807 protein-coding genes, 8 tRNA genes, 3 rRNA genes, 15 pseudogenes and 3 riboswitches (2 of these 836 only partly in view) are annotated in these 914401 nt (G+C 72.0%); of the genes and pseudogenes, 348 read left to right on the top strand and 485 right to left on the bottom strand.

Annotated elements, in window-relative coordinates:
• From OG440_RS33885 to OG440_RS33875, 3 genes are all read right to left on the bottom strand, one after another.
• On the bottom strand, positions 1-86 hold the 5' portion of the coding sequence (locus OG440_RS33885) for a MarR family winged helix-turn-helix transcriptional regulator (protein WP_406010563.1). The gene continues 421 nt to the left of window position 1, outside the view; 86 of the gene's 507 nt are visible here — the first part of the coding sequence; its start codon is at positions 84-86; its stop codon lies beyond the left edge, outside the window.
• 134 nt (positions 87-220) lie between these two features.
• On the bottom strand, positions 221-1888 hold the full coding sequence (locus OG440_RS33880; RefSeq protein ID WP_406010562.1) for a cellulase family glycosylhydrolase: 1668 nt from the start codon (positions 1886-1888) through the stop codon (positions 221-223).
• A gap of 469 nt (positions 1889-2357) precedes the next feature.
• Positions 2358-3110 (bottom strand): GntR family transcriptional regulator, encoded by a 753-nt coding sequence (locus OG440_RS33875; protein ID WP_406010561.1) that lies wholly within the window; start codon positions 3108-3110, stop codon positions 2358-2360.
• Positions 3111-3642: 532 nt separating this feature from the next.
• Between OG440_RS33875 and OG440_RS33870 the strand changes: the two genes are divergently transcribed.
• A complete protein-coding gene (locus tag OG440_RS33870; RefSeq protein ID WP_406010560.1) occupies positions 3643-4302 on the top strand; it encodes a YceI family protein in 660 nt (219 codons plus the stop codon).
• 219 nt (positions 4303-4521) lie between these two features.
• On the opposite strand, the gene OG440_RS33865 is transcribed toward OG440_RS33870, so the two are convergent.
• On the bottom strand, positions 4522-5082 hold the full coding sequence (locus OG440_RS33865) for a TetR/AcrR family transcriptional regulator (RefSeq protein ID WP_406010559.1): 561 nt from the start codon (positions 5080-5082) through the stop codon (positions 4522-4524).
• A gap of 124 nt (positions 5083-5206) precedes the next feature.
• Here OG440_RS33865 and OG440_RS33860 point away from each other — a divergent pair, with 124 nt between their 5' ends.
• Positions 5207-5893: an SDR family oxidoreductase gene (locus OG440_RS33860; protein WP_406010558.1), complete on the top strand. Its 687-nt coding sequence runs from the start codon at positions 5207-5209 to the stop codon at positions 5891-5893.
• 114 nt (positions 5894-6007) lie between these two features.
• On the opposite strand, the gene OG440_RS33855 is transcribed toward OG440_RS33860, so the two are convergent.
• The gene (locus OG440_RS33855; protein ID WP_406010557.1) at positions 6008-6508 is read right to left on the bottom strand and encodes a PaaI family thioesterase; all 501 of its coding nucleotides are present in this window, start codon (positions 6506-6508) and stop codon (positions 6008-6010) included.
• Between the two features lie 91 nt (positions 6509-6599).
• Here OG440_RS33855 and OG440_RS33850 point away from each other — a divergent pair, with 91 nt between their 5' ends.
• Positions 6600-7067: a winged helix-turn-helix transcriptional regulator gene (locus tag OG440_RS33850; RefSeq protein WP_406010556.1), complete on the top strand. Its 468-nt coding sequence runs from the start codon at positions 6600-6602 to the stop codon at positions 7065-7067.
• 190 nt (positions 7068-7257) lie between these two features.
• Here OG440_RS33850 and OG440_RS33845 read toward each other — a convergent pair whose 3' ends face one another.
• From OG440_RS33845 to OG440_RS33815, 7 genes are all read right to left on the bottom strand, one after another.
• On the bottom strand, positions 7258-7977 hold the full coding sequence (locus tag OG440_RS33845; protein WP_406010555.1) for a DinB family protein: 720 nt from the start codon (positions 7975-7977) through the stop codon (positions 7258-7260).
• Between the two features lie 262 nt (positions 7978-8239).
• Positions 8240-9037: a carbohydrate kinase family protein gene (locus tag OG440_RS33840; protein WP_406010554.1), complete on the bottom strand. Its 798-nt coding sequence runs from the start codon at positions 9035-9037 to the stop codon at positions 8240-8242.
• A 4-nt stretch (positions 9038-9041) separates the two neighbouring features.
• Entirely contained in the window at positions 9042-9623 is a 582-nt protein-coding gene (locus OG440_RS33835) for a DUF84 family protein (RefSeq protein WP_406010553.1), read from the bottom strand.
• The gene (locus OG440_RS33830; RefSeq protein ID WP_406010552.1) at positions 9613-10269 is read right to left on the bottom strand and encodes a class I SAM-dependent methyltransferase; all 657 of its coding nucleotides are present in this window, start codon (positions 10267-10269) and stop codon (positions 9613-9615) included. Before OG440_RS33830 ends, OG440_RS33835 begins: the two co-directional genes overlap by 11 nt.
• Positions 10262-10879 (bottom strand): uracil phosphoribosyltransferase, encoded by a 618-nt coding sequence (locus tag OG440_RS33825; RefSeq protein WP_406010551.1) that lies wholly within the window; start codon positions 10877-10879, stop codon positions 10262-10264. The genes OG440_RS33830 and OG440_RS33825 overlap by 8 nt, the downstream gene beginning before the upstream one ends.
• A gap of 2 nt (positions 10880-10881) precedes the next feature.
• Positions 10882-12264, bottom strand: coding sequence for a prenyltransferase/squalene oxidase repeat-containing protein (locus tag OG440_RS33820; protein ID WP_406010550.1), 1383 nt, complete (start codon positions 12262-12264; stop codon positions 10882-10884).
• Positions 12261-12983, bottom strand: coding sequence for a hypothetical protein (locus OG440_RS33815; protein ID WP_406010549.1), 723 nt, complete (start codon positions 12981-12983; stop codon positions 12261-12263). The genes OG440_RS33820 and OG440_RS33815 overlap by 4 nt, the downstream gene beginning before the upstream one ends.
• Positions 12984-13220: 237 nt before the next feature.
• Between OG440_RS33815 and OG440_RS33810 the strand changes: the two genes are divergently transcribed.
• A complete protein-coding gene (locus OG440_RS33810) occupies positions 13221-13346 on the top strand; it encodes a hypothetical protein (RefSeq protein WP_406010548.1) in 126 nt (41 codons plus the stop codon).
• Positions 13347-13749: 403 nt separating this feature from the next.
• On the opposite strand, the gene OG440_RS33805 is transcribed toward OG440_RS33810, so the two are convergent.
• Positions 13750-14535, bottom strand: coding sequence for a response regulator (locus OG440_RS33805; RefSeq protein ID WP_406010547.1), 786 nt, complete (start codon positions 14533-14535; stop codon positions 13750-13752).
• Between the two features lie 109 nt (positions 14536-14644).
• Between OG440_RS33805 and OG440_RS33800 the strand changes: the two genes are divergently transcribed.
• Both OG440_RS33800 and OG440_RS33795 read left to right on the top strand, forming a co-directional pair.
• Positions 14645-16252, top strand: coding sequence for a CHASE3 domain-containing protein (locus OG440_RS33800; RefSeq protein ID WP_406010546.1), 1608 nt, complete (start codon positions 14645-14647; stop codon positions 16250-16252).
• Complete coding sequence (locus OG440_RS33795) at positions 16249-17472, top strand: PP2C family protein-serine/threonine phosphatase (RefSeq protein ID WP_406010545.1); 1224 nt, start codon at positions 16249-16251, stop codon at positions 17470-17472. The genes OG440_RS33800 and OG440_RS33795 overlap by 4 nt, the downstream gene beginning before the upstream one ends.
• On the opposite strand, the gene OG440_RS33790 is transcribed toward OG440_RS33795, so the two are convergent.
• From OG440_RS33790 to OG440_RS33775, 4 genes are all read right to left on the bottom strand, one after another.
• Complete coding sequence (locus tag OG440_RS33790; RefSeq protein ID WP_406010544.1) at positions 17454-18056, bottom strand: dihydrofolate reductase family protein; 603 nt, start codon at positions 18054-18056, stop codon at positions 17454-17456. The two genes, OG440_RS33795 and OG440_RS33790, sit on opposite strands and share 19 nt — an antisense overlap.
• A complete protein-coding gene (locus OG440_RS33785) occupies positions 18053-18958 on the bottom strand; it encodes a metalloregulator ArsR/SmtB family transcription factor (protein WP_406010543.1) in 906 nt (301 codons plus the stop codon). The genes OG440_RS33790 and OG440_RS33785 overlap by 4 nt, the downstream gene beginning before the upstream one ends.
• A gap of 125 nt (positions 18959-19083) precedes the next feature.
• On the bottom strand, positions 19084-19800 hold the full coding sequence (locus OG440_RS33780; RefSeq protein ID WP_406010542.1) for a 2-phosphosulfolactate phosphatase: 717 nt from the start codon (positions 19798-19800) through the stop codon (positions 19084-19086).
• 142 nt (positions 19801-19942) lie between these two features.
• A complete protein-coding gene (locus OG440_RS33775; RefSeq protein ID WP_406010541.1) occupies positions 19943-20416 on the bottom strand; it encodes a MarR family winged helix-turn-helix transcriptional regulator in 474 nt (157 codons plus the stop codon).
• A 256-nt stretch (positions 20417-20672) separates the two neighbouring features.
• Here OG440_RS33775 and OG440_RS33770 point away from each other — a divergent pair, with 256 nt between their 5' ends.
• Positions 20673-21317, top strand: coding sequence for an MBL fold metallo-hydrolase (locus OG440_RS33770; protein ID WP_406010540.1), 645 nt, complete (start codon positions 20673-20675; stop codon positions 21315-21317).
• Between the two features lie 418 nt (positions 21318-21735).
• Positions 21736-23187 carry an MFS transporter gene (locus OG440_RS33765; protein ID WP_406010539.1) on the top strand — a complete coding sequence of 484 codons (1452 nt, stop codon included), beginning with the start codon at positions 21736-21738 and terminating at the stop codon, positions 23185-23187.
• Positions 23188-23256: 69 nt separating this feature from the next.
• Here OG440_RS33765 and OG440_RS33760 read toward each other — a convergent pair whose 3' ends face one another.
• The 4 genes from OG440_RS33760 to lnt (OG440_RS33745) form a co-directional block, all read right to left on the bottom strand.
• Complete coding sequence (locus OG440_RS33760; protein WP_406010538.1) at positions 23257-25191, bottom strand: helix-turn-helix domain-containing protein; 1935 nt, start codon at positions 25189-25191, stop codon at positions 23257-23259.
• Between the two features lie 85 nt (positions 25192-25276).
• Positions 25277-26080 (bottom strand): 3-hydroxybutyrate dehydrogenase, encoded by an 804-nt coding sequence (locus tag OG440_RS33755; RefSeq protein WP_406010537.1) that lies wholly within the window; start codon positions 26078-26080, stop codon positions 25277-25279.
• Between the two features lie 54 nt (positions 26081-26134).
• On the bottom strand, positions 26135-26614 hold the full coding sequence (locus OG440_RS33750) for an NUDIX hydrolase (protein WP_406010536.1): 480 nt from the start codon (positions 26612-26614) through the stop codon (positions 26135-26137).
• 26 nt (positions 26615-26640) lie between these two features.
• A complete protein-coding gene (gene lnt, locus OG440_RS33745; RefSeq protein ID WP_406010535.1) occupies positions 26641-28251 on the bottom strand; it encodes an apolipoprotein N-acyltransferase in 1611 nt (536 codons plus the stop codon).
• Positions 28252-28517: 266 nt separating this feature from the next.
• On the opposite strand from lnt (OG440_RS33745), the gene OG440_RS33740 reads away from it, so the two are divergent.
• A complete protein-coding gene (locus OG440_RS33740) occupies positions 28518-29537 on the top strand; it encodes an O-antigen ligase family protein (protein ID WP_406010534.1) in 1020 nt (339 codons plus the stop codon).
• Positions 29538-29562: 25 nt separating this feature from the next.
• Here the strand turns inward: OG440_RS33740 and OG440_RS33735 are convergent, their stop codons facing one another.
• Together OG440_RS33735 and OG440_RS33730 are read right to left on the bottom strand one after the other, a co-directional pair.
• Positions 29563-30138, bottom strand: coding sequence for a hypothetical protein (locus OG440_RS33735; RefSeq protein ID WP_406010533.1), 576 nt, complete (start codon positions 30136-30138; stop codon positions 29563-29565).
• Between the two features lie 105 nt (positions 30139-30243).
• Positions 30244-31029 (bottom strand): glutamate racemase, encoded by a 786-nt coding sequence (locus OG440_RS33730; RefSeq protein WP_406010532.1) that lies wholly within the window; start codon positions 31027-31029, stop codon positions 30244-30246.
• Positions 31030-31068: 39 nt separating this feature from the next.
• On the opposite strand from OG440_RS33730, the gene OG440_RS33725 reads away from it, so the two are divergent.
• Positions 31069-32262, top strand: a complete 1194-nt coding sequence (locus tag OG440_RS33725; protein ID WP_406011533.1) for a glycosyltransferase — start codon at positions 31069-31071, stop codon at positions 32260-32262.
• 49 nt (positions 32263-32311) lie between these two features.
• Here the strand turns inward: OG440_RS33725 and OG440_RS33720 are convergent, their stop codons facing one another.
• A complete protein-coding gene (locus OG440_RS33720; RefSeq protein WP_406010531.1) occupies positions 32312-33628 on the bottom strand; it encodes a TerD family protein in 1317 nt (438 codons plus the stop codon).
• Between the two features lie 280 nt (positions 33629-33908).
• Here OG440_RS33720 and OG440_RS33715 point away from each other — a divergent pair, with 280 nt between their 5' ends.
• The 4 genes from OG440_RS33715 (at position 33909) to OG440_RS33700 (ending at position 38539) form a co-directional block, all read left to right on the top strand.
• Entirely contained in the window at positions 33909-34334 is a 426-nt protein-coding gene (locus tag OG440_RS33715) for a DUF6643 family protein (protein ID WP_406010530.1), read from the top strand.
• 39 nt (positions 34335-34373) lie between these two features.
• On the top strand, positions 34374-35195 hold the full coding sequence (locus OG440_RS33710) for an MOSC domain-containing protein (protein ID WP_406010529.1): 822 nt from the start codon (positions 34374-34376) through the stop codon (positions 35193-35195).
• A gap of 183 nt (positions 35196-35378) precedes the next feature.
• Positions 35379-35984, top strand: coding sequence for a hypothetical protein (locus OG440_RS33705; RefSeq protein ID WP_406010528.1), 606 nt, complete (start codon positions 35379-35381; stop codon positions 35982-35984).
• A gap of 107 nt (positions 35985-36091) precedes the next feature.
• On the top strand, positions 36092-38539 hold the full coding sequence (locus tag OG440_RS33700; protein WP_406010527.1) for a right-handed parallel beta-helix repeat-containing protein: 2448 nt from the start codon (positions 36092-36094) through the stop codon (positions 38537-38539).
• A 5-nt stretch (positions 38540-38544) separates the two neighbouring features.
• Here the strand turns inward: OG440_RS33700 and OG440_RS33695 are convergent, their stop codons facing one another.
• Positions 38545-40914, bottom strand: coding sequence for a hypothetical protein (locus tag OG440_RS33695; RefSeq protein ID WP_406010526.1), 2370 nt, complete (start codon positions 40912-40914; stop codon positions 38545-38547).
• A 281-nt stretch (positions 40915-41195) separates the two neighbouring features.
• Here OG440_RS33695 and OG440_RS33690 point away from each other — a divergent pair, with 281 nt between their 5' ends.
• Positions 41196-42026 (top strand): DeoR/GlpR family DNA-binding transcription regulator, encoded by an 831-nt coding sequence (locus tag OG440_RS33690; RefSeq protein WP_406010525.1) that lies wholly within the window; start codon positions 41196-41198, stop codon positions 42024-42026.
• Positions 42027-42081: 55 nt separating this feature from the next.
• Positions 42082-42552 (top strand): SRPBCC family protein, encoded by a 471-nt coding sequence (locus tag OG440_RS33685; protein ID WP_406010524.1) that lies wholly within the window; start codon positions 42082-42084, stop codon positions 42550-42552.
• A 49-nt stretch (positions 42553-42601) separates the two neighbouring features.
• Here OG440_RS33685 and OG440_RS33680 read toward each other — a convergent pair whose 3' ends face one another.
• Complete coding sequence (locus tag OG440_RS33680; RefSeq protein ID WP_406010523.1) at positions 42602-43726, bottom strand: PLP-dependent cysteine synthase family protein; 1125 nt, start codon at positions 43724-43726, stop codon at positions 42602-42604.
• 397 nt (positions 43727-44123) lie between these two features.
• Here OG440_RS33680 and OG440_RS33675 point away from each other — a divergent pair, with 397 nt between their 5' ends.
• A complete protein-coding gene (locus OG440_RS33675; RefSeq protein ID WP_406010522.1) occupies positions 44124-44447 on the top strand; it encodes a hypothetical protein in 324 nt (107 codons plus the stop codon).
• Between the two features lie 217 nt (positions 44448-44664).
• Positions 44665-45201, top strand: a complete 537-nt coding sequence (locus OG440_RS33670) for an ATP-binding protein (RefSeq protein ID WP_406010521.1) — start codon at positions 44665-44667, stop codon at positions 45199-45201.
• Positions 45202-45285: 84 nt separating this feature from the next.
• Here the strand turns inward: OG440_RS33670 and OG440_RS33665 are convergent, their stop codons facing one another.
• From OG440_RS33665 to OG440_RS33655, 3 genes are read right to left on the bottom strand one after another with little or no spacing between them, the layout of a single operon-like run.
• Complete coding sequence (locus tag OG440_RS33665) at positions 45286-47847, bottom strand: ABC transporter permease (protein ID WP_406010520.1); 2562 nt, start codon at positions 47845-47847, stop codon at positions 45286-45288.
• Entirely contained in the window at positions 47844-48602 is a 759-nt protein-coding gene (locus OG440_RS33660) for an ABC transporter ATP-binding protein (protein ID WP_406010519.1), read from the bottom strand. The genes OG440_RS33665 and OG440_RS33660 overlap by 4 nt, the downstream gene beginning before the upstream one ends.
• A complete protein-coding gene (locus tag OG440_RS33655) occupies positions 48599-48892 on the bottom strand; it encodes an SHOCT domain-containing protein (RefSeq protein ID WP_406010518.1) in 294 nt (97 codons plus the stop codon). The genes OG440_RS33660 and OG440_RS33655 overlap by 4 nt, the downstream gene beginning before the upstream one ends.
• Before the next feature lie 213 nt (positions 48893-49105).
• Here OG440_RS33655 and OG440_RS33650 point away from each other — a divergent pair, with 213 nt between their 5' ends.
• The 3 genes from OG440_RS33650 to OG440_RS33640 are packed head-to-tail and all read left to right on the top strand — an operon-like array spanning position 49106 to position 51197.
• Complete coding sequence (locus tag OG440_RS33650) at positions 49106-49699, top strand: TetR/AcrR family transcriptional regulator (RefSeq protein ID WP_406010517.1); 594 nt, start codon at positions 49106-49108, stop codon at positions 49697-49699.
• Positions 49700-49707: 8 nt separating this feature from the next.
• Positions 49708-50292, top strand: coding sequence for a DUF4865 family protein (locus OG440_RS33645; RefSeq protein ID WP_406010516.1), 585 nt, complete (start codon positions 49708-49710; stop codon positions 50290-50292).
• The gene (locus tag OG440_RS33640; protein ID WP_406010515.1) at positions 50289-51197 is read left to right on the top strand and encodes a phosphotriesterase; all 909 of its coding nucleotides are present in this window, start codon (positions 50289-50291) and stop codon (positions 51195-51197) included. The genes OG440_RS33645 and OG440_RS33640 overlap by 4 nt, the downstream gene beginning before the upstream one ends.
• 45 nt (positions 51198-51242) lie before the next feature.
• Here OG440_RS33640 and OG440_RS33635 read toward each other — a convergent pair whose 3' ends face one another.
• Positions 51243-51665, bottom strand: coding sequence for a PPOX class F420-dependent oxidoreductase (locus tag OG440_RS33635; RefSeq protein WP_406010514.1), 423 nt, complete (start codon positions 51663-51665; stop codon positions 51243-51245).
• A 37-nt stretch (positions 51666-51702) separates the two neighbouring features.
• Positions 51703-52587: an NAD(P)-dependent oxidoreductase gene (locus OG440_RS33630; RefSeq protein ID WP_406010513.1), complete on the bottom strand. Its 885-nt coding sequence runs from the start codon at positions 52585-52587 to the stop codon at positions 51703-51705.
• A 212-nt stretch (positions 52588-52799) separates the two neighbouring features.
• Here OG440_RS33630 and OG440_RS33625 point away from each other — a divergent pair, with 212 nt between their 5' ends.
• The 3 genes from OG440_RS33625 to OG440_RS33615 all read left to right on the top strand — a co-directional run bounded on the left by OG440_RS33625 (position 52800) and on the right by OG440_RS33615 (position 54840).
• A complete protein-coding gene (locus OG440_RS33625; protein ID WP_406010512.1) occupies positions 52800-53336 on the top strand; it encodes a hypothetical protein in 537 nt (178 codons plus the stop codon).
• Between the two features lie 56 nt (positions 53337-53392).
• On the top strand, positions 53393-53977 hold the full coding sequence (locus OG440_RS33620) for a TetR/AcrR family transcriptional regulator (RefSeq protein WP_406010511.1): 585 nt from the start codon (positions 53393-53395) through the stop codon (positions 53975-53977).
• 95 nt (positions 53978-54072) lie between these two features.
• On the top strand, positions 54073-54840 hold the full coding sequence (locus OG440_RS33615; protein WP_406010510.1) for an SDR family NAD(P)-dependent oxidoreductase: 768 nt from the start codon (positions 54073-54075) through the stop codon (positions 54838-54840).
• A gap of 120 nt (positions 54841-54960) precedes the next feature.
• On the opposite strand, the gene OG440_RS33610 is transcribed toward OG440_RS33615, so the two are convergent.
• Together OG440_RS33610 and OG440_RS33605 are read right to left on the bottom strand one after the other, a co-directional pair.
• The gene (locus OG440_RS33610; RefSeq protein ID WP_406010509.1) at positions 54961-56205 is read right to left on the bottom strand and encodes an ROK family protein; all 1245 of its coding nucleotides are present in this window, start codon (positions 56203-56205) and stop codon (positions 54961-54963) included.
• Positions 56206-56232: 27 nt separating this feature from the next.
• A complete protein-coding gene (locus OG440_RS33605) occupies positions 56233-56895 on the bottom strand; it encodes an alpha-ketoglutarate-dependent dioxygenase AlkB family protein (protein ID WP_406010508.1) in 663 nt (220 codons plus the stop codon).
• Between the two features lie 78 nt (positions 56896-56973).
• On the opposite strand from OG440_RS33605, the gene OG440_RS33600 reads away from it, so the two are divergent.
• The gene (locus OG440_RS33600; protein WP_406011532.1) at positions 56974-58113 is read left to right on the top strand and encodes a methyltransferase; all 1140 of its coding nucleotides are present in this window, start codon (positions 56974-56976) and stop codon (positions 58111-58113) included.
• Here the strand turns inward: OG440_RS33600 and OG440_RS33595 are convergent.
• Both OG440_RS33595 and OG440_RS33590 read right to left on the bottom strand, forming a co-directional pair.
• Positions 58100-58942 carry a ketose-bisphosphate aldolase gene (locus OG440_RS33595; protein ID WP_406010507.1) on the bottom strand — a complete coding sequence of 281 codons (843 nt, stop codon included), beginning with the start codon at positions 58940-58942 and terminating at the stop codon, positions 58100-58102. The two genes, OG440_RS33600 and OG440_RS33595, sit on opposite strands and share 14 nt — an antisense overlap.
• A gap of 27 nt (positions 58943-58969) precedes the next feature.
• A complete protein-coding gene (locus OG440_RS33590; RefSeq protein WP_406010506.1) occupies positions 58970-59851 on the bottom strand; it encodes an SIS domain-containing protein in 882 nt (293 codons plus the stop codon).
• A gap of 94 nt (positions 59852-59945) precedes the next feature.
• Between OG440_RS33590 and OG440_RS33585 the strand changes: the two genes are divergently transcribed.
• On the top strand, positions 59946-60725 hold the full coding sequence (locus tag OG440_RS33585; RefSeq protein ID WP_406010505.1) for a DeoR/GlpR family DNA-binding transcription regulator: 780 nt from the start codon (positions 59946-59948) through the stop codon (positions 60723-60725).
• 242 nt (positions 60726-60967) lie between these two features.
• Here the strand turns inward: OG440_RS33585 and htpG are convergent, their stop codons facing one another.
• The 3 genes from htpG to OG440_RS33570 form a co-directional block, all read right to left on the bottom strand.
• The gene (htpG, locus tag OG440_RS33580) at positions 60968-62911 is read right to left on the bottom strand and encodes a molecular chaperone HtpG (RefSeq protein ID WP_406010504.1); all 1944 of its coding nucleotides are present in this window, start codon (positions 62909-62911) and stop codon (positions 60968-60970) included.
• 123 nt (positions 62912-63034) lie between these two features.
• The gene (locus OG440_RS33575) at positions 63035-63652 is read right to left on the bottom strand and encodes a hypothetical protein (protein ID WP_406010503.1); all 618 of its coding nucleotides are present in this window, start codon (positions 63650-63652) and stop codon (positions 63035-63037) included.
• A 36-nt stretch (positions 63653-63688) separates the two neighbouring features.
• The gene (locus tag OG440_RS33570) at positions 63689-64465 is read right to left on the bottom strand and encodes a class I SAM-dependent methyltransferase (protein WP_406010502.1); all 777 of its coding nucleotides are present in this window, start codon (positions 64463-64465) and stop codon (positions 63689-63691) included.
• A 257-nt stretch (positions 64466-64722) separates the two neighbouring features.
• Here OG440_RS33570 and OG440_RS33565 point away from each other — a divergent pair, with 257 nt between their 5' ends.
• The 4 genes from OG440_RS33565 to OG440_RS33550 all read left to right on the top strand — a co-directional run bounded on the left by OG440_RS33565 (position 64723) and on the right by OG440_RS33550 (position 69101).
• Positions 64723-66126: a sensor histidine kinase gene (locus OG440_RS33565; RefSeq protein ID WP_406010501.1), complete on the top strand. Its 1404-nt coding sequence runs from the start codon at positions 64723-64725 to the stop codon at positions 66124-66126.
• Complete coding sequence (locus OG440_RS33560) at positions 66123-66770, top strand: response regulator (protein ID WP_406010500.1); 648 nt, start codon at positions 66123-66125, stop codon at positions 66768-66770. Before OG440_RS33565 ends, OG440_RS33560 begins: the two co-directional genes overlap by 4 nt.
• A 247-nt stretch (positions 66771-67017) precedes the next feature.
• The gene (locus tag OG440_RS33555; protein WP_406010499.1) at positions 67018-68304 is read left to right on the top strand and encodes an MFS transporter; all 1287 of its coding nucleotides are present in this window, start codon (positions 67018-67020) and stop codon (positions 68302-68304) included.
• A 50-nt stretch (positions 68305-68354) separates the two neighbouring features.
• Positions 68355-69101: a maleylpyruvate isomerase family mycothiol-dependent enzyme gene (locus OG440_RS33550; protein WP_406010498.1), complete on the top strand. Its 747-nt coding sequence runs from the start codon at positions 68355-68357 to the stop codon at positions 69099-69101.
• A gap of 13 nt (positions 69102-69114) precedes the next feature.
• Here the strand turns inward: OG440_RS33550 and OG440_RS33545 are convergent, their stop codons facing one another.
• The gene (locus OG440_RS33545; protein ID WP_406010497.1) at positions 69115-69519 is read right to left on the bottom strand and encodes a MarR family winged helix-turn-helix transcriptional regulator; all 405 of its coding nucleotides are present in this window, start codon (positions 69517-69519) and stop codon (positions 69115-69117) included.
• 86 nt (positions 69520-69605) lie between these two features.
• Between OG440_RS33545 and OG440_RS33540 the strand changes: the two genes are divergently transcribed.
• Together OG440_RS33540 and OG440_RS33535 are read left to right on the top strand one after the other, a co-directional pair.
• Positions 69606-71096 (top strand): MFS transporter, encoded by a 1491-nt coding sequence (locus OG440_RS33540; protein ID WP_406010496.1) that lies wholly within the window; start codon positions 69606-69608, stop codon positions 71094-71096.
• A gap of 98 nt (positions 71097-71194) precedes the next feature.
• On the top strand, positions 71195-71479 hold the full coding sequence (locus OG440_RS33535) for a DUF6332 family protein (RefSeq protein WP_406010495.1): 285 nt from the start codon (positions 71195-71197) through the stop codon (positions 71477-71479).
• Here OG440_RS33535 and OG440_RS33530 read toward each other — a convergent pair.
• From OG440_RS33530 to OG440_RS33520, 3 genes are all read right to left on the bottom strand, one after another.
• A complete protein-coding gene (locus OG440_RS33530) occupies positions 71440-72105 on the bottom strand; it encodes a response regulator (RefSeq protein ID WP_406011531.1) in 666 nt (221 codons plus the stop codon). The genes OG440_RS33535 and OG440_RS33530 overlap by 40 nt on opposite strands.
• A gap of 239 nt (positions 72106-72344) precedes the next feature.
• The gene (locus tag OG440_RS33525) at positions 72345-73610 is read right to left on the bottom strand and encodes a histidine kinase (RefSeq protein ID WP_406010494.1); all 1266 of its coding nucleotides are present in this window, start codon (positions 73608-73610) and stop codon (positions 72345-72347) included.
• Between the two features lie 158 nt (positions 73611-73768).
• A complete protein-coding gene (locus OG440_RS33520) occupies positions 73769-74470 on the bottom strand; it encodes a TetR/AcrR family transcriptional regulator (protein ID WP_406010493.1) in 702 nt (233 codons plus the stop codon).
• A gap of 164 nt (positions 74471-74634) precedes the next feature.
• On the opposite strand from OG440_RS33520, the gene OG440_RS33515 reads away from it, so the two are divergent.
• Complete coding sequence (locus OG440_RS33515) at positions 74635-75090, top strand: nitroreductase family deazaflavin-dependent oxidoreductase (RefSeq protein ID WP_406011530.1); 456 nt, start codon at positions 74635-74637, stop codon at positions 75088-75090.
• 15 nt (positions 75091-75105) lie between these two features.
• Here OG440_RS33515 and OG440_RS33510 read toward each other — a convergent pair whose 3' ends face one another.
• Positions 75106-76377: a geranylgeranyl reductase family protein gene (locus OG440_RS33510; RefSeq protein ID WP_406010492.1), complete on the bottom strand. Its 1272-nt coding sequence runs from the start codon at positions 76375-76377 to the stop codon at positions 75106-75108.
• Between the two features lie 193 nt (positions 76378-76570).
• Here OG440_RS33510 and OG440_RS33505 point away from each other — a divergent pair, with 193 nt between their 5' ends.
• From OG440_RS33505 to OG440_RS33495, 3 genes and pseudogenes are all read left to right on the top strand, one after another.
• The gene (locus tag OG440_RS33505; protein ID WP_406010491.1) at positions 76571-77926 is read left to right on the top strand and encodes a dipeptidase; all 1356 of its coding nucleotides are present in this window, start codon (positions 76571-76573) and stop codon (positions 77924-77926) included.
• A 132-nt stretch (positions 77927-78058) separates the two neighbouring features.
• Positions 78059-78745 carry a transposase gene (locus OG440_RS33500; protein ID WP_406010490.1) on the top strand — a complete coding sequence of 229 codons (687 nt, stop codon included), beginning with the start codon at positions 78059-78061 and terminating at the stop codon, positions 78743-78745.
• A 164-nt stretch (positions 78746-78909) separates the two neighbouring features.
• Positions 78910-79683: pseudogene (locus OG440_RS33495) on the top strand (MBL fold metallo-hydrolase).
• 6 nt (positions 79684-79689) lie between these two features.
• On the opposite strand, the gene OG440_RS33490 reads toward OG440_RS33495, so the two are convergent.
• The 3 genes from OG440_RS33490 to OG440_RS33480 all read right to left on the bottom strand — a co-directional run bounded on the left by OG440_RS33490 (position 79690) and on the right by OG440_RS33480 (position 82180).
• A complete protein-coding gene (locus OG440_RS33490) occupies positions 79690-80733 on the bottom strand; it encodes an NUDIX domain-containing protein (RefSeq protein WP_406010489.1) in 1044 nt (347 codons plus the stop codon).
• 151 nt (positions 80734-80884) lie between these two features.
• Positions 80885-81079 carry a hypothetical protein gene (locus tag OG440_RS33485; RefSeq protein WP_406010488.1) on the bottom strand — a complete coding sequence of 65 codons (195 nt, stop codon included), beginning with the start codon at positions 81077-81079 and terminating at the stop codon, positions 80885-80887.
• 144 nt (positions 81080-81223) lie between these two features.
• A complete protein-coding gene (locus OG440_RS33480) occupies positions 81224-82180 on the bottom strand; it encodes an ROK family protein (RefSeq protein WP_406010487.1) in 957 nt (318 codons plus the stop codon).
• A 233-nt stretch (positions 82181-82413) separates the two neighbouring features.
• On the opposite strand from OG440_RS33480, the gene OG440_RS33475 reads away from it, so the two are divergent.
• The 3 genes from OG440_RS33475 to OG440_RS33465 all read left to right on the top strand — a co-directional run bounded on the left by OG440_RS33475 (position 82414) and on the right by OG440_RS33465 (position 84680).
• Complete coding sequence (locus OG440_RS33475) at positions 82414-83451, top strand: LacI family DNA-binding transcriptional regulator (RefSeq protein ID WP_406010486.1); 1038 nt, start codon at positions 82414-82416, stop codon at positions 83449-83451.
• Positions 83452-83466: 15 nt separating this feature from the next.
• On the top strand, positions 83467-84204 hold the full coding sequence (locus OG440_RS33470; RefSeq protein ID WP_406010485.1) for a hypothetical protein: 738 nt from the start codon (positions 83467-83469) through the stop codon (positions 84202-84204).
• An 86-nt stretch (positions 84205-84290) separates the two neighbouring features.
• Positions 84291-84680, top strand: a complete 390-nt coding sequence (locus tag OG440_RS33465; protein ID WP_406010484.1) for a VOC family protein — start codon at positions 84291-84293, stop codon at positions 84678-84680.
• Positions 84681-84884: 204 nt separating this feature from the next.
• Here OG440_RS33465 and OG440_RS33460 read toward each other — a convergent pair whose 3' ends face one another.
• Positions 84885-86189 carry a DUF6986 family protein gene (locus OG440_RS33460; protein WP_406010483.1) on the bottom strand — a complete coding sequence of 435 codons (1305 nt, stop codon included), beginning with the start codon at positions 86187-86189 and terminating at the stop codon, positions 84885-84887.
• Positions 86190-86372: 183 nt separating this feature from the next.
• Between OG440_RS33460 and OG440_RS33455 the strand changes: the two genes are divergently transcribed.
• Positions 86373-87296 (top strand): endonuclease/exonuclease/phosphatase family protein, encoded by a 924-nt coding sequence (locus OG440_RS33455; protein ID WP_406010482.1) that lies wholly within the window; start codon positions 86373-86375, stop codon positions 87294-87296.
• Between the two features lie 64 nt (positions 87297-87360).
• Here the strand turns inward: OG440_RS33455 and OG440_RS33450 are convergent, their stop codons facing one another.
• The 4 genes from OG440_RS33450 to OG440_RS33435 form a co-directional block, all read right to left on the bottom strand.
• Positions 87361-88323: an electron transfer flavoprotein subunit alpha/FixB family protein gene (locus tag OG440_RS33450; protein WP_406010481.1), complete on the bottom strand. Its 963-nt coding sequence runs from the start codon at positions 88321-88323 to the stop codon at positions 87361-87363.
• A gap of 50 nt (positions 88324-88373) precedes the next feature.
• Complete coding sequence (locus tag OG440_RS33445; protein ID WP_028806184.1) at positions 88374-89162, bottom strand: electron transfer flavoprotein subunit beta/FixA family protein; 789 nt, start codon at positions 89160-89162, stop codon at positions 88374-88376.
• Between the two features lie 217 nt (positions 89163-89379).
• Positions 89380-89889, bottom strand: a complete 510-nt coding sequence (locus tag OG440_RS33440; RefSeq protein WP_406010480.1) for a flavin reductase family protein — start codon at positions 89887-89889, stop codon at positions 89380-89382.
• Positions 89890-90097: 208 nt separating this feature from the next.
• Positions 90098-90511 carry a thioredoxin family protein gene (locus tag OG440_RS33435; RefSeq protein WP_406010479.1) on the bottom strand — a complete coding sequence of 138 codons (414 nt, stop codon included), beginning with the start codon at positions 90509-90511 and terminating at the stop codon, positions 90098-90100.
• A 75-nt stretch (positions 90512-90586) separates the two neighbouring features.
• On the opposite strand from OG440_RS33435, the gene OG440_RS33430 reads away from it, so the two are divergent.
• Together OG440_RS33430 and OG440_RS33425 are read left to right on the top strand one after the other, a co-directional pair.
• The gene (locus OG440_RS33430) at positions 90587-91003 is read left to right on the top strand and encodes a DUF4395 domain-containing protein (RefSeq protein WP_406010478.1); all 417 of its coding nucleotides are present in this window, start codon (positions 90587-90589) and stop codon (positions 91001-91003) included.
• Between the two features lie 189 nt (positions 91004-91192).
• Positions 91193-91921 carry a lysophospholipid acyltransferase family protein gene (locus tag OG440_RS33425; RefSeq protein ID WP_406010477.1) on the top strand — a complete coding sequence of 243 codons (729 nt, stop codon included), beginning with the start codon at positions 91193-91195 and terminating at the stop codon, positions 91919-91921.
• A 171-nt stretch (positions 91922-92092) separates the two neighbouring features.
• On the opposite strand, the gene OG440_RS33420 is transcribed toward OG440_RS33425, so the two are convergent.
• The 4 genes from OG440_RS33420 to OG440_RS33405 form a co-directional block, all read right to left on the bottom strand.
• Positions 92093-92686 carry a transglutaminase domain-containing protein gene (locus OG440_RS33420; protein ID WP_406010476.1) on the bottom strand — a complete coding sequence of 198 codons (594 nt, stop codon included), beginning with the start codon at positions 92684-92686 and terminating at the stop codon, positions 92093-92095.
• 90 nt (positions 92687-92776) lie between these two features.
• Complete coding sequence (locus OG440_RS33415) at positions 92777-93847, bottom strand: threonine aldolase family protein (protein WP_406010475.1); 1071 nt, start codon at positions 93845-93847, stop codon at positions 92777-92779.
• Positions 93844-94590 (bottom strand): SDR family NAD(P)-dependent oxidoreductase, encoded by a 747-nt coding sequence (locus tag OG440_RS33410; protein ID WP_406011529.1) that lies wholly within the window; start codon positions 94588-94590, stop codon positions 93844-93846. Before OG440_RS33410 ends, OG440_RS33415 begins: the two co-directional genes overlap by 4 nt.
• 44 nt (positions 94591-94634) lie before the next feature.
• A complete protein-coding gene (locus OG440_RS33405) occupies positions 94635-96032 on the bottom strand; it encodes a DUF6421 family protein (RefSeq protein WP_406010474.1) in 1398 nt (465 codons plus the stop codon).
• A gap of 285 nt (positions 96033-96317) precedes the next feature.
• Here OG440_RS33405 and OG440_RS33400 point away from each other — a divergent pair, with 285 nt between their 5' ends.
• On the top strand, positions 96318-97001 hold the full coding sequence (locus OG440_RS33400) for a glycerophosphodiester phosphodiesterase (protein WP_406010473.1): 684 nt from the start codon (positions 96318-96320) through the stop codon (positions 96999-97001).
• A gap of 74 nt (positions 97002-97075) precedes the next feature.
• Here OG440_RS33400 and OG440_RS33395 read toward each other — a convergent pair whose 3' ends face one another.
• Positions 97076-97615: a GNAT family N-acetyltransferase gene (locus OG440_RS33395; protein ID WP_406011528.1), complete on the bottom strand. Its 540-nt coding sequence runs from the start codon at positions 97613-97615 to the stop codon at positions 97076-97078.
• A 74-nt stretch (positions 97616-97689) separates the two neighbouring features.
• Between OG440_RS33395 and OG440_RS33390 the strand changes: the two genes are divergently transcribed.
• Positions 97690-98082, top strand: a complete 393-nt coding sequence (locus OG440_RS33390) for a VOC family protein (protein WP_406010472.1) — start codon at positions 97690-97692, stop codon at positions 98080-98082.
• 126 nt (positions 98083-98208) lie between these two features.
• Positions 98209-98973, top strand: a complete 765-nt coding sequence (locus OG440_RS33385; RefSeq protein WP_406010471.1) for a VOC family protein — start codon at positions 98209-98211, stop codon at positions 98971-98973.
• 42 nt (positions 98974-99015) lie between these two features.
• Here OG440_RS33385 and OG440_RS33380 read toward each other — a convergent pair whose 3' ends face one another.
• Entirely contained in the window at positions 99016-99576 is a 561-nt protein-coding gene (locus OG440_RS33380; protein WP_406011527.1) for a MarR family winged helix-turn-helix transcriptional regulator, read from the bottom strand.
• A gap of 290 nt (positions 99577-99866) precedes the next feature.
• Complete coding sequence (locus OG440_RS33375) at positions 99867-101480, bottom strand: FUSC family protein (protein WP_406010470.1); 1614 nt, start codon at positions 101478-101480, stop codon at positions 99867-99869.
• Between the two features lie 285 nt (positions 101481-101765).
• Between OG440_RS33375 and OG440_RS33370 the strand changes: the two genes are divergently transcribed.
• From OG440_RS33370 to OG440_RS33350, 5 genes are all read left to right on the top strand, one after another.
• The gene (locus tag OG440_RS33370) at positions 101766-102308 is read left to right on the top strand and encodes a DUF5134 domain-containing protein (RefSeq protein ID WP_406010469.1); all 543 of its coding nucleotides are present in this window, start codon (positions 101766-101768) and stop codon (positions 102306-102308) included.
• Between the two features lie 81 nt (positions 102309-102389).
• The gene (locus tag OG440_RS33365; protein ID WP_406010468.1) at positions 102390-103325 is read left to right on the top strand and encodes a M56 family metallopeptidase; all 936 of its coding nucleotides are present in this window, start codon (positions 102390-102392) and stop codon (positions 103323-103325) included.
• Positions 103326-103639: 314 nt separating this feature from the next.
• A complete protein-coding gene (locus tag OG440_RS33360) occupies positions 103640-104311 on the top strand; it encodes a phosphatase PAP2 family protein (protein ID WP_406010467.1) in 672 nt (223 codons plus the stop codon).
• A gap of 154 nt (positions 104312-104465) precedes the next feature.
• Positions 104466-105155: an HAD family hydrolase gene (locus tag OG440_RS33355; RefSeq protein ID WP_406011526.1), complete on the top strand. Its 690-nt coding sequence runs from the start codon at positions 104466-104468 to the stop codon at positions 105153-105155.
• Between the two features lie 192 nt (positions 105156-105347).
• Positions 105348-106031: a TetR/AcrR family transcriptional regulator gene (locus tag OG440_RS33350; RefSeq protein WP_406010466.1), complete on the top strand. Its 684-nt coding sequence runs from the start codon at positions 105348-105350 to the stop codon at positions 106029-106031.
• Here the strand turns inward: OG440_RS33350 and OG440_RS33345 are convergent.
• The gene (locus OG440_RS33345) at positions 106019-107521 is read right to left on the bottom strand and encodes an LVIVD repeat-containing protein (protein WP_406010465.1); all 1503 of its coding nucleotides are present in this window, start codon (positions 107519-107521) and stop codon (positions 106019-106021) included. The two genes, OG440_RS33350 and OG440_RS33345, sit on opposite strands and share 13 nt — an antisense overlap.
• 191 nt (positions 107522-107712) lie before the next feature.
• On the opposite strand from OG440_RS33345, the gene OG440_RS33340 reads away from it, so the two are divergent.
• Positions 107713-108351, top strand: coding sequence for a DUF305 domain-containing protein (locus OG440_RS33340; protein WP_406010464.1), 639 nt, complete (start codon positions 107713-107715; stop codon positions 108349-108351).
• A 74-nt stretch (positions 108352-108425) separates the two neighbouring features.
• Here OG440_RS33340 and OG440_RS33335 read toward each other — a convergent pair whose 3' ends face one another.
• Positions 108426-109064 carry a DUF6214 family protein gene (locus OG440_RS33335; RefSeq protein WP_406011525.1) on the bottom strand — a complete coding sequence of 213 codons (639 nt, stop codon included), beginning with the start codon at positions 109062-109064 and terminating at the stop codon, positions 108426-108428.
• Positions 109065-109269: 205 nt separating this feature from the next.
• Between OG440_RS33335 and OG440_RS33330 the strand changes: the two genes are divergently transcribed.
• The 4 genes from OG440_RS33330 (at position 109270) to OG440_RS33315 (ending at position 113647) form a co-directional block, all read left to right on the top strand.
• Positions 109270-110646: an FAD-dependent oxidoreductase gene (locus tag OG440_RS33330; protein ID WP_406011524.1), complete on the top strand. Its 1377-nt coding sequence runs from the start codon at positions 109270-109272 to the stop codon at positions 110644-110646.
• 151 nt (positions 110647-110797) lie between these two features.
• The gene (locus OG440_RS33325; protein WP_406010463.1) at positions 110798-112204 is read left to right on the top strand and encodes a nucleobase:cation symporter-2 family protein; all 1407 of its coding nucleotides are present in this window, start codon (positions 110798-110800) and stop codon (positions 112202-112204) included.
• A 141-nt stretch (positions 112205-112345) separates the two neighbouring features.
• Positions 112346-112771 (top strand): hypothetical protein, encoded by a 426-nt coding sequence (locus OG440_RS33320; RefSeq protein WP_406010462.1) that lies wholly within the window; start codon positions 112346-112348, stop codon positions 112769-112771.
• A gap of 72 nt (positions 112772-112843) precedes the next feature.
• Positions 112844-113647, top strand: coding sequence for an SDR family oxidoreductase (locus OG440_RS33315; protein ID WP_406010461.1), 804 nt, complete (start codon positions 112844-112846; stop codon positions 113645-113647).
• A 169-nt stretch (positions 113648-113816) separates the two neighbouring features.
• Here the strand turns inward: OG440_RS33315 and OG440_RS33310 are convergent, their stop codons facing one another.
• Entirely contained in the window at positions 113817-114716 is a 900-nt protein-coding gene (locus tag OG440_RS33310; protein WP_406010460.1) for an AAA family ATPase, read from the bottom strand.
• Between the two features lie 240 nt (positions 114717-114956).
• Complete coding sequence (locus tag OG440_RS33305; RefSeq protein ID WP_406010459.1) at positions 114957-116258, bottom strand: PHB depolymerase family esterase; 1302 nt, start codon at positions 116256-116258, stop codon at positions 114957-114959.
• Between the two features lie 573 nt (positions 116259-116831).
• Here OG440_RS33305 and OG440_RS33300 point away from each other — a divergent pair.
• Positions 116832-117635: a pectate lyase gene (locus OG440_RS33300; RefSeq protein ID WP_406010458.1), complete on the top strand. Its 804-nt coding sequence runs from the start codon at positions 116832-116834 to the stop codon at positions 117633-117635.
• A gap of 76 nt (positions 117636-117711) precedes the next feature.
• Here the strand turns inward: OG440_RS33300 and OG440_RS33295 are convergent, their stop codons facing one another.
• Complete coding sequence (locus tag OG440_RS33295) at positions 117712-118464, bottom strand: PaaX family transcriptional regulator C-terminal domain-containing protein (protein ID WP_406010457.1); 753 nt, start codon at positions 118462-118464, stop codon at positions 117712-117714.
• A 72-nt stretch (positions 118465-118536) separates the two neighbouring features.
• Here OG440_RS33295 and OG440_RS33290 point away from each other — a divergent pair, with 72 nt between their 5' ends.
• Entirely contained in the window at positions 118537-120228 is a 1692-nt protein-coding gene (locus OG440_RS33290) for an acyl-CoA dehydrogenase family protein (protein ID WP_406010456.1), read from the top strand.
• Positions 120229-120323: 95 nt separating this feature from the next.
• Here the strand turns inward: OG440_RS33290 and OG440_RS33285 are convergent, their stop codons facing one another.
• Positions 120324-120905 (bottom strand): hypothetical protein, encoded by a 582-nt coding sequence (locus OG440_RS33285; protein WP_406010455.1) that lies wholly within the window; start codon positions 120903-120905, stop codon positions 120324-120326.
• Between the two features lie 213 nt (positions 120906-121118).
• Here OG440_RS33285 and OG440_RS33280 point away from each other — a divergent pair, with 213 nt between their 5' ends.
• The 4 genes from OG440_RS33280 (at position 121119) to OG440_RS33265 (ending at position 125187) form a co-directional block, all read left to right on the top strand.
• On the top strand, positions 121119-122270 hold the full coding sequence (locus OG440_RS33280) for a WD40/YVTN/BNR-like repeat-containing protein (protein WP_406010454.1): 1152 nt from the start codon (positions 121119-121121) through the stop codon (positions 122268-122270).
• Between the two features lie 81 nt (positions 122271-122351).
• Positions 122352-123029 (top strand): uracil-DNA glycosylase, encoded by a 678-nt coding sequence (locus tag OG440_RS33275; RefSeq protein WP_406010453.1) that lies wholly within the window; start codon positions 122352-122354, stop codon positions 123027-123029.
• Positions 123030-123103: 74 nt separating this feature from the next.
• Positions 123104-124075, top strand: a complete 972-nt coding sequence (locus OG440_RS33270) for an N-acetylglucosamine kinase (protein WP_406011523.1) — start codon at positions 123104-123106, stop codon at positions 124073-124075.
• 188 nt (positions 124076-124263) lie between these two features.
• The gene (locus tag OG440_RS33265; protein ID WP_406010452.1) at positions 124264-125187 is read left to right on the top strand and encodes a sirohydrochlorin chelatase; all 924 of its coding nucleotides are present in this window, start codon (positions 124264-124266) and stop codon (positions 125185-125187) included.
• A 120-nt stretch (positions 125188-125307) separates the two neighbouring features.
• Here OG440_RS33265 and OG440_RS33260 read toward each other — a convergent pair whose 3' ends face one another.
• Both OG440_RS33260 and OG440_RS33255 read right to left on the bottom strand, forming a co-directional pair.
• Positions 125308-126348: a lactonase family protein gene (locus tag OG440_RS33260; protein ID WP_406010451.1), complete on the bottom strand. Its 1041-nt coding sequence runs from the start codon at positions 126346-126348 to the stop codon at positions 125308-125310.
• A 222-nt stretch (positions 126349-126570) separates the two neighbouring features.
• On the bottom strand, positions 126571-128082 hold the full coding sequence (locus OG440_RS33255) for an FUSC family protein (RefSeq protein ID WP_406010450.1): 1512 nt from the start codon (positions 128080-128082) through the stop codon (positions 126571-126573).
• Between the two features lie 254 nt (positions 128083-128336).
• On the opposite strand from OG440_RS33255, the gene OG440_RS33250 reads away from it, so the two are divergent.
• A complete protein-coding gene (locus tag OG440_RS33250; protein ID WP_406010449.1) occupies positions 128337-128813 on the top strand; it encodes an Lrp/AsnC family transcriptional regulator in 477 nt (158 codons plus the stop codon).
• A 138-nt stretch (positions 128814-128951) separates the two neighbouring features.
• A complete protein-coding gene (locus OG440_RS33245; protein WP_406010448.1) occupies positions 128952-131738 on the top strand; it encodes a beta-L-arabinofuranosidase domain-containing protein in 2787 nt (928 codons plus the stop codon).
• 51 nt (positions 131739-131789) lie between these two features.
• Here OG440_RS33245 and OG440_RS33240 read toward each other — a convergent pair whose 3' ends face one another.
• On the bottom strand, positions 131790-132578 hold the full coding sequence (locus OG440_RS33240; protein ID WP_406010447.1) for a LysR family substrate-binding domain-containing protein: 789 nt from the start codon (positions 132576-132578) through the stop codon (positions 131790-131792).
• Between the two features lie 58 nt (positions 132579-132636).
• On the opposite strand from OG440_RS33240, the gene OG440_RS33235 reads away from it, so the two are divergent.
• From OG440_RS33235 to OG440_RS33200, 8 genes are all read left to right on the top strand, one after another.
• Positions 132637-133023 (top strand): DUF5997 family protein, encoded by a 387-nt coding sequence (locus OG440_RS33235; protein ID WP_406010446.1) that lies wholly within the window; start codon positions 132637-132639, stop codon positions 133021-133023.
• Positions 133024-133110: 87 nt separating this feature from the next.
• On the top strand, positions 133111-133500 hold the full coding sequence (locus OG440_RS33230) for a cold-shock protein (RefSeq protein ID WP_028806173.1): 390 nt from the start codon (positions 133111-133113) through the stop codon (positions 133498-133500).
• Positions 133501-133679: 179 nt separating this feature from the next.
• Positions 133680-134534, top strand: a complete 855-nt coding sequence (locus tag OG440_RS33225) for a DUF4132 domain-containing protein (protein ID WP_406010445.1) — start codon at positions 133680-133682, stop codon at positions 134532-134534.
• Positions 134531-139531: a hypothetical protein gene (locus OG440_RS33220; protein ID WP_406010444.1), complete on the top strand. Its 5001-nt coding sequence runs from the start codon at positions 134531-134533 to the stop codon at positions 139529-139531. The genes OG440_RS33225 and OG440_RS33220 overlap by 4 nt, the downstream gene beginning before the upstream one ends.
• The gene (locus OG440_RS33215; RefSeq protein ID WP_406010443.1) at positions 139528-140793 is read left to right on the top strand and encodes an AAA family ATPase; all 1266 of its coding nucleotides are present in this window, start codon (positions 139528-139530) and stop codon (positions 140791-140793) included. The genes OG440_RS33220 and OG440_RS33215 overlap by 4 nt, the downstream gene beginning before the upstream one ends.
• Before the next feature lie 5 nt (positions 140794-140798).
• Positions 140799-144596, top strand: a complete 3798-nt coding sequence (locus tag OG440_RS33210) for a DUF5682 family protein (protein ID WP_406010442.1) — start codon at positions 140799-140801, stop codon at positions 144594-144596.
• The gene (locus OG440_RS33205) at positions 144593-146407 is read left to right on the top strand and encodes a hypothetical protein (protein WP_406010441.1); all 1815 of its coding nucleotides are present in this window, start codon (positions 144593-144595) and stop codon (positions 146405-146407) included. Before OG440_RS33210 ends, OG440_RS33205 begins: the two co-directional genes overlap by 4 nt.
• 87 nt (positions 146408-146494) lie before the next feature.
• Positions 146495-147049, top strand: coding sequence for a DinB family protein (locus OG440_RS33200; protein ID WP_406010440.1), 555 nt, complete (start codon positions 146495-146497; stop codon positions 147047-147049).
• A 21-nt stretch (positions 147050-147070) separates the two neighbouring features.
• On the opposite strand, the gene OG440_RS33195 is transcribed toward OG440_RS33200, so the two are convergent.
• On the bottom strand, positions 147071-147241 hold the full coding sequence (locus OG440_RS33195; RefSeq protein ID WP_406010439.1) for a hypothetical protein: 171 nt from the start codon (positions 147239-147241) through the stop codon (positions 147071-147073).
• 115 nt (positions 147242-147356) lie between these two features.
• Between OG440_RS33195 and OG440_RS33190 the strand changes: the two genes are divergently transcribed.
• Positions 147357-149864: a cellulosome protein gene (locus OG440_RS33190; protein WP_406010438.1), complete on the top strand. Its 2508-nt coding sequence runs from the start codon at positions 147357-147359 to the stop codon at positions 149862-149864.
• A 24-nt stretch (positions 149865-149888) separates the two neighbouring features.
• Here OG440_RS33190 and OG440_RS33185 read toward each other — a convergent pair whose 3' ends face one another.
• Positions 149889-151289, bottom strand: coding sequence for a cytochrome P450 (locus OG440_RS33185; protein ID WP_406010437.1), 1401 nt, complete (start codon positions 151287-151289; stop codon positions 149889-149891).
• A gap of 461 nt (positions 151290-151750) precedes the next feature.
• Between OG440_RS33185 and OG440_RS33180 the strand changes: the two genes are divergently transcribed.
• The 6 genes from OG440_RS33180 to OG440_RS33155 all read left to right on the top strand — a co-directional run bounded on the left by OG440_RS33180 (position 151751) and on the right by OG440_RS33155 (position 162327).
• Positions 151751-153253, top strand: a complete 1503-nt coding sequence (locus tag OG440_RS33180; RefSeq protein ID WP_406011522.1) for an acyl-CoA carboxylase subunit beta — start codon at positions 151751-151753, stop codon at positions 153251-153253.
• Between the two features lie 80 nt (positions 153254-153333).
• Positions 153334-155100, top strand: coding sequence for a fatty acyl-AMP ligase (locus OG440_RS33175; RefSeq protein ID WP_406010436.1), 1767 nt, complete (start codon positions 153334-153336; stop codon positions 155098-155100).
• Positions 155097-159239, top strand: a complete 4143-nt coding sequence (locus OG440_RS33170; protein ID WP_406010435.1) for a beta-ketoacyl synthase N-terminal-like domain-containing protein — start codon at positions 155097-155099, stop codon at positions 159237-159239. Before OG440_RS33175 ends, OG440_RS33170 begins: the two co-directional genes overlap by 4 nt.
• A 9-nt stretch (positions 159240-159248) precedes the next feature.
• Positions 159249-160193 (top strand): alpha/beta hydrolase, encoded by a 945-nt coding sequence (locus OG440_RS33165; RefSeq protein ID WP_406010434.1) that lies wholly within the window; start codon positions 159249-159251, stop codon positions 160191-160193.
• Between the two features lie 122 nt (positions 160194-160315).
• Entirely contained in the window at positions 160316-161524 is a 1209-nt protein-coding gene (locus tag OG440_RS33160; protein ID WP_406010433.1) for a PucR family transcriptional regulator, read from the top strand.
• Positions 161525-161685: 161 nt separating this feature from the next.
• Positions 161686-162327 carry a cutinase family protein gene (locus OG440_RS33155; RefSeq protein ID WP_406010432.1) on the top strand — a complete coding sequence of 214 codons (642 nt, stop codon included), beginning with the start codon at positions 161686-161688 and terminating at the stop codon, positions 162325-162327.
• A 127-nt stretch (positions 162328-162454) separates the two neighbouring features.
• On the opposite strand, the gene OG440_RS33150 is transcribed toward OG440_RS33155, so the two are convergent.
• From OG440_RS33150 to OG440_RS33135, 4 genes are all read right to left on the bottom strand, one after another.
• Positions 162455-164176 carry a hypothetical protein gene (locus OG440_RS33150; RefSeq protein WP_406010431.1) on the bottom strand — a complete coding sequence of 574 codons (1722 nt, stop codon included), beginning with the start codon at positions 164174-164176 and terminating at the stop codon, positions 162455-162457.
• 116 nt (positions 164177-164292) lie between these two features.
• Entirely contained in the window at positions 164293-164733 is a 441-nt protein-coding gene (locus OG440_RS33145; protein ID WP_406010430.1) for an OsmC family protein, read from the bottom strand.
• Positions 164734-164913: 180 nt separating this feature from the next.
• Positions 164914-166329, bottom strand: a complete 1416-nt coding sequence (locus tag OG440_RS33140; protein ID WP_406010429.1) for a DEAD/DEAH box helicase — start codon at positions 166327-166329, stop codon at positions 164914-164916.
• A gap of 191 nt (positions 166330-166520) precedes the next feature.
• A complete protein-coding gene (locus OG440_RS33135; protein WP_020125862.1) occupies positions 166521-166724 on the bottom strand; it encodes a cold-shock protein in 204 nt (67 codons plus the stop codon).
• A 453-nt stretch (positions 166725-167177) separates the two neighbouring features.
• On the opposite strand from OG440_RS33135, the gene OG440_RS33130 reads away from it, so the two are divergent.
• The 4 genes from OG440_RS33130 (at position 167178) to OG440_RS33115 (ending at position 170414) form a co-directional block, all read left to right on the top strand.
• Positions 167178-167921 carry a class I SAM-dependent DNA methyltransferase gene (locus tag OG440_RS33130; protein WP_406010428.1) on the top strand — a complete coding sequence of 248 codons (744 nt, stop codon included), beginning with the start codon at positions 167178-167180 and terminating at the stop codon, positions 167919-167921.
• A 157-nt stretch (positions 167922-168078) separates the two neighbouring features.
• Positions 168079-168294: a DUF4177 domain-containing protein gene (locus OG440_RS33125; RefSeq protein ID WP_406010427.1), complete on the top strand. Its 216-nt coding sequence runs from the start codon at positions 168079-168081 to the stop codon at positions 168292-168294.
• Between the two features lie 178 nt (positions 168295-168472).
• Positions 168473-169996 carry an APC family permease gene (locus OG440_RS33120; protein WP_406010426.1) on the top strand — a complete coding sequence of 508 codons (1524 nt, stop codon included), beginning with the start codon at positions 168473-168475 and terminating at the stop codon, positions 169994-169996.
• A gap of 1 nt (position 169997) precedes the next feature.
• Positions 169998-170414: a universal stress protein gene (locus tag OG440_RS33115; RefSeq protein ID WP_406010425.1), complete on the top strand. Its 417-nt coding sequence runs from the start codon at positions 169998-170000 to the stop codon at positions 170412-170414.
• 541 nt (positions 170415-170955) lie between these two features.
• Here the strand turns inward: OG440_RS33115 and OG440_RS33110 are convergent.
• From OG440_RS33110 to OG440_RS33100, 3 genes are all read right to left on the bottom strand, one after another.
• A complete protein-coding gene (locus OG440_RS33110; protein WP_406010424.1) occupies positions 170956-171906 on the bottom strand; it encodes an alpha/beta hydrolase in 951 nt (316 codons plus the stop codon).
• Between the two features lie 178 nt (positions 171907-172084).
• Positions 172085-172843: a DUF2182 domain-containing protein gene (locus tag OG440_RS33105; protein WP_406010423.1), complete on the bottom strand. Its 759-nt coding sequence runs from the start codon at positions 172841-172843 to the stop codon at positions 172085-172087.
• Entirely contained in the window at positions 172840-173454 is a 615-nt protein-coding gene (locus OG440_RS33100) for a DUF1326 domain-containing protein (protein WP_406010422.1), read from the bottom strand. The genes OG440_RS33105 and OG440_RS33100 overlap by 4 nt, the downstream gene beginning before the upstream one ends.
• 108 nt (positions 173455-173562) lie before the next feature.
• On the opposite strand from OG440_RS33100, the gene OG440_RS33095 reads away from it, so the two are divergent.
• Positions 173563-173745 (top strand): hypothetical protein, encoded by a 183-nt coding sequence (locus OG440_RS33095; RefSeq protein WP_406010421.1) that lies wholly within the window; start codon positions 173563-173565, stop codon positions 173743-173745.
• Positions 173746-173879: 134 nt separating this feature from the next.
• On the opposite strand, the gene OG440_RS33090 is transcribed toward OG440_RS33095, so the two are convergent.
• Entirely contained in the window at positions 173880-174302 is a 423-nt protein-coding gene (locus OG440_RS33090; RefSeq protein WP_406010420.1) for a YjbQ family protein, read from the bottom strand.
• Positions 174303-174391: 89 nt separating this feature from the next.
• Between OG440_RS33090 and OG440_RS33085 the strand changes: the two genes are divergently transcribed.
• Positions 174392-175468 carry an NAD(P)-binding domain-containing protein gene (locus tag OG440_RS33085; RefSeq protein ID WP_406010419.1) on the top strand — a complete coding sequence of 359 codons (1077 nt, stop codon included), beginning with the start codon at positions 174392-174394 and terminating at the stop codon, positions 175466-175468.
• A 12-nt stretch (positions 175469-175480) separates the two neighbouring features.
• On the opposite strand, the gene mltG (OG440_RS33080) is transcribed toward OG440_RS33085, so the two are convergent.
• Both mltG (OG440_RS33080) and OG440_RS33075 read right to left on the bottom strand, forming a co-directional pair.
• Entirely contained in the window at positions 175481-176380 is a 900-nt protein-coding gene (mltG, locus tag OG440_RS33080; RefSeq protein ID WP_406010418.1) for an endolytic transglycosylase MltG, read from the bottom strand.
• A 53-nt stretch (positions 176381-176433) separates the two neighbouring features.
• On the bottom strand, positions 176434-178236 hold the full coding sequence (locus OG440_RS33075) for an ABC transporter ATP-binding protein (protein ID WP_406010417.1): 1803 nt from the start codon (positions 178234-178236) through the stop codon (positions 176434-176436).
• Positions 178237-178330: 94 nt separating this feature from the next.
• Here OG440_RS33075 and OG440_RS33070 point away from each other — a divergent pair, with 94 nt between their 5' ends.
• Positions 178331-178840, top strand: a complete 510-nt coding sequence (locus OG440_RS33070) for a MarR family winged helix-turn-helix transcriptional regulator (RefSeq protein ID WP_406010416.1) — start codon at positions 178331-178333, stop codon at positions 178838-178840.
• A gap of 140 nt (positions 178841-178980) precedes the next feature.
• Here the strand turns inward: OG440_RS33070 and OG440_RS33065 are convergent, their stop codons facing one another.
• Positions 178981-180765: a peptide-N4-asparagine amidase gene (locus OG440_RS33065; protein ID WP_406010415.1), complete on the bottom strand. Its 1785-nt coding sequence runs from the start codon at positions 180763-180765 to the stop codon at positions 178981-178983.
• Positions 180766-181145: 380 nt separating this feature from the next.
• Positions 181146-181889, bottom strand: coding sequence for a hypothetical protein (locus tag OG440_RS33060; RefSeq protein ID WP_406010414.1), 744 nt, complete (start codon positions 181887-181889; stop codon positions 181146-181148).
• Between the two features lie 281 nt (positions 181890-182170).
• Here OG440_RS33060 and OG440_RS33055 point away from each other — a divergent pair, with 281 nt between their 5' ends.
• From OG440_RS33055 to OG440_RS33040, 4 genes are all read left to right on the top strand, one after another.
• Positions 182171-184072, top strand: coding sequence for an ABC transporter transmembrane domain-containing protein (locus tag OG440_RS33055; RefSeq protein WP_406010413.1), 1902 nt, complete (start codon positions 182171-182173; stop codon positions 184070-184072).
• A complete protein-coding gene (locus OG440_RS33050; RefSeq protein WP_406010412.1) occupies positions 184069-185913 on the top strand; it encodes an ABC transporter ATP-binding protein in 1845 nt (614 codons plus the stop codon). Before OG440_RS33055 ends, OG440_RS33050 begins: the two co-directional genes overlap by 4 nt.
• A 465-nt stretch (positions 185914-186378) precedes the next feature.
• A complete protein-coding gene (locus OG440_RS33045; RefSeq protein WP_406010411.1) occupies positions 186379-186849 on the top strand; it encodes a DUF5709 domain-containing protein in 471 nt (156 codons plus the stop codon).
• 108 nt (positions 186850-186957) lie between these two features.
• The gene (locus tag OG440_RS33040) at positions 186958-187215 is read left to right on the top strand and encodes a type B 50S ribosomal protein L31 (RefSeq protein ID WP_171395721.1); all 258 of its coding nucleotides are present in this window, start codon (positions 186958-186960) and stop codon (positions 187213-187215) included.
• Between the two features lie 113 nt (positions 187216-187328).
• Here OG440_RS33040 and OG440_RS33035 read toward each other — a convergent pair whose 3' ends face one another.
• Positions 187329-188123 (bottom strand): metal-dependent hydrolase, encoded by a 795-nt coding sequence (locus OG440_RS33035; protein ID WP_406010410.1) that lies wholly within the window; start codon positions 188121-188123, stop codon positions 187329-187331.
• Between the two features lie 145 nt (positions 188124-188268).
• Between OG440_RS33035 and OG440_RS33030 the strand changes: the two genes are divergently transcribed.
• A complete protein-coding gene (locus OG440_RS33030; protein ID WP_406010409.1) occupies positions 188269-190782 on the top strand; it encodes a DEAD/DEAH box helicase in 2514 nt (837 codons plus the stop codon).
• A 31-nt stretch (positions 190783-190813) separates the two neighbouring features.
• A complete protein-coding gene (locus OG440_RS33025) occupies positions 190814-191680 on the top strand; it encodes an acyl-CoA thioesterase (protein WP_406010408.1) in 867 nt (288 codons plus the stop codon).
• 46 nt (positions 191681-191726) lie between these two features.
• On the opposite strand, the gene OG440_RS33020 is transcribed toward OG440_RS33025, so the two are convergent.
• Both OG440_RS33020 and OG440_RS33015 read right to left on the bottom strand, forming a co-directional pair.
• Positions 191727-192662 carry a DUF6397 family protein gene (locus OG440_RS33020; protein ID WP_406010407.1) on the bottom strand — a complete coding sequence of 312 codons (936 nt, stop codon included), beginning with the start codon at positions 192660-192662 and terminating at the stop codon, positions 191727-191729.
• 138 nt (positions 192663-192800) lie between these two features.
• Positions 192801-193214: a roadblock/LC7 domain-containing protein gene (locus tag OG440_RS33015; RefSeq protein ID WP_406010406.1), complete on the bottom strand. Its 414-nt coding sequence runs from the start codon at positions 193212-193214 to the stop codon at positions 192801-192803.
• A 105-nt stretch (positions 193215-193319) separates the two neighbouring features.
• On the opposite strand from OG440_RS33015, the gene OG440_RS33010 reads away from it, so the two are divergent.
• Entirely contained in the window at positions 193320-193748 is a 429-nt protein-coding gene (locus tag OG440_RS33010) for a PPOX class F420-dependent oxidoreductase (protein ID WP_406010405.1), read from the top strand.
• 20 nt (positions 193749-193768) lie between these two features.
• Here OG440_RS33010 and OG440_RS33005 read toward each other — a convergent pair whose 3' ends face one another.
• The 5 genes from OG440_RS33005 to OG440_RS32985 all read right to left on the bottom strand — a co-directional run bounded on the left by OG440_RS33005 (position 193769) and on the right by OG440_RS32985 (position 198944).
• Positions 193769-194374, bottom strand: coding sequence for a GTP-binding protein (locus tag OG440_RS33005; protein WP_406010404.1), 606 nt, complete (start codon positions 194372-194374; stop codon positions 193769-193771).
• A 265-nt stretch (positions 194375-194639) separates the two neighbouring features.
• The gene (locus OG440_RS33000) at positions 194640-195050 is read right to left on the bottom strand and encodes a DUF742 domain-containing protein (protein ID WP_406010403.1); all 411 of its coding nucleotides are present in this window, start codon (positions 195048-195050) and stop codon (positions 194640-194642) included.
• Between the two features lie 22 nt (positions 195051-195072).
• Positions 195073-195510, bottom strand: coding sequence for a roadblock/LC7 domain-containing protein (locus tag OG440_RS32995; RefSeq protein WP_406010402.1), 438 nt, complete (start codon positions 195508-195510; stop codon positions 195073-195075).
• A complete protein-coding gene (locus tag OG440_RS32990; protein ID WP_406010401.1) occupies positions 195507-198107 on the bottom strand; it encodes a nitrate- and nitrite sensing domain-containing protein in 2601 nt (866 codons plus the stop codon). Before OG440_RS32990 ends, OG440_RS32995 begins: the two co-directional genes overlap by 4 nt.
• A gap of 42 nt (positions 198108-198149) precedes the next feature.
• Positions 198150-198944 carry an MHYT domain-containing protein gene (locus tag OG440_RS32985; RefSeq protein WP_406010400.1) on the bottom strand — a complete coding sequence of 265 codons (795 nt, stop codon included), beginning with the start codon at positions 198942-198944 and terminating at the stop codon, positions 198150-198152.
• 152 nt (positions 198945-199096) lie between these two features.
• On the opposite strand from OG440_RS32985, the gene OG440_RS32980 reads away from it, so the two are divergent.
• The gene (locus OG440_RS32980) at positions 199097-199696 is read left to right on the top strand and encodes a class I SAM-dependent methyltransferase (protein WP_406010399.1); all 600 of its coding nucleotides are present in this window, start codon (positions 199097-199099) and stop codon (positions 199694-199696) included.
• Positions 199697-199700: 4 nt separating this feature from the next.
• Here OG440_RS32980 and OG440_RS32975 read toward each other — a convergent pair whose 3' ends face one another.
• The gene (locus OG440_RS32975; protein ID WP_406011521.1) at positions 199701-200459 is read right to left on the bottom strand and encodes an alpha/beta fold hydrolase; all 759 of its coding nucleotides are present in this window, start codon (positions 200457-200459) and stop codon (positions 199701-199703) included.
• 163 nt (positions 200460-200622) lie between these two features.
• Here OG440_RS32975 and OG440_RS32970 point away from each other — a divergent pair, with 163 nt between their 5' ends.
• A complete protein-coding gene (locus tag OG440_RS32970; protein WP_406010398.1) occupies positions 200623-201147 on the top strand; it encodes a PadR family transcriptional regulator in 525 nt (174 codons plus the stop codon).
• On the opposite strand, the gene OG440_RS32965 is transcribed toward OG440_RS32970, so the two are convergent.
• A complete protein-coding gene (locus OG440_RS32965) occupies positions 201133-202029 on the bottom strand; it encodes an oxygenase MpaB family protein (protein ID WP_406010397.1) in 897 nt (298 codons plus the stop codon). The genes OG440_RS32970 and OG440_RS32965 overlap by 15 nt on opposite strands.
• Before the next feature lie 98 nt (positions 202030-202127).
• Between OG440_RS32965 and OG440_RS32960 the strand changes: the two genes are divergently transcribed.
• Together OG440_RS32960 and OG440_RS32955 are read left to right on the top strand one after the other, a co-directional pair.
• Positions 202128-202454: a hypothetical protein gene (locus tag OG440_RS32960; protein ID WP_406010396.1), complete on the top strand. Its 327-nt coding sequence runs from the start codon at positions 202128-202130 to the stop codon at positions 202452-202454.
• A 139-nt stretch (positions 202455-202593) separates the two neighbouring features.
• Positions 202594-203523, top strand: a complete 930-nt coding sequence (locus OG440_RS32955) for a hypothetical protein (RefSeq protein ID WP_406010395.1) — start codon at positions 202594-202596, stop codon at positions 203521-203523.
• Between the two features lie 53 nt (positions 203524-203576).
• Here OG440_RS32955 and OG440_RS32950 read toward each other — a convergent pair whose 3' ends face one another.
• Positions 203577-203759 carry a hypothetical protein gene (locus OG440_RS32950; RefSeq protein WP_406010394.1) on the bottom strand — a complete coding sequence of 61 codons (183 nt, stop codon included), beginning with the start codon at positions 203757-203759 and terminating at the stop codon, positions 203577-203579.
• A gap of 316 nt (positions 203760-204075) precedes the next feature.
• Here OG440_RS32950 and OG440_RS32945 point away from each other — a divergent pair, with 316 nt between their 5' ends.
• From OG440_RS32945 to OG440_RS32935, 3 genes are all read left to right on the top strand, one after another.
• The gene (locus OG440_RS32945) at positions 204076-206907 is read left to right on the top strand and encodes a DEAD/DEAH box helicase (protein WP_406010393.1); all 2832 of its coding nucleotides are present in this window, start codon (positions 204076-204078) and stop codon (positions 206905-206907) included.
• Positions 206904-208205 carry an SWF or SNF family helicase gene (locus tag OG440_RS32940; RefSeq protein ID WP_406010392.1) on the top strand — a complete coding sequence of 434 codons (1302 nt, stop codon included), beginning with the start codon at positions 206904-206906 and terminating at the stop codon, positions 208203-208205. Before OG440_RS32945 ends, OG440_RS32940 begins: the two co-directional genes overlap by 4 nt.
• A gap of 148 nt (positions 208206-208353) precedes the next feature.
• Positions 208354-209697 carry an esterase-like activity of phytase family protein gene (locus OG440_RS32935; RefSeq protein ID WP_406010391.1) on the top strand — a complete coding sequence of 448 codons (1344 nt, stop codon included), beginning with the start codon at positions 208354-208356 and terminating at the stop codon, positions 209695-209697.
• 12 nt (positions 209698-209709) lie between these two features.
• Here OG440_RS32935 and OG440_RS32930 read toward each other — a convergent pair whose 3' ends face one another.
• A complete protein-coding gene (locus OG440_RS32930) occupies positions 209710-210183 on the bottom strand; it encodes a hypothetical protein (RefSeq protein WP_406010390.1) in 474 nt (157 codons plus the stop codon).
• Between the two features lie 200 nt (positions 210184-210383).
• Entirely contained in the window at positions 210384-211550 is a 1167-nt protein-coding gene (gene xylA / locus OG440_RS32925; RefSeq protein WP_406010389.1) for a xylose isomerase, read from the bottom strand.
• Between the two features lie 129 nt (positions 211551-211679).
• Between xylA and xylB the strand changes: the two genes are divergently transcribed.
• The 5 genes from xylB (at position 211680) to OG440_RS32900 (ending at position 218672) form a co-directional block, all read left to right on the top strand.
• Positions 211680-213125, top strand: a complete 1446-nt coding sequence (xylB, locus tag OG440_RS32920; protein ID WP_406010388.1) for a xylulokinase — start codon at positions 211680-211682, stop codon at positions 213123-213125.
• Positions 213126-213147: 22 nt separating this feature from the next.
• Positions 213148-214356 carry an ROK family protein gene (locus OG440_RS32915; protein WP_406010387.1) on the top strand — a complete coding sequence of 403 codons (1209 nt, stop codon included), beginning with the start codon at positions 213148-213150 and terminating at the stop codon, positions 214354-214356.
• Positions 214357-214820: 464 nt separating this feature from the next.
• A complete protein-coding gene (locus OG440_RS32910; RefSeq protein WP_406010386.1) occupies positions 214821-215420 on the top strand; it encodes an N-acetylmuramoyl-L-alanine amidase in 600 nt (199 codons plus the stop codon).
• A 140-nt stretch (positions 215421-215560) separates the two neighbouring features.
• The gene (locus OG440_RS32905) at positions 215561-216829 is read left to right on the top strand and encodes a GAF domain-containing protein (protein WP_406010385.1); all 1269 of its coding nucleotides are present in this window, start codon (positions 215561-215563) and stop codon (positions 216827-216829) included.
• 319 nt (positions 216830-217148) lie between these two features.
• Complete coding sequence (locus OG440_RS32900; protein ID WP_406010384.1) at positions 217149-218672, top strand: aldehyde dehydrogenase family protein; 1524 nt, start codon at positions 217149-217151, stop codon at positions 218670-218672.
• 107 nt (positions 218673-218779) lie between these two features.
• On the opposite strand, the pseudogene OG440_RS32895 reads toward OG440_RS32900, so the two are convergent.
• The 7 genes and pseudogenes from OG440_RS32895 to OG440_RS32865 form a co-directional block, all read right to left on the bottom strand.
• Positions 218780-219281 (bottom strand): annotated as a pseudogene (locus OG440_RS32895) (universal stress protein).
• 456 nt (positions 219282-219737) lie between these two features.
• Positions 219738-220088: an ArsR/SmtB family transcription factor gene (locus tag OG440_RS32890; RefSeq protein ID WP_406010383.1), complete on the bottom strand. Its 351-nt coding sequence runs from the start codon at positions 220086-220088 to the stop codon at positions 219738-219740.
• Positions 220089-220641: 553 nt separating this feature from the next.
• Positions 220642-221043, bottom strand: coding sequence for an STAS domain-containing protein (locus OG440_RS32885; RefSeq protein WP_406010382.1), 402 nt, complete (start codon positions 221041-221043; stop codon positions 220642-220644).
• 37 nt (positions 221044-221080) lie between these two features.
• Positions 221081-221506, bottom strand: a complete 426-nt coding sequence (locus tag OG440_RS32880; protein ID WP_406010381.1) for an ATP-binding protein — start codon at positions 221504-221506, stop codon at positions 221081-221083.
• Positions 221506-221697, bottom strand: coding sequence for a hypothetical protein (locus OG440_RS32875; protein WP_406010380.1), 192 nt, complete (start codon positions 221695-221697; stop codon positions 221506-221508). The genes OG440_RS32880 and OG440_RS32875 overlap by 1 nt, the downstream gene beginning before the upstream one ends.
• The gene (locus OG440_RS32870; protein ID WP_406010379.1) at positions 221694-223415 is read right to left on the bottom strand and encodes a SulP family inorganic anion transporter; all 1722 of its coding nucleotides are present in this window, start codon (positions 223413-223415) and stop codon (positions 221694-221696) included. The genes OG440_RS32875 and OG440_RS32870 overlap by 4 nt, the downstream gene beginning before the upstream one ends.
• Positions 223412-223753 carry an ArsR/SmtB family transcription factor gene (locus OG440_RS32865; RefSeq protein ID WP_406010378.1) on the bottom strand — a complete coding sequence of 114 codons (342 nt, stop codon included), beginning with the start codon at positions 223751-223753 and terminating at the stop codon, positions 223412-223414. The genes OG440_RS32870 and OG440_RS32865 overlap by 4 nt, the downstream gene beginning before the upstream one ends.
• Positions 223754-223898: 145 nt before the next feature.
• On the opposite strand from OG440_RS32865, the pseudogene OG440_RS32860 reads away from it, so the two are divergent.
• Positions 223899-224177: pseudogene (locus tag OG440_RS32860) on the top strand (GAF domain-containing protein); the annotation flags it as partial.
• Here the strand turns inward: OG440_RS32860 and narI (OG440_RS32855) are convergent.
• From narI (OG440_RS32855) to OG440_RS32845, 3 genes and pseudogenes are all read right to left on the bottom strand, one after another.
• Positions 224178-224594, bottom strand: a pseudogene (gene narI, locus OG440_RS32855) (respiratory nitrate reductase subunit gamma); the annotation flags it as partial.
• Positions 224595-224771: 177 nt separating this feature from the next.
• On the bottom strand, positions 224772-225248 hold the full coding sequence (locus OG440_RS32850) for a hemerythrin domain-containing protein (protein WP_406010377.1): 477 nt from the start codon (positions 225246-225248) through the stop codon (positions 224772-224774).
• A gap of 94 nt (positions 225249-225342) precedes the next feature.
• Positions 225343-226626, bottom strand: coding sequence for a nitrate/nitrite transporter (locus tag OG440_RS32845; RefSeq protein WP_406010376.1), 1284 nt, complete (start codon positions 226624-226626; stop codon positions 225343-225345).
• Between the two features lie 322 nt (positions 226627-226948).
• Between OG440_RS32845 and OG440_RS32840 the strand changes: the two genes are divergently transcribed.
• Complete coding sequence (locus OG440_RS32840; protein ID WP_406010375.1) at positions 226949-227371, top strand: pyridoxamine 5'-phosphate oxidase family protein; 423 nt, start codon at positions 226949-226951, stop codon at positions 227369-227371.
• A 113-nt stretch (positions 227372-227484) separates the two neighbouring features.
• Here OG440_RS32840 and OG440_RS32835 read toward each other — a convergent pair whose 3' ends face one another.
• The 3 genes from OG440_RS32835 to OG440_RS32825 form a co-directional block, all read right to left on the bottom strand.
• Positions 227485-228429: a radical SAM protein gene (locus OG440_RS32835; RefSeq protein WP_406010374.1), complete on the bottom strand. Its 945-nt coding sequence runs from the start codon at positions 228427-228429 to the stop codon at positions 227485-227487.
• Between the two features lie 399 nt (positions 228430-228828).
• Positions 228829-229332, bottom strand: coding sequence for a hypothetical protein (locus OG440_RS32830; protein ID WP_406010373.1), 504 nt, complete (start codon positions 229330-229332; stop codon positions 228829-228831).
• Positions 229333-229408: 76 nt separating this feature from the next.
• Positions 229409-229654 carry a DUF2249 domain-containing protein gene (locus OG440_RS32825; protein WP_406010372.1) on the bottom strand — a complete coding sequence of 82 codons (246 nt, stop codon included), beginning with the start codon at positions 229652-229654 and terminating at the stop codon, positions 229409-229411.
• Between the two features lie 204 nt (positions 229655-229858).
• On the opposite strand from OG440_RS32825, the pseudogene OG440_RS32820 reads away from it, so the two are divergent.
• The 5 genes and pseudogenes from OG440_RS32820 to OG440_RS32800 all read left to right on the top strand — a co-directional run bounded on the left by OG440_RS32820 (position 229859) and on the right by OG440_RS32800 (position 237515).
• A pseudogene (locus OG440_RS32820) lies at positions 229859-233561 on the top strand (nitrate reductase subunit alpha).
• 1 nt (position 233562) lies between these two features.
• A complete protein-coding gene (gene narH, locus OG440_RS32815) occupies positions 233563-235089 on the top strand; it encodes a nitrate reductase subunit beta (RefSeq protein ID WP_406010371.1) in 1527 nt (508 codons plus the stop codon).
• Entirely contained in the window at positions 235086-235877 is a 792-nt protein-coding gene (narJ, locus tag OG440_RS32810) for a nitrate reductase molybdenum cofactor assembly chaperone (RefSeq protein WP_406010370.1), read from the top strand. Before narH ends, narJ begins: the two co-directional genes overlap by 4 nt.
• Positions 235874-236656, top strand: coding sequence for a respiratory nitrate reductase subunit gamma (gene narI / locus OG440_RS32805; RefSeq protein WP_406010369.1), 783 nt, complete (start codon positions 235874-235876; stop codon positions 236654-236656). Before narJ ends, narI (OG440_RS32805) begins: the two co-directional genes overlap by 4 nt.
• Positions 236657-236771: 115 nt before the next feature.
• On the top strand, positions 236772-237515 hold the full coding sequence (locus OG440_RS32800) for an SCO6745 family protein (RefSeq protein WP_406010368.1): 744 nt from the start codon (positions 236772-236774) through the stop codon (positions 237513-237515).
• A gap of 217 nt (positions 237516-237732) precedes the next feature.
• Here the strand turns inward: OG440_RS32800 and OG440_RS32795 are convergent, their stop codons facing one another.
• On the bottom strand, positions 237733-238761 hold the full coding sequence (locus tag OG440_RS32795) for a S66 peptidase family protein (protein WP_406010367.1): 1029 nt from the start codon (positions 238759-238761) through the stop codon (positions 237733-237735).
• A 464-nt stretch (positions 238762-239225) separates the two neighbouring features.
• On the opposite strand from OG440_RS32795, the gene OG440_RS32790 reads away from it, so the two are divergent.
• The 3 genes from OG440_RS32790 to OG440_RS32780 all read left to right on the top strand — a co-directional run bounded on the left by OG440_RS32790 (position 239226) and on the right by OG440_RS32780 (position 240636).
• Entirely contained in the window at positions 239226-239504 is a 279-nt protein-coding gene (locus OG440_RS32790) for a hypothetical protein (RefSeq protein WP_406010366.1), read from the top strand.
• A gap of 199 nt (positions 239505-239703) precedes the next feature.
• Positions 239704-240111, top strand: coding sequence for an NUDIX domain-containing protein (locus tag OG440_RS32785; protein WP_406010365.1), 408 nt, complete (start codon positions 239704-239706; stop codon positions 240109-240111).
• Positions 240112-240258: 147 nt separating this feature from the next.
• A complete protein-coding gene (locus OG440_RS32780; RefSeq protein ID WP_406010364.1) occupies positions 240259-240636 on the top strand; it encodes a hypothetical protein in 378 nt (125 codons plus the stop codon).
• A 63-nt stretch (positions 240637-240699) separates the two neighbouring features.
• Here OG440_RS32780 and OG440_RS32775 read toward each other — a convergent pair whose 3' ends face one another.
• The 7 genes from OG440_RS32775 to OG440_RS32745 all read right to left on the bottom strand — a co-directional run bounded on the left by OG440_RS32775 (position 240700) and on the right by OG440_RS32745 (position 249386).
• A complete protein-coding gene (locus OG440_RS32775; protein ID WP_406010363.1) occupies positions 240700-242760 on the bottom strand; it encodes a restriction endonuclease in 2061 nt (686 codons plus the stop codon).
• Between the two features lie 418 nt (positions 242761-243178).
• Positions 243179-244150, bottom strand: coding sequence for a fumarylacetoacetate hydrolase family protein (locus tag OG440_RS32770; protein WP_406010362.1), 972 nt, complete (start codon positions 244148-244150; stop codon positions 243179-243181).
• 159 nt (positions 244151-244309) lie between these two features.
• A complete protein-coding gene (locus tag OG440_RS32765; protein WP_406010361.1) occupies positions 244310-245242 on the bottom strand; it encodes a VOC family protein in 933 nt (310 codons plus the stop codon).
• Complete coding sequence (locus OG440_RS32760) at positions 245239-246255, bottom strand: amidohydrolase family protein (protein WP_406010360.1); 1017 nt, start codon at positions 246253-246255, stop codon at positions 245239-245241. The genes OG440_RS32765 and OG440_RS32760 overlap by 4 nt, the downstream gene beginning before the upstream one ends.
• Positions 246252-247382: an FAD-dependent oxidoreductase gene (locus OG440_RS32755; RefSeq protein WP_406010359.1), complete on the bottom strand. Its 1131-nt coding sequence runs from the start codon at positions 247380-247382 to the stop codon at positions 246252-246254. The genes OG440_RS32760 and OG440_RS32755 overlap by 4 nt, the downstream gene beginning before the upstream one ends.
• 22 nt (positions 247383-247404) lie before the next feature.
• On the bottom strand, positions 247405-248367 hold the full coding sequence (locus OG440_RS32750) for a cyclase family protein (RefSeq protein ID WP_406010358.1): 963 nt from the start codon (positions 248365-248367) through the stop codon (positions 247405-247407).
• Complete coding sequence (locus OG440_RS32745) at positions 248364-249386, bottom strand: fumarylacetoacetate hydrolase family protein (RefSeq protein ID WP_406010357.1); 1023 nt, start codon at positions 249384-249386, stop codon at positions 248364-248366. Before OG440_RS32745 ends, OG440_RS32750 begins: the two co-directional genes overlap by 4 nt.
• Positions 249387-249513: 127 nt before the next feature.
• Here OG440_RS32745 and OG440_RS32740 point away from each other — a divergent pair, with 127 nt between their 5' ends.
• Positions 249514-250452 carry a LysR family transcriptional regulator gene (locus OG440_RS32740; RefSeq protein ID WP_406010356.1) on the top strand — a complete coding sequence of 313 codons (939 nt, stop codon included), beginning with the start codon at positions 249514-249516 and terminating at the stop codon, positions 250450-250452.
• A 430-nt stretch (positions 250453-250882) separates the two neighbouring features.
• Positions 250883-252151: an MFS transporter gene (locus OG440_RS32735; RefSeq protein WP_406010355.1), complete on the top strand. Its 1269-nt coding sequence runs from the start codon at positions 250883-250885 to the stop codon at positions 252149-252151.
• Positions 252152-252235: 84 nt separating this feature from the next.
• Here the strand turns inward: OG440_RS32735 and OG440_RS32730 are convergent, their stop codons facing one another.
• Entirely contained in the window at positions 252236-252712 is a 477-nt protein-coding gene (locus tag OG440_RS32730; protein ID WP_406010354.1) for an RrF2 family transcriptional regulator, read from the bottom strand.
• Positions 252713-252893: 181 nt separating this feature from the next.
• On the opposite strand from OG440_RS32730, the gene OG440_RS32725 reads away from it, so the two are divergent.
• Positions 252894-253625, top strand: coding sequence for an SDR family oxidoreductase (locus tag OG440_RS32725; protein WP_406010353.1), 732 nt, complete (start codon positions 252894-252896; stop codon positions 253623-253625).
• 117 nt (positions 253626-253742) lie between these two features.
• Here the strand turns inward: OG440_RS32725 and OG440_RS32720 are convergent, their stop codons facing one another.
• Complete coding sequence (locus tag OG440_RS32720) at positions 253743-256205, bottom strand: SpoIIE family protein phosphatase (RefSeq protein WP_406010352.1); 2463 nt, start codon at positions 256203-256205, stop codon at positions 253743-253745.
• A 137-nt stretch (positions 256206-256342) separates the two neighbouring features.
• Here OG440_RS32720 and OG440_RS32715 point away from each other — a divergent pair, with 137 nt between their 5' ends.
• Positions 256343-258409: a SpoIIE family protein phosphatase gene (locus OG440_RS32715; protein WP_406010351.1), complete on the top strand. Its 2067-nt coding sequence runs from the start codon at positions 256343-256345 to the stop codon at positions 258407-258409.
• Here the strand turns inward: OG440_RS32715 and OG440_RS32710 are convergent.
• Together OG440_RS32710 and OG440_RS32705 are read right to left on the bottom strand one after the other, a co-directional pair.
• Positions 258390-259010, bottom strand: coding sequence for a TetR/AcrR family transcriptional regulator (locus tag OG440_RS32710; RefSeq protein WP_406010350.1), 621 nt, complete (start codon positions 259008-259010; stop codon positions 258390-258392). The two genes, OG440_RS32715 and OG440_RS32710, sit on opposite strands and share 20 nt — an antisense overlap.
• 23 nt (positions 259011-259033) lie before the next feature.
• Complete coding sequence (locus OG440_RS32705; RefSeq protein ID WP_406010349.1) at positions 259034-261088, bottom strand: discoidin domain-containing protein; 2055 nt, start codon at positions 261086-261088, stop codon at positions 259034-259036.
• Positions 261089-261407: 319 nt separating this feature from the next.
• Here OG440_RS32705 and OG440_RS32700 point away from each other — a divergent pair, with 319 nt between their 5' ends.
• Positions 261408-263399, top strand: coding sequence for a flavin monoamine oxidase family protein (locus tag OG440_RS32700; RefSeq protein ID WP_406010348.1), 1992 nt, complete (start codon positions 261408-261410; stop codon positions 263397-263399).
• 127 nt (positions 263400-263526) lie between these two features.
• Positions 263527-264468 (top strand): TIGR01777 family oxidoreductase, encoded by a 942-nt coding sequence (locus OG440_RS32695; protein ID WP_406010347.1) that lies wholly within the window; start codon positions 263527-263529, stop codon positions 264466-264468.
• A gap of 55 nt (positions 264469-264523) precedes the next feature.
• Here OG440_RS32695 and OG440_RS32690 read toward each other — a convergent pair whose 3' ends face one another.
• The 5 genes from OG440_RS32690 to OG440_RS32670 form a co-directional block, all read right to left on the bottom strand.
• Entirely contained in the window at positions 264524-265237 is a 714-nt protein-coding gene (locus tag OG440_RS32690) for an alpha/beta fold hydrolase (protein WP_406010346.1), read from the bottom strand.
• Positions 265238-265257: 20 nt separating this feature from the next.
• The gene (locus tag OG440_RS32685; protein ID WP_406010345.1) at positions 265258-266226 is read right to left on the bottom strand and encodes an alpha/beta hydrolase; all 969 of its coding nucleotides are present in this window, start codon (positions 266224-266226) and stop codon (positions 265258-265260) included.
• A 252-nt stretch (positions 266227-266478) separates the two neighbouring features.
• Complete coding sequence (locus OG440_RS32680) at positions 266479-267492, bottom strand: helix-turn-helix domain-containing protein (RefSeq protein WP_406010344.1); 1014 nt, start codon at positions 267490-267492, stop codon at positions 266479-266481.
• A 93-nt stretch (positions 267493-267585) separates the two neighbouring features.
• Positions 267586-269718: a BTAD domain-containing putative transcriptional regulator gene (locus OG440_RS32675; RefSeq protein ID WP_406010343.1), complete on the bottom strand. Its 2133-nt coding sequence runs from the start codon at positions 269716-269718 to the stop codon at positions 267586-267588.
• A 57-nt stretch (positions 269719-269775) separates the two neighbouring features.
• Positions 269776-272685 carry an AfsR/SARP family transcriptional regulator gene (locus OG440_RS32670; RefSeq protein WP_406010342.1) on the bottom strand — a complete coding sequence of 970 codons (2910 nt, stop codon included), beginning with the start codon at positions 272683-272685 and terminating at the stop codon, positions 269776-269778.
• Positions 272686-272976: 291 nt separating this feature from the next.
• Here OG440_RS32670 and OG440_RS32665 point away from each other — a divergent pair, with 291 nt between their 5' ends.
• Positions 272977-273837, top strand: coding sequence for an alpha/beta fold hydrolase (locus OG440_RS32665; RefSeq protein ID WP_406010341.1), 861 nt, complete (start codon positions 272977-272979; stop codon positions 273835-273837).
• Between the two features lie 120 nt (positions 273838-273957).
• On the opposite strand, the gene OG440_RS32660 is transcribed toward OG440_RS32665, so the two are convergent.
• On the bottom strand, positions 273958-274233 hold the full coding sequence (locus tag OG440_RS32660) for a DUF6355 family natural product biosynthesis protein (protein ID WP_406011520.1): 276 nt from the start codon (positions 274231-274233) through the stop codon (positions 273958-273960).
• A 356-nt stretch (positions 274234-274589) separates the two neighbouring features.
• On the opposite strand from OG440_RS32660, the gene OG440_RS32655 reads away from it, so the two are divergent.
• The 4 genes from OG440_RS32655 (at position 274590) to OG440_RS32640 (ending at position 279406) form a co-directional block, all read left to right on the top strand.
• Complete coding sequence (locus OG440_RS32655; RefSeq protein ID WP_406010340.1) at positions 274590-275189, top strand: hypothetical protein; 600 nt, start codon at positions 274590-274592, stop codon at positions 275187-275189.
• 211 nt (positions 275190-275400) lie between these two features.
• Positions 275401-276984, top strand: coding sequence for a hypothetical protein (locus tag OG440_RS32650; protein ID WP_406010339.1), 1584 nt, complete (start codon positions 275401-275403; stop codon positions 276982-276984).
• A gap of 145 nt (positions 276985-277129) precedes the next feature.
• On the top strand, positions 277130-278503 hold the full coding sequence (gene dacB / locus OG440_RS32645; protein WP_406010338.1) for a D-alanyl-D-alanine carboxypeptidase/D-alanyl-D-alanine-endopeptidase: 1374 nt from the start codon (positions 277130-277132) through the stop codon (positions 278501-278503).
• 204 nt (positions 278504-278707) lie between these two features.
• On the top strand, positions 278708-279406 hold the full coding sequence (locus OG440_RS32640) for a LuxR C-terminal-related transcriptional regulator (RefSeq protein WP_406010337.1): 699 nt from the start codon (positions 278708-278710) through the stop codon (positions 279404-279406).
• A gap of 79 nt (positions 279407-279485) precedes the next feature.
• Here the strand turns inward: OG440_RS32640 and OG440_RS32635 are convergent, their stop codons facing one another.
• Positions 279486-280466: a hypothetical protein gene (locus OG440_RS32635; protein ID WP_406010336.1), complete on the bottom strand. Its 981-nt coding sequence runs from the start codon at positions 280464-280466 to the stop codon at positions 279486-279488.
• A 248-nt stretch (positions 280467-280714) separates the two neighbouring features.
• Here OG440_RS32635 and OG440_RS32630 point away from each other — a divergent pair, with 248 nt between their 5' ends.
• Positions 280715-281005: a zinc-ribbon domain-containing protein gene (locus tag OG440_RS32630; RefSeq protein WP_406010335.1), complete on the top strand. Its 291-nt coding sequence runs from the start codon at positions 280715-280717 to the stop codon at positions 281003-281005.
• A gap of 15 nt (positions 281006-281020) precedes the next feature.
• Here the strand turns inward: OG440_RS32630 and OG440_RS32625 are convergent, their stop codons facing one another.
• A complete protein-coding gene (locus tag OG440_RS32625; RefSeq protein ID WP_406010334.1) occupies positions 281021-282100 on the bottom strand; it encodes a substrate-binding domain-containing protein in 1080 nt (359 codons plus the stop codon).
• Positions 282097-284457, bottom strand: coding sequence for a SpoIIE family protein phosphatase (locus OG440_RS32620; protein ID WP_406010333.1), 2361 nt, complete (start codon positions 284455-284457; stop codon positions 282097-282099). The genes OG440_RS32625 and OG440_RS32620 overlap by 4 nt, the downstream gene beginning before the upstream one ends.
• A gap of 121 nt (positions 284458-284578) precedes the next feature.
• Between OG440_RS32620 and OG440_RS32615 the strand changes: the two genes are divergently transcribed.
• Both OG440_RS32615 and OG440_RS32610 read left to right on the top strand, forming a co-directional pair.
• A complete protein-coding gene (locus tag OG440_RS32615) occupies positions 284579-285667 on the top strand; it encodes a substrate-binding domain-containing protein (RefSeq protein WP_406010332.1) in 1089 nt (362 codons plus the stop codon).
• A gap of 193 nt (positions 285668-285860) precedes the next feature.
• A complete protein-coding gene (locus OG440_RS32610) occupies positions 285861-287072 on the top strand; it encodes a sugar ABC transporter permease (protein WP_406010331.1) in 1212 nt (403 codons plus the stop codon).
• A gap of 46 nt (positions 287073-287118) precedes the next feature.
• Here the strand turns inward: OG440_RS32610 and OG440_RS32605 are convergent, their stop codons facing one another.
• Complete coding sequence (locus OG440_RS32605; RefSeq protein ID WP_406010330.1) at positions 287119-288252, bottom strand: FAD-dependent oxidoreductase; 1134 nt, start codon at positions 288250-288252, stop codon at positions 287119-287121.
• 171 nt (positions 288253-288423) lie between these two features.
• Here OG440_RS32605 and OG440_RS32600 point away from each other — a divergent pair.
• From OG440_RS32600 to OG440_RS32585, 4 genes and pseudogenes are all read left to right on the top strand, one after another.
• Positions 288424-288695 (top strand): annotated as a pseudogene (locus OG440_RS32600) (hypothetical protein); the annotation flags it as partial.
• Positions 288696-288852: 157 nt separating this feature from the next.
• Positions 288853-291051 (top strand): nitrate- and nitrite sensing domain-containing protein, encoded by a 2199-nt coding sequence (locus tag OG440_RS32595; RefSeq protein ID WP_406010329.1) that lies wholly within the window; start codon positions 288853-288855, stop codon positions 291049-291051.
• A gap of 106 nt (positions 291052-291157) precedes the next feature.
• Complete coding sequence (locus OG440_RS32590) at positions 291158-292294, top strand: nitrous oxide reductase family maturation protein NosD (RefSeq protein WP_406010328.1); 1137 nt, start codon at positions 291158-291160, stop codon at positions 292292-292294.
• Positions 292295-292359: 65 nt separating this feature from the next.
• On the top strand, positions 292360-293385 hold the full coding sequence (locus OG440_RS32585) for a methyltransferase (protein ID WP_406010327.1): 1026 nt from the start codon (positions 292360-292362) through the stop codon (positions 293383-293385).
• Positions 293386-293468: 83 nt separating this feature from the next.
• Here the strand turns inward: OG440_RS32585 and OG440_RS32580 are convergent, their stop codons facing one another.
• From OG440_RS32580 to OG440_RS32525, 12 genes are all read right to left on the bottom strand, one after another.
• Entirely contained in the window at positions 293469-293801 is a 333-nt protein-coding gene (locus tag OG440_RS32580) for a TcmI family type II polyketide cyclase (RefSeq protein WP_406010326.1), read from the bottom strand.
• A 20-nt stretch (positions 293802-293821) separates the two neighbouring features.
• Positions 293822-294301 (bottom strand): SRPBCC family protein, encoded by a 480-nt coding sequence (locus OG440_RS32575; protein WP_057605529.1) that lies wholly within the window; start codon positions 294299-294301, stop codon positions 293822-293824.
• A gap of 1 nt (position 294302) precedes the next feature.
• A complete protein-coding gene (locus OG440_RS32570; protein WP_406010325.1) occupies positions 294303-294557 on the bottom strand; it encodes an acyl carrier protein in 255 nt (84 codons plus the stop codon).
• A gap of 35 nt (positions 294558-294592) precedes the next feature.
• Complete coding sequence (locus tag OG440_RS32565; RefSeq protein WP_406010324.1) at positions 294593-295843, bottom strand: beta-ketoacyl synthase N-terminal-like domain-containing protein; 1251 nt, start codon at positions 295841-295843, stop codon at positions 294593-294595.
• The gene (locus OG440_RS32560) at positions 295840-297108 is read right to left on the bottom strand and encodes a beta-ketoacyl-[acyl-carrier-protein] synthase family protein (protein WP_406010323.1); all 1269 of its coding nucleotides are present in this window, start codon (positions 297106-297108) and stop codon (positions 295840-295842) included. Before OG440_RS32560 ends, OG440_RS32565 begins: the two co-directional genes overlap by 4 nt.
• Positions 297105-297524, bottom strand: a complete 420-nt coding sequence (locus OG440_RS32555) for a cupin domain-containing protein (protein WP_406011519.1) — start codon at positions 297522-297524, stop codon at positions 297105-297107. The genes OG440_RS32560 and OG440_RS32555 overlap by 4 nt, the downstream gene beginning before the upstream one ends.
• A gap of 97 nt (positions 297525-297621) precedes the next feature.
• A complete protein-coding gene (locus OG440_RS32550; protein ID WP_406010322.1) occupies positions 297622-298773 on the bottom strand; it encodes a SchA/CurD-like domain-containing protein in 1152 nt (383 codons plus the stop codon).
• Between the two features lie 137 nt (positions 298774-298910).
• Positions 298911-299657, bottom strand: coding sequence for a class F sortase (locus tag OG440_RS32545; RefSeq protein ID WP_406010321.1), 747 nt, complete (start codon positions 299655-299657; stop codon positions 298911-298913).
• A 116-nt stretch (positions 299658-299773) separates the two neighbouring features.
• Complete coding sequence (locus OG440_RS32540; RefSeq protein ID WP_406010320.1) at positions 299774-300337, bottom strand: hypothetical protein; 564 nt, start codon at positions 300335-300337, stop codon at positions 299774-299776.
• Positions 300338-300471: 134 nt separating this feature from the next.
• Positions 300472-302190, bottom strand: coding sequence for an FAD-dependent oxidoreductase (locus OG440_RS32535; protein ID WP_406010319.1), 1719 nt, complete (start codon positions 302188-302190; stop codon positions 300472-300474).
• Between the two features lie 157 nt (positions 302191-302347).
• Positions 302348-303277: an anti-sigma factor RsbA family regulatory protein gene (locus OG440_RS32530; protein ID WP_406010318.1), complete on the bottom strand. Its 930-nt coding sequence runs from the start codon at positions 303275-303277 to the stop codon at positions 302348-302350.
• Positions 303277-303630 carry an STAS domain-containing protein gene (locus OG440_RS32525; protein ID WP_406010317.1) on the bottom strand — a complete coding sequence of 118 codons (354 nt, stop codon included), beginning with the start codon at positions 303628-303630 and terminating at the stop codon, positions 303277-303279. The genes OG440_RS32530 and OG440_RS32525 overlap by 1 nt, the downstream gene beginning before the upstream one ends.
• 185 nt (positions 303631-303815) lie before the next feature.
• Here OG440_RS32525 and OG440_RS32520 point away from each other — a divergent pair, with 185 nt between their 5' ends.
• On the top strand, positions 303816-304514 hold the full coding sequence (locus OG440_RS32520) for a DUF6629 family protein (RefSeq protein ID WP_406010316.1): 699 nt from the start codon (positions 303816-303818) through the stop codon (positions 304512-304514).
• Here the strand turns inward: OG440_RS32520 and OG440_RS32515 are convergent.
• A complete protein-coding gene (locus tag OG440_RS32515; RefSeq protein WP_406010315.1) occupies positions 304480-306210 on the bottom strand; it encodes a VanW family protein in 1731 nt (576 codons plus the stop codon). The genes OG440_RS32520 and OG440_RS32515 overlap by 35 nt on opposite strands.
• Positions 306211-306525: 315 nt before the next feature.
• Positions 306526-306969 carry a hypothetical protein gene (locus OG440_RS32510; RefSeq protein WP_406010314.1) on the bottom strand — a complete coding sequence of 148 codons (444 nt, stop codon included), beginning with the start codon at positions 306967-306969 and terminating at the stop codon, positions 306526-306528.
• 180 nt (positions 306970-307149) lie between these two features.
• Between OG440_RS32510 and OG440_RS32505 the strand changes: the two genes are divergently transcribed.
• The gene (locus OG440_RS32505; protein ID WP_406010313.1) at positions 307150-307635 is read left to right on the top strand and encodes a cation:proton antiporter regulatory subunit; all 486 of its coding nucleotides are present in this window, start codon (positions 307150-307152) and stop codon (positions 307633-307635) included.
• Positions 307636-307686: 51 nt separating this feature from the next.
• Here OG440_RS32505 and OG440_RS32500 read toward each other — a convergent pair whose 3' ends face one another.
• From OG440_RS32500 to OG440_RS32485, 4 genes are all read right to left on the bottom strand, one after another.
• Entirely contained in the window at positions 307687-308763 is a 1077-nt protein-coding gene (locus OG440_RS32500; RefSeq protein ID WP_406010312.1) for a PucR family transcriptional regulator, read from the bottom strand.
• A gap of 106 nt (positions 308764-308869) precedes the next feature.
• On the bottom strand, positions 308870-310090 hold the full coding sequence (locus OG440_RS32495) for a cation:proton antiporter (protein ID WP_406010311.1): 1221 nt from the start codon (positions 310088-310090) through the stop codon (positions 308870-308872).
• Between the two features lie 539 nt (positions 310091-310629).
• Positions 310630-310833 (bottom strand): hypothetical protein, encoded by a 204-nt coding sequence (locus tag OG440_RS32490; protein ID WP_406010310.1) that lies wholly within the window; start codon positions 310831-310833, stop codon positions 310630-310632.
• Positions 310830-311693, bottom strand: a complete 864-nt coding sequence (locus tag OG440_RS32485; RefSeq protein WP_406011518.1) for a pirin family protein — start codon at positions 311691-311693, stop codon at positions 310830-310832. The genes OG440_RS32490 and OG440_RS32485 overlap by 4 nt, the downstream gene beginning before the upstream one ends.
• Before the next feature lie 111 nt (positions 311694-311804).
• Here OG440_RS32485 and OG440_RS32480 point away from each other — a divergent pair, with 111 nt between their 5' ends.
• The 4 genes from OG440_RS32480 (at position 311805) to OG440_RS32465 (ending at position 315355) form a co-directional block, all read left to right on the top strand.
• The gene (locus OG440_RS32480; protein ID WP_406010309.1) at positions 311805-312254 is read left to right on the top strand and encodes a carboxymuconolactone decarboxylase family protein; all 450 of its coding nucleotides are present in this window, start codon (positions 311805-311807) and stop codon (positions 312252-312254) included.
• 146 nt (positions 312255-312400) lie between these two features.
• A complete protein-coding gene (locus OG440_RS32475) occupies positions 312401-313603 on the top strand; it encodes an NUDIX domain-containing protein (protein WP_406010308.1) in 1203 nt (400 codons plus the stop codon).
• 54 nt (positions 313604-313657) lie between these two features.
• Positions 313658-313972: a GNAT family N-acetyltransferase gene (locus tag OG440_RS32470; protein ID WP_406010307.1), complete on the top strand. Its 315-nt coding sequence runs from the start codon at positions 313658-313660 to the stop codon at positions 313970-313972.
• A 153-nt stretch (positions 313973-314125) separates the two neighbouring features.
• On the top strand, positions 314126-315355 hold the full coding sequence (locus OG440_RS32465) for a phosphodiester glycosidase family protein (RefSeq protein ID WP_406010306.1): 1230 nt from the start codon (positions 314126-314128) through the stop codon (positions 315353-315355).
• A 190-nt stretch (positions 315356-315545) separates the two neighbouring features.
• On the opposite strand, the gene OG440_RS32460 is transcribed toward OG440_RS32465, so the two are convergent.
• The 3 genes from OG440_RS32460 to OG440_RS32450 all read right to left on the bottom strand — a co-directional run bounded on the left by OG440_RS32460 (position 315546) and on the right by OG440_RS32450 (position 320034).
• Positions 315546-316205: a hypothetical protein gene (locus tag OG440_RS32460; RefSeq protein WP_406010305.1), complete on the bottom strand. Its 660-nt coding sequence runs from the start codon at positions 316203-316205 to the stop codon at positions 315546-315548.
• Positions 316206-316446: 241 nt separating this feature from the next.
• Entirely contained in the window at positions 316447-319362 is a 2916-nt protein-coding gene (locus OG440_RS32455; RefSeq protein ID WP_406010304.1) for a helix-turn-helix transcriptional regulator, read from the bottom strand.
• Positions 319363-319650: 288 nt separating this feature from the next.
• On the bottom strand, positions 319651-320034 hold the full coding sequence (locus tag OG440_RS32450) for a hypothetical protein (RefSeq protein WP_406010303.1): 384 nt from the start codon (positions 320032-320034) through the stop codon (positions 319651-319653).
• A 177-nt stretch (positions 320035-320211) separates the two neighbouring features.
• On the opposite strand from OG440_RS32450, the gene OG440_RS32445 reads away from it, so the two are divergent.
• The gene (locus tag OG440_RS32445) at positions 320212-321045 is read left to right on the top strand and encodes a PIG-L family deacetylase (RefSeq protein WP_406010302.1); all 834 of its coding nucleotides are present in this window, start codon (positions 320212-320214) and stop codon (positions 321043-321045) included.
• Between the two features lie 52 nt (positions 321046-321097).
• Here OG440_RS32445 and OG440_RS32440 read toward each other — a convergent pair whose 3' ends face one another.
• Positions 321098-321283, bottom strand: coding sequence for a hypothetical protein (locus OG440_RS32440; protein ID WP_406010301.1), 186 nt, complete (start codon positions 321281-321283; stop codon positions 321098-321100).
• Between the two features lie 212 nt (positions 321284-321495).
• Between OG440_RS32440 and OG440_RS32435 the strand changes: the two genes are divergently transcribed.
• From OG440_RS32435 to OG440_RS32410, 6 genes and pseudogenes are all read left to right on the top strand, one after another.
• Positions 321496-322959: a serine/threonine-protein kinase gene (locus OG440_RS32435; RefSeq protein ID WP_406010300.1), complete on the top strand. Its 1464-nt coding sequence runs from the start codon at positions 321496-321498 to the stop codon at positions 322957-322959.
• A gap of 138 nt (positions 322960-323097) precedes the next feature.
• On the top strand, positions 323098-323703 hold the full coding sequence (locus OG440_RS32430; protein ID WP_406010299.1) for a dihydrofolate reductase family protein: 606 nt from the start codon (positions 323098-323100) through the stop codon (positions 323701-323703).
• Positions 323704-323861: 158 nt separating this feature from the next.
• On the top strand, positions 323862-324083 hold the full coding sequence (locus tag OG440_RS32425) for a hypothetical protein (RefSeq protein WP_406010298.1): 222 nt from the start codon (positions 323862-323864) through the stop codon (positions 324081-324083).
• 287 nt (positions 324084-324370) lie between these two features.
• Complete coding sequence (locus OG440_RS32420; RefSeq protein WP_406010297.1) at positions 324371-326044, top strand: cation acetate symporter; 1674 nt, start codon at positions 324371-324373, stop codon at positions 326042-326044.
• Positions 326045-326109: 65 nt separating this feature from the next.
• On the top strand, positions 326110-328167 hold the full coding sequence (locus tag OG440_RS32415; RefSeq protein WP_406010296.1) for a WD40 repeat domain-containing protein: 2058 nt from the start codon (positions 326110-326112) through the stop codon (positions 328165-328167).
• Positions 328168-328473: 306 nt separating this feature from the next.
• Positions 328474-329219: pseudogene (locus tag OG440_RS32410) on the top strand (dienelactone hydrolase family protein).
• A 140-nt stretch (positions 329220-329359) separates the two neighbouring features.
• Here OG440_RS32410 and OG440_RS32405 read toward each other — a convergent pair.
• From OG440_RS32405 to OG440_RS32380, 6 genes are all read right to left on the bottom strand, one after another.
• Entirely contained in the window at positions 329360-329554 is a 195-nt protein-coding gene (locus OG440_RS32405) for a hypothetical protein (protein WP_406010295.1), read from the bottom strand.
• Between the two features lie 116 nt (positions 329555-329670).
• Entirely contained in the window at positions 329671-330531 is an 861-nt protein-coding gene (locus tag OG440_RS32400) for a phosphatidylinositol-specific phospholipase C/glycerophosphodiester phosphodiesterase family protein (protein ID WP_406010294.1), read from the bottom strand.
• Positions 330532-330703: 172 nt separating this feature from the next.
• Positions 330704-331786 carry an acyl-CoA dehydrogenase family protein gene (locus OG440_RS32395; protein WP_406010293.1) on the bottom strand — a complete coding sequence of 361 codons (1083 nt, stop codon included), beginning with the start codon at positions 331784-331786 and terminating at the stop codon, positions 330704-330706.
• Positions 331783-332964 carry an acyl-CoA dehydrogenase family protein gene (locus OG440_RS32390; protein WP_406010292.1) on the bottom strand — a complete coding sequence of 394 codons (1182 nt, stop codon included), beginning with the start codon at positions 332962-332964 and terminating at the stop codon, positions 331783-331785. Before OG440_RS32390 ends, OG440_RS32395 begins: the two co-directional genes overlap by 4 nt.
• Positions 332961-333932 (bottom strand): NADPH:quinone oxidoreductase family protein, encoded by a 972-nt coding sequence (locus tag OG440_RS32385; RefSeq protein ID WP_406010291.1) that lies wholly within the window; start codon positions 333930-333932, stop codon positions 332961-332963. The genes OG440_RS32390 and OG440_RS32385 overlap by 4 nt, the downstream gene beginning before the upstream one ends.
• A gap of 112 nt (positions 333933-334044) precedes the next feature.
• Positions 334045-334617 carry a helix-turn-helix domain-containing protein gene (locus tag OG440_RS32380; protein WP_406010290.1) on the bottom strand — a complete coding sequence of 191 codons (573 nt, stop codon included), beginning with the start codon at positions 334615-334617 and terminating at the stop codon, positions 334045-334047.
• A 70-nt stretch (positions 334618-334687) separates the two neighbouring features.
• Between OG440_RS32380 and OG440_RS32375 the strand changes: the two genes are divergently transcribed.
• The 5 genes from OG440_RS32375 to OG440_RS32355 all read left to right on the top strand — a co-directional run bounded on the left by OG440_RS32375 (position 334688) and on the right by OG440_RS32355 (position 339529).
• A complete protein-coding gene (locus OG440_RS32375) occupies positions 334688-335653 on the top strand; it encodes an NAD(P)/FAD-dependent oxidoreductase (protein WP_406010289.1) in 966 nt (321 codons plus the stop codon).
• A 143-nt stretch (positions 335654-335796) separates the two neighbouring features.
• The gene (locus OG440_RS32370) at positions 335797-337335 is read left to right on the top strand and encodes an ATP-dependent DNA ligase (protein WP_406010288.1); all 1539 of its coding nucleotides are present in this window, start codon (positions 335797-335799) and stop codon (positions 337333-337335) included.
• Positions 337332-337805 (top strand): NUDIX domain-containing protein, encoded by a 474-nt coding sequence (locus tag OG440_RS32365; RefSeq protein WP_406010287.1) that lies wholly within the window; start codon positions 337332-337334, stop codon positions 337803-337805. Before OG440_RS32370 ends, OG440_RS32365 begins: the two co-directional genes overlap by 4 nt.
• Positions 337806-337881: 76 nt before the next feature.
• Complete coding sequence (locus OG440_RS32360) at positions 337882-339267, top strand: NADP-dependent succinic semialdehyde dehydrogenase (protein ID WP_406010286.1); 1386 nt, start codon at positions 337882-337884, stop codon at positions 339265-339267.
• 25 nt (positions 339268-339292) lie between these two features.
• A complete protein-coding gene (locus tag OG440_RS32355) occupies positions 339293-339529 on the top strand; it encodes a DUF6213 family protein (protein ID WP_406010285.1) in 237 nt (78 codons plus the stop codon).
• An 86-nt stretch (positions 339530-339615) separates the two neighbouring features.
• Here OG440_RS32355 and OG440_RS32350 read toward each other — a convergent pair whose 3' ends face one another.
• Complete coding sequence (locus tag OG440_RS32350) at positions 339616-340842, bottom strand: acyl-CoA dehydrogenase family protein (protein ID WP_406010284.1); 1227 nt, start codon at positions 340840-340842, stop codon at positions 339616-339618.
• 178 nt (positions 340843-341020) lie between these two features.
• Here OG440_RS32350 and OG440_RS32345 point away from each other — a divergent pair, with 178 nt between their 5' ends.
• The gene (locus tag OG440_RS32345) at positions 341021-341662 is read left to right on the top strand and encodes a TetR family transcriptional regulator (RefSeq protein WP_020131608.1); all 642 of its coding nucleotides are present in this window, start codon (positions 341021-341023) and stop codon (positions 341660-341662) included.
• Positions 341663-341758: 96 nt separating this feature from the next.
• Here OG440_RS32345 and def read toward each other — a convergent pair whose 3' ends face one another.
• Positions 341759-342313 (bottom strand): peptide deformylase, encoded by a 555-nt coding sequence (def, locus tag OG440_RS32340; RefSeq protein WP_406010283.1) that lies wholly within the window; start codon positions 342311-342313, stop codon positions 341759-341761.
• A 158-nt stretch (positions 342314-342471) separates the two neighbouring features.
• On the opposite strand from def, the gene OG440_RS32335 reads away from it, so the two are divergent.
• From OG440_RS32335 to OG440_RS32310, 6 genes are all read left to right on the top strand, one after another.
• Positions 342472-343710: a MurT ligase domain-containing protein gene (locus tag OG440_RS32335; RefSeq protein ID WP_351754785.1), complete on the top strand. Its 1239-nt coding sequence runs from the start codon at positions 342472-342474 to the stop codon at positions 343708-343710.
• A gap of 17 nt (positions 343711-343727) precedes the next feature.
• On the top strand, positions 343728-344456 hold the full coding sequence (locus OG440_RS32330; RefSeq protein ID WP_406010282.1) for a type 1 glutamine amidotransferase: 729 nt from the start codon (positions 343728-343730) through the stop codon (positions 344454-344456).
• 240 nt (positions 344457-344696) lie between these two features.
• The gene (locus OG440_RS32325; RefSeq protein ID WP_406010281.1) at positions 344697-345722 is read left to right on the top strand and encodes a 6-phosphofructokinase; all 1026 of its coding nucleotides are present in this window, start codon (positions 344697-344699) and stop codon (positions 345720-345722) included.
• A 176-nt stretch (positions 345723-345898) separates the two neighbouring features.
• A complete protein-coding gene (locus tag OG440_RS32320; protein ID WP_406010280.1) occupies positions 345899-346558 on the top strand; it encodes an MSMEG_1061 family FMN-dependent PPOX-type flavoprotein in 660 nt (219 codons plus the stop codon).
• A 232-nt stretch (positions 346559-346790) separates the two neighbouring features.
• A complete protein-coding gene (locus OG440_RS32315) occupies positions 346791-347741 on the top strand; it encodes a cytochrome c oxidase assembly protein (protein ID WP_406010279.1) in 951 nt (316 codons plus the stop codon).
• A 60-nt stretch (positions 347742-347801) separates the two neighbouring features.
• Complete coding sequence (locus OG440_RS32310; protein ID WP_406010278.1) at positions 347802-347984, top strand: hypothetical protein; 183 nt, start codon at positions 347802-347804, stop codon at positions 347982-347984.
• Here OG440_RS32310 and OG440_RS32305 read toward each other — a convergent pair.
• The 4 genes from OG440_RS32305 to OG440_RS32290 are packed head-to-tail and all read right to left on the bottom strand — an operon-like array spanning position 347953 to position 352029.
• Positions 347953-349176 (bottom strand): sensor histidine kinase, encoded by a 1224-nt coding sequence (locus tag OG440_RS32305; protein ID WP_406010277.1) that lies wholly within the window; start codon positions 349174-349176, stop codon positions 347953-347955. The two genes, OG440_RS32310 and OG440_RS32305, sit on opposite strands and share 32 nt — an antisense overlap.
• Positions 349173-350903, bottom strand: a complete 1731-nt coding sequence (locus OG440_RS32300; protein WP_406010276.1) for a cation acetate symporter — start codon at positions 350901-350903, stop codon at positions 349173-349175. The genes OG440_RS32305 and OG440_RS32300 overlap by 4 nt, the downstream gene beginning before the upstream one ends.
• Positions 350900-351268, bottom strand: a complete 369-nt coding sequence (locus tag OG440_RS32295) for a hypothetical protein (protein WP_406011517.1) — start codon at positions 351266-351268, stop codon at positions 350900-350902. Before OG440_RS32295 ends, OG440_RS32300 begins: the two co-directional genes overlap by 4 nt.
• Positions 351265-352029: a LytR/AlgR family response regulator transcription factor gene (locus OG440_RS32290; protein WP_406010275.1), complete on the bottom strand. Its 765-nt coding sequence runs from the start codon at positions 352027-352029 to the stop codon at positions 351265-351267. Before OG440_RS32290 ends, OG440_RS32295 begins: the two co-directional genes overlap by 4 nt.
• Before the next feature lie 78 nt (positions 352030-352107).
• Here OG440_RS32290 and OG440_RS32285 point away from each other — a divergent pair, with 78 nt between their 5' ends.
• From OG440_RS32285 to OG440_RS32265, 5 genes are all read left to right on the top strand, one after another.
• A complete protein-coding gene (locus OG440_RS32285) occupies positions 352108-352593 on the top strand; it encodes an Lrp/AsnC family transcriptional regulator (RefSeq protein ID WP_406010274.1) in 486 nt (161 codons plus the stop codon).
• A 162-nt stretch (positions 352594-352755) separates the two neighbouring features.
• On the top strand, positions 352756-353568 hold the full coding sequence (ddaH, locus tag OG440_RS32280; RefSeq protein WP_406010273.1) for a dimethylargininase: 813 nt from the start codon (positions 352756-352758) through the stop codon (positions 353566-353568).
• Positions 353565-354794, top strand: coding sequence for an ornithine--oxo-acid transaminase (gene rocD, locus OG440_RS32275; RefSeq protein WP_406010272.1), 1230 nt, complete (start codon positions 353565-353567; stop codon positions 354792-354794). The genes ddaH and rocD overlap by 4 nt, the downstream gene beginning before the upstream one ends.
• Positions 354795-354940: 146 nt before the next feature.
• On the top strand, positions 354941-357406 hold the full coding sequence (locus OG440_RS32270; RefSeq protein ID WP_406010271.1) for a SpoIIE family protein phosphatase: 2466 nt from the start codon (positions 354941-354943) through the stop codon (positions 357404-357406).
• A gap of 78 nt (positions 357407-357484) precedes the next feature.
• Positions 357485-358753, top strand: a complete 1269-nt coding sequence (locus OG440_RS32265) for a PP2C family protein-serine/threonine phosphatase (protein ID WP_406010270.1) — start codon at positions 357485-357487, stop codon at positions 358751-358753.
• Positions 358754-358766: 13 nt separating this feature from the next.
• On the opposite strand, the gene OG440_RS32260 is transcribed toward OG440_RS32265, so the two are convergent.
• The 3 genes from OG440_RS32260 to OG440_RS32250 all read right to left on the bottom strand — a co-directional run bounded on the left by OG440_RS32260 (position 358767) and on the right by OG440_RS32250 (position 370326).
• Positions 358767-359207: a hypothetical protein gene (locus tag OG440_RS32260; RefSeq protein ID WP_406010269.1), complete on the bottom strand. Its 441-nt coding sequence runs from the start codon at positions 359205-359207 to the stop codon at positions 358767-358769.
• A 106-nt stretch (positions 359208-359313) separates the two neighbouring features.
• A complete protein-coding gene (locus OG440_RS32255; protein ID WP_406010268.1) occupies positions 359314-365751 on the bottom strand; it encodes an RHS repeat-associated core domain-containing protein in 6438 nt (2145 codons plus the stop codon).
• A 156-nt stretch (positions 365752-365907) separates the two neighbouring features.
• A complete protein-coding gene (locus tag OG440_RS32250; protein WP_406010267.1) occupies positions 365908-370326 on the bottom strand; it encodes a LamG-like jellyroll fold domain-containing protein in 4419 nt (1472 codons plus the stop codon).
• Between the two features lie 310 nt (positions 370327-370636).
• Here OG440_RS32250 and OG440_RS32245 point away from each other — a divergent pair, with 310 nt between their 5' ends.
• Entirely contained in the window at positions 370637-371374 is a 738-nt protein-coding gene (locus OG440_RS32245) for a lysophospholipid acyltransferase family protein (protein WP_406010266.1), read from the top strand.
• Positions 371375-371499: 125 nt separating this feature from the next.
• On the opposite strand, the gene OG440_RS32240 is transcribed toward OG440_RS32245, so the two are convergent.
• From OG440_RS32240 to OG440_RS32205, 8 genes are all read right to left on the bottom strand, one after another.
• Positions 371500-373032 (bottom strand): alpha/beta hydrolase, encoded by a 1533-nt coding sequence (locus OG440_RS32240; protein WP_406011516.1) that lies wholly within the window; start codon positions 373030-373032, stop codon positions 371500-371502.
• 186 nt (positions 373033-373218) lie between these two features.
• Entirely contained in the window at positions 373219-373977 is a 759-nt protein-coding gene (locus OG440_RS32235; protein ID WP_406010265.1) for an urease accessory protein UreD, read from the bottom strand.
• A gap of 1 nt (position 373978) precedes the next feature.
• Complete coding sequence (ureG, locus tag OG440_RS32230; RefSeq protein WP_406010264.1) at positions 373979-374656, bottom strand: urease accessory protein UreG; 678 nt, start codon at positions 374654-374656, stop codon at positions 373979-373981.
• A gap of 179 nt (positions 374657-374835) precedes the next feature.
• Positions 374836-375510 carry an urease accessory protein UreF gene (locus OG440_RS32225; protein WP_406010263.1) on the bottom strand — a complete coding sequence of 225 codons (675 nt, stop codon included), beginning with the start codon at positions 375508-375510 and terminating at the stop codon, positions 374836-374838.
• A 32-nt stretch (positions 375511-375542) separates the two neighbouring features.
• On the bottom strand, positions 375543-377264 hold the full coding sequence (locus OG440_RS32220) for an urease subunit alpha (RefSeq protein ID WP_406010262.1): 1722 nt from the start codon (positions 377262-377264) through the stop codon (positions 375543-375545).
• The gene (locus OG440_RS32215) at positions 377257-377568 is read right to left on the bottom strand and encodes an urease subunit beta (RefSeq protein ID WP_406010261.1); all 312 of its coding nucleotides are present in this window, start codon (positions 377566-377568) and stop codon (positions 377257-377259) included. Before OG440_RS32215 ends, OG440_RS32220 begins: the two co-directional genes overlap by 8 nt.
• Positions 377569-377578: 10 nt before the next feature.
• Complete coding sequence (locus OG440_RS32210; RefSeq protein WP_406010260.1) at positions 377579-377881, bottom strand: urease subunit gamma; 303 nt, start codon at positions 377879-377881, stop codon at positions 377579-377581.
• Positions 377882-378012: 131 nt separating this feature from the next.
• Positions 378013-378642: a TetR/AcrR family transcriptional regulator gene (locus tag OG440_RS32205; RefSeq protein ID WP_406010259.1), complete on the bottom strand. Its 630-nt coding sequence runs from the start codon at positions 378640-378642 to the stop codon at positions 378013-378015.
• A 226-nt stretch (positions 378643-378868) separates the two neighbouring features.
• Between OG440_RS32205 and OG440_RS32200 the strand changes: the two genes are divergently transcribed.
• Positions 378869-379858: an ABC transporter permease gene (locus OG440_RS32200; RefSeq protein WP_406010258.1), complete on the top strand. Its 990-nt coding sequence runs from the start codon at positions 378869-378871 to the stop codon at positions 379856-379858.
• 190 nt (positions 379859-380048) lie between these two features.
• Here OG440_RS32200 and OG440_RS32195 read toward each other — a convergent pair whose 3' ends face one another.
• Positions 380049-380327 (bottom strand): type II toxin-antitoxin system Phd/YefM family antitoxin, encoded by a 279-nt coding sequence (locus OG440_RS32195; protein WP_020131637.1) that lies wholly within the window; start codon positions 380325-380327, stop codon positions 380049-380051.
• A gap of 74 nt (positions 380328-380401) precedes the next feature.
• Between OG440_RS32195 and OG440_RS32190 the strand changes: the two genes are divergently transcribed.
• The 3 genes from OG440_RS32190 to OG440_RS32180 all read left to right on the top strand — a co-directional run bounded on the left by OG440_RS32190 (position 380402) and on the right by OG440_RS32180 (position 382380).
• Positions 380402-381037, top strand: a complete 636-nt coding sequence (locus tag OG440_RS32190) for an ATP-dependent Clp protease proteolytic subunit (protein ID WP_406010257.1) — start codon at positions 380402-380404, stop codon at positions 381035-381037.
• 7 nt (positions 381038-381044) lie between these two features.
• Positions 381045-381350, top strand: coding sequence for a hypothetical protein (locus tag OG440_RS32185; RefSeq protein WP_406010256.1), 306 nt, complete (start codon positions 381045-381047; stop codon positions 381348-381350).
• A gap of 341 nt (positions 381351-381691) precedes the next feature.
• Positions 381692-381903, top strand: a riboswitch (cyclic di-AMP (ydaO/yuaA leader).
• A 3-nt stretch (positions 381904-381906) separates the two neighbouring features.
• Positions 381907-382380, top strand: a complete 474-nt coding sequence (locus tag OG440_RS32180; protein ID WP_406010255.1) for a C40 family peptidase — start codon at positions 381907-381909, stop codon at positions 382378-382380.
• A gap of 151 nt (positions 382381-382531) precedes the next feature.
• On the opposite strand, the gene OG440_RS32175 is transcribed toward OG440_RS32180, so the two are convergent.
• Entirely contained in the window at positions 382532-383014 is a 483-nt protein-coding gene (locus tag OG440_RS32175) for an ATP-binding protein (RefSeq protein WP_406010254.1), read from the bottom strand.
• Positions 383015-383227: 213 nt separating this feature from the next.
• Here OG440_RS32175 and OG440_RS32170 point away from each other — a divergent pair, with 213 nt between their 5' ends.
• Together OG440_RS32170 and OG440_RS32165 are read left to right on the top strand one after the other, a co-directional pair.
• The gene (locus tag OG440_RS32170; RefSeq protein WP_406010253.1) at positions 383228-384088 is read left to right on the top strand and encodes a helix-turn-helix domain-containing protein; all 861 of its coding nucleotides are present in this window, start codon (positions 383228-383230) and stop codon (positions 384086-384088) included.
• Between the two features lie 9 nt (positions 384089-384097).
• The gene (locus tag OG440_RS32165) at positions 384098-384340 is read left to right on the top strand and encodes a DUF397 domain-containing protein (protein ID WP_406010252.1); all 243 of its coding nucleotides are present in this window, start codon (positions 384098-384100) and stop codon (positions 384338-384340) included.
• Positions 384341-384386: 46 nt separating this feature from the next.
• On the opposite strand, the gene OG440_RS32160 is transcribed toward OG440_RS32165, so the two are convergent.
• Entirely contained in the window at positions 384387-385514 is a 1128-nt protein-coding gene (locus OG440_RS32160; protein WP_406010251.1) for an 8-amino-7-oxononanoate synthase, read from the bottom strand.
• Positions 385515-385661: 147 nt separating this feature from the next.
• On the opposite strand from OG440_RS32160, the gene bioB reads away from it, so the two are divergent.
• The 3 genes from bioB to bioD are packed head-to-tail and all read left to right on the top strand — an operon-like array spanning position 385662 to position 388898.
• On the top strand, positions 385662-386882 hold the full coding sequence (gene bioB / locus OG440_RS32155) for a biotin synthase BioB (protein WP_406010250.1): 1221 nt from the start codon (positions 385662-385664) through the stop codon (positions 386880-386882).
• Positions 386875-388173, top strand: a complete 1299-nt coding sequence (locus OG440_RS32150; RefSeq protein ID WP_406010249.1) for an adenosylmethionine--8-amino-7-oxononanoate transaminase — start codon at positions 386875-386877, stop codon at positions 388171-388173. The genes bioB and OG440_RS32150 overlap by 8 nt, the downstream gene beginning before the upstream one ends.
• 2 nt (positions 388174-388175) lie before the next feature.
• Entirely contained in the window at positions 388176-388898 is a 723-nt protein-coding gene (gene bioD, locus OG440_RS32145; RefSeq protein ID WP_406011515.1) for a dethiobiotin synthase, read from the top strand.
• Here the strand turns inward: bioD and OG440_RS32140 are convergent.
• Complete coding sequence (locus tag OG440_RS32140) at positions 388895-391120, bottom strand: LuxR C-terminal-related transcriptional regulator (RefSeq protein WP_406010248.1); 2226 nt, start codon at positions 391118-391120, stop codon at positions 388895-388897. The two genes, bioD and OG440_RS32140, sit on opposite strands and share 4 nt — an antisense overlap.
• 210 nt (positions 391121-391330) lie before the next feature.
• Here OG440_RS32140 and OG440_RS32135 point away from each other — a divergent pair, with 210 nt between their 5' ends.
• Together OG440_RS32135 and OG440_RS32130 are read left to right on the top strand one after the other, a co-directional pair.
• Entirely contained in the window at positions 391331-392017 is a 687-nt protein-coding gene (locus OG440_RS32135; RefSeq protein ID WP_406010247.1) for an esterase/lipase family protein, read from the top strand.
• Between the two features lie 131 nt (positions 392018-392148).
• Positions 392149-392823 carry a class I SAM-dependent methyltransferase gene (locus tag OG440_RS32130; protein WP_406010246.1) on the top strand — a complete coding sequence of 225 codons (675 nt, stop codon included), beginning with the start codon at positions 392149-392151 and terminating at the stop codon, positions 392821-392823.
• Here the strand turns inward: OG440_RS32130 and OG440_RS32125 are convergent.
• Positions 392818-393192, bottom strand: a complete 375-nt coding sequence (locus OG440_RS32125) for a fic family toxin-antitoxin system, toxin component (protein ID WP_267023653.1) — start codon at positions 393190-393192, stop codon at positions 392818-392820. The two genes, OG440_RS32130 and OG440_RS32125, sit on opposite strands and share 6 nt — an antisense overlap.
• Before the next feature lie 4 nt (positions 393193-393196).
• Entirely contained in the window at positions 393197-393439 is a 243-nt protein-coding gene (locus OG440_RS32120; protein ID WP_406010245.1) for a toxin-antitoxin system HicB family antitoxin, read from the bottom strand.
• A 149-nt stretch (positions 393440-393588) separates the two neighbouring features.
• On the opposite strand from OG440_RS32120, the gene OG440_RS32115 reads away from it, so the two are divergent.
• The 8 genes from OG440_RS32115 (at position 393589) to mug (ending at position 403222) form a co-directional block, all read left to right on the top strand.
• Complete coding sequence (locus tag OG440_RS32115) at positions 393589-394470, top strand: ABC transporter ATP-binding protein (protein ID WP_406010244.1); 882 nt, start codon at positions 393589-393591, stop codon at positions 394468-394470.
• A gap of 4 nt (positions 394471-394474) precedes the next feature.
• Positions 394475-397045 carry an ABC transporter permease gene (locus OG440_RS32110; RefSeq protein WP_406010243.1) on the top strand — a complete coding sequence of 857 codons (2571 nt, stop codon included), beginning with the start codon at positions 394475-394477 and terminating at the stop codon, positions 397043-397045.
• Between the two features lie 162 nt (positions 397046-397207).
• A complete protein-coding gene (locus OG440_RS32105; RefSeq protein WP_406010242.1) occupies positions 397208-397633 on the top strand; it encodes a GNAT family N-acetyltransferase in 426 nt (141 codons plus the stop codon).
• Between the two features lie 194 nt (positions 397634-397827).
• Positions 397828-399168, top strand: a complete 1341-nt coding sequence (locus OG440_RS32100) for a hemolysin family protein (protein ID WP_406010241.1) — start codon at positions 397828-397830, stop codon at positions 399166-399168.
• Entirely contained in the window at positions 399165-400196 is a 1032-nt protein-coding gene (locus OG440_RS32095) for a hemolysin family protein (RefSeq protein ID WP_406010240.1), read from the top strand. The genes OG440_RS32100 and OG440_RS32095 overlap by 4 nt, the downstream gene beginning before the upstream one ends.
• A gap of 94 nt (positions 400197-400290) precedes the next feature.
• Positions 400291-401070 carry an SGNH/GDSL hydrolase family protein gene (locus OG440_RS32090; protein WP_406010239.1) on the top strand — a complete coding sequence of 260 codons (780 nt, stop codon included), beginning with the start codon at positions 400291-400293 and terminating at the stop codon, positions 401068-401070.
• Between the two features lie 167 nt (positions 401071-401237).
• Positions 401238-402680, top strand: a complete 1443-nt coding sequence (purB, locus tag OG440_RS32085) for an adenylosuccinate lyase (protein ID WP_406010238.1) — start codon at positions 401238-401240, stop codon at positions 402678-402680.
• Positions 402677-403222, top strand: coding sequence for a G/U mismatch-specific DNA glycosylase (gene mug / locus OG440_RS32080; protein ID WP_406011514.1), 546 nt, complete (start codon positions 402677-402679; stop codon positions 403220-403222). Before purB ends, mug begins: the two co-directional genes overlap by 4 nt.
• A 16-nt stretch (positions 403223-403238) precedes the next feature.
• Here mug and OG440_RS32075 read toward each other — a convergent pair whose 3' ends face one another.
• Genes OG440_RS32075 through OG440_RS32065 form a run of 3 tightly spaced genes read right to left on the bottom strand, consistent with a single transcriptional unit; the run spans position 403239 to position 405349 of the window.
• A complete protein-coding gene (locus OG440_RS32075; RefSeq protein ID WP_406010237.1) occupies positions 403239-403619 on the bottom strand; it encodes a hypothetical protein in 381 nt (126 codons plus the stop codon).
• A gap of 57 nt (positions 403620-403676) precedes the next feature.
• Positions 403677-404426: an ABC transporter permease gene (locus tag OG440_RS32070; RefSeq protein ID WP_406010236.1), complete on the bottom strand. Its 750-nt coding sequence runs from the start codon at positions 404424-404426 to the stop codon at positions 403677-403679.
• Between the two features lie 2 nt (positions 404427-404428).
• The gene (locus OG440_RS32065; RefSeq protein WP_406010235.1) at positions 404429-405349 is read right to left on the bottom strand and encodes an ABC transporter ATP-binding protein; all 921 of its coding nucleotides are present in this window, start codon (positions 405347-405349) and stop codon (positions 404429-404431) included.
• A gap of 108 nt (positions 405350-405457) precedes the next feature.
• On the opposite strand from OG440_RS32065, the pseudogene OG440_RS32060 reads away from it, so the two are divergent.
• The 3 genes and pseudogenes from OG440_RS32060 to OG440_RS32050 all read left to right on the top strand — a co-directional run bounded on the left by OG440_RS32060 (position 405458) and on the right by OG440_RS32050 (position 408554).
• A pseudogene (locus OG440_RS32060) lies at positions 405458-406610 on the top strand (sensor histidine kinase).
• 14 nt (positions 406611-406624) lie between these two features.
• A complete protein-coding gene (locus tag OG440_RS32055) occupies positions 406625-407287 on the top strand; it encodes a response regulator (protein WP_406010234.1) in 663 nt (220 codons plus the stop codon).
• A 109-nt stretch (positions 407288-407396) separates the two neighbouring features.
• Entirely contained in the window at positions 407397-408554 is a 1158-nt protein-coding gene (locus tag OG440_RS32050; protein ID WP_406010233.1) for an ROK family transcriptional regulator, read from the top strand.
• A 151-nt stretch (positions 408555-408705) separates the two neighbouring features.
• Here OG440_RS32050 and OG440_RS32045 read toward each other — a convergent pair whose 3' ends face one another.
• Entirely contained in the window at positions 408706-409467 is a 762-nt protein-coding gene (locus tag OG440_RS32045; RefSeq protein ID WP_406010232.1) for a GntR family transcriptional regulator, read from the bottom strand.
• 343 nt (positions 409468-409810) lie between these two features.
• On the opposite strand from OG440_RS32045, the gene OG440_RS32040 reads away from it, so the two are divergent.
• Entirely contained in the window at positions 409811-410641 is an 831-nt protein-coding gene (locus OG440_RS32040) for an alpha/beta fold hydrolase (protein ID WP_406010231.1), read from the top strand.
• 45 nt (positions 410642-410686) lie between these two features.
• Here OG440_RS32040 and OG440_RS32035 read toward each other — a convergent pair.
• Positions 410687-411523, bottom strand: a pseudogene (locus OG440_RS32035) (DMT family transporter); the annotation flags it as partial.
• Positions 411524-411570: 47 nt separating this feature from the next.
• On the opposite strand from OG440_RS32035, the gene OG440_RS32030 reads away from it, so the two are divergent.
• The 3 genes from OG440_RS32030 to OG440_RS32020 all read left to right on the top strand — a co-directional run bounded on the left by OG440_RS32030 (position 411571) and on the right by OG440_RS32020 (position 416950).
• Positions 411571-413007, top strand: a complete 1437-nt coding sequence (locus OG440_RS32030) for a PLP-dependent aminotransferase family protein (RefSeq protein WP_406010230.1) — start codon at positions 411571-411573, stop codon at positions 413005-413007.
• Positions 413008-413754: 747 nt separating this feature from the next.
• The gene (locus tag OG440_RS32025) at positions 413755-415341 is read left to right on the top strand and encodes an alkaline phosphatase D family protein (RefSeq protein ID WP_406010229.1); all 1587 of its coding nucleotides are present in this window, start codon (positions 413755-413757) and stop codon (positions 415339-415341) included.
• A gap of 196 nt (positions 415342-415537) precedes the next feature.
• Positions 415538-416950 carry a GNAT family N-acetyltransferase gene (locus OG440_RS32020; protein WP_406010228.1) on the top strand — a complete coding sequence of 471 codons (1413 nt, stop codon included), beginning with the start codon at positions 415538-415540 and terminating at the stop codon, positions 416948-416950.
• A gap of 240 nt (positions 416951-417190) precedes the next feature.
• Here OG440_RS32020 and OG440_RS32015 read toward each other — a convergent pair whose 3' ends face one another.
• A complete protein-coding gene (locus OG440_RS32015; protein ID WP_406010227.1) occupies positions 417191-418411 on the bottom strand; it encodes a trans-sulfuration enzyme family protein in 1221 nt (406 codons plus the stop codon).
• A 60-nt stretch (positions 418412-418471) separates the two neighbouring features.
• Between OG440_RS32015 and OG440_RS32010 the strand changes: the two genes are divergently transcribed.
• Together OG440_RS32010 and OG440_RS32005 are read left to right on the top strand one after the other, a co-directional pair.
• Complete coding sequence (locus OG440_RS32010; protein ID WP_406010226.1) at positions 418472-418963, top strand: Lrp/AsnC family transcriptional regulator; 492 nt, start codon at positions 418472-418474, stop codon at positions 418961-418963.
• A gap of 33 nt (positions 418964-418996) precedes the next feature.
• The gene (locus OG440_RS32005) at positions 418997-420688 is read left to right on the top strand and encodes a DUF885 domain-containing protein (protein ID WP_406010225.1); all 1692 of its coding nucleotides are present in this window, start codon (positions 418997-418999) and stop codon (positions 420686-420688) included.
• 76 nt (positions 420689-420764) lie between these two features.
• On the opposite strand, the gene OG440_RS32000 is transcribed toward OG440_RS32005, so the two are convergent.
• Positions 420765-421295, bottom strand: coding sequence for a rhodanese-like domain-containing protein (locus OG440_RS32000; RefSeq protein ID WP_406011513.1), 531 nt, complete (start codon positions 421293-421295; stop codon positions 420765-420767).
• Between the two features lie 149 nt (positions 421296-421444).
• Here OG440_RS32000 and OG440_RS31995 point away from each other — a divergent pair, with 149 nt between their 5' ends.
• Positions 421445-421891, top strand: a complete 447-nt coding sequence (locus OG440_RS31995) for an Lrp/AsnC family transcriptional regulator (RefSeq protein ID WP_406010224.1) — start codon at positions 421445-421447, stop codon at positions 421889-421891.
• Here OG440_RS31995 and OG440_RS31990 read toward each other — a convergent pair.
• From OG440_RS31990 to OG440_RS31970, 5 genes are all read right to left on the bottom strand, one after another.
• Positions 421852-424875, bottom strand: a complete 3024-nt coding sequence (locus OG440_RS31990) for an AAA family ATPase (RefSeq protein WP_406010223.1) — start codon at positions 424873-424875, stop codon at positions 421852-421854. The genes OG440_RS31995 and OG440_RS31990 overlap by 40 nt on opposite strands.
• Positions 424872-426035, bottom strand: a complete 1164-nt coding sequence (locus OG440_RS31985) for an exonuclease SbcCD subunit D (protein WP_406010222.1) — start codon at positions 426033-426035, stop codon at positions 424872-424874. The genes OG440_RS31990 and OG440_RS31985 overlap by 4 nt, the downstream gene beginning before the upstream one ends.
• A 149-nt stretch (positions 426036-426184) precedes the next feature.
• On the bottom strand, positions 426185-426811 hold the full coding sequence (locus OG440_RS31980; RefSeq protein ID WP_406010221.1) for a YigZ family protein: 627 nt from the start codon (positions 426809-426811) through the stop codon (positions 426185-426187).
• Positions 426812-426895: 84 nt separating this feature from the next.
• Positions 426896-427483: a SixA phosphatase family protein gene (locus OG440_RS31975; protein WP_406010220.1), complete on the bottom strand. Its 588-nt coding sequence runs from the start codon at positions 427481-427483 to the stop codon at positions 426896-426898.
• Positions 427480-428238 carry a hypothetical protein gene (locus OG440_RS31970; protein ID WP_406010219.1) on the bottom strand — a complete coding sequence of 253 codons (759 nt, stop codon included), beginning with the start codon at positions 428236-428238 and terminating at the stop codon, positions 427480-427482. Before OG440_RS31970 ends, OG440_RS31975 begins: the two co-directional genes overlap by 4 nt.
• A 112-nt stretch (positions 428239-428350) precedes the next feature.
• Here OG440_RS31970 and OG440_RS31965 point away from each other — a divergent pair, with 112 nt between their 5' ends.
• Both OG440_RS31965 and OG440_RS31960 read left to right on the top strand, forming a co-directional pair.
• Complete coding sequence (locus OG440_RS31965) at positions 428351-428758, top strand: CoA-binding protein (protein ID WP_406010218.1); 408 nt, start codon at positions 428351-428353, stop codon at positions 428756-428758.
• A 49-nt stretch (positions 428759-428807) separates the two neighbouring features.
• A complete protein-coding gene (locus OG440_RS31960; protein WP_406010217.1) occupies positions 428808-430016 on the top strand; it encodes a 4-hydroxybenzoate 3-monooxygenase in 1209 nt (402 codons plus the stop codon).
• A 1-nt stretch (position 430017) separates the two neighbouring features.
• Here OG440_RS31960 and OG440_RS31955 read toward each other — a convergent pair whose 3' ends face one another.
• Positions 430018-430377, bottom strand: coding sequence for an ArsR/SmtB family transcription factor (locus OG440_RS31955; protein WP_406010216.1), 360 nt, complete (start codon positions 430375-430377; stop codon positions 430018-430020).
• Between the two features lie 61 nt (positions 430378-430438).
• Here OG440_RS31955 and OG440_RS31950 point away from each other — a divergent pair, with 61 nt between their 5' ends.
• Entirely contained in the window at positions 430439-431566 is a 1128-nt protein-coding gene (locus OG440_RS31950) for a cation diffusion facilitator family transporter (RefSeq protein ID WP_406010215.1), read from the top strand.
• A 2-nt stretch (positions 431567-431568) separates the two neighbouring features.
• On the opposite strand, the gene OG440_RS31945 is transcribed toward OG440_RS31950, so the two are convergent.
• Entirely contained in the window at positions 431569-432126 is a 558-nt protein-coding gene (locus OG440_RS31945) for a YbaK/EbsC family protein (RefSeq protein WP_406010214.1), read from the bottom strand.
• A gap of 46 nt (positions 432127-432172) precedes the next feature.
• Entirely contained in the window at positions 432173-432745 is a 573-nt protein-coding gene (locus tag OG440_RS31940) for a helix-turn-helix domain-containing protein (RefSeq protein ID WP_406010213.1), read from the bottom strand.
• A gap of 106 nt (positions 432746-432851) precedes the next feature.
• Between OG440_RS31940 and OG440_RS31935 the strand changes: the two genes are divergently transcribed.
• Positions 432852-433709, top strand: a complete 858-nt coding sequence (locus tag OG440_RS31935; RefSeq protein WP_406010212.1) for an EamA family transporter — start codon at positions 432852-432854, stop codon at positions 433707-433709.
• A gap of 4 nt (positions 433710-433713) precedes the next feature.
• Here the strand turns inward: OG440_RS31935 and OG440_RS31930 are convergent, their stop codons facing one another.
• On the bottom strand, positions 433714-434505 hold the full coding sequence (locus tag OG440_RS31930) for an acyltransferase (protein ID WP_406010211.1): 792 nt from the start codon (positions 434503-434505) through the stop codon (positions 433714-433716).
• A gap of 76 nt (positions 434506-434581) precedes the next feature.
• Here OG440_RS31930 and OG440_RS31925 point away from each other — a divergent pair, with 76 nt between their 5' ends.
• A complete protein-coding gene (locus OG440_RS31925) occupies positions 434582-435109 on the top strand; it encodes a gamma carbonic anhydrase family protein (RefSeq protein ID WP_406010210.1) in 528 nt (175 codons plus the stop codon).
• A gap of 10 nt (positions 435110-435119) precedes the next feature.
• Here the strand turns inward: OG440_RS31925 and OG440_RS31920 are convergent, their stop codons facing one another.
• Positions 435120-435779 carry a DedA family protein gene (locus OG440_RS31920; protein ID WP_406010209.1) on the bottom strand — a complete coding sequence of 220 codons (660 nt, stop codon included), beginning with the start codon at positions 435777-435779 and terminating at the stop codon, positions 435120-435122.
• Positions 435780-435985: 206 nt separating this feature from the next.
• Here OG440_RS31920 and OG440_RS31915 point away from each other — a divergent pair, with 206 nt between their 5' ends.
• Entirely contained in the window at positions 435986-436399 is a 414-nt protein-coding gene (locus tag OG440_RS31915) for a hypothetical protein (RefSeq protein WP_406010208.1), read from the top strand.
• A 113-nt stretch (positions 436400-436512) separates the two neighbouring features.
• On the opposite strand, the gene OG440_RS31910 is transcribed toward OG440_RS31915, so the two are convergent.
• Positions 436513-438423 (bottom strand): RICIN domain-containing protein, encoded by a 1911-nt coding sequence (locus tag OG440_RS31910; RefSeq protein ID WP_406010207.1) that lies wholly within the window; start codon positions 438421-438423, stop codon positions 436513-436515.
• 398 nt (positions 438424-438821) lie between these two features.
• Between OG440_RS31910 and galU the strand changes: the two genes are divergently transcribed.
• A complete protein-coding gene (gene galU / locus OG440_RS31905) occupies positions 438822-439760 on the top strand; it encodes a UTP--glucose-1-phosphate uridylyltransferase GalU (RefSeq protein WP_406010206.1) in 939 nt (312 codons plus the stop codon).
• A 90-nt stretch (positions 439761-439850) separates the two neighbouring features.
• Here the strand turns inward: galU and OG440_RS31900 are convergent, their stop codons facing one another.
• Entirely contained in the window at positions 439851-440288 is a 438-nt protein-coding gene (locus tag OG440_RS31900; protein WP_406011512.1) for a DUF4442 domain-containing protein, read from the bottom strand.
• A 366-nt stretch (positions 440289-440654) separates the two neighbouring features.
• On the opposite strand from OG440_RS31900, the gene OG440_RS31895 reads away from it, so the two are divergent.
• Complete coding sequence (locus OG440_RS31895) at positions 440655-441707, top strand: hypothetical protein (protein WP_406010205.1); 1053 nt, start codon at positions 440655-440657, stop codon at positions 441705-441707.
• Positions 441708-441825: 118 nt separating this feature from the next.
• Here OG440_RS31895 and OG440_RS31890 read toward each other — a convergent pair whose 3' ends face one another.
• The 3 genes from OG440_RS31890 to OG440_RS31880 form a co-directional block, all read right to left on the bottom strand.
• Entirely contained in the window at positions 441826-442617 is a 792-nt protein-coding gene (locus OG440_RS31890) for a spermidine synthase (protein ID WP_406011511.1), read from the bottom strand.
• Positions 442618-442743: 126 nt separating this feature from the next.
• A complete protein-coding gene (gene tuf / locus OG440_RS31885) occupies positions 442744-443913 on the bottom strand; it encodes an elongation factor Tu (protein ID WP_406010204.1) in 1170 nt (389 codons plus the stop codon).
• A 286-nt stretch (positions 443914-444199) separates the two neighbouring features.
• Positions 444200-444928, bottom strand: coding sequence for a DNA alkylation repair protein (locus OG440_RS31880; RefSeq protein WP_406010203.1), 729 nt, complete (start codon positions 444926-444928; stop codon positions 444200-444202).
• 49 nt (positions 444929-444977) lie between these two features.
• On the opposite strand from OG440_RS31880, the gene OG440_RS31875 reads away from it, so the two are divergent.
• On the top strand, positions 444978-445787 hold the full coding sequence (locus OG440_RS31875; protein ID WP_406010202.1) for a TVP38/TMEM64 family protein: 810 nt from the start codon (positions 444978-444980) through the stop codon (positions 445785-445787).
• 58 nt (positions 445788-445845) lie between these two features.
• Here the strand turns inward: OG440_RS31875 and OG440_RS31870 are convergent, their stop codons facing one another.
• Positions 445846-447015: a thiolase family protein gene (locus OG440_RS31870; RefSeq protein ID WP_406010201.1), complete on the bottom strand. Its 1170-nt coding sequence runs from the start codon at positions 447013-447015 to the stop codon at positions 445846-445848.
• A 136-nt stretch (positions 447016-447151) separates the two neighbouring features.
• Between OG440_RS31870 and OG440_RS31865 the strand changes: the two genes are divergently transcribed.
• Positions 447152-447622 carry a winged helix-turn-helix transcriptional regulator gene (locus OG440_RS31865; protein ID WP_406010200.1) on the top strand — a complete coding sequence of 157 codons (471 nt, stop codon included), beginning with the start codon at positions 447152-447154 and terminating at the stop codon, positions 447620-447622.
• Positions 447623-447761: 139 nt separating this feature from the next.
• On the opposite strand, the gene OG440_RS31860 is transcribed toward OG440_RS31865, so the two are convergent.
• From OG440_RS31860 to OG440_RS31845, 4 genes are all read right to left on the bottom strand, one after another.
• A complete protein-coding gene (locus OG440_RS31860; protein ID WP_406010199.1) occupies positions 447762-448505 on the bottom strand; it encodes a hypothetical protein in 744 nt (247 codons plus the stop codon).
• 87 nt (positions 448506-448592) lie between these two features.
• Entirely contained in the window at positions 448593-449309 is a 717-nt protein-coding gene (locus OG440_RS31855) for a cupin domain-containing protein (protein ID WP_406010198.1), read from the bottom strand.
• Positions 449303-450232, bottom strand: a complete 930-nt coding sequence (locus tag OG440_RS31850) for a PmoA family protein (RefSeq protein WP_406010197.1) — start codon at positions 450230-450232, stop codon at positions 449303-449305. The genes OG440_RS31855 and OG440_RS31850 overlap by 7 nt, the downstream gene beginning before the upstream one ends.
• Positions 450229-451404, bottom strand: coding sequence for a Gfo/Idh/MocA family protein (locus OG440_RS31845; protein ID WP_406010196.1), 1176 nt, complete (start codon positions 451402-451404; stop codon positions 450229-450231). Before OG440_RS31845 ends, OG440_RS31850 begins: the two co-directional genes overlap by 4 nt.
• Before the next feature lie 437 nt (positions 451405-451841).
• Between OG440_RS31845 and OG440_RS31840 the strand changes: the two genes are divergently transcribed.
• From OG440_RS31840 to lnt (OG440_RS31815), 6 genes are all read left to right on the top strand, one after another.
• Entirely contained in the window at positions 451842-452717 is an 876-nt protein-coding gene (locus OG440_RS31840; protein ID WP_406010195.1) for an undecaprenyl-diphosphate phosphatase, read from the top strand.
• Between the two features lie 170 nt (positions 452718-452887).
• Complete coding sequence (locus tag OG440_RS31835) at positions 452888-453067, top strand: hypothetical protein (RefSeq protein WP_406010194.1); 180 nt, start codon at positions 452888-452890, stop codon at positions 453065-453067.
• 214 nt (positions 453068-453281) lie between these two features.
• Positions 453282-454274, top strand: a complete 993-nt coding sequence (locus OG440_RS31830; protein WP_406010193.1) for a YhjD/YihY/BrkB family envelope integrity protein — start codon at positions 453282-453284, stop codon at positions 454272-454274.
• A 138-nt stretch (positions 454275-454412) separates the two neighbouring features.
• Positions 454413-454946, top strand: a complete 534-nt coding sequence (locus OG440_RS31825) for a GNAT family N-acetyltransferase (protein WP_406010192.1) — start codon at positions 454413-454415, stop codon at positions 454944-454946.
• Between the two features lie 81 nt (positions 454947-455027).
• Positions 455028-455495 carry a nuclear transport factor 2 family protein gene (locus OG440_RS31820; RefSeq protein WP_406010191.1) on the top strand — a complete coding sequence of 156 codons (468 nt, stop codon included), beginning with the start codon at positions 455028-455030 and terminating at the stop codon, positions 455493-455495.
• 163 nt (positions 455496-455658) lie between these two features.
• Positions 455659-457233: an apolipoprotein N-acyltransferase gene (gene lnt / locus OG440_RS31815; RefSeq protein WP_406010190.1), complete on the top strand. Its 1575-nt coding sequence runs from the start codon at positions 455659-455661 to the stop codon at positions 457231-457233.
• Here lnt (OG440_RS31815) and OG440_RS31810 read toward each other — a convergent pair.
• Positions 457151-458062: a Gfo/Idh/MocA family protein gene (locus OG440_RS31810; protein WP_406010189.1), complete on the bottom strand. Its 912-nt coding sequence runs from the start codon at positions 458060-458062 to the stop codon at positions 457151-457153. The genes lnt (OG440_RS31815) and OG440_RS31810 overlap by 83 nt on opposite strands.
• Before the next feature lie 236 nt (positions 458063-458298).
• On the opposite strand from OG440_RS31810, the gene OG440_RS31805 reads away from it, so the two are divergent.
• Positions 458299-458784, top strand: coding sequence for a hypothetical protein (locus tag OG440_RS31805; RefSeq protein ID WP_406010188.1), 486 nt, complete (start codon positions 458299-458301; stop codon positions 458782-458784).
• A gap of 73 nt (positions 458785-458857) precedes the next feature.
• Here OG440_RS31805 and OG440_RS31800 read toward each other — a convergent pair whose 3' ends face one another.
• From OG440_RS31800 to OG440_RS31770, 7 genes are all read right to left on the bottom strand, one after another.
• The gene (locus OG440_RS31800) at positions 458858-459361 is read right to left on the bottom strand and encodes a hypothetical protein (protein ID WP_406010187.1); all 504 of its coding nucleotides are present in this window, start codon (positions 459359-459361) and stop codon (positions 458858-458860) included.
• 146 nt (positions 459362-459507) lie between these two features.
• Entirely contained in the window at positions 459508-460200 is a 693-nt protein-coding gene (gene ung, locus OG440_RS31795) for a uracil-DNA glycosylase (RefSeq protein WP_406010186.1), read from the bottom strand.
• 171 nt (positions 460201-460371) lie between these two features.
• The gene (locus tag OG440_RS31790) at positions 460372-461952 is read right to left on the bottom strand and encodes an ABC transporter substrate-binding protein (protein ID WP_406010185.1); all 1581 of its coding nucleotides are present in this window, start codon (positions 461950-461952) and stop codon (positions 460372-460374) included.
• A 206-nt stretch (positions 461953-462158) separates the two neighbouring features.
• Positions 462159-462920: an SDR family oxidoreductase gene (locus OG440_RS31785; RefSeq protein WP_406010184.1), complete on the bottom strand. Its 762-nt coding sequence runs from the start codon at positions 462918-462920 to the stop codon at positions 462159-462161.
• Positions 462921-462954: 34 nt separating this feature from the next.
• On the bottom strand, positions 462955-463716 hold the full coding sequence (gene fabG, locus OG440_RS31780) for a 3-oxoacyl-ACP reductase FabG (RefSeq protein ID WP_406010183.1): 762 nt from the start codon (positions 463714-463716) through the stop codon (positions 462955-462957).
• A 132-nt stretch (positions 463717-463848) separates the two neighbouring features.
• Positions 463849-464265 (bottom strand): DUF3037 domain-containing protein, encoded by a 417-nt coding sequence (locus tag OG440_RS31775; RefSeq protein WP_406010182.1) that lies wholly within the window; start codon positions 464263-464265, stop codon positions 463849-463851.
• The gene (locus OG440_RS31770; RefSeq protein WP_406010181.1) at positions 464262-465017 is read right to left on the bottom strand and encodes a HipA family kinase; all 756 of its coding nucleotides are present in this window, start codon (positions 465015-465017) and stop codon (positions 464262-464264) included. The genes OG440_RS31775 and OG440_RS31770 overlap by 4 nt, the downstream gene beginning before the upstream one ends.
• Before the next feature lie 190 nt (positions 465018-465207).
• Here OG440_RS31770 and OG440_RS31765 point away from each other — a divergent pair, with 190 nt between their 5' ends.
• Complete coding sequence (locus OG440_RS31765; RefSeq protein ID WP_406010180.1) at positions 465208-465690, top strand: Rieske (2Fe-2S) protein; 483 nt, start codon at positions 465208-465210, stop codon at positions 465688-465690.
• Here OG440_RS31765 and OG440_RS31760 read toward each other — a convergent pair.
• Positions 465677-466324, bottom strand: a complete 648-nt coding sequence (locus tag OG440_RS31760; RefSeq protein WP_406010179.1) for a cysteine hydrolase — start codon at positions 466322-466324, stop codon at positions 465677-465679. The genes OG440_RS31765 and OG440_RS31760 overlap by 14 nt on opposite strands.
• A 133-nt stretch (positions 466325-466457) precedes the next feature.
• On the opposite strand from OG440_RS31760, the gene OG440_RS31755 reads away from it, so the two are divergent.
• Positions 466458-466925, top strand: a complete 468-nt coding sequence (locus OG440_RS31755) for a pyridoxamine 5'-phosphate oxidase family protein (RefSeq protein ID WP_406010178.1) — start codon at positions 466458-466460, stop codon at positions 466923-466925.
• A 6-nt stretch (positions 466926-466931) separates the two neighbouring features.
• On the opposite strand, the gene OG440_RS31750 is transcribed toward OG440_RS31755, so the two are convergent.
• Positions 466932-467834 carry a LysR family transcriptional regulator gene (locus OG440_RS31750; protein WP_406010177.1) on the bottom strand — a complete coding sequence of 301 codons (903 nt, stop codon included), beginning with the start codon at positions 467832-467834 and terminating at the stop codon, positions 466932-466934.
• 74 nt (positions 467835-467908) lie between these two features.
• Here OG440_RS31750 and OG440_RS31745 point away from each other — a divergent pair, with 74 nt between their 5' ends.
• The gene (locus OG440_RS31745; protein WP_406010176.1) at positions 467909-468841 is read left to right on the top strand and encodes a DMT family transporter; all 933 of its coding nucleotides are present in this window, start codon (positions 467909-467911) and stop codon (positions 468839-468841) included.
• A 31-nt stretch (positions 468842-468872) separates the two neighbouring features.
• Here OG440_RS31745 and OG440_RS31740 read toward each other — a convergent pair whose 3' ends face one another.
• Positions 468873-470204, bottom strand: a complete 1332-nt coding sequence (locus tag OG440_RS31740; RefSeq protein ID WP_406010175.1) for an aminotransferase class I/II-fold pyridoxal phosphate-dependent enzyme — start codon at positions 470202-470204, stop codon at positions 468873-468875.
• A gap of 35 nt (positions 470205-470239) precedes the next feature.
• Between OG440_RS31740 and OG440_RS31735 the strand changes: the two genes are divergently transcribed.
• Together OG440_RS31735 and OG440_RS31730 are read left to right on the top strand one after the other, a co-directional pair.
• On the top strand, positions 470240-470923 hold the full coding sequence (locus OG440_RS31735) for a pyridoxamine 5'-phosphate oxidase family protein (RefSeq protein WP_406010174.1): 684 nt from the start codon (positions 470240-470242) through the stop codon (positions 470921-470923).
• Positions 470923-471555, top strand: a complete 633-nt coding sequence (locus OG440_RS31730) for an FMN-binding negative transcriptional regulator (RefSeq protein ID WP_406010173.1) — start codon at positions 470923-470925, stop codon at positions 471553-471555. The genes OG440_RS31735 and OG440_RS31730 overlap by 1 nt, the downstream gene beginning before the upstream one ends.
• 60 nt (positions 471556-471615) lie before the next feature.
• Here the strand turns inward: OG440_RS31730 and OG440_RS31725 are convergent, their stop codons facing one another.
• Together OG440_RS31725 and OG440_RS31720 are read right to left on the bottom strand one after the other, a co-directional pair.
• The gene (locus tag OG440_RS31725) at positions 471616-472614 is read right to left on the bottom strand and encodes an EamA family transporter (RefSeq protein ID WP_406010172.1); all 999 of its coding nucleotides are present in this window, start codon (positions 472612-472614) and stop codon (positions 471616-471618) included.
• A 198-nt stretch (positions 472615-472812) separates the two neighbouring features.
• Positions 472813-473322, bottom strand: a complete 510-nt coding sequence (locus OG440_RS31720) for a Clp protease N-terminal domain-containing protein (RefSeq protein WP_406011510.1) — start codon at positions 473320-473322, stop codon at positions 472813-472815.
• A 341-nt stretch (positions 473323-473663) separates the two neighbouring features.
• Between OG440_RS31720 and OG440_RS31715 the strand changes: the two genes are divergently transcribed.
• On the top strand, positions 473664-474092 hold the full coding sequence (locus OG440_RS31715) for an SRPBCC family protein (RefSeq protein WP_406010171.1): 429 nt from the start codon (positions 473664-473666) through the stop codon (positions 474090-474092).
• A 75-nt stretch (positions 474093-474167) separates the two neighbouring features.
• Here the strand turns inward: OG440_RS31715 and OG440_RS31710 are convergent, their stop codons facing one another.
• Positions 474168-474809 carry a PadR family transcriptional regulator gene (locus OG440_RS31710; protein ID WP_406010170.1) on the bottom strand — a complete coding sequence of 214 codons (642 nt, stop codon included), beginning with the start codon at positions 474807-474809 and terminating at the stop codon, positions 474168-474170.
• Between the two features lie 119 nt (positions 474810-474928).
• Here OG440_RS31710 and OG440_RS31705 point away from each other — a divergent pair, with 119 nt between their 5' ends.
• Positions 474929-475738, top strand: coding sequence for an SDR family NAD(P)-dependent oxidoreductase (locus tag OG440_RS31705; RefSeq protein WP_406010169.1), 810 nt, complete (start codon positions 474929-474931; stop codon positions 475736-475738).
• Positions 475739-475825: 87 nt separating this feature from the next.
• Here OG440_RS31705 and OG440_RS31700 read toward each other — a convergent pair whose 3' ends face one another.
• The 6 genes from OG440_RS31700 to OG440_RS31675 all read right to left on the bottom strand — a co-directional run bounded on the left by OG440_RS31700 (position 475826) and on the right by OG440_RS31675 (position 481572).
• Entirely contained in the window at positions 475826-476665 is an 840-nt protein-coding gene (locus tag OG440_RS31700; protein WP_406010168.1) for a class II glutamine amidotransferase, read from the bottom strand.
• Between the two features lie 45 nt (positions 476666-476710).
• Positions 476711-477145 (bottom strand): hypothetical protein, encoded by a 435-nt coding sequence (locus tag OG440_RS31695; protein WP_406010167.1) that lies wholly within the window; start codon positions 477143-477145, stop codon positions 476711-476713.
• A 64-nt stretch (positions 477146-477209) separates the two neighbouring features.
• Complete coding sequence (locus OG440_RS31690; protein ID WP_406010166.1) at positions 477210-477641, bottom strand: SHOCT domain-containing protein; 432 nt, start codon at positions 477639-477641, stop codon at positions 477210-477212.
• Positions 477642-477751: 110 nt separating this feature from the next.
• On the bottom strand, positions 477752-478429 hold the full coding sequence (locus tag OG440_RS31685; protein ID WP_406010165.1) for an HdeD family acid-resistance protein: 678 nt from the start codon (positions 478427-478429) through the stop codon (positions 477752-477754).
• A 69-nt stretch (positions 478430-478498) separates the two neighbouring features.
• A complete protein-coding gene (locus OG440_RS31680) occupies positions 478499-478696 on the bottom strand; it encodes a hypothetical protein (protein WP_406010164.1) in 198 nt (65 codons plus the stop codon).
• Between the two features lie 125 nt (positions 478697-478821).
• The gene (locus tag OG440_RS31675) at positions 478822-481572 is read right to left on the bottom strand and encodes a LuxR C-terminal-related transcriptional regulator (RefSeq protein WP_406010163.1); all 2751 of its coding nucleotides are present in this window, start codon (positions 481570-481572) and stop codon (positions 478822-478824) included.
• 576 nt (positions 481573-482148) lie between these two features.
• Here OG440_RS31675 and OG440_RS31670 point away from each other — a divergent pair.
• Positions 482149-482958 carry a PhzF family phenazine biosynthesis protein gene (locus OG440_RS31670; protein WP_406010162.1) on the top strand — a complete coding sequence of 270 codons (810 nt, stop codon included), beginning with the start codon at positions 482149-482151 and terminating at the stop codon, positions 482956-482958.
• Between the two features lie 30 nt (positions 482959-482988).
• On the opposite strand, the gene OG440_RS31665 is transcribed toward OG440_RS31670, so the two are convergent.
• Both OG440_RS31665 and OG440_RS31660 read right to left on the bottom strand, forming a co-directional pair.
• Complete coding sequence (locus OG440_RS31665) at positions 482989-483789, bottom strand: CPBP family intramembrane glutamic endopeptidase (protein ID WP_406010161.1); 801 nt, start codon at positions 483787-483789, stop codon at positions 482989-482991.
• Between the two features lie 323 nt (positions 483790-484112).
• The gene (locus tag OG440_RS31660; protein WP_406010160.1) at positions 484113-485630 is read right to left on the bottom strand and encodes a glutamate--cysteine ligase; all 1518 of its coding nucleotides are present in this window, start codon (positions 485628-485630) and stop codon (positions 484113-484115) included.
• A gap of 572 nt (positions 485631-486202) precedes the next feature.
• Here OG440_RS31660 and OG440_RS31655 point away from each other — a divergent pair.
• From OG440_RS31655 to OG440_RS31645, 3 genes are all read left to right on the top strand, one after another.
• Positions 486203-486793, top strand: a complete 591-nt coding sequence (locus OG440_RS31655; protein ID WP_406010159.1) for a hypothetical protein — start codon at positions 486203-486205, stop codon at positions 486791-486793.
• Between the two features lie 348 nt (positions 486794-487141).
• Positions 487142-487330 (top strand): DUF5999 family protein, encoded by a 189-nt coding sequence (locus tag OG440_RS31650; protein WP_406010158.1) that lies wholly within the window; start codon positions 487142-487144, stop codon positions 487328-487330.
• Positions 487331-487553: 223 nt separating this feature from the next.
• Positions 487554-488594, top strand: coding sequence for a LacI family DNA-binding transcriptional regulator (locus OG440_RS31645; RefSeq protein ID WP_406010157.1), 1041 nt, complete (start codon positions 487554-487556; stop codon positions 488592-488594).
• On the opposite strand, the gene OG440_RS31640 is transcribed toward OG440_RS31645, so the two are convergent.
• From OG440_RS31640 to OG440_RS31625, 4 genes are read right to left on the bottom strand one after another with little or no spacing between them, the layout of a single operon-like run.
• On the bottom strand, positions 488587-489648 hold the full coding sequence (locus OG440_RS31640) for an endo-1,4-beta-xylanase (protein WP_406010156.1): 1062 nt from the start codon (positions 489646-489648) through the stop codon (positions 488587-488589). The genes OG440_RS31645 and OG440_RS31640 overlap by 8 nt on opposite strands.
• 50 nt (positions 489649-489698) lie before the next feature.
• Positions 489699-490550: a carbohydrate ABC transporter permease gene (locus OG440_RS31635; RefSeq protein ID WP_406010155.1), complete on the bottom strand. Its 852-nt coding sequence runs from the start codon at positions 490548-490550 to the stop codon at positions 489699-489701.
• On the bottom strand, positions 490547-491545 hold the full coding sequence (locus tag OG440_RS31630; RefSeq protein WP_406010154.1) for a carbohydrate ABC transporter permease: 999 nt from the start codon (positions 491543-491545) through the stop codon (positions 490547-490549). The genes OG440_RS31635 and OG440_RS31630 overlap by 4 nt, the downstream gene beginning before the upstream one ends.
• A 6-nt stretch (positions 491546-491551) precedes the next feature.
• A complete protein-coding gene (locus tag OG440_RS31625; protein ID WP_406010153.1) occupies positions 491552-492844 on the bottom strand; it encodes an extracellular solute-binding protein in 1293 nt (430 codons plus the stop codon).
• A gap of 396 nt (positions 492845-493240) precedes the next feature.
• On the opposite strand from OG440_RS31625, the gene OG440_RS31620 reads away from it, so the two are divergent.
• Both OG440_RS31620 and OG440_RS31615 read left to right on the top strand, forming a co-directional pair.
• A complete protein-coding gene (locus tag OG440_RS31620) occupies positions 493241-495199 on the top strand; it encodes an amino acid transporter (RefSeq protein ID WP_406010152.1) in 1959 nt (652 codons plus the stop codon).
• A 102-nt stretch (positions 495200-495301) separates the two neighbouring features.
• A complete protein-coding gene (locus OG440_RS31615; RefSeq protein WP_406010151.1) occupies positions 495302-495721 on the top strand; it encodes a molybdopterin-binding protein in 420 nt (139 codons plus the stop codon).
• 105 nt (positions 495722-495826) lie between these two features.
• Here the strand turns inward: OG440_RS31615 and gcvP are convergent, their stop codons facing one another.
• A complete protein-coding gene (gene gcvP, locus OG440_RS31610; RefSeq protein WP_406010150.1) occupies positions 495827-498712 on the bottom strand; it encodes an aminomethyl-transferring glycine dehydrogenase in 2886 nt (961 codons plus the stop codon).
• 183 nt (positions 498713-498895) lie between these two features.
• A riboswitch (glycine riboswitch) is annotated at positions 498896-498990 on the bottom strand.
• Between the two features lie 112 nt (positions 498991-499102).
• Here gcvP and OG440_RS31605 point away from each other — a divergent pair.
• On the top strand, positions 499103-499474 hold the full coding sequence (locus OG440_RS31605) for a PRC-barrel domain-containing protein (protein ID WP_406010149.1): 372 nt from the start codon (positions 499103-499105) through the stop codon (positions 499472-499474).
• 5 nt (positions 499475-499479) lie between these two features.
• Here the strand turns inward: OG440_RS31605 and OG440_RS31600 are convergent, their stop codons facing one another.
• The 15 genes from OG440_RS31600 to OG440_RS31530 all read right to left on the bottom strand — a co-directional run bounded on the left by OG440_RS31600 (position 499480) and on the right by OG440_RS31530 (position 515434).
• Positions 499480-499641: a hypothetical protein gene (locus tag OG440_RS31600; protein WP_406010148.1), complete on the bottom strand. Its 162-nt coding sequence runs from the start codon at positions 499639-499641 to the stop codon at positions 499480-499482.
• Positions 499638-499940, bottom strand: coding sequence for a nucleotidyltransferase domain-containing protein (locus OG440_RS31595; RefSeq protein WP_406010147.1), 303 nt, complete (start codon positions 499938-499940; stop codon positions 499638-499640). The genes OG440_RS31600 and OG440_RS31595 overlap by 4 nt, the downstream gene beginning before the upstream one ends.
• Positions 499941-500041: 101 nt before the next feature.
• Positions 500042-501457, bottom strand: coding sequence for a DNA polymerase IV (locus OG440_RS31590; protein ID WP_406010146.1), 1416 nt, complete (start codon positions 501455-501457; stop codon positions 500042-500044).
• Between the two features lie 70 nt (positions 501458-501527).
• Positions 501528-502211 (bottom strand): MerR family transcriptional regulator, encoded by a 684-nt coding sequence (locus tag OG440_RS31585; protein WP_406010145.1) that lies wholly within the window; start codon positions 502209-502211, stop codon positions 501528-501530.
• Between the two features lie 245 nt (positions 502212-502456).
• Entirely contained in the window at positions 502457-502930 is a 474-nt protein-coding gene (locus OG440_RS31580; RefSeq protein WP_004934251.1) for a bifunctional nuclease family protein, read from the bottom strand.
• A gap of 84 nt (positions 502931-503014) precedes the next feature.
• Positions 503015-503752 carry a MerR family transcriptional regulator gene (locus tag OG440_RS31575; protein ID WP_406010144.1) on the bottom strand — a complete coding sequence of 246 codons (738 nt, stop codon included), beginning with the start codon at positions 503750-503752 and terminating at the stop codon, positions 503015-503017.
• Between the two features lie 44 nt (positions 503753-503796).
• The gene (locus OG440_RS31570; protein WP_406011509.1) at positions 503797-504681 is read right to left on the bottom strand and encodes an FHA domain-containing protein; all 885 of its coding nucleotides are present in this window, start codon (positions 504679-504681) and stop codon (positions 503797-503799) included.
• Positions 504682-504763: 82 nt separating this feature from the next.
• Entirely contained in the window at positions 504764-505597 is an 834-nt protein-coding gene (locus tag OG440_RS31565; protein ID WP_406010143.1) for a DUF881 domain-containing protein, read from the bottom strand.
• A 5-nt stretch (positions 505598-505602) separates the two neighbouring features.
• Positions 505603-505935, bottom strand: coding sequence for a small basic family protein (locus OG440_RS31560; RefSeq protein WP_020133151.1), 333 nt, complete (start codon positions 505933-505935; stop codon positions 505603-505605).
• Positions 505932-506768 carry a DUF881 domain-containing protein gene (locus OG440_RS31555; RefSeq protein WP_406011508.1) on the bottom strand — a complete coding sequence of 279 codons (837 nt, stop codon included), beginning with the start codon at positions 506766-506768 and terminating at the stop codon, positions 505932-505934. Before OG440_RS31555 ends, OG440_RS31560 begins: the two co-directional genes overlap by 4 nt.
• Positions 506769-506934: 166 nt before the next feature.
• Positions 506935-509430: a sugar phosphate nucleotidyltransferase gene (locus OG440_RS31550; protein WP_406010142.1), complete on the bottom strand. Its 2496-nt coding sequence runs from the start codon at positions 509428-509430 to the stop codon at positions 506935-506937.
• Between the two features lie 114 nt (positions 509431-509544).
• On the bottom strand, positions 509545-510153 hold the full coding sequence (locus tag OG440_RS31545) for a CDP-alcohol phosphatidyltransferase family protein (RefSeq protein ID WP_406010141.1): 609 nt from the start codon (positions 510151-510153) through the stop codon (positions 509545-509547).
• 109 nt (positions 510154-510262) lie between these two features.
• Positions 510263-510379 (bottom strand): 5S ribosomal RNA (rrf, locus tag OG440_RS31540).
• A 91-nt stretch (positions 510380-510470) separates the two neighbouring features.
• Positions 510471-513593, bottom strand: a 23S ribosomal RNA gene (locus OG440_RS31535).
• A 315-nt stretch (positions 513594-513908) separates the two neighbouring features.
• Positions 513909-515434, bottom strand: a 16S ribosomal RNA gene (locus tag OG440_RS31530).
• Together the 16S, 23S and 5S rRNA genes form the textbook arrangement of a ribosomal RNA operon.
• Positions 515435-516006: 572 nt before the next feature.
• Here OG440_RS31530 and OG440_RS31525 point away from each other — a divergent pair.
• Both OG440_RS31525 and ptsP read left to right on the top strand, forming a co-directional pair.
• A complete protein-coding gene (locus OG440_RS31525; protein WP_062646593.1) occupies positions 516007-516456 on the top strand; it encodes a PTS glucose transporter subunit IIA in 450 nt (149 codons plus the stop codon).
• Positions 516457-516536: 80 nt separating this feature from the next.
• Positions 516537-518207 (top strand): phosphoenolpyruvate--protein phosphotransferase, encoded by a 1671-nt coding sequence (gene ptsP, locus OG440_RS31520; RefSeq protein ID WP_406010140.1) that lies wholly within the window; start codon positions 516537-516539, stop codon positions 518205-518207.
• A gap of 94 nt (positions 518208-518301) precedes the next feature.
• Here the strand turns inward: ptsP and OG440_RS31515 are convergent, their stop codons facing one another.
• Entirely contained in the window at positions 518302-519195 is an 894-nt protein-coding gene (locus tag OG440_RS31515) for a hypothetical protein (protein WP_406010139.1), read from the bottom strand.
• 181 nt (positions 519196-519376) lie between these two features.
• Entirely contained in the window at positions 519377-521344 is a 1968-nt protein-coding gene (locus tag OG440_RS31510; protein ID WP_406010138.1) for an acetoacetate--CoA ligase, read from the bottom strand.
• A gap of 215 nt (positions 521345-521559) precedes the next feature.
• Here OG440_RS31510 and OG440_RS31505 point away from each other — a divergent pair, with 215 nt between their 5' ends.
• On the top strand, positions 521560-523926 hold the full coding sequence (locus OG440_RS31505) for a glycoside hydrolase family 31 protein (protein ID WP_406010137.1): 2367 nt from the start codon (positions 521560-521562) through the stop codon (positions 523924-523926).
• Between the two features lie 2 nt (positions 523927-523928).
• On the opposite strand, the gene OG440_RS31500 is transcribed toward OG440_RS31505, so the two are convergent.
• Both OG440_RS31500 and OG440_RS31495 read right to left on the bottom strand, forming a co-directional pair.
• Positions 523929-524465: an NUDIX domain-containing protein gene (locus OG440_RS31500; protein ID WP_406010136.1), complete on the bottom strand. Its 537-nt coding sequence runs from the start codon at positions 524463-524465 to the stop codon at positions 523929-523931.
• Between the two features lie 47 nt (positions 524466-524512).
• Positions 524513-525322, bottom strand: coding sequence for a M15 family metallopeptidase (locus tag OG440_RS31495; protein WP_406010135.1), 810 nt, complete (start codon positions 525320-525322; stop codon positions 524513-524515).
• A 97-nt stretch (positions 525323-525419) separates the two neighbouring features.
• On the opposite strand from OG440_RS31495, the gene OG440_RS31490 reads away from it, so the two are divergent.
• The 5 genes from OG440_RS31490 (at position 525420) to glpK (OG440_RS31470) (ending at position 531334) form a co-directional block, all read left to right on the top strand.
• Positions 525420-525842, top strand: coding sequence for a Zn-ribbon domain-containing OB-fold protein (locus OG440_RS31490; RefSeq protein ID WP_406011507.1), 423 nt, complete (start codon positions 525420-525422; stop codon positions 525840-525842).
• The gene (locus OG440_RS31485; protein WP_406010134.1) at positions 525842-527032 is read left to right on the top strand and encodes a lipid-transfer protein; all 1191 of its coding nucleotides are present in this window, start codon (positions 525842-525844) and stop codon (positions 527030-527032) included. Before OG440_RS31490 ends, OG440_RS31485 begins: the two co-directional genes overlap by 1 nt.
• Before the next feature lie 144 nt (positions 527033-527176).
• On the top strand, positions 527177-528850 hold the full coding sequence (locus tag OG440_RS31480) for an EAL domain-containing protein (protein ID WP_406010133.1): 1674 nt from the start codon (positions 527177-527179) through the stop codon (positions 528848-528850).
• 778 nt (positions 528851-529628) lie between these two features.
• Positions 529629-529811 (top strand): hypothetical protein, encoded by a 183-nt coding sequence (locus OG440_RS31475; RefSeq protein WP_406010132.1) that lies wholly within the window; start codon positions 529629-529631, stop codon positions 529809-529811.
• A gap of 2 nt (positions 529812-529813) precedes the next feature.
• Positions 529814-531334, top strand: coding sequence for a glycerol kinase GlpK (gene glpK, locus OG440_RS31470; protein ID WP_406010131.1), 1521 nt, complete (start codon positions 529814-529816; stop codon positions 531332-531334).
• Between the two features lie 103 nt (positions 531335-531437).
• Here glpK (OG440_RS31470) and OG440_RS31465 read toward each other — a convergent pair whose 3' ends face one another.
• The 4 genes from OG440_RS31465 to OG440_RS31450 all read right to left on the bottom strand — a co-directional run bounded on the left by OG440_RS31465 (position 531438) and on the right by OG440_RS31450 (position 535830).
• The gene (locus OG440_RS31465; protein ID WP_406010130.1) at positions 531438-532043 is read right to left on the bottom strand and encodes a GTP-binding protein; all 606 of its coding nucleotides are present in this window, start codon (positions 532041-532043) and stop codon (positions 531438-531440) included.
• Between the two features lie 83 nt (positions 532044-532126).
• Positions 532127-532522, bottom strand: coding sequence for a DUF742 domain-containing protein (locus tag OG440_RS31460; protein ID WP_406010129.1), 396 nt, complete (start codon positions 532520-532522; stop codon positions 532127-532129).
• 9 nt (positions 532523-532531) lie between these two features.
• A complete protein-coding gene (locus tag OG440_RS31455; RefSeq protein WP_406010128.1) occupies positions 532532-532966 on the bottom strand; it encodes a roadblock/LC7 domain-containing protein in 435 nt (144 codons plus the stop codon).
• A complete protein-coding gene (locus OG440_RS31450; RefSeq protein ID WP_406011506.1) occupies positions 532963-535830 on the bottom strand; it encodes a nitrate- and nitrite sensing domain-containing protein in 2868 nt (955 codons plus the stop codon). The genes OG440_RS31455 and OG440_RS31450 overlap by 4 nt, the downstream gene beginning before the upstream one ends.
• A gap of 420 nt (positions 535831-536250) precedes the next feature.
• Here OG440_RS31450 and OG440_RS31445 point away from each other — a divergent pair, with 420 nt between their 5' ends.
• Entirely contained in the window at positions 536251-536865 is a 615-nt protein-coding gene (locus OG440_RS31445; RefSeq protein WP_406010127.1) for a hypothetical protein, read from the top strand.
• A gap of 179 nt (positions 536866-537044) precedes the next feature.
• A pseudogene (locus OG440_RS31440) lies at positions 537045-537692 on the top strand (amino acid permease); the annotation flags it as partial.
• On the opposite strand, the gene OG440_RS31435 reads toward OG440_RS31440, so the two are convergent.
• From OG440_RS31435 to OG440_RS31420, 4 genes are all read right to left on the bottom strand, one after another.
• Positions 537693-542324 carry a hypothetical protein gene (locus tag OG440_RS31435; protein WP_406010126.1) on the bottom strand — a complete coding sequence of 1544 codons (4632 nt, stop codon included), beginning with the start codon at positions 542322-542324 and terminating at the stop codon, positions 537693-537695.
• A 67-nt stretch (positions 542325-542391) separates the two neighbouring features.
• Positions 542392-543270: a hypothetical protein gene (locus OG440_RS31430; RefSeq protein ID WP_406010125.1), complete on the bottom strand. Its 879-nt coding sequence runs from the start codon at positions 543268-543270 to the stop codon at positions 542392-542394.
• A gap of 64 nt (positions 543271-543334) precedes the next feature.
• Positions 543335-544864 (bottom strand): hypothetical protein, encoded by a 1530-nt coding sequence (locus OG440_RS31425; protein ID WP_406010124.1) that lies wholly within the window; start codon positions 544862-544864, stop codon positions 543335-543337.
• A gap of 161 nt (positions 544865-545025) precedes the next feature.
• Positions 545026-545727 (bottom strand): GntR family transcriptional regulator, encoded by a 702-nt coding sequence (locus OG440_RS31420; RefSeq protein WP_406010123.1) that lies wholly within the window; start codon positions 545725-545727, stop codon positions 545026-545028.
• A gap of 171 nt (positions 545728-545898) precedes the next feature.
• Between OG440_RS31420 and OG440_RS31415 the strand changes: the two genes are divergently transcribed.
• The 5 genes and pseudogenes from OG440_RS31415 to OG440_RS31395 all read left to right on the top strand — a co-directional run bounded on the left by OG440_RS31415 (position 545899) and on the right by OG440_RS31395 (position 550334).
• Positions 545899-547200, top strand: a complete 1302-nt coding sequence (locus tag OG440_RS31415) for an MFS transporter (protein ID WP_406010122.1) — start codon at positions 545899-545901, stop codon at positions 547198-547200.
• Between the two features lie 8 nt (positions 547201-547208).
• Positions 547209-548052 (top strand): annotated as a pseudogene (locus tag OG440_RS31410) (putative hydro-lyase).
• 19 nt (positions 548053-548071) lie between these two features.
• On the top strand, positions 548072-548839 hold the full coding sequence (locus tag OG440_RS31405) for a LamB/YcsF family protein (protein WP_406010121.1): 768 nt from the start codon (positions 548072-548074) through the stop codon (positions 548837-548839).
• Between the two features lie 2 nt (positions 548840-548841).
• Positions 548842-549468, top strand: coding sequence for an allophanate hydrolase subunit 1 (locus tag OG440_RS31400; protein ID WP_406011505.1), 627 nt, complete (start codon positions 548842-548844; stop codon positions 549466-549468).
• A complete protein-coding gene (locus OG440_RS31395) occupies positions 549465-550334 on the top strand; it encodes a biotin-dependent carboxyltransferase family protein (protein WP_406010120.1) in 870 nt (289 codons plus the stop codon). The genes OG440_RS31400 and OG440_RS31395 overlap by 4 nt, the downstream gene beginning before the upstream one ends.
• Positions 550335-550519: 185 nt before the next feature.
• On the opposite strand, the pseudogene OG440_RS31390 reads toward OG440_RS31395, so the two are convergent.
• The 5 genes and pseudogenes from OG440_RS31390 to OG440_RS31370 all read right to left on the bottom strand — a co-directional run.
• A pseudogene (locus OG440_RS31390) lies at positions 550520-550628 on the bottom strand (SGNH/GDSL hydrolase family protein); the annotation flags it as partial.
• A pseudogene (locus OG440_RS31385) lies at positions 550625-551886 on the bottom strand (glycosyltransferase). The pseudogenes OG440_RS31385 and OG440_RS31390, both read right to left, overlap by 4 nt.
• 23 nt (positions 551887-551909) lie before the next feature.
• On the bottom strand, positions 551910-553034 hold the full coding sequence (locus OG440_RS31380; RefSeq protein WP_406010119.1) for a glycosyltransferase family 4 protein: 1125 nt from the start codon (positions 553032-553034) through the stop codon (positions 551910-551912).
• Positions 553035-553250: 216 nt separating this feature from the next.
• A complete protein-coding gene (locus OG440_RS31375; RefSeq protein WP_406010118.1) occupies positions 553251-554672 on the bottom strand; it encodes a HEAT repeat domain-containing protein in 1422 nt (473 codons plus the stop codon).
• Positions 554673-554996: 324 nt separating this feature from the next.
• On the bottom strand, positions 554997-555389 hold the full coding sequence (locus tag OG440_RS31370; RefSeq protein WP_406010117.1) for an ankyrin repeat domain-containing protein: 393 nt from the start codon (positions 555387-555389) through the stop codon (positions 554997-554999).
• A gap of 262 nt (positions 555390-555651) precedes the next feature.
• Between OG440_RS31370 and OG440_RS31365 the strand changes: the two genes are divergently transcribed.
• The gene (locus OG440_RS31365; RefSeq protein WP_406010116.1) at positions 555652-555846 is read left to right on the top strand and encodes a hypothetical protein; all 195 of its coding nucleotides are present in this window, start codon (positions 555652-555654) and stop codon (positions 555844-555846) included.
• Positions 555847-555887: 41 nt separating this feature from the next.
• Complete coding sequence (locus tag OG440_RS31360; protein ID WP_406010115.1) at positions 555888-557582, top strand: hypothetical protein; 1695 nt, start codon at positions 555888-555890, stop codon at positions 557580-557582.
• Between the two features lie 22 nt (positions 557583-557604).
• Here the strand turns inward: OG440_RS31360 and OG440_RS31355 are convergent, their stop codons facing one another.
• A complete protein-coding gene (locus tag OG440_RS31355; RefSeq protein ID WP_406010114.1) occupies positions 557605-559101 on the bottom strand; it encodes a PLP-dependent aminotransferase family protein in 1497 nt (498 codons plus the stop codon).
• Between the two features lie 99 nt (positions 559102-559200).
• Between OG440_RS31355 and OG440_RS31350 the strand changes: the two genes are divergently transcribed.
• The 4 genes from OG440_RS31350 (at position 559201) to OG440_RS31335 (ending at position 562742) form a co-directional block, all read left to right on the top strand.
• Complete coding sequence (locus OG440_RS31350; protein WP_406010113.1) at positions 559201-559887, top strand: YitT family protein; 687 nt, start codon at positions 559201-559203, stop codon at positions 559885-559887.
• Positions 559884-560651, top strand: coding sequence for a glycerophosphodiester phosphodiesterase (locus OG440_RS31345; RefSeq protein ID WP_406010112.1), 768 nt, complete (start codon positions 559884-559886; stop codon positions 560649-560651). The genes OG440_RS31350 and OG440_RS31345 overlap by 4 nt, the downstream gene beginning before the upstream one ends.
• Positions 560652-560703: 52 nt before the next feature.
• Positions 560704-562089 (top strand): MFS transporter, encoded by a 1386-nt coding sequence (locus OG440_RS31340; RefSeq protein ID WP_406011504.1) that lies wholly within the window; start codon positions 560704-560706, stop codon positions 562087-562089.
• A 278-nt stretch (positions 562090-562367) separates the two neighbouring features.
• A complete protein-coding gene (locus OG440_RS31335) occupies positions 562368-562742 on the top strand; it encodes an RNA polymerase-binding protein RbpA (RefSeq protein ID WP_020128921.1) in 375 nt (124 codons plus the stop codon).
• A 278-nt stretch (positions 562743-563020) separates the two neighbouring features.
• Here OG440_RS31335 and fxsA read toward each other — a convergent pair whose 3' ends face one another.
• The 4 genes from fxsA to OG440_RS31315 form a co-directional block, all read right to left on the bottom strand.
• Positions 563021-563548: an FxsA family membrane protein gene (gene fxsA / locus OG440_RS31330; protein WP_406010111.1), complete on the bottom strand. Its 528-nt coding sequence runs from the start codon at positions 563546-563548 to the stop codon at positions 563021-563023.
• A 46-nt stretch (positions 563549-563594) separates the two neighbouring features.
• Positions 563595-564431, bottom strand: coding sequence for a polyprenol monophosphomannose synthase (locus OG440_RS31325; RefSeq protein WP_406010110.1), 837 nt, complete (start codon positions 564429-564431; stop codon positions 563595-563597).
• A 585-nt stretch (positions 564432-565016) separates the two neighbouring features.
• Complete coding sequence (locus tag OG440_RS31320) at positions 565017-566633, bottom strand: amidohydrolase (RefSeq protein ID WP_406010109.1); 1617 nt, start codon at positions 566631-566633, stop codon at positions 565017-565019.
• A 67-nt stretch (positions 566634-566700) separates the two neighbouring features.
• Positions 566701-567141, bottom strand: a complete 441-nt coding sequence (locus OG440_RS31315) for an Lrp/AsnC family transcriptional regulator (RefSeq protein ID WP_406010108.1) — start codon at positions 567139-567141, stop codon at positions 566701-566703.
• A 276-nt stretch (positions 567142-567417) separates the two neighbouring features.
• On the opposite strand from OG440_RS31315, the gene OG440_RS31310 reads away from it, so the two are divergent.
• Positions 567418-567882 (top strand): hypothetical protein, encoded by a 465-nt coding sequence (locus OG440_RS31310; RefSeq protein ID WP_406010107.1) that lies wholly within the window; start codon positions 567418-567420, stop codon positions 567880-567882.
• 571 nt (positions 567883-568453) lie between these two features.
• Here OG440_RS31310 and OG440_RS31305 read toward each other — a convergent pair.
• Positions 568454-569629, bottom strand: coding sequence for an acyl-CoA dehydrogenase family protein (locus OG440_RS31305; protein WP_406010106.1), 1176 nt, complete (start codon positions 569627-569629; stop codon positions 568454-568456).
• 287 nt (positions 569630-569916) lie between these two features.
• Between OG440_RS31305 and OG440_RS31300 the strand changes: the two genes are divergently transcribed.
• Positions 569917-571170, top strand: coding sequence for a glycoside hydrolase family 18 protein (locus OG440_RS31300; RefSeq protein ID WP_406010105.1), 1254 nt, complete (start codon positions 569917-569919; stop codon positions 571168-571170).
• A 112-nt stretch (positions 571171-571282) separates the two neighbouring features.
• Here OG440_RS31300 and OG440_RS31295 read toward each other — a convergent pair whose 3' ends face one another.
• The 3 genes from OG440_RS31295 to OG440_RS31285 all read right to left on the bottom strand — a co-directional run bounded on the left by OG440_RS31295 (position 571283) and on the right by OG440_RS31285 (position 573620).
• Positions 571283-571942 carry a TetR/AcrR family transcriptional regulator gene (locus tag OG440_RS31295; protein ID WP_406010104.1) on the bottom strand — a complete coding sequence of 220 codons (660 nt, stop codon included), beginning with the start codon at positions 571940-571942 and terminating at the stop codon, positions 571283-571285.
• Positions 571943-572016: 74 nt separating this feature from the next.
• Entirely contained in the window at positions 572017-572157 is a 141-nt protein-coding gene (locus OG440_RS31290; RefSeq protein ID WP_406010103.1) for an SCO1431 family membrane protein, read from the bottom strand.
• Positions 572158-572249: 92 nt separating this feature from the next.
• Entirely contained in the window at positions 572250-573620 is a 1371-nt protein-coding gene (locus OG440_RS31285; protein ID WP_406010102.1) for a peptidase C39 family protein, read from the bottom strand.
• A 214-nt stretch (positions 573621-573834) separates the two neighbouring features.
• On the opposite strand from OG440_RS31285, the gene OG440_RS31280 reads away from it, so the two are divergent.
• On the top strand, positions 573835-574455 hold the full coding sequence (locus tag OG440_RS31280; RefSeq protein WP_406011503.1) for a uridine kinase: 621 nt from the start codon (positions 573835-573837) through the stop codon (positions 574453-574455).
• Between the two features lie 439 nt (positions 574456-574894).
• Positions 574895-576757, top strand: a complete 1863-nt coding sequence (locus OG440_RS31275; protein WP_406010101.1) for an AAA family ATPase — start codon at positions 574895-574897, stop codon at positions 576755-576757.
• A gap of 47 nt (positions 576758-576804) precedes the next feature.
• Here the strand turns inward: OG440_RS31275 and OG440_RS31270 are convergent, their stop codons facing one another.
• The 9 genes from OG440_RS31270 to OG440_RS31230 all read right to left on the bottom strand — a co-directional run bounded on the left by OG440_RS31270 (position 576805) and on the right by OG440_RS31230 (position 584226).
• On the bottom strand, positions 576805-577929 hold the full coding sequence (locus OG440_RS31270; protein ID WP_406010100.1) for a hemolysin family protein: 1125 nt from the start codon (positions 577927-577929) through the stop codon (positions 576805-576807).
• Positions 577926-579251, bottom strand: coding sequence for a hemolysin family protein (locus tag OG440_RS31265; RefSeq protein ID WP_406010099.1), 1326 nt, complete (start codon positions 579249-579251; stop codon positions 577926-577928). The genes OG440_RS31270 and OG440_RS31265 overlap by 4 nt, the downstream gene beginning before the upstream one ends.
• A 206-nt stretch (positions 579252-579457) precedes the next feature.
• Positions 579458-579925, bottom strand: coding sequence for a PH domain-containing protein (locus OG440_RS31260; protein WP_406010098.1), 468 nt, complete (start codon positions 579923-579925; stop codon positions 579458-579460).
• 14 nt (positions 579926-579939) lie between these two features.
• A complete protein-coding gene (gene hisG, locus OG440_RS31255; protein ID WP_406010097.1) occupies positions 579940-580788 on the bottom strand; it encodes an ATP phosphoribosyltransferase in 849 nt (282 codons plus the stop codon).
• A gap of 66 nt (positions 580789-580854) precedes the next feature.
• Positions 580855-581127, bottom strand: coding sequence for a phosphoribosyl-ATP diphosphatase (locus tag OG440_RS31250; protein WP_054239553.1), 273 nt, complete (start codon positions 581125-581127; stop codon positions 580855-580857).
• A gap of 33 nt (positions 581128-581160) precedes the next feature.
• Entirely contained in the window at positions 581161-581646 is a 486-nt protein-coding gene (ribH, locus tag OG440_RS31245; RefSeq protein WP_406010096.1) for a 6,7-dimethyl-8-ribityllumazine synthase, read from the bottom strand.
• Between the two features lie 50 nt (positions 581647-581696).
• On the bottom strand, positions 581697-582986 hold the full coding sequence (locus tag OG440_RS31240; protein WP_406010095.1) for a bifunctional 3,4-dihydroxy-2-butanone-4-phosphate synthase/GTP cyclohydrolase II: 1290 nt from the start codon (positions 582984-582986) through the stop codon (positions 581697-581699).
• Positions 582983-583624, bottom strand: a complete 642-nt coding sequence (gene pnuC, locus OG440_RS31235) for a nicotinamide riboside transporter PnuC (protein WP_406010094.1) — start codon at positions 583622-583624, stop codon at positions 582983-582985. The genes OG440_RS31240 and pnuC overlap by 4 nt, the downstream gene beginning before the upstream one ends.
• Positions 583621-584226, bottom strand: a complete 606-nt coding sequence (locus tag OG440_RS31230) for a riboflavin synthase (protein WP_406010093.1) — start codon at positions 584224-584226, stop codon at positions 583621-583623. The genes pnuC and OG440_RS31230 overlap by 4 nt, the downstream gene beginning before the upstream one ends.
• Before the next feature lie 146 nt (positions 584227-584372).
• Positions 584373-584503, bottom strand: a riboswitch (FMN riboswitch).
• Between the two features lie 378 nt (positions 584504-584881).
• On the opposite strand from OG440_RS31230, the gene OG440_RS31225 reads away from it, so the two are divergent.
• Positions 584882-585625, top strand: a complete 744-nt coding sequence (locus OG440_RS31225; RefSeq protein ID WP_406010092.1) for an SDR family oxidoreductase — start codon at positions 584882-584884, stop codon at positions 585623-585625.
• Here OG440_RS31225 and OG440_RS31220 read toward each other — a convergent pair.
• A complete protein-coding gene (locus tag OG440_RS31220) occupies positions 585622-586878 on the bottom strand; it encodes an ROK family transcriptional regulator (RefSeq protein ID WP_406010091.1) in 1257 nt (418 codons plus the stop codon). The genes OG440_RS31225 and OG440_RS31220 overlap by 4 nt on opposite strands.
• Before the next feature lie 135 nt (positions 586879-587013).
• Here OG440_RS31220 and OG440_RS31215 point away from each other — a divergent pair, with 135 nt between their 5' ends.
• Complete coding sequence (locus OG440_RS31215; protein ID WP_406010090.1) at positions 587014-588234, top strand: MFS transporter; 1221 nt, start codon at positions 587014-587016, stop codon at positions 588232-588234.
• Here OG440_RS31215 and OG440_RS31210 read toward each other — a convergent pair.
• Positions 588194-588652 carry an acyl-CoA thioesterase gene (locus tag OG440_RS31210; RefSeq protein WP_406010089.1) on the bottom strand — a complete coding sequence of 153 codons (459 nt, stop codon included), beginning with the start codon at positions 588650-588652 and terminating at the stop codon, positions 588194-588196. The genes OG440_RS31215 and OG440_RS31210 overlap by 41 nt on opposite strands.
• A 143-nt stretch (positions 588653-588795) precedes the next feature.
• On the opposite strand from OG440_RS31210, the gene OG440_RS31205 reads away from it, so the two are divergent.
• The gene (locus OG440_RS31205) at positions 588796-590175 is read left to right on the top strand and encodes a uracil-xanthine permease family protein (RefSeq protein WP_406010088.1); all 1380 of its coding nucleotides are present in this window, start codon (positions 588796-588798) and stop codon (positions 590173-590175) included.
• Here the strand turns inward: OG440_RS31205 and OG440_RS31200 are convergent.
• Positions 590154-591272, bottom strand: a complete 1119-nt coding sequence (locus tag OG440_RS31200; RefSeq protein ID WP_406011502.1) for a glycoside hydrolase family 6 protein — start codon at positions 591270-591272, stop codon at positions 590154-590156. The two genes, OG440_RS31205 and OG440_RS31200, sit on opposite strands and share 22 nt — an antisense overlap.
• A gap of 142 nt (positions 591273-591414) precedes the next feature.
• Here OG440_RS31200 and OG440_RS31195 point away from each other — a divergent pair, with 142 nt between their 5' ends.
• Positions 591415-592134 carry a DUF5995 family protein gene (locus OG440_RS31195; RefSeq protein WP_406010087.1) on the top strand — a complete coding sequence of 240 codons (720 nt, stop codon included), beginning with the start codon at positions 591415-591417 and terminating at the stop codon, positions 592132-592134.
• 84 nt (positions 592135-592218) lie between these two features.
• Here OG440_RS31195 and OG440_RS31190 read toward each other — a convergent pair whose 3' ends face one another.
• The 3 genes from OG440_RS31190 to OG440_RS31180 form a co-directional block, all read right to left on the bottom strand.
• The gene (locus OG440_RS31190) at positions 592219-593931 is read right to left on the bottom strand and encodes a flavin monoamine oxidase family protein (protein WP_406010086.1); all 1713 of its coding nucleotides are present in this window, start codon (positions 593929-593931) and stop codon (positions 592219-592221) included.
• 75 nt (positions 593932-594006) lie between these two features.
• Positions 594007-594795: a carbon-nitrogen hydrolase family protein gene (locus tag OG440_RS31185; protein WP_406010085.1), complete on the bottom strand. Its 789-nt coding sequence runs from the start codon at positions 594793-594795 to the stop codon at positions 594007-594009.
• Between the two features lie 278 nt (positions 594796-595073).
• Positions 595074-596285 carry an MFS transporter gene (locus OG440_RS31180; RefSeq protein WP_406011501.1) on the bottom strand — a complete coding sequence of 404 codons (1212 nt, stop codon included), beginning with the start codon at positions 596283-596285 and terminating at the stop codon, positions 595074-595076.
• A 165-nt stretch (positions 596286-596450) separates the two neighbouring features.
• Here OG440_RS31180 and OG440_RS31175 point away from each other — a divergent pair, with 165 nt between their 5' ends.
• Positions 596451-596939 carry a hypothetical protein gene (locus OG440_RS31175; protein ID WP_406010084.1) on the top strand — a complete coding sequence of 163 codons (489 nt, stop codon included), beginning with the start codon at positions 596451-596453 and terminating at the stop codon, positions 596937-596939.
• Here OG440_RS31175 and OG440_RS31170 read toward each other — a convergent pair whose 3' ends face one another.
• The 6 genes from OG440_RS31170 to rpe form a co-directional block, all read right to left on the bottom strand.
• Positions 596940-597392 carry an Lrp/AsnC family transcriptional regulator gene (locus OG440_RS31170; RefSeq protein WP_020128883.1) on the bottom strand — a complete coding sequence of 151 codons (453 nt, stop codon included), beginning with the start codon at positions 597390-597392 and terminating at the stop codon, positions 596940-596942. It abuts the gene before it with no gap.
• A 10-nt stretch (positions 597393-597402) separates the two neighbouring features.
• Entirely contained in the window at positions 597403-598878 is a 1476-nt protein-coding gene (locus tag OG440_RS31165) for an amino acid permease (protein WP_406010083.1), read from the bottom strand.
• A gap of 354 nt (positions 598879-599232) precedes the next feature.
• Entirely contained in the window at positions 599233-600672 is a 1440-nt protein-coding gene (locus OG440_RS31160) for a GuaB1 family IMP dehydrogenase-related protein (protein WP_406011500.1), read from the bottom strand.
• Positions 600673-600803: 131 nt separating this feature from the next.
• Positions 600804-601109 (bottom strand): barstar family protein, encoded by a 306-nt coding sequence (locus OG440_RS31155; RefSeq protein WP_406010082.1) that lies wholly within the window; start codon positions 601107-601109, stop codon positions 600804-600806.
• 296 nt (positions 601110-601405) lie between these two features.
• Positions 601406-602449 (bottom strand): sugar-binding transcriptional regulator, encoded by a 1044-nt coding sequence (locus OG440_RS31150; protein ID WP_406010081.1) that lies wholly within the window; start codon positions 602447-602449, stop codon positions 601406-601408.
• Positions 602450-602539: 90 nt separating this feature from the next.
• Positions 602540-603226, bottom strand: coding sequence for a ribulose-phosphate 3-epimerase (rpe, locus tag OG440_RS31145; RefSeq protein WP_406010080.1), 687 nt, complete (start codon positions 603224-603226; stop codon positions 602540-602542).
• Positions 603227-603383: 157 nt separating this feature from the next.
• On the opposite strand from rpe, the gene OG440_RS31140 reads away from it, so the two are divergent.
• Together OG440_RS31140 and argG are read left to right on the top strand one after the other, a co-directional pair.
• Positions 603384-605528, top strand: coding sequence for an MMPL family transporter (locus OG440_RS31140; protein WP_406010079.1), 2145 nt, complete (start codon positions 603384-603386; stop codon positions 605526-605528).
• Between the two features lie 112 nt (positions 605529-605640).
• On the top strand, positions 605641-607095 hold the full coding sequence (argG, locus tag OG440_RS31135; RefSeq protein ID WP_406010078.1) for an argininosuccinate synthase: 1455 nt from the start codon (positions 605641-605643) through the stop codon (positions 607093-607095).
• An 86-nt stretch (positions 607096-607181) separates the two neighbouring features.
• Here the strand turns inward: argG and OG440_RS31130 are convergent, their stop codons facing one another.
• Both OG440_RS31130 and fmt read right to left on the bottom strand, forming a co-directional pair.
• A complete protein-coding gene (locus OG440_RS31130) occupies positions 607182-608609 on the bottom strand; it encodes an RsmB/NOP family class I SAM-dependent RNA methyltransferase (RefSeq protein ID WP_406010077.1) in 1428 nt (475 codons plus the stop codon).
• Between the two features lie 334 nt (positions 608610-608943).
• Positions 608944-609876, bottom strand: a complete 933-nt coding sequence (gene fmt / locus OG440_RS31125) for a methionyl-tRNA formyltransferase (protein ID WP_406010076.1) — start codon at positions 609874-609876, stop codon at positions 608944-608946.
• Positions 609877-610098: 222 nt separating this feature from the next.
• On the opposite strand from fmt, the gene OG440_RS31120 reads away from it, so the two are divergent.
• Entirely contained in the window at positions 610099-610725 is a 627-nt protein-coding gene (locus tag OG440_RS31120; RefSeq protein ID WP_406010075.1) for a hypothetical protein, read from the top strand.
• 226 nt (positions 610726-610951) lie between these two features.
• Here the strand turns inward: OG440_RS31120 and OG440_RS31115 are convergent, their stop codons facing one another.
• The 14 genes from OG440_RS31115 to pyrR all read right to left on the bottom strand — a co-directional run bounded on the left by OG440_RS31115 (position 610952) and on the right by pyrR (position 627747).
• Entirely contained in the window at positions 610952-613105 is a 2154-nt protein-coding gene (locus OG440_RS31115) for a primosomal protein N' (protein WP_406010074.1), read from the bottom strand.
• Between the two features lie 291 nt (positions 613106-613396).
• Positions 613397-614605, bottom strand: coding sequence for a methionine adenosyltransferase (gene metK, locus OG440_RS31110; protein WP_406010073.1), 1209 nt, complete (start codon positions 614603-614605; stop codon positions 613397-613399).
• Positions 614606-614846: 241 nt separating this feature from the next.
• Positions 614847-616049 carry a bifunctional phosphopantothenoylcysteine decarboxylase/phosphopantothenate--cysteine ligase CoaBC gene (gene coaBC / locus OG440_RS31105; RefSeq protein WP_406010072.1) on the bottom strand — a complete coding sequence of 401 codons (1203 nt, stop codon included), beginning with the start codon at positions 616047-616049 and terminating at the stop codon, positions 614847-614849.
• 121 nt (positions 616050-616170) lie between these two features.
• A complete protein-coding gene (rpoZ, locus tag OG440_RS31100; RefSeq protein ID WP_003988945.1) occupies positions 616171-616443 on the bottom strand; it encodes a DNA-directed RNA polymerase subunit omega in 273 nt (90 codons plus the stop codon).
• 52 nt (positions 616444-616495) lie between these two features.
• The gene (gmk, locus tag OG440_RS31095) at positions 616496-617089 is read right to left on the bottom strand and encodes a guanylate kinase (protein ID WP_406010071.1); all 594 of its coding nucleotides are present in this window, start codon (positions 617087-617089) and stop codon (positions 616496-616498) included.
• 60 nt (positions 617090-617149) lie between these two features.
• Positions 617150-617473 carry an integration host factor gene (locus OG440_RS31090; RefSeq protein WP_003977346.1) on the bottom strand — a complete coding sequence of 108 codons (324 nt, stop codon included), beginning with the start codon at positions 617471-617473 and terminating at the stop codon, positions 617150-617152.
• Positions 617474-617752: 279 nt separating this feature from the next.
• Positions 617753-618595, bottom strand: a complete 843-nt coding sequence (gene pyrF, locus OG440_RS31085) for an orotidine-5'-phosphate decarboxylase (protein ID WP_406010070.1) — start codon at positions 618593-618595, stop codon at positions 617753-617755.
• Positions 618592-619698 carry a quinone-dependent dihydroorotate dehydrogenase gene (locus OG440_RS31080; protein WP_406010069.1) on the bottom strand — a complete coding sequence of 369 codons (1107 nt, stop codon included), beginning with the start codon at positions 619696-619698 and terminating at the stop codon, positions 618592-618594. The genes pyrF and OG440_RS31080 overlap by 4 nt, the downstream gene beginning before the upstream one ends.
• A gap of 78 nt (positions 619699-619776) precedes the next feature.
• A complete protein-coding gene (gene carB / locus OG440_RS31075) occupies positions 619777-623085 on the bottom strand; it encodes a carbamoyl-phosphate synthase large subunit (RefSeq protein ID WP_406010068.1) in 3309 nt (1102 codons plus the stop codon).
• Entirely contained in the window at positions 623078-624220 is a 1143-nt protein-coding gene (gene carA, locus OG440_RS31070) for a glutamine-hydrolyzing carbamoyl-phosphate synthase small subunit (RefSeq protein ID WP_406010067.1), read from the bottom strand. The genes carB and carA overlap by 8 nt, the downstream gene beginning before the upstream one ends.
• The gene (locus tag OG440_RS31065) at positions 624217-624798 is read right to left on the bottom strand and encodes a hypothetical protein (RefSeq protein ID WP_406010066.1); all 582 of its coding nucleotides are present in this window, start codon (positions 624796-624798) and stop codon (positions 624217-624219) included. The genes carA and OG440_RS31065 overlap by 4 nt, the downstream gene beginning before the upstream one ends.
• Positions 624795-626081, bottom strand: coding sequence for a dihydroorotase (locus tag OG440_RS31060; protein WP_406010065.1), 1287 nt, complete (start codon positions 626079-626081; stop codon positions 624795-624797). Before OG440_RS31060 ends, OG440_RS31065 begins: the two co-directional genes overlap by 4 nt.
• 5 nt (positions 626082-626086) lie before the next feature.
• Complete coding sequence (locus tag OG440_RS31055; RefSeq protein WP_020128860.1) at positions 626087-627067, bottom strand: aspartate carbamoyltransferase catalytic subunit; 981 nt, start codon at positions 627065-627067, stop codon at positions 626087-626089.
• Positions 627068-627162: 95 nt separating this feature from the next.
• Positions 627163-627747, bottom strand: a complete 585-nt coding sequence (gene pyrR, locus OG440_RS31050; RefSeq protein ID WP_406010064.1) for a bifunctional pyr operon transcriptional regulator/uracil phosphoribosyltransferase PyrR — start codon at positions 627745-627747, stop codon at positions 627163-627165.
• Positions 627748-627987: 240 nt separating this feature from the next.
• Here pyrR and bldD point away from each other — a divergent pair, with 240 nt between their 5' ends.
• Complete coding sequence (gene bldD, locus OG440_RS31045; RefSeq protein WP_020128858.1) at positions 627988-628488, top strand: transcriptional regulator BldD; 501 nt, start codon at positions 627988-627990, stop codon at positions 628486-628488.
• Positions 628489-628685: 197 nt separating this feature from the next.
• Here the strand turns inward: bldD and nusB are convergent, their stop codons facing one another.
• The 18 genes from nusB to OG440_RS30955 form a co-directional block, all read right to left on the bottom strand.
• Positions 628686-629120: a transcription antitermination factor NusB gene (nusB, locus tag OG440_RS31040; protein ID WP_351768131.1), complete on the bottom strand. Its 435-nt coding sequence runs from the start codon at positions 629118-629120 to the stop codon at positions 628686-628688.
• A gap of 2 nt (positions 629121-629122) precedes the next feature.
• Positions 629123-629689: an elongation factor P gene (efp, locus tag OG440_RS31035; protein WP_020128856.1), complete on the bottom strand. Its 567-nt coding sequence runs from the start codon at positions 629687-629689 to the stop codon at positions 629123-629125.
• 51 nt (positions 629690-629740) lie between these two features.
• Complete coding sequence (locus OG440_RS31030) at positions 629741-630847, bottom strand: aminopeptidase P family protein (protein ID WP_406010063.1); 1107 nt, start codon at positions 630845-630847, stop codon at positions 629741-629743.
• Between the two features lie 91 nt (positions 630848-630938).
• Positions 630939-631760 carry a Pro-rich N-terminal domain-containing protein gene (locus tag OG440_RS31025; RefSeq protein ID WP_406010062.1) on the bottom strand — a complete coding sequence of 274 codons (822 nt, stop codon included), beginning with the start codon at positions 631758-631760 and terminating at the stop codon, positions 630939-630941.
• 190 nt (positions 631761-631950) lie between these two features.
• Positions 631951-633045, bottom strand: a complete 1095-nt coding sequence (gene aroB / locus OG440_RS31020; RefSeq protein WP_406010061.1) for a 3-dehydroquinate synthase — start codon at positions 633043-633045, stop codon at positions 631951-631953.
• Positions 633042-633557 (bottom strand): shikimate kinase, encoded by a 516-nt coding sequence (locus tag OG440_RS31015; RefSeq protein ID WP_406010060.1) that lies wholly within the window; start codon positions 633555-633557, stop codon positions 633042-633044. Before OG440_RS31015 ends, aroB begins: the two co-directional genes overlap by 4 nt.
• Positions 633554-634738 carry a chorismate synthase gene (gene aroC, locus OG440_RS31010; RefSeq protein ID WP_406010059.1) on the bottom strand — a complete coding sequence of 395 codons (1185 nt, stop codon included), beginning with the start codon at positions 634736-634738 and terminating at the stop codon, positions 633554-633556. Before aroC ends, OG440_RS31015 begins: the two co-directional genes overlap by 4 nt.
• 175 nt (positions 634739-634913) lie before the next feature.
• Entirely contained in the window at positions 634914-635771 is an 858-nt protein-coding gene (locus OG440_RS31005; RefSeq protein WP_406010058.1) for a shikimate dehydrogenase, read from the bottom strand.
• On the bottom strand, positions 635752-637515 hold the full coding sequence (gene mltG / locus OG440_RS31000) for an endolytic transglycosylase MltG (protein WP_406010057.1): 1764 nt from the start codon (positions 637513-637515) through the stop codon (positions 635752-635754). Before mltG (OG440_RS31000) ends, OG440_RS31005 begins: the two co-directional genes overlap by 20 nt.
• A 123-nt stretch (positions 637516-637638) precedes the next feature.
• Complete coding sequence (gene ruvX, locus OG440_RS30995; protein WP_093775835.1) at positions 637639-638103, bottom strand: Holliday junction resolvase RuvX; 465 nt, start codon at positions 638101-638103, stop codon at positions 637639-637641.
• Positions 638104-638111: 8 nt separating this feature from the next.
• Positions 638112-640784: an alanine--tRNA ligase gene (gene alaS, locus OG440_RS30990; protein WP_406010056.1), complete on the bottom strand. Its 2673-nt coding sequence runs from the start codon at positions 640782-640784 to the stop codon at positions 638112-638114.
• Positions 640784-641140 (bottom strand): hypothetical protein, encoded by a 357-nt coding sequence (locus tag OG440_RS30985; RefSeq protein ID WP_406010055.1) that lies wholly within the window; start codon positions 641138-641140, stop codon positions 640784-640786. Before OG440_RS30985 ends, alaS begins: the two co-directional genes overlap by 1 nt.
• 8 nt (positions 641141-641148) lie before the next feature.
• The gene (locus tag OG440_RS30980) at positions 641149-641589 is read right to left on the bottom strand and encodes a DUF948 domain-containing protein (RefSeq protein ID WP_062646681.1); all 441 of its coding nucleotides are present in this window, start codon (positions 641587-641589) and stop codon (positions 641149-641151) included.
• Between the two features lie 183 nt (positions 641590-641772).
• Positions 641773-642387: a 30S ribosomal protein S4 gene (rpsD, locus tag OG440_RS30975; protein ID WP_093775827.1), complete on the bottom strand. Its 615-nt coding sequence runs from the start codon at positions 642385-642387 to the stop codon at positions 641773-641775.
• A gap of 298 nt (positions 642388-642685) precedes the next feature.
• A complete protein-coding gene (locus OG440_RS30970; RefSeq protein WP_406010054.1) occupies positions 642686-644041 on the bottom strand; it encodes a replication-associated recombination protein A in 1356 nt (451 codons plus the stop codon).
• A 59-nt stretch (positions 644042-644100) separates the two neighbouring features.
• Positions 644101-644763 (bottom strand): vitamin K epoxide reductase family protein, encoded by a 663-nt coding sequence (locus OG440_RS30965; RefSeq protein WP_406010053.1) that lies wholly within the window; start codon positions 644761-644763, stop codon positions 644101-644103.
• 307 nt (positions 644764-645070) lie between these two features.
• Positions 645071-646333: a histidine--tRNA ligase gene (gene hisS / locus OG440_RS30960; protein ID WP_406010052.1), complete on the bottom strand. Its 1263-nt coding sequence runs from the start codon at positions 646331-646333 to the stop codon at positions 645071-645073.
• Between the two features lie 13 nt (positions 646334-646346).
• Complete coding sequence (locus OG440_RS30955) at positions 646347-647063, bottom strand: MBL fold metallo-hydrolase (RefSeq protein ID WP_406010051.1); 717 nt, start codon at positions 647061-647063, stop codon at positions 646347-646349.
• A gap of 180 nt (positions 647064-647243) precedes the next feature.
• Between OG440_RS30955 and OG440_RS30950 the strand changes: the two genes are divergently transcribed.
• Both OG440_RS30950 and OG440_RS30945 read left to right on the top strand, forming a co-directional pair.
• Positions 647244-648059: a peptidylprolyl isomerase gene (locus OG440_RS30950; protein WP_406010050.1), complete on the top strand. Its 816-nt coding sequence runs from the start codon at positions 647244-647246 to the stop codon at positions 648057-648059.
• Between the two features lie 157 nt (positions 648060-648216).
• Complete coding sequence (locus tag OG440_RS30945) at positions 648217-649446, top strand: DUF349 domain-containing protein (RefSeq protein ID WP_406010049.1); 1230 nt, start codon at positions 648217-648219, stop codon at positions 649444-649446.
• A gap of 81 nt (positions 649447-649527) precedes the next feature.
• Here OG440_RS30945 and OG440_RS30940 read toward each other — a convergent pair whose 3' ends face one another.
• The 15 genes from OG440_RS30940 to pgsA form a co-directional block, all read right to left on the bottom strand.
• Positions 649528-652050, bottom strand: coding sequence for a RelA/SpoT family protein (locus OG440_RS30940; RefSeq protein WP_406010048.1), 2523 nt, complete (start codon positions 652048-652050; stop codon positions 649528-649530).
• Positions 652051-652231: 181 nt separating this feature from the next.
• Positions 652232-652780: an adenine phosphoribosyltransferase gene (locus tag OG440_RS30935; RefSeq protein ID WP_406010047.1), complete on the bottom strand. Its 549-nt coding sequence runs from the start codon at positions 652778-652780 to the stop codon at positions 652232-652234.
• Positions 652777-653889, bottom strand: coding sequence for a protein translocase subunit SecF (gene secF, locus OG440_RS30930; RefSeq protein ID WP_406010046.1), 1113 nt, complete (start codon positions 653887-653889; stop codon positions 652777-652779). The genes OG440_RS30935 and secF overlap by 4 nt, the downstream gene beginning before the upstream one ends.
• Positions 653890-653892: 3 nt before the next feature.
• Entirely contained in the window at positions 653893-655677 is a 1785-nt protein-coding gene (gene secD / locus OG440_RS30925; protein ID WP_406010045.1) for a protein translocase subunit SecD, read from the bottom strand.
• Positions 655678-655811: 134 nt separating this feature from the next.
• Positions 655812-656339: a preprotein translocase subunit YajC gene (gene yajC, locus OG440_RS30920; protein ID WP_406010044.1), complete on the bottom strand. Its 528-nt coding sequence runs from the start codon at positions 656337-656339 to the stop codon at positions 655812-655814.
• 175 nt (positions 656340-656514) lie between these two features.
• Positions 656515-657573 carry a Holliday junction branch migration DNA helicase RuvB gene (gene ruvB, locus OG440_RS30915; protein ID WP_406010043.1) on the bottom strand — a complete coding sequence of 353 codons (1059 nt, stop codon included), beginning with the start codon at positions 657571-657573 and terminating at the stop codon, positions 656515-656517.
• Between the two features lie 9 nt (positions 657574-657582).
• Positions 657583-658188: a Holliday junction branch migration protein RuvA gene (ruvA, locus tag OG440_RS30910; RefSeq protein WP_406010042.1), complete on the bottom strand. Its 606-nt coding sequence runs from the start codon at positions 658186-658188 to the stop codon at positions 657583-657585.
• Entirely contained in the window at positions 658185-658733 is a 549-nt protein-coding gene (gene ruvC / locus OG440_RS30905; RefSeq protein WP_406010041.1) for a crossover junction endodeoxyribonuclease RuvC, read from the bottom strand. Before ruvC ends, ruvA begins: the two co-directional genes overlap by 4 nt.
• Positions 658734-658881: 148 nt before the next feature.
• A complete protein-coding gene (locus tag OG440_RS30900) occupies positions 658882-659634 on the bottom strand; it encodes a YebC/PmpR family DNA-binding transcriptional regulator (protein WP_028806682.1) in 753 nt (250 codons plus the stop codon).
• A gap of 77 nt (positions 659635-659711) precedes the next feature.
• Positions 659712-660320: a pyridoxal 5'-phosphate synthase glutaminase subunit PdxT gene (gene pdxT, locus OG440_RS30895; protein WP_406010040.1), complete on the bottom strand. Its 609-nt coding sequence runs from the start codon at positions 660318-660320 to the stop codon at positions 659712-659714.
• A 7-nt stretch (positions 660321-660327) separates the two neighbouring features.
• Positions 660328-661239, bottom strand: coding sequence for a pyridoxal 5'-phosphate synthase lyase subunit PdxS (gene pdxS, locus OG440_RS30890; protein WP_020128827.1), 912 nt, complete (start codon positions 661237-661239; stop codon positions 660328-660330).
• Positions 661240-661378: 139 nt separating this feature from the next.
• On the bottom strand, positions 661379-661930 hold the full coding sequence (locus OG440_RS30885) for a hypothetical protein (RefSeq protein WP_406010039.1): 552 nt from the start codon (positions 661928-661930) through the stop codon (positions 661379-661381).
• 32 nt (positions 661931-661962) lie between these two features.
• Positions 661963-663132: a glycosyltransferase family 4 protein gene (locus OG440_RS30880; RefSeq protein ID WP_406010038.1), complete on the bottom strand. Its 1170-nt coding sequence runs from the start codon at positions 663130-663132 to the stop codon at positions 661963-661965.
• On the bottom strand, positions 663129-664046 hold the full coding sequence (locus tag OG440_RS30875) for a phosphatidylinositol mannoside acyltransferase (protein ID WP_406010037.1): 918 nt from the start codon (positions 664044-664046) through the stop codon (positions 663129-663131). The genes OG440_RS30880 and OG440_RS30875 overlap by 4 nt, the downstream gene beginning before the upstream one ends.
• Positions 664043-664840 (bottom strand): phosphatidylinositol phosphate synthase, encoded by a 798-nt coding sequence (gene pgsA / locus OG440_RS30870; RefSeq protein WP_406011499.1) that lies wholly within the window; start codon positions 664838-664840, stop codon positions 664043-664045. Before pgsA ends, OG440_RS30875 begins: the two co-directional genes overlap by 4 nt.
• Positions 664841-665059: 219 nt before the next feature.
• On the opposite strand from pgsA, the gene OG440_RS30865 reads away from it, so the two are divergent.
• Both OG440_RS30865 and OG440_RS30860 read left to right on the top strand, forming a co-directional pair.
• Positions 665060-667255, top strand: a complete 2196-nt coding sequence (locus tag OG440_RS30865; protein WP_406010036.1) for an elongation factor G-like protein EF-G2 — start codon at positions 665060-665062, stop codon at positions 667253-667255.
• Between the two features lie 198 nt (positions 667256-667453).
• On the top strand, positions 667454-669115 hold the full coding sequence (locus OG440_RS30860; RefSeq protein ID WP_406010035.1) for a hypothetical protein: 1662 nt from the start codon (positions 667454-667456) through the stop codon (positions 669113-669115).
• 175 nt (positions 669116-669290) lie between these two features.
• On the opposite strand, the gene OG440_RS30855 is transcribed toward OG440_RS30860, so the two are convergent.
• A complete protein-coding gene (locus OG440_RS30855) occupies positions 669291-669854 on the bottom strand; it encodes an HIT family protein (RefSeq protein ID WP_406010034.1) in 564 nt (187 codons plus the stop codon).
• Positions 669855-669921: 67 nt separating this feature from the next.
• Between OG440_RS30855 and OG440_RS30850 the strand changes: the two genes are divergently transcribed.
• Positions 669922-670635 (top strand): potassium channel family protein, encoded by a 714-nt coding sequence (locus OG440_RS30850; RefSeq protein WP_406010033.1) that lies wholly within the window; start codon positions 669922-669924, stop codon positions 670633-670635.
• Between the two features lie 28 nt (positions 670636-670663).
• Here OG440_RS30850 and thrS read toward each other — a convergent pair whose 3' ends face one another.
• From thrS to OG440_RS30835, 3 genes are all read right to left on the bottom strand, one after another.
• Positions 670664-672640: a threonine--tRNA ligase gene (gene thrS, locus OG440_RS30845; RefSeq protein WP_406010032.1), complete on the bottom strand. Its 1977-nt coding sequence runs from the start codon at positions 672638-672640 to the stop codon at positions 670664-670666.
• A gap of 90 nt (positions 672641-672730) precedes the next feature.
• Positions 672731-673966, bottom strand: a complete 1236-nt coding sequence (locus tag OG440_RS30840; protein WP_406010031.1) for a hypothetical protein — start codon at positions 673964-673966, stop codon at positions 672731-672733.
• Positions 673963-674529, bottom strand: coding sequence for a DUF4365 domain-containing protein (locus OG440_RS30835; RefSeq protein ID WP_057606934.1), 567 nt, complete (start codon positions 674527-674529; stop codon positions 673963-673965). Before OG440_RS30835 ends, OG440_RS30840 begins: the two co-directional genes overlap by 4 nt.
• Before the next feature lie 168 nt (positions 674530-674697).
• Between OG440_RS30835 and OG440_RS30830 the strand changes: the two genes are divergently transcribed.
• A complete protein-coding gene (locus tag OG440_RS30830) occupies positions 674698-675423 on the top strand; it encodes a 3'-5' exonuclease (RefSeq protein ID WP_406010030.1) in 726 nt (241 codons plus the stop codon).
• 58 nt (positions 675424-675481) lie between these two features.
• Here OG440_RS30830 and OG440_RS30825 read toward each other — a convergent pair.
• Both OG440_RS30825 and OG440_RS30820 read right to left on the bottom strand, forming a co-directional pair.
• Positions 675482-675553: transfer RNA gene (locus OG440_RS30825), tRNA-Val, on the bottom strand.
• A 39-nt stretch (positions 675554-675592) separates the two neighbouring features.
• Complete coding sequence (locus OG440_RS30820) at positions 675593-676039, bottom strand: SRPBCC family protein (RefSeq protein ID WP_406010029.1); 447 nt, start codon at positions 676037-676039, stop codon at positions 675593-675595.
• A gap of 99 nt (positions 676040-676138) precedes the next feature.
• On the opposite strand from OG440_RS30820, the gene OG440_RS30815 reads away from it, so the two are divergent.
• Positions 676139-678562, top strand: coding sequence for an SCO7613 C-terminal domain-containing membrane protein (locus OG440_RS30815; protein ID WP_406010028.1), 2424 nt, complete (start codon positions 676139-676141; stop codon positions 678560-678562).
• A gap of 7 nt (positions 678563-678569) precedes the next feature.
• Here the strand turns inward: OG440_RS30815 and OG440_RS30810 are convergent, their stop codons facing one another.
• The 7 genes from OG440_RS30810 to OG440_RS30780 all read right to left on the bottom strand — a co-directional run bounded on the left by OG440_RS30810 (position 678570) and on the right by OG440_RS30780 (position 687134).
• Positions 678570-681305, bottom strand: coding sequence for a Tat pathway signal sequence domain protein (locus OG440_RS30810; RefSeq protein WP_406010027.1), 2736 nt, complete (start codon positions 681303-681305; stop codon positions 678570-678572).
• Between the two features lie 102 nt (positions 681306-681407).
• Positions 681408-682007, bottom strand: a complete 600-nt coding sequence (locus OG440_RS30805) for a hypothetical protein (protein ID WP_406010026.1) — start codon at positions 682005-682007, stop codon at positions 681408-681410.
• 10 nt (positions 682008-682017) lie between these two features.
• The gene (locus OG440_RS30800; RefSeq protein WP_406010025.1) at positions 682018-682893 is read right to left on the bottom strand and encodes a carbohydrate ABC transporter permease; all 876 of its coding nucleotides are present in this window, start codon (positions 682891-682893) and stop codon (positions 682018-682020) included.
• Complete coding sequence (locus tag OG440_RS30795) at positions 682890-683846, bottom strand: carbohydrate ABC transporter permease (protein WP_406010024.1); 957 nt, start codon at positions 683844-683846, stop codon at positions 682890-682892. Before OG440_RS30795 ends, OG440_RS30800 begins: the two co-directional genes overlap by 4 nt.
• Before the next feature lie 14 nt (positions 683847-683860).
• Positions 683861-685150: an ABC transporter substrate-binding protein gene (locus OG440_RS30790; RefSeq protein ID WP_406010023.1), complete on the bottom strand. Its 1290-nt coding sequence runs from the start codon at positions 685148-685150 to the stop codon at positions 683861-683863.
• Between the two features lie 1372 nt (positions 685151-686522).
• A tRNA-Val gene (locus OG440_RS30785) sits at positions 686523-686594 on the bottom strand.
• Between the two features lie 78 nt (positions 686595-686672).
• Positions 686673-687134, bottom strand: coding sequence for a TIGR02611 family protein (locus OG440_RS30780; RefSeq protein WP_406010022.1), 462 nt, complete (start codon positions 687132-687134; stop codon positions 686673-686675).
• Positions 687135-687325: 191 nt separating this feature from the next.
• On the opposite strand from OG440_RS30780, the gene OG440_RS30775 reads away from it, so the two are divergent.
• The gene (locus OG440_RS30775; protein WP_004002642.1) at positions 687326-687739 is read left to right on the top strand and encodes an SsgA family sporulation/cell division regulator; all 414 of its coding nucleotides are present in this window, start codon (positions 687326-687328) and stop codon (positions 687737-687739) included.
• 275 nt (positions 687740-688014) lie between these two features.
• Complete coding sequence (locus OG440_RS30770; protein WP_406010021.1) at positions 688015-688575, top strand: CGNR zinc finger domain-containing protein; 561 nt, start codon at positions 688015-688017, stop codon at positions 688573-688575.
• Positions 688576-688710: 135 nt separating this feature from the next.
• On the opposite strand, the gene OG440_RS30765 is transcribed toward OG440_RS30770, so the two are convergent.
• Together OG440_RS30765 and OG440_RS30760 are read right to left on the bottom strand one after the other, a co-directional pair.
• The gene (locus tag OG440_RS30765) at positions 688711-688863 is read right to left on the bottom strand and encodes a hypothetical protein (RefSeq protein ID WP_406010020.1); all 153 of its coding nucleotides are present in this window, start codon (positions 688861-688863) and stop codon (positions 688711-688713) included.
• Positions 688864-689042: 179 nt separating this feature from the next.
• A complete protein-coding gene (locus OG440_RS30760; protein WP_406010019.1) occupies positions 689043-689510 on the bottom strand; it encodes a hypothetical protein in 468 nt (155 codons plus the stop codon).
• Between the two features lie 261 nt (positions 689511-689771).
• Here OG440_RS30760 and OG440_RS30755 point away from each other — a divergent pair, with 261 nt between their 5' ends.
• Complete coding sequence (locus OG440_RS30755; RefSeq protein ID WP_406010018.1) at positions 689772-690326, top strand: DsbA family protein; 555 nt, start codon at positions 689772-689774, stop codon at positions 690324-690326.
• A 22-nt stretch (positions 690327-690348) separates the two neighbouring features.
• Here OG440_RS30755 and OG440_RS30750 read toward each other — a convergent pair whose 3' ends face one another.
• From OG440_RS30750 to OG440_RS30740, 3 genes are all read right to left on the bottom strand, one after another.
• A complete protein-coding gene (locus OG440_RS30750) occupies positions 690349-691182 on the bottom strand; it encodes a GNAT family N-acetyltransferase (protein WP_406010017.1) in 834 nt (277 codons plus the stop codon).
• A 75-nt stretch (positions 691183-691257) separates the two neighbouring features.
• Positions 691258-692079 carry an aminotransferase class IV gene (locus tag OG440_RS30745; protein ID WP_406010016.1) on the bottom strand — a complete coding sequence of 274 codons (822 nt, stop codon included), beginning with the start codon at positions 692077-692079 and terminating at the stop codon, positions 691258-691260.
• Positions 692076-693128 carry a chorismate-binding protein gene (locus OG440_RS30740; protein ID WP_406010015.1) on the bottom strand — a complete coding sequence of 351 codons (1053 nt, stop codon included), beginning with the start codon at positions 693126-693128 and terminating at the stop codon, positions 692076-692078. The genes OG440_RS30745 and OG440_RS30740 overlap by 4 nt, the downstream gene beginning before the upstream one ends.
• 188 nt (positions 693129-693316) lie before the next feature.
• Between OG440_RS30740 and OG440_RS30735 the strand changes: the two genes are divergently transcribed.
• The 5 genes from OG440_RS30735 (at position 693317) to OG440_RS30715 (ending at position 693779) form a co-directional block, all read left to right on the top strand.
• Positions 693317-693389: transfer RNA gene (locus OG440_RS30735), tRNA-Gly, on the top strand.
• 39 nt (positions 693390-693428) lie between these two features.
• Positions 693429-693502, top strand: a tRNA-Cys gene (locus OG440_RS30730).
• A gap of 1 nt (position 693503) precedes the next feature.
• A tRNA-Val gene (locus OG440_RS30725) sits at positions 693504-693575 on the top strand.
• Positions 693576-693601: 26 nt separating this feature from the next.
• Positions 693602-693673: transfer RNA gene (locus OG440_RS30720), tRNA-Val, on the top strand.
• Positions 693674-693707: 34 nt separating this feature from the next.
• Positions 693708-693779 (top strand) — tRNA-Val (locus tag OG440_RS30715).
• Between the two features lie 55 nt (positions 693780-693834).
• Here OG440_RS30715 and OG440_RS30710 read toward each other — a convergent pair.
• The 3 genes from OG440_RS30710 to OG440_RS30700 all read right to left on the bottom strand — a co-directional run bounded on the left by OG440_RS30710 (position 693835) and on the right by OG440_RS30700 (position 695590).
• On the bottom strand, positions 693835-694134 hold the full coding sequence (locus tag OG440_RS30710) for a zf-TFIIB domain-containing protein (protein WP_406010014.1): 300 nt from the start codon (positions 694132-694134) through the stop codon (positions 693835-693837).
• Positions 694135-694216: 82 nt separating this feature from the next.
• Complete coding sequence (locus tag OG440_RS30705) at positions 694217-695152, bottom strand: phosphotransferase family protein (protein WP_406010013.1); 936 nt, start codon at positions 695150-695152, stop codon at positions 694217-694219.
• Positions 695153-695395: 243 nt separating this feature from the next.
• Positions 695396-695590 carry a hypothetical protein gene (locus tag OG440_RS30700; RefSeq protein ID WP_406010012.1) on the bottom strand — a complete coding sequence of 65 codons (195 nt, stop codon included), beginning with the start codon at positions 695588-695590 and terminating at the stop codon, positions 695396-695398.
• A 612-nt stretch (positions 695591-696202) separates the two neighbouring features.
• Here OG440_RS30700 and OG440_RS30695 point away from each other — a divergent pair.
• On the top strand, positions 696203-697564 hold the full coding sequence (locus OG440_RS30695; RefSeq protein WP_406011498.1) for a serine/threonine-protein kinase: 1362 nt from the start codon (positions 696203-696205) through the stop codon (positions 697562-697564).
• 33 nt (positions 697565-697597) lie between these two features.
• On the opposite strand, the gene OG440_RS30690 is transcribed toward OG440_RS30695, so the two are convergent.
• The 3 genes from OG440_RS30690 to OG440_RS30680 form a co-directional block, all read right to left on the bottom strand.
• Positions 697598-698350 carry an anti-sigma factor domain-containing protein gene (locus OG440_RS30690; RefSeq protein WP_406010011.1) on the bottom strand — a complete coding sequence of 251 codons (753 nt, stop codon included), beginning with the start codon at positions 698348-698350 and terminating at the stop codon, positions 697598-697600.
• Entirely contained in the window at positions 698347-698913 is a 567-nt protein-coding gene (gene sigK, locus OG440_RS30685) for an ECF RNA polymerase sigma factor SigK (RefSeq protein WP_406010010.1), read from the bottom strand. Before sigK ends, OG440_RS30690 begins: the two co-directional genes overlap by 4 nt.
• A gap of 94 nt (positions 698914-699007) precedes the next feature.
• The gene (locus OG440_RS30680) at positions 699008-699448 is read right to left on the bottom strand and encodes an ATP-binding protein (RefSeq protein ID WP_406010009.1); all 441 of its coding nucleotides are present in this window, start codon (positions 699446-699448) and stop codon (positions 699008-699010) included.
• 416 nt (positions 699449-699864) lie between these two features.
• Between OG440_RS30680 and OG440_RS30675 the strand changes: the two genes are divergently transcribed.
• A complete protein-coding gene (locus OG440_RS30675; protein WP_406010008.1) occupies positions 699865-700206 on the top strand; it encodes a hypothetical protein in 342 nt (113 codons plus the stop codon).
• 90 nt (positions 700207-700296) lie between these two features.
• Here OG440_RS30675 and OG440_RS30670 read toward each other — a convergent pair whose 3' ends face one another.
• From OG440_RS30670 to OG440_RS30635, 8 genes are all read right to left on the bottom strand, one after another.
• A complete protein-coding gene (locus OG440_RS30670) occupies positions 700297-701163 on the bottom strand; it encodes a TrmH family RNA methyltransferase (protein WP_406010007.1) in 867 nt (288 codons plus the stop codon).
• 63 nt (positions 701164-701226) lie between these two features.
• Positions 701227-702459, bottom strand: coding sequence for a uroporphyrinogen-III C-methyltransferase (gene cobA, locus OG440_RS30665; RefSeq protein ID WP_406010006.1), 1233 nt, complete (start codon positions 702457-702459; stop codon positions 701227-701229).
• Between the two features lie 149 nt (positions 702460-702608).
• Positions 702609-706934: a nicotinate-nucleotide--dimethylbenzimidazole phosphoribosyltransferase gene (cobT, locus tag OG440_RS30660; RefSeq protein WP_406010005.1), complete on the bottom strand. Its 4326-nt coding sequence runs from the start codon at positions 706932-706934 to the stop codon at positions 702609-702611.
• Positions 706935-707381: 447 nt separating this feature from the next.
• The gene (cbiE, locus tag OG440_RS30655) at positions 707382-708605 is read right to left on the bottom strand and encodes a precorrin-6y C5,15-methyltransferase (decarboxylating) subunit CbiE (RefSeq protein WP_406010004.1); all 1224 of its coding nucleotides are present in this window, start codon (positions 708603-708605) and stop codon (positions 707382-707384) included.
• Positions 708606-708702: 97 nt separating this feature from the next.
• The gene (locus OG440_RS30650) at positions 708703-709341 is read right to left on the bottom strand and encodes a GNAT family N-acetyltransferase (protein ID WP_406010003.1); all 639 of its coding nucleotides are present in this window, start codon (positions 709339-709341) and stop codon (positions 708703-708705) included.
• 169 nt (positions 709342-709510) lie between these two features.
• Positions 709511-710338: a MetQ/NlpA family ABC transporter substrate-binding protein gene (locus OG440_RS30645; protein WP_406010002.1), complete on the bottom strand. Its 828-nt coding sequence runs from the start codon at positions 710336-710338 to the stop codon at positions 709511-709513.
• A gap of 76 nt (positions 710339-710414) precedes the next feature.
• Entirely contained in the window at positions 710415-711149 is a 735-nt protein-coding gene (locus OG440_RS30640; protein WP_406010001.1) for a methionine ABC transporter permease, read from the bottom strand.
• Positions 711146-712189, bottom strand: coding sequence for a methionine ABC transporter ATP-binding protein (locus tag OG440_RS30635; RefSeq protein WP_406010000.1), 1044 nt, complete (start codon positions 712187-712189; stop codon positions 711146-711148). The genes OG440_RS30640 and OG440_RS30635 overlap by 4 nt, the downstream gene beginning before the upstream one ends.
• Before the next feature lie 613 nt (positions 712190-712802).
• On the opposite strand from OG440_RS30635, the gene OG440_RS30630 reads away from it, so the two are divergent.
• Together OG440_RS30630 and OG440_RS30625 are read left to right on the top strand one after the other, a co-directional pair.
• Positions 712803-713162: a hypothetical protein gene (locus OG440_RS30630; protein ID WP_406009999.1), complete on the top strand. Its 360-nt coding sequence runs from the start codon at positions 712803-712805 to the stop codon at positions 713160-713162.
• A 1-nt stretch (position 713163) separates the two neighbouring features.
• Entirely contained in the window at positions 713164-713580 is a 417-nt protein-coding gene (locus OG440_RS30625) for a hypothetical protein (protein WP_406009998.1), read from the top strand.
• Here OG440_RS30625 and OG440_RS30620 read toward each other — a convergent pair.
• The 3 genes from OG440_RS30620 to OG440_RS30610 form a co-directional block, all read right to left on the bottom strand.
• Positions 713570-714067, bottom strand: coding sequence for a GNAT family N-acetyltransferase (locus tag OG440_RS30620; RefSeq protein WP_406009997.1), 498 nt, complete (start codon positions 714065-714067; stop codon positions 713570-713572). The two genes, OG440_RS30625 and OG440_RS30620, sit on opposite strands and share 11 nt — an antisense overlap.
• Positions 714068-714112: 45 nt before the next feature.
• Positions 714113-714619: a sigma-70 family RNA polymerase sigma factor gene (locus OG440_RS30615; RefSeq protein ID WP_406009996.1), complete on the bottom strand. Its 507-nt coding sequence runs from the start codon at positions 714617-714619 to the stop codon at positions 714113-714115.
• A 67-nt stretch (positions 714620-714686) separates the two neighbouring features.
• Positions 714687-715877 carry a glycerophosphodiester phosphodiesterase gene (locus tag OG440_RS30610; RefSeq protein WP_406009995.1) on the bottom strand — a complete coding sequence of 397 codons (1191 nt, stop codon included), beginning with the start codon at positions 715875-715877 and terminating at the stop codon, positions 714687-714689.
• A gap of 312 nt (positions 715878-716189) precedes the next feature.
• Here OG440_RS30610 and OG440_RS30605 point away from each other — a divergent pair, with 312 nt between their 5' ends.
• Positions 716190-716861 carry a 1-acyl-sn-glycerol-3-phosphate acyltransferase gene (locus OG440_RS30605; RefSeq protein ID WP_054239454.1) on the top strand — a complete coding sequence of 224 codons (672 nt, stop codon included), beginning with the start codon at positions 716190-716192 and terminating at the stop codon, positions 716859-716861.
• Positions 716862-717241: 380 nt separating this feature from the next.
• Here the strand turns inward: OG440_RS30605 and OG440_RS30600 are convergent, their stop codons facing one another.
• From OG440_RS30600 to argH, 4 genes are all read right to left on the bottom strand, one after another.
• The gene (locus OG440_RS30600; RefSeq protein ID WP_406009994.1) at positions 717242-718768 is read right to left on the bottom strand and encodes an MFS transporter; all 1527 of its coding nucleotides are present in this window, start codon (positions 718766-718768) and stop codon (positions 717242-717244) included.
• 66 nt (positions 718769-718834) lie between these two features.
• Positions 718835-719386, bottom strand: a complete 552-nt coding sequence (locus OG440_RS30595; protein ID WP_406009993.1) for a TetR/AcrR family transcriptional regulator — start codon at positions 719384-719386, stop codon at positions 718835-718837.
• Between the two features lie 87 nt (positions 719387-719473).
• Positions 719474-720445, bottom strand: coding sequence for an aldo/keto reductase (locus OG440_RS30590; RefSeq protein ID WP_406009992.1), 972 nt, complete (start codon positions 720443-720445; stop codon positions 719474-719476).
• 219 nt (positions 720446-720664) lie between these two features.
• On the bottom strand, positions 720665-722098 hold the full coding sequence (gene argH, locus OG440_RS30585; protein WP_406009991.1) for an argininosuccinate lyase: 1434 nt from the start codon (positions 722096-722098) through the stop codon (positions 720665-720667).
• A 210-nt stretch (positions 722099-722308) separates the two neighbouring features.
• Here argH and OG440_RS30580 point away from each other — a divergent pair, with 210 nt between their 5' ends.
• The 4 genes from OG440_RS30580 (at position 722309) to OG440_RS30565 (ending at position 726538) form a co-directional block, all read left to right on the top strand.
• The gene (locus OG440_RS30580) at positions 722309-723169 is read left to right on the top strand and encodes a hypothetical protein (RefSeq protein WP_406009990.1); all 861 of its coding nucleotides are present in this window, start codon (positions 722309-722311) and stop codon (positions 723167-723169) included.
• Between the two features lie 121 nt (positions 723170-723290).
• A complete protein-coding gene (locus OG440_RS30575; protein WP_406009989.1) occupies positions 723291-723872 on the top strand; it encodes a pyridoxamine 5'-phosphate oxidase family protein in 582 nt (193 codons plus the stop codon).
• A 141-nt stretch (positions 723873-724013) separates the two neighbouring features.
• The gene (locus tag OG440_RS30570) at positions 724014-725714 is read left to right on the top strand and encodes a peroxidase family protein (protein WP_406009988.1); all 1701 of its coding nucleotides are present in this window, start codon (positions 724014-724016) and stop codon (positions 725712-725714) included.
• A gap of 83 nt (positions 725715-725797) precedes the next feature.
• A complete protein-coding gene (locus OG440_RS30565) occupies positions 725798-726538 on the top strand; it encodes a L,D-transpeptidase (protein WP_406009987.1) in 741 nt (246 codons plus the stop codon).
• Here OG440_RS30565 and OG440_RS30560 read toward each other — a convergent pair.
• Both OG440_RS30560 and OG440_RS30555 read right to left on the bottom strand, forming a co-directional pair.
• A complete protein-coding gene (locus OG440_RS30560) occupies positions 726492-727970 on the bottom strand; it encodes a sensor histidine kinase (protein ID WP_406009986.1) in 1479 nt (492 codons plus the stop codon). The two genes, OG440_RS30565 and OG440_RS30560, sit on opposite strands and share 47 nt — an antisense overlap.
• Positions 727967-728707, bottom strand: a complete 741-nt coding sequence (locus OG440_RS30555; protein WP_406009985.1) for a response regulator transcription factor — start codon at positions 728705-728707, stop codon at positions 727967-727969. Before OG440_RS30555 ends, OG440_RS30560 begins: the two co-directional genes overlap by 4 nt.
• A 163-nt stretch (positions 728708-728870) precedes the next feature.
• Between OG440_RS30555 and OG440_RS30550 the strand changes: the two genes are divergently transcribed.
• From OG440_RS30550 to OG440_RS30530, 5 genes are all read left to right on the top strand, one after another.
• Positions 728871-730223: a ferric reductase-like transmembrane domain-containing protein gene (locus OG440_RS30550; protein WP_406009984.1), complete on the top strand. Its 1353-nt coding sequence runs from the start codon at positions 728871-728873 to the stop codon at positions 730221-730223.
• A 10-nt stretch (positions 730224-730233) separates the two neighbouring features.
• Entirely contained in the window at positions 730234-730728 is a 495-nt protein-coding gene (locus OG440_RS30545; RefSeq protein WP_406009983.1) for an FMN-binding protein, read from the top strand.
• A 77-nt stretch (positions 730729-730805) separates the two neighbouring features.
• Entirely contained in the window at positions 730806-732188 is a 1383-nt protein-coding gene (locus OG440_RS30540; RefSeq protein ID WP_406009982.1) for a ferric reductase-like transmembrane domain-containing protein, read from the top strand.
• Between the two features lie 55 nt (positions 732189-732243).
• On the top strand, positions 732244-733335 hold the full coding sequence (locus OG440_RS30535; RefSeq protein WP_406009981.1) for an FMN-binding protein: 1092 nt from the start codon (positions 732244-732246) through the stop codon (positions 733333-733335).
• Positions 733336-733339: 4 nt separating this feature from the next.
• Entirely contained in the window at positions 733340-734128 is a 789-nt protein-coding gene (locus OG440_RS30530) for an FAD:protein FMN transferase (protein ID WP_406011497.1), read from the top strand.
• 466 nt (positions 734129-734594) lie between these two features.
• Here OG440_RS30530 and OG440_RS30525 read toward each other — a convergent pair whose 3' ends face one another.
• The 5 genes from OG440_RS30525 to argC are packed head-to-tail and all read right to left on the bottom strand — an operon-like array spanning position 734595 to position 739469.
• The gene (locus OG440_RS30525; protein ID WP_406009980.1) at positions 734595-735140 is read right to left on the bottom strand and encodes an arginine repressor; all 546 of its coding nucleotides are present in this window, start codon (positions 735138-735140) and stop codon (positions 734595-734597) included.
• Positions 735141-735170: 30 nt separating this feature from the next.
• The gene (locus OG440_RS30520) at positions 735171-736358 is read right to left on the bottom strand and encodes an acetylornithine transaminase (RefSeq protein ID WP_406009979.1); all 1188 of its coding nucleotides are present in this window, start codon (positions 736356-736358) and stop codon (positions 735171-735173) included.
• Complete coding sequence (gene argB, locus OG440_RS30515; RefSeq protein ID WP_406009978.1) at positions 736355-737296, bottom strand: acetylglutamate kinase; 942 nt, start codon at positions 737294-737296, stop codon at positions 736355-736357. The genes OG440_RS30520 and argB overlap by 4 nt, the downstream gene beginning before the upstream one ends.
• The gene (gene argJ, locus OG440_RS30510; protein WP_406009977.1) at positions 737293-738444 is read right to left on the bottom strand and encodes a bifunctional glutamate N-acetyltransferase/amino-acid acetyltransferase ArgJ; all 1152 of its coding nucleotides are present in this window, start codon (positions 738442-738444) and stop codon (positions 737293-737295) included. The genes argB and argJ overlap by 4 nt, the downstream gene beginning before the upstream one ends.
• Positions 738441-739469, bottom strand: coding sequence for an N-acetyl-gamma-glutamyl-phosphate reductase (gene argC / locus OG440_RS30505; RefSeq protein WP_406009976.1), 1029 nt, complete (start codon positions 739467-739469; stop codon positions 738441-738443). The genes argJ and argC overlap by 4 nt, the downstream gene beginning before the upstream one ends.
• A gap of 126 nt (positions 739470-739595) precedes the next feature.
• On the opposite strand from argC, the gene OG440_RS30500 reads away from it, so the two are divergent.
• A complete protein-coding gene (locus OG440_RS30500) occupies positions 739596-740267 on the top strand; it encodes a hypothetical protein (protein ID WP_406009975.1) in 672 nt (223 codons plus the stop codon).
• An 81-nt stretch (positions 740268-740348) separates the two neighbouring features.
• Here the strand turns inward: OG440_RS30500 and OG440_RS30495 are convergent, their stop codons facing one another.
• A complete protein-coding gene (locus OG440_RS30495; protein WP_406009974.1) occupies positions 740349-742838 on the bottom strand; it encodes an alpha-L-arabinofuranosidase C-terminal domain-containing protein in 2490 nt (829 codons plus the stop codon).
• A 158-nt stretch (positions 742839-742996) separates the two neighbouring features.
• Between OG440_RS30495 and OG440_RS30490 the strand changes: the two genes are divergently transcribed.
• On the top strand, positions 742997-743455 hold the full coding sequence (locus tag OG440_RS30490) for a DUF6314 family protein (RefSeq protein WP_406009973.1): 459 nt from the start codon (positions 742997-742999) through the stop codon (positions 743453-743455).
• Here OG440_RS30490 and OG440_RS30485 read toward each other — a convergent pair.
• The 3 genes from OG440_RS30485 to OG440_RS30475 all read right to left on the bottom strand — a co-directional run bounded on the left by OG440_RS30485 (position 743437) and on the right by OG440_RS30475 (position 746140).
• On the bottom strand, positions 743437-744030 hold the full coding sequence (locus OG440_RS30485) for a histidine phosphatase family protein (protein WP_406009972.1): 594 nt from the start codon (positions 744028-744030) through the stop codon (positions 743437-743439). The genes OG440_RS30490 and OG440_RS30485 overlap by 19 nt on opposite strands.
• A gap of 157 nt (positions 744031-744187) precedes the next feature.
• Positions 744188-744640 carry a GNAT family N-acetyltransferase gene (locus tag OG440_RS30480; protein ID WP_406011496.1) on the bottom strand — a complete coding sequence of 151 codons (453 nt, stop codon included), beginning with the start codon at positions 744638-744640 and terminating at the stop codon, positions 744188-744190.
• A gap of 45 nt (positions 744641-744685) precedes the next feature.
• Positions 744686-746140, bottom strand: coding sequence for a PLP-dependent aminotransferase family protein (locus OG440_RS30475; RefSeq protein ID WP_406009971.1), 1455 nt, complete (start codon positions 746138-746140; stop codon positions 744686-744688).
• Here OG440_RS30475 and OG440_RS30470 point away from each other — a divergent pair.
• Together OG440_RS30470 and OG440_RS30465 are read left to right on the top strand one after the other, a co-directional pair.
• Entirely contained in the window at positions 746139-747161 is a 1023-nt protein-coding gene (locus tag OG440_RS30470; protein WP_406009970.1) for a DMT family transporter, read from the top strand. The genes OG440_RS30475 and OG440_RS30470 overlap by 2 nt on opposite strands.
• A 48-nt stretch (positions 747162-747209) precedes the next feature.
• Positions 747210-747410 carry a DUF1918 domain-containing protein gene (locus tag OG440_RS30465; protein WP_406009969.1) on the top strand — a complete coding sequence of 67 codons (201 nt, stop codon included), beginning with the start codon at positions 747210-747212 and terminating at the stop codon, positions 747408-747410.
• A 10-nt stretch (positions 747411-747420) separates the two neighbouring features.
• On the opposite strand, the gene OG440_RS30460 is transcribed toward OG440_RS30465, so the two are convergent.
• Positions 747421-748641, bottom strand: coding sequence for a glycoside hydrolase family 10 protein (locus OG440_RS30460; protein WP_406009968.1), 1221 nt, complete (start codon positions 748639-748641; stop codon positions 747421-747423).
• A 182-nt stretch (positions 748642-748823) separates the two neighbouring features.
• On the opposite strand from OG440_RS30460, the gene OG440_RS30455 reads away from it, so the two are divergent.
• Positions 748824-749696 carry a 3-hydroxybutyryl-CoA dehydrogenase gene (locus tag OG440_RS30455; RefSeq protein WP_267020825.1) on the top strand — a complete coding sequence of 291 codons (873 nt, stop codon included), beginning with the start codon at positions 748824-748826 and terminating at the stop codon, positions 749694-749696.
• 151 nt (positions 749697-749847) lie between these two features.
• Here OG440_RS30455 and OG440_RS30450 read toward each other — a convergent pair whose 3' ends face one another.
• The 9 genes from OG440_RS30450 to infC all read right to left on the bottom strand — a co-directional run bounded on the left by OG440_RS30450 (position 749848) and on the right by infC (position 759719).
• Entirely contained in the window at positions 749848-750384 is a 537-nt protein-coding gene (locus tag OG440_RS30450) for an NUDIX hydrolase (protein WP_406009967.1), read from the bottom strand.
• An 87-nt stretch (positions 750385-750471) separates the two neighbouring features.
• Positions 750472-751812, bottom strand: a complete 1341-nt coding sequence (locus OG440_RS30445) for a transcriptional regulator (RefSeq protein ID WP_406009966.1) — start codon at positions 751810-751812, stop codon at positions 750472-750474.
• Positions 751813-752208: 396 nt separating this feature from the next.
• Complete coding sequence (pheT, locus tag OG440_RS30440) at positions 752209-754731, bottom strand: phenylalanine--tRNA ligase subunit beta (RefSeq protein WP_406009965.1); 2523 nt, start codon at positions 754729-754731, stop codon at positions 752209-752211.
• Positions 754731-755852: a phenylalanine--tRNA ligase subunit alpha gene (pheS, locus tag OG440_RS30435; RefSeq protein WP_028807257.1), complete on the bottom strand. Its 1122-nt coding sequence runs from the start codon at positions 755850-755852 to the stop codon at positions 754731-754733. The genes pheT and pheS overlap by 1 nt, the downstream gene beginning before the upstream one ends.
• A 150-nt stretch (positions 755853-756002) precedes the next feature.
• Positions 756003-757142, bottom strand: coding sequence for an ATP-binding protein (locus tag OG440_RS30430; RefSeq protein WP_406009964.1), 1140 nt, complete (start codon positions 757140-757142; stop codon positions 756003-756005).
• Between the two features lie 53 nt (positions 757143-757195).
• Positions 757196-758056 (bottom strand): TrmH family RNA methyltransferase, encoded by an 861-nt coding sequence (locus OG440_RS30425; RefSeq protein ID WP_406009963.1) that lies wholly within the window; start codon positions 758054-758056, stop codon positions 757196-757198.
• Between the two features lie 184 nt (positions 758057-758240).
• Positions 758241-758624, bottom strand: a complete 384-nt coding sequence (gene rplT, locus OG440_RS30420) for a 50S ribosomal protein L20 (protein WP_020132316.1) — start codon at positions 758622-758624, stop codon at positions 758241-758243.
• 101 nt (positions 758625-758725) lie between these two features.
• Positions 758726-758920 (bottom strand): 50S ribosomal protein L35, encoded by a 195-nt coding sequence (gene rpmI / locus OG440_RS30415; protein WP_003977225.1) that lies wholly within the window; start codon positions 758918-758920, stop codon positions 758726-758728.
• Between the two features lie 106 nt (positions 758921-759026).
• Complete coding sequence (gene infC, locus OG440_RS30410) at positions 759027-759719, bottom strand: translation initiation factor IF-3 (RefSeq protein WP_406011495.1); 693 nt, start codon at positions 759717-759719, stop codon at positions 759027-759029.
• A 394-nt stretch (positions 759720-760113) separates the two neighbouring features.
• Between infC and OG440_RS30405 the strand changes: the two genes are divergently transcribed.
• Complete coding sequence (locus OG440_RS30405; RefSeq protein WP_406009962.1) at positions 760114-760491, top strand: DUF1844 domain-containing protein; 378 nt, start codon at positions 760114-760116, stop codon at positions 760489-760491.
• Between the two features lie 33 nt (positions 760492-760524).
• Here the strand turns inward: OG440_RS30405 and OG440_RS30400 are convergent, their stop codons facing one another.
• Positions 760525-761256 (bottom strand): SseB family protein, encoded by a 732-nt coding sequence (locus OG440_RS30400; RefSeq protein ID WP_406009961.1) that lies wholly within the window; start codon positions 761254-761256, stop codon positions 760525-760527.
• A 151-nt stretch (positions 761257-761407) separates the two neighbouring features.
• Between OG440_RS30400 and OG440_RS30395 the strand changes: the two genes are divergently transcribed.
• On the top strand, positions 761408-762409 hold the full coding sequence (locus OG440_RS30395) for a serine hydrolase (RefSeq protein ID WP_406009960.1): 1002 nt from the start codon (positions 761408-761410) through the stop codon (positions 762407-762409).
• Positions 762410-762458: 49 nt separating this feature from the next.
• On the opposite strand, the gene mycP is transcribed toward OG440_RS30395, so the two are convergent.
• Entirely contained in the window at positions 762459-763685 is a 1227-nt protein-coding gene (gene mycP / locus OG440_RS30390; protein ID WP_406009959.1) for a type VII secretion-associated serine protease mycosin, read from the bottom strand.
• Positions 763682-765757: a hypothetical protein gene (locus tag OG440_RS30385; protein WP_406009958.1), complete on the bottom strand. Its 2076-nt coding sequence runs from the start codon at positions 765755-765757 to the stop codon at positions 763682-763684. Before OG440_RS30385 ends, mycP begins: the two co-directional genes overlap by 4 nt.
• Positions 765758-766038: 281 nt before the next feature.
• On the opposite strand from OG440_RS30385, the gene OG440_RS30380 reads away from it, so the two are divergent.
• The gene (locus tag OG440_RS30380) at positions 766039-767241 is read left to right on the top strand and encodes an amino acid deaminase/aldolase (protein ID WP_406009957.1); all 1203 of its coding nucleotides are present in this window, start codon (positions 766039-766041) and stop codon (positions 767239-767241) included.
• A 19-nt stretch (positions 767242-767260) separates the two neighbouring features.
• Here the strand turns inward: OG440_RS30380 and OG440_RS30375 are convergent, their stop codons facing one another.
• From OG440_RS30375 to OG440_RS30365, 3 genes are all read right to left on the bottom strand, one after another.
• Positions 767261-768052 (bottom strand): 3-oxoacyl-ACP reductase, encoded by a 792-nt coding sequence (locus OG440_RS30375; protein WP_406009956.1) that lies wholly within the window; start codon positions 768050-768052, stop codon positions 767261-767263.
• Entirely contained in the window at positions 768049-769434 is a 1386-nt protein-coding gene (locus OG440_RS30370; protein ID WP_406009955.1) for an aldehyde dehydrogenase family protein, read from the bottom strand. Before OG440_RS30370 ends, OG440_RS30375 begins: the two co-directional genes overlap by 4 nt.
• Positions 769435-769532: 98 nt before the next feature.
• Positions 769533-770897 (bottom strand): glutamine synthetase family protein, encoded by a 1365-nt coding sequence (locus OG440_RS30365; RefSeq protein ID WP_406009954.1) that lies wholly within the window; start codon positions 770895-770897, stop codon positions 769533-769535.
• Positions 770898-771001: 104 nt separating this feature from the next.
• Here OG440_RS30365 and OG440_RS30360 point away from each other — a divergent pair, with 104 nt between their 5' ends.
• Together OG440_RS30360 and OG440_RS30355 are read left to right on the top strand one after the other, a co-directional pair.
• Positions 771002-771736 (top strand): FadR/GntR family transcriptional regulator, encoded by a 735-nt coding sequence (locus OG440_RS30360; protein WP_406009953.1) that lies wholly within the window; start codon positions 771002-771004, stop codon positions 771734-771736.
• A 58-nt stretch (positions 771737-771794) separates the two neighbouring features.
• Positions 771795-772568, top strand: a complete 774-nt coding sequence (locus tag OG440_RS30355; protein ID WP_406009952.1) for a gamma-glutamyl-gamma-aminobutyrate hydrolase family protein — start codon at positions 771795-771797, stop codon at positions 772566-772568.
• Positions 772569-772735: 167 nt separating this feature from the next.
• Here the strand turns inward: OG440_RS30355 and OG440_RS30350 are convergent, their stop codons facing one another.
• On the bottom strand, positions 772736-773665 hold the full coding sequence (locus OG440_RS30350; protein ID WP_406009951.1) for a LysR family transcriptional regulator: 930 nt from the start codon (positions 773663-773665) through the stop codon (positions 772736-772738).
• 70 nt (positions 773666-773735) lie between these two features.
• Between OG440_RS30350 and OG440_RS30345 the strand changes: the two genes are divergently transcribed.
• Positions 773736-774902, top strand: a complete 1167-nt coding sequence (locus OG440_RS30345; RefSeq protein ID WP_406009950.1) for a TDT family transporter — start codon at positions 773736-773738, stop codon at positions 774900-774902.
• On the opposite strand, the gene OG440_RS30340 is transcribed toward OG440_RS30345, so the two are convergent.
• The 4 genes from OG440_RS30340 to OG440_RS30325 all read right to left on the bottom strand — a co-directional run bounded on the left by OG440_RS30340 (position 774814) and on the right by OG440_RS30325 (position 779479).
• Positions 774814-775533: a helical backbone metal receptor gene (locus tag OG440_RS30340; RefSeq protein ID WP_406009949.1), complete on the bottom strand. Its 720-nt coding sequence runs from the start codon at positions 775531-775533 to the stop codon at positions 774814-774816. The two genes, OG440_RS30345 and OG440_RS30340, sit on opposite strands and share 89 nt — an antisense overlap.
• Positions 775533-776117: a helix-turn-helix domain-containing protein gene (locus OG440_RS30335; protein ID WP_406009948.1), complete on the bottom strand. Its 585-nt coding sequence runs from the start codon at positions 776115-776117 to the stop codon at positions 775533-775535. The genes OG440_RS30340 and OG440_RS30335 overlap by 1 nt, the downstream gene beginning before the upstream one ends.
• Positions 776118-776586: 469 nt before the next feature.
• Positions 776587-778401: an ABC transporter permease/substrate binding protein gene (locus OG440_RS30330; RefSeq protein ID WP_406009947.1), complete on the bottom strand. Its 1815-nt coding sequence runs from the start codon at positions 778399-778401 to the stop codon at positions 776587-776589.
• Complete coding sequence (locus OG440_RS30325; RefSeq protein WP_406009946.1) at positions 778394-779479, bottom strand: glycine betaine/L-proline ABC transporter ATP-binding protein; 1086 nt, start codon at positions 779477-779479, stop codon at positions 778394-778396. Before OG440_RS30325 ends, OG440_RS30330 begins: the two co-directional genes overlap by 8 nt.
• Positions 779480-779686: 207 nt before the next feature.
• Here OG440_RS30325 and OG440_RS30320 point away from each other — a divergent pair, with 207 nt between their 5' ends.
• Positions 779687-780625, top strand: coding sequence for a 5'-3' exonuclease H3TH domain-containing protein (locus tag OG440_RS30320; protein WP_406011494.1), 939 nt, complete (start codon positions 779687-779689; stop codon positions 780623-780625).
• Positions 780626-780787: 162 nt separating this feature from the next.
• On the top strand, positions 780788-781633 hold the full coding sequence (locus tag OG440_RS30315; protein WP_406009945.1) for a siderophore-interacting protein: 846 nt from the start codon (positions 780788-780790) through the stop codon (positions 781631-781633).
• Positions 781634-781705: 72 nt separating this feature from the next.
• Here OG440_RS30315 and OG440_RS30310 read toward each other — a convergent pair whose 3' ends face one another.
• The 3 genes from OG440_RS30310 to OG440_RS30300 all read right to left on the bottom strand — a co-directional run bounded on the left by OG440_RS30310 (position 781706) and on the right by OG440_RS30300 (position 784250).
• Positions 781706-782494, bottom strand: coding sequence for an ABC transporter permease (locus OG440_RS30310; protein WP_406009944.1), 789 nt, complete (start codon positions 782492-782494; stop codon positions 781706-781708).
• On the bottom strand, positions 782491-783510 hold the full coding sequence (locus tag OG440_RS30305; RefSeq protein ID WP_406009943.1) for an ATP-binding cassette domain-containing protein: 1020 nt from the start codon (positions 783508-783510) through the stop codon (positions 782491-782493). The genes OG440_RS30310 and OG440_RS30305 overlap by 4 nt, the downstream gene beginning before the upstream one ends.
• Before the next feature lie 164 nt (positions 783511-783674).
• Entirely contained in the window at positions 783675-784250 is a 576-nt protein-coding gene (locus OG440_RS30300) for a PadR family transcriptional regulator (protein WP_406011493.1), read from the bottom strand.
• Between the two features lie 292 nt (positions 784251-784542).
• Between OG440_RS30300 and OG440_RS30295 the strand changes: the two genes are divergently transcribed.
• Positions 784543-786102: an amino acid permease gene (locus OG440_RS30295; RefSeq protein ID WP_406009942.1), complete on the top strand. Its 1560-nt coding sequence runs from the start codon at positions 784543-784545 to the stop codon at positions 786100-786102.
• 89 nt (positions 786103-786191) lie between these two features.
• On the opposite strand, the pseudogene OG440_RS30290 reads toward OG440_RS30295, so the two are convergent.
• Positions 786192-786767, bottom strand: a pseudogene (locus OG440_RS30290) (GNAT family N-acetyltransferase); the annotation flags it as partial.
• Between the two features lie 65 nt (positions 786768-786832).
• Here OG440_RS30290 and OG440_RS30285 point away from each other — a divergent pair.
• On the top strand, positions 786833-787804 hold the full coding sequence (locus tag OG440_RS30285) for a pseudouridine synthase (protein ID WP_406009941.1): 972 nt from the start codon (positions 786833-786835) through the stop codon (positions 787802-787804).
• Here the strand turns inward: OG440_RS30285 and OG440_RS30280 are convergent.
• The 6 genes from OG440_RS30280 to OG440_RS30255 form a co-directional block, all read right to left on the bottom strand.
• Positions 787798-789318, bottom strand: a complete 1521-nt coding sequence (locus OG440_RS30280; protein ID WP_406009940.1) for a cytochrome P450 — start codon at positions 789316-789318, stop codon at positions 787798-787800. The genes OG440_RS30285 and OG440_RS30280 overlap by 7 nt on opposite strands.
• A gap of 59 nt (positions 789319-789377) precedes the next feature.
• Positions 789378-789998, bottom strand: coding sequence for a GTP-binding protein (locus OG440_RS30275; protein ID WP_406009939.1), 621 nt, complete (start codon positions 789996-789998; stop codon positions 789378-789380).
• Entirely contained in the window at positions 789979-790416 is a 438-nt protein-coding gene (locus tag OG440_RS30270) for a DUF742 domain-containing protein (protein ID WP_406009938.1), read from the bottom strand. Before OG440_RS30270 ends, OG440_RS30275 begins: the two co-directional genes overlap by 20 nt.
• Positions 790413-790820 (bottom strand): roadblock/LC7 domain-containing protein, encoded by a 408-nt coding sequence (locus OG440_RS30265; RefSeq protein ID WP_062646899.1) that lies wholly within the window; start codon positions 790818-790820, stop codon positions 790413-790415. The genes OG440_RS30270 and OG440_RS30265 overlap by 4 nt, the downstream gene beginning before the upstream one ends.
• Positions 790817-792445, bottom strand: a complete 1629-nt coding sequence (locus OG440_RS30260) for a sensor histidine kinase (protein ID WP_406009937.1) — start codon at positions 792443-792445, stop codon at positions 790817-790819. Before OG440_RS30260 ends, OG440_RS30265 begins: the two co-directional genes overlap by 4 nt.
• A 279-nt stretch (positions 792446-792724) precedes the next feature.
• Positions 792725-793351, bottom strand: coding sequence for a TetR/AcrR family transcriptional regulator (locus OG440_RS30255; RefSeq protein ID WP_406009936.1), 627 nt, complete (start codon positions 793349-793351; stop codon positions 792725-792727).
• Positions 793352-793535: 184 nt separating this feature from the next.
• Here OG440_RS30255 and OG440_RS30250 point away from each other — a divergent pair, with 184 nt between their 5' ends.
• From OG440_RS30250 to atzF, 4 genes are read left to right on the top strand one after another with little or no spacing between them, the layout of a single operon-like run.
• Entirely contained in the window at positions 793536-794363 is an 828-nt protein-coding gene (locus OG440_RS30250) for an urea amidolyase associated protein UAAP1 (RefSeq protein ID WP_406009935.1), read from the top strand.
• Positions 794360-794968, top strand: a complete 609-nt coding sequence (locus tag OG440_RS30245; protein ID WP_406009934.1) for an urea amidolyase associated protein UAAP2 — start codon at positions 794360-794362, stop codon at positions 794966-794968. The genes OG440_RS30250 and OG440_RS30245 overlap by 4 nt, the downstream gene beginning before the upstream one ends.
• Positions 794965-798477, top strand: coding sequence for a 5-oxoprolinase/urea amidolyase family protein (locus OG440_RS30240; RefSeq protein WP_406009933.1), 3513 nt, complete (start codon positions 794965-794967; stop codon positions 798475-798477). The genes OG440_RS30245 and OG440_RS30240 overlap by 4 nt, the downstream gene beginning before the upstream one ends.
• 36 nt (positions 798478-798513) lie before the next feature.
• The gene (gene atzF, locus OG440_RS30235) at positions 798514-800169 is read left to right on the top strand and encodes an allophanate hydrolase (RefSeq protein WP_406009932.1); all 1656 of its coding nucleotides are present in this window, start codon (positions 798514-798516) and stop codon (positions 800167-800169) included.
• A gap of 90 nt (positions 800170-800259) precedes the next feature.
• Here the strand turns inward: atzF and OG440_RS30230 are convergent, their stop codons facing one another.
• The 12 genes from OG440_RS30230 to OG440_RS30175 form a co-directional block, all read right to left on the bottom strand.
• Positions 800260-803115, bottom strand: coding sequence for a DEAD/DEAH box helicase (locus OG440_RS30230; RefSeq protein WP_406009931.1), 2856 nt, complete (start codon positions 803113-803115; stop codon positions 800260-800262).
• A gap of 62 nt (positions 803116-803177) precedes the next feature.
• The gene (locus OG440_RS30225; protein WP_406009930.1) at positions 803178-804068 is read right to left on the bottom strand and encodes a diacylglycerol kinase; all 891 of its coding nucleotides are present in this window, start codon (positions 804066-804068) and stop codon (positions 803178-803180) included.
• 31 nt (positions 804069-804099) lie between these two features.
• Positions 804100-805059: a twin-arginine translocase subunit TatC gene (gene tatC / locus OG440_RS30220; protein WP_406009929.1), complete on the bottom strand. Its 960-nt coding sequence runs from the start codon at positions 805057-805059 to the stop codon at positions 804100-804102.
• A 47-nt stretch (positions 805060-805106) separates the two neighbouring features.
• Positions 805107-805394: a Sec-independent protein translocase subunit TatA gene (gene tatA, locus OG440_RS30215; RefSeq protein WP_057607030.1), complete on the bottom strand. Its 288-nt coding sequence runs from the start codon at positions 805392-805394 to the stop codon at positions 805107-805109.
• A 283-nt stretch (positions 805395-805677) separates the two neighbouring features.
• Positions 805678-805872 (bottom strand): hypothetical protein, encoded by a 195-nt coding sequence (locus tag OG440_RS30210; protein WP_406009928.1) that lies wholly within the window; start codon positions 805870-805872, stop codon positions 805678-805680.
• Positions 805873-805892: 20 nt separating this feature from the next.
• Entirely contained in the window at positions 805893-806183 is a 291-nt protein-coding gene (locus OG440_RS30205) for a hypothetical protein (RefSeq protein ID WP_406009927.1), read from the bottom strand.
• Positions 806180-807259 (bottom strand): helix-turn-helix transcriptional regulator, encoded by a 1080-nt coding sequence (locus tag OG440_RS30200; RefSeq protein ID WP_406009926.1) that lies wholly within the window; start codon positions 807257-807259, stop codon positions 806180-806182. The genes OG440_RS30205 and OG440_RS30200 overlap by 4 nt, the downstream gene beginning before the upstream one ends.
• Positions 807260-807277: 18 nt before the next feature.
• On the bottom strand, positions 807278-808255 hold the full coding sequence (locus OG440_RS30195; protein ID WP_406009925.1) for a helix-turn-helix transcriptional regulator: 978 nt from the start codon (positions 808253-808255) through the stop codon (positions 807278-807280).
• A gap of 130 nt (positions 808256-808385) precedes the next feature.
• Positions 808386-808757, bottom strand: a complete 372-nt coding sequence (locus OG440_RS30190) for an FKBP-type peptidyl-prolyl cis-trans isomerase (RefSeq protein WP_351762493.1) — start codon at positions 808755-808757, stop codon at positions 808386-808388.
• 62 nt (positions 808758-808819) lie between these two features.
• On the bottom strand, positions 808820-809815 hold the full coding sequence (locus OG440_RS30185; protein WP_406009924.1) for an FKBP-type peptidyl-prolyl cis-trans isomerase: 996 nt from the start codon (positions 809813-809815) through the stop codon (positions 808820-808822).
• 135 nt (positions 809816-809950) lie between these two features.
• On the bottom strand, positions 809951-811312 hold the full coding sequence (pafA, locus tag OG440_RS30180) for a Pup--protein ligase (RefSeq protein WP_057607036.1): 1362 nt from the start codon (positions 811310-811312) through the stop codon (positions 809951-809953).
• Positions 811313-811321: 9 nt separating this feature from the next.
• Positions 811322-812581 carry an MFS transporter gene (locus tag OG440_RS30175; RefSeq protein ID WP_406009923.1) on the bottom strand — a complete coding sequence of 420 codons (1260 nt, stop codon included), beginning with the start codon at positions 812579-812581 and terminating at the stop codon, positions 811322-811324.
• A gap of 120 nt (positions 812582-812701) precedes the next feature.
• On the opposite strand from OG440_RS30175, the gene OG440_RS30170 reads away from it, so the two are divergent.
• A complete protein-coding gene (locus tag OG440_RS30170; protein ID WP_406009922.1) occupies positions 812702-813718 on the top strand; it encodes a LacI family DNA-binding transcriptional regulator in 1017 nt (338 codons plus the stop codon).
• A 63-nt stretch (positions 813719-813781) separates the two neighbouring features.
• On the opposite strand, the gene prcA is transcribed toward OG440_RS30170, so the two are convergent.
• The 6 genes and pseudogenes from prcA to arc all read right to left on the bottom strand — a co-directional run bounded on the left by prcA (position 813782) and on the right by arc (position 819623).
• Positions 813782-814519, bottom strand: a complete 738-nt coding sequence (gene prcA, locus OG440_RS30165; protein WP_406009921.1) for a proteasome subunit alpha — start codon at positions 814517-814519, stop codon at positions 813782-813784.
• A 61-nt stretch (positions 814520-814580) separates the two neighbouring features.
• Positions 814581-815426 (bottom strand): proteasome subunit beta, encoded by an 846-nt coding sequence (gene prcB / locus OG440_RS30160; protein WP_406009920.1) that lies wholly within the window; start codon positions 815424-815426, stop codon positions 814581-814583.
• Positions 815378-815557 (bottom strand): annotated as a pseudogene (locus OG440_RS30155) (endonuclease domain-containing protein); the annotation flags it as partial. The pseudogene OG440_RS30155 and the gene prcB, both read right to left, overlap by 49 nt.
• A gap of 146 nt (positions 815558-815703) precedes the next feature.
• The gene (locus OG440_RS30150) at positions 815704-815922 is read right to left on the bottom strand and encodes a ubiquitin-like protein Pup (RefSeq protein ID WP_020128324.1); all 219 of its coding nucleotides are present in this window, start codon (positions 815920-815922) and stop codon (positions 815704-815706) included.
• Between the two features lie 188 nt (positions 815923-816110).
• Entirely contained in the window at positions 816111-817622 is a 1512-nt protein-coding gene (gene dop / locus OG440_RS30145) for a depupylase/deamidase Dop (protein ID WP_406009919.1), read from the bottom strand.
• Between the two features lie 234 nt (positions 817623-817856).
• Positions 817857-819623, bottom strand: coding sequence for a proteasome ATPase (arc, locus tag OG440_RS30140; RefSeq protein WP_307162362.1), 1767 nt, complete (start codon positions 819621-819623; stop codon positions 817857-817859).
• A 243-nt stretch (positions 819624-819866) separates the two neighbouring features.
• On the opposite strand from arc, the gene OG440_RS30135 reads away from it, so the two are divergent.
• Positions 819867-820172: a ferredoxin gene (locus OG440_RS30135; RefSeq protein WP_406009918.1), complete on the top strand. Its 306-nt coding sequence runs from the start codon at positions 819867-819869 to the stop codon at positions 820170-820172.
• A 57-nt stretch (positions 820173-820229) separates the two neighbouring features.
• Here OG440_RS30135 and OG440_RS30130 read toward each other — a convergent pair whose 3' ends face one another.
• From OG440_RS30130 to OG440_RS30120, 3 genes are all read right to left on the bottom strand, one after another.
• Positions 820230-820808, bottom strand: coding sequence for a hypothetical protein (locus OG440_RS30130; RefSeq protein WP_406009917.1), 579 nt, complete (start codon positions 820806-820808; stop codon positions 820230-820232).
• A 330-nt stretch (positions 820809-821138) separates the two neighbouring features.
• Positions 821139-822041, bottom strand: coding sequence for a tRNA (adenine-N1)-methyltransferase (locus tag OG440_RS30125; protein WP_046261810.1), 903 nt, complete (start codon positions 822039-822041; stop codon positions 821139-821141).
• A 52-nt stretch (positions 822042-822093) separates the two neighbouring features.
• A complete protein-coding gene (locus OG440_RS30120) occupies positions 822094-823791 on the bottom strand; it encodes a site-2 protease family protein (protein ID WP_406009916.1) in 1698 nt (565 codons plus the stop codon).
• Positions 823792-823976: 185 nt separating this feature from the next.
• On the opposite strand from OG440_RS30120, the gene OG440_RS30115 reads away from it, so the two are divergent.
• Together OG440_RS30115 and OG440_RS30110 are read left to right on the top strand one after the other, a co-directional pair.
• Positions 823977-825029, top strand: a complete 1053-nt coding sequence (locus tag OG440_RS30115; RefSeq protein WP_406009915.1) for a RecB family exonuclease — start codon at positions 823977-823979, stop codon at positions 825027-825029.
• A gap of 14 nt (positions 825030-825043) precedes the next feature.
• Positions 825044-825715, top strand: a complete 672-nt coding sequence (locus tag OG440_RS30110; RefSeq protein WP_020128315.1) for a response regulator transcription factor — start codon at positions 825044-825046, stop codon at positions 825713-825715.
• A gap of 134 nt (positions 825716-825849) precedes the next feature.
• Here the strand turns inward: OG440_RS30110 and OG440_RS30105 are convergent, their stop codons facing one another.
• The 4 genes from OG440_RS30105 to metH all read right to left on the bottom strand — a co-directional run bounded on the left by OG440_RS30105 (position 825850) and on the right by metH (position 833913).
• Positions 825850-827433, bottom strand: coding sequence for an ABC transporter substrate-binding protein (locus tag OG440_RS30105; protein ID WP_406009914.1), 1584 nt, complete (start codon positions 827431-827433; stop codon positions 825850-825852).
• Positions 827434-827497: 64 nt separating this feature from the next.
• Positions 827498-829105, bottom strand: coding sequence for an ABC transporter substrate-binding protein (locus tag OG440_RS30100; RefSeq protein WP_406009913.1), 1608 nt, complete (start codon positions 829103-829105; stop codon positions 827498-827500).
• 478 nt (positions 829106-829583) lie between these two features.
• Positions 829584-830282 carry an HAD family hydrolase gene (locus tag OG440_RS30095; RefSeq protein ID WP_406009912.1) on the bottom strand — a complete coding sequence of 233 codons (699 nt, stop codon included), beginning with the start codon at positions 830280-830282 and terminating at the stop codon, positions 829584-829586.
• A gap of 112 nt (positions 830283-830394) precedes the next feature.
• On the bottom strand, positions 830395-833913 hold the full coding sequence (metH, locus tag OG440_RS30090) for a methionine synthase (RefSeq protein WP_406009911.1): 3519 nt from the start codon (positions 833911-833913) through the stop codon (positions 830395-830397).
• Positions 833914-834297: 384 nt separating this feature from the next.
• Here metH and OG440_RS30085 point away from each other — a divergent pair, with 384 nt between their 5' ends.
• From OG440_RS30085 to OG440_RS30050, 8 genes are all read left to right on the top strand, one after another.
• Positions 834298-835062 (top strand): IclR family transcriptional regulator, encoded by a 765-nt coding sequence (locus OG440_RS30085; protein ID WP_406009910.1) that lies wholly within the window; start codon positions 834298-834300, stop codon positions 835060-835062.
• 388 nt (positions 835063-835450) lie between these two features.
• Positions 835451-836245: an MIP/aquaporin family protein gene (locus OG440_RS30080; protein WP_406009909.1), complete on the top strand. Its 795-nt coding sequence runs from the start codon at positions 835451-835453 to the stop codon at positions 836243-836245.
• A 67-nt stretch (positions 836246-836312) separates the two neighbouring features.
• Entirely contained in the window at positions 836313-837851 is a 1539-nt protein-coding gene (glpK, locus tag OG440_RS30075) for a glycerol kinase GlpK (protein WP_406009908.1), read from the top strand.
• A 9-nt stretch (positions 837852-837860) separates the two neighbouring features.
• On the top strand, positions 837861-839477 hold the full coding sequence (locus OG440_RS30070; protein ID WP_406009907.1) for an FAD-dependent oxidoreductase: 1617 nt from the start codon (positions 837861-837863) through the stop codon (positions 839475-839477).
• Between the two features lie 384 nt (positions 839478-839861).
• Entirely contained in the window at positions 839862-840632 is a 771-nt protein-coding gene (locus tag OG440_RS30065; protein ID WP_406009906.1) for a nucleoside phosphorylase, read from the top strand.
• Positions 840629-841924 carry an amidohydrolase gene (locus OG440_RS30060; RefSeq protein ID WP_406009905.1) on the top strand — a complete coding sequence of 432 codons (1296 nt, stop codon included), beginning with the start codon at positions 840629-840631 and terminating at the stop codon, positions 841922-841924. Before OG440_RS30065 ends, OG440_RS30060 begins: the two co-directional genes overlap by 4 nt.
• A 138-nt stretch (positions 841925-842062) precedes the next feature.
• Positions 842063-842734: a FadR/GntR family transcriptional regulator gene (locus tag OG440_RS30055; RefSeq protein ID WP_020128291.1), complete on the top strand. Its 672-nt coding sequence runs from the start codon at positions 842063-842065 to the stop codon at positions 842732-842734.
• Positions 842735-842925: 191 nt separating this feature from the next.
• The gene (locus OG440_RS30050; RefSeq protein ID WP_406009904.1) at positions 842926-843861 is read left to right on the top strand and encodes a PAC2 family protein; all 936 of its coding nucleotides are present in this window, start codon (positions 842926-842928) and stop codon (positions 843859-843861) included.
• Between the two features lie 91 nt (positions 843862-843952).
• Here OG440_RS30050 and mshC read toward each other — a convergent pair whose 3' ends face one another.
• From mshC to OG440_RS30030, 4 genes are all read right to left on the bottom strand, one after another.
• Positions 843953-845182 carry a cysteine--1-D-myo-inosityl 2-amino-2-deoxy-alpha-D-glucopyranoside ligase gene (gene mshC / locus OG440_RS30045; RefSeq protein ID WP_406009903.1) on the bottom strand — a complete coding sequence of 410 codons (1230 nt, stop codon included), beginning with the start codon at positions 845180-845182 and terminating at the stop codon, positions 843953-843955.
• A gap of 191 nt (positions 845183-845373) precedes the next feature.
• Positions 845374-846207, bottom strand: a complete 834-nt coding sequence (locus OG440_RS30040; RefSeq protein ID WP_406009902.1) for an SCO1664 family protein — start codon at positions 846205-846207, stop codon at positions 845374-845376.
• Positions 846171-846761 carry a DUF3090 domain-containing protein gene (locus tag OG440_RS30035; RefSeq protein WP_062646997.1) on the bottom strand — a complete coding sequence of 197 codons (591 nt, stop codon included), beginning with the start codon at positions 846759-846761 and terminating at the stop codon, positions 846171-846173. Before OG440_RS30035 ends, OG440_RS30040 begins: the two co-directional genes overlap by 37 nt.
• A gap of 111 nt (positions 846762-846872) precedes the next feature.
• Positions 846873-847559: a histidine phosphatase family protein gene (locus OG440_RS30030; protein WP_406009901.1), complete on the bottom strand. Its 687-nt coding sequence runs from the start codon at positions 847557-847559 to the stop codon at positions 846873-846875.
• 62 nt (positions 847560-847621) lie between these two features.
• On the opposite strand from OG440_RS30030, the gene corA reads away from it, so the two are divergent.
• Positions 847622-848617, top strand: a complete 996-nt coding sequence (gene corA / locus OG440_RS30025) for a magnesium/cobalt transporter CorA (protein ID WP_406009900.1) — start codon at positions 847622-847624, stop codon at positions 848615-848617.
• Between the two features lie 62 nt (positions 848618-848679).
• Here corA and OG440_RS30020 read toward each other — a convergent pair whose 3' ends face one another.
• Complete coding sequence (locus OG440_RS30020; protein ID WP_406009899.1) at positions 848680-849468, bottom strand: ferritin-like domain-containing protein; 789 nt, start codon at positions 849466-849468, stop codon at positions 848680-848682.
• A gap of 382 nt (positions 849469-849850) precedes the next feature.
• On the bottom strand, positions 849851-850906 hold the full coding sequence (locus OG440_RS30015) for an LLM class F420-dependent oxidoreductase (protein ID WP_406009898.1): 1056 nt from the start codon (positions 850904-850906) through the stop codon (positions 849851-849853).
• Positions 850907-851104: 198 nt separating this feature from the next.
• Between OG440_RS30015 and OG440_RS30010 the strand changes: the two genes are divergently transcribed.
• Positions 851105-852091, top strand: coding sequence for an aldo/keto reductase (locus OG440_RS30010; RefSeq protein ID WP_406009897.1), 987 nt, complete (start codon positions 851105-851107; stop codon positions 852089-852091).
• Positions 852088-854397 (top strand): helix-hairpin-helix domain-containing protein, encoded by a 2310-nt coding sequence (locus OG440_RS30005; protein ID WP_406009896.1) that lies wholly within the window; start codon positions 852088-852090, stop codon positions 854395-854397. The genes OG440_RS30010 and OG440_RS30005 overlap by 4 nt, the downstream gene beginning before the upstream one ends.
• 92 nt (positions 854398-854489) lie before the next feature.
• Here the strand turns inward: OG440_RS30005 and OG440_RS30000 are convergent, their stop codons facing one another.
• Entirely contained in the window at positions 854490-855173 is a 684-nt protein-coding gene (locus OG440_RS30000; RefSeq protein WP_406009895.1) for a hypothetical protein, read from the bottom strand.
• A gap of 47 nt (positions 855174-855220) precedes the next feature.
• Between OG440_RS30000 and OG440_RS29995 the strand changes: the two genes are divergently transcribed.
• Positions 855221-855409, top strand: a complete 189-nt coding sequence (locus tag OG440_RS29995; RefSeq protein ID WP_005485166.1) for a DUF5703 family protein — start codon at positions 855221-855223, stop codon at positions 855407-855409.
• A 69-nt stretch (positions 855410-855478) separates the two neighbouring features.
• On the opposite strand, the gene OG440_RS29990 is transcribed toward OG440_RS29995, so the two are convergent.
• From OG440_RS29990 to OG440_RS29980, 3 genes are all read right to left on the bottom strand, one after another.
• Positions 855479-856369: a chaplin gene (locus OG440_RS29990; RefSeq protein ID WP_406009894.1), complete on the bottom strand. Its 891-nt coding sequence runs from the start codon at positions 856367-856369 to the stop codon at positions 855479-855481.
• Between the two features lie 188 nt (positions 856370-856557).
• A complete protein-coding gene (gene chpH / locus OG440_RS29985) occupies positions 856558-856791 on the bottom strand; it encodes a chaplin ChpH (RefSeq protein WP_406009893.1) in 234 nt (77 codons plus the stop codon).
• Between the two features lie 176 nt (positions 856792-856967).
• Positions 856968-858296, bottom strand: a complete 1329-nt coding sequence (locus tag OG440_RS29980; protein WP_406009892.1) for a M20/M25/M40 family metallo-hydrolase — start codon at positions 858294-858296, stop codon at positions 856968-856970.
• A gap of 206 nt (positions 858297-858502) precedes the next feature.
• Between OG440_RS29980 and OG440_RS29975 the strand changes: the two genes are divergently transcribed.
• A tRNA-Leu gene (locus OG440_RS29975) sits at positions 858503-858587 on the top strand.
• 154 nt (positions 858588-858741) lie between these two features.
• Positions 858742-861522 carry a SpoIIE family protein phosphatase gene (locus OG440_RS29970; protein WP_406009891.1) on the top strand — a complete coding sequence of 927 codons (2781 nt, stop codon included), beginning with the start codon at positions 858742-858744 and terminating at the stop codon, positions 861520-861522.
• Positions 861523-861583: 61 nt separating this feature from the next.
• Here OG440_RS29970 and OG440_RS29965 read toward each other — a convergent pair whose 3' ends face one another.
• Positions 861584-862462 (bottom strand): ABC transporter substrate-binding protein, encoded by an 879-nt coding sequence (locus tag OG440_RS29965; protein WP_406009890.1) that lies wholly within the window; start codon positions 862460-862462, stop codon positions 861584-861586.
• A gap of 430 nt (positions 862463-862892) precedes the next feature.
• Here OG440_RS29965 and OG440_RS29960 point away from each other — a divergent pair, with 430 nt between their 5' ends.
• The 3 genes from OG440_RS29960 to OG440_RS29950 all read left to right on the top strand — a co-directional run bounded on the left by OG440_RS29960 (position 862893) and on the right by OG440_RS29950 (position 868817).
• Entirely contained in the window at positions 862893-866759 is a 3867-nt protein-coding gene (locus OG440_RS29960) for a Pls/PosA family non-ribosomal peptide synthetase (protein WP_406009889.1), read from the top strand.
• 77 nt (positions 866760-866836) lie between these two features.
• Positions 866837-868189, top strand: a complete 1353-nt coding sequence (locus tag OG440_RS29955) for a M1 family metallopeptidase (RefSeq protein ID WP_406009888.1) — start codon at positions 866837-866839, stop codon at positions 868187-868189.
• 190 nt (positions 868190-868379) lie between these two features.
• Positions 868380-868817, top strand: coding sequence for a YchJ family protein (locus tag OG440_RS29950; protein ID WP_406009887.1), 438 nt, complete (start codon positions 868380-868382; stop codon positions 868815-868817).
• A 7-nt stretch (positions 868818-868824) separates the two neighbouring features.
• On the opposite strand, the gene OG440_RS29945 is transcribed toward OG440_RS29950, so the two are convergent.
• Positions 868825-869526 carry a FadR/GntR family transcriptional regulator gene (locus OG440_RS29945; RefSeq protein ID WP_406009886.1) on the bottom strand — a complete coding sequence of 234 codons (702 nt, stop codon included), beginning with the start codon at positions 869524-869526 and terminating at the stop codon, positions 868825-868827.
• A 139-nt stretch (positions 869527-869665) separates the two neighbouring features.
• On the opposite strand from OG440_RS29945, the gene OG440_RS29940 reads away from it, so the two are divergent.
• Genes OG440_RS29940 through OG440_RS29925 form a run of 4 tightly spaced genes read left to right on the top strand, consistent with a single transcriptional unit; the run spans position 869666 to position 873477 of the window.
• Complete coding sequence (locus OG440_RS29940; RefSeq protein ID WP_406009885.1) at positions 869666-870181, top strand: gluconokinase; 516 nt, start codon at positions 869666-869668, stop codon at positions 870179-870181.
• A 60-nt stretch (positions 870182-870241) separates the two neighbouring features.
• Positions 870242-871639, top strand: a complete 1398-nt coding sequence (locus OG440_RS29935) for a gluconate:H+ symporter (protein WP_406009884.1) — start codon at positions 870242-870244, stop codon at positions 871637-871639.
• A gap of 28 nt (positions 871640-871667) precedes the next feature.
• Complete coding sequence (locus OG440_RS29930; protein WP_406009883.1) at positions 871668-872426, top strand: SDR family oxidoreductase; 759 nt, start codon at positions 871668-871670, stop codon at positions 872424-872426.
• 16 nt (positions 872427-872442) lie between these two features.
• On the top strand, positions 872443-873477 hold the full coding sequence (locus OG440_RS29925; RefSeq protein ID WP_406009882.1) for an L-idonate 5-dehydrogenase: 1035 nt from the start codon (positions 872443-872445) through the stop codon (positions 873475-873477).
• Positions 873478-873519: 42 nt separating this feature from the next.
• Here the strand turns inward: OG440_RS29925 and OG440_RS29920 are convergent, their stop codons facing one another.
• The 3 genes from OG440_RS29920 to OG440_RS29910 form a co-directional block, all read right to left on the bottom strand.
• Positions 873520-874143: a cytochrome b/b6 domain-containing protein gene (locus OG440_RS29920; RefSeq protein WP_406009881.1), complete on the bottom strand. Its 624-nt coding sequence runs from the start codon at positions 874141-874143 to the stop codon at positions 873520-873522.
• Positions 874127-874897, bottom strand: coding sequence for a molybdopterin-dependent oxidoreductase (locus OG440_RS29915; RefSeq protein ID WP_406009880.1), 771 nt, complete (start codon positions 874895-874897; stop codon positions 874127-874129). Before OG440_RS29915 ends, OG440_RS29920 begins: the two co-directional genes overlap by 17 nt.
• A gap of 74 nt (positions 874898-874971) precedes the next feature.
• Positions 874972-875967: a hypothetical protein gene (locus OG440_RS29910; RefSeq protein ID WP_406009879.1), complete on the bottom strand. Its 996-nt coding sequence runs from the start codon at positions 875965-875967 to the stop codon at positions 874972-874974.
• A 403-nt stretch (positions 875968-876370) separates the two neighbouring features.
• Here OG440_RS29910 and OG440_RS29905 point away from each other — a divergent pair, with 403 nt between their 5' ends.
• The 4 genes from OG440_RS29905 to OG440_RS29890 all read left to right on the top strand — a co-directional run bounded on the left by OG440_RS29905 (position 876371) and on the right by OG440_RS29890 (position 878664).
• A complete protein-coding gene (locus tag OG440_RS29905; protein WP_406009878.1) occupies positions 876371-877264 on the top strand; it encodes a DMT family transporter in 894 nt (297 codons plus the stop codon).
• A 39-nt stretch (positions 877265-877303) separates the two neighbouring features.
• On the top strand, positions 877304-877819 hold the full coding sequence (locus tag OG440_RS29900; protein ID WP_406009877.1) for an NUDIX hydrolase: 516 nt from the start codon (positions 877304-877306) through the stop codon (positions 877817-877819).
• A gap of 117 nt (positions 877820-877936) precedes the next feature.
• Complete coding sequence (locus OG440_RS29895) at positions 877937-878329, top strand: YidH family protein (RefSeq protein WP_406009876.1); 393 nt, start codon at positions 877937-877939, stop codon at positions 878327-878329.
• Positions 878326-878664: a DUF202 domain-containing protein gene (locus OG440_RS29890; protein WP_406009875.1), complete on the top strand. Its 339-nt coding sequence runs from the start codon at positions 878326-878328 to the stop codon at positions 878662-878664. Before OG440_RS29895 ends, OG440_RS29890 begins: the two co-directional genes overlap by 4 nt.
• Positions 878665-878689: 25 nt before the next feature.
• On the opposite strand, the gene OG440_RS29885 is transcribed toward OG440_RS29890, so the two are convergent.
• Positions 878690-879661: an NADP-dependent oxidoreductase gene (locus tag OG440_RS29885; RefSeq protein WP_406009874.1), complete on the bottom strand. Its 972-nt coding sequence runs from the start codon at positions 879659-879661 to the stop codon at positions 878690-878692.
• Positions 879662-879774: 113 nt separating this feature from the next.
• On the opposite strand from OG440_RS29885, the gene OG440_RS29880 reads away from it, so the two are divergent.
• The 3 genes from OG440_RS29880 to OG440_RS29870 all read left to right on the top strand — a co-directional run bounded on the left by OG440_RS29880 (position 879775) and on the right by OG440_RS29870 (position 882500).
• Complete coding sequence (locus tag OG440_RS29880; protein ID WP_406009873.1) at positions 879775-880071, top strand: hypothetical protein; 297 nt, start codon at positions 879775-879777, stop codon at positions 880069-880071.
• A 186-nt stretch (positions 880072-880257) separates the two neighbouring features.
• Positions 880258-881280: a phosphotransferase family protein gene (locus OG440_RS29875; RefSeq protein ID WP_406009872.1), complete on the top strand. Its 1023-nt coding sequence runs from the start codon at positions 880258-880260 to the stop codon at positions 881278-881280.
• Between the two features lie 5 nt (positions 881281-881285).
• A complete protein-coding gene (locus tag OG440_RS29870) occupies positions 881286-882500 on the top strand; it encodes an acyl-CoA dehydrogenase family protein (protein ID WP_406009871.1) in 1215 nt (404 codons plus the stop codon).
• Between the two features lie 96 nt (positions 882501-882596).
• Here the strand turns inward: OG440_RS29870 and OG440_RS29865 are convergent, their stop codons facing one another.
• The 3 genes from OG440_RS29865 to OG440_RS29855 form a co-directional block, all read right to left on the bottom strand.
• The gene (locus OG440_RS29865; protein ID WP_406009870.1) at positions 882597-883190 is read right to left on the bottom strand and encodes a TetR/AcrR family transcriptional regulator; all 594 of its coding nucleotides are present in this window, start codon (positions 883188-883190) and stop codon (positions 882597-882599) included.
• A gap of 86 nt (positions 883191-883276) precedes the next feature.
• A complete protein-coding gene (locus OG440_RS29860; RefSeq protein WP_406009869.1) occupies positions 883277-884950 on the bottom strand; it encodes a class I adenylate-forming enzyme family protein in 1674 nt (557 codons plus the stop codon).
• Positions 884947-885711 (bottom strand): SDR family oxidoreductase, encoded by a 765-nt coding sequence (locus OG440_RS29855; protein WP_406009868.1) that lies wholly within the window; start codon positions 885709-885711, stop codon positions 884947-884949. Before OG440_RS29855 ends, OG440_RS29860 begins: the two co-directional genes overlap by 4 nt.
• Positions 885712-885932: 221 nt before the next feature.
• On the opposite strand from OG440_RS29855, the gene OG440_RS29850 reads away from it, so the two are divergent.
• The gene (locus OG440_RS29850; RefSeq protein WP_406009867.1) at positions 885933-887213 is read left to right on the top strand and encodes a serine-threonine protein kinase; all 1281 of its coding nucleotides are present in this window, start codon (positions 885933-885935) and stop codon (positions 887211-887213) included.
• Positions 887214-887237: 24 nt separating this feature from the next.
• Here the strand turns inward: OG440_RS29850 and OG440_RS29845 are convergent, their stop codons facing one another.
• Positions 887238-890024 carry a penicillin acylase family protein gene (locus OG440_RS29845; RefSeq protein WP_406009866.1) on the bottom strand — a complete coding sequence of 929 codons (2787 nt, stop codon included), beginning with the start codon at positions 890022-890024 and terminating at the stop codon, positions 887238-887240.
• A gap of 210 nt (positions 890025-890234) precedes the next feature.
• Between OG440_RS29845 and OG440_RS29840 the strand changes: the two genes are divergently transcribed.
• The 3 genes from OG440_RS29840 (at position 890235) to OG440_RS29830 (ending at position 892935) form a co-directional block, all read left to right on the top strand.
• Positions 890235-890837, top strand: coding sequence for a hypothetical protein (locus OG440_RS29840; protein ID WP_406009865.1), 603 nt, complete (start codon positions 890235-890237; stop codon positions 890835-890837).
• A 194-nt stretch (positions 890838-891031) separates the two neighbouring features.
• A complete protein-coding gene (locus tag OG440_RS29835; RefSeq protein ID WP_406009864.1) occupies positions 891032-891742 on the top strand; it encodes a 3-keto-5-aminohexanoate cleavage protein in 711 nt (236 codons plus the stop codon).
• A gap of 125 nt (positions 891743-891867) precedes the next feature.
• Positions 891868-892935 carry an RNA ligase (ATP) gene (locus OG440_RS29830; RefSeq protein WP_406009863.1) on the top strand — a complete coding sequence of 356 codons (1068 nt, stop codon included), beginning with the start codon at positions 891868-891870 and terminating at the stop codon, positions 892933-892935.
• Positions 892936-892960: 25 nt separating this feature from the next.
• Here OG440_RS29830 and soxR read toward each other — a convergent pair whose 3' ends face one another.
• Positions 892961-893518: a redox-sensitive transcriptional activator SoxR gene (gene soxR, locus OG440_RS29825; protein ID WP_406009862.1), complete on the bottom strand. Its 558-nt coding sequence runs from the start codon at positions 893516-893518 to the stop codon at positions 892961-892963.
• A 130-nt stretch (positions 893519-893648) separates the two neighbouring features.
• Between soxR and OG440_RS29820 the strand changes: the two genes are divergently transcribed.
• On the top strand, positions 893649-894110 hold the full coding sequence (locus OG440_RS29820; protein ID WP_267020719.1) for a MaoC family dehydratase: 462 nt from the start codon (positions 893649-893651) through the stop codon (positions 894108-894110).
• A gap of 44 nt (positions 894111-894154) precedes the next feature.
• Here the strand turns inward: OG440_RS29820 and OG440_RS29815 are convergent, their stop codons facing one another.
• The 3 genes from OG440_RS29815 to OG440_RS29805 all read right to left on the bottom strand — a co-directional run bounded on the left by OG440_RS29815 (position 894155) and on the right by OG440_RS29805 (position 896352).
• Positions 894155-894781, bottom strand: coding sequence for a TetR/AcrR family transcriptional regulator (locus OG440_RS29815; protein WP_020128242.1), 627 nt, complete (start codon positions 894779-894781; stop codon positions 894155-894157).
• Positions 894782-894853: 72 nt separating this feature from the next.
• Positions 894854-895141 (bottom strand): YiaA/YiaB family inner membrane protein, encoded by a 288-nt coding sequence (locus OG440_RS29810; protein WP_020128241.1) that lies wholly within the window; start codon positions 895139-895141, stop codon positions 894854-894856.
• A 59-nt stretch (positions 895142-895200) separates the two neighbouring features.
• Positions 895201-896352, bottom strand: a complete 1152-nt coding sequence (locus tag OG440_RS29805; protein ID WP_406011492.1) for an acyl-CoA dehydrogenase family protein — start codon at positions 896350-896352, stop codon at positions 895201-895203.
• A 112-nt stretch (positions 896353-896464) separates the two neighbouring features.
• Here OG440_RS29805 and OG440_RS29800 point away from each other — a divergent pair, with 112 nt between their 5' ends.
• The 3 genes from OG440_RS29800 to OG440_RS29790 all read left to right on the top strand — a co-directional run bounded on the left by OG440_RS29800 (position 896465) and on the right by OG440_RS29790 (position 899160).
• Entirely contained in the window at positions 896465-897097 is a 633-nt protein-coding gene (locus tag OG440_RS29800; RefSeq protein ID WP_406009861.1) for a TetR/AcrR family transcriptional regulator, read from the top strand.
• Positions 897098-897143: 46 nt separating this feature from the next.
• Positions 897144-898004, top strand: a complete 861-nt coding sequence (locus OG440_RS29795) for an ArsR/SmtB family transcription factor (RefSeq protein ID WP_406009860.1) — start codon at positions 897144-897146, stop codon at positions 898002-898004.
• Between the two features lie 133 nt (positions 898005-898137).
• A complete protein-coding gene (locus tag OG440_RS29790; protein ID WP_406009859.1) occupies positions 898138-899160 on the top strand; it encodes a DMT family transporter in 1023 nt (340 codons plus the stop codon).
• A gap of 146 nt (positions 899161-899306) precedes the next feature.
• Here OG440_RS29790 and OG440_RS29785 read toward each other — a convergent pair whose 3' ends face one another.
• From OG440_RS29785 to OG440_RS29740, 10 genes are all read right to left on the bottom strand, one after another.
• Complete coding sequence (locus OG440_RS29785) at positions 899307-900389, bottom strand: Zn-dependent alcohol dehydrogenase (protein ID WP_406009858.1); 1083 nt, start codon at positions 900387-900389, stop codon at positions 899307-899309.
• A gap of 15 nt (positions 900390-900404) precedes the next feature.
• A complete protein-coding gene (locus OG440_RS29780) occupies positions 900405-901793 on the bottom strand; it encodes an aldehyde dehydrogenase family protein (RefSeq protein ID WP_406009857.1) in 1389 nt (462 codons plus the stop codon).
• Positions 901794-901935: 142 nt separating this feature from the next.
• Positions 901936-903270, bottom strand: coding sequence for an ABC transporter ATP-binding protein (locus OG440_RS29775; RefSeq protein ID WP_406009856.1), 1335 nt, complete (start codon positions 903268-903270; stop codon positions 901936-901938).
• Positions 903271-903519: 249 nt separating this feature from the next.
• The gene (locus OG440_RS29770) at positions 903520-904239 is read right to left on the bottom strand and encodes a class F sortase (RefSeq protein ID WP_406009855.1); all 720 of its coding nucleotides are present in this window, start codon (positions 904237-904239) and stop codon (positions 903520-903522) included.
• Positions 904226-905008 (bottom strand): hypothetical protein, encoded by a 783-nt coding sequence (locus tag OG440_RS29765; protein ID WP_406009854.1) that lies wholly within the window; start codon positions 905006-905008, stop codon positions 904226-904228. Before OG440_RS29765 ends, OG440_RS29770 begins: the two co-directional genes overlap by 14 nt.
• A gap of 103 nt (positions 905009-905111) precedes the next feature.
• A complete protein-coding gene (locus OG440_RS29760) occupies positions 905112-906353 on the bottom strand; it encodes an MFS transporter (RefSeq protein WP_406011491.1) in 1242 nt (413 codons plus the stop codon).
• Positions 906354-906372: 19 nt separating this feature from the next.
• A complete protein-coding gene (locus OG440_RS29755) occupies positions 906373-907797 on the bottom strand; it encodes a CitMHS family transporter (protein ID WP_406009853.1) in 1425 nt (474 codons plus the stop codon).
• A 141-nt stretch (positions 907798-907938) separates the two neighbouring features.
• Entirely contained in the window at positions 907939-910176 is a 2238-nt protein-coding gene (locus OG440_RS29750) for a molybdopterin oxidoreductase family protein (protein ID WP_406009852.1), read from the bottom strand.
• Between the two features lie 82 nt (positions 910177-910258).
• Positions 910259-910876, bottom strand: coding sequence for a TetR family transcriptional regulator (locus tag OG440_RS29745; protein ID WP_406009851.1), 618 nt, complete (start codon positions 910874-910876; stop codon positions 910259-910261).
• Positions 910877-910969: 93 nt separating this feature from the next.
• Entirely contained in the window at positions 910970-911491 is a 522-nt protein-coding gene (locus OG440_RS29740) for a hypothetical protein (protein WP_406009850.1), read from the bottom strand.
• A 176-nt stretch (positions 911492-911667) separates the two neighbouring features.
• On the opposite strand from OG440_RS29740, the gene hmgA reads away from it, so the two are divergent.
• The 3 genes in view from hmgA to OG440_RS29725 are tightly spaced (at most 26 nt apart) and all read left to right on the top strand, a layout consistent with a single transcriptional unit that may run on beyond the window.
• Positions 911668-913020 carry a homogentisate 1,2-dioxygenase gene (hmgA, locus tag OG440_RS29735; RefSeq protein WP_406009849.1) on the top strand — a complete coding sequence of 451 codons (1353 nt, stop codon included), beginning with the start codon at positions 911668-911670 and terminating at the stop codon, positions 913018-913020.
• A gap of 26 nt (positions 913021-913046) precedes the next feature.
• Positions 913047-913796 carry a GntR family transcriptional regulator gene (locus OG440_RS29730; protein ID WP_406009848.1) on the top strand — a complete coding sequence of 250 codons (750 nt, stop codon included), beginning with the start codon at positions 913047-913049 and terminating at the stop codon, positions 913794-913796.
• A gap of 25 nt (positions 913797-913821) precedes the next feature.
• Positions 913822-914401 carry the 5' portion of a type ISP restriction/modification enzyme gene (locus OG440_RS29725; RefSeq protein ID WP_406009847.1) on the top strand. It continues 566 nt past the right edge of the window, so the window shows 580 of its 1146 coding nt (coding positions 1-580); it begins with the start codon at positions 913822-913824; its stop codon lies beyond the right edge, outside the window.

Raw genomic sequence — 914401 nt, 5'->3', positions numbered from 1 at the left:
TGGTCGGCGAGCAGGGTGGAGAACTCGACGTAGGCCAGCCAGGCTCGTCGTTCGTCGGTGGTGAGCCAGCGGGGCGTCGTGGACATGGGCACACCCTAAGGGCTGGGCCCATGTCCACCCGGAGAGCCGGAACGGCCCCCCGACCTCCCGTCACGCGGGCGGCCGGCGGAGGCACCGGCCGGTGGCCTGCTCCGCCGGCCGGGTGACCGGAGCGAGCCGGTCAAGTGGTCGCGCAGGCACCACCGTTGAGGGTGAACGCGGTCGGCGCGGTGTTGGTCGCCCCCTTGCTGCCGATGAAGCCGACGGTGACCGAACCGCCGGCGGGAACGGTGGACGTGTACGAGGCGGGAACGACGCTCACCGCGCCGCCGCTCTGGGTGGCGGTCCCGCCCCACATGTTGGTGACGGTCTGGCCGTCGGCGAAGGCGAAGGCGAGCTTCCAGCCGCTGATGGCGGTGGTGCCGGTATTGCGCAGGGTGATGTCGCCCTGGAAGCCACCCGGCCACTCCCCCACGACGCGGTAGCCGACCGAGCAGGCCACGGCGGGCGCGCTGCCGGTGGTGACGTTCACCGAGGCGGAGCGGGCGGATCGGTTCCCGGCGGCGTCACGGGCGTAGACCGCGAAGGTGTACGCGGTGTTCGCCGTGAGGCCGGTCACGGTGGCGGAGTTGATGGTCGAGGCGGCGACCCCGGTCTCGGTGGAGCCGTTGATCCGTACGACGTCATAGCCGGCGACGCCGACGTTGTCCGTGGCGGCCGTCCAGGTGAGCGTCGCGGAGGTGGCCGTCACCGTGCCGGCGGTCGGGCTGCCCGGGGTGCTCGGGGCCTGGGTATCGCCCGGGGTGCCGCCGCCGAAGATCGTGGCCTCCTCGGCGGTCCGGGCGATGCCGTCGGCGCCGTTGAAGATGCGCTGACCCCAGGAACTGAGTTGCGTGGGATCGAAGTTGAGCGTCAGGTCGAGGATCGGGTCGGTGTTCCCGCTCCATGACCACGCGAGATAGCCCAGGTCCAGCTGCTGGGCGGTGGCCATCATCGTGTCCTCGTCGGGGTCGCCCCACTGGTCGGCGGGCCCGCCGAACTCTCCGATCAGGATCGGGAGTCGGGCATCGACGAAGGCGTTCAGATAGTCGGTGATCTCCGCCGCGGTGTCGAACACGCTGTACATGTGGATCGAGAAGATCAGGTTGCCGGTGGGATCGGCGGCGTACACGGACTGGGCGTTGGCGCGCATGACTCCCTGCCAGTCCTGACCCCAGTTCGGCGCGTCGACCATGATCGTGTGCTGGAAACCGGCGTTGCGCAGCTTCTTGATCGCGGCGATGGTCGGATCGGTCCAGCCCGCCGGATCGGTGTTGCCCCAGGGCTCGTTACCGATGTTGACGATGATGTAGTCCTCCTGGCCGGCCAGGACGTCCTTCAGGCCGATCCAGTAGTCGGCCGCCTGGTCGAGCGTGCCGGCGGCGGCGTCCTCGCCGTACCCGGTGGTGTCGTGCACCTCCAGCACGCAGATGAGCCGGTTGGCCTTGCACTGCGCGATGACGGTCGCCACGTCCGACGCGCTGTTGGCGCTCCAGCGGTGGCCGTCGGCGAGGACGACGCGCACCGCGTTGGCGCCCATCGCCTTGATGTCGGCGAGGGACTGCTGGGTCCTGCCCGGATACCAGGTGTGGGCGTGGTTCACGCCGCGCATGACGAAGTCGTTCCCGTTGCTCTCGACCAGCCGTCCGTCGCTGATGTGCAGGCCGGTGGCGAGAGCGTCGGGCGACCGGGTCTGGGCCTGGGCGGCGGCCGGGCAGAGGGCACCGACGAGAACGAGCCCGAGGAGGACCGCGAGCCGGGTCAGCAGCCTCCCCAGGGGATGCGTCCGTGAGGCGCCCCGGGTCGTCACGCTCCTTGCCGCTCGCGTCACCTTTCGCCCGACTGTCCGCAAGGCCTTGGTGTGCGCTGCGGCCGGTGCCGGGAACCGGGCCGTATTCTGCGCTGCGGTCGGTGCGGAGATCAGGGCCGTGCTCGGTCCCGTGGTCCGAGCCGTGCCGGGTGCCACGCTTCTTGTCGCGCTTGTCTTCGTGCTTTTCTTCGCGCTCCTTGCCGTGCTCGTCGTCGTGCTCCTTGCTGTTCTCACTGCGACTCCAGGAGTGAGGCCAGAAACTCAGGCGGCAGAGGGGTGGGGGATGTGAGGGGTGTGGGGGATGGCGTGTGGGAGCGCTCCCATAAAGCCACTGCGTCAAGTACACGTCAAGACCTCGGACAGGGTGCGGCAGGATGCGGGGAGGCGCACGAGCCTTACGGGGCCCGACGGCGAGACGGGTGAGCGCCACGGCCGGCAGCCGTGCCGGGCGGTGGGCGTTCGGCCGGCGTCACGAAGCGGCGCGGTGACCGTTCGCGGCCTTGCGTCCACGTGCCGCGCCGTCCTGCTCCCCCAGCCCCAACTGCTCCTCCACGGCCCGCTGCGCCCGTATCGTCGCCCCCGCGATCAGGGCGGAGGCCAGCTCTCCGTCCCGCTCCTCACAGGCCTGGAGCAGCCGTTCCTGGTCGTCGACGCTGTGCGCGAGTCGGCCGGCCCGGCTCAGGCTCAAGTGCCGCAGCATCAGCGTGCGCAGGGTCAGCGAGTCCAGGATCTGCTTCAGGGTGGGGTTGCCGACCATTTCGGCCATCCGCTCCTGGAGCAGCACATGGCTCCAGAAGTACCCGTCCACGTCACCGCCGTCGGCGAGCACGCGCATCCGTTCGACCCGGGTGCGCAGCTCGGCCAGTTCCTCGCCCCCGGCCCGCTCCACCAGCAGACCCGCGAGCATCGACAGGAGGTTCCTGCGCACCTGGTAGATGTCGCGGATGTCCTGCGGAGTCGGCGCGGCCACCCGGGGACGGCGGCGCGCCTTCATCTCGACCAGGCCCTCCTGTTCGAGGAGCATGAGCGCCTCGCGGACGGGCGTACGGCTGGTCTCGAAACGGCGTGACAGATCGACGCTGTTGAGATCCTGGCCGGGCTCCAGCCGACCCTCGACGATGTCCGCGCCGACCCATTCGGCGATCTGCCCGACCAACGGCTCACGCCGGTCCCGCAGCCGCAGGAGCCGCTCCAGCACGAGGCGCGTGTTCTGGTCGGTCATGCGGCATTTCCCCCTGCCCGTCCGGGCTCACAGCCGATGCAACGGTGTCGACACTATCTCGCCCCACTGCGCGACCCACCTGGGAAGACGGCGTTCTTACCGTCGACAGAAGACCCAAATACCGCAGCCCGACCTGAAAGTGAACATAAATGTCAACAAAAAAGTCGACACAGAGTCCGGAAGCATCGCCGTCAAGCTTGACGTGAGGCCGGCGATCTCGCGTCGACCGAACTCGACGCCTGGCGCCGGTCGTTGCGCATCGGAATCACCGGCAGCCGTACTCCCACTACGGCTCTCCAACCCCCAGCCAGCAGGAAGCGGATTTCCCCGGATTTCCTCGAACAGGTCCGATATACGGAACTGCCCATGTAAGTCCGTGGATTCATCCGGCCACGAAGTGACGGGCGTGTGTGGGTTTTGCACCCGCCGGTCATTCGGTGACGGCGTATAGGCCCTTTCGGCACCGATTCGATCCGCCGTCGCTTCGAGGGAGGCTTGCGGCGATATCCGCGGTGGGATAACTACGTGAACCATGAACCTGTTCACCCGCGGCGCATCCCCACGACGCCCGGCTCCCCCCACAGCTCCGCAGCACACCGCCGGCTCGCCCTCCATGCCCTCCGCCGGCCTGCCGAATCCCGCCCTGGCCGCGCTGACCGGCGACTGGATGATCGACCCGGCGCACAGCCGTATCGGCTTCTCCGTCCGGCACGCCCTGGTGACCACCGTGCGCGGGGCTTTCACGGAGTATCAGAGCCGGCTCTACTTCGACGGCCGCAACCCGGCCCGTTCACGGGCCGAGATCCTGTTGTCCACCGCGAGCGTCGACACCGGCGTCGAGCAACGCGACGCGCATTTGGTCGGCCGCGACTTCCTGGACGCCGCGAACCATCCGCGTATGCGCTTCATCAGTACCGCCGTTCAACTCGCGGGCCCCGACGTCTACCGCATGACCGGCGACCTCACCATCAAGGAGACGACTCGTCCCGTGGCCCTTGAACTCACCTACATAGGGCATGTGACCGACCCGTTCGGCTACGAAAGGGCCGGTTTCGACGGCACCACCACCATCAATCGTTCCGAATGGGGCCTGACGTACAACGCGCGACTGGCCGAGGGCGGCGCCATGGTGAGCGACAAGGTGCGCCTCCAGTTCGACATCGCCGCCATTCGCACCACTCCCGTGGGCTGACCGGTGCGAGGGGGACCGAGGTAGGAGACCGGTGGTCGCGATCGGGCCCGTCTCACGGGCAGGGATCACCGGATCACCGGACGCCCGGCAAGCAAACTCCACGGGGTGACCGAAGTCCGGCGCGGCCCGAATCCGGCGCGGCCGAAGTCCGGCTCGCCCCGGGTCGAGTCTGCGTCGGTCAGGTCTGCGTCGAACCAGGCGTGCGTCGATCCGGGTCGATCAGTCCGCTTCCGTCAGGGCCGCATGCGCGGCGGCGAGGATCTCCTCGGAGAGGGGCGAGTCCTTGGTGGCCCGGGCCAGGACGAGTGCGCCGACCATCGTGCACAGTCGGGTGATGCCGTTCTCGTCGTCGGTGGCCATCCACTCGGCGAAGTCACCCACTCCCTCGGTGTAGACGCGATGCGCCTCGTCGGCGCCGGATTCGCGGGCCATGTCGTGGGCGAGCGCGGCGGTGGGACATCCCCCCGCCGCGTTGTCGCGGTGCTCGAGGGACAGATAGGTGTCGATCAGCGCCCGCTGGGCGGCGGCGCGCTCCCCGGCGCCCTGCTCGCCGGCGGCCGCGCGACGCTCGGCGAGTTCGCCGAAGGCGTGGGCGGTGGCCTCGTCGATGAGCGCCTCTTTGGACGCGAAGTGCTTGTAGAAGCCGCCATGGGTCAGCCCGGACGCCTTCATCAGGTCGGCCACGCTGGTGTGCGTGCCCTGCTCGCGAAACAGCCGGGAGGCGGTTCGCACGACCCGCTCGCGGTTCTCCCGCGCCTGCGCCTGTGACACACGACCCATCGGTCCTCCTCAGTTGAATGTCGGTTGCCATCTATTCTATGCTCCAGATTAGATGTCGCCCGACATCTAACACGGACATCTCAAACGGACCCCTCACCCGGGGTCCACAGCACCGGGAGCAGACATGGAACTCAAGGACGCCGTCGTAGTGGTCACCGGCGCCAACCGGGGACTGGGGCGCGAGCTCGCCACCCAGCTCCTGGAGCGTGGCGCGAAGGTCTACGCGGCGGCGCGCCGCCCGGAGACCGTCGACCTGGCCGGCGTGACCCCGCTCCGCCTGGACGTCACGGACGAGGAGTCCGTCCTGGCCGCGGCCCGCGTGGCCTCCGACGCGACGCTGCTGGTGAACAACGCCGGCATCTCCACCGGCACATCCCTCGTCACGGGCGGCCTGGACGCGGTCCACCTCGAGATGGCGACGAACTTCTTCGGGCCGCTCGCGGCCACACGCGCGTTCGCGCCGGTCATCGAGCGCAACGGCGGCGGCGCCGTACTCAACGTCCTGTCCGTGCTCTCCTGGCTGCACCCGGCCGGTCTCGGCTCGTACGCGGCGACCAAGGCCGCCGCCTGGGCGCTCACCAACGCGACCCGGGAGGAGCTGGCACCCCGCGGTATCACCGTGTCCGCGCTGCACGTCGGCTACATGGACACCGACATGGCCGCCGGCGTCCCCGCCGAGCAGAAGGTCGCCCCCGCCGATGTCGCCGCCCAGACGCTCATCGGCCTCGAGAAGGGCCTGCCCGAGATCCTCGCCGACGAGACCACCCGGTACGTCAAGCAGCAACTGGCGGCGGCACCGAGCGCTGCGTGAGCCCGGCTCCCCGGACACGGCCCCGGTCCGGCCCCGGCCCCGGTTCCGCCCGGGGCCCCGAGCGAGGGCGAGGGCGAGGCGCCGGGAATCCCGCGTGGGCCGCCCGGAGCCGGGTCACTCCCGGGTGCGAGGCACCGGGAAGAGCAGGCAGCTGCTGGTGGCGTGGGCGAGGAGACGGTCCGTCGCGTCCAGCAACTGCGCCTGGGCGAGGACGGTCCGACGCCCGCCGTTGATCACCGTGCCCACGGCGCGGACGGTACCCGTGTCCGTGGTGATCCGCCGCAGGAACTTCACCGTCAGGTCGAGCGAGGTGTAGGCCATGCCCTGCGGGAGGGTGGACTGGACGGCACAGCCCGCCGCCGAGTCGAGCAGGGTGGCGAAGATGCCGCCGTGGACGCTGCCGATCGGGTTGTAGTGCTCCTCGCCGGGCGTCAGGGAGAAGACGGCCCTGCCGGGCTCCACCTCGTCCAGGGTGAAGTCGAGGGTGTGACTGACGGGCGGTCCCGGCAGCCGTCCGGCCTGAAGCTCGCGCAGGAAGTCGATTCCGGCCATGCGCCCGGCGGCGTCCGCCAGGATCGCCGGATCGTCCCACTGATACGTACGTGTGCGTCCCACAGCCGAGTGCCTCCATCTGACTTTTTCAAGCGAAGCTAGCCTCCCTTTCGGCTGACTGTCAATGACGAAGCCAGGGCCGTACGATGGCGGGATGGAGTGGCTTGAGGCGAGCACGGAGAACTGCCCCGTCCAGCGTGCGCTCGACGTGATCGGGGAGAAGTGGACCCTGCTGATCCTGCGCGACGCCGTGAACGGAGTGCGCCGCTTCGACGACTTCCACCGCCATATCGGCCTGTCGGAGGCCGTCCTCAGCGACCGCCTCCGCAAGCTGACCGCGGCCGGTGTCCTGAGGACCGTGCCGTACCAGGAGCCGGGCAGCCGCCCGCGCAACGAGTACCGCCTGACCCGCAAGGGCTGGGATCTGTGGCCCGTCCTGATGGCACTGAGCCAGTGGGGCGAGACATACGCCCTCGGCTCCGACGGCCCCGTGCTGGACGTGCACCACACCGATTGCGGCGCTCCACTCCGCGTCGTCGTCGAGTGCTCCACGGAACACTCCGCCGTCACCCCCCGGGAGGTCACCGCCCGTCCGGGTCCGGACGCCAGACCCCGGTCGTGAGCGTGCGTGGGGCGGGACGTCGTGCGAGAGGTCGTGCGTGACGTCGTACGACCGCGGCGGGTCGGACGCGGACGGCCGTCACCGCGTCCGGAACCGACCCGCCACCCCGTCGACCGGCCGACCGACCGCGACACGTCCCTGCTCGGCCCGGGTGTTGACGCCCCGAGGAGCGAGCGCCGTACGGCCCCGCCTACGCGGGGATGGTGAGGCGGGACCGCCACAGGTCGCGAAGCAACGCGATCTCGGCCATGTGGTGGATGAACTCGAGGTTGGCGGACGCCAGCACGTCGATGTACGGGTAGTCGGAGTCGTTGCTGTACGGGTACCGCGAGAAGCCGACCGTGTCGAGCTGCTCGTCGGTGACGCCGGCGACGCTATCCCGCCAGCGGTCGATCACCGCCCAGAACCGCTCCAGCGTCAGGGCGGCGGACGGCGTGAAGTCGACCATCCGCTTCGGGTCCTGACGCCGTTCACCGAAGGTCCACTCCCATGCGCCCGCGAACTCGAAGTGCAGGTGCGCGAGCCGCCACGCGATGGTCGTGATCGGTGTTCCGTCGGGCTCCGGGGCGCCGGTGCGGGCGAGGATCTGCTCGACCCGTTCGGTGCTCACGCTCCAGTCCTCGGCGATCTTGGCGATGGTCATGCCGTCGGCGGCCTGCCGGGCCACCTCCGCGTACTCGTTCGCCGGGATGTCCGCGGCGCCCAGATCGAGCACCCACTCGCCCGGCCCGAACGCCCTGGGCGTCACCGCTTCGCCCCGGCGCCGGATCGACCAGCAGCCGGGCACCGGCTCCCACAGGTACTCCTCGTCGCCAAGCCCCGACAGCCGTACCCTGGCCATGCCGACGGCCTGGTCGAACTGGTCGAGCAGCGGCCTCAGTCGGCCGGGCCGCGCACTGTCGGTCTCCACGTGTGGCTCCCCTCGCGGTCGCGCCTCTTCACGCACTGCGCTCACGCGGAAGCTAACGGCTCACCTAGCGGCGCGCCACCCAATTCCCGTCCACGAAGCGGTGTGTGGGGCGGTGCTCTGGTCCTTCTTCGTAGGCGGCCTTGTCGCATCACCGCCGTCGGCCTGGGCCTGGTGTCACCGGGCGTGGCCTGCATCCCGCCAGGGAACCGCCGCGAGCAGTCCGCGGGCCGGCGGCCCGGCCCGGGGGCTGCCTGCGACGTCATCACGCGATGAAGTGCTCGCGCAGCGTCGAGACCAGCAGTCTGTCGGTCAGTCCGCGCCGTTCGGTGGCGTCCGACGGGCGGGGAAAACCGCCCTCCACGATGCCCGAGCGGGTGTGGACGTGGTAGCGGTCACCGAGGGTGTGCATGAGTACTCCGCGGACAGTGTCGAGCAGAAGTTCCGGTGGGGCGCCGAAGGCCGCGAACGTCTTGTGCTCGCCGGCCAGGAAGTCCACCGGTTCGAGCAGCGACCGCAGTTCTTCCAGCCGGAGCCACCGGTTCACCGAGTGCGGGACGATGTCGAGGGCCACCCTGGCGCCGCGTGCCGCGGCCTGGCGCATGATCTCCAAAGTGCCCTCCCTCGTCGATGCGCGAAACAGCATGTATCCCGAGACGAGGACGAACGGGGCCCGCACGGTGCCCGCCATGGCGACCACGTGTTCGCTGAGAGCGCTCCGATTGGCGTTCGGCGCAGCCACCATCGTGCGTGACCCGTCTGGAAGGTAGCCGACGAGTACCGCCCCCGTCGGCTCGACTGTGGTCTTGTCGCTGATCAGCTCGATTCCCAGCGATCGCAGTTCCTCGGCCAGAAAGCGGGCCGGGAAGGATCGCCGGTCCCCCAGACCACAGACCAGCGAAACGGGAGCGAACCCGTTGTCCCTGCCTGCCCGGGCGAGGTTGTACCCGGAGCCTCCAGGGGTGAGGAGGACCGACCCCTCCGTGTACCCGCCTTCGCACAGATCCTCATCGGGCGTCACCAGCACGTCGACCGCTATGTCACCCACGACCAGAAGTCCCACGCCGTCACCGCGAGACATCGAAGTGCGAGGCCAGGTTCTCCCGCACCTCGGACCAAGGGCTCAGGAACGGGAGAAGCGCGAGGGTCACCGGCTGTACATAGAGAGAGCCCCTGGTGATCAGCCCGCTGGACAGCCAGGCCACCAGACCGCACGTCCGCCAGTCGTCGCCTCCCACCGCAGCCGAGACATCCCCGAGTGAGCCGCCGGCCGCGAGAACGGCGGCGGCGGAGGGGGGTAGTTGGTAGGTGGAGCTTCTGCTGCGTCCGATCCGATCGGTGGTGGCGATGACGACCCAGGCCATGACCATGATCGCGCCGTCGACCGTCTCGACTCCCCCCTCCAGTCCCACCCAGTAGTCGGCTTGCGGGAGTGCCTCACGCACCGCCGCCGCACGATACTCGGCACCCCTCCGTGTCTCACCGTCACCTCGGGGCTGTTCCGGGGCACCCGCGATCGCCACGCCTTCGACCAGCACGGGCCCCAGCGACTGGGTGAAGCCCTCCCGGATCGCGTCGATCTTGGCCTGGTTGGTAGAGCCGACCGCGACGCGCGGGCGCGTGGTCGACGTCCTTTCCTCAAAGGGCATGGGGCTTGCTCCATGTCACGGTCATTCGGCCTTCCTCGTGGGAGAAGCGAGCACCGGGCAGGAGCGCGCCGTAGACGGATACGAAGTCCCGCTCGCTCAGAAAGACGTCCGCACGAAGATGCGATCTCCACCGCGGACTCAGACGGAACATCATGATCCGCAGCGCAGCGACGGCACCGAGTCGATTTCGATGGTTACGGAAGGATTTGATGACCCGCCAGGTGTAACCGATCCGGTGGTGGCCAGGGGTATCGCGCGCGGAAAAGTCGATGAGAACGATCCGTCCGCCGGGAGAGGTGACTCGAACGATTTCCGCCAGCGACTTCTCCGGATCGGTGTGGTGCAGTGCTCCGTAACTGAACACGTAACCGATGCTTTCCGTGGCCAACGGCAGCCTCGCCGCGTCCGCCGTGATCAGCGAAACATCGGGAACCCGCACGCCGCGCAGTACCGCGTGATCGATGTCGAGGCCGATCACACGGTCGAAGCGACCGCTGAGCGCCCTTGCCACGGCAGCGGAGCCGCATCCCACGTCGAGCGCCACGCCGGACATGGTCTCTGCCGTCGTGGCGCCGAACCCTTTCAGGATCGCCGCGCCGGTGAGGGGTGCCCGGGTACGTTCCCAGTGCGCGAGCCCGTCACGCATGGTCGCCCCTTTCACCGCTCCAGACGAGATGCCGACCGTTCCAGCCGAGAACCAGATCCCCGACGTCGAACCCCGGGCCGACCATGCGCCCCTGACCGTCGACGTCCTCCGCGTGCCATACACAGTGGATGTGGGTGTCGGCCGCGTCGGTGATGATGCGTTCCCGGCCGACGGTGGCGACGAAAGGGGCGACGACATCCACCCGGGCTCCTGGAATCCGGACCCGCAAGGCGTGGAGACAGGCGGTGATCGTGCGGCCCGACGCGATGAGCGTATCCACCAGTGCGTACCGCGCGCCGGGCACTACAGGAAGGGACGCGTAGCTGACCGTCGGGTCCTCGGCGTGCCGTGCCCTCCACGGAACGATCATGCCGACCGGTCCGAAGCCGGCGGCCTCGACGTAGGCGTCCCTGAGGGCGAGCCCACCACGCAGGACGAAGATCGGGACCAGATCCGCGGTGTCCATCCGAGTGAACAGTTCCCGGCCGATCGCACCGAGAATGCCGGTCTCGTGGTGCTCGATGAGACGGCTCTTCAGTCGATCGGCTTCTCCGGAAGGGTAGATGTGCAGGCGCGGATCGATCACTTCGGGATACGAGATCTCCTGCATGCTCATCCTCGTCGTGTGGCCAGCACGAGCAGCGGGATCGCCACGACCCAGGCGCCCCAGGCGATCAGGAGGGCTTCGGTGTCGATTCCGGACGCCGCCACAAGAGCTGTGACCAGGCCGCTGCCGAGAGCGACGGCGATCAGTTCCATCGCGAGCACGCGTGGGGACAGCAGGGTCGCCCAGCCAGGACGGCCCTCGTCGGCGGGTGGTGTCGTGAGTATTTCGGTGCGCAGGCGCAGTTCGTCCTGCGCGTTTTCCAGCTCCGCGATACGCGGGATGACGTTCGCCGTCAGCACTTGGCAGACGGTTCGCCAGCGGGTGGCCTCGACCGCCTCCAGGTAGCGGCTGAGCGCGTTGACCGCCTCGAGGACAGCCCAGGACGCCGATACCGCCGGGACGCCGGGGACCTGCCAGCAGAGTTCCTTCTCGTGCCGTTGGGCGAGGTCGTCGACCAGCCGACGCACCGTGGGGTGGTGCACGTCGACTCCCAGGCCCAGGAGGGCGATCAGAGACCTCTCGGCCGGCAGGTGGGTCCAGCGCAGACGGGCCGAATGCAGGCGCCGGGGTAGCCCGGCGGCGATGGAGGCAGGCAGCTGGTAATGCTCGATCCACGGGACCAGGGGCGCCTGCGGAAGCGTCGTGAGCAGCCACTCCCTGGCGTCGTCGAGCGCCCCGGCACACGCCCATGGCATGTGGGCGGCTTGCATCCCCTCCACGGCGTGCGCCGTGTGGGCGGCCGTCGAACGCTCGCCGTGCCGGATGCCCCAGCCACCGTCGTCGTTCTGTTGACGGACAAGCCAGTCGGCTCCTCGTTCGCGCACCTGCCGGAGGGGGTACGCCGACGCGTGACTCATGTCCAGCGCTCTCAGTGCGTAGGCAGTGGCAGTCACGTCGCTCAGGTCGTCGCAGGCCAGACAGCCCCATCCGCCGTCGTCGTTCTGCGCGCGCCTGAGCCATGTCAGGCCCTCGTCGACCACCGGGTGTCCACTGAAGAGGCCGAGCGCCGCCAGAGCGTGCAGGGACAGACAGGTGACCAGAGTGAGGCTCAGGTGATCGGCGAATCCCGGCTTCGACCAGCCGCCGTCGGCACACTGCTCGCTGCACAGCAGGTCGGTCGCCTCGATCAGATGGACGTCCTGGCGCTTGACCCCCATACGGATGAGCGACGACGCCACGCACGCGGTTCCCGTCGCGGTCGGGGGCCCCGACTCGTCCAGGAACTGGGGCCAGCCGCTGGCCTCGGGGCGCTGGACGAACCGGCTGTAGATGTAGTGGTGCGCCTCTTGAAGGTCGGTCGACACCCGGGCGACGTCCTGATCGATGCGTGACAGCGCGTGTTCGAAGGTCCGGCTCACATCGGCCCCGGCGGCCTCACTTGCCGTCATGAACGTTCCGGTTCCACGCCGTTGCGTTCGGCGGCTGGCGACGGGACGCCGTCGGGCCTGCATTCAGGACATCTGCGTAACCCTTTCACGCGGGCCTCGCTCAGCGTCACAGCCGCCAGTTCGACGGTCCGGGTCCTGCGACAGCCCTGCCGGTGATATTCACGGCTTTTGCCGAAGGTGTTCCCCAGGGCGTCCTGAGTAGCGTAGACAAGCGGATTCTGACGCCGGATTTCGGCGATGCTCATACGTACACTCACCGGGTGCGTCGTCGCCTCGAGCGCAGGGGGCGTTTCGGTGGGAGGGCATTTCTCCCGGGCCGCGGCGACGATCGCCTCGGCCTGCCTCCGCGCGTCGGCGACGATCTCGTCCGCTTGCCGGCGGGCCGCCTCCAGCAATCCCGCGCAATGTTGCCGGACCGCCTGGTCGTCGCTCTTCATCACAGGGGGGCCTTCGGTGGTGGCGATGCGTTCCCAGGCCCGCTCCCAAGGAGCGGTCCGAGTGATGCCGCACTGGCCGAGGAAGACCAGCAGCACCGATTTTCTCGGGAACCGCCGGCCGGCGAGCATGTCCGACGTCGTGGATCTGGAGAGCCGGACGGGCTCGTTGCGAGTGCGCATCTCCAGCTCCCGCAGGGACGGGTGGTCCGCGCGGAGGTGGACGACACGGAGGAGGGCCGCCAGCTGGTCGCGGGTGGTCGCGGAGGAAAGTTCGTGGTCCACATCCGCTGTGTCAAGTCGCTCGATCACTGAACCACCCAGTGTCCGCACCTGTCCGCACCTGTCCGACGGCAGTCTAGGTCAGCCGCCATGCGGCGAGAAGGGTGCGTCCGAGAACGGATCCCTTCGTCCGCCGACGTCACCTCTTCGTCCGGTCGTCTTCTGGACACCCCGTCAACTGCCTTCTCCTTTGACCAGGATCCCCGAAAGATCGGGGTGGGAAATCAAGAGGAGAGTCGAATGTCGAGTGGGACTCCGATGAATTCCGAAGACCGGTACTGGCGTACGCTCATCGCCATCGAAGGCTTCAAGGTGACGGTCTGGACCATTGTCCAGATCATCTCCGTCATCGTGTATTTCCTCTAGTGTCCGGGGAATTTGAACGGGCCCTTCGGCGGCCCCGCGCCCGCAGAGGAGGGCGGGGCGGGGCCGTTGACGGGCTTTCAGTGAAGACGGGTCATGTCCGCTCGGCGAGCCGGCCGGGACACGCGGGCGGAATGCGTCCCGTCGGCGGGCGAGGAAAGTGGGGCCGTCCGGCAGGCCGACGGCGAGAGTCCGTCCGTCCCGGCTCCAGGCCCGGACCCGGCCGCCGCCGTCCCCTGCGCGCCGAACCGCCAGAGCCGACCCGGGTCTCCGGGGTGCGGTCGCGTCGGCGCCGGCGTCGCACCACCACTTCCGCCACGCGTCCACGGCATCACTCAGCCCGTGGCCTCCCGGCCTGCCCGACAGAATCGGCATGTCCCGTGCAAAGCCATCCTCAGCCGATGGTTCAGGGGCGGGGGCGGGTGGCGGTGTCGAGGTAGAAGGCGTCGATGCTCTGGACCGCCTGCTCGAACTCGTCGAGGTTGACGGGCTTGGTCACGTAGGCGTTGGCGTGGCTGCTGTACGCGTCGGTCACGTCACCGGGGGCCGTGGACGTGGTGAGGACGACCACGGGGATCGTCTGGAGGTCTTCGTCGCTCTTGAGGACCTTCAGCAGCTCGCGGCCGTTCATGCGCGGCATGTTCAGGTCGAGCACGATGAGGTCGGGCCGCGGGTTGCCCGGGGTGCGCAGGTGTTCCAGAGCGGCGACTCCGTCGGTGACCTGGACCAGGTTGCGGGCTCCCCGCTCGGAGAGGGCTTCCTCGATGAGCATCGCGTCGGCGACGTCGTCCTCGACGAGCAGCACGTCGAAGGGGCGGGCGGGGGTGGTCATCATCGGATGCTCCGTGGGTTTCTCGTCAGAGTGGTGGAAAAGTCCCGGCCAGCGACGCCGGGCGCCTTGGCGGGTCATGCCGCAGGCGGCGCCGAGCTGCGGGTACCCCGCTCCCGCGCGGGCGGCAGCCACGGCTGCTTCCCGCTGGAGCCGTTCGGCGGCCTGCTGAAGGTGATCCAGGACGTGGAGCAGAGCCAGGGCCTGTGCCGGGTCGTCCGGTGCCGGGTCGGCCTGTGCCGGGTGCGGAGGGCCTTCCAGCAGCCGCTGGGCGAGGCGCTGGGCAAGCCGGCCGACCGCGGCGTCCGCGATGACGGCCGTCTCCTGCGGGGTGGTCCGCAGAGCGAAGTTCTTGCCTGGCATGCCTGGCACTCTATGGTCCGCGAGCAGCTCGCGACAACAGGCGTTGTCGCCGTCTAGAGTGTGCTGACTGTTGCCTTCGGGCAAATGTTCGCAGCGAGGAGTCCGCAGAATGGCCAGCAGTGAGAGACCAGCGCATACGCGGTGGCTTTCCACGTGGACGACCCGGCGCTGGCTTCGCGTGGGGGCGGCCGCGTCCTTGGCGGTGCTGGCTCTCCTCGGTGTCACAGGGGCATGGGTCCTGAACCGGACCGAGACGATCAGCAGGGACCTCGTGGACGTGCGGTCCCCCGCACTGACCACGGCCGTCCGTCTGGAGTCGGCTCTTCTCGACCAGGAGACCGGCATACGCGGCTACGGCATCACCGGATCCGCGGATTTCATCACTCCCTATCAGGAGGGCCTCGCCGAGCAGAAGTCGAGCATCGCGCAACTCGGCGAGCTGCTCGCCGGCGACCGCGCCGGCCTGGACGACCTGAAGGCCGTGCAGGACGCGGTGGCCACGTGGCAGGAGAGGATCGCGCGGCCGATCGCCGCCACGCCCGCCGGCTCTCCCTCACCGCTGGCCGCCGAGCGGGCGGCGGAGGGCAAGAAGGCCTTCGACGACGTACGTGCCGCCCTGAGCGCGCAGCAGGAACTGCTGCGCGCCGAGCGCCTGCGCGCGCGACACGACCTGATGTCCACGATGGCCCTGCGGAACGTGGTGTTCGGCTCCGCAGCGGTGCTCGTCGTCGTCCTGACGGCTTTCGTCTTCGAAGGACTGCGGCGCGGCATCACCCGGCCGCTGGACCGGCTCGGCGCGGACGCCCGCACCATCGCCGAGGGCGACTTCGACCACCCCATCTCCCCCACGGGCCCCGCCGACCTGCGGCGCCTCGGCGGTGAGATCGAGTTCATGCGCCGCCGTCTCGTACGGGAACTGGCCTTCAGCGAGGAGGCGCGTCAGCGTCTCGACGCGCAGGCCGCGGACCTTCAGCGCTCCAACGCCGAGTTGGAACAGTTCGCGTACGTGGCCTCCCACGACCTCCAGGAGCCGCTGCGCAAGGTCTCCAGCTTCACCCAGCTCCTCCAGCGGCGCTACGGGGGGCAACTCGACGCCCGGGCCGACCAGTACATCGACTTCGCGGTGGACGGGGCGAACCGCATGCAGGTCCTCATCAGCGACCTGCTCGACTTCTCCCGGGTCGGACGGATGCACAACACCCACGAGAGCGTCGACCTGGACGAGGTGCTGGAGCGGACCCTGTCCGCGCTGAGCGTCGGCATCGAGGAAGCCGGGGCGACGATCACCCACGATCCACTGCCGACCCTGGTCGCCGACCCCACCCAGATGGGCATGCTCTGGCAGAACCTGATCGGCAACGCCGTCAAGTTCCGGCGTCCCGGCGAAGCGCCTCGGATCCATGTCACGTCGGCCCGGGACGGCGATCTGTGGCGGTTCACGGTCACCGACAACGGCATCGGCATCGCCCCGGAATACGCCGACAAGGTCTTCGTGATCTTCCAACGGCTGCACACCAAGGACGCCTACTCCGGCAGCGGGATCGGCCTCGCGATGTGCAAGAAGATCGTCGAGTTCCACGGCGGCACCATCGGTGTCGACACCGACCACCGGGACGGCACCCGCATCGCCTTCACCCTGGCACCCGAGCCGCCGGCGAACCCCGGCCCCTCCACCATGCCGGAGGCCGACCGCTCCGGCACCGAGCAGGCACGATGACCACCAGCCTGACAGCCGGTCACGCGGCGGCGTCCGACGAGCCGATGTACCACATCCTTCTGATCGAGGACGACGAGGGCGACGCCCTGCTCGTCGAGGAGCTCCTGTACGACACGGGACTGCGGTTCCGGCTGACGACCCGCACCACTCTGGCCGACGCCCGCACCGAGCTGGCCGGCGCCCCGATCGACTGCGTCCTCCTCGACCTGCACCTGCCCGACGTGTCGGGCATAGACGCGGTCGCCGCCGTACGGCAGCTGGCCCCGCACACCGCGGTCATCGTCCTGACCGGGCTGTCCGAGGCCCAGGCGGGCACCGACGCCATGGCCGCCGGAGCCCAGGACTACCTCGTCAAGGGCAAGGTCGAAGCGGATCTCCTGCACCGGACGGTGCGCTACGCCGTCTACCGCAGCCAGACCGAGCGCGCGAGCGCCGAAGCCCAGGCCACCCGGCTGCGAGCGGAGGAGAACGCCCGCCTGGAGCGCGGCCTGCTGCCCCAGCCGATGCTCGACACCTCCACCGTGCGGGTGACCTCCCGCTATCTGCCCGGCGCCGAGATGGCCCTGCTCGGCGGGGACTTCCTCGACGTGGTGGAGGGGGACGACGGACTGCTGCACGCCGTCGTCGGCGACGTCAGCGGCCACGGCCCCGACGCCGCGGCACTCGGCGTCTGCCTGCGCATCGCCTGGCGCTCCCTCGTCCTCGGCGGACATCGCGGCGAGGACCTGCTGCATCTGATGGAACGCATCCTGATCGCCGAACGCGGCAACCAGCAACTGTTCGCCACCTGCACGCTCCTCACCCTCGACCAGGACGCCGCCAGCGCCACGCTCCACCTCGCCGGGCATCACGAGCCCCTCATCACCACGGCCGAGGGAACCCGCGAACTGACCGCCGCGCACGGCGTCGCCCTGGGCATCGTGCCCGGCCTGCGCAGCTGGCCCTCCACCGTCATACCGCTCCCGGCCACGGGGGCCCTGACCCTCTACACCGACGGCCTCACGGAGGGACACAACGGGGCGACGAACGAACGGCTCGGCGTCGAGGGACTGCTCGCGCTGATCGAAAGCATGCCGTCGGCGGACCCGGCCGCCCATGTCGACCTGCTCATCAAGGAAACCCACGAACTGAACGCCGGCCGACACTCCGACGACCTCGCCGTGCTCCGCCTCGACTGGGGCGCCCGCACCCCCTCTGACCCTCAGCGGACCCGGTCGTAGACGAGGGCCGACGTGCCGTGTTCGCCCGCGCTCTGGGATACGAGCGTCCACTGATGTGCGGGCAGGCCGTCGTCGAAGAGGCGCGGCCCACCGCCGAGGAAGACCGGAAAGACCGTGAGCGCCAGCCGGTCGACCTGACCGGCCGCCAGCAGCGCCTTGACGACGCTCGCACTGGAGAGCACGAGGATGTCGCCGCCTTCGGCGGCCCTGAGGTCCGCGACCACCTCGGCGGCCGGCTTGTCGACGATCGTCGCGCGCTCCCACGGCGCCTTGTCGAGCGTGGAGGAAAGGACCACCTTGTCGGTGTCGACGAGCCACTTCGCGAAGCCCTCGTCGCGCGGGTCGACACCCTCCATGCCGATGACGGTGGGCCAGAAGCCGAGGAAGCCCTCGGCGTTGACCCGCCCGAGCAGGGCCGTCGTCGCCGGCTCCCAGAGACTGGTCAGGTGGTCGCGGGCGACGTCCGTCACGGCGTACGGCATCACCCAGCTCATGTCCTCGGGGTTGTCCGGCGCGGCGTAACGGCCGTCGAGGGAGAGGGCCATGTTGGTCACGACTCGACGGCCGACGATCTGCTCGCTCATTGCGCGCTCCTTGTGTCGTTGTTGCCGGTACTGCCTGTGCTGCCGGTGCTTTCGCTGGTGTCTGTGTCGGTGCTGTCCGTGCTGCGCGAGTTCGCGCCGAGGGTCGCCGCGAGCTTGTCGAGGCTCTGGCCGAAGCCGATCTCGATGCCTGCGACGAAGTCCGCGGACTCGACGGTGCTGTCGGTCATCCGCCAGTGGACGTCGAGGTCCGTGCCGCCGTCGGTGGGCCGCAGGCTCAGCTCGACGTGGGCGGTGAAGGCGAGACGCCCGTCGGGGAGCAGCGGGGAGAGCCGGTAGGCGAGGTGCTCGCCGGGGCGTACGTCGTCCACGACTCCCTCCGCGCGTCCGGCGACCTGGTCGCAGTCGTCGGTGTCCTCGGCATCGCGGTACTCCTGGACGATCCGCCCACCGGGCCGGGCCTCGAAGACGAGTTCGGAGACGCGGAGGTCGTCGGGGGTCCACCAGTGCGCGAGCAGGGCGGACTCGGTCAGGTGGCGCCAAACGAGCTCGGGGCGTTCCGCCAGTGAGCGCCGGAACGTGAAGGAGCGGTCGTCGGCCCACCCCGGCTCCTGTGCGGCGAGCCGCTCCGCCTGGAGGTGGAGCCCGTGGCGGTGGTGCGTCGCGTGCGGGCCATCCGCCTCTTCCGCGAGATCGGCGAGACGGCCGAGCTCGGCCGCCAGGTCCCGGAGGGGGCCGGGCCGCAGTGCGTAGATACGGCGCTGACCGGTCCGCTGGGAGGTGACGACGCCGGCACGCTCCAGGGTCTGGAGGTGCTTGGTCGTCTGCGGTTGGCGTGCGTCGGCGAGCTGGGCGAGCACACCGACCGGGCGGGGCCGCTCGGCCAGCAGGCTCACGAGCCGCCAACGGGCCGGGTCGGCCAGCGCGGCGAGGAGTGCGTCCATGGAGACCAGTATTCTCCATCAGGAATATTCACGTCAAGGAATATCTCGACGGGTCACGGCCCGCCCGCCCGGAGGCAGGCGGGTGGTTCGTCATGCGCCGGGTGAGAGCGGGACCTCGCCGTCGATCAGGCCGAAGCGTCGCCGGTCAGTGGAGGCACGGTGCACGGCCGCAGGACCATGAGGGAGCCTTCCGAGGTCGCCACCATGGCGAAGGGGAACCGGTCGAGCTCGAGACAGAGGGCGACGTCGTCGGGATGGACTCCTTGACGCACACCCTCCGCGAGCTCGACGGCGGCGCGCGAGCCGGCTGCGCGGCGGAGGAACTCGGCAGAGTCCTCTCCGGCGGGCCCCGTCCCGGCCCCGGTCACCCTCCGGGCGATGTACTGGGCGCACGCCAGGTCTTCCTCGGCCTGACCGTCCTCGCCGGTGACCACGAACGTGACGCTGTCGCTCCCGCGAGTCCGCAGCAGCCGTGCCGTCGCCTCCGCCACCACGAAGCCGGCGCACAGCACCAGTTGCGCCTCCCTGACCGCAAGGGCGCCGACCGTCCCTGCCGTGGTCTTCTGCACCACGGTCCTTCCGTCGAGGTCCAGGGTCCGCAGCAGGCCGGGCGAGTTGACGGTGTCGAACCCGGGCGCGGGCGGGCCGTCCTTGAGCGTCACCCACTCCGGGTGGCGAGCCTTGAGCACCAGGGCTTCGTCCAACGACTCGGCCAGAACGATCCGTTCGGCCCCCCGACCGAAGGCCCAGGCAGCCACGGTGAAAGCACGCATGACGTCGACCACGACCGCCACGGACGGGACTTCGGCCAGCTCGGCTGTCCCGAGGAAACGAGCGTCCATTCCGATCAGGATCGCGCATGCCCCACCCGCGACACCCGGGGAGTGACGCGCATCACATCCGTGGACGAGGGTGCGGGTGCGGGTACGTGCGGCCGGGCGCCCGACTCCGTCGCGGCTCGGGCGCCCGGTGCCGCCGACTCGGTCAGTCCTGGGTGAAGTGCGGCACGGGCCGTGCGGGATCGGGCAGGCCCTGCCTGGCCTTCAGGTGCGCGGTCAGGCGAGCCAGCAGGGGCACCGCCGTCGCCAGCGCCTTCCGCTCGTCGGCGCCGAGGACGTCGTGGATCGCGGCTCCGAGCCAGTCCTCCCGCCTTCGGCGCTCCTCCGCCAGTCGGCCGCTTCCCGTCGGCGTGAGGTGCAGCAACAGCTTGCGCCCGTCGCTGGGGTGAGCCTCGGCCCGCACCAGGCCCTGACCGAGGAGTTCCTTGACCGCCTTGGCGACCGACTGGTGGCTCACTCCCCGCTGCTGGGCGATGTCGGCGGTGGTCAGCGGGCCGTTGCGGTCCAGATAACCGAGAACCGCGGCTTCGCCGGGGGGCATCGTGTCGGCGGGGCGCACCGCGCGGACGAGCTCTCCGACGGCCAGGCGGAGATCTTCGGCCAGCTGATGGTCGTCCATCGCACCAGCCTATCCCTTTTCGGCAACCAAACTGTACACATTGGGTGCATTGTTCTGCGGTCGTCTCGCGGGTCGCCTTGTGGACTGCTCTGCGGGTTGCTTGCGGGGGTGTCCGTGGGGCGCCTGCGGGGCGCTCTGCGGTGAAGCCGCACCGAACGCAGCCGCAGCCGGGTGAACGACGGCTTCGAGCGCACTCGATGTACACCCAAGGTGTACAGTTTGGCTGTAGAGATTGTTCCGCCGGAAAGGATTCACGGTGAAGCTCACCAAGCACGCCCACGCCTGCGTCACCCTGGAGAAGGACGACACACGTCTGGTCATCGATCCGGGCGCCTTCACCCCGGACGCGGCGGAGGCGGTGGCACAGGCCCACGCGGTGCTGATCACTCACGAACACTTCGACCACTTCGACGAGAAGCTCGTCGCCGCCGCCCTCGACGCGCAGCCCCGGCTGCACGTCTACGGCACGGCCGCCGTCGCGGCCGCTCTGGGTGGGGGAGACGGGCGCGTCCACGCGGTCGCGGCGGGCGACACCTTCACCGTCGGCAGCTTCAGCGCCACCGTCCACGGTCACCGCCACGCGCTGATCCACGCCGACATCCCGTGCCCCGACAACGTCGGCTACCTCCTCGACGACGGAGCCGTCTACCACCCCGGCGACGCCTACTTCGCGCCCGACGCTCCCGTCCGCACCCTTCTGCTGCCGACCAGCGGCCCGTGGACCAAGCTCGGGGAAGCCGCCGACTACGTGCGCGCCCTCAAGCCCGAGCGCGTCATCCAGATCCACGAACTCATGCTCAGCGACCTCGGCCAGAACTCCGTCGCCCACCTGCTCGGCGAGAACGGCCTGACCGGCACCGCGATCACCCGTCTCGAACCCGGCACCACCGTCGAGCTGTAGAGCACGCGGCCACCTCTTGTCCTCCGCGAGGCGGGCCACGCGGAGGTCCCGTTCGTCCACGCGCACGGTCGACATGGACAGGGCCCTCGCGTCGGTCGGCGGCAAAGGTCACGTCCACGGAGCCGTCGGGTCCGATGACGGCGTTCTCCGGCCTCTGGCCCTTGGCCGGGTCGAAGTGGGTGACCACTCGGGCCCGGGACAGGACTGCGGCTCCCGCCGGTCACGTGGTCGCCGCGGCGGCCGTCGTCAGCGAAAGGCCCGCAGCAACGGCGAGAGCCACACCCGTGATTTCGTCATGGGGGCGGCGCGCACCCTCGGCCCGCAAAGTGTGTTGTCCCACCACATGTGCCCCTGACCTGCGCGTTCCTACGGTGTCCGGACATCTACCGTCCCCACCGCACACGAGGAAGTGGCGCTCATGGCCTCCGCAACCACCTCTCCCCCAACCCCAGCCAGCCTCAAGCGCATCGTCGCCGCCAGTCTCATCGGCACGACCATCGAGTGGTACGACTTCTTTCTCTACGGGTCGGCGGCCGCGCTCGTATTCAACAAGCTGTTCTTCCCGGGCTCCGACCCGCTCGTCGGCACGCTCCTGTCGTTCCTGACCTATGCCGTCGGTTTCGCCGCGCGGCCGCTCGGCGCTCTGGTCTTCGGGCACTACGGCGACCGGCTCGGGCGCAAGAAGCTGCTGGTGCTGAGTCTGCTGCTGATGGGCGGGGCGACCTTCGCGATCGGGCTGCTGCCCACGCACGCGACCGTCGGAAGCGCCGCCCCGGTACTGCTGACCGTGCTGCGGCTGGTCCAGGGGTTCGCGCTCGGCGGTGAGTGGGGAGGAGCCGTTCTGCTGGTGTCCGAGCACGGAGACGCGCGGCGGCGCGGTTTCTGGGCCTCGTGGCCTCAGACCGGCGCGCCCGCGGGGCAGTTGCTCGCGACCGGTGTGCTGTCCCTGCTCACGGCCGTGCTCTCCGACGCCGCCTTCGCGTCCTGGGGCTGGCGGATTCCCTTCCTGCTCTCCGGCGTGCTGGTGGTCGTCGGTTTGTGGATACGTCTGTCTGTCGACGAATCCCCTGTGTTCCGGCAGGCGTTGGCGCAGGCCGAGGCCCGTAAGGCGGCGCGGTCGGCGGAGGCGGGGGCGGAGCAGCTGCCGCTGGTGTCGGTGCTGCGGCACCACTGGCGCGACGTGCTGGTCGCGATGGGCGCGCGTATGGCGGAGAACATCTCCTACTACGTCATCACCGCGTTCATCCTCGTGTACGCGACCACCTCGGCCGGTGTCTCCAAGCAGACCGCGCTGAACGCCGTACTCATCGCCTCCGCCGTGCACTTCGCGGTGATCCCGGCCTGGGGCGCGTTGTCCGACCGGGTCGGGCGACGGCCGGTGTATCTGCTGGGCGCGGTCGGGATCGGGCTCTGGATGTTCCCGTTCTTCTCGCTGGTCGACACCGGCACCTTCGGCAGTCTGGTGCTCGCCGTGACGGTGGGGCTGGTCCTGCACGGGGCGATGTACGCGCCGCAGGCCGCCTTCTTCTCCGAGATGTTCGCGACCCGGATGCGCTACTCCGGCGCTTCCATCGGCGCCCAGTTCGCCTCGGTCGCGGCGGGGGCGCCGGCGCCCCTGATCGCCACCGCGCTGCTGGCCGACTACGACAGCTCCACCCCGATCGCCCTCTACGTGATCGCCGCGGCCCTGTTGACGGTCCTCGCCGTGGGGGTCGCCAAGGAGACGCGGCACCGTGACCTGACCGCCGACGACCTGACCGCGGACGAGGTGACCGCCGACGACATGGCCGACGGCGACCCCGGTGAGCGCGCGGAGCACCCCCGGAAGGAACACACCCAGGCCCCGGCGCCGGACGCGCGCGCCGTCTGATCCCGTCCTTGTGGTCGCCGCACCGCCGTCCCCGTACGCGTACGCCGTCCGCGTGCGTACGGGGGCCGGTCAGCGCGGTGCCGGAGTCGCCAACCGGTGCAGCCTCAGGGCGAGTTGGATCTCCAGCACGCGGGCGGGGCTCTGCCAGTCGTCGCCCAGGAGACGGCCGACGCGTTCGAGTCGCTGGGCCACCGTGTTGACGTGGACGTGGAGTTCGTCCTTGGTGCGGGCCGGACTCATGCCCGAGGCGAAGTAGGCGTCGAGGGTACGCAGCAGGTCGGTGCCGCGTCGTTCGTCGTAGGCGACGACGCGGCCTATGGTGCGGTCCACGAAACCGGTCACGTCACGGTCGCCGGCGAGGAGCAGTCCCAGGAAGCCGAAGTCCTCGGCGGCGGCCCCGTCGCCGGAACGGCCCAGTTGCCGCAGGGCGTCGAGACAGCGGCGGCCCTCCGCGTACGCGGCGACCACCGTGTCCGGGTCGGCGGCGAGGCCCCGCACCGGGGCGGACGCGCCGACGGTGACCGCCGCGTGGACGGCGGTGCCCAGGTGCAGGGCGGTACGGCGGGCCAACTCGGTCGCGGTGTCGCCGTGTTCGAGCGGCAGGAGCAGGACGGTGCCGCCGTCGCGGGCGGCGGCCAGACCGTGCCGGGTGGCGGCGAGGTGGGAGGCGGCCGACCACAGACGGCGTCGCGCGGCCGCCTCCTGGTCGGCGTCGGGTGCGGCTGCGTCGAGGCGGGCGGCGAGCACGACATGGGTCGCGTCGAGGTCAGCGTGCAGCCGGGCGGCGCGTTCGCGCAGCAGGCGCGGGTCACGGTCGCGTTCGCGGGCTTCGAGCAGGTCGTCGAGGAGCTCGCCGCGCACGCGCTGTTCGGCCTCGGCAGCGGAACGTCTGGCCAGGAGCAGCAGGGAGGTGACCATCGCGGCCCGCTCCAGGGTGCGCTGGTCGACCGGGTCGAGGTCCGGGTGGCCCCGCAGCACCAGCGCGCCGAGCAGTTCCCCGCCGGCCGCGACCGCCGCGATCCAGTCGTGCTCATGACGGACGGCGTGGCCTTCCGCGCGGGAGGCCTCCACGGCCGCGGCCGGTGCGCTCTCCAGGAACTCCACCGTGCCGTCGAGCACCTGGGACACCGCGGCGGCCACGTCGTGCACCCCGCCGCCGCGCAGGACCAGTTCGGCCAGCCGGTCGTGGACGTCGGAGGCGCGCTCGATGACCGCGCTGCGGTCCTGGATGATCTCGTTGGCACGCTCCAGGCCTGCCAGGGCCGAGCGCGTCTCGGTGAGCAGGTTGGCGGTGTCGATGGCGGCCGCGGCGAGCGCGGCGAAGGATCCGAGCAGGGCGATCTGCTCCCGTTCGAAGACCCGGGCGCGGCGATCGGCGGCGAACAGCACCCCGATGACGTGGGGTCCCAGCATCAGCGGGACCCCGAGGATCGCGACCAGTCCCTCGTCGCTCACGCCCGCGTCGATGGTCGTCGTGTGCCGGAAGCGGTCGTCGCGGAAGTAGTCGTCGGTGACGTAGGGGCGGGCCGTCTGGGCGACCAGGCCGCCGAGCCCCTCCCCCATGCCGAGGCGCAGTTGCTGGAAGCGGGCGGCGACCGAGCCCTCGGTGACCCTCATGTAGGTGTCGCCCCTGGCCGGGTCGTGCAGGCTGAGGTAGGCGATGTCGGTGCCGAGGAGCGAGCGGGCGCGTTGCACGATCGCCTGGAGTACGGCGTCCACGTCGCGTGGGCCGGCGAGGTCGTGGGCCGTCTCGAAGAGGGCGGACAGCTCGGCCTCCCGCCGGCGTCGGCCCTCCAGCTCGGAGCGGACCCGCAGCGCGAGCAGCTTGGCGTGTTCGAGTGCCGCGATCCGCTCGCCGGACCCTCCCTCGGCGCGGGCGAGCAGCACGGGCCGGTCGTACGCCTCGGCGGCCGCGCCCCGGGCGAGCAGCTCGAGGAACGGCGCGTCGGCGTCGTAGGCGGGACCGGGGGCTGCCGTGGCGCCCTTCAGGTGATCGCGGGACATGCTCACAGGATTCCTCATCGCCGGGCCGCCCCGTCAGCCCTGTGGACAACTCCGCCGGTGGGGGCGGGCAGGGTGTTCGGTGCGCTCAGTGCGCGGTCCATCCGCCGTCGAGGACCAGCGAGGTGCCCGTCACGAAGGACGCCTGCGGGCCGCACAGGTAGGCGACGGCCTCGGCGACCTCCTCCGGTTCGATGAGCCGTTTGACGGCGCTGTCCCGCAGCAGTACGTCGGCCAGTACGCGTTCTTCGGGCACTCCGTGGGTGCGCGCCTGGTCGGCGAGCTGGCGCTGTACGAGCGGGGTGCGCACATAGGCGGGGTTGACACAGTTGGAGGTCACACCGTGGGGAGCGCCTTCGAGGGCGGCGGTCTTGGAGAGGCCTTCGAGTCCGTGTTTGGCGGCGACGTACGCCGACTTGTAGGCGGAGGCGCGCAGTCCGTGCACGGAGGACACGTTGACGATGCGGCCCCAGCCCTGCCCGTACATGTGGGGCAGGGCGCCCCGGATGAGCCGGAACGGCGCCTCCAGCATCACGGTGAGCACCGTGTGGAAGACGTCCGGCGGGAACTCCTCCAGCGGGGCCACCCGCTGGAGTCCGGCGTTGTTGACCAGGACGTCGGTCCCGGCGGCGGCGCGTTCGGCGTTGTCCAGGTCGGTGAGGTCCAGGACGTACGGTTCGACCGAGCCGGGCAGACCGGCCGCGCTCCCGGCGAGCGACTCCAGTCCCGGCGCGTCCCGGTCGACGGCCCGGACCTTGGCCCCGGCGGCCGCGAGCCGCAGCGCGCAGGCTCGTCCGATGCCGCCGGCCGCGCCGGTGACCAGGGCGGTGCGTCCGCCGAGGTCGAGCGGGTGGGTGGCGGGGCCGGCAGCGGCGGCCTGGGGCGAAGTCATGCGACGAGCCTAGGCAGAGCCGGGGCCTCGCCCCATGTGGTCACCGCACACACTTCACTCGGAACGCGTGGTCTCGAACCATGTGGGTTCGTCGGAGAGCGCCTGCTTGATGCGGAACAGCTGCCGGTCCTGCATCGGCGGCAGCGCGTCGAGTGCGAACCAGCCGACGTCGACCGACTCGTCGTCGTTGACGCGCGCCTCGCCGCCCACGGCCCGGCAGCGGAACGTGACGTCCATGAACTGGCATTTGTCGCCGTTCGGGAACTCCACCTGCCGACCGGCGCGGACCAGGACGACGCGCTCGGGGACGCAGTGCACGCCCGCCTCCTCGTACACCTCCCGCACCGCGCAGTCCGCGGGCTGCTCGCCCGGTTCCGGGATGCCCGAGATCACGCACCACTGGTGGTTGTCCGCGCGCTGGCCGAGCAGCACCCGTCCCTCGTCGTCGAGGACGACGGCGCTGACGCCCGGGAGCCAGAGCAGCTGGTGGCCCGCGGAGGCCCGGATCTCGGTGATGAACTCAGGAGTCGGCATACGGCGACCCTATCCGGGCCGTCGGATCAGTCGGTGGGGCTGCGACGGGCCCGCACCCGGGTGCCGGTCGCCCATCCCAGGCCGCCCAGGGCGACGAGTACCAGCGCGATCTCGGGCAGGATGCCGAGCTTCGTCGCCGGCGTCTCGGAGGAGCGCAGCGGCACCTTCTGCACCAGGGAGTCCGCGACGAACATGCCGGTCTTCTGGGTGATCTTCCCGTCGGGCATGATGATCGCGCTGACGCCGCTGGTCACGGGCACGGTGACGGTGCGGCTGTGCTCGACGGCGCGGACCCGCGACATGGCCAGCTGCTGGTAGGTCATCTCGCTGCGGTCGAAGGTGGCGTTGTTGCTGGGTACGGAGATCAGCTGGGCGCCGTGGGTGACCGTGTCGCGGACGGCCCAGTCGAAGGCCGCCTCGTAGCAGGTGGCGAGGCCGACCTTGGTCCCGTCCATGTCGAACACGCCCGGCTTGGTGCCCCGGCTGAAGTCCTGGCCCACCATGGAGGTCCAGTTCTCGTTGATGGCGCCGATGAACGAGCGCAGCGGGAGGTACTCGCCGAACGGCTGGACCTGCCGCTTGTCGTACGTCTGGGTCGGTCCCTCGACCGGGTCCCACAGGATCTGCTCGTTGTAGAGCTTGCCCTCCCGCTCGACCACGCCGCCGACCGAGATGGGGGCGTCGATCGCCTTGGCCGCCTTGTCGATGACGGCGGCGGCGTCGGCGTAGGCGTAGGGGTCGATGTCGGAGGAGTTCTCGGGCCACAGGACGAAATCGGGCCGGGCGACCTTGCCCGCCTTGACCTCGGCGGCCAGGCGCTCCGTCTCGCGCGCGTGGTAGTCGAGCACGGCCCGGCGCTGGGCGTTGAACTCCAGGCCGAGACGGGGCACGTTGCCCTGGATGACGGCGACCGTCGCGGTGCCGTCCTCCGCCGCGTCGCTGACCAGTGAGCGGGCGGCCACGGCGCCGACGACCGGGACGGCGACGCTGAGCAGGGCCAGGGCGGCCGCCGAGCGCCGCACCTCGCCCGAGCGCCGCCGCTCCAGGACGAGGCGTACCACCTCGTACAGGCCGAAGCCGCACAGGACGACCGCGAAGCCGAGTACGGGGGTGCCGCCGAGCGCGGCGAGGGGCAGGAAGACGCCGTCCGCCTGGCCGAAGGCGATCTTGCCCCAGGGGAAGCCGCGGAAGGGCACCCGCGCGCGTGCCGCCTCGCCGGCGATCCAGAGCGCCGCCGCCCACAGCGGCCAGGCCGGCAGCTTCGACACGGCCGCTACGCCCACGCCGACCAGCCCGACGAAGACGGCCTCGATGACCACCAGGGCGAGCCAGGGTCCGGGGCCGACCTCGACGCCGGTCCACACCAGGAGCGGCAGCAGAAAGCCCAGCCCGAAGAGGTACCCGAGTCCGAAGGCCGCCTTCCAGCTGCGCCCGCGCAGCACCCAGCCGAGGACGGCGAAGGCCGGCAGCGCCAGCCACCACAGGGTGCGCGGCGGGAAACTGACGTAGAGCAGCACTCCGGAGAGCGCCGCTGCGGCGGCCGGGACGAGGCGCAGGAGCCGCGCGCCGCGCGGGGCCCGCGCGGCCTGGGGCTCCTGCTGGTCCGGCTGGCCCACGGGAGTTGCGGTGACGGTCACTCCGGGAGTGTACGGCGAGTCACCTTTTGGCCGACAGCGCAGTCCGATGGGCGGCCTCCGCTTCCCGCACAACCCGGCGCAACTCATCCACAAACCGCCCATCAGCCGTTACGGTGTGCCAGTGCCCCGGTCGCGCGCAGGCGACGGGGTCCGTCACGGTCGGGGGGCGACCGGGTTCGGGGGGACGGGTGGGTTCCACGGGAATGACCTCCGCGGCCGGCACGGACGCGGACGGGGACAGACGAAACGTTTCTGACGCGGTGGGCGTGGCCGTGCTGGGGGGCTGTGCCCTCTGGTCCCTGGTCACCGCCGCCGTGCACGGCGGACGCCCCGAGGGTGTCCTGCTCGCGGTGCTGGCGGTGGCCGCGGGCTATGCGGCGGGGCGCATCCTCGGCGTGCTGCTGCCGGTCGCCGCGCCCTGTGCGGGGGCGCTGGCGGGGCTCGCCCTGTCGGTGGCCCGGCCCCGGCTCGTCCCGGGCCCCGAGACCGTCGCCCCGCTGGGCCATGCCGGTGCGACCGCCGCGGTGCTGACCCTGTCGGCCGGTGCCGCGTGCTGCGCCGCCCGGGCGGCCTCCTCGCCGGCGCTGCGCTCCGGGTTGTGGCTACTGGCCGGAGGCACCGTGGTCACCGGGGCCCTGCTGGGCTCGACCACGGCCGTGGTGACCTGTGGCGCGGTGCTGCTGTGCTCCCTGGCCGCCGGCCGGATGCGCCACCGGGGGCCTGCGCTCGCGGCCCTGGCCGTGACCGCCGCCCTGGTGACGGGTCTGACCTGGGCGCTCGCCGGGAACGCGCTGCCCGGCGGCCTCGCCGGTTCACCGACGGGGAAGCTGACAGCGCACCGGGTCGATCTGTGGCGCGACGCCCTGGGCATGGCCCACCGGGAGGCCGGCCTCGGCGTGGGCCCCGGGCGCTTCGGCGAGCTGAGCGTGACAGCGGCGCGGTCCACACTGCCCGACGGCAAGCCGCACTCGGCGCCCCTGCAACTGGCGGCGGAGCAGGGGGTCGCCGGTGTGCTGTTGCTCGCCGCGGCCTTCTGCTGGGTGCTGTTCGCCCTGTGGCGCGCGCCGCGCCCCACCCCGGTCGTCCTCACCGCGGGGGCCGCGCTCACGGCTCTGGCCGCCGTCGCCGCGATCGGCAACGCACTGAGCTTCACCACGGTGTCGGTCGGTGCGGGACTGCTGGCCGGCCTGGCCACGGCCCGGCCGCTGGCCGAGGAGCCCGGGGTGCCCGAGGCCCGGCCGGAGCTCGGCCGGAACATGCGCCACGGCGACCGCCCGGCCGCCTGACCTGGGCGGCACGTGCCGCGGGCGGTCAGGGAGTCGAGCCGGGGGCGCCCGTCCGCAGCCGTTCCCTGATGACGCGTACCGCCGACTCCGCGTCGTCCACGGTGATCGTGAACGTGTGACCGTCCCAGAGCCTCAGGACCACGCCCTCGCCCCGGCGGACCACGACGGCCGTGCCCTTCTCCGGCCGCCAGCGATAGCCCCAGCCGCCCCAGTGGCGCGGCGTGACGAGTGGTTCGAAGTCGGCCCCGGCGACATGCGCGAGCGGGATGCGCCGGCGCGGCAGCCCGATGTGGCCGCAGCGCACCTCGAGGGATTCCTTGTCGAGCTTCAGATCGACATGGACGAAGGCGAGGGTGCCGAACAGCACCAGCAGCCCGGCGGCGATACAGCCGACGACGGACATGGCGAGCGGGGCGATACCCGACGTCCAGGCGGATCCGACGGCGAGCGCGATACCGAGCGCCATGCAGGCGGCGCCGACGAGCGCCAGCACCCACTGGAACCGGTTGGTGGCACGCCCGGTCCACACGTCGGGATGCGGGGCGTCTGCATGCGGGACGTCGGGAAGCGGGATGCTCTCGTCGTGGGGGTGGTCCCTCATATTCATGAGATTACTCAGGTTTCGCTGCGCCGCCAGCACGTCGCGCAGGGTGACTGCTCCGCCTGGCCGGTCGGCCGCCCCACAGGCCCGCTCCGGGCCCGTCGGTCACCGGGCGGGGCTGACGGCCTCCAGCAGCCGGCCTTCCGCGTAGGCCAGGGCGGGCGCCGGGAGACCGCCCGGACGGCCACTGAGGAGGACCGTCACGGTGCCGGGCGCCGCCGCCTCGGGCGCGGGGCCCGCGCCGATGCGGCGCAGCGCCTGCGCGGCCACGGCCCCGGCCGACCCGTGCAGGACGAGCGGCGGCCGCTCGGGGCGCTGCACGGCGGCCCGGATGCGGTCGGCGACCAGTTCGTAGTGGGTGCAGCCCAGGACGACGGTCGTCACTTCCTCGGGGGTGAGGGCGGCGGCCGCGGTGATCGCGGCGTCGATCGCCGCCTCGTCCGCGTGCTCGACGGCCTCGGCCAGTCCCCAGCAGGGCACCTCGACGACGGTGACGTCACCGGCGAAGTCCTGGATGAGGTTGCGCTGGTAGGGGCTGCCGGTGGTGGCGGGGGTGGCCCAGATCGCGAAGGGACCGCCGCCGGCCGCGGCCGGCTTGATCGCCGGGACGGTGCCGATCACCGGGATGCCGGGTTCGAGGAGGGCCCGCAGCGCGGGCAGGGCGTGCACGGTCGCCGTGTTGCAGCCGACGATGAGGGCCTCGGGCCGGTGCGCGGCGGCGGCCTCGGCCACGGCCACGGCACGCTCGGTGAGGTCCTGCGGGGTGCGCGGGCCCCAGGGCATGCCGTCGGGGTCGAGGGAGAGCACGAGATCGGCGTCGGGCCGCAGGCGCCATACCGCGGCGGTGGCCGCCAGCAGGCCGATTCCGGAGTCCATGAGCGCGATCTTCACCCGGCCACCATAGACGATGTGCTCTTGCGGCCCGGGGGCGTGGGGCAGACTGCGCGCGTGAGCGCCAACGTGTGGATCGCCGCCGTGAGTCTGGCCGCCTGGCTGTGGCTGTTGCTCTGTCAGGGCTTCTTCTGGCGCACGGACGTCAGGCTGCCGGCCCGGGAGGAGCCGCGGGAGTGGCCGTCCGTCTGTGTCGTCGTCCCCGCGCGCGACGAGGCGGCGGTGCTGCCCGCGAGCCTGCCCTCCCTGCTCGCGCAGGACTACCCGGGGCAGGCGGAGATCTTCCTCGTCGACGACGGCAGCTCCGACGGCACGGGGGAACTGGCGCGCACGCTCGCCCGGCGGTACGGCGGGCTTCCGCTGACCGTGGAGGCACCGGGCGAGCCTCCCGCGGGCTGGACCGGGAAGCTGTGGGCGGTGAAGCACGGCATCGGTCTGGCACGCGCGCGTGAACCCGAGTACCTCCTCCTCACGGACGCCGACATCGCGCACCGGCCCGACAGCCTGCGGGAGCTGGTGGCGGCGGCGCGCACCGGGGGGTTCGACGTCGTCTCCCAGATGGCGCGGCTGCGGGTGGAGAGCCTGTGGGAGCGGTTGGTGGTGCCCGCCTTCGTGTACTTCTTCGCGCAGCTCTATCCCTTCCGGCGGATCGGCCGTCGCGGGGCGCGGACGGCGGCCTCGGCGGGCGGTTGCGTCCTGCTGCGCGCCGACGCGGCCGAACGGGTGCGGATCCCGGACGTCATCCGGCACGCCGTCATCGACGACGTGGCCCTCGCGCGGGCCGTGAAGGGCGCGGGCGGCCATATCTGGCTGGGGCTGGCCGACCGCGTGGACAGCGTGCGCCCGTACCCGCGGTTGCACGACCTGTGGCGGATGGTCTCGCGCAGTGCCTACGCGCAGTTGCGGCACAGTCCGCTCCTGCTGACCGGGACGGTCCTCGGCCTCGCGCTGGTGTACCTGGTGCCGCCGCTCGCCCTGCTCGGCGGGCTCGCCGCCGGTGCCGCGGCCACCGCGGCGCTCGGCGGTCTGTCCTGGCTGGTGATGGCGGGGACGTACGTCCCGATGCTGCGGTACTACCGTCAGCCGCTGTGGCTCGCCCCGCTGCTGCCGTTCACCGCGTTCCTCTATCTGCTGATGACGGTCGACTCCGCGGTCCGGCACTACCGGGGGCGCGGCGCGGCCTGGAAGGGCCGCACCTACTCCCGTCCGGACCCCCTCGCCGACGAGGGCTGAGCCGTCGGCTCACGGGCCCCGGTGACGGGGCCCCGGCCGTGGAGGGCCGCTACTTGCGGCCGGGCGTCCAGTTCATGCCCCACCCATAGGCGTGGTCGACGGTCCGCTGCGGGCTCACCCCGCGTTCGGGGACGAGGTAGCGGGCCTCGCGCTGGACGACGAGGTCACCCCCGTTGTTGGTGATCAGCGCCAGCGCGCACACGGTCGAGGGGACCGTGCACTCGTCCAGGGAGAAGTCGATCGCGGCGCCGAACTGAGGTTGCAGCGTGACCGTGGCGTGCAGGTCGGCGAAGGAACGGGCGCCCTCGTAGATGGTCACGAAGACGAGGATGCGCCGGAAGTCGTTCTTGCGGTCGAGGTTCACGGTGAGGTTCTCACCGCTCGATACTGCGCCGGTACGGTCGTCGCCGTCGAGGTGGATGTACGGCGGCTGGTGCAGGGCGCCGAAGGCGTTGCCGAGGGCCTGGACCACGCCCTTGCGGCCGTCGGCGAGCTCGAACAGGGCGCACAGGTCGAGGTCGAGGTCGTTGTGCATGGCGACCGCGCGGCCGCGCTTGCTGCCCCACCCGGAGAACTGCTTGCGCACCTCCCAGTTCAGGTTCACGCGCAGGGCGCCCGAGGTGCCGCCCTGCTTGCTCAGGGACACCGAGGGGGCGGCCTTGGTCAGTGTCACATTGGTCAGCCGGACCGGTGCGACGGGCGGGGCCGGCGGCGGAGGCGGCGGGGCCTGGTGGACGGGCGGGGGCACCGTGGCCGGAAAGGCGGGCATGGTCGGCGGCTGGGCAGGCGGCGCCTGGCGGGCGGGCGGGGCCGGGGCGGTCGCCTGCTGCGGCTCGTCAACGGTGATCCCGAAGTCGGTGGCCAGGCCTTCGAGGCCGCTGCCGTAGCCCTGTCCGACCGCCCGGAACTTCCAGGCGCCTTGGCGGCGGTAGAACTCCCCGAGCACGAAGGCCGTCTCCACGGTCGCGCCGGCGCTGTCGAACCGCGCCACGACGGTGCCCTGCGCCGCGTCCCGTACTTCGATGTAGAGGCCCGGCACCTGGCCGAACGAGCCGCCGTCCGACGACGCCGCCAGGACGATGGTCTCGATGGCGGGCTCCACGCGCGCGAGGTCGACGAGAAGGCTGTCGGTCACCCGGCCCCCGGCGTCGCGCTTGCCCTCGTGGCGGACGGCTCCGGAGGAGTGGGCCGGCTGGTTGTAGAAGACGAAGTCCGCGTCGGACCGGACCTTGCCGCCCACCAGCAGCAGCGCCGACGCGTCCGCGTCCGGAACGCCCGTTCCCGAGCCCCAGCCCAGTTCGACCCGCAGCGCCGTGGTCGGCACCGGAGCATTGGACCCCTTCGACATTGACATGTACGCCCCCATCGCGTGTCAGTGCACCGGGCCGCGCGCCTCGGCACCCTCGGGTGGTCTTTCCGGCCAACCTATTCCGCGGGGCGCCGAACTCCCATCGGGGGCGCAGGATCAGCCCTGACCAACCGCCGGTAACCCGCTCGGAACTCGGCCTTTACACGATCGGGAGGGCGCTCGCCGTCCTTTTTTCCCAAGTTCGCTCGCATTGGGGGTCCGAAGCCACTGCGGACACGGAAATCAACCCTCTTATCGGTCTCCCCAACCAGCACATCGTGGGCTTACCTTATGTGCCATGACCTCCCCCCGCTCCACCTATGGCGGCGGCTACTACGCCTCCTTCCCGGACACCCCGATCTACGACTCGCTCGTGGCCGAGCGGGGCACCCCGCAGATCGCCCCGATCCGGGTCCCCGCCGCGTACGACATGGGCAGCAACAACCTGCCCGCGTTGCCGTCGGCGCTGCCCGCCCTCCCGGCGGGCCCCTCGCAGTCCTACGGCTACCCGCAGGCGTACCAGCCCGCGCCGTTGCAGCAGGCTCCGGCGGCGTACATCCCGCCGCAGGCCGTCGCGCCGCGCGGTTACCCCGGGCCCCAGGCGCAGCAGCAGCCGCGCCAGGGAGGCCCCGGCACGGGCTACGACGCCATGCGCCCGGCCGCGCCCCGGCCCGCCGCGCCGCAGTACCAGGATCCGTACAACCAGCAGTACCGGGGATACTGAGCCCAGGGGGTCGTCGCTGCCACCTGGCAGGATGGCCCCATGCAAGCGGAGCTGCTGTCGATTCACGTCCATCCGGTCAAGGCGTTCCGGGGCCAGGCGCCCCGGGAGGCCGTCGTGGAGCCCTGGGGGCTGGCCGGGGACCGACGTTGGGCGCTGATCGACCACGGGGGAAAGGTCGTCACACAACGTCAGCAGCCGCGCCTCGCGCTGGCCGCCGCCGAGCTTCTGCCCGGCGGCGGCGTCCGTCTGTCCGCGCCCGGTCTGGAGCCGCTGACCGTGCCGGTGCCCGAGCCGGTGGGCACGGTGTCGATGGAGATCTTCCGTGACAAGGTGGAGGGGGTCCTCGCCGACGACACCGCGCACGCCTGGTGCAGCGCCCACCTCGGCGCCGACGTACGGCTGGTGCACATGGACGACCCCGCGACCCGTCGGCCCGTCGATCCCGGGTACGCGCGGCCCGGCGAGACCGTCACCTTCGCCGACGGATATCCGCTGCTGGTCACCACGACCGCTTCCCTCGACGCCCTCAACTCGCTGATCGCCCAGGGCGAGCACGCCGCGGAGGGCCCCCTGCCGATGAACCGCTTCCGGCCGAACCTGGTGCTGACGGGCACCGAGCCGTGGGCGGAGGACGGCTGGTCGCGCCTCGCCGTCGGCGAGGTCGAGTTCCGGGTCGCCAAGCCGTGCGGCCGATGCGTCGTGACCACCACCGATCAGGGCACCGCGACACGCGGCAGGGAGCCCCTCCACACCCTGGGCCGGCATCGGCGCCTCGGCGGGAAGCTGATCTTCGGACAGAACCTGGTGCCGCTCGGTCCCGGCACGATCGGGATCGGCGATCCGGTGCGCGTCATCGCATAGTTCCGGCCCGGCTCGCACGCCGGGACGATCCGTGGGAACCCCCGCCCGGCTCCGAAGCGTTGGGATCGGGTGAGAAGTTCATGAGAGGTCCCGGGCTCTGGTGATTTCGCTCTCTCTTTCCCCGGGCTCGCGCGTGAACGGCTCCAACGGGGGTTATCACGGAGCGGGAAGGGGGTGCGGGCGGTGCGAGCGATCGGCGGAATCTGGCGCTGGCGACACAACCCGCTGTGCCGTACGACGGATCTGGTCGAGGCGTGGGTGGCCTTGTCGGCCCTGCTGCTGATCCTCCTCGTCGCGCCCGTGGTGGGTTCCGTGGTCGGCGCCGTGGCGCAGGGCGCCCTCCAGCAGTCGGTGCACGAGCAGCGGCAGTCCCGCCACCAGATCACGGCCACCGTGGTGCGCAAGGTGGCCGGTTCGCCGCTGGAGGTGGATCCGGAGACGGCCACCGGCCGGGAGGCCCGCACCCGGGTCGTCGCGGACTGGACGGCGCCGGACGGCACGGCACGGCACGGGACGATCCTTGCGGGCCTGAGAACCCCGCACGGCGGCGACCACTTCGCGATATGGACGGACGGCCACGGTGCCCTGGTGGCCCGCCCGTTGGACTCCGCCACGGCGACGACGCACGCCGTGCTCGCCGGCTTCGGCTCGGCCCTGCTCACCGCGGGCGCCGTCGAGGGCGCTCGGCGGGTGATCGTCTGGCGCATGGTCCGTCGCCGGCACGCCCGTTGGGACCAGGCCTGGGACCGGGCGGGCCCGGACTGGGGCCGCACCGGCACCGGCAGCTGACGGCCTTCCGTCTCTGGTCAACCCACCACCCGCGCGCACGCTACGGTGGTCCGGCCGAAGCATTCGGCATCAACCCGCGTACCACGAGGTGGGGGCACATCAACGCCATGGCACAGGGCACGGTCCAGGTGACGCACACCGGCACATCGAGGTGGCGGCGCCGCACGGGTGAGTACGCGTCGCTCGCCGCCGCCCTGGAGGCCGCGGCCGAGGGTGACGTCCTCACCATCGCTCCGGGAACCTACCGGGAGAACCTGGTCGTGGAGCGGTCGGTGACACTGCGCGGCCCCGAGTGCTCCCCCGGTTCCGTGCGCCTCGCGCCCTTGGACGGGGTGCCGTTGACCGTGCGCGCCTCGGCGGTGGTACAGGACCTGCACGTGGAGGGCCAGGACGCGGCCGCGCCCGCGGTGCTCGTCGAGGAGGGCACCCCGGAGCTGCTGGACCTGCGGATCGTCACGCGGTCCGCGGCCGGCATCGAGGTGCGGGGCAGTGCCCGCCCGACGGTGCGGCGGTGCACCGTCGACAACCCCGCGGGCATCGGCATCGCGGTGGTCGACGGCGGCGGCGGGGTCTTCGAGGAGTGCGAGGTCGTCGCGGCGGGTCAGGCCGGCGTCTCGGTGCGCGGCGGAGCCCACCCGAGGCTGGAGCGCTGCCGGGTGCACCACACGTCGGGCGCGGGTCTCAGCGCGACCGGCGACAACTCCTCACTGGAGGCGGTGGGCTGCGAGGTCTACGAGGTCAGGGGCAGCGGTGTCCAGATCACCGCCCGGGCCACCGCGCACCTCACCGATTGCGATGTGCACCGCACGACGTCCGACGGCGTCACGCTCGACACGGACGCCGTGCTGACCCTGGCCGACTGCCGTATCCACGACATCCCGGAGAACGCGGTCGACCTGCGTTCCCGTTCCGTACTCACGCTGACCCGCACGACGGTGCGTCAGTTCGGTCGCAACGGGCTGTCGGTGTGGGACCCGGGCACCCGCGTGGACGCCAACCAGTGCGAGATCTTCGACAGCACCGGCGACTACCCGGCCGTCTGGGTCAGCGACGGCGCCACCGCGGTCCTCGACTCCTGCCGGGTGCACGACGTGCCCGACGCCCTGTTCGTCCTCGACCGGGGCTCCCGCGCGGACGTCGTGGACAGCGACCTGTCCCAGGTGCGCAACACGGCCGTGTCGGTGAGCGACGGGGCGACCGCCCAGCTCGACGACTGCCGGATCCGGGACGCGGCGACCGGCGCGTGGTTCCGCGACCACGGCAGCGGCGGCACGCTCAACAACTGCACCGTGGACAGCACGCAGACCGGAGTGATCGTCACCAAGGGCGCCGATCCCACCGTCGAGCGCTGCACCGTCGACTCCCCCGCCGAGGCCGGATTCTACGTGTCGGCCGGCGGCCGCGGCACCTTCCTGAACTGCCGGGTGACGAACAGCGGCGGCTACGGCTTCCACGTGATAGACGGCAGCCGTACCACGCTGCGCAAGTGCCGTACGGAGCGCTGCGCGCGCGGCGGTTACGAGTTCGCCGACGCCGGGGCGGACGCGGGTTCGGGCTCCGGTCCCGTGGTCGAGGACTGCACCGGCGACGAGAGCGCGGGCGTACGGGCGGCCGGGGCCGCGACGGCGCCGGAGACGGTGGTGCAGGCGACCTCCCCATCACCGGGTCTGCTGGGTGCGGTCCCCGAGCAGCGGGTCACCGAGCCGGAGGCGCGGCGGGCCGCCGGCGAGCCGGAGCCGTCGACGCGTTCCTCCAAGGACGTGCTCGGCGAGCTGGACACGCTGGTGGGTCTGGAGAGCGTCAAGCGCGAGGTGCGGGCCCTCATCGACATGATCGAGGTGGGCAGGCGCCGTCAGCAGGCCGGGCTCAAGGCCGCGTCCGTCAAGCGCCATCTGGTCTTCACCGGCTCCCCCGGCACCGGGAAGACGACGGTCGCCCGTCTCTACGGCGAGATCCTCGCCGCCCTGGACGTCCTGGAGAAGGGCCATCTCGTCGAGGTGTCCCGCGTCGACCTGGTCGGCGAACACATCGGCTCGACGGCGATCCGCACCCAGGAGGCCTTCCAACGGGCGCACGGCGGTGTGCTGTTCATCGACGAGGCGTACGCGCTGTCGCCGGAGGACGCGGGCCGCGACTTCGGCAAGGAGGCCATCGACACCCTGGTGAAGCTGATGGAGGACCACCGGGACTCCGTGGTGGTGATCGTGGCGGGCTACACGGCGGAGATGGAGCGCTTCCTCTCGGTCAACCCCGGTGTGGCGTCCCGTTTCTCACGGACCATCACCTTCGGCGACTACGGTCCCGACGAGCTGTTGCGGATCGTGGAACAGCAGGCCGAGGAGCACGAGTACCGGCTCGCCGCGGGCACCGCGGACGCCCTGCGCAAGTACTTCACGGAACTTCCCAAGGGACCCGCCTTCGGCAACGGGCGTACCGCGCGCCAGACGTTCGAGGCGATGGTGGAACGGCACGCGAGCCGGGTCGCCCAGGTGGCGGAGCCGAACAAGGACGACCTGACCCTGCTGTACGCGGAGGACCTGCCCGAGCTGCCCTGATCCGTTCAGGCGCGCTGCACGGGCAGCTCCGGTCGCAGCCGGCCCAGCAGCTTCTCGCGCTCCTGCGCGAACGCCGGGTCGGCCTGGTAGTCGGAGTGGCCCAGGATGGGCGCGGGCAGCGGGTGTTCCTCGTCGCGGCCGTACGCCAGCGGGTCTGCGAGGGGCTCGCGGTCCACCTGGGGCCCGCAGTCGTCGCCGGTCAGCCGGACCGGGCCCCCGATGGGGTCGGTGAGCCGGTACAGGTTGCGCCAGCAGGCGATGTCCTCGTGCAGGGCGGCGAGCGCGGCCGGACCGAAGTGGGCCGGGAACCAGCGGCCGTAGAGGCGCTCGATCGGTGAGCCGTAGGTGAGCAGGGCGACCCGTTTGCGGTCGGAGGGTGTCAGCTGCCAGGCCGCGGCGGCCGCGAGGACGCTGCCCTGGGAGTGACCGGAGATCACCAGCCGTCCGCCCGTGGCGCGGGTCCAGCTCGCCATCCGCCAGGTCAGGTCGGGGACGGCACGCTCGGCGTAGCAGGGCGGGGCGAAGGGGTGCGCGGCGCGCGGCCAGAACGTGCCGACGTCCCAGAGGATGCCGATCGTGCGCCGCGCGGAGGCGTCCTTGTAGGCGCGTCGGCCCCAGGTGACGAAGAGGACGAAGCCGAGGCCGATGAGCCAGGAGCCCATCGCCTGTGCGGTCTGGGCGACGCCCTGGACGAAGGGCGGGGCTCCGTCCCCGGCGCGGACCGGGGTCTTCCCGGTGCCGAAGGCGCCGACGAGCGCGCCGGCGCCCAGAAGCAGCGTCGCGGTGGAGATCACGGCGACGAGGAGGGGACCGCGGTCGGTGAGTGTGGCCATCGCGCGGGCGCGGGCGATGCGACGGGTGCGGGCCGGGTCGCCTCGCCCGACACCGTAGGCGCGGCCCACCGCTTCCTGTTCGGCCCGGGTGAGCGACCAGGTCTGCCGGGCGAGCAGTGCGCACAGCACCAGCAGGACGACGAGCAGTACGGGGATCACGGCCGCCTGCCAGATCAGCAGCACGGGCGGTCCGTCGAGGAAGGTCCCGGTGCCGTCCAGCCAGTCCGACACCCGCTGCGACACTCCGCCGGACATCACCCCGCCGAGCGCACAGGCCAGCATCGCGACAGCGGGCCCACCGAGCCCGCGCAGGGCGCAGCGCTCCTGCTGGGCGAGCTGAACCCGCTCGACGGCGGTGTCCCCGTCCGCGGGCGGGGATTCCGGCGCGGACGCCGGCGCGGACGCGGAGCGCTCACGCGGGCAGTGGTGCAGGACGCGGGCGACGGCCGCGAGGGCGATCACCAGGGCGCCCTGGGCGAGGGCGAGGCCGCCGAAGGTCGCGTCGCCGGGGAGCCTGCCGTCGGAGTGCCAGCCCGGGCGCTCCCATCCGGCGTACACCAGGGTGAGGGCGAGCAGGACGAGGGCGGCCGACGGCAGCCGGTGCACGAGGTGCGCGTCGATACGGCGGTCGAGGCGGTGCTCGCTGCGGCCCCGGCGGCACACCACCCACACCGTGGCCAGCGCGCCCGCCACCAGGGACGCCTCCAGCAGCCGGCCGAGGGCGTCGAGGAGGGCGGGGCCGCCGGGCCGGCGGTCCTGTCGTACGGCCGCCGTGCCGACCGCGGCGGCCACGGTCAGCAGTCCCGCCGCGGTGTGTGCCGCGCGCAGGCGGGCCACCAGCCGTCGCCCGTACCAGAAGCCGGGCCGGCCCAGCGCGGTGTGGCCGGGGCCGTTCTCGGGTTCGGCGGCGCGGTCGAGGGGCTCCTGGGACTCGTACGCCCGCCAGGTGCGGTGGGAGAGGTACCACAGGAGCCCGACGAGGGCGGTCGGGACCAGGGCGGCGAGGGCGAGCCGGCGGCCCGGCAGGCTCCACCAGCCGCCGTCGGAGACCGCCGGTGAGAGGAAGCCCAGCCAGGAGTGACGTTCGGCGCACGCGGTCGTGCCCGCGCACTGCCAGGCGGTCAGGTCGAGGGCGACCTCGCAGGCCGCGGCGACGAGCAGCACGGTCAGGCTGAGCGCCGCGAGCCGCACGAGCAGTCCGTACAGACGCACCGCGCGCAGGCCCTCGCGTGCGGCGGGGCGCATCCAGTGGGCGAGGTTGACGACCATGAACGGCAGCAGCAGGAGCCACAGGGCGCGGGTGCCGTTGCCGGAGGTGAGGTTGGACCAGACATAGGCCTCGGGAACCGGGGCCGCGCGGCCTCGGTCGTCGGCGGGGCCGGTCTCCGCGCCGACGTCGTCCGCGCGCCGGAACACGGCCGCCGTGTCGTCGCCGGTGATCCGCACCGTGCGCGGGTCGTTCAGCATCTTCTCGGGCGTGGCGCCGCCCACGCCGTGGACCAGGAGTTCCAGGGCCGTTCTGTCCGCTGAGGCACGTTCCACTGTTCGCACTTCCCCCGTGACACGCCTTCGACATGCGTCCGTGCGGACTTAAGGATCGCCACTTCCAGGGCGTGATACACCTCCCGTCACGGAACCTCCCCGGCCCCGCTGGGGAACGCCCACTCCACAGCTGAGTGGCATGCACGCGTCGGGGTGGTGGACCAGCTGTGAGCCGGCCGTGCGAGGATGGGACGCCCCCGCACCGGAATCGGCGAGAACGGCCTCGTCGGAGCAGGTGAGCGGGCCTGTCGGACGGGTCGAGGGAAAGGACCGGAGCGTACGTGAGTGAGAATCAGAACCTCCTCGCGGAGCAGCGCCGCGCCCTGATCCTGGACGAGGTACGCCGCCGGGGCGGCGTACGGGTCAACGAGCTGACCCGCAAGCTCGGCGTGTCGGACATGACCGTGCGCCGCGACCTCGACGCGCTGGCGCGCCAGGGTGTCCTGGAGAAGGTGCACGGCGGTGCGGTGCCGGTGGTGGACGCGAGCACCCACGAGCCGGGCTTCGAGGCGAAGTCGGGTCTGGAGCTGACCGCCAAGGAGGACATCGCGAAGGCGGCGGCGGAACTCGTCGCGCCGGGCAGCGCGATCGCGCTGTCGGGCGGTACGACGACGTACGCGCTGGCCCACCACCTGGTGGACGTGCCGGATCTGACCGTGGTGACGAACTCGGTGCGGGTGGCCGATGTCTTCCACGTGGCGCAGCGCACCTCGGGCCCCCGGCAGGGCGCGGCCACGGTCGTCCTGACCGGTGGGGTGCGTACGCCGTCCGACTCGCTGGTGGGTCCGGTCGCCGACCAGGCCATCGCGGCGCTCCACTTCGACGTCCTGTTCCTCGGTGTGCACGGCATATCGGCCGAGGCCGGTCTGTCGACGCCGAACCTCGCGGAGGCCGAGACCAATCGGCGCCTGGTGCAGTCGGCGCGCCGGGTCGTGGTGGTCGCGGACCACACCAAGTGGGGTGTGGTGGGCCTGAGTTCGTTCGCGGCGCTGGAGCAGGTCGACACGCTGGTGACGGACGCGGGACTGCCGGAGGCGGCCCGTGTGGAGGTCTCCGAGCATCTGCGGCGGCTGGTGGTCGCGGGCGAGCCCGGTGAGGGTACAGACATCTGAGGGGCCTGCGGCTAGGGTGACGCACCCGTTTCCTCGCCCTGAGGAGGTCGCGCACATGGCTCACCGGCTGCGTCCCGAAGGACTCGCCTTCGTCGAGTCCGCTCCCGTACGGCTGGTTTTCACCCGGGAGATGTCCGCTCCCCCCGAGCGCGTCTTCCGTGCCCTCGCCGAGGACGTGTCCGGCTGGGCGCAGTGGTTCCCGGGCGTGACGTCCATCCGGCCTCTGGACGACGGCGCGGGACGCGACGTACGGCTCACCGGCGGCGGGCGTTTCCGGGAGACGGTGCTCGTGGCGAAGGAGGCGGAGCTCTACGCCTACCGTGTGGACGTGACCAACGCGCCGGGCCTGCGCGCGCTGGTCGAGGAGTGGCGGCTGTCGCCGGCGGGGGCGGGTACGCGGGTGCAGTGGACGTTCGGCGCCGACGGGAACGTCGCCTTGCGGGCGGTCCTTCGGCTGGCCGGGGCCGGTCTGGGGCGGTCGTTCCGGAACGCGGTGACCGCGCTGGACCGCCGGCTCACCCCCTGAAGCGCCCGGCCCCGCCCCGGCCGGTCCGCCGGGCGCGCGTACCGCCGGGTCAGGCCTGCCACACGCCCGTGGCCAGCAGCGATTCGATCGCGGTGGTGTAGGGGGCGATGTCCAGGCCCTGCTCGGCGAGCCAGGTGTCGGAGTAGTACTTGTCGAGGTAGCGGTCGCCCGGGTCGCAGAGCAGGGTGACGACGCTGCCGCGGTGGCCGTCGGCCACCATCTCAGCGACGATCTTCAGCGCGCTCCACAGTCCGGTGCCGGTCGAGCCGCCCGCCTTGCGGCCGATGGCCCGCTCCAGGGCGCGTACGGCGGCGACGCTGGCCGCGTCCGGGACCTTCATCATCCGGTCGACGGCGCCGGGCACGAAGCTGGGCTCCATGCGCGGCCGGCCGATGCCCTCGATGCGTGAGCCGCAGTCGCAGGTGACGTCCGGATCGCCGGTGGTCCAGCCCTCGAAGAAGCACGAGTTCTCCGGGTCGGCGACGCAGACGCGGGTGTTGCGCTGGGTGTAGTGGACGTACCGGGCGAGGGTCGCGGAGGTGCCGCCGGTGCCGGCCGTGGCCACGATCCAGGCGGGCTCCGGGAACCGCTCCAGCTCCAGTTGCCGGAAGATGGATTCGGCGATGTTGTTGTTCCCGCGCCAGTCCGTGGCCCGTTCGGCGTAGGTGAACTGGTCCATGTAGTGGCCGCCGCTGTCCGCCGCGAGGCGGGCCGACTCCTCGTACATCGTGCGGGAGTCGTCGACGAACTGGCACCGGCCGCCGTGAAACTCGATCAGGCGGATCTTCTCGGCGCTCGTCGTGCGCGGCATGACCGCGATGAAGGGGACGCCGATCAGCTTGGCGAAGTACGCCTCGGAGACGGCCGTCGAACCGCTGGACGCCTCGATCACCGGGCGGCCCGGCCGGATCCAGCCATTGCACAGGCCGTAGAGGAAGAGCGAACGGGCGAGCCGGTGCTTGAGGCTTCCGGTGGGGTGGGTCGACTCGTCCTTGAGGTACAGGTCGATGCCCCACTTCTCGGGGAGCGGGAAGCGCAGCAGATGGGTGTCGGCCGAGCGGTTGGCGTCGGCCTGGACCTTGCGGACGGCTTCTTTCAGCCAGTCGCGGTAGGCCGTGTCGCTGCGGTCGACGTCGAGCGTGGCACCGGTCCTGCCGGGCTGGGGGGTGGTCACGGCTGGGCTCCTTGGGGCTTCGCGCCGACGGTGGTCCGCGCGGTCGACGCACCGATCATAAGCACCAGTCACACGCTTCTCACCTGCATAAACACACCTTTGAGGGCCTCAAAGGCGGCCCTGGGGGGCGGCTTTAAGTGCACGGGGGCGCATTCCGGCGAATGCTCCGGGCGGGTGGCACCGAGGTGTCGTGCGCACTGGTGCTCGACGCCGGGCGCGGGCAGACTGCACCGGGTCGGGCGAAGGTCCGGGCGGGGCGATGACGCCGGTCCGGACGCGGGTCCCGCACGGGGGCGCACACTGGACCGAGGACGGGTTCGATCACGACGCGGGCTGGATCACGACCCACGCGGGTGCACGGTTCGGCTCGCCCAGGAACTCAAGGGGGCGGGGAGGCATGGCGGAGCCGGAGTTCACGGCCACGGGCGTGCGCATCGGCAAGCGGCTGCGTTCGCTCACCCGGGCCGGACAGGTCCGGATCAGCGACGGCAGGCTGGAGTTGCTGACCAGCTACGGCAGCGAGATCGACAGCGCGCCCGTGCAGGCGGTCCGCGCCTCCAGGCCCTGGTTCGCGCCGGAGGACCGGGCGTTGGCGGACCTCAACGGCCATCGCTATCTGCTGACCCTCGGCGACCACGACCCGGCGCCGGGCGAGCCCGGACCACCCGCGGCGCGCCGCTTCATCGAGGCCGTGCGCAGGGCGGCGGGGCGCGGCGGCTGAGCCGGCGCAGGCCTAGGGGGCCGGACGGGTGAGCGGGCCCACGCGAGTTGCGGCACCGCGGCCCCTGCGCCACTCTGGTCTCACGTCACTCTGGGTTTACCGGCGATAACGCTGCGAACCAGCCCGCCGGCCACGACAGCAGGCGGCCGCCTTGCGCAGACGCTCTGCTCGATCCGAATCCCGTGTTCTTCCGGACCTAAGTCGGGGAGTCGCAGCCGTGATCACCAACCCGAACAGGCACTGCACGGTCGAGCTTCAGGCCCTGCCGTCGCGGATCGGCCAGGTCCGCAGAATCGTATCGGCGCAGTTGCGCTACTGGCATATGGATCCGCTCATAGACCGCGCCGCGCTCGGTGTGACGGAGCTGCTGACCAACGTCCACCTGCACGCGCAGCCCGACAAGACGTGCGTCGTGGAGATGGAGCTGCTGCTCGACCGGCTCACCGTCTCCGTCCGTGACCACGATCCGCGCCTGCCCGTCGTGGGGGCCGTGGACGACGAGGCGCTCTCCACCTGCGGGCGCGGTCTGGCCATGGTGGCGGCGGTGAGCGAGAGCTGGGGCGCCCGGCCGGACGGCGAGTCCGGCAAGGTCGTGTGGTTCACGCTGCCGGCCCCCGTCGCCACCCGGGAGCTGTCGGCGCGTCCGCCGCGTCGTACGCCCCGGGAGCAGGCCGCGCCCCGGTTCACGGAGGTCGTCTCCGTGGACGATCTGCGGCCCGCACATGCCCCCGCCCGGTCGGCCGTCGTCGGCTGACCGGGCGGTGACGTCACCCTCGGGGCGTGCCCGGCCCTGGGGGACGGTGACCGGTCCCCGGGGGGTACGCCGTTCGGGCGTACGTCACTCCGTGGCGATGGCCCGCAGCACGTCCAGACGGGCCGCGCGCCGGGCCGGGCGCAGCCCGGCGAGAGCTCCGGCCGTGACGCCCACCAGGGCCACCACGGCAAGTCGTGCGGGCGGCAGCGCGAAGGCGAAGGCGCTGTCGCTCGCCCCGTCGGAGGCCCGGACCAGCACCCAGCCGAGGAAGGCGCCGAGGGCCAGACCGCCCGCCGTGCCGAACGCCGCGACCAGGACCGACTCCCAGCGGACCATGGCCCGCAACTGGGACCGGGTCTGGCCGACGGCCCGCAGCAGGCCGAGTTCGCGGGTGCGTTCGTGGATCGCCAGGGTCAGCGTGTTGGCGATACCCAGCAGCGCGATGAGGACCGCGAGGGCGAGCAGGGCGTAGACCAGGGTGAGCATCATGTCGATGCCGCCGGCCGAGGACCGCGCGTACTCGTCGCGGGTCTGCACCTCGGGGTTGCCGTAGTGGGCCGCGACCTTCTCCACGGCCGCCTTGCCCTCGGCCGTGCTCACCCCGTCCGCGAAGGAGACGGCGAGCAGGGTGTCGGCGTCCTGGGTGCGGTGCGGGGCCCAGGCCGCGCGGGTGATGACGTAGTCGCCGGCGAGTTCGGAGCGGCTGTAGACCGCCCGTACGGTGAACGTCTTCTCGTCGCCGTCGGTGAAGGCGAGCCGGGTGGTGTCGCCGGTGGCCAGGTGACGGCGGTCCGCCTCCTGCCGGGTGATCGCGATGCCGTCGGTCCTGAGGGCGCCCAGTTCGCCCTGGACGGTGCCGAGGTCGAAGGTGCGGCGCAGTGCGACCGGGTCGGTGACGGTCAACGCCCGTCCCTTCCCGTCGACTTCGGCGACTCCCCGGCCGAGCCCGACGGCCGTGTCCACCTCGGGCAGTGCGCCGAGGGCCGGGGCGAGTTTCGGACTGAGTCCGCTGCCGCCCGCGCCGAAGGAGGGGGTGCTGACGGCCACGTCGCCCGCGAAGGAGCGGGAGACGGTCTGGTCCATGGTCGCCTTGAGGGAGGCCCCGAACACGGTGAAGAGGGAGACCACGGCGACACCGATCATCAGGGCTCCGGCGGTCGCCGCCGTCCGCTTCGGGCTGCGCAGGGCGTTGCGGCGGGCGAGGCTGCCGGTGACGCCCCGCAGCCGGTGCACGGGGCTGCCGAGGACGCGTACGGCCGTGCCGGCGGCGACCGGGCCGAGGACGACGAAGGCGATCAGGGCCAGGACGGCGCCGCCTCCCGCCAGCCACAGGGACGGGGACACCAGGACGCCGGTGAGGGTCACGGCGACGGCGACGGCGAGCAGGACCGCGCCGGTGACGGCGCGCGGGCGGGAGGCACCGGAGGAGTCCACGGCGGTCTCGCGCAGCGCGGCCAGCGGGGCGGTGCGGCCGGCGCGCATGGCGGGCAGCAGCGCGGACCCCAGGCAGACCAGGACGCCGACCACGAGGGGGAGGATCAGCGACAGGGCGCCGATCACCAGGTCGCCCTCGGGGAAGGGGAATCCGATGGCGGGGAACAGGGCCCGCAACCCCGCGGCGACGGCGATGCCGCCCGCGAGTCCGGCGGCCGAAGCGCTCACCGCGACCACGGCGGCCTCGACGAGCGTGGCCTCGGCGACCTGACGGCGGGAAGCGCCGAGCGCGCGCAGCAGTGCGTTCTCGCGGGCGCGCTGGGCCACGACGATCGCGAACGTGTTGTGGATGGAGAAGGTCGCGACCAGCAGTGCCACCCCGGAGAACACCAGGAGGAACGTGGTGAAGACCGTCAGGAACCGGCTGGCGATCATGTCGGTGTTCTCCTGCGCCGCCTCCTGGCCGGTGATGGCCTCGACGCCCTCGGGCAGTGCGGGAGTCAGCCGCTCGACGAGCTCCGCCTGGCTCACCCCCGGGTCGGCGCGCACGACGATGCTCGTCGCCCGGCCCGGCCCGGCCGTGAGGTACCTCTCGGCGTCGGCGCGGGTCATGCCGGTGAAGGTCACCTGGGCCATGCCGTCCTCGCCGCCGAAGGTCGCGAGTCCGACGATCCTCACGCGCACGGGGTCGGGGGTGCGCAGCGTGGTGGTGTCGCCGATCTCCAGGCCGCCCTTCTCGGCGGCGCCCCGGTTGACGACGACCTCGCCGGACCGGGCCGGTGCGCGGCCCTGCGCGAGCCGGTAGGGGTTGAGTTTCGCGTCGGTGATCCAGTTGCCGGCGACCGTGGGCGGCCCCTGGCCGCCGATCGGCTCGCCGTCACCGCCGACGAGTTGCCCCGCGCCCTGGATGTCGGGGGCGGCGGCCGCGACGCCGGGAAGCGCCCCGACGACGCCGACCAGGTTCGTGGGGACGGGTTGTCGCACGCCCTGGCTCTCGCCGGGGGTGGTGATGGTGTCGGCGCCGCGCACGACGGCGTCGGTGCCCGCGGTCGCGTCGCCGAACATCGAGTCGAAGCCGACGCGCAGGGTGTCCCCCATGACCAGCGTTCCGGCCAGGAAGGCCACGCCGAGGAAGACGGCGAGGAAGGTCCCGGCGAAGCGACGACGGTGGGCGCGCAGCGAGGAGAGGCTGAGCCGCAGGGACGCGTTCATGACGGCACCTCGAAGGCTTTCATACGGTCGAGCACGCGGTCGGCGGTCGGGGCCTCCATCCGGTCCACGAGCCGTCCGTCGGCGAGGAAGACGACCTCGTCGGCGTGGGCGGCGGCGACCGGATCGTGGGTGACCATGACGACCGTGCGGCCGGTCCTGCGTACGGTGCGGGCGAGGAGCCCGAGCACCTCTCCCCCGGCGCGGGAGTCGAGGTTGCCGGTGGGCTCGTCGGCGAAGACGACGTCCGGCCGGCGCGCGAACGCCCGTGCCACGGCGACGCGTTGCTGCTGGCCGCCGGAGAGCTCGGAGGGCCGGTGGAGCAGCCGGTCGCGCAGTCCGACGGCGTCCACGAGGGCATCGAGCCACTCCGACCCGCCCCGCTCGCCCGCCAGGTCCAGCGGCAGCCGGATGTTCTCCTCGACGGTCAGGGTCGGCACCAGGTTGAACGCCTGGAAGACGAAACCGACCCGGTCGCGGCGCAGGAGGGTGAGGCGGCGGTCGTCGAGGGTGCGCAGTTCGGTGTCGCCGATGTACGCGGTGCCCGACGTGAGGGTGTCCAGGCCGGCGGCGCAGTGCATCAGGGTGGACTTTCCCGAGCCCGACGGGCCCATGATCGCGGTGAACCGTCCGGCCGGAAAGGCCACGCTCACCCCGTCCAGGGCCCGTACGGCGGTGTCGCCGACGCCGTACACCTTCACGGCGTCGACGACCCGCGCGGCGTTCCGCGTGGCCGTGGTGGCGGTGGCGGTGCTCATGCCGCACCGCCCTTGCCCGTACGGCCGAACTGCTCGTCCAGGACGGACAGCCGCCGCCAGTACTCGTCCTCGTCGATCTCACCGGAGGCGAAGCGACGGCCGAGGACGGCCAGTGGCGCGTCGCCGGTGGGCCGGGTGTCCGCGACCGCGTTCCACGGACCGCGGCGGCCTCGCCATACGGTGCGGCGCAGGAGCGTGACGACGCCCACGACGACGGCCGCCCAGATCAGCGGGAAGAACAGGATCCAGGGGCCGGGTCCGCCACCGTCCCAGTTCGCCAGAGCGTTCATCTCGGGTCATCTCCTCAAGTGGTCCGCCCAGAGGGTCTGGGTGGTGCTTCCAGAGTCCCGCCGGTCGGGGATCCGGGTCGTCGTACGGCCAGCGGCAGTGCGCGTACCCCGACGGGAGTACGCGCGCGTGTGCGCGCTGCCCCTCAAGGGCTGTCCGGTGAGGGCTGCCGGTGGGCTCGACGGCTGTAACTACTAGTATGTACAGTGGATGCCATGAGTACGTCGAGCGCGTCGAACGCGTCGAGCACCGCGGAGCGGCTGATCGAGTCCACCCGCGAGCTGCTCTGGGAGCGCGGTTACGTGGGGACCAGCCCCAAGGCGATCCTGGAGCGTGCGGACGCCGGGCAGGGCAGCATGTACCACCACTTCAAGGGCAAGCCCGACCTCGCCCTGGCGGCGATCCGGCGGACGGCCGACGAGATGCGGGCTGCCGCCGAGGGAGTACTCGACGGCCCTGGCACGCCGTACGAGCGCATCGAGGCCTACCTCACCCGCGAGCGGGACGTGCTGCGTGGTTGCCCCGTCGGGCGGCTCACGATGGATCCGGAGGTGATCGCGAGCGACGAGCTGCGCGAGCCGGTCGACGCGACGATCGACCTGATCCGTGAACGGATCGCGCATCTGGTCGAAGAGGGCAAGGAACAGGGGCAGTTCGGGGCCGGGCTGGACGGCGAGGCGATCGCCGCCACCGTCGTCGCGACCGTCCAGGGCGGGTACGTCCTGGCCCGCGCGTCCGGTTCGCCGGCCGCCTTCGACGCGGGTGTCCGCGGGCTGCTTTCCCTGCTCGCACCTCGACCGACCGCGTAGGAGGTCCGATGCACGCCATGCAGTACGAACGCACCCTGCCCGCCGACTACGACACGGGCGTCATCCACGCGCGCGTGTCCCGTGTGGGGCGTCTGCTCGACGACTGGGAGGGTCTCGGCCTGAAGGCGTACCTGCTGCGCGAACGCGGGGTGCACGGTTCGCCGGTCAACCAGTACGCGCCGTTCTACCTGTGGAACACCGTCGCGGGCATGAACACCTTCCTCTGGGGAGACGGCTTCCGGAAGCTGAGCGACGACTTCGGGCGGCCGACGGTCCGTCAGTGGACCGGTCTGGCGTACGAGGAGGGTGTCGCCGCCGGTTCCCCCGCCCTGTTCGCCGTACGGCGGCGCGAGCCGGTTCCGGAGGAAGCGGTGCTGTCCGAGACGGCGCGGGACGCGGCGGACGAGGCCGGGCGGCTGGCGCGGGAGGAGGGGGCGGTACTCGCGGCGGCGGCCATGGACACGAGCCGCTGGGAACGGGTGTGCTTCTCGCTCTGGGAGCACGACCCGCCTAAGGCCGACGGCGACCTGTTCCAGGTGCTGCACCTGTCGGCGCCGGGGCGGACCGCCCTGGACGGGGGCCGGCAGTGGTGAGCGCCGTGCGGACCGTGCTCGGAGACGTGCCGGCCGGGCGGCTCGGTGTGTGCGACGCGCACGACCACCTGTTCTTCGCCAGCCCCCGGCTGCCCGGTCAGGAGCTGAACAGCCGCTCCGCGGCGGGTGCCGAGCTGGCCGCGTTCCGCGCGCAGGGCGGTGACGCGGTCGTGCAGTGGACGCCGTACGGTCTCGGGCGGCGCGCGGCGGATCTGCCGTCGCTGTCCCGGGAGACCGGGGTGCATGTGGTGGCGGCGACGGGGCTGCACCAGGACATCCACTACGACCGGGCGACGCTCGACGGCCTGCGGCCCCGGCTCGCCGAGACGTTCGTGGCCGAACTGACCGAGGGCATCGGGACGTCGGGGGTGCGCGCCGGGCTCGTCAAGGTCGCGGGCGGGTTCCACGCCCTGGACGCGCACACCCGCTGGACCATGACCGCGGCGGCCGAGGCGCATCACGCCACCGGCGCGCCGATCGCCGTCCACCTCGAACTGGGCACCGGCGCGCTCGACGTGATCGACCTGCTCTGCGGGGAGCTGGGCGTGCCCCCGCACCGGGTGATCCTGGGGCACCTCAACCGCGCGCCCGACGAGGTGGTGCACCGGCAGGCCGCCGAGGCGGGCTGCCGGCTCGCCTTCGACGGCCCGTCACGCGCCCATCACGCCACCGACTGGCGGATGCCGGACGCCGTCCGGGCCCTGGCCGACGCCGGTTTCGGCGACCGGCTGCTGCTGGGCGGCGACACCACGACGGCGGCGGCCCGCTCGGTCGACGGCGGCCCCGGGATGCCGTATCTGCTGCGCCGGGTCCGGCAACGGCTGGCCCTCGCCGTGGGCGAGGAACTCGTCGAGCGGATCCTGACGGAGAACCCGGGGCGGGCCTTCGGCGTCGAGTGGCGCTGAAACGCCGGGCTGGGCTGGACTGGTTGGCCGGCCGGCTGCGGACGCTCATGTGGACGCCTGGTCGTTGTCCTTCAGGGCGCCCCAGCCGTGCCAGCGGTCGATCTCGATCCAGGCGCTGACCCGGGAGCGGACCCGGTCGGGGTACGGCTTGCCCGTGTAGTGGGTGGAGATGCGGTCGATGTCGGCCAGCCCTTCGTCCTCGTACAGCTCTACCGCCCGTCCGATGAGGGTGACGTGCGTGTACCAGCCGTCGGAGTCGAGGACGGTGAGGGTCAGGCGCGGGTCGCGGCGCAGGTGCTTGAGTCGGACCCGCCCCTCGTCCAGGCTGATGAGGACGCGCCCGTCGTCCCAGACGTACCAGGTGGGGGTGGAGACGGGGGCTCCGTCGGAGCGCAGGGTCGCCATCACGCAGGGGTTGGGGCGGCCCAGCAGTTCGACGGCCTCGGGCGGAAGCGGGGGCTTGGACACGGGATCTCCTCGCGGTTCGTGCGTACCGGTCGAAAGCTCAGGCGTTCTTGTCGAAGCTGGCGAAGTAGGCGGCGGCCATGTCCTCGTCGCCGTGGCCCTGAGCGGCGGCCCGCTCCAGGCGCTCGGCGCTCGCCGCCGCCACGTCCAGGCGGACGCCGTTCTCACGGCCGGCCTCGACGATCAGGCGCGCGTCCTTCACCGCCGTCGCGACCGCGAACTGGGCGGGCGAGAGCCGGTCGTCCCGGATCAGGTCGGTCTTCGCCTTCAGGTACCCCATGTCGAGCGGGCCACCCGCGATCAGCGCGAAGAACGCGTTCGGGTCGACGTCCAGGGCCTGCGCCAGGGCGAGGACCTCGCCGGCCGCGGCGGTGGCCGCGATGACCCAGCTGTTGGCCACCAGCTTCAGGCGGGTCGCGCTGCCCTCGCCGCCGTCCTCGCCGGTCCACACCGTCCGCGCGCCCACCGCGTCGAACACCGGCGCCACCGCGTCGCGGTGCTCACCGGGGCCCGCGGCCAGCACGGTCAGCTGCCCCGCCTCCGCGGGTTGCCGGGTGCCCAGGACGGGTGCGTCGAAGAAGACGAGATCGTGTGCGCGTGCGAAGGCGGCCAGGTCGCCGAGGGCTGCCGTGCCGGCGGTCGTCGACTGCGCCCACGCCGCTCCGGCGCGCAGACCGGGAGCGGCCTCGCGCATGACCTCCAGGGCGGCGGGGCCGTCGTAGAGCATGGTGAGGACGACATCCGCGCCCTCGACGGCCTCGGCGGGGGTGCCGGCCACGTGGACGCCGTCGGCGGTGAGCGGCTCGGCCTTGGCGCGGGTGCGGTTCCAGGCGCGCACGGTGTGGCCGGCCCGGGCGAGATTGCGGGCCATGGCGGCGCCCATGATGCCGGTGCCGAGGACGCTCACGGTCAGTTGGTCTGTCATGGCTTCAACCTACTTCGACGCGGCGCCGACCCGGCCGTCCAGCCACGCCTGGTGGCCGTTGAACATGGGGTCCGGCCGGTCAGGACGCGGACCCGGCCGCCGGGCAGCCGATCCCGATGCGCTCCGCGTCCGCGACCGGCTGCGGGCCGTGGCGCGGGGTCGGTGACAACTGGGCAGCGCGGCTTGTCCGTTGGCGCCGGGGGCCTCACGATGTGAGTCTTCTCCAGGGGGTGGCCATGCGGATCCGGTACACGGTCGCGGCCTGCGTCAGCGCGGCGGCACTGGCCTCTTCGACCGGCTGCACGGTGCCGATCGCGGGCGTCGCGGGCATCACGGTGACCGGGAACGGAGAGCCAATCGGCGTGCTGATGGTCTGCCACCATCACGTCGACGCAGCGATCTTGTACGCCGACGACGGCGGCGACGCGTCCGAGGACATGGGGCGCTGGAGCCGCGCCGAGCCGGCCACCGGCTTCGTCACCTGGCCCCTGCACACCGGCGGCGAGGGCTGGAGCGTCGACCGGGCGGTGCCGGCAGCGCTCGAACGGCAGCGCACGTACGTCCTGTACGGGGCGACCGAGGACAACTCGTGGTCCACGGACGACGTGTCCTTCACAGGGGCCGATCTGGCCGCGCTCGCGCCCGGCCGGGTGCGCTACTTCGCGGGTGACGTGCGGGGCGCCGACGACGACGGTTATCTCACCGCCTCGATCGAGGACTTCCGCGCCGACGCCTGCGAGGACGACTGATCCCGCACCGCCCTCCATACTTGACCGTTCGTTCTCGTTTGATCTAGCGTCACCTCATGCCCAGAACCAAGGAATTCGACCCGGACGCGGCCCTGTGGTCGGCGTTGGAGCTGTTCTGGCGGCGCGGCTACGAGGCCACCTCGATGGCGGACCTCGTCGGGCACCTGGGGATCGGCCGCGCCAGTCTGTACGCGACCTTCGGCAACAAGCGCGACCTCTACCTGAAGGCGCTGGACCGGTACGGGGAGACGTACCAGCCGCTGCTCCTGGACGAGTTGTCGCAGCCGGGGTCCGCTCTCGGCGCGGTGCGTGCGGTGGTGCGCCGGTTCGCCGCGGAGGCGACGGACGAGGCGAGCCGGGCGCACGGGTGCCTCGTCACCAACACGGCGGCGGAAATGGCGCCTCACGACGCCGCGGCCGCCCGCCGGGTCGAGCGGAGCTGGGAGCACCTGGAGACTCTGCTGGAGTCGGCGTTGACGCGCGCGCGGGCGCAGGGCGAACTGCCGGCCGGGCGTGATCCGCGCGGGCTGGCGCGCATGCTGCTGGTGCTGCTCCAGGGACTGCGGGTGGTCGGCAAGGCCTCCTCCGATCCCGCGCGGGTGCGGGAGGCGGCGGAGCAGGCACTCACGCTGCTGGACTGACCGGCCCCCGGAAGCCGTCGGGGTCGCCTTGACCGGCCGATCTCGTCGCGTTCACCCGCCCACATATGGGAACGATCGGTCCGGAAAGGACTGTCATGTCTCGGAACCGTTTCTCCGGCCGCACCGCACTCGTCAGCGGTGGTGGCTCCGGTATCGGACGCGCCCTCGCCCTGGCCTTCGCCGCCGAGGGGGCCTCGGTCGTCGTGGCCGGGCGGACCCGCGCCTCGCTCGACGAGACGGTCGGGCTCGTCGAGCGGGCCGGCGGGACCGCGTTCGCCCGGGTCGCCGACGTCTCGCGCGCCGCCGACCTGGACGCGCTCGTCCGGGCGGCCGTCGACCGCTTCGGCTCACTCGACGTCGCCGTCAACAACGCGGGGATCCTGCGGGCAGGACGGCCCCTCGCCGACGTCGACGAGGAGGACTGGCGGTCCATGGTCGACACGAACCTCACCGGTGTCTTCCTCGCCCTGCGGGCCGAGATACGGCAGATGCGGACGCAGGCGCGCGGTGGTGCGATCGTCAACGTGGCGTCCAACATCGGCGTGCACCGGCAGATCGGCGGCCTGACCGCGTACGCCGCGAGCAAGGCGGCCGTGACCGCCCTGACCCGTGGTGCCGCCCTGGACCACATGCGCGACGGTGTGCGCATCAACGCCGTCAGCCCCGGCCCGTCCGACACGGCGATGTCACTGCGGCCCGGCGAGTCCGAGGCCGAACGTGGCCTGCGGATGAAGGAGCAGTCGCCGCTGGGCCGGGTGTCGTCGACCGCCGAGGTGGCCCAGGCGGTGCTGTATCTCGCGTCGGACGACGCGGCGTCCGTCGTCGGCACCGACCTGGTGATCGACGGCGGGGCCGCGCTGTAACCGGACGGCGCGGTGCCGGACTATGCCGTGGCCCGGACGATGCCGTGGCCCGGACGGACGGTGCGATGGGCCGGGCAGTGCGGCGGGCCGGGCCTACCGGGGGTGGCGCCGCGCCGCGGGTCACACGCGGCCCAGCGCCCTCAGGGGATCGTCCAGTACCGGCTGCCAGGCCAACTCGGCCGCGCCGACCAGGCTGTTGTGATCGAGCGAGCAGGCGAGAATCGGCACGCCGCCGCTGCGGCCCCACAGGCTCCGGTCGGCGACCACGGCACGCAGCCGGTCGGGGTCGGCGTCGAGCAGCGTGCGGTGCAGTCCGCCGAGGATGATGCGGTCGGGGTTGAGGATGTTCACCAGACCGGCCAGACCCAGGCCCAGCCGGTCGATCAGGGCTTCGGCGGCCATGCGGACCACCGGGTCGCCGTACTCCTCGCGCACCAGCTCGTTGGCCTGCTGGAGCAGGGAGCCCTCGGGGCCCGGATCGCGGCCCGCGGTGGTGAGCAGGGCGAGCGGGTCGGCCTCGACGTCGAGACAGCCCCGGCTGCCGCAGTAGCAGGGGCGGCCCTCGGGGTTGACGGTGAGATGGCCCACCTCCAGCGCGAGGCCCGAACTACCCGTGTGCAGACGGCCGTCCAGGACCAGCGCGCCACCGACACCCCGGTGCCCGGTGGCCACGCACAGCAGGTCGCGGGCGCCGCGTCCGGCGCCGTGCCGGTGCTCGGCCAGGGCGGCGAGGTTGACGTCGTTGCCCACGAACCCCGGGCCGGTCAGACCGGCGGCGCGGATCCGCTCGGCGAAGATCTCCCGCACGGGCGCGCCCACCGGCCACGCCAGGTGCAGCGGGTTCAGCGCCAGCCCCTCGGGCTCGGTGACCGCGGACGGCACGGCGAGTCCGGCACCCACACAGGGAAGGCCCGTCTGCCGCAGCAGTTCGGCGCCGGCGTCGACGGCCGCGCCGAGCACCTTGGCCGGGTCGGCGTCGACGGTCTCGCAGCTGGGCGTGGTGGCGACGATCCGCCCGCCGAGACCGACCAGTGCGGCCCGGAACCCGTCTGCGTGGACCTGCGCGGCGAGGGCGACCGGGCCCTCCTCCGCGACCTCGAGCCGGTGCGAGGGGCGGCCCTGCGAACCGGCGGCGGCGCCCGGACGCGCGTCGACCCTGATCAGGCCCAGCGCCTCCAGCTCCGCGGCGACCGCGCCGGCCGTCGCGCGGGTGACGCCGAGTTCGGCGGTGAGGACCGCCCGGGTGGGCGCCCGCCCGGTGTGCACGAGCTCCAACGCGGGCCCGAGCGCACCGCGCCCCCGGTCCAGCCGCGCTCTCGAGGTGGTCCCATCCCCCGCCGGCCGGGGGTCCGCCTTGCCGCTCATGAGAGCGAGTCTCCCATGATCCGTTCCTCAGGTGGCGCCGGGGAAGCCGCTCACCCGCAGCGTGATGTTCAGCCGTCCCGTCAAGCCGAGGCCGGCCGGCGCCGTGCCCGGCAGGACCCGCGGCACCCCGTGGTACGCGAGCCTCGACGGCCCCCCGAACACGAACAGGTCGCCGCTGCGCAGCTCGACGTCGGTGTAGGGCCGGGTCCGGGTGTGCGGGTTGCCGAAGCGGAAGACGCAGGTGTCGCCGAGGCTGAGCGAGACCACGGGCGCGTCGGACTTCTCGTCGGCGTCGCGGTGCATGCCCATACGGGCGTCGCCGTCGTAGAAGTTGATCAACGCGATGTCGTACGCGGCTCCGCGGGCCCGCGCCGGTCCCAGCGCGTCGGCCACCGCGCGCCGCCCCAGCTCGCCCAGCCAGGCGGGGAAGGGCTTGACGGGGGCGCCGTCACCGTCGCTGACGGTCCGGGCGTAGGCGTACGGGTACCAGTGCCAGCCCAGACAGACCTGGCGGGCGGTCATCGTGCCGCCGCCGGGCGTACGGACCGTGCGCAGGCCGGCCGGCGGGCGGGCCCAGTCCCGACACGCCCGCAGGAGCTCGCGCTGGTGCGCCGCGTCCACCCAGTCGGGCACATGCACCGCGCCCGCCGCGACCTGCGCACGTTCCCGCGGAAACAGCTCGGAGTCCATGGATCCATCCTCCGCCATGGGTCCGACACCGGGTCTGAGCTGCTGCTCGGTTAGCCTTGCAGCACGATGAACGACCGTATGACGACTCCGTGGGGCGAGGTCACGCTGGCCCGCCACCCCGAGGATCCACGCGAGACGCTGCGCGCCTGGGACGCGTCCGACGCCTACCTGCTCAGACACCTCGCGGAGCGGGACGTCCCGCCAACCGGCACGGTGGTGGTGCTCGGCGACCGCTGGGGCGCGCTGGTCACCGCGCTCGCGGCGTACCGCCCGACGCAGATCACCGACTCCTGGCTGGGCCAGGAGGCGACCCGGGCGAACCTGGCGCGGGCCGGTGTCGAGACCGGCGCGGTCCGGCTGCTCACCACCCGGGACCCGGTGCCGGAGCGGATCGACATGCTCCTCATCCGGGTGCCCAAGAGCCTGGCGCTGCTGGAGGACCAGCTGCTGCGGCTGGCGCCCGCCGTGCACGCGGACACGGTCGTGGTCGGCACCGGGATGGTGAAGGAGATCCACACGTCGACGCTGCGGCTGTTCGAGCGGATCCTGGGGCCGACCCGGACCTCGCTCGCCGAGCAGAAGGCCCGGCTCGTCTTCTGTGCCCCGGACCCGTCGCTGCGCCGTCCCGCCAATCCGTGGCCCTGCTCCTACGACCTTCCCGACGACGTCGGCGGCGCCCTTCCCGGCCGTCCGGTCGTCAACCACGCGGGCGTGTTCTGCGCCGACCGGCTCGACATCGGCACCCGGTTCCTCCTGAAGCACCTGCCGAGGACCAGCGGCGCCCGCCGGGTCGTCGACCTGGGCTGCGGCAACGGGATCGTCGGTACGGCGGTGGCGCTGGCCAACCCGGAGGCCGAGGTGCTGTTCACGGACGAGTCGTTCCAGGCGGTGGCGTCGGCGGAGGCCACGTACAAGGCGAACGGGGTGCCGGGACACGCCGAGTTCCGGGTCGGGGACGGGCTGGCGGGGGTGGCGGACGGCAGTGTGGACGTGGTGCTGAACAACCCGCCTTTCCATTCCCACCAGGCGACGACGGACGCCACGGCCTGGCGGATGTTCACGGGGGCTCGACGCGCACTGCGGCCGGGCGGCGAGCTGTGGGTGGTGGGCAACCGGCACCTGGGCTACCACGGGAAGCTGAAGCGGTTGTTCGGCAACTGTGAACTGGTCGCCGGCGACCGGAAGTTCGTGGTGCTGAAGGCGGTCAGGCGAGGGTGAGACCCACGCCGGTGACGATCCGCTCGACGGTGCGTGCCATGGCCTCCCGGCCCGCACCCAGGTAGGCGCGGGCGTCGACCGCGTCCGGATGTGCCCCCAGGTGGGCGCGGATCGCGCCGGTCATCGCCTGGTTGAGCGCCGTGCCGATGTTGACCTTGGCGATGCCGCCCGTGACGGCGGTCGTCAGTTCGCGGTCCGGGACTCCGGAGGAGCCGTGCAGGACGAGGGGCACGTCGAGGGCGGTGCGGAGCCGTTCGAGCAGTGCGTGGTCGAGGACGGCGGTGCGGGTGGTCATCGCGTGGACGCTGCCGATGGCGACGGCCAGGGCGTCCACCCCGGAGTCGGCCACGAACGCGCGGGCCTCGACCGGGTCGGTGCGGGCCCCAGGCGCATGCGCGCCCTTGCCGCCTATCTCCCCCAACTCGGCCTCGATCCAGAGCCCTTGGGAATGCGCGAGCTCGACGGCCGCACGGGTCGCGGCGAGGTTCTCCTCGTACGGCAGGCGGGAGGCGTCGTACATGACCGAACTGAAGCCCGCGTCGGCCGCCCGGTGGAGCAGGGGGTCGCTCTGGACGTGGTCGAGGTGCAACGCGACCTCGACGGCGGCCCGTTCGGCGGCCACGGCGGCGGCGCGCGCGAGCGGGAGCAGCTGCCCCCGGCGGTAGGCGACGGCGTTCTCGCTGACCTGGAGTACGACGGGCGCGCCCGCGGACTCGGCGCCGGCGATGACGGCCTCGACGTGTTCCAGCGTGATGATGTTGAAGGCGGCCACGGCGGTTCGGGCCGCGTGCGCCCGTACGACCAGTTCGCCGGTGGTGGTGAGCGGCACGGCAGCTCCTCTTCGGGAGACGGGGGCTCAGGGGGCGAGGATCACCGAGCGGGTGAGGTGGCGCGGGCGGTCCGGATCGAGCCCGCGGGCGGCCGCGACGGCCACCGCCAGGCGTTGGGCGCGGACCAGTTCGGCGAGGGGGTCCAGCCCACCCGGCACCCACAACGCGCCGGTGGCGCCCACCTGGTGGGCCAGCCCCTCGGGCGCCTCGCCGAACATCCAGGTCGCCGTGGAGCCGGTGGCGATGCTGATGGGGCCGTGCCGGTACTCCATCGCGGGATAGGCCTCGGTCCAGGACAGCGACGCCTCGCGCATCTTCAGCGCGGCCTCGTTCGCCAGACCGACGGTCCAGCCGCGTCCGAGGAAGGTGAACTGCCCGCAGTCCACGAGCCCCGGGGGAAGCGGTTCGGCGAGCGCGGTCCGGGCGTCGGCGACCACGCCGGCACGGTGCAGGCCCAGCCCGGCACGCAGCAGGGTGAGCGCGGTGGTCGCGAACCGGGTCTGCACGACGGAGCGTTCGTCGGCGTAGTCCAGGACCACGACGTGATCGGCCGACTCCACGACCGGGGTGTCCGGGTCGGCGGTGATCACGGTCGTGCGGGTGCGTCCGCGCAGCCGGCCGAGCAGGTCGAGGACCTCGGTGGTGGTGCCGGACCGGGTCAGGGCGACGACCCGGTCGTAGGCGCGGGCGTGGGGAAACTCCGAGGCGGCGAAGGCGTCGGTCTCGCCGTGCCCCGCGCCCTCGCGCAGGGCGGCCGCCGCCTGGGCCATGAAGTACGAGGTGCCGCAGCCGACGATCGCCACCCGCTCCCCCGGCACCGGCAACTCGCCCGCGTACCGGGAGACCTCGGCTGCGGCACGGGCCCAGCAGTCGGGCTGGTCGGTCAGTTCGTCCTCGACGTGGGTCATGCCCCACCTCTCCCCGACGGTGACTGCTCCTGCGTGTTCATGCAAGATAGAGCCATCATTCGAACAACTTCAAGCATGCGAACGGAGACCGTCGATGTCACGTGACGCCCGCTGGAAGGCGCTGTTGGAGCTGCTCGTCGAGCGCGGCCGGCTGGACGTCGAGGACGCGGCGGCCGAACTGGCCGTCTCCGCGGCGACGATCCGCCGTGACTTCGACCAACTGGCCGAGCAGCAGATGCTGCTGCGCACACGGGGCGGGGCGGTGGTGCACGGGGTGTCGTACGAGCTGCCGTTGCGGTACAAGACGGCCCGGCAGGCCACCGAGAAACAACGGATCGCCAGGGCCGTCGCCGATCTGGTCGCGCCCGGCGAGGCGGTCGGGCTGACCGGCGGCACGACGACCACGGAGGTGGCGCGCGCGCTGGCGGTGCGCGGCGATCTGGCGTCCGGCGCGCCCGCGCTGACCGTGGTCACCAACGCGCTGAACATCGCGGCGGAGCTGGCGGTGCGGCCCCAGTTCAAGATCGTGGTGACCGGCGGCGTGGCACGCGCGCAGTCGTACGAGCTCGTCGGGCCGCTCGCGGACGGGGTGCTGGGTCAGATCACCCTCGACGTGGCGGTGCTCGGTGTCGTGTCCTTCGACGCGACGCACGGCGCCGCCGCGCACGACGAGACGGAGGCGGCGGTCGACCGCCTGCTGTGCGAGCGTGCCGAGCGGGTGGTCGTGGCGGCCGACTCCAGCAAGCTGGGGCGGCGGGCGTTCGCCCGGATCTGCGCGGCCGACGCGGTGGACACCCTGGTCACGGACACGGCGGCCGACGCGGCGACGGTGGACCGGTTCGAGGAGGCCGGAATCAGGGTCCTCCTCGTCTGACGTCACCCGGCGCCGGGTCGTGGGCGGCGACGTCGGAGGCGGAGACCACATCGGTGTGCGCGCCGTGAAAGGACCGGGCGGGGAACACCGTGCGCATGGGCCGGGCAGAAGGGCCGGGCAGAAGGGCCGGGCAGCGGGGTGGGCGTGGAGCGGCGCGGCCGGGCAGAAGGCTCTGCCCGGCCGCGCCGCCGTGACCTACGACGACGGTTACAGCGCGCGTTCCAGCCGGTCCACGACGTCGGTCACAGCGCGCGTTCCAGCTGGTCCGCGACCAGCTTCACGAACCGTCCGGGCTCCTTGGGACGCCCGCCCTCGGCGAGGACCGCCAGACCGTGCAGCAGTTCGGCGGTCTCGGCGAGCCCCGTGCGGTCCTCCCGCTCCTTGTAGGCCTGGTTCAGACCCTTCACGAGCAGGTGATCGGGGTTGAGTTCGAGGATCCGCAGGGCGCGCGGCACCTCCTGCCCCATCGCGCGGTACATGTTCTCCAGCGCGGGGGTGAGGTCGTGCGCGTCGGAGACGATGCAGGCCGGGGACACGGTGAGGCGGGACGACAGCCGCACCTCCTTGACGTCCTCCCCCAGTTGCTCCTTCATCCAGCCGAGCAGACCGGCGTACTCCTCGCCCTGCTTCTCGCGCTCGCCGTCGGCCTTCTCGTCGTCCTCCCCGCCGAGGTCGACCTCACCCTTGGCGACGGACCGCAGCGGCTTGCCCTCGAACTCGCCCACGGCGTCGACCCACACCTCGTCGACCGGGTCGGTGAGCAGCAGGACCTCGATGCCCTTCGCCCGGAACGCCTCCATGTGCGGGGAGTTCTCGATGCTCTGCCGCGACTCGCCGGTCAGGTAGTAGACGGCGTCCTGTCCGTCCTTCATCCGCTCCACGTAACTCTTCAGCGTGGTCGGTTCGTCCGTGCTGTGCGTGGTCGCGAACGACGAGACGGCGAGGAGGGTGTCGCGGTTGTCGGAGTCGCTCAGGAGTCCTTCCTTGAGGACGGCGCCGAACTCCCGCCAGAAGGTCGCGTAGCGGTCCGGGGCCGCGGTCATCATGTCCTTGACCGTGGAGACGACCTTCTTGGTGAGCCGGCGCTGCATCATCCGGATGTGCCGGTCCTGCTGGAGGATCTCGCGGGAGACGTTCAGCGAGAGGTCCGCCGCGTCGACGACGCCCTTGACGAAGCGCAGGTACGGCGGCAGCAGCGCCTCGCAGTCGTCCATGATGAAGACGCGCTTCACGTACAGCTGCACACCACGCTGGTAGTTCTGGTTGTACAGGTCGTGCGGGGCGTGCGACGGGAGGAACAGCAGCGCCTGGTACTCGAAGGTGCCCTCCGCCTGGAGCCGGACGGTCTCCAGCGGCTCGCGCCAGTCGTGGCTGATGTGCTTGTACAGCTCGTGGTACTCGTCGTCGGACACCTCGTCGCGCGAGCGCGCCCACAGGGCCTTCATCGAGTTCAGCGTCTCGGGTTCGGACGCGGTGCCGGGAGTCCCCTCGGTGTCGGTGGTGTCGCCGGTGTCGGCGGGTTTGCCGTCGACCGCCTTCGGGACCAGCCGGATGGGCCAGGTGATGAAGTCCGAGTAGCGCTTGACGATCTCCTTGATCGTCCGCTCCGCGGTGTAGTCGTGCAGCTGGTCGTCGGTGTCAGCCGGCTTCAGGTGCAGCATGACCGTGGTGCCCTGCGGAGCGTCGTCCACCCTTTCCAGGGTGTAGGTGCCCTCACCGCGCGACGACCAGCGGGTGCCCTGGCTCTCGCCGGCCCGCCGGGTCAACAGCGTCATCTCGTCGGCCACCATGAAACCGGAGTAGAAACCGACACCGAACTGCCCGATGAGCCCTTCGGCCCCGGCCTCCTCCTGGGCCTCGCGCAGCTCCTGTGCGAACTTCGCCGTCCCCGAGTTGGCGATCGTGCCGATCAGCCGGCCGACCTCGTCGTACGACATCCCGATGCCGTTGTCCCGCACGGTCAGGGTGCGGGAGTCCGCGTCGGTCTCGATCTCGATGTGCGGGTCGGAGACGTCGGCGTCGAGCGTGTCGTCCCGCAGCGCGGCGAGACGCAGCTTGTCCAGCGCGTCGGAGGCGTTGGACACGAGCTCGCGGAGAAAGACGTCCTTGTTCGAGTAGACCGAATGGATCATCAGCTGCAACAGCTGTCGGGCCTCTACCTGGAACTCAAACGTTTCTGTCGACATGATGGGCGTGTACCTCACAGGTTCCGGAGTCTCCTGGACTGGCGAGAGCCACTGTAAAACACCAAGTCAGCCCGCGACGCTCGCTGTTCGTGATCACCCGGATGCGGAAGAGCGGGCGGCTGGTCAGCGCGGGATCTCCTCGACCTTCGCGAAGCCGTCCGTTCCGCTCCAGCGGCGCCGGGTCAGCGACTCGCTGGAGGATCTGGTGAAGGCGAGGCCCCCGGAGTCGCCCCAGGGGGCGACCTTCGACCAGCCGTCGAAGCTCGTGGTGAGGTCCGTGTCCCACCGGGTGAGGTCCGCCGTGCCGACGGCGGCGAGCGACTCCATGGGCGGTTCGCCGTCGTAGCAGTACGGGCCCCAGTCCGCGATGACCGCGACCCTCGCGCCGAACGCCTTGAGCGTGAGGCTCTGGCAGCGGTCGGTCGCGGTCGCGTACACCACGTGCGGCGCGCTCCACACCCCCGTGTGCGCGTCCCGGTGCCGTTCCACGAGACCGCGTCCCTCGACGTACGCCATGCCCACCCGTCGGCCGTCGGGCAGCCCGATCTCCGCGTCGAACCGGGGGGACGGCACGGTCGGCGAGGACTCGGTGCCGGTGCCGGTTCCCGCCCCGGTGGCGGGCGCGACAGGGGTGACGGTGGCCGACCCGCCGGCGTCTCCCTGCCCGCCGCAGGCCACCGCGACACTCACCACCAACACCGCTCCCGCCAGGGCCCGCAGTCGCGCTCCGTGCATCCGCATGCCCCTATGTTCCCCTCTCGGGCCGGCTCGGGTCGGTCAGGTCCCGTGGGTGACGCGGATCTTGGACTGGCCGTGCGGGAGTTCCTCCCAGTCGTCCATGAAGCGGGCCCGCAGGCCGTGCTTCTCGGCCAGGGACAGCAGGGTGTCGGTCCGGTAGTAGAAGTCCTCCCGCAGCACCTGGTGTTCCTCGCCCTCGGTGCGGTCGAAGGTGAAGTCGAAGAAGCCGCCCGGCGCGAGCACCCGCCCCACGTTGGCCAGGCACTCCTCGATGACCGGGAGCGGCGAGTGCGAGAAGACGCTGTGCGCGTGCACCACGTCGAAGCGGGCCTCGGGCAGGAACCGCAGCGTCAGGTCGCGCACCGGCGTCAGGGCCGGGAGCCGCTGCTGCAGCCCCCTCTCCACGATCGTGTCCTGCGCGGCCACGAGGATGTCGGGTGAGATGTCGACGCCGTGATAGTGCCCGGGTTCCAGGTGCCGGATGAACCGCCAGCCGCCCCGCAGGTTGCCGCAGCCGATCTCCAGCATGCGGTGCTCCGGACGCAGACCGTGTCCGAGCAGGTAGTCGAACTGCATGGCGCCGAGGGCGAGCCAGCGTTCACGGTTGCGGCTGCCGACCGCCGCGTCCGGATCGGCGCGGGTGTCGGAGCGCATCACCGCGCGGTAGTACGAGACGTGGTCCTGGTGGCGGTGGCTCAGCCACAGGTCCCGGGCCGCGCGGGCGACATGGCGGGGCACCCGGTCGGGGTGACGCAGGGCATACCCGAGGCGGTGCCCGAAGGTAGCGCGGTTGACGGTGAGTTTCTTGGCGGGCATGCGGTTCCCGGCCTTTCCGAGCGATGTTTCCGGAGGGTCGTGACGGTCGCGGAATCCCTGCGATCGCACCGTTCCCGGCGTGCACGCGGTTCCCGAACGGCGCCTCCCGCACGGTGCGGCGGGATCCGGTTCCAGCCTCGCGGCGCACGGATGCGACCGCGTCGTCCGACCGTCTCGGCCCGCCGGGCGGTTCGGGCGAGCCGGATGTCAGCCGATCGGTTGATGCGGCCGGACGTGCGTCGCGTTAGACACGGAGGATGAGACACACCGATCCGGACGAGCGATGGCTGGGCACGGTCGTGCACCTCGCGTTCTTCGTGCTGCTCGGCTCCTCGTTCGTGCGCTTCCTGAGCCGCGACCGGGGCGGGGCCCACACCGGCTGGGTGGGAGCGCACACCGGTTGGGTGGTGGCGCTGTACGCGGCGTTCTGCGTGCTGCACGTCCTCGGGCGGTTCCTGGCCCCGGCGCCCCGGCCCGGTTCCGCGGCGACCTCGCGCCATCTGGCGTGGCTGGGCACGGTGTCGGCCGTCTGGCTGGTACTGCTGGTGCTCGCGCCGAGCGCGACCTGGTGCGCGATGCCGCTGCTGTTCGCGGGCCTGCACGCGTTGCCGCCCCGCGTCGCGGTGCCGCTCGCTGCCGTGCTCACCGCGCTGGTCGTGATCTCGGAGGTACGCGTTGCCGACGGCGCGCTGAATCCCAACATGGTCCTGGCCCCGCCCGCCGTCGCCGCCGTGGCCACCGCCGTGATGGTCCATCTGCAACGCCAGGGGGCCCGGCAGCGCGTGCTGATCGACGATCTGGTGCGTACCCGGCGCGACCTCGCGGCCTCCGAGCGGCAGGCGGGCGTCCTCGCGGAGCGTCAGCGGCTGTCCACCGAGATCCACGACACCCTCGCCCAGGGCCTGTCCAGTCAGCGGATGCTGCTGCACGCGGCCGAACGCGTCTGGGATTCGGATCCGGACGCGGCACGGGACCATCTGCGCGAGGCCGCCGAGATCTCCACGCGGGGCCTCGCCGAGGCGCGTCGCTTCGTGCACGACCTGGCGCCGGCCGACCTCGCCGGGCACACGCTCCCCGACGCGCTCGCGCTGCTCGCCGCACGGGAGAGCGAGCCGGGCCTGGCCCTGGAGTTCCGGCTCGACGGCGACCCGGGCCCCTTGCCCGAACGGGTCGAGGCCGCGCTCATGCGCATCGCTCAGGGGGCGCTGGCGAACGTACGCGAACACGCCGCCGCCACCCGTGGCGTCCTGACCCTGACCTGCCTGGACGACCTCGTCTCACTGGACGTCGCCGACAACGGGCGCGGATTCGGGCCGGGACCGGAGCCGGGCCCGGGGCCGGGACCGCAGCCGGGCCCGGGGCCAGGGCCGGGACCGGAGCCGGGCGGACCGGCCGACTCGCGCGGCGCCCCCGGTGCCCTCGCGCCGGCCACCCGTCGTCACACTCCCCCTGGCACGCCGGACGGCGCTCCTGCGGACAGCGCACCGGTGGCGGAACGCGACCGCACGCGCGGGCACGGGCTGCCCGCCATGCGCATCCGCGCCCGTCAGGCGGGTGGCACGCTCAGCGTCGAGTCCACCCCGGGCGAGGGCACGGTCGTCACCGTCGCCGTGCCCCTGACCTCGTTCGTCCCCGATCTTCACAAGGAGCCCGTCCCGTGAGCGCGTCCGTGCCCCCGCCGGCCGTCCGGCTGTTGCTGTGCGACGACCATGCCGTCGTCCGGGCCGGACTGCGCGCCCTGCTGTCCAGTGCCGAGGGCATCGAGGTGGTCGGCGAGGCGGGCACCGGCGAAGAGGCACTGGCCCTGGCCGCCCGACTGCGCCCCGACGTCGTACTGATGGATCTTCAGCTCGACGGCGGCATGGACGGCGTGACGGCCACACGGCGGCTGACCGGCGGGCCGCAGGCGGGTCCTCGGGTCCTGGTGCTCACGATGTTCGACACCGACGCCGACATCACCCGCGCCATCGAGGCGGGCGCCACCGGTTACCTGCTCAAGGCCGAACGGCCGGACGAGCTCTTCGCGGCGATCCGTACCGCGGCGACCGGCCGCACCGCGCTGTCGGCCCCCGTCGCCGACCGCCTGCTGACCAGGCTGCGCAGTCCGCGCCCCGCCCTGTCCGCCCGTGAGCACGAGATCCTCGCTCAGCTGGCCCGCGGACTGGGCAACCGGGAGATCGCCCGGGCGCTGTTCATCAGCGAGGCCACGGTCAAGACCCATCTCGGAAGGATCTACGGCAAGTTGGGGGTGGAGACACGGTCGGGCGCGGTGGCGGTCGCCAAGGAGCGACGCCTGCTGCCGTGACGACGGACACCGGGACACGCACGCCACCGGGACGACGTGACGCCGAGACCCCGGGCGTCCTCCACCGGCCCGTCCCCCAGGCCGCCCGCCGACGGCCACGGCGGCGGCGCGTCGGCGGCCACGCGCCTGCGGCCACACCGGCGATCGGCGACGGCGACGGCAGCACGTCCTCGCCGCCGGGTCCGGTGGCGGAGCGTACGACGGTGACGGCCTTGTTCAGCCTCGGGCGACCCCCTAGCCTCATTTTGTGTCGCAAATAAACAAATCCCGAACGCGCGACGACGCCGTACGGGGCCGGGGCGACGATCTCACCCGGCTCCGTATCGCCCTGACCACGTTCTTCGCCCTGGACGGCTTCGTCTTCGCCGGCTGGGTCGTCCGGATCCCGGCCATCAAGGAACAGACCGGCGCCTCCCCCAGCACCCTCGGGCTCGCGCTCCTCGGCGTCTCGGCGGGCGCGGTGATCACGATGATGTTCACCGGGCGGCTGTGCGGCCGCTACGGCAGCCACCCGGTCACCGTGGTCTGCGCGGTCCTGCTCTCCCTCAGCGTCACACTTCCCCCGCTCACCCACTCAGCCGCCGCACTCGGCGCCGTACTGCTGCTGTTCGGCGCGGCGTACGGCAGCATCAACGTCGCCTTCAACAGCGCCGCCGTCGATCTGGTCGCGGCGCTGGGCAGGCCGGTCATGCCGACCTTCCACGCGGCCTTCAGCCTGGGCGGCATGATCGGCGCCGGGCTGGGCGGGCTGGTCGCGGGATCCCTGTCCCCGACGCGCCATCTGCTCGGCCTGGGGATCATCGGCCTGCTCGTCACCGCGCTCGCGGCACCCACGCTGCTCCGGCAGGAGCCGCCCCGGCCACCCGAGCCCGCCATCGCCGGGCCCACGGATGCCGAAAGCAAGGGTGCTCCCGCCGGTCCAGCGGATGCCCCCGCCCATCAGGGAGGCCCGGCGTCCGCGAAGGCGGCCCCGCACCGGTCGGCACCCCGCACCCGTCGTCTCGTGATCGTCTTCGGTCTGATCGCCCTGTGCACCGCCTACGGCGAAGGAGCCCTCGCCGACTGGGGCGCCCTGCATCTGCGACAGGATCTGGGAGCGTCGGCCGGAGCCGCCGCGGCCGGGTACTCGTGTTTCGCGCTCGCCATGACGGTCGGCCGGCTCACCGGCACCACCCTCCTCGAACGGCTCGGCCGCACCCGTACCGTCGTGATCGGCGGCGGAGTCGCGGCGGCGGGGATGCTGCTCGGCGCGCTCGCCCCGGCCCTGTGGGCCGCTCTGCTCGGCTACTCGGTCGCGGGACTCGGACTGGCCAACCTCTTCCCGGTGGCCGTCGAACGCGCCGGCGCCCTGGCCGGCCCGAGCGGCGTCGCCACCGCCTCGACGCTCGGTTACGGCGGCATGCTTCTGGGCCCGCCCGCCATCGGCTTCATGGCCGACTGGTTCTCCCTGCCCGCCGCGCTCACCAGCGTGGCCGTGCTGGCCGGGGTGGCCGCGCTGATCGGCTTCACCACCCGCCGGGCGACGGCCGGCTGACGACCGCCGCCCCTCCCCTCGACCGCACTCCATCCGGCACACTCCCCCTCATGGAGACTGACGAGTTCATCCGCGTCCTGGACCGGGAAGGCCGGTCGCTGGCCTCCGCGGCGGCGGAGGCGGGCCCCGACGCGAAGGTGCCGACCTGTCCCGACTGGCAGGTCAGGGACCTGCTGCGGCACACGGGTACGGTCCACCGCTGGGCGACGTCGTTCGTGGCCGAGCGCGACCCTTCGTTCCGCCCCTTCGGTGAACCGCCGGAGCTCGACGGCGACGCGCTGCTGGACTGGTTCCGCGAGGGGCATCTGCGGCTCGTCGACACCCTGTCCTGCGCCTCGCCCGACCTGCTCTGCTGGCACTTCCTGTCCGCCCCTTCACCGCTCGCGTTCTGGGCCAGGCGGCAGGCGCACGAGACGGCCGTGCATCGCGTGGACGCGGAATCGGCCCGTGGCCGCGCACCCGAGGAGACCGCCCGGGACTTCACCGCCGGCTTCGCGGCGGACGGCGTCGACGAATTGCTGCGCGGGTTCCACGCGCGCGCCAAGAGCCGGGTGCGCACCGAGGAGCCACGGGTCCTGCGGGTGCGGGCGACGGACACGGCCGACGCCGTGTGGACCGTACGTCTGTCGTCGGAGCCGCCCGCGACGGAGCGGAACGACGAGGGGGACGCCGACTGCGAGGTGTCCGGTCCCGCGGCACTGCTCTATCTGTCGTTGTGGAACCGGCTGCCGCTTCCCACCGTGACCGGGGACGCCGCCCTCGCGACGCTGTGGCGGGAGAAGTCCGCCGTCAACTGACGCGTGGGCGCGGTCAGTCCGCCAGCATCCGGGTCAACACCGCGCGCTGCACCGGCCGTACGTCGCCGTGCAGCGCGCGCCCCTTCCCGGTGAGCGCGACCCGGACTCCCCTGCGGTCCTCCGCGCACATGCCACGCTCGACCAGACCGTCCTTCTCCAGGCGGGCGACGAGCCGTGACAGCGCGCTCTGACTCAGATGGACCCGCTCGGCGATCTCCTGGACGCGGTAACTGCACGAGCCGTCCGGCGCCGCCGACCCCGCGAGGACGTCGAGCACCTCGAAGTCGCTGCCGCACAAGCCGTGTTGATGCAGCGCCCGGTCGAGTTCGCACTGGGTCCGCGCATGCAGCGCCAGCATGTCCCGCCACTGGTCCACGAGGGCCTGCTCGGCCTCGGCCTCGCGCTTCGTCGCCGCCATGCGCCGCACCGTAGCAGAGAAAGTCAATCATTGCATCGGAATTAAATGCTCTTGCATTCGATGCATACGCATGTAGTGTCTCCGTCATGACCTCTCCGCTCCCCTCCCCCGCGTCCTCTCTCCCCGAGGGCCGCTGGACCTCGCGGCTGTGGGGCACTCTGCTGGTGCTGTGCGCCGCGATGTTCCTGGACGCGCTGGACGTGTCGATGGTCGGCGTAGCCCTGCCGTCCATCGGCTCCGACCTCGGCCTCACCACCTCGACCCTGCAATGGATCGTCAGCGGCTACATCCTGGGCTACGGCGGCCTGCTGCTGCTCGGCGGTCGCGCCGCCGATCTGCTCGGCCGCCGTCAGGTCTTCCTGATCGCCCTCGGCGTCTTCGCGCTGGCCTCGCTGCTCGGCGGGCTGGTCGACTCGGGTCCGCTGCTGATCGCGAGCCGGTTCATCAAGGGCCTGAGCGCCGCCTTCACCGCCCCGGCCGGCCTGTCCATCATCACCACGACGTTCCCGCAGGGCCCGCTGCGCAACCGGGCGCTCTCCATCTACACCACCTGCGCCGCCACCGGCTTCTCGATGGGCCTGGTCCTCTCCGGCCTGCTCACCGAGGCGAGTTGGCGCCTCACCATGCTGCTGCCCGCGCCGATCGCGCTGATCGCGCTGGCCGCCGGTCTGAAGCTGCTGCCCCGCAGCACACGCGAGAAGGACCACAACGGCTACGACGTGCCCGGCGCCGTCCTCGGCACCGCGTCGATGCTCCTGCTGGTCTTCACCGTGGTCCAGGCACCGGAGTCCGGCTGGACCTCCGCGCGTACGCTGCTGTCGTTCCTCGCCGTCGCCGCCCTGCTGACCGTCTTCGTCCTCGTCGAACGCCGCTCGGCAGGCCCGCTCATCCGGCTCGGTGTCCTGCGTTCCGGCAGCCAGATCCGCGCCCAGCTCGGCGCGATGGCCTTCTTCGGCTCGTACGTCGGCTTCCAGTTCCTGGCCACCCTCTACATGCAGACACTGCTCGGCTGGTCGGCGCTGCACACGGCACTGGCCTTCCTGCCCGCCGGCGCGCTGGTCGCGGTGTCCTCGACCAGGATGGGCGCGATCGTCGACCGGTTCGGCACCCCGCGGCTGATCGCGGCGGGCTTCGCCTTCATGGTCACCGGATACGCGCTGTTCCTGCGCGTCGACCTCGACCCGGTGTACGCGGCGGTGATCCTGCCGACCATGCTGCTGATCGGCGCGGCCTGCGCCCTGGTCTTCCCCTCCCTCAACATCCAGGCCACCAACGGCGTCGCGGACCACGAGCAGGGCATGGTGTCGGGGCTGCTCAACACCTCCGTGCAGGTGGGCGGCGCGATCTTCCTCGCCGTGGTGACCGCGGTGGTGACCGCGGGCGCCCCCGCCGACCCCACCCCGCAGGCCGTCCTCGACAGCTACCGGCCCGGACTCGCGGTGGTGACGGCCGTAGCCGCCGCAGGGCTGCTCGTCACCCTCCCCGGACTGCGCACCCGGCGCGCCCGGAACTCGGTCGTGATCGCCAGGTCCACCGTGGTGGAGGCGGACGCGGAGCCCGTGGGGGCCCGCGACTAGGACCCGTCCCGGCAGACAGGCCGGGGGGGATCCGCCTCCAGGAGTGCGCCCGGCGGGGCCGATTGCCTCGCCGGGCGCACACCTGTGAGACTCGCCGTATGAGGCAGCACGGGGGACGGCGCACCCAGGCCGAACGGGACATGATCACCGTCGAGATCGGATACGCGCTGTGCAGCGCGGTGTTCGCGGCGGCGGTTCTCTTCGGGGCGGTCGCGGGTCCGGCGCTGCTGTTCGAACTGCCGCACCTGGCGGAGACGTCGCTGCTGCGGGCGGGCCTGGTGCTCGCGCCCGTGGTGTTCATGGTCCGGGTCGTGTCCGTGCTCCTCCGCCTGCGAACGGGCGCTCAGCCCAGCCAGCCCGGCCGGACCAGCCCCGACTCGTAGGCCAGGACGACCAGTTGGGCCCGGTCCCGGACGCCCAGCTTCACCATCGTGCGACTCACGTGCGTCTTGGCGGTGAGCGGGCTGACCACCAGTCTGCGGGCGATCTCCTCGTTGGACAGACCGATCCCCACCAGCGCCATCACCTCCCGTTCCCGCTCGGTGAGCCGGCTCAGCGCGTCGGCCACCGCGGGCTCCTTGGAGCGGGCGGCGAACTCGGCGATGAGACGGCGGGTGACTCCCGGCGAGAGAAGCGCGTCGCCGGCGACCACCGCCCTGACGGCACGCAGGAGTTCCTCCGGCTCGGTGTCCTTGACCAGAAAGCCGGAAGCGCCCGAGCGGATCGCCTCGAAGACGTACTCGTCGAGCTCGAAGGTGGTCAGCATGATGACCTTGACCTGGGAGAGCGCCGCGTCGTCGGTGACCCGGCGGGTGGCGGCAAGACCGTCGAGGTGGGGCATCCGGATGTCCATCAGCACGACGTCGGGCCGCAGTTCACGCACCGCGCGCACCGCTTCCTCCCCGTCGGCGGCCTCGGCCGCCACCTCGATGTCGGGCTGCGCGTCCAGCAGGGCCCTGAACCCCGCCCGGACCAACGACTGGTCGTCGGCGAGCAGTACGCGGATCACCGTGCCTCCCTCGTCCACCGGTCCCACCCCGTTCGCCGGGTCCACCCGGTTCACCGGGTCCACCCCGTTTCCCGGGCCTGCCCCGTTCGCCGGGCCTGCCTTCCACACCGGGACCACTCCGTTCGTCGGTCCCGACCCGTTCGCCGGTTCCGACCCGTGCACCCGACCTGTCCCGGGCTCGGGCGTCCCACCCGCCTCCCGACCCGTCCCGTGCGGCGCGTGAGCCCCACCTGCCCCGTTCACCGGTCCTCCCCGGCGCTCGTGGGCAGGACGGCGAGGACCCGGAAGCCGCCGTCGGGGCGCGGTCCCGCCTCGATCGTGCCACCGAGGGCCGCGGCCCGCTCCCGCATCCCGGCGAGACCGTTGCCGCTGCCGCCCGCGTCGGCACCGGTGGCCGGACCGCCGTCGTCGATACGCAGCCGCAGCGTCCCGTCACCCTGATCGAGCCGTACTCGCGCGTGACGCGAACCCGAGTGACGTACGACGTTGGTGAGGGCCTCCTGGACGATGCGGAAGGCGGCGAGATCCGTGTGCGGCGACAACCGGGGCGGCCGCCCGGCCACCTCGACCGTGAGGCCCGCGCGCGCCGCCTGTTCCACGAGTTCGGGCAGCCGGTCCAGGCCGGGGGCGGGGGTACGGGGAGCGTCCCCCGGCGTGCGGAGGCTGTCGAGCACCTGACGTACCTCGCCCAGCGCCTCCTTGCTGGCGGACTTGATGGTGGTGAGCGCGGTGCGCGCCTGCTCCGGGTCGGAGTCGAGGAGCGCCAGGCCGACGCCCGACTGCACGTTGATGACCGAGAGGCTGTGGGCGAGGACGTCGTGCAGTTCGCGGGCGATCCGCAGCCGTTCCTCGTCGGCGCGGCGCCGGGCGGCCTGGGCGCGCTCGACCCGATCGCGGGCCAGCTGTTCGCGCCGGATCCGGGCCAGCTCCGCGATCGCCACGATGGCCACGGCCCATCCCGCGACGACGATCTCCTGTCCGAAAGGGGCAGGGTCGTCGCCGGCGGGCGGCAGCCACCGGTAGAGCCAGTGCGCGACCAGCAGGTGGACGGCCCAGAGCAGACCGAGAGCCGTCCAGGCGGCCCGCCGGTGCCCGGCGACGACGGCGGTGAAGCAGGCCACCGCCACGGTCAGGAAGACCGGCCCGTACGGGTAACCGGCGCCCAGGTAGACCGCGACGGTGGTCGCCGTGCCGAACACGACGGCGACCGGGTATCGCTGCCGCCAGAGCAGCAGTCCACAGGCGAGCACCAGCAGCACGCGCGCGAAAGCGTCGAGCGGCGCCCGCTCACCCTCCTGCGCGTGAGCGGCGAAGTGCGAGCCGACCAGGACGAAGGCGGTGAGCAGCACGGTGGAAAGCCAGGGCCATCGCGCGGCGCGGGACCCCTCGTCCGCACCGCCCGCGTGGTCTTCCCAGCGGCCCCGCCGACGCCGCAGCCAGGGCGGCAGCGGGTGCGACCACCCCTGTCCCGGGCCGCCGCGCCCCTGCGTCCGCTCGTCTTCCATGCCCGCCACGCTAGACGCCGCCGGGCGCCCCGGGCGTCCGCCGGGCGAGGTGATCACGCGTACTCCCCCGGAAGTACGCGACCCCCCGGAGCGGCCGTGTCGCCCTGTGGCCACGCGGTGGCGCGGTGGCGTGGCGGCTTGGCCGCGTGGTGCGGCGCCTAGCGGAGTCCCACCTCGTGGGCGAGGCGCGTGACCGCGTATCTGAAGAACGGTTCGCGCTCCTCCACGACCCGGTGGAACTGGCCGAACAGCTCGAACCCGACCAGTCCGTACAGCTGGGCCCACGCCGCCACGAGTGCCGCGACCGCCCCCGGCGGGAGGTCGGGGGCGAGGTCGGCTCCCATCCGGACCGCTTCGGGGACCAGTTCGTCCGTCAGGAGCGGCACCTCCAGTGCGTGGCTCCGGTGCGCGTCCCGCACGATGTCGATGAGGAGCAGGCCGACGCGGGCGGCGGCCGGGACGGTCGTCTGGGGCGCGCTGTAGCCCGGCACCGGCGAGCCGTAGATGAGCGTGTACTCCTGGGGATGCGCCAGCGCCCAGCCGCGCACCGCCTCGCCGACCGCGACCCAGCGGTCGACGGGAGCGGCGCCCGGGCCCGCGTCGACGACGGCCGCGTGTGCCGCCTCCGCGGCCTCGCCGAGGGAGTCGTAGGCGTCGATGATGAGCGCGGTGAGCAGATCGTCGCGGCTCGGGAAGTAGCGGTACAGCGCGGAGGAGGCCATGCCGAGCTCACGGGCCACGGCACGCAGCGAGAGCTTGGCCGCCCCCTCGGAGGCGAGCTGTCTGCCGGCCTCGTCCTTGATGGCTGCGGTGACTTCGATCCTGGCGCGGGCGCGTGCCCCTCGAACGGTGTTGCTCATGCGGGCCAGTGTGCCACGAATGCAGAGCACCGCACCCAAAGTGGATCGGCGCACAGAATAGAGAGCACCGCTCTTGCTTTCGGTGGTGACTTACGTCAGACTCGAACCGAGCGAGAGCAGTGCTCACACTTTCCGTTCTGGAGGCAGTAGCCATGTCAGCAGCCATGTCGTCCCACGTGCAGAAGCCCGGCTGGTTCACCGTCAACGTCCTCAACCGCACCGTGGCCTGGCTGACCCGCCGGGGCCTGAGCGTGTGGGGGTCCCGGGTCCTGGCGGTCCGCGGCCGCAAGAGCGGCGAGTGGCGGACCACGCCGGTAAACCTGCTGACCGTGGACGGGCAGCAGTACCTGATCGCGCCGCGCGGGCACGTCCAGTGGACGCACAACATGCGCGCGGTGGGCGGCGGCGAACTGCGCCTGGGCAAGAACGTGGAGGAGTTCACGGCGGTCGAGGTCGCCGACGACGACAAGACGCCGCTGCTGCGCGCCTACCTCAAGCGCTGGAAGGCCGAGGTCGGCGTCTTCTTCAACGGCGTGGGGCCGGACTCCCCGGACGCCGAGATGCGCCGTATCGCCCCTGACCACCCGGTCTTCCGGATCACCGTCACCAACCGACGGTGATCCGCGGCCCTCGGGTCAGGAGTCGCTCTCCTCGGCCGCCCGGCCGGCGGCCGCCGCCTGTCGCCGGTCCACGGCGGTCAGGGCGCGCTGGGCCATCGGATGCGAGCGGATGAGCTCGCCCAGGGTCGTCCGGCCGCGGGTGATGTCGGTGAACGCGCGCCAGGCCGGGCGGACACCGGTGAGGGCGGCGTGGAAGAGGCCGGGACGGCGCTCGAAGAGGCTGAGCAGCCGCTTGCCGACGCTCATCTCCACCCCGAGGCCCGCCTTGATCGCGAAGGCGTAGTTCAGCGCCTGGCGGCGGGCGTCCACCGCGTCGTGCGCCTCGGAGACACGGACCGCCCACTCACCGGCGAGCCGGCCCGAGCGCAGCGCGAAGGAGATGCCCTCGCGGGTCCACGGCTCCAGCAGCCCCGCCGCGTCACCGCACACGAGCACCCGCCCGCGCGACAGCGGGGAGTCGTCCGCCCGGCAGCGGGTCAGGTGGCCGGAGGAGATGCTCGGCTCGAACCCGGCGAGGCCGAGCCGCCCGACGAAGTCCTCCAGATAGCGCTTGGTCGCCGCGCCCTCGCCGCGCGCCGAGATGACACCGACCGTCAGCGTGTCCCCCTTGGGGAACACCCAGCCGTAGCTGCCGGGCATCGGGCCCCAGTCGATGAGGACCCGGCCCTTCCAGTCCTCGGCGACCGTCTCCGGCACCGGGATCTCCGCCTCCAGGCCGAGATCCACCTGGTCGAGCTTCACCCCGACATGGGCCCCTATACGGCTGGCGCTGCCGTCCGCGCCGACGACCGCGCGCGCCAGCAGTGTCTCGCCGCCCTGGAGGACGACCGCGACCGTGCGCCGGTCCGGCACCGCCGAGCCGTGCTGCTCGACCCGCTGCACGGTGACGCCCGTGCGCAGCTCGGCGCCCGCCTTCTGGGCGTGTTCGACGAGCTGCTGGTCGAACTCGGGCCGGTTGATCAGCCCGAAGAGCATCTGCCGGGAGCGGCGGGTGCGGGTGAAGCGCCCGTTGTTCGAGAAGGTCACCGCGTGCACCCGGTCGCGGAAGGGCAGCTCGAAGCCCGGTGGCAGCGCGTCGCGGGAGGGGCCGATGATGCCGCCGCCACACGTCTTGTAGCGGGGCAGCTCGGCCTTCTCCAGCAACAGCACCCGCCGTCCCGTGACCGCCGCCGCGTAGGCGGCCGAAGCCCCTGCGGGGCCCGCGCCCACCACGACGACGTCCCATACCTGCCGCGCGTCGTCCGCCGAAGAGTTCTCGTCGTCCGCCGGAGAGTTCTCGCTGCTCACGATGGTCTACTGCTCCTGATCAAGCCGCTTGCCGCACCTGTCCCCCGCATCCTACGGCGGAGATCGCCACGGTCCGCTGTGGGAGGATCGGCGGCGTGCGCGCCCCACATCCCGGCAGGCGCGTACGCTCGCACGATCACCCGTACGGACCAGTACACACCAGTACAACGTCGCACCCACAAGGAGCGTGCCCATGTCGTCGAATCCGGTCGCCGAGACCGTCGCCTCGCTGATGCCCGGGGCGCGGGCGGAGCTCGCCGAGCTGGTGGCCTTCAAGTCGGTTGCGGACTTCGACCAGTTCCCCAAGAGCGAGAGCGAGGCCGCCGCGAACTGGATCGCGGACGCGCTGCGCGCCGAGGGCTTCCAGGACGTGGCCCTGCTCGACACCCCGGACGGCACGCAGTCGGTGTACGGCTTCCTGCCCGGCCCCGCCGGTGCCCGGACGGTTCTGCTCTACGCCCACTACGACGTGCAGCCGCCGCTCGACGAGGCCGCCTGGACGACACCGGCCTTCGAGCTGACGGAGCGCGACGGCCGCTGGTACGGCCGCGGCAGCGCCGACTGCAAGGGCGGCGTCATCATGCACCTGCTCGCGCTGCGCGCCCTCAAGGCGAACGGGGGTGTCCCGGTCAATGTGAAGGTGATCGTGGAGGGATCCGAGGAGCAGGGCACCGGCGGCCTGGAGCGCTATGCCGAACAGCACCCCGACCTGCTGACGGCCGACACCATCGTCATCGGCGACGCGGGCAACTTCCGGGTGGGCCTGCCGACCGTCACCTCCACCCTGCGCGGTATGACCATGATGCGGGTGCGGGTCGACACCCTCGAGGGCAATCTGCACTCCGGCCAGTTCGGCGGGGCGGCGCCGGACGCGCTGGGCGCGCTGATCCGCGTGCTGGACTCGCTTCGCGCGGAGGACGGCTCGACGACCGTCGACGGCCTGACCGACGACACGCGCTGGGAGGGCCTCCAGTACGACGAGGCGCAGTTCCGCCAGGACGCCAAGGTGCTGGACGGCGTCGGTCTGATCGGTTCCGGCACGGTCGCCGACCGGATCTGGGCCCGCCCCGCCGTCACCGTCCTGGGCATCGACTGTCCGCCGGTCGTCGGCGCCACCCCGTCCGTGCAGGCGGGTGCCCGTGCGCTGATCAGCCTCCGGGTGCCGCCGGGCGTGGACGCGGCCGAGGCCACGAAGCTGCTCGAGGCCCATCTGGAGGCCCACACGCCGTGGGGTGCGCGGGTGAGCACCGAACAGATCGGCCAGGGCCAGGCGTTCAGCGCGGACACCACCAGCCCGGCGTACGCGGCGATGGCCGACGCGATGGCGATCGCCTACCCCGGCCAGGATATGCAGTACGCCGGTCAAGGGGGTTCCATCCCGCTGTGCAACACCCTGGCCGCCCTCTACCCGCAGGCGGAGATCCTGCTCATCGGCCTGAGCGAGCCGGAGGCGCAGATCCACGCGATCGACGAGAGCGTGTCCCCCGACGAGCTGGAGCGGCTCTCGGTGGCGGAAGCCCTGTTCCTGCGCAACTACGCGGCCGGCTGACCGGCTCTGCCGTCGGCGGAGAGGCCCGCCCACCGGACTCTGTTGGTCAATGCCTGGCCCCTCGCGTGACGTTGGCCTTCACCGCCCGGTTGTGGGTGGTGAAGGCCAACGTTGTGTTTGGGGAGGGCGTCGGTGTCTTTGCGTGTGCTGGGGCTGGGGGAGATCCCGGAGGAGACCGCGCGGGTTGCGCGGGTGGTGTGTCCTCGTGGTGCGTTCGCTATGCGGCTGCGGGAGGAGTTCGCCGAGGTCTTCTCGGGGGAAGCGTTCGCAGACCTGTATCCCGAGCGGGGACGCCCGGCTGTGGCACCGGGCGTGTTGGCCCTGGTCACGGTGTTGCAGTTCGCCGAGGGGCTGTCCGACCGGCAGGCGGCGGACGCCGTGCGCACGCGGATCGACTGGAAGTACGCGATCGGCCTGGAGTTGATGGACACCGGGTTCGACTACTCGGTACTCAGCGAGTTCCGGTCCCGGATGCTGGCAGGTGAGAAGGCCGGCGAGGTCTTCGATCTCGTCCTGCGTCTGGCCAGGGAACGCGGGCTGCTGAAGACCGCGGGACGGCAGCGGACCGACTCCGCGAAGGTGCTGGGAGCGATCACGGGGCTGAACCGGCTGGCCCTGGTCGGGGAGAGTCTGCGAGCCGCTTTGAATTCGATCGCGGCCGTGGCGCCGGACTGGCTGGCGGGCCGGGTCGATCTGGAATGGTTCGACCGCTACGGCCACCGGGTCGAGGAGGCCCGGCTCCCTACGGCCTGCGCCGGTCCCGCTACCGCGGCCAGCCCAAGACCCACCTCCAGCACCTCTTCGCCGCAGCCGCCATGAACCTCTCGCGCCTCGACACCTGGACCAGCGGCACACCGCGAATCGGCACCCGCACTTCCCGCTTCGAAGCGCTGAGGCCCGCCGCCTGATGCCGACGGGCCTCACGGAGGGCCAGGCATTGACCAACAGAGTCCACCGGGCGGGCCCCTCGCCACGGTCGTCCCGTGGACGTCATCGAACTCCTCCCCCACTTGCACCTGTTGAGGTTCCAGGTCGGGCAGGCCTGTCTCTGGCGTGACGGGACGAGCTGACCCTGGTCGACGCGGGGCCGCCCGGCTCCGGCAGGCCGATCGCCGAGGCGGTCACGGCCCTCGGGTACCTCCCCGGGGCCGTACGGCGGATCGTCCTCACGCACTGCCACGCGGATCACGCGGGCGGTGCGGCCGAGTTCGCGGCCTCTGCGGGATCGGAGATCGTGGCGCACACGGCGGAGGCGGCCGTCCTGCGCGGAGAAGTGCCGGGACCGCCAATGGTTGTTGGAGGACTGGGAGCGCCCCCTGCACGCTGCCGCACAACGTCACCTGCCGCAAGGGGAGTTCGCGCGGCCCGGCCGGATCACCGAGGTGGCCGACGGAGATGCCCTGGAGTTCGGTGACGGGGCGCGTGTGGTGTGGATGCCCGGGCACACGGCCGGCAACATCGCCGTCCTGCTTCCCGGGCACGGTGTGCTGTTCACCGGGGACTGCGCCGCCGCCTCGCCCGTCGACGGCGCGGTACTGCCGGGCGTCTTCCACCACGACCGGCCACAGGCCCTCGCGTCCTTCCGCCGACTGGCCCTGCTGGACACGGACATGGCCTGCTTCGGGCACGGCGACCCGGTCACCGCAGGAGCGTCCGCCGTACTGCGCAAGGCGGCGGACGCCCACCCTGATCCGCGTCAGGCCGACCAGGGGTCACCGATGCCGGCGGAGGCGCTGCGTCGGGTCCCGTCGCCGTAGCGGCGTTCACTCGGTCGGTGTGCCCGCCTCCAGATAGAGCGCCGCCCCGCGCTCGCGGGCTCGCAGCGCCCAGCGCAGTCGCTCGTAGCGGACCGGTGGCAGGAGATCGGCGGCCTCCTCCTCCGTGACGAAGCGCCAGCCCCGCAGCTCGGGGCCGGGCAGCAGGAGCCCGGCGACGGCGGCGGTGTCGAGCCGTCCGCCGTCGAAGAGGAGGCGCAGCCCTCCGTAGGCGGGCGGCGCCGGCCGTTCCCAGTCGACGACCAGCAGGCGGGGTACGTCGTCCAGCCGGATCCCGGTCTCCTCCTCGACCTCGCGCACGCCCGCGCGCGCGGGGGCCTCGCCGGGCTCCACGACCCCCCCGGGGAACTCCCAGCCGGGTTTGTACGTCGGGTCGACGAGCAGCACCCGGTCCTGTTCGTCGAACAGGAGGACGCCGGCGGCCACCGTCTCGGCGGTGGGCTCGGGGGTCTGCACGATGTCGCACGCGGCGACGGAGCCGGTGCCCACGGCCTCGGCTATCCGGGCGGCCGTCTCCTGCGGGGTGAGGACTCCGTTGTCGACGGGATGGGCGTCCGCGGTGAGCCAGGAGGCGAGGGCCGCGTGGTAGGGCTCGATGTGGTCGTACGACCACTGGCGGATCCGCATCTCGCCGTCGGGGAGGTCCGCAGGGACCTCCCGGGCGGCTATTCGCTCGCGCAGGATCGTTTCCCCCGGAGCGAGGAGGACATGCCGGACGGGGATCCGGCGGGCGGCGAGACCGCCGAAGATCTCGTCGCGGTACTCCTGGCGCAGCAGGGTCATGGGGACGACGAGGGTGCCGCCCAGCTCGGCGAGCAACGCGGCCGCCGTGTCGATCACGAGCCGCCGCCAGATCGGCAGGTCCTGGAAGTCGCCGACCTCCGCGAGACGCTTGGGCGGCAGCAGGTGCGGGAGTGCTCCGCCGATGACCTCGGGGTCGAAGAGCGTGCTGTTCGGGATCAGGTCGATCAGTTCCCGTGCGGTGGCGGTCTTCCCCGCACCGAACGCGCCGTTGATCCAGACGACGGTCACGGTTCCCCCTCTTCTGTTGGCCCCCTGTGGCTTGCCCGCTCCACCCTGCCACGGAAACCAGTTCCCGTTGAGGGCGCACGGACGCCGTGGCGCCGACCCCCCTCGCGGTGGGGTGCCGGCGCCACGGCGTTCGTGGTGTGTGCCCGATCCGTCAGCCGTTCTGCCCCAGGGCGTCGTCGTCGACGGCCAGACTGTCGCTGGAGATGGTGTGGTCGAGCGTGCTGAGGGTGTCGCCCACGTTCAGTCCGTCGAGGTCCGCACCCCCCAGACCGTGCGAGGGGCTGATCGCCGCGACGACGAAGCCGGTGGCGAGGGAGGCGATGGCGAGCATGCTGCGCTTCTTCATACGGAGATCAACGGCCCCGACGGCACGGGGTCACGCGTCACCGCGCATCGGGGGCACCGGCACCACGCTCCGCCCCGCCCCGCTTCCCCAGGCCACCCCCGACGCCGGAACGTTCCTTCCGTCTCCCGGCGTCGCGTCTCGGTGTCAGACCCCCGCCTCCGCTGCGGTCGCCGAGTGCGCGGCCAGCGCCGCCGCCGCCGCGCCCACCAGGCCCGCGTCCGTGCCCATCCGCGCCGGGGTCACGGTCAGCCGCTGGACGAAGGAGAGGGTGGCGTAGTCGCGGAGCGCGCGGCGCAGCGGGGCGAAGAGCACCTCGCCCGCCTTGCCGACGCCCCCGCCGACCACCGCGATGTCGATCTCGACGAGGGTCGCGGTGGCGGCGATGCCGGCGGCCAGGGCCTGGGCGGCCCGTTCGAAGGACGCCACGGCGACCGGGTCGCCCGCGCGGGCGGCGGCGGCCACCGCGGCCGCGGAGGTGTCGCCGTCGGGGCCGGGCAGCCAGCCGTTCTCCAGGGCCCGTCGGGCGATGTGGGGACCGCTGGCGACGCGTTCCACACAGCCCCGCCCGCCGCACGCGCAGGGGTCACCGTCGAGTTCGACACTGATGTGGCCGATGTGTCCCGCGTTGCCGGTGGGACCGGGGTGCAGTCGTCCGCCCAGGACCAGGCCGCCGCCGACGCCGGTGGAGACCACCATGCACAGCGCGTTGTCGTGGCCACGGGCCGCGCCCTGCCAGTGTTCGGCCGCCGTGATCGCCACGCCGTCGCCGATGAGTTCGACGGGGAGGTTCCCCGTCGCCGCCCGGACCCGGTCGACCAGCGGGAAGTCACGCCAGCCGGGCACGTTCACCGGGCTGACCGTGCCCTTCGAGGCGTCCACCGGGCCCGCGCTGCCGATGCCGACGGCTCGGACGCGCCCCCACAGTGGAGCCGCGGTCAGTTCCGCCAGCGTCTCCTCGACGGCCCGCATCACGGTGTCGCCGTGCTCCTGGGCGGGCGTGGGGCGCTGCGCGCGGGCCAGGATCGTGCCGTCGCCGTCCACCAACGCTCCGGCGATCTTGGTGCCGCCGATGTCGAGCGCGGCCACGAGGTCGGTGTACATCAGTCTGGTTTCTCCCGGTCCACCATGGAAAGGGCTGGCCGGTCCAGCGGTTGGGGGACGCGGGCCGGAGATGCGGTGGACAGTGTCTCCCGCATCTGACAACGTTGTCCAGGCTCTATGCTCGACGCCACATCCTCATACACACCCTGGGACCCGCGCATCCCCGTGCGCAACATTTCGTGGACGGCGTGCATGGCCGGCCTCCCGTGGACGACAGGACAGGACACAGCATCGTGCCCGAGACGCAGCGCCGGCCCGAGAGCCGCTACGGCAACCGTCCCACCATGAAGGACGTCGCCGCTCGCGCCGGAGTCGGCCTCAAGACGGTCTCGCGCGTGGTGAACGGCGAGCCGGGCGTCACGCCCGAGACGGAACGCCGCGTCCAGGAGGCCATCGACGCGCTCGGTTTCCGCCGCAACGACAGTGCCCGGGTGCTGCGCAAGGGCAGCACGGCCAGCATCGGACTGGTCCTGGAGGACCTCGCCGACCCGTTCTACGGGCCGCTCAGCCGCGCGGTGGAGGAGGTCGCCCGCGCCCACGGTGCACTGCTCATCAACGGTTCCAGCGCCGAGGACCCGGACCGGGAGCAGGAGCTGGCACTGGCGCTGTGCGCGCGCCGGGTGGACGGGCTGGTGGTGATCCCGGCCGGTGACGACCACCGGTACCTGGAGCCCGAGATCAAGGCGGGCGTCGCCACGGTGTTCGTGGACCGGCCGGCCGGGCAGATCGACGCCGACTGCGTCCTGTCGGACAACTTCGGCGGCGCCCGCGAGGGCGTGACCCACCTGGTGGCGCACGGGCACCGCAGGATCGGCTTCATCGGTGACATGCCCCGCATCCACACCGCCGCCGAGCGTCTGCGCGGCTACCGCGCGGCCATGGAGGACGCCGGGATACCGGTCGAGGACGCCTGGATGTCGCTGGGCGCCACCGATCCCCTGCGGGTGCGCCGGGCGGCCGAGGAGATGCTGTCCGGGACCGCGCCGGTCACGGCGATCTTCTCGGGCAACAACCGGGTGACGGTCACCGTGATCCGGGTGCTCGCCGAGCGGGCCCGGCGGGTCGCCCTGGTGGCCTTCGACGACCTGGAGCTCGCCGACCTGCTCCAGCCGGGGGTCACGGTGGTCGCCCAGGACGCGGCCACGCTCGGCCGTACCGCCGCGGAGCGCCTGTTCGGGCAGCTGGACGGCACCCTGATCACCCCCGAGCGCATCGAACTGCCGACCCGGCTCGTCACGCGCGGCTCGGGCGAGCTGCCGCCGGCCGACTGAGCGACCATGGACGTCATGGACGCCCATGACGAGAGCCGCACCCTTCGGGCGCTGGGTCTGGCCGACGCGCCGCGCGACCACCCGCTGACCTATCCCGGCGCCTGGCCGGCCGCGTCCGGGCTGCTCCGCGGGGACGAACTGCTGCCGCTGGACCGGCTGACGCATCCCGGCCGCACTCCGGTCGTGGCCGTCGGCTCCAACGCCAGTCCCGCCCAACTGCGCCACAAGATGGCCGAGTTGGGGGTCACCTCGCCCATCCCCATGGTGAGGGCCCGGGTGACGGGCGTCGACGTCGGCGTCTCGGCGCATGTCAGCCGTCACGGCTATGTGTCCGCGTCGCCCGTCGACGCCCCGGCCGTCACACGGGAGTTGTTCGTCATCTGGCTGGACCCGGAGCAGCTCGCCCTGATCGACGCCACGGAGCCGAACTACGACCGGGTCCTGCTGCCCGCGCCGGGCTACCGGGTCGAGCTGGAGAACGGCGAGGCCCTCCTGGATGCCTTCGCGTACGTGAATCATCATGGCGTGCTGCACAACGGCGACGGGGTGCCGCGCGTACATCCGGGGCAGCGCGCGCTGATCACCGAACTCCTCGGACGGTCAACGGAGTTGCGGAGGCTGTACGGGACGACCGCCGAGGAGTTCTGCACCCGCGCACGGGCCGACGCGGGGCTGTGCCGGCAGGGCACTCTTCTGTTCGCGGAAGAGAAGTGGGTGACCGCGTCCGGTCTGGAACATCTGCACGTCCGATAAAGTGATCGAACGGCATCGCGTGTCGGTCACCGACCGGGTGAGGCATGGAGGTGCCCGTGAGTTTGCCTTACGGAGGCATTCCACACATGTCAGTCGAGCTGAACCACACCATCGTCCACTCCCGCGACAACCGGGAGTCCGCCGAGTTCCTCGCCCACATCCTGGGACTCGAAGTCGGGCCCGCGTGGGGCCCGTTCGTCCCGGTGAACACCAGCAACGGCGTCACCCTGGACTTCGCCACCATCCCGGCGGAGTCGATCGTCATGCAGCACTACGCGTTCCTCGTCTCGGACGAGGAGTTCGACGCGGCCTTCGAGCGGATCGAGCGGGCGGGGATCACGTACTTCGCCGATCCGCACGGCCGGCAGCCGGGTGAGATCAACCATCACCACGGCGGCCGGGGCGTGTACTTCATGGATCCCGCCGGGCACGGCATGGAGATCATCACGCGCCCGTACGAGCTCCCGCAGCAGTAGACAGCGCTGATCAAAGGCCGGTGGGGCAGGGGCGAGCGGTACCGTCCAGGGGTGCCGGTCCTCAACGAGGACGCCCTGCTCCTCCGGCCGGCGCCTCCTCGGGAGAGGAGGCGGGCATCGGGCGCGGTGCCAGGGAGGCGGGGAAGTCGAAGGCCGGCCCGACGGACGGGGAGCGTCCCGATGCCGGCCCGCCGGGTACCGCTCCTACTGCGCGGAGACCGTCAGATCGCCTCGGCGTGGTGCGGCGAAGCCTTCCAGGGCCGCCCGGGTCAGCCCGGTCGCGGCCGTCACCTCGGCGAGGTCGAGGGCGCCGCAGTCCAGGCCCCGCAGCAGATAGCCGCTGAGGGCCTTGGCGGTCGCGGGCTCGTCCATCACGTCGCCGCCGGCCCGGCCGACGTACCGTGCGAGGCGCTCGGCGGCCTGGGCGAAGCCCTCCCGGTAGAAGGCGAAGACGGCCGCGTAGCGGGTGGGGAGATGTCCGGGGTGCATGTCCCAGCCCTGGTAGTACGCGCGGGACAGGGCGCGGCGGGTGAGGCCGTAGTGCAGTCGCCAGGCCTCGTGGACGCGCTCGGTCGGGCCGACCGGCAGCACGTTCGTGGAGCCGTCCGAGACGCGCACCCCGGTGCCGGCCGCCGCGACCTGCATGATCGCCTTGGCGTGGTCGGCGGCGGGGTGGTCGGCTGCCTGGTACGCGGCGGCGACGCCGAGGCAGGCGCTGTAGTCGAAGGTGCCGTAGTGGAGGCCGGTGGCGCGGCCCTCGGCCGCCTGGATCATGCGGGCGACGGTGGCGGTGCCGTCGGTGGCGAGGATGGACTGGCTGGTCTCGATCTGGATCTCGAAACCGAGCCGTCCGGCGTCGAGCCCGTGCGCCCGCTCGAAAGCCTCCAGGAGCCGGACCAGCGCGGTGACCTGCTCGGGATAGGTCACCTTCGGGAGGGTCAGGAGCAGACCGTCGGGAAGACCGCCGTGCTCCATCAGTCCGGTGAGGAAGATGTCGAGGGTGCGGATGCCGCGGTCGCGGACGGCGGCCTCCATGCACTTCATGCGGATGCCCGTGTACGGGGCCGCGGTGCCCTCGGCGTTCGCCTCGGCGATCAGCCGGGCCGCGCGGGCGGCCGCCTCGTCCTCCTCGTCGTCCGGGCGGTGGCCGTAGCCGTCCTCGAAGTCGACGCGCAGGTCTTCGACGGGCTCGCGCTCCAGCTTGGCCCGCACGCGCGCGTACACGGGCTCGGCGAGATCCTGGGAAAGGCCGAGACAGGCGGCGAAGGAGGCCGCGTCGGGTGCGTGTTCGTCGAGGGCCGCGAGGGCCCGGTCGCCCCAGGAGCGGATCGTGCCGGCGTCGAAGGCGTCGCCGGGGACGTAGACGGTGTGGACGGGCTGGCGGGTGCCGGGGTCGCCGGGGTAGCGGCGGTCGAGTTCGGCGTCGACCGGGGCGAGGGAGGCGCTGATCTCCTCGCCGACAGCGCCCGCGAGGCTCGTCCTGACCGTCTCCTGCTGGCCCTGACCCATTCCACACCCTCCGATTTTTCCGCTGTACGGAATCAACAATCCGTAGAGCGAAGTTATCCGTGCTGCTTCCGGCAGGTCAACACCCTGTCCACGGCTCCGCCCCTCGCGTCACCGCCGCATCCACGCCCTCTTCCGTACAAGGGTTCACACCTTCATCCTGGCTCACGAGACAAAGGGGAACACATGACGGGCAGCAGCGGGCCGACGCGCCGGGCGGGGCTGAGAACCGCGGTGGCCGCCGTGGCCGCCGTCCCCCTGCTCGGCACGGTGCGGGCCTCGGCCGCACGGCGGGAGAGCCGGCCGGACGGGACGCTGCTGCCGGCGCAGCCCGTGCCCCCGCTGGAGGTGATGACGTTCAACCTCCGTTTCGCGTCCACCGAGGAGCCCAACAGCTGGGCGGACCGCCGGCCGGTGATGCGCGCGCTGCTGCGCCGGGCGGCCCCGCACGTCATCGGCACCCAGGAGGGGCGGCCGGCACAGCTGCGGGACATCGAGGCCGACCTCGGACCGCACTACGCCTGGATCGGCACCGGCCGCGGCGGCGGCGACGACGAGGCGATGGCCGTCTTCTTCGACACCCGTCGGCTCGCCCCGGCCGAGTACGCGCACTTCTGGCTCTCCGACACACCCGAGGTACGCGGCTCGAACACCTGGGGCGCGGCGCATCCGCGCATGGTCACCTGGGTCCGCTTCCGGGATCTGCGGTCGGGGCGGGAGTTCCGCGTCCTCAACACCCATCTCGACAACGCCAGCCAGTACGCGCGCGAGCGCTCCGCCGCCCTGATCTCGGCGCGGATCGCCGGATTCGGCCGCTCCCTGCCCCTGCTGCTCACCGGCGACTTCAACGCCATCGCGCACGTCAATCCGGTCTACGGCACCCTGCTGGCCGCCGGGCTGGTCGACACCTGGGACACGGCACGCTCGCGCGGCGGGGCGTACGCCACCTTCCACGGGTACCGGCCGCTCATCCCGAGCGGGGACCGCATCGACTGGATCCTGGCGACACCCGGCTTCAGGGTGCACCGGGAGTGGACCGACCCCTTCACGCTGAACGGCCGGTATCCGAGCGATCATCTGCCGGTGCGGGCTTCCCTGAGCCCGGAATGAGCCGAGGCCCCCGTGACCTGTGCGGGTCACGGGGGCCTCGGGCAGTCCGGCGACTGCCGGGTGATCAGCCCTTGCGGGTGTTGATCTCCTCGGTGAGCTGCGGGACCACGTCGAACAGGTCGCCGACGACGCCGTAGTCGACCAGGTCGAAGATCGGGGCCTCGGCGTCCTTGTTGACGGCCACGATGGTCTTCGAGGTCTGCATGCCTGCGCGGTGCTGGATGGCGCCGGAGATGCCGTTGGCGATGTAGAGCTGCGGCGAGACGGACTTGCCGGTCTGGCCGACCTGGTTGGTGTGCGGGTACCAGCCGGCGTCCACGGCGGCGCGGGAGGCGCCGACGGCCGCGCCGAGGGAGTCGGCGAGGGACTCGATCAGGGCGAAGTTCTCGGCGCCGTTGACGCCGCGGCCGCCGGAGACCACGATCGCGGCCTCGGTCAGCTCCGGGCGGCCGGTCGACTCGCGCGGCGTGCGGCCGGTGACCTTGGTGCCGGTGGCCTGGGCGGAGAAGGTCACCGCGAGGGCCTCGACGGTACCGGCGGCCGGGGCAGCCTCGACGGCGGCCGAGTTCGGCTTCACGGTGATGACCGGGGTGCCCTTGGACACACGGGACTTGGTGGTGAAGGACGCGGCGAACACCGACTGGGTGGCCACCGGGCCCTCTGCGCCGGCCTCGAGGTCGACGGCGTCGGTGATGATGCCGGAGCCGATGCGCAGCGCGAGGCGGGCGGCGATCTCCTTGCCCTCCGCGGAGGACGGCACCAGCACGGCGGCCGGGGAGACCGACTCCACCGCGGCCTGGAGCGCGTCGACCTTCGGTACGACGAGGTAGTCGGTGTACTCGGACGCGTCGTGGGTCAGCACCTTCACGGCGCCGTGCTCGGCCAGCGCGGCGGCGGTGTTCTCGGCGCCCGCGCCGAGGGCGACGGCGACCGGCTCGCCGATGCGGCGGGCCAGCGTCAGCAGCTCGAGGGTGGGCTTGCGGACGGCGCCGTCCACGTGGTCGACGAAGACGAGGACTTCAGCCATGGGATTGCTCTCCTGCGAAACGAAGTTGAGGGGCGGTCGGCGAAAGGCCTTTAGATGAACTTCTGGCCCGCGAGGAACTCGGCGAGCTGCTTGCCGCCCTCGCCCTCGTCCTTGACGATCGTGCCCGCGGTGCGGGCGGGACGCTCGGTCGCGCTGTCGACCGCGGTCCAGGCGCCCTCGAGGCCGACCTCCTCGGCCTCCAGGTCCAGGTCGGACAGGTCCCAGGACTCGACCGGCTTCTTCTTGGCCGCCATGATGCCCTTGAACGACGGGTAACGCGCCTCACCCGACTGGTCGGTGACCGACACGACGGCCGGCAGGGAGGCCTCGAGCTGCTCGGAGGCGGCGTCGCCGTCCCGGCGGCCCTTGACGGTGCCGTCCTCGACGGAGACCTCGGAGAGCAGGGTGACCTGCGGGACGCCCAGGCGCTCGGCCAGCAGGGCCGGGACGACACCCATGGTGCCGTCGGTGGAGGCCAGGCCGGAGATGACCAGGTCGTAGCCGGCCTTCTCGATCGCCTTGGCCAGCACCAGGGAGGTGCCGATGGCGTCGGTGCCGTGCAGGTCGTCGTCCTCGACGTGGATCGCCTTGTCGGCGCCCATGGAGAGGGCCTTGCGGAGCGCGTCCTTGGCGTCCTCGGGGCCCACCGTCAGGACGGTGATCTCCACGTCGTCGTCGGAGTTCTCGGAGATCTGCAGCGCCTGCTCGACCGCGTACTCGTCGAGCTCGGAGAGCAGACCGTCCACGTCGTCCCGGTCGACGGTCAGGTCATCGGCGAAGTGCCGGTCGCCAGTGGCGTCGGGCACGTACTTCACAGTGACAACGATCCTCAAGCTCACGCCGGCTCTCCTACTGCATCGTCAGTTCTCGGCTGCCTTCTTCCAGGCAGCATAGGCGCCACAAGCGGCCGATCCCGGTCGGGGCGGCCCGCGCTCCGACCGAAATATTACTCGTCAGTACACCCAGTTCGTTCCCGCTAAGCAAGCGCTTTGAACTGTGACCTTTGCAACGCAGCGTAATCGGAACTCGACGACTTCGCAGGAGAGCCTGCCGTGATCAATCCCGCAGGGCGGTGAACCGCCCCTGGTGGTAGAGCAGCGGACGGCCCGCGCCCTCCGGGTCGCCCAGGACCACCTCGGCCAGCACGATGCGGTGATCGCCCGCCGGGACCCGCGCGACGACCCGGCACACCAGCCACGCCAGCACGTCGTCCAGCACCGGCACGCCGTGCGGCCCGTCCCGCCAGGAGGTCGGCGCGCCGAAGCGGTCCGCCCCGCTCCGGGCGAAGGTGGCGGCCAGCGCCTGCTGGTGCTCGCCGAGTATGTGGACGCCCACATGGGTCGCCCGGGAGATCACCGGCCAGCTGGAGGCGCCGGTTCCGATGCCGAAGGAGAGCATCGGGGGGTCCGCGGAGACGGAGCTGAGCGAGGTGGCGGTGAAGCCGACCGGGCCGCTCTCACCGGAGGCGGTGATCGCGGCGACCCCTGCGGCATGCCGGCGGAAGACGGAACGCAGGAGCTCGGGAGAGGCCAGGTGAGGGGAGCCGAGGCCGGGTATGGCCGTCATGGGATGGTCCTTCTGCGGGAAGTGGCGAGCGGGGCCGTGGGTGCTCAACGGCCCGGACAGCGCGCGCTCGCGGTACGGACCAGGTCCACGTGGGCCCGTCCGTGGAGAAGGGGTTCCTCAGGCATACGGTCAGGCTGACGATAGGTGGCGCGCACAGTCAAGTACGTTCCGGCATCTGGGAGATGCCTCACCGTCCCCGGCGGGCACCTCACACGGCCTCCCCCAGGGCCGCGATGACGTCCGCCTTGCGGGGCTGGCCGGTGGCACGCCGGACGATGTGGCCGTCGGCGTCGAGGACCAGGACGGTCGGGGTCTTGAGGATGCCGAACTCGCGGACGAGGTCCAGGTGCGCCTCGGCGTCGATCTCGATGTGGGTGACGCCGGGGACCACGCCGGCCACCTCGCCGAGGACCCTGCGGGTGGCCCGGCAGGGCGCGCAGAAGGCGCTCGAGAACTGCACGAGGGTGGCCCGTGCACCCAGTTCGCCGCCGAGCCGGTCCGCTCCCAGCCGTCTGCCGTCGTCGCGCCCGCGCACCCGTACCCTCCCGCTCCGCCGCTTGTGCAGCACTCCGTAGGCGCTCGCCGCCGCGAGCACCGCCACGCACACCAGCCCTCCGGTCATCAGGTCCTCCAGCGTTCACGAGACTGCAAAGATTCCCGGCCCCGGGAATCGTGTCCGTTGCGGAATGCTTGATTCATGGACATCGATGCGAGGGGCCCGCGCTTCGGGGCCGCCGTGACGACCGTAGTACTCGCGGTCGTGCTGATCAGCGGCAGTGCCTGGCTGCTGGCGTGGCAGACGCTGGCGTTCGCGCTCGGCGCGGCGGGCGGGGTGGGGCGCTCACCGTACGGCTGGGTGTTCCGCGCGGTCGTCCGGCCGCGGATCGGGCCGCCGACCGGGTTCGAGGCGCCGGAACCGCCGCGGTTCGCGCAGGCGGTGGGTCTGCTGTTCGCGGGCGTCGGACTCGTCGGCCTCACCCTCGGTCCGCAGTGGCTGGGCCTCGCCGCGACCGGGGCGGCACTGGCGGCCGCGTTCCTCAATGCCGCTTTCGGGTACTGCCTCGGCTGCGAGATGTACCTGCTCGTACGGCGGGTCGCGGTGCGTGCGGAGTAAAGGCGACTTAAAAGCCCGAGGTGGATCAAGGGGGCCGAAGTGACGAGGATCTCGCCGTTCCCGGGCACTGGGGCTGGCTCCCCGGCCGTTCTTCGGGCACGATCTGCGAGATGCCGTAAACCTACGGCTGCGTAACTTTGCCGCCGGGAGCGCCTCCCCGGCAAAGAGAAGGAAGGGTCCGCCCCGCCCATGGCAGAGATTGTCTACCGCCCCGTCGTCGGCCTCGCCCAGACGTTGTTCAAGGCCTGGGACCTCAAGATCGACTGCAAGGGTTCGGAGAACATCCCGCGCTCGGGCGGAGCCGTGCTGGTGAGCAATCACATCAGCTACCTCGACTTCATCTTCGACGGTCTGGCCGCCCTCCCGCAGAAACGTCTCGTTCGCTTCATGGCGAAGGAGTCCGTCTTCCGCCACAAGATCTCCGGCCCCCTGATGCGCGGGATGAAGCACATCCCGGTGGACCGCAACCAGGGCGAGACGGCCTACGCGCACGCGCTCGAGTCGCTGCGCTCGGGCGAGATCGTCGGGGTCTTCCCCGAGGCCACCATCTCGCAGTCGTTCACGCTCAAGAGCTTCAAGTCGGGCGCGGCCCGCATGGCCCAGGAGGCGGGCGTCCCGCTGATCCCGGTGGCCCTGTGGGGTACGCAGCGGCTGTGGACCAAGGGTCACCCGCGCAACTTCAAGCGCAGCCACACCCCGGTCACCATCCGGGTCGGCGAGGCCATGGAGGCCTCCCGCGACAAGTACGCCGGCGCGATCACCCGGCAGCTGCGCGAGCGCGTCCAGGAGCTCCTGGAGGCCGCTCAGCGGGCCTATCCCGTCCGCCCCAAGGACGCGAACGACACCTGGTGGATGCCGTCCCACCTGGGCGGCACGGCGCCGACGCCGGAGCAGGTCCGCGAGGCGGAGACGCGCTGACGCGACGCGGGGCGTTCGACGGGTCCGGCCGGCATGACGCCCGCCGGGCCCGTCTTCGCGACCTCGCGCCCCGTGCGAGCCGCGGCGGCCGATAGGGTCCCGGCCATGACGGGAAGCCGGATGCCGGGGCCGCCGAAGCGACCGTGACGGCCGGTTTCCGCGGCGGGGTGGTCACAGGGCGGCGGGGAGGGTCTTCCACAGGTGCGGCCGGTCGGGGGCGGCCCGCAGCGCGTCGAGCACGGCGGGGTGCGGTGCGGCGTAGAGGCCGGGGTAGTCCAGCTCGCCCGCCGCGGGGTCGGGCAGGAAGGCCAGGTGTTCGCCCTCCAGGGAGAACCGCGCGTCCACGCCCGGTTTGTTGCCCCGTGGGTCCTGACGGTGCCAGGCCCCGTTGAAGCGCACCGCGACGAGCCCGTGGAGGGCGTGCCCGTCGCCCTCGTCGTGCGCGAACCGCTGGTAGCAGAGCGCGGTCGGGATGTCCTCGGCGCGCAGCAGGGCGGCCAGGGCGTGCGCCTTGGCGTGGCAGATGCCGGTGCCCTGCGCCAGTACGTCCGAGGCGCGCCAGGTCACGCGCGCATCGCCGGCGTCCTGCGAGTGGGGAATGGTGTCGCGGACGAAGTCGAACGCGAGACGTGCATACCCATACGAGTCATCAGCGTCCTTGGCGAGGCGCGCGGCTGTCTCCCGCACCAGCGGATGGTGATGGTCGATGACGTCGTCAGCGGCCAGATAGGCCGAGAGGTCGGGGTTCTTCTGGATCAGCTCCATGACGGGAGAGCATAGGAAAGCGATCACCCGAGAGTCAATGACTTTTCAGGCGACCGCATACCTATGCATTCAGCGGTCGTACGACGGCCGTTACCGCGCCATCTCCTCCTTGACGGCGGCGACGAACATGTCGACGTCCTCCTCCGTCGTGTCGAACCCGCACATCCAGCGCACGACACCCGCCGCCTCGTCCCAGAAGTAGAACCGGAACTTCTTCTGCAACCGCACGCTCACCTCGTGCGGCAGCCGCGCGAACACGCCGTTGGCCTGCACCGGGTGCAGAATCTCCACGCCGTGCACGGCCCGCACGCCCTCGGCGAGCCGCTGGGCCATCCCGTTGGCGTGCCGGGCGTTGCGCAGCCACAGGTCCTTGGCCAGCAGTGCCTCCAGCTGCACCGACACGAAGCGCATCTTGGAGGCCAGCTGCATGGACAGCTTGCGCAGGTGCTTCATGTGCCGCACGGCGTCCTGGTCGATGACGACGACCGCCTCACCGAACAGCGCGCCGTTCTTCGTCCCGCCCAGCGAGAGCAGGTCGACGCCGACCGCGTTGGTGAACGTCCGCATCGGGACGTCCAGCGAGGCCGCCGCGTTGGCTATCCGGGAGCCGTCCAGGTGCACCTTCATCCCGTGCGCGTGGGCGTGGTCGCAGATCGCGCGGATCTCGTCGGGCGTGTAGAGCGTGCCCAGCTCCGTGCTCTGGGTGATCGAGACGACCTGCGGCATCGCGCGGTGCTCGTCGTCCCAGCCCCAGGCCTGCCAGTCGATCAGCTCCGGGGTGAGCTTGCCGTCCGGGGTGGGCACGGTGAGCAGCTTCAGGCCGCCCATGCGCTCGGGCGCGCCGCCCTCGTCGACGTTGATGTGCGCGCTCTCGGCGCAGATCACCGCGCCCCAGCGGTCGGTGACCGCCTGGAGCGCGACGACGTTGGCCCCCGTGCCGTTGAAGACCGGGAAGGCCTCCGCCGTGGGACCGAAGTGGCTGCGGATGATCCCCTGGAGGTGCTCGGTGTAGTCGTCCTCGCCGTACGCCACCTGGTGGCCGCCGTTGGCCAGGGCCAGGGCGGCCATCACCTCCGGGTGCGCCCCCGCGTAGTTGTCACTGGCGAAACCGCGGACCTGCGGGTCGTGATGGCGCCGTGCGTCGGTCTTCGGAGGGTTCACGGCTTCTCGGTGAGCCACAGACGCTGTCCGTTCACTTCGGGGGCGGGCTTGTCCCAGACACCGGTGATGGCCTCGGCCAGGTCCTTGACGTCCGTGAAGCCCGCGAACTTCGCGTTGGGGCGGTCGGCACGCATCGCCTCGTGCACCAGCGCCTTCACCACCAGGATCGCAGCCGCGGAGGTCGGCCCCTCGGCGCCCCCGGCCTTGCGGAAGGCGTCGGCGAGGGCGAGGGTCCAGGCCTCGGCGGCGGCCTTGGCGGCGGCGTACGCGGCGTTGCCCGCCGAGGGGTTCGTGGCGCCGGAGGCACTGATCAGCACGTACCGGCCGCGCTCGCTGCGCTGGAGGCCCTCGAAGAAGGCGAGCGAGGTGTGCTGGACGGTCTTGACGAGCAGCAGCTCCAGGAAGTCCCAGTCGTCCAGGCTGGTCTTGATGAACGTCTCGCTGCCGCGCCAGCCGCCGACGAGGTGGACCACGCCGTCGACCCGGCCGAAGTCCTTCTCGACGCGCAGCGCCCAGTCCCGGGTCGAGTTCAGGTCGAGCAGGTCGACCGGCTCGCCGGTGACGGTGGCGCCCCCGGCCCCGTAGCGGGCCGCGTCGACGGCCTCCGCCAGGCGCTCGGGGTCGTTGTCCGCTCCGACGACGATCGCGCCGGCCTCGGCGAGCCTGAGCAGCGTCGCCCGGCCGGCCGGTCCACCCGCACCGGCGACCGCGATCACCGCACCGCTGAGAGCCCCGTTCCCCATGGTCTTCGCCTCCTGCTGAGCAGTGTTCTCGGTACGCAGGTCGCTCACGCGGCGATCCGCTCGGCGCCGTCCGCCGTGATACCCCGGGTCGAGGCGATCACGCTCTTGAGCTTCTTGGACAGTGCCTCATAGAACATGCTCAGCGGAAACTCGTCCGCGAGCACGTCGTCCACGAGTTTCCGGGGCGGCTGGGTCAGGTCCAGGGCGTCGGGGCCCTTGGCCCACTTGGATCCCGGGTGCGGGGCGAGGTAGCCGGAGACCAGCTCGTAGCCGGCGAACCAGTGGACGAGCTTGGGGCGGTCGATGCCGTCCCGGTAGAGCTGCTCGATGTCGGCGCACAGGTCGTTGGTGACCTGCGGGGCCCGCTGCCAGTCGATGTGCAGCTTGTTGTCGGTCCAGCGGACGACGTCGTGCTTGTGCAGGTAGGCGAAGAGCAGCTGACCGCCGAGGCCGTCGTAGTTGCGCACCCGCTCGCCGGTGACCGGGAAGCGGAACATGCGGTCGAAGAGGACCGCGTACTGCACGTCACGGGCCTGCGGAACGCCGTCGGCCTCCAGCTTCACGGCCTCCTTGAAGGCGGTGAGGTCACAGCGCAGCTCCTCCAGGCCGTACATCCAGAACGGCTGGCGCTGCTTGATCATGAAGGGGTCGAACGGCAGGTCGCCGTGGCTGTGGGTGCGGTCGTGAACCATGTCCCACAGGACGAAGGCCTCCTCGCAGCGCTTCTGGTCGTGGACCATGGCGGCGATGTCCTCGGGCAGCTCCAGGCCCAGGACGTCGACGGCGGCGTCGGTCACCCGGCGGAAGCGGGCGGCCTCGCGGTCGCAGAAGATGCCACCCCAGGAGAAACGTTCCGGCGCCTCGCGGACGGCGATGGTCTCCGGGAAGAGGACGGCGGAGTTGGTGTCGTAGCCGGCCGTGAAGTCCTCGAAGGTGATGCCGCAGAAGAGCGGGTTGTCGTAGCGGGTGCGCTCCAGGTCGGCCAGCCACTGCGGCCAGACCATGCGCAGCACGACCGCCTCCAGGTTGCGGTCCGGGTTGCCGTTCTGCGTGTACATCGCGAAGACGACCAGGTGCTGCAGACCGTCGCGACGGTTCGCGGCGGGCTGGAAGGCCAGCAGCGAGTCGAGGAAGTCCGGCACCTCGAAGCCGCCGTCGGCCCAGACGCGCAGGTCCTTGACGAGCGCCCGGTGGTAGTCGGCGTCGTGGGAAAGCAGCGGGGACAGCTCCTCGACGGCCTCGATCACCCGGTGGACCGCCTGCTCGGCGTCCGCGCGCGACGGTGCGCCCTCGGCCGCGAAGTCGATCGACCCGTCCTTGGACTGCCAGGGCCGGATGCGCTCCACGGCATCCTTGAGCACGGGCCACGCCGGGTGCTCGACCACCCTCGCCGCCGGAGGAACCTGCTCCCCCGTAGCCGCCTGCACAAGAATTTCCGTCATGTCCCATCCTTCACTGGAGAAGCTCACGTCAGGACACCGTATGCATACGAGGTTTCCTCCAGCAAGTGGACCTTAAGGAAATTATCCTGCACCGCCACATCTTCACCGCACTTTTTCCTGCCGGACACCGGGGGAACGACTGCTTCCGCCAGTCCCTGTCCGGCGGGTCGAATCGCCTCGCGGGCGGGTAGGGGAACCCTCGGTGCACGCTCATGTCCCTGGCGGCCCGGGGCCACTAGGCTGCGTGCTCCTCCAGCCCAGCCGTCGACGGAAGCGAGTCGTGTCTTGAACTTCCTCACCATCGGTCACCGCGGAGTCATGGGCGTCGAGCCCGAGAACACCCTGCGTTCCTTCGTCGCCGCGGAACACGCCGGCCTGGACGTCGTCGAACTCGACCTGCACCTGAGCAAGGACGGCGCTCTGGTGGTCATGCACGACCCCGATGTGGACCGCACGACCGACGGGACCGGGCCCATCGCCGATCAGACGCTCGCGGAGCTGCGGACCCTCGACGCGGGCCGCGGCGAGCGCGTGCCGGTCTTCGAGGAGGTCCTGGACGCCGTGCGGCTCCCGCTCCAGGCCGAGATCAAGGACGTCCAGGCAGCGCGGGCGCTGGCCGAGGTGATGCACGCGCGGGACCTGGTCGACCGCGTGGAGGTGTCCTCGTTCCACGACGAGGCCGTCGCCGAGATCACACGCCTCGTCCCCGGGGTGCGCACCGCCCTCATCGGCAGCCGCTACGGCCTCGACATCGTCGACCGCGCCGTGGAGACGGGCGCGGCGACGGTCTGCCTCAACCTGCGCCGGCTCACCCTGGAGATCGTCGAGGAGGCGCGGAAGCGGGACCTGCGGATCATCGGCTGGGTGGTCAACACCCAGGACCAGCTGCGGCTCGTCCGCGCCCTGGAACTGGACGGCGCGACCACCGACTACCCGGAGATCCGCCGCACAGGCCGCTTCACGGCCTGAGCCGGGCCCCCGACGATCGGGCCGCCGGAGGTCGGACCCCCGGCGGTCCGGCCCTGACGGTCAGGCCCCGGCGGTCAGACGAGTTCCTTGACCAGCAGCTCGAACTGGAGGTCGTCGCGCTGCGGAACGCCGAAGCGCTCGTCGCCGTACGGGAAGGGGGTCATGCGTCCGGTACGCCGGTAGCCCCGACGCTCGTACCAGGCTATGAGGTCCTCGCGCACGGAGATCACGGTCATGTGCATCTCGGTGACGCCCCAGGTCTCCCTGGCCCGGCGCTCGGCCTCCGCCATGACCGTCTTGCCGAGCCCCGCGCCCTGGACCGTGGGGCTGACGGCGAACATGCCGAAGTAGGCGTGGGCGCCGCGGTGTTCCAGCTGGCAGCAGGCGACGATCCGGCCCTGCCGCTCGACGGTGAGCAGCCGGCTGTCCGGCGCCTTGATGACCGCGAGCACGCCGTCGGGGTCGGTCCGCTGGCCCTGGAGGATGTCGGCCTCGGTCGTCCATCCGGCCCGGCTGGCGTCTCCGCGGTACGCCGACTCGATGAGGGCGACGAGCGCGTCCACGTCGGAGTCGACGGCGTCGCGGAAGGTGAATTCGGTGGCGGCGGTGTCCATGCGGGCGTTCTCCGGTGTGCGACTCGGCTGGGGCACCGCCGAGCGTAGACCCTGCGCCGGTAGGCTCCGGCGCCATGGTGCACGTACTCAGCAGTAGGACCCTGCTCCGGCCCACCGACCCCGAGCGGTCCCGGGTCTTCTACGGGGACCGGCTGGGCCTGGCGGTCTACCGCGAGTTCGGGACGGGTCCGGAGCGCGGGGTCGTCTACTTCCTCGGCGGCGGCTTCCTGGAGGTCTCGGGCCGCTCGCGGACACCGCCGGATCCCGCCGTACGGCTGTGGCTCCAGGTGCCGGACGTGACGGCGGCCCACGACGAGCTGCGGGCCCGGGGGGTGGAGATCGTCCGGCCGCCGGTGCGGGAGCCGTGGGGGCTGCTGGAGATGTGGATCGCCGATCCGGACGGCACGCCGATCGTCCTGGTGGAGGTGCCGGCGGACCACCCGATCCGGTACCGCCCGGGAATCTGAGCCGCGAGGCCGGTGCGGGGGCGAGGCGGGGCGGGGCGAGGCGGGGCGGGGCGACACGAGCACCGGATGCCGTGGCGCGGGCCGAGGCATAGCGTGCTGGAAGGGGTCCCTCTCGGAAGGAACGCCATGAAGCTCGACGCGCCCGTGCCCGGCGGGCCCTGCTGGGCCGAGCTGGGGACCAGTGATCTGGAGACCGCGAAGAGGTTCTACGCGGAACTCTTCGGCTGGCGCGCGGAGACGGATCCACGCCAGGAGGCGGGTGGCTACACGGTCGCGCACCTCGGCGAAGCGGCCGTCGCCGCGCTCAGCCCGCTGTACCAGGAGGCGCAGCCGTGCGCCTGGAACGTGTCGTTCGCCGTCACCGACGCCGACGTCAGCGCGCGACTGCTCACGGAGGCCGGGGGCAAGGTGCTGGTCGGCCCGATGGACGTCTTCGACGCGGGCCGGTTCGTGGTCGCCCTCGATCCGGGCGGTGCCGCGTTCCAGATGTGGCAGGCGCGGACCTTCCCGGGCGCGGGGCTGTTCAACGCACCCGGCTCGCTCGGCTGGGTCGAGCTGCTGACCCGCGACCGCCACCGGGCGGAGACCTTCTACACCACGGTGTTCGGCTGGACCGTCCGCTCCTCGGAGAACTACCTCCAGTGGGGCGTCGGCGGCGCGGACTTCGGCGGCATGATCACGATGGACGACAAGTTCCCGCCCGAGGTGCCGTCGCACTGGCTGCCCTACTTCGCGGTGGCGGACGTGGACGAGTCCACCCGGACGGCGATCGGCGCGGGCGGCACGGCGCTCATGGAACCGACCTCGGTGCCGGACGGCCCGCGGATCGCCGTGCTGCGGGATCCGCAGGGCGCGGTGTTCGGCGTGTACCGGGCGGGGGACGAGGGGTGACCCCGACGGGTCGCGCGGCCCGGACGCGCGGCGGCGCGGCACTCAGACCCGCAGCGCCCGCATGTGCCCTTCGAGTCGGCTGAGCAACTCGCCCAACAGGTCGGCCAGTTCGCCCTGCCGGCCGTCGTCCAGGGCGGAGAGCACGGCGCTCTCGTAGACGAGCTGCTCGGGCATGATGCCGTCGACGAGGTCCCGGCCGGCGTCCGTCAGACGGAGGTGGGCGACGCGGCGGTCCCGGGTGTCGACGCGCCGGTCCACCAGTCCCCGTTCGGTCAGTTGCTTGAGCCGCTTGGTGACGGCCGCCCCCGAGGAGAAGGTCTCGCGGGCCAGTTCGCCCGGGGTCAGCTCATGGCCGGTACGGCGCAGCGCGCCGAGCAGGTCGAACTCCGCGCGGCTCAGACCGGCCCGCCGCAGGGGGGCGTCCTCGGCCTGCTGGAGGAGGGCGGCACAGCGGTTGACGCGGCCGATGATCTCCATGGGGCCGGTGTCGAGGTCGGGCCGGACCGTCTGCCACTGCCGTACGACGGCGGCGACGGTGTCGTTGCGCACGGACTGTGCCGCCCACTCCGGCCGCGCCGCGCGCTCAGGCTGTCCCGCCCGCACCCGGTCGCCGGTGCCCTTCGGGCCACCCCTGCCCCGCGGGTCGCCGGTGACGGCCGGGTCGCCGCTTCTTCGCGGTGCGCCGCTCTCCGGTCCGTCACCCCTCCCGGGACGGTCGCCGGCGGCTGCTTCGGGACCCTCGGCCTCCGCTCCCACCCCGGTCACGGGCGCTTCCCCGCTTCCGGGCCCCGACCCAGGCCCTGGCCCGTCACCGGTTCCGGCCGCCGGTCCGGCCCCTGCCCCGTGCACGTCCTCCGCCCCGCTCCCGGCCGCCGCCCGTCCCTGCGTCGCCGTCATCGCCGTACGTCCTCCGCTCCCGTGCTCGCGTCCCGGTCCAGGAGCAGCCCCTGGCGCCGTACCGTCGCCGCGAGCGTACGGTGTCCGGACTGTTCGGCCGACACGACCCGCTCCTCGGGCAGCGCCTGCTGCCACCACTCGCCTGATGCCGCGTCGGCGGTGGCGCGCAGGTCGACCAGCGCGGCGGCGAGGCCGCGGCGGGCGGACTCCAGGGCGCCGGGGGCGGGGCGCGGCTCCGCCAGGAGGCGTGCGGCCTGCTCGCGGGCCCGTTCCACGGCCGTCAGGGCGTGCCCGAGCCGGTCGCCGGCCCGGCGGTTGGTGACGGCGACCGCGGCGACGAAGCCGACCACGGCGCCGACGAGAGTGTCCACCAGCCGCTCGGTGATCAGTCGGCCCGAGTCCTGAGCCTGCGCGAACTCGGTGATGAGCAGGGCCATCGGGGTCACGCACACACTGCCGAGCCAGTAGTTGCGGCTGATCAGGGCCTCGGCGCCGAAGTTCAGGGCGAGGCTGATCAGGACGAGGGCGGCCTGCGTGAGGTGGGCGAGCGGGACGAGTGCGGCGAAGGCGAGCACGCCGACCAGGTTGCCGACGACCCGCTGGACCGCGCGGTTCCAGGTGAGCGTGATGTTCGCCTGGTAGAGGGACGCGGCGGTGACGAGGGCCCAGTAGGGGCGGCCGACGCCCAGGGCGAGGGAGGCGTATCCGGCGAGGGCGCAGCCCAGGGCGGTGCGCACGGCGATCGGCGCCAGAGGGCCGAGGCGAGGCCACAGCGGCGGTCGGCCGGTGGCCGGTTCGGCGTCGACGCCGAGGAGTTCGTCGTCGTCCACCAGGTCGGCCGGGCGCGGAACCGGCCCGGTGCCGCGCAGGTCGCGGGCCCAGTCGCGCAGCCGGTCCGGGTCGGTGTCGGCGGGGGCGGCGAGGGCGATCTCGGCGCGGACGACGAGCCGCTCCAGGGCCCGGCGGTGCTGCGTGGCGCGGGCCGACAGCAGGGTCTGCCAGGCGGCGTGTACGGCGGCGGCCGCGGCGGCGCGGGTCCTGGCGTGGCCGTCGCCGGTGCCGTTCGTGGCGGCGTGGGCGGCGGCCGTGTTCAGGGCGTGGGCGGTGGCGCGGCGCTCGGGGCCGTGCGGCCGCAGCAGGCCGGGCGCCATACCGATCAGCCAGGCCCAGGCGCCCGTGGCGAGTGCCAGTCCCAGGTGGCCGGGGATCTGGCCGGGGCTCTGCGGTGCGAACAGTGCGGCCGAGCTGATGAAGGTGAGGACGACGTTGCCGGGCGGGCCGAGACGGGTCGCGTCGCAGAGGGCCTTCTGCGCGGCCGCGAGGAACGCGCCGACGGTGACCAGGACGACGGCGTCCGTGGTCAGCGCGGCCGCGAGCAGGGCGACCGCCAGGCCTGCGGTCATGCCGAGCACCACCCGGGCCAGGACCCGTGCCCGGGCCGCGTAGGGGCGGTTGTGCGCGTACAGCGCGCACAGGGAACCGGCCATCGTGTACATGGCCAGGTCCAGTCGCCCGAGGGCCAGCAGGATCAGATTCGGCGGGGCGACGGCGACGATCACGCTCAGGGCGGGCTTGAACCAGATGTCGGAGGGGCGGCCCGGACGCAGCACCCCGGCGATCGGCAGACGGCGTCCCGGGCGCCGACCGCCTCGACGACGGCCCCGCTGCCCGCCGTGGGGCTCGGAGCGAAGGTCGGAGCGACGTCCGGGGCGGCCTTCAGGGCGGGGGCGCTGAGGGGTGGCACTGCTCATACCCGCTAATTTAGCATGTGTTTTACCTGTAAAAGATATCGTGCTCCGCCCAACGCTCCCCGTGTACACCCTTGCGCCCGCGTGCGCACGGTCCGCCGTGGGCATCGCAACCCTCGATCGCGAACGTCGAGCGGGGAGGTGCGCGTGCACGGACCGGCTTCGCCCGGCTGGCTGCTGGTGGCGCTGTGTGCGGCGACCGGGGCCTACTGTCTGCTGCGGATGCGCAGCGGCGTCGAGGAGCAGCGCAGAGCCGCGGGCGGCGAGGCGCTGATGGGCTTCGGGATGGCCGCGATGGCCGTGCCCGCGGCCGCGTTCACCCCGCCCGTGTGGGCCTGGCCGACCTTCGCGGCGGTCTTCGGGGCGGCCGCGCTCCGGGCCTTGTGGGCGGCCCGCGTCAGCGCCCACCACCTGCACCATCTGGTCGGGGCCGGGGCCATGGTCTACATGGCGGCGGCGATGGCCGCCGCGCCCGCGCACCGGCACGGACCCGGGGGCTCCGGCGTCCCGCTGCTGACGGGGCTGCTGCTGCTGTACTTCACCGGGTACGTCCTGCTCGCCGGGGTCCGGCTGCTGCCGGCGGCCGGGGCGGGTGGTGCCGCCGTGGCCTGGAGCGACCGGCCCGAGGTGGCGCGGGCGTGCCGGCTGTCCATGGGGATCGGGATGCTCGCCATGCTGCTGACGATGTGAACCCGACTCGGGCGTGGTCTGCGTCACTTCGCCGTGACAACTCGTACCCCTGGGCGGTACGCCGCTCATAGGCTGCCGCTCATGATGGTCCCCGCGGTCCTGCTGCTGCTCGGTGCCCTGACCGCCGTGCTCGCCCCCCGGTTGATCGCCCGGGCCGACTGGCCGGACCACGAACCGGTGGTCGCGCTGTGGGCGTGGCAGTGCGTGGTGGCCGCGGTCCTGCTGTGCTGTGTGCTGTCGATGACGCTCAGCGCGGCGGCGGCGTGGCAGGCGGTGCGCGGGCACGTCTTCGCGCCGGCCCCGCGCTCCGTGGTGGAGGCGTACGCGTGGGGCGCGACCGGCCCTTGGGCGGCGGCGACCGCGGTGGTCCTCGCGTTCGGCGGATTGTGGAGCGGGGCGATGCTGGTCCGGGAGGTGCTGCGGAACCGGGCCGGACGCCGGTCGCGGCACGCCGAACTCCGTTTGCGGGCACCGCTGTTGCCGGGCGAGGAGTCCGCGTCCGGACGGCTGCTCGTACTGGAGGGTGAGCGTCCCGAGGCCTGGTGGCTGGCCGGTGCGGCACCTCAACTGGTGGTCACCACGGCCGCGTTGCGACGCCTGAAGGGGCGTCAGCTGGACGCGGTACTGGCACATGAGCAGGGGCACGCCACGGCGCGTCACGACTGGTTGCTGAACTGCTCGACGGCACTGGCCACCGGCTTTCCGCAGGTACCGGTGTTCGCCGCGTTCCGCGACGAGATGCACCGGCTGGTCGAGTTGTCGGCGGACGACATGGCCTCCCGTCGCTTCGGCCGACTGACGACCGCGCTGGCTCTGGTCGAACTCAACGAGGACCGGGGCGTGTTCGGCCCCTCCCCCGCCCCGCAGGCCCATGTCCCGCAGCGCGTGCACCGGTTGCTGACCCCGCCGGGCCGCCTCACCCCGGCCCGCAGACTGCGACTGACGGTGGCGGCCTCCCTCGTGCCCGTGGTCCCGGTACTGGTGACCCTGGTCCCCGCCCTGCGCACCCTGGGCTGAAACCACGGCCCCGAGGAACCCACCCCGGAACCACCACCGGCCCCACGCACCCCGGCCACCGGCCACCGGCCACCTCGGGACGTCGGCGACCCCGGCCACCCCGGCCACTGGTCCTACGTCTCCACCGGTCCCACCGGCCCCACCGGTCCCACTGGCCCCACCCTGTCGCCGGCCACCCCGGGGGCGGGGCGGCAGGCCACCCGTCTCCCGAAGACGCCCCTCCAGGGACGCCGGAACGGGGCCGACCACTCCGAAAACCCGGAGGGACCGCCCCGAGTTCGCCTCCGACCCCACCGTTCGGCGAGGATCTCCGTATGCACCATCCGTCCGTCGACTCCCCGACCCGTCTCCCGGCTCAGCGCACGGCACTGCGGATCGCCCTGGCCCTGGGGGTGGTCTCCGCCCTGCTCCTCGCCCTGGTCGCGGCCGGCTGGCACCCCTTGATCTCCGTCGACGGCGACATCTCCCGCACCACGCACCGCTGGGCCGTCGCCGACCCCGACGTCACCCACGTCTGCCGCATCCTCACGGACTGGGTGTGGGACCCCCTGACCATGCGTCTGCTGGGCGCGGCGGTCGCCGTATGGCTGGTGTGGCGGCACGCGGCCTGGTGGACGGCGGGGTGGCTGGTCGTCACGGCGGCGGTGGGCACGCTGATCCAGCAGTCCCTCAAGGCCGGGGTGGGCCGCTCCCGTCCGGTCTGGCCCGACCCGGTCGACTCCGCCCACTACGCGGCATACCCCTCCGGGCACGCCTTGACGGCCACGGTCGTGTGCGGCCTCCTGCTGTGGCTGCTGCACCGGCACGGCGTCGCCCCCGCTGTGTGGCGCACGGCGGTGGCGGTGGCGGTGGTCTCCGTGGTGGGCGTGGGGCTGACCCGGATCTGGCTGGGGGTGCACTGGCCCTCGGACGTCCTGGCCGGCTGGCTCCTGGGAGCCATGCTGGTGGCCCTGGCGATCGCGGCGCACCTGCGATGGCGCCCGTGACCCTCCCGGGGCGGCGCCACGGCTACGTGGGCCCGGTGGACCTGCGCCGGGCGGTCGTCCCCGGCACCGGCGGCCGGGTGATCCGCCGACTCCGGCCGGAAGTCCGGGCCGCCCCCGTGAGATCCCTCTGTTTCATAGACTCGGCCCCATGCGCATGACAGCCGTGTTGTTCGACTTCTCCGGGACGTTGTTCCGTGTCGAGTCCACCGAGTCCTGGCTGGGGGCGGTGCTCAAGGCGGCGGGCGTAGCGCTGCCCGCTTCGGAGTTCGCCGAGAAGGCGCGGGCGCTGGAGACGGCCGGCGCGTTGCCCGGCGGGGCGAGTCCGGTGCGGCTGCCCGACGCCGTCGCCGAGGTGTGGCGGGTGCGGGACGAGAGCGCGGAGCTGCACCGGGCGGCGTACACCGGGCTGTCCCGTCAGGTGCCGCTGCCGGACCCGGCGCTGCACGACGCCCTGTACGAACGGCACAGGATGCCGGCTGCCTGGGCGCCCTACCCCGACGCCCTCGACGTCCTGAGCGGGTTGCGCGAGCGGGGGCTGCGGGTCGGCGTGGTGAGCAACATCGGCTGGGACCTGCGGCCGGTGTTCCGCGAGCACGGCCTCGACCGGTACGTCGACGCGTACGCGCTGTCGTACGAGCACGGGTTCCAGAAACCGGACCCCCGGCTGTTCACGGTGGCGTGCGAGGCGCTGGAAGCCGATCCCGGCGCGACCCTGATGGTGGGCGACGACCGGCGCGCGGACGGCGGGGCGACGGCGGTGGGCTGCGCGGTGCACTTCGTCGACCACCTGCCGGCGGCCGCCCGTCCCCACGCGCTGCGTGCGGTGCTGGACCTGGTGGGATGACCCGACCGCACCGGCCTGCTCTCCGCTGCCGACGGTCGCCTCAGGCCACTATCGGAGGGAAAAGCACGCCCACTCTGGACGATCCCCCGCGTCGCCCAGAGCAGGCGGCAGCCCGGGGTGCTCCGAACCGGAACCCCACCGGGTTGCCCTGAGTATAGTTGGCTGGCAGCCAGTCAACGCAGGAGTTCCAGGATGTCCCCGCGCAGCGCCTCGGTCAATGAAGAATTGCGGCGCCGTTCCAGGGAACGGCTTCTTCAGGCCGCGGTGGAGCTGGTGAGCGAGCGCGGGTACGAGGCGACGACCCTCGGTGACATCGCGGACCGGGCCGGCTCGGCGCGCGGCCTGGTGTCGTACTACTTCCCCGGCAAGCGGCAGCTGGTCCAGTCGGCCGTGCACCGGCTGATGCACCGCACGCTGGAGGAGGCGCTGGAGCGCGAACCGCGCACCGAGGACGGCCGGGAGCGGATGGCGCGGGCCATCGACGGCATCCTGGTCCTGACCCGGGACCACACGGTGCTGATGCGCCAGCACATGGCGGGCCTTCTTCAGGCCGAGGGGTTCGTGCAGTGCCCGGAGCAGCAGCGACTGGCCGAGCTGCTGCGGGACACCGCGGCCCGGCACGGGTCGCAGGACGTCGATCACGACTACCCGATGCTGCGCTCCCAGTTGATGGGGGCGGTCTACGCGATGGTGCTGCCGAACGTCCCTCTGTCGCTCACGACCGTGCGCGCCGAACTGTTCGCGCGCTACCGGCTCGACCGGGAGCAGGGGGTCCCGCCGGACGCCGAGGCGCCCGGCGGGAAAGGTGACGCCGATCTGTCGCGCTTCTTCGCGACCGACCCGACGGCTCCGCGGAGCGAAGGTCAGTCGAAGTAGTCCGGCTGGGTCTGGACGTTGAGTTCGGGAACATAGACCCGCTTGGCCGGGTCGGTGCGCCGGTCGCTGAGCTTCAGCACGTCGAAGCCCTTGGCGATGTCGTTGGAGTAGATGTAGCCGTTGTAGTAGTACGCCGACCAGGCTCCGCCGGTCTTCATCACCTGCGTGTCGAGCGGACCGCGCTCGAAGTAGGCGATCTCCTTCGGTCGCGACGAGTCGGTGAAGTCCCAGACCGAGACACCGCCCTGGTACCAGGCCTGCACCATGATGTCCTTGCCCTTGACCGGGATCAGCGAGCCGTTGTGGGCCACACAGTTCTCGGTGTCCGCCTGGTGGCGGGGGATCTTGTAGTAGCTGCGGAAGACCAGCTTGCGCCTGTCGCCCTTGCCGACGATGTCGTAGATGCCGTCGGCGCCCTTGTCCGGTCCGATCGCCGCGTTGCACGTGGCCGCGCCGCCGCCGCCGAGCTCGTCGGTGAACACGACCTTGTTCGCCTTCTGGTTGAAGGTCGCCGAGTGCCAGAACGCGAAGTTCACGTTGTCCTGGACCTGGTCGATGACCTTCGGGTGCTCCGGATCCTTGATGGAGAACAGGATGCCGTCGCCCATGCACGCGCCCGCCGCCAGGTCCTTGGAGGGCAGGACCGTGATGTCGTGGCAGCCGGTGGTCTTGGAGACGCCGGGGTTGGTGGGCGAGCCCGGGTTGCCGCCGCCGTCCGCGCCCTCCCCCGGGAACAGCACGGGGAAGCTCACGATCGCGGCCTTCTCCGGCGCCTTGCGCGGCACCTTGATGACCGAGATGCCGTCGTGCGGGGGCTGGCAGTCCGGGTAGGCGACGTTCGGCGAGTACGAGGAGACGTAGATGTAGACGTTCTTGCGCTCGGGCACCAGGGTGTGGGTGTGCGAGCCGCAGGCGGTCTCGACGGCGGCGACGTACTTCGGGTTCGCCTTGTCGCTGATGTCGAAGACCTTCATGCCCTCCCAGGAGGACTTCTCGGTCACCGGCTGCGTGGTGCTGTTGCAACTGCTGTCGCTGCGCGAGGAGTCGGTGGACAGGAAGAGCAGGTCGCCCGAGACGGAGATGTCGTTCTGCGAGCCGGGGCAGAGCACCTGCGCGACGGTCTTGGGAGCCTTCGGGTTGCTGATGTCGAAGACCCGGAAGCCGTCGTAGTTGCCGGAGAAGGCGTACCTGCCCTGGAAGGCGAGGTCCGAGTTGGTGCCCGGCAGGGCGTCCTTGGGGATGTTCGTCAGGTGCTCGATGTTGTCGGAATGGACGATCTCGTCCTGCCCCGGTATCTCACCGGCGGCGATCGCCGCCGTCGCCTCGGCCCGGGCGTCCTGGGACACCTCCTGCTGTACGGCGGGTCCGTCCCCCGGGTCGGGGGTCGCGGCCGCCGGGACGGTCGTCAGGAGTGCGGCGAGCAGTCCGGTACACGCGGCGGCCACTCCCAGCCGTCTGCGTCGCGTTCGAAGGTCGTTCAACAGGGTCACTGTGTTCTCCCTTGTCGCCGTTCACGGGGAACGGTTCGCGGTGCTCCGAAGTATCGTCTTCATCATGCACATATCAAGGGGCGGCAACGCACTCGTCATGAATCTTTCGGTCGAGTAATGCCGTCCATGGTGCGAGGATCCAGAGGAGGACGGCGCCCCCGTCCTCAACTCAGCTGCCTCAGGAGGTCGTTGTGCTCGTCCGCCGCGCGCCCCTCGTATCGGTCTCGCTGCTGCTCACCCTCGCTGTCGCGGGGTGCGACTCCGGGCCGGACACCAAGTCGGGCGCGGCGAGCGGCCCTTCGGTGATCGCGCCGGGCAAGCCGGGTGAGGCGAACCGGACCCTGTCCGCCCAGGACGCGGCCGGGCAACGTGCCGACGACGACACACCCAACTCCGCCGACGTGGCGTACGCGAGGATGATGATCCAGCATCACGCCCAGGCCCTTGAGATGACCCGACTTGCCGCGAAACAAGCCAAATCGAAGGCCGTCAAGGGCCTCGCGTCGCGGATCGGCGCCGCGCAGGGGCCGGAGATCGAAGCCATGAAGGGCTGGCTCACGACCTACGGCGAGGACGAGACGGGCGACGAGCACGACCACACGGCGATGCCGGGAATGGCCACCGAGGCACAGCTGGCCGAGCTGCGCGCGGCCCGTGGCAAGGCGTTCGACGCGCTCTTCCTCACCCTGATGATCACCCACCACGGGGGCGCGCTCACCATGGCCGCGGACGTCAAGGCACAGGGCAACAACGTGCGGATCGAGGAGATGGCGGACGATGTGATCGCGCAGCAGACGAGTGAGATCACCCGGATGCGCGGGATGCAGTAGCGCCCCCGGTCCACGGTCTTCGTCCGTGGCCCCGGACATCGGGGCCGCTCAACAGCCCCCGCCGGCATTCCCTGTCAGCGCCGGGCGTGACGTGGTGTCAGGTAGCCCGCGTCACGCGCCTGCGCGATCAGCCTCAGCGCTCTGCGGCGACTGTGCCCCGTCGCGCACATGACCGCGAGAACGGGATCAGCCCCCTCCTCCTGGGCCGCGCGGTACTCCTGCGCCAGCAGCCACCGCCCCTCGATGCCGCGCGGCCAGGCAGGACGGGCCCGCCGGGGCCCGAGCGGCTCATCGGCATCGGGAGTGCCGGACGACTCCCGCACGCCCTGCGTGTCACACCCGGCGAACCCGCCGTCCGCGCCGTGCCCGCCGTATCCGCCGTCCGAGCCGTGGCCGCCGTACCCGTCGTGTCCGTCGTGCTCGCCGAACCCGTCGTCCGCGCAGGTCACGTCCTCCGTGGGGTCCAGCCCCGCAACCGCGTCGAGGCCGCCGCCCTGATCGCACTTCTCGAACAGCGGCCCCTCGATCCAGTCCGCGAGCACCGTCAGGTCCACCAGCGACAGGGGAGGCTGGGCGCGAACGTCCTCGACCGAAACCCGTCCCTCGCTGACGACGGCCAGCAGCTCCACGCGCGCCCCGTCGACGAAGCCCAGCCGCACATGGAACCAGGAAGTGGCGCCCCCGGCCTCCCGGACTTCCCACGCGGGCCACACCGACACCGTGCCGTCCTCGGCGGAACGATCAGAAAGATTAAGAAACGATGCTTCTAGCACACACGCAACGTAACCGCATGATCACTTTCCATACGAACGGACACGCACGCATCGAGCGCGCACAGCACCCTGTCAGCGGAGCCACGCCGGTGCGATGCTGGAGACACCAGCGATCTCCTCCGTCCCCCTGGGTAAGGAGTTCCGCGTGCTGCGTGTCGCCGTCGTCGGCTCGGGGCCGAGTGGGGTCTACACCGCCCAGAGCCTGGTCCAGCAGGACCCCGAAGTACTCGTCGACGTCCTGGACCGGCTGCCGTGCCCGTACGGGCTGGTGCGGTACGGCGTCGCTCCGGACCACGAGAAGATCAAGTCGCTCCAGAACACCCTGCGCGCGGTGCTCGAGCACGAGCGGGTGCGCTTCCTCGGCGGGATCCGGGTCGGGGCGGACGGGGTGCCGCCGGCGCGGCTGCGCGAGCTGTACCACGCGGTCGTGTACTGCGTCGGCGCGGCGACCGACCGGCATCTCGGCGTACCCGGCGAGGACCTGCCGGGCTGCTGGTCGGCGACCGAGTTCGTGTCCTGGTACAGCGCGCATCCGGACACCGTCGCCGACGGGTTCCTGCGGGGCGCCCGCTCGGCCGTGGTGGTGGGCGTGGGCAACGTGGCGGTGGACGTCACCCGCATCCTGGCCCGGCAGACGGCCGAACTCACCTCGACCGACATGCCCCAGGCTGCGCTGACCGCGCTGGCGGCGAGCGAGGTCGGCGAGATCCACATGGTGGGGCGGCGCGGCCCGTCCCAGGCCCGCTTCACCACCAAGGAACTGCGCGAGCTCGGCGGCCTCCCGGACACCGAGGTGGTCGTGGACGAGGCCGAGCTGGCACTGGACCCGGCCTACGGCGACCCGTCGGCTCTGCCGGCGGCGCAGCGGCGCAACGTGGAGGTGCTGCGCCGCTGGGCGGCAGCCTCGCCGACCCGCGACGCCCGGCGGCGGATCCGGCTCCGCTTCTTCCTTCGGCCCGTCGAACTGCTCGCCCAAGAGGGACGGTTGGGCGCGGTGCGCTTCGAGCGGACCGTTCCGGACGCGCACGGCGGGGTCACGGGAACCGGACGGTACGAGGACATCGAGGCGCAGTTGATGCTGCGGTCGGTCGGCTACCGCGGGGTACCGCTGGAGGGGCTGCCGTTCGATCCCGAGCGGGGCACGGTGCCGCATCTCGCGGGGCGGGTGCTGCGTGAGGGAGCGGTGGCACCGGGTGAGTATGTGGCGGGCTGGATCAAGCGGGGCCCCACCGGGGTCATCGGCACCAACCGACCGTGTGCGAAGGAGACGGCGACGTCCCTGCTGGCGGACGGCCCCCTCCTCGTACGGCGACAACTGGCCGGTGACCCGCTCGAACTGCTGCGGGCCGCCGGGGCCGAACCCGTCGAGTGGGCGGGGTGGCTGGCGATCGAGCGAGCCGAGGCGACGCTGGGCGCCTCGCTGGGGCGGGGTGTCGTGAAGCTGCCGGACTGGGCGGCGCTGTGGACGGCGGCACGTCTCGCCAAGATCGGTGTACGGGACACACAGCAGCAACACCGGTGAAATCAACAAACTGTTCAATCCCCGTAGGTTCGCGATGTCCGGCCCGTACGGCCTGCCCCGCTCTCTGGCTGTCCGGCTGTCCGGCTGTCCCGTCAGGCCCGCTCGCATACGTTCGTCCCCCTCCACACCTCACCTCCGCCCTGGAGCGCCCATGACCACGACCGCGTCTGTTCATCCCGTCGACGAGGTGCCACCAGCACGGCAGTTGGCCGCCTTCGGGCTCCAGCACGTGCTCGCGATGTACGCGGGCGCCGTGGCCGTACCCCTGATCGTCGGCGGCGCGATGAAGTTGTCGCCCGCCGATCTGGCGTATCTGATCACCGCCGACCTGCTGGTGTGCGGTATCGCCACACTGATCCAGTGCGTCGGCTTCTGGCGGTTCGGCGTACGACTGCCGATCATGCAGGGCTGTACGTTCGCGGCGGTGTCCCCCATGGTGCTGATCGGGACGACGGGCGGCGGACTGCCCGCGATATACGGGTCGGTGATCGTGGCGGGGCTCGCGATCATGTTGCTGGCACCCCTGTTCGGCAGGCTGCTGCGCTTCTTCCCGCCGCTGGTCACCGGCACCGTCATCCTGATCATCGGCATCTCGCTGCTCCCGGTCGCGGGCAACTGGGTGGCGGGCGGCGCCGGTTCGGCGGACTTCGGGGCGCCGAAGAACATCGGACTCGCCGCGTTCGTCCTCGCCGTCGTGCTCGTCGTGCAGCGGTTCGCGCCGGTGTTCCCGAGTCGCATCGCGGTGCTGATCGGCATCGTGGTGGGGCTCGCGGTATCGGTGCCGTTCGGGTTCACCGACTTCGACGGCGTCGGGGACGCCGACTGGGTCGGGATCAGTACGCCGTTCCACTTCGGCGCTCCCGCCTTCGAGGCGTCGGCGGTCATCTCGATGCTGGTCGTGGCCCTGGTCACGATGACCGAGACGACCGGTGACCTCATCGCGGTCGGCGAGCTGACCGGGCGCAGGATCGAGGCGCGCAGCCTCTCCGACGGACTGCGCGCCGACGGTCTGTCGACCGTCCTCGGCGGTGTCTTCAACACCTTCCCCTACACCGCGTACGCGCAGAACGTCGGCCTGGTGGGCATGACCCGGGTGCGCAGCCGCTGGGTCGTCGCCACCGCGGGCGCGATCCTCGTACTGCTGGGTCTGCTGCCCAAGCTGGGCGCGGTGGTGGCCGCCGTGCCGGCGCCGGTTCTCGGCGGGGCGGGCCTGGTGATGTTCGGGACGGTCGCGGCGAGCGGTCTGCGGACGTTGGCCGAGGTCGACTTCAAGGGCAACCACAACCTGACGGTGGTCGCCGTGTCGGTCGCGATGGGCGTACTTCCGGTCGGCGTGCCGACGATCTACGAGCAGTTCCCCGACTGGTTCCGAACGGTGATGAACACCGGTATCAGCGCGGGCTGCCTGACGGCGATCGTCCTGAACCTGCTCTTCAACCACCTGCCCGCGAAGGCCACTGCGGCACCGGAGACCGTCGCCCTCGGGTCACCGGCCACTTCCGAACCGGACCCCGGCCGCGGTGGATCCTCTTCGATCAGGCGCTCGGGTCGTCCATGATCTCCCGGACCTCTTGCGCACAGCGGGGCGGACACCGCGCGGAGGAGCCCATGCCCCCCGGCGCCCTCGGCAAGCGGCTCAGTCCCTCGCTCAGCACGGGGGCAGGCTGACTCCGGAGCCGCAGGCAGCGAAGATGGCGGCGTGAGGACTGAAGACGACACGCCGCTCGCCGATCGGACGCTTCTCGTCGAGAGCCGAGCCGGCAAGGACGCCCTCGCGGCCATCAGCCGGAGCTTCCCGCCCCGCGCTCCGAACGAAGAAGCACTCTTCCTCTCGTTCAACTACGCCGAAGTGCCGGTGGGCAGACGCTTCGACTGCTGCTTTCGGAAGGCCGACCACAGCGACGTGGCCTGGGTGACGACCACCGTCATCGCCGTCACCCAGCAGTTCGGGGTCGGCTGGGACGAGATTCCACACGGCTGGAAGACCCTCGTCCTGCTGAGGTTCGAGCCGCGGGTTCCCTCGATGATCAGTGATCTACCGGAGGCTCCCGGTTGGTACGACCAGCCCGTCTCCCTCTGCATCTCGGACAGGGAAGTATGGGAAACGCGAACTGCGAGCGAATAGCGGGCGTCGCGACGCCATGCGTCGCGGGAAACCGTTTGCCGCCGTGGTGTCGTTCGTGAACCATTTCGACCCGTGACGACGAACACCGGTCAGGACCAGCCCGGCCACGGGCAAGGCCCTTCGGCTCGGCGCCCGCTCGCCCTGATCACCGGGGTGGGTCGCACCGTCGGTATCGGCGCCGGCATCGCCCGTCGGCTCGCCGCGTCGGGGTGGGACATCGCCTTCACCTACTGGACCCCTTACGACGACCGTATGAGCTGGGGCAGCGAGCCCGGCGCGACCGAGGCGATCAGCCGATCTCTGGCCGAGCACGGTGTCTCCAGCACGGCGATCGAGGCGGATCTCGCCGACCCGGACACCCCGGCACGCGTCTTCGACGAGGTCGAACAGCACATGGGCGGCGTCACCGCGCTGGTGATGAGTCACTGCGAGTCTGTCGACTCCGGGCTGCTCGACACCACCGTCGAGAGTTTCGACCGGCACTTCGCCGTCAATGCGCGCGCCGGCTGGCTGCTCATCCGCGAGTTCGGACGCCGCTTCGCCGCGGAACGGGGAACCGGGCGGATCGTCAGCCTCACCAGTGACCACACCGCCGGCAACCTGCCCTACGGAGCCAGTAAGGGGGCCCTCGACCGCATCACCCTGGCCGCCTCCCACGAACTCGCCCACCTCGGAGTGACCGCCAACGTGGTCAATCCCGGGCCGGTCGACACCGGTTGGATGCCCGAGGAAGTCCGGGCACACTGCGTTCGCAGCACCCCGCTCGGCCGGCTGGGCACTCCGCAGGACACCGCGCACCTCGTGGACTTTCTGTGCTCCGAGCAGGGCCAGTGGATCAATGGTCAACTGCTGATGAGCAACGGTGGCCTCGCGTAGGCGCCCGAAGTCCGCTTCTCAAGCGCCCCACGCTCGGTCAGGCCAACGGGGCTCGTTCGGCGAGGAGTTCCAACCCGCGCGGCCGAACATCCGGCGCTTCGGCATCCTGAATGCGTCCCCGCCGCATCGTCCGCTTCGCGCGCGCATCGGCGGGGCGCTGACCCATATGTCAGGCGAAGGAGAAGTGTGCGGCGGCTGCGGCGGGCGTCGTCGCCTGGCGGCGTCCGGGGACGTCGTGAACGGCGGTCGCGCCCTCGGAGAGCAGCTGGTCGGCGGCGGCCTGTCGGGCCATGATCGCGGCGTATGCGCGGACGTCGGCGGCGGTGACGTCGTCGCGGCCTCGCTCCGCCTGCTGTCGGAGGAGGTCGGTGACGTCCGGGTCGAATCGCAGCATGGTCACCGAGGCGTCGAAGCGCCTGGCGATGGCGATGAGTCGTGCGCGTGCCTGAGGGGTGACGTTCGTGGACTCGGCGACCGCGCTCCGTCCGGTCGCGAGCCTGGCGACGATTCCGCGGTCGCGCTCCTCGAAGATCCGTCCGTCCGCCGCCTGGGAGTCCGCTTCGACGGATGAGGCGCCGAAGAGCTCCGCGCGGATCTCGTCGCTGGACACCACGGCTTCCGGGTCGATCTGCCCACGCGCGATCAGCGCCCGGACGAAGCTGGTCTTGCCCGAGGCCGGAGGGCCGACGAGGACGACGAGTCCCGGGGGCACCCGGATCGTCCGGGAGCCGGCCGGCGCGAGAGAGTCGAGGGTGTGGAGGTAGAGGTCGCCTGCGCGGTCGAGGGCTTCTTCGGCGGAGCCGGCGGGCAGGCCGCTGGGCAGGATGCCGTCCTGGTAGGTGTTGCTGTCGGCCAGGTAGAGGGCGAAGCCCCAGCTGTGCGGCACACCCGTGAAGCGCAGGCGGCACAGCGGGATGACCTGGTCTCCGGGCAACTCGGCAGCCACGTAGGCGAATCCGGACCGGCAGCGGACCGTGATGGCCTTCACCTGCGGCCATCGCTCACGGGCGTGGTGGTTCAGGCGCTGCTGGAGAAGGTGCTGCATCGCTTCCAGGGGGTTCTTCGGCACGGGTCCATCTTGCCGTGCGTCGTGTCGGCCACCGCGATCATGTGACCGGCTCGGTGAGCGAGCCAGGCGGCTTGATCCTCATCCCTCGACATCTCTGCGGGGCCGCACCAGGTGGCCGTGGGCGGCAGGACGTGGCCCGGGAGCAGCCGGAAGTGGCAGGGAGCGGCCCGAGGTGGCCGGGCGGGTCCAATAGTGTGGCCGGGGGCGGCCCGGCCTCACCGGTCGCCGCCCCCGGGAACATCAACCAGTGGCGCAGGTGGAACCGTTGAGCGTGAACGCACCCGGTGCCGCGCTGTTGCCCGTGTGGCCGGCCTGGTAGCCGATGGTGACGCTCGCGCCGGGGGCGAGTGTGCCGTTGTACGACGCGTTGGTCGCCGTCACCGCTCCGGAGGCCGGTGCGTAGGTGGCGCCCCAGCCGTTGGTGATCGTCTGACCCGAGGGCAGGGTGAAGCCGAGCCGCCAGCCGTCGACGGCGGTGGTGCCGGTGTTGGTCAGGGTCACGGAGGCGGTCAGACCGGTGTTCCAGGCGTTGGTCGTCACGCTCACCCGGCAACCGCCGGGCTCGGGCTGGGGGGCGGTGCCGCCGGCGTCGAGGCCGAAGAAAGTGATCACGCGCGCGGCCATGCCCCAGGCGTACAGGTTGTGGCCGACGCCCTGGAGGCTGACGGCCTCCACGGGAGCCTGGTCACCCGTGCCGCCGTACCGGGTGCGGGTCCAGCCCGGGGCAGGCGAGTCGGTGGCGGCCGGGGTCTGGCTCACACCCCGCACATCGGTCCACTGCTTGATCTCCTCACCGAAGTTGGGGTAGCGCAGCACGTCGTCCTCGGTGCCGTGCCACACCTGCATGCGCGGCCGGGACCCCGTGTAGCCGGGGTAGGCGGCGCGCACGAGGTCGCCCCACTCCTGCGCGGTGTGGATCACGGTGCCTCCGGAGCAGGCGCTGTTCCACTCGGAGCCGTCGGTGGTGGCGAAGCAGCCGAAGGGCACTCCGGAGAAGGCGGATCCGGCGGCGAACACGTCGGGGTAGTCGCCGAGCAGGACGTTGGTCATCATCGCCCCGGAGGAGATTCCGGTGGCGTAGACACGACCGGTGTCGGCCGCGTAGGCGGCGGTCACCCAGTCGATCATCGACTTGACGCCGACCGGGTCGCTGCCACCGCCGCGTCTGAGCGCCTGGGGCGAGGAGACGTCGAAGCACTTGCTGCTGCGGGTGACGGACGGGTAGACGATCACGAACCCGTACTGGTCGGCGAGTTGGGAGTACTCGGTGCCGGAGTACATCGCGGGCCCGGAGCCGCCGCACCAGTGCACGGCGACGAGCACCGCCGGGTGAGCGGTGACCGTGGCCGGTGCGTAGACGTACATCTGGAGATTGCTCGGGTTGGCACCGAATCCGGTGACCTCGGTGAGGGTGGCCGCCGGGACCGGCGCGGCGGCCTGGGGGCGGGCGGCGGCCGTGGGGGCGGTGAGGAGAGCGGCGGCGAGCAGGAGCAGGAGTGCCCCGCAGAACGAACGCAGGGCCCTCCCTGGGGAGTTCGACACGCGCTTGTCCTTTCTCTCTGGTGGCGGCTTTCCGGGAGCGGCTCGAAGGACGGCGTACGAGGGGTGTGCGCGAGCGGAGCGGCGGCTCGGCAGGTGGCATCGGCCCGCGTCTGCGGACCAGGACACACACCCCTCTCCGACAGGTCACGAGGGGGACGTCCGCACCGCATGGTGGCATGCACACGCTCACCATGGAAGCGCTCCCACGCCAACTCGGCGCAAGCCCTTACTGGTTGGCCGATGCGCGCCCGCGTGGCCGAATGCGTTCTGCGCAAAGCGTTGACTAGAAAGCGCTTGCCCCCTACGTTCCGTTCAGCAGTGTGACCGAGCCGCTCGCTTCGACCCCACCATGGGCACACTGCTGCAGCGGTGCCGTTCAGCCTGACGAACGGTATTCACATAGTTGACCGACCTCCCCATCCCGAAGGGACGCACCAGCATGCGTGCACGGCCACCGCGTACACAGACGCAAAGGTTCGCTCCCACCGCGGCGACCGGGGACCTCCGACCACCGTGGCCACCGCGGCCATGCTCCGCATCCCCCATCCCCCACCTGGAAGAAGGCATCGGGACATGACTTCACCAGCACTGCCGCGGCGGCGGCGCACACTCACCGGCGCGCTCGCCGCCCTCGCGCTCTCGGTTGGCATGATCATGACCACAGGGGCGCTGACTCCGGCGGACGCCGCCACCTGGCCCAGCGCGACCGGCAGCCAGGCGGTCTCCTCCACCATCTCGGTGTCCGGCACCAAGGACTACGGGATGATCCGCCTCTACGGCACCGGTGACCTGGGCAGCGGCAGCCAGGACGAGGACCAGGGGCCAATCCTGGAACTGGCCGCCGGCGCTGTCCTCAAGAACGTCATCATCGGCGCCCCCGCCGCCGACGGCATCCACTGCAAGGGCGCCTGCACCCTTCAGAACGTCTGGTGGGAGGACGTCGGCGAGGACGCGGCGACCTTCCGCGGCTCCTCGTCGTCCAACGTCTACACCGTCACGGGCGGTGGGGCGCGGTCGGCCAGCGACAAGGTGTTCCAGTTCAACGGCGCCGGCACGCTGAACGTCTCCAACTTCGCCGTGCAGACCTTCGGCACGTTCGTCCGCTCCTGCGGCAACTGCTCGACGCAGTACAAGCGGACGATCAACCTCAACACCATCGAGGCGACCTACTCGGGGAGCAAGCTCGTCGGCATCAACACCAACTACGGCGACAGCGCGACCCTGAAGAAGATCACGATCGTCGGGGACAGCAGCAAGAAGATCATCCCGTGCCAGAAGTACATCGGCAACAACTCGGGGGCCGAGCCGACCACCAACGGCACCAGCGCGGACGGGACCTACTGCAAGTACACGTCGTCCGACATCACCTACAAGTAACGCCCCACCCCTCCCCCACGGCAGGAAGGCGGCCGTACGAAGCGTCCCCGCACGGCGCTTCGCACGGTCGCCGCACCTATGTGCCGGTCCCCGACACCGTGGAAACGAGCTCCCGTCGACCGTGGTCGTAGGCGGCGCGCAGGGCCGGTCCCGGCCAGTCGGCGGGCAGGAGTCCGGCCGGCAGCACCGGGTCGGCGAGCAGATGCCGTACGACGGCCGCGAGCGCCGTGAAGCGGTCGGCGGGCCGCCGGGTCCGCTCGACGTGGGCCAGCAGGATCCTGGCGGTCCGCGCCCACGCGTCGAGCGGCCACAGCGCGGCGGCCAGGCCGGGTGCGGGCGGGCCGGGGCGGGCGGTGAAGCACTGGAGCACCTCCCCGAGATCCGCGGGCCAGGGCCGGCCCAGATTGGCGGGCCGCAGCCACACTCCCTCGCGGAGCTCGGCGAGCCGTAGAGCGTTCAGCCGGCCGCGCAGTTCGGCGCGCTCGGCGGGGCCGCGACCCGTCGCGGTGATGACGGCCATCTCCCACTCGCCGTCCCACGCGCGCGTGTCCGGATGCACGGCGTCGTCCTGGCGGCGCTGGCGCTCCAGCAGCCGGTCACTGAGCCGGTAGACGCCGTCCGTGCGCCGCAGGTCGCCCGCCGCCACCATCCGGCTGAGCGCGGCCCGCACCGTCGATCCGCCGACGCCGAACGGCTCCACCCCGCGCACCAGGTCCCTCGCCGCCATCTCGGGCGGATGCGTGCCCAGCAGCAGGCTCAGGACCACCGACCGCGCGGACAGCGGCGGCAGGTCGACCTCGTCGGGCTGCGCCGACACGTTCCTCCGCATGAGGCCGTACTTTACGTGCGGCCTCGATATTGCACTATTGCTACAGTCGTAGGGAAAGTGCAACATGGTCGCATGGCCCAGATACTCACCCCGCCGCAGGCGCCGACCGCGCCACCCCTCGCGTCGTACGTGACGCACGACGTCACCAACCAGCCGCCGCCGTTGGCGCCGTACGACGCCTCCGACGACGTGGCCCTGCTGGAGGGGCTGCGGCGGGAGGGCGCCGGGTGGGCGGAGCCGGACGTCCGCCGGATCGGTCTGCTGGCCGGCGGCGTCGCGGCGCAGGAGTGGGGCGAACTGGCCAACCGGCACGAGCCCGCACTGCGCACCCACGACCGGTACGGGCACCGCGTCGACGAGGTCGACTTCCCTCCCGCCTGGCACGAGCTGATGCGGGTCGCGGTCGCGGAGGGGCTGGCCGGCGCGCCGTGGGCGGACGACCGGCCGGGCGCCCATGTGGCGCGCACGGCGGGCGGTCTCGCCTGGGGGCACACGGACGCCGGGCACGGCTGCCCCACGTCGATGACCTACGCGGCCGTCCCCGCGCTGCGCCGCCAGCCGGAACTCGCCGCCCTCTACGAGCCGCTGCTCACCAGCCGGGAGTACGACCCGGGGCTGCGGGTGCCGACGCAAAAGCGCGGACTGCTCGCGGGCATGGGCATGACCGAGAAGCAGGGCGGCTCCGACGTCCGGACGAACACGACGGCGGCCCGGCCCACGGCGGAGCCCGGTGTGTACACCCTGCGCGGGCACAAGTGGTTCACGTCGGCGCCCATGTGCGATGTCTTCCTGGTGCTGGCGCAGGCGCCGGGCGGGCTCTCGTGCTTCCTGGTGCCGCGGGTGCTGCCCGACGGCACCCGCAACCCGTTCCGCATCCAGCGGTTGAAGGACAAGCTGGGCAACCGTTCCAACGCGTCCTGCGAGCCCGAGTTCGACGGGACCGTGGCCTGGCTCGTCGGGCCCGAGGGGCACGGCGTGAAGACCATCATCGAGATGGTCAACTGCACGCGCCTCGACTGCGTGATGATGTCGGCGACCCTGATGCGCAAGACGCTCGTGGAGGCCGGGCACCACGTACGCCACCGGAGCGCCTTCGGGGCACGGCTGATGGACCAGCCGCTGATGCGCAACGTGCTGGCCGACCTGGCACTGGAGTCGGAGGCCGCCACCACGCTCACCCTGCGGCTGGCCGGGGCGGCCGACCGGGCCGTACGCGCGGACGACGACCGGGGCACCGAGCCGGCCTTCCGGCGGATCGCCACCGCCGTCGGCAAGTACTGGGTGACCAAACGGGGGCCGGCCTTCACCGCGGAGGCCTTGGAGTGCCTCGGCGGCAACGGCTACGTGGAGGACTCCGGAATGCCCCGCCACTACCGTGAGGCGCCGCTGCTGTCCATCTGGGAGGGCTCGGGCAACGTCAACGCCCTCGACGTGCTGCGGGCGTTGACCCGAGAGCCGGCGACGGCGGACGCCCTGTTCGGCGAACTCGCCCTGGCGCGGGGCGCGGACGCCCGCCTCGACGCCGCCGTGGCACGGCTGCGGACCGGGCTCGGCGGGGCGACACCGGCCGGCGCCCGCCGTCTGGTGGAGCAGATGGCCCTCACCCTCCAGGCGTCGCTCCTGGTCCGGCACGCCCCGCCCGCCGTCGCCGACGCGTTCTGCGCGACCCGGCTGGGAGGGGACTGGGGGTACGCCTTCGGCACGCTTCCGGACGGCGCCGATCTGGACGGGATCCTGGAGCGGAGTCTTCCCGGCACGAACTGACGTCGCTCCCAGGGCAATTGTCGCCGGGCGCCTCGGCCGCCCGCGCTCCCCGCCCGGCCGTCGGGCTCCTGTCCGGGCGGGGAGCGCCGAGGGGGTCAGCCCGTCGGGCGGCCCCAGAGCGCGTCGAAGCGGGCCCAGTCGATGTCCCACTGCTCCACGCGCCGGCGTTCCAGCCGGCCGCGCAGGACGCGGCCGCCCGCGAAGGGGAGGAGGGCCGCGCCGATCCCCGCCAGGCCGCCGACGAGGGAGGCGCGCAGTCTGGCCTGGGCGGCGGTGGCCGGTTTCGTCACCAGGCGGCCCTGCCGGTCCGTCCAGACCCTGACGGGGGTGCCCGCGGCACTGCCGGGGCCGACCCGGACCTGGCCGTTGTGCTCGGAGCCGTCCGGCCCGGTCCAGCCGACCTTCGCCCACACCTGATCACCGGCGGCGGACCCGTTCACGGCCGCCTTGCCGGGGGCCTGCTCGGTCAGCCGCCCCAGGAGGGGCCGCCACTCGACGCGTTCGCGCGCCAGACCGTGCTCGACGGATCCCGCGGTCACCCACCCCGCCAGCACCCCGACGAGGAGGGTCAGCGCCCACGCGCCGAGCACGACCCAGGCCTCCACCGTGTCGGCACGACGCTTGAGCGGGTTGCGCCGCCAGCGCCACAGCCACACCTTCGGACCACGGAACGCCATCGAAGGCTTCCTCCTCATGAGCGCATGAACATCCCGGCCGCCCTCCCATACGGGGCAGGCGGGCCTGATGCTCAGGCCGAATCCCTCGTCTCGACGGTGCCACGGGCCCGGCGGCCGCGCAGGCGTCCCGGCGAAAGTGGCCGAGGTGATGCGCTCCGGACCCGCCATCGCCGCCGTGAGCTGCTGCGACGGCGTTTCCAGGGGTGACTGTCAGTGCTGGGGTGCAGACTGGCCGGTGTCTGGGACAAGGACGTCAGAGACACCGCGGAGGTGATCGGCATGACCGAGGCACTGCTCGCCGTGGGCACACGCAAAGGCCTGTTCATCGGGCGTCGGCGTGATGGCGCATGGGAGTTCGACGAATCCCCCTACTTCAACGCACAGGCGATCTATTCGGTCGCCATCGACACCCGGGGCGACCGGCCGCGGCTGCTGGCCGGCGGCGACAGCGCGCACTGGGGCCCGTCGGTGTTCCACTCCGACGACCTCGGCCGGACGTGGACCGAACCGGCCGCACCCGCCGTCAGGTTCCCGCAGGACACGGATGCCTCCCTGGAGCGGGTGTGGCAGCTGCATCCGGCGGCGGCCGAGCCGGACGTGGTGTACGCGGGCACGGAACCGGCCGCGCTGTACCGCTCGCGGGACCGTGGCGAGAGCTTCGAGCTCGTCCGCCCGCTGTGGGAGCACCCCACCCGCTCGAAGTGGGTGCCGGGCGGCGGCGGGGAGGGCCTGCACACCGTCCTCACCGACAGCCGCGACCCCCGGTCGGTGACCGTGGCCGTGTCCACGGCCGGGGTGTTCCGCACGAGCGACGGCGGCGCGAGCTGGGCGCCCGCCAACTCCGGTGTCTCCGCGGTGTTCCTGCCCGATCCGAACCCGGAGTTCGGCCAGTGCGTGCACAAGGTCGCGAGGGACGCGGCGAATCCGGACCGGCTCTATCTCCAGAACCACTGGGGTGTCTACCGCAGCGACGACGGCGGCGGGCAGTGGACCGACATCGGCGCGGGCCTGCCCTCCACGTTCGGCTTCGCCGTCGCCGCGCACCCGACGCGCGGGGACACGGCGTACGTGTTCCCGATCAACGCCGACGCGGACCGGGTCCCCGCCGATCGCCGGTGCCGGGTCTTCCGCACCTCTGACGCGGGCCGGAACTGGGAGCCCCTCACCGCGGGACTGCCGCAGGAGGACCACTACGGCACGGTGTTGCGCGACGCGCTCTGCACGGACGACGGGGACCCGGCGGGCGTGTACTTCGGCAACCGCAACGGCGAGGTGTTCGCCTCGGCCGACGACGGCGACAGCTGGCGGCAGTTGGCCTCCCACTTGCCGGACGTCCTGTGCGTACGGGCCGCGGTGGTGGGATGAGCCGACCCGCGCGCGAGGGCCGAACGGCCGGCTTCGGCCATCGGGTGATCACCATCGTCTGTACGGCAGTAGGGTGACGCCGTGGCACCACGACCCTTGCATGAAATCGTCGAAGCGGGCTGGGCCGAGGCCCTTGGACCTGTCGCCGGGAAGATCGCCGAGATGGGCGACTTCCTGCGCGCCGAGATCGCCGCGGGACGCACCTACCTCCCTGCCGGACAGAACGTCCTGCGGGCCTTCCAGCAACCCTTCGACGACGTCCGCGTCCTGATCGTCGGACAGGACCCCTATCCGACGCCCGGGCACGCGGTGGGTCTGTCGTTCTCGGTCGCTCCGGAGGTCCGTCCGCTGCCGGGCAGCCTGATCAACATATACCGGGAGCTCAACACCGACCTGGGCCTGTCCCAGCCGTCGAACGGCGACCTGACACCGTGGACGCGGCAGGGGGTGCTGCTGCTCAACAGGGCGCTCACCACGGCCCCGCGCAAGCCGGCCGCGCACCGCGGCAAGGGCTGGGAGCAGGTCACCGAGCAGGCGATCCGGGCGCTGGCGGCGCGCGGCAAGCCCCTGGTGTCCATCCTGTGGGGCCGGGACGCCCGCGACCTGCGTCCGCTGCTGGGGGACCTGCCCTCGGTGGAGTCCGCGCACCCCTCCCCCATGTCGGCGGACCGCGGCTTCTTCGGCTCGCGGCCGTTCAGCAGGGCGAACGACCTGCTGGTCCGGCAGGGAGGTCAGCCGGTGGACTGGCGCCTGCCGTGACCGCCGCGCCCGGTCCGGACGACGTGACCGGTCCGGGCGGCGGGGCGGGGACCGGCCCCGCGACCGGGTCCCCGATCGGGTCCGGCGGGGGCATCCTCGCCGTGGACTCGGGCGGTTCCGGTCTCCGGGTCGCGCTGGGGACCGCCGAGCGCGGCGCTTTGGGCCGGCGCACGTCCCGGGTACCCGTGCGCACCGGTGCGCGGGGCATCGATCCCGACCATCTGATGGCACAACTGACGCCGCTGGTCAGGGCGTTGTCGGCCGAGACCGGTGTCCTGCGGCCCCTGACGGCGGTCGTGGGCGCGGCGGGGCTCGGCGCCCTGGGCGACGCGCTGCGCGCCGAGCTCCCGGACGCCCTGGCGCGGGAGTTCGGCGCCCGGACGACCGCGCTCGCCGCCGACGCCGTCACCGCCTACGTCGGCGCGCTCGGACCCCGGCCGGGCGCCGTGGTGGCCGCGGGCACGGGCCTGATCGCGATCGGTACGGACCTGACGGCCTGGCGGCGGGCGGACGGCTGGGGCCATCTGCTGGGCGACTGCGGCAGCGGCGCCTGGATCGGGCGGGCCGGTCTGGAAGCCGCCCTGCGCGCGTACGACGACCGTCCCGGCGGGTCGCCCGCGTTGCTGGCCCGGGCCGAGGAGCGGTTCGGGCCGATGCCGGGACTGCCCGGTCTGCTCTACCCGCGTCCGGACCGCCCGGCCGTCCTCGCCTCCTTCGCGCCGCAGGTGGCCGCCTGCGCGAACGACGACCCGGTCGCCGCCGGCGTTCTGCGCACCGCGGTCCGGTACATGGCCGAGTCCGCCGCCGCGGTCTGTCCGGTCGGCGCAGAGCCCCGGATCGCCCTCACCGGCGGTCTGTTCGGAATGGGCGACCCGCTCCTCGTCCCCCTGGAGGAGGAACTCGCGCGGCGACTTCCGCATGCCGTGCGGGTGGCCGCCGAGGGTGATCCCCTGGACGGCGCCGTGCGCATCGCCGCCGACCTGGCGACGGGCACGCTCACGCTGCCGAGCGAGGAAAGTCTGTTCTCGATCGTGAGGCCCATCTGATGCATCGTGCGTAGGGAACGTACGTCATGCCCCAAAAGGGGGATTACCGTCTCCGGGGGCAAGTCGCCTGGAAAACACGCTGATCACTTCTGATCCGTACGTAACTCATCAGACAAAACCGGACGGATACCGCTCACGTGCACCCTCCCCGAACAGGGGAGCCCAGGAAGCCAGTAACATGCGTCGCCATGAGCTCCCCCACTGGGCCCGCGTCCGGCCTGCCAGTACGAATGCCGCGGCCTCGCCAGCCCGGGCGGCACCGCCGACCCGAGCCGCTGGCGGCTCCCGAGGGCGCGCCCGCGCTCGTCCTCGCGGTGCCTGGTCCGCCGAGCGCCGCCGTCCGCGGCCTCGCCGAGGAGATCGTGAGCATCGCCCGCTCCGAGCTGCCCGGCCTCGACGCCCGCATCGGCTACCTGGACGGGGACGACACCGAGTTCCCCACCCTCCAGTCCGTGCTCGCGCACGCGGCCGAGGAACGCACCGCCCGCTTCGAGCAGGCCCGTGCCGCCGGACTGGACGTCAAGGAGCCCGACGGCCCGGTCGCCGTCGTCGTACCGCTGCTGGCGGGCCCCGACGGGGCGCTGCTGCGCCAGGTCCGCCAGGCCGTCATGGAGAGCCGGATCGCGGCCGAGCTGACCGATGTGCTCGGCCCGCACCCGCTGCTCGCGGAGGCCCTGCACGTGCGGCTGTCCGAGGCGGGTCTGGCCCGCGCCGACCGCGCGCGGCTGTTCACCGTGGCGACGGCCGCGGACGGCATCATCCTCGCCTCCGTGGGCGGCGAGGAGGCCGTGCAGGCCGCCGGGATCACCGGCATGCTGCTCGCCGCCCGCCTCGCCGTGCCGGTGATGGCCGCGGCTCTCGACCAGGAGGGCTCCATCGCCTCCGTCGCGGAGCAGCTGCGCTCCTCCGGCTCCCAGCAGCTGGCGCTGGCGCCCTACCTGATCGGCCCGGAGATCGACGCCACGCTGATCGACGAGGCGGCCAGGGAAGCCGGTTGCGCCGCCGCCGAGGCGCTCGGCCCGTACCCGGCCATCGGCAAGCTCGCGCTGGCCAAGTACACGACGGCCCTCGGTATCGCCCCGCCGCAGCCCCAGGGCGTGCCGGCCCGCTGAGCCGGGTCGCAAGGACGCCGTACGACCGAAGGGCCCGCTCCGAGTGTGGAGCGGGCCCTTCGCGTCGACCACCCGGGGCGGAGCGGGGCCGCCGGCGGGCGAGGAACAGTGGTGGGCCGGTCAGCCGAGGACCACGCAGGAGGCGGCGGGTACCGCGATCGAGCCGCTCCGCCGGGGCAGGCCGGTGGCAGGGTCGAGGGAGAACCAGGTGACGTCGCCCGAGCGTTCGTTCGCGACGTACAGGAAGCCACCGGACTCGGCGACGGCCCGAGGCCAGCGTCCGGCGCAGGGCACGGTCCCGACCAGCCGCAACGCCTCTCCCGCGCCCTCCACGGCGAACACGGAGAGCACGTCCTCGCCGCGGGTGGCGGTCCAGACGAACCGGCCGTCGGGCGAGACGGCGAGGCCCGAGGGGTAGGCGTCGCCGGCCGGGGCGCCCGGCAGCACGGCGGCCTCGGACAGCGGCTTCAGCGAGCCGTCCGAGGCGTCCCAGCGGCAGACGGTGACGGTCGGGGTGAGTTCGTTGACCACGTAGGCGTACCCGCCCCCCGGATGGAAGGCGAGGTGGCGCGGCCCCGAGCCGGGCCGCAGCGCGTGCTCCCCGTGCAGGACGGGGCTGCCGTCGCGCAGGGAACACACCCGCACGGAATCCGTGCCGAGGTCCACGCTGACCGCCCAGCGCCCGCTCGGGTCGGGCTGCACCTGGTGGGCGTGCGGGCCCTGCTGGCGTCGCGTGTGCGGGCCCGAGCCGGTGTGCCGCAGGACGCCGGAGGCGACCCGGGCGAGGGTGCCGTCGGCGCGGAGCGGGACGGCGGTGACGCTGCCGGAGCCGTAGTTGGCGGTGAGGACGTGTCCGTCGAACACGCTGAGGTGGGTGGGGCCGCTGCCGCCGACCGGCACGGGCGGCCCGGTCTGTTCCGGCGCGTCGCCCGTCACCCGGTACGCGGCCACCGCGCCGTCCGCCGTCTCGCTGACCGCGTACAGCGTGTCCCCGGTGGGCGACAGGGCCAGGTACGAGGGGTCGGGGACGCCGTTCACGCTGCTCAGGACGGTCAGCGCACCGCTGACCGGGTCGACGGCGGCGGCCACGATCCCGGGCCCTCCGGCCGCCGTGAACGAGCCGATGAACGCCCGCCGTCGCCTTCCGCCGAGGTCTGCCACCGCTGTCCCCTCCCGGGTCGCCGCTGCCGCTGCTGACGCTGCTGCTCGGGGTGACGGTAGCAGTCGATCACCAGCGGTCTAGACCAGGCGCGCTCGGTCCCCGGGTGACGGTCCCCGGGTGGCGGCAGCGGCTGAGAGGGGCGGCGCCCGGGTGACGGCGAGGGGCGGCGTCCGGGCCGGCGTCCGGGTGGCGGGCCGCCGTGGCCGGAAGGCAGCGTCCGCTCAGGCGTCGGCCGGGACGCGGGGGGCGCCGCGGAGGGGCACGGCGAGTTCGAGGAGGGCCCGTTCCAGGGCGTGGAGATGGGCCAGCACCGGCTCGGCCGCCGCGCCCGGCGGTACGGCGGCGGTTTCGGCGGGGCGGGGCCGTCCGTCGGCCGGGGACGCCGTGAGCGCCTCGACCGCGGCCTCCACCCGCCAGCAGGCGGCGACGAGGCGGGCGTCGTGCGAAGCCTCGGGGTCCGCCGCGACCGCGGCCAGCCCGCGCACCTCGCGGGCACAGTCGTCGAGCAGCTCCAGCACGTGCCGGGCCCGGCCCCTGCGCGCCCGCAGGGGGCTGAGCGGATGTACCAGCGGCGCCAGGGACAGCCGGACCCGGGCGAGGATCTGCTCCAGTTCGACCACCCGTCGGGCCGGGTCCGCCGCCGCGGAACCCGCGAGCCGGGCGGCGGCCTCGGCGGTGCAGAGGTGCACGCAGCGCAGCGCGCGCTCCACCCAGGCGTCGGTGACGGAGTGCGTGGTCACCGGGAGCACCAGCAGCACCGCCAGCGCGGCCCCCAGCGCCCCGACGGCCGTCTCGGTCACGCGCAGGGCGAGCAGCGCCGGGTCGAGCAGACCGAGCAGTCCGTACAAGGCGCTCGCCATGACGGTGACGGCGAGCATCATCCAGGTGTACGACACGGCGGCCGAGTAGAAGATCCCGAAGACGCCGACCGCGACGACCAGGGCGGTCGCCACCGGCTCCCCGTGCAGCGGCAGGGCCACGACCAGTCCGAGCACGATCCCGAGGACCGTCCCGAGGAACCGCCGGAAGCCCCGCACGAGGGTCTCGCCGCGCGAAGTGGTGTTCACGAACACCCACCAGGTGGCGCCCACGGCCCAGTACCAGCGCTGGTCCGACATGGCCTGCCCGACGACGAGGGCGATCCCGGCGCCCACGGTCGCCTGTGCCGCCTGCCGCGTGGTGATCCGCGCCAGCCCCGTCCCGCCGGCGGGCGGGGCGACGGCCACCGGTGGCGGCAGTCGTCGTTCGTAGGGCCACACCCCGAACCGCACGGCGGACGAAGCGGCGATCGAGAGCAGGACGGCCGCGCCCAGCTCGGGCAGCTGGCCGGGGACGGTGTGCAGGAACTGGGCGGCGAAGAAGGTCATGAACGCGAACACCCCGAGCGAGTGCCCGCGCGGCCCCCAGCGCCGTGCGTACACCCCGGCGCCGACCACGGCGAGGAAGGCCGCGTCGCGGGCGACGGGCACGTCGTGCAGGACGGCCGCGAGAGCCAGCACCGGCAGCCCGACGACCGGGAGCAGAGCGGTGGTCACGGCCTGTCCGCGCACTGTCGCGTCCGTCACGGTGAACAGCGCGAGCAGCGCGGCCAGGCCCCCGGTGATGGCCGCCACCAGCGAGTGTCCGGCCGACCCGCACAGCGCGACGGCGAGCCCGATGCCGAGCACGGCCCGGCAGGCGAACCGCAGTCGTACCCGACCGGGATCCGGTGCCACGAACGCCCTCTTCAGCAAACCGCCCCGCCCCTTACCCACCCTGACGCGTCGCGGGGGTACCGCGACATGAGAAAGGCGCCGCGGGAGTCCGCAGCGCCATCGACCTCGCCATTTGAGCATCCGAGGGGCTCGTGGTTCAACAGGGACCGGTCCAACTGAGCCAATGGCCCACTCAGAGACCGAGCGGCCGGGCCATCAGCCCGCCAACGGCACACTTTCGCGGAGGCCGGTACAGTCGGCGCTGATCACGAACGTGCGAGGAGGCCCGCCGGATGGCCGTGGACGAGCTGGACACCCGCATCCTGCGCCTGCTGCTCGAGCAGCCGCGGACGAGCGTGCGGGAGTACGCCCGGCTGCTCGGCGTCGCGCGCGGCACCCTTCAGGCCCGCCTCGACCGGCTGGAACGGGATGGCGTGATCACCGGCGCGGCCCCGTCGCTCTCCCCCGCCGCACTGGGCCACCCGGTGCTCGCGTTCGTGCACATCGAGGTCACCCAGGGGCACCTCGACGACGTGGGTGACGCGCTGGCCGCCGTGCCGGAGATCGTCGAGGCGTTCTCCATCACCGGCGGCGGCGACCTCGTCACCCGGGTCGTGGCGCGGGACAACGCCCACCTGGAGGACGTCATCCAGAAGCTGATCAGCCTGCCCGGCGTGGTCCGCACCCGTACCGAGGTGGCGCTGCGCGAGCGCGTTCCGCACCGGCTGCTGCCGCTGGTGGAGTCGATCGGGCGGGCGGCGGCGAAGTAGCACTCGCTTTCGCAACTTTCCGTCCCGTCAGGACCGTTGACGCTCCCCCGCCACCCCTCTAACGTCTGGTCGACCATCCGCACGTCGTTCGTCATGTCGAACGATCGTGTCGATCCCTGTGGACCCGAGGAGCAGCACATGGCACCGCCCCTCACCCGACGGACCCTTCTGCAGAGCGCGATGCTCGCGGCGGCCGTCCCCGCGATCTCCGCCACGGCCGCCGCTGGCGCCTCGGCGGCCCCGCTCCCGCCCTCGGCCGCCTGGTCGCTCCAGCCGTTCGGCCTCGCGGACGTCGCGCTCGGCGCCGGCGTCTTCGCCGCCAAACGGCAGCTGATGCTCGACCACGCCCGCGGTTACGACGTGAACCGGCTGCTCCAGGTCTTCCGCGCCAACGCCGGCCTCTCCACGCTCGGCGCGGTCGCCCCCGGCGGCTGGGAGGGTCTGGACGGGGAGGCCAACGGCAATCTGCGCGGCCACTACACCGGGCACTTCCTGACCATGCTCGCCCAGGCGTACGCGAGCACCGGGGAACAGGTGTTCGCGGACCGGATCCGTACGGCGATCGACGCCTTGACGGAGGTGCGCGAGGCCCTGCGGCAGGACCCGGTCGTCCTGACCACCGACGGGCGGTTCGGTACGGCCGTGGAGAACGTCCGCGGCTCCAGTCAGTACGTCGATCTGCCCTCGGGCGTCCTCGGCGGCGCCACCGAGGTCACCCTCGCGGCCTGGGTGAAGCCCACCCATGACGCCGCGTGGACCCGCGTCCTCGACTTCGGCAACGACACGAACCGGTACCTGTACCTGGCCGCCCGCAACGCGAACGGGGTGCCCCGGTTCGCCATCACCACCGGCGGGGCGGGCGGCGAGCAGGGACTCGACGGCACGGCCGCGCTGCCCGTCGGCCGGTGGAGCCACCTCGCGGTGACCCTCGCCGGGGGCACCGGCACCCTGTACGTCGACGGCACGGCCGTGGCCCGCAACACCGCCATGTCGCTCACCCCGGCCGCCCTCGGCACCCTCACCGGCCACTGGCTCGGCCGGTCCCACTACGCGTCCGACCCCGTCTTCGCGGGCGCTTTCGGCGGCTTCGACGTCTGGTCGCGTGCGCTGACCGCCGACGAGATCACCGGGGCGCAGAGCGGCCGGACGGCCGGCGACCTCGCCTCGTACGCCTTCGACGAGACCTCGGGAAGCACCTTCGCGGACGCCTCCGGCCGGGGACTGACCGCCACCCTGCGCCGCACCTGGGGCGGGCCCTCCCATCCCGGGTTCCTCGCGGCCTATCCGGAGACCCAGTTCATCCAGCTGGAGTCGATGACCGGCTCCGACTACACGAAGGTGTGGGCTCCCTACTACACCGCGCACAAGATCCTCAGAGGGCTGCTGGACGCTCACCTGGCCACCGACGACGACCGCGCGCTCGATCTGGCGTCCGGCATGTGCGACTGGATGTACGCCCGGCTGTCGAAACTGCCCGCGGCGACGCTCCAGCGCATGTGGGGCATCTTCTCCAGCGGGGAGTTCGGCGGCATCGTCGAGGCGATCTGCGACCTGCACGCCCTCTCCGGCGAGGCCGAACACCTCGCGCTGGCCCGGCTGTTCGACCTCGACAAGCTGATCGACGCCTGCGCGGCCGACACCGACACGCTCGACGGGCTGCACGCCAACCAGCACATCCCGATCTTCACCGGCCTGGTGCGGCTGTACGACGCCACGGGTGAGGCGCGCTACCTCACCGCCGCGAAGAACTTCTGGCGCATGGTCGTACCGCACCGCATGTACGGCATCGGCGGCACCAGCACCGCCGAGTTCTGGAAGGCGCGGGACGTCGTCGCGGGGACGATCGGCGCGACCACCGCCGAGACGTGCTGCGCGTACAACATGCTGAAACTGAGCCGGATGCTCTTCTTCCACGAGCAGGATCCGGCCTACATGGACTACTACGAGCGGGCCCTGTACAACCAGGTCCTCGGCTCCAGGCAGGACACTCCGGACGCGGAGAAACCGCTGGTCACGTACTTCATCGGGCTCACCCCGGGCCATGTGCGCGACTACACCCCCAAGCAGGGCACGACCTGCTGCGAGGGCACCGGCATGGAGAGCGCCACCAAGTACCAGGACTCGGTGTACTTCAAGGCGGCCGACGGAGGCGCGCTGTACGTCAACCTCTACAGTCCGTCCACGCTCACCTGGGCCGAGCGGGGCGTCACCGTCACGCAGAGCACCGACTTCCCGCGCGAGCAGGGCAGCACGCTCACCGTCCGGGGACGCCGTACCGCCTTCGCGCTGCGGCTGCGCGTCCCGTCCTGGGCGACGGCCGGCTTCCGCGTGACGGTCAACGGACGGAAGGCCGAAGGGACGCCGGTGCCCGGCAGTTACTTCACGGTGTCCCGGACCTGGCGCGACGGGGACGTCGTCCGGGTGACGATGCCGTTCCGGCTGCGGGTCGAGAAGGCGCTCGACGACCCGTCCCTGCAGACCCTGTTCCACGGTCCGGTCAACCTCGTCGCCCGCGACTCCGCGACGACGTACCTGGAGTTCGGCCTCTACCGGAACGCGGCCCTCTCCGGCGACCTGCTGCCCTCCCTCACGCCGGTGAGCGGTAAGCCCCTGCACTTCACCCTCGACGGCACCGAGTTCGCCCCCTTCTTCGAGGGCACCGAGGATCCGACCCACGCCTATGTGCGGCGGGCCGAGCCCCGGATCGTCTTCGGCGACAGCGACTCGGGCGTGGCCAACCCGGCGAAGGCGGACGGCACCACCCTGCTCGACGAGGTGTGGGCGGCGGCGCCGTTCCCCGGGAAGCCGGCGCTGGTGGCGCGGGTGCGGACGGTGGTCGACGCCTGGGTGGCCGCCGGGCTGCTCACCGCGGCCGACGGAGCGAAGGTGGTGGGCACCGCGCGCGGGGCGACCTACGTGCCCTGACGGTCGGAGGCCGCTACCGGCGGGGGCCTGCCACTGCCGGTAGCGGGGTCGCTACGACCGGCGGCGGGGCTTGCCGCCGCCGGGACCGCGCCGGCCGCCGCCCTTCGCGGCGCCGCCCTTGGTACCGCCGCTGCGGCCGCGGGCGCCTCCGGCGGTGGCCTTGCCCGTACCGCCGCCCGGCTGCGGCTTTCGACGCTCGTCCTTGCGCTGCGGCGCGGGCGCCTGCTGCGCGCGGCCCCGCGTGCTGTTGACGGTACGGCCGCGGACGATGCCGATGAAGTCCTCGACCAGCTCGGTGGTCGCGTCCTCGGGCCAGGCGAGGGCGATGTCCGACCGCGGGGCGTCGACGACCGTCCGGTACGTGAGGTCCTTGCGGTGGTGCAGGCGGGCCAGCGACTGGGGCACCACGAGTACGCCGATGTTCGCCGCGACCAGCTCGATCGCGTCCTCGGTGGTCTCCGGACGCTCGAAGGCGGCCTCGCCGGGCAGCCGCTCCCAGCCGAGGACGTCGTCCAGCGGGTGGAGGACCACCTCGTCGGCGAGATCGTCCACCGTGACCTCCTCGGCCGCGGTGATCAGGTGGTCCCTGGGGACCACGACGACCGACGTCTCCGTGTACAGAGGGATCGCGCTGAACACCGTACGGTCGACCGGAAGGCGCACGAAGGCGGCGTCCGCGGCGCCCTCGCGCAAGACGTCGGAGGCCTCCGCGGGGGTCACCTGGAGGAGGGTGAGGGGTGTGTCGGGCAGGCGCTCCGCCCAGATCCGCACCCACTTGGCGGGCGTCACTCCGGGGACGTATGCGAGCCGGAACGAGGAGGATTCCGCCGAGTCGGTCATCCCGCCAGGCTACCGGCTGTGGTCGGAGGTCTACGCCGCGGCCGATACCCTGGACCGTATGAAGTCGCAGCAGAACACCCAGACGATGAAGCCCGCCACCGCGGCGAAGAAGCTGGGTGTGCACCTCCCCGCCACGCCCGCCGAGTTCCAGGAGGGCGTCGTCTCGCGCGCCGAGCTGAACGAGCTCCAGGCGAACCCGCCCGAGTGGCTGCTCAAGCTGCGCGAGAACGGCCCGCACCCCCGTCCCGTGGTCGCGGCCAAGCTGGGCATCTCCATCGCGGGCCTCGCCCGCGGCGGGGTGACGGAGGCGCTCACCACCGAGCAGATCGAGGCCGTCAAGGACGCCAGGCCCGAGTGGCTGGAGAAGGAGCGCGCCACGCAGGCCGAGGTCCGCAAGGAGACCGTCCGCATCAAGAAGCGCAACGCGGAGCGGGCCGAGTCCTGATTCCGGGAGTCGCCCGCGGCCCGTCGGTTTGACTACGATCTGGGCAGGGTCACCGACGTGGGTGTTTCGAGGTTGCTGGGGGTTGGGATGGTTGCTGGTCGTGTGGTGCGTTTCGACAGTCAGCGGGGCTACGGCTTCATCGCCCCCGACGACGGCGGGGAAGATGTCTTCCTGCACGTCAACGACATGCTGATGCCCGAGTCGCAGGTGCGCCGGGGCATCGTGGTGGAGTTCGAGATCGAGGACGGCGAGCGCGGTCCGAAGGCGTCCGACGTACGGCTCGCGCGGGGCGCGGACGGCAAGCCCCTGGCCGCCGACGACGACGTCCTGTGCGATGTGCTCAGCACCGAGGAATTCACCCGGGACGTCACCGAGGCGCTGCTGACGGCGGCCCCCTCGCTCACCGGTGAGCAGATCGTCCAGGTGCGGGCCGGCCTGGCGCAGTTCGCGAAGAACCACGGCTGGGTCGAGGGCTGACGCCCCCCTCGGCCGGGCGCGCGTGATCTCCCCGGCAAGGTCCGGCACGAGGCGCTGACCTGCGGTCCCGTCCTGCCGGACCCCGGGGTGCCGCGTCCCCCGTCCCCTTCCGGATCCCGTTGTCAGTGGCCTGTCCTACAGTTCCCGTCACTTGATCACTGCGGGTGCGGGAGGCACGCATGGGGTGGGTGTCGGCCGGCGACTACGAAGTCGCCCTCGATGACGGCAAGGTGGTGTGCCGCAACGCGGCCGGGCGGCGGTTGAAGACCGTGCCGCCCAAGATCGCCGACGATCCGGCGGTGGTGGGCCTGCGTCAGCTCACCGAGTGGCTGGAACGGCACGAACGCCAGTGCCTGGCCGACGTGGAGCGGTGGATGGTGCGCTCGCTGCCGGTGCCGTTCGCCGTCGTCGCCCGGGTGTGGCCCGACCCCGCCTGGCAGGCCGCCCTGCGCGACCTCGTCGTCACCGGGGCCGACGGCGAGGTGGCCGGGTTCCTGCGGGACGCCGGCCCCGAGCGCGGACTCGGTCTGGTCGACCTCGACGGCGACACCGTCCGCATCACCCCCGACCTGGTCCGTCTCCCGCACCCGGTGCTCCTCGACGACCTGGAGGAGCTGCGGGAGTTCGCCGTCGAACTCGGCGTCGAGCAGCGCGCGCAGCAGCTGTTCCGCGAGGTGTGGCGGCGTCCGGCGACGCTCGACGGCGAGAGCACCGCGGTCGAGGAGTACGCGGGCGGCGTGTTCAAGGAACAGCGGTTCCTGCACGGCCGGGTCACCCAGCTCGGCTACCGGGTGCGCGGCGGCCACGCCGTCCTCTCCGTCCTGGAGGACGACCGCACCGTCGAGGCCCGGGTGTGGGTCGGCGACTACGAGGGCTACGAGGAGGCGGAGACCGGCCCCCTGGTGTTCACCGACTCCGCGGGCCGGGTGCTGAAGCTCGGCCGGATCGGGCCGGTGGCCTGGTCCGAGGGCATGCGCATGGCGGCCGCGCTGTACGCCGGGCGGGACATCGAGGACGAGGAGCGGGCGGCATGACGACCTACGACGAGACCACCGCCGGCGCGCTGCTCGACGCGGGCGCCGTGCTGCCCCCGGGGAGCACGACCCGCGAGGACGCCGACACCCTCACCGTCCGCGGCTACTCCCACCCCGCGCTGGACGACCGGCGGATCGTACGCCTCGTGCCGGGCACCCTGGGCGAGGCCGAGGACCTGGCGCTGGACTTCCTCGGGCTGACCCGGGACCCGGAGACCCCCGAGGTCGGCCAGGTGCGCCGGGAGACACTCGGCTTCCCCGCCTGGGCGCTGGTCAACGACCCGGCGAACGGCCACCACGCGCTGGCCCTGGTCAAGGACCTCGAGCGGCTCGCGCGGCAGGCCAAGTCCCGCCCCGGCAACGCCAAGGACGGCTTCGAGGCGCTCGGTGACCGGCTCGGCCGGGCCGTGCCGCACTTCCTGCCCACCTTCTACGAGCAGGCCGCCCGCGTCTTCCTCCAGCACGAGAACACGACGTACGCCTCCGCCTTCTTCGGCAAGGCCCGCGAGGCCGAGCGGGTGCACGCGCTGAAGGTGGACGAGGAACGGCAGCGGGCCGTGTTCCTGGAGTTCGCGTTCGCCGGCGCTCTCACCGTCAAGGCGCTCAAGGAGCACGTCAAGGCCCTCGCGGCGCGGCTCGACGCGGCCGAGGCCTGGGCACAGTTCCGGCAGTTGACCGTGGAGCGCTGCGCGGCCGGGATGCCGCCGTACGCGTCCCTGCCGCAGGACGCGCGCGGGCTGATCAAGGCCGCCGGTCTCGACCGGCTCACCGAGGAGTGCGGCCTGGTCGCCGACCTGCTCTCGTCGCCCGCCGCGGTCCGGGCCCCCGCGTCCTTCTGGAACGCCTACCGGGCCACGCTCGCCGTCCTCGCCGAGCGGCGACCGGAGGTACGCAGGCGCCTGCTGGAGATCATGCCGACCGGCTTGGGACGTTCCGTCGAGGACGACGAGTTCTGGCTGGCGCTGCTCGCGGAGTGCGGCGCGGATCTGCTGCTCACCGGCGAGACGGCCGCCGACGTGGACCCGGCCGACTGGCTCGGCCGCTGGGCCCTGCACCGTAAGCACGGCGGCAATGTCAGCGGCCGCTCCCCGGCCACCCTCGCCCTCGTGGAGCGGATGGGGCCACGGCTGCGCGAGCTGGGCCGGCCCGTCGACCTGTGCTCGGGCCGCTGGCACGCCGGCGCCGATCTCGACCTCCTCGACCTGTGCGCGGCCCAGGGTGTGCCGCTGACCCTGCCCGGCCCCGACCAGGTCGTGTACCTCTCCGTCGACCGCTGGCTGGGCGAGCCTGAGGCGGGCCGACGCGACCTGACGGCGAGCGCGGCGGACCCCCGCCTGCGCCGCCTGCTGTACGCCGACATCGGCACCCTCGGCGGCCAGCGCCCCGGGCCGAAGGTGCTGGAGAAGCTGGCCGCCCACCCCGTGCTCGGCGAGGTGCTGCGCGAGTGGCTGGACGACGCGGCCGGGGAACTGGCCGCGGCGGTCGGCCTGCCCGCCGCGCGGGCCGCGCTGGAACGGCTCCGCCCCTTCCGGACGGTCGCCGCCCGGGTCGGCCCGGCGGCGGTCGCCACGGTCGCCGCGCATCAGGTCGCGCCGCTGCTCGGACACACGCTGCGGGCCGGACTGCCGGACGAGCTGGGCTGGCCCGCGCTGGACGAGGCGCTGCGCCGGCTCGACGCCGAGACCAGGCGCGACCGCGACGACACGCTCGGCGTCAGCGAGGCCTGGCCCGCGCTGATCCTCGCCCGCGCGCACAAGGTCCTGGTCGTCGGCCCCGAGGAGATCCTGCTGGAGCACGACCTGCGGCTGCCCGTGACGCTGGACCGCTGGCAGCGCCCGAGCTACCGCTACACGGACGGCGAACTCCTCGTCATGTGGCGGCAGGACGGCAAGCAGCTCGGCTACTGGTCGTCCCGCCCCGCCGACGTCTTCCCCCTCGGCGGTGAACAGCTCCCGCACTGGTACGGCGGCAACAACGCGGGCGAACCGTCGATCCCGGTACCCGGAGGCGGTCGCGCCACCGGTGGACGGACCCTGCACGCCGGTGACACCGTCGTCCCGCCGAGCCGCCGCATCCTCGGCGACGGCACCTCGTACTGGCGCCAGGGCAGGCAGGGCCGGCAGCAGGTGTGGCTCGAGTACGACCCCGCCACCGGCACCCACGGACGCGCCTCGCTGCCCGCGTTCCTGTCGTCCGGCATCCACGACGACGCGACCCTGCTTCCGCAGCACTGCGAGGTGCTGCCGCTCCAACCCGGCCTGGAGCAAAGCCCGTTCGGTACCGACGGCACCGTGCTCGGCCGCTGGGTGCGCACCGAGGGCGAGGGCCCCGAGACCCGCACCGTCGCCGGCACCCCGGACGGCCGCACCGTCACCCTGCCCTGGACCGGCGGCCGGGCGCCCGGCGTCCTGCTCGGCGCGCTGCGGCTGCCGGGCGGGGCCGAGCCCGTGGCCGTCGCGCTGCACCGGCAGATCGCCCTCTACGCGGGTGACGACCCGTCCGCCGCCGGGGAGCTGGGCCGGGTGACGCCGATGGAGCGCGGCGGCGAGTTCGCCGCCGGCACCCGGTTCGTGCCCCCGGTCGACTTCTGGCACGCCCTCCGGCCACGCGACGAGGGCGCGTCGGCGGTGCTGCGCGCCCTGACCGACGAGCAGGCGGCCGAGATGCTGCGGGCCGCGGGCGAGGCCCTGGCCCGACGGCAGGCGAGGCTGGCGGCGGCCAAGGTGGTCGACGGGACCTCGGAGAGCGCTGCCCTCGTGCCGTCCGCCGACGAGACCGTCCAGGCGATCGTGTCGCGCGCCCTGCCCGGGCTCGGCGACCAGAACATCGTCACGGGTGTCGCCGCGTTGGTGCGCGCGGTACTGCGGCTCGCGGAGTCGACCGCCGCGTTCGTGGCACCGCCGGTCGAGCGGCCGCGGGCGGAGCGCCGGCGGGTCGACGGCATGTTCGCCGACCTCAACCCCGAGCACGGCGACGACGCGACCCTGCGCGAGGCCACCACCGGCCTCACCGAGATGCACGGATGGTGGGGCGGCGAGGTCCGCTGGAGCACGCTGCGGCAGGTCCGCGCCGTGAACCACGTACTGTCCGGGAAGCCGGCCGACGGCAAGCCGCTGGCCGAGTCCGCCCGGTCCACCGGAGCCGCCGACGGGTGGCACAGCGACGAGTTCACCCTGCCGGGCATCGGGCCGGTGTGGACGCCGGTGCTCGACATGCTGCGCCCGCTCGCGTACCGCGCCGCGTCCGCCACGGTGACGGAGGCGCACCGCGAGGCGCTGCTTCTGCTGTTCGAGGCGATCGCGGACGGTCCGCTGGCCGTTCCCGGCGCCGCCCTGCGCGAGGTCGTGCTGAGCGAGCCGCACGAGAAGCAGGAACGCGTCGGTCAGGTGCTGCGCAGGGACGGCCGGACCGTCGTCGTCCTCGGCTGCCAGAACCTGGACCGGCAGGCGGGGCGGGTGCACTGGCTCGCCCTGGACCACGATCCGGCCGGCGTCTTCGGCGCGATCGCCCACTTCACGCTGGAGCGGGAGACCGCGCACCCGGCGGTGTTCCCCGCCGACGCGCTGAGCGCCGTCACCGGGCTCGTCCGGGACAAGGGCCCGGCCCCCTGGCAGCCGGAGGCGCCCGCCGTACTCGCCGCCGCGACACACGGCGGACTGGGTCCCCTGCAGGCGGCCCTGCTGCTGGCCGGCCGGCCGAAGCAGCTCACCGCCGAGGTGATCGCCGCGACCGGGCTGAAGCCGCGTCAGAAGGAGCTGGCCGACGCCCTGCTGTCCTCGGTCGGGAGCGACGACCGGTCGGCTCTCGTCGGCGCCCTGCTGCCCGGGAACCCCGGTGACCTGTGGACGGCCGGTCCTGACACGGCGGCGGCGGGCCGGGTGTGGGCCGAGCGGCTCGGCGAGGTCGTCCGGCTGCCCGAGGACCTCGCCGGGGAACTCTCCCTCGGCGGCCTGTCCACCGGCTCCGCCGAGGAGGTCCTCAACCCCGGGCTGACCTCCTGGATCAGCCGCACCACCGTCCAACGGCCGGACAAGGACGGCAATTTGGTCGCGGCGGACCCGGCGGCCCTGCCCGGCCGGCACCATCTGACGCGTGCCGTGGCCGCCCTGGCGGGGCTCGCCTACTCCCTGTCGTACGGGCACCCGCTGCGGGCCCTGCTGCCCGGCAGCCTCGCCGCGCTGCGCCGCCGCGTCGCCGACCGGGACCTGTTGCTCGACCTGGACGTGGCGTGGACGGAGAAGGGCTCCTCTTCCGCCGTCGAACTGCGCAAGGCGTACGGGCTGCCCGCCACCGGCGGCGCCGACGCCCACGGTCTGACACCCGTGGGCGAGGCTCTGGTACTGCGCCCCTGGTACGGCGACCAGGAGACGGTCCTGGTCCGGCCCGGCGCGCTCGACTCCCCCGACGACCCCGTGTTCGGGCTGGTCGAGGGGTTGGTCGGGCCCGGGCGGGGCGAGGGCATGTGGGCCCTGCGGACCCTGCTCGGTGAGGAACTGGCCCGCGCGCTCGCGGCCGGCTGCGACCCCGAGGGGCCTTCCGGGCATGCCCAGGACCCGACGTTCAGCGTGCCCGGCCTGGTCGCCGAGGTCGCCGAGCGGCAGGGCCTCGGCGAGGACGCGGCGGCGCTCTACCTCCAGCTCCTGGCCCTCCCGGACCCCACGGACCGAAACTGCGCCCGCTGGACCGGCTGGAAGCCCGCCCGGATGAAGAAGGCCCGCGCCGAACTCGCGGCGAGCGGACTGGTCGTCGAGGCCAAGCGGGCGCGCGCCGGACGCACCCTGTTCCTGCCGTGCGGCTGGCTGGACCTGACGTCGCCCGCGCTGCCGGTGGAGCTCTGGAAGGAGGGTCTCTACCCGGTGCGCTTCCGCTCGCGCGTGGTGCCGCTCGTGGCGGTGCCCGAACTGTTCACCCGCGCGTGGGACCGCGTCCGCTCCGGCGACGCCCCGGCCTACGAGCAGCTCACCACCCGTGCCACCCGTAAGGGCCGGCGCCGATGACCACCGTCCCGCCCCACCTGGAAGAGCCCGCGCCGATGACCACCACCGTCCTGTCCCCCGACTCCGCGTCCGACGACCCCTCACCGGACGGCTCCGCGTCCGACGGCTCTCGCGGCCCGGTCCGCCAGATCGTCCCGCCCGAGGACCGGTACGCCGGCGAGCTGGCCTTCCTGGCCGCCTACGACGACGGGCCCCGGCCGCCCGCCTGGCGGCTCACCCCGCGTGCCGTCGTCACGTTCGTCATGGGCAGTGACGGCCGCGCCCTGAAGCTGCCCGAGGACGCCGAGGCGCCCGACGGGGTGCCGCGCCGGCTGGTCGTGGAGGGCAAGTTCGTCGGCGACCGGGCGCTGGTGGAGCGGTGCGTGGTCACGCTCGCCGGCGAGCGCGGGCTGCTGCTCGTCGGCGAGCCCGGTACCGCCAAGTCGATGCTGTCCGAGCTGCTGTCCACCGCCGTGTGCGGCACCAGCGGGCTGGTCGTGCAGGGCACCGCGGGCACGACGGAGGACCAGCTCAAGTACGGCTGGAACTACGCCCTGTTGCTGGCACAGGGGCCGAGCCGGCAGGCGCTGGTGCCCTCGCCGGTGCTGACCGCCATGTCGCGGGGCGCCATCGCCCGGGTCGAGGAGGTCACGCGCTGTCTGCCCGAGGTGCAGGACGCGCTGGTCTCGCTGCTGTCGGAGCGGCGCATCGCCGTACCCGAACTGGCGGGCTCGGACGACGCGTTGGCGCATTCCGCGCCCGGCTTCAACCTCATCGCCACGGCCAACCTGCGGGACAAGGGCGTCTCCGAGATGTCCGCGGCCCTCAAGCGCCGCTTCAACTTCGAGACGGTCGGGCCGATTCCGGACCTCGACGCGGAGACCGCCCTGGTGCGCAGCCAGGCACGGGCCTCGGTGGAGCGGGCCGGCGCGCCCTTCCAGGTCGACGACGCCGTGCTGGAGGCGCTGGTCACCGCCTTCCGTGATCTGCGCGAGGGCCGGTCCGCGGAAGGCTGGGAGGTGGAACGGCCGTCCACGGTGATGAGCACCGCGGAAGCCGTGTCCGTCGCGGGCGCGCTGGCGCTCGCGGCGGCCTACTTCCCGGGCGACCGTGATGTGCTCGGACTGCTGCCGGGCCATCTGCTGGGTGTGGTCCGCAAGGACGACCCGGCCGACGCGGCACGGCTGCGCGGCTACTGGGACGGACCCGTCCGGCGCCGCGCCGAACAGGGCTCCGCCACCTGGCGCACCCTGTGGGACCTGCGCACGGTCCTGGAGGGCTGACGGCCGTGTCCCTCCACCCCACCACCGCGCCGGACGCGCCGGACGCACCGGGTCCGCAGGCCTCGCCGGCCTCCCCCGCCTCACCGGGCTCACCGGGCTCACCGGGCTCACCGGACGAGGCACTCGCCGTCCTCACCGACCCGGCCGCGCCCTACCTCATCGGCGTACGGCATCACGCGCCCTCGCTGGCCGCCGCCATGCCGGCGCTGCTGGACGAGGCGAAGCCGGACGTGCTGCTGGTCGAGCTGCCGGCCGAGATGCAGGAGTGGCTGCCCTGGCTCGGGCACGAGGAGACCAGGGCCCCGGTCGCGCTCGCCGCCGCGCCCGGTGACGGCGGGAGTGGCGGGAGCGGCGGGGGCCCGGCGTTCTATCCGTTCGCCGACTTCTCGCCCGAGCTGGCCGCCGTGCGCTGGGCCGCCCGGCACGGCGTCCCGGTGCTCGCCTGCGACCTGCCCCTCGCCGACCGGGCGTGGGGCGAGGGCCGCGACGGCGCCGCGCGGGAAGCGGCGCCCGGCCTCGCGGGCGCCCTGCGGGCCCGGCTCACGGGCCGGCCCGGGGACGACCTGTGGGACCGGCTCGTCGAGGCCACCGCCCCGGGTTCGCCGCCCGAGGCGCTGCGCCGGGCGGCCCTGCTGACGGGGTGGGCGCTGCGCGCGGACGCGGCCGCCTCCGGCGGGGTGCCCGAGCTCGACCTGCGGCGTGAGCGATGGATGCGGGCCCGGATCGGCGAGGCCACCGCGCGGGGCGAGCGGGCCGCCGTGGTGGTCGGCGCCTTCCACGCGCCGGCGCTGACCGGGTCGGCCCTCGCCCGGCGCGGCGACGGCTGCGCCCCGGCCGTCATGGGCGAGCCCGCCGAAACCACCGTGCCGGCCGTCGGCAAGGGGGACGAGGACGTCGTCGCACCGGGTGCCGGCGGGCCGGGTGCGGGTCCCGCCGGAAGTCCGGTGGGGTGGATCACCTCGCTGATTCCCTACGCCTACGCCCTGCTGGACGAGCGGTCCGGTTATCCGGCCGGTATCCGGGACCCGGGGTGGCAGGACATGGTGCTGCGGGCCGCGGGCGATCCGGCGGCGCTGGAGGAGGCGCTGACCAGCGCGGCCGTGCGGGTGTGCGCCGCGCTGCGGGACCTCGGGCATCCGTCCGGGCCGGCCGACGCCCGCGAGATCACCCGGCTGGCCTCGGATCTGGCCCGGCTGCGCGGACTGCCCGCGGCGGGCCGGGGCGAGTTGGTCGAGGCGGTGCAGACGGTTCTCGCGCAGGGTGAGCCGTACGGGCGGGGACGAGCCGTGGCGCGGGCCATGGAGCGGGTGCTGGTCGGCACCCGCACCGGGCGGCCGGCGCCGGACGCGCCGCGCAGTGGTCTCGTCCCGGCGGTCGAGGCCGAGGTGGCCGGGCTGGGCCTGCCCGGACCGGAGAACGCCTCGGGCGCGGCGCGGGACCTGCGGCTCGACCCACTGCGGTCGGACCTCGACCGGCGTCGTGAGCTGCTGCTGCGCCGGCTGACGGTGTGCGGGGTGCCGTACGGCGAGGCGAAGGAGGTCGTCGGCGCGGGGGGCGCCGAGGCCCTCACCTCACGCTGGGAGGTGCGCTGGACGCCGGCGACGGCGGCCATGCTGACCGCGGCCGGCGTGCGCGGGGTCACCGCGGCGCAGGCCGCCGAGGGTGTGCTGCGGGAGCGTCGGCGCGCGGAAGGGGACGCCGGCGGCTCGACGGCCGCGCAGGTGCTGAAGGGGCTCGCGGAAGCCGCGGAATGCGGTCTGCCGACGCTGGTGGACGAGCGGCTCGACGACGTCGCCGAGGTGCTGCCCCTGGCCGGTACGCTGCCCGAACTCCTGGCCGCCGTGGCCCTGTCGGACCGGCTGCGGTCCGGTCATGTGCCGGGGCTCGGCGCCGACGGGGAGCGTTCGGCGCGGGCGGTCGCCGTGGCCGAACTGCTCACCTCGGCGGCGGTGCGGCAGGTGGACGGACTGACCGGTTCCGAGGATCCGGCCGACGCCCACGCCCTGCTCGAACTCGCGCATCGGGCCGACCTGTCGGGGGGCATCCGGCTCACCGACGCGCTCGCCCGGCTGGCCGCCGACGGCTCCCCGCTGATGCGCGGTGCCGCAGGAGCGGTCCGGGTGCTGCTCGGGCAGGAGAGCGCGCGGGCCTTCGGTGACCGGGTCGCCTCCTGGGTGGACGGCGCGGTCGACGCCGACTCGCGGTCGGCGCTGACGGCCCGGCTGAGCGGGCTGCTGGCCGCCGCCGGTCCGTTGCTGGAGGCGGCCGCGCCCGCGCTGGAGCCGCTGCTGGGCCGGGTGTCGGAGCTGTCCGACCGGGAGTTCCTCGACCGGTTGCCCGCGCTGCGGGGCGGCTTCGACACCCTGAGCCCCGCGGCCCGCGACCGTCTCCTCTCGGCCGTCGAGGAACGCCTCGGTACCGAACGTGTCGCCGACACCGACGGGCTGGACCCGGCCGCGCTCGCCGCCTGGACCGGCGCGGACCTCGCGGCCCGCGCCGCCCTGCGCTCGCTCGGGCTGCTGCCCGCTTCGCGCGGCGCCGAGCAGGCGCCGGTCGCCGAAGCGGTGGCCGTGACCGCCGAGGTCGTGGCCGTGACCGCCGAGGTCGTGACCGACAAGGCTGTCGGCGACACGGCTGTCGGTGCCGACGCTGCGGGCGCCGAGTCAGGGTCCTCCGGGGTGGACGGTCTCGGCCGTCGGATCGCCCCCGCCGACCGGTGGCGGCTCCTCCTGGGCCGACGCAGCGACCGACTACCCTCGTCCGCCCGCGCGTTGGCAACGGCTCTGGACGAGCTGTACGGCACCGGGCGCGGCGAGGGCAGCCGCGGGGATCTGACGGGACCGGGGACCGGCGGTCGCCGGGAGGCCTCGTATCCCGGGGTACGGGAGTGGTCGCAGGAGCTGGCCGCGCTGTTCGGGCCGGGCATCCGGGAGGAGGTGCTGGCCGCGGCCGCCGCGTCGGGTCGCAGGGACGTGCTCGCCGAGCTGGACGCGGACAGCGTGCGCCCCTCCGTCGATCTGCTGCGCACCGTGCTGCGGCACGCGGGCGGGCTGCCCGAGGCCCGGCTGGCGGCGCTGCGTCCGCTGGTACGGAGGCTGGTGGAGGAGCTGACCCGGCAGCTGGCCACCCGGCTGCGCCCCGCCCTGCACGGCACGGCGCTGCCCCGCCCCAGCAGGCGTCCGGGGGGAGGCCTCGACCTCCCGCGTACGCTGCGCGCCAATCTGGCGACCGCGCGGCGCGGCCCGGACGGCACGGTCCGGGTCATCCCCGAGCACCCGGTGTTCCGTACCCGGGCACGGCGGGCCGCCGACTGGCGGCTGATCCTGGTCACGGACGTGTCGGGGTCCATGGAGGCGTCCACGGTGTGGGCCGCGCTGACGGCGTCGGTACTGGCCGGGGTACCGACCCTGTCCACGCACTTCCTGGCCTTCTCCACGGAGGTCATGGACCTCACGGGCCATGTCGAGGACCCGCTGTCGCTGCTGCTGGAGGTCAGTGTGGGCGGCGGCACGCACATCGCGGCGGGGCTGCGGCACGCGCGCGAGCTGGTCACCGTGCCGTCGCGGACGCTCGTCGTGGTCGTCAGCGACTTCGAGGAGGGCTATCCGCTCGGCGGGCTGCTCGCCGAGGTGCGGGCGCTGGTCGGCGCGGGCTGTCACGTGCTGGGCTGCGCGAGCCTCGACGACACGGGCCGGCCTCGCTACTCCACGGGCGTCGCGGGGCAGCTCGTCGCCGCGGGCATGCCCGTCGCCGCCCTCAGTCCGCTCGAACTCGCCCGCTGGGTAGGGGAGAAGATCGCATGAGCCAGGACCCGTTGCCGCCGGTCGCGCCGTCCGTCACCGCCGAACTCGTCGAGGCGCTCTCACCCCGGTTGCGCAAGCGGCTGGACGCGGGCGTCGCCAAGTTGACGGCACGTCCGGCCGTCCGCGAGGGCGATACCGTGCGGATCGCCGTGGACGACGACACCGATCTCGAACTGCACGCGCCCGGCGGCTCGGTGACCAGCGCGGACGCGATCCGCTGCGGTTGTCTGCTCGCCCCCGACTGTCTGCACCGCGCGGCGGCGGCCTCGGCCGCACCGGTGGCCGAGGACACCGAGGACACCGAAGCCCTTCCCGACGAGACGTCGGCCGGCACATCCGGCAGCACACCCGGCGACGCGCACGGCGGCAGGTCGCCGCAGCCGGCAGACGCCGAGGCGGCCCGGCCGTCCGCCGCCGGGGCCGCCACTCCGGCTCAACTCGTCGCCGCCCGCGCCGTGTTCGAGACGGCTGCCGCGGTACTCGAAGCCGGTGCCGACGGAGCGGGTGCCGTGCTCCAGGCGGAACTCCTGCGTGCCGCGCACACCGCGCGGCTCGCCGGCCTCCCCCGCGTCGCCGCCGCCGCGGTCTCCGTCGTCAACGGGGTGCGCGCGGCCCGCTCCGCCGACCCGGCCCACCGGTTGGCCGACCTGGCCGACGCGTTGCGCACCATTCTCGGCATGGCGCACCGACTGCCCTTCGCGACCGGCCCGGACCTGGCCGAACTGCGCGGCAGCGTGCGTCAGCCGTACACCCCGGACGGCTCGCTGCGGCTGTACGGGCTGTTCTCGGAGCCCGTGCTGACGACGACCGGGTACGCGGGCGCCGTCACCTGGACGGCGGACGCCCAGGGCCGCCTCTACACGGTCTCCGACGTGGCTCCGGGCGGCCCCGGCCGGGCGACCGGCGCCGCCGACCGCGCCGTCCGGATCGGCGACACCGCCCTGACCCACCGTGAGTTGTCGCGCGCGGGCCTCGCGGTGTCCGGGGCGACGGTGTCCCCCACGGGCCGACTCGGCGCGGGGGCCGGGGTCCGCGCGGTACGCGCGTCCGGGGCGGCCTGGAGCGCCGAGCCGCTCGACCGGCTGTGGGCGGTGCCGGTCGCCGAGCAGGTCGCGCGCGCCCTGGCCGGTGGGCACGGCCTGCTCTTCCTCGACGTCACCCTGGCGGGCACGGTCCGGGAGGCGACGGGGGACCGTCTGCTGGCCGACTGCGCGGGCCGTATGGTCCGGCTCGCCGTGGCGCACGACGATCCCGCGCTCCCGTACCGCGACAACCTCCGTCTCCTGGCCGCCGCCCGGGGCAGTCGGCTGCGGGTCGTCGCGCGGCTCACGCAGGGGCCGCTCCCGCGCGCCCTGCTGCTCGCCGCCGAGCACCCGGCCAGGGCGGGCGAGCGGGTGGACCTGGGTCTCGACCGTCTCCAGCGCGCGGACCTGCCCACGGCGACGGCCACGCCGGTCCCCGCTCCCCCGGTGGACGAGGCGCCGTTGCACCTCCTGCGCCGCCGGGTGCACCAGGCCGTGTCCGGGGGCCGCCGGGTGCTGGGCTTCGCCGACGGCGGGGCGGGTGACGGCGGGCGGCTGCGGCGGGTCGGGCTCGCCACCGCCGGCGAACTGCTCGACGAACTGCGGGCCGCCGCGGCGGACCGTTCCCGCGACGTCTTCGGCCGGCTGCTCCCGGCGGACACGGACCGTTTCGCCCGCGCCTGGCTGGCCGCGGCCGTCTACACCGGCGAGGTCGACCGGGCGCTGTGCGCGGCGGCCTGGGGAGCGGATACGGAGGTGGGTGCGGAGTCGGTGACGACATCACGGTGAAGCCGACGCCTCTAGGACAGGATCTGACCTCTATCGCTCCTAACGTGGTGCTCGCACACGGAAGAGGACTCACGGAAGAAGGCGCTCATGAACCAGCCCAACACCCTCGACGAGACCACGTCGGCACCGGCCGTCAGCCGTGAGCGTGCCGACCTGCTGGAGGCGCTCGGCAAGCAGCGGCACTTCCTGCGCTTCACCACCCGCGACCTCACCGACGAGCAGGCCGGGCAGCGGACCACCGCGGGTGAGCTGTGTCTCGGCGGCCTGATCAAGCATGTCGCCTCGGTCGAGCGGGGCTGGTCGGCCTTCATCCTGGAGGGTGCGTCGGCGATGCCCGACTTCACCAAGATGACCGAGGAGGACTTCGCCCGGCGTGCCGACGAGTTCCGGATGCTGCCGGGCGAGACGCTGGCGGGGGTGCTGAAGGACTACGCCGAGGTGGCTGAGCGCACCGACGAACTGGTCGCGTCCTTGCCCGATCTGGACGCGGACCACGCGCTGCCGGCGGCCCCCTGGTTCGAGGGGAGCGCGCGGTGGTCGGCTCGCCGGGTGCTGCTGCACATCGTCGCCGAGACCGCCCAGCACGCCGGTCACGCCGACATCATCCGCGAGTCCCTGGACGGCGCCAGGAGCATGGGCTGAGGCACCGCGCGGGAGGCGCTGTCACCCGACCTCGATGACCCGCGTCCGCCGGGCCTCCAGGGCCGTGAACAGCCCGGGGGCGGCCGGTTCGCCGCCGTCACGGTCGTACGACTGTGACGGCGGCAGGTCGCTCATCCGGTACTCACACCCGTGGGCGGACCCGGCGCCCGTGGCGCCGTCGCCGCCCGACATCGGTGGTCCTCGTCGTCGCCCGCCACCCGGCTCGCCCTCGGGCCTCCGGGCAGGCCGCCATCCGCTCGTCACGTTCCATTGACGGCTCCGGCCACCACCGGCCAGAATCCCGGGCATGGATGTGACCGGTCACACAACTGGCGGGGCGGGCGAGGCCGCAAGCGCCCCGCAGTGCCTCGTCGTCGATCTGGCCGCCGTCGAGGGCCCGGTGCTGCTCGGCGCCAACGGAACGCTGTACGGAATCGGCGACGACGGGGTGCCCGGCGACGCCGTACTCGCTCCGCTGAAGATCACCAGCATCACGCAGAAGCCGGAGGGCGGCGCGCAGCACCCCAACGGTGACGCCCTCTCCGTCTGCGGGTCCTTCTTCCGTAACGGCGGCGGCGAGATCAACGTGATGATGCAGGACGTCTACGCCGAGTGGCCCTACGAGAACCTGGGGATGGACGACTACCTCGCCAAGGTCGACAGGATCGTCGAGGAGGTGTCGGCGCACCCTCACGCCGACCGCTTCGTCTACATCCCGTTCAACGAGCCCGACTGCATCTGGTACGACCTGGGCGTACCCGACCGGGCAGCGTACGAGGCGCATCGCGACCGGTTCTTCGCGGACTGGAGGACGGTGTACCGGCGGATCCGCGCCATCGACCCCGGGGCGAGGATCGCCGGGCCCAACGAGACCGGCTACCACACCCGCCTGATGGCCGACTTCCTCGCCTTCGCCCAGCGGGAGAACGTGCTGCCGCAGGTGACGACCTGGCACGAGTTGAGCCCGGACTCGCTGCGGGACTTCCAGAGCCATCACGACGACTACCGGGCGATCGAGCGCCGGTTGGGCATCGCGCCGCTGAGGATCAGCATCGACGAGTACGCCAACCGCCGCGACCTGTCGGTGCCGGGACGACTCGTGCAGTGGGTCTCGATGTTCGAGCGGAACAAGGTGTACGCCAACCAGGCCTACTGGGACGCCGCCGGCAACCTGGACGGCAACGTGGTGCGTACCAACATCCCCAACGGGGGCTGGTGGTTCTTCCGTTGGTACGCCGGGATGACCGGACACACCGTCGGGGTCACCCCGCCGCGGCCGCACACCACCGGCACCCTCCAGGGCCTCGCCTGCCTCGACACCTCGCGCCGTCAGGCCCAGGTACTGCTCGGCGGCTCGGACGGCGACACCGACGTCGTGGTGCGCGCCGTCCCCGGGGCCGTCTTCGGCCGCACGGTCGTCGCGACCGTCGCCGAGGCCGCCTGGACGGGCTACGAGGGGCAGCACGCCGCTCCACGGGTCCTCGCCCGCACCCGGCTCGAGGTGGCGGCCGACGGGTCGGTGACCGTGCCGCTGCGCGCCGGGCACCGGATGTCCGCGTACCGGATCGTCCTCACGCCGGGCGGTGCCGGTACCCCTTCCGCCGCGTCCGTGCCCTGGTCGGCGTCGTACGGGGCCCAGGACGCGGCGATCACCGGCGGCCTGGTCCGCACGCCGGGGACGGTCGCGGACACCGACCGCTACGCGACCTCCGGCACGAAGGACACCGACGGCTCCCCCGGCACTGACACCGACACCGACACCGCCACGGCCACCGGGCGGGTCGACTTCACGGTGACGGTACCGGCGGACGGGACGTACGACCTCGCGGTCCTCTACGGCAACCGGTCCGGCGCCCCCGCCACCCGGAAGCTGCTCGTCGACGGCGCGAAGCCGGTCACGGTGACGTACCCCTCCACCCAGAACGCGGCCTACCGTGCCAGGAAGGAACTCGGTGTCGAGCTGTCGGCCGGCAGCCGGGTGCTCACCTTCGCCGCGTGCGACGCCGGGATCACGCTCGACCGTATCGACCTCACGGCACGCACCGGCGCGCCCTCGACGTCGTACGAGGCGACCCTCGCGGACATCGGCGGCACCCCGACGTACGACTACTCCTCGTCGGCCGGAGTGGGGACGGGCGCCCTGGTCCTGCGGGACGGCGACCGGGCCGTCTTCGACGTCTACGCCCCTCGCGACGGCTACTACACGGTCGTGTCACGGGCCTCGGCGACGGTGCTGCTCACACTGCACGGCGAGCGGGTGACGGCGGCACCGGACCGGCCCCTGCGGCTCTACCTGGTGGCCGGCAACAACCGCGTCGCGCTGACCGCGGGGCACGCGGCCGCCGTCCGGTCCCTCGACGTGTCGGGCGCGGGCTCCGCCGACGGCACCCTCTCCTACGCCGCCGCGTCCGCCACCCTCACCGGAGGGGCGAGGCTCGTCGACTCCCTCCACGCCTTCGGCGGCTCCTGCGTCGACGACCTCGGCAACAGCCCTTCCAGCGCCGCCGAGTTCACGGTGCGCGCGCCCGACCCCGGCCGCCACCTGCTGATCGTCCACTACGCGCACGACGACCGCCGTGACAACGGCCACGCCTACAACACCGACATCGTGTCCCGTACGGCGGAGCTGACCGTCGGCGCCGCGGCGCCGCTGAGGATCACCTTCAAGAACACCTGGAGCCGGGAGGACTACTGGACGCTGGGCGTCCCCGTCGACCTGCGCAAGGGCGTCAACAGCGTGACCTTCCGCAACGCGACGGGGTGGGCCCCGCGTATCTCCCGCATCGAACTGGGCCGGGTGCACGGGCGGTCGTAGTGCGACGCGCCCCGGCACCCGAGGTCAGCGGCCGACGCCTATCAGCCCCGTCAGGTAGCGCCACAGCGACGAGCGCTGCCGGACCGCCGGATCGGGCAGTCCGGTGTCGACCCGGTCCTCGCCCGACGTCTGCGAGGACGACGGTTCCACCGGCGTCGCAAGTTCGTACCGCACCGGCAGCGAGCGCAGGCCGCGCATGAAGGGCGAGGATCGCCACGGCAGTTGATCGACGGGGAGGGCGAGGTCCAGGTGGGTGAACCGCTCGAACAGCCGGCCGACGCCGACCGCCGCGACCGTCGACGCGAGTTCGCGCGCCGGGCACTGGCGGCGGCCCGCGCCCCAGGCCAGGTGCGCCCGGGTGCTGACCGTGGTGCCCGATTCCACGTGGGCGGCGAAGACCGGGTCGGCGTGCGCCGCCGCGGACGAGACCCACACCGGGTCGCCGGCCCGGATCGTGTAGTTCCCGAGCCGGGTGTCCTCGGCCGCGAAGCGGGGCACGAAGTTCACCAGCGGCGGCTTGCGCATGACCACCCGGTTCATGCTCTCCCTGACCAGACCGGCGGACAGGCTGGCCCGCACGCCGCCCTCCCCCGAGATGACCTCGACCACGGTGTTGGAGATGAGGATGCCGACATGGTCGGAGGTCATGCCGAGCAGCATGAACAACTCGCGGGCGAGCTGGTCGAGCGAGAGTTCCGGATGCGCGGCCAGCAGGTACGAGGGGAAGTCCTCCCCCGGCTTCTTCAGCTTCCCGGCGGCCAGTTCGGCCAGTGCCGCCAGCAGCCGCTCCAGGGCGGGCTCCGCGTCCGGTCCGGCGTCCAGTACCCGCCACATGTCCATCAGCGCGTCGTCGCCCTGCGAACCGGGGAAGCCGAGCAGATGGCTGGCCACCATGAGCGGCAGCGGCCGGGAGAACTGGGCGGACAGGTCCGCCCAGCCCGTGCCGCCGGCCTGGCCCACCAGGCTGATCAGTTCATCGGAGTAGGCGCCTACGGCCGTCTTCAGCCTCTTGGCCTGCGGGTGGCGCGGGTCCTGGAACGGCTTGAGGGCCGCGTCCCAGGCCGTCCGCAACGGCCGGTAACCGGGGCCGCCCTGGATCAGCACATGGTTGACCTCGAGGGACGGTCCGAGCGGCCAGTCGGCCGGCACCCTGCCCTCCGAGCGGGCCCGCCAGTTCTCCAGCCCCTTGGGCCACCCGGCGTCGTCCTGGAGCACCTCGAGCGACTCGCGATAGCCAAGGACCAGCCAGGCCGGCACCCCCAGCAGATCGACCGGCGCGACCGGGCCGTGCTGCTGCCTGAGCCGCTCGTACACGAGCGAGGGGCGGGTCTCGTAGTCCCGGGTCAGCAGCGGTTGCGGAGTCATCGTCTCCAGCCGCACGCCGTCCAGGTCCACGGATCTGCCGTCGCCCACCTGCGATTCCATCGCTCTGCCGCCCTCCGACACTCCCCGTACCGGCGCGTGGTCATTCGGTGGCCGGAACCGGTCGGACCCTATCCCAGGACCCTGCCGAGGTGAACGAGGGGGTCGCCGCGCGGCCGGGCTGCCGGGGACCGTCCCCGCCGAGGGTGGCATCGCCTCGATTCGGCCCAACTACGGTCGGCCGGCGCGTGGTTGGTCCGGACCACGCCGACCGGTGCGAGCGCCGGACACCGTCGGACTTGTCACGCCGGGACGAACCTCCGTCCCCGAGGACTCAACTCACGCACACAGACCGGTGATCCCCACGGTTCCCTCCCGCATCGCTGCCATATTCGAGAACCACTTCGGAGGTGTCTGTGACGCGAGAGGCGACAACATCCCTGGCGACGGCGACGGCGAAGGAGAGAGATACAGCGACATCGACGAGCACGGAGGATCGCAGCGCCGACCGCACCGCCGACCGCATCGCGGACCTGGCGCGCCGTCAGGCACAGGCGGTGGTGTCGGGCCCGCCCAGGAGGCCCGGGGCGCTCGGTGCGCGCGAGCGGATCGAACGGCTGCTGGACGACGGCTCCTTCACGGAGACCGGCGGGTTCGTGCGGGCCAGGTCCACGGGGGACGGCGCCCGCCGGCCGTACGGGGACGGGGTCGTCACCGGGTACGGGACGGTCGACGGACGGCCGGTCTGTGTGTTCGCCCAGGACTCCACGGTGTTCGGCGGCAGCATGGGCGAGGCCTTCGGCGAGAAGACCGTGGCCCTCATGGACCTCGCGCTCAAGACCGGCTGTCCGGTGGTCGGGCTCAACGACTCCGGCGGTGCCCGGATCCAGGAGGGCGTCGCCTCGCTCGCCCTCTACGCCGAGCTGGTGCGCCGCAACGTGCGGGCGTCCGGGGTCATCCCGCAGATCTCGGTCGTCCTGGGCCCCTGCGCGGGCGGCGCCGCGTACTCGCCTGCCATCACCGACTTCACCGTGATGGTGGACGGCGTCTCGCACATGTTCGTCACCGGGCCCGACGTCATCGAGGCCGTCACCGGCGAGCGCACCACCGCCGAGGAGCTGGGCGGCGCCCGCGCCAGCAACTCCGTCAACGGCAACGCCCACTTCCTGGCCGCCGACGAGGAGGACGCCCTCGACACCGTGCGCGACCTGCTGTCGTACCTGCCCGCCAACAACCTCGGACGGCCCCCGGAGTACGCGCCCGCCCCCGCCCCCGACGGGGCCCGGCTCGACACACTGGTCCCCGACCGGACCGCGCAGGCCTACGACATGCGCGATCTTCTGCACACCGTCGTCGACGACGGCGAACTGCTGCAGATACAGGAGCTGTTCGCGCCGAACATCATCTGCGCCCTGGCCCGGATCGAGGGCGCCAGCGTAGGGATCGTCGCCAACCAGCCGATGCACGCGGCCGGTGTCCTCGACATCGACGCCTCCGAGAAGGCCGCGCGGTTCGTGCGGTTCTGCGACGCGTTCGCCATCCCGCTGCTCACCTTCGCCGACGTCCCCGGCTATCTGTCCGGTGTCGGTCAGGAACAGGCCGGCATCATCCGGCGCGGCGCCAAACTGCTGTACGCCTACGCCGAGGCGACCGTCCCGAAGATCACGGTGGTGGTGCGCAAGGCCTACGGAGGCGGGTACGCGGTGATGGGCTCCAAGCATCTCGGCGCGGACCTCAACCTCGCCTGGCCCACCGCCCGTATCGCGGTCATGGGCGCGGAGGGCGCCGTCGGCGTGCTGCACCGGCGTGAACTCGCCGCCGCCGAGGACCCCGAGGCGCTGCGCGCCCGCCTCGTCGCCGCGTACGAGACCACCCACGGGACGCCCTACGCCGCCGCCGAACGCGGGTACGTCGACGCCGTCATCGCGCCCCGCGACACCCGCGCGCACCTGTGCCGCGCCCTGCGCGCGCTGCGCGGCAAACGCGCCCCGATGCCGGAGCGCCGGCACGGCAACATCCCGCTCTGACCGCCCCGACCCGACGACCCGACCCCGGCGCCGACCCGACGACCCGCCGGCCGACACCGCGCCGTGAGGAGCCACGCCCGATGGACAGCCGCCCCCCGCTCACGCCCGTGTACCGGACCCTGCCCGAGTATCTGCGGCACTGGGCCGAAACCGCCCCCGACCGACGGGCGTTCACCTTCGTCGACCACCCGGCCCCGCACGCCCGGGGCGTCCACCGCACGCTGACCTGGCGGACTCTGGATCTGCGGGTGCGGGCGCTCGCGGCCCGGCTCGCCGAGGAGGCCGAGCCCGGGGCGCGGGTGGCGCTGCTGTGCCCGCAGGGAACGGAGTACGTCACCGGTTTCCTGGCCGCGCTGACGGCCGGGCTGGTCGCCGTACCGCTGTATCCGCCCGGCCTGCCGGGGCACGGGGACCGGCTCGCCGGGGTGCTCGGCGACGCGTGTCCGGCGGTCGTGGTGACCACGAGCCGGGTCATGGCGGAGGTCGCGGACCTCTGCGCAGGGGCCCGGGTGCCGGCCGTCGCGGTGGACCGGGTCCCCGACGACGCCGCCCCGGAGCGGTCCGTGGCCGCGCCGGACGCCGGGGCGACCGCCTATCTCCAGTACACGTCCGGGTCGACCCGCGCTCCGGCGGGCGTGGAGATCACCCACGCCAACGTGGTCGCCAACGCCCGCCAGGCGCTGTCCGCCTACGGCGCCGACGAGGCGCCGGTGACCTGTGTGGGCTGGCTGCCGCTCTACCACGACATGGGGCTCGTGCTGAGCGTCGCGGCTCCCGTCGTACAGGGCCGCCTGTCGGTGCTCATGGACCCGGCCGCGTTCCTGCACGAGCCGGCCCGCTGGCTCCGGCTGCTCGCCGCGCATCCCCGGGTGGTGAGCGCCGCGCCCAACTTCGCCTACGACTACTGCGTCGGCGCCGTCACCGACGCGCAGAAGGCGGAGCTGCGCCTCGACGGTGTCACCGCGTTGATCAACGGCAGCGAACCGGTCCGGCCCGGCACCGCCGACCGTTTCCACGCGGCGTTCGCCGCCCAGGGGCTCGCCGCGGAGGTCCACTGTCCGTCGTACGGGCTCGCCGAGGCCACCGTCTTCGTCAGCGCCGCCCGGCCCGGCGAGCCGCTGCGCCGGTTCGCCCTCGACCGGGACGCCCTCGCCGCCGGAAAGGCCCTGCCCGCCCGGCCCGACGACGGCGACGCCGTACGGCTGGCCGGCTGCGGCACCCCGGCGGGCCAGCAGGTCAGCATCGTCGATCCCGTCTCGCGTGACGTCCTCTCCGAGGGCGAGGTCGGCGAGATCTGGGTGCGGGGTCCCAACGTGGGGTGCGGATACTGGAACGACGAGGAACGGAGCCTGCGGGTCTTCGGCGCCCGCCCGGCCGGCGGACCGGGCGGCGGACCGGGCGGCTGGCTGCGCACCGGCGACCTGGGGACGATGCTGGACGGACAGCTGATCGTCACGGGCCGGCTGAAGGACCTCATCGTCGTCGACGGCCGCAACCACTACCCGCAGGACCTCGAGGCCACCGTCCAGGACGCGCACCCGGCCGTCCGGCGTGACCGGCTCGCCGCCTTCGGCGTCCCGGGCGACGGGGACGGTGCGGGCGACGCGGGTGAGCGCGTGGTCGTCGTGGCCGAGCACACGCGGGCCACCCGTCTCGACGATACGGACGTACCGGCCCTGACTCGGGCCGTGCGCGCGGCCGTCTCCGCACGGCACGGCCTGCGCCTCGCCGATGTCGTCCTCGTCGCCCCCGGCGCGGTGCCGCGGACGTCCAGCGGCAAGGTGGCGCGCGCCCTGACCCGCGCCCGGTACCTGGAGGGCGCCTTCGGGGCGGGGGCCGCGCGGTGAGCGCCGTCGACGAGGGGGCGCTGCGCCGCCTGATCGCGGAACGGGTCGCCGCCTGGAACGGCACCGGCGACGACGTACCGATGGACCTGCCGCTGGCCGACCTCGGCATGTCCTCGCGGGACGCGGTCGGCCTGGCCGGGGAACTGTCCCGGCTGACGGGCCGCGAACTGCCGGCGACGCTGCTCTGGTCGGCGCCCACCCTGGACGCGCTGGTGGCGCAGCTGCGCGGCCCCGTCGCGCGGAGGGTCCCCGCGACGCCCGCCGCCCCTCCCCCGGCGGCGCTCGACGAGCCCGTCGCGGTCATCGGGGTGGGGTGCCGGCTGCCCGGCGGGGTGCGAGGCCCGGCCGACTACTGGCGGCTGCTGGGCGACGGGACCGACGCGATCGGGCCGGTCCCCGCGGACCGGTGGCGGGACTTCACCGCCTTCCCGCCCGCGGAGGCGCCCCCGCGCGGCGGCTACCTCGACGACATCGCCGGGTTCGACGCCGACTTCTTCCGCATCACACCGCGCGAGGCCACGGTGATGGACCCGCAGCAGCGGATGCTCCTGGAGGTCGTCCGCGAGACGCTCGACCACGCCGCCGTGCCGGCCGCCGCCCTCGCCGGCACGGCCACCAGCGTCTTCGTCGGCGTCTGCGCCCCGGAGTACGGACAGCTCACCGGCGCCCGGACGGCGGCCGTCGACCCATGGGCCCCGGCGGGCGCGGCACTCGGGGTGACCGCGGGCCGGCTGGCGTACGTCCTGGACACCCGGGGGCCGAGCATGGCCGTCGACACCGCCTGTTCGTCCTCACTGGTCGCCGTGCACCACGCCTGTGTCAGCCTGCGCACCGGCGAGAGCGATCTGGCGATCGCCGCCGGGGTCAACGTGCTGCTGTCGCCCGTCGTCGGTGTCGCGTTCGCGCGGGCCGGCGCCCTCGCTCCGGACGGCCGCTGCAAGCCGTTCTCCACGGCGGCCGACGGGATCGGGCGCGGCGAGGGATGCGCGGCCGTGCTGCTGAAGCGACTGTCCGACGCCGAGCGGGACGGTGACCGCGTCCTCGCGGTCGTCCGTGCCACCGCGGTGAACTCCGACGGCCGCTCCAACGGCCTCCTCGCACCCAACCCGCAAGCACAGCAAGCCTTGTTGAGCACCGCCTACGCGCGGGCCGGCCTGCTCCCGGCGCACATCGACTACGTCGAGGCGCACGGCACCGGCACCCCGCTCGGCGACCCGATCGAGGCGGGCGCGCTGGGCACCGTGCTGGGCCCGGGCCGTGATCCCGACCAGCCGCTGCTGCTCGGCTCCGTCAAGGGCAACCTCGGTCACCTGGAGTCCGCCGCGGGCGTCGCGGGACTGGTGAAGACGGTCCTCGCGCTGCACCACGACCGTATTCCGGCGTCGCTGCACTGCGCGCACGGCAGCGCCTTGGACGACGCACGGCTGCGGCTGGTGACCGAGCCCGAGCCGTGGCCCCGCTACGGGGGCACGGCCACCGCCGGTGTGTCGGCCTTCGGGTTCGGCGGCACCAACGCCCATGCCGTACTGGAGGAATGGCAGCCGGGCACGCTGCCGGCTCCCCCCGCCGAGGAACCGGCGGCCGGGCTGCACCTGCTGTCCGACATCGACACCGCACGGGTCCGGGACACCGCGGCCCGGCTCGCCGAATGGCTTCGCCTGCCCCGGCAGAGCAGCGTCCGGCCGGCCGACGTGGCCCGTACGCTCGCCGGACGCACCGGGCGCGGAACGGTACGCGCCGCCGTCGTCGCCCACGACCGGGACGAACTGGCCGACGCTATGGGCGCGTTGGCGTTGGGCCGGCCGCACGCGCGGGTGCTGACCGGCGACCGCGACCGGGTCGGGCGCGGTCCGGTGTGGGTGTTCTCCGGGTACGGCAGCCAGTGGCCCGGCATGGGGCGCCGACTGCTGAGGGAGGAACCCGCCTTCGCGGCCGCCGTGGAGAAGCTCGACGCGCAGCTCGCCGTCGTATGCGGTTTCTCGTTCCACGACCGGTTGCTCTCCGGAGCGGCGCTCGACCGCGTGGAGATCGCCCAACCCGTGTTGTTCGGGATCCAGTTGGCACTCGCCGAGTTGTGGCGCTCGTACGGGGCCGAACCGGCGGCCGTGATCGGTCACTCCCTGGGCGAGGTGGCCGCCGCCGTCTGCGCGGGCGCCCTGGACGTGCCGGACGCGGCCCGGATCGTCGCCGTGCGGGCCCGGCTGCTGAGCGGGCTGCGCGGCGGCGCGATGGCCGTCGTCGACCTGGACGACGGCGAACTGGGCGATCTGGAGCGTGACTTCCCGGGCGTCCGGGTCGCCGTCCACTCCTCGCCCCGGCAGAAGGTCGTCACCGGAGACGAGGGCGCGGTCGCCCGGCTCGTGCGCCGCCTCGGGGAACAGGGCCGCGCCGCCCGGGCCATGCGGGTCGCAGGCGCCGGACACTCGCCCCAGGTGGACCCGCTGCTGCCGGAACTGACCGAGTCCCTCCGCGACATCGAGGGCCGGCCGGCGCGCATCCCGGTGTACTCCACCGTCCTCGACGACCCGCGCGGCGACTGCCGGTTCGACGCGGCGCACTGGGCCGCCAATCTGCGCCGTCCCGTGCGCCTGGACCGGGCCCTCGCGGCGGCCGCCGCCGACGGCCACACCGCCTTCGTCGAGATCTCGCCCCATCCGGTCCTGGCCGGACCGGTGACCGACACGGTGCCCGGCGCCCTCGCGGTGGCCACCCTGCGCCGCGACGCGGACGGCTGTGCGGGGTTCCTTGCGGAGCTGGGCGCCCTGTACGCAGCCGGGCTGCCCCTGCCACGGCCGTCCGGCCGGGTCGTCGACGTGCCCTTGCCGCGCTGGCGGCACTCGCGCTTCTGGTGGACGGACGGCAGGCCCGCCGTCACGGAGTCGGCAGCGGGCGCAGTGGCGGTGGGGGCGGGGGCACAGGGGGTGGGAGCGGTGGCGGGAGCAGGGTCCCTGCCCGCCGCACCCGACGAGTGGGCCGGCGGCCGGGGAGCCGACGAGGCGGCCGGCGCACCGGCCTCGGTCGCCGCCCGCGTCGGCCACCACATCGCCGCCGTCACCGGCCACCCGACGGCCCGCGTCACACCTGCCACGGCGCTGGCCGATCTCGGCCTGGACTCGCTGATGGCCGTCCGTATCCGCACCGCTCTGGAACGCGAGTTCCGCATCGATCTGCCGCTACGGGTCCTGCTCGGCGCCGCCACCGTCGACGAGGTGGCCGATCGCATCCGGCAGTCCCTTCGGGCGACGGCGACGGCCGCGGCAACGGTCGTGGCAACGGCGACGACGACGCCCACTGGGCACGAGAAGGTGGCGCCCTTTCCGCTGCGGACCCTGCGCACCACCGGCTCCCGGCCGCCGCTGTTCCTGTTCCACGCCGCCGGCGGCGGTGCCGACGTCTACCACGCACTCGCCGAACGGCTCGGGGACGACCGTCCGGTGCACGGGCTGGAACGGCTGGAGGACGCCCGTAGCGTGCCGGAGAAGGCACGCCGCTATGCCGAGGCGATCACCGCCGCCCACCCCGACGGGCCGTACCTGCTGGGCGGTTGGTCCTTCGGCGGCTTCCTCGCGCAGGAAACGGCCCGTCAACTCGCCGCCGCCGGAAGGGCCGTGCCGCTGGTCGTGCTCATCGACTCCGTGCGGCCCCTCCTGCCCGCCGACCGTACGCCGGCCGACCGCGTCCGCGCGCACTTCACGGGTTTCGCCCGGCACGTGGCCGACGCCTACGGGGTGCGGCTGCGGCTGCCGTACGACGACCTCGCGACGCTGGACGACGACCGCGAACGCATCGACCTCGTACTGCGGACCCTGCGGGAAGCCGTCGACGTACCGGCCGCCGCGCTGGCACACCAGCGTTCCTCCTACCTCGACCTGAGGATCGGCGAGGCCCATCGTCCGGGCCGCCACGACGGCCGCGTGGTCCTGTACCGGGCCACCGCACCTGCTCCGCACACCGTGCGCGACCCGGCCTACGAACGCGACGACGAGACCCTCGGCTGGGACGAGGTGTGCCCGCGTCTGACGGTCGTACCGGTCCCGGGGCACCACCTCTCGCTGCTCGACCCGCCGCACGTCGACGAGATCGCCGCCCACCTGCGGCAGGTGCTCGCCACGCCGAGCGGACCCGCTGTACCGGACTGAGGAGCCGCCATGCCGCAGCACACCGCCCGACCGTCCCGACGCAGCGTCACGAGGGCCGCGCTGGCCACCGGCCTCGCCGCGCTGCTGGGCGCCACCACCGGCACGGGTCGCGCCGGCGCCGCGACCCGGGTGGGGCCGCGCACCTTCGACGTGTCCGTGGCCTCTCCCGCGCTGGGCCGCAGCGCGCCGGTCCGGCTGATCCTGCCGACGGACTTCGCCGCCCGGCCCACCCTGAGCTACCCCGTCCTGTATCTGCTGCACGGCGCCCACGACGACTACACGTCGTGGACCCGGGAGACGGACGTCGAGGCCTTCACCGAGGGCCGCGACCTGATCGTGGCCATGCCGGACGCGGGCCCCACCGGCATCCCCACCGCGTGGCGCGACGGCCCCGACTACGAGACCTTCCAGCTCCGGGAGGTCCCGGCGCTGCTGGCCCGCGACTACCGGGCGTCCGCAGTGCGGGCCGTCGCCGGGGTGTCCACCGGGGGGTACGGCGCGATGGCGCACGCGGCCCGCCACCCGGGCACGTTCACCGCCGCCGCCTCCTACAGCGGCATCCTCGACACCACCGCCCCCGGCGTGCCCGCTCTCCTGGACGCCATCGTGGCCCGCGAGAACCTGGCCCCGCACTCGCTGTGGGGCAGTCCGCTGCTCGACGCCCTCACCTGGCGCGACTTCAACCCGCGCGCCCGGGCCGCCGGGCTGCGCGGCACTCCCCTGTACGTCTCCGGCGGCAGCGGGGTCGTCGGCGGCATGGGCGACTGGCTGCCCGAGGCGCTGGAGAGCACCCTGTGGCCCTCCGCGCACGGCTTCACCGACCTCCTCGCCCTCCTCGGCATCCCGGTCACCACCCACTACTACGCGGGAGGAGGACACAGCTGGACGTACTGGAAGCGGGAGTTCACCGCCTCGTGGCCGATGCTCGCCGGTGCGCTGGGGGTACCGGAGTGATGTCGGTGCAGCCGGGGCACGGAACGGAGCGCAGGGGACGTCCGTCCAACACAGGACGTCCCTCTCGGCCCACGGGCAACGGTGCGTGGGCGAGCCGCCTCCGGGTGAAAGGAGTGTCCGTCGTGGCTGTCCCCACCCCGCGCGGCGTGCCCGCCGATCCCGGAACCGTTTCGGTTCCGCCCGACCTGGCAGAGCTGCTGCGCGCCCAGCTGGAGGCCGTCGCGGACGAGGTCGAGGAGGAGGTCCGCCGGCAGGTGCCCGAGTACGCGCGGCCGGCCGACGGGATCTACCGCCGCAACCTGCGGGCCGGGGTCGTGCAGGCGCTCACGTTGTTCGTCGACCACATCGCCGACCCGCGCGGCCAGAGCGCCGCCATCGCCGCGACCTACTGCGAACTCGGGCGCGGCGAGGCCTTCGAGGGGCGCAGTCTGGACGCGTTGCAGTCCGCGTTACGGGTGGGCGGACTGCACGCCTGGCGGCTGATGAGCCGCACCGCGGAGGAACTGGGGCTGGACTCGACGGTCGTGGCCGCACTCGGCGAACTGGCGTTCCGGACCGTGCACGAGGTCGCGGAGGCGGCGGCCGCGGGCTACGCGGAGGCACGGTCGCACAGCGCGGACGAGCTGGAACGGCGCCGCCGGCGTCTGCTGGACCTGCTGCTGGGCGACGGACCGGTGTCCCCGGAGGCGGTACAGGACCTGGCGCACGGCGCGCGATGGCGGGTGCCGTCGCACGTCGCCGTCGTCACCCTGGCGGCCACCGCGGACCTCCAGACGGGAGACGGGCCGCCGGCGATGCCCGGGGCACTGACGGACCTGGGCTCACGGCCACCCCGTGTGCTGGTGCCGGACCCGGAGGGCTCGGGGCGGTTCGGCGGCCGGTCGTTCCTGCTGGGCCTCCAGGGCCGCCCGGCGGCGATCGGCCCGACGGTCCCCGTCACCGAGGCCGCGCACTCGCTGCGCTGGGCCACGCGGGCGCTGGGGCTGATGGGCCGCGGGATCCTGCCCCGCCAGGGCGTGGTGCGCTGCGCCGACCATCTGTCGACCCTGCTGCTGCACGGCGACGAGCCGCTGCTCGCCCAGCTGCGGACGCGGGTCCTCGCGCCCCTCGACACCGCCTCCGAGGCTCAGCGCCCCCGGCTGGCCGAGACGCTGCTGGCCTGGCTGCTCAGCGGCAGCAACGTGCCCGACGTCGCCGCCCGGCTCCACATCCACCCGCAGACGGTCCGCTACCGCCTGCGGCAGCTGGAGAAGCTCTTCGGCGACGCCCTGCACGACCCCGGCGCCCGTCTGGACCTGATCCTCGCCCTGCGCTCCGCGAACTACTCGTGAGGGCATCGGCACCCTCCGCGCCCGGCGGCCCACTCACCACGGAACAAAAAGAAGCGGAATTTCTGAATTCCCGTCCATAACACCCGGCCGAGGAACGCGAATACCTTCGGGACTGTCCTTTTCATCAGGCGCTTCACGCGCCCCACCCGCAAAGGATTCCCATGCGTATCCGCTTGTGCCTCGCCGCGCTCTCCCTCGTCGGCGGGGCCGGAATCGTCACTCTCTCGGCACCCACCGCATCGGCCGCCACCTGCTCGGACATCGACGTCGTAGCCGCTCGCGGCACCTTCGAGCCGGGCACGCTCGGCCTGATCGTCGGCGATCCGGTGTTCTCCGCACTTCAGAAGAAACTGACGGGCAAAACCCTGTCCAGCTATGCGGTGAACTATCCCGCGGACCTTTCCCTGACATCGGCCGCGCAGGGAAACGCGGATGTGGTGAACCACGTCAAGGCGCAGGCGACGGCCTGCCCGAATCAGCGATATATTCTCGTCGGATATTCGCAGGGCGCGAATGTCGTCGACAACTCCATCGGCATCAGCAGCGCGGGCGCTGTGGTCGGCAGCCCCATCGTCGCGACACTCCCGGCGGCGGTCGAGCCGAGAGTCGCCGCGGTCCTGCTGTTCGGCAACCCGATCCGGGCCCTCGGCAAGAGCGTCACCGGCACCTACCAGAGCCGCACCATCGACTTCTGCGCCAACGGTGACCCCATCTGCGAGAACGGCGGCGACGACGTACTGGCGCATCTCGGCTACACCGCCGACGCCACCGCCGCGGCCACGTTCGCCGCCGGCAAGATCTGACCGCACCGGCCCACAGGTACACAGGCCGACGGAAGGGCCCGGGAGGAGAGATCCTCCCGGGCCCTTCCCACGCGTGACGCGACGGCCGGACCGCCGTGGCGAAGAGGCGGCTGTCGGGGAGTGGCGGCTATCGGGGAGTGTCCGCGAACGCCGAGAGAGCGCCCGACACGGGTTCGGGCAGCCCGTCGTTCTGTACCGGCGCCGCGGTCAGCACGTCGAGGTGCTGGTAGCCGGGGGCGACCACCGGGTGCAGGTCGGCCGGGACACGGCCCGCGAGCAGTCCGTCGCCCGCGAGCACGGTGAGCGTCGGGTTGGCCGTCAGCCCGGTCGGATGGACGACGAGGCGTCTGACCTGAGGCGAAGTGGCCAGCTCGATGTCGGTGACCAGCTTGGTCGGGAAGTACTGCTCGGTGAAGTCGAGCGGCTGCTCCGCCAGGCTGCGGGCCAGCTCCTGAAGGTCGGTGACCTCCTTGCCCGCGTCGGTGAACGGCGTACCGTCGGCCGACCGGTACCCGGGGTCGTCGGCGTCGCCGACCCGGTCGTAGTCGCGCCAGGTGTACAGCGGCCCGCGGGGCTGCGCGGGGATGGCCTTGTACCCGACGCCGAACAGCTGCGTCGCCTGCGTGTCTCCGTTGGCCACGGGGAAGCTCTTGTCCGAGACCGGTCCGCCGTCGAAGAAGCCCACGCTGCTCTGGAGGAACGCCAGCGGTACGGAGTTGTCGTCCATCAGCGCCCCGAGCACCGCGGCGTTGGTGAGCCGGAAGTCCTTCACCCCCGGGGAACCGGTGAGGAAGGCGGCGGCGTCCTTCGAGAACAGGAAGCGGTTGGTGGCCTCGATGTTGATGCCGGAGGGCAGATAGGACGGCAGGTCCGCCTCGCCGTCCGGGTCCCGTACGGCGCCGACGCCGGCGATGGCGAGCAGCGTCATGGTCTCCGGGTTGAGCAGCACCGGTGCGGACAGCGTGCGGGGCAGCACCCCGGTGTCGAGCCCGGCCTGCACCGCCGCGTAGCCGAGCCCGACGTCCGGCAGGTCGGTGTCGTCGGGCAGGCTGCCGCTCAGGTCGGCCAGCGAGGTGGAGATGGTCGTGTCGAGGGCGAAGTAGCCGGCGCACTGGTTCTGTCCCGCGTCCGCCAGGGTGGCGGGGTCGCCGTCGAAGTCGGCCGCCGCGAAGTACCCGGTGACCACCCCGCCCAGCGAGTGTCCGCCGCACAGCACCTTGCTCTTGCGCAGACCCTGGTCGGGCAGTTCGTGGACCAGCAGGTCGTATTCGTCCCGCACGGTCTGTTCGATGCCGAGCTTCGCCATCCATCCCAGCCGGCTGTCGCCGACGAAGCCCCCGAAGACCCGGCCGTCGACCGGTTCGGCCCGGTAGTAGTAGTCGACGGCGGCGTGCTGGTCGCCGGACGCGATGCCGGTGCGGTCCTCCAGGCAGTTGGACCGCCGGTCGAGGGCCCAGAACTCGATGTGCCGCCCCTGCGCGGCGGCCTTCGCGACGGTGCCGCGGGCCACGCTGTCGAAGGCTCCGGCGCCCTCCAGGATGCCCGGCTGGGCCACGAGGATCCGGTCGGCGTCGGCCGACGCCGCCGGTCCGTCGGCGGAGCGGTAGCGCAGATACGACAGCTGGTCGCAGGCCGCCGGACGGTCCCCGAAGGAACGCGGTAACGGCATCCTCACCCGTACCACCGACTCGGTCACGCCGTCGGCCGGGTGCGTCGACGTCACGGGTGTCTCGGTCCGTGCGCTCTCTCCCCGAGCGTCCGGGGCGGCCGCGGTGAGCGCCCCCGTGGTCAGCAGCACCGCCAGCGCGGCGCCGCGCCACGTCCTTCCTCTGCTACGAGTCGTGTTCATAGCCGGACCGTAGGGCCGTGGAACGCGGCGCTCGGGAAGTGCTCACAAGAACGCAAGCCTCGACGGCACGCTTGTCACCGGCCCGCAGCGACCGGGGCGGCGGTGTCGCCGCGCGGTCAGGCGTCCGTGACGGTCACGGTGACGGGAGTGCCGATCTCGACGGTGCGGCTGACGGTGCACAGCCGGTCGTGCGAGACCGTGACCGCCCGGGGCAGGATCGTGCGGGCCCGGTCACCGGCGGCGCCCTCGGGGAAGGTGACGGAGAAGGTGACCGCGAGGTCGGTCATCCGGTTGCCGAACGCGTCGCCGACCTTTTCGCCGGTCACGGTGACGGTGAACCCGGTGGGCTCGACGTGCCGGCCGGTGGCGACGTCCACGTCGGCGGCGGTGCAGCCGCCGATCGCCGCGAGGAGGAGTTCGACCGGGGTGAAGTCGGTGCCGCCGTCGGCATCGGAACCGGTACCGAACGCGATCGTGCCGCCACGAGTGTTCGTCGCGGTGAACCGGCCGGTACCGGTCCGCTCGATGGTGACGAGGCGCTGGGAGTCTTCGCTCATGGCGACGACACTAGGGCCTGCCCCCGGTCGCGCTCACGCAGCGCGACTTCGTCCCGGGCGGCATCCCCGGCGTTCTCCGGTCGCCGGACAGGCCCCGACCGGGCACGCAGCCGACGACGGGCAGCGCCGTGCACGCGGGTACCGGACCCCGCGTCGGCGGCATGATCCACGCGGCAGGCTCTACGCGCCCCGGCGCACCCGGGCGGCCGCGCGGGCTTCGGCGGCCTGGCGGGCCTCGGTGGCCTTGCGGGACTCGCCACCGCGGCCGGGTCGGCCGGGCCGGGTGCCCATGCCGCGGAAGGGAGCGCCGCCGCGCTGCGGGCGCTCGGCCACGGCCGGACCGCTGCCGGCGACGGGGACGCCGGAGGGGGCCTGGGCGCCGGTGATGCGGCTCAGCTCGGCCTCGCCGGAGCGGATCGGTGTGATCTGCGCCCTGATGCCCGCGTCGGACAGCAGACGGGCCATGTCCCGGCGCTGGCTGTGGGTGACCAGCGTGACGACGCTGCCGGACTCGCCGGCGCGTGCCGTTCGGCCGCCGCGGTGCAGGTAGTCCTTGTGATCGGCGGGCGGGTCGACGTTGACGACGAGGTCGAGGTCGTCGATGTGGATGCCACGGGCCGCCACGTTGGTCGCCACCAGCACGGTGACGCGGCCGTCCTTGAACCGGGCCAGGGTGTGGTTGCGCTGGGGCTGCGACTTGCCGCCGTGCAGTGCGGCGGCCCTGACTCCGCTGCCCAGCAGGTGCCGGGTGAACTGGTCGACGGCGTGCTTGGTGTCCAGGAACATCAGCACACGCCCTTCGCGGGCGGCGATCTCGGTGGCCGTGGCGTACTTGTCGGCGCCGTGCACCTGGAGGACGTGGTGCTCCATCGTGGTGACCGCGCTCGCCGACGGGTCGACCGAGTGGACCACCGGGTCGTGGAGGTAGCGACGGACCAGGAGGTCGATGTTGCTGTCGAGCGTGGCCGAGAACAGCATGCGCTGGCCGTCGGGGCGTACCTGGTCCAGCAGCTCGGTGACCTGGGGCATGAAGCCCATGTCGGCCATCTGGTCGGCCTCGTCGAGGACGGTGATGTCCACCCGGTCGAGGCGGCAGTCCTTGCGCTCGACGAGATCCATGAGACGGCCCGGAGTCGCGACGACCACTTCTGCGCCCTCCCGCAGCGCGCCGGACTGCCTGCTGATCGACATGCCTCCGACCACGGTGGCCAGCCGCAGCTTCAGCAGCCTGGCGTACGGAGTGAGGGCGTCGCCGACCTGCTGGGCCAGCTCGCGGGTGGGCACCAGGACCAGGGCCAGCGGCTTGCGCGGCTCGGCGCGGCGGCCGGCCGTACGGACGAGGAGCGCCAGGCCGAAGGCGAGCGTCTTGCCCGATCCGGTGCGCCCGCGGCCCAGGACGTCGCGGCCCGCGAGCGTGTTCGGCAGCGTGGCGGCCTGGATCGGGAACGGCTCGTTCAGGCCGTGCTCGGCGAGCATCTCCAGCAACGCGGGGGGCATGTCCAGTTCGGCGAAGGTCGCGGCGGCGGGGAGTGCGGGGGTGACGGTGACCGGGAGCGCGAACTCGGAACGGTCATTCGTGCGAGCTGAACGGTTCAAGAAAGAACCTTCCTCGAGGGGCACGCATCGAGGAATTCCCGGCGGAAGCGAGAACGAGCCGGATGAATTGCAAGCACGAGCCGAAAATGAGACTGAAAGAATTCCATGAGATCCTTCGGAACCCTGGAAAAGCAGCAAGCTGGGGCCCGCACCACGTGGTGCGGGCCCCAGCTGCCTCATACGCTTTCGCGTCAGGCAGGCGTGATGTTCTCCGCCTGCGGGCCCTTCTGGCCCTGCGTGACGTCGAAGTTCACCTTCTGGCCTTCCTGGAGCTCACGGAAGCCCTGGGTGGCGATGTTCGAGTAGTGAGCGAAAACGTCGGGGCCGCCGCCGTCCTGCTCGATGAAACCGAATCCCTTTTCCGAGTTGAACCACTTGACGGTGCCAGTAGCCATGTCACATCTCCTTCGGGGCAGTGCCCAGAGGTCCACACCGTGTGGACCCATGCGTTGCCACAATGAACCCCGTCCGGATAAGCACCGGATATACAAAAATGCCCGGCGACAGACTGCCGCCGAGGCACTTGAAGTTTCGGGAACCACAACTGCAACTAGCCTGAAGCCTAGCACGGTACATACAACCGCACTACCTTTCGCCCACGCGGCACCGGATCGGGCGCGCAAGCCTGTACGAAGTCAAATACACGCGAAAGGTTAATTTTCAGATTACACAAGGTGCGCCCCAGGAGAACGCGACCCCCCACTCGGGCGCGCGCCACCGGGCCACGGCGGGGACGGCGCGTCCGGCGTGCCCGGACGCAGCCGGGCGTGCCCCGGCGCCGGCGCCGGTCCGCGACGGCGGCAAATCCCGTCGACAGCGCGCCGGCGCGCCCGGCAGAGTGGACGCCCGTGACGAGCAGCGAACTGTGGAACCGCGCCAGCGCCGACCGCTACGACACCGAGGAGGCCGAGAGATCCTCGGCCGCCTTCCTCCGACCGACTCTCGACTTCCTCGCCGAACTCGCCGGCGGCGGCCGTGCACTGGAGTTCGCCATCGGAACCGGACGGGTGGGCGTCCCGCTCCGGCAACGCGGCGTGCCCGTCGCGGGCATCGAACTGTCCGAGCACATGGCGGCGGCCCTGCGGCGCAAGATCGACGAGGACGCGCTCCCGGTCACCCTCGGGGACATGGCCACGACCGTCGTCCCCGGCGAGTTCACCCTGGTGTACCTCGTCTACAACACCATCTCGAACCTGCTCACCCAGGCCGAGCAGGTCGAGTGCTTCCGCAACGCCGCACGGCATCTGGCGCCCGGCGGGCGCTTCGTCATCGAGCTGGGGGTGCCGCCGCTGCGGTTCCTGCCCCCCGGGCAGGTCGCCGTGCCGTTCGACGTCTCCGAAGGGCATCTCGGTTTCGACACCTTCGACCTGGTCGAACAGATCCTCGTCTCGCACCACTTCACCCGCGAGGCCGACGACGACGGCGGCTACCGCCGGGCAAACTCCCGGCACCGGTACGCGTGGCCCGCCGAGCTCGACCTGATGGCACGGATCGCGGGACTCGAACCGGAACGGCGCGTCGCGGACTGGGACGGCGCGCCGTTCACCCAGGACTCCACGAAGCACATCTCGGTGTGGCGCAAGCCGGCCTGACACACCTCGCCCACCTGCCGCGCGCCCCAGGCACCCGACACGCGAACTCGCCGAACCCGCCCCCGACGCGTGCGGAGGCCCGCGCCCGATGATTGGCTGTCCCGGTTCCCCGGATTCCTGGTTCCGGGAGCCAGTCCATCCACAGGAGGGCCCCGTCATGAGCAGTCCCCATGTACTCGAGTACAAGGTCGTCACCTTTCGCGAGTCACTGATCGGCGACGCGCTGGACAGCGACAAGCTGGAGAAGGTGCTCAACAAGCACGCCGAGGACGGCTGGGCCCTCAAAGCGATCACGTCGGCCGACGTCAAGGGCCGTATCGGGCCCGGTGCGGTCGAAGGCCTGCTCCTGACGTTGGAGCGTCCGCGCCGCTGACCTCCGCTGCCGTGCCCACGGGTGCCGCTCCACGGAAAGCCGTGGTGCGGCACCCGCCGCCGTTCCGGAGGCCTTCGGCGTTCCGTCGGTGACACCCGTGACCGACAAGCCCTCAATGACATCGAAAGTCGCAAAGCTCCCTGTTGTATGGCTTCACGGACAACCGGAGCGAGGGAACATGGCCGACGACACCACCGGCGCACGTCCACCAGGGTCGCCAGGGTCACCTGACGGGTTGAAGGCCGATGCGATCGGCTTCGTCGACGCGCTCGTCATCGGGCTCAACGCCACCTCACCGGCGTACTCACTGGCGGCGGTCATCGGGCCGATCGTGGCACTCGTCGGCATCTACGCCCCCGGCGTGCTGGTCGCTTCGTTCGTGCCGATGCTTCTGATCGCGTCGGCGTTCTACTACCTCAACAAGGTCGACCAGGACTGCGGCACCACCTTCTCGTGGGTCACCCGGGCCATGGGGCCGTGGGCCGGCTGGCTCGGCGGCTGGGCCATCACCATGACCGGGGTGCTGGTCGTCGGGTCGCTGGCGGACGTCGCCGTGAGCTTCGCGCTGCTCGCCTTCGGCCTCGACAGCTGGGTCGACAACGACTTCGTGCGCCAGCTGCTCGCGGTGCTGCTCATCATCGTGATGACGGCCGTGTGCGTCATCGGCACCGAGGTCTCCGCCAAGGTGCAGAACGTCCTCATCCTCGCCCAGGTCGTCTGTCTGCTCGCCTTCGTCGTCGTGGCGCTCTACCGCGTGTACGCGGGCACCAGCACGTTCGATTCCGTCGAGCCGTCGGTCGGCTGGCTCAACCCCTTCGGCGCCGGCGGATCGACGCTGACCGGAGCCCTGCTGCTGGGCGTCTTCATCTACTGGGGCTGGGAGTCCGCGGTCAATCTCACCGAGGAGGTCGAGGACTCCGCCACCGCTCCGGGCAAGGCCGGCATCTGGTCGACGGTCGTCCTGCTGGTGACCTACGTGTCGGTCGGCTTCGCCGTCGTGGCCTACGCGGGAACGGCCTTCCTGGCCGAGAACGCCGACGAGGAGGAGTTCATCTTCGCCCTGCTCGCGGGCAAGGTGATGGACGGCTGGGACTGGGTCGTCCTGCTGGCTGTCTCCACCTCGGCGCTGGCGTCGACGCAGACGACGATCATCCCGGCGTCCCGCACGGCGTTGTCCATGGCACGCCGGCACGCGCTGCCCGCGCACTTCGCCCACATCCACCCGCGGTTCCGCACGCCCGACGTGAGCACCTGGTGGGTCGCCGGCATCGCCATCGCCTGGTACCTCGTCCTCAACCAGATCAGCGCCAACGCCCTCTTCGACTCGCTCACCGCTCTGTCGTTGCTGATCGCCTTCTACTACGCCCTCACCGGCGTCGCCTGCGCCGTCTACTACCGCCGCCACCTGACGGAGAGCGTCCGCTACTTCGTGCTCATCGGCCTCGGACCCCTCGTCGGCGCCGGGCTGCTGGCGTGGCTCCTCGTGGAATCGGTCTCCGACATGTCCGACCCCGCCAACTCCTATACCGGCACCTCGTGGCTCGGGGTCGGCCCCCCGCTCGTCATCGGCGTCGGCATCGCCGTCGCGGGTGTGGTGCTGATGGTGCTGTGGCGGCTGAAATCCCCCGCCTTCTGGTCGGAACGCGCGGGCGTGGCCGACCCCGATCTCGTCCACGGTGTCGTCGCCGGCAAGGAGTCCTGAGATGGCGATCGTCCTCGGATACGACGAGTCTCCCGGCGCGGTACGTGCCCTGCGCATCGCACTCCAGACCGCGGCCGCGTTCGGCGAGCGGCTCGTGCTGGTCTACGGCGCCGCTGCCCCGGGGCCGGGGGGCGAGGAGTACCGGGCCCACCACGAGGCCGTCCGCGAGGCCGGACGCATCGCCCTCGATCACGCCGTCACGGCGGCCGAGGCGGCGGGCGTGCCCACGACCGTCGAGATCATCGACCAGAAACCGGCTCAGGCCCTGCTCGACGCCGCGTCACGGCATGAGGCTCGGTTCATCGTCGTCGGCAGCTGGGGCGAAAGCCCGATGCGCGGGGCCCTGCTGGGCTCGACCCCCCACAAACTCCTCCACCTGTCGACCATCCCGGTGCTCTGCGTCCCGACCGAGCGATGAGCCGCTCAGGCGGGCGCAGCCCACCAGCGTGCCGCCGTCTTCGGTGAAGTAGATCAGGAAGGTCCACTTCTGATCGGCAGAATCGATCAGCCCTCCGCGCACCGGCCGGCCCATGCTCACGGAGGAGCCGCACCATTCGTTCCAGCCCGAGAGGTTCGACTCTGGAACTACCGGATCAGGTGATACCCCTGGTGGGGAGGGTGCGCGGTCGGCGCTGGCAGGTCACCTCGTGGCCATCGACGAAGCCCGGCCGTCGGTTGGGTCCCGGACGAAATCTCCGGGCCGCCCCCGGACAGGCCGGGGATGAAGCCATCCCTTCAGAGCTGGAACCCCCGGAAGCCGACCGCGCGCTGCAGACCCTAGGCGCAGGCACTGACAACACACCCGTCGGCAAGCGACCGTTGAGCGGGTGAGTGTCCAACTCCGTGACGACGCAGACGCACAAACAACGATGTATGCCCACGAACGCCTGCGGCCCGGCAGAGCAGATCGGGAGCGGCGTCATGGTCCTACGCGCCGGGTTCACCGCTGCTTGGCGGGGTCAGCGGACCTGGTCCAGCAGGTTCGCGACGTCCGCGAAGACCCTTTCTCCCGCCTCCGCCGCGGCGGGAGAGAGGGTGTCGAGGGTGAGAAACCCGTGGACCATCCCGGCCTCGCAGCGATGTCGGACCGGAACCCCGGCGTCGGCAAGCCGGCCGGCGTACGCGTCGCCCTCGTCCCGAAGCGGGTCGTGCTCCGCCGTGACGACAACGGCAGGTGGTAGCCCGCCGAGGTCTGCGGCGTACAGCGGGCTGACCCGGGGGTCGGCGCGCCGGGACGGGTCCGGGACCCATTGCTCCGCTCCCCATGCGACGTCGTCGGCCGTCAGACCCCAACCCGTGCCCTTCGACCGCACGCTGGGACAGGAAAGTGTCAGATCCGTGTTGGGGTACAGCAGGATCTGGGCGATCGGCAGCGGTCCGCCTTCATCGCGCAGGCGCAGGCAGGCCAGCGCGACGAGGTTCCCCCCGGAACTGTCACCCATGACGACGGTCGGCCCCGCGATCCCGAACCCGGAACCGCCGCCGGCCGCTGCCCACCGGATGACGTCCACGCAGTCGTCGACGGCAGCCGGCCACGGGTGCTCCGGAGCACGGCGGAAGTCGACGCTCAGCACGGCCGTGCCGGTCCTGAGTGCCAGTCGACGGCATGCCCGATCGTGCGACTCCAGATCGCCGATCGTCCACATCCCTCCGTGGAGGAACACCACCAGTGGCCGGAACGCCGCCGAAGGGCGGTAGAGACGGGCCGCCACGGCAGCCGAGCCGACCACCAGATCCTCGACGTGGTCGATCTCGGGACCCGGAGGCCGGGTTTCGGCACGGCGTCGCTGCGCCCGCCGCAACTCCGCCGCACCCACGGCACGGGCGGGAGGTCCGGGGTCCTGCCGAACAGCCTCGACGAAGGCGGCCAGTTCGGCGTCGGCGAAGGAGGGATCGATCGGTTCGGCCATGCGGGCCAGGATGCCACCCTGATCCCGAACGCCCCCGGTGATCGATCTGATGACGACTCCTGCCGCTTGAGCGGGGTTCTCGCTCCGGGCACGGTGAACCGGCCGTGCAGGCCAGTGGAGCCTGTGGGCACCGCGCGGAACGGTGGCAGTGGGCAGGCGTCTTGCACAGGGGTTGTCGTCACATCCCGGTCATGTCGGCGCCGGTGAGGCCCGGGGCCAGGGCCGGTATCCAGAAGACGGCGACGGCCAGGGCGATCGAGGCGACCCCTACGGCACGGGCCACCAGGCGGCCGACCGGAGCGAGCTTCTCAGCGGTGATCACCGTGGCCAGGGCCACCATGGCCCACAGGTTCATCACTCCGAAGACCGCCAGCAGCACCATCAGCGACCAGCAGCAACCCAGGCAGAAGGCCCCGTGGTGGGCCCCGGCACGCAGATCGCGTGAGGGCCCCCGATACGAGGCGTAGCGCAGCATCAGCCCGATCGGCGAGCGGCACCGCGCGAGGCAGCGGTCCTTGAGGGGCGTGAGCTGATAGACGCCGTTGACCGCGAACACGGCCGCTGCCACTACGGTCCCCGCACCGGCGGGGAGGCTCGCCGCCCGGCCCAGGCCGACGGCCAGCCCGTACCCGGGCACCCCGGCCGCGGCCCAGACGAGCAGGTACCCGACGGTGAAGACGACCATGCGCGATGCCCGATGCGTGGTGATGGTGCGCGCGTACAGCGCGGCGACGAACGCCGTGGCGGGCAGCATCATCGCAGCCATCATCAGCGTCCACACGGCGAGAAAGGCGGGCAGGCCCAGACCCATGGTGCCGGGCATCGCCTGCATGTCACCCCAGCGGGTCACCAGCCAGAGCCAGGCGGCGGCCGCCGCGACGAGCAACAGCCCCGCGGGGCCCGCCCGCCGGCGGACGGTGAGCGGCCCACCGGTCACGCGGACCACGTGAAGGGCGCCGAGTGTCCATTGCCGCCGGTGAAGTCCCAGGACCGGCCATGGACGCCGTCGCCCGTGGCCCGGGTGGACCGGGCGATCGTCAGTGTGCTGTTCACCGGGTGGAACATGCCGGTCAGGCCCATGACGGGACCGTCGTCGCCGAACTGCGGGGCGACCTGGTCCTCGATCGCGATGTCGATGGCGTCGCCCACCCGCGCGGCGTGGCGGCGGCCGTCGTCGCGGTAGTCGATGGGGACCCGCTCCACGCCGAGCACCTCGCCGATGAGCGGAGTGAGCGCCGCCATCGGCCCGCCGGCCTGGCCGGAGAAGACCTTGCCCAGCACGTCCGCCTGGCCGCCGTCGGCCGAACCGTCTATGTACAGCGCCACCTTCCAGTCGCCCTCGGCCATCACCCGGGGTGCGTCGATGAAGACGGCGACGCTGCGGTCGGCGACGTCCACGCCGTCCACGTTCCCGCTGTCCACGTGGAAGGCCAGGGTCACCTGACAGCGCTCGTGGTCGGCCGGTGCGGTGAGGCCCGAGGTGGTGCAGGGGCACACCACATCGCAGTTGCAGCTCTCCAGGTATGTGCCGTTCAGATTCCAGGGCATGGCTCCATCTCCCTGTCTCGCGTCCCCCGCGGCGAAGGGAATGCGCCGGGAGCCCCCTGGCCCGCCTCCCGGTGCCGGTCCGCTCCCGATGCCGTCCTTCTCCAGGCTATGCCCGCCGACCCCCGCCGCGCAGATCCGCCGGGACGCCGCTCACCGCCCTGGCGGCGGGCCCCTTCCGCGGACGGCTCGCCCACATCCGTCCGCGTCTTTCTCCAGGTCATGGCGGAGACCGAGGGCATCGCCGACACGGTGGACGCGGTCGAACACCCTTCACCACCCCTGGACGCCTGATCGTCAGCCAGGACGCCGTCGAGGGGATGACGGTCTTCGCCCAGAAGCGGCGTCCGGAGTGGAAGAACCGCTGACCCGCTCCGTCGTGGTGTCCTGGCGCGCGACAGCCCCCGCGTGCCGAGCCGAGCCGGTGCTCAGCCCAGGAAACTCAGCCGCACCTGCCGGTCGGGGTTGTCCCTGTTCGTGTCCACCAGGCACACCGACTGCCATGTGCCCAGTTCCAGCCTGCCGTCCACGACCGGCAGGGTCGCGTGGGGCGGTACGAAGGCCGGGAGGACGTGGTCGCGGCCGTGGCCGGGGCTGCCGTGCCGGTGCTGCCAGCGGTCGTCGGCGGGGAGGATGGTGTGCAGGGCGGCCAGGAGGTCGTCGTCGCTTCCGGCGCCCGTTTCGATGATCGCGATCCCGGCGGTGGCGTGCGGGACGAAGACGTTCAGGAGGCCGCCGCGACCGGCGGCCACCTCACGCAGGAACGCCTCGCAGTCGCCGGTGAGGTCGACGACCCTCTCCCGGGAGCCTGAGGTGATGTGCAGAATTCGGGTGGTGAACGCATCTGACATGCCCCCATCCTGGCCCATACGCCGGGTTCCGTAGCCGATCTCACAGCCGAACCGGGAAGATCCACGCCGACCCCGCCGTTGGCACGGGCGTGGACAACGTGCGTGCGGTCGAGGTGGTCGTCATCGGGGCCGGCCAGGCGGGTCTGGCCGCAGCCCATCACCTGCGTCGCACCGGTTTCGAGCCGGACCGCGACTTCGTGGTGCTCGACCACGCCCCCGCCGCCGGCGGTGCCTGGCAGTTCCGGTGGCCCTCGCTGACGTACGGCAAGGTGCACGGGATGCACGCGTTGCCCGGCATGGAACTGACGGGCGCGGATCCCGCCCGGCCGTCGTCGGAGGTCGTCGCCGAGTACTTCGACGCCTACGAGCGCGCCTTCGACCTGCGGGTACGGCGGCCGGTCGATGTGCGGGCGGTGCGGGAGGGCACCGGTGGGCGGCTGCTCGTCGAGACCTCCGACGGTTCGTGGTCCACGCGGGCCCTGATCAACGCCACCGGAACCTGGGACCGGCCGTTCCGGCCGCGTTATCCCGGCCAGGAGACCTTTCGCGGCCGGCAGCTGCACACCGCGCGCTATCCGGGTCCCGAGGCGTTCGCCGGACTGCGGGTGGTCGTGGTCGGCGGGGGCGCGTCCGGCACCCAGCATCTGCTGGAGCTCGCGCCGTACGCGGCGCAGACCACGTGGGTGACCCGGCGGCCCCCCGTCTTCCGCGAGGGGCCCTTCGACGAGGACACGGGCCGCGCGGCCGTCGCGCTCGTGGAGGAACGGGTGCGCCGCGGACTGCCGCCGCAGAGCGTCGTGTCCGTGACGGGACTGCCGCTCAACGACGCGATCCGGGAGGGACTCGCCGACGGGGTGCTGAACCGGCTCCCCATGTTCGACCGGATCACTCCCGAAGGCGTGGAGTGGGACGACGGGCGGCGGGTCGGCGCCGACGTCATCCTGTGGGCGACCGGGTTCCGGGCCGCCATCGGCCATCTCGCGCCGCTGCGGCTGCGTGAGCCGGGCGGCGGGATCCGGGTCGAGGGCACGCGTGCCGTCGCCGACCCGCGCGTCCATCTCGTCGGTTACGGGCCGTCGGCCAGCACCATCGGCGCCAACCGGGCCGGCCGCGCGGCCGTACGGGACATCAGGCGGCTGCTCACCGAGGAGACGGTGGCCGCCTGAGGCCCCGCCGGGTCACCCGGCAGCCGCCGACTGACTCTTCGGGCTCTTCGAACTCTGGGGGCCCAGGGGGCTCTGGGGGCTCTGGGGGCTGTGCTGGTTCCGGTTGAACTCGGCGACGTTGCGCAGATGTTCCGCGTAGCTCGCCGTGAAGCGCGTGTCACCCGGCTTGACGGTGACGAAGTACAGCCAGTCGCCCGGCGTGGGGCTGAGGGCCGCGCGCATCGCCTCCTCGCCCGGGTTGTCGATCGGCGTCGGTGGCAGGCCCATGCGCTGGTAGGAGTTGTAGGGGCTCTCGACACGGGTGTCGTTCTCCGTCGTCTTCAGGGTGAAGCGGTTCAGCGCGTAGTTGATGGTGGAGTCCATCTGCAGCGGCATCCCGCGCTCCAGTCGGTTGAACACGACCCGCGCCACCTTGCCCATGTCCGCCTTGGTGGCGGCCTCGGCCTGCACGAGGCTGGCGATGGTGACCGTCTGATAGACGTTCATGGTGTTGCGCTGGGCGCCGGCCGCCGTCGGCGCACCGTTGAACTTCTTGTTGGCGGTGTTCACCATGTAGGTGAGCAGCGTCTGCGGCGTCGCCTTCTTGTCCAGCGGGTACGTCGCCGGGAAGAGGTAGCCCTCCGGGTTGCCCGCGGCGTCGTCGGGCAGCTTCAGCGCGGCCTTCGGCAACGCGTTTCTGGTGGTGCCCGCCGGCAGGGCGAGCGCCTTGTCGACGGCCTCGTAGACCTGGCTCGCGCGCCAGCCCTCCGGGATGACCAGCGTCGCCGGCTGGGGCTTCTCCCCCGGACGCTCCACGCTCAGCAGCGGCACCGCCACGGCGGTGCCGGCCACGACGGCTCCGGTCGCGATGAGGACGAGACGGCCCCGGCGCGTCAGTCGAATCGTGCTCGGTGGCGGAGTGTTCTTCTGCATGCGGGCACGGTAACTCGCATACCGTCACAAACCCGGCACAACTTGCCATACTTTCATCTTGTCGGCTCCAGGCGGGCGTCCTGCCGCACCAAGGCCGCGTACCGCCCGTCCCGTCGCAACAGCTCCTCGTGCGTACCCCGTTCGGCCACCTGGCCGGAGTCGAGGACCACGATCTGGTCGGCACCCCGAATGGTGGACAGCCGGTGGGCGATGGTGATCGTGGTGCGGTTGGCCGAAAGCGCGTCGATGGCCTCCTGGACGGCCTGTTCCGTGCCCGTGTCGAGGGCGCTGGTCGCCTCGTCGAGGATCAGCACCGGCGGGTCGCGCAGGATGGTGCGGGCGATGGCCAGCCGCTGCTTCTCCCCACCGGAGAACCGGTGGCCGCGTTCGCCGACGACCGTTTCGTAGCCGTCGGGCAGGGCGGCGATGTGGGCGTGGATCTGCGCCGCCCGCGCGGCCGCGTGCAGCTCCTCGTCGGTGGCGTCCGGCTTGGCGAAGCGCAGGTTGTCGGCGACCGTGGCGTGGAAGAGGTAGGTCTCCTGCGAGACGACGCCGACCGCGCGGGCGAGGGTGTCGAAGTCGAGGTCCCGGACGTCGACGCCGTCGAGGGTGACGCGGCCGCCCGTCACGTCGTACAGGCGCGGCACCAGGTAGCCCAGCGTGGACTTGCCGGCGCCGGTGGGGCCGACCACCGCGAGGCTGCCGCCGGCGGGGACGTCGATGTCGATGCCGTCGAGGACGGGGTCGCCCTTGTCGTCGTACCGGAAGGTGACGTCCTCGAGACGGACCTCGCCCTTGATCTGGTCGAGACGGACCGGGTTGTCCCGCTCGGTGATGTCGATGGGCAGGTCGAGGTATTCGAAGATGCGCTGGAAGAGCGCGAGGGAGGTCTGGATCTGCACGCCGGTCGACAGGAGGCTGACGGCCGGGCGGAACAGGCCCTGCTGGAGCGAGACGAAGGCGACGATGGTGCCGAGGGAGACATCGGGGCCGTCCAACCGGAGGGTCATGCCCGCGGCCCAGTAGATGACCGCCGGCATGGCGGACATGACGATCCCGATCACGGCCATGCGCCAGCGGCCGGCCATGTTCGAGCGCACCTCGAGGTCGACCAGCTGCTCGGACTCCTCGGCGAACGACCGCGTCAGGGAATCGGAGCGACCCATCGTGCGGCCGAGCAGGATGCCGCTGACCGACAGCGACTCGGTGACCGTGGCGGCCATCGCCGCCATCTGCTTCTGACGCTGGGTGGTGATCTTCTTGCGCTCGTTGCCGACGCGACGGCTGATCCAGACGAACACCGGCAGCAGGAGCAGCGAGACGACGGTCAGCCGCCAGTCGAGGGCGACCATCGCGATGATCGTGGCGACCACGCTGGTGAAGTTGGAGACCAGGGAGGTGGCGGTGGAGGTGACGGTGGCCTGCATGCCGCCGATGTCGTTGGCGATGCGGGACTGGACCTCGCCGGTACGCGTGCGTGTGAAGAAGGCGAGGGACATCCGCTGGAGGCGGTCGTAGACGGCCGTCCGCAGGTCGTGCATGACGCGCTGGCCGACGGTCGTGGAGATCAGGGTCTGCAGGACGCCGAAGACGCCGCCCAGGACGGCGCTGAGGATCATGCCGAGGGCGAGGAGGCCCAGCAGGCCGGTGCGCCCCTCGGGAATGGCGACGTCCAGCGTCTCCTTCAGGAGGAACGGGGTGGCGACGGTGACCAGTGAGGCGGCGGCGACCAGCAGGCCGACGACCGCGAGCCGGGCGCGGTAGGGCTTGAAGAGCGTGAGGATGCGGCGCACCTGCCGGGGCTGTTCGGTCGAGGTGCCGGGCGAGGGGGTCCAGTCGATGTGGTCGCGGGGCATGGCTCCTACGGAGGGTGAGGCGATCGAGGACTGACGGAGCATAGCTCATTGTTACCTATACTCACAATGAACGGCATCCTGATATTGTTCCCGTATGACCACCCCCGATTCCGACAGTCTGCTCGCCGAGCAGCTGCTGCGGCTGACACGCCGGGTGCACCGCATCCAGAAGCACCATCTGGAGCGGAGCGGGCTGGGCGTCACCCCGGCCCAGGCCCGGTTGCTGCGCACCCTGGCGCACTGCGAGTCGCCGCCGCGCATGGCCGACCTCGCCGAGCGGCTCGAGGTGGTACCCCGCGCCGTCACGACCCTGATCGACGCGCTGGAGGGGAGCGGCAAGGTGCGGCGGATGCCGGACCCCACGAATCGCCGGGTGATCCGGATCGAGCTCACGGAGGACGGCCGCAAGGCCCTGCGGCAGCTGCGCGGCGCGCGGGTCTCGGCCGCCGAGGAGATCCTCGATCCGCTGACGGACCTCGAACGGCAGGTGCTGAGCGGGTTGCTGGACGCGCTGGTGGACGGCCCTCCGGAACGGACACCGAAGCACGGCCAGGGGCCGGGACAGGGTCCAGGACCGGGACGGGATCAGGCACACGGCTGCTGAGCCTCGCGGGAACGGGCCGTGACCGCCCCTCCGTACTACGGGAGGGACGGCCACCGCCCGGTGCGTCGGAGCCGTCCGCTCACGCGGTCTCGGTCTCGGGGACGGCCTCCCCGACGGGCCCTGCGAAGACGACCACCGGACTACCGGCAGCCGCTTCCTGAATCCCCGAACCCTGCGGACGTCAGCACCCCCTGCGCCGTGGTCAGTCGCCGGTCGTAGCAGCCGTCCGAGCCGTACAGCCGGTAGCGCTCGCTCGTCGTGCCGACGGCGTGGCGCTGGTCCCGGGGCACGTTCACGGTGAAGGTGGCATCGCCCGTGTACGTGTCGTCGAGCCGTGACCACGACGTGCGCCGGCCGTTCCGGGTCGTCACGGAGTCGGCCCGGTCGCCCAGGGTCAGCACGGTGTGGAGCCGGTCGTCGGCGCCGAGGGTGGTCGTGCCGTCCATCGTGTACGTCCGGTGGGTGCGTGTCGTACGGGCGGGTCCGTGACCGTCGACGGTGACCGACTCGTCGTCCGTCCAGGAGGCGGCGAGGCCGTCCACGGTCTCACCGTCGGTCCAGCGGTGCGCGGAGGTGTTCGCGAGGTCGCGGGTCACGGTGGTCCGCACGCGGCCGTGCGAGGTGTCGAGGTACCCGGCGACGGCCAGTCGGTGACCTCCCTCGGTGTCGACGCGGTGCTCCGTGCCGGGCGTGTAGTGCGTGGAGTCGGTGAGCTCACCCGCCGTGTGCGTGAGCAGTCCCCCGCCGACGACGCTCTTCCCCGCGTCCTGCCAGACCAGCACGTTGACGGGCGTGCTCCAGCCGCTCTGCCCTTCGGACACTCCGACGACGGACACCTCGACCTGGTGCGGACGGCCGTCGTTGAGGATCCCCGCGAAGGGGGTCAGGTCGTATTCGATCGGCTTGATGTCGAAGGCGCGGGGGCCCGGAACCACGTACCAGAGGAAGGGGTTGGACCAGCCGCCGGTCCAGACGGTCGGGAAGGGGGCGGCGATTCCGGCCAGTTGCCCGTCGACCGTGACCTGCACCTCCCGATAGGGCCCGCCGTCCGCACGGCAGGAGTACGGCGCCGTCGCGGGCACGGTCAGATACCAGTACTCCTCGCAGCCGCCGCCGGAGCCGGTGGCGTACACCTCGGCGACGACGCGCTCGCTGTTGCGGGGCGTGGTGAGGGTCGTTCCGCCGGGACCGTCGTCAAGGGTGAGGATGCGGTCGGGGACGGTGGAGGTGGCCGTGGCGGGAGCGGTGGCCGTGGTGGGTGGGGCCGGCTTTCCCTCGTAGAAGGTGAGCGTCACCTTGACGTCGATCACGCCCGTGTAGGTGTCGTCGACGACGTTGCCGATCAGCATCTCCACATCCCGGGCGGAACGGAACGTGTCGGTGTAGCGGGTGACGTCCTTCTCCACGGACCACTCGATCCCGGCGGGCGACGGCTCGGGCGTCGACGTACGGAAGATCTCCACGCCGCCGACATGCAGATAGCCGAGCCGGTCGAACTGGCGCCCCTTGATCTTGCCGTCGAGGCGCAGCACCACCTTGCTCCAGCGTTCGCCGCAGCCCTTCGGTGGGGCGTACGAGCCTCGGTACGGCGTGAAGTCACGGAACTGCGCCTCGGCGAGGGTGACCTGGCAGCTCCTGGCGTGCGGCCTGGTCACGGGCGGGGCGGCGGTGAGGGGGTCGTGCCAGTCGGTGCCGAACTCGGCGGGGACCGCATCCGAGGTGGACGCAGGGGCAGACCCGCGGGCAGGAACAGGCCCGGGCGCCGCCCCGGGCGCAGGCGCTGACGCTGGGGAGGATGACGACAGGGAGGAAGACGAAGACGTCAGGGGCGAGGAGACGTCCGCTCGGGCCGTGCCGCCCCCGAGAACGGTGCTCGCCAGGACGATCGCTCCGGTGAGCATGGACATGATGATCCGGCTTCTCATGGCCGGTGTTCTACGGGCAGTCGCCGCTCCCCGCAATGACGCCTCCGCCGCGATGGCCAGGGTCTGTCGTGTGGATCAGGCCGACCGGGCGGATGACGCCGAGGCACGTCGCCTTGTCGGCCGGGTCGGGCGGGGGCATGACCGGGATGTGGTGCTCAGTCCTCCTGGAGCGCCATGGCCTGCGCGGCACCACGCGTGCGGCCCTGATCGGCGAGATCCGGTGCATGGGCGCCGGGCACGCGCCCGCGCCGCTACCGGCGCCTTCCAGTCCTGATACCGCGCTACGACCAGCCCACGACTGGGCCCGCGTGGGGGTGCGGCGCCGGCGCCGCGAGGACCGCCGGCACTGAAAACCGTCCGGCGATCAGACCAGACACCGGCTAGGTCTTCAGCGCGTCCCTGTCCCCCATGACCACCACGGGATGCCGATCCGGGTCGAGGGTGCGCAGCAGGAATTGCATCGCCGTCCTGGGCAGGCTGACGCAGGCCGACGTGCCGCTGCCGTGGTCCATGTGCAGCCAGATCCCCCCGCCCCTCCTTTGCCCCTCGGGCCGCGTCGGGTCGTCGGGCGGGGCACCCTTGACGCGGTTGTAGTCGATGGCGATGACGTAGTCGAAGTCGTGCCAGTGCGACCGCGCCCACCAGCGCGGCGCCGTGAAGGAGGCGGACCGCGTGTACGGCAGCCTGCTACCGGGATCGGCCAGGACCCCGCCCGCGTCGGTGAGCGTGAACACGCCGACCGGACTGCGGTTGTCGCCGGCGCGATGCTCGGCGGTCCAGCCCTTCTTGCCGTTGTGCCCTTGCCAACTCCGGACCCGCTCCCAGGACGGTCCCCGCTTGGCGTAGAGCACGACGGTGTCGTCCGGGGAGTCCTTCCCGTCGCCGTACACCGCCACAACCTGGCGTGAAACAGCGGGGATCCGCTGTCGCAAGCGGTCACCCACACCGGGGACGCCGGTCGTCGCCGCCGCGCTCGGCGAGCTCGTGCCTCTCCTGCCGCCCGCTCCCGACGTACCGTCACTCGCGTGATGCACGGCCGCCCCGCCGCACGCGGACAAGGCCACGAGCAGGAGGCCGCACATCCCCGGGGCGGCTCCCGCGCGCCGCGCACAGCCATGTCGCATGGGCTCATGCTCGCACCACTTTCCGGGCGCGAGCGTCAGGTTCCGGACATCCGGGCCGTGTCGGACAGCTACCGGATCCGGCCGCCGCCATGGAAAACCGGTTGATTTTGACCACGCCGCGACGCGAACCTTGCACGGTTTGCTGCCGCCCCCCGCAGGCCTTCCCGGTCGTCCTCCCCACCCCTTCACGCTCCTCCGCTCCCCCTCGCCCGCCCCTCCCTCTCCTCGTTTCCCGCTCTTTCCCCTCTCCCCCTACCGCTGACTCGACCCACTGGGACGTCATGCAGATCCAAGACCTTCCGTACCCCGACCCTGGTGTGCCGGACGCACGCTCCGGACCCCGCTTTCTGTGGTGGCTCGGCCGCAATCAACTGGGCGGCCAGTTCAAGGCCCTGGCCTGGGGGCTGCTGCACTTCGTCGCCGTCTCGGCGACGCCGTTCTGCGTAGGGTTCGCCGTAGAGGCGGTCGTGGACCGTTCCGGTACCCGGCTCGCCCTCACCGGCGGCGCGATGGTCCTGTGCGGTGCCGCGACCGCGATCGGGGACACCTTCCTGCACCGCGCCGCCGTCACCAACTGGATCACCGCCGCCGCCCGGGTGCAGCAGTTGCTCGCCCGCAAGGCCTCGCAGCTCGGCTCCGCGCTGACCCGGCGGGTCGCGGCCGGTGAGGTCGTGGCCGTCTCCACGGGCGACGTCGAGAAGATCGGCTGGTTCGTGGAGGCCGTGTCCCGCTTCACCGCCGCGGCCCTCACGGTCCTGCTGGTCTGCGCCGGCCTGGTCGTCTACCAGCCGGCGCTCGGCCTGGTGGTCGCCGTGGGCCTGCCCGTTCTCGCGCTCGCGGTGCTTCCCCTGCTGCCTCCGGCGACGCGACGGGCCGACCACCAGCGCGAGAAGGCCGGACGCGCCACCGAACTCGCCTCGGACACCGTGGCAGGTCTGCGGGTGCTGCGCGGGATCGGCGGCGAGGAACTGTTCCTCGACCGCTACCGCAGCGCCTCGCAGGAGGTCCGGCACGCGGCCGTGCGCAGCGCCCGCATGTGGTCGTTGATCAGCGCCATCCAGGTGCTGCTGCCCGGCCTGCTGCTGATCACGGTCGTCTGTTACGGCGTCCATCTGGCCCGCGAGGGCCGCATCACCGTCGGCGAACTGGTCACGGTGTACAGCTCCGTCATGGTTCTGGCCTATCCCCTCAGGCACTTCGAGGAGATCGCGATGGCCTATTCGTTCTCGCGCCCGTCGGCCAGACGCGCCGCCGGGGTACTGGCCCTGGAGCGGGTCACCGACATCGGTGGCTCGCGCGCGGCCGACGCTCCCTCAGGTGACCTGTACGACCCCGCCACCGGGCTGCTCGCCCCGGCCTCCCGGCTCACCGCCGTGGTGTGCGGCGACCCGGACGCGGCCGGACGGCTGGCGGAACGGCTGGGCGGACATCCCCCGGAGGACAGCCCCTCGGTACTGCTCGGCGGGGTCCCGCTGAACGAACTGCCGCTGGACTGCGCACGCACCTCGGTTCTCGTCCAGGACAAGGACCCGGTGCTGCTGTCCGGTTCCCTGCGCGACCTGCTCGACGTGCCCGCCTCGGGTGCGGTCGACGCGCGTGCGGCGCTGGCCGCCGCCCGGTGCGGGGACGTCCTCGACGCCCTCGTCCAGGGTTCGCTGGACGCCGAAGACCCGATGGACGCCCGCATCACCGAGCGCGGCCGCTCCCTCTCCGGCGGCCAGCGGCAACGGCTCGCGCTGGCCCGCTCCTTGTACACGGACCCCGAAGTCCTCGTCCTGGACGAGCCCACCTCCGCCGTCGACTCGCACACCGAGGCACGGATCGCCGAAGGACTGCGCGAACTGCGGGCCGGGCGTACGACGGTGGTGTTCACCTCGTCCCCCCTGCTGCTGGACCGTGCCGAACGGGTCGTGCTCGTACACGAGGGCGAGGCCGTCGCGGTGGGCGTACACCGCGAACTGCTGCGCACCGAACCCCGGTACCGGGCCGTGGTGACCAGGGAGACCGAGGAGGAAGCCGCACAGGGCGAAGCCCTCGGAAGCGAAGCCCTCGGACTCGAAAACGAAGCCCTTGAGGACGACGCATTCAAGGCCGAAGAGGCCTCGCTGAGCGGTGTGTTGAAGGGTCTGGAAGACAGCCGACTCGAAGAGATCGAACGAGAAGAGATCGAGGAGACCGCATGATCGGCGTGGCGCCGCCCGCGTACGACCCGGCGGCACCGACGACGGCGAACACACTGCCCGTCGGCGCCCCCGCGACCGTCCGCGCCTACGTGGCCGAACTCCTGCGCCGGCACCGCCGCGCCTTTCAGCTCCTCCTGTTCGTGAACACGGTCGCGACGGTCGCCTCGATGGTGGGTCCGTGGCTCCTCGGCGACCTCGTGGAACGACTGTCGGAGGGCACCCGCGAGCTCCACCTCGGACTCGTCGCCACCCTGTTCGTACTCGCGCTGATCGTCCAGGCCGTCTTCGTACGGCAGGTGCGGCTGCGCGGCGCGATGCTCGGCGAGCGGATGCTGGCCGACCTGCGCGAGGACTTCCTCGTACGCTCGGTGCGGCTGCCGCCGGGGGTGCTGGAGCGTGCCGGGACGGGCGACCTGCTGTCCCGCATCACCACGGACATCGACCGGCTGGCGAACGCCATGCGCGAGGCCGTGCCCCAGCTGACGATCGGCGTGATGTGGGGTCTGCTGCTGCTCGGCGGGCTCGTCGTCACGGCGCCGCCGCTGGCGCCGGCCGTCCTGGTCGCGGTGCCGCTGCTGGTGGCCGGCTGCCGCTGGTACTTCAAGCGGGCGCCCGCCGGCTACCGCTCGGAGGCCGCCGGCTACGCCTCCGTGGCCGCCGCCCTCGCCGAGACCGTGGACGCCGGCCGCACCGTGGAGGCCCACCGGCTGGGCGACCGCCGCATCGCGCTCTCCGAGGAGCGCATCCGGCAGTGGACAGCCTGGGAGCGCTACACGCTGTGGCTGCGGTCGGTGCTGTTCCCCGTCATCAACCTGGTGCACATCACGGTGCTCGGCTCGGTCCTCATGCTCGGCGGGGCGTTCGTCCTGAAGGGCTGGATCGACGTCGGCCAGCTGACGACGGGCGCGCTGCTGGCGCAGATGCTCGTCGACCCGGTGAACCTCATCCTGCGCTGGTACGACGAGCTCCAGGTGGCCCAGGTCTCGCTCGCCCGCCTCGTCGGTGTGCGGGACATCGAGCCGGACCGCGGGGACGCCGGGCTCACGCCGGACGGGCGTGACGTGCACGCCGACCGGGTCCACTTCGGCTACCGGGAGGGTGTCGACGTGCTGCGCAAGGTCACCCTGGAGGTGTCCCCCGGGACCCGGCTGGCCCTGGTCGGCCCCTCGGGCGCGGGGAAATCCACACTGGGGCGGCTGCTCGCCGGGATCTACGCGCCGCGCGACGGCCGGATCACCCTCGGCGGTGCCGAGCTGTCGCGGATGACCGCGGAACGGGTCCGCTCCCATGTGGCCCTCGTCAACCAGGAGCATCACGTCTTCGTGGGCTCCCTGCGCGACAACCTCCGGCTCGCCCTCCCACACGCGCGACTCCTCCCGGACGAGGGGATCTCGACGTCCGCGACGGTCGCGGAGGGCTCCGAGAACGCCGTGGACGCCGAATTGTGGGCGGCCCTGGGCGCCGTCGACGCGGACGGCTGGGCCCGGGCCCTGGACCAGGGCCTCGACACCGAGGTCGGCTCCGGCGGTGTCTCGCTCACCCCGGCGCAGGCCCAGCAGATCGCCCTGGCGCGGCTGGTACTGGCCGACCCCCACACGCTGGTCCTGGACGAGGCGACCTCGTTGCTGGATCCGCGTGCGGCCCGCCACCTGGAGCGGTCCCTCGCCCGGGTGCTGGACGGCCGCACCGTCGTCGCCATCGCCCACCGCCTGCACACCGCTCACGACGCCGACGTCATCGCCGTCGTCGAGAACGGCCGCATCAGCGAGCTGGGCAGTCACACGGAGCTGGTCGCGGCGGACGGGGCGTACGCGGCGCTCTGGCGGTCCTGGCACGGCTGAGGAGACAGACGGCGCGGGCGGCCGGCCGGCCACGCTGACCGCGCCGGAACGCCTGTCCGGGCCGGCGCGGGTACCGGTCTCCGGCGCGCAGGTGCCGGCGCCTGGGCCGGTGTCCGGGGCGGTGCCGGCGCCTGGGCCGGTGTCGACGTCTGGGTCGATGCCTGGCCCGGGGCCGACGCCGGTGCTTGCGGCTGCCCGCTCGCAGGGCAGCGAGCCGCGTGCTCCAGGGGCGGTGGCTGCTTCGGGGCGCGGGCCGCGCGACCTGCTCGGGGCGGCCCGGTCCGGCCTTCGCGCGGCCTCTGGCGTTGCGCGGTCCCGAAGCGGGGTGGAACGCTGGATAGCGGCACCCGCGCGGAAGGCAGTCGGGATCCCTCCGGAACACGCCGCGCCCGACCGGTGCCCCGTGCGGCGGCACCCCGCCGCCGACCGCGATGAGTACGGGGCCGTCACCCCCTGGAGGTACCCGTGAACAGTGCCGACGGATGGGGGGACGACGTCTACCAGCCCGACGCGTCCGACGTCCAGGACGACGCGGGACTGCTCGACGCCGAGGACACGCTGGAGAACGACGGCGTCGACGACCCCCTCGACCGCGGCTGGTCCCCTCCCGACCGCCCCTGGGCGGTGGAACACGAGGGTGTGACCGCCGCGGAGCGCCGACAGGGGGAGAGCCTGGACCGGCGGCTCGCGGAGGAGCTCCCGGAGTCCGACGCGCCGGACGGCGACGGCCTCGGCGATTGCGACGGCACCGACGGGGAACTCCTCGACAACGAGGTCGGCTCCGCGCGCTCCGGCCGGCTCGTGGCGCCGGACGAGGGGGCCCACGAGGACGAGGAGAGCGCACTGATCGCCACGGACGTGGGCATCGACGGCGCGGCGGCCTCCGCCGAGGAGGCCGCGATGCACATCGTCGACGAGGACGCCCTGTCCGGCTGACCCGTCGACGGCCGCTCCGACGGATCCCGGCCCGTCGTCGCCCTCGCCTGTCCGACCGTCATCGCCACCGTCACCACCTTCGCCTTCGCCTTCGCACGAGGAGCTCCCATGCAGCAGGACAAGCAGCCCGACTACCACGCGGTCGTGTTCCGCGATCGGACCGCCGGCTACGCCTTCCTCACCCGGTCCACCGCCACCAGCGATCAGACCATCGAGTGGGACGACGGCGAGACCTACCCGGTCGTGGACGTGGAGATCTCCTCCGAGAGCCACCCCTTCTACACCGGCAAGGCGCGGACCGTGGACACGGAGGGCCGGGTCGCCCGCTTCGAGCGGCGTTACGGCGACGGCGGGGCGATGACCTGATCCGCTGCGCTGACCTGATCGGCCGCCACCGCCGCTGCCACCACCGCCGCCGTCGACGGCAGCCACGAGTCCCGTCGGCGGGTCGCTCGTCAGGCCCCTCGTCGAGGTCCTCGTCAGATGTAGTTGAGGGCGGCCGCGCCGCCCACTCCCCCGAGCACCATGAACACGGGCATGAGCACCTTCAGCTCGACCCAGCTGCCGGCCCGGAAGCGCATCACCTTGGGCGGGCCGATCGGGTACCAGCGCTTGCGCCCGATCGGGATGGGCCACAGGACCGGGCAGCCGGAGACGGTCAGCGCGTCCCCAATGTCGTGCACCAGCGCGCCCAGCACGATCGGCAGCCCCAGCCACAGATACTGCTGGCCCGGGTCCGTGAACAGCCAGTCCGACCCGTTGCCGGGCTTGTCCAGGACACCGGCGAGGATCCAGGCGCTGGTGGCGGCCAGCAGCCACACCAGCACGTCGCTGCTGGATCCCCGGGCCGCCCGCCACAGCAGCCCCTCGATCGCCAGCACCATGTGCACGAAGAGAAGCGCCAGGACCGCCCAGCGCCCACCGGTGATCGCCAGCGCCGAGGCGCCCGCGCCGATCATGACGGCCCACAGCCAGGTGTGCGTCAGAGTGCGGTGACCTCCGGAACGGCGCGGGTCCCCCTGCTTCCTCGTGCCCTTGTAGACGGCGTAGGAGAGCTTGTCGACGATCTCGCACAGCCAGCGCGAGACGGGTCCGAAGGCCCGCGAGATGGTGGCTGCCTTGTGGTCGAGGTCCGGGGCGAGCGCGGCTCCGGCGCAGATCAGCGCGCCCGCGAGCAGGACCGGCCAGGGCATCGTGTGCCCGGCCGCGGCGGCGGCCGCACCGACGCCGAGCCAGGCGGCGGCGCCCGACAGTGAGTGTGCTGGTCCCATCATGGCCCGTGCCCGCCCTATTCCTCGAAAGTCGCTGTCCAGTTGACCGGGTGCGTTGACGCTCCGTCGGCGCCACAGCGTAGCGGTCGTGATCTTCGGGCCGGCATCCGATTCCCCCATCAAGGACGAGGGCAGGCAAGATGGGGTCGTGACCCTCATCGATCAGCTGCCGCCGACCGCAGATCCCGACGCCCTGTACGAAGCCTTCGAGTCCTGGGCGCAGGAGCGTGGTCTGACGCTCTACCCCCACCAGGAGGAGGCGCTGATCGAGGTGGTCTCCGGGGCGAACGTGATCGTGTCGACGCCTACCGGCTCCGGCAAGAGCATGATCGCGGCGGCTGCGCACTTCGCGGCTCTCGCCCGCGACGAGGTCACCTTCTACACGGCTCCGATCAAGGCGCTGGTGTCGGAGAAGTTCTTCGAACTGTGCAAGATCTTCGGCACGGAGAACGTCGGCATGCTGACCGGCGACGCGTCCGTCAACTCCGACGCCCCGGTCATCTGCTGCACCGCCGAGGTGCTCGCCTCGATCGCGTTGCGCGACGGCAAGAACGCCGATGTCGGCCAGGTCGTCATGGACGAGTTCCACTTCTACGCGGAGGGCGACCGCGGCTGGGCCTGGCAGATCCCGATCCTGGAGCTGCCCCAGGCGCAGTTCGTGCTCATGTCGGCCACGCTCGGCGATGTCTCGTTCTTCGAGAAGGACCTCGCCCGGCGCACCGGCCGCCCCACGTCGGTGGTCCGCTCGGCGACCCGCCCGGTGCCGCTGTCCTACGAGTACCGGTACACCCCGATGACGGAGACGCTCAGCGACCTGCTGGTGACGAAGCAGGCACCCGTCTACATCGTGCACTTCACGCAGGCGCAGGCGGTGGAGCGGGCGCAGGCGCTGATGAGCATCAACATGTGCTCGCGCGAGGAGAAGGAACGGATCGCCGACCTGATCGGCGGCTTCCGCTTCAGCACGAAGTTCGGCCAGAACCTCTCGCGCTACGTGCGGCACGGCATCGGCGTCCACCATGCCGGCATGCTCCCCAAGTACCGGCGCCTGGTGGAGAAGCTCGCGCAGGCCGGCCTGTTGAAGGTGATCTGCGGTACGGACACCCTCGGCGTGGGCGTCAACGTGCCCATCCGGACCGTGCTGTTCACGGCGCTGACCAAGTACGACGGCAACCGGGTGCGCACCTTGCGGGCCCGTGAGTTCCACCAGATCGCGGGCCGGGCGGGCCGGGCCGGCTTCGACACCGCGGGTCTGGTGGTGGCGCAGGCTCCGGAGCACGTCATCGAGAACGAGAAGGCCCTCAACAAGGCCGGCGACGACCCGAAGAAGCGTCGCAAGGTGGTGCGCAAGAAGGCGCCCGAGGGATTCGTGGGCTGGACGGAGAACACCTTCGACAAGCTCATCGAGTCGGATCCGGAGCCGCTGACGTCCCGCTTCCGGGTCACGCACACGATGCTGCTGTCGGTGATCGCCCGGCCCGGCAACGCCTTCGAGGCGATGCGGCATCTCCTCGAGGACAACCACGAACCGCGCAAGCAGCAGCTGCGGCACATCCGGCGCGCGATCGCGATCTACCGCTCGCTGCTGGACGGCGGGGTCGTCGAGAAGCTCGACGAACCGGACGCCACCGGTCGCGTCGTCCGCCTCACCGTGGATCTCCAACAGGACTTCGCGTTGAACCAGCCGCTGTCCACCTTCGCGCTGGCCGCGTTCGAACTCCTCGACCCCGAATCGCCTTCCTACGCTCTCGACATGGTCTCCGTCGTGGAATCCACCTTGGACGACCCGCGCCAGATCCTGGCCGCTCAGCAGAACAAGGCGCGCGGTGAGGCGGTGGCCGCGATGAAGGCGGACGGCGTCGAGTACGAGGAGCGCATGGAGCGCCTCCAGGACGTCACGTACCCGAAGCCCCTGGAGGAACTGCTCTTCCACGCGTACGACACCTACCGCAAGAGCCACCCGTGGGTCGGCGACCACCCGTTGTCGCCGAAGTCCGTCATCCGTGACATGTACGAGCGGGCGATGTCCTTCACCGAGCTGGTGTCCCACTACGAGCTGGCCCGCACCGAGGGCATCGTGCTGCGCTACCTGGCCGGCGCCTACAAGGCCCTCGACCACACCGTCCCGGACGACCTCAAGTCGGAGGACCTCCAGGATCTGGTGGAGTGGCTGGGTGAGATGGTGCGCCAGGTGGACTCGAGCCTGCTGGACGAGTGGGAGCAGCTCGCCAACCCGGCGGAGATGACCGCCGAGGAGGCCCAGGAGAAGGCCGACGAGGTCAAGCCGGTCACGGCCAACGCGCGTGCCTTCCGGGTCCTGGTCCGCAACGCGATGTTCCGCCGTGTCGAGCTCGCCGCTCTCGACCGCGTCGACGAACTCGGCGGGATGGACGGCGAGTCCGGCTGGGACGCCGACGCCTGGGGCGAGGCGATGGACAAGTACTGGGACGAGTACGACGACCTCGGCACGGGCCCGGACGCCCGGGGCCCCAAGCTGCTCATCATCGAGGAGGAGCCGCAGAACGCCCTGTGGCGGGTCCGCCAGATCTTCGACGACCCCAACGACGACCACGACTGGGGCATCAGCGCGGAGGTCGACCTCACGGCCTCCGACGCCGAGGGCCGCGCGGTCGTCCGCGTCACCGCCGTCGGCCAGTTGTGAGTACCGAAGAGGGCACAGGAGAAGCGCACCGATGACGAATCCGGCCGAGAGGCTCGTCGACCTGCTGGACCTCGAGCAGATCGAGGTCAACATCTTCCGCGGGCGCAGCCCGCAGGAGTCCCTCCAGAGGGTGTTCGGTGGCCAGGTGGCCGGCCAGGCGCTGGTCGCGGCCGGCCGGACCACCGAGGGAGACCGGCCCGTGCACTCGCTGCACGCGTACTTCCTGCGCCCGGGCCGGCCGGGTGTGCCGATCGTGTACCAGGTCGAACGGGTACGGGACGGACGCTCCTTCACCACGCGCCGGGTCACCGCCGTGCAGCAGGGACGCACGATCTTCAATCTCACCGCCTCCTTTCACCAGCCTGAGGAAGGTCCCTTCGAGCACCAGCTGGCGCCGGCTCGCAAGGTCCCGGACCCGGAATCCCTGCCGACGGTCGTCGACGAGATCCGCAAGCATCTGGGCGCGCTGCCCGAGCAGTTGGAGCGGATGGCGCGCCGTCAGCCCTTCGACATCCGCTACGCGGACCGGCTGCGCTGGAGCGCCGAGGACGTCAAGGAGGCCGAGCCGCGCAGCGCGGTGTGGATGCGCGCGGTGGGGCCGCTGGGCGACGACCCGCTCGTCCACACCTGCGCCCTCACGTACGCCAGTGACATGACCCTCCTGGACGCCGTCCGTCTCCCGGTCGAACCCTTGTGGGGCCCGCGCAACTTCGACATGGCGTCGCTGGACCACGCGATGTGGTTCCATCGGCCGTTCCGCGCGGACGAGTGGTTCCTGTACGACCAGGAGTCGCCGATCGCCACCGGCGGACGAGGCCTGGCCCGCGGACGGATCTACGACCTGGAAGGGCGCCTGCTGGTGTCCGTCGTCCAGGAAGGGCTGTTCCGAGCCCTGTAGGTCCGGTGCGTCAAGGGCGCCACCCGCGTCAGGTGCGTCACCCGCGTCACCCGCTGCGGTGGCGCAGCCAGTTCAGCAGTCCGCGGGTCGGCCGGGTGGGTTCGCCGGGTGGGTCCGGTGGCCCGGCCGGGGGCGCCGAGGCCGGCTGCGTCACCTTTTGCGCTGCCGATCCGGGAGCCGGTTCTGGACCCGGCTTCGGGTGGGGCCGTGGCGCGGGCTGTTCGGCGCGCGCTTCGTCCAGGGTGCGTACCAGGTCGTAGGTCAGCCAGTCGATCTCGTCGGGATCGTCGGCCGTCATGATCTTCTCCACGAGGTGCGCGGCCGGTGTGCCGGGAGTGGCGTGGGCAGGCGGCCCCGGCCGGAACCTGTTCAGGTGAGCGCGTTCGTAGGGGTCCTCGACGATCTCCGCGACCTTGAGGGGGTCGAGGAACCCGGCCAGGAGTCCGGCGCGTTGCCAGGGGTCGTCGGTCTGTCGGTGCAGGAAGCCCAGGTGCCGGCCTCGCCAGTTGCGGGCCCGCAAGTCGACACCCGCGGCCAGTTGGCTCCGCAGCACCTCGGGAGTGCGGCCGCTCAGCAGGAAGGCGTTGGTCCCGTCCGTGGCGAACTGCTCGAGCTCCTCGGCGAGATAGAGCCAGACGACGGCCCGGTAGCGGTTGAGGTAGAAGCGGACGGGCACCACCAGTCCCAGTCGCGCGAGGCGGGTGAACCGGGCCGGGGGAACACCCATGACGGCGGCGCCTTCGCTGGTCCCCACGGCCAGCACGCCGGCGCGCAGCGATTCGGGAAAGCGGGGGTCCGAGCGCAGACGGTCGATCTCCGCCCGGGCCACTCGACGGCCCCCTCCGCCTTCGTCGGGCACGGTCCTGATGCGCCCGAGGTGTACGGCGAGGTCGAACTCGCTTCGCTTCAGTTCCAGTTCCCGCGCTGCCCGGCTCGACGCGCAGAAAGCGGAGTGTGCTCGTGTGACGGTGTTGCCGGACATGGTCGTCTCCCCCGTGGAGCGAAGTGGAGTGAAGCAGGCCCGCACGGTCCGCGGTGGCCTCGGAAAAAACCGTAGCCGGAATCGCCGACATCGACGCGAGCCTGTGGATAACTCCACGAGGGACGGTAAAGGTGCAGGTCAGAGGTCTTCGAGTGGTGCACGGTCGGGGTGCCGGGCGTCCACGGTGAGGTGCTCCCCGACCCGGTTGACGAGCAGGGTCATCTCATAGGCGATCTGACCCATGTCGGCCTCCGCCGCGCTGAGCACGCACAGACAGCTGCCGATGCCCGCGGCGGTGACGAACAGCACCGCGTCGTCGAACTCGATCATCGTCTGGCGCACCTGGCCGGCGCCGAAGTGACGCCCCGATCCCTTCGCCAGGCTGTGCAGTCCGGACGAGACGGCGGCCAGGTGCTCCGCGTCCTCCCGGAGCAGTCCCGTGCTCGCGCCCGCCACCAGCCCGTCGTTGGACAGGACGAGTGCGTGCCGTACGTGGTCGACGCGCTCGGTCAGGTCGTCCAACAGCCAGCCCAGTCCCTGGTTCTGCGCCATGTCCCGCTCCCCGTGTGACATTCCCCGTATGACCCTCCGCCTCGCTGGAGAATCTGCCCGCCAGCCTTCCCCAGGAGCGGCCGCGGGAGCAAGGAGGATGGCGGCATGGCACAGAAGATGACCGATGAGGAATGGCGGGCCTTCGTCACGTACGGGACCCGCACCGGAAAACTGTCCACCGTACGGGCCGACGGAAGTCCGCATGTGGCGCCGATCTGGTTCCTGCTCGACGGGGACGATCTGGTGTTCAACACCGGCAAGGAGACGGTGAAGGGGCGCAATCTGGCGCGGGACGGCCGGGTCGCCCTGTGTGTGGACGACGACCGGCCGCCGTTCGACTATGTCGTCCTGCGGGGCCGGGCCGTCATCTCGGAGGACCTCGACGAGGTCCGGCTCTGGGCGACGCGTATCGCGGCGCGGTACATGGGTGAGGAACGCGCCGAGGAGTTCGGTGCCCGCAACGGCGTTCCGGGCGAACTGCTCGTCCGTGTCGCCATCGACAAGGTGCTGGCGCAGAAGGCCGTCTCGGCCTGACCGGACCGACGTGGGCGAGGTCAGCCCACGGAGTCGAGCAGCCGGGCGGTGTGCATCCGCCCGGCGTACTCGACCAGCCGGATCAACACCTCCTTCCCCGAGTCGCGGTCACGGGCGTCGCACAGGACGACAGGGGTGCCGCCGTCGAGGTCGAGGGCGCGTGAGACGTCCTTGGCGCCGTATGTCCGCGTGCCCACGAAGCAGTTGACGGCCACCACGAACGGGATGTGCCGGTGCTCGAAGTAGTCGACGGCGGGGAAGCAGTCCTCCAGACGCCGGGTGTCGGCGAGGACCACCGCGCCCAGGGCCCCCTGTGACAGCTCGTCCCACAGGAACCAGAAGCGGTCCTGCCCGGGGGTTCCGAACAGGTAGAGGGAGAGGCCGGAACGGATGGTGATCCGGCCGAAGTCCATCGCGACTGTCGTCGTCACCTTCTGGTCCACGCCGTCGGTGTCGTCCACCGACTGCCCGGCTTCGCTGAGCAGTTCCTCGGTGCGCAGCGGCTTGATCTCGCTGACCGCGCCCACCATGGTGGTCTTGCCCACGCCGAATCCGCCGGCGACCAGTATCTTCAACGCCAGAGGGGACGTGTCGCCGCCCGTGGTGTCGGAGTGTTCGGAGACCATGGATCACTTCTCTCGGGAGTGTCGGCAACGGTCGAGGTCGGTACGGGGGTGCGGTGGCTCGGCGCGGCGGTCGCGCGCGGTCACCGCGCCGGAGTGCGAAGTCAGCATCATGACAACCGCGGCTCCTTTCCGGAGGGTTCGACCGCTATCTGACCGATGTGACCGACTCTTGCGTGTTCGGTGTCCGAAGACACGCACGAGTCGGTGTGCGGCGGGTCCGTACGCGTCCGGGTCCGTACGCGTCCAGGTCCGTCCGAAGGTTCGTCTAGAGCGCTCGCAGCCCCTCGATCACTTCGCGCAGAATCCGTTCGTCGGGCAACTGCGCGGGCGGGACGGGGCGGCTGACGGTGACGCAGCCGAGCTCCAGCAGGTCACCGAGGAGCACGCGCACCACGCCCACGGGAAGGTCCGCGCCCGCCGAGAGTTCGGCGACGGACTGGGTCTCCGTCCGGCAGAGTCCGATGAGGGCGCGGTGTTCCGGTCCGAGCGCCATGCCGTCCGTGCCCGGCGCGCCGGGGTCCAGGGTGACCAGGGCGATCAGGTCGAAGCGCACTCCACTGGGGCCTGGTTTCGTTCGCCCGCCCGTCATGGCGTACGGGCGCACGAGCGGGCCGGCGTCGTTGTCGTACCACTGGCTGCCCAGCTCGCGCGGGGTGCCGGTCTTGTCCTCGGTCATCTGCGTGGATCGCTCTCTGGCCTCAGCCGGCGGCGGGCGGGCGCGCGGCGAGCCGGGGCGCCGCGTAGAGGTGCTCTCCGACCCTCTTGACCAGTCGCGCCATCTCGTAGGCGACCAGGCCGAGGTCGGCGGTCACGGCGGTGAGCACGGCCAGGCAGGAGCCGTCGCCGGCGGCGGCCACGAACAGGAAGCCGTCGTCCATCTCCACCATGGTCTGGCGTACTCCGCCGGCGCCGAAGTGGCGTCCCGCTCCCTTGGCGAGGCTGTGGAAGCCGGAGGCGACGGCGGCGAGGTGTTCGGCGTCCTCCCTCCTGAGGTCGGTCGAGGCGCCGACGGCGAGTCCGTCGTTGGAGAGCACCACGGCGTGCCGCACCTCGCTCACGCGCATCACCAAGTCGTCCAGCAGCCAGTCGAGTTCACCGGACCGCTGGGCCGACCTCGTGCTCGGGTCCTGGATCATCTGGGGTCTCCTTCGCTGCTGTCACTGCCCGGTTCGGGTTCCGGGGCGGCTCCGTGGCCGGGCTGTCTGCCGCCACCGCGTGTCCAGCCCTCGCGGTAGGCGGACATGCGGTCCCGTACGAGCTCGGGGGTACGTCCTTCGTCGCCGCGCGGGCCGGGCGGCCGGGCCGGTTCCTCGGCGAGTGGCCTGCGCAGTTGGGGGGCGAGGTTGGCCTGCCGTACCCGGCGCGGGAGGTCGTCCGATCCTTCGGCGTCGTCCGGGGGGCGGTGCAGGCGCAAGGCGGTGACTCCGGGGGGCGGGGGGTCGGCTGCCACCGGCTCGGCCGCGGCCCGTACGGGGGCGGCTTGTGCGGGGTCGGCCATGACGGGGGCGGTGTCTCGTACGGGGGCCACCAGCGCGGGGCGGTCGACGGGGGCGTGGACCGCTTCCTGGCGCCGGTCGGTGGTGTGCCGGTCGGTGGTGTGCCGGTCCGCGGCGGACACGCGCGCGTACACGCGTTCCGCGGACTGCGCCCCGGCCTCCGTCACCGCACGGGCGGAACGTTCCGGCTTGCCGCTGTCCAGCAGCGCCGTCGGCAGCAGAACCACCGCGGTGGTGCCGCCGTAGGGCGAGGTGCGCAGATGAACCTTGATGCCGTGCCGGGCGGCGAGCCTGCTGACCACGAACAGGCCGAGCTGGTCGCTGTCGAACAGGTCGAGCGCCTCCGACTGCGCGATGCGCCGGTTGGCCTCGATGAAGGTCTCCTTGCCCATGCCCAGGCCACGGTCCTCGACCTCCACGGCGTATCCGTTGCCCACGGGTTCGCCGGTGACCCGCACCCGCGTGTGCGGAGGCGAGAACTGGGCGGCGTTCTCGACGAGTTCGGCGAGCAGATGGGTGAGGTCGGCGACGGCGGTGCCGATGACGGCTGCCTCCGGGAGCTGCCGTACCTCCACGCGCGCGTAGTCCTCGACCTCGGAGACCGCGGCACGGACCACGTTGGTGAGGGACACCGGCATGCGCCAGGCGCGGCCGGGCGCGGCCCCGGAGAGGATGATCAGGCTCTCCGCGTGGCGCCGCATACGGGTGGTGAGATGGTCGAGCCGGAAGAGGTCGCTCAGCTCGTTCGGATCGTCGGAGCGGCGCTCCATGCTGTCCAGGAGGCTCAGCTGACGGTGGACGAGGACCTGGCTGCGGCGGGCGAGATTGACGAACACCCCGGAGATGCCGCTGGCGAGTTCGGCGCGTTCGACGGCGGCCCGCAGTGCCGCGCGGTGCACGATCCCCAAGGCCTCGGCGACCTGGCCGGTCTCGTCCTCGGAGGGAGGTCCCGGCGGCGCTTCGACGCGGACGTCGATCTCCTCCCCGGCGCGTAGTTTCCGCATGGCCTCGGGGAGTTTGCGCCGGGCGATCTCCAGAGCGCTGTTGCGCAGACCGACCAGTTCGACGACCAGCCCGCGGCCGATGCGTACGGAGATGACCAGCGAGGCGATGACGGCGGCGAGGCCCAGCAGGACGGCGGCGCCGGCCGAGGTGAGCAGCCCGCGGGTGAAGGGGTCGGCGCGGTCGGCGACACCGCGACCGGCGTCCGCCTCGATCGTCCGCATCCCGTTCTGCACGCGCGCGTGGGCCTTGTCCCAGACACTCGCGGGGGCGGCGTTGATCGCTTTCACACCGGGTCCGTCGGCGAGGGCCTTGTCCTCGGCGGTGTACAGGGCCGCGTAGGCGCTGCCGGCGGCGAGGTGCTGCCAGGCGGTGCGTTCGGGCCCGCGCAGGTCCGCGACGGCCGACTCGGTCAGGGTGCGGCGGGTGTCGACGGCGCCGGTGAAGATCCGCAGGCGCTCTCCGTCGAGGCGCCCGGTGAGCCGCGCGCCGGCGAGCACGACGCCCTCCTGGGCGAGCGCCTCGCCCGCGCGGGAGAACTCGAGCAGCACGCGCGCGTCGGAGCCGAGTTCGGCGTCCTGGACGCCGGAGAGGGCACCGCCGACGGAGAAGGCCGCCGAGATCGTGCTCGTGTAGCGGCCGTACGTCTCCTCCCAGCCGGCGCTGCCGTCGAGGACCGCGGTCCGCAGCGAGGGAAGTCCCTCGGCCCCGGAGACGAACGCCTCGAGCCGCTGGGCCACGCCGGTGGGCAGTTCCTGGCCGTCGGCGACGGTGCTGTCGTCGCCGAGGCGCAGCCGGCCCACCGCGCGGTCCGTGCGTTCCGCGAGCGTCCTCAGGTCGCCGCTCTGCCCGGGTGCGGGGTCGGTCGCGTAGCGCACCGCGGCCGCCCGCTCGGTCTGGAGGGCGGCGACCGCTGCTGCCACGGGCGCGCGGACCTCGGAGTCCACGCGCTGCAACTGGCGCAGCCCGGAGACGTTCTGGGCGGTGCTGACGGTCGCGTACGCCCACAGGGCGAGCAGGGAGACGACCGGCACCATCAGCAGGCAGACGATCTTGGCGCGTACGGTGCGCGGCCTGATGTGCCAGCGCTCCGCGCGCGGGGGTATCGCTTCCGCCGGTGTGTCGTTCTGCTCGTCCGGGCCCTCGTCGGCGGGGGGTCCGGCGTGGGCGCGGCGCCCGCGTGTGGGGGGCGGCGCGTCGGCGCCTGCCGTGGGGGTCCTACGGGGTGTACGCATGGCCTCCTCGCTCGGAAGGTGTTCGGGGGCGGGCCGGCCGCGTCAGACGGGCCGGGCCTGCTGTCGGACGGTGAGGCTGTCCACCGGCTGCTGGGCCGAGGCGGATGCCTGGCGCTCCCCCGTGGTGGGCGACAGCGCGACGAAGGCCGAGGTCAGGAAGAGGTAGGAGCCGAGGCCGACGGCAAGGGGAAAGATGAACTGCATCGCGGTGGCCCCCGGCAACGCCTCGCCCGAGGGCGTGACGTGGACGCTCACCGCGAACATCGCGGTGTAGTGCATGCTGCTCACCGCCGCGCCCATGACGAGGGAGGCGAGGGTGACCGCGATCGGCGAGCTGATGTTGAGCGCCGCCCAGAGGGCCGCGGTCGCCGCGACGACGGCGATCAGTACGGACAGTCCGACGCGTACGGGGTCGTAGGTCACGTCGGCGTGCAGCCGGACGGCGGCCATGCCCAGGTAGTGCATGCTGGCCACCCCCAGGCCGGTGGTGAGGCCGCCGATCAGCAACGCGCGCGTGCGGTCGCGGCTGTAGCCGACGGCGAAGACGCCGGCGCAGACGACGACCATGGCGACGAGGAGGCTGAGCACGGTCAGCGGAACGTCGTAGCGGATGTCGGTGCCGCTGACGGCGAAGCCGAGCATGGCCACGAAGTGCATGGTCCAGATTCCGGTGCCGATCGCCGAGGCGGCGGTGATCAGCCAGTTGCGGCGTGAGCGTCCGGTGGTGCCGAGCGCCCGCACGGTGCAGCGCAGCCCGAGGGCGGCGCCGACGCAGGCCATCACGTATGACAGCACGGGGGTCAGCCAGCCGAAGGCGGCGTGGTCCAGGTGTCCCATGGCCACGGGAGGCTAGTCGGGGCACAGGAGCACAAAGGGGGCGCATTTCGAAAGGTGTTGCAATGTGGCGCACCAGTGCACCTCAACGATCGGGTGACGCTCGAACGTGTGCACCGAGGCGTCGTCCGTGTCGGTGAGGGATCATGCGGAGCATGAGCGACGACCACACACACGTTCAGGAGTTCTTCGGCTCCCGGGCCGCCGACTGGGACAGCCGCTTCCCGGACGACGGTCCCGCCTACGCCGCCGCGGTCGGCGATCTCGGTCTGCGGGCGGGAGACCGGGTGCTGGACGCGGGCTGCGGCACCGGACGGGCCCTGACGCCGCTGCGTGCGGCCGTGGGGCCCACGGGAGTGGTCGTCGGGGCGGATCTGACGCCGGCCATGCTGGCGGCCGCCGTACGGTCCGGACGCGACCGCGCCGGACGGCTGATGCTCGCCGACGTGACCGCGCTCCCCCTTCGCTCCGCGGCGCTGGACGCCGTGTTCGCGGCGGGTCTCGTCGCCCACCTGCCCCGGCCGGGGGAGAACCTGCGGGAACTGGCGAGGGTGGTGCGCCCCGGTGGCTCACTGGCGTTGTTCCACCCGATCGGCAGGGCGGCGCTCGCGGCCCGCCAGGGACGTCAGCTCACCCCGCAGGACCTGCGGGCGGAACCCAACCTCCGCCCGCTGCTGGCCGCTTCGGGCTGGCGCATGACGTTCTACGCCGACGAGGACGCCCGCTTCCTGGCCTTGGCCGTCCGCGAGGCCTGAGGGCTCACGCCTGCCCGGCGACCGCCCGCACGAAGGCCTCGGGACGGTCGAACATGACGTTGTGGCCGGCGCCCGGGACCGTCACCACGCGCACTCCCGCCGCTTCCAGGGCGTCCGCCCCCTCGAGCGCGCCGGTGCGCCCGCCCTGGAGGTAGACGCGCTCGACCGCGTCGAGGCCGACCAAGATCTCGCGCATGACCGGGTCGGAGCCTCGCCTGAGCCCGACGGCGGTGCGGTGCAGAGCCCGCGGGTCGGCCAGCCGCATCGTCGCGGCCCACATCGGCCCGACCTTGTCCAGCACGCGCGCGTAGCCGCCGCGGACGAACTCCTCCTCCGTGTACGAGGCGATCCCGCTGCTCCCCGCCGTGGGCGGCGGGAAGCAGTCCAGATTGGCCTCCGTGAGCACGAGCCGTGCGACCAGGTCGGGCCGGCGGTGGGCCAGGACGACGGCCACGGAGCCGCCCATGCTGTGCGCGACCAGCTCGGCCCCGGTGACCCCCGCCGCGTCCAGCGCGGCCGCCAGCGCGTCGGCGTGTTCCTCGAGTGTGTAACCGAAGTCCGCGGGACGGTCGCTGATGCCGTGTCCGGGCAGGTCGACGAAGAGACTGCGCCGCCCGGCGAGCTCGGGACGGGCGGCCACGTGCGCGTGGTAGACGGCCGACGTCGCGCCCAGCCCGTGCACGTACACCCGCGCGGGTTCCGCGCCCTGCGACTCGGTCCAGCGGACCTGACTGCCCGCACCGTCGAACTCTGCCTGCTGCAACATCGCTTCCCCCTGCGCAAGTCACCGCCGCCGAATGCCGCGGCCCGCATCAACATACATCGGATACGAGGTATATCGTCAACGTCATACAACGCTTCCGTTGTACCCGCCGATCAAGGTAAGGCGGCGCCGATGTACAACTGCCCTGCGGCAGAATGCGGGCATGCTGGAGCTCGCCATCCTCGGATTTCTGTACGACGCCCCGTTGCACGGCTACGAGCTGCGCAAACGCATCACCGCGCTGACGGGACACGTGCGTCCGGTGGCGGAGAGCACCCTGTATCCGACGATCAAGCGGCTGGAGAAGTCGGGCCTGCTGGTGCGCGCCACCGAGCCCGGCGCCGTGGCCGCTCCGCGCCATGTCCTCAGCCTCACCGACGAGGGCGGGAGCGAACTGCGGCGGCGGCTCGCCGAGCCCGACCAGCGCGACCTCACCGACGAGAACCGCTGGTTCACCCTGCTCGCCTTCCTCCGGCACCTGGACGACTCCGCCGCCCAAGCCGCCGTACTGCGCCGCCGACTGGCTTTTCTGGAGGAGCCGGCCAGCTTCTTCTACGAAGGCGACCGGCCGCTGTCGGCAGAGGAGCTGGAGGACCCGTTCCGGCGCGGTGTGCTGACCATCGCGCGTGCCACGTCCCGGGCCGAGCTCACCTGGCTGCGCGACACGCTCGCCTCACTGGGCGGCTGACCCGCCCGTGGGCCGCACGGGGCAGCCCCGGACGCCGGGCACCGGGCAGGTCCCCAGCTCGCCCAGCCGGTAGCCGTTCGGGTATCCCTTGATCTCCCGGTTCTGTCGCGCGTGGTGGGGCGCGCGACGCGGTGGCAGCAGCCGCACCAGGCGTCCACGCGCGCGTACCGCCGCCCGCACCGCCGCGCGGACCCCCGGGGCCGGAGGGGTGTAGCGGAACGCCTCCAGGAGGTGATCGTCGAGCAGGGCGAGTGTGGCGTTTCTCAGGACGGGCGCCAGGGGCCTCGGATACCAGGAGGCCATGAGGTCGAGCGTGGCGTCCGAGACCTTCCGCGCTCCCTCGTCCCAGGCGAAGTGAGCCGCTTCGTAGGCGTCGAGACAGGCCTCGAACTGCTCGTAGGTCTCGGGGATGTCCTGGATGCCCATGCGCTGCCCCAGGGTGCGGTAGTACACAGCGCAGGCGACGATCTCGTGACGTGACAGCCGGCGCCATCCATAGGCGTCGATCCACCGCTTCGGCATCACGACGAAGGTGCAGAGCACGTACCGCATGTCGTCGTTGCCGATGTCGTACGCGCGGTGCATCCGGTTGATGCGCCGGACGGCCGTCCGGCCCTGCTGGCTGTCGAAACCGTGCTCGACGACCGCGTCGAGCAGCAGCGAGGTGTCGTCGTAGCGCTTCTGGGCGCGGTCCGTGAGTTCCGCCGTCTCGGCGAGCAGGCGCCCGATGCTCGGCACCGCGTAGGTGCGATAGAGGGCCAGCTCAAGAGCGCGGGTGACGTCCCAGGGGAACTCGTACGCCGCGGTGAGCCGGTAGATCTCGAACGCGTCCTCGTACGGGTCCATCCGCCGGATCCGACCGAGCCGCTCGAAGCGTTTCACGCGCCGTCCCCCTTCTGCCGCCGGAACTCCAACTCTAGGTTGAACAGCAGGAGATGAACGATCAGACGGGGCAATCACGCAGGGGGAAGGCGGTCGCCATGTTCGGCACGGTCCGCAAGGCCTTCGGGAGATTCCGCGACACGATGCGCGCACGGCCGGGTGCGGGTGGGGAGGAGCGTTCCGCGAAGGAGTCGCGCGGCGGAAAACACAACCACAATCTGTTCGAGGCGGCCGCCGCGTACGTCTCTGCGTGCGCGGAGGACGATCAGGACAGGATCGACGAGGCGGCGGGCTGGGTGTCGCCGGAGGCGTTGTCCTTCGGGGTCAACGAACTGGCCTGTCGCGCGGTCATCGCCCTCGCCCGGGAGCGCGACGAGTCACCGCGTACCGTGGCTCGTACGCTCCTCGGACTGCCGTCGACGTGACGCATCCGACGGCCGAGGGTGGTCGATTCGCCCCGTCCGACCGGAAAACCGCAGCTCCGGCTGTGTCGGGGAGTCGTGACAAGCGCCTTCCCGCCGCACTAGGGTGCGCGCCGTTGGACAAACCTATGGGGAGGCTGGGATGGCTGGGACGGACGAGGACGCCGTCGCCGCCGCGGACGATGCGCTCTATGTGCTCACGGCGGTGCTGTTGACGCCGGCGAAGTTCCCGAGCGCGCTGGGCGACGACTACCCGGAGGCCTGTGCGGCGCTCGGCCTCCCGCCGCTCGCCGACGGGTACGGACTGGTGCTGGGCCAGGACGGCGAGGGCGCGCGGTGGACCGTCGTCATCGACGACGTCTCACTGGTGGCGGTCGCCATCGCGTCGTGGGACTGCGGCATGGAGTACGACCTGTCACCCGGCGAGCGGACGGTGGTCGCCGCGCTGCCCGGCTGGCCGCTGGCTGTCGCCGTCGCGGCTCCCGGTGTGCCCGCGCCGCACGATCCCGCCGCCGAGATCGCGGACGGTCCGGCACTGTCGCCTCCGGACACGACCACCTGGGGTCCGGCCCAGCGACGGCTGGGGGCCGACGAGATCGCGCTCCAGTGGGCCCTGTGGCGCGAGCAGATCGACGACGCCGACTTCGCCCGTTCCCAGGAGGGCACCGTGACGGATGCGGGCGTCGACGCCGACGCCGGCGATGACGACGCGGCCGGGGACGGCCTGGCGGGCGGATCCGACCCCGCCGACGGGGCCGCGGGTGCCGGCGAGGCCGACGGGGCCGGGACGGGCACGGCAAAGGGCCACAGCGGCATCCGACGCGTCCTGGCCGAGGTACGCGCCTATGTGGACGCCCCGCCTCCGCTCGGCCGCGTCCGATCCTCGTTCGCTCCGGGTGACGCACGGACCCTGCGCGCCGACGGCCCCGGCTGGTCGCTGGTGGCCAGGACCGACGACATCGCGTTCGTCCTGCTCGACGAAGAGCCCGGCGAGGTGCTGCCGGTCGGGCGCGGACCCGAACTGCCCGGGCTCCTGGACGCGCTCGACAAGATGGCCGTCCGGCCGCTCTGAGGGCGCGACATGCCTCTCGGGAGGACGGGGACCGCCGCAGCGGTCCCCGTCGCTCAGCGGCCGAGCTCCTTGCGCGAGACTCGGCGCAGCCTGCGCCGCTGAGAGGGATCCAAGGTCAGGTAGGCCGCCGTCGGAACCCCCAGCACGATCAGCAGGGAAGCCCACCAGGGCAGCCAGATCAACAACAGCAGTCCGACCGCCACACCCCCTGCGGCGATCTTCGCGTTCTTCGACATGTGCGTCGCCTCCTTCGCGGCCCTTGCCGCTCTCTGCCATGAAAACGGCTTTGGGCCGCCCGCGGTTCCGGACACGACCCTGAGACGTCCCTGAGGTACAGCCCCGAGACTCCCCCGAGAACGCCCACCCGCGCCCACCCTGGGCCGGCGGGAACGGAACGGACGGACCCCGAGGCATTGCGTGTTCTCCGCCGAAGTGCTGTAGCCTCGGCGACCCCGCCCCCGGTAGTCAAGTTTGAGGAGTAGGTTCATCGCCGCGCAGAGCGTTCCCGCGAACACACCGCTCGAGATCGACGAACTGACACGTTGTGCTGCCGTGTTCCTGCCCGGCACCCCGGCCCGAACCAGCAGATTCGCCTTCTGGCAACCCGACGACAGCAATCTTCCCGCCCACGCGGACCGTCGCGAGGGCGAACTGACCGTCGTCCGGCCGGCCGGCTCCGGTGTGGAACTCGCGCGCGTACCCGCCGTCCTGCTGCCGGTGGAAGAGGCGCTGCCTCTCCTCACGCGCGCGCGTGCCGTGCCGGGCGGCCACCGGGCCGCCGCCTTCTGGGGTGCGGCGGCTCTGCTGGCCCTGCGGTGCGTGGCGCGTGGGCTCCTGCTGCCCGGCCTGTCACCGGAGGATCACGACGCCTGGCGAATCGGCCCGTCGGCCCCGGAGGACGTCGAGCGGGTGCGCAGGCTGGCGGCCTCGATGCCGCCCGAGGCACACGCCGTACCGGTCGACGAAACCCCGCCTCTGCGCCTTCCCGACCCCGAGCGACTGCTGCGCGCCTTCCTGGACGCCGTGGCCGACGCGCTGCCCCGCACGCCCGCCGCGTCGCTCCTGACGGGAGGCCCGGCCTACGCGGCACCGCAACCCCGGCACCTGCCGCAGTTGCGGGCCTGGGCGGCCGACGTCGCCGCGGGCCACGACGCCGGCGTACGGATCTCGCTGCGCATCGAGGTCTCAGGGCTCGACACTCCCGAGGAAGCGCCCGGGTTCGACGCCCCCGCGGTCGACCTCGCGGCGCACAGGTTCCGGGTTGTGCCGCAGGTGCACAGTGTGAGCGACCCCGCGCTCGTCGCGGACGCCACCGACGTCTGGGCGGACGCCGGTGTCACGCGCGGGGCGTTCGGCCCCCGCGCGCGGATGGACGCCCTGCTCGCCCTGCGTCGTGCGGCCCGGGCCTGGCCGGCGCTGACACCCCTGCTGTCGGCCACCGTGCCGGACGCCGTCGAGCTCCTCGACGAGGAGGTGTCCGAGCTGCTGGGCGAGGGCTCGCGGGCACTGGCGGGCGCGGGGATCGACGTGCACTGGCCGCGGGAGCTGGCCCGCACCCTGACCGCCCGCGCGGTCGTGGGACCACCCGAGGAGGAAGGGGGACCCGCCCGGCTCGGCGCGGACACGCCGTCCTTCCTGTCGGCGGACTCGCTCCTGACGTTCACCTGGTGGTTCGGGCTCGGCGACATGCAGCTGACGCGTGAGGAACTGGACCGGCTGGCCGAGGCCGGTCGCCCGCTCGTGCGACTGCGCGACCAATGGGTCCTGATCGACCCGGAGGAACTGCGCCAGGCCCGCGCCCGGCAGGACCGCAAGATGACGCCCGTGGACGCGCTGGGCGTGGCTCTGACGGGCTCGGCGGAGGTGGACGGCCGTCGGGTCGAGGTGCGGCCCACCGGGTGGCTGGCGGACCTGCGGGAGCGGCTGACGCGTCCCGAGACGCACGACCCCATGGAGCAGCCCGCGGCCCTCGACGCCACGCTGCGCGACTACCAGAGGCGCGGCCTGGACTGGCTGGCCCGGACCACCGCGCTGGGACTGGGGTGCTGTCTGGCGGACGACATGGGGCTCGGCAAGACCGTCACGCTGATCGCGCTGCACCTGCACCGCCGGACGGACCCCTCCACGGCGGGTCCCACCCTCGTGGTCTGCCCGACATCCCTGATGGGCAACTGGCAGCGGGAGATCGAGAGGTTCGCCCCGGGCACGCCGGTGCGCCGCTTCCATGGGCCGCGCCGCGATCTGGGGACGCCGTCCGACGGTGAGTTCGTCCTCACCACCTACGGCACGTTGCGCCTGGACGCGGAGCGGCTCGGCGAGGTGCCGTGGGGCCTCGTCGTGGCGGACGAGGCGCAGCACGTGAAGAACCCGTACTCGGCGACCGCGCGGGCATTGCGCACCATCGGCACACGCGCGCGTGTGGCGCTCACGGGCACCCCGGTGGAGAACAACCTGTCGGAGCTGTGGGCGATCCTGGACTGGACGACACCCGGCTTGCTGGGGCGGCTCGGCACCTTCCGGACGCGGTACGCGCGAGCCGTCGAGAACGGCGGGGACCCGGCCGCGGCGGAACGGCTCGGCCGGCTCGTGGGACCGTTCCTGCTGCGCCGCCACAAGTCGGACCCGGGGATCGCCCCCGAGCTGCCGCCCAAGACCGAGACCGATCGGCCCGTGAGCCTCACCAGGGAGCAGACCGGCCTGTACGAAGCCGTGGTGCGCGAAACGCTCGCCGCGATCGCCGAAGCCGACGACATGGCGCGCCGGGGGCTGATCGTGAAGCTCCTGACCGGCCTCAAGCAGATCTGCAACCACCCGGCGCAGTACCTCAAGGAGGAACGGCCGAAGACCGCCGGACGCTCCGGGAAACTCGAGCTCCTGGACGAGCTGCTCGACACCCTGCTCGCCGAAGGGGCGAGCGTGCTCGTCTTCACGCAGTACGTGCGGCTGGCGCGACTCCTCGAACAGCACTTGGCGGCGCGGGGCGTGCCCACGCAGTTCCTCCATGGCGGCACGCCCGTCGCCGAACGCGAGAACATGGTCCGGCGCTTCCAGGACGGTGCGGTCCCCGTCTTCCTGTTGTCGCTCAGGGCCGCGGGCACGGGCCTCAACCTCACGCGCGCGGAGCACGTGGTGCACTACGACCGCTGGTGGAACCCGGCCGTCGAGGCGCAGGCCACGGACCGGGCGTACCGCATCGGCCAGACCCGGCCCGTGCAGGTGCACCGGCTGATCGCCGAGGGCACGATCGAGGACCGCATCGCCGCGATGCTGCGCCGCAAGCAGGATCTCGCGGACGCCGTTCTCGGGGCCGGCGAGGCCGCGCTCACGGAGCTGACGGACGCCGAACTGGCGGAACTGGTGGAACTGCGAGGGGACGCGCGATGAACCGGCACGACAGCGTCGAGGAACGGATCTTCGCCGCGTTGCCTCCCACGCACGGAACGGGCTTCGCTCGGACGTGGTGGGGACGGGCGTGGCTGGCCGCGCTCGAGGACGGCGCGATGGACGGCGGGCAGGTGAAAGCGGGCCGACGACTCGCGCGGGCGGGCGCCGTGGGCGCGGTGTCGGTGCGCCCGGGGCGCGTCACGGCCGTCGTCCAGGACCGCGATCACACGCGGCACCGGGCCGACGTGCTGCTCGACACGCTCTCGGACGACCAGTGGGACCGTCTCGTGGACCTTGCGGTGGAGCGGGCCGGGCACGTCGCCGCGCTGCTCGACCGGGAGATGCCGCCCGATCTGGTCGAGGACGCCGAGTCGGCGGGCATCGGCCTGCTGCCCGGGCTCGGCGAGCTGGAGGCTCGGTGCGACTGCGGCGCCTGGGACCACTGCGGTCACACAGCGGCGGTCTGCTACCTGGTGGCGAGGCTGCTCGACCAGGATCCCTTCGTCCTCCTGCTGCTCAGGGGACGTGCCGAACAGGACCTGCTGAGCGACCTCCAGGCACGTGGCTCCGCCGCTCGGCCCGAGGTGGAGCCGCCGGGGACCGAAGGCGTGGACGCGGCGGAGGCGTATGCGGCAGGCGACATACTGCCTCCGCTCCCCGATGTGCCCGAACTCCCGCCGGAGCCGGGCGTTCCGCCGTCGCTGGACACGGATGAGCCGCCCCCGGCAGGGGTGGAACCGGCGGCGCTGGAAATCCTCGCCGCCCGGACGGCCGCCGCGGCGCACCTGCTGCTCGCGGAGGCGCTCCGCGAGGGTGCGGGACGGCGCGCTCCGACGCCCCGGCTGACCGTGGGCCAGGACGCCGTACGGCTTGCGGAGGGCGTCCTCGACGTGCCCGGGACGGTCGATCCCGCCGGCGAGGCGGCGGTCGACCGTCTCGCCACCGGATCGGGGCGCGACCGGACGGATCTGGCGGCTGCCGTCCTGGCCTGGCGACACGGCGGGGTGGCCGCCCTGTCCGTGCTCGAGGAGGAGTGGGTGGTGGAGGGCGAGGCGCTCGCACGCGCGCGTGCCGCGCTGGACTCGGCCTGGGAGGAGGACGAGCGGCCGACGCTGCGGGCACGGGGGAACCGGTGGACGGCCGTCGGGACGGCCTGCCAGTTGCGGCTGGGACGGGACGGCAGATGGTGGCCGTACCGCAAGGAGGGCGGCCGCTGGCTGCCCGCCGGGGATGCGGCCGACGACCCGGCGACGGTGCTGGCCGTGGCCCGGCCAGACGGCGAGGAAGCGCTTTCCTAGGCCCGTGCCCCGCACGGTGGGGCAGGGGGCGTCGGTCCGACAGGCGGCCGACTCCCCTGGTTCACCCGGAGGTCGTACGGTGTTCGGCGCGTGCCCCAACTCTGGCCGCTGTCACCGAACTTGCCGCACCTTCTCCTCAGGAGGCCCGATGTCCCCGCACGCCACCGGCCGGCGCCGCGTCCACCGTTGTGTCGCGGCGGGCGTACCACTCGCCGTGCTGGCCGCGCTCGCCACCGCCGGACCGGCCGACGCGGGCACTCCGGCCCAGGAGGCGCACGTCACGCGGCCCGCGACGCTCGGCGACGTCCCGCTCGGGACGTTCAGCAACGCACTGCTGCCCGGCACGGTCACCGACGACCGGGGTGTGGACCTCGGCGGTATCGGCAGCGACATCTACCCGACGGGACGCAAGGGCGAGTTCTGGACGGTGACCGATCGCGGTCCCAACGGACAGATCAAGGTGGACGGCACCAAGCGCCGTACGTTTGCCGTGCCCGGGTTCGACCCGGCGATCGTGCGGATCCGGGTGTCCGGAGACGCGGTGAAGGTGCTCCAGGCGATCCCGGTCACCACGAAGTCGGGGAAGCCCGTGACGGGCCTGTCGAACCAGGCGGGGCGCGACGAGGCCCCGTACTCCTACGACGCGCGCACGCCTCTGCCGTACAACCCGAACGGGCTGGACACCGAGGGCATCGTGCGGGCGGCGGACGGGAGTTTCTGGCTCGTCGACGAGTACGGGCCCTCGCTGGTGCACGTCTCCGCGCGCGGGCAGGTGCTGACGCGTTACGTGCCGCAGGGGCTGAAGCTCACGGGGACGGACTACCCGGCGGTGGAGGCGCTGCCGGCGGTCCTGCTGCACCGGAAGATCAACCGTGGCTTCGAGGGCCTGGCCCAACTCCCGGGCGGTGATCTCGTCCTGGCGGTGCAGAGCCCGCTGTCGCTTCCGGACACGGACGCGGGAGAGGGGTCGCGGACCGCGCGTCTGCTGCGTTTCTCACCGAAGAGGAAGGCCGTCACCGCCGAGTACGCGTACCGCTTCGACCCGGTCGACGTGGTCGACCCGAGCGAGGACGACACCTCCGAGCTCAAGATCTCCTCGGTGGTCGCCGTGCACGGTGACCGGCTGCTCGTGGAGGAGCGCACCGACAAGGCCGCGCGGCTGCACCTGGTACGGCTGAGCCGCGCGGCGAACATCCTGGGCAGCCGCTGGGACGACGACGCGACGTCCCCGTCGCTCGAGCAGCTGGACGACCCCGCGGCCTCGGGGGTCCCGGTGCTGCCGAAGCGGCTGGCCGTCGATCTCGGCACGGTCGCCGGGGTGCCCGGGAAGATCGAGGGCGTCGCGCTCGTGGACCACTCCCCGTTGGCCCTCGTCAACGACAACGACTTCGGGATGACGGACGGCGCCGACGCGTTCGACGCGCAGGGTCGACTGGTCGACAGCGGCATCGAGACGACGGTCACCTACGTGCGGCTGCCCCGAGGCGTGTGAGCGACGACCCGGCTAGGGCAGCAGCTCCCCCAGGGACGGCAGCAACGATTCGAGGTCGCTCGGCAGGTCGCTAGGTAGCCGGGTCGGCAGGTCGCTCGGCAGGCCGGTGGGGAACTGTGACGGCAGGCCGCTCGGAAGGCCGCTGGGCAGCTCCACCGGAAGGCTGAAGGACGGGGCGGGGGTGGACCCGCTGCCGGTGCTGTTGCCGGCGTTCGGCTCGTCGTCCGACGAATCGTCGCCGCTGGAGGCCATCAGCACGACGGCGACGACGGCTGCGGCGGTGACGAGCAGCGCGAGGACGACGAAGAGGGGGTTCCTGCGCTTGCCGGAACCGCCCGGCGGACCCGACGGGGGTGGGGGCGACCAGTCGCCCCCACCTGTCCCGTCGTGGGGTCCGTAGCCGGAGTGGTGCGGTCCGAAGCCACCGGGAGGCGGCATGTCGCCCGGCGGACCGGGCGGTTGGGGCGGTACGGGCGGCATGGCCATACCGCCCAGCGTCGCGGTGAACCGCCCGCAGCGCGAGCCCCGCGCGGAAGTTGGTACCGACCCGGGTCATGGACCGCATGATTCCGGCGTATCGCGTCCGGAGAACGCGCGACGACCGGGCGGAGACGGCGCTGGGCCCGGTCGCTCGACGGGCACGCGTGTGTGCGGGCTCACCGGTGCACACACGCGTGCGTGCGGGTTCAGCCCCGCGCGCCCAGGAGGTGGTCCATGGCGAGCTGGTCGAGGTGCTCGAAGGCCATGCCGCGGGCGGCGGCCACCTCGGGGTCGAACTCCTCGAAGGCGGCGCGGTCGGCAAGCAGGCTCTCCAGGCCGTCCGCGGCGGTGGCCTGGGCGAGCTGGTCCAGGCGGGAGGCGCGCAGGGCCTCCTGGACCTCGGGGTCGCTGCGGAACGCGAGCGCACGCTCCTTGAGCATCAGGTAGTTGCGCATGCAGCCGGCGGCCGAGGCCCACACGCCGTCGAGGTCCTCGGTGCGCGGCGGCTTGAAGTCGAAGTGCTTCGGGCCCGCGTAACCGGCGCTCTCCAGCAGGTCGACCAGCCAGAAGGCGGAGCGCAGGTCGCCGGCGCCGAAGCGCAGGTCCTGGTCGTACTTGATGCCGGACTGGCCGTTGAGGTCGATGTGGAAGAGCTTGCCCGCCCACAGCGCCTGGGCGATGCCATGCGTGAAGTTGAGCCCGGCCATCTGCTCGTGGCCCACTTCGGGGTTCACCCCGTACAGCTCCGGGCGCTCCAGGCGCTCGATGAAGGCCAGGGCGTGGCCGACGGTGGGGAGCAGGATGTCGCCGCGCGGCTCGTTCGGCTTGGGCTCGATGGCGAACTTCAGGTCGTAGCCCTGGGAGGTCACGTACTCGCCCAGCAGGTCGAAGGCCTCCTTCATGCGGTCGAGGGCCACCCGTACGTCCTTGGCGGCGCCGGACTCCGCGCCCTCACGGCCGCCCCAGGCGACGTAGGTCTTCGCACCGAGTTCGACGGCAAGGTCGATGTTGCGGATCGTCTTGCGCAGGGCGTAGCGACGCACGTCACGGTCGTTCGCCGTGAACGCGCCGTCCTTGAAGACGGGGTGCGTGAAGAGGTTGGTGGTGGCCATCGGCACCGTCATGCCGGTGGTGTCCAGGGCCTGGCGGAAGCGCTTGATGTGCTCCTCGCGCTCGCTCTCGGAGGACCCGAAGGGGATCAGGTCGTCGTCGTGGAAGGTCACACCGTAGGCGCCCAGCTCGGCCAGGCGCTGCACCGATTCGACCGGGTCCAGGGCACGCCGCGTGGCGTCACCGAACGGGTCCCTTCCCTGCCAGCCGACGGTCCACAGGCCGAAGGTGAACCTGTCATCGGGGGTGGGCTGGTAGCTCATGCTGCGGCTCCTTGCGTGAAGACTGTGGCGCTGACTATTTCGTCATGGCAGTTTACAAATTAGTATGCGGACGCATCTCTGGGAAGACAGATCCCGCAGAGCCGCGGTAAAAACTTGAGGGAGAGCCCGATGTCAGCAGCCGAGGGTCCGCTCGTCGTCGGCGTGGACACGTCCACCCAGTCCACGAAGGCGCTGGTCGTCGACGCGGCCACCGGCCAGGTCGTCGCGAGCGGCCAGGCACCGCACACGGTCTCCGCCGGAGCCGGCCGCGAGAGCGACCCCCGCCAGTGGTGGGACGCCCTGCGTGAGGCCCTGCACCAGTGCGGCGACGCGGCCCGCGAGGCCGCCGCGGTATCGGTCGGCGGGCAGCAGCACGGGCTCGTCACCCTGGACGAGCGCGGCGAGCCGGTGCGCCCGGCGCTGCTGTGGAACGACGTGCGCTCGGCCCCGCAGGCCCGTCGGCTGACCGAGGAACTGGGCGGGGCGAAGTTCTGGGCGGAACGCACCGGGTCCGTCCCGGCCGCGTCCTTCACCGTCACGAAGTGGGCCTGGCTGGCGGAGCACGAGCCGGAGGCCCTGCGCGCCACGAAGGCCGTACGCCTCCCCCACGACTACCTCACCGAGCGCCTGACGGGCGAGGGGACCACCGACCGCGGTGACGCCTCCGGCACCGGCTGGTGGGCGTCCGCGACCGAGTCGTACGACGCGGAGATCCTCGCCCACGTGGGACTCGACCCGGCGCTGCTGCCCCGCGTGGTGCGGCCCGGGGAAATGGCGGGCACCGTCCGCGACAGCCACGACCTGCCCTTCGCCAAGGGCACCCTGGTCGCCCCGGGCACCGGGGACAACGCGGCGGCGGCGCTGGGCCTCGGGCTGCGTCCCGGGACGCCCGTGCTGAGCCTCGGCACCTCCGGCACGGTGTACGCGGTGGCCAAACGCCGCCCCACCGACCCCACCGGCACCGTGGCCGGATTCGCCGACGCGCACGGCGACTGGCTGCCGCTGGCCTGCACCCTGAACTGCACGCTCGCCGTCGACCGCGTCGCCGCCCTGCTGGGCCTGGACCGCGAGGCCGTGGAGCCCACCGCGGACGTCACGCTGCTGCCCTTCCTGGACGGCGAACGCACCCCGAACCTGCCGAGCGCCTCGGGCATCCTGCACGGTCTGCGCCACGACACGACCGCCGGCCAGCTGCTCCAGGCCGCCTACGACGGCGCCGTGCACTCCCTGCTCGGCGCACTGGACCTGGTCCTCGACGAGGACGCGGACCGTTCGGCACCCCTGCTGCTGATCGGCGGTGGCGCCCGGGGCGCGGCCTGGCAGCAGACCGTGCGCCGGCTGTCCGGACGCCCGGTCCAGGTGCCCGAGGCCAAGGAGCTCGTCGCACTCGGGGCCGCCGCGCAGGCGGCGGGCCTGCTGACCGGCGAGGACCCGGCCGCCGTCGCCCGCCGCTGGAACACCACCCGGGGCCCGGTGCTCGACGCCGTCGAGCGGGACGAGGCGGCGCTGGCCAGGATCGCCGGGGTACTCTCCGACGCGGCCCCGCTGCTGGACCGGAGCACGGACGCCCACTGAGCATCGACGAATCGACGGAGGCATGACCGCACCGCTGCACGAGGCCCGGCCGACCGGCCCGGGGCGCGCACTGCCCGACACCCAGCAGGGCATGCGCCGCCGCAACCTGGCCCGGGTGATGCACGCCGTGAGCGCCGAGGGACCGCTCTCGCGCGCGGGGGTCGCCTCACGCATCGGCCTGACCCGGGCAGCGGTCTCGACGCTCGTCGACGAACTCATACGCACCGGACTGCTGGAGGAGCTGGGCCCCGAGCGGCCGGGCCGGGTGGGCCGCCCGGGCTCGGCGCTGGCCGTCAGCGGGCGCGGTCCGTCGGGCATAGGTGCCGAGATCGGCGTGGATCACCTGGCGGCCTGCGCCGTCGATCTGCGCGGCGAGGTGCGGGTGCGCGCCGTGCGGCACGGCACGAACCGGGGCCGCTCCCCCGAGCCGGTGGTCGGAGAACTGACGGCGCTCGTGCGCCAGGTGATCGCCGAGGCCGAGCGCGAGGGGCTGTGGCCGGCCGGACTCGCCGTGGCGGTCCCCGGCCTGGTCGCCCGCGACGCCCGTACGGTCGTCCGCGCGCCGAACCTCGACTGGCAGGACGTCGACCTCGGCGCGTTGCTGCCCGGGGAGTTCCCGCTGACGGTGGACAACGAGGCCAACTTCGGCGGGCTGGCCGAACTCTGGCTCGGCGCGGACACTCCGGGGGACTTCCTGCACGTGTCGGCCGAGATCGGCATCGGTGCCGCGCTCGTCGTGGACGGCAGCCTGCTGCGCGGCACCCGCGGCTTCGCCGGTGAGCTGGGCCATGTGCCGGTGCACCCCGACGGACCGGAGTGCGGGTGCGGCGGGCGCGGATGTCTGGAGCAGTACGCCGGGGAGGAGGCGGTGCTGCGCGCCGCCGGGCTGGAACCGGGCGAGGACCGCGTCGGACTCCTCGCGGGCCGCGCCGCGGACGGTGACCCGGACGTACGGCGGGCGCTGCGCGAGGCGGGCACGGCCCTCGGCATCGCGCTCACCGGGGCACTCAATCTCCTGGACCCGGAGGGCGTCGTGCTCGGCGGCGCCCTCGCCGGGCTGGCACCGTGGCTGCTGCCGTCGCTCGAGACCGAGCTCTCCCGGCGTACGGCGGGGCCCGCCCGTCCCGTGTCCGTCTCCCGGCTGGGTCCCGAGGGCCCGTTGCTCGGGGCCGCGCACTCGGTGGTGCGGGCCGTGCTGGACGATCCGGCGGCGGTGGCTGAGCGGCCCTGAGCGGACGTGGCCGGCGACCGGTCGTGTCGCGGGCGGGCGTCCTCCCGCCCAGGGGGCCGGGGGCCGGCCGCTCCGGACAGCGATCAGGTACCGGTTCGGACAGCGAGCGGTGAGGGACCGGTCCGCACAGGCGCGAGTGGCCCATCGGGCCAGCGGTGAGAAGCCGATCGGGACAGCGGCGCAGGGCCGATCGGGTCTGGAACTCCCCCTTCGGGTGAGCGAGTTGTCCACAGTTGCGTGCTCGTCCACCTAAGCACGGCGTGTCCGCCTGACCGACCCGCCGGCGCCGTAGCGTAATGCGTGCGGGACACAGCCGCCGCCCAGCGACGGTCGCAGTGGCAGTGGCAGTGGCCTGTGCGGGTTCACGGGCTCGGAGAGTCGGGCCCGTACCCGATGGACCGACGCCCCGCACGCCCTCCGGTGCCGCCCGCCGGACGTCAGCGACCCCGAAAGGCAGCACCACTGTGGAACGAGCAAGGACTCTCCCCGGCCGACGACAGATTCTGCGCGGCGCCGCCCTCGCCGCCGTTCCGTACGCGCTGCTGCCCGAGACGCCGGCGGGCGCCGGGCCCCGGACCGTCGACTACCCGCTCGCCGAATGGCAGCCCGCCACCGCCGCCAATCGCACGGCGGCGAACCGCCCCACCACCCATCCCGTCGACCGCGTCGTCATCCATGTCACCCAGACCCTCTACGCCAAAGCCCTGAGCGTCTTCCAGAACCCACGGAAGAAGGTGTCCGCGCACTACGTCGTGCGCTCCGTGGACGGTCATGTGGCGCAGTGCGTGCGCGAGTCCGACATCGCCTGGCATGCCGGGAACTGGGACTACAACACCCGCAGCATCGGCATCGAGCACGAAGGGTGGGTGGACAGACCGATCTACTTCACCGACGCCCTCTACGAGGGGTCCGCCCGACTGACGGCGTCTGTCTGCGACCGTTACGGCATCCCGAAGGACCGGGCGCACATCATCGGCCACTACGAGGTGCCGGGCACCGACCACACCGATCCCGGTGCCGACTGGGATTGGGCCCGCTACCTGATGCTCGTCGGCCGAGCCTGACCCGGACCGGACCGGATCAGGCCGGGCCGGGCCGGGCCGAAAGCGGATGGCCACTTCGGAGTGGCGTCGTCCGAACGGTTGTCGGTCCGCGCACCCGGAGTGACGATGTCTTCAGCCGTATCGCCTGCCGGGAGGACGAGTTGACCGATCCCTGGGTGGCCCTGGAACGGGGCGCCGACCCCGCCGAGCGGGTGCGCGTCCTGCGGCGGGCGCATGAGACGTTCACCGTGGCGGGCACCGTGGCGCGGCCGGTGCGTGCCGTCGTGGCCGACTCCTGGCGGCGTTCCGCGCGGGCCGGCGTCGGCCCCGACGGCACCGCGAGCGTCGAGCTGACCGACGGCGACCTCGGCGCCTACCGGTCCGAGCATCCGCTGGCGCGGGTGATGCCCCTGTTCCGTGAGTTGATGGGCACGTTCGCGGCCGACGGAGAGCATCTGCTGGCGGTGTGCGACGCGCACGGCAGGCTGTTGTGGGTCGAGGGTCACGCGGCGACCCGGCGGCAGGCGGGGCGGATGAACTTCGTGCCGGGTGCGCGATGGGCGGAGAGCGCGGTCGGGACGAACGCGCCGGGCACGGCGGTCGCCCTGGACCGGCCGGTGCAGGTGTTCGCGGCCGAGCACTTCATCCGGCGGGTGCAGCCATGGACGTGCGCCGCCGCCCCGGTGCACGATCCGCGGACCGGACGGGTGCTGGGTGCCGTCGACATCACGGGCGGGGACGGACTGGCGCATCCGCACAGCCTGGGCTTCGTGCAGGCCGTCGCGCGGGCCGCGGAGGCGCACCTCGCGCTGCTCGCCCCGGAGCGGCCGGCCGTCGACGCACCACGGCTGACCGTGCTGGGCCGCGACGACGCGCGTCTGGTCACCGGCGGCCGGGACATCAGGCTGAGCCGGCGGCACAGCGAGATCCTCGTGCTGCTGGCTCGCCACCCCGAGGGCCTGACGGGCGACGAGCTGCTGTGCGCGCTGTACGAGGACGAGTCGGTCACCCCGGTCACGCTGCGGGCCGAACTCGCCCGGCTGCGCGGGGTGCTGGGCCCCGGGCTGCTGGCCTCGCGCCCCTACCGGCTCACCGTCGCCTGCGAGTCGGATGTCGCCGTCGTCGAACGAAGGCTGGCGGCCGGCGCGGTCACGGCGGCCCTGTCGGCGTACACCGGGCCGCCGTTGCCCTCGTCCCAGGCACCGGCGGTGGCGCGGCTCAGGCGTGTCCTCGCCGAGGGGCTGCGTGCCGCGCTGATCGCGTGCGGCGACCCCGATCTGCTGGCGGACTGGGCGCACGCGCCGTGGGGCGAGGACGACCTCGACGTGTGGCGGGCGCTCGCGGCGGCCCGGCCGACAGCCGCGATACGGGCCCGCGTCGCGTCCCTCGAGTCGGAGCTGACGGCGCCGACCGGATGGCCGCACCCGTAGGCCGGACGACACGTCGGGAGCACGACGTCCGCGAGCTGTCCGCAGAATCGGCGTCCGCAGACGAGACGTCGCAGGCGAAGCCTCCCGTCCGACGTCGGGAGGACGGCGTCGTCCAACGTCGGGAGGACGGCGTCGTCCAACGTCGGGAGGACGGCGTCGGGCGGCCGGCGGCCGGGGTCAGGCTTCCGGCTTCGGGCTTCGGGGTTCGGGGTTCGTCGTTCGTCGTTCGGCGGCGCAACGTGCATGCAACGTCCGCCTCCCTAGCCTTCCGCGCAGAGCTGCCCAACGGCGGGCAGCGCTGCTGAGGAGGCAGAGCAGGATGACCCGTTACGCGGCGCCCGGCACCGAGGGCGCGATCGTCTCCTACCAGACGCGTTACGACCACTACATCGGCGGCGCCTACGTTCCCCCGGCTCGGGGCCGGTACTTCGACAACCCGTCACCGGTGAACGGCGAGACGTTCACCGAGGTGGCGCGCGGTACGGAGGAGGACGTGGAGCGGGCACTCGACGCGGCGCACGCGGCCGCGCCCGGCTGGGGCCGCACCTCGGCGACCGAGCGCTCCGACATCCTGCTGAAGATCGCCGACCGGATGGAGGCACATCTGGAGCCCCTGGCGGTCGCGGAGAGCTGGGAGAACGGCAAACCCGTCCGCGAGACGCTGGCGGCGGACATCCCGCTGGCCATCGACCACTTCCGCTACTTCGCCGGCGCGGTCCGCGCTCAGGAGGGTGCGCTCAGCGAGGTCGACGACGACACGGTGGCGTACCACTTCCACGAGCCGCTCGGTGTCGTCGCGCAGATCATCCCCTGGAACTTCCCCATCCTGATGGCCACTTGGAAGCTCGCCCCGGCGCTCGCGGCGGGCAACGCGGTGGTCATCAAGCCCGCCGAGCAGACTCCCGTGTCACTGCACTACTGGATGAGTCTGGTCGCCGACCTGCTGCCCCCGGGTGTGGTGAACATCGTCAACGGCTTCGGCGAGGAAGCGGGCAAGCCCCTCGCGTCCAGCCCGCGCGTGGCGAAGATCGCGTTCACGGGCGAGACGTCGACGGGGCGGCTGATCATGCAGTACGCCTCGCAGAACCTCAAGCCCGTCACGCTGGAACTGGGCGGCAAGTCGCCGAACATCTTCTTCGACGACGTGTGGGAGAAGGACGACGACCTGCGCGACAAGGCGCTCGAGGGCTTCACCATGTTCGCGCTCAACCAGGGCGAGGTGTGCACCTGCCCGTCGCGTGGGCTGATCCAGCGCGGCAACTACGGTGAGTTCATCGAGGCGGCCGTCGCCCGCACCGAGCTGATCAAGCCCGGTCATCCGCTGGACACGGACACGATGATCGGCGCCCAGGCGTCCAGCGATCAGCTCGCCAAGATCCTCTCGTACATCGACATCGGCCGGGAGGAGGGCGCCAAGATCCTCACCGGTGGTGAACGCGCCGAGTACGACGGTGACTTGAAGGGTGGTTACTACGTCCGCCCGACGATCTTCGAGGGCGACAACCGTATGCGGGTCTTCCAGGAGGAGATCTTCGGACCGGTGGTCTCGGTGGCCTCGTTCGACGACTTCGACGACGCCATCAAGATCGCGAACGACACGCTGTACGGCCTCGGGGCGGGCGTGTGGACCCGTGACATCAACACGGCGTACCGCGCGGGCCGGGCGATCCAGGCGGGGCGCGTCTGGACGAACTGCTACCACGCGTACCCGGCCCACGCGGCCTTCGGCGGCTACAAGCAGTCGGGCATCGGCCGCGAGACACACAAGATGATGCTGGAGCACTACCAGCAGACGAAGAACCTCCTCGTGTCGTACTCGCCGAAGAAACTGGGCTTTTTCTAGACGCCAAAAAAGGGCGCCTGACCAGGCATTTCACCTGTCAGGCGCCCTTCCCGGAGTGCATCTGAGCCCGATGTAGTCGACGGCGATGAGCGCCCGTCGCGGGAAGCCTAGCGGTGGTGCGGTGGGTGCGGCGGCGGGCGCGGGGGCGTGGCGATCCCGAGCGCGGCCTCAGGCCGGACCAGCAAGACCGGGCAAGGCGCATGGTCGACGATGAAGCGGTCCGCAGGCCCAAGGCTTGCACGGCCCAGGTGGGTGCGGTCGCCATCACAAGTCAGGACGAGCGGGTCGGCCCCCTCGGCGGCCCAACGACTTTCCGCACGACGCGGAGTGTGCGCTCGACGCGGGTACACGGTCGGCCCAGCCGCTGCGCAGCTTCGGCAAGGATCTGGTGCCAGCGGAGGCGGCGGCCAACTGCTCCACCCGCGTGCCAGGGCAGCGCTCCGGGCGGCCGCGCCCGAGCAGGCCGGCGAACGCGCCGTGCGCCGCGCCCGGCACCTCGGCCGGGGTCACAAGCAGCAGCAAGAGGTCGGCACCGTCGAGCTCGTGGGCCCGGACGGCCTCAATGGTCGCGGGCCAGGTGCCCTCTGTGATCCAGACGATGACGGTCAGCCTCCGATCAGGGTGGGCGACACCCACAGTGCCGAGGTTGACCATGGCCGCAGTTGACCAACGCCGAGACGTGGCTTGGCGCTTGGGGATGTGCATGCGGCAGACCGGCGTGCAGCGGCGCCGCGCCCGCCTTCCACGTGAACCCCAGGCCGGCCAGGACGAACACTGGCCCGACGCACCGTGGGACCCGCCCGCGCACTCCCCGCAGTTGATCGCGCAGTCCGATCGCGACCAGCCGGGCTCGCCCCTCGTGGCCACCATGCGCCGCAGCGGCTGGGCCAGTTGCACGTCACGGCCCGCTCGCCAGCGCCACGTCCGTATGCCGGGGCGAGCCACCAGCCGCGCTCCGCACCGCTCGGCCTCGTGCACCGGATGGAAGACAGCCGCCCGCCTGCCCTCCCGTCAGGCAGAGGGCTGTCAACTCCGAGGATGGCGACCGTCGATCGAGGGCTGCTGCTATGACGGCGGTTTCGCCTCCTGTCGGGCGGCCTGGAGATCGGCGAGCAGCTCGGCCTGCCCGGCCAACACACCGGACAGGATGGTGCGCGCTACGCGCAGCAGTTCGGCGATGTGTGGGCTGGTCAGCGAGTAGTACACGGTGGAGCCCTCCTTGCGGGTCACCACCAGGTTCGCCCGGCGCAACACGGCCAGCTGCTGGGACAGGTGCGCCGCCTCGATGCCCACCTCGGGCAGCATCTCCGCCACCGCGTGCTCGCGCTCGCTCAGCAGCTCCAGGACCCGGATGCGGGCCGGATGGCCCAGCGTCTTGAAGAACTCAGCCTTCAGCTGGTACAGCGGCGTGCTCATCGTGCCCTCCTCTCCCCGGCGAAGCAGCACGGCCGTCCCGGCCGGTCCTTGGCGCATCGCATTTACCCGTTCGTCCCCACACACGCGGCCCGTCCTCGCCTGCGCCGGCAGCTGCGCCGAATCCGTGCACGAGAATCGAGCCGCCCCTGGTCAGCGGTGACGGCCTCAACAATTGCCAAGATTAGCAACTCCATAGGTGCGGGGAGGCCGGCACGTGCGGGGGGGCCGACGGGAGAATCATTCCGCTGCGTGGCGCGGGGGTCGCGATGGCTGACGTGCCCTGCCTGCCGCCTCAAGTGCCGACTCGCCGCCGTCGGCCTGGACGGTTCCTGGCCGCGGTGCGGCGAGGCACGCGTGCTGTGGGAACTGTCCGCGCGCAGGTCGAGTTCGATACGGGGATGTGACAGCGCTGCCAATCTGGGGTACACGGTCGCCAGTCGGCATGGCCGTCAGGCGGCAGCCCAGCCGGATCTCAGGGCCTGGTCGAGCTCGCGCAGGTTCCACGGGTTCATGCCGTCGACCTCGCGCCGTTGCTGACAGTCGAAGCGGGGGGTCACTGCCCGCCCGGCCATCCTGTCGTACGCCACTCGTGCCGTGCCTCCGCCGGCTCCTCGTGCGCTGCGTGGTGCGCGGCGAGCGCGGCGGTCAGGTCGGCGTGCACGGGGACGGGCGGGCTGTCTCCTTCGGGGACGAGGGAGCCGTCGGGCGGGATCGCGGCCAGCTCCAGGCTCCGGCCGCCCGCGGCGAGGCGGCGGGCGGCCTCGGTGATTGCCCGCTGTCCCTCGGCCGACCAGCCGCGCAGGTCCGTGAGATCCACGATGAGCGGTCCCGTGCCGCGGGCCAGGGCCCAGCCGACGGCGCCGGTGAAGCGGTGGACGCCGTCCGGGCCCAGGTATCCCGCGACGGAGAGGACGCCGAGGTTCTCCTCGACGGTGTAGCGCCAGTCGATCGTCATGGTGGTGAACTTCCCTGCGTGTGCGGCCTGTTGGGGTTCAGAGGGGGAGGGTGATCCAGATGCTCTTGCCGCCGCCGTCGGCATCCGCGCGGACGACGGCGCTGCCGCCCAGGCCGAGGACCAGTTCCATGACCGTGCCGATGCCCCCGGCGCCGGTCCCCGTGACGGCGCCGTACAGCGGGGGCTGGTAGGGGTGACGGTCGTGGACGGCGAAGGCCAGACAGTCATGGCCCGCCGCGTAGATCACCGTGACCTGCGGGGAGAGGAGAGCGGCGTGCCTCACGGTGTTGGTGACCAGCTCGCTGAGGATCAGCAGGGCCGGGTCGACCGTGGGGTGGCGAAGGCCTATCCCCCATTCGAGCAGCGCGCCTTCGGCGGTCTCGCGGGCCAGACGGACGGCGGACGGTGCGTTGGGCAGCGTGAGCACGTGCCGGTGGGGCAGTGTTTCGAGCTGTGTGGACATCACGCCTCCGCACGGGCGAGACGGAAACCGGTGACCATCTTGGAGTGCAGGCGCAGCAGGGTGTCGTGCGGGCCGCGACTCCAGCGCGTGCGCCGGATGGGGGCAGCTCTCACGTCCTCGAGGGAATGGGGGAGGGCGGCCTCGTCGGGGTGGTTGATCACCTCGGCCGGTACGGAGAGCGCAACGGTCACAGGGCTTCCTCGCTTGAAGTCCGGGACGTCCGGGCGGCAAGGGCGGGCAGCACTCCGGCCGTCTCCAGGTGGTCGCGGGCGGCCCGGATCGCCTCGGGGGTGGTGGCGTACTCCCGGCCTGCGTGCCGCAGCAGGTCCAGCGCGCCGACCGAGTCCAGGACCTGACGCTGGCCGGGGCGTATGGCGGAGGCGAGGACGAGGATGCCGCGCCGCTGCAGCTTCTCCACCGCGTCCTTGAGGACCAGGGCGCCGGTGACGTCCATGGTCGACACCCGCGACATGCGCAGGATCACCACGCGGACGTCGGCGACCTCGGTCAGCTCCAGCAGGAAGCGGTGCGCGGCGGCGAAGAACAGTGGTCCGTCGATGCGGTACGCCACGATGTGTTCGGCGAGCAGGGCGTGTTCCTCGGCGCTGTGGTCACCCGTCTCGAGCGGCACCTGGTCGAAGCGGGCCTGCTGGGCGACGGCGCGCAGGGCGAGGGCGCCCGCGACGACGAGGCCGATGATCACGGCGTAGACGAGGTCCAGGACCAGGGTCGCCACCGCGGTCAGGACGAGGATGAACGCATCCGAGCGGGTGGCCTTGGCCATCGCCCGCAGCGAGCCGACCTCGACCATGCGGATCGCGGTGGCCAGCAGTACGCCCGCCAGCGCGGCCAGCGGGATCCTCGAGACCAGCGGTGCGGCCGCGAGGACGATCACGGCGAGGACGGCGGCGTGGGTGAGGGCGGCGAGGCGGGAGCGGGCTCCGGTGCGGACGTTGACCGCGGTGCGGGCGATCGCGCCGGTTGCCGGTACGCCGCCGAACAGCGGGGCGGCGATGTTGGCCAGCCCCTGCCCGAACAGCTCCCGGTCAGGGTCGTGTTTTTGGCCCACGGTCATGCCGTCCGCGACCGACGCCGACAGCAGCGACTCCAAGGCGGCCAGGGCGGCGACCACCACGGCGGGAGCGAGCAGGGTGCCGAGCGAGCCGAGGTCGAGGAAGGACAGGGAGGGCACGGGCAGGCCCGAGGGGAGGTCGCCGATCGGCTTCGCCTCGTCCAGGTGGGCCAGCCGTGCCACGATCGTCGCCGCGATCACGGCGACGATCGAGAACGGCACGGTCGGCCGCCACCGGGCGCCGAGCAGCATGACCGCGGCCACCGCGACCGCGAAGCCGACGGCCGTCCAGTTCGGATGCTGCGCGAACTCCCCGACTGCCCGCCAGGTCACCACCAGCACGCGGTCACCTTCGGGCCTGGGCACGCCGAGCGCGTTCGGGACCTGCTGCAGGCCGATCACGCAGGCGATGCCGAGGGTGAAGCCCTCGACGACGGGGGCGGGCACGTACTGCATGTACTTTCCGGCTCGGAGCACGGCCAGGACGACGAGCATGACGCCCGCCATCAGGCCGACGGTGAGCACCCCACCCGGGCCGTACCGGCCGACGATCGGCACCAGGACGACCGTCATGGCGCCGGTCGGGCCGGACACCTGGAGGCTGGACCCGCCGAACACCGCTGCGAGCGCGCCCGCGACCACCGCGGTCGCGAGCCCCGCCGCCGCGCCGAGCCCGGAGGAGACACCGAAGCCCAGCGCGAGCGGCAGCGCGACGACCGCCACGGTGAGGCCGGCGAGCAGGTCCCGGCGGGGGTCACGCCGGATCTCCGCGAGGTCGGCGCGACCGGGCAGCAGCGACACGATCCGGGCCCGCGCCCAGCTGAATCCCGTGGTCATCGCGCGGCAGCCCCGTCTTCCCGCAGTTCGGCCAGCAGCTCGCCCCGCCCGGTCAGCATCTCGGTGAGGATCCGCCGCGCCGCCTTCATCAGGTCGGCAACGTCGCCGCCGGCCAGCTCATAGACGACCGTCGAGCCGTTCCGGGTCGCTCTGACGATCCCCGAGCGGCGCAGGACCGCCAGCTGCTGGGACAGGCCGGAGGGTTCCACGTCGATGGCGGCGAGCAGGTCGCGTACCGGCATCGGCCCGTTCTGCAGCAGCTCCAGGACCCGTATCCGTACGGGATGTCCGAGCATCCGGAAGAACTCGGCCTTGGCCTGGTAGAGCGGAACGGACACGATCCCTCGGCCTTCCCTGCAAGGCCCCTCCCCCGGGGCAGAAGCGGAGGCTGCGCAAGCGGCTACTTGCGAGCGCAGCCAATACAGCATCTAACCAATTGCGAAATTTTGCAATTCAGCATCGGACTGCGCCCAGCGCACTGTGGGCTTGTCCAAGGGGCATCCTCCGATGACGACCTTCCTCGGTGCGCCGGTGCGGGTGCGCGACCAGGTCTTCGGAAACCTGTACCTGACCGACAAGCGCGGCGGCGCGGAATTCGACGACGAGGACGAGGCCGTGCTGCGCACCCTGGCGGCCGCGGCGGGCGTCGCGATCGACAACGCCCGCCTGTACGAGGACAGCCGCCGCCGGGAGCGGTGGCTGTCCGCGAGCAGCGAACTGCCCCGCAGCCTGCTCTCGGGCACCGACCCGGACCACGTGCTGCACGACGTACATGGCCTTGTCGTTGCGGGTGGTGGCGGAGAAGACCGGGCCGACGATGCGGCGTCGGTTGATCAGGATGGCCAAGCCGGCCACGGTGGCCACGCCCGCGATCGTGCCGAGCACGACGGCGGAGACGTGGTAGGCGTGCTCGCTGATGCCCACCGCTTCGGTGCAGCTCTTGGGGATGACCAGGCCGCAGATGTGGCCGAGCAGGACGACGAGGATGCCGAAGTGGAACAGGGGGCTGCCGATGCGCAGCAGCCGCCGTTCGTAGAGCGGGGAGGAGCGGGTGGTCCAGCCGAACTTGTCGTAGCGGTAGCGCCAGATGTGGCCGAGGACGAAGACGGCGAGGGCGATGTAGGGCAGGACGACCCACAGCAGGATGCCGCCGGTGCCGGACCCCGCTGCCAGGGTCAACAGCCACACCACGAACCACGCCAGGCGCGGTGGGGATCGTCTGCGTGCAGGGCACCGGCCACCCCGGCTCCGCGTGGCCGTGCACGCGCCGGCCAAGCCTCGTACCCCCGCTCGCGCTGGGCGGGGGTACGAGGCTCAGGGGTGTGCTGCCGTGTCGAGGGCGGAGGAGCGTGGGATTCAGGCGGCCGGCCGGGACAGGGTGCTGCCCGCCTGGGCCCGCGTGGCCTCGACGGCCTCCCACTGATCGGTGCTGAGGCCCGCGAGTGCGGCCGGGAAGACGCCGTCCTGTTCCTTGAGGATGTGGTCGCGCAGCAGGGCCATCGCGGCCATCAGCCGGTCCGGCCACGTCGGGTCGGGGGGTGTCGCACCGTCGGCGGCCTCGGCGAGCACCGCCTCGATGCGGCGGTGCTCGGCCTCCAGGGCGGCGATCTGGTCGGGGAAGTCCCCGGCCAGGGCGGGGAACAGGCCGTGCTCCTCGACCTGGGTGTGCGGGCCGAGCACCCTCGCGATCTCCCGGCTGACCTCCGCCATCCGGTCCGTCCCGCCCTCCTGATGGGCGGGACGGAGGTGGCTGATCAGGCGGACGACCTCTTCGTGCTCCCGGGTCAGTTCATCGATGGCTGTGAGCGACTGGCAACCGCAGTACTCGCACACCGGGCCTCGTCTCCCTCTTGCTCGAACCCGTCGTTGTCTCGAACGTTCCTCAGCCTGCCGTCATTGCGCACAGCGCCGTTCGCATCCCTTCCCCTCACGCTGTGGTGCCCGCGGCGCGGTGCTCGCGACGGCGGCCGGTGCGCGGCTCGCGCTCGCCGCCCTCGGCTGCGGCACGAACACCGGTGAGGGTGTAGGCCAGCGCGGCGGCGGCCACGATCGCCAGCAGGACCAGTCCTGTCGCGTACGTTCCATACCGGCCGTACAGCGAGCCCATCACCAGCGGCGGCAGGAAGCCGCCCAGGCCGCCCGCGGCGCCGACCACGCCGGTGACGGAGCCGACCTGGTTGGCCGGGGTCCGCTGGGCCACCGGGGCGAAGGTCGCCCCGCTGCCCGCGCCGAGCGCGGCGGCCATGGTCAGGAAGGCGAGGGTGCCGACCGGCGCCAGGTCCAGGGTGAACGACTGTACGACCGCCCCGGCCACGACCGCGGTCAGCGAGCCGGCCAGCACCCGGACCGGGCCGATACGGTCCGACAGCCAGCCGCCCATCGGGCGCATGGCCACCGCCAGGAGCACGAACCCGGCCATGCGGTTCGCGGCGTCGGCCTGGGTCAGCCCGTAGCCGGTCTTGAGGTAGGTGGGCAGGTAGACGGAGAAGGCGACGTAGCCGCCGAACGCGACCGCGTACAGCGCGGACGCCTGCCAGGTGATGCCGAGCTCGAGGGTGGCCGCCAGACGGCGGGTGAGCGGCTCGGCCGGCACGGTGCGGCCGGGGGCGTCCCGCAGCACGAGCGCCGCCACGACGGCGTATGCCGCGAGCACGGCCGCGGTGATCAGGAAGGGGGTGGACATGCTGTTCGCGTCGACCAGCTTCACCGTGGTCAGGGCGCTGATCGCGGTGCCGCCCATACCGGCGCCGAAGACGCCGATGGCAAGGCCGCGCCGCTCGGGCGGGAACCAGGCGTTGACGAAGGGCACGCCGACGGCGAAGGCGGTGCCGCCGATGCCGAGGAAGAATCCGCCGGCCAGCAGGGCGGCGAGGGAGGAGTGCCCGGCCAGGCCGAGGTAGAGCACGGGAACGATGGTGGCGGCGGACACGATCGGGAACATGACCCGGCCGCCGAACCGGTCCGTCAGCGCGCCGACGGGGATGCGGCCCAGGGAGCCGACCACGACGGGCACCGCCACCAGCAGCGACTGCTGGAACGAGCTCAGGTCGAGGCTGTCCTTGAAGCGTGGGCCGAGCGGGCTGAGCAGCGCCCACGCCCAGAAGTTGACGGCGAAGCCGACCGTGGCCAGGGCCAGCATCAGCCACACTCGGCTGGACACCGACGCGCCCGACGGTGAGCTGCCGCTCTTCGACTTCAACGGCTGGGCCATATTGTCCGTCCTTTTCGTCTCCAGGGTGGTACTGGGCCACCCGGAACGCACGCGCACCACGGGCCCCTTGCCTGCGGTACGGCGTCCCGTCACCACTGTCCGCACCAGGAGCCACCGGCGGCATGGGTCATCAGTCCCGGCCGATGGACGGACGGCCCTGCGGCGGGGACCCGGCAGTCCCTGTGCACGGCACGGCCTGCTGTACCGGTAGCCCGTGCGGCCGTGGTAGCACGGCGGCCCCTTCGGGCCGTGCCTGAACGGCCCGAAGGGGTGGGGCCGGTCGGCCCTACCCCCGCCGCACGACGATGGGCACGATGGACTGATGCTCCAGGACGACGCCTTTCGCACACTCGACCGGCAGGAGTGCCTGCGCCTGCTCGCCAAGGTGCCGGTCGGCCGCGTGGTCTACACCCGGCAGGCGCTGCCCGCGGTCCTGCCCATCAACTTCTCCCTGGACACGGACACCTCCGTCCTGCTGCGCACCTCGCCGGACTCCGGCCTCGTGCGTGCCATCGACGGCGTCGTGGTCGCCTTCGAGGCGGACGAGTTCGACGCGACCACCCGGTCCGGCTGGAGTGTGGTCGTCACCGGACGGGCCACCGTGGTGACCGATCCCGCCGAGCACGAGCGGCTGTCCCAGGCCGGCCCCGCTTCGTGGATGCCGCTGCGCGACGCGATGTTCGTCCGCATCGAGTCCGAGCTGGTCACGGGACGCGAACTCGGGGGGACGCTCGGCACCCGGTGAGCGCGCGTGTCGGGGCACAGGGCCGCCCAGCATGTCGGCGTCCCGCAGGGCGGTGAACAGAGGTGAGGTGCGGTAGATCGACGTCAGCGGCGTCTTGCGCACGCTGCCCGCGCTCAGCGGCAGGAAGCCGCTCGGGTGCACGGTGCCGGTGTGGGAGACGAAGACGAAGCCGCGGCCGGCGTTGACGTCCAGCGGCGGTCGCCGTACCCGGCGCGTTCCGGCGTCCAGGCCCAGTTCGGCGGCCTGCTCGCGCAACTCCCGGTAGAGGGGGCCGAGTCCGAGCACCGCCACGTGGTCGTCGCCGGCGGCGGCGAGGATCTGACGTTGCAGGGCGACGCGGCGAAAGTGGTGGGCCTCGGTGGTCTTGGCGGGCACGGTCGGGCCCACGTCGTAGACGAAGTTGAGCACGTCCTCCGTCTCGGCGGGGGTGGAACGCCGAGTTGGCGGCCGCGACCGGTGGGCACCAGGAAGAAGGCGCTCCACAGCATCGCCCCGTGCTCGGCGACCAGACGGACGATGTCGGGCAGGTCGTGCAGGTTGTGCCGGGTGACCGTGGTGTTGATCTGCACCTTCATGCCCATCGCGCGGGCCGCGTCCCAGGCCTCCAGGGTCCACCGGAACACCCCGGGCACGCCACGGAAGGTGTCGTGGATCTCGGCGGTGGAACCGTCCAGACTGAGCGAGAGCCCGACCGCGCCCGCCGCGTGAACCTCCCGCAGCCGCTCCGCGGTGAGCGTCGGCGTACCGGACGGGGACACCGCGACCCGGACCCCGATCTCCTGCCCGTAGGCGATGAGTTCGGTCAGGTCGGGGCGCTGGAAGGGGTCGCCGCCGGTGATCACGAACAGCGGGGCGGGCTGCCCGAAGGCGGCCACCTGATCCAGCGGGTCCTTCGCGGCGGCGGTGTCCAGCTCGCGCGGGTCGCGGCCGGGCACGGCCTCGGCGCGGCAGTGCAGGCAGGCCAGCGGGCAGGCTCGGGTGGACTCCCAGATGACGATGAACGGCCGGTCGGCCGCGTCGTGCCGCTGGCGGCGGATGGCCTGTGCAGCGGTGCTCATCGGGCAGTCCTCCCCAGCGCCCGGGGGCTGTGTCCGGCCGCCCTGGAGTCAGGGCAGACGAGGCGGGCGGCCGGACGGTGACCGGGCCGGACCGTGCGCGTCACCCACCACATACGGCAGCGGTGGAATCGACCTCGATGGCGGTCGACGTGGTCGTGCACGGGTTACCTCCGGATCGGTCGCCGTCAGCATCCACCGGCGGCGGTGGCCGGCGCGGTGGCCGATGGTCTTCACACGCAGGGCCGAGGTCCTTCCTCGCGACAGGCGCGACGGAACGGGCGGACAGCGGACAGCGGACGACGGACGACGTGGCGGGCCCTCACGGGTGCGTCCGGGTGCGCCCTGCGCGCGCCCGGACAATCGGAGTCCGGGCCCGGTCACCGCCGGCCGCCGCCATGTTCAGGAGTGGTTCGGGGAGCGGGGTGCCAGGGCGTCAGCGGTGCCTACCAGGGCGACGCCCAGGCCGGTCAGTGCGGCGCCCAGGCCCGTGACCAGGGTCGTCAGGTGCCATGCCTGGTAGGCGGACATGAGTGAGGCGCGCAGGGACTGGCCCGTGAACGCGGTCTGGCGCAGCTGGGAGAGCTTCTCGTCGTCACCGCCGGTGGCGTGCAACTCGGTGGTGATCTCGGCATAGGTGCGGCCGCCGGTGGCGTGGGCGAGATTGCCCTTGATGAACTCGGCGTAGGCGTGCGCCTCGGGACCCGTTTCCACGCGTCGGCCGGCGTAGGCGGCGAGTTCGGCAGGCAGACCGCGCTCGGGGAAGGTGATCTTCTGGGCGGCCGGCTCGGCACGGATCTCCTTCCTGCCGCGGCGACCGCGCAGCACCATGACCGGTCCGGCGACGCCCAGGGCTGTTCCGACCGTGGCGAGCAGGGCTCCGGCCCGACGGTCTGGTCCGTCCATGACGTGTTGTCCTTCTTTCCTCGTGTATTTGGGGTTCGGTCAGTACGTGGGGGTTCGGCTTGTACCGGAGTCCGGGTCAGCGGTGGCTGAGCCGGAGCCGCCAGGTCTCGGGGCCGCGTTCCAGGTACTCCACGGTGAAGGCTCCCGGGCTGCGCTGTTCGATCTGCGCGAGCAGCGGCAGCGGATCGTCCGGGGCGACCAGGGATGATGCCGCGCCCGGCCGCGAGTGGCGGCCGGACGCACGACCGGACCGGGCGCCACGCGCCGTACGCGCTACACCCGCGGCAGCCGGGGACGGGGGAATCGGCCGTCTGGCGGGCACGGAACGCGGTCGTACAGATGGGCATCTGCGGTTCGATCAGTGCCCAGCATGCAACGCCGGCCACACCCACTCACTGGCCGACCGGGCCTGACCACCGGGACCAACAGGCCCTATTGCGACCGGCCGGATGGGGCCGGAAAGTCATCCGGCAGGGACCGCCTGCCCCAGGTGCACAAGGGTCGGCGCCGCTTAGCGTTCCGGGTCATGGAGAACGATCAGAACGCACGGCGTCAGGCGCCGCGCGCCGGTGAAGGCTGGCCGCTGGCCGCCCGCAGGCTGCTGACCCGCCGCGAGGTATCGGCCGACGGACGCGCCGTGTTCGGCACGGGCGACCCGAAGTGGGAGGGTTTCTACCGCGACCGCTGGGCGCACGACAAGGTGGTGCGCTCCACCCACGGTGTCAACTGCACGGGCTCGTGCTCCTGGATGGTGTACGTCAAGGACGGCATCATCACCTGGGAGCACCAGGCCACCGACTACCCGTCGATCGGCGCGGACTGCCCCGAGTACGAGCCGCGCGGCTGCCCGCGCGGGGCATCGTTCTCCTGGTACACCTACTCCCCCAGCCGGGTCCGCTACCCCTACGTCCGGGGAGCGCTGCTGAAGCTGTGGCGCGAGGCCCGCAAGCGGCTGGGCGACCCGGTTGCGGCCTGGGCAGAGATCACCTCCGACCCCGCCAAGGCGCGGGCGTACAAACGGGCCCGCGGCAAGGGCGGCCTGGTGCGCGCCGACTGGGACGAGGTCAGCGAGCTGATCGCCGCCGCTCAGGTGCACACCATCAAGGCGTACGGCCCCGACCGGGTCGCCGGCTTCTCCCCGATCCCGGCGATGTCGATGGCGTCCTTCGCGGCCGGCGCCCGATACACGTCGCTGATCGGCGGCACCCTGCTGTCGTTCTACGACTGGTACGCCGACCTGCCGATCGCCTCGCCGCAGGTGTTCGGCGACCAGACCGACGTGCCGGAGGCCGCGGACTGGTGGAACGCCGGCTATCTGATCATGTGGGGCTCCAACATCCCGGTGACCCGCACCCCGGACGCGCACTTCCTGACCGAGACCCGCTACAACGGCACCAAGGTCGTCGCGGTCAGCCCCGACTACGCCGACAACGTCAAACACGCCGACGAGTGGCTCGCCCCGCACCCGGGCACGGACGGCGCGCTGGCGATGGCCATGGCGCCACGTGATCCTGCGCGAGTTCCTGATCGACCGCGAAGTGCCGTACTTCCAGCAGTACTTGAGGACGTTTACCGATGCGCCGTTCCTGGTGGCGCTGCGTGAGCACGGCGAGCACGGTCTCGTCCCGGACGGGTTCCTGACCGCTGCCGACCTGGGACACCACACGGAGCACGCCGGGTCCAAGACCGTCCTCATCGACGCGGCCACCGGCGAACCGGTCGTGCCGAACGGCTCGCTCGGCTTTCGCTGGGGGGAAACCGGGCGGGGCCGTTGGAACCTCGACCTGGGTGACACCGTGCCCGAGTTGAGCCTGCTCGCCAACGCGGACGACTTGGTGCGGGTGGCGCTGCCGCGGTTCGACGAGGGGGTCACCGAGGGCGGCTCGACGATGGTCCGGGGTGTCCCGGTGCGCCGGATCGGCGGGCGGCTGGTCACCACCGTGTTCGATCTGATGCTGGCGCAGTACGGGGTGGCCCGGCCCGGTCTGCCGGGTGTCTGGCCGCTGGCCTACGACGACGCGTCGCAGCCGTATACGCCGGCCTGGCAGGAGACGATCACGTCGGTGCCGGCCGATCAGGCGGCCCGTATCGCCCGGGAGTTCGCCCGCAACGCGGAACGCACCAACGGCCGTTCCATGATCGCGATGGGCGCGGGCACCAACCACTGGTTCCACTCCGACACCATCTACCGGGCCTTCCTGGCGCTGACCACGATGACCGGCTGCCAGGGCGTCAACGGCGGCGGCTGGGCGCACTACGTCGGCCAGGAGAAGGTCCGCCCGGTCACCGGGCAGCAGCACCTGTCGTTCGCCTTCGACTGGCAGCGGCCCACCCGTCACATGGCCGGCACGTCGTACTGGTACCTCAACTCCGACCAGTGGCGCTACGAGGCGTTCGGCCCCGACGAGCTAGCCTCTCCGCTGGGCGAGGGACGCTTCAAGGGCAAGGCGTTCGCGGACACGCTGGCCCAGGCCGTGCGGCTGGGCTGGACCCCCGGTCACCCCGGCTTCGACCGCAACCCGCTGGACCTGACGGACGAGGCCGCCGCCCAGGGGCGCCCGGTCGCCGACCACATCGTGGACGAGCTGAAGTCGGGCAGGCTGCGGTTCGCCGCCGAGGACCCCGACAACCCGGCCAACTTCCCGCGCGTGCTGACCGTGTGGCGGGCGAACCTGCTCGGTTCCTCCGGCAAGGGCAACGAGTACTTCCTGCGCCATCTGCTCGGCACGGACGCGGCGGTCCGCTCCGAGGAGACCCCGCCCGAGGGGCGTCCGAAGGAGGTGGTGTGGCGGGAGGAGGCGCCGGAGGGCAAGCTCGACCTGCTGGTCTGCATGGACTTCCGGATGACCTCCACCGGCCTCCTCGCCGACGTCGTCCTCCCGGCCGCGACCTGGTACGAGAAGGACGACCTGTCCAGCACGGACATGCACCCCTTCGTGCACGCCTTCACTCCGGCCATCGCCCCGCCCTGGCAGGCCCGCACCGACTACGACACGCTCCTGACCATCGCCGACCGGTTCAGCGAGCTGGCCGCCGAGCACCTCGGCACCCGCACCGACGTCCTCGCCGTGCCCCTCACGCACGACACCCCTGACGAACTCGCCCAGCCGGGCGGGGTGGTGCGGGACTGGAAGGCCGGCGAGTGCGAGCCGGTCCCGGGTCGCACCATGCCCAAGCTGGTCGTCATCGAGCGGGACTACGCCACGATCGCGCAGAAGATGCGAGCCGTCGGCCCACTGCTGGACACCCTGGGCACCACCACCAAGGGCGTCACCGTCCACCCGAACAAGGAGATCGACGAACTCCGGCACCGCAACGGCACCGTCAGGGACGGCATCGCCGCCGGACGGCCCTCGCTCGCCACCGCCTCCGACATGTGCGAGGCGATCCTGGCGCTGTCCGGCACCACCAACGGGCGGCTGGCCACCGAGGGCTTCCGCGAACTGGAACGGCAGACCGGCAGCGAGGGCCTGGTGGAGCTGGCCTCCGAGCGGGAGGCCGAGCGGATCACCTTCGCCGACACCCGTACCCAGCCGCGCGCCGTGATGACCTCCTACGAGTGGTCGGGCAGTGAGACCGGCGGGCGCCGCTACTCCCCGTTCGTGATCAACACCGAGCACAAGAAGCCCTGGCACACCCTCACCGGCCGCCAGCACTTCTTCGTCCAGCACGACTGGATGGCCGAGCTCGGCGAACAACTCCCCGTCTATCGGCCACCGTTGAACACGCCCCGGCACTACGGCGACGAGCATCTGCGCGAGGACGGCCGGGCGGAGGTCACGGTCCGGTACCTGACTCCGCACTCGAAGTGGTCCATCCACTCGAACTACCAGGACAACAAGTACATGCTCGACCTGTCCCGTGGTGGGCCCACGATCTGGATGTCGGTGGAGGACGCCGAGAAGATCGGCGTAAAGGACAACGAGTGGATCGAGGCGTACAACCGCAACGGTGTCGTCGCCGCCCGGGCCGTGGTCACCCACCGTATGCCCGAGGGAACGGTGTACATGTACCACGCCCAGGACCGCAACGTGAACGTGCCCAAGACCGAGGTCACCGGCAAGCGCGGCGGCATCCACAACTCCCTGACCCGCTTGCTGCTCAAGCCCACCCACCTCGCGGGCGGCTACGCCCAGTTCACCTACGCCTTCAACTACTACGGCCCGACCGGCAACCAGCGCGACGAGGTCACCGTCATCCGCCGCCGCAGCCAGCAAGTGGAGTACTGACATGCGAGTGATGGCCCAGATCGCGATGGTGATGAACCTCGACAAGTGCATCGGCTGCCACACCTGCTCGGTGACCTGCAAACAGACGTGGACCAACCGTAGCGGTGTCGAGTACGCCTGGTTCAACAACGTCGAGACCAAGCCCGGCGTCGGATACCCGCGCCGCTACGAGGACCAGGAGCAGTGGAAGGGCGGCTGGATGCTCGACAAGCGCGGACGTCTCGTCCTGCGCTCCGGCGGGCGGATCAAGCGCCTGCTGTCGTTGTTCTCCAACCCCGACCTGCCGTCCATCGAGGACTACTACGAGCCGGTCACCTACGACTACGACAACCTGGTCAGCGCCCCCGCCCAGCAGGACATCCCCGTCGCCCACCCCCGCTCGGTCCTCACCGGCAGGCCCACCGCCATCACCTGGGGCGCCAACTGGGAGGACGGCCTCGGCGGCGCGCCCGAGAACGCCGGCGCCGACCCGAACCTGACCGGTGAGTGGGCCGAGAATGTCAAGTTCGAGTTCGAGCAGACCTTCCTGTTCCACCTGCCCCGGCTGTGCGAGCACTGTCTCAACCCGGCCTGCGTCTCGGCCTGCCCGTCGGGAGCGATGTACAAGCGGGTCGAGGACGGCATCGTCCTCGTGGACCAGGACCGCTGCCGCGGCTGGCGGATGTGCGTGACGGCGTGCCCGTACAAGAAGGTGTACGTCAACCACGCCACCGGCAAGGCCGAGAAGTGCACCTTCTGCTTCCCGCGCATCGAGGCCGGCCAGCCCACCGTCTGCTCCGAGACCTGCGTCGGCCGCCTGCGCTACCTAGGCCTGCTCCTCTACGACGCCGACCGCGTCGGCGAGGCCGCGGCCACCCCGGACGAGAAGGACCTCCTCGACGCCCAGCGCGGAGTCTTCCTCGACCCCCACGACCCCGAAGTCCGCGCGGCGGCAAGGGAGTCGGGTATCCCCGAGGACTGGCTTGACGCGGCCCGCCGCTCCCCCGTCCATGACCTGGTCATGCGGTACAAGGTCGCCCTGCCGCTGCACCCGGAGTACCGCACCCTGCCCATGGTCTGGTACGTGCCCCCGCTCTCCCCCGTCCTCGACGCCGTCGACGCGGCGGGCGGCAACCAGGACGATCCCGACCACGTCTTCGCCGCCGTCACCCGGCTGCGCATTCCGCTGGAGTATCTGGCGGAACTGTTCACCGCCGGGGACACCGACGTCGTCGCCGGCGTGCTGATGAAGCTCACCGCGCTGCGCTCGTACATGCGCGAACGCACTCTTGGAGAGGAGGGCGACGAGGCGGTCCTGAAGGCCGTCGGCCTGACCGCACGCGAGGCGGAGGACATGCACCGCCTGCTCGCCGTCGCCAAGTACGCCGACCGGTACGTCGTCCCGGCCGAACACAAGGAGGACGCCGCGGCGCTGACCGCGATGGAGAACCGCTGCCCGGTCGAGACATCCGGCGACCCCGAGCCCCGCAAGGTCATGCTCGGCATCCCCACCCTGCGCCGCAACACCACTGCCGGAGGCCGTCCGTGACCCCGCTGCCCGCAACCATTCCGGCCCTCGTGCGCACCCGCGTCCGGGCAGCCGTACGCCGCCCGGTCCGGCTCAGCCCCGAGGAAACGGCGGGCCGGGCGCTGATGCTGCGGCTCGTGTCGCTGCTCCTGCAGTACCCCGACGACGAACTGACGTCAGTCCGGGCGGAGTTGACGACCGGGGTGGAGTCCCTGCCGACCACGCCGGGGGCGGAACACCTGGCCCGGTTCACCGGCTGGTTCGCCGCACAGGAGCCGGATGCGCTGGAGCGGCACTACGTCGAGATGTTCGACCTGCGCCGCAAGAGCAGCCTCTATCTCACCTACTACCTGCACGGCGACACCCGCCGCCGCGGCATGGCCCTGCTCACCCTGAACCAGCGCTACCGGGCCGCGGGCTGGGACATCGACGGCGGCGAACTGCCCGACCACCTCCCGGTCGTCCTGGAGTTCGCCGCTCTGGCGGGCCCGGGCGGCGGCGAGGCACCGCTGCGCCAGCACCGGCGCGGCCTGGAGCTGATCCACCACGCCCTGACCGATTCCGACTCCCCCTACCGGCACGTCCTGGCCGCACTGCTCACCCTGCTACCGCCACCCACCGAGGCCGACCGCGCGGCGGTGGCCCAGCTCGCCGCCGAGGGCCCACCGAACGAGGAGGTCGGCCTCGACCCCTACGGGACATACGGGGACGGGGAGTTCGCCCCGCCGGGCACCTTCGTACCGCCGATGCCCGCTCCCCCGAGCCGTGTGCCGCCCGCTCCGACCAGCCGTACGGAAGGCCCCCGATGAACCCCGTAGCCGCCCCACCACTGGCCGCCGCGACGACGGGCGGCGCCGGTCTGCTCCTGTGGGTCGCTTTCCCCTACATCTGCCTCGCCGTGTTCGTGGTCGGGCATGTGTGGCGCTATCGGCAGGACCAGTTCGGTTGGACGTCCCGCACCAGCCAGCTCCTCGAACACCGGTGGCTGCGCTGGGGCAGCCCGCTGTTCCACCTGGGCGCCTTCATGGTGATCGCCGGCCATGTCGTGGGGCTGGCCGTGCCCGCCTCGTGGACCGAGGCCGCCGGCATCAGCGAGCACACGTACCACACCACGGCCGTCTGGGCGGGTTCGGTGGCCGGTGTCGCCATGGTCACCGGTTTGGGCATGCTGTGCGCCCGCCGGCTGCTGACCCGCCGGATCCGGCTGGGCACCGACCGCAGCGACAAGCTCCTCTTCCCCCTGCTGTCCGCCACAGTCGTACTGGGCATCACCGCCACCGCCACGCACAACGTCTTCGGCCCCGGCTACGACTACCGCGAGACCGTCTCCGTCTGGTTCCGCGGCCTGTTCGTCCTCCAGCCGCAGCCGGAGGCCATCTCCGGAGCCCCCCTGCTGTTCCAGCTCCACGCCCTCACCGCCTGCCTGCTCTTCGCCGCCTGGCCCTTCACCCGGCTGGTACATGTGTGGAGCGCCCCGATCGGATACCTCGCCCGGCCCTACCTGGTCTACCGGCGGCGAGCCACAACGGCCACAGTCCCGACCGCGGGCCGGCCCCGGTCGGCCTCCGGCTCGCGGCGAGCCGTATGAGCCACCAACCCGCGCTCGCGCCGGCCACGGTCGCCCGGCCCCCGCAGGCTGTAGGCGCGAGCCGCCGCAAATCATGCCCTTGACCTGCCGAGTCATCGGGGGCGATCTTCAACCCATGGAAATCTTCGACTGCATCTCCGCGGTTGCCCGGCCCATCCACGACTTCGGCGACGAGTTCATGTCCGACGACGCGACCGCCGCCATCGGCCTGCACGCCGGGTTCGCCCCGGGGCGCGGCTTCTACTGCCGCGGCCGGTTCGGGGTGCTCGGCGAGGCGCCGGCCTCGGTGGTCCAAGCGGTACAGGGCTTCCTCGGCCCCGATCTGGTCACCGCCGGCTGGCGGTCCGGCGGGTCTGTGATGCCGGCGGAGGAAGCCGTCGCCTGCTACGCACGCGCCGTCCGGACGTGGGGGCGCGCCAACATCTCCGCCGACGCCGACGTCGACGTGGAGCACTTCAACCTGCTGGCACAGCAACTGATCGACGCCGCCGACGCCGACGCACTACCTCTGTTCGCCGGCTGGCGCGCCCAGCCCCTACCCGGCGACGACCCTATCGGGGCGGCGATGCAGCGCATACATGTACTGCGGGAACACCGTGGCGCCTGCCATCTGGCGGCGGTGCGCCTGTGCGGGCTGAGCGCACGCGAGGCGATGGTCATCAACCTCGGCGTCGAGCAGGCAATCCACTACGGCTGGCAAAAGCCGCGTCCCGTTACCGCAGACTTGATCTCCCGATGGCACCGTGCCGAGCAACTCACCGACGAGCTGCAGGCGCCGCTCTACGCCACACTGACCGACCGGCAACGTACCGAATTCGCCCGCCATGTCAACGCGTTGACCGGCTCCGTGACCTCATGACCGGACGTCGTGAACCTCAAGGGGTAATCGAAAGCCGGCCTGTCGTCACCACCGGCCCGGAGCGCCACCCCGAAGAAGAATGCAAGGAGCGCGGCTCGCCTGATGGACCGGGGTGCGGCAGCCCCCGGGGCGCTGCAGGATCGCGGCAGGCACATCAACGACGCGGAGATGTCCGAGAGATGACCTGTCGAACGGACGGCCGGCCCAGCGCGTCAGGTCAGATCAGGGTCTGCGTCAACTCGCTCCGGCCTGGTGAGTGAGTGAGTCGGCCGTGCGCTCCATTGACGATCGGCATGTAGGGCGGGACGTGGCCGCACTCGACATCGGCGATGATCGGTACGTTCAGACAGCCGAGAGCATCGAGGACGGCTTCGTGCTGGCTGAGAGATGCGTTGTTCGGCGCGCCGGTCCGGCCGACGAGAACGGCGTTCGCACGGTCGAAGAATCCGGCGAGCCTCATACCGTGCAGGTTCCGGCAGATGGTGAAGGCGTCGTCGCCGGCCGCTTCCACGTACACCAGCAGCCCGTCGGGAGACTCGTCGCGGGCGAAGGCCGAGACATCGAGGTAGGGCGATCCCGCGAGGTTGCACAGCGTCTCGATGCAGCCGCCGATCAACCGTCCCTCGGCCTCGACGTCGGCGCTGCCGTCGAGCCGGGTCCACGTGCCCGCGGAATCGAGGGTGTACTCCCGTACGTCGGGGAAGGCGGCGAAGTCGTCGAAGCCCGTGGTCCGGTGGCGACCGGGCGGGGTCTGCGTGAACCGGTGGCCCGGGGGCGCGGCCACTATGTCGAGCCATGACAGCAGTCCCTCGGACACGCGGTAGGGCGTGTCCATGAGGTTGTTGCCGTGAACGGTCGCCGTTCCCGTGAGGAGGGTCAGCGGTGTGATCAGCGTCGAGATGTCGGAGAACCCGACGAGCCAGGTCGGCTCTGTTTCGCGCAGTCGGTCCCAGTCGAGCAGGGGGATCAGGTCGATCGCGGTCTCCCCACCCCACGGAGGCACGACGGCCCTGATGGTGGGGTCGGTCAACATCGACATCAATTCGCTCGCACGGTCGGCAGCCGAAGCACTGACGTGCCCGGACCCGTCCATGCACTGCCCGACGACGACCTCGTATCCCCGGGCTTGTACGTCACGGGCGGCGACGTCCAGCCGCTCACGCAGCTCCTTCGCCACTCCGCTCGACGGAGCGGTGACACCGACACGGTCACCGGGGGACAGAGGGCGTGGATATCGAACCGACATGCGCCGAATTTTGGCACGGCGTTGTGCCCCGATCACATCGAGTTCCCGAGACGCTCCACAGTGGAAGCCGGCGCGCCGGCTTCGCAAGTACCTACTCAGGTCTTCCTGGCCGCCGGTTGACCGAGCGGAATCTTCGTGTGCCGGACGGCCCTCGCGGCGGCCCCGACCGCGCGGGATTCCGCGCGCCCGGCACTCCCCCGCAATCCCCCCCCGCAACCCAGCGCAGTCCGGTCGTCCGATCAGCCGGCGGTCCACTCCGCGACGAGCCTGAGCGTGCGTTCGGGGTGTTTCTCGTGCAGGTAGTGGCCGGCGTCGGGCCAGTGCGCGGTGAGCCGCCCGGCCGCGGGTCGAAGCGCTGTTCAGCCGGCTACGGCCCCTCCCTCCTCCCCCACCGTCGGCGTCGTCGTGGATGAGAAGCTGTGGCCCCGGACTCGGCGGCGCGCGGTGGCTGTCATCATCGTCGGATGGCAGACGGGCAGCTACCAGCAGGTTGGACCCTGGCAGAGATCCGCGAAGTCTCCGGCGACCAGGAGGCCACACCCCTCGACACCGATCGCGTCGTGACGGGCTGGCCGGCACAGGACCAACGCTTGGATCCTGCATACGTCTTGGGGTTCCACGGCCTCTGCCTGGTGAAAGCAGTCAATGACGACGACTGGTACATGGGCAGCCTGAACGACAACGGCAGCATCACCTGCTGGAGCGTGTACAGCGACCTCTACGAGGCCCTTCGCGGCCTGTAACCCGGCGACACCTGTACCGACCGGACGGCAACGTCCGCGTGAAGCCGTAGCCCCTCGCGCCCCTCGCCGCCCCATGGACACATGGATGCAGCTGGAGGGGATCCGTTGCCCACTCGCCCACTTGCCCGCTTGCCCGCTTGCCCGCGCACTGTTCAGGCGGTGCTGACTCAGGCGACGCCCTCCGATACGGTCCGGACCCATGGCGAACGACGGCGGCGTGCCGGAGAAGGTGGCGTGGGTCCTGGTTCGGGACGCGCGGGTGTTGGTGACGCGTAGTCACGGCAGAGATCGCTTCTACTTCCCGGGCGGTCATCGTGAGCCGGGCGAGTCCGACGGCGAAACCCTGGTACGGGAGATCGACGAGGAACTGCGGACGGCGATCGACCCCGGTTCCATGGTGCACTTCGGCACGTTCGAGATCGGCGAGGGCCATCCGGAGCACGGACCCTTCCGGATGATCTGTTACACCGCCGATCACCACGGTGAGCTGATCCCGTCACGGGAAATCACCGAGAAGGCGTGGTTCCGCCACGCCGATCGGGACCGGGTCTCGGCCGTCGACGCGATGGTCTTCGACGCGCTTCACGAGGCCGGGCGGCTGCCCTGATCTCGTGACCCCCTACGGCGGCAAGCACCCTTGCTGCGCTGGGAGTTCGTGACGGGCGTCGATGTCCGCCGGGCTATGCTTCCGCCTTGTCATGTCCGTCACCACCCGACGGCGGGCGCGAACATTCATCGCGTTGTTGGAGGTTTCATGAGATCCGTCATCCGAAAGGTTGCACGCTTCGCCGGGGTCGGCGTGGCCGTCGCGGCCATGTCCGTGACCGGTGCGTCCGCAGCACACGCGGAGGCACCCACCCACGGCTGCCCGTACCCCTGGGTCTGCTTCTACGTGGACAACAACGCCCTGCTCGCGGGCACGCCGCTGTCGAAGTATCAGGATGTCACCAGCGGCTACCAGACGGTCACGCCCCGGCCGCACTACGGGGTCGTGAACACACGGAATGACGACGTGGTGTATCTGCGGCTCCAGAGCGGGGGCTCGATCTGCCTTCCGCCGAACAACCAAACCGTGTTCGCCAACGCTTACGTGGTCACCGGGATAAAGATCTCCAGCAGCTCGACCTGCTGAATCCGCTGCGACGGCCGGCAGCCGTGTGTGATCCCGCGCAGCGGCTCCGGACCCCGCCGGGTTCTACTCCACGACGATGCCGAAATCCCGCACGAGTGCCTCCAGGCCGCCCGTGTAGCCCTTTCCGCCCAGGACGAAGTCCCAGTCCCCGCTCGGCCTTCGGCGGAAGGAGCCGAGCACCAGAGCGGTTTCGCGCGGCCGGCCGTCGGAGACCTCGAGTCGTCCCAGCTCGGCGAGGCCCGGGTCGAGCAGTCGGATGCGGGCGTCCGTGAAGCCGGAGAGGTCGGCGTCCGGGTCGACCTCCGGGTCGATGGCTGCCACGAGTACCAAGCGGTCTGCGTCGTCGGGCAACCCGTCGAACGAGACACAGATCGCGGCCTTGTCAGGTGCGGTGGCGGGAAGAGCACGCACTGAGCCGTCCGGTGTCCGCGTGTTGTTGAAGAAGACGAAGTGATCGTCGCTGAGGACCCGGTTGCCACGGCAGACCAGAGCGCACACGTCCAAGGCGACACTTCCGGTCCACGACATGCCCAGGACGTTGTAGTCGTCCGGCAGCCGGGTGTCCGGCGCGGAGGGCGTCGCCCGGGCTGAGACGTGCCGACCCCCGTCACCGAGCCGCCCACGCAGCCCATGGCGATGCAGCAGGTCCACCAGTTCGGGGCCCGAGACGAGTTCGAGCGGCTTGCCGTTGGCGAAGGTGTGTGAGCCGGGGCCGAATCCCGACGTCGTCACCAGGACACCCTTGTTGGCGCCGGCGTCCTGCACGGTTCCGTACAAGTCGCGTACAGCGGTGGGCGGCACCGTGTTGCGGTAGCGCTTCACCTGCACGACGATCTTGCCGCCTCGGATCGGTGTCGGATCCAGCGCGTCGACGTCCACACCGCCGTCGTTGGAGCGCTGGGTGGTCACCGCCTGCATCCCCATGGCGCGGAAGAGATCAGCGACGAGGTTCTCGAAGGCGATCGGGTCCATGGCAAACAGGTCCGGTTCCTCGTCGCCGCCATGGGCGACGACGCGGTTCCCGACCTCTTGCGGTCGTCTGCTCGGCCGCACCGGCGTGAGTTGGTCCGGTCGAGCCGAGAGCTGCCCATGCAGCGCGTCAGCCAGGCAACTACTCGCGTCGACCTGCGCCAAGTGCAGTTCACGGAAGGAGGAGCGCGAGGCCATGACGGTGGCGAGGAACATATGGCCCGGTCGGCCGGTCGTAGGGTCGTGACCGTCGACGAACCCGTTCAAGGCCACCGACTCGAGCGCGCCCAGCTCGTCTGCGCCGAACAGCTCGTGCAGAACAAGCAGCATGCACTGAGCCAGAACTTCCCTGTACAGAGCACGGCGCTGGCCTACCGGGCGGGGGGACTCCTTGTCCTGGTCGACACCGGACATGTACCGAACGGCCTTGACCTCCGGGACGACGCTGTAAGCGGGCAACTCCCAGTCCAGCACCAATTGCCGTGCCGCCGGGTCGTAGGCTGCCGCCACCTGACGTGGGAAACCCTCCGGCCATGCCGTCGAGGCGTAGAGGGCGGCGGAGAAGAACTCGATCACGGAGTCGGGGTCCTGGCGCCTTACGCCTTCGGTTATCGCGCTGATGCCGGCGTTGTGCCGCCGCATTTCCGCGAGCTGGGCCTCGGCCCACTGCTGGTATTCCCGGTGATACGAAGCCAGTTGTCGCTGTCGCTGCGTCTCCGCTGCCTGGGCGGCCTGCCGGTCGCGCTCGAAGCGCGCTCGTGCTTCGGCCTGCGCCTGGGCCCGGCGACCCGCGGTCCAACCGCTCTGTGGTGGGTAGTGATTGATATCCGGCATGGGCACCGGCTGGGCCAATGGCCCTGGAGCGAAGGGCTGGACATCTTCAGGTCGCATGAGTGAGGCAGCCCTGAAGGCCGGAGCCCGGCAACCCGATGCAAGAAGCCCCTGCAACGACGCAACCTGTGCGTCGAGTTCTTCCGTGCGCCGTAGAGCCTCCGCCTGTCGGTACTCCCGGTGGCTCTGGGCGGCTCGCCGCTGGTAGGCCCGCGCTTGCTGTTCTTGCTGTCTCCGCCGTCTGGCTTCGGCTTCCAGCTGGCGCTGTTGCTGCCGCTGCATCTCGGCCCAGACGCCGACAGAACCAGTAGAGCGACGAGTCATGTGCTGCAGGCCCTCCCCAGGACGGGGGCAGCCGCGAGGCACTTTGGTTGTCCCCGCAACCAGTTGTCACGAAACGACTCTATCCAGCAATCGCCGTCCCGCATATGCAGCCTACGAGTCGTGCCGAAACCCGGTGGATTCCCCACCGCGGGCGAGGCACGATCCCCGGGGAATCGGGCGAGGGGAAGCTTGTTCGGACGTCTTCGCGTGTGCCGGGTGGGACTCGGGGCGGGCGGCTTCCGGTGTGTGTCAGGAAGGCCGGCAGCAGCGCGGGCCGCCCCGGGGCCCGTACTTCGGGACCGCGATCGTCGCCGAGCCCCCCGGCACGGCTCGCCTACGCGTGCGGCGCGATCCCCCGGTGACGATCACGACCGTGCGCGGGATTCGCCCCGCGGGAGCCTCCCCCGGCGCGGATCCGTCACGGTCGCTCCCGGCCACGGCGGCGGGCTGCGGGAAGCGGCACCGGATCGGTGCCCGCCACCACCGTGTTGGAGACCGTGCCGATGCCCTCCACGGTGAGGGTGACCGTGTCCCCCGGCTTCAGCGGCGGCGGCCACTGCTTCCCGCGCACCCCCCACAGCTCCGCCAGGCAGCCGCCGTTGCCGCAGGTGCCCGAACCGAGCATGTCGCCGGGGCGGACGACGGTGCCCCGCGAGGCGTAGGCGACCATCTCCTCGAAGGTCCAGCTCATGTTGGACAGCAGGTCCTCCCCGACGGGCTCGCCGTTCACGGAGGCGGTCAGCGCCAGGCGCAGGAAGCCGTCGGGGTCCCGGTACGGTTCCAGCTCGTCCGCGGTGACCAGGTACGGACCCAGGGTGGCGGCCGTGTCCTTGCCCTTGCACGGGCCGAGGCGGACCTGCATCTCGCGGGACTGGAGGTCCCTGGCCGACCAGTCGTTGAAGACCGTGTAGCCGATGACGTGGTCCCGGGCCTGTTCCGGCGTGAGGTCCCGCCCCTCGCGCCCGACGACCGCCGCGACCTCCAGTTCGAAGTCGAGCAGCTCGCTGCCCGGCGGCACGGGCACGTCGTCGTGGGCGCCGAGGACCGCGTACGGGTTGGTGAAGTAGAACGTCGGCGCGTCGTACCAGGCCTCCGGCACCCCGCCGGCCCCGTCCACGGAGCGCCGTACCCCTTCGACGTGTTCCTCGAAGGTGACGAAGTCACGCACGGTGGGCGGCTCCAGCGGCGGCAGCAGCCGCACCTCGGACACCTGGGGGCCCACCGGACCAGCGAGGGCGGTGGCGCCGACGCCGAGCAGCGCGTCGAGACCGTCCCCGGACCGGATCAGCTCCGTGAGCGAGTGCGCGCCGGGCACGGGGTACAAGGCGCCGTCCTCGCCGAGGACGGCGACGCGACGCCGGTCGTGGTGTTCGTAGGTGGCGAAACGCATGGACGGCTCCAGGCAACGGCGACGGGCAACGGGCAACGGGCAACGGGATGGGACGGACCGACTGGCGGGGATCAGACCGGCGGGAACCGGACCGGCTCAGATCGGGCCTGCCGGCGCCGGACCCGCCGGCACCGGACCGGCGGGGATCAGATCGGCGGATCAGACCGGTGGAGCGACGAACACGCCGCGGTCCACGTCGTTGAAGGACTCCTTGGCGACGAGTTCGTTCATGGGGTTGGCGGTGCCCCACTGGTCGGCGATCTCGGGCTGGGAGAAGTCGTAGACATGCGGGTGCCAGGTGTCCTCGTCCAGCAGCTCCAGCTCCGTCGTGTACTCGACGGTGTTGCCCTGCGGATCGAGGAAGTAGGTGAAGGTGTTGTCGCCCGCCGTGTGCCGGCCGGGGCCCCAGAGCTTGCGGGCCCCCGAGCGGATCACCCGGCCGGAGCCGCGCAGGTACTCGTCGATGCCGCGCATCTCGAAGGAGACGTGGTGCAGGGAGGTGTGCGGGCCCTTCGCGATCGCCATGGAGTGGTGCTGGTTGCTGATCCGCAGGAAGTGCATCGCCTCGCCCATGCGCGGGTGCATGAGCGTGTCGGAGAGCCGGAAGCCCAGATGGCGTTCGTACCACTCCCGGGTGACGTTCAGATCCGGGGAGTTGAGGACCACGTGCGAGAGCTTGACCGGGATGGCCTCCTTCTCCTCGATCCTGCGGTGCTGCCGGGTCCCGACGTCCGCCGAGACCTCGACGGTGCGGCCGTCGACGTCGAAGAACCGGAAGCCGTAACCGCCGCCGGGGGTATCGATTTTGCCCGGCTGCGAGACCAACCGCACGCCGCCTGCGAGAAGTCGCTCGGCGAGCGAGTCGACGTCCGCGGCGCTCGCGGCGCCGTAGGAGACCAGGTCGAGGCGCTTCTCGTCGGCCTTGCGCAGCCGTACGACGTACTGCTCCGGGCTGCCCTCGGCCGCCAGGAAGGAGATGCCGGAGTCCTCGGCGACCTTGGTCAGGCCCCAGACACCGGCGTAGAAGTCGAGTTGCCGGTCGTAGTCGGGCACGGCGAGGTCGACGTGCCGCAGGTGGGTGAGCAGACTCATGAAAGTCGGTCCTTCCGGAGGAGGGCGGCGGCGTTGCCGCCTCGTACGGCGTGGAAGTCGGCGTCGGGCAGCCGGGCCGCGCGCAGCGCGCCGACGGGGTCGTCGGTGCCCATGTCGAAGGGGAAGTCCGAGCCGAGGAGTACGCGGTCGGCGCCGACCGCGCGGATCAACTCCCGCAGCACGTACGGGTCGTGGACCAGGGAGTCGAAGTACAGCCGCCGGAGGTAGCTGCTGGGCGGGTGGGCGCAGCCCGCTGCCGCGTCGGGTCGCGTCGACCAGGCGTGGTCGGAGCGGCCGATGTGGGTCGGCAGGTAGCCGCCGCCGTGTGCGGCGATCAGCTTCAGCCCGGGGTGCCGGTCCAGTACCCCGGAGAAGACGAGGTGGGAGAGCGCGACGGCGTTCTCGGTGGGCTGCCCCACGGTGTTGGACAGGTACCAGCGGTCGAGGCGCTCGTCAAGGGTGCAGCCGAAGGGATGGAGGAAGAGGATCGCGCCGGTCTCCTCGGCCCGGGCCCAGAAGGGCTCGTACGCGGGGTCGGACAGTTCCCGGCCCGGTGCGTGGGAGGAGATCTCCACGCCCAGCAGGCCCTGATCCAGGGCGTGTTGGAGGGCGGGTACGGCCAGGTCCGGGTGCTGGAGCGGTGCGAGCCCCAGCCCCTCCAGCCGGTCGGGCGCCTGGGCGCGGTGCGCGGCCGTCGCCTCGTTCGCGAGCCGGTACACCTTCTCGGCCGTCGTCTCGTCGGCCCAGTAGTGGTAGTGCGAGGGCGACGGACTGACCAGCTGTACGTCCACGCCCTGCGCGTCCATGGCCGCCAGCCGCACGGTGACGTCGGTCAGTCGCGGGACGCGCTCGCGGACCATGGGGCCGCTGACGGCCAGGGAGGCGGGACCGTTGCGCCGGGCGTCCAGCTCCCTGGCCGCGTCCAGGCCGGGAAGCCCGGCCACGAGGGCCTCGACCTCGGGGAGCAGGACGTGGGCGTGCACGTCGACGGTCGGCGCCGGGTGGGCGGTCACGGGAGTTCCTTGAGCATCGTCATCGTCCGGCCGATCAGGCCGGGGATGTCGGCGTTCCGGACGCCGTCCAGCTGCCACTGCCCGAGCTGCACGGACGCCTCGACGACGGCCCGCACCCGGCGGATACGGCGCTCGTAGTACCGCTGGAGCAGGTCGTCGTCCCAGTTCCGGCCACCGGTGAGGAGTTCGGCGAGGACGGTGGCGTCCTCCAGGGACATGGCCGCGCCCTGCGCGAGGGTGGGCGGGCAGCAGTGCGCCGCGTCACCGATCAGCACGACCCGGCCGCGGTGCCAGGACTCCTCGACCAGCAGCCGGTCGAACCAGGTGTAGTTGACCTTCGCCGGGTCCGTGATGTGCGGGGTGATCTCGGCCCAGTGGCCGCCGTATCCCCGCGTGAGCCGGCGCATCTCGTCGGCGTGGTCGGCCGGGTCGATGGAGGCGCGGTCGCGGCAGGCCTCGACGACGTAGGCGTAGAGGGTGTCCTCGCCGGTCGGGCAGTAGCCGGCGATGTACGCCGGGCCGCCGTAGGACAGGTCGGTACGGACCAGGCCGGCGGGGCGCGGCGCGGTGGTGCGCCAGATGGCCATGCCGGTCGGTTCGGGTTTCGCGGTGATGCCGATCGCGGCCCGGGTCGCGGAGTTGAGTCCGTCGGCGGCGATCACCAGGTCGTACCGGGCGGTGCTGCCGTCGCTGAAGCGGACCGATACGCCGTCGGCGTCCTGTTCCAGGGCCTCGGCGGTGGTCCCCAGGCGGACGCCGGCGCCGCTCGCGCGGACGGCGTCGATGAGGATCTGCTGCAACCGGGGCCGCTGCATGCCCACGGTGGCGGGCAGATCGTCGCCACCGGTCCGGATGTCGTCGGCCTCGTGGAGGAGGGTGCCGTCGGGGGCGACGACGCCCAGCGAGCCGAAGGCCCAGCCGGACGACGTGATCCGGTCCTCGACGCCGAGTTCGCGCAGCACGCGCAGGGCGTTGCCCTGGAGGGTGATGCCGGAGCCGGTCGTGGCGTTCCAGTCGGGCTTGGCCTCGATCAGGTCCACGGGAACGCCGGCGCGGCGCAGCAGGACGGTGACGGCGTTGCCTGCGGCGCCCCCGCCGATGACAAGGACCGTACGGGGTGTGGTCATGGGAACTCCCTTGCCGTGCGGGTTACTTGACCGCGACCGGGTTGACGGGTGAGCCGACGGCTCCGGTGATGGGCAGGGGCGCGGCGGTGAGCCAGAACGCGTACCGGCCGTCCGCCGCGCAGTCGGCGGCGAGCGCGTCGAGGTCCCACATCTCCCCGATGAGCAGGCCCATGTTGGGGATGGCGACCTGGTGCAGGGGCTGGAAGGCCGCGTCGAACTCGTTCGGTCGTACCTCGAAGCCCCAGGTGTCGGTGGCGATCGCGGCGATCTCGGTGCGGTGCAGCCAGCCGGCCGTGGTGAAGGACAGGCCGGGCGAGTCGCCGCCCGCGTACTCGCCCCAGCCCTCGCGCCTGGCCCGGGCCAGCCGGCCGGTCCGCACGACGACGATGTCGCCTCGGCCGACCGCCACGCCGTGCGCGTCGGCGGTCGCGGTCAGGTGCTCCTCGGTGATGGCGAAACCGTCGGGCAACTCGCCCTCGTCACCGATGACGTGACCGACGTCGAGGAGGACGCCGCGCCCCGCGACGTACGGCGCCATGTGCTCGATGCCGGTGACGAGGTCGCCGTCCGAGGTGACGACCCGCTCGGCCGGCCGGCCGTTCCACGCCTTGCCATGGTCGAAGATGTGGCCGAGCCCGTCCCATTGGGTGGAGCACTGGAGCGGCATCGCGATCACGTCGTCGGCGCCGCCGATGCCGTGCGGGAAGCCCTGGTTGCCGAGGGCGGCGTCGGTACCGGTGTCGAGCATGGTGTGCACCGGGTTGGTGCGCCGCCGCCAGCCCTTCTGCGGTCCGTTCATGTCGAAGGACTGCGCGAGCGAGAAGCTGACTCCCCTGCGGACCAGTGCGGCGCCCTCACGGCGCTTCGCCTCGTCGAGGAAGTTGAGGGTGCCCAGCACATCGTCCTCGCCCCAACGTCCCCAGTTGGAACAGGACTTGGCGGCCTCGGCGATCGCGCCCTCGGGGTCGTGGCGGTCCGGGCTCACGACGCCTCCCGCACGACGCAGCGGGTGCGCTGGGCTCCGAGCCCGGTGATCGAGCCGTCCATGACGTCGCCGTCGCGCAGCAGTCGCCCCCAGTGCATGCCGTTCCCGGCCGGGCTGCCGGTCAGCACCAGGTCCCCGGGCAGGAGTTGCGCGGTCTGCGAGGCGTACGACACCAGCCGGGCGATGCCGAAGAGCATGTCCTTGGTGGACTCGTCCTGCATGGTCTCGCCGTTCAGCTTCAGGGTGACCCGCAGATCGCCCGGGTCGCCCACGGACGCGGCGGGCACGATCCAGGGGCCGAGCGGGGTGAAGCCGGGCGCGTTCTTGCTGCGCAGCCAGTCCGTGCCGATGGCCTTCATGTCCCGGCGGAAGACGGTGGCGCGGTCGGTGAGGTCGTTGGCGATCGTGTACCCGGCGACGTGCGCCGCCGCCTCCGACACGGACACCCGGTAGGCCGGGCGGCCGATGACGATCGCCAACTCCAGTTCCCAGTCCGGCTGTTCGGCCCACGAGGGCAGGACGACGTCGTCGTACGGGCCGGTGATCGCGCTCGGCAGACCGATGAACACGTACGGCAGGTCCTCCGCCGCCCGTCGGTCCATGATGTCGGCGATCTCCGCGCGGGCCGCCTCCGGTGTGCGCGGGTCGTCGGGCGCGCGGTGGGCGACCTCCAGGTCGATCACGTGCTGCCGGTAGTTGGCTCCGGACTGGAAGACCTGGCGGGGTTCGACCGGGGCGTGCACCCGCAGTCCGTCGAGCGGCTGCCAGACCTCGCCGGCGTCGGTGTCGGCGCGGGTGCCGTTCGCCGCGAGGGCGGCCAGGCGTGGCAGCACCTCGTCCCAGCGTTCGAAGAGCCGTCGGGTCGTCAGGGCGGGGTCGCGGAAGGCGGTGCGAAGGTCGAGTACGCGGCTCTCGGGAACCACGAGACCAGGGAAAGGTGGCTGGTCAGGCGCCGAGAGAGTGCCCAGGGCGAAGGGTCCGGAGAAGGACGCGGAAGGGGCTGCGGGTTTCACTGACATGTCCTCCTGATGGCGATGCGAACAATCTGGCCCCACCTCCCGTAATCTGGGAAATCGATTCTTTGGATGTAGATCATCCATCGCGTGAATAACGTCGGTCCGGGGCGGCCGTCGCTGTGGAGGCGTTGTGTACCTGTCGGGCCTCGATCTCAACCTCGTCCTGTCCCTGCGGGCGCTGCTGGAGGAACGCAACGTCACCAGGGCCGGCCAGCGCATCGGGCTCAGCCAGCCCGCGATGAGCGCGGCCCTGGCCCGGCTGCGCCGTCACTTCGACGACGAACTGCTGTCCCGCGTCGGCGGGCAGTACGAGCTCACAGCCCTCGGACGTGCCCTCCTGGACCGCACGGCCACCGCCTGTGACCTGCTGGAAAGGGTGTTCAGCAGCAGGGCCGAGTTCGTCCCCGGCCATGAGGAGCACGAGTTCACCCTGCTCTCGTCCGACTACGCCGTGGCCGTGTTCGGGGCCGCGCTCGCCCGGACCGTGCACGCCGAGGCCCCCGGGGTACGGCTGCGCTTCCAGCGGCCTCCGACCGACGTGACGGAGGAGACGGCGGCGGTGCTCAGCACGGCCGACGGACTGCTGATGCCGCACGGCGTCATCAGCGGCTTCCCCGCCGTCGAACTCTTCGCCGACGACTGGGCGTTCCTCGTCGCCGGGACCAACGACGAGGTCGGCGACCGGCTGACCATGGACGACCTGGCACGGCTGCCCTGGGTCACCTATCAGCGCACCTACGACGCCCCCGCCGCCCGCCAGTTGAGCATGCTCGGCATCGAACCGCGTGTGGAGGTCTCCGTCGACAGCTTCCAGGTGCTGCCGTTCCTGGTGGCCGGCACCCGCCGGATCGCCCTGGTGCAGAGGCGCCTGGCCGAGCAGCTGCGCGGGGTGGCCGCCGTACGCGTCATGGCGGCGCCGTACGAGGTGGTCCCCCTCCAGGAAGCCCTGTGGTGGCACCCGGTCCACACCCACGACGCGGCCCACATGTGGCTGCGCGAGACCGCGGCCCGCGTGGGGGCGGAGCTGAGCGCGTCCGCATTCGGCCCCCGGGTGGCATCCAGGGCGTGAATGATCCACATCCTCGATCCCGATCGGCCGAGGGGTTGGCAGGTCCTGGGCGGTACCCCATAGTCGTCTCAACCCGGCGCCGGAGCCGCCCCACCCACCACCACCGGGGCGGCGCGAACCGCCACTCCCGGGGCGGCGCGACACCCCGGTGAAACGGACCCTCACGACGCACGGCGATCATCACCGCACCGCACCCCGGTCGCGCCCGGCGCTCCCGACCCGCCCGGCACTCCGGCCGCGCCCGGCGCCGCGGATTCGCCCGGCACCCCGCCACGCCCGGCGCCGCCGACCCGCCCACCGTTCCGCCGACCCGCCCACCCGTTCCGGGCTCGTCCCGGGCCCGTCCCGGTCCGCCCCGTGATCCGGGCGGCCTCCCCGAGCCGTCGCCGCGCCACTGTTCCCCTCCCGACACGCCACGTGGAGTTCCCGCATGCCCGCACCCGTGCCCCCGCTCCCGTCCGCGCCCCTCGCCGCCGTCGAGGACACACCGCCCGAGCAGCCCGTGTCCGGTGCCGGGCACCGGCTTCGCATCACGCTGCTGATGGCCGGCAGCTGTCTGCCGATCCTGGGCGCGGTCCTCGTCGCTCCCGTACTGCCGCGGATGCGGGACCACTTCGCCGGTACACCCGGCGTCGAGGCGCTGGTCCCGATGGCCCTGACGATCCCGGCGCTGTCCCTGGCCCTGCTGGCACCCTTCGCCGGCATCGTCGTGGACCGGCTCGGCCGTAGGCGCCTCCTCGTGATCGCCACCGTGCTCTACGCGATCGTCGGCACCGCGCCGTTGTGGCTGGACTCCCTCGGCGCCATCGTCGCCAGCCGCGTCCTCGTCGGGGTCGTGGAAGCCGCCATCATGACCTGCTGCACCACACTGATCGGCGACTACTACTCCGGTCGGCGACGCGACCGCTACCTGGCCATGCAGACGATGTGCGCCTCGACCTCCGCGACGGCCTTCTTCGCCCTGGGCGGCGCGGCGGGATCGGCCGGCTGGCGCGCACCCTTCTGGGCCTACGCCGTCAGCCTGCTCCTCGCCCCCGCCATGGCCGCCTTCCTGCCCCGGCCCGTGCCCCGGAGGGCCGACGACGCCACCGCCCCCTATCCCAGCACGCCGGCGGAGCCGACCGGGCGTTCCTTCCCCTGGCGGCCGCTGGCCGGGACGTGCGCGCTCACCGTCCTCGGCGCCGTCCTCTTCTACACCGTGCAGGTGGAGATGGCCTTCCTCCTCGACGACATGGGCGTGACCGACCCCGGCATGATCGGGCTAGCCATCGCCGCCTCCAGCGGCGCGACGGTGATCGGCGCGGTCGTCTTCACCAGGTTCGGCCGCACCCCGGACGCCTGGCTGCCCACCGTGTTCGCCCTGTGCGCCCTGGGCTTCGCCGTGATCCGGCTCGCCCCCGACCCCGTCGTGCTGACCGCCGGCGCCATGATCAACTGCTTCGGCGGCGGCATCATGCTGCCGAGTCTGCTCACCCGCGCCCTGTCCCGGCTCGACTACGCCGACCGCGGTCGCGGGACCGGACTGTGGACGGGTTCCTTCTTCATCGGCCAGTTCATCTGCCCGCTCGTGGTCCTCGCGCTGACCTCCGCCGTCGGCAGCCTGGCGGGAGCGTTCGGCGTGCTCGCCCTCGCCGGAGCGGTCGGGGCGGCCGGTCTCGGCCTCGCCGCCCGACGACAGGTGCCCTCCACCGCGAGGTGAGGTGACGCGCCCTCCCGCGCGCTTCCCTCGCTTCCCTCGCGTCCGACGGACGTCCGACAGGCGGGTCGCCGGTCGGTCACGGTCTCAGGATTCGGCCGGGCTCAGCCAGGCGCCGATGCCGGCCAGGGCGCCGCTCCCGTAGTCGGACTCGACGCCGGCGGCCAGGTCGGCGATGGTGACGGATCCCAGGGACGCGCGCCACGCCGATTCGGCGGAGGCCATGGCCCGGGAGATCGCGCACGGAGCGGTACAGGCCTCGGGCGGACTCGCCATCGGGCCGCGCTGACGGATCTCGGTGCAGACGAACGCCGGGCCGGGCCCGTCGATCGCCTCGACGACGTCGAGCACCGTGATCAACGCGGGCGACCGGGTCAGGACGTAGCCGCCCGACTTCCCCTGCACCGCCTGCACGAGCCCGGCGCGCGACAGGGCCTGGAGCTGCTTGGCGAGATAGGTGGGCGGGACGTCGTGCAGCTGCGCGAGCCGCGCCGCCGGGACCGGATCCGCCACCGAGGTCAGCACGACGCAGCAGTGCAGAGCCCACTCCACGCCACCGGACATCTTCACTCCCTCACCCTACCCGCGCGCCGTTGACACGGACACGCATTGTCCGAGTATCATCTCGGATAGAAAGTGTCCGAGTTAAAGCAGGGCGGCGACGCCATGGCGGCGATGGTTACATAAGCCGCGTACACCCCAAGAGTCGCTTGACGGACATGGTCGATCGAGGGAAGGGCAGATCATGAAGTTCGCAGTCATCGGCGGCACCGGGCTGATCGGGTCGCAGGTCGTGGAGAACCTCGAGAAGGCCGGACACCAGGCCGTGCCGCACTCGCTGTCCACGGGCGTGGACATCATCACCGGCCAGGGCCTGGACGCGGCCCTCTCGGGTGCGGACGTCGTCGTCAACCTGTCGAACTCCCCGACCTTCGACGAGGCTTCGCTCGCCTTCTTCCGGACGTCGATGGACAACCTCCTCGCCACGAGCGAGAAGGCCGCCGTCGGGCACTTCGTCATCCTCTCCATCGTCGGTGTGGAGCAGGTTCCCGCCCTGGACTACTACCGGGCGAAGGTCCTCCAGGAGGACATCCTCAAGGCCGGGTCCGTCCCCTACTCCATCGTGCGCGCCACGCAGTTCATGGAGTTCATGGAGGCCGTGCTGTCCTGGACGGCCAACGGTGACACCGTCCGCCTGCCCGCCACGCCGGTCCAGCCGATCGCCGCCGCGGACGTGGCCCGCCTGGTCGCCGAGACGGCCGCGGGCGCACCCCTGAACGGCGTCCTCGACATCGCGGGCCCCGACCGCTACACCCTCGACGAACTCGGCCGGCTCACCCTCGCCGCCAAGAGCGACACGCGGACCGTCGTCACCGACGACAGCGCCGGCATGTTCGCCGCCGTGGAGGGTGACGTCCTCACCGCCCCGGGAGACGCCCGCATCGCCCCCACCCACTACACCGACTGGCTCTCCTGACCGCCGGCGCACAGGCGCCGTCGGCCCCGGCCGCCGGGTACGGGACCCCCGGCGCTCGAAAGCTCGACGGCCGGCGGTGGTGCGCGAACGTGGGGTCGCGGCCGAGGCCGGAGCAGGTCAGGAGATCTCCTGCTCGGCCCAGATGATCTTTCCGTCGGCCGTGTACCGGGCGCCCCACCGGTGGGCCAGCTGCGCCACCAGAAAGAGGCCGCGGCCCCCCTCGTCCAGGATCCGGGCATGCCTGAGCCGGGGCGCCGTGCTGCTGGCGTCGGAGACCTCGCAGGTCAGCCGCGCGTCCAGGAGCAGCCGCAGCCGGATGGGCGGCGCGGCGTAGCGCACGGCGTTGGTGACCAGCTCGCTCACGATGAGCTCGGACGTCATGGCCAGCTCGCCCAGCCCCCAGGCCTCCACCTGCCGGGTCGCCCGGGCCCGGATGTCGGCGACGGCGGCCGGGTCCACCGGCACCTCCCAGGAGACGACACGGTCCGCGCCGAGGGCGTGCGTACGCGCCAGGAGCAGGGCGATGTCGTCCGGCTGGGGTACGGGCACGAGTTGGCGCACCGCCGAGGAGCACAGGGTCGTCAGGTCGGCGTCGGAGTCGGCCAGCACCTCGCCGAGCCGGGTCATGCCCTGTTCGATGTCCCGGTCGGCGCCCTCCACCAGGCCGTCCGTGTAGAGGCCGATCAGGCTGTTCTCGGCGAGCTCGATCTCCGTCGATTCGAACGCCATCCCGCCGAGCCCCAGGGGAGGTCCGGCCGGGGGCTCCGGAAACGAGACCCGGCCGTCGGGTGCGACGACGACGGGCGGCGGATGTCCGGCCCGGGCCATCGTGCACCGGCGGGTGACCGGGTCGTAGACGGCGTACAGGCAGGTCGCCCCCAGGAAGGCGGTGGCACTCTGCTGGGCGGCCGGGTCGTCGGTGCGCTCCGCGCTCAGCCGCAGCACGAGGTCGTCGAGGTGGGCCAGCAGTTCGTCGGGAGGCATCTCCATGTCGGCGAGGGTCTGCACCGCCGTCCGCAGCCGTCCCATGGTCGCCGCGGCGGCGATGCCGTGTCCCACCACGTCGCCGACGACGAGACCCACCCGGGCCCCCGACAGGGGGATCACGTCGAACCAGTCGCCGCCCACCCCGTCCGTGGGGTCGGCCGGCAGATAGGAGGAGGCCAGCTCCAGCGCCGTTCCCCCGGCCAGGGCGTGGGGCAGCAGGCTGCGCTGGAGGGTGACCGCCGCCGTGTGCTCCCGGGTGTACCGGCGGGCGTTGTCGACGCACAGCGCCGCCCGCGCCACCAACTCCCGGGCCAGCATGACGTCGTCGGCCTGGAACGAGACGGGGTTGACGGACCGGACGAACGTGGCGAGCCCCAGGGCGGTGTTCCGCGCCCGCATCGGCACGGAGATGAGGGAGTGCAGGCCGAACTCGCGGATGCTCGCCGTCCGCTCGGGCTGTTCGGCGGTCCACAGGTCGTCTGAGGGATCGAGCACGGCCATGAGGATCGGCTCGCCGTCGATGAGCAGGCCGGCGTCGTGCGGCGGCGGCAGGAAATCCACCCGGTCGCCGATGCGCGCCACGGCCTCCGGGCAGCCCTCGCGCACCGAGCGCATCCCGGCTCGGCGCATCACCGGCCGGGCGGGCGCCGGTCCGGCGTCGGTCAGCCACGCGCCGTGTCCCTCGGTGCTGAGGACCGGCTCCAGGAGGTCGACGATGACGAAGTCCGCGAATCCGGGAACGGCGAAGTCGGCGAGCTCCTGGGCCGTGCGCATCACGTCCAGGGTCGTGCCGACGCGGGTCCCGGCCTCGTTGACCAGCGACAGCAGCCGGCGGGCATTCCACCGCTCGGTGACGTCCTGGACCATGTAGCAGACCCCGGTGACGGAGTCGTCGTCGCCCAGCAGGGGAAAGAACGACGTGGAGTAGGCGCGCCGGCGGTGCGGGTCGGCCCAGCTCCACCCCAAGTACTCGTAGTCGGTGACCGGGACCCCGGTCTCCAGCACCTTGCCCATCAACTTCTCGAGGGCGACCGCCTCCAGGCCGGGCAGCAGGTCGCTCAGGCGTCGCCCCAGACGCTGTTCGCGGGGCACACCGCCGAACCGTTCCAGCGTGTCGTTCAGCCACACATAGCGCAGCTGGAGGTCCAGCACGGCCATCCCGACCGGGGAACGGGTCAGGAACCCGTCGAGGACGGACCGGCCCACCGCCCACCGCTCGCTCCGCTCGCGGGCCGAGAGCAGGAAGCACTCCTCGTCGCCGATCCGGAAGGAGGCGGAGACGCGCAGGTCGACGTCGACGGGGCGGCTGTCGCGGTGGCGTAGGCAGACGACACCGCTCCATCCCATGCCGGCCCGGCATCGCGCCGCGACCCCGGCCACCCGCGCCGGGTCCCGGTCCATCGCCACCAGCTCCGCGGCCGAGCGGCCGACGACCTCGGCGGCCGGCCGGCCGAGGAGTGCTTCCGCACCAGGCGTCCAGCCGACCACGACGCCGTTCGCGGACACGATCGCCGCCGCGTCGGTGGAGGCGTCGAGGAGGTCGTGCGGTCCGGCGGGGCTCGCGGCGTCGAAAGCTTCTCGCGCAGAATCCATGGGTTCCGTCCTTTACACGACCATGGTCCTGCTTGTCCGCCCGAAGCGCACGGCGCCGCCGACCTGCGCCGCGAGGCCCCCGGTTTTCGGACACGCCGATCCGGAGGCAGCATGGAGGTACAGGAGGAGGCTCCGCGATGACAGCCGAACCGATCCGGTCGGGCGGGGACGCGTACGACTCCGGCATGTCCGCTCCCACCGGTCTGCTGGACGTGCTGAGCGTGTCCGCGATGGTTGTCGACATCGACGGGCGCATCGTGTTCTGGACCCCCCAGGCGGAGGACCTCTTCGGCTACACCGCGCAGGAGGCCCTCGGGAAGTACGCGGCGCGGCTGCTGATCCACCCCGAGCACCTCCACTCCGTGCGCAGGCTGTTCGCGGAGGTGCTGGAGACCGGCCGGAGCTGGGCCGGCGCGTTTCCCATCCGGCACAAGGACGGCAGCAGCCGGCTGATGGAGTTCCGCAACATGCGGTTGCAGGACGATCTGGGGGACGTCTACGCCCTGGGTATCGCCGCCGACCACAACCTGCTCCAGCGCGTCGAGACCGATCTTGCCCTGTGCGAACGGCTGATCAACCAGTCGCCGATCGGGCTGGCCCTCCTGAACCCCGACCTGTGCTATCTCCTGGTCAACCCGGCGCTCGAACGTATCGACGGCATACCCGCCGAGGACCATGTGGGCCGCAGTCTCCGGGAGGCGATGTTTCTTCCCGAGATCGACACGATCGAGTCCGCCCTGCGACAGGTGCTCACCACCGGTACGCCGCTGCTCGACCAGTACCACGTGGGCCGTCCGCCGGCCGATCCCGATCACGAGCACGCCTGGTCGCTCTCCTTCTACCGTCTGGAGGACCCCGGCGGGCGGGTGCTGGGGGCGGCCGCCTCGGTCGTCGACGTCACCGAACGCCACCGTGCCGCCGCGGAGGCCGACCGGGCCAGGCGGCGCCTCGCCCTCATCGCCGAGGCCTCCACCCGGGTCGGCACCTCGCTGGAGGTGGACCGGACCGCCCACGAGCTGGCCGAGATCGCCGTCCCCCAGCTCGCCGACGTGGTCGCCGTGGACATCCTGGACTCCGCGCTGGCCTGCCGCCGCTCACGCCGGCCGGACAACGGCCCGGAGCTCTTCCGCGCCCTCGCGCTGAAGGCGGCGCACCCCACCGTGGCGCTGCGCGCCGCCGACGCGCCGGGCGATGTCGCGGCCTATGAGGGGGACCGCCTGGTCACCCTGTGCGTGCACACCGGTCGGCCGGTCCTGGTCCGGCACGTCGGCGAGCAGGACATCCCGCGCATCGCCCGGGACGCGGAGGCCGGAGCGCTGCTGGCCCGGGCGGGCGTCCACTCGTATCTCGCCGTGCCGTTGATCGCCCACGGCGAGGTGCTCGGCGCCCTCGATCTCAAGCGCACCCGCAATCCGCTGCCGTTCGACGAGGACGACGTCATCCTGGCCAGTGAGCTGGCCGGCCGTGCCGCCGTGGCGATCGACAACGCGCGCTGGTTCCAGAGCGTGCGCAACACCGCGCTCACCCTCCAGCGCAGTCTGCTGCCCGACCACGCGCCGCATCACACCGGTCTGGAACTGGCCTCCCGCTACCAGCCCGCCCAGGCGACCAGCGAGGTCGGCGGCGACTGGTACGACGTCATCCCGCTGACCGACGACAAGACCGCTCTGGTCGTCGGGGACGTCATGGGCAACGGCATCGACGCCGCCGCCACCATGGGCCGGCTGCGCACGGCCACCTGCGCCTACGCGGACCTCGACCTGGAGCCCGCCGACGTGCTGCGGCACCTGGACAAGATCACCTGCGACCTGGAGCACTACATCGTGACCTGCCTGTACGCGGTGTACGACCCGCGCACCAGGAAGTGCCGCATCGCCAACGCGGGCCATATGCCGCCCGCGCTGGCCGGTCCCGGCCGTCCCCCCACCCTGCTGGAGCTGCCGTCCGGCGCCCCGCTCGGCGTCGGCGGCGTCCCCTTCGAGAGCACCGAGGTCGAACTCTCCCCCGGTGATCTGATGGTGCTCTACACGGACGGTCTCGTGGAGACCCGCCTGCACCCCATCGACGACCGTCTGGCGGTCCTCCTCAGCTTCCTGGACGAGCCCGGCCGTCCGCTGGAGGAGCTCTGCGACCTGCTGCTGTACGGTCTGCGGCATGCGGACGACCACGACGACGTCGCCCTGCTCATCGCCCGGACCCCGTAGCGGGCGCGTCGGCCATGACCAGGCCCGCGATGTGGGCGGTGACCGTGTCGAGGATGTCGGTCCAGGCGGTCGCGTCGCCGAGCACGAGGTAGTTCAGGGTCAGGCCGTCGGTCATGGCGGCCAGGTAGCGGGCCAGGACGGGCACGGGGACGCGCAGCCGGAGGTCCATGCCGCTGCGGAGCTGCTCGATGAGTTCCGTGTAGGCGTCGCCGTACAACTCGTACTGGCGCCGGGCCAGTTGCTCGAACCCCGGCTCGCGCAGCGCGTACTGCGTGAGTTCGTAGGTCAGCATGTGCTCGTCGGGATGGGCGCGGACGTGGTCCCAGTACGCCTGGAAACCGGCCCGGACGGTCTCCTCCAGGGTGGCCCGGGGCCGCAGCGCGTCCTTCACGACGCTCACCGAGTGGTCGGTGAGCGTCGTGATGACGGACTCGACGAGGGCCTGCTTGGAGTCGAAGCAGTAGTGGAAGACGCTCAGGGACACTCCGGCCTCGGCGGCGATGGACCGGGTGGTCGTCTTGGGGACGCCGTCCCGGGCCATCGCTCTGATCGCCGCCTCCGTCAGCTGCCGGCGCCGCTGCGCCGACGGCATCCGTGCCATGTGTGTCCCCCCGTGCCGGCTGCCTAGGCGCTGTGGACGCCCACTTCGTAGAGCGAGTATCCCCAATCCGTGCCCCGGTCCAGGCCGTGCACCCGGACGTAGCGGGCCGGGGTGCCGGTGAACCGGGCCGTGTCCAGGCCTCCGTCGCCGGAGGTGGTGGACCAGGCGGTCGTCCAGGTGCTGCCGTCGGTGGAGAGCTCGACGCGGTACGACTTCCCGTACGCGCGCTCCCAGTCGAGGGTGACGCGGGAGACCAGGTTGGTGGAGCCCAGGTCGACCTGCCACCACTGGTCGTCGCTCCAGTCGCTGGCCCAGCGGCTGGAGTCGTCGCCGTCCACGGCCCGGCCGGGCTGGTAGCTGGTGAACGGGTTGGACTCGGAGGAACCGGCCGTGGCGGTACGGCCCTTGGCGAGGTTCACGGAGGCCTGGTGCCGCTCGGTCGCGCCCCAGGTGCCGAGGTAGGACTCGGCGCCCCGGAAGAGGTCGTCCACCACGTCCTGTCCCGCGACGAGCCGGATGTCCTCGATCCAGTCGGGGATCAGACCCACGTCGGCGCCGCCGTCGGTGTTGAGATCGAAGGTGCGGGTGCCGACGGTCTGCCTGTCGATGACGGAGCCGCCGTCGACGCTCTTGAACGGGTACGTGACCTTGTGCGCGGCGTCGGCTCCGCGCGGGGCGGGGTGGTCGCCGATGCCGTTGAAGTCGGTGCCGTAGCCGTAGCCGACGCCGTACTTGTCCCGCAGCGCGTCGGTGCGCTCGGCCTCGGCGCCGAACGCCTCGGAACCGTGCATGTACTGGGCGACGAAACCGCCGAGGGAGTAGACCCGCTCGGTCCAGTTGAGGTCCATCCAGCTGTGCGAGGACAGGACGCCGGGGTAGTTCGCGGCCTCGAAGATGTCGAGCGCCTGCCCGGTGGCCTTGACGCTCATGTGGTCGATCTCGAGCATCATCTTGCGCTTCATCATGCCGCGTACCGCGTACTCGCCCAGGGCGGTGAGCCCGCGGGTGTTGCACTGGGCGCCCTCGTCGTACGAGGGGACCGCGGTGCCCGCCGGCAGGTCCGCCTCCGCCTCGGAGGCGGCGGTGCCGATGGGGTTGTCGTGTTGCGGTCCGGTGCACTTCTCGGTCTGCCAGAAGGTGCCGGTGGACAGGAACTGGCCGACGTTGATGGCCGTGCCGAGGCCGCCCTCGTCGAAGCGGACGCCGCACAGCGCGTTGTCGAACTTGTGGCACAGGAACATGCTGCGCACGCCCAGCGCGTACAGCTCGTCGAGCCCCTTGTCGACGTCGGCCTGGCTGCACTGCGCGATGTCGAGGATCTGTTTGCAGCCGAAGGGCTCGGAGGTCTCGACGCCCAGGACGACCGCCAGCTTGCCCTGCTTGACGACCTCACGGGCCTGCGCGCTGTCGAGGACGATGCGGAACCAGCCCTTGCCGGTGCCGCCGTACATCTTGTCGATGTAGGCCTGGAGGTCGTACGTCAGCTTCGCCTGGAGGCGGATCGACGTCATCTCGTCACAACTGCGTTCCTTGAACGGGTAGATGGAGCAGATCATGCCGTTGGTGACGAGGTCGTTGACGAGCACCCGCTGCCCGCCGCGCCAGGCCCGCTCCACCCACGCGTAGTAGTTCGCCTGATGGGTCATCGAGTCGTAGGCCGGCCAGTCCTTGAAGGTGGGCCAGCCCACCGGGTCGTGCTTGCCGTCGCCGCCGTGGGTGATGTAGTCGAAGAGCGCGAGCGAGCCGTCGGGGTAGTGCTCGGGACAGTCCTTGAGCGCGTCGGCGACCCCGGCTTCGGAGAACACCTTGCCGCAGATGAGCCGGCCGCCGAAGGCCTCGTTGGAGAAGAGGTGGTTGTGCGCGTCGACGAACCCGCGTACGTCGCCCGCCGAGTCGGTGCCGGTGAACGGCTCGCCGGTGACGTTCACCTGGGAGTCCGGGTTCGGCCTGGCCGTCGGTGTCCACCAGTCGGCGCCGGCCGCCGAACTCGGTGTCGGGCCGAGGACCGTGGCCAGCACGAGGAGGAGCAGGGAGACGACGGTGACATCCCGGCGTCTGCGGTAAGGGCGTCCGGTCATGGTCACAGCCCACGTCCCTGGGTCGGCGGGAAGGCGCGGTCGACGGGGGCTTTTTGACTGCCCATGAGATTGTCATGACCGACGCAAGATAGTGCGACGAGGATCGCGACAGATGCCTACCGAGTCAAGAGTCCGGGACGCTTGACCTGATGGACGGTGCTCGGCGACGGCCCGCAACGCGGCGCAAACGTCGCACTCCCGCTTTTCGGTTGCGCCGGAAGCGTCACGGGAGCACTCCCCCGCCGGTGCGCTCACACGTTAGGGGGGTGATCCACGGGAGCGCGCCCGGGGACCTCCGCCCTGCCCCTATCCAGGGCGTATGGACATGCCTTCCGATTCTGTACACACCGCTCGGCTCACCCGTCGGCGGTTCACCGCGGCCTCGGCGACGACCGCCGCCGCGCTCACGGCCGCCCCGGCGGCCGCGGCCCTCCCCCTGCGACCGGTCCGCCCGGCCAGGTCGACCGCGGACTGGGACACCTGTCTGGCCGTCGCGCGGGCGCTGCTGGTGGTGGACGAGCACGACCGGCCGCTGGTGCCCGGGTACGAGAAGATCCTGGCCGGCGGGCTGCCCCGCACCGGCACCGGGACCGGGAAGAAGGTCCTCGTGATCGGCGCCGGGCCCGCGGGACTGGTGGCGGCCTGGCTGCTGAAGCGGGCGGGGCACCGCGTCACGCTCGTGGAGGCCAACGGCAACCGGGTCGGCGGCCGGATCAAGACGTTCCGCACCGGCGGACACGAGCACGCGCCCCAGGCCTTCGCCGACGCCCGGCAGTACGCGGAGGCGGGCGCCATGCGGATCCCCGGCAGCCATCCGCTGGTGATGGGCCTGATCCGTCAACTGGGCGTCGAGAAACGCCGGTTCCACCTCGTGGACGTCGACGCGGACGGCAGGCCGGTCAACAACGCCTGGCTGCACGTCAACGGCGTCCGGGTGCGCCGCTCCGCGTACGCGAGCTCCCCGCGCCGGGTCAACCGGTCCTTCGGGGTGCCTCGGAAGTACTGGGACACCCCGTCCGCGACCATCCTGCGGGAGGCCCTGGACCCGGTGCGCGACGAGTTCAGCACCCGGGGGGCCGACGGCAAACGGGTGGACAAGCCGCTGCCGGAGCGGGTGCGCGGCTGGGCACGGGTGGTGCAACGGTACGGGGACTGGTCGATGTACCGGTTCCTCACCGAGGAGGCGGGCCTCGACGAGCGGACCGTCGACCTGGTCGGCACGCTGGAGAACCTCACCTCCCGGCTGCCGCTGTCCTTCATCCACAGCTTCATCAGCGCCTCGCTCATCAGCCCGGACACCGAGTTCTTCGAGCTGGTCGGCGGCACGGCGAAGCTCCCGGACGCCCTGCTGAAGGAGGTCTCCGACGTCATCCGGTTCGACCGGCGCGCGACGCACATCGAGTACTGGGCGCCGGACCGGCAGAGCGACGACGGCACCTCGCACGTGCGGGCCGACGGGCCGCACGTGTGGATCGACACCGTCTCCGAGGGGCGCGGTGGCAAGGTGGTGCGCGAGCAGTTCACCGCCGACCTCGCGGTCGTCACGGTGCCGTTCTCGGGGCTGCGTCAGGTGCAGATCAGCCCGCTGATGTCGTACAAGAAGCGACGTTCCGTCGCGGAGCTGCACTACGACAGCGCGACGAAGGTGCTGCTGGAGTTCAGCCGCCGCTGGTGGGAGTTCACCGAGGCGGACTGGAAGCGGGAACTCGACGCCGTCCGGCCGGGGTTGTACGAGGACTACCGGTCCGGCAAGGCGCCGTCCGACGGGAGCCTGCTCGGCCGGCATCCGTCCGTGCCGCCCGGGCACATCACCGAGGGGCAGCGCGTCCACTACGCCGCCCACCGGTGGGCCGGCCGCGACCAGCCCGAGGCGGCGCACATCGTCGGCGGCGGCTCGGTCTCCGACAACTCCAACCGGTTCATGATCAACCCGTCCCACCCGGTCGACGGCAGCGCGGGCGGGGTCGTGCTCGCCTCCTACAGCTGGGCCGACGACGCCTCCCGCTGGGACTCCCTCGACGACGACGCCCGCTACCCGCACGCCCTGCGCGGGCTCCAGCAGGTCTACGGCCGGCGCGTCGAGGTCTTCTACACGGGGGCGGGCCGCACCCAGAGCTGGCTGCGCGATCCGTACGCCTACGGGGAGGCGTCCGTCCTGCTCCCCGGTCAGCACACGGAACTGCTGAGCGCCATCCGCTCCGCGGAGGGGCCGCTGCACTTCGCCGGCGACCACACCTCGGTCAAGCCGTCGTGGATCGAGGGTGCGCTGGAGTCCGGGATCCGGGCCGCGCTGGAGGCGCACGGAGCGTAAGGGGGCCGACGCTCGGACGGCCGGGGCGGTCGGGCGACCGGACGGGCCGGCGACCGGACGACAGGAGCGTTTTGAACATGTTCAAATAGGGAGTAGGGTCCCTTCCGAACAGGAGGGGGCTTCACTCATGAAGATCGTGCTACCCGGCGGGACGGGGCAGGTGGGGACCGTGCTGCGCCGCTCGCTGACCGCGGCCGGACACGAGGTCACGGTGCTGAGCAGACGGCCCTCGGGCCACGGCGAGGTCGCGTGGGACGGCCGCACCCTCGGCCCCTGGGCCGAGGTGATCGACGGCAGCGACGTCGTGGTCAACCTGGCCGGCCGCAGCGTCAGCTGCCGCTACACGCCGGACAACTTGCGGGCGATGATGGACTCGCGGGTGGACTCGGCCCGGGTCGTGGGCGAGGCCGTCGCCGCCGCCGCGCGGCCCCCGAAGGTCTGGCTCCAGATGAGCACCGCCACCGTCTACGCCCACCGGTTCGACGCCCCCCACGACGAGGCCACCGGCGTGATCGGCGGATCCGAACCCGGCGTCCCCGACTACTGGGGCTACAGCGTGGACATCGCGACCGCCTGGGAGCGGGAGCAGGAGACGGCCGACACCCCGCACACCCGCAAGGTGGCCCTGCGGGCCGCGATGGTGATGAGCCCGGACCGGGGCGGGGTGTTCCACGTCCTGTCGCGGCTCGCCCGGCTCGGCCTCGGCGGCCCGGTCGCGGGCGGCCGTCAGTACGTGTCCTGGATCCACGACCACGACTTCGTCCGAGCCGTCGAGTTCCTCGTCGGACGCGACGACCTCGCCGGACCGGTGAACCTGGCCTCCCCGGCTCCCCTCCCCCACCGCGCGTTCATGCGCGCGCTGCGCGGCGCGTGGGGCGTCCCGGTGGGCCTGCCCGCGACGAAGTGGATGGCGGAACTCGGCGCCCTCGCCCTGCGTTCGGACACCGAACTGCTGCTCAAGAGCCGACGCGTCGTCCCCGGCCGGCTGCTCGACGCGGGCTTCGCGTTCGAGCACGCCGAGTGGCCGGAGGCCGCCGACGACCTCGTACGACGGGTGCGGGGCCGCTGACAGGCCGCGCGGACGCGCACAGGGGTCGCGTCCGCGCGGCTGTTCTCGGGGGGTGTCAGCTCGTCGCGCGGACCGCGTCGAGGATCAGCTCCGCGACCGCCTTGGGCTGCGACACCGCGACGGCGTGCGAGGCGCCGTCGAGCTCGACGACGGTCGCCCCGGCCCGCTGGGCGCCGAAGCGCTCGACCTCGGGGTTGATGGCCTCGTCCGCACCGGCGATCAGCGCCCAGGACGGCTTGGTCTGCCAGGCGGCGGCGGTGGCGGGCTCCTCGAACGCGGCGGCGGCCAGCGGGCGCTGGGACGCGGCCAGGATCTTGGTGACGCCGCCGGGCAGGTCGGCGGCGAACACCGACGGGAAGGCGTCCTCGGCGATGGTGACCTCGACGGCCGGGTCGCCGCCCGCCACCGGGTACGTCCACTGCTTGAGGTTGTCCACCAGCGGCGACAGCGGGAAGCGGCCCTGGAGCTCGCCGAGGCTCTCGCCCTCCGCCAGCGCGTAGGCGGCGACGTAGACGAGGCCGACGACGTTCTCCGCGGTGCCGGCCACCGTGATGAGGGCGCCGCCATAGGAGTGGCCGACGAGGATCACGGGGCCGTCGATCTGGGCGGCGAAGGAGGCGACGTACGCGGCGTCCGAGGCGAGACCGCGCAGCGGGTTCGGCGGGGCGATCACGGGGACGCCGTGGCCCTGGAGTTCGGCGATGACGCCGGACCAGCCGGCCGCGTCCGCGAACGCTCCGTGGACCAGGACGACAGTGGGAGTGGTCATGGGGAAAGGTCTCCTGGGGTTCAGACGTGCAGGGCGTCGCGCAGGGTGCCGACGGCGAGCGTGACGGCGGCCTCGGCGGCGTACGTCGGGCGCAGCGCGTTCAGCATCACGAAGTCGTGGATGATGCCCTGGAAGCGCACCGCGGTGACCGGGACACCGGCCGCGCGCAGCTTGTTCGCGTACGCCTCGCCCTCGTCGCGCAGCACGTCGGCCTCGCCGGTGATGACCAGCGCCGGGGGCAGGTCCTGGAGCTGCTCGACGGTGGCGCGCAGCGGCGACGCGGTGATCTGGGCGCGCTCGGCCTCGTCGGTCGTGTACTGGTCCCAGAACCACTGCATGCCGTCGCGGCGCAGGAAGTAGCCCTCCGCGAACTGGTGGTAGGAGCCGGTGTCGAAGCTCGCGTCGGTGACCGGGTAGAAGAGCACCTGCTGGACGAGCGGGACGCCGCCGCGCTCCTTGGCCATCAGGGTGAGGGCGGCGGCCATGTTGCCGCCGACCGAGTCACCGGCGACGGCCAGCCGGCCGCCGTCCAGGCCCTTGGAGGCGCCCTCCTCGACGATCCACCGGGCGACCGCGAAGTTCTGCTCGATGGCGACCGGGTAGCGGGCCTCGGGCGAGAGGTCGTACTCGGGGAAGACGACCGCGGCACCGGCGCCGACGGCGAGCTCGCGCACCAGCCGGTCGTGGGTGTGGGCGTTGCCGAACACCCAGCCCGCGCCGTGGATGTAGAGGATCACCGGCAGGGTGCCCTCGGCACCGGCCGGCTTGACGATCCGGGCACGGACGCTGCCCGTGGGACCGCCGGAGACGGTGATCCATTCCTCGTCGACCGCGGGCTTGTGGATCTCACCGGACTGGACCTCGTCGACGGCCTTACGCCCCTCCGCCGGCGGCAGGTCGAAGAGGTACGGCGGGTTGGCGGTCGCCTCGGCGAACGCCGCGGCCTCGGGTTCGAGCACCGGCGTGACCGGCTCGACGACGTCGGACATGGCATCTCCTGCTGTATTCGATGTGCGATGTTCGTGGTGTTGCCCCGTCACGCTAAATCCGCCGGGCGAAAGGGATGTGACCGCCCGTGCACCGGTGCTGTGCTCACAGCGCACGGAAACCAGCGGTGCACGGAAACCAGCGGTGCACGGAAACCGCTCTGGTGGTGGGCACCGAATTCTTCCGCCCGCGAAAGGGAAATCCGAGAATGGATTCCGCTCCTCGTGGTGAACAGCCCTGGGCCACGGCCGCGTTCAGCGCCGGCCGCTCAGCAGGCCGCGCCCCGCGGTGTCCCGCCATTCACGCGGGGACATGCCGTAGGCCGACCGGAAGACCCGGCTGAAGTGTGTGGCGCTCGGGAAACCCCAGCGGGCGGCCACACCGGCGATGGTCCGGCTTCCGCGGCCGTACCGCAGCAGGTCGCGTCGGCACTCCTCCAGCCGGCGGCGCAGAATCCACCGGCCCACGGTGGTGCCCTCGTCCTGGAACAGTCTGTGCAGATAGCGCACCGAGATGTGGTGGGCCCGCGCGATGACCTCAGGGGACAGGTCCGGCTCGGTCAAATGCAGTTCGACGTACTCCAGGACGCGCACCAGCACCGGGGAGGGCGCGCCGGGCGCACCCGACCCACCGGGCGGGCGACGTGTCCCGGGTGTGCCCGGTGTGCCGGGGACCGCCGTGCCCAACTGCTCGGCGGCGAGGGTGGCCAGCAGGTTCACCGCGTTCCAGGCGAGCATGTCGCCGACCGGAGAGCGGGCCTCGGCCGCGGCCCGGGCCAGGTCGGACAGCAGCGGCGACAGCAGGGTGCCGAGCCGGGAGGCGCGGGTGACCGGTGCCCGCACGATCCGCCGTATGTCGGAGTCCACCAGGCCGAGCAGGTCGGCCGGGACGAGGAACGTCGTCGCCCGGAACGGCTCGCGGAAATCCAGCGCGGGCGCGCGGTGGACGTCGTAGAAGCAGACGTCCCCGGGTGCCAGACGCAGGCCTAGGGCATCGGACGGCTCGTGGGCGACACCGGAAACGGGGGCCGTGGCGGGAGCGGGAGCGGGGGCGGGGGTGTCGGGCCGGGCGCGGCCGCGCAGGCCGACGAAGAGGTACTCGCCGCTCTCACGGGCGAGCAGCCGGTGCGCGGGGTGCGACGACGCCTCGCCCGGCAGCCGGGCGGGCGTCTCCTCGTCGGTTCTGATCTCGACGCCCGGGGGCGTCCGGCCCGCCGGCGGCTCGAGGGTGCGGGCACTGTCACAGGTGCTGCTGCTGGTAGTGGGCATCTTCCGCCGTAGCCTCCGGGGACCGTCCATCACGTCGTCCGGACGGTAGTGCGGCGGATGTGCAAAAAGAGTGACAACGAAGTGACATCGGCTTCACGAACCGGGCGGCCGGCCCTCCGCGACGACGCGTTCCGTGGCGAAGACCCGCAGCAGGTCGTGCAGGGTGTACCGGCCCGGCGCGGGTTCGGTGAGCAGGTGGGCGTCGGCGAGCGCGCCGAGCAGCAGCCGGGCCCGGCGGACCGGCAGCCCCGCGAGCGCGGCGGCCCCGGCCGCGGTGATGTCGGGCCCTTCCTGCCGGGGCAGGAGCCGGAACAGCCGCGCGGTGTCCGGCGCCAGCAGCCGGTAGGAGCCCAGGAAGGCCTCCCGGGTGGCGGCGAGGACGTCGAGACTGCCGTGCGCCTCACGCAGTCCGGCGGCCACCGCGGCGAGCGGGACGTCCCGTCGGCTGACGACGCGCGCGGCGACGCCGGCCAGCGCCAGGGGCAGCCGCCCGCACCGGGCGACGATCTCGTCGGCGGCCCCGGGTTCTGCGCCCGGCCGCTCGGCACCGATCAGCCCGGCCAGCAACGCGTGCGCGTCCTCGGCGGACGGCGGTGCAAGGCGGAGCGGACGTGCTCCCGAGACGACCAGTCCCGGCAGGGCGTGGCGGCTGGTGACCAGCGCCAGACAGCCCGGCCCGGTGGGCAGCAGCGGGCTCAGTTGTCCGGTGCCGGCGGCGTCGTCGAGAACCACGAGGACGCGCCGACGCGCGAGGAGCGTGCGGTACATGCCGCTCAGGGCGTCCACCCCGTCGGGCGCACGGCGCGCGGGCACGCCGAGCGCCGCGAGCATCCCGCGCAGCGCGTCGGCCGGGTTCACGGCGGGCGCGGACGGATCGGAACCACGCAGCGCCACGTACAGCTGCCCGTCCGGGAAACGGCCGACGGCCCGGTGCGCCCAGTGCAGCGCGAGGGCGCTCTTGCCGATCCCGGGCATCCCACCGATCAGCACCACCCCCGCCGCCTGGTCGGCCGCCCGCTCCAGCCACGCCGACTCGGCGACCCGCCCCACGAAGGGGGAAGGAGCCGACGGCAACCGAGCGGGCCGCACATACCCCACGCCGCCCAGGCCGGCCCGGACGCCGGTCGTACCGCCGAAGCCCACCATCCGGGCGCCGGTGGCAGGCCCGGAGACGGCGGCCCCGCCGCCGGCGGCGGGGGCGGCCCCGGAAAGCCGCGCGGAGGCAGGCCCGAGGGCGGGGGGACCAGCCTGAGTCGGGGTTGCGGGTGCCGGGGTCGGGGCCGTGGGGGCCGAAGGCGCGGTCGTAGACGCGGAGGTCGGGACGGTGAGCGCCGGGGTCGGGGCCGTGGAGGCGGCCGGGGACGGGAGCGTGGGCGCCGGGGGCGGATCCGTGGAGGCCGAGCCGGTGGTCGTCGTCGTGATCGCCGTCGGTCGGCCGAGGCGTACGACGGGACCGCTCTTGAGCCGGTGTCCGACGTCCTGGCGCAGTACCCGCGTATGGGCCGCCGCCAGTTCGGTGCCCGGGGTGAGACCCAGTTCCCGGGCGAGGCGTCGGCGGACGTCCTCGTACACCCCCAGCGCCTCGGCCTGGAGTCCGCAGGCGGCCAGGAGCAGCACCAGCCTGGCGTGCAGCGGCTCGTCGAGGGGGTCGTGCGCGGTGGCACGGCGCAGGGCGGGCAGCGCCTGCTCCGCCCGGCCGCACAGCAGCGCGGCGTCGGCGGCCAATCCGGCCGTCTCGCTCAGTTCCCTTTGCACGGCCGTGAACTGGACGTGTTCGCGCGCGGACGCCGGGATCCCCATCGCCACCGGCCCACGCCACTCCGCCAACGCCAGGACGAACTGCCGGGCCGCCGTCTCGGGCCGTCCGGTGGCCGCCGCCCGCTTGCCCTGCCGGGTCAGCTCACGGAAGCGCAGCAGGTCGACCTCGTCGGTCGACGCCTCGAGAAGGTAGCCGCCGGTACGGCGCAGCAGCCGTCGGCCCTGGGCGCGGGGCGGCAACCCCGGTTCGAGCAGCCGCCGCACCCCGCCCGCGTAGCGCCGCACCACGTTCAGCGCGCTGGCGGGCGGCCGTTCGGCCCACAGCAGGTCGACGATCCCGCTCGTGGGCACGGTCCGGCCCGCGTGTGCCAGCAGCAGGGCGAGCAGGGCGCGTTGCTGGGGGAAGCCTGGATCGAGCTCCCGCTCCTCCCGCCACACCCGAACCGGCCCCAGCACCTCGAAGCGCATCACGTCACCCGGGGGTGTCGTGCGGCGGTGTGCCGGGGCCCGGGCCCACGGAGGATGTCAGACGGCACCGGCCTGACCCTCCCGTGCGTCCAGCAGTGCCTCGACCCGCTCGGCGTCGGGGTGGTTCAGGCCTCTGAGAAGGACCAGGGCCTGGCGCCATGCGGTGCGGGCGCCGTCGTGGTCGCCGGTGGCGAGGTGGGTTTCGCCGACCCGGACGAGGATGTCGGCCTCGACGTAGGGCACGCCCAGGTCGCGCAGCAGAGCGAGGGCGTTGCGGTAGCCGAGGAGCGCGTGCGGGTGGCGGCCGAGGTGGTGGTGGGCGTAGGCGATGCTGTCCCAGGTGGCGGCCTGCCCGTAGCGGTCCCCGAGTTGCTGGAGCGTGGTGAGGGCCTCGAAGCAGTGCGTCAGGGCCTGCCGGTGATCCCCGAGGAGCGCGTGGTACCAGCCGACCGAGTTCAGCACGCTGGCCTGCGCGGCGCGGTCGCCGAGCCGACGGAACAGGCCGAGGGCGAACTGGTTGTGGCGCAGCGCGCCGGGCAGGTCGCCCTGCTGGTCGCACTCCCAGCCGAGACTGCGGTGGGTGTGCGCGCGGCCGGTGTCGTCGCCCAGCCCGGTGAAGAGTTCCAGGGCCCGCTCCAGTCGGGGGACGGACCGGGAGTGCAGACCGAGCCGGCCCTCCACCCGGGCCAGTCCGCGCAGGCCGCGGGCCTCCAGCGCGGGGTCGGCGAGCCGTCGGGCGGCGTCGAGCGCGGTGCGCTGCACGGCGAGCCCGTCGTGCCAGTGACCGCGCCGGTCGAAGAACGGCTCCAGGGACCAGGCCAGTTGACAGGCGAGACGTTCCTGCACGGGATGACCCGACACGGCGGCCGTCTCGACCACGGCGAGCAGCACCGCGTGTTCGGCGGTCAGCCAGGCCAGCGCGCGGTCGTCGTCGGCGAGAGCTTCGGGGTGGGCGCCCTCGGGCGGGGGCGGCGGAGGCAGCGGGTCGGCGTTGGGTGCCAGCAGCCGGTCCGCGGCGTGGGCGGTGTGCAGGTAGTGGTGGTACAGCCGGCCGCGGGCCGCCTCGCGGTCGGCCTCGGTGTGCCGCTCGTGGACGAGTTCGCCGGCGTAGGCGCGCAGCAGGTCGTGGAAGGCGTAGCGGCCGGGACCGTGTTCGGTGACGAGATGTAGGCCGGTCAGCTCGGCCAGCAGCGGCCGGGCCCGGCGTACGGGCAGGCCCGCCAGGGCGGCCGCGGCCGGCAGGGAGAGGTCCGGGCCGGGGTGCAGCGCGAGCAGCCGGAACAGCCGTGCGGCCTCCGCCGAGATGGCGCGCGAGGACCAGGAGAAGACCGTGCCGACGTCCACGGAGGCGTCGGAGCGGGCGAAGGCGTCGAGACTGCCGTGGGCCTCGCGCAGTTCGGCGGCGACGGCGGCGAGCGGGAAGTGGGGGTGACCGGCGGCGCGGGCGGCGACGCAGGCCAGGGCGAGGGGCAGTCCGGCGCACAGCTCGCTGATCTCGTCGGCGGCCCGGGGCTCGGCCGCGACCCGCCGTGCGCCCAGCCTGCGGACCAGGAAGGCCCGCGCCTGGACGGCGTCGAAGGGACGCAGGACCAGGGAGTGGGCGCCGTGGGCGGCGACGAGCCCCGGCAGTTCGTCGCGGCTGGTGACGATGGTGAGGCAGCCGGGCGAGCCGGGCAGCAGCGGCCGGACCTGCTCGGTGTCGCGCGCGTTGTCCAGCACGACGAGGACCCGCCGGCCGGCGAGCACGCTGCGGTAGAGGGCGGCCTGCGCGTCCACCCCGTGCGGGACGCGTTCCGGCGGCACACCGAGCGCGCCGAGGAACCCGCGGACCGCCTCCCCGGGGTCCAGGACGGCGCCGGACGGGTCGAAGCCGCGCAGATTGACGTAGAGCTGCCCGTCGGGGAACCGGTCGGCGACCCGATGGGCCCAGTGCACCGCGAGCGTGGTCTTGCCGACGCCCGCCATACCGCCGATCGCGCTGATCACCGCGGTCCCGGGCCCCGCCTCGTCCGCACCGGACAGCGCGAACGCCTCGTCCAGCTCGGCTTCCCGACCGGTGAACGCCGTGATGGCGTGCGGGAGTTGGGCAGGCGGCGGCAGAGCGAGCGATGGACCCGGCACAGGGGGGCGGGCGACGGAGCCCTCCGGGCCCGCGCCGTCGGTCACCTCACCCGACTCGCCGGAGAAGCCCACCGCCGTCTCCGGCACCCCGTGCAGAACCATGTCGCGCGCGTCGCGCAGTTCCGCTCCGGGGTCGATCCCGAGTTCCTCGGCCAGGCGCGCGCGTACGGCCTCGTAGGCGGCCAGCGCCTCCGAGCGGTGGCCGGCCGCCGCCAGCGCGAGGAGCAGTTGGGCCTGGAGGCGTTCGTCCCACGGGTGCCGCGCGGCGGCCTGCCGCAGCTCGGGCAGGACCGCGTCCGGCCTCCCGGCGCGCAGCGCGGCGTCCGCCGCGTCCCGCACGGCGGCGGGCAGCTCACGGTCCACCGCGTCGAACGCCGGGTGCGCACGCGCCTGCTCGGGGATGCCGGCGGCGAGCGGTCCGCGCCACAGCGACAGCGCCTCGGTGAGCAGTTCGAGCGCCCGGGCGGGTGACCCGTCCGCGATCCGGCGCCCTTCCTCGCGCAGCGCGCGGAACCTCGGCAGGTCCGCGGAGTCACCGTCGGTCACCAGCCGGTATCCGCCGGCGTCCCGCACCAGCCAGCGCCCCTCGGCGCGGGTGGCGAGGCCGGGCTCCAGCAGCCTGCGCAGCGAACCCACATGGCGCCGGACGACATTGACCGCGCTGCGCGGTGGAGCGGGTCCCCACAGGACGTCCACGATCTCACCCACGGCGACCGGCCGCCCCGCCGCGACCAGCAGCAGGGCCAGGAAGGCGCGCTCCTGCGGCCCCCCGAGCTCGAGTTCCGTGTCCCCCCGAAACACCCGAACGGCTCCCAGGACCGCGAACCGCACCGGCTCCAGCGGCACGCCATCCCCTCTCTCCGGTTCGCCCTCCCCGGCTTCGACTGTACGACAAGCGAAGGGTTACCGAGAGTTACGCATGGCGCGTTCCGGCTGTTCAGAGGCGACGGAGTGCGAAAACCTAGTTGAGGCAGGCAAAAACCTAGGGATACTAGGAAACGGAAGCGGGCGCCGGTTCGGACGCGCGCGGGGGAACCCTCGCCTCCGCACGAACACCGGACGACCCGCCGCCCGACGACCGACCGCCGACAACAGACGCCCGACCGGCGACGACCGACAACCCGACAGGAGCAAGCCATGAACGCGCACCGGACCGGCACCCTGGCAGTGCCCGGCGCCACCCTGCACTACGAGACGCGCGGCAGCGGACCGGTGCTGCTGCTCATCCCCGGCGGCGCCGCGGACGCCGGGCTGTACGCGGGCATGGCCCCGAAGCTGGCGACCCGCTACACGGTGGCCTCGTACGACCCGCGAGGCCTGTCCCGCAGCCCGCTCGACGGTCCGGCGGACGCTCCCCGCGCCGACGAAGAGGTGTCGGTCTGGAGCGACGACGCCGACCGGCTGCTCGAACTGCTCTCCCCCGACGAGGAGGCGGTGGTCCTCGGTTGCAGCTCCGGCGCCGTCGTCGCGGTGGACCTGCTCGCCCGGCACCCGGAGCGGCTGCGCCGGGTGGTCGCGCACGAACCGCCACTGCTGGAACTCCTGGAGGATCCCGCCCCGCATCGGGCGCTGTTCGCCGGGGTACGCGAGACCTTCCACGCCGAGGGCGCCGACGCCGCCATGAAACGCCTCGGCGAGGGACTGGCGGACGGAGCGGGCCGGCCGGCGCCCGCGCAGCCGACGGAACTGCCGCCCGAGATCCGGGAGATGGCCGTCCGAATGCACGCCAACGTGCCCGTCTTCCTGGGCCGCGTGCTGGCTCCGTTCTCCTCGGCCGTGCCGGACCTCGCCGCGCTGCGGCCCGTGGCCCACAAGCTGGTGCCGGCCGCCGGACGCGACTCCCGGCGCCAACTCCCGCTGTACGGACCGGCCGCGCGGCTCGCGGAGCTCCTGGGGACCGGGCTCGAAGAGTTCCCGGGCGGCCACCTCGGAGCCGTCGAGTCTCCCGAGGAGTTCGCCGACCGGCTGCTGACCGTCCTGGACCGACCGGCTGGGTGAGTTCGGCCGGGTCGGTGAGTTCGGCCGGTCGACTCCGGTCGGCCCGGTGAGCGCCGGACAGACCACCGGGGTCCGGGACGGCTTCGGCCCGGACCCCGACAACGTGGTGTGTGGCGCCTGTCAGCAGGTGCGACCGGTGTAGTGGGCGCCCTGGATCTTGGCGGCGGAGCCCAGCCACGACGTGCCGGGGCCCACACACCGCTCGTAGTCGGCCGCCCAGGCCACGTCGACCTTGATGACCACGTGGGAACCGTCCGACGTGCAGTGGTTGTAGAAGGCGTCGGAACCCGTCTCGTAGAAGCCGCACGGGTTCGCGGCCGCGGGGCTCGCGGTGGCGGCCGTCAGCGCACCCAGAGAGGTGAGGACGAGAGCGACGGAACCGAGGGTGCCGAGCACCGTACGAGAAACACGCACAGCAGAACTCCTTGCCGGAAATGAGGGGTCGGTAGGGGAAAAAGCCCAGGTCCGCCGAGGGACCGCAGGCCTGCACAAGGATCGCGGCGGGCCCCCCGGAGGGGATCGAACGACGGGCTTGTTCACTCCGCGAATCGTTTCGCCGCTACTCCGTCGGAGTGGTCGCCCCCGCAAGGACGACTAGGCGGGGCCGGGTCCCCGGGATGGCGGCCCGTTTCACCCGGGTGAGCGCCTTGAGTGGTGGAGCGGCGCCCGCTGACTGACGGTGGATCACGTCAGACCGGGTCGTGTCAGCTGACGAGGTGTCGGCTGCCCGGTCGTGACGGAAGGACCATCAGATGCGTTCAGCTCGCATGATCCTGGCCACCGCGGCGGCTTCGGCCGCCCTCGCCATCGGCGCCCCCGGCGCCTACGCAGCCGGTGACACGGACCACGACGACTCGTCCTACAGCAAGGAGGACAGCTCCTCGTACAGCAAGGAGCACGACGACGAGGACAGCTCCTCGTACAGCAAGGAGGAGGACTCCTCCTCCGGCAAGGAGGAGCACGGCAAGGAGGAGGACCACGGCAAGGAGGAGCACGGCAAGGAGCACGGCAAGCCCAGCGGTGGCATGCACACCGGCGGCGGTGCCCTCGCCTCGCTGAACGACGCCGGCGACCACGGCGCGGCCAAGGACCCCAAGTACGACCCCGAGACGTACAAGGACAAGGACACCGGGAACGGCGGCGAGCACGGCAAGGACTCCTGGAACGGCGGACAGGAAGAGGAGTCCGGCGGCTGGAGCAAGGAGCACGACAAGCCCAGCGGCGGCATGCACACCGGCGGCGGCGCCCTCGCCACCCCCTCGGCGACCGCGGCCGGACTCGGCGTCCTCGCCGTCGCCGGCACCGGCCTCTACGCCCTGCGCCGCAAGAAGACGGTGGGGGGTGTGGCCTGACCCATGCCTGACGCGATAGCGAAGCCGCGGCCGCCACAGATGCCCCCCTGTGGCGGCCCGGCCCGCTGCGCGTCGTACCGGCCCGCCTCGACCGCGCCGTGCCCGGCGGGGATCGTATGCAAGAACCACTACGCCCCTGTCGGCCCGTCCGCTTCGCCCGTACACTGACAAATCGTAGACGCGCGGATGCAGTTGACCAGGGGGAGCCGCCATGTCGGGGGACCAGTACGGCAGATACAACGACACCGACCACAACACCTTCTCCTACGTTCCACCCATGCCGTCGGCCCCACCGCCGGCGCCGGCGGACGGGGCCCGGGCCGTCGCGGTCGCCGTGCTCAACCTCAGCGGTCTGGGCCTGGGGTACGCGCTGGTGCGCCGCTGGGCCCTGACGGCGCTGTGCTGGGTCGCCACCGCCGTCCTGCTGTTCGTCGCGTTGCCGGCCGACCCGGACGGTGTCCCGGGCTTCGCCCTGGTCCTGTACGGCCTGTTCCTCGTCGCGGTGGCGGCGGACGGCGCGCGCGTGGGCCTGCGCACCCGGCTGGCGGGCATCCGGCAGGCGCCGCTCGCGCTCGGGCTCGGACTGCTCCTGCTCGTCGTACCGGCCGGGGGCTTCGTGCTGTACGACGGCGCGCGGGACGAAGCGACCCAGCAGATGCTCCTCGACCGGCTCGACGAGGCCGACCAGCTGGTGCAGGCGGCCGGCGACAAGCCGTTCAACTCGGCCCAGGCCGACTACCGCAAAGCGCTGGACGTCTACGCGGACCTCAGGTCCGACCACCCCGGCTCCCGGGCGGCCGAGCGGGTGCCCGCACGGATGAAGACCTACTACTCGACGGTCGGAGCCGCGTACGCGCAGGGCGAGTACTGCGAGGCGGTGGAGCCGCTGACGTATCTGCGCACGGTCCCGAAGAGCCTGCCCGACACGGACCTCGGGGCACTGAAGACGTGGCCCGACGACCGGCTGGCCACCTCGCTGTACGAGTGCGCGTCGACGGCGCTCACGGCGGGCGAGGCCAACTGGACGACGCAGTACGGGGAGCTGCTGAGCACCTTCCCCGAGTCGGAGCAGGCCGCGAAGGTCGAGCCGGCCGTGGCCGCAGCCGTCGTCCGCACGGAGAAGGACCTGCACGGGGCCGAACCCTGCTCCGCGGTCCAGCGACTGCGCACGCTCGGCTCCCAGATCGACGGCCTGGAGGCCGGACAGGCGGACATCGCCACCGCTCTCGACAAGGACAGCCGACGGGCCACGGGCAGTGCCGACACCGGCACGTACACCTGCGGCGTGGACCAGTACCGGGACGGCGACTTCGAGTCGGCACAGACGACCATGACGGAGTACGCCTCCGCCCACAAGACCGCCAAGAACGCCGGCCTGGCGAAGAAGATCGCCATAGCGGCGGAGGTCGCCCAGACCGTGCCGGCCGCCGGCAAGAAGCTGCCGACGACCCGTACCGGCGGCAGCATCTCGGTCACCGTGCAGAACGACAGCCCCGACGCGGTCACGGTGCTCTTCACGGGCCCGGTCACCGGCAGCTTCACCCTCAAGGCCTGCGGCAGCTGCAAGGCCTACTCCCTCAGCAGCACCATCAGCCCGTCGTTCGAGCCGTGCAGCAACAGCGGCAAGAACTATCCGCAGCGCACCATCAGCCTGCCGGTCGGCACCACGTACTTCCTGCACAAGCCGAACGGCGACAGCGCCGCCACGCCCGCTTCGGACACGGCCAAGCTCGAGTCGGGCTACATCTACACGGAGTGCGCCTACACGACGCAGAGCTTGGGGACGGGCCTCTGAATTCCGGGTGAAAAGACGGAGTGATTCCGCTCGCTGAATATCCGTCAGTGGCGCGCTCTATTGCCTGTGAGCTGCATGTGACGGGTGATAAGGTGCGCCGGAATTCTCTCGCACAGGGCCCCACACGAAAGCCTCGAGACACTCCATGAACGACTTGACGGCGGAAACACCCGTGCATTCCTTTGTCCCGGGCGGTCGACGCCGGCACGGCAGGTCGCCGCGGGGCAGTACCGGCGTCCGGCGGGCGATCGTGCTCGCACTGGCGCTGCCCGTCACCTCCGCGGCCCTGGCCGACCCCTCGGCGTTCGCCGCCGAGAAGGGCATCGGCACGACGGCCCAGGACACGGCGGCAGGGCGGACGCTCGGCGCGGGCGACCAGCGGATGGTCGTCAACCTGAAGACCCGCGTCCTCGACCCGCGCCTGGGATCCGAGGTCGGCGGTGTGGTCCTCGACTCCGCGTCGGACACCACCCTGTGGGACCACAACGGGGCGACCGCGCTCATGCCGGCGTCCAACACCAAACTCGCCACGGCGACCGCCGCCCTGACCGTGCTCGGGCCGGACCACACGTTCACCACGAAGGTCCTCTACGGCAACGGCACCTTGACTCTGGTCGGCGGCGGCGACCGTACGCTGACCGGCGCCGACCTCGCCGAACTGGCGAAGACCGCGGTCGCCGGGCTCCAGGCTGCGGGGCCGACCTCGGTGAAGGTCGCCGTGGACGACAGCCTCTTCGGCGAACCGACCCTGGCCGACGGCTGGAACACCGGCTACTACCCCGACTCCGTCGCCCCGGTGCGCGCGCTGGTCGTCGACGGGCACGCAGTCCAGGACCCCTCGATCGACGCCGGGCAGGTCTTCGCCCGGCAGCTCACGGCGGCGGGGGTCACCGTCGACGGGACCGTCACCCGCGCCACGGCGGGTCCGGGTGCCGTACCGGTGGCGCGGCACCGGTCGGCGCCGCTGGCGGAGATCGTCCACAAGATGATCAAGGTCAGCGACAACGACATCGCCGAGACCCTGCTGCGGATGACCGCCCTCGGCGCGGGCCGCCCGGCCACCTTCGAGGGCGGCACGAAGGTCGTGCGCCAGGTACTGAGCCTTCGGTACGGCGTCTCCCTCGACCACTTCGAGATGCACGACGGCAGCGGCCTTTCGCGGGCCGATCGCATTCCGGCCGCCACCCTCGCGGAGATCCTCGAACTGCTGACGCAACCCCGGTACTCCCCCACCCTGGGCTCCATCCTCGACGGACTGCCCGTCTCCGGCGAGGCCGGCAGCACGCTCGGCCCGGAGTGGGGCCGCTTCGACGACGTGAACTCGAAGTGCGCGGTCGGCAAGGTGCGCGCGAAGACCGGCACGCTCACCGGAGCCATCGCTCTGAGCGGTCTGACGCGGGGCAAGGACGGCAAGTGGAAGGTGTTCTCCTTCATCGAGAACAACTCCACGGCCGCCCCGAACGACATCAAGGACGCCATGGACGGCCTCGCGGCCACCGTGAACGGCTGCTGGGCCTAGGCCGCACGCGACACGAACACAGGGCCGGCGCCTCCTGGGCGCCGGCCCTTTCGCGTCCTGGCGCGGCCGGCCGTCTCGGCGTGACCCAGACCACAAGGAAACGCCACCGTTTCGATGACTGCGAGGGCTAGGCTAGCCAACAAGTGAACGAAACAGTTTCGTTCATGAGAGGCAGACGCCCCCACTCGCATGGAGAACACAGCCATGGCCTCCGTACTCGTCGTGAACGACCAGTCCCTCCAACGTGTCGGCCTGCGCATGCTGCTGACCGCCGAGCCCGACCTGACCGTCGTGGGCGACACGGCGAGCCGGGCCGAAGCGGTCCGGCTGAGCGATGCGCTCCGACCCGACGTCGTCCTGCTCGGCGGCCACCCTCCCGAGACGGACTACATCGAGACCATCCGCCGTATCGCCCGTCCGCCGCACCTCACCGCGGTCCCCCGCCCCGCCGTGCCGGGCGGACGGCCGCCGCGGATCCTGGTGCTGACCTCGGCCGGTCGCGAGAGCCACGCCTACGCCGCCCTGCGCGCGGGCGCCGGCGGATTCCTCCTCGAGGACGCCGCGCCCCACGAACTGACCGCGGCCGTCCGCGTCGTGGCCGCCGGGGACGCCGTCATCACCCCCGAGCTGACGCGGGCGCTCATCGACACCGTCCGTCACGAGCGCACCCCGCGCACGAGCGAGCGGACGGTCGGACCGGACAGCCTCACGGAGCGCGAACGCGACGTCCTCGTCGCCGTCGCCTCCGGTTGGTCCAACGCGGAGATCGCCGCCCGGCTGTCCATCGCCCCGACCACAGTGAAGTCCCACGTCAGCCACATCCTCGCCAAGATCGGCGCCCGCGCCCGGGTCCAGGCGGTCGCCTTCGCCTACGAATACGGCCTGGTGCGCCCGGCGGCCTGACGGCGGCCCCCACTCCCCCGCGTCCGGTCGCGCCACGGCCCCGTACCCCTGTTCCGGGTACGGGGCCGCCAGGGTGTGCCTAGCCGCGGTCGCGCTGGTGTACGCGGGCCAGGAGCAGGTTCGGGTCCTTCCGGGTGAAGTAGGCCGCGCTGGGGACGTAGGCGGTCCGCCCGCGGACGGCCACCGAGGTGGGGTTGGAGAGCCCGTCCCGCGGGGTGAGGACGACCTGGTGGGTGCCGTCCGGGCGGACCAGGGCGACCTCGCTGCCGCCGGTCAGGGCGGCGAGCGCCGTGTCGCGGTGGCGGTCCACGAAGGCGAAGTCGTCGATCGCGTAGAGGCGCGTCGCCCGGGTCTCGATCGCGCCCGCGCAGCCGCTGTCGCGTACCGGGATGCGCAGCAGCGTCCCGGCGTTGGTATTGGACACCCACACGGCGTCACGGTGGACCTTGATGCCGTTGACTCCGACGCGGGCCGCGGGCGGGGCGTTGCGGGGTTCGAGCGCGGCTCCCTCGGCCCACGCGGTGGGCTTGCCGCCCGAGCGCGGGACGCGCCAGACGGTGCCCAGCACGGAGTCGGCCGCGTAGAGCACGTTGCGCCGCTCGTCGAGGGCGAGACCGTTGGGGAACCCGTTCGTCGGCAGCTGTGCGATCTGCCGGGGCTTGCCGCCGCCGGAGGGGATGCGCCAGATGCCGGTCGCGCGGGTACCGGTGGCGTAGTTGACGTACAGGGTGCCGTCCTGTGCGCGGGCGATGCCGAGGACGACGGCCGCGCCGACGACGGGTGTGTGCGGGTCGGCCACCGCGGGCAGCGTCGCGAGGATCCGCTTACGGCCCTGCGGGGTGACGTTGGCGACCTGCCGGGCGTTGGAGAACGTCAGGTCGGCGGAGCCGTCGGGTTCGAGGGCGATGTTCTCCGGTGTCTCGCCCTTGGCGAAGTCGAAGTGGGCGACGACGCGCGGGGCGGAGACCGCGGGCTCGTCCGCGGTCGCGGGGGCCGTGGCGAGCAGGCCGAAAGTGAGGGCGGCGGCGGTGACGCCCGCCGAACGGGGGACTCGGGGCATGGGGACCTTCCTTGCCGGGAAGCCGGAAACGCCGCCGTGCGGCGGACCAGACGACCATGGCGGTGGCCCGGCGGCCGTCGCGGCAGTCATGGCCGGGGGATCGCCCACGTGGCCCAGGGCAAGGACCCGCCTGCCGCTCACCCGGGCGATCGGGCGATGCAGCAGACTGTGCGGTGCGGACAGCGGTTCGGACAGCCGTCCCGCCCGCGACTCGTCCGGGCGGACACTCACCCAGAAGGAAGCACAGCGTGATCATCTTCGGCACCAAGGGATACCTGTACCAGCTGGCGATACTGACGCTCGTGTGCGGCCGCTGCGGCAATCCCGCCGCGCACACGCTGCGCAAGCGGGTCACGAAGTTCAGTCTGTTCTTCGTGCCGCTGTTCCCGATCTCGACGTCGTACTCGACGCAGTGCACCTTCTGCGGCGCCGAGCAGAGGCTGACCAAGGAGCAGGCGGAGCAGTTGACGGCGCAGGCCGCGGGCGGCGTCGGCGGCCCGGCGTACGGGCAGCCGCACCAGCAGCCGTACCAGCACTGACGGCGCCCCGGCGGCTCAGCCGGTGAGTCCCGCCCGCGCGCAGGCGGTCAGGAGCTCACGGGTGCAGATCTGGCCCTTGCGGTACAGGCCGCCCTCGACCAGGGTCCGTTCGATGTCGCGGGCCGTCACCGGACGCGGTTGGAGCAGGACGGCCGGGATGCGTCGCGTCGTGGGGCTGTCGACGGTCGTGGTGGCGCTGTCACGGGGGTCCTCGCCCCGGCCGACGGCGACGGCCATGGTGGCGACCGCGGCGGCCTCCTTCGTGAACGGCTTGTACACCGTCATGTACTGCTCGCCCTTGACGATGCGTCGCACGGCGTCGAGGTCGGCGTCCTGGCCGGTGACGGGCGGGAGGTCGGTGACCCCCGCGCTCTTGAGGGCGGCGACGACGCCCGCGGCGATGTTGTCGTTGGCCGCTAGGACTCCGTCGATGCGGTCCGGGCCGAGGGCCGCGATGGCGGCGGACATGTTGGTGTGGGCGTTCTGGGTGCTCCAGTCCGTGGTGTTGTAGGACCGGGCGACGCGCACCTGGCCGGCGAGGACGGACAGCGCGCCCTTGCGGTACCACTCCGCGTTCGGGCTGGTCGGATCGCCGTTCATCATGACGACGTTGTCGCTCCCGCTCCTCGGGCCCAGGGCCTTCATCAGCGCCTCGCCCTGGAGTCTGCCGACCTGGAGGCCGTCGAAGCCGACGTAGCCGGTGATCGGGCCCTCGGCGAGGCGGTCGTAGGCGATCACCGGGACACCCGCCCGGTCCGCCTCCTGGATGGAGGAGCGCAGCGCCCGGGTGTCGGCGGCGTCGAGGATCAGGACCCGGGCCCCCTTGGTGATCATGGAGATCATCTGCTGCCGCTGCCGGGTGACGTCGTTCTCCGCGTTGGCGTATTCCGTGCGGCAGCCGGGGCAGAGCTTCCGTATCTGCGCCTCGATCAGCGGCCGGTCCGCGTGTTCCCAGCGCGGGACCGCGCGGCTCGGCAGCAGCAGGCCGACGGTGAAGTCTTCGCCGGCCGCCTTCTCGTCTCCCCCGCAGGAGGCCAGGGGCACCGCCAGGAGCGCGGCGGCGAGCACCGCGACAACTGCCCTGCGCGTCCTCACGGCACTCCCTCCGGCACGGCGATCTCGCTCCACACCTGTTTGCCGCCGGCCACCGGGACCGACCCGAAGGCGTCCGACATCGCCTCGACGAGCAGCAGGCCACGGCCGCCGGTCGCCTCCCAGTCGACGATCACCGGTTTGGCGGGGGCGCGCGGGGAGGAGTCGCTGACGGAGACGCGTACCCGGTCCCCGCGCAGCACCAGGTCGAGCCGGACCGGCCCCTGGGTGTGCACCAGGGCGTTGGTGACGAGTTCGGAGACGACGAGCAGCACCGCGTCCGCCGCCTCCTGGACCTTCCAGCGGCGCAGGGTGCGCGCGGTGAAACGGCGGGCGTGCATGACGGCGTCGGGCAGCCGCCACACCATCCAGCCGGCCCGGATCGGCCGGGTCTTCATGCCGTCGTAGCGCAGCAGCAGCAGCGCCACGTCGTCCTCCCGGCGGCCGGCGTCGCCGAGGAGCGCGTCGGCCATCTTCCCGGGGTCGGCGGGGTCGGCCGCGGCGAGCGCGACGCGGGTGCGGCGCATGCCCTCGTCCAGGGGCAGGTCCGCGGCCTCGACGAGACCGTCGGTGACCAGGGCGAGGACCGTGCCGGGGGCCAGTTCGACGGCCGTCATGGGGAAGTCCGCCTCCGCCAGGATGCCGAGCGGGGGTCCGCCCGTCACCTCGACCTCCTCGGCGGAGCCGTCGGGAAGGCGCAGCAGGGGGGCGAGGTGGCCGGCCCGGACGAAGAGGACGTTGCCCTCCTCCAGGTCCAGTTCGGCGTAGCAGCAGGTGGCGAACAGGTCGGTCTCCATGCCGACGAGGAGCCGGTTGGCGTGGGAGACCACCACGTCGGGCGGGTGGCCCTCGATGGCGTAGGCCCGGACGGCCGTACGCATCTGGCCCATGATCGTCGCGGCTCCGGCGCTGTGCCCTTGGACGTCACCGATGACCAGGGCCACCCGGTCCTGGGAGAGGGCGATGACGTCGTACCAGTCGCCGCCCACCTGGAGCCCGCGTCGGGCGGGCAGATAGCGGGCGACGGCGGTCCCACCGGGCAGTTCGGGCAGGCGGCGGGGCAGCAGGCTGCGCTGGAGCATCGTCGCGAGTTCCTGCTCGGCGTCGTGCGCGTGGGCGCGTTTGAGGGCCTGGCCGACCAGGGCGGCGGTGGCGGTGAGCAGGGACCGTTCCTCGGGCACGAACTCGTGCGGCCGGTCCCAGCCGACCAGGCACACCCCGGCTACCTGGCCCTTGGCGGGGAGCGGCAGCACGGCCAGTCCCCCGGTGCCGATGCCGGCCAGGCCTTCTTCGAGCACGGTGCCCGCGGGCCAGAGGTCCATCCGGCCGTCCCGCAGGGCCGCCTGGAGGGTGGGCAGGGCGCGCAGCGGCGCGTCGGGCCATTCCGTGCGCCACTCGGTGCGCCACACGTCCGGCCAGGCGCTCGGCTGGGGCGGGTCGAGGGCGGTCACCATGACCCGGTCGTCCTGGAGCGCGGCGAGGACCACGTGGTCGGCGGCCAGCGGCTCGCGCAGGGCGGCGACGACCACGCGGCCGACGTCGCGGACCGTCGCGGCGTCGTCTAGGGCGGCCGTCAGCCACTGGATCCGGGAGACGTCGTCGCCGCCGCGGCGCAGCACCGGGGTCGCCGTCACCACGCCCAGGACCTGTTGTGCCCCGTCCGCGGTGCCCGGCTCCGCCCGGCAGTTCAGGCTGAGCCAGCGCATCTCGCCGGTGGGGCCGCGGACCCGGAACTCCAGGTCCCGTCGCTCGAAGGCGTCGGTGGTGGGTTCCAGGACCGACATCAGGGCGTGCATGTCCTCCGGGAGGGCGTGCGCGAGCAGGGTGTCGACCTTGCCGTCGAAGTCGTCCGGTGTGATGCCGACCAGTTCGAGGAGGGTGTCGTCGGCCTCTATCAGGCCGGTGTCCGGGGAGAGGACGAAGGAGCCGACGCGCAGGCTGCGCAGGGCGGGGCCGAGCAACGGTGTCGGTACGGGTGGGTCCTCGCCCGGTCGCAGGAGTGCGGCGACCGCGTCGGCGTACCGCTCCAGGAAGCGGCGCTGCTCGACCTCGAAGCCGTCCGCCGAGGCTCCCATGACGAGGAGACAACCCAGCCGGCTGCCCTGGATGCCGAGCGGCAGCGCGCCGAGAGGGGTGCCGGCGGTCAGCCACAGGGGGTGGTCGGTGCGGAAGGCGCGCGCCGCGGGCGAGTCACCGGACAGCGGCAGGCTTTCCGGTGGCGGCGGTCCGGACGAGTTGCTTCCGGACGTGTCCACCAGCCGAAGTTCGCGTGTGCCGACCCGGGGGGCGTAGACCGCTGCCAGTGTCGCTCCGGCGAAGGTCAGGGCCCGGTCGAGGCATGTCCGCAAGGTACCTCCCATCCTGCCGCAGGTGCCGACAGGTTGAGATCGGGGCACCCACCCACCAGAATCGCATATAAGGATCAACCGAACATATCCACCGCTATCACCACCCTATTGTCGTCGACGGCAGGTATCACTCATGAAGGCCTGCATCAGGGACGCGGCCGCCGCGGTGACCGCGGTCTCCACCGCGGTCGTCCTCGCGGCCTGCGGGGCGAGCAGCGGTGACGAACCCGGCGGAGGCGACGGGCCGAGCATCGGCCTGCTGCTACCGGACGTCACCACGCCCCGCTGGGAGACCCAGGACCGGCCCCTGCTCGAGAAGAGGATCGGCGAACTGTGCCCGGACTGCGCGGTCGAGCACGCCAACGCCAAGGGCGATGTGGCCCTCCAGCAGGAACAGATGGACTCGATGATCACCAAGGGGGTCGATGTCATCGTGGTCGTGGCCGTGGACGCCCGCTCGCTCGGCCCCGTCGTCACGAAGGCCCAGAAGGCGGACATCCCCGTCATCGCCTACGACCGGCTGGCCGAGGGCCCCATCTCGGGTTACGTCTCCTTCGACGGCGTGGAGGTCGGCAGGCTCCAGGGCCGGGCGCTGCTGACGGCGATGGGCGACAAGGTGCCCGGCGCCCAGATCGTCATGATGAACGGCGATCCCAGCGACCCCAACGCGAGGTCCTTCGAGGAGGGCGCCCGGTCCGTGCTCACCGGGAAGGTGAAGATCGGCAAGTCCTACGACACCCTCCAATGGCGTAGGGAGACCGCGCACATGAACATGTCCGGGGCCATCGCGGCCCTCGGCGCCGACTCCATCGACGGGGTCTACGCGGCCAACGACGGCCTCGCCGCCGGGAGCATCTCCGCTCTCAAGGCGAACAAGGTCGACCCGCTGCCCCCGGTGACCGGGCAGGACGCCGAGCTCTCGGCCCTGCGGCGCATCGTCGCCGGCGAGCAGTACATGACCGTCTTCAAGCCGTTCGGGCCCGAGGCCGCCGCCGGCGGCGAGATGGCGGTCACCGCGGCCCGCGGGCAGAGTCTCGATCAGGTGGCCACGGCCGAGGTGCCGACGCGCGGCGGGGAAGCGGTCGCCGCCGTGCTGCTCACGCCGGTGTCGGTGACCGCCGACAACATCGGGGACACGGTGGTGAAGGACGGCCTGCACACCGTCCGGCAGATCTGCGTCCCCCGGCTCCGGGCGGACTGCGACCGGGTCGGGCTGACCTGACCGGCGTCGAACGGCCACCGTGCCGACAGGACACGCGCCGGCCCGCCGCGGCCGGGCCCCTCGGGAAGGAAGTGGTTTGCGTGCCGGAGACCCGCTCCGGGCGGACCGCCGCCCTTCTCGGGGGTGAGAGGCCCGGCGCCGGCGCCGGGCGGCGCCCGCTTCCGCGCCCGCGGGCGGCCGTGCGGGAGGCGAGGTGGTGACCCGCGTGCGGGCCGTCGCCCGTGCCGTGCGGAGCGGGCCGGCGGTCGTCCGGCGCAGGCTGAGCGCCGGTGAGCTGGGCTCACTGCCCGTCGTCCTCGTCCTCGCCGTCGTCTGGATCACCTTCCAGTCCCTGAACGAGAACTTCCTCTCGCCCCGCAACCTGTCCAATCTCAGCGTGGACATCGTGGGCACCGGGATGATCGCGGTCGGCATCGTCTTCGTGCTGCTGCTGGGCGAACTCGACCTGTCCGTCGGATCGATCAGCGGGCTCGCCGCGGCCGTCTTCGCCGTGCTGAACGTGAACAACGGGGTGCCGGAGTGGCTCGCGCTCGTCATCGCGGTGCTGGCGGGCACGGCGGCGGGCACCGTCCAGGGCTACTCCATCGCCAGAACCCGGGTGCCGGCCTTCGTGATCACCCTTGCCGGGCTGCTCACCTGGAACGGCCTGATGCTGTCCGTCCTCGGGGACAGCGGCACCGTCAACCTCGACGAGAACGGGCTGGTCGCCAAGCTGACCAGCTACTACTTCACCGACGACGCCGTCGCCTACGGCTTGGCGGCGGTCGCCGCGGGCGCGGTCTTCCTCGTCTCCGACCACGACCGGCGGCGGCGCAAGGCCGTCGGCATGCCGCACCGATCGCTCCGTGGCATCGCGCTGCGCACCGGCGCGCTCGCCGTGGTCGCGTTCGGCGTCGCGTACCTGCTCAACCGGTTCCAGGGACTGCCGCTCGCCCTGCTGATCTTCCTCGTGGTGGTGGCCGGCCTCGACGTGCTGCTCCGCCGCACCCGCTACGGACGGCAGGTCTACGCGCTCGGCGGCAGCGTCGAGGCGGCCCGGCGCGCCAGCCTCAGCGTGACGTGGGTGCAGACCGCGGTGCTCGCGGCCTCGGGCACCATGGCCGCCGTCGGCGGCCTGTTCCTGGCCTCGCGCATCACCTCGGTGAGCCAGAGCTCGGGCTCCGGCGTGCTGCTGGTCAACGCCATCGCGGCGGCCGTCATCGGCGGCACCAGCCTGTTCGGCGGGCGCGGTACGACCTGGTCGGCGGTGCTCGGCATGCTGGTCATCCAGTCGATCGCCTCGGGGATGGCGATCACCGACACTCCCCCGGCCGTGCAGTTCGTCATCACGGGCGGGGTGCTCTTCGCCGCCGTGATCATCGACTCGTTGTCGCGGCACTCCCAGGTGGCCCGCAGACAGGTCTGAGCGGGCGTTCGTGGAACGGTCGGGGTGACCGTTCCACGAACGGAGGTCACGGGGTCCGGTCGTCCTCGACGAACGCCGTGATCAGGCCGTGCGGTGCGTCGTCGCCGAACATGAGCTCGTGCAGCTTCGTGCCGTCGGTGGCGGCCGCGGCACTGCGGGGGAACATGGCCCGCTCGTACTCGGTGAGCGCGGCCTCGACGTCGTCGGGGTGCGCGGCGAGGGCCTTGGCGAGCTCGGCGCCGTCGTACATGGCCAGGTTGGCGCCCTCGCCGTTGGGGACCGAGAGGTGGGCGGCGTCGCCGAGCAGGGTCACCCCCGGGACGCGGTCCCACCGGTGCGCGATCGGCAGCGCGTGCAGGGGGCGCAGGACCGGCGCGGTGTCGGCGTCGGTGATCAGCGAGGTGAGCTCCGGCGCCCAGCCGTCGAACTCCCGCGCGATCCGCGCGCGGGCCTCGGCGGCGTCGGTGAGCTCGACGGCGGCGAACCGGTCCTGCGGCCCGGCGAGCATCGCGTAGATGTGCAGGGTGCCGCCCCGCTCCCGGTGGGCCACCACTCCCCTGCCCGGGGCGAGCGCGAGCAGCGACCCGCCGCCCACCACCTTCGCGGCGGCGGGGTGCCGGGTGTCGGCGTCGAGCAGGTAGGTCTCGACGACCGACATGCCGGTGTACTCGGGCAGGACGGAGCACAGCAGCGGCCGGACCCGTGACCAGGCGCCGTCCGCGCCGACCAGCAGGCTCGTGGCGAGCGTGGTGCCGTCCGCGAAGGTCACCTCGTGGCGACCGTCGCCGAGGGCACGGGTCCCGGCGACCTTGCGGCCCCACCGGACGGTGCCGGCCGGGAGCGAGTCGAGCAGGACCTGCCGCAGCTCGCCGCGCTGCACCTCGGGCCGGCCGGCCGTGCCGTCGTCGGGCTCCTCGAACAAGAGCGTCCCGTCCCGGTCGAGGAGCCGCATCGCCTGGCGGCCCTCCAGGACGAGGCCGCGGAACTCGTCCATCAGGCCGGCCGCCCGAAGTGCCGGCTGGCCGTTGTCCTCGTGGATGTCGAGCATGCCTCCCTGGGCGCGAGCCGTCGGCGAGGCCTCCGCCTCGTAGACCGTGGCCGCTATGCCGTGGACGTGGAGGACGCGGGCGAGGGTCAGTCCGCCGAGCCCGGCGCCGATGATCGTGACGTCGATGGTCATGTCGATTCCTTGCGTTCGCACGCCTGCCGGATGGGCACCCGGCCGGATGTCCCCGAAGATTCCGGCCCGGGCCGACAGAGCGCCGACATCGCGCCGACAGTCCCGACACCCGACCGACACGCGGCCGCGGCCGGGGGATCGGCGGTGACGAGTTCCGGACCTGCTGACCGTGTGCGGGACGGCCGGGCCATGTGCGTCCCGACGGGCCGGGAGCCGACCTGTCCCCGGACGTGAGCGACCCGGGTTCGGTCCACTTCGGCGGCACCGCCCCGAGCACGCTCGTCCGGGCCCGACACATCCGGGCCGGACACATCCGCGCCCCTCGTCCGGGCGCTGCCGGCCTCGCCGACACCCTCTTCCGTGACGAGCGCTCCTCGCGTCGCCTGCACGGGTTCCGACCACCGTTCGGCCGACCGGCCGAACGCGAGCGACGCCTTAGGTGAAAGTTGCACCAGTTTTGAACGCAGCGCCGTGGACGCCTCGTAGTGAGGGGTACCCGGCGCGTCACGCGCGAGGCGCTCCAGAGGCGATAGGTCGATCGTGCCGAAGAACTCACCCGCGGCTGAGGGACGAAGAAAGCCCCTCACCCGCAACTGGCCCGTGGCCAGACGGCTTCGGGCCGTGCTGCTGATCCCCGTGCTCGTCGCCCTCGTGCTCGGGGGTGTGCGGGTGAAACGCTCGGTCGACACCTGGCAGAACGCCGACGACGCGGTCCGGGTGGCCGAACTGATCCAGGCGGCGAACAAGTACGCGAGCGACGCGATCAACGAGCGCGATCTGTCGGTCATCCCCCTGGTGACGGGCACGGACACGTCCGACACGGTCGCCCGGGCCCGAAAGATCACCGACGCGGACGCACGGGCGTTCGACGCGGCGGTGGCCCGGATGCCGGAGACCGGCGGTCTCGTCCGGCGGGTACAACTGGTCCGCGCCGGTGAGGCCCAGCTCGCGGCCGTACGGACCAACGCGTTCACCTCCCGCATGTCCGGAGTGCAGACGGAGGAGAGCTACCACACCGTCCAGCACCCCCTGATGGAGATCTCCAACGAACTGGGCTTCGGCAGCAGCAGCCAGGCGAGCATCGGCCGCACGCTCTACGCCGTGTCCCTGACCCAGGCGGCCGAGTCCCTGATCCGGTCCATCGGCACGCATCTGCTGGTGGAGGACCGCGACCGGCTCGCCCCGGGCGAACTGGCCTCCCAGCTCGCCTCGTTCCGGTCGTACGCCTACCTCGAACAGGTGGGGTTGCAGGAGTACGTGGGCGCCGGCACCACCGCGGACGTGACGAGGCTCCGGCAGGCGCTGGCCGCCGCCGAGGAGCGGGGCAGGCAGCAGACCGCCGCGGCGGCCGCGCAGGCCGCGGCGGCGGGGCGGACGTTCGTCGCCCCGCCCGCCATCGACGAGATGATCGCCGAGATCTCCGACGGGAGGACGGCCGAGGAGCTGGCCGCGCGGGGCATCACACCCGAGTCGTTCTTCGCCGCGTCCACGCTGGGCTTCGACGCCTACCGGGGCATCCAGGTGAATCTCACCGACGCCGCGCTGGTGAGCGCCCACGCCATCGCCGAGGACGCGCGCCGGGACGCCTTCGCCAACGCGGCGCTCGTGCTCGCCTCGGTGCTCGTGGCCTTCCTGCTGGCCTCCTGGGTGGCCCGCACGATGAGCACCGGGATGCGCCGTCTCAGTGCCTCCGCCATCGAGATCGCCGGCCGACGGCTGCCCGCTCTCATCGACCAGATGTCGCGGCCCGACACCGGCGAGGTGGACACCCGGGTCGTTCCGATCCCGATCGACACCACCGACGAGATCGGCGAGGTCGCCCGGGCCTTCGACCTCGTCCATCGCGAGGCCGTCCGGCTCGCCGCCGAACAGGCTCTGCTGCGGGGCAACATCAACGCCCTCTTCACCAACCTCTCGCACCGCGGCCAGTCCCTGATCGAACGTCAACTGGCGCTCATCACCAGCCTGGAGGACAACGAGACCGACCCGGAGCAGCTGGAGAACCTCTTCCGGCTGGACCATCTCGCCACCCGGGTCCGCCGCAACGGCGAGAACCTCCTGGTGCTCGGCGGCGAGCGGCCCGCCCAGCAGTGGGACCGGCCGCTGCCGCTGGTCGACGTGGTCCGCGCGGCCTGTTCGGAGGTGGAGCAGTACGAGCGCATCCGGCTCGCCGGGCTGCCGGAGGCCCAGATCGACGGCCGGGTCGTTCCCGACCTCGTGCATCTGCTCGCCGAACTGCTGGAGAACGCCACGGTGTTCTCCTCCCCGCACGCGGAGGTGCGGGTGACCGCCGTCCGGCTGCCCGACGGCCGGATCACGGTGGAGATCCACGACGAGGGCATCGGGCTGGAGGCGGACGACTTCGCGGTGATCAACCGCAAGCTGGCCGACCCGCCCACCGTCGACGTCGACATCTCCCAGCACATGGGGCTGTTCGTGGTGGGCCGACTCGCCGAACGGCACGGCATCCGCGTCCAGTTGCGCCCCGCCGGCGAGACGTCGGGCACGACGTCCCTCGTCATGCTGCCCGGCACGGTCACCCAGCCGCTGCCGGGAGCCCTGCCCGACTCCGACACCCTGGCGCTGGCCCTGCTCAGGACCGTCCCGGAGCCTGAGTACGCGGGGGCCTCGGTCTCTCCCGGCGGCCAGGACTCCGGTGACGCCTTCACGGACTACGAGTCGTGGCAGGACGAGCCGGCCGGGAAACGGCCCGCCGACGAGCCGCCGGCGCCGAGCGCCCGCCCACGACGGCTCTCCCGGCGCGCACCCCGGGGCGGCCGCCGCCCACGCCGCGGCTGACCCCCCTTCCGGTGGGTGGCGTGCGGCGCGGGGGGTGCGGCGCCGGGACACGCCACCGGATGGCCCATCACGCCGGTTCCGGGCTGTTCGGCCATAACGTGCAAATATGAAGAAATGCCATATCGCATACCTGGCGTGCACCGCCGCACTGATCGGGACGGGGCTCGGAGCCGCTCCGTCGGTCGCCGACCACACGGTCCATGTGGTCCACCCGGGGCAGTCGATCCAGAAGGCGGTGGACGCCGCCGAGCCGGGCGACACCGTTCTGCTCACGTACGGCACCTACCACCAGAGCGTCGACGTCAGTACGCCCGGGCTCACCCTGCGCGGCGTGGGCCGCGGCACGGTGCTCGAGCCGGCGGCGGGCGCGAGCACCGGCAGCACCGCCCCGAGCACCGGATCGGGCGCCGCGAAGGACTCGAAGGGCTCCAAGGGCTCCAAGCAGACCAAGGCCGCGACCAGCTGTGCCGCGAGCGGTAGCGGCATCTGCGTCGTCGGGACCAAGGACCAGAACGTCGACGGCGTCACCATCGCCGGCCTGACGGTGTCCGGCTTCGCCAAGAACGGCGTCTACGCCACGGAGGCCGACGGGCTGACCGTGCGGCACGTCACCGCGGTGAAGAACGGCGTGTGGGGCATCGCCACCGAACACTCGGTGCACGGCGTGTTCCACGACAACACCGCCCGCGACAACGGCGACGCGGGCCTGTTCCTCGCCAACACGATCAAGGAGGAGCAGGGCGCCACGGACACCGAGGGCACCGTGGTCGAGCACAACCGGCTGGAGGGCAACCGGATCGGCGTCACCGTGCGCCGGCTGCGCAACCTGACCCTCGCGGGCAACCGCGTCACGGGCAACTGCGCGGGGATTTTCGTGGTCGGCGACGAGAACAAGCCGAAGGCCGGCTTCGTGACGGTGCGCGAGAACCGCATCGAGCGCAACAACAAGTCCTGCCCGAAGACCGCGCGGCTGGACGCCCTCCAGGGCTCCGGCATCGTCCTGACCGGCGCCGAGGACAGCCTGGTCACCCGGAACGTGATCAAGGACAACGTCGGCAAGTCCCCGCTGTCCGGCGGCATCGTCCTGTTCAAGAGCTTCGTGGGCACGACCAGCGAGCGGAACCGGATCAGCGACAACCTGCTGCGGGGCAACTCCCCCGACCTCGTCAACACGGACACCGGCAAGGGCAACACCTTCGAGGGCAACTCCTGCCGCTCGTCCAAGCCCGCCGGTCTGTGCTGAACCGCACCGGCTCCACGCACGACTCCGCGAACCTCACGAACTCCAAGAAGGAAGGAAGGCGGGACATGACGACCGCTCAGTCTGCCCCTCCGCCGTCGATGCGGCTGCGGGAACTCGCGTTCGGGGCGGCGTGTGCCGCCGCTCTGCGCGCGGCCGCCCGGCTGGGCGTCGCCGACGCCCTCGGCGACAGCCCCATGGCCGTGGAGGACCTCGCCGCCGCGGTGAAGACCGAACCCCGCCCGCTGCGACGGCTCCTGCGGGCCCTGTCCTGCTACGGCGTCTTCGCCGAAGGGGCGGACGGGACGTTCGCGCACACCGACGTCTCCCGGCTGCTGCGCGAGGACGACCCCAACAGCCTGCGTGCCATCTCGCTGTGGTGCACCGAGCCGTGGACCTGGGACGCCTGGCCGATGCTGGACGAGGCGGTGCGCACCGGCCGCAACGTGGTGGAGGACCTGTACGGCAAGGAGTTCTTCCCCTACCTCAACGAGGACGCCCCGGAGTCCGCCGACATCTTCAACCGTGCCATGACGACCTCCAGCGTGCAGTCGGCGCGGGACGTCGCGGACTTCCTCGACCTGACGGGGTGCACCTCGGTCGCCGACATCGGTGGCGGCCAGGGGCACGTGGTCGCGAGCCTGCTGGACAAGTACCCGTCGATGCGGGGGGCGCTGCTCGACCTGCCCCGGGTGGTGGAGAACGCGGTACCGCGCCTGCTCGCGGGCGGCGACCTCGCCGACCGTGCCCGCGTGGTGCCCGGCGACGTCCGTACGGCCGTCCCGGTGAAGGCCGACGTCTACGTCATCAAGAACATCCTGGAGTGGGACGACGAGAGCACGGCCCGTACGCTGCGCAACGTCCGCGAGGCGGGCGGCCCCGGGACGCGGGTCGTGGTCATCGAGAACCTCGTCGACGACTCGCCCTCGATGCGGTTCAGCACCGCGATGGACCTGCTGCTGCTCCTCAACGTCGGCGGGGCGAAGCACACCACCCGGAGCATGGTGGACCGGCTGACCGAGGCGGGCCTCGTCATCGACGACATCAGCCCGGTCAACCCCTACCTGCACGCGTTCGACTGCCACGTCGGCTGATCGGCACACACGGACGCCCTCAGACCACCGGTCGCCGGGCCCGCAGCGTCGCGGGCCCGGCGACCGGTGAGAGCCGGCGGGGGTCAGCCGGCCGGGTCGCGCTCCCAGAGGTAGAAGCGCTGCGCCATGGCGTCCTTCGGGGAACGCCAGGTCTCGGGGTCGTACGCGCTGACGTACGCGGCCAGCCGCTCGCTGACGTCCCGGAACTCGGGATGTCCGGTGATCTTGGCGATGGCGGGTCCGGGCTCGCGCTCGGACTCGATCAGGTGCATGTACACGTCGCCGAACTGGAACAGGCTGCGCCGGTTCACGCCGACGAGCCGCGGCAGCTCCCCCCGGTCGGACTCCTCGAACACCTTGGCGATGTCGGGCGCCGATCCCGGGGCCATCCGGGCGACGATCAGAGCTTGGTGCATGGTGCTGTTCTCCGTCCGGCTCAGTCGGTCAGACCGCGGGTGGCACCGCGCTCGGCGGCGGTCTTCTCGATCCGGTCCCGGATCAGGCCCAGCTGGACCTTGGAGTTCCGGTTGATGTTGTCGGTCATCCACTCGTCGTCGACCGGCGCTTCCGGCTTCATCGCGAAGTCCTGCGTCCACACCATCCGCGTACCGGCCGGCACCTCCTCGTACCGCCAGTGGATGTCCATGTGGGCGAACGGCCCCGTCTCGACCCGGCGGGCCTTGACGGTGAGCGTGTCGCGGTCCGGCTCGCGCTCCGAGACCCAGCTCCACACGGTGCCGTTCTCGTCCGGGTGCATGGTCAGCCGGAACGTCGTCTTGCGCCCCTCCCGGGAGAGGATCTCGACGGAGGCGTACTCGCTGAACAGCCGCGGCCAGTTCTCCAGGTCGTTGGTCACCTCCCAGACCAGGTCCAGAGGCGCCGCGATGGTGATCTCGTTCTGCGTGTGTCCGGTCATCTCAGGCTCCTGTCATGAGGGCGCTGTTGACGAGGTCGAGGAACTGCCGGGGCGACTTGGAGCGCTCGGCGTCGGGAGGCATCGGCGTGCCGTACCGGTTCTCCAGCTCGCCCACGATCCCCAGCAGGCCGAGCGAGTCGACGCCCAGGCGGTCGAAGGCCGTGTCTTCGCGGCGGAGTTCCTCCGGGGCGACGGTGACGCCGGCGGACTTCTTCATGAGTTCGGCCAGCTCTTCCACTGTGATGCGGTCAGTCATGCCATTCCCTTCCTCTGCTGCTCCGTGGCGCCTCGCTACGAGGCGTCGGTGGCGCCGTGCCGCAGCACCAGCGCCGAGTTCGACCCCATGAGTCCCCGGCTCAGGACCAGCGCCGTGCGTACCTCGGCGGTACGCGCCCGGCCGGTCACGAGGTCGAGGTCGTGGCAGATGTCGAAGACGTTGGGGGTGGGTGGGATCACGCCGTGCTCCATCGCGAGCACCGCCGCGGCGGTGTCCATCAGCGGCGCCGCGCAGTAGCCCCGGCCGATCCCGGTCTTCGGCGCCGTGACGGGTACGCGGGTGCCGTGCGCTCCGAGGGCGTCGGCGATCGCCAGCGCCTCGGCGCGGTCCGCCTCCGGAACGCCCAGGGCGTCGGCGAAGACCACGTCGATCTCCTCGGGGGCGCAGTCGGCCTCCGCCAAGGCCTGCCGGACGGCCTCGGCGAGCCCTTCCCGGGACTCCTCCCAGCGGGAGGCGCCGGTGAAGGTCGCCGCGTGTCCGGCCAGGTGGGCCCGCACCCGCGCGCCCCGCGCCCGGGCCGCGGCCTCCGCCTCCACCACCAGCATGGCGCCGCCTTCGGCGGGCACGAACCCGCAGGCCGCGGAGGTGAAGGGCCGGTAGGCACGGGTCGGGTCGTCGACCGTGCTGAGTTCCTCGTAGCCGAGTTGGCAGACCATCGAGTAGGGCGCGATCGGCGCCTCGGTCGCCCCGGCCACGATCACGTCGGTGCCGCGGCGTACCGCCCGCGCCGCGTGGGCGAGGGCGTCCAGGCCGCCGGCCTCGTCCGCGGCGACGACCGAGCAGGGGCCCTTGAAGCCGCGGCGGATGGAGATCTGGCCGGTGCTGGCGGCGTAGAACCAGGCGATGGACTGGTACGGGCCGACGAACCGGCTGCCCTTGCCCCACAGTTGCTGGAGCTCCCGCTGGCCGAACTCGCCGCCGCCGGAACCGGCAGCGGTGACCACGCCCACGGAGAAGGGCGCGCCGTCGGTCTCCGGCCGGCCGAGCTGGGCGTCGTCCAGCGCGAAGTCGGCCGCGGCCATCGCGAAGTGGGTGAACCGGTCGGTCTGGACGAGGAAGCGCTCCTCGATCACGGCCGCCGGGTCGAAGTCGCGGACCTGGCCAGCCACCCGCAGCGGCAGTTCCTCGCAGCCCTCGCGGTCGACCCGGTCCAGGACGCTGATGCCTTCCCTGGTGGACTTCCAGAAGGTTTCGGTACTTGCTCCGTTGGGCGCGACCACACCGATTCCCGTGACGGCCGCGCGCCGTGCAAGGGGTTCGCTCATCGTGTCTTCTCCCTCGGCCGGTTCATGACCACCGCGGACTGGAAGCCGCCGAACCCGCTGCCCACCGAGAGCACGCTGGCGAGCTTGCGCTCACGTGCCACACGCGGGACGTAGTCCAGGTCGCACTCGGGGTCGGGCGTCTCGTAGTTCGCGGTCGGCGGTACGACCTGGTTGGCCATCGCCAGCACACAGGCGACGAGTTCGATCGCCCCGATCGCGCCGAGGGAGTGGCCCACCATCGACTTGATGGAGCTCATCGGCGTGTCGTAGGCGTGCGTGCCCAGGACCCGCTTCACCGCGGCGGTCTCGTGACGGTCGTTCTGCTTGGTGCCCGACCCGTGCGCGTTGACGTAGTCGATCGCGCCGGCGTCGAGCCGGGCGTGGTCGAGGGCCTCCTCGATGGCCCGGGCCATCTCCAGGCCTTCGCTGGTCAGGCCGGTCATGTGGTAGGCGTTGCCGAAGGTGGCATACCCGCCGAGCTCGCAGTAGACGTGCGCGCCGCGGGCCCGGGCGTGCTCGAGCTCCTCCAGGACGAGGACGGCGCCGCCCTCGCCCATGACGAACCCGTCACGGTCGGCGTCGAAGGGACGCGAGGCGTGGGCCGGGTCGTCGTTGTTCGACGAGGTGGCCTTGATCGCGTCGAAGCACGCCATGGTGATCGGCGAGATCGGCGAGTCCGAGGCGCCGGCTATGCAGATGTCGGCCCGGCCCTCCTCCACGGTGTGGAAGGCATACCCCACCGCGTCGAGCCCGGAGGTGCAGCCGGTGGAGACGGTCTGCACCGGACCGCGCGCCCCGAACCGCTCCGCCACCGTCGAGGCGAGCGTGCTGGGCGTGAACGCGCGGTGCAGATGCGGGGCCGCCTCCCGGTGGTCCACGTCCCAGCGCTGACCGCCGTGGCTGACCTTGACGTAGTCGCTCTCCAGCCGGGTGGTGCCGCCGACCGCGGTGCCCAGGGAGACGCCGACCCGCCAGGGGTTCTCGGCGGCGAGGTCGAGCCCCGCGTCCCGTACCGCCTCGTCCCCGGCGACCAGGGCGAACTGGATGTAGCGGTCGCACCGCTCGACGTCGGACGCGTCCAGCCCGTGGGCCGCCGGGTCGAAGTCGCACTCGGCCGCGATCCGCGACCGCAGCCCGGCCGGGTCGAAGAACGTGATGGCCCGCGTCGCCGTGCGGCCCTCCGCCAGCAGGTTCCAGAAGGCCGGTACGCCTATGCCGCCCGGGGCGACGATGCCTATGCCGGTGACCGCCACTCGTCTCGTCATGAGCGCACCTGACGTCGGCCGGCCGGTTCCGCCCCGACCACGGCGGGCTCGGCTTCGGTGCCCTCGGTGTCGACGTGGCCGAGCGGCGGGCTCGGGGCCAGCGGGCCCAGGTGGAAGACCATCCGGGCCTCCACCTTGCCGACGTTGCGGAAGCGGTGGCGCACGTTGAGCGGGATCAGCAGCCCCTGCTCGGGCTGGAGCGGGTGCGGCTCGCCGTCCAGGTCCACCTCCAGCTGCCCGCATACGACGTACACGAACTCCTCGGAGTACGGGTGGTAGTGCTCACCGATGCGGTCGCCGGGCTGGATGAGGGCCAGGCCCATGAAACCGCTGGTGGCGCCCACCGTGGCGGGGGTGAGCATGGCGCGCAGGTCGCCGCCTCGCCGGGTGTTGGGCTCGACCTCGCTGAGATCCACGATTCTGTGACGAGAAGTGATCACGACGTTCCTCCGATGAAGTACTGCACCGACGTGGCGGGGGGTGGGGCACCGCCCCCCGCCACGTGATGACGAATCAGGCGTCGGGCGACCGGCGGTCGGTGACGAGATCCATGCGCGCCAGTTCGAGGAAGCGCGCGAGACGGCCGTCCTTCGACGCGGACGCGCCGGCGGCGTCGTCCTGGAGCGTCGTCAGCTCGGCCACCTGTCCGGGGTCGGACAGGCCGAGGGCCTGGACGGGGTCGGCGGCCTCGAGTCCGCCCCGTACGTCGATCAGCCGCACGACGACGTCGTCGCGCTGGAAGATCGTGCTGCGCAGGATGGGGCTGCGCGGGTCGTCCGCCGCCGCCTCGTCCTGCCGGGCGAGCAGCTCGGCCAGCTTCATGCCGCGGTCGGGCCGGGTCGGGTAGTGCAGGGCGTACCGCTCGGCCTGCGCGTCCTGCCGCTCCGCCGTCACGTGGTGGACGGCCGGCAGCGCGGCGCGGGTGAAGAAGACCCGGGCCGACTCGGGGTCGTTGAGGTCCCGGTCCTGCTCCAGATGGGGGTTGATGGCCTCCTCGACGGCCCGCACCTCGGGCTGCCGGGAGACGTGGCGCAGCGCGGAGAGCAGGTCGCCCCGCACCTCGATGGCCCGCACCACCCGGTTGCCGTGCATGAACAGCGAGGTGCGGCACAGCCGGGTGGTGTCGTCGACCTGCGGCTCGGGTGAGGCGTAGTCGGCGAGGATCTTGGCGACGATCTCCTCGCTGCCCGGCTTGACGGTGAAGGTGAGCGCGTGCCGGATCACGCCGTCGCCGATCCTGGGCGCCGTCTGGAGCCGGCGCTTGGTCCGGTCGGCGGCCTCGGCCGGGCCGCCGGTCTCGCGGACGACGTGGAAGCGCAGCGAGCGGGTGTCGCGCACGCAGCTGTGCAGCGGCTCCACCATCGCCACGTGCTCCTCGCTGTTGACCCAGGCGAGGAACGGCGGGGCGCTCTCCCACTCGCTGGTGATGAGCCACTGCGAGGGGTTCTCGATGGACTGGCAGAGCTGGTCGCTGACATGTCCGGGGACGGACGCGACCTGGTTGCAGAGCTGCTCGTACGCTTCGAGGAACTGCTGCTGGGCCCCGTCGTAGACGTCGACCAGCAGGACGACGCGGAGCCGGGAACCGTCGAAGACGGACTGGGAGACACGTTGCGACGCCTGTCGCGCCCGCGAACCTGCAACACGTTCGGACGTGGTGGTCATCCTGCGCACATCTCCTTCGCGGAGGGGGTGGGTGAACGTCGGCCGCGGTGATGCGACGTCAGCGTTCCTCGATCCTGTGCCCGTCCCCGCGAGCGCGCGACTCGGATGAACTACGTGGGTGACTGGGCGGGTGGGCGTCAGACGAGATGAGCGAAGACGACCAGGTTGTCGGTGTAGTCCTTGACCTGCCGGTCGTAGGCGCCCGCGCAGGTGATGAGCCGCACCTGCGCCTCGGCGGTGTCGCTGTACACCCGCTCGCTGGGGAAGTCGGATTTGTCGAAGGTCTCGACGCTGTCGACCCGGAAGGACGCCTTGCCGCCGTCGGCCCGCAGGACCTGGAAGCCGTCGCCCTTCGCCAGTTCGCTGAGCCCGGCGAAGACGGCCGGGGAGGTCTTGGTGTCGACGTGACCGGCGATGATCGCCGTGCCCGTCTCCCCGGGTGAGGCTCCCTTGGCGTGCCAGCCGACGAGGTTGACGTCGTTCGCCGGAGGCGGCTGCAAGCGGCCGTCGGCGCCGATGGCGAGGTCGACGAAGGGGGCGTCGACCCCGATCTTCGGGATCAGCAGCCGCACGGGCCTGGAGCGCGGCAGGTGCTTGCCCACCGGCCCCCCGTCGTCGGCCGCTCCGGCGGGCGGGGTCGTCGCGGCCGGGGCGCGGGCCGCGGGGACCGACCCGGCGGCGGGCGGCGCGTGTGGCGGGCCCGCGATGCCGGTCGACGTCTCGTCGCCTCCGCCGAACAGGTTGAGGGCCAGGAGCACCGCGACCGCGGCGCAGATCATCATCAGGCCGGCGCGGGAGGTTCCCTCTTCGGTGGGCGCCGGCTCGGTGCCGGAGGGTTCGGCGGGGTCGGAGGGAGATGGGGAGGAGGAAGGGGGAACGGCCATCGGGGAGCACCTCATTCGGGCACGGCAGCGGGGCGGGCAGAGCACGGGGGGCGAGCCGGGCCGCCACCCGGGGGTACCGGTGGCGGCCGCGGCTTCGCTATCGCGTCCGGCACGGGTCAGGCCACGCTTCCGGCGCTCCGCTTGCGGCGCAGGGCGTAGAGGCCGGTGCCGGCGACGGCGAGGACGCCGAGTCCGGCCGCGGTCGCCGAGGGGGTGGCGAGGGCGCCGCCGCCGGTGTGCATGCCGCCGCTGGGCTTGTCGTGCTCCTTGCTCCAGCCGCCGGACTCCTCTTCCTGTCCGCCGTTCCAGGAGTCCTTGCCGTGCTCGCCGCCGTTCCCGGTGTCCTTGTCCTTGTACGTCTCGGGGTCGAACCGGGGGTCCTTGGCCGCGCCGCGGTCGCCGCTGTCGTTCAGCGAGGCGAGGGCACCGCCGCCGGTGTGCATGCCACCGTGCGGGGAGTCGTGCTCCTCCTTGCCGTGCTCCTCCTTGCCGTGGTCCTCCTCCTTGCCGTGCTCCTCCTTGCCGGAGAAGGAGTCCTCCTTGCTGTACGAGGAGCTGTCCTCCTTGCTGTAGGACGAGTCGTCGTGGTCCGTGTCACCGGCTGCGTAGGCGCCGGGGGCGCCGATGGCGAGGGCGGCCGAAGCCGCCGCGGTGGCCAGGATCATGCGAGCTGAACGCATCTGATGGTCCTTCCGTCACGACCGGGCAGCCGACACCTCGTCAGCTCGGGAAACCCGACCGGGACGTGATCCACCGTCAGCCGCCCGTCGCCACGGCACCACTCGGGGCGTTCACACGGGTGAAGCCCGCGGGGTCAGGCGAGCCCCAGCACGGTCTTCAGGACCCGGCCCAGCACCGCCTCGGGCGCCGCGTCCGGACCCGGCGCCCGCCACAGCACGAACCCGTCGGGCCGGACGAGTACGGCGCCCCCGCGTGCCGTGCCGTGGCGCTCCGCCCAGTCGGCGTCGCCCTCCGGGACCAGGTCCGCGTCGGCTCCCGAGCCCAACCGGTACGACCTGAGCGGGACGACCAGTTCCTCGGCGAGGCGGGTGGCGGCCTCGTGCCATCCGCTCGCCTCACCGGCGTCGCTGAGCAGGACCAGGGACCGCTCGTAGAGGTCGAGGGTGGAGAGCCGTTCGCTCCCGCGGCGCACCCACAGATGGGGGGCCCTGCTGCCGGGTCCGCCGGTCAGGTCGAGGCCCTCCGGCACGACCGGGACCGCGGGGTCGGCGCCGACGACGGCGCCCTGCGGGTAGCGGTAGCCGAGCGCCACGTTGAGGATGCCCCGCTGGGGACCACCGCCGCCCGCCGTGGGCGGCGCGGCGAACCCGGGGTGGCTGTGCTCGGCCGACCGGGCGGCGGCCCGGGCGCTGGTGGCCTCGGCCACGGGGCGGCGCTCGGCGTCGTAGGTGTCCAGCAACGCGTCGCCCGCCCAGCCGTCGAGGACCGCGGCCAGCTTCCAGGCGAGGTTGTGCGCGTCCTGGATACCGGTGTTGGAACCGAAGGCCCCGGTCGGGGACATCTCGTGGGCCGAGTCGCCGGCCAGGAACACGCGCCCCGACCGGTAGCTGCGGGCGACCCGCTGGGCTGCGTGCCAGGGCGCCTTGCCGGTGATCTCCACGTCGAGGTCGGCGACCCCGATCGCCCGGCGGATGTGCTCGGCGCACCGCTCGTCGGTGAACTCCTCCAGGGTTTCGCCGTGTTCGGGGTGCCACGGGGCGTGGAAGACCCAGTTCTCGCGGTTGTCCACCGGCAGCAGGGCGCCGTCGGCCTCCGGGTTGGTCAGGTAGCAGACGATGAACTGACGGTCACCCACCACCTCGGCGAGCCCGCGGGAGCGGAAGGTGAGGCTGACGTTGTGGAACAGGTCGCCGGGTCCGCTCTGACCGATGCCGAGCTGCTCGCGGACGGGGCTGCGGGGGCCGTCGGCCGCGACGAGGTAGTCCGCGCGGATGGTGGTGTGCTCGCCCGTCTCGCGGCTCTTGAGCACCGCGGTGACACCGGTCGCGTCGCTGTCGAACGACATCATCTCGGTGTGGAAGCGCAGGTCGCCGCCGTGCCTCCTGGCGTGGTCGAGGAGGACCGGCTCGAGGTCGTTCTGGCTGCACAGGCACCAGGCGCTGGGGCTGAAGCGGGCGAGTCCGCCGCCCGAGTCGATGTTCCGGAAAAGCCACTCGCCGGCGTCGCCGACCAGGGTGGGCGTCTGCAGGATGCCGTGGTTGCCGGCCAGGGTGGCGGCGGCCTCCTGGATCGACTCCTCCACACCCGCCACCCGGAACAGCTCCATCGTGCGGACGTTGTTGCCGCGGCCCTTCGGGTGGAGGGATGTGCCCGCGTGGCGCTCCACCAGTACGTGCGGTACCCCCAGCCGTCCCAGGAACAGTGAGGTCGCCAGACCGACCAGGGAGCCGCCGACGATGAGGACCGGAACCCTGATGGTGTGGGGGCCGGTCTCTTCGGCTCGTTCTTTCGTCACTCTCGCCTCCAGCGCGTCGATTCCGCCGACCCGGCCGGATGCGGCGGAGATCCTCATGCATGCCCCGTGGAGGTGACGGCGGCTCAGGCTTCACCCGCCTGCGTCGCGGTGTCGGGCGGGCCCGCCGCTCCGCACGACGGACCCCGCACACCTCCGGGTGTGCGGGGAACGGTTCGGCGCGGACAAACTCACGGACGCGCTGTGCGACGGGTCCTCAGGGGGCGAGGTAGAAGCGGACGGTGGTGCCCTCGTCGGAGGTGTGCAGCCGGACCAGGTCGGCCACGTAGTGGACCAGCATCAGACCGCGGCCGCCGATCTGCCCGCGCGCGGGCGGTCTGCGGCCGGCCAGCGGATCGGAGAGCCGCCCCGCGTCCCGGACCTCGCACACGACCTGTCCCGCACGGGCCCAGAGGGCGAGCGTTCCCCGTCCGGCCCCGTGCACCACGCTGTTGGTGGTCAGTTCGGCCACCGCCAGCTCGGTGTCGTCCAGCCGCTGCCCGGCGAGGCCCAGCCGTTCGGCCTCCGCGACCGCGAAGGCGCGCGCCGCGTACAACTCGTCGGCGCCGAACGGGAACACGGCCGCGTCCGGCTCGGGCACCAGCACCTCGTTGTAGCGGTCGACGACGGCACGCCAGTCGTAGGCCTCGCTGGCCCCCTCCTTGTCCCGGGTCACGATCGTCGGGTGGGTGATCCTCGCGTCGGCCAGGACCTTCTCGTCCAGGCGTGCCTCGTCGTACGGGCAGAGGATGGTCACCGGACGGCCCTCGAAGGCCGCGTTGATCAGCGCCTCGTGCTGCGCGCACGCCGGGTACTCGACCGCGCTGCGACCCGCCCAGATCGGCTCACCGATGATCCGTACCCGTCCCCGCTGGTGGGCGTCGGCGAACGCGCGTAGCACTCCGGGAATGATGCGGCCGGGGTTGCGGCCCGCCACCGTCATGTCCATCAGGCGGACGGCCTGGGCGTCGGGGCCGAGGCCGGCCCTGATCAGCTCCAGGTTGGGTCCCGGCACCGCTACCGCCACCGGTTCGCCGAGGTCCAGGCCCTCCTGAACGAAGGACACCGTCCGCTCCACGTACTCCTGTTCGGTGCGGTAGAACAGCGCGGGGTGCTCGAACGCCTCGTGGGTCGCCACCGTGTTCATCACGGCGTCACCTCGATTCTGCCGAGGCCCGGCCAGAACAGGCTCAGTACGCGGGGCACGTGCGGTGGCGGATGCTCGACCACCACCCGGCCTCCGGACAGCCCCAGCGCCGTGACGGCGAGCGCCGCGACACCCGCCACGTCGACGAACGCCACTTCCGACAGCTCGACATAGGACACGTCGGCGTGCTGCCGCGCCAGGCCCGCCAGGGCCGCTTCCCAGGGCGAGCGAGTGACCTCGCTGATCTCGCCCCGGGCCCGGATGCCGGGCCGGCCGGACAACGGGCCCACCTCCAGCACGGCCGTGCCGTGCGCCGGCCCGAGTCCGTCGTCTCCGTGCGAGACGTCCACCACCCGCGGCCTCCTTCGTCGTCTGTCGCTCACCGGGACCAGCGTAACGCGGCCCTTCACACCGTCGGCGCGGTACTCGGACGGTGGCCGTCGGCCCGGCGGCCGGTGGATTCCCCGGGCGGGACGTAGCCTGACCCGCACCGCACGACGAGCCGGATGCGGACGACGGTCGAACCCATGGTGACGTGATGTGTTGGAGTGCGACGGCCGATCTGGTGGCGGGCGCCGGGGTGGCGGCCGTCGGGGTGGCCTGCGTGACGTATGTGAGCGACCGCCGGGATCTTCCGCTGGCCGCGCTGCCGCTGCTGCTCGGCATTCATCAGATCGTGGAGGCGGTGGTCTGGGACTCGGGCGGAGGCAGTGGGCCCGCCACCGTCGCCTGGGCCGTGATCGCGCTGCCGCTGCTGGCGGTGTGGGTGCCGACGGCGGTGCGGTGCGCCGCCCCACCGGCCGCGCGGCGCAGGCTGGACCTCCTCCTCGCGCTCGGCGTCGCGACCGCCGCGGGGCTCGCGGCCGGTGTCGCCACCGGGCCGGTGACGGCCGAGATCCGCGGCCACACCGTCGGGTACTCGGTCCACCTTTCGCACCCGGCCGTGCTCGTCGCGGGCTATCTCCTGGCCACGGTCGGCGCCCTGCTGCTCTCTTGCGACCGGCGGTTGATCGTCCTGGGAGCGGCGGTCGGCGTGGGAGCGGGGGTCTGCTTCGCGCTGTGGCGGCTGGAGTTCGTCTCGACCTGGTGCGCGTTCGCGGCGCTGTGGTCCGTGATGCTGCTCGACTGGGTACGCCGCCGGCCGCACTCCGCGCAGCTCCCACCGAGCCGGACACGCGACCGCGACGCGCCCGGTGAGCGACCTACCGCGGGCCCTCGGTGGCGGCTTCGCAGATGATCTCGTCGCGCGGGGTGTAGTGGGTGCGGAACGGCTCGCGCCGCACTTCCCGGCCGTCGCGGTGGAAGACCCGGTCGACCGTGACGTCGAAGCCTTCGAGCGGCGTCTGCGGCACGCACTTCTCGCCGGTGCTCACCTTCCGCTCCGGCTGCCGCACGTGGGTGCGCGGGCCGTTGACCGACGTGATCTCGTCGTACTTCGCGGTGCCGAGGAAGGTGACGGTCACCGAGGTGTCGGTGGCCTCGGCCTGGATGTAGAGGGCGTGGCCCGAGTCGTTGGCGAACTTCAGATCGAGGCTGCCCCAGGCGACCGTCGCCTCCCGGCCCTCCGGGTAGCGCTCGATGTAGAAGGAGTGCGCGCCGTACTCCACGGGCTTGACGCCGGCGAAGAACATCGCGTTGAACATGGTCGTGGCCACGGCGGAGACCCCGCCGCCGGGCGCCTTGGCGAACCCGCCGTCGAGGATCATGATGCCCTCGCCGAAGCCGTTGGCCTCGGTGCGCTGCCCCACGGTCCGGTTGAAACTCCAGGTCCTGCCCGGCATGACGACGGAGCCGTCGATCAGCTGTGCGGCCCGTCCGATGTTCTTCGTGCGGTACGCGGCCCGTTCGAAGTGCACGGTGAAGGAGGACACCTTCTCCGTCAGCCCGAGCCGTGCGGCGTTGTCGCGGGTCACCTGCGGCTGTATCCGCCGGACGGCCACCTCCCCGGTGCGGGCCGCCGCACCGGACCGGGTGAGCAGCGGCAGGACGGCCTTGCCCAGTGCCTTGCCGGTGATCTCGACACCGGTCCGGGCCTCGTCGGCCACCACCACCCGGTCGCCGTCCGCCCGCAGGACGGCGTTCGCGGCGGTGGTGGTGACGCCGGCCAGGGGGCGGGCCACCGAAGGGGCCGCGCGCAGTCCCTCGCCGTCCAGCTCCGGTATGAGCCGGCCGGCGGCGTCCGGCCGCATCGTCAGATGCCCGCCCAGCACCCGCTGCCCGACGGCGAACCGTTTGCCGCCCGCGGTGAGCGTGACGGGCGCCGACATGGCGGGCCGGGCGAACTCCCGCACCGCCCGCCGCACCTCGTCCGCCGCGACCTTCGGCCGGGTCTCGTGCGCGGGCAGGGCCGTGACCGTGCCCGCCTCGCCGCGCAGGAAGGAGGCCCGCAGGGTGCCGACGGCGGCGTCCACGTCCAGTGCGTGGCCGGGGTGCGGGGCGACCTGCTCGACCCGGCCGTCGGTGAAACCGACGGCGCCCTCGCGGACCTTCTGGTCGAGGGACTTCGCCAGCTTCTCCAGAGCGGTGCGGGCCTTGCCGGCGTCGAGGCGTACGACCGGCTCCTCGTCGCCCCCCGAGCCGAAGAGCCCGCCGATCAAGCCGACCGGGTCGGCCCCGACGCGGGTCGCCCGGTCGACCGTGCGCTCGGTGTCGAAGGCGAGTCCGGCCTGCCGCGGGTCGAGGGTCCCGACGCGGTCCCCGACCCGCACGCTCAGCTCCCTCGATCCGGCCGCCGTCAGCCGCTCGTCCAGTTTGCGGACGGCCTCCGCACGGCTGAGGCCGCCGATGTCCACGCCCCGCACCGTCGTACCCGGCTCGATCTCACCGCCGGTGAGCAGGACCCCGGTCAGGTACAGCGCGCCGACGCCGACGGTCAGCACACCGCCCGCCAGGGCGAGGGGCGGCACGGAGGCGGTTCGGGGGCGCAGGCGCATGGGTCTCCTGGACGGACGGTCGACGGGTGATCCGCCCCGCTCGGCGACCTCGCACACCGGACGGTGCGGAGCACAGGGGGCAAGCATCCCAAGCTACCCAATACGCGCGATGACCCCATATGTCACAGAACACCTATGTTCCGGATCACGTCGTCCGCTGCGGGGTCCGGGGACGGAGAGGCCGAACCGGCAAGCGGCCGGCCCGGTCCTGATCCCGTCCCCGGTTCCGGCCCAGGGCACGACCCCGGCCCCCTGCCCCCGGCCCCCAGGGACGGTCGGGACCCCCTATCGACGGTCGGGCACCTCCGGGGACGGTCAGGTGTCGAAGGGCCCGCCGTCCGCTTCGGGTCGCGGGGTGGCCACGTCCGCCGCGATCCGGCGGTAGGCGGCGCGGGCCTGGACGACGCGGGCGAGCACGGTGCCGACCAGCGTCGCGGCGCACAGGCAGGTGAGCCAGAAGGTGTCACGGTGGCCCGCCCAGGTGAGCGTGCCTGCGGGCGGGACGGCGAAACCGTTGAGGGTCAGCCAGCACAGGACGGCCGTACCCGGGGCCGCGGTGAAGCGGGCGCAGAGACCCAGCAGGGCCGCCAGCAGGGACAGCGCGGCGAGGGCGAATCCGGGGCGGTCCGAGCCCACCAGCACGTTGTGCACGGCCACCAGGACCAGCGCGCCGACGAAGGCCGTGGCCCACACCACCGGGGTCGCGACGGGCTGGGGCACGGGCCGGGCACCGGCCCTGAGGGACACCCACTCGATCATGCTGCACGCTTCCTTCCGGTCCCCCATGCCCCGGTACGCCGGACGCCACGGCAGCGTGGACCTCGGCGCGTATTCTCCCACCCGGTCGCCGGGCGGACTCCCGTCGCCCCGGTCCCCGTGCTGACTAGGGTGGCATCGACCGGTGTTCGAAGGAACGCTTCAACCAGACAGGGGGCGGCCGTGGGCGCGCCACGCGTGAGCAGTACGCCGTTGCCGGGGATCGGCGTCCGTTACGACCTGACGACCCGCGAGCGAAGCCGGCTCTCGGTGGTCGCGCACCGCGACGGGGCCCGCACGCTGGGCGCGTACCAGGAGGACGATCCGGACGCGTGTGCCCTGTCGGTGCGGCTGACCTCCGGCGAGGCGGCGGCGCTCGTCGACGCGATGCTGCCCGCCCATCACAGCCCCAGCCTGCTGTCCACCACCGAGCTGGGGCTGGTGGCGGAGCGGGTCGAACTGCCGGGGACGGCGCACTGGAACGGGCGGCTGCTCGGCGAGACCCGGATGCGCACCGAGACCGGTGTCTCGATCGTGGCGGTGCTGCGCCGCGCCGAGGCCATCCCGTCACCGAAGCCGGACTTCCGGCTGACCGGCGGGGACACGCTGATCCTGATCGGCACGAGGGAGGGCGTGGAGGCGGCCGCGGCGATCCTCACGCGGGAGTGAGCCCCGAGCGCCATCCCTCGGCCCCGGGGCGACTCCCTGGGGGCCGACCCCCTACGGGGCGGCCTCGGCCGGGTTCAGAGGCCTGGTCGGCCAGTCGAGCAGCCGGGCGCCGATGACCGCCGTCTGCAGGGTGTGGCGGTGGGCGGGGTCGGTGGGGTCGGTGCCGGTCAGGGTGTGGATGCGGGCCAGCCGGTAGGTGAGCGCGCGTACGCTGAGCGAGAGCCGCCGGGCCGTCGCGGCGGCCACACACCCGGTGTCGAAGTACGCGGTGAGGGTGTCGAGCAGGGGCTGCGCCCCGCCGCGCGCCCGTTCCAGCGGCCCCAGAGCGCTCTGCACCAGGTCCACCAGTGCCTGCCGGTCCCGGGTCAGCACGGGGAAGACCAGCAGGTCGCCGGCGCGCAGCAGCGGTTCGTCGAGGCCCATGCGCCGGGCCACGTCCAAGGCGTTCAACGCCTCTTCGTAGCTCTGCCCGATGCCGACCGGGCCCGGCCTGGGCCGGCCGATGGCGACCCGGGCCCGGCCCGTGGTGTCGCGGACGTATTGGGCGAAGTGGGTGAGGACCTCGTCCTGGTCGGCGGGGGCGATGCACACCATCCGGCCCTCCTTGGTGGTGAACAGGATGTGGCGGTTCTCGAAGCGGCCGAACAGCTCCTCCGCCACCAGCCGGGGAACGGGGTCGGTCTCGTCGTACTTCTCCGGCCCCTCGGCCACCGCGACCACGTGGGCGCCGGCCGGTCGCAGCCCGAACCGTTCGGAACGGGCGGCCAGTCGGCCCGCGGCCCCGCGCCCGTGGAGCAGGTCGTCGATGAACTCGCGGCGGGCGGCCTCCTCTTTGCGGATCACCAGCCGCTGCGCGCGCTCGTAGCCGTCGGCGAAGGCGTCCACGGCCTGTTCGACGACGGCGAGGACGCTGTCGGGATCGGCGTCCCGCGGACGGCCCTCCCGGCCGGCGGCGAGGTGCGCGCGGACGAGACCGCGCCAGCCGCGCCCGGCCTCGGCCGCCTGTGCGCCGAGCGCGCGGCGGGACTCGAGCTCGTCGCGGGTCAGCCGGCGGCCCGTGGTCGTGGCGTCCACCAGGATCCGGTCGAATCCGTCGAGGAACGGTTCGGGCGGGTGCGGTCCGGTCATGGTCTCCCCCGTTCGGATCAAGCACTGTCGGACACATGTTCCCATCGAGTGCCTCGACGGCGGAGTCCCCGGGCGCGTGTCCGGCGCACCGTCCCCGCACCGGCCGTCAGCGGCCCGCGGGCACGGCCTCGGCGGGCTCCGCCGGTGCGACCGGGCCCGGCGACGCGCTCCGGGGGCGGCCCCGGGCGAGGCGGCGGGCCAGGGGCTCGGTCCAGCGGGCGGCGAGCGGCCCGAGGACGACCAGGATCAGTACGTACGCGGTGGCCAGCGGGCCGATGCGCGGCTCCACGCCGACGGCGAGCCCGGCGATGACGATGGAGAACTCGCCGCGCGCGACCAGGGTGCCGCCCGCCCGCCACCGTCCCTTGGCCGAGATCCCGGCCCGTCCGGCCGCCCAGTAGCCGGTGGCGATCTTCGTCAGGGTGGTGACGGTGGCCAGCCCCAGGGCGGGAAGCAGGACGGGCGGGATGTCCGCGGGGTCGGTGTGCAGGCCGAAGAAGACGAAGAACACCGCGGCGAACAGATCCCGCAGCGGGGTCAGCAGGCTGCTGGCGCCCTCGGCGACCTCGCCGGACAGCGCGATGCCGACGAGGAAGGCGCCCACGGCCGCGGAGACCTGGAGCTGCTGGGCGATGCCCGCGACGAGGAGGGTGAGACCGAGGACGACCAGCAGGAGCATCTCGGCGTTGTCGGAGGAAACCGCGCGGCTGAGGAGACGGCCGTGGCGCAGCGCCACATAGAGGACGGCGCCGACGGTCCCCAGGGCGATCAGGAGGGTGACGGCTCCGCCCGCGAGGCTCACCCCGGCGAGCAGGGCGGTGAGGATCGGCAGGTAGACGGCCATGGAGAGGTCTTCCAGGACCAGGATGCCCAGGACGACCGGGGTCTCGCGGTTGCCGAGCCGGCGCAGATCACCGAGGACCTTGGCGATGACGCCGGAGGAGGAGATCCAGGTGACGCCCGCCAGTGCGACGGCGGCGACCGGGCCCCAGCCGAGCAGCAGGGCCGCGGCGGCGCCGGGGGCGGCGTTGAGCGCGAAGTCGACGGCTCCCGAGGGGTATTGGGTCTTGAGGCTGGTGACGAGTTCGGAGGCGCTGTACTCCAGACCGAGCAGGAGCAGCAGCAGGATGACGCCGATCTCCGCGCCGGTGGCGACGAACTCCTCGCTGGCCTCCAGCGGCAGGAGGCCGCCGTGGCCGAAGGCGAGCCCGGCCAGCAGGTAGAGGGGTATGGGCGAGAAGCCCACCCGTCCGGCCAGGCGTCCCAGCAGGCCCAGGACGAGGATGATCGCCCCGAGTTCGATGAGCAGAGCGGTGGTGTCGTGCACGGGCGTCTGACCTCCGTCGGTCGAAGTCGGTGGTGGCGTCTGTGCCGTACGGGCGTGCGGGCGTCCCTCGGCGGCTCGCGGCGGTGCCGGGGAGCCGAAGAAGGGTGTGGGGCGCCGCCGTTGGCGGTGTGCGGTGTGGCGTGGGAGGCGGTACCGACCGTGGGTCTGCCTGTTCCACCGCGTGGCGAAGGACGCGTCAGCGCACGGGGTGGTGGCTCAGGACGGCACCGCCGGTATCGGGGACGCCGTCGCGAGCGGCGTTGTCGACGCGCACGTGGACGATTCGCCCCATGTCACGCCCCCCATCACGTCGGCGGCGGCCGCCGGGCCATTACCCCACGACCGACCGGATCGGCGCCCAACGGAGTGTAAGCGCTCGGTAAAGAATCCTAGCGCACACCGAAAGGTACACATCATATGAATCCATGTCAGATGATGTGAATGAGGAGGCGGTGTCGTCGTCGCGCGGGGTTCGACCGGTAGGCACGGCGCGGGAGGGTTGGCACCGGCGAGGTGCCCACGGAGCCGGCCACCGGGTGTCACAGCCCCGTGGCCGCCTCAGCCGCCCCGGCCGGACCGGCCGCCCCAGCCGCCCAGGCCGGACCGACACCCCGGGGGACGAAGCGGTACTCGAGGTGGGTGGCGAGGGGCACGGCGACCGCCCTGACCCGCTCGTCGTCCCACCGTCCGGCGCCCGGCCCCCCGAAGAGCAGGGAACCGGCGGTTTCGACCCGCCGGGTCATCTCGGTGCCCTGCGGCGCGCCCTCAGCGGTACCGACGGCAGCTCCGGCGCCGGCAGCGGGGCCCCGCCGTAGCCGTCCACCTCACCGAACCGGACCCCGCCCAGCCCGTCCATCCACTCCGCCCGGGCCCGCACGATGTCCTCGTGACTGCGCCCGATGAAGTTCCACCACATGACGATCTCCTCCTCGAACGGCGGGCCGCCCAGGAGGATCACGCGGGCCGGGGTGGTCGAGTCGTTGGCCAGGGCGAGACGGGTGGGGCCGGGGTCCAGGTGGCCGAGTTCCGCGGGCCGCAGCGAGCAGTCGGCGAAGCGGACCTCGCCGGTGTCGACGAGCAGGCCGTGCTCGAAGGCGGGGTCGACGGCGAGGGTGAGCTCCGCGCCCGGTTCGAGGACGAGTTCGGCGCCGAGGAGCGGGGTGAACGTGCGGACCGGGGAGGTGGAGCCGGCGAGGGAGCCCAGGAAGACCCTGATCTCGGCGCCGGGTACGCCGACCGGTTCGGGGGCGTGGTGCTGGAAGTCCCGCGGCGCGTCGCGGTGTTCGTCCGGGAGGGCCACCCACAGCTGGACGCCGTGCAGGACCGTGGTGCGCGGGGTGGAGACCTCCGAGTGGGCGATGCCGTGTCCGCCGGTCATCAGGTTGAGCTCGCCGGGTCGCACGAAGGCGTGGCTGCCCAGGCTGTCGCGGTGTTCTATCTCGCCGGTGAACAGCCAGCTCACCGTCTGCAGACCGATGTGCGGATGCGGGGCCACGTCCATGCCGCCGGTGTCGGCGACGGGGTCGGGGCCGTAGTGGTCGGCGAAGCACCATGCTCCTATGAGGCTGCGCGTACGCTGCGGCAGCGTCCGTCGTACGGTCATCGCCCGGGGGCCGCCCAGCGGGACGTCTCGCGGGGTGAGTACCTCGACCTTGCTCACCGTGGGCACCTCTCGTTCCTGCGGTTCCGACCATGAATGGTTTGATATTCAACTATGACGCGACGGATCTTCATAGACAAGCAGAGCCCCAAGCCCTACCACGCGCTGGTCCAGACCTCCGAGGCCGTGCGGGCGGCCGCCGCCGAGGCCGGTCTGGAGCGCACCCTCGTGGAACTGCTCAACCTGCGCGTCTCACAGCTCAACGGCTGCGCGTTCTGCCTCGACGTGCACACCCGGGCCGCCCTGCGCGCGGGTGAGGACACCCGGCGGCTGGGCGTCCTCGCCGCCTGGCGGGACACCGACCTGTTCAGCCAGCCGGAGCGGGCCGCCCTGGCGCTGGCCGAGGCGACCACCGTGCCGTCCGACGCCGCCGCGCAGGAGGCGGCGTACGCCGACGCCCTGGAGGTGCTCACCGAGGACCAGATATCGGCGGTCGTCTGGGTGGCGGTCACCATCAACGCCTTCAACCGCGTGTCCATCCTCAGCAAGCACCCGGTCCACTAGCGACGGCGGCCCCTCGGGCCGTGCCCCGGCGGGCAGGGCCGCCGGTCCATCGGCTCACCCTGCCCGTACGCCGGTTGCCCGGTGCCGGGTCCGGTAAGAATCGTCCTGCCCGACGCGCACCGACCGCCCCGTCACCGGAGGACCGCATGCCCCGTCCCGTCGCCCCCGGGGGCCCGGAGACCGTGAACGCCGACGCCTGGCAGGCCTACGCCTCGCACCACCTGCGGCGCGGCACGGTCCTGGCCGAGGCGGAACGCATCGACTGGGGCTTCCCGGGCGCCGGGCCGGACGAGGCGTTCCTCGGCGAGCTGACGGGCCGTCGCGTCCTGGACCTCGGCTGTGGCACGGCCCGGCACGCCGCCCGGCTCGTCCGCGCGCACGGGGCCACCGTCGACGCGGTCGATCTCGCGCCGGGCCAGATCGAGCGGGCCCGCGACCGGTACGGCTCGCTGCCCGGGCTGCGACTGCTGCACGCGGACGCCGTCGAGCATCTGCGGGCCGCGCCGCCCTATGACGTGATCTACTCCGTCAACACCGTGCCGTTCATCGACCCACGGCGGCTGTTCCCCGCCCTGGCGACCGCGCTCGCTCCCGGCGGGACGCTGTGCTTTTCCGTGCTGCACACCAACTCCCTCGGCGACGGCCCCTCTTCGGAGTCGGTGGCGCGGCCGGAGACCCTGCGGTTCGCGGGCGGCGGCGAGACGACGGTCCGGATGTGGGTGCCCACCACCGAGACGTGGGAGGAGCTGCTCGCCGAGCACGGGCTGCGCGTGGAGGAGGTGGTGCCGGTGACGTCGCCCGACCCGGCGAACCCCGCCGCCTACCGGGTGTTCCGGGCCCGGCGCCCGGTGCGCGTCTCGACCCGCCCGCGCACCGGGCGCCCACCGGTCGCGCACGCCGCGATCGGCGTCGGCGCCATTCTCCACGGGCCCCGGGGACTGCTGTTGGGCCGACACCGCCGGGGCACCTGGGAGCTGCCCGGAGGCACGGTGGAGCCCGGCGAGTCCCTCCAGGAGACGGTCGTGCGGGAGCTGCGGGAGGAGACCGGGCTGCGGGCGGACGCGTCGAAGGTACGTCTGCTGGGGACCCTGCTGGACCGGGTCGAGGGGGTCGTGCGGATGACCGTCGGCGCCGTCGTCACCGACTGGGAGGGCGAGCCGGCCGACCAGCCCGGCGAGAGCGTCGGCGACTGGCGCTGGTACTCCCTGGACCGCCTGCCGCCCTCCCTGTTCGTGTGCAGCGCGCAGTCCCTCACCGTCTGGCGCCCGGATCTGCCGATCGATCACGCCCCGGCCCACTTCACCCCGTTCGCCGCGTACGACGACCAGGTGCGCCGCGATGACGACTGACCCCGCCGAAGCCCCCGCGCCCCTGTCCGCCTGTGCGGAGCCGAGGAGGAGGACGTGGCGGCGAACCTGTGGGACGGCCGGGCGGCGCCGGCGGTGATCAGCCGGCTGTACGTCTCGCCCCGGGCCCGCGGTCACGGTGTCGGCGCGGCCCTCCCGGCACGGGCGGTCGGGGCGGCCCGTGCCCGGGACCTGCACCCGGTGCCGGACGTGGTCGCCACCGACCCCGCGGCCTCCTTCTACGAGCGGCTCGGCTGGCGGTTCCTCGGCACCGCGGACCAGCGGTGGGGCCCGGCCCGGACGGTGTCCCTGCGCTGCTACGCCGCACCGGACACGACCGCCGCGAACCCGACCGCCCCCGCGACCGAGTAGCACAAGAGGCCGGGCGGCGCGGCCGAACGGCAGCACAAGCCACCCGGAATCGTGCGTTTCGTCACCCGTTCCCGTGGTCTTCCCGCACACCCCCCTGGCGGAAGTTACCGCAGGTCATGAGAAAGTTGCGGCCCAAACTACCCAGGGGGGTCCGTGACACGACATCAGAAGCGGTTCGGGGTGGGCAGAAAGCCCGTGACGCTGCTCGCCGCGCTCGGCACGGTGGCCGGTGCGGCGCTCGCGGGGGCGGCTCCGGCCGACGCCGCGACCTGGACCACCGTGGCGTCGGGCGTGGCGTACCGCCAGTACGACCTGTCGGGGGCCGCCGGGACGACGCACGTGCACGTGCTCAGCGTCGATCTCAGCAACACGCATGTACGCCTCGGGCTGTTGTACCCGGGGGCGGTCGCGTCCCGCGCGGCCATCTCCTCACTGGCCGACAGCCAGAAGGCAGTCGCCGGCATCAACGGCGACTTCTTCAACATCAGCGAGACACAGCACCCGGGCGTCGCCGCGACCGGGGCGAGCGTGGGGCCGGCGGTCGTGAACGGGAAGGCGCTCAAGGGCGCGGTCCCGAACGGGCAGCGGTTCGGGCCCGCACTGCCGCCGGGCACGAACACCAAGGCCGTGGTCGGCGTCGGCACCGACGGCAAGGCCCGGTTGGACAGCCTGTCCCTCAACGGCACGGTCAGCGTCCTCGGGCGGCGGCTGCCGCTGGGCGGCGTCAACCAGTACGCGCTGGCGGAGAACTCCATCGGCGCCTACACCTCGGACTGGGGCGGCGTCTCGCGCAAGCGGGCCACCTGCGGCACGGACACCGAACGGGCCGCGGCATGCAGCACCAGCACCTACGAGGTGACGGTGAGGAAGGGCCGGGTGGTGTCGACCTCGACCTCACCCGGCGGCGGCACCATCACGGCCGGCACCACGGTCCTCGTCGGGCGGGAGGCGGGCGCGGCGCGCCTGAAGAACCTCGTCAAGGGCCAAGCGGTGGCGGTGCGTTACGGACTGACGGCCGCGTCGAAGTCGGCGTACAGCTTCGCCGTGGGCGGCTACCCGATCCTGTCGGCCGCCCAGCCGCTGTCCGGCCTGGACAAGTCGGTGTCGGCGGTGCGGACGGCCGTGGGTATCGGCAACGGCGGGAAGCGGGTGTACCTGTTCGCGCTGGACGGTGCCACCGCCTACCGCAAGGGGCTGACGATCGCCGAGGTCGCCAACGCCCTGAAGAGCCTCGGCGCGACCGAGGGCTTCAGCCTGGACGGCGGCGGCTCGTCGACCCTGGTGGCCCGTCCCGCGGGCTCGACCAAGGTGACGGTCCGCAACCACCCGTCCGACGGCTATGAGCGCCCCGTGGCGAACGGCATCGGGGTCTTCACCAGGTAGCCGCCCCGGCCGGGGGCGACCCCGCGGTGGCTCCGCCGAGGAACCGGCCCACGCCCCGTCACCGGGTGACCGTGGGGACGCCCTCGGCGGCTCCGGGCGAGAAGGACGTCCGCAGGCACGGACGCCCCCGCGCCACCGCGGCCCGAACGATCCGGCACACCCGTGCCGGCGGAGGTCGGAGTCCGGAGTGCTAGGACGCGTCCTGCGGCTTCTCCGGAGCGGCCGGTGCGGCGGACCGGGCGAGGGCGGCGAGGTCCGGGACCATGGCGGCGAGTTCGTCCAGGAGAGCGTCCATGTCCGCCACGTCCGGCATCGGGAAGGCGAAGCACACCCCGAACCTGGCGTGCGAGACCGCCGGTGCGGCACACCGCGTCAGCCGCCGCGGCAGATCCGAGGCGTAGAACCGCTCGGTCATCGCCGCCCGGTCGTCGCTCATCACCAGGTACGGGATCTCCCCGGAGAAGCGCAGGTCGAGCTCCGCCGCGCTCCAGTGCCGCTCCAGACGCAGCATGGGCCCGCTGTCCGCCACGTCGAAGCAGACGACCAGCCAGTGCCGCATGTCCCGTCGCCCGACGGGTTCCCAGAGCCTGGCGACGGTGACCGGATGTTCGCCGAGCGGCCCGGCGACGGCGGTGCCGTACCGGGTTCGCAGCAGCCAGGGGAAGTGGCCCGCGTACCCGGCCCACGGTCCGTCCCCGTCGGGCACGAGCCGCCTCCAGCCGGGACGTTCGGCCAGCACGCGCATCGCCCGGTCCGCCTTGACCGCCCGCCGCGCGGTACGGAACGCGAGGGTTCCTCCGACGACGAACGGCGCCAGGAGGACGACCGACCACATGATCCACGGAAACATCGAAACCGACGTCCTTTCGCTCGGGCCGGGGAAGTAGGGGGGCACGCAATCCTCGCCCGAACGGGCGCGTCGGCACATCGGGGGATCCACGTAGAGGCCTACGCAGACGAAGAGCCGAAGCGCCGACGCACCGCGGCCGCGGCCGCGGCCGCATGTCCGCTCTCCGGTACGCCCCCGACCGCACGGGTCCGGCCACGTGGTTCCCTCCGATGCCGTGGCCTCGACGGGCGTCCTCATCGGATCACGCCCTGCCGCCCGAGGTCGGACCGCTGCGCGTCATCAGGACCGCCAGAGCCGAGCGGGACGGCACGGACGTCTTGCGGTAGATGGACGACAGGTGGGTCTCGACGGTGCGGGGACTGAGGTGGAGCCGGGCGGCGACGGCCTGGTTGCTCAGGCCCTCCGCCACGAGCCCCGCGATGTCGAGTTCACGCGGCGTCAGGTCGGCCAGCTCGGGCGGTAGCACCGCCGTGTCCGGGATGACCTGCGGACGGGCCAGCCCGGCCAGGTCCACCAGCAGCCGGGCTCCGCCGTCGGTGGCGATCCGGTGGGCCCGCTGCCACATCGCGGCGGCCCGCGGACCCTGCCCCGCGCGCTTGACGAGGGGAGCGGCGCGCAGCAGACAGTACGCCTCCCACAGGGTCAGACCGCAGCGGGCGTACTCCTGCGCGGCCACGTCGAGGAGGCGTACGGCCTTGTCGGCGTCGCCGTGGTGCTCGGCCAGCGTCGCCTCGGCCCGCAACGCGCCCGCGCGCTGGCCGCCCAGGCCCAGTCGCCTCGCCTCGCGGGACGCCTGTCGGGCCCACCGACCCGCCTTGGCGGGATCACCGGTGGCGAGGGCGGTGCCCACCAGCGTGTCCAGCTGGCCGGGACGGATCGACGGTTGCAGCAACGGCAGTTCGGGGCCGCCGCCGGCGGTCACGATGGCTTGCTCGGCTCGGTACGGGTCGCCGTTCACCAGCGCCGCGTGGCCGAGCATGCACCAGGCGAGGGCGGCCCACCAGCCCTTGCTCCCCGCCACCGCCGCGACGGCCTCCTCACCCGTGGCCAGCGCGCTGCCGTCGCCCAGCGGACGGCCGATGAGGAGCACCAGCGTCTTGATGGCGAGAGTGAAGCCGAGCAGATCCGCACTGCCGGTGGCGCGGGCGATGGCCTCGGCCTCCTCGGCCGCCTCCAGCGCGGCGGGCAGCCGGCAGGTGTGCAGGCAGACGAAGGCCCGGTTGGTCAGCAGGTGGGGCAGGACGTGGAGTTGTCCGCCGCGCCGGGCGATGTCCAGACCGCGGGTGATGTGCCGCTCCGCGTCGGCGTACCGCTCCAGCAGCGTCTCCGCCCAGGCCAGCCAGACCAGTGACGCGCACAGCTCGGTGAGGTCGGGGTCGGTCAGCGCGTCGGTGAGGGCACGGGCGGCGTCGGCGAACCCGGCGGCGGCCGCCGTCTGCCCCTCGTACGCCTCTCCGAGAGCGGCGAGGGCCAGCGCGGCCGCCTCGCCCGGCGCGTCGCCGTCGGCGCGGGCGACGGCGACGGCCCGGGCGACGTCCGCGCGCGCCTCGGGGTACGACGCGGTGAGCAGGGCGGACATGCCCAGGGCGAGCCTGAGGGAGACGTCCTGGCCGGGGGCCGGGCCCGGGGTACGGGACAGCTCCCGGCGCAGCAGGGCCGTGGCCTCGGGCGAGTGACCGAGGTGGCGTTCCATCACGGCGCACTGTGCGACGGCCTCGGCCCGCAGGTCGGGGTGGCTCTCGCCCGATGCCTCGATCAGTTCGTGGAGCAGGTCGCGGCTTTCGCCGAGCGCACCGCCGACGCCGAGCGCGCGGGCCCGGGCCAGGGTCAGTTCACCGCGCCGCCGGGTGTGGTCGGGCGTCCGGGGGAGGTGGCCGAGGACGACGCCCAGCAGGTGGGCCGCGGTGGCCGGCGCGGTGGACGCGAACTGTTCGGCGGCCTCGCTCAGCAGCGCGGCGGCCTCGGGATCCCAGCCGCTGAGCGAGCGTTCGACGTGGTGGGCGCGTTCGGCGGCGGGGAGGCCCCTGTCGCCCAGTTCCCGCGCCGCGCGACGGTGGAGGGCGGTGCGCCGTACCGGCGAGGTGTTCTCGTAGACGAGGGCCCGCACCAGCGGATGGCGCAGTGCCCAGCGGTCGCCCGGCCCCGGGCGCAGGACGTCGCGTGCGGTGAGGGCGTCGGTGTCCTTCTCGACGGCGGGGGCGGGGGTGTCGGTCACCAGGGTCAGCATCCCGGTCGTCGCCTGGTCGCCGAGCACGGCGACCGCTTCGACGAGACGGCGCTGCCGGTCGTCGAGTCCGCTCAGCTCGTCGAGCAGCAGCGCGGCCAGACCGCTGGGGACGCCGGCCGGGCCGACGGGGTCCGGGTGGGCGCCGATGCCGCCCAGCGGTGCCCCGCCGCGATACGCGTGCAGGAGGGACCGCAGGTACAGGGGGTTGCCCTCACTGGCCGCGTACAGTTGCCCGGCCCGAGCCGCGGGGAGGTCGCCGGCCAGTTCCCGGATGGACTCCTGCTCGGGGAGCGGCCCCAGGGGCAGGTGGAGTACGGCGCCCGCGTCGATGCCGCGCGTGAGTGCCGCGGTGAGCGAGGTCGGCGTCTGGCGGGCCCGGCGCGCGACGATCAGCAGCACCCGGCCGCGCGGGGGATGGCGGACGAGATGGTCCACGAGTTCGCGGGAGGCGGGGTCCGCCCAGTGCAGGTCGTCCAGAGCCAGCACCACGCCGGGGTCGCCCAGCCGGGTGAGGAGGGCCGCGAGCGCGTGCCGGGGGCCGAACCGCGCCGCCGCACCGCCGTCGGGCGCGTCCCCGGCCTGGTGGGGCACCGCGCCGGCCTCGGCGGTCAGGGGGACGGAGGCCGCCGTCTCGAACGCCGCGTCGGCGAGCGCGTCGGTGAACACCTGGAACGGCACGTGCTGTTCGTACTCGGTGGCCCTCCCCCGCAGCACCGTGAACCCGGCACGCCGTGCCCGTGCGCACGCCTCGATGAGCAGGCGGCTCTTCCCGATGCCGGGCTCCCCGGAGATGTCTACGGCCGACACCGCCCCGGTCCGACCCAGGTGCGCGAGGACGGCGTCGAACCGGTCGAGCTCCCCGGTCCTGCCGACCAGCCGTTCCACGTCCGCGTCCCCCACCGGTGCCCCCGCCCGCCCGTCGTCGATCACAGTCCTTCCGTCACCTTACGGCCGGGCACCGACACCGGTTTGCGCGACATGTGCCGACCCGGTGACCACCGGCCGGCCCGTCCGAGGGAGGAGAGGAAGGCCCCCTGACGCACGCGAAGTTCCCCGACGCCGATGCACGGCGCCGGGGAACGCGGGGTGGTGAGGGGGCTGGCCGTGGGCGACGTGTCCGGCGACACCTGCCGTGCTGCGTCGGGAGGCGGACGACAACCTTCCCGCCGACGAGGTCCGCCCCTCAGCGGCGTCCCGCGAACCGGCCTCGAAGGCGGGTCACCGGCGGCGGGCGGCCGGGGAGCCGGTGGACAGGGGGCTGGGCTCCCGGACCGCTCGGATCTGGTGCTGCCGACGGGGCTCGGGCGCGTGGTACAGGCTGACGCCGTCGCAGCGCCGGCTCAGTGACCAGAAGGTGGGCCCGGCCACGAACGTCCCGAACAGGGCGACGACGCTGATCGGGAGGAGAGTCGGCAGCGACTGGCCCTCGGGCAGGGTCTGTCCGCCCACATGGATCGCGTAGGGCAGGGCGCAGACGAACGTGACGAGACACAACAGCGCGAGGGCGCCCCAGACGGCTCGAACACGGTGTTCTTCACGCCTGAGGGAATGGAAGAGGTCCTCGGGCAGGTTGTGGGGACGGCCGGACCCACGCCGGCGCATGTCCAGATCACGGAGGGGGCCTCGTCGAGTTCGCGCCGGACCGCGCCGGGATCATGGCGATGTCGAGCAGCGACCGCTCAAACGCCTCGTACGCCCCCGCCGCAAACTCTGACCCGGACCCGGGCTCGGCCCCGCACCCGGACCCGGACCGAGGCCCTTTACACAGGAGGAATTCTCATGAACGACCGGCCCTTGACGCTCATGGCGGTACACGCCCACCCCGACGACGAGGCCACGGGAACAGGGGGCGTCCTCGCCCGGTACGCGTCGGAAGGCATGCGCACGGTCCTCGTGACGTGTACCGACGGTGGTTGCGGTGACGGACCGCAGGGCGTCAAGCCCGGCGACCCCGGGCACGATCCGGCGGCCGTCGCCTTGATGCGGCGTGAGGAACTCGAGGCCAGCTGCGAGGTGCTGAAGATCGGTCATCTGGAGACGCTGGACTACGCCGACTCCGGGATGATGGGCTGGCCGACCAATGAAGCCCCCGGCTCCTTCTGGCAGACACCCGTGGAGGAGGGCGCTGCGCGCCTCGCGGAACTCATGCGGCGCTATCAGCCCGATGTGGTCGTCACCTACGACGAGAACGGCTTCTACGGCCACCCCGACCACATCCAGGCCAACCGCATCACGATGGCGGCGCTGGAGACGACCGCGCTGACACCCAAGGTGTACTGGACGACGGCGCCCCGCTCGATGATGCAGCGGTTCGGCGAGGTCATGCGCGAGTTCGGCGCGGACGGGCAGGAGCCGGATCCCGCCGAAACCGCGGCGATGGCCGAGATCGGACTCCCCGACGAGGAGATCACCACCTGGGTGGACACCGCCGCGTTCGGCGCCCAGAAATACGATGCGCTGGCCGCGCACGCCAGCCAGGGCGAGAACATCTTCTTCCTGAAGATGGGCCGCGAGAAGTTCACCGAGTTGATGGGCGTCGAGACGTTCGTCCGTGTCCAGGACACCACCGGCGCGGCCGTCCCCGAGAACGACCTCTTCGCCGGGTTGCGCTGAACCGCCCGCCCGCCGGGGGACAGCGCACGACCGGTGGCCCGTGGTGCGCCGGCTACCGCATTGCGACGGCGTAGGTCAGGTGGGTCACCCGGGATGACGCGTCCGTGCGGGTCTGGTCGAGGGCGATGCGGGCCGGGTCCACGCGGTCGAACAGGCCGATGCCGGTGCCGACGAAGTGGAAGGTCGTGCCGCCAGGCCGCTCCCACGGGTCACGCTCGGTCGGCGTGACGACGAACACCGGGGTGTGGAACGGCGCCTCCTCCGGCCAGACCCCGCTCGCCGGCGTCGAACATGTGCTTGCCCATGACGCTCACGCCGCCCCCACCTGGGCGCATCTGACCGTCGAGACGGTCCAGGGGGGTAGTCCGGCGGCTCGCGGGTACTTGCGTCCGGCGTGCCTCGGCAAACGGGCGCCCGCAGCAATGCAGCTTCACAACATGAGGAGACGGAATGAGGCTCCGCGAGTCGGCTCAGGCGTTGGCCTCCCGGTGTTCCGCCGAGATACTGGCCGGCCGCTACCGCCTGGACGCTCGCATCGGTTCGGGAGGCGCGGCGGACGTCCACCGTGGTTTCGACCTGCGCCTGAGGCGTGCGGTGGCGGTGAAGCTCTTCCGGCCCGGCACCGGCCTCGAATCGGAGGAAGGCTTCGCGAGCGAGGCGGTGATCCTGGCCCGGTTGCAGCATCCCGGGCTGGTCACCGCCTACGACGCCGGACGGCATGACGGCCGCGCCTACCTGGTCATGCAACTGATCGAGGGCCCCACGCTGAGGGCCCGCATCGCCGGAGGCGCCCTGTCCTGCGAAGAGACCGCGGAACTGGGCGCCGGCCTCGCGCAGGCCCTGGCTCACGCCCACGAAGCGGGGATCGTCCACCGTGACGTCAAACCGTCCAACATCCTCCTTGGCGCGTCCGGCCGCCCGTACCTGACCGACTTCGGCATCTCCCGGCTGGTCGACGCCACCACCCGCACCGTGACCGGGACGATCGTCGGCACCGCCGCGTACCTCTCCCCCGAGCAGGTACTCGGCCAGTCCGTCGGCCGGCCCGCCGACATCTACGCCCTCGGACTCGTGCTCCTCGAATGCCTCACGGGCAGGCTCGAGTACGGCGGCGGCCCCCTCGAAGCAGCGATAGCGCGGCTGCACCGCCCGCCCGTACTGCCCGGCGACCTGCCGAACGATCTCGTCGCCCTGCTGCGGGACATGACCGCCCTGGACGAACAGACGCGACCGTCGGCACTCGACTGCGCCCGCACACTGGCCGCCCTGGCCGACTCGCCCCTCTCCGCACCCGCCGCGCGGACCACGCTCACCACGCCCACGGCCCCCGCCGCATCCTTCGTGCGGGATTCCTCGGCGCAGGGTTCCGTCGTGCAGGGTCCCGAACGGGCGCACGACGAGGACGCGACGCACCCGAACGCGTCGCCCGCCCCGGGCCGAGCCGCTCCGAAGGCCGCTCCCGCGCGTAACCGGGTTCTGGTGGCCGGCGGAACCGTCGCGCTCGTCACGGTGATGGCCGCCGCTCTCGCCGCCACCGACGTCTTCCCGCACCACGGAGGCGACGGGAACACGACACAGGCTGCCAGCAGCCCCGCCGCTCCTGCCCACCCCGAAAACGGCTCCGCGGGACGGGACGACGCCTCCGCGACACCTGTGGCTCCCCCGGCCCCGACCCACGACACCTCCGAAGGACCACTGCGGAGCGTCGGTGCCGTCCCGGGCAGCACGAGCCCCAACCCGGTCGACGCTACAGGCATCCCTGCCCACAACGCGTCCGACACCGGAGCACAGGCCGTGACGCAGCCGACGACACCCGACAAGCAGTCCAGCAAGTCGGAGAAGGCCGCCAAGGCCCAGAAGGCGGCACAGAAGTCCGCCAAGGCGAAGCAGAAGCAGCAGAATAAAGACGAATGACGCGCGCACCGCAGCCCGCACCGGTCGGCCGGGAGGTACCGCACCTCACTGCCGGCTGATCCCGTACCGCTCCGCGGATGTTCCGCCGATGAGTTTTCGGTGCCTGCGCCGTCTACCCGTCGACGAAGGGAGCGCACCATGCGCAAGATCATCATCTGCACGTTCCTGACGCTGGACGGCGTCATGCAGGCGCCGGGCGGTCCGGACGAGGACACCCAGAGCGGCTTCGAGCACGGCGGCTGGCAGAAACCGGTGGCCGACGACGAGGTCGGCGCGGCCATCTCCGGTTGGTACGAGTCCTCCGACGCCATGCTGCTCGGCCGCAAGACCTACGACATCTTCGCGTCGTACTGGCCGACCGCCGATCCCGACAACCCGTTCACCCACCGGATGAACAGCATGCACAAGTACGTGGCGTCCCGGACCCTGACGTCCGTCGAGTGGCAGAACTCCACGCTGCTGGAGGGCGACGTCGCCGATGCCGTACGCAAGTTGAAAGCGTCCGACGGCGGCAACATCAACGTCGTCGGCAGCGGCGACCTCGCCCAGACCCTCATGCGGCACGACCTCGTCGACGAGTACCGGCTGACCATCCATCCGGTGATCATCGGCACCGGCAAGCGGCTGTTCGCCGACGGAGCGATCCCCTCCGCGCTGGAGCCGGTCAGCGTCTCGACCACGAAGGGCGGCACCGTCGTCGGCGTCTACCGACCGAACGGCAAGCCCGGCTACGACAGCTACTAGGAGGAGCCGGCCGGGGGTTTCGTTCGGCTCACCGCACGGATCCACCGGGTTCCGGTCCGGAACCGGCCGGACGTCCGGCCGTCCCCGTCCTTGATCATCACCCCGGCGTGCCCGTCGAGCCGCAGGGTAGGGGACGATGTGAGGACGGAGGGGTGGCGATGAGTGAACGTCAGAAACGTGAGTGGCCGGCGATGACGCCGGCGGACTTCGACCGGGACGTCCCGCTGCGACTGAACGTGGGGACGGGGCCCGTCCCGGTGCCGGCCGAACCCGACGAGTACGGCACGGCGCCTCTCTTCGGCACGAAGCCGCCGGCCCGGCAACCGGTCCGGCGCGCCGAGTGCCGGTCCGACCCCGTGGAGCAGCAGGAGCTGTTCTGACCGGTCGGGTCCGCGGCTACGGCTACGGCTACGGCTACGGCCGCGAACTGCGGGATTCTGCGCGGGAGTTGGTCGTGAGCGCGTCCGGATGAGGATGCCGAAGGGCTGTCGAGGCGAGCCTGTGCCCCCGCACAGGCCCCCCGCGGTCCCGCTGTGCCACCGCCGCCCACCTGCCCCGTTCGCTGTACGCGGCCCTGACCGGCTGATGGCATGACCGGCATGTCCTCCGCATCCCCTCCCCCTCCCTCTCCTCCTCCCCCGCCAGGCCCGGAGGCGCCGCAAGCCCCGTGCGCGCCGCAAGCCCCGTCCGCGTCGACGGCGTCGTACGCCGCGTCGGCACCGGAGCGCCGAGCATGAGCAACGGCGACGGACACTCCCTGGCCATCGTGGTCTTCCTCGTCTTCGTCGCGGTGTCGCTGCTGATGTGCGGGCTGGCCGCGGCCGACCTGGACGACCCCGTGCACTTCTACGCGGGAGGCAGTGCCGCCTTCGGGCCGGTCGGCAGCGGTCTCGCCATCGCCGGCGACTACATCTCCGCGGCGACCCTGCTCAGCACCACGGGCTCGGTCGCCCTCGACGGTGTCGACGGCATGCTCTTCGCCTGCGCCACCGTCGTCTCGCTCTACCTGGTCATGCGGATCATGGCCGAACCCCTGCGCCGCGACGGCGTGTTCACTCTCGGGGACTTCTTCGCCGACCGGCTCGGCGACGTCTCCGTACGCCGCGCTCTCGGCGTCGCCGCCCTCGTCGTCCTCACCCCGCTGCTCCTGGTGCAGCTCTCCACCGCGGGTCACATCATGGTGGCCATGTTCGGCCTCCCCGACGGCGCGCTCACCGGCTGCACCGTCGCCGGCGGGACGCTGATGGTCTGTTACGCCGCGTTCGGCGGGATGCGCGGCGTCGGTTACGTACAGGTGCTCAAGGTCGGTGTCGTGCTGATCGTGGTGCTGCTCGTGGCCGGGCTCGTCCTGGCCCGGTACGGATGGTCACCGGCGGGCCTCTTCGACGCCGCCCGGGGCCGCTCGGAGGCGGGCGTGGACTACGCGCGCCCCGGACTGCACTTCGGCCACTCCCTCGCCGGGCGCCTCGACCTGATCAGCTTCGAGACCACCCTCCTGCTCGGTGCCGCCTGTCTGCCGCACCTGACCATGCGGCTGCATCCGCTGCGTGACGCGCGTACCGCTCGCCGTGCCGTCGGTTGGGCCGTGGGCCCCGTCACGGTGGTGTGCGCCGCGGTGGTGGTGGCCGGGCTCGGGGCCTGCGCGCTGATCGGCCGGGACGCGCTGCGGGCCGCCGACCCCGGTGGAGCGACCGCGCTGCTGATGCTGACGGGCGCGCTCGACCCGGTCGCCGGGGGCGTCCGGCACAGCATGGTGTTCGCCGCCGTCGCCTGCGCCGTGTTCGTGACCACGCTCGCGGCCGTCGCCGGTATCACCCTGGCGGCCGCCTCCAGCCTGGTCCGCGATTTCGGCGGCCGGTCGGCCCACACCGCGCACCGCTCGCCCGGCGGCGAGATCCGCCGGGCCAGGATCGGCATCGTCCTGGTCGGCGCGGCCGCCGTCGTGCTGGCCGTGATCGTCCAGGACCGCGGCAGGCTGACCATGATCTCGCTGTCGTTCACCGTCGCGGCGTCGGTGCTCGCTCCGGTCCTGCTGTACGCGCTCTTCCTGCCCGGCTACACCGCCACCGGGGCGCGCTGGACCGTCTACGGGACCCTGCCGCTGATCGCGCTGCTCCTGGCGGGATCCCCCGCCGTGTCGGGCACACCCGTCGCGCTCTTTCCCGACCGCGACTTCCACTGGTTCCCGCTCCAGACCCCGGGGCTGATCACCATCACCGCGGGCTTCCTGCTCGGTCTGATCGGCCGCACCCGCCCGGAGCCCCCGCGAGAACCCTGGCACCACGGCACGGAAGCCGTGCGCCGTGACACACGCAGCCCCGACGCCGCGGGCCGCCCCTGAACCTGCTCCGCGGCTGCCGGACACCAGGTTCCCCGGCTGTCACCGCTGCTTGCGAGACTCACTCCATGATGGCGAAGTTGCCCTTGTCCAGCCCTCGGTGGCATGACGTCGACGGTGTGGAAGCCGGGGAGGTGGAAGCACTCCTGGAGCAGATGGCGTCCGCGGCCGCCGCCGGGAGCGGCGATGAATGGCGGCAGAGCTGGACGTACCTCGCCGGCGGCCTGCTGGACGACGGGATCGTCTCCGAGGGGGCCTACGCGGCCCTGCCGCATCTCGTCGAAGCGGCGGCGGCCCTGTCTCCGGCGCAGTCGGCGGATTTCTGGGTCGACATGGGATGCATCATGACCGCGGATCACCGGCCTCCCGTCCCGGCCGATCTCGAGGCGGGGTTCGGCGCCGCACTGCGTCTGGCCGAGCGCGCGGCCGTACGGAGCCTCCTTGCCGCCGGCACTCCCGCGCAGGTCTGCGCCCACCTCGTGCTCTCCTGCGTGGCCTTCGCCGGCCACCACACGGGCGAAGCGCTGAGGGGCCTCCTCGCCGCCCGGGAAAGCGGTCTCCTGCTGTCGTGTCCCGGGTGCGGGAGCGATACCGAGATCCCCGAGTTCTTCGTGGACCCGGTGCGTCCGCCGGTCGAGGCCCCGGGGCTGCCTGATCCCGCTCAGGTCCGGCAGGGAGGGCATCCCTGGGGGGAGGTCGCCGCCGCGCTGCGCGAGGAGGCGCCGGAGGATGCTCCGGGGGAAGAGTGGGAGCCCTTCCTTCGGGTGGCACGCGCGGTCGCGGCGGCGGGAGTACCCCCGGAAACGCCCGGGCAGGCGGTCCTGTGTCTGCTCGCCGGTGTGGTCGCGGTCAAGGGCGCCCCGTCACGGGCCGGGAGGGAGTGGGCCCGCGCACTGATGTCGCTCACCGGATACTTCCGCTGCTGGGACTGCGAGCGGACATGGACGATCGCCGACGGTCTGGCGGAGAACCCGTACGGCGCGCTCCCCCACCCCGACCCGACCAAGGCGTGGACGGACTCCGACGGGCCCGATGCCCCGGTGGGGTCGGCGACGGCCGGCCCGACAGGCCGAGCGGCGACCCGGTTCCGGCGGGACGGGAACGCGGTGCTCGCGGCCGACGGCACGCCCTGGGGCCGCATCACGGTGTTCTCCGATCCCGTGCCCGGCTCGTCCGGGGGTGTCGACGCACTGGCCGTGCTGTCGCTCCCCGGTCGGCCGACGCTCGTGGCCGGCGCCGGGGACAGGGGCGTGGTGTGCCTGTGGGACGCGGCCGACGGCCGACTCGTACACGACCCGTGGCCGGGACACCCCGACCGGATCCGCTCGATGACGGCCCTGCCCCGGCCCGACGGCCGCGTCCTGCTGGCGAGCGGGGGCGACACCGGGACGATCGCCCTGTGGAGTCCCGTCACCGGGCGGCCGGTTCGCGAACCGGCCGGCAACCGGCCCGGCGGGGTGACCGCGATGTGTACGGCGACCGTCCCCGACGGTCGGACCCTGCTCGTCACCGCCACCCCCCGGGGCGCGGTCCGGTTGCGGGACCCCGACACCGGTGAGTCCGTCGGGCGTCTCAACCCGTACGGCAGTCCCATCCGGTCGATCGCCGCCGTCCCGATCTCCGTCGGCCACACGCTGATCGCGGCCTCGGACACCGCGGGCCGCGTGCACGTGTGGGATCCGGCCGTCGACGACCCCTGGGAAAACGGTGCGGCCGTGCAGTTGAGCGCACGGGCACTCGAAGACGCCGACCACCGGGTGGCGTCCGTGGCGGCTGTGCCCGCGCCCGACCGCACACCCGACCGCACGGTGCTGGCCACCGGAGACGACCACGGCGTGCTCATGCTGTGGGACCTCGCCACCGGTGCCCCGATCGGTGACGGGCTGCCCGCCTCGACGGGCACCGCGGGACTGCCGGTCATCGCCGCCACCAGCCTGCACGACGGTCGCACCGTCCTGGTCGCCGGCAGCAGACACGGTCACACGCTGCGGGTATGGGAACCGGAGACCGGCGCGGTGCGGCACATCGCCCTGGATGTGGCGGTCACCTGCCTCGCCACTGCGGGCCCGCACCTGATCGTCGGGCACGACCGCGGAGTCCTCGGTCTCCCGCTCGTCGGCCGATGACTCGTTTCCCTCTGGACCCGGGGCGGGGACCTGGGGCGGGGTGGGACGGGGACGGGGACTGGAGCTCGGCGGCGAACCGAGACCGGGTCCTCCGTGGTGAGACGGCATCCGGCCGCCGGGCCTCCGCGAAAAAGGCGTTGGCGGACCGCGGCGACCGTTGCTACTCTCCCGGAGGCCGTGCGAGAGAACGAGGAGGTGGTACCCGTGGACACAGTATCGACATGGGTGCTCCCCTCCGGGGTCACGGTCGGGCGATAGGTCGTCGTCCGGGAGCGCCGTTCAAGAGCCCTCCCGAAAGGCACGACCATGCATGTCACTTCCGAGCGACGCCTCGACGACGGCGTCCTCGAGCGAGAGTTCACCCTGGGGGACATCCCCGGCACCCTGTGGACGCCTGGCTCCACTGGATCCGCCGGATCCGCGCCGGCGCCGGCCCCGCTGGTCCTGATGTCCCACAACAACGGCCTGCCCAAGGCGGATGCCCGGCTGGTGGCCCGGGCCCGGTACACCGCTGCGCGCGGCTACGCGGTGGCCAGCATCGACGCCGCCGGCTGCGGTGTCCGTCCTCGTTCCGCCGCAGACGAACAGGCGCGCGCCGACCTCCGCCGGGCGATGCGGGCGGGCGAGCCGGTCGACGAGATCTTCGAGTCCTTCATCGGCCCGCTGGTCGAGAACGCGGTCCCGGAATGGCGGACCACTCTGGACGCCCTCCTCGAACTGCCCGGCATCGGCGGCCCGGTCGGGTACTCCGGAGGATGGACCGCACTCGGCATCCGGCTCGCGGTGGCCGAACCACGCATCGCGGCCGCGGGCTTCTTCGCCGGGGGGTACGTGCCCGGGCCCAGCGCGAGGAGGCCGAGCAGGTCACCATTCCGCTGCTGTTCCTGCTCCAGTGGGACGACGAGGGGAACCCCCGGCAACGGGCCCTGGAGCTGTTCGACGCCTTCGGCAGCAAGGAGAAGACGCTGCACGCCAATCCGGGAGGACACACCGGCACCCCGCCGTTCGAGCTGGAGGACGGGTGCCGGTTCTTCGACCGACACCTGAAGTGATGCCGGACCGTCCGGCGGTCAGCGGACGGTAGTCGGCGGCGCCGGCCACCGACGGTGGTCGGCAGGCGCCGGGCGCCGGCCTCGGACGAGGCTGCCGAAGACGGCGGGAGACTGGCGCCGCCGCGGTCCCGGGAGCGGCCTCACGGGCGAAGGCTGCCGACGATGTCGGCCGTCGCCGTGAGGCCGCTGTGGATGGTCGGGGCCATGCCGGTGCCGGCCAGGAGGAACCCGAGCAGCAGGCAGACCAGCGCGTGGGAGACCTTCAGTCCGCCGTTGCGCATGAAGATCACCGCCAGGACCAGCAGCAACAGCACCGCGGAAATCGAAATGGCCACCGTCAACCTCCTCCGACGCGTCCGCTTTCACGGCGTTCGGCCGCAAGTGTGGCGTAACGGAGGGTTCGTCCGTGCGGCACACCTGTCCGCCGAACGAGTGGTGTCAGGCGGGTGCGCTACGCCGTCCGGTGGGCGTCGAGGAACGCCTCCAGGCCGGCCAGGTCGTCGGTGTTGAGGTAGTCGACGTCGGCGGCGAGCAGTTCCGTCCACAGTGCGTCCCGGGCGGGACCCGCGAGATCGGGCGTGGCCCAGAACCGCACCTGCTGCCCGCGCGCGTGGGCCGCGCCGACGATGGTCCGCAGCTTCTGCCGTTCCGCCTCGGGGAAGGCCCCGAGGCCGAGCCAGGTGAAGTTGAGCGTCCAGTTGTCGCTGATGAGCGGGGCGAACGAGGACTCGGAGGTGCCGAGGTCGGCCAGTCGGCCGTCGTAGAAGGCCCGGCGGACGGCCTGGGCCTCCATGGGCGTACGCGCCGCGCGGTCGCCGGAGACGACGGCGGTCACCGGCCCGGGGCGGACGCTGCCGTGCGCGAAGGTGGTGAACAGCCCCTTGTGACGCCCGAGCTGCCGGTCGAGTGCGAGATACGTCGAGGATCCCTCGGTCTTGATGTCGATGAGCAGTTGGAGCGGCTGCCGATAACCCCGGTACACCGAACCGTGGTGGGCGCGTACGCGGGCGGCCAGCGGGGCGAGGTAGAGCGACTCCAGGGTGCGGGTGGGGTCGAGCTGGTCGGCCGAGTGGGCGACGAGGAGCTCGCCGTCGACGAGGAAGATGTCGGCCTCGACGCTGCCGAAGCGGTGGTCGAGGGCATCGAGGAGAGGGCGGGGGTGCTCGAAGTCGTTGTGGGCGTGGGCGCGCCGCAGCGGGCGGGGGCCGTGCTCGTGTCCGTCGGCGAACGCGTCGGCGGCGGGCGGGGCGAGCACCGCGGCGGCGCTGGCGCCGAGGCCGGTGAGCACTCTGCGGCGGGTGACGAGGGACATGTCGTTCCTCCCTGTGGGGCGGGTCGGGACCACAGGGAGTATGAGGCCGCTCTGGCGGCAACGAACCTGTACATGCCAGGAGTTGGCCGGAGCGCCGTCGCTTGTTCACTCCTTCCGGCCAGGAGCACGGGAAAGCCCGCCCCGGCAGGGGGCGGGCTTCACCGGGTGACGGTCAGGGGGCGCGCAGGTCGACGAGTTCGGCCACGGCGGCCCGGTGGGCGCCCGCGCTGCCGTAGGCGATCGAGTCGGCCTTGGCCCGCTTGAGGTACAGGTGGATCGGGTGCTCCCACGTCATACCGATGCCCGCGTGCAGTTGGAGCGCCTCCTCGGCGGCGTGCACGGCGACCCCCGCCGCGTAGGCCTGGGCGACGGCCACCGCGAGGTCGACGTCCTCGCCGCGCGTCAGCGCGTCGGCCGCACCCCGGGCGACGGCCCGGAGGTTGACGACCTCCAGCCAGAGCTGGGCCAGCCGGTGCTTGATCGCCTGGAAGCCGCCGACGGGCCGGTTGAACTGCTTGCGCTCCTTCAGGTAGCGCACGGTCTCGGTCAACGCCCAGTCGGCGAGCCCGAGTTGCTCGGAAGCCAGCAACCCGGCCCCCGCGCGCAGAGCTCGCCGGACGGCGGGTTCGGCGTCGCCGAGGCGGCGGCCGGGAGCGTCGGCGAAGGTGACGGTGGCGAGCGGGCGGGTGAGGTCGAGGGACACCTGCGGGGTGACGGTCACGGCGGCCGCGTCCACCGCGTACAGACCGCCGTCGTCCGCCGGTACGAGCAGCACGTCGGCGACGGCCGCGTCCGCGATGCCGGACAACTCGCCCTGGAGCAGGCCCCCTACGACGTGTACGGCCGGGACGGCGGTTCCCGGCGCGGTGTGCAGCCCGACCGCCAGCGCGCCGATCGTCCGTCCGGACGCCAGCCGCCCGAGCAGTTCCTCGTCCCCGAGAGCCAGCAGCGCCTCGGTGGCGAGGACGGCACTGGTCAGGTATGGCACAGGAGCGACGGCGCGCCCCAACTCCTCCAGGACTACGGCGACTTCACGGTGGGTGGCACCCTGGCCGCCCAGCGCCTCGGGCACCAGCAGACCCGCGAGGCCCATCCCGTCGGAGAGCGCCTTCCAGGCCGCGAGGTCGTGCGGCGCGTCCGACTCCGTACGCGCGATGACGCCGGGTGCGTCGCAGTGGTCGGCGAGCAGGTCGCGGACGGCGGCGCGCAGCGCCTCTTCCTCCTCGGAGTAGAGGAGATCGGGCTGTGCGCTCATCGGGCCAGGTCCTTCCAGGCGACGTCCTTGTCGGTGCGCGGCTCGGACGGCAGGCCCAGAACGCGCTCGGCGACGATGTTCAGCAGGACCTCGCTGGTCCCGCCCTCGATGCTGTTGCCCTTGGAGCGCAGGTAGCGGTATCCGGCGTCCCGGCCGGTGAAGTCCACCAGCTCCGGGCGGCGCATCGTCCAGTCGTCGTACAGCAGGCCCTGCGCGCCGAGGAGTTCGACCTCCAGGCCGCTGATCTCCTGGTTGAGCCGGGCGAACCCGAGCTTCATGCCGGAGCCCTCGTAGCCGGGCTGTCCGGCGACGAGCTGCTGACGCAGGCGTTCACCGGCGAGGCGGGCGGCCTCGGCCTCGACCCAGAGCTTCAGCAGCCGCTGGTGCAGATCGTGGGTGCGCAGTTCGGGCCGCTCGCGCCAGGTCTTCGAGACCGGGCCGATCATGCCGCCCTCGCGGGGCAGCCGCATTCCGCCGATGGCGACGCGCTCGTTGTTCAGCGTGGTCTGCGCGACCCGCCAGCCGTCACCGACGTCGCCGAGGCGGCGGGAGTCGGGGATGCGGACGTCGGTGAGGAACACCTCGTTGAACTCGGCCTCGCCGGTGATCTGGCGCAGCGGCCGGACCTCGACGCCCGGGTCCGTCATGTCGCAGAGGAAGTAGGTGATGCCCGCGTGCTTGGGCACGTCCGGGTCGGTACGGGCGATGAGGATGGCCCAGCGGGCGACATGGGCGCTGGACGTCCACACCTTCTGCCCGTTGACGATCCAGTCGTCGCCTTCCCGTACCGCGCGGGTGCCGAGGGCGGCCAGGTCGGAGCCGGCGCCGGGCTCGCTGAACAGCTGGCACCAGACCTCCTCGCCCACCCACAGGGGGCGCAGGAACCGCTGCTTCTGTTCCTCGGTGCCGTAACGCAGGATCGTCGGCGCGGCCATGCCGAGGCCGATGCCGAGGCGCCGCGGGTCGTTGTCGGGGGCGCCCGCGGCGGTCAGCTCGGCGTCCACGACGGCCTGGAGGGCGCGAGGGGCGCCCAGCCCGCCGAGGCCCTCGGGGTAGTGGACCCAGGCGAGTCCCGCGTCGAAGCGGGCCTTGAGGAAGTCCGCCGGAGCGGTGTCGGCGGGCGGGTGCGCGGCCAGCAACTGCGCTGTGCGGCGCTTCAGTTCGGCTGCGTCGGTCATACGGCGGCTCCGTTCTGCGGTACGACGGCGACCCGGCCGGTGGTGACGCCGTCGCCGACGCGCTGCACGGCGGCCGCGGCCCCGTCGAGCGGGACGCGCTCACTCACCAGCGGCCGGATCGCGCCCCGGGCGGCCAGTTCGGTGAGCTGCTCGTGGCAGTGCTGGACCAGCTTCGGGTTCTTGGTGTTGTACAGGCCCCAGTGCAGGCCGAGGATCGAGTAGTTCTTGACGAGGGCGTGGTTCAGCGCGGGGCTCGGGATGGTGCCGCTCGCGAAGCCGACGACCACGATCCGGCCCTCGAAAGCGACGGTCTTCGTGGACTGGGTGTAGGCGTCGCCGCCGACGGGGTCGTAGATCACGTCGGCGCCCCGGCCGCCGGTGGCCGCCTTCACGGCCCCGACGACGTCCTCGGCCCGCCGGTCGACGACCACGTCGCAGCCCAGTTCCCGGGCCACGGCGGCCTTCTCGGCGCCGCCCACGACACCGATCACCCTCGCGCCCGCCGCCTTGCCGAGCTGCACGGCCGCGCTGCCGACCCCTCCGGCGGCGGCGTGGACGAGCAGCGTCTCGCCGGCCTCCAGGCGCGCCCTGCGGTGCAGACCGAACCAGCCCGTCTGGTAGCCGATGTGCAGCGCGGCGGCCTCCGCGTCGTCCAGCGAGTCGGGCGCGGCGAACAGCGCGGCCTCGTCGGCGACGGCGTACTCGGCGAAGCCGCCGTACGGCAGGGCCGGGTTGGCGATCACACGGCGGCCGTCCTCGGTCTCGCCGCAGATCTCCACACCCGGTGTGAACGGCAGCGGGGGCCGCACCTGGTAGTGCCCCCGGACCATCAGCACGTCCGGGAAGTTGATGTTGGCGGCACGCACCCTGAGCAGGACCTGGCCGTCGCCGGGCGTGGGCCGCTCCACGTCCTCGAGCCGCATCACCTCGCTCGGCTCGCCGTTCTCGTGCACCTGCCATGCCTGCATGCGGAGCCTCCACGGGACTGCGTCGTCCGACCGGTGTTCCGACCGGGTCGATTCGCATACTAAGCGGTCGCTTGCCAGGAGGGAACAGACGACGGCCGAAGAGTCGCCTCCGTCACCCCTGCCGAGGTCTCGCGCGCACATGCATCCGCTCGCCCTGCGGTCCGAACAGGCTCAGGAACTCCGCCGGCCCCTCCCCCGTCGACCCGAACCAGTGCGGCACGCGCGTGTCGAACTCGGCGGCCTCGCCCGCCGTCATCACCACGTCGTGCTCCCCCAGCACCACCCGCAGCCGCCCCGACATCACGTACAGCCACTCGTAGCCCTCGTGGACGCGCAGCTCGGGCTCCTCCTCGCGCCGGGGCACCAGCACCTTGAAGGCCTGGAGTCCGCCGGGCTGCCGGGACAGCGGCCAGAAGGTGCGCCCGTGCCGCGTGATCGGCTCGGCCCGCACCCGCGGATCCCCCACCGGCGGCGCCCCCACCAGTTCGTCCAGCGGCACCTGGTGGGCCTGTGCGATCGGCAGCAGCAGCTCCAGGCTGGGCTTGCGCAGCCCGGACTCCAGCCGCGAGAGGGTGCTGACCGAGATCCCGGTCGACTCGGAGAGCGCCGCGAGCGTCACCTCCCGCTCCTTGCGGAGCCGCCGCAGCCTCGGCCCGACCTCCGCGAGTACCTCATCGGTCGTCATGCCTCCATATTGCCGAAGCGGCAAAGATGTTTGTCAATCCCGCGCCCGCCCGGCGACCGTGGTCGCGGAGGTGGTCACCGTGACCGAGAAGACCGAGGAGTACGAAGTGATCGTCGTCGGCGGGGGCGCCGCCGGTCTGTCCGCCGCGCTGGTCCTGGGCCGGGCCCGGCGCCGCACACTGGTCGTCGACGCGGGCGAACCGCGCAACGCGCCCGCCGCCCATATGCAGGGCTACCTCTCGCGGGACGGCATGTCACCCGCCGAGTTCCTCGCCGTCGGCCGCGAGGAGATCGCGCGGTACGGCGTCGAGCTGGTCCGCGACCGGGCCGTGGACGTCACCCGGGGCGAGGGCTTCACCGTACGGCTCGCCGGGGGTGCCTCCTCGGGGGAAGGCCGGAGCGTGCGGGCCCGGCAGCTCGTCGTAGCGACCGGCCTGAAGGACGAGCTGCCGCCGGTCCCGGGCGTCGCCGAGCGTTTCGGCCGGGACGTCGTCCACTGCCCGTACTGCCATGGCTGGGAGGTCCGCGACCGGGCCTTCGGGGTACTCGCCACCACCGCGATGAGCGTGCACCAGGCCCTGATGGTGTCCCAGTGGTCGAAGGACGTGAGCCTCTTCCTGCACACGGTCGCCGAGGCGGAGCTGACCGACGAGGACCTGCGCAGGCTGGCCGCGGCCGGTGTGCGCGTCGTCCCCGGCGAGGTGGCCGGGCTGGTCGTCGAGGACGACCGGCTCACCGGGGTCCGGCTCGCGGACGGGCGGGTGCACGACCGCGAGGTGGTGTTCGTCGCGCCCCGCGCGGTGCCGCGGACGGATCTACTGGCCCGGCTGGGCGCCGAGATGAGCGAGACCCCCTTCGGGACGTACCCCGTGGTCGACGGACGGGGCCTGACGACCGTGCCCGGCCTGTGGGCGGCCGGCAACGCGTCGGGCTTCGCCGAGCAGGTCGTGAACGCGGCCAGCCGCGGCTACCGGGCCGGGGCGGCGATCAACGGGGAGCTGCTGATGGAGGACCTCGACGCGGAAGCCGCCCGCTGAGCGGTCCAGGCGAATCGGACCGCGGTTCGGCATCGCCCCCAAGGGTGCGCGAGGAACTGCGCGACCAGCCACAACGCGCCCGCGGACGACAGCGACCCGTTCCCCGACGTGTAAAACCGCGGAGCGCGCCGCACCATGGCTGCATGCTGCTGACCCGGCTCGCCGACGTGTCCCGTGAGGTCGCCGCCACCTCGGCGCGCTCCCGCAAGATCGCCCTGCTCGCCGAACTCTTCCGGGACGCGGAGGCGGACGACGTGCCCATCGTCATCCCCTATCTGGCCGGACGGCTCCCCCAGGGCCGGCTGGGCGTCGGCTGGAAGGTGCTGAGCCGGCCCGTCGCCCCGGCCGGCGGCCCGACCCTCACCGTGCGGGAGGTGGATGCCCGCCTCACCGAGCTGGGCAAGGTGTCGGGCGCCGGATCACAAGCCGAACGGACGCGCCTGGTCGGCGAGTTGATGGGCGCGGCCACCGCGGACGAACAACGCTTCCTGCTCGGCCTCATCACCGGTGAGGTCCGCCAGGGCGCGCTGGACGCCGTCGCCGTGGAGGGCCTGGCCCAGGCGACCGGGGCGCCCGCCGCGGACGTACGCCGGGCGGTGATGCTGGCCGGGTCGCTACGGACGGTGGCGCAGGCGCTGCTCGCGGACGGTCCGGCCGCGCTGGAGGCGTTCCGTCTCACCGTCGGCCGGCCGGTGCTGCCGATGCTCGCGCACACCGCGTCCACCGTGGCCGAGGCGGTCGGCAAGCTCGGCGTCTGCGCGGTGGAGGAGAAGCTGGACGGCATCCGCGTCCAGGTGCACCGCGACGGCGACGACGTCCGCCTCTACACCCGCACACTCGACGACATCACCGACCGGCTGCCCGAAGTGACCGACGCGGCACGGCGGTTGACGGGGGCGCGGTTCATCCTGGACGGCGAGGTCATCGCCTTCGACGAGACGGGACGCCCCCGCTCCTTCCAGGAGACCGCCGGCCGGGTCGGCTCCCGGGTGGACGTGACGGCGGCCGCCGAGGCGGTCCCCGTCGCCCCGGTCTTCTTCGACGTGCTGTCCGTGGACGGCAGGGACCTGCTCGACCTGCCCTTCGCCGAACGCCACGCGGAGCTGGCCCGGCTGGTTCCCGAGCCGATGCGGGTACGCCGCGCGGTCGTGTCCGGCCCCGAGGACGTCGAGGCCGCGGAGGCGTTCTCGCGGGAGACCCTGCTGCGCGGTCACGAGGGGGTCGTGGTGAAGGCCCTCGACGCGCCGTACAGCGCGGGCCAGCGCGACGCGTCCTGGCTGAAGGTCAAGCCCGTGCACACGCTCGACCTGGTGGTGCTGGCCGCCGAATGGGGCCATGGGCGGCGCACCGGCAAGCTCTCCAACCTGCATCTCGGCGCCCGCGCCGCGGACGGCGGCTTCGTCATGCTCGGCAAGACCTTCAAGGGCCTCACCGACTCGTTGCTCACCTGGCAGACGGAGCGCCTGCGGGAGCTGGCCGTCGACGAGAGCGGATACGTGGTGACCGTACGCCCCGAACTGGTCGTGGAGATCGCCTACGACGGCCTCCAGCGGTCCACCCGCTACCCGGCCGGCGTCACGCTCCGCTTCGCCCGCGTCCTGCGCTACCGCGAGGACAAGCGCCCGGAGGAGGCGGACACGGTGGAGACCCTGCTCGCCGCCCACCCGGAGGTGCGCCCTTGACCCCCGCGACGCCGAAGCGCAGCGCGGGCCTGCTGTTGTTCCGGCACACCGACGACGGTCCGCAGGTGTTGCTGGGCCATATGGGAGGTCCGTACTTCGCGAAGAAGGACGCCGGGGCGTGGACCGTGCCCAAGGGCGAGTACGAGCCCGACGAACCGGCCTGGAAGGCGGCCCGCCGCGAGTTCCGGGAGGAACTGGGCCTGCCGCCGCCCGACGGCGAGGCGATCGACCTCGGCGAGGTCCGTCAGACCAACGGCAAGATCGTCACCGCGTGGGCGATCGAGGCGGACCTCGACCCGGCGGCGATCACACCCGGCACGTTCACCATGGAGTGGCCGCCGAGGTCCGGCCGGACCCGGGAGTTCCCGGAGCTGGACCGGGTGGCCTGGTTCGGGCTCGACCGGGCCCGCGAGGTGATCGTCACGGCGCAGGCCACGTTTCTCGCCCGGCTGGTGGAGCACTCGGCCTGAGCGGATGCGCACGCGTTGCGGCCACGGGTCCGGCGCGCGAAGGTCGAAGCACAGTCAGCTCTTCAGGAGGTCGGTCATGCCCATCGCGACGGTGAACCCGGCGAACGGCGAGACGCTTCGGACGTACGAGGCCATGGGCGAGGAGGAGCTGGAGCGCCGGCTCCAGCTCGCGGAGGCCACCTTCCGGACGTACCGGACGACGACGTACGCCGAACGCGCCCGCCTGCTCGACCGGGCCGCCGACCTCCTGGAGGAGGACCAGGCGGACATCGGCCGGGTGATGACCACCGAGATGGGCAAGCCGGTGAAGCAGGCGCGTGCGGAGGCCGCGAAGTGCGCCCGGGCGATGCGCTGGTACGCCGAGCACGCGGCGGAACTGCTCGCCGACGAGGAGCCGTCCGCCGCCGACGTGAAGGACTCCGGCGCCGCGCGCGCCCTGGTCCGCTACCGGCCGCTGGGTCCGGTGCTCGCGGTGATGCCGTGGAACTTCCCGCTGTGGCAGGTCGTGCGGTTCGCCGCGCCGGCGCTGATGGCGGGCAACGTGGGCCTGCTCAAGCACGCCTCGAACGTCCCGCAGACCGCCCTGTACCTCGAGGACCTGTTCCACCGGGCCGGCTTCACCGAGGGCTGCTTCCAGACGCTGCTCATCGGCTCGGGCGCGGTGGACGAGATCCTGCGCGACGACCGGGTGAAGGCGGCGACCCTGACCGGGAGCGAGCCGGCCGGGCGGGCGGTCGCCGCCACCGCCGGCGAGATGATCAAGAAGACGGTGCTGGAGCTGGGCGGCAGCGACCCGTACGTGGTCATGCCGTCGGCGGACGTCGACCGGGCGGCTCGGGTGGCGGTGACCGCCCGCGTGCAGAACAACGGGCAGTCGTGCATCGCCGCCAAGCGGTTCATCGTTCACACGGACGTGTACGACGCGTTCACCGAACGGTTCGTGGCGGGCATGGCGGCGCTGAAGGTCGGCGACCCGCTGGAGGAGGAGACGGAGGTCGGGCCGCTGGCGAGCGAGCAGGGGCGGTCGGACCTGGAGGAGCTGGTGGACGACGCGCGGCGCTCCGGTGCCGCCGTGCTGTGCGGGGGCGAGCGGCCCGACGGGCCGGGCTGGTACTACCCGCCGACCGTGATCTCCGGCATCACCCGCGAGATGCGTATCCACCGGGAGGAGGCGTTCGGGCCGGTCGCGACGCTGTACCGGGCGGCCGACCTGGACGAGGCGGTACTCATCGCCAACGACTCGCCGTTCGGCCTGAGTTCCAATGTGTGGACGCGGGACGAGGCGGAGGTGGACCGTTTCGTCCGGGATCTGGAGGCCGGCGGGGTGTACGTCAACGGGATGACCGCGTCGCATCCGGGGTTCCCGTTCGGCGGGGTGAAGCGGTCCGGGTACGGCCGTGAGCTGTCCGGGCACGGAATCCGGGAGTTCTGCAACATCACCACGGTTTGGCACGGTGCGTGAGCGCCGCGCGGCTACGATCCCGGATGTGAACCGCGAAGTGACTCTGCCTCTGATCGTCGATGACCGCGGGACCCTACAGGTGGCCGCGTCCGACGTGAGCAAGCTGCTCCGCACGTTGGGCGGTCGGTGGCTGCATCTCGTCGAAGCCGGTGCGGACGGGCTCGACGAGGACACCGTCGCCGCGTTGACCATCGAGCTCGCGAAGCTGGCCGACCGGATCGACGTGGCGTGCATCGCGCACAGCAGCGGGGGCGCGCCCTAGGGTTGCGGCCGGCCGCAACGGTTGAGTTCCGAGACAGAACGGCCCCGGGGGCACCCCCGGGGCCGGATCACGCCGTCGTCCCGGTCCTAGCGGATCGGCATCCCCGACAGCGTGCGGGCGATCACCAGGCGCTGGATCTCGCTCGTGCCCTCGAAGATCGTATAGATCGCCGCGTCGCGGTGCATGCGCTCCACCGGGTACTCCCTGGTGTAGCCGTTGCCGCCGAGGATCTGGATCGCCTGCGCGGTGACCGCCTTCGCCGTCTCGCTGGCGTACAGCTTCGACATCGAGCCCTCGGCGGCGGTGAACGGCTTGCCGTTGATCGCCATCCAGGACGCGCGCCAGACCAGCAGCCGCGCCGCGTCGATCTGGGTGCGCATGTCCGCGAGCTGGAAGGCGACGCCCTGGTTGTCGATGATCGGGCGGCCGAACTGCTCACGCGTCTTGGCGTAGTCGAGGGCCACCTCGTAGGCGGCACGGGCCGTGCCGACGGCCATCGCGCCGACCGCCGGGCGCGACGCCTCGAAGGTCGCCATCGCCGCGTTCTTGACGCGCTCGCCGCCCGTCCTCGCCCGCTCGCGGGCCCGTGCCAGCCGCTCGTCCAGCTTCTCCTTGCCGCCGAGGAGGCAGGAGCCGGGGACCCGCACGTTGTCGAGGATCACCTCGGCGGTGTGCGAGGCGCGGATGCCGTGCTTCTTGAACTTCTGGCCCTGGGCGAGACCCGGGGTGCCCGGCGGGACGATGAAGGAGGCGTGGCCCTTGGAGCCGAGTTCGGTGTCCACGGCCGCGACCACGACGTGGACGTTGGCGATGCCGCCGTTGGTCGCCCAGGTCTTGGTGCCGTTGAGCACCCACTCGTCCTTGGCCTCGTCGTACACGGCACGCGTGCGCAGGGAGGCGACGTCGGAACCGGCGTCGGGCTCGGAAGAGCAGAACGCGGCCACCTTGACGTCACTGGCGTCGCCGTACATCTGGGGGATCCAGGTGCCGATCTGCTCCTCGGTCCCGTTGGCGAGGACGCCGACGGCGGCGAGGCCGGTGCCCACGATCGACAGCGCGATGCCCGCGTCGCCCCAGAACAGCTCCTCCATGGCCATCGGGATGCCGAGGCCGGTGGGGTCGAAGTACTGCTGCGCGTAGAAGTCGAGGGAGTAGATGCCGACCTTCGCGGCCTCCTGGATGACCGGCCAGGGAGTCTCCTCACGCTCGTCCCATTCGGCGGCCGCGGGGCGGATGACGTCGGCCGCGAAGCCGTGCAGCCAGTCCCGGACCTCCTTCTGTTCGTCGTTGAGCTCCATGGTGAACTCGGCCATGTCCCCTCCAGCGGCGGAACGTGCTTGTTACTAGCGGTAACGCGAGTCTGTTACCGGTCGGTAGGAAAAGTCAACTCCTGCCGGCGGCCGGGGAGCCCCCCGGCCCGTTCGATGTCAGGCTGCTGCCAGGTGTTAGTTTGCGCAGGCGTCACCGAATCAGCACGGGTGGGGAGAGCTCATGGACACCACGCAGCGGACCGAGCAACAGCGGTCCGCCGACCGCCGAAGGCGCGAGCTGCTGGAGGCCGCCGACCGGGTGGTGCTGCGCGACGGCCCGCAGGCCTCGATGAACGCCATCGCGGCGGAGGCGGGCATCACCAAACCGATCCTCTACCGGCACTTCGGCGACAAGGGCGGACTCTACGCCGCGCTGGCCAAACGGCACACGGACGCGCTGCTGGATTCGCTGCGGGCCGCGCTGGACGCTCCCGCCGAGCGGCGCGAACGGGTCGAGGCCACGCTGGACACCTACCTCGCCGCGATCGAGGCCCGGCCTCAGGTCTACCGGTTCCTGATGCACCCGTCGGACGGGTCGCCGGGCGAGCAGGGTTTCGACGTGGGCAAGCACTCGGCGCCGCTGCTGCGGCGGATGGGCGAGGAGCTGGCCCAGGTCATCGAGGACCGGGTGGACCTCGGACCCGGCAGCCAGCAGCTGGCCCGGGTATGGGGGCACGGGATCGTCGGGATGATGCACGCGGCCGGGGACTGGTGGCTGGGCGAGCGGCCCTGCACCCGTGCGGAGCTGGTGCGCAGTCTCGCCGATCTGCTGTGGGGTCGTCTCGCGGCGGCCGGCGACAAGCTCGGCGGACCCGGGTTCTGACTCCCACGCCCGCAGGCGGGCGGAAGGCGGGACGGGTGGGCCCTCGCGCCCGCCCGGCAGTCTGTACGGGGACACGGTCCCGCACGCCGGGGTGGCCTAGGCGGGACCGGCCCCCCGGCTCCACGAGGCCCGGGCGATCCGGCGGGTCAGTCTTCTCCCGCGCCACCCCGTCACATGGTCCGCGTACACCGTGCCGTCCAGGTGGTCCGCCTCGTGCTGCAAGCATCTGGCAAAGAATCCCGTGCCGTGCACGGTGATCGGCTCGCCCGTCGTCGTGAACCCCTCGACCACCGCGTGGTCGTGGCGTTCCGTCCCCGCCTCCAGACCCGGCAGGGACAGACAGCCCTCCGGTCCGCGCAGGACGATGCCGTCCGCCTCCACCAGGCGGGGGTTCACCACATGGCCCAGGTGGCGGACGTCCTCGTCGTCGGGGCAGTCGTAGACGAAGACCCGCAGCGGCTCGCCCACCTGGTTCGCGGCGAGGCCCACGCCCTGAGCCGCGTACATCGTGGCGAACATGTCCTCGACGAGGCGGGCGAGTTCGGGACCGAAGTCGGTGACGTCCTCGCAGCGGGTGTGCAGGACGGGGTCACCGAGCAGGGAGAGGGGCCGGACGCGCCCGTGGGCGCCCGGGATGGAGCCGTGTCGCATGGCGGCAAGGGTACGGTCCTTTCTGACACGCGCATGCCGCGCACGGGCGTGAGGTGGTGCCGGGATTCGGGAGTGCGAATGGATCTCGATAGGCTGACCACCCACCACGTTGCCGTACGGCAGAGGCGCGGCGCGTACGCAAGGAGGATCGAGAACTGATGGCAGGCAACTCGGACCCGCTCACGCCGCGGGCCAAGATCGCCGTGACCGCCGGCAAAGCGGTCGCGGCGGCGTCGCGCGCCGCGGGGCGCGGCAGCGGTTCGGTGATCGGCGGCCGGGTGGCGCTCAAACTCGACCCCGACCTCCTCGCCCGGCTCGCCCAGAACCTGGACGTCATCCTCGTCTCGGCGACCAACGGCAAGACCACCACCACGCGGCTGATCGCCGAGGCCCTGCGTGCCGCCGGGCCGGTCGTGTCCAACGCGCTCGGCGCCAACATGCCCGCCGGCATCACCTCGGCCCTCGCGGGCGGCTCCGAGGCCCGCTACGGCGTGATCGAGGTCGACGAGAAGTACCTCGCGGGCGTGGCCCGGGACACCGCTCCCAAGTGCATCGCGCTGCTCAACCTCTCCCGCGACCAGCTGGACCGCGCCGCCGAGACCCGCATGCTCGCGGAGAACTGGCGTGAGGGGCTCGCCGGTTCGAAGGCCGTCGTCATCGCGAACGCCGACGACCCGCTGGTGGTGTGGGCCGCGTCCTCCTCCCCCAACGTGATCTGGGTCGCCGCCGGGCAGATGTGGAAGGACGACGCCTGGTCGTGCCCGTCCTGCGGCGGTGTCATGCAGCGGCCCGGCGACGACTGGTTCTGCGGCGAGTGCGGGTTCCGGCGTCCGACGCCGAGCTGGGCGTTGTCCGGGGACCACGTCCTCGACCCGCACGGGTCCGCCTGGCCGATCCACCTCCAGCTGCCGGGCCGTGCCAACAAGGCCAACGCCGCCTCCTCGGCCGCCGTGGCCGCCGTCTTCGGGGTGCCGCCGCAGGTGGCGCTGGAGCGGATGTACGCGGTGCAGGCCGTCGCCGGGCGCTATGACGTCGTCCAGTTCCAGGGACGTGACCTGCGGCTGCTGCTCGCGAAGAACCCCGCGGGCTGGCTCGAGACGTTCAGCCTGATCGATCCGCCGCCCACCCCGGTGATCCTCTCGGTGAACGCGCGCGGTGCCGACGGCACCGACACTTCCTGGCTGTGGGACGTCGACTACACGCGACTGACCGGCCACCCGATCTTCGTCGTCGGTGACCGGAAGCTGGACCTCGCGGTGCGTCTGGAGGTCGCCAACCAGCACTTCCAGGTGTGCGAGAACCTCGACCAGGCCGTGCAGCAGGCGCCGCCGGGCCGGATCGAGGTCATCGCGAACTACACCGCGTTCCAGGACCTGCGCCGCCGCGTCGGCAACTGACCACTAAGGACGTTTCCATGAGCGACAACCAACTGCGGCTGGTGTGGATCTACCCGGACCTGCTGAGCACCTACGGCGACCAGGGCAACGCCCTGGTCGTCGAGCGCCGCGCCCGGCAGCGCGGTCTCGACGTGGCGCGCCTCGACGTGCGCAGCGACCAGCCGATCCCGACCTCCGGCGACATCTACCTCATCGGGGGCGGTGAGGACCGGCCGCAGCGGCTCGCGGCGGAGCGGCTGCGCCGGGACGGGCACCTGTACCAGGCGGTGCAGAACGGCGCGATCGTGTTCGCGGTGTGTGCCGGCTACCAGATCCTGGGCCATGAGTTCGTCAACGACCTCGGCCAGCGTGAGCCCGGTCTCGGTCTGCTGGACGTGACGACGACGCGTGGCGAGGGCGAGCGGTGCGTCGGCGACGTCCTCGGGGACATCGACCCGCGTCTCGGGCTGCCCCCGCTGACCGGTTTCGAGAACCACCAGGGTGTCACCCACCTCGGCCCGACCGCCCGCCCGCTCGCCCGCGTCTCGCTCGGCAAGGGCAACGGCACCGGCGACGGCACCGAGGGCGCGTACAACGACACCGTGTTCGGCACGTACATGCACGGCCCGGTGCTCGCCCGTAACCCGCTGATCGCGGACCTGCTGCTGAAGCTGGCGCTCGACGTGAACGCGCTGCCGCCGATCGACGACCGCTGGTACGAGGCGCTCCGCAACGAGCGCATCTCGGCCGCGCAGCAGCCCGCGTAGCCGGTCCGCCGCGCGACCTGCCCGGACGCCGTCGCGCGGCGGCCCGCGGGGCCGTGTGTCCACCTGATGGCCGGCGTGCCGTCAGCAGCCCGTCTGACGGTACATCCGCACAGGTGAGCAGGCACGTCCAGCAGGCGGACGCATGCTTCGGCCCGGCCCCCTCCTGCCGCTAGGGTGGCGGGGATTCGAGCCGGACAATGTGGTCCGGACCGGCCCACGTGGAGAAGGTTGTTTCGGGCTATGCGCATTGGTGTCCTCACGTCCGGCGGCGACTGCCCCGGCCTGAACGCCGTCATCCGGTCCGTCGTGCACCGCGCCGTCGCCGACCACGGCGACGAGGTCATCGGCTTCCGGGACGGCTGGAAGGGCCTCCTGGAGTGCGACTACCTCAAGCTCGACCTCGACGCGGTGGGCGGCATCCTCGCCCGCGGCGGCACGATCCTCGGCTCCTCCCGCGTCCAGCCCTCGCATCTGCGCGACGGCGTGGAACGCGCCCGGGGCCATGTCGAGGAGCTCGGTCTCGACGCGATCATCCCGATCGGGGGTGAGGGCACGCTCAAGGCGGCGAAGCTGATGTACGACAGCGGGCTGCCCATCGTGGGCGTGCCGAAGACCATCGACAACGACATCGCCGTCACCGACGTCACCTTCGGTTTCGACACGGCGGTCGGGGTCGCGACGGAGGCCCTGGACCGGCTGAAGACCACCGCCGAGTCCCACCAGCGGGTGCTCGTCGTCGAGGTCATGGGACGCCACACCGGCTGGATAGCTCTTCAGTCCGGCATGGCGGCCGGCGCCCACGCCATCGTCGTACCGGAACGGCCCTTCGACATCGACGAGCTGGCCCGCCGGGTCGGCGAGCGTTTCGAGGCGGGCAAGCGGTTCGCGATCGTCGTCGCGGCCGAGGGCGCGAAGCCGAAGGCCGGCAGCATGGCCTTCGACGAGGGCGCCAAGGACATCTACGGGCACGAGCGGTTCGCCGGGATCGCCCGGCAGCTCTCCATCGAGCTGGAGTCGCGGCTCGGCAAGGAGGCCCGGCCGGTCATCCTCGGGCATGTGCAGCGGGGCGGCACGCCGACCGCGTACGACCGGGTGCTCGCCACGCGCTTCGGCTGGCACGCGGTGGAGGCGGTGCACCGGGGCGAGTTCGGGAAGATGACGGCCCTGCGCGGGACGGACATCGTGATGGCGCCGCTCGCGGAGGCGGTCGCCACGCTCAAGACCGTCCCGGAGGACCGGTACGCGGAGGCGGAGACGGTCCTCTAGCCACCGCTGACGTCCGTCCGGTGGCGCACGTCACCGGAACCGCCCCCGGCCGCCTCCGGCACCGGGGGCGGCCGCTTGCCCGCCGGTTCCTCGCCGAACGGTCCGCACGGCCGGGCCGGTCGCGCGGGAGACCGGGACCACCGGTACGCGCAGGTCGGCCCGTTAGGGTCGGACGTATGACGACCCCCCTTGCCGGCAGCGCCTTCGACTCGCTGCGCGTCGACGCCGTGCCGGACCCGGACGCCCTGCGCCGGGTGTACGAACTGCCCGGCCAGGCGGCCGTGCGCAAGCAGATGACCGAACTCACCGAGAAGACGCGGCAGTTGATCGGCTGCTCCTCGCTGGTCATGATCGCCAGCGCGGACGCGGAGGGCAACTGCGACGTCTCCCCGCGCGGCGGCCCCGCGGGGTTCGTCGCCGTACTGGACGCCCGGACGGTGGCGATACCGGACGCGACCGGCAACAAGCGGCTGGACACCCTGCAGAACGTCATCGCCACCGGGCGGGCCGGGCTGCTGTTCGTCATCCCGGGGCGGACCACCACCCTGCGGGTGAACGGCCGGGCCGTCGTCTCCACCCGCCCGGAGCTGCTGTCGCAGCTGACCGCCGTGGGGAAGCCGCCGGCCAGTGCGCTGGTGGTGGGGATCGAGGAGGTCTACCCGCACTGCCCCAAGTCGCTGCTGCGCGGCGCGGCCTGGAAGCCCGAGCAGTGGCTGCCGGCGGACGCCCAGCCGGCCTCGGCCGAGGTGACGCTGGCCCAGCTGCGGATGCCGGAGCTGACGATCGCCGACGTCGAGCAGGCGGAGGCGGACTCGCTGAGGTACCGGTACGAGTAGCGGACCGGCCCGCGCACGGGTCCGCGCGGGCGGTTCCGTCCCGTAACCCGTGTCGACGGGGACAGATCACGGCCGTCACCTCGCGGAGGCGGCCTCCCGGATCACAGCGGCTCGACCGGACTTCGGGGCGACCCCCGCCGCGCCCCACCCCGGCAGTCGCATGATCCACAGGCACGCCTAGTCTTGGGGCGGCAGGAAACGTACAACCCCCCACGAATCAGGAGCCGGCGGCATGGGACACAGCGGACACGGCATGACCATGGATCTGCCGCCGTTCACGCTGGGGCGGGGTCTTCAGTGGTCGGCGGACCCGTTCTTCCTCGTCGGCTGTCTGGTGGGGCTGGGGCTGTACGGATGGGGTGTCCTGCGGCTGGCGCGGCGCGGGGACGCGTGGCCGGTGGGGCGGACCGTGTCGTTCGTCGTCGGTGTGCTGACCATCGGGCTCGTCATGTGCACCAGGCTGAACGACTACGGCATGGTCATGTTCAGCGTGCACATGGTGCAGCACATGGTGATCAGCATGTTGTCGCCGATCCTGATCCTGCTGGGCGCTCCGATGACGCTGGCGCTGCGCGCGCTGCCCGCCGCCGGCCGGGGCCGCAAGGGGCCGCGTGAACTGCTGCTGATGCTGCTGCACAGCCGCTACATGCGGATCATCACGCACGCCGCGTTCACCATCCCGCTGTTCATCGCGAGCCTCTACGCGCTGTACTTCACGCCGATCTTCGACTTCCTCATGGGTTCCAGGGCGGGGCACCTCGCGATGATGGTGCACTTCCTGGCCGTCGGCGTGGTGTTCTTCTGGCCGATCATCGGCGTGGACCCGGGGCCCAACCGGCCCGGCTACCTGATGCGGATGCTGGAGCTGTTCGCCGGCATGCCGTTCCACGCGTTCTTCGGCATCGCGCTGATGATGGCGTCGCAGCCGATGGTCGAGACGTTCGAGAACCCGCCCGCCTCGCTCGGCATCGACGCGCTCTCCGACCAGAACGCGGCGGGCGGCATCGCCTGGGCGTTCAGCGAGGTCCCGTCCGTGCTGGTACTGATCGCGCTGCTGTTCCAGTGGTACGGCTCCGAGCAGCGGCAGGCCAAGCGCAAGGACAGGGCCGCGGACCGTGACGGCGACCAGGAGCTGGAGGCGTACAACGCCTATCTTGCGTCGCTCGACGCACACGGGCGCTGAACCCGGGGCACCATGGAGGGGACGCGCCCTGCGGAGGGCGGCCCCGAGGAAGGTGTCGCGATGGCAGGTACCACGGACAGTTCCACGAAGACCATGGGGGTGCTCACCGTCGGCGCACTCGTCGCGGTGACCGCCTACACGGTGGCGCTCGGCAGCAACGGCTGGCTGTGGTTCGGCTGGGTCGTGCTGGGACTGATCACGCTCGCCATGATCATGACCCGGACCGGCCCTGGCCACCGGTGAGGCGGGCCGCCGAGTGGACGCCCGGCTGGTACTTCGGCAGCCGGGCGGTGATCTTCATCCCCGCCCCCAGGGCCGTCTCGATGACCAGGCCGTGGTCGTCGCCGTACACCTGGCGGAGCCGGTCGTCCACGTTGGACAGGCCGATGCCCCCCGACGGGCTCACCTCGCCGGCCAGGATGCGGCGCAGCGCGACCGGGTCCATGCCGGCGCCGTCGTCCTCGATCACCACCAGGGCCTCGGCGCCGGCGTCCTGCGCGGTGATCTGGATATGGCACTTGTCGGCCTTGCCCTCCAGCCCGTGCTTGACGGCGTTCTCGACGAGCGGCTGGAGGCAGAGGAAGGGCAGGGCCACCGGGAGGACCTCCGGGGCTATCTGGAGGGTGAGGGCCAGCCGGTCGCCGAAGCGGGCCCGGACCAGCGCCAGGTAGTGGTCGATGGCGTGCAGCTCGTCGGCGAGGGTGGTGAAGTCGCCGTGCCTGCGGAACGAGTAGCGGGTGAAGTCGGCGAACTCCAGGAGCAGCTCGCGGGCGCGCTCGGGGTCGGTGCGGACGAACGACGCGATCACCGCGAGCGAGTTGAAGACGAAGTGCGGGGAGATCTGCGCGCGCAGGGCCTTGATCTCCGCCTCGATCAGCTTCGTACGGGACTGGTCGAGGTCCGCGAGCTCCAGCTGGACGCTCACCCATCGGGCCACCTCGCCGGCCGCCCGGACCAGGACGGCCGACTCGCGGGGCGCGCAGGCCACGAGGACGCCGTGCACCCGGTCGTCGACGGTGAGCGGGGCGAGAACGGCCCAGCGGACGGGGCAGTCGGCGTGTTCGCAGGTGAGCCGGAAGGCCTCGCCCCGGCCGCTCTCCAGGGGGCCGGCCAGCCGTTCCATGATCTCGGACCGGTGGTGTGACCCGACGCCGTCCCAGACGAGCACCCGCGTCTCGTCGGTCAGGCACAGCGCGTCCGTGCCGAGCAGGGTGCGCAGTCTGCGGGCCGATCTGCGGGCCGTCTCCTCGGTCAGGCCCGCCCGGAGCGGGGGCGCGGCGAGCGAGGCGGTGTGCAGGGTCTCGAAGGTGGCGTGCTCGACGGGGGTGCCCAGACCGCCGAGGTTCTCGGGGCGTGCGGTGCGGCGGCCCAGCCAGAAGCCCGCGGCGAGGAAGGGCAGTATCGCGATGCAGACGCCCGCCAGGAACCCGCTCATGCCTTCGCCTCCGCCGCCCGCAGCTCTTCCGTGAGCAGTTCCTCGGGCAGGTGGAACCGGGCCAGGATCGCCGCCGTGCCGGCCGGGACCCGCCCCGGGGTGGCCAGCGACACCAGGATCATGGTGAGGAAGCCGAGCGGTACGGACCACAGCGCGGGCCAGGCGAGCAGCGCGTGCAGCCCGCCCGTGCCGGGGAAGCCCGCCATGGTCGCGGCGACGGCGAGGAACGCCGAACCGCCGCCCACCAGCATCCCGGCGGCCGCGCCGGGCGGGGTCAGGCGCCGCCACCAGATGCCGAGGACGAGGAGCGGGCAGAAGGACGACGCCGACACCGCGAAGGCCAGCCCGACCGCGTCGGCCACCGGCAGCCCGCCCACCAGCAGGCTCGCGGCGCAGGGTACGGCCATGGCGAGCCCGGTGCCCAGCCGGAAGTGGCGTACGCCGCGGGTGGGCAGGACGTCCTGGGTGAGCACGCCCGCGACGGCCAGCGTCAGCCCGGACGCGGTGGACAGGAAGGCGGCGAAGGCTCCCCCGGCGACCAGCGCGCCGAGCAGGTCCCCGCCGAGGCCGCCGATCACCCGGCCGGGCAGCAGCAGCACGGCCGCGTCGGCGTCACCGCCGAGGGCCAGTTCGGGGGCGTAGAGGCGGCCCAGGGCGCCGTAGACGGGCGGCAGCAGGTAGAAGGCGCCGATCAGGGCGAGGACGGCGACCGTGGTGCGGCGGGCGGCGACCCCGTGCGGGCTGGTGTAGAAGCGGACGACGACGTGCGGCAGGCCCATGGTGCCGAGGAAGGTCGCGAGGATCAGACCGTAGGTGGCGTACAGGGGGCGTTCCTCGCGGCCGGCGGCGAGGGAGGTGGACATGCCGCCGCTGCTGCCGCGCTCGGCGACGGGGACGGCGGTGCCCCCGGCGAAGGTGAGACGCGTGCCCCGCTCGATGTGGTGGGTGCCGACGGGGAGCCGGAGCACGGCTTCCTCGTGCGGGCGGCCGTCGATCGTGCCGTCCACCGTCACGGTCAGGGGGCGGTCCAGTCGCAGGTCGAGCGTGTCGTCCACCCGGACGACGCGCTGGTCGCGGAAGGTGGCCGGTTCCCCGAAGGCGTCGCGGGGCGCGCCGTCGCCCTGCCAGGCGAGGACCAGGAAGAGGGCGGGGACGAGGAGCGCGGTGAGCTTGAGCCAGTACTGGAAGGCCTGCACGAAGGTGATGCTGCGCATGCCGCCCGCGGCGACGGTCGCGGTGACGACGACCGCCACGATCAGTCCGCCCAGCGAGTCGGGGGCCCCGGTCAGGACGGTCAACGTCAGCCCGGCTCCCTGGAGTTGGGGCAGCAGGTAGAGCCATCCGACGCCCACGACGAAGGCGCCCGCGAGCCGCCGGGACGACTGGGAGGCGAGGCGGGCCTCGGCGAAGTCGGGGAGCGTGTAGGCGCCGGAGCGGCGCAGCGGGGCGGCGACGAAGAGCAGCAGCACCAGGTAGCCGGCGGTGTAGCCGACCGGGTACCAGAGCATGTCGGGCCCCTGGACCAGGACCAGGCCCGCGATGCCGAGGAAGGAGGCGGCGGAGAGGTATTCGCCGCTGATGGCGGCCGCGTTGAGGCGCGGGCCGACGGTGCGGGAGGCGACATAGAAGTCGGAGGTGGTGCGGGAGATGCGCAGGCCGAACGCGCCGACGAGGACGGTCGCGACGACGACGAGCGCGACGGCGGGGACGGCGAAGGCCGAGTTCATCGGTCCTCGACCAGACGCACGAAGTCCCGCTCGTTGCGTTCGGCGCGGCGCACGTACCAGCGGGCGAGCAGGACCAGCGGGGCGTAGAGGCAGAAGCCGAGGACGGCCCATTCGAGGCGGCGGGCGTCGGGCATCGCCGCGAAGAGCAGCGGCAGCGGGCCCACGAGCAGCGTGAGGACGGCGAAGACCGCGAGGGCGGCCCGCAGTTGGGAGCGCATCAGGGAGCGGACATAGGTGTGGCCGAGGGTGGTCTGCTCGTCGATCTCGGTGCGCGGCCGGTAGTACCCGGAGGCGCGCCGGGTGCGGCGTGCGGGGCCGGTGACGACGACACGCCGTTCGGCGGGGTCCTGGTGGGGCACGGTCAGGGCCTCCTCATCAGCAGGTCCCGCAGTTCGCGGGCGTGGCGGCGGCTGACCTGGAGTTCCTCGCCGCCGACCAGGACGCTCACCGTGCCCGCGTCCAGGCGGAGTTCGCCTATGTGGCGCAGGGCGACGAGGTGGCGGCGGTGGATGCGGACGAAGCCGCGGGCCCGCCAGCGCTCCTCCAGGGTGGACAGCGGGATCCGCACCAGGTGGCTGCCCCGCTCGGTGTGCAGCCGGGCGTAGTCGCCCTGGGCCTCGACGTGGGTGATGTCGTCGACGGCGACGAACCGGGTCACACCGCCCAGTTCGACGGGTATGTGGTCCGGGTCGGGCTCATGCACGGGGATCCGCGGGGCGGCTCCGCGCCGTTCGGCGGCTCTGAGCTCGACGGCGCGGCGCACCGCCTCGGCGAGGCGTTCCTTGCGGACGGGTTTGAGGACGTAGTCGACGGCCTTGAGGTCGAAGGCCTGGACGGCGAAGTCCTCGTGGGCGGTGACGAACACGACCAGCGGCGGCCGCGCGAAGCCGGTGAGGAGGCGGGCGAGGTCGAGGCCGTCGAGGCCGGGCATCTGGATGTCCAGGAAGACCACGTCGATGGCCTCGGGGCCGTCGGGGCCGGACTCCAGGGCACGGTTGATACGACGCAGCGCCTCGGTCGCGTCGCCCGCGCCCTCCACGGTGCCGATCCGGGGGTCCGCGGTGAGCAGGTAGAGCAGCTCCTCCAGCGAGGGGCGTTCGTCGTCGACGGCGAGGGCGCGCAGCATGAACGTGGAGTGTAGGGGCGATCCGCACGGCTGGACATGTGCGGGGGTGTGGACGTACGCGCTGGATACAGTGCCCGCATGAACAGCGCGCCCGCCCCTTTCGACGAGCTCGACCGGAAGATCGTCACCGCTCTGATGGCGAACGCCAGGACGAGCTTCGCCGAGATCGGGACGGCCGTCGGGCTGTCCTCGACGGCGGTCAAGCGCCGGGTGGACCGGCTGCGGGAGACCGGGGTGATCACGGGGTTCACGGCCACCGTGCAGCCGTCGGCGCTGGGCTGGCGCACGGAGGCGTACGTGGAGGTGTACTGCGAGGGCGCCGCGCCCCCCAGACGGCTCGCGGAGGTGGCGCGCAATCATCCGGAGATCACCGCGGCGATGACGGTGACGGGCGGGGCGGACGCGCTGCTGCACGTGCGGGCGCGGGACGTGGAGCACTTCGAGAACGTGTTGGAGCGCATCAGGGCCGAGCCGTTCATCCGCAAGACGATCAGCGTGATGGTGCTGTCCCATCTGCTGCCGGACAGCCCGGAGGCCGGGGCGAGTCAGCCCGCGCCCGAATAAACCTGCGCGGGCGCAGTGAACCTGCGTTGACCAGGGGATTCACGCAGCATTCCTGCGTCGACACGCAATGCTTGTTCCTTGTCGGGCGTCCCGGTCAGTTCCTACCTTGGTGTCAACCCCCGTCGCCTCCGTAGGAAACAGGAAAGGTGGAGGTACCTCTCTGTGACCGAAACCCGTGTGCGGCGCCCTCGGCGCTTCCTCGTCTGCGAACCCAGACACTTCGCCGTGCAGTACGCGATCAATCCCTGGATGCGTCCCGACAGCCCCGTCGACGTCGACCTCGCCCAGGAGCAGTGGCAGGCCCTGATCCGCGCCTACCGGGCCCACGGCCACACCGTGGACACCGTGGAGCCGGCCCCCGGTCTGCCGGACATGGTCTTCGCCGCGAACTCGGCGGTCGTGGTGGCGGGCCGGGTCTTCGGCTCCCTGTTCCACGCGCCCGAGCGGCGGCCCGAGTCCGTCCACTACGACACCTGGTTCAAGTCGGCGGGCTACGAGGTCCACCGGCCGGTGTCCGTCTGCGAGGGCGAGGGCGACCTGGTGTGGACGGGCCGGTACGTGCTGGCCGGCACCGGCTTCCGGACCACCCGTGAGGCCCACCGGGAGGTGCAGGAGTTCTTCGGTCACCCGGTGATCAGCCTGACCCTGGTGGACCCGAACTTCTACCACCTGGACACGGCGCTGTTCGTCCTCGACGACGACAACATCGCGTACTACCCGGAGGCGTTCTCCTCCGGCAGCCGCGAGGTGCTCGCCCGGCTGTATCCGGACGCGGTGCTCGCCACCCGCGACGACGCCATGGTGTTCGGTCTGAACTCGGTCTCCGACGGGCGCCACGTGTTCATCGCGCCCCGGGCCGAGGCCCTCGCCTCCCGTCTCACCGAGCGCGGCTATGTCCCCGTCCCCGTCGACCTCTCGGAGTTCCAGAAGGCCGGCGGTGGCATCAAATGCTGCACGCAGGAGATCCGCTCATGACCGCACCCGTCGTCCCGACGCGCACCTCCGCCGATCTGATCCGCGCCGAGGAGCCCGTCCTCGCGCACAACTACCATCCGCTGCCCGTCGTCGTCGCGAGCGCCGAGGGCGCCTGGGTGCAGGACGTCGAGGGCCGCCGCTACCTCGACATGCTGGCCGGATACTCCGCCCTCAACTTCGGCCATCGGCACCCCCTGCTGATCGAGGCGGCCCACCGCCAGCTGGACCGCCTCACCCTCACCTCCCGCGCGTTCCACAACGACCGCCTCGCCGAGTTCGCCGAGCGGCTCGCGGAGCTGACCGGCCTGGACATGGTCCTGCCGATGAACACGGGCGCGGAGGCGGTCGAGAGCGGCATCAAGGTGGCCCGCAAGTGGGCCTACGAGGTGAAGGGCGTACCCGCCGACCGGGCGACGATCGTGGTGGCCGCCGAGAACTTCCACGGCCGTACGACGACGATCGTGAGCTTCTCGACGGACGAGACGGCTCGGGCGGGCTTCGGGCCGTTCACACCGGGCTTCCGGATCGTGCCGTACAACGACCTGGCCGCGCTGGAGACGGCCGTCGACGAGACGACGGCGGCGGTCCTGATCGAACCGATCCAGGGCGAGGCGGGCGTCGTCATCCCCGACGACGGCTATCTGGCCGGGGTACGGGAGCTGACCCGCCGCCGGAACTGCCTGTTCATCGCGGACGAGATCCAGTCCGGGCTCGGCCGTACCGGGCGGACGCTCGCCGTGGAGCACGAGGGGGTCGTTCCCGACGTGCTGCTGCTCGGCAAGGCGCTGGGCGGCGGGATCGTGCCGGTGTCCGCGGTGGTGGCCCGGCGGGAGGTGCTGTCGGTGCTGCGGCCGGGCGAGCACGGGTCGACGTTCGGCGGCAATCCGCTGGCCGCCGCCGTCGGCACGGCGGTGGTGGAACTGCTGGAGACGGGTGAGTTCCAGCGCCGGGCGACCGAGCTGGGCGCCGTCCTGCGGGACGGACTGGCCGGGCTGGTCGGCAAGGGCGTCGTCGGCTTCCGGGCGCGCGGGCTGTGGGCGGGCGTCGACGTCGACCCGGCGCTGGGCACCGGCCGCGAGGTGAGCGAGCGCCTCATGCGGGAGGGCGTCCTGGTCAAGGACACCCACGGCTCGACCATCCGGCTCGCGCCGCCGCTGACGATCACCGGTGAGGAACTGGTCTCGGCGCTGGCCACCCTGGAGGGCGTGCTGACGCGGGACATCTGAGGGGCCCCGCCCCGCGAGGGGCGCGGATACCCGGCCGCGCCGGCGCGCGGCACCCGTCTCCCGGGTGGCTCGGCCGCTGCCGTGCAGGCAGGGTGATGATTGAGTCAGGAGGTGGTAGACCACTCTCAGCGACAGAGAGGTCGGCCGTGGGCACAGACGACGAGGACGGCGTTGCCCGCCGGTGGTTCGACGTGGCGGACACCGCCCCCCTGCTGCTCGACACCCGGGGGGTGGTGACGAGCTGGACCGGTGAGGCCGAGCGCCTGCTGGGATATCCGGCCGCCGAGGCGGTGGGCGGGGAGCTGGCCGGGCTGCTCGGCCACGGGGACGCCGGACGGCTCCCGGACGTCATGGACCGGTGCCGTCGGGACGGCGGCTGGGCGGGGCTGCTGTCCGCCCGACGCCGGGACGGACGGCCGGTGTCCGTCATGGCGCGGATCACCTCGGCCCGGGCACCCGGCGGCGGCTCCCAGTGGCTGGTGCTGCTGAACGAGATGGCCGACGCCTCCGGCTGGGACATGAGCCGGGCGGTGCTGGAGCAGATGGTCGGCGGCTCCCCCATCGGGATCGCGATGGTCGACACCGACCTGCGTTTCGTGTGGTCGAACGCGGCCCTGGCCCAGTTCGGCGGCGGTCGGCCCGAGCACCGGCTGGGGCTGCGGCTGGCCGAGGTCCAGCCGGGGCTGGACTCGGAGGCGATCGAGGCCCAGATGCGACGGGTGCTGGCGACCGGCGAACCCGTCCTCGGCTACGACCTCGTGGGGCGGGTGCGGGCGGCACCGCACCGCGAGACGGCGCACATGCTGTCGTTCACGCGCCTGAACGACGACCGCGGCCACCCCATGGGCGTCTACTACACGGTCGTGGACATGACCGAGCGGCACCGCGCCCGACAGCGGCTCGCCCTGCTCGACCGGGCCGGCCGGCGCATCGGCCGCAGCCTGGACATCACCCGGACCGCCCAGGAGCTGGCGGACGTGGCGGTGCCGGGGTTCGCGGACCTCGTCACCGTGGATCTGCTGGAGCGGGTACTGCGGGGCGCGGAGCCCACCCCGGGCCAGGCGTGGGACGACGCGGACGGCTCCGTCACCCTGCGCCGGGCGGGGCGGCGGGCGACCGGCGGTCCCGGGAACGCGAGCGGCGCCCGCGAGGTCGTGCACCGGGCCGGCTCGCCCGCCGTGCGCTGTCTGGTCGACGGGCGGCCCTGGCGGGTCGAACGGCTCGACCCCCTGGATCCCCTCGACCCGGTCACCGAGGAGTGGGTCGCGAGTCTGCCGGCCGAGTCCGAGCCGCCCAGCGCCCTGATCGTGCCGGTCCGGGCGCGCGGCGTCACCCTCGGCGTGACCACGTTCCTGCGCCGCCACCGGCACGAACCGTTCGGCGAGGACGATCTGGTCCTGGCCGAGGACCTCGTCTCCCGGGCGGCCGTCTGCGTGGACAACGCCCGCCGCTACACGCGCGAACGCGACGCGGCCCTGGTACTCCAGCGCAATCTGCTTCCCCGCCGGCTGCCCGAGCAGGACGCGGTCGAGGTGGCCGCCTGTTACCGGCCGGCCGACGAGCTGACCGGGCTCGGCGGCGACTGGTACGACCTGATCCCGCTGTCGGGGGCGCGGGTGGCGCTGGTCGTCGGCGAGGTGCCCGGACACGGTATCGACGCGGCCGCGGCCATGGGGCGCGTACGGACCGCCGTGCGCACCCTGGCCGCCCTGGACCTGCCGCCCGAGGAGATCCTGGCGCACCTCGACGACCTGGTCACCCGGATGGACGACGAGGAGGGCATGGCCGCGGAGACCGAGCCGCCCGAACCGCGGACGGGAGGCGCCCAGACGGTGGGCACCGCGTGCGTGTACGTCGTCTACGACCCCGTCGACGGGCGGTGTGTGATGGCCGCGGCCGGGCATCCCGCCCCGGCCGTCGTCCTGCCCGACGGCACCGTCACGTTCCTCGAACTGCCGCAGGGGCCGCCGCTCGGCGCGGGCGGGCCGCCGTTCGAGTCGGCCGAGGTGACCCTGCCGGAGGGCAGCACGCTGGCGCTGCACACCGACGGCCTGCTGGCCCGGGGCGAGCGGTGGGCGCTGGACACCGACCGGGACCGGCTGCGGCAGGCCCTGGAGCAGTCGGCGGACACGCTCGAACTGCGCTGCGGGACGGTGATCGACGCTCTCGTCCCGGCGCGTCCGTACGACGACGTGGCCCTGCTGATGGCCCGGACCCGCCGGCTGGCCGCGGACCGGGTCGCCGACTGGGAGCTGCCCGCAGACCCGGTGGCGGTGGCCGAGGCCCGCAAGACGGCGAGCCGGCGGCTGGCGGAGTGGGGTCTGACGGATCTGTCGTTCACCACCGAGCTGGTCGTGAGCGAGCTGGTCACCAATGCCATCCGGTATGCCACCGGACCGATCCGGCTGCGGCTGATCCGTGAGCGCACCCTGGTCTGCGAGGTCTTCGACGGCGGCACCACCGCCCCCCACCTGCGCCATCCGCGCGCCACCGACGAGGGCGGCCGCGGCCTGCTGCTGGTCTCCCAGGTCACCCAGCGGTGGGGCACCCGGTTTCTCCCCGAAGGCAAGATCATCTGGGCCGAGCAGTCACTCACGGATCCCGGTGTGTGACCGCAGAACCAGGCAAGTCACCTCATCTCGTCACATGACATGAGAAAATGACGCGAGACCGGCAGATGGGGCGCGGCCATGAACGACACGGCGATCGACTACGCGGCGGTGTTCCAAGCACTGCCCGGCATGGTGGCGCTGCTGACGCCCGAGCTGCTGTACGCCGACGTCAACAGGGAGTACCTGCGGGGGTCGGGCCGCAAGCGCGAGCAACTGATCGGCCGGCACCTCTTCGAGGTCTTCCCCGACAACCCGAACGACGGTGCCGCGAGCGGCATGCGCAACCTGGCGGCCTCGCTGCACCGGGTACTGGCCACCGGTGAACGGGAAGCGATGGCGCTCCAGCGCTACGACGTCGAGTCGACCGAGCGGCCCGGCGAGTGGGACGAGCGCTACTGGAGCCCCGTCAACGCGCCCGTGCACGGACGGGACGGCTCGGTGGTGCTGCTGGTGCACCGGGTCGAGGAGGTCACCGAGCTGATCCGGGCCCGCGGCCGCCGCGGCACGGGCGGGGACAAGACACACGGGGACGGAGCGCGGGGGGGCAGCCGGGGCCGCGTCCTGGAGGCCGAGCTGTACACCCGCGCCCGTGAACTCCAGGAACTCAACGAGCGGCTGCGGCTGGCCCACGCCCGTGAACGCGAGGTGGCCCTCGCCCTTCAGGAGGCGATGCTGCCCGCCGGCCGGCAGGTCGGACACCACCGGGCGGCCGTGCGCTACCGCCCGGCGGTCGGCGCGCTCAACGTGTGCGGGGACTGGTACGACCTGGTGGACCTGGTCGGCGGCAACCGTATCGGCGTGTCGGTCGGCGACGTCGTCGGGCACGGTCTGGAGGCCGCAGGGGTGATGGGCCAGCTGCGCAGCGCGCTCAGCGCGGCCTCCCGGGTCGCCGCGGGCCCGGCCGAGGCGCTGAACGTCCTGGGGCGGTACGCGCATGTCGTGGACGGCGCCGAATCGGCCACCGCGGTCACCACCTTCATCGACTTCGACCACCACACCATCACCTACAGCAGCGCCGGGCACCCCCCGCCCGTGCTCGTCCACACCGACGGCCGGGTGGAGTTCCTCGACCGGGCCACCGACCCCCCGCTCGACGCCCGGCCCACGCCGGTCCGCCGGCCCCAGGCCCGCACCGCCTACGACAGCGGCGCCACCCTCGCCCTGTACACCGACGGACTCGTGGAACGGCGGCACGAGGACATCGACACGGGTCTCGCCCGACTCGCCGACGCCCTCGCCCGCCACCGGGAGGCGGACCCGGAGACCCTCGCCGACGCCGTCCTGCTGGAGCTGCTGCCGCCCGGGGGCGCGACCGACGACACGGCGCTGGTGATCGTGCGGCTGTGAGTGCCGCCGCGCGCTACCGGTGGCCGGTGCCGGGCACCTCGACACCGTAGAAGTCCAGCATCGTGCGGGTGCGTGCGCGGGTCCGCTCCTTCATGTACGGCCAGGCGGCCTCCAGGAGACCGTCGGCGTTCAGGAGCTGTTCGAGGACCTCGAAGTAGGCGGCGCCCCGGACACTCTCCAGGGAATGCGCCGTGAGCCGCTCGACGAAGTCCCAGCAGCGTTCGAGCAGTTCCACGTCCGGGGTGTCGCTCTCCAGCTGCGGCATCAGGACCGGCGTCGTGAAGCACTCGGCCAGCACCGGGTACAGGTCCACGGCCATGTCCTCGCTCAGCACGGCCGCTTCCGCGGGCATCTCGTACCTCTCGGCGATGGACTGCGCGGATTCGGGGACGGTACGCAGCAGGAGGGCCGGGATGTCCTCGGCGGGGATCTCCTGGGCGGGGGTCTCGCTCATGTCTCTTCCAGGTGCGGGTCGGTGTCTCGTCGTCATACGGGTGGTGGAGGAAGCAGGGGGCCTGCCGCGCGTGGTGCGCGGCAGGCCCCCCCGTGCTCGGCGAGCGTCAGGCGCAGTTGCCGCTCGACGGGTCGCAGATCGATGATCCCCCACCCTGGTCGACGAACGGGTCGACCATGGAGTCACTCGTCCCCACGGGGTCGACGACGTCCTTGAACATCTCCCAGGCACCTCTGCCATAGCCGTACTCCCTGACGTACGAGGGAGCCTGGGCCACCTGGAGGAGGCCGCCGGCCACGCCCAGGGTACGGGAGAAGCCGCGCAGCCGGGTGGGCTGGCCGACGGGGGCGGGGCCCTTGAACTTGGTGGCCGGAGTGAAGTCCTGACCCGTGAGGTCCTTGACGGCGGGCGTCTTCATCACGGCGTCGAAGTTCGTCTTGACGGAGGACTTCATACCGGCGTCGGCGTCCATCGTCTTCTTGACGTTGCCCGTGACGTCCCGCGAGTTCAGCGCGTCCCAGAGCTCCTTGGCCTCGGCCTTGGCGACGGCCAGGTCCTTGTCGGACAGCAGGTGCTTCTTGTCTCCCTTCTCGGTCTCCCTGGCTTTACGGTCGAGGTCCAGGACGTCCGAGAGGGCCTTCATGGTCGACCATCCCTTCTGGACGTGGAGTTCGTCCTTGCCGGGGAGTTTCTTCCCGGTGTTGAACTCGTAGATGAGCGCCGTCGACATCTTCCCGTTGCCGAAGACCTGCTTCGCCCGGGCCTTGGGATAGATCTGCTGGAGCGCCCCGGACAGCTTCTTGTTGCTGACCGCCGGAGACTGCGCCCGGCGCTGCATGAAGCCCGGGTTCTTGTTGGGAACCTTGTTGAAGAGCTTCGCTATCGCCTTCTGCACCGCCTTGAAGAGGGCGGCGAACCCGAAGAACTTGCCGTCCGGGTCGGCGTACACGAGCGGGTTGTTGTTGCCGTAGGTGTAGCCGTGCATCTGCTGCGGGTCGGACAGGTTCATCACCGGGTCGACGGAGAGGAACCGGCCGGTCCCGGGGTCGTACTCGCGGGCGCCCAGGTGGGTGAGACCGGTGTCCTTGGTGTCGTCGATGCCGCCGACGAATCCTCGCGTGCTCGGCCAGGCGGCCGGCGCGGTGCCCCGGGCCTCGCCGAACGGGAGGACCCTGCGCTGGGTGAGGGCCAGGTCGGTCGCGGCGACGGCCAGCAGGCCGGTGCCGTGGTGGTCGGCGAGGGTGAAGGAGAAGGTGCCGTCGTCGGCGCGTATCGCCTGGTGTCCGCTGCCGAGGTCCATGTAACGGGTCGCCCTGGCCTTGGCCGCGCCCTTGTCGAGGGTGACGTCGGTGTGGCCGAGGTGCAGGGTGGTGCGGGCGCCGGTGCGGGAGAGCAGCCGGTTGCCGTTGGCGTCGTACAGGTAGTCGGTGACGTTGTCCGGCTTGCCGTCGACGGGCTCGGTCACCTTGGTGAGGAGCCCCTCGACGTCCCAGTCCAGGTGCTGCCGGCCGCGGTCGGTGGTGTTGCCTGTGAGGTCGTACTTGTAGTCGGTCCTGGTCGTCCCGGCCGGTCCCTGGGTGGTCACCGAGGACAGGGTGTGCGCCTTGGCCGTTCCCGGAGCGGGGTACTCGTACGAGCGCTTGACGTCCTTGGTGGTGTCCCCTCCGGTGTGGTGCCGGGTGTCGGTCAGCCGGCTGCCGGCCTTGTCGTAGGTGTACGACTGCCAGTACGGGGCCGGGCCGCCGAGCTTGGCGGCGGACGGCGCGGCGGCACAGGTCTGGTCGCCCTGCGTCCACGCCTCGGTCAGCCGGCGCAAGTGGTCGTAGGCGAAGCACTGGTTGTCGGTACCGGTGCGGGAGACGTCGTTCAGGGAGAGGACGTTGCCGGCCTCGTCGTAGCGGAAGCTGACGTTCTGGTCGACGCCGACCTGCTCCTCGCGGTCGACGCGGGTGGTCGCGAGCCGCCGGGTGCCGTACTCGTAGGTGTTGGTGACCTGTGTCTTCTTGCCGCCGCTGGTCAGCCCGAAGGTGTACACCAGCGGTTTGCCGGTCTGACTGTAGGTGGCCGTGGAGGTCATGCCCTGGCCGAACACGGAGACCGGGCGGAGGGTCTGGTCCTCGTAGGTGTAGTTGACCGAGCCGCCCGGCAGGGAGCCGGCCGCGGAGTAGCTGAGCGAGGCGACCAGACCCGAGGGCTTGTAGGCGGTGCCGGACTGGTAGGTGCCGGCCAGCGCGCCCTCGACGGCCGGGATCACGGTCGCCGTCTTGGTGGCGCGGTACAGCTTGTCGTAGGCGGTGACCGAGGTGGTGTACGCGGCACCGCCGACGTAGCGGGTGGAGTCGGCGAGCTGGCCCTTGGCGCCGGCCACCGTGTCGTAGGTCCACTTGACCCGCAACCTGCCCGTGGCGGAGCCCTCGCGCAGCTCGGTCTTGCGGCCCAGCCCGTCGTAGGCGTTGACCAGGGTGCCGTTCGCGTCGGTGCTGGAGATCACCTGGTTGCGGTCGTCGTACGTGGTGTCGGTGCGGCCCTTGTCGGGGTCGGTGATGGAGAGCTGGTTGCCGCGCTGGTCGTAGGTGTGGCTCCAGCTGTTGCCGGCCGGGTCGGTGACCTTCAGCAGCTCACCCGACGGGGTGAGGTCGTAGGTGGTCGTGTCGTACGCCGACTCGGGCGCCCGCGCCTGGTGTTCGCGCAGTTCGGTGACGTTGCCGCGGGCGTCGGTGAGGGTGGTGACGGTGGTGGCTCCGACCGGCGGGATCACCGTGGTGCGATCGCCCGCGTAGATCGTTTTCGTGGTGCTGAGGACCGCGCCGCCGTCGCCGTTGCCGGCGATCTGCTTCTCCTCGACCGCGCGCCCCAGACCGTCGAAGGCGGTGCGGGTCTGGGTCTCCACGGAGAGCGCGTCGGCGGGCTTGAACAGCTCGGTGACCGGGCTGCCCGTGCTGTAGTACGGGGCGAACTTCTTGGCTGCCAGGCCGCGTTCGTCGTAGAAGACGTCGGAGATGATCCGGCCGCCGTCCGGGCCCGGGGCCTGGGACTGCCGCTCCCGCAGGAAGCCGTCGTACAGCTGGTACGACGTGATCTGGCCACCCTCGTTGTTCAGCAGCCTGGTCGCGACGGCGACCGGCTTGCCCTCGGAGACCGTGTAGCCGTACTCGTACGTCGGCACGCCGCTCGTGGCGCGGTCGGCGAGCCAGACCTTGGTGGAGCGGCCGAGCGCGTCGTAGGCGTAGTGGGTGACGTTGCCGTTGGTGTCGGTCTGCTGGAGGAGCAGTCCGCGCAGCGGGTCCAGGTCCTTGACGGTGGTCTGGGCGGTGGCCGGTACCGCCGGGTCGGCGGGCGGGGTGGTGGTCGTCGTCCGGGTGGGCAGTCCGGTGGTGGGGGCGAAGGTCGTCGTGGTGGTGCGGCCGTCGGCGCGTGCGGTGCGTACGGGGGCGGCGTCGCCGGTGACGGTGAGATCCGCCGTCAGGTCGGTGACCGCCAGCTCGCGTCCGTAGTCGTCGTAGGTGGCGCCGGCCTCCAGGTAGGTCGCCCTGGTTCCGTTGTGGCTCTTCAGGGGAGCGGTGGCCGTGGGGTCGCCCTTGGTCGGCTCCGCGCCGTAGGCCCCGCCGTCGTAGGCGGTGCGGATGTCGTCGATGACGTCCTTGCTCCGGTCGACCGCGGCGTCACAGGCCTTGGCGACGGTCTCCACCCGGGAGGGCAGAAGCAGGATGTTCTTGTCGGTGTTGGTGGCGTATGTGGTGCGGGCGCACCGGTCGTCGGTCGCTGTGGCGGTGTCGCCGCGGTCGTCGACCTGGGTGACCCGGCCGGCGACGGTGTCGTGCGTGACGGAGCTGGAGGTGCTGCGCCACTTGACGCCCGCCCCGTCGTCCAGGGAGGTCCAGGTCTGGCTGGCGGAGACGCCGGTGAGGTTCGCGGTGACGGTGCCCCAGTCGCGGGTCTTCCTTGCCGTCTCGTGGTGCCAGGGCCGGCTGACGGTCTTGGCGACCACCTTGCCGCCCGGTCGGTCGAAGGCGGCCGTCCTGTATTCCAGGCCCGCGGCCGACGCGTGGTCGGTGATCGGGTCGCCCTCACCGGGTTCGAGGGTGACGGTCACGGACTTGGCGCCGCCCGTGGTGTCCTTGCGGTCGCCGTCCATGCCCCGAAGGAAGTAGTGGTCCTCCTGCGACTTCATCGCGGCCGCGCCGCCCTGACCGCCGTTCTTCACCCGGACGTGGCCGTAGCCGCGCCACTGCGACCAGGTCTTGTACTTCTCCTTGGTGAGGCCGTCGTCGTCGTCGAAGTGCCAGGCGGCGCCGTCGAGGTACTCGTAGGCGGTCACCTGGTCGGGGGACCCGCCGGTGCGGTCGGTCGCGACGACGGAGGTGACGACGTACTTGTTGAACCACTCACGGTCGGGGGCGTCGGTGCTGTCGCCGCCGATGAACTGCGGGAAGCAGCGCGTGGTGTTGGTCTGCGGGGTCGGCAGGGCGTCCGCGTCACAGGCGGGTGCGGAGTAGTTGGCGTCGATCTGGCCGCCGGACTCGTCGGCCACGGTGGACAGGCGTGCCTTGATGAAGGGGGCGTAACCGTCACCGATCCGGTCCAGCCGGTTGGCGAGCTGGGTGTACGCGAAGGTGGTCTTCGGCAGGGTGATCGGCGTCGTGCCGGTGTGGCCGGTGTGCTGCACGCTGTCGAGGAGCAGCTGGTAGTCGGTGTCGGCCATGCCCCAGCGCTGGTCGAGCTTCCAGGAGTCGACCTTGCCGTAGGTGCCGTCGGCCTTCAGCAGCCGGGTGGTGACCGCGGTCAGCCGCTTGCGGGTCCAGAAGGAGGGCGAGAGCCGGCCGTCGTCGCATGTGGCGCCGGTCTTGCAGTTGAGGTCCCACGGCGTGTCGTACCAGTAGGACGCCTTGGTGTCGATGGTGTCCGCGGCGCAGGTGACGCCGTCCTGCGGCAGGCACCGCTCGGCGTTGTCGAAGACGACCTGGGCGGAGGGCTTGTCCGCGAAGATCCGGGAGGAGCGCAGCCCGTAGTCGATGCGCTCCAGGTAGCCGCCGCGGGTGTACGGGGTGTCGTCGTCGGCCTTGAGGTTGCGGCCGTAGGAGTTGGACTCCTTGACGTAGTGGTAGCCCATCGCGTTGCCGTGGGTGTCCACGACGTAGTCGAGGTTCCACCGCCAGGCCTGCTGGCACCAGGATCCGGCGAAGTCGGAGGCGTGGCACGGCTCACCCGTGTTGTTGCCGTAGACCGGCACGGTCCAGGTGGAGTCGGTGGTCTCCTTGCCGCTCGTCCAGCCGGGCAGCCGGTGGTAGCCGAAGAAGTAGGCGGTGCCGTCGGCGGTGGTCACCCGCCAGTACTCGCCGTCGTCGTCCCCGTTGCCGCGGGCGGTGTCGGTCAGCCGGGTGACGCGGGTGCCGTCGTCCTGCTTGAGCCTGAACTCGTCCTTGCCGACGGAGACGAGCTCGCCGCCCTTGCCGTTGAAGGAGATGAACGCGTTGTCGTAGGACCAGCACAGGTCGCCCGGCTTGTTGCCGTCGGCCTTCTTCTCGCCGTCGTCGGCGCAGGGCTTGTAGCGGCGCTCGATGAAGCCGGGTGACATGTCGAAGCCGTCGCCCACCCAGGAGCCCTGGTTGTTGGTGCCGCCGGTGCGGCCGTCGATCGAGGCCGAGGAGTAGTCCAGGCTCACGTCCGGCGTGAGGTCTCCGGGTACGTCGGGCACCGGCATGTCGTACGACCAGGTGAAGTCACCGGTGTTGAGGTTGGTGGTCCAAGTCGCCGACGGAGACAGGGAGGTGGCCTTGAAGTCGCCCTTCTCGCCGCCGGTCTCGGCGGCCGCGGCCAGGACCGTCATGCCGCTCGACCGCAGGCTCACCGTGTTCGCGGTGAGGGTCTGCCGGTCGGTGTCGTTGCTCGCGGCGACCGGGGTGGCCTTGCGGCACGCCTCCTCGGCGGGGGTGGTGAGGGCGCAGGCGGGCAGCTGCACGAGGTGCAGTCGGGAGGCGTAACCGCCGCCGTAGGCCTGCGCGAAGTCCCCGTAGTCGACGGTGACGGCGACCTTGCCCGCATCGGACGGCGCGGTGCCTGCCCGGGTGACACCCCGGGGGTGGTCCTTGGCCTCCAGGGTGAACAACAGGCCGTCGACACCGGCGCGTCGGGCCTGCTCACGGCCTCGCACGGCGGCTTCGACCGTCCCCTGTACGGCTTCCTGGGCCTTCTTCACCGGGGCGATCGTGAGAGGCAGCGCGCCGGCCCGCCGTGCGCGGGCAGCCGTTTTCGCCGTGCCGCCGGGCAGCTCCACCGTGGCGGTGCCGGCCGCGGGCCAGGAACGCTTGGGCTTTTGTCCCGGCGTCTTCGGGCCGCGGGTCAGCGTGCGGGGCTCGGCCTTGATGCCGTCGGTGCCGGAGACCGCCGTGTCGGCCTTGGGCACACCGGGCAGGGGGTGGCCGCCGGCGGCCTGGGCGGGAGAGGCGGCGGCCTGGATCAGCCCGCCGAGCATCAGGGCCGACACCACCAGGGAGACCGGTCGGTGCAGGGCCGTGGGAGAGGAACGTGGGGGTTTGCGTCTCATGCGTATGCCGTCCATCGCTGCGCGGCGCCGGTCCCGCCGATGGCGGGGCGCCGGCGTCGCTGTTGAAAGATGCGGAGTGCGCCGAAAGGCGCGGGAGGCCGGGGAGTCACGGGCGGTGCGCGCGGGCCTTCCCGGCGCGCACCGCCCGTGGCGGCGTCAGCTGCCGGCCGGGACCTGGGTGGGCACGTCGAACCAGGAGCCGGCGAGCTCGCCGACCTGGCCGTCGTCGAGTGCCCCCTGGAAGAACCAGACGTCGTCGATCACGCCGGGGAAGTACTCGGCACCCGTGGCGCCGATCTTCGTCCGTCCGACCTGGAGCGACTTGCCGGCCTTGGTGGTCAGCACGTTCTCGCCCCAGGCGATCATGTCCTGACAGGAGGTGTCGTCCGCCGTGCCGTCACCGTCCACGTCCTCGCACGCGGCTTCCTGGAGCACGCCGTTGACGTACAGACGGGCCTGCTTGGCGAAGCCGTCGTAGACCAGGGCCAGGTGGTTCCAGTCGGTCACGCCGCTGAACTCCGTACTGGCCGGCCGCGCCGTCGTGGCGTCCGAGGTGTCCGCGCTCGGCAGTTCGATCTCCCAACTGCCCAGCCCGTCAGGGTTGTTGGCGTCCGGGACGAAGTGCACCGCGAAGGGACTCCGACTGGCCCCCTCCGCGCTGACCACCGCCGCGCTCTGCGTGGGGATCGAGGCCGCCTGGGCCCAGGCGGTGACGGTGAAGCTGGCGCTCGTGTCGACGGGGACCGCCGGGGCACTCGCGTAGCCGGCCTTGCCGTCCAGCTCCAGACCGCCGTCCATGAATCCGGTGCCGATCTTCGCTCCGCCGGCCACGGACAGCGCGCCCGCCCGCCCGGTGTCGTCCGCCGAGGCGGAGCCGGTGAGGGCGTCCAGCTTCCACCGGGCGTTGAGCAGCGCGCGCTGCTTGAACAGCTGCTGCACCTCCTCGGCGGACACCGGCCGGTCGAAGAGGCGTACGTCGTCGATCTGGCCGGGGAAGAACGAGGTGGCCTTGCCCTCGAACGCGCTGGCGCCGATCTGCACCGCTCCCCCGGCGTACCAGGTCGAGGGCAGTGCGGTGGTGCCGGCCAGGGTGCCGTTGACGTACAGCGAGAGCTGGTCGGCCACCGTGTCCTGGACGCCGACCAGGTGCGTCCACTCGCCGCCGTATGCGGTGGCGCCCTCGGGCTGCATGGCCCGCACCACCGTGGAGTCGGCGGTGTCGGCGCTGTGCTGGTTGAACACCCAGCGGTCGTAGGAGCTGGAGTAGTACAGCTCCGGCCCCGTCACCGCCTCACCGGCCTGCGAGGCGACGCTCGCGGCGTGCGTGGGTTTGGTCTTCGCCAGCTTCACCCAGGCCGAGACGGCGAAACCGTAGGAGGTGTTGATGTGCGGACCGCTGGTGGCGGCGTAGTCGTCGGTCCCGTCCAGGGTCAGCGCGTTGCCGTCCACCCCGGCCGAACCCAGTGCGGCCCCGCCCTTGAGGACCGCCGGATTCACATCGGCACGGCCGCTCAGCACGGTCGCCTCGGCGGCCTCGTCCAGGTGGAAGACCGCGCGGGCCGGGCGCCCGGCACCGATCGCGTTCGAGCTGTACAGACCCGACACCTCGCCCGCCGACAGCGGCTTCTCGAAGGTCTTCACCTCGTCGATGACACCGGGGAAGGGCGATGCCGGCGTGTCACCGAGGAAGCTGCCGCCGATCACCATGCCGCGCCGCGCGTTCCACGGCGTGGAGTAGGCCGTGGACCCGGCCAGTGTGCCGTTGACGTACAGCTTCAGCAGCTTCTCACCGGCGGCGTACTCACCGACCAGATGCGTCCACTCACCGGCCTTGACCCCGCCCGCGGCGGCCTGCATGGCCCGCACGGGAGTGCCACTGGCGCTGTCGGCGCTGTACTGGTTGAACACCCAGCGGTCGTACCCCTTGGAGTAGTACAGCTCGAAGCCGGGCGCGTTGTTGCCTCGCTGGGAGGCCACGACCGCCGCGCCGGACGGCATGGCGGACAGCTTCACCCAGGCCGACACCGAGAAGCTGACGTCGGTGTCGATGGTGGCGACGTCCGTGGCGGCGTAGTCGTCGACGCCGTCGAACTGCACGGCCTTGCCGATCCTGCCCTCCACACCCGGCGTCGCGCCGCCGTAAAGGGCCGCGGTCTGCTCGGGCGCGCTGCCCGCCGCCTCGGTGGCGCCGGCCGCCTCGTCCATCGCCCAGTCGGCGCGTTCGAGCTGCCCCGACTTGACGCGGAACTGGTAGGTACGGATCTCGGAGCCGTTGCCCGCCGCGTCGAAGGCCCTGGCGGTGACGTAGTTGAGGCCGGATTTGGCGGGCAGCATCCTCGCGACCTTCGCCGCGCCCGCGGACGTGGTGATCGTGTTCTTCGACGAGGGATCGCCGTTGATGCCGAACCAGTACTTCGTCACGTCGGTGTCGGCGGCCTTGAGCTGGAACGAGCCGTACTGACCCACGCCGTCGAACCAGGGGTCGTCCGGGTTCTCGGGATCCGAGGCCGGATACTCGGCGGACGTGACGGCCGGGGCCTTCGGCACCTTCGTGTCGTAGGTGAAGTAGCAGCCCGTCGGATCACCCGCACTGGACCACGGAGAGTACTGCGCTCCGTCGTAGCTGCGTGCGTACCAGCTGATCTGCTTGTTCTCGGGCAGGGATGACGGCAGGGTCAGCGAGAAGCTCGATCCCGACTTCTTCAGGCTGGTCCGGGCGGGCTTCCACCGGGCGATCACTCCCTTGCCGTCGCCGGAATCCCAGGCCGCCTCGATCTGCACGCCCACGGTGTCGCCGTCCGGGTCCGTGACTCCGTTGGCGTAGATCTTGCCGAGGGTGCGCACCCGCGGTGCGTCGGCCGGCTTCTTGCAGGTGCCGCCGTACTCCATGGTGAGCTGCGACATCCTGATCTGCGACGGTGGGCGGTTGTACTTCACCCGCAGATACGCCTTGTCGGAGAACCTCTTCCAGCCGTAGATGTCACTCTCGCTGGCGGCCTGCATGCCGAAGGTCATGGTCGACGACTTGGCGTTGGCCGCCGTCTGCACGGCCGACTTCACGTCGAACTCGGCGTCCTTGGCGGAGCAGCCCTCGAAGCCGTAGGCGAAGGAGTCCGTCTTCAGCTTGTCGATCCAGAAGCCGCTCGCGTTCTGCGAGTTCCAGGTGGTCGACGAGGAGATGTCCTTCGTACGCCACAGCTCCACGCTGCGTGCGCCGCACGACGCGGACCACACGTTCCGTACGACGAACTCGGCCTGGAGGATGGTCTTGCCCGCGAACTTCGACACCGGGATGCGGTAGAAGAGCCGCTTGGTGTCGTTCGGCTGGCAGTAGGCCCACCCGCAGTAGCCGAGGCCGGCGTTGTTCTCGCCGTTGAACTTCCACTGCGGCGCGGAAGCCCAGTACTTGGACGCCATCGTCCACGCGGCCGCGCGCGGCGAGTACCACTGGGGGTCGATGAACACCGGGTAGGTGGTGTCCTCGCCCTTCAGCACGTCCGTGTCCGGGGTCAGCACCAGCTCCCGGCCGCCGGCCGGGATGTCCACCCCGACCGGGGCGAGCTTCGCCGACTCCCCGGCGGCGGGCTCGTCGCCCGCGACGGCCGGCTGCCCACTCGTGCCGGAAGCCGCCGTGGTGGAGGCGGCGGCCGACAGGGACATCGCGGACTTGGCCGACTTGGCCGGCGCGGTCGTCCCCGCCGGAGTGGTCTTCTCCACGGGAGCGCTCTGCCGCGGTGCCGGGCTCCGGGTCGGCGCCGTGTTCTGCGTCGGTTCTGTGCCCGCCTGCGGCGCCGCGCCCGGTTGCGCCGGGTCCTGCGTGCTGGAGTCCCACATCACGGGCTTGGGCGCCTCGAACACGGCGTTCCCGGCGCCCTGGTCGACGGCCTCCAGGCCCCCCTGGGACGTCTCGCGGACGTCCATGCCCTCGGCGGAGAGCTTCAGCCGCAGCCGGGTCAGCTCCGGACTGGCGGCCGCGTCCGCGGACTTGACGACGAGCAGCTGGGTGAAGCCGTCCTCCTGGGCGCCCATGCGCAGGTCGACGTCCGGCAGAACGTCGCGGTAGGTCGCCGTGGCCCCGTCGAGGTCGGGGGCGGGCAGCTCGCCCGGCCAGGACAGGGCCAGTTCGCGCCCCGCCTTCTCCATCCGTACCAGCGGGGCGTCGTCGCCGCCCGCCGAGAACTCGAGCCCCACGGTGGTCGCGCCCGGGGCGACCGTCCCCTCCGAGGTCTTCACCAGATCGGTGTCGACCGGCTTCCACTGGCCCCCGACCCGGGTCCGCACAGGGCGCAGGTACTCACGCGCCTCCAGGTTCCCGTCGGGGGTGGCGTACACATCGCCGCTCTCCGACCGGAGGGATCCGACCTCGACAGCCTTGCCGGTCCGCTTCGCCTCGGCCGAGGCGTCCTGCGTGGTCGTCGCCGTGTTCTCGGTGGTGCTTTTCGTCCGCACCGGGGCCGTCGGGGTGGCGGCGACCGCCGCGGTCACCGGCGTCACCCCGATCCCGATGGCTGTCACCAGCGCCAGCGCCAAGGCCGGCGTCCGGGCATGTCTTCGCGTCAACACGCGCCCCCGCATTCACAGTTCACAACACGACTCAGTGAGAGAACACTGAGAAAAGATGGTCAACAACGGAGAGTAAATAAGAACTTGATGAACATCCATCGAAAGCAACGCGACATCTCCGACGTCTCGCCCTCGGTGGATGTGAGAACCGACACGGTTGCGGCAAGATCCGTGGAGATTCGACGAAAAGGCGCCGGGGGCGTCTCCCCGGACGGCCGCAGGATCGTTCCCGCGGCTCCCTGCGGCTTGCTGCGCGGCGTCCCGGAGCAGCACCCTGGTCAGGCGGCCATCCCGCCGATCCGCCGGAGTGAGGAGCGACCCCTTGTTCTACTACGTGCTCAAGTACGTCTTGCTGGGCCCCCTGCTGAGACTGGTCTTCCGACCGCGGATCGAAGGCCTGGAGCACGTACCGGAGTCGGGCGCGGCGATCGTCGCCGGGAACCATCTGTCGTTCTCGGACCACTTCCTGATGCCGGCGATCCTCAAGCGCCGCATCACCTTCCTCGCCAAGGCCGAGTACTTCACGGGCCCCGGCATCAAGGGCCGGCTGACCGCGGCCTTCTTCCGCAGCGCGGGTCAGATCCCGGTCGACCGCTCCGGCAAGGAGGCAGGTCAGGCGGCGATCCGCGAGGGCCTCGGGGTGCTGGGCAAGGACGAACTGCTCGGTATCTATCCGGAAGGCACCCGCTCGCACGACGGCCGCCTGTACAAGGGCAAGGTCGGGGTGGCGGTGATGGCGCTGAGGGCCCAGGTCCCCGTCATCCCCTGCGCGATGATCGGCACCTTCGAGGCGCAGCCGCCCGGCAAGGTGATCCCGACCCCGCACCCCGTGGCGATCCGCTTCGGCGAGCCCCTCGACTTCTCCCGCTACCTCGGCATGGAGAACGAGAAGGCGGTGCTGCGAGCGATCACCGACGAGATCATGTACGCGATCCTGACGCTGTCCGAGCAGGAGTACGTGGACCAGTACGCGGCCGTCGTCAAGGCGGAGGAGCAGGCGGCGGCCAAGGCGGCGAAGGCGGAGAGGGAGCGCAAGTTCCCGCGTCTGCCGCTGCGTTGACGTTCCGTCATGGGCCGTCTCGGCGTGCTCGGCTGATGCTGCCGCACCCGAGCTGATGCTCCCTCGGAACGCCTGGAAGGGCGGCCGGATCGTTCCGGCCGCCCTTCACTGTCGTGCGGGCGGTGCTACGGCTTGGGCGTGGCGTGCGGGGCGCAGGTCACGTCCGCGCTGTCCAGCTTGCCGGTGAGGAGATAGGCGTCCACCCGCGAGTTGATGCAGGTGTTCACCAGTCCGGTCACGCCGTGGGAGCCGGCGTCCTTCTCGGTGATCAGGCGGGAGCCCTTGAGGCGCTTGTGCACTTCGAGGGCACCTTCGTACGGGGTCGCCGCGTCGTCCGTGGACTGCACGATGAGCACCTGCGGCAGGCCCTTGTGGGTCTTGACGTCCACCGGGGTCTGCTGCTTGACCGGCCAGAACGCGCACGGCAGGTTCATCCACGCGTTGGCCCAGGTCATGAACGGGTAGTCCTTGTTGAGCCGCGTGTTGTCGCTGTTCCACTTCCGCCAGCTGGTGGGCCACTTGGCGTCGGTGCACTCGACGGCGGTGTAGACGGCGTTGCCGTTCTCCGAGGAGATGTTCCCGGCCGTGTCGGTGAGGTCCGGTGCGGCCGCGTCGACGAGCGCCTGGGTGTCTCCGGCGAAGTACTTGCTGAAGACGGTGGCGACCGGGACCCACGAGGAGTCGTAGTACGGGGCGCTCTGGAAGAAGGAGATCAGCTCGGCCGGGCCGACGATTCCACCGATGGGGTTCTTCTTCGCGGTGGCGCGCAGAGTGAGCCACTTGGCCTGGACGGCGGCGCGGGTGGTGCCGAGGTGGAAGGTGGCGTCGTTGGCGGCGACCCAGTCCTGCCAGTCCTTCCAGCGGCCCTCGAAGGCGACGTCCTGGTCGAGGTTGGCCTCGTACCAGATCTTCTCCCGGGAGGGGTTGACCACGCTGTCGACGATCATGCGACGCAGGTGGCCGGGGAACATCGTGCCGTAGACGGCGCCGATGTAGGTGCCGTAGGAGACACCCAGATAGTTGAGCTTCTTCTCACCCAGCGCGGCGCGGATGACGTCCAGGTCGCGGACGGTGTTCGGGGTGGTCATCTGCGCCAGCACGGCCTTGCCGCTGCGCTCGGCGCACCCGTCCGCGTACTCCCGGGCGAGCTTGATCTGGGCGAGCTTGTCGGCCTCGCTGTCCGGGACCGGGTCAGCCTTCGGCGCCTTGACGAACTCCTGCGGGTCGATGCAGGAGATGGGCGCGGAGTGGCCGACACCGCGCGGGTCGAAGCCCACGAAGTCGTAGGCCTTCGCCACGTTGGCCCACACGGGCGACTTGGTGGTGACCCGGCGCGGGAAGCGCAGGCCCGAACCGCCGGGGCCGCCCGGGTTGTAGACGAGCGCGCCCTGGCGCTCGCCGGCCGTGCCCGTGTTGCCGATGCGGTCCACGGCCAGCTTGATCTGCTTGCCGTTCGGCTTGGCGTAGTCGAGCGGCACGGTGACCCAGCCGCACTGGATCGGCTTCTCCAGCCCCCAGTCGGCGGGGCAGTCCTGCCAGTCGATGCCGGCCTTGCCGGCGCGCTCCGCCGCGACCGCGGCGCCTCGCGCCTCCCGGTCCTGTCCCGGACGGCCGCTCGTCGCGCTCGCCGAGGGCGCCGCGACGGCGCCGGCGAGCATCGTCGCGACGACGAGTACGCCGGCCGAGCCGAGCGCCGTGGTGCGCTTGTTCGGTCGTATGTCCTTCAAGTGGGAACTCCCCTACCTGGTGATGGCGGCAGAGGGATCCTCGCGGCTGTGAGGCACCTGAGAAAAGGTGTCGTTGACCTTCTTTGCCAATCCGATAACCGGAAAGTGATGTACCGCTCACCGGATGTCGACATCGGCGAGCGCCTCGTCCAACGCCCGCCTCAGCCGCAGCGCGTCGGGCGCGACGGCGGTGACGAGAGCGGCCGGCCCGGCCAGCGGCATGACGCAGGCGTGCTCGCCGACCCGGCGGGCCGTCGTCGGCGCCTCACGGAACTCCGGTCGTACGACGACGAGTTGGCCCACGGCACGATACCCCGCGAGGACGGCGGGTCCGTCCCAGCCACCGGGCGCGCCCGGCCCGCAGGCCAGTTCCTGGTCAAGGAGGACCCGCCCGTCGACCCGCACGGTGAGGCGGCTGGTCAGCCTCCCCGGCTCCTCCCCCACCCGGCCGAGCACCTGCTCCTCACGCAGGACGAGCCGGGAGTCGGCCCCGAGCCCGACCCGCGTGGTGACGAACAGGTCGCTCCCCTTCGCCGAGATCAACTGCTCGGGCATCCAGCGCAGTTCGCCCTCGCCGGTGACCGTGAGGCGCACGTCGTAGTGGGCCTCGTCCTTCGTCTGCCCGGGCAGGGCGATGGTGGCGGCGGCCGAACCGACGTGCAGCCGGGCGCCGTTCGCGACGTCGGCCTCGACGGCGAAACGGTCACCGCCGAGGGGCCCGCTCATCGCGCCGACGAGCATCACGCGTGCCTCGCCGCCGGTGCCCCGGGTGCGCCGCAGGGCGAGCGGTCCGTCGCTCTCGAGGACGGGCAGGGAGGTGCCCCCGCGTCCGTCGGCCCTCGCCCCGATCCGCGCGGTGGCGTGCACTCCGCTCATGTCACGCCGCCCAGGAGGCGAACTGCGCCCGCACCCACGCGGCGACGTCCCCGACGCCGCCCTCGCTCCGCAACGACTGGAAGACGACCGGCAGTTCGGCCCGCTGGGCCTTGGCGTCGGCGGCCATCCGGGCGAGATCGGAGCCGACGTACGGCGCGAGGTCGGTCTTGTTGACGACGAGCAGATCGGCGGTGGTGACACCGGGCCCGCCCTTGCGCGGGATGTCGTCGCCACCCGCGACGTCGATGACGAAGATCTGCGCGTCCACGAGGCCCTTGGAGAAGGTGGCCGTGAGGTTGTCCCCGCCGGACTCGACGAGGATCAGGTCCAGCGGCCCGGCCTCGTCCTCCAGATCCTCCACGGCTTCGAGGTTGGCGGAGATGTCGTCGCGGATCGCGGTGTGCGGACAGGCGCCCGTCTCGACTGCCGTGATCCGCTCGGGCGGCAGCACGGCCTCGCGCAGCAGGAACTCGGCGTCCTCGCGCGTGTAGATGTCGTTGGTGACGACGGCGAGGGACAGTTCGTCGCGCAGGGCCCGGCAGAGGGCGGCGACCGTGGCGGTCTTGCCGGACCCGACGGGACCGCCGAGCCCGATCCGCAGGGCACGCCGGCTGCCGTCGGGGCGACGGGCGTCGGCGCCGACGGCGGCGGGACCGTGAGGGGAGTGACCAAGATGCACGACGGCTCCTATTCAGCCAGGTTGGGTCGTTTCGGCCCGTCCGGCGTTCGAGGACGAGGCCCGTCAGGGGCCGAAAGCGGGGGTCTCGGGGGCGGCGGCGCCCGGGTCGGGACGGAAGAGGCAGCGGGGGCGGGTGCTGGGACCGGGGCAGGGACGGGTGCCGGGACGGGGAGGGCAGCTCACGAGGCGAACAGCCTTACCGGCCAGCCGGCGTGCACCTCCGCCCCGATCTCCAGGAGCGGTGCCGACGCCGCCGGCAGTACGTCGACGCCCTTCGTCGGCACCGCCGTCCCGGAGGACACCGCGCGGTCGACCACCCGGTCCAGCTCCGGCGCGAGCCGGGCCAGCACGGCGGTCGCCTCGAACGGGTCCAGGCTCAGCAGCCGCACCACGGCGGTGGCGGGTCCGCTCACGCTCTCGTACACCGAGCAGTACGCCGCGTCCTGCGCCCCGAGCCCGGCCGCCCGCGCGGTCAGCCCCAACACCACCGGCTGATGCGCTCCCTTGGGGAACTCACCGGCCAGGGCGTCGAGTTCGGCGCTCGGCCAGGCGGCCCGGGCGGCCCGCATCAGTTGCCGGCCCAGCTTCCTGGCGGTCAGCCGCAGCGCCGGGGAGGGGGTGCGGGCGTCCGCCGCCGCGTCCAGCTCCGCCGGGTCGGCCCCGGCCGCGGCGGCGGCCGCCAGCGCCGCCGTCACGAGCCCCGCGGTGTGCAACCTCCCGCGGAGGAAGGCCTCCAGGGTCGTCGCCCCGGTGATCCGTCCCGCCTTGACGGCCTCCTCCGCCCCGCCCGAGTGCGCGTGCCCTCCGGCGGGGAAGCGGCCGTCGGCCAGGACGAGCAGTGCTGCCCTTGTCACATCGAAGTCCTCAGAACCGGATCGGAACCACGTCAGAACAGGAAGTAGCGCTGTGCCATGGGCAGTTCGGCGGCCGGAGTCGCCTCGACCAGTTCCCCGTCGATGTGCACGGCGAAACTGTCGGGGTCGACCCGGACGCGCGGCCGGGCGTCGTTCTCCCGCATGTCCGCCTTGGTCACCCCACGGGTGGAGTCGATGGCGACGAACCTCTTGCCCAGCTGCAGACGTTCCGGCAGCCCGTCCTCGATCGCGAGCGGCGCCACGAAGTTGAACGAGTTCGACGCGGGCGCCCGGCCGATCGCGCCGTACATCGGGCGCGGCAGGATCGGCTGCGGCGTCGGGATCGAGGCGTTGGCGTCGCCCATCTGCGCGTACGCGATCTGCCCGCCCTTGATGACGAGGTGCGGCTTGACGCCGAAGAACGCCGGCTCCCACAGCACCAGGTCGGCGAGCTTGCCGCCCTCGACCGAGCCGATCTCGCGGGCCAGTCCCTGGGCGAGCGCGGGGTTGATCGTGTACTTGGCGACGTAGCGGCGCACCCGGTGGTTGTCGGCCCGGCCGTCGCCCGGCAGGGAGCCCCTGCGCCGCTTCATGACGTGGGCCGTCTGCCAGGTCCGCAGGATGACCTCGCCGACACGGCCCATGGCCTGCGCGTCGGAGGAGATGATCGAGATCGCCCCGAGGTCGTGCAGGACGTCCTCGGCCCCGATCGTCGACGGCCGGATCCGCGACTCGGCGAACGCCAGGTCCTCGGGGACCGCCGGATTGAGGTGATGGCACACCATCAGCATGTCGAGGTGTTCCTCGGCGGTGTTCACGGTGTACGGCCGCGTCGGGTTCGTGGAGCTCGGCAGCACGTGCGGCTCGGAGACCACGGTCATGATGTCCGGCGCGTGCCCGCCGCCCGCCCCCTCGGTGTGGTACGCGTGGATGCCTCGGCCGGCGATCGCGGCGAGCGTGTCGCCGACGAAGCCGGCCTCGTTCAGGGTGTCCGTGTGGATCGCGACCTGGATGCCCGTCCGGTCGGCGACGGTCAGGGAGGCGTCGATGACGGCCGGCGTCGAGCCCCAGTCCTCGTGCAGCTTCAGGCCGAGCGCCCCGCCCCGGATCTGCGACAGCATCGCGTCCTGCGAGACGGTGTTGCCCTTGCCGAGGAAGCCGATGTTCAGCGGGTACTGCTCCATCGCCTCCAGCATGCGCGCGAGGTGCCACGGCCCGGGCGTCACGGTGGTCGCCTTGGAGCCCTCGGCCGGCCCGGTGCCGCCGCCGACCAGCGTGGTGACACCGGCGGACAGCGCCTCGTCGGCGATCTGCGGGCAGATGAAGTGGACGTGCGCGTCGACCGCGCCCGCCGTCAGGATGCGCCCGTTGCCGGCGATGATCTCGGTCTCCGGGCCGATGACCAGGTCCGGGTGGACCCCGTCCATCGTGTCGGGGTTGCCGGCCTTGCCGATACCGGTGATGCGTCCGTCGCGGATGCCGACGTCGGCCTTCACCACCCCCCAGTGGTCGACGATCACCGCGCCCGTGACGACGGTGTCGGGCGTGCCCTCCGCGCGGGTGGCACGGGACTGTCCCATGGACTCACGGATGACCTTGCCGCCGCCGAAGACCGCCTCGTCACCGGCGAGTCCGGGGCCGCCGCAGCGGTCCTCTTCGATCTCGACGAGCAGGTCGGTGTCGGCGAGCCGGATGCGGTCGCCGGTCGTCGGCCCGAACAGGTCGGCGTACGCGGCACGCGAGATCTCAGGCATCGAGGGCACCTCCGGTCTCCCCGCGCAGGCCGGGCACGACGCGGGCACCGGCCAGGGGGACGAGTTCGACGTCGACGGGGATCCCCGGCTCGAAGCGCACGGCGGTGCCGGCGGCGACGTTCAGCCGTCGGCCGCGCGCGGCCGCCCGGTCGAACTCCAGGCCGGGATTGGCCTCGGCGAAGTGGTAGTGGGAGCCGACCTGGACGGGCCGGTCGGCGGCGTTGAGGACGGTGAGCCGGATGACCTCGCGGCCCTCGTTGTAGACGACCGGGTCCGCGGCGAACAGGATCTCTCCGGGAATCATCGCCGCCCCCTCAGACGATCGGGTCGTGGACGGTGACGAGCTTGGTGCCGTCCGGGAAGGTGGCCTCGACCTGGACGTCGTGGATCATCTCGGGGATGCCCTCCATGACGTCGTCGCGGGTGAGCAGCTTGCGACCGGAGGACATGAGCTCGGCCACCGTACGGCCGTCACGCGCGCCTTCGAGGATGTGCGCGGTGATGAGGGCCACGGCCTCCGGGTGATTGAGCTTGAGCCCACGGGCCCAGCGCTTCTCGGCGACGTCGGCCGCCACGTGGATCAGCAGCCTCTCCTGCTCGTGCGGGGTCAGTTGCACGTCCCACCTCACATCCTCGCTCCGGACCGTGCGGGGCCCGGTTGCCGCGGCCCCGGGGAAAGACCCTGGTGGCATGGACCGGCAGGCTAGTTGGACCGCATTTCGAGCAAGTTAACCGAGCCGTGACCGGTTCAGGCGTCCGACAGCGGCGGCGACACGCTCATCAGCGCGCGCAGACCGTCGCGCAGCACCTCGACCGGCGCGGGGCCGAACAGCGACTGCTGGGCGATGAACCCCAGCACCGCGGCGATCATGGTGCGGGCCACATGGTCCGGCGCGACGTCGGAGCGCATCATTCCCGCGTCCTGGTAGGCGACGACGATCCGCGCCCAGGCCTCGCGCACCCCGGCATAGCCCTCGCGCAGGATCGCCGAGAGCTCGTCGTTGCGCAGCGTCTCGGTCCACACCTGGACGACCAGACGCGGAAAGGCCGGGCGGCCGTCGACGGTCAGGGCCTCACGGGCGGCGAGGGTACGGCCGAGCACCGAGGAGACGAGGATGTCGGGCGGCGGGGGCGGGATGTGCCGGGCCTCCTCCTCGAACGCCTCGCGCACCTGGCCCAGGACTTCGCCGACGATCGCGGCGATCAGCTCCTCCTTGCCGCTGAAGTAGCGGTAGACCGCACCGGCCGACAGATCGACCTCCTTGAGCACGTCCTGCATGGAGGTGGCGTGAAAGCCGTTGCGGGCGAAGCACACCGAGGCGCCGTCGAGGATCTGACGGCGGCGGGCGTCGAGGTGTGCCTGGGATACACGGGCCATGGGCCAAACGTAAAACGAACATTCCTTCTTGACAAGGCGCCGGTCCCGGCGAGACGGTGGGCGCGAAGCGTAAAACGAACGATCCTTCTCTATACCGTCTCCGCCGAGCCCATCCGTCGACAGCCTCACCCGACCACGGTCCCGCCGCCCGCCCAGCCGTCCCGTCCTGTCCACCCCAGCCGCCCCGTCCGCCCGACCGTCCTGTCCACCTCCAGGGGGAGCTCCCATGTCCACCACCCGGCGCCTGATCGCCGTCGTCCTGCTCGTTCCGACCCTTGCCGCCGTCGCCCTGTGGGCCTTCGCCTGGCCGGCCGCCCGCACCGCACCCCGCGATCTGCCGCTCGGCGTGGCCGGGCCGACCGCCGCGGTCGCGCGACTGGAGGAGCAACTGAACCGGCACGAGGGCGCCTTCGAGGTCCACCGCTACGCCGACGAAGCGGCGGCCCGGGACGCCGTCGAGGACCGGACCGTATACGGCGCGGTGGTCGCCACGACCGAGGGGCCCGAGCTGCTGACCGCCTCGGCCGCGAGCCCCGTCGTCGCCCAGCTGCTCCAGCAGACGGTCACGCGGCAGGCGGCCGCCTCGGGCACGCGGTTGAAGACGGTGGACGTGGTACCGGCTCCGGCCGCCGACCCGCGCGGCTCGGCCCTCGTCGCGAGCGTGCTGCCGCTGGCCCTCGCCGGGATCGCGGCGGGCGCGGTGGCGTCCTTGCTGGGCCTGCGCGGGGTCCGTGCGGTGGTCGCGCTCGTGGGCGCCGCCGCCCTGGTCGGTCTGGTGGGGGCGGCGCTGACGCACAGCTGGCTCGGGGTGCTCACCGGTGACTGGTGGGCGGAGGCCGCGGCACTGGGGCTCTCGACGCTGGCGGTGAGCGCGGCGGTGGCGGGCTGCGCGGCACTGGTCGGCACACCGGGCATCGGAGCCGTGTCGTTCGTGGTGATGTTCCTCGGCAACCCGTTCTCCGGGGCGGCCTCGGCGCCGCGGATGCTGCCGGAGCCGGTCGGCGTGATCGGCCAGTGGCTGCCGCCGGGTGCCGGTACGACCCTGCTGCGCTCGGTGTCGTTCTTCGACGGAGCGGCGGCGACCGGCCCCGCGCTCACGCTGGTCTGGTGGGCCGCGCTGGGCCTCGGGGCGGTGCTGCTGGGCGCCCGGCTGAAGCCGGGGCCGACCCCGGTCGGGCCGCCGACCGAGGAGCGGCGGCCCGCGCTCGTCGCCTGACACGTTCGGCCGCCGTGACGCTCGGGCCGCCGTGACGCGTTCCGTCGCGGCGGCGGTCGGGACCTCCGCAGGGCCGTGCACCCCGACTCCGGGGCCGCACGGCCTTGTGCGCGCCCACACCGTTCCCGGGGACGGGGCCCGGATCCGGCTTCCGATCTGTGCGCGTGTGCGTGTCCGCGCGTGCGGGGCTCTACGACGGATTCGGTCCCCGGTACTCCGCCGTGACCCCGAACCGGTGCTGTTCGCGAGGAGCGGACGCGACCTCGCGCACGGTGGTGACCGAGCTGATCACCGGCTCCTCCGCGGCCTTGTCGAGTTCGTCGAGTCGCTCCAGGTCAGCGGCGGAGACGAGGGCGACAAGAGGCTTGCCGTGGCGGGTCACGACGACACGTTCACCGCCGTACACCACGCGGTTGATCAGGTCGGCGAGTTCAGCCCTGGCTTGCGTCACCGGAATCTCGTAGGCCATACGCCCATTCTAACGTCACGTACGTCCTGTACATTTTTTACAGATGCTGTCCGACGTAGAAGGAGGGGGCTCCGATGAACCGACCGTCGGCCCGTCACGTCCTGCCCGAGCTCACCGAACGCACGAGCTTCGGGCACCGGACCATGGATCCGTACTCGAAGCTGCTGGAGGAGCGGATCGTCTTTCTGGGGACACCGATCGACGACATCTCGGCGAACGACGTGACGGCCCAGTTCATGTACCTCGAACACAAGGACCCGGACCGGGACATCGCGCTGTACATCAACTCCCCCGGCGGCTCCTTCAGCGCGATGACGGCCCTCTACGACACCATCCGGTACGTCACCTGTGACGTGGAGACCACCTGCCTGGGCCAGGCGGGGTCGTCCGCCGCGGTGCTGCTGGCGGCGGGCACGCCGGGCAAGCGGTACGCACTGCCGGGCGCGCGGATGACGATCCGCCAGCCGTCCCTGCCCGAGCCCGTCGAGGGACAGGCGAGCGACCTGGCGATCCAGGCCGAGGAGCTGGCCCGCACCCGCGCGAGCCTGGAGGAGATGCTCGTACGGCACACCGGGCGGACGCCGGAGCAGGTGACCGCGGACATCGAGCGGGACACGTTCCTCACCGCGCGGGAAGCGGTGAAGTACGGGCTGGTGGACGGGATCATTCCCAGCCGCAAGGCCTCGGCCGGCACCCCCGGCGGGAGGTGAGCCGGCGATGGTGCCCGAGCTGCCGCCGCTGCCCGCGCTGACCCGCGCGGAGGCCGAGCTGATCGACGGTTACCTCGACGTGGTCGACATGCTCGGCCGGATCAACCCCGCCCACCACGGGGACACCTACCGCGGACTGCGCGCCGCCCAGGCACTGGTGACCAAGGCGACCGCGCTGCGCGACGCGCTGACGCTGATGCACCAGCGGGGCGAGCACGAGCTGCACGCGCCGACGCTCGCGCGGGCGCTGCGCGTCCTGGACGGAGAGCGCCGCACCGCGCGGGTCACGCTGCCTCCGCCGGCCGACGGTTGAGCCGACCGGCCGCCCCCGGTCCGGACCCGGCACGCCCAAGACGTGACGACCGGACCGGAGTCGAAACGACCCAGAAGACGTACCCCCGTTCGGCAGAACGTCTACTGTTCCCCCAGACGCCCAGAGGTTGCGCAAAAGGGCGCACTTGGGGCGGAAGAGGAGGCGTCACCGCTGGTGGGAGCCCCTGAGGCGGCCCGGCACCTGATCCTCCATCAGAGTGTTCACCCGAACGGGTGAGTGGTGAGTAACCCCACAAATCCCCGGTTCCGTTGGGATTTTCGGACATCGGTGAGCCAAGATCCCTGACTGACGACAAGCCCCCGCCACAAGCGGCGGGGCGGTCCGGGCGGACGCCGAGTCCTGCCGCCTCCCGGATGACCGGTCGACAGGAGTGCATCGGCAGGAGTGGAGGACCCAAGCATGACGGGTCGCCGGAACGGTCACGCCATGACCGGACCGAGCAGCCCTTGGGGTGAAGCCGCAGCAGCGGCCGGGCAACTTCGCCAGCCCGAATCCGACAGGTCATCCTTCACAGGCGGCTGACGAAGGGTTGCGCATGACTGCGCTCAATCGTGTCCCGTCGCTCATGGCCCGGGCCGGTACGGCCTCGGCTTTCGCCATCGCCGCCGTGGGCGGCTCGGTCGTGGTCCCGGGGCTCGCCCCCGACGCCGCGGCCGCCACACCGGCGACGAAGGCGCTCCAGATCGCGGCCTCCAAGAAAGGTGCTCCGTACAAGTACGGGGCCACCGGACCGAAGAGGTTCGACTGCTCGGGGCTCACGCTGTACTCGTTCAAGAAGGCGGGCAAGAGCCTGCCCCGGACGGCGGCCCAGCAGTACAACAAGACGAAGCACATCTCGGCGTCGAGCCGCAAGGCAGGCGACCTCGTGTTCTTCCACTCGGGCTCGAACGTGTACCACGTCGGGATCTACGCCGGTAAGGGCAAGATCTGGCACTCGCCGAAGACCGGTGAAGTGGTGAAGCTGCAGAAGATCTGGACCAAGAGCGTCTGGTACGGGCGGGTCCGCTAGATCGTCTCCGCACGGTGGCGCCGCCTGCCCGGCAGGGCAGGGCTTGCGAGGTCCGACCTCGCGAGCCGGGCGGGACCGCGCGGACACGGCCTGGGGCCTGCCGGGTCACGGGCCGGCTTTCCCGGGGCGGTGGGGGCGTCCTGACACGCCTTCACCGCCCCGGGAGCTCACCCTCCGCCGGGGCCCTCAGAGCACCGGCCACCGGCTCCGCCGCCGGGACGGCCCACGGGAGCTCGACGGTGACCGTCTTGCCGCCTTCCCGGGTGGGCCGCACTCTCAGCCTGCCGCCGCACTCCGCGGTCAGCCAGCGAATGATCACCATGCCTCGGCCGTTGTCCTGCTGGACGGCGGCCGGCAGTCGTTTGGGGAAGCGCGGGTGACTGTCGGTGACCCCGACCCGCAGCTGTTCGTCACGGTCGAGGACCAGGCCCACCGTGAAGGTGGGCGACTGCCCGAAGGTGTGCTGTACGGCGTTGGTGGCGAGTTCCGAGACGATCAGCCGGATGGCGTCGGCCAGCTCCGCGTCCGCCGGCAGACCCCATTCGCCGAGCGCCCCGGCCACGAAGTCGCGGGCCGCGGAGACCGAGGCGGGATCGCTCGGCAGAGTGACGGATGCTTCCAGGTGATCTGCCATGGCGACGTCGACCCTTTCCCACGGGACCGGGAGCCCGACACGGCGCGGATGGTTCGAGTACGGTCCCGGACTGGTGCTTCTCCGCCAGACTGCCATTACCGCGCCGGTCACGGGTGGGATCCACCAGGATATGCATATATCTGTCGCCCGATGCGGTGAACTCTGCGACGGCAGAGCGTATTTGGTCGGCCCGATAGGAGTAAGGAGGAGCCCATGCAGCACGGTCCCGCGGTACGCCGCCGGAAACTGGGCGCCGAACTGCGCGATCTGCGCACCCGGGCGGGCCTCACCAGCGGGGAGGCGGCCCGGCTCGTGGGCTGGCACCAGTCCAAGGTGAGCCGCATCGAGACGGGTATCAGTGGATCGAAACCGGCCGATGTGCGGTTACTCCTGGACGCCTACGGTGTCACGGATCCGCAACTGCGGGAGCTGATGCTGGCGTTGGCGGGTGCCGGCGGCAGTGGCGGCCGGGACCACTGGTGGCACGCCTACCGCGGGGTGCTCCCGCCCGCCTACCGGGACTTCATCAGTCTGGAGTCGCAGGCGAGCGCGATGCGCACCCTGGAGACGACGGTGGTACCGGGACTGCTGCAGACGCCCGAGTACGCCCGGGCCGTGACCAGGGCGGCTGTGGAGGGCGGCGACGAGGACCAGCTCGACACCCTGGTGGAGGTCCGGCTGGCCCGCCAGGACGTGCTGCGCGCGCAGCCGCCGCTGGAACTGTGCGCGGTGCTGGACGAGGCGGTGCTGCGACGGGAGGTGGGCGGGCCCGAGGTGATGGCACGACAGCTCGGGCGGCTCGTGGAATCCGCCCGATTGCCCCAAGTAAGGCTCCAGGTGCTGCCGTTCGCCGCCGGAGCGCATATCGGGGTAACCGGCCCTTTCGTTATCTTCTCATTTTCGCGCACTTCTGATCTGGATGTGGTTGTTCTCGACCACTTGACGAGTAGCCTCTATCTCGAACGGAAAGAAGACCTCCAGGCCTACACCGAGGCCTTCAACGCCCTTCGGGCGCACGCCCTTTCGCCCGGGGACTCATCGGATTGCATCGCCGCGATAGCCGACGGCGCGTAAGGAGGCACCATGTCCGCACCACCGCGGAACGTACCTTCCAGTACCGATCCCGACCATCTCCCGCAGGTGCGGTGGCTGCGCAGCAGCTACAGCACGGGAGCGAACAACTGTGTGGAGACGGCCCGGCCGGCCTCCGGCCCGTGGGCCGGTCTGCTCGCCGTACGCGACTCCAAGGACCCGTCCGGACCCGCCCTGCTCTTCTCCCCCGAGAGCTGGTCGGGCTTCACGGCCGTGTTCGCACGGACCCGCTGACCGCACCGGAGTAGTCAGAGGCGGTCCACGGCCGTGTCACGCCGACTCATGGTCGTGTTTCGCCGATCACCCGTACAGCGCGTTCCAGCTCCGCCCCGGAGAGGTCCGCCCGCGCGGTCAGCCTGAGGCGTGAGATGCCGTCGGGCACGGAGGGAGGACGGAAGCAGCCCACGGCCAGGCCTGCCGACCGGCAGTCCGCCGCCCAGCGCAGGGCCCCCTCCGGGGACGGAGCACGCACGGAGACGACCGCGGCGTCCGGACGCACCGCCGCCAGGCCCGCGGCCGTCAGGCGCGCGTGCAGCTCGCCCGCCACCGCACGCGCGCGTGCCGCGCGCTGCGGCTCCCGGCGCAGCAGCCTGAGGGCGGCCAGTGCCGCGCCCGCCGCCGCCGGGGCCAGGCCCGTGTCGAAGATGAACGTCCGGGCGGCGTTGACCAGATGCTCGATCACCCGCGCGGGACCCAGCACGGCGCCGCCCTGGCTCCCCAGCGACTTGGACAGCGTGACCGTGACGACGACGTCGTCGGCGCCCGCCAGACCCGCCGCGTACGGCGCGCCCTGTCCGCCGTCCCCGAGCACACCGAGCCCATGGGCGTCGTCGACGACCAGTCCGGCGCCGTACGACCGGCAGGCGGCCGCCAGGGCGGTCAGCGGGGCGGCGTCACCGTCGACCGAGAAGACCGTGTCGGAGACGGCCACGGCCGGGCCGTCGTGCGTGCCGAGCGCCTTGCGGACCGCGTCCGGGTCGGCGTGGGCGACGACCTGGGTGGTGCCGCGGGCCAGCCGGCAGCCGTCGATGAGCGAGGCGTGGTTGCCCGCGTCGGAGACGATGAGCGACCCGTGCGGGGCCAGCGCGGTGACCGCGGCCAGGTTGGCCGCGTACCCGGAGGAGAAGACGAGAGCGGCCTCGAAGCCGCAGTGCTCGGCGAGCTCCCGCTCGAGCTCGCCGTGCAGCTCGGTGGTGCCGGTGACGAGCCGGGAGCCGGTCGCGCCGCCGCCCCAGGTCCTGGCGGCCGCCGCGGCGCCCTCCGTGACCTCGGGATGGCGGGCGAGACCCAGGTAGTCGTTGCTCGCCAGGTCGAGGAGCGGCGAGTCGGCCGGGCGGGGCCGCAGCGTCCGGACGAGTCCGGCCCGGCGCCGTAGCTCCGCCTGCTCGTCGATCCAGCCGAACGCCATGGGTCCTCCGGGCTTTTGTAGGTAGCGGACAGACACTAGCGGCCCGGCCGCCCACCCACGGTGTGGCAATACCCACACGTCGAACCCGGTGTGTTGTGCGATCCCTACCTTGGCCCGGAGCGGGTGCGTAGGACAGGATCGGCTCTCATGGACCTGCTGAACACGCTGGTGGACAAGGGGCTTCGGCGCGAACTGCCGACCCGCGAGGAAGCGCTGGCCGTGCTGGCCACCTCCGACGACGACGTGCTGGACGTGGTGGCCGCGGCCGGCCGGGTGCGCCGGCAGTGGTTCGGGCGCCGGGTGAAGCTCAACTACCTCGTCAACCTCAAGTCGGGACTGTGCCCCGAGGACTGCTCCTACTGCTCCCAGCGGCTCGGCTCCACGGCCGGGATCCTGAAGTACACCTGGCTCAAGCCGGACGAGGCCTCGCAGGCGGCGGCGGCCGGGCTGGCGGGCGGGGCCAAGCGGGTCTGTCTGGTGGCGTCGGGGCGTGGTCCGACGGACCGTGACGTCGACCGGGTCGCCGGCACCATCAAGGCGATCAAGGACCAGAACGAGGGCGTCGAGGTCTGCGCCTGTCTGGGTCTGCTCTCCGACGGTCAGGCCGAACGGCTGCGCGAGGCGGGGGCCGACGCGTACAACCACAACCTGAACACGTCCGAGGGAACGTACGGGGAGATCACCACCACGCACACGTACGCCGACCGGGTGGACACGGTGCAGAAGGCGCACGCGGCCGGTCTGTCGGCGTGCTCGGGGCTCATCGCGGGCATGGGCGAGTCCGACGAGGACCTGGTGGACGTCGTCTTCTCGCTGCGCGAGCTGGACCCGGACTCGGTGCCGGTCAACTTCCTCATCCCGGTCGAGGGCACCCCGCTCGCCAAGGAGTGGAACCTCACCCCGCAGCGCTGTCTGCGCATCCTGGCGATGGTGCGGTTCGTCTGCCCGGACGTCGAGGTGCGCATCGCCGGTGGCCGCGAGGTCCATCTGCGCACGATGCAGCCGCTCGCCCTGCACCTGGCCAACTCGATCTTCCTGGGCGACTACCTGACGACCGAGGGCCAGGCAGGCAAGGCCGACCTGGAGATGATCGCGGACGCCGGGTTCGAGGTGGAGGGCGCCGGGCAGGTCACCCTGCCGGAGCACCGCGCGACGGCCGCCGGGGGCTGCGGATCCGCGGCGGGCGGTGGGTGTGGCTCGCACGAGGACTCCGGGTGCGGTTCGCACGAGGGTGGCGGCGTGTGCGGCTCCGCCCCGGCGGCGACCCCGGCCGCCGCGGCTCCGGCCGTCGTGGCCGGCGAGGCCCGTACCGACCTGGTCGCCGTACGCCGGCGTGGCGCCGGTACCGATCTCGCGCCCAATGCCTGAGCTGCCCCCGCTCAACGTGCCCGAGCTGCTGGAACTCGACCGGCGGCATGTGTGGCATCCGTACGGTCCGATGCCCGGCCGGGTCGCACCGCTCGTCGTGGAGTCGGCGAGCGGGGTACGGCTGCGGCCGGCGGACGGCTCGGGCGAGCTGGTCGACGGCATGTCGTCCTGGTGGTCGGCGATCCACGGCTACAACCACCCGGTGCTCAACGAGGCCGTACGCGAGCAGCTGGGCCGGATGAGTCATGTCATGTTCGGCGGGCTCACCCACGAGCCCGCCGTCCGCCTGGCGAAGCTCCTTGTCGACATGTCGCCCGACGGTCTCGAGCATGTGTTCCTCGCCGACTCCGGCTCGGTGTCGGTCGAGGTGGCGGTGAAGATGTGCCTGCAGTACTGGCGCTCGCTGGGCCGCCCGGCCAAGCGGCGCCTGCTCACCTGGCGCGGTGGCTACCACGGCGACACCTGGCAGCCGATGTCCGTGTGCGACCCCGAGGGCGGGATGCACGACCTGTGGACCGGGGTGCTGCCCCGGCAGGTCTTCGTGGACGCGCCCCCGGTGGAGTTCGAGGAGACGTACGCCGACCTGTTGCGCGAGACGATCGCGCGGCACGCCGACGAACTGGCCGCGGTCATCGTGGAGCCGGTGGTGCAGGGCGCGGGCGGGATGCGGTTCCACTCCCCCGGCTATCTGAGGGTGCTGCGCGAGGCGTGCGACGCGCACGACGTCCTGCTGGTGTTCGACGAGATCGCCACCGGGTTCGGGCGCACGGGCGCGTTGTTCGCGGCGGGGCACGCCGCGGTGACGCCGGATGTGATGTGCGTCGGCAAGGCGTTGACCGGCGGCTATCTGACGATGGCGGCGACGCTGTGCACGTCCCGGGTGGCCGACGGGATCTCGCGGGGCGAGGTACCGGTCCTGGCCCACGGGCCGACGTTCATGGGCAACCCGCTCGCCGCGGCCGTCGCCTGCGCCTCGATCGAGCTGCTGCTCGGGCAGGACTGGCTCGCGGAGGTCAAGCGGATCGAGGCGGGGCTGCGGGACGGCCTCGCGGCGGCCGCGGAGATCCCGGGGGTGCGCGACGTCCGGGTCCTCGGCGCGATCGGCGTCGTCCAGCTCGACCGGCCGCTCGACGAGGCGGCCATGGCGGCCGCCACCCGGGCCGCCGTGCGCGAGGGCGTCTGGCTGCGGCCGTTCCGCGATCTCGTCTACGCGATGCCGCCGTACGTCACCGGTGACGCCGACGTGGCACGGATCGCGCGCGCGGTGTGCGCCGCGGCGCGGGAGGGATGAACATGCCGATCCTGGTGATCACGGGAACGGGCACGGAGGTCGGCAAGACCGTCACGACGGCGGCGGTCGCCGCGTCGGCGCTCGCGGCGGGGCGGTCGGTGGCCGTCCTCAAGGCCGCGCAGACCGGCGTACGCGCGGACGAGCCCGGGGACGCCGACGAGGTGGCCCGGCTCGCGGGCGCGCTGACGACGGCCGAGGTGGCTCGCTATCCCGAGCCGTTGGCTCCCGCGACGGCTGCGCGCAGGGCGGGCCTGCCGGCGGTGCGGCCGCAGGACGTGGCGCAGGCGGCGCAGAAGCTGGCCGCCGAGCACGACCTGGTGCTCGTCGAGGGTGCGGGCGGGCTGCTCGTACGGTTCGACGAGGCGGGCGGGACGCTGGCCGACGTGACGCAGCTCCTGCGGGCGCCGGTGCTGCTCGTGGCCTCGGCCGGCCTCGGCACGCTGAACACGACGGAACTGACGGCCCGTGAACTGCGGTCGCGGGGCGTGGAGTTGCTGGGTGTCGTCATCGGCAGCTGGCCCGACTCGCCGGATCTGGCGTCCCGTTGCAATGTCGCGGACCTGCCCGACGTGGCCGCGGCCCCGCTGCTGGGGGCGCTGCCGTCGGGGGCCGGTGCTCTCGTACCCGCCGACTTCCGCACCGTGGCGCCCGGTTGGCTGGCACCACGGCTGGACGGGACGTGGGAGGCGGAGGCCTTCCGGGAGCGCACCGGTTCGGGCCTCTAGCCGCCGTCGGGGTCCGCGTCCGCGAGCAGCCGTACGAGTTCGATGCGGGAGCGGATGTCGAGGCGGGTGAAGACGCCGCGCAGATGGTGGTCGATGGTGCGGGGGCTGAGGGCGAGGCGGGCGGCGATCTCGCGGTTCGTGGCGCCGTCGGCGGCCATCCGGGCGACCAGGAGCTGCTGGGCGGTCAGGTGGATCGCCGGACGGCGCTCGCCGCGGGTGGGGGCCGCGGGGGCGCCGAGGGCGCGTAGTTCGGCGCGGGCGCTCTCCGCGCAGTGCGGGGCGTCGAAGGACTCGAACGCCTCCAGCGCGCTGTGCAGCCGGTCGCGGGCCTCCGTGCGGCGGCGCAGTCTGCGCAGTGCGCTGCCGAACAGCAGTTCCGTGCGCGCCCGTTCGAAGGCACGGGTTCCCTCGGCGTGCAGCCGCAGGGCCGTGCGGTAGTGCTCGACGGCGTCGGCGCCCGGCGTGAGCAACGCCCGGCAGCGTGCGCTCAGGGCGAGGTCGTCGGCGCTGCCCACGGCACGGGCCCAGCGGTCGTAGTCGGCGTGCGCGGCGCGCGCCACACGGGTCTCGCCGGTGCGGACGGCCGCCTCGACGTAGTGCGGGGTGGCGAGGTGGCGGATGGCCCGGTGGCCGTGCCCCGGGCCCGAGGCGGCGAGCGCGCGCAGCCGGGCCGCGGCGGCGTCGAAGCGGCCGGAACCCAGGTCGAGGAAGGCGAGTGCCCACTGCGCCAGGGCGGCGGGCAGGCCCAGCGCGTGGGCGAGGGCGTAGGACCGGGCGGCGGCGGCCCGCTCCCGGCACAGGGCCTCGTCGCCGGTGAGCGCGGCGAACATCGCCAGGGCGGCCTGGAGGTGGCAGGCGCCGTTGTCCTGTCCGGTGGCGTAGGCCTGGCGCAGGGCGTCCAGCGCGGCGGCCTCGGCGGCGCGCGGGCGGCCGGTCCAGAAGTCGGCGTAGGCGCGGAACTCCATGGCCTGGGACACGGCGGCGGTGACGCCCCGGGCGCGGGCCGCGGCGGCCGCCCGGACCGTGGCGGTGGCGGCGCGGGTGTGGTCGCCGAGCATCAGGGCGGCGATGCCCGCGTGCAGGAGGAGGGTGGGGTCGCCGCCCGGACCGCACCGGCCGGCGGTGGCCTCCAGCAGGTCGCGCGCGTCCTCGTACCGTCCGTCGACGGCCGCGGCGATCCCGCCGAGCACACCCGGCGGTTCGACGCCCGACTGTCCCGCGAGGAGCGTCGCTTCACGGCATCGACGCAGATCGCCGGTGTAGACGGCGGCTTCGGCGGCCCTGGCGAGGAAATGCGCGACGGGGGTGGCGGGGGCGTCGGGGGCCGCGCCCGCCGCCTCACCCGGCTCGCCGGTGGGCGGGGCCGAGGTGACGGGGAGGACGGTGAGGGAGGAGGCGATGACGGTGTCGCTGTCGTGCGGTGGCGGGCCGCCGGGCGCGGGTCGTACCCCCACCGCGCGTGCCGCCCCGGCGAGCAGCGCGTCGAAGGCCTCCCCCGCGTGCCCGGTCCGCAGGGCGAGAATGCCGGTGAGGGCGTCGGCGTCGGTGCGGGCGGCCAGGGTGCGGGCCCGGTCGCCGTCGCCGCGGTGCCAGGCGTCGGTCGCGGCGTGGGCGAGGAGCCGGGATTGTGCGCCCGGGTCCGTGCAGAGCTCGGCGGCGCGTTCGGCGAGGGCGCCCGAGAGCGCCGGGTCGGCGGCGGCACGGGCCCGGTCGGCCGCGGCCGTCAGTTCCGCGGCGAGCCGCGCGCTGGGCCCGAGCGCGCCGGCGCCCCGGTGCCAGGACCGCCGCGGCGTCTCGGCCGGGCCGTGCAGGACGCGGGCGAGCAGCCGGTGGGCGTCGCGCCGGTCGGCCGGGTCGGCCGTCTCGTACGCGGCGATCCGGGTCCAGGCGTCACGGAAACCGACCCCGCCGGCCGTGGCGTAGGCGATCCCGGCCGCCTCGGCCGTTTCGAGGGGCCGGGTGTCGAGGCGGATGGCGGCGACGGCGCGCAGAAACGCGTGGGTGGCCACCGGGTACTGATCGGCGGCCGCGAGCAGGAGCACCAGCCGGGTGCCGTCGGGCAGTGCGCGGATCTCGCGGCGGTGGGCGCGCAGTGTCTCGGGGGCGAGGTCGGCGGGTTCGGCGGGCAGCGGGTCGAGACCGGCCGCCTGCCGTTCGGTCAGCCGCCCGACGAGTTCGGCGGCGGCACGCGGGTCGCCGTGTACGAGGCGCAGCACCCGCACGCGGACGCCTTCGGACAGCACCGGGCGCGGGCCCGCGCCCGCAGGCGTCGGAGGCGAAGTGCGGTCCAACGGTGGGGGGTTCACTCGTGTCACCACGGAACTGACGTTACTGGCGGGTTACTTGAACCGTAAAGACTGGCGATTACACCGATGCGGCGCGCGTAGACCCGCCGGACACTCCTGGCAACCCCACACGTTTCAGGAGGCATCATGCAGCGCCACAAGCGTCGCATCGCCGCGGCACTCTCGGCCGTGGTCTCTTCGCTCCTTCTGTCACTCTCGTTCTCCGCCCCCACAGCCCACGCCGCGACCCACAACCCGATCGTCTTCGTGCACGGCATCAGCAGCTCCTCCAGCAGCTGGGACGACTGGGTCGCGGACTTCAAGGCCGACGGCTACACGGCCGCCGAGCTCGACGCCTGGACCTACAGCTGGTCCCAGTCGAACGCCACGACCGCCTCCCAACTGGCCACCGAGATCAAGAACGTGCTGGCGAGAACCGGCGCGTCCAAGGTCGACGTCGTCATCCACTCCATGGGCGCGCTCAGCTCCCGCTACTACCTCAAGAACCTCGGCGGCACCGCGTACGTGGACGATTTCGTCTCCGTCGCGGGCACCAACCACGGGACGTCGGTCGCCTCGTGGTGCAGCTGGCTCTACACCTCGTGCTCCGAGATGGTCACGGGCAGTTCGTTCCTCACCGCGCTCAACTCCGGTGACGAGACCCCCGGCAGCGTGAACTACGCGGCCTACTGGTCGAACTGCGACGCGGCCATCGACCCGGACTCCTCGGCGCTGCTGAGCGGGGCCACCAACGTCGGCGTCGGGTGCGTCTCGCACAACGACATGAACAACGATCAAGGCGTGTACGAGCAGGTGCGCGACTTCATCCAGTGAGTGGTTCGTCCCACGAGCCGTTTCGTCCCATGAACGTGTTGTCCGGTGAGCCGTGCGACGGCGACGGCATGGGTGCGGCGGGCCTGCACGGGGGAGAATCCCGGTAGGCCCGTCCTGCCCAGGAGGTCGCCATGCCCCTACGGTCCACCGGTTCCGGCAAGGTTCCCGGTGATCCCGTCCATCATCCGCTGTTCGCCCGCTTCTACGCCCGGCTCGGCAAGGCCGCGGAGACCCGCGGCCTGGCCCCCGTACGTGACCAGCTGCTCACGGGGCTCTCCGGCCGGGTCATCGAGATCGGCGCGGGCAACGGACTGAACTTCGCGCACTACCCGGCCGCCGTTTCGGAGGTCGTCGCGATCGAGCCGGAGCGCCACCTGCGCACGCTGGCGCTGGAGGCGGCCCTGCGCGCGCAGGTGCCGGTGGACGTCGTGCCGGGCGTGGCGGAGGCGCTGCCGGTGAAGAGCGAGGCGTTCGACGGGGCGGTGGTCTCGCTGGTGCTGTGCAGTGTGCGGGACGTCCCCCGCGCGCTCGCGGAGCTGTGGCGGGTCCTGCGGCCCGGCGGCGAGCTCAGGTTCTTCGAGCACGGTCCCGGCGGCGGTCCGGTGATGCGGTTCACCCAGCGCGCGCTGGACCGCACCGTGTGGCCGACCCTGGCGGGCGGCTGTCATCTCACCCGGGACACCCTCGGCGCCCTGCGCGAGGCCGGGTTCGAACCGGGCCCGTACCGCGAGCTGTCCGTGCCGGAGAAGGGCCCTCGGTCCCCCGCCTCCTACTGCGTTCTCGGCAGGGCCCGCCGCCCCTCATAGGCTCCACTGACGCAGTTCCCGCGCGATGTCGGACACCGACGCCTCCCCGGTCTTGACCAGGCGGGCGAGGTCGCGGACCTGTTCGGGCGAGGTGGCGACCTTCAGCCCGCTGGCGACGAGGTAGGCGTACGCGACGGCGCAGGCGAACAGGGCGTTGGAGCGCTCCAGCGCGGGGACGTGGATGAGGAGCTGGAGCAGCGCGGCGGCGCGGGCCGGCGCGTCGTCGTAGACGGGGACGTCGAATATCTCGGCCTGGTGGCGTGCCACGGCCGCCACCAGTGCCCCCCAGTCGGTGACCTGGGGGTCCCCCGGGGTCTTCTGTTCGGCGAGCATGAGAAGCCAGGCGAGATCGATGCGGAGGTCGCTCAAGGGATCAGCGGCGACCTTCGTGCGTGCCGCCCTCGCGTTCGGCGCCGAACTCCTCCGCGAAAACGGCCTCGTACTGCTTCATGAAGTCACTGGCGGCCTCGACGAAGGTGTGGCCGACCTCGCCGGCGTCCTGTCTGACCAGCTCTTCTATATAGCGGTTGACGCTCATGCCACGGGCCGTGGCGCGCTCGCGGGCCGCGCGGGCCGTGCCCTCGTCGACGCGTACGTTCAGCTGGGTCTTCGCCATACCTCGACGCTAGCGCCGTCGCGCTAGCAACGGCAAGGGCGGCCGGGAGGTGAAAAGGGATACCGGGTGTGCGCCGGGTCACACTACGCTCGGCCGGGCGGAGAACAGCGCCACGCGATCGGCACGTCCATTCGAGCGAGGAGGCAGTTTTGTCCACACCTGCTGCGGAGCACGCCCCCGGTCTGGCCTCGGCCGGCGGGATCGCGGCCCGCGCCCGCGGTCTGACCAAGGCCTACGGCTCGGGCGAGACCACGGTGCTCGCCCTGGACTCGGTGGACGTGGACATCGCGCGCGGCCGCTTCACCGCCGTCATGGGACCGTCCGGCTCCGGAAAATCGACGCTGATGCACTGTCTGGCGGGCCTCGACACGGTGTCGGCCGGGCAGGTGTGGATCGGCGACACCGAGATCACGGGGCTGAAGGACCGGGAGCTGACCCGGTTACGCCGGGACCGGATCGGGTTCATGTTCCAGTCGTTCAACCTGATCCCGACGCTCAACGCGGCCGAGAACATCACCCTGCCCATGGACATCGCGGGGCAGAAACCCGACCAGAAGTGGCTGGACCAGGTGATCGACACGCTCGGTCTGCGGGACAGGCTGAAGCACCGGCCGTCGCAGCTGTCCGGCGGCCAGCAGCAGCGTGTGGCCTGCGCCCGGGCGCTCGCCTCCCGCCCCGAGCTGATCTTCGCCGACGAGCCGACCGGCAACCTGGACTCGCGCGCCGGACTCGAGGTCCTCGCGTTCCTGCGGGAGGCCGTCGACCAGCTGGGGCAGACCGTCGTCATGGTCACCCACGACCCGGGCGCCGCCGCCCACTCCGACCTGGTGCTCTTCCTCGCGGACGGGCGGATCGTGGACGAGACGGAGCGGCCGACGGCGGACGCGGTACTGGAACGCATGAAGCGTTTCGACCTGATCCGCACCCAGTCCGACGGCGGGAGCGGCGTGGGCGCCGGCATCACGGGCGGCGATGCCGTGGGCACCGGCACGGACGCCACCGGCCACGGCACCGACGTCAAGGAGCAGTGATCCGGTGCTGAAGGCCACGCTCAGAAGCTTCCTCGCACACAAGGGGCGGCTGCTGCTGTCCGCGCTCGCCGTCGTCCTGTCGGTGGCGTTCGTCGCGGGCAGCCTGATCTTCTCGGACACGGTGACGCGCACCTTCGACCGGCTCTTCGCCTCCACGTCGGCGGATGTGACGGTCCAGCCCGCCGACGACCTGGACGCCGCCGTGCCGAGCGGCGCGGTCCAGACCGTGCCCGCCTCCCTCGCCGACGAGCTGGCCCGCGTCGAGGGGGTCGCGTCGGCCCACGCGGACGTGAGCGTGGAGAACATCACGGTCGTCGACGGCGACAACGAGTCGGTCGGGCCGACCACGGGCGCGCCCACCATAGCCACCGACTGGTTCGTCACCGACCGCAGCCCGGTGAAGCTGACCTCCGGCCACGCCCCGCAGGGCGCGGGCGAGGCCATGCTGGACGCCGACACCGCGGACAAGAAGCACGTGAAGATCGGCGACACCCTCACCGTGATGGCCCAGCCGGGCTCGTTCAAGGTGAGGATCGTCGGCATCGCCACCTTCACCACGACGAATCCGGGCGCCGCCCTGGTCTACCTCGACCCCGCGACCGCCGGCACGCGGCTCCTGGGGTCGGCGGACAAGGCCACGAGCATCTCCGTGGACGCGGCGCAGGGAGTGAGCGACGCGGCCCTCGAACGGCGGGTGACCGCCGCGCTCGGTACCGGGCCGGCGTACGACGTGAAGACCGCCGACGAGCAGGCGAAGTCGTCGGCGGAGGCACTCGGCGGGTTCCTCGACGTGATCAAGTACGTGATGCTCGGCTTCGCCGGGATCGCCGTCCTGGTCGGTGTGTTCCTGATCGTCAACACGTTCTCGATGCTGATCGCCCAGCGCACCCGTGAGCTGGGCCTGCTGCGCGCCCTGGGCGCCGACCGCCGTCAGGTGCGGCGCTCGGTGCTCACCGAGGCCGTGCTGCTCGGGCTCGTGGGCTCCACGCTCGGCCTCGCGGCGGGCATCGGTCTGGCAGCCGGGCTGATCAAGCTGATGAGCGCGTTCGGCATGAACCTGAAGGCCACGGAGATGGTCGTCGGCTGGGCGACCCCGGTGTCGGCTTACGTCGTCGGCGTCGGTGTCACCTTCGTCGCGGCCTACCTCCCGGCCCGGCGCGCCGCGACCGTGTCGCCGATGGCGGCCCTCGCGGACGCGGACATCGCCGGGATCGGACGGCCGCTGAAGGTGCGCGCGGTGGTGGGCGCGATCGTCGGCGCACTCGGCGTGGCGGCCCTCGCCGGCTGTGTGAGCTCCTCGAAGACGGCGTCAGCGGCGTCCCTGCTGGGCCTGGGTGTCGTGCTCACTCTCCTCGCCACCGTCATCGCTGGACCGCTGCTGGTCCGCCCGGTGATCCGCGTGCTCGGCGGCGCCTTCCCCGCGCTGTTCGGCTCGGTCGGCCGGATGAGCCAGCGCAACGCCCTGCGCAACCCGCGCCGTACGGGTGCGACGGCGGCCGCGCTGATGGTGGGCCTCGCCCTGGTGGGCGGGATGTCCGTGGCGAGCGCCTCGATGTCCGCCTCCTTCGACCAGCAGATCGACAAGACCTTGGGCGCCGACTTCGTCGTCCAGAACGCCAACTTCACGCCGTTCTCCTCGGAGGTCACGGACGCGGTGAGCGACACCGACGGCGTCGGCCTCGTCGTGCGGCAGCGGTTCGCGCCGATGGCCGTACGGCTGCCCGACGGCAAGCGCGTCGAGACGACCGCCACCGGCTACGACGACCGCGTCGACGACGTAGCGCACGTCACCTACACCGAGGGCGACACGGCGGCCGCGCTGGCCCCCGGCGCCATCGGCATGGACGTCGACTTCGCCGAGGAGCACGGGGTGCGGCCGGGCAGCGTGCTGCCGGTGGAGTTCCCCGGCGGCCGGACCACGTCGCTCACGGTCGGCGCGCTCACCGACCAGGACACCGGTGACGGGTTCGGCATGCAGGGCGGGCTGTTCGTCGGGATCGCCACCGTCGAGAAGTACGTGCCCGGCGGGCAGGACTCCGCGCTGTACGTGAACGCGGCCTCCGGCACGAGCGGCGAGCAGCTGCGTCCCCGCCTGGAGAAGACGCTCGACGCGTATCCGCAGGTCCAGGCGCGCGACCAGGCCGACTACAAGAAGCTGGTCCACGATCAGATCGCCGTGCTGCTCTACCTGGTGTACGCGCTGCTCGGGCTCGCGATCGTCATCGCGGTGCTCGGCGTGGTCAACACCCTGGCCCTGTCGGTGGTGGAGCGGACCCGGGAGATCGGGCTGCTGCGTGCCATCGGGCTGGGCCGGAGGCAGTTGCGCCGGATGATCCGGCTGGAGTCGGTCGTGATCGCGGTGTTCGGCGCGGTGCTGGGCCTGGCGCTCGGGCTGGTGTGGGGCGTGTGCATACAGCAGGTGCTGGAGTTGCAGGGCATGAAGGCCTTCGCCGTCCCGTGGGGCACGATCGTCGCGGTCGTGGTGGGCTCCGCTGTCGTGGGTGTCGTCGCCGCGCTGCTGCCCGCGCTGCGCGCTTCCCGGATGAACGTGCTGGCCGCCATCGCGCACGAGTGAGGCCGTCCGGCCGGCCCGGCGCGGGCCGGACCGGCCGTCCGCCGGGCGCGAAGGCGGGTAGGCACGGAGGCGGGGACGGGCGGAGGCGGGCGGGGCTGCCTGATCACCGTCCGGATCGTGGAATACCGGGTGCCCGCAACGGACCCGTGATGTGATCACCTCATGTCTGATCTGCGGATACGGGCCGCGAGGCCCGACGACCTCGACAGCGTGCTGGCCTTCTGGAAGACCTCCGCCGAGGGCACGAGCATCAGCGATGACCGGAGCGGGGTGGAGCGACTGGTCGCACGCGACCCGGAAGCCCTGATCCTCGCCGAGCGGGAGGGCGAGCTGGCCGGGACGGTGATCGCCGGGTTCGACGGCTGGCGGTGCCATCTGTACCGGCTCGCGGTGCACCCGGAGCACCGCCGCCAGGGCATCGGATCGGCGCTGCTGGCGGCCGCGGAGGAGCGGTTCGTGCGGCTGGGCGGGCGTCGCGGGGACGCGATGGTGCTCACCCGCAACGAAACGGCGCATCATGCCTGGCGCGCGGCGGGGTATGCGCCGGAGGAGAAGTGGCGGCGCTGGGTGAAGCCGCTCGGCGACTGACCGCGGCTCCGGGACCCCGAAAAGGACCCTTTGCCGATCCTTTACCATTGGGGGACTGTGCGGACGACCCGCACGGTCCCCTGATGACTTCATGAAAGGTGTGAGCGTCCGCCCATGGGCGAGCCTCCCAGTACCCCCACGCGACATCGCGCGTCCGTCCCCGCCCTGTCCGACCATGGGACGGAGGTGACCCGATGACCGAAGTCCTGCTCCTTCTGGTGGCGATCCTGCTGTCGCTCGCCTGCGGCGCCTTCGTCGCCGCCGAGTTCTCGCTGACCACGGTCGAGCGCAGCGAGCTGGAACGAGCGGTGGAGCGCGGCGAGCGCGGCGCGCCCGGAGCGCTCAAGGCCGTACGGAACCTCACCTTCCAGCTCTCCGGCGCCCAGCTGGGCATCACCGTCACCAACCTGGTGGTTGGCATGCTCTCCGAGCCGTCGATCGCCAAGCTGATCGCCGGACCGCTGGAGTCGCTCGGCCTGTCGAGCACCACGGCGAGCTCCGTCGCGCTGGTGATCGGCACGGCCCTGTCGACCGTGTTCCTCATGGTCGTCGGCGAACTCGTGCCCAAGAACTGGGCGATCTCCTCGCCGCTGGCCGTGGCCAAGCGCGTGGGCAACGCGCAGCGCTGGTTCAGCGCCGCCTTCCGGCCCTTCATCACCCATCTCAACAACGCGGCGAACCGCATCGTGCGCCGCTTCGGCGTGGAGCCCACCGAGGAGCTCGCCGCCGCGCGCGGCCCCCAGGAGCTCGCGGCACTGGCCCGGCACTCCGCGAAGGAGGGCGCCCTGGAGCCGGACACCGCGGAGCTGTTCGTGCGCACGCTGAACCTGGCCGACCTGACCGCGGAGAACGTGATGACCCCGCGCGTCCAGGTCGTCGCCCTCGAAGCGGCGGCCACCTGCGAGGACGTGGCGAACGCGACCCGGGCGACGGGCCTGTCCCGGTTCCCGGTGTACCGCGGCAGCCTCGACGCGGTGGTCGGCACCGCGCACATCAAGGACGTGCTGGCGATCCCGGCGGAGCGCCGCACGCGCGTGCCGGTCTCGGAGATCATGCGTGAGCCGCTGCTCGTACCCGAGTCGCTGACCGTGGACCGGCTGCTGGACCGCCTGTCCGGCAAGCGGACGATGGCCGTGGTCATCGACGAGTACGGCGGCACGGCGGGCGTGGCGACGCTGGAGGACATCGTCGAGGAGGTCGTGGGCGAGGTCCGCGACGAGCACGACCCGCACGAGACGTCCGATCTGGCCGCCGCGGGCAAGGACGACGAGGGCCGCACGCTCTACTCGGCGGACGGCGCCGCGCGCACCGACCAGCTCGCACGCGTGGGCCTGCACACCCCCGAGGGGCCTTACGAGACGCTCGCCGGGCTGCTCGCCACCGAGCTGGGCCGGATACCGGCCGTCGGCGACACCGTGGAGGTCGCGGGCTGGCGCATGGACGTCGTGGACGCCTCGGGCCGCCGGGCCGCACGCGTGCTGCTGCACGCGCCGCTCGCCCCGTCCGAGGGCTTTGAACAGGAGGCCGGGAAGTGACCGCCGTCCAGTTGCTGATCGCACTGGCGACCCTCGTCGTCAACGCGTTCTTCGTCGGCGCCGAGTTCGCGCTGATCTCCGTACGCCGCTCCCAGATCGAGCAGTACCTCGAAGGCGGAGGAAAGGGCGCGCAGGGCGACCGGCGTGCCAGGAGCGTGCTGTGGGGCCTTCAGCACGTGTCCGCGCTGATGGCGGCCGCCCAGCTCGGCATCACGCTGTGCACCCTGATCCTCGGTGTGGTCGCCGAACCGGCCATCGCGCACCTGCTGGAACCGGTGTTCCACGCGGTGGGCGTGCCCGAGGGCGCGGGACACGCGGTGTCCTTCGTGATCGCACTGGCCGTCGCGACCTATCTGCACATGCTGCTCGGCGAGATGGTGCCGAAGAACATCGCGCTCGCGGAGCCGGTGCGCAGCGCGCTGCTGCTGGGGCCGCCGCTGGTCACGCTGGCCCGGGCGCTGCGCCCGGTGATCTTCGCGATCAACGCCTTCGCGAACGCGCTGCTGAAGCTCATGCGGATCGAGACGAAGGACGAGGTCGCCGCGGCCTTCTCGGACGCCCAGCTCGCCCAGATCGTCAAGGACGCGGGTGAGGCCGGTCTCATCGACGACCGGGCCCTGGAGCGTCTGCACGACGCGCTGGAGCTGGGCCGACGCCCGGTGCGCGATGTCGTCCTGCCGCTGGAGCGGGTCGTCTACGCGCGCGTGGGCGTCACCGCGGAGGAGCTGGAGCGGCTGGCGGCGGAGTCCGGGTTCTCCCGGTTCCCCGTGGTGGACGAGGGGCGCCGGATCGTCGGCTACCTGCACGTGAAGGACGCGCTGGACGCCTCGCCCCGGGACACCGCGTTCCGGTTGGGCGACATGCGGCCCATCGCGCGGGTGCGGGAGGCGACTCCGCTGGACGACGTCCTCACCGCGATGCGGGGCAGCCGTACGCATCTGGCGGCCGTGCTCGGCTCCGACGGACGGCTGTCCGGTCTGGTGACCATGGAGGACGTGCTGCGGGAGCTGTTCGGTCAGCGGGCGTGAGGGGGCGGCCGCCCCGGGGTGACCGGCCCCGGGGTGACCGGCCCCGGGGTGACCGACCGCTGGGTATGGGACTCGGGCTACCATCGATGTCGCCATGCAGACGAATCCCACACACACCAGCCTGGTCGCGCTCGGCGACTCCTTCACCGAGGGCATGTCGGACCTGCTGCCCGACGGCTCCTACCGAGGGTGGGCGGACCTCCTCGCCGCGCGGATGGCCGCCCGCACCCCCGGCTTCCGGTACGCCAACCTGGCGGTGCGCGGCAAGCTGATCGGACAGATCGTCGAGGAGCAGGTCCCGGTGGCCGCCGCGATGGGCGCCGACGTGATCACCCTGGTCGGCGGCCTCAACGACACCCTGCGCCCCAAGTGCGACATGGGCCGCGTGAAGGGCCTGCTGACGGAGGCCGTGGAGCGCCTGACCCCCGCCTGCAAGGAACTGGTGCTGATGCGCAGCCCGGGCCGGCAGGGGCCGGTCCTGGAGCGGTTCAGGCCCCGCATGGAGGAACTGTTCGTGCATGTCGAGGAGCTGGCCGAGCGGCACGGCGCGCTCGTCGTCGACCTGTACGGCGCCCCGTCCCTCGGCGACCCGCGTATGTGGGACATCGACCGGCTGCACCTGACGGCGGAGGGTCACCGCCGGGTGGCGGAGGCGGTCTGGCAGCGTCTGGGCCACGACCCCGAGGACACCGAGTGGCACACGCCGATGCCGGCGACGCTGCCGCCCGGCTGGACCGCCCGCCGCGTCGCGGACGCCCGGTTCGCGCGGCAGTATCTCCTCCCCTGGATAGGCCGCCGTCTGACCGGCCGGTCCTCCGGGGACGGGCTGCCGCCGAAGCGGCCCGATCTGCTGCCGTACGAGGAGCGGGCGTAGCCGCTCGCGCACACCGCGCCGCCGCACGACCGGGCCCGGGCGGACCGCACCGGGCCACATCACCGGGCCGCACGGGGCCCCACGGGCGGAGTGACGCCGGTCTCGTAGGTTCCGACGAGCGGGGCCGTGGCGCTGGCCTGCACGAATCGCCAGTAGAATCCGTACACGTGACTTCCGCTCCCGCCAAGCCCCGCATCCCCAACGTGCTCGCCGGACGCTACGCCTCCGCCGAGCTCGCCACGCTCTGGTCGCCCGAGCAGAAGGTGAAGCTGGAGCGTCAGCTCTGGCTCGCCGTGCTGCGGGCTCAGAAGGACCTCGGGATCGAGGTGCCGGACGCGGCGATCGCCGACTACGAGCGCGTCCTCGACACCGTCGACCTGGCCTCGATCGCCGAGCGTGAGAAGGTCACGCGGCACGACGTGAAGGCCCGGATCGAGGAGTTCAACGACCTCGCCGGCCATGAGCAGGTCCACAAGGGCATGACGTCCCGCGACCTGACGGAGAACGTCGAGCAGCTCCAGATCCGGCTCTCGCTGGAACTCGTCCGCGACCGCACGGTGGCCGTGCTGGCACGCCTGGGCAGGCTGGCCGGCGAGTACGGCGAGCTCGTCATGGCCGGACGCTCGCACAACGTGGCCGCGCAGGCCACGACCCTCGGCAAGCGGTTCGCGACCGCCGCCGACGAGCTGCTCGTCGCGTACGGCCGGGTCGAGGAACTGCTCGGGCGTTACCCGCTGCGCGGCATCAAGGGCCCGGTCGGCACCGCCCAGGACATGCTGGACCTGCTCGGGGGCGACGCCGCGAAGCTCAGCGAGCTGGAGGACCGGATCGCCGGTCACCTGGGCTTCTCGCAGGCGTTCACCTCCGTCGGCCAGGTCTACCCGCGGTCGCTGGACTACGAGGTCGTCACCGCGCTGGTGCAGCTCGCGGCGGCCCCCTCCTCGCTGGCGAAGACGATCCGGCTGATGGCCGGTCACGAGCTGGTGACCGAGGGGTTCAAGCCCGGCCAGGTCGGCTCCTCGGCGATGCCGCACAAGATGAACACCCGGTCCTGCGAGCGCGTCAACGGCCTGATGGTCATCCTGCGCGGCTACGCGTCGATGACCGGCGAGCTGGCGGGCGACCAGTGGAACGAGGGCGACGTGTCCTGCTCGGTGGTGCGCCGGGTCGCGCTGCCTGACGCGTTCTTCGCGCTCGACGGTCTGCTGGAGACGTTCCTGACGGTGCTCGACGAGTTCGGCGCCTTCCCGGCGGTCGTCGCCCGGGAACTCGACCGCTACCTGCCGTTCCTCGCCACCACCAAGGTGCTGATGGGCGCGGTGCGCGCGGGCGTCGGCCGTGAGGTCGCGCACGAGGCCATCAAGGAGAACGCCGTCGCCTCGGCCCTGGCGATGCGCGAGCAGGGTGCCGAGCGCAACGAGCTGCTGGACAAGCTGGCCGCCGACGACCGGATCCCGCTCGACCGTGACGGGCTGGACGCGTTGATGGCCGACAAGCTGTCCTTCACGGGGGCCGCGGCGGCCCAGGTGACCACGGTCGTCGGGCGGATCGAGGAGATCGTGAAGCAGCGTCCGGAGGCTGCCGGTTACGCCCCCGGAGCGATCCTCTGACGCGCTTCACCCAGGCGGAGCTGGAGGCCGCCCGCGACCGTCTCGTACCGGACGTCGTCGCGGGCGGCCTGCGCGTGCTGTTCTGCGGCATCAACCCGGGCCTGATGACGGCGGCGAGCGGCCACCACTTCGCCCGCCCGGGCAACCGCTTCTGGCCGGTGCTGCACCTGTCCGGCTTCACCCCGAGGCTGCTGAAGCCGGCCGAGCAGCGGGAGCTGCTGTCCTACGGGCTCGGCATCACGAACGTGGTGGCGAGGGCGACCGCGCGGGCCGACGAGCTCACGGCGCGGGAGTACCGGGACGGCGGGCGGCTGCTGGAGGAGAAGGTGACCCGGCTGGAGCCCCGCTGGCTCGCGGTGGTGGGTGTGACGGCGTACCGGGCGGCGTTCGACGACCGCAAGGCCGCGGTGGGCCCGCAGGAGCGGCTGATCGGGAACTCACGCGTCTGGGTGCTGCCGAACCCCAGCGGGCTGAACGCGCACTGGACGGCGGCGACGATGGCGGAGGAGTTCGCGCGACTGCGGGCGGCCGCGCAGGACTGACGGCTCGCGCCGGTCGTCAGGGCGGGTCGGTGTCGGTGACGACCAGGAGCAGCTGGATCTCGTCGCACGGGTCGAGATCGGCGACCCCCAGGGCCACCCAGCGGCCGTGCTCCCGAGGCCGCTCGGGCTGCCACAGGTACACGTCCCCCACCCGCAGGCTCAGCTCGGCCCAGGGCTCGGGTATCTCCTCGGCCCCGGTCCGCAGCCGGACCGTCTGCAGTCCGACGTGGTACGGGGCTCCCCATCTCCGCGACAGTTCCCCGGCCAGCTTCTCCCGCTCGTCGTGGAAGCGCCCCGCCTCCGCGAGACGCACGGCGGCGTCCGCGACCGCCAGGCCGTGACTGGTCACCAAGGCCGTCGTTCGGTGACCGGGCCCGAGGTACCTGTCGATGTCCATGACCTCCAGTAAACCCTCCGCCACCGACAATTGGCGGGCCGTCAGTCCGCTGCCCGGTCAGGCGTCCTCGCGCCGCACCCGCCACGCCCCCGCCATGACCGCCGCCGCCGTCCAGACGGCCGTCACCGCGAGACCCGTCCACGGGCCGAGAGACCCGCCCCACCTGCTGTGGAGCACGACTTGGCCGGCCCGGTCGGGCAGCAGGTCCGCCACGTTGCCGCTCATGTCGCCGACCACGAAGGACACGATCAGCAGGAACGGCACGAGGACGGCCAGCGTGGCCGTCCCGCTCCGCAGAACGGCTGTCAGGCCCGCCGCGAGCAGCGCCATCAGCGTCAGGTATACGCCGCAGCCCACCACCGCGCGCAGCCAGCCGGCCGGACCGGGACCGTCCGCCTTCTCCCCCAGCATCGCGCTGCCCACGGCGAAGGTGACGAGGCCGGTGGTCAGACCGACGGCGAGTACCGGCAGGGCGATCGCGGTCAGCTTGGCGGCGAACCAGCGGCCCCGTTGCGGCACCGCGGCCAGCGAGAGGCGCAGCGCGCCGCCCCGGAACTCCGCCGAGACGGCCGTCGTCGCGAAGGCGATCGCCGCGATCTGACCGAAACTCACGCCGAGGAAGACGGAGAAGAGCGGGTCGAAGTCCTCGGCGTCCCGGCCGGCCGAGGCGTTCGCCGAGGACGCCGACAGCGCCGAGAGGGCGGAGAACGCGACAGTGGACAACAGCATCGCGCACAGACCGCCGAGCAACGGGCGCAGCGTACGGATCTTGAGGCACTCGGCGTGCAGCGCGGAGGTGAAGGTCATGGTCAGGCCTCCTCGGACGGGGTGGCGAACTCTGCTTCGGCGGCGGTCAGATCGAGGTAGGCCTGCTCCAGCGTGCCCTCCTGCGCGGTCAGTTCGAGCAGCGGGACACCGGAGTGGGACAGGAGGCGGCCGATGTCGTCCACGCGCGCGTGGTGCACCGTCCAGTGCCCGTCCCCGTGTTCCTCCGCGTCGTGCCCGTGCCGGGCGAGGGCGGTCTTCAGTGCGACGGGGTCGGTCGTACGGATGCGCACGCGCGGCCGCACGCGCGCGTCGATGAAGTCCCGCACGGGGGTGTCGGCCAGCAGGCGGCCCCGGCCGAGCACGAGGAGGTGGTCGGCGAAGGAGGCCGTCTCGTTCATGAGGTGGCTGGAGACCAGTACGGTGCGCCCTTCCGCGGCGAGCCGCCTCAGCAACGACCGGATCCAGACGATGCCTTCGGGGTCGAGGCCGTTGGACGGTTCGTCGAGGAGCACCACCTGGGGATCGCCGAGCAGCGCGGCGGCGATCCCCAGACGCTGGCGCATGCCCAGGGAGTACGTCCGCACCCGGTGGCGCGCTGCCGGGGCGAGACCGGTCGCCTCCAGCACCTCCTCGACCCGTCGGGCGGCGAGCCGGTTGCTCGCCGCGAGGGCGCGCAGGTGATCGCGCCCGGTCCGGGAGCCGTGCGCGGCCTGCGCGTCGAGCAACGCGCCGACGTGCCGCAGCGGTTGCCGGAGGGCGGTGTAGGGCCGGCCGCCGACGGTGGCGGTGCCCGAGGTGGGGCGGTCGAGGCCGAGGACGAGGCGCAGGGTGGTGGACTTGCCCGCGCCGTTGGGGCCGAGGAAGCCCGTGACGCGGCCGGGCCGCACGCTGAAGGTGAGGCGGTCCACGGCCCGTCGGGGGCCGTACTCCTTGGTGAGGTCTCGGACGTCGATGCTGGTCATGGGCATCACTCTCGCCACCGACGCGGACCCGGGCCTCCCCCGCCGGTGGGGAACTTCTCCCCCGCCCGGGGGAGACCGTTGTCGGCGGCGCCTGCCACGATGGCCGGCATGGGCCGCTTGCTGCGCCCGCTGTGGCGGGGGACGACCTACACACGACTGCTGCACCTGTGGGTGCCGATGCTGGTCGTGAGCGTCTGGATGTTCGTCGACCCGTCGACTCCGTGGCTGCCCGCGCTGCTGCTCGTGCCGGTCGGACTGATCCCGGCGGTGCGCACGGGCGAGGGGGTGCAGGCGGCTGCTGCTGGTGCCGGGTGACGCGGATCCGGGCTTCTCCGTGGCGCCGTCGGCGACTTGGCGGGACCGGTTGCGTACGGTGCTGTGGCTGGAGGCGCGGATGGCGCTGGGCGCGGCGGCGACGTTCGCGTGCGTGTGGCTGCCCGCCCTGGTCCACGACCTGGTGGCCGGCCCGGGGTGGCGGGTTCCGGTCGGCCTGCCCGGCCTCCCCGGGACGGCGCCGTCCTGGTGGCCGGCCCTGCTGGTCCCGTTCCCCCTCCTCGCCCTGTACGGGGCCGTGGTGGGGCTGGGCGAGCTGGTGACCGTCGTCGCACGCGGGCTGCTGGGGCCGTCCGCCGCCGAGCGCCTCGCCGCCCTGGAGGAACGCACGGAGCGGTTGCTCGAACGCAACCGCATCGCCCGGGAACTGCACGACTCCATCGGTCACGCGTTGACGGTGGCGGTGGTGCAGGCGGGCGCGGCACGGGCGGCCGGCGACGCGGACTTCACCGACCGGGCCCTGGCGGCGATCGAGGAGAGCGGCCGGTCGGCCCTCGCGGATCTGGAGCGGGTGCTCGGTGTGCTGCGGGAGTCGGGGCGGCCGGTGGGCGACGGGCCGACCCTGGTGGAGGCCGACCGGCTCCTGGAGGCGGCACGGGCCTCCGGGGCGAAGGTCGACGCCGAGCTGACCGGAGCGCTGGAGACGGTGCCGGGGCCGGTGTCCCGGGAGGGCTATCGCATCCTCCAGGAAGCGCTGACCAATGTGCTGCGGCACGCGGGATCCGTTCCGCTGCGGGTCCGCGTGGAGGTCACGGACGGCCTCCTGTGCCTGGAGGTGCGCAACCCGCTGACGGCCCGTGTGGCGGGCCCGGGGCGTGGCAGCGGGCTGCGGGGCATCCGGGAACGGGCCGTCCTGCTCGGCGGGCGGGCGTCGACCGGGCCGGACGAGGGGGACTGGCGGGTGCGGGCGGAACTGCCCCTGCGCTGATCTACGCTGGCCGGATGCCGGTCACCGTACTCCTCGTCGACGACGAACCTCTGGTGCGGGTCGGGTTGCGTGCCGTGCTGGAGGCGCAGCCCGACATCGAGGTCGTCGGGGAGGCGGCGGACGGGGCGTCGGTGATCCCGCTGGTGCGGCAACTGCGGCCGGACGTGGTCGCGATGGACGTACGCATGCCGCTGATGGACGGGATCGAGGCCACGCGCGCGGTGCTGCGGACGGTGCAGGCGCCGCCGAAGATCCTGGTCGTGACGACCTTCGAGAACGACGAGTACGTGTACGACGCGCTGCGCGCGGGCGCGAACGGGTTCCTGCTGAAGCGGGCCCCGGCCGCCGAGATCGTGCACGCGGTGCGCCTGGTCGCGTCGGGCGAGTCGCTGCTGTTCCCGGCGTCGGTGCGGCGGCTGGCCGCCGAGTACGGCGACCGGGGAGGCGATCGGGCGGCCCGGGACGCACTGGAGCGCGCGGGGCTGACCGAGCGGGAGGCGGAGGTGCTGCGGCTGATGGCGCGCGGGCTGTCGAACGCCGAGATCGCCGCCCGGCTCGTCGTCGGGACGGAGACGGTCAAGTCCCATGCCGGCGCGGTGCTGGCGAAGCTGGGGGCGAGGAACCGGACGCAGGCGGTGATCACGGCGTACGAGTCGGGGTTCGTGGCGCCGGGATAGGGCGGGCCTGCACGGGCCGGTGGATATCGGTACGGATTCCTTACTCGCCGGGGTCCGTTCCGCCGAGTACGATCCGCGCAACACGCGCGACGAGCTGGAAGGACGGACGTTGGGGCAGCTGACCGGCGGGGATCCCTCGCTGCTGCGAAGGATCAATTCCGCGGTGGTGCTGCACGCGCTGCGTGCCGCGGACTGCGCGACGCTCACGGAGATCACCCGGGTGACGGGTCTGTCCCGGCCGACCGTCGAGGGGGTCGTCGAGGACCTCATGGGGGCGGGGCTCGTCGTCGAGAAGGCGGCCGACGAGAGTGTCGCCCGGCGCCAGGGGCGGCCCGCGCGACGGTTCCGGTTCCGGGCGGAGGCCGGGCACCTGCTGGGTCTGGAGATCGGCTCGCACCGCGTGGCCGCGCTGCTGGCCGATCTGGACGGCCGGGTGCTGGGCGCGCAGGCCAAGGACGTCGACGAGGCGGCACCGGCGGACGAACGGCTGGAGCGACTGCGTACGGCCGTCGCCGAGCTGCTGCGCCGGGCGGGCGTCCCGCGCAGCTCGCTGCGGGCGGTGGGGGTCGGTACGCCCGGGATCGTGGAGGCGGACGGAACCGTGCGGCTGGGCACCGCGCTGCCCGAGTGGACGGGGCTGCGGCTGGGCGAGCGGCTGAGCCGTTCCTTCAAGTGTCCGGTGCTGGTGGAGAACGACGCCAACGCGGCGGCCGTGGCCGAGCACTGGAAGGGCGTGGCCACCGAGTCCGACGACGTCGTCTTCGTGCTGGCCGGGCTGAGCCCGGGCGCCGGCTCGCTGATCGGTGGGCGTCTGCACCGGGGCTACGGCGGGGCGGCCGGGGAGATCGGCGCGCTGCATCTGCTGGGCCGGGAGGTGACGCCGGAGACACTGCTGTCCATGACGGACGAGCCGCTGCATCCGCTGGACGAGCAGGCGGTCGCCGAGGTGTTCGCGCAGGCCCGCGAGGGCGACAAGCAGGCCCGGGCCGCGGTGGACCGCTTCATACAGCGGCTCGTCCACGACGTGGCCGCGCTGGTCCTGGCGCTCGATCCTGAGCTGGTCGTGGTGGGCGGCTGGGCGGCCGGGCTGGACGGGGTGCTGGAGCCGCTGCGGAACGAGTTGGCGCGCTACTGTCTGCGCCCGCCCAGGGTGGCGCTGTCGCTGCTCGGCGAGGCGGCGGTGGCGACGGGGGCGCTGCGGCTCGCCCTCGACCATGTCGAGGAGCAGCTGTTCGCGGTCGAGGGGACGGTGACGGCGCGGCGGTGACCGGCCGTCAGTGGTGACCGGTCGTCAGTGGTGACCGGTCGTCAGTGGTGGTACGCGCCGCGCCCCGGTGGAGTTCCGGGGCGCGGCGGCGGTGGCCGGGTGCAGGCCGTTCAGGGAGCCTGCCGTCTCCGGCCCGCGGCGGACCGGGTGTTCAGGAGGCCTCGCGCTCAGGCCCGTGGTGTATCTCCACGCCGCCGGACGCGCCGAACGTCAGCCGGCAGGTGTCCGCGCGGTAGGTCGCGACGGAGAGCGCCGCGGTGCGTCCCGCGGCGAAGAAGCGGGTGGTGACGACGAGGACGGGGGCGCCGGGGAGCCGGTCGAGTTCCCGGGCGTCGTCGGCGCGGGCCGAGCCCAGCTCCACGGCGCGGTCCTGACCCTCCAGTTCGAGGCGCTGGAGCTCACGCAGCACGGCACGCGCGCGTGCCGTCTCGGACGGGGTGTCGATCGCGGTGAGGTCGGGCACCGACGTCACGGGGACGTAGAGCAGTTCGGCCGCGACGGGCTGGCCGTGCGAGACGCGCGAACGGCGCACGATGTGCACGCCCTGGTCGCGTGGGGTCTCAAGAGCGGTGGCGACGACCGCGGGCGGTGTCGCGAGCGTGCTGTCGACGGGCTGCCAGGCGTCGTCGCCCGTGCCCGGCCAGACCTGCTGGTCGCTGCCGACGGGCACGCCCATGCGCGGCGGCGCGACGGTGGTGCCGACGCCGCGGCGGCGCTGGAGACGGCCCTCCAGTTCGAGCTGCTCCAGTGCCTGACGGAGCGTGGCGCGGGCGACGCCGAAACGGGCGGCCAGATCGCGCTCGTTGGGCAGGATCTCGCCGACGGTGAACTCCGAGTCGAGTGCCTCGCTGAGCACGGTCTTGAGATGCCAGTACTTCGGTTCCGGTACCGATTCCAGTTGCGTGGTCCCCACCCTGTCCTCCGCAATCGCCGTGGTCCGGCGGCGTTTTTTCGCGCCCTTGTTTATTAAAGGTTGTTGTACTTCTCTGCGACCATAGGGCGGCCCCCACCCTTGGTCAAGACCAATCCTCGATCCCAGGTGAGGCCGACAGGCGTACGACAGGAAAGCGCTCACTGCGTGTTATCCGGGCGTGTTTTCGTGACACTCCGGCAGGGTCCGCGCGCGGGGGAACCGCGCGGAGCGAAGGTGGCCGCGCGGTGCGCCCCCCAGGGGCTACCCGTCGGTAGCTATTGCTGACAAGCTGTCTACGGCGTCCGCCGGCCTGTCCACGGCCCGTCCAGTCGAGGAGCTCTCCATGTCCGCCACCGTCTCCTTCACGGTCCCCTCCCCCAGTGGCCCGCAGCCCGTCACCGTCTCCTACGCGCGCGTGGGCCGGGGTGAGCCGCTGCTCCTGCTGCACGGCATCGGGCACCACCGGCAGGCGTGGGACCCGGTGGTGGACATCCTGGCCACGGAGCGCGAGGTCATCGCCGTGGACCTGCCCGGCTTCGGCGCCTCCCCGCCCCTGCCGGACGGACTGGCCTACGACCTGCCCAGCACGGCCGCCGTGTTCGCCGCCTTCTGCGAGGCGCTGGAGCTCGACCGGCCCCACGTCGCGGGGAACTCCCTCGGCGGCCTGCTCGCGCTGGAGCTCGGCCGCGAGAAGCTCGTACGGTCCGTCACCGCGCTGTCGCCCGCCGGGTTCTGGTCACAGGCCGAGCGGCGCTACGCCTTCGGCGTGCTCCTCACCATGCGGCAGATCTCGCGCCGGATGCCGCTGCCCCTCGTCGAGCGGCTGGCGAGCACCGCGGCCGGCCGGACGGCCCTCACCAGCACCATCTACGCCCGTCCGGGCCGGCGTTCACCCGAGGCCGTGGTCGCCGAGACGCTGGCCCTGGCCCAGGCCACCGGGTTCGACCAGACCCTGCGGGCCGGCGCCACCGTCCGGTTCACCGACGACCTCCCCAGGGTCCCGGTCACGCTCGGCTGGGGCACCCGCGACTGGCTGCTCGTGCGCCGCCAGGGCGTCCGGGCCAAGCGGATCATCCCCGCCGCGCGCCTGGTGCGCCTGCCCGGCTGCGGTCACTGCCCGATGAGCGACGACCCGGCGCTCGTCGCCCGCGTGCTTCTCGACGGCAGCCGCTGAGGTTCCGGGGCCGCGTCGCAACATCCCGGCCCCCAGGGCGACTCCGGCGCCGACCAGGGCACTCCCCACGCCCTGGGCGGGGCCGTAGGAGCCCGTTCCGACGAAGGGGGCGGTGCAGGCGGCCGCCACCGGGATGAGCCCGGAGAAGAGCGTGGCGCGCTCCGCGCCGATCCGCTGCATGCCCGTGTACCAGCACACGAAGCCGACGACGGTGACGACGGCCGCCTGCCACAGCAACGCGGCCGCCTCCGCGCCGTCCGGCCGCCGCAGCCACGCGCCGCCGTCGAGCAGCAGACCGGTCGCGGCGGCCTCGGCCGCGGCGATCCCGCACACCGTGGCGGACAGCAGCCGGGGCCCGAGAACCCGCAGGACGGGCACGGCCAGGACCGCGAAACCGACCTCCCCCGCCAGGGCGCAGACCGAGTAGGCGATGCCCGCGCCGTCCGTGCGGCCCCACCCCTGCACCGTGAACGCGCCGACGGCGACCAGCGACGCCCCGGCCAGCACCCGACGGCGGGGGCGCCGCCCCTCCAGCAGCGGGACGACGACCGCCACGACGACGGGCGCGCAGCCCACCAGGACGCCGGGGACGGCGGGTTCCGCCGAGCGCTCGGCGGCCAGCACGGCCACATTGAAGCCGACCATCCCGACCGCCGCGAGCAACGCCAGGCGCAGCCACTGGCGGAGGGTGACCGCGCGCAGCCGGGCCCCGGCCCCCGCCCCGGCCATCGGCAGGAGCAGCAGACCGGCGAGGGCGTAGCGCAGGGCCTGGCCACCCGCGTAGGGATAGGCGCCCAGGACGCTGTTGGCGGTGAAGGACGCTCCGACGAGGAGACAGGCGAGCGCGGCGAGCAGACTCCCGCGCAGGGTGGTCGCGTTCATGGAATCGACGCTAGGAACGGCGGCGGCCCCGGTTAAGGTCCACTTCCATGACGTCATCGGGGACCAATCCCGGCCCGCGGCCGGGGTCGGCCGCCTGGGAGCTGCTGCTGCCGGCCGTCGCGGCCCCGCCGCGCGCGCGGGGCCGCGCCCTCCAGGCCGCGCTGCGGGACGCAATCCGCTCGGGGCGGCTAGCGCAGGGCACCAGGCTGCCGTCGAGCCGGGATCTCGCCGCCGATCTCGGCGTCTCGCGAGGGCTGGTGACGGAGGCGTACGAGCAGCTGACGGCCGAGGGCTACCTGCGCAGCGGCCGCGGCGCGGGAACCTGGGTGAGCGGCGCCGTCCGGGCGGCCCGGCCCCGCGCGCGTGACCTCGCTCCGCGTCCCCCGGGCGTACGGGCCGACTTCGTGCCGGGCACCCCGGACCTGTCGCTGTTCCCGCGTGCCGCCTGGGCCGCCGCGCAGCGGGATGTGCTCGCCGGGCTGCCCCACCACGAGCTCGGCTATCCCGACCCTCGCGGGCTGCCCCGGCTGCGCATCGCGCTCGCCGGGCTCCTCGCCCGCCGCCGGGGCGTGGTCGCCGACCCGGAGCGCCTCGTGGTCGTCTCCGGGGTGGCCCAGGCGATGGCACTGCTCGGGCTCGCGCTGCACGCGCGCGGGACGCGCGCCATCGGCGTCGAGGACCCCGGGAGCCCCCAGCACGGCTCCCTGTACGCGGCGGCGGGCGTCACCGCCGTACCGCTGGCGCTCGACGCCGAGGGGCTGGCCATGCGCCCGCTCAGGTCGTCCGGGGTACGGGCGGTGGTCACGACGCCCGCGCACCAGTTCCCCACCGGGCTCGCGTACTCCGCGCGGCGGCGCGTCGAGCTGCTCGACTGGGCGAGATCGGTGGACGGCTTCGTCGTCGAGGACGACTACGACGGCGACTTCCGCTACGACCGCGCGCCCGTGGGCGCGCTCCAGGGCCTGGATCCCGAACGCGTGGCCTACACCGGGTCGGTCAGCAAGTCGCTGGCGCCGGGCCTGCGGCTCGGCTGGCTGCTCGTACCCGAGGCGCTGGCCGACGAGGTCGTCGAGCGCAAGCGGACGATGGACCTCGGCCATCCCACCCTCGACCAGGCGCTGTTCGCCCGGTTCGTGGAGCGCGGCGACTACGACCGTCAGCTGCGCCGCTGCCAGCGGGCCTACCGGGAGCGCCGGGACGCCCTGGTCGACGCTCTCCGGGAGCACTTCCCCGGGGCGCGGGTGTCCGGGATCGCGGCGGGGCTGCACGTCATCGCCGAGTTTCCCGGGCGGTACGGGCCGCGGGAGCGGTTCCTCGCGCGGACGGCCGCGGCGGGCGTCGAGGTGCGCGCGCTGGCGGAGTACGCACACGCGCGTGCCGTGCGGGGCACGCGCCTGCGTCTCGTGCTCGGCTACGCGCAGCTGCCGCCCGCGCGGATCCGCGACGGCGTACGCCTGATGGCGGAGGCCGTCGCGGGCGGGTGACACGTACGCCTTGAGACGGAGGCCGTCGCGGGCGGGTGGCCGTACGTCCGAGGGCGCAGGGTGTCGCGGGCGGGTGGCCGTACGCCTGACGGCGCAGGGTGTCGCGGGCGGGTGGCCGTACGCCTGACGGCGCAGGGTGTCGCGGGCGGGTGGCCGTACGTCCGAGGGCGCAGGGTGTCGCGGGCGGGTGGCCGTACGCCTGACGGCGCAGGGTGTCGCGGGCGGGTGGCCGTACGCCTGACGGCGCAGGGTGTCGCGGGCGGGTGGCCGTACGCCTGACGGCGCAGGGTGTCGCGGGCGGGTGGCCGTACGCCTGACGGCGCAGGGTGTCGCGGGCGGGTGGCCGTACGCCTGACGGCGCAGGGTGTCGCGGGCGGGTGGCCGTACGCCTGACGGCGCAGGGTGTCGCGGGCGGGTGGCCGTACGCCTGACGGCGCAGGGTGTCGCGGGCGGGTGGCCGTACGTCCGAGGGCGCAGGGTGTCGCGCGCGGGTGGCCGTACGCCTGACGGCGCAGGGTGTCGCGGGCGGGTGGCCGTACGTCCGAGGGCGCAGGGTGTCGCGCGCGGGTGGCCGTACGCCTGACGGCGCAGGGTGTCGCGGGCGGGTGACAGGGGTGGCGTGGGCCGTGCGCGTCGGATCCCGTGTGCCCGCGGCCAGTTGTTCACTTGCGGTTTCCGTGCGCGCTGCGGCGCCCCAGTAGTTGTGGCTGTGCACACCGGCCGGTTCCCGCCCCTGGAGGCGCATCCATGTCACCCAGTCCGTTTCCCGGGCGCCGCGGCGTCCTGCGCGGCTCGCTCGCCGCGTCCGCGGCCCTGACCCTGCCCGCCGCCGTCGGCGCGGCGCCCGCCTTCGCGCTGTCCGGGCGGCCCCGGGCCGGTTGGGGTGTGCAGGCCGGGGACGTGACCTCCGACTCCGGGCTGGTGTGGGTGCGCTCGGACCGGCCGGCGCGGATGGTCGTCGAGACGGCGGCCACCGAGTCGTTCCGGGGCGCCCGCCGATGGCACGGTCCGCTGCTCGGCGCCGGTACGGACTTCACCGGCACCACCCGGCTGCACGGGTTGCCGGCCGGCGAGCAGATCCACTACCGCGTACTGCTCGCCGACCCGGACGACCCGCGGCGCACCGGGGAGCCGGTGACCGGCACGTTCCGCACCGTGCCCGCGGGGCGCCGCGACGGGGTGCGCTTCCTGTGGTCCGGGGACCTCGCGGGCCAGGGCTGGGGCATCAACCCCGAGCTGGGCGGTTACCGCATCTACGACGCGATGGCGAGGCTCGATCCCGACTTCTTCCTGTGCAGCGGCGACAACATCTACGCCGACGGCCCGATCACGGCGACCCAGGCGCTGCCCGACGGCACCCTCTGGCGGAACGTCGTCACGGAGGAGAAGTCCAAGGTCGCCGAGACGCTGGCCGAGTTCCGCGGCAACTTCCGCTACAACCTGCTCGACGAGAACCTGCGCCGCTTCAACGCGCAGGTGCCGTCCATCATCCAGTGGGACGACCACGAGGTCCGCAACAACTGGTACCCGGGCGAGGTGATCGCCGCCTCCGACACCCGGTACACGGAGAAGAGCGTCGACGTGCTCGCGGGACGGGCCCGGCGGGCGTTCGGCGAGTACTTCCCGATCTCCATCCTGCGTCCGGGCGCCAAGGAGGGCCGGGTCCACCGCGTCGTGCGCCACGGGCCGCTGCTGGACGTGTTCGTGCTGGACATGCGGACCTACCGCAACGCCAATTCGCCGGACGACCAGACCGTGGACCCGCAGGGCATCCTCGGCGCCGAGCAGCTGGAGTGGCTCAAGCGGGAGCTCTCCCGGTCGCGCGCGGTGTGGAAGGTGATCGCCGCCGACATGCCGATCGGCCTGGTGGTGCCCGACGCCACCGAGGGCAGGGCGAACATCGAGGCCGTCGCGCAGGGCGACCCGGGCGCGCCGCTGGGCCGTGAGCTCCAGATCGCCGAGCTGCTGCGGTACGTCAAGCACCGGCGGATCACCGGCACGGTGTGGCTGACGGCCGACGTCCATCACACCTCGGCGCAGCACTACCAGCCGTCGCGGGCCGCGTTCACCGACTTCGAGCCGTTCTGGGAGTTCGTCTCCGGTCCTCTCAACGCGGGCGCCTTCCCGGCCGGCGCGCTGGACGGCACCTTCGGTCCCGAGCGGGTGTTCGTGAAGGCGCCGACCGCCTCGAACGTGTCGCCCGCCGACGGCTATCAGTTCTTCGGCGAGGTCGACATCGACGGCGGCAGCGGCGAGCTGACGGTGCGTCTGCGCGAGCAGGACGGAACCGTGCTGTTCACACAGGTGCTCCAGCCGGGACGGGTCGGCCAGTAGTCCGGCGTCCCGTACCCTCGAAAACGTGCCGCGCACCGGCGTCATCCCCCGGTGCGCGGCACGGTCGTGACACCTGGTGCACGAGGCGATCGTAGAAGAATTAACAAATCGGGCATTCGTAGCCTTTACCCATCAGTCACAAATCGTTCGTGATCACGCAACACCGTTCCTCCACAGTGGCTTCATGACTCGAGACATGTCTGATGTGACGCGTGCGAAGCGCGGACGCCCGGTGCACCACTGGCGACGGGACGCGGTGGAACTCGCCGCGCTGTTCACCGCGGTCGCCGCGGCCGACGGGGTGGCGAACCTGGTGGGACACGGACCCGACGGTCCGGCGCTGCTGACCGTCTCCGCGGCCCTGCTCGTCGCCACGGCCGGCTTCCACACCTGGTGGGCACGGCGCCACGGTCACGCACCGCCGACGAGCGATACCGACGCCCGGCCGCACTCCGACGAGCCGCAGGCCGGGCCGTCCGAACTCCCCTCGCAGGTCGCCGAGGAGAGCGTCCTGTGGCGGATGCGGACGACGGTGAAGGACGCCCCGGGGTCGCTGGCCGCCCTCTGCGCGGCGCTGGCCGGCCACCGGGTGGACATCCTGAGCCTCCAGACACACCCGCTGGGCCAGGACACCGTGGACGAGTTCCTGCTGCGCGCCCCGGGCGCCCTGGCGGCGGCCGAGATCACCCGGGCCGTGGCACTGGCGGGCGGCAGCGGCACCTGGATCGAACGGGCCGACGCCCACGACCTGGTGGACGCGCCGACCCGGGTCCTCGGCCTGGCCACCCGCACCGCCCTCGACGCGGCCGAACTACCCTTGGCTCTGCGCCAGTTGCTCGGTCGCTGCACGATCCGCTCGCTGCCCGCCGCACCGGGCGGCGCCGACCGCGGTCGACAGGGCGTGCCCGTGGAGGGCGTACTGGAGGACACCGTGATGCGCCTGCGCGCGCCGGAAGGCGGAGTGATCACCGTGGAGCGGCCGTATCTGCCGTTCACCCCGACCGAGTTCGCACGCGCGCGTGCCCTGGTGGAGCTGGACGCCCGGCTCGGTCCGCGGGTGCCGCGCGGCCAGGACGTGCTGACACTGCCCGAGGGCAACGCCATCACCGTGCGCCGGGCCGACACCGGTGACCTGGCGGCGGCGAAGGCGATGCACGAGCGGTGCTCCTCGCGCACGCTCGGGATGCGCTACCACGGCCCCGTCGGAGACGCCGACCGTTACCTCCGGCATCTGCTCAGCCCCCGTTTCGGCCGCACCCTCGCCGTGCGGACCCCGTCGGGGCGCGTCGTCGGCCTGGGCCACCTGCTGTGGGACGGCGACGAGACGGAGGTCGCCCTGCTGATCGAGGACCAGTGGCAGCGGCGCGGCATCGGCGCCGAACTGCTCGGCCGGCTGGTGGCGATGGCCGTCGAGGCGGGCTGCGAGAGCGTCTACGCCGTGACGCAGGCCTCCAACACCGGCATGGTCGCCGCCATGCGCGGCCTCGACCTGCCCCTCGACTACCAGATCGAGGAGGGGACGCTGGTCATCACCGCCCGCCTGCACGGCGCCGCCGCCCGGGCGCAGGCCGGATCCGGGCGGTACGACGAGCGCGTCGCCCGCGACTGAGTCCACCCCGCGCGGACACGGACCCCCGCACGGCCCGGCGGTACGAAGCACCGCCGGGCCGTCGGCATTCGGTTGACGCCACGGGCCACCGCATACGACTCACCGTTCACGCGTCGCGGCGGACGCGTCACCGCTCACGCGTCGCCCCTCACGCGTCGCCCCTCACGTATCGCGACATGCGCATCGTCGGTCTCGCGTCGTCGCTCCCCCCGTGTCACCGCGTGCGCGTCACCGCATACGTCACACGACCGCGGCTCCGCGCTCGGACGGTGCGGCCGTGGTGCCCGCGCCGAGCGCGCCTCGCAGGTCCCCCCACAGATCCTCGACGTCCTCCAGGCCGACCGAGAGCCGCAGCAGCCGGTCGCTCACGCCGGCGCCCCGGCGTTCCCGCTCGTCCACGATGCGATGGCTGATGGACGCCGGGTGCTGGATGAGGGTGTCGACGCTGCCGAGGCTGACGGCCGGGGTGATCAGCCGGACCCCCGCGATCACCTCGTGCGGGTCGCCGTGGACCTCGAAGGCGATCATCGCGCCGCCGATCCGCGGATAGTGGACCCGCGCCACCCTCGGGTCGGCGGCCAGCCGCCCGGCGAGGTCGGCGGCGGTCGCGGAGGCCGCCCGCACCCGCACCGGAAGCGTCGACAGGCCCCGCAACAGCAGATAGCCGGCCAGCGGGTGCAGGACGCCGCCGGTGGCGAACCGTACCTGCCGCAGCCGCCCGGCGAACTCCTCGTCGCAGGCGACCACACCCCCCAGCACGTCCCCGTGCCCGCCCAGGTACTTGGTGGCGCTGTGCAGCACGAGCCGCGCACCCTGCTCCGCGGGGCGCTGGAGCACGGGCGTGGCGAAGGTGTTGTCGGCGAGCAGCGGGACCGAGCCGCAGGCGTGGGCGACGGCCCGCAGATCGACCTCGGCGAGCGTGGGGTTGGCCGGCGACTCGACCATCACGAGACCGGTGTCCGGGCGCAGCGCGTCGGCGATCCCCGCAGGATCGGTCCAGGTGACCTCCGAGCCGAGCAGCCCTGCGGTCAGCAGATGGTCGCTGCAACCGTAGAGGGGGCGGACGGCGACGACGTGCCGCAGTCCCGTCGAGGCGCGCGCGAGCAGCACGGCGCTCAGCGCCGCCATCCCGCTGGCGAACGCGACCGCGCTCTCGGTGCCCTCGAGGCGGGCGAGGGCCGTCTCGAAGCGGGCGACCGTCGGGTTGCCCAGCCGTCCGTAGACGGGCGGCCCCTCCGGCTCCGCGCCCGTCGCGGCGAACGCGTCGATGCGGGCGGCCTCGGCGCGGCTGTCGAACGAGGGGTAGGTGGTGGACAGGTCGATCGGCGGGGCGTGCAGGCCCTGCCGGGCCAGGTCGTCCCGCCCTGCGTGTACGGCCTCGGTGGCCAGTGCGCGGGGCGCTCTCGACGCGGGTGCGCGTACCTCGTCGTACGCGTGCGTGCTCGCTGAGACTGAGTCCATGGACCGCAGGGTGAACATCGAACGGCTCCCTGTAATCGAACACCGTGCTACGTTCGGCCAATGGCTGAATCCGTCGTACTGGACCCGGTCGATCTCCAGCTGCTGCGGCTGCTCCAGAACGACGCCCGGACCACCTACCGCGATCTCGCGGCGCAGGTCGGGGTCGCGCCGTCGACGTGCCTGGACCGCGTGACCCGACTGCGCCGCTCGGGCGTGATCCTCGGGCATCAGCTGCGGCTCGATCCGGCCAAACTCGGGCGTGGTCTGCAGGCGCTGCTGTCGGTACAGGTCAGGCCGCACCGGCGGGAGTTGGTGGGGCCGTTCGTGGAGCGGATCAGGGGGCTCCCGGAGGCGCTCACCGTGTTCCACCTGACCGGGCCGGACGACTATCTCGTCCATGTCGCCGTCGCGGACATGGCGGATCTGCAGCGTCTGGTGCTCGACGAGTTCACCTCGCAGCGGGAGGTGGCCCGGGTGGAGACACGGCTGATATTCCAGCAGTGGGAGTGCGGACCGCTGCTGCCGCCGACGGCTTCGGGACAATCCGCGTGACGTGCGCCACCGCCTCGTACGAGGATGGAGCCCATGTCACAGACCAGCAGCCCGCTTCCCCGCGAGGTCGCCGACGCGTATGTCGACGACCTCATCGCCCTCGACCCGGTGACCGGTACGTATCTCGGCGTTCAGGAGAGTTCGAGCCGTCTGCCCGACTACTCGCCCACCGGCCAGGAGGCGCTCGCGCGGCTCGCGCGGGACACCCTGGCCAGGCTCGACGAGGCGGAGCGGAGGCCCGGCGCGGAAAGTGACATCGAGCGCCGGTGCGCACGCCTGCTGCGCGAGCGTCTGACCGCGGAACTCGGTGTGCACGACGCCGACGAGGCGTTGCGCGCCGTCGGCAACATGGCCACTCCTCCGCATCACGTGCGTGAGGTGTTCACCGTGACGCCCACCGACACCGACGCGGACTGGGCGGCGGTCGCCGAGCGGCTGCGCGGGGTGCCGGCGGCCCTCGCGGGGTACCGGGAGTCCCTGGCGCTGGGTCTGGAGCGCAAGCTGTACGCGGCGCCGCGGCCGACCGCCACGTTCGTCGGACAGCTCACCGAGTGGTCGGACACCGACGGCGAGGGCCGCGGCTGGTTCGAGGACTTCGTGTCCACCGGGCCGGACGCGCTGCGCGCGGAGCTGGACGAGGCCGCCCGCGCGGCGACCGCGGCCGTCGTGGAGCTGCGGGACTGGATGCGCGACGTGTACGCGCCGACGATCGAGAGCGCGCCGAACACCGTCGGCCGCGAGCGGTACGCCCGCGCGGCCCGCTACTTCAACGGCACCGACCTCGACCTGGAGGAGGCCTACGCCTACGGCTGGGCGGAGTACCACCGGCTGCTCGCCGAGATGAAGCAGGAGGCCGAGAAGATCCTGCCGGGCGCGGAGACCCCCTGGGTGGCTCTGGCCCATCTCGACGAGCACGGCAAGCACATCGAGGGCGTCGACGAGGTCCGCGACTGGCTCCAGGGCCTGATGGACCAGGCGATCGAGACGCTCGACGGCACGCACTTCGAACTCGCCGAGCGGGTACGGAAGGTGGAGTCGCGGATCGCCCCGCCCGGCGGCGCGGCCGCCCCGTACTACACGCCTCCGACGGAGGACTTCTCCCGGCCCGGCCGTACCTGGCTGCCGACGATGGGACAGACCCGGTTCCCGGTCTACGACCTCGTCTCCACCTGGTACCACGAGGGCGTCCCGGGTCACCACCTCCAGCTCGCGCAGTGGGCGCACGTCGCCGGGAACCTCTCCCGGTACCAGGCCTCCGTCGGCATGGTCAGCGCCAACTGCGAGGGCTGGGCGCTGTACGCGGAACGGCTGATGGACGAACTCGGCTTCCTCACCGACGCGGAGCAGCGGCTCGGCTATCTGGACGCGCAGATGATGCGGGCGGCCCGGGTCATCGTCGACATCGGCATGCACCTGGAGCTGGAGATCCCGGCGGACTCCCCTTTCCACCCGGGTGAGCGCTGGACCCCGGAACTGGCCCAGGAGTTCTTCGGCGCCCACAGCAGCCGACCCGCGGACTTCGTGGAGAGCGAGCTGACCCGCTACCTGACCATCCCGGGCCAGGCGATCGGCTACAAGCTCGGTGAACGGGCCTGGCTGCTGGGCCGGGAGAAGGCCCGTGAGCGCCACGGCGACGCCTTCGACCTCAAGTCCTGGCACATGGCGGCCCTTTCGCAGGGCTCGCTGGGTCTGGACGACCTGGTCGAGGAGCTGGCACAGCTCTGAGTCACGCCTCGGGGCCGGCGGCGGTACGGTCGCCGGCCGGTCCCGAACCCGCTGTCAGCACCCGCAGTTCTCCGCGTCAGCACCCGCAGTTCTCCGCCTCGACGGGCGCGGTGAGCGGATCGGCGGCGCGCCGGCCGCCGCCCTCCCAGGTCTCGTACGCGAAGCCCTCGCGCGCCCAGTACTCGAAGCCGCCGAGCATCTCCTTGACCCGGTAGCCGAGTTCGGCGAGCGCGAGGGCGGCGCGGGTGGCGCCGTTGCAGCCGGGCCCCCAGCAGTACGTGACGACCGGCACGTCCCGGTCGAGGAGCCCCGCGGCCTGTTCGGCGATGAGCGCGGTGGGCAGGTGGACGGCGCCCGGGATGTGGCCCTGGTCCCAGGACTCGGTGGAGCGGGAGTCCAGGACGACGAAGCCGGGGTCGCCACCGGCGGCGAGGGCGGCCGCCACGTCGGAGACGTCGGCGTAGAACACGAGGCTCGCCCGGAAGTGGGCGGCGGCCTCGGCCGGGGCGGCGGGGGCGACGCGCAGGACGGGGTTGGCGGCGGTCGCGGCCGTGCCGGTCGTGACGGTTGTGCCGGCCACGGCGGTGGGTGGGGTGAGGGGGGTCATGGGGGTCATCGCGGGGCCCTCCCGTGGGGTTCCGGCTGGTCGACTGCTTTCGGTGACCAGAAATCTACGACCGGCGCACCCCCTTCCTGAAGGGGCATTCCCCGGTCTCGGCCTTGCCCCGCCGGGGATTCCCCTGGTACCCCTCCCTCATGACCGCTTATTCCCCGGACGCCACCGACTGGCGCATTCTCGAGGTCCTCCAGCGTGAGGGCCGGGCCAGTTTCGCCGACCTGGCACGCGCCGTGGCGATGTCGCCGAGCGCCGTCACCGAGCGGGTGCGGCGGCTGGAGGAGGCGGGCGTCATCCAGGGGTACGCGGCCGTGGTGGACCCCGAGCGGCTGGGGCTGCCGATCCTGGCCTTCGTGCGGCTGCGCTACCCCAACGGCAACTACAAGCCCTTCCACGACCTGGTGGCCGTCACGCCCGAGATCCTCGAAGCGCACCATGTGACGGGCGACGACTGCTTCGTGATCAAGGTCACCGCCCGTTCGATGCGGCACCTCGAAGAGGTGTCGGGCAAGATCGGCGCGCTCGGTTCGGTGACGACCAGCGTCGTCTACTCCTCGCCGCTTCCCAGGCGTCCGGTGGGCCGGTAGCCCCGCTGCCGCACGACCGACCCCGATCTCCCCTTCACGACCTCCAGCTGGGCGTGGATGCGCCGCCGCAGATCGCCGACATGACTGACGATGCCGACGCTGCGGTCGCGTTCGCGCAGCGAGTCGAGGACGTCGAGGACCTCGTCGAGCGTCTGGTCGTCGAGGCTGCCGAACCCCTCGTCGATGAAGAGGGTGTCCAGGCGGACCCCGCCCGCCTCGTCGGTCACCACGTCGGCGAGGCCGAGGGCGAGGGCGAGCGAGGCGAAGAACGTCTCGCCGCCCGACAGCGTGGCCGTGTCCCGCTCCCGCCCGGTCCAGGCGTCGACGACATGCAGCCCGAGCCCGCTGCGCCCGCGCCCGGCCCGGTCGTCGGAGTGGACGAGGGTGTACCGGCCCGAGGACATCCGGTGCAGGCGGACGGTCGCGGCCGCGGCCACCTGCTCGAGGCGGGCGGCCAGGACGTAGGCCTCCAGGCGCATCTTGCGCTCGTTGTCGGCGGAGGTGCCGGCGGTGAGGCCGGCCAGGCGGGCCACCCGGTCGTACTCCTCGCGCAGCGGACCGAGCCGCCGTACCCCGTCGCTCGCGCGCGCGGAGAGCTGGTCGAGTTCGGCGCAGCGGCGGGCGGCGGCGTCCTGGGCGGAGGCGGCCGTGCGCAGCCGCTCGGCCGCGGCGGCCGCCGACCGTTCCGCGGCCGCGACGTCGGCGGGCTGCTGCCGGGCCGCCGCCACGGTGTCGGGTTCGGCGAGGACGGCCCGCACGGCGGCCTCCTCGGACTGCCGGGCGTCCAGCCGGTGTTGCAGCTCACGGTGGGCGGTGTCGTCGAGGAGGGCGTCGGCGGCGGCCCGCGGGGTGTCGAAGCCGGCCCGGAAGGCGGCTTCGTCGAGGCGTCCGTCGGCCGCCTTGAGACGCTCGGCGCTCCCCTCGGCGAGGCGGGCGGTGTCGGCGGCGTCGGTGAGCCGTGCGGCCAGCCCCTCCAGTTCGGCGGCCCGCGCGGCGACGCTCTGCGCGGACCCCCGGGCCTGTGCCAGCTCCTCCTCCAGGGTGACCCGTTCGCGCTCCAGGCGCTCCCGGTGCCCCACCCGGGACGCGGTCCGTACCGCGGCCTCGCGCTGCTCGGCGGTACGGCGCTCGTACTCCTGCTCCGCCTGACGCAGTTCCTCACGCGCGGGGTGCAGGGCGGAGGCTTCCCGGCGCGCCCGCGTGTAGGCCTCCTCCCCCTCCCGGGCCTCGGCGGCGAGCCGGTCCGTCGGGGTGTCGCCGGCCTCGGCGGTCGCGGCCGCGAGCGCCTCTCGGACGAGGCCGAGCTCGCGTTCGTCCTGGGCGTGCCGTTCCTCCGCGCGCCGGGAGGCGGTGAGCGCCCGTTCCTCGGTCTCGCGGTCGACATGTCCTTCGACCTTGCGGGCGGGCGCGGGGTGCTCGGTGGCGCCGCAGACGGCGCACGGCGTCCCGTCTGCGAGGGTGGCGGCCAGTTCGGCGGCGATGCCGTTCAGGCGCTGTTCCTTGAGGTCGAGCCAGTGCGCTCGGGCCGTCTGCGCCTGCTCCCCGGAGTCGAGGGCCTTACGCTGCGCGGCCTCCAGGTCGCGGGCCAGCTCGTCGCGGAGCCGGGCCGCCTTCAGGCGCCGCTGCGCCGGCTCGCGCCGGCCGTCGAGCTGTTCGGCGCGGGCGGCGGCCTCCTGTGCGGTCTCGATACGGGCCCGGAGAGCCTCGCGGGTGGTGTCCCAGTCGGCGAGCCAGGCCTCGGTCTCCGTCAGGACGTCCTCGTCGTCGCGCTCGCGCCGGTCCAGGTCGGCCCGTTCCGCGACGAGACCGGCCAGCCGTCGCTCTCCCCGGCGGGCCGACTCCATGCCGCCCAGTTCCTCGGCGGCCCGGCGTGCGGCGGCGGCGAGCCCGGCGGCTCCGGCGTCCGCGTACCGCCGCGGCAGCAGGTCCCGCGCGCGTGCCGCTCGCGCGGACGCCTGGGTGTGCTCGGTCTCGGCGGCTTCGCGCAGTTCCAGGGCGGGCGCCACCGCCTCGGCCTTCCGTGCCCGTTCCATCCGCGCCTGCGCGTCCCGATGCTCGCCCGCCCGCTCCTCCAGTACGGCGGCCCGCTCGCGCGCGTCGGCGAACCGCCGCTGGAGCCGCGCCCGTTCACGGACGTCGTCCAGCGCGCGCTCGGCGGCGGCCTGCGCGGACTCGGCGGCGAGGCGGCCGCCGTGGGCGGTCGTCAGCAGCTCACGGGAGGTGCTGCGGGCCACGGCGGCCGCGGCCAGCACCGCCTCGGCGAGCCCCGGGTCGCCCGGGGCGAACTCGGGCAGCTCCATGGCGTCCCCGGCGACCTGCTGCATCCGGTGGGCGTCGGCGAGCAGGGCGGAGTCGCCCTCACGCACGCGTGCCTCGGTGGCGCGGCGGCGCTCGACGAGCCGCTTCTCGACCTCGGCGAAGCGGCGGGTGTCGAACAGGCGGCCGAGGAGTCGGCCGCGCGCCTCGGCGTCGGCTTGCAGGAATCGGGCGAAGTCGCCCTGGGGCAGCAGCACGACCTGGCAGAACTGCTCGCGGCTCATGCCGAGCAGCTGGGTGATCTCCTCGCCGATCTCCTGGTGGGAGCGGCTGAGTTCCTTCCAGGCGCCGCCGGCGGCGTCGTACTCACGCAGCCGGCTCTGCGCCTTCTCGACGGTCGTGCCCGCGCCGCGCTTCTTGGGCCGCTCCCAGGGCGGCTGCCGGGCGATCTCCAGGCGGCGCCCCGCGACGGTGAGTTCGAGGGTGACCTCGGTACGGGTGCCGGGCGCCGCGTGGTCGCTGCGCAGGGTCAGGCCCTGGCCGCTCTGCCGGGCGCCGGGTACGGAGCCGTACAGCGCGTAGCAGACCGCGTCCAGGACGGAGGTCTTGCCGGCGCCCGTCGGCCCGTGCAGCAGGAAGATCCCGGCGGCGGAGAGTTCGTCGAAGTCGACGCTCTGGGGGGCGCCGAAGGGGCCGAAGGCCGTCAGGTCGAGCCGGTGCAGCCTCACCGCGCCACCTCCCGTACCGCGTTCTCCGCGCGCACCGCGTCGAACGCGTCCCGCAGCACGCCCTGCTCCCCGGTGTCCGGGCCCGCCCCGCGCACATGGGCCACGAAGTCCTCGGCGATCTCCTGGTCGGTGCGGTCGGCGAGGCGCCGTGCGTAGGACACGTCGGGGTCGTCGGGTGCGCGCTCGGGGGCGAAGACGAGGCTGAGCGTGTGCGGGAAGCGCCGGACGAGCCGGGCCATGGGGTCGGCCGGGCGGGCGGCGTCGGTGAGGGTCGCCTCGACCCACGCCTCCTCGTGGCGGGTGAGGGCGGGGTCGGCGAGCAGCTCCTCCAGGGGGCCGCGGATCCGGGCCAGGGCGCGCGGCACCGGGCAGTCGATCCGCTCGGCGTCGAGCTCCCCGCCGGCGCCGAGGTCGACGAGCCACATGGTCTTGCGGTGCTCGCTCTCCGAGAAGGAGTACGGCAGCGGGGAGCCGGAGTAGCGCACGCGCTCGGTGAGGGTCTGGCAGCCGTGCAGGTGCCCCAGCGCCGTGTAGTCGACGCCGTCGAAGACCCCGGCGGGTACGGAGGCCACCCCGCCCACGGTGATGTCCCGCTCGCTGTCGCTGGGCTCGCCGCCGGTGACGAAGGCATGGGCGAGGACGACGGAACGTGTGCCGCGCGGGCGAGCGGCGAGGTCGGTCCGGACCCGGTCCATCGCGGCGGCCAGCACGGACTCGTGACCGGCCTTCTCCACACCGAACTCGTCCTTCACCAGGGCGGGTTCGAGATAGGGCAGACCGTAGAACGCGACCTCGCCGAACGTGTCCTGGAGGACCACCGGGGTCCCCGCCGCCGCCGGATCCGTCCGCAGGTGGATGCCCGCGCGGTCGATGAGCCCGGCGCCCACGCCGAGCCGGCGGGCCGAGTCGTGGTTCCCGGAGATCATCACCGTGGGTACGCCGAGGGCGGCGAGCCGGTGCAGGGCGTCGTCGAACAGTTCGACCGCGGCGAGCGGGGGCACCGCGCGGTCGTACACGTCTCCCGACACGACCACCGCGTCGACCTCGCGCTCACGCACGGTCGCGACGAGGTGACCGATGAACTCGGCCTGGGCGCCGAGCATGTTCACCCGGTGGAACGCCCGGCCGAGATGCCAGTCGGAAGTGTGCAGGAGCCTCATGATCCCCGAGACTAACGGCCGGGTCTGACATCACGGGCGGTTACTCCCGTATCGCACCGTCATGCCGACCGACATACGGGGGCGTTGCGGACATCTCGCCCACGAGTGCGCCGAGCGTGTGACGAATCACCGAGTCACCCGCCGCCGCGTCAGGCGTCCCCGTACGCCTCCCCGCCCAGCTCGAACCCCGCCGTCCCCGCCGTCGCGTCCGCGAGCCAGGCGCGGAAGGCGTCCACGTCGGCGTCCGGCAGACCGATCTCGATGGTGACCTCCTCGCCGTAGCGGACGTCCCGTACCGCGCGCCCCGTCGAGTGGAGGTCGTTCTGCACCTTGCCGGCGCGCTGGTGGTCCACGGTCAGTGTGGCCAGGCGGAAGCGGCGGCGGGTGAGGGTGCCGAGGGTGTCGAGCGCCTCGCCGACCGCGCCGCCGTAGGCCCGGATGAGGCCGCCCGCGCCCAGCTTGACCCCGCCGTAGTAGCGGGTGACGACGGCGACGACATACCGCATGTCGCGGCGCAGCAGCATCTGGAGCATGGGGACGCCCGCCGTGCCGCCGGGTTCGCCGTCGTCGCTCGCCTTCTGGACGGAGGCATCGGCGCCGATGACGTAGGCCCAGCAGTTGTGGGTGGCGTCGGCGTGCTCCTTGCGGACGGACGCAATGAAGGCCTGGGCCTCCCGCTCGGTGGCCGCGGGGGCGAGCGCACACAGGAAGCGGGAACGGTTGACCTCGGTCTCGTGCACGCCCGCGTGGGCGACCGTGCGGTACTCGTCCTGCATCCGGCCAGCCTAAGCGGTGATCGCCGAGCCGCCGCCGCGGGAGGGACGGGTGAGCGGGCGGGCCGGTGGCGTGTGCGGCGCTCGCTAGGTGTCCTGGGGCTTTCGGCCTCTCGGGACGGTCGTCGACGTGAGCACGGCCGCGCCCTGGGTCAGGGACCGCCAGCCGGGTCCGTACCAGGCCAGGACGGCGATCGCCGATGTCGGGAACTTCAGCCGCACCTCGTCCAGGGCCTCGCCGGTCCCGTCCCCCGCCAGGTCGAGGACCAGTTCCTCCAGGCCGGGGTTGTGCCCGACCAGCAGCAGCGTCCCGACCTCTGCGGGCGTCTCGTGGACGACCTCCAGGAGCCCGGGGACGTCGGCGCCGTAGAGCCGCGGGTCGAAGCGCACCGGGGCCGGGGTGTCCCACTCGGCGGCGGCCAGCTCCCAGGTCCCGCGGGCGCGGGCGGCGGTGGAGCACAGGGCGAGGTCCGGGACGCAGCCGGCCTCGGCGAGCGCGCGGCCCGCGGTCGGCGCGTCCCGCAGGCCGCGCGGGGCCAGCGGCCGCTCGTGGTCGGGGACGCCGTCCGGCCAGGCCGACTTCGCGTGCCGCAGCACCACCAGCCGGCGCCGCCCGGCCCCGTCCCCGGCCCGGTCCTCGCCCCCGCTTTCGGTACCGCCCCCGGGCGCGGTCACGCCGGGGCTCCGAGGTCTCGGGTGAGTTCGAGGCCGAGGAGCCGGTCGGCGTAGGCGTAGCTCTCGAAGCGGGCGCCGTCCGGCAGCTCGGGGCCGGCGTCCTCCACCCACCGCAGTATCCGCAGCACCTCGGGCAGGTCCAGGTCGTCCTCCCAGGCGGTACGCAGCCGCGCGCGCACTCCCTCGGGGACCGGCCGCGAGGGACGCCGCGCCCATGCGGCGACGACCCGTCGCCAGCGTCCGAGGGTGTCCCGGGCCTCGCCCAGCACGTCCGGGTCGAGCCGCAGCGGCTCGTTACGGGGCCGGGAGAGAAGGGCGAGCCGCAGAACGGCGGGGTCGGTGTCCGTACCCGCCGGAGCCCGGCCCGATCCCGGCCCACCGGGCACCGCGCCCTCCGCCGGCGCGACGGCGACACACACCCCGTCGGCGGTTCGCCCGCCCTCCTCCACGACGTGCAGGATCTGCGCCTCGCCCACTCCGGCGCCCGCGCCGAGGTCGCGCCCGTCCTCGAAGGGGTGCATGCCGAGGGCGGTGGCACCCGCCCGGAGTTCCGCCTGATCGCGTTCGCCGGACAGCAGCGCCCACACGGGCGTGCCGCCGAGTTCCAGCGCGCGGACGAGGAGGTCGGCGACGAGGAGGACCCGGAGCGACCCGGCCCCGTACCCCGAGGCATGGGCCTCCACCCGGGTCAGACCACGGCGGAGGGGGGCGGCGACGACGGGGTCGCCGGTTCGGGCGTCGATGATGCGCAGCACGAGGCGAGCCTAGGCGGGTGGGCGCGACTTCGCAGGCAGGGACCGGAATCAGGGTCCGGTGCGTGCTGTTGTAGGCGGGGACTGTTCCTTTCCGATCTCAAGGAGGCCGCCGGTGTACGGCGACGAGGCAACGATCCGCAAGATCCTCACCGGGCTCGGCGACACCTGGGCCGTGGTGGGCCTGTCCACGAACCGCGGGCGGGCGGCCTACGGTGTCGCCGAGGTGCTCCGGCGTCACGGCAAGCGGGTCGTACCCGTCCACCCGAAGGCGGAGACGGTGCACGGGGAGCCGGGGTACGCCTCCCTCGCGGACATCCCCTTCGAGGTGGACGTCGTCGACGTCTTCGTCAACGGCGAACTCGCGGGTGCCGTGGCGGACGAGGCGGTCGCCAAGGGCGCGAAGGCGGTGTGGTTCCAGCTCGGCGTCGTCGACGAGGCGGCCTACGACCGGACCCGGGCCGCGGGCCTGGAGATGGTCATGGACCGCTGCCCGGCGATCGAGATTCCCCGGCTGGGCTGACCGCCGGCGCTCTCCCGTCCGTGCCGTGGGGCCCGCCCATAATGTGCGGGTGACCACCAACTCCCCTTCCCCCCACCACACTCCCGTCGTCGTCGTGGGCGCGGGTCCCGCGGGTCTCACCGTCGGGAACATCCTGCGGGCCGCGTCCGTCGACTGCGTCGTCCTGGAGACGGAGAGCCGTGAGTTCGTCGAACGGCGGCCGCGTGCCGGAGTCATCGAGGAGTGGGCCGTCCGAGAGCTGCGGCAACGGGGCCTGGCGGGGAACCTGTTGGCGCGCGCCCAGCAGCACTCCGCGTGCGAGTTCCGCTTCGGCGGCGAGCGCTACCGCTTTCCCTACACCGAGCTGACGGGCCATCACCACTGGGTGTATCCCCAGCCGTTGCTGGTGACGGACCTCGTCCACGAGTACGTCGACGGACGCGGCGGCGACGCCCGCTTCTCCGTGCGGGACGTCGAGCTGCACGACCTCGACACGGCCCGTCCCTCGGTGTCGTACATCTGCCCCGACACCGCCGCACGGCAGGTGCTCACCTGCGACTTCGTCGTGGGCGCCGACGGGGCGCGCGGGGTCGGCCGGGCCGCGCTGGTGCCGGAGCGGGCCCGGATCGCGCGGCACGACTACGGCATAGGCTGGCTGGCGCTGCTCGCCGAGGCGCCGCCGTCCTCCGACTGCGTCCTGTTCGGCGTCCACCCGAACGGGTTCGCCGGGCACATGGCCCGCAGTCCCGAGGTGACCCGGTACTACCTCCAGTGCCCGCCGGGCGACGACCCCGGGAACTGGCCCCACGACCGGGTCTGGTCCGAACTGCACCAGCGACTCGAGGCCGCGGGGGCCCCGCCGCTCACCGAGGGGCGGCTGATCGAGAAGCGCGTGCTGGACATGCACGACTACGTGGTCGAGCCGATGACGTACGGGCGGCTCTTCCTCGCCGGCGACTCGGCCCACCTCGTGGCGCCCATCGCCGCCAAGGGGATGAACCTCGCCCTGCACGACGCGTTTCTGCTGGGTGACGCGCTGGTGGCGTATCTCGACGGCGGTGACGGCGACGGCCTGGACGACTACTCGCAGGCGGCTCTGCGCCGGGTGTGGGACTACCAGGAGTTCTCCCAGTGGCTGTCCGAGGTGTACCACGGGACCGCGGCCGGCGACCCGTTCCGGGCGGGCACGACGTTCGCCCGGCTGCGCCGCCTGTTCACCTCTCCGGCCGCCGCCGCTGCGTTCGCCGAGCAGTACCTGGGAACGGCCGAGCACTACTGAGTCAGTCGTGCACCGGCTCGTCCCCCAGCCGGTGGTCCGCCACGTTCAGTGCCTCGTCCACCAGGCGCCGCAGATGGCCGTCGGAGAGGGCGTAGACCACCCGGCGGCCCTCCTTGCGGGTGCTCACGAGTCCGGCCAGCCGCAGCCGCGCCAAGTGCTGGCTGACCGCCGGCCGGGCCGCTCCGACGCCGTCCGTCAGCGTCGTCACATCGGCCTCGCCGGCGGTCAGCGCGTGCAGCAGGGCGAGCCGGGTGCGGTCCCCGAGAAGGGCGAGCAGCTCGGCGGCGAGGGCGAACTGCTCCTCGCCCGGGCTGCGCGGATGCGCATGGTGTGCAGGTGACAGGTGCATGCGTGCGCTCATACGCACATAATGGCGGAGTGGGCGGACGCGCGTCCACCTCGGCGCACCGGAAGGGATCGACGTGAGCGAGCGGCACGACCACGAGCACGGACACCGGCACGACCGCGGACACCCTCATCACCACGACCACGACCACGCCCGCACCCACGAGCACGCCCACGAGCACCCGCACCACCACTCCTCCCCCGCCCCCGCCCCCTCCCCGGGGCTGCGCCACCGCGTCGCCCACCTCCTCACGCCGCACTCGCACGAGAGCGCCGACAAGCTCGACCCGGCGCTTGAGTCCTCGGCCCGGGGCATGCGCGCCCTGTGGGTGTCGTTGGCGGTACTGGGCGTGACGGCGGCCGCGCAGGCGTTCGTGGTGGCGCTGTCCGGATCGGTGGCCCTGCTCGGCGACACGGTGCACAACACGGCGGACGCGCTGACGGCCGTACCGCTGGGCATCGCCTTCGTGCTGGGCCGACGGGCGGCCACCCGCCGCTTCACCTACGGGTACGGCCGGGCGGAGGACCTGGCGGGCCTCGCGATCGTGCTGACGATCGCCGCGTCGGCGGCCTTCGCGGGGTGGACGGCGGTCGAGCGGCTGATGAACCCACGCCCCGTCGAGCACGTCGGCGCGGTCGCCGTGGCAGCGCTGGCCGGCTTCGCGGGCAACGAATGGGTCGCGCGGTACCGGATCCGGGTCGGCCGTTCGATCGGCTCGGCCGCGCTGGTCGCGGACGGACTGCACGCGCGCACGGACGGCTTCACCTCGCTGGCGGTGCTGCTGGGCGCGGGCGGCTCGGCCCTCGGGTGGCGACTCGCGGACCCGGTCGTGGGGTTGGCGATCACGGCGGCGATCATCCTGGTACTGCGGGACGCGGCTCGCGAGGTGTTCCGCAGGGTGATGGACGCCGTCGACCCGGCCCTGGTCGACCGCGCCGAGCAGGCGCTGCGGGAGGTCGAAGGGGTGCGTGCGGTCGGCGAGTTGCGGCTGCGCTGGATCGGACACCGGCTGCGGGCCGAGGTGGCGGTCGTCGTGGACGGCGAGGCGACGGTACGCCGGGCGCACGGCATCGCCGTGGCCGCCGAACACGCCCTGCTGCACGCCGTGCCGCGCCTGACGGCCGCGCTGGTCCACGCGGATCCGGCGCCGGTGCCGGGCGAGGACGACCCGCATCTGGTCCTCGCCCATCACACGACGGCCTGAGGTCAGGCGACGCCCAGCCCCTCCAGCACCACCGCGCCCGGCAGTTCGGCGAACGCCTTGCCCGGCACCAGCAGCTTGCCGCGCCGGCGCCCACTGCCCACCAGGACGTACGGCAGGTCGACGACCGCTGAGTCCACCAACACCGGCCAGCCGGCCGGGAGTCCGATCGGGGTGATGCCGCCGTACTCCATGCCGGTCTCCCCCACCGCCGTGTCCATCGCCGCGAACGAGGCCTTGCGGGCGCCGAGTTCGCGGCGCACGACGCCGTTGACGTCGACCCGGGTGGTGGACAGCACGACGCACGCGGCGAGGGTCGTCTCGCCGCCCCGCTTGCCGGCCACCACCACGCAGTTGGCGGACTGCTCCAGCAGCTCCCGGCCGTAGTGCTCCACGAAGACGGCCGTGTCAGCCCACTGCGGGTCCGTGTCGACGTGGACGAACGCGTCCGCGGGCACGCTGCCGCTCCAGCGGCGCACGGCGTCGGCGACCGGGGCGACCAGCTCGTCGAGGCAGTCGGGGGCGGGGGTGGCGGTGTCGAAGTGTCCGATCGGTGCGCGCATGACCGCACGCTAACAAGAGCCGCCCCCCCCCGACGGACGCGGCGTCTCAGGGCACGGGCGGCACCGAGACGGCCATCACCATCTCCATCGGCACCTCGCCCCGGTTGCCGTAGACATGCGGGACGCTCGCCTCGAAGGAGGCGCTCGCGCCGGCCGGGACGCGGTACTCCTCGCCGTCCACGGTGAGCGCCAGTTCGCCCGCGGTGACGTGCACGAGCTCGACCGTGCCGACGGGGTGGGGTTCCGAGAGGCTGCTCTCCCCCGGCATCAGCAGCCAGTCCCACATCTCCAGCGGCCCGGGCGCCTCCGTGCCGGCGAGCAGCCGGTTGTAGCTGCCGGCGTCGGTGTGCCACAGCCGTACCGCCTGGTCGGCCGGGACGATACGGACCTTCGCGCCTCGTTCGTAGTCGAGGAGGGTGGTGACGCTGATGCCGAGCGCGTCACCGATCTTGACCACCGTGCCGATGCTCGGATTGGTGCGCGCCTGCTCGATCTGGATGAGCATCCCGCGGCTGACACCGGCCCGGGCGGCGAGCACGTCCAGGGTGAAGCCGCGCACCGCGCGCCAGTGCTTGACGTTGCGCGCCAGGGACTGGGTCAGGAGTTCGAGGTCCGACACGTTCCGTCCACTTCGGGAGTCCAATATTCTGGATGCCAGGATTCACTTCCCTGTACTACCGTGGGGTGTACCTGATCGTGCATCGAACTGTACTGCGAGGGACCCCGTGACAGCACTCTTCGCTCTGGCCACCAGCCTCCTGTGGGGCCTGGCCGACTTCGGCGGCGGGCTGCTGACGCGCCGGGCCCCGGCGCTCACCGTGGTCGTGGTCTCGCAGTCGATCGCGGCCGTCGTCCTCGGGGCGATCGTGGTCGCCACCGGGGGCTGGAGCGAGGCCGGCCCCCGCCTGTGGTTCGCGGTCGCGGCCGGACTGGTGGGCCCCGTCGCCCTGTTCTCCTTCTACCAGGCGCTGGCGCTCGGCCCCATGGGAGTCGTGTCCCCACTGGCCACCCTGAGCGTCGCCGTGCCGGTCTCCGTCGGGCTGGTCCTCGGCGAGCGGCCGGGCCCCGTCCAGGCGGCGGGCATCGCGGTCGCGGTGATCGGGGTCGTCCTGGCGGCCGGCCCGCAGGTGAGGGGCGCCCCGGTGCAGCGGCGGGCCGTTCTGCTCACCCTGGTGGCGGCGCTCGGCTTCGGCACGGTGTTCGTCCTGATCACCGAGGCGTCCACGACCGTCACCGGCCTGTTCCTCGCCCTGTTCGTGCAGCGCGTGACCAGCGTGGCCGCCGGCGGCGCGGCGCTCCGCACGGCCGTGCGCCGCGGGGCGCCCGCGCTTCCCGAGGGCGGTCTGGGCCGGTCCGCGCTGCCGGCGTACGGGTTCGTCGGGCTGGCCGACGTCGCCGCGAACGGCACCTACGCCGTCGCCGCGCAGCACGGCCCGGTCACGGTCGCCGCCGTACTCGCCTCGCTCTACCCCGTCGTGACCGCCCTCGCCGCGCGCGGCTTCCTGCGGGAACGGCTGCGCGCGGTCCAGGCGGCGGGCGCCGGCCTGGCCCTGGTGGGCTCCCTGCTGCTGGCGACGGGATGATTCCCTAGGGGTCCAGTCGGGCCAGGGCGTCCGCCGTCTCCTCGTCGAGTCCGGACAGCGCGACCAGTTGGTCCGAGGTGACCCCGTCCGGGATCGGCACCGGGGCCGGGGTGCGCAGCGGCGGCTGCCAGCCCTCGGCGGGTGTCCAGCGCCGTACGACCTTGGCGGGCGCCCCCGCGACGACGGAGTGGTCGGGCACCGTGCCGCGCACCACCGCACCGGCCGCGACGACGACGTTCCGTCCGATCCGCGCACCCGGCAGGATCACGGCCCCCGTGCCGATCCAGCACCCCGGGCCGATCTCCACCGGCTCCATGCGGGGCCACTGCTTGCCGATGGGCTCGTGCGGATCGTCGTAGGAGTGGTTCGTCGACGTGACGTACACATACGGACCGAAGTAGCAGTCGCTGCCGATGGTCACCGTGGTGTCGGCGATGACATGGCTGCCCCGGCCCAGCACCACGCCGTCGCCGAGACGCAGGATCGGCTCCGGGCCGAGGTCCAGGTCGGGCATCAGACCGGCGGTCAGGGTCACCTGCTCGCCGACGATGCAGTGCGCGCCGAGGTGGATCCAGGGCTCCCCGAAGACCGTGCCGAGCGGGAAGGCGAGCCGGGTGCCCTGGCCCATCGAGCCGAAGCGGAAGCGTCCGGGATGCTCGGCGGTGACGGAGCCCGTGCGCTGCACCCACGCCCAGCCGGCGTGGACGGCGCGCTGCACCAGTCGGCGCCGCCGTGATGAGAACGTGTTCCAGGGCTTCGGCACCCGCTCACCGTACTCAGCGCGCGGTGCGGCCACGGACCCGCAGCCCTGTGATCTTCGCCCCACCGGGTGGCGTACCGTGCGGTGGGACGACCGACACGAGGAGACGGTGATGACGCACAAGGCGCTGATCGTGGGCATCGGCGGCAGGGAACCGAAGATCGACGCCGAGGCGTTCGTGGCCCCGACCGCCTCGGTGATCGGCGACGTGACGCTGGAGGCGGGCGCGAGCGTCTGGTACGGGGCCGTCGTGCGGGGCGACGTGGAGAGCATCACGGTCCGGGCGGACGCCAACATCCAGGACAACGTGACACTGCACGCCGACCCCGGCTTTCCGGTGACGATCGGCGAGCGGGTGTCCGTCGGCCACAACGCCGTGGTGCACGGGGCGAGGGTCGGGGACGACTGTCTCGTCGGGATGGGGGCCACCGTGCTCAACGGAGCGGTGATCGGGGCGGGTTCGCTGGTCGCCGCGCAGGCGCTCGTACCCCAGGGGATGGAGGTCCCGCCGGGGTCGCTGGTCGCCGGCGTACCGGCCAAGGTCCGGCGGGAGCTGAGCGAGGAGGAGCGGCAGGGTGTGACGCTGAACGGCACCCTGTACGCGGACCTGGCGAAGGCTCACGGGAAGGTGCACGAGTAGGGCGGGCCGCCTATTCGGCGGCGGCGGGCACGGTCTCCGCCTCCGCCCCGGCCTCCTGCGGGGCGCTCTGCATCTTCTTCGCTTTGCGCTTGACGATCAGCAGCGAGGCCAGGCCGATCAGCACCGCAAGCACCAGGCCCAGGTACGAGAACTTCTTCAGCCAGGACTCCGCCACGACACCGACGTAGTAGATGACGGCCGTCGTGCCGCCCGCCCAGACGATGCCGCCGAGGACGTTGGCGACGAGGAACTTCCAGTACGGCATGTGCAGAACGCCCGCGAGCGGGCCGGCGAAGATACGCAGCAGGGCGATGAAGCGGCCGAAGAAGACGGCCCACATGCCCCACTTCTCGAAGGACCGCTCGGCGGTGGCGATATGCCCCTCGCCGAAGTGCCGGGGGAACTTCGCGCCGAGCCAGGCCAGCAGAGGGCGTCCGCCCTTGCGGCCGATGGCGTAGCCGATGGAGTCGCCGATCACGGCCCCCGCGGTGGCGCACGCGCCGAGGACGACCGGGTTGATCCCGCCGTGCTGGGAGGACAACAGCGCGGCCGAGACCAGGACGATCTCGCCCGGCAGCGGGATGCCGAGGCTCTCGAGTCCGATGACCAGGCCGACCAGGGCGTAGACAGCGGCCGCGGGCACCGTGTCGAGCCATTCCTGCACGTGCACCGCGAGTTCCTCCCGTTCGACGTCCCCTGGACAGCCATGCCGTCCCGGGAAGCCTACCGGGTCGGCCGGAGCCGGGCCGATCCGTGGTGTAGCCCGCTACACCACCCGTCCGGGGGTGAGGCCCCTCGTGACGACGGCGCGGTCACGTCATCGTGGAGGGAGAACCGAACCCACCGTGCCCCCACCGTTTCCGAAGGGACCCCGCCATGGCCGTGTACCGCCGACGCGGACGCCGTACCGCCGTCATCGCCACCGCAGCGGCAGCCGTCGCGCTGACCGCCGGACTGCTCACCGGCTGCGAGTTCGGCGACTCCGTCGACTGCCTCTCCACCGCGGACGACATCGCTGACAGCATCACGGCGATCGACAAGGCCGGAGCCGACGCCATCGAGGATCCGACGCGGACCGAGGACTCCGTCGACACCATCGAGAAGAAGCTGGACAAGATCGACGACAAGTCGGACGACGGCTCGTCCGGCGCGAGCAAGGTCGACAAGGCGGTCGACCACCTCCAGCAGGCCGTCGAGGACTACAACCAGGACGTCCTCGACGGCAACCGGCCCGACTCCGCGGAGATCGACAAGGCTGCCGCGGAGCTGAGGGACGTCTGCACCTCGTAGCTGGGGGGCCACCACCGTGAGGGCGCGGGGAGCGCGAGAGAAGAGGAGCGAGAAGGACACAAGAGGAGGGAGGAGCCACTCCCCTCGGGCGGCCCCTCCCTCCGGTTCGCGGCTCAGCGGCCGAGGACTCCGGTCACGTCCGTGACGACGTTCCCGAGCGCGTCGGACACCCCGGCGGGCGCCGGGAGCGCGTCGAGGAGCGTCGCGGCGACCGGCGGCCCGGCCGGGCCGGCCGGCTGATCGCAGCACTGCACCTGGGCGACCCTCGTCTCGAACTCCGGCGCTGCCGGCGCGGTTTGGGCGGGCGCAGGCGCGGTGTCCGGGGCGAGGGACCGGTCACCGCGCGGCGCCGGCAGGTCGGGGGAGCCGGGTGTGCCCGGAGCGGGCGGCCGCGCCGTACTCCCCGCGGCCGGACCGGACGCCGCCGGGGCCGCCTCGGCCGTGTCGAACACCCATCGCTGTCCGCCGGAGCCGTCCCGTTCGGTGACCACCACGGGCGCTCCCGGCCGGCCGGCGGCGCGCGCGACGACCAGGCCGTCGTCCCGCCGCAGCAGGAGTTCCCCGCGGACGGTCAGATCGAAGAAGGTCTCACCGGCGTGCACCAGGCACCTGACCAGCGCGGTCGTCCGGTGGCCGGGGTCCGCCGCCAGGCAGAGCGTCGGGTCGGCGGCGCTGCGCAGCAGGCCGTCGTCCTGGTACGACCACTGCTGTGACGGGGCCGCCGAGCATCCCGCGAGGACGATGCCCGCTCCGGGCCGGGCCAGGCCGCGGGCGGCGTCGAGGCAGAGCTGCGTGTCCGGGCTGCGCAGCCTGCCGTGCGCGACCTCGGCGGACCGGGACGCGGAGGCGGCCGACGGGGATCCGGAGGACGAGGGGGTGTCGGAGCCAACGGGCAGTTCGCGTGCGCCGGTGGCCGGGGTACCGGTCCCGCCGACGGGCGCGCCCCAGGTGGCCCCGGGTCCGGGGACACCGTTGTCATCGGACCAGCCCTTGGCCGCGAACAGGGTCGCGACCAGCGCGAGCGAGGTCAGCCCCACGCCCACCAGCAGGGCCTTGGGCCGCCTGCCGGGCAGATCGAGCAGTCCCGCCGAGGTGGTGCGGTGCCGGCCGCCCGTGACGGGCGGGCGCCGAGCGGCGGGCCCGGTCGGCACGGAGGGCCCGGCCGGCACGGCGGCGGAGGCCGTGCGTCCGGGGCGGGAGTCGAGATAGCGGCGGGCGCCCCAGCCCAGGACCGTCTCGGCGAGCAGCGCGTCGAGGCCCTCGTCGAAATGGCTGAGCTGTTCGGCGGCGTGCCGGCAGAAGCGGCAGTGTGCGAGATGCTCCCGGACATCGGGGAGCAGGGTCCCGCCGCGGCGCAGCGGAATGTCGAGGAGCCGGTTGTAGAAGCGGCATTCACGCGTCGGCGCGAGTTCCCGGTGGGCGCGGACACAGCCGGCCCGGAATTGTTCCCGCGCCTGTTCCAGGGCGGCCGCCGCGGAGAGGTCGTCCACACCGGACAGACCGGCCGGTACGGATATGGGTTCCGCCTCCACCTCCGTGTGCCACAACAGGCATTGGGAGGCGGCCGGGAGCAACTGGAAAGAACGCTCGGCGAGTTGCCGTCTTTCGGCGGTGACCGCCCGTGCTGCGCGCAGTCCGCGACCGCCCACGGTTTTCCGCAGCTCCGGCAGAACATCGGCCACTCCGTCGGTGCCGGCCCATTTTCGGACCGTCTCCCGTACGGCTACGAGGAGTTGGGGACGCAGGGCACCGCCGGTGCGCCCGTCCGCGAGCCGTCCGAGCACCTCGTGGAACGCGGCGGCGGCCACGAGCCGCGCCGTGTCCTCGGTGCCCGCCAGGCAGACGGTCGCGTAGTCGTGGGCCGCCCGCCAGTGGCGGGCGAACAGCAGGGCGATGGCATGGGCCCGTAGGTCGTCACCGGCCGGACGGGCGGCCAGCCGTGCGGCGAGCTGGGGATCGGAGTCGCCGGGTGACCAGCCGGGGCGGGGCGGGTGGGGCGGGCGTGGGGGGTTGGGGGATTGCACGGAACCTTTTCCTTCCAAGCCGACGAACGGCACGGAAAAGCACGGTGTCGGAAAGCCGGTGCCTGATTGGTGCGTACCTTTGTCTGACCAGGCACGTTGGCCTGATCCGGCCCATCCGTAAGGGGAGGCTCACCTTCGCACATGCGGATCACAGGAAACAAGCAGTTCGAGTGACCCAAGTTCAAAGCGCGGGAATTTCAGATAAGTTACCGGCGGTATCCGCACCCGCATTCGAAATGCTTCCGGATCCGCCGACTCAACTTGTGGACACACAAAGCCGCCTGACACACCGAATCTCCGCCTTCCGGCCCGGAGCGGCCGGCCCCTCTCCGGCGCGGGGAGGACGCACAGGAATCTCTGATCCGACTCCCGGGATACTCCCATCCCGGTACGACAGCATGATCCGCATGAGCGCCCCCCACTCCGCACCCAGTGTTCGCAAAGCAGTCGTCCCGGCCGCCGGCCTCGGTACGCGCTTCCTGCCCGCCACCAAGGCGACGCCGAAGGAGATGCTGCCGGTGGTCGACAAGCCGGCCATCCAGTACGTCGTCGAGGAGGCGGCCGCCGCGGGTCTGGACGACGTCCTGATGGTCACGGGCCGGCACAAGCGGGCCATCGAGGACCACTTCGACCACGCCTTCGAGCTGGAGCAGGCGCTCGCGGCCAAGGGGGACACGGTCCGGCTGGACGCGGTGCGCGACCCGGCCCGGCTCGCCGACATCCACCACATCCGGCAGGGCGACCCGCTCGGGCTCGGTCACGCGGTGCTCTGCGCCCGCAACCACGTCGGGGACCAGCCGTTCGCGGTGCTGCTCGGCGACGACCTCATCGACCCGCGCGACACCCTGCTCAGCCGGATGCTGGAGGTCCGCGACCGGTACGCCGGCAGCGTGGTCGCCCTGATGGAGGTCCCGCCGGAGCAGGTCCATCTCTACGGCTGCGCGGCCGTGGCCCCGTCAGGCGAGGACGGGGTGGTGCGCGTCACCGGTCTGGTGGAGAAGCCCGCGCGCGAGGACGCGCCCAGCCGGTACGCGGTCATCGGACGGTACGTCCTCGACCCGGCCGTCTTCGACGTCCTGGAGCGCACCGCACCCGGCCGCGGCGGTGAGATCCAGCTCACCGACGCCCTCCAGGAACTCGCGGCGGGCGGCACGGTGCATGGCGTGATCTTCTCGGGCCGCCGCTACGACACGGGCGACAAGGCGGACTATCTGCGCACGGTCGTCCGCCTGGCCTGCGACCGGCCGGACCTGGGGCCGGAGTTCGTCGCCTGGCTGAGGGAGTTCGTGGCCGGTCTGGAGGACGGCGACGCGGACGGGGAACGGTTCGCGGCCTGACCGGAGCGTGGCGTGCGGCGCCGCCGAGGGCCCCGGGGCGCCGGGACCGGGGCCGCCGTCCTCGCCCGGCCCCGCTCGGCGGCCCGGTGATCAGCTGTTGGGACGCAGGGTCCAGGTCACCGTCATCTCACCGGTGACGGCCCCGTCGGCGCGGCGGATCTCGATCGCGACGGGGAACTCGGGCCGCTCCCCCGCGTCGAGCTGCGCGACGACCTCGGCGGCCGGGCGGCCCAGCGTGGCGGTGGCGGTGACCGGGCCCATGGCCAGCTTGCGGTAGGCGATCTCGGCCCCGACGGCGAGCGGCACGGCGCGCGAGAGCTGGTCGCCGAACGCGGCGAGGACGATCGCGCCGCTGGCGGACTCGCCGAGCGTGAACATGGCCCCGGCGTGCGGGCCGCCCACGTGGTTGTGGAACTCACCCTGGTCGGGCAGGGCCACCACGGCCTTCTCCGGCCCGGCCTCGAGGAACTCGAGGTTCAGGGTCCGGGCCATGGGCACCGTGGCGGCGAGCATCTCGCCGATGGACATCTGGTCTGCGCTCATGACCATGATGTTACCTGTGAGTAGCTTCGGCTGGCCAGACCGGCGTGACGATCGCCTCACGACCTCACGACCTCACGACCTCCCGGCCCTCCGGCTCACCGGCTCACCGGCCCCGGCCACCCGCCCTCCGGCTCCGCGTCCTCCCGCTTCCGGCCCCCTACGGCGCCCGGCCTCCTCTCCGCATCCCGGTCCGCCGGCTCCGAGCGGCTCACCGACGGGGGCGCGGATGCCGCAATCCGGGAGCACACGGGCACACTTCGCGTGTCCCGGCCCTTCGATCGCTGATTCGGTACGTCCCTGACAAGGGGCGGTGACCGAATCGTGTCCAGGACGGCACTAGGGTTTCTGGCCATGTGGCCAGGACAGCAGCCGCCCGGGGGAGAGCAGAACCCGCAGGCGCAGAACAATCCGTACCAGCAGCCGGGATACCAGCAGCCGAATCCGTATCAGCAGCCCGGCTACCAGCAACAGCCCGACCAGCAGCCCAACCCCTACGCGCAGCAACCGCAGTGGGGCGCCCCGTCGCCCGCGGGGACGCCCATGCCCCCGACCATGCCCGGTGCGAGCGGCGGAGGCGGCGGCAACCGGACGAAGCTGATCGCGATCATCGCGGCCTCGGCAGTCGTCGTGGCCGCCGGTGTCACCGGGTTCCTGGTGCTGGGCGGCGACGATGACGACCCGGCCGAGGCGAAGGGCAGCGCGAGCCCCACGGTCTCCACGTCCGGTTCCGCAGCGCCGTCCGGCTCCTCCTCGTCCGGCACGGACGACAACCCGCGCGGCACCGAGACCGCGAAGGCGACCGTCGCCGGCTGGAAGGTCGTGGTGAACCCCAAGTGGGGCATCGCCTTCGACGTGCCGGCCGACTGGGAGGTGCAGTCGCCGGGGCTCAGCCAGGGCTTCGAGTGGGAGGACAAGGAGCAGCCCGACGGCTACGACCAGATCCTCCAGGGGGGCACGGCCGAGTTCAAGTCCAAGTGGTGCTCCACGGACTCCGACAAGGACGGCAAGACGGAGGACACCGCGCTCGCCGTGGTCGGCAGCAAGGGCGCCGAAGGGGCCAAGTCGACCGACGAGATCGCGATCAACACGCCCGCCTGGTGGGTCTTCGGCGGCTACACCGAGCCGGACAAGAAGAGCCTGACCTTCGAGAAGAAGGCCACCGCCTTCACCACCGCCTCCGGCATCGTGGGCAGTTACGCCTGGGCCCAGTCGACGAACACGCCCCAGAAGGGCAAGTGCGACAGCGACGGCAAGGCGATCACGTTCGGCTTCAAGAACTCCAACGGCGACTACGTGTCGTGGAACCTGTACGGGGCCAAGGGCGTGAAGGACGAACTCCCGAAGGCCACGATCATGCAGATCCTCAGCACCGTACGGCTGAACGGGACACCGACGCAGAACTAGCGCCGACCGGATCACCGGCCGCGCCGCGCGCCGCGGAACTCCGCGCGGGCCGTCGGCCGGTGACCGTCCGGCGGTACTCCGGGGTCCGCGAGCACCCCGGATCGGCAAGGCCCGTCGTTCAGCCGATGCCGAACGCGCCCTCGGGCGGTTCGGGGGACGGTACGGCGTCCTCGTCCCGTACCGGACGGGCGTCGCCGATGAAGCGGCGCAGGGCGACACCGTGCTCGACCCGGGCCGGGAAGGCGTCGGAGGCGGTGCGGCGGGCCAGGGTGGTCACGTCGAGCGGCCGGTGCGCGGCGACGAGCACCGCGTTGCCGAACCGGCGGCCGCGCAGCACGGCGGGCTCGGCGATGAGGACGAGTTCCTCGAACACCGCCGCGAAGTTGGCGAGCTGGGACCGCAGGAAGCCGAACGGCGCCGCGTCGGCGAGGTTCGCCAGGTACACGCCGTCGCCGCGCAGGACCCGTCCGGCCGCCTGGGCGTACGTCAGGGACGTCAGCCGGGCGGGGACGCGCGAGCCGCCGAAGACATCGGCGACGAGCGCGTCGGCGGAGTTCTCCGGGGCCGCTTCCAGCCAGTCCCGCGCGTCGGCGGCGTGCAGCGCGACGCCCGCGCCGGCCGGGACGGGCAGGTGCTCGGCGATCAGCTCCAGCAGCCCCCGGTCGAACTCGACGACGTCCTGCCGGGAACCCGGCCGGGTCGCGGCCAGGTACCGGGGCAGGGTGAGCGCACCGCCGCCGAGGTGCAGGACGTCCAGGGGCCGCCCCGCCTCGGCGACGGTGTCCAGGACATGCCCGAGGCGTCGCGCGTACTCGAACTCCAGGTACGTCGGCTCGTCCAGATCGACGTACGACTGCGGCGCCCCGTCGACCGTCAGCAGCCAGGCCCGCTCCCGGTCGACGTCGGGCATCAGCTTGGCGGTGCCGTGGTCGACGGCGCGGGAGACGGGTATGGGCTCGTCGTTCACCGTCCCATTGTGCCCGCGGGCCACGCCCCCCGGGGCCCCGCGCACGTCGGCCACGGACACCGGCCGCCCTCACAGCACGGCTGTCACGGTCCCCGCGCCCACGGTCCGGCCACCCTCGCGGATGGCGAAGCCGAGACCGGGCTCCAGCGGAACCTCACGTCCCAGCTCGACGGTCATGCCGACCGTGTCCCCGGGCCGCGCGACCGGGATCTCGCCCAGGTCCACGTCCCCGACGACGTCCGCCGTGCGGATGTAGAACTGCGGCCGGTAGCCGGTCGCGACCGGCGTGGTCCGGCCGCCCTCCCGCCCGGACAGGACGTACACCCGAGCCGTGAACCGCCGACTGGGCACCACGCTTCCCGGCGCCACCACCACATGGCCCCGCCGGACGGCGTCCCGGGGCACCCCGCGCAGCAGCAGCGCCACGTTGTCCCCGGCCTGCGCCTCCTCCATCGGCTTGCCGAAGGTCTCGACGCCCGTCACCACGGTCTCGACACCCGCGCCGAGTACCTGCACCTGGTCCCCCAGGCGGAGCCTCCCGCGCTCCACGGCACCTGTGACGACGGTCCCGCGGCCGGTGATGGTGAGCACGTTCTCCACGGACAGCAGGAACGGCGCGTCCAGATACCGCTCGGGCATGGGCACATAGGTGTCCACCGCGTCGAGCAGCGCGTCGATCGACGCCGTCCAGCGGGGGTCGCCGGCCAGGGCCCGCAGCCCCGACACCCGGACGACGGGCGCGGAGTCGCCGCCGTAGCCGTGCTCGGTGAGCAGGTCGCGGACCTCCAGTTCGACGAGGTCGATGAGCTCCTCGTCACCCGCGTCGGCCTTGTTGAGCGCGACCACGATGTGGTCGACGCCCACCTGGCGGGCGAGCAGGACGTGTTCGGCGGTCTGCGGCATGATCCCGTCGAGCGCGGAGACGACGAGGATCGCCCCGTCCAGCTGCGCGGCGCCGGTGACCATGTTCTTGACGTAGTCGGCGTGGCCCGGCATGTCGACGTGCGCGTAGTGCCGGGTGTCGGTCTCGTACTCGACGTGCGCGATGTTGATCGTGATGCCCCGCGCGGCCTCCTCCGGGGCCCGGTCGATGCGGTCGAACGGCACGAAGGTGCCGGTGCCGCGGTCGGCGAGGACCTTGGTGATGGCGGCGGTCAGGGTGGTCTTGCCGTGGTCCACGTGCCCCATGGTGCCGATGTTGAGGTGTGGTTTGGTCCGCACGTAAGCGGTCTTGGGCATGGCTGTACCTCGAAGCGTGTCCGTAGGAAGCGGGGACCCCGGGAAACCGGCCGACCCTCCCCCTGCGGGGTCCGCCGGACGATCCGGAGAGGGTCAGCTTCGGGCGCCGTCGACAGCGGCCACGAGGAGTGGGACGGCAGCCTTCGGCGTATCCGCGACCGCGGATGCTGCGAGGAGGAAGGCGTACCGGAACATGGGGCCGATCATCGCCGACGGTCCGTTCGGCGTCGAATGGTTTTCGCCGGATGGGGCGGGCCAGGCCCCGATGCCCGGCACGGACGAACCGCTAGGCCGTGTCCCCGATGTTCCTCAGCGCCTCGCGCACCGTCAGCGGCGCGAAGCGCTCCCGTTCACGGGCGACGAACGCGCGGACGGCATCCGGGTCGGTCTTGGCGTACTCGCGCAGGGCCCAGCCGATGGCCTTGCGGATGAAGAAGTCCGGGTGGCCGGAGCGGAGCAGACAGTAGGCGAAGAGCCGGTCGGCGTCGGTGTGTTCCTTGCGGCGGAGCTGGTGGAGCAGGGCCGTACGGGCGACCCACACGTCCTCGTCGACGATCCAGACGTCCATCTCCGCGCCGAGCCGGGAGTCGGCCGCGACGAGCGCGCCGACCATGTGTGCGGCGAGCGGGTCGACCGTGTCCCACCACGACTTGGTGGTCACCAGACGGCGCGCCACCGGCAGGAACGCCGACGACAGGCGTGGCGTGTGGCGGCGCAGGTAGTCGACGGCGAAGTAGTGGTACTCGCGCTGCGGCAGCGCCCAGCAGCGCAGCGCGATCGCCGTGCAGTCGGCCTCGTCGGGGCGGGGCGTGCCCGCCAGGACGGTGCGGGACAGGGCCCGGCGGGCGGGGGTGGGGAGGCCGAGGAAGGGGGCCACGTCCTTCATGTACGCGCCCATGGCCGCCGCCCGCTCCGGATCGGCCTCGGCTCCGTACGCGGTCGTCAGCCGCTCCAGCACAAGGTCGGCGAGAACGCTGTCCGGCACGCCGATCGCGACCGCACCTGTGACCGTCATGAGACGAACCATACGGCGATCACACACGTCCGTCGGTTAGTGTCGCGGGATGCTCGATGCCACCACCCGCTCTGGGGGCACCGCCACGGCCTCTCCCCGGGCCACCGCCACGGAGCTCGTCGTCCACGCGTTCGCTCCCGTGCCCGTCATCACGCCCGTCGCCGCCGCGGCCGAGGCACCCGACGGCCTCGCCGCGCGCTGCTCGAGAGTGCTGCGCTCGCCCTGGTCCCGTTTCGCGCTGCTGGTCACGCTGCTCGCGGCGGCCGCATCGAGCGTGCTGCTCTTCGAGCCGCAGAAGCTTCTCGCGGACGGCTGGCCACCCCAGTTGGGCGGTGTCTCGGCGGCCGCGGTCTTCGCGGTGGCGTACGGACTGTGCACGGTGGCGTTCGTTCCCCGACCGCTGCTGAACCTGGCCGCGGGCGCGCTGTTCGGCTCGCAGTGGGGCATCACGGCTGCGCTCGCGGGCACGGTGCTGGGGGCCGGGATCGCCTTCGGACTCGGCCGGGTCCTCGGACAGGACGCGCTGCGGCCGCTGCTGCGCGGTCGGCTGCTGAAGGCGGCGGACGGCCAGTTGAGCCGGCACGGCATGCGCTCGATGCTGGCGGCCCGGCTGTTCCCCGGGGTGCCGTTCTGGGCCGCGAACTACTGCGCCGCCGTCTCCCGCATGGGCTGGCCGTCCTTCCTGGTGGCGACCGCGGTGGGCTCGATACCGAACACCGCCGCGTACGTCGTCGCCGGGGCCCGCGCCTCCTCCCCCACCTCGCCGGCCTTCCTGATCGCCATGGCCTGCATCACCCTGCCGGCGCTGGTCGGCGCGGTGGTGGCCTGGCGCAAACGCCACCACCTGCGCCCCGCGTGACGGCCTCGCCGCACAGCCGCACAGCCGCCTCGGGCTTCGGCCCCCGCCCGCCCGTCCGTCACACGGATTCCAGCACCATGGCGTTGGCGAGCCCTCCCGCCTCGCACATCGTCTGCAGGGCGTAGCGGGCGCCGCGTTGCCGCATGGCGTGCACGAGGGTCGTCGTCAACCGGGTGCCGCTCGCGCCGAGCGGGTGTCCGAGCGCGATCGCGCCCCCGTGCACATTGACCTTGGCGAGGTCGGCGCCGGTCTCCTGCCGCCAGGCCAGGACCACGCTGGAGAACGCCTCGTTGACCTCGAAGAGATCGATGTCGTCGAGCCGTAGCCCCGCCCGGCGCAGCACCTTCTCGGTCGCCGGGATCACGCCGGTCAGCATCAGCAGCGGATCCGAGCCGGTGACGGCGAAGCTGTGCAGTCGGGCGAGCGGACGCAGGCCGAGGCGGGCGGCGGTCTCGCCGGAGGTGATCAGTACGGCCGAGGCGCCGTCGTTGACCGGGCTCGCGTTGCCCGCGGTGACGTTCCACTCGATCTGCGGGAAGCGCTCGGCGAAGGCCGGGTCGTAGTAGGCGGGTTCGAGGCCGGCGAGGATCTCGGGGGTGCTCCCGGGCCGCACGCACTCGTCGCGCGAGACGCCTTCCAGGGGCGCGACCTCCGCGTCGAAAAGCCCCTGTGTCCAGGCCTCGGCGGCCTTGCGGTGCGAGGAGACGGCGAAGGCGTCCATCTGCTCCCGCGTGATCGACCACTTGGCGGCGATGAGCTCGGAACTGATGCCCTGCGGGACGAGGCCCTCCGGGTAGCGCGCGGCGACGCCGGGGCCGAACGGGTCCTTGCCGGGCGGCACGTTGGACCACATCGGCACTCGGCTCATCGATTCGACACCGCAGGCCACGACGAGGTCGTACGCGCCGGAGATGACGCCCTGCGCCGCGAAGTGCACGGCCTGCTGGGAGGATCCGCACTGCCGGTCGACGGTGGTCGCGGGGACCGTCTCCGGGAAGCCCGCCGAGAGCAGCGCGTAGCGGGTGGTGTTCATGGCCTGCTCGCCGACCTGGTCGACGGTGCCTCCGATGACGTCGTCGATCAGCGCGGGATCGACGCCGGAGCGGTCGACGAGGGTGCGCAGGGTGTGGGCGAGGAGTTCGACGGGGTGGACGTGTGCGAGGGAGCCGTTCGGCTTGCCCTTGCCGATCGGGGTGCGTACGGCTTCGACGATGACTGCGTCACGCATGTGCGGTGCCTCCATGACGAGCACGAGCGGCGAAAACTACCGGTGAGTAGGAAATCCGAACTCACCATAACCCCGTGAGTTGGAAATTCCAACCGACATCGATTTGTTTTTCCAACCGTCCCCTAGACTGGCCGTCATGGCCGCCTCCAGAGACCCGCGCCCCTGCTCGATCGCCGACACCCTCGCCCTGGTCGGGGAGAAGTACTCCCTGCTCGTCCTGCGGGAGGTGTGCCTGGGGAACGCCCGCTTCGACCAGCTGGCACGCAACATCGGCGCCCCGCGCGACATCCTGGCCACCCGGCTGCGCCGCCTGGTCGACGCCGGCATCCTGACCAGGCGTGCCTACAGCGAACGCCCGCAGCGCTTCGAGTACCGGCCCACGCAGGCCGGGCTGGAACTGGAGCCCGTCCTGATGACGCTCATGGCGTGGGGCGACCGCCATCTCCGCGAGGACGCCGACCGCCCCATGGTGCTCGAGCACGTCTGCGGGAACGAACTGCTCCCCGTGGTCACCTGCGCGGCCTGCGGCGACCGGGTCCGCCACGAGGACGTGAGCGCCCACCCGCAGGCGCCCGGCTGGACGGTGGCGGGCCCGTCGGCAGCCTGAAGCCGCACCGCGTCGCACCGCACGGGGCGTCACGGATCGCCGGGCGGGTCGGCGGTACGACCGGGCGGCGCGACGGGCGCCTGCCGCCCACCCGGAGCTCCCGGACGACCTCGCCCGGGGATATCGATCCCAAAGGCCGTCAGGCTCCCAGTTTCCGGATCTGCGCGGTGACCAGTTCCGCCGGCACCTTCGCCGCGGAGCCGTTACCGGAGGCGGTGTAGAAGAGGACGACCGTGGCGCCGCTGCGCACGACCACGAACGCGTCCGCGCCGTCCCCCCGGGTCCGCAGGCCGAAGGCGACGGCGTCGTCGCCCGCGTCGGGGGCGGTGGCCGCCTCGACGGTGGTGCGGGCGGGCACGCCTCCCTCGTAGGCGGTGCACTTCTTCAGGGCGGCACGAAGGCCGTCGAGGATGTCCCCGGCGTCGGTCGCGTCGTAGGACATGAGGCCGATCATGGTGGCGGAACCCGCCGTGGGGCCGGCCCCGCCGAAGGCGAGGAGACCGACGAACGCCTCGGGGCCCGGGTCGGGCGAGGCGGTGCGCATGTTCTCCAGCGGCTGGCAGTCCGCGGGCCGGGCGGTCGAATCGCCGTCGGGCTTCACGGGAAAGTCGGTGATCTGGTAGCCGTCCACGTCTCCGCCGACCAGCGCGGCGGACTTCAGCCGGGCCTCGCCGAGCGGTTGCGCGGGCGCCTCCGACGCGGAAGCCGACGTGGAAGCCGACCCCGGTCCTCCGGAGGCAGCCCCCCGTGCGGCCGCCGCGTCCGAGGTCTTCGCATCGGAACCGCCGCTGCCTGCGCCCCCGCATCCGGCCACCAGAAGCGCCGTGGAAAGGACCGCCGCCGTCGCCTTGATCCGCACCTGCTGACTCCCCGCTCTCGACATCGGTCGATTGGATCATTCAGGCAGGGAAGCCGCGGGGGTATCGCGGAAACTACGTCAGCCGGTCCCCCGCACCCTCATGACCCGGCACTAGGGCAGCGCGTACACGTCCAGCCACCCGCACATCCCGAACTTCCCTCGCGATGAGGGCTGTTCGACCCGGACGGCGGCCTCGGCGAGATGGGACACGTCGCCGGCCGCGAGCCGGTCGAGCTGGTCGCCCGTGGTCTGCGCGGCCGCCCGGGCACCGCGGTTCCAGCGCTCGCGCCACTCGGTGAGCCGGGGCTCCACCAGCGCGGCGGCGGCCCGGTGGAAGGCGGCCAGGGCGGCCGGAGCGTCCGTCGCCTCGCGCAGCGCCCGGTAGCCCTCCAACGCGAGGTCGCGCCGGGCACGGGCGATCCGGGCCTGCTCCTCCCGCGGGGCATCGGCCGGGATCGCGGTCGCGGCGGCGTAGGTCTCGGGGTCGGTGAGGTACTCCGGCGGCAGGGTGAGCACCGCGTCGCCGGCCTCCGGCAGCCCGCTGTTCTGCATCAGCACGGTGATGTGCAGGTCGTCCTCGCCGACCAGCCGGTGGATGGTGCCCGGCGTGAACCAGGCGAGCGTGCCGGGCGCGAGGGGTGTGACCTCGTCACCGGAGACCGTCAGGGTCTGCACCGCGCCGCGCCCGGCCGTGACGACGTACCCCTCCGAACACGTCAGGTGCATATGGGGAGTTCCGCCGAGCAGGCCGTCGGCGGCGGGCCAGTCGTACACCCGCAGGTGCGAGACGGCGACCCCGCCGGGCAGGCCCGCGTAGCCGCTCACCACGGATGCGCCTCCAGGTACTTGGCGATCTCCTCCCGCTCCCAGGCGCCGTCGGCCACCACCACGCGGTAGCGGCGGGTGAGCGTGTCGCCGGGGGCGAGTTCGAGCTCGTCGAAGAAGGACCAGGAGGGGGCGATGCCGGCGAAGGGCTCGTTGCGGACGAACCAGTGGGCGGGGTGCGCTCCCCGGGCACCGGAGTGGTCGTTCTCGGGGGCGTGCGCGATGACGACGGTGGCATGACCGTCGGCCCCGTCGTGTTCACCGGAGAGGGCGAGCCAGGGGCCCTGCGAGGCCATCAGGCCGGGGCCCTCGCCGTCCGGGCCGATGATCCGCCCGTCCCGGAAAGCGCGCGGTCCCCGCCAGAACAGGCCGGTGTAGCCCGCCAGTTCCCGCCCGGCGGTGGTCGGGCTGCCGAAGCGGAGCGGCTCGTCCCGGCGGTTGGTGACGGCGCTGGTCCAGGTCAGCGCCCAGGCACCGGCGTCCGGGTCGACGTCGTGCACCTCGATCCGACGTGCCTCCTGCGCCCACAGTTCACCGCTGTGCGGATGCCAGGTCAGCCGCTCGGCGATGACGACGCGGCCGCCGTCCGCCGACACCTCGTCGAAGCCGACGTGCTCCATCGAACCGACCCGCTCGGGAAGTTCGAGATACCCCTCACCGTGCACATACGAGTTGCCGCCCCACAGGTTGGCGCCCGACAGGTGCGAGGCGGTCAGCGAGAGACCCTTGTGCCAGCGGTGGTCGTTGGGCCGGTAGTCGGTGACGACGTCACCGGCCAGCGTCCGCATCGGGTGGATGTACGGCCTCGGCGCCTCCCACGCGGACTCACGCCGGTAGACGTAGGCGAGCAGCTCGACGCCGGTGGCCTGGTCGGTCACCGTGACGCGGTCGCCGTGCGCGTGGACGAGCCGCAGACCGCCGGTCACGCGGACACCTCCGCCTTCGTCACCGTCTCCGTCTCCGTCTCCGGCGCCCAGCCGGGGGCACCACCGTGCAGAGCCGTGTAGTACGGGTCGCCCGGTCCGATCTCGCCCCGTCGCACCGTCGTGTCGGTGAACGCCGACTTGTACAGCGCGCTGATCAGCTCCAGGCTGGTGCGCCCGTCCGCGCCGCTGCTGCGCGGCCGTCGGCCGGCGCGCATGCTCGCGACCAGCTCGCGCAGCTGCGCCAGGTGCGAGCTCGGCACGTCGGGGCCGAAGTCCTGCCAGGCCGCCGCCAGGTCCTCGGGGACACCCGGGGCGGGTGTGATGTGCCAGTCGGCGTTGGAGTGGCCGTAGAGGTGGGTGAGTTCGACGGTGGCACGCTCGCAGTCGATCCGGATGCGGCTGACCTCGTCGGGGCTCAGGACGCTGTTGACGACCGTCGCCATGGCCCCGCTCTCGAAGCGGACCAGGGCGGTGGACACGTCCTCCGTCTCCACGTCGTGCACGAGCCGGCCGGCCATCGCGCGCACCTCGCTCCACGGACCGAGGAGGTCGAGCAGCAGGTCCATCTGGTGGATGCCGTGGCCCATGGCCGGGCCGCCGCCCTCGGTCTGCCAGCGCCCGCGCCAGGGCACTGCGTAGTAGGAGGTGTCGCGGTACCAGGTGGTCTGGCAGTGCGCGACCAGCGGCCGTCCGACAGCCCCCTCGGCGAGCAGCCGCCGCACGTGCCGGGTCCCGGAGCCGAAACGGTGCTGAAAGACGATCGAGGAGTACGGCCCCGCCGCGGCGCCCTCCTCCGCCTCCACCGCGTCGTAGTCGGCGAGGGTCGGCACCGGCGGCTTCTCGCACCACACCCAGGCGCCGGCCCGCAGCGCCGCCACGCTCTGCTCGCGGTGCAGGGTCGGCGGGGTGCAGATGGTCACCAGATCGGGGCGCTGCTCCGCCAGCATCCGCTCGAGGTCGGTGTACGCGTGCGGCACCCCGCTCTCCGCGCAGAAGGCCTCGACGGCGCCGGCATCGATGTCGACGGCGGCCACGACCTCGGTCTCGCCCTCGGCGGCGAGCTGCCGGAGGGCGGTGAGATGGGAGCCGCGCCCGATCGCGCCGATACCGACGATGGCGGCCCGGACACGGCGGCCGGCGAGCGCGGCAGGCAGCGGAGTGGATGGGGGCATGGGCGTGATCAGCACTCCTCCGACGTACGGCCGAACGACCGGGCGGGCCAGCAACCGAAGGGAAGCGTGCGGTACCTGCACGCAGCAAGCGCTTTCCCATCGGCAGCAACGTATGTGGCGGCCGGGCGGCCGGTCAACCATCGCGACCCCTGTCCCACACCCTGATCACGCACGTGAGGGGCGTGCCGTCGGGGGCGGGACCGGAGGGAGGGGGAGGTTCGCGTCCGTCGCGTGACGGTTTTCCGCCGCTCGCGTGGAGGAGGACGGGCGCCGTCGGCGCGAGACCCCGCGCGGCGGCTGCGAAACCCCTGTGCCGGGCCTGTCGTCCGGGAACGCTACGCTTCCCCCCGGCACACACCTGATCACCTGATCATCGCGCGCGACGGGCCGACCGTCGCCGTCGCCCTCTCCGATCGGCACTTGGACTCCGTAACCTCATGTCTTGGTTTGAATCCCTCATCCTCGGACTCGTCCAGGGGCTGACCGAGTTCCTCCCCGTCTCCTCCAGCGCGCATCTGCGGCTGACCGCGGCGTTCTCCGGCTGGAAGGACCCGGGCGCCGCTTTCACGGCGATCACACAGATCGGTACCGAGGCCGCGGTGCTGATCTACTTCCGCAAGGACATCGGCCGGATCATCTCGGCGTGGAGCCGATCGCTGTTCGACAAGACGCTGCGCAAGGACCACGACGCCCAGATGGGCTGGCTGGTGATCGTCGGCTCGATCCCGATCGGCGTTCTGGGCGTGACGCTCAAGGACCAGATCGAGGGCCCCTTCCGTGACCTGCGGATCACCGCAACGATGCTCGTCGTCGTCGGCATCGTGATCGGCATCGCCGACCGACTGGCGGCGCGCGACGAGACGGGCGGGAAGCACCGCGCGCCGAAGCAGCGCAAGAACCTGGAGAACCTGGGCGTCAAGGACGGCCTGATCTTCGGCCTCTGCCAGGCCTGCGCGCTCATCCCCGGCGTCTCCCGCTCCGGCGCCACCATCAGTGGCGGCCTGTTCATGGGCTACAAGCGCGAGGCCGCGGCCCGCTACTCCTTCCTGCTGGCCATTCCGGCCGTACTGGCCTCCGGTGTCTTCGAGTTGAAGGACGCGGTGGAGGGCGGCCACGTGGCGTGGGGGCCGACGATGTTCGCGACGGTGATCGCCTTCGCGTCCGGATACGCGGTCATCGCCTGGTTCATGAAGTTCATCAGCACGAAGTCCTTCATGCCGTTCGTCTACTACCGCGTCGTCCTCGGCGTCGTGCTGATCGTGCTGGTCAGCATGGGTGTGCTGTCGCCTCACGCGGCGGAATCCGCGGGCTGACCACCACCGCGGCGCCCCGCCGGGCAGCCCGGCACCACGCACGCGTCGGCCCTCCCGCCCGAACCGGCCGGAGGGCCGACGCGGTTGATCGATCGACCGTGACCAAGCCCATATCCGCGCGCGTAGCCGTCCGGTAGCGCAGTGTCAGTGCTTGCGCCTAGGCTTGGCCCATGTCCCCGAACTCTGTGTCCCCTGGTTCCGTGCGGTCCGCGACCGAGTTGAACGAGCGGATCCGGGACCTCTGGCTGCGCGCGGGCGGTTCGCTCTCCGTCCAGGAGCGGGCGGAGTACGAGCTGCTGGTCGTGGAGTGGGCCATCGCGATCCGCGGCGAGGTCGTCAAGGCCGCCTGAGCCCGCACCCGCGCCCTTAGGGCGCGTGACGGCGGGCCCAGGACGCCTGGGTGCGGGCTCACCTGGGGCCCGCACCCAGGCGTCGTGGGCACGCACCCGGGCCACCTCCCTCCCCCGCCCCCTCCCGGCTGCACATTCCCCGCGTGTTCCCTCACCCTCCGCGGGCTCCCCCGTGTCGTCCCGTGTCGGGTCCGCGACCGTCCGTTACGCTCGCGTGGCCACAACGGTCACGTTCTTCATGGAGGGCAGCACGGCGGGGATCAGGCGCGAACGCCTCGTCAGAACGCTGACGTTCTGGCTGCGTCCCGCCTTCGCGTTGCGCGTGATCAACCGGTTCCAGAAGATCGTGGGCTTCGACCGGTCGATGGCGCTGGCGTCCAGCGCGTTGACCGCGCTGGTCCCGCTCTCGGTCCTCATCGGCGCCGTCGTGAGCAGCTTCGCGCACTACGACGCCGCGGAGCAGATCATCAACCGCTACCACCTCACCGGAGCCGGCGCCACCGCCGTCAGCTCCCTCTTCTCTCCCGCGGAGGAGAACAGTGCGAGCGTGGGCGTCTTCGGAGCCGTCTTCCTGACGATCTCGATCCTCAGCTTCGCCCGGGCCGCGCAGCGGCTCGTCGAGCAGACGTGGGAACTCAGTCCGCTCAGCGTGCGAAACACCCGCAACGGCCTGTGGTGGATCCTCGGCCTCGGCGGCTACGCACTGTGCACCGCCGTGCTCACCGCGTTCCTCGGCGTAGGCGAACTGGGGCTGGTCGCCTCGGTGTGCGAGGTACCGGTGACCGCCGCGTTCCTCGCCTGGAGCGGACGGCTCCTGTCGGCGAAGCGGATCGACTGGCGGGACCTCGTCCCCTTCGCCGTCACCGCCGCCGTCCTGACGGCCGCCTATTCGGTGGGCGCCGCCGTCTATCTGCCGCGCCTGTTCAACTCCTACGCCGCACGTTACGGGGTGGTGGGAGCGGTCTTCGCGATGATCTCCGCGCTCTTCGCCGCCATGCTGGTCATGGTCGGATCGTCGGCACTGGGGCGAGAGGTACGGGACGAGCTCGACCGGATCCGTCAGGGGCACCGCCCTTCCGACCACGAGGTCCGTCGGCAGTGGGACACCGTGGTCGAGCAGGCCCGGTCACGGTGGCACACGGCGCGGGGGCAGATCTCCCGCCATCAGACGAAGGACCCTCGTCAGACCAAGGACCCCGACGGCTGAGAGCCGGGCAACGGCCTGGCCGGGGCCTTCACGGGACCCGGGCGGACTCGGCGGCGCCGCCGGCCGCCCCGGGGCGCCGGTCATCGCCGATCGCCGCCGATTACCGGTGAGGCTCTGACCTTGGGCAGGATGGTCACCATGACCGAGATCCGCACCCCCCGTCTCCTCCTCCGCCGCTGGCACGACGACGACCTCGTACCCATGGCCGACATCAACAGGGACCCGTATGTCATGCGCTGGGTCGACGACGGCTCGGTTCTCGACCTGGACCAGACGGCGGAGGCGCTGGAGCTGTGGGAGGAGGAGTGGGACGAGGAGGGCTTCGGGCTCTTCGCCGTGGAGCTGCTCGCCTCGGGCGAACTGGCCGGCTTCACCGGCCTGTCCCTGCCCTCGTTCCTGCCGGAGGTGATGCCCGACGTGGCGATCAGCTGGCGGCTCGGAGCACCGTTCTGGGGCCAGGGCTACGCGTCCGAAGCCGCCCACGCGACGCTGGAGTTCGCCCTCCAGGATCGTGGCCTCGACCGCGTCGTCAGCATCAACCGGATCGGTGACGACGCCTCCGAGAACGTCAGCCGCAAGCTCGGCATGGCCCCGGTACGCGAAACGGTGCACCCGGTCCACGGCTTCGCGCTGCACGTTCACGCCATCGACCTCACCGAGTTCCACGGGTGACCTGGCCGTCCCGGAGGCGGGGGACCGGATCGTTCCCGCACAGAGCTTGGCTGAGCAGCCGTCATGCCCAACACTCGGGCCATGACGCAGCGTGTGGAACTCGCCACCGTAATGGACCGGTTGGCCGTCGACGAGTTGGTCACCGACTACGCGACAGCGGTCGACGACGGTGACTGGACGGCGTACCGGGGGCTGTTCACCCCGGACGGACGGGCGGACTACCGCTCGGCCGGCGGTGTCGAGGGGGAGGCCGAAAACGTCGCCGTATGGCTCGAGGAGAACCTGAGGCTGTTCGCGATGCGACAGCACCTCATCGTCAACCGCCGGGTGCGCTTCGGGGTCCTGGACCAGGACACGGGCGACACGGCCCGGATCCAGGCCGACTACGTCAACCCGATGCGGCTCGCCACCGGCCAGGACGACGCGGAGGCCGGTGCGCCGGACTTCGTCTGCGGCGGCAGGTATTCCTTCGGTCTGCTGCGGACGGACGCCGGGTGGCGGGTGCGTGAGGTCGTCGTCCGGGAGAAGTGGCGGCGCCTGCCCGGCTGAGCCGGAAGCAGAGGCGGTGGCGGTGGCGGAGGTGGAGGCTCGCAGGACACGTCGGGACATCTCTGGACACCTCAGGATGACGGAGCCGGAAGGGACGCCACCTGTCGGAGATCGTCCGAGGGGCGCACACTGGAGTGCCCCCGAGGGGGTAGGGAGGTGCCATATGAAGACGTTCGGACACTGGCTCACCTCCCCCTGGCGGCGTACGGCCGTCGCGACTCTCGCGGGCGCGCTGCCCGTGCTCGCGTTCCCCGCGCCCGCCCTGTGGTGGTGGGCCTATTTCGCGCTCGTCCCGTGGATCCTGCTCATACGCTCCGCGCCGACGGGACGTCGGGCCGCGTACGACGGATGGAGCGGCGGGTTCGGTTTCATGCTGGCCATGCACCACTGGCTGCTGCCGAGCCTGCATGTGTTCACCCTGGTCATCGCGGCGCTGCTGGGCGCGCTGTGGGCTCCGTGGGCGTCGCTGGTGCGCCGGTTCCTCACCGCGGACGAGCCGGTGGTCGGCCGCGGGCAGGTGTTCGCCGCGCTGCTGGTGCTGCCCTCGGGCTGGCTGGCGATCGAGCTGGTCCGCTCGTGGCAGGGGCTCGGCGGGCCGTGGGGCATGCTCGGGGCCAGCCAGTGGCAGGTGGAGCCCGCGCTGCGGCTCGCCTCCGTCGGCGGGGTGTGGCTGCTCAGTTTCCTGGTGGTTGCGGTCAACGTGTCGGCCGCCGTGCTGATCTCCGTGCCGGCGTCCCGGGCGCCGGCCGTGGCCGGTCTCGTCGCCACCGCCGCCACGGCCTCGGCCGCCTGGGTGTGGGCACCGCGCCCGGACTCCGAAGGACAGGCCCGGATCGCCGTCGTGCAGGCGGGGATGATCGACGGCCCGGACAGCCGATTCGACCGTGAGGAAGAGTTGACGCGGCGGCTGGTCGGGCAGGACGTGGACCTGATCGTCTGGGGTGAGAGCAGCGTCGGCTACGACCTCCACGACCGGCCCGGCCTGGCCCGGCGCCTGGCCGAGCTGTCCCGCGTCACCGGCGCCGACATCCTCGTCAACGTCGACGCCCGTCGCTCCGACCGGCCCGGCATCTACAAGAGCTCGATCCTCGTCGGGTCCGAGGGCCCGACCGGCGACCGCTACGACAAGATGCGGCTGGTGCCGTTCGGCGAGTACATACCGGCCCGTTCCCTGCTGGGCTGGGCCACCTCCGTCGGCAAGGCGGCCGGCGAGGACCGGCGGCGCGGCACCGGGCAGGTCGTGATGGACGCCGGGCACGGCCTGCGCATCGGGCCGATGGTGTGCTTCGAGACGGCGTTCCCCGACATGAGCCGGCACCTGGCCGGGGACGGCGCGGACGTGCTGGTCGCGCAGTCGTCGACCTCCTCCTTCCAGCAGAGCTGGGCGCCCGCCCAGCACGCCTCGCTGGGCGCGCTGCGCGCCGCGGAGACCGGGCGGCCGTTCGTCCACGCCACCCTCACCGGCGTCTCGGCGGTGTACGACGCGAGTGGCCGGCGGGTCGGCTCGTGGCTGGGTACGGACGCGAGCACGACGGCCGTCTACGATGTTCCGCTCGCCGACGGCGTCACCCCGTACGTGCGCTACGGCGACTGGCCGGTCCACGGGGCCCTGCTGGTACTGCTGGTCCTCGCGCTCACGGAGGGCGCGCGGACGGTCAGGCTGCGGCGGACCGCTCCCGCACCGCTCGTACCACCCGCTCGCACAGCTCATGAGTCGCCAGCGCGTCCCGGGCGCTGAGCACCTTGCCCGCGCGCACGGCGTCGAGGAAGGCGAGGACCGCCTGCTCGATGCCGCGCTGGCGGGCCACCGGCACCCAGTCGCCGCGCCGCCGCACGGTCGGCTGCCCCTTGTGGTCGATCACCTCGGCGAGGTTGACGACCTGGCGCTTGGTGTCCTGACCTGACACCTCGAGGATCTCCTCGTTGGACCCGCTGAGCCGGTTCATCACGCCGAGCGCGGTGAAGCCGGGTCCGGCGAGCTGGAGGACCACGTGGTGCAGCAGGCCGTCCTCGACCCGGGCGCGCACGGTCACGTCGTCGATTGGGCCCGGCACCAGGAAGCGCAACGTGTCGACGACGTGGATGAAGTCGTCGAGGATCATCGTGCGCGGCTCCTCGGGCAGCCCGACCCGGTTCTTCTGCAGGAGGATCAGCTCGCGCGGGTGGTCGGCGCACTGGGCGTAACCGGGCGCGAGACGCCGGTTGAAGCCAACGGCGAGGGACACGTTCCGCGCTTCCGCGAGCGTGACGAGCCGCTCGGAGTCGGCGAGTTCGTACGCGAGGGGCTTGTCCACGTACGTCGGGACGCCCGCCTCCAGCAGCCGGGCCACGATCTCGGGGTGCGCGGCGGTGGGAGCGTGCACGAAGGCGGCGTCGAGGCCTGCGGCGAGGAGCGCGTCGAGGTCGCGGTGACGCTGCTCCCGGGGCAGCCGAAGACCGTCGGCGACCCGGTCGAGCGTGGCCGGCGTGCGGGTCTGGACATGGATCTCGACTCCGGGCAGCGCGCCGAGCACCGGCAGATACGCCTTCTGCGCGATGTCCCCGAGTCCGATGCAACCGACCTTCACGGGCACTCCCTCGCTACCTGTCCCACGCTACCGGGCCCACCGCCCGGTCTACCTGCACGGCAGCATACGGGCCCCCTCCACACCCACCCCCGGGCGGCCCGAGGATCCACCGGCCCGGCGACTGACGTCAGCACGGGTGGGGGCGGTCCCTCGTACGGTGTGGGAGATCACCCGTGTGGGGCAACCTCCGCCGCTCCGCTGTTGTCCGGGCGGGCGGAACCACCAGAGTTGCGCGGGTGCAGCGAACGACGACTACCGCAACGCTCCTGGTCACCGTGGCCGTCTCGGCTCTGGCGGGATGCGTGACCGTCCAGCGCCCGGCCGCGCCGGGTCCGGTTCTGGCACCGTCCCGGCCGTCCGTGCCGCGTCCGGAGGGGCGGTCCGAGGTGCAGGTCGTGCAGGCGCCGGCCCGCGAGGCCCTGGAGATGGCCGGGCCGTCCCGTAAGCCGGAGCCGGATGCACCGGCGGCGCCGGCACAGCGGCGGCGGACGGCGGGGGTGCCGGGCGGCGGCGCGGGACAGCCACCCTCGTCCCGTTCCCGTCCGCACAACCGGCCGGCCCATCCGGAAGCCCGGCGGCACGCACTGCCGCGCGTCGAGATCCCGGACGTGGAGGAGGAGGTGCGCAAGAACATCGACGTGTGCGCGCTCGGCAGGACGTACGGCGGATGGCAGGGTGACAGCCCGGAGGCGGCGATCTGCCGGCAGGCCTACGGGCGGTGAGGGGTCAGGGCTTGCGGGAGTCGCCGGAACCCGCAGCGCGACGCCCGCCTCGGGGGTCTCACCGCTCCCGGGCTCACCACTCCCACCGCCGGCCTCCGCGCCCCTCCCAGCCCCCCTCGCCTTCGCCCTCCCCCAGACTCCGTTCCATCCGGCTGATCGCCGCCCGTACCCCGTCCCCGTAGCTGTCGTCCCTCAGCGCCACGGCCGCCGTACGAGCCCTGCGCACGTGGGTACGGGCGGCCTCGGCGCGGCCGAGTTTGACGTAGTCCGCCGCCAGGTTGAGGTGCAGCGACGGGTAGAGCGCCCGCACCTCGACCGAGCCGTGGCGCTCCTCCTCCGCCGCCGTCAGGGCCCGCAGGTCCCACGCCAGCTCGTCCGAGGGGTCGTCGTGGGTGTCGGCCAGGTAGTGGGCGAGGGTGCAGCGGTGCAGCGGGGCGCCGTCCTCGCCGAGCTCCGTCCACAGGTCGAGAAGGCGTCGGCGGGCCTCCTCGCGGTCTCCCCCGTGGTGCAGCATCACGACCTGCCCGATCCGCGTCAGCAAGGCGTCCGGCACCGTCTGCCCCTGTCGCTCCGCCACCACGGCCTCCTTGCGTCGTTGTGACGACGCTAGCCGCAGGCATGCGCGATCGCGGTCAGGCGGCACCGTGCCGGTCCGCGGAGGAACCGGCCCGGCGGCAGGGGGCAGGGGGTACAGGACCGGCGGGCCGGTGTGGCCGAGCCGGGTCAGGTCCGGTCGGCCAGGTTCGGGATCGTCCAGTCGATCGGCTCGTGGCCCTGCTGTGCCACCGCCTCGTTGATCTGCGTGAACGGGCGGGAACCGAAGAACTTCTTCGCCGACAGCGGCGAGGGGTGGGCGCCCTTGACCACGATGTGCCGGGTCTCGTCGATGAGCGGCAGCTTCTTCTGCGCGTAGTTGCCCCACAGGACGAAGACGGCCGGGTCGGGCCGGTCGGCCACCGCGCGGATCACGGCGTCCGTGAACTTCTCCCAGCCCTTGCCCTTGTGCGAGTTCGCCTCGCCGGAGCGGACCGTGAGGACCGCGTTGAGCAGCAGGACGCCCTGCCGAGCCCACGGCATCAGGTAGCCGTTGTCCGGGATCGGCGTGTCCAGCTCGGCGTGCAGCTCCTTGTAGATGTTCCGCAGGGACGGCGGGATCTTCACCCCGGGCCGCACCGAGAAGCACAGGCCGTGCCCCTGGCCCTCGCCGTGGTACGGGTCCTGGCCGAGGACGAGCACCTTCACGCGCTCGTACGGCGTCGCGTCGAGCGCGGCGAAGACCTCGTCGCGCGGGGGGTAGACGGGACCCGCCGCCCGCTCCTCCTCGACGAACTCCGTCAGCTCCTTGAAGTACGGCTGCTGGAGTTCGTCGCCCAGAACCCCGCGCCAGGACTCGGGCAGCATGGCGATGTCGGTCACGTCAACGTCCTTGGGTCGTGCGGTCACTTGCAGAGGACAGAACCTACAGGCGACCACTGACAACCGTCCCTGCGGACCGGTTCACCGACCGGCCCCGGACCCTCGGCCCGCACCGGCCGGCTTCACCGACGGTCTTCACCGGCCGGCGCCCCCCGAGGGTCCGCCGACCGTCTACCAGCTGGTCTTCCGCGTCAGCTCCCACATCATCATGATCGTCGACGGGTCCAGGGACCGTTCGCCGCCCGAGACGTCCTCGGACGAGGCGAGGTACTGCTTGCCCTGCCACAGCGGCAGCAGCCGGGCGTCGTCGACGAGGATCTGCTGGGCCTCCTCGAAGTCCTTCACCACGTTGGCGCGGTCGCTCTCCCCGCGGGAGCGGGGCAGCAGCACCTGGGTGATCTCCTTCGCCGGGTAGGGCGTGCCCAGCGCGTTCTGGTCGCCGACGAAGGGGGCGATGAAGTTGTCCGCGTCGGGGAAGTCCGGGGCCCAGCCGCGGCCGAACACCGGGTACTCACCCTTCTGGTAGCCGACCACATAGGTGTTCCAGGGGCGGCTCTTCAGCGTGACCGAGAAGAGACCCGAGGCGTCGAGCTGCCGCTTGATCTCCTTGAACTCCAGGGCGGTGTCGGAGCCGTAGCGGTCGGTGGTGTACCAGAGGGTGAGCGGGACGGTCTCGGTGATCCCCGCCTCGGTGAGGATCTTGCGGGCCTTGCCGGTGTCGGGGTTTCCGAAGGAGTCGAAGAATCCGGTGGTGTGACCGGTCAGGCCGGACGGGACCATGGAGTACAGCGGCTCGACGGTGTCCTTGTAGACCTCGTGGGCGATCGCGGCGCGGTCCACGACCTGGGCCACGGCCCGGCGCACGGCGACCTTGTCGGACCACTTGTCCTTGGGGTTGAACACCAGGTAGTTGATATTGCTGCCGGCGCCCTCGATGAGCTGGAGGCCCTCGTTGGCGGCGTTCTTGCCGTCGAGGTCGACGATGTCGTCGGCGGCGAGACCCTGGTAGGTGATGTCGATGTCCTTGGCGCGCAGGGCCTTGACCATCTCGCCGGAGTCCTGGAAGTAGCGGATGGTCACCGCGTCGTTCTTGCGGTCGGCGAAGCCCTTGTAGTTGTCGTTGCGGACCAGGACGGCCTGCTTGCCTTCTTCGTAGGACTGCAGCCGGTACGGCCCGGAGCCGACGATGCCGTCCTCCTTGCGCAGGGCCTTCGCGGAGTAGTCGTCGGGGTCGACGATGGACATGCCGGGGGTGGCGAGGACGAACGGGAAGGTGGCGTCGGCCTTGTTGAGCCGGAAGACGACCTGCTGGTCGCCCTTCGTCTGCACGCTGTCCAGGCTGCCCAGGAGTCCGTTGGGGCCGGTCTCGGCGTTGATCGTCCGGATCCGGTCGATCGAGTACTTCACGGCCTTCGCGTCGAGCTTGTCGCCGTTGGAGAACTTGAGGCCGTCGCGCAGCTCGCACTTGTACGTGCGGTTCGAATCGTCCGTGAACTCGCACTCGGCGGCGTCCGGCTGGGGGCTCGTCGCTCCGTTGGGGTAGCTCAGCAACGTCTGGTAGATGTTGCGGAACAGCTCCCAGGAGCCGTCCCAGGCGGCGGCGGGATCGAGCGTGCTGGGAGCACTGGTGGTGCCCACGACGATCGGTCCGGCATCGTCGGAGCTCTCCTCTCCCAGGAGGCTGCATCCGGCCACCAGGGATATGGACACGATCGCCGCCATCTGCTGCAAGGATCGGTTCCGGTTGAACACGCGCACGCTCCTCGATCTGCCATGCCAAGGGTTGGCAGACCATACCGCAGCCCCAGGCGCCGTGAACCCGCGGCCTTGAAGCATTCTTGATCACTTCGGGGTGACTACGTTGTCATCGCCCGCGCGACGCCTGAACAGACGTTTCGGGCGCCGTTTCCGTCAGGAAACGACGCCCGAACCGGTGTCGAATTCAGGCCAGGCCGTGATCAGCCCACGCCGGCGTTGAGGAAGATCCCGCCGTCGACGACGAGCGTCTGGCCGGTGATCCAGTCCGACTGCTCCGAGGTCAGGAACGCGGCGGTGCCGCCGATGTCGGAGGGCACGCCGAGCCGGGCGAGCGGGTAGGCGGCGGCCGCCTCCTCCTCGCGGCCCTCGTACAGGGCCTGGGCGAACTTCGTCTTCACCACGGCCGGCGCGATCGAGTTGACCCGCACGCGCGGCGCGAACTCGTGCGCCAGCTGCTGGGTCAGGTTGATCATGGCGGCCTTGCTGATGCCGTAGGCGCCGATGAAGGGCGAGGCGGAGAGGCCCGCGACGGAGGCGATGTTGACGATCGCGCCGCCGTTGTCCTTCTGCCAGGCGTGCCAGGTCCGCTGCGCGAAACCGAGCGCGGAGACCACGTTGGTCTCGAAGACCTTGCGGGCCACCTCCAGGTCGAGGTCGGCGATCGGCCCGAACACCGGGTTGGTGCCGGCGTTGTTGACCAGGAAGTCGACGCGGCCGAAGGCCTCCATGGTGCGTTCGACGGCGGCCGCCTGGTGCGTCAGGTCGTGCGCCTTGCCGGCGACGCCGATGACGCGGTCGGCGCCCAGCTGCTCGACGGCCTCCTTGAGCGCGTCCTCGTTGCGGCCGGTGATGCAGACCCGGTCGCCACGGGCGACGAGTGCCTCGGCGACGCCGTAGCCGATGCCGCGGCTGGCGCCCGTGACGAGCGCGACCTTGCCGGAGAGTGCGGGCAGTTCAGTCATGTTCGTGATCCCCAGTGCTCCCTAGTGCTGCCTGTTAGTCGAGCGGTCCGCCGGCGACGTACAGCACCTGACCGGAGACGAAGCCGGCGGCCTCGTTCGTGAAGAAGGCGATCGCGTTGGCGATGTCGTCGGGCTCGCCGACGCGCGCGACCGGGATCTGGGTGGCGGCCGCGGCCTTGAACTCCTCGAAGCCCATGCCGACCCGGGCGGCGGTCGCGGCGGTCATGTCGGTGGCGATGAAGCCGGGGGCGACGGCGTTGGCGGTGATGCCGAACTTGCCGAGCTCGATGGCGAGGGTCTTGGTGAAGCCCTGCAGACCGGCCTTGGCGGCGGAGTAGTTGGCCTGGCCGCGGTTGCCGAGCGCCGAGGAGGACGACAGGTTGACCACCCGGCCGAAGCCGGCGTCGACCATGTGCTTCTGGACGGCCTTGGTCATCAGGAAGGAGCCGCGCAGGTGCACGCCCAGGACGGTGTCCCAGTCGGTGACGCTCATCTTGAACAGCAGGTTGTCGCGGAGCACGCCCGCGTTGTTCACGAGGATCGTCGGCGCGCCGAGCTCCTCGACGATGCGTGCGACCGCAGCGTCGACCTGGGCCTCGTCGGAGACGTCGGCGCCGATCGCGACGGCCTTGCCGCCCGCCGCGGTGATCTTCTCGACGGTGTCCTTGCAGGCGGCCTCGTCGAGGTCGACTACCGCGACCGCACGGCCTTCCGCGGCCAGCCGTACGGCGGTGGCGGCTCCGATGCCGCGCGCCGCGCCCGTGACCACGGCGACCCGCTGCTCAGTGGTGGACATTGCTGGTTCTCCTCGCCCTTGAGAAAATCTGGATGCGCCCGAGTGGTGAGCGACCGCTTAGTACCTTCGGCAGACGTGACGCTAGAAGCCCTGGCACCCGGTGTCAACGCCACACGGCGCGGGTGTGATCCATTACCTCACCAGCAGTTCCAGCAGCCGCTCGGTCTCGGCCGCGGGATCGGTGGTCAGCCCCGTGTGGACCGGCCCCGGCGAGACGATCGTCGAGCGGGGCGCGATCAGCCAGCGAAAGCGCCGTCCGGCGTCGTCGTGCGCCGCCTGTCCGGCGGCCGCGCCGCCCGCGCACACGCCCTCGACCGCCCGCAGGGCGGCCCTGACCCCGGCCAGGTCGACGTCCGGGTCCAGCGCGAGCAGCTTCGCCTCGTCGAGGTGGGTGCGGGCACCGACGTAGTCCCGGCCGCGGCAGTACACGAGCACACCCGCGTTGACGCACTCGCCGCGTTCGACGCGCGGGACGACGCGCAGCAGGGCGTACTCGAAGACGTCCCGGTCCCCGCCCTGGCCCGGCCGGATGATGTGGCGCTCGGTCACTTGGTCCCCTTGATGCGTTCGTGGATGACGGCGGCGCGGGCGAGGAGCGGGGCCGCGTAGGCCCGCCGGAGCGCGTCCGCGCCGTCGAAGCCGGGCTCGTCCGCCAGCCAGACATCGGGGATCTCGGCGGTGACCTCGGCGAGGAGGTCGGCGGTGACCAGCGGCGCCAGCTCGGCCGCCGCGCTCGCCACGTCCGGTCCGAACGGGGTGAGCGCGTGGTCGGAGGCGTCGTAGGGGCGGGACGCGGAGGTCTCGGCGGTGGGCCAGTTGTGCTGCCAGATCATGGTGGCGCCGTGGTCGACGACCCACAGGTCGCCGCGGTGGACCAGCAGGTTGGGGTTGCGCCAGGACCGGTCGACGTTGTTCACCAGCGCGTCGAACCAGACGATCCGGCCGGCCTCCTCGGGGGTCACCGGGAAGGCGAGCGGGTCGAAGCCGAGCGCGCCGGAGAGGAAGGCCATGCCGAGGTTGGTGCCGCCGCTGGACTTCAGCAACTCCTGTACCTGCTGGTCGGGTTCGCCGAGCCCGAGCACGATGTCGAGCTCCACGGTCACCAGGCGGGGCACCCGGAAACCGAGCCTGCGGGCGAGTTCGCCGCAGACCACCTCGGCGACGAGCGTCTTGCGGCCCTGGCCGGCGCCGGTGAACTTCATGACGTACAGACCGAAGTCGTCGGCCTCGACGAGCCCCGGCAGGGAGCCGCCCTCGCGCAGGGGTGTGACGAAGCGGGTCGCGGTGACTTCCTTGAGCATCGCCCCAGGCTACTGGGCCTGGCATGATGCGCGGCCGACAGCTTCGCGACAGCTCTGGCTTACGCCGCACTCATCTCGAACGGGTCAAGATCTCGACACTGTCCGGACTTGACGGGGGTGCTGAACGAGCGGCGCCCGCGGCTCGTACCTCTCGTCAGATCCACGCATCCCCTCGGAAGGAACCGCCAGCATGACCAGCGCATCGATCAAGTCCACGTCGGGGCCTGCCCGCCGTACCGTCGTGGCAGCCGCCGGAGCCGCGGGGCTCTCCGTCGCGCTGACCGCGTGCGGAGGCTCCGACGACGACTCGTCGAGCTCGGCCGGCACGTCGGGTTCCACGGCCGCCGCGAGCACCGGCGGCACGACCGGCGGGGACGCCGCGGCCGGCTCCGCGCTCACCACCACCGCGGAGATACCCGAGGGCGGCGGCAAGGTCTTCGACTCCGAGAAGGTGGTCGTCACCCAGCCGACGGCGGGCACGTACAAGGCGTTCTCCGCCGTCTGCACCCACCAGGGCTGCGCGGTCAAGAGCATCGCCGACGGCGTGATCAACTGCCCCTGTCACAACAGCAACTTCTCGATCACGGACGGCAGCGTGAAGAGCGGTCCCGCGCAGAAGCCGCTGCCCGAGGTGGCGATCACCGTCAGTGGCGAGTCGATCACCCTGGCCTGACGGCCGTCCGGCGCAGGCACGCCAGCACCTCGTCCGTGGTCGCGACCGTGGCGACCAGCGCGAGGGTGTGGCGGATCATCGCGGGGGTGTAGTCGGCAGGCACCCCGGCGATGGCGTCCGACGGCACGACGGCCGTGTAGCCCCTGTTGACGGCGTCGAAGACGGTGTTCGGGATCGCCACGTTGGCCGAGACGCCGGTGACGACCAGGGTGCGGCAGCCCAGGTTGCGCAGCAGCGCGTCGACGTCGGTGCCCTGGACCGGCGACAGCCCGTGCAGCCGCCGCACCACCAGATCCTGCTCGGCCACCTCGATCGGGGGCGCCAGGCGGGTCGCGTCGGTGCCGGTGAGCTGCTGGACGGGAAGGCGCTCGGCCGCGCGGAACAGCCGGGCGTTGCGGTTGGCGCCCCGGCCGTCGGGGCGGCGCTCGGCGACGGCGTGCACGACCTGGACGCGGCTCGCGTGGGCGGCCGCCACCAGCCGGGCGACGTTGGCGAGGGCGCCCGACTCCCTTGCCGCACGGGCGAGTTCGGGCAGCGCGGCGCCGGGCCCGACGACGCCCTGCTGGCACTCCACCGTGATCAGGACGGTGCTCGCCGGGTCGAGGAGGGCGCTGAGCTGTTCGTACGACGGCATGGCTCCCCCTGGCGTCGGGTGTGGAGCGGGCGACGGTAACCGCCATTGCGCGCAGAAGGAAGAAGACCCATGCTTTCCTGACGGAATTTCAGGAGAGCGGCACGTACCCACAAGAAAAGAATGAGGGGGCCGGATGACCGTCACGCAGCGCCGCGGCCGGAAGATCATGATGTCGCCGGGTGAACTGGACGCGTTCCTCACCCTCCAGCGCACCTGTCGGGTCGCGACCGTGTCCACCGACGGCGCCCCGCACGTCAGCGCCCTGTGGTTCCTCTGGGACGGCACCGCGCTGTGGCTGTACTCGGTCGTGCGCAGCAAGCGCTGGGCGGACCTGAAGCGCGATCCCCGGGTCGCGATCGTGATCGACACGGGCGAGGAGTACGACGCGCTGCGGGGCGTCGAGCTGTCCGGCGTCGTGGAGTTCGTAGGGGAGAGCCCGCGGACCGGGGAGCTGTGCGCCGAACTCGACGCCGTGGAGACGCTGTTCGCGCGGAAGAACTTCGGCCTGGACGCGATGCCGCACGACGGCCGGCACGCGTGGGTGCGGCTGACGCCCGCGAAGATCGTGTCCTGGGACTTCCGCAAGCTGGGTGGTGTGTAGGGCCGTTCAGCCCACGGCCTCCCCCGCCGCCTTGAGCGCCGCGACCGCCGCCCGGATCGACGGGCGGCGGTCGGCGTCCGCCCGCCAGAGCACGTAGACATGGCGGCGCACCCGCTGCCGCAGGGGGACCGTCACGACGCCCTCGGGCACCGGGTGACGGCCGAGCAGCGGCGCGATGCACACCCCCAGTCCGGCGGCCACCAGCCCGAGGTGGGTGTGCGTCTCGGCCGCCCGGTGTCCGACGATCGGCTCGACGCCCCGGGAGCGCAGGGTGAACATCAACCATTCGTGACAGAACTCGCCCTCGCCCCAGGTGATCCACTCGTCCTCGGCGAACTCCGCCAGATCCACCTCGTCCCGGTCCGCGAGGGGGTGCCCGGCCGGCATCGCGACATCGGCGGGATCGTCCAGGATGGGCGCCTTGACCAGGCCGTCCGGCACCGGCATCGGCTTGTTGTACCAGTCCAGGACGACGGCGAGGTCGAGGTCGCCGCGGACCACGCCGGCGACCCCGCGCTCCGGTTCCAGCTCGCTCGAACGCAACCGCAGCCCCGGGTGCGCCTTGCGCAGCTCGGCGAGCGCGACGGGAAACAGCCCGCGCGCGGCGGTCGGGAACGCGGAGAGCCGCAGCTCCCCCACCACCTGCCCGCGCTGGGCCTCCAGGTCGGACTGGGCGAGCTCGACCTGCGACAGGATGCGGGACGCGTGGTCGGCGAGCAGCCGTCCCGCGTCGGTGAGCCGCACACCGCGCCCCTGCTTGGCGAGGAGCCGCTGGCCGACCTCCCGTTCCAGCTTGGCCATCTGCTGCGAGACGGCGGAGGTGGTGATGTGCAGGCCCGTCGCGGCGCCGCTGACCGACCCGTGCCGGGCCAGGGCGTCGAGGGTACACAGGCGCTCCAGATTCAACATGTAAGCGATGCTACGAGGTATCGCTCGAATATTCTCGATTGTGTAAGGGGACGCCGTCCAGCATCGTTACGCTCATGACTGCTGTCACGGCCCCCGCCCGGATCTCCCCGCAGGCCCCCGCCCGCCCCCGCCGCACCCTCGACTGGCGGTTGCGCTTCGGCGTGCTGTCGCTGATCTGGGGCTTCAGCTTCCTGCTCATCAAGGTGGGCACCGACGGTTACGCGCCCTTCCAGGTCACCCTGGGCAGGCTGCTCTTCGGCACGGCGGTCCTGGCGGTCGCGATGGTGGTCAAGCGCGAGCGGCTGCCGCGCGGGGCCCGCACCTGGGCGCATCTGACGGTGGCGGCGTTCCTGCTCAACGCCCTGCCCTTCTCCCTGTTCGCCTACGCCGAGCTGACGATTCCCTCCACCCTGGCCGGCATCTGCAACGCGACCTCACCCCTGTGGGGCATGGCCCTCTCCCTGGTGGCGCTGTCGGAGGACCGGCCGACCCGGCTCCGCGTCGCCGGCCTGGGCCTCGGCTTCCTGGGTGTCCTGACGGTCCTGGGCGCCTGGCAGGGCTTCCACGGCCTGGACGCCCGGGGCACGGCCCTGGCCCTGATCGCCTCGCTCAGCTACCCGATCGGCTGGATCTACCTCCGCCGCACCCTGGCGGACACCGGCTCCTCGGCCCTGTCGATGACCGGCGGGCAACTCCTGCTGGCCACGCTCCAACTGGCCGTTGTCACGCCCGTTTTCACCACCCTCCCGAGCCACTTCCCGCTGGTCCCGCTGCTCGCGACGGCCGCCCTGGGCGCGCTCGGCACAGGTCTCGCCCTGCTGATCCAGTACGGCCTGGTCGCGGAAGTCGGTCCCACGACGGCCCAGATGGTCACCTACTTCATCCCCGTGATCGCGACGGCGGCGGGCGTCGCGATCCTCGGCGAGCCGCTGAGCTGGTCGACCCCGGTGGGCGCGGCGATCGTCCTGGCCGGCGCGGCCCTGACCCAGGCGCGCGGCAGATCCTGAGACCGCACCACTCCCGTACAGCCGCCGTGGCCTAGACGTATCCGCGCACGCCGCCCACCCGCACCGCGGCGGCGACGGCGTCCGCCAGCGGGCCGACCTCCTCCCGGCCCAGCGTCGACACGGTGATCCGGATCCCGGGCGGAGCCTCGATCCGGAACCGGGCCCCGGGCGCGACGGCCCATCCCGCCTGGAGCATCCGGGCGACGGCCCCCGTCTCGTCCGGCACGGGAATCCACACGTTCATCCCGCTGCGGCCGCGCGCCTCGACGCCCCGCTCGGCCAGCGCCGTGATCAGCGCGTCCCGCCGGCTCCCGTACGCCTCGGCCACCGCCCGTGCGTCCACGGCCGCGTCGGTCCACAGCCGCAGCACCGCCCGCTGGGTGATCCGGCTGACCCACCCCGGTCCGAGCCGCTGCCGCCCGCGCACCCGGTCGAGCGTGACCTCGTCCCCGGTGAGCACGGCGAACCGCAGGTCGGGCCCGTACGCCTTGGCCACCGAGCGCACGAACGCCCAGTGCCGGGTGACGCCCGCGAGGGGGTGCAGCGGGAGGTCGACGATCCCATGGCCGTGGTCGTCCTCGACGAGCACGGTCTGCGGGTGTGCCCGCAGCACGGTACGCAGGGCACGCGCGCGTGCGGCACTCAGTGCCGCGCCGGTCGGGTTCTGCGCCCGGTCGGTGACGATCAGGGCGCGCGCCCCGGCCTCCAGGGCGCGCCGCACCTGCTCGGGCAGCGGGCCGTCGTCGTCTACGCCGACCGGGACCGGGCGCAGTCCCAGCGCCGGGACGAGGTCGAGCAGGGAGCCCCAGCCGGGATCCTCGACGGCCACGGTGTCGCCCGGCCGCAGATGCGCCGCGAGGACGCGTTCGATCGCGTCGAGCGAACCGGAGGCGACGGCGACGGGCCCGGCCGGCACCCCGTCCGCGTCCAGCCCGGCCCGCGCCAGCCTCGCCAGTTCGGGCTCCAGCGAAGGGTGCCCGTACAGGACGGGCTCCCGGTCGCCCTGCGCGGCGGCCCACGCGAACGCCGGCGCCAGCGGGGGCAGCAGCGCGGTGTCCGGGTTGCCGGCGGCCGCGTCCCGCACGCCCTCGGGTACCTCTACCCGGAGGAACTCGCGCCCGGTCGTGGCGGGCTTCGATCGCACCCGGCTGCCGCGTCGGCCGTCGGTCTCGATCACCCCGCGCTCGCGCAGGGTGCGATAGGCGGCCGCGACGGTGTTCGGGTTCACCTCCAGCGCGGTCGCCAACTCCCGCATGGGTGGCAGCAGTTGCCCGGGACCGAGCTCACCCGAGCCCACCGCCGCCTCGATGCTCGCGGAAATGTCCGCCGCACGCCGGCCTTTGATCGGATATTCTCCTAGCACAAAGCTTATTATGCACTAGTGCAATGGAGAACGCCATGCAGGGGACCCCGGAGACGACGACACGGCCCGCCGCCTACACCCCGACCGACCGCACCATCCCCACCCGGTCCGCGCAGAAGGCCTCGTACGACAGGGAGGTCGTGCACGCGATCCTCGACGAGGGCTACGTCTGCCACCTCGGCTTCGTCCGCGACGGCGCGCCGGTCGTGCTGCCGACCCTGTACGGCCGGGTCGGCGAGACGCTCTACGTGCACGGCTCCACGGGCTCGCGTCCGCTGCGGATGACGGGACAGGCGGACCCGGGGCTGCCGGTGTGCCTGACGGTGACGCATGTCGACGGCCTGGTGCTGGCCCGCTCGGCCTTCCACCACTCGATCAACTACCGCTCGGTCGTGGTGCACGGCATCGCGTACGACGTGACGGACCCGCAGGAGAAGCTCACCGCGCTCGACGCCCTCGTCGACCACGTCGTCCCGGGCCGGGCCGCCGACTCGCGCCCGGCGAACAAGAAGGAGCTGGCGGCGACCGCGGTGATCCGCCTCGACCTGAACGAGGTCTCGGCGAAGACCCGCACCGGCGGGGTGAACGAGGAACCCGAGGACCTCGCCCTCCCCCACTGGGCCGGCGTGCTCCCCCTCCGCAAGGGCTTCGACGCGCCCCTCCCGGAGGCCGACCTCGCCCCCGGCACCCTGCTCCCCGACTACCTCGCGGTGCCGTGATGCTCATCCATCCCTGGGACGCGCCCCACGACGACGCGGAGTGGCGCGACTGGCTGTCGCTCCACGACTTCGGCCAGCTCGCGGTCAACGGCCCGGCGGGCGAGCCGCCGTTCGTCCAGCCGCTGCACTTCGCCTACGACCCCGCCGCGGGCGAGGCGGTCACCCACCTGGCCCGCCCGAATCCGCTGTGGCCCGCCCTGGAAGCGGACCCGACCGTGATCCTGAGCGTGGTCGACGACTACGTCTTCGTTCCCGGCCCCTGGCAGGCGCCGCCGGGCGCCCCGGCCGAGCACGGCACCCCCACGACCTTCTACGCGGCGGTCCAGCTGCGCTGCACGGCCCACCTCGTGGACGATCCGGCCGCCAAGGCCGAGCTGCTCGAACGGCAGCTGGGTCACTTCCAGCCGGAGGGCGGCTCCGCCCGGCCCACCGTCGGCGAGGCGCCGTACGGCCGTCTGCTGTCCGGCATTCGTGGGATCCGGCTCGAAGTGACCGGCGTGCGGGCGAAGTTCAAGTACGCGGCCCACCGGCCGGGCGAGACCCAGGACCGCATCGCCGCCGGCCTGGCCGCCCGCGGCGGCCCACGCGACGCGGCGGCCGGCGAGCACCTGTCGCGACGCCGCGGGGCATGACCTCAGGCGGCCGAGGACGAAGGAGCGCCGACGCCCGCGTTCGTTGGCGTGACCGGGAGCCTAGGCAGCCGTTCCACGGGCCGACAGCTCCCGTTCGGGGCTGCCGCCGGCCACCGGCCCGGAGCCGCCCTTGGCCGGAGCGGACGACTGCGCGATGAACGCGCCCAGGAGCACCACCGCGCCACCCACGATCTGCGGCGCCGAGAGGTGCTCGCCGAGCAGCACCCACGCCAGGACGGTCGCGATGACCGCCTCCAGACACGCCACCACACCCGCGACCTGGGGAGAGAGCCGGCGCACGGAGACCACACCAGTGACGTACGCGACCACCGTCGCGAGGAGCACGATCCAGGTCAGCAGCAGCCAGGCCGGGGTGTCGGTGCCGTTCATGGCGGCGGTGTGCGCGAGGACCGACCAGTCCATGCCCCAGGGGCGGGAGACGGCGGTCAGGACGACGGCACCCACGAGGAGGCCGTACGCGATGACGCCGAGCGGATCGGGGGCGTCGTCCCCGGAGTCGCCGCCCTGGTCGGACAGGACGAAGTAGCCGACCTGGCAGCAGGCGGCCGCCAGCGCGAGGAGCAGTCCGACGACGTCGAAACCCAGCCCCGACCAGACCTCCACGACACAGGCCAGCCCGCCCACCGCGAGGACCACGCCGAGCGCGGCGGCACGCGTCACCGGCCGCCGCTGCACGAACCGCACCCAGCCGAGCACCAGCGCGGGCGCGAGGTACTCGACGAGCAGCGCGACACCGACCGGGATGCGGGAGATCGCGGCGAAGTAGAACGCCTGCACTCCCGCCACGCCGAGCAGCCCGAACCCGGCCAGCAGCGCCGGGCGGGTGCGCAGCAGGGCGCGGTGCCGGACGGCGAGCGGCAGCATCACCAGGGCCGCGCCGGTCACCCGCAGCCACACGACGTGCAGCGGATCGAGGCCCGCCTCGATCAGCGGCTTGGCCGCGACCCCGGATCCGCCGAAGGCGATGGCCGACCCGATCGCCAGACCGAGCCCGATGCCCCTTCCGCGCTTGCCCTCACTGCTCACAGACGTATGCACCGGCCCATGATGACAGGCGATGACATGAGCGTCATCCTCGTTGACACCTGTCTCATCGGCTGGACCTCTCCGGTCGGCGGGCCGGGCGGTCGACAGCCGGAGGGGTCGGGCCGGGCAGTCGGGCGGCCGGCAGTCGGGACGACAGGCCGGGCGTCGCCGCGGTCGGCGGTCACGGCGGCAGGCCGGGCCGGCGTGGGTTCAGTACGCGCCTTCGCCGCGTCCGGCGCGGGCCTCGTGCTCCTCAAAGCCGTGCTCGATCCGTGCGCGCAGCTCGTGGACGTCGACGGCGGCGCGGGTCAGCACCTCGACGGCCCGCGCCTGCGGGTCCGCGACGATCGCCGCGAGCAGGTCGACGCCCCGGACGAGCGCTCCGCCGCGCCCGGCGGCCCGTAGGCACGCGTCCTCCAGTGCGGCCCCGGCCAGCGGGGAGAAGCCCTCGACGGCCGTCACGACGGGCAGGGTTCCGGAGTCCTCGACCGCGCCCTGCCAGCGCAGGCCGTAGCCGATGCTGCGCTGGACGAGGTAGCCGAGGAGCCGGGCGAGCTGCGGCCCGCCGTCGAAGGCGCCGCGCACCTGGGGGTCCTGCTCCAGGAGCGAGTGCAGCAGGTGGGCGGTGTCGATCTGCCGGTCCCCGTCCCGCACCGCCCTGCGGCGGGCGGCGGCGAGCGCGGCCGCGGGCTCGACGGCGAGCCGGTGGTCGTCGTCCATGCCGTGCGCCACCGGGTGCTGCGGCGCCTGCCGGGAAGTACGGGATTGCACCACCCCACCCCATCAGTTTCGGCCGGGCGCGGTCATCCCCGGCGGGGAGCATCTTGGCGTCCCACACAGAGCGGACCCCGACCGTCGGAATCTCCTCCCTACGGATGAGATCAGGCCGAACTCCCCGTCGCGACGCCGCCGACTTGTCACACTCCGACCGCGCGACCGGCGAGCGTCGACGCACGCCTCCTCCACACTTCCTGACGGTTCGTCAGTATTGAATGTTCGAGGCCCTGGGGCTACGTTCCGCGCACCGCAGCCCGAGCTGCCCGACACGAAGAGGTGGTCGCATGGCCGAAATCAGCGCGGAGGCACGCATCGAGGCGTCGGCCGAGAAGGTGTGGGCCCAGCTCACCGACTGGTCGGCCTACGGGGAGTGGAACGCGACCCACACCAACTTCCCCAAGGGCGGCCCCGAGACCCTCGAAGTCGGCTCGACCTTCCAGGAGAACATGAAGCTCATGGGCTTCCCGGCCGAGGTCGAGTGGACCGTGACGGAACTGGAGCCCGCCCGGCTGCTCGCCATCAGCGGGAAAGGCCCGATGGCGGTGTCCGTCGCCACCCGCTACACCCTGACCCCCGAAGGGGACGCCACGACGGTCCGTATCGACGGCGAGTTCACCGGCGCGGCCGTGTCGCTGATGGCGGGCAGGCTCAAGGACTCGGGCACGGCGGCACTGAACGAGTCGCTGCGCAAGCTGGGCGCGCTGATCGTCTGACCGGGCGAGGCGCGCGGCACACGAAGGCGCCCCGCGGATGACTCCGCGGGGCGCCCCGGTACCGCCGTACGGCGATCAGTCCTCGTCGGCGAGGATCAGATACAGCTTCTTGCGGGCGTCGTTGATGACCGTGAGCGCCTTCTCGCGCTGCTCCTTGCTGCCGGTCTTCCAGACCTGCCCGAAGGCTTCCATCAGACCGAAGCCGGCCTGGCGGATCTCACTGAGGGCCTCCCAGTCGACACCCCGCGAGGCCTCCTCCCAGGGGGCGTCCGGGCCCTCCTCGGCGGCCGTGCGGCCTTCGTCGGTGAGCGAGAAGAGCTTCTTGCCGCCGTCGCTCTCACTGCTGATCAGGCCCTCGTCCTCCAGCAGCTGGAGGGTGGGGTACACCGAGCCCGGGCTGGGCTTCCACGCCCCGCCGCTGCGCTCGGCGATCTCCTGGATCATCTCGTAGCCGTGCATCGGCCGGTCTTTGAGCAGGGCCAGGATCGAGGCCCGTACGTCACCGCGCCGCGCCCTCCCCCGGGGCCCGCCGCGCCCTCGTCCGCCCCAGGGGCCACCGAAGCCCGGCCCGAAGCCGGAACCGCCGGGGCCGAATCCCGGACCGCCGGGGCCACCCGGACCGAAGGGTCCGAAAGCCGCCCGTCGTCCGTCGAAGCCGCGGCGGCCGCGGCGGGGGTCGTCCTGTCCATGTCCACGCTCGAATCCGTGGGTACGCATCGCAAACCACTCCTTCATTCCATCGTTGATCTGTCGCGATGCGTCAACGATATATCGGAATAGTTCGCTTGACAAGGGTCCTGTCCGTCGGTGACCCGAACGCCGTCTAGGGTGCGGACATGACATCCCGCAGCCCCTCGCACGGCACCCCGGAGACCGAGACCTACCTGTCGCACCTGTTCTCGCTGGACGGCCGGGTAGCCGTGGTGACCGGCGGCAGCTCGGGCATCGGCCGGGCCATCGCCGGCGCTCTCGCCCGGGCGGGGGCGGGCGTGGTGATCGTGGCGCGCAAGGAGGCTGAGCTGGCCGCCACGGTCGACGAGCTGACGGCGGACGGCTGCCGGGCGGCCTGGGTGAGCGCCGACCTGAGCACCCGCGACGGGGTGCGCGCCGCCGCCGAGCGGGCGGCCGCGGTCTACGGCGAGCCCGACATCCTCGTCAACTGCGCCGGCATCAACCTGCGGCCGCCCATGGGCGAGCTGGGCGAGGAGGTCTGGGACGCCACGATGGCGGTGAACCTGGAGGCGCCCTATCTGCTGGGCCTGCGCTTCGGGCCCGGCATGGCCGAGCGCGGCTTCGGGCGGATCATCCACATCAGCTCGCAGCAGGCTCACCGCGCGTTCGTGCAGAGCGGTGCCTACGGCGTCTCCAAGGGGGCCCTCGAATCGCTGGCCCGCTCCCAGGCCGAGGCGTGGTCGCCGCACGGCGTCACCTGCAACACCCTGGTGCCCGGCTTCGTCCTCACCCCGCTCAACGCGCGCCTGCAGTCCGACCCGGAGAAGGTGACGGCGCTGGCCGCGCGCACCATGGTCGGACGCAACGGCCTGGCCGAGGACTTCGCCGGAGCCGCCGTGTTCCTGGCCGGCCGCTCCTCCGGCTATGTGACCGGCCAGACGCTCTTCGTCGACGGCGGCTTCTCGGTGCACTGACGCGCGCGATGCCGGGCCGACCGGGCCCGGCATCGTAGGGAAGGCCGTACGCAAGGCCGTACGCAAGGCCGCGCGGAAGGCCGTGCGCTAGGCGGCCTTCGGGACGAAGTCGAGGATGTCGTCCCCGCCGGGCTGCACCACGCCGTACGTACTCTCGGGAACCCTGTTCCAGGCCCCGGGCAGGTCACCCAGGGGCTCCGAGACGATGAGACGGGTCTCGTCGGAGACCTCGCGCAGGAACGCCAGGTCGGGGTGGAGCGACCGGAGCGTGTCCACGGCGGTGCTGTAGAACAGCGAGCGCGATTCCCCCTGGCTGGAGTAGCGGAAGGCCCACAGCCGTTGTCCGTCGGTCACGGCGACCGTCATCTGGACCGGGAACTCCACACCGTGCGCGTGGCCGGTGCGTTCCACCAGGCCGACCATCCGCGCGACCGCGCCCGGCGGATCCTCCTCCAGGCCGAGGGTCAGGGCCAGGAAGAACATCATCTCGGAGTCCGTCGACCCCTCGATGTCGAGGAACAGCTGCGGGTCGACGGAGAGGGCCAGGTCCCGGCGCATCCGGTGGAAGTCGGCGATCGCGCCGTTGTGCATCCACATCCAGCGCCCGTGCCGGAACGGGTGGGAGTTGGTCTGCTGCACCGCCGTACCGGTCGAGGCCCGGATGTGGGCGAAGAACAGCGGTGAGCGGACGTGACCGGCGATCTCCCGCAGATTGCGGTTGCTCCACGCCGGGCCGATCTCGCGGACCACGGCAGGGGTCCCGTCGGTCCCTTCGGTGCCGTACCACCCGATGCCGAAGCCGTCCCCGTTCGTCGTCTCCACACCCATCTTGGAGTGCAGGCTCTGGTCGATCAGCGAGTGCGTCGGCCGGTAGAGAATCGTTTCGAGCAGGACAGGGGTTCCCGAGTAGGCGAGCCAACGGCACATCGTCTACCGCCTTCCTGGTGTTGCGGACGGGACGGCCCCGCCCGGTCAGTCCGCGGACCTGTCCGGGTTCACCACGCACAGCGCCCAGATGACGAACCCGGAGAAGGCGATCATCACGACGGACCAGACCGGGTAGTACGGCAGGGAGAGGAAGTTGGCGATGACGATCAGCCCGGCGATGGCCACGCCGGCGACCCGCGCCCACATCGCCGACTGGAACAGTCCCAGACCGACGATCACCGCGACCGCGCCCAGGGCGAGGTGGATCCAGCCCCAACTCGTGAGGTCGAACGCGAAGACGTAGTTGCGGGTGGAGAGGAAGACGTCGTCCTCGGCGATCCCCATGACGCCCCGGAAGATGTCCAGCACTCCGGTGAGCAGGAGCGTGACGGCGGCGAAGACCATGAGGCCCTCGGCCCATTGCTGCCTGGCCGTGTGCCGCTTCGCGGACGGCGCGTGGGTGGGGTGTGTCGCTGTCATTTCCGAAGCCTCGATTCGGTGTCGTCCGGCTCGGCTGTCCGACGGTCGTGGGCGTGCGGTGGGCTCAGCGGCCGGAGCCGCTCAGGACCAGCTTCTTCGCCTTGTCGAACTCCTCGTCCGTGATGTCCCCGCGGGCACGGATCTCGGAGAGCCGGGCGAGTTCGTCGACGCTGCTGGAGGGGCCGCCGGTGCCCTTGGCGGTCTCGCGGATGTAGCTGTCGAAGGCCTGCTGCTGGTCCCGTGCCTGCTTGATCTCCCGGCGCCCCATGTTCTTGCCCCGCGCGACCACGTAGACGAAGACGCCCAGGAAGGGAAGCACGATGCAGAACACCAGCCAGCCGGCCTTGGCCCAGCCGCTGAGGTCGTCGTCGCGGAAGATGTCCACGACGATCCGGAACAGCAGGACGAACCACATGATCCACAGGAAGAACACCAGCATCGTCCAGAAGGCGCTCAGCAGCGGATAGTCGTAGGCGAGGTACGTGTCCTCACTCATCTTTCTCCTCCGTTCCGGGCCGGGGCCCGACATGGCGTTGTGCCGTTCTCACTTTGCGCGTGACCGGGGCGCGGCGGCCTCACCCGGGGCGGGTGACCGTGCCGTCCTTCTCAGACCGTCCCGGCCCCCGGTCCCGCCGGGCGCGCCCTGCGCACCGCGGCCCGCCAGGCGAAGGCGACCGCCGCCTCGACCAGACCGAGCAGGACGAGCCACAGGCCGAGCAGCCGGGTCAGTGCCCGGGCCGACTCGGTGGGCAGCGCGAGCACCACGATCCCCGCGACGATGGCGAACACGGCGGCTCCGAGCACGATGCCCCGGTGGGGCAGGTCCTTGGTGGCGAGCGCCGTGTAGAGGGTGAGGATGCCGGACACCAGCCAGAGAACGCCGACGATCAGGGACAGCGTCGCGATGGTCTGCAGCGGGTTGCGCAGGCACAGCACCCCGGCGACCACGTACAGCACCGCGAGGAGGAGCCCGGTGAGGCGTTCGCCGTGGTCCTCCCGTGCGAACGCCGAGACGAACCGGAACACCCCGGTGACCAGCAGGTACAGGCCGATGAGGACCGCGAGGACGTGCAGCGTCTCGTCCGGCCAGACCAGGATCAGGATGCCCGGCACGAGCGTGGCGACCGCCGAGCCGAGGATCCAGGTCCAGGAGCGCCCGAGGACGGCCAGCGCCTCGGCGGGATCGACGCCCACCGGTGCGGACCCCGGCCCGCCGGACCGCGGGTCGGGTCCGGTGTGCGGGTCCGGTCCGGTGTGCGGTGCGGGATCAGGTGAAACGCTCATGACTCCTCCTCGCGTCCGACCGGGGACGGCGGTCTCCCGCTCGGGTCTCCGGCGCGGCTCTCCGGCTCGTCACTCCGGCAGTTGACGCATCTCCAGGACCCGCAGTCCCAGGGACTGACAGCGGGCCAGCAGCCCGTACAGGTGCGCCTCGTCGACGACGTACCCGAACAGGACGGTCTGCCCGGACATGACCACATGCTCCAGCTCCGGGAACGCCCTGGTCAGCGCCTCCGACAGATGCCCTTCGACGCGGATCTCGTAGCGCATGAGCTGCTCTCCCCGGGATGGCCTGGGATTGGCGGACTGCGCACTCGGCCCTGCGATCGTCCGTCCTCCCGGGGGCGTCCGGCTTCACCCACCACGGGCGATCCGGCGCGGCCCGGCGCCCTCGGTCACAACAGCTTCAGCTCACGGGCACGGCGGACCGCCTCGTTGCGGCGGTTGACCGCCAGCTTCCGGTAGGCGCTCTTGAGGTGCGTCTTGACCGTGTTCACGGACACGAACAGATCGGCGGCGATCTCCTCCGTCGACATCGTCAGGGCGAGCCGGCGCAGCACGTCGAGCTCGCGTCCGCTCAGCTCCTCCACGACCAGCAGCGGCGCACCGTCGGACGTCGGTCCGCCGACGGTCGGCCTGGCGGACGTCGGCCTGCCGGGGGCGGGCCGGGCCCCGGCCTGGCCGCGGGGTGACGCCGTGTCCAGGAACGGGCGGATCCATGGACCGGCCTCGATGAAGGGGCGTCGCAGTCCGTCCCGTCGCGCCTCGCGCAGAGCCTGGGCGACCAGTCTGCGTGAGCCGGCCGCGTCCCCCGCCTCCGCCGCCACCTGCGCTCGCAGCAGGGTGGCCCGGACGGTCACCGCGGGGCCCGCGCGTCCTTCGGACCGCACTCCGTCGAGGAGGTCGATCGCCACCTCGGGCCGGCCCGCCGCGAGCTGGGCCCGCGCGGCCCCGACCGCGTACGCCGACCGTTCGTCCGATATCGCCTGCCACACCTCGACAGCCGTCTCCGGTCGGCCTTCGGCCAGATGCGCGGCGGAGACGACGAGCGCCGTCTGCCCCTCCGCCCACGGTGAGACCACAGCGGCCGGCACAGCGCGTTCCGCCGTTTCGAGCGCGGCTCGGGTGTCGCCGCGGGCCAGCTGCAGACGAGCGGTGGCGATGGCCCGGCCCGCCTCCAGGACGGGGTCCCGCAACGCCGGGTCCGACTCGGCCGCCTCGTCGAGGAGGGCGCGCGCCTGGGCCAGGTCGTCGCGGTCCACGGCGACGGCGGCCAGCACCAGGCGCCCCATGCCGGAACCGGACGGCTTGGGCAGACCGTGCCGCTCCGTCTCGGTCACCGCCGCCCGGGCCTTGCGCTCCGCTCCGCCGGGCCAGCCGTTCAGATAGTCGATCAGGGCCAGCCGACCCAGCGAGTCCTCGCGGGCGAGCGCGGTCGAAGCCTCGGCCGACGAGCCGGCGACCCTCGACAGAGCGACGCCGGCGTCCTCGAACCGCCCGGCCCACAGACGCGTCGAGCCCAGATGGGCCAGCAACAGCGCGGTGAGCTCGGGATGCCTCTCCAGCAGGTGGGCCGGCGCCCGGTCGCACAGCATCTCGGCCGCGGCCGCGGCCCACTCGGCCCGGCCCGGCGCACCGGCCAGCCGGGCGGCCAGCGCCTCGAGCAGGGCACAGCTCAACCGGGCCGCCACGAGGCCGGGCGCCTCGTCGGGGCCCCACCCGGCCTTCAGCGCCTGTTCCGCCGCGTCGCCCGGCTCGCCGGTCAGCCCCAGCTCGGCGGTCAGCCGCTGCTCGGCGTGCCGCAGGTGTGTCAGGCCCCGGTCGAGATCGCGCCGGGACAGCTCCCGGGCGGCGCGCACCAGGTCCGTCGCGGGGCTCGCGGCCTCCGGCCCCATCCGGGAGAACAGCTCGGCGAGTTCGTCCGAGCGCAGACCGGTGAAGAGCCAGCCGATGGCGAAGTCGTCGATCAGGGCCCCGGCGGTGAACTCCCAGTCCCCGGCGGCGGCGCCCTGGCCCAGCGTCTCCGTGAGGGAACCCGAACCCCGCAGCCAGTGGGCCGCCCGCCGGTGCAGTTCGGGCTCCAGGCCGGGCGAACGCATCCGCAGATGGGCCAGCAGGATCTCTCCGAACAGCGGGTGGAGGCGGTACCAGTCCTGCCCGAGGTGCTCCACGAACGCGTTCGCGCGGTGCAGGCCGGCCAGGATGGGTCCGGCGTCGGTGCGCTCCGTCAGGGCGTTCACCAGTTCGGGGCGGAACCGGTCGAGGACGCTGACCCGCAGCAGGAGGTCCTGTGTCTCGGGGGGCTGCCGTCTGAGCACCTCCGCGAGCAGGAAGTCGGCGACGGTCGTGCGGTCGGCCTCGAACTCCTTCAGATACTTCTCCGGATCCGGGTCCTCCCGCGCGGCGAGGGCGCACAGCCGCAGGCCGGCCGCCCAGCCCCCGGTACGGTCCACGAGTCCCTGGGTGGCATGTGCCGAAAGGCTCAGCCCGTGCAGCTCCAGCAGCTCGGCCGCCTCCTCGGCGGTGAAGGCCAGCTCCGCGCCCCGGATCTCCGTCAGATCACCGGCCGCCCGGTAGCGGTGCAGCGGCAGCAGCGGCTCGGTACGGGAGACGAGGATCAGACGCAGGCCGTCGCCGGCGTGGTGCAGCACGAACTCCAGCTGCTCGGCGATCTCCGGGTCGATCACCCGGTCGTACTCGTCGAGCACCACGATCGCCGGCCGGTCCAGCGTGCTCAGTTCGGCGGCGAGCCGCGCCAGCAGCTGGCGGGTCACCCGGCTCGCGTCCGCGGGACAGCCGATCTCGGCGGGCAGCGACGTTCCGGAGGCACGCAGTGCCTGGAGCAGATACGCCCAGAGCATGCCGGGACCCTGCGCCGCGGCGTCCGTGGTGAGCCAGGCGACGGGCCGGTCGCGCGCCGCGGCCCAGTCGGCGACGAGCAGCGTCTTGCCTGCGCCCGCGGCACCGTTGACCATGGTCAACGGCGTGTGCAGCGCCTCGTCGAGATGCCTGACCAGCCGCTCACGCCGCAGGAACGTCACCGGCCGGGCCGGTACGGCGAACCGGGTGCGCAGAAACGGATCCCCTTGGGGATCGGCGGCGGACGACGCCGTCGGATCGGTATCGCTCTCCTCGAGCCCAGTCATGGCGCTCACCGCCACTGGTCGTCAGGTCATGGGTTACACGCTCCCTCAGCATCCCAGGGTTCGGCCCGGGGTGCCCTGCGAGAGCCCCGGGAGCGGCCGGGCACGGGGCGGGCGGGGCCGGGTCGCGCCGCGCCGGGTCGCGGGCGTGGGCCGCGCCGCGCCGGGTCGCGGGCGTGGGCCGCGCCGCGCCGGGTCGCGGGGGGGGCCGAGCCGCGTCGGCCGAGGGGGGCGCGCCGGGCCAACGCAGACCCGGCCCGGAGTGCAGGCGGCGGGCCGACACAGACCGGCCCGGCGTCCGGGTGGCGCGACGCCTGTCGGCATGTGCCGGCTGGGGGCCCGAGCGCGCCCCGGCTCGGTTCTTCGCGTATCAACCGCGAGGCTCCGGCCCGACGCGGCCTCCGCGTGCTCCCGGCGAAGCCGCGCACCCCGGCACGGCAAACACGTCGGCTCGACGTACGCACGGCACGGCTTACGCACACCACGACGCACGCGCGGCGAGGGCCGGTGGCGAACCGGGGCCAGGACTCGCGGATTGGCCTTGGCCGACGGGCCCGCCGACCGCCTACCGTCACCGGCATGCGCATCCGAATCGTCGACGCCTTCACCGACCGCCCCTTCACCGGCAACCCGGCCGGGGTCCTGCTCCTGGACGCCTTCCCGGACGACGACCGGCTCCAGAACGTGGCTCTCGAGGTCAACCACGCCGAAACGGCGTTCGCCCACCCGCTCCCCGAGGGCGGCGAGGCGGACTGGGCCCTGCGGTGGTTCACGCCCGTAGCCGAGGTGGACATGTGCGGTCACGCCACGCTCGCCACGGCCCACGTCCTGCACAGCACGGGGGCCCACGCGGGCCCGGTGCGCTTCGCCACCCGCAGCGGTGTCCTGGTCGCGACGCCGGCCGAGGACGGCTCGATCACCCTGGACTTCCCCACCGCCCCGCTGACCAGGGTCGAGCTCCCGGCCGGGGCCGCCGAGGCGCTCGGCGCCGAGCCGCTCGCCTGCTTCGACACCGGCCCGCACGTCGGTGACCTGCTGGTCGAGCTCGCCGACGAGAAGACCGTCCACGCCCTGCGGCCCGACCACAAGGCCCTGGCCGGCCACTCGCGCCGCGGTGTCATCGCGACCGCCCGCGCCGAGAACCCGGAGCTCGGCTACGACTTCGTCTCCCGGTGCTTCTTCCCGAACCTCGGCATCGACGAGGACCCGGTGACGGGCAGCGCCCACACCGCGCTGGCGCCCTACTGGGCCGAGCGGCTCGGCCGCACCGGCCTGACCGGCCTCCAGGCCTCGCCCCGGGCGGGCCGCGTGCGCACCGAGCTGTGCGGCGAGCGCACCCTGCTGAGCGGCCGGGCGGTCACGGTCATCGAGGGCGAACTGCTCGCCTGACGACCGTCCGGCGGGGCGGTGCGGAACGGCTCAGGGTGTCGGCAGCCATCCCACCTTCCCCGCCAGCAGCGCGTATCCCACGAAGGCCCCGATGTCGAGCAGGGAGTGCGCGACGACCAGGGGACCCACCCGGCCCCAGCGCCGGTAGAGGTAGACGAACACCACGCCCATCACCATGTTGCCGATGAAGCCGCCGATGCCCTGGTAGAGGTGGTAGGAGCCGCGCAGCACCGCGCTGGCCACGAGCGCGGTGCCCGGCGTCCAGCCCAACTGGCCCAGCCGGCGCAGCAGATAGCCGACGACGATGACCTCTTCGAGGATCGCGTTCTGCAGCGCGGACAGGATCAGCACCGGGTACTTCCACCACACGTCCGGCAGCGCCTCCGGTACCACCGTGAGGTTGAAGCCGAGGCCGCGTGCCGCCAGGTAGAAGGCGATGCCGCTGCTGCCGATCACCGCCGCGATCGCCGCCCCGCGACCGAGGTCCGGCCAGGGCCGGGTGCGGTCGAAACCGAGGGTTCGCAGCCCCTGTCCCTCGCGCAGCAGGAAGTGCGCGACGAGGGCCACCGGGACGAGCGCCGAGGCGATACCGAACAGCTGCCAGGCGAGATCGAGCCAAGGGCGTCCGGGCGCGGCGGAGGCGTTGAGGGTCGCCGCCTGGTCCTTCAGGCCACCGGGCTTGGTGACCGATCCGACGAAACTGATCAGGGCGGACACCCCGCTCGCACCGAGCGAGACCCCCAGGACGAGCAGTGTCTCGTCGCGGAAAATCCGTCGCGAGAGCTGTTCCCGCGGAAAAGAATCAGCCACCGACCCTGCCTCCACCTGCACACTTGCCTCCAGTTGCGTAAGCCCGCGGCATCCCCTCCCCACCCCTGCCTCGCCAGGGTCTCGAAAGACGTTACGAAGATCGTGCGTGACAGGCCGTCGAGGGGACGGGCGCCCTACGTGGCGTACCTCCCCTTCGCAGGCCGTGTGACGGATGTTCGCCGCAGGGCCGGCCGGGAGGAGCGCCACCGTATGGGACGTCACAGCTTGCCCGATCAGTACCGGACGGGCGTCGGCGACCCCCGCCCTCGCCTCCGCCGCGCGGCGCCGGCCGGCCCCGTCCAGGCGGGGCTCCGACCTGCCGCTGCCCCGGTCGGGGGCGCGCCTCACCCCGAGGGGACACGCTCGGGCAGCCCCACGGGCCAGGTGTGGACCGGCTCCCCGAGGTGGCTCAGCTCCGCGTACCGTCGCGTCGTCGCCGCCAGTGCCGCGTCCCGCGACATCCCGGCCTCCACCGCCCGGTGGAAGGTCGCCACCTGCCAGGTCGCCCCGTTGGTCCGTCGGCGGCACCGTTCCTCGATGACCCCCAGGTAGAAGTCGCGGTCGGCCGGCTCGATCCCCCACCCGTCCAGACCGGCCTCCGCCAGCGGCAGCAGCTCGTCGCGTACGAGACTCACCGCGTCCACCTCGGCCAGCCCGCCCAGCCGCCCCCGCCGCGGCCACTGGAGCCGTGCCTCGATCCCGTACCGGCAGGCGGCGTCGAAGTTGGCCTCGGCCGCCTCGAACGGCAGCCGGGACCACACCGGCCGGGATTCCTCGGCGAGGGCCCGCACCACGCCGTAGTAGAAGGCGGCGTTGGCGACCACGTCCGTCACGGTCGGCCCGGCGGGCAGGACCCGGTTCTCCACCCTGAGGTGCGGAACGCCGTCGGCGATGCCGTAGACGGGCCGGTTCCAGCGGTAGACCGTACCGTTGTGCAGGACGAGCTCGGCGAGCGAGGGCACGCCGCCCGCCTCCAGGACCTCCAGCGGGTCCTCCTCGTCACAGATGGGCAGCAGCGGCGGGAAGAACCGCAGGTTCTCCTCGAACAGCTCGTACGCCGAGCCGATCCAGCGCTCCCCGAACCAGGTCCGCGGCCGTACTCCCTGTGCCTGGAGTTCCGGCGGCCGGGTGTCGGTGGCCTGCTGGAACAGCGGGGGCCGCGACTCCCGCCACAGCTCGTGGCCGAACAGGAAGGGCGAGTTGGCGCCGACGGCGATCTGCGCGGCGGTGACCGCCTGCGCGGCGTTCCACACCGCGGCGAAGCGGGCCGGGGTGACCTGGAGGTGCAGCTGTACGGAGGTGCAGGCCGCCTCGGGCACGATCGACTTCGAGGTGCACGACAGCCGCTCGACCCCGTCGATCTCGAGGGCGAAGTCCTCTCCCCTGGCGGCCACGATCTGGTCGTTGAGGAGGGTGTAGCGGTCGACCTCGGAAAGGTTCGACGAGACCAGGTCGTCCCGGTCCAGTGTGGGCAGAATACCGATCATCACGATACCGGCATCGACCTCGCCCGCCTTTCGGTGGGCATATGCCAGTGACGTACGGAGTTCTTCCGCGAGACGATCGAATACCCGGCCACCCAAACGATGTGGGGCTATGTTGACTTCCAGATTGAACATGGCGAGTTCTGTTTGGAAATCGCGGCTCGCGATCCTCTCGAGTACTTGCCCATTCAGCATTCTCGGCTGACCGTCGGCGCCCGCGAGATTCAGCTCGATCTCGAGCCCCATGAGGTTCTTGGGGCGGTCGAAGCGCTTCTGGGCCAGGAGCCGCTCGAGCCCCGTCAGGCACCTCCGGAGCTTGTCCCGGTAGTCCTGACGATCGGACAGGTCGAACGCGCCTGCCACGACCTTCTCCCCCATCGAAGCGTCCCTCCTCGCGTGGGCGGACCGGCGATCCCGGCCGCCGGATGATCCGGTTCAGGTGGGATGATGCCCAGCCGGACCGATCGATAACGTCCCCCGCGCCGCCCGCCGGCCGCTACGCTGACCGAAAGCCACCGGCGGTGACCCCTGGCACATTCACGGGGCATGCGGCCGAAGGCCTTTTCACGAAAAAGGGAACTCGTGAAAAACGCCGACGGAATTACGCCGACCGCTGCATGCGCATAAGCCGAGGTCATCGCCGCGCACGCCGTTCTGAATCGGGATGATTCACCCGAGTCGTCGACCGAATGAGCCCTTGCCGAGTGTCCCGGGATCGACTAGACGAAACACAGTCTGAACACATGTCGTATAAACTCCGCGGACAAGGCAGAGAAGGTTGGCGCCCACAGTCGAAGGAGCCTGTCGTCGAAGTGACGGCAGGCCGCTCGCGCACCCCCGCACCCCCAGACTCCGGCCCCCGCCTCTCCGACCTGTTCGAGAGCTAGCTGACAGCGCCGTCCGCCCACGCCCTCGCGCCACCGTGCCTGTCGAATGAGAGGCGACCCACCATGCCTTTGCATGTCCCCCCGGCTCCCGCGCCCGCACTTCGCTCCGTCCTCATGGCACTCGGTTCCCCCACCGCGGTCCGTGAGGCTCGTACCCCCTCCCTGCGCACCGCCCAGGGCGACGTCACTCCCGAACTCCCGCTGCCCCTGCACGTCCTGGACCGGATCGCCCCCGAAGGCGTGACCGCGACCCGGTTGGCCGGCTGGCGCTTCCTGATCCGCTGCGGCGACCGCGCGGTGGCCGCGGCCGAGACCCGGCTCACTCCGGACGGCTGGGCGTTCTCGCACTTCTTCGAAGGCCCCTACATCGCCTCCACCGAACGCGCCCTGCGCCAGGCCGAGTCGACCGCCCAGCCGTTCCAGGCACGGCTGCTGTCGGTGCCCGGGCTCTACATGCTCACGCTCTGGCTGCACGGGGACAGCACCTCGGACGGCACCACCGGTCACCCCTTGCCCACCGACCTCCTGGTGCCACTGGCCCCGGCGCCGCCCGGCATCGCCGCACACCGCGCGCACCGGGTCGCCGAGTTGCTCCCGCTGCTGACCCTGCGGGTGACACCGGCGGCGCCGCCACTGCTCGGCTCACCTGCCTGACCGCTCGACCGGCTCGCCCCGTACCCCGCACCCCGTACCCCGTCACCGCGGCCCCGGTGGCGGGGCACGGCGCGGTCCGGCGCCCGGGACACCACCCGGACTAGCCCTATCCGGCCACCGGAAACCACCCGAAGTGACAGTGCGGTGGAGATGAACCGCCCGCGTGGGTGATGCGTCATGAACCTGTGAGAAGCGGTGCCGCGAAATCCCTGCGGAACGACCTCCGTGGGGCAACACTGGGTTCCGACGGACTTATCACAACGGGGGGCGGCCATGAACGACGTTTCACGCCGCGGGACAGACACCACAGCCATCTCAGACCTCACGCCAGAGCGGAAGTTCCCATCCATGTGCCAGCACCAGCCACCGTGCCCGACAGCGACCTCAGCCGACCGGGAGTCCGCCCGCCTCATGGCGCACCACCCGGAGCAGGGCTGGAGCCTGCTGTGCAACGGCGTCCTGCTCTTCGAGGACACCGGTGAGCTCCTGCCGGACGGCCGGGTCATCGCCCCTCACCGGGTCGTGTCCGCCGCCTGAGCATCGACTGGACGGCGCGGGACCGCCGTCCGCAGACATGAGGGGCCGGCCGCGGAGACCACCGCGAACCGGCCCCGACGCGCGTTCATGGCCCCTCACTCCCCGTAGTCACACCATTTCGGCGCGGTGCGTCCTCCGTATCTCTTCCCACGACAGCACATGTTCCGGAAGACTCCTGGAAGTTTCGGCGCGGCGTCCGGAACCACGCGACGGAGGTGGGGAAGTGACAGCGGAGGACACCGTGCCCGCGTCCCGGGGCAGAATCACGATCACGGAGATCGCCCGCCAGGCAGGCGTCTCCGTGCCGACCGTGTCCCGGGTGGTCAACGGCCGTTCCGACGTCTCGCCCGGCACCCGGGCCCGGGTCGAGGACCTGCTGCGGCTGCACGGCTACCGCAAGCGCCCCGCCGCCTCCCGCACCCGGGCCGCGCTGCTCGACCTCGTCTTCAACGACCTCGACAGCCCCTGGGCGGTGGAGATCATCCGGGGGGTCGAGGAGGTCGCCCACGCCGCCGGGGTGGGCACCGTGGTGTCGGCGATCCACGGCCGCTCGGGCGACGCCCGCGAGTGGATGCGCAACCTGCGCGCCCGCGCCTCCGACGGCGTCATCCTCGTCACCTCGGCCCTCGAGCCCACCCTGCACGAGCAGTTGCGCATCCTGGGCGTCCCGCTGGTCGTCGTCGACCCGATGGGCTCCCCCGCCGTCGACACCCCGACCATCGGCGCCGCCAACTGGGCGGGCGGCCTGGCCGCCACCGAACACCTGCTGTCGTTGGGCCATCGCAGGATCGGCCTGATCGCCGGACCGCCCCGGCTGCTGTGTTCCCGCGCCCGCTACGACGGCTACCGGGCCGCTCTGGAGGCGGCCGGTCTCGCCGTCGACGAGGCCCTTGTCGTCCCCGGCGACTTCCGCCCCGAGTCGGGCTTCGCCGGCTGCACCGCCCTGCTCGACCTGCCCGAGCCGCCGACCGCCGTGTTCGCGGCCAGCGACCAGATGGCCCTCGGCGCGATCGAGGCGCTGCGCCGGCGCGGCCTGCGGGCCCCGGAGGACATGAGTGTGGTCGGCTTCGACGACCTGCCGGAAGTCCGTTGGTCCGCACCGCCGTTGACCACCGTCCGCCAGCCCCTCGCCGACATGGGCAAACTCGCCGCCCGCACCGTCCTGAGCCTGGCCCGCGGCGAGCGCCCCGACTCGCCGCGGGTGGAACTGGGCACGGAGCTGGTGGTCCGTGCCAGCACCGCGCCACCGCGCCGCGCTAGCTGAGCGCCTCCCGGATCGCACCGTAGGCCGGCTTCGGCGCCAGCTGCTCGTCCCAGGGCAGCGCCGCTCCCTCGCCGGGGAAGAACGCCGGAATCCACGAGTACTTGTCGGTGTAGTCCCAGACGGTGATGCCGACGCACCGCCGCACCGCGAGGCACGCCTCGGTCATGTCCCGGTACCAGTCGGCCTGTTGGGCCAGCTTCTCGTCGGTCGCGGGCAACAGCATCCGTACGTCGACCTCGGTGAGCGCGGTGTCCAGGCCGAGCCGGGAGAAGCGGCGGAGGTTGTCCTCCAGAGTCGTCGGATAGCCGTACTGGAGGGCGAGATGCGCCTGGAGTCCGACGCCGTCGAGCGGAACGCCTTCGGCCTTCAACTTCTTGGCCAGGGCGTAGTAGGCGTCGCTCTTCGGGCCGACGGCCTCGATGTTGTAGTCGTTGAGATAGAGCTTGGCCTTCGGGTCGGCCTGGTGGGCCCATCGCAGGGCGTCGGCGATGTAACCGGGGCCGAGGGTCTTGTAGAAGACGGTCTCGCGGTAGGTGCCGTCCTCGTTGAACGCCTCGTTGACGACGTCCCAGGAGTAGACCTTGCCCCGGTAGTGGCGTACCTCGGTCTGGATGTGGTTCTTCAGTACGGTCCGCAGCTCGTCCGCCGTCCACTCCTTGCCGGTCAGCCAGCCGGGCAGCTGACTGTGCCAGACGAGGGTGTGGGCGCGGACCTTCTGACGGTGGCCGCGCGCGAGGCCGACGATCTCGTCGCCGGCGGTCCAGTCGAACACGCCCTGCTGCGGCTCGGTGGCGTACCACTTCATGCCGTTGCCCGGGGTGATCATGTCGAACTCCTCGCCCAGGACCTTCGTATAGGCGGTGTCGGTGAGTTCGGGATTGTCGGTGGCGCTGCCGAAGTAGCGGCCGTGGCGCTGCGCGAGGTCGGCGAGGGTCGTGCGGGGCTTGCCGTGCCCCCCTCCCTCGTGCGCCTGGGCGGCCGGTCCGGTCACGACAGCGGCGGCGACGAGGACGGCGGCGAGTCCGAGCCGGGTGCGGGCGGCGGTGCTGGGCATGGTGCGACTCCTCACGGTAGGGGTGAGCCGTACGGGTCCGCGGGCGCGCGTCATCCCTTCGTGGCGCCGGCGGTGAGGCCGCCCACGAGCTGGCGCTCGGCGACGGAGTAGAACGCCAGGGCGGGCACCATGGCGAGCACGAGATAGGCGAAGACGCGCGCGTACTCCGCGGAGTACTGGCCCTGGAACTGCTGGACGCCGATCGGGACGGTCCACCAGGTGGGCTCGTTGAAGACCAGCAGCGGCAGCAGGAAGTTGTTCCAGCTGCCGACCACGGCGAGCACGGAGACCGTGCCGAGCGCGGGCCTGGCCATGGGCAGCAGGATCCGCCAGAAGAACGTGAGGGGCCCGCAGCCGTCGAGGGTGGCCGCCTCCTCCAGCTCGGCGGGGATCTCCCGGAAGAACCCGCGCAGCACGACGATGGTCATCGGCAGTCCGAAGGCGGCCTGCGGCAGGATCACGCCGAGCGGGTTGTCCAGCAGGCCCATCGAGCGCAGCAGCAGGAACAGGGGCAGCGCCGCCACCGCGAAGGGGAACATCAGCCCCATCGTGAACAGGGTGAACAGCATCTCCCGGCCGCGGAAGGCGAACCGGGCGAAGGAGAACGCGGCCAGCGCGGACACCGCGACGACCACCACGGTCGTACCGGCCGCGATGAGCGTGCTGCTCCCGACGAGCTGCCAGAAGGAACGGGAGCCGAGGATGTCGGTGTAGTTGGAGGTGACCCAGGGGTCGGGCAGGCCGATGGGGTTGCGGGAGAGCTGGTCGGTGGACTTGAAACCGGACAGCACGGCGTAGGCGAGCGGTACGGCCATCACGGCGCCGACGATGCCGAGGACGAGGTGCAGGGGAAGCGTCCGGCGGGTCCCTCGGGTGGTCCGGCCGGTCTCGCGGGTTTTCACGCGCCGCCTCCTCGCATGGTCGTGGTGGCGCCCTGAAGGTCCCGGCGGAGCACGAACCGCTGGTAGGCGAGGGCGAAGACGAGGCTGATGCCGAACATGGACACGCTGATCGCGCTGGCGTAGCCGACCTGGTAGCGCTTGAAGCCGTACTGGAACATGGTCACGGCCATCGTCTCGGAGTGGTGGTCGGGCCCTCCGGCGGTGACCACCCACACCAGGTCGAAGAGCTGGATCGAGCCGATGACCGACAGGAAGACGCTGATCCGCAGGGTCGGTGCGAGCAGTGGCAGGGTGACGTTGCGGAAGCGCTGCCAGGGGCCGGCCCCGTCGATCAGGGCGGCTTCGGTCAACTCGGCCGGGATGGACTGGAGTCCGGCCAAATAGAGCATCATGTGGAAGCCGAAGTACTTCCAGGTCATGACCAGGAAGAGGGTGGCCATGACGGTGGAGGGGTCGGCGAACCACTGACCGCCCACGCCGTCCAGGCCGACCGCTCCCAGGACGTGGTCGGCGAGACCGTCGTCCGGGGCGAAGATCATGCTGAACAGCACGCCGGTGATCGCCTCGGAGAGGATGTACGGCGCGAAGAACAGCATCCGGTACACGGCCCGGCCGCGGATCTTCTGGTTGAGCGCGACCGCGAGAGCGAGGGCGAACGGCAGCTGGAGGACGAGCGAGAGCCCGACCAGCAGCAGACAGCGCCACAGGTCGCCCAGGAACACCGGGTCCTGGAGGAGCCGGGTGAAGTTGTCGCCGCCGATGTAGTCGTCGGGCATGCCGAAGCCGCCCCAGCGGAAGAACGAGGCGTACAGCGCGAACAGCATCGGCAGCAGCACGAGCGTGCCGAACAGCACCAGCGCGGGCACCTGGAAGCCGACGGCGGTGAGCCAGTGCCGTGCCCGCCGCCGCGCCCGGCCCCGGCCCGGGCCGGGTGACGGGGGCGGCGGGCCGACGTCCGGGCCGCTGCGCTTGTCCGGAAGGAAGGTGGAGGTCATCGCCTGCTACTGCTCTTCCTTCGCGACCTTGGTGATCGACTCCGCGACCTGCCGAGGCGACTTGGACCCGGCGATGAGGGCGGCGACGCTGTCGTTGACCTCCTGGCCCAGGGCCGGCGCGTAGGCCTGGTCGAGGTAGAGCTGGAAGCCCGTGGCGCCCTTCAACTGGGTCTGCACGGCCTTGATGTTGGGGTCGGTGATGGCGCTCTCGGCGGCCGGTACGACGGGCAGCACCCCGGTCTTCTTGACGAGTTCGGTGTCCGTGGCGGCGGTGGCGAAGAACTTCAGGAAGTCGACGGCCTCCTGCGGGGCGTCCTTGCGCAGGGCGTGTCCGCCGCCCCCGCCGAACACCTCGGTGATCACGCCCTTACCGCCGTCGACCGCGGGGAACGGGAAGAAGCCGAGGTTCGCCCCGAGCCCCTTGCCCGCGTCGGCTTCCACCACCGGCGCCCACTGGCCCATGAGCTCCATCGCCGCCTTGCCGTTGCCGACGGCGGCGGCCTGGCCGGTGGGGCTGGAGTAGGCGGCGCCGAGGAAGCCCTTCTGGAACGGCTGGAGATCGACGAGGTCCTGGAGGTGCTGCCCGGCCTGGACGAAGCCGTCGCCGGTGAAGTCCTTGTCCTCCCCCGCCTTGCCCAGGGCGTCGACACCGGCGGTGCGCATCGCGAGGTACGCCCAGTAGTACATGCCGGGCCACTTCTCCTTGCCCGCCAGCGCCAGCGGGGTGATCCCGGCGGACTTGAGCTTGCGCACCGCGTCGAGGAAGCCGCTCCAGGTGGTGGGGGGCGCGCTGATGCCGGCCTGCTTGAAGAGCGCCTTGTTGTACCAGAACCCGATCATGCCTATGTCGAACGGGATGCCGTACGCCTTCTTGTCGAGCAGGTAGGGCTCGCGGGCGACGGGGAGCAGGCTGTCACCCCACTCCTTCGTCCTGTCGGTGAGGTCCTCGACCAGGCCGGCGTCGACCTGCTGCTGCAGCACCCCGCCGCCCCAGGTGTGGAAGATGTCGGGCAGCTTCCCCGAGGCGGTCAGCGCCGTCATCTTCGACTTGTAGGCGTCGTTCTCCAACTGCACGATCTTGATCTTGACCTTGGGGTTCTGCGCCTCGAACTGCTTGGCGAGGCCGGCCCAGACGTCCTTGGTCGGCTGGGTGGTGGAGATGTTCCACCACTCGATGGTGGTCGTCCCCGACGACCCTCCGTCCGAGCCGCCGCCGCAGGCGCTCAGTGCCGTCATGCTCAGACCGGCCGCGGCGGAGGCCGCCAGAAAGCCGCGGCGGGAGAGTGCCGGGTCGCCCATCTTGCGCTCCTTGATAGATCGAAAGTTTCGAACCAGATCCAGAAAGCTTCGCTGCTGCCCGCACCCTAGAGATACCGTCGGACGGGAGGCAACCCCTTGAACACAGGGAATCCGGGGGTCTGTTCATGAGAGAAGGCGCAGCGAAGCGCCCCGAAGGATCGAAACATTCGGATCAGTCGACGAACCTTACGGAGCGGGTGAGGGTGACGCTCCGGTGTCTGGGACCGGACCCGGCGGTGGGTCACGCTGCGTGTCCACCCCCCGAGCAGTCTTAACGGAAGCCTGACGCCGTTCCGCCCATGATCCAGAGGCCCTGGCGTCACTCTCCGCATACGCTGATTCGGCCGTCCGCGTGATGGCCGAAACCACGCCTGTCCGCACCTCGGGAGCACGCCGATGGCCACCACCCAGTCCCCTCCCCCCGGCCGCCTGCGCGCCTGGATGCTGGAGGGCCTGTCCGACATGGGCAAGAGCCACGCCCACCGGACGGCGGCGCCGGACACCGCTCCCTCGTCCGAACACAAGGGCCAGAGCTGGTACCGGGTGATGTGCCTGACCGGTGTCGACTACTTCTCGACCCTCGGCTACCAGCCGGGCATCGCCGCCCTCGCGGCCGGTCTGCTCTCCCCGGTGGCGACGATCGTGCTCGTGCTCGTCACCCTGGCCGGCGCTCTGCCGGTCTACCGGCGCGTCGCCGAGGAGAGTCCGCACGGCGAGGGCTCGATCGCGATGCTGGAACGGCTGCTGTCCTTCTGGAAGGGCAAGCTGTTCGTCCTGACCCTGCTCGGGTTCGCCGCCACCGACTTCCTGATCACCATCACCCTGTCCGCGGCGGACGCCTCCACCCACCTGGTCGAGAACCCGCACCTGACCAGCACCCTGCACGACCGGCAGATGGTGATCACGCTCGTCCTCGTCGCCCTGCTCGGAGCCGTGTTCCTCAAGGGCTTCCTGGAGGCCATCGGCGTCGCGGTCGCGCTGGTCGCCGTCTATCTCGGCCTGAACGTCGTCGTCGTGGCCGTCGGCCTGTGGCATGTGGTCACCGAGGGGCACGTGGTCACCGACTGGGCCGACGCCCTGACCGCCGAGCACGGCAACGTGTTCGCGATGATCGGCGTCTCACTGCTGGTCTTCCCCAAGCTCGCGCTGGGCCTGTCCGGCTTCGAGACCGGCGTCGCGGTCATGCCGCACGTCCAGGGCGACCCGGACGACACACCGGAGAACCCCGCGGGCCGCATCCGGGACACGAAGAAACTGCTGACGACCGCCGCCCTGATCATGAGCGTCTTCCTGATCACCACCAGCTTCATCACCACCGTGCTGATCCCGGAGAAGGAGTTCGAATCCGGCGGCCAGGCCAACGGACGGGCCCTCGCCTACCTCTCCCACGAGTACCTGGGCAACGCCTTCGGCACGGTGTACGACGTGTCGACGATCGCCATCCTGTGGTTCGCCGGCGCCTCCGCCATGGCAGGGCTGCTCAACCTGATGCCCCGCTACCTCCCCCGCTACGGCATGGCCCCGCACTGGGCACGCGCCGTCCGCCCCATGGTCATCGTCTTCACCCTCGTCGCCTTCCTGGTCACCTGGATCTTCGACGCCGACGTCGACGCCCAGGGCGGCGCCTACGCCACCGGCGTGCTGGTCCTGATGTCGTCGGCCGCGATCGCGGTGACCATCGCCGCCCGCAAGGCGGGACAGCGGGGCTGGACCCTCGGCTTCGCGGTCGTCTCGGCGGTCCTCCTGTACGTGACGGTCGCGAACGTGGTCGAACGCCCCGACGGCGTCAAGATCGGCGCCTGCTTCATCGCCGGCATCGTCCTCGTCTCCCTCCTCTCCCGCCTGGCCCGCGCCTTCGAGCTCCGCGTGACGAGCGTGACGCTGGACCCCATGGCGGAACGTTTCATCCGGGACATGGCCAGCCGCAAGATACGGTTCATCGCCAACGAGCCCGACCGGCGCGACCGGGCCGAGTACCGCGACAAGATCGAACAGATCCGGCAGGACAACGACATCCCCGGGGAGGATTTCGTCTTCGTCGAGGTCACCGTCGTCGACCCCTCCGAGTTCGAGTCGGGCCTGACCGTGCGCGGCGAGGTCCTGCACCACCGCTACCGCGTCCTGACCCTGGAGTCCTCCTCCATCTCCAACGCGCTGGCCGCGCTGCTGCTGCACACCCGTGACGCCACCGGCTGCATCCCGCACATCTACTTCGAGTGGACCGAGGGCAACCCGTTCGCCAACTTCCTGCGCTTCTTCCTCTTCGGCCAGGGCGAGGTCGCACCCGTCACCCGGGAGGTCCTGCGCGAGGCCGAACCGGACCGCGACCGGCGCCCCCGCGTCCACACGGGCTGACCCCCCTCCCGGGCCGGCGTCCTGCCTCGACCCGACGCCGCCGCGACGACGCACACCCGCGCATACCTCGCACACGGCGCCCGGCGACCTACGTTGATCCTCATGAGCCTGAGCATCCGCAACCAACTCCCCGGCACCGTCACCGCCGTCCAGCCCGGCGAGGTCATGGCCACCGTCAAGATCCGTCTGGACGGCGGCCAGGACCTCACGGCGGCCATCACGCTGGAGGCCGTGAACCAGCTCGCCCTCACCGCCGGTACCGCCGTCCGCGCCCTGGTGAAGTCGACGGAGGTCTCCCTGGCCACCGCCCGCCTCGCCGGCCTCTCCATCCGCAACCAGCTCACCGGCACGATCACCGGTCTCGTGACGGGCGGTGTCATGGCCTCGGTGAAGATCTCCATGGACGGCGGAGAACTCACCGCCGTGATCACCAAGGAGGCAGCCGAGGACCTCGGCCTCTTCGTGGGCTCAGACGCCGTCGCCCTGATCAAGGCAACCGAGGTGTCCCTGGCCACGACGTAGGGTCTTCCGGCAATTCCCGCAGGGCGCGGGACGCGAATGGTCAGAAACGCCCTGGCACGCGCGAGGGCCCCCGCCCGGAACGGACGGGGGCCCTCACCCACTCGCTCAGTCCTCGTACGCGTCCAGCGGCGGGCACGAGCAGACCAGATTGCGGTCGCCGAAGGCCTGGTCGATCCGGCGCACCGGCGGCCAGTACTTGTCGGCGGCGGACACACCGGCCGGGAAGACGGCCTCCTCACGCGTGTACGCGTGCTCCCACTCCCCGCCCAGCGCGGCCGCGGTGTGCGGAGCGCCGCGCAGCGGGTTGTCCTCGGCCGGCCACTCGCCCGCGCCGACCTTCTCGATCTCCGCACGGATGGCGATCATCGCCTCGCAGAAACGGTCGATCTCGATCAGGTCCTCGGACTCGGTCGGCTCGATCATCAGCGTCCCGGCCACCGGGAAGGACATCGTCGGCGCGTGGAACCCGTAGTCGATGAGCCGCTTGGCGACGTCGTCGACGCTCACACCGGTCGCCTTGGTCAGCGGCCGCAGGTCGATGATGCACTCGTGCGCGACCAGCCCGCCCGGCCCGTTGTAGAGCACCGGGTAGTGCGGCTCCAGCCGCTTGGCGATGTAGTTGGCGCTGAGCACTGCCACCTGCGTGGCCCGCTTGAGCCCCTCGCCGCCCATGAGCCGCACATACGCCCACGAGATCGGCAGTATCCCCGCGGAGCCCCAGGGAGCCGCGGAGATCGGCCCCACCCCGGTCTCCGGCCCGGCGGCGGGCTGGAGCGGGTGGTTCGGCAGATACGGCGCCAGGTGCGACCGTACGGCGACGGGTCCGACGCCCGGGCCGCCGCCCCCGTGGGGGATGCAGAAGGTCTTGTGCAGGTTCAGATGCGAGACGTCCCCGCCGAAGTGCCCCGGCTTGGCCAGCCCGACGAGCGCGTTGAGGTTGGCACCGTCGACGTACACCTGGCCGCCCGCCTCGTGCACCTGGGCGCAGATGTCGGCGACGTGCTCCTCGAACACCCCGTGCGTGGACGGGTAGGTGATCATCAGCACCGACAGCTCGTCCCGGTGCCGCTCGATCTTCGCCCGCAGGTCCTCGACGTCGATCTCGCCGTCCTCGGCGGTCTTCACGACGACGACCTTCATGCCCGCCATCACCGCACTGGCCGCGTTCGTGCCGTGCGCGGAGGACGGGATGAGGCACACCGTCCGCTGCTCGTCCCCGTTGCCCCGGTGGTACCCGCGGACGGCGAGCAGCCCGGCCAGCTCGCCCTGCGACCCGGCGTTCGGCTGGAGCGACACCTTGTCGTACCCGGTGACCTCGGCCAGCCGCTCCTCCAGCTCGCGGATGAGCGTGAGGTAGCCCTCCGCCTGCCCGGCCGGCGCGAAGGGGTGCAGCTGCCCGAACTCGGGCCAGGTGACCGGCTCCATCTCGGTGGTCGCGTTGAGCTTCATCGTGCAGGAGCCCAGCGGGATCATGCCCCGGTCGAGCGCGTAGTCCCGGTCGGCGAGCCGGCGCAGATAGCGCAGCATCGCGGTCTCGGAACGGTGCTGGTGGAAGACGGGGTGCGTCAGGACCGCGTCGGACCGCAGCAGTCCGGCGGGCAGCGAGTCGGCGGTGGCGGCGTCGAGCGCCTCGATGTCACCGTCCACCCCGAACGCGGCCCAGACGGCGGACACCTGCGCCCGGGCGGTCGTCTCGTCGCAGGCGATCGAGACCTGGTCGGCGTCGACGAGGTGCAGGTTGACCCCGAGCTCCCGCGCGGCGGCGACGACCTCGGAGGCCTTCGCCGGCACCCGCACGGTCAGCGTGTCGAAGTACGACCCGTGCACGACCTCGACACCACCGGCCGCGAGCCCGGCAGCGAGGATCGAGGCGTACCGGTGCGTGCGCCGGGCGATGGCCCGCAGCCCGTCGGGACCGTGGTAGACGGCGTACATCCCCGCCATCACCGCCAGCAGCACCTGCGCCGTGCAGATGTTGCTGGTGGCCTTCTCGCGGCGGATGTGCTGCTCACGCGTCTGCAGCGCGAGCCGGTAGGCCTTGTGTCCGTCGGCGTCCACCGACACGCCCACCAGCCGCCCGGGCAGGCTGCGCGCGAACTGCTCGCGGACGGCCATGTAACCGGCGTGCGGGCCGCCGAAACCCATCGGCACCCCGAACCGCTGCGTCGTACCGACCGCGATGTCCGCCCCGAGCTCACCCGGCGACTTCAGCAGGGTCAGCGCGAGCAGGTCCGCGGCGACGGTGACGAGCGCGCCGAGCCCGTGCGCCTGCTCGACGAGCGCCTTGAGGTCACGCACGGCACCGGAGGCGCCGGGGTACTGGACGAGCACCCCGTTGATCTCCCGCGCGGCGAGCTCCGCCGGAATCCCGTCGCTCAGATCGGCGACGACGATCTCCACGCCCGCGGGCTCGGCGCGGGTCTGGATCACGGCGATGGTCTGCGGCAGCGCGTCCGCGTCGATGAGGAAGAGGCCCTTCTTGTTCTTCCCCATCCGCCGGGACAGCGCCATCGCCTCGGCGGCGGCCGTGCCCTCGTCGAGCAGCGACGCACCGGAGGTCGGCAGCCCGGTGAGGTCGGCGACCATGGTCTGGAAGTTCAGCAGCGCTTCGAGCCGGCCCTGGGAGATCTCCGGCTGGTACGGCGTGTAGGCCGTGTACCAGGCCGGGTTCTCCATGACGTTGCGCAGGATGACGGGCGGCGTGAACGTCCCGTAGTAGCCGAGTCCGATCATCGAGTCGAGGACCTGGTTGCGGTCGGCCAGCGAGCGCAGCTCGGCCAGCACCTCGGCCTCGGTGCGCGCGCCCGGCAGGTCGAGCGCGTCGGCGTTCTTGATCACATCCGGGACCGCTGCCGCGGTCAGCTCGTCGAGCGAGCCGTAGCCGACCTGGGCGAGCATCTTGGCCCTCGCCTCGAGGTCGGGCCCGATGTGGCGCTGTTCGAAGGGAATTCCCTGCTCGAGCTCTGCGAGCGGAATGCGATGGGCGGTCATTACGGAGGCCTCCTGGTCAGACACGACCTTCGAGGGTCACCACGGTGGGTACCCGGACGGCCTCCCCCTCTGTCATCTCAACCTGAGAGCTTCACCGGGTCGCCCGAAGGCACCCGGCTTTCACCGTCGGTGAGAGCGGAAGCCGTCGACGCCGTCGGCACCCGCCCTGCTTTCCAGAGTGACCTCGTCCGTGCGGTACGTGAGCCTGAGAGATTCCGGGGAGGATTTGCTCCTTCGGCGCCTCCGGTGATGTCCGGAGACTCTCCCGCGCGGTGTCAGCAGCCGTTGCCAGACTACCAGCGAGGTCAATGAGACTCGCTCGAGTGGCCGCTCGTCCCGATGTGCTCTTTTGTAGTGCTTACGGATGAGTTGCGACCAAGTGGAGGGCCCGTGCAGACCGACATCGATCCGCGCAACCTGATCGGCCGCAAGGCGTTCGACCGCAACGGCACCAAGATCGGCACCGTCGACGAGGTCTACCTCGACGACGCCACCGGAGTACCGGAGTGGGCGGCCATACGCACCGGTCTGTTCTCCCGCGACGCCTTCGTCCCCCTGGAGCCCAGCCGGCTGGTCGAGGGCACCTTGCACATCCCCTTCGAACGGGCCCTGATCAGGGACGCTCCCGACTTCGGCGTGGGTCGCCACCTCTCCCCGGAACAGGAACTCCAGCTGTACCACCACTACGGTCTCGACGTGGGCGCCGCTCCTCCGCTCCCCGACCACGACTTCGGCCGTCTGGCGGGCACGGACGACGGCTGATCCCCTCAGCCGCAGGCCCGTATCAGCGCCCCGAGAATGCCGGCGGGGTCGTACAGCGGCCGCGCGCCGTCCGTGACGAGTCTCCGGGTGCCCTCGTCGACCGGATCGGTCCGCGCCCACCGGGCGGAGCCGACCCCCACCTCGACCTCCAGACCGGAGGCGGTCACATACCGCCATTCGGTGACCTGCCCCCTTCCCGGACCCGCGTCGCCTCTCCCAGGTCCAGCTCACCCGCCCAGCCCTCGTCCTCGGCGTACCGGGCAGGCGCGGTCGACAGCACCACGAGGTCCATGTCGGAGTCGGCCCGCGCGGCCCCGCGCGCACCAGACCCGACGAGCAGCAGCCCCACCACGTCGCTCCGGTTCCCGGCCCACCGGGTGACCCGGTCCACCACCCGTCGCACCTCGGCTTCTCGCTCCGCCGACCCCCCGCCCGGGTCCGCCAACCGGCCTTCGTGCAGCTTCATGCAGCTCCCCCCTCCGTCACCGGTGCCACCTCCCGGGACACCGCCACCACTCCGACTCACCCCACACGTCGAACGGCTTCACTCTGTGTAACTGATCGGCCTCACGAAGAGTTCCCGGACTCCACCTCCGACGGCTGCGCCTGGGGATCCGGCGCTCCTGCCGCCGACCCGCCCTCGTCATCGGGTCTTCGCGGCACCAACGGCAAGGGATCCGCCGGCTCCAGTCCGGGATCATCGGTCCTGAAGGTGCGCACCCGGCCCGGCTCCGACTCGGGCGTCTCGAACCGCACGGTGACCCGGCCCAGGCCGCTGCCCTGCACCCATCCGTGTCCCAGCTCCGCGTGCCGCACATCGTGCCCTGGACGCCACTGGCGCTCGACCGGCACCGGCACCTCGCCGACGGGCTCTTCGGCGAGCTCCTCCTCGGGCCCGTCCGCCCGCTCCTCGGCCGCCTGCGCGAACAGATCCTCCTGCGTGAAGTCCGCCAGCCCGCTCACGCCCACCCCCAGCAACCGCACCCCGCCCGTGGTGTCCACCGAGTCCAGCAACCGGGCCGCCGCCTCCCGGACCACCGCCGGATCATCGGTGGGCCCACGCAGGGTCTCGGACCGGGTGAGCGTGGAGAAGTCGTAGCGCCGCACCTTCAGCACGATGGTCCGGCCGGACAGACCGGCCTCCCGCAGTCGGCGCACACACCGGTCCGCGAGCCGCTGCACCTCCAGCTCCACCCGGATCCGGTCGTGGATGTCCACGTCGTACGTGTCCTCGACCGACACCGACTTGGCCTCCCGCTCCGCCACCACGGGCCGGTCGTCGCGGGCCAGCGCCATGGCGTGCAGCGCGTGCCCGTGCGCCTTGCCCAGCAGCCGCACCAGCTCGTCCTCACCGGCCTCGGCGATCTCGTCGATGGTGGTGATCCCGGCCCGCCGCAGATGATCCCCCGTCGCCGGGCCCACCCCCGGCAGGGTCCGCACCGACAGCGGCCCGAGCAGGGCCCGCTCGGTCCCCGGCTCGATGAGCACCAGCCCGTCGGGCTTCGCCTGCTCCGAGGCGATCTTCGCCAGCATCTTGCAGGAGGCCAGACCCACCGAGCCCGTGAGCCCGGTGACGGCCCGTATGTCCGCGCGCAGCCTGATCCCCGCCAGCCGCGCCGAGTCGCTGTCCCAGGCCGCTCCCCCGGCATCCAGGTCCACGAAGGCCTCATCCAGGCTCAGCGGCTCCACCAGCGGCGACAGCGCCCGCAGCAGCCCCATGACCTGCTCGCTGATCGACCGGTAGAACGCGAAGCGCGGAACCAGATACGCGGCGTTCGGAGCCCGCCGACGCGCCTGGGCCATGGGCATCGCCGAGTGCACCCCGAACACCCGCGCCTCGTAGGAGGCGGTCGCGACCACGCCGCGGGGCCCCAGACCGCCCACGACCACGGCTTTCCCCCGCAGGCTCGGCTTGGACGCCTGCTCCGCCTGTGCGAAGAAGGCATCCATGTCGAGATGCAGGATCGTGGGCGCGTTTCTCACATGTCCGATGCTGCACCACGCCACTGACAATGACGTCGTACAGCCGCTCCCCGCGCCCCTTGAACGGGCTTCAGACCGCCCGGTTGCGCCGCCGTGCCAGTTCGTCCGCCGGATTGTGCCCGACGAGCGTCTCGCCCGTGTCGACCCGCTCCCCGTGCAACTGCGACAGCGCGCTCTCGACGTCCCGCCACACCACGCCGACGGCGATCCCGAAGATGCCCTGGCCGCCCTGGAGCAGCGCGTGGACCTCGTCCGGCGAGGTGCACTCGTAGACGGTGGCCCCGTCGCTCATCAGCGTCATGCGCTCCAGATCGCTGAACCCGCGCTCGCGCAGATGCTGCACGGCGGTGCGGATGTTCTGGAGCGACACCCCGGTGTCGAGGAACCGCTTGACGATCTTCAGGACGACGACGTCCCGGAAGCTGTACAGACGCTGTGTGCCGGACCCGTGGGCCGGCCGCACGCTCGGCTCGACCAGCCCGGTGCGGGCCCAGTAGTCCAGTTGCCGATAGGTGATGCCCGCGGCCGCGCAGGCCGTCGGACCGCGATAGCCGATCTGCTCGGACGCCATGGACGTCGCCCCTCCGCTGCTCGGCACGGCCGCCGGTCGCTGCTGAGCATGATCGGCCGCGCTGCTCTGCTGGGGATACCCCCTGCTCGACCACGCTGGAGAGCCCGGGGAAGGGTACGGACCGCTCCCCCCGACACCGAGTCCGGGGGCACCCCCAGCCGTACCGTCGCCGCTGCTTCTCACGCCGACCTCCGTCCTTGACCTGCCTTGTCGACGGTAGGCAGTCACCAGGGGTGCGTCAACGATCGCCACACTCGGCACGCCGAGTGATAATCACCCTGAGAGTGGTTTCACGCACCCCGTCGCGGGGAAAGGCTAGCCGAATGCGCTGAGAAGTAGCCGTAGGACGCTCTCACTCGCCGTTGGCATTTGCCGAAAACAGGGCGGGCGTCCCCGTGCAGGACGCCCGCGTTCCGCGCATGTGCCGACTACTGGTTGCTGGTGCCGAAGTCCTCGGGCGAGATCTGGTCGAGGAACTCGCGGAACTTCTCCACCTCGTCCTCCTGCTCGTCCGGGATGGCGATACCCGCGTCGTCCAGGACCGTGTCACTGCCGTAGATCGGTGTCCCCGTGCGCAACGCCAGCGCTATGGCATCCGAGGGGCGCGCGCTCACCTCGACCCCGCTGGCGAAGACGAGCTCCGCGTAGAAGACGCCCTCCCGCAGGTCCGTGATGCGCACCTCGGTGAGCTCCTGGCCGACGGCCTCCAGCACGTCCTTGAACAGGTCGTGGGTCAGCGGTCGCGCGGGAGCCATGCCCTGCTGGGCGAAGGCGATCGCCGTCGCCTCACCCGGTCCGATCCAGATGGGAAGGTAGCGGTCGCCTCCCACTTCGCGCAGCAGCACGATCGGTTGGTTGGAGGGCATCTCGACCCGGACACCTACGACATCGAGCTCGTTCACACAGCAACCCTAGGCCGTGCCCGGGACGTTTGGGTAGTCGGGCCGGGAACGGGTGAGCGATCCGCCCAGGACGAACCCGCCCTCTCAGGGCAACCGCACCCCGAGCGCCGTCTGCACCAGCGCCGCGTGCAGCCGCACCGTGAGCCCCGCGAGTTCCTTCGTACGGGCCTGCGCGTGAGCCCTGGTCTGCGGGTTGCGGTGGCGCTTGAGCGGGGCCACCACCTGGTCCACGAGCCCGGCCTCACGGTCGGCCGCGGCCTTCATCGCCCGCAGATGCCGGGGTTCGATCCCGAACCTGCCCAGCTCCGCGACGAGCGCTGCCACGGTCGCCGCCTCGGCGTCGTAGACCCCGTCCTCCAACGGCACGACGAGACCGTACGACTGCCACTCCTCGAGTTCCGGCTCACCGATCCCCGCGGCCGCCAGCAGCTCGGAGCGACCGATCCTGGCGACGGTGGGCCCCTCCGACGCCTCCGGAACCGACTCGCCGTCCCGCTGCCGGCCCACCGTCGGCAGCGGTGCGGCCTCACCGCGCTCCATGGCGTCCAGGTGCTCGCGGATGACCTTGAGCGGCAGATAGTGGTCCCGCTGCATCCGCAGGACGTGACCGAGGCGCTCGACGTCCTGCGCACTGAACTTCCGGTACCCCGATGGGGTCCGCTGCGGCTCGATGAGCCCTTCCGACTCCAGGAACCGGATCTTGGAGATGGTGACTTCGGGAAACTCGTCGCGGAGTGCGTTCAGCACGGTGCCGATGCTCATCGAACCACCGTCCGCGGCGGCGGTGCCGTTTCCGGCACCGCCCCTCGGTGTTTGAAGCATGGACCTTCCCTGGGGAGTCCCCCCGGACGGCGCCCGGGGGCCGGTCAGTAGCCCCGCTGGCTCGCGTAGAAGACCAGCCGGTACTTGCCGATCTGCACCTCGTCACCGTTCGACAGGGGGACCTCGTCGATCCGCTCCCGGTTGACGTACGTGCCGTTCAGACTGCCGACGTCCGCCACGTTGAACGTGCCGTCCTGGTTGCGCCGGAACTCCACGTGGCGACGCGAGACCGTCACGTCGTCCAGGAAGATGTCGCTCTGCGGGTGACGACCGGCCGTCGTCAGGTCGCCGTCCAGCAGGAAACGGCTGCCCGAGTTCGGGCCACGCCGCACGACTAGCAGGGCGGAACCCAGCGGCAGCGCGTCGACCGCGGCCTGCGCCTCGGGCGAGAGCGCGGGCAACTGCGTCTGCCCGGTGACCTCGGCGTCGTAGGCCTCGAGTCCGGAGATGGAGATGGTGGAAGTCGTCTCCGACGGCCGCTCGGGCGTCAGTCCGGGGCGCAGCGGGGCGCCGCAGTTGGAGCAGAAGCGGCTGTTCTCCGCGTTGCGGTTACCGCACCTCGTACACACCAGGGCCGACATAGGGGAAAACCCTCCACCCGTACTTGAGGTTGACGGTTGGCCGAAACCTATGCCGCCGGACTGCGCAGGGTCAACAGACGCCGCGCCCTGGCCTCCGGAAACCTCGCCGCCCTGACCAGCCACCTGATCCCGGAACAGCGGCCGCTGACCCTCGGCGTCGGGCTGTGCGCGATGGCGGGCGGTCGCGTTGTCGCTGCCCTCTCGCGCGCTCTTGCCGAACAACTTCGCAAACAACTTCACGGGCGATTCCCCTTGACCGAAACAGACCCGCCCGTGGGGCAGGACGAACCCTGACTGAATACACCGGTCGACCCGGACACCTTCACAACGTCCGTGCCCACCAGACAGTTTCCACCACGCACCACCCGATCGGTGCGTCGACCCCCCGCAACCTCATGCCCCTGCCGGATGCCCGCCATGCACCACCGGTTCACTGGCCCGACGACCGAGCGTAGTCAGGCTGCTTCGCCGCTCGCAAGGCATCCACGACGATCTTGTCCGACCGCTCGACGGTCACGGTGGCCTGCTCCTTCTCGAGAGTCTGCACCACTCCTCCGGGGATGTTCAGGGCCGGCTCGAGGTCCTGCGGGTTGCCGATGACCTTGAAACGAAAGGGCGCGTTGATCTTGTTCCCGTCGACGCTCACGCTCTTGCCGGATTCCGTCAGAAAGGTGTCGGCGACGACCCGCACACCGTTCACCTGGATCGCCTCGGCCCCGGCCGCGCGCAGCTCCTGGATCGCGTCGAGCAACATGTCCGCCTCGACCGTCCCCTTCGTGTCCTCGATGGTCATCGTGATGCCCGGACCCTGCGCAGCCACCGTGCCCGCCAGAATGCCGAGTTGTTTCTCCTTCTCGACCGTCTGCTTACGGGCCTCCTCGGCCTGGTCGGAGCTGTTCTCCAGCTCCTGCTGCTGCTTCTCGAGTCCCTGCTTCTCGTCCTCAAGACGCTGACTGCGGTCATCGAGTTCATCGAGGATGCGTACGAGATCTTCCTGACGCGCACCACGCAGCGCGTTCCCGCTGTCGCTGTTCGAGGCGACCTGAACCGCCAGGCCGAAACCCAGTCCGAACAGCAGCAGGGCGACGATGAGTTGGGCCCTGGACACCCGCGGCGGCCAGAGGCCCTGCACCAGCCGCTGCCGGCCGGTCGGCACGGGCCCGGCCGGCTTGTCGGCCGCCGCCTCCGCGGACGACGTCACCGGGACCTCGTCGGGCAGCTCCTTGCGGAGCCTGTACTCGGGCGTCTCGTCCTGGCTGCTCATCGGCCTCACGCCCGGAAGACATGCCGGCGGATGGCCGCGGCGTTGGAGAAGATCCGGATACCGAGGACGACCACGACCCCGGTGGACAGCTGCGATCCCACACCCAACTCGTCGCCCAGGAAAACGATCAACGCGGCCACCACCACGTTCGAGAGGAACGACACCACGAACACCTTGTCGTCGAAGATGCCGTCGAGCATGGCCCGAAGCCCGCCGAACACGGCGTCCAGCGCCGCCACCACGGCGATGGGCAGGTACGGCACGACGGCCGCCGGAACCTCGGGCTGGACCAACAGGCCGGCCACGACTCCCACGACGAGGCCCAGTACGGCGATCACGATGTGCCCTTCTCAGTTCTCGGCTGCGCTGTACGTACGATCACACTCGGTGCGGCGGGCAGCCGGACGTCGTCCACCACCGAGATGGCCGTCCGGATGCCGTAGTTCTCCTGCAAGGCGTTCAGGTACAGCCCGTCGGCGCTGTTCTGGAACCTGGTGCTGAGGTTCTTCCCGTCCCCCACCGCCAGCACCGTGTACGGCGGCACCAGCGGCTTGTTGTCGACCAGTATCGCTTCACCCGCGGCCCTGATCGCGGACAGCGCCGTCAGCCGCTGCCCGTTGATGGAGACAGCCTCGGCGCCCGACGCCCACAGTCCGTTGACCACGCGCTGCATGTCACGGTCCCGGACCCGCCCCGTGTCGGAGAAGCCGGTGGTCTCACGCGGGTCGCCGTCACCGCCCGTGGTGGCTTCCTCGGCATCGTCCACGACCAGCTTGACGCCCGGGCCGTGCACCTTGACGGCGCCCGACAGGATGCCCACCAGATCCGCCTGGTCACTGCCGCCGCTCTGCTTGAGCGCCTCCTGCTGCCGGCTGCTCACGTCGTCGCGCAGCTTGTCGACCGTGTCCTCGAGTGCGTCGGCCGCATCGGTCTCACGATCGATACGGTCGATGAGTTCCTCGCGTTCCTTCGCCACGACCGGCGCCGCGACCCGCGCCTGCGCCGCGCCCACGGTGACCACGAGGGCGGCGAGCACCAGGCCCACGGCGAGCACCAGCTTCGCCTGGACCGTTCTGGGCAGACCACCGGCGCCCTCGGCCTGCTTACGGGCGGCGGCCTCGGCGTATCCGTCGTCGAGGCTGTGGTCCATGACGTTGGTGAGCAGCGACATGGACGCGTCCGGGCGCGACACGCGCGCGGGTGTGCTCCGAACGGGGGGCTGCTGCGGCATGCCGCACATCGTCGCACGTCGCGCCCGGTACCTCCGAATGGCCCCACCGGCGTGCCGGACAGGCCCCCTTGGGGACACTTGTCCGGCACGCGCGCGTGCGCGTGGTTCAGCGTCCGGCGCTGTCCACGACCGACGCCCACTCGTCGAGCAGGGCCTGCGCGGACGCGTCGTCCGGCCCCTCCGCCCACAGGTGGGTGACGGCCTCGGCCGGGTCCGGCAGCACCATCACCCAGCGCCCGTCCGTCTCCACCACCCGAACGCCGTCGGTGGTGTCCACGAAGCGGTCTCCGGCCACCTCTACGACCCGCCGCATCACGAGGCCCTTGACCGCCCACGGGGTCGCCAGATCCCGCTTCAGGACATGTGCCCGCGGAATCCGCGCGTCGATCTGGCTGAGGGTGAGCTGCGTCCGCGCCACCAGCCCGATCAGCCGCACGAAGGCCGCCGTACCGTCGAAGACGCTGCTGAACTCCGGGACGATGAATCCGCCCTTGCCGTCCCCGCCGAAGATGGCCGTCTCGTCCCGCCCGACCCGGGTGAGGTCGTCCGGCGAGGTCGTCGTCCACTCGACCTGCGTCCCGTGATACGCCGCCACCTGCTCGGCGATCCTCGTCGTGGTCACCGGCAGGGCCACCCGGCCGCTGCGCCGCTCGGCGGCGACCAGGTCGAGCAGCACCAGGAGCGCCCGGTCGTCCTCGATGATCCGGCCCTTCTCGTCGACGAGGGAGAGGCGCTCACCCACGGGGTCGAACCGCACACCGAACGCGGCCCGCGACGAAGCCACGATCTCTCCGAGCCGGACGAGCCCGGAGCGCCGCTGGTCGCCCGTCTCCGTGGGCCTGGCCTCGTTCAGGCCGGGGTTGATGGTCAGCGAGTCGACGCCGAGCTTCCCCAGAAGACTCGGCAGCACCAGGCCGGCGCTGCCGTTGGAGGCGTCCACCACGACCTTCAGCCCGGACTCGGCAATCCCTGTCGTGTCCACGTTCCGCAGCAGCGACCCGGTGTACGAGTCGAAGACGCTGGCCGGGAAGTGCAGGTCCCCGATCTCTCCCGGGAACGCCCGCCGGTACTCCTGCCGGGCGAACACCCGGTCCAGCTTCCGCTGACTGCCCTGCGACAGGTCCGCGCCCTGCCCGTCGAAGAACATGATGTCGACGGAATCCGGTACCCCGGGCGAGGTCCGGATCATGATCCCGCCGGCACTCCCCCGCGCCGTCTGCTGCCGCGCCACTGGCAGCGGTACGTTCTCCAGGTCCCGTACGTCGATGGCACTGGCCTGGAGCGCGGAGATGACGGCCCGCTTCAGCGCACGGGCGCCACGCGAGTGGTCGCGGGCCGTGGTGACCGTGGACCCCTTCTTGAGGGTCGTGGCGTAGGCGCCGGCGAGGCGCACGGCCAGCTCGGGCGTGATCTCGACGTTCAGGATCCCGGACACCCCACGGGCACCGAACAGATGCGCCTGGCCGCGGGACTCCCAGATCACCGACGTGTTCACGAACGCGCCGGCTTCGATGGTCTTGAAGGGATAGACCCGCACATTGCCCTGCACGATCGATTCTTCACCGATCAGGCATTCGTCGCCGATGACGGCGCCGTCCTCGATCCGCGCCGCCCGCATGATGTCGGTGTTCTTCCCCACGACACAGCCACGCAGATTGCTGTGCTGACCGACGTACACGTTGTCGTGCACGACTGCTTTGTGGAGGAAGGCCCCGCTCTTCACGACGACGTTGGATCCGATGACGGAGTGTTCGCGGATCTCGGCGCCGGCCTCGACCTTGGCGTAGTCCCCGATGTAGAGAGGGCCGCGCAGCACGGCATCGGGATGCACTTCGGCGCCCTCGGCCACCCAGACTCCGGGCGAGATCTCGAACCCGTCGATCTCGACGTCGACCTTGCCTTCGAGCACGTCGGCCTGGGCCTTGACGTAGCTCTCATGCGTGCCCACGTCCTCCCAGTAGCCCTCGGCGATAAAGCCGTAGACCGGCTTGCCCTCCTTCATCAGCTGCGGGAAGACGTCTCCGGACCAGTCGACGGGCACGTCGGCCTCGACGTAGTCGAAGACCTCCGGCTCCATGACGTAGATGCCCGTGTTCACGGTGTCCGAGAAGACCTGGCCCCAGGTCGGCTTCTCCAGGAAGCGCTCGACCTTGCCCTCTTCGTCGACGATGGTGATACCGAATTCCAGCGGATTGGGCACACGCGTCAGACAGACCGTGACCAGCGCGCCCTTTTCCTTGTGGAAGTTGATCAGCTCGGTGAGGTCGAAGTCAGTGAGGGCATCACCGGAGATGACGACGAAGGCGTCGTCCTTCAACGCCTCCTCCGCGTTCTTGACGCTTCCGGCGGTACCGAGTGGCTTCTCCTCGTTGGCATAACTGAGCTCCATACCGAGCTCTTCGCCGTCACCGAAGTAGTTCTTGACCAGCGACGCCAGGAACTGAACAGTAACGACGGTCTCGTTGAGCCCATGCCTTTTGAGCAGCCTCAGAACGTGCTCCATGATCGGCCGGTTGGCCACCGGCAGGAGCGGCTTGGGCATGCTCGAGGTCATAGGGCGAAGGCGCGTGCCTTCGCCTCCGGCCATCACGACGGCCTTCATGTCGGAAGCGTCCTCCTAAAGAGACGACTGTCAAGCCGACTTCACCCGTCCAGATTGTCCCGCACTTTTCGTCCGCGGGCCATCGAGCCACTGCAGAGCTGCCAATCGGCGAGGTCAGTCGACCATGGCGTCCGCACGAACCAGGCGGCGGACCTGTACCACGTAGAGGACTCCTGCCCACCAATAGAGCGTTGTACCCCATCCGGCGAACGCCCATCCGAAAATGGCAGCGAGTGACGCCAGCCAGCCACTTCCGTCACTGAGAAGAAGCAGCGGGAAGGCGTACATCAGGTTGAAGGTGGCTGCCTTCCCCAGGAAGTTCACCTGCGGCGGCGGATAGCCGTGCCGCCTCAGGATGCCGACCATCACCAGCAGAACCAGCTCGCGGGCCAGAAGTGCAGCGGTCAACCAGACGGGCAGGATCTCCCGCCAGGTGAGCCCGACCAGCGTCGAAAGAATGTAGAGCCGGTCCGCAGCAGGGTCGAGGAGCCGGCCGAGGCTGCTGATCTGGTTCCAGCGCCGGGCCAGCTTGCCGTCCAGATAGTCGGTGATCCCGCTGAAAGCCAGCACGAGGAGCGCCCAGCCGTCGCTCTGCGGGCCTCCGAACTCAGGCCGGAGGATCAGCCACAGGAACAGGGGTACGCCGACGAGACGCGCCATGCTGAGGATGTTGGGGATGGTGAGGACCCGGTCTGTCTGGACACGGGTCTCCTGGACCTCCACCCGGGGGCCTCCAGTAGAAAATAAGCCAACGATGCCCCCTGACCTTACCCCAACGCAAAAAAGCTCTGGCTCTCGGGCTGTATGCCCAAGAGCCAGAGCTCTAAAGGGAGTTCGGCGGTGTCCTACTCTCCCACAGGGTCCCCCCTGCAGTACCATCGGCGCTGTAAGGCTTAGCTTCCGGGTTCGGAATGTAACCGGGCGTTTCCCTCACGCTATGACCACCGAAACACTGTGAAACACATGCAGCCGCACCACACCGTGACCATGGCATGGGGCTGTTCGTGGTTTCAGAACCAACACAGTGGACGCGAGCAACTGAGGACAAGCCCTCGGCCTATTAGTACCAGTCAGCTTCACCCATTACTGGGCTTCCACATCCGGCCTATCAACCCAGTCGTCTACTGGGAGCCTTAACCCCTCAAGGGGGTGGGAATACTCATCTCGAAGCAGGCTTCCCGCTTAGATGCTTTCAGCGGTTATCCCTCCCGAACGTAGCCAACCAGCCATGCCCTTGGCAGAACAACTGGCACACCAGAGGTTCGTCCGTCCCGGTCCTCTCGTACTAGGGACAGCCCTTCTCAATATTCCTGCGCGCGCAGCGGATAGGGACCGAACTGTCTCACGACGTTCTAAACCCAGCTCGCGTACCGCTTTAATGGGCGAACAGCCCAACCCTTGGGACCGACTCCAGCCCCAGGATGCGACGAGCCGACATCGAGGTGCCAAACCATCCCGTCGATATGGACTCTTGGGGAAGATCAGCCTGTTATCCCCGGGGTACCTTTTATCCGTTGAGCGACGGCGCTTCCACAAGCCACCGCCGGATCACTAGTCCCGACTTTCGTCCCTGCTCGACCCGTCGGTCTCACAGTCAAGCTCCCTTGTGCACTTACACTCAACACCTGATTGCCAACCAGGCTGAGGGAACCTTTGGGCGCCTCCGTTACTCTTTAGGAGGCAACCGCCCCAGTTAAACTACCCATCAGACACTGTCCCTGATCCGGATCACGGACCCAGGTTAGACATCCAGCACGACCAGAGTGGTATTTCAACGACGACTCCACAACCACTGGCGTGGCCGCTTCAAAGTCTCCCACCTATCCTACACAAGCCGAACCGAACACCAATATCAAACTGTAGTAAAGGTCCCGGGGTCTTTCCGTCCTGCTGCGCGAAACGAGCATCTTTACTCGTAGTGCAATTTCACCGGGCCTATGGTTGAGACAGTCGAGAAGTCGTTACGCCATTCGTGCAGGTCGGAACTTACCCGACAAGGAATTTCGCTACCTTAGGATGGTTATAGTTACCACCGCCGTTTACTGGCGCTTAAGTTCTCAGCTTCGCCTAGTCGAAACTAGACTAACCGGTCCCCTTAACGTTCCAGCACCGGGCAGGCGTCAGTCCGTATACATCGCCTTACGGCTTCGCACGGACCTGTGTTTTTAGTAAACAGTCGCTTCTCGCTGGTCTCTGCGGCCACCCCCAGCTCGAGGAGCAAGTCCTCTCACCAGTGATGGCCCCCCTTCTCCCGAAGTTACGGGGGCATTTTGCCGAGTTCCTTAACCATAGTTCACCCGAACGCCTCGGTATTCTCTACCTGACCACCTGAGTCGGTTTAGGGTACGGGCCGCCATGAAACTCGCTAGAGGCTTTTCTCGACAGCATAGGATCATCCACTTCGCCACAATCGGCTCGGCATCAGGTCTCAGCCTTGATGTGTGACGGATTTGCCTATCACACGGCCTACACCCTTACCCCGGGACAACCACCGCCCGGGATGGACTACCTTCCTGCGTCACCCCATCACTCACCTACTGCAAGTCTGGTTCGTCGGCTCCACCACTTTCCTTTCCCCGAAGGGTCCGGAACGGCTTCACGGACTTAGCATCGCCTGGTTCGATGTTTGACGCTTCACAGCGGGTACCGGAATATCAACCGGTTATCCATCGACTACGCCTGTCGGCCTCGCCTTAGGTCCCGACTTACCCTGGGCAGATCAGCTTGACCCAGGAACCCTTAGTCAATCGGCGCACACGTTTCTCACGTGTGTATCGCTACTCATGCCTGCATTCTCACTCGTGAACCGTCCACAACTCGCTTCCGCGGCTGCTTCACCCGGCACACGACGCTCCCCTACCCATCCATACAGGCGTTGGCCCTATTGTATGAATGACACGACTTCGGCGGTACGCTTGAGCCCCGCTACATTGTCGGCGCGGAATCACTAGACCAGTGAGCTATTACGCACTCTTTCAAGGGTGGCTGCTTCTAAGCCAACCTCCTGGTTGTCTGTGCGACTCCACATCCTTTCCCACTTAGCGTACGCTTAGGGGCCTTAGTCGATGCTCTGGGCTGTTTCCCTCTCGACCATGGAGCTTATCCCCCACAGTCTCACTGCCGCGCTCTCACTTACCGGCATTCGGAGTTTGGCTAAGGTCAGTAACCCGGTAGGGCCCATCGCCTATCCAGTGCTCTACCTCCGGCAAGAAACACACGACGCTGCACCTAAATGCATTTCGGGGAGAACCAGCTATCACGGAGTTTGATTGGCCTTTCACCCCTAACCACAGGTCATCCCCCAGGTTTTCAACCCTGGTGGGTTCGGTCCTCCACGAAGTCTTACCTCCGCTTCAACCTGCCCATGGCTAGATCACTCCGCTTCGGGTCTTGAGCGTGCTACTGAAACGCCCTATTCGGACTCGCTTTCGCTACGGCTGCCCCACTCGGGTTAACCTCGCAACACACCGCAAACTCGCAGGCTCATTCTTCAAAAGGCACGCAGTCACGAGACGAAGAGCAAGCTCTCCGTCCGACGCTCCCACGGCTTGTAGGCACACGGTTTCAGGTACTATTTCACTCCGCTCCCGCGGTACTTTTCACCATTCCCTCACGGTACTATCCGCTATCGGTCACCAGGGAATATTTAGGCTTAGCGGGTGGTCCCGCCAGATTCACACGGGATTTCTCGGGCCCCGTGCTACTTGGGTGTCTCTCAAACGAGCCGTTGATGTTTCGACTACGGGGGTCTTACCCTCTACGCCGGACCTTTCGCATGTCCTTCGCCTACATCAACGGTTTCTGACTCGTCTCACAGCCGGCAGACTGTGAAAGAGAGATCCCACAACCCCGCACACGCAACCCCTGCCGGGTCTCACACGTATACGGTTTGGCCTCATCCGGTTTCGCTCGCCACTACTCCCGGAATCACGGTTGTTTTCTCTTCCTGCGGGTACTGAGATGTTTCACTTCCCCGCGTTCCCTCCACACTGCCTATGTGTTCAGCAGCGGGTGACAGCCCATGACGACTGCCGGGTTTCCCCATTCGGAAACCCCCGGATCAAAGCCTGGTTGACGACTCCCCGGGGACTATCGTGGCCTCCCACGTCCTTCATCGGTTCCTGGTGCCAAGGCATCCACCGTGCGCCCTTAAAAACTTGGCCACAGATGCTCGCGTCCACTGTGCAGTTCTCAAACAACGACCAGCCACCCATCACCCCGCCACACTCGGCGAGTTCACTGGGGCCGGCACTGAAGGCAGCCATACGGCCATACCCTCAGATACCCAACAGCGTGCCCGGCCGGCTCCCGCCCGAAGATCATGCTTTCCACGCTCTCACGAGCTGTACTTGCAAGCCTCCGACCCAGAATCCGGCCGAATAATCAACGTTCCACCCATGAGCAACCAGCATCGGACGTACGCCGATGTACTGGCCTCTGACCTCACCCCGAAGGGATCGGTGAGAAGTGCTCCTTAGAAAGGAGGTGATCCAGCCGCACCTTCCGGTACGGCTACCTTGTTACGACTTCGTCCCAATCGCCAGTCCCACCTTCGACAGCTCCCTCCCACAAGGGGTTGGGCCACCGGCTTCGGGTGTTACCGACTTTCGTGACGTGACGGGCGGTGTGTACAAGGCCCGGGAACGTATTCACCGCAGCAATGCTGATCTGCGATTACTAGCAACTCCGACTTCATGGGGTCGAGTTGCAGACCCCAATCCGAACTGAGACCGGCTTTTTGAGATTCGCTCCACCTCACGGTTTCGCAGCTCTTTGTACCGGCCATTGTAGCACGTGTGCAGCCCAAGACATAAGGGGCATGATGACTTGACGTCGTCCCCACCTTCCTCCGAGTTGACCCCGGCAGTCTCCTGTGAGTCCCCATCACCCCGAAGGGCATGCTGGCAACACAGAACAAGGGTTGCGCTCGTTGCGGGACTTAACCCAACATCTCACGACACGAGCTGACGACAGCCATGCACCACCTGTACACCGACCACAAGGGGGGCACTATCTCTAATGCTTTCCGGTGTATGTCAAGCCTTGGTAAGGTTCTTCGCGTTGCGTCGAATTAAGCCACATGCTCCGCTGCTTGTGCGGGCCCCCGTCAATTCCTTTGAGTTTTAGCCTTGCGGCCGTACTCCCCAGGCGGGGAACTTAATGCGTTAGCTGCGGCACCGACGACGTGGAATGTCGCCAACACCTAGTTCCCACCGTTTACGGCGTGGACTACCAGGGTATCTAATCCTGTTCGCTCCCCACGCTTTCGCTCCTCAGCGTCAGTAATGGCCCAGAGATCCGCCTTCGCCACCGGTGTTCCTCCTGATATCTGCGCATTTCACCGCTACACCAGGAATTCCGATCTCCCCTACCACACTCTAGTCTGCCCGTATCGAATGCAGACCCGGGGTTAAGCCCCGGGCTTTCACATCCGACGTGACAGACCGCCTACGAGCTCTTTACGCCCAATAATTCCGGACAACGCTTGCGCCCTACGTATTACCGCGGCTGCTGGCACGTAGTTAGCCGGCGCTTCTTCTGCAGGTACCGTCACTTTCGCTTCTTCCCTGCTGAAAGAGGTTTACAACCCGAAGGCCGTCATCCCTCACGCGGCGTCGCTGCATCAGGCTTTCGCCCATTGTGCAATATTCCCCACTGCTGCCTCCCGTAGGAGTCTGGGCCGTGTCTCAGTCCCAGTGTGGCCGGTCGCCCTCTCAGGCCGGCTACCCGTCGTCGCCTTGGTGAGCCATTACCTCACCAACAAGCTGATAGGCCGCGGGCTCATCCTTCACCGCCGGAGCTTTTAACCTCCACCCATGCGAGTGGAAGTGTTATCCGGTATTAGACCCCGTTTCCAGGGCTTGTCCCAGAGTGAAGGGCAGATTGCCCACGTGTTACTCACCCGTTCGCCACTAATCCCCACCGAAGTGGTTCATCGTTCGACTTGCATGTGTTAAGCACGCCGCCAGCGTTCGTCCTGAGCCAGGATCAAACTCTCCGTGAATGTTTTCCCGTAATCGGGACGACACCACGAGAGCGGAACAGCCAGGCGGAATAAGCCCGGCCGTTCACAGCGTCCTCGCTGTGTTTTGTTTCAAAGGAACCTCATCCTCGGCTATCACTGCCGGGGACGGGGTATCAACATATCTGGCGTTGATTTTTGGCACGCTGTTGAGTTCTCAAGGAACGGACGCTTCCTTTGTACTCACCCGAGAGACTCTCTCAGGCTTTCCTCCGGGCGCTTCCCTTCGGTCTTGCGTTACCGACTCTATCAGTGTTTTTCCGGCCCCCTGACCACCGTTCCGCAGACATGCGAAAGATGATCCAAAGTTAGGATCTGACAAGTTGGATGCTGCTCGGTAAGCACGCTTGATCGCGTCGCTCACCCTCAAGCAGGAGTACGACTGTACACGGGGCCGCAGAGCCGCTGCAAATCGACTAGGCTAGTGGTCTAGACCACGGATCGGGATCTCTCGTGCGGAAGCGGTACTTCATATGACATACCCTGCTGCACAGTGCGCCGACCTGGACAAGCAGTGACGGCCCATATACATCTCCACCCCTGGGAGGCTTCCCATGACCACCGTGACGTCCCCTCTAGTAGGACGCGCCATCGGACTGGCGGCCGTGCCGGACCCGGTTTTCTCCGGAGCCATGGTCGGCCCGGGCACGGCGATCGACCCGGTGCGTGAGCCTTCCGAGGCCGTCGCACCCGTGGACGGAGTCATCGTCTCCCTCCACCCGCACGCCTTCGTCGTGGTCGACTCCGAAGGGCATGGGGTTCTCACCCATCTCGGTATCGACACCGTGCAGCTCAACGGCGAGGGCTTCGAGCTCCTGGTGAACAAGGGCGACACCGTGACGCGCGGGCAGAGCATCGTGCGATGGAATCCGGCCGCGGTCGAGGAGGCCGGCAAGTCCCCGGTGTGCCCGGTCGTCGCGCTGGAGGCCACCGCCGACTCGCTCGGCGAGCTCCGTGAGGACGGCGACGTCAAAACCGGCGACGTCCTCTTTTCCTGGCAGTAGTGCCGACGCCGTCATGCCGACGGCACGCAGGACAACCACCGCGGCGGCGGGACCCGCCGCACTAACCGGAGACGGGTGAGATGGAGACAACGCTGCGAGGCGTCGGCGTGAGTCACGGTGTGGCGATCGGCGAGGTTCGGCACATGGGAACGGCGGTGCTCGAACCGCCCGCCAAACAGATCCCGGCGGAAGAGGCGGAGCGCGAACAGGGGCGTGCCCGCCAGGCCGTGGAAGCTGTGGCGGCCGATCTGATGGCGCGCGGCAATCTGGCGGGGGGCGAAGCCCAGGCGGTGCTCGAGGCGCAGGCCATGATGGCGCAGGACCCCGAGCTGATGGTCGACGTGGACCGGCGTATCGCCGTCGGCAGCACGGCCGAGCGGGCCGTGTACGACGCGTTCGCCGCCTACCGTGAGTTGTTGGCAGGAGCCGGCGAGTACCTCGCGGGGCGCGTGGCCGACCTCGACGACGTGCGGAATCGTATCGTCGCCCGTCTGCTGGGCGTGCCGATGCCCGGTGTTCCGGACAGCGACGAGCCGTACGTGCTGGTGGCCCGGGACCTGGCGCCCGCCGACACCGCGCTGCTGGACCCGACGCTCGTGCTCGGCTTCGTCACCGAGGAGGGCGGGCCGACGAGCCACAGCGCCATCCTGGCCCGTGCGCTCGGTGTGCCGGCTGTCGTGGCCCTGCCGGGAGCCGGTGAGCTCGCCGAGGGAACGGTGATCGCGGTCGACGGCAGCACCGGCGATATCTTCGTCGACCCCAGCGAGGAGAAGAAGGCCCAGTTGGAGGCCGCGGCGGCCCAGCGCAAGGCGGCGCTGGCCGCGTCGACCGGGCCGGGCGCGACCGCCGACGGTCACAAGGTGCCGCTGCTGGCGAACGTCGGCGGGCCCGCCGACGTGCCGGCCGCCGTGGAGGCCGGGGCGGAGGGGGTCGGGCTCTTCCGTACCGAGTTCCTCTTCCTCGATGACAGCAGAAGCGCCCCGTCCGAGGAGAAGCAGGTCGAGGCCTACCGGCAGGTGCTCGAGGCGTTCCCCGAGGGACGAGTCGTCGTGCGTGTGCTGGACGCGGGCGCCGACAAGCCGCTGGACTTCCTCACCCCGGCCGACGAGCCCAACCCGGCGCTGGGCGTGCGTGGGCTTCGCAGCCTGCTGGACCACCCCGACGTCCTGCGGACCCAGCTGACCGCGCTGGCGAAGGCCGCCGAGGGGCTGCCCGTCTACCTCGAGGTCATGGCACCGATGGTGGCGGACCGCACCGACGCCAAGGCGTTCGCCGACGCCTGTCGCGAAGCGGGGCTGCGGGCGAAGTTCGGCGCGATGGTGGAGATTCCGTCCGCCGCCCTGCGGGCTCGCTCGATCCTGCAGGAGGTGGAGTTCCTGTCGCTGGGTACGAACGACCTGGCTCAGTACACCTTCGCCGCCGACCGGCAGGTCGGAGCGGTGTCCAGGCTGCAGGACCCGTGGCAGCCCGCGCTGCTGGACCTCGTGGCCCTCTCCGCCGAGGCGGCACGGGCCGAGGGCAAGAGCTGCGGTGTGTGTGGCGAGGCCGCGTCCGATCCGCTGCTCGCGTGTGTGCTGACGGGTCTGGGAGTCACCTCTCTTTCGATGGGGGCGGCTTCGATTCCCTACGTGCGGACCGCGCTGGCCAAGTACACGCTGGCGCAGTGTGAGCGTGCCGCGGCCGCCGCGCGCGCGGCGGACAGTGCCGAGGAGGCGCGCAACGCCGCGCAGGCAGTGCTCTCCGGCGAGTAGTCGGTTCCGGCCGGTGATCGGTCGGTGAGCAGGGGCGCTCCGCCTTCGGGTGGAGCGCCCCTGCTGTGCGTGAGCGTCCTTTCGTCCCCTTGCGTCAGTGGTTGTGGCCCGGCGTCTTCCCCTCCTGGCCGAGGTCCGGTGGGAAGCAGTAGTCCACGTTGGACTCGGGTGAGATGAGGTCTCCGGATTCGGCGTCGGTGCAGTAGGCGTCGAAGACCTCGCCGGCGGTCAGGGGCTCGAGGCCGTTGCCGCGCAGCCGCCATCCGTAGATCTGGTCGGAGGTGTCGTGGGCGGTGGTGCGCATGACCAGGCCGCCCGGACTCTGCGTGGCGAGGCCCAGCGCGAGGACGGTCGTGAACTCGAGGGCTTCGGGCTCGTCGAGGGGGGTCGCGCCGTCCGCGTCCTCGTCCGCGTGGAGGACGGCGACGAGTGTTTCGGGTGGGCTGGTCACGCTGCACACGAGGTGCCGGTTGCCGGGTGGTGCCGTGTCGAGGATGCGGGCGACGAGGTTCGACGCGCGGGTGAAGGCGGCGCGGCCGATGTCCTCGCCGCAGGTCGCGCAGGCGCCGAGGCGGGCGAGGAGGGTGGCCGCGTATTCCCAGGTCGCCTGGCGTACGGCCTCGTCGACGAGGGCGGGCAGCAGGTCGGCGAGGGGCTGGCCCTCGTAGGGGATGGTGGGGCCCGTGGTGGCGAGTTCGGCCGTGAAGCGGGTGCGGTTGGCGGGGATGTCGGGGTCGAGTCCCCTGCCGGTGCAGTACTCGGCGTATTCCTGGGGGTCGAAGAGGGCCACGGTGGTGTGGGTGCCCTGCGTGGCGCGTGTCTTCAGGAGGTCTTCGACCTGCTGGAGGTAGAGGGCGTGATCGTCGAAGGCGAAGGTTCGGTAGCGCCGCATGGCACGGAAGTCGTGTTCGTCGGTGAGCACGCCGATGGTGCCGGCGATCTCCCGGCGCAGGACGCGGCGCAGGGTCTGGTGGTCGGTGTGTGCCATGTTTCCCCCTGTGTGCACGGTTGATCAATGCTCACTCACAGTAACCGGCGGCACTGACAACGCGGCCTGCGCGAGCGGGGCACCGGCCCGGAAGTGCGGAAACGACCGAGCGGGGGCGTTCGAGGGTGGTGGCCTCGGGCTCCTGGGGGTGACCGGTGGAGCCGAGGCCACTCGCGGCGGCTCAGGCTCGTTCGCGGGCCAGGTTCTCGTAGAAGTGCAGGAGGTCGAGGTTGTCGATGGAACCGGGGTTGACCGCCTTCTCCAGTGGAGTGCCCTGGAGGAGCCGCTTGACCGGGACCTCGATGCGTTTGCCGGTGAGGGTGTGCGGGACGCCGGGTACCTCGATGACCTCGTCTGGGATGTGGCGCGGCGAGAGCTGTTCGCGGATGGCCTGTTTGATGCGGCCGAGGAGCGCCTCGTCGAGCGCGGCTCCCGGGGCGAGGTGCACGAAGAGGGGCATCCAGTAGCCGCCGTCGGGCTGCTCGATCCCGATGACCAGGGATTCCTTGATCTCGGGGAGCCGCTCGACGACCTCGTAGATGTCGGCGGAGCCCATGCGTACGCCCTGGCGGTTCAGCGTGGAGTCGGAGCGGCCGTGGATGACGATGGAGCCGCGCGAGGTGACGGTGATCCAGTCGCCGTGCCGCCACACGCCGGGGTAGGTGTCGAAGTAGCTGTCGTGGTAGCGGCTGCCGTCGGGGTCGTTCCAGAACCGGACCGGCATGGACGGCATGGGGTTGGTGACGACCAGTTCGCCCACCTCGTCGATCACGGGGTGACCCTGCGCGTCCCAGGACTGCAGGTCGGTGCCGAGGCCCGGTGCCTGGAGCTCGCCGGTGTGGACGGGGAGGGTCGGGACGGCGCCGGCGAAGCAGGAGCACACATCCGTGCCGCCGCTGACGGAGGCGATCCACAGGTTCTCGCGGACTTCGTCGTGCAGCCAGCGGAACCCGTCGGGCGGGAGCGGGGACCCGGTGGTGGCGACGCACTGGACCTTGGACAGGTCGAAGTCGCGGGACGGGTGCACCTCCGCCTTACGGCAGGCCATGACGTACGCGGCGGAGGTTCCGTAGAGGGTGGCGCCGGTGCGTTCGGCGATCCGCCACTGCGCGGCGGTGTCGGGATAGCCCGGGCTGCCGTCGTAGAGGACGATCGTCGTGCCCGTCAGCAGGCCGGAGACGAGGAAGTTCCACATCATCCAGCCGGTCGAGGTGTACCAGAAGAAACGGTCCTCGGGGCCCAGGTCGCAGTGCAGGCCGAGCTGTTTGAGGTGCTCGACCAGGATGCCGCCCTGAGACTGAACGATGGCCTTGGGCAGGCCGGTCGTACCGGAGGAGTAGAGCACCCACAGGGGGTGGTCGAAGGGGACCTGTTCGAAGACGGGTGCCTCGTCCGCGGCCGTCAAGGCCGACCATTCCAGGGCTCCCCGGGGCGGTTCCGTGCCCAGCAGGGGGATGTGGACGACGGCGCGCAGGGTGGGCAGTTCGGCGCGGAGTTCGGCGACGACGTCGCGGCGATCGTGCTCCTTGCCGCCGTAGCGGTAGCCGTCGACGGTGAACAGGACGACGGGTTCGACCTGCTGGAAGCGGTCGAGGACGCTGCGGGCGCCGAAGTCGGGGGCGCAGGAGGTCCAGACCCCGCCCACGGCGGCCGTCGCGAGGAGGGCCACGACGGCCTGCGGGATGTTCGGGAGGTAGCCGCTGATCCGGTCGCCGGGGCGGACGCCGAGGGCGCGCAGTTCGGCGGCCAGCGAACCGACCTGGCGGCGCAGCTCGGACCAGGTCACCGGGCTCGGTTCGTGGGTCTCGTCGACGTACAGCAGGGCCGGTTCGGCCGGGCGGGTGGCGGCGGCGCGCAGCGCGTGCTCGGCGTAGTTCAGCGTCGCTCCGGGGAACCACTGGGCACCGGGCATGGAGCGGTCGCCCAGCACGCGCGTGTAGGGCGCTGAGAACCGGACGTCGAACCACTGTGTGAGGGCTTCCCAGAACGTGTCCAGCTCGTCCACGGACCAGCGGTGCAGGGCCGGATAACCGCCCTCGGACGGGGCGCCGTGCTGGTCGGCCGCCCAGGCCTGGAACCTCGTGACCTGGGCCTGGGCGATGCGCTGCGGGTCGGGCCGCCAGAGCGGCTCGGGGTTCAGGATCGTCATGGGGCGGCTCCCGGGCTGTGCGCGTCGTTGTGCGTCGCCCGCGCACGAGCTGGGGTGGTGCGCGTGACGCGGCTGACACGGACGATGCCATGTGATCGACTTCTGCACCAGGGTGGGCTCCCCACACTCCGTCTCGTGAAGATGTGGCGTCACCACAGGTGAACGGCAGTTGAACGACCCGCGCGCGTGACGCGGTCAGTGACAGGGTGAACAGCATGAACGGTCGTGACCTGGTGCGTTCGATGAAGGCGGTCGGTTCCGCGGGGGCTGCCCAGGGGTTGCGGACGATACGTGCCGCCTGGCGCAGGAACCGTGCCGACGCGGCCGCCCTGCCGGTGCGGGGTCCCGAGCGCGCGCGGGTGCCGGGTCCGGTGCGGGAGGCGGAGCCGGGGGCCGGCGGTGGGACGCTCCGGTTCACGCGTTCCGAGCTGAGGATCCGGGTCGCGGTGAACGGCGCGGTCTTCTGGGGTTGGGACGGTGCCGAGCCCGAGCCGTCGTACGCGCTGGCTGGTCGCTGTCCCGAGCCGGATCCCCGAGCGGTCCTGGAGCCCGACAAGGACGGCGGGTGGCGGGTCGTCGCCGAGCGGGTGACGGTCGTGATCTCGCGGCACGGTGCCATCGACGTGCGCACGCCCGGAGGCGTGCTGCTGCGGCGCGAGCTGCCGCCCCGGTGGTGGGAACCGGAGGCGGGCGGGCCGGCGCGCTGGATGCAGCGTTCGGAGGTGGCCGCGGACGCGCGCTTCTTCGGTCTCGGCGGGCGGGCGTCGGGGCCGCGGCTGCGCGACGGGACGTACCGGCTGTGGAACACGGATCCCGGGCGGGCGTCCGGCCGGGGGGACGACCCGCGGCCGCTCACGATGCCGGTGCAGCTGGTGGTGGCCGACGCTGCCACTCACCTGGTGTTCCACGACACCTCCTGGGACGGCACGGTCACGCTGCGGGAGGGCGAGGAGGGGGCCGGCTCAGGACACGACCGGTCCGGCGCGTGCGAGGTGCGGATGAGCGGTGGTCCGTTGCGCTGCTGGGTGGTGGTGGGCACCCCCGCGCGCGTGCTGCTCGCCTGGGTCGCGCTGACCGGGGCGCCCGCGCTGCCGCCCGCGTGGGCGCTCGGCCGTCAGCTCGCGGGCCGGGGCCTCGGGAGCGAGGAGGAGGTGCGGCGGACGGTGGCGGGCCATCAGGAGCACGGTCTGCCGCTGGGTGCCGTCCATCTCGGCATCGATCACTACGACGAGCGCCGGGTGTTCACGGTCGACCAGGAGCGCTTCCCGAAACTGGCGGTGCTCTCCGAGGACCTGCGACGGGACGGGATACGCCTGGTGTCGGCCGTGGGCCCGGCGGTCGGGGCCACGCCGGGCTACGCCGTGTACGACGAAGGGGTGGCCGAGGACGTGTTCGTGCGGGATGCGTCGGGCCGGCTCGTCACGGCGGTGGCGGCGCCCGGGGAGGCGGTTTTCCCGGACTTCACGCACGCGCGCGTGCGGCGGTGGTGGGGCGGTCTCCACGCGGAGCGGATCACGCAGGGATTCGGCGGGTTCTGGCACGACATGGACGAACCGACGGTGTTCGCGGCCTTCGGCGAGGCGACGTTGCCCCGGTCGGCCCGGCATGCCCTGGAGGGGCGCGGGGGTGATCATCGCGAGGCCCACAACGTGTACGGCCTGTGCATGGCCTCGGCGGCCTACGAGGGGGTGGGGGAACTGGTTCCGGACCAGCGTCCGTTCGTCTTCTCGCGATCCGGGTGGGTGGGCGTGCAGCGGTACGGCGGCATCTGGTCCGGGGCCGCCGTCGCCGGCTGGCCGGGGCTGCGGGCGGCACTGTCGCTGGTGCTGGGGCTGGGGCTGTGCGGGGTGCCGTATTCGGGTCCGGACGTGGGCGGTTTCTACGGCGGTGAGACGCCCGAGCTGTATCTGCGCCGGCTCCAGCTGGGCGCGTATCTGCCGCTGTTCCGCACGCACGCGAGTACGCGGGCGGGTCACCGGGAGCCGTGGGCGTCGGGTCCCGAGGTCTGGGAGCACGCGCGTGTGGCGTTCCTCGAGCGTCGGCGCCTGCTGCCGTATTTCGTGACGCTGGCGCACGTGGCCCGGCGTACCGGGGCCCCTTATGTGCGTCCGGTGTGGTGGGGGGCGCCCGGCAACCGGGCGTTGCGGGACTGCGAGGACGCCTTTCTGCTGGGTGACTGCCTCCTCGTGGCGCCGGTGCTCGCTCCCGGGGGCGACCGGCGAGCGGTGCAGCTGCCGCGGGGGCGCTGGTACGACACGGCGACGGGGCGGGCGTACCAGGGGCCGGGGCAGGTCCTCGTGGACGCCCCGTTGTCGCGTATCCCGGTGCTGGCGCGCGCGGGTGCCGTCATACCGGTGCGCGGGGACGACGGCCGGCTGGAGCTGGAGGTGTGGGCGCCGGTGCGGGGGCGGACGGGTGGCGGCGTGGTCGTGCGGGACGCGGGCGACGGCTGGGAGGAGCCGGAGATCGAGCGGTACGTCGCCCGCTGGGAGGGGCCGCGGCTCGTCGTCGAGCGGGAGGGTGAGGACGGCGTGCGCGTGCCGTCCCACCCGGTGCGGGTCCGCGGGCTCGACGAGCGGTGAGCTCAGATGTAGCGGCCCTCGAAGAACGCCCGTACGGCGAGCGTGTGCAGGGGGAAGGCGAGCTCCTCCGGCCTGTGCAGCAGATGCCAGCCCTCGGTCTCGTCCGTGGGGGCGGTCGCCGGGAGGCGGTCGGCGGGGCGCTCCGGCAGCATCCCGAACAGCAGCAGATGGCCGTCGGGCGAGCTCATGGCGTCGGCCAGCCGTACCTCGCGGGGCGCGGCGTCGATGCCGGTCTCTTCCCTGAGTTCGCGCACGACGGCCTGGCGCCAGTCCTCGCGGTCGTCGATGTAGCCGCCGGGCAGCGCGATGCCTCCGCGCGCGGGGGCGATGGTTCGGGTGATGACGACCAGGGCGGTGCCCTTGGTGTCGTACACGGGTTGGAGCGCGACGGCGACCGGCAGCGGGTTGCGGTAGGCCACGGTGGCGCAGGCCGGACAGGTGCGGGGCCAGCCGGTGACACCCTCCCCGTAGGGCGCTCCGCAACTCGAACAGTGGGAGTCGCGCGCGGAGTTCGAAATGGAGTGCAGAGTTTCGGACACGCGGCGGAGCGTATCCGATCTTGGGGAGGGCGTCGTACGCGGGCGGCTCAATGCCCCTGGGCGAGAGACCTGACGGACACGGGGAAGTCGAAGTAGGTGTCGGGGTAGGGCTCGGGCTTGAAGGTGTAGTGCCACCACTCCTCGGCGAGATTCACGAACCCGAGGCCTTCCAGGGTGCCCTTGAGGAGCGTCCGGTTGGCGCGCTGCCGCCCGTGGATACGCGGGTCCTGGGTGTGGGCCAGGGTGTCGAAGCAGTCGAATCCGGTGCCCATGTCGACCGAGTTGTCGGGGAAGCGCTGCTGCTTCGGGGCGTAGCACGGCACGAGGGGTTCGCCGGGCACGTAGGGCCTGGTCGGAGTGGCCGGGAGCTTCACGATGGTCAGGTCCACGGTCGAGCCGCGGCTGTGCCCGGACTTCGCGGCGATGTAGCCGTCCTCGAACAGACGGGTCTTGTCGACGTTCGGGTAGAACTCCGCCTTCGTCTTCTCGTCGTTCAGGTCCTCGGCCCACCGGACGAAGTGGTTCACCGCCCGCTGGGGGCGGTAGCAGTCGTACACCTTGAGTGTGTATCCCTGGCTCAGCAGCCGCGTCTGCGCCTGGTGCAGGGCCTCGGCGGCGGGCCGGGTGAGGAGGCAGACCGGCTGCCGGTAGCCGTCGACGCGTACGCCGACGAAGTTGTGCGGGGTGAAGTAGCGCATCTCCTGAAGGATCGTCGGGTCCACGGTTCTCAGGGCCACGAAGTCCGCGGGGGCGACGGGGTCGGCGTTCGCCCGGGCGGTGGTGGAGAGGGCGGTCACGGTCAGCAGGGCGACGAGTACCGCAAGGACACCGCGTACCGCGCCGGAGAGTCGTGTCATGTCTCCTGCCCTGCCCATTTCACCCCGCCCGTGACACACTTCTGACGTTCCGTCAGATCTGCTGCCGGGAGGAACGTTGTCACGCACACGCACACCCGTGGTCACGGGATGGTTCGTCGGGGACGGGGACGACTTCAGGCTGCTCGGCACCCGCTGCTCGGGATGCGGGTCGGTCTTCTTCCCGCGCGAGGACACGCACTGCCGCAACCCCGGCTGCCGGGGCGGCGACCTGGAAGAGGTTCCGCTGTCGCGACGAGGGCGTGTCTGGTCGTACACCGACAGCCGCTACCGCCCTCCGTCACCCTATGTGACCGACCCGGAACTTCCATGGGAGCCGTACGCGTTGATCGCTGTGGAGTTGGAGTCCGAGCGGATCGTGGTGCTGGGACAGGCCGTTCCCGGGGTCACCGTCGCCGATCTGACGGTGGGCATGGAGGTGGAGGTCGTCCCGGGCGTGCTCCACGAGGACGCGGAGACGACCTGGACGACCTGGCGATGGCGGCCGACGGGGGTGGCGTGATGACGGCAGAGGTGGCGGTGCTCGGTGTAGGGATGCATCCGTGGGGCAAGTGGGGGCGCGGCTTCGTCGAGTACGGCGTGAAGGCGGCGCGCGCCGCCCTCGCGGACGCCGGTGTGGACTGGCGCGACGTCGGTTCGATCGTGGGCGCGGACACGGTGCGTGGCGGCTATCCGGGCCATGTGGCCGGGGCGACGTTCGCCAAGGCGCTGGGGTGGCAGGGCGCCCGTGTCGCGAGCGTGTACGCGGCGTGCGCGTCGGGCGCCCAGGCGATCGGCGCGGCCCGGGCGCAGATCCTCGCGGGGCTGGCGGACGTGGTGCTCGTGGTGGGAGCCGACGCCGCCCCCAAGGGCTTCTTCCGGCCTGCGGGCGGGGACCGGCCGGACGACCCGGACTGGCTGCGGTTCCGGGTGCTCGGCGCGACCAACCCGACGTACTTCGGGCTGTACGCGCGCAGGCGCATGGCCGTGCACGGGGACACGCCGGAGGACTTCGCCCAGGTCAAGGTGAAGAACTCCGCCATGGGCGCGCTGAACCCGCACGCCCGCTACCGGAAGCGGGTGACGGCGGAGGAGGTCGCCGCCTCGGCGGTGGTCGCCGATCCGCTGCGGCTGCTGGACATCTGCGCGACGTCGGACGGCGGGGCGGCCGTGGTGCTGTCCAGCATGGAGTTCGCCCGCCGGCACGGGGTCGCGGCGCCCGTACGCATCAGGGCGGTGTCCACCGTGACGCCCCGGTACCCCCAAACGGTGCTGGATCTGCCGGACATCGCGACCGATTCGGGGGCGGGGGCGGAGCCGGCCGCTGAACCCTTCCGCGCTTCGATCGCCCGAGCCGCCTACGAGGAGGCGGGCATCGGACCCGAAGACCTGTCCCTCGCCGAGGTCTACGACCTCTCCACGGCACTGGAGTTGCAGTGGTACGAGGATCTGGGGCTGTGCGGCGACGGCGAGGCCGCCAAGTTGCTGCGGGAGGGAGTGACGGCGCCGGGCGGCCGTATACCGGTGAACCCGAGCGGTGGACTCGCCTCCTTCGGAGAGGCGGTGCCCGCGCAGGCGATCGCCCAGGTCTGCGAGGTCACCTGGCAGTTGCGGGGGCAGGCCGGCGGTCGCCAGGTGCCGGACGCGCGTGTGGCCGTCACGGCGAACCAGGGTCTGTTCGGGCACGGTTCGGCGGTGGTCGCGGTGCGGTGAGACGGGTGAGGTCGTGTGACCCCCTACACGGCGGGCGGCGGCTGCCCCCTCGGCTCCTCTCACCCTGTGTGTTCACCCCGGAATCCTGTGTGAACGTCTCATGAACTGCGCCTGGGCGGCCGTCCGCGGGGCCATCATGCTGCCGTGCACTCCTGGACGGACACTCTCCGCTTCGCCTTCCAGCCGGTGGTCAACCTGACCACCGGAGGGGTCGCGGGGTTGGAGATACTCGCCCGCCCGGAGGCCGGCGACATCCTGGCGCAGGCCCGCCGGGACCCCGAACTCGACTGCCGGCTGGCCGTGTCGGCGGTTCGCGCGGCGGCCCGCAAGGAGACCCTGCTGCCCCTTCACGTGAACGTGTTCGCCGGCACCCTGGCCGACCTCGGTGGTCTGACCCCACTGCACGACGCCGTGCGCGAGGCGGGGCGGTTGCCGTGGGAGGTCACGCTCGATGTCGTGCCGCCCTACACGCACGTGCCGCAGCCCGCGCTGCTGGAGGCCCTGGCGGCACTGCGGGAACAGGGTTTCCGCATCAGCGCGGACGGGGTCGGGGACGGGGACGCGCCCCTGCGGCTGCTCGTCGACATCGCGCCGGACCTGGTCAAGCTCGACGGCTCGCTCCTGGCACGGCCCGCGGCGGTACGGGCGATGCGGACGCTGTGCGACGAGTTGGGGGCGCTGCTGGCGGTGGAGGGCGTGGAGACGGAGCTTCAGTGCGCGGCCGCGGTGTCCGCCGGGGCGCAACTGGCCCAGGGCACGCTCTTCGCGCCGCCCAGCCGGTTGCCGGCCGCCGACGTGTACGTCCCGCCGCTCGGTCCCGGCGTCCTGCCGGCGCTCCGGTCGGGGCCGTCGGTACGGGAGTTCGTCCGGCCGGCCGCGCTGCTGCCCGCGACCGTCTCCGCCGGTCAGGTCCGGGCGCTGCTGACCGGCTCGCCCGACGTGTCCGGGGTGCTGCTCGTGGACCGGGCGGGGGTCCCGGTCCGGTCGGTGCACCGGTCGCGTTTCCTGCTGTCGATGTCGGGACGCTACGGCCACGCCCTGTACGCGGACCGCCCCGCGGCCAAGCTCGGCGATCCGCCGCGGACAGTGGGCGTCGACGCGACGGCCTGGGAGGTCCTGGACGTGGTCGCGGTCGGCGACCGGGACCGTACCTCCGACGATGTGGCGGTCGTCGACCACGGCGGGCGCTGTGTGGGTGTCGTCCGGCTCGCGGACCTCGTAAGGGCGTTGGCCGAGAGCCGGGTCGAGGAGGCGGCCGGACTGAATCCGCTGACGCGGCTGCCCGGTTCGGACGCGATCACCGGGGAGGTGGACCGGCGGATCGCCGAGGGGCGTGTCTTCGCGCTGAGCTGGCTGGACATCGACCACTTCAAGCAGGTCAACGACGGGGCCGGGTTCGCGGCGGGGGACGAGCTCATCCGGTCGGTGGGACGGGCACTGCAGATGACGGCGTCGGGCAACGCGCGCGTGGGTCACATCGGCGGAGACGACTTTCTGGTGCTGGCCGATCCGGAGGGCCTGGAGCCCCTCGTCTCCACGGTGCTGGACGTGCCCTGGTCGGCGGGCGGCCGCCCGGTGACACTGTCGCTGGCCACGGTCCTGTGCCGGCCGGGCAGCGTGAGCGACCACCGCGAGGCGGCCGCGTGCCTGGCGCCCTTGAAGAAGGCCGCGAAGTCACTGCGAGGGGCGAGCTGGGTGGTCGGGCACGCGGGGCTGGCCGACTACCAGATCCGGCGCGGGGCGCAGCCGATGACCCCGGCGGGGGCTGGGGCGGGGGCGGGAGCGGCCGGGGCGGAGCCGGGGGTCGGGCCGACCTGACCCTCCGGCCGGACGGGCAGCCGGCCGGAGGCGACCGCCCGGGGCGACTGCCGCGTGACGACGAGTGACTGCCGGGCTCGCCGAGGGCGTCCGCCGGTCTTCTCCGGGGGCGAGTTCGCAGGCGGGTCGGCGTCGATTCGGGGCGGGTCGGGTCCGGGTCGGGGCGCGGTCGGCGTCGGGGCGCGGTCGGCGTCGATTCGGGGTCGGTTCGAGTCGGGGTCGGTTCGAGTCGGGGTGGCGTCGACGACGGCATCGGGTTTGGGTCGGTTTCGGAGGCGGGGCGAGGTCGGGGCGGACCGGGATCGGCGTCGGGGTCGGGTCCAGGGCCGGGGCGGAGTCCGAGCGGGTCGGGGCGGGCGAGGTCGGGGCCAAGTCCGGGGCGGAGTCGGAGTCGGGGTCGGCCAGTGGAGAAGGGTGGCCCGGGCGCCGGTCCCGCAGGGGGTGTCGGCGACCCGGGACGGATGCCCCGCGCATCGGGTCGCGCGGGGCGTTCTCACCGTCATCAACCGTTGCCGTCGGCCTTCTTGACGCTCCCGGGGTGCCGGTTAACACTTCCCGGTGTCAGCCGACATCGCCGTACATTCGCGGCGTATCCAGGCACGCGCCATGCGGGCTCCCGAGGGACGGCGCACTCCCCCGAGGGCGATACGGCCAGGACCGCGCGCTCGTCGGACACCGGGCGGGGCGTGGGAACTCCCTGGCCCGCAGCGGCCACGGGAAGCACACCCTGCACGGAGCGCCGGGGCCGAGCTGCCCCGGGCCGGCCCCAGGAGCCGCCATGCGCAACGGAGACACGGTCGTCGGCGAGGTCGTCGGTACCGCGATGCTCAACCTGTTCGCCGGCACGGTGTCGAACGTCGTCGACCCGGCACGTGACCTCGGGTCCCGCATCGTGCGCGCCTTCCCGCCCATCCCGAACCAGGTGTCATCCACGCAGCCTTCCGAACAGCCCAAGGGGTAGCCATGACGGACAACGCCGAGAAGTACGTCGCCGCCATCGACCAGGGCACCACCTCCAGCCGCTGCATCGTCTTCGACCGCGACGGCGCGATCGTCGCCGTCGACCAGCGCGAACACCGCCAGATCTTCCCCAAGCCCGGCTGGGTGGAGCACGACGCCACGGAGATCTGGTCCAAGGTGCAGGCCGTGGTCGCCGGGGCGATCGCCAAGGCCGGGCTGCGCGCCGACCAGATCAGCGCCCTCGGGATCACCAACCAGCGTGAGACGACCGTGCTGTGGGACCGCGCCACCGGCAAGCCGGTGCACAACGCGATCGTGTGGCAGGACACCCGCACCGCGGGGCTCTGCGGCCGGCTGGGGGGATCCGACGGACAGGACCGTTTCCGCGACCAGACCGGGCTGCCGTTGGCCAGCTACTTCTCCGGGCCCAAGGCGGCCTGGCTGCTCGACAACGTGCCGGGCCTGCGGGCGCGCGCCGAGCGTGGTGAGATCGCCTTCGGCACGATCGACTCCTGGCTCATCTGGAACCTCACCGGCGGAATCGACGGCGGCCGGCACGTCACGGACGTCACCAACGCCGGGCGCACGATGCTGATGAACCTGGAGACCCTCCAGTGGGACGCCTCCATCCTGTCCGCGATGGACGTGCCCGAGGCCATGCTGCCGGAGATCAGGTCCTCCGCCGAGGTGTACGGCACGGCCGTGGGCCAACTCGGCGGTGTGCCGGTCGCCTCGGCGCTGGGCGACCAGCAGGCGGCGGTGTTCGGCCAGGCCTGCTATGAGGTCGGCACGGCGAAGAACACGTACGGGACGGGCAGCTTCCTGCTGCTCAACACCGGCAACCGGCCGGTGCCCTCGAAGAGCGGACTGCTGACGACGATGGGGTACCAGATCGGGAGCGAGGCGCCTGTCTACTGCCTGGAGGGTTCGATCGCCATCACGGGCGCGCTGGTGCAGTGGTTCCGAGACCAGCTCGGCATCATCCGTACGGCTGACGAGATCGAGAGCCTGGCGGCGAGCGTCGACGACAACGGCGGCGCGTACATCGTCCCCGCCTTCTCGGGACTGTTCGCGCCGTACTGGCGCTCCGACGCGCGTGGCGTCGTCACCGGCCTCACCCGTTACGTCACGAAGGGGCATCTCGCGCGTGCGGTGCTCGAGGCGACGAGCTGGCAGACGCGCGAGGTCGTGGACGCCATGTTCCAGGACTCCGGGGTCCGCATCACGACCCTGAAGGTGGACGGCGGCATGACCAAGAACAACCTGCTCATGCAGCATCAGGCGGACGTGCTCGGCGTGCCCGTGATCCGGCCCCGGGTCTCCGAGACGACCTGTCTGGGCGCGGCCTACGCCGCGGGACTCGCCGTCGGGGTGTGGAACGACCTCGACGAACTCAAGGCACACTGGCGCGAGGACGCGGAGTGGACTCCGTCGATGGACGCTTCGGTGCGCGAGCGCGAGTACCACAACTGGCGCAGGGCCGTGGAGAAGAGCCTCGGTTGGCTGGAGGACGGCGAAGGCTAGTACGCGCGCGTGCGTCCCGTCGGGCAACGGCCCGGACCCCGGCCGGCGGGGGTTCGGGCCGTGCGGACGGGCGGACGTGCGGCCAGGCGCGCGTGCGGGTGGCTCAGGTGGGGATCGCCTGGCGGCGTTCGGCCCCGAAGTCCATCGCGTGCTGCACCACGCCGACCAGGACGTCCCTCACCGATCTTCGGTCGCGGGCGTCGCACAGCACCACGGGAATGCCGTCGTCGAGGTCCAGGGCCCCGCGGACGTCCTCCTCCGGGTAACGGGCGGCGCCCTCGAAGCAGTTGACGGCGATGAGGAAGGGGATGGAGCGCCGTTCGAAATAGTCGACGGCGGCGAAGGAGTCCTCCAGCCGGCGCGTGTCGGCGAGCACGACGGCGCCGAGCGCGCCCTCGGAGAGCTCGTCCCACATGAACCAGAACCGCTCCTGACCGGGCGTCCCGAAGAGGTAGAGCACCAGGTCCTCGCGCAGGGTGATGCGCCCGAAGTCCATGGCGACGGTGGTGGTGTGCTTGGTCTCGACGCCGGTCGTGTCGTCGACCGGGCGGCCCGCCTCGGTGAGGTACTCCTCGGTCCGCAGCGGCTTGATCTCGCTGACGGCGCCGACGAGGGTGGTCTTGCCCACCCCGAAGCCGCCGGCCACCAGGATCTTGAGCGTGACGGGCTCGACCGGGGGCTTGCCGCGCTCAGAACGCCCGAAGATCATCGATCACTTCTCCTGCTTGATGGCTTGACCCGATGCACGCGGCCCCGTCGACCGGTCACGTCCTCACCTCGCCGCCGCGCTGCTCACAGCGCTCGGAGGCCGTCGATCACGTCGCGCAGAATACTCTCGTCCGGCAGTTCGGCCGGCGGCACCGGCCGGTTCACGTGGACGAACTCCGCGTCCACGAGATCGCCGACGAGGACGCGCACCACGCCGATGGGCAGGTTGAGTTCGGCGGCGAGTTCGGCGACCGACTGCGGCGCCTCCCGGCACAGGTCCACGATGTCCACGTGCTCGGGTGACAGCGACGCGTCCGTGTCCGCGTCCTCGGCGTGGGGCTCGGCGACGACCAGCGCGATCAGGTCGAGACGGTGCTGGACCGCACTGGTGGTGCGGCCCCGCGTCATGGCGTACGGACGGACGACCGGTCCGGCCTCGTCGTCGAACCAGTGACTTCTTCCCTGACCGTCTGTGCTCATGCCATCCCACTACCCGCCCGAGGGCAGATCGGTGCGTGGGGTGGTGCCCAGATGTACGCCGACCCGCTTGACGAGGAGCGTCATCTCGTACGCGACGAGCCCGACGTCCGAGTCGGCGTCCGAGAGAACGGCGAGGCAGCTGCCGTCACCCGCCGCCGTCACGAACAGGAAGGCGTCGTCGAGTTCGACGACGGTCTGGCGGACACTGCCGGCCTCGAAGTGACGGCCGACGCCCTTGGCGAGGCTGTGGAATCCGGAGGCGACGGCGGCCAAGTGCTCGCCGTCCTCCCGGGACAGGTCCTTGGACACCCCCGTCGCGAGGCCGTCGCCGGAGAGGACGACGGCCTTGCGGATGCCGGCGACACGGTCGACGAGTTCGTCGAGGAGCCAGTTCAGCTCGCCGTTGTCGGTGGTGCTGTGGCCGGTCGCCTTCGGTGCGGTCATCGACCGTCCCCCTTTGTCGTTCCTTGTGGTGCTGCGCCGCTGTGGGCGTCGTCGCCCGCGGCGTTCTCTACGCGGCCGCGCTGCCAGCCGCGCTGGAGCGAAGCCATACGGCTGCGCACCTCGTCGGCGTCGCGGTCCGCGGGGTCGGTTCGGTCCTCGGTGCGCGGGGCCGGGCCCTGCCGCAGTTGCGGGGCCAGGTTCGCCTGCCGTACGCGCCGGGGCAGCGCACCCGTGCCGGAGCCGCCGCCGTCCGTCCCGCCGGACACCGTGTCCCCGGTCCGGGCGGGCGCGGCGTCCGCACGCTCGGGCGTGCCGCCGGGACCGCCGGGGCGGGCCGTGGCCTGCCGCGTGCGCTGGGGAAGGGCGGGAGGCTGCCCGGACGGCTTCTGTGCGCCGCGGCCGGGGTGTTCGGGCGGCGCGGGACGTTCGGGCGTGCCACCGCTGCGGGGGATCTGTGCCGTGGTGCCACGGCGGCGCGAGGGCAGCGGCGCGGGACCGTCGCTCTCCACGCGGCGGGGGCCGGGCCTGGCCGGGGGCTCCGGGTCCGTCTCGGCGCGCCGGGGCCGCTGCTCGGGGACCGGGCGGCCGTGCGAGCTGACCAGCTTGGGCATGCGGCGACCGGCCTGATCGTCGGCGAGCGGCCCATGGGGAGCGCCGGGGCTGTCGGGCAGCCTGTGGTGCTGGTCGACGGTGTTCACCGCCGGCTCGTCCTCGGTGCGGCCGAGGGAGCGCCGCGGGCGGAACAGCCCACCGTGGTCGTCGTCCTCGTCCAGGGCGGCCGGGAAGTCACCGAGGGCGTCCAGGCCGACGGGGGCCTCCAGTTCCACCGGGCCGTCGAGCATCGAGACGGGCACGCCGGGAAGCTGCGTCGCGGCCGGAGAGAGGGCGGTCCTGCGGGTGTCCGCGGAGTCGGCCTCCTTCGGGGGCCGGGGGCGGTCGAGCCGGAAGCCGATGCCGTTGGTGTCGGGGACGTCGTCGGTCAGCAGTGCGTCGGGGATGAAGACGATGGCCGTCGTCCCCCCGTACGGGGAGGGCTGCAGGGAGACGCGGACGTTCTGACGCTGGGCGAGCCGGCTGACCACGAACAGCCCGAGACGGTCGGTGTCGGACAGCTCGAATTCCGGTGTCTCGGCGAGCCGGAGGTTGGCCTCCAGGAGGGCCTCGGGTGCCATGCCGAGGCCGCGGTCGTGGATCTCGAGGGTGAAACCGTTGGCGACCCGGTCGCCGAACACCTGGACCGCGGTGTGCGGCGGGGAGAACACCGTGGCGTTCTCGAGGAGTTCGGCCACCAGGTGGGTGAGGTCGGCGACGGCCGGGCCGGTGGCGGCGAGGCGCGGCAGCCGGCGGACCTCGATGCGTTCGTAGTCCTCCACCTCGGCGACGGCGGCGCGCACGATGTCCATGAGCTGGACGGGCCTGCGCCACTGCCGGGAGGGGGCGGCGCCCGAGAGGATCACCAGGCCCTCGGCGTGCCGGCGCATGCGGGTGGTGAGGTGGTCGAGGCGGAAGAGGTCGGCGAGCTCCTCGGTGTCCTCGGTGCGGCGCTCCATGGTGTCGAGCAAAGTGAGCTGCTTGTGCAGGAGTACCTGGCTGCGCCGGGCGAGGTTGACGAACACCTCGGAGACCCCGGAGCGCAGATCGGCCTGTTTCACGGCGGCCTCGACCGCGGCGCGCTGGAGGGTGTTGAGGGCCCGGCCGACCTCGCCCATCTCGTTCTTGTCGTACTCCAGCCGCGGTACCTCGGTCTCCACGTCGACCTGTTCGCCCGCGGACAGGCGGCGCATCACGCTGGGCAGCCGCACACCGGACGCCTCGTGGGCCTCCATCCGGAGCTGGCGCAGGTCGCGTATGAGACCGCGGCCGATCCGTACGGACAGGACCAGCGAGACCAGCAGGGCGACCAGACCGAAGACGCCGGCGACGACCGCCTTGACGATGACCTCCATCGCGACCGGGCGGACCCGGTCCTGGTAGCGGTCGTTGGCCTGCTCGTCCAGGGTGCCGAGCTCGAGCAGGACGTTTCCGGCCGCGGTGTCCCAGTTCTTGGCGGTGACGCCCCGGGGTGTCTCGCCGGGCGTGCTGCCGACGACGACCTGTTCGGCGGTGCGCAGCGGGGCGGTGGTGGCGTTCTTCCAGAAGCTCTCGTAGCGCTCGCGCTCGGCGGTGGGCAGCTGGGCGAGGCTTATCTCGTAGACGACCTGCCGCTGGGCCTCGAGGTCGGAGACGTCGCGGATCTCCTCGTGGCTGAGCCGGCCCACGACCAGGGCGGAGCCGAGCAGAGCGTCCTCCCGCGAGAGGAGTTCCCGGGCTCGGGCGACGCTGACGAGGGCGCGGTACTGCTTGTCCATCTCCACGCTGTCGACGACGTCCAGCTTGGCCAGCAGGGTGTAACAGGGGTCGATCAGCTGGGTGTAGAGGGTGAGGGCCTGCGCTCGGGTGACGGTGCCCTCCTCGACGCTCCGGCGCAGCGAGTCGACGCCGTCGAAGGCGTCGAGCACCGCGGTGAGGCCTTCGCCGTCGTCCTCGTCCAGGACGTCACGTACGTCGGGGTCCTGGGCGTTGCCGCGGATCTCGGCGAGTGCCTCGTCGGTGGCGGTCCGGGTGCGGCGCAGCGCGGACAGCGCCTCGGAGGCCCGTGGGTCGGCGAGGTAGACGAGCGTCTGGCGGCGTTCCTGCTGAACGACGCGGACGGTGTCCTCGATCGGATACCCGACCTTCTCGACGAGGGACGACACCGTGAAGAGGCGGCTCGCCTCGCGTCCCGTGATCACCGTGGCGAAGCCCCAGACGGCGGTCAGGGACACCAGCGGCACGAGCAGCAGCGCCACGATCTTCCGGCGGATCGACTTCCCGCGAAAGCGCATGGTCTCCCCCAGCTCGAACCCCCACCGGCAGGGGGTACGCATGTGCGTCAACAAACGGCGCGAGCCTACTACCGACGCGCTGTGAACTCGAAGAGGTGTCCGGAAGCTGAACTTCCGCCCCAGGGGCGAGACATGGCGGCTTGTCCGGTCATTACGGGAGATTGTCTCCCCGGATCGGATCCTCCGGACCCGGCCGGATCCGGTCGGCCGTGCACACGAGTTGGCCGGAATTTTTCGCAACACGGGAATCTTCAGGGCACATCGTTCGTCCTACTCATTGGGAATTGGGGGCGGAATCGGCCACACGAGCCGTTTGCCGCACCTGGGCGGCGTAAAACAGCGCAAGCCGGGCAGCCACTGGGGAGCCGGGTCTTCGACTCGGAGGCGAGCGGTCTGCTGGCGGTGGGGAGTGACACAGTGATGGGCACGGCGGAGCGGCGTGAGGCGCCCGAGAAGAGCGCGGCGGCGAGTGGTACCGCGCTACGGGATCCCGAGGCGTCCGATCGCGACATTCCGACGAACGAACACGTGACCGCGGAGCGGAGCGACAGCCGGGCGGACAGACGTGAGGCGACCGGTCGCACCACGTCCACCACGGACACGGGCACGGGCACGGGCACGGGCACGGCCCAAGTACGTGCGGTGTACCGCCCGTTGTGGGTGGAGGAGCCGGCGCGTCGGCGCCGGATGCCCGACCCGGTGCGTACGGCGGCGGTGCGCGCGGTGCTGGTCATCGCGGTGACGCTCATACAGGCGATGGTCGCCTTTCTGTGCACGCTGGCGGGATCGTGGCTGGCGTTCCCGATGGTGATCAGCAGTGTGGTCAGTACCGTGCTGGCCACCTGGGGCGCGCTGGACGTCTGGGTGACCCGGCAGGTGTGGAACCAGCGCAACGGCGTGGTGTCGACACCGAGCAGCACCGCGCGTTCGCTGCGGCGTGAGCGCCGCCGGGCGCGTCGCCAGGTGCTGGCCGCCGAGCGCGCGCAGGAACGGATACGCAGGCAGGGCGGCACCGGACAGCTGTCCCACTCCTGAGGCGGTGGGCGCTGCCTGACCGGGAGGCCGGACGGCTTCACGGTCAGGCAGCGCCCGTTCCAGGCGTGAGCGCGGAACTTCCAGGCGTGTGAACGGACTCGACCGGCGATGATCTCGCGGTCCCGCCGGTGCCGATGGTCTGCTGGTCTCCTCCGAGTACCAGGAGGCCGCCCATGAGGAAGCTGTCCACGGACGGCCTGCAGTACGTCGTGCTCGACGTACTCGGTCCGACGGCCGGCAAGGCGATGCTGTGGTGTGTGCTGATCGCCGTCACGGTGTGCGCCCTGGCCGTGCACACGTCGGCGATCCGGCCGGCGTTCGCGATGGCCCGCGACAACAACCTGCCGGGGTCCGCGCGGCTGGCCAAATGCCACCCGCGTTTTCAGACCCCGGTGCTGCCGACCGTGATCATCGGCGTGCTGGCGCTGGCGATCCTGGTGGTCAACATCCGCCAGCCGCAGATCTTCACGGTCGTCACCAGCATCGGCATCATCATGATCTACCTCGCCTATGTGGGCGTGACCGGACCGATGCTGGTGGCGCGGCTGCGCGGCACATGGCAGCCGGCGACCGACGGGAATTTCTCGCTCGACCGCTGGGGGCTGCTCGTCAACCTCGTCGCGGTGGTGTGGGGCGCGGCGATGACGACCAACCTGATCTGGCCGCGAGCCTCGGTCTGCAACGCGGCGGCGCCCTTCCACTGGTACCTGCGGTGGGGCGCCGTCCTGTTCGTCACCGTGATCGCGGGCGGTGGCTTCGCCTACTACCGGTTCGTGCAGCGCCACCGCACCGGTGTCCTCGAGGACCACCGCCTGGCGGACAGCTGATCAACCGGCGTGCGGCGCGGGCCGTTTGTACATCCGGGTCGCCGTGATCTCACTGCGCACCTGCGCCGCTTCACCTTCTCCGGCCGGGGCCTGCTGCGGCAGACCCGGCCGGAGGTGTTCCTCGACACTGATGTACTTCAGGCCCGCCCGCAGGTCGGCGTCGTTGCGCAGCCGGATGACCAGCGGGAACTCCGCCAGCGCGGTCGTGTCGAACAACCCCGTGGTGTAGAGGAGCTGCACGCCGAGGGCGTCCGAGACGGCACGCTGGAGCTCCAGCAGATAGGTCGCGTTGGCGCGCCCGATGGGGTTGTCGAGGAACAGGGTGCCGGCGTACCGGTGCTTGTCCCGGCCCCGGTCGTTGCTCCTGAGCGCCGCCATCGTGCAGTACAGGGCGATGGCGGCGGTGAGCAGCTGGCCGCCGGAGAACACGTCGCCCATCTGACCGACGGGCACCCGCTCGGCCCGCAGGACGGCGTCCGGTTTGAGGATCTCGACGGCGACGCCCCTGGGCTGGAGGGCCGCGCCGACCCCGCGCAGCAGCAGCGACATGCCGTCGCGCCGCAGATCGGAGTTCTTCTTCACGGCGGCCCGGGTCGCCTCGTCGATGACCTCGCCGAGCCGTTCGGTGAGGGTGCTCTGGTCGGGCTCCTCGAAGCGGATGCGCAGGAACTCCTGGCCGGACCACTCACCGAGGCCCTCGGGCAGCCGGGAGAGCCGCTGGGCCGAGCGCAGGGTGGCGAGCGCGGACTCGACGAGCCCGCGCAACCGGTCCACGATCGAGTCCCTGTTGCGCTCCAGCTGCTCCAGCTCGTCCGTCAGGACCCGCAGTCGGGGTGCGAAGGCGCTCGCCCACTTCTGCGCGTGCTCGGGCAGCGCGGAGGCGGGCAGCTCACGGATCTGCTGGCGGGCAGGGGTGCGGACCTGCTCGTAGCGCGTGTAGTTGGCGTGCCGCACGAGGATGTCGCCGGCCTCGCGGACGGCGGACTCGGCGGCGGACAGGTCGGTTGCGCAGCCGCGCAGCGAGCGGCGGGCCTCGGCGGCGGCCTGACGGGCCTCCTCCGGGGTGCCGGGGTACGGCTCCGACTCCTCCTGCTCCTCCTCCGGGGTGTGTTCGCGCAGCAGGTCCCGGAGCATCGCGGCGATCTCGTCGAAGCCGTCGGCCGCGTCCTCGGCGGCGCGATGGCCGGCCAGGAGTTCGGCGTGCGCCTCGCGGGACCGGCTCAACGCCTCGGTGCGAGTGGCGAGTTCGGTCGTCGCGGTGCGCAGCAGCGCTTGGGCGTGTTCGGCGTCGCGCGGCTGGAGCTCGGCCGGCAGCTCGGTGTGGGACCCACCGTCCTCGGGGGCGTGCCGCTCGGCCTCGCCGCGCAGCCGTCCGAGCTGCTCGCTCGCGGTGGACACACGGGTCTCCAGAAGCTGCACCAGCTCGTCCGCGCGCGCGGCGGCGGCCTGCCGGGACGGTCCGTCGGAGCCGTCGGGCGACTGGAGCAGCTGCTCCGCGCGGGTGCGGACCTTGTTGCTGAGGCGGTCGAGTTCGGTGCGGGCCGCGCTCTCGTCGCTCTCCGCCCGGGCCTGCTCGGCCCGCAGATCCGCGCCCACACCGACCTTCTCGTACAGCTGGGACGCCGCCCGGTAGGCCTCGCGGAGCGCGGGCAGGGACGCCTTGGCCGCGTCCGCGTCGCCCTGCGGTACGTCGTCGGGGGCGCCGGCGATCTCGGCGCGTTCGGCGCGCAGCGCACGCGCGGTGCGGCGGGCGTCGTCGGCGGCGCGCTGGGCACCGCGCCGGTCCTCGTCGGCGGCTCGGGCGCGCTCCAGGCAGGTCTGGGCGCGGGCCTCCGACTCGGCGGCCTCGTCGGCGAGTTCACGGACCTTGACCTGCCAGCCCGCGCGCTCGCGCAGCCGGAAGGCGAGCCCGGCCAGGGCGTCGGCGGCCCGCCGGGCCTTCTGCGCGGCCTCCTGGCGCTCGTCGCGCACCTGGGCCGCCTCGGCGGCGATCTCGTCGGCCTCGGCGCGCACGGTCCGTGCCTCGGACAGCTCGGCCTCGGACTCCTCGGTGAAGGCGCCCGCCTCCCCGGCGGTCCGCGCCAGTTCGGTGAGCCGCCCGGCCGGGCAGCCGGTGCGCCAGGAGGCCAGCCGGGCGGCCAGCTCCCGGTCCTTGCCCAATCGCGCCGCGAGCCGGCGGATGTCCTCGTCCCGCTCGGTCGTCCGGGCGCGCAGCGCCTGCCGTTCCTCGTCGGCGGCGTGCTCGTCGTGCATGGCCGGGTTCGGCGGCACGAGGAAGACGTCACCGCTGTCGGCGTCGTCCGCCGGGGTCGGCGCCAGGAGGGCGGCGGCCGTACCGACGGCCACGGCCGAGCGGGGCAGCAGCGCGGCGTCACCGAGCGCCGTACGCGCGCGTGCGTGCGAGGCGGGGTCGGTGATGATCACACCGTCGACCAGTTCGGGCCGGGCGGCGAGCACGCGGGCGTGGTCGGCGGGATCGACGGCCTGCGCGAGGTAGCGCCAGCCGGGCAGGGCGGGGATGCCGTGCTCGCCGAGGAACTCGACCGTGGCCAGCACGTCCGGGCCGGGCGGCAGCAGTCCCCCGTCGCCGAGCGCGCCGAGGATGCGGGCGTCGTCGGCGGCGGCCGTCCGCAGGTCGAACAACTGGCGTTCGGCGGCGGAGACGGCGTCGTCGAGGAGTTCGCGCAGCTCGTCGGCGCAGCGGTCCAGGTCCTCGGGGGTCAGCAGGGAGTCGTCGTCCGGCTCGGCACTGTGCCGTGGCTGCGGGATCCGCGGGCGTTCCCGGCCGCCGGTCAGCCCGAGCAGCTCCGCGAGCCGTTCCTCGCCGGCCAGGGCCTCGGCGAGCCGGCGCTCGGCCTCGTAGGAGCGGTGCGCGGCCGTCGCCGCGTCGGCGGCCCGGGCCGCGGTGAGCTCGGCGCGGGACTCCGCCGAGGCGGCATCGCGCGCCTGCTCGGCGGCCCTGCGCGAGGCGTCCCGCGCGGTGTCCCAGGCTGCGACGGCGCTCTTCTCGGCGTCGCTGGCGGCGAGGGCGGCGCGGGCCGGGTCGGCGTCGGGCGCGCTGTCGTCGAGCCATCCCGCCCGTACGGCCTCGGCGGTCTCCTGCTCGACCTCGGAGAGGCGCTGGCGCAGGTGGCCGACCTCACTGCGGGCACGCTGGGCGTCGGTGGCGGCGGACGTCGAGTCGCGGTGCGCGCACTCGCCGACCTCCTGGAGTGCCGCCGAGCGTGCCTCCTCCTCGTTGGCGAGGTTCTCCGCGTTCTCGGCGGCCGCGTGCAGGGCCCGTACGAGGTCGACGGCGGCCTTGGCGCGGGCGGCCAGTGCCGGGGCGGCGTCGCGTTCCGCCTCCTGGATGGCGACGGAGACCCGCGCGACCCGGTCGGCGGCGGCGCGGTGGCGCAGAACGGCCTCGGCGCCCTGCCAGGCGGAGTGCAGGGTGCGGGCGTCGGCGAGTTCGCGCTTCTGCGCGGCGGCGGACTTCTCGGCGCCGGCCAGCGCCAACGAGGCGTGCCGGAAGGCGAGTTCGGCGGCGATCAGCGCACTGCGCTCCCGTCCGCTCTCGGCGTGCGTGACAGCGTAGGCGGCGGCGGTGACCCGCTGTGCGAGATCACCGGCCCGCGCCTTCTCCCGCTGGCCCCGCGCGGACAGCCGCCGGGCGAGCGCGCGGGTGCGGCGCTCGGCGCCGGCGTGGATGTCACGCGCGCGTGCCCGCGCCTCGGCCGCCTCGACGATGCGGCCGAGCAGGTCCACCGACCCGGCGGTGAAGTCCCGTTCGGCGATCAGCTCGGCGCGGCGGCCCAGCTTGTTGCCGAAGCCGCTGACCAGGTCGGCGAGCCCGTCGGTGTCCCGCGTGTCGGTCACCGCGCGCAGCAGCAGGTCGGTGAAGTCGGAGTCCTTCTTGACCGCGAAGAGGCCGGCGGCCTCGCCTTCGTCGGCGTTCATCTCGCGCTGGTAGCGGAAGAGTTCGGGGTCCAGGCCCAGCTCGCCGAGGTGCTCGATCCACCGGTCGTGGATCTCCTCCCAGTGCACCTCCAGGTGCGGGTAGGCCTTCCCCGCCTCGGTGAGGGCGTCCCGGAAGCCCTTCATGGTGCGCCGGCGCCCCTGCGCGCCGGAGGCGCCCTCGACGGGCGGGCGTACGGCGGTGGACTCGGCGACGGGCAGGTTGTCCAGGCTCAGGCCGGGGCCGGGCCGGAACGAGTACCAGGCCTCCGCGAACTTCCGCGGATCGTTGGACACCTGCCGTCCGCGCCACTCGCTCGCCTTGCCGACGACGACGCACTCACCGGTGAGCACGTGCTGCCACTCCAGCGCCACGTGTCCGCAGTCGTCGGCGAGCAGGAACTTCCGCAGCACGCCGGAGCTGGCACCGCCGAGGGTGTTGCGGTGACCGGGCAGCATCACCGAGAAGATCAGCTTGAGCAGGACGGACTTACCGCCGCCGTTCTCCAGGAAGAGCACGCCCGCGGGCGCCGGCCGGCGCGGCGGGCCGACGGGCTCCTCCTCGAAGAACTCCGCCTGCGTGGGGGCGGGGTCGGGCACGACGGCGCCCACACCTCGCAGGTCAAGCACGGTGTCGGCGTAGCGCGCACCGGCAGGACCGATGGAGTAGAGGCGGACCCGGGACAGCTCGTACATGGCGGACTCTCGTAAGTCTTCGGCAGATCGGGGGGAGGCGCTTCGCGAGCTCGCGGGCTCGGAAGCTTCAGCTGTGGAACGGCAGTCCGGCGTCGGCCACCAGGTCCAGGTCGTCGGTCTGCTCGGCGGGCAGCAGCGTCGGCGAGCCGTCGGTGACCGGGACGACGCCGAGCTCCAGCAGCTCGGCCATGGCGGCACCGCCCGCCATGTCACGCACCTGGAGCTGATAGCGGGCCGTCGTCCGGTAGGTGCCGCCACCGTCGTCACCGGTGCGCTGGAGGAACCCGGAGTCGGTGAGGAACGCGACGGCCTTGCCGACGATGCCGGTCGTGGAACCGGCGAGTCTGCGCGCGTCCTTGGTGGCGCCGGCGGCACTGCGTCTGGCCCAGATCCGCCAGGCGGCCTCCAGTCCGGGGGCGTCGGTAGCGGGGTCGGTGTTCTCGCCCCGCTCCTCCGCCCGCTCCTCCAGCCGGCGACAGGCCTGGCGCACGAAGGCGTCCACCCCGTTGACGCTGACCCGGCCGATGTAGCCGTCGTCGGCCAGGTCCTCGGGCCGGGGGAAGGCCATGGCGGCGACGGCGAGGTGCGCGAGTCCGTGCAGGAAACGGTCGCCGCCGTCGGCGGACGTACGACGCGCGTAGTCCCCCATGCGCACGGCGAACACCGAATCCTCGGCGGCGGTGACCGCCATCCCCGCGCGCGGGGAGACCTCCAGCACGATCAGCCCGAGTCCGGCCGCCACGGCGTCGGCGAGCCGCGCGAACGCCGGGTCCTCCCGGTGGCGCCGCAGCAGCTCCGCGTACTCCTGGTCCCGCGCGGGCTGCACCTTGGGCTGCAGCCCGAACGCGACGAGCCGCGCCGCGTCGGCGGCGTCGGCGGGGGTGACGGCGGCGTTGACCGCCGGGGCGGGCGCCTCCGTGTCGCTCCACTCGACGTGCTCGGTCACTGCTTCGGCTCCTCGGTGTTCTCGTGCTGGTGTTCGTGCGGGTCCACTCGGTTCACGAACCGGCTCATGCCGCCTCCGTGCGGTCCGCCGCCATCCCCGCGGCGTCCAGCAGGGCGGTGCCGACGATGAGATCGGCTCCGCCGAACCCCGGGTCGTCCAGTTCCCTGCCGTCGTCGACGGCGAACAGCAGTTTCTCCTCGCCCTGGCGGTAGGCGGTGCCCACGGCCGGGCTGGCGGCGTGCACGGCGAGCAGCGCCACCAGGTAGGCCAGTTCCTCGCCGTCCTGGGCGCGCGCCTCCTCGAGCAGTCCCGAGAGCCGTCGGGGCGCGTCGGCCGGCAGATCGAGCAGCTGCTTGGCCTTCGCCAGCTGCTCCTCGCTGAACCGGCTGTCGTCCGGGGTCGCGATGAGGTCCGGCTCCGGCATCTCCGCGCCCAGGTGCTCCCGCTCCACCGGCGGCGTCAGCAGCAGGTCGACGAGATCGCCCACCCGCACCGCCACCGGCGTGCGCAGTCCGGTCCCGCGGGCGAAGAAGGCGTCGGTGACCCGGACCGCCTGCTCCAGCGGCAACGGCAGCACGGGGGTGACGAGGTGGCCGTAGAGGTCTATCCCCGACGAGGTCATGGGCGTGGCGAAGGCCTGGCGGTCCTGCTCGGCGCGGAACAGCGGGCCGGCCTCCAGCAGCCGGGACTGCAACTGGGTGTGCCTGCGGATGCAGTCCTTCACGATGTCGACGAGCTCGGCGGCTCGCCGCTTGTTCTCCGCGTCCTCGATCTCGTCGCGTGCCTTGCGGATGTTGGTCAGGATCGCGTTCTCGTGGCGATAGCGGTCGGCCACATGGTCGAGGGCTTCGGCGATCATGTCGGGCACGGCGTTGAGCCAGTCCACCGCGCGTACGTTGCGCCGGGTCGCCTCCAGAGCGCGGCGCAGCGTCTCCGAGTACTGGACCGTGCGGTAGCGGGCCTGCTCGGCGGCCAGCTGGGCGTCGGCGAGACGGCCGCGCTTGATGAGCACCTCGAGCTTGACCTCGGCGGCGATCTGCGCGCTGGTGACGTCGGTGTCGAGGGCGCCGACGAGGACGTTGACCGCCTCGTCGGTCGTGCGGAGGTAGACCACGCCGCCGTGGCCGGGGACCTCTTCGATCAGCTTGAAGTCGTAGTCGCGGCGCACATACGTGCCGTCCTGCGCGAACGTGCCGTACGCGGCGCGGAAGCCGCGGTCGACGCTGCCGACGTTGATCAGGTTCTCCAGGACCCAGCGGGCCACCCGCTCGTGCTCGGCGACGGGCCGCAGCGGGGCCTGTGCGGCGATGCGCGGCATCAGGCGGGCCACTATCTGGTCGTGGTCGGCGCCGGTGTCGAAGTCCATGTTGAGCGTGACGAGGTCGATGGCGGCGAGGGCGATCTCCGCCATGCCGTAGACCGAGTACTCACCCGCGAGGTTGGCCTTGCGTGCGTCGAGGTCGTGGATAGGCGCGGTGCAGGCGAGCGCGCGCAACCGCCGCGCGAGCCCCTCGTCGGCGGCCGGGCCCGGTGCGGGGCGCGGCCCCGCGCTGAGCTGGGGCGGAACACGGTCCGTCGAGGCAGGCGAAGTCACGGTGCACAGACTAGGTCCTCGGTCTGACATCGACCCAAACGACGCGGATCGCCTCCGGCGGGCGGGCGGACGGCTACCCGGCGTGTTTCGGCCGCGCGCCGGTGGGGGCTCGTCGCGCGGTTCCCCGCGCACCTGCGGGAGCGCGGGGCGCGGGGCGCGGTCTACGGGGCGTGCTCCTCCCCGACCCGCCGCCGGTACACCTCGACCACCCGTTCCATGGAGTCGACGAGGTAGACCGTGAGCAGCCGCTCGGCCGCCGCCCTGTCGCCGGCCTCGAGCGCCTGGAGGATCTGGCGGTTGCGCTGGAGGTACGGCTCGTGCAGCCGGCGCGGCTCGTCGACGAAGTGGAAGGCGAGACGCAGCTCGGCGAAGACGCTGCGCATCAGCTCGTCGGTGCGAGCGCTTCCGGCCAGGGCCACCAGTTCGCGGTGGAAGTGGAAGTTGGCGGTGCCCAGCCCCTTCCAGTCGGACTCGACGGCCGCGATCCGCCCCTCGGTGACGCTGGCCCGGAGGCCGTCCAGCGCGTACGGCGGCTCCCCCAGCCCGCGGACGACGGCGCACTCGACGAGCGCGCGCGTGCGGTAGATGTCCTCGACGTCCTCGATGGTCAGGACCCGGACGAACACCCCCCGGTTCAGCTCGTGGACGAGCAGGCGCTCATGGGTGAGGAGCCGGAACGCCTCGCGCAGCGTGTTCCGGGAGACGCCGAGCGCTCCTCCGATGCTGTCCTCCGACAGACGCGTCCCGGGCGGGAAGTAGCCCTCGGCGATGCGGCTTCTGAGGATGTCCGCAACCCGTTCGGCGGTGCTCGTGCGGCCCAGGAGGGCGCGGTCGTCGGCCAGTCCCGCCAGCTGTTCTGCCATGCCCGGAATTCAACCGCAGACACGAGAACGAGACAACGTGGGTATTGAAGGATCGTTCAACGATCCTCTACCTTGCTTCCATGGCACCGCCCGTCCCCACCGCGGCGGCCCGCCTCCGCACGGCACAGCTCACCCCCCAGCACCCTCCGTCCTTCCTCAGCGAGGTGCCCCATGAGCACGCCCCTCCCACCCCGGACCCCGGCCGCCGACACCCATCCCGCCGGCGCCGCACACGCTCCCGACGACGGCGCCCTGGCCTGGCTGCGGGCTCTCGGCCCGCGCGGCCGCCGCGCCTTCGCCGGCGCGTTCGGCGGCTACGCCCTCGACTCCTACGACTACTTCACGCTGCCGCTGAGCATGGTCGCGCTGGCGGCGTACTTCGGTCTGGACAGCGGCCAGACCGGCCTGTTCACCACCGTGACCCTGGTCGCCTCGGCGATCGGCGGCGCCGTGGCGGGGGTGCTGGCCGACCGGATCGGCCGGGTCAGGGCCCTGATGATCACGGTGATCACGTACGCCGTCTTCACCGTCGCCTGTGGCTTCGCGCCCAGCTACGAGTCGCTGCTCGTCCTGCGGTCCTTCCAGGGGCTCGGTTTCGGGGGCGAGTGGGCGGTCGGCGCGATCCTGGTCGCCGAGTACGCGAGCCCGAAGCACCGGGGCCGTACCCTCGGCGCGATCCAGAGCTCCTGGGCCGTCGGCTGGGGCCTCGCGGCACTCGCCTACACGCTGGTGTTCTCGTTCTTCGGCGACGACATGGCCTGGCGCGTGATGTTCTGGACGGGCGCCCTGCCCGCGCTGCTCGTGGTCTGGATGCGGCGTCGGGTGCAGGACGCCCCGGAGGCCGCCGCCGCACGCGAACGGAGCCCCGAGAAGGGCTCTTTCCCGGCGATCTTCAAGGGACCGCTGCTGCGGACGACACTCTTCGCGGGCCTGCTCTCCACCGGCGTGCAGGGCGGCTACTACACCCTCGCTACCTGGGTGCCGACGTATCTGAAATCCGAGCGCGGCCTGTCGGTGGTGGGCACCGGCGGTTATCTGACCTTCCTGATCTCGGGGGCCTTCCTCGGCTACCTCACCGGCGGCTACCTCACCGACCGGTTGGGCCGGCGTCGCAACATCTGGCTGTTCGCCCTGCTGTCGGCGGTCTGCATCCTGGCGTACGCGAACATCCCGAGCGGCGCGGACACCGTGCTCCTCGTGCTCGGCTTCCCGCTCGGGTTCTGCATGTCGGCGATCTTCAGCGGCTTCGGGTCCTATCTGAGCGAGCTGTACCCGACGGCCCTGCGCGGCACGGGCCAGGGCTTCACCTACAACACCGGCCGCGCCGTGGGTGCCGTCTTCCCCACCACGGTCGGCTTCCTCGCCGACAGTTGGGGCGTGGGCGGCGCGCTGGTCTTCGGCGCGATCGGCTACGCGATCGCCGCCCTGGCGCTGCTGGGGCTGCCCGAGACCCGTGGGAAGGAACTGGAGTGAACCGTCCGATCCCCACCCGGGACCGCCGTCCGCCGCTCGTCGCGGACCGGCCCGTCACGTCTGTCGAAGAGCACGCGCACGCGTGGAGCCCCGCCGCCGCCCGGGCCCGCTTCCGGGCGGGCCTGGCGGGCCCCACGGCCGGGGTCGCGGGCGGCCACACCCAGGTCAACCTGATCTCGGTGCCCGCGGACTGGGCGTACGACATGCTCCTGTTCTGCCAGCGCAATCCGAAGCCCTGTCCCGTCCTCGACGTCACGGACGCCGGTTCCTGGACGACCGTCCTGGCCGAGGGCGCCGACCTGCGCACCGATCTGCCGCGCTACCGGGTGTGGGAGCACGGCGAGCTGATGGACGAGCCCGAGGACGTGCGCGCGTACTGGCGTGACGACCTGGTGTCGTTCCTGATCGGGTGCAGCTTCACCTTCGAGTGGGCGCTGTCCGGGGCGGGCGTGCCGATCCGGCACGTCGAGCAGGGGCGCAACGTCCCGATGTACGTCACCAGCCGCGAATGCCGGCCCGCGGGACGGCTGCACAGCCCCCTGGTCGTGTCCATGCGGCCGGTGCCACCGCAGCACCTCGCGGCGGCCATCCGGGAGAGCAGCCTGCTCCCTGCGGTGCACGGCAGCCCCGTACACTGCGGCGATCCGTCGGGCCTGGGCATCGACGACCTCGGCCGGCCCGACTTCGGCTGACGCGGTGGACGCCGCTCCGGACGACATCCCGGTGTTCTGGGCCTGCGGCGTGACCCCGCAGGCCGCGGTGATGGCCTCACGCCCGCCGTTCGCCCTCACCCACGCCCCGGGACAGATGTTCCTCACCGACGCCCGCGACGAGCAGTACCGCGTGGCTTGAGAAGGAGTACGAAGGAACCATGACCGCGACGACCGCGATCGATCTGAACGCCGACCTGGGCGAGGGCTTCGGCCGCTGGCGGCTGACCGACGACGAGCGACTGCTCTCCGTCGTCAGCAGCGCCAACGTGGCCTGCGGCTTCCACGCGGGGGACGCGGTCACCATGCGGCGGGTGTGCGAGCTGGCGGCCGAGCGCGATGTGGCGATCGGCGCGCAGGTCTCCTACCGGGACCTGGCGGGGTTCGGACGGCGCGCCATGGACGTGCCGCCCGCCGAACTGGCCGCCGAGGTGGCGTACCAGATCGGCGCACTGCAGGTGTTCGCCCGGGCGGCGGGCGCGCGTGTGGCCTACGTGAAGCCGCACGGCGCGCTGTACAACCGGGTCGTGCACGACGAGGAGCAGGCCGGCGCGGTGGTCGACGGGGTGCTCCTCGCCGAGGCCGCGTTGCCCGTGCTCGGGCTGCCCGGCTCACGCCTGCTGGAGCTGGCCCGGGGGGCGGGGCTGCCCGCCGTCCCGGAGGCCTTCGCGGACCGCGCGTACACCGAGGAGGGCACGCTCGTGGCCCGTGGGCGGCCCGGGGCCGTGGTCACCGACCCGGACGCCGTCGTGGAACGATCGGTGCGCCTGGCCCGCCTCGGGCAGCTCACCTCCCACACGGGGACGTCCATCGAGGTACGCGCGCGTTCGCTGTGCCTGCACGGCGACACGCCCGGCGCGGTGGAGCTGGCCCGCCGGGTCCGGCGCGGTCTGGAGGAGTCGGGCGTACGAGTGGAGGCATTCGCATGAGCGTGCGCGTTCTGCCCGTCGGGGACGACGCCCTGCTCGTCGAACTGGCGTCGGGCGCGGAGGCCGAGGCGCTGCACGCGGAGCTGCTGCGGCGCCGGGCGGCGGGCCTGCTCCACGCCCGCGAGATCGTTCCGGCGGCCCGCACCGTCCTCCTGGACGGTCTGGCCGACCCGGGCCGGCTGGCGTCGGAGCTGGCCGTCTCCGACGTACCGCCCGCTCCCCCGCGCGAGCGGACGGCCGTGGAGATCCCGGTCCGTTACGACGGCCCGGATCTCGCCGAGGTCGCCGCCCACTGGGGTGTCCCGCGGGAGGAGGTGGCCCGCATCCACGCGGGCACCGAGTTCCGGGTCGCCTTCTGCGGCTTCGCGCCCGGCTTCGGCTATCTCACCGGCCTGCCCGCGCGCTACGACGTGCCGCGCCGGGCCACGCCGCGTACCGCCGTGCCGGCCGGTTCGGTGGCGCTCGCGGGCCCGTACACGGGCGTGTACCCGCGTGCGTCGCCGGGGGGCTGGCAGCTGATCGGCAGCACGGACGCCGTGCTGTGGGACCACGCGCGCGTGCCGGCCGCGCTGCTGTCGCCGGGCACGCGCGTGCGCTTCGTCCCGGTGGGACCGGTGGGCACCTCATGAGCGACCGCGCGGTGTCCGTCGTCCGGGCCGGGGCGCTCACCACGGTGCAGGACCGGGGCCGCCCCGGCCACGCGCATCTCGGCGTGCCCCGTTCCGGTGCCCTCGACGCGCCCGCGGCCGGCCTCGTCAACCGGCTGGTGGGCAATGGGCCCGACGCGGCCGTGCTGGAGACGACGCTCGACGGCTGCGCCCTCAGGCCGCGTTCCGACGTGACCGTGGCGGTCGGCGGCGCGCCCTGCCGGGTCACGGTGGACGGCCGGCCAGCCGCCTGGGGCGCGCCCGTACGGGTACGCGCCGGAACCCTGCTGGACATCGGACCGGCCGTCCGCGGGGTACGCACGTACGTGGCCCTGGCAGGCGGCGTCATCGTCGAGCCGGTGCTCGGCAGCCGGTCCGCGGATCTGCTCTCCGGCCTCGGCCCGGCGCCGCTGACGGACGGCACCGTCCTGCCGCTGGGGCGCGAACGCGTCCCGCACGCGCGCGTGGACGTCGCCCCGCAGCCGGCGCCCCCCGCCGAACTCGTGCTCCGGGTGACGCTCGGCCCACGGGACGACTGGTTCACTCCGGACGCGCTCCGCGCCTTCACCTCGCGGACGTTCCTCGTGTCCTCGGCGAGCAATCGCATCGGGCTGCGTACCGAGGGGCCCGCCCTGGAACGCGCCCGCGGCGGTGAACTGGCGAGCGAGGGCATGGTCCTGGGCGCCGTCCAGGTTCCGCCCGCCGGCCGGCCGGTGGTCTTCCTTGCCGATCACCCGACCACCGGGGGCTACCCGGTGATCGGGGTCGTCCGCGCGGGCGACCTCGCGGCCGCGGCCCAGGCCGCCCCCGGCACGCCGGTCCGCTTCGTGGCCGTACGCCGAAGGTGACGAGGGCGGCGCCGGCCGGGCTTTCAGGCCGCGTCCGGTCGCCGCTCCGCCACGGAGAGCGCCGCGGAGGTCCGCGGATCGAGGCGGGCGCTCGTTCCCCCGGGTGGGGCCGGTCGGCGCTCGCTTCCCGCGCGCCCCTCGGCCCTCGGCCCCCGGCCCCCGCGGGGCGCCTTCGGTCTCGTCGACGAGTCCGTGGGCGAGCAGCGCGGCCCAGCCGCGCCATCCCTCGCCCACGGGGTCCCCCACGCCCTCGGTGAGCGCATCGCCGGGGGCGACGAAGGGGACGCGTCTCATCCGAGGCCTCCGGGCACGAAAGGACGGACCGGCGCGGTCACCGGTGCCGTGACCGACACCGCCGCGTCGTGCGCGGTGAGGAAGGCGTCGACCGCCGTGCCCCAGCCGAAGCACTCCGCACGCGCGCGTGCCGCCTCACGGCGGGCCGCGACGGGGCGCTCCAGGAGGCTCTCCACGGCGTCCGCGAACGCCTCCCCCCGGTCGGCCGCCGTGGCCCCCGCGGCCCCGATCACCTCGGGGAGCGCCGAGGAGGCGCTCGCCACGACAGGGGTCCCGCACGCCATGGCCTCCAGGGCGGCGAGGCCGAACGTCTCGGCGGGCCCCGGGGCAAGACACACGTCGGCCGAGGCCTGCAGGGCCCCCAGCGCGCCGCGGTCGGAGACGTGCCCCAGGAACGTGACGGGCAGCCCGCGCTCGCGGGCCCGCTGCTCCAGCCGCGGCCGCAGCGGTCCGTCGCCCGCGACGACCAGCACCGCCCGCGCGCCGCGCCGCAGCAACGCCTCCAGGGCGTCCAGCGCCGTGCCGGGCCGTTTCTCCACGGACAGCCGGGTGCACATCACCAGCAAGGTCTGGTCCTCGCGCGCGTGAGCGGCCCGCAGCCCGGCGTCCCGCAGGACGGGGTGCCGTTCGACGAGGTCGACGCCCAGTGGAGCCCGCACGACGTTCCGGGCCCCGATCCGCACGAACTCCCGCTCGGCGAACTCGGTGGTGCACACCACGCGCGCGTACGTGTGCGCCGTACGGAGATTGAGCGCGTCGGCGGCGCGCCGGGCCGCTCCTTCCGGCACGCCCCAGGTGCGCAGGACGCCGTCGGCGCTCTCGTGGGAGACCATCACGGCGGGCACCCGGGCCCGCCGCGCCCACCTGCCGGTCCAGCGCAGTGTGGTGCGGTCGGAGACCTCCAGACGGTCGGGGGCGAGCTCCTCCAGCAGGCGCGCGACCCGCCGTCTGTCCGTGAGGACGCGGTAGCCGCCGGTGCCGGGCAGCAGCGGACCCGGCAGAGTGATCACCCGCCCCTGCTCGGTGAGACGGTCACTCTCCCGCTCGCCGGGCACGATCAGGACCGGCTCGTGGCCTGCCGTCAGATAGCCCTTGCCGAGTTCGCGCAGGGCCGTACGCAGCCCGCCCGAGGCCGGGCCACGAAGTTCGCGAGCCGCACGATCCGCAGCGGCCCGGTACCCGGCCTGGTGCTCGTGGAGGTGGGGCGGCCGGGACCGTACCCGGCACAGGCACCGCTCGCGCCCTCGGCGGCGCCCATGCCGCCCGTAGGGCTCACGCCGCTCATGCCGCCACCACCAGGCGACGCGCGATCACGTCTTCGTAGTGCGCGATGAGCCGGTCGCCGACGGCGGCCCAGGTGCGTCCCTCGACCGTGGCCCGCCCGGCGGCGCCGAAGGCGGCCCGCCGCTCGGGGTCGGCCACCAGCGCCGCCACCGTGTCCCGGACGACGGTGGCGTCCCGGGGCGGGACGAGCAGGCCGGTGCGCCCGTGGGCGACCAGGTCGAGGGGGCCGCCCGCGGCGGGCGCGACCACCGGCACACCGCTGGCCATGGCCTCCTGCACGGTCTGGCAGAAGGTCTCGAAGGGGCCGGTGTGCACGAACACGTCCAGCGAGGCGAAGACGCGGGCCAGTTCGTCGCCCGTGCGGTTGCCCAGGAAGACCGCGCCCGGCAGGGTCTCCTCCAGGTGGGGCCTGCTCGGCCCGTCGCCGACCACCACGACCCGGACGCCCGGCAGCCCGCACACGCCGGCCAGAAGCTCGACGTGCTTCTCGGGGGCGAGCCGTCCGACGTAGCCGACGATCAGCTCGCCGTTCGGGGCGAGTGCCCGGCGCAGGGCCTCGTCCCGTCGCTCGGGGCGGAAGCGCACGGTGTCCACGCCTCGCGGCCACAGCCTCACCCGCGGCACACCGTGCGTGTCCAGGTCGCGCAGGGCCGCGCCGGAGGGGGCGAGGGTGAGGTCGGCGGCGGCGTGGACGGACCGTATCCGGCGCCAGGCGGCCGCCTCGCCGGCGCCCATGTAGGTGCGGGCGTAGCCGCCCAGGTCGGTCTGGTAGACGGCGACGGCGGGGATACCGAGCCGGGCGGCGGCCGCCATGCCCCGCACGCCGAGGATGAAGGGGCTGGCCAGGTGCACCATGTCGGCCCGGTGCGCGGCGACGGCCGCGGCGACGCGTCGGCTGGGGAGGGCGACGCGGACCTGGGGATAGCCGGGGAGCGGGAGGGAGGGGATCCGGACGACGGGGCAGGGCGCTTCGGTGTCCGGCCCGGTCCCGGCGGCGGTGGCCGGGGCGACGACGACGGGGGTGTGACCGCGATCGACGAGGTGCCGGGCGGTCTGGTAGGCGCAATGGGCCACGCCGTTCACGTCGGGGGGAAAGGATTCGGTCACGATGACGACACGCATACCCGTGTTGTCGCCGTCCCGGACGTGGACGCGTCAAAGTGGATCTTTCCGTACGACCAACGTCCCGTGAGCGTTGCGCTGCGCACTCGCTGTTCGCCGACGCGTGGCGCGCGGGCCGGACGGTGTCCATGCCGGTCCGCCCGGCAGGTCGTCGGGTGTTCATCCGCCGGGCCGGCCGCCGCCAGGCTCCCCTCGGGCGGCGGCCTGTCCCGACGTTCACATGGTGGACGTGGCGTCCGGTCCGATCCGGCTCCGTACGGCCGTCTGGACCTCCGCCTCCTCTGCCGGATCGGCGGCGAGCCGGCGCAGGCGCTCCACGACCCGGGTGTCCCCCGTCTCGGCGTGCCGGGCGGCGATCTCGCGGGTGCCCTCCTCGCAGTCCCAGAGGCACTCGACGGCGAAGCCGGCGGCGTAGGAGGGGTCGGTGGCGGCGAGTGCGCGGGCGCAGCGTCCGCGCAGATGGGACGAGGCCGTCTCGCGGTAGATATGGCGCAGCACGGGCGCCGCGCAGACGATCCCGAGCCGTCCGGCGCCGTCGACGAGCGTCCACAGGCTCGGCGCGTCGCAGCCCTCGCCGCGTACGGCCTCGCGCAGGGCGCCGAGGACGAGGTCACTGTCCTGGGTGCCGCCGCGGCAGGCGAGCATGCGGCCGGCCGCGGCGCCCAGGGGGTCGGGCCGGTATGCCCAGCCGCGGGCCCGGTCCACGGCGGCGACGCTGCGCATCCGTTCGAAGGCGTCGACGGCGGCCTCGACCACCGGCGTCGAGCCGGTGGCCATGGCCTCTTCGATCAGGACGAGGGCGTCGGGATCGTTGAAGTCGGCGAGGTAGCGCAGGGCGGTGCACCGGGCTCCCTCGCTGCCGTCCCTGGCCGCCCGCACGATCTCGGGGCGGTCCTCGGGCCCCGCCACGGCGGAGAGGCAGCGGGCGGCGGGGACGTGGAGCGCGGCTCCGCGTTCGACGCCCTGCTGGGCCCATTCGAAGACGGCCTGGACACTCCAGCCGGGGCGGGGCCCGGTCGGACTCAGCTGTCGTTGCCAGCGGTCGAAACAGCCGGCCTCCTGAGCCGCACGCACGCGCGCGGAGACGTACTCGCGGGGATCCTCGGCCCACAGCCGCCAGGGCCGTGGCTCGAAGGCGTCCCGTACGGCGGCGGCGAGCTCGGCCTCGCCCTCGGTATCGGTGGTGAACCGGGCGAGCACGGGCGCCGCGAGGGCTCGCAGACCGGCGTCGTCGTCCCGCAGGGCGAGTTCGTCGAGGGCCCAGGCCCAGTTGGCTCCCGAGACCGCGTAGCGGCGCAGCAGGGCCAGGGCGTCCCGTCTGCCGTAGGAGGCGAGATGACCGAGGACGGCCAGGGCCAGGCCCGTGCGGGACTCCTCGGTGTCGAAGGAGTCCTCGACGTCGAAGAGGTGGGCCTCGATCTCGTCCAGCTCGCCGTTCAGGTCGAGGTAGAGACGGGCGTAGTAGAGGGAGCGGTTCTCCACCTGCCAGTCGTGGCGGGGATCCCGCAGCACACAGTGGTTCAGCGCCGCGAGCGCCTCGGCTCGCGGGGCGGTGAGCGCGTGCAACGTGCCGTCGCCGCGCCCCCTCTGGAGCAGGCCGAGCAGCGTACCGCTGGGCGCTATGACCGGATCGAACATGGGAAACAGCCTCACATCAAGCGTCGACGCAACCGGGGACGTGCATTACCTGGCCGCGTGACAACACGTCGGGGCGCCCGCCGTTTCCTGCTTGCTGTAGACCATTTTCCTCTGCCTCTCGTCAGTGGCCCAAGCGGACCGCGTCACGGCCCGCGCGGTGCGGCAACACCTGCCCAGCCGTCGCGTCCGTGAATCACGACGTCATGATGACCCGGCTGTTCTGCCTGCCGCGACCGAAATTTCCGGCGGCCTTGTACCGCCTCCCCCGTGGTCGTCGATTTACCTGCTCAGGAAAGTCTCGTCGCCCTGCTCAGGACCTCCGGCTCAGTGCACGCCGAAGAGTTCCAGCAGCTCCGCCCTGCCGAACATGCGGGCGGTGTCGACGGCCGACGGAGTCCCCTGGGAGGGGTCGGCGCCGGCCTCCAGCAGGACCTTGACGACGTCCGCCTCGCCCTTGAAGGCCGCCCCGGCGAGCGGGGTCTGGCCTCGGTCGTTGATCCGGTCGGCCTCGGCACCGCGGTCCAGCAGGGCCCGGACCGCGTCGGCGTGGCCGTGGTACGCGGCGAGCATCACCAGGGAGTCGCCGCGGTCGTTGGTGAGGTTGGCCGGAACGCCCGCGTCGACGTACGCCACGAGCTCCTCGGTCCGGCCCTCGCGGGCCAGATCGAAGATCTTGGTCGCCAGCTCCACGACCTCGGGGTCGGGGGCTTCGCTCATTGCCCGGTCCGCCTCTCCACTCAACCGTTCAGGTGAATCGCCAGCGTACTGGCTCGCCGCGATCGCGGCCGGACCCGTCGACGGCAAGGATCGCGGGAGGACCCGTTCGACGCAGTTCTCCTGCTCAGGCAGCCACCAGGCCTTCCGCCAGCCGGGGGAAATCGCCCGTATTTCACCCAGTTGCACCTTTTATAGTATGGATACATCCTGTGATCCTGGAAGTACTCATGGTGACTGTCCCCCGCGAACCAGGAGAACCCAAATGATCCTGTCCATGTCAGGCGTAGTCCTGCTCGGCATCATCGTCTTCCTCTTCTTCCGTAAGGACGGGCTGAAGGCGTCGCACGCCGTGGTCTCGGCCCTGTTCGGGTTCTACATGGCCAGCACGGCCATCGCCCCGAGCATCAAGGCAGGCGGCGAGAGCCTGGCAAGCCTCCTCGGCGGCATCAACTTCTGACGCCGCACACCCCGTCCGTACGCACCACACAGGAGACAGCAGTGGCCCGGCGCCCCCTTCCCAGCATCCTGAGCACAGGCAGCGCGCACATCGCCCGAAGCCGGGAGCTGGCCCGGACGGCGGCCGGCAGCGCCACCGATGTCCTCCATCCGCTGATCACGATCACCCGCGGACTGCGCCGGCTGGCCTCGGCCGGGCGGCGCAGGTGGGCCGAGACCCCCAAGGACAAGCGCGGACCGCTGCTGTTCCTGGCGGCCTCGCTGATCCTGGTCGTGGCTCTGGTGCCGTACGGCCCGCTGCTCGCCGTCATCACCCTGACGGCGGCGGCGGCCTGGCAGGGCAGGGACCGCACCCCACCGGCTCCCGACGGCCCCGACGAGTCGCAGATCCAGCGACTCCAGGTGCTCTACGAGGCCCTGGTCCCGTACTTCTCGACGGCCGACGACCCCGCTCCCCTGTACGCCCACGGCGGCGACTGGGAGACCGTCTTCCCGGCGCAGGAGTTCGACGACTCGGGCCGCGTGGCCCGCCTCGTGATCCGCTACCCCGCCTTCTTCCCGGACGGAGAGGCCGCACCGCGCGCCAGGATCGAGCAGCTGCTCGCCGCGAAGTCCGGCCGTGGCCGCGAATACCTCTTCGTCTGGGACGAGGAGGGCAACGAACTCACCCTCAGTGTCCTCGCCCCCCTCCCCACCGACATCGCCGCCCAGCGCTTCGTCACCGCCCCCGGCGAGACGGTCCTGGGCTTCACCGACCCCTCGCGGGTCCAGCGCACGCTCCCCCTCACCCACGGCGAGGACCGGCGCGACGTGCCGCCGGTCGTCTGGCGCACCGGCGTCCGCTCGACCGAGCCACACCTGCTGGCCGTCGGCCAGCCCGGCAGCGGCACCTCCACCCTGCTGCGCTCCATCGCCGTCCAGGCGCTCCAGCACGGCGACGTACTGGTGATCGAGGGCGGCAGTACCGGCGAGTACGCCTGCCTCGCCGGCCGGGACGGCGTCCTGGGCGTCGAGGTCGGACTCGCCGGGGCGCTGGCCGCCCTGGAGTGGGCGGTGCACGAGACGGAGCGCCGCCTGATCGCCGCCAACCAGGCCCGGCAGGCGGGCGACCCGCCGCCGGACGACACCAGACAACCGCTGTGGATCCTTGTGGACCGTCCCACCGCCTTCACCCACCTGGCCGACACCGACGGCCACAAGGACCCGCAGTCCCTCCTCCAGGTCCCCCTCCGGCACGGCCGCGCGGTCGGTGTCACGGTGGTGGTGGCCGAGCAGTTCGACGCCCTGGACTCCCTGAGCGACGCCGTACGACAGCAGACCCGCGCGCGGGTCGCGCTCGGGCCGGCGTCGAGGGAGCAACTGGAGGCGGTCCTCGGCGCGCCCCCGCACACCACGCCCCTCGACCACACGCCGCCGGGACGCGGATACGCGCGGCTCGGATCGGGTCCGGTGCACCGGCTCCAGGTGCCGGCGACACCGGATCCGTACGACGACGCGACGAGCGACGCGCACCGGCAGGCGGTCCTCGATCTCCTGCCGCCGCGCTCCACGCCGGCCGACACGGAGACGTTGCCGCCGGTACCGGTCGACATCGTGCTCACCAAGCCCGTCGACACCAGGCGCGTCGACACCGGCGCCATGGACACCCCGGACGCCACCGGGGCCGAGGCCGGGGAGGGCGATGCCGTGGGGTCCGACGCCGTGGGCGCGGAGCAGGTGTCGAGCGCGGGCGGCTGACCGCCCCCGCCACGCGCCTGTTCTAGGCCACGAACGTGCGCGGCCCCTCGGCGCCCACCGTCCCCCCGCTCTCCACGATCCGGGCAGCGGCCGCCAGCCGGGCGGCCGCCTCCACCGCCACCGCGCCTCCCACGGTGAACGGCAGCCGCACATACCCCTCGAAGGCGCCGTCGACGCCGAACCGCGGTCCGGACGGCACCCGCAGGCCCACCCGCTCCCCCGCCTCGGCGAGCCGCGACCCGGACAGCCCCCCGGCCCGCACCCACAGCGTCAACCCGCCCTCGGGCACGGCGAACTCCCACTCCGGAAGCTCCCGGCGCACCGCCGCGACCAGGTCGTTCCGGTTCTCCCTGGCCTGGTGCCGGCGCAATTCGACGGCCTGCTCCCAGCCTCCGGTGCTGAACAGCCAGTTCACCGCCAGCTGCTCCAGCACCGGTGTGCCCAGGTCGGCGTAGGCGCGCGCCGCGACGAGACTGCGGATGACGTCCGGGGCCGCCCGTACCCAGCCGATCCGCATCCCGGCCCAGAAGGCCTTGCTCGCCGATCCCACCGTGATCACCGTGGACCCCGCGGGGTCGAAACCGCACACGGGCCGCGGCATCTCGACGTCGTCGAGCCACAGTTCGCTCATGGTCTCGTCGGCGACCAGCACGGTCCCGGCGGAACGGGCCGCCTCCACGAGCCGGCGCCGCTGGTCCTCGTCGGCGAGCGCGCCGGTCGGGTTGTGGAAGTCGGCGACGACGTACGCGATACGCGGTGCGGCCTCGCGCAGGACCTGGCGCCAGCGGTCCATGTCCCACCCGGCGAGTCCCTCGGCCATCGCGACGGGCACCAGACGGGCACCCGCCTCCCGCATCAGCTGGAGAATGTTGGCGTAGGAGGGCGACTCGACGGCGATGCGCTCACCGCGCCCGCCGAACAGATGACAGATGGCGTCGATGGCCCCCATCGCGCCGGTGGTGACCATGATCTGCTCGGGCATCGTCGGGATCCCGCGTGCGGTGTACCGCTCGGCGATCATCGCGCGCAGCGCGGGCAGGCCCGCCGGATAGTCGCCGTGCGTATGGGCGTACGGCGGCAACTCCTCCAGCGCGCCCCGCACGGCGCGGGTGAGCCACGGCTCGGGCGCGGGCAGGGCCGCGCAGCCGAGGTCGATGATCGAGCCGAGGGCCTCGGGCGGCAGAGGTTCCAGGCCGCGGGCCGGAACCGGGTTGCCGGCCGGGACGGCCGTCCAGCTGCCCGCGCCGCGCCGGGACTCCAGGAACCCCTCGGCGCGCAGCGCCTCGTAGGCGGCGGCGACGGTCGTACGGCTCACCGACAGGGACAGCGCCAGTTCCCGTTCCGCGGGCAGGCGCGCCGCGACGGGGACGCGGCCCTCCAGCACCAGCAGCCGGATGCCGTCGGCGAGCGCCCGGTAGGCCGGCGGACGACGCGATCCCGGGCCCGCCGGGCGGTCCTGCTGGGACTTGAGCAGCCGCGCGAGCTGCGCGGCCCCCACCGCAGAGGTCCACTGCGCCATGATTACCAGTCCACCTTCCCCGAATTGGCCATGGATGCCATGCTCTTCCACGCCACAGAGTGTCACGGGTCAGGCCACTACCACCACCAGGGGGACCCCTTGTCCGAGCCACCACCGCAGGAAGCGCCCCCGCGGGGTCCGCACGGCCACCTCCCCCGCCGGCTGGTGCAGCTGTACGCCGGGCTCGCGCTCTACGGCGCCAGTTCCGCCCTCCTCGTCAGGGCGGGTCTCGGCCTCGAACCCTGGAACGTGCTGCACCAGGGCCTCGCCGAGCTCACCGGCCTGACGATCGGTGTCGTGTCGATCATCGTGGGCGCGGCGGTGCTGCTGCTGTGGATCCCGCTGCGCCAGCGCCCGGGTCTCGGCACGGTCTCCAACGTCTTCGTCGTCGGCCTCGCGATGGACGGCACGCTCGCGTACGTCCCCGAGGCGCACGGTCTCGCCGTCCAGGTGCCGCTGCTGCTGACCGGGATCGTCCTCAACGGGGCGGCCACCGGCCTCTACATCGCGGCCAGCTTCGGACCGGGCCCGCGCGACGGGCTGATGACGGGACTGCACCGGCGTACCGGGCGTTCGATCCGGCTGACGCGGACGGCGGTGGAGGTGGCGGTCGTGGTGACCGGGTTCGCCCTCGGCGGCACCATCGGCGTCGGCACCCTGCTCTACGCGGTCACGATCGGCCCGCTCGCCCAGCTGTTCCTGCGGATGTTCGCCGTCCCCTCCGCACCGGTCGGCAGCACGGTCGTTGCCACCGGGACACCTCGGGGAGCCATACTGCGTCCGTGACCAGCCTGACGCCCCACCCGTATCTCGACCATCCGGGACCCATCCCGTTCGCGCACCGCGGTGGGGCCGCGGAGGGTCTGGAGAACACCGCGGCGCAGTTCCGGCGTGCGGTCGAGGCGGGTTACCGCTATATCGAGACCGATGTACACGCCACGCGGGACGGCAAGCTCGTCGCCTTCCATGACGCGACGCTGGACCGGATGACCGACGGCGCCGGCCGCATAGGCGACCTCCTGTGGTCGGACGTACGGCACGCGCGCGTGGCGGGCAAGGAGCCGGTGCCGCTCTTCGAGGAGCTCCTGGAGACCTTCCCCGAGGTGCGGTGGAACGTCGATCTCAAGGCGGAGCCCGCGCTGCACCCGCTGCTCGACCTGATCGCACGCACGGGCGCGTGGGACCGGATCTGCGTGGGCTCGTTCTCGGAGGCGCGAGTGGTGCGGGCCCAGCGGCTCGCCGGGCCGCGCCTGGCGACGTCGTACGGCACCCGGGGCGTGCTCGACCTCTGGCTGCGGTCCCGGGGCATGCCCGCGACGCCGCGCCGCTCGGCGATCGCCGCTCAGGTACCCGAGAGCCAGTCGGGCATCCGGGTCGTGGACCGTCGCTTCGTCCGGACCGCCCACGCGCACGGGCTCCAGGTGCACGTGTGGACGATCAACGATCCGGATCGGATGCACCGGCTCCTGGACCTCGGAGTCGATGGCATCATGACCGATCACATCGACACGTTGCGCGAGGTCATGAAGGACCGTGGCGTCTGGGTCTGACCTCCGGCCCGTCGCCCGCGCGCGGCTGCGGCAGCGGGAAGCGAGGGCACGGGTGGACATCGACACCGTGCGGACGGCGGCGTCCGACGAGGCCGCCGAACGGCGGCGCGAGCAGCGCGGCTGGTACTTCTACGACTGGGCGTGCTCCGTCTACTCGACGAGTGTGCTCACGGTGTTCCTCGGCCCGTATCTGACCTCGGTCGCCAAGCGGGCGGCGGACGCCGACGGGTATGTGCATCCGCTGGGCATCCCGGTGCGGGCGGGCTCCTTCTTCGCGTACTCGGTGTCCCTGTCGGTGATCGTGGCCGTGCTGGTGATGCCCCTGGTGGGTGCGGCCGCCGACCGCACCGGCCGCAAGAAGCCCCTGCTGGGCGCCGCCGCCTATGTGGGCGCCGCGGCCACGACCGCCATGTTCTTCCTGGGCGGCGACCGCTATCTGCTGGGGGGCGTGCTGCTGATCGTGGCGAACGCGGCCCAGTCCGTGGCGATGATGCTCTACAACTCCTATCTGCCGCAGATCGCCCCGCCCGAGGAACGCGACGCGGTCTCCTCCCGGGGGTGGGCCTTCGGCTACGCGGCCGGGTCGCTGGTCCTGGTCGTCAACCTGGTGCTCTACCTCGCGCACGACTCCTTCGGCGTCTCCGAGTCGACGGCCGTGCGGATCTGTCTGGCCTCGGCCGGCCTGTGGTGGGGCGGCTTCACGCTGGTCCCGCTGCTGCGGCTGCGCGACCGGCCGACCGCCGCCGCCGGGAAGGCAGCCGCCCGGCCGGACGGGACCGAAGGGACGGCCCGCACGGCTCCTGGGCTGCGTCAGCTCGCGGCGACGGTCCGCGACATGCGCCGTCATCCGCTGACCCTCGCCTTCCTCCTCGCGTACCTGATCTACAACGACGGCATCCAGACCGTGATCTCCCAGGCCTCCGTCTACGGCTCGGAGGAGCTCGGGCTGAGCCAGTCGACGCTGATCGGCGCCGTCCTGCTGGTGCAGGTGCTGGCCGTGGCGGGCGCGCTGGGCATGGGGCGTCTGGCCCGGACGTACGGCGCGCAGCGCACCATCCTCGGCTCGCTGGTGGCCTGGACGCTCACCCTCGGCGCCGGTTACTTCCTGCCCGCCGGGGCGCCGGTCGGCTTCTTCCTGCTGGCGGCCGCGATCGGCCTGGTCCTCGGCGGCAGTCAGGCGCTGTCCCGCTCCCTCTTCTCCCACCTGGTCCCGCCCGGCAAGGAGGCCGAGTACTTCTCGGCGTACGAGATGAGCGACCGCGGCATGAGCTGGCTCGGCCCGCTCCTCTTCGGCGTCACCTACCAGCTGACCGGGAGCTACCGGGACGCGATCATCTCGCTGGTGGTCTTCTTCGTCGTCGGGTTCCTGCTGCTCGTCCGGGTGCCGGTGGGGCAGGCGATCCGGGACGCGGGTAACCCGTTGCCCGAGAGGATTTAGCACTCAAGGCGAAAGGGCGGTAGTGTACGCGTTTGGCCTGCCAGGCGTACCGTTACTGCGCGTCAAAGATGCCGAAACGCTGGGTGACATCTCCTTTCAGATGTGACAAACCGGGCGCCGGTGGGTACTGCACTGGATAACAAGACTGCGGCTACGACGGCGACGCATGACCCGGAACGGAACTCCGAACGGGAATCTTTACCGCCGACCGGACGTTGACCGGATGACGACGACAGCGACACCTGTCCTGTGGGCGACAAGCCCGGGAGGCACGATTCATGAGTGAGCGAGCTCTTCGCGGCACGCGCCTCGTGGTGACCAGCTACGAGACGGACCGCGGTATCGACCTGGCCCCGCGCCAGGCCGTGGAGTACGCATGCGAGAAGGGGCACCGGTTTGAAATGCCCTTCTCGGTCGAGGCGGAGATCCCGCCGGAGTGGGAGTGCAAGGTCTGTGGAGCCCCTGCACTCCTCGTAGACGGCGACGGCCCTGAGGAAAAGAAGGCCAAGCCCGCGCGTACCCATTGGGACATGCTGATGGAGCGGCGGACCCGCGAGGAACTCGAAGAGGTCCTCGAGGAGCGGCTCGCCGTTCTGCGGTCCGGGGCGATGAACCTTGCGGTACATCCCCGCGACAGCCGCAAAAGCGCATAGCCCCACGGGGCTGTGACCAGCTTCACAGCGCACGACAACGACCGCGGGCGCCGTACGTATCTCACGTACGGCGCCCGCGGTCGTCGTGCTGCCCGCCCGGCGCGAGGAGAGCGAGCGGCAGGCGGCTCTCCCGGGGCGCGAAGTCTAGGGGGCGAAGTCTGGGGGGCGCGGTCGCAATGCCCGGCCACGGGTGCCAGACCACCGGCACCCGGCCACCCGAGCCCGACAGAGCGCGACCTCCGGCCGGGCAAGCGGCCCGGAGGATCAGGCCCTCCGGGTCAGTGCTCGTCCCTGATGACCTCGCCCTGCACCACCTTGCCGTCCGGGCGGTGGATGCGGGCCTGCTGGAAGGCGTCGCCCAGGGTGCCGGGTGTGCCGGCGGCCGCCCTCAGTTTGCGCTCTCCGTAGCCGCTGACCGCCTTCTGGACCGGCGGGAGCAGCAGGAGCAGGCCGATCACGTCGGAGGCCAGGCCCGGGATCATCAGCAGCAGACCGCCGAGCATCATCAGGCCGTTGCCGCCGCCACGGTTGGAGGCCGTGCCGCGCTGGAGCGCCTCGTTCAGGTTCCGGAAGGCCCGGCGCCCCGCCCGCTTGATGACCACGGCGCCGAGGACGAACCCGGCGACGAGGAGCAGGAGGACCACCAGCCCGCTCGTCGCGCCCGCGACCAGGGTCAGCAGCCAGATCTCCAGCACCAGCCATGCGGCCAGCGCCAGGGGCAGGAACGTCCGCAGGCGGGAACGCCGGGGCTGGACGGGGGGCTGGGAGGGCGTCTGGTAAGCGGGGGTCGGAGAGCCGGTCGTCATACTCCCAGTGTGCCCGCACCCGGCTCAGAGCGGCATAAGGGGACGATCAGCCGTCGCTGTGGGACGGGGCGGGCGCCTGCGAGCGCTCCGGCTGGTCGGCGCTCCGGCCGGTGATCTTGCCGACCCGCTCCCCCACACCCCACGCCGTGACCCGCCACAGCGCCTCGACGAGGATGTCGCGGCTCATCTTGGAGTCGCCGTGCTCGCGCTCGACGAAGGTGATGGGGACCTCGATGACGTGGAAACCGGCCTTGACGGCACGCCGGGCGAGATCGACCTGGAAGCAGTAGCCCTGCGAGGCGACCTCCTCCAGACCGAGGCCCTCCAGCGTCTCGCGGCGGAAGGCGCGGTAGCCGCCGGTGATGTCGCGCAGCGGGAGGTCGAGGGCGAGACGGGAGTAGAGGCTGCCGCCCCGGGAGATGACCTCACGGGACTTGGGCCAGTTCACCACCCGGCCGCCCGGTACCCAGCGGGAGCCCAGGACCAGGTCGGCGCTCTTGAGCGCGGTGAGCAGGCGGGGCAGTTCCTCGGGCTGGTGGGAGCCGTCGGCGTCCATCTCGATCAGTACGCCGTAACCGTTCTCCAGGCCCCAGCGGAAGCCCGCGAGATACGCGGCACCGAGGCCCTCCTTGCCCTTGCGGTGCAGGACCTGGACCTGGTCGTCACCGATGGCGAGCTCGTCCGCGAGCTTGCCGGTGCCGTCGGGGCTGTTGTCGTCGGCCACGAGGACGTGAGCCTCGGGGACGGCCTTGCGCACCCGGCCGACGATGGCCTTGATGTTCTCCGCCTCGTTGTAGGTCGGGATGATCACCAAGGCCGTGCCGAGCGGACCGAACTGCCTCCCCCGGTCCTGTGCCGCGAGGGTCCCGTCGCCGTCGTTCACTACTGCCCCTTCATGTCCGTACGCAGGGGACCACCATAGTGGCCGCCGCCTGCGATGACATGACGGGACGTACGTACGGTGGTGTCGGACCCGCGAACACGGGGTAAGAACGTACCTTTGGACTTGTATGTACGGACCTGCCCCGTAGGGGTGAGCGCACGCCGGGCGAACGCGGGTCTGCTGCGGATGGGGGCCCGGCACTCTTCGGGCCGGCCCGGGACCCGCTGGCTGCGGGTCGACCGAAGACCGTTGTCTACTGAGCGCCAGGGCCCCGTCCGGGTCACACCTCCCCGACCGGCCGGAACGTTCCCTCGCTGCGGCGCGGGCGCTGAGCCTGGCTGCCAGTGGCGGTGCGCCGGTGCGGCTCAACCGTCCCTGACCCAGCGGCACCGTGGCGAGTACGCGGGCATTCCCCGGGCGGGGCGTCCGATGGTGGACTCCGCCGAACCTACCGGCCCCCCGCCATCGGCTGTCAACAGCTGCTTGACCTGCGAATCTTCCGTCAATGCCCAGGTCAGCGGGGAGAAGACACCGGCCGTATGTCGACAGGCGGACGGGTGATCTTCGCCGGACCGGCCCGGGAGATCACTCGCCCGGCCGCAGGAACACGGTCCGGCCGCCCACCACCGTGCGCAGGCACACCGGGAGTTCGCGGCCGGGGGTGAGGTCCGGCAGCCCAGGGGTGCCGGAGCGGGGGTCGGTGGACCAGCGCGCGACCCTGTCGTCGGGGGCCTGGACGACCAGTTCGTCCGTACGCCAGACCGCGTAGTCGGCGGGTGCGCCCGGGACCAGGACGCCCGCGTCGTCCCGGCCGATCGCCCGCCAGCCACCCCGGGTGTGGGCCGTGAACGCGGCGCGGGCGGACACCCGGTGCTCGGGGGTGCGATGGAAGGCGGCGGCGCGGACCGTGCCCCAGGGGTCGAGGGGGGTGACCGGGCTGTCCGAGCCGAAGGCGAGCGGGACGCCCGCGCGCAGCAGGGCCGCGAAGGGGTTCAGGGTGCGCGCCCGCTCGACGCCCAGCCGCTGGGCGTACATGCCCTCCTCGCCGCCCCACAGGGCGTCGAAGGCGGGCTGGACGGAGGCGGTGAGGCCGAGTTCGGCGAAGGCCGCGATGGTCTCGGGCGTGAGCATCTCGACGTGTTCGACGCGGTGGCGGGCGGCACGGATCCGGGCGAGGCCGACCTTCTCCGCGGCGGCGCGCACGCCTTCGACGACGGCGGCCACGGCGGCGTCGCCGATGGCGTGAAAGCCCGCCTGGAGGCCGGCCTCGGTGCAGACGGTCACGTGGGTGGCGACATCGGCGGCGTCCAGGTAGGCGGTGCCGGTGTGGTCGGCGTCGGTGTAGGAGGCGTGCAGACAGGCCGTGTGGGAGCCGAGGGCGCCGTCGACGAACAGATCCCCGGCGGCGCCGAGCGCGCCCAGCCGCCGGGCCTTCTCGGCGTCCTGCTCGGCCCAGTAGCCGACGACCCGGGGGCCGGGCTCCTCGGCGGCGAGTCGCAGGAGGGCCGTGAAGTCGTCCTCGGAGGAGATCTCGGGCCCCGCGCACTCGTGGACCGAGCCGATACCGAGGGAGGCGGCGTGCGCGAGAGCCGCGCGCTGGGCCTCGGCACGCTGGGCGGGCGTCACGGCTGCGAACGCGGCGGCGCGGACGGCGTGGTGGGCGTCGCGGGTGAGCGGTTCACCGTCGGTGAAGCCCGGTCCGGTGCCGGCCCGGGGCGCGCGTTCCAGCAGGGCGGTGGTGACCACGGCCGAGTGGACGTCGATCCGGCTGAGGTAGAGCGGCCGGCCACCGGTCGCCTCGTCCAGTTCCTCCCGTCGCGGCGGGCGGCCCTCCGGCCAGCGGGAGGCGTCCCAACCATGCCCGAGCAGCACTTCGTCCTGCGGACGGGCCGCCGCGAAGGCCCGTACGAGGGCGAGGGCGGCCGCCAGGGAGGGGGCGTCGGAGAGATCGAGACCGGTGAGCGCGAGGCCGGTGGACGTGGTGTGCACATGGGCGTCGGTGAACGCCGGGGTGACCAGCCCGCCGTCCAGGTCGACCACCTCGTCGACGCCGTCCGCGAAGGCGTCGGCGGCGCCTTCGGAGCCGACCCAGGCGACCTGGCCACGTTCCACGACCATCGCGGTCGCGAACGGGTCGGCGGGGCTGTGGACCTCTCCTCGGCGGAGCAGGACGGTCTTCGGCTCGGCGGTGCGCTCGTTCATGGGGAACAGTCTCGCGCCTCGCCCCGGCCGCCCGGCACGCGGACCCCTCGGATCGGCGCGGATCCGCTCAGATCCGGGGCGGCCTGGCCTCGTAGGGGGTGGACAGCACGACCGTCGTACGCGTCGACACGCCGGCGAGCGACCGGAGCCGTCCGAGCAGCTCCTCCAGCTCGTGCGGGGTGGCCACGCGCACCTTGAGGATGTAGTTCTCGTCACCGGCCACGCTGTGGCAGGCCTCGATCTCCGGTACGCCCGCCAGTCGCTCGGCGATGTCGTCGGGGGCGCTGGGGTCGAACGGTTTCACCGAGATGAAGGCGGTCAGGGGCAGCCCGACGGCCTCGGAGTCGACGACCGCCGCGTATCCGCGGATGACGCCGCGCTGTTCCAGCCGGCGCACCCGTTGGTGCACGGCCGAGGTGGACAGGCCCGTGGCCTTGCCCAGGTCGGTGTAACTCATCCGCCCGTCCTTGACGAGCAGCTGCACGATTTGTCGGTCCAGCTCCTCCATGACGCAAGAACTTACCGTGCGTGCGATCTCCGCGTATACCTATGCAGCCCAGGTCATAGCCGGTTTGTGATGTGGTCGGGAGCCGGCGGCGGCCGGGTGCGGGGCGTTCGGGGGCTCGACCGACGTACGAGGCACCTGCAAGGGGCATGTGACGAACGCCACAGCACTCGTCAACTCTTCGTGATGGCCTGGTGATTACCGCCGAGACAGGGCGGGAAGTGCTTGCTGTGGTCGAGGCCGCAGTGCCTTCACGGCCCAGCCCGAGGGGGAGAACCCATGCAGAGTCTTCAGCGCCCTGGTCGCACCGCGCCCAAGCGGCTCCGGTCCGTCGTCGAGCCCGAGCCGGAGGGCGTCGAACCCGCCGACGCGGAGTACTTCGACAGCTTCGACGGCGACGACGCCGACCGCTTCGACGCGTACGACCACTTCGAGATGTACCGGGTGATCTGCCCGGACTGTGCGCAGCCCATCGCGCTGCTGGCGGACGAGGAGGTCCTGCCGGAGCACGCGCTGTGCGCCTCGCCGTGGAACCCCTTCGGGCTCACGGTCTGCGCCGGGACCGGACGGGGTGCCTCCGAGGCCAGGCCCGCGGACGAGTCCGTGGAGACCCAGGAGCAGGAGACCGCGCTGCTGTTGACGCTGCCTCAGGGGCTCGACTGGCGCACCCAGCCGTTCTCGCACGTCGGCGGGCCGGGCTCGCGCCCGATGCGTGTGCCGACGATGCGCCGCCTGGCCGCCTGAGCGCCGCCGCCACGCTCGTCTTGTCACCGGCCGGGCTTCCGTAACCGCCCGCACCATGGCCTTCGGTCGCCGCGGTGCAGGATCCGTGCGTCCCGTGCGTCCCGTGCGGCCGCTGCGGCCAGGCGCGGGGCGGGCGGGGAGCGGGCGCGGCGCACCCGCCGGTGAGCGATGCGCGCGACGGCTCACGGCTGCCCGACACCGGTGCGCCGTAAAGTGTCTGACGGTTCGCCAGGTGTGGTGGGGCGACCAGGAGCGGGCCGGTCCGTCCCTGGGGGCAGTCCCCGAACTCACGCCCGACCGTGCCCGCCGGTGACCTGTGCCGGGGCTTCGCGTTGCCCTGGTATGACCCCCACCCAGTCAGTCGCACCCGGGCGTCACCGCCAGCTGTTCGCCCCCGCGCGCCCGGAATCCGTTCGGGCAGAATCGGTTCCGCTGGCTCCGCCGCCCCCGCAGGACCCGCCCATCTACCGCGACCTCCTGCGCACCTGGGCCGACCGGGGCCGCACCCTGCCGGGGCGCCACGACCCGGAGTGGGTACGGCTGGTGGCCCCGCAGGTACGGACGGGGCAGTTCAGCGGGTATCCGGACCCAGGAGGTGACGGGCGATGACCATCCGCTGGATCTGGTTCGTGCCCTCGACGATCTGCAGGACCTTGGCCTCCCGCAGATAGCGCTCGACGGGGAAGTCGGCGGTGTAGCCGTACCCGCCGAGGACCTGGACGGCGTCGGTGGTGACCCGCATGGCCGCGTCGGTGCAGTGGAGTTTGGCCATGGCCGCCTGCCGGCCGAACGGCCGCCCGGCGTCCCGGTCCCGCGCGGCCGCCAGATACAGCGCCCGGCCCGCCTCGATCCGGGTCGCCATGTCGGCGAGCAGGAAGCGCAGTCCCTGGAAGTCGGCGATCGGCCGCCCGAACTGCCGCCGCCGCCTCGCCCAGTCGACGGCCTCGTCGAGCGCCGCCTGGGCGAGGCCGACTGCGCACGCCGCGATGCCGAGCCGCCCGGAGTCCAGCGCGGCCAGGGCGATCGTGAAGCCCTGCCCCTCGTCGCCAATGCGCCGGGCGTCGGGGATCCGCACCCCGTCGAGGTGCACCTGGGCGGTGGGCGAGCCCTTCAGGCCCATCTTGCGCTCGGGGGCCGCGACGCTCAGCCCCTCGGCGTCCGCGGGCACCAGGAACGCGGTGATCCCCGCCGCGCCCGGGCCCCCGGTGCGGGCCAGGACGGTGTAGAAGTCGGCGAGCCCGGCGTGGGTGATCCAGGCCTTGGTGCCGGTGATCACCCAGTCCCCGCCGCCCTCGCGTACCGCCCTGGTCCGCAGCGAGGCCGCGTCCGAGCCGGAGGAGGGCTCGGAGAGGCAGTACGCGCCGAGCTGCCCGCCGCCGAGCATGGCGGGCAGGTGCGCGGCCCGCTGCGCGTCCGTGCCGTGGGCGGCGAGCGGGTACGAGGCCAGCGTGTGGACGCTGACGCCCAGCCCCACGGTGAGGCGGGCCATGGAGAGCTCTTCGAGGACCTGGAGGTACACCTCGTAGGGCTGGTCGCCGCCGCCGTGCGCGGAGTCGTACGGCAGACCGAGCAGCCCCGATGCGGACAACAGGGTGAACAGCGCGCGCGGGAAGCGCCCGGCGTCCTCCTCCTCGGCGGCGGCCGGTGCGATCTCACGCCGGGCGATGTCCCGCACCAACGTCATGAGTTGACGGGCCTCGGCCGTGGGCAGGAGACGGTCCACCAGGGCCGGCGCGCGGTCGGGCATGGCGGCTTCCTCCTCCCGGACCGACCAGCGGTTCCGCGCTGTGAGTATGCCCTCCGGGCACCGCCGCCGCACGGGCTGACCGCCGGGTCGGCAGCCGGGCGGGTGCCGGACCGGCCGCGGGCGGGACTACGGGCGGGACTACGGAACCACGGGAACGGACAGTCGGCCTATTGGTCCGAACCATTGACCGAAGTGGTCTAGTCCTCCTACCGTTTCGCTCCGACGCCTCCCCGCGTTCATGCCGATCGGCGTGCGTTCCCTCTCTGTCCCCTGCGAGGAGACACCCGATGCACACCCCCTCACTCACGGCTCCCCGCCCTCGCGCCCGCTTCCGGACGCTGCTGTCCGCCGCCGCTTGCGCCGCGCTCGGCGCCGCACTGCTCGCCGGGGCGGGCACCGCCACCGCCGGCGAGCCCCGCCCCGCCCCGCCCCACGCGAACGGCTCCAAGGTCGTGGGCTACTTCACCGACTGGGGCATCTACGACCGCCAGTACTACGTCAAGAACATCGAGACGTCCGGCTCGGCGGACCGGCTCACCCACGTGAACTACGCCTTCGGCAACGTCACCGACGGCAAGTGCGCCCTCGGCGACTCCTGGGCGGACACCGACAGGCCGTTCACCGCCGAGGAGTCCGTCGACGGCGTCGCCGACACGGCAGACCAGGCGCTCGGCGGCAACTTCAACCAGCTGCGCAAGCTGAAGAAGCTGCACCCGAAGCTCAAGGTGATCTGGTCGTTCGGCGGTTGGAGCTGGTCGGGTGGCTTCGGTGAGGCGGCCAAGGACCCGGCGGCCTTCGCGAAATCCTGCTACGACCTGGTCGAGAACCCGAAGTGGGCGGACGTCTTCGACGGCATCGACATCGACTGGGAGTACCCGAACGCCTGCGGCCTCACCTGCGACACCAGTGGCCGCGAGGCCTTCCGGGACGTCATGAAGGCACTGCGGGCGAAGTTCGGCAAGCGCGAGCTGCTCACGGCGGCGATCACGGCGGACGCCACCGGGGGCGGCCGCATCGAGGCGGCGGACTACGGGGGCGCGGCGCGGTACGTCGACTGGTACAACCCGATGACGTACGACTACTTCGGCACCTGGGCGGCCACCGGCCCCACGGCACCGCACTCGCCGCTGACCTCGTACCGCGGCATCCCGCAGCAGGGCTACGACACCGCCGCGACGATAGCCAAGCTCAAGAGCCTCGGCATCCCGTCGCACAAGCTGCTGCTCGGCATCGGCTTCTACGGGCGCGGCTGGACCGGCGTCACCCAGGCGAAGCCGGGCGGCACGGCCACCGGTCCCGCGGCGGGGACGTACGAGGACGGCAACGAGGACTACAAGGTCCTCAAGGTCAAGTGCCCGGCGACCGGCACGGTCGGCGGCACCGCCTACGCCAAGTGCGGGAACGACTGGTGGAGTTACGACACCCCCGCGACCATCGCGACGAAGATGAGGTACAAGTCCCGGCAGGACCTGGGCGGAACGTTCTTCTGGGAGCTGAGCGGGGACACGGCCGACGGTGAGCTGATCCACGCGATCAAGTAGCCCGTCCACGGGGCAGGGCACTGCTCAAGCAGCCCTGTCCATGGGGCACTCGGGGCGGAGGGCCACGAGCCTCCGCCCCCGGTGCGTCCGCGTCGCGCGTCCGCCGTGCGGGTCAGTCCTCGCGGCGGGCCGGCTTCGGTGCGGCGAACGCCGGGTCGAGTTCCTCGATGGCGCGCAGTGAGCCCCCCAGGGTCCTCACCAGCAGATCGCCCATGACCTCGCGGGAGAGTTCGGGGCGCGCGATCCACTCCAGGGTGGCGCCCTCGACGCTGCACAGCCAGGCGAGCAGGCCCATGCGGGGCAGTGCCGGGATGTCGCTGCTGCCGTACGCGCCCTCGGCGATGGTCGCCACGATCGCCGCGCGCACCCCGTCCCGGATGGCGTGCACCTCGGTGTCGAAGCCGACGCCGCCGCTGACGATCGTGCGGTAGGCGGCCTGGTTGTGCTCGGCGTAGCGCAGGTAGCCGTCGATGGTGCGGTGCACCCGGTCCACCTGGGGCAGTTCGAGTCCGCTCGCCGCGAAGGTGACCAGATCGGCGACGGAGTCCTGGATGATCGCCAGGTAGTAGCCGCGCTTGGACTGGAAGTAGTAGTAGATCAGCCCCTTGGCGACATGCGCCTGCCGGGCGATGTCGTCCATCGAGAGCGCGTCGTAGGACGTGTCGGCGAACAACTTCCGCCCGATGGAGATGAGTTCGGCGCGGCGCGCCAGTGAGCGCTCGGTGCCGCGTGCCCGGGGACGGGCGACTTCGCGCTGTTCACTGATATTCAATTTCGACCCTGGTCTCGGGCGGTCGGCGGGACACCCGCAGTATGTCAGGTCATGCGTGGGTCAGTTGACGCCCGTCACAGCAGTCCGAGCTGGGTGACCAGCATCGCGACGACCGCGACGAGGACCCACCCCACGAGGTGCTCCAGGATCTTCGGGCCGTCGGTCTCGGGGCCGCCGGTGCGGGCACGGGTGGCGGTGGCTGTCTGTGCGGTCATGGTGTCTCGCTGAGGTCGGACGTACAGGGTGGTTCCCCCCACCGATCCGTCCACCTTGCCACCCGTCGGGGCTTTTGCGGTGGAGACCTTGCTCACACGGGGACCCCCACCGCCGTGAGGGCCTTGCACTGGCGGGCCGTCGGGCGCGCCGGGAAGTAGAGGTAGCAGATGCCCCCGGTTCCGGAGGCGACCTTGCCGCTCGCGTTGTACCGCTTGGTCCTGAGCCAGATGTTTTCGAACTCCCGTCGCCGGTACACGCGCCGCACCGCCGTGTCGTCCGCCGAGAACGGGTCGTTGGCGATCACGTCGCCCTCCGCCGTGAAGCCGATCACGGTCATCAGGTGCCCGGACGTGCCGTATCCCGCTCCGGTCAGCTCCTCCTTGAGGAAGGACTGGGACGTTATGGCTGGGATTCCCGCGGCGATCAGCGTCTCCAGGTCGGTGAGCGAGCCCAGCCGGGTGACGACACCCTGGAGATCCTTGAAGGTGGCCGCGTAGGCGGCGTTGAACGGCCAGTTGCCGCAGCCGGCGTACTGGAAGTCATAGGTGTACCTGGCCGCGTGACAGACCTGCGGGTCGGCGTAGGACGGGTCCACCCACGCCAGTTGCCCGGCGGTGAGCCGGCCGCCCCAGTACTCGACGATCATCTGCGAGGAGGTGGGGCTGCACCAGGCCTCGCCGCCGCTGTCGTACTCGGGGTACTGGCCCAGGTGGATCTCCTGCGAGTAGCGGGGGACGGCCAGCTCCTGCGCGAGACCGGGCACGGAAGCCGGGACGGTGAACCGGTCCGGCACGTCGGAGCCCATGACGCCCAGCCGCCACACGGTCGGGGTGAGCCTGGTGCCGGGGCGTCGGTACAGGGTGAGCCGGAGGCGGCAGGAGGCGAGACGCAGGCCGGTCGAGGCATCGTCGATCGCGAAGGTGTCGGTCCAGACGGTGCTCCGGCCGTCCGTCTGGCCGTCGACCGAGGTGCGCTTGATGTCCTGGTCGCCGGAGGCCCAGCGGCCCATCACGTACCAGGGGGTGTCGGTGCCGTCGGAGTATGTGCCCTCGAGTTCGACCTGGAGCCAGGTCCCGGCCGGGGTGCTCGCGTTCCAGGAGGCGATCACCTCGGTCGAGGGAACGGCGAGGGTCTGGACGGGGGACGTCCAGGTCGCGTACTCCCAGGTGGCCGTGGTTCTGGTGTGCGGGTCGGTGTAGTCGACGGTGCCGAGCGGGGTGCCGAAAGAGACGCCGGGGCGCAGGCCCGCCACGGCACGGGTGCCCTTCGCGGTGCCGGCGCGCCAGTCGGCGTACGTGGTCCAGGAGCGGTGGTCGACGGTCCGGGCCGGGGCGGATCCGGCGGGCGCGGTGTCCGCCGCGTCGGCGGCCGTGGCCGTGGCCGTCGGGGCCGAGCCCACCGCCACCGCGGCGACCGCGGCGGCGAGGACCGTTCTGCGGGACGGCTGTTCGGCTCTGCTCATGAGCGGAAGACCCCCAGGGTGTCTGCGCGGCTGTGCGCCCACTATGAACGGAGCGGGCCCCGCCTTCCAGCACTTCCGCCCGTGCCACGCCACCAATATTGGTCTGAGCCACTGGCGGGAAGAGCGGCCGTAGACTTTCGCGCCGTACGACGTCTCCCCCCTCGCCCCCGCTCACGTCTCCCCGCCCCCCGCCCTTCGCACCCCGGGACCCGCCATCCACCAGCTCGCCTCCCGTCTGCGCCGTCTTCCGCCGTCCTGTGGGCCGGTCCGGCTGATCGGTGTCGACGGGCACGCCGGCTCGGGGAAGTCCACCCTGGCCGGGCGGCTGGCCGAGGCGCTGGGGGGCGCGCCGGTGCTGCGGCTCGACGACATCGCCAGCCACGACGAACTGTTCGCCTGGACCGGGCGGCTGTTGAGCCAGGTCGTCGAGCCGTTCGGCCGCGGCGAGAGCGCGCACTACGCCCCCTACGACTGGCGTGCCCGTCGCTTCGGTCCGCCGCGGCCGCTGCCCGCGGCCCCCGTCGTCCTGGTCGAGGGGGTCGGTGCCGGCCGCCGGGCCCTGCGGCCGTTCCTGGCGTGTCTGCTGTGGATGGAGATGCCGCCCGAGGAGGCCTGGGCACGCGGACGGTCCCGGGACGGGGAGGAGCAGCGGGAGTTCTGGGACGGGTGGGTCACGGCCGAGAGTCGGCATTTCGCCGAAGACCCTTCGCGCCCCCATGCCACCCTGCTGGTACGGCAGTTGAAGGAGGGGTACGAGGTGCTGCCGGGGCCGCTGGGGGGCCTTGAACCCAGCCGGGAGGTCACCGAACGTGACGGACCACCCGCGATGTGGTGAACGTGTGAAGGGCCCTGCGCTCGAACTTCGCCAACTGCCTCGGCGGTGCTTGACCGACGGCCCGGACAGGACTTACGTTCTGAAGGTGCGGCCATCACAGCCGCCCTCGGACGCGAAGCCCCCGGTTGTTCCCCCGTGATCGGGGGCTTCGTTCCGTCCGCATCCCGTCCGACGCCCCGTTTCCGGGCGCTCCACGGCACGATTCGCTCACCCAGGGTCACCGCGAGAGATGCGCCCCGTGCGCTCCCACCTCGCCGAACGTCCTGTGCGGCACCCTACGGCGAGCGACTCCCACGCAGGTACGATGCCCTCGGTGCGACCTGGGCGACTGCCTCGCGCACCTTGCAACTCCGGTCCGCGGCACAGCGGTTCGACCAAGGCAGCCGAAGGGCGACGGCCCGGCGGCACACCGACGGGGGCACGGTTTGTGGGGGACGTGATGGACTTCGGCACGCAGGGCCCCGACGCTCCGGCCGACCTGGCCTGGCTGCGAGGCGTGGACGCCTACACGATGGGCGCCTATCCGCAGGCGGAGGAGGAGTTCCGCACCGCGGTGCGGATCGATCCCGGGATGGCCGACGGCTGGCTCGGACTGCACGCGCTGCGCGTCGACACCACGACCGCGCTGCTCAGGATGTTCCGGCACCGCGAACGCTTCGGCGAGCAGCGGACCCGGCACCGCCGCACCCTCAACTCCTGGTACTGGCTGGGCTGGTGGGTGCAACCCGTACTGGAGAGTCCGCGCGACCTGCTGCTGGCGCACGCCTCGCACTGGCTGGACGGCCGCCATGTGCCCGAGCTGGACCGGGCGCTCGCCGGCCTGCCGCCCGTCGACACCGATCACCAGGTCCGCTTCCTGCACGCGTGCCGCGCCTATCTGGTCAAGGACTGGGACCAGCTGGTCCGGCACACCGACCCGCTGCTCGACGATCCCCTGCTGGGCATCGAGGCCGGTCTGTTCGGCGGGATGGCCCGGGTGCGCCTGGAGATGTACGGACAGGCCGAACCACTGCTGTCGTCGGCCCTGATGCGCTGCCGCAGCGAGCAGCCGCAGCGCAAGGAGCTGCGGTACTGGCTGGCCCGGGCCCATGAGGGAACCGGCCGTTCGGCGGCGGCTCTCCCCCTGTACCGGGCGGTGCACCGCGTCGACGCCGCGTTCATGGACACCTCGGCCCGGCTCGCCGCGATCGCGGAGGGCGACGGATACGACGATCCCGCCGACTTCGCGGCGATCACCCTCGCCGGGGTGGGGCAGGACATGGTGGACGGCCCGGACGGTTTCGACCCCCTGTTCGGCACCGAGGGCCGGGATCTGCGGTTCACCGAGCCGTCCGACCTGCCGCCCGTCGTCCCGCTGCCGTCGGTGACCGACCCGGCGGTACGGGAGAAGACCGTCGTCTCCTCGTCGCTGCCTGCCGGGCCGACCGATCCCGGTCTACTCGAGGAGGCGCTCGCCGAGCTGGAACGCATGGTCGGCCTGGAGCCGGTGAAGCGCCAGGTCAAGGCCCTGTCCGCGCAGCTCAACATGGCGCGGCTGCGGACCGGCCAGGGTCTTCCGGTGCAGCCGCCGAAGCGCCACTTCGTCTTCTCCGGTCCTTCCGGCACCGGCAAGACCACGGTGGCCCGCATTCTCGGCCGTGTCTTCTACGCCCTCGGCCTGCTGGGCGGCGACCATCTCGTGGAGGCCCAGCGGGCCGACCTCGTCGGCGAGTATCTCGGCCAGACGGCCGTGAAGGCCAACGAACTGATCGACTCCGCTCTCGGCGGTGTGCTCTTCGTGGACGAGGCGTACTCGCTGTCGAACTCCGGCTACGGCAAGGGCGACGCGTACGGCGACGAGGCGCTCCAGGTGCTGCTGAAGCGGGCCGAGGACAACCGGGACCACCTGGTGGTGATCCTGGCCGGCTATCCGGAGGGCATGGACCGGCTGCTGACCGCGAACCCCGGGCTGTCCTCCCGCTTCACCAGCCGCGTCGACTTCCCCTCCTACCGGCCCCTGGAGCTCACCTCCATCGGCGAGGTGCTGGCCGCGGAGAACGGCGACGCGTGGGACGAGGAGGCCCTGGACGAGCTGCGCTCCATCGCCGGGCACGTCGTGGACCAGGGGTGGATCGACGAGCTGGGCAACGGGCGGTTCCTGCGGACCCTGTACGAGAAGAGCTGCGCCTACCGCGATCTTCGGCTGTCGACCTATCCGGGCGGGCTGACCCGGGACGACCTGTCGACGTTGCGGCTGCCGGACCTGATGCAGGCGTACGGCGAGGTGCTGTCGGGCAGAGGGCCGCAGGATCCGGCGGTATGACGGATGAGCCGCGGGATCCGCCCTTGCGACGGATACCGCGGCTCCTCTCAGCTCGCCAGCGCCTGCTCCGGTGACGGGGGCCCGCCCTGCTCCAGCGGAGCCGCGGCCTTGGGGGAACTCCCCCTCGGCTCGGTCAGCCGGATCCCGGAGACCTCCCGGTGCGCGGGGTCGGTGACCTCGCCGACCAGCAGCTCCAGGACGTCCTCCAGGGCGACCAGGCCGAGCACCCGGCCGGACGCGTCGGCCACCTGCGCCAGATGGGTCGCCGCCCGGCGCATCACCGTCAGCGCGTCGTCGAGCGGCAGTTCGGAGCGGAGCGTCGTCATCGGCCGCCAGACCTGCTGCGGCACCGCCCGCTCGGACTCCTCGAGGTCGAGGACGTCCTTCACGTGCAGATAGCCCATGAAGGCGCCGTTCTCCGCGGCCACCGGGAAGCGGGAGTAGCCGGTACGGCCGGTCAGCTCGACGATCTCCCCGGAGGTGACCGAGGGGCTGACCGTGACCAGGGATTCGCGCTTCAGCAGCACGTCCGTCACCGGGCGGGAGCCCAGCTCCAGCGCGTCCTCCAGCCGTTCCTGCTCCTCGGGGTCGAGGAGACCGGCCTGGCCGGAGTCCTCCAGCAGGCGGTTCAGCTGCTCGCTGGTGACGACGGCCTCGACCTCGTCCTTGGGTTCGACGTGGAAGAGCCGCAGGATGCCCCGGGCGCAGGCGCCGAGGGCCACCGTGATCGGCCGGCAGACCCGGGCGAAGGCCACCAGGCCGGGGCTGAGCCACAGCGCCGCCTTCTCGGGGGCCGCCATGGCGAGGTTCTTCGGGACCATCTCGCCGATGACGAGGTGGAAGAAGACCACGGCCGCGAGGGCCACCACATAGCCCAGCGGGTGGATCATGCCGTGCGGCAGGTGGACCGCTTCGAGGACCGGCTCCAGCAGGTGGGCGACCGTCGGTTCGGCGACCGCGCCCAGAGTGAGGGAGCAGACGGTGATGCCGAACTGGGCCGCCGCCATCATCTGGGGCAGGCGTTCCAGACCGTAGAGCACCTGACGGGCCCGGGCGGTGCCCAGCGGCTCGATCTGGCTGCGGCGGACGGAGACGAGCGCGAACTCGGCGCCGACGAAGAATCCGTTGGCGAGCACGAGCAGCGCGGCGAAGAGAAGCTGCAGGGCACTCATCGGCCGACCTCCACGGCCTGGCCGGTCCGCACCAGGCGGACGCGCTCGGCGCGGTTGTGGCCGACGCGGCGCACGGAGACCCGCCAGCCGGGCAGTTCGGCCCGGTCCCCGACGGCCGGGATCCGGCCGAGCAGGTCGGCGACCAGGCCGGCGACGGTCTCGTACGGCCCCTCGGGGACCTCCAGGCCTATGCGCTGGAGGGTGTCGACACGGCAGCTGCCGTCCACGTCCCAGGCCGGCCTGCCGTCCTCGGGCAGGGCCGCGGCGAGTTCGGGCGCGTCCTGGCCGTCGTGCTCGTCACGGACCTCGCCGACGATCTCCTCGACGATGTCCTCCAGCGTGACCACGCCGGCCGTGCCGCCGTACTCGTCGACGACGACGGCTATGGGCTGCTCGCTGCGCAGCCGGGCCAGCAGGGGCTGGACCGGCAGGGTCTCCGGGACCAGCAGCGCGGGCCGGGCGATACGGCCGAGCGGGGTACGCAGCCGGTCGTGGACGGGGACCGCCAGGGCGTCCTTGAGGTGGACCATGCCGACGATCTCGTCGATCTTCTCGCGGTAGACCGGGAACCGGGACAGGCCGGTGGCGCGGGTCAGGTTGACCACGTCCTCGGCGGTGGCCGACGACTGAAGGGCACTCACCTTCACCCGCGGGGTCATGACGTGCTGAGCGGTCAGCTCGGCCAGGGACAGGGTCCGGACGAAGAGGTCGGCCGTGTCCTGTTCGAGCGCCCCGGCCCGGGCCGAGTGACGGGCCAGCGACACGAGTTCGCCGGGGGTGCGCGCGGAGGCCAGCTCCGCGGTGGGCTCGATGCCCAGGGCGCGCACCAGCCGGTTGGCGACGGTGTTGAGCGCCGCGATCACCGGCCGGAAGAGGCGGGAGAAGCCGGCCTGCGGGCCCGCGACGAATCGCGCGACCTGGAGGGGCTTCGACACCGCCCAGTTCTTGGGCACGAGCTCGCCGATCACCATCTGCACGGCGGAGGCCAGCAGCATGCCGACGACCACGGCGACACCGGAGACGGCGCCCTCGGGGATGCCGATCACGGTGAACGGGCCGTGCAGCAGCTCGGCCAGCGCCGGTTCGGCGAGCATGCCGACGACGAGGGAGGTGATGGTGATGCCGAGCTGGGTGCCGGAGAGCTGGAAGGACAGTTCCTTCAACGACTCGACGACCGTGCGGGCTCGTCTGTCGCCCTCGGCGGCGGCCTTCTCGGCGTCCGGCCGCTCGACCGTGATGAGGCCGAACTCGGCGGCGACGAAGAAGCCGTTGGCGAGGATGAGCAGGAACGCGGCTGCCAGGAGCAGCAAGGGGGTGGTCATGATGCCGCCGCCTCCGAACGAGGTCGGGCAGGGGCGGCGCAGGTACTACAGGACGAACCGTCCATCGCCGGAGGGAGTCACTCCTCGGGTAGCAGGAACCCCTGTGCACCCGGCTGGGAGCCACAGGGGTGGAGGCGTAAGGGGAACGCCTCCGTCACCAGATTAATCAAGACAGGGGCATCAGCGGCAGGGTGGACGGCCCCGAGTCAGCCCTGATCTTGTTCCGTGGGCGCCTCGGGGTCCCGGACGGACCGGGCTTCCGCGAGGGCCCGCAGGGCCCGGGTGTCGGCGATGGCCTGCTGCTTGTCGATGCCCGGCTGGATACCGAGGGCGGGCAGACTGGTGCCGTCGCCGAGGTCGAGGAACACCCAGGGATCGCCCGGACGGAGGTTCACCTGGACGATCTCGGCCCAGGCCAGGCGCCGTTTGCTGGCGATGTTCACGACGGTGACGCCGGATTCGTCGGCGACGACCCGCACCCGGGCGAGCTGGGCCAGCACCCAGAAGACGAGGGCGCCGGTGAGGATGAAACTGAGTCGTTCCCCCGGGCCGAGCTGCTCCAGCAGCATCGCCACGGTGGAGATGACGAGGAGGATCACCACTCCGGCCGTGAGCAGCACCACACGGGTGCGCCCTGGCCGGAAGGTGACGGGGAGGGTCGGCAGGTTGGACATGTTCCCGGCTGAGGTCAGAGGCGGCAGGCGTGGATGGCCGTGGTCAGGATGGCGCGGGCGCCGATGTCGTAGAGGTCGTCCATGATCCGCTGGGCCTCCTTGGCCGGGACCATGGCGCGGACGGCGACCCAGCCCTCGTTGTGCAGCGGGGACACGGTCGGCGACTCCAGACCCGGGGTCAGCGCGACGGCCTTCTCCAGCTGCTCGACCCGGCAGTCGTAGTCCATCATCACGTACGTCCGGGCGACCAGGACGCCCTGGAGGCGGCGCAGGAACTGCTGCACCTTCGGCTCCTCGGCGTCCGCGCCGGTGCGGCGGATCACGATGGCCTCGGACTTCATGATGGGCTCGCCGAAGACCTCGAGGCCCGCGTTGCGCAGTGAGGTTCCGGTCTCGACGACGTCGGCGATGACCTCGGCGACGCCCAGTTCGATCGCGGTCTCGACGGCGCCGTCGAGGTGGACGACGGCGGCGTCGACGCCCCGCTCGGCCAGGTGCTTGGCGACGATGCCCTCGTAGGAGGTCGCGACCGTCCGGCCCTGGAGGTCGTCGATGCCGTCGGCCGTGCCCGGCTTGGCGGCGAAGCGGAAGGTGGAGCGGGCGAAGCCGAGCGGGAGGATCTCCTCGGCGCCGGCCCCGGAGTCGATCAGCAGGTCGCGCCCGGTGATGCCGATGTCGAGGCGGCCGGAGGAGACGTAGATCGCGATGTCCCGGGGGCGGAGGTAGAAGAACTCGACGTCGTTGACCGGGTCGACGATCCGCAGTTCCTTGGACTCGCGACGCTGCTGGTAGCCGGCCTCATGCAGCATCTCCCCCGCGGGACCTGACAGGGAACCCTTGTTGGGGACGGCGATGCGCAGCATGAGGTCGGCTTCCTTCGCGTGGAACGTGACGATGGGGCGGATATGTGCGGTGGTGTCTGAAATGTTTTACAGGTGGGCGTACACGTCGTCCAGCGAGATTCCGCGGGCGACCATCATCACCTGGACGTGGTAGAGCAGCTGCGAGATCTCCTCGGCGGCTGCCTCCTTGCCTTCGTACTCGGCCGCCATCCAGACCTCGGCGGCTTCTTCGACGACCTTCTTGCCGATGGCATGGACGCCCTTCCCGACCAGTTCTGCGGTGCGGGAAGTGGCGGGGTCGCCGCTGGCGGCCTTCTGCTGGAGCTCGGTGAAGAGCTCCTCGAACGTCTTCTTGGACATGGTGATCCCACCCTAGCCGTTGTGCCGGCCTGCCTACCGCCAGGGTTCGGATACTGAGCGGAGGGTGGCCGCGGTCGCCACCGCGGCCGTCACCGCCTCGTGTCCCTTGTCCTCGTTGGAGCCCTCCAGGCCGGCCCGGTCCAGGGCCTGCTCCTCGGTGTCGCAGGTGAGGACGCCCATGCCGACGGGCACCCCGGTCTCCACGGAGACCTGGGTGAGGCCCTGGACGACGCCCTGGCACACGTACTCGAAGTGCGGGGTGCCGCCGCGGATGACGACGCCGAGGGCGACGATCGCGTCGTAACCCCGCCCGGCCAGCACCTTGGCGACGACCGGGAGCTCCCAGCTGCCGGGCACCCTCAGCAGGGTCGGCTCGTCGATGCCGAGGTCGTGCAGGGCGCGCAGCGCGCCGTCGACCAGTCCGTCCATCACCTTCTCGTGCCACTGTGCCGCGATGACGGCGACCCGCAGGTCACCCCCATTGCGTACGGACAGTTCCGGTGCGCCCTTGCCGCTCACGTCTCTCCTCTTGCCTCTCGTACCTTGCCGGCCTGCGGTGCAGGCTTACGTCACTGGTTGCCGCAGGGGGACACGGGGGCCGTGTCCAGCCAGGGCAGATCGTGTCCCATCCGGTCCCGCTTGGTGCGCAGGTAGCGGATGTTGTGCTCGCCCGCCTGCACGGGCATCGGCTCGCGCCGGGTGACCTCGATGCCGTGCCGCACGAGGGCGTCGGTCTTCTCGGGGTTGTTGGTCATCAGCCGCACGCTGCGCACGCCGAGGTCCTCGAGGATCTGCGCGCCGGCCGCGTAGTCACGGGCGTCGGCGGGCAGGCCCAGCTCCAGGTTGGCGTCGAGGGTGTCGTGTCCCTGCTCCTGGAGCTCGTAGGCCCGCAGCTTGGACAGCAGGCCGATGCCCCGGCCCTCGTGCCCGCGCAGATAGACCACCACGCCCCGGTCCTCGTTCTGGACGCGCTCCAGGGAGGCGTCGAGCTGGGGGCCGCAGTCGCAGCGCTGGGAGGCGAAGATGTCGCCGGTGAGGCACTCGGAGTGGACCCGCACGAGGACGTCCTCGCCGTCGCCGATCTCGCCGTGGACGAGGGCGACGTGCTCGACCCCGTCGACGGTGGAGCGGTAGCCGTACGCGGTGAAGGTGCCGTGGACGGTGGGCAGCGGGGTCTGCGCCTCGCGGCGGACGGTGGGCTCGGCGCTGCGGCGGTAGGCGATCAGGTCCTCGATGGAGATGATCGTCAGGCCGTGCTTGCGGGCGAACGGGATCAGCTCGGGCAGGCGGAGCATCCGGCCGTCCTCGCCGGCGATCTCGACGATCGCGCCGGCCGGGCGCAGTCCCGCGAGCCGGGCGAGGTCGACGGCGGCCTCCGTGTGGCCGTCGCGGGTCAGCACGCCGCCGGGCTTGGCGCGGAGCGGGAAGACGTGTCCCGGGCGGACGAAGTCCGTGGCCTCGGTGGTGCCGCTCGCCAGCAGCCGCAGCGTGGTGGCGCGGTCGGCGGCGGAGATGCCGGTGCTCACGCCGTGGGCGGCGGAGGCGTCGACGGAGACCGTGAACGCGGTCTTCATCGACTCGGTGTTGTCCTGGACCATCTGCGGGAGCTTCAGGCGCTCCAGTTCGTCGCTCTCCATGGGGGCGCAGATCAGGCCGCGGCACTCGCTCATCATGAAGGCGACGATCTCGGGGGTGGCCTTCTCGGCGGCGATGACGAGGTCGCCCTCGTTCTCGCGATCCTCGTCGTCGACGACCACCACGGGGCGGCCGGCGGCGATGTCGGCGATGGCCCGCTCGACGGGGTCCAGCGCGAAGTCCTCGATGCCGTCCGTGCTGTAGAGGATCGGTGCGGTACTCATGCCGGCGCTCCTTCCAGAGCGGGTTGCGAGGACTTGCGGGAGCGCAGCCACCAGTCGCGCATGCCCCACAGGACGAGCGCGCCGTAGATGACGTAGACGAAACCGGAGAAGGCGTAGCCGTTGGCGAAGTTCAGGGGGACGCCGACGAGGTCGACGAGGAGCCAGGCGATCCAGAACTCGACCATGCCGCGCGCCTGGGCGTACATGGCGACGATGGTGCCGACGAAGATGTAGGCGTCCGGCCACGGGTCCCAGGACAGGGACGGATGGGCCTTGAAGAGCAGGGCCACGGCGACCGTGCCGACGGCGGCGGCGCCGACCATGGCCGCGCGCTCGATCCAGGTCGCGAAGCGGGGGGTGATCTGGCCGTCCTTCGACCGCCCCCTGCTGCGGTTCCACTGCCACCAGCCGTACAGGGCGACGACCATGACGACGACCTGCTTGCCGGCGCTGCCGGTCAGATGACCGTAGAAGGCTCCGAAGAGGACGAGCCCGGAGAGGAACTGCACCGGCCAGGTCCACAGGGAGCGGCGCCAGCCGAGCGCGAGGGTGATCAGGCCGAGGATGTTGCCGATCATGTCGGACCAGAGGATGTGCTGGTCGAGGAGGGTGAAGGCCTCGGAGTTCAGCGAGTTCACCGAGTCGCTCCCCGGGTGGTGGCCAGCAGGCGTTCGACGTACTTGGCCACGATGTCCACCTCGAGGTTGACCGGGTCGCCGGGCTGCTTGAGGCCGAGTGTGGTCAGGTCGAGAGTGGTGGGGATGAGGCTGACGGTGAAGAAGTCGGGGCCGGCCTCGACGACGGTGAGGCTGATTCCGTCGACGGTGATGGAGCCCTTCTCCACGACGTACCGGGCCAGGTCGGCCGGGAGGGAGATCTTGACGATCTCCCAGTGCTCGGAGGGCCTGCGCTCCAACACCGCGCCGGTGCCGTCGACATGACCCTGCACGATGTGCCCGCCTAGGCGGTCGCCGACGGCGGTGGGGCGTTCGAGGTTGACGCGGGAGCCGACGCCGAGTGCGCCGAGGCTGGAGCGGTTCAGGGTCTCCGCCATGACGTCGGCGGTGAACTCGTCGCCCTCGTGCTCCACGACGGTGAGACAGACCCCGTTCACGGCGATGGAGTCGCCGTGCTTCGCGCCGCCGGTGACGACGGGGCCGCGCAGCCGGAAGCGGGAGGCGTCGCCGAGATTCTCGACGGCGGTGACCTCACCCAGCTCTTCGACGATTCCGGTGAACACTTCCCGGGTCCTCCTGCCTCTTCGGGCACGGACTCCGGGGCCTGTCGATGACGACAGCAGGTACGGGCAACGGCACCGGGGGCGACGCCGGACAGACCCGTCCACGGACGAGTACCTATACGACGGCGCGCACGAATGCCCGCCCGCCGCGCACTGCCTCCCATCCGGACTTTAACCGTCGGTCCAGGAATTCCACCTGGTCAACCGGTCGCTGGAAGCGACCGGGTCGCGGACTATAACCGCCGGTTCGGACTTTCACCGACCCCGGAGTGCGCTGCTTTGGTTTACAGGGTCAGTGTGCCACGCCGGGTAGGCGTCCATACAGGTGAAAGATGTGGGGTGGCTCACAGGTCGTCAATTCGGGTTGCCGTCGGTCCGGTTCACGGCCCGACTCCGCCCGATCCGGCATTGGTCCATACCTATTGACGTACTGGTCTAGTCCTTTCTAGTGTCGACGGAGTGCGGCCCGGTGGCGGTGACGACGGCCCTTGCCCGCCGCCGGGTCCCTTCACCCCGGCCCGCCGCCGCGTGTCCCGGCAGGGTGGGAACCCCGCCCTGACCTGGGGGACGTGCGCGCCTCGGCCAACCCGGACAAGCTTGACCGACGAAGGGCGTTCCGGCCGGAAGCGCCCGGTGTCCGAAGGGGCTGAACGGTATGACCACGATCCTCGTGACCGGCGGTACGGGAACCCTCGGCCGGCTCGTCACCGAACGGCTGCGGTCGGACGGGCACGAGGTGCGGGTACTGAGCCGGCACACCCAGCCGTACGCCGTCGACCTGCGCGAGGGCGGGGCGGGACTGGACACGGCCGTCGAAGGTGTGGACACGATCGTGCACTGCGCCAGCACCCCGCGCGGCGGTGACGAAGAGGCGGCCGCGAACCTGATCGCCGCTGCGCGGCGGGCCGGGGTGGCGCACCTGATCTACATCTCCATCGTCGGCGTCGACCAGGTGCCGTTCGGCTACTACAGGACCAAGCTCGCCGTGGAGAAGCTGGTGGCGGAGTCGGGGCTCGGCTGGACGGTGCTGCGCGCGACCCAGTTCCACAATCTGCTGGTGCAGCTGTTCCAGGGGCTGGCCAAGGTGCCGGTGATGATGCTGCCGGCCGGGGTGAGCGACCAGCCGGTGGAGGTCGCGGAGGTCGCCGACCGGCTCGCGGAACTGGCCGCGGGCCCGCCCGCCGGCCGGGTCGACGACATGGCCGGGCCGGAGGTCCGCACGTTCGAGTCGCTGGCGCGCGCGTTCCTGAAGGCGAGCGGCCGGCGGTGCGCGGTGGTGAACGTGCCGCTGTGGGGCGCGGCCTACCGGGGCTTTCGCGAGGGCGGTCACCTGGCACCGGAGCGGGCGGTGGGCAAGGGCACCTTCGAGGACTACCTGGCGACACGCATCCGCCGTTAGGACGCCCCGGCCGTCCCGTGCGCCGTCCCGAACAGTTCCTCCTGGGCGGCGTCGCGGGCCGTCAGCAGTGCGCCGCGCAGCACCGCGCCGCCGCCCAGGGTGCCGGGGCGCACCTCCGTGGGCAGCGGAGCCATCCGCCGGAGCCGCCGGGCCACCCGGCGCGCGAGGACCTCTCCGCCGGCCTGGCCGACCTCCCCGCCGAGGACCACACAGCCGGGGTCGAGGACGGCGACGACGGAGGCCGCGCCGAGGGCGAGACGGTCGGCAAGGGCGTCGAGAAAACGGGCGGCGGCGCCGGTCTCCGGCGCGTCCGCCGCTACGCGCGCCACCGCCGCTCGCACCAGCGCCGCCGCCACCGGTTCGTCGGAGCGCGCGTGTGCCGTCAGTCCGTACTCCCCCGCCAGCGCGGCGATCGCCGCCGAGCCGGCCAGCGAGTGGAAGCCGCCCTCGCAGTCGGTCGCCGAGGGAAGGCCGTCGGTGCCCGGTACCGGCAGGAAGCCGATCTCTCCGGTGCCACCGGAAGCCCCGCGGCGCAGTGCGCCGTCCAGGACGACGGCCGCGCCGGTGCCGTGGCCCAGCCACAGCAGGACGAAGGTGTCACGGTCCCGGGCGGCGCCCTCGCGCTGTTCGGCCAGGGCGGCGAGGTTGGTCTCGTTCTCGACGAGCGCGTGCGCGTCCGGGAAGCGTTCCTGTAGCGCGGCCACCAGGCGGCGGTGCCACTCGGGCAGTCCGCTGGAGTCGCGCAGTTCACCGCTGGCGGGGTCGATCAGCCCGGGCGCGCCGATGGCGAGGGTGTGCAGCCGTCCCCACGCCGGGAACCCCTCGCGCGGGGGCGCCCCGAGGGCCTCGGCCTCCTTCGCCGCCCGTTCGACCAGCGAGACCGCCTGCTCCACGGCCGTCCCGGTGCCCGTGTCGCCGCCGATCGGCACGGACGCCTCGGCGAGCACCCGGCCGACCAGGTCCGAGACGAGCACCGTGACCCCTTCCGTGCGCACGTCCAGTGCGGCCAGCCGGGCGCGGTCGGCGACGATGCCGTAGAGCTTGGCGTTCGGCCCGCGACGCTGCTCGCCCGCCTCCCCGACCACCTCGATCAGGCCGGAGGCGGTGAGGCGTTCGACGAGGTCGGCGACCGACGGGCGGGACAGGCCGGTGAGCTGCTTCAACTGCCCTGCCGTCAGGGGGCCTTCGCGCTGAAGCAGCCGCAGGGCGAGCCGGTCGTTGATGGCCCGGGCGGTACTCGGGGATGCGGGCATGGCGGGAATCCTCCCATGGCCGAGGGGGACCCGGGCGGTGTCGGCCGACCGAGGCACTCTATTTATCAGGCAGGGTTCCTGATAGTTTACGCGGGCATCGCGACGGCGCGGCGCGGAACCGGAAGGGACGGGAGAATGAGCGGAGTGGACCAGGTGATCCACGCACCCTCGGAGGTCCGGCGCGCCCGGTACGCCGTGGCGGCCGTGTTCGCCGTGCACGGGGCGGTCACCGGCTCGTTCGCCACCCGCGTGCCGTGGATCCAGGACCATGCCCACGTGTCCACCGGACAGCTCGGGTTCGCGCTCGCCTTCACGGCGTTCGGCGCGGCCTGCGCGATGCCCCTGGCCGGCTCGATCACGCATCGCTTCGGCAGCCGAGGGGCGCTGCGCGGGCTGCTCGCCCTGTGGACGCTGTCGCTGACCCTGCCCGCCGTCGCCCCCAACCTGGCGACGCTCTGCCTGGCGATGTTCGTGTACGGGGCGAGCGCGGGCATGGCCGACGTGGCGATGAACGCCCTCGGCGTCGAGGTGGAGCGGCTGCTCGACAGGTCGATCATGTCGGGGCTGCACGGCATGTGGAGCGCGGGCGCCCTGATCGGCTCGGCGGGCGGGACGCTCGCCGCGCACCTGGACGTGGACGCGCGCGTGCACCATGTGCTGTCGGCGGCCGTCCTCACGCTCCTGGGCCTGCTGGCCTGCCGGTGGGTGCTGGATCTGCGGCCCGCCGAGGACGAGGAGCCGCCCCCGCGGTTCACCCTGCCGCCCCGCTCGGCGCTGCTCATCGGAGCGGTCGGGTTCTGCGCGGTGTTCGCGGAGGGCGCCAGCCTGGACTGGTCGGCCGTCTACCTGCGCGACCAGCTCGGCTCGTCGGCCGGTGCGGCGGCCGCCTGTACGACCGGCTTCATGTTCACGATGGCGGTGGCCCGGATCGCGGGCGACGCGGTGGTCAACCGGTTCGGCGCGGTGCGTACCGTCCGGGCGGGCGGTGTCCTCGCCGCGCTGGGCGGGCTGCTGATCGTCGTCGCGGGGCATCCGGCGGTGGCGATGGGCGGGTTCGGGATGATGGGGCTGGGCATCGCGGTCGTGGTGCCGCTGTGCTTCGCGGCGGCCGGGCACAGCGGGCCGAACCCCAGCCAGGCCATCGCGGGCGTCGCGACGATCACCTACACCTCCGGGCTGATCGCCCCGAGCCTGATCGGCGGGGTGGCCCAGGCGACCAGCCTGATGGTGTCCTTCGTCGTGGTGACGGTCCTGGCGTGCGGGCTGGTGGCGTTCGCGGGGGTGCTGCGGGGCGGCGAGCGGACCGGCGCGAAGGTCAGCGGCCGGGCCGCAGCAGTGCCCGACCCCCGGCCCTGAACGCGTCGCTCCACGGCGTGGGGCGCAGCGTGGTCGCGTCGAGTCGCACCAGGACGCGGGTGCCCCGCGCATACGTCGTGGCCCCGTCGGCCGAGCAGAACCGGAAGCCGTACGTCAGCCCCGTGGTGCCGAGCCGCTCCAGCCAGAGGTGGACGGCGTACGTCCCGGTGCGGGTGACCGGGACCTCGTAGCCGATCAGCAGTTCCTTGACGACGTTGCAGGCGTCCCCGGCGCTCGCCCAGTCGCCTTCGAAGCGGACGCCGTTGGCCTGCCAGAACTCGGTCCAGGCGCGCTCGACCAGCAGCGGGTAGCGGGCGTTGTGCAGCATGCCCAGTGCGTCCAGGTCGTCGAAGTGGACGGTCACGGGCAGGAGCCGGCCGTACGACACGGCGGGGGCGCTGGGGGCTTCGGCGGTCACGGCGGGGGCTCCTGTGCGTGTACGAGGAATGTGTGTATGAGGAAATGACCTTCATCGTACGGGGTCGCTAAGCGGTCGCTCACCCTCCGGGTTCACGGGAGAATGGTCCGGACATCCGCACCCCAGGAAGGTGAACCCGCACCATGGATCTCGGCGTCCGCTGGAAACTGCACGGCGACGGACGAACCCCGGCGCCCGGCGCGGTGGTCCGTCCCGACGAGCGGCTCTCCTGGCCCCGCACGGCCGGGCTCGGCGCCCAGCACGTGGTGGCGATGTTCGGGGCCTCGTTCGTCGCCCCCGTCCTCATGGGCCTGGACCCCAACCTGGCCATCATGATGTCCGGCGTCGCGACCGTGATCTTCCTGCTCGCGACCCGTGGCCGGGTGCCCAGCTACCTCGGCTGCTCGCTGTCCTTCGTCGGCGTGGCCGCCGTCATCCGGACGCAGGGCGGGACGAGCGCCACGGTCACCGGCGCGGTGTTCGTCGTCGGAGCCGCGCTGTTCGTGGTCGGACTGGCCGTGCAGCGGTTCGGGGCGCGGATCATCCACGCCACGATGCCGCCGATCGTGACGGGCGCGGTCGTGATGCTCATCGGCTTCAACCTCGCCCCGGTCACCGCGACCACCTACTGGCCGCAGGACCAGTGGACGGCCCTGCTGGTCATGGCGTTCACCGGAATGGCGGTGGTCTGCCTGCGCGGGTTCTGGTCCCGCATCGCGATCTTCCTCGGCCTGGTCTTCGGGTACGGCGTCTCGTGGCTGTTCGACCGGATCTTCGGCCGCATCCACTCCGCCGACGCGAGCGGCAAGGTCACCGACCACTGGCGGCTCGACCTGACCGGGGTCGGGCACGCCGACTGGATCGGGCTGCCGTCCTTCCACGGCCCGTCCTTCGAGTGGTCGGCGATCCTCGTGGCGCTCCCCGTGGCCATCGCCCTGGTCGCGGAGAACGCGGGACACGTCAAGGCGGTCGGCGAGATGACCGGCGACAGCCTGGACGACCGGCTCGGTACGGCGATCTCGGCCGACGGCGTCGGCTCGATGCTCTCCACGGCGGTGGGCGGCCCGCCCAACACCACCTACTCCGAGAACATCGGCGTGATGGCCGCGACCCGGGTCTACTCGACGGCCGCCTACTGGGCCGCCGCCGGGTTCGCCCTCCTCTTCGGCCTGTGCCCGAAGTTCGGCGCGGTCGTCGCCGCGATCCCCGGCGGGGTGCTCGGCGGCATCACCGTCATCCTGTACGGCATGATCGGCCTGCTCGGCGCGCAGATCTGGCTCAACGCCGGCGTCGACCTGCGCAACCCGCTGAACCTGGTGCCGGCCGCCGCGGGCATCATCATCGGCGTCGGCAACGTCACGCTGGAGTTCACCGACACCTTCTCGCTCAGCGGCATCGCGCTCGGCACGGTCGTCGTCATCACGGGCTACCACGCGCTGCGCGCCTTCGCGCCCGCCCATCTCAAGGCGGGGCGGCCCCTGCTGGACGAGGGCACCAGCAGCTACGACGACGCCAGTTCGTAGGCGTACGACGGGCTGAACTCGCCGGCCGCCCCCTTGCAGCCGTCCGACTCCCCCGGCAGCTTCACCCACAGGTAGGCGTCGATGCGTGCCTCCCCGGTCCGGAAGGTGGGGGCCCGGCCGATGCTCCGCCCGTCCGGGTCGCACCACTCGCCGCCGGCCGGCGCGCCGTTGCCGTTGCGGCTGGTGTCGATGACGGCGCCCAGGCCGGACGGGCCGCCCAGGGCGTCCAGGACCCGGCGGTCGTAGGCGACCTCGTCGGCCGTGCCGTGGAAGTTGGAGACGTTGCTGAAGATCCCGTCGGAGGACGCGGCCGAGGCGGCGCCGGCCTGTCGGAGCAGCGCGGCCTGCTCGGCCGGGGCGTTCCAGCCGGAGTGCCCGGCGTCGTAGTAGACGCGCGCCTTCGGATCGGCCGCCTTCAGCACACGTCCCGCGCGGGCCAGCGCGGCGAGACGGTCGGCCCGCCCGGCGTCGTCGAGGCAGTCGGTCTGGGCTATCGAGTCGGGCTCCAGGACGACCACCACCTCGCCGGAGCCGAGCCCGGCGGCGAAGGCGTCGATCCAGCCCGCGTAGGCGTCGAGGTCGGGCGCCCCGCCCTCGGAGGCGCCGCCGCAGTCGCGGTCCGGGATCGCGTACGCCACGAGGACGGGCACCCGGCTCTGACGGGCCGCGCCCGCCGTGACCGCGCGGACCCGCGAGGTCACGGTGTCGGGGGCGTACTCGGTGAACCAGACGGCCGCCGGGCGGCTCGCGATCCGGGACTCGATGACGGCGGTGCGCGGATCCGCCGGGTGGGCGCGCACCCAGTCGAGGACCTGGGACTCCGGATGGCGGTAGAGGCTCGTGGTCACGGCGGCCGATCGCGGTGCTCGCGCGGTACGGCCGGGCGAGGGCGTCGGCCGCGTGGTCGGGGCGGAGGCCGAGGGGGACCCGGACGGGGACGGCGGGTTCGCGGTCGACGGGGAGAGGAGTGTCGCGCTCACCTTCGGGCGGGCCCGGTCGGTGCCGTGCGGGTCGTCGCCCTCGTCCCCGTCGCCGAGTGCGGTCAGCATCCCGGCCGCGGCGCCCAGGGCCACCACCACCGAGGCGGCGGCGACCATGACACCCCGCCGTCCGGCCCGTCCCTCACGTACGCCTCGCACCGTGCTGTTCCCCTCCCGTGCGACGGGCTCGTTCCCCCGTTCCGGGGAAGCGTCGGGCCCGCCGACACGCGGGCCAGCCTAGGACTGTCACCCTGCCCCCATGCCGCAAACGGAACAGTTCACCGCCCCCTTCGAGACCGGCGTCGACCCGGCCCCCACGAGTGTCGACGAGGTGCTCGCCCGCATGCGCGCCCTGGAAGCGGCGCTGCCTCCCGGGGACGGCGTCGCGGTCTTCAACCGCGTCTACCTCGCGGTGACCCAGGAGGTGGACCGGCGCATCGACACGGGCCGGTTCCCGGACGCGCGGGCCGCGACCACGCTGGACGTACGGTTCGCGAAGCGCTATCTGGACGCGGTGGACCCGGGGCCTGCCGACCGGCGGCCACCGGCCTGCTGGCGGCCGCTGCTCCAGTTCCGCCGCCATCCCGGTGTACGCCCGCTGCAGTTCGCGCTCGCGGGCATCAACGCGCACATCGGGCACGACCTCGCGCTCGCCGTGGTGGACGCCTGTCGTAGCCTCGGCTGCGAACCGGCCCAGCTGGAGGACGAGTTCGACCGCGTGGGCGAGCTACTCGGCTCGCTGGAGGAACGCGTCCGCGAAGAGCTGATGCCGGGTCCCGACCTGTTGCAGATCGCCGATCCGCTCACCCATCTGCTCGGCTCCTGGAGCCTGGAGCGCGCCCGGGACGCCACCTGGACGGCGGCCCGTGCCCTGTGGGCGCTGCGCGAACTCCCCGACGTCGCCGAGGAGTTCACCGAACGCCTGGACACGGCGGTCGGCTTCGCGGGCCGCATGATGCTCACCCCCATGCCCTACTGACGCCTCGCCCTTGGGGCTCCCCGTCCCCGTTCCCGGTCCGTACGGCCCCCTCGACCGCGGTCCTCGCCCGGCCGCGCGACACGCTCAGTCCTCCGGGAGTTCCACCGGCGCGATCTCGTCGTACACGTCGCCCGGGCCGGGGTTGGTCGCGTCGGTCGTGCCGCCGAAGTGGTGCATGACGCCCCAGACGGCGTTCAACGCGGTCTGGACGGCTCCCTCGGCCCAGCCCGCGGTCCAGGAGATGTCGTCGCCGGCGAGGAAGACGCCGCGCTTGTCCTCGGGCAGCCGGTCCTGCATGAAGTGGGTGAACAGGCGCCGCTGGTAGCGGTAGTGGCCGGGCAGGTTGGCCTTGAAGGCGCCCATGAAGTAGGGCTCGTTCTCCCAGGAGACCGTCACCGGGTTGCCGATGATGTGCTTCCTGATGTCGACGTCGGGATAGATCTCGCCGAGCGACTTCAGCATGACCTCCATCCGCTCGTTCGCGGACAGCGGCAGCCACTTCAGGCTGTCGTCGCACCAGGTGTACGAGAGGCAGATGACGGCGGGCTTGTCCGGACCGTCGTCGAGGAGGTAGGTGCCGCGCGTCATGCGGTCGGTGAGCGTCATCGACATGACGTCCCGGCCGGTGGGGTTTCCCCGGTCGTCGACGGCCTTGTCCAGCCAGAACGGCCGGTCGACCGGCACGAACAGCTTGCTGGACTCCATGTAGTGGGTGCGCTCGATCGCCGTCCAGTGGTCGATCGGGAAGAGCGAGTCGTCGCAGGCGATCTTCGACAGCAGCATCCAGGACTGCGCGGTGAAGATCGCGGCCCGGTAGGTGCGGATGTCGCCGTTCGCGTCCGTCACGGTGATCCGGTTGCCGGCGGTGCGGTGCAGCCGGGTCACGGCCGGGCGGGGCTCGCCGCCCTCGTGCAGGCTCGCCAGCGAGGTGCCGTACGCCCAGTGGACGATCTTCTCCGGCTCGCGCTCCCAGAGGCGCAGCGGCAGCTGCTGGGAGCCGCCGACGATGCCGCGGTGGTGGTCGTCGGCCTCGGTGTAGACGACGCGCAGGATCTCCAGGATGGAGTTGGGGAAGTCGGTGTCCCACCCGCCGGTGCCGAAGCCGACCTGGCCGAAGATCTCCCGGTGCCGGAAGGACTTGAAGGCCTCGGAGTCGCAGAGGAAGCCGTAGAACGTCTGGTTGTCGAGCTTCTCGACGAGCTTCGCCCAGATCTCGCGGATACGCGGCACGTCCCGCTCGCGCATGGCCTGGTTCATGTCGGAGAAGTCGGCACCCTCTTCGAGGCACTTGTTCCAGGCGGCGGCGACATCGCGGTAGACCTGCGGCAGGTCCTCGGCCGTCTCCGCGTAGTGGGACTCGCCCTTGAGGTCGACGACCGTCGACGGGGTGGCCTCCGCGAGCGGGTTGGGGAAGGGCTGGGTCTCCAGTCCCACCAGGTCGATGTAGTGCTGGAGCGCCGTGGAGGACGGCGGGAAGCGCATCGCGCCCATCTCGGCGGTGAGGGAGGGGTCGCAGCCCTCGAAGCCGACGGTGCGCAGCCGGCCGCCGATCCGGTCGGCCTCGTAGACGACCGGCTTGAGGCCCATCTTCATCAGTTCGTACGCGGCCACGATGCCGGACAGCCCGCCGCCGATGATGGCGACCTCGGTGCCGTGCTCGGTCGCGGGCAGCTGGCCGAGGCCCGCCGGATGGGCGAGGAAGTCGTCGTACGCGTAGGGGAAGTCCGGGCCGAACATGGTGATCGGCGGCTGCTGCTCGTCTGCGTGCTCGACGGCGTTGGGCACGGTGGACGTCATGGGGTACGGACTCCTTGCGCGTGGTGACTCGGGGGGAAGTTCGGGGGGACGAGCGGAGGCGGTGCGGGCCGGGTGTCAGACCAGGGAGCCGTACAGGCCGGGGCGGCGGTCCTTCAGGTACGGGTTCGCCTCGCGGGACGCGGCCAGGGCGACCGGGTCGGTGTCGGCGAACACCAGCTCCTCGCCGCGGCCGGCGCGGGTGCGGGCGACGCCGTCGGGACCGGCCAGCGTGGAGAGGCCGACGAACTCGAACTCGCCCTCCCGACCGACCCGGTTGACGTACGCCACGTACATCTGGTTCTCGAAGGCGCGCACCGGGATCACCGACTCGGCGACGAACTGGAAGGGGTGCATCTGCGCGGTCGGGACGACGAGGAGGTCGGTGCCGGCGAGGGCGTGGGCGCGGACGTTCTCCGGGAACTCGACGTCGTAGCAGATCATGAGGCCGACGGTGAGGCCGTTCAGCTCGGCCTGGACGACCGGCTGCCCGCCCGGGCGGAAGTGGTCGCGCTCGAAGCAGCCGAAGAGGTGGGTCTTGCGGTAGTTCGCGAGCCGGCCGCCGTCGGCGGAGATCAGCTGGGCGGAGTTGTAGACCGTCTCGCCGTCGCGCTCCGGGTAGCCGTAGGCGATCGCGAGGCCGTGCCGGCCGGCGATCTCGGCGACGGCGTCCGCGGAGTCCCCGTCGGCCGTCTCGGCGAGGCGGGCGATGTCGTCGCCGATCGCGTACCCCGTGAGGAACATCTCCGGCGCGACGAGCAGCCCGGCGCCCGCGGCGGCGGCCCGGTCCGCGGCCTCGTCGAGGACCTTCAGGTTCTCGACGACGGAGCCGGGGCGGCCGGAGCTCTGGAGCAGTGCGGTGCGCATGCGTGATCCTCACCGGGCGAAAGGGTGGTTGTGGGGGCCATCTAGACGGTACGGGCGTCCGCCGGGACCGGACAAGAAGGAGCCGTTGCGCGCCGGTGAGCGGTTCGTTGCGTGCGGGTGCCGTCCGGCGGCGATTCGTTGCGTCGCCCTGTTCGCCCCTCAGGCCTCCCCCGCACCTCTGCCGTCAGCCGTCCCATCCGCGCAGCCCTGCCCTCAGCTCTGATCTTTCGCTCGTCTCACCCACGGCTCCTCACCCGCCGCTCCTCATTCGCGCCTCCTCACCGGCCCCTCCCCCGGGCCACCGCCGACATCGTCAACGCCGTCACCAGGTACGGCACCGCGCACAGGGCGAAGACGACACCGTGCGGGAACGTCGAGCCGAGGGCGCCGTACGCGCCGTACACCGCGATGGTCATCACCTCCGTGCCGAGGCTCGCGACCGAGGTGAGGGTGGCCCGGCCACTGCCCTCGATGCGCTGCTGGAGCCGTACGTCGGCCAGCACCGTCGCCAGCTGGAAGCCGCCGAAGGCGAGGGCGACGAGGGCGATGCCCGACGCCGTACCCGTCAGCGCCCCTGCCGCCAGCAGGAGCGCGCCGCCCGCGAGGAGCGCCGCCAGGCCGGGGCCGCCGAGGCGTTCGGCCGTCCCGGCCAGGAGGCTGCCGGCGGCGACCGCGGCCCAGATCACCATGAGCAGGTATGGGACGGCGGCGTCCGGCACGCCGGTCTCCCGGACCAGCAGCGAGGTGTACTCGTCGAGCGCGCCCCACACCGCCGAGACCGCGGGTACCAGCAGCAGGGCGCCGAGCAGGGGCCGGTCGCGGCGCAGGCCGGCGAGTCCGGCCCGCAGGCTCCGGGCCCGGCCGCCCCGGCCGCCCTCCCCGCCGTCACCGTCGTCCCCGCCGTGGCCGTTCTCGGCGCCGCCCTCCTCGCTCTCGTCGGGGGCCGGGGTGCGATGCTCCGGGAAACGGGTCGCCGTGGCGGCGCAGAGCAGACACGCCAGCACGCTGGCCGCACCGACGGCCGGGTATCCGCCGGCCGCGAAGACCGGGCCGGCCAGGCCCATCGCGGCCATCACGGCCACCTGACCCACCGCGTGCGCGCGGCCCGTCAGCCGGGCGTACCGGTCCGCGGCGCCCGCCCGGTCCAGCTCCTCGTAGACCAGTGCCTCCAGCGCGCCGGAGCCCAGCGCGCCGCGCGCGCCCCACAGCACGAAGCCGGCCGCGAAGGCCCAGTACGACGGGAACAGCACCCACAGCGCGAAGCCGGCCGCGCCGAGCAGCGGGCCGATCCACAGCAGCAGCCGCCGGGAGACGGCGTCCGCCCAGGCGCCCGAGGGCACCTCCAGCAGGACGCCGGTCAGCGACCACAGGACGAACAGGGAGGAGATCTGCCCGACGGACAGACCGCTGTCCGCGAACAGCAGCGCGTACACCGGATAGAGCAGCACGAACTCGTCGAGGAACGCGTACGCGTACAGCGTCGCGGTCAGTCGACGGACGTCGGAGCCGGTCGTGGATCAATGTCGCCAGGTCATGCGACCGATGGTAGACAGTCCCGGCTCCGCTGCCCAGCGAATAACGCGGCACCGCGACGCCGACGCGCGACGAGCGCGGACCCCCCGCCCTCGCGTCCTACGGCCTGTGGAAGAGTCGCCATGGGGGACGGGTCCCACGCCATGGAGGTCCTGATGGAGATCAATGCGTTGCCGCGGGTCGACGAGCACACGACGGTCGTCACGGCCGAGGCCGGCGACGTCTGGAGGGGACTCGGCGAGACCCTCGGCCGGTCCCGCAAGCTCCCGCGCGCGGCCCGCCAAGGCCGTCCCGCGGACGCCACCGACGGCAGGGCGCCGACGCCCGGACCCCTTGCCGAGGGCTCGACGCTGCGGGGCTTCCAGGTGGCGGAGGCGGTGGCCGGACGGGAGCTGGTCCTCGTGGGAAGCCACCGCTTCTCGTCGTACGCCCTGGTCTTCCACCTCGACGAGGCCGGCCCGGGACGCACCCGGCTGTGCGCCGAGACCCGGGCCGTCTTCCCCGGCCGGGCCGGCGGTCTGTACCGCAGGCTCGTCATCGACTCGGGCGGGCACGGCGTCGTCGTACGGGGAAAGCTGGGATCGGTCCGTCGCCGGGCGGAACGCCGCTGATCAGGTGGGCGAGCCCGCGGAGAAGCGGCGCAGGAGCGGCGACAGCACCAGCACCGACTTGGTCCGTTCCACGAACGGCTCCCCCGCGATGCGCTCCAGCACCCGCTCGAAGTGGCGCATGTCGGCCGCGAAGACCTGGGCGACGGCGTCCGCCTCCCCGGTGACCGTGGACGCCGCCACGACCTCCTGGTAGCGCTCCAGCCCCCGCTGGATGGTCTCCGGGGAGGTGTTGCGCCGGCAGTAGATCTCGACGAACCCCTCGGTCTCCCAGCCGAGGGCCGCCGGGTCGACCCGTACGGTGAAGCCGGTGATGGCTCCGGTGGCCCGCAGCCGGTCCACGCGCCGCTTCACGGCGGGCGCGGACAGGCCGACGAGTTGCCCGATGTCCGCGAAGGAGCGACGGGCGTCCTCGGCGAGGGCGTGCACGATGCGTTCGTCGAGATCGTTCAGCACAGTGGGTTGATCACTTCTCAGATGGTGCGGGCGCTGCGAGGCGGGAGCGGCGATGGCCGTAGAGGAAGTAGAACACGAGCCCCACCGCCATCCAGACTCCGAAGACCACCCAGGTGACGGCCGAAAGGCTGCCCATCATCCAGACGCAGAGGGCGAGCCCCAGAGCCGGCAGGACCGGCGAGAGCGGCACCCGGAAGGTCCGGGGCATCTCGGGACGGGTCCGGCGCAGCACCACGACCGCGATGTTGACCAGCCCGAACGCGAACAGCGTCCCGATACTGGTGGCGTCCGCCAGCTGTCCCAGCGGGATCGCGGCGGCCAGCACACCGCAGAACAGCGACACGATCACCGTGTTCACGCGGGGCGTGCCGGTCTTCGGGTGGACTCGGGAGAAGACCTTGGGCACCAGCCCGTCCCGGGACATCGCGAAGAGGATGCGGGTCTGGCCGTACAGCACGGTCAGGACGACGCTCGCGATGGCGATGACCGCGCAGAACGCGAGCAGGGTGCCCCAGAAGGACTGGCCGGTCACGTCGCGCATGATCTGCGCGAGCGCGGCCTCGGAGTCGCCGAACCGCTGCCAGGGCCTGGCGCCCACGGCGACGGCCGCGACGAGGACGTACAGCGCCGTCACGATGACGAGCGACAGCATGATCGCGCGGGGCAGGTCGCGCTGCGCGTCCTTCGCCTCCTCACCGGCGGTGGAGGCGGCGTCGAAGCCGATGTACGAGAAGAACAGCGTCGCGCCGGCCGCGCTGACGCCCGCCATGCCCAGCGGCATGAAGTGCTCGTAGTTGCCGGAGCGGAAACCCTGCATGCCGATGGCGCAGAACAGCACCAGCGCGGCGATCTTGACGACCACCATGACGGTGTTGGCGCGCGCCGACTCACGGGCCCCGCCGAGCAGGAAGGCCATGGCGAGCAGCACGACGACGAGGGCCGGCAGGTTGAAGATGCCGCCGTCCCCGGGCGGCGCCGACAGCGCGTCCGGGATGGTCACGCCGATCGTGCCGTCGAGCAGCTCGTTGAGGTACTCGCCCCAGCCGACGGCCACCGCGGCGACCGACACGCCGTACTCCAGGACCAGACACCAGCCGCAGATCCAGGCGATCAGTTCGCCCATCGTCGCGTACGCATACGAGTACGAGGAGCCGGCGACCGGGATGGTGCCCGCCAGTTCGGCGTAGGAGAGCGCCGAGAAGAGCGCCGTGAGTCCGGCGATCACGAAGGAGAGCGTGACGGCGGGTCCGGCCTTGGGCACCGCCTCGCCGAGGACGACGAAGATGCCGGTACCGAGGGTGGCGCCGATGCTGATCATCGTCAGCTGCCACAGCCCCAGGGAGCGCCTGAGGGACCCTCCCTCGCCCTGGCCACCCTCGGCGACCAGGTGTTCCACGGGCTTGCGCCGCATGAGACGCGCGAGGGGCCCCGGGGACGCGGGGGCGGTCCGACTGCGCTGTTGCGGGGGTGAGCCTTGATCGAGCACGCGCTGACTCCTTCGTCGCTGCCTCTCGGCGGGACGGGAACCGGCGGCACACCTGCGCGAGCAGGGACCCACCGAGCGGGGTCCCCGCCACGCTACGTACAGCGCACGACCCTATGAGCAGGGCCGTAGCACTTGTAATGCCGCAACCTTGCGCACCCACGCAAGATCGTTGCGTTCAGCGCACAGAGGTGCGTATTCGTTGCACGGGAGCCGAACGCGCCCCAAAAGGGGCGCGGGGCCCTGCCGATGCGCGGTTCCGCCGCGCGGGCGCGACCGGCCGCAGTGGGCCGGCGCCGGAGGACGGACGACGATCAGCGCCGTGCACACGCGCCGCCGGCGGGCACCCTCGCGGAGCTACCAGCTCGCGTGCAGCGGCTTGCCCTCGGCGTAGCCGGCCGCGCTCTGGATGCCGACGACCGCCTTCTCGGCGAACTCCGCCAGCGAGCCCGCGCCCGCGTAGGTGCAGGAGGAGCGGACGCCCGCGATGACCGAGTCGATCAGGTCCTCGACACCCGGGCGGGCCGGGTCGAGGAACATCCGCGAGGTGGAGATGCCCTCCTCGAAGAGCGCCTTGCGGGCGCGGTCGTACGCCGACTCGTCGGAGGTGCGGTTGGCGACGGCGCGCGCGGACGCCATACCGAACGACTCCTTGTACAGGCGGCCGCCCGCGTCCTGCTGGAGGTCGCCCGGGGACTCGTAGGTGCCCGCGAACCACGATCCGATCATCACGTTGGACGCGCCGGCGGCCAGCGCCATGGCGACATCGCGCGGGTGCCGGACACCGCCGTCGGCCCATACGTGCTTGCCGTACTTCTTCGCCTCGGCCGCGCACTCCAGGACGGCCGAGAACTGCGGCCGGCCCACTCCGGTCATCATGCGGGTCGTGCACATCGCGCCCGGGCCGACCCCGACCTTGATGATGTCGGCGCCCGCGTCGATCAAATCCTTGACGCCTTCGGCGGAGACGATGTTGCCGGCGACGATCGGCACCTTCGGGTCGAGCGCGCGCACGGTCCGGATCGCGCTGATCATCGATTCCTGGTGGCCGTGCGCGGTGTCGATGACGAGCGTGTCCACCCCCGCGTCGAGGAGCTGCTTGGCCTTGCCCGCGACATCGCCGTTGATGCCGACGGCCGCGGCGACGCACAGCTTGCCCGCCGCGTCGACGGCCGGCGTGTACAGGGTGGCGCGCAGGGCTCCCTTGCGGGTCAGGATGCCCGCGAGCTTGCCCTCCCGGTCGACGGCGGGGGCGTAGCGCCGGTTGGCGGCGTCGAGCGTGTTGAAGGCCTCGCGCGGGTCGATGTCGGCGTCCAGGAGCAGCAGGTCCCGGGACATGACGACCTCGAGCTGGGTGAAGCGGTCGACCCCGCTCAGGTCCGCGTCGGTGACGACACCGACCGGGCGGAACTCCTCGTCGACGACGACACCCGCGTTGTGCGCGCGCTTGGGCAGCAGGGCCAGGGCGTCGGCGACCGTCTGGTGCGGGGCGAGCACGATGGGGGTGTCCAGCACCAGGTGGCGGCTCTTCACCCAGGCGACGACATCGGTGACGACGTCGATCGGAATGTCCTGCGGGATCACCACCAGCCCGCCGCGCCGGGCCATGGTCTCGGCCATCCGGCGGCCGGCGACGGCGGTCATGTTGGCGACGACCAGCGGGATCGTGGTCCCGGTGCCGTCCGCGGCGCCCAGGTCCACCGCCTGACGTGAGCCCACCGCGCTGCGGCTGGGCACCATGAACACGTCGTCGTAGGTGAGGTCGTACGCGGGCTGGATGTCGTTGAGGAAACGCACGTGCTGCACATCCCAGTCGATCAGAGGTGACCCCCGGACAGGTCAGCCAGGGGGAGAAGCACGTACTTCATTCTCCCACGACGGCCGTGATGTGATGCCCGGACGGAACGTCCAAGCAGCTCAGGGGGGTCCTAGGAGGATCCTCCGAGGGCGAGCAGCACGGACAGCGCCGGCACCCGGTCGGCCGCCTGCGCGAACACGTCCTGCGCGATCACCCACTCCTGCGGCCGCGCCTCGGCGTACGGCCGCCAGTTCCGTACGACTATCCGGAGCCCGCCGTGCCCGGACGGGGCCGCAAGATCGGCGAGGCTGTCGGCGAGGGCGTCCCAGTTGCGTCCGAACCAGTCGGGCAGGCCGAGGGCCTCGGCGCAGCGGTCCATCAGGGCGGACTTGTCGGTCACCCCGTCGAGATCCAGTGTGACCACGAACTGCGTCATCTCAGCACCGCCCGGAGCGAGTTGGAGTGATCGTCGGTGTAGTAGATCCCGTCACCCCGTCCCGTGACAACGTGCCGGCCGCACGGTCGCGCGAACCCGGCGTCCCGACGGCGTGTCCGCGGTGGTACCTCCGCCGACGGGAGAAGGGGGACGGGGGACGTGATAGGCGCGGGAGGCGCCGCAGGGAGACGCGAGCGCAGGGAGACGCGCATACGAGCACGCGGGGGACGAACCGCGGACAGCATGCGTTCGATGCTGTCACGGCCGTCCCCTCATGGCCTGCCTGCCCGGACCGGTCAGATCCCGTCCGGGTCCGTCCGGTTGAGGGCGGGCTTCGGTGTCGGCCCCGCCGTCATCAGGTAGTCCGCCGCCGACGTGTCCGTCACCAGGCTGGTGACGAGCCCGGAGCGGAGCACCGCGTCGATCGCGGCCGCCTTGCGCTGTCCGCCCGCGATCGCGACGACCTCGGGAACCCGGCGCAGCTGGTCGGTCTTCACGGTGATGCACCGCTCGCCCAGGTCCCGCCCGACCCGGCGGCCCTCGGCGTCGAAGAGGTGGGCGGACATCTCGGCGGCGACCCCGAGCGAGGCGTAGTGCGCCCGCTCCTCGTCGCTGAGCATGTCGTGCACCGTCGAGATGCCCGGCTCCCAGGAGCCGATGGAGACGCAGGCGACGGTGACCTTGTCGAAGTACTCGAAGGCCCGGGCGATCCCGGTCTGGTGGCGCAGCGCGACGGCGGTGGCCGCGTCCGGCAGCAGCATCGGCGCGTAGATCGGGTGCGCGTCGCCGCCGGACACCTGGGCGGCGCGGCGGACGGCCTCGACCGAGCCGCGCTCCGCGGTCCCGGCGTCGTACACACCCGTCAGCTGCACGACCGTGCACGGCGGCAGCCGGTCCAGCGCCGCCGCCATGTGGATCGTGGACCGGCCCCAGGCCAGCCCCAGTACGTCCCCCTCGTCGACCAGTTCGCCGAGCAGGTCGGCGGCCACTTCCCCGAGGTTCTCGGGGTCCGTGGTCTCCTCGGCCTCGGCCGGGGACTCGACCACGACGGCGTGCCTGAGGCCGTAGCGGGCGCGGAGCGCGTCCGAGCGCTCCGCGTCCAGCTCGGCCGGCACGCGGATCTCGATCCGTACGAGATCCCGTTCGAGGGCGGTCTCCAGGACCCGGGCCACCTTGAAGCGGCTGACGCCGAACTCCTCCGCGATCTGGATCTTGGACTTACCCTCGAGGTAGAAGCGGCGGGCCATGGCCGCCGCCTGCACCAGCTCAGCGGGTCCCATCCGCATGGCTGACCGGCCCGCCGACATACCCGACACGGCGTTCTCCTCACTGCTGTTCACACTCTGGATACGCCGTTCATCCTCGCAGATCCGGCGCAGTTGATCAGCTCTGTTGGGAGCCGTTCACATTCCTGTCGGTAAGTGGTCGGTTCAGTGCCCACATGCCCAGGTGGCGCCGGCGGTCGCCGCTTCCGCCTGGGCCCGCAGGGCACGGACCGCCGCCGCCGGGTCTTCCGCTCCGTATACGGCCGAGCCTGCCACGAACACGTCCGCGCCCGCCTCGGCGCACCGCTCGATCGTCGAGGCCGAGACCCCACCGTCGATCTGGAGCCACAGGTCGAGGCCGTGCTTGCTGATCAACTCGCGGGTCCGGCGGATCTTGGGGAGCATGATGTCGAGGAAGGCCTGGCCTCCGAAGCCGGGCTCGACCGTCATGATCAGCAGCATGTCGAGTTCGGGCAGCAGGTCCTCGTACGGCTCGATGGGCGTCGCCGGCCTCAGTGCCATGGAGGCACGGGCGCCCTTCGCCCGGATCTCGCGGGCGAGTCGCACGGGTGCGGCGGCGGCCTCGACGTGGAAGGTGACGGACGAGGCACCCGCCTCGACGTACTGCGGGGCCCAGCGATCGGGGGCCTCGATCATCAGATGGCAGTCCAGCGGAGTGTCCGTCGCACGGGCCAGTGACTCTACGACCGGCACACCGAGCGTGAGGTTCGGGACGAAATGGTTGTCCATGACGTCGACGTGGAGCCAATCGGCTCCGGCGACCGCCTCCGCCTCGTCCGCAAGGCGGGCGAAGTCGGCGGACAGGATGCTGGGGTTGATCTGCACGGCCATGACCCAAGCCTGCCATGCCCTGCGGGGGTTGCGGGCATCGGTCCCTCGGGGGACCGTGGTTCGTCGTCCGCGGACCGGCTGTGGCTGAGCGCGCGGGTCCCCGCGCCCCCTACGGGTCGCGGCCGCACGCGGCGGCGGAACCGCCCGGGGGGTGGCCATGGCTGAGAATCGCGGTATAGCGCACCTCGTCTGCGGGCGGCGCGCGAAATGGCTGGTGCTGGGGCTGTGGGTGGTGGTGCTGTTCCTGACGGCGCCCTTCGCCCAGAAGCTGACCGACGCCCAGGACAACGACGCGGCCTCGTGGCTGCCGGGGTCGGCGGAGTCCACCCAGGTGCTGGAGATCTCGAAGGACTTCAGGCCCGAGCAGATCCCGGCGGTCGTCGTCTACGCCCGTGACGGGGGCCTGACGGCCGGGGACCGGGCGCGGATCACCGAGGACGCCGCCCGGCTCAGGCAGCTGACGGATCACGGCATCCGCGGCAGCGAGACCCGAGGACCCCTCTACGACCGCCCGACCGATCCGCGAGCCGCGCAGATCTACGTGCCGATCACCATGGACGAGAAGGGCTGGGAGCGCATCGCCCCGGCCGTCGACTCGATCCGTGCCGTCGTCGACGACGGCGACAGCGGCCTTGCCGTGCACATCACGGGACCGGGCGGTACCTCCGCGGATTTCTCGGAGGCCTTCGAGGGCATCGACTCGACCCTGCTGCTGGCGGCGATGGGGGTGGTCGTCGTCATGCTCCTGATCACCTACCGCAGTCCCACCCTCCTCGTCGTCCCGGTGGTCGCCGTGGTCGCCGCGCTGTTCACCGCGCAGGCCCTGATCTACTTCCTGGCCCAGCACGCGGGCCTGACGGTGAACGGTCAGAGCGCCGGCATCCTCACGGTGCTCGTGTTCGGCGCGGGCACCGACTACGCCCTGCTGCTGGTGGCCCGGTACCGGGAGGAGTTGCGCCGGCACGAGGACCGGCACGAGGCGATGGCCCTGGCGCTGCACCGCGCGGGCCCCGCCGTCCTGGCCTCCGGCGCCACGGTCGTCCTGAGCATGCTGATGCTGCTGGCGGCCGAGATGAACTCCACCCGTGGTCTGGGCCCGGTCGCGGCCATCGGTGTGGCGGTGGCGCTGCTCGCGATGATGACCCTCTTCCCGGCCCTGCTGGTGATCTGCGGCCGCTGGATCTTCTGGCCGGTGATCCCGCACTTCGGCTCCTCCGACCCGACCGAGCGCGGTGTCTGGGCCCGCACGGGCCGTGGCATCGCCCGCCGCCCGCGCCTGGTCTGGGCCGTGACGGCGCTGGTCCTGGCGATCTGCTCGCTCGGCCTGATCCAGTTGCGCGCCGAGGGCATCGGCAACGCGGACGCGTTCACCGGCAAGCCGGATTCGATCACGGGCCAGGAGGTGTCGGCGAAGTACTTCCCGGCGGGCAGCGGCGACCCGCTGGTGGTGGTCGCCGACCAGGCCCGGTCCGCGCAGGTGAAACGCGCGGTCGCGGGGACGGAGGGTGTCGTGCCGACGTCCCTCGGCGTGCCGGCCGGCACGGCACCCGTCCACGACGGCCAGGTGCTGTTCGAGGCGACGATGACCGCCCCGTCCGACAGCGAGGCCGCGAAGCAGACCGTGGAGCGGGTCCGGGACGCGGTGCACGAGGTGCCCGACGCCGATGCCAAGGTGGGCGGCGGCACGGCGGCACTGCTCGACATGGACAAGGCGACCACACACGACAACCTGCTGATCATCCCGCTGGTCCTGGCCGTCGTCCTGCTGATCCTCTGCGCCCTGCTGCGCGCCCTGATCGCCCCGCTGCTGCTGGTCGGGACGGTGATCCTGTCCTTCGCGGCGGCGCTGGGTCTCAGCGCGCTGGCGTTCCGCCACCTGTTCGACTACGCGGGCGAGTCGACGGACTTCCCGCTGTTCGTCTTCGTGTTCCTGGTGGCCCTGGGCATCGACTACAACATCTTCCTGACCACCCGGATCCGCGAGGAGGCCGCCCGCCAGGGCACCCGGCAGGGCGTGGTGACCGGCCTCGCGGCGACCGGCTCGGTGATCACCTCGGCGGGCCTGGTCCTGGCCGGCACCTTCGCGGCCCTCGCCACCCTCCCCATGGTCGCCTTCGCCGAGATCGGCTTCGCGGTGGCCCTGGGCGTCCTGCTGGACACCTTCATCGTGCGGTCGGTGCTCGTCACCTCGCTGTTCCTGGACATCGGGCCGAGGATCTGGTGGCCGCACCGGCACGCCCGGGAGAGCCTCCCGGCCCCGTCGAAGCACCCCGCGCAGCCGGCCGAGAGCACCGAGCCCTGACGGCCTTCGGACCGTGGACCGATCACCATCCACACCGGGCACCCGCCCGCCCTTGCGCACCGGGACCGACCCGCCCTTTGCATGACCATGCGAGTTCATGCATAATCTTCCTATGTCCAAGGTCCTCACCTCCCTTCCCGCCGGCGAGCGCGTCGGCATCGCCTTCTCCGGCGGGCTCGACACCTCGGTCGCGGTCGCGTGGATGCGCGACAAGGGTGCCGTCCCGTGCACCTACACCGCCGACATCGGCCAGTACGACGAGCCCGACATCGCCTCGGTGCCCGGCCGCGCGCAGGCCTACGGCGCCGAGATCGCGCGCCTGGTCGACTGCCGCGCCGCACTGGTCGAGGAGGGCCTGGCCGCGCTCACCTGCGGGGCGTTCCACATCCGCTCGGGCGGGCGCGCCTACTTCAACACCACGCCGCTGGGCCGTGCCGTCACCGGCACCCTCCTGGTCCGGGCGATGCTCGAGGACGACGTCCAGATCTGGGGCGACGGCTCGACGTTCAAGGGCAACGACATCGAGCGGTTCTACCGCTACGGCCTGCTGGCCAACCCGCACCTGCGGATCTACAAGCCCTGGCTCGACGCGGACTTCGTGACCGAGCTCGGCGGCCGCAAGGAAATGTCGGAGTGGCTCGTCGCCCACGACCTGCCCTACCGGGACAGCACGGAGAAGGCGTACTCCACCGACGCCAACATCTGGGGCGCCACCCACGAGGCCAAGACCCTGGAGCACCTGGACACCGGGGTCGAGACCGTCGAGCCCATCATGGGCGTGCGGTTCTGGGACCCGTCGGTCGAGATCGCCACCGAGGACGTGACGATCGGCTTCGACCAGGGCCGCCCCGTGACGATCAACGGCAAGGAGTTCGCCTCCCCCGTCGATCTGGTGATGGAGGCCAACGCCATCGGCGGCCGCCACGGCCTGGGCATGTCGGACCAGATCGAGAACCGCATCATCGAGGCCAAGAGCCGCGGCATCTACGAGGCGCCCGGCATGGCCCTGCTGCACGCGGCCTACGAGCGCCTCGTCAACGCGATCCACAACGAGGACACCCTCGCCCAGTACCACAACGAGGGACGGCGCCTCGGCCGGCTGATGTACGAGGGCCGCTGGCTGGACCCGCAGGCCCTGATGATCCGGGAGTCGCTCCAGCGCTGGGTCGGCGCGGCCGTCACCGGCGAGGTGACGCTGCGGCTGCGGCGCGGTGAGGACTACTCGCTCCTCGACACCGCGGGACCGGCCTTCAGCTACCACCCGGACAAGCTGTCCATGGAGCGCACCGAGGACTCCGCGTTCGGCCCGGTGGACCGGATCGGTCAGCTCACCATGCGCAACCTCGACATCGCCGACTCGCGCGCCAAGCTGGAGCAGTACGCCACGCTCGGCCTGATCGGCAGCGGGAGCCCCGCGATCGGTGCCGCCCAGGCGGCCGCGACCGGCCTGATCGGCACCATGACGGAGCTGCCCGAGGGCGGCGCCGAGGCCATCGCCTCCCGCGGCGAGGTCTCCGACGACGACCAGCTGCTGGACCGCGCCGCCATGGAGTTCGGCACGGACTGACCCCGCGCGGGGTCAGCCGCCCGCGAAGAAGCCGGCCCCACGTCGTCGACGTGGGGCCGGCTTCTTCGCGCGTGCGTCCGCCGGCCTCAGCCGGTCTTCCGGATCAGCGCCAGGTACATCGCGTCGGTCCCGTGCAGATGCGGCCACAGCTGGACGTCGGGCCCGTCACCCAGCTCCGGTACACCCGGCAGCAGCGGCCGCGCGTCGATCAGCTCGGCCTGCGGGTACTGCTTGAGGACGTCGGAGACGACCGCCCGCGTCTCGGCGAGGTGCGGCGAGCAGGTGGCGTACCCGACGACGCCCCCGACCCGCACGGACTCCAGCGCGGTCCGCAGCAGGCCGCGCTGGAGCGGCCCGAAGCCGTCGAGGTCCTCCGGCCGGCGCCGCCAGCGCGCCTCGGGCCGCCGCCGCAGGGCGCCGAGGCCCGTGCACGGCACGTCCATCAGCACCCGGTCGAAGGTTCCGGGCCGCCACGGCGGCCGCGTCCCGTCGGCGGCGATGACCTGGTAGGGCCCGGGGTTGCCGGCCAGCGCCTTGGCGACGAGCCCCGCGCGGTGCGGCTGTTTCTCGGAGGCGAGCAGCGCGGCCCCCCGCCCGGCGGCGAGCGCGGCGAGCAGCGCGGCCTTGCCTCCGGGTCCGGCGCAGCCGTCCAGCCACAACGCGTCGGACCCGTCGAGCGGCGCGTTGGCCAGCGCGAGCGCCACGAGCTGGCTGCCCTCGTCCTGAACCCCCGCCCGCCCGTCCCGTACGGCGTCGATGGCCCCGGGCTCACCGCCCTCGGTGAGCCGCACGGCGTACGGCGACCAGCGCCCGGCGGCCGAGGCCTCCTCCCGCAGCAGCTCCTCGGTGGTGGCTCGCCCCGGCCGGGCGACGAGCGTGACCTCGGGCCGTTCGTTGTCCGCCGCCAGCAGTTCCTCGATGCCGGCCCGTCCGCCGCCGAGGGAGTCCCACAGCGCGGAGACCACCCAGCGCGGGTGCGAGTGCACGACGGCGAGGTGATCCTCGGGATCGTCGTCGTAGGGCGGAGCGACCTTGTCGAGCCACTCGTCGAGATCGTGCGCCGCGACCTTGCGCAGCACGGCGTTGACGAACTTGGCGCGGCCGTCGCCGAGGACGACCCGGGCGAGATCGACCGAGGCGGACACGGCCGCGTGGGTCGGGATACGGGTCCCGAGCAGCTGGTGCACGCCGAGGCTGAGCACGTCGAGGACCGGCGGATCGACCTCGCGCAGCGGCCGGTCGACACACGCGGAGATGACGGCGTCGTACGTCCCCTGCCGGCGCAGCGTCCCGTAGACCAGCTCGGTGGCGAGGGCCGCGTCCCGACCGTCGAACTTGTCGGGTCCCTCCTTCTCGCGTGCCTTGCGCAACAGCGGCGGCAGCACGAGGTTGGCGTACGCGTCCCGCTCGTCCACGGCCCGCAGCGCCTCGAAGGCGAGCATGCGGACGGGGTCCTTCTGGGGCCGGCGGTAGGGCTTGCCCGGCTTGCGGGAACGGTGGGGCTGGTCGCTCACGAAAAGGTGCTCCGGATTGCAGGAGGAAAGGTGCGTCCAGCGTACGTCGGTGGGTACGCCGGGCGAGCTTGCGGAGGGGTGCTTGCCGAGGGGGCGCTCGCCGACCCGGGTTCACGGACCCACGGTTCACGACCCGGGGTTCACCGGACGGGGGCTGCCGACCGACGGGCACCGACCGGGGTTGCGACCGGCCGTGCACCGACCGGCGGCTCGCCGACCGAGGGGTTGCCGGCCGAGGGTTCACCGCCGGGGCATGCCGACCACGGGCTCGCTCCCCCGGGACGGCGCTCAGGGGCCGGACGGGGCCAGGGGGCGGGGAGCTCGTGCAGGAGCGTTACGCCCCGACCGCCTCCCCGTGTTCGATCCGGGCGCCCCGGGCCCAGTCGGCGGCCCGCATCGGCTTCTTGCCCTGCGCCTGCACCCACAGCAGTTCGACCGCGTACGAGCCGGTGCCCACGTGCACGCTGTTCTTTCCGACGAGGAGCGCGCCCGGGGCGAGATCGGTCCGGTCGGGAACCGGCTGGACCTGGATGAGCTTGAGCCGCTCCCCGCGGAAGGTGGTCCAGGCGCCGGGGGCCGGGGTGCAGCCGCGCACGACGCGATCGACCCGCAGAGCCGGGGTGGCCCAGTCGACCCGGGCGTCCTCGACGGTGATCTTCGGCGCGAGGGTGATCCCGTCACCCGGCTGCGGCACGGCCTTCACGGTGCCGTCCTCGATCCCGTCCATGGTCGCGGCGAGCAGCCCGCTGCCCGCGAAGGCCAGCCGGGTGAGCAGGTCGCCGCTGGTGTCGGTGGGCCGGATCTCCTCGGTGACCGTCCCGTACACCGGCCCCGAGTCGAGCCCCTCCTCGATGAGGAAGGTGGAGGCGCCGGTGATCTCGTCCCCCGCCATGATGGCGTGCTGTACCGGAGCGGCCCCGCGCCAGGCGGGCAGCAGCGAGAAGTGCAGGTTGACCCAGCCGTGGGCCGGGATGTCGAGCGCCACCCTGGGCAGCAGCGCCCCGTAGGCCACGACGGGACAGCAGTCGGGCGCGATCTCCCTCAGCCGCTCCAGGAACTCCGGATCGCGGGGCTTGGCGGGCCTCAGCACCTCGATGCCCGCCTCCTCGGCCCGCTGGGCGACGGGAGAGGCGATCAGCCTGCGTCCGCGTCCGGCCGGCGCGTCGGGTCGCGTGACGACGGCGGCCACGTCGTGCCGCCCGGAGGCGATCAGAGCGTCCAGGGCGGGAACGGCGACCTCGGGGGTACCGGCGAAGACGAGCTTCATGAGTGGGCTGGGCCTCTCGGGCGGGACGGACGACGGGCGACGCACAAGTTTATGACGTCGGCCGGGCAGGCCGCCGACGGGCGGGAGCCCCTCACGACCCGCGCCCCGGGGGGCGTACGCATATGCCCATACGCCCCCTCACCGTGACCAGCGGCGCGAACCCGCGTTGGTCAAGAAAGAGTTGACCACACCTTCTTCAACGCCGGTTCGAGAGGCTTGTTCATGGCCGACCATGCAACCCACGACGCCCAGGCCCGGGCCAGCCTGCACTTGCTGGTGCGGGACATCGAGCGGGTCCGCCGGCAGGTGGACGCGCTGCGCACCCTCACCGCCCAGCTGGGCAACGTCTACCGCCCCCGCCGCTCGGGCCCGTCCACGGGCTTCGTCGTCTACGGACGCGCCCCCGCCCCCACGGTCCGCCTCGCCCAGGAACTGCGGGACAGCGTCGAGACCCTGGTCACCGCGGCGGTGGACTTCGACCGCTCGCTCGGCTTCTCGTGGGACGCGGTGGGCTCCGCCCTCGGGGTCACCAAGCAGGCCGTACACCGCCGCTACGGCGCCCGCCGTGCCGCGGCCCAGGCCGCCGCCACCACCGAGGCCGAGCGGCCCGCCGAGCCCACCGCCACCCGCACGGTCACCGTGAACACGGGCATCCCGACGGTTCCTGTTCCCACGGTGCCCGCGGCCCGCTCGATGCCGACCCAGCCGACGGCCGGCAGCCCGGCTCTGCGCGACGCGGCAGCCCCGGCCCTGCGAGACGTGAGCGCCCCCGCTCTGCGCGACGCCGCCAACGCCGCCCTGCGTGACGAGGCGAGGCCTACCGCCTTCCCCGGCCCCCGCAACGGCTGACGCGCCGCATCGCGCACCGAGCACCTCCCCGCCCCGTCTCTTTCCCTCCCCTTCACGTCCTTCCCCTCCTGCCCTCTCGGCCCGCGCCCGAGAGGGCAGTCGCACATCCCGGCTCTCGCCGCCCCGCCGACACCGGGCTCCCCCGCGTCCCTCGGCGGCCAGGGGGACGAGGGCGCAGGAGATGAGGAGCATGGGTCTCTCCCGCCGAGAAGCGGCCCTGGGACTCCTAGCCGATGTCCGGGGGGTCGATCCGCACCCGCACGGCCTCCTCGCCGCCCCGGGCCATCCGGGCCGCCTGCGCGGCCTTGAGGGCGGCGGCCAGCGCCGCGCCTCTCCCCGGCGGCACCCGCAGCAGCGCCCGCTCCCACTCCTCCCCGGGTGGTGGCGCCCCCGGACGCCGAGGCCGTCCCGCCGGGCTTGACGGCACCGGGACCGGCCCCAGCAGCTCCGCCTCCGCCGGCAGTTCGACAGCCTGGAGAAACGCGGCCACCGCCTCCCCGGTCCCGGACACCGCCGCCATCCGCGACACCGGCGGGAAGCCCAGCTCGGCCCGCTCGGCCAGCTCCCGCACCGCGTGCCCCACGGGATCCCAGCGCACCAGCGCCTGCACGGGCCGCAGGGTCGGCTCGGCGACGACGACCACGGTTCCCCCCTCCCCCGAAGGCCGTACCAGCGCGGCGGCCGCGATCCAGCGGCGCAGCGCGTCCTCCCCGGCCCTCAGGTCGGGCCGCCCGAGCATGGCCCAGCCGTCCAGCAGCAGCGCGGCCGCGTACCCGCCCTCGGCGACCGGCTCGGCCCCGGGCGTGGACACCACGAGCGCGGGCGTCCCCGGTACCGTGTCCAGCACCTGCTCGCGCCCCGACGTCCGCACCGGCACGGCGGGAAACGCCCGGCCCAGCTCCTCGGCGGTCCGCCGCGCCCCCACGACCTGCGCCCGCAACCGGAACGAGCCGCACTCCGGACAGTGCCAGGCGCTCTCCTCCCGCCCGCACCACCCACACCACAACGCGCCCGCGTCCCGTGCCTCCAACGGCCCGGAGCAGTGCCGGCACCGGGCGGCGGCCCTGCACTGGGCACACGCCATCCGGGGCACATAGCCCCGCCGGGGCACCTGGACGAGCACCGGCCCGTGCCGCAGCCCCTCCCGGGCCGCCTGCCAGGCGAGGCTGGGCAACCGGGCGGCCCTGGCGGCCTCGTCGCGCGCGAGGTCCTGGTCGCCCACGGTGCGCACGAGCGGGGCACTGTGCCGCACCTGCTCCCGCGCGGCGATCAGCGGCCGCGCCCATCCGCTCTCCACGAGCTGCGCGCCCTCCACGGTGCAGCTCCAACCCCCCACCAGGAAAGCGCACTTGTCCTGAGCGGCCCGCAGCAGCAGGACGTCGCGCGCATGAGGCTGCGGCGCGTGCGGCTCGCTGTGACTGTCGTCCCCGTCGTCCCAGAGCGCGACCAGACCGAGGTTCTCCACCGGCGCGAACATCGCGGCACGCGTCCCTACGACCGCCCGCACGGAGCCCCGCCGTACGGCCAGCCACTCCCGGTACCGCTTCTCGGGCCCGGCGTCCGCGGTGAGCAGCGCATGCCGCCCCTCCCCCAGCAACACTGTCAACGCGGCGTCCACCCGCGCGGCGGCCCGCCCGTCGGGTACGACGACCAGGGCCCCGCGCCCCGAGGCGAGGGTCGCGGCGACGGCCCGCGCCAGCTCCTCGCTCCACTCGGGTCCGGGCAGCGCGTTCCACACCGCCCGGGGCGCGCCTCCGGACGCCAGCGACTCGAGGAACGCGCCCCCTCGCTCGTAACGCCCCCAGGACCCGGCCTGCGGAGCCGCGGGGGGCGGCAGCGGCGCCGGGGAGGGCCGCTGCTCGGCGCGGGCGTTACGCGGCGGCACGGCGAGCTGGAGGACATCGGCCAGGCTCCCGGCGTACCGGTCGGCGACGGCCCGCGCCAGTCCCAGCAGCTCCTCGCTCAGCACCGGCTCGGGCGACACCACCTGGGCGAGCGCCGCGAGGGGCCCGGCGTAGTCCGACGCGGCGAGCCGCTCGACGAGGAACCCGTCGATGAGCCCCCCGCCCTCGCGCCGCCCTTCCCGCACCCGTCCGCGCCCGGCCCCGAACCGCACCCGCACCCGCACCCCCGGCTGGGCGTCGGCGTCCAGCTCGGCCGGAACCGCGTAGTCGAAGTACCGGTCCAGATGCAGGACGCCCTTGTCCACGAGCACCCGCGCGACCGGCAACTCCTCGGCCAGCGCGGCACCCCGCCAGGTCCGGGGTTTGGCCCGCGGCGCCTTGGCCTGCCGCACGCTCTCCCGGATCAACGCGAGCTGCTCGGGCGGCGCGCCCTCCCCGGCCGCACCCCCGTCCCCCTGCCCGTTCTCGCTGCTCACACCTGCATTCTTACCAAACCCCACTGACAGCCGGGGGCGCCCGAAGGCGCCCCCGGCGTCACCCTCCCGAGTTCAGGCCGGCCGCGGCACGAGTCCCGCTGGTTTCACCGCACGCCCCGAGGCGCGCTCCACCGAAGTAACCGCGGCCTACGCACCGGAAGACGATCAGCTTATTCACGCCCTGGTGGACGTCGCGAGCGGATTCCCCGTCCCCTGCGTCGGCGCCCCTGAACGTGCCGAGGCCCGGCTCCTCCGGGGGAGCCGGGCCTCGGCAGATCGCTGAGCGAGGGACTACAGACCGGCGGCCTTGCGCAGCGCCTCCACGCGGTCCGTGCGCTCCCACGTGAAGTCGGGCAGCTCACGGCCGAAGTGACCGTACGCGGCGGTCTGGGCGTAGATCGGACGCAGCAGGTCGAGGTCGCGGATGATCGCGGCCGGACGCAGGTCGAAGACGTCGTCGATGGCCTTCTCGATCTTCTCGACGTCGACCTTGGCGGTGCCGAAGGTCTCCACGAAGAGACCGACCGGCTCGGCCTTGCCGATCGCGTAGGCGACCTGGACCTCGCAGCGGGCCGCCAGACCCGCCGCCACGACGTTCTTCGCGACCCAGCGCATCGCGTACGCCGCCGAGCGGTCGACCTTGGACGGGTCCTTGCCCGAGAAGGCGCCGCCACCGTGCCGGGCGAAGCCGCCGTAGGTGTCGATGATGATCTTGCGGCCGGTGAGGCCGGCGTCGCCCATCGGGCCGCCGATCTCGAAGCGCCCGGTCGGGTTGACCAGCAGGCGGTAGTTCTCGGTGTCGATCTTGATGCCCTCGTCCAGGAGAGCCTTCAGCTCCACCTCCACCACGAACTCCCGGATGTCCGGGGCCAGCAGGGAGTCGAGGTCGATGTCGCTCGCGTGCTGCGAGGAGACGACGACCGTGTCGAGACGGACGGCCTTGTCGCCGTCGTACTCGATGGTGACCTGGGTCTTGCCGTCGGGGCGCAGGTAGGGGATGGTCCCGTTCTTGCGGACGTCCGACAGGCGCTTCGACAGCCGGTGCGCCAGGAAGATCGGCAGCGGCATCAGGGTCGGCGTCTCGTCCGACGCGTAGCCGAACATCAGGCCCTGGTCGCCGGCGCCCTGGCGGTCCAGCTCGTCCTCGTCGCCTTCGACACGGTTCTCGTACGCCGTGTCGACACCCTGGGCGATGTCCGGGGACTGCGCGCCGATGGACACCGAGACGCCGCAGGAGGCGCCGTCGAAGCCCTTCTTCGAGGAGTCGTAGCCGATCTCGAGGATCTTGTCGCGCACGAGCTGGGGGATCGGCGCGTAGGCCTTGGTGGTGACCTCACCGGCCACATGCACCAGACCGGTCGTGATCAGGGTCTCGACGGCGACCCGGGAGGCCGGGTCCTCGCGCAGCAGGGCATCGAGAATGGTGTCGCTGATCTGGTCAGCGATCTTGTCGGGGTGACCCTCGGTCACAGACTCCGAGGTGAACAGGCGACGGGACACAACGCTCCCTGGGGTTGCAGCGGCTGCTGGCTGATCATTGGCGGACGCGACAGGAGCTGCGCCCGGCGTCGTCCGAGAACAGTTTATCGGTCGTGCCCCTCCACCGGGCCACCCGTCTCGCCTCTCGGGAAGCGCTGTGACCTGCGGCACGGGCATTCTGCCGAATGCCTAGCACGGTTGGCCAGGGGCGCCACGCCCGAATCGACCGAGGAGGAGGACGACGGGGAAGCGCATCAAACCGTCAGGTCAGCCGCCGCGTCACCAGGTCCCACACGGTTTCGGCCAAGGCCTCCTTGGGCCCGTACGGCACAGGGGTTTCGCTGCCGTCGGCGCCCAGCACGACCGCTTCGTTCTCCTCCGAGCCGAAGGTCTTGCGCTCCCCCACCTCGTTCACCACCAGCAGGTCGCAACCCTTGCGCCGCAGCTTCGACCGGCCGTTCGCCAGGACGTCGTCGGTCTCCGCGGCGAAGCCGACAACCACCTGGTTGGAGCGCGCCCGGTCGGCGGAGACCTCCGCGAGGATGTCCGGATTTCGCACCAGCACGATGGGGTCCGGTTCCCGGCCGTCCTGCTTCTTGATCTTTCCGGCCGCGTAGGTGTCCGGCCGGAAATCGGCGACGGCGGCCGCCATCACGACCACGTCGGCTTCCGGGGCGGCCTTCAGGACCGCCTCGCGCAGCTGCAGGGCCGTGCCTACCTGGACGACGTCGACCCCTGCCGGATCGGGCAGGCCGGTGTTCGCCGCGATCAGCGTGACGCGGGCGCCACGGGCGGCGGCGGTGCGCGCGAGGGCGTAGCCCTGCTTGCCGGAGGAGCGGTTGCCGAGGAAGCGGACCGGGTCGAGGGGCTCGCGGGTGCCGCCGGCGCTCACCACGACATGCCGGCCGGCGAGGTCGGGCTCGCGCACTCCCCGGGCCAGCACCCGGCGGCAGACCTCGAAGATCTCCCCCGGATCGGGCAGCCGGCCCTTGCCGGTGTCGACGCCGGTGAGGCGGCCGACGGCCGGCTCGATGACGACGGCGCCCCGGCGGCGCAGGGTCGCGACGTTCTCCTGGGTGGCCGGGTGCTCCCACATCTCGGTGTGCATCGCGGGGGCGAAGACGACCGGACAGCGGGCCGTCAGGAGGGTGTTGGTGAGGAGGTCGTCGGCGAGTCCGTGGGCGGCCTTGGCCAGCATGTCCGCCGTGGCCGGCGCGACCACCACCAGGTCGGCGTGCTGGCCGATGCGGACGTGCGGCACCTCGTGGACGTCGTCCCAGACCTCCGTGGAGACCGGGTGGCCGGAGAGCGCGGACCAGGTGGCGGCGCCCACGAAGTGCAGCGCGGAGGCGGTGGGGACCACCCGGACGTCATGGCCCGACTCGGTCAGTCTGCGCAGCAGCTCACAGGCCTTGTAGGCGGCGATGCCACCACTGACCCCCAGCACGACCTTCGGTTTGTCCACCGTCTCTCCCCGACCTCGGAAAACGTACGTCGCGGCTCCCGGCGTACGGGTCCATCACACACCACAGGCCCGGCAGCCGTGCTGCCGGGCCTGTGGAAAAACCCACTGCGAGCCGAAAATACTACTGAGCGGGGCCCTCGACGGCCTCGGACGTCAGCAGGCCGGCGTTGATCTCGCGGAGGGCGATCGAGAGCGGCTTCTCGTGGACGTGGGTGTCCACGAGCGGACCGACGTACTCGAGGAGGCCCTCGCCGAGCTGCGAGTAGTACGCGTTGATCTGGCGGGCCCGCTTGGCCGCGTAGATCACGAGGCTGTACTTCGAGTCCGTGGCCTCGAGGAGCTCGTCGATCGGCGGGTTGATGATGCCCTCGGGCGCGGAGATGGAAGAGGACACGCTCTACCTTCCGATGGATGGGAAAAGACAGGTCGTGATCACAGGCTCGTAATCACACAACATCGACCAAGGCTAGCAGCTCACGCGCGACGTCCTCGACGGAGGTATTGACCAGGGTCACGTCGAACTCCGGCTCGGCCGCGAGTTCGATCTTCGCCGCCGCCAGGCGGCGCTCGATCACCTCGGGCGGTTCGGTGCCCCGCCCGGTGAGCCTGCGCACCAGTTCCTCCCAGGAGGGAGGGGCCAGAAACACCAGTTGGGCCTCGGGCATGGACTCGCGGACCTGCCGGGCGCCCTGGAGGTCGATCTCCAGGAGGACCGGCTCGCCCGACTCCAGGCGCTCCAGCACCGCGGTGCGAGGTGTGCCGTAGCGGTTGCCCGCGAACTCGGCCCACTCCAGCAGCTCGCCGTTGGCGATCAGCTTGTCCATCTCCTCGTCGGTGACGAAGAAGTAGTGGACTCCGTGCTTCTCTCCGGGCCGCGGCCTGCGGGTCGTCGCCGACACGGAGAGCCAGACCTCGGAGTGTTCCTTGCGCATATGGGCGACGACCGTGCTCTTACCGACCCCGGAGGGGCCGGAGAGCACGGTCAGCCGCGGACGTGCGTCCGGGGTTTCGGGGGTCGTCCCCCGGAGTTTTACTGCCATGCAGCGATTATTCCAGCAATCCCGGAGTGCCTGGGACTCCCGTCCCGCGGCACCCGGGAATCAGGAGCCGGTGCTGCCGAACTCACGCTCCAGGGACGCGATCTGGTTGGAACCGAGACCGCGCACGCGGCGGCTCTCGGAGATGCCGAGTCGCTCCATGATCTGCTTGGCGCGGACTTTGCCCACGCCCGGGAGCGACTCCAGCAGGGCGGAGACCTTCATCTTGCCGATGACGTCGTTTTCCTGACCCTGCTTGATGACCTCGTGAAGCGAGGCGCCGGAGTGCTTCAGTCGATTCTTGACCTCGGCCCGCTCCCGGCGAGCCGCGGCGGCCTTTTCGAGCGCGGCTGCGCGCTGTTCGGGGGTAAGGGGCGGAAGAGCCACGCCTACGTCACCTCGGATGTCGAACTGTCGGATACGGACCGGTGAGGAACCTAGTCGCCCCACACCTGGTGAGATACGAGCAACACTCGCTGCCCGTTCACTCTCCGTCGGAGACTAGCGGCCAACTCCGCCAGAGTCAGCGAGAACAGAGGAAAAGTCCTGGTCAGCCTCTGCAGGGTCGGACATTTAGGACATAGTGCCCCGGATTTGAGGATGTATCCAGACTCAAGTCGCCCCGGAGCCGCCCGACCGAGCCCCCGGTCGGGCGGTGGACGGCAGTCAGGCGGCGTCCACGGCCGCCCTGACCTCTCGCGCGAATCGATCCACGGCGTCACGCAGAGCGACGATGTCGGGACCGTGACGCAACACACCCCGACTCACGTTCGGTACGACGTTGCGCACCGCGGATCCGAAGACCCGCGGCAGATCGGCCGGGGTCGCCCCCTGGGCGCCGACGCCGGGCGCGAGGAGCGGACCGTTGATGTCGAGGTCGTACGTCGACAGATCGCCCAGCGTGGCGCCGACGACCGCTCCGAAGGACCCCAGCGGCTCCTCCCCCGCGTTCTCCGCGGCCAGGTGCGCCAGCATCGTCGCGCCCACGTCCCGCCCGTCGGCCCGCACCGCGTGCTGGACCTCGCCGCCCTCCGGGTTGGAGGTCAGCGCCAGCACGAACAGCCCGGCGCCGCTCTCGCGCGCCGACGCCACCGCCGGCGACAGGGATCCGTAGCCGAGGTACGGCGAGACGGTGAGGGCGTCGGAGAACAGCGGGGCGTCCTTGTGCAGGAAGGACTCGGCGTACGCGGCCATGGTCGAGCCGATGTCGCCGCGCTTGGCGTCCATCACGACCAGGGCGCCGGCCTCCCGGGCCTCCCGCACGGTCTTCTCCAGGACGGCGACACCGCGCGAACCGAACCGCTCGAAGAAGGCGCTCTGCGGCTTCAGCAGGGCGACCCGGTCGGCGGTCGCCTCGACGACCGTGCGGCTGAACCGCTCCAGGCCGGCGACGTCGTCGTTCAGACCCCACTCCGCGAGCAGGGAGGCATGCGGGTCGATGCCGACGCAGAGCGGGCCACGCTCGTCCATGGCCCGGCGCAGGCGCGCGCCGAAGGGCTCCAGGGTCATGCCGTCTTCCTCACGTCGGCGCCGACCGCGTCGGCGAGAGTGGCGTACGGGCTCGTCCGCAGGCGGGCGGCGAGGCCCTTGTGGATCGCACGGCCCCAGAAGGGCCCCTCGTAGACGAAGGCGCTGTAGCCCTGCACCAGCGTGGCACCGGCCAGGATGCGCTGCCAGGCGTCCTCGGCGTCCTCCACGCCGCCGACGCCCACGAGGGTGACGCGGTCGCCCACGCGCGCGTAGAGGCGGCGCAGCACCTCAAGGGAGCGGGCCTTGAGGGGCGCGCCGGACAGTCCGCCTGTCTCCTTGACCAGCGCGGGGTCGGAGGCCAGGCCGAGTCCCTCGCGCGCGATGGTGGTGTTGGTGGCAATGATCCCGTCCAGGCCGAGATCCACGGCCAGGTCGGCGACGGCGTCGACGTCCTCGTCGGCCAGGTCGGGGGCGATCTTGACCAGCAGCGGGACCCGCCGCGCGGTCACCACGCGGTCGGCGGCCTCGCGGACGGCGCTCAGCAGCGGCCGCAGCGCCTCGGTGGCCTGGAGGTTGCGCAGCCCCGGGGTGTTCGGCGAGGACACGTTGACGACCAGGTAGTCGGCGTACGGCGCGAGCCGCTCGGCCGACTTCACGTAGTCGGCGACGGCCTCCTCCTCCGGTACGACCTTGGTCTTGCCGATGTTGACGCCCACCACGGGCTTGAAGACGGGCGTCCGGGAGGCCAGGCGCGCGGCGACGGCCAGCGAGCCGTCGTTGTTGAAGCCCATCCGGTTGATGAGCCCCCGGTCCTTCACCAGCCGGAACAGCCGCTGGGCGGGGTTGCCGGGCTGCGGCTCCCCGGTGACCGTGCCGATCTCGACGTGGTCGAAGCCGAGCATCGACATGCCGTCGATCGCGACGGCGTTCTTGTCGAAGCCGGCGGCGAGTCCGAAGGGGCCGTGCATGCGCAGCCCGAAGGCCTCGGTGCGCAGTTCCTCGTACCGGGGGGCCAGGGCGGCCGCGAGGAACGTGCGCAGCACCGGGATCCGGACGGCGAGCCGGATCCAGCGGAAGGCCAGGTGGTGGGCGCGCTCGGGGTCCATCCGCTGGAAGACCAGCCGGAAGAATTGCTTGTACATGATCATGTCCTCCAAGGAGCCTCGCGAAGAGGTGTCATGAAGAGGGGGACACCGTTTCCGGTGTCCCCCTGAGGGCTGCTAGTCGCGGGCCGCGGTCAGGTGTTCCGCGTGTTCTTGGAGTGAGCGCACGCCCACGCCCCCGTGGTTGAGGGCGTCGATGCCCTGGACGGCCGCGGCGAGCGCCTGGACCGTCGTCAGGCACGGCACGGACCGCGCCACGGCCGCCGTACGGATCTCGTAGCCGTCGAGGCGGCCGCCGGTGCCGTACGGGGTGTTGACGATGAGGTCGACCTCGCCGTCGTGGATGAGCTGGACGATCGTCTTCTCGCCGTTCGGGCCGGTGCCCTCGGACTGCTTGCGCACGACGGTGGCGTTGATGCCGTTGCGCTTGAGGACCTCGGCGGTGCCGGAGGTGGCGAGCAGCTCGAAGCCGTGGCCGACCAGTTCACGGGCCGGGAAGATCATCGAGCGCTTGTCGCGGTTGGCGACCGAGATGAAGGCGCGGCCCTTGGTGGGCAGCGGGCCGTACGCGGCGGCCTGCGACTTGGCGTACGCCGTGCCGAAGACGGAGTCGATGCCCATGACCTCGCCGGTGGAGCGCATCTCCGGGCCGAGGACGGTGTCGACCCCGCGGCCGGAGGTGTCCCGGAAGCGGGTCCACGGCATCACGGCCTCCTTGACGGAGATCGGCGCGTCCAGCGGCAGCTCGCCGCCGTCGCCGGTCGCCGGGAGCAGCCCCTCGGCGCGCAGCTCGGCGACGGTCGCGCCCAGCGAGATCCGGGCGGCGGCCTTCGCCAGCGGCACCGCGGTCGCCTTCGAGGTGAAGGGGACGGTGCGGGACGCGCGCGGGTTGGCCTCCAGGACGTAGAGGATGTCACCGGCCATCGCGAACTGGATGTTGATCAGACCGCGCACACCGACGCCCTTGGCGATGGCCTCGGTGGAGGCCCGCAGGCGCTTGATGTCGAAGCCGCCCAGGGTGATGGGGGGCAGGGCGCACGCCGAGTCGCCGGAGTGGATGCCGGCCTCCTCGATGTGCTCCATGACGCCGCCGAGGTACAGCTCCTCGCCGTCGTAGAGCGCGTCGACGTCGATCTCGATGGCGTCGTCGAGGAAGCGGTCGACGAGGACCGGCCGGGTCGGGCTGATCTCGGTCGACTCGGCGATGTAGGACGACAGCCGGGTCTCGTCGTAGACGATCTCCATGCCGCGGCCGCCGAGCACGTACGAGGGCCGCACCAGGACGGGGTAGCCGATCTCGTCCGCGATGGCCTTGGCCTCGGCGAAGGTGGTGGCCGTGCCGTGCTTCGGGGCCGGCAGACCGGCCTCGGCGAGCACGCGCCCGAAGGCGCCCCGGTCCTCGGCCGCGTGGATGGCCTCGGGCGGGGTGCCGACGATCGGCACGCCGTTGTCCTTCAGCGCCTGCGCCAGGCCCAGCGGGGTCTGGCCGCCGAGCTGGACGACGACACCGGCAACCGGGCCGGCCAGCGTCTCGGCGTGGACGATCTCCAGCACGTCCTCGAGCGTCAGCGGCTCGAAGTACAGACGGTCGGAGGTGTCGTAGTCCGTGGAGACGGTCTCCGGGTTGCAGTTGACCATCACGGTCTCGTACCCGGCGTCGGACAGCGCGAAGGAGGCGTGGACGCAGGAGTAGTCGAACTCGATGCCCTGGCCGATGCGGTTCGGGCCGGAGCCCAGGATGATGACGGCCGGCTTCTCGCGGGGCGCGACCTCGCTCTCCTCGTCGTAGGAGGAGTAGAAGTACGGCGTCTTCGCGGCGAACTCGGCGGCGCAGGTGTCGACCGTCTTGTAGACCGGGCGGATGCCCAGCGCGTGCCGGACCTCGCGCACGACGTCCTCGCGCAGCCCGCGGATCTCGGCGATCTGCTGGTCGGAGAAGCCGTGCCGCTTGGCCTCGGCGAGCAGCTCGACGTCCAGGCGGGCGGCGGCGGCCAGCTCGTCGGCGGTCTCCTTGATGAGGAAGAGCTGGTCGACGAACCAGGGGTCGATCTTCGTGAACTCGAAGACCTCCTCGGGGGTGGCGCCCGCGCGGATGGCCTGCATGACGGTGTTGATGCGGCCGTCGGTGGGCCGTACGGCCTCGCGCAGCAGCTCGTCCTTGTTTCCGGGCTCGCCGACGAACGTGAACTGGCTGCCCTTCTTCTCCAGCGAGCGCAGCGCCTTCTGGAAGGCCTCGGTGAAGTTGCGGCCGATGGCCATGGCCTCGCCGACCGACTTCATGGTCGTGGTCAGCGTGGAGTCGGCGCTCGGGAACTTCTCGAAGGCGAAGCGCGGAGCCTTGACGACCACGTAGTCGAGCGTCGGCTCGAAGGAGGCCGGCGTCTCCCGCGTGATGTCGTTCGGGATCTCGTCGAGGGTGTAGCCGACGGCGAGCTTGGCCGCGATCTTGGCGATCGGGAAGCCGGTGGCCTTGGAGGCGAGGGCCGAGGAACGCGACACGCGCGGGTTCATCTCGATGACGATGATGCGGCCGTCCTCGGGGTTGACCGCGAACTGGATGTTGCAGCCGCCGGTGTCGACGCCGACCTCGCGGATGATCGCGATGCCGATGTCGCGCAGCCGCTGGTACTCGCGGTCGGTCAGCGTCATCGCCGGGGCGACGGTGATCGAGTCGCCGGTGTGGACGCCCATCGGGTCGAAGTTCTCGATGGAGCAGACGACCACGACGTTGTCGTTCTTGTCGCGCATCAGCTCCAGCTCGTACTCCTTCCAGCCGAGGATGGACTCCTCCAGGAGCACCTCGGTGGTCGGCGAGAGCGTCAGGCCCTGGCCCGCGATGCGGCGCAGCTCCTCCTCGTCGTGGGCGAAGCCAGAGCCGGCGCCGCCCATGGTGAAGGAGGGGCGGACGACGACGGGGTAGCCGCCGAGCGTCTCGACGCCCGCGATCACGTCGTCCATGGTGTGGCAGATCACGGACCGGGCGGACTCGCCGTGCCCGATCTTCTCGCGGACGGCCTCGACGACGCCCTTGAAGAGGTCGCGGTCCTCGCCCTTGTTGATCGCCTCGACGTTGGCGCCGATCAGCTCGACGCCGTACTTCTCCAGCACCCCCTGCTCGTGCATGGAGATCGCGGTGTTGAGGGCCGTCTGGCCGCCGAGGGTCGGAAGCAGGACGTCCGGACGCTCCTTGGCGATGATCTTCTCGACGAACTCCGGGGTGATCGGCTCGACGTACGTGGCGTCGGCGATCTCCGGGTCGGTCATGATCGTCGCCGGGTTGGAGTTGACCAGGATGACGCGCAGGCCTTCGGCGCGCAGGATGCGGCACGCCTGGGTGCCGGAGTAGTCGAACTCGGCGGCCTGACCGATGACGATCGGGCCGGAGCCGATGACCAGGACGGACTGGATATCGGTGCGCTTAGGCACGCTGGCCCTCCATCAGGGAAACGAAGCGGTCGAACAGGTAGGCGGCGTCGTGGGGGCCCGCTGCCGCTTCGGGGTGGTACTGGACGGAGAAGGCCGGCTGGTCGAGCAGCTGGAGCCCCTCCACGACGTCGTCGTTGAGGCAGACGTGCGAGACCTCGGCGCGGCCGAAGTTGGTCTCGCTCACCTTGTCGAGCGGCGCGTCCACGGCGAACCCGTGGTTGTGCGCGGTGACCTCGACCTTGCCGGTCGTACGGTCCTGGACCGGCTGGTTGATGCCGCGGTGGCCGTACTTCAGCTTGTAGGTGCCGAAGCCGAGGGCGCGGCCGAGGATCTGGTTGCCGAAGCAGATGCCGAAGAGCGGCGTCCTGCGCTCGAGCACCTCGGTCATCAGCGCGACCGGGCCCTCGGCGGTGGCCGGGTCGCCCGGGCCGTTGGAGAAGAACACGCCGTCGGGGTTGACGGCGTACACCTCCGCCGCGGAGACCGTCGCAGGGAGCACGTGCACCTCGATGCCGCGCTCGGCCATGCGGTGCGGGGTCATGCCCTTGATGCCGAGGTCGATGGCGGCGACGGTGAACCGCTTCTCGCCGACCGCCGGGACGACGTAGGCCTCCTTGGTGGCGACCTCCTCGTAGAGGCTCGCGCCCTTCATCTGCGGCTGGGCCTGCACGCGCGCGAGGAGCTCGGTCTCCGAGCGGATCGCGTCGCCGGAGAAGACACCGGCGCGCATCGAGCCGCTCTCGCGGAGGTGGCGGGTGAGCGCCCGGGTGTCGATGCCGGAGATGCCGACCACGTTCTGCGCGACGAGCTCGTCGTCCAGGGAGCGCTTGGCACGCCAGTTGGACGGCACGCGCGCGGGGTCGCGCACGACGTAGCCGGAGACCCAGATGCGGCCCGACTCGTCGTCCTCGTCGTTCCAGCCGGTGTTGCCGATCTGCGGGGCGGTCGCGACGACGATCTGGCGGTCGTACGACGGGTCGGTCAGGGTCTCCTGGTAGCCGGTCATACCGGTGGAGAACACCGCTTCGCCGAAGGTCTCCCCCACGGCCCCGTAGGCACGGCCGCGGAAGATCCGGCCGTCCTCCAGGACGAGTACGGCGGGAACCCTGGTGGTTCCCCTGGTGGAGGTCGTCATCGTGCGCCTTCCGTTTCCGTCGGGTTTTCCGTCTTGTCGATCATGGAGTTGATGGCGTCGACCCACTCGCCGTGCTCGGCCGCGTGGTCCGAGCGGAATCCGGAGTCGAGCAGCCTGTCGCCGTGCGCCCAGGTCACCACCAGCAGTCCGCCCTCGGTGAGGACCTTGCCGGCGATGCCCTTGTCGAGCCGTGCCTCGCGCAGGGCGGCGGCCGGGACGAAGAAGTCGGTCGCGCCGGGGCGTACGACGTCCAGTCCCGCCGCCGTCAGGGTCAGCTCGACCCGGCTGCGGGTGCCCAGGCCGTGCGCGACGATGCGGTCGAGCCACTGCCCGGCGGTGGTGGAGCCGTGGTAGCGCCCGCTCATGCCCAGTCTCACCGCGCCGGGGTCGTCCGGCGCGGCGAGGAGCTCGGGCAGGTCGCTCTGGAGCGTGCCGCGCCACTTCCAGCCCTCGCGCATCAGCCAGTACACGAGCGCGACGAAGAGGCCGAGACCGACCACCCAGCCGATCCGCGCGGCCCAGTCGGTCACTTCGGCCGATTCCTTCTCGGCCGCGAGCAGTAGTGCAGCAGATGTCACGTGAGCTTCCCGTCGACGAGCGTGGCCTTGCCCCGGAGCCACGTGTGCGTGACACGGCCCGGCAGCTCACGCCCCTCGTACGGGGTGTTCCGGCTGCGCGAGGCGAAGCCCGCGGGGTCCACCGACCCACGGTATTCCGTGTCGACGAGCGTGAGGTTGGCGGGCTCACCTGCCGAGACGGGACGCCCGTGGCCCTTGGCCTGCCCGATCTGGGCGGGCTTGAACGACATCCGGCTCGCGACCCCGGCCCAGTCCAGCAGGCCCGTCTCCACCATCGTCTCCTGGACCACCGACAACGCGGTCTCCAGGCCGACCATGCCCATGGCGGCCGCGGCCCACTCGCAGTCCTTGTCCTCGTGCGGGTGCGGGGCGTGGTCGGTGGCGACGATGTCGATGGTGCCGTCGGCGAGCGCCTCGCGCAGGGCGCGCACGTCGCGCTCGGTGCGCAGCGGCGGATTCACCTTGTAGACCGGGTTGTACGACCGGACCAGCTCGTCGGTGAGGAGCAGGTGGTGCGGGGTGACCTCGGCGGTGACGTCGATGCCGCGGGACTTGGCCCAGCGGACGATCTCGACGGACCCGGCGGTGGAGAGGTGACAGATGTGGACGCGGGAGCCGACGTGCTCGGCGAGCAGGACGTCCCGGGCGATGATCGACTCCTCGGCCACCGCCGGCCAGCCCCCGAGCCCCAGCTCGGCGGAGACGACGCCCTCGTTCATCTGGGCGCCCTCGGTCAGCCGCGGCTCCTGCGCGTGCTGGGCGACGACCCCGCCGAAGGCCTTCACGTACTCCAGGGCCCGGCGCATGATCACGGCGTCGTCGACGCACTTGCCGTCGTCGGAGAAGACGGTGACGCCGGCCGCCGACTCGTGCATGGCGCCCAGCTCGGCGAGCTTGCGGCCCTCCAGGCCGACGGTGACGGCTCCGATGGGCTGCACGTCGCAGTAGCCGTGCTCCTGCCCGAGCCGGTAGACCTGCTCGACCACCCCCGCGGTGTCGGCGACGGGGAAGGTGTTGGCCATGGCGAACACGGCCGTGTAGCCGCCGGAAGCGGCCGCGCGGGTGCCCGTGAGCACCGTCTCGGAGTCCTCGCGGCCCGGCTCGCGCAGATGGGTGTGCAGGTCGACCAGGCCCGGCAGCAGGACCTTGCCGCCGGCCTCGACGACCTCGGCGCCCTCCGCGGACAGCCCCGCGCCGACGGCCTCGACGACCGCGCCGTCGATCAGGACGTCCTGCGGCTCGGAGCCGAGCACCTTCGCACCACGGATCAGGATCTTGCTCATGGTTCTTACTTCTCCTCGGTGGTGCGGGCGTGGCTGACGGCGGGCTCGTTGCCGCCCAGGAGCAGGTAGAGGACGGCCATCCGGATGGACACGCCGTTGGCGACCTGCTCGACGACGGTGCAGCGCTCGGAGTCGGCGACCTCGGCGGTGATCTCCATGCCGCGGACCATCGGGCCGGGGTGCATGACGATGGCGTGCTCGGGCATCCGCGCCATGCGGTCGCCGTCGAGGCCGTAGCGCCGCGAGTACTCGCGCTCGGTGGGGAAGAACGCGGCGTTCATCCGCTCGCGCTGCACCCGCAGCATCATCACCGCGTCGGACTTCGGCAGCGTGCTGTCGAGGTCGTACGACACCTCGCACGGCCAGGTCTCGATGCCGACCGGCACGAGGGTGGGCGGGGCGACCAGGGTGACCTCGGCGCCGAGCGTGTGCAGCAGGTCGACGTTGGAACGGGCGACCCGGCTGTGCAGCACGTCGCCGACGATCGTGATGCGCTTGCCGGCGAGGTCCTGGCCGATCCCGGCGTCCCGGCCCACCAGCCGGCGACGCATGGTGAAGGCGTCCAGGAGTGCCTGGGTGGGGTGCTGGTGGGTGCCGTCGCCCGCGTTGACGACGACCGCGTCGATCCAGCCGGAGGTGGCCAGGCGGTAGGGCGCGCCGGAGGCGCCGTGCCGGATGACGACCGCGTCGACGCCCATGGCCTCCAGCGTCTGCGCGGTGTCCTTCAGGGACTCGCCCTTCGACACCGACGAACCCTTGGCGGAGAAGTTGATGACGTCCGCGGAGAGGCGCTTCTCGGCGGCCTCGAAGGAGATGCGCGTACGCGTGGAGTCCTCGAAGAAGAGGTTGACGATCGTGCGGCCGCGCAGGGTCGGCAGTTTCTTGATGGGCCGGTCGGCGACCCGGGCCATCTCCTCGGCGGTGTCGAGGATCAGGACGGCGTCGTCGCGGGTGAGGTCGGCGGCCGAGATGAGATGACGCTGCATCTGTCAGGCTCCGTAAGGCAGTTCAGGTGGGGGAGATCACGGGCGTGCAGGGCACGGCTGTGAGGCGCACGGCACGGGGGCCGCACGCGCGCGTGCTACTGCTGGGCGGCCGGCTTCACACCGAGCAGCACGGTGTCGCGACCGTCCTCCTCGGCGAGCTGGACCTTGACCGTCTCCCGCAACGACGTGGGGAGGTTCTTGCCGACGTAGTCGGCGCGGATGGGCAGTTCCCGGTGGCCGCGGTCGACGAGGACGGCGAGCTGGACCGCGCGCGGGCGCCCGAGGTCGTTCAGGGCGTCGAGGGCGGCGCGGATGGTGCGGCCGGAGAAGAGCACGTCGTCGACGAGGACGATGAGCTTGCCGTCCAGGCCGTCACCGGGAATCTCCGTGCGGGCCAGCGCACGCGGCGGGTGCATGCGCAGGTCGTCGCGGTACATGGTGATGTCGAGGGAGCCGACCGGGATCGTGCGCTCGGTGATCTGCTCGAGCTTGGCGGCGAGCCGCTGGGCGAGGAAGACGCCACGGGTCGGGATGCCGAGCAGCACCACGTCGTCGGCGCCCTTGGCGCGTTCGACGATCTCGTGGGCGATACGGGTCAGTACCCGTGCGATGTCGGGGCCTTCGAGCACGGGCCGCGCGTCGGCTTGCCGGGAGTCCTGCTGAATGTCCTGCTTGTCCATAAGAAACGGACCTCCTTCTCCGCCTCACGGGACGGACCTTAAAGGACGTCGGATTTGCGCCATCCACGGTAGCAGGCCGCGGCACCGCCCCGATCACCCCCTTGGCGTAACCGGCCGGGGATACCACGGAAGCGTCGGTGTGGACCATTCGGCTTGACTCAGAAGAATCACGCTGCGTAACCTCACAGTGAGTTACCAGCACGCGGCTCGTGCCGCGTCGACCCAGTGCCGGGGAGCTATATGTCCAGCGAATACGCCAAACAGCTCGGGGCCAAGCTCCGGGCGATCCGCACCCAGCAGGGCCTTTCCCTCCACGGTGTCGAGGAGAAGTCCCAGGGACGCTGGAAGGCGGTCGTGGTCGGTTCGTACGAGCGCGGCGACCGCGCCGTGACCGTGCAGCGCCTTGCCGAGCTGGCGGACTTCTACGGCGTTCCCGTGCAGGAACTGCTGCCGGGCACCACTCCGGGCGGGGCCGCGGAGCCGCCGCCGAAGCTGGTCCTGGACCTGGAGCGACTGGCCCACGTGCCGGTCGAGAAGGCGGGTCCCCTTCAGCGGTACGCGGCCACGATCCAGTCGCAGCGCGGTGACTACAACGGCAAGGTGTTGTCGATCCGCCAGGACGACCTGCGCACGCTCGCCGTCATCTACGACCAGTCCCCCTCGGTCCTGACCGAGCAGCTGATCAGCTGGGGCGTCCTGGACGCGGACGCGCGTCGCGCGGTCTCCCACGAGGAGGGCTGAGGCCACAGCCGGTCGCAGCGCTCAGCAGAAACGTGCCGCCGGGGTGGCCGGAACCTGATGGTTCCGGCCACCCCGGCGGCTGTCTGCGGGCCCGCGGGGGCTCGGAGGCACCGGGTGCCGGAGATACGCCTGAGGGCCCGCAGCGTGTCGCTGCGGGCCCTCAGGCGTTGTCGTACGACTGCCGTACGGCTGTGCCGTTACGCCTCGTCCCGGCGCAGTGACGGCTTGAGCTCCTTGAACCGGCCGAGCAGGCCGTTGACGAACGACGGCGACTCGTCCGTGGAGAACTCCTTGGCGAGCTGCACCATCTCGTCGAGGACGACCGCGTCCGGGGTCTCGTCGGCCCAGATCAGCTCGTAGGCGCCGAGACGCAGGATGTTGCGGTCGACGACCGGCATCCGGTCCAGCGTCCAGCCGACCGAGTACTGCGAGATCAGGTCGTCGATGCGCCGCGCGTACCCGGCGTACCCCTCGACCAACTGCATGGTGTACTCGCTGACCGGCGGCTGCCGGGTGTCGGCCCGGGAGAGCCGGATCCAGTCCGCGAGGACCGTCAGGACGTCGACTCCGCGCTGGTCGCCCTCGAAGAGGATCTGGAAGGCGCGCTTGCGGGCCGTGTTGCGGGCAGCCACGGTTAGCTGTTCACCCGGCCGAGGTAGTCGCTGGTGCGGGTGTCGACCTTGATCTTCTCACCGGTGGTGATGAAGAGCGGGACGTTGATCTGGTGACCGGTCTCCAGGGTGGCGGGCTTGGTGCCACCGGTGGAGCGGTCCCCCTGCAGGCCCGGCTCGGTCTCCTGCACGACGAGCTCGACGGCGGCCGGCAGCTCGACGAAGAGCACCTCGCCCTCGTGCTGCGCGACGGTGGCCGTGAAGCCCTCGATCAGGAAGTTGGCGGCGTCGCCGACGGCCTTGCGGTCGACCATCAGCTGGTCGTAGGTCTCCATGTCCATGAAGACGAAGTACTCGCCGTCCATGTACGAGAACTGCATGTCGCGCTTGTCGACAGTGGCCGTCTCGACCTTGACGCCGGCGTTGAACGTCTTGTCGACGACCTTGCCGGAAAGCACGTTCTTCAGCTTGGTGCGCACGAAGGCCGGGCCCTTGCCGGGCTTGACGTGCTGGAACTCGACGACGGACCAGAGCTGGCCGCCTTCGAGCTTGAGCACCAGGCCGTTCTTGAGGTCGTTCGTGGAAGCCACGGTTGCGGAATCTCCTGGACTGACGTGGACGACCCCGGTGCACGCACCTGCCTAGAGGGCGAGCAGCTCCTTGGTCGTAATGGTGAGTAGCTCGGGTCCGCCGTCCGCCTCGGGGCGCACGACGAGCGTGTCATCGATCCTGACACCGCCCCGGCCCGGGAGGTGGACCCCCGGTTCGACGGTGACCGGCACGCAAGCGTCCAGTTTACCCATGGCCGCGGGAGACAGCTGCGGGTCCTCCTCGATTTCGAGCCCGACCCCATGCCCGGTGAGCGCCGGAAGGCCCTCGGAGTGCCCCGCGGAGTCCAGGATCTGGCGGGCCGCGCGGTCCACGTCCCGGAAGGCGGCGCCGGGTACCAGGGCCTCGCGTCCGGCCCGCTGGGCAGCGAAGACGAGGTCGTACAGCTCGATCTGCCAGTCGGCGGGGGACGTGCCGATCACGAAGGTACGGCCGATCTCGCAGCGGTAGCCGCGGTAGCTCGCCCCCAGGCAGACGGAGAGAAAGTCGCCTTCCTCGACCCGGCGGTCGGTGGGCCGGTGGCCGCGCCGGCCGGAGTTCGGGCCGGTGGCGACCGAGGTGGGGAAGGCGGGGCCGTCGGCACCGTGATCGACGAGACGCCGTTCCAGTTCGAGGGCGAGATGCCGTTCCGTACGGCCCACCAGGATGGACTCCAGCAGCTCGCCCAGGGCCTGGTCGGCGATCTCGGCGCCGATCCGCAGGCAGGAGATCTCCTCCTCGTCCTTCACCACTCTCAGCTGCTCCACCGCGCCGCCCAGGTCGGCGAGGCGCAGCCGGGGCGCGACGGAGCTCAACGCGCGGTGGCGGGCCACCGTGAGGTGGTGCTCCTCCACCGCGAGGGAGTCGCCGCCCTCGCCCACGAGGAGATCGGCGGCGGCGACCGCCGGATCGCCTCCGGGCAGGCGCAGCACGTGGATCCGCAGGGCCTCGTCCGGCCGGCCCTCGCTCGGGCGGTCGTCGGGCGGGCCCGTGCAGACGAGAAGATCCTCACGTCTGCCCAGCAGCAGGACGGCGCCGCGCGGGGCCGCACCGGCGAGGTATCTCACGTTGGCGGGGCGGGAGATCAGCGCGGTGGCGCTGCCGCTGGCGTTGCAGCGTTCTCTCAGCCGGGTGCGGCGGGACGCGTAGACCTCTGACATGACACGAGCGTAGGAGGAGTGGCCGGATTGTGCCGGTTGGGGAGGCGTTCGGGGGAACGGTCCGGGCCGGACGGGAGCGCGCGGGGGCGCTCTACCACTTCGGGGGGCTCGCGATCGCCCTCGCCAGGACGTCGTCCAGGACCCTTGCCGTGGTCGGGACGTCCAGTTGGGAGTTGTCGATGATGGGCAGGCCGGAGCCGTACCAGCCGGCCATGCGGCCGTGGATACGGGCCACCTCCTCGTCGGTGAGGCGGCGGTTGCCGGCGCGTTCGGCGTTGCGCTCCAGGACCACTTCCAGGCCGGGCAGGAGGACGACGGGCAGCAGACCCGGGCCCACGTGCCGTTTCCAGCCACCCAGGCCCACGGCCGGGCGGTCGGGGAAGATCGCGTCGTCCAGGATGCACGAGATGCCGTTGGCCAGGAAGTTGCGCGCGGCGAAGCCACAGGTGCGGCGGGCCAGACGGTACTGGGCCTCGGAGTGGTCGTTCCACCCGGACTGCGGGTCGGCGAAGCCCGAACGCACCCATTCCCGCACGTCGTCGAGGCTGACGTGGGCCGTGGGCACCCGGCGGTGGTCGGCCCAGAACTTGGCGACGCTCGTCTTTCCGGCGCCCGCCGGGCCGATCAGCAGTACCGCCAGCGTGGTGGCCGCCGGGTCGGGGACGGTCGGGGCGGGCGGCGCGCTGGGCATCGGGACGGGGCCGCCCGGCGGCAGTCGGACGTGCCCGGTGGTATCGGTGCCCTGCGGGCCCGGGGCGTGCTGCGGGGCCGGTGGCGGCGGCACGGGAGGGACCGGTGGCTCGGGCGCGGGCGGCACCGGGCCCGAGGGGGCGCCGAGGTACCCCGGCTGCTGCTGGGGGGCGCCACCCGGCTGGTGGGGCGGCGGCAGCGGAGAACCCACTGCGTGCTGCATCCGGTGCCACTCCGTCTCGTACAGGCAATGGGCGCTGGTTGTGAGGGGCGCGAAACCCCCTCTTCGCTACTGAACGGTACCGCCCCCGGCCGTCGTTTGGTGAACGGCCGGGGGCGGTCCGAAGTGCCCGCCGTGGAAAGCGAATCGGGCGGAAGGGAAGCGGGCGGACCTACTCGCCCATCCCGCGCTCCTACTCGCCGACCTCCCCGTACGCGGCCAGCAGGACGGCCGGGTCGGGACCCTCGAGGACGTTCGGCTTGGCGAGGCCGTCCAGGACGATGAACCGCAGCAGGTCGCCGCGGGACTTCTTGTCGACCTTCATGTTCTCCAGCAGCTTGGGCCACTGGTCATGGCGGTAGTGCAGCGGCAGTCCCACCGACTCCAGGACCGTGCGGTGGCGGTCGGCCGTCGCGTCGTCCAGCCGGCCCGCGAGGCGGCCCAGTTCGGCGGCGAAGTGCATGCCCACCGACACGGCCGCGCCGTGCCGCCACTTGTAGCGCTCGTTCTTCTCGATCGCGTGCGCCAGGGTGTGGCCGTAGTTCAGGATCTCCCGCAGGCCCGACTCCTTCAGGTCGGACGACACGACGTCCGCCTTGACCCTGATGGAACGCTCGATGAGCTCGGCGGTGTGCGGGCCCGCCGGGGTGCGGGCGGCCTCGGGGTCGGACTCGATCAGTTCGAGGATCGCCGGGTCGGCGATGAAGCCGGCCTTGATGATCTCGGCGAGCCCGGAGACGTAGTCGTTGACCGGCAGGGAGTCCAGCGCGGCCAGGTCGCACAGCACACCGGCCGGCGGGTGGAAGGCACCGACGAGGTTCTTGCCCTCGGCGGTGTTGATGCCGGTCTTGCCGCCGACGGCCGCGTCGACCATGGCCAGCACGGTCGTCGGGACGGCGATCCAGCGCACCCCGCGCAGCCAGGTAGCGGCGACGAACCCGGCCAGGTCCGTGGTGGAGCCCCCGCCGACGCCCACGACGACGTCGGTGCGGGTGAACCCGGACTGGCCGAGCGCCTTCCAGCAGTAGGCGGCGACCTCGGCGGTCTTGGCCTCCTCGGCGTTCGGCACCTGGATGGCGACGGCCTCGTAGCCCTGTTCGGCCAGGTCGGCGCGGAGCGCCTCCCCGGTGCCGGCGAGCGCCTCGGGGTGGATCACGGCGACCCGCTTCACGCGGTCACCGATCAACCCGCCCAGCTCGCCCAGCAACTGACGGCCGATCAGAACCTCGTACGGCTCCGAACCCGCGCTGCCGCCGACCCGGATCCGCGTGACGGACTCGCTGCTCATACTTCCTTCAACTCCAAAGCGTCCAGGGCTGCTTGGCCGACCTCTTCGGGCGTACGGCCGTCCGTGGTCACGACCGCGGTCGCGACGCCCTCGTAGAGGTGGCGGCGGGCGTCCATCAGTTCGCGCCACTGCTTGCGCGGATTGACGGCAAGCAGCGGGCGCGCCGCGTTCAGACCGGTCCGCTTGACGGCTTCCTCGACGTCCATGGCCAGGTAGACCACGCGCTGCCCGGCCAGGAGCCCGCGGGTGTCGGCGTCCAGGATCGAGCCGCCGCCGAGCGCCAGCACGCCGTCGTGCTCGGCGAGCGCGCGCCGCACGGCCCGCTTCTCGACCGCACGGAAGGCGTCCTCGCCCTCGTCGACGAAGATCTCCGCGATGCTGCGGCCCGCCTCGGCGACGATGTCGTCGTCGGTGTCCCGGTAGGCGACACCGAGCCGCTCGGCGAGCAGCTGCCCGACGGTGGACTTGCCGACGCCCATCGGGCCGACGAGGACGACCACCGGCCCGCTCATCGGATGTGCAGACTGTCGAGGTACGACCGCACGTTGCGGCGGGTCTCGGGGACGCTGTCGCCGCCGAACTTCTCCGCCACCGCGTCGGCGAGCACCAGCGCGACCATCGCCTCGGCGACGATCCCGGCGGCCGGGACCGCGCACACGTCGGAGCGCTGGTGGTGCGCCTGGGTGGCCTCGCCGGTGGCGACGTCCACCGTCTTCAGGGCCCGCGGCACGGTCGCGATGGGCTTCATCGCCGCGCGGACGCGCAGCAGCTCGCCGGTGGTGAGGCCGCCCTCGGTGCCGCCGGAACGGCCGCTGGCGCGCCTGATGCCCTCGGGCGTGGTGACGATCTCGTCGTGCGCCTTCGAACCCGGCACGCGCGCGAGGTCGAAGCCGTCGCCGACCTCGACGCCCTTGATCGCCTGGATGCCCATCAGGGCCGCGGCCAGGCGGGCGTCCAGCCGGCGGTCCCAGTGCACGTGCGAGCCGAGGCCGACCGGGACGTCGTACGCCAGCACCTCGACGACGCCGCCGAGGGTGTCGCCGTCCTTGTGGGCCTGGTCGATCTCCGCGACCATCGCCTTCGAGGCGTCCGAGTCCAGGCAGCGGACCGGGTCCGCGTCCAGCTTCTCGACGTCCGCGGGGGTCGGCAGGACGCCGTAGGGCGCCTTCGCGGCCGCCAGCTCGACGACGTGCGAGACGATCTCGATGCCGGCCGTCTCCTTCAGGTACGACCGGGCCACCGCGCCCAGCGCGACCCGGGCGGCCGTCTCACGCGCGGAGGCGCGCTCCAGGATCGGCCGGGCCTCGTCGAAGCCGTACTTCTGCATCCCGGCGAGGTCGGCGTGGCCGGGGCGCGGGCGGGTGAGGGGGGCGTTGCGGGCGAGGCCGGCGAGGATCTCCGGGTCGACCGGGTCGGCCGCCATGACCTGTTCCCACTTCGGCCACTCCGTGTTGCCCACCATGACGGCGACCGGGGACCCCATGGTCAGGCCGTGCCGGACACCGCCGAGGAAGGTGACCTCGTCGCGCTCGAACTTCATGCGCGCACCACGCCCATAGCCGAGCCGTCGCCGCGCGAGGTGGTCGGCGACCATCTCGGTGGTGATCGGCACGCCGGCGGGAAGGCCCTCCAGCGTCGCGACAAGTGCGGGACCGTGGGATTCCCCCGCGGTCAGCCAACGCAGCCTGCTCAACGATGCTCCTCAGTGCTCGCGCCCTGGTACTGCTCTGCGCACGCGCGTCCATCGCGTACGTCGCTGGCGTGACCGGGTGCGCGGCCCTGGCCCGCCACCTCCGATCCTCCCACGTCCCGGCCCTGGAACCGGTCGCCGGTCCAGCAAGCGGACGGTGCAGCGGCCGGTGAGGGGCTCACGGGTGGTGCGAGGCCCCGCGGGCGGCGAGGGCGTGCTCGCCCGCCTGTCGCATGGCCTCCACCGGCGCCGGGGCCCGGCCGGTCATCTGCTCCACCTGGAGGACCGCCTGGTGCACGAGCAGGTCGAGGCCGCTGACGACGGCGCCGCCGAACATGGACCAGCGGGCGGCCAGCTCGGTCGGCCACGGGTCGTAGAGCACGTCGAAGAGGGTGGTGGGGCGCTCCGGCACCGAGGCGGCGAGGGCGTCCGTGGCCCCCGCCGGGGTGGTCGCGACGACCAGCGGGAAGCGCAGCGCGTCTGCGGCGTCCGCCCAGTCGGCGATCCGGACGTCGACGTCGAGCCGCTCGCCCCACTGCCGCATCTCGGCGGCGCGGGCCGCGCTGCGGACGTAGGTGACGATCTCTCCGGCGCAGACCCGCGACAGGGCGGCCAGGGCGGAGGACGCGGTCGCGCCGGCGCCGAGGATCGCGGCCGAGTCGACCTGTTCGACGCCACGCTCGCGCAGGGCGGCGACCATGCCGGGGATGTCCGTGTTGTCGCCGAGCCGTCGGCCGTCCTCGGTGAACACGAGGGTGTTGACCGCCTCGACGGAGGCCGCCGTCTCGCTGATCTCGTCGAGCAGCGGGATGACCGCGCGCTTCAGCGGCATGGTCAGCGACAGGCCGGCCCATTCGGCGCCGAGCCCGGTCACGAAGGAGGGCAGGGCCTCCTCGTCGACGTCGAACCGGTCGTACGACCAGCCGGTGAGTTCCAGTGCCTCGTACGCGGCGCGGTGCAGCACCGGGGAGAGGGAGTGGACGATGGGGCTGCCGAGTACCGCGGCCCGGCGGGCGTCAGTTGCCCGTACTGGCATCGAACTTGTCCTTGAGTTTCTGGAAATCCGCGTAGGTCTTGGCGAATTCCGTGTTGCTCTCACCGTCGGTGGCCACGAAATAGATCCAGCCGTCGGTGGTCGGATTCATGGTGGCCTTCAGCGCGTCCTCGCCGGGATTCCCGATCGGTCCGGGCGTCAGGCCCTTGTTGGTGTAGGTGTTGTACGGGTCCTTGTTGCTGTTGATCTCGGACTCGCTGATGTCGATCTTGCTCTCGCCCTTCAGGTAGTTGAAGGTCGAGTCGAACTGGAGCAGTTGGTTGGTCTGGTCGTTCGTCGGCTTGAGCCGGTTGTAGACGACCTCCGCCATCTTGCGGTAGTCGTCGTGCGTCTTGCCCTCGGCCTGGACGAGGCTGGCGACCGTGATGACCTGCAACGGGTTCTCGAGCTTGAGCGCCTTGGCCTTCGCGTCGAGGTCGTACTCGCCGTACACCTCGTTGGCGTGGGCGACCATCGACTTCAGGACCGCCGCGGGCTTCATGCCCTTGGCCGCGGCGTACGTCCCCGGGAAGAGGAAGCCCTCCAGCGGGTCCTTGATGTCATCGTTGTCGTTCGCCCAGGCGGGCAGACCGAGCGTCTTGTAATCGCTCTCCGCCACTTTTCTGGTGGCACCGGAGGCAAGTCCGAGTTTGGCGTCGATGATTTTGTAGACGGCCACGTTCCGCTGCCCCGGAGTGACCATCACGTTGGCCTGGCTCTTGGGGTCGAGCATCATCTCCACGGCGTTCTTCGCGGACATCTCCTTCTTCAGGATGTATGCGCCCGCCTGGATGCCTCCCGCTTCGGGATTGTTCGTGAACGCCGAGACGAACGCGTCGACGCTCTTGACCACGCCGGCGTCCTTCAGCAGTCGGCCGATCGCGGCACCGCCGGAGCCCTTGGGCACCTCGACGCTCACGGTCTGCTTGGTGCCCTCGCCCGCGAAGTCCGGAGCCGCGCCGTAACGATTCTGGTAGTAGTCGTAGCCGAAATACCCGACGCCCGCGACGCCGCCGCCGAACACCAGCACGACGACCAGGCAGGCGCAGCCGTTGCGGCTCTTCTTGCCCTTCTTGGTCTTCGTGCCCTTGCCGCCCCGGCCCCGCCGGTCGCCGCGGCCCTCCGGCTCGTCGTCGTCCTCGTCGTCCTCGGCCCCGCCGCCCGCGAAGAAGGCGTGCTCACCCTGATCGGGCCCGGGGTCCCAGTCGGGCTTCTGCTCGGACTCGGGTTCGGGCGCGGGCTCGGGCTCGGCGCGCCGCCGGGCGGGCGGCTCCGGCGGCGGATACGCGTCCGGAGTGCCGTAGAAGTCGGGCTGCTCGGCGCCGTAGGCCGCGGCCTGCTGCCCGTAGGGGTCACCCGGATCGGCCGCGTAGGGGACGTGGGCATGGGTGCCCGTGCCGTCCCAGCCGCCCTCCTGATACCCCTCGTGATAGGGCTGCTGGTTCTGGTGGGCGAACTGCTGGCCCTGATCGGCGTACTGCTGCTGGTCGTAGCCCTGGTACTGCGGGTCGTACTGCTGCTGTCCGTACTGCTGCTGGTCGTACTGCTGCGCCTGTCCCTGGTGCCAGTCGCCGTACTCCTGCTGCTGCGGCTGCTGCTGCTGCGGGTAGTGGGGGTGCTGTGGCTGGCCACCGTAGGCAGGCTGATGGCCCGTGGGGGCCTGCTGCCCTTCCCATCCGCCGTCCCCGTACAACGGGTCCTCCGGATGCCACGGTTCGGAGCCAGGGCCCCGGCCATACTCAGTCATCGATCCCCTAGAGCCGCGAGGCGGCGATCACGCGGCTTTATCAGGCCCGTCACCGTTCCGTCTCTCTCTGTGCGGCCGCTGTTCGAACGCCGCCACATCGCGCGGAACGTTACCGTACCGCGATCAGATGACCACTTCGACGCCCTCGCCCGGCGCTTTACCTGACACCCGTTCGGATTCCAGCGCCTGCTGAAGGATGATCACAGCGGCTGCCTGGTCGATCACCGAGCGGCCCTTCTTCGCCTTCACACCCGAGGCACGCAGTCCCTGACTGGCTGTCACGGTCGTCATCCGCTCGTCCACCAGACGTACGGATACCGGCGCGATTTTGTTCGCCAGCTCCTGCGCGAAACCGCGGACCTTGACCGCGGCCGGGCCCTCGCCCCCCTTGAGGGAGCGGGGCAGACCCACCACGACCTCGATCGGCTCGTACTCCTCGACCAGTTGTCCGAGCCGGCGGTGTGCCGCGGGGACGTCCCGGCCGGGGACCGTCTCCACCGGGGTGGCGAGGATCCCGTCGGGGTCGCACGAGGCGACCCCGATCCGGGCGTCCCCGACGTCGATCGCGAGTCGACGGCCCTTCCTCATCGACTGACTCACTTGGCCGTTTCCGCCACGAGCCGCTCGACGGCGTCCACGGCGTCGCCGACCGCGGACGGGTTCTGGCCGCCGCCCTGAGCGACGTCCGGCTTGCCGCCACCGCCGCCGCCGAGGGTCTTGGCGGCCGTACGGACCAGCTCGCCGGCCTTGAGACCGCGCTCGCGGGCGGCCTCGTTGGTGGCGATGACCGTGAGGGGCTTGCCGTTGTTCACCGTGAACAGGGCGACCACGGCGGCCCGGCCGCCCTGGATGCGGCCGCGCACGTCGAGCACGAGCCTGCGCAGGTCGTCCGGGGTCGTGCCGTCCGGGACCTGGCCGGTGACGAGGGCGACACCGCAGACGTCCTTGGCGGAATCCGTGAGACCGGCGGCGGCCTGGAGGACCTTCTCCGCGCGGAACTTCTCGATCTCCTTCTCGGCGTCCTTCAGCTTGCCGAGCATGGCGGAGACCTTCTCCGGGAGCTCTTCCGGACGGCCCTTGATCAGCTCCTGGAGCTGGGCGACGACCGTGTGCTCACGGGCCAGGAAGTTGTAGGCGTCGACGCCGACGAGGGCCTCGATGCGGCGGACACCCGAGCCGATCGACGACTCGCCGAGCAGCTTCACCAGACCCAGCTGGGAGGTGTTGTGCACGTGCGTGCCACCGCACAGCTCCTTGGAGAAGTCGCCGATGGTCACGACCCGGACCCGCTCGCCGTACTTCTCGCCGAACTCGGCGATGGCGCCCTGCTTCTTGGCCTCGTCGATGCCCATGACCTCGGCCTGGACGTCCAGGTCCCGGGCGAGGATCTCGTTGATCTTCTGCTCGACGTCGGTCATCACGGCCGTCGGGACGGCGGACGGGGAACCGAAGTCGAAGCGGAAGCGGCCGGGCTGGTTCTCGGAACCGGCCTGGGCGGCCGTCGGGCCGAGGGCGTCGCGCAGCGCCTGGTGCGTGAGGTGCGTGGCCGAGTGGGCGCGGGCGATGGCCGTGCGGCGGCGCCGGTCGATCGAGGCGTGGGCCTTGGCGCCGAGCGTGACCTCGCCGACCTGGACGACGCCCTTGTGGACGTACACGCCGGGTACCGGCTTCTGCGTGTCGCGGATCTCGATGACGGCGCCGGTGTCCACCTTGATGCGGCCGGTGTCGCCGATCTGGCCGCCGCCCTCGGCGTAGAACGGGGTGCGGTCGAGGACGATCTCGACCTCGTCGCCCTCGGTGGCGGCCGGCGAGGAGGCGCCGTCGACGAGGATGCCGACGATCGTCGACTCGCCGTCGGTGTCGGAGTAACCGATGAAGTCGGTCTCCCCGGCCTTGTCGGCGATCTCGCGGTAGGCGCCGACACCGGCGTGGCCGGTCTTCTTGGCCTGGGCGTCGGCCTTGGCGCGTTCCCGCTGTTCCTTCATCAGACGGCGGAAGCCGTCCTCGTCCACGGAGAGGCCCTGTTCGGCGGCCATCTCCAGGGTGAGGTCGATCGGGAAGCCCCAGGTGTCGTGGAGCAGGAAGGCCCTGTCCCCGGCCAGCACCGTGCCACCGGACTGCTTGGTCTCGGTGACGGCGGTGTCGAGGATGTTGGTGCCGGCCTTCAGCGTCTTGACGAAGGCGTTCTCCTCGGCCAGGGCGACCTTCTCGATGCGCTCGCGGTCGGTGACGAGTTCGGGGTACTGCTGCCCCATCATCTCGATCACGACGTCGATCAGGTCCTTGACGACCAGACCCGTGGCGCCGAGGAGGCGCATGTTGCGGATGGCGCGGCGCATGATGCGGCGCAGGACGTAACCGCGGCCCTCGTTGCCGGGGGTGACGCCGTCGCCGATGAGCATCACGGAGGTGCGCATGTGGTCGGTGACCACGCGCAGCGAGACGTCCGACTCGTGGGCCGCGCCGTACTCGACACCGGTCAGCTCGGTGGCCTTCTTGATGACGGCCATCGAGGTGTCGATCTCGTACATGTTCTGCACGCCCTGCAGAATCATGGCGAGGCGCTCGAGGCCGAGGCCCGTGTCGATGTTCTTGCTCGGCAGGTCGCCCAGGATCTCGAAGTTGTCCTTGCCGATGCCCTCGCCGCGCTCGTACTGCATGAAGACGAGGTTCCAGATCTCCACGTACCGCTCGTCGTTGACGGCGGGGCCGCCCTCGACGCCGAACTCGGGGCCGCGGTCGTAGTTGATCTCGGAACAGGGGCCGCAGGGGCCCGGGACGCCCATGGACCAGTAGTTGTCCTTCATGCCGAGGCGCTGGATGCGCTCCTTGGGCACGCCGACGACCTCGTGCCAGATCCGCTCGGCCTCGTCGTCGTCCTGATAGACCGTGATCCAGAGCTTCTCCGGCTGCAGGCCGTAACCACCCTTGTCCTGGGGGCTGGTGAGCAGCTCCCAGGCGTACTTGATGGCGCCTTCCTTGAAGTAGTCGCCGAAGGAGAAGTTGCCGCACATCTGGAAGAACGTGCCGTGCCGGGTGGTCTTGCCGACCTCTTCGATGTCGGGCGTGCGCACGCACTTCTGCACGCTGGTGGCGCGCGCCCACGGCGGCTTGACCTCGCCGAGGAAGTACGGCTTGAAGGGGACCATGCCGGCGGGGACCAGGAGCAGAGTCGGGTCGTCCGCGATGAGCGACGCCGAAGGCACGACGGTGTGCCCGCGCTCCTCGTAGAAGCTCAGCCAGCGGCGGCGGATCTCGGCCGACTCCATCAGTGGTCCTCATTCCGGTTGTGCGAGTACGTCGTGTTCTCGATGTGCTCGGGGTACTTGGGGGTGCTGCGGTTGTTCTCGATGGCGGTGTACCGCCGGGGCGCGGGAAGTTCGGGGTCCTCGCGGATCCCCAGCGCCTCCCCCAGTTCGGCCTCCCGCTGGGCCATGTTGTCGCGGACGTCGAGCGCGAAACCCACCGCGCGGTCCTTGAGGCGCGCTCCCGTCTCGAGCGCCTTGTTCGCCGCGGTCGCGGCGAGGCTCTCGGGGGTCAGCTGCTTCAGCTTGCGATTGACCTTGGTGGTGGCCCAGACACCGGCGGCGACGCCCGTGGTGAACCAGAAGGTACGGCGGAACATCGCTGGTCTCAGTCCCTCTTTCCACGGGGCTTGCGCTTCTCCCGCCGGGAGACGGTTCGGCCCACGATCACGGTCCGCCGGGGCTCCCTGGCGGGCACGTCGTCCTTGCGGCCGCCGAGGGCCCGGCGCACGCCGTAGCCGAAGGCGGCGACCTTCACCAGGGGGCCGCCGAAGGTGGAGGCGACCGTGGTGGACAGTGCCGAGGCGTTCGACGTGACTTCCTGGACGTCGGTGGCGATCGCGTCGACCCGGTCGATCTGGGTCTGCGCGGAACGCACCGCCGCGGAGGCGTCGGCCAGCAGCGGGACGGCCTGCTCGGTCACGTCGGCGACGAGTCTCGTGGTCGCCCTGAGCGTCTGGGCCAGCCTCGCCAGTGCGACGGCGAGGAAGGAGACCAGGATCGCCCAGAACACCGCCACCAGGATGCCGGCCACCTCTCCACCGGACACTGCGCACCCGCTCCCTGTCTGACGAACACCTATCTCTGGAGGCGAGCCTATCGCGCCGACGCCGGCGTTCCGTACCGGATTAGACGTGCGAAAGCCCGCCGTCCCACCTGCCCCGAGGGGCAGGGAGACGACGGGCCTCGGCGTGGGAGTCCTACGACCGCCGCAGTCCGATCCGGGTGGGGATCAGCGGGCGTAGTACTCGACGACGAGCTGCTCGTCGCAGATCACGGGGATCTCCTTGCGGTTCGGCTCGCGGTCCAGGCGGAACGCCAGGGCGCCGAGGTTCACCTGGAGGTAGCGCGGGGTCTCGCCGTCGGGGGCGAAGCCACCGGCGCGGGAGACCTCGAACAGCGTCTTGCTGCGGCTGCGCTCGCGGACCATCACGACGTCGTCGGGCTTGACGCGGAAGGACGGCTTGTCGACCTTCTGGCCGTTGACCTCGATGTGGCCGTGGACGACCATCTGGCGGGCCTGGTAGATCGTGCGGGCGATGCCCGAACGCAGGACCAGCGCGTCGAGACGGCGCTCGAGCTCGATGATCAGGGCCTCACCGGTCTTGCCCTGGACCTTGGAGGCACGCTCGTAGGCGCGGACGAGCTGACGCTCGGACACGTCGTACTGCGCGCGCAGACGCTGCTTCTCGAGCAGACGGACCTTGTAGTCCGAGTTCTGCTTGCGGCCACGGCCGTGCTCACCCGGCGGGTAGGGGCGGGCCTCGAAGTACTTGACGGCCTTCGGGGTCAGCGCGATGCCGAGGGCACGCGACTTCTTGACCTTGGGACGGGGCTGGTTCGCCACGTGTGTCTCTTTCCTGGTTTCCGGCTTGTCAGGGTTAAGGGAGGTCGCATCCGCAGCCGGGGAAACCCGCCGGGTCCGCGTGGAACCTGCCGGGCAGCCGCTCCCCTGATCTGGGCACATACGTGCAGCACGCGAGTTGCCCACCGACCGTCCCGGAGTTCCGGGTGGTGATGGGCTGCCCGCGACACCTATCGACGGTGCGCGACGCTCCTGGAGCTGGTCCGAGGACCGCTGCTCCGGCCGACTGTCCCGTTCTGACGGCACGGGACGCGGCACTTCGGGCGAGTCTACAGGGTGCTCAGGACCCGTCGCGACCGAGGTGCTGCCGGGTCCACTGGACCGCGTCCGCGTAGCGGGCCTCGGCGCCGTGCCGGGTGGGCTCGTAGTACTCGCGGTCCTTGATGGCGTCCGGGGCGTACTGCTGGGCGGCGATGCCCTCGGGCAGGTCGTGCGGGAACACGTACCCCTGCGCGTGCCCCAGCTTGGCGGCGCCCTTGTAGTGGCCGTCGCGCAGATGCGGCGGCACCGGGCCGGCCAGTCCCTTGCGCACGTCGTCCAGGGCGGCGCCGATCGCGGTCGTCGCGGCGTTGGACTTGGGTGCCAGCGCGAGCGCGATGGTGGCGTGGCTGAGCGTGAGGGCGGCCTCGGGGAAGCCGATCATGGCCACGGCCTGGGCGGCGGCGACCGCGATCGGCAGGGCGTTCGGGTCCGCCAGGCCGATGTCCTCGCTGGCGGAGATCATCAGGCGGCGGGCGATGAACCGGGGGTCCTCGCCTGCCTCGATCATGCGGGCCAGGTAGTGCAGGGCCGCGTCGACGTCCGACCCCCGGATGGACTTGATGAGAGCGCTGGCGACGTCGTAGTGCTGGTCGCCGTCACGGTCGTACTTCACCGCCGCGCGGTCGACCGTCTGCTCCAGGGTCTGGAGGCTGATCTCCGTCTCGTCCTGGTCCAGGGCGGCTCCGGCGGCGGCCTCCAGGGCGGTGAGCGCGCGGCGGGCGTCGCCGCCCGCGATGCGCAGCAGATGAGCCTCGGCGTCCTCGGGGAGGGTGAGGGCGTCCTTGAGGCCGCGTTCGTCGGCCAGGGCGCGCCTGACGAGGGCGCGGAGGTCGTCGTCCGTGAGCGGCTCGAGGGTCAGCAGGAGGGAGCGGGAGAGGAGCGGCGAGATGATCGAGAAGTACGGGTTCTCGGTGGTCGCCGCGATCAGCGTCACCCAGCGGTTCTCGACCGCCGGCAGGAGGGAGTCCTGCTGGGCCTTGCTGAAGCGGTGGATCTCGTCGAGGAAGAGGACGGTCTCCTTGCCGTAGCCGCCGATGGCGCGGCGGGCGCCGTCGATGACCGCGCGGACCTCCTTGACGCCGGCGGTGATGGCCGACAGTTCGACGAACCGCTTGTTGGTGGCCTTGGAGACGACATACGCCAGGGTCGTCTTCCCGGTGCCGGGCGGCCCCCAGAGGATCACCGAGGAGGGTCCGGCCGGGCCCGTGGCGCCTTCGCCGACCAGGCGGCGCAGGGGTGAGCCGGGCTTCAGCAGGTGCTGCTGGCCCACCACCTCGTCGAGGGTGCGCGGGCGCATCCGGACCGCCAGGGGGCTCCCGGCGGGATCCTTCTCCTGGCGGTCTTCCGCTGCGGCGGTGAACAGGTCGGGCTCCACACCTCGGAGCCTACGTCAGAGGTCTGACAGTGCCGTCCGACGCCCGTCCGGTACGGGGCTCAGGCCCAGAGGTCGGCGCCCCAGCGGGTCAGGATCAGCATGGCGATGACGCCGACGTGGGTGACCGGCAGGACCCAGGTGAACTCGCCGAGGAAGCGCTTCAGCCAGCTCGGGGCGGGCAGCAGGTCGTTGCGCACGGTGAACGACGTGACGTACCAGAACATGGTGATCGTCGCGACCCAGGCCAGCGAGCACCACAGGCACAGCGCGTTGATCTTGTACAGGGACTGGTACTGGAGCCAGCTGCAGAAGGCCACGCCGAAGAGGGTGCCGAAGTTGAAGGTCAGCCAGTACCAGCGCGGGAAAGTGACCCGGGTCAGCAGGCTCACGCCGACGCAGATCACGATGCCGTAGGCGACGAGGCCGAGCATCGGGTTGGGGAAGCCGAAGGCGGCGGCCTGCTTGCTCTCCATGACGCTGCCGCAGCTGATGATCGGGCTGATGCTGCAACTGGGCGTGAAGGTCTTGCCCTCGACCTTCGCCTCGAGGATCTTGAACTTGTCGAGGGTGATGACCCAGGCGGCCAGCAGACCGGCGGCACCGGTGATCAGCAGCAGGATCGCGAACGCCCGGCTGCCGCCCACGGTCCGGGGCTCGGTCGCGGTGACGCGCTCGGGCTCGGACTTCGTGGAGACGTCTTTGACTGTCGTCGTCTTGCTCATCACGCCGATCCGTCACTTGAGAGTTGGACCATCTTCGGGCAGGGGCCATTGTGCCGCACCGGCCCGGGTGCGCACCGTTCGGTATGCATAAGGAAGTACGTGAGGCAGCGCCCGGGCGTTCGGTTCCGGCCAAGGCCAGGCGCATGCCGGCACGCGCGCGTGGCCCCGGGACGCCGTCTCCTTCCGGAGGACGGACGGGCGGCCGCCAGGTTGACGCTCCGGCACATGACGAAGGCGCCGGGTCGCCCGACCCGGCGCCTTTCCCGGACTCGATCCCGCCGGCTGGGCCGGCGGGATCGGGTGTCCGCTAGCCCAGCTTCGACTCCAGTTCCGCCACGATCTCGTTGACGCCGATCGCGGTCTGCTCGCCGGACTCCATGTCCTTGAGCTGGACGACGCCCTCGGCGAGGTCGCGTTCGCCGGCGACGATCGTGTAGCGGGCCCCGCTGCGGTTGGCGCTCTTCATGGCGCCCTTGAGCCCCTTGGCGCCGTAGCAGAAGTCCGCGGCGACGCCGAGCTTGCGCAGTTCGGTGACCTTCGCGAAGAGGATCCGGCGGGCCTCGTCACCGAGCGGGACGGCGAACACCGAGGTCGCGGCGGGCAGTTCGAGCTCCACACCCTCCGCCTCCAGCGCCAGCACCGTACGGTCGACACCCAACGCCCAGCCCACCGACGGCAGTGCGGGGCCGCCGATCATCTCGGACAGGCCGTCGTAGCGGCCGCCGCCGCCCACCGCGGACTGGGAGCCCAGTCCGTCGTGGACGAACTCGAAGGTCGTACGGGTGTAGTAGTCGAGGCCGCGGACCAGCTTCGGGTCGTCCTCGAAGACCACACCCGCCGCCGTGATCAGCTCCCGGACCTCCTCGTGGTACGCCTTGCACGCGTCGCAGAGGTAGTCCCGCAGGAGCGGCGCGTCCCCGAGCTGCTTCTGGACCGCCTCCCGCTTGTCGTCCAGGACGCGCAGCGGGTTGATGTCCGCGCGGCGCAGCGTGTCCTCGTCGAGGTCCAGGCCCCGCAGGAAGTTCTGCAGCGCCTCCCGGTAGACCGGGCGGCACTCCTTGTCGCCGAGGCTGTTGAGCAGGATGCGGAAGTCGCGCAGCCCCAGCGACCGGTACGCCTGGTCGGCCAGGATGATCAGCTCGGCGTCCAGCGCCGGGTCCTCGGCGCCGATCGCCTCGGCACCGACCTGGGAGAAGTGCCGGTACCGGCCGGCCTGCGGCCTCTCGTACCGGTAGTACGAGCCCGAGTACCAGAGCTTGACCGGCAGGTTGCCCTGCTTGTGCAGGTTCGCCTCCAGGGCGGCGCGCAGCACGGACGCCGTGCCCTCCGGGCGCAGGGCGAGCCGGTCTCCTCCCTTGGTCTCGAAGGCGTACATCTCCTTGCTGACGATGTCGGTCGACTCACCCACACCGCGCGCGAACAGGTTGACGTCCTCGAAGCCGGGCGTCTCGACATAGCCGTAACCGGAGTTGCGCAGCGGGGCGGCGATCGCCTCGCGCACGGCGAGGAACTTCGCGGAACGCGGCGGAATCAGGTCGTACGTGCCCTTGGGGGCCTGAAAGGTACTCACGGAAGGTCTCTCGTCACATTCCTCGTCGGGGAGGGGCGTGCGAACCCGCTCCCTGGCCGCCGGCCGCCACCTGCCGCAGATGCGGGTTGGTGGCGCGCTCCTGGCCGATGGTCGTCTGGGGGCCGTGGCCGGACAGCACCACGGTCGAGTCCTCGAGCGGCAGGCACACGCGGGCCAGCGAGTCGAGCATCTCGGCCATGTCACCGCCGGGCAGGTCGGTGCGTCCGATGGAGCCGGCGAACAGCAGATCCCCGGAGAAGAAGACCGACGGGATGTCGGCCGTCTCGGGCATCCGGAAGGTCACCGACCCCTTGGTATGGCCCGGCGCGTGGGCGACGGAGAACTGCAGACCCGCCAGGTCCAGCCCCGCGCCGTCGGTCAGCTCACGCACGTCGTCGGGCTCCCCCACGGTCAGCTCGCCCATCAGCGGCATCCCGATGGACCGGCCGAGGGCCTTCTCGGGGTCGCTCATCATGTAGCGGTCCTCGGGGTGGATCCAGGCCGGTACGTCGTGCGCTCCGCACACCGGGACGACCGAGGCCACGTGGTCGATGTGGCCGTGGGTGAGGACGACGGCGACGGGCTTGAGCCGATGCTTCCTGATCGCTTCCTCGACTCCCTGGGCCGCCTGGTGGCCCGGGTCGATGATCACGCACTCCTCACCGGCGGCGGGGGCGACGAGATAACAGTTCGTCCCCCAGGCCCCGGCGGGGAACCCGGCAATGAGCACGATCGTCCTTCGTTTGTGTCGATACGCGTGGGCTTCTGGGCGGCTGCGCCAGTGGTCAGAGCCTACCGGCGCTGCCGTTTCCTCAGCGAACCCATATACGGTACGGGGCACACGCAGGCGGTCGGCTCACAAGACGCACGCGTCCCAATCGCCTTACGAGACGCACGAGGAGAGAACCCGGTGGTCACCCAGGAACAGCGGAAGCGTCAGCTCGCCCGGGAGAAGTTCTTGCGGCAGCAGCAGCGGCGCACCTCCGCGCGACGCAAGGCGCGCGTGCGCAACTCGGTGATCGCGTCGGTGCTCGGCGTGATCATCATCGGCAGTCTGGCGCTGTACACGAGCGGCGTCATGAAGGACGACGACAAGGCGAACGCGAGCTCGGAGACGACGCCTTCCGCGACGCCCAGTGCCGTCAAGGACCCGTGCGAGAAGGCCGCCGCGGGCTCGGTCAAGACGCAGAGCTGGAAGAAGGAGCCTGCGGTCACGATCGACAAGTCGGCGAAGTACACGATGACGCTCGCGACGACGTGCGGGGACATCGACATAGCGCTCAAGGCGAAGGCCGCGCCGCACACGGTGAACTCGTTCAGCTTCCTCGCCGGCAAGGGCTACTTCGACCACACCAAGTGCCACCGTCTCACCACCAGCGGCATCTACGTGCTGCAGTGCGGCGACCCGACGGGCAGCGGCAGCGGCGGTCCCGGATACACCATCCCGGACGAGAACCTGAAGGACACCAGCCTCAAGGACAACATCTACCCGGCGGGCACGATCGCGATGGCCAACACCGGCCAGGCGCACACCGGCGGAAGCCAGTTCTTCCTCGTCTACCAGGACAGCCAGCTGCCGCCCAGCTACACGCCGTTCGGCACCGTTTCGGCCGACGGCATGAAGGTGCTGGCGAAGATCGCGGGCGCCGGTGAGAACACGGGAGCCGGTGACGGAGCCCCGAACGCGACGGTCGTGATCAACAAGGCGACCGTCACGAAATCCTGACGGCGATCCGTCGGCGCAGGGGCGGTCAACTGCGCAATTTCGGTCGCGCTGGATGCGGACAGGCGGCCCGCCGGTCGCCTATGTTGGCCGTGACGAAACTGTGGACGATGCCCGGGGGCGCTGAAGCCCCTCGGAGGCATCATGTGGAGGAGGCGCTGTGAGCAGCGACCCGTGGGGCCGCGTCGACGAGACGGGGACCGTGTACGTGCGTACGGCCGACGGCGAGCAGGTGGTCGGTTCCTGGCAGGCAGGCTCCCCCGAGGAGGCGCTGGCCTATTTCGAGCGCAAGTACGAGGGCCTGGTTGTCGAGATCGGCCTCCTCGAGAAGCGAGTGAAGACCACCGATCTGTCGACCAAGGACGCCCAGGTCGCGATCGACCACATCCGCGAACAGGTCGACGCGCACCACGCGGTCGGTGATCTCCAGGCGCTGCGGGACCGGCTGGACAAGCTGGTGGCGACCGTCGAGTCGCGGCGCGAGGAGCGCAAGCAGCAGCGGGCCAAGCAGTCCGACGAGGCCCGCAAGGCCAAGGAGGACCTGGTCACCGAGGCGGAGCAGCTGGCACAGTCCGACCAGTGGCGGGCCGCCGGTGAGCGGCTGCGGGCGCTGGTGGACACCTGGAAGGGGCTGCCGCGTCTCGACCGCAAGTCGGACGACGAGCTGTGGCACCGGTTCTCGCACGCGCGCTCGGCGTTCTCCAAGCGCCGCAAGGCGCACTTCGCGCAGCTGGACGCGCAGCGCGAGGAGGCCCGTCGCACCAAGGAGCGGCTGGTCTCCGAGGCGGAGGGCCTGTCCGGTTCGTCGGACTGGGGTCCGACGGCGGCCCGCTACCGCGAGCTGATGGCGGAGTGGAAGGCCGCGGGCCGCGCCCAGCGCGAGCACGAGGACGACCTGTGGAACCGCTTCCGCGGTGCCCAGGACGTCTTCTTCGCCGCCCGCAGCTCGGTGTTCGCCGAGCGGGACGCGGAGCAGACGGAGAACCTGAAGCTCAAGGAGGAGCTGGCCGAGGAGGCCGAGAAGCTCCTGCCGATCGGTGACCTGAAGGCGGCACGTGCCGCCTTCCGCTCGATCAACGAGCGCTGGGAGGCCATCGGCCACGTGCCGCGCGACGCCCGGCCGAAGGTCGAGGGCCGGATGCACGCCGTGGAGCGGGCGATGCAGGAGTCCGAGGAGGCCGAGTGGCGCCGGACGAACCCGGAGGCACGCGCGCGTGCCGCGGGTCTGACCGGTCAGCTCCAGGCCGCCGTGGACAAGCTGCGGACGCAGATCGACCAGGCCCGCGCCCAGGGCAACTCGGCGAAGGCCGACAAGCTGGAGCGTGAGCTGGAAGGCCGCCAGGCACTGCTGGACCAGGCCCTGAAGGGCCTGCACGAGTTCGGCGGCTGATCCCGGCCGACGGCTCCGGCCCCGGCCCCGTCATCGAAAAGGCCCCCGTACATCGCGTACGGGGGCCTCTCGTGTGCTCGGCTACGGCCTGCGCGCCGAGGTCACCCGGTACACGTCGTAGACGCCTTCCACGCCGCGTACGGCCTTCAGGACGTGCCCCAGGTGCTTGGGGTCGCCCATCTCGAAGGTGAAGCGGGAGGTGGCCACCCGGTCGCGGGAGGTCTGCACGGCCGCCGACAGGATGTTGACGTGCTGGTCGGACAGGACGCGGGTGACGTCCGACAGCAACCGCGACCGGTCCAGCGCCTCGACCTGGATGGCGACCAGGAAGACCGAGGACTGGGTGGGCGCCCACTCGACCTCGAGGATGCGCTCCGGCTCACGGGACAGCGACTCCACGTTGACGCAGTCGTTGCGGTGGACCGACACACCGCTGCCGCGCGTGACGAAGCCGATGATCGGGTCGCCGGGCACGGGCGTACAGCAGCGGGCCAGCTTGACCCACACGTCGTCGACGCCCTTGACGACCACACCGGGGTCCTGGTTGCTGCGCCGCTTGCGACCACGGGTGCGGGACGGGACCGTCTCGTCGATCTCCTCGGTGGCCGCCTCCTCGCCGCCGAGGGCCTGCACCAGCTTCTGCACGACGTTCTGCGCGGCCACATGCCCCTCGCCGATGGCCGCGTACAGCGAGGAGATGTCCGGGTAGCGCATCTCGTGCGCCAGCGTGACCAGCGAGTCACCGGTGAGGATGCGCTGGATCGGCAGGTTCTGCTTGCGCATCGCTCGCGCGATGGCGTCCTTGCCCTGCTCGATGGCCTCGTCGCGGCGCTCCTTGGAGAACCAGGCCCGGATCTTGTTGCGGGCCCGCGGCGACTTCACGAAGTTCAGCCAGTCCCGGGACGGCCCGGCCCCGGCCGCCTTGGAGGTGAAGACCTCCACCAGGTCGCCGTTGTCCAGGGTCGACTCCAGCGGGACGAGACGTCCGTTGACGCGGGCTCCTATGGTGCGGTGGCCCACCTCGGTGTGCACCGCGTACGAGAAGTCCACGGGCGTGGCGCCGGCCGGTAGCGCTATCACGTCACCCTTCGGGGTGAAGACGAAGACCTCGTTGCGCGACAGGTCGAAGCGCAGGGACTCCAGGAACTCGCCCGGGTCCTCGGTCTCCTTCTGCCAGTCGAGGAGCTGCCGCAGCCACGCCATGTCGTTGAGGTGGTCGTCCTTGCCGGTGGTCCTCGGCTGGTCGGAGCGCACCTTGGAGGTACCGGCGACGGCCTCCTGCTTGTACTTCCAGTGCGCGGCGATGCCGTACTCGGCGCGGCGGTGCATGTCGAACGTGCGGATCTGGAGTTCGACCGGCTTGCCGTTGGGTCCGATGACCGTCGTGTGCAGCGACTGGTACATGTTGAACTTGGGCATGGCGATGTAGTCCTTGAACCGGCCGGGGACCGGGTTCCATCGCGCGTGCACCGTGCCCAGGGCCGCGTAGCAGTCCCTGACCGTGTCCACCAGGACGCGGATGCCCACCAGGTCGTAGATCTCCGCGAAGTCACGGCCGCGGACGATCATCTTCTGGTAGACGCTGTAGTAGTGCTTCGGGCGGCCGGTCACGGTCGCCTTGATCCGGGCGGCGCGCAGGTCGGCCTGGACCTCGTCGGTCACTATGGCCAGATACTCGTCACGCTTCGGTGCCCGCTCGGCCACCAGCCGGACGATCTCGTCGTACATCTTGGGGTAGAGGATCGCGAAGGCGAGATCCTCCAGTTCCCACTTGATGGTGTTCATGCCGAGGCGGTGGGCGAGGGGCGCGTAGATCTCGAGGGTCTCGCGCGCCTTCTTCTCCTGCTTCTCGCGCTTGAGGTAGCGCATGGTGCGCATGTTGTGCAGCCGGTCGGCGAGCTTGATGACCAGGACGCGCGGGTCCTTGGCCATGGCGACGACCATCTTGCGCACGGTCTCGGCCTGCGCGGCCTCGCCGAACTTGACCTTGTCCAGCTTGGTGACGCCGTCGACGAGCAGGGCGACCTGGTCGCCGAAGTCACGGCGCAGGTCCTCCAAGCCGTACTCGGTGTCCTCGACGGTGTCGTGCAGCAGGCCCGCCATGAGCGTGGCCGGGTCCATGCCCAGCTCGGCGAGGATCGTGGTGACCGCGAGCGGGTGCGTGATGTACGGGTCGCCGCTCTTGCGCTTCTGACCGCGGTGCCAGCGCTCGGCGACCTGGTAGGACTTCTCGATCTGGCGCAGCGTCGCCGTCTCGATCTTGGGGTCGTTGCTGCGCACTATCCGCAGCAGCGGTTCCAGGACGGGGTTGTACGGGTTCTGGCGCTGGACACCGAGCCGGGCGAGGCGGGCCCGGACGCGGTTGGAGGAGCCGGAACGGGCCGGAGGCTGCGCGGCTGCCGGGCGGCCCGCGGGAACCACCGAGGAACCCTCGGACGGGTCCGGCTTGGGCCGGGACTGCTCGGCCGGCTTGTCGACGGGCGCGGACCGGTCGTGCTCGACCGCCCCGCGGCTGTCGTCCTTCGCGTGCGACGCGGGTGTGGCCGCGGGCTCCGAGGCGGACTCGGGCTTGGCGGCGGTCAGGTGCTGGGCCTCGTCTGGCAAGAGGACTCCTCGTGCGCGATCCGGGTCACCCGGTCAGGCTCCGGAGCACCCATCGTAGCGATCCTGAGCTCCAGGATCGCCTTCAGCCCGATGTGAGGGCCGTCTACCGGAGAAACACAAGGGGCGGGCTCCGGATTCCTCCGGGCCCGCCCACTTGGCGTACGTCGGTCTGGGACCGCGCTCAGATCGTGAGCAGTGCCTCCAGGGGCGCTCCGCCGAGGGCCGCCTCCAGGCGGGAGCGGCCGGCGAGGAAGCCCAGTTCCATCAGGACGGCGACGCCCGCGACCTGGGCGCCCGCCCGGTGGATGAGCTTGATCGACGCCTCGGCGGTGCCGCCGGTGGCGAGGACGTCGTCGACGATCAGCACCCGGTCGTCGGCGGACAGGTCCTCGGCGTGCACCTCGATCTCGGCCGAGCCGTACTCCAGGTCGTAGGCCTGGCCGAGGGTGGCTCCGGGGAGCTTGCCCGCCTTGCGTACGGGGATGAAACCGAGGCCCGCCCGGACGGCGACCGGGGCGCCCAGGATGAAGCCCCGGGCCTCCAGACCGACGACCTTGGTGGCGCCGGTGCGCTCGGCGATCCCGGCGAACGTGTCGGTGAGCGCGGTGAACGCCACCGGATCCGCCAGCAGCGGGGTGATGTCCTTGAACACCACCCCCGGCTTCGGGTAGTCGTCCACGTCACGGATGCGGCTGTGGAGCAGCGCCGTGATGTCGGTGAGCTCGGTCATCGGCGCTTGCCCGACGGACGGCCACGGCCCCGGCCCCGGGACGCGGGCTGCGTACGCGGCCCGACGACCGCGGCTTCGGCGTCCTGCGGCTCATCGCCGTAGGTGTCGCCGCCGACGGTGCGCGCGGGGGTCTCCTCGGCCGACGCCTGGGCGCGCTTGGCCAGGACCCGCTTCTTCAGCGCCTTGATCTGCGGCTCGCGCTCCTTGAGGTCGGCGACGAGCGGCGTGGCGATGAAGATCGACGAGTACGCGCCGGCCGCGAGGCCGACGAACAGCGACAGCGAGATGTCGTTGAGCGTGCCCGCGCCGAGGAAACCGCCGCCGATGAACAGCAGTCCCGCCACCGGCAGCAGCGCGACGACCGTGGTGTTGATGGAGCGGACCAGGGTGCCGTTGATCGAGCGGTTGGCGATCTCGCTGTAGGTGAAGCGGGTCTGCTTGGTGAGGTCCTTCGTCTGTTCCTTGAGGGAGTCGAAGACGACGACCGTGTCGTACAGCGAGTAACCGAGGATGGTCAGCAGACCGATCACCGTACCGGGCGTGACCTCGAAGCCGACGAGGGCGTAGATGCCGACCGTGATGGTGATGTCGTGGATCAGGGCGACGAGGGCCGCGATGGCCATGCGCCATTCGAAGGCGATCGCCAGATAGATCACGACCAGCACCATGAAGATCGCCAGGCCCTGCCAGGCCTTGCTGGCGATCTGGTCGCCCCAGCTGGGACCGACCAGTTCGGCGGTGATCGTCTCCGGGTCGGTCTTGAAGTCCTTGGCCAGGTCGGTCTTGATCGCGGTTGACTGCTTGATGTCCATGCCGGCGATCTGGATGCGCATCGTGCCGTTGCCCAGCTTCTGCACGACGGCGTCGTGCCCGGACGCCGACTTCGCGTACTCCTCGGCCTGGGAGACGGAGACGCTCGTCTTCTCGGTGGTGAAGACGGCGCCGCCCTGGAAGTCGATGCCCATGTTCAGGCCGCGCACCGCCAGGCCGAGGATGGCCGTGATGGTGATCAGGATCGAGATGCCGTACCAGAGCTTGCGGTGGCCGATGAAGTCGTAGCTGATCTCGCCACGGTGCAGTCGGGCGCCGAGGTTACCGAGTTTCGACATCTCTCATGCCTCCTTCGTCTCGACGGGGCCGGCGGCGGGACCGCCAGGACGGCGGGTGCGGCGCAGCGGGGGCTGGGCACCCAGGCTCTTCGGGTCGAGGCCGGACCACTTGTGGCCGCTCGCGAAGAACTTCCGCCGAGCGATGAGCGTCATCAGCGGCTTGGTGAAGAAGAAGACCACCACCACGTCCAGGACGGTGGTCAGGCCCAGCGTGAACGCGAAGCCCTGGACCTTGCCGACCGTGACGATGAAGAGCACTGCGGCGGCGAGGAACGACACGAAGTCGGAGACCAGGATCGTGCGCCGGGCACGCGGCCAGGCCCGCTCGACCGCGGGACGCAGCGTGCGCCCCTCCCGGATCTCGTCCCGGACGCGTTCGAAGTACACGATGAACGAGTCCGCCGTGATGCCGATGGCGACGATGGCGCCACAGACGGCGGGCAGGTTCAGCGCGAAGCCGATGGCCGGGCCGAGGAGCGCCATGAGCACGTAGGTGAGGGCCGCGGAGACCAGCAGCGACGCGAGCGCGATCATCGCCAGGCCGCGGTAGTAGGCCACCAGGTAGATCACGACCAGCAGGAGGCCGATGGCACCGGCCAGCAGACCGGCGTGCAGCTGGTCACCGCCGAGCGCAGCCGTCACGGTGGTCACGCTCTGCTCCTGGAAGGAGAGCGGGAGCGCGCCGTAGGACAGCATGTTGGCGAGGCCCTGGGCCTCCGCCTGCGTGAAGCTGCCCGAGATCTGGGCCTGGCCACCGGTGATGGAGGAGCTCACGTACGGGCTGGAGACGACGTTGCCGTCGAGCACGATGCCGAACTCGTTCTGCGGCTGGGTGTTCTGCGCGAGCTGGCCGGTGATGGCGGCGAACTTCTTGGCACCGGACTTGTTGAAGTCCATGGTGACCTGCCAGCCGGCGGCGGTCTGCGTGTCGTAGACGGCCTGGGCCTTGTCGACCTCGGTGCCGTCGACGGCGGCCGGACCGAGCACGTACTTGTACCAGACCTTGTCGATCTCACCGCAGGCCACGGTCGTGTCCTCGGGCTTGACGCCCTCGCCGGTCTTGGCCCGGACCGACGCCTTGGAGCAGTCCAGGGCGGCGTACTTGGCCTGGAGCGCGGCGTCCTCCGCGCTGACGGCGGCGCTGCTGCTCGCGGAGGCCGACGGGCTGGCGGAGGAGCTCGCCGTACCGCCGGCGGAGGCCGACGGGGTGGAGTCGGCCTTCAGCGCGTCGGTGACGGCGCGGCCCTGCGAGGTGGCGGAGGCCGACGGGGAGGACGAGGAGGTCGCCTTCTCGCCGGTGCCCGAGGCGCTCGCCGAGGGGCTCGGAGAGGCGCTGGACGAGCCGCTCGCGGAGGCGGACGCGCTCGGCGAGGCGACGGCGGAGCCGGTGGCCTCCTGGGCCAGGACCGGACGGAAGTACAGCTTGGCGGTGGTGCCGACCTGCTCCCGGGCCTTCTCCGAGTTGGTGCCCTTGGGGATGTTCACGATGATGTTGTCGCTGCCCTGGGTCTGCACCTCCGCCTCGGAGACGCCCAGCCCGTTGACACGGCGGTTCATGATCTCGACCGCGGTGTCCATGTTGGCCTTGTTGATCGCGGATCCCTGGTCCGACTTCGCCTTCAGCGTGATGCTGGTTCCGCCGGCAAGGTCGATGCCCAGACGCGGAGTGGTGTGACCGGAGGCGAACATGCCTGCGGTGAGCCCCACGATGGCGATCAGGATCAGGGCCAGCGAGCGCCCTGGCTTGCTCTGGGCACTCGCGCTCCGGCCCTTCTTAGGTGCTGCCACCTTCTCGTACTCCCTCTCGGGCCGCCTGGCGCCGGGTCAGCGCGGCGGCGGCCATGACATGGTGTCGGGATCCCCTGGCGAGATGCGCGCGCCCCGGCGCCGACGGGTGGGACCCGTCGACGCCGGGGACGTGACTACTTCTTCGCGTCGGAGTCGCCGTCGGTCTTCTTCGGCTCTTCCGCGGCCTCGGCGTCGGCCTGCTCGGCGTCGGCGTCGGCGGCCTTCTCCTGGACCTCGTCGGTCGTGTCCTTCTTGCCGAAATCGACGGCCTTGTCGTCGGAGGCGGCAGCTTCGTCGACGGAGGCGTCGGTCTCGGCGGACCCGGTGAGGGAGGAGGCGTCGTCCGGGACGACGTCGGAGTCGGACTTCAGGTCGTGCTCGATGCCGTGGACGATGCGGTTGTACTCGTCGTCGGTCAGGACGGCACCGATGGAGTTCTTCGCGAAGAGCAGGTCGACGCCCGGACCGGCGTCGAGGAGGACCGTGTCCTCGTTGACCTCCTTCACCGTCGCGTACATGCCCCCGATGGTGCGGACACCACTGCCGGGCTGCATGTCACTTCGCATGGCGGCGGCCTGTTGCTGCTTCTTCTTGGCCGACCGGGTCATCAGGAACATGGCCCCGATGAGCACGATGAACGGGAGGAGGGTCACAGGACTCACGGGACGGACTTCCTTCGGACGACCGCGATGGTGGAGCGGCCTGTTGGATGGGGGTTGTGTGCTGCCGACAACGGCGGCATCGGCGGAGTCTAAGCGAGTCCGCGCGCATGGAACAACGCTCAGCATGGCACCTGGGTTCCTGGCCCGGCCAGCACCTCCGCCGCAGCCCTCCGCCTCACGCCCCGAACAGGTCCTGTTGTCCACTTCCCTGAACCGGGGTGAGGCCGAGGTGCGCCCACGCGGCCGGGGTCGCCACCCGCCCCCGGGGGGTACGGGCCAGCAGTCCCTCCCTCACCAGGAAGGGCTCGGCGACCTCCTCCACGGTCTCACGTTCCTCCCCCACCGCGACGGCGAGCGTGGACAGACCGACCGGGCCGCCGCCGAACAGCTTGAGCAGCGCCTCCAGGACTCCGCGGTCGAGGCGGTCCAGGCCGCGGTCGTCCACCTCGTAGACCTTGAGCGCGGCCTCCGCGATCGCGCGGGTGATCCGCCCGTCGGCCTTGACCTGCGCGTAGTCGCGTACGCGGCGCAGCAGCCGGTTGGCGATGCGAGGGGTGCCACGGGAGCGGCCGGCGATCTCGGCGGCGCCTGCGGTGTCGATCTCCACGTCGAGCAGGTCCGCTGAGCGGTGGATGACGCGCTGGAGCTCGGCGGGCTCGTAGAACTCCATGTGCGCCGTGAAACCGAAGCGGTCGCGCAGCGGGGGCGGCAGCAGGCCCGCGCGCGTGGTGGCACCGACCAGGGTGAAAGGGGGCAGCTCCAGCGGGATGGCGGTGGCGCCGGGGCCCTTGCCGACGATGACGTCGACGCGGAAGTCCTCCATCGCCATGTAGAGCATCTCCTCGGCGGGCCGGGACATGCGGTGGATCTCGTCGAGGAAGAGGACCTCGCCCTCCTGGAGGGAGGAGAGGATCGCCGCGAGGTCGCCCGCGTGCTGGATGGCGGGGCCGCTGGTGATGCGGATCGGGGCGCCCATCTCGGCCGCGATGATCATCGAAAGGGTGGTCTTGCCGAGGCCGGGGGCACCGGAGAGCAGCACATGGTCGGCGGTGGCCCCCCGCGCGCGTGCGGCGCGCAGCACGAGGTCGAGCTGTTCGCGGACCTTCTCCTGGCCGATGAACTCGCCCAGGTCCTTGGGGCGCAGCGCGGCCTCGACGGCCTGGTCCTCCCGGTCGGCGACAGAGCCGACCAGCCGTTCCGGGGCGGTGTCCTCGGTCGTGTCGTCCCAGTTCACTGACGTCTCCTAGCGGGCGCGGTTCAAGGTCTGCAGGGCGGCCCTCAGGAGGTGTCCCACCTGGGGTGTGCCGTCGGCGGCCTCGGCCTGCGGGGTCACGGCGGCGACCGCCTCGTCGGCCTCGCGGGTCGCGTAGCCGAGGCCGATCAGGGCGGCGTGCAGCTGGTCGCGCCAGCCGCTGGTGACCGGTGCGCCGACCACGGGGGCGCCGAGCGGCTCGCCCAGGCGGTCCTTGAGTTCGAGCAGCAGTTTCTGGGCGCCCTTCTTGCCGATGCCCGGCACCGCGACGAGGGCCTTCTCGTCACCCGTGGCCACCGCGCGGCGCAGGGCGTCCGGCGCGTGGACCGCCAGCATGGCCTGGGCGAGCCGGGGGCCCACCCCGCTCGCCGTCTGGAGCAGCTCGAAGACCTGGCGCTCGTCGTCGTCCACGAAGCCGTAGAGCGTCAGCGAGTCCTCGCGTACGACGAGGGAGGTGGCGAGCTTGGCCGGGCGGCCGAGCCGGAGCGTGGACAGCGTGTTGGGCGAGCACTGGATGGCCATGCCCACGCCACCCACCTCGACCACGGCGGTGTCGGGAGCGAGTGCGGCGACGGTGCCGCTGACGAAGGCGATCATGCCGTACGGCCTTTCGGTGTCTTCTGTGCGGTGGCCGTGTGCAGGGCGACGGCCTGCTGGAGCCGGTTCTGCGCGGGGGCGCGCCAGATGTGGCAGATGGCGAGCGCGAGGGCGTCGGCGGCGTCGGCGGGCTTGGGCGGTGCGTCGAGCCGCAGCAGGCGGGTGACCATCGCGCCGATCTGGGCCTTGTCCGCACGTCCGCTGCCGGTGACGGCGGCCTTGACCTCGCTCGGGGTGTGCAGGGCCACGGGGATGCCGCGGCGGGCGGCGCACAACATGGCGACGGCGCTGGCCTGGGCGGTGCCCATGACGGTGCGGACGTTGTGCTGGCTGAACACCCGCTCCACGGCGACGCGTTCGGGGCGGTACTCGTCGAGCCACCGCTCCATGCCCTGTTCGATACCGACGAGGCGCTGCCCCAACTCGGCGTCCGCGGGCGTGCGTACGACACCCACGCCGAGCATGGTGAGCGGCCGGCCCGCGACCCCTTCGACGACGCCGACACCGCATCGCGTCAGTCCGGGGTCCACCCCCAATACCCGCACGCGCCTTCCCCTCTTCGCGGCCTGACCGCGCCGCGGTCCGTGGCCGGTGATCTCTGACGTTCGCCAGGCTATCCGCTGCCACCGACAACGACGTCGGGCCGGTAGGACGTGTCCCACCGGCCCGACGAATCCGCTCAGCGCGGCGACGCTACGCGTCGACCTTCTCCATGACCTCGTCGCTGACGTCGAAGTTGGCGAAGACGTTCTGCACGTCGTCGCTGTCCTCGAGGGCGTCGATCAGCTTGAAGATCTTCCGGGCGCCGTCCTCGTCGAGCTCGACCTGCATGGTCGGGACGAAGTTGGCCTCGGCGGAGTCGTAGTCGATGCCGGCCTCCTGGAGCGCGGTGCGCACCGCGACCAGGTCGGTGGCCTCGGAGAGCACCTCGAAGGTCTCCCCGAGATCGTTGACCTCTTCGGCCCCCGCGTCGAGCACGGCGCCGAGCACGTCGTCCTCGGCCAGCTCACCCTTGGGGACGATGACGACGCCCTTGCGGTTGAAGAGGTACGAGACGGAGCCCGGGTCGGCCATCGAGCCGCCGTTGCGGGTCATGGCGACACGGACGTCCGAGGCGGCGCGGTTGCGGTTGTCGGTGAGGCACTCGATGAGCACCGCGACACCGTTGGGACCGTAGCCCTCGTACATGATCGTCTCGTAGTCGGCACCGCCGGCCTCGAGACCGGCGCCGCGCTTCACCGCGGAGTCGATGTTCTTGTTCGGGACCGAGCTCTTCTTGGCCTTCTGGATGGCGTCGAACAGCGTCGGGTTGCCGGACACGTCCGCGCCACCGGTGCGGGCCGCGACTTCGATGTTCTTGATCATCTTCGCGAAGAGCTTGCCGCGCTTGGCGTCGATCACGGCCTTCTTGTGCTTCGTCGTAGCCCATTTAGAGTGGCCGGACATCTGCCTGTCTCCTTCGCGTAACCCAACCTGGACGAACTCCCCGGGCCTGCGGAGCCTGAGGGGACCACCAGATCCTACTAGGACGCCGCCGTCCGGTTCGCGCGCACCATGTCGACGAACAGGGCGTGCACACGGTGGTCACCGGTCAGTTCCGGGTGGAACGACGTGGCGAGCGCGTTGCCCTGGCGCACCGCGACGATGTGGCCCTCGTGCTCGGCGAGCACCTCGGTCCCGGCACCGACGGACTCGACCCAGGGTGCGCGGATGAACACGCCCTCCACCGGGTCGCCCGCGATGCCGTCCACGTCGAGGGCGGCCTCGAAGGACTCGTTCTGACGCCCGAAGGCGTTGCGGCGCACGATCATGTCGATGCCGCCGACGGTCTCCTGGCCCGAGCGCGGGTCGAGGATCTTGTCGGCAAGCATGATCATGCCCGCGCAGGTCCCGTAGACGGGCATCCCGTCACGCACCCGCGCGCGTAGGGGCTCCATCACGCCGAAGAGGACGGCCAGCTTGGAGATGGTCGTGGACTCACCGCCGGGGATGACGAGTCCGTCGACCTCGGCGAGTTCCTCGGGGCGCCGCACCGGCCTGGCCACGGCGTCCGCCGCGGCCAGGGCGATGAGGTGCTCGCGTACGTCGCCCTGGAGTGCCAGGACGCCGACGACAGGGGCTTCGTGGGTCATGGAGTGGTTACCAGCCGCGGTTGGCGTAGCGCTCGGCCTCGGGCAGGGTGTCGCAGTTGATGCCGACCATGGCCTCGCCCAGGTTGCGGGAGGCGTCCGCGATGATCTTCGGGTCGTCGTAGAAGGTGGTCGCCTTGACGATGGCGGCGGCGCGCTTGGCCGGGTCGCCGGACTTGAAGATGCCGGAGCCGACGAAGACGCCCTCGGCGCCCAGCTGGCGCATCAGCGCGGCGTCGGCCGGGGTGGCGACGCCACCGGCGGAGAACAGCACGACGGGGAGCTTGCCCAGTTCGGCGACCTCCTTCACCAGCTCGTACGGGGCACGCAGGTCCTTGGCGGCGGCGTACAGCTCGTTGTTGTCGAAGCCGCGCAGACGGGCGATCTCGTTCTTGATCTGACGCAGGTGGCGGACCGCCTCGACGACGTTGCCGGTGCCGGCCTCGCCCTTGGAGCGGATCATCGCGGCGCCCTCGGCGATGCGGCGCAGGGCCTCGCCCAGGTTGGTGGCGCCACAGACGAACGGGGTGGTGAACGCCCACTTGTCGGAGTGGTTGACCTCGTCGGCCGGGGTGAGGACCTCGGACTCGTCGATGTAGTCGACGCCGAGCGACTGGAGGACCTGGGCCTCGACGAAGTGGCCGATCCGGGACTTGGCCATCACCGGGATGGAGACCGCCTCGATGATCTCCTCGATCATGTTCGGGTCCGACATCCGGGCCACGCCGCCGTCCTTGCGGATGTCGGCGGGCACCCGCTCCAGGGCCATGACGGCCACGGCGCCGGCGTCCTCGGCGATCTTCGCCTGCTCGGCGTCGACCACGTCCATGATCACGCCGCCCTTGAGCTGCTCGGCCATGCCGCGCTTCACGCGCGCGGTGCCGGTCTCGGGGGTCTGGTTTTCGGAGATCGTGCTCGACACGGGGGACCTCACTCGTCGGAAAAGGGGCTTCGGCAGCACTGAGGAAACGCGAGTGGACCAGTCCACAGCAAGGGCCAATGGAAAGCCCGTGGATCCTTTTGGTGGATCTTGCGGGCCACCGGCCGCCGGTTCAGGTCCTTCAGGCCGCGCGGTCGGCGAGGGTGGGCGGCGGCTCGTCGTCCATCTCGAACGCCATCGGGAACGGCGCGTGGCCGGCCAGCCGGAACCAGCGGACCTTGCGGTGCTGGCGCAGTCTGCGGACCGCGCCCACGGCGTCGTTGTGGAAGCGGCGGGCCATGGGGACCCTGCGGACGGCCTCGGTGAGCTCACGGGCCGCCGCGTCTCCCCCGGGCGCCTCGCGCACGACGTCCAGCTGCCGCGCGTCCGCGAAGACGGCCCGCAGCGCCTGGCTCAGCTCGCTCTCGGCGACCTCCCGCTGCTCCTCCTCGGCCTGCCGCGCCGCGTGCGCGGCCTCGTACAGGACGATCGAGGCGGCGGGGTCGAGCACCTTGGAGGTGGCCAGTTCCTGGGCCACGGACGCCCGCCGCACCAGCTGTGCGTCCAGCGCGGCACGGGCGGCGTCGATGCGGGCGTGCAGCCGGTCCAGCCGCCCCGCCGTCCAGCTCAGGTACAGGCCGATCGCGACGAGGACGACAAGGGTCCAGATCAGGGTTGCGGTCACGGGCGGCAAGGCTACCCGTGACCCTCACGGCGACGGGCGGGTCAGTCCCTCGCCAGTCCGAGCCGGGCCCGCAGACCCGCCGATCCCCGGTCGTCGTCGGCAGCCACCGCCGCCGCGCCGGCCGTCACCGTCTCGTACACCGACAGGATGTCCGCGCCGACCGTCGACCAGTCGAAGCGGCGTACGTGCGCGCTGCCCCGCTCCCGCAGCTCGGCCCGGCGCTCCGGGTCGCCGAGGAGCCGGACCGCCGCCTCGGCCAGCGCGTCCGCGTCCTCGTTGGCGAACAGCTCGCCGGCCGCTCCCTGGTCGAGGACCTGGGCGAAGGCGTCCAGGTCGGAGGCGAGCACCGGCGCCCCCGCGGACATGGCCTCGACCAGGATGATGCCGAAGCTCTCACCGCCGGTGTTGGGCGCGACGTACAGATCGACGCTGCGCAGGAAGCGCGCCTTGTCCTCGTCGCTCACCATGCCGAGAAACTCCACCCGCGCGCGCAGTTCCTTCGGCAGGCTCTCCACCGCCTCCTTCTCGTCGCCCCGGCCGGCGATCAGCAGCCGGGCGTCCGGGCGCTCGGCGAAGATCTTCGGCAGGGCCCGCATCAGCACGGGCAGGCCCTTGCGCGGCTCGTCGATGCGGCCGACGAAGCCGATCGTGTCGCCCTGCCACTCGGGGTTGGGCTCGGCCCGGGCGAAGAAGTCGACGTCGACGCCGTTGGGGATGACGACGGCGTCCCCGCCGAGGTGCTCCACCAGCGTGCGCCGGGCGTACTCGCTCACCGCGATCCGCGCGCTGATCTTCTCCAGGGCCGCCTGGAGGATGGAGTACGCGGCGATCATGGCGCGCGAGCGCGGGTTGGAGGTGTGGAAGGTGGCCACGATCGGACCCGAGGCCGCCCAGCAGGTCAGCAGGCCGAGCGACGGCGAGGTCGGCTCGTGGATGTGGACGACGTCGAACGACCCGTCGTGCAGCCAGCGCCGCACGCGGGCCGCGGACAGGAAGCCGAAGTTCAGGCGCGCCACCGAGCCGTTGTACGGCACCGGGACCGCACGGCCGGCCGAGACGACGTACGGCGGCAGCGGGGTGTCGTCGTCGGCCGGGGCCAGGACGGACACCTCGTGGCCGAGCCGGATGAAGTACTCGGCGAGGTCGCGGATGTGGAACTGGACGCCGCCCGGCACGTCCCAGGAGTACGGGCAGACGATGCCGATTCTCACGCGGGGTCCCCGTCCGACGGGCGGGGTTCCAGGTCCGCGAGCCACAACCGCTGCAGCATGTGCCAGTCCTCCGGGTGGTCGGCGATGCCGGTGGCGAAGGCGTCTGCCAGCGACTGTGTCATGACAGACGTCTTCTCGGCCCGCGTACCTGACTCGGGTACCTCGACCGGGGGATGCACCCGGCCCCGCATGACGGGCGAGTCGTCGTACCAGAGGGTGACGGGGAGCAGCAGCGCGCCGGTCTGCTGGGCGAGCAGGGCGGGTCCGGCGGGCATCGTGGCGGTGTCCCCGAAGAAGTTCACCTCGACCCCGGAAGCGGACAGGTCGCGCTCGGCGACCAGGCAGACCAGTCCGCCGTCGCGCAGCCGCCGGGCCAGCGTGCCGAAGGCGCTCCCGCCGCTGTGCGGCAGCACCTCCATGCCGAGGCCCTCGCGGTAGGCGACGAACCGGTCGTACAGCGTCTCCGGCTTGAGGCGCTCGGCGACGGTGGTGAAGGGCGTCCGGAGCTCGGTGGTCACCCAGGCTCCGGCCAGGTCCCAGTTGCCCATGTGGGGCAGGGCCAGGATGACGCCCCGGCCGGAGGCGATCCCGTCGGTCAGGTGATGCACGTCCTTGGGGACGAAACCGTTGCCGACGCGCTCCGCGCTCCAGGTGGGCAGCCGGAAGGACTCCATCCAGTAGCGCAGATAGGAGCGCATCCCGGCGCGCGAGAGCTCGGCGAGGCGCTCGGGGCTCGCGTCGGGCACCACGCGCGCGTAGTTGCTCTCCAGCCGGAGCACGCCCTTGCCGCGCCGCTTCCAGGCGAGGTCGGCGACGGTCCGGCCGAGGCGTACGGCGACGGGCTCGGGCAGCTTCTTGACGGTGCTCCAGCCGAGGCCGTACAGCGCGTCGGTCAGGCGCTCCTGGGCGCTCACTTGGCGGCCTCGCTCCCCTGCGCCTCGTGCCCCTGGGACTCAGGGGACGGAGGAGACTTCGGGGACGCCGGGGACTCCTGCGATTCCGGGGACTCCTGGGCCGCCGCGGCCTCCGCCTCCGCCGATTCGCGCCGGACCGTGACCACCCGCTGGATCAGGGTGACGAGGCTGCCGACGGCTACGATCCACAGCGCGACCGGCAGCAGCACCTGGATGCCGGGCACGCCGAACGTGTGCAGACCCGCAAGGCCTGCCGCGACCAGGGAGATCACCAGGCGCTCGGCGCGCTCCACGAGTCCGTTGACGGCGACCGGCAGGCCGATCGACTCGCCCCGGGCCTTCGTGTACGACACGACCTGGCCGCTGGCCAGGCAGAAGATCGAGACGGCGCACAGGACGTTGTCGTCGCCGTTGCCCGCGTACCAGAGCGCGAAGCCGCCGAAGATCGCGCCGTCGGCGACCCGGTCGAGCGTGGAGTCCAGGAAGGCGCCCCAGCGGCTGGTCCGGCCGAGCTGGCGGGCCATGTTGCCGTCGACCAGGTCGGAGAAGACGAAGAGCGTGATCACGATCGTGCCCCAGAAGAACTCGCCCCTGGGGTAGAAGACCAACGCGCCCGCGATCACGCCGGCGGTGCCGAGGAGCGTGACCGTGTCAGGGCTCACACCCCGGCGGATGAGAAACGCGGCGAACGGTGTGAGGACACGCGTGAAGAATGCACGCGCGTACTTGTTCAGCATGGCCTTCCCGAGGGTCGGTGTCGCCGCGCGGCCCCTGCTGGCCGCCGGCTGGCCCATCGTAGCCACGCGCGCGTGTGTGCGACGGTCGGGCACCCGGACCCCGGTGTCACGGCCCGACGGCATCCGGGTCACGGGCGGGTCGCGTCCGCCGTATGGACGCGCCGTGACGGGAGTGGAAAGCTCGAAGGACCGCGGGCGTCGCCGGAGCCGCCATCGCACGCGGGGCCGCCGTGCCCGCGCCCCCAGTGACCTCACCGTGTTCGGGAGGCAAGGAAAATGGGCGACAAGGCGAACGCACATCCCGGAGCCGCCGGCAGGGCTACAGCGGCCGACCACCCCGCGTCCGTACGGAATGTGGTGCTGGTCGGCCACTGCGGATCGGGCAAGACGACCTTGGTGGAAGCTCTCGCGCTGACCGCGGGAGCGGTGAACCGGGCGGGCCGCGTGGAGGACGGCGGCACCGTCTCCGACTACGACGAGATCGAGCACCGGCAGCAACGCTCGGTCCAGCTCTCCCTGGTGCCGGTGGAATGGGACGGCATCAAGATCAACGTCCTCGACACCCCCGGATACGCCGACTTCGTCGGGGAACTCAGGGCCGGTCTGCGCGCCGCGGACGCGGCCCTCTTCGTCGTCTCGGCGTCGGACAGCGTGGACGGCTCGACCCGGATGGTGTGGGACGAGTGCGCGGCCGTCGGCATGCCGCGCGCGATCGTCGTCACGCACCTGGAGGCCGCCCGCGCGGACTTCGAGGAGATGACGCGGATCTGCGCCGAGGCCTTCGGCGGCGACGACCCGGACGCGGTCCTCCCGCTGTACCTGCCGCTGCGCGGTCCCGAGGGGCCCGACGGGCACGCGCCCGTGACCGGGCTGACCGGGCTGCTGTCCCGGAAGCTGTTCGACTACTCCACCGGCGAACGCGAGGAGTCCGAACCGGGCGAGGACCAGCTGCCGGACCTCGAGGCGGCCCGCAACCGGCTGATCGAGGGGATCATCGCCGAGAGCGAGGACGAGACCCTCATGGACCGCTATCTCGGCGGCGAGCAGATCGACGTCAAGACGCTGATCGAGGACCTGGAGCGGGCCGTCGCGCGCGGCACCTTCTTCCCCGTCCTCGCGGCCGCCCCGGCCGCCGAGGGCGCCCGGCAGGGGCTCGGCACGGTGGAACTGCTGGAACTGGTCACGAGGGGCTTCCCGACCCCCCTGGAGCGCCCGGCGCCCCGCGTGACGACGATCGACGGCGAGCCGCGCGAGCTGACCGCGTGCGATCCGGACGGCCCCCTGGTCGCGGAGGTCGTGAAGACCTCGTCCGACCCCTACGTGGGCCGTGTCTCGCTGGTCCGGGTCTTCTCCGGCACCCTGCGTCCCGACGAGACCGTCCATGTCTCGGGGCACGGCCTGGCCGACCGGGGCCACGAGGACCACGACGTCGACGAACGCATCGGCGCCCTGTCCGCGCCGTTCGGCAAACAGCAGCGGAACCTGACGCACTGCATCGCGGGCGACCTCGCGTGCGTGGCGAAGCTCGGCCGCGCGGAGACCGGCGACACCCTCTCGGCCAAGGGCGACCCGCTCCTGATGGAGCCCTGGCGGATGCCCGACCCGCTGCTGCCGCTCGCCATCCAGGCGCACAGCAAGGCCGACGAGGACAAGCTCTCGCAGGGCCTGGGCCGGCTGGTCGCCGAGGACCCGACGATGCGCCTGGAACAGAACCAGCAGACCCACCAGGTGGTCCTGTGGTGTCTGGGCGAGGCCCACTCGGACGTGGCCCTGGAGCGGCTGCGTTCCCGCTACGGCGTCCAGGTCGACGTCGTCCCGCACAAGGTCCCCCTGCGGGAGACGTTCGCGGCGAAGTCCGGCGGGCGCGGGCGGCACGTCAAGCAGTCCGGCGGCCACGGCCAGTACGCCATCTGCGAGATCGAGGTGGAACCGCTGCCGGGCGGCGCGGGCATCGAGTTCGTGGACAAGGTCGTCGGGGGCGCGGTGCCCCGGCAGTTCATCCCGTCCGTCGAGAAGGGCGTACGGGCGCAGGCGGCCAAGGGGGTGGAGGCCGGCCATCCGCTGGTCGACATCCGGGTCACCCTGCTCGACGGCAAGGCGCACTCGGTGGACTCCTCCGACGCGGCGTTCCAGACGGCGGGCGCGCTGGCGCTGCGGGAGGCGGCGGCCGAGGCGCGGATCCATCTGCTGGAACCGGTGGCCGAGGTGACCGTCCTGGTCGGCGACGCGTACGTGGGCGCCGTGATGAGCGATCTGTCGGGGCGGCGCGGACGGGTGCTGGGCACCGAGCAGACCGGTGGCGGGCGCACCCTCGTCAGGGCCGAGGTGCCCGAGATCGAGATCGGCCGGTACGCGGTCGACCTGCGTTCCCTCTCCCACGGCACGGCGCGCTTCCAGCGCGTGTACGCCCGGCACGAGCCGATGCCGGCGCAGGTCGCCGCGAAGGTCCGCCAACAGGCGCAGAGCGGCTGACGGTTGGTCCCCGCCGGTTCTCAAGTGGCCGGTGGGGCACCGTAGTGGAACATTTCCCTCCCATTCGGCGGGCGGCTTCGGCCGTCCGCCGACGGATGTCGCTGCCTGCGGATACGCTGATGACCTGATCAACAGGTGTGCGAAGTACGGAAGTCGGGAAAGCCGCAGAAGCGGGAGCAGCGGCGATCGGGGGCGGGAATGACCGTTGGCAGCGGTTACGCGGACATCTTCGGACCACAGGTGCCGCAGACGGGCGACGGGGGGCAGACACCGACCTTCGCGCTGGCCTCGGCGGCCTATCGGGACAACCCGGTCGAGGACATCAAGAAGGCCGACAACGAGTGGCACCAGACCGCGGTCAATCCCGGCCGCAGCTGGGCCAGGATCTTCCGGCCCAACCTCGGCGAGGCGTTCTCCCAGGCGGTGATCGACCGCATGCTGGGCGTCGGCCGCAAGCCGCTCATCCAGTCCTTCGGCAGTGAGCCGCAGGCCGTCGTCGAGCACTGCCTCGCGGCCAACCGCATCCGCCGCGAGCGCGACCAGAAGCTCACCGGCGTGATGCTGCTGTGCGGGGTGCTCTTCCTTCCCGGGCTGCTGGTGTGGCTGCTGGTCTTCCAACTGCGGGCCACCATGGGGAAGCTGGACAACAAGCGGGTCTCCGGCGTCGGCACCGGCCTGCTGGTCGCCGTCGGCGCCCTCGCCGTGCTCTTCCTGGTCAAGATGCCGTTCGGCGGCATCGCGGGCTGGTATGCGCGCGGGTGCGTCGTGGCGCCGGTGGTCGGCTGGTTCCTGGCCAAGCGGATCTGCGAGGGCACCGCGACGGACCTGCGCGGCCGCTGGGACAGCCTGCTGTCCGGCAGCAGCGTCGGCGCAAAGGTCCCCGAGGCGGTGCCGACCAGCCCGAACCAGACGGCGGCCGAGCAGCTGCGCCAGTCCCTGGCCCGGCTCAGCGCCGAGCAGCAGTCCAACTCGGTCTTCTACGCCGGCCCCAAGGGCATACTCGGCATGGGCACGCGCTGGGGCGCCTGGCACCTCGCGGAGGAGCTGACACCGCTCGACCCCGTCAAGGGCGTGCACGAGTTCCGCAGCTGGACGGTCGTGCGGGCCATCCACGACCAGCTGAACCTGCTGCCCCGGCAGAGCCTGAAGACCGGCGGTTTCCCGCCGCCCACGGTCCGGCACTGGATCGTCACCCCGGTGGGCGAGAACGCCAAGGCGGTCGCCCGGCCGGAGGGCACCGACGTCGAGGCGTACCAGGTCAAGCCGAGGGCCATAGAGGACATCTGCAACAACCAGCAGTTCGGCGGCGGCGACCGGCACTACCTGGGCGTCCAGTGGCCGCTCTGGGACGGTCAGTTGATCATCACCATGCTGATCACGGTGACGGTGCTGCACGAGACGCTGCGCATCGAGGTCACCGGGCACGCCCTGGGCCCGGTGAACGGCCTGTTCACCACGAAGTCCGAGGCCCCCGTCAAGGAGGTCGCCAAGAGCGTCCGGTTCTGGGAGACGCGGACGGTCAAGCTTCCGCTGGTCACCGCCGACGAGGTCGTCCGGCTGGCCGCGCGGGCCACGATCAGCTGGTATCCGCCGCTGCTGAAGTGGCTCGGCGGCTCCATCGGCCTGCCCGAGCCCTTCGGTCTGCGGCACGCCTGGGCCGACCAGCCCTGGCGTCACCGCTTCATGGCCGACGACGCGCTGCGCGCGGCCACACCGGTCCTGCGCGTGGTCCACACGGCCGCGATCAAGGTGCTCAAGGAACACGACGTGGACATCGACAAGTTCAGCTCGCGCTCGTCGGCGCTCAGCGGTGCCGTCCAGGACGTGTCGCCGCGCAAGGCGGACACGTACGACGCGTAGGCCTCCGGCGGTCGGCCGGAATCGTGCGGGTGTCTCGGGTGCCGGTGCCTGGGGGCCGCGCCCCCGGGCCCCCGCTTTCGGCCTGCACGGCCTCGTCCTCAAACGCCGGTCGGGCTGGAATGACCTGGCCGGGCCGGACAGTCCCCCTGTCGGCCCGGAAGTCTCCGGCGAGCGGCTAGACCGGTGCCGGCCAGGCCTCCGCCAGCATTTTCCTGGTGTCCGCCAGGAGTTGCGGCAGTACGCGCGTGTGGCCCACCACCGGCATGAAGTTCGTGTCCCCGCCCCAGCGGGGCACGAGGTGCTGGTGCAGGTGGGCGGCGATACCGGCGCCCGCGACGCTCCCCTGGTTCATGCCGATGTTGAAGCCGTGCGCGCCGGACGCCGTGCGCAGGGCCGTCATCGCCTGCTTGGTCAGCTCGGCGAGCTCGGCGGTCTCCGGCACCGTCAGGTCGGTGTAGTCGGCGACGTGACGGTAGGGGACGGTCATCAGGTGGCCGCCGTTGTAGGGGTACAGGTTCAGCACCGCGTACACGTGCTCACCGCGTCGGACGACCAGCCCGTCCTCGTCGGATTTGGCCGGGATCGAGCAGAAGGGACAGCCGTCGCCGGCACCCGGGCCGGTCGGCTTGTTCTCACCCTGGATGTAGGCCATCCGGTGGGGCGTCCACAGACGCTGGAACGCGTCCTGCGTGCCCACTCCGATCTGCTGCTCCGGCTCACTCGTCATGCAAGGCAGCATATGGCTTCGCCCATTCGCGGCGTGTCGGCGGGGCGGTCGGAAAAGCCTCGCGGGCCAAGCTGGGCCGATGGACGAAGACAGCCGTCTGACCCGCTGGGAGCAGAGCGCCGAGATCCCTCTCGCGCTGGCCTCCCTGGCGTTCCTCACCGGGTACGCCGTCCACGTCCTCGCCCAGGACATCACGGACGGCTGGCACGATCTCTGCCTGGCCGTGATGCTGACCGCGTGGGTCATGTTCGCCGTGGACTACGCGGTGCGCTGGCGGCTCAGCGGCTTGGGACCGCGCTTCGTACGCACCCACTGGCTGGACGGCCTCGTCGTCCTGCTCCCCCTGCTGCGGCCGCTGCGGATCGTCAAGCTCTACGAGGCCGTGCAGCGCCGGCACGGGGAACCCCGGTTCTCGCTGCACGCGCGCGTGATCACCTACGCCGGGCTGTCCACGGGACTGCTCGGCTTCGCCGGCGCGCTCGCCGTGTACGACCAGGAACGCGGGGCTCCGGGCGCGACCATGAAGACCTTCGGCGACGCCCTGTGGTGGACCTGCGCGACGCTCACCACCGTCGGCTACGGCGACATCACCCCCGTCACCAGGTCGGGACGGCTGATCGCGGTCGGCATGATGGCGTGCGGGCTGGCCCTGCTCGGCGCGGTCACCGGTTCGTTCTCGTCCTGGCTGATCCAGGTGTTCTCCCAGGAGAGCGACACCGGGAGCGCCGAGAACCCTCCGGGTCCCCAGAATCCTCCGGGCCCCCGGAACGGCGAAGGGCCCCCGCGGAGATGAACTCCCCGGGGGCCCGCGCACGACAGGGTCAGACCTGCGTCCGCTCCTCGACGACCTTCGCGATCTTCGCGATGGCCTCGTCGAACGGGATGCCGTTCTCCTGCGAGCCGTCGCGGTAGCGGAAGGAGACCGAACCGCCCGCCATGTCCTCGTCGCCCGCGATGACCATGAAGGGCACCTTCTGCTTCTGGGCGTTGCGGATCTTCTTCTGCATCCGGTCGGAGGAGGAGTCCACCTCCACCCGCAGACCCTGCTTCTTCGCGGCCGCGGCGAACTTCTCCAGGTACTCCACGTGTCCGTCGCCGATCGGGATACCGATCGCCTGGACGGGGGCCAGCCACGCCGGGAAGGCGCCCGCGTAGTGCTCCAGGAGGACCGCGAAGAAGCGCTCGATCGAACCGAAGAGGGCACGGTGGATCATCACCGGTCGCTGCTTCGCGCCGTCGGGGCCGGTGTACTCGAGGTCGAAGCGCTCCGGCAGGTTGAAGTCGAGCTGGATGGTCGACATCTGCCAGGTGCGGCCGATGGCGTCCTTCGTCTGGACGGAGATCTTGGGGCCGTAGAAGGCGGCGCCACCCGGGTCGGGCACGAGCGGGAGACCCTGCTTCTCGGCGACCTCGCGCAGCGTCTCGGTCGCCTCCTCCCAGGCCTCGTCGGAGCCGACGAACTTCTCCGGGTCCTTGGTGGACAGTTCGAGGTAGAAGTCGGTCAGGCCGTAGTCGCGCAGCAGGCCGAGGACGAAGGTGAGCGTCTTGTCGAGCTCCTCCGACATCTGCTCGCGGGTGCAGTAGATGTGCGCGTCGTCCTGGGTGAAGCCGCGCGCGCGGGTCAGGCCGTGCACGACGCCCGACTTCTCGTACCGGTACACGGTCCCGAACTCGAAGAGGCGCAGCGGCAGCTCACGGTAGGACCGGCCGCGCGCGTCGAAGATCAGGTTGTGCATCGGGCAGTTCATGGGCTTGAGGTAGTAGTCCACGCCCTCGTCGAGCTGCATGGGCGGGTACATGCCGTCGGCGTACCAGTCCAGGTGGCCCGAGGTCTCGAAGAGCTTCCCCTTCGTCGCGTGCGGGGTGTAGACGAACTCGTAGCCCTCCTCCTCGTGGCGGCGGCGCGAGTAGTCCTCCATGACCCGGCGGATGATGCCGCCCTTGGGGTGGAAGACGGCGAGGCCGGAACCGATCTGCTCCGGGATGGAGAAGAGGTCCAGCTCGCTGCCCAGCTTGCGGTGGTCGCGCTTCTCGGCCTCGGCGAGGAAGTCGAGGTGGGCCTTCAGCTCCTCCTTGGAGGGCCAGGCGGTGCCGTAGATGCGCTGGAGCATGGGGTTCTTCTCGCTGCCGCGCCAGTAGGCGGCCGCGTTGCGCATGAGCTTGAACGCCGGGATGTTGCGGGTGGTGGGCAGGTGGGGACCGCGGCAGAGGTCCTTCCAGCACAGGTCACCGGTCTTGGCGTCCAGGTTGTCGTAGATCGTCAGCTCGCCGCCGCCGACCTCGACGTCCGCGCCGTCGTCGGTGGAGGCCGAGCCCTTGATGCCGATGAGTTCGAGCTTGTAGGGCTCGTCGGCGAGCTCCTCGCGGGCGGCCTCGTCGGTGACCACGCGGCGGGCGAACCTCTGCCCGCGCTTCTGGATCTCCTGCATCTTCTTCTCGACGGCCTTGAGGTCCTCGGGCGTGAACGGCTTCTCGACGTCGAAGTCGTAGTAGAAGCCGTCCTTGACGGGCGGGCCGATGCCCAGCTTGGCCTCGGGGAAGAGCTCCTGCACGGCCTGGGCCATGACGTGCGCAGTGGAGTGGCGCAGGATGTTCAGGCCGTCCGGGGAGGAGATCTCGACGGCCTCGACCTCGTCGCCCTCGACGAGCACGTACGACAGGTCCCTTAGCTCGCCGGACACGCGCGCGGCGATGATCGAGCGCTCGCCGGCGAAGAGGTCGGCGGCCGTGGTGCCCGTCGTCACCGTGCGCTCTTCCCGCTCGGAATCGCGTTGGATGATCACACGGACGTCTGACACCGGTCTCTCCTGACTGAAGGTGGGTGCGGCGCCATACCCTGGGCGCGCGCAAGAGGCGATCGTACCGACCCGCACCCGCCGACCGCGAAATCAGTCCCCCAGCCGTTCCCCTTCGCAGGCTTCGCCGAAGTAGTCCGCGCCCGCCGTGTTCCCCTGCATCGACTTCATCAGCCGGTCCCGCTCGGCCTCGTCCACCTGTACGGGGACGACCCCGCAGGCGCCGGTGAGCCTGCGGAACCCGCCTCTGCTCTCCAGCCGGCCCTGCACCCGTACCGGCAGTCCGACCAGGTGGGCCTGCCCGGCGACGCGGTAGTCCTCCTCGTCGAGGGTGAGCCGCACGTGCGGGATCTCGGCGCCGGCCAGCACCCGCAGCCGTACGCTGCCCTCGCCGCGCGGTCCCGACCTGCGCATCCGGACGACCGTCCCGGTGATCCGCACGAGCACGCTGGGCTCGGCACGGAGATAGCGGGCACCCGCCTCGCGCAGTACGGACAGGTCACCGGGCGAGAACTCGACCGGTTCACCGCCCGCGGCGCACGTCCCGGGGGCCCCGGCGGCCGGCGCCCACTCGACGGCGATCCGGGCGCCCTCGGTGCCCCGGACGAGGGTGATCAGCGCCTCGGTCAGCTCGCGGCTGGCGCCGGCCTCCACGGCGCCGTCGAAGGCGTCCATGCCCCCGGCGGCCCGCTGGTAGTCGATGGCCTCCCGGACCGCGTACAGGGCCTGGTGGAGGCGGACCGCGAGGGGACGGGCGGCCGCGACGGGCACGAAGGCCGTGAGACGGCGTCCACCGGCCGCGGAGCCGACGAGGACGCTCTCCAGCGTCGCGAAGGCCGCGCGCCGGTGCCGGGCGCCGTAGTAGCCGGCCCGCGCGCGTGTGGCGAGCGCGCCGGCCAGCAGCATCTGCCGGGCGGCGGCACGCAGCTGCTCCTCGACTGGCCAGGGCGCGGCCCCGGCGGGCCCGGTCGGAGTGTCCCGCCACCAGCGGATCTCGTCGCTCGGCACGGCGAGCCCGACGAGCACCTCCCGCGCGGAGGGCATGCCGCTGCGGGCCAGCGCGAGGAGCGCCTCGCCGAGCAGGTCGTCGCTGTCGGGGAAGGTCCGGCTCTCCGGCACGAGCAGGCTGGTCCCGCCGCCGACCGGACCCGGCGGGGTCCAGCGGCCGTAGCGGCCGGCCGCGCCGCCGCGCCGCTGCCAGCCGTGCCGGCGCAGCAGGGCGCCCAGGACGGCCGGGTCGACCTCGCCGGGCTCGGGGGGCCGGTCCCAGTGCGCCTCGGGGTGCGGCCGGACGGGCCGTAGTGGCTCGTCGAGGGGGCGGTGGGTCACGGTCTGCCTCCCGTCCCGGCCCGCGTCATGATCTCGCACAGCGCCCGGTCGTCGAAGATGCGTGTGGTCGGTATCCGCACGGTGGTCCGGGTCCGGCCGGTGATCGGGTGGCCGGCGAGATTGACCCAGTAACAGCAGTGCCGCAGTTCGAGGCAGTCGTGGCCGGCGCGCAGCCACTGGTCCTGGGACCGCGGGACGAGCATCACGACGAGGATCTTGTGCACCGACACCGGGGTGCGGGCGAGCTTGCGCAGGTGGTCGTTGTCGAGCGTGAAGGAGAAGAAGCGGCCGGGCGGGTTGGGCCGGATCTGGTACGTCGCCTTGAGCTGCACCTTGATGGTGACCTCGTCGTCGACGGTGTGCCCGGGCGCGCTGTGGCTGACGTGCCAGTCGATGCCGTTGTCCGGGAACGGCTGGGACAGCGAGCACCCCGCCGCCGCCGCCACGGCGTGCAGATAGCCCACCTGGAGTGTCTCCATGCAGGCGGTGGTGGCGAGTGTGCCGCGATGAAGGCCCTCGCGTTCGGGCAGCAGCCCGCCCCGCTCGGGCTGCGCTATCGCCATGACCAACAGCCTTCCACGCAAAGCCAGTCCCCGTGACGGGCCGCTGAACTGCGATGACCCGTACTCGTGTTGTGTCCTTCCGGCGTACGTCGCAAACAGCCCGGGTATCACCAAACAGGCAGAAGACGGGGCGTCAGCTGCCGTGGCTGAACGAGGGGTTGTGTGGGTATGACGTACTGGTACGAGGGGCCTCTGGCCGCCTTTGACACGGAGACGACGGGCGTCGACGTGGAGACCGACCGGATCGTGTCGGCCGCCCTCGTCGTCCAGGACGCGCCGGGTGGCCGGCCGAGGGTGAGCCGCTGGCTGGTGAACCCGGGCGTGCCGGTGCCGGCCGGGGCGACGGAGGTGCACGGACTGACGGACGATCACCTTCAGCGCAACGGCCGCTGGCCGTCACCGGTGATGTTCGAGATAGCCGAGCTGCTCGCCGAACAAGCCGCCGCGGGACGTCCGCTGGTGGTGATGAACGCGCCGTTCGACCTGACGCTGCTCGATCGCGAGCTGCGCCGCCACCGGGCCTCCGCGCTGGACAACTGGCTGGGCGCGGCGCCGCTGCGGGTGCTGGACCCGCGGGTCCTCGACAAGCATCTGGATCGCTACCGCAAGGGCCGGCGCACGCTCACCGACCTGTGCGCGCACTACGGCGTCACCCTGGACGACGCGCACGACGCGGCGGCGGACGCGCTGGCCTCGCTGGAGGTCGTCCGGGCGCTGGGCCGGCGGTTCGCGGCCCGTCTGGAACGCCTGTCCCCCGCCGAGCTGCACACGCTGCAGACGACGTGGCACGCGGCTCAGGCGCGGGGGCTCCAGGCGTGGTTCGCGCGCAGCGGCACACCGGAGACGGTGGACACCTCCTGGCCGCTGCGCCCGGAGCTGCCGGCGGCGGCCTAGAGCAGGGCGTCGGCACACGAAAAAGCCGGTCCGCGTGATGCGGACCGGCCTCTCCCGGTGGGCGATACTGGGTTCGAACCAGTGACCTCTTCGGTGTGAACGAAGCGCTCTCCCACTGAGCTAATCGCCCGGGAACGCACCGAACCATACAGGGCTTCGCGGGCTTCCTTCAAACCGCTTCCAGGTACGCGGCGAGGCCGCGTCGCCCGGCCCGCATCATCAGCGCGTGGTTGAGGCGGAACGCCGGCCGCCCGGGGACGGCGAACCGTCGCAGCAGCGGTTTGTCGACCCGGACCTCCTGGTCGTAGCGGGCGAGGGTGCCGGAGCCGTGGGCGGTCACCGTCCAGCGCGCCCAGCCGTCGATGTCACCCGTCATCGCGATCTCCAGGACCCCGGCCGCCGCGTCACGCCGCACCTCACGGGCGGTGAAGGTGATGTCGTACGGGAGGAACGAGCGGATGCGGATGACGCCGGTCGCGCTGTCGACCCGGTTCACCTCCCGCACCTGGCGCCACCAGCGGGGATAGTCCTCGGCCCGCTCCAGCGCCTCGTACACGCGGGCGGGCGGCGCGGGCAGGGTCCACAGGTCGCGGAAGCGGTAACGGGTCCAGTCCATGGGCCGAGTGTGCCCCGCGGGCTGCGGCCCAGGCATTTGAGTACGTTCTGAGTACGTGCGCTCATGCCGTCGGTCGTGACGCGCACCACACTCCGAGGCATGACGTATTTTCCGCCCCCGGCCGAGGAGCTGCGGTTCCTCGACAGCGAGCTCCGGCAACTGGACGCCCGCCGGGCCCAGTTGCTGGCCCGCCGTGCCTGGTTGATCACGACGCTTCAGCAGGCGGCGGCCCCGCCGGTGTGGCCGGGCCGGCCCGCGCAGCCCGGCCCTTCCGCCCGTCCCGAGGCCGGCGCGCCGGGCGTGCAGAACGTCCTCCTCCTGCTCGGCGGCATCCTGCTCACCATCGCGGCGATGGTGTTCACGCTGGTCAGCTGGGGGCATCTGGGGATCGCCGGCCGTTCCCTGGTGCTGGGCGCGGTCACCCTGGCGGTGCTCGGCGCGCCGGTGGCGCTTCTGCGGCGGGGGCTGCGTTCGACCGCCGAGTCTGTGGCGGGCCTCGGCCTCGCCCTGACGGTGCTGGACGCGTACGCCCTGCACGAGGTCGTGTTCACGGCGGCGGACGGTACGACCTACGCGGCCGTCGCGTCGACCGTGCTGGCGGCCCTGTGGGCGGCGTACGGTACGGCGCTCACCGCGCTGCCGGGCTCGGCCACGCTGCGGCTGCCGCACCCCGCCGCCCTCGCCGTCGCGCAACTGCCCCTCGTGCTCTGGACGATCGCGCTCGGCGGGGGTCCGCTCCCGGTGACGGGCGCGGTGCTGCTGACGGCGGCGTTCGACGCGGCGGTCGCGCTCCGGACGTCCGAGCGGCCGGTGCGTGTCGTCGCCACGGTGTGCGCGTTCGGCACGGGTGGCTGCGGTGTCCTGGCGGCCGGTCTGCTCTCCCTGGGAGCGGCCGGTCCGAGCGCCGCCGCCCGTGCGGCGGCGCTCCTCTTCCTGGCGGCGGTGATCGCCCTGGGCGTGGCCCGGTTCGCGCCGCGGGCGGGCCTCGCGACGGGCATGGCGGCGACCGGCGCCCTGTGCGGGGTGGCCGGCCTGGGCGGCGTCCTCCGGGTGTCGGTGCCCGGTGACTGGGCGGTACCGGCGTTCCTGGCGTGCGGGATCGCCCTGTTGGCCGCCGCGCGGGGCCCGCGGGCGGTGCGCCGGGGTGTGGCGCTGGCGTCCGGTCTCGTCCAGGCGGGCGCGGTGCTGTGGGCGGTGCCGGCCGTGGCCGTCACGCTGCTGGGACCGGCGGCGTGGCCGTGGCACCTCTGGTCCGGGGCCCCGGCCGACGCCCGGGCCGCGGTGGCCGTGGATGCCTTCTGGCCGCCGTACGCCGTCACGGTGCCGCTGATCCTGCTCGCGGTGGCCGCGGTGCTGGCCACGGCGGTGCGCGGCGAGGAGTGGCGCCCGCGGGCGTCGGCCGCCGCACTGGCGCTGACCTGGGCCGCGGTGCTCGTCACGCCCGCCGCGCTGGAGCTCCCCTACGTCGTCGGCCTGGTGATCCAGGGGCTCGCCGTGGCGGTACTCCTGGCCCCGGCGCTTCAGCGTCCGGCGCTTCAGCGTCCGGCGCTTCAGCGTCCGGCGCTTCAGCGTCCGGCGGCGCAGACGGCCACCGCGCTCGCCCTGCCCACCTCCCTCGGCCTGGCCCTCCAGTCCCTGGCCACAGAGCCGGCGACCCTCACGGTTCTCGCGTCCCTGACCGCGGTGTTCGCGGCGGCCGCGTGGCGCGGCCGGCAGGCGCCGGTGGCCTCCGCCGCCGCCCTGGGCTGGGCCACGACCCTGGCCTGCGCCGTGGGCGCGTCCGCCGGCTGGCGGCCGGAGCACACCGCGCTGCTCGTGCTCGTCGTCCCGCTGGCCGCGGCCCTGCTCGCGGCGCGGCCGGGTGACGCCGCGACGACGGTGACGGTCGAGGTGACGGGGTCCGTCGCCGGGCTCGTCGCCGTCGGCCTCGCGGTGACCGACCCGCCGCTGCTCGCCCTGGTGCTGTCGCTGTGCGGGGTGATCGCGGCGGGCACGGCCGTACGTCCGGACCGCCGTTGCGTCGGCTACGCGGCCGTCGCCCTCTTCGTGCTGGCCGCGTGGGTCCGGCTGGCGGCCTGGCGGGTGGGACTCCCGGAGGCGTACACACTGCCGGTGACGGTCCCGGCGCTGCTCGTCGGAGCCCTGCGCCGGCGCCGCGACCCGGCCGCCTCGTCCTGGACGGCGTACGGTCCCGGTCTCACCGTGACCCTCCTGCCGAGCCTCGCCACGGCATGGAGCGACGTCGAGTGGACCCGGCCGCTGCTGCTGGGCGCGGCCGGGCTGCTGCTCACCCTGCTGGGCGCCCGGCACCGGCTGCGGGCCCCGCTCGTGCTGGGCGGCTCGGTGCTCGCCCTGGTCACCCTGCACGAACTCGCCCCGTACCTGGTCCAGGTGACCGACGCGCTCCCCCGCTGGGTACCTCCCGCCCTCGCCGGGCTGCTGCTGCTCGCACTCGGCGCGACGTACGAGCAGCGGCTGCGCGACGTCCGGCGGGTACGGGAGGTCCTGGGGCGGATGAACTAGCCGTCCCCTACGGCATCTTGTCGCCGAGCAGCGCCAGGTTCTCGATGGCGGCGAGGCCGTAGAGGGCGGTGTCGTTGGTGGCCACCCAGGCGGCCTCGCTGCCCGCGACCAGGGCGGCGGGGCCGCTCACCGGCTCCGTCCGCCACGGCGAGGACTCCGTGTAGCCGTCGGAGTTGTAGAACTTCGCCCACGCCCGCTTGGCCAGCGCCTCGTCCCCGGTCTGGACGGCGGCGTACGCGTCGAGTCGTGAGTGGCCCTGGAAGAGCAGCAGGGTGCCGAAGTTGCTGCCGTAGCGCGCCGCCTGCTCCGCCTTGGTGGCGTTGAAGTAGCGGCAGTAGTCGTAGTACGCCTCGTTGAACTTCGGGATGTCGACCAGGTGGATGAGCTCGGCGCACAGTTCGTTGAGGCCGAAGACGGCGGACAGGTGCGAGACGCCGACGACGGGTTCCGTGGCCACCGCGAACTTGCCCGTGTCGAGGTCGTACAGGCCGCTGCCCTGCACGAAGCCGTTCGGTTGGGCGCCGATGGTCTCCATGGTGGACAGGACGCGGGCCTTCGCCTTCTCCCACTTCGGGCCCTTGCGTTCCCACTCGGTCAGCCACGCCGACACCAGACCGCTCCAGTCGGTGCCGAAGCCGATCGACAGGGCGTGCCGGTCGGGGGTGTACGGCTCGGTGCGGATCTTGCGCAGCGGGTCGAGGGCGAGGAACGTCTCGTCGGAGTCGACGTTGGCGTGCATGAGGTCGCCGACGCGTTCGTCGGCGGTGAGGAAGTAGTAGTAGCGCCGGTAGGTGGTGTTGGCGATGCGCTGCTGCTTGGCGCTGTCGGCGTAGTGCTGTACGCCGTGCCGGGTGCCCAGCCCCGCCCACTGGCCGAGGTGGTAGACGTCGACCTCGCCGGTGTGCCGGGTCATCGCCTCGGCGAAGCGGAAGATGTCCGCGCGGCCGGAGCGCAGGTACGCGAACCAGAGCCAGAGGTCCGGCGACAGCTCGGAGTTGTCCCAGGCGTAGCCGCCGATGTCGTACCGCCACTGGTGCCTGACGGTGTCGTAGGTGTGCATGATGTCGCCGTAGTCCCAGAAGCCGTACCAGCGGCGCTGCTCCACCTGGTCCTTGTAGTAGGTGAAGAGGAAGTCGAGGTGGTCCTCGATCTTCGCCTTGGCGGGGGTGGAACGGTCCGGCTCGGCGTACAGGCCCGGGCCGAACACCTTCGCCTTGATGAGCTGCTTGGGCGGGGCGGCGAGCTGCGGCAGCACCCGTACGGCCTCGACCTGTTCGGCGAGCTTCTCGGGGGCGGGCGTCGACTCGTTGGCCCAGAAGAGGAGTTCGGAGGTACGGGCGATGCCGTAGGGGGTGCCGAAGCCGGGCTCGTAGTCCTCGTAGGTGATGTTGAGGCCTTCGAGCTGTTCGGGGAAGGTGTCCTGGCCCATGCCGTCGTGGTAGAAGCGCAGGTCCATGGGCTGCGCCTCGGGTGACCAGAGCCAGAGGGTGACCTCGGCCTCGTCGGTGTGCGCGTCGCGGATGTCGAGCTGGGCGGGGTGCTTCTCCCAGAAGTCCCTGAGGCCGAAGGAGAAGCCGCCGCTCGCCCCGCCGACGTAGCCGAAGCCCGAGGCCCGCTTGCCGCCGCCGGCGCCGATCCAGCCGTAACCCTTCTTGGTGCGCTTGCGGAGCCCGAAGCCGTCCGCCGACAGCTGGGAGAGGGTGTAGTCGCCCCACTCGGGGATGTACTGGAGGCGGGTGGTGACCCGCTGGTCCCAGGTCGCGGGGTCGGGGAGCTTCTGGCCCGCGTACTGGGCCGCCTGCACGGCCGCGCCGGGGTCGCGGCGCAGTCCGGTGATGCCCTTGACGGCCTCGCGCAGCAGACCGGTGCCCTCGCCGCCGATGCGGATGTGGCGGTCGTAGGACTCGTCACGCATCGGGACGGTGAAGCGGACGCCCAGCCCGCGGATGAAGTCGCCGCTCGCCTTGCCGGGCTCCTGCTTCCCGTCGTAGGTGATGGTGTGCACCATGCGGAAGGAGTCGGCGCCCGCGTAGAAGTAGAGGCGGATGGAGAAAGGGAGCCAGCTGCGGCTGCCCTTGCGGTGCTTGCCGTCGATGCGGACGACCGCGCGGACCGGTCCGGTCTGCTCCACGGTGACGCCGTCGATGGCGCCCTCGAAGCGCTCGGTCTTGACCGTCCCCTGGTCCTCGTCCTCGATCTCGGGCTGCCGGATCAGGACCAGCCGGCCGTTCTTGGCGATCTCGGTGGAACCGCGGGTGACGGACTTGATGATCGTGGCGCCCGAGGTGCCGATCTTCGCGGTGATGACGCCCGTCGACACGTCGATGGTGCCGCCGCGCTTGTCGACGGTGACCTTCCGGGCCGGAGCGGCCGGGGTGCCGGCGGCGAGGGTGAGCTTGCCGGAGCCCGAACCGACCGCGTGGGCCGTCCACTTCAGCGACCCGTCCGGCCAGTAGGCGAGAGGCCAGGACTGTACGGGGACGTCCTTGCCGTCGGCGTCCGTCAGCGCGAAGGTCTGGTCCTCCTGGTAGGTGCCCATGGGCCAGGGCACGCCGAGCGTGGAACCGGGGGCGGCGCCGAGACCGCCGTCCTCCAGCCAGTCCAGGGTCACCGGATCGGCGTCGGCCGCGGCGGCCGCGGGCGCGGCCTGCGCGTCCTTGGCGCCCAGGGCCCAGCTGAACTGGGCGGCGGCTCCGGCGACGGCGGCCGCCTTGAGGAGGGACCTACGGGGGATGGGAGACATGAGATGCAGCCTTTCCTTTCCGTGCGGATGCAGGTGTGGTCAGGGGCATGACAGAGCTGGGCACGGCGCCCGGGGCGCCGGCCTGGTGCGGGGGCACGGCCGTCAGCGGTGCCGGTACCGCTCCTCGACGGCCACGGCGGCCGCCGCGACGGCCCCGAGGACGGGGACCGCCAAGGGCGCGACGAAGCACGCGGACAGGGTGACGACGGCCAGCCCGCAGACGACCAGGAACGAACCGGCGGGATCGAGCACGGTCCGCCGTACGGCGTCCCCGAGCAGCGCCCGCCAGGCACGGCCCGGGGTCCAGACGGCCGCCGCCCGCAGCAGGGCCACGGTGAGCCCGATCGACGCGAGGACTCCGACGGCCCCGACGAACGGCCCACCGGGAATCCCGGCCCGCGCGGCCAGGACGTCCACCCAGACCGCGGCGGCCACCACCCACCCGGCGAGCCCGACGGCCCACCCGCCGCGCACGGCCGTGCGGAAGTCCGCGACGAACTCCCGCAAGCCGCCGTCCTCGTGGCGCGTACGGCGCCGCAGGTGCCGGGCGCCGGCCGCGAAGGCCGCGGGGTAGGTGACGACGCCGAGACAGGCCACGGCGATCCACACGCCGGTGAGCAGACACTCCGCGAAGACCGCGAAACGCTCGCCGAACACGGACCCCCTGCGCGGGGAGCGGGCCTTCACGCGTGCTTGCGCCATGGTGACGTCCTCAGCCCTTCAGTCCGGAGGTCGCCATACCGTCGATGAGATAGCGCTGGAAGGCCATGAAGAAGGCGATGACCGGCACCAGCGCCACCAGCGACATCGCGATCATGCTGCCGTAGTTGGAGATGCCCTCCTGGTCGCGGAACATCATCAGGCCGAGCGAGACGGTGTACTTGGAAGGGGTGTTGAGATAGATCAACGGCCCCATGAAGTCGTTCCACGCGTTGATGAAGGTGAAGATGGCGCTGGTGATGAGGGCGGGCCGGCTCAGCGGCAGCACGATGGACCAGTAGGTCCTCAGGTGCCCGCAGCCGTCGAGCTTGGCGGCCTCGTCCAGCTCGCGCGGCAGCCCGCGCATGAACTGCACCATCAGGAAGACGAAGAACGCCTCCGTGGCCAGGAACTTGCCCGCGACGAGCGGCACCAGCGTGTCGATGTAGCCGAGGTTGCGGAACAGCACGTACTGCGGGATGAGCAGCACGTGGTACGGCAGCAGCAGGGTGCCGATCATCAGGGTGAACAGCAGGTTCCGCCCCGCGAACCGGATCTTGGCGAAGGCGTACGCCGTCAGCGAGCTGGAGAGCACCACACCGACCACGGCCAGCCCCGCGTACATCAGCGAGTTGGTGAAGAAGCTGGTGATGGAGATGCCGGAGATGCCGTCGGCGAGCCCGGAGAAGTTCGCCCAGACCGGCTCGGTGGGCAGCAGGTCGAGACTGGCGATGATGTCCTTGCTCGGCTTGAACGAGGCGCCGAGCACCCAGATCACCGGGTAGAGGACGACCGCGAGCACGAGGATCGCGCCCACGTGCCAGGCGAGGGAGCCGATACGGCGCCGCTCGCTCGCGGGACGGACGGCAGGGCTGGTGGCACTGGTCACTTGGCGGCCTCCTCGTAGTGCACCCACTTCTTCTGCGACCAGAACAGAACCGCCGTGACGAGCGCCACCGCGACCACCAGCGTCCAGGCCATCGCGGAGGCGAAGCCCATCTGGGCCTCCTTGAAGCCCTTCTGGTACAGGTAACAGGTGTAGACGAGGGTGGCGTCGGCCGGTCCGCACCGGGTGTCGGAGACGACGTACGCGGAGCCGAACACCTGGAACGCGTGGATGGACTCCAGCAGCACGTTGAAGAAGAGCACCGGGGAGATCATCGGCAGCGTGATGTTCCAGAACCGCCGGAAGGGCCCGGCCCCGTCCATCTCGGCGGCCTCGTACAGCTCCTGCGGCACCTGCTTGAGCCCCGCCAGGAAGATGACCATCGGCGCACCGAACTGCCAGATGCTGAGAGCCACCAGGGAGTACAGAACATAGTCCGGGTTGCCGATCCAGCCGCCGACGTCCAGCCCGAAGATCTTCTGCGTACGGTCCACGACGGCGTCGTCGGAGAACAGCGCCCGCCACACGAAACCCACGGAGACGCTGGCGCCGATGAGCGACGGCATGTAGAACGCGGCCCGGTACAGGGCCTGCCCGCGCCGCTTCTGTGCGAGCAGCAGCGCCACGCCGAGCGCGAGAAGCAGCTTCAGCGGTGTGGCCACGACGACGTACTTCAGCGTGACCTGCACCGACTTCTGCCAGCGCGGGTCCTGGAACATGGTCGTGAAGTTGTCGAGCCCCACCCACTGGGGCGGCGTGAACAGGTTGTAGCTGGTGAACGCGTAGTAGAGGGACGCGATCATCGGCCCCGCCGTGAGCAGCAGGAAACCCGCGATCCACGGCGACATGAAGAGATAGCCGGCGAGGTTCTCGCGGCGCCGCCCGCGCCGCCCGGCGACAGGAGCGGCGGACCGCTTCTTCGCCGGGCGCGCGGGCGCTTCCTTGACGAGCGTCATGGTGGTACGTCCCCTCAGCCCGCGAACGCGGCCTTGGCCTCGCTGAACAGCGCCTTCGCCGCGTCGGCCGGCTTGGTCTTGCCCTGGGCTACCTCGGCGCCGATCCTCAGGAAGGCCGCCTCGATGACGTCCGCGCCGGACGGGTGCGGGGTGATCTTCCCGAGGGCGCCGGCCTTGGCGACCTCGTCCTCGTAGGCCGCGACCCCCTTGTTGTTCGGGTCGGTCGGCTTGAAGGCGTCGTACTGCTCGGTGGTGGAGAGGATGCCGCGGTCGTATCCCATGATCTTGCCGGCCTCGGGGTCGTGGACCATGAAGTCGATGAACTGGGCTACTTCCTTGGGGTGCTTGGTCCCGGAGAAGGCGCTCAGCATCAGCGAGCCGAGGTACTGGCCGGTGTCCTTGCCGTCCGTGGTGGGGATCGGCGCGAGCCCGTAGTCCGAATCGCCCTCTCCCTCGTAGCGGATGGAGAAGTTGTCCCAGGTGAACTCGGACGCGGCGAGGCCGGCCGAGAGACCGGACTTCGGCTTCACCTGCTCGATCTTCTTCGGATCGGCGACCAGCCCGGACTTCACCCGCTTGTAGCCGTCCTCCCACCACTGCGTCACGTCGTCCTCGGTGAAACCGAGGTCGCTGTCGGTGAAGAAGGCCTTGCCGTTCTGACGCAGATACAGGTCGTAGAGGTACATGATGGCGAAGTAGCCGGTGTCACCGGCGATCTTCAGCTTGTCCTGGATCGTCTGCAGTGCGTTGAAGTACTCGTCCCAGGTCCAGCCGAACTTCGCCTCCACGCCCGCCTTCTGGAAGGCCTTGAGGTCGATGACGAGCGCCATGGTGTTGGCGCCGACGGGTATGCCGATCTGCTTGCCGTCGACCTGCCCGTTCGCCAGCACGCCGTTGCGGAAGTTCTCCAGGCTCAGGTTCCCCGCGTCCGCCTGCGACTTGAGGTCCATGAGAACCCCGCGCTTGTCGTACTTGCGGAGAAAGGTCACCGAATTCTGGAAAACGTCCGGCGGATTCCCGCCGGAGGCCTGGGTCTGGAACTTCTCCCAGAACGCCTCGTAGTCGGTGAATTCGGGCTTGATCTTGATCTTCGGGTACTTCTTCTCGAAGAGCGCGATCGTTTTCTTGATGGCGATGGTGCGCGGCTCGCCGCCCCACCAGGCGTAACGGATCGTCACCGTCCCGTCCGCCGACGCGCCGTCGTCTCCCCCGCACCCCGTGGTCGCGGCCAGGCCCAGTGTGGCCGCCGTCGCCCCCGCGGCCTTCAGGATCGTTCGCCTCTCAACATTCCTGCTGGTTACCACAGTCGGGCCCTCCCCGCAGCGTCGTTGCCGCTTGCATGAATCGTTTCAAGAAAGCGCTTGCTGGCACAAGGTACGAGGGGGTTGAGAGAGCGTCAATGATTCGGACAGGAATTTCTTGTGCACGGCCTCTGCGGTGAGCGGCGCCCCTGGGGCCGCCGCTTCGTCCCGACGGCGACGAACGCGCAGGTGAGAGACGTCCGTTCGACGCCTCGAACCGCTGGCCCGTCACCGGAAGATCACGCCGAGGGACTGAAATCCGCCTGCGGGTAAGAAGGTCGAGTGAAGCGTGGGGGCGTCGTGGGGGGCGCGGGGAGGGAGGCGGGGATGGGGGGTGCTGTGCTGCGCGATGGGTGGTGCGCTGACCTGCGAGACGGGCGTCGCAGCTTGGCGGGTACGACGGGGGGCGGGCAGGCGGGCAGGCGGGCAGGCGGGCAGGCGGGGTCAATGATGAGGGGCGGGGGCGCGTTGTGGCGCAGGAAATCGGGACGGTACGCGTCGGCAGACGCCAGCCGTGACCGGTGGCGCGGCACGGCCCGGTCTTGAAGGGCCGGTGGCGCGACGGAGCTGGCTCGGCGACCGAAGGTCCGAGATGGCTAGGTGCCGACTGAGGGCCGAGAGAACAGGGCGCGCGAGCGGGGTTCCGAGGGACCCGAGCTCTGGGGCGGAAGGCCTAGAGAACAACTGGCGCCGGAAGGCCGAGGGAGCCTGGCTCGCGGGCACGGAGGACCGAGAGAGCAGGGCTGATGGCCGGAGCGCCCGAGAGGAAGCCGGGCTGATGACCGGAAGGCCAGAGGGTGCTTGGCCGGCGGCTCAGAGGGCCGAGTGAGCCGGGCTGTCGGCCGTGGTCGCCAAACCGGCCCGGAGGCCGAGGAAGGCGGGCTCGACGGCCAGCCCCGAAAGTGACGCAGCCCGGCTTGGTTGACGGTCGGGAGAGGCGACGCGGCCGGGACTGACATCCGGAGGGGCGAGACAGTCCGCATGCGCCCGGAGGAGCGACGCGGGCGGCATGACATCCGGACGGGCGAGCGGACGTGCTTTAAGACCGTAGGGCGAGCGGATGGCCTTGACGACCACAGAGGCGAGGCGAGCCCGGAATCCGGAGGGCCGACGGGGTCGGGCTTGGACGGCCACGAGGGCGGCGGCCTGCCAGCCCCTCCGAGCCGAGGCGAGCCCGGAATCCGGAGGGCCGACCGGGCCGGGCTTGGACGGCCCTCAGAGCGGCGGCCCGGCAGCATCTCGGGGCCGGGGGCGACGCGGCACGGCTCGGGGCAGGAGGGCGGCCGGAGGGGTCTCCGTGGGCACGGGTGGCGCCGATTGTCGCGGGAACGGCGTCGGCCCGCCTGCGTTCTCGCAGGCGGGCCGACGTTCCGGGTGGGCGATACTGGGTTCGAACCAGTGACCTCTTCGGTGTGAACGAAGCGCTCTCCCACTGAGCTAATCGCCCGGACGCAGGAAGAACATTACCCCATGTCACGGGGTGACTGTGACCAGGGCGGACCCGCCACCACGCCTCCGCGGCGGGTCACTGGTCCTTGATCTTCCAGGGCATCTCGAAGCCGAACTTCCACAGGTAGAAACCCGTCAGGACGGCGATGATCACGAGACCGATCGCGGTGAGGGTGAGGTTGCGGCGGCGGACCTTGGGATCGAGCGCGCGCTGGGCCGCCTCGGTGACCTTGCGCTTGGTCCAGCGGAGCACCAGCTGGGCCCAGACGAACTCGGTCGCCCAGATCGCCATGCCGCCGAAGATGACCACCCAGCCGGGACCGGGCAGCGGCAGCATCACGATGCCGGCGGCCACCACGGCGAGGCCGATCACGAAGACCCCGACCTGCCAGCTCAGGTGCAGCATGCGACGCGCCTTGACGAATTCGGGCGCCCTGGAGCCGAGCCCCTGGCCCTGCTCCTCCTCCGCGGCCCCGTCCGGCTTCGACCTGTCCGTCGTCACGACCGCCTCGCCCGACTCGTCACTCCCCGTGTTCATACAGCCTGACCCTACCCGAGAGAATCCGGTCACCGGAATGGTGGTACCGGGCGAACGCACTGTCGGCCGGAAGAGTTACGTAAAGGCACGCAAAACACTCAGAGGGGTTTACAACGGCACCGTAGGTGGCATGTCGATTTCGCCGACGTGCGAATCCCCGAGCGCACACTGAGCGAAAGGCCCTGGCGCTTATGAACACCACGGTCAGCTGCGAGCTGCACCTGCGCCTCGTTGTGTCGAGCGAGTCCTCCCTGCCTGTCCCCGCAGGCCTGCGGTACGACACGGCCGACCCCTACGCCGTGCACGCCACCTTCCACACCGGTGCCGAGGAGACCGTCGAGTGGGTGTTCGCCCGCGACCTGCTCGCCGAGGGCCTGCACCGGCCCACGGGCACCGGCGACGTCCGCGTCTGGCCGTCGCGCAGCCACGGTCAGGGCGTCGTCTGCATCGCCCTGAGCTCTCCCGAGGGCGAAGCCCTGCTAGAGGCCCCAGCGAGGGCCCTGGAGTCCTTCCTGAAGCGGACGGACGCCGCCGTGCCTCCCGGCACGGAACACCGGCACTTCGATCTCGATCAGGAGCTCTCGCACATCCTGGCGGAAAGCTAGGGCGAGGCTCACACCGAGCTGCCCGGCGCCGTCCACTCGGGGAGACGGCTCGGGCCAGGACAACCGAATAGGGCATGCGCCGACGCCGTGCCACGGGTCTCCCGTGGGACGGCGTCGGCGTGCGCGCGGCCAGTGCGGACGGGACTCCCCCGGCCTCCCGGCGGCGGGCGCCCGGGCACCCGGTCCACGAGTGACCGTTGTCCGGCGGCCTGGTGCGGCTACCATCGGCCAGCATCGGCGGGCGCTCGCCCGACCCCCAGGCCAGGGAGCGAAATGTGCTGATCACCCACGACACCCGGTGTGCGCTCGATGCCGTGGTGGAACTGGTGAACACCGCACCGGAGGAGGACACGGCCCCGGACGCGCTGCCGGATGTCGCCGCCCTCGCGGATTTCGTGCGAAAGCACGAGATCAGTGACGTCGGCGTGCTGTCCGAGTTCGACCTGTCCGCGGTGCGCAAGATCCGTGGACGGTTCGCCGGGATCTTCGCCGCGTCGGAACCGCGGAAGGCCGCCGCGCTGATCAACGAGCTGGTCGCCGCCGCGGGCACCACGCCACGCCTCACGGACCACGACGGCTACGACTGGCATGTGCACTACTTCGCGCCCGGTGCCTCCGTCGCCGACCATCTGGCGGCCGACTGCGGGATGGCGCTGGCGTTCTTCGTGGTGGCCGGGGAGCAGGAGCGGCTTCGGCGCTGTGAGGCCCCGGACTGCCGGCGCGCCTTCGTCGACCTCTCGCGGAACCGGTCCCGCCGGTACTGCGACAGCCGCACCTGCGGCAACCGCCTGCACGTGGCCGCCTACCGGGCGCGCCGCAAGGAGGCGGCGGGCTGAGTTCACCGGCACCCGGCAAACGTCGTACCGCTGTCCTGGGTCCCTAAGCCCCTCGATGTCGTTCGATGACCTCCCGTGACGTCGTTCGATGCCGACGCGGCCCCGGCGGGTGACGCCGGGGACCGCGGGTACGGCTCAGAGCAGCAGCAGGTCATGCAGCGAAGCCATGAGCAGCAGACACCCGATCACCGCCAGAAAGATCATCAGCGGTGGCTGGGAAAGGGCGAAGAGGCACCCGCGCGGCTCGTCCTGCTGCGGCGCGGCGTCGCTCTGTGTCGTGTCCAGCATCTCGCGGGCGATGATGACTCAGGTGACACCCCTGGCGCGATCACGCGTCCGGATTGAGCGGGAGTGCGCAGGATTCCGCGACGTCGCTGTCAGGCCGTGATCACTTCCGCGCGCGGGCAGGCCGACTGTGTCGTTTCCATCGTCGGCGGGCCGCCGGGCAGGGATCTACCGGACCTGGTTCATATGCCGTGCTTCTTGAGGATGGCCTCGATGTCGCTGAAGTCGTCGGAGGCGCCGGAGGCGCCGGTCGCGCGGGGCGCGGCCGCTGGACGGGACGCCGGCCGGGCGGCCGGACGCGATGCCTGCCCCAGGGAGGGCGCGGAGGCGGCGGGCGCCACCGCCTCGGCCCGCTCGGAGCGGGCCGCCGCTCTGCGTTCCTTACGGGTGCCGCCCCGGCGGCTTTCCACGGCGCGGGTGGTGGCGAACAGCGCCCAGGCCCCGCCGAGCACGACGAAGCCCGCCCAGGCCGTCGGGCTGAAGGCGGTGTCGGCGACCCATTCGACGACGCCGGTCATCACGAGGCCCAGCGGCACCAGGGCATAGGCGGCGATACGGGCGGCCGCCAGGAAGCGCTTGCGGTAGGCGGTGACCACCGCGATGCCCAGACCGGCCACGGCGAGGGCGGAACAGACGGTCTCGGCAATCATCCGGTCCTCCAGGCGTGCGCTCACTCGGGCAGAGGTCGTGTCGACCAGGCACCGCGGCCGGCGGGCCCGCGCCTCGTCCCCTCCATCCTGCACCTGCGCACCGCTCGCGGGCCATGCTCCGGCCGGACATCAGGGACATCTCCGGGTCGGCTCCTCCGCAGGTGCCGCAGCGGCTCGTCCCCGGATCCGGCCGCGAGCATCCGCTCGGGCGCCAGGTGGTCCGGATTGGGACGGCCGGGCGGTGACTGGAAGACTGGCGGCATGAGCGACTCGTCCCCGACCTCCTCCTCCGCCTCCGCACCGGACACGGCGGCCGCCCGTCCCGCCGTCGTCCTCGATGTCTGGTGCGAGCTCCAGTGCCCGGACTGCCGTGGCGCCCTCGACGATCTGCGCGTCCTGCGCGAGCGGTACGGCGACCGGCTGGAGCTGCGCCTGCGGCACTTCCCGCTGGAGAAGCACAAGCACGCCTTCGCCGCCGCGCAGGCCGCCGAGGAGGCCCTGGAGCAGGGCATGGGATGGCCGTACGTCGAGGCCGTGCTGGGCAGGGTCGAGGAGCTGGCCCGTGGGGGCGAACCCCTCCTGGTCGAGGTCGCCGGTGAACTCGGGCTCGACGCCGAGGAGTTCGACACCGCCCTGATCGACGGACGGCACATCCTGATCGTGGACGCCGACCAGGCCGAGGGCAAGGCGATCGGCGTCACCGGCACCCCGACGTACGTCATCGGCGGCGAGCGTCTCGACGGCGGCAAGAGTCAGGAAGGACTGCGCGAGCGCGTCGAGGAGATCGCCGACCGCCTGCTCGCCGAGCAGGCGTGAGGCCGGCTCGACGCGGGCCGGTTCAGAGCAGGTTCTTGTACATCGAGTGACTCACGGGCAGGTACCCGAGCGACTCGTAGAGCCGCTCGGCCGGGGTGTTGCCGACGAAGACGTTGAGGCCGAGCACGCGCTTGCCCGCCGCGACGGCCTGGGCCTCGGCCAGCAGCATCAGGGATCGTCCGTGGCCCCGGCCGCGAAAGGCCTCGTCGGTCTCGACGTCGTACACGAACGCCGTGTCGCCGGTGAACGCCAGCCAGATCGTGCCGACCCGGGTGCCCTCCTGCTCCAGGACGCTGAACCGCATGTTCTCCGTCGTCCGGCCCTGCGGCAGCAGCCGGTCGTGGTCCCACCGCGACCTGGCCAACGCCTCGCCCTCGGGCATCCCGCGATCCACCCAGTGCCGGGCGTAGGCCACGACGCCGTGGTCGACCCAGGACAGGTACTCGGCCTCCGTCATGGGCCTGCCCCGGCTGCCCTCGGGCAGTCCGGGAGCGGTGGCGCCCAGCGGCTTCTCCATGCCGCGTCCGCGGTGGACGTAGCCGAGTGCCGTCGCCAGCCGCAGCGCGGCCCCCGCGTCGGCGGGCACCCTGAGCTCGATCCGCTTGCAGCCCCAGCCGCGAACGACCTCCTCGGCGGCCAGCGCGGCCACCGTGCCCCGGCCGCGCCCGCGGTCCGGTTCGTCGATGCGCAGGTCGGCGATCCGGGCGACGTCGGCGCCCGGATCGCCGGAGCCCGCGAGGGTGGAGAGGTGGACCGCTCCGACGGGTCGGCTGTTCACGCAGACCTGGTAGTGGCGCGAGAGCGCCCCGTCGGCGGTGCGCTGAAGCGGCTCGGTCGGCCGCAGGGTCGTGGTCATCAGGAGCTTTTCTACCCACCACGACGAGCGTCGTCAGCCTGATTTCCGGGGTCCTCGCGGACCCGGGCGAGGACTTTACGGGTCGAGGTCGTCGGCGGCGCGCTCGGCGAAGATCCGCATCGCCTTGGCGGTCACCGGTCCCGGCGTGCCCGGCAGTTCACGGTCGTCGACGCGGTGAACGGCCTGCACGTCTCGCAGGGTGGAGGTGAGGAACACCTCGTCGGCCCGCCCCAGCACGTCCAGCGGCAGCTCGGTCTCCCTTGCCCCGGTCCACTCGACGGTCAGCTCGCGCGTGATGCCCGCGAGGCAGCCGGAGGCGAGCGGCGGGGTGTGGATCTCGCCGTCCAGGACGACGAACACGTTGGACCCGGTGCCCTCGCAGAGCTGCCCGACCGTGTTGGCGAACAGCGCCTCGGTGGCGCCGTGTTGGTGGGCGCGGGCCAGGGCGACGACGTTCTCGGCGTACGAGGTCGTCTTCAGGCCGGTGAGCGCGCCGCGTTCGTTGCGGGTCCAGGGGACCGTCACGACGGCCGTGGAGTCGGCGCGCCGGGTGGTCTCCCCGAGGGCGACGACGAGGGTGGGGCCGTGTGCGCCGCGGTCGGAGCCGAGGGGTCCGTGGCCGCCGGTGTAGGTGATGCGCAGCCGGCCGAGCGGCATCGGGTTGGCTTCGAGGACGGCGGCGCAGGCGCGGCGGACCTCGTCGTGGTCCGGGTCCGGCAGGCCGAGTCCGCGCGCGGAACGGGTCAGCCGGTCGAGGTGGCGGGTCAGCGCGAACGTCACGCCGTCCACCGCCTTCACCGTCTCGAAGATGCCGTCGCCCACGGTCAGTCCGTGGTCGAAGACGGAGACACGGGCGGACTCGCTGTCCTGCAGCCCGCCGTCGAGCCAGATCTTCACGTCAGTCCCTCTCCCTCGGCCTCGTATGTTCCCGACGCTATCGCGAGCAGCCGGGAGGCCTTCAGCTCGGTCTCCGCCCACTCGGCCTCGGGGTCCGAACCCCAGGTGATGCCGGCGCCCGTGCCGAAGCGCAGCACAGCCGAGCCCGCGGAGTCGCGGTCGATCCAGAAGGTGCGGATGCCGACGGCCAGTTCGCCGGTTCCCCGGTCGGCGTCGACCCAGCCGATGCCGCCGCAGTACGGGCCGCGCGGTGCCGTCTCCAGCGCGTCGATGATCCGCAGGGCGCTGGACTTGGGGGCGCCGGTGACGGAGCCGGGCGGGAAGGCGGCGCCGAGCAGCTCGGGCCAGCCGGCGCCTTCGCGCAGCTCGCCGCGGACCGTGGACACGAGGTGGACCAGGCCGGGGTGTTTCTCGACCGCGCACAGGTCGGGGACGGTCACGCTGCCGGTGGCGCAGACCTGACCGAGGTCGTTGCGGACGAGGTCCACGATCATCACGTTCTCGGCGTAGTCCTTCTCCAGAAGGTCCGTCTCCGTGCGTCCGGTGCCCTTGATGGGCCCGGACTCGACGACCCGGCCGTCGCGGCGCAGGAAGAGCTCGGGCGACGCGGAGGCCGTCTCTATGCCGTGCGCCGGGAGACGAATCGTTCCTGCATACGGCGCCGGGTTGCCCCGGGCCAGCAGGGCGGTCAGCGCGTCCACGTCGACGTCGGACGCGACCGGTGCGGTCAGGACGCGGCAGAGGTTGGCCTGGTACACCTGGCCGGCCGCGATGTGCTCCCGGATGCGGCGCACCCCGGCCGTGTACGCGGCGCGGTCGAGCGAGGACGTCCAGTCACCGGCCGAGGGGCCTCGCCACGCCCCGGGCACGGGGGCGGGCACCGGCTCCTCGCGTACGTCGGCGAAGCGCGCGCAGACCGGTCGGCCCTCGAAGTCGGCGCAGACCGCCCAGAAACCGGCGCCTTCGAGGGCGGCGGGATCACTGGTCACGTCGAGGAGGCCGGTGGCGACACGGGTGCCGAAACGGGCGAGAGGAGGCAGGTCGAGCACGTGGTCGAGTGTATGGCGGGTCACCCGAGAGGTGGTCCGGACGTGTTCCGCATCTCCCGGCCGGGGCCCTGACCAGGTCCGCGTGCGGACACAGCGCAGCACGCTGCACAAACGCGTTTTTGTACTGGACCGGGAATCCGCTAGAGTTCAACACGTCGCCGGGACGCGAGAGCCGACCGAAACGACATGCGGACGTAGCTCAGTTGGTAGAGCGCAACCTTGCCAAGGTTGAGGTCGCCAGTTCGAACCTGGTCGTCCGCTCGCAGGAAGTAGGGGATCCACCCGAACCCCTACGCTCCTGGTGGAGTGGCCGAGAGGCGAGGCAACGGCCTGCAAAGCCGTCTACACGGGTTCAAATCCCGTCTCCACCTCCAAGGACGATTAGCTCAGCGGGAGAGCGCTTCCCTGACACGGAAGAGGTCACTGGTTCAATCCCAGTATCGTCCACTGGATCTGTTCGAAGATCCGAACCCGCGCGATTAGCTCAGCGGGAGAGCGCTTCCCTGACACGGAAGAGGTCACTGGTTCAATCCCAGTATCGCGCACGCAGCAGACACGCCCCTCGGGTCGTGGTCCCGAGGACGATTAGCTCAGCGGGAGAGCGCTTCCCTGACACGGAAGAGGTCACTGGTTCAATCCCAGTATCGTCCACACTCCAAGAAGCCCCCGCCCGCCTTCGCGGTCGGGGGCTTCTTGTCGTGCCGGCTCAGCTGGAGAACAGCATCCGGCCGAAGCCCTTCTGACGGTGGTGACCGCCGTGGTGGCCCCCGTAGTGACCGCCACCCTGCGGGGCACCCCAGGCGGGCGCGGCCGGGGCGGCCTGGGGGTACGCCTGCGGGGCGGCCGGGGGCGGCGGGCCCGGCTGGGTCCACTGGGACTCCAGGCGGGTCAGTGCCTCCAGCTCGCCGTAGTCGAGGAAGATCCCGCGGCAGTTGCTGCACTGTTCGATCTGGACGCCGTTGCGGTTGTACGTGTGCATCTGAGCGTGACACTTCGGGCACTGCATGGTTCGGCTCAACTCCTCGCCTGGTCGGTGCTGTTTCGCGTACCGCCAGGACAGACACTGTCCGGCTGCGGTCGGTTGCACCCTACTTCGCGTGACCGGCCGCCAACTGCGGGGGGACGGAACCCATTCGGGCACAGGCGTCGACCACGCACTGCTCGACCTCGTCCAGCGCCCGGCCCTCCGCGACCGCCTTCGTGACGAAGCGTGCCGCCGTCTGCACGGTCAGTGCGCGCGCGGGGACGTCGAGGGCGGCCCAGGGGTCGCCGTCCTCGGGGACGGCGGGGCCGCCCTCGGCACGGTAGGCGGCGAGGAAGCGGGTCCACTCCCCGGCCGGGAGCAGACCGCAGGCGTACCAGGCGGCGGGACGGGCGAGGTCCCACGCCGGAACGCCGACGCCGAGATCGTCGACGTCGATCAGGCGCCAGGGCCCTTCAGGTGCCGGGTGACGGACGAGCTGCCCGAGGTGGAGGTCGCCGTGGCAGAGGGTCGAGGTCTCGGGCATGGGGGCTTCGGCGCGGGCCCACGCCGGAAGCACGCGCCAGGCGCTCAGGACGGGTGCGACGGCGGGGTGCGCTCCGACCGCGCCGAGGCGGGCCACGGCGTGGGCGGCCTTGGCGGGCCCGCGCATCTGCGGGAGCGAGGTCGGAGCGGGGGTGCGGTGCAGACGGGCGAGCAGGATGCCCGCGGCCTCCCAGGGGGCGAGGTCGGGATCGTCCGGGTCCACCGGAGTGCCGTAGGGCCAGAAGGTCACCAGACGGCCGTGGAGAGCGACCGGAGCCGGGGTGAGCGGCGCGAGGAGGATCTCGGGGAGGCGCGCGGCGAGGGCGAGACGCGGGGCCAGTCCGGCCGGGTCGGTGTCGGGGGCGTGCGCCTTCGCGACGGTGTCGGCATGCCGGACGACGCTGGCGTCGGGGCGGTCGGCGAGAGTGGCCGCGCCGCAGGCACAGGCCGGATCGGCCTCGTGCGCCTTGACTCCGGCTCGGCGGGCGAGCTCGGTGAGCAGGGGGTGCGCGGTCACGGGGCTCCCTGAACGGCGGCGTGCGGTCTTCCCGCGAGGGTACGCAGGCGAGGTCACCGACGTCGCACGGGCATCGCCGCCGCAGGGGGCCGGGAGCAGCGTCGCGGGTCGCCGGGAAAAGCAATGCAGGCGCAGCTCCCCAGCTGCGCCTGCATTTTTGCCGTCCGCCGCACCCCCGTCCCCACGGGGTTTCATGGGTGGATGTCCCCGCCCGGACCGCTCTTCCGGGCCTGGGGTCGCCGCTCAGCGCCCCAGCATCACTCCCACGGACGACGCCTGTGTGGCCACTGTCTCCCAACCGTCGAAGGCGACGAGGAGCAGGACCGCCAGGGGAAGGGCCATCAGCGTCGCCACCAAGGGGTGGCGACGGCCCGTGCGACGAGGGCGCGTACCGCGTCCCTGTGCGCGGATGATCGTCCGCGGTGCCGTAAGAGCCATGGTCCCTCTCCTGACCTGATCAGTTGTCGTTGGCAGCGGCGGGTGTCTGACCTCGGGGGACGAGTGCTGCACCCGCCGCTTGACCTCAAATCTAGGCGCGGGGCGACCATCGGGCGTCATGCCTTCGTACCGATTGCCGGGCCTCCCGGAGGATGAGCCATGACCTGCGAAGTACTCCCCTGGGTGGAGAGATGGTCCTGCTTCTCGGGGTCTTCCCGGAGGGGTCTCCGGTCCGGGCTCGGCCTCCCGCGCCCGTCGGGAGGTCGGGCGGGTTCCCCGGCCGTGACTTCGCTCACTTCCACCGCCCGCTGCCGTGCCGCCGCCGTCCCTCACGAGGCCGTCCGGCGGGCCACCACCGGCCGGGTCCGCCTCCCGTCGCCGACCCCGGCGGCGGTCCGGGCCCCGTCCTCCACCACGGGCTCAATCCACCTGCACCGTCAGGCGGTTGACGTTGACGGACAGTCAAGGCGCGCCTGTCCACAGGGTCTCTGACCACCCTTCACATCATCCGTGAGACGCCGACAATCGATCGATACGAGAGGGCGCGGCCTCTGCGCGCGAACGGCCGTGGAAACGTAAGCTGTGCCACGTCACACGGACCGGGCAGCGGGGATGAACATGGCGATGATGCGCCTGAGGCGCGAGGACCCGCGCGTCGTCGGCTCGTTCAGGCTTCACCGACGGCTCGGCGCGGGCGGGATGGGCGTCGTCTATCTGGGCTCCGACAAGAAGGGGCAGCGGGTCGCGCTGAAGGTGATCCGACCCGATCTGGCGGAGGACCAGGAGTTCCGGTCGCGGTTCGCGCGCGAGGTCTCGGCCGCCCGGCGGATCCGGGGCGGCTGCACGGCGCGGCTGGTCGCGGCCGATCTGGACGCCGACCGGCCGTGGTTCGCCACCCAGTACGTGCCCGGACCCTCCCTGCACGACAAGGTCAACGACGAGGGGCCGCTCGGGGCCGCCGAGCTGGCCTCCATCGGAGCCGCGCTGTCGGAGGGGCTCGTCGCCGTCCACGAGGCCGGGGTCGTGCACCGGGACCTGAAGCCGTCCAACATCCTGCTCTCCCCCAAGGGCCCGCGGATCATCGACTTCGGCATCGCCTGGGCGACGGGCGCCTCCACGCTGACGCACGTCGGTACGGCGGTCGGCTCCCCCGGGTTCCTCGCGCCGGAGCAGGTGCGCGGGGCCCTGGTCACCCCGGCCACCGACGTGTTCTCGCTCGGCGCCACGCTCGCCTACGCCTCGACGGCCGATTCGCCCTTCGGGCACGGCAGTTCCGAGGTGATGCTGTACCGCGTGGTGCACGAGGAGCCGCATCTGCACGGCGTACCGGACGCGCTGGCCCCCCTGGTGCGGGCCTGTCTGGCGAAGGACCCGGAGGAGCGTCCCAGCACCCTCGATCTCTCCCTGCGCCTGAAGGAGATCGCGACCCGCGAGGCCCAGGGACTGGCGGACGCGCGACCTCCGGCGCCTCGGGCGGCCGAGGCGGACCGTCCCACGGGTCGGCTCTCCGAAACCGGTTACCCGGATCGCACCCTGCGTCAGCAGACCGGACCCGGTACTCCTCCCCCGCGCAACGGGGCGCCGCCCGCGCGCGGTTCCGTCCCCTCGCGGGGCGGAGCGCCGGCGCGCGGGGGCAATGCCGGACGCGGGGGGGGTACCGCGTCGTCGCGACCGGGAGCCCGGCCGGCCCCCTCGCGCAACACCCGCCCCGGCAGCGGCAACCGGTCGGCGTCCCGAGGCGGGGTCCGGCGCCCCGGCCCGAGAACCACGGGGAGCGGGCTGCGGCCCGCCAACCCGCGGCTGCTGCGCCAGCGGCTGTTCGTGTTCGTCGTGGTGACCCTGCTGGTCGCGCTCGGCATCGCCGTGGTGCAGGGCTGCGAGGGACCGGCACGCGGTCTCGGCGGCGGCGACGGCGTCGTACGGCAGGAACAGCAGCACCTCCGTCCGCAGCCGGGCGACCCGCTCGCGGACTGACCCGGAGCCGGGCCCGCGGGCGGCCGGGCCCCGTCAGGTGGCGAGCGGGATGACGCCCAGGGGATCCGTGGTGGGCTGCGGCGAGCCACCGGCGGGTTCGACGGTGATTCCCACGGCGACGGCGTCGGCGGGCGACCCCTTCAGGACGTGGGAGCCGTTCGGCGCGCTGCCGGTCACCAGGCCGGCCGAGCGGACGTCGCCCGCCTCGGCCGCGTACCAGAGCTCGTAGACCTTGCCGCCGGCCAAGGCGGGAAGACCGTACGCGGCGAAGACCGCGCGCGCCTGGTCGAGGGAGACCACGACGGCGGCGGTGACGCCGCCGGTCAGTTCTCCGGTGTGCACGGTGGCGTCGGGTGCGGTGAGGACCTCGGTGATCTCGGCTCCCGACGCGCGGGCCTGCTGCTCGGCCCGGACCGCCCGGGTGCGCGCGTCGTCCGCCTCGACGTGCTGCCGGACGGCGATGCCGCCGAGCACGGCAGCCGCCGCGATGCTCGCGGCGAGCGCGTAGCGCAGCACGCGGTTGCCGGGCGCGCGCGGGCGGTGCGGGACCCGGTCCTGACGGGTGCGGGCGACGGCCTGGAGCGTGCGGGCGCGGGCCTGCGGGGTCACGGGCACGCCCTGCGTGGAGGCGCCGAGCCGGGCGGCGGTCCTCCGCAGCTCGTCGGCCTCCCGGCCGCACTGGTCGCAACCGGCGAGATGGTTCTCGAACGCGGTTTCCTCGGCGGGCGGCAGGGCGTACAGCATGTAGGCGCCGAGGGACAGGTGGGGATCCTCCGCTGGTGTCATGCGTCGGCCTCCAGGCAGGCCCGCAGTCGCCGGAGTCCCGCGCGCATGCGGGACTTCACCGTTCCTTCGGGGGTGGAGAGGGCCTCTGCGACCTCGAGGTAGGTCAGGCCCTGGTAGTAGGCGAGCATCAGGGGCACGCGTTCCTGGCGGGCCAGCGCGGTGAGGCAGCGGTGAAGCCGTCGCTGCTCGTCGTGGTCCTGGACGATCTCGGACACCTCGTCGAAAGGACGCTCCGGCCCGAGGATGCCCGTGCGCTGTTCGCGTTCCGCGCCCGCCTGTGCGGAACGGACCCGGTCCACCGCCCGGCGGTGGGCCACGGTGAGCACCCAGGCCTTCGCCGTGCCCCGCTCGGGGCTGTAGCGGTCCGCGGTGCGCCAGATCTCGATCATGACCTCCTGGGTCACCTCCTCCGCCTGGGCGACGTCCCGCAGGATCCGGCAGGCCAGTCCCATGACGCTGCCGGACAGCGCGTCGTAGACGCCGTCGAACGCGTCACGGTCGCCGCCGGCCACCCGGGCCAGCAGGTCCTCCACCCGGGCGTCCGGATCGAAGCTGTGCGGCAAATCCCTGCTCCCCTCGTGCCTCGTGCCTCGTGCTGGGTCCGGACGGCCCGCCCGCGGCGTCTGCGGAGGGAAGGGACCCGCGCCGGAGGGCTCCTCACCGCTCCGCGGACGGGCCGGGCGTGGATCCCAGGTCGAGCAGGACGTGTACGGTCTTGCCGCCGAGGGCGGGGACGAGCCTGATCTGTCCGCCCAGCCCGCGGATGACGCCCATGCCGAAGCCGCCGCGCTCGTCGCCGTCCGAACGGCGGTGGAGCTCGGGAAGGTCCTCGCTGTGGTCCGCGACGGCGATGTCCAGCCGGCCGTCGCGCACCGTGAGCGTCAGCGTGCAGGGACCACAGGTGTGACGGACCGCGTTGGTCACCAGTTCGGAGACGACGAGGACCGCGTCCGGCACGCGGTCGACCGGGTCGGTCGTCCTCAGCCATCGCTCGCTGACCTGACGAGCGAGGGACGGGGACCGCCGGGAGTGCGGCAGGGCCGCGGCGCAACGCGCTGTCGTCGGCGCTGTCGTCGGCGGTGACGTGGTGGTGGACATGAGGGCTCCCCTGGAACGACTCGTCGGGGACGGCTTTTGCTCGCAGGGGATTCGTAGCCGCGCAGCACGCGGATGCCGCCGTGCTGTACACGAAAGCCTCAGGTTCTCACCCGGCCGGACGAGCGGGACGTCCACGCCTTCCGCTGCGAGGGCCTGGCCCGCTCAGGCTCTCCCCCGGCTGCCCTGGGGCTCCCCGGCCGCCCTGGAGGCTCCCGGGCCCTTATGTCTCCGATACATTTTTCGGCTTTGCGGTCATCCGTCCCGCTTTCGGATCCGAATCCCTCGCGTCCGGCACAGAGAGACGGGGAACCGCGTTCCTCCCCCGTCCACCCCCGCGCAGCGGCGCGGCCGGTGGACGGAACGGCGTGACCTCGTCGGACGTGCTCGTCACCGAACGTTCGAGGGAGATGTGTCCGATGACCGCTTTCCTGCGAGCCCGCCGCCTGGTGGCCGGGGCCGCCGCGACGGGCCTACTGGCCGGAGGGGCCGTGCTCGGCCTGTCCGGCGCGGCGACCGCGGCTCCCGCTCCCGCCTCCGCCCCGACGGTGGTGGTCACCGACCACGACGGTAACTGCCACTGGGTGAAGGGTCACTGGGAGAAGAAGTGGGTGAAGGGCCACTGGGAGAAGAAGCGGGTCAACCACAAGACCTGGCACCACGGCCACTGGGAGAACCACTACACCTACAAGTGGGTCTACGTGCACGGCCACTGGGACCACCAGTGGGTCAAGGGGCACTGGGAGTGCCACCACCGCTGACGGCGACGACCGCCGGATGAGGACCGGACGCACCACGTCTTCCGGTCCTCATCGATCCGCGTACCCTCCGGCCGCCGGCGCCAGCTGTCGTCAGGCGGGTCTCGGTCGGGTCGCGTAGAACGCCACGGCGGAGGCGGCCGCCACGTTGAGGGAGTCGATCCCGGCGGACATGGGGATGCGCACCCACTCGTCCGCCGCCCGGAGGGCGTACGTGGACAGGCCGTGCCCCTCGGAGCCCAGCATGATGGCGCTCTTCTCGAAGCGTGCCGGGTTCAGCTCGTCGAGGGGGGTCGCCTTCTCGTCCGGGGTCATGGCGAGGATGTCGTACCCGGCGTCGCGCACGACGTCGAGCCCGGCGGGCCAGGCGTCGAACCGGGCGTAGGGAACCGAGAAGACGGCACCCATCGACACTTTGATCGACCGCCGGTAGAGGGGGTCCGCGCAGTCCGGTGACAGCAGGATCGCCTTGATGCCCAGGGCGGCGGCGCTGCGGAAGGCGGCGCCGAGATTCGCGTGATCGACGAATCCCTCGAAGACGGCGACGCGCTGACCCGCGTCGTCCCGCACCGGGTCGCCGGCCGGCTCCGGGACGGCGGTCCGGCGGGCGGCCTGGAGCAGTTCCGCGGCGGCCGGCAACGGCTTGCGCTGCATGGAGGCGAGCGCGCCGCGGTGGACGTGATAGCCGGTGACCCGTTCGGCGAGCTCCGGGCTGACGGCGTAGACCGGTGCCGGGAGCTCGTCGATGACGTCGCGCATGACGTCGACCCACTTGGCGGAGAGCAGCATGGAGCGCATCTCGTACCCGGCGTCCCGGGCCCGGCGGATGACCTTCTCACCCTCGGCGATGAACAGGCCCTCGGCGGGCTCGCGCTTGCGGCGCAGCTCGACGTCGGTCAGGCCGGTGTAGTCGCGCAGGCGCGGGTCGTCGGGGTCCTCAACGGTGATGAGATCGGCCACAGGGTGATACTGCCTTGTCCTGGGTGCGGTGCCAACGGCTCGGAACGGTTGTGTTACCCGCGGTTACTCGGAGCTCCGCGAGCCGACGGCGACGACCGCGCCGACGACGATCACCGCCGGGGGCCTCACCTCCTGGGCGCGGACCGTCTCGGCGACCGTCGCGAGGGTCGCGTCCACGCGTCGCTGCGCTGCCGTCGTGCCCTCCTGGACGAGGGCGACCGGGGTGTCGGGCGACTTGCCGTGGGCGACGAGCGTCTCGGCGATCTTCCCTATCTTGTCGACGCCCATGAGGATCACCAGCGTGCCGGTGAGCTTCGCGAGGGAGGGCCAGTCGACCAGGGAGCGCTCGTCGTCGGGGGCGACATGCCCGCTGACCACGGTGAACTCGTGGGCGACGCCCCGGTGGGTGACCGGGATGCCGGCCGCGCCGGGCACCGAGATCGAGCTGGAGATGCCCGGCACGACGGTGCAAGGGATGCCGGCCTCGGCGAGCGCCTGGAGTTCCTCCATGCCACGGCCGAAGACATACGGGTCGCCGCCCTTGAGACGGACGACCGACTTGCCGAGCTTGGCGTGCTCGATCAGCGCTGCGTTGATGGCCTCCTGGGCCATGTACCGGCCGTAGGGGATCTTCGCGGCGTCGATCACTTCGACGTGCGGCGGGAGTTCGGCGAGCAGGTCGCGCGGGCCGAGCCGGTCGGCGATGACGACGTCCGCCTCGGCCAGGAGCCGGCGCCCGCGGACGGTGATCAGGTCCGGGTCGCCGGGACCGCCGCCGACCAGCGCGACGCCGGGGGTCCGGGTGCGGTGGTGGGGGGCGACGAGGGTGCCGTCGCGGAGCCCCTCGACGACCGCGTCGCGGATGGCGGCGGTGCGGCGCGGGTCGCGGCCGCGGGCGTCGGTGGTGAGCACGGCGACCGTCACCCCCTCGCTGTGGCCGGTCGCCGGGGTCCAGGCGGTCGCGGCGTCGGCGTCGTCGGAGCGGACGCACCAGACGCGGTGCGCCTCGGCTTCGGCGGAGGCCCGGCCGTTCGCCTCGGAGTCGCTCGTGGCGATGAGGGCGTACCAGGCATCGGCGAGGTCGCCGTCGGCGTACGGGCGCTTCGACCAGGTGATCTCGCCCGCGTCCGCCATCGCCTCCACCGAGGGCGTCGCCCCGGGGGACACGAGGTGGACGTCGGCGCCCGCCGCGATCAGCGCGGGAAGACGGCGCTGGGCGACCTGGCCGCCGCCGAGGACGACGACCCTGCGGCCGGCGAGACGGAGGCCTACGGGGTAGGCGGGGTGTTCGGCCATGAGCGTGCGGCTCCTCGTACGGGCAGAGAGCAGAGGGTGGGCGCTGCGGCTCTGGAGCGGCCCTGACGTGCGCATTTTAGAGGTGGCTTCAGCATGCGGCGGGGCCGGGGGCAGCACAAGCGCATGCCCCCGGGCCCAGCGGGCGGGGCCTACTTCTCGGTGACCCCCGCCGAATCGAACGTCGCCACCTCGTGCATCGCCCGGGCCGTGCTCTGCACCAGCGGCAGGGCGAGCAGGGCGCCCGTTCCCTCGCCGAGGCGCAGGTCGAGGTCGACCAGGGGACGCAGGCCCAGCTTGTTCAGTGCGGCCACATGACCCGGCTCGGCGCTGCGGTGGCCCGCGATGCAGGCCGCGAGGACCTCGGGGGCGATGGCACGGGCTACCAGGGCGGCGGCGCCGGCGCTGACGCCGTCCAGGATCACCGGCGTACGCAGGGAGGCGCCGCCGAGGAGGAGGCCGACCATCGCCGCGTGTTCGAATCCGCCGATCGCGGCCAGGACGCCGATGGGGTCCGCCGGGTCCGGCTGGTGGACCTCCAGTGCGCGGCGGACGACCTCGGTCTTGCGGGCCAGGGTCTCGTCGTTGATACCCGTGCCGCGGCCGGTGACCTCGGCCGGATCGGCGCCGGTGAAGACCGAGATGAGGGCGGCGGAGGCCGTGGTGTTCGCGATGCCCATCTCGCCCGTGAGCAGCGCCTTGTTGCCGGCGGCGACCAGGTCGCGGGCGGTCTCGATGCCGACCTCGATGGCCTGCTTGGCCTCCTCGCGGCTCATCGCGGGGCCGGTGGTCATGTCGGACGTGCCCGCGCGGATCTTGCGGGGCAGCAGACCGGGGGTCGCGGGCAGGTCGGCGGCGACGCCCACGTCCACCACGCAGACCTCGGCACCCACCTGGGTCGCGAAGGCGTTGCAGACCGCTCCGCCGCCGAGGAAGTTGGCGACCATCTGGGCCGTCACCTCCTGCGGCCAGGGGGTGACCCCCTGCGCGTGCACCCCGTGGTCGCCGGCGAAGATCGCCACGGCCGCGGGCTCCGGGATCGGCGGCGGGCACTGCCGGGACAGGCCGGACAGCTGCGCGGAGATGATCTCCAGCATGCCGAGCGCCCCGGCCGGCTTCGTCATCCGCTTCTGCCGCTCCCAGGCCTCGCCGAGCGCCTTGGCGTCGAGCGGGCGGACGCTGGCGACCGTCTCGGCGAGCAGGTCGTGCGGGTCCTCGCCGGGAAGCGCGCGACGGCCGTACGTCTCCTCGTGGACGACCCACGACAGCGGACGCCGCTTGGCCCAGCCGGCCTGCATCAGCTCGGGTTCGTCCGGGAACTCGTCGACGTAGCCCACGCACAGGTACGCGACCACTTCGAGGTGCTCGGGCAGGCCCAGCGCGCGGACCATCTCGCGCTCGTCGAAGAAGCTGACCCAGCCGACGCCCAACCCCTCGGCGCGGGCGGCGAGCCAGAGGTTCTCGACCGCGAGCGCGGAGGAGTACGGCGCCATCTGCGGCTGGGTGTGCCGACCGAGGGTGTGGCGGCCGCCGCGGGTCGGGTCCGCGGTCACGACGATGTTCACCGGGGTGTCGAGGATGGCCTCGATCTTCAGTTCCTTGAACTGCTTAGCCCGGCCCTTCGGCAGCGACTTCGCGTACGCGTCACGCTGACGGGTCGCCAGCTCGTGCATCGCGCGCCGGGTGTCGGAGGAGCGGATGACGACGAAGTCCCAGGGCTGCGAGTGGCCGACGGAGGGCGCGGTGTGGGCAGCCTCCAGGACGCGCAGCAGCACCTCGTGCGGGATCGGGTCGGCGCGGAACCCGTTGCGGATGTCCCGGCGTTCCCGCATGACCTTCAGGACGGCCTCGCGCTCGGCGTCGTCGTACGCGGGCGCGGCGGGGCCGGTGGACTCACGGACTTCTTCCACTGGGGCCGGGCTCTCTTCCTGGTCGGCGGCCCTGGTTTCCAGGTCCTCCGGGCTCTGTGCGACATCGGGGTCGATGCCGGTCTCGGGCTCCGCGTCCGGGGTCGCCGGGGCGGGAGCGGGGTCGGCGCCACGGGGGGCGGGGACCGGGACCACGGGAACGGCGGGGCCCGCCTCGGCGGCCCGCACCGGTGCCGCCGCCGCGTGGGCGGCCTGCTCCTCCGTGGGGAGCACGAGGGGGTGCGGCGGGGTCGGGGCGAGGTGCGGGGTGGTGGGCACCATGCCGTCGACCGGCACGAACCGGCCCAGGGGCTGGTCCGCCGCGGGCTGGTCCGACGACGCCGACCCGTCGCCGTCCGGCTGCTCCGCCAGCCGCTGCTCCTGCTCCTGCTCCTGCTGGGGAGCCAGGGGGGCAGCGGGGAGGAAGACGGGGGCGGTCGGCGGCTGCTGGACGGGCTGGGGGGTGACGGTGGCGTCCGGGGCGATCGCGGCGGGGACGGGCTCGGACTCGGAGGCGGGCACGGGAGGTGCCTCGATCGGCGACTCCGCCGTCCGCGGTTCCGGCTGCGGTTCCGACGCGGCCTCCGGCTCCGCGAGGGTCGCGGCGGCGGGGACGGGCTCCGGCGCATCGGCCAGGTTTTCCGCCTCTGCCTCGACGGCGGTCACGGCTACCGCTTCGGCTTCGGGGGCGGCCTCGGGCTCCGGCTGCGGGGCCGGCTGCGGGGCTGTCTCGGGGGCCGCCTGGGGAGCAGGTGCTTCCGGGATGTGGGACACGGGTGCCGCGATGTCGGCGGTCGGGGCGGGGGTCTCGTCCGGGGCCTCCGCCTCCGAGCGCGACTCCGGTTCCGGTGTCGGCTGGACGTCCTGCGCCGGCTCGACCGTCTGCTCCGGAGCGGGCGCGGGCTCCTCCTGCGGGGCGATCGGCTCGGCGGCGGCCGCTGCGGCGACCTCGGCGGACGCCACGAAGGCGTCGACGAGCAGCATGGGTTCGGGAGCGGAGGCGGGCGCGGGGGATGCCTCGGGCGCAGGGGCCTCGGCCACGGGGCCGGCTGCCTCGGGGGCGGCCGGCTCGGGAGCGGATGCCGCCGGCTCGGGCAGGTCGGGGTTCACGTTCGCCACGGGCTCGGGGGCCTCGGCGACCGCGGGGGCAGGGGCGTGCTCGGCAGGGGTGGGCTCGAGGATCACGACGGGATCCGGCACGGAGGGCGCGGCGGCGCCGGGTGCGGGGACGGGCTCGGCGACCGGGGCACCCTCAGCCGTGGGCGCCTCGTAGGCCTGGGCCGACGGGTCACCGAGGTCGGCGTGCGTCTGCTCGGGCGCTGGGGACTCGTGGGGCTCCTGCTCCGGAAGCGCCTCGGCCGGGCTCGCCTGCCCGACCTCGACCGCCTCGGCGGCGGCCTCCGGGACCTCTGCGGTCTCCGCGGCCTCCTCAACGGAGTTCGCCTCAAGGGCCTCCGCCGCCTCCGCCGACTCGGCGGGCTCTGCCGTCTCGACAAGCTCTGTCGTCTCGGCCGGCTCCGCAGCCTCGGCCACGGCCGGCTCGACGGGCTCGGCCGGTTCGATGGGCGGGGCGTCTTCGGCGGCGACGTGCGGCTGCTCCGCATACGGGGGCTCGGGGCTCTGCGCGGCTTCCGGTGCCTGCTCCGCTTGCGGCGAGGTATCGGCGGTCGCTACGGCGCCGCCGTCCACGGGCCCGTCGTCTCCGGGGAGGGGAAGATCGGCCGCGTGCTGTCCGGCCTCCGCGAGCGCGACGGCGGGTGCCTGTTCCGCCTCCGCCATCATCGCGGCGCCGAACAGCTCACCGGGGTCGACGACCCCGTAGGCCCCGGACGCCTGCGCGGGGACCTCGGCGCCACCGCCGACGGTCTCGGTTCCCTGGGGCTCCTGGGGCTCCTGGGTTTCCTGGAACTCGGGGGTCTCCTGGGTCTCCTGCGGGGTGGTCGCGGCGATCGCCTCGGTCGCGACCCGGGCCACGACGGCCTGGGCCACGCCGACCGGCTCGCGCCGCTGCGCCGCCGCGGCCGTCGCCGGAGCAACCGTTTCCGCAGTCGTCACCCCGTGCGCGACCGGCGGCTGCGCGGCGCCCCAGGGCGAGGCTCCCTGCGGGGGCATCTCGCGCAGGTGCGGGACGTCGAGGTACTCGGGGCCGGACGCGGCCGGGCCGGGCTGCCGTACCGGCGCGCCCGCGGGACCGCGGTCGGCGAGGGAACGGACCGGGCTCGCGGAGGCGTCGGGGATCGGCGGGCCGAGATGCAGGGGGCGGCGCGGAGCCGCCTGGGGCGTCGACGGGCCCGGGAGGCGGACGGCGCTGAGGTCGACCGAACCGCTGTCGCGGCCGGCCGTCTCGTGCGGGCCCGGCTCGTGCACCGTCTCGACCACCGGCTCCGGCGGGGGCGGTGCCACCTCGTTGCCCCACGCACTCTGGGCACCCGGCAGCAGCAACAGGTCTTCGTCCTCGGCGGTGCTTTCGGAGAGGTAGGTGTACGCACCGTGCGCGGAGGCGCCCGGCTGTTCCACCATGCCTGCGTTCTCCGGCAGCCCCTCGCCCGGGACCTGGCCGGTGTCGGTCATGCGTACCCCTCGCCCATCGGTTAGTGCTTCTACGTCCAGCTCACCCGGAGCGGCGCACCGACCGCCCCGTAGTGAAGAACGAGCGTCCGTGCCCAGCGGCACGAACGACCCGCCCGAAAAAGCGACAAAGCCATTCAGTGGCATTGTCCCGGCCGTAGTCGCGTCGCGACAGGTTGATCCGCGACGCCCCGCTGTGGACTGCGCCACGTTGCGCGCCCTCCGGTTCTGCCGTACCACACCCACCCCAAAAGGGATGTGTTTTCCGGACATTGACCGACGAAGTGCCGGGCGACCGGAAGCGGTACGACGATCGGCCAGCCTACCGCGCGCGGTACGACAACAGGATCACGGGGAGGACGCGCCGGGTCACGAGCGGCGGCCGCGAGGGCTCCGGCCCTTACGTGTCCGGCACTCGTCCCTCACGCGTCCCTCACCTGTCCGTCGGCCTCAACGGGGCGACGCGCGCCGCACGATCTCTCCGGTGAGGAGGAACGCGACGCTCCGTTCCCGTTCCGTCCAGGCCCGCGTGTCGAGTTCGACGGACTGGACGAGGGAGCATTCGACGCGGTAGCCGTGCTCGGACAGGTCACGGCCCACGAGTTCGGCGGCGTCGCGGGTCCCGGCGTGGGTGACGATGCGCTGCGGGCGCCGGTCGGCGACGGCCGAGACCACGGCCGCTCCCCCGCCGCCGACCCGTACGACATCGGGTTCGGGCATGTTCTCCAGGACGTGCGGGGCGGTGCCGTGGACGATCTGGAGCTGGACGCCGTGGCGGCGCGCCGAGCCGTCGGTGCGGGCGCACGCGTCGAGGTCCCGGTCGACGGCGATGACGGCGGCGCCCGCCCGCGCCGCCTCGGTCGCGAAGGCGCCGCTGCCGCAGCCGATGTCCCAGACGAGGTCGCCGACGCGCGGGCCGAGCCGGGCGAGTTGGGCGGCGCGCAGCAGCTCGGCCTCGCCCTCGCCGAGTCCGCCGCCGTACGTCTCGGCGGGCAGGGCCCAGCCGCGCGGTCCGCTGCCCGGGTCGCGGCCGGCGATCCAGCCGCTCTCCCCGGAGACGACCGGTCCGGTGGGGCCGCCGATGACGATGACCACGTTGGGGTCACGCCAGGTGTGGTCGGCGGCCTTGTCGGAGGTGAGGACACTGACCTGCTCGCGGGCCGTGCCGAGTTCCTCGCAGACGACGAACGTGCGGTGCACGCCCTCCATGAGCAGGCCGAGTTCGGCGGGACCGGCGCCCGGGGAGGTCAGGACGGCGACCTTGGTGTGGGCGCGGCATACGTTCACGGCGCGGCGCAGGGTGCGCCGGTGGGCGACGACCACCTGGGCGTCGTCCCAAGGCATGCCGGCCCGGGCGAAGGCGGCGGCGACGGCGGGGACGGCCGGGACGACCTCGACCTCCAGGCCGAACTCGGGTGCGCGCAAGGTCCGTACGACGCCGAAGAAGCCCGGGTCGCCGTCGGCGAGGACGACCGCGGTGCCGCGATGGCCCGCGATGCGGCGGGCGGCGAGGGAGACGCTGCCGAGCCGGACGCGTTCGGCCGCGGGCGGCACCTCGGGCAGCGCCAGGTGGTGGGGGGCGCCGGCCACCAGCGTGGCGGCACCGAGGGCGGAGCGGGCCGCGGCGGTCAGCGGCGAACCGTCCCATCCGATCACCGTGACGCGGTCGGCCATCGTCGTCAGTCTCCCCCGGGGTTCGCGCAGGTAGCGGGCTCCGTGAGGGTACCTGGTCGGTGGGTCACGGCAAGGAGGACGGCACCGGCGCGGGGGGTCAGTTCCAGTCGGTGTACGAGGTGAAACCGCCGCTCTCCGCGAAGTGCTCGCCGGGTCCCTCGAGGTCTTCCGGGAGGAGGCTCCACACGATGAAGTCGGTGCGCACCTCGTTCCACCTGCCGTCCTCGGCCCGGGCACGCGCTATGCAGGCGCCCCGCAGCACGCCCTCGCTGATACAGCCGATCTTCTGCGCGACCTGCTGGGAGGCGGTGTTGTCGGCGGCCGTGCGCAGTTCGATGCGCTCGAACCCCTGGTCGCGGAGCAGCCATTGGGCGGTGGCCAGCGCCGCCTCGGAGGCGTAGCCCTCGCCGCGCGCCCAGGGCGCGATGATGTACGACAGTTCGGTGGAGCGGACGTGCCAGTTGGTCCTGGTGAGCCGGATGACGCCGACCAGGCGCTGGGTGAGGAACTCGGTGACGGCGAGGTCGAGGCCACGGCCCTCGGTGCGTGCGGCGGGCGCGTACGCGGTGATCCAGCGGCGGGCGGCCGCCTCGTCGTAGGGCTGGGGCACCGCCGTCCAGGCCGTGACCTGCTCGTCGTTCATCATGTCGGCCAGGGCGGGCACGTCGTCCTCGTCGAGGGGACGCAGCACCAACCGCTCCGTGCTGATGGAGATGTTGGGGAAGGTGCTCGTCATGCGCCGCTCCGTAACCTTCGGGACCTCGGTGTGTGACCTGCCGACCCGTCAGGGTCCGCTGAACTGCCCAGCATGCAGCATGTGAGCACGGAACCACACCATGGGGTCCACACCAAGTGATGGAGTGGACCCCGGGCACGCGTGCCGGTCCCCCGGCCGGTCAGGGCGTTCAGAACGAGGCGATGACGGAGCCGTCGTAGGTGTCCTCGATGAACTTCTTGACCTCGGCGGAGGTGAGGAGCTCGGCGAGCTTCTTCACCCGCGGGTCGTTCTCGTCGCCGTCCTTGACGGCGAGGAAGTTGCCGTACGGGTTGTCCGTGGCGGACTCCAGGACGAGGGCGTCCGACGCGGGCTTCAGGTCGGCCTCGATGGCGTAGTTGCCGTTGATGACGGCGGCGTCCACGTCGTCCAGGGAGCGCGGGGTCTGCGCCGCCTCCAGCTCCTTGAACTCGAGCTTCTTCGGGTTCGCGGTGATGTCCGCGGGCGTCGCGTCGTTGCCCACGCCGGCCTTGAGGGTGATCAGCTTGTTCGCGGCGAGCAGCTTCAGGGCGCGGGCCTCGTTGACGCTGTCGTTCGGGACGGCGATCGTCGCGCCGGTCTTCAGCGCGTCGGCGCTCTTGACCTTGTGGGAGTAGAGGCCGAGCGGCTCCAGGTGGACCGTGACGACCGGCACGATGTGGGTGCCGTTCTTCTTGTTGAAGTCGTCGAGGTACGGCTGGTTCTGGAAGTAGTTCGCGTCGACCGAGCCGTCCTCCGTCGCCGTGTTCGGCGTGACGTAGTCGGTGAACTCCTTGACCTCCAGGTCGAGTCCCGCCTTCTTCGCCAGCTTGTCCTTGACGAAGTTCAGGATCTCGGCGTGCGGGGTCGGGCTCGCGGCGACGGTCAGCGGGCCGCTGGTGTCGGAGGCCGCCTCCTTGTCCCCACCGCAGGCGGTGAGCCCCACGGTGAGGGCGCCGACGGCGAGGACTGCGGTGCTGAGCTTTGCGGTGTTACGCACGAAAAGTGCCTTTCCTGAGGGTGTGGCGATCCCGCGTCGGGTGGGGCGGGGAGTGTGTGGGGCCCGGGTGACGCGCTCAGGCGACCTTGCCGATGTCCGCGGCGGCCGGCTCCTTGGCCCTCAGCAGGCGGAGCTTCGGCGCGGGGCCGGTGCCGCCGCGGCGGTGCAGGGAGCGGGCCGCGTAGTCGCCGGCGAACTGGATGAGGGAGATGACGACGGCGAGGATCGCCACCGTGATCCACATCAGCTGGGTCTCGAAGCGCTGGTAGCCGTAGCGGATGGCGATGTCGCCGAGGCCGCCCGCGCCGACCGTGCCGGCCATGGCGGAGTAGCCGATGAGGGCGACGATCGTGGTCGTGGTGCTCGCGATGAGCGAGGGCAACGACTCCGGCACGAGCACTTTGCGCACGATCGTCCAGGTGTTGCCGCCCATCGCCTGCACGGCTTCGACGAGTCCGCCGTCCACCTCGCGGACGGCCGTCTCGACCAGGCGGGCGAAGAAGGGGATGGCCCCGATGGCGAGCGGCACGATCGCGGCCTCGCGGCCGATGGTCGTCCCGGTGATGGTGCGGGTGAAGTTCATCAGCGCGACCATCAGGATGATGAACGGCAGCGAGCGGGCGATGTTCACGACCTGCCCGATCACCTTGTTGGCGACGAGGTTCTGCAACAGGCCGCCCCGGTCGGTCAGGACCAGCAGGACGCCGAGCGGGAGGCCCGCCACGACGGCGATGAGCGTGGACCAGCCGACCATGTAGAGGGTGTCCCCGCACGCCTGGGACAGCAGGGGCTGCATCTCGGACCAGGTCACTTGGCACCGCCCTTCAGCAGCACGGGCTCCTGGGCCACGTGGTCCACGATGTCGATCTGGAGGCCCTGTTCCCGCAGGAAGCCGATCGGCACGACGTTGTCCTCGTAGCGGCCGGGCAGTTCGATGCGCATGCGGCCGACCTGGAGCCCGCCGACGGTGTCGATGGCGGCGCCGAGGATCGAGATGTCGATGTTGTAGATGCGCGACAGCCTGGAGATGACCGGCCGGGTGGCGGCCTCACCGTGGAAGGTCACGTCGATGACCGTGCGGTCCTCGCCGGTGGCGTCGCCGCCGACCGGGAAGAGCGCGCCGGCCAGCTCGGAGCCGGGGGTCCCGAGCAGCTCGGCGACCGTGCCGGATTCGACGATCCGGCCGTTCTCCATCAGCGCGGCGGAGTCGCAGATCGACTTCACCACGTCCATCTCGTGGGTGATGAGCAGGACCGTCAGGCCCAGCTGCCGGTTCAGGTCGCGCAGCAGCTGGAGGATGGAGCGGGTGGTCTCCGGGTCGAGCGCGCTGGTGGCCTCGTCGGAGAGCAGCACCTTGGGGTCGCCGGCGAGGGCGCGGGCGATGCCGACGCGCTGCTTCTGGCCGCCGGAGAGCTGGGCGGGGAAGGACTTCGCCTTGTCGGCGAGACCGACCAGGTCGAGCAGCTCCAGCGCCTTGCGGGAACGTTCCCGCCCCGAGACTCCGAGGATCTCCAGGGGCAGTTCGACGTTGTCCTGCACGGTCCGTGAGGACAGCAGGTTGAAGTGCTGGAAGACCATGCCGATCCGGCTGCGCGCCTCGCGCAGCTCCTTGCCGGCCCGGGGGCCGCGCCCGGCGAGCGCGGTGAGGTCCTGCCCGGCCACGGTGACCGTGCCGGAGGTGGGACGTTCCAGGAGGTTGACGCAGCGGATGAGCGAGGACTTGCCGGCGCCGGACTGGCCGATGACGCCGTACACCTCGCCTTCGCGGACGTGGAGATCGACGCCGTCGAGGGCGGTGACCTCACGGCCGCGCGAGCGGTAGACCTTGGTCAGGCCCGTGGTGGTGATCACGTGGATTTCCGTCACTGTCGAGTGCGCGGGCGTGGGTGTGCCCGGGCGCACGGGTGCAGGCTGTCAGGGACGCGACACGGTTCTCGCTGTGGCGGGGAACCGGGAGAAACATGTGCGCGGGGCGCGGCTTACGTCATGTGCGGCGGACTTGCGGCGCACGGACATGCCACGGCGTCTCGCTTCGGGGCGCGAGCTCGGGAGTGGTGCGGGGGCCCTCTAGAAGGCGCACATTCGACACATACAACGAGCACCGGGCGTCATGCTCGCCTCGGTCGCAAGGGTGCGGCTGCTCGTCGTGGTCATGAGCATCAGTAAAGCAGACGTACGGTCCTGACCAAGACTCCGCTGTCCGCATGCCGGACAGCCGTGGACGGTGCACGGGTCCGCCCCGGCCGTGTCCGACGCTTTGCCCTCCCTCGCCGCTGACCAGCACCGAAAGGGCGGAACGCCCTTCGCGGCGTGGCCCGCGGCGCGCTCGCCGTCCGCCGGGCTGTGGCCAACGCCACGGTCCCCGGACGGCGGGGCCGGCGGCGGAGGAGGACGGTCCGGACCGCGCCGCCGGGGCGCGGGGGCCGAGCGCGGGACGCCTGATACGCCGTAATAAGGTCACTGCATGCTTGATGCCCTGACGCTGGCGACCGGCGTCGCCGCGTTGCTGCTCGCCGCCTGGTGCGGCTGGGCCGCCTACCGTGACCAGCCGACGAAGGACTGGCATTTCATCGGGATGGCCGTGGTCTCCCTGCTGGCCGTGGTCCAGCTGGTGGTCGGGATCATCCAGCTGGCGCGCGGCGAGAAGCCGGAGCAGGGCACGACGATCTTCGTGGCGTATCTGCTCGGCGCGGTCGCGTGCGTTCCGGCGGTGGGGCTGATGTCGCTGTCCGAGCGGACCCGCTGGGGTTCGGTGACGGCCGCCGCGGGCGCTGTGGTGCTCGCCGTCCTCGAAGTGCGGCTCTATGACATCTGGGGAGGCTGAGATGGCGGCGGTGGACGGCAAGCCGGACCGGCTCATCAGCGGGCCCGGGCTGCTCCTGGTGTGGTTCTACGGCGTGATGGTGGTCGGTGCGGTGTCGCGGTCGGCGTACCAGATCGCGACCGAGTTCGACCGCGCGCCGCTGGCGTACACGCTCTCGGCGGTGGCGGGTGTGGTGTACGGGTTCATCACGTACTCGCTGGTACGGGGCGGCGAGACCGCGCGCAGGGCGGCGCAGGTGTGCTGCGCCGCCGAGCTGGCGGGGGTGCTGATCGTGGGCACCTGGACCCTGCTCGAACCGTCGGCCTTCCCGGACTCCACCGTGTGGTCGAAGTACGGGATGGGGTACGTGTTCATCCCCGTGCTGCTGCCGCTGTCGGCCCTGTACTGGCTGCGGAAGTCCCGTACGGCTACGCGGTAGCCGCGTACTCTCCCGCCTGCTTCTCCAGGACGATCATCAGCACACCGTCCGTGCCCTGGGAGGTGCCGACGGTCTCGTAGCCGACCCGGCGGTAGAGGCGGAGGTTGCCCTCGCTGCGGTGGCCGGTGAAGAGGCGGAACCTCTTCGCGCCGCGCTCCTCGGCCAGCGCCGCCTCGGCCGCGCGCAGCAGCCGCGCGCCGATGCCGTGACCCTGCAGGCGCGGGTGGACGCAGAGCTTGCCGATGGCGGCGGCGCCGTCCCCGGTGAGGCTGCCTCGTACGGAGCCGACCACCTCGTCGCCCAGGCGGGCCACGAAGACGCAGTCGTCGGCGAGTTCCTGCCGGACCGAGTCGAGGCTCTGGACGAGCGGGGCGATGCGGTAGTTGGCGTACAGCGCGGCTTCGCTCTGGAAGCACAGGTACTGCAATCTGAAGATCTGCTCGGCGTCCTGTTCGGTCGCCTCCGAGATGGTCACGCTCATGCCCATGTGCGCACGCCTCCCGCTCACCTGATCGCCTGTGGTCCCTCACTCCTATCCCCGTGCTTCGCGGGCCGCAACCTCCGGTGCCAGCAAACGCCGAAGACATCCCAGACATCTGGAACGTTCCGGTCCGAGACTGCCTTGTGAGATACCCAACTCGCCCGCGATCTCGCGGTAGGTGAGGTCCCGGGGCGAGAGAAGCGCCTGGAGGAGACGGGAGCAACGGCCGGGCAGGCGGTGCACCGCCTCGCGCACGGCGCGGTGCCGGGCGGCGGCGAGGGCGAGCTGCTCGGGGCCGAGGTCGAGGTCGTCGGCGGGGTCGCTCTCGTAGGGCAGCTCGCGGCGGATCGTACGACGGGTGCGGCGGACCTCGGCGCGGACGGCCCTGCGCAGCCAGCCCTGAGGGTCGGGGGGAGGGCCGTCGGTGGCGAGGTGCTCGAGCAGGCGGAGCCAGACCGCCTGTTCCAGGTCGCCGGGTTCGGTCCCGGTGGCATGGGCCTCGGCGGAGGCCTCCGCGGTGAGGAGCGGGCTCAGGGCGGCGAGCAGGTCGTGCGTCATATGCCACACGATGCGGCCGCCCGGACGGCTGGTTGCCCGGGCGGCCGACTGTCACTCCAACGGGGACTCAGCCGTTGACGAAGTCCGCGCGGGCCAGCAGACCCGTGTCCGGGTTGTCCGTGAAGACACCGTCGATGCCGGTCGCGAAGTAGGTGCGGAACGCGCCGAAGGAATCGCCGTAGGCGTCCGCGTCCGTGCCCTTGCGGAAGCTCGTGGGCAGGAAGGGGTTCTCGTTGCGCATGGTGTACGGGTGCAGCACCAGGCCGACCGCGTGGGCGTCCTTCACCAGCGTGGTCGGCGTGGTGAGGTTGCCGGCGGCGTCCTTCGGGATCACCAGGTCGAGAGTCGGGCCGATGCCCTGGGCGTAACCCGCGATCTCCCGGAGGCCCGCCCGCGTGACCAGGTCGGCCACCGTGCGCGGGTCGCCCGCCTCGACGAAGTCCCAGGGGCGCGAGGTCGCGCCGGACAGCAGCACCACGAGGGGGTTGTCGACCAGCTTGTTCAGGCGCTGGATGCTCGTCGGCTCGAAGGACTGCACGATGACCGGCGAGTTCTTGCGGTCCTTGCCGTGCTTGTGGAGCAGCTTGGCGACCCGCTCCTCCAGGCCCAGGCCCAGCTTGCGGAAGTAGGTGGGGTGCTTGGTCTCGGGGTAGATCCAGACCTGCTTGCCGCGCTTGCGGGTCTGCTCGTCCTGCCACTTCAGGACTTCCTCGAAGGTGGGGATCTCCCAGCGGCCGTCGTAGAGCGTGTTGTGCGGACGGTTGGCCGGGATGCGCTCGACGGCGCGCAGGGTCTTCAGCTCGGCGAGGGTGAAGTCCTCGGTGAACCAGCCGGTCGTGGAGACCCCGTCCAGGACTTTCGTGGTCTTGCGACCCGCGAACTCCGGATGGTCGGCGACGTCCGTGGTGCCGCCGATCTCCGGCTCGTGACGGCACACCAGGTGACCGTCCCTGGTGGGGACGAGGTCGCCCGCCTCGACGATGTCGGCGCCCAGGTCGAGGGCCAGCTGGTACGAGCCGAAGGTGTGCTCCGGCCGGTAGCCGCTGGCGCCGCGGTGTCCGATGATCGTCGGCACGGGCAGGCCCTTCAGTCCCTTGCCGGAGCGGGACGAGTCGGCGGCTCTCGCCGTGCCCGACAGACCGAGGACCGTTCCGGTCGCACCGAGCACGGCGGCGCCGAGCAGCGCCCGCCGTCCGGTTCCGCCCGCGCCCGTCTGCTGGTTCGAGTCCTGTGTGCCCTGTGTGCCCTGCGTTCCCATGAGGGACCTCCTGCGGTCGGCTCGTCCGTGCGGGCCGATCGTAGGGGCGTGGACATGACCGCCGGGAGACCTCGGCGCCAACACGCGGGTGACGGCGGATGGCATGTGCCGTACCGCCATCCGGCCGGTTCCGTGCGGTAGTTCACCGCGTTCCGGGCAGATGACAGAGAGGCGACGATGCCGCCGTCCAGGTAAACGTACGTCAACAGTGCGTAAGACCTGGGTGACCCGATGTGCGTCACCCCCTGCGCCGCGAGTATCGTCCTCACCTGCACAGACTCATACCGTTTTCCCTTGACATCGGAGGGCTCGTTGTCCCGCTTCGTGCTCATCAAGGCAGTACTCGGCCCGGTCATGCGCCTGATGTTCCGCCCCCGGGTCGAGGGCGCGGAGCACATCCCCGGCGACGGACCCGTCATCCTGGCCGGCAACCACCTCACGTTCATCGACTCGATGATCCTGCCGCTCGTGTGCGACCGGCAGGTCTTCTTCATCGGCAAGGACGAGTACGTCACCGGCAAGAGCCTCAAGGGCCGGCTCATGGCCTGGTTCTTCACCGGCGTCGGCATGATCCCGGTGGACCGCGACGGCGGCCGCGGCGGCGTCGCGGCGCTGATGACCGGGCGGCGGGTGCTGGAGGAGGGCAAGGTCTTCGGGATCTACCCCGAGGGCACCCGGTCGCCCGACGGCCGGCTGTACCGGGGGCGGACCGGCATCGCCCGGCTCACCCTCATGACCGGGGCGCCCGTCGTCCCCTTCGCGATGATCGGCACGGACAAGTTGCAGCCGGGCGGGGCGGGGATGCCGCGGCCGGGGCGGGTCACCGTCCGGTTCGGCGAGGCGATGGAGTTCTCCCGGTACGACGGGATGGACCGGGACCGGTACGTGCTGCGGGCCGTGACGGACTCGGTGATGACCGAGGTCATGCGGTTGTCGGGGCAGGAGTACGTGGACATGTACGCGACTAAGGCAAAAGCCGCGTAGGCCTCCGGCGGTTGGGCGGGTTCGGGTGCGGGTGGGGTGGGGGTTTGCGCTGGTTCCCGCGGCCCTGGGTTGTTGCGTGCGGGTGCGTTGTGGTTTTTTGCGCAGTTCCCCGCGCCCCTGAGATCCGCGCCCCCGGCCGTTCCCTGCGGGCGCGTCGGGGGTCTTTGCGCAGTTCCCCGCGCCCCTGAGGACCGCGCCCCCGGCCGTTCCCTGCGGGCGCGTCGGGGGTCTTTGCGCAGTTCCCCGCGCCCCTGACAGCCGCGCCCCCGGCCGTTCCCTGCGGGCGCGTCGTGGGATTTTGCGCAGTTCCCCGCGCCCCTCCGCGCCTCCGGCCGTTTGCGCGCCCCTGGCAGCGTGCCTCCGGTTCTCTCTGGGCGGGGTTAGTCGGTGGTGGTTTGCAGGGATTGGGATTTGAGGAGGAACCAGGCTGCCGCCGCTGTGGCGAGCAGGACTGCCGCGCCCACTCCGGACGCCATGGTCAGGCCGTCGACGAAGGCCTCTCGGGCCGACGACAGCATCTGCTCGGCCGTGGTCGGCGGCATGTGGCCCGCCGCCTCCACCGCACCGCCCAGCGACTCGTGCGCTCCTTCCGGCGTGCCCGCCGGGGCCGCGGAGTTCCGGTACACGCCCGTCACGATCGAGCCGAGTACCGCGATGCCGAGGGCGGCGCCGAGTTCGTACGCCGTCTCGGAGACCGCGGAGGCCGCGCCCGCCTGGTCCTTGGGCACGGTGCCCAGGATGACGTCGGCGGTCACCGTGAAGGAGAAGCCCGCCCCCACGCCGACCACCAGCAGGGCGGCGCCCAGCAGGGGGTAGCCGGTGGACTGGCCGATCGTCGTCAGGGCCGCCAGCGCGAGACCGATCGCCGCGAGGCCGCCGGAGACCACGACCCGTACGGAGAAGCGGCGGGCCACGCGTCCCGCGATCAGGCCGGCCACCACCGCGCCGACGGCGGCTGGCAGTTCGGCCAGACCGGCCTCGAACGGGCGCCTGCCCTGGACGAGCTGAAGGTACTGCGAGAGGAAGAACACCAGGCCGGACAGGCCCAGGATGGTCAGCAGGTCGGCCAGGACGGCGCCGCTGAAGCCGCGGTTGCGGAACAGGCGCATGTCCAGCAGGGGCGCCGGCAGGGTCAGCTGGCGGCGGACGAAGCCGTACAACGCGGCCGCGCCCAGCAGTGCGGTCCCGAGCGAGAGCCCGGTGAAGCCGTGCGTGGCGGCCTCCTTGACGGCGTAGACGACACCGATCATGCCGACCAGGGACAGCAGCACGCTGGGCAGATCCCACGGGCCGGGGTTCGGGGTGCGGGACTCGGGGAGCGTCCTGACACCGACGACCACCAGGACGACCATCACGGGCAGGTTGATGAGGAAGACCGAGCCCCACCAGAAGTGTTCGAGGAGGAAACCGCCCACGATGGGGCCGACCGCGGTGCCCGCGGAGGCGGTCGCACCCCAGATGCCGACGGCGAGGCTGCGCTCGCGCGGGTCGTGGAAGAGGTTGCGGATCAGGGCCAGGGTGGCGGGCATCAGGGTCGCGCCGGCGACGCCGAGCAGGGCCCGGGCCGCGATCATCGTCTCCGGCGTCGTCGCGTAGGCGTTGAGGACCGATATCAGCCCGAACGCGGTGGCGCCCATGAGCAGGATCCGCTTGCGGCCGATGCGGTCACCGAGGCTGCCCATCGAGACGAGCAGGCCGGCGATGACGAAGGAGTAGACGTCGCCGATCCAGAGGAGCTGAGTGCCGGAGGGCTCGAGGTCCTCGCTGATGTACGGGGTCGCGAGACCGAGGACGGTCGCGTCGACGGCCACCAGCAGCACGGCGAGCACGAGGACGGAGAGCGCGAGCCAACGGTCCGGGCGCTTCACCGCCCCGCTCGTGGTCGCCGACCGCAGGGTGCTGGTCATGATTCCTCTCTCGGTCTTGCGGGGTTGTGTGGGGTGGCCGTGTGCGGCGGGCCGCGCGCTGCGGGTCTACCGTGCGGGCGGCCTCAGCGCGCCGCCGAGCAGCAGCTCGACGATCATGTGCTGGAAGTCCTTGGGGGCGCCCTTGCCGCTCTGCACCATCCAGGCGCCGGAGGCCAGCAGGCCGAACAGCGCCTCGGTGAGCCAGGCGGGCGTGAGGTCGATGCGGAACTCGCCGCTCAGTTGTCCGCGCCGGAACAGGTCCGAGATCAGGTCGTCGATCCGGGTCCAGCCCTGGTTCTGTTCCTCGCCCTCGAACAGCTGGTTCTCGGTGTAGAGGAACGCGAGCAGTCCGGCGGCCGGTTCGATCTCCCGGACGAGCCGGCGTACGGCGTCGCGCGCGGGGCCCTCGTCCAGCCGCGCGGCGTCCAGGGCGCTCTCGCACTCCGCGATACCGAGGGCCTCCAGGGCTCGCACCAGCGCGTCGCGGCCTGCGAAGTGACGGTGCAGGGTGGCCCGGCTGATCCCGGCCGCTTTGGCGACCTCGTCCATCGTCGCCGTGGATTTACGGGTCAGCAGGGCCGCGGCACCGCGCAGCACTTGATCACGATCGACAGCCATGACACAAGAGTAACGCACGTGAGACAGTCGTGTCTCATTCGGGACGTGCGTGAGGCCCCGGTTCGATGCCGGGGCAGGCTGCGTCCCTCAGTGCCAGGGCAGGCTGCCGCGCCGCTCCCAGTACGCCCGCGGCTCCTCCGCCAGCCCGGCCAGCCGGTCCACCTGGTCGTCGTCGAGGTCCACGACCGCCGCGTGCAGGTTGGAGGCGAGCTGGGTGGCGGTCGCCGCGCCGGAGAGGACGACGCCGGCCCAGGGTTGGCGCAGGATCAGCGCCAGGGCGACCGCGTCGCAGCCGAGCGACGTCTGAGCCGCCACGGCCTTGAGGGCGTCCGGCGCGTGGGGGTCCGCGAGGCGTCCGTTGGCCATGCCCTCCTTCACGATCACCGTGAGGCCGGCGTCATGGGCCTCGGCGAGAGCGGGGCCCGCCGAGGTCTCCAGCGCGTTGTACGTGGACTGGACGGTACGGAAGAGAGGCTCGCCGTCGACCGTCACGGCCAGGGCGGCGCGGATCGCGTCGGCCTGGGCGGGGCCACTGGTGGAGAAACCGACGGTCAGGCCCTGCGCGGCGGCCTCGGCCAGCTTCGCGTGGAGATCCTTGTCGGTGAGGGCGGGACTGTCAGGCGTCACCGAGTGGATCTGATAGAGGTCGAGCCGGTCGCCGAGCAGTTCGGCCGTCTCGGCGCGCTGCCGTTCGTACGTCGCGAGCCCGTGGTCCTTGACCTCGTGCCGGTCCGCGTCCGTGGTCCAGTCGGCGGTGTAGGTGTAACCCCACTTGCTGCCGACCACGATGTCGTCCGCGTAGGGCCTCGCCTTCAGCCAGCCGGCGAGGAACTCCTCCGAACGGCCGTAGGAGCGGGCCGCGTCGAAGTAGCGGACGCCCTGGGCGTAGGCGGCGTCGAGCAGTTCGTGGGTGCGGGTGCGCAGCGTCTCGACGCCGCGGTCCTCTCCGAGGTCCTCGTCCCGGCCGAGGGTGATGTAGCCGGGGCGGCCGACGGCGGCGAGGCCGAAGCCGATGTGACAGGTGGGGGTTGTCGCTGAGGCCAGTCGGGCGAAGGGCATCGCGGGCTCCGTTGGTCGACTCCGGTTCGGCTTCGACCAACGTAACCCGCGCTCACCTGCCGACCCCGCCCCGCCCCCGCCCCGGCGTCCGGTTCGTCCGTTCCGATCCTTGTGCGGGTGCGGGATGCGGGTGCGTCGTGGCTTGCCGGCGGTTTACCGCGTCCTCCGGGAGCGTCTCTTCCGAAGCGCCCCGTGGGGGCCTCCTTCCGAAACCCCTCTCTACCGCTTCGTCTTGGCGGTCGCCCACTCGTGCTGGGCCGCCACGTTCTGCTTCACCTCTGCCAGCTGGATCGCCACCGCGCTGGGCGCCGTACCGCCGCGGCCGTCGCGGGAGGCGAGGGCGCCGGGGACGTTGAGGACGGAGCGCACCTCGGGGGTGAGGTGGGCGGAGATCTTCGCGAACTGCTCGTCGGTCAGTTCGTCCAGTTCCTTGCCGTCGGCCTCGGCGACCTTGACGCACTCGCCGGCGACCTCGTGCGCGACCCGGAACGGCACGCCCTGCTTGACCAGCCACTCGGCGATGTCCGTGGCGAGCGAGAAACCGGCCGGGGCCAGCTCCTCCATGCGCTCGCGGTGGACGGTGAGGGTGGCGACCATGCCGGTGAAGGCGGGGAGCAGGACCTCGAGCTGGTCGCAGGAGTCGAAGACCGGCTCCTTGTCCTCCTGGAGGTCGCGGTTGTACGCGAGGGGGAGCGCCTTGAGGGTCGCCATGAGGCCGGTCAGGTTGCCGATCAGGCGGCCCGACTTGCCGCGCGCCAGCTCCGCGATGTCGGGGTTCTTCTTCTGCGGCATGATCGACGAGCCGGTGGAGAACGCGTCGTGCAGCGTCACGAAGGAGAACTCCTTCGTGTTCCAGATGATGATCTCCTCGGCGATCCGGGAGAGGTTCACGCCGATCATCGCCGTGATGAAGGCGAACTCGGCGACGAAGTCGCGGGACGCCGTGCCGTCGATGGAGTTGCCGACGCTGCCGTGCTCGAAGCCGAGGTCCTTCGCCACCGCCTCGGGGTCGAGACCGAGGGAGGAGCCCGCCAGGGCACCGGAGCCGTACGGCGACACGGCGGTGCGCTCGTCCCACTGACGCAGACGCTCCGCGTCCCGGGACAGCGACTGCGCGTGGGCGAGGACATGGTGGGCGAAGAGCACCGGCTGGGCGTGCTGGAGGTGGGTGCGGCCGGGCATCGCCACGTCGGGGTGGGCCTCCGCCAGGCCGATCAGGGCGTCCTGGAGGTCGGCGATCAGGCCGCCGACGATCCGGGCGTGGTCGCGCAGGTACATCCGGAAGAGGGTGGCGACCTGGTCGTTGCGGGAGCGGCCCGCGCGCAGCTTGCCGCCCAGGTCGGCGCCGAGGCGCTCCAGGAGGCCGCGCTCCAGGGCGGTGTGGACGTCCTCGTCGGCGATGGTGCCCACGAAGGAGCCGTCGGCGACGTCCGCCTCGAGCAGGTCGAGGCCCGCGATCATGCGGGTCAGCTCATCCTCGGTGAGCAGGCCCGCCTTGTGCAGCACGCGCGCGTGGGCGCGGGAACCGGCGAGGTCGTAGGGCGCGAGGCGCCAGTCGAAGTGGACGGAGGCGGACAGCTTCGCCAGGGCCTCGGCGGGACCGTCGGCGAAACGACCGCCCCAGAGCCTTACGTCACCGCTGTTGCTGCTCACTTGCGTTGCTCCTCACCACTACACACCACGACATGCATGAGTATGCAGTGCTCTGCATGATTCGTCAATTCAACTCCGGCCGACCGCCGGTTCCCGACGCCGAGAAGTTTTTGAAAGGAGTTTGAACAACAGCAACCGCTTACCCGTACTCACGACTGAACGCCGGCGCCGCGTTTGTACACCCACTCCTGACCCAAGTGAGGCATCCGCATGTCCAGGGCTCTTCCGAAGTACAACAAGCGTCGCGTGATCGTCATCGGTGCGGCCGCCGCTCTGGCACTGTCCGGCGCGGTCGTCGTCAACTCCGCCCTTGCCGGGGAGTCGTCCAAGAGCAGTGGCTCGACCAACGCCAAGACGCTCGCCAGCCCCGGCACCATCACGTGCCCGGACGTGGCCTCCCAGCTTCCCGCGATCCCCGCCTCCGCGCAGGCCGAGGTCGACCGCAACCTGGCGTTGCTCCAGACGCAGATCGCGGAGGCCAACAAGCGGCTGGTCGACACCGTGGGCCAGGGCGGGGCGAACTTCGTGCAGAACGCGATCCTCGGCCCGCTGGAGGGCAAGCGGGTGTCCACGATCGACCGCATCGCCATCTCGATCGGCCGCCAGGGCACCAAGCCGCAGGGCCTCGACGCGCTCGCACCCTGCGCCCTCGACGCGGGCGGCATCGCGGACACCGGTGAGGACTCCGCCGCGGGCGACGAGGCCGAGGCCACCCCCGGCGCGGAGGAGACGGCCGCCGAGGGAGCGGGCGAGGACACCGGCGCCGACGCGGCCGGCGTGGGCACCATCAGCTGCCCGGACGTCGCCTCGCAGCTCCCGGCGATCCCCGCCTCCGCGCAGGCCGAGGTGGACCGCAACCTGGCGCTGCTCCAGACGCAGATCGACGAGGCCAACACCCGCCTGCAGAACACGGTCGGCCAGGGTGGCGCCAACTTCGTGCAGAACGCGATCCTCGGCCCGCTGGCGGACAAGCGGGTCTCCACGATCGACCGCATCGCCATCTCGATCGGCCGTAAGGGCACCAAGCCGCAGGGCCTCGACGCCCTGGCCGCCTGCGCGTTGAACAAGTGACGTGACAGGCACGGCGGCCGCCCCGCGAAACGCCGGCCGGGGCGGCCGCTGTGGCGTACCCCCACCCTGCGAGGCCTATGTCGTTAGACACGCGAAAGGTATTGCCGGATAATCGTTAGACATGGGAAAGACTCACGAGCGCATCGACGGCAGGCTCCGCACGTTCATCGAGGAGCAGCCCCTCTTCTTCACCGCGACCGCCCCCTTGTCCGGCGACGGCACGGTGAACCTCTCCCCCAAGGGCCTCAAGGGCTCGTTCGCCGTTCTCGACGAACACACGGTGGCCTACCTCGACTTCGCCGGCTCCAACGCGGAGACCATCGCGCACCTGCGGGAGAACGGCCGGATCACGTTGATGTGGTGCGCCTTCCGGGGCCGGCCGAACATCGTGCGGGTGCATGGCCGCGGTGAGCCGGTCTTCCGCGACGACCCCCGGTTCCGGGACCTCCTCTCCCACTTCCCCGACCTGGACCCAACCCCGCACGGACTGCGCGCGATCATCGTCGTGCACGCCGAACTCGTGCGGGACACCTGCGGGTACGCGGTGCCCTTCATGACGTACGACGAGGAACGCGAGCTGCACGCCAAGCGCTTCGCGCGCGAGGACGACGAGTCGCTCAGCGCGTACTTCGCGAAGAAGGACCACATCGCCACGAGCATGGACGGACTGCCCGGGCTGCCGTTGCCGCTGAGTCCGCTTTGACGTACATGACCTGTCTGTACAGACAGTCAAGATGTGTGCCTCTTGGGGCATTTGACGGAATTCGCCCTTCCGTCGCGCTCGTCCCCTAGCGTGGTTCGCGCCCGCGCACCTCTCGCGCAGGCGCGAACACATGGGGGAAACATGTTGCGACCCGCACGCGAACCACAGAGCAAACGTCATGTCCGGTCGTCGTTCTACGTCGTCGGCGAGGGCATCCTCGCCGAGTCCCGGGACGGCGGACCCGCCGAGCCGCTGGCCGCCTCCACCGTGGCGGATCTGCGCAAGTTCCGCTTCTCCCGGCTGGGCCCCGCCTCCAGGCCGGCCCAGCAGCTCGACCACGACACCCGCGTCGAGCTGGCCAAGGCGATGACGGACCCCGAGCGGGACCACCCCGACCAGCCGGGGGTCCCGTCGGGGTTCACCTATCTCGGCCAGTTCGTGGACCACGACCTCACCCTCGACGCCACCGCGGTGCGCCTGGAGGACGAGATCACGGTCCGCCAGCTGCTCCAGGGCCGCTCCCCGGCCCTCGACCTCGACTCCCTCTACGGCCTCGGGCCCGACCACCGCTTCGACCGGCGGTTCTACGAGGACGACGGCATCCGGCTGAAGTCCGGCACGACCCAGGGGATACCGGGCGACCCCTCGATCGTGGGCCGGCCCCTGAGCGGGTTCGACCTGCCCAGGCAGGGGACGGGCTCGCTGAAGTCCGAGCGGCGCCGGGCACTGATCCCGGACCCGCGCAACGACGAGAACCTGGTCGTCGCCCAGGTCCACGCCGCCTTCATCCGGTTCCACAACCGGGTGGTGGCCGACCTGGTCGGCAAGGGCGTGTCGAGCGCGGTCCTCTTCGAGTCGGCACGCGAGACGGTCGTCAAGCACTACCAGTGGATGCTGCGCCACGACTTCCTGCGCAGGATCGTCGACCCCGAGATCGTCGAGGATGTGTTCGCCAACGGCCGCCGGGTCTTCGAGCCCTCGCCGGGCGAGCACGACCTGCCGACCATGCCGATCGAGTTCTCCGTGGCCGCCTACCGGCTGGGGCACAGCATGGTCCGGGGCGGTTACAACTGGAACCGGGTCTTCGACCGGGGCCGGGGCACGCTCGAGCTCCTGTTCCGGTTCAGCGGGACCAGCGGCATCCTGTCGCCGCCTCCCGCCGACCCGGCGGACCCGGAGTCGGGTGACTTCGAGCGCCTGCCCACCAACTGGATCGCCGACTTCCGGCGGCTGTTCGCCTTCCAGGAGGCGGTGCCGGAGCGGACCGACCTCCTCGTGCCCGAGGCGCAGTTCAACCTCGCCAAGCGGATCGACACCCTGCTGGTCGACCCGCTCGCCCGCCTGCCGCTCGGCTCCTTCGGCGGCCGCGGCCGGCCGGCGCCCCCGCAGGCCGAGCTGAACCTCGCCTTCCGCAACCTCACCCGGGCCTCGATGCTGCGGCTCGCCACGGGACAGCAGCTGGTCGGTCGTTTCATCGACCGCAAGGTCGACGTGGAGCCGCTCACCGCCGCCGAATTCGCGCAGGACGGCGGTGCCCGGCTCTCCGCCGGGCTCGCGGAAACGGTCGCCGAGAACACCCCGCTGTGGTTCTACATCCTGCGTGAGGCCGAGGTGAGGGGCGGCGGCAAGCTGACGGGGGTCGGCGGCCGGATCGTCGCCGAGGTGTTCCACCGGGCCATCGAGGGCAGCCGGCACTCCATCGTGCGCGACCCCTTCTGGCGTCCGTTCCTCAGCCCGGTCGAAGACCGCAACTCCCGGCACGTCTTCGAGATGACCGATCTGCTGCTGTACGCCTTCGAGGGACAGGCGGACCAGCTCAACCCGCTGGGTCCGGTGACCTGAGCGGCCGGTGCGGGTGGGCCGGCACCCCGCACGGTCGGCCCACCCGGCCTGCCGGTGCCGCCACCCGCGCTTAGCGTCTGATCATGCGCCCTCGTGTCGTCGTCACCGCTCTCGTCTGCGCGTCCCTCGGCCTGCTCGGTGCCGCTCCGGGCCTCGAGGCCGCTCCGCCGCTGCCCGCGCGGATGGCGGACACCGGCGGCGGCAGCCAGTTGATCACCGCCGTGGCCCCGAGCGCCGGTGCCACCTCGGGCACGCTCACCTGGTGGGACCTGCGGGACGGACGGTGGGCGCCGGCCGGTTCCACACCGGCCCGGTTCGGCGCGAAGGGCCTGGTCGAGGGCGCCTCGCGCCGGCAGGGCACGAACACGACGCCCACGGGCGTGTACGACCTCCCCTACGCCTTCGGCGTCCAGCCGGCGCCGCGCGGGACGTCGTACGCCTATCGCCCGGTGCGCCAGGGTTCCTGGTGGTGCCAGGACAACACCTCCCGTGCCTACAACCGGTGGACCGAGCCGCGTCCGTCCGACTGCCGGGCGGCCGAGTCCGAGCACCTGATCACCTACCGTACGCAGTACGCGTACGCGCTGGTCATCGGGTTCAACTACGGCACACCGGTGCGGGGCCGCGGGGCGGGGATCTTCCTGCACGTCAACGGGCGCGGGGCGACGGCCGGTTGTGTGTCGGTGCCGGCGGGGGCGATGCGGCGGATCCTTCGGTGGGCCGATCCGGGCAGGCACCCGCACATCGCCATCGGAACGGCGGGGGGCCGCACCGCCGTCACGCGGGCCCGGGGTCCGGCCCTCCCGCCTTCAGCGTCACCGTGAACGTCGTCGCACCCGGGCGGCTGTCCAGGGTGAGGCCTCCGCCGTGCGCCTCCACCACCGCCGCCACGATCGACAGGCCGAGGCCCGCTCCCGTTCCCGCCGCGTCCGTGCTGCGGCGGCGGTCCGCCCTGGTGAAGCGCTCGAAGACGCCGGGCCGGATGTCCGCGGGGACGCCGGGGCCGTCGTCGTGGACCTTCAGGGTCGCCGTGACGCCGTCCGTCTCCAGCGAGACCGTCACCTGCGTGCCGGCGGGCGTGTGCAGACGGGCGTTGGTCAACAGGTTGGCCAGCACCTGGTGGAGACGGTGTTCGTCACCCGTCACCGTGACCGGCTCCTCGGGGAGTTCCAGGGTCCAGCGATGGCCGGGTCCCACAGCCCTCGCGTCCGTCACCGCGTCCAGGACCAGCCGGGTCAGATCCACCGGGAGCTGTTCCAGGGGGCGGCCGGCGTCCAGGCGTGCCAGCAGGAGGAGGTCGTCGACCATCGCGCCCATACGGGAGGACTCCGCCGCGATGCGTTCCAGGGCCCGGGTCACCTCCGGAGGCGTCGGCCCCGGGTGCAGCAGCGCCAGTTCCGCGTGGCCCCGGACCGAGGCGACCGGGGTGCGCAGCTCGTGGCTGGCGTCGGCGGCGAAGCTGCGCAGGCGCTCCTCGCTGGCGTGCCGTTTGGTGAGGGCGTCCTCGACATGCCCCAGCATGCGGTCGAAGGCGCCCGCCATCTGTCCCACCTCGCTGCGCGGGTCCGCCGCGGAGCCTCTCCGCGGAAGCGCCACCACCCCGCTCGCCAGCGGGAGTTCGCTCACCCGCGTGGCCGTCGCCGCCACCCGGCTGAGCGGCCGCAGTGACCAGCGCACCCACACCGCGCCCGCCACTCCCGTCAGCGCGAGGGCCACTCCGAAGACGATCCCGGCGACCAGTTCGAGGCGGTGCACGATCGCCTCCACCGGCTCCAGCGGCAGACCGGTGATCAGCACGTCCCCGTCCAGCCCCCGCGTCGCCTCCACCCGGTAACCGTCCAGGGCGGAGAGGTGGAGGGTGTGGGCCCGTCCGTCGACCGGGACCGCGGCGAGCGCGTGCCGGTCGGCCCCGGCCAGGTCGACCGTCAGGTCCGTCGTCTCGGCGCCCGCCGTGGGCACGACGGCCGCGTTGGTCACGGTGCCGTTCAGCAGGCGCGCGCCGAACGTACCCGCCGCCTGGCGGCGGGTGTCGCCGTGCTCGTCGCCGTCGTGGTCGTCGGGCAGCCGGCCGCCGTGTTCCAGGCTGGCCGGGAAGCGGCTGCCGACCTCGCTCAGCTGCTCGTCCAGGCGGCGGATGAGGAAGCCGTTCAGCTCCACCACCGCGGCCACTCCGACGGCCGCGCAGCTCACCGCCAGCAGCACCACCAGCCCGGCGGTCAGCCGCGCCCGCAGGGTCCGCGGCAGCGGGATCCTCATGACGCCGTCGGCTTCAGCACGTACCCGGCCCCGCGGACCGTGTGGATCATCGGCGCGCGGCCCGCGTCGACCTTCTTGCGCAGGTAGGAGATGTACAGCTCGACGACGTGGGCACGGCCGCCGAAGTCGTAGGACCACACCCGGTCGAGGATCTGGGTCTTGCTGAGGACCCGGCGCGGGTTACGCATCAGGAAACGCAGCAGCTCGAACTCGGTCGGGGACAGTTCGATCAGCTCGCCCGTGCGGGTCACCTCGTGGGCCTCCTCGTCCATGACCAGATCGCCGACGATCAGCCGGGGGCCGTCCTCCTGCTGCCGGGCCATGCCGGCGCGGCGCAGCAGGCCGCGCAGCCGGGCGACGACCTCCTCCAGGCTGAAGGGCTTCGTGACGTAGTCGTCGCCGCCGGCCGTGATGCCCGCGATGCGGTCCTCGACGGCGTCGCGCGCGGTGAGGAAGAGGACGCAGACGTCCGGCTTCACCGTGTGCAGGGACGACAGGAGCCGGAAGCCGTCGGTGTCGGGGAGCATCACGTCGAGGACGACCGCGTCGGGCATCAGTTCCCGGGCCGCGGCGAGGGCGGCAACGCCGTCACCGGCCGTGCGGATCCGCCAGCCCTCGTAGCGCAGGGCACCGGACAGCACCTCGGCGAGATCGGGGTCGTCGTCGACGACGAGGACGCGCAGCGGGGTGCCGTCGGGGCGGGTGAGGGCGGGGCGACCGGAGCGGGTGGTGTTCATGGCTGCTTCCAGCATCACCCCTGACGGGCCCGGCGGACGTCTGCGCCGGCTCTGAGTTTCCTCTGAGTCCGCCGTGCGGACCCCTCGGACGCGGCCGCTCAGAGCGTCCTGAGAGGTTCGCCGCGCACAGTTGCGTCCCTGACGGACGAAAGGACGCGATCCCATGACCACCGTGCAAGAGCGGCGGCAGGCCTCCCTCGCGCCGCCGGCCCCCCGGCGCTCCCCCGCGGGCCCGCTCCTCGCCCTGCTGTGGGCCGGGGCCGCGGGCGTGCTCGCCCTGTGGTGGGCCGACACCGGCTCGGTGGTCGGTGCGGCGGGCTGGCTGACCGGCGCCGGGCGGATCGCCGGCCTGCTGTGCGGGTACGCGTGCGCCGTGCTCGTCGCACTGATGGCACGCGTGCCGATGCTGGAGCGGCGGATCGGCTCCGACCGGGTCGCGCGCTGGCACGCGATGGCCGGCCGCTTCACGATCTGCCTGCTCGTCGCCCACGTCGTACTGATCCTCACCGGGTACGCGGCCCAGGACCGCCGCTCGTTCGTGCACGAGACGCTGACGGTGGTCCTCGACTATCCGGAGATGCTCAAGGCGACCGCGGGCACGGTGATCCTCCTCGCGGTCGGCGTCACCTCCGTACGGGCCGTGCGCCGCCGCACCGGTTACGAGTTCTGGTACTACGTCCACCTCCTCACCTACGCCGCACTGTTCCTCGTCTTCGGGCACCAGCTCGCCCTGGGCGAGAACCTCGACGGCCGGCCGGTCGCCACGGCCGCCTGGTACGCGCTGTACCTGGGGGCCGCCGCGCTGGTGGTGTGGTTCCGGGTCCTCGCTCCCGTACGGCTCAACCTGCGGCACCGGCTGCGGGTGGAGTCCGTCCAGCGGGAGGCGCCCGGCGTGTACTCCGTCGTCGTAGGGGGCCGGCGGCTGGACGAACTGGGCGCGCGGCCGGGGCAGTTCTTCCGGTGGCGCTTCCTCGGCGAGGGGCTGGGCTGGACCTCCACGCCGTACTCGCTGTCGGCGCCGGCCCGGCCGGAGCGCATGCGGATCACCGTGAAGGCACTCGGCGGGCACAGCGCGGCCGTGGCGCTGCTGAGGCCCGGCACACGCGTGTGGGCGGAGGGTCCCTACGGGGCGCTGACCGCCGACCGGCGCACCGCGCACAAGTCGCTGCTCATCGCGGCCGGGGTGGGCGTCACCCCGCTGCGCGCGCTGTTCGAGACGCTGCCGGGCGAGGTCACCCTGCTCTACCGGGCGCGGGCCAGCGCGGATCTTGCGCTGGGCGGGGAGCTGGAGGCCATCGCGCGGTGGCGCGGCGCCAAGGTGCTGTACGCGCTCAACGGGCCGCAGGGGCTGCGCCCGAGCATGAACGCCGAGTCGCTGCGCGGCGCCGTGCCCGACCTGGCCGCGCACGACGTGTACCTGTGCGGGCCGCACGGCTTCGCCCAGGATCTGTACAAGGCGCTGCGCGCCGCCGGGGTCCCGGACCGGCGCATCCACCACGAGTCGTTCGAACTGTGAGGTCACCCACGTGCACGCGTTGAAGAAGGACCGCCCGTTGCGCCGCATCGTGCTGGCGAGCGCCGCCGCCGTCTCCGGGGTGGTGATGCTGCTGGCCCTGAAGCCGCACACGGCGCCGGAGACGGCGACGGCCGCCGCCGTGGCCCCGGCACCGACGTCGAGCAGTTCGAGCGGTTCCGGCAGTACCGGCGGTTCGGGCGGTACGGCGGCGGGTGGCGGCACCACGCAGGCCAAGACCGTCACCGGGGATTCCGTGCAGACCCGTTGGGGCCCGGTCCAGGTCCGGGTCACCGTGAGCGGCGGCAAGATCACGGACGTCACCGCGGTCACCTACCCGCAGGAGAATCCGCGCGACCAGCAGATCAACGCGTACGCCGTCCCGCAGCTGCGGAGCGAGGCGCTGGCCGCGCAGAGCGCGGACATCGACACCGTTTCCGGAGCGACGTACACGAGCGACGGCTACCGCCAGTCACTCCAGTCCGCACTGGACTCCGCGGGACTCTGAACACTCCACGGGACGCTGAACACTCCGCGGCCGGGACCCGTATCTGAGGGCCAAGGGTCCGTATCCACGGAGGAACAGTGACGACGACGATCGCCGGCGGCCGTGCCGCCCGCCGCCAGACGATGCGCCGCATCCGCCCGCGCCGCTCCCCGGCCGTCCCGTTGCTGCTCGCCGTATGGGCGGGCGCGGCGGGTGTGCTGTGGCTGTGGTGGGCCAACACGCCGAACATCGCGGACGACAACAGCAAGATCCTCAACGCGGGACGGATCACCGGGCTGCTCGCCGGGTACCTGATGGCGCTCGTGGTGCTTCAGATGGCACGGGTGCCCGCGCTGGAGCGGCGGGTGGGCTCGGACCGGGTCGCCCGCTGGCACGCGATGAGCGGCCGCTACACGCTCTGCCTGGTCTTCGCGCACGTGTTCCTGATCATGTGGGGGTACGCGCTGCAGGCGGGCAAGACGCTGGGGGACATCGTCCAGCAGACGATCGACTCCATCAACCAGCTGCCGGACATGGGCAAGGCGGCGATCGGCACCGGTCTGTTCCTGCTCATCGGGCTGGTCTCGATCGGACCCGTGCGCCGCCGGATGCCGTACGACACCTGGTACCACATCCACCTGATGACGTACGCGGCGGTGTTCCTGACCTTCTGGCACCAGATCACCACCGGCAACGACTTCGCGATCGAGCCGACAGCGAAGACCGTCTGGTACGCGCTGTACGGGTCCGTCACTGCGCTGGTCGTCTGGTACCGCGTCATCGTGCCGGTGCGGCTGAACCTGCGGCACCGGCTGCGCGTCGAGGCGGTCATCGAGGAGACGCCGGGCATCGTGTCGGTGCTGATCGGCGGGCGCAAGCTGCACCGGATGGGCGCCGAGGCCGGGCAGTTCTTCCGGTGGCGGTTCATGACGCCGGGGATGCGGTTCAGCTCCCACCCCTACTCGCTGTCGGCGGCCCCTCGCCCCGACCTCCTGCGCATCACCGTCAAGGCGATCGGCGACCACAGCGCGGCGCTGCGCGAGCTGCAGCCCGGTACGAAGGTGTGGGCCGAGGGCCCGTACGGGGCGATGACGGCGTCCCGGCGCAGCCGCGGCAAGGTGCTTCTGGTGGCCGGCGGAGTCGGCATCACGCCGATGCGGGCGCTGTTCGAGACGCTGCCGGGCGCGGCCGGTGACATCACCCTCCTCTACCGGGCCAACAGCACGCAGGACCTGGCGCTGTGGGACGAGCTGGCGAAGATCGCCGACGAGCGGGGGGCGCGCCTGATGTACGCCGTCAACAGCCCCGACGGGGAGCGCCCCGACATCTCGGCCGAGTCGCTCCAGCGGAAGATCCCCGACATCGACAGCCACGACGTCTTCATGTGCGGACCCAACGGCTTCGCCCAAGGGGTGTACGAGGCACTGCGCGGCGCCGGGGTCCCCGCCCGCCGCATCCACCACGAGTCGTTCGAGATGTGAGCGACCCGTCTCACGGGAACCTCGCCACCAACGGGAATCAGGAGCTCAGGAAGCGATGAGGAAGAGCCACCCTCTTCGGCGCGTCGTACTCGCCACCGCCGCCACCGTGTCCGGGATCGTGCTGCTGCTGTCGCTGAAGCCGTCGTCCGACCCGGGCGCGGCCCAGACGGGGGCCGCGGGCGCGGCCGCGCAGGAAGCGGCGCAGGGCGGGTCCGGGGCGGTCGTGTCGGGGACGATGACCGGTGACGCGGCACAGACGCAGTACGGGGCCGTGCAGGTCCGGATCACCGTCGTCAACAACAAGATCACCAAGGCCGAGGCGGTCCAGGCGCCCAAGGGCGGCACCAGCGACCAGAAGACCGCGCTCGCCGTCCCGAAGCTCAACGCCGACGTGGTCGCCAAGCAGAGCCCGGACATCGACACGGTGTCGGGCGCCACGTACACCAGCGAGGGCTACAAGAAGTCCCTCCAGTCGGCGATCGACAAGGCGAACGCGAGCGCCGGGTCCGGATCCGGGTCCTCCCAGGGCTCCGGGAGCGCGCAGGCGTCCGGCAGCTTCACCGGGGACGCGGTCCAGACGCAGTACGGCGCGGTCCAGGTCCGGATCACGGTCGCCGGCGGAAAGATCACCAAGGCCGAGGCCGTCCAGGCGCCCAAGGGCGGCACCAGCGACCAGAAGACCGCGCTGGCCATCCCGAAGCTCAACGCGGCGGCGGTCGCGGCCGGCAGCGCCGACATCGACACCGTCTCCAGCGCCACCTACACGAGCGAGGGCTACAAGAAGTCCCTCCAGTCGGCGCTGGACAAGGCGAAGGCGACGGCGGGCTCGTCGTCCGGGTCCGGCGAGGCGGGCGCCTCTTCGGGTGCCGCGCAGGCCAAGACCGTCACCGGCAGCGTCGCGCAGACGCAGTACGGCGCGGTCCAGGTCCGGATCACGGTCGCCGGCGGAAAGATCACCAAGGCCGAGGCCGTCCAGGCGCCCAAGGGCGGCACCAGCGACCAGAAGACCGCGCTGGCCATCCCGAAGCTCAACGCGGCGGCGGTCGCGGCCGGCAGCGCCGACATCGACACCGTCTCCAGCGCCACCTTCACCAGCGAGGGCTACAAGAAGTCCTTGCAGTCGGCGCTGGACCAGGCCGGTGGCTGACACGATGGCCGAGTCGGCGGCCGCCCCGGCGGTGCTGCGTCACGCGGAGGAGGTCATGGGGACCGTCTTCTCCTTCGACGTCCGCGGCGGCGAGCCCGGGGCGGTGCGGGCGGCGCTGGAGGAGGCGATCGCCTCGCTGCACAGGGTGAACGAGGTGTTCAGCACCTACCGCGAGGACAGCCAGGTGTCCCGGCTGGTGCGCGGTGAGCTGACGGTCGAGGAGTGCGATCCCGACGTGGCCGAGGTGCTGGAGCTGGGCGCCGAGGCGGAGCGGGTCAGCGACGGCTGGTTCAGCATGCGCTACCAGGGCCGGCTCGACCCGACCGGCATCGTCAAGGGCTGGGCCGCCGAGCGCGCGGCCCGGCTGGTCGCGGCGGCGGGCGTGAGCGGGGTCAGCGTCAACGGCGGCGGAGACGTGCAGCTGCTGGGCGTCCCCGGGTCCGAGCGGCCGTGGCGGGTCGGCGTGTCGGACCCGCTGCGGCCGGGTGGACTTGCGGCGGTGGTGTCGGCGGCGGGGGCCGACGAACTGGCGGTGGCCACGTCGGGCACGGCGGAGCGTGGCGCCCATATCGTCGACCCGCGTACGGGCCGCTCCGCGGTGACGGACCTGGTCGCCGTGACCGTGGTCGCACCGCGGCTGACCTGGGCGGACTGCTGGGCGACGGCTGCTTTCGCGATGGGCTCGCGGGAGGCGCTGGGCTGGCTGGAGTCACTGCCGGACGTGGAGGCCCTGCTGATCACGGCGGGCGACGAGGTCCGCTGCACGGGCGGCCTGGCCCGCCGCCTGGGCTGACACCCGGGCCCTCGTGAACCCCGGCGGCGCGGACCCCACATGGGGTACCCGGCGTGCGGGCGCGGACCCGGCGTGCGGGCGCGGGAGCCATGAGGGGGCGCGGGAGCTACGTGCTGCGGGCGGGGAAGCCGACGTGCGCGGGGGGGCGGGGAAGCCGACATGCGCGCGGGGCGGGGGGGGGGGGAAGCCGACGTGCGCGCGGGGGGAGCCATGAGGGGCGCGGGGAACTGCGCGACAAGCCCCCACCCACCCGGACCCGACCCACCCGACCCACCCGACGATGCCCCCACCCACCCAGGGGCGCGGGGAGCTGCGCGACAAACCACAACCCACCCGGACCCGGCACACCCCGGACAGTCCCCTCGCCCCTCCGGGAAACCGCGGGTTCGGCCGACCCGCGCCCCGGACGCCGGCGGGACAGGCCACACGTCCGCCCGTCCGCCCCGTTCGGGCTCGGCGCCAGCCGCTAGTGCCCGTTCTGGGCCAGCCGGAGCAGGTGATCGGCCAGCGCCTGTCCGCCCGTCGGCTCCCGGCTGATCAGCAGCAGGGTGTCGTCGCCCGCGATGGTGCCGAGGATGTCCTGGAGCTCGGCCTGGTCGATCGCCGAGGCGAGGAACTGGGCCGCGCCGGGCGGGGTGCGCAGCACCACGAGATTGGCGGACGCCTCCGCGGAGATCAGCAGCTCCTGCGACAGCCGCCGCATCCGCTCCTCCTTCGCCGACTCCCCCAGCGGTACCCGTGGGGTCCGGAAACCCCCCTCACTGGGCACCGCGTAGATCAGGTCGCCGTCGTTGTTGCGGATCTTCACCGCGTTCAGCTCGTCCAGGTCCCGCGACAGCGTCGCCTGGGTGACGCTGAGCCCGTCGTCGGCCAACAGCTTCGCCAGCTGGCTCTGCGACCGCACCGGTTGCCGGTTGAGGATGTCCACGATCCGGCGGTGACGCGCGGTGCGGGTCTGCGGCACGGCGGGCCCGCCCGCGCCCGGCTGCTCATGGTCCTGCGCGTGACTCATCGTCGTCTCATTCTCCGGTTCTCCGGATCGTCACTCTCCGCTCGCCGCGGCTGCGTCGAGGATGCCGGGCAGCGCCCCGAGGAACGCCTCCGCCTCGTCGTCGCCGAGGTTCAGCGGCGGCATCAGCCGGACGACGTCGGGGGCGGGTACGTTCACCAGGAATCCGGCCTCCTGAGCCGCCTTCCGCACCTGGGGCGCGCGGGGCTCGGTGAGCACGATACCCAGGAGCAGGCCCGCGCCCCGGACATAATCGATCAACGGGTGGCCCGTAGCCTCGATTCCGGTCCGCAGCTTCTCGCTCTGCCGCTTGACGTTGTCCAGCAGTCCCTCGTTCTCGATGGTGTCGAGAACGGCGAGTCCGGCGGCGCAGGCGACGGGGTTGCCGCCGAAGGTGGTGCCGTGGTGGCCGGGCCGGAGCAGCTCGGCGGCCCGCCCGAAGGCGATCGTCGCGCCCAGCGGCAGTCCGCCGCCGAGACCCTTGGCCAGCGTCACGACATCCGGCAGGACGCCCTCGTGAGCCTGGTACTCGAACCAGTGCCCGGTCCGGCCGACGCCGGTCTGCACCTCGTCGAGGACCAGCAGCGCGCCGGTCGCGGCGGTGATCGCGCGGGCGGCCTTGAGGTAGCCGGCGGGCGGCACCACGACACCCAGTTCGCCCTGGATCGGCTCGAGGACGACGAGCGCCGTCTCCTCGGTGACCGCGGCGGCCAGCGCCTGCGCGTCGCCGAACGGCACATGGGTGACGTCGCCGGGCAGGGGCAGGAAGGGGTCCCGCTTGGCGGGCTGGCCGGTGAGCGCGAGGGCGCCCATGGTCCGGCCGTGGAAGGCGCCCTCGGTGGCGACGACGTGGGTGCGCCCGGTCAGCCGGCCGATCTTGAAGGCGGCCTCGTTGGCCTCGGCGCCGGAGTTGCAGAAGAAGACCCGTCCGTCCCGGCCGAAGTGCTGGAGCAGCCGTTCGGCGAGCGTGACGGTGGGCTCGGCCATGAAGAAGTTGGAGATGTGGCCGAGGGAGCCGATCTGCCGGCTGACGGCCTCGACGACGGCCGGGTGGGCGTGGCCGAGCGCGTTGACCGCGATGCCGCCGACGAAGTCGAGGTACTCCTTGCCGTCGGCGTCCCAGACCCGGCTGCCCGCGCCGCGCACGAGGGGCAGCAGCGGGGTGCCGTAGTTGTTCATGAGCGCGCCCTGCCACCGCGCGGTCAGTTCCTCGTTGCTCATGACGGCTCCCCCTGTGCGTCCGGCTGTGCGGCCGGCTCTGCGTGCGGCTTCTCGTCGGGCACGACCATCGTGCCGATGCCCTCGTCGGTGAAGATCTCCAGCAGGATCGAGTGCTGGACCCGCCCGTCGATGACGCGGGCGGTGTTCACGCCGTTGCGTACGGCGTGCAGACAGCCCTCCATCTTCGGGACCATCCCGGAGCTCAGCTCCGGCAGCAGCTTCTCGAGCTGGGACGCGGTGAGGCGGCTGATCACCTCGTCGCTGTCGGGCCAGTCCTCGTAGAGGCCCTCGACGTCCGTGAGGACCATGAGGGTCTCGGCGCCCAGTGCCGCAGCGAGTGCCGCAGCCGCCGTATCAGCATTGACGTTGTAGACATGTCCGTCGTCCTCGGAGCGGGCGATCGAGGAGACGACCGGGATGCGGCCGTCGGCGAGCAGCGCCTCGATGGCGCCCGTGTCGATCGCGGTGATCTCGCCGACCCGCCCGATGTCGACCAACTCGCCGTCGATCTCGGGCCGGTGCTTGACGGCGGTGATGGTGTGCGCGTCCTCGCCGGTCAACCCGACGGCGAGCGGCCCGTGCTGGTTCAGCAGCCCGACCAGCTCGCGCTGGACCTGCCCGGCGAGCACCATCCGTACGACGTCCATGGCGTCCTCGGTGGTGACCCGCAGGCCGGCCTTGAACTCGCTGACGATGCCGTGCCTGTCGAGGGCGGCGCTGATCTGCGGGCCGCCGCCGTGCACGACGACGACATGGAGGCCGGCGTGCCTGAGGAAGACGACGTCCTGGGCGAAGGCGGCCTTCAGGTCCTCGTCGATCATGGCGTTGCCGCCGAACTTGATGACGACGGTCCTGCCGTTGTGCCGGGTCAGCCAGGGCAGCGCCTCGATGAGGATCTGGGCCTTGGGCAGGGCGGTGTGCTTGCGGGTAGTGCTCACGACGAGTACGCGCTGTTCTCGTGGACGTAGTCTGCGGTGAGGTCGTTGGTCCAGATGGTGGCCGTCTCGGAGCCGGCGGCGAGGTCGGCGACGATGTGCACCTCGCGGTAGCGCATGTCGACCTTCTCTCGGTCCTCCCCGACGCCGCCGTTCTTGCAGACCCAGACGCCGTTGATCGCGACGTTGAGCCGGTCGGGCTCGAAGACGGCGCCGGTCGTGCCGATCGCGGAGAGCACCCGGCCCCAGTTGGGGTCCTCGCCGTGGATCGCGCACTTGAGGAGGTTGTTGCGGGCGATGGAGCGGCCCACCTCGACGGCGTCGTCCTCGCTCGCGGCGTTGACGACCTCGATCCTGATGTCCTTGCCGGCGCCCTCGGCGTCCCGGATCAGCTGCTGGCCGAGGTCGTCGCAGACGGCCCGTACCGCGTCGGCGAACTCCTCGTACGGCGGGGTGACCGCGGAGGCCCCGGAGGCCAGCAGCAGCACGGTGTCGTTGGTCGACATGCAGCCGTCGGAGTCGACACGGTCGAAGGTGACCTTGGTCGCGGCGCGCAGCGCCCGGTCCAGGGTCTCGGCGTCGAGGTCGGCGTCGGTGGTGAGGACGACCAGCATGGTGGCGAGGCCGGGGGCGAGCATGCCCGCGCCCTTGGCCATGCCGCCGACGGTCCAGCCGTCCTTGGCGACGACCGAGGTCTTGTGGACGGTGTCGGTGGTCTTGATGGCGATGGCGGCCTTCTCGCCGCCGTGCTCGGAGAGCTGCCCGGCGGCTGCCTCGACCCCCGGCAGCAGCTTGTCCATCGGGAGCAGGACGCCGATGAGGCCGGTGGAGGCGACGGCCACCTGGCCCGCGCCGAGACCCAGCACCTCGGCGGCCTTCTCGGCGGTCGCGTGGGTGTCCTGGAAGCCCTTCGGTCCCGTACAGGCGTTGGCGCCGCCGGAGTTGAGGACGACGGCGGCCAGCTCGCCGCTCTTGAGGACCTGCTCGGACCAGAGAACCGGCGCGGCCTTCACACGGTTGGAGGTGAAGACGCCCGCGGCGGACAGACGGGGCCCGTTGTTGACCACGAGGGCCAGGTCCGGGTTGCCGTTCTGTTTGATCCCGGCGGCGATGCCCGCCGCCGTGAATCCCTTGGCTGCCGTGACGCTCACGGTGCGACTCCGATCGTGGAAAGCCCGGTGGTCTCGTCGAGCCCGAGGGCGATGTTCATGCTCTGGAGGGCGCCGCCCGCGGTGCCCTTGGTCAGGTTGTCGATGGCGCTGATGGCGATGATGCGTCCCACGGCCTCGTCGTACGCGACCTGCACCTGAACGGCGTTGGAACCGTGGACGGACGCTGTGGCGGGCCACTGTCCCTCGGGCAGCAGGTGCACGAAGGGCTCGTCGGCGAAGGCCTTCTCGTAGGCGGCGCGGACGGAGTCGGCGCTGACGCCGGGCTTCGCCTTGGCGCTGCACGTGGCGAGGATGCCGCGGGACATCGGTACGAGGGTGGGCGTGAAGGAGACGGCGACCGGCTCCCCCGCCGCCGCGCTCAGGTTCTGGATCATCTCGGGTGTGTGCCGGTGGACGCCGCCGACGCCGTACGGGGAGACGGAGCCCATGACCTCGGAGCCCAGCAGGTGGGTCTTGGGCGACTTGCCGGCTCCCGAGGTGCCGGAGGCGGCGACGATCACGGCCTCCCGCTCGGCCAGCCCCGCCGCGTACGCCGGGAACAGCGCGAGCGAGACCGCCGTGGGATAGCAGCCGGGGACCGCGATGCGCTTGGACCCCTCCAGCGCGGCACGGCCGCCGGGCAGTTCGGGGAGGCCGTAGGGCCAGGTCCCGGCGTGCGCGGAGCCGTAGAACCGCTCCCAGTCGGCCGCGTCCGTGAGCCGGAAGTCGGCTCCCATGTCGACGACGAGGACCTCCGGGCCGAGCTGCTCGGCGACGGCGGCGGACTGGCCGTGCGGCAGGGCGAGAAAGACGACGTCGTGGCCGGCGAGGACTTCGGGGGTGGTCTCCTGGAGGATCCGGTCGGCCAGCGGCAGCAGGTGCGGCTGGAGCGCGCCCAGCCGCTGACCCGCGTTGGAATTGCCGGTCAGGGCGCCGATCTCGATCCCGGGGTGCGTCAGGAGCAGGCGCAGCAGCTCTCCGCCCGCGTACCCGCTCGCTCCGGCCACCGCCGCACGTACCACCATGACTCCTCCTCCTGGATGGCATGACTATACGTTTCCATGCACGTTTATGCAATCCATGCCGGGGCCGGCCCCGCAGCGATCTTTGCCCAGGCCGTGTGGCTGCGTAACCTCGGCCCGGTGATCGCCATGACACCGATAACCGGCCTTGACCTGACCGGCTTCACCGAGCGTGAGCCGGGGGTGTGGACCGACGCGGCGGGACTCGTCCTGTCGGTCCACTTCTTCCCGCTGATCCCGGACCTGCCCGCCGCGCTGCACGAGCCACAGCGGCTCGCGGCAGGGCTCGCACAGCTCGTGGCCGGGGCCGGTGGCGGGCTGATCGAGGCCGCGCCCGGCTCCGTGGACGGCGTCCCGGCGGTCCGCCAGCTGGTCAAGATGCCGCTGGGCAGCCGGCCCGGGCAGGCGTTCCTCGGCTCCTGGACCGTACCCAGGGCCGGATCCAGCACCGTCGTGAAGGTGCAGGCCGCCGGAGGCGCGACCACCGGAATGCGGGAGGCCGTGATCATGGCGGAGGTGGGCCCCGCCGCGTACTTCCGGCCCCACCCCCACACCGAAGGACAGCCGGGCGGGCTGCCGTCCCACGTCGGCGACGACGAGCGGTGGGACGCGCGGTTCCCCGAGCACCCGCTCACTCTCGTACGGGCCGCCCTGCACCGGATCACGCCCACGATCACCTTCGACGACCGTTTCAAGGCCCTGCCGTCGTTCGGCGGCCCGGCCGCCCCGCAGCCGCCGTCGCCCGGGCTGCCCCACCTGCCGCCGGCCAGGCCCGGCTGGTTCCGGCGCAAGGGCGTCTGAGCGTCCGAGCGTCCGAGCGTCCGAGGAGAGTGGGACGCCCGGCGGGCGTGGGCCGCGGCCGCCCACGCCCGCCGGGATCCGCTACCGCTGCCTGATCCGCAGGAACGTGACCGAGTTCGCCGGGAAGGTGTAGGTGAACTCGTCCGCGACCCCCGTGAAGGTGGAGGTCACCGGCGCCACCGGGGTCCCGGTCTCGGTGTTGACCGCGTCCGGCGCGGCCGTCAGCGTGGTCACCTTCGCCTTGGACGCGACCTTGGCACCACCGAGGTCGATCGCCGTACGCGCGTCCGCGGCCTGGGCGTTGACGACCTTGACGATCAGGTCGCCGGTCTTCTTGTCCCTGGTGACGACCTGGCGGAACGGCTCGGCCGGCTTGTCGTCGGTGAAGCTGCCCCACTCCTGGCCGTCGAGGTAGAGGGTGACCTGGCGGCCCCGCACCTTGACGTCGATGTCGTAGGCGCGGCCCGTCTCGACGGAGCCGGCCTTGGAGATCAGCGTCGACTTGCCGCCGTCGACGGCCTGCTCGACGGCGGACTGGGTGTTGTTCCAGCCGCCGAGGTTCCACCAGTAGTAGTTGCCGGTGTCCTTGACGCCGAAGGCGACCAGGAAGCCCTCCTTGCCGGACTTCTTGGTGGCCTTCACGTGCAGGTCGTAGTCGTGCCAGCCGGTGTCACCGGCCGAGACCATGGTGTTCTCGGCGGCGGTGTCGGTCTGCACGTAACCACCGTCCTGGAGCGACCAGCTGCCGCCGCCCGTGTGCGTCCACCGCGAGGCGTCGCCGGAGAAGTCGTCGCTCAGCAGCGTGCCGCCGTCCGCGCCGGTCACCTTCACGTCGTCGTACGCCGCAGCGGTGGCCCAGGTCGACAGGCCGACGGCGCCGGTGATGGGGCCCTGGAGGGAGGGGGTGCCGGTGGCCGTCGACGGCACCACCCGGTCGCCCACGTTCGTCATGAACAGCTTCTGGACCTCGTAGTTGGCCGAGTTCCAGGAGGCGTGGTTGTTGAACCACACCATGTCCGGGCTCCACTGCACGTAGTCCTCGTTCGCGAACAGCGGTGCGTAGGAGGCGAGTTTGACGACGTCCGCGTTGCGCTCCAGACCGGTCATGTAGGCCGCTTCGGCGAGGCCGTTCTTGAAGGCGTTGCCCTGGGAGGCGTATTCGCCGAGGAAGACCTTGGGGCCGCTGCGGTCGTAGGAGTCGTAGCGGTCGTTGTTCTGGAGGAACCACTGCGGGCTGTTGTAGTAGTGCTCGTCGACCATCGCGACGTCCGCGTCCCGGTTGAGCTGCCAGGCCGTGTCGAAGGTCGAACCCGAGTCGTCGGGGCCGGAGTTGGAGATGACGGTGATGTCCGGGTACTTCGCCGCGATGGCGGTGCGAAACTGCTCGAAGCGGGCGAAGAACTCGGCGGGCAGGTTCTCCTCGTTGCCGACCTCGAGGTGGGTCAGGTGGAAGGGCTTGGGATGGCCCATCTGCGCGCGTTTCCTGCCCCAGGTGGAGGTGACCGGGCCGTTGGCGAACTCGATGAGGTCCAGGGTGTCCTGGATGTGGCGCTTCAGCAGGGCGTCGTCGACGACGGCCTTGTTCTGGCCGCAGCCGGTCACCAGGGCCGGCACGACGGGCAGCGGCATCGCGCCGACGTCCTCGGCGAAGCGGAAGTACTCGTAGTAGCCGAGTCCGTAACTCTGGTTGTAGCCCCAGAAGTTGGAGTTGGTGGCGCGCTCCTCGACCGGACCGACGGTGTCCTTCCACTGGTAGGAGCGGGCGCGCTGAAAGCCGGAGGCCTCGCTGTAGTCCTGCATGGAGCCGGTGTTGACCAGGCAGCCGCCGGGGAAGCGCACGAAGCCCGGGTCGAGGGCGGCGATCTTCTCGGCGAGGTCCTTGCGCAGACCGTTGGGCTCGTTCTTGTACGTGTCGCGCGGGAACAGGGACACCATGTCGAGGGCGGCCGCGGCCGAGGAGCCCACCGACAGGCGGCCGTCGTCGCTGGTACGGGTGGCGGTGAAGGTGGCCCGGTACCGGGCCCAGCCGCCCTTGCGCACGGCGACCTCGCGGGCGGTGGCCAGCGCGCCCTCGGCGTCCTGGAGGCTCACGGTGAGCGTGCTGCCGCTCTCGGCGCGGGCCCACACCGAGAAGTCGTACTTCTTGCCCTGCTCGACCCGGACACCGGTGTTGTAGCCGGCGTTGGTCACGGTCGAACCGGCGCCCAGGGAGAGGTAGTTGCGGTTGCGCTCGTTGAGACGGCCGGCGTCGTCCAGGACCTGCGCGGTCCCGTCGACCGTCCAGGAGGTCAGCGGCGTGTACGACCGGTTGTCGACGGTGGAGTACTCGAAGGAGCGGTTCTGCACGAGTTCGGCGTACAGACCGCCGTCGGCCGCCCGGTTGATGTCCTCGAAGAAGACGCCGTACATCGTGTCGTCGATCTTCGCACCCTTGGCGGCGGGATCGACGGTGATGGCGTAGTCGGTCACCGCCTCGGCGTGCGCCGGGGCGGGGACGACGGCGGTGGCCGTGAGCAGGGCGGTGGTGGCGAGGCCCAGTCTCCAGCGGGTGCGGGTGGTGCTGCGTGACATGGATGACTCCGCGGCTCAGTGATGCGAGTTGTCTGTCAGGGAATGCCGGTTGGTCGAAATATCGGACGTCGATCAGCACTTCGAACGGCAAGATAGGGAGGAGGCCGAGGCGCGTCAATGGGGCCTACGACGACGGATGTGACGAAGGGCGGCACCGCATGGGCGAGTTCCGGCCAGTGCCGGACGTACTGGCGTATCTGGCGGGGAGCTGGCGGGTGCGGCGGTCGGTGCGGGACCGGGCGAGCGGCGGCGAGGGCCGCTTCGAGGGGGTCACCGTGTTCGGCGCCATGGCCGAGGACGGGCTGCCCCACGGCGGGCTGCTGCATCAGGAGTCCGGCACGTTCGTCTGGCTCGGGGTCCCCCGGCCCGCCGAGCGCACCCTGCGCTTTCTGCCGGGGCCGGTAGCCGGCACGGCGGACGTACGGTTCGCCGACGGCCGCCCCTTCCACGACCTGGACCTGAGGACCGGGCGGCACATCGCCGACCACCCCTGCTCCGCCGACCTCTACCGGGGTGAGTTCACCGTCCGGGAGGCGCACCACTGGCGGACGGTATGGCGGGTGGCGGGCCCCGCCAAGGACCTGCTGCTCACCACCGACTACGCACGACTGGGCTGAGCCGAGGCCCCTTCCAGTCGAAGGTTCCAGCGACCCGCCCGGCCGGTGACGGTCGTCGTCGACAGGGGGCGCACGTCGATGTTCCAGTACGTCGCGGGCGGCGCCTTCAGCGCGTACACCAGGGCCGCGCGGATCACGCTCGGCTCGGCGACGGCGACGATACGGCCGCCGTCACCCACCGGCCGGGTGTCGAGCCAGCCGGCGACCCTGGTGATGAACGCGAACAGCGACTCGCCGCCGTGCGGGGTGGCGAGCGGATCGGAGAGCCAGGCGTCCACCGCCTCCGGCTCGCGGGCCATCGCCTCGCCCAGCGTGAAGCCTCGCCAGCGGCCCATGTCGCAGTCCCGTAGCGCGAGCTGTACCAGCGGGGCGTAGCCGAGCGCGTCCCCGGTGGCACGGCTGCGCGGGGTCGGTGAGCAGTAGCGCAGCTCGGCGGCCGCGAGCGGCAGCAGAGCGTCGGCCACCTGCAACACCTCAGCCCAGCCGTCCTGGTCCAGCGGCCGGTCGTCCTCGAAGCGTTCCGCGAGCAGCGAGGAGCTGCGAGCGGCGGCGACGAACGTGACCCGAAGTGGCATGCGGTGATGGTGAGCCGCGTAAGTGCGCAGGTCAAGAGGCGTTGGCCGACGGCCGCAAGAAAACTTACCGGTGCGTCAGGACCTGCCGGACAAGTCGCCAGAAAACCGCTCCCCGCCCGTTGTGCACCCGTTCACACCGTCCGCCGGGCCGTCGCGCTCAGGCCGTCCCGGGCCTTTCGAAGATCAGCGCCATCCATTGGTCCGGCTTCTCCAGCGCCTCGAAGCCGACCTGTCCGTAGACGCCGTGCGCGTCGTGGGTGGCGAGCAGGATGCGGCGCAGCCCGTGCGACCGCAGGTGGTCGCGGACGGCGGCGACGAGAGCGGTCCCGAGGCCCTTGCCGCGCGCCGCCCGGTCCACGTACACGTCGCACAGCCAGGCGAACTCCGCGAGGTCGGTCACGACCCGCGCGTAGGCGACCTGCTCCCCCGACGCCGTGTCGTAGACGCCGAAGTTCAGCGAACCGGCGATCGCCCGCTCCTGCCGGTCCCGTTCGCGGCCCATTGCCCAGTACGCGTCCGTGGACAGCCACCGGTGCACCCGCTCGACGTCCACGCGGGCCGGATCGGCGGAGATCTCGTAGCCCTCGGCGAGGGGCGGAGTGGCGTTCACGGCGTCCTTGGTGTTCATGGCCGGATCCTCACAGGACGCCGTTCGTCATGTCGACCGGTTTGTGGGGAACACCTCGTCGCACGCCGTCCGCAGCCGCCGCACCCCCTCCGCGATCTCCTCCGTCCCGGCGACGGCGGCGAAGCTCAACCGCACGTGGGCGGCCGGGGGTTCGGCGCTGAAGTAGGGACGGCCGGGGGTGAGGGCGACGCCCGCGCGCAGGGCGGCCGCCGTGAACGCGCCTTCGTCACCGCCGTCGGGCAGCCGCAGCCACAGGTGGTAGCCGCCGGACGGGACGTGCGGGAGGGCCAGTTCGGGCAGCCGCGACCGCAGCGCGGTGGTCATCGCGTCCCGCCTGAGCCGCAACCCGGCGGCGATGGAGCGCAGATGGCGTGGCCAGGCGGGCGAGCCGACGAGTTCGAGGGCCGCTTCCTGGAGCGGGCGGGGCACGAAGAAGGTGTCGACTACCTGGATGGCGCGCAGGCGTTCCAGGACCGGACCGCGGGCGACCAGCGCGCTGACCCGGAAGCTCGGCGAGGTCGCCTTGGTCAGGGAGCCGACGTGCACGACGACGCCGTCGGGGTCGTCGGCGACCAGCGGGCGCGGCAGCGGCCCGGCGTCCTCGTGCGCGAGGCGCCGCACGAAGTCGTCCTCGACGACGAAGGCGCCCGCCTCGCGCGCGATGCGCAGCACCTGCGCGCGCCGGTCGGGCGCGAGGACGGCGCCGGTCGGGTTCTGGAACAGCGGCTGGCAGACGAAGACCCGGGCGCCGGTCGCCCGGAACGCGTCGGCGAGCAGCTCGGGCCTGACCCCGTCAGGGTCGACCGGGACCGGTACGGGGCGCAGTCCCGCCGCCCTGGCGATGGCGAGCATGCCCGGATAGGTCGGCGACTCGACGAGCACCGGCGCCCCGGGCGGGGCGAGGGCGCGCAGGGCGGTGGTGAGCGAGGTCTGGCCTCCCGCGCTGACGAGCACCTCGGCCCCGGTGACGGAACCGCCGATGGTCCGCGCGAACCACTCGCGCAGCTCGGGCAGGCCCTCCATGGGCGGCCGACCCCAGGCTCCCGGCCGCCGCCCGGCCCGGGCCAGCGCCGCGGCCATCGCCCGTTCCGGCTGCAGCGAGGGATGCAGATAGCCGCCGTTGAACTCGGTCACGCCGGGTGGCGGGGCGGCCAGCGAGACGGTGACACCGGAGGCGTCCACCGAGCGCGGGACGAGGTCGGCGGCGCCGTCCGCGCTCAGCGCGACCTCCTGCCAGGACGTGTCGCCCGCGGGAGCGGCGGTCACGCGCGAGGGCCGGGCCCGGAAGGCGCCCGCGCCGGGCCGGGTGACCACCAGTCCTTCGGCGGAGAGCTGTGCCAGTGCCCGCGAGACGGTCACCGGGCTCACCCTGAACCGTTCGACGAGGGCACGGCTCGACGGGAGCTTTCCACCGGGCGAGTAGCGGTCGAGCTCTCGCCGTAGCTGATCCGCCAGCTCACCCACACTGCTACGCTCTTGCATGAAGACACACAGTAGCGCTATCGAGCAGCCGGGGATAGCGGTCGACACCGCGGCCGATCGGTCGGCCGATGCGTCGGCCGGCGTTCCGGCCGGCACCCCCGCCAGGGACGCCGGCGCCCTCCCCACCGACTCCCCTGCCGGCGCCGGCGTCGGCGCCCCGGAGGCGAGCGGCCTCGGCACCCTGCTGGCCGCCCTCGGTGTCGTCGCCTTCTCCCTGACCTTCCCCGCGACCGCCTGGGGCCTGGAGGGGTTCGGCCCCTGGTCGCTGGTGGCCGTGCGCAGCGTCCTCGCCGCGCTCATCGCGGGCGGGTGCCTGCTGGCCCTGCGCGTGCCGCCGCCCGCCCGGCGGCACTGGGCGGGACTCGCCGTCGTGGCCGCCGGGGTCGTCGTCGGCTTTCCGCTGCTCACCACGCTCGCGCTGCGGACGTCCACCACCGCGCACGCCGCCGTGGTGGTCGGCCTGCTTCCGCTGACGACCGCGCTGCTGTCCGCCCTGCGCATGGGGACCCGCCCCTCCCGCACCTTCTGGGCGGCCGCGCTGGCGGGTGCCGCCGCGGTGGTGGCCTTCACCGTGCAGCAGAGCGGCGGCGCCCTGACCACGGCCGATCTCTATCTCTTCGGGGCGTTGCTGGTGTGCGCGGCCGGCTACACCGAGGGCGGCCGGCTGGCCCGGGTCATGCCGGGCTGGCAGGTCATCGGCTGGGCGCTGGTGTTCTGCCTGCCGCTCACGGCGGCCGGCGCCGCGCTCGCGCTGGCCCATGAACCCGCCCGCCTGACCGCGCACAGCGTGGCCGGGCTGCTGTGGGTCGCGGCGGGCTCGCAGTTCCTCGGCCTGGTCGTCTGGTACCGGGGCATGGCGGTCATCGGCATTCCGAAGGCCAGCCAGTTGCAGTTGGCCCAGCCCCTGCTCACACTGGTGTGGTCGGTGCTGCTGCTGGGCGAGCACCTCACGCCCGCCGCGCCGCTGACGGCCGCCGCCGTGCTCGTCTGCATCGCCGTCACACAGCGGGCGCGCGGCTAGTCACGGCAGACGTACCGTCGCTCCGCACCCGGTGAGGAGGCCCCGCAGATGCGCGCAACCGAGGGCGACCAGTTCGTCCAGCACGGCAGGGTGGTCGGCCAGCACGACAAGGTCGGCGAGATCGTCGAAGTCATGGGCCAGGGAGGAAATCCCCCGTACCGCGTCCGCTTCACGGACGGGCATGTGGGCGTGTGCTCGCCCGGCCCCGACACCGAGATCCGTCACAGGACGGCCGAGGAACAGCGATAGATCGGCGATATCAGCGCGGGGGTTCCGCCGGCTGCCGGTAGTGGTCGGCTACCACCCGCGCCATCGCCCCGATCCGGTCGGTCCGCACGTCCTTGGCGGCGAAGAAGACATGCCCGCGCACCTGGGGGTGGGCGGCGGCCAGCTCGAGGTGGTCCGAGAGTTCGGCCGGGTCCTGCCAGGCCGCGGGCTGCGCCGGGTCGCCCGCCCGGTACAGCGCCTCGCCGAGGTAGAGGCGGGTGCGGCTGCCCTTCGCCACCTCCGCCCACCAGGGCACGAGCTTGGCGTAGTCGGCGGCCGAGAGCCCGATGTTCCAGTAGAGCTGCGGCACGACGTAGTCGATCCAGCCCTCCCGCACCCACTTGCGGGTGTCCGCGTGGATGTCGTCGTACGACTGGAGCGCCCGGGTGTCCGAACCCCGCGAGTCGGTGGAGGCGTTGCGCCACACCCCGAACGGGCTGATCCCGAACTGGGTGCCGGGCCGTACCGCCTTGATCCGGGCGGCCGTCTCCAGCACCAGCTGGTCCACGTTGTCGCGCCGCCAGGCCGCCCGGCTGGGGAAGGCGCCGCCGTGGGTGTCGTACGCGGACCCGTCGTCGAAGGTCTGGCCGGCCACCGGGTACGGATAGAAGTAGTCGTCGAAGTGCACGGCGTCCAGGGGGTACTTCCTCACGGCGTCGAGGATCGCGTCCTGGACGAAGGCGCGGACCTCGGGCAGGCCCGGGTTGTAGTAGAGCTTCCCGCCGAACGACACCACCCACTTCGGGTGCCTGCGCGCCGGGTGGGAAGCCACGAGCTTCGAAGGGTCGTCGTGGGTCGCCACCCGGTAGGGGTTGAACCAGGCGTGCAGCTGGAGTCCCCGCGCATGCGCCTCCGTGACGGCCGTGCCCAGCGGATCCCAGCCCGGCGACCTGCCCTGGGTGCCGGTGAGGACCTGCGACCAGGGCTCGTACGGGGAAGGCCAGAGCGCGTCCGCCGAGGGCCGCACCTGGAAGATCACCGTGTTGAGCCGCCGGCTCACCGCCAGGTCGAGCATGGCGATCAGTTCGGCGCGCTGCGCGGCGGCGGACAGGCCGGGGCGGGACGGCCAGTCCCGGTTGGTCACGGTCGCCAGCCACATCCCCCGCATCTCGGTCGCCGTCCGCCGTTGTCTCGCGGGAGCGGCGGACGCGCCCGTCGTGGTGAACGCCGACAGCGCTGCCAGCGCGAACGCCCGCCGGGTCAGTCGACCCATCGCACACATCCCCACACACTCTGCGGATCCGCTCGGTCACGGATCGTTTCGCGCTCCAGCATGCCTCCACCCCGACGATCGATCATCGATACTTGCTAGTAACGTGCACGATCGGAGCAGGGCGGCCGGAACCCGGCGGACCTGCACCTGCCATCTGAGTCATCGCGGCGAAAGGGACTGATGTGACGGGCACCCCAGCGGGAGATCTCTCACGGGTCGGAGTGGTGGGCTGCGGCCAGATGGGAGCGGGTATCGCAGAGGTCTGCGCCCGCGCCGGTCTCGACGTCAAGGTCGCCGAGACCACCGGCGAGGCCCTGGAGATCGGCCGTACCCGGCTGTTGAACTCCCTGGCCAAGGCCGCCGAGCGCGGCAAGATCTCCGAGGAGGAGCGGGACGCCACGCTCGCGCGCCTCAGCTTCACCACCGACCTCGGCGAGTTCGCGGACCGGGACCTGGTCATCGAGGCCGTCGTCGAGAACGAGCAGGTCAAGACCGAGATCTTCCAGGTCCTCGACCAGGTCGTGACCCGTCCGGACGCGATCCTCGCCTCCAACACCTCCTCCATCCCGCTGGTGAAGCTCGCGGTCGCCACCTCGCGGCCCGACCACGTCGTCGGCATCCACTTCTTCAACCCGGCTCCGGTGCAGCAGCTCGTCGAGCTGATCCCGGCGCTGACCACCTCCGAGGGCACCCTCAGCCGGGCCCAGCTGTTCGCCGAGAAGCTGCTGGGCAAGCACGCCATCCGTGCCCAGGACCGGTCCGGCTTCGTCGTCAACGCGCTGCTGATCCCCTACCTGCTCTCCGCGATCCGGATGTTCGAGACCGGCATCGCCAGCCGCGAGGACATCGACAACGGCATGGAGATGGGCTGCGCCCACCCGATGGGCCCGCTGAAGCTGTCCGACCTGATCGGCCTGGACACCGTCGCCTCGGTGGCGCAGAGCATGTACGACGAGTACAAGGAGCCGCTGTACGCCGCTCCCCCGCTGCTCCAGCGCATGGTGGACGCGGGCCGGCTGGGCCGCAAGACCGGCTCGGGCTTCTACGCGTACTGATCACCCCTCGTGTTCCGTACGGGCCCGGCACTCCTCGGAGTGCCGGGCCCACGGCATGCACCGCCCCGGGAGCACTGGTCGCCACGGTCCGGTCGCCACGGTCTGGCGGCGCCGGCCCACCAGGCCACGGCCCGCCCCCGGCTCGCCTCGGCTAGCCCTCGGCGGGCCTGAGGTGGTGCAGCAGCATCAGGGCGGCCGCCATGTTGGCGGCCGGGACCTCCCCCCGGGCGACCAGGTCGGGAACGACCTTGAGGGGGACCCACTCCCGGCGGTCGGACTCGAAGTCGTCCACCGGGTGTCCCACGTACTCGCCGTGCTCCGACCAGTAGATGTGATGGACGGCGTCGGTGAGCCCGTTGGACGGCTCCACGCTCATCAGGTGGCGCAGCGGCCCCGGCCGCCAGCCGGTCTCCTCCTCGAGCTCCCTGGCGGCCGCGTGGGGGATGTCCTCGCCGTCCTCCACGACTCCCGCCGCGAGTTCCCAGCCCCAGCTGTCGGTGATGAAGCGGTGGCGCCACAGCAGGAGTACCTCGTTGGCCCGGTTCACGACCGTCGCCACCGCGACCGGCCTCAGCCGTATGAGGAAGTGGTCCAGGTGCCGGCCGTCGGGCAGCTCCACATCTGCCAGGTTGACGCTGAACCAGCGGTTTTCATACACAGTTTGTTCGTTCTGTTTCGTCCACTGCACGGTTCTGCCACCTTCCGTCGAGTGAGTGGCAATATCGCAGCAGGAACTGTGTCGGTGTCGGTGACCGGATACCCCGCTCCGCCTCGCCTACAGCGGTACGCGCAGTGCCCCGTCGATGAGTTCGGCGGCCTCGGCCGTGCCCGCGCAGCCGCTGCGCACCAGGTGTTCGCGCACCGCCCGGAGCCTGTCGCGCAGGCGCTGGGACTCCATACCCCGGGCCTGTTCGGCCATCTGCACCGCGGCGACCACCGCCTTGTCGGTGTTGCCCTGGCGCAGTTCGATCGTGCTGAGCATGGCGAGCCGGTGCACCCGCCCCCGGTCGTGCGCCGGGGTGTCGACGGCGGCCGCGGCGTGCTCGGCGGCGGCGGTGAGGTCGCCGAGGCTGAGCAGCGCCTCCGCCACCTGGACGTTGACCAGGCCCGGTTGGACATAACCGGTCTCGTCGGGCTCGCGTCCGCGCCGGATGTGGTCGGCGGCGGTCTCTGCGCGCCGGATGCACGACAGGGCGCTCGTGCCGTCGCCGAGGTGGGCGTACGCCTTGGCCTGCATCGCGTACAGGTCGGAGGAGAGAGCGGGCGTGATCTGCCGGCCCGCCGCCCGCAGCGCCGCCTCCGCGAAAGCGACGGCCTGCCGGTACTCCCGCATGAACAGGGACTGGTTGACGAGGAGCGCTATGACGTAGGCCCCAAGTCCCCGGTCCCCGCTGGCCTTTGCCAGGCGCAGCGCCTGGTGGAAGTAGCGCTGGGCCAGACCGTGCGCGTCCGAGTCGTACGCGCAGATCCCGGCGACCGCGACCAACCCGCCGGTGGCCCGGTGCAGTTGACGGCCCGTCTCGTCGGTGTAGCTGCCGCGCAGCAGCGGCGTCGCCTCCGCGTTGAGGAAGCCGACGATACGGCTGCGGGTCGCGATGCCGCCCGCCTTGCGGTACATCTGCTCGTAGTGGGCGCGGGCGGCCCGCAGCATCTCGATGTCGGCCGAGGTGACACGATGGCGGCCGCCCCGGGAGACGTCGACGTCCTCCGGCGGGTTCTCCCACTCCCACACCGGCATCACGGCCGGCGTGCCGGTGACGGCGGGCGCCCCCAGCAGGTGCGGGCGCTGCTGCTCGTCGGAGCGCCACAGGGCGGTGGCCCGCTCGACGAAGCCGGAGAGCGAGGTGCCGTGCGGGCCCGCCGGTTCACCCGGCACGCCGAGGCCGATGTCGTCGAGGGTGACCGGCCGGTGCAGCCGCCCCGCGAGCACCTCGCAGATCAGGTCGGGCACCTGGCCGCGCGGCCGCTGGCCCTTCAGCCACCGGGCCACCGCCGTGTGCTCGTACCGCAGCGCGAGCCCGCGGGCCCGTCCGGCCTGGTTGACGTGGGCGGCGAGACCCGCGTGCGAGACGCCCGCCTCGTCCAGGATCGCGTCGAGCAGAGTGTTGGGCTGCATGGTTGCCCCCCGGTGCCTCGGTGCCGTCAGACTAGTGGGTCCGTCCGCACACGGGGTGTGAACCGAGTACGCGCGTTCGCAGGGTGCGCGCGCTGTCGCGGAGCGTTTCCGGTCGGTTGACTGGAATGCCTCGCAAGAGGTTCGCCGGGCCGTCGGCTCCCCCTCATAAAGCGGCGGTCCGGCGATGCGCTCCGCCCCACCCGGCGAAGGCCGGCGCGTCGGCTGCGGGTGCACGGGTGCAGGGGGCGCAGCCCCCGCACTCCCGCGGCGCGGAGAACTGCGCGACCGGCCACGACGCACCCGCGGCCGACCCACATCCGGTCCGCAGCCCGGCCTACGACAACGCAGCCCCCGCATCCTGGGGATGCGGGGGCTGCGCGGAACGCGACCGGCGCGTCAGCCTCGGAGCACCGCTCCCGTCCGCTCGCCCGCCAGGGCAACCGCCGCATCCCTCGCGGCCGACGCCTCGTCGACGGTCAGCGTCCGGTCGCCCGCGCGGAAGCGCAACGCGTACGCGAGCGACTTGCGCCCCTCGCCGAGCTGCTCCGCGTTCTCGTACACGTCGAACAGCCGGATGCCCTCCAGCAGTTCACCCGCGCCGTCGCGCAGCGCGGCCTCGACATCGGCGTGCGGGACGAACCTGTCGACGACGAGGGCGACGTCCTGCGTGGCCACCGGGAACGTCGAGATGCTCGGCGCCTGGGGCGTGTCGTCGCCGACCTGCTCCAGCACGTCCAGGTCCAGCTCCATCGCCGAGGTGCGCGAGGGCAGCCCGAGTGCCTTCAGCACCCGCGGGTGCAGCTCACCGGCATGGCCCACGACGCGCTCGGCGCCGTCGACGACGACCAGCAGCTCGGCGCACCGGCCCGGGTGCCACGGCCCGTACTGCCCGCTGCGGACGACCAGTTCGGCCCCCGCCTCACGGGCGACGGCACGCGCCGCCTCGACGGCGTCGGCCCAGTCCGCCGGACGGCCCCTGCCCCACCAGCCGGCCTGCTCGCGGGCGCCCGCGAGGACGACGGCGACATGACGCGGCTGCGCGGGCAGCACGGCGTCCAGCGCGGCGATCTCCTCCTCGGTGGGGCGGCGGTCGACGGGCAGGTGCCCGGCGACGCGCTGCTCCTCCTGCGGGAGGAACACCAGCCCGGTCTCGAAGAGCGCCAGGTCGTGCGAGCCCCGGCCGTCGTTGCGGCGCAGGGCGGCCAGCAGACCCGGCAGCAGCGACGTACGGAGCGCGGGCTCCTCGTCGTTGAGCGGGTTCGTCAGCCGGACGACACGGCGGGCCGGGTCGTCGGCCTCCAGGCCCAGCTGGTCGAAGACCTGCTCGGCGATGAAGGGGTAGTTCGGCGCCTCGACATAGCCGGAGCCGGCCAGGGCGCGGCCGACGCGGCGGTGCAGGCGCTGGCGGTGGGTGAGACCGCGGCCCGAGGGCGGCTTGGGCAGCGTGGAGGGCAGGCTCTCGTAGCCCTCCAGCCGGATGACCTCCTCCGCCAGGTCGTTGACCTCGGCGAGGTCGGGCCGCCAGGACGGGACGGTGACGATCAGCTCGTCCTGCCCGTACACGTCGCAGCCGATCTCCTGGAGGCGGCGGACGACGGTCTCCCGGCCGTACTCCACGCCCGCGACCTTGTCCGGGTGGTTCGCCGGGACGCTGATCGTGTGCGGGGCGGACGGGGCGATGATCTCCGTGACGCCGGCGTCGGCCGTACCGCCCGCGAGCAGGACCAGCAGGTCGACCGTGCGCTGCGCGGCGGCCGCGGCCGCCTGCGGGTCGACACCGCGCTCGAAGCGCCTGGACGCCTCGGAGGACAGCTTGTGCCTGCGAGCCGTACGCGCGATCGACACCGCGTTGAAGTGGGCGGCCTCGATGACCACGTCGGTCGTCGAGGCGCCCCCGTTCTCGGCGGCCTCGTGATCCGCGATCTCGGTGTTGGCGCCGCCCATCACGCCGGCGAGGCCGATGGGACCGCGGTCGTCGGTGATGACCAGGTCCTCGGCGTGCAGCTTGCGCGTCACCCCGTCCAGGGTGACGATCCGCTCGCCCTCCTCGGCCCGGCGCACGCCGATGGTGCCCTGGACCAGCGAACGGTCGTAGGCGTGCAGCGGCTGGCCGACCTCCATCATCACGTAGTTGGTGATGTCGACGGCGAGCGAGATCGGGCGCATGCCGACCTTCTGGAGCCGGCGCTTCAGCCAGATCGGTGAGCGCACCTCGGGGCTCAGCCCGGTGACGGTGCGGGCGGTGAAGCGGTCGCAGCCCATCGGCTCGGAGACCTGCACCGGGTAGCCGAAGGCGTTCGGCGCCGGTACGTCGATCAGTGCCGGGTCGCGCAGCGGCAGGCCGTAGGCGATGGCGGTCTCGCGGGCGACACCGCGGATGGACAGGCAGTCGCCGCGGTTGGCGGTGACGGCGATGTCCAGGACCTCGTCGACGAGCTCGAGCAGCTCGATGGCGTCCTTGCCGACCTCGGTCTCCGGCGGCAGCACGATGATGCCGTGGCTGCCATCGTCGCCCATGCCCAGCTCGTCGCCGGAGCAGATCATGCCGTGGGACGTCTTGCCGTAGGTCTTGCGGGCGGCGATCGCGAAGTTGCCCGGCAGGACGGCGCCCGGGAGGACCACGACGACCTTGTCGCCCACGGCGAAGTTGCGCGCGCCGCAGACGATCTCCTGGGGCTCACCGGTGCCGTTGGCCGTGCCGACGTCGACGGTGCAGAAGCGGATCGGCTTCTTGAAGCCCTCGAGCTCCTCGATGGTGAGCACCTGGCCCACCACGAGCGGGCCCTTGAGGTCGGCGCCGAGGGGCTCGACGGTCTCGACCTCGAGGCCCGCCGACACGAGCTTGGCCTGCACGTCACGGCCGGTCTCGGTGGCCGGCAGGTCGACGTACTCCCGCAGCCAGGAAAGCGGGACCCGCATCAGATCTCCATCCCGAACGGCCGGGTGAACCGGACGTCACCCTCGACCATGTCTCGCATGTCTTCGACGTTGTGGCGGAACATCAGCATCCGCTCGATGCCGAACCCGAAGGCGAACCCGCTGTACTTCTCGGGATCGACGCCGCAGGCGGCCAGCACCTTGGGGTTGACCATGCCGCAGCCGCCGAGCTCGATCCAGCCCTCGCTGGAGCAGGTGCGGCAGGGGCGGTCGGGGTTGCCGACGGACTCGCCGCGGCAGACGTAGCACACCATGTCCATCTCGGCGGACGGCTCGGTGAAGGGGAAGAAGTTCGGCCGCAGCCGGGTCTTCATGCCCTCGCCGAACAGCGACTGGACCATGTGGTCCAGGGTGCCCTTGAGGTCGGCCATGGTCAGGCCCTCGTCCACGGCCAGCAGCTCGACCTGGTGGAAGACGGGGGTGTGCGTCGCGTCCAGCTCGTCGGTGCGGTAGACGCGGCCGGGGCAGATCACGTACACCGGCAGCTCACGGCCGAGCAGCGAGCGGATCTGGACCGGCGAGGTGTGGGTGCGCAGCACGACACCGGACTCGGTGCCGCCCTGCGGGCCCTGCACGAAGAACGTGTCGGCCTCGCCGCGGGCCGGATGGTCCGGGCCGATGTTGAGAGCGTCGAAGTTGAACCACTCGGCCTCGACCTGCGGGCCCTCGGCGACCTCGTAGCCCATGGCCACGAAGACGTCCTCGATGCGCTCCGACAGGGTGGTGAGCGGGTGGCGGGCGCCGGCCGGCTCGCGGTCGTACGGCAGTGTGACGTCCACCGCCTCCTCGACCAGCACGCGCTGGTCGCGCTCCGCCTCCAGCTCCTCCTGGCGGGCGGCGAGGGCCTTGTTCACGGCGCCCCGGGCCTGGCCGACCAGCTTCCCGGCGGCCGCCTTGGCGTGCGGGGGCAGGGCGCCGATCTCGCGGTTGGCCAGGGCGAGCGGGGAGGTGCCGCCGGTGTGGGCGACCTTGGCCTCCTGGAGCGCGTCGAGGGAGTCCGCTGCCGCGAAGGCGGCGAGCGCCCCGTCCCGCATGCGCTCGATCTCTTCCGGTTTCAACGCCTCGACCTCTACAGGGTCGTACGACTTATTCGGTGCCGACATCTCTTCCCGTGCTTCCGGTTGGCTGGCTGAAGGTCCCCGTCACCGACTCACGCAGAGGTCAGAGGGCCGTCCATGGGACACAAAGGTGCCAAAGGCCGAGTCTAACGGGGTGGAGGTGCACGCATGGCCCGCGGGCCGCCCGGCCGGTTCTCAGGTGAGATAGGCCGGGAGGCTCACGGGCAACGTAAATCGGAACTCGGCGCCGCCGCCGGGGGCGCGGCCGACCGTGATGACGCCGCCGTGGGCTTCGACGATGCCCTTGACGATGTACAGCCCGAGTCCCGTGCCGCCGCGCTTGCTGCCCCGCCAGAAGCGGGTGAACACGCGGTTCATGGACTCCTCCGGGATGCCTGCGCCCTCGTCGCTCACGGTGACCGATGTGCCGGTGTCCTCTCCCTCACGGGGAGACGCGGCGGGCGTGACGTCAATGGTGACGGTTCCCTCGCCGTGGCGCACCGCATTTTCGAGGAGGTTGCTGAGCACCTGGTCGACCTTGTCGGGGTCGGCCCACAGCGCGGGCAGCGGCTGTTCGAGACGCAGCAGGAAACGGTCGGCGGGCTGTCCGGCGGCGACGTAGGCCTGGATGTGCCGCCCCACGGCCGCGCCCATGTCGACGGGCTGGCGGCGCAGCTCCAGCCGTCCCGAGTCGATGCGCGAGATGTCGAGCAGCTCGGCGATGAGGCGGGTGACCCGGTCCGCGTCGGCGTCGACGGTCTCCAGCATCAGCCGTTTCTGGTCGTCGGTGAACCGCGACCACTTCGCGAGCAGGGTGGCGGTGAAGCCCTTGACCGAGGTGAGCGGCGAGCGCAGCTCGTGGGCGACGGTGGCGATCAACTCGGCGTGGCTGCGTTCGGTGCGGCGGCGGGCCTCGGTGTCGCGGATCGAGACGACGACCCGGCGGACCGGTCCGGTGGGCTCGCCGCGGACGTACCGCACCGTGACGAGCACCTCGCGTCCGCCCGGCAGCAGCAGGTTGCGCTCGGGCTGGCCGACCCGGATGGCGAGGCCGCCGTAGGGGTCGGTCAGCTGCCACCAGCGGCGGCCTTCGAGGTCCTCCAGCGGCAGGGCCTTGTCGAGCCGCTGCCCGAGGGCGTCCGCGGCGGAGACGGCGGTGATGCGCTGGGCGGCGGCGTTGAAGCAGACGACGTGCCCGTGTTCGTCGGCGACCACGAGCCCGTCGGGCAGGTCGTCGGGGTCGATGCCGAGGCCGGTGGGGTCACCGGCCGGCCGGGGTGCCGGGGCGTCGGGACCGGCCTGCGCATCCCGTGTACCGCTCATGCCGACGCTCATTCCCCGTACCCCACCTCTCAGACGACTGAGGGGCCCCCGAGCTGGTCACCCTACTAGCTCTCGGTGACGGAGCGGCACCCTCCGGAGGCGCGCTGTGCACGGGCCGATGCATAGAGACATACGGCGGCGGCGGTCGCGAGGTTCAGGCTCTCGGCCTTCCCGTGGATCGGAACCCGTACGACGGCGTCCGCGAGGTCCCGGGTCTCCTGCGGGAGCCCCCACGCCTCGTTCCCGAACACCCACGCCGTGGGGCCGCCCATCGTCCGGTTGTCGAGCTCGGCGTCGAGGTCGTCGTCCCCGGCGCCGTCGGCGGCGAGGATCCGTACCCCGGCGTCCTTCAGCCCGGCCACGGCCTGCTCGACGGGGACCCCGACCGCCACCGGAAGGTGGAAGAGGGAGCCCACGGAGGCGCGGACGGCCTTGGGGTTGTAGAGGTCGACGGAGGCGTCGGTCAGGACGACGGCGTCGGCGCCCGCGGCGTCCGCGCACCGCAGGACGGTGCCGGCGTTGCCGGGGTCACGGACATGGGCCAGTACGGCGACGAGCTTCGGCCGGGCGGCGAGGATCTCCGCGAAGGGCGTGTCCAGGAACCGGCAGACGCCGACGAGCCCCTGCGGGGTGACGGTGGTGGAGACGTCCTCGATGACCTGCTCGTCGGCGAGGTGCACCCGGGCGCCCGCGGCGCGGGCCTCGCCGATGATGTCGGCGTACCGCTCCGCCGCGTCGGCGGTGGCGAACAGCTCCACGAGGGTCGCCTCTCCGCCGGTCCGGTGCGCGGCCGCCTCCCGCACGGCCTGCGGCCCCTCCGCGAGGAACAGCCGCTCCTTGCCCCGGAAGTTCCGCCTGGCGAGCCGCCGGGCGGCCGAGACACGGGGCGAACGGGAGGAGATCGGCTCGGGGCCGGCGGGGGACATGGGGAGAGATCACCTTCGCTTCTGCTCGTGGGGGACTGCGACCCCCTGGGGGCGCGGGGAACTGCGCGACCGGCCACCGACGGCCCGCACCCGAACGACCGCCGCGGAACGGGCAAGCAGCGAAGGACCCGCAGGCGGAGACCTGCGGGTCCTTCGGTCACGTCGGCTCAGAGCCGGCGCGGCGTCACGCGGCCTTGGGCGCGTTCACGTCCGCCGGGAGGGCCTTCTGCGCGACCTCGACCAGCGCGGCGAACGCGGTGGCGTCGTTCACGGCCAGCTCGGCCAGGATCTTGCGGTCGACCTCGATGTTCGCGGCGTTCAGACCCTGGATGAAGCGGTTGTACGTGATGCCGTTGGCGCGGGCAGCGGCGTTGATGCGCTGGATCCACAGCCGCCGGAAGTCGCCCTTGCGCTTCTTGCGGTCGTTGTAGTTGTAGACCAGCGAGTGGGTGACCTGCTCCTTGGCCTTGCGGTACAGGCGCGAACGCTGACCGCGGTAGCCGGAGGCCGCCTCGAGGATCGCCCGGCGCTTCTTGTGGGCGTTGACTGCCCGCTTGACGCGTGCCACTTGTTTAACTCCTTGTAGCGGGGCCGTGGTGTGAACTCACACGACCCGGAATCGATGGGGTCCCGGTCTTGAGATCAGGCGCGCGTCACGCGCGCCCGACGTCACTTGCCGAGAAGCTTCTTGATCTTCGCGGCGTCGCCCGGGGCCATCTCGGCGTTGCCGGTGAGGCGACGCGTCACGCGGGACGACTTGTGCTCGAGCAGGTGGCGCTTGCCGGCGCGCTCACGGAGCACCTTGCCGGAGCCGGTGATCTTGAAGCGCTTGCTGGCACCGCTGTGCGACTTGTTCTTCGGCATAGCGCCGTTATCTCCTCGTCGGTGGCGTTCCGATGCCCGGTCGTGAAACCGGGCACGGTGGAACGTCTCTTGTATCGGTTAGTCCTCGGGACTCGCGTCCCGCGGATCACGCCTCGGCGGAAGCCTCGGCAGGGGCCTCGACGTCGGCCTCGGCGGACACGACGTCGGCCTCGCCCTCGGCGTTGACGGCATCGGCGTCCGCGGCGTTCTGCGAACGGCCCGGGTTGGCCTTCGCTTCGGCCTTACGGGCTTCCTGCGCCTGGCGGGCCTCGGCCATCGCCTCGGTCTTCTTCTTGTGCGGACCGAGAACCATGATCATGTTTCGGCCGTCCTGCTTCGGGTTCGACTCGATGAACCCGAGGTCCTGGACGTCCTCCGCGAGACGCTGGAGCAGTCGGTAGCCCAGCTCGGGCCGGGACTGCTCACGACCGCGGAACATGATCGTGATCTTGACCTTGTCGCCCTGCTTGAGGAACCGGACGACGTGACCCTTTTTGGTGTCGTAGTCGTGCGGGTCGATCTTCGGCCGGAGCTTCATCTCCTTGATGACCGTGTGCGCCTGGTTCTTGCGCGCCTCACGGGCCTTCATGGCCGACTCGTACTTGAACTTCCCGTAGTCCATGAGCTTGCAGACCGGCGGACGGGCTGTCGCCGCGACCTCGACCAGGTCCAGGTCGTACTCCTGGGCAAGCTCCAGTGCCTTGGCCAGGGGGACGATGCCCACCTGCTCGCCACTGGGACCGACAAGTCGCACCTCTGGAACGCGAATCCGGTCGTTGATGCGGGGCTCGGCGCTGATGGATCCTCCTTGGTAGCACCACGCGGCAGTCTGGCGAACGGCCGCGTAACGTCTTGGTTGTGAGATCTTCAACCACGCCGAAGCACAAAAAATGCCCCGAACGATCACAGGCGGGGCTCCAAGCACTACCGGAGCACCGCCGCGTGAACGCGGGGCGCACTACCGGGCGACTCCATCGTCCGTACGGAACGATGGTGGCCGCCTGACCGGGGTGACCCGCCGTCCGTGAGGACAGTCGGGTGGGAGTTCGGAGCCTCCACTTGTGGGCCGGATCCGCCTGCTGAGGGGCACGCGTGTCCGACCGGTCGTTACACGAGATTAGCAGCCCGCGCCAGGAACGGCCAATCGAGCCTCGGTACGGAGACCGGCCCGGCCTGCGCCTATCGTGTGGGGCATGAGTGACTCCTCCCCCGCCGGCTCCGCCGAGACCCCCGGCACCCCCGACTTCGACGAGATGACCCGCGACATCGCGGAGGTCCCCGCCGTCGAGGTGATCGTGACGGTCGCCGTCAACCTGATGAGCGCCGCCGCCGTGAAGCTGGGGCTCACCGAGGAGGGCGACAAGTACAAGGACCTCGACGAGGCCCGCAAGCTGATCCACGCCCTTGCCGGCCTGCTGGACGGCAGCGCGACCGAGATCAGCTCCTTCCACGCGGCACCGCTGCGCGACGGCCTCAAGTCGCTCCAGCTGGCGTTCCGCGAGGCGTCGATCGTCCCGGACGAGCGGGGCCAGGGACCGGGCGAGAAGTACACGGGCCCGATCTACGGCTGAGCCCGCTTTCCGCCGACCCGGCTCCGCGCCGGTTCAGCTCCGCACGTACAGGGGCTCGCCCGGAGGCGTCGTCCCGGCCGGCAGCAGTGCCAGGTCGAGACCGCGCACCAGGCGGGCCCTCAGTGTCTCGTCGGCGGCGAGCCGCCCGGCCACCGCGCGGGCGGCCTCGGCGGGGACGGCGGCCGGGTCGAGGACGAGGGCGAGGGTGCCGTCCGCCTGCCCGGGGCCGAGGTGGGCGCTGACGACCTCCGGTTCGGCGGCCACGGCGGCCCGTACCGCCGCGCGCACCGCCGGATCGGCGAGCGGGTCGGCGGACGTACGGCCCTCGGCGAGCGCCAGCAGCGCCGGTCCGGTCAGTTCGAAGGCCACCGGTCCGGCCAGGTCGAGCACGACCGTGTCGGCCTTCTCGTGGGCGGCGGCCTGGAGCGCCTGGTGCAGGGGGACGGCGACCGGGCGGGCCTCGGGGTCCCAGCGGGCGAGGGAGTCCGTGGACGTGAAGGCGGGCAGCGCGGTGCGGGCGCCCGCCTTCAGCGTGGGCACGGCCATGTCGCTGGTCTTCTCGCGGCGCAGTCCGTTCTCGTCCTCCTCCACCTCGCCGAGGACGGCCACCACGGGCACCAGGAGCCGGGCGCCCTCGAGGGCCGCCAGGACCGGGCCCACGGCGGTGCGGTCCTCGGCCCAGGCGGCGAGCGCCGCGCTCAGCCGGGGGTCGGCGGAGCCGTCGTCGTCGGAGAAGCCGGAGTCGGGAATGTTCTTGTTCGCCACGGTCGTCGACCCTATCGGGGGGATGATGCTGTGCTTGTGCGGGGCCCGAAACACGGCGGTGACGCCTTTCACGGGATTCTCAGACATCCCTGACGTCCCTCTAACCTCCGTCTAACGGCGCGCACAGTCACCACCCCGAGCATCAACGGTCATGGAGTCCTCCAGAGCACGTCGTGACCGCCGCGCTCGTCCCTCCCGGCGCCGTCCGCTCCTGTGCACCGCGCTCGCCGCGGTCGCCGTCCTGGGGGCGACGGCGGGCGGCACCGTTTATGTGAAGGCACAGGCACACCCGGGTACGGCCGCCGTATCGTCGTCCTCCGCGACGCCGTCGGCGTCCGGGTCGGGCAACGGAGAGGTGTCGGTGGAGACGGTGGCGGCGCCCGAGGTGGACCACGACGCGCTGCTGGCGTCCGCGATGAAGTCGGTGACCGTCCCCGGTGACGCGGCCGTGTCCGTGGCCGTACTCGACCTGGACTCCGGCGACGACGCCACGTACGGCGAGAGCGCCTTCGACACGGCGAGCATCGTCAAGGTGGACATCCTGGCGACGCTGCTGCTCCAGGCACAGGACGCGGACCGGCATCTCACGGCGGCCGAGAAGACCTACGCCACCGCGATGATCGAGAACAGTGACAACGACGCGGCGTCGGCGCTGTGGCGGATCATCGGGAAGGCCGAGGGGCTCGATGCCGCGAACGAGCGGTTCGGGCTGACGGACACCGCGGGCGGCGACGACATGCTGTGGGGGCTCACCCAGACCACGGCCGCCGACCAGCTCATCCTGCTCCGGCAGGTCTTCGGGGACGACTCGGAGCTGAGCGAGGCGTCCCGGACCTACCTCCAGGGCCTGATGGGGCGGATAGCCGCCGACCAGCACTGGGGTGTCTCGGCGGCGGCCGACGGGTCCTCGTGGGCGCTGAAGAACGGCTGGCTGGCGCGCAGCACGACCGGCCTGTGGGACGTCAACAGCATCGGGCGGGTGACCGTGGACGGCCACGACCGTCTGGTGGCCGTGCTGTCGAACGGCAACGCGACCCAGACGGCCGGGATCTCGCTGGTCGAGCAGGTGGCGCGGGCTGCGGTGTCGGCGGTGCCGGGCGGGGACGCGTCCGCGTCGGCCTCCGCCTCGGCCTCGCCGTCCACCGCCGACTAGCCGCGAGTTTCGGAACGACGGCAGTCCTCGTCACCGCCGGCGGGGCTCGTCACGGCCGGTGACCTCGTGCGAGCTGGAGCGCCTCGTAGGCCTCGGGCCGGTCGCGCTCGCGGCGGCCACGCCACAGGACGACCGCCGCCACCAGCAGCACTCCCCCGGCGCCGCCCGCGAGCAGGCCCGCCCAGCCGGCCGTGTCCTCCTGCGCCTTCGGCTTGTCCGGCCCGGAGCCGAAGTACCGCTCGCCGTAGGCCGCCGACTGCAGCCCCTCCGGCTCGAGGTCGGCGGCGGCCGTGATCGCGGCGGCCGGGTCGATGAACCCGAAGCCGCGCGAGTCGTCGCGTCCGCCGGTGGGGGCGTTGCGGGCGGTGTCCTCCAGCAGCTTCTTTATCTGGGCCGGAGTGAGCCCGGGGTGGGCGCCCTTGACGAGCGCCACGGCCCCCGAGACGAAGGCGGAGGCCGCGCTGGTCCCCCATCCCTCGTAGTACTTGTGGTCCGGGTCGGCGATGACGACGTCGACGCCGGGCGCGCTGACGGTGGCGTACCAGCGACGGGTGGAGAACGAGGCGCGGGTGCCGTAGCGGTCGACGGCGGTCGCGGCGATGACGCCCGGGTAGGCGGCCGGGTAGGAGATGTGGTCGCCCTTGTCGCCGCCGTTGCCGGCCGAGGCGACGACGACCGAGCCCTTCTTCAGCGCGTACTGGACGGCCTCGTCCTCGGCGGGCTCGGGATGGGCGGAGGCGGAGTCGTCGCCGAGGGAGAGGTTGATGACGTCGGCGCCCTGGTCGGCGGCCCAGCGGATGCCTTCGGCGAGGGCGTTGCCGCGGGTGTTGCGCGCCTTGGTGCGCTGCGGGTCGCCGTCCTCCAGGATCACGCGGACGGGCAGGATCCTCGCCTCCGGGGCGATGCCGAGCACGCCGTCGGCGTTGCCGGAGCCATGGCCGTGACCGGCGATGATGCCCGCCATCGCGGTGCCGTGGCGGGCCCACGCGCGGTCGCCCGGCCCGGCTCCGAAACCGACCATGTCCTTGCCGGTGAGCACGTTGCCCGTGAGGTCGGGGTGGTCGGCCTCGACACCGGTGTCCAGGACGGCGACGGTGATGCCCGCGCCCTTGGTGGTCTGCCAGGCCTTCTCGGTGTGCAGGGCCTCCAGGGCCCACTGCTTGGCGCGGATGCCGTCGGCGTAGGCGGTCGTGGGCGGCACGAGGGCGACGGAGGCGGCGAGGAGACAGCACAGGAGCCCGGCCCTGCGGGTCGTACGGGTCGTACGGGTGCTCATGAGGGCTGCTCCGAGGGCGTGACGGCGGTCTTGCGCAGGCCGCGCTCGACGCGGTCGGCGAGGCCCTGGGCCTCGTTCCCGAGGCCCGCCTGGGCGGGGCCCGTGGTGGCACCGGTGGCGGTGGCCGCCGGAGCGGGCTGCGGGGTGTCGACCACGCGGCCGTCGGCCCAGCCGGAGACGGCGTAGACCACGACGGGCGCGTCGGTGAGGACGGAGACCGTCCACGCCGCGCGCTGCTTGTCGCCGAACGCGGCGGCGACGGTGCCCTTCGCGGCGTACGGCCGGGGCATCAGGTCCGCCCGCTCGGCCAGCCCCTCCTGGGTGAAGCGGGTGTCGAGGGACCGCATCGCGGCCGCGTCGGCCGTGGTGAACAGCAGACCGACGGTGGTCACGTAACTCTGGGTGGCGTCGGTGTAGGTGGCTCGCAGGAGCCGGCGGCAGCCGACCGGCGCGAGGGCCTTGAGTAGCAGCGGGTCGAAGGCGTCGGCGCAGTCGCCGTCCGGGGCGACCGCGATCCGCGTCCAGGTGCGGTCGGCGCCGCCGGGACCGGCGCCCTGACCGTCGACCGTGGGCGGGAACAGCTGATCGACCGGCACGTTGTGCCACAGGCCGCCTGCGGTGGTGTAGGTGCTGCTCTCGGCGGCGTCCGCCGAGTCCCCGACCAGCCAACTGCCGGTGACCGCACCGCCGATGAGCCCCATGCCGAGGACGACACAGGCGGCGACCGCGACGACGCGACCGCGACGCCCGAAGGCGCGGGGCCTGTCCCGGTACCCCTCGGGGCGCGCGAAGGTCACCACCGGCCGGGTGGCGCCGAGGGAGCCGCCCGGGGTCATGGGAGCGCTCCAGGAAAGCGACGGGTCGGGGCCGCTCGCCGGGCCCGGGCCGCCGTCGGTCCGCCGCGGAGTCTCCGGCACCGGGGGTGCGGGGGGCGCGGCGGGAGCGGGCGGCACGGCGAACTCGGGCTGCCGCACGGCCGCGCCCGGGCTCCAGGCCGGTCCGTCGTCCGCCGTCGCCGGGACCGCCGGGACCGCCCGGGAGTCATCGCGCGGACCGCTCTGGGCGCCCTCGGCCTCGGTCTCCCGCCGGGTCCGCCCGGGAGCCGGCACCCAGCCGCGCGGCAACGGGGACCAGGCGCCACCGGACGCGGGCTCGGCCGGGGACGCGCCCGTCGAGCCCGTGGGGCGGGCGGGCGGCGGAGCGACCGGGCGGGTGGGCGGCGGAGCGACGGGACGGGTGGGACGGGCGCTCTCGGGACCGGTGGGACGAGCGCCGGTGGAGCCCGTGGAAGACGGGTTCCCGGGGCTGGCGGGCGGGTTGCCGTCGGGGTGGGGAATCTGGCCGTCGGCGGGGCGGGGCGCGGGCGTACCGGTGCGGGGGCCGGCGCCGCCCGGGCCCGTGGGACGGGAGTCGTCCGCGGCGGGGCGGGTGGCCGGCCTGGTGGGCCGGGGGGCGCGGCGGAAGTCGTGGGGCGGGGCCGGGCGGGGGACGTGGGGCGCGGCCGGGCGTTCGTCGGCTCGCGCGGGCGTCCCGGTGTCGTCGCGTCGCGGGGTCGGTGGCTGCGGCGGGGTGTCCGGGAAGCGGGCCGACGCGGGCGGCGGAGGCGGGGTCATGGCGTCCGTGTGCTGGGCCCGCGGTTCGGTGGGCCGAGGGGCGGCGGTGCGGAAGAACGGTGAATCCGTGTCCGTGGCGGAGAAGCCCTGCGCGGCGGTGCGCTCGTCGCGGGTGGGCGCCTGCGCTCCGGCCGGACCGGCCGGTGCACGGCGTCCGCCCGGCTCGGCCGAGCGGGGAGTCGCCTCAGGCGTCGTGGCCTCCCGCTCGGCCTGCCGCGGCGGCGCGGCGGGCTCCTGCGGCGGCGCGCCCGGGGTCGCCCCGGGGGTCGTCCGGCGTGCCGGGTCGCGTTGCGGCGGCTCGGCGGGGGCCTGGCGGGTGCTCTCGCGGTCCGTCGGGTCGCTCGGGTCCGCCGGAGGCCGGGAGGGGCGCGGCGGGGTGGCCGGACGGGGCGGGACACCGGGCTGGGGCGGCACGTCCGGACGCGGCGGGACCGAGGCGCGGCGTGCTTCCGTGCTCATGCACCCCCCGTTTCCTCGTCCCCGGGCCGTCGTTCTGGTACGCGGGCGGTCGTCCTCGTGCCCGGGCGGCCCGGCGCGGACGCGGCAGTCCGCTCCGGGCACGCATACCCGCACGGGCGGACCGGCATCCCGGCACGGTTGCCCGGCCGGAGCCGTCCTCCGTGCGTGCGCGTCACTCTACGGCTTGTCGCCGGGCGAACGGGAACCAGTCCGCGACGCCCGGGGCTTCTGCCCGGAACGTCCCCCTACCCTGCGGTAATCCTGTCTGGCAGGCTGCGTTCATGACTGCGCGCGCCGCCGACCGGGCCCGTTACGACCGGGCCACCGCCCATCTCGACGCCCCTCTCGCCCTTGTGGACCTGGACGCCTTCGACGCAAACGCCGAGGATCTGGTCCGCCGGGCCGGCGGCAAGCCGATCCGTGTCGCCAGCAAGTCCGTACGCTGCCGGACGCTGCTGGAGCGCGTCCTGGCCACGGACGGCTTCGCCGGGATCATGTCCTTCACCCTGGCCGAGTCCCTGTGGCTGGCCAGGTCCGGGTTCGAGGACATCCTCCTCGCCTACCCGTCGGCCGACCGCACGGCCTTCGCGGAGCTGGCCGCCGACCCCAAGCTCGCCGCCGCCGTCACCGTCATGGTCGACGACGTCTCCCAGCTCGACCTCATCGACGGCGCGCGCGGCGAAGGGCGCGAAGTCATCCGGGTCTGCCTGGAGTTGGACACCGCGCTGAAGCTCTTCGGCGGCCGGGTCCGGGTCGGCGCGCTGCGCTCGCCGCTGCACTCGCCCGCCCAGGTCGCCGACGTGGCGCGGGCCGTCGCCCGGCGGTCCGGCTTCAAGCTCGTGGGGATCATGGCCTACGAGGGGCACATCGCCGGGGTCGGCGACGCCGTCGCCGGGCGGCCGTTCCGGTCCCGCGCCATCCGGCTGATGCAGGCCACGGCCCGGCGCGAACTCGCCGAGCGGCGCGCCGCTGTCGTCCGCGCGGTGCGGGCCGTCGTACCGGATCTGGAGTACGTCAACGGCGGCGGCACCGGCAGTGTGCAGCACACCGCCGCCGAGGACGCGGTCACCGAGATCGCGGCCGGATCGGGACTGTACGTGCCGCGTCTGTTCGACAACTACACGTCCTTCAGCGGCCGTCCGGCGGCCCTGTTCGCGCAGCCCGTCGTCCGGCGGCCGGGGGTGGGGATCGTGACCGTCCTCGGCGGCGGGTATCCCGCGTCCGGTGCCGCGGGGCCCGACCGGCTGCCCGTGCCGTACCTGCCGGAGGGGCTGCGCTACGACCCCCAGGAGGGGCCCGGCGAGGTGCAGACGCCGCTGCTCGGCTCCCCCGCCGACGATCTGCTGATCGGCGACAAGGTGTGGTTCCGGCACGCGAAGGCCGGTGAGCTGTGCGAGCGGTTCGACGTGCTGCACCTCGTCGAGGGCGACGCGGTGACGGCGACCGTGCCGACCTACCGGGGTGAGGGGCAGACCTTCCTGTAGGCCGGCGCCGCGAGGCGTCCTACAGCGGGGTCACGTACGCCCCGGAGATCCCGCCGTCCACCAGGAAGTCGGAGGCGTTGACGAACGAGGAGTCGTCGCTGGCCAGGAAGGCGACGGCGGCGGCGATCTCCTCCGCCTCGGCGAACCGGCCGACGGGGATGTGGACCAGCCGGCGGGCGGCCCGCTCCGGGTCCGTCGCGAACAGCTCCCGCAGCAGGGGGGTGTTGACCGGCCCCGGGCAGAGGGCGTTCACGCGGATGCCCTCCCGCGCGAACTGCACGCCCAGCTCACGGGACATGGCGAGGACGCCGCCCTTGGAGGCCGTGTACGAGATCTGCGAGGTGGCGGCGCCCATCCGGGCCACGAAGGACGCCGTGTTGATGATGGAGCCCCTGCCCTGGCGCCGCATGTAGGGGATCGCGGCCTTGCAGCACAGGTAGACGGAGGTCAGGTTGACCTCCTGGACGCGCTTCCAGGCCTCGAGGCCGGTCTCCAGGATGGAGTCGTCGTCGGGCGGTGAGATGCCGGCGTTGTTGAAGGCGATGTCGACGCTGCCGTAGGTGTCGTAGGCGGTTCGGAACAGCGCCTCGACCTGCTCGGGGTCGGTGACGTCGACCTTCACGAAGGTGCCGCCGACCTCTTCGGCGGCGGCCTTGCCGCGGGTCTCGTCGACATCGCCGCAGACGACGTGCGCGCCCTCGGAGGCGAGCCGGCGCGCGGTGGCGAGGCCGATGCCGCTGCCGGCTCCGGTGATGACTGCGGTGCGGCCGACCAGACGGCGGCAGATGATCTCGTCAGGCGATGCGGTCACTGTGCGGGGCCCTCCGTGCTGATGAAGACGTTCTTGGTTTCGGTGAAGGCGGTCAGGGCGTCCGGACCCAGCTCACGGCCGACGCCGGACTGCTTGTAGCCGCCGAACGGCGTCCAGTAGCGCACGCTGGAGTGGGAGTTGACGGACAGGTTGCCGGCCCGCACGGCCTGCGAGACGCGCAGCGCCCGGCCGACGTCCCGGGTCCAGATGGAGCCGGAGAGGCCGTAGGGGGTGTCGTCGGCGAGCCGGATCGCGTCCGCCTCGTCGGTGAAGGGGAGCAGGACGGCGACGGGGCCGAAGATCTCCTCGCGGGCGGCGGGCGAGTCGGACGCGACGCCGGTGAGCACGGTCGGCGGGAACCAGAAGCCGGGACCGTCGGGTGCGGTACCGCGCAGCGCCTCGGCGTCGTCCGGCACGAACGACCGTACGCGGTCCACCTGTTGCCGCGAGATCAGCGGGCCCATGCGCGTCTTCGCGTCGGCCGGGTCGCCGACCGTCACGGCGGCCAGTTCCCGCGCCAGGTGATCGGCCACCTCGTCGTAGACCGATTCCTGGACGAGGACGCGGGTGCGGGCGCAGCAGTCCTGGCCGGAGTTGTCGAGGAAGGAGAACGGGTCGACCGCGGCCTTCAGGTCGGCGTCCGCGAAGACGATGTTGGGGCTCTTGCCGCCGAGTTCCAGGGTGACCGGCTTGACCTGCCGGGCGCAGCGCTCCATGACCTCGCGGCCGGTGCGGGTGGAGCCCGTGAACACGATCTTCGCCACGCCCGGGTGGTCGACGAGCGCGCGGCCTGCCACGGCTCCGTGGCCGGGCAGGACCTGGAAGAGGTGCTCCGGCAGGCCTGCCTCCAGGGCCAGTTCGGCGAGGCGCAGGGCGGTGAGCGGGGTGGTCTCGGCGGGCTTGAGGAGGACGGCGTTGCCTGCCGCGAGGGCCGGGAAGGAGCCCCAGGCGGCGATGGGCATCGGGAAGTTCCAGGGGGCGATCACGCCGACCACGCCGAGCGGTTCCCGGAAGGTGACGTTCCAGCCGCCCGGCACGGGGATCTGGCGGCCCAGGAGCCGTTCGACGCCGCCGGCCGCGTACAGGAGCAGGTCGCGGGCGTTGCCGGCCTCCCAGCGGGCGTTTCCGAGGAGGTGGCCCGCCTCGCGGACCTCCAGGAGGGCCAGTTCCTCGACGTGTGCGTCGACGACGTCGGCGAAGCGGCGCAGCAGCCGGGCCCGGTCGGCCGGGGCGGCGGCGGCCCAGACCCGCTGGGCGGCGCTCGCACGGGCGACCGCCCGGTCCACGTCGGCCGCGTCGGCGGCCGGGACGGTGGCGACGATCTCCTCGGTGGCCGGGTTGAGGACGATCAGCTCGTGCGGCGACGACTGCGAGTCGGACAAGGAGGGACCGGAGGGACCGGACAAGGAAGGGCCTTTCGCGGGCGGGTGCACGGCCGGGTGCGTCGGAGACGTGCGAAGGGTCGGAGACGTGCGGAGGGTCAGAGACGTTCGAAGGAGCGGCGCAGCTCCCAGTCGGTGACCGCCGCGTCGAAGGCCTCCAGTTCGACGCGCGCCATGTTGGAGTAGTGCGCGACGACCTCCTCGCCGAACGCGGCCAGGGCGATCGGGCTGTCCGCCCAGAGCTCGGCGGCTTCGCGCAGGGTGCTCGGGACGTGCGCGTACTGCGCGGTGTAGGCGTTGCCGGCGCAGGCCTCGGGCAGCTCCAGCTTCTGTTCGATGCCGTAGAGGCCGGCCGCGACCAGGCCCGCGACCGCGAGGTGGGGATTGACGTCGCCGCCGGGCAGCCGGTTCTCGAAGCGCGTCGAGCGGCCGTGGCCGACGACACGGAGGGAACAGGTGCGGTTGTCGTGTCCCCAGGCGACGGCGGTCGGCGCGAAGGAGCCCGGCTGGAACCGCTTGTAGGAGTTGATGTTGGGGGCGTAGAGGAGGGAGAAGTCACGCAGGGCGGCGAGCTGTCCGGCGAGGAAGTGCCGCATGACGTCGGACATCCCTCCTTCGCCGTCGCCGGCCATGACGTTGGCGCCGTCGGCGTCGGTGAGCGAGAGGTGGATGTGGCAGGAATTGCCCTCGCGCTCGTTGTACTTGGCCATGAAGGTCAGCGAGCAGCCCTCCTGGGCCGCGATCTCCTTGGCGCCGGTCTTGTAGATCGCGTGCTGGTCGCAGGTGACCAGGGCCTCGTCGTAGCGGAAGACGATCTCGTGCTGGCCGGGGTTGCACTCGCCCTTGGCGGACTCGACCGTGAGTCCGGCGCCGGTCATCTCGTTGCGGATGCGGCGCAGCAGCGGCTCGACCCGGCCGGTGCCGAGCACGGAGTAGTCGACGTTGTACTGGTTGACCGGGGTGAGGCCGCGGTAGTTCGCGTCCCAGGCGGCCTCGTAGCTGTCCTTGAAGACGATGAACTCGAGCTCGGTGCCGACCTGGGCGGTGAACCCGTGCCGGGCGAGGCGCTCCAGCTGGCGGCGCAGGATCTGGCGCGGGGCGGCGACCACGGGCGAGCCGTCGTTCCAGGCCAGGTCGGCGATGAGCAGGGCGGTGCCGGCGTTCCAGGGCACGCGGCGCAGGGTCGACAGGTCGGGGCGCATGGCGAAGTCGCCGTAGCCGCGGTCCCAGGAGGACATGGCGTACCCGTCGACGGTGTTCATCTCCGTGTCGACGGCGAGGAGGTAGTTGCAGCCCTCGGTGCCGTGCCGGAGAACCTCGTCGAGGAAGAATCCGGCGGCGAACCGCTTGCCCTGGAGACGCCCTTGCATGTCGGGGAAGGCGAGGACGACAGTGTCGATCTCACCGCTCGCGACGTGAGCGTGCAGCTCGTCGACGCTGAGCGGGGGTGTGCGGTCTGCCACGGGAGGGCCTCCTTCGGCTTCCCCGGCTCCTTCGTCTTCTTCGGGCGGGCCGGGAGCCATAAGGTATTGCGGAGAACCATTGCTTGGGAAGGGGGCACGGCCGGATGTCGGTGGACGCTGACGGCGGACCGGACGACCGGCTGACGCCGGTACTGCGGCCGGTGCGGGCCGGGAACGGCTTCGAGGAGGCGCTGGAACAGATCCTCCAGGTGGTGCGGCTGGGTCTGGTGCCGGGGGGCGAACGGCTGCCGGCCGAACGGGACCTGGCGGAGCGGCTCGGGATCAGCCGGGTGACGCTGCGCGAGGTGCTGAAGGTCCTCCAGGACCAGGGTCTCGTCGAGTCCCGCCGGGGCCGCTACGGAGGGACGTTCGTGCTGCCGCGTACGGACGCCGGCGGCGAGGACGAGCTGCGGCGGCGGATCGCGGAGGTCGACGTCGAGGACGTGCTGCGGTTCCGCGAGGTCCTGGAGGTCGGCGCGGCGGGCCTGTGCGCGGCGCACGGCCTGGACGACGAGCAGGCGGGGCGGCTGCGTGAGGCGCTGGCCCGCACGGCGGACGCCCCGCTGGCGGAGTACCGCCGCCTGGACACCATGCTCCACCTCACCCTGGCCGAGCTGTGCGGCTCGCCCTCGCTGACCGCGCGGTACGCGGCGGTCCGGGCCACGGTCAACGACCTGCTCGACTGCATCCCGCTCCTGGTCCGCAACCTGGAGCACTCGCAGCGGCAGCATCTCGCGCTGGTCGAGGCGGTGCTGGACGGGGACGCGGACGGGGCGCGGGAGATGATGCGGGAGCACTGCGCGGGGACGGCGGCCCTGCTCAGGGGTTTCCTGACCTGAAAAGGTCTGGCTACGATCCATTACGGTCACGGGGGCGGGCAGGGAAGTGGGAGGGCACATGACGCACGGCGCACGGCCACTGATCGGCGTCAGCACGTATCTGGAGTCCGCGGCGCGCTGGGGCGTGTGGGCGCTGGACGCCGCCCTCCTGCCCGCCGGGTACCCGCGGCTGGTGCAGCGGGCCGGTGGGCTGGTCGCGATGCTCCCGCCGGACGCTCCCGAGCACGCGGCGGCGACCGTGGCACGCCTCGACGGTCTGGTGATCGCGGGCGGCCCCGACGTCGAACCGGTCCGCTACGGCGCCGAACCGGACCCCCGCACCGGCCCGCCGGCGCCGGAGCGGGACGCCTGGGAGCTGGCCCTGATCGAGGCGGCGCTGGCGGCCGACCTCCCGCTGCTGGGCATCTGCCGTGGCATGCAGCTGCTGAACGTCGCGCTCGGCGGCACCCTGGCCCAGCACATCGACGGCCACGCCGAGGTCGTCGGCGCCTTCGGCCGGCACCCGGTCACACCGGTCCCCGGCACCCGGTACGCCACGGCCGTCCCGGAGGAGACCTCCGTACCGGCCTACCACCACCAGGCCGTGGACCGCCTGGGCACCGGCCTGGTCCCGTCGGCCCACGCGACGGACGGCACCGTGGAGGCCGTCGAACTGCCGTCGGCGGCCTGGGTGCTGGGCGTGCAGTGGCACCCGGAGATGGACGAGGACGTACGCGTCATGCGCGCCCTCGTGACGGCAGCACAACCCAGCCCGGCCGGCCTGAGGACAAGGCCGCACGCGTCACGCGAGCCCCGGGCGACGACAGCACCGTCCAGCCCGTCCCGCGTTTGAGGACGAGGCCGTACGCGGCGCATACGTGCCCCTGGTGACGGCAGCACCGTCCAGCCCGTCCCGCGTTTGAGGACAAGGCCGTTCAGGCCGACAGCGGGGTCCGGGGGCGCAGCTCCCAGGGACGGGAAGGGGCGGGGAAGGGGCGGCGGGGGCGGGGGCGGGAAACGCTACCCCCGCGTCAGCGACAGCAGCTCCCGGGCCGGCCCCGCGGGCCGATGCCCGGTCGGCCACACCGCCCGCAGATCGCGCGCCAGCGCGATCCCCTCCACCGGCACCTTCACCAGCCGCCGCAGCCCCAGCTCCTCACCGACCGCCAGCTCGCTCAGCACCGCCGGCCCCGCCCCGCTGACCGCCGCCGCCTTGACCGCGGTCGTCGAGGAGAGCTCGATCAGCGGCCGGGCCAGCCCGCCCAGCGCCGTGTCGAGGACCTGACGGGTCCCCGAGCCCGTCTCCCGCAGGATCAGCGGCGTCGAGGCCAGCTCGGCCGCCGGCAGCGGCCGCCGCCGGCGCGCCCACGGGTGGGCGGGGGCGACCACGACGACCAGGTGGTCGTGGGCTATCACGGCGGAGTCCAGGCCGGGCGGCACCGTGAGGCCCTCCACGAAGCCGAGGTCCGCCTCCCCGGCGAGCAGCCGCTCGGCGACGGCCGCCGAGTTGCCCGCGAGCAGCGACACCGCCGTGTCCGGCCGCCCCGCGCGCAGCGCGAGCAGCCAGCCGGGCAGCAGGTACTCGGCGATCGTCATGCTCGCCGCCACCCGCAGCCGCGAGTCGCGGCGGACCCGCAGCGCCTGCGCGCCCGCGTCGAACGCCCGCGCCGCCTCGACGATCCGTCCCGCCCAGTCGGTCACCAGCGCGCCGGCGTCCGTGAGCCGGGAGCCGCGCGGCGAGCGGTCCACCAGGGCCACCCCCAGCTGGCGTTCCATGGAACGGACCCGGCTGCTCGCGGCCGGCTGGGTGATGCCCAGCTCCCGCGCGGCCGCCCCCAGGCTGCCCAGCCGTGCCACCGCCAGCAGCAGTTCCAGCGCGCCCAGGTCCGGGACGCGGTGCGCGATCGAGGCCGACGCGGTGTCCGCGGGCTGTTCCTCCACACTCCCCATAAGCCCAGCTTATGCCCCCATAGAGTCATACTCCCTGGTCGCGGGCGGGCGCCCACGCGACGGTGGAGCCATGGTCACCGCCGCCCAGCCCCTGTACGCCCTCCCCCGTGCGCGCGCCGGCGCCGTCCGTCACCTCGGACCGAACTGGTACGCCACGGTCATGGGGACCGCGATCCTCGCCACGGCCGGGGCCGCGCTCCCCGTCCGCCCGCCGGGGCTGCGGCCGCTCCTCACCGCCTGCTGGGCGCTGTCCCTCGTGCTTCTCCTGGTCCTGCTCGGCGCCCGGACCCTGCACTGGCGCCATCACCGCGACCAGGCCCGCGCCCACCTCCTGGATCCGGCGACGGCGCCGTTCTACGGCTGCCTGGCGATGGCGCTGCTCGCCGTCGGGGGTGGTGCGGTCACCGTCGGCCGGGACTGGATCGGCACCCGGGCCGCGGTCGCCCTCGACGCCGTGCTGTTCACCGTCGGGACGGCCGTCGCCCTCACCGCCGCCGTCGCCGTTCCGTACCTGATGGCCGTACGCCACCGGGTGCGCGCGTCCCAGGCCACGCCCGTGTGGCTGCTGCCGCTCGTCGCGCCCATGGTGTCGGCCGCCCTCGGGCCGCTGCTGGTGCCCTGGCTGCCGGCCGGGCAGCCGCGGCAGACGCTGCTCCTGGCGTGCTTCGCGCTGTTCGGGCTGAGCCTGCTCGCCACGCTGTTCATGCTGCCGCTGGTGTTCGCGCGGCTGGTGACCGGCGGGCCGCTGCCCCTCGCCCTCACCCCGACGCTGTTCCTCGTCCTGGGCCCGCTCGGGCAGTCCACGACCGCCGTCGCACAGTTCGCGAAGTTCGCTCCGGGGGTCCTGCCCGGTCCGGTCGACCGCGGTCTCGGCTTGCTCGCCGTGCTGTACGGGGTGCCCGTGACGGGGTTCGCGCTGCTCTGGCTGGGCCTGGCCACCGCGCACGTGGTGCGGGCCCGCCGGCACGGGATGGGCTTCGCGATGACCTGGTGGGCGTTCACCTTCCCGGTCGGCACCTGTGTGACAGGGGCCGCGGCGCTGGCCCGGCACACCGGGCTGGCCGCCTACGACGTGCTCGCCTGCGCGCTGTACGTCGTCCTCGTCGCCGCGTGGATCGTGGCCGCCGCGCACACCGTGCGCGGGCTGCTCAGGGGTGAGCTGCCCGCAGCGCCTCGCCCAGCACCTCCGGCGCCTCGGCGAGCGACGGGCCGTACCACGTCAGGTGCCGTCCGCTGAGCAGCGCGCAGGGCAGACCGGGGAAGGCCTCCGGGCCGTCGTCGGCGGTGAAGCGGTAGGGCTCGTCCGGCAGCACGACCAGGTCCGGCGCGGCGGCGAGCAGTTCCTGCACGGGGATCCGCGGATAGCGCTCGGCGTGTCCGGCGTACACCTGGTCGACGCCGAGACGGGCCAGCACGTCCCCGGCGAAGGTGTCGCGGCCCAGCACCATCCAGGGGCGGCGCCAGACCGGCACGACGGCCGTCCTACGGCGGGTGAGCGCCGGCGGCGCCGCCCACGCCTCCTGCGCCTCGTCGAGCCACCGCGGGCGCGACGGCGCCCCGCACGCCCGCAGGACCCGCGCCAGTTCGGCGAAGGCCTGCGGCACGTCCCGGACGTCGGTCACCAGGACCTCGATACCGGCCGCGCGCAGGGCGTCCAGGTCCGGTGGCCGGTTCTCCTCCTCGTTGGCGATCACCAGATCGGGGGCGAGGGCGACGATCCGGTCGAGCCGGGGGTTCTTGGTTCCGCCGATCCGGGTGACGTCGAGGTCCGCGGGGTGGGTGCACCAGTCGGTGACGCCCACCAGGGCGCCGGGCACGGAGGAAGCCACCGCCTCCGTGAGCGACGGCACCAACGAGACGACCCGCACTAGCGTCGCCGGCCCCGGTCCCGGTCCCGTACCGCCTCGATGTGCTCCGCCACGGCGACGACGACCACCCGGGTGTCCGGCACGGTCGCGCGCCAGCGGTGGCGGACCCCGCCGGTGAGGTACAGGGTGTCGCCGCGGCCGAGCCGGTAGGCGCGGCCCTCCGCCTCGATCTCCACGGCGCCGTCGGCCACGTACATCAACTGGTCGTTGCGGTACTGGAACTCACGGCCCGCGTCATGGTCGCCGGTGAACTCCGAGGCGTGCATCTGGTGGTGGCCGCGCACCAGGGAACGCGAGCTCGGTTCCGGCCCCGGGCCGGACTCGGTCACCTCGGCGCGCACGACGTCCACGCTGCACGCGGGGTCGGCGGCGGCGAGGAGTTCGACGGCCGTGGTGCGCAGGGCGTCGGCGACCTTCTCCAGGGAGCTGGTGCTGGGCCGCGCGCGCTCGTTCTCGATCTGGCTGAGGAACGGGACCGACAGGCCGCTGCGCTCGGCCACGACGGCGAGGGTGAGCTCCAGGGAGCGGCGCCGGCGCCGCACGGCCGCGCCCACCCGCAGGGGCTGTTCTTTGTGGTCGCCCATCGCTCCGGCTCCCTCCTTGACTCGTCGTTGCCGTGCCCGCGTCCTCTACACCTTCCGAGGAGTTGTCTGCACCCTACGCATGTTCGGCAAACCGTTTCATGCGCCCGTCACATCGAGGACATCCGGCGTAACACCGGACCTCACAGTTCGCGCCAGTCGTTCGGGCCCCGGACACGCCGGGCGGGCGCCCGCTCCGCGGTTCTCCGGTTCAATGCGCGAACGGCCGCGCGTGTTCCCGCCCGTCCCGGGCTTCGCGCGCGCTCCGGTTCGGGCGTGGGCGTAGCTCTCCGTACTTGGCCGGATCCTTGCTGTGGCAGGCAACGCGCGGACCGGGCCCGGACCGGCGCCGCGGCGGGGCGCGAGCGCCGGGAAGGGCGCGGAGAACGACGCGAGGGGCGGGCCCCGACGCGGGCCAGGAAGGCCGTACGCCGGTGCCCGCCCCTCGTCGGGCGGTCGCGGTGCTGTCAGGTCACCGGGCCGCCCGGCTTTCCTGCCCCGAATCGGCGACCGGTACCCACTTCTCGACCAGGTCCGGATTCTCCTTCAGCCAGGACCGGACCGCGTCCTGCTCCTTGCCCTTGCCGGCCTTCTGTATCCGCGCCTCGAGACCGGTGAGCTGGGCCTCGGTCATCCGGAAGTCCTTCAGCCAGTCGCCGACCTCGGGGTTGTCGGCGGCGAAGCCCTCACGGGCGATGGTGTGCACGCCGTCGCCCTTGCCCCAGGCGCCCTCGGGGTCGTCGAGCTTCTTCAGGTCGTAGTCGCTGTACGCCCAGTGCGGGGACCAGAGGGTGACGACGATCGGCTTCTCGGCGGCGTACGCGCGCTTGAGTTCCGCGAGCATCGCCGGGGTGGAGCCGTCGACGACGGTGTAGGCGCCGTCGAGGCCGTACCGCCCGAGGACCTTGTCCTTGAGCAGGCCCATCATCCCGGCGCTGGGCTCGATGCCGGTGATCTTGCCGTCGAACTCGGCGGCGTGGCTCTTCAGGTCGGCGAGGGAGCCGACGTCCTTCACGTACGAGGGGACGGCGAGCTCCAGGGAGGTGGGGCCGTACCAGGAGCCCAGATCGTCGAGCCGGTCGCCGTACTTCTTCCAGTACTCGTCGTGCGTGGTGGGCAGCCAGGCGTCGGTCTGGAAGTCGATCTGGCCGGTGGCGACGCCGGTGTAGAGGGGCCCGGCGGCGTACTGGGCGGTGGTGACGTCGAAGCCGCGTTCCTCCAGGAGTTCCTTCCAGAGGTAGGTGGAGGCGATGCCCTCGTCCCACGGGATGTAGCCGATCTTGATCTCCCGGCCCTTGCCGATGTCCGAGGCGGAGGCCTCGGCGGTACCGGAGGAGGGTCCGAAGACGTTCATGCCGCCGGCGACCAGGGCGAGCACGACCACGCCGACCACGGCCACGGCCGGACGCGGACGGTACGTCCACACCGTGCCGCGGGTCTTGGCGGCGGCACGGCGGCCGAGCGGGGAGATCCGGGTGCCGAGGGCGCCGGTCATCCGGTCCAGGTAGATGGCGAGGACGACGATGCCGAGGCCGGCCTCGAAGCCGAGGCCGATGTCGAGCCGGCCGATGGCCTCGTTGACGGCGCCGCCGAGGCCGCCGGTGCCGACCATGCCGGCGATGACGACCATCGACAGGCCCAGCATGATGACCTGGTTGACGCCCGCCATGATCGTCGGGAGGGCGAGCGGCAGCTGCACGCGCAGCAGGGTGTCGCGGGGCGTCGTGCCGAACGCCTCGGCGGCCTCGACGAGTTCGGCGTCGACCTGGCGGATGCCGAGCTCGGTCATCCGGACACCCGGGGCCAGCGCGAAGATCAGGGTGGCGACGACGCCCGCGGGGACGCCCATGCCGAAGAACAGGATGGCCGGGATCAGCAGGACCATCGACGGCATCGTCTGGAGCAGGTCCAGGACGGGGCGCAGGGTGGCGCTGACGGCCTTGGACCGGGCGGCCCGGATGCCCAGCGGCAGGGAGACCGCCAGGGCGATCACCGTGGCCACGAGAACCAGGGAGAGCGTGGACATCGCCTCGTCCCACAGGGCGAGGGAGTCGATGAGGGCGAACCCGGCGAAGGCCAGGACGCCCGCGACGAGGCCGCGCAGCCACCAGGCGAGCACCGCGAGGATGCCCGCGAGGAGGAGCGGCTCGGGGGTGGTGAGGACGGTGTCGAGGCCGTCGTACATGCCTTCGACGACCGTCTTGACCGCGTCGAAGAGCCAGGACATGTGGGTGACGAGCCATTCGACGCCGGAGTCGACCCGGTCGCCGAGGTGGAACCTAGGCACGGGCCATCACCTTCTTCCCGCCGTCGCGCGGACCGTCGCAGGCCGTCACCCGGCCCTGCTCGTCGCCGAGGAAGCGGACGAGGCTCTGCCCCGACACGGCGCCGACGAGCTTCCGCCGCCCGTCGAGGACGGCGACCGGATGGGTCAGCCGGGCGCTGAGCGCGCACAGCGCGGCGAACGGGGTGTCCGGGGTGGCGGTCTCGCAGCCGCAGTCGGCCTCGTCGCCGCGCACGGCGGTGTCCATGACGGCGGACGCGGTCAGCACGCGTGAGCGGTCGACGTCCCGGACGAAGGAGGCGACGTAGTCGTTCGCGGGGCGCAGGAGGATGTCCTGCGCCGTGCCCGTCTGCACGATGCGGCCGTCGCGCATGACGGCGATCCGGTCGCCCAGGCGCATCGCCTCGTTGAGGTCGTGCGTGATGAAGACGATGGTCTTCTTCAACGTCTGCTGGAGCGTGAGGAGCTGGTCCTGCATGTCACGGCGGATCAGCGGGTCCAGCGCGCTGAAGGACTCGTCCATCAGGAGCAGGTCGGCGTCGGTGGCGAGGGCGCGGGCCAGGCCGACGCGCTGCTGCATGCCGCCGGACAGCTCGTCCGGCCAGGACTTCTCCCAGCCGGCCAGACCGCAGAGCCGCAGCGCCTCGGCGGCGCGCTCCTCGCGTTCGCGGCGGGGGACGCCCTGGACGGCGAGGCCGTAGGCGGCGTTGTCGAGGACGCTGCGGTGCGGGAAGAGGGCGAAGTGCTGGAAGACCATGCTGATCTTCGTCGCCCGGACCTCGCGCAGTGCGCGGGCGGCGAGGGCGGTGAGGTCCCGGCCGTCGAAGAGGACCCGCCCGGCGGTCGGCTCCAGCAGCCCGTTGAGCATCCGCAACAGGGTGGACTTGCCCGAGCCGGACAGGCCCATGACGACGAAGATCTCGCCGGGTTCCACCGTGAAGGAGGCATCGATCACGGCGGCCGTGGTGCCGTCGGTACGCAGCTCCTCCCGGTCGGCTCCCTTCCGGAGCCGCTCGACTGCCTGCTGCGGTCGTCTGCCGAACACCTTGTGCAGATGTTCGACCTCAAGCCTGGAGGACACGCGTACCTCTCGTCGGGGACGGGAATCGGAGCATTCGGCAACAGCAAACAGTTGAAATTGCAACCATGCCCTGCTCCGAGGCGGCCCCTTCCCTGGTCCGGCGGGGGCAAACGGACGAGTGGTTCAGTTCACAGCAGGTTTCACCAGAGGTTCACGCCTGCCACGTGAGTGAATACGCGCCGGTCCCCCGCGCGCTCGTGCGGCATGATGCGAGGCGTGACCGGACGACTGATGCTCCTCGACACCGCCTCGCTCTACTTCCGCGCCTACTTCGGCGTCCCTGACTCCGTGAAGGCGCCGGACGGCACTCCGGTGAACGCCGCGCGCGGGCTGTTGGACTTCATCGACCGGCTGGTCAAGGACCACCGGCCGGACGAGCTGGTCGCGTGCATGGACGCCGACTGGCGCCCGCAGTGGCGGGTCGACCTCATCCCCTCCTACAAGGCGCACCGCGTCGCCGAGGAGCGCGAGTCGGGGCCGGACGAGGAGGAGGTGCCGGACACGCTCTCACCCCAGGTCCCGATCATCGAGGCCGTCCTGGACGCCCTCGGCATCGCCCGGGTGGGCGTCGCCGGCTACGAGGCGGACGACGTCATCGGCACGTTCACCGGACGGGCCGAGGGCCCGGTCGACATCGTCACCGGCGACCGCGACCTGTACCAGCTGGTGGACGACGCACGTGGGGTGCGCGTGCTGTATCCGCTGAAGGGCGTCGGCACGCTCCAGCTCACGGACGAGGCGTGGCTGCGCGGGAAGTACGGCGTCGACGGCAGCGGCTACGCGGATCTGGCGCTGCTGCGCGGCGACCCCAGCGACGGCCTGCCCGGCGTACCGGGCATCGGGGAGAAGACCGCGGCCAAGCTGCTCGCCGAGTTCGGCGACCTGGCCGGGATCGTGGCGGCGATCGACGACCCGAAGGCGAAGCTGACCCCCTCGCAGCGGCTGCGGCTGGACGAGTCGCGGCCGTACCTCGCCGTCGCGCCGAAGGTGGTCCAGGTCGCCGGCGACGTGCCGCTGCCGGACGTGGACACCGCCTTGCCGCACACACCGCGGGACGGAGCGACACTGGAGGCACTGGCGCAGCGCTGGGGGCTCGGCGGGTCGCTCCAGCGGCTGCTGACGACGCTGGGCACGCCGCCCGCGTAACCATTGATCCCGTGCCCGGGAATGACATCGGCACGGGCCGGGAGTCATCCTCTGGAGGAGAGCCGGACGAGAGGTGGGTCGACCGCTCGGACGGGGAGGGCATCACCGGGGGGTGAGATGCTAACTTAGGTTTACCTAACCATACCCTCATGGGAGGCCGTCATGGCAGAACGTCCGGCACGGAAGCCGCGGAAGCCCCACACCGCGCAGGTCGTCCGCACCGAACGGCTCACCCCCCATATGCAGCGCGTCGTCCTCGGCGGCGAGAGCCTGACCGAGTTCACCGCGGGCAGCTGCACCGACCACTACGTCAAACTGCTCTTCGGCCCCGAGGGCGTGACCTACCCCGAGCCCTTCGACATGGAGCGCATCCGGGCCGAGTTCCCGCGTGAGCAGTGGCCCGTGACCCGCACGTACACCGTGCGCCACTGGGACGCCGAACTGCGCGAGCTGACCCTGGACTTCGTGGTCCACGGCGACGAGGGCCTGGCCGGGCCCTGGGCGGCGCGCGTCCAGCCGGGCGAGACGGTCCGCTTCATGGGCCCCGGTGGCGCCTACGCGCCCGACACCACCGCCGACTGGCATCTGCTGGCCGGCGACGAGAGCGCCCTGCCGGCCATCGCGGCCGCCCTGGAGTCGCTGCCCGCCGGCAGCGTCGCCCACGCCTTCATCGAGGTGTCGGGTCCCGAGGAGGAGCAGAAGGTCGACTCCGACGTGGACGTCGTCTGGCTGCACCGCGGCGACCGGCCCGTGGGCCAACGGCTCGTCGAGGCCGTGAAGGCCCTGGAGTTCCCCGAGGGCCGCGTGCACGCGTTCGTGCACGGCGAGGCCGCCTGTGTGAAGGAGCTGCGCAAGCTGCTGCGCGTCGAGCTCCAGATCCCCCGCGAGGACCTGTCGATCTCCGGCTACTGGCGGCTCGGCCACGACGAGGACGGCTGGCAGGCCTCGAAGCGGGACTGGAACGCGCGCGTGGAGGCGGAGCAGGAGGGCGCGGCACCGGCCGCGTGACCTGGCGGAAGCGGCCCGCACGCGTGGCGCGGGCCGCCCCTGTGACGACACGACAGCGGTCGCGGCCCCCCGCTACACCGACCGCTGGTACGACAGGAACGTTCTGATCGAGAGCCACACGGCCGCCGTCGCGAGCGCCAGGAGCGCCCCGCCGCGCAGCAGCACCGCGCCCCAGTCGGGGTCGGCGGTCAGGGCCGAACGGCCCGCCACCATGGCCCAGTCCAGCGGGTTGAAGCGGGCCACCTGCCGTATCCAGCCGGGCATCCGGTCCGGCGCCATGAACGCGCTCGACAGGAAGGTCAGCGGCAGCAGCAGGAACGTGTTGACGCCGATGATCGACTCCCGCTCCCGCACCAGCATGCCCAGGGCGTTGGACAGGGCTCCGAAGACCGTGCCCAGCAGCACCGAGGCGACGACCAGGACCGCGACACCCACGACGCCGCCCGGGTACTCCGCGCCGCCCACCAGGCCCAGCAGCACGATGACGGCCGACTGGAGCGCCGTGACGATGCCGTTGTGGACGACGTTGCCGTTCATCAGCGCGGCCCGGCTGGCCGGGGTGGTGAGGAAACGGTCGAGGGTGCCGCGCTGGATCTCCTCCAACGTGCCCATGCCCGCCCAGAGGTTGGAGGCGAGCGCGCTCATCACGACCACGCCCGGCACCAGGTAGTCGAGGTAGGAGGCCGTACCGAAGCCGCCCAGCGCCACGACGTTCTTGAAGAGGCTGCCGAAGAGGAACAGCCAGATCACCGGTTGGATCAGTGTGATGACGGCGTACGCGGGCTGACGGGCGAACACCATCAGCTGGCGCTGCGTCATGTACCAGGTCTGGTACCAGGTCTGGACGATCGCGGTGCTCATCGCGCACCCCCGGCGAGGACGAGGGCGTCGGCGCCTGTTCCGCTCTCCGCCTCGGCGTAACGACGGCCCGTGTACCGCAGGTAGACGTCGTCGAGCGACGGACGCGCGACGGTCGCGGTGGCGACGCTCACCCCGGCCCGCTCCAGGGCGCCGAGCAGCGCGGGCACGGCGGCCGCCCCGTCCTCCGCGCGGACGCTGACCCGCGGCCCGTCGAACACCACCTCGTGGACGCCCGGCAGTCCGCCCAGGGCGCCTTCCAGCAGTACCCGGCCACTCTCGCCCGGGGCGGAGCGCAGCTCCACGTGCACGGCGTCGCCGCGGAGTTCGCCCTTCAGGGAGTCGGGAGTACCCGTCACGACGATCCGGCCCCGGTCGACGATGGCGACGCGCTCGGCGAGCCGGTCGGCCTCCTCCAGGTAGTGAGTGGTGAGCAGGATGGTCAGACCCTCCTCGCCGGCCAGCCGGCCGATCTCGTCCCACATCGCGGTGCGGGCCTCCGGATCCAGACCGGTGGTCGGCTCGTCGAGGAAGAGCACCTCGGGCCGGTGCACCAGACCGAGGGCGACGTCGAGCCGGCGCCGCATGCCGCCGGAGTAGCCCTTCACGGGGCGCCGGGCGGCCTCGGTGAGCGCGAAACGTTCGAGCAGTTCGCCGACGCGCCGGTCGAGGGCGGCGCCCCGCATGCCGTAGAGCCTGCCCTGGAGGCGGAGGTTGTCGCGGCCGGTGGCGACCGGGTCGGCGCCGGAGTTCTGGGCGACCACGCCGATCGCGCGGCGCACCCGGTCCGGGTCGCGCAGCACGTCGTGCCCGCCGACGGTGGCCGACCCGGAGTCCGGGCGGGCGAGAGTGGTGAGGATCTTGACGGTGGTGGACTTGCCGGCGCCGTTGGGGCCGAGCAGCCCGAAGACGGTCCCTGGCTCGACGGTGATGTCGAGGCCGTTCAGGGCGGTGACGCCACCCGGGTAGGTCTTGACGAGTCGACGCGCCTCGACCGCGGGCGCGTAGGTGTTGCTCATGACGGTGCTCCTTCGTGAGCGGACAGGACTGCTGATCCGCGTGAAGAGCGCCGGGCTATCCTGGGTGTGCCGCACCTCGATGGCCCGGAGCCGCCTCACGGCGGATTCCGTTCGGGGTTGGGGACCCCGGCGGAGCTGCTGCAACAGCCCTGCCGGGGTCGTTCTCAAGAGGTGAATTCCGTCGGCGGTTCCCCCGTCTCGTGGAAGCGCCGCCAAGCCTCGACGCCGGGCAGCGAGCCCTTTCTGATCTCCTCCAGGAAGCCGCCGACCCACTCGGCCTGCGCCTCGACCATGTGCAGCTGGTACTCGACCTCGACGAGGAACAGCCTCGGCACCGTCTCGGAGACCTTCTCGAGGGCGCCCCGGCCGCTTGCCACCTGGACCTCCAGCGAACTCAGCCGAGTCCGGAGCAGGCGCACCACCTCGTCGGGAGGCAGCGCCGCCATCAGCGAGAGCGCCGTCTCGAAGATCGGGTACTCCTTCGCGGGGATGGCGATCAGATCGGACAGCCACTCGGCCATCTCCTCGCGCCCGGCGTCGGTGAGCCCGTAGACCGTGCGCTCGGGGCGGTTGCCCTGGCGTTCCACACCGGTCACCTCGACGAAGCCGTACTTCTCGAGGTTCTGCACGACGGTGTAGAGCGAGCCGTAGTTCGTCTTCGTACTGGTGTCCTTGCCCTGGCTGCGCAGGGTCTGGGCGATCTCGTACGGATGCATCGGCTTCTGCAAGAGCGTCGTCATCACGGCGAGCGCCAACGGATTGCCGAGCTTGCGGCGCTTCCTCGCCACGACGACCCCTCCTTCACGACGCCCATGCCGAACCGTTCACTGACGAATATCCGTAGCCGAACATATCGCGAGTCGACCGCCACGACAAGAGACGCGATGTAACGCGATTGGGTGAAGGTCGCGCGGGCGTGAGGACTTGGGCCCGCCCCGGACACGGCGGCGTGACGCGTACGAAACAGCGCGTCCCTAATTTCTGTCGCCCGACAGGAATCACATTCCCTCTGGGCCCAAGGCAGGTTCCGCCGTGACGACAACAGCCCCCTCCGACGTACGCCCCGACCCGCCGCACTCCCCCGACACGGGCGACGGCTCCCTCGCCGAGTTCGGCTACCGCCAGGAGCTGCACCGCAGCCTGGGCCGGTACGCCTCGTTCGCCGCCGGGTTCTCCTTCATCTCCGTCCTGACGACCGTCTTCCAGTTCTTCGCCTTCGGATACGCCTTCGGCGGCCCGGTCTTCTTCTGGGCCTGGCCGGTCGTGCTGGTCGGCCAGTTGACGGTCGCAGCGTGCTTCGCGGAGCTGGCGGCGCGCTACCCGATCTCGGGGGCGATCTACCAGTGGTCGTCGCGGCTGTCGACGCCCTCGTTCGGCTGGTTCGCCGGCTGGATCATGGTGATCGGGCAGATCGTCGTGGTCGCCGCGGCCGCGCTGGCGCTCCAGATGGTGCTGCCGGCGATCTGGTCGGGCTTCCAGCTGATCGGCTCCGACCCGGCGCCCACCTCACCCGACGGCGCGGCCAACGCGGCACTGCTCGGCGTGCTCCTGCTGGCTCTGACCACCTTCGTGAACATGGTCGACAACCGCGTGATGTCGGTGATCAACCGGGTGGGTGTGACCGCCGAGATCATCGGAGCGGTCCTCATCGTCGTGCTGCTGCTCACCCACTCCGAGCGCACTCCGAGCATCACCTTCCACACCGAAGGGGCCGCGCAGAACGGCCTGTTCGGGGCGCTGCTCATCGGCTCGTTCACCGCCGCGTACGTGATGATCGGGTTCGACAGCGCGGGCGAGATGAGCGAGGAGACGCACCACCCCCGGCGCACCGCCCCGCGCACGATCCTCACCGCGCTCGGCGCGGCCGGCCTGCTCGGCGGTCTGATCGTGCTGGGCGGGCTGCTGGCCGCCCCCAGCCTGACCGACGGACGTCTCGGCGTCGACGGCCTCAGCTACGTCCTCACCAGCAGCCTCGGCGACGGGGTCGGCAAGGCGCTGCTGGCGGACGTGGTGGTCGCGATCGCGGTGGCCACGCTCGCCATCCAGACGGCGGCCTGCCGGATGCTGTTCTCCATGGCCCGCGACGGGCAGCTTCCGTTCTCCGGCCGCCTCGCACGCGTGAGCCCGCGGACCGGCATGCCGGGCGCCCCGGCGCTGGTGGTCGGCGTCCTCGCGGCCGCCCTGCTGCTGCTCGACTTCGCCTCACCGGACGCCTTCCTGGCCATCGGCACGACCTGCATCGTGATGCTGTACCTGGCGTACGCGATGGTCACCGGCCCGTTGCTGCTGCGCCGGCTGCGCGGGCAGTTCTCCTCGGCCGGCAGGGACGAGACGGGCGCCCGTCTGTTCTCCCTGGGCCGCTGGGGCGTCCCGGTGAACGTCCTCGCGCTCCTCTACGGCCTGCTGATGACCGTCAACCTGGCCTGGCCGCGCGCGGCGGTGTACGACCCCGCGGGCGGTCACTGGTACTTCCGGTGGTTCACCGTGCTGTTCCTCGGCGCGACACTCGCCGCCGGCGTGGTCTTCCGGGCCCTTCGCCGCCGGCGGACATCGGTGCCCGCCACGGCGGTACCGGAGACGGCGGCCGCGTAGGGGGCGACCCGGCGCGGCCCTCGCCCCACCGGCCCCGCACGCGCGCGTGTCCGGCCCACCGCCCCGCACGCGCGCGTGTCCGGCCCACCGCCCCGCACGCGCGCGTGGAGGTGCGTGTCGTGCCAGCCGTCCTGGTGGAGGGCCGCGCTTCGCTTGGTGCCCTCCAGAAGGAAACCGGCCTTGCCCGCGACCCGGCAGGAGGCCTCGTTGGCGGTGGCGTGCATCAACTCCAGGCGGTGGAAGCCGATCTCGTCGAAGGCCCAGCGGGTCAGGGCGGTCGTGGCCCGGGGCGCGACCCCCCGGCCGCGGGCCGCTCTGGTCGTCCAGTAGGCGATCTCGGCCACGCCCTCGGCGAGCAGGATGCCGCGCAGCGCGACCCGCCCGAGCAGTTCGCCGGTGTCCGTGTCGACGACCGCCCACTGCGCGTTCAGCTCTTCAGCCCAGCTCTTGCGCCATTCCTCGATCCAGTCGGCGACCTCCTCCTCCGAATCGGCGGCCCTGATGTGCCACTGGTGCATGGCCGGGTCCTGGAAGGCCGCGTACACGGCGGGGGCGTCCTCGGCCCGCCACGGGCGCAGGAGCAGCCCGTCGCCACTGCGGAGCACGGGCTGCGGCTTTCCCGAGAGGGTTCCGGCGGGCAGGACGACTTCGGCGGTGAAGGGCATGAGCCGCATCCTGCCAACGGAGCACGGCCCGACCAACGGCTTTTTCGGCCCGTAGGCTGGACCCGATGAGACGCCGTACACCTCCCCCGCCCTCCCCGCTGCCGCAGCGCGACGGGATCGACCCGGTGCGGGTGCGGTTGCCCGGCGAGGGCGTCTGGGCCACCGTGCGGGAGCACCTGGTGGAGCGGCTGGGCCCGGCGCGCGCCGGGATCGTGGACGGGATGCTGGCGGCCGGGCTCGTCGTCGGCGCCGACGGTCGGGCGGTGGCGCCGGACGCGGCCTATGTGCCGGGGATGTTCGTCTGGTACCACCGTGAGGTGCCGCCCGAGGTGCCCGTGCCGTTCCCGTTGGAGATCGTGCACCGCGACGCGCACATCGTCGTCGTCGACAAGCCGCACTTCATGGCCACCACCCCACGCGGCAGTCATGTCACCGAGAGCGCGCTGGCGCGGCTGCGCCGGGAGCTGGACCTGCCCGCGCTCGGCGCGGCGCACCGGCTCGACCGGCTCACCGCCGGGCTCGTGCTCTTCACCGTGCGCCCCGAGGAGCGCGGCGCGTACCAGTCACTGTTCCGCGACCGCCGGGTGCGCAAGGTCTACGAGGCCGTCGCGCCGTACGACGCGGAGCTCGTCCTGCCCCGGACCGTGCGCAGCCGGATCGTCAAGGAGCGGGGGATCCTGGCCGCGTACGAGGTGCCGGGCGAGCCGAACGCCGTGAGCCGTGTCGAGCTCGTCGAGCACGGTGCGCGGGGACTGGGCCGGTACCGGCTGCTGCCCGCCACCGGGCAGACCCATCAGCTGCGCGTCCACATGAACACGCTGGGCGTGCCCATCCTCGGCGATCCGCTCTACCCCGAGGTGGCCGCCCCCGTGCCGCCCGGTGACTTCCGGCGCCCGCTCCAGTTGCTGGCGCGGGAGCTGGAGTTCACCGATCCGGTCACGGGGACGGAACACCGGCTGCGAAGCGGTCGGATGCTCGAGGCCTGGACGTCGTACGACGGCTGGGCCGCCGCTCCGCCGGCGGGTGCCGCTCAGTAGCCGCGCCACCAGGACAGGAAGCGCCGCCAGGCGTTGGGCCTGCGGACCGGCCCCGTCGACTGCGCGACGGGCGGCGCGGAGTGGGGCGCGGGCGCCGGAGCGGGCGCCGGAGCCGAGGCGAAGGCGGGCGCCGGAGCGGGGGCGGGCGCCGGTGCGGGCCTCGACTCCGTGCTCACCGGCCGCGTCAGGCGCTGCGGCGGGATCGGGGCGTGGCTCGGCTTGTGCTTGACGTCCTGCTGGTCCTTCGGCTCGAACCGGACCGGGAGTTCCACCAGGTGCCGCGAGGCGATCGACATCGTCCACCGCAACTCGTCCTCGTCGCAGTCGAGTTGCACGTCCGGCAACCGCATCAGCAGCGCGTCGACGCCGACGTCGGCGATGGCGCGGCCGATGTCCTGGCCGGGGCACTCGTGCGGCCCGCTGCCGAAGGCGAGGTGGGAGCGGTTGCCCTGCATGTGGGCGGACAGGTCGGGGCGTACCCGGGGGTCCACGTTGCCGGGCGCGGGCGCGAAGAAGAGACCGTCGCCCCGGCGGATGCGCTGGCCGCCCAACTCCGTGTCCTGCTTGGCGAAGTAGCCGAAGATGGTGCTGAACGGCGGCTCGTCCCACAGGGACTGCTCGACCGCCTCCGCCACCGTCATCTGGCCGCCGTTGAGCTGGGCGAGGAATCGCGGGTCGGTGAGGACCATGCGCAGCGCGTTGGAGAGCAGGTTGACGGTGGCCTCGTAGGCGGCGAAGAGCACCAGCCGCAGATGCTCCCGGACCTCGTCGTCGGTGAGTTGCGCCGGGTGGCCGATGAGGTGGCTGGTGAAGTCGTCCTCGGGCTCGGCGCGGCGGCGGGTGGTGAGCCGGCCGAGCGCCCCCACGACGTACTCGTGGCTGGCGACGGCGGTCTCGCTGCCCTTGAGCGCGTCACGGGCGGCGTGCACCATCTTGTCGTTGTACTCGTCGGGCATGCCGAGGACGTGGCACATCACGGCCATCGGCAGGTGCTCGGCGAAGTCGCCGACCAGGTCGGCCCTGCCCCCTTCGCAGAAGCGGTTGACCAGGCGCTGGCTGGAGCGGTTGATGTAGCGGCGCACGCTGCGGTCGTCGATGGTCGCCATGGCCGCGGTGACCGCGCCCCGCAGCCGCTTGTGCTCGTCGCCCTCGGCGTGGGCGCAGATGGGCTGCCAGGCCATGTGGGGCATGAGCGGGTGGTCGGGCCGGACCCGGCCGTCCAGCATCTGCGACCAGATACGGCTGTCCTTGGTGAACTGCGAGGGGGTGCGCACCATGCGCAGGTTCTCGGCGTGCCCGAGGACCATCCACATCGGCAGGTCGTCCTGGAGCAGGACCGGCGCCACGGGGCCGTGTTCCTCGCGCAGCCGCTCGTACAGTTCGTTCAGGTCCTCCGCGCCGGGGCCGTAGAGGCGGGCCAGTCCGCCGGGACCCCTGCCGTGCGCTGGGCAGCCGCGCGGCGGGTCCAGGGCGAGGTCGTGCGGGCCGGTCGGGGTGGGGTGTTCGGGAGTCACAGGGGGTCGCTCCGAAACTGTGCTGGATCCGGTGTGTGGGGAAGGGATGCCGTGCGGGGTCAGGTGAGGCTGCGGGTCAGGGCCAGGGAGTGCAGGAAGCGCATGAGGGTCATGAGGACGTCACGGCTGGAGGCGCGGCGGCGGACGTCGCACTCCACGATGGGGATCTCGGGCGGCAGGTCGAGGGCCGCGCGCAGGTCCTCCACGGGGTAACGGGGCCCGTCGGGGAAGGTGTTGACGGCGACGACGAACGGCACGCCGCCCTCCTCGAGCCGGCCCATGACCTCGAAGCTGACTTCGAGGCGGCGGGTGTCGACCAGGACGACCGCGCCGAGCGCGCCCTCGAACAGGCCGTTCCACAGGAACCAGAAGCGTTCCTGGCCGGGCGTGCCGAAGAGGTAGAGCACGACCTGCTCGGTGATGCGGATCCGGCCGAAGTCCATGGCCACGGTGGTGGCGGTCTTGGTCTCGGAGCCGTAGTTGTCGTCGACCCCGATACCCGCCTGGGTCATGGTCTCCTCGGTGGTCAGCGGCCTGATCTCGCTGACGGAACCGACCATGGTGGTCTTGCCGACGCCGAAGCCGCCCACGATGACGATCTTCGCCGCGGCCGTGGTGGTGTGCGGCAGATGGTCCTCGGCCCGTGGGCCGGGGATCGTGTCAGAGCCGTTGAAGTCCATGCATCACCGCTTCGAGAAGGGAACGGTCGGGGAGCTGCTGCCGGACGATGGGGGCGCGCGCCTGGACGAGTTCGGCCGCCAGCATCTCGGTGAGCAGGACCGTCACCACGCTGAACGGCAGGGCGAGGTAGGCCGAGATCTCGGCCACCGACAGCGGGGCGGCGCACATCCGCAGCACCGCCGTCTGCTCGGGGGTGGCCGACGAGGGCGGTTCGGCACGCGCCACGACCAACGTGACGAGGTCGACGGGTGCGCGCTCACCGTCGGCGCCCGTGATGATGTACAGCCGCTCGGGGTTCTTGCCCTCCCCCTCGGGCCCCTCCTTCACGGTCGGGTCCTTGGAGGGCGGCGGGGGCGGCGGGGGCGGCGGGGGCGGTTGCGGCAGGGGTTGTCGCCGGCGGCGTTGCGGAGGAGTCATACGCTCTGCCCGTTGCGGCGGGGCGGACTGGTCAGATGGGCCCCGATACGGACCACGAGGTCGCGCATCATCCCGCTCATCCGACTGGCCTCGCAGCGCACGTCGGCGAGGACGGCGAGATAGGCGTTGGCGCCGGCCGACATCATGTAGAAGTAGCCGCCGCTCAGATCGATGACGACCATGTCCATCTCACCGGTGCTCGAATGGATCTCCTGGCCGACCGCGGCGGCCAGGCTCTGGAGGCCGGCACAGGCGGCGGCGACCCGGTCGGCGGCGTCGGGGTCACCGGCGTAGCGGGCGATGCGCAGTCCGTCGGCCGAGAGGACCACGATCATCTCGATGCCCGGGACCCCGTCGTAGAGCTCCTTGAGCAGCCAGTCGAAGTTTTGGCGCTGCTGGATCACGTGAGGTCCCCTTCATCGTCGGCCTCGGGCGCGGCCTTGTCTTCGAGCAGGTGCACATATGCGCTGGGATTGCGGGTGAAGTCGGTGGGGTGCACGCCGGGCGGGGCCGCCTTGACCAGGCCCTCCCAGAAGGCCTCGAACGCCAGGCCGGGCTCCCGCTTCTTCTGGGGCTCCGGCTCGGGCTCCGGCCGGCGCTGCGCGAACGGGTCGGGCTTGCCCAGGCGCTCGGCCTCCTGGGCTGCGTAGGCCTCGGCGTAGCGCTGGGTGATCGGGATCGTGGCCTTGCTGCGGCGCTGCGGCAAGCCCTGGTCGGTCCACTCCGTGACCTCGGGCACCTCGTCGTCGGTCAGGGAGACTCCCGCCGGGATACGCGCGTTGGTGGGGCGGCGCTTCTTGGGCGGGCGCTTGGGGCCCTCGCCGATCTGGCTCAGGTCGATCTGCGGTACGGCGGTGGCGCCGATGCCGTGCGCGAAGCCGGGGGCGGGATCGGAGGTCTGCATCTCGCTCGGCACGATGAGGACGGCCCGGACCCCGCCGTAGGCCGAGGTGCGCAGCGAGACCTGCAGGTTGAACGAGGTGCACAGACGGCCGACGACCGCGAGGCCCAGGCGCGGGGTGCCTCCGACGTCCTGGATGTCGACGCCCGCCATGGCCTGCTCCAGCATGCGTTCGGCCTTGGCGCGGGCCTCTTCGCTGAGGCTGACGCCGGCGTCCTCGATCTCGATGGCGATGCCGGTCTGCACCTCGACGGCGTTGACGTGCACCTTGCTCTGCGGGGGCGAGTAGCGGGTGGCGTTGTCGAGGAGTTCGGCGAGCGCGTGGATGAGCGGCTCGACGGAGAGGCCTCGGATGTTCACCTTGGCGATGGAGTCCAGCTGGATGCGGCGGTAGTCCAGGATCCGGGACATGGCGCCGCGCAGCACGCTGTACAGCGGCACGGGCTGGGGCCAGTTGCGGCCGGGCCGGCCGCCGCCGAGGACGCCGATGGAGTCGGCGAGGCGGCCGATCAGCGACGTGCCGTGGTCGATGCGCAGCAGGTCGTCGAAGACCTCGGGGTTGCGGCCGTGGTCCTCCTCCATCTCCCGCAGTTCGGCGGACTGCTGGTGGACGATGGCCTGCACCCGGCGGGCGATGCTGACGAACGACCGCTGGGCGGAGTCGCGCAGGGACTCCTCGTGGTCGACGATGTCGAGGATCTTCCTGATCACGGCGCGCTGCGCGTCGTCGAGGTCGCGGAAGTCGGGATCCCCCTCGCTGAAGTCGCGCATCACCTCCCTGGGGGAATTTCCGGCCCGCAGCCACTCCACCGTGTTGGGCACGAACTCCTCGGCGAGGCGGCGGTTCTCCTCCGCGTGGCCGGCCACCCGCCGTTCCAGGTACGCGACGCGCTGGTCCCGCTCCGCGCGCAGCTCCCGCAGGCGCCGCCCACGGCGCACCGACTCGGCTCCCACCGCGGTCACCAGGAGGGTCGCGACGGCTCCGCAGACGCCGACGGCGAGCCGGGCCTGCGCCGCCACCAGGGCGACAGCGACTCCGGTCGCCGCGGCCATCAGTATCGCGGGCAGCAACAGCACGCGCGCGTAGGGAAGTTCTCGGCGACCGGGTGGGGACTGAACACTCACCATGTGGGCACCCTCTGTAGGGATCTGTCGGCATCTTCGGGAAGTTTGGGAACAAGCGCACGAATACGCCTCAACTCGGTGCGCCGCGGGCGAGCTTAGTCCGACCGGATCATCGCCGTGTCATATTCCGCAACCGCCTGAAACCACTTCCGTACGTGGAGTAACCTCGGTCGTTTTGCACCCACGGCATTCACTCGAACACGATCCGTAACCGTGGACGGATGTGCGAAACGGTTCACCGGGACGGATGAGAAGGGCCCCCGGGAGCAGCTCGGGCGGTGTTCAGTTCCCCGCGATACGCAGTGCCGCGTCGGCGGTCGCGCGGGCGAACTCCGAGACCGAGCGGTCGGGATCCGAGCGGTGTACGAGGATGACGCCCTCGATGAGACCGAAGACGAGGTCGGTACGGAGATCCAGCGCGCTCTTCGCGAGCGCGCCGCCCGCGGCCGTGGCGGCGATCAACCGGCGGTAGGCGTCCTTGAGTTCGGCACGCACGGCATGGAAGCCGGCGAACCGCTCGGTGCGCACCTCGGGCAGCAGGTAGAGGCCGCCGAGGTTGTGCGAGCCGCCGCACAGCAGCTCGACGTCGGCGCCGCACAGCTCCCACAGCCGGGCCTCGGCCGTCCGGGTGTCGTCCGCGAGCAGCTCACGGGCACAGGCCAGCGAAGGCGTGACCGTCGACTCCAGCAGCGCGGCGAGCAACTCCTCCTTGCCGGAGACGTAGTGGTACATGGAGGCCTGCCGCATTCCCGCGCGTTCGGCGACGGCCCGGGTGGTGGTGGCGGCGTAACCCCGGGTGGTGAACAACTCCGCGGCGGCCACGAGCAGTTCGGCGCGCGGCGCGAGCCCGCTGTCCGGGCGCTGCGCGGCCCGCGGGCGGCCCACTCGACGTCCGCTGCTCGTCCCCATGCCTTCGATCCTCGCACACGGCCCCGGCCGGCGATCTTCGGACGACCCGGCGCGTACGACCCGGTGAGGACTCGGTAACCGTCCCGCAACCGAAGGGCAACGGCGGCGACCCGCCCCGGACCTAATTTCTGTCGGGCGACAGAAATACCGCGACAGCGATGGAACCGAGCTGCGGAGGTCCGCGATGGCGGCGACAGCGACCACATACGGAGCGCGGGCCCACGCCCGGGCACAGGAGGGGGCCCGCGCCGAGGCCATGCCGGTCGTCCCGGCCCGGGACTGGCAGGACCCGCCCTGCGAGGCCGGCCACCTGGTGTGGGCCGAGACAGTCGGGGGCGGCAACTACACCCACCGGGTGCTCGCGCGCGGCACCGAACTGCGCCTGACCGACCTGCACGGCGATGCCTGCGCCCATCTGCTGCTCCACGTCGAGGGCCGGCCCTGGGAGCGGCTGAACGTCGCCGACACGGTCAAGGTCCAGTGGAACGCCTACCTCGGCGAGGGTGTGCTGCTCCTGTCCGACCAGGGCCGCGTCCTCGCCTCGGTCGTCGCCGACACCTCCGGCCGGCACGACGCCCTGTGCGGCACCTCCACCCTCGCGCGCAACACCGGGCGCTACGGCGACGGCAGCCCGCAGTCCGCCTCCCCGGCCGGCCGGGAGCTGTTCAAGCTCGCCGCCGCGAAGAACGGTCTGGAGCCCCGCGACCTGCCGCCCTCGCTCTCCTTCTTTCAGGGGGTGGAGGTCCGCGACGACGGCACACTCGACTTCACCGGCTCGGCGGGCCCGGGCGGGAGCGTCACCCTGCGCGCCGAACAGGACGTGACGGTCCTGATCGCCAACGTGCCGCACCCGGCCGACCCCCGGCCCGGGTACGTCAGCACCCCGCTGGAGGTCCTGGCCTGGCGGGCGGCCCCCACCCGGCCGGGCGACGCGCTGTGGGACGCCACGCCCGAGGGCCGCCGCGCCTTCCTCAACACCGCCGAATTCCTCACCGCGAGGGGGCTCGCATGAGCACGCGCACCGTGGTGGCGGCCCGCGCCTCCTGGTCGTCGATCGTCCGCGAGGGCGAGACGCTCACCATCACCGACCTGCACGGCAACCAGGCCGTCGACTTCCTCGTGTACGACGCCCACGACACGTCCGTGCGCTACAGCGCGCCCGACACGATCCACGCCCAGGGCGGCATCTTCCTCACCACGGGCAGTGTGCTGATGTCCAACGAGCACACCGCGCTGATGACGGTGACGGCCGACGGCGTGGGCCGCCACGACACCGTCGGCGGAGCCTGCTCCAAGGAGTCCAACACCCTGCGCTACGGCCACCACACCTACGCGCAGCACGCGTGCGTGGACAACTTCCTCGCCGAGGGCGCCCGGCACGGCCTCGGCAAGCGGGACCTGGTCTCCAACATCAACTGGTACATGAACGTGCCCGTCGAGAAGGACGGCACCCTCGGCATCGTCGACGGGCTCTCCGCGCCGGGCCTCTCGCTCACGCTCCGCGCCGACCGGGACGTCCTCGTCCTGGTCTCCAACTGCCCTCAGATCAACAACCCGTGCAACGGCTTCGAGCCGACGGCGGTGGAGATGACGATCAGCGAGGCGGGCGGCGCATGACCTTCGACAAGCTCCTGATCGCCAACCGCGGCGAGATAGCCGTCCGGATCATCCGCACCGCCCGCGAACTGGGCCTGCGCACGGTCGCGGTGTACTCCGACCCCGACCGCTCGGCACCCCACGTCCGGCTCGCCGACGAGGCCGTACGGCTCGGCCCGGCCCCCGCGAAGGAGTCGTACCTCGACCCCGACCTGGTCCTGGGCGCGGCCAAGGACACCGGCGCGGGCGCGATCCACCCGGGCTACGGCTTCCTCTCCGAGGACGCCGCCTTCGCGCGCCGCTGCGCCGACGCCGGCATCGTCTTCGTCGGTCCGACACCCGAGCAGCTGGAGCTGTTCGGCGCCAAGCACACCGCGCGGGCGGCGGCCGAGGCGGCGGGGGTGCCGCTGGCCCCCGGCACCGGACTCCTGGCGGACCTGCCCGAGGCGCTGGAACAGGCCCGGCTCATCGGTTATCCCGTCATGCTCAAGGCCACCGGCGGAGGCGGCGGGATCGGCATGTCGGCCTGTCGCTCGGCCGCCGAACTGACCGACGCCTGGGAACGCGTCCAGCGCGTCGCCGCCGCCTCCTTCTCCACCGCCGGTGTCTTCCTGGAACGGCTCGTGGAGCACGCCCGCCATGTCGAGGTGCAGGTCTTCGGCGACGGCGCGGGAAAGGTCGTCGTCCTCGGCGACCGGGACTGCTCCCTGCAGCGCCGCAACCAGAAGGTCGTGGAAGAGGCCCCGGCCCCCGGCCTGCCCGCGCGGACCCGGAAGCAACTCGCTTCGAGCGCACACGACTTGTGCGCCTCGGTCGGCTACCGCTCCGCCGGCACCGTCGAGTTCGTCTACGACGCCGCCCGCGAGGAGGCGTACTTCCTGGAGGTCAACACCCGCCTCCAGGTGGAGCATCCGGTCACCGAGGAGATCTACGGCGTCGACCTGGTCGCCTGGATGCTGCGCCTGGCGCGCGGCGAGCGGGACGTCGTGCGCGACCCCGGCCCGCCCCGCGGCCACGCCGTCGAGGCACGCGTCTACGCCGAGGACCCCCGCCGCGACCACCGGCCCGGCGCGGGCCTGTTGACCCGGGTCGCGTTCCCGGCCGGGGTGCGCGTCGACGGCTGGGTGGAGACGGGCACCGAGGTGACCACGTCGTACGACCCGATGCTCGCGAAGGTGATCGCCCACGGCTCGGACCGGGACGACGCGCTGCGCCGCCTCGACGAGGCGCTCGCCCGCACCCGCGTCGACGGCATCGAGACGAACCTCGGGCTGGTCCGGGCGGCGCTGTCGGACTCCCGGTTCGTGACGGCGGCCCACTCGACGGCGACCCTCGCCACCGTCACCGACCCGACCCCCCGCGTCGAGGTCGTCTCCGGCGGCACGCTCACCACCGTGCAGGACTGGCCCGGCCGCACCGGCCACTGGCAGGTCGGCGTCCCGCCGTCCGGCCCCATGGACGACCGCTCGTTCCGCCTCGGCAACCGGGCACTCGGCAACCCCGAGGGCGCCCCGGGCCTGGAGTGCACCCTCCAGGGCCCGGCCCTGCGCTTCACCCACGCCACCACGGTGTGCGTGACGGGCGCGCCGGCCCCGGTCACCGTGGACGGTACGGCGGTGGCCCGGTGGGAGCCGGTGACCGTGCCGGCCGGAGCCCTGCTGGAGATCGGCGCGCCCGGCGAGCACGGCCTGCGGACGTACGTCCTGTTCGCGGGCGGACTTGAGGTGCCAGCCTTCCTGGGCAGCGCGAGCACGTTCACGCTGGGCCGGTTCGGCGGCCACGGCGGGCGGGCGCTGCGCACGGGTGACGTCCTGCACGGCGGGACGGTCGTCGAGGGCACCGCCGTGCCCGTCCCGGACCGCCCGGAGTTCGGCCCGGTCTGGCACCTCGGCGCGGTCGAAGGCCCGCACGCGGCACCGGAGTTCTTCACCGAGGACGACATCCGCGACTTCTACGCCGCCGACTGGAAGGTCCACTTCAACTCGGCCCGCACCGGTGTGCGGCTGGTCGGGCCCAAGCCGCGCTGGGCCCGCACCGACGGCGGCGAGGCGGGTCTGCACCCGTCCAACATCCACGACACCCCCTATTCCGTCGGCGCCGTCGACTACACCGGCGACATGCCGGTGCTGCTCGGCCCGGACGGCCCCTCCCTCGGCGGGTTCGTGTGCCCGGCGACGGTGCTCAGCTCCGAGCGCTGGAAGCTGGGTCAGCTGCGCCCGGGCGACACGGTCCGCTTCGCGCCGGTGGACGTGGACGGCGCCGCGCGCCGCGAGATCGTCGACGGGGGCGTGCTGGCCCGGGACGGCGACGTGACCTACCGGCGCAGCGGCGACGACAACCTGCTGGTGGAGTTCGGACCGCTCCAGCTGGACCTGGCGCTGCGCATGCGGGTCCACGCGCTGATGGAGGCGGTGGCCGCGGCGGATCCGACCGGCGTCACCGAGCTCACCCCGGGCATCCGCTCCCTCCAGATCCGGACGGACCCCGGCCGCCTCCCCCAACCCGAACTCCTCGCGGTGGTGCGGGAGATGACGGCAGCGCTGCCGCCCTCGGACGAACTGGTCGTCCCCTCCCGCACCGTGCACCTGCCGTTGTCCTGGGACGACCCCGCGACCCGCGAGGCCATCGCCCGCTACATGGCGGGCGTCCGCGACGACGCCCCCTGGTGCCCCTGGAACATCGAGTTCATCCGCCGGGTCAACGGCCTGGACACGGTGGCCGACGTCTACCACACGGTGTTCGCCGCGGAGTACCTGGTCCTGGGGCTGGGGGACGTCTACCTGGGCGCCCCGGTCGCCACCCCCCTCGACCCGCGCCACCGCCTGGTGACGACGAAGTACAACCCCGCCCGCACCTGGACGGCCGAGAACTCGGTGGGCATCGGCGGGGCGTACCTCTGCGTCTACGGCATGGAGGGGCCCGGCGGCTACCAGTTCGTGGGCCGGACCACCCAGGTGTGGTCGCCCTGGCAGCAGCGCGGCGCGTTCGCACCGGGCTCGCCCTGGCTGCTGCGTTTTTTCGACCGGATCCGCTGGTATCCCGTCGAGCCCGACGAACTCCTCGAACTGCGGGCCGACATCATCTCGGGCCGCTTCGTGCCGCACATCGAGGAGGGCACCTTCTCGCTCGCCGAGTACCAGGCCTTCCTCGCCGAACACGCCGACCCCATAGCGGAGTTCAGGTCGCGTCAGCAGACGGCGTTCGCCGCGGAACGGGACGCCTGGGAGGCGGCCGGCGAGTTCACCCGGGCGGCGGCCGCCGAGGCGCCGCCCGCCGCCCCGGCCGAGGTCGCGGTACCGCCGGGCGGCCGCCTGGTCGAGGCCGAGTTCGCCGCCTCCGTCTGGCAGGTGAACGTGTCGCCGGGCGACGAGGTGACGGCGGGGCAGCCGCTGCTCGCCCTGGAGGCGATGAAGATGGAGTCCAGGGTGCACGCGCCGGCCGACGGCGTGGTGGCACAGGTCCTGGCCCGACCCGGCGACCAGGTCGAGGCGGGGACGGCACTGCTCGTCCTGGCCCCGGCCGCGAGCTGACGCGCCGGCCCACCCGACACCATGCAAGGAGCACGCATGTCCACCACCGTCTCCCGCGTCCGCGCCGCCTACGCCCGCATCGAGGCAACCGACCGCCCGGAGATCTGGATCGACCTCCGTCCGCCGGCGGAGGTCGAGGCGGAGGCCCAAACGCTCGACGAACGGCTGGCACGGGGCGAACGTCTCCCTCTCGCCGGCCGGCTGCTCGCCGTCAAGGGGAACATCGACGTGGCCGGACTGCCCACCACCGCGGGCTGCCCGGCGTACGCCTACCGGCCCACCGACGACGCCCCGGCCGTCGCCCGGCTGCGTGCGGCGGGCGCGCTGGTGCTGGGCACCACGAACCTGGACCAGTTCGCGACCGGCCTGGTCGGCACCCGCTCCCCGCACGGCGCGGTCCGCAATGCCGTCGACCCCTCGCGGGTGAGCGGCGGCTCCAGCTCCGGATCGGCTGTCGCGGTGGCCCTGGGCATCGCCGACCTCGCCCTGGGTACGGACACGGCGGGTTCGGGGCGGGTCCCGGCCGCCTTCAACGGCATCGTCGGCCTCAAGCCCACCCGCGGTCTGGTCCCCACGGAGGGGGTCGTCCCGGCCTGTGCCTCGATCGACTGTGTGACGGTGTTCGCCCGCACCCTGCCCGAGGCGGAGCGGGCCCTGGCCCACCTGGCGTCGCCGGCCGGCCGCGCCCTTCCCTCACTTCCCGCCCGCGCCCCCGGCCCCTGGCGGATCGCGGTCCCGCCCCTCGATCAGCTGGGCGAGCTGGACGAGGGCTGGGCGGCGGCCTACCGGGCGGCGGTGGGGCGGCTCGCGGCGGCCGGCGCCGAGATCCGCGACATCGACCTCACCGCGTTCACCGAGGCCGCCGCGATGCTCTACGAGGGCGCGTTCGTCGCCGAGCGGTACACCGCCGTGGGTGAATTCGTCGACAAGTTGACCGCGGAGGGCGGCGAGGGCCTGGACCCGACGGTCGCGGGCATCATCACCCGGGCCCGGGACATCCCGGCCCACCGGCTCTACACGGACGCCGAGCGCCTGGCGGCGCTGCGCTCCCGCGCCCTGGCCGAACTGGCGCATTCGGACGCCCTGTTGCTGCCCACCGCCCCAGGTCACCCGACCCTCGCCGAGGTCGCGGCCGACCCGCTGGGCGCCAACGCCCGCCTGGGCCGGTTCACCAACTCCACCAACCTCTTCGACCTGGCGGCCGTCGCCGTCCCGGCCGGGGAGGTGAACGGCCTGCCCTTCGGCGTGATGCTGGTCGGCCCGGCCTTCACGGACGACCGACTGGCCAGGATCGCGGACCTGCTGCGCCCCGAGGTGTCCGTGGCGGTGGCGGGCGCCCATCTGACCGGCCAGCCCCTCAACCCCCAACTGCTGTCCCTGGGCGCGGTGCTGGACCATACGACGACGACGGCCCCGGTCTACCGCCTGCACGCCCTGCGCACGGCCCCGCCCAAGCCGGGTCTCCTGCACGTGGGCGAGGGCGGCGCCGCGATCGAGGTGGAGATCTGGCGCCTCCCGGCGGAGGGTCTCGGCAGCCTGCTCGCCGCACTCCCCCGCCCGATGGCCCTCGGCAGCGTCGAACTCGCCGACGACACCCGGGTCCCGGGCTTCCTGTGCGAGCCGGGCGCCCTCGGCGACACGCGGGACATCACCGCGTACGGCGGCTGGCGCGCGTATCTCGACCGACGCTGAGCCGGGCGGCCACCGACGGGCGCGGGGCCGCAGCGCCGTGCGGCTCCGCCGCGCGACCGGCCCCGCGCTCCCCGCACCCGCCGGACGAGATCACCCCACGGACGAGTAGGCGACAACCCCCCGCAGCAGCTCGTCGACCGCCTTGCGGGCGTTCTTCGCCACCGTCGAGCCCTCTCGGGAGACGGGCGCCGCCGCGATCTGCCCCAGTACGTCGATGACCTGCTTGCACCACCGCACGAAGTCGCCTGCGGGCATCTCCGCCTCGCGCAGCACCTCGTCGAGGCTCTTGCCGGAAGCCCACATGTAGGCCGACCAGGCGAAGCCGAGATCGGGCTCGCGCTGTCCCACGCCCTCGGTCTGGCTGATCCGGAAGTCCTCCTCCAGGGCGTCCAGCCGGCCCCAGATGCGCACCATCTCGCCGAGCGCGGCCTTCGCCTTGCCCGAGGGCAGCTTCGGCGCCATGGCGTCGTCCCCGGCCCGCGACTCGTAGACCAACGCCGAGACGCAGGCCGCCAGTTCGGCGGGGGCCAGCCCCTCCCACACGCCTTCGCGCAGGCATTCGCTGGCGAGCAGGTCGAGCTCGCCGTAGAGCCGGGCGAGGCGCTTGCCGTGCTCGGTGACCTCGTTGCCCCGCAGATAGTCGAGCTCGGTCAGCAGCGCCACGATCCGGTCGAACGTACGGGCGATCGTGTTGGTGCGTCCCTCGATACGACGCTCCAGCTGCGAGGTGTCCCGCAGCAACCGGTGGTAGCGCTCGGCCCAGCGGGCGTGGTCCTCACGGTCGGAGCAGCCGTGGCAGGGGTGCGCGCGGATCGCGGTGCGCAGCCGGGCGATCTCACGGTCGTCGGCGGCCTGCGAGCGCTGCTTGCGCGCCCGCTCCGGCGGGATGTGCCCGGCCTTGGTGCGCAGCGCGGAGGCGAGATCGCGGCGGGACTGCGGCGAACGCGCGTTGAACGACTTCGGGATCCGCATCCGGTCCAGCGCCTCGACCGGCACCGGGAAGTCCATCGAGGCCAGCCGCTTGACCTGCCGCTCGGCGGTGAGGACCAGGGGGCGCGGCCCGTCGTGCTGCTCGAAGCCGCGGTGGCCGTTGCTCCGGCCGGCGGGCAGGCCCGGGTCGAGCACCAGCGCCAGCCCGGCGTACTTGCCGGTGGGCACATGGATGACGTCCCCCGGCTTCAGCTTCTCCAGGGCCACGGCTGCCTCGGTGCGCCGCTGGCTGGCGCCCTGTTTGGCCAGTTCGGTCTCGCGGTCCTTGAGGTCGCGGCGCAGCCGCGCGTACTCGTCGAAGTCGCCGAGGTGGCAGGTCATGGAGGCCTTGTAGCCCTCGAGGCCCTCTTCGTTGCGCTGCACCTGCCGGGAGATCCCGACCACCGACCGGTCGGCCTGGAACTGCGCGAACGACGTCTCCAGCAGCTCGCGCGAGCGGTGCCGTCCGAACTGCTCGACCAGGTTGACCGCCATGTTGTACGACGGCTTGAAGCTGGAGCGCAGCGGATAGGTGCGGGTGCCCGCGAGCCCGGCGAGGTGCTCGGGGCTCATCGCGCGCTGCCACAGCACGACGGCGTGCCCCTCGACGTCGATGCCCCGCCGGCCCGCACGACCGGTGAGCTGCGTGTACTCACCGGGTGTGATGTCGGCGTGCTGCTCGCCGTTCCACTTGACGAGTTTCTCCAGGACCACCGAGCGGGCGGGCATGTTGATGCCGAGCGCGAGGGTCTCGGTCGCGAAGACGGCCTTGACCAGGCCGCGCACGAACAGCTCCTCGACGACCTCCTTGAAGGTCGGCAGCATGCCCGCGTGGTGCGCGGCGATGCCTCGCTCCAGGCCCTCCAGCCACTCGTAGTAGCCGAGGACGTGCAGGTCCTCGTGAGGGATGGCGGCGGTGCGCTCCTCGACCAGGGCGCGGACCTCGGCCCGCGCGTCCTCGTCGTTCAGCCGCAGCCCCGCGTGCAGGCACTGCTGGACGGCGGCCTCGCAGGCGGCACGGCTGAAGATGAACGTGATGGCGGGCAGCAGCCCGGCGGCGTCGAGCCGCTCGATGACCTCCGGCCGTCCCGGAGTCCACACCCGGGACCGCTGTCTGCGCTCCCGCTCGCGGTCGGCCTCGCGCATGTTGCGGCCGCGCCTGCGGTCCTGGTACGAGGGCCGGCTCGCCTCCATGCGGGCCAGCCGCGAGAGGTCGGGGTTGACGGCTCTGCGCTGGCCCTCGCCCTCCTCGAACAGGTCGTACATCCGCCGCCCGGCGAGCACGTGCTGGAACAGCGGCACGGGCCGGTGCTCGGAGACGATCACCTCGGTGTCGCCGCGCACGGTGTCCAGCCAGTCGCCGAACTCCTCGGCGTTGGACACGGTCGCCGACAGCGAGACCAGGGTGACCGACTCGGGGAGGTGGATGATCACCTCTTCCCAGACGGCGCCCCGGAAGCGGTCGGAGAGGTAGTGCACCTCGTCCATCACCACGTACCCGAGGCCGAGGAGGGTCTGCGAGCCGGCGTACAGCATGTTCCGCAGCACCTCGGTGGTCATCACGACCACCGGGGCTTCGGAGTTGACGCTGTTGTCGCCGGTGAGCAGACCCACCTTGTCGCTGCCGTACCGCCGGCACAGGTCGGAGTACTTCTGGTTCGACAGCGCCTTGATGGGCGTCGTGTAGAAGCACTTCTTGCCCTGTTGCAGAGCGAGGTGGACGGCGAACTCGCCCACGATCGTCTTGCCCGAGCCGGTGGGGGCGGCCACCAGGACGCCCTTGCCCGCCTCGAGTGCCTGGCAGGACTCGATCTGGAAGGGGTCGAGACCGAAGTCGTACATCTCGCGGAAGGACGCGAGCGCGGTGGCCTGCTCGACGGCGCGCTTACGTGCTGCCGCGTACCGCTCGGCCGGTGAGAGATCCTCTGTCATCGTGCTTTCGAGCGTACCGGGCCGCACTGACAACAGGACGATCATTATCCGGATCCGGTGCCGGCAAACCTCGGTACGCCCAGCTCACGGGCGCACGACGGCCCGTCTCAGGGGCCGATGACCCGCACCGCGCCCGGCACGCACCGCGCGGTGAGCGGCAGCTCCCCGAGCCGCTCCCCGTCCGCGTATCCCGAGACGCCCGCGGCGGCGATCCCGACCTTCGCCGCCCGGAACACGGTGACCTTCGGATGGTCGATGTGCGTCCCCCGGTACACCTTCGGGAACACCCGCAGCAGCGTCGTCCGGCGGCAGTCCCCCACGACCGTGACGTCGAACAGTCCGTCGGTCAGGTCGGCGCCGGGGCAGATCCGCATCCCGCCGCCGTAGGAGGTCCCGTTGCCGACGGCCACCAGGGTGGCCTCGACCTCCCGGACGGCTCCGTCGTCGAGCGTGATCCGGTACGGGAACGGGCGGAACGCGGCCAGTTCGGCGAGCATCGCGAGGTCGTACCGGGCGCGGCCGGTGGGCCAGCGCATGCGGTTGCCCCGGTCGTTGACGCGGGAGTCGAAGCCGGAGGCCAGGACGGTGCCGAACCAGCGGTCGCCCACAAGGCCGAGGTCGAGGTCGCGGATCCGGGCGCCCTTGAGGGCGTCGGCGACGAGCCGGGCCGCGGCGGCCGGATCACGGACGGGCAGACCGAGGGCGCGGGCGAAGTCGTTGCCGGTACCGGCGGCCACGAGGCCGAGCGGGGTGCGGGTGCCGGCGACGGCCTGGAGCGCGAGGTGCGCCACTCCGTCGCCGCCGACGGCGATCAGGGCGCCGGTGCCGCCGGCGACGGCGGCGCGCGCGCGTGCGAGGGCGTCCTCGGGGTTCACGCCGAGGATCGTGTGCACGGTGTAGCCTGCCGCCCGCAACGCGGAAGCGGCCGGCGGCGCTGCGTGAGCGCCCCGGCCGCGGCCCGCCGCTGGGTTGACGAAGAGGGTGATCTCGCTGGTCACGGGGATGACCTTAAGAGCTCTCCGACGCCTCTCAGGTCACGTCGTCATAACCGTTGACACGGTCCGTGCTGGTCTGTTCCGGCAGCGCGCGGCTCGCGGTGACCGACTCGACCTCGCCGATGGCCTCGGGGCTGAGGTCCAGCTCGGAGGCCTCGTCGTCGGCGGGGCCCAGCGCGTCACGCCGGCGCCTGCGGCGGTCGTTCAGCAGCGAGAAGGCGGTGGCGCCGAAGTACAGGATCCAGATCGGCCCGGCGAGCGCCAGCATCGAGATGGGGTCGGTGCTGGGCGTGGCCACGGCGGCGAACACCGTGATGCCGATGATCATGGCTCGCCACCAGCCGAGCATGCGCCTGCCGGTGACCATGCCGGTGAGGTTGAGGAAGACCAGCAGCAACGGCAGCTCGAAGGAGAGGCCGAAGACGACGACCATGCGCGTGACGAGCTGGAGCAGGTCGTCCAGCGGCAGCAGGTTGCTGACGCCGCCCGGGGTGAAGTCGATCAGCACCTTCGCGGTGGTCGGCAGCACGCGGTAGGCGAAGTAGCCGCCGCCGATGAAGAGCGGGGCACCCATGCCGACGAACGCGTAGGCGTACCTGCGCTCGTGGTTGTGCAGGCCGGGAGCGATGAAGGCCCACAGCTGGTAGAGCCAGACCGGCGAGGCGAAGACGACTCCGGCCATCAGGGAGACCTGGAGGGCCAGCGTGAAGGGCGCGAGCAGACCGTTGATCGTGATGCTCGCGCACTTGTTGGTGGAGTCGCCGGAGTTGAGCTGGCCCGCGATCTCTTCGAAAGTCTTCCCGCAGCCGACCGAGTCGAGGATCGGCTTGGTGAGGAAGTTGATGATGTCGTTGTAGAAGAAGGCGGCTACGACCGTCACGACGACGATGGCCAGCATCGCCTTCGCGAGCCGGTTGCGGAGCTCACGAAGATGATCCGCGAGGGGCATCCGCCCCTCGGGGTCCTTCTCCTGTTTGCGGGCAGGCTTCAGCAACCCACGTTCCCATCTCGTGCGGCGGGCCGGAGGTCACCGGCCCTGCGTCAGCGCTTGGTCGTGTCCGTCGGCTCGCTGACCGGACGGGAGCTGGTCACGTCGCCGGGGGCGGCCTGGATGGTGCGCTGAGCCGGGGGCTGCTCGCCGTCGTTGGGCGGGCCGGCCGGGGTGGCCGTGCTGCTGCCGTCTTCCTTCATCGCCTTGGCCTCGCTCTTGAGGATCCGAGCGGACTTGCCGAGCGAGCGCGCCATGTCGGGAAGCTTCTTGGCGCCGAACAGCAGGATGACGACGACGAGGATGAGAATGATCTCGGGGGCGCCGAGCCTTCCGAACATAAGTCTTTACCTTCTCACCGAGGCTGCGGGGGTGGGTTGCCGTCCGACCGGTCGGACGCATGTCCGAACGATCGTGTTGACAGCGATCGTAACGCTCAGGGGTAAACGTGAGGCAATCCCCGTGCGTACTCCCGGTCCGCGGTCCGGGCCTCGTTCTCCGGACCGCGACCAGCAGCGTACCCGCCCGCCCCGCCGGGGCGGGAGGGCGAAGTGGCGCAAAACGCATTACCCACCGGACTCACAGGACGCGCACAGCGCTACCCGAAGGTCGCCACAGCCGTCGTCACAGGGTGTCCACCGCACGGGCCGCGCTCGCGGCGGCCCGTTCCAGATCCTGGGCCGCCCGGTCGATCCGGCGCGCGGACTCCGTGACCTGCCGTCCCAGCAGCCGAGCCTCCAGGAAGACCCGCACGGCGAACACCGCGAGAACGGCGAGACCTGCAAAACCCACGGCAACCGCGAACATCGGCCAGAACATGGGGCCGAGCCTAGACCGTCCTAGGGGGTGTGCAGCCGCAGGGTCCTGACCCCGCCGCCGGTGAGCAGTTCGACGATCCGCTCGCCGGCCGGCTTGCGCACGGCTGCTCCGCAGTCCGGGCAGGTGAAGGAGTAGAAGGTGGTCCGGTCGGACGCGCCGATCGCCAGTCGCAGCGCGCTCGCGGCCAGCTCGAAGGCGCCCCGGCAGTCGGGGCACCCGGCCCGGAAGCGCACCGGACCCGCACTGCGCATACCGGCGAACGCGGAGGCCACCGAGATGCCCCGCACACCGGACGCCGTCGACTCGCTCACAGCCCCTGCTCCCGCCCCTCGAACCGATCCGCGCCCCGCTGCCCCGGCTGCTCGCCGGGCACCGCGCGCGGCCCCTCGGCCGCGCCCTCCGCCTCGATGCCGTCGTACGCCGCGAGCGCCTCACGGGCGGCCCGGCGGGCACTGTCGGCGAGCTCCGGCGGCGAGACGATCCGGCCGTCACGGCCGAGTCGCAGCGCCAGCCGCCTGAGCGAGGCGGGTTCGGGCGTGCGCAGAGTGATACGCAGTCCGCCGTCGGAAAGCTCATCGGCGCTGTCGTGCGGGTAGTACTCGGCGACCCAGCGGCCTCCCGGGCCGACCTCGACGACGACCTCCGGGTCCTCGGCGGCCGGCTGCACCAGCCCCTCCGACAGGTCCCGCAGTTCGATCTCGGGCGGCGCGGACGGCTCGTCGAGGATCTTGATCTCGGCGACCCGGTCCAGACGGAAGGTGCGGCGCGCCTCCGAGCGGCGGCACCAGGCCTCCACGTACGTGTGCCCGACGCTGACCAGCCGGATGGGGTCGATCTCGCGCTCGGTGACCTGGTCGCGAGCGGGCGAGTAGTAGCGGATCCACAGCCGCCGCCGCTCGGAGATCGCCCGGTCGACGTCCGCGAAGACCCCGCCCTCCGACTCGAACGTCACCGACAGCCGCGCGCTCGCGCCCGCCGCCTCCCCGGCCGACGCCTCCACCTTGGCCGTCGCCCGCAGCAGAGCCTGCCGGTCGCCCTCGCGCAGGCCGGGCAGCGTGGACACCGCCCGGGCCGCCACCAGCAGCGCGGTCGCCTCGTCGGCGGCCAGCCGCAGCGGTTCGGCGGCGTCCGCGCCGAGCGCGGCCGGGTTGTGCCACCAGATCCGCTCACCGTCGGTGTCGATGTCGAGGAGATCGCCGCCGCGGAAGCTGGTCCCGCACATGGGCAGCACGTCGAGGTCCGAGACCAGCTCGTCCTCGGTGATCCCGAACGCGCGCGCCACGTCCTCGATCCGCGCGCCGGGGCGCTCCCTGAGATACGTCACCAGGGAGAGCATCCGCCGCGTCTGGTCGATGGCGTTCGTCGGCCTGACCGGTTTGCCTGCCACTGTGTTGCTCGCTCCCCTTCAGCCCTTGGCCACGGCGCGTAGCCGGTCCACGACATCCGCGCGCAGCTCGGCGGGTTCGAGGACGACCACGTCCGGCCCGAACTCCACCAGCCAGGCGTCCAGCCCGTGCCCGTACGGAATCTCCAACTCGTCCCAGCCGTCACCGAGTTCCCGTACCACGGTGGCCTTCGACCGCAAGGGGTACCCGGCGTCCGCGCGCAGCCGGATCAGCGCGCTGCGGTCGGAGGTCTCCCCCGCCCAGCTCGCGACCGTCTCACGGACGGTGACGACGTCGGGGACCGGCGCGGTGAAGCTCGCCCCGCGCGAGCGCACCTTGCCGGTGATCCGCGAGAGCCGGAAGACGCGCTCGGCGCCCCGGTCGCGGTCGAATCCGGCCAGGTACCAGTGACCGCGCCAGCACTCCAGCGCCCACGGCTCGACGTGCCGGGGCTCCGGGTGCGCGGCGGTGGCCTTGCGGTAGTCGAACATGACGGGCCGGCGGTCGCGGCAGGCCAGCATCAGCGGCTCGAACGCGGCCTCGTGCACGGGGATCCGGGGCTCCAGGGCGCCATGCGCCTCGTACGGGTCGACGTCCTCGGGGAGCCCCGCGGCGCGCAGTTTCTGGAGTGCGCCGCTCGCGGCGCCCGCCAGCCGGGCCTGCTGCCACACCTTGGCGGCCAGACCCAGCGCCGCCGCCTCCTCGGCGTCCAGGGTGATGGGCGGCAGGCGGTTGCTGTCGCGGCGGGCGAGGTAGCCGATCTCGCCGTCCAGGCTCTCCACGGTCTCGATGACCAGGCCCAGCTCGCGAAGGTCGTCCTTGTCCCGCTCGAACATCCGGTTGAAGGAGTCGTCCGACCCCGCCGCGCCGGTGCCCGGCCGGAAGGTCTCGACATACGCCTCGATGGAGTCGCGCAGCTCACGCTTGCTGAGCGGCCGGCGCGTCCCGAGCAGACACAGCGCCAGGTTCATCAGCCGCTCGGCCTTGGCAATGGCCATCGACGCCCTTCGCCTCCCCTATGGTGCTTACGATCGTCGACCGTACCGCCCCGCGGCGCCCGGGCAAAAGCCGAGGGCCCATGCCCGGGCGGGCATGGACCCCAGGTGATCAACACTGGTCGTACGACGGTCAGACCCCGAGCAGGTCCACGACGAAGATCAGCGTCTCGCCGGGCTTGATCGCCGGAGTGGGGCTCTGGTCGCCGTAGGCGAGGTGGGCCGGGATGGTCAGCTGGCGACGGCCGCCGACCTTCATGCCCTGCACGCCCTGGTCCCAGCCCTTGATGACGCGTCCGCCACCGAGCGGGAAGCGGAACGGCGTCCCACGGTTCCAGCTGGCGTCGAACTCCTCACCGGTGCTGAAGGCGACACCGACGTAGTGGACGCTGACGTTGTGGCCGGCCTGCGCCACCTCGCCGTCGCCCTCCCAGATGTCCTTGATCTCGAGGTCCGCCGGGGGCGCGCCTTCGGGGAAGTCGATCTCGGGCTTGTCAATGCTCACGTCACTGGCTCCTGCATGTCTCACGGAAAGGCAACACGGACAGTCTTACACCTTCGCCGGCCTCACACCTTGGCGATGATGTCCACGGAGAACACCATCGTGGAGTCCTTCTCGATGCCGCTGCCACTGGGCGGGCTGTCGCCGTAACCCAGCGACGGCGGAACGACGATGACGACCCGGCTGCCCACCTTCTTGCCGGTCAGACCCTGCGCCCAGCCCTTCACCACCTGCTGGAGCGAGAAGGAGGTCAGCGCGCTGCGGCTGTACGTGGAGTCGAACTCCTTGCCCGTGTCCCAGACGACGCCCTTGTACTGCACCAGCACGGTGTCGTCCGCCGCGAGCTTGGCGCCGTCTCCCTCGATCACGTAGTTCGACACCAGTTTGGCCGGCGGGTCCGACTTGGGGATCTGGATCGAGGGCGCCTTGCCGTCGGTGTTCGTGCCCACCTTCGGCACGGCGGCGTCGTCCTGCGGCACGTCCTTGCCCTTGGCCGAGCTCTTCGCGTTGAACGTGTCCTGGATGTCGAAGACGAACACCAGCGTGTCGGTGCCCTTGATCCCCGTGTCCGTGTCGCCGTCCTTGCCGAAGGCCCAGGTCGGCGGCACCGAGAAGAGCACCCGGCTGCCGGTCTTCTTGCCCGTCAGCGCGTAGCGCCAGCCGTCGATGGTGCCGCCCTGCGCGAGCTGGGTGAACAGCGGCTTCTTGGTGTCGTAGGTGTTGAGCAGGACTTTCGCGCTGTCCCAGATCTGGCCGAGGCAGTTGGCCTGGATGTAGTCGTTCTCCGCGACGGTCTTGCCGCTGCCCGCGATCACCGTCTTCACCGCCAGCTGGTCCGAGGGCTTACCGGTGCCCTTGGCGACCGTCGGCTTCTCGTCGAACTTCACACCCGCCGTGATGGCCGGCAGCGGGCCGTCGACGATCTTCGGTGGAGGCGTGGCCCCGGCGGAGGACGACGCGCTGTCGCTCGCCTTGCTCGAGTCGGACTTGTCGTCGCCGCACGCGGCGAGAGTGACCAGTCCCGCGGGTACGGCGGCAAGGATGAGTGAGCGTCGGCGCACGATGAAGCCTCGTAATCGGTCGATCTTCTGATGGCGTGCGCGCTACCTTAGCGACGTTTGTCGACGTGCGAAGGGCGCCGTACGGGAACGTACGGCGCCCGTGTCGCGTTCCGCACCGGGTGCGGAACGCGTCTCTCACATTCCGGCGATCAGCTTCTCCACCCGGTCGTCCACCGACCTGAACGGGTCCTTGCACAACACGGTGCGCTGCGCTTGGTCGTTGAGCTTCAGGTGCACCCAGTCGACCGTGAAGTCCCGGCGCTGCTCCTGCGCGCGGCGGATGAAGTCGCCGCGCAACCGCGCCCTGGTGGTCTGCGGCGGCACCGACTTGCCCTCGAAGATCTTCAAGTCGTTGCAGATCCGCGCCGCTTGGCCCTTTCGCTCCAACAGGTAGTACAGACCACGACGACGGTGGATGTCGTGATAAGCGAGGTCTATCTGCGCCACCCGAGGATGCGACATGGTCATGTTGTGCTTGGCCCGGTACCGCTCGATGAGCTTGTACTTCATCACCCAGTCGATCTCGGTGCCGATCCGGTCGAGGTCCTCGGCCTCGATCGCGTCCAGCGTGCGGCCCCACAGCTCCAGGACCTGGTCCACGGTGCCGGTACGCACACCCCGGCGCTCGACGAAGTCCACGGCCTTCTCGTAGTACTCCCGCTGCACCTCCAGCGCGGAGGCCTCCCGGCCGCTGGCCAGCCGCACCTTGCGCCGGCCGGTGATGTCGTGACTGACCTCGCGGATCGCCCGGATCGGGTTCTCCAGCGTCAGGTCCCGCATGACGGTGCCCGCCTCGATCATGCGCAGCACCAGGTCGGTCGCGCCGACCTTCAGCAGCATGGTCGTCTCGGACATGTTGGAGTCGCCGACGATGACGTGCAGACGGCGGTAACGCTCGGCGTCCGCGTGCGGCTCGTCGCGCGTGTTGATGATGGGCCGTGAGCGGGTCGTCGCGGAGGAGACGCCCTCCCAGATGTGCTCGGCCCGCTGACTGACGCAGTAGACCGCCCCACGGGGCGTCTGGAGCACCTTGCCCGCGCCGCACAGCAGCTGGCGGGTCACCAGGAACGGGATCAGGATGTCCGCGAGCCGGGAGAACTCCCCGTGCCGGGCCACCAGGTAGTTCTCGTGGCAACCATAAGAGTTGCCCGCCGAGTCCGTGTTGTTCTTGAAGAGGTAGACGTCGCCCGCGATTCCTTCCTCGTGCAGGCGTCGTTCCGCGTCCACCAGGAGTCCTTCGAGAATGCGCTCGCCGGCCTTGTCGTGGGTGACCAACTCGGTCACGTTGTCACATTCCGGTGTCGCGTATTCCGGATGCGATCCCACGTCGAGATAGAGGCGGGCGCCGTTTCGCAGAAAGACATTGCTGCTTCGGCCCCATGACACGACACGGCGGAAGAGGTACCGCGCCACCTCGTCGGGAGACAGCCGGCGCTGTCCCCTGAACGTACATGTGACGCCGTACTCGTTCTCCAGCCCGAAAATGCGGCGGTCCATGAGTGAACATTACGCCCGATCCCCTGAACTGAAACGGGGTTCGGCAGCACGGTTTGGATCATTTTCCGATGAAGCCGCAACGACCCCACTTCCGACGGGAACCGCCATTACCCGCCCTGTGGCCAGCAAAACCACCAGCGACACGGCACCGGCGACAGCCGGCACCGTGAACCCCCACTGCGCGCCGCCGGCCTCGACGACCGGACCCGCGAGGCCCGTTCCCACCGAGGCGCCGACGGTGAACGTCGTCACCAGCCAGGAGAACGCCTCCGTGACCGTCCCGCGCGGCGCGTGCCGGTCCACGATGACGAACGCGCACGCGATGGCAGGCGCCAGGAACACGCCCGCGAGCGCCGTCAGCGCCACCATGGCCACCGCGCCCGGCATCAGCGTCAGCGGCAGGTAACACACCGCCAGAAGCGCCACCAGGCCCCGCAGTCGCCGCTCCGGGGCACCCGCCCACTGCCGCGCCCCGTACACCACGCCACCGAGCAGCGCGCCGAGGCCCAGCGCCGCCATCAGCCAGCCGTACACCGCGTCGCCGCCGTGGTCGTCCGCGTACGGCACGGACGCCACCGTGATGGACCCGAGCGCGAGACCGATGAACAGGAACGCGCCGAGCAGCGCCAGCAGACCCGGCGACCGCAGCGCGCCCAGCCAGTGCGCCTCGCGGGGGGCCGAGCGCCACGCGCGCGAGGGCGGCGACACGACCACCGACAGCGCGCCCAGCACCCCGACCGCGTTCAGCGCCAGCAGGGCCCCCTGCGCCGACCAGAGCGACACGCACAGGGTCACCAGCAGCGGTCCGACGGTGAACATCACCTCCTGCGCCACCGCGTCCATCGCGTACGCGGTGTGCACCTGGTCCTCGCGGCGGAGCACCGCCGGCCACAGCGCCCGCAGCCCGCCCTCCAGGGGCGGCGTGAAGAGTCCGGCGGCCGCCACCGCCAGGTAGGCGAGCGCCGGCGGGTCGGTGCCCACGAAGGCGAAGGCCGCCATGGCGAGGGCCGAGGCGAGCGCCGCGGGCAGCTGGACCCGCGGCTGCCCGCGCAGGTCGACCAGCCGGCCCAGGAGCGGCTGCCCGACGGCGTTGGCGACGCCGTACACGGCCGCCAGCGCGCCGGCGAGGCTGTACGTGCCGCCCTGCGCGCGCACGAACAGCACGATCGCGATGGCCGCCGTGGCGTTGGGCAGCCGGCCGACGAGCGTGCCGGTCAGCAACCGGGCGGCGTGTTTCGCCCTGAGGATCTCCAGGTACCCCGCGGCCATGTCCCGCCTCCGTCGGCTCACCCGAGGCGATGGGCCACCTCGTAGGTTTTACGTATAACGTCTCTCGTCATACGTACCATGTGCGCTGTTCGCCAGTCCAGACGAAGGAGCAGGCCCACGGTGGCACGAGGTAGCACGCGCCCGACGAGCCGTGACGTCGCCCAGGCCGCAGGGGTCTCCCAGGCGGCCGTCTCCCTCGTACTCGGCGACAAGTGGCGCGGCCGCGTCTCCGAGACCACCGCGGAACGCGTACGGGAGGCGGCCCGCGACCTCGGCTACCGGCCCAACCTCGCCGCCCGCAACCTCCGCCTCGGCCGCACCCGTACGGTCCTACTCGTCGTCCCCGCGCTCACCACGGAGTTCTTCGCCGGCGTGTACACCGGGGCGGCGCGCGTCGCGGCCGAGCACGGCTTCGGCGTGGTCCTGTACCCCTCCCCCGAGGGCGTCGGCCCCGCCCGTGACCCGTTCGCCTCCGCCCAGGCCGCGCTGGACGGCGTCCTCGCCTCCTCCATGGCCGCCGACGCGCTGACCGCCATCCGCGGCGACCAACTCCCCCTGGTGATGCTGGACAGCGACCCCCGCGGCAGCCTCGGCGCCGCCACGGTCAACCTCGACATCGCCGACGGCGTCCGCCAGGTCGCCGACCACCTGCTCGGCCTCGGCCACCGCCGCTTCCTGCACCTCGCGGCCGATATCCCGTCCTGGACCTTCGAGGTGCGCGCGCGGGAACTCGCCGCCCGGCTCGGGGCGACGGCGGGGACGTCCCTGCGCACCGCCCCCGCCCCCATCTCCATCGACGGCGCCCTGGCCGCCGCCGAGGCGGCGCTGAGCGTCCCGGGGCCCCGCCCCACCGCCGTCGTCTGCGACGACGACAAGCTCGCGGCGGGCGTCTACAAGGCCCTGCGGCGCCTCGGTCTGCGCGTCCCCGACGACATGTCCGTCACCGGCCTGGACGACCTCGCCCTGGCCACCGCCCTCGACCCCGAGCTGACGACCGTACGGCTGGACGCCGAGCTGTTCGGCGAACGGGGCATGCGGGCCCTCCTGGCCGTCCTGGAGGGCCGCACGCCGGACGGCGGGGACATCCCCGTCGAACTGGTCGTCCGGGCCTCCACGGCGCCACCGAGCGCCTCCTGAGACGCCCTGCGCCCCGGCCGAATCATCGACCGGGGCGCACAAGAGGGTGAAACACGGACGGCGCTACTCCTCCTCGGAGCTCTCCGCCTCGGTGGACGCGCCGTCCGTCTCCAGCAGCCGGCCCAGCTGACGGCCCACGATCCGCTTGAACTTGCGCGACTGCGGCCGGGTACGGTCCAGCACCGCCACCTCCAGGCGCTCGGCGGGAATCTCCCGCTCCGTGCCGTTGGTGTCGCGCGACAGGGCCTGCACCGCCAGCTTCAGCGCCTCGGCCAGACTCATGCCCTCCTGGTGACGCTGATCCAGGTAACTGCTGATCTGCTCGGCGTTGCCGCCGACCGCCACCGAGCCGTGCTCGTCCACGATCGAACCGTCGTGCGGCAACCGGTAGATCTGGTCCCCGTCCGGCGTGGCGCCCACCTCGGCCACCACCAGCTCCACCTCGTAGGGCTTCTCGCCCGCCGAGGAGAAGATCGTGCCCAGCGTCTGGGCGTACACGTTGGCCAGACCACGGGCGGTCACGTCGTCACGGTCATAGGTGTAACCACGCAGGTCGGCGTACCGCACGCCACCGATCCGCAGGTTCTCGTACTCGTTGTACTTGCCGGCGGCCGCGAAGCCGATCCGGTCGTAGATCTCGCTGAACTTGTGCAGCGCACGGGACGGATTCTCACCGACGAACACGATGCCGTCGGCGTACTGGATCACGACGAGGCTGCGGCCGCGCGCGATGCCCTTGCGCGCGTACTCGGCACGGTCGGCCATCGCCTGCTGGGGTGAGACATAGAACGGAGTCGACACCGGTTATCCGTCCCTTTCTGTCGAAGTCACTGGATCGCCTGGGATGAGAACGGGGCCGCCGCTACAGCAGGGCGGCGCGCGGGCCGTCCGGCTGTTCCAGGCGACGCGCCAGGATCGAGCGGGCGATCTCCGACGACTCCTCATCGGTGAGCCGGCGGAAGCCGTCCTCGGTGATCACGGTGACGATGGGGTAGATCCGGCGCGCGACATCGGGACCACCGGTCGCCGAGTCGTCGTCCGCCGCGTCGTAGAGGGCCTGGACCACGAGAGTCGTGGCCTCGTCCTCGGTCAGGTCCTTGTGGAAGAGCTTCTTCATCGCCCCGCGCGCGAAGATCGAGCCGGAGCCGGTGGCGGCGTAGTTGTGCTCCTCGGAGCGACCGCCCGTGACGTCGTAGGAGAAGATCCGGCCCCGGTCCCGGTCCACGTCGAACCCGGCGAAGAGGGGCACGACCGCCAGCCCCTGCATGGCCATGCCGAGGTTGGAACGGATCATGGTCGACAGCCGGTTCGCCTTGCCCTCGAGCGAGAGCTGCGCCCCCTCGACCTTCTCGAAGTGCTCCAGCTCCAGCTGGAACAGTTTCACCATCTCGACGGCCAGACCGGCGGTGCCGGCGATTCCGACGGCCGAGTACTCGTCAGCCGGGAAGACCTTCTCGATGTCCCGCTGCGCGATGACGTTGCCCATCGTGGCGCGACGGTCACCGGCGAGCACGACACCACCGGGGAACGTCACGGCGACGATCGTCGTGCCGTGCGGCGCCTCGATCACACCCTGCGTCGGGGGCAGCTGCCGCTTGCCGGGCAGCAGCTCCGGCTGGTGGTCGGAGAGAAAGTCCATGAAGGACGAGGACCCGGGCGTCAGGAAGGCAGCCGGTAGACGCCCGGTGCTACGAGTGTTGGCTTCCACGCGTTTCCTTCCAGATATACGGCTGCTCGGTACCCGGCTGCGGGGTCATCCCTCAACAGGCCGAGGCCGGAATTGCAGTTGAAGCTCGGTATGCCACGGACCCTACCCGCCGGACGACGGTGATCAACCTGCGTGGCCGACGCCGCCGACGCAAGGCGTCAGGGGGTGGCCGTCCGCGGGCGGAGGCTGCGCGCGGCCTGCTCGTCAGACCGCGCGCAGCGCTGCACAACTTCTTCGCTTCCCAACCCGAACTCCCCCGACGCCTTCAGATCGAAGGCTACTCGCCACCCTTCTGAACGAAGCTTCGAACGAAGTCCTCGGCGTTCTCCTCGAGGACATCGTCGATCTCGTCCAGAACCGAGTCCACGTCGTCGCTCAGCTTCTCCTGACGCTCCTTGAGGTCCTCCGACGCCTGCGCCTCGGGCGCCTGCTCCTCGACCTCCTCCGTGGAGCGCGTCGCCTTCTGCTGGCCGCCGCCGGTGTCCTTGGTCGCCATAACCCTCACCCCGCTCTTTCGCCCGACATGGTCGACAGGTCGGCATTCCTGCCGATCGGTGATGATCAGACCCTACAAGCCGGGTCCGACATCGGCCCCGCAGTTGCCACAACGTACGGGGGCCACCTCGATGATTCCCGGACGGGAGGGTTTCCACCCCGCCCGGGAGGTCGCGTCCGGGTGGTCGTTCAGTGGCCCGAGAGGACCTTGACCAGGTCTTCTGCCGTGCGGCAGCGGTCCAGGAGCTCCTTGACGTGATTTCGCGTTCCGCGAAGAGGTTCGAGGGTTGGGACGCGCTGGAGCGAATCCCGGCCCGGCAGATCGAAGATCACCGAGTCCCAGGAGGCGGCGGCGACGTCGTCGGCGTACTGCTCCAGGCAGCGGCCGCGGAAGTACGCGCGGGTGTCCTCCGGGGGCTTCGTGACCGCCCGCTCGACCTCGGTCTCGTCCAGCAGGCGCTTCATGCGGCCGCGGGCCGCCAGGCGGTTGTAGAGGCCCTTGTCGGCCCGTACGTCGGCGTACTGCAGGTCGACGAGGTGGAGGCGGGCGGCGTCCCAGTCGAGGCCGTCACGGCGCCGGTAGCCCTCCATGAGCTCGCGCTTGGCGATCCAGTCCAGTTCGCCGGCGAGGCTCATCGGGTCGTTCTCCAGACGGTTCAGGGTGTCCTCCCAGCGTGCGAGGACGTCCTTCGTCTGATCGTCGGCGTCCGAGCCGAACCGCTCCTCCACGTACTTGCGCGACAGCTCGAAGTACTCCATCTGCAGCTGGACCGCGGTCAGCGTGCGGCCGCTGCGCAGGGTGACCAGCCGCTTCAGCGTCGGGTCGTGGGAGACCTGGTGCAGGGTGCGGACGGGCTGGTCGACCGCCAGGTCCACCGCGATGAAGCCGTCCTCGATCATCGACAGCACGAGTGCCGTGGTGCCCAGCTTCAGATAGGTCGAGATCTCGGAGAGGTTCGCGTCGCCGATGATCACATGGAGGCGGCGGTACTTCTCCGCGTCGGCGTGCGGCTCGTCGCGCGTGTTGATGATCGGGCGCTTCAGCGTCGTCTCCAGGCCGACCTCGACCTCGAAGTAGTCGGCGCGCTGACTGAGCTGGAAGCCGTGCTCGTGGCCGTCCTGACCGATTCCGACGCGCCCGGCGCCGGTGACCACCTGGCGCGAGACGAAGAAGGGCGTCAGGTGGCGCACGATGTCCGAGAAGGCGGTCTCCCGCTTCATCAGGTAGTTCTCGTGCGTGCCGTAGGAGGCGCCCTTGTTGTCGGTGTTGTTCTTGTAGAGGTGGATCGGCTGCGCGCCGGGCAGCGCGGCGGCCCGCTCGGCGGCCTCGGCCATGATCCGCTCGCCGGCCTTGTCCCACAGGACGGCGTCGCGGGGATTGGTGACCTCCGGCGCGCTGTACTCGGGGTGCGCGTGGTCGACATAGAGGCGTGCGCCGTTGGTGAGGATGACGTTGGCGAGGCCGATGTCCTCGTCGGTGAGCTGGCTGGAGTCGGCGACCTCGCGGGCGAGGTCGAAACCGCGCGCGTCCCGCAGCGGGTTCTCCTCCTCGAAGTCCCAGCGGGCCCGGCGGGCCCTGTGCATCGCCGCCGCGTAGGCGTTGACGATCTGGGACGAGGTGAGCATGGCATTGGCGTTGGGGTGGCCGGGGACGGAGATGCCGTACTCCGTCTCGATGCCCATTACTCGCCGTACGGTCATGCGGCCCTCCTTGCCCGGCGGCGCCCTCGGTCGTGGGCGCCGCTCAGATACCGGTGGTGCTCCGGCGCGTGTGCGGTGCCCGTCCCCGCACTGCGCGACCCGGCGGTACGGAAGAGCCTAGAACGCCTCCGCGCTGGTGGGGAGATCATTTGCGTCATTGCCTTGCTCCAGCCGTGGCCCGAAAAGCAGTCGGCTGCGGGTACCCCGTGGTGGGCACCCGCAGCCGCCCTGTTCTTACAGGTACTGTCCGGTGTTCGCCACCGTGTCGATGGAGCGTCCGGTGTCCGCGCCCTGCTTTCCGGTGATGAGGGTACGGATGTACACGATCCGTTCGCCCTTCTTTCCGGAGATCCGGGCCCAGTCGTCGGGGTTGGTGGTGTTGGGCAGGTCCTCGTTCTCCTTGAACTCGTCCACGCACGCCTGGAGGAGGTGGGAGACCCGAAGGCCCTTCTGGTTGTGGTCGAGGAAGTCCTTGATGGCCATCTTCTTCGCTCGGCCGACGATGTTCTCGATCATCGCGCCGGAGTTGAAGTCCTTGAAGTACAGGACTTCCTTGTCGCCGTTGGCGTAGGTGACTTCCAGGAAGCGGTTTTCCTCGGATTCGGCGTACATGTGTTCCACGGCCGTCTGGATCATGCTCTGGACGGTGATGGTCCTGTCGCCGCCGTGTTCGCCCACGTCCTCGGAGTGCAGGGGGAGGCGTTCGGTGAGGTACTTCTGGAAGATGTCCTTGGCCGCTTCGGCGTCCGGGCGCTCGATCTTGATCTTCACGTCGAGACGGCCGGGGCGCAGGATGGCCGGGTCGATCATGTCCTCGCGGTTGGAGGCACCGATGACGACCACGTTCTGCAGGCCCTCGACGCCGTCGATCTCGGCGAGGAGCTGCGGGACGATGGTGTTCTCCACGTCGGAGCTGACGCCGGAGCCACGGGTGCGGAAGAGGGATTCCATCTCGTCGAAGAAGACGATGACGGGAGTGCCCTCGGAGGCCTTCTCCCTCGCACGCTGGAAGACGAGGCGGATCTGCCGCTCGGTCTCGCCGACGTACTTGTTGAGGAGCTCCGGGCCCTTGATGTTGAGGAAGAAGCTCTTGCCGGTGGCCTGGCCGGTGACCTCGGCGACCTTCTTGGCCAGCGAGTTGGCGACGGCCTTGGCGATGAGCGTCTTGCCGCATCCGGGCGGTCCGTAGAGCAGGACGCCCTTGGGCGGCCGCAGCTCGTGCTCCTTGAAGAGGTCGGGGTACAGATACGGGAGCTCCACCGCGTCGCGGATCATCTCGATCTGTCCGCCGAGGCCGCCGATCTGCTCGTAGCCGATGTCGGGGACCTCTTCGAGGACGAGTTCCTCGACCTCGCTCTTGGGAACGACCTCGTAGACGTAGCCGGAGCGGGGCTCGAGCAGCAGGGCGTCGCCGGGGCGGATGACGACGTCGAGCAGCGGCTCGGCGAGCCTGACCACCCGTTCCTCGTCGGTGTGCCCCTGCACGAGGGCGCGCACGCCGTCCTCGAGGATCTCCTTGAGGGTGACGATGTCGCCGACGCTCTCGTACTCCATGGCCTCGACCACGTTGAGCGCTTCGTTGAGCATTACTTCCTGGCCGCGCCGGAGCTCTTCGAGCTCGACGCTGGGGCTGACGTTCACCCGGAGTTTGCGGCCCCCGGTGAAGATGTCGGCCGTGCCGTCCTCGTTCGCCGCGAGGAAGACACCGAAGCCGGCCGGCGGCTGGGCGAGCCGGTCGACTTCCTCCTTGAGGGCCACGATCTGGTCGCGGGCCTCACGGAGGGTGTTCGCGAGTCGCTCGTTCTGGGCGGACACGCCGGCCAGGTTTGTCTGTAGTTCGACGATCCGCTCTTCGAGAATCCTCGTGTGCCGCGGAGAGTCGGCGAGCTTGCGTCGCAGGACGGCGATCTCCTGCTCAAGGTAGGCAATCTGCCCGGACGGGTCGTCGGACCCTCGTCCCGGGCGGATGCCGCGGTTCATGTCGTCGTCGTGGGCTGCCACGGTCCTCACCTCCTCCAAGGGGAGCTGGACGCTTCCAGACCCTACCTGGGCGGGTGTCGATTGAAACCCCTAGATCACAAAGACTGTCGAGGTGTGTCCGATCTTCACCCTTGCGCTCTCCCTCACGCCAGGGGAATACCCACCGAACACACTCCGGAAGCCGCCGAGGGTAGGGTCGAAGTGTTCAACACCCGTCAGAGCCTGCATCGTTCCCTTGCGGCTCGACAGTAAACGGCAGGAGATATGGGCGTGCAGCAGGAGGCCGGAGTCGGCACCGAGGAGCTGGAGGTCTGGATCGACCAGGATCTCTGTACCGGCGACGGGATCTGCGCCCAGTACGCGCCCGAGGTGTTCGAGCTGGACATCGACGGTCTGGCGTACGTCAAGAGCGCCGACGACGAACTGCTCCAGGCCAAGGGGGCCACGACCCCGGTGCCGTTGCCGTTGTTGACCGACGTGGTGGACTCGGCGCGGGAGTGTCCGGGCGACTGCATCCATGTGCGTCGCGTTTCGGACAGCGTCGAGGTCTACGGTCCCGACGCGGAGTGAGTTCCCGGACGCGGAATGTGACGCCTGTCTGATTTCTCACAGGGCAGGCGGCCGGGCTCAGACGCTGTGTGCGCCCGCGGGGGTCGAGCGGATGAATCTGTCGTCCCGCCACTGCCACTTGGCGCTGTCCGTCACATCGGGGCAGCAACTGGGTATGTCGGCCGTGGAGTAGCCGAGGAGAGTGGCGAGGACGGCTCCGTGGCCGACGGAGAGGCTCGTGACGGTGTTGCGGGCCTTGGGGTCGACGAGGGTCGCCACCACGCGCGCGTGCGCGCCGTCCGCGCCCTGGGTGAGGACGTAGACGCCGTCGGGCGGGGTTCCCATGGGGGCGTCGCAGTGGACCACGGCGACGGTCTCCGGTGCGCCGTCGCCGTCGAGGTCGCCGCTGGCCTTCTTGACCACGAGGGCCTGTACGGGACCGCATTCGAGGGGGAAGTCGACGCCGGTGGTGGCGGGGGCCGCGGTGGAGACGGGGGCGGGCTCGGCTTCCGGTCCCGCGGCCTGGGCGGCTGTGGCGGGTTTGGGCTGCAGAAGCGAGGAGAGGGCGACGACGCCGGCGAGGGCGGCGGCGGTCGCGACCCAGTGGATGGGCCGGGTGTGGGTGTGTGCCAGTTCCGGGAGGGCGGATTGCTGCACTGGCAGTGTCTCCTGTGGTGGCTGTGCCGGTGGGGCGGGGGGATTGGCCAGCATCGTGCCACACGTCACAGGGTGGGGGAACGCCGGGGTACGGGATATCGGACGTGGATGCCGGCCCCGGATCGCGGCCCGGACCCCGGCTTGGCTGTCGGCCGCGTCGCCCTCCGGTGCCGAGCCGTGCCGAGCCGTGCCGGACCGGTGTCCGAACGGTGCCGGGTCCGGTGGCGGACCGGTGTCCGTCGGCGCCAACGACAGGGCGCCGTGGCCGAGTTCCGGTGAGTCCGGGAACCGGTCACGGCGCCTTGTCGTGAGCGCTGTGCTGGGGCGGCGTCAGCGGCCGCTGCCTCCGTCGGCGTTGGGGCCGGTGTAGTCCTCGCCGTAGGCGCCCTTGGCGGGGCGGCGGCGGCGCATGGGCGGCTCGACGCCGTCGGCGAGGCGACGGGCGGTGAGCAGGAAGCCGGTGTGACCGATCATCCGGTGGTCCGGGCGGACCGCCAGGCCCTCCACGTGCCAGTTGCGGATCATCGACTCCCAGGAGGTCGGCTCGTTGAAGGAGCCGATCTCGCGGATGGACTCGACGGTGCGGGCGAGCTGGGTGGTGGTGGCCACGTAGCAGCACAGGATGCCGCCGGGCACGAGGGCCTTGGAGACGGCCTCCAGGCACTCCCAGGGGGCGAGCATGTCGAGGATGACGCGGTCGACGTCGGTGTCGGACAGGTTGTCCTGGAGGTCGCCGACGGTGAGCTGCCAGGCGGGGTGCGGACCGCCGAAGTAGCGCTCCACGTTCTGCTGGGCGATCTCGGCGAAGTCCTCGCGGCGCTCGTAGCTGTGCAGCATGCCCTGGTCGCCGATGGCGCGCAGCAGGAAGCTGCTGAGCGAGCCGGAGCCGACGCCGGCTTCGACGACGCGGGCGCCGGGGAAGATGTCGGCGAAGGCGAGGATCTGCCCCGCGTCCTTCGGGTAGACGACGGCTGCCCCGCGGGGCATGGAGAGGACGTAGTCGGGGAGCAGGGGGCGCAGCGCGAGGTAGGCGACGTTCCCGGTGGTGCGGACAACGCTGCCCTCGGGAGCACCGATCAGTTCGTCGTGCGGGAAGGAACCCTTGTGGGTGTGGAAGTTCTTCCCGGCCTCGAGCGTGAACGTGTAGTGGCGGCCCTTGGGGTCGGTCAGCTGAACCTGGTCCCCGACCTTGAAGGGCCCGCGCCTGCGGGCGGCACCGGTCGGTTCGGACATGTGAACAGCCTACCGGGGTTTGCCGGGGCCGCCGACCACGGGGAGAGGCCGGCTAGGAGGGCCTGGCCATGGCCTTGACGAAGGCGCGCTCGACGTCGGCGGCGGACAGGACGCCGAAGATCTCGCCGGTCTCCTCGACCACGAGGTACTCGGTGGCGGGGGTGGCGCGCAGGACGTCGAGGAGGTCCTCGCCGGACAGCTCGGCGGAGACCCGCATGCCGTCGGTGAGGTCCTGGGCGAGGCCGCTGACGGCGACCCAGGGGCGGCGGTGTTCGGGCACCCCGACGATGGCGGCCTCGCGGACCAGGGAGAGCGGTTCGCCGTGGGCGTCGACGACGACGAGGGCGCGGGCGCCGGCGTCGTTGGCGCGGCGCAGGGCCTCGGAGAGGGGGGTGTGGGTCTCGACGGGGACGGCACGCCGGGTGAGGGTGCGGGCGCGCAGTTCGGGGAGGTGCTCGCGCAGGCGGGCCATGCGCAGGCTGTTGCCGGCTCCGGTCCAGATGATCGCGGCGAGGATGGCCGCGAGGAGGGCGTCGGTGACGGTGTCCATGCCGACGCTGTCCTCGGCGCTGGAGCCGAGGGCGCCGGACTGGGTGAGCAGCGGCAGGCCGATCAGGACCGAGACGGCGAGCGCGCGGCCGACCCAGGCGGCGGCGATGGTGCCGTTCATCGGCTTGCCGGTGAGCTTCCAGACGACGGCGCGGAGCATGCGGCCGCCGTCGAGCGGGAGACCCGGCAGCAGGTTGAAGATCGCCACGATGAGGTTGGAGATCATCAGGCCGGCCAGCAGGACGCCGGGCACGGTGCCGGGCTCCACGGGCTGCATGGCGAGGTAGAAGAGGCCGGCGAGGACCAGCGAGAGCAACGGGCCGACGAAGGCCAGCCAGAACTCCCGGCCGGGGGTCTCCGCCTCCTTCTCGATCTCGGAGACGCCGCCGAAGAACTGGAGCTGGATGCGGCGGACCGGGAGTTTGAAGCGCAGGGCGGCGATGGTGTGGGCCAGCTCGTGGATGAGCACCGAGGCGTAGAAGGCGACCGCGAAGAAGAGGGAGACGAGGTAGCGCAGGGCGCCGAGTTCGGGGAGCACGCGGTCGAGCTGGTTCCCGAAGACCCAGGTGATGAGAGCGGCTACGAGGAACCAGCTGGGCGCGACGTAGACGGGGACACCGAAGGGGCGGCCCATGAGGAGGCCGCCGCGCGGCTGCTCCGGGGGGCGCTGGGGCGGGGGGCCTTTGGTGAGGGTCGGGGCGGGGGTGGGAGTGGCGGGAGTGGCGGGAGTGGCGGGAGTGGCGGCGGGAGTCTCCGGTTGCCCGCCCTCGGCCGTCCTGGCCCCGGTGTCGACCCCGGTCTCCGTCTTGGCGCCGGTCTCCCCCTCGGCCCCGGTCTCCCCCTCGGCCCCGGGCTCCCTCTCGGCCCCGGGCTCCCTCTCGGCCCCGGGCTCCCTCTCGGCCCCGGGCTCGCCCTTGCCGTCCGCGTGCGTACCGGCCGCGCGGTGGTCGTCGCCGGGTGCCGCGGGCTTCTCGGGGGCGTCGCCACCGTCGGCGGGCGCGGGTTCGGCGGGCGCGGGTTCGTTCGGCTCTCGTGTCTCGGAGGTGGGCGGCGCCGGTTCGGCGTCGGGCTCGGCCGGGCCGGGGGTGCCCGGGTCCGGGGTGTGCGCGAGGTCGGTGGCCGGAGACGCAGGTGTCGCGGGGTGCTCGGCCGACTCTTCGCTGTCCGGCCGCGGCCGCCCGGTCCCGCCGCTTTCCACCACGGTGTCCCCTCGTCGAAGCGTCTCCCGCTCGTGCAGGGCGGGAGGGTCTCGGACCGATGGTATGCGGCGGTCGTGACGTGTTCCGCCCCGGCACCCCCCGTGTTTCCCCGGTCGTCGCCGCTGTTCGGGAGGAGCCGGGTGCGCGGGCTGGGTGACTGTCAGTGGTGGGCCGTATGGTCTGGGGCATGGAGAGCAGCAGCGAGGGCGTCGCCCGGGTGGGCGACGGCGGTGGCGGTGTCGTGGAGGATCCGGCACCTACGGAGGCGAGCGCCGTAGAGGCGATCGTCCCGGAGGCGGCCGTCCCGGAGGCGGGCGCCGCGGGGGCTATCGTCCCGGAGGCGGTCGTCCCGGAGGCGGTGGCGACGGCCGTCGCCGCGACAGCGCCCGCCTCGCTTTCGCCCTCGCGGGCCGGCGACTTCATGCAGTGCCCGCTGCTGTACCGGTTCCGGGTGATCGACCGGCTGCCGGAGAAGCCCAGCCCGGCGGCCACGAAGGGCACCCTGGTGCACGCGGTTCTCGAGCGGCTCTTTGACGCGCCCGCCGCCGAGCGGACCGCGCCGCGGGCCAAGTCGCTGATCCCGGGCCAGTGGGACCGGCTGCGGGAGACGCGGCCGGAGGTGGTGGAGCTGTTCGCCGACGATCCGGAGGGTGAGCGGCTGGCCGGCTGGCTGGTGGAGGCGGAGCGGCTGGTCGAACGCTGGTTCACGCTGGAGGACCCGACACGGCTGGAGCCCGCCGAGCGGGAGCTGTTCGTCGAGACGGAGCTGGACTCGGGCCTGAGGCTGCGCGGGATCATCGACCGGGTCGACGTCGCGCCCTCCGGCGAGGTGCGGATCGTCGACTACAAGACGGGCAAGGCGCCCCGGCCGGAGTACTCCGAGGGCGCGCTGTTCCAGATGAAGTTCTACGCCCTGGTGGTGTGGCGGCTGAAGAACGTCGTCCCCCGGCGGCTCCAGCTCGTGTACCTGGGCAGTGGTGACGTGCTGACCTACGACCCGGTGCAGGCCGATCTGGAGCGGGTCGAGCGCAAGTTGCTCGCCCTGTGGGAAGCCATCCGGCTGGCGACGGAGACGGGTGAGTGGCGGCCCCGGCCGACCAAGCTGTGCGGCTGGTGCGACCACCAGGCGCACTGTCCCGAGTTCGGTGGCACTCCCCCGCCGTATCCGCTGCCCATCACACTGCCGGTGAGGGCGCCGGAGTCCGGGGACGGGGCTCAGGGCAGAATGGGGCCGGGCTAAAGAAGGAGACATACGTGGCCATCCGCGTCCTACTCGTCGACGACCAGCCGCTGCTGCGTACCGGCTTCCGGATGATCCTGGAGGCCGAGCAGGATCTCGCGGTCGTCGGCGAAGCCGGAGACGGCCTCCAGGCTCTCGACCAGGTGCGGGCGTTGCAGCCCGATGTGGTGCTGATGGACATCCGCATGCCGCGGATGGACGGGGTGGAGGCGACCCGGCAGATCACCGGGCCGGGGCGGGACGGGCCGGCGAAGGTGCTGGTGCTGACCACCTTCGACCTCGACGAGTACGTGGTGGAGGCGCTGCGGGCCGGGGCGAGCGGGTTCCTGCTGAAGGACGCCCCCGCCAATGAACTGGTGCAGGCCATCCGGGTGGTGGCCTCGGGTGAGGCCATGCTGGCGCCGAGCATCACGCGTCGGCTGCTCGACAAGTACGCCACGCATCTGCCGTCGGGCGACGAGCCGGTGCCGGACACCCTGCACACGCTGACCGACCGTGAGGTGGAGGTGCTCAAGCTGGTGGCGCGCGGTCTGTCCAACGCCGAGATCGCCGCCGACCTGTTCGTCAGCGAGACCACCGTGAAGACGCACGTGGGTCACGTGCTGAACAAACTGGGTCTGCGCGACCGGGTGCAGGCCGCGGTGTACGCGTACGAGAGCGGTCTGGTGCGTCCCGGCGCGCAGTAGCGGCGGCGGCGAGCAGCGGCAGTAGCTGCGGTTGTAGCTGTGGCTGTGGCTGTGGCTGTGGCTGTAGTGCCGGAGGAGCAAGAGAAGGCGCCCCCTGTCCAGGGGGCGCCTTCTTGCGTGGGGCTGTCGGGCCGTCAGCTCTTGCTGAGTTCCCAGAAGCGGAACACCGTGGAGGCGTCCAGGCAGTTCTCCAGGCCGTAGACGTTCTCGCCGACGACCGCGTACTGCTTGGCCTGCCAGAGCGGGAGGACCGGCACCTGCTTGGCGACGATGTTCTGCAGCTCGGCGTAGTCCGCGTCGGTGGCGGTGCGGTCGCTCTGTGCGGCGGTGCGCGGGATGAGCGTGCCGGTGATGGCGGTGTTCGTGTAGTCGTTGTCCAGCACGTTGCCCTTGCCGAAGAAGGGCGAGGTGAAGTTGTCGGCGTCCGGGTAGTCGGGCACCCAGCCCTTGACGTAGACCCCGTACCTGCCGGCGGCGATGTCCTTCTCGTACTGGCCGTAGGCGACGGAGCGGACGTCGGCGTCGAACAGGCCGCTGGTGTTCAGCTGGGCCGCGATCGTCCTCAGTTCCTGGTCGGTGGCCGGGCCGTAGCGGGTCGGGGTGGACCAGAGGGTGAGCTTCACCTTGTCGGTGATGCCTTCGTCGGCGAGCGCGGCGGCGGCCGCGGTGCGGGAGGGGCGGGCGCCGTAGCGGTCGAAGAAGGCGGTGTTGTGGCCCGCGATACCGGCCGGGACGATCGAGTAGAGGGGGTCGGCGGTGCCCTCGTACACGTCCTTGATCAGGGCTTCGCGGTCGATCAGGTGGGCGATGGCCCGGCGGACGCCCAGCTTGCCGGCGACCGGGTCGTCCATGTTGAAGACGAGGTGCTGGACCTCGGCGCTGCTGCCCTCGACGACCTCGGCGCCCCCGTCGGCGGCGCTCTGCTGGATGTCGGAGACGTCGGCGGCGGTGAGGCCCCGGTAGGCGATGTCGATCTCGTTCGCGAGCAGGGCCTGCTTGAGGGCCTTCTGGTCGCCGCTGAAGAACTTCAGGGTGACGCCGGTGTTGTCGGCTTCGCCCGCGCTGCCCCGGTAGTTGTCGTTGACCGAGAACACGGCCTCGTCGTCGCCGAAGGAGTCCAGCGTGTAGGGGCCGGAGCCGACGGCGGCGCCGTCCTCGCGCAGGGCGTCGGCGTCGTACTGCTCCTGGTCGACGATGGAGCCGGCGCCCGAGGCGATCTTGCTGGGGAAGGTGGCGTCGGGGGCCTTGAGCTTGAAGACGACGGTCTCGGCGTCGGGTGTCTCGACCTTGTCGAGCAGGGGGAACATGATGGCCGGACCGGCATCGTCGTCGATCTTCAGCATGCGGTCGAAGGAGAACTTGACGTCCTCGGACGTGAGCTCGTCGCCGTTGCTGAACTTCAGGCCGTCCTTCAGCGTGCATGTGTAGACCTGGGTCCGCGTGTCGGTGAAGGAGCACTCTTCGGCCGCGTCCGGTTCGGGTTCCGTGCCGCCCTTGGGGAAGCTCAGCAGCGACTGGAAGACGTTGTTGAACAACAGCCAGGAGCCCGGGTCGTAGCCGGAGGCGGGGTCCGTGGCGAGCACGTCGTCGGACATTCCCAGGACCACGGAGGAGGCGTCACCCCCGGAGCCCCCGCTCTGGGTGCCGCAGCCGGTCAACAGGCCGGAGGCCAGTCCCGCCACGATCGGCAGGACTGGCCACGGGTTACGCAGGTTCACAAAATGCCTTGTCGTCGGTTCTCTGCACGCCGGGGCCGTCTTTCCGGGCCCCGGAGGGGGTGCGTCAGTTGCTCACACCGCTGCCGAGCTCCCACAGCTGAAGAGTCGCGGAGGAGTTCAGCACGTAAGCGGTGCCGGTCACGTCGTTGTTCGCGGCCACGTACTGCTTGCCCTGCCACAGCGGCAGGACCGGGACGTCCTTGGCGACGATGTCCTGGATCTCCGTCAGGTCCTTCGCGGCGGTGAGGCGGTCGGCCTCGCGGCGGGAGGCCGGGATCAGCTTGTCGATGATGTCCGCGTTGGAGTACGGGGACTTGAGGAAGTTGTCCTTGTCGAGGAACGGGGCGACGAAGTTGTCGGCGTCGGGGAAGTCGGGGAACCAGCCCATGCCGTAGACGGCGTACTCGCCCTTGCGCTCGGCGGGGACGAACGAGTCCCAGGGGGTGCCCTTGATGGTGACGTCGAACAGGCCGCTGTCGTTGAGCTGCTTCTGCAGCACCTCGAACTCCTGCTTGGTGGCCGGGCCGTAGTGGTCGGTCGTGTAGTTCAGCGTCAGCTTCACCGGGGCGGTGACGTCGGCGTCGGCCAGCAGGGACTTGGCCTTCGCGACGCTCGGGTCGCCGTAGGTGTTGAAGAACGAGTTGGAGTGGCCCGTGAGGGTGGCCGGGACCAGCGAGTAGAGGGGCTCGGCCTGGGAGCCGTACACCTCGGAGACGAGCGCGCTGCGGTTGACGATCTGGGCCATCGCCTGACGCACGGCCTTGGCCTTGACCGCCGGGTCGGTGGTGTCGAAGGCCAGGTAGCGGATCTCGAGGCCGTTCAGCTCGACGAGGTCGATGTCCCCGGTCGCGGAGGCCTCGGAGAGCTTCTTGATCTGCTCCGGAGACATGGTGCGGGTCATCAGGTCGATGTCGCCCTTGTCGAGGGCGGTGCCCATGCTGTCGGCGTCCTCGTAGGACACCATGTCGACCTCGTCGTTGTTCACCGTCAGCGTCCCCTTGTAGTGGGGGTTCTTGGTGAACACGGCCTTGGTCATCTCGTCGCCGTCGGTCTCGGCCTTGAGGGTGTAGGGGCCCGAGCCGTCGACCGAGAAGCCGTCGCGCAGCTTGTCCTTCTCGTAGTCGTCGGGGTTGACGATGCCGGCGACCGGAGTCGACAACTTGAAGGGGAACGTGGCGTCGGCGGTCTTGAGGTGGAAGATGACTTCGTTGTCACCCTGCGTCTCGATGGTGTCGATCGTGGACAGCAGGGCGAACACACCGGAGTCGGCCTTGATGGTGCGGGCGCGCTCGATGGAGAACTTGACGTCCTCGGCGGTGACCGCGTCGCCGTTGGCGAACTTGAGGCCGCTGCGCAGCTTGCAGGCGTAGCGCTCGTTGCCGGTGTCGGTGAAGCCGCAGCTCTGGGCCGCCTCCGGGACGGGTTCGCCCTCGCCCTTGGGCTGGATCATCAGGGTCTGCACGGTCTGGCGCAGGATGTTCCAGGTGCCGACGTCGTAGGAGTACGCCGGGTCGAGCGGAGCCGGGGCGTCCTTGGTGACGGTGAACCGGTCGGTGGTGCCCATGACGATGGCGTCCCCACTGCCGCTTCCGCCGTCGGACCCGCCACAGGCGGCGAGTACGGGCGCGAGCAGACTTACCACGGCCGGCAGCACCAAAGTCTTGCGGTTCATGCTCGAGTTTCTCCAGAGCTGTCGAGTCCGTGTACCCGGCATGCAGGGGTGTCGCGGCGGATCACGGGGGTAAGGGCGATGTTCTCGCGATGAGATTAGTCCGCACCAGCACGGGGGTTCGCGGCCACCGGAGTTGAAACTCCATCACGCTGCGAAACCGGCCGCGGACGCACTGAACAACCGTCAGTGGAATGATTCGTACAGCCACTCATCAATCGGGACACATGGACCCGCGGAAGCCCTGTCCACCAGGGCGTCATGCACACGGAGAGTCAACTGTCGACCCTCGGACGGGTGGGGAACGTCACACACCGTGCGAGGTTCGGATGGGGTGGAATTCGGCCGCCGCCGAGACCGCGGCGAAGATCGGAATTCCACCGCGCGTACATCCGCCGAATTCCTTGTTATCGGCGGTGCACGCTGGGTGAACGCCTATCGCATTTCCGTCATCGGCCGTCACCAATGATCGCGCTTCCGATCATCGGAGCGGCATCAGGTCACGCAGGAATGCCAGGTCGACCTGTTCCAGCGAGGGGACGACGGTGCGTACGCGGGAGGGCGCGATCGGCGCCACGGAGGGCACGGCGACCACCTGGCAGCCCGCCGCCTCGGCCGAGGCGACCCCGGTCGCGGTGTCCTCGATGACGGCGCATCGGGTGGGGTCCACGCCGAGTCCGGCGGCCGCGAACAAATAGGGGTCCGGGTACGGCTTGGTCCGCGGGACCTCGTCGCCGGCCACGCTCAGCCGGAAGTTCCCGGCGCCGAGCGACGCGATGACGCGGTCGATGATGCGCCGGTGGGAGGCGGAGACGAGGGCCGTGGGCACCTCGTGTTCGGCCAGCTCGGCGAGGAGCCGGGCGGCACCGGGCATCAGGGGCAGAGCGCGGGTGATGCGGTCCTCGAAGCCCTCGTTGAGCAGGACGGTGAGTGCGGCGAGGTCGATGTCGGCCCCGGTCGCCTCGATCAGGAACCCGGCGCTGCGGCTCATCGGGCCGCCGACCACGACATGGCGCCACGAGTCGTCGAGGGTGTGTCCGAGGCCGGCGAAGATCTCGACCTCGACGTCCCACCAGAAGCCCTCGGTGTCCACCAGGGTGCCGTCCATGTCGAGCAGCACGGCCTGCAGGGCGGAGCCCTCGGCCGTACGGGTTACTGGCGCGGGAACCGTACTGGTCATCCACATACCTCCTTGAGGGACGAGCAGGCCGGTTCCCGCTGGGGGAACCGGCCTTCAGTGGACCGACCAGTGTACGACTTATCCGATCAGTGTGCTCAATGGCACGCTCGCGTCACCGTGCGTTGAAGTACTTCGCCTCGGGGTGGTGGATCACGATGGCGTCCGTGGACTGCTCGGGGTGGAGCTGGAACTCCTCCGACAGGTGGACGCCGATCCGCTCGGGCCGCAGCATCTCGGCGATCTTGGCGCGGTCCTCCAGGTCGGGGCAGGCGCCGTAACCGAGGGAGAAGCGGGCGCCGCGGTACTTCAGGGCGAACATGTCCTCGACGTCGGCCGGGTCCTCGCCGGCGAAGCCGAGTTCACTGCGCACGCGCGCGTGCCAGTACTCGGCGAGGGCCTCGGCCAGCTGCACGGACAGGCCGTGCAGTTCGAGGTAGTCGCGGTAGGAGTTCGACTCGAAGAGCCGTGCGGTCTCCTCGCCGATGCGGGAGCCGACGGTGACGACCTGGAAGCCGACGACGTCCGTCTCCCCCGACTCCTCCGGGCGGAAGAAGTCGGCCAGGCACAGGCGGCGGCCGCGACGCTGGCGGGGGAAGGTGAAGCGGGTCCGCTCGTTGCCCTGCTCGTCCAGGATGATCAGGTCGTCGTCCTTGGACACACAGGGGAAGTAGCCGTAGACGACGGCCGCCTCGAGGAGGTTGTCGGTCTGGAGCTTGTCCAGCAGGCCGCGCAGCCGGGGCCGGCCCTCGGTCTCGACGAGTTCCTCGTAGGTGGGTCCGTCGCCCGTGCGGGCCTGCTTCAGGCCCCACTGGCCCTTGAAGAGGGCTCCTTCGTCGAGCCAGGAGGCGTACTCCTTGAGCTGGATGCCCTTGATGACGCGGGTGCCCTCGAACGGCGGCTTCGGGACCGGGTTGTCGGTGGCGACGTCCGAACGGACGTGACCCTCCTCGGGCCGCTCCTCGGTCTCGACGGCGGCGGCGTTCGGGCGGACCCGGCGCTGCTTCAGCTCCGGCAGCACGGCCCCGGGCACCCCGCGCTTGACGCCGATCAGGGCGTCCATCAGGCGCAGGCCCTCGAAGGCGTCACGGGCGTAGCGGACCTCGCCCTGGTAGATCTCGTGGAGGTCCTGTTCGACGTAGGCCCTGGTCAGAGCGGCGCCGCCGAGGATGACCGGGTACTCGGCCGCCAGCTTGCGCTGGTTCAGCTCCTCCAGGTTCTCCTTCATGATCACCGTGGACTTGACCAGCAGACCCGACATGCCGATGACGTCGGCCCGGTGTTCCACGGCGGCGTCCAGGATCGCCGAGACCGGCTGCTTGATGCCGAGGTTGACGACGTTGTAGCCGTTGTTGGACAGGATGATGTCGACGAGGTTCTTGCCGATGTCGTGCACGTCGCCGCGCACGGTGGCCAGCACGATGGTGCCCTTGCCCTCGGCGTCCGACTTCTCCATGTGCGGTTCGAGGTAGGCGACCGCGGTCTTCATGACCTCGGCGGACTGGAGCACGAACGGCAACTGCATCTGGCCGGAACCGAACAGTTCGCCGACCACCTTCATGCCGTCCAGGAGCGTCTCGTTGACGATGTCGAGGGCGGGGCGGGTCTGGAGGGCCTCGGCGAGGTCGGCGTCCAGGCCGTTCTTCTCGCCGTCGATGATCCGGCGCTTGAGGCGCTCGTCGAGCGGCAGCGCGGCCAGTTCCTCGGCCTTGCCGGCCTTGAGGGACTTGGTGGTGGCGCCCTCGAACAGCGCCATCAGCTTCTGCAGGGGGTCGTAGCCCTCGGAACGGCGGTCGTAGATCAGGTCGAGGGCGGTGTTGACCTCCTCCTCGCTGAAGCGGGCGATGGGCAGGATCTTCGACGCGTGGACGATCGCCGAGTCCAGACCCGCCTTCACGCACTCGTCGAGGAAGACCGAGTTGAGCAGGATGCGCGCGGCCGGGTTCAGGCCGAAGGAGATGTTCGACAGCCCCAGGGTGGTCTGCACGTCGGGGCGGCGGCGCTTGAGTTCGCGGATCGCCCCGATGGTGGCGACGCCGTCCCCCCGGGACTCCTCCTGGCCGGTACAGATGGTGAAGGTCAGGGTGTCGATGAGGATGTCCGACTCCTGGATGCCCCAGTTCGTCGTCAGGTCGTCGATGAGCCGCTCGGCGATGGCGACCTTCGTCTCGACGGTACGGGCCTGGCCCTCCTCGTCGATGGTCAGCGCGATCAGGGCGGCGCCGTGCTCCCGGGCCAGCGCGGTGACCTTGGCGAAGCGGGACTCGGGTCCGTCGCCGTCCTCGTAGTTCACGGAGTTGATGACCGCGCGGCCGCCGAGCCGCTCCAGGCCCGCCCGGATGACCGGGACCTCGGTGGAGTCCAGGACGATCGGCAGCGTGGAGGCGGTGGCGAAGCGGCCGGCCAGTTCGTCCATGTCGGCGACGCCGTCGCGGCCCACGTAGTCGACGCACAGGTCGAGCATGTGCGCGCCCTCGCGGATCTGGTCCCGGGCCATCTCCACACAGTCGTCCCAGCGGCCCTCCAGCATGGCCTCGCGGAACTTCTTGGAGCCGTTGGCGTTCGTGCGCTCGCCGATCGCCATGTACGCCGTGTCCTGGCGGAACGACACGGTCTGGTAGAGCGAGGCGGCGCCGGGCTCGGGCCGCGGGTCGCGTTCGGCGGGCGAGGCCCCCTGGACCCGCTCCACGAGCCGGCGCAGGTGCCCGGGCGTCGTACCGCAGCAGCCGCCGACCAGGTTCAGCCCGTAGTCGCGTACGAAGGTGTCCTGCGCGTCGGCCAGGCCTTCGGCGTCGAGCGGGAAGTGGGCGCCGTCCTTGGTCAGGATCGGCAGGCCGGCGTTGGGCATGCACAGCAGCGGGGTGCGGGAGTGGCGGGCCAGATAGCGCAGGTGCTCGCTCATCTCGGCCGGGCCCGTCGAGCAGTTCAGCCCGATCATGTCGATGCCGAGCGGCTCGAGGGCGGTCAGGGCCGCGCCGATCTCCGAACCGAGCAGCATGGTGCCGGTCGTCTCGAACGCCATCGAGACCAGCAGGGGCACCTCGACACCGGTGGCCTCCATGGCGCGCCGGGCGCCGAGGACGGAGGACTTGGTCTGGAGCAGGTCCTGCGTGGTCTCCACGATCAGGGCGTCCGCGCCACCGGCCAGCAGACCCTCCGCGTTGGCCTGGAAGCCGTCACGCAGGGTGCCGTAGCCGATGTGGCCGAGGGTGGGCAGCTTGGTGCCGGGGCCGATCGAGCCCAGCACCCAGCGGGTGCGTCCGTCGCGTCCGGCGAAGGCGTCGGCGGTCTCCCGGGCGATTCGGGCGCCCGCCTCGGACAGCTCGAACACCCGCTCGGAGATGTCGTACTCGGTCATGGCCGAGTGGTTTGCGCCGAACGTGTTGGTCTCGACGCAGTCCACGCCCGCGTCGAAGTACTCCTCGTGCACGGAGCGGACGATGTCCGGCCGGGTGACGTTGAGGATCTCGTTGCAGCCCTCGAGGTTCTCGAAGTCCTCGAGGGTGGGCTCCTGGGCCTGGAGCATGGTGCCCATGGCTCCGTCGGCCACCACCACACGGGTGGCCAGGGCCTCTCGGAGCTCGGACACACGGGTCCGGCTGTCGGCGGAAGGGGTCGGCGGCACAGAGGCCATGAAAGGGCTCCCTCAGATGCGACGGCTGTCGGCTTTGCGTCACCTCAGGATGCGGGCAGAAGGGCTTCCCGGGACGAGCGCACGCCGTCAGGGTAGCCGGGACGGAGGCCTTATGGTCAGGGGCGTCCACGGGACGGACAGGCGCGGCGGCCTTTCACGGGGTGGCCACGAGCCGGGCACGAGCCGTACCGGAGCCGGGTACGACCGGAGCGCGACCGGAGCACGAGTGTGCGACGACCGCGCCATCCCGTGGAGACGAATGGCGTAACACGGATCGACCGAACATTGGCGAGAGGTCGACATGGACCGGTAGTGTTCGACATTGCCGAACGACGGCAGCAGCTGCCGTGCGTGGACGGTCCAGGGGACGGAGGCGGGGCGGCGATGGCACGGAACATCCAGTCGGTCGAACGTGCGGCCGCGATGCTGCGGCTGCTCGCCGGCGGCGAGCGGCGACTGGGCCTGTCGGACATCGCTTCGTCCACGGGCCTGGCCAAGGCCACCGCCCACGGCATCCTGCGCACCCTCCAGCACGAGGGCTTCGTCGAGCAGGACGACGTCTCCGGGCGGTACCAGCTGGGCGCGGAGCTACTACGCCTGGGCACCACCTATCTGGACGTGCACGAGCTACGCGCGCGTGCCCTCGTCTGGACGGACGACCTGGCCCGCTCCAGCGGCGAGAGCGTCCATCTGGGGGTGCTGCACCAGCAGGGCGTGCTGATCGTGCACCACGTCTTCCGGCCCGACGACAGCCGGCAGGTGCTGGAGATCGGAGCCATGCAGCCGCTGCACTCCACGGCCCTGGGCAAGGTGCTGTCGGCCTACGACCCGGTCGCGCACAGCGAGGTCCTGGAGGCCGAGCGCAAGCCGTTCACGGACCGCACGGTGTGCGAACCGGAGGCCTTCGAGCGGGTTCTCGACCTGACCCGCGCGCGGGGCTACGCGGCGGACGTCGAGGAGACCTGGGAAGGCGTCGCCTCCATCGCCGCACCCATCCACGACCGGCGGCGCATGCCCGTGGGCGCGGTGGGCATCACCGGCGCGGTGGAGCGGCTGGGCCGGGACGGCGAGGTGCGCCCCGAGCTGATCGCCGCGGTACGGGACTGCGCCCGCGCGGTCTCGCGCGATCTGGGCGCCGGGCGTTTCTGAGCGACCGACCGCTCGCCTCCCGCCGACCCACCATCCCTGAGAAGTACGCAAGAGCGGGCCGGGACGTCCTTCGACGTTCCGGCCTTCGTCATACGCTGCAAAGCCGCCCGAACTGGGCAAACAGGGCGAGAGCGTGCGCACCGGCGCGAAGATCGATAACTCGCATCGATCAATAACGATCGCACTTTCGACAACAACACTCTTGACGCGCACGTAACGCCACGGCAAGACTCCCGTCCACCGGTCGACATTGTCGAACACCTAACGGCAATACGCGCTAGAGTGTGACAACGCCAAAGGCCGGCATCGCTCTCACCCCCGAGGGCGCTCGAACCCCCGGTGGGACCCGGGGTTCGGCTTCCCTGGACGAAGGACAAAGGAGTCGCGGGTGTCCAGCTCCGACATCTTCATCGGCGAGACCATCGGTACCGCCATACTCATCCTGCTGGGCGGTGGCGTCTGCGCCGCCGTCACGCTGAAGGCCTCCAAGGCCCGTAACGCCGGCTGGCTCGCCATCACCTTCGGGTGGGGTTTCGCCGTTCTGACGGCTGTCTACACCTCGGCGCCCCTCTCGGGCGCCCACCTCAATCCGGCGGTCACGCTCGCACTCGCGATCAAGGACGACGACTGGAGCAACGTTCCGGTCTACTGGGCCGGGCAGCTGCTCGGTGCCGCCATCGGCGCCGCCCTGGTCTGGGTCGCCTACTACGGCCAGTTCCACGCGCACCTCACCGACAAGGAAATCGTCGGCGAGCCGGACGTGGAGGCCGCCAAGGCCAAGTCCGTCGAGGCGCGCGAGCAGGGCGCGGGACCGGTCCTGGGCGTCTTCTCCACCGGCCCGGAGATCCGGGTCGTCTGGCAGAACCTCGCCACGGAGATCATCGGCACCATCGTGCTCGTCCTCGCCGTCCTCACCCAGGGCCTGAACGACAAGGGCAACGGTCTCGGCAACCTGGGCGCGCTGATCACCGCGCTGGTGGTCGTCTCGATCGGTCTGTCCCTCGGTGGCCCGACCGGTTACGCGATCAACCCGGCCCGTGACCTCGGTCCGCGCATCGTGCACGCCCTCCTGCCCCTGCCCAACAAGGGCGGCTCCGACTGGAGCTACGCCTGGATCCCGGTGGTCGGTCCGCTGATCGGCGGCGCGATCGCTGCGGGTATCTACAACGTCGCTTTTGCTTAAGAGCACCAGCCGCACCGCGCAGCGCCGTACAGACAGCCCCCTCACCACGGAACCCCAGGAGCACACCGTGACCGACGCGCACACCGCCGGCCCCTTCATCGCCGCCATCGACCAGGGCACCACCTCCTCGCGCTGCATCGTCTTCGACCGGGACGGCCGTATCGTCTCCGTCGACCAGAAGGAGCACGAGCAGATCTTCCCGAAGCCGGGCTGGGTCGAGCACGACGCCAACGAGATCTGGACCAACGTCGAGGAGGTCGTCGCCTCCGCCATCGAGAAGGCCGGCATCACCCGCGACGACATCAAGGCCATCGGCATCACCAACCAGCGCGAGACGACGCTGCTGTGGGACAAGAACACCGGTCAGCCCGTCCACAACGCCATCGTCTGGCAGGACACCCGCACCGACGCGCTCTGCAAGGAGCTCGGCCGCAACGTCGGCCAGGACCGTTTCCGCCGTGAGACGGGCCTCCCCCTGGCCTCGTACTTCGCCGGCCCGAAGGCGCGCTGGCTGCTCGACAACGTCGAGGGCCTGCGCGAGCGCGCCGAGGCCGGGGACATCCTCTTCGGCACCATGGACAGCTGGGTCATCTGGAACCTGACGGGCGGTGTGAACGGCGGCAGGCACGTCACCGACGTCACCAACGCCTCCCGCACCATGCTGATGAACCTGCACACCATGGAGTGGGACGACAAGATCGCCGAGTCCATCGGCGTCCCGCTGGCGATGCTGCCCGAGATCCGCTCCTCCGCCGAGGTGTACGGCGAGATCACCGGCGGCAAGCTCGGCGACCTGCTCGGCGGCATCCCGGTCGCCTCGGCGCTCGGCGACCAGCAGGCGGCCCTGTTCGGCCAGACCTGTTTCGCGGAGGGCGAGGCCAAGTCCACCTACGGCACCGGTACCTTCCTGCTGATGAACACCGGTGAGAAGCCGGTCAATTCGTACAACGGCCTGCTGACCACGGTCGGTTACCGCATCGGCGACCAGAAGGCGGTCTACGCCCTCGAAGGGTCGATCGCCGTCACCGGTTCGCTGGTGCAGTGGATGCGCGACCAGATGGGCCTGATCTCCACCGCCGCCGAGATCGAGACCCTCGCGCTCTCGGTCGAGGACAACGGCGGCGCCTACTTCGTACCGGCCTTCTCCGGTCTGTTCGCCCCGTACTGGCGCTCCGACGCCCGCGGTGTGATCGCCGGCCTCACCCGGTACGTCACCAAGGCGCACCTCGCGCGCGCCGTCCTGGAGGCCACGGCCTGGCAGACCCGTGAGATCACCGACGCCATGACGAAGGACTCCGGCGTCGAGCTCGCGGCGATCAAGGTCGACGGCGGCATGACCTCCAACAACCTGCTGATGCAGACGCTCTCGGACTTCGTGGACGCCCCCGTGGTGCGCCCGATGGTCGCCGAGACCACCTGCCTCGGCGCCGCCTATGCCGCCGGTCTCGCCGTCGGCTTCTGGACGAGCACCGACGATCTGCGCGCCAACTGGCGCCGGGCCGCCGAGTGGACGCCCCGCATGGACGCGGATACCCGCGACCGTGAGTACAAGAGCTGGCTCAAGGCCGTCGAGCGGACCATGGGCTGGCTCGAGGACGAGGAGTAAGAACCCCACATGACCAGTCAGACCACCCTGAAGTCCGTGCCTGCCCTGGGGACGCACCCGGCGTCCGGCTCGAACCCGAGCCGCGCCGAGACCCGGGAACAGCTCTCCAAGGCGTCGTACGACCTCCTCGTCATCGGCGGCGGCATCCTGGGCATCTCCACCGCCTGGCACGCCGCGCAGTCCGGGCTCAGGGTGGCTCTGGTCGACGCCGGCGACTTCGCCGGCGCCACCTCCTCCGCCTCGTCCAAGCTCCTCCACGGCGGTCTGCGCTACCTGCAGACCGGCGCGGTGAAGCTGGTGGCGGAGAACCACTTCGAGCGCCGTGCGGTCTCCCGTCAGGTGGCCCCCCACCTGGCGAACCCGCTCACGTTCTACCTCCCCGTGTACAAGGGCGGGCCGCACGGCGCGGCGAAGCTCGGGGCGGGCGTCTTCGCCTACTCCGCGCTGTCGGCGTTCGGCGACGGCGTCGGTCACCTCCTGTCCCCGGCCAAGGCCGCGCAGGACGTGCCCGAGCTGCGCACCGACAACCTCAAGGCCGTGGCCGTGTACGGCGACGACCAGATGAACGACGCGCGCATGGCGCTGATGACGGTCCGCGCGGCCGTGGAGGCGGGCGCCGTCGTCCTCAACCACGCCGAGGTCTCCGGGCTGCGCTTCACCAACGGCAGGGTCACCGGCGCCGAGCTGCGCGACCGGCTCTCCGGTGACGAGTTCGGCGTGAACGCCCGGCTCGTGCTCAACGCGACCGGTCCGTGGGTGGACCACCTGCGCAGGATGGAGGACCCGAAGGCGGCTCCGTCGATCCGGCTGTCCAAGGGCGCCCACCTGGTCCTGAAGCGCACCGCCCCCTGGAAGGCCGCGCTCGCGACCCCCATCGACAAGTACCGCATCACCTTCGCCCTCCCGTGGGAGGACATGCTGCTGCTCGGCACCACCGACGAGGAGTTCGAGGGCGACCCGGCGGACGTCGCGGTCACCGAGAAGGACACCGCCCAGATACTCGACGAGGCCGCGTTCTCCATCCGCGACCAGCAGCTCGACCGGGACCTGATCACGTACGCCTTCGCGGGTCTGCGCGTGCTGCCTGGCGGCCCCGGCAGCACGGCGAAGGCCAAGCGCGAGACCGTGGTGACCGAGGGCCGGGGCGGCATGCTGTCCGTCGCCGGCGGCAAGTGGACGACGTTCCGGCACATCGGCCGTACGGTCATGCAGAAGCTGGAGGCGCTGCCCGGTCACCCGCTGGGCGACGACTTCGAGCCGATCTCCTCGCTGCCGAAGAAGCTTCCGCTGCCCGGCGTCGCCAACCCGCGCGCGGTCGCCCACCGGCTGCTGGTCGACAACCCGGCGCCCGGCCCGCGCATGGCCGCCGACACCGCCCGGCACCTGGCCACCCACTACGGCTCGCTGGCCTTCGACATCGCGCGCCTCGCCAACGACAACCCCGAGCTGGGCGAGCGCGTCCACCCGCAGGCCCCCGAGATCTGGGCGCAGGTCGTCTACGCCCGCGACAACGAGTGGGCGGAGACGGCGGACGACGTGCTGCGCCGCCGTACGACGCTGACGATCCGCGGCCTTGCCACGGACGACGTCCGCGGCAAGGTGCAGGACCTGCTCGACAAGAAGTAGGTCCCGCCCGCCGGGCGAAGAACACCCTGCCGCCGGCCCGCTCCCCTGACCGGGGCCGGCGTCGGGAACGGCCCCTCCGTACCGGGGCCGGAAGAGAAAGGGGCGGCTCCACCCCTATGGAGCCGCCCCTTTCGCCTGCCCCCGGCCCGAACGGACCCGGGGCATCTCCGAGGACGAGCGGGGAGACCGCACCTGCGTCCCCGCACGCCGGCCGTGATTGGATCGCTGTCGTGGCCGTCACGCCGGGCCGCGCCGCGCCCCTGGGCGTCCCGTTCGTCGCGTGGCCCTCGGGCTCGGCGAAGCGGCCGGGTTCCGCCTCAAGGGTCCCGGCTTCCTCAGGACGGCACGCCGCCGTCGCCGCCCCCGTACACCGGAGCCGCCCCCATGACGCAGGACCTGCTGCCCGTCACCCGCATCCCGCGTACCGGCCTCCCGGCGCATGCCGTGGTCGTCGGCGACCCGGCCCGCGCCGCGACCGTCGCCGCTCTCCTCGACGGCGCCGAGGAGGTCTCGTACCACCGCGAGTACCGGGTGTTCCGCGGAAGCTGGAAAGGTGTGCCGGTCGTCGTCGCCTCGCACGGGGTGGGCGCGCCCGGCGCGATCCTGCTCTTCCAGGAGCTGGCGGACGCGGGCGTGCGGACCTTCCTGCGGTTCGGTACGGCGGGCGCGATGAAGCCGGGCATCGGGGACGGCGACCTGGTCATCGCGGAGGCGGCCGTCCGCGACGACGGCGTCACCCGGCAGTTGCTGCCCCCGGAGTACCCGGCGGTCTCCGCGCCCGAGGCGGTCCTCGCCCTCCAGCGCGCGGCCCGGCAGGAGGGCGCCCCGCACCACCGGGGCGTCGTGTGGACCCGGGCGGCCTTCCAGCCCGGCCTGCTCCCGCTCTTCTCCTACGCCGGCGCCGGACTCGCCGCCATCGAGATGGAGCTGTCCGCGCTGCTGGTCACGGCGTCGCTGCGCGGCCTGGTCGCGGGCGGTGTGCTGGTGATCGACGGGGCGAACGCCGACGAGCTGCTCGACGAGCAGGCCACGGGCGGTTACGACCCGCACCGGGACGTCGTCGCGGCCGGTGTCGAGCGGGGCGCGGTGGTGTCCCTGGAGGCGCTGCGGCTGCTCGTGGAAGCGGAAACGGAAACCGAAGGGGTGCGGGCGTGAGCATCGACCTGCTGGTGCACGGGGGCGACGTCCTGACGGTGGACGACGCCGGCACCGTCGTCCGCGAAGGCGCCGTCGCGATCCATGACGGCGCGATCCTCGCCGTGGGGCCGGCCGACGAGCTGGGCGGGCGGTACACCGCCGCCGAGGAGATCGACGCGGCCGGCTGTCTCGTCCTCCCCGGACTGATCAACGCGCACACCCACCTCGCGATGACCCTCCTGCGCGGCCGCGCCGACGACGTCACGCTCCAGGGTTTTTTGGAGCGGGTCCTCACGTGGGAGGCGGAACTGCTGGCGCCGGAGAACGTGGCGGCGGCGGTGCGGCTGGCGGTCGCGGAGAGCCTGCGCGCCGGGGTGACCTCGGCGCTGGACATGTACTGGTTCCACGAGGCGGCCGAGCGGGCGGCCCGCGAGGCGGGCTGGAGGCTGCACACCGGGCCCACCTTCATGGACGTACCCGGGCCGCCGGACGGCATCGCGTACGAGGAGCGGCTCGGGTGGGCACGTCGCGACCTCGAGGCGCGCGGACCCGCCCGGCCCGGACACCGGCCGGTCGTCTTCGCGCACTCGACCTACACCCTCTCCCCCGGGCAGCTCACCGAAGTCTTCGCGCTGGCCCGGGAGTTCGGGGCGCTGGTGCACATCCACGCGGCCGAGAACGCCACCGAGGTGGCCACCGTCGAGGTGCGGCACGGGAAGCGGCCCGTGGAACTGCTGGACTCCCTCGGACTGCTGGGCCCCGACGTGCTGCTCGCGCACGCCGTCGACCTCACCGGCCCCGAGATCGCGGCGCTGGCCCGCTCGGGCACGGCCGTCGCCCACTGTCCGGTGTCGAACCTGAAGCTGGGCTGCGGCATCGCGCCCGTGCCTCGGCTGCTGAGCGCGGGAGTGACGGTCGGGCTGGGCACGGACGGCGCCGTCAGCTCCAACTCGCTGGACGTGCTCGGAGCCGTACGGCAGGCGGCGCTGGTGCACAAGGCGGCGGGCGATCCCACGGCGGTCGGCGCCGAACAGGCCGTGCGGATGGCGACGATCGAGGGCGCGCGGGCGCTCGGGCTCGGTGATCGGCTCGGTTCGCTGGAGGCGGGCAAGCGGGCCGATCTGATCGTCCTCGACCTGGACGCACCGCATCTGCGGCCGCGCCACGACCCGTGGTCGACGCTGGCGTACGCGGCGCACCCGTCGGACGTGCGGGACACCGTCGTCGACGGGCGGGTGCTGATGCGTGATCGCGGGCTGACCACGGTCGACGAGCGGGCGGTGATCGCGGATCTGGAGGCGCTGCTCTGATCTGCCCCCATAATGGCGCTGAGACATCCGATGTCTGGATCCGGCGTCGGGAGCGACGTCCGGGTTCGGCGTCTGAATACGGCGTCCGGACCGGCGTCCGGATTCGACGTCCGGGCGAGGAACGACAGGAGGCCGGTCATGGCAGTCACCGACGAGGCGATCGAGAAGATCAAGGGCATGATCGTCTCGGGTGCGCTGCGCCCCGGGGACCGGCTGCCCAAGGAGAGCGAGCTGGCCGCCGACCTCGGCCTGTCCCGCAACTCCCTGCGGGAGGCGGTGCGCGCGCTGTCGCTGATCCGGATCCTGGACGTGCGCCAGGGCGACGGCACCTACGTGACGAGTCTCGATCCGCAACTGCTGCTGGAGGCGCTGAGTTTCGTCGTCGACTTCCACCGCGACGACACGGTCCTGGAGTTCCTCGCCGTGCGCCGCATCCTGGAGCCGGCCGCCACCGCGATGGCCGCCCTGCGCATCAGCGAGCAGCAACTGGACGCGCTCGACGCCCAGTTGGACAAGCTCGGGGCCGAGCCCTCGGTGGAGGAACTGGTCGCGGGCGACCTGGAGTTCCACCGGGGCATCGTGCAGAGCGCCGGCAACTCGGTGCTGTGCTCGCTGCTCGACGGACTGTCCGGGCCGACCACCCGGGCCCGTATCTGGCGCGGCCTGACACAGGAGGACGCGGTCGCCGGCACGCTGCGCGAACACCGGGCGATCCTGGCGGCCCTGCGCGACCGGGACGCGGAGGCGGCGCGGTCGTGGGCCACGGTGCACATCGCGAGCGTGGAGCAGTGGCTGCGCTCGACGCTGTGAGTCCGCGGGGCGCCCGCCCTGTGCGCCACCTGTGAGTCGATGCCGTGAGTCGGGTCCGGCAGGGGGTGTTCGGGGGTGGTGAACGGGGCAGTGATCCGTTCACCACCCCCGAACAAGGGGGCTGCGAGCGCTCCCGCGGAACGCCGTAAGGTTGGGTGGTCAAGCGAGGGCACGTCGGAAGGAGGCGCTGGGTGATCGAGCTCGAGGGGGTTCCCGAGCTGATCGACCCGGTCATGGTGGCCGCGTTCGAGGGCTGGAACGATGCCGGCGACGCCGCCTCCACCGCGGTCGGGCATCTGGAGCGGGAGTGGAAGGGCGAGGTGTTCGCGGCGCTGGACGCCGAGGACTACTACGACTTCCAGGTGAACCGCCCCACGGTGTGGATGGACGCCGGCGTGCGCAAGATCACGTGGCCCACGACAAGGTTGTCGGTCGTCCGGGTGGGCGGCGACAAGCCACGCGACCTGGTGCTCGTCCGCGGCATCGAACCGTCCATGCGCTGGCGCTCGTTCTGCAACGAGCTGCTGGGCTTCGCGCACGAGCTGGGCGTGGAGCTGGTGGTCATCCTGGGCGCCCTGCTCGGTGACACCCCGCACACCCGTCCGGTGCCGATCAGCGGGACCACCTCCGACGCGGACCTGGCGCAGCGGATGGACCTGGAGGAGACCAAGTACGAGGGCCCCACGGGCATCGTCGGCGTCCTCCAGGAGGCGTGCACGCACGCGGGGGTGCCCGCGGTGAGCCTCTGGGCGGCCGTGCCGCACTACGTCTCGCAGCCGCCGAACCCGAAGGCGACGCTGGCCCTCCTCAACCGTCTGGAGGACCTGATCGACGTGCGCATCCCCCTGGGCGAGCTGCCCGAGGACGCGCGTGCCTGGCAGGTGGGCGTGGACCAGCTGGCCGCCGAGGACAGCGAGGTCGCCGAGTACGTGCAGACGCTGGAGGAGGCGCGGGACACCGCGGAGCTGCCGGAGGCGTCGGGCGAGGCGATCGCCCGCGAGTTCGAGCGCTATCTGCGACGCCGGGACGGCGGCGGCCCGCCGGATCCCGGGGAGCGCACCCGGCCCCCGAAGCCGCCGAAACCGACCGGCGACGCCTCCGACGACAGCGATTCCTCGGAGGACTAGAACAGCGGGCAGGAAAGAGGACCGGGTACGAGGAGGGGCGGTGCGCATCGGCGCACCGCCCCTCCTCGTACCCGGTCCGGGGGCGCCTTCGCTACAGCGCCACGCCCAGCAGCGCGTCCACGGCCCGTGAGACGACACCGGGGGCGCCGATGTCCGTACCGCCGTGCTCCTGCTGGAGTGCCGCCCAGCGGTCGACGGCGGCGAGTGCGGCCGGGGCGTCGAGGTCGTTGCCGAGCGCCTCGCGGAGCTCCTCGACGAGCGCCTCGGCGGGCGGCCCGTCGGGCCGGGAGACGGCGGCACGCCAGCGCCCGAGCCGGGCCTCGGCGTCCGCCAGGACCTGGTCCGTCCACTCCCAGTCGGCCCGGTAGTGGTGGGCGAGGAGGGTGAGCCGGATGGCGGCGGGGTCGACGCCGTCCTGGCGCAGCTTCGAGACGAAGACGAGGTTGCCCCGGGACTTGGACATCTTCTCGCCGTCCAGGGCGACCATGCCGGCGTGCACGTACGCCTGGGCCATGGGGAACTCGCCGGTCAGCACCTGGGCGTGCGAGGCGCCCATCTCGTGGTGCGGGAAGGCGAGGTCGGAACCGCCGCCCTGCACGTCGAAGCCCATCCCGAGATGGTCCAGGGCGATGGCCACGCACTCGATGTGCCAGCCCGGCCGGCCGCGGCCGAGCGAGCCGCCGTCCCAGCTGGGCTCGCCCTCGCGGGCCGCCATCCAGAGCATCGGGTCGAGCGGGTTCTTCTTGCCGGGGCGGTCGGGGTCGCCGCCGCGCTCGGCGGAGAGCAGCCGCATGGCGGCCGCGTCCAGGCCCGAGACCCGGCCGAAGTGCGGGTCGGACTCGACGGAGAAGTACACGTCGCCGTCGAGCTCGTAGGCGGCGCCGGCGTCCCGCAGCCGCTCGACGAGCGGGACGATGCCGGGTATCGCCTCGACGGCGCCTATGTAGTGCCGCGGCGGCAGCATCCGCAGGGCCGTCATGTCCTCGCGGAAGAGCGCCGTCTCCTTCTCGGCGAGGGCGACCCAGTCGACGCCGTCGCGTTCGGCCCGCTCCAGGAGCGGGTCGTCGACGTCGGTGACGTTCTGGACGTAGTGAACCTGCCGCTTGGTGTCGAGCCACACGCGCTGAACGAGGTCGAACGCGTTGTAGGTCGCCGCGTGACCCATGTGGGTCGCGTCGTACGGCGTGATGCCGCAGACGTAGATACGGGCGACGGGACCGGGGTCGAGGGAGACCAAGCCGTCGGTCGCGGAGTCGTGGATCCTCAGGTCGCGGCCCTGACCAGGCAGGGCGGGGACCTCGGAAGCGGGCCAGGCATGCATGTCATGAGCCTAACCGGACGGAAGTTGCGCATACGAACCGGAGCGGGCCGGATGGCGGGGAAGGCCCTCTTGTGCGATCCCGTCCGGCATGCGTACCCGGTCTGTGCACCGGCGGGCGGGTGTCGGTCCGACCGGGCGGCCGGACCGAGCGGAAGGACCGGGTGGCCGGACCAAGTGGTCAGACCGGGTGGTCAGACCGGCGGCCAGGGGATGGCCGGCCAGTCGCCGCTCGGCTCCGGGTGCCTCCCGGCCTCGAGCAGCGCGTCGCCGCGCGCACGCGTGGCGTCGAGCTCGGCGGGAGTGATCAGCTCGGCCAGGGTGACCGCCAGCCGCCCGCCGGGCTCCAGGGCGCCTCTGAGGGCCTCGAGCACGTCGACGGCCTCCCCGGTCAGGGGCTCCCCCGCCCAGCCCCACAGGAGCGTACGCAGCTTGTTCTCGGCGTTGAAGGTGACCCCGTGGTCGATGCCGTAGAGCCGGCCCTCGGCGGTGGGCAGCAGGTGGCCGCCCTTGCGGTCGGCGTTGTTGATCACCGCGTCGAGGACGGCCAGCCGACGCAGCCGTTCGTCGTCGGCGTGCACCAGCAGCGCGGTCCGGCCCTCACCGACCTCGGCGAAGCCGATCGCCTTCCAGCCCGGCCCGGGCTCCTCCGCGTCCACCAGGGCGAGCAGTTCGGCCTCCGGGGCCGTCTCGATCCACAGCTGGCACATGCCCTCGCCGTACGGCCCCTCCCGCAGGACGGTGGGCGGCACGAGGCCCCAGCCGGTCGCCTCGGAGACCTCGTAGGCGGCGACCTCGCGCCGGGCGAGGTTGCCGTCGGGGAAGTCCCACAGCGGCCGCTCCCCCGCGGCGGGCTTGTAGACGCAGGCGGCCTCGCGGCCCTCGTGCGCGACGGTGCAGTACAGCGCCGTGTTCGAGGCCTCGCGGATGCGGCCGCGGACGGTGAGCTCGCCGTGCGCGAGGAGTTCGGCGACGGCCGGGTCGGTGGTCGTCACGCCCCCCGGCGGTATCCGTTCTGGCGCGGACATACGTGTCCTTCCGGATCGAGCGGCAGGCTGCACAGCGGGCACGGCGGCCGGCCCGCGTTGACGACGTCGAGGGCACGCTTGGCGAACGCCCTCGCCTGGGCGCCGGTGAGCCGGACCCGCAGCATCGGGGGCCCGTTCTCCTCGTCCTGGAGGAGCTTCTCCTCGGCCTCGGCGAGGTCCTCCTCGGAGTCCGCGTCGAGCTCCACGAGGGCCTGCGCCTCGACGATCATGCGCTGTTCCTCGCCGTCCCAGGCGAGGGCCATGGTGCCGACCCGGAACTCCTCCTCGATCGGCGTGTCGAGCGGGGCCGTGTCGGTGTTCTCGGCGGGCGACATCGCGGGCACGGGGGCACTGCCGCCACTGCGGCGCACGACCTCGTCCAGCAGTTCGTCCATGCGCTCGGCGAGCGCGGCGACCTGGGTCTTCTCGAGAGCCACGCTGGTCACCCGGGGGCCGGCGGTGGCCTGGAGGAAGAAGGTACGGCGCCCGGGCAGTCCGACCGTACCGGCCACGAAGCGGTCCGGGGGGTCGTAGAGGAACACCTGACGGGACACGTCCTGTCTCCATGGGAATCGTGGGTCATCGTGGGCCGGGGAACGAGTGGGGGAACGTCCCTGCGGGTACGCGCGCGTTTGCGGACCGCTTCACCCTACTGCGGCCGACGATCACGGTGCGCCCGCACCACCCCCGACCGTCGCGTCCCCGGCCGGCGGCTCCTCGCGCGGGGCCAGCGACGCGAAGTCGCCGGTGTCGCCGAGGCGCACGAGAAAGGGGCGCAGCCGGGTGTAACGGATCGCGGTGACGGAACACGGTTCCACAGAGATCCGCTGGAAGAGGTCGAGATGAAGCCCGAGGGCGTCCGCGACGAGCGACTTGATGATGTCGCCGTGCGAGCACATCAGATAGACGGCGTCGGCACCGTGGTCGCGCTCCACGCGCGCGTTCCACTCCCGTACCGCCTCGGCGGCGCGGGTCTGCATGGCCCGCATGGACTCCCCGCCCGGGAAGGCGGCGGCGGAGGGGTGCGACTGCACGACCTCCATCAGGGGCTCGTCCATGAGTTCGGCGAGCTTGCGTCCGGACCAGTCGCCGTAGTCGCACTCCCCGATCCGCTCGTCGGTGTGGACGCGCAGCCCGGGGCGGGCGTCGAGGAGCGGCCGGAGCGTCTCCTGGCAGCGCTGGAGGGGACTCGCGACGACCTCGGCGATCGGCAACGCGCCGAGCCGCGCGGGCAGGGCGGCGGCCTGCGCGGCTCCGCGCTCGTCGAGGGCGACGCCGGGCGTCCGGCCGGCGAGCAGTCCGGAGGTGTTGGCGGTGGACCGGCCGTGCCGGACGAGGATCAACGTGGGCATGCGGCCCAGGGTAGGCGCACGCGGGCGTGCGCCGGTGAGCGTCCGAAGGGAGAGTGCGCCGAGTGATCGTCGACTGCGCCGTCTATCGGGACGGGCACCGCACGGAGGGCCCGGAGGACTTCTCGGACGCCCTGGACGAGGCACGGGCCGCGGGCGGTTTCGTGTGGATCGGGCTGCACGAGCCGACGGAGAAGGAGTTCGCCCACGTCACGCAGGAGTTCGGCCTGCACCCGCTCGCCGTCGAGGACGCCCTGAAGGCCCACCAGAGGCCCAAGCTGGAGGTCTACGACGACTCGCTCTTCCTGGTGTTCAAGCCGGTCGTCTACGAGGCCGAGAGCGACGCGGTCTCCTCCGGTGAGGTGATGGTCTTCCTCGGCGACGGCTTCGTGGTGACCGTCCGGCACGGCGAGGGGGCTCCGCTGGCCGCCGTGCGGCAGCGGCTGGAGCACGAGCCGCACCTGCTCGCGAAGGGCCCCACGGCGGTGGTGTACGCGATCGCCGACGCCACCGTGGACCACTACCTGGACGTGGCGACGGAGCTCCAGACGGACCTCGAGGAGCTGGAGGCGGAGGTGTTCTCGCCGGACGGCGGCGGCTCACGGCACACCGCGTCGCGGATCTACCGGTTCAAGCGACAGATCCTGGAGTTCCGCCGGGCCACCGGTCCGCTCGGGCCGCCGCTGACCCGGCTGGCCGGCACCAGCGCGACCGGGCCGGGGGTGCCCTTCGTGGACGAGCGGGCGCGGCCCTTCTTCCGCGACGTCAGCGACCACCTCACGCGGGTCAACGAGTCCGTGGAGGGGCTGGACCGGCTGGTCACGGACATTCTCTCGGCACACCTGGCGCAGATGAGCGTCCGGCAGAACGACGACATGCGGAAGATCTCGGCGTGGGCGGCGATGGCCGCGATCCCCACGATGATCGCGGGGATCTACGGCATGAACTTCGAGCACATGCCGGAACTGCGGTGGGTGTGGTCGTACCCGGCGGTGATCGCGCTGATGGCCGGTCTCGAGGTCGTGCTGTACCGGATGTTCAAGCATCGGGGATGGCTCTAGGCCGGTCCGGGGGAGGTTCCGGGGCCCGCTCACGCCGCCGGGGCGGGGGCCGGGGCCGGGGCTCAGGCGAACTCGGGAGCCGCGACCGCCGGGCCGCCGAGCGCGTCGCGGCGCTCGGGCATCTCCAGGGAGACCATCCGCCGCCAGCCGGCGAAGCGCTCCCACGCGTACACGGCGTGGATGCCGGTCGCGAGGAGCGCCGACCTGGCGCGTGTCCAGCCGAGGATGTCCCCCATGTGGGCCATGACGGCCAGGCTCACGTCGCGGTAGACCCGGATCTCCGCGAGCGCGCACGCGCGCAGCGTCCGCTGGATGGCGCGGCCGTGCCCCGCGCGGGCGAGGCGCAGCAGTTCCTCGTGACAGTAGGCGAGGTGGTTGTCCTCGTCGTTCGAGATCATCTTCACCGCGCGGCCGAGGTCCGGGTGGTCGGCGAACTGCCGGCGCAGCAGCTCCATCTGCTCGGAGGCCCGCTGCTCGGTCACCCGGCTGTGGGCGAGGTAGGTGACGATGTCGTGCACGGTCAGCGGATGGTCGGCCCGGAGCCGGTCGTGCGCGAGGCCGATGCCGGCGCGCTCCAGGAGCATCGTGTAGTCGGTGTCGCGCGGAACGGGCACGGGGGCGAGTCCGCGCTTGCGCATCAGGGCGTTGAAAATCCGCCCGTGCTTGTCCTCGTCGGCGCCGTGCCGGGCGATCTTGGGAGCGAGGTGGTGTTCGCTGCGCGGGACGAGCGCGGCGATCCGGGCGTTCTCCCAGCCGCCCTGCGACTCGCCGCCTGCGGCGATGGAACAGAAGAGCGCGAAGGACTCGTCGTTGTCGATGATCTCCTGGAACAGAGTCTTGGCCGAAAGCATCGTGGGACACCTCTCCGCATTGCGCCGGATTCGGCGGCATTCCGCAAGGAACGAGTCAAATGCGGCACGGAAGGCGCTGCAACAGCTGTGTCGGACAACTCCGCCGAAAGAGGGACCCCGGGAGTCGGACCGGGAGCGTAACCGCGCGCCGCCTTGCGCGTTGTTCCGTGTGACGGCCGTGGCGGGGAAGACCCCCGAGCCCCCACCACGGCCGCTGAAATTCCCGGGAATCCCGTCCCGGCCGGGAGACCGACTGGTACACCGGAAGACCGGCCGGAAGGCCGTCGAGCCCGGACCGACCGGCCCGTACCGCTCGGCTCTGGCCGGTCGACGCAGTCCGGTCGACTCGGACCGACGGCTCCGGACCCGCCGGCTCAGCCGGCTAGCTCAGGCCGGCGAGTTCGACGGCCTGCGCGCCGGCCCGCAGCGAGGCGAGGCGTTCGTCCAGCGTGAAGCCCGCGGGGGCGAGGGTGAGCGTGGTGACGCCGGCCGCCGCGTAGGCCTTCATCCGGTCGGCGATCCGCTCCACCGAACCCAGCAGCGTGGTCCGGTCGATCAGCTCGTGCGGTACGGCGGCCGCGGCGCCCTGCTTGTCGCCGGACAGGTACTTGTCCTGGATCTCGTCGGCGGCGGCCTCGTACCCCATGCGACGCGCGAGCTGGTTGTAGAAGTTCTGCTTGCGGCTGCCCATGCCGCCGACGTACAGCGCGGTGTAGGGGCGGAAGGTGTCGGCGAGCCGCTCGACGTCCTTGTCTTCGCCGAGGGCAAGCGGCAGCGTCGGGCAGACGTCGAAGCCCTCCATGGTCCTGCCCGCCTTCTCGCGCCCGGCCCGCAGATGCCTGATCGCGGTGTCCTCGAGGTGCTCGGCGGACGGGAAGATGAGCAGAGCGCCGTCGGCGATCTCGCCGGTCTGCTCCAGGTTCTTCGGGCCGATCGCGGCGATGTACAGCGGGATGTGCTCGCGCTCCGGGTGCACGGTCAGCTTGATCGGCTTGCCGGGGCCGTCCGGCAGCGGCAGCGTCCAGTGCTCGCCTTCGTACGACAGCCGCTCCCGCGTCATCGCCTTGCGGACGATCTCCACGTACTCACGGGTGCGGGACAGCGGCTTGTCGAACTTGACGCCGTACCAGCCCTCGGAGACCTGCGGTCCCGACACGCCGAGGCCGAGACGGAAACGGCCGCCGGAGAGCGAGTCGAGGGTGGCGGCCGTCATCGCGGTCATCGCCGGCTGACGGGCCGGGATCTGGAAGATCGCCGAACCGACGTCGATGCGCTCGGTCTGCGCGGCCACCCAGGTGAGCACGGTGGCCGCGTCGGAGCCGTAGGCCTCGGCGGCCCAGCAGACGGCGTATCCGAGGCGGTCGGCCTCCTGGGCGACGGCGAGGTTGTCGCCGTCCATTCCGGCACCCCAGTAGCCGAGGTTGATCCCGAGCTGCATGGCCGATCCCCTTACTGATCAGTAACGACGCTGTTGCGCAGACCTTAGCGCGGGGACCGGGCACCGGGGAGAGCGGTGTGGCGAGGGTCGCGCCGGTCGCGACCCGGTCGCGGCCTGCGGAACTCCGGTCCCCCTCCCGGACATTCGGTTGTCCACAGGCAACCCACTGCCCAGTTCTGGCCAGTAATCTCGGCGTCCATGGAGCAGAGGCATCTCGGCCGCACCGGCCTGCGCGTGTCCCGCATCGGGCTCGGCACCCTGACCTGGGGCCGCGACACCGACGAGCACGACGCCGCGGACGTCATGAAGACGTTCTGGGAGGCGGGCGGGACCCTCGTCGACACGGCCGACGTGTACGGCGACGGGGACGCCGAATACCTGCTCGGCCGGCTGATGGAGGGGCTGGTGCCGCGCCGGGACCTGATCATCTCGACCAAGGCGGGCAGCGTCCCCGACCCGGACCGCCGCTACGACGGCTCCCGGGGGCACCTCCTCGCCGCCCTCGACGCCTCGCTGGCCCGGCTGGGCACGGATCACGTCGACCTGTGGCAGGTGCACGCCTTCGACCCCGACACCCCTCTGGAGGAGACCCTCCAGGCCCTCGACATCGCTGTCGCCAGCGGCCGCGCCCGCTACGCCGGGGTCTCCAACTTCTGCGGCTGGCAGCTCGCCAAGGCGGCCACCTGGCAGCTCGCCGCGCCGGGCACCCGCACCCGGCTCGCGGCGACCCAGATGGAGTACTCGCTGCTGCAACGCGGTGTCGAACGCGAGGTGCTGCCGGCCGCCCTGGACCTGGGCATCGGCCTGCTGCCCTCCTCGCCGCTGGGCCGCGGTGTCCTCACCGGCAAGTACCGGGGCGACGCCCTTCCGCCCGACTCGCGCGGCGCCTCGGACCACTTCGGGCTCTTCGTCGAGCCGTATCTCGACGACACCGCGAGCCGCATCGTGGACGCCGTCTCGACCGCGGCCGACGGGCTGGCGGTCACCCCGCTCCAGGTCGCCCTCGCCTGGGTCCGCGACCGGCCCGGCGTGGCCGCCCCGATCGTCGGCGCGCGCAACGCGCAGCAGCTCACGGCCGCGTTGTCAGTGGAGGCCCTTAGTCTTCCTGACGAGATCTGCCGGGCCCTCGACGACGTGTCGGCGCCCGTGCACCGCTATCCCGATCACGACTGGAGCACGCTGTGAGCACGGAGTCGGTTCCCCCGGAGAGCACCGAGAACGCCGGACCGGCGACGCCGGACGCCGCCGGGGAGCCCGGGACCCCGGACGACACGACGCCGGCCGACAGCGCCTCGACGAGTGACGACGACACCCCTCCCGCGCGCGACGCGGACGGCGGGAGCGAGGTCGAGGGCGAGGAGAACGTCACCTCGGGAGCGGACACAGAGGCGGCCAAGACCGACGACGGTGAAGCGGCCGCGCAGCTCTCCGAAGCGCAGGCCGAGCTCGCCGCGCAGAAGCTGGAACGGGAGCGGATCGAGCGGCGCCGGGCCGAGAAGGCCGAGCGCATCGACAGCGGGACCAAGCTCAGCGGAAAGGCCGCCGACCTGCTGGCGGCGGTGCGTGCCGTGGAGGGCGGGGCGAAGCCCCCCGCCACCGTGTTCGCCGAGCCGGCGCCCGCCCCGCGCCGCGCCGCCCCGGAGCCGGCACACCGTCCGCAGCCGGTGACCGTCGCGGGCGCCGCACCGGCTCCCGCCGCCGAAGCCGTCGAGGGCGTGTCCCGCGTGCTCGCCGAGGGCGGCGCACCCGGGACGCTCGCGCCGCAGGCCGCCGTCGCGCTCGGCGAGGGGGCCGAGGATCTGCTGCGCGAGGACCCGTGGCAGCTGCTGCGTGTCCCCGGGGTGCGTCCCGAGCAGGCCGACGGTTTCGCGCGGGCGCTGCTCGGCCCGGAGTGCGCTCCCGACGACGAGCGGCGCGGCCGCGCGGTGACGGTCTGGCTGCTGGAACAGGCCGCGCTGGCCGGGCACACCGCCCTGGAGTTGCCGACGCTCACCGCCGCCCTCGGCCGGCAGGCCGTGCCGGACGCGGAGGCGGCCGTACAGAGCGCGCTGGCCGAGGGCGAGGCCCTCGTCTTCCAGGACGCCCTGGACTCCGTGGACGCCGCCCGGACCCGTCGTCCCGAGGCGAACGCCGACACCACAGACACCGCCGGCACCGGCGAGAACGGCGGGGACGCGGGCGCGGAAGACGGCGAGGAGGCCCGGCCGGTCCGTGTCCTGGTGGGTCTGGAGCGGTACGCGCTCGCGGAGGAGAGCCTCGCCGACGCGCTGGCCCGGGTGGTCAACTCGCCGGCCAAGGAGGCCTCCGCGCCGTGGGAGTCGGTGACGGCCGGCGCGTCCGGCAGCACGGCGGAACTGCTGCGCGCCGTCGCCGGACACGGTCTGGTGCTGCACACCGGCGGCGACGCCTCACGCGCCGAACCGGCGGCGCTGCTCACCGCGGCCCGGAGCCTGGGCCTGCGCGCGGTCGCGGCCTGCCACACGCCGGACGGCCGGCACCGCTTCGCGGCCCTCCTCGGCGATCAGGCACAGAACGGCGCCGTCGTCACCGTCCCCGGGCTGCTCGCCGGTACCGAGGGCCCCGGGCGGGACGCCGAGGGGGCCTTCGCCCTCGACCTGCTGATCCTGCTCGACGCTCCGCAACTGGACGTGGAGAGCGCCGCGACGCTGGCGGAGTCGCTGCCGGACGGGGCGCGGCTGGTACTGAGCGGTGATCCGGCGGTGCTGTGGTCGGCCGGCCCGGGGCGGGTCTTCGCCGATCTGCTCGCGGCGCGCGCGTGCCCGCAGGTCACCTCGCGCACGCCCGACCCGGGGCCGATCGGTGAACTCGTCTCCGGTGTCGGCATCGGTGAGCTGAACCAGGTCGACGCACCCGGCAAGGAGATCGTGATCGTGCCGGTCCGGGAGGCCGGCGAGGCCGTGCACCGGACCGTGCAGCTCGTCGCCGACTCGGTGCCGCGGGCGTTCGGGATCACCCCCGAGGAGACGGTGGCGATCACCCCGGGTCACGGCGGCGCGGCCGGCACGCGCGCGCTGAACGCCGCCCTCAAGGAACGGCTCAATCCCGGCCCCGGCCGCTTCGGCGGTTTCGACCCCGGTGACCGGGTCGCCTACTCGCCCGCGCCGGGCCGTACGGTGCCCGGCCGGGTGGTGACGGCCGACGCGGACGGGCTGCACCTGTCCTGCGCCGAGGGCCCGGTGGTCGTACCGAGGGAGCGGGTGGAGCAGGCCGTACGGCACGGGTGGGCACTGACCGCGCACCAGGCCGTGGGCAGCCGGTGGCCCGCGGCGGTGGTGGTTCTGCCGGGGGACGCGGCGCAGGTCCTCTCCCGTCCGTGGGTGTACACGGCGTTCGGCCGGGCGGAGCGCCATCTGTCCGTGGTGCACGGCGTCGAGCAGGCTCTGCCGAGGGCGGTCGCCGAAGTTCCGGCGAAGCCCCGCACGACCCGGCTGCCCACGCTGCTGCGCACCCAGATCCCGGCGGCCGAGTAGCGCGAACGGCGGCGGTCCCGAAGGGTCTCCCTTCGCGACCGCCGCCGTCGTGAAGACTCGGAGGCTTCCCGCGTCCCGCCACCGGCTGTCGGCTAACGGTCCGCGTCCAGCGGCTCCAGTTCCTCGTCGTCCACGTCCACGAGGTCCTCGTCGTCGCCGTCGTCACCGTCGTCGAGTTCGTCGAACACCGAGCTCACGTCGAAGCGGCAGATGACCCGCCCGGGGTCGGCCTGGTCGAACGGTGTCTCCAGCCACTCGCCCGGCTCGGCCGGTTCGTCGGCCGCCAGCACCCACAGCGTGGAGTCGCCTTCCTCCAGGCCGAACTCCTTGTGCCGGGAGCCGATCTCGTCCGGCTCGAACTCGCCGAACAGAATGCCCAGCGCCCCGTGCACCGTGTCCGAGACCGCCCCGCCCGCTCCCTCGTCGTCCGCCGCCTCGATCCGCTGGGCCTGCGCCAGGAGCCGCTGGGGCTCCGCGACGGCGTAGTCGCGGCGGATCAGCACACTCAGCGCGTTCGGCTCCTCGGGGCCGGCGTACGGCGGCAGGGAGTCCTCCGCGCCGGGGATCTCGAAGGGCGTGACCTCGTCATAACGGTCGTAGAGCAGTTCGTCGTAGACCTCGGCGGCGGCGGCCAGCTCGTTGAACGCCTCGTAGACAGCCGGGTCGTCCTCCCCCGTCCTGCGTTCGACCGCGGCCAGGTGGCGGTCGAGCGCGGTCTTGACCGCCTCGGCGGCGGCGCGTACCTCGGCAGCGGTGGGCTGCGCAGCATCAGACATAGTGCAGACGCTATCCGTACCGGACCCCAGACCGCACAATAGATGCGATGCCGGAATACGAATTTGTCGACGTCTACGTACCGCGCGGGGTCTCCCGCAAGGACGCGACCCGACTGCTGACCGACCATGCCGAGTACGGACACTGGGAGTTGGACCGTCTGAGCCTGCTGCGTGACGGCAGCCGCAGGGTGCGCCTGCGCCGGCGGATCATCCGCCAGGTGCGGGCCACGTGGTGAAGTGAGCCGACGGATACGGAGCGGGCCCCGCCGAGGCGGGACCCGCTCCGTCGTGGGCTCCCCGCAGGCTTACGCGGAGGCACGCGCCTTGCGGTAGAGCACCGCGCCCGCGAGCAGCGCGCCCGCGCCGGCCGGCAGGGCCAGGCCGATCGGCAGCTCGCTGCCGGTGTGCGCGAGCTGCGCGGCGTGGGCGGCGGGCTGGTGGACGGCGGAGGCGCCGGCCGGGGTCACGTGTCCCGGGGTGGACGGCACTCCCCCGGGTCGGGACGGGCTGGAGTGGCCGGGCTCGCCCGGCTTGCCGGGGCCGTGCTCTCCGGGCTTGCCCGGCGTCTCGTGGCCGCGGGACGGAGGCGTGTGGACCTCGCCGCCGTTGGCGCAGTCGTTGCCGAACGACGGGTTGAGGATCCCGACGACGTCGATGCTGTTGCCGCAGACGTTGACCGGCACGTCGATCGGCGCCTGGACGTGGTTGCCGGAGCCGACACCGGGCGATCCGCCGGTGTACCCGCCCGCGTGCGCTCCCCCGGAGCCGCCGTGCGCGCCGGAGCCGCCGTGGTTCCCGCCGTGACCGCCGCCGTGGTTCCCACCCCGGCCGCCACCGCCGCCCTGCTGGTCGTCGCCGTAGCCGCCGCTGTGCTGGTCGCCGTAACCGCCGCCCTGGTGGCCGCCGTGGCCGCCGCCCCGCTGGCCGCCGTAGCCGCCCGACCGCGCACCGCCGCCCTTGTTGGCGCAGGAGTTGCCGAAGGTCGGGTTGAGCGCCCCGACGACGTCGACGGTGTTGCCGCAGACGTTCACCGGAATGTTGACCGGCGCCTGCACCGAGTTGCCCGACAGGACGCCGGGCGAGTCCGCGGCGGCGCCGTTCGCGCCGGAGTCGGCGTGGGCGTAGCCGCCCGCGGCGGCGATCACCCCCGTCGCCGCCGCCACGGTCATGAGGCTTTTGCGGGTGACCTGTCGCATTGCTGAATCCCTGCTTTCAATCTCGTCGCTCGTCCCGAATTGCTGGCATCATGGCAGCTGTTCGATTCGTTTCGGGCTCTTCGACTTCTTCGGCTTTTCCTTCGGAAAAAAGACCGGTCGGCCCCGGAGCGCATGGCGCGCGCTCCGGGGCCGACGGTATGGACGGACGACCCCTCAGCGGGTCGACGTCACTTGTTGACGCAGGTGTTGCCGAAGGCGGGGTTCAGCAGCCCGATCACCGAGATCGTGTTGCCGCAGACGTTCACCGGGACGTGCACGGGCACCTGGATCACGTTGCCCGACAGGACACCCGGGGAGTGCACGGCAGCACCCTGGGCACCGGCATCGGCAACAGCCAGACCCGCGCCCGCGAGAACCAGCCCACCAGTGGCAGCCGCAGCAGCGACGACCTTCTTGATCATTATTCCTCCTTGTTGGCAATGCGATCCCAAGCAGCGGATCGCATCACCAGTAACGAGGAGGAATTAATGAGGCTACGCGCTTATCGGCGCATTCACTCTTCCCAGTCACGCCCGTACAGGCGGCCGATTTGATGCGCCGTTCTCCGCCCGGTGGAACGCCGTTCCGGCGGGACGGTTCAGGACGCGTCGATGAACCGGTCGAGCACCCGCACGCCGAACCGGAGCCCGTCCACCGGGACCCGCTCGTCCACGCCGTGGAACATCCCGGCGAAGTCCAGCTCCGGCGGCAGCTTCAGCGGGGCGAAGCCGAAGCCGCGGATACCGAGGTCGTCGAAGGACTTGGCGTCCGTGCCGCCGGAGAGCATGTAGGGGATGGCCTTGGCGGTCGGGTCCTCGGCGAGCAGCGCGGACTGCATCGCCTCGACGAGCGGCCCGTCGAAGGAGGTCTCCAGCGCCTTGTCGGAGTGCACGTCCTCGCGGCGCACCTTCGGGCCGAGGATCCGGTCGAGGTCGGCGAGGAACTCGTCCTCGTGCCCCGGCAGGAAGCGTCCGTCGACGTGCGCGGTGGCCTCGCCGGGGATGACGTTGACCTTGTAGCCGGCGCCCAGCTGGGTCGGGTTGGCGGTGTTGCTCAGGGTCGCGCCGATCAGCTTGGCGATCCCGCCCAGCCTGGCGAGGGTCGCCTGCATGTCCTCGGGGTCCAGCGGGGTGCCGAGCGCGTCGCCGAGCTCGTCGAGGAAGGCGCGGGTGGTCTTGGTGACCCGCACCGGGAAGGTGTGCCGGCCGAGCCGCGCGACCGCCTCGGAGAGTTCGGTGATCGCGTTGTCCCGGTGGATCATCGAGCCGTGTCCGGCGGTGCCGGCCACGGTCAGCTTCATCCAGTGCATGCCCTTCTCGGCTGTCTGGACGAGGTAGAGCCGCCGCTCCTCGCTCACGGTGAACGAGAACCCGCCCACCTCGCTGATCGCCTCGGTGACGCCCTCGAACAGGTCGCGGTGGTTGTCGACGAGGTGCCGGGCGCCGTAGGTGCCGCCCGCCTCCTCGTCGGCGAGGAACGCGAGCACGATGTCACGGGGCGGCCTGCGCCCGGAGCGCAGCCGGTCGCGGACGACCGCCAGCGTCATCGCGTCCATGTCCTTCATGTCGACCGCGCCCCGGCCCCACACGCATCCGTCGGCGACCTCGCCGGAGAAGGGGTGGTGGGTCCAGTCGACCGCGTTGGCCGGTACGACGTCGAGGTGACCGTGGATGAGCAGCGCGGGCCTGGACGGGTCCTCGCCCTCGATGCGGGCCACCGTGGAGGCGCGGCCCGGGTGCGACTCGAAGATCTTCGGTTCGAGTCCCACTTCGGCGAGCTTCTCGGCGACCCACTCGGCCGCCTTGCGTTCACCCGGACCCGAGTGGTCGCCGTAGTTGCTGGTGTCGATCCGGATCAGCTCGCGGCAGAGGTCCACGACCTCGTCCTCGCCGGTGACGCTCCTGGCCGTGCCGTCGGTCGCGCTCACGCTGGTTCCTCCCGCTGTCACTGCTGGTGGGTCCCCCTCATCCTCCCTCTCCCCCGCTCCCCGCCCAAGGCCGGTCCCGGCCCGTCACGTGCCGTTCACGCGGGATGCGTCATCCGGCGGGGCGACTGCCCGTGATCGGGCACCCCGGAAAGCCTGGTAATGTTTACGACGTCGCCGCGGGGGAAACCCCGCACGACAGACACCTTGTCCGGGTGGCGGAATGGCAGACGCGCTAGCTTGAGGTGCTAGTGCCCTTTATCGGGCGTGGGGGTTCAAGTCCCCCCTCGGACACAGAAGAGAACGTGATCGCCGATACGTTCACGAAGACCGGTCGAGTCATACGACTCGACCGGTTTTCGTTGCTCCCGACCCTCCGGGGTGCACGGATCCCGGTCCGGGTCCGTCCTGAGCCGCGCCCGCCGAGCCCGTCACCGATACTGAGAAAATGGGCAAACTCGGGCGATACGTCCCGGCGAGCTGGCGGGGCGACCGGGGACTGTCGAAGGCCGGGCCGCCAGAGGCCGGCCGGGAGGCCCGCCGCCCTTCGGCCGGCCGGCGTGGGCTGTCCTGGCTGAAGCCGCGCAGCGTCGCCGGACAGGTCTTCCTGCTGCAACTGGCGGTCGTCGTGCTGCTCATCACCACGGCCGTGGTGGTGCTCGTGATCCAGGACCGCAACCGCGCCATCCGGGAGGCCGGCGACCGGTCGCTGGTGGCGGCCGAGTCGTTCGCGAACGCCCCGGGGACCGCGCAGGCGATGAAGAGCGACGACCCGACGGCTGCACTCCAGCCGGAGGCCGAGGCGGTGCGCAAGAAGACCGGCGTCGACTACGTCGTGGCGCTGAGCCCCTACGGCTTCCGGTGGACCCACCCGGACCCGGACCAGATCGGCAAGCACGTCTCCACGTCCTACGGCCAGGCGCTCGAGGGCGAGCCCCACCAGACCACGTTCGACAGCAGTCTGGGGAAGGCGGTCGACTCGACGGTGGCCGTCTTCGACACGAAGGGGACCGCGGTCGGCCTCGTCACCGTAGGGGTCACGGTGGACAAGGTGACCAGCGTGGTGCAGGACCAGCTGCCGGTGCTGTTCGCCGCCGGCGGTGTCGCGCTGCTGCTGGCCGCGGGCGGGTCGGCACTGGTCAGCGGACGTCTGCGGCGCCAGACCGGGGGCCTGGGACCGGTCGAGATGACCCGCATGTACGAGCACCACGACGCGGTGCTGCACGCGGTCCGCGAAGGCGTGATCATCCTGGACGGCGACGGAAGGCTGCTGCTGGTCAACGACGAGGCGCGGCGGCTCCTCGCGCTGCCGCCGGAGGCCGAGGGCAGACCGGTCACCGCGTTCGGGCTGAGCCCGGCTCTGGCCGAGCTGCTGGGATCGGGCCGGGCGGCCACGGACGAGGTCTTCCCGGCCGGCGACATCCTGCTCGCGGTCAACGTGCGGCCGGTGGGCGCGCGAGGGGGCAGCGTGGCCACCCTGCGGGACACCACGGAGCTGCGCGCCCTGGCCGGCCGGGCGGACGTGGCGGGCGGGCGCCTGCAACTGCTCTACGAGGCCAGCACGCGGATCGGTACCACCCTCGACATGCAGCGCACCGCGGAGGAGCTGACCGAGGTGGCGGTCCCGCGCTTCGCCGACTTCGCCACCATCGAGCTGGTGGAGCCCGTGCTGCGCGGCGGTGAACCGACAGGGGCGAGTACGGACATGCGCCGCGTCGCGGCCGCGGGCATCAGGGACGACGCGCCCCTCTACCCCGTCGGCAGGCGCATGCACTACGCGCCCGACAACCCCGTGGCCACCGGGATGGCCACCGGCCGGCCGGTCCTGGTGGCGCACCTCGCCATGGCCGACGGATGGCGGGCCCAGAACCCGGAGCGGGCCCGGCAGGTCCTCGCGTACGGGATCCACTCCATGATCTCGGTGCCGCTGCGGGCCCGAGGCCAACTGCTGGGGGTCGTGGCGTTCTGGCGTTCGGAGCAGGACACCTTCGAGTCGGACGACCTGTCACCCGCCGAGGAACTCGCCGCCCGGGCGGCCGTGTGCATCGACAACGCGCGCCGCTACACCCGCGAGCACACCACGGCCGTCACCCTCCAGCGCAGCCTGCTACCCGGCAGACTCCCCGAGCTGTCCGCCCTGGAGGTCGGGCACCGGTACCTGCCCGCCCGGGCGGGGGTGGGCGGCGACTGGTACGACGTCATCCCGCTGCCGGGGGCGCGGGTGGCGCTGGTCGTCGGTGACGTCGTCGGACACGGGTTGCACGCCGCCGCGACGATGGGCCGTCTGCGGACCGCGGTGCACAACTTCGCCGCCCTGGACCTGCCTCCGGACGAGCTGCTGATGCATCTGGACGAGCTGATCACCCGGATCGACCAGGACGCGGCGGCCGAGGGCAACACCGAGGCCGTCACCGGGGCCACCTGCCTGTACGCGGTCTACGATCCGGTCACCGGGTGGTGTGTTCTCGCCCGGGCCGGTCATCCCGGTCCGGCGCTGGTCTCCCCCGACGGCTCCGTGACCTTCCCCGACATCCCGGTCGCACCGCCCCTCGGGGCGGGCGGGGGGCTTCCGGTGGAGACGGCCGAACTCCGGCTGGCCGCCGACAGCCGGCTGGTCCTCTACACCGACGGCCTGGTCGAGGCCCGCGACCGTGACATCGACGTCGGGCTCGGCATGCTGGGGGCGGCGCTCGCCGACACGGACGGCGACACCCCGGACGAGACCTGCCGGGCGGTGCTCGACGCGATGCTGCGCACCAGGTCGCTCGACGACGTCGCCCTGCTCGTCGCCCGCACCCGGCTGCTCGACCCGGAGCAGGTCGGGGAGTGGGAGGTGCCCGGGGACCCCGCGGCCGTGCCCCGGGTCCGGGCCGAGGCCACCCGCAAGCTGGAGTCCTGGGGACTCGGCGAGGCCGCCTTCACGACCGAGCTGATCGTCAGCGAACTGGTCACGAACGCCGTCCGGTACGGGAAGGGCCCCATCCGTCTGCGGCTGCTGCACGACCGCGACAGCCTGATCTGCGAGGTCGGCGACGGCAACAGCACCTCACCGCACCTGCGCCGCGCGGCCTTCACCGACGAGGGGGGCCGTGGTCTGTTTCTCGTCGCGCAGATGTCCCGCCGCTGGGGGACCCGGTACACCGACCGAGGCAAGATCATCTGGGCCGAACAGGCACTCGGTGCCGGGGCCGCCGGGGATCTGGGCGGTGTCCTGATGGCGGACCTGTGAGGCGGGAGGGCATCGGGACCGCTCCCCGCGCGGCGCCGGGGTGTGCGCGGGCCCGGAGCGTTCAGGAGCCGCCGGCGACCGTGAAGTACGGGATCTTGGCCGGGTCCTGGCCGAAAGCGGCCCCGAGATAGACGGCCGACAGTTTGGTGAGCGTCCCGTCGTCGATCAGCTGCCTGATGACCCGGTCCAGCTCGTCCTTGTCGGGTGACCCCTTCGGATACAGGGCGCCGTACCCCTGGTCGGTCCGGTACTGGCCCACGAGGCGTACCCTGCCCGCCCGCTTCTGGGGGTACGCCAGCAGAATCGTCGTGTCGTGGACGACCGCGTCGATCCGTCCCTTCTCCAGCGCCTCGACCATCTCGGGGTCGTTGGGATAGGCGGTGACGGGCTTGGTGGGCTTGAGGCGGTTCTCGACGAACTCCTCGCCCGTGGTGCCCTCGGCCACTCCGATACGGACGTCGCGGATGTCGGCCTCGCCGATCTTCTCACCGTCCCTGATCAGCACTCCCAGGGTCGAGGAGAGGTAGGGCGGGGAGAACTCGGCGACCTTGCTCCGCTGCGGGGTGATCGTGATCTGCGCCAGGGCCAGGTCGAAGTCCTTGGTCCGGCCGGACACGACCTCCGGAAAGGGGGCGTTCTCCACCTTCACCCGGTCGAGTCCGGACCGGTAGGCGATGTTGGCGGCCATGCAGTACTCGTAGCCGCTCTTGACGGAGTCCGGCGTGTCGCCGTTCCACCAGCCGGGAGCGGGCAGGGTCGTCTTGACCGTGAGGGCGCCCGGCGTCCGGGGTGACAGGTGGAACTCCCCGTGGTGTCCCGAGACCGGGCAGTCGCCGTAGTGGGGCTTCGACGACTCCGACCCGCCCTGGTCACAGGCCGATGTCGCGACGATGAGCACCACGCCGACAGTCAGAGAGACGATCGCTGCCGCGGCGCGCATCATTGCACCTCCGGTAGGGGCATAATCCTCGGATCACCATAAATCACTCCGCACCCTACGACTGCCGGCGCCACGAGCCGCGTGGCGGACTCCGGGGCGCGGCGGGCATCCGGTGCGCGAGCCCTCCGAGGACGGCGCCGGCCGAGATCACCCTCCCCACTCCCCCGCGGACCTGCCGGCACCGCCCTCTACGCGCGGTGCACACCGATGTGGGGCATATCTCCCCGCCTTCAAGATCGCGCAGGTCAGGGCGTCGGCGACGATCTTCCTGGCGACCCCGAACGGCCTCTCCGAGTGGCCGCCCCCAGCGGGCGAGCCTAGCTTCGTACTAAAATTTCCGGCTTGTTACGGAGCTGGACCGGACAACCCCAGGCAGACCTGCGGGCCCGCCGGCGCCCCGGAGGCTTCCGGGATCGAGACGCGAGGACCGATGGCAGCCACCCACGAGAGCAGTGCTCTCGGCCTGCTCGACGAAGAAATCCGCGCACAACTCGGCGACACGGCCCGTTTCTCCGGTGGTCCCGCCACCTCTCCCCGCACCCTGGTCGACATCTTCGACGCGTCCGTGCGGTCGTTCCCGGACGAGCTCGCCCTGGACGACGGCGGCACCCCCCTGACCTACCGCGCCCTCGCCGTCGAGGTGGACGGCCTGCGGCGCCGGCTCTGCGCCGCGGGGGTCGGGCTCGGCGACCGGGTGGGCATCCGGGTCCCGTCCGGCACCAACGACCTCTATGTGGCGATCCTCGCCGTCCTCGCCGCCGGCGCGGCCTACGTCCCGGTGGACGCCGAGGACCCCGACGAGCGGGCCGAGCTGGTCTTCGGCGAGGCGGACGTGCGGGCCGTAGTCGGCGCCGGGCACGAGATCGCCGTCCACGGCACGCCTACGGCCGCCGCAGGCCGCCCCGGCACCGAGCACGACGCCTGGATCATCTTCACCTCCGGCTCCACCGGCAAGCCCAAGGGCGTCGCCGTCGGTCACCGCAGCGCCGCCGCCTTCGTGGACGCCGAGGCCGCGCTGTTCCTCACCGACGAGCCGATCGGGCCCGGCGACCGGGTCATGGCCGGGCTCTCCGTGGCCTTCGACGCCTCCTGCGAGGAGATGTGGCTGGCCTGGCGCTACGGGGCCTGCCTGGTGCCGGTGCCCCGCTCCCAGGTCCGCAGCGGCGCCGATCTGGGGCCCTGGCTGGTCGAGCAGGAGATCACGGTCGTCTCCACGGTGCCCACGCTGGCCGCGCTGTGGGAGCCCGAGACCCTCAACGACGTACGGCTGCTGATCTTCGGCGGTGAGGCCTGCCCGCCCGAGCTGGTGCAGCGACTCGTGACGGAGGGGCGGGAGGTCTGGAACACGTACGGGCCGACCGAGGCCACCGTCGTCGCCTGCGCCTCCCTGATGTCCGGCGAGGAGCCGATCCGGATCGGGCTGCCGCTCAGGGGCTGGGAGCTGGCCGTCGTGGACGAGGCCGGGGAACCGGTGCCGCTCGGCGGCAGCGGGCAGCTGGTCATCGGCGGGGTCGGGCTCGCGCGCTATCTCGACGCCGAGAAGGACGCGGAGAAGTACGCGCCGCTGAAGTCGCTGGGCTGGGAGCGCGCGTACCGCAGCGGCGACCTGGTGCGCGCCGACGCCGAGGGGCTCGTCTTCCTCGGGCGCGCCGACGAGCAGATCAAGCTCGGCGGACGGCGGATCGAGCTGGGCGAGGTGGACGCCGCCCTCCAGGCGCTGCCCGGTGTCGCGGGGGCCGCCGCCGCCGTGCGGACCGCCCGCGGCGGCAACCAGCTCCTGGTCGGATACGTCGTGCCGCAGGACGGCTGGGACCAGGCGGTGGCCGTGGAGCGGCTGCGCGCCGAGCTGCCCGCCGCCCTGGTGCCGCTGCTCGCGCCGGTGGCCGACCTGCCGACCCGCACCTCGGGCAAGGTGGACCGCAACGCCCTGCCCTGGCCCCTGGAGGGCCTGGAGACGGGCGGCCCGGCCGAGCGGCTCTACGGCACCGAGGCCTGGCTGGCGGAGCAGTGGACCGAGGTCCTCGGCATCCCCGTCGGCGGTGCCCGGGACGACTTCTTCGCGATCGGCGGCAGCAGCCTCGCCGCCGCCCGGCTGACGACGCGGCTGCGCACCCGGTACCCCGGCGCGGCCGTCCTCGACATCTACCAGCAGCCCACCCTGCGCAAGCTGGCCCGGCGCCTGGAGAGGTCGGCGCAGGACGACGGGGCGACCCGCGTCGTCGCGCCGGTGCCCGCGCGCGCCCAGGTGATCCAGACGCTGCTGCTGGTACCGCTGTTCACGCTGATGGGGCTGCGCTGGACGGTGCCGCTGGCGGCGCTCGGCAACCTGCTGCCCAGGTACGCGTGGCTGCCGACCGCCCCGTGGTGGCTGGTCGTCTCCGCCGCCCTGCTGCTGTTCAGCCCGCCCGGACGGCTCGCGATCGCCGCGGGCGGGGCACGGCTGCTGCTGCGCGGGCTGCGGCCGGGACGGTACGCCCGCGGTGGCGGCGTCCATCTGCGGCTGTGGACGGCCGAGCGGCTGGCCGAGTTCAGCGGGGCGACCTCGCTGACCGGGTCCTGGCTGGAGCGCTACGCGCGGGCCCTGGGCGCCAGGGTCGGGCCGGACGTGGATCTGCACTCGCTTCCCCCGGTGACCGGCATGCTGAAGCTCGGCCGGGGCGCCGCCGTGGAGTCCGAGGTGGATCTGTCCGGCTGGTGGCTGGACGGAGACCGGCTGGAGGTCGGGGCGGTCAAGGTGGGCGCGCACGCCGTCGTCGGCACGCGCAGCATGCTCTTCCCCGGCGCCCGGGTCGGCAAGCGGGCCGAGGTGGCGCCGGGATCGGCGGTCACCGGCCAGGTCCCCACCGGTCAGCGGTGGGCGGGCGCGCCCGCGGTCAAGCTCGGCAAGGCCAAGCGCAACTGGCCCAAGGAACGGCCGGCGCGGGGCACGTACTGGCGTGTGCTGTACGGCGTGGCCGGTTTCGCGCTGACCTCGCTTCCGGTGCTGGCGGCCGGCGCCGCCCTGGCGGTGGCGGGCCGCTTCGTGACCCCGGGCGCCGGACTCGGCGAAGCCCTCCGGGGCGCCGCGCTCGCCCTGGTCCCGGCCACGCTCGCCTTCGGTCTGGCGTACGCCGTGCTGCTGCTGGTCGCCGTACGGCTGCTGAGCGTCGGTCTGCGCGAGGGCACCCATCCCACGCACAGCAGGATCGGCTGGCAGGCCTGGACCGTCACGCAGCTCATGGACCACTCGCGCGAGACCCTCTTCCCGCTGTACGCGGGGCTGGTCACGCCGGTGTGGCTGCGGTTGCTCGGGATGCGGATCGGCAAGGGCGCCGAGGTGTCGACGGTCCTGGCGCTGCCCAGCCTGACCACGGTCGGTGAGGGCGCGTTCCTGGCCGACGACACGCTGACCGCGCCGTACGAGCTCGGCGGCGGCTGGATGCGGATCGGGCGGGCGGAGATCGGCCGGCGGGCGTTCCTCGGCAACTCGGGGATGACCGCGCCGGGGCGGAGCGTGCCGGACGGCGGCCTGGTGGGGGTGCTGTCGGCGACGCCGAAGAAGGCGAAGAAGGGCAGCTCGTACCTGGGGCTGCCGCCGGTGAAGCTGCCGCGGAACACGAGCGGCGGCGACCAGAGCCGGACGTACGAGCCGCCCGCGCGGCTGCTGTGGGCGCGTGCCCTGGTGGAGCTGTGCCGGATCGTGCCGGTGTTCTGTTCGGCGGGGCTGGCCGTGCTGACGGTGGCGGCGCTGTGCGCGCTGGGCGCCTGGGCGCCGCTGCTGTCGGGGCTCGTCCTGCTCGGGGCGGGGGGCGCGGCGGCCGTCGTCTCGATCGTCGCCAAGTGGCTGCTCGTCGGGCGGCACCGCGGCGGCGAGCATCCGCTGTGGTGCGGCTTCGTGTGGCGCAACGAGCTGGCGGACACGTTCGTGGAGGTCGTGGCGGTGCCGTGGCTGGCGGGCGCCGTGCCGGGCACGCCGGTGATGACGGCGTGGCTGCGCGGGCTCGGCGCACGGATCGGCAGGGGCGCGTGGGTGGAGAGCTACTGGCTGCCCGAGTCGGATCTGGTGACGATCGGGGACGGCGCGACGGTCAACCGTGGCTGCGTCCTGCAGACTCACCTCTTCCACGACCGGATCTTGCGGACGGATACTGTGGTCCTCCGTGAGGGTGCCACGCTGGGCCCTGGCGGGATCGTGCTGCCCGGCAGCACGGTCGGGGCCCGGACGACCCTGGGTCCCGCGTCGCTCGTCATGGCCGCGGAGTCCGTCCCGGACGACACCCGCTGGCTCGGCAACCCGATCGAGGCATGGCGTCCCTGAGAAGGGGCTACCCGGAGTCGGTGGGCGGTGCACCGGCGGCGGGTGGTTCGAGCACAGGTCAGGGAGCGGACGCGGAAGTGGCAGTTCAGCAGTCGGTCGGGCCGGATCCGTACTTCCCGGCGAACGGTGATTCCCGTTACCGGGTGCACCGCTACGAGCTCACGCTGGACTACCGGCCCGCCCCCAACCGGCTGTCGGGCGCGGCACGGATCAACGCCATCGTGGGACGCTCGGCGCTGCCCGAGTTCCAGCTGAACCTGGCCGACTTCAAGATCGGTCGGGTCCGGGTGGACGGCCGGCCTGCGCACTACACCCACCGCGGCGGCCGTCTGCGCGTGCGACCGGCCAAGCCGCTGCGCGCCGGGGCCGCCTTCACCGTCGAGGTGCACTGGTCGGGCAACCCCAAGCCGGTGAACAGCCCGTGGGGCGAGATCGGCTGGGAGGAGCTGGGCGACGGCGCGCTGGTGGCGAGCCAGCCCGTCGGGGCGCCCTCCTGGTACCCGTGCAACGACCGCCCCGCGGACAAGGCGTCGTACCTGATATCGGTCACGACACCGTCGGCGTACTCGGTGGTGGCGGGCGGCCGGCTGCTGACGCGGACCACGAAGGCCTCGACGACCACGTGGGTGTACGAGCAGTCGGCGCCGACGTCGAGCTATCTGGTCGGCCTGTCGATAGGGAAGTACCAGACCGTCCTGCTGGGCGACCCCGGACTCGGGGGCATCCCCCAGCACGGGCACCTGCCGGCGGAGCTGCTGGCGGAGTTCTCGCGGGACTTCGCGCGGCAGCCCGGAATGATGCACCTCTTCCAACAGCTCTTCGGGCCCTACCCGTTCGACGAGTACGCGGTCGTGGTGACGGAGGAGGAGCTCGATGTCCCCGTCGAGGCCCAGGGGTTGTCGCTGTTCGGAGCCAACCACGTGGACGGCGCGCGGACTTCGGAGCGACTGGTGGCGCACGAGCTGGCGCACCAGTGGTTCGGCAACAGTGTGTCCATCGCCGACTGGCGGCACATCTGGCTGAACGAGGGGTTCGCGAAGTACGCGGAGTGGCTGTGGTCGGAGCGGTCGGGCGGGCGCAGCGCCCAGCGGCTCGCCGCGGTCGCGCACCGGTCGCTGTCCTCGCTGCCGCAGGACCTGCGGCTCGCCGACCCCGGCCGCAAGTCGATGTTCGACGACCGGCTCTACGAGCGCGGCGGGCTCACCGTGCACGCGTTGCGCTGCGCGCTCGGCGACGACGCGTTCTTCCGGATGCTGCGTGCCTGGCTCGGACTGCACCGGGGTGGGTCGGTGACGACGTCGACGCTCGTCGCTCACGTGGCCCGGTTCGCGCCGGAGCCGCTGGACGAGCTGTTCGAGGCGTGGGTGTACGGCACGGCGCTGCCACCGCTGCCGGTCCCGACGCCGGCCCGCGGCGCGGAGTCCGCGTAGCGCTCCGCTGTGGTCGCTGTGGGTGTCGGCCCGGTGCCGAACCCGCGGGCCGGTGGGGGCCGAGCGCGCAGTTCCCCGCGTCTCTGAGGGGAGCGGCCCCGCACGGGGGGGATCTGATCGCGCGGCTCACGCGCCCCCGAGGGGCGTGGCCCCTCACCTGGTGTGAGGGGTGGGCAGGCACAATGGGGCCATGGCTCGACGTATCGCCCGTGCTCGGAGCGCCTCCGGCGCCGCTCGTACCTCCCCCGGCGTCTCCGGCGGCTGTCCGTGCGGCCGCTCCCTGCCGTACGAGGCCTGCTGCGGGCGCTACCACTCGGGCGCCGAGGCCGCGCCGACCGCCGAGGCGCTCATGCGGTCGCGGTACTGCGCCTTCGTGCGGGGTGACGTGGGGTATCTGCTGCGGACGTGGCATCCACGGACGCGGCCGGAGCGGCTCGCACTCGATCCGGGGATGCGGTGGACGGGGCTGGAGATCCTCGGGGCCGCGGACGGCAGCGCCTTCCACGCGACCGGGACCGTGGAGTTCCGGGCCTCCTACCGGGGCGGCGCGCTCCACGAGCGCAGCCGGTTCGAGCGGGTGGCCGGGGCGTGGGTGTACGTGGACGGGGAGTTCCCCGAGGCCCCCTGACCGCGGGCTACGGCGCCAGGATGTCCAGTTCCTGGAGGGCGCCGACCGTGATCTCCCGGGTGAGCTGCTCCGCGCGGGCCGCGTCGCCCTCGCGGACCGCTTCCGCGACCTGGACGTGCAGGGTGACGGCGGCCGGGTCGGGGTCCTCGAACATGACCTCGTGGTGGGTGCGGCCCGCCAGGACCTCGGCGACGACGTCGCCGAGGCGGGCGAACATCTCGTTGCCCGAGGCGGCGAGGATCACCCGGTGGAAGGCGACGTCGTGGACGAGGTATCCCTCCAGCCGGTGGCCGCGTGAGTTGGCCACCATGCCGAGGGCGCACTCCGTGAGTTCGGCGCACTGCTCCGCCGTGGCGTGTTTCGCCGCCAGGCCCGCCGCCACCGGCTCGATCGCCGAGCGCAGGACGGTGAGCGAGCGCAGTTGGTGCGGGCGGTCGGCGCCGGCCATCCGCCAGCGGATGACCTGCGGGTCGTAGACGTTCCACGCGGACCGGGGGCGGACCGTCACGCCCACGCGGCGGCGGGACTCGACCAGGTGCATGGATTCCAGGACGCGGACCGCCTCGCGCATGACCGAGCGGGAGACGTCGAAGCGCTGGGCCAGTTCGTCGGTGCGCAGAACGCTGCCCGGCGGGTACTCACCCGCGGTGATCGCGGGGCCCAGGGCGTCCAGTACTTGGCCGTGCAGACCCCGGCCCGGAGTGGTCATGCACTCAGAGTACGGGGTAGATCACCGAGCCAAAAAGTCAGACTTATTTGTCACACACTCTTGAATTCGTCGTACCTAATCGGCTTCAGTGTCGTCGGCGCCCGTTGGCGTCGGACGTCGAGCAGACAGCGAGGCAGAGATGCGTACCCCCCATGTCGTCGTGGTGATGGGCGTCGCCGGCACGGGCAAGACCACCATCGGTCCCCTGCTCGCCGCCCGGCTGGGCGTTCCGTACGCCGAGGGCGACGACTTCCACCCGCAGGCCAACATCGACAAGATGTCGGCCGGCACCCCGCTCGACGACGGCGACCGGTGGCCGTGGCTCGACGCCATCGGCGGCTGGGCGGACTCGCGGGCCGGGCTCGGCGGGGTCGTCAGCTGCTCGGCGCTGAAGCGGTCGTACCGCGACCGGCTGCGAGCGGCCGCCCCGGGGGTCGTCTTCGTCCACCTCGCGGGCGACCGGGCGCTGATCGAGGACCGCATGGCGCACCGGCAGGGCCATTTCATGCCGACCGCGCTGCTCGACTCCCAGTTCGCCACGCTCCAGCCCCTCCAGGCGGACGAGGCGGGCGTCGTCGTCGACGTCCTGGGCAGCCCGGAGGCCATCACCGGGCGGGCCGTGGCCGCGCTCGACGCGCTTCCCCAGCCTGCCTGACCCCCCGCACCCCCCACTTCCCTTCCCCTCCCCCTCCCATATCTGCAAAGGGATTCACCCGTGACCAGACTCAGTGTCGAGATGCTGGCAGCGGACACCGTCGAGCCGATCACCTCGGCCGGCCACGCGCAGCTGGGCATCGCCGTTCTGGCGGGCATCGCCGTGATCGTCCTGCTCATCACCCAGTTCAAGCTCCACGCCTTCCTGGCGCTGACCATCGGCTCGCTCGCGCTCGGCGCGTTCGCCGGGGCGCCGCTCGACAAGGCCATCGCCTCGTTCACCACCGGGCTCGGCGCCACCGTCGCCGGAGTGGGCGTGCTGATCGCGCTCGGCGCGATCCTCGGCAAGATGCTCGCGGACTCCGGCGGCGCCGACCAGATCGTGGACACGATCCTCGCCAGGGCGGGCGGTCGCTCGATGCCGTGGGCGATGGTGCTGATCGCCTCCGTCATCGGCCTGCCGCTGTTCTTCGAGGTCGGCGTGGTGCTGCTGATCCCCGTCGTGCTGATGGTCGCCAAGCGGGGCAACTACTCGCTCATGCGGATCGGCATCCCGGCGCTGGCAGGTCTGTCGGTGATGCACGGACTGGTCCCGCCGCACCCCGGTCCGCTGGTCGCGATCGACGCGGTCGGCGCCAACCTGGGCGTCACCCTGGCGCTCGGCGTGCTCATCGCCGTCCCGACGGTCGTCGTCGCGGGTCCGCTGTTCTCGCGCGTCGCCGCCCGCTGGGTCGACGTCCCCGCCCCCGACCGCATGATTGCGCAGCGAGCCTCCGAGGACCTGGAGAAGCGGCCCGGCTTCGGCGCCACCCTCGCCACCATCCTGCTGCCCGTCGTGCTCATGCTCTCCAAGGCACTGGTCGACATCGTGGTGGACGACCCCGAGCACACCGTCCAGCGCGTCTTCGACGTCGTCGGTTCGCCGCTGATCGCGCTGCTCACCGCCGTACTCGTCGGCATCTTCACCCTGTTGAGGCCCGCCGGGTTCGCCAAGGACCGGATCTCGGGGCTGGTCGAGAAGGGCCTCGCGCCCATCGCGGGCATCCTGCTGATCGTCGGCGCGGGCGGCGGTTTCAAGCAGACGCTGATCGACTGCGGCGTGGGACAGATGGTCCTGGACATCTCCGAGGACTGGTCGATCCCGGCGCTGCTGCTGGCCTGGCTGATCGCGGTGACCATCCGGCTGGCGACCGGTTCGGCGACCGTGGCGACGATCTCGGCGGCCGGCCTCGTCGCGCCGCTCGCGGCCGACATGTCGACCACGCACACCGCCCTGCTGGTCCTCGCCATAGGCGCCGGCTCGCTGTTCTTCAGCCATGTCAACGACGCGGGCTTCTGGCTGGTGAAGGAGTACTTCGGGCTCACCGTCGGCCAGAACGTCAAGACCTGGTCGGTCATGGAGACCATCATCTCCGTGGTCGCCGGCGGACTGGTCCTGCTCCTCTCCCTGGTCATCTAGCGGCACCGCGGGCAGGAAGGAGTACGCGATGAGTCACCCCCTGTTCGACATCGGCGGCCGGACCGCCCTGGTCACCGGCTCCAGCCGGGGCATCGGTCTCGCGCTGGCCCGGGGCCTCGCCGAGGCCGGCTGCACGGTGGTCCTCAACGGGCGCGACGCGGACCGTCTCGAACGGGCGGCCGCCGGTCTGCCCGGCGAGGTGCGCACGAGCGTGTTCGACGTCACCGACGGCCCCTCGGTGCGGGCCGGGGTGGCCGAGATCGAGGAGCGGGTCGGCCCGCTCGACATCCTGGTCAACAACGCGGGCATGCAACTGCGCGCCCCGCTCCTGGAGTTCGCCGACTCCGACTGGCACCGGCTGCTGGACACCAACCTCACCAGCGCGTTCCTGGTGGGCCGGGAGGCCGCCCGCGGGATGACGGCACGCGGCCACGGGAAGATCGTCAACATCTGCTCGCTCCAGAGCGAGGTGGCCCGCCCGGGCATCGCGCCCTACGCGGCCACCAAGGGCGCGCTGAAGATGCTGACCAAGGGCATGTGCGCGGACTGGGGGCCGTACGGCGTCCAGGTCAACGGGCTCGGTCCCGGCTACATCGAGACCGAGCTGACCGAACCCCTGGTGCGGGACGAGGAGTTCAGCGCGTGGGTGCGGCGCCGCACCCCGGCCGGACGGTGGGGCCGCACCGAGGACCTGGTGGGCGGGGTGCTGTTCCTCGCCTCGCCCGCCGCGGACTTCGTCAGCGGGCAGGTGCTGTACGTCGACGGCGGTATGACGAGTGTGCTCTGAAGGGGCGTGACGCGGAATGCTCGGTTGTGTGATCCACGGTCAGGGCGACCTGCGCGTCGAGGAGCTGGCGTCGCCGGTGCCAGGACCGGGCCAGGCGCTCGTCGCCGTCCGCTACGGCGGGGTCTGCGGCTCGGACCTGCACTACTGGCGGCACGGCGGGGTCGGTGACTTCCGTCTGAAGGAGCCGATGGTGCCGGGGCACGAGGTGGTGGGGACGGTCGTCGCGTACGGCTCCGCCACCCCCTCCCCCGCGCGTCCCCCCGCCGGTACGCCGGTCGCCGTGCACCCGGCCACCCCGTGCGGGGTCTGCCCGGAGTGCGCGGACGGGCGGCGCCATGTCTGCCGGGACACCCGCTACCTCGGCAGCGCGGCCCGGACACCGCACGTACAGGGCGGCTTCGCGGGCGAGATCGTCGTCCCCGTCGAGCAGCTGCGGCCGCTCCCGGGCGGGCTCGGGCCGCGTCGGGCCGCGCTCGCCGAGCCGCTGGCCGTGGCGCTGCACGCCGTGGGGCGGGCCGGACCGGTGGCCGGACGGCACGTCCTGGTCACCGGCGCCGGGCCCATCGGCTGTCTGGTGGTCGCGGCGGCGAAGGCGGCCGGCGCGGCCCGGGTGACCGTGACCGACCTGCTGCCCACCGCGCTCGGCCATGCCGGTGCCGTGGGCGCCGACACCCTCGTACAAGCAGAGGACCCGGCGGATCCCGGGTGGCCGTCGGAGGTGGACGTGGCCGTCGAGGCGTCCGGGGTCGCCGCCGGTCTCGACAGCTGCCTGCGGCTGGTGCGGCGCGGCGGGGTCGTCGTGCAGCTGGGCATGCTGCCGCCGGGGCGAAGTCCGTTCGCCGGGAATCTGGTGGTGAGCCGGGAGATCGAGCTGCGCGGGGCGTTCCGCTTCGACACGGAGTTCGACGCGGCGCTGCGGCTGCTCGCGGCCGAGCCCGCGTTCGACGCCCTGATCAGCGCGGTGGTCCCGGTCCGGGACGCGGAGTCGGCGTTCGCGCTCGCCGCGGACCGCGCACGCTCCTGCAAGGTCCTGCTGGACTTCGGAAGGTGAGCGGCGGACTTCGGGAGTGAGATCAGGGTTCCCGGGCTTCGGCTAGGGGCGCCACAGGCGGTGTTCCCGCTGCGCCCATTCCCGGGTCACCGAGCCCGTGCGCATCCCGCGGCGAGCTTCCGGATCGCCGAGGGCCATGCCGATGTGGCCCGCCAGGACGACGCCGATCGTGAGGGCGAGCCAGTCGTGGACGAAGGTCGCGCTGGTGCGCCACATGATCGGGGTGAGGTGGGTGAACCACATGAGCAGGCCCGTGCCCACCATCACCAGGGTCGCCCCGGCGATCCAGGCCGCGTAGATCTTCTGTCCGGCGTTGAACTTGGCCGCCGGACGCGACAGGCGGCGCTTGTCCCGGCGCAGGGCGGCGCGCAGCCAGCGGCGGTCGTGGGGGCCGAAGCGGTTGAGGTGGCGCAGGTCGGCGCGGAAGGCGCGGGAGGCGAGGCCCGCCAGGACCGGGACGGGCAGCGCCAGGCCCGCCCACTCGTGGACGCGGACCACCAGTTCGCGGCGGCCCACGAGCTGGGCGAACTCGGGGATGTACAGGACGGCGGCCGTGACCACGCACACGCCCATCAGCAGGCCCGTGGTGCGGTGCACCCACCGTTCGGCGCGGGTGAAGCGGGGGATCTCCGTGGTCGCCGGCGGCGCCTCAGCTCGTAGGGTCATCGTCCCGTCCGTTCGAGCGGCCGACCCAGGCGTCGACGTCGTAGCCACGCTCCTCCCAGTAGCCGGGCTTCACCTTCTCGGTGACGGTGATGCCGGAGAGCCACTTGGCGGACTTGTAGAAGTACATGGGCGCCACGTAGAGGCGGACGGGGCCGCCGTGGTCGTGGCCGAGGTCCTTGTCCTGCATGCGCAGGGCGACCAGGACGTCGGCGCGACGGGCCTGGGCGAGGGTGAGGCTCTCGGTGTAGGCGCCGTCGAAGCAGGTGAAGCGGATCGCCCCGGCCTCGGCGCGGACTCCGGCGGCGTCGAGCAGGGCGGACAGCCGGACCCCCTCGAAGGGGGTGCCCGGCACCCGCCAGCCGGTGACGCACTGGACGTCCTTGATCATCCGGGTCTGGGGCAGGGCTTTGAGGTCGGCCAGGGTGTAGGTCGCGGGCCGGTCGACGAGGCCGTCCACGGTGAGGCGGTAGTTCGCCGCGCTCTTGTGCGGGACCGAGGACGTCACCGAGTAGTAGCGGAAGCCGCCGCCGTTGGGGAGCAGACCGGTGAGGCCGGTCGGGTCCTTGTCGGCGGCACTGCCGAGGAAGGCCTCCATGCCGCGCTGGAGCGGGGGCGCCGCGACGACTCCCAGGGCGCCGAGGGCGAGCGTGCCGAGGAAGACCCGCCGGCCGACGGGCGTGCCACGTTCCGCGGGTGCCGCGTCCGGACCGGGTGCCTCGGATGTCTCGGCCGGCTCGGATGGTTCGGGGTTCACTCCTCCATTCGAGCACTCGGGGGCCCATCGGAGCCAGTGATCCCGAGTGGCCGTCAGACTTCCGTCATCACTTCTTACCCGGCTCTCGGACCGAGCGCGGTGGCACGGGCCGTGCGGAAGGCCTGGTGGGGGTCGCGGTCCGGGTAGGACCAGGGTCGGGGGGTGGCGTGCCGGCCGATGCGGTCGAAGAGGGCGGCCGCCTCGGCGCCGCGGCCCTCCAGGACCTTGGCGTGGGCGAGGAAGTTCAGGTCGATCAGGTGGCGGGGATGGTCGTCGTGCTCCCACTCCAGCCACCAGTCGAAGGCGGCCTTCATCACGCCCCGGGTCCGGTCGTCCCGCCAGTGCCCGGAGGCGGCGGGGTCGGCGGGCGCGAAGCCGTGGGCGGCCAGGACGCGGTACCGCTCGGCGTGCGCGACGACCGGGAGGATCGCCAGCGGGGAGTCCGCGGGGGCCTGTTCGGCGGCCCAGGCGGCGAACTCGTACACCTCGTGCAGCGGGTCCGGGCCACCGTCCGGGCGGCGCTCGGCGAGCCGCGCGACCATGAGGTGGTGCGCGTGGTGGTGGTCGCGGTGCCGGGACCGGACCTCCTCGAAGATCCGCACGGCCTCCGCCCCGCCGTCCCGTTCCAGCTGGAGCAGGCCGAGCCAGGGGGTGGGGTCGGCGGGGGCGAGCGCGGCGGCCGAACGGCACGTCGCTCGGGCGACCGCCGCGTCCTCCTCGCCGCGCAGGGTCCGGCGGACCTCGGCCAGCGCGAGCAGGACGGCGGCGTCGACGCTGCCGGGTTCGGCGAGCAGCCACTCGCGGGCCCGGGCGGCCGCACCGGGCTCCAGAGCGAGGACCGCCGTCCGGTGTGCGCGTCGGTCCCAGTCGCTGCCGGTCCGGGCCAGCAGAGAGCGGGCGGGCTGCCGACGGCCCTGCGCCAGCGCGGCTCGGGCGAGGCCGAGGGCGGTGTCGTCCAGGGACGGGTCCGGGGTCCGGGCGAGGCCGAGCGGGGTGTCGCCCGGGGACGGGCCGGGGGTCCGGAGGTCGGGCGCGTGATCGCGGCCGGGAGGGGGCGGGGGTAAGGGCACCGCGCGACTTCCTCGTCTTCCTCGGCGGCGGCTCTGGCACCGGCCTGCGATCGGCCGATCACGCACAGCCAATCCCTAGGGAGCAGTCACCGTCAAGGGTCGGGACGGGGCGACGGACGGCGGCCGCCCCCCGGCGGGCAAATTCCCGGGGCGGAGCGCCGCTGGTGGGACCCCGTGCCCCGGGTGTCGCGGCACCCCTGTGTGGCGTACGCCATGGCGCGGCCCGGCCGGAGCCCACACCATGGCCGTAGGGCCGCCCCCGCACCCCCGGCTCCCCTCCCGGGTGCCGCGGCCGAGTCAACCGCCCGGTCCCGGGTACTCGAGGCGCCGAGTGCGCTGGGACGCTACAGTCGGCCACTACGCATCCCGTCCGTGGTCCGACCGGATGATCGAGGTAGGCAGCGTGTCGGTTCTGGTTCTGGTTCTCGCCGTGAGCGCCGCCTGCTGCCTGGGCTTCGGGTTCGTACTCCAGCAGAACGCGGCCCAGCGGGCACCGCTCGGCGACTTCCTCTCACCACGGCTGCTGCTCGACCTGATGAAGGTGCCGCGCTGGCTGGGCGGCATCGGCCTCATGGTGGCGGGCATGGCGCTGGGCGCGGTGGCGCTCGGACAGGGCGAGATCTCCCTGGTGGAGCCGCTGCTCGCGACCAATCTGCTGTTCGCTCTCGCCCTCTCCCGGCATCAGACGAAACAGTCGCTGGGCCGCCAGGGCTGGGCGGGCCTGGTCCTGCTGGCCGGCGGTGTGACCACCTTCATCGTGGCGGGCGAGCCCCGCGGCGGTAACGCGGTCTCGGATCCGCTGCGGCACTGGCTGATCATCGGGGTGATGGTCGGAGTGGCCCTGCTGCTCACCACGTACGCCAAACGCTCCCGGCTGAGTTCCGGCCCGGTGCTGCTGTCCCTCGCGGCCGGCCTGCTGTACGGCGTCCAGGACGCGCTGACCAGGGTCAGCGGGCAGCGGTTCGGCGCGGGCGGCCTCGGCGAGCTGCTGACCGGCTGGCAGCCGTACGCGGTGCTCGCCCTCGGCGTGACCGGCCTCGTGCTCGTCCAGAGCGCGTTCGAGACGGCGCCCCTGCGGATGTCGCTGCCCGCGCTGACCGCGGCGCAGCCCCTCGCGGGGATCATCTGCGGGGTCGGCTTCCTCGGCGACCGGCTGCGCACCGACACCGGCGCGCTGGCCTGGGAGGCAGCGGGGCTGGCGGCGATCGTCGCGGGCATCGTGCTCCTCGGACTGCACCCGGCGATGCCGCGCGGCACGGCGCCGCGGGAGCGGGTCCCGGACCTCCAGCCCCAGTAGCCGCCGGCGCCGCCGGCGGGGGCTGCTTGGATGGGCCCCATGAGCGCTGCTGACGAGATCCTCGACATCGTCGACGAGAACGACCGGGTGGTCGGACGGTTCCCGCGCGGGCACGTGTACGCCGAGGGGCTGCGTCACCGCTGCGTCTTCGTCCGGGCCAGGGACGCCGAGGGCCGCGTCTTCGTCCACCGCCGCACCCCGACCAAGCTGGTCTTCCCCTCGCTGTACGACATGTTCGTCGGCGGGGTGGTCGGCGCGGGCGAGACCTACGACGACGCCGCGCTGCGCGAGGCCGAGGAGGAGCTGGGGGTGAGCGGCCTGCCCCGCCCGGAGTTCGTGTTCAAGTTCCTGTACGACGGCGGAGCGGCCGGGAGCTGGTGGTCGGCCGTGTACGAGGTGCGCTGCGACCTGCCGGTGCACCCCCAGGTGGAGGAGGTGGCCTGGCACGACTTCCTCCCGGAGGAGGAGGTCGAGCGGCGGCTTTCCGTCTGGGAGTGGGTGCCGGACGGCCTGGCGGCCTACGAGCGGCTGAAGGCGCACCGGGCGACCGGCTGAGCGGGGCGGGGCGGGTACGTCTGCGGCGGGCACCGGGAGCCGGGCGGTCGGCGGTCGGCGGTCGGCGGTCGGCGGTCGGCGGTCGGCGGTCGGCGGTCGGCGGGTAGGGTCCTGCGGGTGATCGAGTTCGTACGGAACGTCCGGTTGTGGTTCGCCCCCGAGCAGGTCCGGGAGGAGGGTCACACACCCGACTACCGGTTCTCGCTGGCGAACGAGCGCACGTTCCTCGCCTGGCTGCGCACCGCGCTCGCGCTGATCGGCGGGGGCTTCGCGGTGGACCAGTTCCTGCCGGATCTGCGCTGGGGCTGGCGGGTCGGGCTCGCGCTCGCGCTGCTGGCCGCGGGCGTGCTGTGCTCCCTGCGCGCGGTCAACCACTGGATGCGCTGCGAGCGGGCGATGCGCCGGGGCGAGGACCTGCCCGCGTCCCGCTTTCCGGCGCTGCTGGGCGTGCTGGTCGCGGTGGTGGCGCTGGCGATGGCCGTCATGGTGCTGGTGGGGTGGGAGGGATGAGCGACCGGTCCGGCGACCAGCCCCGGCCGGCGCGTGACCCCGGCCTTCAGCCCGAGCGGACCCGGCTCGCCTGGCGGCGCACCACGCTGGCGAGCACGGTGGCCGCCGTACTCGCCGTGAAGGCGACGCTGCACGGCGGGGTGTCGGTGTCCGGGATCGTCGCCTGCGGGCTGTGCTGCGGCCTGTGGCTGGCCTTCCTGCTGCTCGCGCACCACCGGATCCACGCCCTCTCCGCCTCGGCGAGCCCGGCCGCCCTCGCCCCGCGGCATGCGACCGCCGCGGTCCTGTGCGCGGTGGCGACGGCGGTGTGCGCGGCGGCTCTGGTGGTCGGCTAGGACGGTGTCCGGGGCCCCGCCGGCCTCATCGCTCGCCGTTCTCCGCGCCGTTCTCCGCGCTCTCTTCCGCCCAGTCCACGGTCACCACGATCTTGCCCCGGGTGCGGCCCTGTTCGTTCAGCCGGTAGGCGTCCGCGGCCCGCTCCAGCGGGAAGGTCTCGGAGACGTGCACGGACACCACGCCCTGTTCGGCCAGTTCCGACAACCGGGTGAGGTCCTCGGCGTCGGGCCGCACCCAGAAGTACCGGCCGCCGTACCCGACGACGTCCCCGTCGGCGATCGACGCCAGGCGTCCCTCCGGGGCCAGCAGGTTGGCGGAGACCCTCAGCGTGTCGCCGCCGACCGTGTCGAACACCGCGTCCACGCCCTCGGGGGCCAGCCCGCGCACCCGTTCGTACAGCCCCTCCCCGTAGGTCACGGGCTCGCCGCCCAGCGAGCGTACGAAGTCGTGGTTGGCCTCGCTCGCCGTACCGATCACCCGGGCCCCCAGGTGGCGGGCGAGCTGTACCGCGATGGAGCCGACGCCGCCCGCGGCCGCGTGGACGAGTACGGTCTCGCCCCGCTTCACCCGGAGGGCCTGGGTGAGGACCTGGTAGGCGGTGAGCCCGGTCAGGGGCAGGCCCGCGGCCTCCTCCCAGCTGAGGTTGCGCGGCTTACGGGCCAGGGTGCGCACCGGAGCGCCGACGTACTCGGCGAAGGTGCCGCGGGAGAGGAAGTCCTCGCGGACGTAGCCGATCACCTCGTCGCCGACGGCGTACTCCGCGACGGACACCCCGAGCTGTACGACGACCCCGCAGACGTCCCACCCGGGGATCACCGGGAAGACGGCGTCGAGCATCGGGTCCAGATAGCCCTCGCGGGCCTTCCAGTCGACGGGGTTCACGGCCGCCGCCCGGACCTTCACCAGCACCGAGTCCGGACCGATCTTGGGCTCGCGGACGTCCCCGTACACGAGCGTCTCGGGGCCGCCGTAGCGTGAGTAGCTGATGGCCTTCATGGGTCCGACCCTCCGGGGTAGCCGGGCGCCACGCAAGCCGAATGACCCGATATGCGCAGTTCGCGTGGCAGCCTGTCCGACGTCATCACCCCGCGGCTTCGAAGGTGAGCAGTATGACCACCCTCCATCTCGAGCACTCCGCCCACACCCACACGCACGGCCCGGACTGCGGGCACACCGAGGTGCGGCACGGCGACCACGTCGACTACGTCCACGACGGACACCTGCACCGGGAGCACGGCGGCCACTGGGACGAGTGCGAGCCGGGCGGGCATGTGACCCACGCCGGACACGAGCACCGGCACGGCGAGGACTGCGGGCACGCGCGCGTGCGGCACGGCGACCACGTGGACTACCTGCACGACGGGCACCGGCACGCCGAGCACGACGACCACTGGGACGACCACTGACGCGTCCGGAGGACGACGGCCGGGACGGGCCGAGAACCGCTCTTCGAGGGCTCCCCGGGTACTGCCCGGGGAGCCCTCGTCCTATCGTGGCCCCGATCACGTTGGGCGCGACCACTGGACGGCATACCGACCGGTCGGCATCATAGTGCTCATGCTGATTCCCCGTCCCGTCCGCAGGAGCCGCGCATGAGCCCCGACCACCCGCCCGGACTCGACCTCGACCGCCTGCGCGCCCTGCTCGAGCGCGAGCGTCCCGGTCTGGTCGGCGGCCCCCTCACCGGCCGGCTGATCGAGGGCGGACGGTCGAACCTCACGTACGCGGTCTCCGACGGCGTCGCGCGCTGGGTCGTGCGGCGTCCTCCGCTCGGGCACGTCCTGGCCACCGCGCACGACATGCGGCGCGAGCACCGGGTGATCAGCGCCCTGCACCCGACCAGCGTGCCGGTGCCGCGCCCGGTGCTGCTGTGCGAGGACGAGGAAGTGCTCGGCGCGCCCTTCTACGTCATGGAGTTCGTCGAGGGCACCCCCTACCGCACCGCCGACGAGCTCGCTCCGCTCGGTGAGCGGCGCACCCGGGACGCGGTGCTCTCGCTGGCGGACACGCTGGTCGAGCTGCACGCGGTCGACCCCGCCGCGGTGGGCCTGGCCGACTTCGGCCGGCCCGAGGGCTTCCTCGACCGGCAACTGCGCCGCTGGGGCAAGCAGCTGGACGCCTCCCGCAGCCGCGACCTGCCCGGGATCGACGAGCTGCACGCGACGCTCGGCCGTGGGATGCCGCAGTCCCCCGCCCCGGCGGTCGTGCACGGCGACTACCGGCTCGACAACGTCCTGATCGGGTCCGACGACACGATCCGGGCGATCCTCGACTGGGAGATGTCCACGCTCGGCGATCCGCTGACCGACCTGGGCCTGCTGGTGATGTACAGCGTGCCGCTGACACTGCCGAACTCGCCCATCTCCACGACCGCCTCGGCCCCCGGGCATCCGTCGCCGGCCGAGCTGATCGAGCGCTACGCGGCCCGCTCGGGCCGCGACGTCTCGGCGGTCTCCTGGTACACGGCGTTCGCCTGGTTCAAGCTCGCCGTGATCCTGGAGGGCATCCACTACCGGTACACGCTGGGCCAGACGGTCGGGCGCGGCTTCGACCGCATCGGGGAGCTCGTCCCCGTCTTCATCGAGCACGGACTGACCACCCTCCAGGAAGGCTGACCCGCATGGACTTCGCGTTCGACGCACGCACCGAGGAGCTCCGCGCCAAGCTGCTCGCCTTCATGGACGAGTACGTGTACCCGGCCGAGCCCGTCGCCGAGGAGCAGCGCGCGCTGCTCGCCTCGCCGTGGGACACCCCCGCCGTCGTCGAGGAGCTGAAGGAGCAGGCCCGCAGCCAGGGCCTGTGGAACCTGTTCCTCCCCGACGCCGAGCACGGCGCCGGTCTGACGAACCTCCAGTACGCGCCGCTGGCCGAGATCACCGGCCGCTCCCCGCAGCTGGCGCCGACGGCGCTGAACTGCGCCGCCCCGGACACCGGGAACATGGAGGTGCTCGCCCAGTTCGGTGACGAGCGCCAGCGGAAGCAGTGGCTGGAGCCGCTGCTGGCCGGGGAGATCCGCTCGGCGTTCGCGATGACCGAGCCGGAGGTGGCCTCCTCCGACGCCACCAACATCACCACCCTGATCGAGCGGGACGGCGACGACTACGTCATCACCGGTCGCAAGTGGTACATCTCCGGGGCGATGAACCCGGACTGCAAGATCTTCATCGTGATGGGCAAGACGGACCCGGACGGCGCCGACCCGCGCCGTCAGCAGTCCATGGTCCTGGTGCCGCGCGACACGCCGGGCGTCACCGTCCGGCGCGCCATGAAGGTGTTCGGCTACGAGGACCACTCCCACGGCGGCCACGCCGAGGTGGTCTTCGACCGGGCACGGGTGCCGGTGACGAACCTGATCGGCGAGGAGGGCGGCGGCTTCGCCATCGCCCAGGCCCGGCTCGGCCCGGGCCGCATCCACCACTGCATGCGGCTGATCGGCATGGCGGAGCGGGCGATCGAGCTGATGTGCCGCCGGGCGGTCTCCCGCGACGCGTTCGGCAAGGCGCTGGCCCAGCAGGGCGTGGTCCACAACTGGATCGCGGACGCGCGCGTGACGGTCGAGTCGCTGCGGCTGCTGGTCCTCAAGACGGCGTGGATGATGGACACGGTCGGCAACCGGGGCGCCCACACGGAGATCCAGGCCATCAAGATCGCGACGCCGCGTGCGGTCGTCGACATCCTCGACCGCGCGATCCAGCTGCACGGCGCGGGCGGCGTCAGCCAGGACTTCCCCCTGGCCGAGCTGTACGCCGGCGCCCGCACCCTGATGATCGCCGACGGCCCGGACGAGGTCCACCAGCGGTCGCTGGCGCGACGGGAACTGAAGAAGTACCTCTAGGCATCCAGGCACAGGTAAGGGGCGGTCGCCAATGGCGACCGCCCCTTACCTGTCCGGCCCGCACGCTCACCGGCCCACACGCTCAGGGCCGCACGTTCAGGGCCGCAGGGCCCTCAGCAGCAGGTCCGCGAGATGATCGGCGACCTCCTGCGGCCCCATCGAACCGTCCGGGCGGTACCAGGTCGACAGGTGGTGGACGGAGCCGAAGTGGTAGTCCACGACCAGGTCGGCCGGGGTCGCCCTGGAGAAGACACCGGCCTGCTGGCCCTCCTCCACCAGGGCGCGGAAGCGCTCGTGGTAGCGCCGGCGCTCGGCCCGCACCTGCTTGTTCTTCTCGGGGCTCAGATGGTGCATCGAACGGAAGAAGATCGACGCGTCGTCGAGGTTCTCGATCGTCGTGACGACGACGTCCGCCGCCGCGCCGCGCAGCCGCTTCTCGATCGGCTCGTCCGCGTTCGCGAAGGTGTCCAGACGCTCCTGCTGCACGCGCAGCACGCGCGCGTACACCTCGTGCAGAAGGTCGTCCTTGGAGCCGAAGTAGTGGTACAGCGCGCCTTTGGTGACGCCTGCCGCCTCGACGATCTCCTGCACCGAGGTGCGGTCGTAGCCCTGCTCGGCGAAGAGCCGGGTGGCGGCGGCGAGGAGCCGCTGCGGAACAGGAGCCTCCGCACCGTCCGTCGTTCTGGGCACTGCCGCCACCTGCCTTCCTCGATCCGGTATCGGCGAGCCCCGACGGCTGTCGCACCGCTGTGTACCCGCCGACCTGCTGCTGATTGTCACCGACTGCCCTGTGGACGGGAACGAAGCTCCCTACGGAGGATCTTGCCACTCGCCGTCTTGGGCAGGTCGGGCAGGATCTCCACCTGGCGCGGATACTTGTACGCCGCCAGCCTGTCCTTGCAGTAGGCCGCGAGCGTATCGGCATCCGCGTCGGCGCCGGGACGCAGGCTGATGTAGGCCTTGACGGTCTCCCCCCGGTAGCCGTCCGGCACCCCGACGACGGCCGCCTCGCGCACCGCCGGGTGCGTGTACAGCACGTCCTCGACCTCGCGCGGCCACACCTTGAAGCCGGACGCGTTGATCATGTCCTTCTTGCGGTCGACGACGTAGAGCCAGCCCTGTTCGTCCATGAAGCCGATGTCGCCGGTGCGCAGCTCGCCGCCGGGGAAGGTCTCGGCGGTGGCCTCGGGCCGCCGCCAGTACCCGGGGACCACCTGCGGGCCCCGTACGACGATCTCGCCCTGTTCGCCGAAAGGCACCTCCACGCCCTGGTCGTCGACGATCCGGACGACCGTGTCGGGCCCGGGCACGCCGACCGCGAGGGTCCCGGAGGCCGGGTCGACCGGCGCCTCGAGCTGGGGCGGCACGGAGGCGCAGGGCGCGGTGCACTCGGTGAGCCCGTAGCCGTTGCGGATGTACGGCCCGAAGCCCGCCCGGAACTTCTCCACCAGGGCCGGTGGCACCGGCGCGCCGCCGGACGAGATGTTCACGAAGGACGCGAAGTGGTCGCGGGTGACGCCGGGATGCGCGGCCAGCGCCATGAAGGCGGTGGACGGGCCCACCGTGTAGTGCGGCTTGTGCTCGGCGAACGCCTCCAGCACCACGCCCGCCTCGAAGCGGTAGGTCAGGACAAGCGTCCCCGCGCTGTTCAGGCAGGCGCCGAGCTGGCAGACCATGCCGGTGATGTGGAACAGCGGCGCGAGCGCGTAGTAGACGGGCGCCTCGGGCAGGCGCAGTCCGGTGCGTTGCCGCTCGGCGTTGACCATGATGTTGCGGTGGGTGTTGGTGGCGCCCTTGGGTGCGCCGCTCGTCCCCGAGGTGTAGCTGATCAGGGCGATGTCGGCGGGCGCGGCCTCGCGGCCCTCGGGGGCCTTGTGGCCGGCGCGCGCGACGGCGGTGAGGTCGTCGGCGTCCGACGCCCGCGGGAGCCGTTCGAAGGCCAGCACGCGCGCGTCGCCGCGGGTCTGGAAGTCCAGCTCGCACCCGGTGAGCACGATCCGCACCGGCGAGTCGGCGGCCGTCTCCCGCAGATACGTCTCCCAGGCCCGGTCGGAGCAGATCAGCGCGGCCACCTCGCCGTCCCGAAGGACGTGGGCGACCTCCCCCGACTTGTACATCGGGTTGACGGGTACGAGCGTCGCGCCCGCCTTCCAGGCGCCGAGCAGGGCGAGGACGAAGGAGGGGGAGTTCTGCAGCAGGACGGCGACCCGGTCGCCGGGCTCCAGGCCGCGGGCGGCGAGGTGGCCGGCCACGGAGTCGCTGAGCTCGTCCACCTCGCGGTAGCTGAGCCGCCCGTCGAAGTAGGCGAGGCAGGTGCGTTCGGGGGCCTCGGCGACGGACCTGCGGAAGGCGTGCACGAGGGAGTCGGCGGGGTCGATCGGGGCGCGCTGGGCCTCGTCGAGGAGGGCCACCCAGGGCTTGGCCGCGTAGCGGGAGGCGGGCGCGGTCATTCGGCGGTCTCCCACTTCTGCTGGAGGTGGTTCATGTTGGTCAGCCAGCGGTCGGGATCCCCGGCCCGCACCTGGTAGTACCCGGCGACCTCGGGGTGCGGCAGGATCAGGAAACGGTCCTCCGCGATGCCCTTGAACAGGGCGTCCGCCACGTCCTGCGGCTCGATCGCGGTCGGCTTGAGCACCAGGTCGCCCGCGCTGCCGGTGGCGTCCAGCATGTCGGTGCGGACGCCCTGGGGACAGATCGCGTGGACCTTGATCCCGCGGTGGCGGTAGGTCAGCGACAGCCACTCGGCGAAGGCGTACGCGCCGTGCTTGGTCACGCTGTAGGGGGCGGCGCCGATCATCGTGAGCAGCCCGGCGGCGGACACGGTCGAGACGAACCGGCCCCGGCCGCGCTCCAGCCAGTCCGGGAGCAGGGCGTGGGCCGCCCGGACATGCGCCATGACGTTGACGTCCCAGGCGAGCGCCCAGACGGCCTCCTCGGCCGACTCCGAGCCGCCCGAGGCGACCCCGGCGTTGGCGCAGTACACGTCGACGGTGCCGCCGAGCGCCTCCCGGGCTCGGTCGACGATCTCGGAAGCGTCGCCGGGGACCGCGATCCCGCCGATCTCGTCGGCGACGGCGTGCGCCCGGTCCGCGTCCAGGTCGTTGACGACGACGCGGGCCCCCTCGGCGGCGAAGCGGCGGGCCAGCGCGGCCCCGATACCGCCTCCCGCTCCGGTCACGACCACTCCGGCATCCTGCACGGCTTCCACCATCGGTCTCCTTCGACGCGACTGCGGCACGAATCGGCTCTACCGTCAGACTAACCAGTCGGTATGTTGCGGCGGAAGGGGCTCCCCCGATCGGCTCGGACCCGTTCCGCCGGTGGGACGGGATTGCCTCTTGTACGGATGAGCCGTGACGTATGGCCAATTGCCCCTGTTCGCAGGACGATGCGCGCACCCGGCGCACCGCTTCGAAAGACGAGGGGGCTGTCATGGCCGATCCGGCGATGAGCGTGACTCCCTACTGGGAACTGACCTTCGACGCCGACGGGGACGTCGACGGCGGACAGCGGGACCGGCTGCTGACCGGCGTGAAGCGCGGCGGTGTCCGTGACCTGGTCGTCTTCTCGCACGGCTGGAACAGCGACCGCTCCGGCGCGACCCGGCTCTACAGCCGCTTCCTCGCCCCGATCCCCGCCCTCGCCCCGGCCGCCCGCATCGGATACGTCGGCGTGGTGTGGCCGTCGATGCGGTTCTCGGACGAGCCGATCCCCGACCTCCCGCGCTCCACGGCCGCCGCTCGGACCCGGCCCCCGACCCTCGACGGGGAGACCCGGCACGCGCTCCTGGAGACGTTCCCCGGCCGGGCGACGGTGGTCGACCGGATCGCACGGCTGCTGGAACAGCGACCGCCCGAGGAGGCCGAACTGGAGGAGTTCGGCCGGCTGGTGCGGCTGCTGGTGGACGTGGTGCCGCCGGGACCACAGGCTCTGTTCGGGGCGGACACGCTGGCGGAGGGTGTGCCGCAGGACGAGCCGGAGATGTTCGCCTGCCCGACGGCGGTGGCCTGCGAGGAGTTCGCGCGGGCCCTGTCCGGCCTCGATTCCGCACCGGGGGACGGGGAGTTCGCGCTGCCCAACCCCTGGGACGGGGCGCACGAGCTGCTGCGGCAGGCGACGTACTACACGATGAAGCGGCGCGCCGGGACGGTCGGCGAGCGTGGACTCGGGCCGTTCGTCGGACGGTTGGCGGCGGTGGCGCCGGCCGTGCGGGTGCATCTGGTGGGACACAGCTTCGGCGGGCGACTGGTGTCGTTCGCGCTGCGGGGGCTGCCGGACGGGGTGCGCACGGTGAAGTCGGTGACGCTGCTCCAAGGGGCCTTCTCGCACTACGCGTTCGCTTCGCGCGGGGTGCTCCAGGGACAGCAGAACCGGATCGACGGCCCCCTGGTGTGCTGTTACTCGCGGTTCGACCAGGCCCTGAGCACGATGTACCCGCTGGCCTCGCGGATGGCGGGCGACGCGCGCGGGCTCGTCGGGGAGGCGCTGGGCGTCCAGTGGGGCGCGCTGGGACACGACGGGGTGCAAGCCGTGCCGGGCACGCACGCGTGCATGCTCGCCGACGCGCTGGCCGGGCCGCTGCCGACGTCGGGGTGCGTGAACGTCGACGCCGCGTCGGTGGTCCGGCGCGGCGGGGCGCCGGCCGGGGCGCACAGTGACATCGTGCACCCCGAGCTGGCGCGGCTGGTGCTGGCGGCGGGCCGGATCCGCTAGGGACGCGACCCGCCGCCGTGGGGACTACCGGTGGGACGTGAACTCCACCACCTGCTGGAAGGTGGGCCGGTTCTGCCAGCTGATGTTGCCGTGCTTGATGCCGCCCAGAGTGCGCTGGACGATCGAGTCGGCGCACCACTGGTTGCCCGCCGCGCACAGGGTGTCGCCGGGGTAGACCTGGGCCGCGGTCTTGCCGGCCGCCGTCTTCAGGGTGCTGATGAGGATGTCCCGGCAGCTGCCGACGGTGCCGCTGCCGCAGTACTTCTGGGGCAGCGCGCCCTGCACCGATTCGCCGAGCACGGCCCGGATGTCCTTGTCGACATAGCTCCACCAGCCGTACTGGAAGGAGCTTCCGGCGTGCGCCCCGGTCGGGCCGTGGGCGGCCGAAGGGGTCTCGTCGATCGGCAGGTTGGCGGTGAACGCCGTGTACAGGCCGGTGCCGAGGCCGGGTTCGAACTCGGCCTTCACCAGCAGGGGCCACCAGGCGTCCAGGATGCGGATCGCGTCGGCGTCGGCGTACGTCTTGGAACCGGCCGTCGTCTCCGTCCGTTTGCCCCCGGCCGTCAGCCAGGCCTGGAGCTTGGTCACCGCGGCGGCGGCCGCGGTGTCGGTGACCGTGGAGCTGTTGATCACCTTCAGCAGGTCGGGCAGGACGTCCTCGGCGCGCAGGTCGGCGAGCGCCGCGTCCGCCATCGCCTTCGTCAGCGAGGCACGGGTGACACCGCCGGCCGCGACCAGCTTCTTCACCCGGTCCTCCAGCAGGTTGCCGCGGTGCACGGACCCGTCGCCCCAGGAGGCCGTCGCGTAGTCCTTGGCCTGCTTGTTGTTCCAGGAGATGTAGTAGTCCTGGTCGATGGAGTTGGGGTGGGCCGAGGCCGGCGTGTACGCGGCCGTGTTGGTGGCCGGCACCCAGCTCTTCCAGTCGTACGCCGACTGGGCCCACACCGGGAACTCGGCGTCGACGCCGCTCGCCCGCACCGGGTTGTCGCCGCTGTTGTAGTACGCGGTGTGCGTGGAGTCGGCGTAGAACCAGTTGAAGGTGTAGTTGATGTGCTGCACCGCGCTCTGGAAGGTCTGGGGGCTCTTGACGTAGTCCGGGTCGTTCAGCATCTGGAAGCCGATGATCGAGTCGGCCTCGTGCATGAAGGAGGAGCGCAGGGTCGTGTAGGCGACCTTCTTGCCGCCCACGGTCGCCCGGTACTCCACGGGACCGTACTTGGTGCGGTACACGCGCATCGTGTACGAACCGGCGGCCGTCCCGTCGGCGGTGGTGGGCTTCCAGGCGTTCTTCTGCTCCACCACGTCCATGGCCGTGCAGACGCCGTGGAACAGGTAGTGGTAGTCGTCCTGGCAGAGTTCGACCGCGTAGGTGTCGATGATGTCCTGGCCGGAGGTCGTGGCGCTCCACGCGTAGTCCTGGCCGCGGCCGAGTTCGACGTACATGCTCAGGCCCGCGAAGGAGGCGCCGCGGGCGCTGATGCCCGGACCCTGGATCTCCTGGAGCATGAGCAGCTGCGGGGCGAAGTAGCCGGTCTGCGGGCCGAAGACGGCGATCGGGTGACCGCTCGCGGTGGCCTGGCCGCTGACGACGAGGGCGTTGGACATGCCACGCCGGGCCGAGCTGAGGGCGGTCGCGGTCGCCGTGGCGGAGGTGGCGGTGGCCGAGGCGTCGCCCCCGGTGCCCGTAGCGTCGTGGACCAGCGGTTCCGAGGTCACCGAGCCGGTGTCGGGCAGCGCCTCGCCCTGCGGGCTCGCGGGCTTGGTGGCGTACGGGAAACTCTGGCCGTCGTGGACGGTGAGGACGGCCTCGGGGTCGTTGCGCTCGCGGAACGCCTCCCAGACCTGGGTGCCCTGCTCCACGCCGTACTTCTCCTGCGCGGCGAGCAGCGACACGGCGTTGTTGACCTCGCCGCCGCCGCCCGAACCGAAGAGCGCGCCGATGACCGAGGCCAGTGCCACCAGGTCGGTGATCTTGAAGTGGTCGATGGTGCCCGCGTTGGTGACTGAGTCCTTGTGCCCGGTCAGTACGTACTCACCGGGGAAGTAGCGGCCGCTGTCGGAGGCGTCGATGTAGGAGTTGATGCCGGCCAGGTAGGCGTTCGCGTCGGCGAGGGCCTGCTGGCCCCGGGTGCCGTTGCCGGCCACGGCATTGTCGATCTGGGCCTGGAGGTCTGCCTCGGTGTACGGAGCGTTGCGCCAGAACTGCTGTTCAAGCCCCTGGTTGGAGGGGTCGCCGCCGGCGAAGGCGGTGAGCTGGCCACGGCCGACGTGCCGGAAGACGTCCATGAGCCACAGCCGGTCCTGGGCCGCCGCATACCCGGCGCCGAACTCGGTGCCGTATCTGGTGGTACCGGTGATGTGCGGTACGCCCGTCTTCTTGTCGCGGACGATCGTGACGTCGGTGCGGCCCGCGGGGTTCAGGGTGGAGGCGACTTGACCGGAGGCGACACCGAACGACGCGTCGTTGAAGAAGGTGTTGATCGTGGCGTTGGTGAGGGTGGAGTAGCCCTTGGCCAGGTTGGCGTAGGGGCCGAGCTGGTCCTCGGCGTGCTCGGGCTGGGTGCCGAAAGCCTGGTTGAGGAGGACCTGCGCGAGGGTGGCGTTGCCGTTCTCGCCGGGCGGCAGGATGTCGGAACACTGTCCGCCGCAGTAGTCGTTCGCCGCCGTGACCTCGGCCGCTGCCGCCACTTGGGTAATCGGCGACAAAAGACCGGCAATCAAAGCGCATACGGAGGCTGTCTTCAGGAACCCGGGGAATCTGCCGGGAGTTCTCAGTTTGTCGAGAGTGAAGCGGGGGGTTCGCCGTGGCATCGGCTGCTCCTAGCGACGGGGGGGTCGGCGGAAGGTTACCGCCGGTATCCCGGGGATTGAAGATGAACATGCGTCAAGTTTTCGGCAGGTGGAGGTCCTCGGAAATCGGATGGAGCCGAATCGCATGTCGATACGTCTATTCGACGACGTCCGTACGACGACGCCGAAGTGACCGAAGTGCAGATGCAGATGTGACGGAGGTGCAAGGCGATGGCCGGTTTCCGGAGTCTGGCGAGACAGGTGCGAGACCCCCGGTGCGATCTGGCACTGCGGCGGTACTCACTGCGCAAGTGCCTTGAACGGTTCGCCCCCTACGGACACCGCGCGACCTGGGACCACCTGTGCTCCCGGGCCGGGTTCGGTCCCGAGGACCGCTCCCCCGATCCGGCGCGGCTCGTGGCCGCGTTGGACGAACTGGAGGAGGCGCGGGCGGTATGGCTGGCCTACGAGGCCGAGTTCGCCGAGCGCCGCAAGAAGGAGAAGCACGACGGACTGCGCAGGCCCGGCAGTGTGGACGACTGGCACCGGCTGACCTGGGGCGGTTTCGGCGTCGCCTGGTGCGACGACCCGCGACGGCACCCCCGGGAGTCGATGGCCGGCGTCCTGCGCAAGCTGATCGCCGCGCTGGAGCGCGCACCGGGTTCCGGATGCCCGGTGTGCGGCGGCGAGCGGCTGCCGTGGAAGTACGACCTGGATCACGAACCGTCGGCCGGCCCGGTCTGCGCGGACTGCGGAATTCTCGTACCGCGCCCGGTGCTCACGCCCGAGGCCCTGGCGTACGCCAGGAGCGGACGACTGCTGGTGTCGGCCTGACACCGGCCCGAGCTCTGCCCAAGGTCGGCCCTCGGCCGGCCTGAGAGCACGGCGGGGGTGCGCCGGGGATGCCGCACCCCCCGATATGCCGGCGCCCGACCAGGACGACGACCGGGGCACCGGGCCGCCGACCGCTGTCGTCGACCGCGGGCGTTGTCGGTGGCGTTGTCGGTGGCGGGTGTCACCATCGGGGCATGGTGCAGGTCTGTCTCAACGGAACGCGCGGCGCCGCGGACGGTGCGATCGTGCCGCTGACGCCCGAGGCGCTGGCGGACGCCGCGGCCGAGGCCGTCGCGGCGGGCGCCACGGATGTCCACGTCCATCCCAAGACGCCGTGCGGCCGGGACACGTTGTCGCCGCGGGTGGTCGCCGCGACCCTCGAGGCGATACGGGCCCGGGTGTCGGTGCCGGTCGGCGTGACCACGGGCGCCTGGGCCCATCCGGACCCGGTGGACCGGCTCGCCCGGGTGCGCGACTGGACGGTGCTGCCCGACCACGCCTCCGTCAACTGGCACGAGCCGGGCGCGGAGGAGCTGGCCGCCGCCCTCCTGCGAAGAGGCGTCGGCGTGGAGGCCGGCATCTGGTCCGGTACGGACGGGGCGACGCGGTTCACCCGCTCGCCTCTCGGCCCGCAGGTGCTGCGTGTGCTCGCGGAGGTGACGGACACCGCCCCGGACACCGCCGAGTCCACGGCGCACGCTCTCCTGGCCGAGCTCGGTACCGCGTTCGGCCGTCCGGTCCTGCTGCACGGGGAGGACGGCGGCGCGTGGCCCGTGCTGCGGCTGGCGGCGCGGCTGGGCCTGCCGACCCGGGCGGGCCTGGAGGACACACTGACCCTGTCGAACGGTGAACGGGCCCTGTCCAACGCCCAGTTGGTGACCGAGGCGCTGACCCGGCACAGGTGATGCCACCGCGCGGGGCAGCGAGGTTACCAGCCCCTAATCGGGTCGCTCCATCCGTTTCCGGGCGGGGACAGTGCAGGCGACGAAACCCGACCGGACGACGCCTCACCGGCCTTGAAGGAGCCCTCATGTCGACGCTGCGCGTCACCGCCGAAGTGCTGACCGTCCTCGAACACCCCAACGCCGACGCCCTCGAACTGGCCCAGGTCGGCCTGTACCGGGCCGTCGTCGCCAAGGGCGCGTACCGTACCGGCGACGCCGCCCTGTACATCCCCGAGCAGTCGGTGCTCCCCACCGCGCTCGTCGAGGAGCTGGGGCTGACCGGACGGCTGGCGGGCTCCGGGTCGGACCGGGTGAAGGCGGTGCGGCTGCGGGGCGAGCTGTCGCAGGGGATCGTGTGCCGGCCCCAGGCGCTGGCGGACGTCGACCTGGCGCTGGCCGCCGCGCAGGGCACCGACTTCGCCGAGCGGCTGGGCATCGTCAAATGGGTGCCGCCGATCCCGCCGACCATGGACGGAGACGTCGAAGCGGCGCCGGATCTGCTGCCCTGGGTCGACATCGAGAACATCCAGCGCTACCCCGGCATCTTCGAGGCCGGCGAGCCGGTGGTCCTGACCGAGAAACTGCACGGCTCGGCCTGCCTGCTGACGTATGTCGCGGACGAGGAGCGGGTCTACGTCTCCTCGAAGGGCTTCGGCGCGAAGTCCCTCGCCCTGACGGAGGATCCGGGGAACCTGTACTGGCGGGCCGTACGCGGGCATGGCGTCCCGCAGGCGGCGGCCCGTCTCGCCGAGCGGCTGGGCGCGCGCCGGATCGGGATCTTCGGGGAGGTGTACGGAGCGGGCGTGCAGGACCTGACGTACGGCGCCGACGGCCGGCGCGACACCCTCGGCTACGCGGTGTTCGACGTGTCCGCGGAGATCGACGGGGTGGTGCGCTGGCTGGACACGGCGGACCTGCTCGACGGCGAACTGCCCCTTGTGCCACGCCTGTTCGAGGGCCCGTACGACAGCGAGCGGGTCCTGGAGTGCGCGACCGGCCGCGAGACGGTGTCCGGACGGGGGCTGCACCTGCGCGAGGGTGTGGTGATCCGGCCGGCCGTCGAGCGCTACAGCCCGGTGACGGGGGGACGCGCGATCGCCAAGGCGGTGAGCGGCGCGTACCTGACCCGTAAGGGCGGAACCGAGTACGAGTGAGGGGCGGAACCGGCCCGCGGCCGGCTCAGCAGCAGCCGGCCGCCTTCACCTCCGCCCGCCGCCCGCCCGAGCGCTCCTCCTCCGCCCGTGCCCCCTCCGCGCGCTTCTCCCCCGCAGGCCTGTCCTCCGCCTTCTCCACGAGGAGTCGGGAGCCCGAACCGCGTTCACCGAAGGCGTCGTCGGGGTTGGACAGGACGCAGGTGGCGAGGGACAGGCAGCCGCAGCCGATGCAGTCGGTGAGGTGGTCGCGGAGCCGGTTGAGCTGCTTGATGCGTTCGTCCAGCTCCGCGCGCCACGCCGCCGAGAGACGGGCCCAGTCCTCACGGGTCGGGGTGCGCTCCTCGGGGAGCTCGGCGAGCGCCTCGCGGATCGTGGCCAGTGGGATGCCGACGCGCTGCGCCGCGCGGACGAAGGCGACGCGACGCAGCGCGTCACGGTGGTAGCGGCGCTGGTTGCCCGCCGTGCGACGGCTGCTGATCAGCCCCTTCGTCTCGTAGAAGTGCAGGGCGGAGACGGCGGCACCGCTGCGCGCGGCGAGCTGGCCGACCGTGAGCTCGTGGATCTTCTCGGGAATCTGGGGCACCCCTGGAAGCCTACCCATCGCCTTGTCCGCGGGTGCGTTGACATCGGCCCGGAGCCCGACCATGCTAAGCAGTCGCTTAGACCCATGGCATGGTGACATGGGCAGCTGGTGACGCGAGAGGGCCGCAGACATGGCAGAGCCGAAGATCTTCACGTCCGCCGACGACCTGAAGGCGGCGGTGGGCGAGCAGCTGGGGTACACCGACTGGCTGGAGGTCGACCAGAAGCGGATCGACCTCTTCGCGGAGGCCACCGGGGACCACCAGTGGATCCATGTCGACCCCGAGAAGGCCGCCGCGGGCCCCTTCGGCACCACCATCGCGCACGGCTATCTCACGCTCTCCCTGCTGCCGCTGTTCGGTCCGCAGCTGATCAGGGTCGAGAACGTGAAGATGGGCGTCAACTACGGGACGAACAAGGTCCGCTTCCCCGCCCCGGTACCCGTCGGCTCGCGGGTGCGCGCCACCGCGACGATCACCGGCGTCGAGGACGTCACCGGCGGCGTCCAGGTGGCCGTCGCGTTCACCGTGGAGCGCGAGGGCGGGGACAAGCCCGTGTGCGTGGCGGAGTCGGTGTCCCGCTACTACCTCTAGAGGACGCCCGTCGGGCGACCGGGGCGGATGACGCCCGTCGGGCGCTACTTCGCCGCGCCCACCATCCGCAGCACGAGGTCGGCGTACAGCGCGCCGACCTCGTCGGGTGTGCGCGGGCCGTCCACGTTGAACCAGCGGGCCACGTCGATGCAGAGGGACAGCACGGCGAGGGTCGTGCCGTGCACGTCCAGCACCGCGAACTCGCCGCTCGCCACGCCGTCCTCGATGATCCCGCGCACCTCGGCGTCGACCTGCCGGCGCAGGTCGAGGATCTCGGCGCGGGCATCGGGGCCGAGCGCGTCCAGTTCGTACTGGACGACCCGTGCCGTGGTGCGCCGCCCGGCATGCCAGCGGACGAAGGAGCTCACGGCGTCCGCGAGCCGTCCGGTGGCGTCGCCCTCGCCGGCGGCCGCCGTGCGCAGGATGCCCAGCGCGCGGTCGTGGCCGATCCGGCTGATGCGGTGCAGCAGCTCTTCCTTGGTCTTGTAGTGGATGTACAGGGCGGCCGGGCTCATCCCCGCGCGGCCCGCGATGTCGCGGGTCGTCGTCGCGTGGTAGCCGCGTTCGGCGAAGGCCTCCACGGCGGCGACCAGCAGTCGCCGCGCCGCGTCAGGGGTGACCTCTTCCCACGGCTCGATCTCGCCGCCGGCCGTCTCCTCCGCCGTACTCATCGCTCGTTCGCCCCTCTCGGTACAGGAGCTACACCATACCGCCGAAGGTGAGCGGCCGCTTAGCGTGCCTGCTCAGATCTTCTCGAAGGGGTCGTGGTCGGCGAGAAGCTTCTCCAGGCGGGCCTGGTCGACCCGGCTGACGATCTGCCCGGCCTCCTGGCGGTCGCGGATCACCTTCGCCAGCGTGAAGGCGGAGGTCACCAGGTACAGGACGGCGATCGCCAGAAAGCCACGCACCCAGGCGTCGGTGTGGAGGTTGTAGATGCCGATGGCGGTGGCCGCGATGGCGATGCCGAAGGAGGCGACGGCCTGTCCGTAGAACGCCGCCGTGCTCTGCTGCTTGACCGGTGTGTCACTTATGGGGACAAGCTTCGCCGGAGGTGGCCGCCGCCACATCCGTCCGCCTACTCAGAAGGTACTCAGAACGCCGAAACCCCCGTCAGCGCCCGCCCGATGAGCAGTTTCTGGATCTGGCTCGTGCCCTCGTAGAGGGTCATCACCCGGGCGTCGCGCAGGAGTTTGCCCGCCGGGTACTCGTCGATGTAGCCGTAGCCGCCGAAGACCTGGAGGGCGTTGTTGGCGGCGCGGACGGCGGCCTCCGAGGCGAAGAGCTTGGCCTGGGAGGACTCGGTGGCGAAGGGCAGCCCCCGGTCGATCAGGTCCGCGACCCGCCAGGTCAGCAGCCGGGCCGCGTCGACGTCGACCGCGATGTCGCTGATCAGTTCCTGGACGAGCTGGTGGTGGGCGATGCTCTTGCCGAACTGCTCGCGCTCGCCCGCGTACCGCACGGCCGCGTCCAGGGCGGCCTGCGCTATGCCGACACAGCCGGCCGCCACCGACATACGGCCCTTGGCCAGCGCCGACATCGCGACGGAGAAGCCCTTGCCCTCGGGCGCCAGCATCGCGGAGGCCGGGACCCGGACGTCGTCGAGGACCAGCTCGGCGGTCGCCTGGCCGCGCAGGCCGAGCTTGCCGTGGATCGCGCGGCGGCTCAGACCCGGGGTGTCGGTGGGGACGAGGAACGCGGAGACGCCCTTGTGACCCGGCGCGTTCGTCGAGCGGGCGAAGAGCAGGACGACGTCGGCCCAGGTGCCGTTCGTGATGAACATCTTGGTGCCGTTGATGACGTAGGAGTCGCCGTCACGGACCGCGCGGGTGCCGAGGTTGCCCGCGTCCGATCCGGTGCCGGGCTCGGTCAGGCCGAAGCAGCCGACGTAGGCGCCGGAGGTCAGCCCCGGCAGCCAGCGCCGCTTCTGCTCCTCGCTCCCCCAGGCCGCGACGCTCTTCGCGACCAGCCCGAGGGAGACGGAGACGATCCCGCGCACGGAGGAGTCCCCGCGGCCCAGCTCCTCCGTGACCAGGCAGTACGCGAGGTGGTCGCCGCCCGAGCCGCCGTACTCCTCGTCGATCGTCAGGCCGAGGAAGCCGACCTTGCCCAGCTTGTCGACCAGGGACCGGTCGATCTCCTCGGCCCGGTCCCAGGCGACGGCGTGCGGGGCGACCTCGCGGTCCACGAAGTCCTTGGCGAGCCGCCGGACGGCCTCCTGCTCCTCGCTGAGCGCCAGATTCACCACGAGATCACCTCACCGGGAAAGGTTTTCGAGACCGCTTCACCCTCGCGCTCACGATTGCTCATTAAATTAGCACCGCTAGTTTACGCTGTGCAGCCCTACTATGTGCGCCATGGCCCGACCGCGCAAGCCCCTCCTCAGCACCGACCGGATCGTCGAGACCGCACGGACGCTCGTGGACGCGGAGGGCCTGCCGGCCGTATCCACCCGGCGGCTCGCCGCCGAGCTGGGGGTGAGCGGGCCCTCGCTGTACAACCACTTCCGCACGAAGGACGAGATCCTGGAGGCCGTCGCCGACTCGGTCAGCGCGCAGGTCGACCTGTCGATGTTCGAGGACGGCCGGGAGTGGCGGACCGCGCTGCACGACTGGGCCGTCTCCTACCGCGCCGCCCTGCGCGACCACCCGAACATCGTCCCGGTGCTCGCCCAGGGACCCGGCCGCCGGCCCGCCGGGCTGCGCGTCGCCGACGCGGCCTACGGCGCGATGGTCCGCGCCGGGTGGCCGCCCGCGCAGGCCACCTCCATCGGCGCGCTGATGCGCTACTTCGTCATGGGCTCCGCCCTGGGCTCGTTCGCCGGCGGCTTCGTCGACGACGTGAACGCCTACGATCCCGCCGACTACCCCCACCTCGGACAGGCCCACCTCCTCGCCGAACAGCAGGAGAAGATCGACGAGCGGGCGTTCGAGACCGGGCTCAGGGCCCTGCTGGACGGGCTCTCCCAGCAGTTCGCGCAGCTGCCCTAGGACACGACCTGGCACGGTTCGGCGGTCACCGAAGTGTCCGTCGCGCATGCTGGGACACGTGAGCATCACGGAGACCGGGGACGACAGGGACGTACGGGCGCCGGGGCTGGCCGCCCTCGCCGGGCTCGTCGCCGACGAGACGCGGGCCGTCTGTCTGCTGGCGCTGCTCGACGGGCGGGCGTGGACCGCCGGCGAGCTGGCCCGGCACGCGGGCGTGGCCCCGTCGACGCTGAGCGAGCACCTGGGCAAGCTGGTCGCGGGCGGGCTGCTGGCCGAGGAGCGTCAGGGACGGCACCGGTACGTCCGGCTCGCCGGCACCCGGGTCGCCCAGCTCGTGGAGGACCTGGCCGGCCAGGTCGCCCCGCATCCCGCCGGCCGGCCGCGCACCCTGCGCGCCGCGAGCGCCGGATCGGCGATGGCCCGGGGCCGGACCTGCTACGACCACCTCGCCGGACGGCTCGGCATCGCCGTCACCGACGCGCTCACCGCCCGCAAACTGCTGAGCACGGCGAGCGGGCCGCAGGCGCGGTCCGACGGGGCGGAGCCGCAGAGGGAGACGGAGACGAAGGCGGAGACGGAGAGGCGACCGAGCCCGGACCGGCCGACGGCACCTGATTCCGGGGAACGGGCCACCGGGTTCCTGCTGACCGAGGCCGGGCTGCGCTGGTTCGAGAGCAGCGGCATCGCGCTCGACCGCGCGTCCCGCCGGCCGCTCGCCCGCGCCTGTCTCGACTGGACCGAGCGCCGCCCCCACCTGGCGGGCGCGGCGGGCGCGGCCCTGTGCCGGCACGCCCTCGACACGGGATGGTGCGTGCGGATCGGCTCCGAGCGGGCCGTGAAGGTGACGGCGGCGGGCGAACGGGCGCTGGCCGAACTGCTGGGCATCCAGGCGGGGGCGCTGCGCTGACCCGCGCCCACCGGCCGGTCCGCCGACCCGCCCGCCGACCCGCCCGCCGACCCGCGCGGTGCCGACACCGGGCGCTCGGACCCCGTCCGAAATCCGCGAGCTTCGACCCGCCTTTCTTCCTAGCCTGAGGAGCATGATGAACACCCCCCGGCGTGCCGAACGTCGTACAGAGCTGCTCGCCGCCGGCGCGGCCGCCGTGACCGTCGTGCTGTGGGCCTCGGCCTTCGTGTCGATCCGCAGCGCGGGGGACGCGTACTCGCCCGGGGCGCTGGCGCTCGGACGGCTGGCCTCCGGGACGCTGGTGCTGGGGGTCATCTGTGCCGTACGGCGCGCGGGGTGGCCGCCGAGGGCCGCCTGGCGCGGGATCGCCGTCTCGGGCGTGCTGTGGTTCGGCTTCTACATGGTCGTCCTCAACTGGGGTGAGCAGCAGGTGGACGCGGGGACGGCGGCGCTGGTGGTGAACATCGGGCCGATCCTGATCGCGCTGCTCGGCGCGCGGCTGCTCGGGGACGTGATGCCGCCGCGCCTGCTGGCGGGGATGGCGGTGTCGTTCGCGGGCGCGGTCGCGGTGGGGCTGTCGATGTCGGGCGAGGGCGGATCGTCGGTGCTCGGCGTGGTCCTGTGCCTGCTCGCCGCTTTCGGTTACGCGGGCGGGGTCGTCGCGCAGAAGCCCGCCCTGGGCCGGGCGACCGCGCTCCAGGTGACGACGTTCGGCTGTGTCGTCGGGACGGTGGTGTGTCTGCCGTTCGCGGGGCAACTGGTCCACGAGGCGGCCGACGCACCGGTCTCCGCGACGCTGAACATGGTCTACCTGGGCATCTTCCCCACCGCGCTCGCCTTCACCACGTGGGCGTACGCCCTGGCCCGGACGACCGCGAGCCGCATGGGCGCGACCACGTACGCGGTGCCCGCCCTGGTCGTCCTGATGTCGTGGCTGGCCCTGGGCGAGGTGCCGGGGGCGCTCACCCTGGCCGGTGGAGTGCTGTGCCTGGCGGGTGTGGCCGTGTCGCGGTCGAGGCCGCGCACGCCGCGTACGCCTCCGGCGCAGGGAGCGGAAGCGGCGCCGGGAGCGGACGCGGGGCAGGGAGCGGAGGCGGGGCAGGCGGATGTTCCGGCGCCGGGGCCCGACCGGGAGGTCGGCCCCCGGACGGGCTGACACCCCCGGAACGGGCCGAGGCCCCGGGACGCGCCAAGACCCCCAGGCTTCCCGGACGAGCGGAGGACCCCGGGCTCCCCGGACGGGCTCCCCGGACAGGCCGAGGGCCCGGAAGGAGCTGAGGCCTCCTCCGGTGGGACCTGGCGTCAGAAGACCACCAGGGCCCGTCCTCCCTTGCCCGCCAGCATGTTGTCGAAGGCCCCCGGGATGTCCTCCAGGGCGATGCGTTCCGTCACCAGGGCGCTCAGGTCCAGCCGGCCCGCCCGGACGTGGTCGGCGAGGACCGGGAGGTCCTGCGCGGGGTCGCAGTTGCCGTAGACACAGCCGGCCAGGGTGCGGCCCCAGTGGAAGAGCTCCAGGGCGTTGAAGGTGACCTGCTGGTCCTTGCCGCCGATACCGACGACCGCGGTGCGGCCCCCGCGCCGGGTCGACTCCCAGGCCGTCCGGATGGTGACCGCGCGGCCCACGCACTCGACGGCCACGTCGACGCCCTGCTTGCCGGTGAGGGCGCGGATCTCGCGGGGTGTCCCCTCGGAGGCGACCACGTACTCCGTGGCGCCCGCGGCCCGGGCCAGCTCCTCCTTCTCCGGGGAGACGTCGACGGCGACGATCGTCGAGGCGCCCGCGATCCGGGCCGCCTGGAGGGTGGCGAGGCCTACGCCGCCGACGCCGAAGACGGCGACCGTCTCGCCGGCCCGGAGGCGCGCGCAGTGGTGGACGGCGCCGTAGCCGGTGAGGACCGCGCAGCCGAGCAGGGCCGCGTCGGTGAGGGGGATGCCGTCCGGCAGGGGCAGCACGCAGGAGGCCGGTACGACGGTCTCCTCGGCGAAGGCGGCGACGTTCAGCCCGGGGTGCAGGTCGGTGCCGTCCGTCGTGCGGGCGTACACCTCCGCGGCCCCGTTGAGGGCGTTCACGCACAGCCAGACCTCGCCGAGCGTGCAGGGGTGGCAGGTTCCGCAGGACGGGGCCCAGTTGAGGATGACGCGGGCGCCGGGCGCCAGGTGCGCGACCCCTTCGCCGACGGCGACGACCGTGCCCGCGCCCTCGTGCCCCAGGACGGCGGGGACCGGCACCCGCATGGTGCCGTCGGACAGGGACAGGTCGGAGTGACAGACCCCGGCGGCGGCGAGCCGGACACGGACCTGGCCGGGCCCGGGGTCCGGAAGGTCGATCTCCCTGATCTCCAACGGAGCGCCGATGGCGGGGAGTACGGCGGCACGGACAGCCATGTTCGGTTGACTCCCTTAGAACTGGAGGGACTTGGTCTGGAGGTATTCGGCGAGGCCGTGGGCGCCGAGCTCGCGGCCGACCCCCGACTGCTTGTAGCCGCCGAAGGGCGCGAGCGGGTTGAAGCGGCCGCCGTTGATGTCGACCTGGCCGGTCTCCATCCGGCGGGCGAAGGCCACCGCCTCCGCCTCGTCGCCGGCCCAGACGGCGCCCGCGAGGCCGTAGACCGTGCCGTTGGCGATCCGCAGGGCGTCCTCCTCGTCCTCGTAGCGCAGGACGGACAGGACGGGGCCGAAGATCTCCTCCTGGGCGACGGCCATGTCGGGGGTGACGTCGGCGAAGACCGTGGGGCTGACGAAGTAACCCCGTTCACGCGGGGACCGGGCGCCGCCCGCGACCAGGCGGGCCCCTTCCGCGACGCCCTTCTCGATGTACCCCAGCACCCGGGCGCGCTGTTCGGCGTTGACGACGGGGCCGATGCGGTCGGCGTACTTGGCGGCGGCCGCCGCGGCGAGCTCCACCGCCTCGTCGTACCGGTCGCGGTGGACGAGCATCCGGGTCCACGCGCTGCATGTCTGGCCGGAGTTGGACATCACGTTGGCGACGCCGACGTTGACCGCCCTGGCCAGGTCGGCGCTGGGCAGGATGACGTTGGCGGACTTTCCGCCGAGTTCCAGGGCCACCTTCTTGACGGCGGCGCCGGCCGTCGCCGCGATCCGCCTGCCCACCGCCGTGGAGCCGGTGAAGGACACCAGGTCGACCCCGGGGTGCTCGACGAGGGCCTGGCCGGCGACCGGGCCGAGCCCGGTGACGAGGTTGAGGACGCCGGCCGGGACGCCCGCCTCGTGGACCGCCTCGGCGAAGAGCTGGGCGGTCAGCGGGGTGTCCTCGGCGGGCTTCAGGACCACCGTGCAGCCCGCGGCGAGGGCCGGGGCGACCTTGGCGACGATCTGGTGCAGCGGGTAGTTCCAGGGGGTGATGGCGCCGACCACGCCGATCGGTTCGTGGAAGACGGTCGAGTTGCCGACCTTCTCCTCGAAGGGGTGGGTCGCGGCCAGCTCGGCGTAGGAACCCGCCACCGCGATCGGCACCGCCGCGTGGACGGCCTGGGAGAAGGCGAGAGGCGCGCCGAGTTCGGCGGTGACCGTCTCGGCGATCTCGTCCTTGCGGGCCGCCAGCACGTCCCGCAGCGCGGCCAGTCGGGCCGCCCGCTCGGCGGGCGGGGTCGCGGCCCAGCCCGGCAGGGCGGTGCGGGCCGCCCGTACGGCGGCGTCGACGTCGACGGCGTCACCCGCCGGCACCCGGGCGATCACCCGCTCGTCCACCGGGTCGACCACCTCGATCACCTCCCGGCCGGCGGCCGGGCGCCAGGCGCCGTCGAGGTAGATGCCGTCATGTGCCTTCATCGCGTTCCCTTCGGGCGGGCCTCGTCGTCCGCGACCTAAACTAGCGTTGATAGTTTTCTGGCACCAGAGGACGGCGGGTGAAGGACGCGGAACGCGCCGGACACCGGAGCGCGGACGCCCCGGGACGCCCGCGCGCTCGTCCTCACTCGTCGAGGTCGGGCAGCCGGGCCGGAGCCGGACTGATGCGCTCGCCGTGCTGGTCGAAGACGAAGAGGTGGGCGATGTCGACCAGGAGCGGGACCTGCATCCCGTGCCGGAGGTCGAAGTCGGGCGTGGTGCGCACGACGAGATCACCGAGGGGACGGGCCTCCGGGGACGGGGGCGGCCCGTCCTGCGCCGCCGGCTGCTCCAGGACGTCGACCGCACCGGACCCCGGACCGCCGCCCCTGCGCAGCCGGCCCAGGACCCCGCCCGCGCGGCGGCGGCGCCGCGGCGGCCGCTGGACGGGGCGGGGCGCCTCCAGCTCCGGCACGACCGCGAGCCGGGAACCGGTGTTGAAGTGCACCAGCACCTCGTGGCCCTGGAACTCCACGTGCTCCACCAGGCCGGTGATGTGGGTCTCGCCGGGCCGGGCGTCGGCGGGCGTGGCGATCCGGACGGCCTCCGAGCGCAGTCCGACGATCACCTCCCGGCCCTGCTGCACGCGCAGCAGTTTGTGGTCCAGGGAGTGCGGTTCGGGCAGTCGCAGCGCCTGCTTGCCGAGGCTGATCGTCATGGCGCCGTCGAGCGGGGCGCGGACCAGCCCGCGCAGGAGGTTGATGCGCGGGGTGCCGATGAAGGCGGCGACGAAGACGTTGCGCGGCAGGGCGTAGACCGAGCGCGGGGTGCCCACCTGCTGGAGGACGCCGCCGCGCAGTACGGCGACCCGGTCGCCGAGCGACATGGCCTCGGCCTGGTCGTGCGTGACGTAGACCGTGGTGACGCCCAGGTGCCGGGTCAGTTTGGCTATCTCGGCCCGCAGATGGTTGCGGAGCTTGGCGTCGAGGTTGGACAGCGGTTCGTCCATCAGGAAGGCGGACGGGTGCCGGGCGATGGCCCGGCCCATGGCCACGCGCTGGCGTTCGCCGCCGGAGAGCTGGCCGGGGAAGCGGTCGAGGAGATCCTCGATGCCGAGCATCCGGGCGGTGGCGGCCACGCGGGGGCCCGGGTCGGCGCCGGGGGCCTCGATGCGCAGCGGGAAGCCGATGTTGTCGCGGCCGGTCATGTTCGGGTAGAGCGCGAAGTTCTGGAAGACCATCGCGATGTCCCGCCCCGAGGGCGCCAGGTCGTTGGCGTACTCGCCGTCGAGCCGTAACTCGCCCTCGGTGATGTGCTCCAGACCCGCGATCATGCGGAGCACGGTGGACTTGCCGCAGCCGGAGGGGCCCAGCAGGACCAGGAACTCGCCGGGCGCGATGTCCAGCGACAGCCGGTCCACGACCCGGACGCCTCGGGTGTGGACCTTGCTGACGTCGTGCAACGAGATGGCGCGTGTCATGAGAAGTGTCCCCGGGGACTCGTGTGCCGGGCCGGCCCGGCCGCTGCTCCGCTGTCCGACCTGCCCCGTGCGGTCGAACGGGGCTTGTGAGTCACGGAAGTTAACGGACTGTGCGCACCCGGGGGAAGAGACAGGCCCGGATCGGACGCCGCCGTCCGACAGGTGAGAAACCGGACTGTCCGGTTCAGGGGGCGTCGGCCCCTTCGCCGCGGACGCGGGCACGGACGCCGGCGCGGCCGCGGCGGCCGATCAGCGGGTCGCCGTCAGATGGGCGAAGACGACGACGTTGCTGGTGTATCCGGTCGCGTGCCGGAAGAGGCCCCCGCAGGTGAGGACACGCAGTTCGGGGCGGCGGGTCGGGCCGTACACCAGCTTGTCCGGGAAGGTGGCCTTGTCGAAGACGCGCACCCGGTCCACGGTGTAGACGGCCGTGCGGCCGTCGGCGCGCCGGGCCTCGATCCGGGCGCCCCGGGCCACGCGCGCGAGGCCGGCGAAGACCGCCGGGCCGGTCCTGGTGTCGCGGTGGCCCACGGCGACGGCGGTGCCCCGCTCCCCCGGTGTGGGGCCGCCCGCGTACCAGCCGACCAGCTTGGGCCGGTCGAGCGGCGGTGTCCCGAGGTGGCGGTCCGGGCCGAGCCGGAGCGGGACGATCGGCACGTCGATCCCCAGGGAGGGCACGCGCAGGGTGGTCGCCGGGGACCGGGGCAGCGGGCGGGGAGGGGGCTTGGGGCTCTCGGACGCCTTCTTCGCCGCCTCGCGGCCCTCCTCGCCGGCCCGGCTCCCGGGGGCCGGGGCCGCCCGCGTCCCGCCGGACGCCGCCTCCCCGGCCCGGGCCGCCACGGCCGGGCCGTCGTGCCCTCCGCACCGGACTCCGACCGTCACCAGGACGACCGCGAGCACGGCCGTCCTGGTGAGGCGGTAGGCGCGGGTCCGGTGCCAGGGCCTGCGTACGCGCCTACGCGGCACCATGGGTGCGCCGGCGGATCAGTCGGAAGTAGGCGACTCCGCCGATGGCCACCAGACCGACGGCCGCTGCCGCCGCCAGCGGGGTGAAGGCCGGCGAGGCGTCGGCGAGACCGCCGCCACCCGCGTGCACGCCGCCCTCCGGGCCGCCCTTCTCGCCGCTCCAGGCGGAGCCGCCCTGGGAGCCGCCTTCCCGCCCGTCGGCGCCCTGCGCGGTGCCGTTCTGCGTGGTGCCGTTCTGGCCCCCGCCGTTCTGGCCGCCGCCGGCCTGACCGTTCGGGCCGCCGACCTCACGGCCGTCGTCCGTGATCGGCCGGTTCGGGCTGCCGTTGCCCTCACGCTGGCCCTCAGGGCAGTTGATCTTGAAGACCTTCACCTTGGGCGAGGGGACCGGGACGTCCCCGGCGATGGTCCACTCCAGCGTGTACGACCCCTCGGCCAGCCCCAGGGTGTCGGTGTGCCCGGCGCCCTGGGTCAGGGTGATGGTGCCGGTGACCGTGGCGGTGTCGGGGGCCGGGGGCCGCGCCTTGATGGTGTAGGCGACCGTCGGCAGTTCGCCGAAGTTGGCGGCGTCGAGGTAGAAGCGGCAGGCCACCGGGTCGTCCTTGGAGACGCCCGGGGGGACGTGCTCGCGGTGGATCCTGATGTCGCCGGCCTCCCCCACGGCCACGGCGGACGGTGCCGAGGCACAGGAGAAGCCCGCAGCGGCGAGCACCGTGAGGGCCGTGACGCCGAGGCGGGAGCCGAGGGCGGATGGGAGCGTCGAGCTGGACATGCGCATTCCTCCGAGTCAGGACGATTTTCATACAAATCGCTCTTGCACCTGACTCTCTTTCACATCGGCGCCCACGACTGTGGGAGCGCCGCCCGACGCGCCGTCAGACATCGCTCGACCGGCGCAACCCCCGTCCGGACCGGCGCCGGGGAACGGCCGCTCCGGCCGCCGCCCCCTCGTCCCCGCGCGAGCGAACCGCCACTCCCGACGACACCAGCAACAGCACCCCCAGCATCACGAACGGCGCGGCCACCCCCGCGACCCCGGCCACCAGCCCCGCGGCGGCGGGCGCGGCGACCTGGCCCAGCCGGTTGCCGGTGAGGCGCAGCGCGAGCGCGGTGGAACGGGCGCCGTCGGGTGCCGCCCGGACGACGGTCGTCATCGACAGCGGCTGGCCCACGCCGAGGCAGAAGCCGAGCAACGCGAGGATCACACCCAGCGCCCAGACCGGCACCGGCAGCGCGATCCCGGCGCACAGCAGAGCCGCCAGCAGACAGGTGACGGTGAGCAGCGGGCTCCGGCCGAGCAGCCGCAGCAGAGGGCTGAGGACCAGCCGGCAGGCGATGGAGGCCGCCGCGCGGACGCTCAGCAGGACGCCGACGACGGACGGCGCGATGCCCCGGTGTTCGCCGACCACCGGCAGATAGGCGGTGAGGATGTCGGTCGCGGACAGCACGGACAGGCTGATGAGGATGCCGGCGGGCACGCCCCGGGCGTGCAGGATGCGGCCGACGGGGACGCGTTCGCCGTGCTCCGTACGGGACTTGGGTGTGGCGTCGCGGTGTTCGACGCGCCACAGCGAGGTGAACGCCGCCGCGCAGAGGACGCCCGCGACCAGCAGGGCGAGGGCGCTGCCGGCCGCCATGTCGGCACCGCCGATCAGGGCTCCGGCCGCGATCGGGCCGATCAGCTGGCCCAGGGAGGCGCCGATGGTGAAGTGGCCGAAGTTGCGGTCCTGTTCGTGCGGCGCGGACTGGCGGGCGACGAGCGACTGGGAGCCGATGACGAAGCAGAGATGGCCGAGGCCCATCACCCCGCTCCACAGCGCCATCGTCCACAGGGAGCCGGCGACACCACTCAGCACACAGCCGCCCGATATGAGGACCACGCCGAAGGGCAGCAGGGGCGCGCAGCGGCCGTGGTCGGTGCGGCGGCCGAGCGGTACGGCGGCGAACAGCGGCAACAGCGCGTACACGCCCGCGATGACACCGACCGCCCGCTCGTCCGCGCCCAGCGCGAGGGCCCGGTAGGAGACGGCGGGCCGCGCCATCGACACCGCCGCCTGCGCGAAGCCGAAGGCGATGACGAGACGGAGCAGCCAGCCGCGGTTCCCGCCGGGCCTCACAAGTTCCTCCATGGGAAGGTCAGATGATCCCGAACAGAATGCCCGCACCGAGGATGGCCAGGCAGGTGAGGGCGGCGTACTTGACCACGAACCTCGTGTGGTCGCCGAACTCGACCTTCGCCATGCCTACGAGGACGTAGACGGCCGGAACGAGCGGGCTCGACATGTGCAGGGGCTGGCCGACGAGCGAGGCGCGGGCCATCTCCAGCGGCGACACCCCGTGCGCCGCGCCCGCCTCGGCGAGCACCGGCAGGACGCCGAAGTAGAAGCCGTCGTTCGACATGAAGTACGTGAGCGGGAGGCTCAGGACGCCGGTGACGAGGGCCATGTGCGGGCCCATGCCCGCGGGGATGACGTCCACCATCCACGTCGCCATGTGGTCGACCATGCCGGTGCCCTGGAGGACGCCGGTGAAGACGGCGGCGGCGAAGACCATGCCGGAGACGTTCAGCACGTTGTCCGCGTGGGCGGCCAGCCGGGCCTTCTGGTCCGGGATGTGCGGGAAGTTGACGGTGAGGGCGAGCGCGGCGCCGAGCAGGAACAGCACCGGGATCGGCAGCCACTCCATGATCATGGAGGTGAGCAGCGTGACCGTGAGCAGCGCGTTGAACCAGTACAGCCGGGGACGCAGGGTGGCCCGGTGCGGGTCGAGGCCCTGGAAGCCGTCGTCCTCGTCGTCGTCCCGCAGAGCGGCGTCGGTGTCGGTGCCGGAACCGGAACCGCCGGTGCGCACGGGGGACTTGACGTCACCGGAGCCGCCGGCGCCCACCAGGACCGTCTCGGTCTCCTTCTCCCCGACCTCCTCGACCAGCACCTCGTCCAGGGTCAGCACGCCGAGCCGGGCGCGCTCGCGGCGGCCGAGGACGTAGGAGAGGACGAAGACGAAGAGCAGGCCCACGGCCAGGGCCGGGATCATCGGCACGAAGATGTCGCTGGCGTCGAGCTTCAGCGCGGTGGCGGCACGGGCGGTCGGGCCGCCCCAGGGCAGCGTGTTCATCACGCCGTTGGCCATCGCCGCGACACCCGTCATCACGACCAGGCTCATCTTCAGGCGCTTGTAGAGCGGGTACATCGCCGAGACGGTGATCATGAAGGTGGTGGAGCCGTCGCCGTCCAGGGAGACGATCGCGGCGAGCAGCGCCGTACCGACGACGATGCGGAGGGGGTCGGCCTTGCAGAACTTCAGGATGCCCCGCACGATCGGGTCGAAGAGGCCGACGTCGATCATCACACCGAAGTAGACGATCGCGAACATGAGCATCGCCGCCGTGGGGGCGAGGCTGGTGACGCCGTCGATGACGTAGTCACCGAGCTTGGCGCCCTTCCCGACGAAGACGCAGAACAGTGCCGGGATCAGCACGAGCGCCGCGATCGGCGACATCTTCTTCAGCATGATCAGGACCAGGAAGGTCGCGATCATGGCGAAGCCGAGGATGGTCAACATGAATGGATACCTAACGTTCGCCCTTGAACATCCCACCTGGGGGTCGGCGGTGGGTCGACGTTAGGTCCGTTCAAACGGTGTTAACAAGACGTTGACGTGCGAGCAATAAGCGCAAAAGTCCAGGTCACAGCTTTGCTCAGGTCAGCGGGTCGTTACCGGGGCCAGTTCCACCGGCACTCCGTTGAGCACCGCGTTGCCCGACAGCGGGTCCAGCAGGCTGCCGTCGAGGAGCTGGTTGACGTTGACTCCGGGGTCGGTGGCGGCGTGGCTGAGCCGGGTGCCGGGGCGGTCGTGGCCCCAGCCGTGCGGCAGGCTGACCACGCCCCGGCGCACGGTGTCGGTGACCTCGGCCGGTGCGGTCACCTCTCCCCCGGCGCCCTTCACCCGGACCGGCGCGCCGTCGAGCACACCGAGCCGTTCGGCGTCCTCGGGGTGGATGTGCAGGGTGCAGCGGTTGGTGCCGCCGGTGAGGGCGGGGACGTTGTGCATCCAGCTGTTGTTGGACCGCAGATGGCGCCGGCCGACCAGGACGAGTTCGTCGGGCCGTCGCCGCAGCCCCTCCCGCAGCCTCGGCAGATCGTCGGCGATCGGCCGCGGCAGCAGTTCGATCCGCCCGCTGCGCGTCTTCAGCGGCTGGGGCAGGCGCGAGCGCAGCGGCCCGAGGTCGATCCCGTGCGGGTGGGCGAGCAGCCGGGCGAGACCGAGTCCGTCCGGGCGGGTGCCGAAGCCGTCTCCGTAGGGGCCGAGGCGCAGCATCATGTCGAGCCGGCGCTCGGGACCGGTCTCGCCGGTGAGGTCTGCGGCGAGTTCGCCCGGGTCGCGGCCGTGCACGGGCGAGTGCGGCTCCGTGACCGCCTTGCCGAGGGTCTGGCCGATGACCAGGTCGTCCACGGCGGACGGGTCGGCGCCGTGCATCCCGGTGGCGGCCAGGGTCAGCCGGGCGAGGATCTCGGTCTCGGCCATCCGGCCGGGCTCGAGCGGGACGGCCGGGCGGCTGTAGCGGACCTGGTTGCGCACGGCGAGGGTGTTGAAGGCGAAGTCGTGGTGGGGGCTCTGCGAGGGCGGCGGCGGGGGCAGCACCACGTCGGCGTGCCGGGACGTCTCGTTCAGGTAGGGGTCGACGCTGACCATGAAGTCGAGGGAGTCGAGCGCCTTGTCGAGCCGGTCGCCGTCCGGGGCGGACAGGACGGGATTGGCGGCCACGGCGACGAGTGCGCGGATCGGTTCGCCCTGCGCCGTCGCGGTGTCGATCTCCTCGGCGAGCGCCGACAGCGGCAGTTCGCCCTTGGCCTCCGGGTGCCGGCTCACCCGGGAGTGCCAGCGCGCGAGCCGGAAGCCGTGGCCGGGGCCGGCCGGCCGGGGCGTGCGGTCGGTGGCGGCCTGCGGGAAGAGCGCGCCGCCGGGCCGGTCCAGGTTGCCGGTGAGGATGTTGAGGACGTCGACGAGCCAGCTGGCGAGGGTGCCGTAGGGGACCGTGCAGCTGCCGATGCGGCCGTAGACGGCGGCGGTGGGGGCGGCGGCGAGTTCACGGGCCAGGGCGCGGATGAGCGGGGCGTCCACGTCGGTGGCGGCGGTGACCGCCTCCGGGGTGAAGTCCCGGACGGCTTCCGCGAGTTCTTCGAGGCCTTCGAGGTGCGGGGCCGACTCTCCGGGATCCACGAGGAGTTCCTCGAAGAGCACCTGGGCCATGGCGGCGAGGAGCAGGGCGTCCGTGCCCGGCCGGATCGCGATGTGCCGGTCGGCGAGCTTGGCGGTGCGGGTGCGGCGCGGGTCGATGACGGTGAGGGTGCCGCCGCGGGCCTTGAGGGCCTTGAGCTTGCCGGGGAAGTCGGCGGCGGTGCACAGACTCCCGTTGGACTCCAGCGGGTTGGCGCCGATGAGCAGCAGATGGTCGGTGTGGTCCAGGTCCGGTACGGGGATCGCGTTGGCGTCGCCGTACAGCAGTCCGCTGGAGACGTGCTTGGGCATCTGGTCGACCGTGGAGGCGGTGAACAGGCTGCGGGTGCCGAGGCCGGCGATCAGTACGGGCGGGTAGAGCGCGCCGGCCATGGTGTGCACGTTGGGGTTGCCGAGGACGACTCCGACGGAGTTCGCGCCGTAGCGCTCGACGACCGGCCGGATCCCGGCGGCCACGGCGTCGAAGGCCTCCTCCCAGGTGGCCTCGCGCAGCTCGCCGTCGTGGCGCACCAGGGGCGTGCGCAGCCGGTCGGGGTCGCCGTCGACGGCGCCGAAGGAGGCGCCCTTGGGGCAGATGAAGCCCTTGCTGAAGACGTCCTCCCGGTCGCCGCGGGCGCCGGTGACCGTGGTCCCCTCGATGGTGAGCGTCAGCCCGCAGGTGGCCTCGCACAACGGGCAGATTCGCAGGGCGGTGCGGGACACGGGTCCTCCTGGGGGCGGCATTGCCATCTCCCGGTGAGCATACCGAGCGGTATGGCCGATGGGGAGGGGGTGACCGCGACCGTCAGTCCAGGGCCCGCGCCAGATACGCCCGCAGCAGCTGCCGCGTCTCGTCGATCACCTTTGGATCGCCCTCGGGATCCACCCGGAAGGCCAGCTGGACGAGGGTGTCGGCGGTCTCCACGGCGATCAGGAACGTGCGGCGCAGGTCCTCGTCGGGCTCGCGGACGAGATAGCCGGAGAGCAGGTCGGTGAGGCGGTCGGCCACCCGGTGGTTGGGCTCCGCGTGCCGGGCGCCGACCGGGATCTGGTTGCCGAAGTCGACGAGGGAGAACCCGGGCGCGGTCTTCTTCATGGCCAGGTACTCGTCGAGCACGGCGTCCATGGCGGCCCGCCAGTCCCCTCGGCGCGCGCCCTTCAGCCGCTCGGTGACGCGTTCCGCGTAGCGTTCGAGGTTGCGCTGTGCGAGCGCGTCGGCCATCTGCCGCTTGTTGCCGAAGAAGCGGTAGACGGAGCCGATGGGGACACCGGCGCGCTCGGCGACGGCCCGGGTGCTCAGGCCGTCGTAGCCGACCTCGTCCAGCAGGTCGGCGCAGGCGTCGAGGATCCTGGTCAGCCGTTCGGCACTGCGCCGCTGCACGGGCGCACGACGGAGCGATGTCGCGTGGGGCACGGAGCTCATGATGCCTTTCCGTCGCGGGCGGGTGAACCTCACCCCTCGATACGGAGAAAGATGCCTGATGCACTCAACGGCGGAACCGGTGAGGCAGGGCGCTCAGGAGGAGGGCTCCGAGGCCGTGATGTACGCCGTGCTCTCCACCGGCTTGCCGTCCACCGCCCACACCGTGCCGTCGTCCGCGTACAGCCGGGCGGTGACCTGGTGGGTGCCGTGCGGGAGATAGCCGGCCGGGATCCGGTAGGACGGGCTGCGCAGGTCGGCGACCGGCTGGTCGTCCACGTAGAGCCGGGCGGCGCCCCGGCCGTGGGCCGCTCCCGCCTTCGCCGCCGTGGGCGTGAACCGGAAGTTCTCCACCTTCAGGCGGACGTCCCAGCTCCCGTCGGCCTCGGGCTCCACCTCGACACCGACCTCGGGTGCCCCCTTCTTCTCCACCTCGCGGTAGTGCCGCCCTTCGTCGTCCGTGTCCTCCAGGACCTTGCCCACCGGCGAGGGGGCGACCGACGCGGCGGTCGTCGCATCCCCCCGCCCATGGGCATCACTGGTGCCGCAGCCCGCGGATCCGGCCAGCAGCAGGACACAGACCGCGGGCACGGCGAGGCTTCCGCGCGTCCACGACATGCGGGGGAGCGTAGAACAACGGACCGACACGCGGATCCCCCTGGGGTCTGGTTCCGGCCGTCTTGATCGTCCTCCAGGAGGAGGACCCGCGCACCTCTTGCGCCGGGGAAATCGCAATCCTACGGTGATGCATAGGAATCAGCAGGCGCACCCGCGGGGCGCCGGAGGGAGCGATCATGAGCAGCGAGGACGCACGCAAGACGGCCGAGGGCCTGACCTATCTGTCCGGGTTCGGCAACGAGCACGCCTCCGAGGCCGTGCCGGGGGCCCTGCCCGACGGCCGCAACTCGCCGCAGCGCGCGCCCCTCGGCCTGTACGCGGAACAGCTCAGCGGTACGGCGTTCACCGAGCCGCGCGCCCACAACCGCCGCTCGTGGCTCTACCGGATCCGCCCTTCGGCCGCGCACCCGGCGTTCACCCGCGTGGACGACGGCGCGCTGCGCACCGGCCCGTTCACGGAGACGGTCCCCGATCCGAACCGACTGCGCTGGGACCCGCTGCCCGAGCCGCCCGCCGGCACGGACCTCCTCTCCGGCCTGTGGACCCTCGGCGGCAACGGCGACGTCACCCAGCGCACCGGCATGGCCGTGCACCTGTACCACGCGAACGCCTCCATGGAACGGGTGTTCGGCGACGCCGACGGCGAGCTGCTGATCGTCCCCGAACAGGGCGGGCTGCTGCTGCGCACCGAGTTCGGGCTGCTGCACGCCGAGCCCGGCGAGGTGGCGCTGATCCCGCGCGGGGTCCGCTTCCGCGTCGACCTGCTGGACGCCTCCGCCCGCGGGTACGTCTGCGAGAACTACGGCGCCCCCTTCCGCCTCCCCGACCTCGGACCGATCGGCGCCAACGGCCTCGCCAACCCCCGTGACTTCCGGGCGCCCGTCGCCGCGTACGAGGACGTCGAGGGCCCGGTCGAGGTGGTCAACAAGTACTGCGGCCACCTCTGGAGCGCGACGTACGACCACTCCCCGCTCGACGTGGTCGCCTGGCACGGCAACCATCTGCCGTACGTCTACGACCTGCGGCGGTTCAACGCCATGGGCACCATCTCCTACGACCACCCCGACCCGTCGATCTTCACGGTGCTGACCGCTCCGTCCGACACCCCCGGGCTGGCCGGCGTCGACTTCGTGGTCTTCGCCCCGCGCTGGCTGGTCGGCGAGGACACCTTCCGGCCGCCGTACTTCCACCGGAACGTGATGAGCGAATACATGGGCCTGATCGAGGGCGCCTACGACGCCAAGACGGCCGGAAAGGGCGGCTTCGTGCCGGGCGGCGGCTCGCTGCACAACATGATGTCGGCGCACGGCCCGGACCGGGACACCTTCGACCGGGCGAGCGCCGCCGAGCTGGGGCCGCAGAAGATCGACGACGGGCTGGCGTTCATGTTCGAGACCCGCTGGCCGCTCACCCTGACCCCGCACGCGGCCGGCGCGGACCACCTCCAGCAGCGCTACGACGACGTCTGGCAGGGCCTCGAACGCCACTTCCGTCCGTCCGACGGAACGTCCGACGCAACATTGCACTGAACGTTGCCGACCGGTACGGATAGCCCGTGACCTCCTTCGCCCCGGACTCGATCGTCCTCACCCGAAAGCTGCCGCTCTGGTACCAGGTGTCGCAGTCGCTGCGCGCCTCGATACTCGGCCGCTCGCCGCAGGACCCGCTGCGCCTGCCCACCGAAGAGCAGTTGGCGGGTCACTACGGGGTGAGCGTGCTGACCATGCGGCAGGCGCTGAAGGAGCTGGAGGACGAGGGGCTGATCAGCCGGCACCGGCGGCGGGGCACGTTCATCGAGCCGAGCGCGCGGCGGGGCGCTCCGGTCCGGCTCCTCGGCTCGGTCGACGCGATCGTGGCCCAGCAGTCCGCCATGACGACGGAACTCCTGGACCACGGCCGTACGGCCGTTCCCGCCGAAGTCGCCGAGCACTTCCCGGACCTGGCCGAGGTGGCGACGTACCACCGGCTGAGGAGCGACGAGAACACGGGTGAGCCGACCAACCACGCCCGCAACTACGTCCGTCCCGAACTCGCCGCCCGGATCGACCCCGACGACCTGGTCCGCCGGCCCATGACGAAGGTGCTGCGGGACCTCCCGGGTGTGCACATCAGCCGGATCACCGACACCGTCGAGGCCCGGCTGGCGGACCCGGAGACCGCCCGGCTGCTCCAGGTCCCGCTGCTCAGCCCGATCCTGCGCTACACGGGCGTCATCCACGACACCGGCGGACGGGTCCTCGACGTGGCCGTCATCCACTACCGCGGCGACCGCTTCTCGTTCACGGTCACGCTCGACGCGACGTGACGGGCCGCGGGCGAGCCGTCGTACGATGCCCCGCGTGACGCCCGACGACGCTCCGCCGCTGGCGGACCTCATGCCGTGGTCCGTCGCACCGCCGCGGCTCGGCCGGGGGTGGCCGACGGACCCCGACCCGGCCTCCCTGAAAGCCCGCTGGGACACCCTGGTGACGGCACAGGGCGCCGACCGCGAGGCCCTGTTCGAGCCGACGCGCTCACGCACCCTGCACACGGCGGTCGGGCAGCTGCCCGGGCACGTCGGCGGCACCGAGAAGCTCGTCCGCGCCGCGGGCCCCTGCCCGCAGCCGGTACGGGTCCTGAGCGGGCCCTTCGACGAGCGCTGGCTCATCCCCGACCACCGGCTGATCGACGCGGCCCGCCCGGAGCTGTGGCGGGTGGCCGACGAGCACCAGGTCTTCGTGGTGGAGACGCCGTCCCCGCCCGGCCCGCCGCTGCTCGCGACCTCCCTGATCCCGCTGGCGCGTCCCGGCCGCGTCCGCCCGCTCTACCGTCGGCCCGGCGGCGCGGAACCCAACCTGGCACCGGGCCTGCTCGAGCACCTCGGCCACTCCCCCGACCCGGTGGACTTCCTGGCCTGGACCCTGACCGCCG

The sequence above is a fragment of the Streptomyces sp. NBC_00637 genome (assembly GCF_045161545.1).
Taxonomy (GTDB): domain Bacteria; phylum Actinomycetota; class Actinomycetes; order Streptomycetales; family Streptomycetaceae; genus Streptomyces.
Note: the sequence above shows the minus strand (reverse complement) of the source record. Positions and strands in the feature narration are given on the sequence as shown.

Coding starts and splice junctions, on each gene's coding strand:
- OG440_RS30240 (WP_406009933.1), top strand. CDS start 794,965: ATGACCTTCGACAAGCTCCTGATCGCCAACCGCGGCGAGATAGCCGTC.
- dop (WP_406009919.1), bottom strand. CDS start 817,622: ATGACCGTACGGCGAGTAATGGGCATCGAGACGGAGTACGGCATCTCC.
- OG440_RS30020 (WP_406009899.1), bottom strand. CDS start 849,468: ATGCTTTCGGCCAAGACTCTGTTCCAGGAGATCATCGACAACGACGAG.
- OG440_RS32180 (WP_406010255.1), top strand. CDS start 381,907: ATGACTGCGCTCAATCGTGTCCCGTCGCTCATGGCCCGGGCCGGTACG.
- OG440_RS32255 (WP_406010268.1), bottom strand. CDS start 365,751: ATGAGACGCAAACCCCCACGTTCCTCTCCCACGGCCCTGCACCGACCG.
- OG440_RS30270 (WP_406009938.1), bottom strand. CDS start 790,416: ATGACTCCTCCGCAACGCCGCCGGCGACAACCCCTGCCGCAACCGCCC.
- OG440_RS29785 (WP_406009858.1), bottom strand. CDS start 900,389: ATGGCTGTCCGTGCCGCCGTACTCCCCGCCATCGGCGCTCCGTTGGAG.
- OG440_RS29815 (WP_020128242.1), bottom strand. CDS start 894,781: ATGAGTACGGCGGAGGAGACGGCCGGCGGCGAGATCGAGCCGTGGGAA.
- OG440_RS29755 (WP_406009853.1), bottom strand. CDS start 907,797: ATGTTGACCATCCTCGGCTTCGCCATGATCGCGACCTTCCTGGTCCTG.
- OG440_RS32575 (WP_057605529.1), bottom strand. CDS start 294,301: ATGACCGGACACACGCAGAACGAGATCACCATCGCGGCGCCTCTGGAC.
- OG440_RS31300 (WP_406010105.1), top strand. CDS start 569,917: ATGCACACCCCCTCACTCACGGCTCCCCGCCCTCGCGCCCGCTTCCGG.
- OG440_RS33230 (WP_028806173.1), top strand. CDS start 133,111: ATGGTTGCTGGTCGTGTGGTGCGTTTCGACAGTCAGCGGGGCTACGGC.
- OG440_RS33220 (WP_406010444.1), top strand. CDS start 134,531: ATGACGACCTACGACGAGACCACCGCCGGCGCGCTGCTCGACGCGGGC.
- OG440_RS31720 (WP_406011510.1), bottom strand. CDS start 473,322: ATGGACGACGACCACCGGCTCGCCGTCGAGCCCGCGGCCGCGCTCGCC.
- OG440_RS30175 (WP_406009923.1), bottom strand. CDS start 812,581: ATGGCCGCGGGGTACCTGGAGATCCTCAGGGCGAAACACGCCGCCCGG.
- OG440_RS31555 (WP_406011508.1), bottom strand. CDS start 506,768: ATGTCGCTGCTCACCAACGTCATGGACCACAGCCTCGACGACGGATAC.
- OG440_RS32800 (WP_406010368.1), top strand. CDS start 236,772: ATGGAAATCTTCGACTGCATCTCCGCGGTTGCCCGGCCCATCCACGAC.
- OG440_RS30150 (WP_020128324.1), bottom strand. CDS start 815,922: ATGGCGACCAAGGACACCGGCGGCGGCCAGCAGAAGGCGACGCGCTCC.
- OG440_RS33175 (WP_406010436.1), top strand. CDS start 153,334: ATGGACAGCCGCCCCCCGCTCACGCCCGTGTACCGGACCCTGCCCGAG.
- OG440_RS32315 (WP_406010279.1), top strand. CDS start 346,791: ATGGGACACAGCGGACACGGCATGACCATGGATCTGCCGCCGTTCACG.
- OG440_RS33765 (WP_406010539.1), top strand. CDS start 21,736: ATGGCCTCCGCAACCACCTCTCCCCCAACCCCAGCCAGCCTCAAGCGC.
- OG440_RS33350 (WP_406010466.1), top strand. CDS start 105,348: ATGTCCCCGCGCAGCGCCTCGGTCAATGAAGAATTGCGGCGCCGTTCC.
- OG440_RS30255 (WP_406009936.1), bottom strand. CDS start 793,351: ATGGGGACGAGCAGCGGACGTCGAGTGGGCCGCCCGCGGGCCGCGCAG.
- OG440_RS33070 (WP_406010416.1), top strand. CDS start 178,331: ATGACCACCCCCGATTCCGACAGTCTGCTCGCCGAGCAGCTGCTGCGG.
- OG440_RS30065 (WP_406009906.1), top strand. CDS start 839,862: ATGACGCAGGACCTGCTGCCCGTCACCCGCATCCCGCGTACCGGCCTC.
- OG440_RS31205 (WP_406010088.1), top strand. CDS start 588,796: ATGGATCTCGGCGTCCGCTGGAAACTGCACGGCGACGGACGAACCCCG.
- OG440_RS32370 (WP_406010288.1), top strand. CDS start 335,797: ATGCTGCTGACCCGGCTCGCCGACGTGTCCCGTGAGGTCGCCGCCACC.
- OG440_RS32590 (WP_406010328.1), top strand. CDS start 291,158: ATGAAGAAATGCCATATCGCATACCTGGCGTGCACCGCCGCACTGATC.
- OG440_RS31995 (WP_406010224.1), top strand. CDS start 421,445: ATGACCGCTTATTCCCCGGACGCCACCGACTGGCGCATTCTCGAGGTC.
- OG440_RS30775 (WP_004002642.1), top strand. CDS start 687,326: ATGAACACCACGGTCAGCTGCGAGCTGCACCTGCGCCTCGTTGTGTCG.
- OG440_RS31710 (WP_406010170.1), bottom strand. CDS start 474,809: ATGCGTACCCACGGATTCGAGCGTGGACATGGACAGGACGACCCCCGC.
- OG440_RS33145 (WP_406010430.1), bottom strand. CDS start 164,733: ATGAGCGAAGACTCCCAGCGCCTCGTCACCATCGAGCGGACCGGTACC.
- OG440_RS31450 (WP_406011506.1), bottom strand. CDS start 535,830: ATGCGCTTTCGCGGGAAGTCGATCCGCCGGAAGATCGTGGCGCTGCTG.
- OG440_RS33735 (WP_406010533.1), bottom strand. CDS start 30,138: ATGAGGGACCACCCCCACGACGAGAGCATCCCGCTTCCCGACGTCCCG.
- OG440_RS31355 (WP_406010114.1), bottom strand. CDS start 559,101: ATGGCGCAGTGGACCTCTGCGGTGGGGGCCGCGCAGCTCGCGCGGCTG.
- alaS (WP_406010056.1), bottom strand. CDS start 640,784: ATGGAGTCGGCCGAGATCCGCCGCCGCTGGCTGAGCTTCTACGAGGAG.
- OG440_RS32335 (WP_351754785.1), top strand. CDS start 342,472: ATGGCAGGCAACTCGGACCCGCTCACGCCGCGGGCCAAGATCGCCGTG.
- OG440_RS30690 (WP_406010011.1), bottom strand. CDS start 698,350: ATGACACCAGCGGAGGATCCCCACCTGTCCCTCGGCGCCTACATGCTG.
- OG440_RS33205 (WP_406010441.1), top strand. CDS start 144,593: ATGAGCCAGGACCCGTTGCCGCCGGTCGCGCCGTCCGTCACCGCCGAA.
- OG440_RS32345 (WP_020131608.1), top strand. CDS start 341,021: ATGGACACCACGCAGCGGACCGAGCAACAGCGGTCCGCCGACCGCCGA.
- OG440_RS32655 (WP_406010340.1), top strand. CDS start 274,590: ATGCGTTCAGCTCGCATGATCCTGGCCACCGCGGCGGCTTCGGCCGCC.
- OG440_RS31945 (WP_406010214.1), bottom strand. CDS start 432,126: ATGCGCGCACCGATCGGACACTTCGACACCGCCACCCCCGCCCCCGAC.
- OG440_RS32650 (WP_406010339.1), top strand. CDS start 275,401: ATGTCGGGGGACCAGTACGGCAGATACAACGACACCGACCACAACACC.
- OG440_RS29780 (WP_406009857.1), bottom strand. CDS start 901,793: ATGAAGGCACATGACGGCATCTACCTCGACGGCGCCTGGCGCCCGGCC.
- OG440_RS30580 (WP_406009990.1), top strand. CDS start 722,309: ATGTCCAGGGCTCTTCCGAAGTACAACAAGCGTCGCGTGATCGTCATC.
- OG440_RS33405 (WP_406010474.1), bottom strand. CDS start 96,032: ATGACGGAAATTCTTGTGCAGGCGGCTACGGGGGAGCAGGTTCCTCCG.
- OG440_RS31865 (WP_406010200.1), top strand. CDS start 447,152: ATGGCCGCCTCCAGAGACCCGCGCCCCTGCTCGATCGCCGACACCCTC.
- OG440_RS31485 (WP_406010134.1), top strand. CDS start 525,842: ATGACGGCAGAGGTGGCGGTGCTCGGTGTAGGGATGCATCCGTGGGGC.
- OG440_RS30900 (WP_028806682.1), bottom strand. CDS start 659,634: ATGTCCGGCCACTCTAAATGGGCTACGACGAAGCACAAGAAGGCCGTG.
- OG440_RS31615 (WP_406010151.1), top strand. CDS start 495,302: ATGAGCCTGAGCATCCGCAACCAACTCCCCGGCACCGTCACCGCCGTC.
- argC (WP_406009976.1), bottom strand. CDS start 739,469: ATGGTGGTACGTGCGGCGGTGGCCGGAGCGAGCGGGTACGCGGGCGGA.
- OG440_RS31650 (WP_406010158.1), top strand. CDS start 487,142: ATGTGCCAGCACCAGCCACCGTGCCCGACAGCGACCTCAGCCGACCGG.
- OG440_RS33780 (WP_406010542.1), bottom strand. CDS start 19,800: ATGGACGCTCGTTTCCTCGGGACAGCCGAGCTGGCCGAAGTCCCGTCC.
- OG440_RS32485 (WP_406011518.1), bottom strand. CDS start 311,693: ATGACCGTACGACGGACGCTGCCGCAGCGTACGCGCAGCCTCATAGGA.
- OG440_RS30095 (WP_406009912.1), bottom strand. CDS start 830,282: ATGACCAGTACGGTTCCCGCGCCAGTAACCCGTACGGCCGAGGGCTCC.
- OG440_RS31140 (WP_406010079.1), top strand. CDS start 603,384: ATGGCTGAGAATCGCGGTATAGCGCACCTCGTCTGCGGGCGGCGCGCG.
- OG440_RS29940 (WP_406009885.1), top strand. CDS start 869,666: ATGCGTACCCCCCATGTCGTCGTGGTGATGGGCGTCGCCGGCACGGGC.
- rpe (WP_406010080.1), bottom strand. CDS start 603,226: ATGGCCGTGCAGATCAACCCCAGCATCCTGTCCGCCGACTTCGCCCGC.
- OG440_RS31840 (WP_406010195.1), top strand. CDS start 451,842: ATGTCTTGGTTTGAATCCCTCATCCTCGGACTCGTCCAGGGGCTGACC.
- OG440_RS30040 (WP_406009902.1), bottom strand. CDS start 846,207: ATGTCCGCGCCAGAACGGATACCGCCGGGGGGCGTGACGACCACCGAC.
- OG440_RS29800 (WP_406009861.1), top strand. CDS start 896,465: ATGGCCCGACCGCGCAAGCCCCTCCTCAGCACCGACCGGATCGTCGAG.
- OG440_RS32880 (WP_406010381.1), bottom strand. CDS start 221,506: ATGTCCACACAGCTCGAAACACTGCCCCACCGGCACGTGCTCACGCTG.
- OG440_RS32545 (WP_406010321.1), bottom strand. CDS start 299,657: ATGGCCGTTCCCCCTTCCTCCTCCCCATCTCCCTCCGACCCCGCCGAA.
- OG440_RS30385 (WP_406009958.1), bottom strand. CDS start 765,757: ATGAGCACGGAAGCACGCCGCGCCTCGGTCCCGCCGCGTCCGGACGTG.
- OG440_RS32220 (WP_406010262.1), bottom strand. CDS start 377,264: ATGCCTGAGATCTCGCGTGCCGCGTACGCCGACCTGTTCGGGCCGACG.
- OG440_RS30360 (WP_406009953.1), top strand. CDS start 771,002: ATGTCGGTGGACGCTGACGGCGGACCGGACGACCGGCTGACGCCGGTA.
- OG440_RS32360 (WP_406010286.1), top strand. CDS start 337,882: ATGCCCATCGCGACGGTGAACCCGGCGAACGGCGAGACGCTTCGGACG.
- OG440_RS29850 (WP_406009867.1), top strand. CDS start 885,933: ATGGCCGATCCGGCGATGAGCGTGACTCCCTACTGGGAACTGACCTTC.
- OG440_RS30570 (WP_406009988.1), top strand. CDS start 724,014: ATGTTGCGACCCGCACGCGAACCACAGAGCAAACGTCATGTCCGGTCG.
- OG440_RS30850 (WP_406010033.1), top strand. CDS start 669,922: ATGGACGAAGACAGCCGTCTGACCCGCTGGGAGCAGAGCGCCGAGATC.
- OG440_RS31445 (WP_406010127.1), top strand. CDS start 536,251: ATGGGCACGGCGGAGCGGCGTGAGGCGCCCGAGAAGAGCGCGGCGGCG.
- OG440_RS33540 (WP_406010496.1), top strand. CDS start 69,606: ATGACCTCTCCGCTCCCCTCCCCCGCGTCCTCTCTCCCCGAGGGCCGC.
- OG440_RS33720 (WP_406010531.1), bottom strand. CDS start 33,628: ATGGGGGCGTACATGTCAATGTCGAAGGGGTCCAATGCTCCGGTGCCG.
- OG440_RS31310 (WP_406010107.1), top strand. CDS start 567,418: ATGCAGAGTCTTCAGCGCCCTGGTCGCACCGCGCCCAAGCGGCTCCGG.
- OG440_RS32285 (WP_406010274.1), top strand. CDS start 352,108: ATGAACAGCGCGCCCGCCCCTTTCGACGAGCTCGACCGGAAGATCGTC.
- OG440_RS29960 (WP_406009889.1), top strand. CDS start 862,893: ATGGCAGCCACCCACGAGAGCAGTGCTCTCGGCCTGCTCGACGAAGAA.
- OG440_RS30085 (WP_406009910.1), top strand. CDS start 834,298: ATGGCACGGAACATCCAGTCGGTCGAACGTGCGGCCGCGATGCTGCGG.
- OG440_RS31155 (WP_406010082.1), bottom strand. CDS start 601,109: ATGACGCAGTTCGTGGTCACACTGGATCTCGACGGGGTGACCGACAAG.
- OG440_RS32615 (WP_406010332.1), top strand. CDS start 284,579: ATGAAGGCCTGCATCAGGGACGCGGCCGCCGCGGTGACCGCGGTCTCC.
- OG440_RS33185 (WP_406010437.1), bottom strand. CDS start 151,289: ATGGAATCGCAGGTGGGCGACGGCAGATCCGTGGACCTGGACGGCGTG.
- OG440_RS33820 (WP_406010550.1), bottom strand. CDS start 12,264: ATGACGGCAAGTGAGGCCGCCGGGGCCGATGTGAGCCGGACCTTCGAA.
- OG440_RS32770 (WP_406010362.1), bottom strand. CDS start 244,150: ATGCGTTTCGCCACCTACGAACACCACGACCGGCGTCGCGTCGCCGTC.
- OG440_RS31875 (WP_406010202.1), top strand. CDS start 444,978: ATGCTCGATGCCACCACCCGCTCTGGGGGCACCGCCACGGCCTCTCCC.
- OG440_RS32435 (WP_406010300.1), top strand. CDS start 321,496: ATGAGGCTCCGCGAGTCGGCTCAGGCGTTGGCCTCCCGGTGTTCCGCC.
- OG440_RS32565 (WP_406010324.1), bottom strand. CDS start 295,843: ATGAGCGAACCCCTTGCACGGCGCGCGGCCGTCACGGGAATCGGTGTG.
- OG440_RS29830 (WP_406009863.1), top strand. CDS start 891,868: ATGTCGACGCTGCGCGTCACCGCCGAAGTGCTGACCGTCCTCGAACAC.
- OG440_RS30475 (WP_406009971.1), bottom strand. CDS start 746,140: ATGCAAGAGCGTAGCAGTGTGGGTGAGCTGGCGGATCAGCTACGGCGA.
- fabG (WP_406010183.1), bottom strand. CDS start 463,716: ATGTCCACCACTGAGCAGCGGGTCGCCGTGGTCACGGGCGCGGCGCGC.
- OG440_RS31270 (WP_406010100.1), bottom strand. CDS start 577,929: ATGAGTGCCCTGCAGCTTCTCTTCGCCGCGCTGCTCGTGCTCGCCAAC.
- OG440_RS31690 (WP_406010166.1), bottom strand. CDS start 477,641: ATGAGTGAGGACACGTACCTCGCCTACGACTATCCGCTGCTGAGCGCC.
- OG440_RS33760 (WP_406010538.1), bottom strand. CDS start 25,191: ATGTCCCGCGATCACCTGAAGGGCGCCACGGCAGCCCCCGGTCCCGCC.
- OG440_RS30135 (WP_406009918.1), top strand. CDS start 819,867: ATGGGCGTGCAGCAGGAGGCCGGAGTCGGCACCGAGGAGCTGGAGGTC.
- OG440_RS32395 (WP_406010293.1), bottom strand. CDS start 331,786: ATGAGCGCACAGCCCGATCTCCTCTACTCCGAGGAGGAAGAGGCGCTG.
- OG440_RS31250 (WP_054239553.1), bottom strand. CDS start 581,127: ATGTCCAAGAAGACGTTCGAGGAGCTCTTCACCGAGCTCCAGCAGAAG.
- OG440_RS30630 (WP_406009999.1), top strand. CDS start 712,803: ATGCTTGATGCCCTGACGCTGGCGACCGGCGTCGCCGCGTTGCTGCTC.
- OG440_RS31025 (WP_406010062.1), bottom strand. CDS start 631,760: ATGCAGCACGCAGTGGGTTCTCCGCTGCCGCCGCCCCACCAGCCGGGT.
- lnt (WP_406010190.1), top strand. CDS start 455,659: ATGAAGACGTTCGGACACTGGCTCACCTCCCCCTGGCGGCGTACGGCC.
- pgsA (WP_406011499.1), bottom strand. CDS start 664,840: ATGGGCCAGCCGGCGGCCAGCAGGGGCCGCGCGGCGACACCGACCCTC.
- OG440_RS29860 (WP_406009869.1), bottom strand. CDS start 884,950: ATGACCGCGCCCGCCTCCCGCTACGCGGCCAAGCCCTGGGTGGCCCTC.
- OG440_RS31055 (WP_020128860.1), bottom strand. CDS start 627,067: ATGCAGCGTCATCTCATCTCGGCCGCCGACCTCACCCGCGACGACGCC.
- OG440_RS33200 (WP_406010440.1), top strand. CDS start 146,495: ATGAACCAGCCCAACACCCTCGACGAGACCACGTCGGCACCGGCCGTC.
- OG440_RS32120 (WP_406010245.1), bottom strand. CDS start 393,439: ATGGCGAAGACCCAGCTGAACGTACGCGTCGACGAGGGCACGGCCCGC.
- OG440_RS32580 (WP_406010326.1), bottom strand. CDS start 293,801: ATGCACCAAGCTCTGATCGTCGCCCGGATGGCCCCGGGATCGGCGCCC.
- OG440_RS30575 (WP_406009989.1), top strand. CDS start 723,291: ATGGGAAAGACTCACGAGCGCATCGACGGCAGGCTCCGCACGTTCATC.
- hmgA (WP_406009849.1), top strand. CDS start 911,668: ATGAGCAGCGAGGACGCACGCAAGACGGCCGAGGGCCTGACCTATCTG.
- OG440_RS33325 (WP_406010463.1), top strand. CDS start 110,798: ATGACCACGACCGCGTCTGTTCATCCCGTCGACGAGGTGCCACCAGCA.
- OG440_RS32305 (WP_406010277.1), bottom strand. CDS start 349,176: ATGAGCGGGTTCCTGGCGGGCGTCTGCATCGCGATACTGCCCTTCCTC.
- OG440_RS33425 (WP_406010477.1), top strand. CDS start 91,193: ATGGCAGAGATTGTCTACCGCCCCGTCGTCGGCCTCGCCCAGACGTTG.
- OG440_RS30010 (WP_406009897.1), top strand. CDS start 851,105: ATGGAGCAGAGGCATCTCGGCCGCACCGGCCTGCGCGTGTCCCGCATC.
- OG440_RS33195 (WP_406010439.1), bottom strand. CDS start 147,241: ATGTCGGGCGGCGACGGCGCCACGGGCGCCGGGTCCGCCCACGGGTGT.
- OG440_RS31900 (WP_406011512.1), bottom strand. CDS start 440,288: ATGTCCATCGGCGAGATGCTCGCCGCCACGGTGCCCATGGCCCGGACC.
- OG440_RS30835 (WP_057606934.1), bottom strand. CDS start 674,529: ATGGCGATAGCGCAGCCCGAGCGGGGCGGGCTGCTGCCCGAACGCGAG.
- OG440_RS33190 (WP_406010438.1), top strand. CDS start 147,357: ATGGATGTGACCGGTCACACAACTGGCGGGGCGGGCGAGGCCGCAAGC.
- OG440_RS30935 (WP_406010047.1), bottom strand. CDS start 652,780: ATGACCGAGCTCACCGACATCACGGCGCTGCTCCACAGCCGCATCCGT.
- OG440_RS30625 (WP_406009998.1), top strand. CDS start 713,164: ATGGCGGCGGTGGACGGCAAGCCGGACCGGCTCATCAGCGGGCCCGGG.
- OG440_RS33710 (WP_406010529.1), top strand. CDS start 34,374: ATGCAAGCGGAGCTGCTGTCGATTCACGTCCATCCGGTCAAGGCGTTC.
- OG440_RS32745 (WP_406010357.1), bottom strand. CDS start 249,386: ATGTCAGTGAAACCCGCAGCCCCTTCCGCGTCCTTCTCCGGACCCTTC.
- OG440_RS31980 (WP_406010221.1), bottom strand. CDS start 426,811: ATGCAGGACGAGTACCGCACGGTCGCCCACGCGGGCGTGCACGAGACC.
- OG440_RS30530 (WP_406011497.1), top strand. CDS start 733,340: ATGGCCGAGTCGGCGGCCGCCCCGGCGGTGCTGCGTCACGCGGAGGAG.
- OG440_RS32730 (WP_406010354.1), bottom strand. CDS start 252,712: ATGTCCGGTGGCGTGGAGTGGGCTCTGCACTGCTGCGTCGTGCTGACC.
- glpK (WP_406010131.1), top strand. CDS start 529,814: ATGACGGACAACGCCGAGAAGTACGTCGCCGCCATCGACCAGGGCACC.
- cobA (WP_406010006.1), bottom strand. CDS start 702,459: ATGGCCGAACACCCCGCCTACCCCGTAGGCCTCCGTCTCGCCGGCCGC.
- OG440_RS32845 (WP_406010376.1), bottom strand. CDS start 226,626: ATGGCCCAGCCGTTGAAGTCGAAGAGCGGCAGCTCACCGTCGGGCGCG.
- OG440_RS30550 (WP_406009984.1), top strand. CDS start 728,871: ATGACCACCGTGCAAGAGCGGCGGCAGGCCTCCCTCGCGCCGCCGGCC.
- OG440_RS32265 (WP_406010270.1), top strand. CDS start 357,485: ATGAACGACACGGCGATCGACTACGCGGCGGTGTTCCAAGCACTGCCC.
- OG440_RS33385 (WP_406010471.1), top strand. CDS start 98,209: ATGAAGCTCGACGCGCCCGTGCCCGGCGGGCCCTGCTGGGCCGAGCTG.
- OG440_RS31510 (WP_406010138.1), bottom strand. CDS start 521,344: ATGACGATCCTGAACCCCGAGCCGCTCTGGCGGCCCGACCCGCAGCGC.
- OG440_RS33790 (WP_406010544.1), bottom strand. CDS start 18,056: ATGAGCGAGCAGATCGTCGGCCGTCGAGTCGTGACCAACATGGCCCTC.
- OG440_RS31290 (WP_406010103.1), bottom strand. CDS start 572,157: ATGACCGCACAGACAGCCACCGCCACCCGTGCCCGCACCGGCGGCCCC.
- OG440_RS32620 (WP_406010333.1), bottom strand. CDS start 284,457: ATGGGAGGTACCTTGCGGACATGCCTCGACCGGGCCCTGACCTTCGCC.
- OG440_RS31365 (WP_406010116.1), top strand. CDS start 555,652: ATGATCCTGTCCATGTCAGGCGTAGTCCTGCTCGGCATCATCGTCTTC.
- OG440_RS32695 (WP_406010347.1), top strand. CDS start 263,527: ATGAAGATCGTGCTACCCGGCGGGACGGGGCAGGTGGGGACCGTGCTG.
- OG440_RS33025 (WP_406010408.1), top strand. CDS start 190,814: ATGACGAATCCGGCCGAGAGGCTCGTCGACCTGCTGGACCTCGAGCAG.
- OG440_RS31460 (WP_406010129.1), bottom strand. CDS start 532,522: ATGAGCACAGACGGTCAGGGAAGAAGTCACTGGTTCGACGACGAGGCC.
- OG440_RS29875 (WP_406009872.1), top strand. CDS start 880,258: ATGAGCCCCGACCACCCGCCCGGACTCGACCTCGACCGCCTGCGCGCC.
- OG440_RS31760 (WP_406010179.1), bottom strand. CDS start 466,324: ATGCCGTCGTACGAACAGCTCAGCGCCCTCCTCGACCCGGCGAGCACC.
- OG440_RS33620 (WP_406010511.1), top strand. CDS start 53,393: ATGCCCAGAACCAAGGAATTCGACCCGGACGCGGCCCTGTGGTCGGCG.
- OG440_RS32500 (WP_406010312.1), bottom strand. CDS start 308,763: ATGACCGGACCGCACCCGCCCGAACCGTTCCTCGACGGATTCGACCGG.
- OG440_RS31395 (WP_406010120.1), top strand. CDS start 549,465: ATGAGCGACCGCGCGGTGTCCGTCGTCCGGGCCGGGGCGCTCACCACG.
- chpH (WP_406009893.1), bottom strand. CDS start 856,791: ATGATCAAGAAGGTCGTCGCTGCTGCGGCTGCCACTGGTGGGCTGGTT.
- OG440_RS32535 (WP_406010319.1), bottom strand. CDS start 302,190: ATGAGGATCTCCGCCGCATCCGGCCGGGTCGGCGGAATCGACGCGCTG.
- OG440_RS32840 (WP_406010375.1), top strand. CDS start 226,949: ATGCTCCAGGACGACGCCTTTCGCACACTCGACCGGCAGGAGTGCCTG.
- OG440_RS32950 (WP_406010394.1), bottom strand. CDS start 203,759: ATGTCGAAGAACGCGAAGATCGCCGCAGGGGGTGTGGCGGTCGGACTG.
- OG440_RS33610 (WP_406010509.1), bottom strand. CDS start 56,205: ATGAGCGGCAAGGCGGACCCCCGGCCGGCGGGGGATGGGACCACCTCG.
- OG440_RS29770 (WP_406009855.1), bottom strand. CDS start 904,239: ATGGTGCCGCGTAGGCGCGTACGCAGGCCCTGGCACCGGACCCGCGCC.
- OG440_RS33360 (WP_406010467.1), top strand. CDS start 103,640: ATGCACCATCCGTCCGTCGACTCCCCGACCCGTCTCCCGGCTCAGCGC.
- OG440_RS32175 (WP_406010254.1), bottom strand. CDS start 383,014: ATGGCAGATCACCTGGAAGCATCCGTCACTCTGCCGAGCGATCCCGCC.
- argG (WP_406010078.1), top strand. CDS start 605,641: ATGTCCAAGGTCCTCACCTCCCTTCCCGCCGGCGAGCGCGTCGGCATC.
- OG440_RS32755 (WP_406010359.1), bottom strand. CDS start 247,382: ATGACCACACCCCGTACGGTCCTTGTCATCGGCGGGGGCGCCGCAGGC.
- OG440_RS30310 (WP_406009944.1), bottom strand. CDS start 782,494: ATGAGCACCGCGATCGTCCAGACCTGGTACCAGACCTGGTACATGACG.
- OG440_RS32690 (WP_406010346.1), bottom strand. CDS start 265,237: ATGACCACTCCCACTGTCGTCCTGGTCCACGGAGCGTTCGCGGACGCG.
- OG440_RS33365 (WP_406010468.1), top strand. CDS start 102,390: ATGATGGTCCCCGCGGTCCTGCTGCTGCTCGGTGCCCTGACCGCCGTG.
- OG440_RS31030 (WP_406010063.1), bottom strand. CDS start 630,847: ATGTCAGAGGTCTACGCGTCCCGCCGCACCCGGCTGAGAGAACGCTGC.
- OG440_RS33470 (WP_406010485.1), top strand. CDS start 83,467: ATGGACGCCCATGACGAGAGCCGCACCCTTCGGGCGCTGGGTCTGGCC.
- pheT (WP_406009965.1), bottom strand. CDS start 754,731: ATGCGGGTCCCGCTTTCCTGGCTGCGGGAGTACGTCGACCTGCCGGCC.
- OG440_RS32190 (WP_406010257.1), top strand. CDS start 380,402: ATGAACCGACCGTCGGCCCGTCACGTCCTGCCCGAGCTCACCGAACGC.
- OG440_RS32710 (WP_406010350.1), bottom strand. CDS start 259,010: ATGGCACGGATGCCGTCGGCGCAGCGGCGCCGGCAGCTGACGGAGGCG.
- pyrF (WP_406010070.1), bottom strand. CDS start 618,595: ATGACCCTGGAGCCCTTCGGCGCGCGCCTGCGCCGGGCCATGGACGAG.
- OG440_RS32765 (WP_406010361.1), bottom strand. CDS start 245,242: ATGAGTCTGCTCACCCACCTGCGGCACGTCGACCTCGCCGTGCCCGAC.
- OG440_RS32040 (WP_406010231.1), top strand. CDS start 409,811: ATGTCCGCCACCGTCTCCTTCACGGTCCCCTCCCCCAGTGGCCCGCAG.
- mltG (WP_406010418.1), bottom strand. CDS start 176,380: ATGCAGAAGAACACTCCGCCACCGAGCACGATTCGACTGACGCGCCGG.
- OG440_RS31595 (WP_406010147.1), bottom strand. CDS start 499,940: ATGAAGCTGCACGAAGGCCGGTTGGCGGACCCGGGCGGGGGGTCGGCG.
- OG440_RS33835 (WP_406010553.1), bottom strand. CDS start 9,623: ATGCCCTTTGAGGAAAGGACGTCGACCACGCGCCCGCGCGTCGCGGTC.
- OG440_RS33785 (WP_406010543.1), bottom strand. CDS start 18,958: ATGGACGCACTCCTCGCCGCGCTGGCCGACCCGGCCCGTTGGCGGCTC.
- OG440_RS32510 (WP_406010314.1), bottom strand. CDS start 306,969: ATGATCGAGTGGGTGTCCCTCAGGGCCGGTGCCCGGCCCGTGCCCCAG.
- OG440_RS33660 (WP_406010519.1), bottom strand. CDS start 48,602: ATGAGCACCGCCACCGCCACCACGGCCACGCGGAACGCCGCGCGGGTC.
- OG440_RS31845 (WP_406010196.1), bottom strand. CDS start 451,404: ATGCCCCCATCCACTCCGCTGCCTGCCGCGCTCGCCGGCCGCCGTGTC.
- OG440_RS30680 (WP_406010009.1), bottom strand. CDS start 699,448: ATGTCCACCACCACGTCACCGCCGACGACAGCGCCGACGACAGCGCGT.
- OG440_RS33115 (WP_406010425.1), top strand. CDS start 169,998: ATGGCGATCGTCCTCGGATACGACGAGTCTCCCGGCGCGGTACGTGCC.
- OG440_RS32350 (WP_406010284.1), bottom strand. CDS start 340,842: ATGGCCGAGTTCACCATGGAGCTCAACGACGAACAGAAGGAGGTCCGG.
- OG440_RS32675 (WP_406010343.1), bottom strand. CDS start 269,718: ATGCGCTTCGAGGTGCTGGGGCCGGTTCGGGTGTGGCGGGAGGAGCGG.
- OG440_RS30230 (WP_406009931.1), bottom strand. CDS start 803,115: ATGATCGTCCTGTTGTCAGTGCGGCCCGGTACGCTCGAAAGCACGATG.
- OG440_RS32735 (WP_406010355.1), top strand. CDS start 250,883: ATGCCCGCACCCGTGCCCCCGCTCCCGTCCGCGCCCCTCGCCGCCGTC.
- OG440_RS33505 (WP_406010491.1), top strand. CDS start 76,571: ATGTCGTCGAATCCGGTCGCCGAGACCGTCGCCTCGCTGATGCCCGGG.
- OG440_RS32985 (WP_406010400.1), bottom strand. CDS start 198,944: ATGGGACACCTGGACCACGCCGCCTTCGGCTGGCTGACCCCCGTGCTG.
- OG440_RS33235 (WP_406010446.1), top strand. CDS start 132,637: ATGAAGTCGCAGCAGAACACCCAGACGATGAAGCCCGCCACCGCGGCG.
- ruvA (WP_406010042.1), bottom strand. CDS start 658,188: ATGATCGCCTTCGTCAGCGGCACCGTCGCCGCACTCGCTCCCGACACC.
- OG440_RS32725 (WP_406010353.1), top strand. CDS start 252,894: ATGAAGTTCGCAGTCATCGGCGGCACCGGGCTGATCGGGTCGCAGGTC.
- rocD (WP_406010272.1), top strand. CDS start 353,565: ATGACCGCACCCGTCGTCCCGACGCGCACCTCCGCCGATCTGATCCGC.
- OG440_RS32930 (WP_406010390.1), bottom strand. CDS start 210,183: ATGGCCATGCCGCCCGTACCGCCCCAACCGCCCGGTCCGCCGGGCGAC.
- OG440_RS30810 (WP_406010027.1), bottom strand. CDS start 681,305: ATGTCTCCCATCCCCCGTAGGTCCCTCCTCAAGGCGGCCGCCGTCGCC.
- tuf (WP_406010204.1), bottom strand. CDS start 443,913: ATGCCCAAGACCGCTTACGTGCGGACCAAACCACACCTCAACATCGGC.
- OG440_RS32940 (WP_406010392.1), top strand. CDS start 206,904: ATGAACCGGCACGACAGCGTCGAGGAACGGATCTTCGCCGCGTTGCCT.
- OG440_RS31190 (WP_406010086.1), bottom strand. CDS start 593,931: ATGACGTCCACCGTGCCCAACGCCGTCGAGCACGCAGACGAGCAGCAG.
- OG440_RS33715 (WP_406010530.1), top strand. CDS start 33,909: ATGACCTCCCCCCGCTCCACCTATGGCGGCGGCTACTACGCCTCCTTC.
- OG440_RS32430 (WP_406010299.1), top strand. CDS start 323,098: ATGCGCAAGATCATCATCTGCACGTTCCTGACGCTGGACGGCGTCATG.
- OG440_RS32090 (WP_406010239.1), top strand. CDS start 400,291: ATGCAGACGAATCCCACACACACCAGCCTGGTCGCGCTCGGCGACTCC.
- OG440_RS31120 (WP_406010075.1), top strand. CDS start 610,099: ATGGCCGACCATGCAACCCACGACGCCCAGGCCCGGGCCAGCCTGCAC.
- OG440_RS32490 (WP_406010310.1), bottom strand. CDS start 310,833: ATGACCCGGCGGGTCGAAACCGCCGGTTCCCTGCTCTTCGGGGGGCCG.
- OG440_RS32980 (WP_406010399.1), top strand. CDS start 199,097: ATGAGCGACGACCACACACACGTTCAGGAGTTCTTCGGCTCCCGGGCC.
- OG440_RS29795 (WP_406009860.1), top strand. CDS start 897,144: ATGCTGGGACACGTGAGCATCACGGAGACCGGGGACGACAGGGACGTA.
- OG440_RS30425 (WP_406009963.1), bottom strand. CDS start 758,056: ATGTCCCCCGCCGGCCCCGAGCCGATCTCCTCCCGTTCGCCCCGTGTC.
- OG440_RS31895 (WP_406010205.1), top strand. CDS start 440,655: ATGTGGCCAGGACAGCAGCCGCCCGGGGGAGAGCAGAACCCGCAGGCG.
- OG440_RS33300 (WP_406010458.1), top strand. CDS start 116,832: ATGACTTCACCAGCACTGCCGCGGCGGCGGCGCACACTCACCGGCGCG.
- OG440_RS33805 (WP_406010547.1), bottom strand. CDS start 14,535: ATGCCAGGCAAGAACTTCGCTCTGCGGACCACCCCGCAGGAGACGGCC.
- ptsP (WP_406010140.1), top strand. CDS start 516,537: ATGGAGACAACGCTGCGAGGCGTCGGCGTGAGTCACGGTGTGGCGATC.
- OG440_RS30460 (WP_406009968.1), bottom strand. CDS start 748,641: ATGGGTCGACTGACCCGGCGGGCGTTCGCGCTGGCAGCGCTGTCGGCG.
- OG440_RS33040 (WP_171395721.1), top strand. CDS start 186,958: ATGCAGCAGGACAAGCAGCCCGACTACCACGCGGTCGTGTTCCGCGAT.
- OG440_RS32020 (WP_406010228.1), top strand. CDS start 415,538: ATGTCTGATGTGACGCGTGCGAAGCGCGGACGCCCGGTGCACCACTGG.
- OG440_RS33755 (WP_406010537.1), bottom strand. CDS start 26,080: ATGACTTCGCCCCAGGCCGCCGCTGCCGGCCCCGCCACCCACCCGCTC.
- OG440_RS33650 (WP_406010517.1), top strand. CDS start 49,106: ATGAGTACGTCGAGCGCGTCGAACGCGTCGAGCACCGCGGAGCGGCTG.
- OG440_RS32775 (WP_406010363.1), bottom strand. CDS start 242,760: ATGACTCGTCGCTCTACTGGTTCTGTCGGCGTCTGGGCCGAGATGCAG.
- OG440_RS33605 (WP_406010508.1), bottom strand. CDS start 56,895: ATGGACTCCGAGCTGTTTCCGCGGGAACGTGCGCAGGTCGCGGCGGGC.
- OG440_RS33060 (WP_406010414.1), bottom strand. CDS start 181,889: ATGCGACATGGCTGTGCGCGGCGCGCGGGAGCCGCCCCGGGGATGTGC.
- OG440_RS33795 (WP_406010545.1), top strand. CDS start 16,249: ATGACCACCAGCCTGACAGCCGGTCACGCGGCGGCGTCCGACGAGCCG.
- OG440_RS33110 (WP_406010424.1), bottom strand. CDS start 171,906: ATGGCCGAACCGATCGATCCCTCCTTCGCCGACGCCGAACTGGCCGCC.
- OG440_RS31820 (WP_406010191.1), top strand. CDS start 455,028: ATGACGCAGCGTGTGGAACTCGCCACCGTAATGGACCGGTTGGCCGTC.
- OG440_RS32240 (WP_406011516.1), bottom strand. CDS start 373,032: ATGCTCGCCGGCGCCGTCGCGGCGCCCTCGGCGAGCGCGACGAGCGGC.
- OG440_RS32425 (WP_406010298.1), top strand. CDS start 323,862: ATGAGTGAACGTCAGAAACGTGAGTGGCCGGCGATGACGCCGGCGGAC.
- OG440_RS33665 (WP_406010520.1), bottom strand. CDS start 47,847: ATGAACGCGTCCCTGCGGCTCAGCCTCTCCTCGCTGCGCGCCCACCGT.
- OG440_RS32585 (WP_406010327.1), top strand. CDS start 292,360: ATGACGACCGCTCAGTCTGCCCCTCCGCCGTCGATGCGGCTGCGGGAA.
- OG440_RS30560 (WP_406009986.1), bottom strand. CDS start 727,970: ATGAGGATCCCGCTGCCGCGGACCCTGCGGGCGCGGCTGACCGCCGGG.
- OG440_RS31005 (WP_406010058.1), bottom strand. CDS start 635,771: ATGCCAGTACGGGCAACTGACGCCCGCCGGGCCGCGGTACTCGGCAGC.
- OG440_RS32325 (WP_406010281.1), top strand. CDS start 344,697: ATGCGCATTGGTGTCCTCACGTCCGGCGGCGACTGCCCCGGCCTGAAC.
- OG440_RS30815 (WP_406010028.1), top strand. CDS start 676,139: ATGACGTATTTTCCGCCCCCGGCCGAGGAGCTGCGGTTCCTCGACAGC.
- OG440_RS32160 (WP_406010251.1), bottom strand. CDS start 385,514: ATGGCGTTCGGCTGGATCGACGAGCAGGCGGAGCTACGGCGCCGGGCC.
- OG440_RS33215 (WP_406010443.1), top strand. CDS start 139,528: ATGACCACCGTCCCGCCCCACCTGGAAGAGCCCGCGCCGATGACCACC.
- OG440_RS32460 (WP_406010305.1), bottom strand. CDS start 316,205: ATGTTTCCGTGGATCATGTGGTCGGTCGTCCTCCTGGCGCCGTTCGTC.
- OG440_RS29965 (WP_406009890.1), bottom strand. CDS start 862,462: ATGCGCGCCGCGGCAGCGATCGTCTCTCTGACTGTCGGCGTGGTGCTC.
- OG440_RS30015 (WP_406009898.1), bottom strand. CDS start 850,906: ATGCAGCTCGGGATCAACCTCGGCTACTGGGGTGCCGGAATGGACGGC.
- OG440_RS30380 (WP_406009957.1), top strand. CDS start 766,039: ATGACTGCGCGCGCCGCCGACCGGGCCCGTTACGACCGGGCCACCGCC.
- OG440_RS32330 (WP_406010282.1), top strand. CDS start 343,728: ATGAGCGACAACCAACTGCGGCTGGTGTGGATCTACCCGGACCTGCTG.
- OG440_RS30710 (WP_406010014.1), bottom strand. CDS start 694,134: ATGCAGTGCCCGAAGTGTCACGCTCAGATGCACACGTACAACCGCAAC.
- OG440_RS33860 (WP_406010558.1), top strand. CDS start 5,207: ATGGAACTCAAGGACGCCGTCGTAGTGGTCACCGGCGCCAACCGGGGA.
- OG440_RS32200 (WP_406010258.1), top strand. CDS start 378,869: ATGTCCACCACCCGGCGCCTGATCGCCGTCGTCCTGCTCGTTCCGACC.
- OG440_RS29995 (WP_005485166.1), top strand. CDS start 855,221: ATGCCGGAATACGAATTTGTCGACGTCTACGTACCGCGCGGGGTCTCC.
- OG440_RS29790 (WP_406009859.1), top strand. CDS start 898,138: ATGATGAACACCCCCCGGCGTGCCGAACGTCGTACAGAGCTGCTCGCC.
- OG440_RS31915 (WP_406010208.1), top strand. CDS start 435,986: ATGGCCGTGTACCGCCGACGCGGACGCCGTACCGCCGTCATCGCCACC.
- OG440_RS32830 (WP_406010373.1), bottom strand. CDS start 229,332: ATGGACGGACCAGACCGTCGGGCCGGAGCCCTGCTCGCCACGGTCGGA.
- OG440_RS31695 (WP_406010167.1), bottom strand. CDS start 477,145: ATGACAGCGACACACCCCACCCACGCGCCGTCCGCGAAGCGGCACACG.
- OG440_RS32990 (WP_406010401.1), bottom strand. CDS start 198,107: ATGCGTACACCCCGTAGGACCCCCACGGCAGGCGCCGACGCGCCGCCC.
- OG440_RS30250 (WP_406009935.1), top strand. CDS start 793,536: ATGGCGGCGACAGCGACCACATACGGAGCGCGGGCCCACGCCCGGGCA.
- OG440_RS30350 (WP_406009951.1), bottom strand. CDS start 773,665: ATGGGGAGTGTGGAGGAACAGCCCGCGGACACCGCGTCGGCCTCGATC.
- OG440_RS29945 (WP_406009886.1), bottom strand. CDS start 869,526: ATGACCACTCCGGGCCGGGGTCTGCACGGCCAAGTACTGGACGCCCTG.
- OG440_RS31175 (WP_406010084.1), top strand. CDS start 596,451: ATGGGGGACGGGTCCCACGCCATGGAGGTCCTGATGGAGATCAATGCG.
- OG440_RS31870 (WP_406010201.1), bottom strand. CDS start 447,015: ATGCGTGACGCAGTCATCGTCGAAGCCGTACGCACCCCGATCGGCAAG.
- OG440_RS32560 (WP_406010323.1), bottom strand. CDS start 297,108: ATGACGAGACGAGTGGCGGTCACCGGCATAGGCATCGTCGCCCCGGGC.
- OG440_RS31415 (WP_406010122.1), top strand. CDS start 545,899: ATGAGCACGCCCCTCCCACCCCGGACCCCGGCCGCCGACACCCATCCC.
- OG440_RS31195 (WP_406010087.1), top strand. CDS start 591,415: ATGCCGCAAACGGAACAGTTCACCGCCCCCTTCGAGACCGGCGTCGAC.
- OG440_RS31745 (WP_406010176.1), top strand. CDS start 467,909: ATGACTGCTGTCACGGCCCCCGCCCGGATCTCCCCGCAGGCCCCCGCC.
- OG440_RS32165 (WP_406010252.1), top strand. CDS start 384,098: ATGTCCGCACCACCGCGGAACGTACCTTCCAGTACCGATCCCGACCAT.
- OG440_RS32870 (WP_406010379.1), bottom strand. CDS start 223,415: ATGACCACGGGATTCAGCTGGGCGCGGGCCCGGATCGTGTCGCTGCTG.
- OG440_RS33655 (WP_406010518.1), bottom strand. CDS start 48,892: ATGAACGCTCTGGCGAACTGGGACGGTGGCGGACCCGGCCCCTGGATC.
- OG440_RS32550 (WP_406010322.1), bottom strand. CDS start 298,773: ATGACCACCACGTCCGAACGTGTTGCAGGTTCGCGGGCGCGACAGGCG.
- OG440_RS31715 (WP_406010171.1), top strand. CDS start 473,664: ATGGCCGAAATCAGCGCGGAGGCACGCATCGAGGCGTCGGCCGAGAAG.
- OG440_RS33440 (WP_406010480.1), bottom strand. CDS start 89,889: ATGACGGCCATACCCGGCCTCGGCTCCCCTCACCTGGCCTCTCCCGAG.
- OG440_RS33450 (WP_406010481.1), bottom strand. CDS start 88,323: ATGGCTGAAGTCCTCGTCTTCGTCGACCACGTGGACGGCGCCGTCCGC.
- narI (WP_406010369.1), top strand. CDS start 235,874: ATGAACCCCGTAGCCGCCCCACCACTGGCCGCCGCGACGACGGGCGGC.
- carA (WP_406010067.1), bottom strand. CDS start 624,220: ATGACGACCTCCACCAGGGGAACCACCAGGGTTCCCGCCGTACTCGTC.
- OG440_RS32665 (WP_406010341.1), top strand. CDS start 272,977: ATGAACGCGCACCGGACCGGCACCCTGGCAGTGCCCGGCGCCACCCTG.
- OG440_RS33015 (WP_406010406.1), bottom strand. CDS start 193,214: ATGGCGCAGAACCAGGGACTGGGCTGGCTGTTGGACGACCTGACCGAG.
- pheS (WP_028807257.1), bottom strand. CDS start 755,852: ATGTCGGCACCGAATAAGTCGTACGACCCTGTAGAGGTCGAGGCGTTG.
- OG440_RS30855 (WP_406010034.1), bottom strand. CDS start 669,854: ATGCTGCCTTGCATGACGAGTGAGCCGGAGCAGCAGATCGGAGTGGGC.
- OG440_RS32025 (WP_406010229.1), top strand. CDS start 413,755: ATGTCACCCAGTCCGTTTCCCGGGCGCCGCGGCGTCCTGCGCGGCTCG.
- OG440_RS33390 (WP_406010472.1), top strand. CDS start 97,690: ATGGTGCACGTACTCAGCAGTAGGACCCTGCTCCGGCCCACCGACCCC.
- OG440_RS31475 (WP_406010132.1), top strand. CDS start 529,629: ATGCGCAACGGAGACACGGTCGTCGGCGAGGTCGTCGGTACCGCGATG.
- OG440_RS30125 (WP_046261810.1), bottom strand. CDS start 822,041: ATGTCCGAACCGACCGGTGCCGCCCGCAGGCGCGGGCCCTTCAAGGTC.
- OG440_RS32685 (WP_406010345.1), bottom strand. CDS start 266,226: ATGTCCGACGTCGTCGAGCCGGTCACGCCGGTGCTCGAACCCGAGGCC.
- atzF (WP_406009932.1), top strand. CDS start 798,514: ATGTCCACCACCGTCTCCCGCGTCCGCGCCGCCTACGCCCGCATCGAG.
- OG440_RS32960 (WP_406010396.1), top strand. CDS start 202,128: ATGTTCGGCACGGTCCGCAAGGCCTTCGGGAGATTCCGCGACACGATG.
- OG440_RS31640 (WP_406010156.1), bottom strand. CDS start 489,648: ATGCCCAGCACCGCCGCCCGCACCCGGCTCGGACTCGCCGCCGTCCTC.
- OG440_RS29775 (WP_406009856.1), bottom strand. CDS start 903,270: ATGACACGCGCCATCTCGTTGCACGACGTCAGCAAGGTCCACACCCGA.
- cbiE (WP_406010004.1), bottom strand. CDS start 708,605: ATGGCCGACCGCGTCACGGTGATCGGATGGGACGGTTCGCCGCTGACC.
- OG440_RS30345 (WP_406009950.1), top strand. CDS start 773,736: ATGGTCACCGCCGCCCAGCCCCTGTACGCCCTCCCCCGTGCGCGCGCC.
- OG440_RS32935 (WP_406010391.1), top strand. CDS start 208,354: ATGTCCCCGCACGCCACCGGCCGGCGCCGCGTCCACCGTTGTGTCGCG.
- OG440_RS31700 (WP_406010168.1), bottom strand. CDS start 476,665: ATGTGCCGTTGGCTCGCCTACTCGGGAACCCCTGTCCTGCTCGAAACG.
- def (WP_406010283.1), bottom strand. CDS start 342,313: ATGCGACACGGCTCCATCCCGGGCGCCCACGGGCGCGTCCGGCCCCTC.
- OG440_RS30965 (WP_406010053.1), bottom strand. CDS start 644,763: ATGAGCAAGACGACGACAGTCAAAGACGTCTCCACGAAGTCCGAGCCC.
- OG440_RS30195 (WP_406009925.1), bottom strand. CDS start 808,255: ATGGCCATTGCCAAGGCCGAGCGGCTGATGAACCTGGCGCTGTGTCTG.
- OG440_RS31985 (WP_406010222.1), bottom strand. CDS start 426,035: ATGAGGCTCCTGCACACTTCCGACTGGCATCTCGGCCGGGCGTTCCAC.
- OG440_RS33295 (WP_406010457.1), bottom strand. CDS start 118,464: ATGCGGAGGAACGTGTCGGCGCAGCCCGACGAGGTCGACCTGCCGCCG.
- OG440_RS33120 (WP_406010426.1), top strand. CDS start 168,473: ATGGCCGACGACACCACCGGCGCACGTCCACCAGGGTCGCCAGGGTCA.
- mycP (WP_406009959.1), bottom strand. CDS start 763,685: ATGAGCACCCGTACGACCCGTACGACCCGCAGGGCCGGGCTCCTGTGC.
- OG440_RS31625 (WP_406010153.1), bottom strand. CDS start 492,844: ATGGGCGACCCGGCACTCTCCCGCCGCGGCTTTCTGGCGGCCTCCGCC.
- mshC (WP_406009903.1), bottom strand. CDS start 845,182: ATGCATGCCTGGCCCGCTTCCGAGGTCCCCGCCCTGCCTGGTCAGGGC.
- OG440_RS30275 (WP_406009939.1), bottom strand. CDS start 789,998: ATGGACTTCAACGGCTCTGACACGATCCCCGGCCCACGGGCCGAGGAC.
- OG440_RS32260 (WP_406010269.1), bottom strand. CDS start 359,207: ATGAGCGAGACCCCCGCCCAGGAGATCCCCGCCGAGGACATCCCGGCC.
- OG440_RS32475 (WP_406010308.1), top strand. CDS start 312,401: ATGCCCCGTCCCGTCGCCCCCGGGGGCCCGGAGACCGTGAACGCCGAC.
- OG440_RS33750 (WP_406010536.1), bottom strand. CDS start 26,614: ATGCCGACTCCTGAGTTCATCACCGAGATCCGGGCCTCCGCGGGCCAC.
- OG440_RS32150 (WP_406010249.1), top strand. CDS start 386,875: ATGCCTGAGCTGCCCCCGCTCAACGTGCCCGAGCTGCTGGAACTCGAC.
- OG440_RS30795 (WP_406010024.1), bottom strand. CDS start 683,846: ATGACGCTCGTCAAGGAAGCGCCCGCGCGCCCGGCGAAGAAGCGGTCC.
- OG440_RS33630 (WP_406010513.1), bottom strand. CDS start 52,587: ATGACAGACCAACTGACCGTGAGCGTCCTCGGCACCGGCATCATGGGC.
- OG440_RS32300 (WP_406010276.1), bottom strand. CDS start 350,903: ATGAACTCGGCCTTCGCCGTCCCCGCCGTCGCGCTCGTCGTCGTCGCG.
- OG440_RS31825 (WP_406010192.1), top strand. CDS start 454,413: ATGACCGAGATCCGCACCCCCCGTCTCCTCCTCCGCCGCTGGCACGAC.
- bioB (WP_406010250.1), top strand. CDS start 385,662: ATGGACCTGCTGAACACGCTGGTGGACAAGGGGCTTCGGCGCGAACTG.
- OG440_RS32065 (WP_406010235.1), bottom strand. CDS start 405,349: ATGACCAGCATCGACGTCCGAGACCTCACCAAGGAGTACGGCCCCCGA.
- OG440_RS30985 (WP_406010055.1), bottom strand. CDS start 641,140: ATGTTCCGCCGTACCTTCTGGTTCACCACGGGCGTCGCCGCCGGTGTC.
- OG440_RS30210 (WP_406009928.1), bottom strand. CDS start 805,872: ATGTTCTGGCCGATGTTCGCGGTTGCCGTGGGTTTTGCAGGTCTCGCC.
- OG440_RS33435 (WP_406010479.1), bottom strand. CDS start 90,511: ATGACCGGAGGGCTGGTGTGCGTGGCGGTGCTCGCGGCGGCGAGCGCC.
- OG440_RS31375 (WP_406010118.1), bottom strand. CDS start 554,672: ATGTTCGATCCGGTCATAGCGCCCAGCGGTACGCTGCTCGGCCTGCTC.
- OG440_RS31320 (WP_406010109.1), bottom strand. CDS start 566,633: ATGAACGAGCGCACCGCCGAGCCGAAGACCGTCCTGCTCCGCCGAGGA.
- OG440_RS33165 (WP_406010434.1), top strand. CDS start 159,249: ATGCCGCAGCACACCGCCCGACCGTCCCGACGCAGCGTCACGAGGGCC.
- OG440_RS31260 (WP_406010098.1), bottom strand. CDS start 579,925: ATGTCCAACCTGCCGACCCTCCCCGTCACCTTCCGGCCAGGGCGCACC.
- OG440_RS33570 (WP_406010502.1), bottom strand. CDS start 64,465: ATGCCCGCCAAGAAACTCACCGTCAACCGCGCTACCTTCGGGCACCGC.
- OG440_RS30395 (WP_406009960.1), top strand. CDS start 761,408: ATGGAGTCCTCCAGAGCACGTCGTGACCGCCGCGCTCGTCCCTCCCGG.
- OG440_RS33150 (WP_406010431.1), bottom strand. CDS start 164,176: ATGAACACGACTCGTAGCAGAGGAAGGACGTGGCGCGGCGCCGCGCTG.
- OG440_RS33225 (WP_406010445.1), top strand. CDS start 133,680: ATGGGGTGGGTGTCGGCCGGCGACTACGAAGTCGCCCTCGATGACGGC.
- OG440_RS29950 (WP_406009887.1), top strand. CDS start 868,380: ATGGCTCGACGTATCGCCCGTGCTCGGAGCGCCTCCGGCGCCGCTCGT.
- OG440_RS33520 (WP_406010493.1), bottom strand. CDS start 74,470: ATGAGCAACACCGTTCGAGGGGCACGCGCCCGCGCCAGGATCGAAGTC.
- galU (WP_406010206.1), top strand. CDS start 438,822: ATGATCCGCATGAGCGCCCCCCACTCCGCACCCAGTGTTCGCAAAGCA.
- OG440_RS32320 (WP_406010280.1), top strand. CDS start 345,899: ATGACGACCCCCCTTGCCGGCAGCGCCTTCGACTCGCTGCGCGTCGAC.
- OG440_RS32720 (WP_406010352.1), bottom strand. CDS start 256,205: ATGGATTCTGCGCGAGAAGCTTTCGACGCCGCGAGCCCCGCCGGACCG.
- OG440_RS32890 (WP_406010383.1), bottom strand. CDS start 220,088: ATGAGCACGCCGCTGTACCAGCTGAAGGCTGAGTTCTTCAAGACGCTG.
- OG440_RS32415 (WP_406010296.1), top strand. CDS start 326,110: ATGATGGCGAAGTTGCCCTTGTCCAGCCCTCGGTGGCATGACGTCGAC.
- OG440_RS31200 (WP_406011502.1), bottom strand. CDS start 591,272: ATGGTCGCCGCCGCCTCGGTGGTGGTGGCCCTGGGCGCCGCGGCCGGG.
- OG440_RS30320 (WP_406011494.1), top strand. CDS start 779,687: ATGCGAGGCGTGACCGGACGACTGATGCTCCTCGACACCGCCTCGCTC.
- OG440_RS29765 (WP_406009854.1), bottom strand. CDS start 905,008: ATGTCCAGCTCGACGCTCCCATCCGCCCTCGGCTCCCGCCTCGGCGTC.
- xylA (WP_406010389.1), bottom strand. CDS start 211,550: ATGAGCTACCAGCCCACCCCCGATGACAGGTTCACCTTCGGCCTGTGG.
- OG440_RS31955 (WP_406010216.1), bottom strand. CDS start 430,377: ATGAGCGCACGCATGCACCTGTCACCTGCACACCATGCGCATCCGCGC.
- OG440_RS31565 (WP_406010143.1), bottom strand. CDS start 505,597: ATGAGCAGCCAGGACGAGACGCCCGAGTACAGGCTCCGCAAGGAGCTG.
- OG440_RS31770 (WP_406010181.1), bottom strand. CDS start 465,017: ATGCTCAAGGAAGTCACCGCGACCCGCTTCGTCACACCCCTGCGCGAG.
- OG440_RS33875 (WP_406010561.1), bottom strand. CDS start 3,110: ATGACCGACCAGAACACGCGCCTCGTGCTGGAGCGGCTCCTGCGGCTG.
- OG440_RS33615 (WP_406010510.1), top strand. CDS start 54,073: ATGTCTCGGAACCGTTTCTCCGGCCGCACCGCACTCGTCAGCGGTGGT.
- OG440_RS30600 (WP_406009994.1), bottom strand. CDS start 718,768: ATGACCAGCACCCTGCGGTCGGCGACCACGAGCGGGGCGGTGAAGCGC.
- OG440_RS32185 (WP_406010256.1), top strand. CDS start 381,045: ATGGTGCCCGAGCTGCCGCCGCTGCCCGCGCTGACCCGCGCGGAGGCC.
- OG440_RS33005 (WP_406010404.1), bottom strand. CDS start 194,374: ATGGTCTCCGAACACTCCGACACCACGGGCGGCGACACGTCCCCTCTG.
- OG440_RS31660 (WP_406010160.1), bottom strand. CDS start 485,630: ATGGGGGAGAAGGTCGTGGCAGGCGCGTTCGACCTGTCCGATCGTCAG.
- OG440_RS33090 (WP_406010420.1), bottom strand. CDS start 174,302: ATGTCAGATGCGTTCACCACCCGAATTCTGCACATCACCTCAGGCTCC.
- OG440_RS33545 (WP_406010497.1), bottom strand. CDS start 69,519: ATGGCGGCGACGAAGCGCGAGGCCGAGGCCGAGCAGGCCCTCGTGGAC.
- OG440_RS32055 (WP_406010234.1), top strand. CDS start 406,625: ATGCCGGTCACCGTACTCCTCGTCGACGACGAACCTCTGGTGCGGGTC.
- OG440_RS30430 (WP_406009964.1), bottom strand. CDS start 757,142: ATGAGCGTCGGCATGAGCGGTACACGGGATGCGCAGGCCGGTCCCGAC.
- OG440_RS30675 (WP_406010008.1), top strand. CDS start 699,865: ATGACCGCTTTCCTGCGAGCCCGCCGCCTGGTGGCCGGGGCCGCCGCG.
- OG440_RS32130 (WP_406010246.1), top strand. CDS start 392,149: ATGCCCCTACGGTCCACCGGTTCCGGCAAGGTTCCCGGTGATCCCGTC.
- OG440_RS29820 (WP_267020719.1), top strand. CDS start 893,649: ATGGCAGAGCCGAAGATCTTCACGTCCGCCGACGACCTGAAGGCGGCG.
- OG440_RS32235 (WP_406010265.1), bottom strand. CDS start 373,977: ATGAGCGGAGTGCACGCCACCGCGCGGATCGGGGCGAGGGCCGACGGA.
- OG440_RS32780 (WP_406010364.1), top strand. CDS start 240,259: ATGAGATCCGTCATCCGAAAGGTTGCACGCTTCGCCGGGGTCGGCGTG.
- OG440_RS29970 (WP_406009891.1), top strand. CDS start 858,742: ATGGGCAAACTCGGGCGATACGTCCCGGCGAGCTGGCGGGGCGACCGG.
- OG440_RS33455 (WP_406010482.1), top strand. CDS start 86,373: ATGACGGGCAGCAGCGGGCCGACGCGCCGGGCGGGGCTGAGAACCGCG.
- OG440_RS30805 (WP_406010026.1), bottom strand. CDS start 682,007: ATGGCGCAAGCACGCGTGAAGGCCCGCTCCCCGCGCAGGGGGTCCGTG.
- OG440_RS30485 (WP_406009972.1), bottom strand. CDS start 744,030: ATGCCACTTCGGGTCACGTTCGTCGCCGCCGCTCGCAGCTCCTCGCTG.
- OG440_RS33000 (WP_406010403.1), bottom strand. CDS start 195,050: ATGACCGAGGACAAGACCGGCACCCCGCGCGAGCTGGGCAGCCAGTGG.
- htpG (WP_406010504.1), bottom strand. CDS start 62,911: ATGTCGACAGAAACGTTTGAGTTCCAGGTAGAGGCCCGACAGCTGTTG.
- OG440_RS33800 (WP_406010546.1), top strand. CDS start 14,645: ATGGCCAGCAGTGAGAGACCAGCGCATACGCGGTGGCTTTCCACGTGG.
- secF (WP_406010046.1), bottom strand. CDS start 653,889: ATGTCGAAACTCGGTAACCTCGGCGCCCGACTGCACCGTGGCGAGATC.
- OG440_RS32195 (WP_020131637.1), bottom strand. CDS start 380,327: ATGGCCTACGAGATTCCGGTGACGCAAGCCAGGGCTGAACTCGCCGAC.
- OG440_RS33515 (WP_406011530.1), top strand. CDS start 74,635: ATGTCGTCCCACGTGCAGAAGCCCGGCTGGTTCACCGTCAACGTCCTC.
- OG440_RS33290 (WP_406010456.1), top strand. CDS start 118,537: ATGGCCCAGATACTCACCCCGCCGCAGGCGCCGACCGCGCCACCCCTC.
- OG440_RS33535 (WP_406010495.1), top strand. CDS start 71,195: ATGAGGCAGCACGGGGGACGGCGCACCCAGGCCGAACGGGACATGATC.
- OG440_RS30610 (WP_406009995.1), bottom strand. CDS start 715,877: ATGGGAACGCAGGGCACACAGGGCACACAGGACTCGAACCAGCAGACG.
- OG440_RS32105 (WP_406010242.1), top strand. CDS start 397,208: ATGTCTGATCTGCGGATACGGGCCGCGAGGCCCGACGACCTCGACAGC.
- OG440_RS32030 (WP_406010230.1), top strand. CDS start 411,571: ATGACGTCATCGGGGACCAATCCCGGCCCGCGGCCGGGGTCGGCCGCC.
- OG440_RS32075 (WP_406010237.1), bottom strand. CDS start 403,619: ATGGACATCGACAGGTACCTCGGGCCCGGTCACCGAACGACGGCCTTG.
- OG440_RS30495 (WP_406009974.1), bottom strand. CDS start 742,838: ATGTCACGCAGCACCACCCGCACCCGCTGGAGACTGGGCCTCGCCACC.
- OG440_RS31785 (WP_406010184.1), bottom strand. CDS start 462,920: ATGACTGAACTGCCCGCACTCTCCGGCAAGGTCGCGCTCGTCACGGGC.
- OG440_RS33685 (WP_406010524.1), top strand. CDS start 42,082: ATGGCTCACCGGCTGCGTCCCGAAGGACTCGCCTTCGTCGAGTCCGCT.
- OG440_RS30000 (WP_406009895.1), bottom strand. CDS start 855,173: ATGTCTGATGCTGCGCAGCCCACCGCTGCCGAGGTACGCGCCGCCGCC.
- OG440_RS31680 (WP_406010164.1), bottom strand. CDS start 478,696: ATGCGCTACGAGATCCGCGTCGAAGGGCATCTGTCGGAGGCGCTGACC.
- pdxT (WP_406010040.1), bottom strand. CDS start 660,320: ATGACCCACGAAGCCCCTGTCGTCGGCGTCCTGGCACTCCAGGGCGAC.
- OG440_RS30535 (WP_406009981.1), top strand. CDS start 732,244: ATGAGGAAGAGCCACCCTCTTCGGCGCGTCGTACTCGCCACCGCCGCC.
- OG440_RS33125 (WP_406010427.1), top strand. CDS start 168,079: ATGAGCAGTCCCCATGTACTCGAGTACAAGGTCGTCACCTTTCGCGAG.
- OG440_RS32700 (WP_406010348.1), top strand. CDS start 261,408: ATGGACATGCCTTCCGATTCTGTACACACCGCTCGGCTCACCCGTCGG.
- OG440_RS29870 (WP_406009871.1), top strand. CDS start 881,286: ATGGACTTCGCGTTCGACGCACGCACCGAGGAGCTCCGCGCCAAGCTG.
- OG440_RS33355 (WP_406011526.1), top strand. CDS start 104,466: ATGACAGCCGTGTTGTTCGACTTCTCCGGGACGTTGTTCCGTGTCGAG.
- OG440_RS30565 (WP_406009987.1), top strand. CDS start 725,798: ATGCGCCCTCGTGTCGTCGTCACCGCTCTCGTCTGCGCGTCCCTCGGC.
- OG440_RS33095 (WP_406010421.1), top strand. CDS start 173,563: ATGCCCGCCGACCCCCGCCGCGCAGATCCGCCGGGACGCCGCTCACCG.
- OG440_RS32400 (WP_406010294.1), bottom strand. CDS start 330,531: ATGTCCCTCGTCACCCGCCGCAGAGTGCTCACCGGCCTCGGCGCCAGC.
- OG440_RS33100 (WP_406010422.1), bottom strand. CDS start 173,454: ATGCCCTGGAATCTGAACGGCACATACCTGGAGAGCTGCAACTGCGAT.
- OG440_RS31890 (WP_406011511.1), bottom strand. CDS start 442,617: ATGCCCGACGTCGACCGGGAGCGGGCCTGGCTGCTGACGGTCGACGGG.
- OG440_RS32715 (WP_406010351.1), top strand. CDS start 256,343: ATGACAGCCGAACCGATCCGGTCGGGCGGGGACGCGTACGACTCCGGC.
- OG440_RS33850 (WP_406010556.1), top strand. CDS start 6,600: ATGGAGTGGCTTGAGGCGAGCACGGAGAACTGCCCCGTCCAGCGTGCG.
- OG440_RS33155 (WP_406010432.1), top strand. CDS start 161,686: ATGCGTATCCGCTTGTGCCTCGCCGCGCTCTCCCTCGTCGGCGGGGCC.
- OG440_RS32515 (WP_406010315.1), bottom strand. CDS start 306,210: ATGCGCCTGCGCCCCCGAACCGCCTCCGTGCCGCCCCTCGCCCTGGCG.
- OG440_RS33430 (WP_406010478.1), top strand. CDS start 90,587: ATGGACATCGATGCGAGGGGCCCGCGCTTCGGGGCCGCCGTGACGACC.
- OG440_RS30445 (WP_406009966.1), bottom strand. CDS start 751,812: ATGCAGCCCAACACTCTGCTCGACGCGATCCTGGACGAGGCGGGCGTC.
- OG440_RS30260 (WP_406009937.1), bottom strand. CDS start 792,445: ATGGTGAGTGTTCAGTCCCCACCCGGTCGCCGAGAACTTCCCTACGCG.
- OG440_RS32915 (WP_406010387.1), top strand. CDS start 213,148: ATGACCGCACCGCTGCACGAGGCCCGGCCGACCGGCCCGGGGCGCGCA.
- OG440_RS30500 (WP_406009975.1), top strand. CDS start 739,596: ATGACACCGATAACCGGCCTTGACCTGACCGGCTTCACCGAGCGTGAG.
- OG440_RS29885 (WP_406009874.1), bottom strand. CDS start 879,661: ATGAAGGCCATCAGCTACTCACGCTACGGCGGCCCCGAGACGCTCGTG.
- OG440_RS30315 (WP_406009945.1), top strand. CDS start 780,788: ATGGCAGAACGTCCGGCACGGAAGCCGCGGAAGCCCCACACCGCGCAG.
- OG440_RS31370 (WP_406010117.1), bottom strand. CDS start 555,389: ATGAGCGAAGCCCCCGACCCCGAGGTCGTGGAGCTGGCGACCAAGATC.
- gmk (WP_406010071.1), bottom strand. CDS start 617,089: ATGGCAGTAAAACTCCGGGGGACGACCCCCGAAACCCCGGACGCACGT.
- OG440_RS32705 (WP_406010349.1), bottom strand. CDS start 261,088: ATGACCGGACGCCCTTACCGCAGACGCCGGGATGTCACCGTCGTCTCC.
- OG440_RS33075 (WP_406010417.1), bottom strand. CDS start 178,236: ATGCCCCGCGACCACATCGACTGGACCCCCTCGCCCGGCACCTCGACC.
- OG440_RS31185 (WP_406010085.1), bottom strand. CDS start 594,795: ATGCGCACCGCACTGCTCCAGAGCTCCGGCCGCCCCGGCTCCGTCGTC.
- OG440_RS32000 (WP_406011513.1), bottom strand. CDS start 421,295: ATGACCCCCCTCACCCCACCCACCGCCGTGGCCGGCACAACCGTCACG.
- OG440_RS32290 (WP_406010275.1), bottom strand. CDS start 352,029: ATGCTGCGCGCCCTCGCCGTCGACGACGAACGCCCCTCGCTGGAGGAG.
- OG440_RS32380 (WP_406010290.1), bottom strand. CDS start 334,617: ATGACGACCGATGAGGTACTCGCGGAGGTCGGGCCGAGGCTGCGGCGG.
- OG440_RS33550 (WP_406010498.1), top strand. CDS start 68,355: ATGGAGACTGACGAGTTCATCCGCGTCCTGGACCGGGAAGGCCGGTCG.
- OG440_RS31575 (WP_406010144.1), bottom strand. CDS start 503,752: ATGCTTCAAACACCGAGGGGCGGTGCCGGAAACGGCACCGCCGCCGCG.
- OG440_RS30865 (WP_406010036.1), top strand. CDS start 665,060: ATGGGCGACAAGGCGAACGCACATCCCGGAGCCGCCGGCAGGGCTACA.
- OG440_RS33585 (WP_406010505.1), top strand. CDS start 59,946: ATGTCACGTGACGCCCGCTGGAAGGCGCTGTTGGAGCTGCTCGTCGAG.
- OG440_RS33035 (WP_406010410.1), bottom strand. CDS start 188,123: ATGATGGGACCAGCACACTCACTGTCGGGCGCCGCCGCCTGGCTCGGC.
- fxsA (WP_406010111.1), bottom strand. CDS start 563,548: ATGACGACCGGCTCTCCGACCCCCGCTTACCAGACGCCCTCCCAGCCC.
- OG440_RS29855 (WP_406009868.1), bottom strand. CDS start 885,711: ATGGTGGAAGCCGTGCAGGATGCCGGAGTGGTCGTGACCGGAGCGGGA.
- OG440_RS32785 (WP_406010365.1), top strand. CDS start 239,704: ATGGCGAACGACGGCGGCGTGCCGGAGAAGGTGGCGTGGGTCCTGGTT.
- OG440_RS31765 (WP_406010180.1), top strand. CDS start 465,208: ATGACCAGCGCATCGATCAAGTCCACGTCGGGGCCTGCCCGCCGTACC.
- OG440_RS30750 (WP_406010017.1), bottom strand. CDS start 691,182: ATGACCACGACCCTGCGGCCGACCGAGCCGCTTCAGCGCACCGCCGAC.
- OG440_RS32955 (WP_406010395.1), top strand. CDS start 202,594: ATGGCTGGGACGGACGAGGACGCCGTCGCCGCCGCGGACGATGCGCTC.
- OG440_RS31860 (WP_406010199.1), bottom strand. CDS start 448,505: ATGTCGAGAGCGGGGAGTCAGCAGGTGCGGATCAAGGCGACGGCGGCG.
- OG440_RS32640 (WP_406010337.1), top strand. CDS start 278,708: ATGGCCTCCGTACTCGTCGTGAACGACCAGTCCCTCCAACGTGTCGGC.
- OG440_RS33865 (WP_406010559.1), bottom strand. CDS start 5,082: ATGGGTCGTGTGTCACAGGCGCAGGCGCGGGAGAACCGCGAGCGGGTC.
- OG440_RS29890 (WP_406009875.1), top strand. CDS start 878,326: ATGAGCGACCGGTCCGGCGACCAGCCCCGGCCGGCGCGTGACCCCGGC.
- OG440_RS30755 (WP_406010018.1), top strand. CDS start 689,772: ATGAGCGACTCGTCCCCGACCTCCTCCTCCGCCTCCGCACCGGACACG.
- OG440_RS30595 (WP_406009993.1), bottom strand. CDS start 719,386: ATGGCTGTCGATCGTGATCAAGTGCTGCGCGGTGCCGCGGCCCTGCTG.
- cobT (WP_406010005.1), bottom strand. CDS start 706,934: ATGACCGACACCGGCCAGGTCCCGGGCGAGGGGCTGCCGGAGAACGCA.
- OG440_RS33700 (WP_406010527.1), top strand. CDS start 36,092: ATGGCACAGGGCACGGTCCAGGTGACGCACACCGGCACATCGAGGTGG.
- OG440_RS33245 (WP_406010448.1), top strand. CDS start 128,952: ATGGCACCGCCCCTCACCCGACGGACCCTTCTGCAGAGCGCGATGCTC.
- OG440_RS31265 (WP_406010099.1), bottom strand. CDS start 579,251: ATGACCACCCCCTTGCTGCTCCTGGCAGCCGCGTTCCTGCTCATCCTC.
- OG440_RS32170 (WP_406010253.1), top strand. CDS start 383,228: ATGCAGCACGGTCCCGCGGTACGCCGCCGGAAACTGGGCGCCGAACTG.
- OG440_RS33600 (WP_406011532.1), top strand. CDS start 56,974: ATGACGACTCCGTGGGGCGAGGTCACGCTGGCCCGCCACCCCGAGGAT.
- OG440_RS29990 (WP_406009894.1), bottom strand. CDS start 856,369: ATGCGACAGGTCACCCGCAAAAGCCTCATGACCGTGGCGGCGGCGACG.
- OG440_RS30285 (WP_406009941.1), top strand. CDS start 786,833: ATGAGACGCCGTACACCTCCCCCGCCCTCCCCGCTGCCGCAGCGCGAC.
- OG440_RS32570 (WP_406010325.1), bottom strand. CDS start 294,557: ATGACTGACCGCATCACAGTGGAAGAGCTGGCCGAACTCATGAAGAAG.
- OG440_RS29740 (WP_406009850.1), bottom strand. CDS start 911,491: ATGTCGTGGACGCGCGGAAGCCTCGCCGTGCCCGCGGTCTGTGTCCTG.
- OG440_RS31685 (WP_406010165.1), bottom strand. CDS start 478,429: ATGAGCGTTTCACCTGATCCCGCACCGCACACCGGACCGGACCCGCAC.
- OG440_RS33870 (WP_406010560.1), top strand. CDS start 3,643: ATGAACCTGTTCACCCGCGGCGCATCCCCACGACGCCCGGCTCCCCCC.
- OG440_RS31285 (WP_406010102.1), bottom strand. CDS start 573,620: ATGAGCAGAGCCGAACAGCCGTCCCGCAGAACGGTCCTCGCCGCCGCG.
- OG440_RS33420 (WP_406010476.1), bottom strand. CDS start 92,686: ATGGAGCTGATCCAGAAGAACCCCGACCTCTCGGCCTATCTGGCCGCT.
- pyrR (WP_406010064.1), bottom strand. CDS start 627,747: ATGGACAAGCAGGACATTCAGCAGGACTCCCGGCAAGCCGACGCGCGG.
- OG440_RS30245 (WP_406009934.1), top strand. CDS start 794,360: ATGAGCACGCGCACCGTGGTGGCGGCCCGCGCCTCCTGGTCGTCGATC.
- OG440_RS32005 (WP_406010225.1), top strand. CDS start 418,997: ATGTCACAGACCAGCAGCCCGCTTCCCCGCGAGGTCGCCGACGCGTAT.
- OG440_RS32540 (WP_406010320.1), bottom strand. CDS start 300,337: ATGCGTTCAGCTCGCATGATCCTGGCCACCGCGGCGGCTTCGGCCGCC.
- OG440_RS31405 (WP_406010121.1), top strand. CDS start 548,072: ATGACCGCGACGACCGCGATCGATCTGAACGCCGACCTGGGCGAGGGC.
- OG440_RS29900 (WP_406009877.1), top strand. CDS start 877,304: ATGAGCGCTGCTGACGAGATCCTCGACATCGTCGACGAGAACGACCGG.
- OG440_RS30765 (WP_406010020.1), bottom strand. CDS start 688,863: ATGCTGGACACGACACAGAGCGACGCCGCGCCGCAGCAGGACGAGCCG.
- OG440_RS31080 (WP_406010069.1), bottom strand. CDS start 619,698: ATGTACAAGCAATTCTTCCGGCTGGTCTTCCAGCGGATGGACCCCGAG.
- OG440_RS31465 (WP_406010130.1), bottom strand. CDS start 532,043: ATGATCTTCGGGCGTTCTGAGCGCGGCAAGCCCCCGGTCGAGCCCGTC.
- OG440_RS30860 (WP_406010035.1), top strand. CDS start 667,454: ATGACCGTTGGCAGCGGTTACGCGGACATCTTCGGACCACAGGTGCCG.
- OG440_RS32070 (WP_406010236.1), bottom strand. CDS start 404,426: ATGACCTTCACCTCCGCGCTGCACGCCGAGTGCCTCAAGATCCGTACG.
- OG440_RS33050 (WP_406010412.1), top strand. CDS start 184,069: ATGATCGGCGTGGCGCCGCCCGCGTACGACCCGGCGGCACCGACGACG.
- OG440_RS31240 (WP_406010095.1), bottom strand. CDS start 582,986: ATGAGTACCGCACCGATCCTCTACAGCACGGACGGCATCGAGGACTTC.
- ruvX (WP_093775835.1), bottom strand. CDS start 638,103: ATGAGGAAGGGCCGTCGACTCGCGATCGACGTCGGGGACGCCCGGATC.
- OG440_RS32010 (WP_406010226.1), top strand. CDS start 418,472: ATGGCTGAATCCGTCGTACTGGACCCGGTCGATCTCCAGCTGCTGCGG.
- OG440_RS31675 (WP_406010163.1), bottom strand. CDS start 481,572: ATGACTGGGCTCGAGGAGAGCGATACCGATCCGACGGCGTCGTCCGCC.
- OG440_RS30525 (WP_406009980.1), bottom strand. CDS start 735,140: ATGAGTCACGCGCAGGACCATGAGCAGCCGGGCGCGGGCGGGCCCGCC.
- OG440_RS32015 (WP_406010227.1), bottom strand. CDS start 418,411: ATGGACTCAGTCTCAGCGAGCACGCACGCGTACGACGAGGTACGCGCA.
- hisG (WP_406010097.1), bottom strand. CDS start 580,788: ATGCTGCGCATCGCCGTCCCCAACAAGGGTTCCCTGTCAGGTCCCGCG.
- OG440_RS32250 (WP_406010267.1), bottom strand. CDS start 370,326: ATGCGGGGGCGCGTGTTGACGCGAAGACATGCCCGGACGCCGGCCTTG.
- OG440_RS33065 (WP_406010415.1), bottom strand. CDS start 180,765: ATGAGAAGCCGGATCATCATGTCCATGCTCACCGGAGCGATCGTCCTG.
- OG440_RS30405 (WP_406009962.1), top strand. CDS start 760,114: ATGAGTGACTCCTCCCCCGCCGGCTCCGCCGAGACCCCCGGCACCCCC.
- OG440_RS30700 (WP_406010012.1), bottom strand. CDS start 695,590: ATGGCTCTTACGGCACCGCGGACGATCATCCGCGCACAGGGACGCGGT.
- OG440_RS32520 (WP_406010316.1), top strand. CDS start 303,816: ATGTGTTGGAGTGCGACGGCCGATCTGGTGGCGGGCGCCGGGGTGGCG.
- gcvP (WP_406010150.1), bottom strand. CDS start 498,712: ATGACCGCCCATCGCATTCCGCTCGCAGAGCTCGAGCAGGGAATTCCC.
- OG440_RS29845 (WP_406009866.1), bottom strand. CDS start 890,024: ATGCCACGGCGAACCCCCCGCTTCACTCTCGACAAACTGAGAACTCCC.
- OG440_RS33135 (WP_020125862.1), bottom strand. CDS start 166,724: ATGGCTACTGGCACCGTCAAGTGGTTCAACTCGGAAAAGGGATTCGGT.
- OG440_RS33020 (WP_406010407.1), bottom strand. CDS start 192,662: ATGTCCGGCAACACCGTCACACGAGCACACTCCGCTTTCTGCGCGTCG.
- OG440_RS33810 (WP_406010548.1), top strand. CDS start 13,221: ATGTCGAGTGGGACTCCGATGAATTCCGAAGACCGGTACTGGCGTACG.
- OG440_RS30780 (WP_406010022.1), bottom strand. CDS start 687,134: ATGAACACGGGGAGTGACGAGTCGGGCGAGGCGGTCGTGACGACGGAC.
- OG440_RS31015 (WP_406010060.1), bottom strand. CDS start 633,557: ATGAGCGGGCCGGTGGTCGTCCTCGTCGGCCCGATGGGCGTCGGCAAG.
- OG440_RS31420 (WP_406010123.1), bottom strand. CDS start 545,727: ATGGCAGAACAGCTGGCGGGACTGGCCGACGACCGCGCCCTCCTGGGC.
- bldD (WP_020128858.1), top strand. CDS start 627,988: ATGTCCAGCGAATACGCCAAACAGCTCGGGGCCAAGCTCCGGGCGATC.
- OG440_RS32680 (WP_406010344.1), bottom strand. CDS start 267,492: ATGCCCACTACCAGCAGCAGCACCTGTGACAGTGCCCGCACCCTCGAG.
- OG440_RS31925 (WP_406010210.1), top strand. CDS start 434,582: ATGACGCACAAGGCGCTGATCGTGGGCATCGGCGGCAGGGAACCGAAG.
- OG440_RS33825 (WP_406010551.1), bottom strand. CDS start 10,879: ATGCAGGAGATCTCGTATCCCGAAGTGATCGATCCGCGCCTGCACATC.
- tatA (WP_057607030.1), bottom strand. CDS start 805,394: ATGTTCGGAAGGCTCGGCGCCCCCGAGATCATTCTCATCCTCGTCGTC.
- OG440_RS31750 (WP_406010177.1), bottom strand. CDS start 467,834: ATGTTGAATCTGGAGCGCCTGTGTACCCTCGACGCCCTGGCCCGGCAC.
- OG440_RS33410 (WP_406011529.1), bottom strand. CDS start 94,590: ATGGGGAACGGGGCTCTCAGCGGTGCGGTGATCGCGGTCGCCGGTGCG.
- OG440_RS33240 (WP_406010447.1), bottom strand. CDS start 132,578: ATGACCGACTCGGCGGAATCCTCCTCGTTCCGGCTCGCATACGTCCCC.
- rpmI (WP_003977225.1), bottom strand. CDS start 758,920: ATGCCGAAGAACAAGTCGCACAGCGGTGCCAGCAAGCGCTTCAAGATC.
- OG440_RS30300 (WP_406011493.1), bottom strand. CDS start 784,250: ATGACGACGCTCTTGCAGAAGCCGATGCATCCGTACGAGATCGCCCAG.
- OG440_RS30555 (WP_406009985.1), bottom strand. CDS start 728,707: ATGAACACCACCCGCTCCGGTCGCCCCGCCCTCACCCGCCCCGACGGC.
- OG440_RS30820 (WP_406010029.1), bottom strand. CDS start 676,039: ATGGACTGGACCCGTTACCGCTTCCGCGACCTGTGGACCCTGCCCGCG.
- OG440_RS29920 (WP_406009881.1), bottom strand. CDS start 874,143: ATGACCCTACGAGCTGAGGCGCCGCCGGCGACCACGGAGATCCCCCGC.
- OG440_RS31505 (WP_406010137.1), top strand. CDS start 521,560: ATGAACGGTCGTGACCTGGTGCGTTCGATGAAGGCGGTCGGTTCCGCG.
- OG440_RS32100 (WP_406010241.1), top strand. CDS start 397,828: ATGACCGAAGTCCTGCTCCTTCTGGTGGCGATCCTGCTGTCGCTCGCC.
- OG440_RS32445 (WP_406010302.1), top strand. CDS start 320,212: ATGAACGACCGGCCCTTGACGCTCATGGCGGTACACGCCCACCCCGAC.
- OG440_RS33055 (WP_406010413.1), top strand. CDS start 182,171: ATGCAGATCCAAGACCTTCCGTACCCCGACCCTGGTGTGCCGGACGCA.
- OG440_RS31225 (WP_406010092.1), top strand. CDS start 584,882: ATGACCACGATCCTCGTGACCGGCGGTACGGGAACCCTCGGCCGGCTC.
- OG440_RS31705 (WP_406010169.1), top strand. CDS start 474,929: ATGACATCCCGCAGCCCCTCGCACGGCACCCCGGAGACCGAGACCTAC.
- OG440_RS33485 (WP_406010488.1), bottom strand. CDS start 81,079: ATGAAGAAGCGCAGCATGCTCGCCATCGCCTCCCTCGCCACCGGCTTC.
- OG440_RS32205 (WP_406010259.1), bottom strand. CDS start 378,642: ATGGCCCGTGTATCCCAGGCACACCTCGACGCCCGCCGCCGTCAGATC.
- OG440_RS33010 (WP_406010405.1), top strand. CDS start 193,320: ATGGCACAGAAGATGACCGATGAGGAATGGCGGGCCTTCGTCACGTAC.
- OG440_RS32385 (WP_406010291.1), bottom strand. CDS start 333,932: ATGCAGGCATGGCAGGTGCACGAGAACGGCGAGCCGAGCGAGGTGATG.
- aroB (WP_406010061.1), bottom strand. CDS start 633,045: ATGAGCAGCGAGTCCGTCACGCGGATCCGGGTCGGCGGCAGCGCGGGT.
- OG440_RS30030 (WP_406009901.1), bottom strand. CDS start 847,559: ATGCCCACGTTGATCCTCGTCCGGCACGGCCGGTCCACCGCCAACACC.
- OG440_RS30115 (WP_406009915.1), top strand. CDS start 823,977: ATGGAGAGCAGCAGCGAGGGCGTCGCCCGGGTGGGCGACGGCGGTGGC.
- OG440_RS33285 (WP_406010455.1), bottom strand. CDS start 120,905: ATGGCGTTCCGTGGTCCGAAGGTGTGGCTGTGGCGCTGGCGGCGCAAC.
- OG440_RS32390 (WP_406010292.1), bottom strand. CDS start 332,964: ATGACCGACGCAGCCGAACTGAAGCGCCGCACAGCGCAGTTGCTGGCC.
- OG440_RS33830 (WP_406010552.1), bottom strand. CDS start 10,269: ATGCGTGACGGGCTCGCGCACTGGGAACGTACCCGGGCACCCCTCACC.
- OG440_RS33395 (WP_406011528.1), bottom strand. CDS start 97,615: ATGGACACCGCCGCCACCGAATTCACCTTCCGCGACGCCGTCGACTCC.
- OG440_RS29835 (WP_406009864.1), top strand. CDS start 891,032: ATGGTGCAGGTCTGTCTCAACGGAACGCGCGGCGCCGCGGACGGTGCG.
- OG440_RS31670 (WP_406010162.1), top strand. CDS start 482,149: ATGCGCATCCGAATCGTCGACGCCTTCACCGACCGCCCCTTCACCGGC.
- mltG (WP_406010057.1), bottom strand. CDS start 637,515: ATGACTGAGTATGGCCGGGGCCCTGGCTCCGAACCGTGGCATCCGGAG.
- bioD (WP_406011515.1), top strand. CDS start 388,176: ATGCCGATCCTGGTGATCACGGGAACGGGCACGGAGGTCGGCAAGACC.
- OG440_RS32450 (WP_406010303.1), bottom strand. CDS start 320,034: ATGCGCCGGCGTGGGTCCGGCCGTCCCCACAACCTGCCCGAGGACCTC.
- OG440_RS33645 (WP_406010516.1), top strand. CDS start 49,708: ATGCACGCCATGCAGTACGAACGCACCCTGCCCGCCGACTACGACACG.
- OG440_RS30590 (WP_406009992.1), bottom strand. CDS start 720,445: ATGCCCTTCGCCCGACTGGCCTCAGCGACAACCCCCACCTGTCACATC.
- OG440_RS31515 (WP_406010139.1), bottom strand. CDS start 519,195: ATGGCACACACCGACCACCAGACCCTGCGCCGCGTCCTGCGCCGGGAG.
- OG440_RS31315 (WP_406010108.1), bottom strand. CDS start 567,141: ATGGAGGAGCTGGACCGACAAATCGTGCAGCTGCTCGTCAAGGACGGG.
- dacB (WP_406010338.1), top strand. CDS start 277,130: ATGAACGACTTGACGGCGGAAACACCCGTGCATTCCTTTGTCCCGGGC.
- OG440_RS31755 (WP_406010178.1), top strand. CDS start 466,458: ATGACCGTCACGCAGCGCCGCGGCCGGAAGATCATGATGTCGCCGGGT.
- OG440_RS32835 (WP_406010374.1), bottom strand. CDS start 228,429: ATGAGCACCGCTGCACAGGCCATCCGCCGCCAGCGGCACGACGCGGCC.
- OG440_RS33590 (WP_406010506.1), bottom strand. CDS start 59,851: ATGACCCACGTCGAGGACGAACTGACCGACCAGCCCGACTGCTGGGCC.
- OG440_RS31835 (WP_406010194.1), top strand. CDS start 452,888: ATGTCCCCGAACTCTGTGTCCCCTGGTTCCGTGCGGTCCGCGACCGAG.
- metH (WP_406009911.1), bottom strand. CDS start 833,913: ATGGCCTCTGTGCCGCCGACCCCTTCCGCCGACAGCCGGACCCGTGTG.
- OG440_RS31730 (WP_406010173.1), top strand. CDS start 470,923: ATGCTCATCCATCCCTGGGACGCGCCCCACGACGACGCGGAGTGGCGC.
- OG440_RS31275 (WP_406010101.1), top strand. CDS start 574,895: ATGGACTTCGGCACGCAGGGCCCCGACGCTCCGGCCGACCTGGCCTGG.
- OG440_RS32995 (WP_406010402.1), bottom strand. CDS start 195,510: ATGATCCAGGACCCGAGCACGAGGTCGGCCCAGCGGTCCGGTGAACTC.
- OG440_RS33775 (WP_406010541.1), bottom strand. CDS start 20,416: ATGGACGACCATCAGCTGGCCGAAGATCTCCGCCTGGCCGTCGGAGAG.
- OG440_RS33565 (WP_406010501.1), top strand. CDS start 64,723: ATGAGACACACCGATCCGGACGAGCGATGGCTGGGCACGGTCGTGCAC.
- OG440_RS31220 (WP_406010091.1), bottom strand. CDS start 586,878: ATGCCCGCATCCCCGAGTACCGCCCGGGCCATCAACGACCGGCTCGCC.
- OG440_RS32900 (WP_406010384.1), top strand. CDS start 217,149: ATGACCCGTTACGCGGCGCCCGGCACCGAGGGCGCGATCGTCTCCTAC.
- OG440_RS31305 (WP_406010106.1), bottom strand. CDS start 569,629: ATGCCCGACCGCGCGCCGGCCCTGGTGGACCGTCTCCTGCCCACGGCC.
- OG440_RS32530 (WP_406010318.1), bottom strand. CDS start 303,277: ATGAACACGGTGGCGACCCACGAGGCGTTCGAGCACCCCGCGCTGTTC.
- OG440_RS30355 (WP_406009952.1), top strand. CDS start 771,795: ATGACGCACGGCGCACGGCCACTGATCGGCGTCAGCACGTATCTGGAG.
- OG440_RS30760 (WP_406010019.1), bottom strand. CDS start 689,510: ATGATTGCCGAGACCGTCTGTTCCGCCCTCGCCGTGGCCGGTCTGGGC.
- xylB (WP_406010388.1), top strand. CDS start 211,680: ATGTCAGCAGCCGAGGGTCCGCTCGTCGTCGGCGTGGACACGTCCACC.
- OG440_RS30830 (WP_406010030.1), top strand. CDS start 674,698: ATGACGTACTGGTACGAGGGGCCTCTGGCCGCCTTTGACACGGAGACG.
- OG440_RS31380 (WP_406010119.1), bottom strand. CDS start 553,034: ATGCGTGTCGTCATCGTGACCGAATCCTTTCCCCCCGACGTGAACGGC.
- OG440_RS32970 (WP_406010398.1), top strand. CDS start 200,623: ATGCTGGAGCTCGCCATCCTCGGATTTCTGTACGACGCCCCGTTGCAC.
- OG440_RS30465 (WP_406009969.1), top strand. CDS start 747,210: ATGCGCGCAACCGAGGGCGACCAGTTCGTCCAGCACGGCAGGGTGGTC.
- OG440_RS32790 (WP_406010366.1), top strand. CDS start 239,226: ATGGCAGACGGGCAGCTACCAGCAGGTTGGACCCTGGCAGAGATCCGC.
- OG440_RS29925 (WP_406009882.1), top strand. CDS start 872,443: ATGCTCGGTTGTGTGATCCACGGTCAGGGCGACCTGCGCGTCGAGGAG.
- OG440_RS33525 (WP_406010494.1), bottom strand. CDS start 73,610: ATGGAAGACGAGCGGACGCAGGGGCGCGGCGGCCCGGGACAGGGGTGG.
- OG440_RS30520 (WP_406009979.1), bottom strand. CDS start 736,358: ATGAGCAACGAGGAACTGACCGCGCGGTGGCAGGGCGCGCTCATGAAC.
- OG440_RS30615 (WP_406009996.1), bottom strand. CDS start 714,619: ATGACGCACGACCTGCTCGCCGCCCTGAGCCCGCTCCTCACCGCGGAG.
- OG440_RS30650 (WP_406010003.1), bottom strand. CDS start 709,341: ATGACGAGCACCTTCCCCAACATCTCCATCAGCACGGAGCGGTTGGTG.
- OG440_RS31435 (WP_406010126.1), bottom strand. CDS start 542,324: ATGTACGAGCTGTCCCGGGTCCGCCTCTACTCCATCGGTCCTGCCGGT.
- OG440_RS32885 (WP_406010382.1), bottom strand. CDS start 221,043: ATGACGATCGACTGGCGCTACACCGTCGAGGAGAACCTCGGCGTCCTC.
- OG440_RS32480 (WP_406010309.1), top strand. CDS start 311,805: ATGACGCGACGGATCTTCATAGACAAGCAGAGCCCCAAGCCCTACCAC.
- OG440_RS33575 (WP_406010503.1), bottom strand. CDS start 63,652: ATGCGGATGCACGGAGCGCGACTGCGGGCCCTGGCGGGAGCGGTGTTG.
- OG440_RS30620 (WP_406009997.1), bottom strand. CDS start 714,067: ATGGGCATGAGCGTGACCATCTCGGAGGCGACCGAACAGGACGCCGAG.
- OG440_RS33250 (WP_406010449.1), top strand. CDS start 128,337: ATGGCCGTGGACGAGCTGGACACCCGCATCCTGCGCCTGCTGCTCGAG.
- OG440_RS32310 (WP_406010278.1), top strand. CDS start 347,802: ATGGCAGGTACCACGGACAGTTCCACGAAGACCATGGGGGTGCTCACC.
- OG440_RS30470 (WP_406009970.1), top strand. CDS start 746,139: ATGAAGACACACAGTAGCGCTATCGAGCAGCCGGGGATAGCGGTCGAC.
- OG440_RS31620 (WP_406010152.1), top strand. CDS start 493,241: ATGGCCACCACCCAGTCCCCTCCCCCCGGCCGCCTGCGCGCCTGGATG.
- OG440_RS32215 (WP_406010261.1), bottom strand. CDS start 377,568: ATGATTCCCGGAGAGATCCTGTTCGCCGCGGACCCGGTCGTCTACAAC.
- OG440_RS31335 (WP_020128921.1), top strand. CDS start 562,368: ATGAGTGAGCGAGCTCTTCGCGGCACGCGCCTCGTGGTGACCAGCTAC.
- OG440_RS31525 (WP_062646593.1), top strand. CDS start 516,007: ATGACCACCGTGACGTCCCCTCTAGTAGGACGCGCCATCGGACTGGCG.
- OG440_RS33465 (WP_406010484.1), top strand. CDS start 84,291: ATGTCAGTCGAGCTGAACCACACCATCGTCCACTCCCGCGACAACCGG.
- fmt (WP_406010076.1), bottom strand. CDS start 609,876: ATGAAGCTCGTCTTCGCCGGTACCCCCGAGGTCGCCGTTCCCGCCCTG.
- OG440_RS32635 (WP_406010336.1), bottom strand. CDS start 280,466: ATGCCCCGAGTCCCCCGTTCGGCGGGCGTCACCGCCGCCGCCCTCACT.
- OG440_RS31655 (WP_406010159.1), top strand. CDS start 486,203: ATGCCTTTGCATGTCCCCCCGGCTCCCGCGCCCGCACTTCGCTCCGTC.
- OG440_RS30100 (WP_406009913.1), bottom strand. CDS start 829,105: ATGAACCGCAAGACTTTGGTGCTGCCGGCCGTGGTAAGTCTGCTCGCG.
- narH (WP_406010371.1), top strand. CDS start 233,563: ATGCGAGTGATGGCCCAGATCGCGATGGTGATGAACCTCGACAAGTGC.
- OG440_RS31880 (WP_406010203.1), bottom strand. CDS start 444,928: ATGACGGTCACAGGTGCGGTCGCGATCGGCGTGCCGGACAGCGTTCTC.
- OG440_RS32135 (WP_406010247.1), top strand. CDS start 391,331: ATGCAGCGCCACAAGCGTCGCATCGCCGCGGCACTCTCGGCCGTGGTC.
- OG440_RS29880 (WP_406009873.1), top strand. CDS start 879,775: ATGACCACCCTCCATCTCGAGCACTCCGCCCACACCCACACGCACGGC.
- OG440_RS31630 (WP_406010154.1), bottom strand. CDS start 491,545: ATGACCTCCACCTTCCTTCCGGACAAGCGCAGCGGCCCGGACGTCGGC.
- OG440_RS30695 (WP_406011498.1), top strand. CDS start 696,203: ATGAACATGGCGATGATGCGCCTGAGGCGCGAGGACCCGCGCGTCGTC.
- OG440_RS29930 (WP_406009883.1), top strand. CDS start 871,668: ATGAGTCACCCCCTGTTCGACATCGGCGGCCGGACCGCCCTGGTCACC.
- OG440_RS29840 (WP_406009865.1), top strand. CDS start 890,235: ATGGCCGGTTTCCGGAGTCTGGCGAGACAGGTGCGAGACCCCCGGTGC.
- OG440_RS33480 (WP_406010487.1), bottom strand. CDS start 82,180: ATGTACACCGACCTCGTGGCCGCGCTCGACATCGGCGGCACCAAGATC.
- OG440_RS29745 (WP_406009851.1), bottom strand. CDS start 910,876: ATGAGCTCCGTGCCCCACGCGACATCGCTCCGTCGTGCGCCCGTGCAG.
- OG440_RS31735 (WP_406010174.1), top strand. CDS start 470,240: ATGCAGGGGACCCCGGAGACGACGACACGGCCCGCCGCCTACACCCCG.
- OG440_RS31495 (WP_406010135.1), bottom strand. CDS start 525,322: ATGACACGACTCTCCGGCGCGGTACGCGGTGTCCTTGCGGTACTCGTC.
- OG440_RS32795 (WP_406010367.1), bottom strand. CDS start 238,761: ATGTCGGTTCGATATCCACGCCCTCTGTCCCCCGGTGACCGTGTCGGT.
- OG440_RS31060 (WP_406010065.1), bottom strand. CDS start 626,081: ATGAGCAAGATCCTGATCCGTGGTGCGAAGGTGCTCGGCTCCGAGCCG.
- OG440_RS31455 (WP_406010128.1), bottom strand. CDS start 532,966: ATGACCGCACCGAAGGCGACCGGCCACAGCACCACCGACAACGGCGAG.
- OG440_RS30335 (WP_406009948.1), bottom strand. CDS start 776,117: ATGGGCGACCACAAAGAACAGCCCCTGCGGGTGGGCGCGGCCGTGCGG.
- OG440_RS30305 (WP_406009943.1), bottom strand. CDS start 783,510: ATGAGCAACACCTACGCGCCCGCGGTCGAGGCGCGTCGACTCGTCAAG.
- OG440_RS33675 (WP_406010522.1), top strand. CDS start 44,124: ATGGCGGAGCCGGAGTTCACGGCCACGGGCGTGCGCATCGGCAAGCGG.
- OG440_RS33265 (WP_406010452.1), top strand. CDS start 124,264: ATGAGCTCCCCCACTGGGCCCGCGTCCGGCCTGCCAGTACGAATGCCG.
- pafA (WP_057607036.1), bottom strand. CDS start 811,312: ATGGACCGCCGCATTTTCGGGCTGGAGAACGAGTACGGCGTCACATGT.
- OG440_RS31215 (WP_406010090.1), top strand. CDS start 587,014: ATGAGCGGAGTGGACCAGGTGATCCACGCACCCTCGGAGGTCCGGCGC.
- OG440_RS30490 (WP_406009973.1), top strand. CDS start 742,997: ATGGGCGAGTTCCGGCCAGTGCCGGACGTACTGGCGTATCTGGCGGGG.
- OG440_RS30070 (WP_406009907.1), top strand. CDS start 837,861: ATGACCAGTCAGACCACCCTGAAGTCCGTGCCTGCCCTGGGGACGCAC.
- OG440_RS33460 (WP_406010483.1), bottom strand. CDS start 86,189: ATGGGTCAGGGCCAGCAGGAGACGGTCAGGACGAGCCTCGCGGGCGCT.
- OG440_RS32605 (WP_406010330.1), bottom strand. CDS start 288,252: ATGACCATCGACGTCACGATCATCGGCGCCGGGCTCGGCGGACTGACC.
- OG440_RS31550 (WP_406010142.1), bottom strand. CDS start 509,430: ATGAAGGCCGTCGTGATGGCCGGAGGCGAAGGCACGCGCCTTCGCCCT.
- OG440_RS30055 (WP_020128291.1), top strand. CDS start 842,063: ATGGCAGTCACCGACGAGGCGATCGAGAAGATCAAGGGCATGATCGTC.